This window comes from Arthrobacter sp. JDC6 (assembly GCF_056484025.1).
The window spans coordinates 1245264-2158722 of sequence record NZ_CM151278.1; the positions used below are offsets into that span (position 1 = coordinate 1245264).

At 65.9% G+C, this 913459-nt stretch carries 831 protein-coding genes, 16 tRNA genes, 2 other RNA genes, 4 pseudogenes and 5 riboswitches (1 of these 858 running past the window's edge); of the genes and pseudogenes, 534 read left to right on the forward strand and 319 right to left on the reverse strand.

What is annotated here, in order from left to right:
- From rpoB to ACV095_RS05860, 8 genes are all read left to right on the forward strand, one after another.
- Positions 1-556: the 3' end of a DNA-directed RNA polymerase subunit beta gene (rpoB, locus tag ACV095_RS05825; RefSeq protein WP_018769127.1), read on the forward strand. The gene continues 2954 nt to the left of window position 1, outside the view; the window shows 556 of its 3510 coding nt (coding positions 2955-3510); its start codon lies beyond the left edge, outside the window; its stop codon occupies positions 554-556.
- A 103-nt stretch (positions 557-659) separates the two neighbouring features.
- Entirely contained in the window at positions 660-4559 is a 3900-nt protein-coding gene (locus tag ACV095_RS05830; RefSeq protein ID WP_223992294.1) for a DNA-directed RNA polymerase subunit beta', read from the forward strand.
- A gap of 384 nt (positions 4560-4943) precedes the next feature.
- Positions 4944-5318 carry a 30S ribosomal protein S12 gene (gene rpsL, locus ACV095_RS05835; RefSeq protein WP_009358312.1) on the forward strand — a complete coding sequence of 125 codons (375 nt, stop codon included), beginning with the start codon at positions 4944-4946 and terminating at the stop codon, positions 5316-5318.
- 1 nt (position 5319) lies between these two features.
- The gene (gene rpsG / locus ACV095_RS05840; protein WP_003803829.1) at positions 5320-5790 is read left to right on the forward strand and encodes a 30S ribosomal protein S7; all 471 of its coding nucleotides are present in this window, start codon (positions 5320-5322) and stop codon (positions 5788-5790) included.
- Positions 5791-5859: 69 nt separating this feature from the next.
- Positions 5860-7974, forward strand: a complete 2115-nt coding sequence (fusA, locus tag ACV095_RS05845; RefSeq protein WP_018769129.1) for an elongation factor G — start codon at positions 5860-5862, stop codon at positions 7972-7974.
- Positions 7975-8231: 257 nt separating this feature from the next.
- Positions 8232-9422 (forward strand): elongation factor Tu, encoded by a 1191-nt coding sequence (tuf, locus tag ACV095_RS05850; RefSeq protein WP_013601835.1) that lies wholly within the window; start codon positions 8232-8234, stop codon positions 9420-9422.
- A gap of 101 nt (positions 9423-9523) precedes the next feature.
- Positions 9524-9649: a hypothetical protein gene (locus ACV095_RS05855; RefSeq protein ID WP_018769130.1), complete on the forward strand. Its 126-nt coding sequence runs from the start codon at positions 9524-9526 to the stop codon at positions 9647-9649.
- Between the two features lie 109 nt (positions 9650-9758).
- Positions 9759-11009 carry an Nramp family divalent metal transporter gene (locus tag ACV095_RS05860; protein ID WP_026265740.1) on the forward strand — a complete coding sequence of 417 codons (1251 nt, stop codon included), beginning with the start codon at positions 9759-9761 and terminating at the stop codon, positions 11007-11009.
- A gap of 36 nt (positions 11010-11045) precedes the next feature.
- Here ACV095_RS05860 and ACV095_RS05865 read toward each other — a convergent pair whose 3' ends face one another.
- Positions 11046-12482, reverse strand: a complete 1437-nt coding sequence (locus tag ACV095_RS05865; RefSeq protein WP_018769132.1) for a GH1 family beta-glucosidase — start codon at positions 12480-12482, stop codon at positions 11046-11048.
- 398 nt (positions 12483-12880) lie between these two features.
- On the opposite strand from ACV095_RS05865, the gene rpsJ reads away from it, so the two are divergent.
- From rpsJ to map, 23 genes are all read left to right on the forward strand, one after another.
- On the forward strand, positions 12881-13189 hold the full coding sequence (gene rpsJ, locus ACV095_RS05870; protein WP_003803825.1) for a 30S ribosomal protein S10: 309 nt from the start codon (positions 12881-12883) through the stop codon (positions 13187-13189).
- A gap of 17 nt (positions 13190-13206) precedes the next feature.
- Positions 13207-13857: a 50S ribosomal protein L3 gene (gene rplC / locus ACV095_RS05875; RefSeq protein WP_018769133.1), complete on the forward strand. Its 651-nt coding sequence runs from the start codon at positions 13207-13209 to the stop codon at positions 13855-13857.
- A 4-nt stretch (positions 13858-13861) separates the two neighbouring features.
- Complete coding sequence (gene rplD / locus ACV095_RS05880; protein ID WP_478223100.1) at positions 13862-14482, forward strand: 50S ribosomal protein L4; 621 nt, start codon at positions 13862-13864, stop codon at positions 14480-14482.
- A complete protein-coding gene (gene rplW, locus ACV095_RS05885; RefSeq protein WP_011692807.1) occupies positions 14479-14784 on the forward strand; it encodes a 50S ribosomal protein L23 in 306 nt (101 codons plus the stop codon). The genes rplD and rplW overlap by 4 nt, the downstream gene beginning before the upstream one ends.
- A gap of 29 nt (positions 14785-14813) precedes the next feature.
- Positions 14814-15653: a 50S ribosomal protein L2 gene (gene rplB / locus ACV095_RS05890; RefSeq protein ID WP_026264302.1), complete on the forward strand. Its 840-nt coding sequence runs from the start codon at positions 14814-14816 to the stop codon at positions 15651-15653.
- A gap of 12 nt (positions 15654-15665) precedes the next feature.
- Positions 15666-15947 (forward strand): 30S ribosomal protein S19, encoded by a 282-nt coding sequence (gene rpsS, locus ACV095_RS05895; RefSeq protein ID WP_003803803.1) that lies wholly within the window; start codon positions 15666-15668, stop codon positions 15945-15947.
- A gap of 38 nt (positions 15948-15985) precedes the next feature.
- Positions 15986-16351, forward strand: coding sequence for a 50S ribosomal protein L22 (gene rplV / locus ACV095_RS05900; protein WP_009358304.1), 366 nt, complete (start codon positions 15986-15988; stop codon positions 16349-16351).
- Entirely contained in the window at positions 16352-17182 is an 831-nt protein-coding gene (rpsC, locus tag ACV095_RS05905) for a 30S ribosomal protein S3 (RefSeq protein ID WP_018769135.1), read from the forward strand.
- Positions 17183-17599 carry a 50S ribosomal protein L16 gene (gene rplP, locus ACV095_RS05910; protein ID WP_015937848.1) on the forward strand — a complete coding sequence of 139 codons (417 nt, stop codon included), beginning with the start codon at positions 17183-17185 and terminating at the stop codon, positions 17597-17599.
- Between the two features lie 2 nt (positions 17600-17601).
- Complete coding sequence (gene rpmC / locus ACV095_RS05915; protein ID WP_018769136.1) at positions 17602-17931, forward strand: 50S ribosomal protein L29; 330 nt, start codon at positions 17602-17604, stop codon at positions 17929-17931.
- Complete coding sequence (rpsQ, locus tag ACV095_RS05920; RefSeq protein WP_018769137.1) at positions 17928-18233, forward strand: 30S ribosomal protein S17; 306 nt, start codon at positions 17928-17930, stop codon at positions 18231-18233. Before rpmC ends, rpsQ begins: the two co-directional genes overlap by 4 nt.
- 630 nt (positions 18234-18863) lie before the next feature.
- The gene (rplN, locus tag ACV095_RS05925; protein WP_003803789.1) at positions 18864-19232 is read left to right on the forward strand and encodes a 50S ribosomal protein L14; all 369 of its coding nucleotides are present in this window, start codon (positions 18864-18866) and stop codon (positions 19230-19232) included.
- A gap of 3 nt (positions 19233-19235) precedes the next feature.
- Positions 19236-19598, forward strand: coding sequence for a 50S ribosomal protein L24 (gene rplX, locus ACV095_RS05930; RefSeq protein WP_015937845.1), 363 nt, complete (start codon positions 19236-19238; stop codon positions 19596-19598).
- Positions 19598-20179: a 50S ribosomal protein L5 gene (gene rplE, locus ACV095_RS05935; protein ID WP_018769138.1), complete on the forward strand. Its 582-nt coding sequence runs from the start codon at positions 19598-19600 to the stop codon at positions 20177-20179. The genes rplX and rplE overlap by 1 nt, the downstream gene beginning before the upstream one ends.
- Positions 20180-20261: 82 nt before the next feature.
- Positions 20262-20660, forward strand: a complete 399-nt coding sequence (rpsH, locus tag ACV095_RS05940) for a 30S ribosomal protein S8 (RefSeq protein WP_018769139.1) — start codon at positions 20262-20264, stop codon at positions 20658-20660.
- A gap of 18 nt (positions 20661-20678) precedes the next feature.
- On the forward strand, positions 20679-21215 hold the full coding sequence (gene rplF, locus ACV095_RS05945; RefSeq protein ID WP_018769140.1) for a 50S ribosomal protein L6: 537 nt from the start codon (positions 20679-20681) through the stop codon (positions 21213-21215).
- A 2-nt stretch (positions 21216-21217) separates the two neighbouring features.
- On the forward strand, positions 21218-21601 hold the full coding sequence (rplR, locus tag ACV095_RS05950) for a 50S ribosomal protein L18 (RefSeq protein WP_018769141.1): 384 nt from the start codon (positions 21218-21220) through the stop codon (positions 21599-21601).
- Entirely contained in the window at positions 21598-22314 is a 717-nt protein-coding gene (gene rpsE / locus ACV095_RS05955; protein ID WP_018769142.1) for a 30S ribosomal protein S5, read from the forward strand. Before rplR ends, rpsE begins: the two co-directional genes overlap by 4 nt.
- A 2-nt stretch (positions 22315-22316) precedes the next feature.
- A complete protein-coding gene (gene rpmD, locus ACV095_RS05960) occupies positions 22317-22523 on the forward strand; it encodes a 50S ribosomal protein L30 (RefSeq protein WP_009358731.1) in 207 nt (68 codons plus the stop codon).
- Complete coding sequence (rplO, locus tag ACV095_RS05965) at positions 22524-23009, forward strand: 50S ribosomal protein L15 (RefSeq protein WP_013601817.1); 486 nt, start codon at positions 22524-22526, stop codon at positions 23007-23009.
- Positions 23010-23219: 210 nt separating this feature from the next.
- The gene (gene secY, locus ACV095_RS05970; RefSeq protein ID WP_026265742.1) at positions 23220-24530 is read left to right on the forward strand and encodes a preprotein translocase subunit SecY; all 1311 of its coding nucleotides are present in this window, start codon (positions 23220-23222) and stop codon (positions 24528-24530) included.
- 5 nt (positions 24531-24535) lie between these two features.
- On the forward strand, positions 24536-25105 hold the full coding sequence (locus tag ACV095_RS05975; protein WP_018760442.1) for an adenylate kinase: 570 nt from the start codon (positions 24536-24538) through the stop codon (positions 25103-25105).
- A 72-nt stretch (positions 25106-25177) separates the two neighbouring features.
- Complete coding sequence (gene map / locus ACV095_RS05980) at positions 25178-26005, forward strand: type I methionyl aminopeptidase (protein ID WP_144600745.1); 828 nt, start codon at positions 25178-25180, stop codon at positions 26003-26005.
- A gap of 108 nt (positions 26006-26113) precedes the next feature.
- Here the strand turns inward: map and ACV095_RS05985 are convergent, their stop codons facing one another.
- The 3 genes from ACV095_RS05985 to ACV095_RS05995 are packed head-to-tail and all read right to left on the reverse strand — an operon-like array spanning position 26114 to position 29400.
- Positions 26114-27463: an ABC transporter substrate-binding protein gene (locus ACV095_RS05985; RefSeq protein ID WP_018769145.1), complete on the reverse strand. Its 1350-nt coding sequence runs from the start codon at positions 27461-27463 to the stop codon at positions 26114-26116.
- A gap of 60 nt (positions 27464-27523) precedes the next feature.
- Complete coding sequence (locus ACV095_RS05990) at positions 27524-28444, reverse strand: carbohydrate ABC transporter permease (RefSeq protein WP_018769146.1); 921 nt, start codon at positions 28442-28444, stop codon at positions 27524-27526.
- Positions 28441-29400, reverse strand: a complete 960-nt coding sequence (locus ACV095_RS05995; RefSeq protein WP_026265743.1) for a carbohydrate ABC transporter permease — start codon at positions 29398-29400, stop codon at positions 28441-28443. The genes ACV095_RS05990 and ACV095_RS05995 overlap by 4 nt, the downstream gene beginning before the upstream one ends.
- A gap of 215 nt (positions 29401-29615) precedes the next feature.
- Between ACV095_RS05995 and ACV095_RS06000 the strand changes: the two genes are divergently transcribed.
- From ACV095_RS06000 to ACV095_RS06035, 8 genes are all read left to right on the forward strand, one after another.
- Positions 29616-30554, forward strand: coding sequence for a P1 family peptidase (locus ACV095_RS06000; RefSeq protein ID WP_478223101.1), 939 nt, complete (start codon positions 29616-29618; stop codon positions 30552-30554).
- 171 nt (positions 30555-30725) lie between these two features.
- Positions 30726-30947 carry a translation initiation factor IF-1 gene (infA, locus tag ACV095_RS06005; protein ID WP_009358723.1) on the forward strand — a complete coding sequence of 74 codons (222 nt, stop codon included), beginning with the start codon at positions 30726-30728 and terminating at the stop codon, positions 30945-30947.
- 71 nt (positions 30948-31018) lie between these two features.
- Entirely contained in the window at positions 31019-31132 is a 114-nt protein-coding gene (gene rpmJ / locus ACV095_RS06010; RefSeq protein ID WP_009358722.1) for a 50S ribosomal protein L36, read from the forward strand.
- Positions 31133-31316: 184 nt separating this feature from the next.
- On the forward strand, positions 31317-31691 hold the full coding sequence (gene rpsM, locus ACV095_RS06015; RefSeq protein ID WP_003803743.1) for a 30S ribosomal protein S13: 375 nt from the start codon (positions 31317-31319) through the stop codon (positions 31689-31691).
- Between the two features lie 54 nt (positions 31692-31745).
- On the forward strand, positions 31746-32147 hold the full coding sequence (rpsK, locus tag ACV095_RS06020) for a 30S ribosomal protein S11 (protein ID WP_018769149.1): 402 nt from the start codon (positions 31746-31748) through the stop codon (positions 32145-32147).
- Between the two features lie 130 nt (positions 32148-32277).
- Positions 32278-33288, forward strand: a complete 1011-nt coding sequence (locus ACV095_RS06025; RefSeq protein WP_013601812.1) for a DNA-directed RNA polymerase subunit alpha — start codon at positions 32278-32280, stop codon at positions 33286-33288.
- A gap of 68 nt (positions 33289-33356) precedes the next feature.
- A complete protein-coding gene (gene rplQ, locus ACV095_RS06030) occupies positions 33357-33938 on the forward strand; it encodes a 50S ribosomal protein L17 (protein WP_026265744.1) in 582 nt (193 codons plus the stop codon).
- A gap of 32 nt (positions 33939-33970) precedes the next feature.
- The gene (locus ACV095_RS06035) at positions 33971-34864 is read left to right on the forward strand and encodes a tRNA pseudouridine synthase A (RefSeq protein WP_026265745.1); all 894 of its coding nucleotides are present in this window, start codon (positions 33971-33973) and stop codon (positions 34862-34864) included.
- Here the strand turns inward: ACV095_RS06035 and ACV095_RS06040 are convergent, their stop codons facing one another.
- Positions 34865-36532 (reverse strand): sensor histidine kinase, encoded by a 1668-nt coding sequence (locus ACV095_RS06040; protein WP_478223102.1) that lies wholly within the window; start codon positions 36530-36532, stop codon positions 34865-34867.
- A gap of 253 nt (positions 36533-36785) precedes the next feature.
- On the opposite strand from ACV095_RS06040, the gene ACV095_RS06045 reads away from it, so the two are divergent.
- Positions 36786-37571 (forward strand): response regulator transcription factor, encoded by a 786-nt coding sequence (locus ACV095_RS06045; RefSeq protein WP_134163704.1) that lies wholly within the window; start codon positions 36786-36788, stop codon positions 37569-37571.
- A 3-nt stretch (positions 37572-37574) separates the two neighbouring features.
- Here the strand turns inward: ACV095_RS06045 and ACV095_RS06050 are convergent, their stop codons facing one another.
- The 18 genes from ACV095_RS06050 to ACV095_RS06135 form a co-directional block, all read right to left on the reverse strand.
- Positions 37575-38054 carry an Hpt domain-containing protein gene (locus ACV095_RS06050; protein ID WP_478223103.1) on the reverse strand — a complete coding sequence of 160 codons (480 nt, stop codon included), beginning with the start codon at positions 38052-38054 and terminating at the stop codon, positions 37575-37577.
- A 93-nt stretch (positions 38055-38147) separates the two neighbouring features.
- Entirely contained in the window at positions 38148-39032 is an 885-nt protein-coding gene (locus ACV095_RS06055) for a type II secretion system F family protein (RefSeq protein ID WP_134163706.1), read from the reverse strand.
- Between the two features lie 7 nt (positions 39033-39039).
- Positions 39040-39972: a type II secretion system F family protein gene (locus tag ACV095_RS06060; protein WP_134163707.1), complete on the reverse strand. Its 933-nt coding sequence runs from the start codon at positions 39970-39972 to the stop codon at positions 39040-39042.
- 10 nt (positions 39973-39982) lie between these two features.
- Positions 39983-41479 (reverse strand): CpaF family protein, encoded by a 1497-nt coding sequence (locus ACV095_RS06065; RefSeq protein ID WP_478223104.1) that lies wholly within the window; start codon positions 41477-41479, stop codon positions 39983-39985.
- Positions 41479-42672, reverse strand: coding sequence for a CpaE/TadZ family protein (locus ACV095_RS06070; protein ID WP_478223105.1), 1194 nt, complete (start codon positions 42670-42672; stop codon positions 41479-41481). The genes ACV095_RS06065 and ACV095_RS06070 overlap by 1 nt, the downstream gene beginning before the upstream one ends.
- Positions 42669-43418, reverse strand: a complete 750-nt coding sequence (gene cpaB, locus ACV095_RS06075; protein ID WP_478223106.1) for a Flp pilus assembly protein CpaB — start codon at positions 43416-43418, stop codon at positions 42669-42671. The genes ACV095_RS06070 and cpaB (ACV095_RS06075) overlap by 4 nt, the downstream gene beginning before the upstream one ends.
- A gap of 39 nt (positions 43419-43457) precedes the next feature.
- A complete protein-coding gene (locus ACV095_RS06080) occupies positions 43458-44489 on the reverse strand; it encodes a pilus assembly protein TadG-related protein (protein WP_478223107.1) in 1032 nt (343 codons plus the stop codon).
- Positions 44477-44866: a TadE/TadG family type IV pilus assembly protein gene (locus ACV095_RS06085; protein WP_478223108.1), complete on the reverse strand. Its 390-nt coding sequence runs from the start codon at positions 44864-44866 to the stop codon at positions 44477-44479. Before ACV095_RS06085 ends, ACV095_RS06080 begins: the two co-directional genes overlap by 13 nt.
- A gap of 98 nt (positions 44867-44964) precedes the next feature.
- Entirely contained in the window at positions 44965-45201 is a 237-nt protein-coding gene (locus tag ACV095_RS06090) for a Flp family type IVb pilin (RefSeq protein WP_478223109.1), read from the reverse strand.
- A 254-nt stretch (positions 45202-45455) separates the two neighbouring features.
- Entirely contained in the window at positions 45456-46343 is an 888-nt protein-coding gene (locus ACV095_RS06095; protein WP_478223110.1) for a type II secretion system F family protein, read from the reverse strand.
- A gap of 9 nt (positions 46344-46352) precedes the next feature.
- A complete protein-coding gene (locus ACV095_RS06100) occupies positions 46353-47294 on the reverse strand; it encodes a type II secretion system F family protein (RefSeq protein ID WP_478223111.1) in 942 nt (313 codons plus the stop codon).
- 4 nt (positions 47295-47298) lie between these two features.
- Positions 47299-48771, reverse strand: a complete 1473-nt coding sequence (locus ACV095_RS06105) for a CpaF family protein (RefSeq protein ID WP_478223112.1) — start codon at positions 48769-48771, stop codon at positions 47299-47301.
- Positions 48768-49967 carry a CpaE/TadZ family protein gene (locus tag ACV095_RS06110; RefSeq protein ID WP_478223113.1) on the reverse strand — a complete coding sequence of 400 codons (1200 nt, stop codon included), beginning with the start codon at positions 49965-49967 and terminating at the stop codon, positions 48768-48770. Before ACV095_RS06110 ends, ACV095_RS06105 begins: the two co-directional genes overlap by 4 nt.
- Positions 49964-50740, reverse strand: a complete 777-nt coding sequence (cpaB, locus tag ACV095_RS06115; RefSeq protein ID WP_478223114.1) for a Flp pilus assembly protein CpaB — start codon at positions 50738-50740, stop codon at positions 49964-49966. The genes ACV095_RS06110 and cpaB (ACV095_RS06115) overlap by 4 nt, the downstream gene beginning before the upstream one ends.
- Before the next feature lie 55 nt (positions 50741-50795).
- Positions 50796-51839, reverse strand: a complete 1044-nt coding sequence (locus ACV095_RS06120; RefSeq protein WP_478223115.1) for a pilus assembly protein TadG-related protein — start codon at positions 51837-51839, stop codon at positions 50796-50798.
- Positions 51827-52234 carry a TadE/TadG family type IV pilus assembly protein gene (locus tag ACV095_RS06125; RefSeq protein WP_478223116.1) on the reverse strand — a complete coding sequence of 136 codons (408 nt, stop codon included), beginning with the start codon at positions 52232-52234 and terminating at the stop codon, positions 51827-51829. Before ACV095_RS06125 ends, ACV095_RS06120 begins: the two co-directional genes overlap by 13 nt.
- A 115-nt stretch (positions 52235-52349) precedes the next feature.
- Positions 52350-52544, reverse strand: coding sequence for a Flp family type IVb pilin (locus ACV095_RS06130; protein ID WP_478223117.1), 195 nt, complete (start codon positions 52542-52544; stop codon positions 52350-52352).
- A gap of 277 nt (positions 52545-52821) precedes the next feature.
- Positions 52822-53487: a prepilin peptidase gene (locus tag ACV095_RS06135; protein ID WP_478223422.1), complete on the reverse strand. Its 666-nt coding sequence runs from the start codon at positions 53485-53487 to the stop codon at positions 52822-52824.
- 293 nt (positions 53488-53780) lie between these two features.
- Between ACV095_RS06135 and rplM the strand changes: the two genes are divergently transcribed.
- The 3 genes from rplM to glmM all read left to right on the forward strand — a co-directional run bounded on the left by rplM (position 53781) and on the right by glmM (position 56285).
- Entirely contained in the window at positions 53781-54224 is a 444-nt protein-coding gene (rplM, locus tag ACV095_RS06140; RefSeq protein ID WP_015937805.1) for a 50S ribosomal protein L13, read from the forward strand.
- Between the two features lie 38 nt (positions 54225-54262).
- Positions 54263-54766, forward strand: coding sequence for a 30S ribosomal protein S9 (rpsI, locus tag ACV095_RS06145; protein WP_018769171.1), 504 nt, complete (start codon positions 54263-54265; stop codon positions 54764-54766).
- A gap of 157 nt (positions 54767-54923) precedes the next feature.
- On the forward strand, positions 54924-56285 hold the full coding sequence (glmM, locus tag ACV095_RS06150; protein WP_026265751.1) for a phosphoglucosamine mutase: 1362 nt from the start codon (positions 54924-54926) through the stop codon (positions 56283-56285).
- Positions 56286-56380: 95 nt separating this feature from the next.
- Here glmM and ACV095_RS06155 read toward each other — a convergent pair whose 3' ends face one another.
- From ACV095_RS06155 to coaA, 6 genes are all read right to left on the reverse strand, one after another.
- Entirely contained in the window at positions 56381-57043 is a 663-nt protein-coding gene (locus ACV095_RS06155) for a methyltransferase family protein (RefSeq protein ID WP_478223118.1), read from the reverse strand.
- 330 nt (positions 57044-57373) lie between these two features.
- On the reverse strand, positions 57374-57775 hold the full coding sequence (mscL, locus tag ACV095_RS06160; RefSeq protein ID WP_018769177.1) for a large conductance mechanosensitive channel protein MscL: 402 nt from the start codon (positions 57773-57775) through the stop codon (positions 57374-57376).
- Positions 57776-57858: 83 nt separating this feature from the next.
- Positions 57859-59421, reverse strand: a complete 1563-nt coding sequence (locus tag ACV095_RS06165; RefSeq protein ID WP_478223423.1) for a phenylacetate--CoA ligase family protein — start codon at positions 59419-59421, stop codon at positions 57859-57861.
- 28 nt (positions 59422-59449) lie between these two features.
- Positions 59450-60529, reverse strand: a complete 1080-nt coding sequence (locus tag ACV095_RS06170; protein WP_478223119.1) for a hypothetical protein — start codon at positions 60527-60529, stop codon at positions 59450-59452.
- A gap of 173 nt (positions 60530-60702) precedes the next feature.
- Positions 60703-61566, reverse strand: coding sequence for a M15 family metallopeptidase (locus ACV095_RS06175; RefSeq protein WP_478223120.1), 864 nt, complete (start codon positions 61564-61566; stop codon positions 60703-60705).
- A gap of 5 nt (positions 61567-61571) precedes the next feature.
- On the reverse strand, positions 61572-62567 hold the full coding sequence (gene coaA / locus ACV095_RS06180; RefSeq protein ID WP_186447803.1) for a type I pantothenate kinase: 996 nt from the start codon (positions 62565-62567) through the stop codon (positions 61572-61574).
- A gap of 117 nt (positions 62568-62684) precedes the next feature.
- Here coaA and glmS point away from each other — a divergent pair, with 117 nt between their 5' ends.
- From glmS to ACV095_RS06220, 8 genes are all read left to right on the forward strand, one after another.
- Positions 62685-64577 (forward strand): glutamine--fructose-6-phosphate transaminase (isomerizing), encoded by a 1893-nt coding sequence (gene glmS, locus ACV095_RS06185; RefSeq protein ID WP_478223121.1) that lies wholly within the window; start codon positions 62685-62687, stop codon positions 64575-64577.
- 186 nt (positions 64578-64763) lie between these two features.
- Positions 64764-65111: a holo-ACP synthase gene (locus ACV095_RS06190; RefSeq protein WP_013601780.1), complete on the forward strand. Its 348-nt coding sequence runs from the start codon at positions 64764-64766 to the stop codon at positions 65109-65111.
- A 15-nt stretch (positions 65112-65126) separates the two neighbouring features.
- Positions 65127-66710: an NAD(P)H-hydrate epimerase gene (locus ACV095_RS06195; RefSeq protein ID WP_478223122.1), complete on the forward strand. Its 1584-nt coding sequence runs from the start codon at positions 65127-65129 to the stop codon at positions 66708-66710.
- Between the two features lie 68 nt (positions 66711-66778).
- Complete coding sequence (gene glgX / locus ACV095_RS06200) at positions 66779-69091, forward strand: glycogen debranching protein GlgX (RefSeq protein ID WP_018769184.1); 2313 nt, start codon at positions 66779-66781, stop codon at positions 69089-69091.
- Positions 69088-71415, forward strand: a complete 2328-nt coding sequence (treY, locus tag ACV095_RS06205) for a malto-oligosyltrehalose synthase (protein ID WP_478223123.1) — start codon at positions 69088-69090, stop codon at positions 71413-71415. Before glgX ends, treY begins: the two co-directional genes overlap by 4 nt.
- Positions 71412-73181: a malto-oligosyltrehalose trehalohydrolase gene (treZ, locus tag ACV095_RS06210; RefSeq protein ID WP_478223124.1), complete on the forward strand. Its 1770-nt coding sequence runs from the start codon at positions 71412-71414 to the stop codon at positions 73179-73181. The genes treY and treZ overlap by 4 nt, the downstream gene beginning before the upstream one ends.
- A 21-nt stretch (positions 73182-73202) precedes the next feature.
- A complete protein-coding gene (mgrA, locus tag ACV095_RS06215; RefSeq protein ID WP_223992231.1) occupies positions 73203-74243 on the forward strand; it encodes an L-glyceraldehyde 3-phosphate reductase in 1041 nt (346 codons plus the stop codon).
- Between the two features lie 159 nt (positions 74244-74402).
- Positions 74403-75488, forward strand: a complete 1086-nt coding sequence (locus ACV095_RS06220; RefSeq protein ID WP_018769188.1) for an inositol-3-phosphate synthase — start codon at positions 74403-74405, stop codon at positions 75486-75488.
- 222 nt (positions 75489-75710) lie between these two features.
- Here ACV095_RS06220 and ACV095_RS06225 read toward each other — a convergent pair whose 3' ends face one another.
- The 4 genes from ACV095_RS06225 to ACV095_RS06240 all read right to left on the reverse strand — a co-directional run bounded on the left by ACV095_RS06225 (position 75711) and on the right by ACV095_RS06240 (position 81507).
- On the reverse strand, positions 75711-76313 hold the full coding sequence (locus tag ACV095_RS06225; protein WP_478223125.1) for an endonuclease domain-containing protein: 603 nt from the start codon (positions 76311-76313) through the stop codon (positions 75711-75713).
- Between the two features lie 591 nt (positions 76314-76904).
- Complete coding sequence (locus tag ACV095_RS06230) at positions 76905-78581, reverse strand: formate--tetrahydrofolate ligase (protein WP_478223126.1); 1677 nt, start codon at positions 78579-78581, stop codon at positions 76905-76907.
- 156 nt (positions 78582-78737) lie between these two features.
- Complete coding sequence (gene mshA / locus ACV095_RS06235; protein ID WP_478223127.1) at positions 78738-80003, reverse strand: D-inositol-3-phosphate glycosyltransferase; 1266 nt, start codon at positions 80001-80003, stop codon at positions 78738-78740.
- 76 nt (positions 80004-80079) lie between these two features.
- Positions 80080-81507 (reverse strand): family 4 glycosyl hydrolase, encoded by a 1428-nt coding sequence (locus ACV095_RS06240; protein ID WP_478223128.1) that lies wholly within the window; start codon positions 81505-81507, stop codon positions 80080-80082.
- 91 nt (positions 81508-81598) lie between these two features.
- Here ACV095_RS06240 and ACV095_RS06245 point away from each other — a divergent pair, with 91 nt between their 5' ends.
- From ACV095_RS06245 to tsaD, 6 genes are read left to right on the forward strand one after another with little or no spacing between them, the layout of a single operon-like run.
- Positions 81599-82690 carry a PfkB family carbohydrate kinase gene (locus tag ACV095_RS06245; protein WP_026265754.1) on the forward strand — a complete coding sequence of 364 codons (1092 nt, stop codon included), beginning with the start codon at positions 81599-81601 and terminating at the stop codon, positions 82688-82690.
- Positions 82691-82746: 56 nt separating this feature from the next.
- Positions 82747-84000 (forward strand): alanine racemase, encoded by a 1254-nt coding sequence (gene alr, locus ACV095_RS06250; protein WP_478223129.1) that lies wholly within the window; start codon positions 82747-82749, stop codon positions 83998-84000.
- The gene (tsaE, locus tag ACV095_RS06255; protein ID WP_478223130.1) at positions 83997-84626 is read left to right on the forward strand and encodes a tRNA (adenosine(37)-N6)-threonylcarbamoyltransferase complex ATPase subunit type 1 TsaE; all 630 of its coding nucleotides are present in this window, start codon (positions 83997-83999) and stop codon (positions 84624-84626) included. Before alr ends, tsaE begins: the two co-directional genes overlap by 4 nt.
- Positions 84620-85291: a tRNA (adenosine(37)-N6)-threonylcarbamoyltransferase complex dimerization subunit type 1 TsaB gene (gene tsaB / locus ACV095_RS06260; protein WP_018769196.1), complete on the forward strand. Its 672-nt coding sequence runs from the start codon at positions 84620-84622 to the stop codon at positions 85289-85291. Before tsaE ends, tsaB begins: the two co-directional genes overlap by 7 nt.
- A gap of 20 nt (positions 85292-85311) precedes the next feature.
- Positions 85312-85806, forward strand: a complete 495-nt coding sequence (rimI, locus tag ACV095_RS06265; RefSeq protein WP_056394254.1) for a ribosomal protein S18-alanine N-acetyltransferase — start codon at positions 85312-85314, stop codon at positions 85804-85806.
- Complete coding sequence (gene tsaD, locus ACV095_RS06270; protein WP_223992212.1) at positions 85803-86894, forward strand: tRNA (adenosine(37)-N6)-threonylcarbamoyltransferase complex transferase subunit TsaD; 1092 nt, start codon at positions 85803-85805, stop codon at positions 86892-86894. Before rimI ends, tsaD begins: the two co-directional genes overlap by 4 nt.
- A gap of 119 nt (positions 86895-87013) precedes the next feature.
- Here tsaD and ACV095_RS06275 read toward each other — a convergent pair whose 3' ends face one another.
- Positions 87014-88165 (reverse strand): glutamate--cysteine ligase, encoded by a 1152-nt coding sequence (locus ACV095_RS06275; RefSeq protein ID WP_056394198.1) that lies wholly within the window; start codon positions 88163-88165, stop codon positions 87014-87016.
- 386 nt (positions 88166-88551) lie between these two features.
- Here ACV095_RS06275 and ACV095_RS06280 point away from each other — a divergent pair, with 386 nt between their 5' ends.
- Positions 88552-90000, forward strand: a complete 1449-nt coding sequence (locus ACV095_RS06280) for a glycoside hydrolase family 3 protein (protein WP_478223424.1) — start codon at positions 88552-88554, stop codon at positions 89998-90000.
- 83 nt (positions 90001-90083) lie between these two features.
- Positions 90084-90881: a shikimate 5-dehydrogenase gene (locus ACV095_RS06285; protein ID WP_134163895.1), complete on the forward strand. Its 798-nt coding sequence runs from the start codon at positions 90084-90086 to the stop codon at positions 90879-90881.
- A gap of 4 nt (positions 90882-90885) precedes the next feature.
- On the opposite strand, the gene ACV095_RS06290 is transcribed toward ACV095_RS06285, so the two are convergent.
- A complete protein-coding gene (locus ACV095_RS06290; RefSeq protein WP_478223131.1) occupies positions 90886-92115 on the reverse strand; it encodes a THUMP-like domain-containing protein in 1230 nt (409 codons plus the stop codon).
- Positions 92116-92167: 52 nt separating this feature from the next.
- Here ACV095_RS06290 and ACV095_RS06295 point away from each other — a divergent pair, with 52 nt between their 5' ends.
- The 3 genes from ACV095_RS06295 (at position 92168) to groL (ending at position 94785) form a co-directional block, all read left to right on the forward strand.
- Positions 92168-92548, forward strand: coding sequence for a DLW-39 family protein (locus ACV095_RS06295; protein WP_478223132.1), 381 nt, complete (start codon positions 92168-92170; stop codon positions 92546-92548).
- A 253-nt stretch (positions 92549-92801) separates the two neighbouring features.
- Positions 92802-93095 (forward strand): co-chaperone GroES, encoded by a 294-nt coding sequence (gene groES / locus ACV095_RS06300; RefSeq protein ID WP_018769205.1) that lies wholly within the window; start codon positions 92802-92804, stop codon positions 93093-93095.
- Positions 93096-93174: 79 nt separating this feature from the next.
- Positions 93175-94785: a chaperonin GroEL gene (gene groL, locus ACV095_RS06305; RefSeq protein WP_018769206.1), complete on the forward strand. Its 1611-nt coding sequence runs from the start codon at positions 93175-93177 to the stop codon at positions 94783-94785.
- 68 nt (positions 94786-94853) lie between these two features.
- Here groL and ACV095_RS06310 read toward each other — a convergent pair whose 3' ends face one another.
- Positions 94854-95456, reverse strand: coding sequence for a dihydrofolate reductase family protein (locus tag ACV095_RS06310; protein WP_018769207.1), 603 nt, complete (start codon positions 95454-95456; stop codon positions 94854-94856).
- A 56-nt stretch (positions 95457-95512) separates the two neighbouring features.
- Between ACV095_RS06310 and ACV095_RS06315 the strand changes: the two genes are divergently transcribed.
- A complete protein-coding gene (locus ACV095_RS06315; RefSeq protein WP_478223133.1) occupies positions 95513-97036 on the forward strand; it encodes an ATP-dependent DNA ligase in 1524 nt (507 codons plus the stop codon).
- Positions 97037-97059: 23 nt separating this feature from the next.
- Here the strand turns inward: ACV095_RS06315 and ACV095_RS06320 are convergent, their stop codons facing one another.
- Positions 97060-98028 (reverse strand): DUF389 domain-containing protein, encoded by a 969-nt coding sequence (locus ACV095_RS06320; RefSeq protein ID WP_478223134.1) that lies wholly within the window; start codon positions 98026-98028, stop codon positions 97060-97062.
- Between the two features lie 189 nt (positions 98029-98217).
- On the opposite strand from ACV095_RS06320, the gene ACV095_RS06325 reads away from it, so the two are divergent.
- Together ACV095_RS06325 and guaB are read left to right on the forward strand one after the other, a co-directional pair.
- A complete protein-coding gene (locus ACV095_RS06325; RefSeq protein ID WP_478223135.1) occupies positions 98218-100248 on the forward strand; it encodes an acyltransferase family protein in 2031 nt (676 codons plus the stop codon).
- Positions 100249-100475: 227 nt separating this feature from the next.
- Positions 100476-101987, forward strand: coding sequence for an IMP dehydrogenase (gene guaB / locus ACV095_RS06330; RefSeq protein ID WP_478223136.1), 1512 nt, complete (start codon positions 100476-100478; stop codon positions 101985-101987).
- Between the two features lie 64 nt (positions 101988-102051).
- On the opposite strand, the gene ACV095_RS06335 is transcribed toward guaB, so the two are convergent.
- The 4 genes from ACV095_RS06335 to ACV095_RS06350 all read right to left on the reverse strand — a co-directional run bounded on the left by ACV095_RS06335 (position 102052) and on the right by ACV095_RS06350 (position 106069).
- The gene (locus ACV095_RS06335) at positions 102052-102987 is read right to left on the reverse strand and encodes a carbohydrate kinase family protein (protein ID WP_478223137.1); all 936 of its coding nucleotides are present in this window, start codon (positions 102985-102987) and stop codon (positions 102052-102054) included.
- Between the two features lie 101 nt (positions 102988-103088).
- Positions 103089-103883, reverse strand: coding sequence for an ATP-binding cassette domain-containing protein (locus tag ACV095_RS06340; RefSeq protein ID WP_018769213.1), 795 nt, complete (start codon positions 103881-103883; stop codon positions 103089-103091).
- Positions 103880-104926, reverse strand: coding sequence for an ABC transporter permease (locus ACV095_RS06345; RefSeq protein WP_018769214.1), 1047 nt, complete (start codon positions 104924-104926; stop codon positions 103880-103882). The genes ACV095_RS06340 and ACV095_RS06345 overlap by 4 nt, the downstream gene beginning before the upstream one ends.
- A 24-nt stretch (positions 104927-104950) precedes the next feature.
- Complete coding sequence (locus ACV095_RS06350; RefSeq protein WP_018769215.1) at positions 104951-106069, reverse strand: substrate-binding domain-containing protein; 1119 nt, start codon at positions 106067-106069, stop codon at positions 104951-104953.
- 164 nt (positions 106070-106233) lie between these two features.
- Here ACV095_RS06350 and ACV095_RS06355 point away from each other — a divergent pair.
- Both ACV095_RS06355 and ACV095_RS06360 read left to right on the forward strand, forming a co-directional pair.
- Positions 106234-107233, forward strand: a pseudogene (locus ACV095_RS06355) (LacI family DNA-binding transcriptional regulator).
- A gap of 28 nt (positions 107234-107261) precedes the next feature.
- Positions 107262-107555, forward strand: a complete 294-nt coding sequence (locus ACV095_RS06360) for a putative quinol monooxygenase (protein ID WP_018769217.1) — start codon at positions 107262-107264, stop codon at positions 107553-107555.
- Positions 107556-107623: 68 nt separating this feature from the next.
- Here ACV095_RS06360 and ACV095_RS06365 read toward each other — a convergent pair whose 3' ends face one another.
- Positions 107624-110110, reverse strand: a complete 2487-nt coding sequence (locus tag ACV095_RS06365) for a GH32 C-terminal domain-containing protein (protein ID WP_478223138.1) — start codon at positions 110108-110110, stop codon at positions 107624-107626.
- A 502-nt stretch (positions 110111-110612) separates the two neighbouring features.
- On the opposite strand from ACV095_RS06365, the gene ACV095_RS06370 reads away from it, so the two are divergent.
- The gene (locus tag ACV095_RS06370; RefSeq protein WP_478223139.1) at positions 110613-112472 is read left to right on the forward strand and encodes an ABC transporter ATP-binding protein; all 1860 of its coding nucleotides are present in this window, start codon (positions 110613-110615) and stop codon (positions 112470-112472) included.
- Here the strand turns inward: ACV095_RS06370 and ACV095_RS06375 are convergent.
- Positions 112469-113074, reverse strand: coding sequence for a hypothetical protein (locus ACV095_RS06375; protein WP_478223425.1), 606 nt, complete (start codon positions 113072-113074; stop codon positions 112469-112471). The two genes, ACV095_RS06370 and ACV095_RS06375, sit on opposite strands and share 4 nt — an antisense overlap.
- A gap of 56 nt (positions 113075-113130) precedes the next feature.
- Here ACV095_RS06375 and ACV095_RS06380 point away from each other — a divergent pair, with 56 nt between their 5' ends.
- From ACV095_RS06380 to ACV095_RS06410, 7 genes are all read left to right on the forward strand, one after another.
- Positions 113131-114267 (forward strand): GuaB3 family IMP dehydrogenase-related protein, encoded by a 1137-nt coding sequence (locus ACV095_RS06380; protein ID WP_018769221.1) that lies wholly within the window; start codon positions 113131-113133, stop codon positions 114265-114267.
- Positions 114268-114370: 103 nt separating this feature from the next.
- Positions 114371-116110, forward strand: a complete 1740-nt coding sequence (locus ACV095_RS06385; protein WP_056394166.1) for a glycerol-3-phosphate dehydrogenase/oxidase — start codon at positions 114371-114373, stop codon at positions 116108-116110.
- A 40-nt stretch (positions 116111-116150) separates the two neighbouring features.
- Entirely contained in the window at positions 116151-116639 is a 489-nt protein-coding gene (locus ACV095_RS06390; RefSeq protein WP_056394163.1) for a PTS sugar transporter subunit IIA, read from the forward strand.
- A gap of 97 nt (positions 116640-116736) precedes the next feature.
- Entirely contained in the window at positions 116737-117627 is an 891-nt protein-coding gene (locus ACV095_RS06395; protein WP_056394160.1) for an SURF1 family protein, read from the forward strand.
- Positions 117624-118133 carry a DUF3817 domain-containing protein gene (locus tag ACV095_RS06400; RefSeq protein ID WP_056394158.1) on the forward strand — a complete coding sequence of 170 codons (510 nt, stop codon included), beginning with the start codon at positions 117624-117626 and terminating at the stop codon, positions 118131-118133. Before ACV095_RS06395 ends, ACV095_RS06400 begins: the two co-directional genes overlap by 4 nt.
- 127 nt (positions 118134-118260) lie before the next feature.
- Positions 118261-119850 (forward strand): glutamine-hydrolyzing GMP synthase, encoded by a 1590-nt coding sequence (gene guaA / locus ACV095_RS06405; protein ID WP_134163744.1) that lies wholly within the window; start codon positions 118261-118263, stop codon positions 119848-119850.
- Between the two features lie 128 nt (positions 119851-119978).
- A complete protein-coding gene (locus ACV095_RS06410) occupies positions 119979-124268 on the forward strand; it encodes an AAA family ATPase (protein ID WP_478223140.1) in 4290 nt (1429 codons plus the stop codon).
- Positions 124269-124295: 27 nt separating this feature from the next.
- On the opposite strand, the gene cpaB (ACV095_RS06415) is transcribed toward ACV095_RS06410, so the two are convergent.
- From cpaB (ACV095_RS06415) to ACV095_RS06425, 3 genes are all read right to left on the reverse strand, one after another.
- Positions 124296-125039, reverse strand: a complete 744-nt coding sequence (gene cpaB / locus ACV095_RS06415) for a Flp pilus assembly protein CpaB (protein ID WP_081620190.1) — start codon at positions 125037-125039, stop codon at positions 124296-124298.
- Between the two features lie 112 nt (positions 125040-125151).
- A complete protein-coding gene (locus ACV095_RS06420) occupies positions 125152-125418 on the reverse strand; it encodes an FmdB family zinc ribbon protein (RefSeq protein ID WP_018769229.1) in 267 nt (88 codons plus the stop codon).
- A gap of 110 nt (positions 125419-125528) precedes the next feature.
- Positions 125529-126149: a 5-formyltetrahydrofolate cyclo-ligase gene (locus ACV095_RS06425; RefSeq protein ID WP_478223141.1), complete on the reverse strand. Its 621-nt coding sequence runs from the start codon at positions 126147-126149 to the stop codon at positions 125529-125531.
- Positions 126150-126256: 107 nt separating this feature from the next.
- On the opposite strand from ACV095_RS06425, the gene galU reads away from it, so the two are divergent.
- From galU to ACV095_RS06460, 7 genes are all read left to right on the forward strand, one after another.
- Complete coding sequence (gene galU, locus ACV095_RS06430; RefSeq protein ID WP_018769231.1) at positions 126257-127162, forward strand: UTP--glucose-1-phosphate uridylyltransferase GalU; 906 nt, start codon at positions 126257-126259, stop codon at positions 127160-127162.
- Positions 127163-127166: 4 nt separating this feature from the next.
- Positions 127167-127787, forward strand: coding sequence for a GNAT family N-acetyltransferase (locus tag ACV095_RS06435; protein WP_018769232.1), 621 nt, complete (start codon positions 127167-127169; stop codon positions 127785-127787).
- 105 nt (positions 127788-127892) lie between these two features.
- The gene (locus ACV095_RS06440; protein ID WP_478223426.1) at positions 127893-128816 is read left to right on the forward strand and encodes a hypothetical protein; all 924 of its coding nucleotides are present in this window, start codon (positions 127893-127895) and stop codon (positions 128814-128816) included.
- Positions 128817-128947: 131 nt separating this feature from the next.
- Positions 128948-129023 (forward strand) — tRNA-Ala (locus tag ACV095_RS06445).
- A gap of 262 nt (positions 129024-129285) precedes the next feature.
- A complete protein-coding gene (locus tag ACV095_RS06450; RefSeq protein ID WP_478223142.1) occupies positions 129286-129654 on the forward strand; it encodes a hypothetical protein in 369 nt (122 codons plus the stop codon).
- Between the two features lie 10 nt (positions 129655-129664).
- Positions 129665-129817, forward strand: a complete 153-nt coding sequence (locus ACV095_RS06455; RefSeq protein WP_018769235.1) for a hypothetical protein — start codon at positions 129665-129667, stop codon at positions 129815-129817.
- A gap of 105 nt (positions 129818-129922) precedes the next feature.
- Entirely contained in the window at positions 129923-130666 is a 744-nt protein-coding gene (locus tag ACV095_RS06460; protein WP_478223143.1) for a Pr6Pr family membrane protein, read from the forward strand.
- Here the strand turns inward: ACV095_RS06460 and corA are convergent.
- Both corA and ACV095_RS06470 read right to left on the reverse strand, forming a co-directional pair.
- Positions 130663-131658, reverse strand: coding sequence for a magnesium/cobalt transporter CorA (gene corA, locus ACV095_RS06465; RefSeq protein WP_018769237.1), 996 nt, complete (start codon positions 131656-131658; stop codon positions 130663-130665). The two genes, ACV095_RS06460 and corA, sit on opposite strands and share 4 nt — an antisense overlap.
- Positions 131659-132153, reverse strand: a complete 495-nt coding sequence (locus ACV095_RS06470) for an Lrp/AsnC family transcriptional regulator (RefSeq protein ID WP_026265759.1) — start codon at positions 132151-132153, stop codon at positions 131659-131661.
- Positions 132154-132323: 170 nt separating this feature from the next.
- On the opposite strand from ACV095_RS06470, the gene ACV095_RS06475 reads away from it, so the two are divergent.
- Positions 132324-133676 (forward strand): MFS transporter, encoded by a 1353-nt coding sequence (locus ACV095_RS06475; protein WP_478223144.1) that lies wholly within the window; start codon positions 132324-132326, stop codon positions 133674-133676.
- Here ACV095_RS06475 and ACV095_RS06480 read toward each other — a convergent pair.
- Entirely contained in the window at positions 133594-134097 is a 504-nt protein-coding gene (locus ACV095_RS06480; RefSeq protein ID WP_026265760.1) for an Lrp/AsnC family transcriptional regulator, read from the reverse strand. The genes ACV095_RS06475 and ACV095_RS06480 overlap by 83 nt on opposite strands.
- Before the next feature lie 138 nt (positions 134098-134235).
- A complete protein-coding gene (locus tag ACV095_RS06485; protein WP_018769241.1) occupies positions 134236-135474 on the reverse strand; it encodes an MFS transporter in 1239 nt (412 codons plus the stop codon).
- 119 nt (positions 135475-135593) lie between these two features.
- Here ACV095_RS06485 and ACV095_RS06490 point away from each other — a divergent pair, with 119 nt between their 5' ends.
- The gene (locus tag ACV095_RS06490; RefSeq protein WP_018769242.1) at positions 135594-136568 is read left to right on the forward strand and encodes a LysR family transcriptional regulator; all 975 of its coding nucleotides are present in this window, start codon (positions 135594-135596) and stop codon (positions 136566-136568) included.
- Between the two features lie 96 nt (positions 136569-136664).
- Positions 136665-137615, forward strand: a complete 951-nt coding sequence (locus tag ACV095_RS06495) for an N-acetylglucosamine kinase (protein WP_478223145.1) — start codon at positions 136665-136667, stop codon at positions 137613-137615.
- Positions 137616-137667: 52 nt separating this feature from the next.
- On the opposite strand, the gene ACV095_RS06500 is transcribed toward ACV095_RS06495, so the two are convergent.
- Positions 137668-138684 (reverse strand): pirin family protein, encoded by a 1017-nt coding sequence (locus ACV095_RS06500; RefSeq protein WP_018769244.1) that lies wholly within the window; start codon positions 138682-138684, stop codon positions 137668-137670.
- A 205-nt stretch (positions 138685-138889) separates the two neighbouring features.
- Here ACV095_RS06500 and ACV095_RS06505 point away from each other — a divergent pair, with 205 nt between their 5' ends.
- The 6 genes from ACV095_RS06505 (at position 138890) to ACV095_RS06530 (ending at position 144674) form a co-directional block, all read left to right on the forward strand.
- Positions 138890-139990: an ABC transporter ATP-binding protein gene (locus ACV095_RS06505; protein ID WP_478223146.1), complete on the forward strand. Its 1101-nt coding sequence runs from the start codon at positions 138890-138892 to the stop codon at positions 139988-139990.
- On the forward strand, positions 139990-140703 hold the full coding sequence (locus tag ACV095_RS06510; protein WP_478223147.1) for an ABC transporter permease: 714 nt from the start codon (positions 139990-139992) through the stop codon (positions 140701-140703). Before ACV095_RS06505 ends, ACV095_RS06510 begins: the two co-directional genes overlap by 1 nt.
- The gene (locus ACV095_RS06515; RefSeq protein WP_056394126.1) at positions 140700-141446 is read left to right on the forward strand and encodes an ABC transporter permease; all 747 of its coding nucleotides are present in this window, start codon (positions 140700-140702) and stop codon (positions 141444-141446) included. Before ACV095_RS06510 ends, ACV095_RS06515 begins: the two co-directional genes overlap by 4 nt.
- Positions 141443-142405, forward strand: coding sequence for an ABC transporter substrate-binding protein (locus tag ACV095_RS06520; RefSeq protein WP_056394123.1), 963 nt, complete (start codon positions 141443-141445; stop codon positions 142403-142405). The genes ACV095_RS06515 and ACV095_RS06520 overlap by 4 nt, the downstream gene beginning before the upstream one ends.
- A 143-nt stretch (positions 142406-142548) precedes the next feature.
- Positions 142549-143769, forward strand: coding sequence for a pyridoxal phosphate-dependent aminotransferase (locus ACV095_RS06525; RefSeq protein WP_134163751.1), 1221 nt, complete (start codon positions 142549-142551; stop codon positions 143767-143769).
- A gap of 50 nt (positions 143770-143819) precedes the next feature.
- Positions 143820-144674: a polyphosphate kinase 2 family protein gene (locus tag ACV095_RS06530; protein ID WP_018769250.1), complete on the forward strand. Its 855-nt coding sequence runs from the start codon at positions 143820-143822 to the stop codon at positions 144672-144674.
- A gap of 65 nt (positions 144675-144739) precedes the next feature.
- On the opposite strand, the gene ACV095_RS06535 is transcribed toward ACV095_RS06530, so the two are convergent.
- A complete protein-coding gene (locus ACV095_RS06535) occupies positions 144740-144958 on the reverse strand; it encodes an exodeoxyribonuclease VII small subunit (RefSeq protein WP_018769251.1) in 219 nt (72 codons plus the stop codon).
- On the reverse strand, positions 144955-146325 hold the full coding sequence (gene xseA / locus ACV095_RS06540) for an exodeoxyribonuclease VII large subunit (protein WP_134163753.1): 1371 nt from the start codon (positions 146323-146325) through the stop codon (positions 144955-144957). The genes ACV095_RS06535 and xseA overlap by 4 nt, the downstream gene beginning before the upstream one ends.
- Before the next feature lie 164 nt (positions 146326-146489).
- Here xseA and ACV095_RS06545 point away from each other — a divergent pair, with 164 nt between their 5' ends.
- Entirely contained in the window at positions 146490-147341 is an 852-nt protein-coding gene (locus ACV095_RS06545) for a hypothetical protein (RefSeq protein ID WP_018769253.1), read from the forward strand.
- A gap of 9 nt (positions 147342-147350) precedes the next feature.
- Positions 147351-148430, forward strand: a complete 1080-nt coding sequence (locus ACV095_RS06550; protein WP_026265762.1) for a 4-hydroxy-3-methylbut-2-enyl diphosphate reductase — start codon at positions 147351-147353, stop codon at positions 148428-148430.
- Between the two features lie 98 nt (positions 148431-148528).
- On the opposite strand, the gene ACV095_RS06555 is transcribed toward ACV095_RS06550, so the two are convergent.
- Complete coding sequence (locus tag ACV095_RS06555; protein WP_018769255.1) at positions 148529-149758, reverse strand: DNA recombination protein RmuC; 1230 nt, start codon at positions 149756-149758, stop codon at positions 148529-148531.
- Between the two features lie 90 nt (positions 149759-149848).
- Between ACV095_RS06555 and ychF the strand changes: the two genes are divergently transcribed.
- From ychF to ACV095_RS06585, 6 genes are all read left to right on the forward strand, one after another.
- The gene (gene ychF, locus ACV095_RS06560; RefSeq protein ID WP_223992185.1) at positions 149849-150934 is read left to right on the forward strand and encodes a redox-regulated ATPase YchF; all 1086 of its coding nucleotides are present in this window, start codon (positions 149849-149851) and stop codon (positions 150932-150934) included.
- A gap of 85 nt (positions 150935-151019) precedes the next feature.
- Complete coding sequence (locus ACV095_RS06565; protein WP_478223148.1) at positions 151020-152774, forward strand: ABC transporter family substrate-binding protein; 1755 nt, start codon at positions 151020-151022, stop codon at positions 152772-152774.
- 285 nt (positions 152775-153059) lie between these two features.
- Positions 153060-154748, forward strand: coding sequence for a peptide ABC transporter substrate-binding protein (locus ACV095_RS06570; RefSeq protein WP_223992180.1), 1689 nt, complete (start codon positions 153060-153062; stop codon positions 154746-154748).
- 125 nt (positions 154749-154873) lie between these two features.
- Positions 154874-155803 carry an ABC transporter permease gene (locus tag ACV095_RS06575; protein WP_141181986.1) on the forward strand — a complete coding sequence of 310 codons (930 nt, stop codon included), beginning with the start codon at positions 154874-154876 and terminating at the stop codon, positions 155801-155803.
- Positions 155793-156737, forward strand: coding sequence for an ABC transporter permease (locus ACV095_RS06580; protein ID WP_478223149.1), 945 nt, complete (start codon positions 155793-155795; stop codon positions 156735-156737). The genes ACV095_RS06575 and ACV095_RS06580 overlap by 11 nt, the downstream gene beginning before the upstream one ends.
- 11 nt (positions 156738-156748) lie before the next feature.
- Positions 156749-158455, forward strand: a complete 1707-nt coding sequence (locus ACV095_RS06585) for a dipeptide ABC transporter ATP-binding protein (RefSeq protein ID WP_018768612.1) — start codon at positions 156749-156751, stop codon at positions 158453-158455.
- 58 nt (positions 158456-158513) lie between these two features.
- Here the strand turns inward: ACV095_RS06585 and ACV095_RS06590 are convergent, their stop codons facing one another.
- Entirely contained in the window at positions 158514-159377 is an 864-nt protein-coding gene (locus ACV095_RS06590) for an SGNH/GDSL hydrolase family protein (RefSeq protein ID WP_223992167.1), read from the reverse strand.
- A 268-nt stretch (positions 159378-159645) separates the two neighbouring features.
- Here ACV095_RS06590 and typA point away from each other — a divergent pair, with 268 nt between their 5' ends.
- Entirely contained in the window at positions 159646-161574 is a 1929-nt protein-coding gene (gene typA, locus ACV095_RS06595; protein ID WP_018768610.1) for a translational GTPase TypA, read from the forward strand.
- Positions 161575-162006: 432 nt separating this feature from the next.
- Complete coding sequence (locus ACV095_RS06600; RefSeq protein ID WP_134163756.1) at positions 162007-162582, forward strand: hypothetical protein; 576 nt, start codon at positions 162007-162009, stop codon at positions 162580-162582.
- A 49-nt stretch (positions 162583-162631) separates the two neighbouring features.
- On the opposite strand, the gene ACV095_RS06605 is transcribed toward ACV095_RS06600, so the two are convergent.
- The gene (locus ACV095_RS06605) at positions 162632-162871 is read right to left on the reverse strand and encodes a putative acetyltransferase (RefSeq protein ID WP_043424755.1); all 240 of its coding nucleotides are present in this window, start codon (positions 162869-162871) and stop codon (positions 162632-162634) included.
- Between the two features lie 137 nt (positions 162872-163008).
- Here ACV095_RS06605 and fdxA point away from each other — a divergent pair, with 137 nt between their 5' ends.
- The 3 genes from fdxA to ACV095_RS06620 all read left to right on the forward strand — a co-directional run bounded on the left by fdxA (position 163009) and on the right by ACV095_RS06620 (position 166025).
- Positions 163009-163335 (forward strand): ferredoxin, encoded by a 327-nt coding sequence (gene fdxA / locus ACV095_RS06610; protein ID WP_026265673.1) that lies wholly within the window; start codon positions 163009-163011, stop codon positions 163333-163335.
- A 14-nt stretch (positions 163336-163349) separates the two neighbouring features.
- Complete coding sequence (gene dapC, locus ACV095_RS06615; RefSeq protein WP_478223150.1) at positions 163350-164501, forward strand: succinyldiaminopimelate transaminase; 1152 nt, start codon at positions 163350-163352, stop codon at positions 164499-164501.
- 237 nt (positions 164502-164738) lie between these two features.
- Complete coding sequence (locus ACV095_RS06620) at positions 164739-166025, forward strand: citrate synthase (RefSeq protein WP_018768605.1); 1287 nt, start codon at positions 164739-164741, stop codon at positions 166023-166025.
- 76 nt (positions 166026-166101) lie between these two features.
- Here the strand turns inward: ACV095_RS06620 and galE are convergent, their stop codons facing one another.
- Complete coding sequence (gene galE / locus ACV095_RS06625) at positions 166102-167115, reverse strand: UDP-glucose 4-epimerase GalE (RefSeq protein WP_144599992.1); 1014 nt, start codon at positions 167113-167115, stop codon at positions 166102-166104.
- Between the two features lie 109 nt (positions 167116-167224).
- Between galE and ACV095_RS06630 the strand changes: the two genes are divergently transcribed.
- Together ACV095_RS06630 and ACV095_RS06635 are read left to right on the forward strand one after the other, a co-directional pair.
- Complete coding sequence (locus tag ACV095_RS06630; protein ID WP_134163900.1) at positions 167225-167833, forward strand: TetR/AcrR family transcriptional regulator; 609 nt, start codon at positions 167225-167227, stop codon at positions 167831-167833.
- A gap of 114 nt (positions 167834-167947) precedes the next feature.
- Positions 167948-168559 (forward strand): hypothetical protein, encoded by a 612-nt coding sequence (locus tag ACV095_RS06635; protein WP_018768602.1) that lies wholly within the window; start codon positions 167948-167950, stop codon positions 168557-168559.
- Between the two features lie 30 nt (positions 168560-168589).
- Here ACV095_RS06635 and ACV095_RS06640 read toward each other — a convergent pair whose 3' ends face one another.
- Both ACV095_RS06640 and dapD read right to left on the reverse strand, forming a co-directional pair.
- On the reverse strand, positions 168590-169447 hold the full coding sequence (locus ACV095_RS06640; RefSeq protein WP_018768601.1) for a hypothetical protein: 858 nt from the start codon (positions 169445-169447) through the stop codon (positions 168590-168592).
- 7 nt (positions 169448-169454) lie between these two features.
- The gene (gene dapD / locus ACV095_RS06645; protein WP_478223151.1) at positions 169455-170477 is read right to left on the reverse strand and encodes a 2,3,4,5-tetrahydropyridine-2,6-dicarboxylate N-succinyltransferase; all 1023 of its coding nucleotides are present in this window, start codon (positions 170475-170477) and stop codon (positions 169455-169457) included.
- Positions 170478-170528: 51 nt separating this feature from the next.
- Between dapD and dapE the strand changes: the two genes are divergently transcribed.
- On the forward strand, positions 170529-171665 hold the full coding sequence (gene dapE, locus ACV095_RS06650; protein WP_224084008.1) for a succinyl-diaminopimelate desuccinylase: 1137 nt from the start codon (positions 170529-170531) through the stop codon (positions 171663-171665).
- 73 nt (positions 171666-171738) lie between these two features.
- Here the strand turns inward: dapE and ACV095_RS06655 are convergent, their stop codons facing one another.
- The 4 genes from ACV095_RS06655 to ACV095_RS06670 form a co-directional block, all read right to left on the reverse strand.
- On the reverse strand, positions 171739-172578 hold the full coding sequence (locus ACV095_RS06655; RefSeq protein ID WP_018768598.1) for an amino acid ABC transporter permease: 840 nt from the start codon (positions 172576-172578) through the stop codon (positions 171739-171741).
- Positions 172575-173225 carry an amino acid ABC transporter permease gene (locus tag ACV095_RS06660; protein WP_018768597.1) on the reverse strand — a complete coding sequence of 217 codons (651 nt, stop codon included), beginning with the start codon at positions 173223-173225 and terminating at the stop codon, positions 172575-172577. Before ACV095_RS06660 ends, ACV095_RS06655 begins: the two co-directional genes overlap by 4 nt.
- Before the next feature lie 85 nt (positions 173226-173310).
- Positions 173311-174198: a glutamate ABC transporter substrate-binding protein gene (locus ACV095_RS06665; RefSeq protein WP_018768596.1), complete on the reverse strand. Its 888-nt coding sequence runs from the start codon at positions 174196-174198 to the stop codon at positions 173311-173313.
- Between the two features lie 70 nt (positions 174199-174268).
- Entirely contained in the window at positions 174269-175024 is a 756-nt protein-coding gene (locus tag ACV095_RS06670) for an amino acid ABC transporter ATP-binding protein (protein ID WP_026265670.1), read from the reverse strand.
- A gap of 104 nt (positions 175025-175128) precedes the next feature.
- On the opposite strand from ACV095_RS06670, the gene ACV095_RS06675 reads away from it, so the two are divergent.
- The 4 genes from ACV095_RS06675 (at position 175129) to ACV095_RS06690 (ending at position 178064) form a co-directional block, all read left to right on the forward strand.
- Positions 175129-175911, forward strand: coding sequence for an LOG family protein (locus tag ACV095_RS06675; RefSeq protein WP_018768594.1), 783 nt, complete (start codon positions 175129-175131; stop codon positions 175909-175911).
- Between the two features lie 43 nt (positions 175912-175954).
- Complete coding sequence (locus tag ACV095_RS06680) at positions 175955-176410, forward strand: DivIVA domain-containing protein (protein ID WP_056394094.1); 456 nt, start codon at positions 175955-175957, stop codon at positions 176408-176410.
- On the forward strand, positions 176407-177663 hold the full coding sequence (locus tag ACV095_RS06685) for a hypothetical protein (protein ID WP_018768592.1): 1257 nt from the start codon (positions 176407-176409) through the stop codon (positions 177661-177663). Before ACV095_RS06680 ends, ACV095_RS06685 begins: the two co-directional genes overlap by 4 nt.
- A 233-nt stretch (positions 177664-177896) precedes the next feature.
- Entirely contained in the window at positions 177897-178064 is a 168-nt protein-coding gene (locus tag ACV095_RS06690; protein ID WP_009357720.1) for a DUF3117 domain-containing protein, read from the forward strand.
- Between the two features lie 58 nt (positions 178065-178122).
- Here ACV095_RS06690 and ACV095_RS06695 read toward each other — a convergent pair whose 3' ends face one another.
- Positions 178123-178755 (reverse strand): O-methyltransferase, encoded by a 633-nt coding sequence (locus ACV095_RS06695; protein ID WP_018768591.1) that lies wholly within the window; start codon positions 178753-178755, stop codon positions 178123-178125.
- A gap of 229 nt (positions 178756-178984) precedes the next feature.
- Here ACV095_RS06695 and sigE point away from each other — a divergent pair, with 229 nt between their 5' ends.
- The 3 genes from sigE to ACV095_RS06710 all read left to right on the forward strand — a co-directional run bounded on the left by sigE (position 178985) and on the right by ACV095_RS06710 (position 180980).
- The gene (gene sigE / locus ACV095_RS06700) at positions 178985-179599 is read left to right on the forward strand and encodes an RNA polymerase sigma factor SigE (protein WP_026265669.1); all 615 of its coding nucleotides are present in this window, start codon (positions 178985-178987) and stop codon (positions 179597-179599) included.
- 7 nt (positions 179600-179606) lie between these two features.
- The gene (locus ACV095_RS06705; RefSeq protein WP_478223152.1) at positions 179607-180506 is read left to right on the forward strand and encodes an anti-sigma factor; all 900 of its coding nucleotides are present in this window, start codon (positions 179607-179609) and stop codon (positions 180504-180506) included.
- Between the two features lie 69 nt (positions 180507-180575).
- Complete coding sequence (locus tag ACV095_RS06710) at positions 180576-180980, forward strand: twin-arginine translocase TatA/TatE family subunit (protein ID WP_018768588.1); 405 nt, start codon at positions 180576-180578, stop codon at positions 180978-180980.
- Positions 180981-181010: 30 nt separating this feature from the next.
- Here ACV095_RS06710 and ACV095_RS06715 read toward each other — a convergent pair whose 3' ends face one another.
- From ACV095_RS06715 to ACV095_RS06725, 3 genes are all read right to left on the reverse strand, one after another.
- Positions 181011-182168, reverse strand: coding sequence for an Mrp/NBP35 family ATP-binding protein (locus tag ACV095_RS06715; protein ID WP_223992155.1), 1158 nt, complete (start codon positions 182166-182168; stop codon positions 181011-181013).
- Positions 182169-182229: 61 nt separating this feature from the next.
- Positions 182230-182922: a DUF1003 domain-containing protein gene (locus ACV095_RS06720; RefSeq protein WP_018768586.1), complete on the reverse strand. Its 693-nt coding sequence runs from the start codon at positions 182920-182922 to the stop codon at positions 182230-182232.
- Entirely contained in the window at positions 182906-184189 is a 1284-nt protein-coding gene (locus ACV095_RS06725) for a magnesium transporter MgtE N-terminal domain-containing protein (protein ID WP_026265667.1), read from the reverse strand. Before ACV095_RS06725 ends, ACV095_RS06720 begins: the two co-directional genes overlap by 17 nt.
- A 77-nt stretch (positions 184190-184266) precedes the next feature.
- On the opposite strand from ACV095_RS06725, the gene ACV095_RS06730 reads away from it, so the two are divergent.
- On the forward strand, positions 184267-185238 hold the full coding sequence (locus tag ACV095_RS06730; RefSeq protein ID WP_478223153.1) for a YflT domain-containing protein: 972 nt from the start codon (positions 184267-184269) through the stop codon (positions 185236-185238).
- Between the two features lie 123 nt (positions 185239-185361).
- Here ACV095_RS06730 and ACV095_RS06735 read toward each other — a convergent pair whose 3' ends face one another.
- Entirely contained in the window at positions 185362-186936 is a 1575-nt protein-coding gene (locus ACV095_RS06735; RefSeq protein WP_478223154.1) for an aminopeptidase P family protein, read from the reverse strand.
- Positions 186937-187016: 80 nt separating this feature from the next.
- On the opposite strand from ACV095_RS06735, the gene ACV095_RS06740 reads away from it, so the two are divergent.
- Positions 187017-187865, forward strand: a complete 849-nt coding sequence (locus ACV095_RS06740; protein WP_018768582.1) for a PHP domain-containing protein — start codon at positions 187017-187019, stop codon at positions 187863-187865.
- On the opposite strand, the gene ACV095_RS06745 is transcribed toward ACV095_RS06740, so the two are convergent.
- From ACV095_RS06745 to thiE, 4 genes are all read right to left on the reverse strand, one after another.
- Positions 187862-188734: a DNA-methyltransferase gene (locus tag ACV095_RS06745; protein ID WP_018768581.1), complete on the reverse strand. Its 873-nt coding sequence runs from the start codon at positions 188732-188734 to the stop codon at positions 187862-187864. The two genes, ACV095_RS06740 and ACV095_RS06745, sit on opposite strands and share 4 nt — an antisense overlap.
- An 8-nt stretch (positions 188735-188742) precedes the next feature.
- Entirely contained in the window at positions 188743-190443 is a 1701-nt protein-coding gene (locus ACV095_RS06750; RefSeq protein WP_478223155.1) for a DEAD/DEAH box helicase, read from the reverse strand.
- A gap of 289 nt (positions 190444-190732) precedes the next feature.
- The gene (locus tag ACV095_RS06755; protein WP_144599985.1) at positions 190733-192238 is read right to left on the reverse strand and encodes an RNB domain-containing ribonuclease; all 1506 of its coding nucleotides are present in this window, start codon (positions 192236-192238) and stop codon (positions 190733-190735) included.
- A 36-nt stretch (positions 192239-192274) separates the two neighbouring features.
- Positions 192275-193006, reverse strand: coding sequence for a thiamine phosphate synthase (gene thiE / locus ACV095_RS06760; RefSeq protein WP_478223156.1), 732 nt, complete (start codon positions 193004-193006; stop codon positions 192275-192277).
- A 27-nt stretch (positions 193007-193033) separates the two neighbouring features.
- Positions 193034-193152, forward strand: a riboswitch (TPP riboswitch).
- Here thiE and thiO point away from each other — a divergent pair.
- From thiO to ACV095_RS06775, 3 genes are all read left to right on the forward strand, one after another.
- Entirely contained in the window at positions 193146-194447 is a 1302-nt protein-coding gene (thiO, locus tag ACV095_RS06765; RefSeq protein WP_478223157.1) for a glycine oxidase ThiO, read from the forward strand. It overlaps the preceding riboswitch by 7 nt.
- Positions 194444-194680: a sulfur carrier protein ThiS gene (thiS, locus tag ACV095_RS06770; RefSeq protein ID WP_056394066.1), complete on the forward strand. Its 237-nt coding sequence runs from the start codon at positions 194444-194446 to the stop codon at positions 194678-194680. Before thiO ends, thiS begins: the two co-directional genes overlap by 4 nt.
- Positions 194681-194684: 4 nt before the next feature.
- Complete coding sequence (locus ACV095_RS06775) at positions 194685-195500, forward strand: thiazole synthase (protein WP_056394063.1); 816 nt, start codon at positions 194685-194687, stop codon at positions 195498-195500.
- A gap of 87 nt (positions 195501-195587) precedes the next feature.
- Here ACV095_RS06775 and ACV095_RS06780 read toward each other — a convergent pair whose 3' ends face one another.
- From ACV095_RS06780 to ACV095_RS06790, 3 genes are read right to left on the reverse strand one after another with little or no spacing between them, the layout of a single operon-like run.
- The gene (locus ACV095_RS06780; RefSeq protein WP_018768574.1) at positions 195588-195890 is read right to left on the reverse strand and encodes a hypothetical protein; all 303 of its coding nucleotides are present in this window, start codon (positions 195888-195890) and stop codon (positions 195588-195590) included.
- Between the two features lie 21 nt (positions 195891-195911).
- Positions 195912-196136 carry a DUF3107 domain-containing protein gene (locus ACV095_RS06785; protein WP_018768573.1) on the reverse strand — a complete coding sequence of 75 codons (225 nt, stop codon included), beginning with the start codon at positions 196134-196136 and terminating at the stop codon, positions 195912-195914.
- 48 nt (positions 196137-196184) lie between these two features.
- Positions 196185-196850 carry a TetR/AcrR family transcriptional regulator gene (locus ACV095_RS06790; protein ID WP_018768572.1) on the reverse strand — a complete coding sequence of 222 codons (666 nt, stop codon included), beginning with the start codon at positions 196848-196850 and terminating at the stop codon, positions 196185-196187.
- Positions 196851-196934: 84 nt separating this feature from the next.
- Between ACV095_RS06790 and moeB the strand changes: the two genes are divergently transcribed.
- Positions 196935-198134, forward strand: a complete 1200-nt coding sequence (gene moeB, locus ACV095_RS06795) for a molybdopterin-synthase adenylyltransferase MoeB (RefSeq protein WP_056394059.1) — start codon at positions 196935-196937, stop codon at positions 198132-198134.
- 107 nt (positions 198135-198241) lie between these two features.
- Here moeB and ACV095_RS06800 read toward each other — a convergent pair whose 3' ends face one another.
- The gene (locus ACV095_RS06800; RefSeq protein WP_478223158.1) at positions 198242-199567 is read right to left on the reverse strand and encodes a glutamyl-tRNA reductase; all 1326 of its coding nucleotides are present in this window, start codon (positions 199565-199567) and stop codon (positions 198242-198244) included.
- Positions 199568-199725: 158 nt separating this feature from the next.
- Between ACV095_RS06800 and hemE the strand changes: the two genes are divergently transcribed.
- The 10 genes and pseudogenes from hemE to hemL all read left to right on the forward strand — a co-directional run bounded on the left by hemE (position 199726) and on the right by hemL (position 210764).
- On the forward strand, positions 199726-200820 hold the full coding sequence (gene hemE, locus ACV095_RS06805) for a uroporphyrinogen decarboxylase (protein ID WP_043424792.1): 1095 nt from the start codon (positions 199726-199728) through the stop codon (positions 200818-200820).
- A gap of 4 nt (positions 200821-200824) precedes the next feature.
- Complete coding sequence (gene hemG / locus ACV095_RS06810; RefSeq protein WP_478223159.1) at positions 200825-202306, forward strand: protoporphyrinogen oxidase; 1482 nt, start codon at positions 200825-200827, stop codon at positions 202304-202306.
- 112 nt (positions 202307-202418) lie between these two features.
- Entirely contained in the window at positions 202419-203345 is a 927-nt protein-coding gene (locus tag ACV095_RS06815; RefSeq protein ID WP_478223160.1) for a hypothetical protein, read from the forward strand.
- 113 nt (positions 203346-203458) lie between these two features.
- Complete coding sequence (gene hemQ, locus ACV095_RS06820; protein ID WP_018768566.1) at positions 203459-204160, forward strand: hydrogen peroxide-dependent heme synthase; 702 nt, start codon at positions 203459-203461, stop codon at positions 204158-204160.
- Positions 204157-205404: a ferrochelatase gene (locus ACV095_RS06825; RefSeq protein WP_134163770.1), complete on the forward strand. Its 1248-nt coding sequence runs from the start codon at positions 204157-204159 to the stop codon at positions 205402-205404. Before hemQ ends, ACV095_RS06825 begins: the two co-directional genes overlap by 4 nt.
- Positions 205401-206399 (forward strand): hydroxymethylbilane synthase, encoded by a 999-nt coding sequence (hemC, locus tag ACV095_RS06830; RefSeq protein ID WP_018768564.1) that lies wholly within the window; start codon positions 205401-205403, stop codon positions 206397-206399. The genes ACV095_RS06825 and hemC overlap by 4 nt, the downstream gene beginning before the upstream one ends.
- A 7-nt stretch (positions 206400-206406) precedes the next feature.
- Entirely contained in the window at positions 206407-207288 is an 882-nt protein-coding gene (locus ACV095_RS06835) for a uroporphyrinogen-III synthase (protein WP_478223161.1), read from the forward strand.
- A gap of 57 nt (positions 207289-207345) precedes the next feature.
- Positions 207346-208329, forward strand: a complete 984-nt coding sequence (gene hemB, locus ACV095_RS06840) for a porphobilinogen synthase (protein ID WP_478223162.1) — start codon at positions 207346-207348, stop codon at positions 208327-208329.
- On the forward strand, positions 208326-209402 hold the full coding sequence (locus ACV095_RS06845) for an LLM class flavin-dependent oxidoreductase (RefSeq protein WP_018768561.1): 1077 nt from the start codon (positions 208326-208328) through the stop codon (positions 209400-209402). Before hemB ends, ACV095_RS06845 begins: the two co-directional genes overlap by 4 nt.
- Before the next feature lie 33 nt (positions 209403-209435).
- Positions 209436-210764, forward strand: a pseudogene (hemL, locus tag ACV095_RS06850) (glutamate-1-semialdehyde 2,1-aminomutase).
- A gap of 136 nt (positions 210765-210900) precedes the next feature.
- On the opposite strand, the gene ACV095_RS06855 reads toward hemL, so the two are convergent.
- From ACV095_RS06855 to ACV095_RS06870, 4 genes are all read right to left on the reverse strand, one after another.
- Entirely contained in the window at positions 210901-211638 is a 738-nt protein-coding gene (locus ACV095_RS06855) for an amino acid ABC transporter ATP-binding protein (protein WP_134163775.1), read from the reverse strand.
- Positions 211635-212399, reverse strand: a complete 765-nt coding sequence (locus tag ACV095_RS06860; RefSeq protein WP_018768558.1) for an amino acid ABC transporter permease — start codon at positions 212397-212399, stop codon at positions 211635-211637. The genes ACV095_RS06855 and ACV095_RS06860 overlap by 4 nt, the downstream gene beginning before the upstream one ends.
- 12 nt (positions 212400-212411) lie before the next feature.
- Positions 212412-213365 carry an ABC transporter substrate-binding protein gene (locus ACV095_RS06865; protein WP_018768557.1) on the reverse strand — a complete coding sequence of 318 codons (954 nt, stop codon included), beginning with the start codon at positions 213363-213365 and terminating at the stop codon, positions 212412-212414.
- Between the two features lie 329 nt (positions 213366-213694).
- On the reverse strand, positions 213695-214405 hold the full coding sequence (locus tag ACV095_RS06870; RefSeq protein ID WP_018768556.1) for a 3'-5' exonuclease: 711 nt from the start codon (positions 214403-214405) through the stop codon (positions 213695-213697).
- Between the two features lie 63 nt (positions 214406-214468).
- Here ACV095_RS06870 and ACV095_RS06875 point away from each other — a divergent pair, with 63 nt between their 5' ends.
- The 3 genes from ACV095_RS06875 (at position 214469) to ACV095_RS06885 (ending at position 221735) form a co-directional block, all read left to right on the forward strand.
- Positions 214469-214885, forward strand: coding sequence for an MGMT family protein (locus tag ACV095_RS06875; protein ID WP_018768555.1), 417 nt, complete (start codon positions 214469-214471; stop codon positions 214883-214885).
- Between the two features lie 122 nt (positions 214886-215007).
- On the forward strand, positions 215008-218259 hold the full coding sequence (locus ACV095_RS06880; protein WP_478223427.1) for an ATP-dependent helicase: 3252 nt from the start codon (positions 215008-215010) through the stop codon (positions 218257-218259).
- Positions 218256-221735: a UvrD-helicase domain-containing protein gene (locus ACV095_RS06885; RefSeq protein WP_478223163.1), complete on the forward strand. Its 3480-nt coding sequence runs from the start codon at positions 218256-218258 to the stop codon at positions 221733-221735. The genes ACV095_RS06880 and ACV095_RS06885 overlap by 4 nt, the downstream gene beginning before the upstream one ends.
- Before the next feature lie 33 nt (positions 221736-221768).
- On the opposite strand, the gene ACV095_RS06890 is transcribed toward ACV095_RS06885, so the two are convergent.
- Complete coding sequence (locus ACV095_RS06890; RefSeq protein ID WP_018768552.1) at positions 221769-223028, reverse strand: macrolide 2'-phosphotransferase; 1260 nt, start codon at positions 223026-223028, stop codon at positions 221769-221771.
- A gap of 143 nt (positions 223029-223171) precedes the next feature.
- On the opposite strand from ACV095_RS06890, the gene nudC reads away from it, so the two are divergent.
- The 3 genes from nudC to ACV095_RS06905 are packed head-to-tail and all read left to right on the forward strand — an operon-like array spanning position 223172 to position 227014.
- Complete coding sequence (gene nudC / locus ACV095_RS06895; RefSeq protein ID WP_018768551.1) at positions 223172-224194, forward strand: NAD(+) diphosphatase; 1023 nt, start codon at positions 223172-223174, stop codon at positions 224192-224194.
- Positions 224195-224249: 55 nt separating this feature from the next.
- The gene (locus tag ACV095_RS06900) at positions 224250-226385 is read left to right on the forward strand and encodes an ATP-dependent helicase (RefSeq protein ID WP_478223164.1); all 2136 of its coding nucleotides are present in this window, start codon (positions 224250-224252) and stop codon (positions 226383-226385) included.
- A complete protein-coding gene (locus ACV095_RS06905) occupies positions 226382-227014 on the forward strand; it encodes a M48 family metallopeptidase (protein WP_056394033.1) in 633 nt (210 codons plus the stop codon). Before ACV095_RS06900 ends, ACV095_RS06905 begins: the two co-directional genes overlap by 4 nt.
- Positions 227015-227075: 61 nt before the next feature.
- Here ACV095_RS06905 and ACV095_RS06910 read toward each other — a convergent pair whose 3' ends face one another.
- Positions 227076-228500 (reverse strand): zinc-dependent metalloprotease, encoded by a 1425-nt coding sequence (locus ACV095_RS06910; RefSeq protein ID WP_223992143.1) that lies wholly within the window; start codon positions 228498-228500, stop codon positions 227076-227078.
- A gap of 136 nt (positions 228501-228636) precedes the next feature.
- On the opposite strand from ACV095_RS06910, the gene ACV095_RS06915 reads away from it, so the two are divergent.
- From ACV095_RS06915 to ACV095_RS06935, 5 genes are all read left to right on the forward strand, one after another.
- Complete coding sequence (locus ACV095_RS06915; RefSeq protein ID WP_478223165.1) at positions 228637-229851, forward strand: YlbL family protein; 1215 nt, start codon at positions 228637-228639, stop codon at positions 229849-229851.
- A gap of 162 nt (positions 229852-230013) precedes the next feature.
- Positions 230014-232992, forward strand: a complete 2979-nt coding sequence (locus tag ACV095_RS06920) for a UPF0182 family membrane protein (RefSeq protein ID WP_186447752.1) — start codon at positions 230014-230016, stop codon at positions 232990-232992.
- A gap of 136 nt (positions 232993-233128) precedes the next feature.
- Positions 233129-233202, forward strand: a tRNA-Met gene (locus ACV095_RS06925).
- Positions 233203-233348: 146 nt separating this feature from the next.
- Positions 233349-233422, forward strand: a tRNA-Met gene (locus tag ACV095_RS06930).
- 138 nt (positions 233423-233560) lie between these two features.
- Entirely contained in the window at positions 233561-234493 is a 933-nt protein-coding gene (locus tag ACV095_RS06935) for a cytochrome b/b6 domain-containing protein (protein WP_056388136.1), read from the forward strand.
- Between the two features lie 29 nt (positions 234494-234522).
- Here ACV095_RS06935 and ACV095_RS06940 read toward each other — a convergent pair whose 3' ends face one another.
- From ACV095_RS06940 to ACV095_RS06950, 3 genes are all read right to left on the reverse strand, one after another.
- The gene (locus tag ACV095_RS06940) at positions 234523-235947 is read right to left on the reverse strand and encodes a cryptochrome/photolyase family protein (protein ID WP_134163783.1); all 1425 of its coding nucleotides are present in this window, start codon (positions 235945-235947) and stop codon (positions 234523-234525) included.
- Positions 235948-236038: 91 nt separating this feature from the next.
- On the reverse strand, positions 236039-236827 hold the full coding sequence (locus tag ACV095_RS06945) for a PspA/IM30 family protein (protein ID WP_018768543.1): 789 nt from the start codon (positions 236825-236827) through the stop codon (positions 236039-236041).
- A 107-nt stretch (positions 236828-236934) separates the two neighbouring features.
- The gene (locus ACV095_RS06950; protein WP_478223166.1) at positions 236935-238983 is read right to left on the reverse strand and encodes a TPM domain-containing protein; all 2049 of its coding nucleotides are present in this window, start codon (positions 238981-238983) and stop codon (positions 236935-236937) included.
- Positions 238984-239266: 283 nt separating this feature from the next.
- On the opposite strand from ACV095_RS06950, the gene ACV095_RS06955 reads away from it, so the two are divergent.
- From ACV095_RS06955 to ACV095_RS06970, 4 genes are all read left to right on the forward strand, one after another.
- Complete coding sequence (locus ACV095_RS06955; protein WP_056388129.1) at positions 239267-240838, forward strand: S1C family serine protease; 1572 nt, start codon at positions 239267-239269, stop codon at positions 240836-240838.
- A gap of 239 nt (positions 240839-241077) precedes the next feature.
- Positions 241078-241869 (forward strand): electron transfer flavoprotein subunit beta/FixA family protein, encoded by a 792-nt coding sequence (locus ACV095_RS06960; protein ID WP_018768539.1) that lies wholly within the window; start codon positions 241078-241080, stop codon positions 241867-241869.
- A 13-nt stretch (positions 241870-241882) separates the two neighbouring features.
- Positions 241883-242830 carry an electron transfer flavoprotein subunit alpha/FixB family protein gene (locus tag ACV095_RS06965; protein WP_018768538.1) on the forward strand — a complete coding sequence of 316 codons (948 nt, stop codon included), beginning with the start codon at positions 241883-241885 and terminating at the stop codon, positions 242828-242830.
- Positions 242831-242834: 4 nt separating this feature from the next.
- Positions 242835-243614: a PIG-L deacetylase family protein gene (locus tag ACV095_RS06970; RefSeq protein WP_478223167.1), complete on the forward strand. Its 780-nt coding sequence runs from the start codon at positions 242835-242837 to the stop codon at positions 243612-243614.
- A gap of 79 nt (positions 243615-243693) precedes the next feature.
- Here the strand turns inward: ACV095_RS06970 and ACV095_RS06975 are convergent, their stop codons facing one another.
- The 4 genes from ACV095_RS06975 to ACV095_RS06990 all read right to left on the reverse strand — a co-directional run bounded on the left by ACV095_RS06975 (position 243694) and on the right by ACV095_RS06990 (position 246836).
- Entirely contained in the window at positions 243694-244566 is an 873-nt protein-coding gene (locus ACV095_RS06975) for an anti-sigma factor (protein ID WP_478223428.1), read from the reverse strand.
- Between the two features lie 10 nt (positions 244567-244576).
- The gene (locus ACV095_RS06980) at positions 244577-245185 is read right to left on the reverse strand and encodes a sigma-70 family RNA polymerase sigma factor (RefSeq protein ID WP_018768535.1); all 609 of its coding nucleotides are present in this window, start codon (positions 245183-245185) and stop codon (positions 244577-244579) included.
- Positions 245186-245400: 215 nt separating this feature from the next.
- Entirely contained in the window at positions 245401-245868 is a 468-nt protein-coding gene (locus tag ACV095_RS06985; RefSeq protein WP_018768534.1) for a tRNA (cytidine(34)-2'-O)-methyltransferase, read from the reverse strand.
- Between the two features lie 23 nt (positions 245869-245891).
- On the reverse strand, positions 245892-246836 hold the full coding sequence (locus ACV095_RS06990) for a J domain-containing protein (RefSeq protein WP_478223168.1): 945 nt from the start codon (positions 246834-246836) through the stop codon (positions 245892-245894).
- Positions 246837-247035: 199 nt separating this feature from the next.
- On the opposite strand from ACV095_RS06990, the gene ACV095_RS06995 reads away from it, so the two are divergent.
- Positions 247036-247725, forward strand: coding sequence for a hypothetical protein (locus ACV095_RS06995; RefSeq protein ID WP_056388121.1), 690 nt, complete (start codon positions 247036-247038; stop codon positions 247723-247725).
- 179 nt (positions 247726-247904) lie between these two features.
- Here ACV095_RS06995 and ACV095_RS07000 read toward each other — a convergent pair whose 3' ends face one another.
- A complete protein-coding gene (locus ACV095_RS07000; protein WP_478223169.1) occupies positions 247905-248327 on the reverse strand; it encodes a hypothetical protein in 423 nt (140 codons plus the stop codon).
- 88 nt (positions 248328-248415) lie between these two features.
- Here ACV095_RS07000 and ACV095_RS07005 point away from each other — a divergent pair, with 88 nt between their 5' ends.
- The 9 genes from ACV095_RS07005 to ACV095_RS07045 all read left to right on the forward strand — a co-directional run bounded on the left by ACV095_RS07005 (position 248416) and on the right by ACV095_RS07045 (position 259019).
- Positions 248416-249081 carry a helix-turn-helix transcriptional regulator gene (locus tag ACV095_RS07005; RefSeq protein WP_056388119.1) on the forward strand — a complete coding sequence of 222 codons (666 nt, stop codon included), beginning with the start codon at positions 248416-248418 and terminating at the stop codon, positions 249079-249081.
- A gap of 45 nt (positions 249082-249126) precedes the next feature.
- Positions 249127-250356, forward strand: a complete 1230-nt coding sequence (locus ACV095_RS07010) for a cysteine desulfurase family protein (protein WP_478223170.1) — start codon at positions 249127-249129, stop codon at positions 250354-250356.
- A 169-nt stretch (positions 250357-250525) separates the two neighbouring features.
- Positions 250526-251638: a tRNA 2-thiouridine(34) synthase MnmA gene (gene mnmA, locus ACV095_RS07015; protein ID WP_478223429.1), complete on the forward strand. Its 1113-nt coding sequence runs from the start codon at positions 250526-250528 to the stop codon at positions 251636-251638.
- Between the two features lie 268 nt (positions 251639-251906).
- Positions 251907-253541, forward strand: coding sequence for an ABC transporter substrate-binding protein (locus ACV095_RS07020; protein WP_056388114.1), 1635 nt, complete (start codon positions 251907-251909; stop codon positions 253539-253541).
- A gap of 95 nt (positions 253542-253636) precedes the next feature.
- A complete protein-coding gene (locus tag ACV095_RS07025; protein ID WP_018768526.1) occupies positions 253637-254719 on the forward strand; it encodes an ABC transporter permease in 1083 nt (360 codons plus the stop codon).
- The gene (locus ACV095_RS07030) at positions 254719-255720 is read left to right on the forward strand and encodes an ABC transporter permease (protein WP_018768525.1); all 1002 of its coding nucleotides are present in this window, start codon (positions 254719-254721) and stop codon (positions 255718-255720) included. Before ACV095_RS07025 ends, ACV095_RS07030 begins: the two co-directional genes overlap by 1 nt.
- Complete coding sequence (locus ACV095_RS07035; protein ID WP_056388110.1) at positions 255717-257432, forward strand: ABC transporter ATP-binding protein; 1716 nt, start codon at positions 255717-255719, stop codon at positions 257430-257432. The genes ACV095_RS07030 and ACV095_RS07035 overlap by 4 nt, the downstream gene beginning before the upstream one ends.
- A gap of 97 nt (positions 257433-257529) precedes the next feature.
- Positions 257530-257937, forward strand: a complete 408-nt coding sequence (locus tag ACV095_RS07040; RefSeq protein WP_056388109.1) for a chorismate mutase — start codon at positions 257530-257532, stop codon at positions 257935-257937.
- Between the two features lie 74 nt (positions 257938-258011).
- Positions 258012-259019, forward strand: coding sequence for a uroporphyrinogen decarboxylase/cobalamine-independent methonine synthase family protein (locus ACV095_RS07045; protein ID WP_018768522.1), 1008 nt, complete (start codon positions 258012-258014; stop codon positions 259017-259019).
- Between the two features lie 2 nt (positions 259020-259021).
- On the opposite strand, the gene ACV095_RS07050 is transcribed toward ACV095_RS07045, so the two are convergent.
- From ACV095_RS07050 to ACV095_RS07075, 6 genes are read right to left on the reverse strand one after another with little or no spacing between them, the layout of a single operon-like run.
- A complete protein-coding gene (locus tag ACV095_RS07050; RefSeq protein ID WP_478223171.1) occupies positions 259022-259735 on the reverse strand; it encodes a DUF4166 domain-containing protein in 714 nt (237 codons plus the stop codon).
- 43 nt (positions 259736-259778) lie between these two features.
- Positions 259779-261071, reverse strand: a complete 1293-nt coding sequence (locus ACV095_RS07055) for a DUF58 domain-containing protein (protein WP_478223172.1) — start codon at positions 261069-261071, stop codon at positions 259779-259781.
- Complete coding sequence (locus ACV095_RS07060) at positions 261071-262066, reverse strand: AAA family ATPase (protein WP_478223173.1); 996 nt, start codon at positions 262064-262066, stop codon at positions 261071-261073. Before ACV095_RS07060 ends, ACV095_RS07055 begins: the two co-directional genes overlap by 1 nt.
- Positions 262063-263289: a DUF4350 domain-containing protein gene (locus tag ACV095_RS07065; RefSeq protein ID WP_478223174.1), complete on the reverse strand. Its 1227-nt coding sequence runs from the start codon at positions 263287-263289 to the stop codon at positions 262063-262065. The genes ACV095_RS07060 and ACV095_RS07065 overlap by 4 nt, the downstream gene beginning before the upstream one ends.
- A complete protein-coding gene (locus ACV095_RS07070; RefSeq protein WP_056388100.1) occupies positions 263286-263924 on the reverse strand; it encodes a DUF4129 domain-containing protein in 639 nt (212 codons plus the stop codon). The genes ACV095_RS07065 and ACV095_RS07070 overlap by 4 nt, the downstream gene beginning before the upstream one ends.
- Complete coding sequence (locus ACV095_RS07075) at positions 263914-264927, reverse strand: DUF7847 domain-containing protein (RefSeq protein WP_478223175.1); 1014 nt, start codon at positions 264925-264927, stop codon at positions 263914-263916. The genes ACV095_RS07070 and ACV095_RS07075 overlap by 11 nt, the downstream gene beginning before the upstream one ends.
- Positions 264928-265580: 653 nt before the next feature.
- Between ACV095_RS07075 and mtrA the strand changes: the two genes are divergently transcribed.
- The 7 genes from mtrA (at position 265581) to secA (ending at position 275908) form a co-directional block, all read left to right on the forward strand.
- Positions 265581-266255, forward strand: a complete 675-nt coding sequence (gene mtrA / locus ACV095_RS07080; protein ID WP_018768515.1) for an MtrAB system response regulator MtrA — start codon at positions 265581-265583, stop codon at positions 266253-266255.
- A 127-nt stretch (positions 266256-266382) separates the two neighbouring features.
- Positions 266383-268155 (forward strand): MtrAB system histidine kinase MtrB, encoded by a 1773-nt coding sequence (gene mtrB / locus ACV095_RS07085; protein WP_235509711.1) that lies wholly within the window; start codon positions 266383-266385, stop codon positions 268153-268155.
- Positions 268152-269867 carry an LpqB family beta-propeller domain-containing protein gene (locus ACV095_RS07090; RefSeq protein WP_056388097.1) on the forward strand — a complete coding sequence of 572 codons (1716 nt, stop codon included), beginning with the start codon at positions 268152-268154 and terminating at the stop codon, positions 269865-269867. The genes mtrB and ACV095_RS07090 overlap by 4 nt, the downstream gene beginning before the upstream one ends.
- Before the next feature lie 116 nt (positions 269868-269983).
- A complete protein-coding gene (locus ACV095_RS07095) occupies positions 269984-270952 on the forward strand; it encodes a ComF family protein (RefSeq protein ID WP_478223176.1) in 969 nt (322 codons plus the stop codon).
- A 144-nt stretch (positions 270953-271096) separates the two neighbouring features.
- Entirely contained in the window at positions 271097-271822 is a 726-nt protein-coding gene (gene hpf, locus ACV095_RS07100) for a ribosome hibernation-promoting factor, HPF/YfiA family (RefSeq protein ID WP_026265659.1), read from the forward strand.
- A gap of 32 nt (positions 271823-271854) precedes the next feature.
- Complete coding sequence (locus ACV095_RS07105; RefSeq protein ID WP_478223177.1) at positions 271855-273066, forward strand: winged helix-turn-helix domain-containing protein; 1212 nt, start codon at positions 271855-271857, stop codon at positions 273064-273066.
- Between the two features lie 100 nt (positions 273067-273166).
- On the forward strand, positions 273167-275908 hold the full coding sequence (gene secA / locus ACV095_RS07110) for a preprotein translocase subunit SecA (protein ID WP_478223178.1): 2742 nt from the start codon (positions 273167-273169) through the stop codon (positions 275906-275908).
- 116 nt (positions 275909-276024) lie between these two features.
- On the opposite strand, the gene ACV095_RS07115 is transcribed toward secA, so the two are convergent.
- Complete coding sequence (locus ACV095_RS07115; RefSeq protein ID WP_144599955.1) at positions 276025-276528, reverse strand: Rv3235 family protein; 504 nt, start codon at positions 276526-276528, stop codon at positions 276025-276027.
- 104 nt (positions 276529-276632) lie between these two features.
- Positions 276633-277535 (reverse strand): LysM peptidoglycan-binding domain-containing protein, encoded by a 903-nt coding sequence (locus ACV095_RS07120; protein WP_478223179.1) that lies wholly within the window; start codon positions 277533-277535, stop codon positions 276633-276635.
- 139 nt (positions 277536-277674) lie between these two features.
- On the opposite strand from ACV095_RS07120, the gene ACV095_RS07125 reads away from it, so the two are divergent.
- Entirely contained in the window at positions 277675-278244 is a 570-nt protein-coding gene (locus ACV095_RS07125) for a hypothetical protein (RefSeq protein WP_018768506.1), read from the forward strand.
- A 5-nt stretch (positions 278245-278249) separates the two neighbouring features.
- Here ACV095_RS07125 and ACV095_RS07130 read toward each other — a convergent pair.
- A pseudogene (locus tag ACV095_RS07130) lies at positions 278250-278354 on the reverse strand (helix-turn-helix domain-containing protein); the annotation flags it as partial.
- A gap of 912 nt (positions 278355-279266) precedes the next feature.
- On the opposite strand from ACV095_RS07130, the gene ACV095_RS07135 reads away from it, so the two are divergent.
- From ACV095_RS07135 to ACV095_RS07150, 4 genes are all read left to right on the forward strand, one after another.
- Positions 279267-279734: a hypothetical protein gene (locus ACV095_RS07135; RefSeq protein ID WP_478223180.1), complete on the forward strand. Its 468-nt coding sequence runs from the start codon at positions 279267-279269 to the stop codon at positions 279732-279734.
- A 268-nt stretch (positions 279735-280002) separates the two neighbouring features.
- Positions 280003-281106, forward strand: a complete 1104-nt coding sequence (locus ACV095_RS07140; RefSeq protein ID WP_478223181.1) for a tyrosine-type recombinase/integrase — start codon at positions 280003-280005, stop codon at positions 281104-281106.
- Positions 281103-283610 carry a hypothetical protein gene (locus ACV095_RS07145; RefSeq protein WP_478223182.1) on the forward strand — a complete coding sequence of 836 codons (2508 nt, stop codon included), beginning with the start codon at positions 281103-281105 and terminating at the stop codon, positions 283608-283610. The genes ACV095_RS07140 and ACV095_RS07145 overlap by 4 nt, the downstream gene beginning before the upstream one ends.
- Positions 283607-284218: a DUF6262 family protein gene (locus ACV095_RS07150; protein ID WP_478223183.1), complete on the forward strand. Its 612-nt coding sequence runs from the start codon at positions 283607-283609 to the stop codon at positions 284216-284218. The genes ACV095_RS07145 and ACV095_RS07150 overlap by 4 nt, the downstream gene beginning before the upstream one ends.
- Here ACV095_RS07150 and ACV095_RS07155 read toward each other — a convergent pair.
- Positions 284215-284454 (reverse strand): helix-turn-helix domain-containing protein, encoded by a 240-nt coding sequence (locus tag ACV095_RS07155; protein ID WP_109045392.1) that lies wholly within the window; start codon positions 284452-284454, stop codon positions 284215-284217. The genes ACV095_RS07150 and ACV095_RS07155 overlap by 4 nt on opposite strands.
- A 75-nt stretch (positions 284455-284529) precedes the next feature.
- A complete protein-coding gene (locus ACV095_RS07160; protein WP_478223184.1) occupies positions 284530-284709 on the reverse strand; it encodes a helix-turn-helix domain-containing protein in 180 nt (59 codons plus the stop codon).
- Between the two features lie 152 nt (positions 284710-284861).
- Here ACV095_RS07160 and ACV095_RS07165 point away from each other — a divergent pair, with 152 nt between their 5' ends.
- From ACV095_RS07165 to ACV095_RS07180, 4 genes are read left to right on the forward strand one after another with little or no spacing between them, the layout of a single operon-like run.
- Complete coding sequence (locus ACV095_RS07165) at positions 284862-285503, forward strand: hypothetical protein (RefSeq protein WP_018768504.1); 642 nt, start codon at positions 284862-284864, stop codon at positions 285501-285503.
- Positions 285500-286804, forward strand: coding sequence for a CpaE/TadZ family protein (locus tag ACV095_RS07170; protein ID WP_144599951.1), 1305 nt, complete (start codon positions 285500-285502; stop codon positions 286802-286804). The genes ACV095_RS07165 and ACV095_RS07170 overlap by 4 nt, the downstream gene beginning before the upstream one ends.
- A gap of 55 nt (positions 286805-286859) precedes the next feature.
- Positions 286860-291713 (forward strand): NAD-glutamate dehydrogenase, encoded by a 4854-nt coding sequence (locus tag ACV095_RS07175; RefSeq protein WP_478223185.1) that lies wholly within the window; start codon positions 286860-286862, stop codon positions 291711-291713.
- Between the two features lie 27 nt (positions 291714-291740).
- A complete protein-coding gene (locus ACV095_RS07180) occupies positions 291741-293207 on the forward strand; it encodes a sensor histidine kinase (RefSeq protein WP_018768501.1) in 1467 nt (488 codons plus the stop codon).
- A 156-nt stretch (positions 293208-293363) separates the two neighbouring features.
- Here ACV095_RS07180 and ACV095_RS07185 read toward each other — a convergent pair whose 3' ends face one another.
- A complete protein-coding gene (locus ACV095_RS07185; RefSeq protein ID WP_003804966.1) occupies positions 293364-293612 on the reverse strand; it encodes a WhiB family transcriptional regulator in 249 nt (82 codons plus the stop codon).
- A 325-nt stretch (positions 293613-293937) separates the two neighbouring features.
- Between ACV095_RS07185 and ACV095_RS07190 the strand changes: the two genes are divergently transcribed.
- Entirely contained in the window at positions 293938-294330 is a 393-nt protein-coding gene (locus ACV095_RS07190; RefSeq protein WP_478223430.1) for a hypothetical protein, read from the forward strand.
- A gap of 61 nt (positions 294331-294391) precedes the next feature.
- Here the strand turns inward: ACV095_RS07190 and ACV095_RS07195 are convergent, their stop codons facing one another.
- Positions 294392-298477, reverse strand: a complete 4086-nt coding sequence (locus tag ACV095_RS07195) for an FtsK/SpoIIIE domain-containing protein (protein WP_478223186.1) — start codon at positions 298475-298477, stop codon at positions 294392-294394.
- A gap of 242 nt (positions 298478-298719) precedes the next feature.
- Here ACV095_RS07195 and glf point away from each other — a divergent pair, with 242 nt between their 5' ends.
- The 5 genes from glf to ACV095_RS07220 all read left to right on the forward strand — a co-directional run bounded on the left by glf (position 298720) and on the right by ACV095_RS07220 (position 305664).
- Positions 298720-299907: a UDP-galactopyranose mutase gene (gene glf, locus ACV095_RS07200; protein WP_018768498.1), complete on the forward strand. Its 1188-nt coding sequence runs from the start codon at positions 298720-298722 to the stop codon at positions 299905-299907.
- Positions 299904-301928, forward strand: a complete 2025-nt coding sequence (locus tag ACV095_RS07205) for a glycosyltransferase (RefSeq protein WP_478223187.1) — start codon at positions 299904-299906, stop codon at positions 301926-301928. Before glf ends, ACV095_RS07205 begins: the two co-directional genes overlap by 4 nt.
- The gene (locus ACV095_RS07210) at positions 301925-302806 is read left to right on the forward strand and encodes an ABC transporter permease (RefSeq protein WP_026265651.1); all 882 of its coding nucleotides are present in this window, start codon (positions 301925-301927) and stop codon (positions 302804-302806) included. The genes ACV095_RS07205 and ACV095_RS07210 overlap by 4 nt, the downstream gene beginning before the upstream one ends.
- Positions 302807-303532 carry an ABC transporter ATP-binding protein gene (locus tag ACV095_RS07215; RefSeq protein WP_018768495.1) on the forward strand — a complete coding sequence of 242 codons (726 nt, stop codon included), beginning with the start codon at positions 302807-302809 and terminating at the stop codon, positions 303530-303532.
- Positions 303533-303642: 110 nt separating this feature from the next.
- Positions 303643-305664 carry a DUF6541 family protein gene (locus ACV095_RS07220; protein WP_478223188.1) on the forward strand — a complete coding sequence of 674 codons (2022 nt, stop codon included), beginning with the start codon at positions 303643-303645 and terminating at the stop codon, positions 305662-305664.
- Between the two features lie 71 nt (positions 305665-305735).
- Here the strand turns inward: ACV095_RS07220 and ACV095_RS07225 are convergent, their stop codons facing one another.
- Positions 305736-306953 (reverse strand): lipopolysaccharide biosynthesis protein, encoded by a 1218-nt coding sequence (locus ACV095_RS07225; protein ID WP_478223189.1) that lies wholly within the window; start codon positions 306951-306953, stop codon positions 305736-305738.
- Positions 306954-307102: 149 nt separating this feature from the next.
- Between ACV095_RS07225 and ACV095_RS07230 the strand changes: the two genes are divergently transcribed.
- Positions 307103-308017 (forward strand): glycosyltransferase family 2 protein, encoded by a 915-nt coding sequence (locus ACV095_RS07230; protein WP_478223190.1) that lies wholly within the window; start codon positions 307103-307105, stop codon positions 308015-308017.
- A gap of 89 nt (positions 308018-308106) precedes the next feature.
- Here the strand turns inward: ACV095_RS07230 and ACV095_RS07235 are convergent, their stop codons facing one another.
- The 4 genes from ACV095_RS07235 to ACV095_RS07250 form a co-directional block, all read right to left on the reverse strand.
- Positions 308107-309084: a glycosyltransferase gene (locus ACV095_RS07235; RefSeq protein WP_478223191.1), complete on the reverse strand. Its 978-nt coding sequence runs from the start codon at positions 309082-309084 to the stop codon at positions 308107-308109.
- A gap of 71 nt (positions 309085-309155) precedes the next feature.
- Positions 309156-309899: a glycosyltransferase gene (locus ACV095_RS07240; protein WP_026265649.1), complete on the reverse strand. Its 744-nt coding sequence runs from the start codon at positions 309897-309899 to the stop codon at positions 309156-309158.
- Positions 309896-310825 (reverse strand): glycosyltransferase, encoded by a 930-nt coding sequence (locus tag ACV095_RS07245; protein WP_478223192.1) that lies wholly within the window; start codon positions 310823-310825, stop codon positions 309896-309898. The genes ACV095_RS07240 and ACV095_RS07245 overlap by 4 nt, the downstream gene beginning before the upstream one ends.
- A gap of 105 nt (positions 310826-310930) precedes the next feature.
- Positions 310931-312802 (reverse strand): DUF7657 domain-containing protein, encoded by a 1872-nt coding sequence (locus tag ACV095_RS07250; protein ID WP_478223193.1) that lies wholly within the window; start codon positions 312800-312802, stop codon positions 310931-310933.
- A 516-nt stretch (positions 312803-313318) separates the two neighbouring features.
- Here ACV095_RS07250 and ACV095_RS07255 point away from each other — a divergent pair.
- Positions 313319-313789: a GtrA family protein gene (locus ACV095_RS07255; protein ID WP_223992078.1), complete on the forward strand. Its 471-nt coding sequence runs from the start codon at positions 313319-313321 to the stop codon at positions 313787-313789.
- 86 nt (positions 313790-313875) lie between these two features.
- On the forward strand, positions 313876-314757 hold the full coding sequence (locus ACV095_RS07260) for a glycosyltransferase family 2 protein (RefSeq protein WP_018768486.1): 882 nt from the start codon (positions 313876-313878) through the stop codon (positions 314755-314757).
- Between the two features lie 55 nt (positions 314758-314812).
- Here ACV095_RS07260 and ACV095_RS07265 read toward each other — a convergent pair whose 3' ends face one another.
- The 4 genes from ACV095_RS07265 to rfbB are packed head-to-tail and all read right to left on the reverse strand — an operon-like array spanning position 314813 to position 318386.
- Positions 314813-315223: a DUF2304 domain-containing protein gene (locus tag ACV095_RS07265; RefSeq protein WP_478223194.1), complete on the reverse strand. Its 411-nt coding sequence runs from the start codon at positions 315221-315223 to the stop codon at positions 314813-314815.
- A gap of 8 nt (positions 315224-315231) precedes the next feature.
- Positions 315232-315963 (reverse strand): glycosyltransferase family 2 protein, encoded by a 732-nt coding sequence (locus tag ACV095_RS07270; RefSeq protein WP_478223195.1) that lies wholly within the window; start codon positions 315961-315963, stop codon positions 315232-315234.
- A complete protein-coding gene (locus tag ACV095_RS07275) occupies positions 315960-317384 on the reverse strand; it encodes a sugar nucleotide-binding protein (protein WP_018768483.1) in 1425 nt (474 codons plus the stop codon). The genes ACV095_RS07270 and ACV095_RS07275 overlap by 4 nt, the downstream gene beginning before the upstream one ends.
- A gap of 3 nt (positions 317385-317387) precedes the next feature.
- On the reverse strand, positions 317388-318386 hold the full coding sequence (gene rfbB, locus ACV095_RS07280) for a dTDP-glucose 4,6-dehydratase (protein WP_478223196.1): 999 nt from the start codon (positions 318384-318386) through the stop codon (positions 317388-317390).
- Positions 318387-318441: 55 nt separating this feature from the next.
- Here rfbB and rfbA point away from each other — a divergent pair, with 55 nt between their 5' ends.
- On the forward strand, positions 318442-319308 hold the full coding sequence (rfbA, locus tag ACV095_RS07285; protein WP_018768481.1) for a glucose-1-phosphate thymidylyltransferase RfbA: 867 nt from the start codon (positions 318442-318444) through the stop codon (positions 319306-319308).
- 108 nt (positions 319309-319416) lie between these two features.
- Here rfbA and ACV095_RS07290 read toward each other — a convergent pair whose 3' ends face one another.
- A complete protein-coding gene (locus ACV095_RS07290) occupies positions 319417-321504 on the reverse strand; it encodes a GH25 family lysozyme (RefSeq protein ID WP_478223197.1) in 2088 nt (695 codons plus the stop codon).
- Between the two features lie 116 nt (positions 321505-321620).
- Between ACV095_RS07290 and istA the strand changes: the two genes are divergently transcribed.
- Both istA and istB read left to right on the forward strand, forming a co-directional pair.
- Positions 321621-323153 carry an IS21 family transposase gene (istA, locus tag ACV095_RS07295; protein WP_223993174.1) on the forward strand — a complete coding sequence of 511 codons (1533 nt, stop codon included), beginning with the start codon at positions 321621-321623 and terminating at the stop codon, positions 323151-323153.
- The gene (istB, locus tag ACV095_RS07300; RefSeq protein WP_223917527.1) at positions 323150-323938 is read left to right on the forward strand and encodes an IS21-like element helper ATPase IstB; all 789 of its coding nucleotides are present in this window, start codon (positions 323150-323152) and stop codon (positions 323936-323938) included. The genes istA and istB overlap by 4 nt, the downstream gene beginning before the upstream one ends.
- A gap of 94 nt (positions 323939-324032) precedes the next feature.
- Here istB and ACV095_RS07305 read toward each other — a convergent pair whose 3' ends face one another.
- Entirely contained in the window at positions 324033-324572 is a 540-nt protein-coding gene (locus ACV095_RS07305) for a GH25 family lysozyme (protein WP_478223198.1), read from the reverse strand.
- 4 nt (positions 324573-324576) lie between these two features.
- Between ACV095_RS07305 and ACV095_RS07310 the strand changes: the two genes are divergently transcribed.
- From ACV095_RS07310 to ACV095_RS07390, 17 genes are all read left to right on the forward strand, one after another.
- The gene (locus ACV095_RS07310; protein ID WP_018768479.1) at positions 324577-324933 is read left to right on the forward strand and encodes a hypothetical protein; all 357 of its coding nucleotides are present in this window, start codon (positions 324577-324579) and stop codon (positions 324931-324933) included.
- A 346-nt stretch (positions 324934-325279) separates the two neighbouring features.
- Positions 325280-326503 carry a TadA family conjugal transfer-associated ATPase gene (locus tag ACV095_RS07315; protein ID WP_018768478.1) on the forward strand — a complete coding sequence of 408 codons (1224 nt, stop codon included), beginning with the start codon at positions 325280-325282 and terminating at the stop codon, positions 326501-326503.
- Positions 326500-327357: a type II secretion system F family protein gene (locus ACV095_RS07320; protein WP_478223199.1), complete on the forward strand. Its 858-nt coding sequence runs from the start codon at positions 326500-326502 to the stop codon at positions 327355-327357. The genes ACV095_RS07315 and ACV095_RS07320 overlap by 4 nt, the downstream gene beginning before the upstream one ends.
- The gene (locus tag ACV095_RS07325) at positions 327354-328295 is read left to right on the forward strand and encodes a type II secretion system F family protein (protein ID WP_134163815.1); all 942 of its coding nucleotides are present in this window, start codon (positions 327354-327356) and stop codon (positions 328293-328295) included. The genes ACV095_RS07320 and ACV095_RS07325 overlap by 4 nt, the downstream gene beginning before the upstream one ends.
- A gap of 76 nt (positions 328296-328371) precedes the next feature.
- The gene (locus ACV095_RS07330) at positions 328372-328668 is read left to right on the forward strand and encodes a hypothetical protein (RefSeq protein WP_134163816.1); all 297 of its coding nucleotides are present in this window, start codon (positions 328372-328374) and stop codon (positions 328666-328668) included.
- Positions 328669-328671: 3 nt separating this feature from the next.
- Positions 328672-329085 (forward strand): TadE family protein, encoded by a 414-nt coding sequence (locus ACV095_RS07335; protein ID WP_018768474.1) that lies wholly within the window; start codon positions 328672-328674, stop codon positions 329083-329085.
- Positions 329066-329743 carry a hypothetical protein gene (locus tag ACV095_RS07340; protein WP_134163817.1) on the forward strand — a complete coding sequence of 226 codons (678 nt, stop codon included), beginning with the start codon at positions 329066-329068 and terminating at the stop codon, positions 329741-329743. Before ACV095_RS07335 ends, ACV095_RS07340 begins: the two co-directional genes overlap by 20 nt.
- Complete coding sequence (locus tag ACV095_RS07345) at positions 329740-330186, forward strand: pilus assembly protein TadG-related protein (RefSeq protein ID WP_018768472.1); 447 nt, start codon at positions 329740-329742, stop codon at positions 330184-330186. The genes ACV095_RS07340 and ACV095_RS07345 overlap by 4 nt, the downstream gene beginning before the upstream one ends.
- Before the next feature lie 73 nt (positions 330187-330259).
- Positions 330260-331375, forward strand: coding sequence for a peptide chain release factor 2 (prfB, locus tag ACV095_RS07350; RefSeq protein WP_018768471.1), 1116 nt, complete (start codon positions 330260-330262; stop codon positions 331373-331375).
- Positions 331376-331562: 187 nt separating this feature from the next.
- Positions 331563-332351, forward strand: a complete 789-nt coding sequence (gene ftsE, locus ACV095_RS07355) for a cell division ATP-binding protein FtsE (RefSeq protein WP_018768470.1) — start codon at positions 331563-331565, stop codon at positions 332349-332351.
- A complete protein-coding gene (gene ftsX / locus ACV095_RS07360; protein WP_018768469.1) occupies positions 332348-333262 on the forward strand; it encodes a permease-like cell division protein FtsX in 915 nt (304 codons plus the stop codon). The genes ftsE and ftsX overlap by 4 nt, the downstream gene beginning before the upstream one ends.
- Positions 333263-333291: 29 nt before the next feature.
- Complete coding sequence (locus tag ACV095_RS07365) at positions 333292-334722, forward strand: M23 family metallopeptidase (RefSeq protein WP_018768468.1); 1431 nt, start codon at positions 333292-333294, stop codon at positions 334720-334722.
- 83 nt (positions 334723-334805) lie between these two features.
- Complete coding sequence (gene smpB, locus ACV095_RS07370; RefSeq protein WP_009356865.1) at positions 334806-335279, forward strand: SsrA-binding protein SmpB; 474 nt, start codon at positions 334806-334808, stop codon at positions 335277-335279.
- 73 nt (positions 335280-335352) lie between these two features.
- Positions 335353-335721: a transfer-messenger RNA gene (ssrA, locus tag ACV095_RS07375) on the forward strand.
- Between the two features lie 116 nt (positions 335722-335837).
- The gene (locus tag ACV095_RS07380) at positions 335838-336299 is read left to right on the forward strand and encodes a pyridoxamine 5'-phosphate oxidase family protein (RefSeq protein WP_144599907.1); all 462 of its coding nucleotides are present in this window, start codon (positions 335838-335840) and stop codon (positions 336297-336299) included.
- Between the two features lie 87 nt (positions 336300-336386).
- Positions 336387-339572: an HAD-IA family hydrolase gene (locus tag ACV095_RS07385; protein WP_478223200.1), complete on the forward strand. Its 3186-nt coding sequence runs from the start codon at positions 336387-336389 to the stop codon at positions 339570-339572.
- On the forward strand, positions 339569-340594 hold the full coding sequence (locus ACV095_RS07390; protein WP_018768464.1) for an ATP-dependent 6-phosphofructokinase: 1026 nt from the start codon (positions 339569-339571) through the stop codon (positions 340592-340594). Before ACV095_RS07385 ends, ACV095_RS07390 begins: the two co-directional genes overlap by 4 nt.
- A gap of 4 nt (positions 340595-340598) precedes the next feature.
- Here the strand turns inward: ACV095_RS07390 and ACV095_RS07395 are convergent, their stop codons facing one another.
- Positions 340599-341609: a zinc-dependent alcohol dehydrogenase family protein gene (locus tag ACV095_RS07395; protein WP_478223201.1), complete on the reverse strand. Its 1011-nt coding sequence runs from the start codon at positions 341607-341609 to the stop codon at positions 340599-340601.
- Between the two features lie 21 nt (positions 341610-341630).
- The gene (locus ACV095_RS07400; protein WP_018768462.1) at positions 341631-342101 is read right to left on the reverse strand and encodes a pyridoxamine 5'-phosphate oxidase family protein; all 471 of its coding nucleotides are present in this window, start codon (positions 342099-342101) and stop codon (positions 341631-341633) included.
- A 168-nt stretch (positions 342102-342269) separates the two neighbouring features.
- Between ACV095_RS07400 and ACV095_RS07405 the strand changes: the two genes are divergently transcribed.
- Positions 342270-343148: a hypothetical protein gene (locus ACV095_RS07405; protein WP_478223202.1), complete on the forward strand. Its 879-nt coding sequence runs from the start codon at positions 342270-342272 to the stop codon at positions 343146-343148.
- A gap of 10 nt (positions 343149-343158) precedes the next feature.
- The gene (locus ACV095_RS07410; RefSeq protein ID WP_134163822.1) at positions 343159-344214 is read left to right on the forward strand and encodes a zinc-dependent alcohol dehydrogenase family protein; all 1056 of its coding nucleotides are present in this window, start codon (positions 343159-343161) and stop codon (positions 344212-344214) included.
- Between the two features lie 12 nt (positions 344215-344226).
- Here the strand turns inward: ACV095_RS07410 and ACV095_RS07415 are convergent, their stop codons facing one another.
- Entirely contained in the window at positions 344227-344691 is a 465-nt protein-coding gene (locus ACV095_RS07415; protein ID WP_018768459.1) for a pyridoxamine 5'-phosphate oxidase family protein, read from the reverse strand.
- 162 nt (positions 344692-344853) lie between these two features.
- Here ACV095_RS07415 and ACV095_RS07420 point away from each other — a divergent pair, with 162 nt between their 5' ends.
- A complete protein-coding gene (locus tag ACV095_RS07420) occupies positions 344854-345837 on the forward strand; it encodes a S1C family serine protease (protein WP_056388045.1) in 984 nt (327 codons plus the stop codon).
- A 48-nt stretch (positions 345838-345885) separates the two neighbouring features.
- Here ACV095_RS07420 and ACV095_RS07425 read toward each other — a convergent pair whose 3' ends face one another.
- The 10 genes from ACV095_RS07425 to ACV095_RS07470 all read right to left on the reverse strand — a co-directional run bounded on the left by ACV095_RS07425 (position 345886) and on the right by ACV095_RS07470 (position 354370).
- A complete protein-coding gene (locus ACV095_RS07425) occupies positions 345886-346263 on the reverse strand; it encodes a hypothetical protein (RefSeq protein WP_018768457.1) in 378 nt (125 codons plus the stop codon).
- 62 nt (positions 346264-346325) lie between these two features.
- Positions 346326-346724, reverse strand: a complete 399-nt coding sequence (locus tag ACV095_RS07430; RefSeq protein ID WP_478223203.1) for a fluoride efflux transporter FluC — start codon at positions 346722-346724, stop codon at positions 346326-346328.
- Positions 346721-347158 (reverse strand): fluoride efflux transporter FluC, encoded by a 438-nt coding sequence (locus tag ACV095_RS07435; protein ID WP_134163824.1) that lies wholly within the window; start codon positions 347156-347158, stop codon positions 346721-346723. Before ACV095_RS07435 ends, ACV095_RS07430 begins: the two co-directional genes overlap by 4 nt.
- Positions 347130-347843, reverse strand: a complete 714-nt coding sequence (locus tag ACV095_RS07440) for a metal-dependent transcriptional regulator (protein WP_478223204.1) — start codon at positions 347841-347843, stop codon at positions 347130-347132. Before ACV095_RS07440 ends, ACV095_RS07435 begins: the two co-directional genes overlap by 29 nt.
- A gap of 45 nt (positions 347844-347888) precedes the next feature.
- The gene (locus ACV095_RS07445) at positions 347889-348647 is read right to left on the reverse strand and encodes a class I SAM-dependent methyltransferase (RefSeq protein WP_018768453.1); all 759 of its coding nucleotides are present in this window, start codon (positions 348645-348647) and stop codon (positions 347889-347891) included.
- A 102-nt stretch (positions 348648-348749) separates the two neighbouring features.
- On the reverse strand, positions 348750-350168 hold the full coding sequence (locus ACV095_RS07450) for an aminotransferase class V-fold PLP-dependent enzyme (RefSeq protein WP_478223205.1): 1419 nt from the start codon (positions 350166-350168) through the stop codon (positions 348750-348752).
- 36 nt (positions 350169-350204) lie between these two features.
- A riboswitch (SAM riboswitch) is annotated at positions 350205-350318 on the reverse strand.
- 152 nt (positions 350319-350470) lie between these two features.
- Positions 350471-351283, reverse strand: coding sequence for a histidinol-phosphatase (hisN, locus tag ACV095_RS07455; RefSeq protein ID WP_018768451.1), 813 nt, complete (start codon positions 351281-351283; stop codon positions 350471-350473).
- Between the two features lie 44 nt (positions 351284-351327).
- A complete protein-coding gene (rsgA, locus tag ACV095_RS07460; RefSeq protein WP_478223206.1) occupies positions 351328-352443 on the reverse strand; it encodes a ribosome small subunit-dependent GTPase A in 1116 nt (371 codons plus the stop codon).
- Positions 352427-353815, reverse strand: a complete 1389-nt coding sequence (aroA, locus tag ACV095_RS07465) for a 3-phosphoshikimate 1-carboxyvinyltransferase (RefSeq protein ID WP_478223207.1) — start codon at positions 353813-353815, stop codon at positions 352427-352429. Before aroA ends, rsgA begins: the two co-directional genes overlap by 17 nt.
- A 6-nt stretch (positions 353816-353821) precedes the next feature.
- Entirely contained in the window at positions 353822-354370 is a 549-nt protein-coding gene (locus ACV095_RS07470; RefSeq protein WP_018768448.1) for a DoxX family protein, read from the reverse strand.
- 275 nt (positions 354371-354645) lie between these two features.
- Here ACV095_RS07470 and ACV095_RS07475 point away from each other — a divergent pair, with 275 nt between their 5' ends.
- Together ACV095_RS07475 and rsrA are read left to right on the forward strand one after the other, a co-directional pair.
- The gene (locus ACV095_RS07475) at positions 354646-355419 is read left to right on the forward strand and encodes a sigma-70 family RNA polymerase sigma factor (RefSeq protein ID WP_235509705.1); all 774 of its coding nucleotides are present in this window, start codon (positions 354646-354648) and stop codon (positions 355417-355419) included.
- Positions 355416-355676, forward strand: a complete 261-nt coding sequence (gene rsrA / locus ACV095_RS07480) for a mycothiol system anti-sigma-R factor (protein WP_018768446.1) — start codon at positions 355416-355418, stop codon at positions 355674-355676. The genes ACV095_RS07475 and rsrA overlap by 4 nt, the downstream gene beginning before the upstream one ends.
- 104 nt (positions 355677-355780) lie before the next feature.
- Here rsrA and ACV095_RS07485 read toward each other — a convergent pair whose 3' ends face one another.
- The 5 genes from ACV095_RS07485 to ACV095_RS07505 all read right to left on the reverse strand — a co-directional run bounded on the left by ACV095_RS07485 (position 355781) and on the right by ACV095_RS07505 (position 361929).
- The gene (locus ACV095_RS07485; RefSeq protein ID WP_369299106.1) at positions 355781-355855 is read right to left on the reverse strand and encodes a 50S ribosomal protein bL37; all 75 of its coding nucleotides are present in this window, start codon (positions 355853-355855) and stop codon (positions 355781-355783) included.
- Positions 355856-355974: 119 nt separating this feature from the next.
- Positions 355975-356436 (reverse strand): PadR family transcriptional regulator, encoded by a 462-nt coding sequence (locus tag ACV095_RS07490; protein WP_018768445.1) that lies wholly within the window; start codon positions 356434-356436, stop codon positions 355975-355977.
- Positions 356436-357269, reverse strand: coding sequence for a DUF4097 family beta strand repeat-containing protein (locus ACV095_RS07495; RefSeq protein ID WP_018768444.1), 834 nt, complete (start codon positions 357267-357269; stop codon positions 356436-356438). Before ACV095_RS07495 ends, ACV095_RS07490 begins: the two co-directional genes overlap by 1 nt.
- 87 nt (positions 357270-357356) lie before the next feature.
- A complete protein-coding gene (locus tag ACV095_RS07500) occupies positions 357357-357956 on the reverse strand; it encodes a GDSL-type esterase/lipase family protein (RefSeq protein ID WP_478223208.1) in 600 nt (199 codons plus the stop codon).
- A gap of 154 nt (positions 357957-358110) precedes the next feature.
- Positions 358111-361929 (reverse strand): multifunctional oxoglutarate decarboxylase/oxoglutarate dehydrogenase thiamine pyrophosphate-binding subunit/dihydrolipoyllysine-residue succinyltransferase subunit, encoded by a 3819-nt coding sequence (locus ACV095_RS07505; protein ID WP_478223209.1) that lies wholly within the window; start codon positions 361927-361929, stop codon positions 358111-358113.
- A gap of 593 nt (positions 361930-362522) precedes the next feature.
- On the opposite strand from ACV095_RS07505, the gene ACV095_RS07510 reads away from it, so the two are divergent.
- From ACV095_RS07510 to ACV095_RS07530, 5 genes are all read left to right on the forward strand, one after another.
- Complete coding sequence (locus tag ACV095_RS07510; RefSeq protein ID WP_056388032.1) at positions 362523-363857, forward strand: hemolysin family protein; 1335 nt, start codon at positions 362523-362525, stop codon at positions 363855-363857.
- Positions 363854-364924, forward strand: coding sequence for a hemolysin family protein (locus ACV095_RS07515; RefSeq protein WP_018768440.1), 1071 nt, complete (start codon positions 363854-363856; stop codon positions 364922-364924). The genes ACV095_RS07510 and ACV095_RS07515 overlap by 4 nt, the downstream gene beginning before the upstream one ends.
- A 76-nt stretch (positions 364925-365000) precedes the next feature.
- Complete coding sequence (locus ACV095_RS07520; protein ID WP_478223210.1) at positions 365001-365978, forward strand: metal ABC transporter solute-binding protein, Zn/Mn family; 978 nt, start codon at positions 365001-365003, stop codon at positions 365976-365978.
- Positions 365975-366790, forward strand: coding sequence for a metal ABC transporter ATP-binding protein (locus tag ACV095_RS07525; protein ID WP_056388027.1), 816 nt, complete (start codon positions 365975-365977; stop codon positions 366788-366790). Before ACV095_RS07520 ends, ACV095_RS07525 begins: the two co-directional genes overlap by 4 nt.
- Positions 366790-367674 (forward strand): metal ABC transporter permease, encoded by an 885-nt coding sequence (locus ACV095_RS07530; protein ID WP_478223211.1) that lies wholly within the window; start codon positions 366790-366792, stop codon positions 367672-367674. Before ACV095_RS07525 ends, ACV095_RS07530 begins: the two co-directional genes overlap by 1 nt.
- On the opposite strand, the gene ACV095_RS07535 is transcribed toward ACV095_RS07530, so the two are convergent.
- Positions 367652-368113: a Fur family transcriptional regulator gene (locus tag ACV095_RS07535; RefSeq protein ID WP_018768436.1), complete on the reverse strand. Its 462-nt coding sequence runs from the start codon at positions 368111-368113 to the stop codon at positions 367652-367654. The genes ACV095_RS07530 and ACV095_RS07535 overlap by 23 nt on opposite strands.
- Before the next feature lie 116 nt (positions 368114-368229).
- Here ACV095_RS07535 and ACV095_RS07540 point away from each other — a divergent pair, with 116 nt between their 5' ends.
- Positions 368230-368886 carry an MBL fold metallo-hydrolase gene (locus ACV095_RS07540; RefSeq protein WP_134163834.1) on the forward strand — a complete coding sequence of 219 codons (657 nt, stop codon included), beginning with the start codon at positions 368230-368232 and terminating at the stop codon, positions 368884-368886.
- Here ACV095_RS07540 and ACV095_RS07545 read toward each other — a convergent pair.
- On the reverse strand, positions 368883-369995 hold the full coding sequence (locus tag ACV095_RS07545; RefSeq protein WP_478223212.1) for a PLP-dependent cysteine synthase family protein: 1113 nt from the start codon (positions 369993-369995) through the stop codon (positions 368883-368885). The genes ACV095_RS07540 and ACV095_RS07545 overlap by 4 nt on opposite strands.
- A gap of 108 nt (positions 369996-370103) precedes the next feature.
- On the opposite strand from ACV095_RS07545, the gene ACV095_RS07550 reads away from it, so the two are divergent.
- Genes ACV095_RS07550 through ACV095_RS07560 form a run of 3 tightly spaced genes read left to right on the forward strand, consistent with a single transcriptional unit; the run spans position 370104 to position 372633 of the window.
- Positions 370104-371018: a sulfurtransferase gene (locus ACV095_RS07550; RefSeq protein WP_478223213.1), complete on the forward strand. Its 915-nt coding sequence runs from the start codon at positions 370104-370106 to the stop codon at positions 371016-371018.
- On the forward strand, positions 371015-372208 hold the full coding sequence (locus tag ACV095_RS07555) for an NAD(P)-dependent alcohol dehydrogenase (RefSeq protein WP_478223214.1): 1194 nt from the start codon (positions 371015-371017) through the stop codon (positions 372206-372208). Before ACV095_RS07550 ends, ACV095_RS07555 begins: the two co-directional genes overlap by 4 nt.
- Positions 372205-372633, forward strand: a complete 429-nt coding sequence (locus ACV095_RS07560; RefSeq protein ID WP_018768431.1) for an HIT family protein — start codon at positions 372205-372207, stop codon at positions 372631-372633. Before ACV095_RS07555 ends, ACV095_RS07560 begins: the two co-directional genes overlap by 4 nt.
- A gap of 26 nt (positions 372634-372659) precedes the next feature.
- On the opposite strand, the gene ACV095_RS07565 is transcribed toward ACV095_RS07560, so the two are convergent.
- The 3 genes from ACV095_RS07565 to ACV095_RS07575 all read right to left on the reverse strand — a co-directional run bounded on the left by ACV095_RS07565 (position 372660) and on the right by ACV095_RS07575 (position 377888).
- Positions 372660-373643, reverse strand: a complete 984-nt coding sequence (locus ACV095_RS07565; RefSeq protein WP_478223215.1) for a beta-ketoacyl-ACP synthase III — start codon at positions 373641-373643, stop codon at positions 372660-372662.
- 30 nt (positions 373644-373673) lie between these two features.
- Positions 373674-377642: an ATP-dependent RNA helicase HrpA gene (gene hrpA / locus ACV095_RS07570; protein WP_478223216.1), complete on the reverse strand. Its 3969-nt coding sequence runs from the start codon at positions 377640-377642 to the stop codon at positions 373674-373676.
- 78 nt (positions 377643-377720) lie between these two features.
- Positions 377721-377888, reverse strand: a complete 168-nt coding sequence (locus ACV095_RS07575; protein ID WP_478223217.1) for a hypothetical protein — start codon at positions 377886-377888, stop codon at positions 377721-377723.
- Positions 377889-377969: 81 nt separating this feature from the next.
- On the opposite strand from ACV095_RS07575, the gene ACV095_RS07580 reads away from it, so the two are divergent.
- On the forward strand, positions 377970-378938 hold the full coding sequence (locus ACV095_RS07580; RefSeq protein ID WP_018768427.1) for a GlxA family transcriptional regulator: 969 nt from the start codon (positions 377970-377972) through the stop codon (positions 378936-378938).
- 11 nt (positions 378939-378949) lie between these two features.
- On the opposite strand, the gene ACV095_RS07585 is transcribed toward ACV095_RS07580, so the two are convergent.
- On the reverse strand, positions 378950-379282 hold the full coding sequence (locus ACV095_RS07585) for a protealysin inhibitor emfourin (RefSeq protein ID WP_056388014.1): 333 nt from the start codon (positions 379280-379282) through the stop codon (positions 378950-378952).
- Between the two features lie 57 nt (positions 379283-379339).
- Positions 379340-380392 carry a M4 family metallopeptidase gene (locus ACV095_RS07590; protein WP_134163840.1) on the reverse strand — a complete coding sequence of 351 codons (1053 nt, stop codon included), beginning with the start codon at positions 380390-380392 and terminating at the stop codon, positions 379340-379342.
- A gap of 125 nt (positions 380393-380517) precedes the next feature.
- Here ACV095_RS07590 and ACV095_RS07595 point away from each other — a divergent pair, with 125 nt between their 5' ends.
- Positions 380518-381468 (forward strand): cation diffusion facilitator family transporter, encoded by a 951-nt coding sequence (locus tag ACV095_RS07595; protein ID WP_478223218.1) that lies wholly within the window; start codon positions 380518-380520, stop codon positions 381466-381468.
- An 83-nt stretch (positions 381469-381551) separates the two neighbouring features.
- On the opposite strand, the gene ACV095_RS07600 is transcribed toward ACV095_RS07595, so the two are convergent.
- From ACV095_RS07600 to ACV095_RS07615, 4 genes are all read right to left on the reverse strand, one after another.
- Positions 381552-381624: transfer RNA gene (locus ACV095_RS07600), tRNA-Arg, on the reverse strand.
- A 110-nt stretch (positions 381625-381734) separates the two neighbouring features.
- Positions 381735-383285, reverse strand: coding sequence for an FAD-dependent oxidoreductase (locus ACV095_RS07605; protein ID WP_134163841.1), 1551 nt, complete (start codon positions 383283-383285; stop codon positions 381735-381737).
- Positions 383282-384154 (reverse strand): FAD:protein FMN transferase, encoded by an 873-nt coding sequence (locus ACV095_RS07610; protein WP_478223219.1) that lies wholly within the window; start codon positions 384152-384154, stop codon positions 383282-383284. Before ACV095_RS07610 ends, ACV095_RS07605 begins: the two co-directional genes overlap by 4 nt.
- A 3-nt stretch (positions 384155-384157) precedes the next feature.
- A complete protein-coding gene (locus tag ACV095_RS07615) occupies positions 384158-384649 on the reverse strand; it encodes an FMN-binding protein (RefSeq protein WP_166673024.1) in 492 nt (163 codons plus the stop codon).
- Positions 384650-384859: 210 nt separating this feature from the next.
- Here ACV095_RS07615 and argS point away from each other — a divergent pair, with 210 nt between their 5' ends.
- The 10 genes from argS (at position 384860) to ACV095_RS07665 (ending at position 397554) form a co-directional block, all read left to right on the forward strand.
- Entirely contained in the window at positions 384860-386509 is a 1650-nt protein-coding gene (argS, locus tag ACV095_RS07620) for an arginine--tRNA ligase (protein WP_018768420.1), read from the forward strand.
- Positions 386510-386513: 4 nt separating this feature from the next.
- Positions 386514-387986 carry a diaminopimelate decarboxylase gene (gene lysA / locus ACV095_RS07625; protein WP_018768419.1) on the forward strand — a complete coding sequence of 491 codons (1473 nt, stop codon included), beginning with the start codon at positions 386514-386516 and terminating at the stop codon, positions 387984-387986.
- The gene (locus ACV095_RS07630) at positions 387987-389303 is read left to right on the forward strand and encodes a homoserine dehydrogenase (protein ID WP_018768418.1); all 1317 of its coding nucleotides are present in this window, start codon (positions 387987-387989) and stop codon (positions 389301-389303) included. It begins immediately after the preceding gene.
- Positions 389304-390410 carry a threonine synthase gene (gene thrC, locus ACV095_RS07635; RefSeq protein ID WP_018768417.1) on the forward strand — a complete coding sequence of 369 codons (1107 nt, stop codon included), beginning with the start codon at positions 389304-389306 and terminating at the stop codon, positions 390408-390410. It begins immediately after the preceding gene.
- Between the two features lie 2 nt (positions 390411-390412).
- A complete protein-coding gene (thrB, locus tag ACV095_RS07640) occupies positions 390413-391387 on the forward strand; it encodes a homoserine kinase (RefSeq protein WP_018768416.1) in 975 nt (324 codons plus the stop codon).
- Positions 391388-391680: 293 nt separating this feature from the next.
- Positions 391681-393882 (forward strand): transcription termination factor Rho, encoded by a 2202-nt coding sequence (rho, locus tag ACV095_RS07645; RefSeq protein WP_478223220.1) that lies wholly within the window; start codon positions 391681-391683, stop codon positions 393880-393882.
- Between the two features lie 106 nt (positions 393883-393988).
- Positions 393989-395062, forward strand: a complete 1074-nt coding sequence (prfA, locus tag ACV095_RS07650) for a peptide chain release factor 1 (RefSeq protein ID WP_018768414.1) — start codon at positions 393989-393991, stop codon at positions 395060-395062.
- A gap of 37 nt (positions 395063-395099) precedes the next feature.
- Entirely contained in the window at positions 395100-395987 is an 888-nt protein-coding gene (gene prmC, locus ACV095_RS07655) for a peptide chain release factor N(5)-glutamine methyltransferase (protein WP_223992008.1), read from the forward strand.
- Positions 395984-396796: an L-threonylcarbamoyladenylate synthase gene (locus ACV095_RS07660; protein ID WP_018768412.1), complete on the forward strand. Its 813-nt coding sequence runs from the start codon at positions 395984-395986 to the stop codon at positions 396794-396796. Before prmC ends, ACV095_RS07660 begins: the two co-directional genes overlap by 4 nt.
- Positions 396796-397554, forward strand: a complete 759-nt coding sequence (locus ACV095_RS07665; RefSeq protein WP_056387995.1) for a WecB/TagA/CpsF family glycosyltransferase — start codon at positions 396796-396798, stop codon at positions 397552-397554. Before ACV095_RS07660 ends, ACV095_RS07665 begins: the two co-directional genes overlap by 1 nt.
- A gap of 41 nt (positions 397555-397595) precedes the next feature.
- Here the strand turns inward: ACV095_RS07665 and ACV095_RS07670 are convergent, their stop codons facing one another.
- Complete coding sequence (locus ACV095_RS07670) at positions 397596-398492, reverse strand: glycosyltransferase (RefSeq protein ID WP_478223221.1); 897 nt, start codon at positions 398490-398492, stop codon at positions 397596-397598.
- 275 nt (positions 398493-398767) lie between these two features.
- On the opposite strand from ACV095_RS07670, the gene ACV095_RS07675 reads away from it, so the two are divergent.
- The 14 genes from ACV095_RS07675 (at position 398768) to ACV095_RS07740 (ending at position 412372) form a co-directional block, all read left to right on the forward strand.
- Positions 398768-399880 carry an MraY family glycosyltransferase gene (locus ACV095_RS07675; protein WP_018768409.1) on the forward strand — a complete coding sequence of 371 codons (1113 nt, stop codon included), beginning with the start codon at positions 398768-398770 and terminating at the stop codon, positions 399878-399880.
- A gap of 111 nt (positions 399881-399991) precedes the next feature.
- The gene (locus ACV095_RS07680; RefSeq protein WP_478223222.1) at positions 399992-400474 is read left to right on the forward strand and encodes a hypothetical protein; all 483 of its coding nucleotides are present in this window, start codon (positions 399992-399994) and stop codon (positions 400472-400474) included.
- Positions 400467-400805 carry an AtpZ/AtpI family protein gene (locus ACV095_RS07685; RefSeq protein WP_018768407.1) on the forward strand — a complete coding sequence of 113 codons (339 nt, stop codon included), beginning with the start codon at positions 400467-400469 and terminating at the stop codon, positions 400803-400805. Before ACV095_RS07680 ends, ACV095_RS07685 begins: the two co-directional genes overlap by 8 nt.
- Positions 400806-400886: 81 nt before the next feature.
- Positions 400887-401687: a F0F1 ATP synthase subunit A gene (gene atpB / locus ACV095_RS07690; RefSeq protein ID WP_026265641.1), complete on the forward strand. Its 801-nt coding sequence runs from the start codon at positions 400887-400889 to the stop codon at positions 401685-401687.
- 109 nt (positions 401688-401796) lie between these two features.
- Positions 401797-402015 (forward strand): ATP synthase F0 subunit C, encoded by a 219-nt coding sequence (atpE, locus tag ACV095_RS07695; protein WP_003804776.1) that lies wholly within the window; start codon positions 401797-401799, stop codon positions 402013-402015.
- A gap of 54 nt (positions 402016-402069) precedes the next feature.
- The gene (locus tag ACV095_RS07700; protein WP_018768405.1) at positions 402070-402621 is read left to right on the forward strand and encodes a F0F1 ATP synthase subunit B; all 552 of its coding nucleotides are present in this window, start codon (positions 402070-402072) and stop codon (positions 402619-402621) included.
- Positions 402621-403448: a F0F1 ATP synthase subunit delta gene (locus ACV095_RS07705; RefSeq protein WP_478223223.1), complete on the forward strand. Its 828-nt coding sequence runs from the start codon at positions 402621-402623 to the stop codon at positions 403446-403448. Before ACV095_RS07700 ends, ACV095_RS07705 begins: the two co-directional genes overlap by 1 nt.
- A gap of 78 nt (positions 403449-403526) precedes the next feature.
- Positions 403527-405164, forward strand: a complete 1638-nt coding sequence (gene atpA / locus ACV095_RS07710; protein WP_056387990.1) for a F0F1 ATP synthase subunit alpha — start codon at positions 403527-403529, stop codon at positions 405162-405164.
- Positions 405165-405236: 72 nt separating this feature from the next.
- Complete coding sequence (locus ACV095_RS07715; RefSeq protein WP_056387988.1) at positions 405237-406127, forward strand: F0F1 ATP synthase subunit gamma; 891 nt, start codon at positions 405237-405239, stop codon at positions 406125-406127.
- An 83-nt stretch (positions 406128-406210) separates the two neighbouring features.
- On the forward strand, positions 406211-407665 hold the full coding sequence (atpD, locus tag ACV095_RS07720) for a F0F1 ATP synthase subunit beta (RefSeq protein ID WP_056387986.1): 1455 nt from the start codon (positions 406211-406213) through the stop codon (positions 407663-407665).
- Position 407666: 1 nt separating this feature from the next.
- Complete coding sequence (locus ACV095_RS07725) at positions 407667-407951, forward strand: F0F1 ATP synthase subunit epsilon (protein ID WP_018760117.1); 285 nt, start codon at positions 407667-407669, stop codon at positions 407949-407951.
- A 10-nt stretch (positions 407952-407961) separates the two neighbouring features.
- Complete coding sequence (locus ACV095_RS07730) at positions 407962-408393, forward strand: DUF2550 domain-containing protein (RefSeq protein WP_018768399.1); 432 nt, start codon at positions 407962-407964, stop codon at positions 408391-408393.
- Positions 408394-408398: 5 nt separating this feature from the next.
- Positions 408399-409727 (forward strand): alpha/beta hydrolase, encoded by a 1329-nt coding sequence (locus ACV095_RS07735; RefSeq protein ID WP_478223224.1) that lies wholly within the window; start codon positions 408399-408401, stop codon positions 409725-409727.
- Between the two features lie 32 nt (positions 409728-409759).
- Complete coding sequence (locus tag ACV095_RS07740; protein ID WP_478223431.1) at positions 409760-412372, forward strand: phosphatidylglycerol lysyltransferase domain-containing protein; 2613 nt, start codon at positions 409760-409762, stop codon at positions 412370-412372.
- A 93-nt stretch (positions 412373-412465) separates the two neighbouring features.
- Here the strand turns inward: ACV095_RS07740 and ACV095_RS07745 are convergent, their stop codons facing one another.
- Complete coding sequence (locus tag ACV095_RS07745) at positions 412466-412669, reverse strand: cold-shock protein (RefSeq protein ID WP_011692441.1); 204 nt, start codon at positions 412667-412669, stop codon at positions 412466-412468.
- Between the two features lie 307 nt (positions 412670-412976).
- Positions 412977-413672, reverse strand: a complete 696-nt coding sequence (gene nucS / locus ACV095_RS07750) for an endonuclease NucS (RefSeq protein WP_018768396.1) — start codon at positions 413670-413672, stop codon at positions 412977-412979.
- 119 nt (positions 413673-413791) lie between these two features.
- On the opposite strand from nucS, the gene ACV095_RS07755 reads away from it, so the two are divergent.
- Together ACV095_RS07755 and ACV095_RS07760 are read left to right on the forward strand one after the other, a co-directional pair.
- Positions 413792-414145 (forward strand): hypothetical protein, encoded by a 354-nt coding sequence (locus ACV095_RS07755; RefSeq protein WP_026265638.1) that lies wholly within the window; start codon positions 413792-413794, stop codon positions 414143-414145.
- A 29-nt stretch (positions 414146-414174) separates the two neighbouring features.
- The gene (locus ACV095_RS07760; protein WP_478223225.1) at positions 414175-414972 is read left to right on the forward strand and encodes an alpha/beta hydrolase; all 798 of its coding nucleotides are present in this window, start codon (positions 414175-414177) and stop codon (positions 414970-414972) included.
- 37 nt (positions 414973-415009) lie between these two features.
- Here the strand turns inward: ACV095_RS07760 and ACV095_RS07765 are convergent, their stop codons facing one another.
- Positions 415010-416329, reverse strand: coding sequence for an AI-2E family transporter (locus ACV095_RS07765; protein ID WP_478223226.1), 1320 nt, complete (start codon positions 416327-416329; stop codon positions 415010-415012).
- A gap of 234 nt (positions 416330-416563) precedes the next feature.
- On the opposite strand from ACV095_RS07765, the gene ACV095_RS07770 reads away from it, so the two are divergent.
- The 4 genes from ACV095_RS07770 to ACV095_RS07785 are packed head-to-tail and all read left to right on the forward strand — an operon-like array spanning position 416564 to position 420695.
- Complete coding sequence (locus tag ACV095_RS07770) at positions 416564-418237, forward strand: DUF8094 domain-containing protein (RefSeq protein WP_478223432.1); 1674 nt, start codon at positions 416564-416566, stop codon at positions 418235-418237.
- 51 nt (positions 418238-418288) lie between these two features.
- Positions 418289-419299: a co-chaperone YbbN gene (locus tag ACV095_RS07775; RefSeq protein ID WP_478223227.1), complete on the forward strand. Its 1011-nt coding sequence runs from the start codon at positions 418289-418291 to the stop codon at positions 419297-419299.
- Positions 419299-420396: an NADH:flavin oxidoreductase/NADH oxidase gene (locus tag ACV095_RS07780; protein ID WP_478223228.1), complete on the forward strand. Its 1098-nt coding sequence runs from the start codon at positions 419299-419301 to the stop codon at positions 420394-420396. Before ACV095_RS07775 ends, ACV095_RS07780 begins: the two co-directional genes overlap by 1 nt.
- Positions 420397-420410: 14 nt before the next feature.
- Positions 420411-420695: a DUF3253 domain-containing protein gene (locus ACV095_RS07785; protein WP_018768389.1), complete on the forward strand. Its 285-nt coding sequence runs from the start codon at positions 420411-420413 to the stop codon at positions 420693-420695.
- Positions 420696-420709: 14 nt separating this feature from the next.
- On the opposite strand, the gene ACV095_RS07790 is transcribed toward ACV095_RS07785, so the two are convergent.
- Complete coding sequence (locus tag ACV095_RS07790) at positions 420710-422584, reverse strand: Na+/H+ antiporter (RefSeq protein ID WP_026265635.1); 1875 nt, start codon at positions 422582-422584, stop codon at positions 420710-420712.
- A gap of 51 nt (positions 422585-422635) precedes the next feature.
- On the opposite strand from ACV095_RS07790, the gene ACV095_RS07795 reads away from it, so the two are divergent.
- The 5 genes from ACV095_RS07795 (at position 422636) to ACV095_RS07815 (ending at position 428015) form a co-directional block, all read left to right on the forward strand.
- A complete protein-coding gene (locus ACV095_RS07795) occupies positions 422636-423430 on the forward strand; it encodes an ABC transporter ATP-binding protein (RefSeq protein WP_026265634.1) in 795 nt (264 codons plus the stop codon).
- Positions 423412-424983, forward strand: a complete 1572-nt coding sequence (locus ACV095_RS07800; protein ID WP_478223229.1) for a transporter — start codon at positions 423412-423414, stop codon at positions 424981-424983. Before ACV095_RS07795 ends, ACV095_RS07800 begins: the two co-directional genes overlap by 19 nt.
- A 21-nt stretch (positions 424984-425004) precedes the next feature.
- Entirely contained in the window at positions 425005-425784 is a 780-nt protein-coding gene (gene nagB / locus ACV095_RS07805) for a glucosamine-6-phosphate deaminase (protein WP_478223230.1), read from the forward strand.
- Between the two features lie 108 nt (positions 425785-425892).
- Entirely contained in the window at positions 425893-426234 is a 342-nt protein-coding gene (locus ACV095_RS07810) for a DUF3039 domain-containing protein (RefSeq protein ID WP_026265633.1), read from the forward strand.
- Positions 426234-428015, forward strand: a complete 1782-nt coding sequence (locus ACV095_RS07815) for a DEAD/DEAH box helicase (RefSeq protein ID WP_478223231.1) — start codon at positions 426234-426236, stop codon at positions 428013-428015. Before ACV095_RS07810 ends, ACV095_RS07815 begins: the two co-directional genes overlap by 1 nt.
- A 15-nt stretch (positions 428016-428030) precedes the next feature.
- Here ACV095_RS07815 and ACV095_RS07820 read toward each other — a convergent pair whose 3' ends face one another.
- Entirely contained in the window at positions 428031-428663 is a 633-nt protein-coding gene (locus ACV095_RS07820; RefSeq protein WP_018768382.1) for an isochorismatase family protein, read from the reverse strand.
- A gap of 9 nt (positions 428664-428672) precedes the next feature.
- On the reverse strand, positions 428673-430001 hold the full coding sequence (locus ACV095_RS07825) for a nicotinate phosphoribosyltransferase (RefSeq protein WP_018768381.1): 1329 nt from the start codon (positions 429999-430001) through the stop codon (positions 428673-428675).
- A 147-nt stretch (positions 430002-430148) separates the two neighbouring features.
- Between ACV095_RS07825 and clpS the strand changes: the two genes are divergently transcribed.
- The 6 genes from clpS to rdgB all read left to right on the forward strand — a co-directional run bounded on the left by clpS (position 430149) and on the right by rdgB (position 434476).
- Positions 430149-430532, forward strand: coding sequence for an ATP-dependent Clp protease adapter ClpS (gene clpS / locus ACV095_RS07830; protein WP_018768380.1), 384 nt, complete (start codon positions 430149-430151; stop codon positions 430530-430532).
- On the forward strand, positions 430525-431091 hold the full coding sequence (locus ACV095_RS07835; protein WP_056387968.1) for a DUF2017 domain-containing protein: 567 nt from the start codon (positions 430525-430527) through the stop codon (positions 431089-431091). The genes clpS and ACV095_RS07835 overlap by 8 nt, the downstream gene beginning before the upstream one ends.
- Before the next feature lie 105 nt (positions 431092-431196).
- A complete protein-coding gene (gene murI, locus ACV095_RS07840; RefSeq protein ID WP_478223232.1) occupies positions 431197-432228 on the forward strand; it encodes a glutamate racemase in 1032 nt (343 codons plus the stop codon).
- The gene (locus tag ACV095_RS07845) at positions 432225-433022 is read left to right on the forward strand and encodes an MBL fold metallo-hydrolase (protein WP_018768377.1); all 798 of its coding nucleotides are present in this window, start codon (positions 432225-432227) and stop codon (positions 433020-433022) included. The genes murI and ACV095_RS07845 overlap by 4 nt, the downstream gene beginning before the upstream one ends.
- Positions 433023-433073: 51 nt before the next feature.
- Positions 433074-433832 carry a ribonuclease PH gene (gene rph / locus ACV095_RS07850; RefSeq protein ID WP_026265632.1) on the forward strand — a complete coding sequence of 253 codons (759 nt, stop codon included), beginning with the start codon at positions 433074-433076 and terminating at the stop codon, positions 433830-433832.
- Positions 433829-434476 (forward strand): RdgB/HAM1 family non-canonical purine NTP pyrophosphatase, encoded by a 648-nt coding sequence (rdgB, locus tag ACV095_RS07855; protein ID WP_018768375.1) that lies wholly within the window; start codon positions 433829-433831, stop codon positions 434474-434476. Before rph ends, rdgB begins: the two co-directional genes overlap by 4 nt.
- 130 nt (positions 434477-434606) lie before the next feature.
- Here the strand turns inward: rdgB and ACV095_RS07860 are convergent, their stop codons facing one another.
- The gene (locus ACV095_RS07860) at positions 434607-435401 is read right to left on the reverse strand and encodes a DedA family protein (protein ID WP_478223233.1); all 795 of its coding nucleotides are present in this window, start codon (positions 435399-435401) and stop codon (positions 434607-434609) included.
- Positions 435402-435469: 68 nt separating this feature from the next.
- Here ACV095_RS07860 and ACV095_RS07865 point away from each other — a divergent pair, with 68 nt between their 5' ends.
- Together ACV095_RS07865 and ACV095_RS07870 are read left to right on the forward strand one after the other, a co-directional pair.
- Positions 435470-436525: a 3'-5' exonuclease gene (locus tag ACV095_RS07865; protein ID WP_478223234.1), complete on the forward strand. Its 1056-nt coding sequence runs from the start codon at positions 435470-435472 to the stop codon at positions 436523-436525.
- Between the two features lie 83 nt (positions 436526-436608).
- On the forward strand, positions 436609-437088 hold the full coding sequence (locus ACV095_RS07870) for a DUF4395 domain-containing protein (RefSeq protein ID WP_223991988.1): 480 nt from the start codon (positions 436609-436611) through the stop codon (positions 437086-437088).
- Here ACV095_RS07870 and ACV095_RS07875 read toward each other — a convergent pair.
- Positions 437069-438154, reverse strand: a complete 1086-nt coding sequence (locus ACV095_RS07875) for an ADP-ribosylglycohydrolase family protein (RefSeq protein WP_478223235.1) — start codon at positions 438152-438154, stop codon at positions 437069-437071. The genes ACV095_RS07870 and ACV095_RS07875 overlap by 20 nt on opposite strands.
- A 215-nt stretch (positions 438155-438369) precedes the next feature.
- Here ACV095_RS07875 and ACV095_RS07880 point away from each other — a divergent pair, with 215 nt between their 5' ends.
- From ACV095_RS07880 to ACV095_RS07895, 4 genes are all read left to right on the forward strand, one after another.
- Entirely contained in the window at positions 438370-439314 is a 945-nt protein-coding gene (locus ACV095_RS07880) for an aquaporin (protein ID WP_478223236.1), read from the forward strand.
- A 57-nt stretch (positions 439315-439371) separates the two neighbouring features.
- Entirely contained in the window at positions 439372-440550 is a 1179-nt protein-coding gene (locus ACV095_RS07885; RefSeq protein WP_056387959.1) for an exonuclease SbcCD subunit D, read from the forward strand.
- Positions 440547-443675: an AAA family ATPase gene (locus ACV095_RS07890; protein ID WP_478223237.1), complete on the forward strand. Its 3129-nt coding sequence runs from the start codon at positions 440547-440549 to the stop codon at positions 443673-443675. Before ACV095_RS07885 ends, ACV095_RS07890 begins: the two co-directional genes overlap by 4 nt.
- Positions 443676-443841: 166 nt before the next feature.
- Complete coding sequence (locus tag ACV095_RS07895) at positions 443842-445098, forward strand: MFS transporter (protein ID WP_478223433.1); 1257 nt, start codon at positions 443842-443844, stop codon at positions 445096-445098.
- Between the two features lie 35 nt (positions 445099-445133).
- Here the strand turns inward: ACV095_RS07895 and ACV095_RS07900 are convergent, their stop codons facing one another.
- Positions 445134-445865 (reverse strand): IclR family transcriptional regulator, encoded by a 732-nt coding sequence (locus ACV095_RS07900; protein WP_018768366.1) that lies wholly within the window; start codon positions 445863-445865, stop codon positions 445134-445136.
- 250 nt (positions 445866-446115) lie between these two features.
- Here ACV095_RS07900 and ACV095_RS07905 point away from each other — a divergent pair, with 250 nt between their 5' ends.
- Positions 446116-447450, forward strand: coding sequence for an MFS transporter (locus tag ACV095_RS07905; RefSeq protein WP_018768365.1), 1335 nt, complete (start codon positions 446116-446118; stop codon positions 447448-447450).
- Between the two features lie 78 nt (positions 447451-447528).
- Here the strand turns inward: ACV095_RS07905 and ACV095_RS07910 are convergent, their stop codons facing one another.
- The 3 genes from ACV095_RS07910 to ACV095_RS07920 form a co-directional block, all read right to left on the reverse strand.
- The gene (locus tag ACV095_RS07910; RefSeq protein ID WP_478223238.1) at positions 447529-448176 is read right to left on the reverse strand and encodes a phosphoribosyltransferase; all 648 of its coding nucleotides are present in this window, start codon (positions 448174-448176) and stop codon (positions 447529-447531) included.
- Positions 448177-448279: 103 nt separating this feature from the next.
- Positions 448280-449107, reverse strand: a complete 828-nt coding sequence (locus ACV095_RS07915) for an alpha/beta fold hydrolase (protein ID WP_478223239.1) — start codon at positions 449105-449107, stop codon at positions 448280-448282.
- 81 nt (positions 449108-449188) lie between these two features.
- Positions 449189-450580 (reverse strand): amino acid permease, encoded by a 1392-nt coding sequence (locus ACV095_RS07920; protein ID WP_478223434.1) that lies wholly within the window; start codon positions 450578-450580, stop codon positions 449189-449191.
- Positions 450581-450881: 301 nt separating this feature from the next.
- Here ACV095_RS07920 and ACV095_RS07925 point away from each other — a divergent pair, with 301 nt between their 5' ends.
- The 5 genes from ACV095_RS07925 to ACV095_RS07945 are packed head-to-tail and all read left to right on the forward strand — an operon-like array spanning position 450882 to position 456764.
- Entirely contained in the window at positions 450882-451592 is a 711-nt protein-coding gene (locus ACV095_RS07925) for an NUDIX hydrolase (protein ID WP_018768360.1), read from the forward strand.
- Positions 451589-452890 carry a quinolinate synthase NadA gene (nadA, locus tag ACV095_RS07930; protein ID WP_478223240.1) on the forward strand — a complete coding sequence of 434 codons (1302 nt, stop codon included), beginning with the start codon at positions 451589-451591 and terminating at the stop codon, positions 452888-452890. Before ACV095_RS07925 ends, nadA begins: the two co-directional genes overlap by 4 nt.
- Positions 452890-454680, forward strand: coding sequence for an L-aspartate oxidase (locus ACV095_RS07935; protein ID WP_478223241.1), 1791 nt, complete (start codon positions 452890-452892; stop codon positions 454678-454680). The genes nadA and ACV095_RS07935 overlap by 1 nt, the downstream gene beginning before the upstream one ends.
- Positions 454673-455590 carry a carboxylating nicotinate-nucleotide diphosphorylase gene (nadC, locus tag ACV095_RS07940; RefSeq protein ID WP_478223242.1) on the forward strand — a complete coding sequence of 306 codons (918 nt, stop codon included), beginning with the start codon at positions 454673-454675 and terminating at the stop codon, positions 455588-455590. Before ACV095_RS07935 ends, nadC begins: the two co-directional genes overlap by 8 nt.
- Positions 455591-455597: 7 nt before the next feature.
- Entirely contained in the window at positions 455598-456764 is a 1167-nt protein-coding gene (locus ACV095_RS07945; RefSeq protein WP_018768356.1) for a cysteine desulfurase family protein, read from the forward strand.
- 14 nt (positions 456765-456778) lie between these two features.
- Here the strand turns inward: ACV095_RS07945 and ACV095_RS07950 are convergent, their stop codons facing one another.
- Together ACV095_RS07950 and ACV095_RS07955 are read right to left on the reverse strand one after the other, a co-directional pair.
- Positions 456779-457267: a GtrA family protein gene (locus tag ACV095_RS07950; protein WP_478223243.1), complete on the reverse strand. Its 489-nt coding sequence runs from the start codon at positions 457265-457267 to the stop codon at positions 456779-456781.
- An 86-nt stretch (positions 457268-457353) separates the two neighbouring features.
- Complete coding sequence (locus ACV095_RS07955; protein WP_018768354.1) at positions 457354-458016, reverse strand: DUF1684 domain-containing protein; 663 nt, start codon at positions 458014-458016, stop codon at positions 457354-457356.
- A gap of 180 nt (positions 458017-458196) precedes the next feature.
- Between ACV095_RS07955 and ACV095_RS07960 the strand changes: the two genes are divergently transcribed.
- Together ACV095_RS07960 and ACV095_RS07965 are read left to right on the forward strand one after the other, a co-directional pair.
- Positions 458197-459060 (forward strand): hypothetical protein, encoded by an 864-nt coding sequence (locus tag ACV095_RS07960; protein WP_478223244.1) that lies wholly within the window; start codon positions 458197-458199, stop codon positions 459058-459060.
- Between the two features lie 67 nt (positions 459061-459127).
- On the forward strand, positions 459128-459934 hold the full coding sequence (locus tag ACV095_RS07965; RefSeq protein ID WP_134163864.1) for a transglutaminase-like domain-containing protein: 807 nt from the start codon (positions 459128-459130) through the stop codon (positions 459932-459934).
- A 75-nt stretch (positions 459935-460009) separates the two neighbouring features.
- Here ACV095_RS07965 and ACV095_RS07970 read toward each other — a convergent pair whose 3' ends face one another.
- The 8 genes from ACV095_RS07970 to bcp form a co-directional block, all read right to left on the reverse strand.
- Complete coding sequence (locus tag ACV095_RS07970) at positions 460010-460477, reverse strand: MarR family winged helix-turn-helix transcriptional regulator (protein WP_018768351.1); 468 nt, start codon at positions 460475-460477, stop codon at positions 460010-460012.
- On the reverse strand, positions 460477-461586 hold the full coding sequence (locus ACV095_RS07975; protein ID WP_018768350.1) for an LLM class flavin-dependent oxidoreductase: 1110 nt from the start codon (positions 461584-461586) through the stop codon (positions 460477-460479). Before ACV095_RS07975 ends, ACV095_RS07970 begins: the two co-directional genes overlap by 1 nt.
- Before the next feature lie 113 nt (positions 461587-461699).
- Complete coding sequence (locus ACV095_RS07980) at positions 461700-464930, reverse strand: efflux RND transporter permease subunit (RefSeq protein WP_134163865.1); 3231 nt, start codon at positions 464928-464930, stop codon at positions 461700-461702.
- A gap of 68 nt (positions 464931-464998) precedes the next feature.
- Positions 464999-466501 (reverse strand): malate:quinone oxidoreductase, encoded by a 1503-nt coding sequence (locus ACV095_RS07985; RefSeq protein ID WP_056387928.1) that lies wholly within the window; start codon positions 466499-466501, stop codon positions 464999-465001.
- A gap of 79 nt (positions 466502-466580) precedes the next feature.
- A complete protein-coding gene (locus tag ACV095_RS07990; protein ID WP_261377347.1) occupies positions 466581-468248 on the reverse strand; it encodes an ABC transporter substrate-binding protein in 1668 nt (555 codons plus the stop codon).
- Between the two features lie 160 nt (positions 468249-468408).
- Complete coding sequence (locus tag ACV095_RS07995; protein ID WP_056387927.1) at positions 468409-469101, reverse strand: fasciclin domain-containing protein; 693 nt, start codon at positions 469099-469101, stop codon at positions 468409-468411.
- 230 nt (positions 469102-469331) lie between these two features.
- Positions 469332-469413, reverse strand: a tRNA-Leu gene (locus ACV095_RS08000).
- Between the two features lie 120 nt (positions 469414-469533).
- Entirely contained in the window at positions 469534-470007 is a 474-nt protein-coding gene (gene bcp, locus ACV095_RS08005; RefSeq protein WP_056387926.1) for a thioredoxin-dependent thiol peroxidase, read from the reverse strand.
- 96 nt (positions 470008-470103) lie between these two features.
- Between bcp and ACV095_RS08010 the strand changes: the two genes are divergently transcribed.
- A complete protein-coding gene (locus ACV095_RS08010; protein WP_018768344.1) occupies positions 470104-470562 on the forward strand; it encodes a MarR family winged helix-turn-helix transcriptional regulator in 459 nt (152 codons plus the stop codon).
- A 168-nt stretch (positions 470563-470730) separates the two neighbouring features.
- On the opposite strand, the gene ACV095_RS08015 is transcribed toward ACV095_RS08010, so the two are convergent.
- The 3 genes from ACV095_RS08015 to ACV095_RS08025 form a co-directional block, all read right to left on the reverse strand.
- Positions 470731-470806: transfer RNA gene (locus ACV095_RS08015), tRNA-Lys, on the reverse strand.
- 114 nt (positions 470807-470920) lie between these two features.
- Complete coding sequence (locus tag ACV095_RS08020) at positions 470921-472051, reverse strand: PQQ-dependent sugar dehydrogenase (protein WP_478223245.1); 1131 nt, start codon at positions 472049-472051, stop codon at positions 470921-470923.
- 55 nt (positions 472052-472106) lie between these two features.
- Complete coding sequence (locus ACV095_RS08025) at positions 472107-473294, reverse strand: sunset domain-containing protein (protein WP_478223246.1); 1188 nt, start codon at positions 473292-473294, stop codon at positions 472107-472109.
- A 261-nt stretch (positions 473295-473555) separates the two neighbouring features.
- Between ACV095_RS08025 and ilvD the strand changes: the two genes are divergently transcribed.
- The 8 genes from ilvD to metG all read left to right on the forward strand — a co-directional run bounded on the left by ilvD (position 473556) and on the right by metG (position 486262).
- Entirely contained in the window at positions 473556-475274 is a 1719-nt protein-coding gene (gene ilvD, locus ACV095_RS08030; protein ID WP_056387922.1) for a dihydroxy-acid dehydratase, read from the forward strand.
- Positions 475275-475650: 376 nt separating this feature from the next.
- Complete coding sequence (locus ACV095_RS08035) at positions 475651-477558, forward strand: acetolactate synthase large subunit (RefSeq protein WP_018768341.1); 1908 nt, start codon at positions 475651-475653, stop codon at positions 477556-477558.
- A 2-nt stretch (positions 477559-477560) separates the two neighbouring features.
- The gene (ilvN, locus tag ACV095_RS08040; protein ID WP_018768340.1) at positions 477561-478073 is read left to right on the forward strand and encodes an acetolactate synthase small subunit; all 513 of its coding nucleotides are present in this window, start codon (positions 477561-477563) and stop codon (positions 478071-478073) included.
- Positions 478074-478156: 83 nt separating this feature from the next.
- Positions 478157-479182, forward strand: a complete 1026-nt coding sequence (gene ilvC, locus ACV095_RS08045; protein WP_026265624.1) for a ketol-acid reductoisomerase — start codon at positions 478157-478159, stop codon at positions 479180-479182.
- A gap of 125 nt (positions 479183-479307) precedes the next feature.
- On the forward strand, positions 479308-480897 hold the full coding sequence (gene serA, locus ACV095_RS08050; protein WP_018768338.1) for a phosphoglycerate dehydrogenase: 1590 nt from the start codon (positions 479308-479310) through the stop codon (positions 480895-480897).
- A 218-nt stretch (positions 480898-481115) separates the two neighbouring features.
- Positions 481116-483914, forward strand: a complete 2799-nt coding sequence (locus ACV095_RS08055; protein WP_018768337.1) for an ABC transporter permease — start codon at positions 481116-481118, stop codon at positions 483912-483914.
- The gene (locus tag ACV095_RS08060) at positions 483911-484666 is read left to right on the forward strand and encodes an ABC transporter ATP-binding protein (RefSeq protein WP_018768336.1); all 756 of its coding nucleotides are present in this window, start codon (positions 483911-483913) and stop codon (positions 484664-484666) included. The genes ACV095_RS08055 and ACV095_RS08060 overlap by 4 nt, the downstream gene beginning before the upstream one ends.
- 36 nt (positions 484667-484702) lie before the next feature.
- Positions 484703-486262, forward strand: coding sequence for a methionine--tRNA ligase (gene metG, locus ACV095_RS08065; protein WP_018768335.1), 1560 nt, complete (start codon positions 484703-484705; stop codon positions 486260-486262).
- Positions 486263-486350: 88 nt separating this feature from the next.
- Here the strand turns inward: metG and ACV095_RS08070 are convergent, their stop codons facing one another.
- From ACV095_RS08070 to ACV095_RS08085, 4 genes are all read right to left on the reverse strand, one after another.
- Positions 486351-488885, reverse strand: coding sequence for an FtsX-like permease family protein (locus ACV095_RS08070; protein ID WP_478223247.1), 2535 nt, complete (start codon positions 488883-488885; stop codon positions 486351-486353).
- Between the two features lie 2 nt (positions 488886-488887).
- Complete coding sequence (locus tag ACV095_RS08075; RefSeq protein ID WP_056387913.1) at positions 488888-489664, reverse strand: ABC transporter ATP-binding protein; 777 nt, start codon at positions 489662-489664, stop codon at positions 488888-488890.
- Positions 489665-489765: 101 nt separating this feature from the next.
- Positions 489766-490494 carry a response regulator gene (locus ACV095_RS08080; protein ID WP_186447731.1) on the reverse strand — a complete coding sequence of 243 codons (729 nt, stop codon included), beginning with the start codon at positions 490492-490494 and terminating at the stop codon, positions 489766-489768.
- Between the two features lie 2 nt (positions 490495-490496).
- Positions 490497-491690 (reverse strand): sensor histidine kinase, encoded by a 1194-nt coding sequence (locus ACV095_RS08085; RefSeq protein WP_478223248.1) that lies wholly within the window; start codon positions 491688-491690, stop codon positions 490497-490499.
- Positions 491691-491840: 150 nt separating this feature from the next.
- Here ACV095_RS08085 and ACV095_RS08090 point away from each other — a divergent pair, with 150 nt between their 5' ends.
- The 6 genes from ACV095_RS08090 (at position 491841) to ACV095_RS08115 (ending at position 498246) form a co-directional block, all read left to right on the forward strand.
- A complete protein-coding gene (locus ACV095_RS08090) occupies positions 491841-492893 on the forward strand; it encodes a 3-isopropylmalate dehydrogenase (protein ID WP_478223249.1) in 1053 nt (350 codons plus the stop codon).
- 104 nt (positions 492894-492997) lie between these two features.
- The gene (locus ACV095_RS08095; RefSeq protein WP_134163871.1) at positions 492998-494110 is read left to right on the forward strand and encodes a branched-chain amino acid aminotransferase; all 1113 of its coding nucleotides are present in this window, start codon (positions 492998-493000) and stop codon (positions 494108-494110) included.
- A gap of 216 nt (positions 494111-494326) precedes the next feature.
- On the forward strand, positions 494327-495148 hold the full coding sequence (locus ACV095_RS08100) for an MBL fold metallo-hydrolase (protein WP_478223250.1): 822 nt from the start codon (positions 494327-494329) through the stop codon (positions 495146-495148).
- 10 nt (positions 495149-495158) lie between these two features.
- Positions 495159-495935 (forward strand): fumarylacetoacetate hydrolase family protein, encoded by a 777-nt coding sequence (locus tag ACV095_RS08105; RefSeq protein WP_018768326.1) that lies wholly within the window; start codon positions 495159-495161, stop codon positions 495933-495935.
- 56 nt (positions 495936-495991) lie between these two features.
- Positions 495992-497506 carry a glutamate--tRNA ligase gene (gltX, locus tag ACV095_RS08110; RefSeq protein ID WP_018768325.1) on the forward strand — a complete coding sequence of 505 codons (1515 nt, stop codon included), beginning with the start codon at positions 495992-495994 and terminating at the stop codon, positions 497504-497506.
- Positions 497506-498246 carry an HAD family hydrolase gene (locus ACV095_RS08115; RefSeq protein WP_134163874.1) on the forward strand — a complete coding sequence of 247 codons (741 nt, stop codon included), beginning with the start codon at positions 497506-497508 and terminating at the stop codon, positions 498244-498246. The genes gltX and ACV095_RS08115 overlap by 1 nt, the downstream gene beginning before the upstream one ends.
- An 89-nt stretch (positions 498247-498335) precedes the next feature.
- On the opposite strand, the gene ACV095_RS08120 is transcribed toward ACV095_RS08115, so the two are convergent.
- The gene (locus tag ACV095_RS08120) at positions 498336-499931 is read right to left on the reverse strand and encodes a hypothetical protein (RefSeq protein WP_478223251.1); all 1596 of its coding nucleotides are present in this window, start codon (positions 499929-499931) and stop codon (positions 498336-498338) included.
- Positions 499932-500242: 311 nt separating this feature from the next.
- On the opposite strand from ACV095_RS08120, the gene ACV095_RS08125 reads away from it, so the two are divergent.
- From ACV095_RS08125 to ACV095_RS08145, 5 genes are all read left to right on the forward strand, one after another.
- A tRNA-Gln gene (locus ACV095_RS08125) sits at positions 500243-500314 on the forward strand.
- Positions 500315-500443: 129 nt separating this feature from the next.
- A tRNA-Glu gene (locus ACV095_RS08130) sits at positions 500444-500519 on the forward strand.
- 115 nt (positions 500520-500634) lie between these two features.
- Positions 500635-501687, forward strand: a complete 1053-nt coding sequence (locus ACV095_RS08135; protein WP_478223252.1) for an acyltransferase family protein — start codon at positions 500635-500637, stop codon at positions 501685-501687.
- Positions 501688-501694: 7 nt separating this feature from the next.
- Complete coding sequence (locus ACV095_RS08140; RefSeq protein ID WP_478223253.1) at positions 501695-503461, forward strand: dynamin family protein; 1767 nt, start codon at positions 501695-501697, stop codon at positions 503459-503461.
- Positions 503458-505074 (forward strand): GTPase, encoded by a 1617-nt coding sequence (locus ACV095_RS08145; RefSeq protein ID WP_478223254.1) that lies wholly within the window; start codon positions 503458-503460, stop codon positions 505072-505074. The genes ACV095_RS08140 and ACV095_RS08145 overlap by 4 nt, the downstream gene beginning before the upstream one ends.
- 23 nt (positions 505075-505097) lie before the next feature.
- Here ACV095_RS08145 and ACV095_RS08150 read toward each other — a convergent pair whose 3' ends face one another.
- A complete protein-coding gene (locus ACV095_RS08150) occupies positions 505098-505643 on the reverse strand; it encodes a DUF1697 domain-containing protein (protein WP_018768320.1) in 546 nt (181 codons plus the stop codon).
- A 44-nt stretch (positions 505644-505687) separates the two neighbouring features.
- Entirely contained in the window at positions 505688-506407 is a 720-nt protein-coding gene (locus tag ACV095_RS08155; protein ID WP_009356552.1) for an IclR family transcriptional regulator, read from the reverse strand.
- Between the two features lie 113 nt (positions 506408-506520).
- Here ACV095_RS08155 and leuC point away from each other — a divergent pair, with 113 nt between their 5' ends.
- The 6 genes from leuC (at position 506521) to ACV095_RS08185 (ending at position 513047) form a co-directional block, all read left to right on the forward strand.
- Complete coding sequence (gene leuC, locus ACV095_RS08160; RefSeq protein WP_026265621.1) at positions 506521-507975, forward strand: 3-isopropylmalate dehydratase large subunit; 1455 nt, start codon at positions 506521-506523, stop codon at positions 507973-507975.
- A 10-nt stretch (positions 507976-507985) separates the two neighbouring features.
- Positions 507986-508588 (forward strand): 3-isopropylmalate dehydratase small subunit, encoded by a 603-nt coding sequence (gene leuD, locus ACV095_RS08165; RefSeq protein WP_018768318.1) that lies wholly within the window; start codon positions 507986-507988, stop codon positions 508586-508588.
- Between the two features lie 159 nt (positions 508589-508747).
- The gene (gene murA, locus ACV095_RS08170; protein ID WP_026265620.1) at positions 508748-510073 is read left to right on the forward strand and encodes a UDP-N-acetylglucosamine 1-carboxyvinyltransferase; all 1326 of its coding nucleotides are present in this window, start codon (positions 508748-508750) and stop codon (positions 510071-510073) included.
- A gap of 9 nt (positions 510074-510082) precedes the next feature.
- Complete coding sequence (locus ACV095_RS08175; protein ID WP_224083994.1) at positions 510083-510850, forward strand: lysophospholipid acyltransferase family protein; 768 nt, start codon at positions 510083-510085, stop codon at positions 510848-510850.
- Positions 510847-511896 carry an NAD(P)H-dependent glycerol-3-phosphate dehydrogenase gene (locus tag ACV095_RS08180; protein ID WP_478223255.1) on the forward strand — a complete coding sequence of 350 codons (1050 nt, stop codon included), beginning with the start codon at positions 510847-510849 and terminating at the stop codon, positions 511894-511896. The genes ACV095_RS08175 and ACV095_RS08180 overlap by 4 nt, the downstream gene beginning before the upstream one ends.
- Positions 511897-511898: 2 nt before the next feature.
- Entirely contained in the window at positions 511899-513047 is a 1149-nt protein-coding gene (locus ACV095_RS08185) for a D-alanine--D-alanine ligase family protein (protein ID WP_018768314.1), read from the forward strand.
- Positions 513048-513089: 42 nt separating this feature from the next.
- Here ACV095_RS08185 and ACV095_RS08190 read toward each other — a convergent pair whose 3' ends face one another.
- A complete protein-coding gene (locus tag ACV095_RS08190) occupies positions 513090-513593 on the reverse strand; it encodes a DUF3515 domain-containing protein (protein WP_018768313.1) in 504 nt (167 codons plus the stop codon).
- 69 nt (positions 513594-513662) lie between these two features.
- Here ACV095_RS08190 and thiL point away from each other — a divergent pair, with 69 nt between their 5' ends.
- From thiL to rsmD, 4 genes are read left to right on the forward strand one after another with little or no spacing between them, the layout of a single operon-like run.
- Entirely contained in the window at positions 513663-514709 is a 1047-nt protein-coding gene (gene thiL, locus ACV095_RS08195) for a thiamine-phosphate kinase (protein WP_478223256.1), read from the forward strand.
- Positions 514710-514731: 22 nt separating this feature from the next.
- Positions 514732-515718 carry a DAK2 domain-containing protein gene (locus ACV095_RS08200; protein WP_134163917.1) on the forward strand — a complete coding sequence of 329 codons (987 nt, stop codon included), beginning with the start codon at positions 514732-514734 and terminating at the stop codon, positions 515716-515718.
- Positions 515708-517978, forward strand: a complete 2271-nt coding sequence (locus ACV095_RS08205; RefSeq protein WP_478223257.1) for an ATP-dependent DNA helicase RecG — start codon at positions 515708-515710, stop codon at positions 517976-517978. The genes ACV095_RS08200 and ACV095_RS08205 overlap by 11 nt, the downstream gene beginning before the upstream one ends.
- A gap of 42 nt (positions 517979-518020) precedes the next feature.
- Positions 518021-518650, forward strand: a complete 630-nt coding sequence (gene rsmD, locus ACV095_RS08210) for a 16S rRNA (guanine(966)-N(2))-methyltransferase RsmD (protein ID WP_056388174.1) — start codon at positions 518021-518023, stop codon at positions 518648-518650.
- A 13-nt stretch (positions 518651-518663) separates the two neighbouring features.
- Here the strand turns inward: rsmD and ACV095_RS08215 are convergent, their stop codons facing one another.
- Together ACV095_RS08215 and ACV095_RS08220 are read right to left on the reverse strand one after the other, a co-directional pair.
- Positions 518664-519452, reverse strand: a complete 789-nt coding sequence (locus tag ACV095_RS08215) for a spermidine synthase (protein ID WP_478223258.1) — start codon at positions 519450-519452, stop codon at positions 518664-518666.
- Positions 519452-520681, reverse strand: a complete 1230-nt coding sequence (locus ACV095_RS08220; RefSeq protein WP_478223259.1) for an aminotransferase class I/II-fold pyridoxal phosphate-dependent enzyme — start codon at positions 520679-520681, stop codon at positions 519452-519454. The genes ACV095_RS08215 and ACV095_RS08220 overlap by 1 nt, the downstream gene beginning before the upstream one ends.
- A gap of 43 nt (positions 520682-520724) precedes the next feature.
- On the opposite strand from ACV095_RS08220, the gene coaD reads away from it, so the two are divergent.
- From coaD to mutM, 5 genes are all read left to right on the forward strand, one after another.
- Positions 520725-521225, forward strand: coding sequence for a pantetheine-phosphate adenylyltransferase (gene coaD / locus ACV095_RS08225; protein ID WP_056387888.1), 501 nt, complete (start codon positions 520725-520727; stop codon positions 521223-521225).
- A 122-nt stretch (positions 521226-521347) separates the two neighbouring features.
- Positions 521348-521872 (forward strand): YceD family protein, encoded by a 525-nt coding sequence (locus ACV095_RS08230; RefSeq protein ID WP_082581631.1) that lies wholly within the window; start codon positions 521348-521350, stop codon positions 521870-521872.
- Positions 521873-521908: 36 nt separating this feature from the next.
- Entirely contained in the window at positions 521909-522112 is a 204-nt protein-coding gene (gene rpmF, locus ACV095_RS08235; RefSeq protein ID WP_009356569.1) for a 50S ribosomal protein L32, read from the forward strand.
- Positions 522113-522132: 20 nt separating this feature from the next.
- Entirely contained in the window at positions 522133-522861 is a 729-nt protein-coding gene (rnc, locus tag ACV095_RS08240) for a ribonuclease III (RefSeq protein ID WP_478223260.1), read from the forward strand.
- 6 nt (positions 522862-522867) lie between these two features.
- Complete coding sequence (gene mutM, locus ACV095_RS08245) at positions 522868-523836, forward strand: bifunctional DNA-formamidopyrimidine glycosylase/DNA-(apurinic or apyrimidinic site) lyase (protein WP_478223261.1); 969 nt, start codon at positions 522868-522870, stop codon at positions 523834-523836.
- Between the two features lie 24 nt (positions 523837-523860).
- Here mutM and ACV095_RS08250 read toward each other — a convergent pair whose 3' ends face one another.
- Genes ACV095_RS08250 through ACV095_RS08260 form a run of 3 tightly spaced genes read right to left on the reverse strand, consistent with a single transcriptional unit; the run spans position 523861 to position 528601 of the window.
- Entirely contained in the window at positions 523861-524832 is a 972-nt protein-coding gene (locus tag ACV095_RS08250; RefSeq protein WP_478223262.1) for an NAD-dependent epimerase/dehydratase family protein, read from the reverse strand.
- Complete coding sequence (locus ACV095_RS08255; protein WP_478223263.1) at positions 524829-527555, reverse strand: alpha/beta fold hydrolase; 2727 nt, start codon at positions 527553-527555, stop codon at positions 524829-524831. Before ACV095_RS08255 ends, ACV095_RS08250 begins: the two co-directional genes overlap by 4 nt.
- Positions 527549-528601, reverse strand: coding sequence for a 3-oxoacyl-ACP synthase III (locus ACV095_RS08260; RefSeq protein WP_478223264.1), 1053 nt, complete (start codon positions 528599-528601; stop codon positions 527549-527551). Before ACV095_RS08260 ends, ACV095_RS08255 begins: the two co-directional genes overlap by 7 nt.
- A 200-nt stretch (positions 528602-528801) precedes the next feature.
- On the opposite strand from ACV095_RS08260, the gene smc reads away from it, so the two are divergent.
- Positions 528802-532425, forward strand: a complete 3624-nt coding sequence (smc, locus tag ACV095_RS08265; RefSeq protein ID WP_478223265.1) for a chromosome segregation protein SMC — start codon at positions 528802-528804, stop codon at positions 532423-532425.
- Between the two features lie 103 nt (positions 532426-532528).
- Positions 532529-533734: a signal recognition particle-docking protein FtsY gene (gene ftsY / locus ACV095_RS08270; protein WP_018768297.1), complete on the forward strand. Its 1206-nt coding sequence runs from the start codon at positions 532529-532531 to the stop codon at positions 533732-533734.
- A 66-nt stretch (positions 533735-533800) separates the two neighbouring features.
- On the opposite strand, the gene ACV095_RS08275 is transcribed toward ftsY, so the two are convergent.
- Positions 533801-535042, reverse strand: coding sequence for an MFS transporter (locus ACV095_RS08275; RefSeq protein ID WP_478223266.1), 1242 nt, complete (start codon positions 535040-535042; stop codon positions 533801-533803).
- Positions 535043-535268: 226 nt separating this feature from the next.
- Here ACV095_RS08275 and ACV095_RS08280 point away from each other — a divergent pair, with 226 nt between their 5' ends.
- Positions 535269-536630 (forward strand): ammonium transporter, encoded by a 1362-nt coding sequence (locus ACV095_RS08280; RefSeq protein WP_018768295.1) that lies wholly within the window; start codon positions 535269-535271, stop codon positions 536628-536630.
- Complete coding sequence (locus ACV095_RS08285) at positions 536627-536965, forward strand: P-II family nitrogen regulator (protein ID WP_018768294.1); 339 nt, start codon at positions 536627-536629, stop codon at positions 536963-536965. Before ACV095_RS08280 ends, ACV095_RS08285 begins: the two co-directional genes overlap by 4 nt.
- A 93-nt stretch (positions 536966-537058) precedes the next feature.
- Here ACV095_RS08285 and ACV095_RS08290 read toward each other — a convergent pair whose 3' ends face one another.
- The gene (locus ACV095_RS08290; protein ID WP_026265613.1) at positions 537059-538462 is read right to left on the reverse strand and encodes a glucose-6-phosphate dehydrogenase; all 1404 of its coding nucleotides are present in this window, start codon (positions 538460-538462) and stop codon (positions 537059-537061) included.
- Between the two features lie 84 nt (positions 538463-538546).
- Here ACV095_RS08290 and ffh point away from each other — a divergent pair, with 84 nt between their 5' ends.
- Positions 538547-540130, forward strand: coding sequence for a signal recognition particle protein (gene ffh / locus ACV095_RS08295; protein WP_018768292.1), 1584 nt, complete (start codon positions 538547-538549; stop codon positions 540128-540130).
- 101 nt (positions 540131-540231) lie between these two features.
- Positions 540232-540966: an alpha/beta fold hydrolase gene (locus tag ACV095_RS08300; RefSeq protein WP_018768291.1), complete on the forward strand. Its 735-nt coding sequence runs from the start codon at positions 540232-540234 to the stop codon at positions 540964-540966.
- Here ACV095_RS08300 and thiC read toward each other — a convergent pair.
- A complete protein-coding gene (gene thiC / locus ACV095_RS08305; protein WP_478223267.1) occupies positions 540963-542804 on the reverse strand; it encodes a phosphomethylpyrimidine synthase ThiC in 1842 nt (613 codons plus the stop codon). The genes ACV095_RS08300 and thiC overlap by 4 nt on opposite strands.
- Positions 542800-542907, reverse strand: a riboswitch (TPP riboswitch). Its footprint overlaps the gene before it by 5 nt.
- 79 nt (positions 542908-542986) lie before the next feature.
- Here thiC and ACV095_RS08310 point away from each other — a divergent pair.
- From ACV095_RS08310 to ACV095_RS08390, 17 genes are all read left to right on the forward strand, one after another.
- A complete protein-coding gene (locus tag ACV095_RS08310) occupies positions 542987-544069 on the forward strand; it encodes an amidohydrolase family protein (protein WP_478223268.1) in 1083 nt (360 codons plus the stop codon).
- A 99-nt stretch (positions 544070-544168) separates the two neighbouring features.
- On the forward strand, positions 544169-545044 hold the full coding sequence (locus ACV095_RS08315; protein WP_018768288.1) for a VOC family protein: 876 nt from the start codon (positions 544169-544171) through the stop codon (positions 545042-545044).
- A 168-nt stretch (positions 545045-545212) separates the two neighbouring features.
- The gene (locus tag ACV095_RS08320) at positions 545213-545668 is read left to right on the forward strand and encodes a hypothetical protein (protein WP_018768287.1); all 456 of its coding nucleotides are present in this window, start codon (positions 545213-545215) and stop codon (positions 545666-545668) included.
- 233 nt (positions 545669-545901) lie between these two features.
- Entirely contained in the window at positions 545902-546324 is a 423-nt protein-coding gene (gene rpsP, locus ACV095_RS08325) for a 30S ribosomal protein S16 (RefSeq protein WP_018768286.1), read from the forward strand.
- 1 nt (position 546325) lies between these two features.
- Positions 546326-546568 (forward strand): RNA-binding protein, encoded by a 243-nt coding sequence (locus tag ACV095_RS08330; RefSeq protein ID WP_013601399.1) that lies wholly within the window; start codon positions 546326-546328, stop codon positions 546566-546568.
- Positions 546569-546686: 118 nt separating this feature from the next.
- A complete protein-coding gene (rimM, locus tag ACV095_RS08335; protein WP_186447728.1) occupies positions 546687-547232 on the forward strand; it encodes a ribosome maturation factor RimM in 546 nt (181 codons plus the stop codon).
- On the forward strand, positions 547233-548045 hold the full coding sequence (gene trmD, locus ACV095_RS08340; protein WP_478223269.1) for a tRNA (guanosine(37)-N1)-methyltransferase TrmD: 813 nt from the start codon (positions 547233-547235) through the stop codon (positions 548043-548045).
- A gap of 235 nt (positions 548046-548280) precedes the next feature.
- Positions 548281-548640: a 50S ribosomal protein L19 gene (gene rplS, locus ACV095_RS08345; protein WP_018768283.1), complete on the forward strand. Its 360-nt coding sequence runs from the start codon at positions 548281-548283 to the stop codon at positions 548638-548640.
- Between the two features lie 88 nt (positions 548641-548728).
- A complete protein-coding gene (gene lepB / locus ACV095_RS08350; RefSeq protein WP_478223270.1) occupies positions 548729-549406 on the forward strand; it encodes a signal peptidase I in 678 nt (225 codons plus the stop codon).
- A complete protein-coding gene (gene lepB / locus ACV095_RS08355; protein WP_056387858.1) occupies positions 549407-550237 on the forward strand; it encodes a signal peptidase I in 831 nt (276 codons plus the stop codon).
- Positions 550238-550287: 50 nt separating this feature from the next.
- Positions 550288-551043: a ribonuclease HII gene (locus tag ACV095_RS08360; protein ID WP_056388162.1), complete on the forward strand. Its 756-nt coding sequence runs from the start codon at positions 550288-550290 to the stop codon at positions 551041-551043.
- A 48-nt stretch (positions 551044-551091) separates the two neighbouring features.
- A complete protein-coding gene (locus ACV095_RS08365; protein WP_056335405.1) occupies positions 551092-551418 on the forward strand; it encodes a DUF2469 domain-containing protein in 327 nt (108 codons plus the stop codon).
- Between the two features lie 108 nt (positions 551419-551526).
- Positions 551527-551883, forward strand: coding sequence for a YraN family protein (locus ACV095_RS08370; protein WP_018768278.1), 357 nt, complete (start codon positions 551527-551529; stop codon positions 551881-551883).
- Positions 551883-553427 (forward strand): YifB family Mg chelatase-like AAA ATPase, encoded by a 1545-nt coding sequence (locus ACV095_RS08375; protein WP_478223271.1) that lies wholly within the window; start codon positions 551883-551885, stop codon positions 553425-553427. Before ACV095_RS08370 ends, ACV095_RS08375 begins: the two co-directional genes overlap by 1 nt.
- A complete protein-coding gene (dprA, locus tag ACV095_RS08380; RefSeq protein ID WP_478223272.1) occupies positions 553424-554611 on the forward strand; it encodes a DNA-processing protein DprA in 1188 nt (395 codons plus the stop codon). The genes ACV095_RS08375 and dprA overlap by 4 nt, the downstream gene beginning before the upstream one ends.
- A 46-nt stretch (positions 554612-554657) precedes the next feature.
- A complete protein-coding gene (locus ACV095_RS08385) occupies positions 554658-555584 on the forward strand; it encodes a tyrosine recombinase XerC (protein WP_223991928.1) in 927 nt (308 codons plus the stop codon).
- Between the two features lie 239 nt (positions 555585-555823).
- Positions 555824-556327 (forward strand): DUF3145 domain-containing protein, encoded by a 504-nt coding sequence (locus ACV095_RS08390; protein ID WP_026265612.1) that lies wholly within the window; start codon positions 555824-555826, stop codon positions 556325-556327.
- 114 nt (positions 556328-556441) lie between these two features.
- On the opposite strand, the gene ACV095_RS08395 is transcribed toward ACV095_RS08390, so the two are convergent.
- The 6 genes from ACV095_RS08395 to aceE form a co-directional block, all read right to left on the reverse strand.
- A complete protein-coding gene (locus tag ACV095_RS08395) occupies positions 556442-557677 on the reverse strand; it encodes a beta-ketoacyl-[acyl-carrier-protein] synthase family protein (protein ID WP_018768273.1) in 1236 nt (411 codons plus the stop codon).
- Between the two features lie 177 nt (positions 557678-557854).
- Positions 557855-558100, reverse strand: a complete 246-nt coding sequence (locus ACV095_RS08400) for an acyl carrier protein (protein ID WP_009359314.1) — start codon at positions 558098-558100, stop codon at positions 557855-557857.
- A 77-nt stretch (positions 558101-558177) separates the two neighbouring features.
- Entirely contained in the window at positions 558178-559239 is a 1062-nt protein-coding gene (locus tag ACV095_RS08405; RefSeq protein ID WP_056387340.1) for a beta-ketoacyl-ACP synthase III, read from the reverse strand.
- The gene (locus ACV095_RS08410) at positions 559236-560165 is read right to left on the reverse strand and encodes an ACP S-malonyltransferase (protein ID WP_478223273.1); all 930 of its coding nucleotides are present in this window, start codon (positions 560163-560165) and stop codon (positions 559236-559238) included. The genes ACV095_RS08405 and ACV095_RS08410 overlap by 4 nt, the downstream gene beginning before the upstream one ends.
- A gap of 88 nt (positions 560166-560253) precedes the next feature.
- A complete protein-coding gene (locus ACV095_RS08415) occupies positions 560254-561498 on the reverse strand; it encodes a PucR family transcriptional regulator (RefSeq protein WP_018768270.1) in 1245 nt (414 codons plus the stop codon).
- 191 nt (positions 561499-561689) lie between these two features.
- Positions 561690-564431, reverse strand: a complete 2742-nt coding sequence (gene aceE / locus ACV095_RS08420) for a pyruvate dehydrogenase (acetyl-transferring), homodimeric type (RefSeq protein ID WP_223991926.1) — start codon at positions 564429-564431, stop codon at positions 561690-561692.
- Positions 564432-564858: 427 nt separating this feature from the next.
- Here aceE and ACV095_RS08425 point away from each other — a divergent pair, with 427 nt between their 5' ends.
- The 8 genes from ACV095_RS08425 to ACV095_RS08460 all read left to right on the forward strand — a co-directional run bounded on the left by ACV095_RS08425 (position 564859) and on the right by ACV095_RS08460 (position 570497).
- Positions 564859-565278, forward strand: a complete 420-nt coding sequence (locus ACV095_RS08425; RefSeq protein ID WP_026265808.1) for a DUF3052 domain-containing protein — start codon at positions 564859-564861, stop codon at positions 565276-565278.
- Positions 565275-565769 (forward strand): peroxiredoxin, encoded by a 495-nt coding sequence (locus tag ACV095_RS08430; RefSeq protein WP_018769522.1) that lies wholly within the window; start codon positions 565275-565277, stop codon positions 565767-565769. The genes ACV095_RS08425 and ACV095_RS08430 overlap by 4 nt, the downstream gene beginning before the upstream one ends.
- A gap of 6 nt (positions 565770-565775) precedes the next feature.
- Positions 565776-566696 carry an NAD-dependent protein deacetylase gene (locus ACV095_RS08435; protein ID WP_134164633.1) on the forward strand — a complete coding sequence of 307 codons (921 nt, stop codon included), beginning with the start codon at positions 565776-565778 and terminating at the stop codon, positions 566694-566696.
- Positions 566697-566800: 104 nt separating this feature from the next.
- Positions 566801-566876 (forward strand) — tRNA-Val (locus ACV095_RS08440).
- A 111-nt stretch (positions 566877-566987) separates the two neighbouring features.
- Complete coding sequence (locus tag ACV095_RS08445) at positions 566988-567266, forward strand: hypothetical protein (protein ID WP_018769520.1); 279 nt, start codon at positions 566988-566990, stop codon at positions 567264-567266.
- Positions 567267-567718: 452 nt separating this feature from the next.
- Positions 567719-568648: an NAD(P)-dependent oxidoreductase gene (locus ACV095_RS08450; protein ID WP_043424978.1), complete on the forward strand. Its 930-nt coding sequence runs from the start codon at positions 567719-567721 to the stop codon at positions 568646-568648.
- Positions 568645-569415, forward strand: a complete 771-nt coding sequence (locus ACV095_RS08455) for an SDR family oxidoreductase (RefSeq protein WP_056390760.1) — start codon at positions 568645-568647, stop codon at positions 569413-569415. The genes ACV095_RS08450 and ACV095_RS08455 overlap by 4 nt, the downstream gene beginning before the upstream one ends.
- A complete protein-coding gene (locus tag ACV095_RS08460; protein WP_208324255.1) occupies positions 569415-570497 on the forward strand; it encodes an L-idonate 5-dehydrogenase in 1083 nt (360 codons plus the stop codon). Before ACV095_RS08455 ends, ACV095_RS08460 begins: the two co-directional genes overlap by 1 nt.
- On the opposite strand, the gene ACV095_RS08465 is transcribed toward ACV095_RS08460, so the two are convergent.
- A complete protein-coding gene (locus ACV095_RS08465; protein WP_018769516.1) occupies positions 570478-571203 on the reverse strand; it encodes a FadR/GntR family transcriptional regulator in 726 nt (241 codons plus the stop codon). The genes ACV095_RS08460 and ACV095_RS08465 overlap by 20 nt on opposite strands.
- Positions 571204-571434: 231 nt before the next feature.
- Here ACV095_RS08465 and gndA point away from each other — a divergent pair, with 231 nt between their 5' ends.
- Positions 571435-572874 (forward strand): NADP-dependent phosphogluconate dehydrogenase, encoded by a 1440-nt coding sequence (gndA, locus tag ACV095_RS08470; RefSeq protein WP_018769515.1) that lies wholly within the window; start codon positions 571435-571437, stop codon positions 572872-572874.
- 79 nt (positions 572875-572953) lie between these two features.
- Here gndA and epsC read toward each other — a convergent pair whose 3' ends face one another.
- The 3 genes from epsC to msrA all read right to left on the reverse strand — a co-directional run bounded on the left by epsC (position 572954) and on the right by msrA (position 575102).
- Entirely contained in the window at positions 572954-573538 is a 585-nt protein-coding gene (gene epsC / locus ACV095_RS08475) for a serine O-acetyltransferase EpsC (RefSeq protein WP_018769514.1), read from the reverse strand.
- 39 nt (positions 573539-573577) lie between these two features.
- Positions 573578-574513 carry a cysteine synthase A gene (gene cysK, locus ACV095_RS08480; protein WP_026265806.1) on the reverse strand — a complete coding sequence of 312 codons (936 nt, stop codon included), beginning with the start codon at positions 574511-574513 and terminating at the stop codon, positions 573578-573580.
- Positions 574514-574577: 64 nt separating this feature from the next.
- The gene (msrA, locus tag ACV095_RS08485) at positions 574578-575102 is read right to left on the reverse strand and encodes a peptide-methionine (S)-S-oxide reductase MsrA (RefSeq protein WP_018769512.1); all 525 of its coding nucleotides are present in this window, start codon (positions 575100-575102) and stop codon (positions 574578-574580) included.
- Between the two features lie 99 nt (positions 575103-575201).
- On the opposite strand from msrA, the gene ACV095_RS08490 reads away from it, so the two are divergent.
- On the forward strand, positions 575202-576125 hold the full coding sequence (locus ACV095_RS08490; RefSeq protein WP_200831090.1) for a Nif3-like dinuclear metal center hexameric protein: 924 nt from the start codon (positions 575202-575204) through the stop codon (positions 576123-576125).
- A gap of 109 nt (positions 576126-576234) precedes the next feature.
- Entirely contained in the window at positions 576235-576972 is a 738-nt protein-coding gene (locus tag ACV095_RS08495; protein ID WP_056390741.1) for a zinc ribbon domain-containing protein, read from the forward strand.
- 9 nt (positions 576973-576981) lie between these two features.
- Here the strand turns inward: ACV095_RS08495 and ACV095_RS08500 are convergent, their stop codons facing one another.
- Entirely contained in the window at positions 576982-577746 is a 765-nt protein-coding gene (locus ACV095_RS08500; RefSeq protein WP_478223274.1) for a YaaA family protein, read from the reverse strand.
- Positions 577747-577802: 56 nt separating this feature from the next.
- Here ACV095_RS08500 and rnpB point away from each other — a divergent pair.
- The 5 genes from rnpB to ACV095_RS08525 all read left to right on the forward strand — a co-directional run bounded on the left by rnpB (position 577803) and on the right by ACV095_RS08525 (position 581725).
- Positions 577803-578190: RNase P RNA component class A (gene rnpB, locus ACV095_RS08505), an RNA gene on the forward strand.
- Between the two features lie 44 nt (positions 578191-578234).
- Positions 578235-578768 (forward strand): TspO/MBR family protein, encoded by a 534-nt coding sequence (locus ACV095_RS08510; protein ID WP_018769508.1) that lies wholly within the window; start codon positions 578235-578237, stop codon positions 578766-578768.
- A gap of 305 nt (positions 578769-579073) precedes the next feature.
- Positions 579074-580516: a glyceraldehyde-3-phosphate dehydrogenase gene (locus ACV095_RS08515; RefSeq protein ID WP_018769507.1), complete on the forward strand. Its 1443-nt coding sequence runs from the start codon at positions 579074-579076 to the stop codon at positions 580514-580516.
- Between the two features lie 74 nt (positions 580517-580590).
- Positions 580591-580800, forward strand: a complete 210-nt coding sequence (locus ACV095_RS08520) for a hypothetical protein (RefSeq protein ID WP_478223275.1) — start codon at positions 580591-580593, stop codon at positions 580798-580800.
- A 127-nt stretch (positions 580801-580927) separates the two neighbouring features.
- Positions 580928-581725 (forward strand): HNH endonuclease family protein, encoded by a 798-nt coding sequence (locus tag ACV095_RS08525; protein ID WP_478223276.1) that lies wholly within the window; start codon positions 580928-580930, stop codon positions 581723-581725.
- A gap of 32 nt (positions 581726-581757) precedes the next feature.
- Here ACV095_RS08525 and def read toward each other — a convergent pair whose 3' ends face one another.
- The 3 genes from def to orn form a co-directional block, all read right to left on the reverse strand.
- On the reverse strand, positions 581758-582330 hold the full coding sequence (def, locus tag ACV095_RS08530; RefSeq protein ID WP_018769504.1) for a peptide deformylase: 573 nt from the start codon (positions 582328-582330) through the stop codon (positions 581758-581760).
- 133 nt (positions 582331-582463) lie between these two features.
- Positions 582464-582536 (reverse strand) — tRNA-His (locus ACV095_RS08535).
- A 129-nt stretch (positions 582537-582665) separates the two neighbouring features.
- On the reverse strand, positions 582666-583253 hold the full coding sequence (orn, locus tag ACV095_RS08540; protein ID WP_018769503.1) for an oligoribonuclease: 588 nt from the start codon (positions 583251-583253) through the stop codon (positions 582666-582668).
- A gap of 196 nt (positions 583254-583449) precedes the next feature.
- On the opposite strand from orn, the gene mptB reads away from it, so the two are divergent.
- A complete protein-coding gene (gene mptB, locus ACV095_RS08545; protein ID WP_018769502.1) occupies positions 583450-585006 on the forward strand; it encodes a polyprenol phosphomannose-dependent alpha 1,6 mannosyltransferase MptB in 1557 nt (518 codons plus the stop codon).
- 24 nt (positions 585007-585030) lie between these two features.
- Here the strand turns inward: mptB and ACV095_RS08550 are convergent, their stop codons facing one another.
- The gene (locus ACV095_RS08550) at positions 585031-585738 is read right to left on the reverse strand and encodes a DNA alkylation repair protein (protein ID WP_134164639.1); all 708 of its coding nucleotides are present in this window, start codon (positions 585736-585738) and stop codon (positions 585031-585033) included.
- Between the two features lie 81 nt (positions 585739-585819).
- Here ACV095_RS08550 and ACV095_RS08555 point away from each other — a divergent pair, with 81 nt between their 5' ends.
- Positions 585820-586722: an aldose 1-epimerase family protein gene (locus ACV095_RS08555; protein ID WP_478223277.1), complete on the forward strand. Its 903-nt coding sequence runs from the start codon at positions 585820-585822 to the stop codon at positions 586720-586722.
- Here ACV095_RS08555 and ACV095_RS08560 read toward each other — a convergent pair.
- A complete protein-coding gene (locus ACV095_RS08560) occupies positions 586684-587517 on the reverse strand; it encodes an alpha/beta hydrolase (RefSeq protein WP_018769499.1) in 834 nt (277 codons plus the stop codon). The two genes, ACV095_RS08555 and ACV095_RS08560, sit on opposite strands and share 39 nt — an antisense overlap.
- Positions 587517-588602: a LacI family DNA-binding transcriptional regulator gene (locus ACV095_RS08565; RefSeq protein ID WP_018769498.1), complete on the reverse strand. Its 1086-nt coding sequence runs from the start codon at positions 588600-588602 to the stop codon at positions 587517-587519. Before ACV095_RS08565 ends, ACV095_RS08560 begins: the two co-directional genes overlap by 1 nt.
- Before the next feature lie 168 nt (positions 588603-588770).
- On the opposite strand from ACV095_RS08565, the gene ACV095_RS08570 reads away from it, so the two are divergent.
- Genes ACV095_RS08570 through ACV095_RS08580 form a run of 3 tightly spaced genes read left to right on the forward strand, consistent with a single transcriptional unit; the run spans position 588771 to position 591990 of the window.
- Positions 588771-589940 carry a Gfo/Idh/MocA family protein gene (locus ACV095_RS08570; RefSeq protein ID WP_018769497.1) on the forward strand — a complete coding sequence of 390 codons (1170 nt, stop codon included), beginning with the start codon at positions 588771-588773 and terminating at the stop codon, positions 589938-589940.
- Positions 589940-591154: a dihydrodipicolinate synthase family protein gene (locus ACV095_RS08575; protein WP_056390726.1), complete on the forward strand. Its 1215-nt coding sequence runs from the start codon at positions 589940-589942 to the stop codon at positions 591152-591154. The genes ACV095_RS08570 and ACV095_RS08575 overlap by 1 nt, the downstream gene beginning before the upstream one ends.
- A complete protein-coding gene (locus ACV095_RS08580; RefSeq protein WP_056390723.1) occupies positions 591151-591990 on the forward strand; it encodes a sugar phosphate isomerase/epimerase family protein in 840 nt (279 codons plus the stop codon). Before ACV095_RS08575 ends, ACV095_RS08580 begins: the two co-directional genes overlap by 4 nt.
- Positions 591991-592116: 126 nt before the next feature.
- Here the strand turns inward: ACV095_RS08580 and xylB are convergent, their stop codons facing one another.
- Together xylB and xylA are read right to left on the reverse strand one after the other, a co-directional pair.
- The gene (xylB, locus tag ACV095_RS08585) at positions 592117-593550 is read right to left on the reverse strand and encodes a xylulokinase (RefSeq protein WP_478223278.1); all 1434 of its coding nucleotides are present in this window, start codon (positions 593548-593550) and stop codon (positions 592117-592119) included.
- Between the two features lie 3 nt (positions 593551-593553).
- The gene (gene xylA / locus ACV095_RS08590; RefSeq protein WP_478223279.1) at positions 593554-594741 is read right to left on the reverse strand and encodes a xylose isomerase; all 1188 of its coding nucleotides are present in this window, start codon (positions 594739-594741) and stop codon (positions 593554-593556) included.
- 144 nt (positions 594742-594885) lie between these two features.
- Here xylA and ACV095_RS08595 point away from each other — a divergent pair, with 144 nt between their 5' ends.
- Complete coding sequence (locus tag ACV095_RS08595; RefSeq protein ID WP_478223280.1) at positions 594886-596112, forward strand: ROK family protein; 1227 nt, start codon at positions 594886-594888, stop codon at positions 596110-596112.
- Positions 596113-596161: 49 nt separating this feature from the next.
- On the opposite strand, the gene ACV095_RS08600 is transcribed toward ACV095_RS08595, so the two are convergent.
- Positions 596162-596234 (reverse strand) — tRNA-Arg (locus tag ACV095_RS08600).
- 206 nt (positions 596235-596440) lie between these two features.
- On the opposite strand from ACV095_RS08600, the gene ACV095_RS08605 reads away from it, so the two are divergent.
- From ACV095_RS08605 to ettA, 3 genes are all read left to right on the forward strand, one after another.
- Positions 596441-596992 (forward strand): single-stranded DNA-binding protein, encoded by a 552-nt coding sequence (locus ACV095_RS08605; protein ID WP_056390711.1) that lies wholly within the window; start codon positions 596441-596443, stop codon positions 596990-596992.
- 213 nt (positions 596993-597205) lie between these two features.
- Entirely contained in the window at positions 597206-597775 is a 570-nt protein-coding gene (locus ACV095_RS08610) for a DUF6993 domain-containing protein (RefSeq protein WP_478223281.1), read from the forward strand.
- Positions 597776-597836: 61 nt separating this feature from the next.
- Positions 597837-599519: an energy-dependent translational throttle protein EttA gene (gene ettA / locus ACV095_RS08615; protein ID WP_018769489.1), complete on the forward strand. Its 1683-nt coding sequence runs from the start codon at positions 597837-597839 to the stop codon at positions 599517-599519.
- A gap of 148 nt (positions 599520-599667) precedes the next feature.
- Here ettA and ACV095_RS08620 read toward each other — a convergent pair whose 3' ends face one another.
- Complete coding sequence (locus ACV095_RS08620; protein WP_134164649.1) at positions 599668-600588, reverse strand: acyl-CoA thioesterase; 921 nt, start codon at positions 600586-600588, stop codon at positions 599668-599670.
- Between the two features lie 63 nt (positions 600589-600651).
- On the opposite strand from ACV095_RS08620, the gene ACV095_RS08625 reads away from it, so the two are divergent.
- Positions 600652-601311: a DUF8185 domain-containing protein gene (locus ACV095_RS08625; protein ID WP_478223282.1), complete on the forward strand. Its 660-nt coding sequence runs from the start codon at positions 600652-600654 to the stop codon at positions 601309-601311.
- Between the two features lie 43 nt (positions 601312-601354).
- On the opposite strand, the gene ACV095_RS08630 is transcribed toward ACV095_RS08625, so the two are convergent.
- Entirely contained in the window at positions 601355-601849 is a 495-nt protein-coding gene (locus tag ACV095_RS08630; RefSeq protein ID WP_056390703.1) for a globin, read from the reverse strand.
- Position 601850: 1 nt separating this feature from the next.
- Positions 601851-602534, reverse strand: a complete 684-nt coding sequence (locus ACV095_RS08635) for a mechanosensitive ion channel family protein (RefSeq protein WP_018769485.1) — start codon at positions 602532-602534, stop codon at positions 601851-601853.
- A gap of 67 nt (positions 602535-602601) precedes the next feature.
- Here ACV095_RS08635 and ACV095_RS08640 point away from each other — a divergent pair, with 67 nt between their 5' ends.
- A complete protein-coding gene (locus ACV095_RS08640) occupies positions 602602-603600 on the forward strand; it encodes an NAD-dependent epimerase/dehydratase family protein (RefSeq protein ID WP_478223283.1) in 999 nt (332 codons plus the stop codon).
- Positions 603601-603622: 22 nt separating this feature from the next.
- Here ACV095_RS08640 and ACV095_RS08645 read toward each other — a convergent pair whose 3' ends face one another.
- Together ACV095_RS08645 and pepN are read right to left on the reverse strand one after the other, a co-directional pair.
- Complete coding sequence (locus ACV095_RS08645) at positions 603623-604096, reverse strand: OsmC family protein (RefSeq protein ID WP_134164652.1); 474 nt, start codon at positions 604094-604096, stop codon at positions 603623-603625.
- Entirely contained in the window at positions 604093-606666 is a 2574-nt protein-coding gene (gene pepN / locus ACV095_RS08650; protein ID WP_478223284.1) for an aminopeptidase N, read from the reverse strand. Before pepN ends, ACV095_RS08645 begins: the two co-directional genes overlap by 4 nt.
- Positions 606667-606841: 175 nt before the next feature.
- Here pepN and ACV095_RS08655 point away from each other — a divergent pair, with 175 nt between their 5' ends.
- The 7 genes from ACV095_RS08655 (at position 606842) to ACV095_RS08685 (ending at position 612706) form a co-directional block, all read left to right on the forward strand.
- Positions 606842-607870, forward strand: coding sequence for a hypothetical protein (locus tag ACV095_RS08655; protein ID WP_478223285.1), 1029 nt, complete (start codon positions 606842-606844; stop codon positions 607868-607870).
- Positions 607871-607939: 69 nt separating this feature from the next.
- Positions 607940-608434, forward strand: coding sequence for a ribose-5-phosphate isomerase (locus ACV095_RS08660; protein WP_018769480.1), 495 nt, complete (start codon positions 607940-607942; stop codon positions 608432-608434).
- Positions 608434-609393 carry an Fpg/Nei family DNA glycosylase gene (locus ACV095_RS08665; protein ID WP_478223286.1) on the forward strand — a complete coding sequence of 320 codons (960 nt, stop codon included), beginning with the start codon at positions 608434-608436 and terminating at the stop codon, positions 609391-609393. The genes ACV095_RS08660 and ACV095_RS08665 overlap by 1 nt, the downstream gene beginning before the upstream one ends.
- Positions 609394-609501: 108 nt before the next feature.
- A complete protein-coding gene (locus tag ACV095_RS08670) occupies positions 609502-609972 on the forward strand; it encodes a helix-turn-helix domain-containing protein (protein WP_478222907.1) in 471 nt (156 codons plus the stop codon).
- Positions 609973-610022: 50 nt separating this feature from the next.
- Positions 610023-610823, forward strand: coding sequence for an IS3 family transposase (locus ACV095_RS08675; protein ID WP_263422050.1), 801 nt, complete (start codon positions 610023-610025; stop codon positions 610821-610823).
- 705 nt (positions 610824-611528) lie between these two features.
- Positions 611529-611855 (forward strand): helix-turn-helix domain-containing protein, encoded by a 327-nt coding sequence (locus ACV095_RS08680; protein WP_018772270.1) that lies wholly within the window; start codon positions 611529-611531, stop codon positions 611853-611855.
- Positions 611852-612706, forward strand: a complete 855-nt coding sequence (locus tag ACV095_RS08685) for an IS3 family transposase (protein ID WP_056388138.1) — start codon at positions 611852-611854, stop codon at positions 612704-612706. Before ACV095_RS08680 ends, ACV095_RS08685 begins: the two co-directional genes overlap by 4 nt.
- Positions 612707-612859: 153 nt before the next feature.
- Here ACV095_RS08685 and ACV095_RS08690 read toward each other — a convergent pair.
- A tRNA-Gly gene (locus ACV095_RS08690) sits at positions 612860-612933 on the reverse strand.
- Between the two features lie 131 nt (positions 612934-613064).
- Here ACV095_RS08690 and ACV095_RS08695 point away from each other — a divergent pair.
- From ACV095_RS08695 to ACV095_RS08720, 6 genes are all read left to right on the forward strand, one after another.
- Positions 613065-613139, forward strand: a tRNA-Pro gene (locus ACV095_RS08695).
- A gap of 79 nt (positions 613140-613218) precedes the next feature.
- Positions 613219-614613, forward strand: coding sequence for a trigger factor (gene tig, locus ACV095_RS08700; protein ID WP_134164653.1), 1395 nt, complete (start codon positions 613219-613221; stop codon positions 614611-614613).
- 233 nt (positions 614614-614846) lie between these two features.
- A complete protein-coding gene (locus ACV095_RS08705) occupies positions 614847-615470 on the forward strand; it encodes an ATP-dependent Clp protease proteolytic subunit (protein WP_018769477.1) in 624 nt (207 codons plus the stop codon).
- Between the two features lie 36 nt (positions 615471-615506).
- A complete protein-coding gene (locus ACV095_RS08710) occupies positions 615507-616166 on the forward strand; it encodes an ATP-dependent Clp protease proteolytic subunit (RefSeq protein WP_018769476.1) in 660 nt (219 codons plus the stop codon).
- Positions 616167-616343: 177 nt separating this feature from the next.
- Complete coding sequence (gene clpX / locus ACV095_RS08715) at positions 616344-617624, forward strand: ATP-dependent Clp protease ATP-binding subunit ClpX (RefSeq protein WP_018769475.1); 1281 nt, start codon at positions 616344-616346, stop codon at positions 617622-617624.
- 13 nt (positions 617625-617637) lie between these two features.
- The gene (locus ACV095_RS08720) at positions 617638-618252 is read left to right on the forward strand and encodes a mycothiol-dependent nitroreductase Rv2466c family protein (RefSeq protein ID WP_200953161.1); all 615 of its coding nucleotides are present in this window, start codon (positions 617638-617640) and stop codon (positions 618250-618252) included.
- A 360-nt stretch (positions 618253-618612) separates the two neighbouring features.
- Here ACV095_RS08720 and valS read toward each other — a convergent pair whose 3' ends face one another.
- Entirely contained in the window at positions 618613-621234 is a 2622-nt protein-coding gene (gene valS / locus ACV095_RS08725) for a valine--tRNA ligase (RefSeq protein ID WP_478223287.1), read from the reverse strand.
- A gap of 72 nt (positions 621235-621306) precedes the next feature.
- Here valS and ACV095_RS08730 point away from each other — a divergent pair, with 72 nt between their 5' ends.
- On the forward strand, positions 621307-621687 hold the full coding sequence (locus ACV095_RS08730; RefSeq protein WP_134164655.1) for a DUF488 domain-containing protein: 381 nt from the start codon (positions 621307-621309) through the stop codon (positions 621685-621687).
- Between the two features lie 18 nt (positions 621688-621705).
- Positions 621706-622464, forward strand: a complete 759-nt coding sequence (locus ACV095_RS08735; RefSeq protein ID WP_026265800.1) for an SDR family oxidoreductase — start codon at positions 621706-621708, stop codon at positions 622462-622464.
- A gap of 45 nt (positions 622465-622509) precedes the next feature.
- Here ACV095_RS08735 and ACV095_RS08740 read toward each other — a convergent pair whose 3' ends face one another.
- On the reverse strand, positions 622510-623535 hold the full coding sequence (locus ACV095_RS08740) for an endonuclease/exonuclease/phosphatase family protein (RefSeq protein WP_478223288.1): 1026 nt from the start codon (positions 623533-623535) through the stop codon (positions 622510-622512).
- Positions 623536-623989: 454 nt separating this feature from the next.
- Between ACV095_RS08740 and ileS the strand changes: the two genes are divergently transcribed.
- The 4 genes from ileS (at position 623990) to ndk (ending at position 629618) form a co-directional block, all read left to right on the forward strand.
- Positions 623990-627307 (forward strand): isoleucine--tRNA ligase, encoded by a 3318-nt coding sequence (gene ileS, locus ACV095_RS08745; RefSeq protein WP_134164657.1) that lies wholly within the window; start codon positions 623990-623992, stop codon positions 627305-627307.
- Between the two features lie 3 nt (positions 627308-627310).
- The gene (locus ACV095_RS08750) at positions 627311-628669 is read left to right on the forward strand and encodes a bifunctional folylpolyglutamate synthase/dihydrofolate synthase (protein WP_056390666.1); all 1359 of its coding nucleotides are present in this window, start codon (positions 627311-627313) and stop codon (positions 628667-628669) included.
- A 2-nt stretch (positions 628670-628671) separates the two neighbouring features.
- Positions 628672-629133, forward strand: coding sequence for a DUF4233 domain-containing protein (locus tag ACV095_RS08755; protein WP_026265799.1), 462 nt, complete (start codon positions 628672-628674; stop codon positions 629131-629133).
- A 65-nt stretch (positions 629134-629198) separates the two neighbouring features.
- Positions 629199-629618, forward strand: a complete 420-nt coding sequence (gene ndk, locus ACV095_RS08760) for a nucleoside-diphosphate kinase (RefSeq protein ID WP_018769466.1) — start codon at positions 629199-629201, stop codon at positions 629616-629618.
- Positions 629619-629681: 63 nt separating this feature from the next.
- Here ndk and ACV095_RS08765 read toward each other — a convergent pair whose 3' ends face one another.
- A complete protein-coding gene (locus ACV095_RS08765) occupies positions 629682-630350 on the reverse strand; it encodes a vitamin K epoxide reductase family protein (RefSeq protein WP_018769465.1) in 669 nt (222 codons plus the stop codon).
- A gap of 438 nt (positions 630351-630788) precedes the next feature.
- Between ACV095_RS08765 and ACV095_RS08770 the strand changes: the two genes are divergently transcribed.
- The 15 genes from ACV095_RS08770 to mctP all read left to right on the forward strand — a co-directional run bounded on the left by ACV095_RS08770 (position 630789) and on the right by mctP (position 646677).
- Positions 630789-634244, forward strand: coding sequence for an Rne/Rng family ribonuclease (locus ACV095_RS08770; RefSeq protein ID WP_478223289.1), 3456 nt, complete (start codon positions 630789-630791; stop codon positions 634242-634244).
- A 148-nt stretch (positions 634245-634392) separates the two neighbouring features.
- Positions 634393-634490: riboswitch (TPP riboswitch) on the forward strand.
- Positions 634491-634497: 7 nt separating this feature from the next.
- A complete protein-coding gene (thiD, locus tag ACV095_RS08775) occupies positions 634498-636018 on the forward strand; it encodes a bifunctional hydroxymethylpyrimidine kinase/phosphomethylpyrimidine kinase (RefSeq protein WP_478223435.1) in 1521 nt (506 codons plus the stop codon).
- A 262-nt stretch (positions 636019-636280) separates the two neighbouring features.
- Positions 636281-636589: a 50S ribosomal protein L21 gene (gene rplU / locus ACV095_RS08780; protein WP_003803420.1), complete on the forward strand. Its 309-nt coding sequence runs from the start codon at positions 636281-636283 to the stop codon at positions 636587-636589.
- A gap of 61 nt (positions 636590-636650) precedes the next feature.
- Positions 636651-636914 (forward strand): 50S ribosomal protein L27, encoded by a 264-nt coding sequence (gene rpmA / locus ACV095_RS08785; RefSeq protein WP_009372867.1) that lies wholly within the window; start codon positions 636651-636653, stop codon positions 636912-636914.
- Positions 636915-637033: 119 nt separating this feature from the next.
- Positions 637034-638623, forward strand: a complete 1590-nt coding sequence (gene obgE, locus ACV095_RS08790) for a GTPase ObgE (RefSeq protein ID WP_018769462.1) — start codon at positions 637034-637036, stop codon at positions 638621-638623.
- A 4-nt stretch (positions 638624-638627) separates the two neighbouring features.
- A complete protein-coding gene (gene proB, locus ACV095_RS08795) occupies positions 638628-639764 on the forward strand; it encodes a glutamate 5-kinase (RefSeq protein WP_478223290.1) in 1137 nt (378 codons plus the stop codon).
- Between the two features lie 26 nt (positions 639765-639790).
- A complete protein-coding gene (locus ACV095_RS08800) occupies positions 639791-641155 on the forward strand; it encodes a glutamate-5-semialdehyde dehydrogenase (protein WP_056390655.1) in 1365 nt (454 codons plus the stop codon).
- A 79-nt stretch (positions 641156-641234) separates the two neighbouring features.
- Entirely contained in the window at positions 641235-641474 is a 240-nt protein-coding gene (locus ACV095_RS08805; protein WP_018769459.1) for a hypothetical protein, read from the forward strand.
- 55 nt (positions 641475-641529) lie between these two features.
- The gene (gene nadD / locus ACV095_RS08810; RefSeq protein WP_142072569.1) at positions 641530-642147 is read left to right on the forward strand and encodes a nicotinate-nucleotide adenylyltransferase; all 618 of its coding nucleotides are present in this window, start codon (positions 641530-641532) and stop codon (positions 642145-642147) included.
- Between the two features lie 7 nt (positions 642148-642154).
- On the forward strand, positions 642155-643480 hold the full coding sequence (locus ACV095_RS08815; protein WP_478223291.1) for a hypothetical protein: 1326 nt from the start codon (positions 642155-642157) through the stop codon (positions 643478-643480).
- Positions 643481-643518: 38 nt separating this feature from the next.
- The gene (gene rsfS, locus ACV095_RS08820) at positions 643519-643920 is read left to right on the forward strand and encodes a ribosome silencing factor (protein ID WP_018769456.1); all 402 of its coding nucleotides are present in this window, start codon (positions 643519-643521) and stop codon (positions 643918-643920) included.
- A 132-nt stretch (positions 643921-644052) separates the two neighbouring features.
- A tRNA-Ala gene (locus ACV095_RS08825) sits at positions 644053-644125 on the forward strand.
- A gap of 209 nt (positions 644126-644334) precedes the next feature.
- A tRNA-Ala gene (locus tag ACV095_RS08830) sits at positions 644335-644407 on the forward strand.
- Between the two features lie 225 nt (positions 644408-644632).
- A complete protein-coding gene (locus ACV095_RS08835) occupies positions 644633-645004 on the forward strand; it encodes a DUF3311 domain-containing protein (RefSeq protein ID WP_018769455.1) in 372 nt (123 codons plus the stop codon).
- Positions 645001-646677, forward strand: coding sequence for a monocarboxylate uptake permease MctP (mctP, locus tag ACV095_RS08840; protein ID WP_018769454.1), 1677 nt, complete (start codon positions 645001-645003; stop codon positions 646675-646677). Before ACV095_RS08835 ends, mctP begins: the two co-directional genes overlap by 4 nt.
- 110 nt (positions 646678-646787) lie before the next feature.
- Here mctP and ACV095_RS08845 read toward each other — a convergent pair whose 3' ends face one another.
- On the reverse strand, positions 646788-648125 hold the full coding sequence (locus tag ACV095_RS08845) for a class I SAM-dependent methyltransferase (RefSeq protein WP_478223292.1): 1338 nt from the start codon (positions 648123-648125) through the stop codon (positions 646788-646790).
- Between the two features lie 46 nt (positions 648126-648171).
- On the opposite strand from ACV095_RS08845, the gene ACV095_RS08850 reads away from it, so the two are divergent.
- The 6 genes from ACV095_RS08850 to ACV095_RS08875 all read left to right on the forward strand — a co-directional run bounded on the left by ACV095_RS08850 (position 648172) and on the right by ACV095_RS08875 (position 655007).
- A complete protein-coding gene (locus tag ACV095_RS08850) occupies positions 648172-649254 on the forward strand; it encodes an FAD-dependent oxidoreductase (protein ID WP_478223293.1) in 1083 nt (360 codons plus the stop codon).
- A 50-nt stretch (positions 649255-649304) separates the two neighbouring features.
- Entirely contained in the window at positions 649305-650447 is a 1143-nt protein-coding gene (locus ACV095_RS08855; protein WP_478223294.1) for a class I SAM-dependent methyltransferase, read from the forward strand.
- 204 nt (positions 650448-650651) lie between these two features.
- The gene (locus tag ACV095_RS08860; RefSeq protein WP_018769450.1) at positions 650652-651854 is read left to right on the forward strand and encodes an ROK family transcriptional regulator; all 1203 of its coding nucleotides are present in this window, start codon (positions 650652-650654) and stop codon (positions 651852-651854) included.
- A gap of 8 nt (positions 651855-651862) precedes the next feature.
- Entirely contained in the window at positions 651863-653215 is a 1353-nt protein-coding gene (locus ACV095_RS08865) for an extracellular solute-binding protein (protein WP_018769449.1), read from the forward strand.
- Between the two features lie 2 nt (positions 653216-653217).
- Entirely contained in the window at positions 653218-654099 is an 882-nt protein-coding gene (locus tag ACV095_RS08870) for a carbohydrate ABC transporter permease (RefSeq protein ID WP_018769448.1), read from the forward strand.
- Between the two features lie 74 nt (positions 654100-654173).
- On the forward strand, positions 654174-655007 hold the full coding sequence (locus ACV095_RS08875) for a carbohydrate ABC transporter permease (RefSeq protein WP_478223436.1): 834 nt from the start codon (positions 654174-654176) through the stop codon (positions 655005-655007).
- On the opposite strand, the gene ACV095_RS08880 is transcribed toward ACV095_RS08875, so the two are convergent.
- A complete protein-coding gene (locus tag ACV095_RS08880) occupies positions 655004-655237 on the reverse strand; it encodes a hypothetical protein (RefSeq protein ID WP_018769446.1) in 234 nt (77 codons plus the stop codon). The genes ACV095_RS08875 and ACV095_RS08880 overlap by 4 nt on opposite strands.
- A gap of 109 nt (positions 655238-655346) precedes the next feature.
- On the opposite strand from ACV095_RS08880, the gene ACV095_RS08885 reads away from it, so the two are divergent.
- From ACV095_RS08885 to metE, 7 genes are all read left to right on the forward strand, one after another.
- Positions 655347-656354, forward strand: coding sequence for an AAA family ATPase (locus tag ACV095_RS08885; RefSeq protein WP_478223295.1), 1008 nt, complete (start codon positions 655347-655349; stop codon positions 656352-656354).
- Between the two features lie 6 nt (positions 656355-656360).
- Positions 656361-657263: a DUF58 domain-containing protein gene (locus ACV095_RS08890; protein ID WP_018769444.1), complete on the forward strand. Its 903-nt coding sequence runs from the start codon at positions 656361-656363 to the stop codon at positions 657261-657263.
- On the forward strand, positions 657253-657732 hold the full coding sequence (locus tag ACV095_RS08895; protein WP_134164663.1) for a hypothetical protein: 480 nt from the start codon (positions 657253-657255) through the stop codon (positions 657730-657732). The genes ACV095_RS08890 and ACV095_RS08895 overlap by 11 nt, the downstream gene beginning before the upstream one ends.
- Positions 657732-659702 carry a VWA domain-containing protein gene (locus tag ACV095_RS08900; protein WP_478223437.1) on the forward strand — a complete coding sequence of 657 codons (1971 nt, stop codon included), beginning with the start codon at positions 657732-657734 and terminating at the stop codon, positions 659700-659702. Before ACV095_RS08895 ends, ACV095_RS08900 begins: the two co-directional genes overlap by 1 nt.
- Positions 659699-660415, forward strand: coding sequence for a hypothetical protein (locus ACV095_RS08905; RefSeq protein ID WP_478223296.1), 717 nt, complete (start codon positions 659699-659701; stop codon positions 660413-660415). Before ACV095_RS08900 ends, ACV095_RS08905 begins: the two co-directional genes overlap by 4 nt.
- A 331-nt stretch (positions 660416-660746) precedes the next feature.
- A complete protein-coding gene (locus ACV095_RS08910; RefSeq protein ID WP_018769440.1) occupies positions 660747-661712 on the forward strand; it encodes a methylenetetrahydrofolate reductase in 966 nt (321 codons plus the stop codon).
- A 107-nt stretch (positions 661713-661819) separates the two neighbouring features.
- Complete coding sequence (gene metE, locus ACV095_RS08915) at positions 661820-664159, forward strand: 5-methyltetrahydropteroyltriglutamate--homocysteine S-methyltransferase (protein WP_056390631.1); 2340 nt, start codon at positions 661820-661822, stop codon at positions 664157-664159.
- Positions 664160-664186: 27 nt separating this feature from the next.
- On the opposite strand, the gene ACV095_RS08920 is transcribed toward metE, so the two are convergent.
- The 3 genes from ACV095_RS08920 to ACV095_RS08930 are packed head-to-tail and all read right to left on the reverse strand — an operon-like array spanning position 664187 to position 666421.
- Complete coding sequence (locus tag ACV095_RS08920) at positions 664187-664903, reverse strand: hypothetical protein (protein WP_224083991.1); 717 nt, start codon at positions 664901-664903, stop codon at positions 664187-664189.
- Positions 664904-664951: 48 nt separating this feature from the next.
- Positions 664952-665458, reverse strand: coding sequence for a DUF2004 domain-containing protein (locus ACV095_RS08925; RefSeq protein ID WP_018769437.1), 507 nt, complete (start codon positions 665456-665458; stop codon positions 664952-664954).
- Between the two features lie 45 nt (positions 665459-665503).
- Positions 665504-666421 (reverse strand): LysR family transcriptional regulator, encoded by a 918-nt coding sequence (locus ACV095_RS08930; RefSeq protein WP_026265795.1) that lies wholly within the window; start codon positions 666419-666421, stop codon positions 665504-665506.
- Positions 666422-666517: 96 nt separating this feature from the next.
- On the opposite strand from ACV095_RS08930, the gene ACV095_RS08935 reads away from it, so the two are divergent.
- The 8 genes from ACV095_RS08935 (at position 666518) to nrdF (ending at position 675031) form a co-directional block, all read left to right on the forward strand.
- Positions 666518-667915 (forward strand): NAD(P)/FAD-dependent oxidoreductase, encoded by a 1398-nt coding sequence (locus tag ACV095_RS08935; RefSeq protein ID WP_478223297.1) that lies wholly within the window; start codon positions 666518-666520, stop codon positions 667913-667915.
- Positions 667912-668643, forward strand: coding sequence for a DUF1365 domain-containing protein (locus ACV095_RS08940; protein ID WP_018769434.1), 732 nt, complete (start codon positions 667912-667914; stop codon positions 668641-668643). Before ACV095_RS08935 ends, ACV095_RS08940 begins: the two co-directional genes overlap by 4 nt.
- On the forward strand, positions 668640-670016 hold the full coding sequence (locus ACV095_RS08945; RefSeq protein ID WP_200953160.1) for a class I SAM-dependent methyltransferase: 1377 nt from the start codon (positions 668640-668642) through the stop codon (positions 670014-670016). Before ACV095_RS08940 ends, ACV095_RS08945 begins: the two co-directional genes overlap by 4 nt.
- Before the next feature lie 37 nt (positions 670017-670053).
- Positions 670054-670605, forward strand: a complete 552-nt coding sequence (locus tag ACV095_RS08950) for a TspO/MBR family protein (protein WP_478223298.1) — start codon at positions 670054-670056, stop codon at positions 670603-670605.
- Between the two features lie 366 nt (positions 670606-670971).
- The gene (gene nrdH, locus ACV095_RS08955) at positions 670972-671217 is read left to right on the forward strand and encodes a glutaredoxin-like protein NrdH (protein ID WP_013601222.1); all 246 of its coding nucleotides are present in this window, start codon (positions 670972-670974) and stop codon (positions 671215-671217) included.
- A 136-nt stretch (positions 671218-671353) separates the two neighbouring features.
- A complete protein-coding gene (gene nrdI / locus ACV095_RS08960; protein WP_018769431.1) occupies positions 671354-671824 on the forward strand; it encodes a class Ib ribonucleoside-diphosphate reductase assembly flavoprotein NrdI in 471 nt (156 codons plus the stop codon).
- Between the two features lie 20 nt (positions 671825-671844).
- Positions 671845-673965: a class 1b ribonucleoside-diphosphate reductase subunit alpha gene (gene nrdE, locus ACV095_RS08965; RefSeq protein WP_018769430.1), complete on the forward strand. Its 2121-nt coding sequence runs from the start codon at positions 671845-671847 to the stop codon at positions 673963-673965.
- Between the two features lie 91 nt (positions 673966-674056).
- On the forward strand, positions 674057-675031 hold the full coding sequence (nrdF, locus tag ACV095_RS08970) for a class 1b ribonucleoside-diphosphate reductase subunit beta (protein WP_018769429.1): 975 nt from the start codon (positions 674057-674059) through the stop codon (positions 675029-675031).
- 78 nt (positions 675032-675109) lie between these two features.
- Here the strand turns inward: nrdF and ACV095_RS08975 are convergent, their stop codons facing one another.
- A complete protein-coding gene (locus ACV095_RS08975; RefSeq protein WP_478223299.1) occupies positions 675110-676612 on the reverse strand; it encodes an HNH endonuclease signature motif containing protein in 1503 nt (500 codons plus the stop codon).
- A 172-nt stretch (positions 676613-676784) separates the two neighbouring features.
- On the opposite strand from ACV095_RS08975, the gene ACV095_RS08980 reads away from it, so the two are divergent.
- On the forward strand, positions 676785-677183 hold the full coding sequence (locus tag ACV095_RS08980) for a DUF4259 domain-containing protein (RefSeq protein ID WP_018769427.1): 399 nt from the start codon (positions 676785-676787) through the stop codon (positions 677181-677183).
- A 30-nt stretch (positions 677184-677213) separates the two neighbouring features.
- On the opposite strand, the gene ACV095_RS08985 is transcribed toward ACV095_RS08980, so the two are convergent.
- Positions 677214-677768 (reverse strand): DUF3090 domain-containing protein, encoded by a 555-nt coding sequence (locus ACV095_RS08985; RefSeq protein WP_056390609.1) that lies wholly within the window; start codon positions 677766-677768, stop codon positions 677214-677216.
- A 173-nt stretch (positions 677769-677941) separates the two neighbouring features.
- The gene (locus ACV095_RS08990; RefSeq protein WP_478223300.1) at positions 677942-678373 is read right to left on the reverse strand and encodes a UBP-type zinc finger domain-containing protein; all 432 of its coding nucleotides are present in this window, start codon (positions 678371-678373) and stop codon (positions 677942-677944) included.
- Positions 678374-678549: 176 nt separating this feature from the next.
- Here ACV095_RS08990 and ACV095_RS08995 point away from each other — a divergent pair, with 176 nt between their 5' ends.
- Positions 678550-680304 carry an NAD(P)/FAD-dependent oxidoreductase gene (locus ACV095_RS08995; protein ID WP_478223301.1) on the forward strand — a complete coding sequence of 585 codons (1755 nt, stop codon included), beginning with the start codon at positions 678550-678552 and terminating at the stop codon, positions 680302-680304.
- Positions 680288-681163 (forward strand): hypothetical protein, encoded by an 876-nt coding sequence (locus ACV095_RS09000; protein WP_134164673.1) that lies wholly within the window; start codon positions 680288-680290, stop codon positions 681161-681163. The genes ACV095_RS08995 and ACV095_RS09000 overlap by 17 nt, the downstream gene beginning before the upstream one ends.
- Positions 681164-681186: 23 nt before the next feature.
- Here the strand turns inward: ACV095_RS09000 and ACV095_RS09005 are convergent, their stop codons facing one another.
- Genes ACV095_RS09005 through ACV095_RS09025 form a run of 5 tightly spaced genes read right to left on the reverse strand, consistent with a single transcriptional unit; the run spans position 681187 to position 686881 of the window.
- Entirely contained in the window at positions 681187-682353 is a 1167-nt protein-coding gene (locus tag ACV095_RS09005) for a hypothetical protein (RefSeq protein WP_018769425.1), read from the reverse strand.
- Between the two features lie 11 nt (positions 682354-682364).
- Positions 682365-683654, reverse strand: coding sequence for a glucarate dehydratase family protein (locus ACV095_RS09010; RefSeq protein ID WP_478223302.1), 1290 nt, complete (start codon positions 683652-683654; stop codon positions 682365-682367).
- A 40-nt stretch (positions 683655-683694) separates the two neighbouring features.
- Entirely contained in the window at positions 683695-684606 is a 912-nt protein-coding gene (locus ACV095_RS09015; RefSeq protein ID WP_018769423.1) for a carbohydrate ABC transporter permease, read from the reverse strand.
- Positions 684603-685553, reverse strand: coding sequence for a carbohydrate ABC transporter permease (locus ACV095_RS09020; RefSeq protein ID WP_056390598.1), 951 nt, complete (start codon positions 685551-685553; stop codon positions 684603-684605). Before ACV095_RS09020 ends, ACV095_RS09015 begins: the two co-directional genes overlap by 4 nt.
- Positions 685550-686881 carry an ABC transporter substrate-binding protein gene (locus ACV095_RS09025; protein ID WP_478223303.1) on the reverse strand — a complete coding sequence of 444 codons (1332 nt, stop codon included), beginning with the start codon at positions 686879-686881 and terminating at the stop codon, positions 685550-685552. Before ACV095_RS09025 ends, ACV095_RS09020 begins: the two co-directional genes overlap by 4 nt.
- A gap of 99 nt (positions 686882-686980) precedes the next feature.
- On the opposite strand from ACV095_RS09025, the gene ACV095_RS09030 reads away from it, so the two are divergent.
- The 5 genes from ACV095_RS09030 (at position 686981) to ACV095_RS09050 (ending at position 691722) form a co-directional block, all read left to right on the forward strand.
- Entirely contained in the window at positions 686981-687814 is an 834-nt protein-coding gene (locus ACV095_RS09030; protein ID WP_082581728.1) for an NAD-dependent epimerase/dehydratase family protein, read from the forward strand.
- A gap of 37 nt (positions 687815-687851) precedes the next feature.
- Positions 687852-688661, forward strand: a complete 810-nt coding sequence (locus tag ACV095_RS09035; RefSeq protein ID WP_478223304.1) for an IclR family transcriptional regulator — start codon at positions 687852-687854, stop codon at positions 688659-688661.
- Between the two features lie 68 nt (positions 688662-688729).
- Positions 688730-689662 (forward strand): ABC transporter ATP-binding protein, encoded by a 933-nt coding sequence (locus ACV095_RS09040; protein ID WP_026265790.1) that lies wholly within the window; start codon positions 688730-688732, stop codon positions 689660-689662.
- A gap of 8 nt (positions 689663-689670) precedes the next feature.
- On the forward strand, positions 689671-690903 hold the full coding sequence (locus ACV095_RS09045) for an ABC transporter permease (RefSeq protein ID WP_478223438.1): 1233 nt from the start codon (positions 689671-689673) through the stop codon (positions 690901-690903).
- An 81-nt stretch (positions 690904-690984) separates the two neighbouring features.
- A complete protein-coding gene (locus ACV095_RS09050) occupies positions 690985-691722 on the forward strand; it encodes a PspA/IM30 family protein (RefSeq protein ID WP_478223305.1) in 738 nt (245 codons plus the stop codon).
- 126 nt (positions 691723-691848) lie between these two features.
- Here ACV095_RS09050 and ACV095_RS09055 read toward each other — a convergent pair whose 3' ends face one another.
- Positions 691849-692025 (reverse strand): hypothetical protein, encoded by a 177-nt coding sequence (locus ACV095_RS09055; RefSeq protein WP_018769415.1) that lies wholly within the window; start codon positions 692023-692025, stop codon positions 691849-691851.
- Between the two features lie 283 nt (positions 692026-692308).
- The gene (locus ACV095_RS09060; protein WP_018769414.1) at positions 692309-692482 is read right to left on the reverse strand and encodes a CsbD family protein; all 174 of its coding nucleotides are present in this window, start codon (positions 692480-692482) and stop codon (positions 692309-692311) included.
- A 262-nt stretch (positions 692483-692744) separates the two neighbouring features.
- Here ACV095_RS09060 and ACV095_RS09065 point away from each other — a divergent pair, with 262 nt between their 5' ends.
- Positions 692745-692960, forward strand: a complete 216-nt coding sequence (locus ACV095_RS09065) for a hypothetical protein (protein WP_018769413.1) — start codon at positions 692745-692747, stop codon at positions 692958-692960.
- Positions 692961-693054: 94 nt separating this feature from the next.
- On the opposite strand, the gene ACV095_RS09070 is transcribed toward ACV095_RS09065, so the two are convergent.
- From ACV095_RS09070 to ACV095_RS09115, 10 genes are all read right to left on the reverse strand, one after another.
- Complete coding sequence (locus tag ACV095_RS09070) at positions 693055-693618, reverse strand: hypothetical protein (protein WP_268003210.1); 564 nt, start codon at positions 693616-693618, stop codon at positions 693055-693057.
- A 158-nt stretch (positions 693619-693776) separates the two neighbouring features.
- Positions 693777-694376: a TMEM175 family protein gene (locus ACV095_RS09075; RefSeq protein ID WP_018769411.1), complete on the reverse strand. Its 600-nt coding sequence runs from the start codon at positions 694374-694376 to the stop codon at positions 693777-693779.
- Between the two features lie 69 nt (positions 694377-694445).
- Positions 694446-694724, reverse strand: a complete 279-nt coding sequence (locus tag ACV095_RS09080; RefSeq protein WP_268003209.1) for a YciI family protein — start codon at positions 694722-694724, stop codon at positions 694446-694448.
- A gap of 72 nt (positions 694725-694796) precedes the next feature.
- The gene (locus tag ACV095_RS09085; protein ID WP_268003208.1) at positions 694797-695273 is read right to left on the reverse strand and encodes a DUF2087 domain-containing protein; all 477 of its coding nucleotides are present in this window, start codon (positions 695271-695273) and stop codon (positions 694797-694799) included.
- A 442-nt stretch (positions 695274-695715) separates the two neighbouring features.
- On the reverse strand, positions 695716-696663 hold the full coding sequence (locus ACV095_RS09090; RefSeq protein ID WP_478223306.1) for an alpha/beta fold hydrolase: 948 nt from the start codon (positions 696661-696663) through the stop codon (positions 695716-695718).
- 28 nt (positions 696664-696691) lie between these two features.
- Positions 696692-697777, reverse strand: a complete 1086-nt coding sequence (locus ACV095_RS09095; RefSeq protein ID WP_223991736.1) for an alpha/beta hydrolase — start codon at positions 697775-697777, stop codon at positions 696692-696694.
- A gap of 31 nt (positions 697778-697808) precedes the next feature.
- Positions 697809-698678: an HNH endonuclease gene (locus ACV095_RS09100; protein ID WP_018769405.1), complete on the reverse strand. Its 870-nt coding sequence runs from the start codon at positions 698676-698678 to the stop codon at positions 697809-697811.
- A 53-nt stretch (positions 698679-698731) separates the two neighbouring features.
- Complete coding sequence (locus ACV095_RS09105; RefSeq protein WP_018769404.1) at positions 698732-698923, reverse strand: hypothetical protein; 192 nt, start codon at positions 698921-698923, stop codon at positions 698732-698734.
- Positions 698920-699444 carry a hypothetical protein gene (locus ACV095_RS09110; RefSeq protein ID WP_018769403.1) on the reverse strand — a complete coding sequence of 175 codons (525 nt, stop codon included), beginning with the start codon at positions 699442-699444 and terminating at the stop codon, positions 698920-698922. Before ACV095_RS09110 ends, ACV095_RS09105 begins: the two co-directional genes overlap by 4 nt.
- Positions 699445-699508: 64 nt before the next feature.
- On the reverse strand, positions 699509-700456 hold the full coding sequence (locus ACV095_RS09115) for a universal stress protein (RefSeq protein ID WP_223991733.1): 948 nt from the start codon (positions 700454-700456) through the stop codon (positions 699509-699511).
- 26 nt (positions 700457-700482) lie between these two features.
- On the opposite strand from ACV095_RS09115, the gene ACV095_RS09120 reads away from it, so the two are divergent.
- Complete coding sequence (locus tag ACV095_RS09120; RefSeq protein ID WP_478223307.1) at positions 700483-701940, forward strand: DUF5129 domain-containing protein; 1458 nt, start codon at positions 700483-700485, stop codon at positions 701938-701940.
- Positions 701941-701973: 33 nt separating this feature from the next.
- On the opposite strand, the gene ACV095_RS09125 is transcribed toward ACV095_RS09120, so the two are convergent.
- The gene (locus tag ACV095_RS09125; protein ID WP_056390572.1) at positions 701974-702246 is read right to left on the reverse strand and encodes a YegP family protein; all 273 of its coding nucleotides are present in this window, start codon (positions 702244-702246) and stop codon (positions 701974-701976) included.
- Positions 702247-702532: 286 nt separating this feature from the next.
- Here ACV095_RS09125 and ACV095_RS09130 point away from each other — a divergent pair, with 286 nt between their 5' ends.
- Complete coding sequence (locus tag ACV095_RS09130) at positions 702533-702919, forward strand: hypothetical protein (RefSeq protein WP_056390848.1); 387 nt, start codon at positions 702533-702535, stop codon at positions 702917-702919.
- 40 nt (positions 702920-702959) lie between these two features.
- On the opposite strand, the gene ACV095_RS09135 is transcribed toward ACV095_RS09130, so the two are convergent.
- The 3 genes from ACV095_RS09135 to ACV095_RS09145 all read right to left on the reverse strand — a co-directional run bounded on the left by ACV095_RS09135 (position 702960) and on the right by ACV095_RS09145 (position 704328).
- A complete protein-coding gene (locus tag ACV095_RS09135; RefSeq protein WP_056390568.1) occupies positions 702960-703430 on the reverse strand; it encodes a GyrI-like domain-containing protein in 471 nt (156 codons plus the stop codon).
- Positions 703431-703495: 65 nt separating this feature from the next.
- On the reverse strand, positions 703496-703858 hold the full coding sequence (locus ACV095_RS09140) for a DUF5655 domain-containing protein (protein WP_478223308.1): 363 nt from the start codon (positions 703856-703858) through the stop codon (positions 703496-703498).
- A 17-nt stretch (positions 703859-703875) separates the two neighbouring features.
- Complete coding sequence (locus ACV095_RS09145) at positions 703876-704328, reverse strand: flavodoxin family protein (protein ID WP_478223309.1); 453 nt, start codon at positions 704326-704328, stop codon at positions 703876-703878.
- 183 nt (positions 704329-704511) lie between these two features.
- Between ACV095_RS09145 and ACV095_RS09150 the strand changes: the two genes are divergently transcribed.
- From ACV095_RS09150 to ppsA, 4 genes are all read left to right on the forward strand, one after another.
- Positions 704512-706443 (forward strand): heavy metal translocating P-type ATPase, encoded by a 1932-nt coding sequence (locus tag ACV095_RS09150; protein WP_478223310.1) that lies wholly within the window; start codon positions 704512-704514, stop codon positions 706441-706443.
- Positions 706444-706549: 106 nt separating this feature from the next.
- A complete protein-coding gene (locus ACV095_RS09155; RefSeq protein ID WP_478223311.1) occupies positions 706550-707011 on the forward strand; it encodes a universal stress protein in 462 nt (153 codons plus the stop codon).
- A complete protein-coding gene (locus ACV095_RS09160) occupies positions 707008-709563 on the forward strand; it encodes a cation-translocating P-type ATPase (protein WP_478223312.1) in 2556 nt (851 codons plus the stop codon). The genes ACV095_RS09155 and ACV095_RS09160 overlap by 4 nt, the downstream gene beginning before the upstream one ends.
- 48 nt (positions 709564-709611) lie before the next feature.
- Complete coding sequence (gene ppsA, locus ACV095_RS09165; RefSeq protein ID WP_223991719.1) at positions 709612-712035, forward strand: phosphoenolpyruvate synthase; 2424 nt, start codon at positions 709612-709614, stop codon at positions 712033-712035.
- A gap of 122 nt (positions 712036-712157) precedes the next feature.
- On the opposite strand, the gene ACV095_RS09170 is transcribed toward ppsA, so the two are convergent.
- The 4 genes from ACV095_RS09170 to ACV095_RS09185 all read right to left on the reverse strand — a co-directional run bounded on the left by ACV095_RS09170 (position 712158) and on the right by ACV095_RS09185 (position 716607).
- Complete coding sequence (locus ACV095_RS09170) at positions 712158-712580, reverse strand: Hsp20/alpha crystallin family protein (protein WP_018769391.1); 423 nt, start codon at positions 712578-712580, stop codon at positions 712158-712160.
- Between the two features lie 13 nt (positions 712581-712593).
- Positions 712594-715113, reverse strand: coding sequence for a cation-translocating P-type ATPase (locus tag ACV095_RS09175; protein WP_478223313.1), 2520 nt, complete (start codon positions 715111-715113; stop codon positions 712594-712596).
- Positions 715114-715137: 24 nt separating this feature from the next.
- A complete protein-coding gene (locus tag ACV095_RS09180) occupies positions 715138-716004 on the reverse strand; it encodes a universal stress protein (protein ID WP_478223314.1) in 867 nt (288 codons plus the stop codon).
- A 144-nt stretch (positions 716005-716148) separates the two neighbouring features.
- Positions 716149-716607 carry a pyridoxamine 5'-phosphate oxidase family protein gene (locus ACV095_RS09185; RefSeq protein ID WP_018769388.1) on the reverse strand — a complete coding sequence of 153 codons (459 nt, stop codon included), beginning with the start codon at positions 716605-716607 and terminating at the stop codon, positions 716149-716151.
- A gap of 240 nt (positions 716608-716847) precedes the next feature.
- Here ACV095_RS09185 and ACV095_RS09190 point away from each other — a divergent pair, with 240 nt between their 5' ends.
- Complete coding sequence (locus tag ACV095_RS09190; RefSeq protein WP_478223315.1) at positions 716848-718530, forward strand: GAF domain-containing sensor histidine kinase; 1683 nt, start codon at positions 716848-716850, stop codon at positions 718528-718530.
- Positions 718531-718539: 9 nt separating this feature from the next.
- On the opposite strand, the gene ACV095_RS09195 is transcribed toward ACV095_RS09190, so the two are convergent.
- Positions 718540-719211 (reverse strand): response regulator, encoded by a 672-nt coding sequence (locus ACV095_RS09195; protein ID WP_051081367.1) that lies wholly within the window; start codon positions 719209-719211, stop codon positions 718540-718542.
- 274 nt (positions 719212-719485) lie between these two features.
- Between ACV095_RS09195 and ACV095_RS09200 the strand changes: the two genes are divergently transcribed.
- Entirely contained in the window at positions 719486-719974 is a 489-nt protein-coding gene (locus ACV095_RS09200) for a universal stress protein (protein WP_018769385.1), read from the forward strand.
- Between the two features lie 57 nt (positions 719975-720031).
- Here the strand turns inward: ACV095_RS09200 and ACV095_RS09205 are convergent, their stop codons facing one another.
- The 3 genes from ACV095_RS09205 to ACV095_RS09215 are packed head-to-tail and all read right to left on the reverse strand — an operon-like array spanning position 720032 to position 721172.
- Positions 720032-720562, reverse strand: coding sequence for a hemerythrin domain-containing protein (locus ACV095_RS09205; RefSeq protein WP_478223316.1), 531 nt, complete (start codon positions 720560-720562; stop codon positions 720032-720034).
- On the reverse strand, positions 720559-720876 hold the full coding sequence (locus tag ACV095_RS09210; protein ID WP_018769383.1) for a DUF3040 domain-containing protein: 318 nt from the start codon (positions 720874-720876) through the stop codon (positions 720559-720561). Before ACV095_RS09210 ends, ACV095_RS09205 begins: the two co-directional genes overlap by 4 nt.
- A 38-nt stretch (positions 720877-720914) precedes the next feature.
- Positions 720915-721172: an SHOCT domain-containing protein gene (locus ACV095_RS09215; RefSeq protein WP_082581719.1), complete on the reverse strand. Its 258-nt coding sequence runs from the start codon at positions 721170-721172 to the stop codon at positions 720915-720917.
- A gap of 343 nt (positions 721173-721515) precedes the next feature.
- On the opposite strand from ACV095_RS09215, the gene ACV095_RS09220 reads away from it, so the two are divergent.
- Positions 721516-722076: a hypothetical protein gene (locus ACV095_RS09220; protein WP_478223317.1), complete on the forward strand. Its 561-nt coding sequence runs from the start codon at positions 721516-721518 to the stop codon at positions 722074-722076.
- Here the strand turns inward: ACV095_RS09220 and ACV095_RS09225 are convergent.
- The 5 genes from ACV095_RS09225 to ACV095_RS09245 all read right to left on the reverse strand — a co-directional run bounded on the left by ACV095_RS09225 (position 722073) and on the right by ACV095_RS09245 (position 728999).
- Positions 722073-724889 (reverse strand): HAD-IC family P-type ATPase, encoded by a 2817-nt coding sequence (locus tag ACV095_RS09225; RefSeq protein WP_478223318.1) that lies wholly within the window; start codon positions 724887-724889, stop codon positions 722073-722075. The two genes, ACV095_RS09220 and ACV095_RS09225, sit on opposite strands and share 4 nt — an antisense overlap.
- 12 nt (positions 724890-724901) lie before the next feature.
- Entirely contained in the window at positions 724902-725900 is a 999-nt protein-coding gene (locus tag ACV095_RS09230) for a polysaccharide deacetylase family protein (protein ID WP_478223319.1), read from the reverse strand.
- Positions 725901-725944: 44 nt separating this feature from the next.
- On the reverse strand, positions 725945-726412 hold the full coding sequence (locus ACV095_RS09235; RefSeq protein ID WP_056390546.1) for a universal stress protein: 468 nt from the start codon (positions 726410-726412) through the stop codon (positions 725945-725947).
- Between the two features lie 74 nt (positions 726413-726486).
- Positions 726487-728067, reverse strand: a complete 1581-nt coding sequence (locus ACV095_RS09240) for a DUF4389 domain-containing protein (RefSeq protein ID WP_478223320.1) — start codon at positions 728065-728067, stop codon at positions 726487-726489.
- A gap of 65 nt (positions 728068-728132) precedes the next feature.
- Entirely contained in the window at positions 728133-728999 is an 867-nt protein-coding gene (locus ACV095_RS09245) for a universal stress protein (RefSeq protein ID WP_018769376.1), read from the reverse strand.
- Positions 729000-729239: 240 nt separating this feature from the next.
- Between ACV095_RS09245 and ACV095_RS09250 the strand changes: the two genes are divergently transcribed.
- The 4 genes and pseudogenes from ACV095_RS09250 (at position 729240) to ACV095_RS09265 (ending at position 732629) form a co-directional block, all read left to right on the forward strand.
- Positions 729240-729671 carry a hypothetical protein gene (locus ACV095_RS09250; protein WP_056390539.1) on the forward strand — a complete coding sequence of 144 codons (432 nt, stop codon included), beginning with the start codon at positions 729240-729242 and terminating at the stop codon, positions 729669-729671.
- Positions 729672-729721: 50 nt separating this feature from the next.
- On the forward strand, positions 729722-730243 hold the full coding sequence (locus ACV095_RS09255) for a mycothiol transferase (RefSeq protein WP_478223321.1): 522 nt from the start codon (positions 729722-729724) through the stop codon (positions 730241-730243).
- Positions 730236-731182 (forward strand): annotated as a pseudogene (locus ACV095_RS09260) (ribonuclease Z). Before ACV095_RS09255 ends, ACV095_RS09260 begins: the two are co-directional and overlap by 8 nt.
- Positions 731166-732629, forward strand: coding sequence for a protein adenylyltransferase SelO (locus ACV095_RS09265; protein WP_018769372.1), 1464 nt, complete (start codon positions 731166-731168; stop codon positions 732627-732629). Before ACV095_RS09260 ends, ACV095_RS09265 begins: the two are co-directional and overlap by 17 nt.
- Before the next feature lie 126 nt (positions 732630-732755).
- Here the strand turns inward: ACV095_RS09265 and ACV095_RS09270 are convergent, their stop codons facing one another.
- Positions 732756-733589 (reverse strand): C40 family peptidase, encoded by an 834-nt coding sequence (locus tag ACV095_RS09270; protein WP_478223322.1) that lies wholly within the window; start codon positions 733587-733589, stop codon positions 732756-732758.
- A gap of 3 nt (positions 733590-733592) precedes the next feature.
- Positions 733593-733763: riboswitch (cyclic di-AMP (ydaO/yuaA leader) on the reverse strand.
- A gap of 260 nt (positions 733764-734023) precedes the next feature.
- On the opposite strand from ACV095_RS09270, the gene ACV095_RS09275 reads away from it, so the two are divergent.
- Genes ACV095_RS09275 through ACV095_RS09290 form a run of 4 tightly spaced genes read left to right on the forward strand, consistent with a single transcriptional unit; the run spans position 734024 to position 736786 of the window.
- Positions 734024-735406 carry an aggregation-promoting factor C-terminal-like domain-containing protein gene (locus ACV095_RS09275; RefSeq protein WP_478223323.1) on the forward strand — a complete coding sequence of 461 codons (1383 nt, stop codon included), beginning with the start codon at positions 734024-734026 and terminating at the stop codon, positions 735404-735406.
- A gap of 21 nt (positions 735407-735427) precedes the next feature.
- Positions 735428-735787, forward strand: coding sequence for a TraR/DksA family transcriptional regulator (locus tag ACV095_RS09280; RefSeq protein WP_478223324.1), 360 nt, complete (start codon positions 735428-735430; stop codon positions 735785-735787).
- Positions 735784-736314 (forward strand): DNA alkylation repair protein, encoded by a 531-nt coding sequence (locus ACV095_RS09285; protein ID WP_478223325.1) that lies wholly within the window; start codon positions 735784-735786, stop codon positions 736312-736314. Before ACV095_RS09280 ends, ACV095_RS09285 begins: the two co-directional genes overlap by 4 nt.
- A gap of 25 nt (positions 736315-736339) precedes the next feature.
- Positions 736340-736786 carry a DUF1810 domain-containing protein gene (locus ACV095_RS09290; RefSeq protein WP_043424958.1) on the forward strand — a complete coding sequence of 149 codons (447 nt, stop codon included), beginning with the start codon at positions 736340-736342 and terminating at the stop codon, positions 736784-736786.
- Between the two features lie 36 nt (positions 736787-736822).
- On the opposite strand, the gene ACV095_RS09295 is transcribed toward ACV095_RS09290, so the two are convergent.
- Both ACV095_RS09295 and ACV095_RS09300 read right to left on the reverse strand, forming a co-directional pair.
- The gene (locus ACV095_RS09295; protein ID WP_056390519.1) at positions 736823-737716 is read right to left on the reverse strand and encodes a glucose 1-dehydrogenase; all 894 of its coding nucleotides are present in this window, start codon (positions 737714-737716) and stop codon (positions 736823-736825) included.
- 156 nt (positions 737717-737872) lie between these two features.
- Complete coding sequence (locus tag ACV095_RS09300; RefSeq protein ID WP_478223326.1) at positions 737873-738379, reverse strand: metallophosphoesterase family protein; 507 nt, start codon at positions 738377-738379, stop codon at positions 737873-737875.
- Between the two features lie 73 nt (positions 738380-738452).
- On the opposite strand from ACV095_RS09300, the gene ACV095_RS09305 reads away from it, so the two are divergent.
- The 3 genes from ACV095_RS09305 (at position 738453) to ACV095_RS09315 (ending at position 741594) form a co-directional block, all read left to right on the forward strand.
- Positions 738453-738644 carry a DUF1918 domain-containing protein gene (locus ACV095_RS09305; RefSeq protein ID WP_026265782.1) on the forward strand — a complete coding sequence of 64 codons (192 nt, stop codon included), beginning with the start codon at positions 738453-738455 and terminating at the stop codon, positions 738642-738644.
- 95 nt (positions 738645-738739) lie between these two features.
- Positions 738740-739255, forward strand: a complete 516-nt coding sequence (locus tag ACV095_RS09310) for an NUDIX domain-containing protein (RefSeq protein WP_144599780.1) — start codon at positions 738740-738742, stop codon at positions 739253-739255.
- A gap of 557 nt (positions 739256-739812) precedes the next feature.
- Positions 739813-741594 carry a glycosyltransferase gene (locus ACV095_RS09315; RefSeq protein ID WP_478223327.1) on the forward strand — a complete coding sequence of 594 codons (1782 nt, stop codon included), beginning with the start codon at positions 739813-739815 and terminating at the stop codon, positions 741592-741594.
- Between the two features lie 4 nt (positions 741595-741598).
- Here ACV095_RS09315 and ACV095_RS09320 read toward each other — a convergent pair whose 3' ends face one another.
- Positions 741599-742276 (reverse strand): endonuclease/exonuclease/phosphatase family protein, encoded by a 678-nt coding sequence (locus ACV095_RS09320; RefSeq protein ID WP_018769361.1) that lies wholly within the window; start codon positions 742274-742276, stop codon positions 741599-741601.
- Between the two features lie 155 nt (positions 742277-742431).
- Between ACV095_RS09320 and ACV095_RS09325 the strand changes: the two genes are divergently transcribed.
- The 4 genes from ACV095_RS09325 (at position 742432) to ACV095_RS09340 (ending at position 746453) form a co-directional block, all read left to right on the forward strand.
- Positions 742432-743235 carry a thioesterase family protein gene (locus tag ACV095_RS09325; RefSeq protein ID WP_018769360.1) on the forward strand — a complete coding sequence of 268 codons (804 nt, stop codon included), beginning with the start codon at positions 742432-742434 and terminating at the stop codon, positions 743233-743235.
- A 140-nt stretch (positions 743236-743375) separates the two neighbouring features.
- A complete protein-coding gene (locus ACV095_RS09330; protein WP_018769359.1) occupies positions 743376-743918 on the forward strand; it encodes a PadR family transcriptional regulator in 543 nt (180 codons plus the stop codon).
- A gap of 4 nt (positions 743919-743922) precedes the next feature.
- On the forward strand, positions 743923-745635 hold the full coding sequence (locus ACV095_RS09335) for an ABC1 kinase family protein (protein ID WP_377204791.1): 1713 nt from the start codon (positions 743923-743925) through the stop codon (positions 745633-745635).
- Between the two features lie 68 nt (positions 745636-745703).
- Positions 745704-746453, forward strand: coding sequence for a lipoate--protein ligase family protein (locus tag ACV095_RS09340; RefSeq protein ID WP_478223328.1), 750 nt, complete (start codon positions 745704-745706; stop codon positions 746451-746453).
- Between the two features lie 39 nt (positions 746454-746492).
- Here ACV095_RS09340 and ACV095_RS09345 read toward each other — a convergent pair whose 3' ends face one another.
- Positions 746493-746750: a mycoredoxin gene (locus ACV095_RS09345; protein ID WP_018769356.1), complete on the reverse strand. Its 258-nt coding sequence runs from the start codon at positions 746748-746750 to the stop codon at positions 746493-746495.
- Positions 746751-746900: 150 nt separating this feature from the next.
- On the opposite strand from ACV095_RS09345, the gene ACV095_RS09350 reads away from it, so the two are divergent.
- On the forward strand, positions 746901-747644 hold the full coding sequence (locus ACV095_RS09350) for an SOS response-associated peptidase (protein WP_018769355.1): 744 nt from the start codon (positions 746901-746903) through the stop codon (positions 747642-747644).
- Positions 747645-747739: 95 nt separating this feature from the next.
- Here ACV095_RS09350 and ACV095_RS09355 read toward each other — a convergent pair whose 3' ends face one another.
- Positions 747740-748162 carry a VOC family protein gene (locus tag ACV095_RS09355; protein WP_018769354.1) on the reverse strand — a complete coding sequence of 141 codons (423 nt, stop codon included), beginning with the start codon at positions 748160-748162 and terminating at the stop codon, positions 747740-747742.
- A gap of 16 nt (positions 748163-748178) precedes the next feature.
- On the opposite strand from ACV095_RS09355, the gene ACV095_RS09360 reads away from it, so the two are divergent.
- Positions 748179-748502, forward strand: a complete 324-nt coding sequence (locus tag ACV095_RS09360) for a chorismate mutase (RefSeq protein WP_043424939.1) — start codon at positions 748179-748181, stop codon at positions 748500-748502.
- Between the two features lie 27 nt (positions 748503-748529).
- On the opposite strand, the gene ACV095_RS09365 is transcribed toward ACV095_RS09360, so the two are convergent.
- On the reverse strand, positions 748530-748919 hold the full coding sequence (locus ACV095_RS09365) for a hypothetical protein (RefSeq protein WP_018769352.1): 390 nt from the start codon (positions 748917-748919) through the stop codon (positions 748530-748532).
- A gap of 132 nt (positions 748920-749051) precedes the next feature.
- Here ACV095_RS09365 and ACV095_RS09370 point away from each other — a divergent pair, with 132 nt between their 5' ends.
- The 6 genes from ACV095_RS09370 (at position 749052) to pdxS (ending at position 757320) form a co-directional block, all read left to right on the forward strand.
- Positions 749052-749402, forward strand: a complete 351-nt coding sequence (locus ACV095_RS09370) for a DUF6504 family protein (RefSeq protein WP_018769351.1) — start codon at positions 749052-749054, stop codon at positions 749400-749402.
- A 19-nt stretch (positions 749403-749421) separates the two neighbouring features.
- On the forward strand, positions 749422-752913 hold the full coding sequence (locus ACV095_RS09375) for a DNA polymerase III subunit alpha (RefSeq protein WP_144599777.1): 3492 nt from the start codon (positions 749422-749424) through the stop codon (positions 752911-752913).
- A 115-nt stretch (positions 752914-753028) separates the two neighbouring features.
- A complete protein-coding gene (thrS, locus tag ACV095_RS09380; protein WP_056390502.1) occupies positions 753029-755038 on the forward strand; it encodes a threonine--tRNA ligase in 2010 nt (669 codons plus the stop codon).
- Positions 755039-755055: 17 nt separating this feature from the next.
- Positions 755056-755643, forward strand: coding sequence for an HIT family protein (locus ACV095_RS09385; RefSeq protein ID WP_018769348.1), 588 nt, complete (start codon positions 755056-755058; stop codon positions 755641-755643).
- A complete protein-coding gene (gene pgsA, locus ACV095_RS09390) occupies positions 755633-756256 on the forward strand; it encodes a phosphatidylinositol phosphate synthase (protein WP_134164696.1) in 624 nt (207 codons plus the stop codon). Before ACV095_RS09385 ends, pgsA begins: the two co-directional genes overlap by 11 nt.
- Positions 756257-756393: 137 nt before the next feature.
- The gene (gene pdxS / locus ACV095_RS09395) at positions 756394-757320 is read left to right on the forward strand and encodes a pyridoxal 5'-phosphate synthase lyase subunit PdxS (protein ID WP_026265780.1); all 927 of its coding nucleotides are present in this window, start codon (positions 756394-756396) and stop codon (positions 757318-757320) included.
- Between the two features lie 234 nt (positions 757321-757554).
- Here the strand turns inward: pdxS and ACV095_RS09400 are convergent, their stop codons facing one another.
- Positions 757555-759564, reverse strand: coding sequence for a M3 family metallopeptidase (locus tag ACV095_RS09400; RefSeq protein WP_478223329.1), 2010 nt, complete (start codon positions 759562-759564; stop codon positions 757555-757557).
- Positions 759565-759710: 146 nt separating this feature from the next.
- On the opposite strand from ACV095_RS09400, the gene ACV095_RS09405 reads away from it, so the two are divergent.
- Entirely contained in the window at positions 759711-761093 is a 1383-nt protein-coding gene (locus tag ACV095_RS09405; RefSeq protein WP_478223330.1) for a ferredoxin reductase family protein, read from the forward strand.
- 48 nt (positions 761094-761141) lie between these two features.
- Here the strand turns inward: ACV095_RS09405 and ACV095_RS09410 are convergent, their stop codons facing one another.
- Together ACV095_RS09410 and ACV095_RS09415 are read right to left on the reverse strand one after the other, a co-directional pair.
- Positions 761142-761897 carry a type 1 glutamine amidotransferase gene (locus ACV095_RS09410; protein WP_056390493.1) on the reverse strand — a complete coding sequence of 252 codons (756 nt, stop codon included), beginning with the start codon at positions 761895-761897 and terminating at the stop codon, positions 761142-761144.
- Complete coding sequence (locus tag ACV095_RS09415) at positions 761894-763186, reverse strand: Mur ligase family protein (protein ID WP_200953159.1); 1293 nt, start codon at positions 763184-763186, stop codon at positions 761894-761896. The genes ACV095_RS09410 and ACV095_RS09415 overlap by 4 nt, the downstream gene beginning before the upstream one ends.
- A gap of 90 nt (positions 763187-763276) precedes the next feature.
- On the opposite strand from ACV095_RS09415, the gene pdxT reads away from it, so the two are divergent.
- From pdxT to ACV095_RS09460, 9 genes are all read left to right on the forward strand, one after another.
- The gene (pdxT, locus tag ACV095_RS09420) at positions 763277-763987 is read left to right on the forward strand and encodes a pyridoxal 5'-phosphate synthase glutaminase subunit PdxT (protein WP_478223331.1); all 711 of its coding nucleotides are present in this window, start codon (positions 763277-763279) and stop codon (positions 763985-763987) included.
- Between the two features lie 3 nt (positions 763988-763990).
- Positions 763991-764746 carry a YebC/PmpR family DNA-binding transcriptional regulator gene (locus tag ACV095_RS09425; protein ID WP_018769340.1) on the forward strand — a complete coding sequence of 252 codons (756 nt, stop codon included), beginning with the start codon at positions 763991-763993 and terminating at the stop codon, positions 764744-764746.
- A 62-nt stretch (positions 764747-764808) separates the two neighbouring features.
- The gene (gene ruvC, locus ACV095_RS09430) at positions 764809-765387 is read left to right on the forward strand and encodes a crossover junction endodeoxyribonuclease RuvC (RefSeq protein ID WP_478223332.1); all 579 of its coding nucleotides are present in this window, start codon (positions 764809-764811) and stop codon (positions 765385-765387) included.
- An 89-nt stretch (positions 765388-765476) separates the two neighbouring features.
- On the forward strand, positions 765477-766121 hold the full coding sequence (gene ruvA / locus ACV095_RS09435; protein WP_018769338.1) for a Holliday junction branch migration protein RuvA: 645 nt from the start codon (positions 765477-765479) through the stop codon (positions 766119-766121).
- On the forward strand, positions 766114-767199 hold the full coding sequence (ruvB, locus tag ACV095_RS09440) for a Holliday junction branch migration DNA helicase RuvB (RefSeq protein ID WP_478223333.1): 1086 nt from the start codon (positions 766114-766116) through the stop codon (positions 767197-767199). The genes ruvA and ruvB overlap by 8 nt, the downstream gene beginning before the upstream one ends.
- Before the next feature lie 212 nt (positions 767200-767411).
- The gene (gene yajC / locus ACV095_RS09445; protein ID WP_018769336.1) at positions 767412-767819 is read left to right on the forward strand and encodes a preprotein translocase subunit YajC; all 408 of its coding nucleotides are present in this window, start codon (positions 767412-767414) and stop codon (positions 767817-767819) included.
- A 99-nt stretch (positions 767820-767918) separates the two neighbouring features.
- On the forward strand, positions 767919-769676 hold the full coding sequence (secD, locus tag ACV095_RS09450; protein WP_478223334.1) for a protein translocase subunit SecD: 1758 nt from the start codon (positions 767919-767921) through the stop codon (positions 769674-769676).
- A complete protein-coding gene (gene secF / locus ACV095_RS09455; protein WP_056390484.1) occupies positions 769676-770692 on the forward strand; it encodes a protein translocase subunit SecF in 1017 nt (338 codons plus the stop codon). Before secD ends, secF begins: the two co-directional genes overlap by 1 nt.
- A gap of 149 nt (positions 770693-770841) precedes the next feature.
- Positions 770842-773232, forward strand: coding sequence for a RelA/SpoT family protein (locus tag ACV095_RS09460; protein ID WP_026265777.1), 2391 nt, complete (start codon positions 770842-770844; stop codon positions 773230-773232).
- Here ACV095_RS09460 and ACV095_RS09465 read toward each other — a convergent pair.
- The 3 genes from ACV095_RS09465 to ACV095_RS09475 all read right to left on the reverse strand — a co-directional run bounded on the left by ACV095_RS09465 (position 773113) and on the right by ACV095_RS09475 (position 776524).
- Positions 773113-773886: a hypothetical protein gene (locus ACV095_RS09465; protein WP_478223335.1), complete on the reverse strand. Its 774-nt coding sequence runs from the start codon at positions 773884-773886 to the stop codon at positions 773113-773115. The two genes, ACV095_RS09460 and ACV095_RS09465, sit on opposite strands and share 120 nt — an antisense overlap.
- Before the next feature lie 102 nt (positions 773887-773988).
- Entirely contained in the window at positions 773989-775599 is a 1611-nt protein-coding gene (locus ACV095_RS09470; protein WP_478223439.1) for a DUF349 domain-containing protein, read from the reverse strand.
- A 106-nt stretch (positions 775600-775705) separates the two neighbouring features.
- The gene (locus ACV095_RS09475) at positions 775706-776524 is read right to left on the reverse strand and encodes a peptidylprolyl isomerase (RefSeq protein WP_134164700.1); all 819 of its coding nucleotides are present in this window, start codon (positions 776522-776524) and stop codon (positions 775706-775708) included.
- Between the two features lie 229 nt (positions 776525-776753).
- Here ACV095_RS09475 and hisS point away from each other — a divergent pair, with 229 nt between their 5' ends.
- Positions 776754-778124, forward strand: a complete 1371-nt coding sequence (gene hisS / locus ACV095_RS09480; protein ID WP_478223336.1) for a histidine--tRNA ligase — start codon at positions 776754-776756, stop codon at positions 778122-778124.
- A gap of 8 nt (positions 778125-778132) precedes the next feature.
- Here the strand turns inward: hisS and ACV095_RS09485 are convergent, their stop codons facing one another.
- A complete protein-coding gene (locus tag ACV095_RS09485) occupies positions 778133-779386 on the reverse strand; it encodes an APC family permease (protein ID WP_056390475.1) in 1254 nt (417 codons plus the stop codon).
- A gap of 96 nt (positions 779387-779482) precedes the next feature.
- On the opposite strand from ACV095_RS09485, the gene aspS reads away from it, so the two are divergent.
- Together aspS and ACV095_RS09495 are read left to right on the forward strand one after the other, a co-directional pair.
- On the forward strand, positions 779483-781279 hold the full coding sequence (aspS, locus tag ACV095_RS09490) for an aspartate--tRNA ligase (RefSeq protein WP_018769327.1): 1797 nt from the start codon (positions 779483-779485) through the stop codon (positions 781277-781279).
- Positions 781280-781366: 87 nt separating this feature from the next.
- Positions 781367-782167 carry a GNAT family N-acetyltransferase gene (locus ACV095_RS09495; protein ID WP_478223337.1) on the forward strand — a complete coding sequence of 267 codons (801 nt, stop codon included), beginning with the start codon at positions 781367-781369 and terminating at the stop codon, positions 782165-782167.
- An 18-nt stretch (positions 782168-782185) separates the two neighbouring features.
- Here ACV095_RS09495 and ACV095_RS09500 read toward each other — a convergent pair whose 3' ends face one another.
- The gene (locus ACV095_RS09500; protein WP_056390471.1) at positions 782186-782854 is read right to left on the reverse strand and encodes an acVLRF1 family peptidyl-tRNA hydrolase; all 669 of its coding nucleotides are present in this window, start codon (positions 782852-782854) and stop codon (positions 782186-782188) included.
- 76 nt (positions 782855-782930) lie between these two features.
- Here ACV095_RS09500 and ACV095_RS09505 point away from each other — a divergent pair, with 76 nt between their 5' ends.
- The 14 genes from ACV095_RS09505 to nusB all read left to right on the forward strand — a co-directional run bounded on the left by ACV095_RS09505 (position 782931) and on the right by nusB (position 796521).
- Positions 782931-784415, forward strand: a complete 1485-nt coding sequence (locus ACV095_RS09505) for a replication-associated recombination protein A (RefSeq protein WP_223991633.1) — start codon at positions 782931-782933, stop codon at positions 784413-784415.
- A gap of 168 nt (positions 784416-784583) precedes the next feature.
- Complete coding sequence (gene rpsD, locus ACV095_RS09510; protein ID WP_009357431.1) at positions 784584-785210, forward strand: 30S ribosomal protein S4; 627 nt, start codon at positions 784584-784586, stop codon at positions 785208-785210.
- Between the two features lie 145 nt (positions 785211-785355).
- Positions 785356-785730, forward strand: coding sequence for a DUF948 domain-containing protein (locus tag ACV095_RS09515; protein ID WP_018769323.1), 375 nt, complete (start codon positions 785356-785358; stop codon positions 785728-785730).
- Positions 785731-785747: 17 nt separating this feature from the next.
- Positions 785748-785978 (forward strand): DUF6167 family protein, encoded by a 231-nt coding sequence (locus ACV095_RS09520; RefSeq protein WP_222430050.1) that lies wholly within the window; start codon positions 785748-785750, stop codon positions 785976-785978.
- Positions 785979-786101: 123 nt separating this feature from the next.
- Positions 786102-788780, forward strand: a complete 2679-nt coding sequence (gene alaS, locus ACV095_RS09525) for an alanine--tRNA ligase (RefSeq protein WP_056390465.1) — start codon at positions 786102-786104, stop codon at positions 788778-788780.
- 7 nt (positions 788781-788787) lie between these two features.
- Positions 788788-789387 (forward strand): Holliday junction resolvase RuvX, encoded by a 600-nt coding sequence (ruvX, locus tag ACV095_RS09530; protein ID WP_056390463.1) that lies wholly within the window; start codon positions 788788-788790, stop codon positions 789385-789387.
- Entirely contained in the window at positions 789384-791120 is a 1737-nt protein-coding gene (mltG, locus tag ACV095_RS09535; protein WP_478223338.1) for an endolytic transglycosylase MltG, read from the forward strand. Before ruvX ends, mltG begins: the two co-directional genes overlap by 4 nt.
- The gene (locus ACV095_RS09540) at positions 791117-791977 is read left to right on the forward strand and encodes a shikimate dehydrogenase (RefSeq protein ID WP_018769318.1); all 861 of its coding nucleotides are present in this window, start codon (positions 791117-791119) and stop codon (positions 791975-791977) included. The genes mltG and ACV095_RS09540 overlap by 4 nt, the downstream gene beginning before the upstream one ends.
- Positions 791978-792000: 23 nt before the next feature.
- Positions 792001-793200, forward strand: a complete 1200-nt coding sequence (gene aroC, locus ACV095_RS09545; RefSeq protein ID WP_026265774.1) for a chorismate synthase — start codon at positions 792001-792003, stop codon at positions 793198-793200.
- On the forward strand, positions 793200-793769 hold the full coding sequence (locus ACV095_RS09550; RefSeq protein ID WP_018769316.1) for a shikimate kinase: 570 nt from the start codon (positions 793200-793202) through the stop codon (positions 793767-793769). The genes aroC and ACV095_RS09550 overlap by 1 nt, the downstream gene beginning before the upstream one ends.
- Complete coding sequence (gene aroB / locus ACV095_RS09555) at positions 793766-794857, forward strand: 3-dehydroquinate synthase (RefSeq protein WP_056390453.1); 1092 nt, start codon at positions 793766-793768, stop codon at positions 794855-794857. The genes ACV095_RS09550 and aroB overlap by 4 nt, the downstream gene beginning before the upstream one ends.
- The gene (locus ACV095_RS09560) at positions 794857-795375 is read left to right on the forward strand and encodes a hypothetical protein (protein WP_018769314.1); all 519 of its coding nucleotides are present in this window, start codon (positions 794857-794859) and stop codon (positions 795373-795375) included. Before aroB ends, ACV095_RS09560 begins: the two co-directional genes overlap by 1 nt.
- 172 nt (positions 795376-795547) lie before the next feature.
- Positions 795548-796111, forward strand: a complete 564-nt coding sequence (gene efp, locus ACV095_RS09565) for an elongation factor P (protein WP_018769313.1) — start codon at positions 795548-795550, stop codon at positions 796109-796111.
- Positions 796111-796521 carry a transcription antitermination factor NusB gene (nusB, locus tag ACV095_RS09570; RefSeq protein WP_018769312.1) on the forward strand — a complete coding sequence of 137 codons (411 nt, stop codon included), beginning with the start codon at positions 796111-796113 and terminating at the stop codon, positions 796519-796521. The genes efp and nusB overlap by 1 nt, the downstream gene beginning before the upstream one ends.
- Before the next feature lie 64 nt (positions 796522-796585).
- Here the strand turns inward: nusB and ACV095_RS09575 are convergent, their stop codons facing one another.
- Positions 796586-797857 (reverse strand): PrsW family intramembrane metalloprotease, encoded by a 1272-nt coding sequence (locus ACV095_RS09575; protein ID WP_018769311.1) that lies wholly within the window; start codon positions 797855-797857, stop codon positions 796586-796588.
- Between the two features lie 185 nt (positions 797858-798042).
- Between ACV095_RS09575 and pyrR the strand changes: the two genes are divergently transcribed.
- The 13 genes from pyrR (at position 798043) to ACV095_RS09640 (ending at position 813115) form a co-directional block, all read left to right on the forward strand.
- Entirely contained in the window at positions 798043-798630 is a 588-nt protein-coding gene (gene pyrR, locus ACV095_RS09580; protein WP_018769310.1) for a bifunctional pyr operon transcriptional regulator/uracil phosphoribosyltransferase PyrR, read from the forward strand.
- A complete protein-coding gene (locus ACV095_RS09585) occupies positions 798627-799655 on the forward strand; it encodes an aspartate carbamoyltransferase catalytic subunit (RefSeq protein WP_018769309.1) in 1029 nt (342 codons plus the stop codon). Before pyrR ends, ACV095_RS09585 begins: the two co-directional genes overlap by 4 nt.
- Entirely contained in the window at positions 799655-800995 is a 1341-nt protein-coding gene (locus ACV095_RS09590; protein WP_018769308.1) for a dihydroorotase, read from the forward strand. The genes ACV095_RS09585 and ACV095_RS09590 overlap by 1 nt, the downstream gene beginning before the upstream one ends.
- Positions 800995-801513, forward strand: coding sequence for a PH-like domain-containing protein (locus ACV095_RS09595; protein WP_478223339.1), 519 nt, complete (start codon positions 800995-800997; stop codon positions 801511-801513). The genes ACV095_RS09590 and ACV095_RS09595 overlap by 1 nt, the downstream gene beginning before the upstream one ends.
- Positions 801494-802792: a glutamine-hydrolyzing carbamoyl-phosphate synthase small subunit gene (gene carA, locus ACV095_RS09600; protein ID WP_043424936.1), complete on the forward strand. Its 1299-nt coding sequence runs from the start codon at positions 801494-801496 to the stop codon at positions 802790-802792. The genes ACV095_RS09595 and carA overlap by 20 nt, the downstream gene beginning before the upstream one ends.
- Complete coding sequence (gene carB / locus ACV095_RS09605; protein ID WP_018769305.1) at positions 802792-806106, forward strand: carbamoyl-phosphate synthase large subunit; 3315 nt, start codon at positions 802792-802794, stop codon at positions 806104-806106. The genes carA and carB overlap by 1 nt, the downstream gene beginning before the upstream one ends.
- On the forward strand, positions 806099-806977 hold the full coding sequence (gene pyrF, locus ACV095_RS09610; RefSeq protein ID WP_478223340.1) for an orotidine-5'-phosphate decarboxylase: 879 nt from the start codon (positions 806099-806101) through the stop codon (positions 806975-806977). The genes carB and pyrF overlap by 8 nt, the downstream gene beginning before the upstream one ends.
- A 110-nt stretch (positions 806978-807087) precedes the next feature.
- A complete protein-coding gene (gene mihF / locus ACV095_RS09615; RefSeq protein ID WP_026265771.1) occupies positions 807088-807405 on the forward strand; it encodes an integration host factor, actinobacterial type in 318 nt (105 codons plus the stop codon).
- 45 nt (positions 807406-807450) lie between these two features.
- Complete coding sequence (gmk, locus tag ACV095_RS09620; protein WP_144599766.1) at positions 807451-808044, forward strand: guanylate kinase; 594 nt, start codon at positions 807451-807453, stop codon at positions 808042-808044.
- 15 nt (positions 808045-808059) lie between these two features.
- Complete coding sequence (gene rpoZ / locus ACV095_RS09625) at positions 808060-808320, forward strand: DNA-directed RNA polymerase subunit omega (RefSeq protein WP_003800778.1); 261 nt, start codon at positions 808060-808062, stop codon at positions 808318-808320.
- Between the two features lie 38 nt (positions 808321-808358).
- The gene (coaBC, locus tag ACV095_RS09630) at positions 808359-809594 is read left to right on the forward strand and encodes a bifunctional phosphopantothenoylcysteine decarboxylase/phosphopantothenate--cysteine ligase CoaBC (protein WP_134164712.1); all 1236 of its coding nucleotides are present in this window, start codon (positions 808359-808361) and stop codon (positions 809592-809594) included.
- Between the two features lie 110 nt (positions 809595-809704).
- On the forward strand, positions 809705-810940 hold the full coding sequence (gene metK / locus ACV095_RS09635) for a methionine adenosyltransferase (RefSeq protein WP_478223341.1): 1236 nt from the start codon (positions 809705-809707) through the stop codon (positions 810938-810940).
- Between the two features lie 90 nt (positions 810941-811030).
- The gene (locus ACV095_RS09640; RefSeq protein ID WP_478223342.1) at positions 811031-813115 is read left to right on the forward strand and encodes a primosomal protein N'; all 2085 of its coding nucleotides are present in this window, start codon (positions 811031-811033) and stop codon (positions 813113-813115) included.
- Between the two features lie 49 nt (positions 813116-813164).
- Here the strand turns inward: ACV095_RS09640 and ACV095_RS09645 are convergent, their stop codons facing one another.
- The 4 genes from ACV095_RS09645 to ACV095_RS09660 are packed head-to-tail and all read right to left on the reverse strand — an operon-like array spanning position 813165 to position 817030.
- Positions 813165-814241, reverse strand: a complete 1077-nt coding sequence (locus ACV095_RS09645) for a glycosyltransferase family 4 protein (protein WP_018769297.1) — start codon at positions 814239-814241, stop codon at positions 813165-813167.
- Positions 814238-815167 carry an alpha/beta fold hydrolase gene (locus ACV095_RS09650; RefSeq protein ID WP_018769296.1) on the reverse strand — a complete coding sequence of 310 codons (930 nt, stop codon included), beginning with the start codon at positions 815165-815167 and terminating at the stop codon, positions 814238-814240. Before ACV095_RS09650 ends, ACV095_RS09645 begins: the two co-directional genes overlap by 4 nt.
- Before the next feature lie 8 nt (positions 815168-815175).
- Positions 815176-816045 (reverse strand): aldo/keto reductase, encoded by an 870-nt coding sequence (locus ACV095_RS09655; protein WP_056390445.1) that lies wholly within the window; start codon positions 816043-816045, stop codon positions 815176-815178.
- Positions 816046-816064: 19 nt separating this feature from the next.
- Complete coding sequence (locus tag ACV095_RS09660) at positions 816065-817030, reverse strand: sugar-binding transcriptional regulator (RefSeq protein WP_018769294.1); 966 nt, start codon at positions 817028-817030, stop codon at positions 816065-816067.
- A gap of 166 nt (positions 817031-817196) precedes the next feature.
- Here ACV095_RS09660 and ACV095_RS09665 point away from each other — a divergent pair, with 166 nt between their 5' ends.
- The 3 genes from ACV095_RS09665 (at position 817197) to glpK (ending at position 821380) form a co-directional block, all read left to right on the forward strand.
- A complete protein-coding gene (locus tag ACV095_RS09665) occupies positions 817197-818981 on the forward strand; it encodes a glycerol-3-phosphate dehydrogenase/oxidase (protein ID WP_056390442.1) in 1785 nt (594 codons plus the stop codon).
- Between the two features lie 93 nt (positions 818982-819074).
- Positions 819075-819824, forward strand: a complete 750-nt coding sequence (locus tag ACV095_RS09670) for an MIP/aquaporin family protein (RefSeq protein WP_026265770.1) — start codon at positions 819075-819077, stop codon at positions 819822-819824.
- A 41-nt stretch (positions 819825-819865) separates the two neighbouring features.
- Complete coding sequence (gene glpK / locus ACV095_RS09675; protein ID WP_018769291.1) at positions 819866-821380, forward strand: glycerol kinase GlpK; 1515 nt, start codon at positions 819866-819868, stop codon at positions 821378-821380.
- A 159-nt stretch (positions 821381-821539) separates the two neighbouring features.
- Here the strand turns inward: glpK and ACV095_RS09680 are convergent, their stop codons facing one another.
- The 4 genes from ACV095_RS09680 to ACV095_RS09695 form a co-directional block, all read right to left on the reverse strand.
- A complete protein-coding gene (locus tag ACV095_RS09680; RefSeq protein ID WP_056390439.1) occupies positions 821540-822439 on the reverse strand; it encodes a hypothetical protein in 900 nt (299 codons plus the stop codon).
- Positions 822440-822480: 41 nt separating this feature from the next.
- Positions 822481-825558, reverse strand: coding sequence for an efflux RND transporter permease subunit (locus ACV095_RS09685; RefSeq protein ID WP_018769289.1), 3078 nt, complete (start codon positions 825556-825558; stop codon positions 822481-822483).
- A 67-nt stretch (positions 825559-825625) separates the two neighbouring features.
- The gene (locus ACV095_RS09690) at positions 825626-826078 is read right to left on the reverse strand and encodes a hypothetical protein (protein ID WP_478223343.1); all 453 of its coding nucleotides are present in this window, start codon (positions 826076-826078) and stop codon (positions 825626-825628) included.
- Positions 826078-829236, reverse strand: coding sequence for an efflux RND transporter permease subunit (locus ACV095_RS09695; RefSeq protein WP_478223344.1), 3159 nt, complete (start codon positions 829234-829236; stop codon positions 826078-826080). The genes ACV095_RS09690 and ACV095_RS09695 overlap by 1 nt, the downstream gene beginning before the upstream one ends.
- Positions 829237-829769: 533 nt before the next feature.
- Here ACV095_RS09695 and leuS point away from each other — a divergent pair.
- From leuS to holA, 5 genes are all read left to right on the forward strand, one after another.
- A complete protein-coding gene (gene leuS / locus ACV095_RS09700; protein WP_056390433.1) occupies positions 829770-832295 on the forward strand; it encodes a leucine--tRNA ligase in 2526 nt (841 codons plus the stop codon).
- 87 nt (positions 832296-832382) lie between these two features.
- A complete protein-coding gene (locus ACV095_RS09705; protein ID WP_478223345.1) occupies positions 832383-833402 on the forward strand; it encodes a DegV family protein in 1020 nt (339 codons plus the stop codon).
- Positions 833403-833450: 48 nt separating this feature from the next.
- Positions 833451-834362: a ComEA family DNA-binding protein gene (locus ACV095_RS09710; RefSeq protein WP_478223346.1), complete on the forward strand. Its 912-nt coding sequence runs from the start codon at positions 833451-833453 to the stop codon at positions 834360-834362.
- A gap of 230 nt (positions 834363-834592) precedes the next feature.
- Positions 834593-836476 carry a ComEC/Rec2 family competence protein gene (locus ACV095_RS09715; RefSeq protein ID WP_478223347.1) on the forward strand — a complete coding sequence of 628 codons (1884 nt, stop codon included), beginning with the start codon at positions 834593-834595 and terminating at the stop codon, positions 836474-836476.
- Positions 836410-837426, forward strand: a complete 1017-nt coding sequence (gene holA, locus ACV095_RS09720) for a DNA polymerase III subunit delta (RefSeq protein WP_478223348.1) — start codon at positions 836410-836412, stop codon at positions 837424-837426. The genes ACV095_RS09715 and holA overlap by 67 nt, the downstream gene beginning before the upstream one ends.
- A 75-nt stretch (positions 837427-837501) precedes the next feature.
- Here the strand turns inward: holA and rpsT are convergent, their stop codons facing one another.
- Positions 837502-837762, reverse strand: a complete 261-nt coding sequence (gene rpsT, locus ACV095_RS09725; RefSeq protein ID WP_018769282.1) for a 30S ribosomal protein S20 — start codon at positions 837760-837762, stop codon at positions 837502-837504.
- Positions 837763-837931: 169 nt separating this feature from the next.
- Positions 837932-838483, reverse strand: a complete 552-nt coding sequence (locus ACV095_RS09730) for a type II toxin-antitoxin system PemK/MazF family toxin (RefSeq protein ID WP_478223349.1) — start codon at positions 838481-838483, stop codon at positions 837932-837934.
- A 176-nt stretch (positions 838484-838659) separates the two neighbouring features.
- On the opposite strand from ACV095_RS09730, the gene lepA reads away from it, so the two are divergent.
- Both lepA and hemW read left to right on the forward strand, forming a co-directional pair.
- Complete coding sequence (lepA, locus tag ACV095_RS09735; RefSeq protein WP_026265766.1) at positions 838660-840516, forward strand: translation elongation factor 4; 1857 nt, start codon at positions 838660-838662, stop codon at positions 840514-840516.
- A 25-nt stretch (positions 840517-840541) separates the two neighbouring features.
- Positions 840542-841771 (forward strand): radical SAM family heme chaperone HemW, encoded by a 1230-nt coding sequence (gene hemW / locus ACV095_RS09740; protein ID WP_018769279.1) that lies wholly within the window; start codon positions 840542-840544, stop codon positions 841769-841771.
- Positions 841772-841794: 23 nt separating this feature from the next.
- Here the strand turns inward: hemW and ACV095_RS09745 are convergent, their stop codons facing one another.
- Both ACV095_RS09745 and ACV095_RS09750 read right to left on the reverse strand, forming a co-directional pair.
- On the reverse strand, positions 841795-842205 hold the full coding sequence (locus ACV095_RS09745; protein WP_018769278.1) for a DUF4870 domain-containing protein: 411 nt from the start codon (positions 842203-842205) through the stop codon (positions 841795-841797).
- A 119-nt stretch (positions 842206-842324) separates the two neighbouring features.
- Complete coding sequence (locus ACV095_RS09750; protein WP_056390420.1) at positions 842325-843176, reverse strand: DUF3097 domain-containing protein; 852 nt, start codon at positions 843174-843176, stop codon at positions 842325-842327.
- A gap of 171 nt (positions 843177-843347) precedes the next feature.
- Between ACV095_RS09750 and hrcA the strand changes: the two genes are divergently transcribed.
- The 3 genes from hrcA to ACV095_RS09765 all read left to right on the forward strand — a co-directional run bounded on the left by hrcA (position 843348) and on the right by ACV095_RS09765 (position 846358).
- Positions 843348-844361: a heat-inducible transcriptional repressor HrcA gene (hrcA, locus tag ACV095_RS09755; RefSeq protein ID WP_018769276.1), complete on the forward strand. Its 1014-nt coding sequence runs from the start codon at positions 843348-843350 to the stop codon at positions 844359-844361.
- Positions 844362-844448: 87 nt separating this feature from the next.
- Positions 844449-845576: a molecular chaperone DnaJ gene (gene dnaJ / locus ACV095_RS09760; RefSeq protein WP_018769275.1), complete on the forward strand. Its 1128-nt coding sequence runs from the start codon at positions 844449-844451 to the stop codon at positions 845574-845576.
- 2 nt (positions 845577-845578) lie between these two features.
- On the forward strand, positions 845579-846358 hold the full coding sequence (locus tag ACV095_RS09765) for a 16S rRNA (uracil(1498)-N(3))-methyltransferase (protein WP_144599756.1): 780 nt from the start codon (positions 845579-845581) through the stop codon (positions 846356-846358).
- Here the strand turns inward: ACV095_RS09765 and ACV095_RS09770 are convergent.
- The gene (locus tag ACV095_RS09770; RefSeq protein ID WP_018769273.1) at positions 846345-847262 is read right to left on the reverse strand and encodes a GerMN domain-containing protein; all 918 of its coding nucleotides are present in this window, start codon (positions 847260-847262) and stop codon (positions 846345-846347) included. The genes ACV095_RS09765 and ACV095_RS09770 overlap by 14 nt on opposite strands.
- A 405-nt stretch (positions 847263-847667) precedes the next feature.
- On the opposite strand from ACV095_RS09770, the gene ACV095_RS09775 reads away from it, so the two are divergent.
- From ACV095_RS09775 to ACV095_RS09795, 5 genes are all read left to right on the forward strand, one after another.
- On the forward strand, positions 847668-848756 hold the full coding sequence (locus ACV095_RS09775) for a PhoH family protein (protein ID WP_144599755.1): 1089 nt from the start codon (positions 847668-847670) through the stop codon (positions 848754-848756).
- Positions 848753-849226 (forward strand): rRNA maturation RNase YbeY, encoded by a 474-nt coding sequence (ybeY, locus tag ACV095_RS09780; protein WP_478223350.1) that lies wholly within the window; start codon positions 848753-848755, stop codon positions 849224-849226. The genes ACV095_RS09775 and ybeY overlap by 4 nt, the downstream gene beginning before the upstream one ends.
- On the forward strand, positions 849223-850554 hold the full coding sequence (locus ACV095_RS09785; protein ID WP_018769270.1) for a hemolysin family protein: 1332 nt from the start codon (positions 849223-849225) through the stop codon (positions 850552-850554). Before ybeY ends, ACV095_RS09785 begins: the two co-directional genes overlap by 4 nt.
- Positions 850538-851497 (forward strand): GTPase Era, encoded by a 960-nt coding sequence (era, locus tag ACV095_RS09790; RefSeq protein WP_018769269.1) that lies wholly within the window; start codon positions 850538-850540, stop codon positions 851495-851497. Before ACV095_RS09785 ends, era begins: the two co-directional genes overlap by 17 nt.
- 97 nt (positions 851498-851594) lie before the next feature.
- Positions 851595-853181: an LCP family protein gene (locus ACV095_RS09795; protein WP_018769268.1), complete on the forward strand. Its 1587-nt coding sequence runs from the start codon at positions 851595-851597 to the stop codon at positions 853179-853181.
- Positions 853182-853280: 99 nt separating this feature from the next.
- Here the strand turns inward: ACV095_RS09795 and ACV095_RS09800 are convergent, their stop codons facing one another.
- On the reverse strand, positions 853281-855233 hold the full coding sequence (locus ACV095_RS09800) for a M13 family metallopeptidase (RefSeq protein WP_478223351.1): 1953 nt from the start codon (positions 855231-855233) through the stop codon (positions 853281-853283).
- 252 nt (positions 855234-855485) lie between these two features.
- Here ACV095_RS09800 and leuA point away from each other — a divergent pair, with 252 nt between their 5' ends.
- From leuA to ACV095_RS09815, 3 genes are all read left to right on the forward strand, one after another.
- Positions 855486-857225, forward strand: coding sequence for a 2-isopropylmalate synthase (gene leuA / locus ACV095_RS09805; RefSeq protein ID WP_018769266.1), 1740 nt, complete (start codon positions 855486-855488; stop codon positions 857223-857225).
- An 85-nt stretch (positions 857226-857310) separates the two neighbouring features.
- Positions 857311-858063, forward strand: coding sequence for a DNA repair protein RecO (gene recO, locus ACV095_RS09810; RefSeq protein ID WP_018769265.1), 753 nt, complete (start codon positions 857311-857313; stop codon positions 858061-858063).
- Positions 858064-858065: 2 nt separating this feature from the next.
- The gene (locus tag ACV095_RS09815) at positions 858066-858911 is read left to right on the forward strand and encodes an isoprenyl transferase (RefSeq protein WP_478223352.1); all 846 of its coding nucleotides are present in this window, start codon (positions 858066-858068) and stop codon (positions 858909-858911) included.
- A 2-nt stretch (positions 858912-858913) separates the two neighbouring features.
- On the opposite strand, the gene ACV095_RS09820 is transcribed toward ACV095_RS09815, so the two are convergent.
- Entirely contained in the window at positions 858914-859873 is a 960-nt protein-coding gene (locus ACV095_RS09820; protein WP_018769263.1) for an alpha/beta hydrolase, read from the reverse strand.
- A 149-nt stretch (positions 859874-860022) separates the two neighbouring features.
- Between ACV095_RS09820 and ACV095_RS09825 the strand changes: the two genes are divergently transcribed.
- Positions 860023-861093 carry a quinone-dependent dihydroorotate dehydrogenase gene (locus ACV095_RS09825; RefSeq protein ID WP_478223353.1) on the forward strand — a complete coding sequence of 357 codons (1071 nt, stop codon included), beginning with the start codon at positions 860023-860025 and terminating at the stop codon, positions 861091-861093.
- A 97-nt stretch (positions 861094-861190) separates the two neighbouring features.
- On the opposite strand, the gene ACV095_RS09830 is transcribed toward ACV095_RS09825, so the two are convergent.
- Positions 861191-861793 (reverse strand): DUF3043 domain-containing protein, encoded by a 603-nt coding sequence (locus ACV095_RS09830; RefSeq protein ID WP_018771080.1) that lies wholly within the window; start codon positions 861791-861793, stop codon positions 861191-861193.
- Positions 861794-861885: 92 nt separating this feature from the next.
- On the opposite strand from ACV095_RS09830, the gene ACV095_RS09835 reads away from it, so the two are divergent.
- The 5 genes from ACV095_RS09835 (at position 861886) to ACV095_RS09855 (ending at position 867108) form a co-directional block, all read left to right on the forward strand.
- Entirely contained in the window at positions 861886-863340 is a 1455-nt protein-coding gene (locus tag ACV095_RS09835) for a dipeptidase (RefSeq protein ID WP_026266043.1), read from the forward strand.
- Between the two features lie 184 nt (positions 863341-863524).
- Positions 863525-863914 (forward strand): HesB/IscA family protein, encoded by a 390-nt coding sequence (locus ACV095_RS09840; RefSeq protein WP_018771082.1) that lies wholly within the window; start codon positions 863525-863527, stop codon positions 863912-863914.
- A 185-nt stretch (positions 863915-864099) separates the two neighbouring features.
- Entirely contained in the window at positions 864100-864972 is an 873-nt protein-coding gene (gene ctaC, locus ACV095_RS09845) for an aa3-type cytochrome oxidase subunit II (RefSeq protein ID WP_026266044.1), read from the forward strand.
- 10 nt (positions 864973-864982) lie between these two features.
- Positions 864983-866710 carry an aa3-type cytochrome oxidase subunit I gene (gene ctaD / locus ACV095_RS09850; protein WP_018771084.1) on the forward strand — a complete coding sequence of 576 codons (1728 nt, stop codon included), beginning with the start codon at positions 864983-864985 and terminating at the stop codon, positions 866708-866710.
- Complete coding sequence (locus ACV095_RS09855; RefSeq protein WP_018771085.1) at positions 866707-867108, forward strand: cytochrome c oxidase subunit 4; 402 nt, start codon at positions 866707-866709, stop codon at positions 867106-867108. Before ctaD ends, ACV095_RS09855 begins: the two co-directional genes overlap by 4 nt.
- A gap of 75 nt (positions 867109-867183) precedes the next feature.
- Here the strand turns inward: ACV095_RS09855 and ACV095_RS09860 are convergent, their stop codons facing one another.
- Positions 867184-867477 carry an HPr family phosphocarrier protein gene (locus ACV095_RS09860; RefSeq protein ID WP_082581715.1) on the reverse strand — a complete coding sequence of 98 codons (294 nt, stop codon included), beginning with the start codon at positions 867475-867477 and terminating at the stop codon, positions 867184-867186.
- Positions 867478-867637: 160 nt separating this feature from the next.
- Between ACV095_RS09860 and ACV095_RS09865 the strand changes: the two genes are divergently transcribed.
- Positions 867638-868408, forward strand: coding sequence for a GntR family transcriptional regulator (locus ACV095_RS09865; RefSeq protein ID WP_018771087.1), 771 nt, complete (start codon positions 867638-867640; stop codon positions 868406-868408).
- A 107-nt stretch (positions 868409-868515) separates the two neighbouring features.
- On the opposite strand, the gene qcrB is transcribed toward ACV095_RS09865, so the two are convergent.
- The 4 genes from qcrB to ctaE all read right to left on the reverse strand — a co-directional run bounded on the left by qcrB (position 868516) and on the right by ctaE (position 872885).
- The gene (qcrB, locus tag ACV095_RS09870; protein ID WP_018771091.1) at positions 868516-870186 is read right to left on the reverse strand and encodes a cytochrome bc1 complex cytochrome b subunit; all 1671 of its coding nucleotides are present in this window, start codon (positions 870184-870186) and stop codon (positions 868516-868518) included.
- Positions 870164-871234, reverse strand: coding sequence for a cytochrome bc1 complex Rieske iron-sulfur subunit (gene qcrA / locus ACV095_RS09875; RefSeq protein WP_026266047.1), 1071 nt, complete (start codon positions 871232-871234; stop codon positions 870164-870166). Before qcrA ends, qcrB begins: the two co-directional genes overlap by 23 nt.
- A 101-nt stretch (positions 871235-871335) precedes the next feature.
- A complete protein-coding gene (gene qcrC, locus ACV095_RS09880) occupies positions 871336-872124 on the reverse strand; it encodes a cytochrome bc1 complex diheme cytochrome c subunit (protein WP_056390383.1) in 789 nt (262 codons plus the stop codon).
- Positions 872125-872210: 86 nt separating this feature from the next.
- The gene (gene ctaE / locus ACV095_RS09885; RefSeq protein ID WP_223991571.1) at positions 872211-872885 is read right to left on the reverse strand and encodes an aa3-type cytochrome oxidase subunit III; all 675 of its coding nucleotides are present in this window, start codon (positions 872883-872885) and stop codon (positions 872211-872213) included.
- Positions 872886-872997: 112 nt separating this feature from the next.
- Here ctaE and trpD point away from each other — a divergent pair, with 112 nt between their 5' ends.
- Positions 872998-874053: an anthranilate phosphoribosyltransferase gene (gene trpD / locus ACV095_RS09890; protein ID WP_018771095.1), complete on the forward strand. Its 1056-nt coding sequence runs from the start codon at positions 872998-873000 to the stop codon at positions 874051-874053.
- Positions 874054-874068: 15 nt separating this feature from the next.
- Here trpD and ACV095_RS09895 read toward each other — a convergent pair whose 3' ends face one another.
- The gene (locus ACV095_RS09895; protein WP_043456257.1) at positions 874069-874350 is read right to left on the reverse strand and encodes an Lrp/AsnC family transcriptional regulator; all 282 of its coding nucleotides are present in this window, start codon (positions 874348-874350) and stop codon (positions 874069-874071) included.
- Between the two features lie 115 nt (positions 874351-874465).
- A complete protein-coding gene (locus tag ACV095_RS09900) occupies positions 874466-874867 on the reverse strand; it encodes a DUF3054 domain-containing protein (protein WP_043425344.1) in 402 nt (133 codons plus the stop codon).
- 517 nt (positions 874868-875384) lie between these two features.
- Here ACV095_RS09900 and ACV095_RS09905 point away from each other — a divergent pair.
- The 4 genes from ACV095_RS09905 to ACV095_RS09920 all read left to right on the forward strand — a co-directional run bounded on the left by ACV095_RS09905 (position 875385) and on the right by ACV095_RS09920 (position 880908).
- Positions 875385-877559, forward strand: coding sequence for a S8 family serine peptidase (locus tag ACV095_RS09905; RefSeq protein WP_478223354.1), 2175 nt, complete (start codon positions 875385-875387; stop codon positions 877557-877559).
- Between the two features lie 239 nt (positions 877560-877798).
- Complete coding sequence (locus tag ACV095_RS09910) at positions 877799-879031, forward strand: type III polyketide synthase (RefSeq protein ID WP_478223355.1); 1233 nt, start codon at positions 877799-877801, stop codon at positions 879029-879031.
- A 14-nt stretch (positions 879032-879045) separates the two neighbouring features.
- Positions 879046-879741, forward strand: a complete 696-nt coding sequence (locus ACV095_RS09915; protein WP_478223356.1) for a class I SAM-dependent methyltransferase — start codon at positions 879046-879048, stop codon at positions 879739-879741.
- A gap of 3 nt (positions 879742-879744) precedes the next feature.
- The gene (locus ACV095_RS09920) at positions 879745-880908 is read left to right on the forward strand and encodes an FAD-dependent oxidoreductase (RefSeq protein ID WP_056390373.1); all 1164 of its coding nucleotides are present in this window, start codon (positions 879745-879747) and stop codon (positions 880906-880908) included.
- A gap of 34 nt (positions 880909-880942) precedes the next feature.
- Here the strand turns inward: ACV095_RS09920 and ACV095_RS09925 are convergent, their stop codons facing one another.
- Positions 880943-881356, reverse strand: a complete 414-nt coding sequence (locus ACV095_RS09925) for a nuclear transport factor 2 family protein (RefSeq protein WP_018771102.1) — start codon at positions 881354-881356, stop codon at positions 880943-880945.
- A gap of 53 nt (positions 881357-881409) precedes the next feature.
- On the opposite strand from ACV095_RS09925, the gene ACV095_RS09930 reads away from it, so the two are divergent.
- The 5 genes from ACV095_RS09930 (at position 881410) to ACV095_RS09950 (ending at position 885198) form a co-directional block, all read left to right on the forward strand.
- The gene (locus ACV095_RS09930) at positions 881410-882090 is read left to right on the forward strand and encodes a peptide deformylase (protein WP_478223357.1); all 681 of its coding nucleotides are present in this window, start codon (positions 881410-881412) and stop codon (positions 882088-882090) included.
- A 68-nt stretch (positions 882091-882158) separates the two neighbouring features.
- Positions 882159-883040, forward strand: coding sequence for a putative RNA methyltransferase (locus tag ACV095_RS09935; protein WP_478223358.1), 882 nt, complete (start codon positions 882159-882161; stop codon positions 883038-883040).
- A gap of 129 nt (positions 883041-883169) precedes the next feature.
- Positions 883170-883643: an NfeD family protein gene (locus tag ACV095_RS09940; RefSeq protein WP_056390368.1), complete on the forward strand. Its 474-nt coding sequence runs from the start codon at positions 883170-883172 to the stop codon at positions 883641-883643.
- 22 nt (positions 883644-883665) lie between these two features.
- Positions 883666-884607: an SPFH domain-containing protein gene (locus tag ACV095_RS09945; protein WP_018771106.1), complete on the forward strand. Its 942-nt coding sequence runs from the start codon at positions 883666-883668 to the stop codon at positions 884605-884607.
- A 243-nt stretch (positions 884608-884850) separates the two neighbouring features.
- Entirely contained in the window at positions 884851-885198 is a 348-nt protein-coding gene (locus ACV095_RS09950; protein ID WP_026266052.1) for an RNA polymerase-binding protein RbpA, read from the forward strand.
- Positions 885199-885302: 104 nt separating this feature from the next.
- Here the strand turns inward: ACV095_RS09950 and ACV095_RS09955 are convergent, their stop codons facing one another.
- The 18 genes from ACV095_RS09955 to ACV095_RS10040 all read right to left on the reverse strand — a co-directional run bounded on the left by ACV095_RS09955 (position 885303) and on the right by ACV095_RS10040 (position 905820).
- A complete protein-coding gene (locus ACV095_RS09955) occupies positions 885303-886046 on the reverse strand; it encodes a polyprenol monophosphomannose synthase (protein WP_478223359.1) in 744 nt (247 codons plus the stop codon).
- 94 nt (positions 886047-886140) lie between these two features.
- Entirely contained in the window at positions 886141-887808 is a 1668-nt protein-coding gene (locus ACV095_RS09960) for an amidohydrolase (RefSeq protein ID WP_478223360.1), read from the reverse strand.
- Between the two features lie 57 nt (positions 887809-887865).
- Positions 887866-890790 (reverse strand): DEAD/DEAH box helicase, encoded by a 2925-nt coding sequence (locus tag ACV095_RS09965; RefSeq protein ID WP_478223361.1) that lies wholly within the window; start codon positions 890788-890790, stop codon positions 887866-887868.
- Positions 890791-890810: 20 nt separating this feature from the next.
- Positions 890811-891605 carry a twin-arginine translocase subunit TatC gene (gene tatC / locus ACV095_RS09970; RefSeq protein ID WP_478223362.1) on the reverse strand — a complete coding sequence of 265 codons (795 nt, stop codon included), beginning with the start codon at positions 891603-891605 and terminating at the stop codon, positions 890811-890813.
- A gap of 48 nt (positions 891606-891653) precedes the next feature.
- Positions 891654-891926, reverse strand: a complete 273-nt coding sequence (gene tatA, locus ACV095_RS09975) for a Sec-independent protein translocase subunit TatA (RefSeq protein WP_018771112.1) — start codon at positions 891924-891926, stop codon at positions 891654-891656.
- Positions 891927-891958: 32 nt separating this feature from the next.
- A complete protein-coding gene (locus ACV095_RS09980; protein WP_026266053.1) occupies positions 891959-892306 on the reverse strand; it encodes a hypothetical protein in 348 nt (115 codons plus the stop codon).
- A 10-nt stretch (positions 892307-892316) separates the two neighbouring features.
- Positions 892317-894302, reverse strand: a complete 1986-nt coding sequence (locus ACV095_RS09985; protein ID WP_478223363.1) for a helix-turn-helix transcriptional regulator — start codon at positions 894300-894302, stop codon at positions 892317-892319.
- A gap of 103 nt (positions 894303-894405) precedes the next feature.
- Positions 894406-894801 (reverse strand): FKBP-type peptidyl-prolyl cis-trans isomerase, encoded by a 396-nt coding sequence (locus ACV095_RS09990; RefSeq protein ID WP_478223364.1) that lies wholly within the window; start codon positions 894799-894801, stop codon positions 894406-894408.
- 64 nt (positions 894802-894865) lie between these two features.
- Entirely contained in the window at positions 894866-895834 is a 969-nt protein-coding gene (locus tag ACV095_RS09995) for an FKBP-type peptidyl-prolyl cis-trans isomerase (protein WP_018771116.1), read from the reverse strand.
- A gap of 115 nt (positions 895835-895949) precedes the next feature.
- The gene (gene pafA / locus ACV095_RS10000) at positions 895950-897314 is read right to left on the reverse strand and encodes a Pup--protein ligase (protein WP_056390354.1); all 1365 of its coding nucleotides are present in this window, start codon (positions 897312-897314) and stop codon (positions 895950-895952) included.
- Positions 897315-897323: 9 nt separating this feature from the next.
- Positions 897324-898034, reverse strand: a complete 711-nt coding sequence (gene prcA / locus ACV095_RS10005; protein ID WP_018771118.1) for a proteasome subunit alpha — start codon at positions 898032-898034, stop codon at positions 897324-897326.
- A 1-nt stretch (position 898035) separates the two neighbouring features.
- Positions 898036-898857 carry a proteasome subunit beta gene (gene prcB / locus ACV095_RS10010; RefSeq protein ID WP_018771119.1) on the reverse strand — a complete coding sequence of 274 codons (822 nt, stop codon included), beginning with the start codon at positions 898855-898857 and terminating at the stop codon, positions 898036-898038.
- Positions 898858-898937: 80 nt separating this feature from the next.
- Positions 898938-899141: a ubiquitin-like protein Pup gene (locus ACV095_RS10015; protein WP_018761343.1), complete on the reverse strand. Its 204-nt coding sequence runs from the start codon at positions 899139-899141 to the stop codon at positions 898938-898940.
- An 84-nt stretch (positions 899142-899225) separates the two neighbouring features.
- Complete coding sequence (gene dop / locus ACV095_RS10020) at positions 899226-900899, reverse strand: depupylase/deamidase Dop (RefSeq protein WP_018771120.1); 1674 nt, start codon at positions 900897-900899, stop codon at positions 899226-899228.
- Entirely contained in the window at positions 900896-902647 is a 1752-nt protein-coding gene (gene arc / locus ACV095_RS10025; protein ID WP_018771121.1) for a proteasome ATPase, read from the reverse strand. Before arc ends, dop begins: the two co-directional genes overlap by 4 nt.
- Before the next feature lie 82 nt (positions 902648-902729).
- Positions 902730-903794 (reverse strand): tRNA (adenine-N1)-methyltransferase, encoded by a 1065-nt coding sequence (locus ACV095_RS10030; protein WP_018771122.1) that lies wholly within the window; start codon positions 903792-903794, stop codon positions 902730-902732.
- A 96-nt stretch (positions 903795-903890) separates the two neighbouring features.
- The gene (locus tag ACV095_RS10035) at positions 903891-905096 is read right to left on the reverse strand and encodes a site-2 protease family protein (protein ID WP_478223365.1); all 1206 of its coding nucleotides are present in this window, start codon (positions 905094-905096) and stop codon (positions 903891-903893) included.
- The gene (locus ACV095_RS10040; RefSeq protein WP_478223366.1) at positions 905089-905820 is read right to left on the reverse strand and encodes an HAD family hydrolase; all 732 of its coding nucleotides are present in this window, start codon (positions 905818-905820) and stop codon (positions 905089-905091) included. The genes ACV095_RS10035 and ACV095_RS10040 overlap by 8 nt, the downstream gene beginning before the upstream one ends.
- 151 nt (positions 905821-905971) lie before the next feature.
- Here ACV095_RS10040 and ACV095_RS10045 point away from each other — a divergent pair, with 151 nt between their 5' ends.
- Positions 905972-906877 carry a PAC2 family protein gene (locus tag ACV095_RS10045; protein ID WP_018771125.1) on the forward strand — a complete coding sequence of 302 codons (906 nt, stop codon included), beginning with the start codon at positions 905972-905974 and terminating at the stop codon, positions 906875-906877.
- A gap of 76 nt (positions 906878-906953) precedes the next feature.
- Here ACV095_RS10045 and mshC read toward each other — a convergent pair whose 3' ends face one another.
- Both mshC and ACV095_RS10055 read right to left on the reverse strand, forming a co-directional pair.
- Positions 906954-908231, reverse strand: coding sequence for a cysteine--1-D-myo-inosityl 2-amino-2-deoxy-alpha-D-glucopyranoside ligase (mshC, locus tag ACV095_RS10050; RefSeq protein WP_478223367.1), 1278 nt, complete (start codon positions 908229-908231; stop codon positions 906954-906956).
- 15 nt (positions 908232-908246) lie between these two features.
- Positions 908247-909080, reverse strand: coding sequence for an undecaprenyl-diphosphate phosphatase (locus ACV095_RS10055; protein WP_018771127.1), 834 nt, complete (start codon positions 909078-909080; stop codon positions 908247-908249).
- A 51-nt stretch (positions 909081-909131) separates the two neighbouring features.
- On the opposite strand from ACV095_RS10055, the gene ACV095_RS10060 reads away from it, so the two are divergent.
- Positions 909132-910067, forward strand: coding sequence for an aldo/keto reductase (locus ACV095_RS10060; protein WP_478223368.1), 936 nt, complete (start codon positions 909132-909134; stop codon positions 910065-910067).
- Between the two features lie 18 nt (positions 910068-910085).
- Here ACV095_RS10060 and ACV095_RS10065 read toward each other — a convergent pair whose 3' ends face one another.
- Entirely contained in the window at positions 910086-910352 is a 267-nt protein-coding gene (locus tag ACV095_RS10065; protein ID WP_018771129.1) for a hypothetical protein, read from the reverse strand.
- A gap of 40 nt (positions 910353-910392) precedes the next feature.
- Here ACV095_RS10065 and ACV095_RS10070 point away from each other — a divergent pair, with 40 nt between their 5' ends.
- A complete protein-coding gene (locus ACV095_RS10070) occupies positions 910393-910626 on the forward strand; it encodes a DUF5703 family protein (RefSeq protein WP_018771130.1) in 234 nt (77 codons plus the stop codon).
- An 80-nt stretch (positions 910627-910706) separates the two neighbouring features.
- On the opposite strand, the gene ACV095_RS10075 is transcribed toward ACV095_RS10070, so the two are convergent.
- Together ACV095_RS10075 and ACV095_RS10080 are read right to left on the reverse strand one after the other, a co-directional pair.
- Positions 910707-911867 carry an acyl-CoA dehydrogenase family protein gene (locus ACV095_RS10075; RefSeq protein ID WP_478223369.1) on the reverse strand — a complete coding sequence of 387 codons (1161 nt, stop codon included), beginning with the start codon at positions 911865-911867 and terminating at the stop codon, positions 910707-910709.
- A gap of 11 nt (positions 911868-911878) precedes the next feature.
- Positions 911879-913183, reverse strand: coding sequence for a M20/M25/M40 family metallo-hydrolase (locus ACV095_RS10080; RefSeq protein ID WP_478223370.1), 1305 nt, complete (start codon positions 913181-913183; stop codon positions 911879-911881).
- 169 nt (positions 913184-913352) lie between these two features.
- Between ACV095_RS10080 and ACV095_RS10085 the strand changes: the two genes are divergently transcribed.
- Positions 913353-913435, forward strand: a tRNA-Leu gene (locus ACV095_RS10085).
- Positions 913436-913459: the final 24 nt, after the last annotated feature.

Sequence of the window (913459 nt, forward strand, 5' to 3'; positions counted from 1 at the left end):
CAACGTGACCCGCGATGGTGAGCGCCTGATCAACTCCTCCGGCAAGACCCGCCTGTTTGACGGCCGCTCCGGCGAGCCGTTCCCGGATCCGATCTCGGTCGGCTACATGTACATCCTGAAGCTCCACCACCTGGTGGACGACAAGATCCACGCACGCTCCACCGGCCCGTACTCCATGATCACGCAGCAGCCGCTGGGTGGTAAGGCACAGTTCGGTGGCCAGCGCTTCGGTGAAATGGAAGTGTGGGCGCTCGAAGCTTACGGCGCCGCCTACACGCTCCAGGAACTCCTCACGATCAAGTCGGATGACATCCACGGTCGTGTGAAGGTCTACGAAGCAATCGTCAAGGGCGAGAACATCCCCGAGCCGGGCGTTCCCGAATCCTTCAAGGTCTTGATCAAGGAAATGCAGTCGCTGTGCCTGAACGTGGAAGTCCTTTCCACGGACGGAACCACAATTGAAATGCGTGACTCTGATGACGCAGTCTTCACGGCTGCGGAGGAACTGGGCATCGATCTGTCTCGCGCAGAGCCCAGCTCCGTAGAAGAGGTCTAGCAGGAGGTTTGCGACGGCGGGTGACCACCCGCCGTCGTACGCCCCCTCCCTCATCCCGCACCAAGACTTCAGAATTTAGAGAACAAGAGAGAACAGGGACCATATGTCCAGCGAATCCTCCTTCGGCCTCATGCAGATCGGCCTCGCCACCGCGGAAGACATCCGCGGCTGGTCGTACGGCGAGGTTAAGAAGCCGGAAACCATCAACTACCGCACGCTCAAGCCCGAGAAGGACGGCCTCTTCTGCGAGAAGATCTTCGGCCCGTCCCGGGACTGGGAATGCTACTGCGGCAAGTACAAGCGTGTGCGCTTCAAGGGCATCATCTGTGAGCGCTGTGGCGTTGAAGTCACCCGCGCCAAGGTCCGCCGTGAGCGCATGGGCCACATCGAACTGGCCGCCCCCGTCACGCACATCTGGTACTTCAAGGGTGTTCCGTCCCGCCTGGGCTACCTCCTTGACCTGGCCCCGAAGGACCTCGAAAAGGTCATCTACTTCGCCGCCTACATGATCACCAGCGTCGACGAAGCTGCCCGCCACGAGGAACTGCCCAACCTGCAGGTTGAGCACGACATCGAGAAGAAGCAGCTGATCGACAACCGCGATGCCGACATCGCCGCGATCGCCCGCGACCTCGAAGGCGAAATCGCACGCCTCGAAGGCGAAGGCGCCAAGGCTGCCGACAAGAAGAAGGCCCGCGACTCCGCCGACCGCCAGATGGCCAACGTGCGCAAGCGTGCCGACGCCGACATCGAGCGCCTCGAGCAGGTCTGGGACCGCTTCAAGAACCTGAAGGTCGCCGACCTCGAAGGTGACGAAGGCCTGTACCGCGAACTGCGGGACCGCTACGGCATGTACTTCGAGGGCTCCATGGGTGCCGAAGCCATCAAGAAGCGCCTTGAGAACTTCGACATGCAGGCCGAGTCCGACCTGCTGCGCGACGTCATCGCCAACGGCAAGGGCCAGCGCAAGACCCGCGCCCTCAAGCGCCTGAAGGTGGTCAACGCGTTCCTGACCACCAACAACAGCCCGCTTGGCATGGTCCTCGACGCCGTCCCGGTGATCCCGCCGGAACTGCGCCCCATGGTCCAGCTGGACGGTGGCCGCTTCGCGACCTCCGACCTCAACGACCTCTACCGCCGCGTGATCAACCGCAACAACCGCCTCAAGCGCCTGCTTGACCTGGGTGCTCCGGAGATCATCGTCAACAACGAGAAGCGCATGCTTCAGGAAGCTGTTGACAGCCTCTTCGACAACGGCCGCCGCGGCCGTCCGGTCACCGGACCGGGCAACCGTCCGCTGAAGTCCCTGAGCGACATGCTCAAGGGCAAGCAGGGCCGTTTCCGCCAGAACCTCCTCGGCAAGCGCGTCGACTACTCCGGCCGTTCGGTCATCGTCGTCGGCCCGCAGCTGAAGCTGCACCAGTGCGGCCTGCCCAAGCAGATGGCCCTGGAGCTCTTCAAGCCGTTCGTGATGAAGCGCCTGGTTGACCTCAACCACGCCCAGAACATCAAGTCGGCCAAGCGGATGGTGGAGCGCTACCGCCCGCAGGTCTGGGACGTGCTCGAAGAGATCATCACCGAACACCCGGTGCTGCTCAACCGTGCACCTACCCTGCACCGCCTGGGCATCCAGGCGTTCGAGCCGCAGCTTGTCGAAGGCAAGGCAATCCAGCTTCACCCGCTGGTTTGTGGCGCGTTCAACGCCGACTTCGACGGCGACCAGATGGCAGTGCACCTGCCGCTGAGCCCCGAGGCGCAGGCTGAGGCCCGCATCCTGATGCTGTCCTCGAACAACATCCTGAAGCCCTCCGACGGACGCCCGGTCACCCTGCCTTCGCAGGATATGATCATCGGCCTTTACCACCTGACCACAAAGCGTGTCGGTTCAGCCGGCGAAGGCCGCATCTTCGGTTCGGTTTCGGAAGCCATCATGGCGTTCGATGCCCGCGAGCTGCACCTGAACTCGCAGGTCAAGATCCGCCTCGAAGGCTTCGTGCCCTACGCCGGCTGGGAAGCTCCGGAAGGCTGGGAGCCGGGTCAGCCCGCACTCGTCCAGACCTCCCTGGGCCAGGTCCTCTTCAACGAGACCCTGCCCGAGGACTACCCCTGGGTTGAGGCTGTTGCCGACAAGGGCGAACTGTCCCGCATCGTCAACGACCTTGCCGAGCGCTACCCGAAGGTCGTCACCGCAGCAACGCTGGACAACCTGAAGGATGCCGGTTTCTACTGGGCCACCCGTTCGGGCGTCACCGTCGCCATCTCCGACATCGAGGTCCCGGCCGCCAAGCCGGAAATCCTTGCCGGGTACGAAGAGCGGGCCGCCAAGATCCAGGGCCAGTACGACAAGGGCCTGATCGACGACGACGAGCGCCGCCAGGAACTGATCGAGATCTGGAACAAGGCCACCAACGACATCGCCTCGGTGATGCGCGAAAGCCTGTCCCCGATGAACACCATCAACCGCATGGTGTCCTCAGGTGCACGTGGTAACTGGATGCAGGTCCGCCAGATCGCGGGTATCCGTGGCCTGGTGGCCAACCCGAAGGGTGAGATCATCCCGCGCCCTATCAAGTCCTCCTACCGTGAGGGCCTGTCGGTGCTGGAATACTTCATCGCCACCCACGGCGCCCGTAAGGGCCTGGCCGATACCGCTCTGCGTACCGCCAACTCGGGTTACCTGACCCGTCGTCTGGTGGACGTCTCCCAGGACGTCATCGTCCGCGAAGAAGACTGCGGCACCGAGCGTGGCCTGGTCACGCCCATCGCCGTCGCCGACTCCAACGGTGAGCTCGTCCTGGACGAGAACGTCGAGAACAGCGCCTACGCACGTACGCTGGCCGTCGACGTCGTTGACTCCGAGGGCAACGTCCTCGCAGCCGCCGGCACCGACTGCGGCGACGTCGTCATCGCCGAGCTCTTCAAGGCAGGCATCACTGAGGTCAAGGTCCGTTCCGTGCTCACCTGTGAGTCCAGCGTGGGCACCTGCGCCCTGTGCTACGGCCGTTCGCTGGCCACCGGCAAGACCGTGGACATCGGCGAGGCCGTGGGCATCATCGCCGCACAGTCCATCGGTGAACCCGGTACCCAGCTGACCATGCGTACGTTCCACACCGGTGGTGCAGTTTCCGCCGGTGGTGGCGACGACATCACCCAGGGTCTGCCCCGTATCCAGGAGCTCTTCGAAGCCCGTACTCCGAAGGGTGTCGCCCCGATTGCTGAAGCAGCCGGCCGCATCACCATCGAAGAGTCCGAGCGCCAGATGCGCCTGGTCATCACCCCGGACGACGGAACGGAAGAGATCGCTTACCCGGTCCTGCGCCGTTCACGCCTGCTGATCGAAGACGGCGACCACGTCTCCGTCGGACAGAAGCTGATCAACGGCCCGGTGGACCCCAAGCAGGTCCTGCGCATCATGGGTCCGCGTGCGGCACAGAAGTTCCTGGTGGACGAGGTCCAGGGCGTGTACCGCAGCCAGGGCATCGGTATCCACGACAAGCACGTCGAGGTTATCGTCCGCCAGATGCTGCGCCGCGTCACGGTCATCGAGTCCGGCGAATCGGACCTGCTGCCCGGCGAGCTCGCCGAGCGCAGCCGGTTTGAGGAAGCGAACCGCCGCGTTGTGTCCGAGGGCAAGACTCCGGCTTCCGGACGTCCGGAGCTCATGGGCATCACCAAGGCGTCGCTGGCCACCGAGTCCTGGTTGTCCGCAGCTTCCTTCCAGGAGACCACCCGCGTCCTGACGCAGGCGGCCATGGAAGGCAAGAGCGATCCGCTGCTGGGCCTGAAGGAGAATGTCATCATCGGTAAGCTGATCCCGGCCGGCACGGGCCTCCCGCGCTACACCGAGGTCACCGTCGAGCCCACTGAGGAAGCAAAGGCCAACCTGTTCACCGGCCCCAGCGCATTCAGTGACTTCTCGTACGACACCCTGGGCGGTGACGGAGCTCCCGAGTTCCACGCCATCCCGCTGGATGACTACGACCTGGGCAACGACTTCCGGTAACCAACTCCGGTAGAGCCTTACGAGGGGATGGTCCCGCACCGAAAGGTGGGGGACCATCCGCTTTAACCCCCCGATTAAGGCATGGAGCCTGTCCGTGCTAGACTTGTTACCAATTGTTATTGTGGCAGTGGATGAGAGCGCCGGTATCAGCTGAAAAGCTGGACCAGAGCGACGTTTCCGGTTTGCAGGGTTCTTGTGCAACGTATGCCACATTTTTGCATGCCTAGGGACTTGTCCGACGCCAGTCGCCCCCGGGAATGCGATCCGACTATTAAGGCTTCGCCTTCGCCGCCCTGGAGATCTTCTTCAAGGCCCGGGCGGCGGGGCAACGCAACAGGAGAGTGGCCGGAAACAGCCACTCCGGATAAAACGGAGAACACGAGAGTGCCTACGATTAACCAGCTGGTCCGCAAGGGCCGCACGCCTAAGGTCTCAAAGACCAAGGCTCCCGCGCTTAAGGGCAGCCCCATGCGCCGCGGTGTCTGCACCCGCGTCTACACCACCACCCCGAAGAAGCCGAACTCGGCTCTGCGTAAGGTGGCACGTGTGCGCCTCAACGGCGGCGTGGAAGTTACCGCCTACATCCCCGGTGTTGGCCACAACCTGCAGGAGCACTCCATTGTGCTCGTTCGCGGTGGTCGTGTGAAGGACCTCCCGGGTGTCCGCTACAAGATCGTCCGTGGCGCCCTCGATACCCAGGGTGTGAAGAACCGTAAGCAGGCCCGCAGCCGCTACGGCGCAAAGATGGAGAAGAAGTAATATGCCTCGCAAGGGTCCGGCCCCCAAGCGGCCGCTCGTTTCGGATCCGGTATACGGTTCCCCGCTGGTAACCCAGCTCATCAACAAGGTGCTCGTTGACGGCAAGAAGTCCACGGCAGAGCGCATTGTCTACGGTGCACTCGAAGGCGCACGCGCCAAGTCCGGCGGCGACCCCGTAGCAGCACTCAAGAAGGCGATGGACAACGTCAAGCCTTCCCTCGAGGTCCGCTCCCGCCGTGTCGGTGGCGCCACCTACCAGGTTCCGGTTGAGGTCAAGCCCGGCCGCTCCACCGCACTCGCCCTGCGCTGGCTGGTTGGCTACTCCAAGGCCCGCCGCGAGAAGACGATGACCGAGCGTCTCCAGAACGAAATCCTGGATGCGTCCAACGGTCTCGGTGCCGCTGTGAAGCGTCGCGAAGACACCCACAAGATGGCCGAGTCCAACAAGGCCTTCGCACACTACCGCTGGTAATACTCCCCGGACGCCGCCGGCTCAACAGAGCCGGCGGCGAACGCGTAGTCCATCCCAAAAGGAGACCCCGTGGCACAGGACGTGCTTACCGACCTTAGTAAGGTCCGCAACATCGGCATCATGGCCCATATTGATGCCGGCAAGACCACCACCACCGAGCGCATCCTGTTCTACACGGGTGTGAACCACAAGATCGGCGAAACGCACGACGGCGCTTCGACCACCGACTGGATGGAACAGGAAAAGGAACGCGGCATCACCATCACGTCTGCCGCCGTGACCTGCTTCTGGGAAAACAACCAGATCAACATCATCGACACCCCCGGCCACGTTGACTTCACGGTTGAGGTTGAGCGCTCCCTGCGCGTCCTCGACGGTGCAGTCGCCGTCTTCGATGGCAAGGAAGGCGTTGAGCCGCAGTCCGAGACTGTTTGGCGCCAGGCTGACAAGTACAACGTTCCGCGTATCTGCTTCGTCAACAAGATGGACAAGCTCGGTGCTGACTTCTACTTCACCGTAGACACCATCATCAGCCGCCTCGGTGCCAAGCCGCTGGTCATGCAGCTGCCCATCGGTGCCGAGAACGACTTCATCGGCGTCGTTGACCTGCTCTACATGCGCGCCCTGGTGTGGCCCGGCGATGCCAAGGGTGACGTGACCATGGGTGCCAAGTACGAGATCCGCGAGATCCCGGCTGACCTCCAGGAAAAGGCTGAGGAATACCGCGCGACCCTCGTTGAGACTGTCGCTGAGTCCTCCGAGGAACTCATGGACAAGTACCTCGAGGGTGAAGAGATCTCGATCGACGAGCTCAAGGCCGGCATCCGCAAGATGACCATCAACTCCGAGCTGTACCCGATCTTCTGCGGTTCCGCCTTCAAGAACCGTGGCGTTCAGCCCATGCTCGACGCAGTTGTGGACTACCTGCCGAACCCGCTCGACGTCCCCCCGATGGTCGGCCACGATCCTCGCGACGAAGAGAAGGAACTGACCCGCAAGCCTTCATCGGAAGAGCCTTTCTCGGCTCTGGCGTTCAAGATTGCTGCGCACCCGTTCTTCGGCCAGCTCACCTTCATCCGCGTGTACTCCGGTCACGTGGAAGCAGGCGCCCAGGTGGTCAATTCCACCAAGGGCAAGAAGGAGCGCATCGGCAAGCTGTTCCAGATGCACGCCAACAAGGAAATGCCCGTTGAGGGCGCTACCGCAGGCCACATCTACGCAGCCATTGGCCTGAAGGACACCACCACGGGTGACACCCTGTGTGATGCCAACAACCAGATCGTGCTCGAGTCCATGAGCTTCCCGGAGCCCGTGATCTCGGTTGCCATCGAGCCGAACACCAAGGGTGACCAGGAGAAGCTCTCCACGGCCATCCAGAAGCTCTCCGCTGAGGACCCCACCTTCCAGGTGTCCCTCAACGAAGACACCGGCCAGACCATCATCGCCGGCATGGGCGAGCTCCACCTGGACATCCTGGTGGACCGCATGCGCCGCGAGTTCAAGGTCGAGGCAAACGTGGGCAAGCCCCAGGTTGCCTACCGCGAAACCATCAAGCGCGCCGTCGAACGCCACGACTACACGCACAAGAAGCAGACCGGTGGTTCGGGCCAGTTCGCAAAGATCCAGATTGCCATCGAGCCGCTGGACACCGCCGAAGGCGAGCTGTACGAGTTCGAGAACAAGGTCACCGGTGGCCGCGTTCCGCGCGAGTACATCCCGTCCGTTGACGCGGGCATCCAGGATGCGCTGAACGACGGCGTCCTGGCCGGCTACCCGGTTGTAGGCATCAAGGCCACGCTGATTGACGGCGCGTACCACGATGTTGACTCTTCGGAAATGGCGTTCAAGATCGCCGGCCGTATGGCTTTCAAGGAAGCTGCACGCAAGGCGAACCCGGTTCTGCTCGAACCACTGATGGATGTCGAGGTCCGCACCCCTGAGGAATACATGGGTGAAGTTATCGGTGACCTCAACTCCCGCCGTGGCCAGATGCAGTCCATGGAAGATGCACAGGGCGTCAAGGTCATCCGTGCGCACGTTCCGCTGTCCGGCATGTTCGGCTACATCGGTGACCTGCGCTCCAAGACCCAGGGCCGCGCTGTGTACTCCATGACGTTCAACAGCTACGCCGAGGTCCCGAAGGCAGTTGCCGACGAGATCATCCAGAAGTCCCGCGGCGAGTAGTCCTTCCGGACTTTCAAAGCGAACACCTCGGTTGGGCAGTCCGCCAGCGGACAGCGCAGCCGGTGCAGGTGGCCGGGCCGGCCGGATTTATCCGGCAAGCCGGTCCGGCCCCTGCACGAACAGGCTCAGGGGATTAGTATTAGTTCCTGAATCTGCAATTTCACCAATCCAAAGCCCCCCAAGTAGACTTGCCTGAGTTCTACCGCGATAAGCGCGGCTGGAGGGCAAGCTATTTGAAAACGTTCTAGGAGGAACCTGTGGCAAAGGCAAAGTTCGAGCGGACTAAGCCGCACGTCAACATCGGCACCATTGGTCACGTTGACCACGGTAAGACGACGCTGACGGCCGCCATTTCCAAGGTGCTGTACGACAAGTACCCGGATCTCAACGAGAAGCGTGACTTCGCGTCGATTGACTCTGCACCCGAAGAGCGTCAGCGCGGTATTACCATCAACATCTCCCACGTGGAGTACCAGACCGAGAAGCGTCACTACGCACACGTTGACGCCCCCGGCCACGCTGACTACATCAAGAACATGATCACCGGTGCTGCCCAGATGGACGGCGCAATCCTCGTGGTTGCCGCTACCGACGGCCCGATGGCTCAGACCCGCGAGCACGTTCTGCTCGCCCGCCAGGTTGGTGTTCCCTACCTGCTGGTCGCGCTGAACAAGGCTGACATGGTTGAGGACGAGGAACTCCTCGACCTCGTCGAAATGGAAGTTCGTGAGCTCCTGAGCTCGCAGGGCTTCGATGGCGACAACGCTCCGGTTGTCCGCGTTTCCGGCCTGAAGGCCCTGGAAGGCGACCCCGAGTGGGTCAAGTCCGTTGAGGACCTGATGGCTGCTGTGGACGAGTCCGTTCCGGACCCCGTACGTGACCGCGACAAGCCGTTCCTGATGCCGATCGAGGACGTCTTCACCATCACCGGTCGTGGCACCGTTGTTACGGGCCGCGCCGAGCGTGGAACCCTCGCCATCAACTCCGAGGTCGAGATCGTCGGCATCCGCCCGGTCCAGAAGACCACGGTTACCGGTATCGAGATGTTCCACAAGCAGCTCGACGAAGCATGGGCCGGCGAGAACTGTGGCCTCCTGCTCCGCGGTCTGAAGCGCGACGATGTCGAGCGTGGCCAGGTTGTCGTCAAGCCGGGTTCCATCACCCCGCACACCGACTTCGAGGCCAACGTCTACATCCTCTCCAAGGACGAAGGCGGACGTCACAACCCGTTCTACTCCAACTACCGCCCGCAGTTCTACTTCCGCACCACGGACGTAACCGGCGTTATCACCCTGCCCGAGGGCACGGAAATGGTTATGCCTGGCGACAACACTGAGATGACCGTTGCGCTCATCCAGCCGATCGCTATGGAAGAGGGCCTCGGCTTCGCAATTCGCGAAGGCGGCCGCACCGTTGGTTCGGGACGTGTTACCAAGATCATCAAGTAGTACTTGCTGACCTGAAGGACAGCCCCGCTGCAGTAGCAGCGGGGCTGTCCTTTTTCGTTAAGGGGCCACTGGTACTGTTGCACCACTGAAAGGAGTTCATCATGGGATGGCTTATTTTCCTGATCATCGCGGTTGCCGTTGTAGCCGGGGTGTTCTGGACCAGGAAGTACTTCCGGCGCGAGATTGACCGGGCCAAGCGGATCAACAGGGCAAACAAAAACCAGTAGCAACAGCGGCAGAACACCGATCTGCCGGTATTCCTTACTCCTACTTTTCGGTATACCTAAATTCGGGGTATCCTCGTCATATCGACGCCCGCAACGACGAGGACACGCAATGGCTGTTTCAACAATGACGGCGGAATCCGCCACCCCCAGGATCTGGTCCCGCCTGCTCCTGCTCGGGCCGGCATTCGTTGCTGCCATTGCCTACGTCGACCCGGGAAATGTCGCCGCCAACCTGACCGCCGGCGCCAGCTTCGGCTACCTCCTGGTCTGGGTCCTCGTTGCAGCCAATGGCATGGCCGTACTGATCCAGTACCAGTCAGCCAAGCTGGGGCTCGCCACCGGCATGAGCCTGCCCGAAATCCTTGGGAAGCGCCTGGGCACGCGGCGCCGCCGCGCCTATTGGGTGCAGGCCGAGATCGTTGCCGGGGCCACTGACATGGCCGAGGTTATCGGTGGGGCAGTGGCACTGAACCTGTTGTTCGGCCTGCCCCTGCTGACCGGCGGCGTCATTATCGGCCTGGCGTCGATGCTGCTGCTGGCGCTCCAGTCGCACCGCAGCCAGAAATCCTTCGAATTTGCCATTCTTACCCTGCTGGGCGTCATTGCTGTCGGGTTCGTTTCGGGCCTCTTCGTCGCACCGCCTGACGCCGGCGGCGCCCTGGCCGGACTGGTGCCCCGGTTCGAGGGAACCGACACCGTGCTGCTCGCGGCGAGCATGCTCGGGGCCACGGTTATGCCGCATGCCATCTACCTGCATTCCGCCCTTGCCCGCGACCGCCACGGATTCTCGGAAGATCCGGCGGTCAGGACCCGGCTGATCCGAACCACGCGCGTGGATGTCGCCGGCGCTCTGCTGCTCGCCGGCGTCGTCAACATTGCCATGCTGCTGCTGGCTGCCTCCAGCCTTCGCGGCGTGGAGGGTACTGACACCATAGCCGGCGCGCACGCTGCCGTGACGTCCGCACTGGGCCCTGTGATCGGCGTCGTTTTCGCTGTGGGCCTGCTGGCCTCCGGCCTGGCGTCCACCTCGGTGGGATGCTACGCCGGGGCCACCATCATGGGCGGCCTCCTCAAGGTGCGGATTCCCCTGCTGGTCCGGCGGACCGTCACCCTGATTCCCGCGCTGGCGGTCCTGGGCGCAGGGATTGAACCGACGCTGGCGTTGGTCCTGAGCCAAGTCCTCCTGAGTTTCGGCATCCCGTTCGCGCTGATCCCCCTGATCCGGCTCACCGGCAGCCGCAAGGTGATGGGCATCCATGCCGATTCAAAGCCGCTCAAGATCGCCGGGTGGACCAGCGCCACCCTGATCGTGGGCTTGAACTGCGTGCTGATCTTCCTCACGGTGTTGGGACACGGCTGAACCCGCGGCCGCCGCTACAGTGCCGGTGGCGCGCCACTAATGTGGCCGGTGGCGCCGTGCCCTGGACAACGCCTGGTACCAGTAGAAGGACCGCTTGGGCGTCCGCTCCAGTGTCTCGAAGTCCACGTGCACCAGCCCAAAACGCTGTGAGTAGCCGGCCGCCCACTCAAAGTTGTCCATCAGCGTCCAGACGTAGTAGCCCCGGAGATCCACGCCCTCGGCGTGGCCGCCGGGGGCGGTGGCGTCAAGCGCTGCCGTCAGATGTGCGGCAAGGTACTCCACGCGGTCGGTGTCTTCCAGTGTGCCGGCGATACGGTCGGGTTCGGGGAAGCTGGCACCGCCCTCGGTGATGTACACCGGGGGGAGGGCCGCTCCGTACCGGTCCCGCATTTCCCGCAGCAGGATTCCCAGATGGTCAGGTGCCACGGGCCAGCCGAATCCTGTGCTGTCGAACTCGGAGTAGCCAACCTCGTGGAAGGGCAGCTTGGCGAGTTGCTTGTGCATATCCGCAGGCAGGGGAGTGATGCCCGGCCCCAGGGCCACCTTGACGGGGAAGTAGTAGTTCAGTCCGTAGAAGTCCAGCGGCTGGTGGATGGTCCGGAGGTCCGCATCGGAAATCCTCCCGATTGATCGCAGCCAGGGCTTAGCGTACAGCGGCAGCGAGGGGTATTGGCCCAGCAGGACGGGGTCGGCATAGATCCTGTTCATGAGCAGGTCGTAGAGATGGGCCACCAGCCGGTCGCCAAGCTTCCTGGTGGCGGGCCTGACGGGGGAATGCAGGTTGGTCAGGCCGATGCCGCCCGCCACGCCGGCCGCCCGCAGTGCCTGCACGCCGAGCCCGTGCGCCAGGAGCTGGTGATGGATGGCGGGAAGGGCGTCAAACATCAACCGGCGCCCCGGTGCGTGCACTCCAAGGGCATAGCCGTTCAGGGTGACCGAGACCGGTTCGTTGAGGGTGACCCACTGCGCCACACGGTCGCCGAACCGCTCGCCGGCAGCCCTGGCATACTCGCCAAACCGCTCCGCGGTGTCACGGTTCAGCCAGCCGCCGCGGTGTTCCAGGGGCAACGGGGTGTCCCAGTGGTAGAGCGTTGCCATGGGGGAGATGCCGGCCTCAAGGAGTTGGTCGATCAGCCGGTCGTAAAAGTCCAGGCCCTCGGGATTGAAGCCGCCCTGGCCATCCGGCTGGATGCGTGGCCAGGACAGCGAGAACCGGTATGAGTCAACGCCCAGTTCCTTGAGCAGCGCCACATCCTCCGGCAACCTGTTGTAATGGTCGCAGGCCACGGCGGGGGAGTGTCCGTCCTGGATGGCGCCGGGCTTCTCCGCAAAGGCATCCCACCCCGATGGCCCACGGCCCCCGGCCTTAAGTGCGCCTTCAATTTGGAACGCCGCCGCCGCGACGCCAAGCGTGAACGACGGCGGAACGCGTCCGGCCAGTTCGGTCACCGATTCAGTGCCTTCCAGGGTCATGCTCCCTATCATCCAGCGCGTTCGGGTCCGCGGCAATGGCCGGTGACCAGCACGTACCCGGAGCCGATTCGCATCTGCCGCGGATTTCCGGCATACTAGATGAGTTGTTCAAGCGCTTCTTCGCGTCCCGATCCGGATAATGCCGGGTGCAGGGTCCAAGCTGAAGACCAAACATAACCCACCCCCATGGAACTGCGGATTTATATGTGCGCCCAGCGCGACACGCCCGACCGCGGGGGTCGGTTACGCCGGCAAGGTGAGGAACCCGGATTCATCCGGATTCAGTTTGTGCGGCGGATGGTGGTTACGACCTCAAATGCTTCGGCAGCCATACAACGAGTAAGTGAACAGGGCAGCCCTAAACCGGGGAAGCACAGACTGAAAGAGAGTCAGGCGACATGGCGGGACAAAAAATCCGCATCCGGCTGAAGTCATACGACCACGAGGTCATTGACGTTTCAGCACGGAAGATCGTTGAGACGGTCACGCGCGCAGGCGCAACGGTAGTCGGCCCCGTGCCGCTGCCGACGGAGAAGAACGTGTACTGCGTGATCCGCTCTCCGCACAAGTACAAGGACAGCCGCGAGCACTTTGAAATGCGCACGCACAAGCGTCTTATCGACATCATCGATCCCACGCCGAAGGCTGTTGACTCGCTCATGCGTCTCGACCTGCCGGCTGACGTGAACATCGAAATCAAGCTGTAGGGAGGTGCTGAGAAACTATGACCGCAACCCGTAACGTAAAGGGCCTGTTGGGCACGAAGCTCGGCATGACCCAGGTCTGGGACGAGAACAACAAGCTCATCCCCGTCACTGTGGTCCAGGCAGACTCGAACGTCATCACCCAGCTGCGCAACGCTGAGACCGATGGCTACGTCGCCGTTCAGATCGGCTACGGCCAGATCGATCCCCGCAAGGTCACCAAGCCGCTGGCTGGTCACTTTGAAAAGGCAGGCGTCACGCCTCGCCGCCACGTCGTCGAACTCCGTACCGCAGATGCTGCCGAGTACGAGCTGGGCCAGGAGCTCTCCGTAGAGGTCTTCGAAGCCGGCCAGAAGATCGACGTCATCGGCACCACCAAGGGTAAGGGCTTCGCCGGTGTTATGAAGCGTCACGGCTTCCACGGTGTTGGAGCTTCCCACGGTGCCCACAAGAACCACCGTAAGCCCGGTTCAATCGGTGGCGCATCCACCCCGAGCCGCGTCTTCAAGGGCATGAAAATGGCCGGCCGCATGGGCGCCGTTCGTCACACCACGCTGAACCTCACGGTCCACGCGGTTGACGTCGAGAAGTCGCTGCTCCTGATCAAGGGTGCCGTTCCCGGCGCCCGCGGCCAGGTCGTACTCGTACGCACCGCCGTGAAGGGAGCCTAGTTCAATGGCTAACACTGTCCAGGTTGACCTGCCTGCAGAGATCTTCGACGTTCAGACCAACGTGCCGCTGCTGCACCAGGTTGTCGTTGCCCAGCTCGCTGCTGCCCGCCAGGGAACCCACAAGACCAAGACCCGCGCTGAAGTTTCCGGTGCAGGACGCAAGCCGTTCAAGCAGAAGGGCACCGGCCGCGCCCGTCAGGGTTCCATCCGTGCTCCCCACATGACCGGCGGTGGCATCGTCCACGGTCCCACTCCGCGTGACTACAGCCAGCGCACCCCCAAGAAGATGATTGCGGCTGCACTGCGCGGCGCACTGTCTGACCGGGCACGCAACGGTCGCATCCACGTTGTCGCAGAACTGGTTGAAGGCACCAAGCCCTCCGCCAAGACCGCACTGGCAACGCTCCGCGATGTGTCCGACCGCAAGAACCTGCTGGTCGTCATCGAGCGCGATAACGATGTTGCCGCACTGTCCGTGCGCAACCTCGCCGGCGTTCACGTTCTGTACGTAGACCAGCTGAACACCTACGACGTTCTCGTCTCTGATGACGTTGTCTTCACCAAGGCTGCCTACGACGCATTCGTTGCCGCTAAGGCAGCTAAGAACGAGGAGGATGCCAAGTGAGTGCAGCCACCATCAAGGATCCCCGCGACGTCGTGCTTGCACCCGTCGTGTCGGAAAAGAGCTACGGCCTGATCGACGAGGGCAAGTACACCTTCCTGGTGGACCCCCGTTCGAACAAGACCGAGATCAAGCTGGCCGTGGAGAAGATCTTCTCCGTCAAGGTCGAATCGATCAACACCATCAACCGTGCCGGTAAGCGCAAGCGCACCAAATTCGGATGGGGTACCCGCAAGAACACCAAGCGTGCGATTGTCACCCTCAAAGAAGGCACCATCGACATCTTCGGCGGTCCGCTCGCGTAGCGGAGACCACTTTAACGAGGAAATAAATTATGGGAATCCGTAAGTACAAGCCGACTACCCCGGGCCGTCGTGGCTCGAGCGTAGCGGACTTCATCGAAATTACGCGGTCGACGCCGGAAAAGTCGTTGGTACGTCCGCTGCCCAAGAAGGGCGGCCGTAACAACACCGGTAAGATCACCACCCGTCATAAGGGTGGTGGGCACAAGCGCCAGTACCGTCTGATCGACTTCCGTCGCCACGACAAGGACGGCGTCAACGCCCGCGTTGCCGAAATCGAGTACGATCCGAACCGCACGGCTCGCATCGCCCTCCTGCACTACGTTGATGGCACCAAGCGTTACATCATCGCTCCCAACAAGCTCTCCCAGGGTGACGTTGTCGAGGCAGGTGCCGGTGCTGACATCAAGCCCGGTAACAACCTGCCCCTGCTCAACATCCCGGTGGGTACCGTTATCCACGCAGTGGAACTGCGTCCGGGTGGCGGCGCCAAGATGGGCCGCTCCGCCGGCGCATCCATCCAGCTTGTTGCCAAGGAAGGCCGCTTCGCCCAGCTGCGCCTGCCTTCCGGTGAAATCCGCAACGTTGACGTGCGCTGCCGCGCAACCGTCGGCGAGGTGGGCAACGCCGAGCAGTCGAACATCAACTGGGGCAAGGCCGGCCGTATGCGGTGGAAGGGCGTCCGCCCGACCGTCCGTGGTGTTGCCATGAACCCGGTTGACCACCCGCACGGTGGTGGCGAGGGTAAGACGTCCGGTGGACGTAACCCCGTCAACCCGAACGGTAAGCGTGAAGGCCGCACCCGCCGCCCCAACAAAGAGAGCGACAAGCTTATTGTGCGTCGCCGTCGTACTGGCAAGAACAAGCGATAGGAGCCTGGACACATGCCACGCAGCCTGAAAAAAGGTCCTTTCGTCGACCAGCACCTCTTTGTGAAGGTAGCCAGGGAAAACGAAAAGGGCACCAAGAACGTCATCAAGACCTGGTCCCGCCGTTCGATGATCATCCCCGACATGCTCGGACACACGATCGCCGTACACGACGGACGCAAGCACATCCCGGTGTTTGTCACTGAGTCGATGGTCGGGCACAAGCTCGGCGAATTCGCTCCCACGCGGACATTCCGCGGCCATGTCAAGGACGACCGTAAGGGCAAGCGCCGCTAGGCGCCTGCGTTTACGTCAAAGACGAGAGAAGGAAAGCAATGGAAGCCAAGGCAATTGCGCGCCACATCCGCGTAACGCCTATGAAGGCCCGGCGCGTCGTCAACCTTGTTCGTGGATTGCAAGCGAATGAGGCTCTGGCAATTCTGAAGTTTGCCCCCCAGGCAGCTTCGGAGCCGGTATTCAAGGTAGTTCAGTCGGCAATCTCCAACGCCCGGGTCCTCGCGGACCGCGACGGCGTGGCGTTTGACGAAGGCGACCTCATCATCAGCGAAGCGTTTGTTGATGAAGGCCCGACCATGAAGCGGTTCCAGCCGCGTGCCCAGGGTCGTGCATTTCAGATCAAGAAGCGCACCAGCCACATCACCGTGGTAGTCGCTACCCCGGAGAAAGAGGAGGCTCGCTAAGTGGGACAGAAAGTAAACCCGCACGGGTTCCGACTCGGCATCACCACCGATCACGTATCGCACTGGTTCGCTGACAGCACCAAGGCAGGCCAGCGGTACAAGGACTTCGTCCGCGAAGACATCCGCATCCGCCAGCTCATGTCCACGGGCATGGAGCGCGCCGGCATCGCCAAGGTCGAGATCGAGCGCACCCGTGACCGTGTCCGCGTGGACATCCACACGGCACGTCCCGGCATCGTCATCGGCCGCCGTGGAGCAGAAGCAGACCGCATCCGCGGCGAGCTCGAAAAGCTCACCGGCAAGCAGGTCCAGCTGAACATCCTCGAGGTCAAGAACCCCGAGATGGAAGCCCAGCTTGTTGCCCAGGGCGTTGCAGAGCAGCTGACTTCCCGCGTGGCATTCCGCCGTGCGATGAAGAAGGCCATGCAGTCTGCTCAGCGTGCAGGTGCCAAGGGCATCCGTATCGCCTGCTCGGGCCGCCTGGGTGGCGCTGAAATGTCCCGCTCGGAGTTCTACCGCGAAGGCCGTGTGCCCCTGCACACCCTCCGCGCGAACATCGACTACGGCTTCTACGAAGCCAAGACCACCTTCGGCCGTATCGGCGTGAAGGTCTGGATCTACAAGGGTGACGTCACCGCCAAGGAACTGGCAGCACAGGCTGCTGCAGCTCCGTCCCGCGGTAACCGTGGCGACCGTCCCGGCCGCCCGGGTGGCGCTGACCGTGGTGACCGCCGCCGTCGCACCGACCGCCCGGCCGCTGACGCAGCTCCTGCTGCCGAAGCACCGGCAGTTGAAGCAGCACCTGCTGCTGTAGAAGGAGGACAGGCTTAAATGCTTATCCCACGTCGAGTCAAGCACCGTAAGCAGCACCACCCGGGTCGTTCCGGCGCTGCCACGGGCGGCACCGAGGTCTCGTTCGGTGAGTGGGGTATCCAGGCCCTGAGCCCGGCATACGTCACCAACCGCCAGATCGAATCTGCCCGTATTGCGATGACCCGCCACATCAAGCGTGGCGGTAAGGTCTGGATCAACATCTACCCGGACCGTCCCCTGACCAAGAAGCCGGCCGAAACCCGCATGGGTTCCGGTAAGGGTTCACCGGAATGGTGGGTCGCCAACGTCAAGCCGGGCCGGGTTCTTTTCGAACTCTCCGGTGTCAATGAAGAGGTAGCTCGCGAGGCCCTGCGCCTGGCAATCCACAAGCTGCCGTTGAAGGCACGCATTGTGCGTCGCGAAGGTGGTGAGTAGAAATGGCAGTAGGATCCAAGGATCTGGCTCCCGCACAGCTGGACGGTTTCGACAACGAGCGTCTCGTTGAAGAACTCCGCAAGGCCAAGGAAGAGCTGTTCAACCTGCGTTTCCAGTCCGCCACCGGACAGCTGGAGAACCACGGTCGCCTGCGCGCGGTAAAGAAGGACATCGCCCGCATCTACACCGTTCTCCGCGAACGCGAGCTGGGCATTCGTGCCGAGGTTGCCGCACCGGTTGTGGAAGCCAAGGAAGAGAAGAAGTCCAAGAAGGCTTCAACCAAGAAGGCCGACAAGGCTGAAAAGGCTGAGACCGAGGAGGACGCCAAGTGAGTGAAAAGGACCAGAACGTGACCGAAACTGCTACCGCAGCCAAGGCTGGGCAGCGCGGTTACCGCAAGACCCGTCGCGGCTACGTGGTCTCTGACAAAATGGAAAAGACCATCGTCGTCGAGGTTGAAGACCGCGTGAAGCACGCACTGTACGGCAAGGTCATCCGCCGCACTTCCAAGGTCAAGGCACACGACGAAGAGAACACCGCCGGCATCGGCGACCTCGTAGTCATCGCCGAGACCCGTCCGCTGTCCGCCACCAAGAACTGGCGGCTCGTGGAAATCCTCGAGAAGGCCAAGTAGCACCTGCTGCTTAGCTGTTGCCCCTGCTCCCTCCCGGGAGCGGGGGCTTCCTCGTTTAACGGGCAGCGGGCGTGGCCGTCCGTGCCACACAGACGCCCGATCACTTCCTGCATCTTTTCCCGAAACGCCCCATCAGTTCCTGCACGCTTTTCGGAAACGCCACATCACTTGCCGAAACGTACCAGCGGGAGGTGATGGCGCGTTGGAGGATTTCCTGCAGGTAGTGATGGGGCGTAGTGGGCTGCCGGACGACGGCGGCGCCTGGACTGGCGGGGGAGTGGCACCTTTGGTGCGCCAAAAGGCTGCCGTGCGTGACGCCGTCGTCCGTCTTGCGGGGCGGTGGGCGGTGGTGATATGGGGACCGGCGGAAAACGTGCTAGGATATTGAGTTTGTATGGCGCCTTTCGCGCGCCGTCATCAACCTCGTAAACAAGCGTGCCACAGCATAGTGCCCCTGTGCGCCCGGGATCCGTCCCGGACCGGATGGGAGCAACTGCTTCTGGCACGGGCGTTTAGGCCTGGTCTGGCAAAATCCAGGCAGGTCAAGAGACACCCCGATCAACCGTTCCGCAAGGCTCATTCCGTAGCAAGATCACGGCCTGAGAACCGGCGCGACGCAAGGAGTAAATAGTGATTCAGCAGGAGTCGCGACTCAAGGTCGCCGACAACACGGGTGCTAAGGAAATCCTTACCATTCGCGTTCTCGGTGGATCCGGCCGTCGCTACGCAGGCATCGGTGACGTCATTGTCGCCACCGTCAAGGATGCAATCCCGGGCGGCAACGTAAAGAAGGGCGATGTGGTCAAGGCCGTCATCGTCCGTACCAAGAAGGAACGCCGCCGTGCGGATGGTTCCTACATCAAGTTTGACGAGAACGCAGCTGTGATCCTGAAGAACGACGGTGACCCCCGCGGTACCCGTATCTTCGGACCGGTTGGTCGTGAACTGCGTGACAAGAAGTTCATGAAGATCGTTTCTCTGGCTCCGGAGGTGCTCTAGTCCATGGCTGCAAAGATCAAGAAGGGTGACCTGGTTCAGGTCATCACTGGCGCCAAGGCTGAGCGCGGCGGCGACCGCGGCAAGCAGGGCAAGGTTCTGCGCGTATTCACCGACACCAACCGCGTGCTGGTTGAGGGTATCAACCGCGTCACCAAGCACACCCGGGTTGGACAGTCGCAGCGCGGCACCAAGACCGGTGGCATCGAGGTCGTAGAGGCCCCGATCCACATTTCCAACGTGGCCCTGGTTGACCCGTCGACCAAGAAGCCGACCCGCGTGGGCTTCCGCCTCGACACGGTGGAGAAGAACGGTGTCAAGAAGACCGTCCGCATCCGCGTGTCCAAGAGCTCCGGGAAGGACATCTAATGACTGAGACTCTCGAGACTCCGGCAACGAAGATCGTTCCTCGTCTGAAGACCAAGTACGCCGAATCCATCAAGGCAACGCTCCAGGATGAATTCAAGTACGAGAACGTGAACCAGGTACCCCGCCTGGTGAAGGTTGTTGTGAACATGGGTGTTGGAGATGCCGCCAAAGACTCCAAGCTGATCGACGGCGCTGTCCGCGACCTCACCCAGATCACCGGCCAGAAGCCGCAGGTTACCAAGGCCCGCAAGTCGATCGCACAGTTCAAGCTGCGCGAAGGCATGCCCATCGGTGCACACGCAACCCTGCGTGGCGACCGCATGTGGGAATTCGTGGACCGCCTGGTCACCCTGGCCCTGCCCCGTATCCGCGACTTCCGCGGCCTCAGCGGCAAGCAGTTCGATGGCAACGGCAACTACACCTTCGGTCTGACCGAGCAGGTTATGTTCCACGAAATCGACCAGGACAAGATCGACCGCGTCCGCGGTATGGACATCACGGTTGTGACCACCGCCAAGACCGATGACGAAGGCCGCGCGCTGCTCAAGGCGCTTGGTTTCCCGTTCAAAACCGAAGCTTAATTAACTACGTAAAAGGTCCGGCCGCTCCGCTCCATCAAGGAGGGAACGGCGGAAACCGTTACGAGGAAGGGCATGAGCCCACATGACAATGACAGATCCTGTCGCAGATATGCTTACGCGCCTGCGTAACGCAAACTCGGCATACCACGACTCCGTGTCTATGCCTTACAGCAAGCTCAAGGCACGCGTTGCCGACATCCTCAAGGCCGAAGGTTTCATCGCCGGCTGGAAGGAAGAGGACGCTGAGGTTGGCAAGAAGCTGACCCTCGAACTCAAGTTCGGTCCGAACCGCGAGCGTTCCATCGCCGGTGTACGCCGCATCTCCAAGCCGGGTCTCCGCGTTTACGCGAAGTCCACCAACCTGCCTCACGTGCTCGGTGGCCTGGGTATCGCAATCCTGTCCACCTCTTCCGGCCTCCTGACTGACAAGCAGGCCGGCAAGAAGGGCGTGGGCGGCGAAGTCCTCGCGTACGTCTGGTAACGGGAAAGGAAGAGAATAATGTCACGTATTGGACGTCTCCCCATCACCGTTCCTGCCGGCGTTGAGGTCAAGGTTGACGGCTCTGTCGTCAGCGTCAAGGGTTCCAAGGGGGAGCTGACCCACACTGTGGCCAGCCCCATCGAGGTTGCCCTGGACGAGAACACCCTGACCGTCAGCCGCCCGAACGACGAGCGCGCCTCCCGTTCGCTCCACGGCCTGACCCGCACCCTGATCGCCAACATGATCCAGGGCGTCACCGCAGGCTACGAGAAGAAGCTTGAAATCGTCGGTACCGGTTACCGCGTTCAGGCCAAGGGATCTGACCTTGAGTTCGCTCTCGGCTACAGCCACCCGGTCAGCGTTTCCGCTCCGGCCGGCATCACCTTTGCAGTAGAGGGACCGACCAAGCTCTCTGTCTCAGGTATCAATAAGCAGCAGGTCGGCGAAGTTGCTGCCAACATTCGTAAGCTGCGGAAGCCGGACCCCTACAAGGGCAAGGGCATCCGTTACGCCGGCGAAGTCATCCGCCGCAAGGTCGGAAAGGCTGGTAAGTAACCATGGCCATCTCCATTAACAAGAAGCGTACGAACAAGAGCAAGGCTGCTGCCCGCAGCCGCCGCCAGCTTCGTATCCGCAAGCGCATTGCCGGTACGGCTGCCCGCCCCCGCCTGGTGGTCAACCGCTCCGCACGCCACGTATTTGTCCAGGTTGTCGATGACAGCATTGGCCAGACCGTAGCAAGCGCGTCCACCCTGGAAGCTGACCTCCGTGCATTCGACGGTGACAAGACTGCCAAGGCCAAGCGCGTCGGCGAGCTCGTTGCCGAACGTGCCAAGGCTGCCGGCGTCGAGGCTGTCGTGTTCGACCGTGGTGGTAACAAGTACCACGGCCGCATTGCCGCCGTCGCTGACGGTGCTCGCGAAGGTGGGCTGTCACTGTGACCGAAGCAAACAAGGAAAAGGACACTGTGTCTGCAGATCAGAAGGCGCCCGAAGCCGCAGCTGCTGAGACCACTGCCCCCGCTGCCGAGGACCGCCGTGGTGGCGCCCGTCGCGGCGAGCGTGGCGACCGCGGCCAGGGCCGCGGCGACCGCGGTGGCCGTGGCGGCCGCGACGGTGGCCGTGAAGCCGAGAAGAACCAGTTCGTAGAGCGCGTTGTCACCATCAACCGCGTTTCCAAGGTCGTCAAGGGTGGTCGTCGCTTCAGCTTCACCGCACTCGTCGTCGTTGGTGACGGTAACGGCATGGTCGGCGTGGGCTACGGCAAGGCCAAGGAAGTTCCCGCTGCTATCGCCAAGGGCGTTGAAGAGGCCAAGAAGTCCTTCTTCCGCGTTCCCCGCGTTGGCAGCACCATCCCGCACCGCGTTCAGGGTGAAGCCGCTGCAGGCGTTGTAATGCTGCGTCCGGCCTCCGCCGGTACCGGTGTTATCGCCGGTGGCCCGGTCCGTGCAGTACTGGAGTGCGTGGGTATCCACGACATCCTCTCCAAGTCGCTCGGTTCCTCCAACGCCATCAACATCGTTCACGCGACTGTTGATGCCCTGAAGCGCCTCGAAGAGCCGGCAGCAGTGGCAGCACGCCGCGGCCTGCCCCTCGACGAGATCGCTCCGGCGGCACTGGTGAAGGCCCTCCTCGCCCCTAAGGCAGGTGTTTAGTCATGGCTAAGAACCTGGTCCCCTCCGACGCTCAGTTGGAGATCACTCAGATCAAGTCCGCCATTGGCGGCAAGCAGAACCAGCGCGACACCCTTCGGTCCCTCGGCCTGAAGCGGATCGGACACACCGTTGTCCGCACCGCCGATGCCGTGACCGTTGGAATGCTCAACACGGTTCCGCACCTGGTAAAGGTAGAGGAGGCGAAGTAAATGGCAGAGAACACTGCTGATAAGGCACAGGCTGCTGAGAAGCAGAACGCCCTGAAGGTTCACCACCTGCGTCCCGCGCCGGGTGCCAAGACCGCCAAGACCCGTGTTGGTCGTGGTGAGGCATCCAAGGGTAAGACTGCCGGCCGTGGTACCAAGGGTACGGCTGCCCGCTACCAGGTGAAGGCTGGCTTTGCCGGCGGCCAGTTGCCGCTGCACATGCGCCTGCCGAAGCTGCGTGGCTTCAAGAACCCGTTCCGGGTTGAGTTCCAGGTTGTAAACCTGGACAAGCTCAACGAGCTGTTCCCGGAAGGGGGCGCAGTCACCGTGGAGAACCTGGTCGAAAAGGGCGCAGTTCGCAAGAACCAGCCCGTCAAGGTGCTGGGCACCGGCGACATCACCGTCAAGGTTGACGTCACCGCCCACGCATTCTCGGCCAGTGCCGCTGAAAAGATTGCTGCAGCAGGCGGAAGCACCACCGCCCTCTAAGGGACGGCGCCAGCTGTTGAACTCCCGGTATCCGCGGGCTTCGGCCCCGGATACCGGGAGTTTTTCACATCCGCCGGGCGATATTTTCCTGCCATCCGGCGCATGCGCGCTGGCGCGGATTGTTCGCACGGCACATTCAACCGTTACACTCGGTTGTCGGGATTTATCAAGTTCCGCACCCCCACTCTTATTGACACCACAGGAGGACGCTTGCTTAGCGCATTTGGCCGGGCCTTTCGCACGCCTGATCTGCGACGCAAGTTGTTGTTCACGCTGGGAATCATCACCATATTCCGCTTGGGTGCTTTCATTCCCTCGCCAGGTGTGAACTACCAGAATGTCCAGCAATGCTTGCAGAACGGTCAGACCGCCGGCGGGCTGTACCAGCTCGTTAACCTCTTCAGCGGCGGTGCGCTGCTCCAGGTGTCCATCTTCGCCCTGGGCATCATGCCCTACATCACGGCCAGCATCATCGTCCAGCTGCTCCGGGTGGTCATTCCCCGGTTCCAGCAGCTTTACGACGAGGGCGCGTCGGGACAGTCCAAGCTGACCCAGTACACCCGCTACCTCACCATCGCGCTGGGCCTGCTCAACGCCACCACGCTGGTGTCCCTGGCCCGCTCCGGGCAGCTGCTTCCCGGCTGCCAGCTGCCGGTGATCCCGGACAACAGCATCATCACCACCATCCTGATCATCATCACACTGACGGCCGGCACCGGCCTGATCATGTGGATGGGTGAGCTCGTCACCGAGAAGGGCGTGGGCAACGGCATGTCGCTGCTCATCTTCACGTCCATCGCTGCGCAGTTCCCCACCTCGCTGGGTGCCATCTGGACCTCGCAGGGCCCCGGGACCTTCTTCATTGTCCTGGCCGTTGGCCTGCTCACCGTCGCGCTGGTGGTCTTCGTGGAACAGTCCCAGCGGCGCGTTCCGGTCCAGTACGCCAAACGTATGATCGGCCGGCGCACCGTGGGCGGCACCAGCACCTACATTCCCATCAAGGTGAACATGGCCGGTGTCATTCCGGTGATCTTCGCCTCCTCCATGCTCTACATTCCCGGGCTGATCGCACAGTTCAACCAGCCCCGGAACGGCGAGTCGATGCAACCGTGGGTTGAATGGATCAACAACAACCTCACCCGCGGTGACCACCCGATCTATATGGCGGTTTACTTCGTCCTGATCGTGTTCTTCACCTACTTCTACGTCGCGATTACCTTCAACCCTGAAGAAGTCTCAGACAACATGAAGAAGTACGGCGGCTTCATCCCAGGTATCCGCGCCGGCAGGCCGACCGCTGATTACCTGCAGTACGTGCTCTCTCGGATCACCCTGCCCGGCGCCCTCTACCTGGGCTTCGTGGCGCTGATCCCGTTGGTTGCACTGGTACTGATCAACGCAAACCAGAACTTCCCGTTCGGTGGCACCTCGATCCTGATCATGGTGGGCGTTGGGTTGGAGACCGTAAAGCAAATTGATGCGCAGCTACAACAACGTCACTACGAAGGGCTTTTGCGATGACGAGAATGCTGATTATTGGACCTCCCGGTTCCGGAAAAGGAACGCAGGCGGAGCGGATCTCAGAACGCCTCGGCGTTGTGGCCATCTCCACCGGTGACATCTTCCGGGCCAACGTGAAGGGTGAAACCCCTCTGGGCATCGAGGCCAAGAAGTACATGGACAACGGTGACTTTGTTCCGGACAGCGTGACCAACAAGATGGTCCGCGACCGCCTGGGCGAGTCCGACGTCGAGAACGGCTTCCTGCTTGACGGCTACCCGCGCACCACCGCGCAGGTGGACTACCTGGACGAGATCCTCGCCGACGGCGACGAGAAGCTCGACGTGGTCCTGCAGCTGACCGCCGATGACGAGGAACTGGTCCACCGCCTCCTGGGCCGGGCCAAGGAAACGGGCCGGAGCGACGACAACGAAGCCGTCATCCGCCACCGCCTTGACCTGTACCACGAGCAGACCGAAGCCGTGGTGGCAAAGTACGCCGAGCGCGGCATCCTCACCCAGGTTGACGGGATCGGTCCCATCGACGAAGTCACCAACCGCGTAATGCAGGCCATCAAGGCCGCACAGGCAGCCTGACCCCAGGCGCCCGGTTTATCGAGGCTCCTCCCGGCATCCGGGAGGAGCCTCAGCCATTTGAAAGGACACACCATGGCCTTCGGCCAGCCCCGCATCGAATTCAAGAACAACGCCCAGATGCGCACCATGCATGAGGCCGGCCTGGTCCTCAGCCGTGCACTGGATGCCGCCGTTGCCGCCGCGGTGCCGGGGGTCACCACCAAGCACCTGGATGACGTCTTTGCCGCAGTCCTCAACGAGGCAGGTGCCAAGTCCAACTTCCTGGGCTACCACGGCTTCCCCGCTACCATCTGCACGTCCGTCAATGAGGAAGTGGTGCACGGCATCCCCGGCAGCCGCGTCCTGCAGGACGGCGACATCATCTCCATCGACGGCGGCGCGATCGTCAACGGCTGGCATTCGGACTCCGCCCGCACGGTGATCGTGGGAAACGCGGACCCCGAGGACCAGCGGCTGTCCGACGTCACCCATGCAGCGATGTGGCGGGGGATCGCGGCACTGGCAACCGGCACGCATGTGGGGGACATCGGAGCCGCCATCGACGACTACGTTTCATCTGTGCCGGGCAAACCGCTTGGCATCCTGGAGGACTACGTGGGCCACGGCATCGGCTCCGAGATGCACATGGCACCGGACGTCCTGAACTACCGCACCAACCACCGCGGGCCCAAGATCAAACCGGGCCTGTGCCTGGCCATCGAGCCCATGCTGGTCCGCGGCAGCATTGACACGGCAGTCCTGGATGACGACTGGACGGTGGTCACCACCGACGCCAAGCGTTCCTGCCAGTGGGAGCACTCCGTGGCCGTGCACGAAAAAGGCATCTGGGTGCTTTCAGCTCCCGACGGCGGCGCGGAGCACCTGTTGCCCCTCGGCGTCACCCCCGTGCCGATCCCGTAGGCGACGCGCCGATTCCGTAAGCGACGCGCGCCTTCAGGCACGACACGCAAAAGCCCTGGCGACACCTGTAAATGGGTGTCGCCAGGGCTTTTGCGCGTCGGCCAGGTGCTAGGACTTCAGTTTCGGCTTCACGTCGCGGTCGTAGATGCTCTGCAGGGTGTTCTTGAGGTCCGTCATGGTGGACTTGACGTCGCCCTGCTGGGTGAGGATCTTGGCGGCGGCCTTGGCCATCTCCTGGTCGGCACCCGGCAGGAACACCCGGGCGTTGTCCTGGACTTTGGTTACCGCCAGCTGGTCCATGGCGGTCTTGATCTGTGGCGTCTTGGCCAGGACGGCCGCCATGTCCGCGGACTTGCGGGTGGGCATGTAGCCGGTGGCTGCCGAGAACTCCGCCGTGCTCTCCGGCTGGGTGACGAAGTCCAGGAACTTGCCGGCGGCCAGCTGTTCCTCCTTGGTGATCCCGCTGGGGATGCCCAGCCCGGCGCCGCCCGTGGGGCACACGTTCGACTGGGATTTGGGACCGCCCGGCAGGAAGCCAACACCAACGTTGAACTTGGCCGACTTCAGGATCCCCAGCAGCGAACCGGTGGACGAAATGGTGGTGGAGGTCAGCCCGGCCGAGAAGTCATCCGCCGCTTCCTTGGACGAAACACCGGCCCACTTGTCCTTGTAGATGGAGTCCTGCGCCCACTGCAGGGCCGCCACGGAATCGGTGGAGTCGCACGTGATGTTCCATTCCTTGGACCAGCCGCCGCCCCAGCCCCACAGCATGTTCTGCAGCGTCCAGCCCGCGTACCCGGCGAGTGCGGGGTAGATATAGGCGTACTGCGCGCCCGAGCTTGCCTTCAGCTTGGGTGCCCACTGACTGAACTCGTCCCAGGTCTTCGGGGCACGGTCGGGAATTCCAGCCGCCGCAAAGTGGTCCTTGTTGTAGTAGAACAGCGGCGTTGACCGGCCGTAGGGCAGTGCCCACTGCTTTCCGTCGTATTTGTAGTCATTGACCAGCGACTGCTGGAAGTCGTCCATCTTCATGTCCAGCTGCTTGATAAGGCCGTCAACCGGAATGATGCTGCCGTTGGTGTAGTAGCGGAACCACCAGACATCGGACAGGACCACCACGCCCGGCAGGCCCGACTTAGCGGCCTGGGCGGTCTGGAACTTCTGGGCAATTTCCTCGTAGTTGGCACCGGCGGTGACCAGGTTGACGGTGATGTCCGGGTTCTTGGCGTGGAATTTGTCGATCAGGCTCTTCTCCACCTCCTGGGACTGGCCAGGGTGGCTGGACCAGAAGTCGATCTTGGCGGCGGGCTTCACGCCGTTGAAGTCGATCTCGGCTGCCTGGGAGGTAGCCTGGCCGCCGCCGGTTGTTGATGGTCCGCCGCATGCGGCCAGGGCAGCTGCAGAGGCGGATACCCCTGCCAGGCCCAGGAAATGCCTCCGGTCCAGGTGCAGTGTCATGACGGTTCCTTTCGGTTGTTGCCTTGGTAAAGGTTGGAAAGTACGACGGCGGCCGGCAGCTTAGCCGGTTACGCTGCCCTGGGTGAGGCCCGCAACGATGTAGCGCTGGAGGGCCGCGAAGATGATCAGGATGGGAACGATGACCAGGACCGCCCCGGCCATGAGGACGCCCCAGCCGGCGGCGTTGCTTTCGTTGTTCTGCAGCAGGGTGAGACCCACGGGCAGGGTCATGGTTTCGGGGCGGTCCGTGATGATGAGGGGCCAGATGTAGTCATTCCATTCGGTCACGATCGTCACCAGTGCCACGGTGGCGATGGACGGGACCGAGACGGGAACCACGATCTGCCAGAGCCGGCGCCAGTGGCCGGCACCGTCCACCTCGGCCGATTCCAGGATGGAGGCGGGAAGCGTGCGGAAGTGCTGGCGGAGCAGGAACGTTCCGAACGCGGTGCCAAGGCCGGGGAGGATGATGCCCCACAGCGTGTTCTTCCCGCCGATGCCGGCGATCAGGATGAAGTTGGGCAGGATGGACACCTGCGGCGGCACCATGAGGGCCACCAGGATCAGCAGGAAGATGAAGTTCCGGAACGGGAAGCGGACAAACACCAGGGCATAGGCCGTCAGGATCGCCAGCAGCACCTTGATGGTGGCCCCGGCCAGGGTAACGATGGTGCTGTTCAGGAAGAACTGCCCAAACGGCACCGTGGTCATGGCGGTCCGGTAGTTCTGCAGGTCCAGGCTTTCAGGGAGGATCTTCAGGTCCGTGGTGACGATCTCGCCGGACGTCTTGAAGGAGCTCAGGACCATCCACAGGAGGGGCAGGAACACCACCAGGGTGGCCACGAGCAGCGGCAGGTAGCCGGCCACCACGGTCCGGATGAGGTTGCGGCGGGAGAACGGCCGGTCACGGTGGAGGCTTGGCTCCGGTCCGGCAATGGCGGGAGCTGCGGGGTCGGGGCTGACCGGGGAAAGGGAAGTCACGAGTAATGCACCTTTCGTTCCACGAACCGCAGCTGCAGCACGGTGATCACCAGGAGGATTGCGAACAGGACCACGGAAATGGCTGCCGAGTAGCCGGCCCTGTTGTACGCCCCGAAGGCCTGCAGGTAGGCCTCGTAGATCAGGGTGCTGGTGCCGGTGCCCAGCGGCGTCATGATCCGGATGAGGTCGAAGGCCTGCAGCGAGCTGAGCATGGTGGTGATCAGGAGGAAAAACGTGGTGGGGGACAGCAGCGGCAGCGAGATGCTGACAAAGCGGCGGAATCCGTTGGCGCCGTCCAGGGACGCGGCTTCCATGACATCCGCCGGGAGGGACTGGAGCCCCGCAAGGTACACCACGGCGCAGTAGCCCAGGTTTTTCCAGACGTAGACCAGGATCACCATGACCAGCGAGAGTTGGGGGTCGTTGATCCACTGCGGGCTCTGCTGCCCGATGCCGCGCAGCAGCCAGGCCAGGACGCCGTAGCCGGGGTCGAAGATGAACAGCCACACCAAGCCCACGCCGACGCCGGAGAGTACGTACGGGGCAAAGACGGCCGAACGGGCGAAGGTGGTGCCGCGGACCTTCGCGTTCAGTGCCAGCGCCACCAGCAGGCCCAGCACCATGGAGCCGCCCACCGTGACCACGGTGAACACAGCCGTGGTCCCCAGGACTTTCGGCGCATCATTGCTGGTGAAGAAGGTGACGTAGTTGCTGAGGCCAACCACGGTGGCCGTGGGGGAGCCAAGGGTCCAGTCGAGGGTGGAGTAATAGATATTGCTGAACAGCGGCCGGTAGGTGAAGACGGCGATCAGCACCAGGTTGGGCAGCGCCATGGCCAGGAAGACAAAGAAGTCCCTGCGGGTCCGTGCAGTCCACCGGCGCTTAGGGATTTTCGCGGACCGCCCCGGAGGCCTCTTGGGTTTGGCGGCGGGGTGGGGGGCGAGTTGACGGGTCATGCGTGTCTCTCCCGGGTTGGGAGCCTGCTCGTGGCCGGCCCTGGCTTGATCTAGGGACTACTACACCAGACCGTCAGGGGGCTGAAACCCGCATATGCCCTTGTCAGGGGACTGTTATCCAAGGCTTCGTCGCCCGTTAACGCTGTGTTGAATGCAGTCTCGCACAAAGTCCCGCGATGCGGCAGGGGCGCGCTCACAGAGGGGAGAATAGGGGAATGGGAACCATCACCGACGTGCCGGGCATCCGGGTAGGCCAGGTCCACAAGGACAGCGGGGGCTGGCTGACCGGCGTCACCGTGGTCCTGCCGCCGCCGGGCTGCGTGGGTTCGGTGGAGGTCCAGGGCGGCGGCCCTGCCACACATGAAACGGACGCCCTTGACCCCACCACCCTGGTCAGGTCGGTGGACGCCGTGGTGCTGACCGGCGGCAGCGCCTACGGGCTGGCGTCCGCGGCCGGTGCCCAGCGCTGGTGCGAGGAGAACGGGCGGGGGTTCGCCGTTCCCGGGGGCGTCGTGCCCATCGTCCCCGCTGCCGCGATCTTCGACCTTGGCAGGGGCGGCGACTTCAAGGCACGGCCGACGCCGGACATGGGCTACGCCGCAACGGCCGCCGCGGCAGCACAGAAGGAAGGGCACGACGTCGAACGCGGCAACGTGGGTGCCGGAACCGGGGCACTTATTGGCAGGGGGCAATACAAAGGGGGAGTTGGCACGGCGTCGGTCACGCTGGAGAACGGGGTAGTGGTCGGCGCGCTGGCCATAGTCAACGCACTCGGGCTCCCGTTCGACCAGACCAAACCTGGCTTTCCAGCGCCAATCAAAGCAGCGACCACGACGAACACCACCCTTGCCGTGGTGGCCACGAATGCCGTCCTTGATGCGGCCGAGTGCAAGCGCACGGCGGCTGCCTCGCACGCGGGGATTGCCCGTGCCTTGAATCCCAGCCACACCCTCGCCGACGGGGACACCGTTTTTTGCCTGGCGACCGGTGCCGTGGCACTGGACCGCTCGGACGAAGCTGCCCGGCAGGTCAGCCTTATTACGCTGCAGAGTGCGGCAGCCGACGTCGTCCGCCTGGCCATCCTGGACGGCGTGGCCAGCGCTGCAGGCGTCAGCACTCCAGCAGGCGAATATGGTGCGTACCGCCCGGCGTAGGCTACTATGGCCGATTTAACTTTTACCGGCCAACAGGGTAGTGTTGTTTGTTGGTTGTCTGGACTGCCACGCCCTTTTGGGCCTGGAGGCGGCAATCGATCCAACAAAAACGTTCGTGGTCATGCCCGGTGCATTCCGGCGGGACTGCGGCAACAACAGTTAGCGGAGGGTATGGCCAAGAAGGACGGGGTCATTGAGATCGAAGGCGTTGTGACCGAGGCGCTGCCTAACGCGATGTTTCGCGTTGAGCTCACCAACAAGCACATCGTTCTGGCACACATCTCTGGAAAGATGCGTCAGCACTACATCCGAATCCTCCCCGAGGACCGCGTAGTGGTGGAGCTGAGCCCGTACGACCTCACCCGTGGTCGTATCGTCTACCGCTACAAGTAAATTGCTGGGCGGCTTCAGCACAAGCTGACCGCTGCTCCAGTTGACCACACTGCTACACGCAAAGGAACGCCATGAAGGTCAAGCCGAGCGTCAAGCAGATCTGCGAAAAGTGCAAAGTGATCCGCCGTAATGGCCGGGTCATGGTGATCTGCGAGAACCCGCGCCACAAGCAGCGCCAGGGCTAATTTCCTTCCCTGAAGGAAATCCTGGGTTGCTAACCCACGCAAGTAAATAAAGGCAGCACAAGCTGATCTGGAACATTGAGCTCGAAAGAGTCCGGACAGCTAACCCCCGGTCGGAGGCTGGGGCCGCATGGAACATGCGGGTGTACTGCCTACGACCTCCGGTTTATCAAGGAGTACTGCCACTATGGCTCGTCTCGCTGGCGTAGACATTCCCCGCGAAAAGCGGCTGGAAATTGCGCTTACTTACATCTACGGCGTGGGCAAGACCCGTGCACACGAAACCCTGGCTGCCACGGGCATCAGCGCTGACGTTCGCGTCAAGGACCTGACTGACGCCCAGTTGGTTGAGCTGCGTGACTACATTGAAGGCAACTACAAGGTTGAGGGTGACCTTCGCCGCGAAGTAGCAGCAGATATCCGCCGCAAGGTTGAAATCGGCAGCTACGAAGGCCTGCGCCACCGCAAGGGCCTGCCCGTACGCGGTCAGCGTACGAAGACCAACGCACGTACCCGCAAGGGCCCGAAGCGTACCGTCGCCGGCAAGAAGAAGGCCCGTTAAAATCCCCGCTCGGGATTTACGGACTTTCCCCAATAACTTTCTGTAGGAGAAAAAATGCCCCCGAAGACTCGTGGCGCGGTTCGCAAGCCGCGTAAGAAGGACAAGAAGAATATCGCGCTTGGCCAGGCGCACATCAAGAGCACCTTTAACAACACCATCGTTTCCATCACGGATCCGAACGGCGCTGTTATTTCCTGGGCTTCCTCCGGTGAGGTTGGCTTCAAGGGCTCGCGCAAGTCCACCCCGTTCGCTGCACAGATGGCTGCCGAAGCCGCTGCCAAGCGTGCGCAGGAGCACGGCATGCGCAAGGTAGACGTTTTCGTCAAGGGACCGGGTTCCGGTCGCGAGACGGCAATCCGTTCGCTGCAGGCCGCAGGCCTCGAGGTTGGCTCCATCCAGGACGTCACCCCCGCAGCCCACAACGGCTGCCGCCCGCCGAAGCGCCGCCGCGTCTAATTCTTTTCCGCAGCAGGAGCTTGCCCGGACCAGCGATGGTCCGGGCAAGCCCAGCGCGTTAAGTCTTCAGACCGAATTTCCACCACCTGTGTTGCGTCATATAGCGGATGCTCGCCGAAAGGAAACCTAAGTGCTCATTGCACAGCGCCCCACCCTCTCCGAAGAGGTAGTCTCCGAAAACCGTTCGCGTTTCATCATCGAACCGCTGGAACCGGGCTTCGGCTACACCCTCGGAAACTCCCTCCGCCGTACCCTGCTCTCCTCCATCCCCGGTGCTGCCGTAACCAGCATCCGGATCGATGGTGTGCTGCACGAGTTCACCACGGTTCCGGGTGTCAAGGAAGATGTCACCGAGATCATCCTTAACATCAAGAGCCTGTCGGTTTCCTCCGAGCACGACGAGCCCGTCGTGGCTTACCTGCGCAAGCAGGGCCCCGGAGTCGTCACCGCCGCGGACATCGCTCCGCCGGCCGGCGTCGAATTCCACAACCCGGATCTGCACATCGCCACGCTGAACTCGAAGGGCAAGTTCGAACTCGAACTGACCATCGAGCGCGGCCGCGGCTACGTTTCGGCAGCTCAGAACAAGTCCGGCGATGCAGAGATCGGCCGTATCCCGGTCGACTCCATCTACTCGCCGGTGCTGAAGGTTACTTTCCGCGTGGAAGCAACCCGTGTTGAGCAGCGCACCGACTTCGACAAGCTGATTGTCGACGTCGAGACCAAGCAGGCCATCGCCCCGCGCGATGCCGTCGCTTCCGCAGGCACCACCCTGGTGGAACTGTTCGGTCTGGCCCGTGAGCTGAACACCGCAGCTGAAGGTATCGAGATCGGCCCGTCGCCCACCGACGCTGCCCTGGCAGCCGACATGGCACTGCCGATCGAGGATCTGGACCTCACCGTCCGTTCCTACAACTGCCTCAAGCGTGAGGGCATCCACACCGTGGGTGAACTCGTTGCCCGCTCCGAGGCTGACCTGATGGACATCCGCAACTTCGGTGCAAAGTCCATTGACGAGGTCAAGGCAAAGCTGGTTGAACTGGGCCTGTCCCTCAAGGACTCGCCTCCCGGTTTTGACCTCGCAGCACGCGCCGCAGCAATCGAAGAGGACGACGCCGCCTTCGGCGACGACGAACTCTAAACCAGACCTTGGCCGGAGGGCAGCACCACGGTGTGCCGCCCACGGCTTCCACATGAGGAGAAACAATTATGCCTACCCCCACTAAGGGTCCGCGCCTCGGAGGCGGCCCGGCTCACGAGCGCCTCATGCTCGCGAACCTGGCAGCATCCCTGTTCGAGCACAAGCGGATCACCACCACGGTGACCAAGGCCAAGCGCCTGAAGCCGTACGCAGAGCGCCTGGTGACCTTCGCCAAGCGTGGCGACCTCGCTTCCCGCCGCCGCGTTCTCGGCCTGATCAGCAACAAGGGCATCGTCCACGAGCTGTTCACCGACATCGCCCAGGCTGTGGAGAACCGCGATGGCGGCTACACCCGCATCACCAAGATCGGCAACCGTAAGGGCGACAACGCTCCCATGGCTGTCATCGAACTGGTCCTCGAGCCGGTCTCCGCCAAGCAGGCCGTCGTAGCCGAGGCTACCTCCGCTGCCAAGCGCGATGCCGACAAGAAGGAAGCTGCTGCTGCACCCGTTGCAGAAGAAGCTCCCGAGGCTGAGGCCGTGGAGACTGAAGCTGCTGAGGCTCCGGCTGAAGAGGCTGCAACCGAAGAGGCTCCCGCCGCTGAGGAAGCTCCCGAGGCTCCCGCCGCCGAAGAGAAGGACGCGAAGTAATTCGCTGATTCTCTTCGCATAGACTTAGGTCTGTGAACCACCAAAAACCCGCGGCCCCCGTTCCAGGGGGCGGCGGGTTTTTGCGTATCCGGCTTGACCTTTCGTACGACGGCGGCCCGTTCAGCGGGTGGGCACTGCAACCGGGACGGCGCACCATCCAGGGCGTCTTGGAAGAGGCGATCGCCCTGTTGGTACGCCGTCCGGTGCGTGTCACCGTGGCGGGACGGACCGACGCCGGCGTGCACGCCCGCGGCCAGGTGGTCCATCTGGACCTCACCGAAGACGAGTGGCAGAACCTGCCGCGCGGGCACGAACTGGATCCCGCCGTCGCCATGCTGCGCAGGCTCCGCGGGGCATTGAACCGGGCCCTGGGCGATCTTCACGGGGCCGTGGAAGTGCATGACATCTCGTTGGCACCTGTGGGCTTTGACGCCCGCTTCTCGGCTCTCTGGCGCCGCTACAGCTACCGGATCGCAGACGGGCCCGCCCTGTGGGATCCGTTGGAGCGGTATTTCACGTTGTGGCACAAGAATCCGCTGGACGTGGGACTGCTGAACGAGGGCGCCTCGCAGCTGCTGGGCCTGCAGAACTTCCTGTCTTTCTGCAAGCCGCGCGAAGGCGCCACCACCATCCGGGAACTCCAGCGGTTTGAGTTCAGGCGCGGCGAGGACGGCGTCATTGTGGCCACCGTCCAGGCTGATGCGTTCTGCCACAACATGGTGCGCGCCCTCATCGGCTCCGCGCTGTACGTGGGTGAAGGCGTTGTGGAGCCGGGCTGGCTGCACGAACGGCTGCTGCTGCAGAAGCGGGACGCCAAGTCGGTCCTGGCCGCCCCGCATCCGTTGGTGCTTGAGGAAGTGGCCTACCCCTCAGACAGCGAACTCCTGGCCCGCGCCGAACAGACCCGGGCGCTCCGCGAACCCTGACTAGAACGCCGGGGGTGGACCCTCGGCCGGCAGCGTCACCGTAAACGTGCTGCCCTGGCCCTCGCCGCTCTCGCAGTCGATCGTCCCGCCGTGCCGCTCCACAATCATTCGGGTGATTGACAGACCGAGACCTGCGCCCGGGATGGCGGCCTTCCGGGCGGTCTCGGCGCGGAAGAACCGGTTGAAAGCCCTCGCCGCGTCCTCGCTGGACATGCCCATCCCGGTGTCCGTGACGCTCAGCCGGACCCACTGCCGGTCCGCGTCCGCGCTGATGCTGACCTTGCCGCCGTCGGGCGAGTACTTGATGGCGTTGGACACGAGGTTGTCCAGCACCTGTCCGATCCTGAGCGGATCCGCGTAGGCCCACAGCGGCGAGGGGACGTCGGCGGCGATCTCCACGTGGGAGCGTTGTGCCAGGGCCTGGGCGGAGCCAAGGCTGGTCTCCACCAGGCTGGCCAGATCGGTCCGCTTGGGGTGGACGTTCAAGGTGGTGGAGGCGGAGGCCGTCAGGTCGGCCACCAGGTCCAGCAGCCGTTCCGCGTTGCGCTGCACCACGAGCAGGCGCTGGGCCACCTGCCGGGGCAGGCTGTCGGCGTCGTCCAGGACCAGGTCCAAGTTGCCCAGAATCGAGTTCAGTGGGTTCTTGAACTCGTGCGAGACGTTGGACACCAGCTCCTGGTTTGCGGCCAGGGACTCCACCCAGCCGGTGACGTCCGTGTAGACCACCACTGCCCCGGTCAGCCGGCCGTCCTCGCCGACCAGCGGGCGGGCGGCGGTGGATATGGCGCGCTGCTCCGGGCCTTCGCCGGCCCACACCAGGTAGTCGGCGAAGGACTCACCCGCCATGGCCCTGTTGATGGGCCGCCGGTCCCGGGGGAGCAGTGTGCGCCGGTCCTGTCCAAAGATGAGCTGGTGCCCCTGGCCGGGGAGGGCGTCGTCAGCGCCCGTGACACGGCGGAAGTTGCGCTGGCGGCTGTTGGACACCAGGAAGTGGCCGGAGCGGTCGACGGCGGCAATTCCGACGTCGGTGGCCTCCAATACAGTTTCGAGCAGCTTCTCCCGTTCCCGGCTTGCGGCCAGCAGTTCGCGGAGTTCACGGTCCTTGTCCGCCAGTTCACGCTGCTGCTGCCGGAGGCTTACGCTCGCGAAGCGGATGGCCAGGGATACAGCGAGCATCATCACGGGAAAGAGCAGGACGGTGGTGAGGTCCGAGGCCGTGACGGTGGGGAAATGGCCCACGGCAGATGGAACCATGATCAGGAAGGGCCCCGCAAAACTGAGCACCAGGCTGCTGCGCGCCAGCATGCCGGAGGCGGAAAGCCAGATGACCGGGAAGACCACCAGTACCGCGAGGCCCGGCAGGAGCGGAGCGGCGCCGTTGCGCAGGAACCCGATCAGCGCGAAGTCCAGCACGGGGATCAGCAGGTATGGGCGGTGCGCCAGGCGTTCCCAGGGAACCAGGAAGCAGCCCAGGAACAAAACCGCGTTCAGGGCAAGGCCGGCCACGTACAAGGGGGAGTGCATGAGCGAGGGCCAGGCGAAGGGGGTGGCCACGGCAATGACAAGCACAAGGAAGGTAAGGGGGAGCTGGCAGAGCGCCACTTGGGCGCGGGTTCCCAGCCGCCGGAAGATGCGTCCGGGTCCACGCTGGAACAACGGCTCGGCCATGTTTCTGACTCGTACCCCTTTAGGTCCGGAAAGCAGGCGCCGCCAAGATGTAGCAATTCCCCCCAGTTACCTTGGCCAGCACCCTTTCCCTTGGATAATGCACATGTCTTGTCATAGTAATTGACTTTTCAATTTTCAGTGTCGATTCGGATGTGCACAGCCGGGCTTACTAGTAGCGTATAAATTGTTGGAGCGGGAATGGCATTGGCGCTGGGCCAATGGGGGGCCATCTCCGCCTGGCGCAGGGGTATTAATGGACGATCTTGGTGTAGCGGTGGTTATCGAGGACGACGCCGACGTACGCAACCTCCTTGAAGGTGTCTTGACCCAGGCGGGCTTCGAAGTGCATACGGCCGTTGATGGGCGGGCCGGGGTTGAGGTGGTCCGCGCTAAGCAGGCCAATGTTGTGACGCTCGATATTGGCCTGCCGGATATCGACGGGTTCGAGGTTTTGCGGCGAATCCGGAATTTCAGCAATGCGTACGTGGTCATGCTGACTGGCCGGACCGACGAACCGGACCTGCTGTCAGCACTGAATGCGGGCGCGGATGACTATATCGCCAAGCCCTTCAGGCCCAGGGAACTCAGGGCCAGGGTGGCGGCCATGATGCGCAGGCCGCGCCACGAGGTGAACGAGCAGCATGAATCCGCGTCACACGGGGGCCAGGCACCGGTTCCTGCCGCCGCGCAGCCCGAGCCCGGCGTCCTGCGGCACAACGGACTCCTGTTGAACCACCGGACACGCACCGTGGAGGTCAAGGGCGAGCCGCTGGGCCTGACCCGCAGCGAGTTCGACCTGCTCCACGTGTTGCTGAAGGGCGGTGGTGCCGTGTGCACCAGGGCGGACCTGGTGCGGGCGGTGCGGGGCGATTTCTATGACCGGGACACCTACATCAGCGAGGCGGACGAGCGGGCGGTGGAGGTCCACGTGGGAAACCTGCGGCGCAAGCTCAAAGAGGACCAGTTGTCCCCGCGCTGGCTGCAGACAGTCCGTGGGGTGGGTTACCGGCTGGCGCCGAGGCGGCCGGACGATGCTTAACTGCTAGCCGTTCTCCATGATGTAGGTTGACTGCAGTTCGGACACGGTGCGTGCCCCGTCCTGGGCCACGCCTGCCATCATCGCCTGCCCCTGGACAAAGTCACCCCGCCGGATCAGGCCCTCCAGGAGTTCGGCGAGCTTTGCCAGCCGTACCCCGCCCACCATGGCGGAACTGATTTTGAGGCTGATGACCGCGTCCAGGGCAGAGTCCCCGTCCCTGCTCTGCACCGCTGTTCCCAGCCGGGCCAGCCGCACGTCCCACATGGCGGCGTAGTCCCTGGCGAAGCGCTGCGCCAGTCCGGACCCGGCCAGCTCATCTTCGAGTTCCGCCAGCACTGCGGCATCAACCAATGGCAAGAGAGCGGCCGCTTCCAGTGAGGGGTCCGCACCGGCGGGAGCGGGAGCGGGAGGAAAACCGACCCCGGACAGCGGGAAGTCCGCAGCGGGGCTCTTTCCGCTGGAACCGGGATCGGGACTGTTCATTGTTCAAGGCTACTTCCTGGAAATGCTTCGGGGTCCTGTTTTTCATCATTCTGTGTAAACCTTGAGACAACCTTGCCGCCGCGCTGAGCATCTTTACTGGCCGCTGAAGGTCACCACTGCATTGATCACGGCCGGCCCCAGAATGGCAATGAAAAGGACCGGGAAGATAAAGAACAACAGCGGGAAGAGGATCATGACGGGCAGCTTCATGGCCTTTTCCTCGGCCCGCTGGCGCCGTTTGACCCGCATGACCTTCGCTTGGACGCGCAGGACCCGGCTGATGGCGATTCCGTACGTGTCGGCCTGCACCACGGCCTGCACAAAGCTGCGCAGTTCCGGGATGTTGGTCCGTTCCGCCAGGGCGATGTAGGACTCACGGCGGCTGCGTCCCACCTGCATGTCCTGCAGGGTGCGGACAAGTTCTTCGGCAAGGGGGCCCTTGCCGTTCTCGCCTGCCCGGGCCATGGCGCCTTCGAAGCCCAGTCCGGCTTCCACTGAAATCAGCATTTGGTCCAGCGTGTTGGCCAGTTCCAGCTGCATCGCCTTCTGCCGCTCCAGGCCCTTGCTGTACAGGAGGAGATCCGGGATGAAGTAGCCCAGGAAGAGGACGAAGAGCCCGGCGAGCTTCATCAGCGGGCTGCTTCCCACGCCTGCCAGCCAGCCGCCCATTGCCACCCCGGCCAGGCCGATGGCGAGTTTGGATCCCAGCACTTTTCCCAGCGGCATGGAGGCGGGCCGGCCGGCGAGGGACAGGAGGCGGTCGAGGAATGCCACATAGGCCGGGGGAGTGAGGCGCCGGCCTATGGCCTCGAGCAGCCCCGGCGCTCCGGCGGCTGCAGCTGTAACAGGCGGGGCGCCGCGGGAGAGCAGGTCAGAGACGGCCAGGCGCCCCTGCTTGTCCACGGTCAGGACGGACCAGGCCAGGGCCGCCAGGGGGATGCAGACCAGGAGAACGGAGAGGAGGACGATCAGGTTCATGGGGTCCTCAGAACTTCAGGTCGATGATCTTGCGCATCCAGAGTGCGCCGATGGTCATGAGGACAAAGGAGGCGCCGATCATCACCCAGCCCAGGGGATGGGTGAACATCGAGTTCATGTAGCTTGGGCTTACGGCCAGCAGCATGGCCACGATGCCGAACGGCATGGCGATCAGGATGTACGCGGAAAACTTTCCCTCCGCGGCCAGTGCCTTGATGTGGCCCTTGATCTCGGCGCGCTCGCGAATGGTCTCGTTCACCTGGTCCAGCACCTCCGCCAGGTTGCCGCCCACTTCCCGGTTGATCTGGATGGCCTGCGAGATCCACACGAAGTCCTCGTTTTTCATCCTGTCCGCGGTGTCGTTCAGCGCGGCCAGCAGGTCCCTGCCCAGGCTGGTTTCGGTGATCACCCGCCGCATCTCCTCCGATGTCGGCTTTTGGGACTCCGTGGCGGCGGCGTCAATGGCGCGCAGGATGCTGTGGCCGGCCCGGAGGCCGCCGGAGAGCAGCTGCAGCGTGTCGCCCAGCTGGCTGTCGAACGCCCCGCGGCGCTTGCCGGCAAGGAATCCGAGGACGAGCTTGCCCGCGAAGGGTGCCAGCAGGGCCAGCAGCACCCCCACCAGGGGGCCCACCGTCACGGTGCCGACCAGCATCCCGACGCACGCTCCGATGCCCACCAGCAGGAAGAATTCGGCCTGGCTGAGGCGCAGGCCGGCGTTCTCCAGCTCCGCGCGGGAGAAGAGCTTGACGTTCCGGCCGGCGAGCAGCCGTTCAAAGGATCTGACCCCGGACAGGGCAAGGCGGGACAGCGAGGACGGCGGCTCCGGTTCAAACGGACGACGGCGGTCCAGCGGCACCGCCGGGGCGCTCGGCAGGAGCACGGCCACACCGAGCAGGCAGATGGCTGCCAGGAGGAGGACGCTTCCAATTGCGATGATCATGGCCGCGTCCCTACTTGGCGCCCGGTGACAGCGGCCCGGCGAATACTGCCGGGGACACGTGGATGCCCAGGTCCTCGAACCGGTCGATGAACCGCGGCCGGATGCCCGTGGCCACAGGCCTGCCCAGGAACCTGCCGTGCGCGTCGACGCCGGCGGAGTAGTCGAAGACGAAGGCATCCTGGAGCGTGACGATGTCGCCCTCCATGCCCTGCACCTCGGTGACGTGGGTGATCCGGCGGGAACCGTCGCGGAGCCTGGAAATCTGGACGATCAGGTTTACCGCGGAGGCGATCTGCTCACGGATGGCGCGCAGCGGAAGATCCATGCCGGCCATAAGCACCAGGGTCTCGAGACGCGCCACGGCGTCCCTGGGCGAGTTGGAGTGCACCGTGGACAGGGAGCCGTCGTGGCCGGTGTTCATGGCCTGCAGCATGTCCAGCGATTCGCCGCCACGGACCTCACCCACCACGATCCGGTCCGGGCGCATACGGAGGGAGTTGCGGAGCAGCTCGCGGATGGTGACTTCGCCCTTGCCTTCGGTGTTGGGCGGCCGGCTTTCCAGCCGGACCACGTGGTCCTGCTGGATCTGAAGTTCCACGGCGTCCTCGATGGTGACGATGCGTTCGTCGTGCGGAAGGAATGAGGACAGGACGTTGAGGAGCGTGGTCTTGCCCGTGCCCGTGCCGCCGGAGACGATGATGTTCAGTTTGGCCTTCACACAGGCGTTCAGCAGTTCGGCCATCTCCGGGGTCAGGGTCCCGAAGTCGATCAGGTTGCGGACCGTCAGCGGGGTCTTGCTGAATTTTCGGATGGTCAGGGAGGAGCCGCCCACGGCCAGCGGCGGGATGACCGCATTCACGCGGGAACCGTCTTCCAGTCGGGCGTCCACCAGGGGCGAGGATTCATCGATTCGGCGGCCAACCTTGGACACGATCCGTTCGATGACCTTGCGCAGGTGTTCCTCTGAGCTGAAGCGGGACTCGCTGAGGGTCAGCTTGCCCTTGCGTTCCACGTAGATCTGGTCCATGCGGTTGACCATGATTTCGGTGACGGCGGGGTCGTCCAGCAGGCGCTGGAGGGGGCCGTAGCCCAGCACATCGTCGGCAACGTCCTGGACCAGGCGGGTGCGCTCCTCCGGCGTCAGCGGCACCTGCTCGGCGTCGATGATGCGGGTGAGTTCCTTCTTGGCGGTGCTCCGAAGTTCCTGTTCGGTGACCGCGGCGTCGTTGAACCGTGTGCCCATGCGTTCGAAGAGGGCGGTGGCCGCCCTGTCCTTCATGGCTGCGAATACGTCCACCCGGGGTGCCGTGGGCACCTGCTGCGCGCCGTCGTCGTACGTTGGATGGACGACGGCGGCGTGCGCCGGAAGGTGCCGTTCCGCACCGTCTGCGGGGCTTGGGGAAGGCGCCGGCTGCGGGGGCTCAAGCAGGGCCGTGGCCGACCCCGGTCCCGCGGCAGATGCCTGGTTGCGGCCCTGGACCGCGTTGATGCGTTCGGAGAGTTTCATCAGATGACCACCCTTCGGTGAAGCTTCCTTTGGGTCTGCGTGCGCCAGGCCGGGTTGAAGCGCTCCACGAGCTGGCGGAGGCTTTTGACGGCGGGGTCCTTCTTTGATTCCTGGAGGACGGGGATGCCGCGGTTGGTGGACAGCGCCACGGCGCGGGACCGGGGGACGCTGACGTCCACGGGGGCGCCGATGGTGGATTCGACGTCCTGGACGTTCAGGCCGGCTTTAGCGTCGGCCATGTTCAGGACCACGTGGCGGGATTCGGGCATGATGTCCAGCTGGCGGAGGACTTCCAGTCCTGAGCGCAGGCCGCGGAGGCTGGGGATGTCCATGGCGCTGACCCAGACCACGTCGGTGCACTGCTCCATGGCGGCGAGGCCGATTTCCGGCATGCCGGGGGCGGTGTCGATGACCACGTACTGGAACTCCTGGGCCAGTTGCTCCAGCAGCCGGCTGACCTGGTCCGGGGTGATGTGGTCCGCGTCCACCGGGTTGGGCGGGGCGCACAGGGCGTAGATGCCGGCCGGATGCACGGTAAGGAAGGCCTTGAGGACCAGGGAGTCCTGGGCCGCGGCGGGGGTGACGGCGTCCGTGACCGTGTGTTCGGGGTTGAGGTAGAGGCCGGAGGCGACGTCCCCGAACTGGAGGTCCAGGTCCACGATGACCACGCTCATGGGCGCCACCTGGCCCAGGCCGATGGCGATATTGGTGGCCAGGGTGGTTTTGCCCACGCCGCCCTTCGGGGAAAAGACGCCGATGACCAGGCCCTTGCCGTTCTCTGATTGCTGCGGTTCCGCGCCGCGGTGCCTGGTGGCAAAGGACTGGCAGGCGCGTTCCAGCAGCACCCGTATTTCGGCTGCATCCGCCTGGGGGCTGAGGATGTCCCGGATGCCGGCGCGCATGGCGTGCAGCAGGAAGGACGGGTCCACGTCGCTGACCAGGACCAGGCTGAGGCCCGGAAACTGGACGTCGAAGACCTTGGCGAAACGCAACGCCTCTTCATAGGGAACGTCGGGGCCGATGATGAGGACCTCCGGCTGTTCCTGGTTGAGGAGGGCAAACAGTTCCGCCGGGCCGGCGGGGAGGATGTCGCTCGAGATTGTCTGCACACTGCCGCGCAGGCCGTGGGCGACGGCGTCGCGCAGCTTCTGGTCGAAGTCGCCGTTGGGGGAGAGGAGGACGAAGCGGCTCATCTGTACACGTTGTCCTTCCTGGCGATGAAGCCGCCGTTGTCCTGCGCGTCAAGGGGCTCCTTGGTGAGCCAGAGGTCACCGTTGTTCGAGGAGTAGATGATCTTGGTGGCGTCGATGTCATTCACGGCGACGGTGACCATGAACGATCCCTGCGGGAGCGTAGTGTCTTGGGGATTCGTGCCATCCGTGGGCTTGGCACTTGGTTGCGGGGCCCTCTGGACCGCTGTGACAAGAACCTTGCGGAGGGTGAGCTGGGTGGTTCCTTCGCCTGGTTTGGTCTTGTCAGCGCCCGCGCCAAAGCTGAAACCGATACCCACGTGGTCCCCGGCCTCGATGCGGCCGCCCACTACACGCTTGGCTTCGAGTTCGAAGGTGATTTCCTGCAACCCGGCCGGCACTTTTACTGCACCGCTGGACTTGACGTCTTTCGGATCAACCAGTCGTTCGGCCAGGAGTTGCTCGCCGGGGACCAGGTCCACGGCGGCGACTTTGCCGGCTGAATCGTCGAGGTTTTTCAGGGCGGTCTTCGAAACAGCAGTGGCGGGTACCTGTTGCAGGGTCACGGACGCTTTTACGGTGTCGAGGGAAGCGCCGGCCGGCACGGCCTTGGTCACAACCATCACCCCGGTGGGGTCCATGTCCTTCATGGCGCGCTGGTCGGCACCTTGGGCGTAGGTGACGATAAGAACCGCTCCGATGATGGCCAGCACCACTGCTGATACACCGGCCAACATACGTGACTTCACTGACTGCTCCTGTTGCTTTCACAGATAGGGTGTTGCGTTTTAGCTTGCTATTGCCACAATGGTGGCGCCGTCCGGGTTGACTGGGCCCAGCGTGTAGCCGTTGGCCAGGGAAACGTATTTGACGAAGGTGCCGATAATGCCGCGGCATGGTTCCCGGCACTGCACCGCGGCCGGTACGTCCGGCGTCCTGTTGCGGAACGTGTAGGGAAGGCCTGTGGGGCCGAATTTCCAACCGGATACCTTGAAAGCGGCAAAGGTGGTGAGCCCGAAGACGGCATTGTTTCCTGTCCCGGTGACGGCGTTGAAGACGGGAATCAGAACAATAACGTCTTTGCCGGCGGTCATATCGGCCGCCCATGAATTCAAGAGGGTGTCGCAGTAGGGCGGGGGGTTGTTTCCAGTGTCTCCGCCGGCGGTGCTCTTCGAGATGTCGATGGTGGCGCCGCATGCCGAAGGATCCTGTTTGAGACCCCCGAAGCCACCCTCCACCGCTGCGCCGGAGGGACCGTAATTGCAGCTTGGGTTGGCGCCGGTACCGTGCAACTGAAGCAGCTGCAGCACGCCAGTCTGTCCTCGCACCTGGCAGACGGAAACGGTGATGGGAAAAGCAGCCAAGCCCTTGGTGGGGCTGCCCCACTGCACGGATGCCGGCGCGTTGACCTCAGCCGTGTTGATCCCTAGGACGCGGGCGAAGAAGAGGGACACCTGATTGGGCGTGTGCCCTGCCTCCTGAGATGCAACTGAGACCGACACCTTGCGGTTTGTCTTGTCGAGCACCACGGACTTGAGGTTGCTGAGGCTGTCGTTTGCGTTCTTGTTTGCCAGGTTTGCAGCCAAAGTTGACGTATTGGAGCAGTCCGGATCGCTGAGATTCTTCGCGCACTTCTGTGCAATAGCCAGCGCGGCGGAGTCGGCTCCGTTGTGCAGCTGGGTTCGCTCGGAGTACATCATCGCTACGTCCACGGCCATGGCACCGAATCCGAGCAGGACCACCAGCATCAGCGCAACGATGACGCTCACGGCGCCGCGTTCGATGTCCTTGTTTTCAGGGGTTAGTTTCAGCCTCCGCACAGCATGGCCCCCTTGGCCGTCACAGTAAAAGGGCCGGCTATTCGTGTAAGCGTGGACAGACTGTAAGTGATGGTCACAGTCATCGTGTCACCCGACGAGCAGGCCGTGGTTCCGGTCCGCGAATTCTTGAAGACAATGTTGGAGTCCACCAGCCCCGGCTTCACTGACACTGCGGTGCTTTTGACGGCAGTTATGGCATCGGCCGAGCGACCAGAGATGGCCATCACCCGGACGCCTTCGCGGGCTGCCGCCGAGAGCGAAGCCTGGGCGTTGTAGACACGACTGAACTCCATGATGCCGAGAAGTAGCATGACCAGTACGGGAAGCAGGATCGCAAACTCCACTGCGACGGCTCCCGCCTCGGACTCCCTGGACATGACGCGCCTTTCGCTAACTTTCGTTGCTTTAAGAAGAGGAGTGACGGCGGCCTAGTGCCGCCGCCACTGTCACGCCCGCTTGGAGGGCTTGGCCTCTATCAGGGTGCGCAGGTGCCGCCAGCGGCCGTCGTAGCGGTCTGGGCGACGGTTGTGTAAGTGCCGCCCCCGACCTGGCACTTCACCTGATCGAACATGCTGCTTAGCGTTCCGCCCAGCATCGTCACTGCCGCGATGATGACAACAGCGATGAGGGCGACCATAATGCCGTATTCAACAGCGGTTGCGCCCTTTTCGCTGCGAAGGCGGATCGAGAGATTGGTGTAAAGAGAAAGCATTTTGACTCCTGAGCGAGACGGATGGCTGGCCCTGCACCAGCACTGAAACGAAGTTAGCAATGCTTGATATGACATTGATGGGATCTTGCAGCATCCTGCGCAAAGCCTTTGCTGTATGCACTTCCCCTGCGCATTCGCTGTGTTTGTACTGTGCTGAAGGTGGGCTACACATTCTGTGGACACCCAAAAGGACCCCCTCGGTTCTGGGTGCCGAGGGGGTCCGGTCTAATGGCGCCGATCGGCGCGTTTTGGTTCTACCGGGTGTGACTGAAGGCTTCGATGATGTTGATGGCTGCGGGGCCCAGCAGAACGATGAACAGCACTGGGAAGATGAAGAGGATAAGCGGAAACAAGACCTTTACCGGAAGCTTCATCGCTTTCTCTTCTGCGCGCTGCCGACGTTTTACGCGGGCATCTTTTGCCTGGGCACGAAGGACCTTGGCGATGCCGATGCCATACTTGTCTGCTTGCACGACAGCCCTTACAAAACCTTTTAGGTCCTGCACTGAAGACCTTGAAGCCATGGCCTCATAAGCTTCCTGCCGCGGCCTACCAACCTGAATATCCTGCAACGTACGAACCAGTTCCTGAGCCAGAGGTCCTCCGCCATAGGCGCCTGCCCGGGCCATTGCCGATTCGAATCCGAGTCCAGCTTCGACAGAGATCAGCATTTGGTCCAGAGTGTTGGGGAGTTCCAGCTCGATAGCTTCCTGCCGTTTGATCGCTTTGTTGTAGACCAGCAGATCCGGGACAAAATAAAGGAAGACGGTCGCGAAGATCGCCACGGCGATGTTCATTGAAGTGAAAGAATTGGAAAGCAGAAGGATTCCTGCAAGGGCCCCTGCAAGAGCCAACAAAGGTTTAGAAACGATCAACTTATCCAATGGCATGGCCGCGGGGCGTCCGGCCAACGAGAGCCAGTGGTCGAGTTTGGACTCGTAGCTGCCCGGCGTAAGGCGTTTTGATATTCCCAGGAGAATTGGAGCCTGCTGTCCGGGGTCTCGACCTCCAACGTTGAAGCCGCGAGCAAGGTTACCCCGGATGGCGAGGGCCCCTTTTCGGTCCAGCGTGGCCCACGACCACACGAAGTAAGTGAGAGGAAGGATAACCGAGGCGATTATCATCCAAGCGATTGGAGTCATGTTCGGTCCTTAGAACTTGATCTTAACAATGCGGCTCATCCAAACGCCGCCGATGATGAACATCAATGCGCTTGTACCCAGAAGGAACCAGCCGATCGGTTTCTGGACAAAGACGTCCAAGTAGCCCGGGTTGATCATTCCGATGAAGAACGCCACACCTACCGGCAATGCCATGAGGATGTATGCGGACATCGTTCCTTCTGCGCTTAGGGACCGTACGTGGCCCTTGATTTCGCTACGCTCACGTATCGTGCCGGCAACTTGCTCCAGGACTTCGGCAAGGTCTCCACCGACTTCCCGATTAATCTGGATAGCCTGCCCAATCCAGCGGAAGTCTTCGCTGTCCATCCGGGTGGCGGAATCGTCAATTGCTTCCCGAGCGTCTTTGCCAATTCGCGTTTCGTTGACGATCCTGTTCAGTTCTTCCGAGGTAGGCGCCTCGGACTCATTCGCCGCGGCCTCGATTGTCCGTATCACGCTGTGGCCCACACGTAGTCCGCCTATCAGCATTTGAATGGTGCCTATCAGCTGCGCATCGAATTTACTCCGGCGCTTGTCCCTTCGGACTGTGAGCACCAACCTGGCTGCGAACGGCGTCGCCACTGCCAGTAGGATTCCGAATCCGAGGTTAGTGGCGAGGCTGGACAGCAGGCCAACAGCTACGGTCACCGCCGCTATGAAGGCGCTGAATTCTGCAGGCGTCATTTTTACGCCAGCATTGTAGAGAAGGTCGCGGCTGTACGGGCCGCCAGATTTCCCGATCAGGCCACCCATCGCGTTGGCCGCTGATTCCGAGAATCTTGTCAGCGTGGACGGTTCCGGCTGACCGTCAGGCCTGCGGCGTTCGATGGGAATGGCGGCATACCGGGGCCTGAGGACAACTATCACCAGGACTAGCAAGGCGCCGAAGCACAGACTTATGGCACCGGCAAAAACCAAAGGCGAGTCCATCGACCTACCTCCTGCCGGCCGGAACTGCGGCCCCGAATACGGCTGGTGAGACACCAATGCCGAGCTCTGAGAACCGGTCAAGGAACCTGGGGCGAATGCCCGTGGGGATTGGTTTGCCGAGGAATCTCCCGTGCTGGTCAACACCGGCTGAATAGTCGAAGAGGAACGCGTCCTGGAGGGTGACAATGTCGCCCTCCATTCCTTGGACTTCCGTAACGTGCGTGACCCTGCGGCTGCCATCACGCAGGCGAGTGACCTGGATGATGAGGTCGACTGCCGATGAGACCTGTTCGCGGATAGCCCTCAGGGGCAGATCCATACCTGCCATGAGCACGAGAGTCTCTAAACGGGCGATGGCGTCCCGAGGTGAATTTGCGTGGACTGTGGACAGAGATCCGTCGTGGCCTGTGTTCATGGCCTGCAGCATGTCCAGCGACTCGCCGCCTCGGACCTCGCCTACGATGATGCGGTCGGGACGCATGCGAAGGGAGTTACGTACAAGTTCCCGGATTCCTACAGCACCTTTTCCTTCAATGTTCGGAGGGCGACTCTCCAGGCGGACAACGTGCTCCTGCTGCAACTGAAGTTCCACTGCATCCTCGATGGTGACTATGCGGTCGTCTTCGGGGATGAAGGATGACAGCACGTTGAGCAGGGTAGTTTTGCCCGTGCCCGTTCCACCGGAAACAATGATGTTCAACCTCGCCTGTACACACGCACTGAGCAATTCAGCCATCTCCGGGGTCAAGGAGCCCCAGTCGATGAGGTTCCGGACTGTGAGAGGTATGTGGCTGAACTTCCTGATGGTCAACGAAGGTCCGTTGACCGCCAGTGGAGGAATGATCGCGTTGACGCGCGAACCGTCCTCAAGCCGAGCGTCCACCAGCGGTGATGATTCATCGATGCGCCGGCCGACCCTGGAAACGATGCGGTCTATCACTTTTCGTAGGTGGTCGTCCGAGCTGAATTGTGATCCAGTCAGGCTCAAGTGGCCGCTTCGCTCAATGTAGATCTGGTCGTACTTGTTGACCATTATTTCGGTAACCGACGGATCCTCGAGCAGCTTCTGCAGGGGACCGTAACCCATCACTTCGTCTGCAATTTCGCGAATGAGCCTGCGGCGCTCTTCGGGCGAAAGTGGCACCTGTTCGTCGTCGATGACTGCCGAGAGTTCATCGACGGCTATGGTCCGCAATTCCTCGTCAGACGACGAGGTGTCACCGAAGCGCGTACCGAGACGATCAAACAGTGCCAGGGCAGCTCTTTGTTTGAGCCCGGCAAGCGCATCAATAGGCGGAGCCGCGAGATTGCCACCAACCGACGAACCTGGAACCGCGGCACCAACCGGGGGAAAGGATGTGCTCTCAGGTTGAGCGCCTGTCTTCGACATCTCAGACAGCGTACGGCCGTTGGGCGGTGTGGCGTTTGACCCTTCGGAATTGCCTTGAGAGCCAGCGAGCCTATCTGAGAGTTTCATGACACAACCACCCTTCGGTGCAGCTTGGTGCGTGGGGAAGATACCCACTCGGGATCAAACCGATCTACGAGCTTCTTCAACCCTTTGGCGGCGGCATCCCTAGTCGACGCTTGGAGGATCGGTATGCCGCGGTTTGTTGAAAACGGGAGCGTTCGGGAGCGCGGGATGACAGCGTCAACAGGGACGCCAACGGTGGCTTCTACATCTTGGACCGAGAGTCCGCTTTTGCGATCCGCAAAATTGAGGATGGTGTGCCGTCCTTGGGGCATGAGTTGCAGTTCTTTCAGTACTCCAAAGCACTTTCGCAATCCACGGACACTTGGAACGTCCATCCCGCAGACCCAAACCCCGTCGGTGGCCTGTTCCAACGTGGCGAGTACGTGCTCGCCCAGGCCCGGAGCGGTATCCACCACGACATATTTGAATTCATTGGCCAGCTGTTCGAGCAGCCGGCCCACGTGCTCGCCGGTGATGTAATCGGCTTCGGCCGGAGTCCGGGGAGCGCAAAGCGCGTAAATCCCTGCGGGGTGGACGGTTAGGAATGCCTTGAGAACCATGGAGTCCTGGGAGGCAATGCCATGAACGGCATCGGTGATTGAGTGCTCGGGCTCGAGCAACAAACCGGATGCGACATCTCCGAACTGGAGGTCCAGATCGACAAGGACGACGCTCATCGGCGCTACTTTGCCCAAGCCCACTGCGAGGTTGGTGGCGACTGTCGTCTTGCCAACTCCGCCCTTCGGCGACATGACGGCGATGACCCGGCCCCGTTCCTGCCCCGGGTCGGTGGGCAACGACATTCCCCGCCGCCGGCTGGCAGATGCGAGGCAGGCCCGTTCGAGCAGGACCCGTAGGTCGTTCACCTCGATATCTGGTTTCAATACGTCCCGGATACCTGAGTGCATGGCACGGAGCACCAACTCAGGGGAGGGCTCAGCAACCAGAAGCAGGCTGATCTCCGGATACTGGAGGTCAAAAACGGTCGCCAGTTTCAGCGCGTCTTCTTCGCTGACGCCCGGTCCCAGGATAAGGACTTCAGGTGGTGCCCCTGTCAGCTGCCGGAATACGTCCTCGGGTCCTCCCGACAGAATGGCCGGGCTGAGTGTTTCCAGATCCCCATGGAGGGCAGTTGACACCGCCTCCCGCACGCGGGACTCGAAGTCCCGCACCCCGGTTATGGCTACGAAGCGACTCACCGGTACAGCCCGCCAAAGGTCGTCACGGGAGGCTGAGTCTTGGTGCTCTTGTCGGTCTGTTTCGAGAGCCACAGTGTGCCGTATTCCGCCCCGAAGACCATCTTTGCGGCGTCGGCGTCGCTCCTGGCCACCGTTACGAAGGCAGAACCATTCGGCATGGCAACCGTTGAATCACCCGAGGAGTTGGACGAGTTCTTGCTGTCATCGGGTGCGGCCTTTTGGACGGCAGTGACGAGCACGTCGTGGAACAGCAGCCCGGTAGACTGCTTCCAGCCCTTTACTTCGGCCGGAACATTGGCGTCGGCTGGAATGTTGTCATCAGTTTTGAATGAGCTGTAAACCGTGACCACGTCTCCGGCTTCTAGACGGCCTCCGAGGATACGCTCTGGGGCCAAGAGGAATGTGACCTCCTGCATGCCATCCGGTACAGGAACGGTGCCAGGGACGAGTTCCTTCGGATCCACCAGCTTTGCCGCAAGCAATTGCTCGCCGGGTTGCAGAGCGGACGCGGTAACCCGTCCGGTCTGGCCATCCAGGCTTTCCAGAGCGGCCGCGGGCACGGCAGACTGCGGAAGCTCCTCTACCTTCACCTTGCCGGCCAAGTCTTCAACCTTGGTGCCGGCAGGTACGGCATCCTTGACGACGAGAACTTTCACGGGGTTGAGCCCCTGTGCAGCCCTAGCGTCGGCGCCTTGGACATAGACGACCAACAGGGCAGTTCCAATGATTGCCAGCACCAGTGCTGCAATGCCTCCCAGTAGGCGAGATTTCACTGTGGGTACTCCTTTGCAATGGGTTTGTGTCGACTAGCGGGGAAAGTCCCGCACGTTAGTTCTTGAGGTACACCTCTGAGCCGCCGTAATTGGGAATGTTGCTCGTAGACAACCCCTCGGCAAGGGACACAAAGCGCGTAAAGTACCCCTGGATTGCACGGCAGTTGCCACTGCAGGAAGGTGCGAGCGGATCGAGGTCCTGGACACTGCCGCTGAACTTGTAGCCCGTCACCTTGAAGGCTAGGAAGCCAACGATCGTGTACTTAGTGTTGTTGCCGTTGTTGAGCGAGACAGCCGATGAAAAGACTGGAATCAGGACAGTGGTGCCCTTAATGGTTGATGGCATAGTGGAACATACGTTCGGCAAGGCAATTCCAGGTTTGCTGCCTACGACGGCGGTGCCAGCATCAACCGTGGCGGAGCAGTCGCTGCCGGCGTCGAGCCAGCCGAAGCCGCCCGGAGCGTAGCCGTTTTGGGCTGCGCAGCCTGGGTACGGCGGTGTGTTCTCGTCGTAGCGAAGCGTGAGGTGGTTAGGGATGGGATCCCCGGTGAAGGTTCCGGTCGCATTGAACTCAGCCAACTGTGAGGCAGTGAGGTTCTTTTTGAAGACGCAATCGCTGATAGTCCAAGGAAAGCTGGTTGCACCGGATACGGCGCCCCAAGACGCTTCTGCGGTTGCGTGAATTTGGGTGCTATCAAAACCCATGACGCGGGCGAAAAAGAGACCGAAACCGTCAGTCGTTGAGCCTGCTGCACGAGCCCTGGTTTCTGCTCTAACGGTCGTTGAATCAGGAAATGTAACCGTCGCCCCGCTCGTACCGTCATTGGCATTGCTGTTGGCGAAGAGGTTTCCTGTTGCCGCAGAGTTACCACAGGACCCCTTGGCACATTGGTTGGCGACCGCCAGGGCTGCGGAGTCTGCCCCGTTCTGTAGCTGGGCTTTTTCCGCGTACATGGCGCCGACATCGACTGCCAAAGCCGCGCATGCGAGAAGGACAACCAAGAAGATGGCGACAATAACGCTTGCGGCGCCATGTTCGCGGTCTTCTGCTAGTGGATGATACCGGTTGGTTGCTTGACTGCTTTCTACCCGCCGCATCTCATAACTCCTACTCCTGTGAGGGTGATTGGAAAGAGGCCGGGGGCGCCAAAGAAGCCAGCATCCAGAAATCCGGAGAGCGATGGCAAGGTCACCGTTGTGGTCACGGTAACGTTGGAACCCGCAGTGCAGCTGCCGGCGTTATTTGTGACGCCAACAGGAAGCCCAGAGAGGGACGGCGCGGCCGCCAGGGTTGCTGCTGTTACGTTCAGCCCGGCCTCCTTATAGTGGATAGCCGCGTAGCGTGCGCCTTCTCGGGCTGCTTGGGTCATCGAAATTTGCACGTTGAGCACGCGGCCGAATTCGATTGTTCCGATCAGGATCAGAAGAAGCAGCGGCAGGAGCATCGCCATTTCGACAGCGACCGCGCCACGTTCTTTTCGTTTCGCTTTCAAAACCGTCTCCCCGGTTTGGTTTGGGTCAATATGAGTGTGAAGAACCGGTCCTTTAAGGAGGCAGGCCGGTTCCGGCCCCAGTTTCGGGTTCCGGAACCGGCCTGGGAGTCGATGACTAAAGCTGCGGCGTGATCCCGGCAAAGAGGCCCTGGATGGCGAGACCGAGCGGCCCGACGGCGATCATGACGATCACTGCGATGAGGGCGACCATGATGCCGTACTCCACCATCGTGGCGCCCTTTTCTTCGCGGGTGAAGCGATCTTTGACGCCGGCGATGAAAGCAGTCATTGAGACCATGAGAGAAGTCATTGTAATTTCCTTTAATTCGGTGAAATGGATTATTGAATTTCAACGAATTTCCAGCTGCCCCCGTAAACTCTTTAGCGGCTGGACTTCGCTAAGAAGAGATTGTCACTGAGGGGTATAGGGTAACAATGCGTAGCGGTACTCGACTTTTTCGGGGGACGCCAAAAGTACATACTCGAATACGCGGTTCGGTACTCAGTCAGTGTTTGCAGGTGTGCCGCAGACTACTCGGCGGCGTGAAGCCACGGCGCTGCCGAGGAACAGGGGTACGCCTGATTTGCTAAGCGAAAAAGAATGTGACGAGGGCAAGAGCGCCCAGCATGGAGGGCCCGTGGGGCACTTCGGTGGCTTTATTTCGGCCTTTCCTGCTCAGGACAATCACCGTGACGATGCCATTCAAGATGAACCCGACGAGCCCTCCGTAGAGGAGATGGCTCCAACCTAGGTACCCCAGGTAAAGGCCAACGGGGGCCGCGAGCTTCACGTCGCCCAAACCGATGCCGCCGGGAGAAATAAGTCCCAAAATAAGGTAGCTGGCAAACAAAGTGACAGCTCCCAGGACTGCCCGAAGCAGATCGTCCGATTGCTTAGCGAATATACCGGGCCATAGAAACAGCAGAATGCCGCCGGCGAGCAGTATGAGTACGAGCGGGTTTGGCAACAAATGGAGCGCCACGTCGATTCGTGCGAGCTGCGTGCCTAATAGGGCAAGGAAAAGGAACGCTGGAAGGCTTAAGGTGATTCCAAAATGCAAAGTGAAGGCGACGCACGCGAGGCCGGTGACTGCTGCCGCTGCAAGTCTTGTCCTCAGAGCGGGCGTTCCACCGAGCCTGGGAAGAAGCTTTGCTATCAGGATCTCGGCGATGGGGGAGAGTGCGCATCCCAGAAGTCCGACCCCTATGACAAGCAGCCAACTGTTGGAGGCCACATTCGCCACTGACAACACTGCATCCCCCATTTTGGTCGCGCCGGCATGGCCCCAGCGGCCGTCGGCTACCTCATTTTGACCCTGAAGCCCCTGACGCGCTAATCTTGGTAGTCGTTGTGCGTGTCCTATTCCGATGGTGCGTGCCCGCTTGAGAATCCGGTTGCAGGATAACTACTCAACGTGCACATTCGGAACTTCAGGATGACTGGTTACATGGAGCCCTCACCTCTGTTCCGGTAGCGCGCAGACAGTAGGTGCGCGAGCTAGCGACACCTAAACAAGAACGCCAGAACAAGAACGAGGCAAACACCGTGCGTACGTACACCCCGAAGCCCGGCGATATCAACCGCCAGTGGCACGTCATTGACGCCACCGACGTTGTCCTTGGTCGTCTTGCAAGCCAGACCGCAATCCTGCTGCGCGGCAAGCACAAGGCCACTTTCGCATCCCACATGGACATGGGCGACTTTGTCATCATCATCAACGCTGAGAAGGTAGCCCTGACCGGTGCCAAGCTGGAGCAGAAGCGCGCATACCGCCACTCCGGCTACCCGGGTGGCCTGACCTCCGTCAACTACGCGGAACTGCTGGAATCCAACCCGGTCCGCGCCGTTGAGAAGGCCATCAAGGGCATGCTCCCCAAGAACTCCCTGGCTGCCCAGCAGCTCGGCAAGCTGAAGGTGTACCGCGGTGCTGAGCACCCGCACGCCGCCCAGCAGCCTAAGACTTTCGAAATCACCCAGGTCGCCCAGTAGTCCTGGCCACCAAACAACTTATCTATACAAGGAGAATCGTGGCTCAGAACGAAGAGACCACCGAGGTCGTCGAGGCCGAGGAAAACCTGACCAGCTACACCTCTGAGAGCTCAGCTGCTGAAGCTGCTCCCAAGAAGGAGCGTCCGGCCCTGACCGTTGCCGGCGCAGCTGTTGGCCGCCGCAAGGAAGCCGTTGCACGCGTTCGCGTTGTGCCCGGCTCCGGCAAGTGGACCATCAATGGCCGCGAGCTGGCGAACTACTTCCCGAACAAGCTGCACCAGCAGGACGTCAACGAGCCCTTCAAGATCCTCGATCTCGAAGGTGCATACGATGTCATCGCCCGCATCCACGGCGGCGGCATCTCCGGCCAGGCAGGCGCCCTGCGTCTTGGCATCGCTCGTTCGCTGAACGAGATCGACGTCGAGAACAACCGCGCGACCCTGAAGAAGGCCGGTTATCTGTCCCGCGACGCCCGTGTCATCGAGCGTAAGAAGGCCGGTCTCAAGAAGGCCCGTAAGGCTCAGCAGTACTCCAAGCGCTAAATCCGCTTGCACAGGAGCCCGTCCCGCTATCCAGCGGGGCGGGCTTCTCCGTTTCTGATGGAGGCTGCCTAAGCGTGGGCTCGCCAACCATACGAACGAAACCAGCCTCTGGCCAGCCGTTTCAAGCCGCAGCACACCCATCCTCTACACTTGACCGGTGTCTAGATTATTTGGAACTGATGGTGTCCGGGGGCTGGCCAACGGCCTGCTGACAGCAGAACTGGCCCTGCAGCTGGCCCAGGCGGCCGCCGTCGTGCTCGGCCACGACCGCAACTCCAACGGCTCCCGGCCCCGCGCCGTGCTGGCCCGCGACCCGCGCGCCAGCGGAGAATTCATCGCCGCAGCCGTGGAAGCCGGGCTCTCCAGCTCAGGCATCGACGTCTATGACGCAGGGGTCCTGCCCACCCCCGCGGCCGCTTACCTGGTGGCGGACCTGGACGCGGATTTCGGCGTCATGATCTCCGCCTCCCACAACCCGGCACCGGATAACGGCATCAAGTTCTTCGCCCGCGGCGGCCAGAAGCTGCCCGACGAGGTGGAGGACGCCATCGAAGCCCAGATGGGCAAGGAAGCCGTCCGGCCCACCGGCGCCGACGTGGGCCGCATCCAGCGCTTCTCCGACGCAGAGGACCGCTACATCGTCCACCTGCTCCGCACCCTCCCGCACCGCCTGGATGGCCTCACCGTGGTGCTGGACTGCGCCAACGGTGCGGCCAGCGGCTGCTCACCCCAGCTCTTCAAGGATGCCGGGGCTGACGTGGTCGTCATCGGCGCCGATCCTGACGGCCTCAACATCAACGACGGCGTCGGCTCCACCCACCTCGGCCCGCTCAAGGAAGCCGTGATCAAGTACGGTGCCAACCTGGGTATAGCCCACGACGGCGATGCCGACCGCTGCCTGGCCGTGGACCACGAGGGCAACGAGGTTGACGGCGACCAGATCATGGCCATCCTCGCCGTGGCGCTCAAGAACTCCGGCAAGCTCAAGGATGACGTCCTGGTAGCCACCGTCATGAGCAACCTCGGCCTGAAGATCGCCCTCCGCGAAGCCGGCATCACCATCGTGGAAACCGCGGTGGGGGACCGCTACGTGCTGGAGGGCATGCGCGACGGCGGATACAACCTGGGCGGCGAACAGTCCGGCCACGTCATCTTTGCCGACCACGCCACCACCGGCGACGGCCTTCTCACCGGCCTGCAGCTCGCCGCGCAGGTGGCACTGACCGGGAAACCGCTCAAGGAACTCGCCACCGTGATGACCAAGCTCCCGCAGGTCCTCATCAACGTCAAGGGTGTGGACCGCACCCGTGTGGGCAGCAGCGACGTCCTGGCCCAGGCCGTGGCATCGGCGGAAGCCGCGCTGGGTGAAACCGGCCGCGTCCTGCTCCGCCCATCCGGCACCGAGCCCGTGGTCCGCGTCATGGTGGAGGCCGCCGACGAGGAGACGGCTCAGTCCATCGCCGAACATCTAGCCCAGGTCGTCCGCACCGAGCTCGCGTTGGAGCTCGCCTCAAACTAGAAGGTAAAGAAATGTGGCCCACCTCCTGATAGGGAGATGGGCCACCATCGGTTGGGGGGACTTACATGGCGCGGTTCCTAGGATCAGCCACAAGGTCAGAACAGGCCCGGCACGAACCGCGTTGTCCGCAGTTTGTATGCGGCGTATTCGGGCAAGTTATCCGCTAGTAGCTGCTCCTCCTGAATTGCCCGGTACGCCTGAACGGCTGCCAGTACCACAAGGATTGCTGTCTTCAACAACGTGGGACTGAAGCAAACTGCGCCGATCAGAGTCACCATCTCTCCGACATAAAGAGGGTTGCGGATCAGCCGATAGGGCCCGTCTTGCACCAGCGTTCTTACTTGGGGCTCTACCCCGAAGCTCTTGCCGAGCGTCATCAGGGACCAGACAGTAAAGACCATTCCCAAGGTCATGAGCCCCACCGCAAACAGAGCTAGACCCTCCGATACTTCCGACCCACCCGCAAACGCGAACAGGAAAGGCAGGAAGCTCCCGATGTATGCCGCGACTGTGGGAGCAATCCGTCCGCTCCGGGCACTTGCAGAATTCCTGGTTAGAAGGAAGAAAAGCACCATCAGATAAAAGACAGTCATGAGTACTTGGTAGGCGACGTGCAACGCGGTGACGAGGGCAGAAGTCGAAGCGACCTTCGAGCCCGAAAATAGTGCGGAGACTGCGCACAGCAACAACAGGGCCATGATCGGGACAAGAATTACCCGTTCAATATCAATTGACGTTGACTCCTCGCGAAGTTTCATCGATAAAGCCTTCCAGAGAGTTGCAGACCCAACATCTGCAGTCACAGTTCCGCGGTCTCCTCGTTGAGGTGGCGGTGCGATGAGCCTAATAGGACTCGGGGATTTAAGGGGGGTAATTTCCCATAAATTGACCCGATCCTGAGCAAACTCCGCGTGTAATGACATCACGGGCCTTGACCGGAGCAGAGCGGCGCGGCCCGACGCCATCGCCGAGCACCTGGCCCAGGTGGTCCGCACCGAGCTCGCGCTGGAACTCGCCTCCAACTAGACGCAGCAAAAAAGTGGCCCGCCTCCCAACAGGGAGACGGGCCACTTTGCGGTTAGAAAGGCTTAGACCCGGTCCTTCAATGCATCCCGGATCTCGGTCAGGAGCGCGACCTGCGGATCCTCTGCAGCGTCCTTCTTCACATCCTTGTTGATCCCAAGCCGGCGGTTGCGGCGCTCAATCATGATGTTCATCGGCATCACCACCACAAAATAGATGGCCGCCGCAATCAGCAGAAAGTTCACCACAGCGGTCAGCAGCACTCCGAACTCGATGGCGTTGCCGTTCAGCTCCACCCTTCCGAAGCTGTCGAAGTTGGGTGCACCCACTAGGCCTGAGACGAAGGGCATCAGCACTTTGTTGACCAGCGCCGTCACAACGGCGCCGAAAGCAGTACCCATGACGACGGCGACCGCAAGGTCAACCACGTTGCCCTTCATGATGAAGTTTTTGAATCCAGTCAGCATACGAACCAAACTAGCGCATGTCCCAGTCCCCGGACTTCCGGTTAAGGGGCGTCACACCGTTTGAGAAAACATCACGTCACGGATCAGATAGCGGCTGCTGGATTCTTCTGCGCCCGAAAGGTCAAGTCCAGGGTCCAGTCTTGGGGAGCTGAGGGACCGAGCTGCCAAACGTATTCGCTCTTGAGTTTCACGCCATCAGAAGTGAACGGGCCGGTGCGCCGTCCATAGAACGCAATGGTGGGCAGGCTCGATTCCGCCGATGTCAGGATTGCGTTGTTGAAATCGCCGTTCATTTTTCTCAGCTGCTCGAGGATGTAGTTCCTGTATGCAGCCTCGTCCAACGTGCGCTCGTGGGTGGCCTTTGCCGTCAGTTGCAGTGCAATGTGCAGCTGCCGGTTTCCCTGCTCATCTTCGAAACTGACGAGGCGGTGGTTTTCTACGGCTGCGAGAAGGGTTTGGTCGCTGCTGAGCACATCGCGCAGCGCATCCGGTGCCACAACCGCCCCGTTGAAGTCGACGGACAGGTCGCTCCTGCCGTAGTGGAAGAGCAGCGGCAGATCGAGGAACTGTTGACGAATAACGTCTTCGAGCCCGAATTCCTTCAGCACGGCATTGACTTCACGTACACGTAGCACGTGCCCTCGATCGTGGATGTTGTAACGGATCCTCGGGTTGACGTTCTCTTTCCGCACGATAGTGACGACGAGTTCCCCGTCCGCGTTCGTCTCCATCAGGTAGTCGTATGGGTTGAACTGGAAGATCATCGGTAGGACGCCGTACTCGTCCTGCCGCGTGAGCCGTGCTGACAGTTCAGCGTTGGCATCTAACGCCTTGCGAAGTTCCACTGTGTAATCGGTTTCGATGGCGATGTTTATTTCAAGGTCGGAGGCACCGTAGGACCCAAAGGCGCTGTGGGCGTACTTGGTGATGTGGGCCCGCATGTTCTCGCTGATACCCTCGCCGCCGAACGCGGCAACAATGTCGTAGTCTTCCCATTTGACCCGGTCGTCGTCGAACAAGGATTTCAAAAAGGGCGGGTAGCTGAGGATGATGTAGGTGTAGTCGGGCCCGAATTCGAGCATCGTGGCGATTGCTTTGTCACGGTCCGGGCCAATGGATTTGATCATCGTGACGTCCGTGAGCGAAGTCGTCACGTTCATCCCTGTGGCCCACGCTCCGAGCGAAAAGCAGTTGAGCACGAAGGGCTGCTTCTTGAGCGTTTCCGCAGTCCGGGAAAAGCCCACCTGGAGCAGCTGCCGTGTGGCGAGGCGCTCCTCAAGGCCCCGTACCCAGCTGGTGGGAACACCTGAGCTTCCAGAGGATTCGTCGACCACTACGCCGTGGCGGGGAAGCACCCCGTCGACGCTGCGGGCGGGAATGGTCCAACGTTTGATATAGCTGTCTTTGTCCATCTCCGGCAGCGCTGCGAAGGCCCGCGTCAGTGTTTTGCCTCCGAGTGAAAGCTTCCCAGGTACCCCGTTTTCGGCGAGAAACTCGCGATAGGCTGGTACGCGTTTGGCTGCCATCTCAAAGGTCCGCCATGCCCTCCAGCGGCCGGCCGTCCACCGGAAAGGCTCGATGCCCGGCATCAGCAGGATCCGGTGCGTGGAGATTCTCGGGGTGAACAGTCCAACAAACCTGTCCATGAGAAACACGAATACGAATATGAACCTTTTATTCACGGAGGGGCTCCTGTAGTGACATGTCTTCAGGCAATGGACTAAGCAGAGTCGAGGTGGCGGGGCGGCGGTGGGCGGCTGGAGGGGTGTCGCTATAGCCGAATCTGAAGAGCATCCAAGCCATTCTGTTCGCGGTTTCACGTATTCCCGCAGCCTGTACAAACTCGGCGTGAGAGGCCGGGTTGGTGATAACGGTGCCGAAGGGATGGAGGCAGACGCCTTTCTCCGTAAAGAAAATCCAGATCCGCATGAACGTCCGCCCGGCCTCCAAATAATCGGCGGGCTCGGCGAACCGCCCTTCCAGCCACCCGAGTTGCCGCACCCCATGCATTGTGCGCAAGTAGAGGCCCCTTATGAGACCGCCGATCAGAGGAAGGGACCACAAGCCGCGGTGACCCATCGCGAAGCGAAGGATCCGACCAGGCATCATCATCGTTTCCGCACTCAAGCCGTCGGCCTTTGCGGCCGCTTCTTCCTTAGAGAACCGCAACCAGTGCATAATCTCGGCGTAGACGGCATCATTTCGCAAATCCGAAAACAGAGTCTTTTGATTGATTTGCACGAGTAAAGAAACAAGGCCGGCATCAACCGTCGATCGGAATTCGAATCCTTGGGCGGCCGCGATTGCGGAAGCAGAGACCAGCAACTCATCGCCCACAATCCTGCTGTCATAGGGTCGGCGGGAGGTTCGTCTGGCGCGGAACGCGGCTAGCCGACGTAAAGACTCAGATTGCAGCGCGTCGTCACCGGCAGCAGGTTCCAATCGCACTGTGCCAATAACATGAAGCCGGTCTTCGGCGGCGAAATCCATTTCCGAGTGTTCAAGGAATTCCGTTGTCCGGTAGCCGCGGGCCGCAGCGACTACGGACAACGACTCCAAAAATACACCCGCACAGACATGGCCGAAGGGGATACCAAACGACTCGGCAGGCAATCCGAGGTCAAGGTCATAATAAATAACTGCCGCCGTCTCACTGATGGCTCTCAACTTAATCGGCTGGGAGTTATGAGGTGAGGGATACCAGCGAACGTCATTAACGAGATCGAGCCAAAGGGCTCCGGCATCCATAACCATGCCGTCAATCTATGAGACGCAGCTAGCAATGACTATCTTGGTGCTCAAATCCTGCGCAATACTTGAGGCACCGATGGCCTCTCGCCAGCCTGGACTTAGGGGTTGTCAGGAATGGCAGCCTGACTTGGCCCCTTTACACTCCGGCCCGCTCAGGTGAAGCGGTATCACCGGCATCACAGGTACGCCGGTGCCGCTTCCAGGCCGAAGTATTCCTCCAGCGTGCCGATGCCCCGGTTCAGCATGTCCGTGGCCGCCTCCACACCCACGTACCGCAGGTGCCACGGCTCGTAGTAGTACCCCGTGATGGGGTGCAGCATCCAGGGATACCGCACCACGAATCCGAAGCGGTGGCCGTTGGCTTTCGCCCAGGACGCCGCTGGCTGGTCGGCAAAGCACGGCTGGAAGCTGCAGGCGCCCCCGCCGTCCGCGATGTCGAACGCCCACCCCGTCTGGTGCTCCGAGTGGCCGGGCCGGGCACTGGCCGTGTCGGCATCGGCTTGCCCGCGCGCCGCGACGTACCCGTTGTAGGTGGTCACCTGCGTGCTGTACGAGCGGTAGCCGCTGGCCAGGACCAAAGCCACGCCATCCTGCGCGGCGGCCGCGAACATCGCTTCGGCCGCCGCAGCCGTCGTGCTGTTCAACAGCGCCGCCTCGCCCGCGGCGGAAATGGCGACGGCGGGACGCACCAGGTCAGCCGGCACAAAGTCCGCCGGCTTCAGGGGCCGGTGCTTGTTGACGATGACCCACTGGCTGGCCGGGTCATCAAGCGAAAACTGACGCGCCAGGGCCGCCGACGGCGACGGTGACGGTGCGGGGGACGGCACCTCCGGTGACTGGCCCACCGTGGCGGCTTCCGCCGTCGGGCCCGCTGAAGCGGTGACCGCAGCAGGGGAGGGGGCTGCGGAAGAAGCAGCGGACGACGCCGGCACGGCCTTGGGTGCCTCAGGCGTGCACGCTGCCAGGACAGTCAGCCCGGCCCCCGCTGCGAGGAACCGGGTGAAGCTGCGCCGGCTGGGGGACCCGCATTGGTAGCACACCTGTGCTACACCTTCCGGAGGAGCATGCGGCGAATGGAGTGGTCCGCTTCTTTGGTCAGCACCAGCTGCGCCCGCCCCCGCGTGGGAAGGACGTTCTCCTCCAGATTGGGCTCGTTGATCCGCTTCCAGATGTCGCGTGCCGTGGTTTCGGCTTCCTCGTCGGACAGCGTGGCGTAGCGGTGGAAGTAGGACTCCGGCTGTGCGAACGCGGTGCTGCGCAGCTTCCGGAACCGGTCCACGTACCACTCCTCGATGTAGGAGGTCTTGGCATCGACATAGATGGAGAAGTCAAAGAAGTCGCTCAGTGCCAGCCCCTGGCGGCCGTCATGCCGGGGCCGTGCCGGAGCCAGGACGTTCAGGCCCTCCACGATGAGCACGTCCGGGCGGCGGACCACCACTTCCTTGCCGGGCACGATGTCGTACGTGACGTGGGAGTACCAGGGCGCGCGCACTTCCTCGGCGCCGCCCTTGATCTCGCTCACGAAGCGCAGCAGCGCCCGCCGGTCGTAGGACTCCGGGAAGCCCTTCCGGTCCAGCAGTTGCCGGCGCTTGAGTTCGGCCAGGGGGTAGAGGAAGCCATCGGTGGTGATGAGTTCCACGTTGGGGGTGCCCGGCCAGCGGCGGAGCATCTCACGCAGCACGCGGGCGATGGTGGACTTGCCCACGGCAACCGAACCGGCCACGCCGATCACGAACGGGGTGCGCTGGGTCTGCTCGCCCAGGAACGTGGTAGTGGCCGCGTGCAGCTGCCCCGCCGCCTCAACGTACAGGTGCAGCAGCCGTGACAGCGGCAGGTAGACATCCCTGACTTCATTGATGTCCAGGGGGTCACCGAGCCCGCGAAGGCGCAGCACATCCTCTTCATTAAGGGGCTGTTCCATCTGGGCTGCGAGCCGGGACCAGGTTTGCCGGTCCAGCTCCACGAACGGCGAGGCACCCTCCCCGTTCGCTTCATTGCGTTGCGAAGTCACGCTAAAGATTCTGCCCCGCGCCCGGCCCATCACGAAATGAGCGCCCTGCTCAGCGCGGCGGAGCCCGTCACGCAGGCCCCCGCAAACGCCCCGCCGGGTGGGCCGCCGGTTTAGAGCAACAGGCACGCTGCCGATAGTCTTGTGCCTATGTGTGGAATCGTGGGATACGTAGGCCGTCCGGTTGACGGTGCAATTAACGGTCACAGTGCCCTGGATGTTGTCCTTGAAGGACTGCGCCGCCTGGAGTACCGCGGTTATGACTCTGCCGGCGTGGCAGTGGTGTCCAAGGGCGCCATTGAGTCGCGGAAGAAGTCCGGAAAGCTGAGCAACCTGATTGCCGAGCTGGAGGCCCGCCCGTTGCCTGAGACGGTGACCGGGATCGGACACACCCGCTGGGCCACGCACGGCGGCCCGACGGACCGCAACGCGCACCCGCACCTGGCTGACGGCGGCAAGCTGGCCGTGATCCACAACGGCATCATCGAAAACTTCGCCGAGCTCAAGGTCGAGCTGCTTGAAAAGGGCGTCACGTTCCTGTCCGAGACGGACACCGAGGTCGCTGCCGCGCTGCTGGCCGACATCCTCCGGAACAAGCTGGGCGGGGACACCGCGAACGGTGGCCTGACCCGCGCCATGGAGCTGGCCTGCCAGCGCCTGGAGGGCGCCTTCACCCTGCTGGCCGTGCACGCGGACCAGCCCGACGTCGTCGTGGCCGCCCGCCGCAACTCACCGCTGGTGGTGGGCCTGGGCGAGGGGGAGAACTTCCTGGGCTCGGACGTGTCCGGGTTCATCGACTACACCCGCCGCGCGGTGGAGCTGGGCCAGGACCAGATCGTGACCATCACCGCAGACACGGTGGAGATCACCGATTTCTACGGCAACCCGGCCCAGGGCAAGGAATACCACGTGGACTGGGACCCGGCCTCCGCGGAAAAGGGCGGCTTCTCCTCCTTCATGGAGAAGGAAATCCATGACCAGCCCGACGCCGTGGCGCAGACCCTGCTGGGACGTTCGGACATCAAGGGCAAGCTGACCCTGGACGAGCTGCGGATTGATCCGGAACTGCTGAAGCAGGTCAACAAGATCATCGTGCTGGCCTGCGGCACCGCCGCCTACGCGGGCATGGTGGCCAAATACGCCATCGAGAACTGGTGCCGGATCCCCACGGAAGTGGAGCTGGCACACGAGTTCCGCTACCGGGACCCGATCCTGGACCAGAACACCCTGGTGGTCTCCATCAGCCAGTCCGGCGAGACCATGGACACGCTGATGGCAGTCCGGTACGCCCGCGAACAGGGCGCCAAGACCATCTCCATCTGCAACACCAACGGCTCCACCATCCCGCGCGAATCCGACGCCGTGCTGTACACGCACGCCGGCCCGGAAATCGCGGTGGCGTCCACCAAGGCGTTCCTGGCGCAGATCACCGCCGCCTACCTGCTGGGCCTGTACCTCGCCCAGCTGCGCGGAAACATCTTCTCCGGCCAGATCAAGGACGTCCTCGCGGACCTGAACAAGATCCCCGCGAAGATCCAGACCATCCTGGACAACGCCGGGCCGCTGCGCGAACTGGCCCGCAGCATGGCGAACGAGAAGTCCGTGCTGTTCCTGGGCCGCCACGTGGGCTACCCGGTGGCCCTCGAGGGCGCGCTGAAGCTCAAGGAAATCGCGTACATCCACGCGGAGGGCTTCGCGGCCGGTGAGCTCAAGCACGGCCCCATCGCCCTGATCGATGAAGGCCAGCCGGTGTTCGTGGTGGTCCCGTCCCCGCGCGGCCGCGACTCGCTGCACGCCAAGGTGGTCTCCAACATCCAGGAAGTCCGCGCCCGCGGCGCCCGCACCTTGGTCATCGCCGAGGAAGGCGACGAAGCCGTCAAGGCCTACGCCGAGTACGTCTTCTACGTCCCCGAAACCCCCACCCTGCTCATGCCCCTGCTGACCACCGTCCCGCTGCAGATCTTCGCCGCGGAACTCGCGGCAGCCAAGGGCTACGACGTGGACCAGCCCCGCAACCTCGCCAAGAGCGTCACCGTCGAGTAACAGCCAGCCAATGAACAGCTGAAAGCCCCGGGCCCACTGAACCAGTCAGTGGGCCCGGGGCTTTCACCTTAACCCTGCCGTGCCAAAACCAGGTGTTTGCGCTGATGGCGGACAACCGCAATTTCCGGGGTCAAACCGCACCCTGCACCCGCTTCCGGCCAGGCGCGCCCCCGTAGAATGAAGCGCATGATCGTTGGCATCGGGGTAGACGTAGTAGACATCGAGCGGTTCGGCCGCCAGCTGGAACGGACGCCGGGCCTGAGGGACCGCCTGTTCGTGCCGGCGGAACGGGAACTGAACACCCGCTCCCTGGCAGCCAGGTTTGCCGCGAAGGAAGCCGTGGCCAAGGTCCTTGGTGCGCCCGCCGGCATGAACTGGCAGGACTGCTGGATCGGCCTCGACCATAACGGACCCACCGTCCAGGTCAAGGGGACCGTCCTTGCGGTTGCCGAGGCCAAAGGCGTCAAGCGCTGGCACCTGTCCATCAGCCACGACGGCGGCATCGCCACCGCCACGGTCCTGGCCGAAGGCTGACCAGGCAGCCGCCGCATGATCAACGCCTACACCGGAACGCAGGTCCGGGCCGCCGAGCAACCCCTCCTGGCCACCGGCCTGGGGGACGTGCTCATGCAGCGCGCCGCACACGGCCTGGCCGGCGCCGTCGTCCAGGAACTCAAGTCCCGGGGCCGCCGCCTGAGCGGTGCCCGCGTGGTGGTGCTGGTTGGCAAGGGCAACAACGGTGGCGATGGCCTGTTCGCAGCCGCCTTCCTTGCCGCCCGCGGCATGCGCACGACGGCGGTACTCACCGGCGATTCCGCCCATCCGGCTGGCCTTGCGGCATTCGAGCGCGCCGGCGGCCGGGTGCACCGGCTCACTGAATCTGCAATCCCGGGACTGGCGGCGGAAGCTGCCGCGGCCGACGTCGTCATTGACGCCGTGCTGGGGACCGGAGCGAAAGGCGGGCTGCGGGGCAGCGCTGCAGACCTGGTCCAGGCTGTCAGTGACGGCATCAGGAGCGGTTTGGTGGTGGCCTGCGACCTCCCGAGCGGCGTGGACGCCGATACCGGCGAGGCAGCCGGGCCGGTCCTTTCCGCTGACCTGACCGTAACGTTCGGGGGAGCGAAGGCCGGCCTGCTGGCGGACCCGGGCGCGGACCATGCTGGACGCGTCCTGGTGGTGCCGATCGGGATCGAGGAGCGCCTGTCGCAGCCGTCCCTTCGCCGGCTGGAGGATGCCGAACTGGCCCACCTCCTGCCCCGTCCTGCACGGCGGGCCCAAAAGTACTCCCGCGGAGTGCTGGGAGTGGTGGCCGGATCCGAAGACTATCCCGGCGCCGCAGTCCTGGCGTGCCGGGGCGCCCTGGCCGCAGGAGTCGGCATGGTGCGGTACCTCGGTCCGCCGGCCGTGGCCGACCTCGTCCGGCAGTCCTGCCCTGAGGTGGTGTGCAGCACCGGGAGCGTGGCCGACAACCGGGTGCAGGCATGGCTGGTGGGCTCGGGCATGGGTCCGCAGGACCATGACCAGTTGGCGCGTGCCCGCGATGCCATCGCGTCCGGACTTCCCGTCGTTGCCGACGCCGGCGCGCTGCCCGCGTTGCCGGCCATGCTCGCCCCGCACATGGTGCTGACCCCGCACGCCGGCGAGCTGGCGTCGCTGTTCCAGCGCCTGGGCGGTGGGGAGGACCGGGAAGCCGTGGAAGCCGGAACCCTCGCCGCCGTACGCCAGGCCGCCAACCGTACGGGAGCCACCGTCCTGCTCAAAGGCGCCACCACACTCGTGGCGGCACCCTGGGGAGAGACCTTCAGCCAGGCGGACGGCACGCCCTGGCTCGCCACTGCAGGCAGTGGGGACGTCCTGGCCGGGGTCATTGGTGCGCTGCTCGCCCAGGCGGGGGCCGACGTCGGCCGCTTCAGTGAGGTGGGCATAGCGGCGGAGGGGCGGTGGGCCGCCATTGCCGCACTGGGAGCCGCGCTGCACGGGCGGGCAGGGCTCGCGGCGTCGGAGGCGGTGACGGGCGGTCCGATCACGGCCGGCGGCGTCGCGAATGCCATACCCGAAATTTGGGGTAAAGTCAGCATGCTTAGTAAATATGGAGCCTGGAAACGTAATAGTCACAGCCAACCACTACGGTAGGCATTAGTTCGCACCAGCAGCGGGGCGTTCCGATGCCCTCTGCTGCTGACCACAAAATGAGGAGCACGATGGAAGTCTGGCCTGGAACTGCCTATCCGCTGGGAGCGACCTTTGATGGCACCGGCACCAATTTCGCCCTGTTCAGCGAACGGGCCGAGCGGGTCGAACTCTGCCTCCTGGCTGATGACCTGACCGAAACGCGCATCGAACTGACCGAGGTGGACGGCTACGTGTGGCACTGCTACCTGCCGCACATCCAGCCCGGCCAGAAGTACGGCTACCGCGTGCACGGTCCCTACGACCCCGCCAGCGGCAACCGCTTCAACCCGAACAAGCTGCTGATGGATCCCTACGCCAAGGCCATCCAGGGCCAGATCGACTGGGACCCGGCCCTCTTCTCCTACGAATTCGGCGACCCCGACTCCCGCAACGACGCCGATTCCGCCCCGCACACCATGCACGGCGTGGTCATCAACCCCTTCTTCGAATGGGACGGCGACCGCCAACTGCGGATCCCGTACCACGAGTCGGTGATCTACGAAGCCCACGTCAAGGGCCTCACCGAGCTCCACCCGGAAATCCCGGACGAACAGCGCGGCACCTACGCCGGTGTGGCCCACCCTGCGGTCATTGAGCACATGAAGAAGCTCGGGGTCACGGCCATCGAACTCATGCCCGTCCACCAGTTCGTCAACGACGGCACCCTGGTGGAAAAGGGGCTCAGCAACTACTGGGGCTACAACACCATCGGCTTCTTCGCCCCGCAGAACACCTACAGCGCCACCGGCGACGTGGGGCACCAGGTCCAGGAATTCAAGGCCATGGTCCGCGACCTGCACCGCGCCGGCATCGAAGTGATCCTCGACGTCGTTTACAACCACACTGCCGAAGGCAACCACCTGGGCCCCACGCTGTCCTTCAAGGGCATCGACAACCAGGCCTACTACCGCCTGGTGGACAACGACCTCAAGCACTACATGGACTACACCGGCACCGGCAACTCCCTGAACGTCCGCCACCCGCACTCGCTGCAGCTGCTCATGGATTCCCTGCGCTACTGGGTCACGGAGATGCACGTGGACGGCTTCCGCTTCGACCTTGCCTCCACCCTGGCCCGTGAGTTCTACGACGTGGACAAGCTCTCCACCTTCTTCGAACTCATCCAGCAGGACCCGGTAGTTTCCCAGGTGAAGCTGATCGCCGAGCCGTGGGACGTCGGCCCGGGCGGCTACCAGGTGGGCAACTTCCCGCCGCAGTGGACCGAATGGAACGGCAAGTACCGCGACACCGTCCGCGACTTTTGGCGCGGCGAGCCCTCCACGCTTGGCGAGTTCGCCTCCCGGCTAACCGGCTCCGCCGACCTCTACGAAAGCTCCGCCCGCCGTCCGGTGGCCTCAATCAACTTCGTCACCGCCCACGACGGTTTCACCATGCGGGACCTGGTCTCCTACAACGAGAAGCACAACGAGGCCAACGGCGAGGGCAACAACGACGGCGAATCGCACAACCGCTCCTGGAACTGCGGCGTTGAAGGCGACACCGATGACGACAAGGTCCTGACCCTGCGCGCCCGCCAGCAGCGGAACTTCATCGCCACGCTGCTGCTCTCCCAGGGCGTGCCCATGCTGCTGCACGGCGACGAGCTGGGCCGCACCCAGCAGGGCAACAACAACACCTACTGCCAGGACTCCGAGCTCAGCTGGATCCACTGGGAAGCCATGGACCAGCCGCTGGTGGAGTTCACCGCCTTCGTGAACAAGCTCCGCCACGACCACCCGACGTTCCGCCGCAGCCGCTTCTTCGACGGCCGGCCGGTGCGCCGCGGCGAAGGCGAAAAGCTGCCGGACATCGTCTGGCTCAAGACGGACGGCACCGAAATGCTGCCGGAGGACTGGGGGAGCGGCTTCGGCCGCACCATCGGCGTGTTCTACAACGGCGACGGCATCCAGGAACAGGATTCACGCGGTCGGCGCATCACGGACGACAGCTTCATCATGGCCTTCAACGCCCACGACGATGCCGTGGACTTCTGCCTTCCCAACGAGGAGTACTCACAGTACTGGGAGGTCCTGATTGACACCGCGGCCCAGGCTGACGCGTATGAACCGCTCAAGGCGAAGGCAACGCTGACCCTGGACGCGAAGTCCATGGTGGTGCTGCGCGCCTACTCCGGCCCGGAAGCTGAAGTGGACACGTCCGCTGCCGCTTCACTGGCGTCCAGGGTAGAGCACGAGGAAGCCCAGGAGGAGATGGTGGAGGCCCAGACCAAGGCCGCGGAAGCGAGCGAGGCAAAGGCCGAGGAAACCAAGGCAGCCAAAGCCGAGGACGCCAAGGCTGCGAAGGCGGAGGAGACCAAGGCTGCGAAGGCAACCGAGGCATGAGGACACCCGTCTCCACCTACCGTTTGCAGATCCGCAGCAGCTTCACCCTGTTCGACGCCGCCAACCAGGTCCCGTACCTGAAGGACCTCGGCGTGGACTGGGTGTACCTGTCGCCCATCCTCACTGCGGAAAAAGGTTCGGACCACGGCTATGACGTGACCGACCCCTCCGCCGTGGACCCGGACCGCGGCGGCCCTGAAGGGCTGCTGGCCCTGTCCAGGGCAGCGCGCGAGCACGGCATGGGCGTCCTGGTGGACATCGTGCCCAACCACGTGGGCGTGGCATCCCCTCCCCAGAACCCGTGGTGGTGGTCCCTGCTCAAGGAGGGCCGCGAATCACCCTACGCGGAAGCTTTCGACGTCGACTGGGACCTGGGCGGCGGAAAGGTCCGGCTCCCCATGCTGGGCTCCGACGCCGACCTGGACAAGCTGGAGGTCAAGGACGGCGAACTCCGCTACTACGATCACCGGTTCCCCCTGGCCGAGGGCACATACAGCGACGGTGATTCCCCGCAGGACGTTCACAGCCGCCAGCACTACCAGCTGATGGACTGGCGCCGCGCCGACGCCGAGCTGAACTACCGGCGCTTCTTCGCGGTCACCACGCTCGCCGGAATCCGCGTCGAAGAACCCTCGGTCTTCCAGGAAGCGCATGCCGAGGTGGGGCGCTGGTTCACCGAGGGCCTGGTGGACGGGCTCCGCGTGGACCACCCGGACGGCCTCGCCGATCCCACCGGCTATCTCCGCTGGCTGAAGGACCTCAGCGGCGGCGCCTACGTCCTGGTGGAGAAGATCCTGGAACCGGGCGAAGTGCTTCCGCAGGAGTTTGCGTGCGAAGGCACCACCGGATACGACGCGCTGGCGGACGTGGACCGGGTCTTTGTGGACCCCGCGGGGCAGCAGGCCCTGGACGCACTGGACGCCCGGCTGCGGGGCTCCTCAGAGCCCGCGGACTATGCCGCAATGATCCGCGGCACCAAGCGCATGATCGCCGACGGCATCCTGCGCTCGGAAGTGCTGCGGCTGGCCCGGCTGGTCCCGGAGTCCTACGGGCTCGCCCTGGACCAGGCAGCCGACGCCATCGCGGAGATTATCGCGTCCTTCCCGGTGTACCGTTCGTACCTGCCCGTGGGCGCCGATGTCCTCAAGGAAGCATGCGAGTCCGCGGCAGCCCACCGGCCGGACCTGGAAGTGGCGGTGGGAACCCTCCTTCCGCTGCTGCTGGATCCGGCCAACGCCATCGCCATCCGGTTCCAGCAGACCTCCGGCATGGTCATGGCCAAGGGCGTGGAGGATACGGCGTTCTACCGCTACACCCGCCTTGGAACCCTGACCGAGGTGGGCGCTGAACCCACCGAGTTCGCCGTGGACCCGGAGGAATTCCACCAGCGGATGCAGCGGCGCCAGCAGGACCTCCCGCTGTCCATGACCACCCTGTCCACCCACGACACCAAACGCAGCGAGGATGCCCGGGCACGGATCTCGGTCATCGCCGAGCTGCCGCAGGAGTGGGCGGAAACGCTGGAGAGCCTTCGCGGCCTGGCGCCCATCCCGGACGGCCCGTACGAAAACCTGCTGTGGCAGGCAATCATCGGTGCCTGGCCGGCAAGCCGGGAACGGCTTCAGGGATACGCCGAGAAGGCGGCCCGGGAAGCCGGGAACTCCACCACCTGGACCAATCCCAATGGGGACTTCGAGGCCGCGGTGAAGGCCGCCGTGGACGCAGTCTTCGACGACGCCAAGGTCGCCAACGTGGTGACGGACTTCGTGGCCCGCATCGACTCCTTCTCCGCCGCCAACTCGGTTTCCGCCAAGCTGGTCCAGCTGACCATGCCCGGCGTGCCGGACGTGTACCAGGGCAGCGAGTTCTGGGAACGTTCGTTGACGGACCCGGACAACCGCCGGCCGGTGGACTTTGGTGCCCGGCAGGCTGAGTTGGCAAAGCTCGACGCCGGCACCTTGCCGGACGAGGGCACAGAGGCCAGCAAGCTCCTGGTCACCTCACGGGCACTCCGCCTGCGCCGGGACCGGCCGGAGCTGTTCCAGGGCTACGCGCCAGTCCCAGCCACCGGCGCGGCTGCCGGGCACCTGCTCGCATTCACCCGCGGAACCGATGCCTCCTCCGGCGCCCTCACGCTTGCCACCCGGCTCCCCGCCGGACTGGAAGCCGGCGGCGGGTGGCGGGACACCGCCGTCGACCTTTCCACTGCCATGCGCGACGAACTTACGGGAGCCAGCTACGGGCCGGGCCCGGTTTCGGTGGCAGAAGTGCTGGGTACCTACCCGGTGGCCCTGCTGGTACCCGAAGATGGAGAGAAGGCATGACCCTGGTCAACGTTGGACCTGAGCGTTTCGATGTCTGGGCGCCGGACGTTTCATCGGTGGTTTTGCTGGCCGATGGCCGGCAATATCCCATGCAAAAGAAGGACACGGCGCCGGGATCGGAGGGGTGGTGGACGGCCCCCGACGCGCCCGCCGACGGCGACGTGGACTACGGCTACCTGCTGGACGGGGACACCACCCCCGTCCCGGATCCCAGGTCCCGCCGGCTTCCCGCCGGCGTGCACGACCAATCCCGGACCTACGATCCCGCAGCCTATGCATGGCAGGATTCCGGCTGGCGCGGCAAGGACCTGCAGGGTTCCGTCATCTACGAACTCCACGTGGGCACCTTCACCCCCGAAGGAACCCTGGACGCCGCCGCGGAGAAGCTGGGCTACCTGGTGGACCTGGGCATCGACTTCGTGGAGCTGCTGCCGGTCAACGGATTCAACGGCACGCATAACTGGGGCTACGACGGCGTCCAGTGGTACACCGTGCACGAAGGCTACGGCGGGCCGGCTGCGTACCAGCGATTCGTTGACGCCGCCCATGCCGCCGGACTGGGCGTCATCCAGGACGTGGTCTACAACCACCTTGGCCCCAGCGGAAACTATCTGCCCAGGTTTGGCCCCTATCTGAAGCAGGGGGACGCCAACACCTGGGGCGACTCGGTGAACCTGGACGGGCCCGGCTCGGACGTGGTCCGCGAATACATCCTGGACAACGCCGCTCTCTGGCTGCGCGACTACCACGTGGACGGGCTCCGCCTCGATGCCGTGCACGCGCTGCGGGACGAGCGCGCGGTGCACATCCTGGAGGACCTGGGGGCTTTGGGCGACGCGATTTCAGCCGGGACCGGGCTGCCCAAGACGCTCATCGCGGAATCGGACCTCAACAATCCGCGCCTGCTCTACCCCCGTGACGTCAACGGGTACGGACTGGCCGGGCAGTGGAGCGACGACTTCCACCATGCCGTGCATGTCAGCGTCAGCGGCGAGACCACCGGCTACTACTCCGACTTCAAATCCCTGGCCGTGCTGGCCAAGGTGCTGAAGGACGGGTTCCTGCACGACGGCAGCTACTCCAGCTTCCGCGGACGCCACCACGGCCGGCCCATCAACGCCGCCCTGGTGGACCCCGCGGCACTGGTGGTCTGCAACCAGAACCACGACCAGATCGGCAACCGGGCCACGGGGGACAGGCTCTCGCAGTCCCTGTCCTACGGGCAGCTCGCCGTGGCCGCGGTCCTCACGCTGACCTCCCCGTTCACCCCCATGCTGTTCATGGGCGAGGAATACGGCGCCACCACACCATGGCAGTTCTTCACCTCCCATCCCGAACCGGAGCTCGGGAAGGCCACCGCGGAAGGGCGCATCAAGGAATTCGAGCGCATGGGGTGGGATCCCGCCGTCGTGCCTGACCCGCAGGACCCGGAAACCTTCCGCCGGTCCAAGCTGGACTGGGCCGAGGCCACCTCTGGCGACCACGCGCGGCTCCTGGAGCTGTACCGGGCGCTGACGGCGCTGCGCCGCGGGCATCCGGAACTGGCGGGGCTTGGCTTCGGCGGGACGGAAGTTAAGTTCGACGACGACGCGGGCTGGCTGCGGTTCCGGCGCGGATCCGTCGAGGTCCTGGTGAACTTCGGGGACTCGAAGGTCCGGCTGGACGAGGCCGCCGGCAGCGTGCTGCTGGCCACGGACAACGGAACCACACTGGACGGCGGGTCCCTGGAACTGGCGCCCTGGAGCGCTGCGATCCTCAAAGCCTGAACCGACGGAAGAGAGAAACTGATGACGTACATTGCAGCAGGCGACCGCTACGAATCCATGCCCTACCGCCGGGTGGGCCGCAGCGGCCTGAAGCTCCCGGCCATCTCGCTGGGACTGTGGCACAACTTCGGCGACGACAAGCGCTTCGAGGAACAGCGGGACATCCTCCGCCGCGCCTTCGACCTGGGCGTCAACCACTTCGACCTCGCCAACAACTACGGGCCGCCGGACGGGTCCGCCGAGACCAACTTTGGCCGGCACCTGCGGGACGACTTCAAGCCCTACCGCGACGAACTGGTCATCTCCACCAAGGCCGGCTACTACATGTGGCCCGGTCCCTACGGCGAATGGGGCTCGCGCAAGTACCTGATCTCCAGCCTGGACCAGTCGCTGCAGCGCATGGGACTGGACTACGTGGACATCTTCTACAGCCACCGGCCCGACCCGGAAACACCGATGGAGGAGACCATGGGTGCCCTGGACTACGCCGTCCGTTCCGGCAAGGCACTGTACGCGGGCATTTCCTCCTATACGCCGGAGCAGACCCTCGAGGCCGCCCGTATCCTCAAGGAACTGGGCACGCCGCTGCTGATCCACCAGCCCAGCTACTCCATGCTGAACCGCTGGACCGAGGACGGTTCACCCAACCTGTACGAGGTCCTGGACCAGGTGGGCGCCGGATCCATCGCCTTCTCGCCGCTGGCGCAGGGCATGCTCACCGACCGATACCTCCACGGCATTCCTGACGACTCGCGGGCAGCCAAGGCGCGCTTCCTCTCGGAGGACTCCATCACCGAGGAAAAACTGGACCGGGTCCGCGGACTGCGGAAGATCGCCCAAGGCCGGGGGCAGACCCTGGCCCAGATGGCCATCGCCTGGATCCTGCGCGACCAGCCCAAGGGCTCGCCCGTCACCTCGGCACTGGTTGGCGCCTCCAGCGTCCAGCAGTTGGAGGACACATTGTCCTCCATCAACAACCTCAGCTTCTCGGATGAAGAGCTGACCGCGATTGACGAGTTTGCGGTTGAGTCGGACATCAACCTCTGGAAGCAAAACGCCTGACGGTGATTCTCTTTACGCAGCGGGACCGGGTGCACTGCGCCCGGTCCCGCTGCGTTGGGTAGTATGAAAAGGCGCCGCGCGGCGCCGAGCCAGCCGGCCGCCGTCGTACTGTCTGCGAGGCAAACCCGGCCGGCTGACGTTTGTCCCCAAAGGAGTTCTGTGTCTTCACATCCCATCCGTGTTGCAATCGTTGGCGTGGGCAACTGCGCCGCCTCGCTGGTGCAGGGCGTCCAGTACTACAAGGATGCCGATCCCGCAGAGACTGTTCCGGGCTTGATGCATGTTGAGTTCGGCCAGTACCACGTGGGTGACGTTCAGTTCGTCGCCGCGTTTGATGTTGACGGCAAGAAGGTCGGCGTTGACCTTGCCGACGCCATCACGGCCAGCGAAAACAACACCATCAAGATCGCCGACGTCCCGCCCACCGGTGTCACCGTCCAGCGCGGCCACACCCTGGACGGGCTGGGCAAGTACTACCTCGAGACCATCGAGGAATCCACTGAAGAGCCCGTGGACGTGGTCCAGGCCCTCAAGGACGCTGCCGTTGACGTTATGGTCTGCTACCTGCCCGTCGGCTCCCAGGAAGCGGCCGAGTTCTACGCGCAGGCCGCGATCGACGCCGGCGTGGCGTTCGTGAACGCGCTGCCGGTCTTCATTGCCGGAACCAAGGAGTGGGCGGACAAGTTCACTGCCGCGGGTGTTCCGATCGTGGGCGATGACATCAAGAGCCAGATCGGCGCCACCATCACCCACCGGGTCATGGCGAAGCTGTTCGAGGACCGGGGCGTGACCCTGGACCGGACGTACCAGCTGAACGTTGGCGGCAACATGGACTTCAAAAACATGCTGGAGCGTGACCGGCTGGAGTCCAAGAAGATCTCCAAGACCCAGGCCGTGACCTCCAACGTTGAGGCCGAGCTGGCTGCCAAGGACGTGCACATCGGTCCGTCCGACTACGTCCAGTGGCTCGATGACCGCAAGTGGGCGTTCGTCCGCCTGGAGGGCCGCAACTTTGGCGACGCCCCCGTGTCGCTGGAGTACAAGCTGGAGGTCTGGGATTCCCCGAACTCCGCAGGTGTGATCATCGACGCGATCCGCGCCGCGAAGATCGGCCTGGACCGTGGCATCGGCGGCCCGCTGCTGTCCGCGTCGAGCTACTTCATGAAGTCCCCGCCGGAGCAGTTCAACGACGACCTCGCCCGCGAAAAGGTGGAAGCCTTCATCCGCGGCGACGTGGAGCGCTAGAACTCCACACCTCGTTGCCGGCGCTCCCTCACCCTCCGGGGTGGGGGAGCGCCGCCATTTAAGACGCCCCATCACTTCCTGCTCTTTTCTGGCGACGCCCGCTCACTTTTGGCGGATTTTTCTACGACGCCCGCTCACTTTTGACGACTATTCCGGGGACGCCCGCTCGCATCTCACCGGCGAACGTTCAGTCGATCCCAGCTGAAAGTGAGCCCCGTTCAACTAGTCCCCGTTTGCGAACCCCGACGCCACCGTCGCATCCGCCACAGAGTTCTTCACGGCTCGCCTGATCTTTCTGATAGCGGCAGCGAAGCTGTCCTTCTGATCGGCCTTGTCGACGATGATGACAGTCCACCCGGCCGCTTCGAAGGCCTTGTCCCTGCGCCGATCGCTTAGTCGCTGGGCTTCCATAAGGTGATGGCCGCCGTCGTACTGGATAGCAATTCTTCGCTGCCGAAATCCGAGGTCGGCAGACGACGATCGAGGGTCTCCAGGATAAAGTGCCAGCTGCAGCTCTGGCTCCGGGAGACCAGCGTCAAACATGGCCAACCGGAGGAAGGTCTCGGGCGCGGAGTCCGATCCAACCCGCGCCAAGTCCAGTGCCTGCCGGGCACGCACAACCCCTTGAAGGTTTGGATGACGGGCAACCATGTCCCGTAGTTCCTCAATTGTTGAGTAGGCGCCCTCCCTGCCCTCCAGTTCAGGCCGGGGCAGCCGTACCAGTTGGTCCGCCATAGCCACCAAGTCTGCCAACGGCAGTAGCCGTGACATGTCCAGCCATGTCCGTGCCCGTGTGCTGATCCGTATCCCCTCGACGAACTCCACCTCGCCAGGCTTCACAATGAGCCGGTGGCCGTGAATTCCTTTCCTGCGGGCTCCCGGAAGCAGCGTGGGCTTGCTTAGGTGAAGTTCACTGGAGTCGGACAACCAAGCGGGCAGGAGCGAACTCTGGAGGCGCGCCGCTGTCACATGGGAAATCCATGCGCCGGGCGTCGCCTCCGACAATGCGCGGGCAGCATGCTCGAGGCAGAAGTCCCATGCAGCAGGGCGGTAGAGGCCCCGGCTGATGTGTTCGACGTCGTTGTGACGCAGGCGGTTGTGGTCCAGTCCGGCGCTTCTTGAGCTTTCAAGCGTGAAGGGTCTGCCAGCCAGATGCACAGGCAAGGGAAGGCGGGATCGCATACTGCATTGTCATGCATATGGCGGATACCCGTGTTGAGTTATCCACAGGCCGTGCCGGTTCGCCGTTTTGCCCGACGCTCGCCGCGGAAGGGGGTGAGCGGGGGTTTGGTGTTGTGCTGCCAAAGGTGAGCGGGGGTTTGGTGTTGTGCTGCCAAAGGTGAGCGGGGGTTTGGTGTTGTGCTGCCAAAGGTGAGCGGGGGTTTGGTGTTGTGCTGCCAAAGGTGAGCGGGCGTGTCAGGTGAGGCCTACCGGGTTGCCGTCCGCGTCCACGTCCATGCGCAGGGCTGCCGGGACGGCGGGGAGGCCGGGCATGGTCATCACCGCGCCGGTCAACGCCACGATGAAGCCCGCACCTGTCTTGGGCAGGAGGTCCCGGACATGGATGGTGAAGCCCTTCGGGGCACCGAGCCGGGAGGCATCGTCCGTGAACGAGTACTGTGTCTTGGCCATGCAGACCGGCAGCCCGCTCCAGCCGTTCCGCTCGATATCGGCCAGCCGCTTCAACGCCGGAACCGAGAAATCCACGCCGTCGGCGCCGTAGATCTCCTGGGCAATGGTCCGGATCTTGTCCTCCACCGGCAGCCCCAGGGCGTAGAGGTGCCGGAAGCTGTTGGGCCCCTCCGCAGCCTGGAGGACCAACGCTGCCAGTTCGTCGCCGCCGTCACCGCCGCCGCCGCGACCCCACACGTCCGCCACGGCCGCCGCCACGCCTTCGGCAGCACACCAGGCCAGCAGCCAGTCCAGCTCCTCCTGGGAATCGGAGGAGAACCTGTTGATCGCCACCACAGGGGTGACCCCGAACTTCTCCACGTTGCGCACGTGCCGGCGCAGGTTGGCCACCCCTGTTTCGAGGGCAGCCAGGTCCGGCTGGGCCAGCCGGTCCTTGGCCACCCCGCCCTGCATCTTCAGCGCCCGCACCGTGGCCACCACCACCACGGCCGACGGCGCCAGGCCCCCGTACCGGGCCTTGATGTCCATGAACTTCTCGGCCCCCAAATCCGCGCCGAAACCGGCCTCCGTGACCACGATGTCCGCCAGCCGCCGGGCGGTCTGGGTGGCAATCAACGAATTACAGCCGTGCGCGATGTTGGCGAACGGGCCGCCATGGACCAGGGCCGGGGTGCCGGCGATGGTCTGGACCAGGTTGGGTTTGACCGCCTCCTTCAGGAGCAGCGTCAAGGCGCCCTGCACCCCCAGGTCCGCCACCGTTACGGGTACCCGGTCGTAGGTGTAGCCGAAGGTGATCCGGCCCAGCCGGGAGCGCAGGTCCGCCAGATCCTTGGCCAGGCAGAAGACGGCCATGACCTCGGAGGCCACGGTGATGTCGAACCCGTCCTGCCGCGGCACCCCCTGGGTAGGCCCGCCCAGGCCAATGACCACTTCACGCAAAGCGCGCTCGTTCATGTCCATCACCCGCTTGAACGTCATGCGGCGGGGATCGATACTGAGCGCGTTGCCCTGGTAGATGTGGTTGTCCACCAGCGCCATCAGGGCGTTGTTGGCCGAGGTGATCGCATGGAAGTCGCCGGTGAAGTGCAGGTTGATCTCATCCATGGGCAGCACCTGCGAATAGCCGCCGCCGGTGGCGCCGCCCTTCATCCCCAGGACCGGACCCAGCGAGGGCTCCCGCAGCGCGATCATCACCTTCCGGCCGGCCCTGGCCAGGGAATCCGCCAATCCCACGGTGGTGGTGGATTTGCCCTCGCCGGCGGGCGTGGGGGACATGGCCGAGACCAGCACCACCTTGCCGTAGGGAGCCGGCGCATCGAGCTTGGCCGGATCGATCTTGGCCTTGAACCGCCCGTACTGTTCCAGGGCTTCCGGATTAACCCCCGCGGCAGCCGCGATGTCCGCAATGGGACGGATCCGGGCAGCCCGGGCTATCTCGAGATCAGAAGGGAGAGCAGACATCGTTGTCCTTTCCTGCGCAGCTTCATCCTGCCCAGTCCATTCCGGCGCCGGCAGGCGCCGGAGGCCTTCCCCTAAGCTAACAGCACCCGGGGCGCCCGCGAAGGAAAAGGAAAAGCCCATGACGGAAAAGCCGGGCAGGAAACCAGGACAGGAACGTCAGGAAGCGGGAACCACCGGGGCCAGGCGCCGGCCCACAAAATTCTCGACGGCGGCATGGTAGCTTTCCAGCGTGATGGCGGCTGTGCGCTGCCAGCCGGAGTTCTGGGCGCGGATGGCGGCGGCGCGGCCCAGGTCTTCGCGGGTGGCGGGGTCGTCGTACAGGGCTTCGAGGGCATCGGCCCAGTCGGCGGCGTGGTGGCCATCCACCAGGAGCCCCGTCCGGCCGTGGAAGATGGCGCGGGACAGCCCGCCGACGCGGGTGGCCACGACGGGCGTACCGCAGGCCTGGGCCTCGAGTGCCACCAGCCCGAAGGATTCGCTGAAGGAAGGCATCACCACCACGTCCGCCGCGCGGAACCAGGACGCCAGCTCAGGTGCCTCAACCGGCGGAAGCTGCGTGACGACGTCGTCCATTCCTGCCTCCGCAACCAGGCAGCGCAGGTTGAATTCCTTGTTGCCGCTCAGGGCGCCCAGGATGGTGACGCGCAGGTCGATGTCCGGCCGGCGTTTGCGCAGCAGCGCCGCCGCCTTGACCAGGACCTGCGGGCCCTTCAGCCGTTGGATGCGGCCGGCGAACACCAGATGGAAGGTGTCCGGGCTGATGCCGTGCCGGGCCCGGGACCGCGCCCGGAATGCCGGCGTGAAGGTGGCCAGGTCCACTCCGGGCGGGGCGATGTCGATGCGGTCGTAGGTGGCGCCGTAGTGGGAAACGAGCTCGGCTGCCTCGGAGCTGGTGTTGGCGATCAGCCGTGCCGCGCCGTCCACGATGCGGTGCTCGCCCACCTCGCGCCGGCGCGGCTCCGGCTGTTCGCCGGATTCAAGGAGCAGGTTCTTGACCTTGGCCATGGTGTGCATGGTGTGCACCAGCGGCACGCCCCACAGTTCGGACAGTTCCAGCCCGGCGATCCCGGACACCCAGTAATGCGAATGGATGACGTCATAGCGGCCGTGGGGCTGCCGGCGGCGGATCTGTTCGATCTCGGCCACCATGGCGTGCAGCAACCCCGGCAGCTCCTCTTTGGGGATCTTCTTGGGCGGCCCGGCCAGGACATTGTGCACGCAGACGCCGGGATCGGGATGTTCGACGGCGGGCTGGTCGGCTGAGGTGGCGCGTGTGAAGATCTCCACTTCCACGCCCGCCTCGGCCAGGGCGGAGGCCAGCTCGCGGATATAGACGTTCATTCCGCCGGCGTCACCGGAGCCCGGCTGTTCCATGGGGGAGGTGTGGAGGGAGAGCAGCGCGACCCTGCGGATCAGTGCCACGGGACCTCCTTCCGGCCGCCGGCGGGTATCAGGGGAGCCGGCTCAGTGCGCATTCGATAAAACATTACTCCTTCCCCTAACGCCCGCCGCCTTCCCAGATCTTCCCCAAAGCCGGGAAAGCCTGCTCATAACCAGCCAGAAGCTTCGCGGCGAGGTCCGGCGAATCCACGAGCGGGTGCCGGGCGAAAGCCTCAAGGGCTGCCTCGCGGGCTCCGGTGCCGGCGGCCCGGACCACGAGCCGTTCCACCTCTTTGACCCGCTGGAGCAGCCGCAGCTGCGGGCCGTCCGGCGCCTGCTGGGGCAGGGGCACGGCGCCCCTGGCCGTCACCATGCAGGGAACCTCGACGACGGCGTCGGCGGGAAGGCCTGGAATGGCAGGCTGGGGAGCGGGCGGGGCAGCCGTGGCGGAGGCGGGCGGGTGGCCTTCAGGTGTCCCGGCGGGTGCCGCCGTGTTCCGGGTGTTCAGGACCAGTTGGGTCTCCCCGCGGCCGGCCAGGGCCCGCATGGCCGCCAGCGCCACCCGCTCATAGCCGCCCCCGGCCAGGTCCTCCTCGGCGCGGCGCTCGCCATCGTGCCGGGCCTCGGCCAGGTAGCCCTCTTCGCGGGAGCGCCGCGCCTCCTCCCACAGCCGGTAGGCGTCCGGCCCAGCAGCAGCCAGCCGCGGGTAGAGCTCCCGCTGCTGGCTGTGGATGGTCTCGCCCCGGGTCTGCGCCATGGCCTGCATCGCCCGCCGGGCTGCGTCGCGCTGGTAGTAGTAATACAGGTACTCGTTGGGAAGCATGCCCAGTTGGGCCAGGAACGGCTGCGGGAAAAGGCGGCCTTCCTCGAACGACTGCAGTGCGCCGGCATCCGCCAAAAGGCCACGCAGCACGTCCCGGCCGCCGGACTCCAGGCGGTACAGCCAGCCCAGGTGGTTCAGCCCGTAGTAGCCCACGCCGTCGAGCCTTCCCTCCGGCAACTGCACCCCGGCAGCGGCCGCTGCCCGCTGCACCAGACCGCCGGCAGAGTCGCAGATCCCGATGACCCGGTGGCCCAGGACGGGAAGCAGCGCCTCGGTGACCATCCCGGCAGGGTTGGTGAAGTTGACCAGCCACGCGTCAGGGCAGTGCTCCCGCATCAGCCGGGCAAGGCCAAGCATCTGCGGAATGGTCCGCAAAGCATACGAAATTCCCCCGGCCCCCGTGGTCTCCTGGCCCAGCAGCCCTAGGTCCTGCGCCACCTTCTCGTCCGCAACGCGCCCCGCCGTACCGCCCGGCCGGATCGCGGCGAACACCACGGTGGTGCCGGGCAGTGCTTCGGCAGGATCGGTGGTGGCGTGGACCGGAAGACGGGCACCTTCACCCACCGGCATGCTCTCCAGCACGGCGGTGACGGCATCAAGGCGCGCGGGATCGACGTCGTACAGCACCAGCTCGGTGACCAGCCCGGCAAAGCGGCCGGACACCAGGGCCCGGTATATCAGCGGCACCCGGAAACCCCCGCCGCCGGCAATCAGAAGCCGCATACCATGCAGTGTAGGCGGGGTGTCCCGCGGCCTGTCCACGCCCGACCAAGGCCCCTACCGCAGCGGTGCGGCACGGCGTATCCTGCGCACTATGGACGCCATCCCAGCACGCCCCTACGACCCCCTGGCTGCCGTCCGTTCACCCGCCGAACCCGGATTCGACCTCTTGCTGGCCGGGACCGTGTTCCAGGACATCATCTTCACCGGCCTGCCCCACGGGCCCGAACCCGGCACGGAAATCTGGAGCGACGGCATGGGCAGCTGCCCCGGCGGCGTGGCCAACCAGGCCATTGCCGCTGCCAGGCTTGGGCTGCGCACCGGGCTGGCAGCTGCTTTCGGCGACGACGGGTACGGGGACTTCAACTGGAAGATCCTTTCCGGCCAGGAACACGTGGACCTCAGCCTTTCCCGACGCGTCCCGGGCTGGCACTCCCCGGTGACCGTGTCCCTCTGCGTGGACCAGGACCGCTCCCTGGTGACCCACGGGCACTCCGCACCGGTGACAAATTCCGAGCTGATCGGAGACCCGCCCAAGGCCCTCGCCGGAATCGCTGAGGTGGGCCTGGAAGTGGAGCCGTGGGCCCACGCAGCCCACGCCGCCGGGGTAAAGCTGTTCGGCGATGTTGGATGGGACCCCAGCGGGGAATGGGCGCCCGTCAGGCTCGACAACCTGCAGTACTTCTACGCCTTCCTGCCCAACCAGCGCGAGGCCATGGCGTTCACGGGCAAGGACAACCCGTGGAGCGCCCTGTACGCGCTGGCGGACCACGTTCCGGTGGCCGTCGTAACCCTGGGCCCCCAGGGCGCCATGGCCGTGGACTCGGAAACCGGCGAGGAAGAATGGGTCCCGTCGCTTCCGGTCAAGGCGCACGACCCCACCGGAGCCGGCGACTGCTTCGACGCAGCCTTCATCGTGGGCACCCTGGCCGGGTGGCCGCTGGGGGACCGGCTGCGCTTTGCCAACCTGTGCGCGTCCATGGCGGTGCAGGAGGTGGGCGGCTCGCTGGCGGCGCCGGGTTGGGGCGACATTGCCGACTGGTGGAGACGCGCCAACGCCCGCCCCGAACGGCAGACGAGCCAGTGGCTGCGGCGCTTCGGGTTCCTCGCGGACATCATCGACGACGTGCCGCTGTCAGCCCAGCGCAGGGCGGCCGCCACCATCGCGCACTTGTCGGATGCGTAGGCGGCGTTGGAGGCCCTGATTATTCGGCGCGAAGTGCCCGCACTAGAATCACTTAGGTGACCTACCCCGCAACAACCGGTGAATTCAGCGCTGCCTCCGGGCCGGACCCCCGCCACGAGCGGTCGGCCGTGATCGACCTGGACGCCATCCGGCACAACGTCCGCCGGCTTGCCGCCGCTGCCTCCCCCGCGAAAGTCATGGCCGTCGTCAAGGCGGATGCATACGGGCACGGCGCCGTCCCCGTGGCCCGCGCAGCCCTGCAGGCCGGCGCGGCCTGGCTCGGCGTGGCCCACATTTCCGAGGCCCTGGCGCTGCGCGCCGCCGGCATCGACGCGCCGCTTCTCGCCTGGCTGCACACCACGGACAGCAACTTCGGTGCCGCGGTGGCCGCCGGCGTCGATATTGGCTGCTCAGGGTGGGAGCTGGAACGCATCGTGGCCGCGGCCCGTGAGCAGGAGCGGCCGGCACGGGTGCATCTCAAGGTGGACACCGGGCTGGGACGGAACGGAGCCACCCCCGAGTCCTGGGACCGCCTGGTGGGGGAGGCCGTGGAATACCAGGACCAGGGCCTGCTGCGCGTAGTTGGCATCTTCTCCCACCTGGCCGTGGCCGACGAACCGGAGCGGCCCGAAACGGACCAGCAGGTGGCCGCGTTCCGGGAGGCGCTGGCCATTGCCGAGGACGCGGGCGTGGATCCCGAGGTCCGGCACCTTGCCAACACCCCCGCCACCCTGTCCCGCCCGGACACGCACTTCGACCTGGTCAGGGTTGGCCTGGGCATCTATGGGCTGTCGCCGTTTGACGGGCAGACTTCAGCAGAACTGGGACTCCGGCCCGCCATGACGCTGCGCACCCTCGTGTCGCAGTGCAAGGACGTGCCCGAGGGGCAGGGCGTCTCCTACGGGCTGCATTACCGCACCAGGACGGCGAGCACGCTGGCCCTGATTCCGGTGGGCTATGCCGACGGCGTCCCCCGGGTCGCCACCGGTGGACCCGTCCGCGTCGCAGGGAAGACCTATCTCGTGGTGGGCCGGATCGCGATGGACCAGATGGTGATCGACCTTGGGCCGGAGGCATCCGGAACTGACCTGCAGGGTGCGGAAGCGGAACTGTTCGGGGACGGCGCCGACGGCGGGCCCACCGCGGAGGACTGGGCACGCGCCGCGGGGACCATCAACTATGAAATCGTGACCCGCATCAGCCCCCGTGTTCCGCGCCGCTTCATCAACGAGGACGAGCCGGCGGGCACCGGGCACGCGGGCAACGGGCACGGCCTGGTGGGCGCGCCCGGCTCGGCGGGGGCCGCATGAGCGCGGCCGGACAGTTGGCTGCCAACTGGGAAAAGACGTTCACGGCGACGACGGCGGAACAGACGCACGCGTTCGGCGCACGTTTGGCGGAGGTGATGCGGGCCGGGGACCTGCTGGTGCTTTCCGGTGAGCTGGGTGCCGGGAAAACCACCTTCACCCAGGGACTGGGCGAGGGGCTGGGTGTCCGCGCAGGCATCATCTCACCCACCTTTGTGCTGGTCCGGATCCACCCGAACCTGCCGGATGGTCCGCGTCCCGGCGGCCCCGACCTTGTGCACGTGGACGCCTACCGGCTGGGTTCCGCAGCGGAGATCGACGACATCGACCTCGAAAACACCATGGACTCGTCCGTGACCGTGGTGGAGTGGGGACAGGACCGGGTGGAGCACCTCAGCGAGAGCCGGCTGGAGATCGACCTCCTCCGTGCCATCGGGCTGGATGCCGCCGGCAGTGGAGCTGGAAGCCTGGACTTCGACGGCGAAGACACCGACGAGCCCCGCACCATCGTGATGCGCGGCTACGGGCCGCGCTGGGCAACTGCCCCCGAACTGGGTGCCCCCGAACTGGGCGGGCCCGAGCTGGGTGGGCCGGAGCTGGGTGGGCCGGAAGGAAACGCCCCATGCTGATCCTCGCGATTGACACTTCCGCGGTGGCCAGCGCCGCGCTGGTGTCCGATGCAGCCCCCGAAGGCGTGGTGGCCAGCTTCTCCACGGAGGACACCCGCAGCCACGCTGAGGTGCTCGCTCCCGGCATCCACACCCTGCTGTCCGAAGCCGGCGTCACCGGGCAGGACATCGATGCGCTGGTGGTGGGCGTAGGCCCCGGCCCCTTCACCGGGCTGCGCTCGGGCATTGCCACCGCCCGGACGCTGGCGTTCGTCTGGGGCAAGCCGCTGCACGGCCTGATGAGCCTGGACGCGGTGGCCCTGGAGGTAGCCGAATCCACCGCCGCCGTCCCGGAGTTCCTGGTGGCCACCGACGCCCGCCGGAAAGAGGTCTACTGGGCGCGCTACAGCCTGGGTGACGGGCAGCTGCCGCTGCTGGAGGACGGCCCCCATGTTGGTTTCGCCGCCGACCTGCCGGACCTGCCCGCCTTCGGCGCGGGCGCAGGTCTCTACGCCGACGTCCTCCAAGCCGATCCCGAGTTCGCGGGGGAGCAACCCGACGCCCTGTATCTTGGCCAGTTTGCCCTGGCGCGGCTGGCTGCCGGGGAGGCCCTGCTGGACACCACACCCCTGTACCTGCGCGAATCAGATGCCCAGGTACCCGGACCACGGAAGCGTGCACTGTGAGTACCACCCCGGAACCCCACATGGCAGGCGTCACCGTCCGCGACATGACCCTGGGCGATGTACCCGCCGTCGGCGCCCTGGAACACAAGCTCTTCCCCATCGACGCCTGGCCCGTGCAGATGTTCCTGGATGAACTCTCCCAGCCGGAAACCCGCCGCTACCTTGTGGCGGAGACCACCGACGGCATCGTGGGCTACGCCGGGCTGATGTGCATCGAGCCCATCGCCGACATCCAGACCATCGCCGTCGTTCCTGATTACGAGGGGCGGGGAATCGGCAGCAGGCTGCTCACCCAACTCATCGCCGAGGCCAGGCACCGCGGTGCCGCCGATGTCCTGCTTGAGGTCCGCGCCGACAACCCGCGGGCGCAGCAGCTGTACGTGCGGTTCGGCTTCGAACAGATCCACATCCGCCCCCGCTACTACCGCGACGGCGTGGATGCGCTCATCATGCGGCTCCAGCTGGCCGCACCGGAAACTGATGGCCACCAAGCAACGGAAGCAGGCCGGCAATGAACCGCTCACAGCCCCTGGTGCTGGGGATCGAATCATCCTGCGACGAAACCGGCGTGGGCATCGTCCGCGGCACCACCCTCCTGACCAACACCGTCTCCTCCTCCATGGACGAGCACGTCCGCTTTGGCGGCGTCATCCCCGAGATCGCCTCGCGCGCCCACTTGGACGCGTTCGTCCCCACGCTCGATCAGGCGCTGGCAGACGCAGGCGTGAGCCTTGACGAGGTGGACGCCATCGCCGTCACATCCGGGCCCGGGCTGGCCGGCGCACTCATGGTGGGTGTCTGCGCTGCCAAGGCGCTGGCCGTCGCCACCGGGAAGCCGCTGTACGCGATCAACCACCTGGTGGCGCACGTGGGCGTGGGGCTGCTGGATGACCGCGCCAACGGCCGGAAGCAGGAGCTGCCGGAGAACCTGGGCGCCCTGCTGGTGTCCGGCGGCCACACCGAAATCCTGCGGATCAGGACCATCACCAGCGACGTGGAGCTCCTGGGCTCCACCATCGACGACGCCGCCGGCGAGGCCTACGACAAAGTGGCACGCATCCTGGGTCTTGGCTACCCGGGCGGCCCTGCGATCGACAAGGTGGCCCGCGGCGGCAATCCCAAGGCCATCCGCTTCCCCCGCGGCCTCACCCAGCCCAAGTACATGGGCACGGCGGATGAGCCGGGGCCGCACCGGTATGACTGGTCCTTCAGCGGCCTCAAGACGGCAGTGGCCCGGTGCGTGGAGCAGTTCGAGGCCCGCGGCGAAGAGATCCCCGTGGCTGACATCGCGGCCGCCTTCCAGGAAGCCGTGGTGGACGTGATTTCGTCCAAGGCGGTGCTGGCCTGCCGCGAGTACGGCATCAAGGATGTCCTGCTGGGTGGGGGAGTGGCGGCCAACTCGCGGCTGCGGGAACTGACCGGGCAGCGGTGCGCGTCCGCCGGCATCCGGCTGCACGTGCCGCCCCTGGACCTCTGCACTGACAACGGCGCCATGGTGGCCGCCCTCGGCGCACAGCTGGTGATGGCCGGCGTCGAACCCAGTGGAATCGCCTTCGCCCCGGACTCGTCAATGCCGGTTACATTGGTGTCGCTGCCGGCCTGACGGCAGAGCGCCGGGGGAAAGCGAACCGTCGCGGGGCACTTTGGCGGGCTCCGCCGTCGTACATCACGATGGCGGCCGGCGTGTCCGTGCCGAAGTGCCCCACTTCGGGCAGGAGCACGTTACGCGGTGGGGCCGTTCCGCATCTGCTTGACCAGGTCCAGCACCACGGCCTGGAGGTTCCCGCCATTTTCCGCGGCCACGCGGCGCTGGCGCTGGTACCCGGCGCCGCGGCGGATGATCTTCTCGACGTCGGCAAGCTCGTCGGCGCAGCGCAGCTTGGCCGCCACCGGCTCCAGCCGGTTCAGCGTCTCCAGCAGGTGCTCGGTGACCAGCTGTTCCCGCCCTGCGGCGTCCAGGATGATGATGGCGTCCATGCCGTAGCGGGCGGCGCGCCACTTGTTCTCCTGCACGTGCCAGGGCGGCATGGTGGGAATGGTGCCGCCGTTGTCCAGGGTGGTGGAGAACTCGTCCACCAGGCATTGGGTGAGGGCCGCAATGGCACCCACTTCCTCCAACGTGGCCAGGCCGTCGCAGATGCGCATCTCGATGGTGCCAAGCGCGGGCACCGGCCGGATGTCCCAGCGGATCTCAGAGATGGTGTCGATCACGCCGGTGGTGAACATGTCCTGCACATAGGACTCGTATTCCTCCCAGGATTTGAACTGGAAGGGCAGGCCGGCGGTGGGAAGCTGCTGGAACATCAGGGCCCGCTGGGAGGCGTAGCCGGTATCCTCGCCGCCCCAGAAGGGGCTGGATGCGGAGAGCGCCTGGAAGTGCGGGAAGTAGTTGACCAGGCCATCCAGGACGGGGAGTGCCTTGTCCCGGCGGTCCAGTCCTACGTGCACGTGAACGCCGTAAATGACCATCTGCCGGCCCCACCACTGGGTGCGGTCGATGAGTTTGGCGTAGCGGGCCTTGTCCGTCACGGGCTGCAGCTGCGGCGGGCTGAACGGGTGGCTGCCGGCGCAGAAGAGTTCCACGCCCATGGGATCGGTGATTTCGCGGACGGCGGCAACGGACCGGCTGAGGTCTTCCTTGGCCTCGGCAGCTGTTTCGCAGATGCCGGTGACCAGTTCCACGGTGTTCAGCAGCAGTTCCTGCTTGATGTGCGGATGTTCGTCGTCTTCGTTGAGTTCCGGGTGGCGGGAAGCAACTCCGCGGAGCACCTGGTTGGCCACGGATGCGAGCTCGCCCGTCTTTCCGTCCACCAGGGCAAGCTCCCACTCAACACCGAGGGTTGACTGCCTCGATGGGGCGAAGTCGATCTTCACACGTTTCCTCACTGTCCGGTTTGCCGCTGGCTGATGCCGCTCACAGGCTGATGCCGGCAGGCGAACGGGTGGTTCAAGTCTAGTGCAGGGGTAGCATCGTATTGATGGCCCCGTTCCCCACGCGTCACAGACCTGCCAAAACCACTCCCGCCAAATCCTTCCCGCTCCTCCTGGCCCTGTCGGCCCTGGCGCTGGCCTCCTGCACAGCCTCCCCAACCGCAGCCCCGCCGTCGTCGTCCTCCGGGCCCACCGGGGCCCCTTCGGCATCGGCAAGTACGACGACGGCGCCTCCCACCGCTTCTGCCTCACCTGACGCAGGCTCCCGCCCCCTGGGGTGGGGCCCGGAGCAGCGCGACCAGGACGCCGCCGTCGCGGCCGTGGCAGCCATGACTCCGGAGGAGAAGGCCGGGCAGGTTCTGCTCCCGTTCTTCAAGGGCAACCAGGTGGAGGCGCACGCCGCGCTCATCCAGCGGCTGCACCTGGCCGGATCCATCATCATGGGCGACAACGTGCCACGCGATCAGCAGGGGAACGTGGACGTTGCCGCCATGGGCGCGGTGAACCAGCGGCTGCAGCAGGCTGTCGCCGCCGGCGGCCGGCGGTGGCCCGGGATCATCGGCGTGGACCAGGAAGGGGGCGCCGTGGCACGCCTGGGGCAGCCCCTGACTGAATGGCCCACGCCCATGAGCTACGGAGCGGCCGGCAACCCGGCCCTGACCCGGGAAGCAGGAAAGGGCCTCGCCGGCGAGCTGGTGCCGCTGGGATTCGACCTCGACTTCGCGCCGGATACCGACGTGACCATCGGGCCCAGCGACCCCACCATCGGCGCGCGCTCCATGTCCGCGGATCCTGCCGCCGCCGCAGCCCACGGGGTCGCCTTCGCCCAGGGCATGCTGGACGCCGGCGTGCTTCCCACCGTCAAGCACTTTCCCGGCCACGGCTCGGTGACCGCGGACTCCCACCTCAGCCTCCCGGTCCAGCCGGCCGGCATCGACCAGCTCCGGGCCCGGGACTGGAAACCCTTCCAGGCGGCCGTGGCCGCGGGCCTGCCGGTCGTCATGACGGGCCACATCGCTGTGCCTGCGCTGGAGCCCGGTGTGCCGGCGTCGCTCTCCGCACCGAGCTACGCCGCGATGAGGGAGCTCGGATTCAAAGGTGTAGCCGTGACGGACGCCCTCAACATGGGAGCCGTGGACAAGCAGTACCCCGCCGGCGCAGCAGCCGTAAAAGCTTTGGGAGCCGGCGCCGACCTGTTGCTGATGCCCGCGGACGTGGAACAGGCGCACGCCGCCATCCTCCAGGCCCTGGCCGCCGGCACGCTTCCCATCTCCCGGCTGGATGAGGCCGCGCAGCGGGTGGCCACCATGATGATCTGGCATGCCCGGACTACGCCGCCTGCCGGAACAGCCGGCACAGGTGCCCCGGCCGGAAGCGGTGCGGCGTTGTCGGCGCGGGTCTCGGCGTCGGCCGTGACGGTTGTCTCCGGTCCCTGCAGCGGGCCCCTGGTGCCCGGTGCGGTGCGCGTTGCCGGCGGGGGACCGGGGGACCGGGAGCGCTTCGAAGCCGCCGCCGCACGTGCCGGCCTCGCAGTTGGATCAGGACCGCTGGTGAACCTCATCGGCTTCGGCGGGAATCCAGCGGCCGGGGACATTGCCGTGGCCCTGGATGCCCCCTGGCCGCTCCAAAACTCCACGGCTCCGGTGAAGCTGGCGCTGTACGGCCGCACCGACGCCGCCTTTGATGCGCTGGTGGCCGTGCTGGCAGGAAAGGCGCCTGCTCCCGGGAAGCTGCCCGCCGGCGTCGGGCCTTTCCCCGCGGGAACCGGCTGCCCCTGACCTCTGACTCCTGCCCCGGACCGGGGACCCCGCACGATGGCTGGAACGCGTTTAATGGTCTGGTGCCCATTCTGAATAAAGACATGACCCTCTGCATCTCGCTGTCGGCCCGCCCCAGCAACAACGGGACCCGCTTCCACAACCATCTGTACGGGCAGCTGGGCCTGAACTGGATCTACAAGGCGTTCGCGCCCACCAACCTGGAACAGGCCATCGCCGGAGTGCGGGGCCTGGGCATCCGCGGCTGTGCCATCTCCATGCCGTACAAGGAAGACGTCATCGCGCTGGTGGACGAGATGGACCCGTCCGCCAAGGCCATCGACTCCGTGAACACCATCGTGAACACCGACGGCCACCTCAAGGCGTACAACACCGACTACACGGCCATTGAGCAGCTGCTGGCATCCAACGGGGTCCCCACCGACTATTCCGTGCTGGTCCAGGGGGCGGGCGGGATGGCCAAAGCCACCGTCGCCGCGCTCCGGGACGCCGGTTTCAAGGACGTCACCGTCATCGCCCGGAACGAGGCCGCCGGCCGTGCGCTCGCAGGCCAGTACGGTTTCCAGTGGCGTGCAGCGCTCGACGGCGGGACGGCGGACATGATCATCAACGTCACCCCCATCGGCATGGCGGGCGGCGCCGAAGCGGACAGCCTGTCCTTCCCCGCGGAGGCCATCGAGGCCGCACGCGTGGTCTTCGACGTGGTGGCACTGCCCGCCGAGACGCCGCTGATCCGGGCCGCCCGCGCGGCAGGCAAGCACGTCATCACCGGTGCGGAGGTTGCCACCATCCAGGCCCTGGAACAGTTTGTGCTGTACACGGGAGTGCGCCCCACCGCGGAACAGGTCCGGGCAGCCGAGGAGTTCATGCGCGCCCAGTAGGCGTTTACACCGGTTCCACCACGATGGCCACGCGGTCCTCGCCGATGCGAGTCAGGACCAGCGTGGCCGTCCTGGCGGAACCCTTTTTGGCGGCGCCCTTGCCCTGCGGGAGGAGCTGCTTCCGCAGCTCTTCCGGGGTCACCGCTGTGCCGCGCTTCTTGATGTCCAGCACGGTGATCCCCTCCTCCTTCACCCAGGCCTTGAGTGCCTTGACGTTGTAGGGCATGACTTCCAGGACCCTGTAAGCCTTGGCGAACGGGATGTCCAGAAGTTCCGCGGCACAGATGTAGGCAATGTGTTCATCCACCAGGTGCCCGCCGAGCTGCAGCGCCACGTCGGCAACCAGCCCGGCACGGATCACGGCGCCGTCGGGTTCGTACAGGTAACCCTCCACGGGTCCCACCGGAGCGGCCGGGCCGGCGCCGAAGTCCTCTGCGCTGGTCAGCTCGGCGGGCCCCTGGGACCCCAGGACCAGGGCCGCCCGGCGGACCCCGGGCCTGCGCACGGCGTTGAACCAGAGGGTCACCTCGGTCACGTCCCCGGCCACCGACACCCACTGGGCTTCGCATCCCGTGGGCACGGACTCGTGGGGCATGCCCGGGCCCATCTTCACGCCCACCGCCTTCCCCCCGGCCGCCAGCGACTCCACGAAGGACAACGGCGGTGAGAACGCCTCCGGGTCCCAGATCCGCTTGGTCCCCGACGTGGAAGTGACGCGGCGTGCCGGATCCAGCCAGACGCCGTCGATCCCCTCCAGCGGGACCGATGCCGCGTCCGCGTGGACCACCGTGGCATTGGGGAAGGGGATGAGGTTCATGGTGGCGCAGGCGGCGGTGGTTTCATCCATCTCCACGGCGGTGACGGTGATGTCCAGGGAAGCCAGGGCCATGGCGTCGGCACCAAGACCGCAGCCCAGGTCCGCCACTTGCCGGATCCCGGCTGCGGCGAACCGCTGCGCGTGGTGTGCGGCGACGTTCAGCCGGGTGGCCTGCTCAAGGCCTGCCTGGGTGAAAAGCATCTGGCGGGCGAACTCACCAAACTTCGCCTCGGCCCTGGTCCGCAGCCTGGACTGCGTCAGGACGGCGGATACAAGTTCGCCCGGGTGGCCGGCTTTCCGGAGCGCCGAATTGAGCTCAAACGCGTCCTCTTCGCGGTAGGGGCCCAGCGATGCCAGCAACTCCCAGCCTTCGGGGGTCAACAGGGGTGCGATCTGGTCCTGGGGAGCGTGGGGCATGGTTTCCAGCCTAGTGGAGGACGGCTGCCGGGATGCGGATACTGTTGAAACCATGGATGACAGCGCAGCCCCAGGGGAGACCGGCGAACATCGACCCAGGGACCGCGGTGTGGCTAGGTTTGCCCGTCCAACCCTGATCGCCGCGGCCGTGGTGGCCGTGGTGTGCATCGCCCTGTTGGTGATCATTTTCCTGCTGGACACGTTCAACGCCACCGTTTATTCGGTGGGCGGCAACGACATCCACGACAACACGCAGGAGGCGCGGGACATCCGCGGGTTGTACGACGGCGCACGGGCCGGGAGCATTTTCTTCCTCGTTGTTGCCGTACTCACCGCAGCCGGGGCCGGTTGGGTGCTTTACCGGAAACGTCAGCAGGGAGGCGGCGAGGCCGACGGTGGCGAGGACGTGGACTTCGACGACCTGGGCCGTTAGGGAAGCATGTTTGCCGCCCTGGACCGCCGTCGGCCGGAGCCCGAAAAGCCTTACGCCGATGACGAAACGTTGGCACTCACCTTGACCGAGTGCTAACCCTTACATAGAGTCTTCATTAGCACTCTCCCTAGGAGGGTGCTAACACATGAAGAGCTGCCAGCCAGGCTGCTGCCGGCACCGCGACGACGGTTTGCCAGCCACGGCGGAAAGCTTTCCAGTCCACGAATTTTGCTGACGAAAAGGAGAGGTCCGAGTGTCGGTCTCTATTAAGCCTCTTGAGGATCGTATTGTTGTCCGCCCGCTCGAAGCCGAGCAGACCACGGCTTCAGGCCTGGTCATCCCGGACTCCGCCCAGGAGAAGCCGCAGGAAGGCGAAGTTGTTGCAGTAGGCCCCGGCCGCTTCGAAGACGGCCAGCGGGTTCCGGTTGACGTTGCCGTTGGCGACGTCGTCATCTACTCCAAGTACGGCGGAACCGAAGTCAAGACCGGCGGCACCGAGTACCTGGTGCTGTCCGCCCGCGACGTCCTGGCTGTCGTCGTCAAGTAACTCTTCCGGATCCCCGTGCCGCCGGCCATGCTCATGCTGGCCGGCAGTGCGGGGTTTCTGTCTTTGAAAGGACAAAACCATGGCAAAGCAGCTTGCGTTTAACGACGCTGCCCGCCGGTCCCTTGAGGCCGGCATCGATAAGCTCGCGAACACCGTCAAGGTGACGCTCGGCCCCCGCGGCCGCAACGTCGTCCTGGACAAGAAGTGGGGCGCCCCCACCATCACGAATGACGGCGTCACCATCGCCCGTGAAGTGGAACTTGACGATCCCTACGAGAACCTTGGCGCGCAGCTGGCCAAGGAAGTAGCCACCAAGACCAACGACGTTGCCGGCGACGGCACCACCACCGCCACGGTCCTGGCCCAGGCCCTGGTCAAGGAAGGCCTGCGCAACGTTGCTGCCGGCGCCGCTCCCGGCCAGATCAAGCGCGGCATCGAAGTTGCGGTTGAAGCCGTGGCTGCCCGCCTGCTCGAAAACGCCCGCCCGGTCGAAGGCACCCAGGTGGCTAACGTTGCCGCCATCTCGGCCCAGAGCGACGAAATCGGCGAACTGCTCGCCGAGGCCTTTGGGAAGGTGGGCAAGGATGGCGTCATCACCATCGAAGAGTCCTCCACCACCCAGACCGAACTGGTCCTCACCGAGGGCATGCAGTTCGACAAGGGCTACCTGTCCCCGTACTTCGTCACCGACGCGGAACGCCAGGAAGCAGTCCTCGAGGACGCCCTTATCCTGATCAACCAGGGCAAGATCTCCTCGATCCAGGAATTCCTGCCGCTGCTGGAAAAGGCACTGCAGGCTTCCAAGCCGCTGTTCATCATCGCCGAGGACGTCGAGGGCGAGGCCCTGTCCACGCTCATCGTCAACCGCATCCGCGGCACCCTGAACGTTGTTGCCGTCAAGGCTCCCGGCTTCGGCGACCGCCGCAAGGCCATGCTGCAGGACATCGCCACCCTCACCGGTGCGCAGGTTGTCTCCCCGGAACTGGGCCTGAGCCTGGACACCGTTGGCCTGGAGGTGCTGGGTACCGCCCGCCGCATCACCGTCACCAAGGACAACACCACCATCGTCGACGGCGCAGGCTCGGCCGAGGACGTGGCCGCACGCGTTGCCCAGCTGCGCGCCGAGGTTACCCGCACCGATTCCGACTGGGACCGCGAAAAGCTCCAGGAGCGGCTGGCCAAGCTGGCCGGCGGCATCGGCGTCATCAAGGTGGGTGCCGCAACCGAGGTTGAGCTGAAGGAAAAGAAGCACCGCATCGAGGACGCAGTGTCCTCCACCCGCGCTGCCCTCGAAGAAGGCATCGTGGCCGGCGGTGGCTCGGCCCTGATCCACGCCCTCAAGGCACTGGATGAGGACGCCGCCGTCAACGCCCTCGAAGGCGACGCTGCCGCGGCCGTCGGCATTGTCCGCCGCGCACTGGTCCAGCCCCTGCGCTGGATCGCCCAGAACGCCGGCTTCGACGGTTACGTGGTCACCTCCAAGGTTGCCGACCTGGAAATCAACAACGGGTTCAACGCCAAGTCCGGCGAGTACGAGGACCTGATCGCTGCGGGCGTCATCGACCCCGTCAAGGTCACCCGTGCAGCCCTCCGCAACGCGGCCTCCATCGCCGCGCTGGTTCTCACCACCGAGACCCTTGTCGTGGAGAAGCCGGCCGAAGAGGACGAGCACGCAGGCCACAGCCACTGATCCTGCCCGTCTTCACATACAGAAAACCGGTCCAGCACCAGCTGGGCCGGTTTTCTGTGTTCCGGGTGCTACGTAGCCGCCATCTCGGCGGTTTCGACTCCGCCCGCAGGCTCGTAGACCAACGACACGGCTCCCTTGGGGTAGCTGCGTACCGGCTCGGCGAGGCGGAATGTTGAGGGGACCGTCCCGGCGTCGAAGAGCCGCTTGCCCTGCCCCAGGGTGACCGGATACAGCCAGAGATGAAGGCGGTCCAGCACTTGCGCCTCCAGCAGGGACCGGATGAGGACGCCACTGCCGAACATGTGCACCTGCTGGTACTCGTCCCGGAGCCCGCCCGCCGCCGCGGCATCCGGCAGCACGGTGGTGCCGGCCCATGCCGGATCGGACAAGGAGCTGGACACCACAAACTTGGGTATCCGGTTGAGCGTGTCCGCGATGTCCCCGGACTGCTGGGGCCAGTAGGCGGCAAAGATGTCGTAGGTCTTCCTGCCAAGGAGCAGGGCATCCATCCGCGCTATTCCAGCCGCAATGGCGGCGCCGGATTCGTCGTCGGAGACCGGTGCCTGCCAGCCGCCAAGGTTGAACCCGCCCTCGCTGTCTTCCTCGCGGCCGCCGGGCGCCTGGTAGACGCCGTCCAGGGTGATGAACAGGTTCGCGACGATGTTGCCCATCCACCAAGTCTGGAACGGGGCTCCGGCCCTGTCCAGTGCCGTGGCAGGATGGTGCCATGCTGCTCCTTGAGCTCGTCAACACCGCGGAGGCCGTCACCTCCACCCGCTCCCGGCTGGCCAAGGTGGATGCGCTGGCCCAGCTGCTGGGCCGGCTTGAGCCGGCGGAAATCCCGACGGCGGTGGGCTGGCTGGTTGCCAAGCCCCGCCAGGGACGCGTGGGCGTCGGATGGAGTGCCGTGGCGGCGGCCAAGGAGGAACCCGCCGTCGAACCAACCCTCACCCTGGCCGACGTGGACGCTGCCCTGGACCGGCTGCTTGCCACGGCGGGTACCGGATCGGGCGCGGAGCGGGCGGCCACCCTCCGGACGCTGATGGCGGCAGCCACTGCTTCTGAGCAGGCATTCATTGCAGGTGTCCTGCTTGGCGAGCTGCGTATAGGAGCCCTGGAGGGAGTGCTGACGGATGCCGTTGCCCGCGCTGCCGGGAAGCCCGTTGCCGCCGTACGGCGCGCTGCGATGCTTTCGGGCGACCTGGGCGGAACAGCCCTGCTGGCCATCACGGGCACCGAAGCCGAGCTGGACGCCGTCGGCCTGGTGGTTGGCCGCCCCGTGCAGCCCATGCTGGCGGCCACCGCGGCCAGTCCCAGCGCAGCCCTGGAGGCGACCGGGGAGGCCTCGGTGGAATACAAGCTCGACGGCGCCCGCATCCAGGTGCACCGGTCCGGCGACGACGTCAGCATCTACACGCGCAACCTCGCCGACGTCACCCACCGGCTCCCCGAGGTGGTGGACCTGGTTCGCGGGCTGCCGCTGCGGGACGTGATCCTTGACGGCGAAACCCTGGCCCTGGACGAGGAAGGCGGCCCGCGGCCGTTCCAGGAAACCATGGCGCGCTTCGGTGCGGATGCCGCGCGTGAGACGGTGCTGCATCCCTGGTTCTTCGACGTGCTGCATATCGATGGGCGGGACCTGCTTGATGAGCCGCTGTCCGCCCGGATCAGTGAGCTCGAGCGGATCGCGCCGCAGCACCGGATACCGGGGGAGGTCACGGCCGATCCCGCCGTTGCGGAACGGGTATCGCAGGAGGCGCTTGCCGCAGGCCATGAAGGCGTTGTGGTGAAGGCCATCGGTTCCACCTACGCGGCCGGCCGGCGCGGAGCCAACTGGATGAAGGTCAAGCCGGTGCTGACGTACGACCTGGTGGTGCTCGCCTGCGAATGGGGGTCCGGGCGCCGCACCGGGATGCTGTCCAACCTGCACCTGGGCGCCCTTGACCCCGCTGGGGAGTTCGGAGAACCCGGCGGCTACGTCATGGTGGGCAAGACCTTCAAGGGCCTCACCGACGAACTGCTGCGATGGCAGACGGAGAGGTTCCAGGAGCTTGAGGTGCGGCGCACGGCCGGCACGGTGTGGGTTGAGCCGGTCACGGTGGTCGAAATCGCCATCGACGGCGTGCAGCAGTCACCGCGCTATCCCGGCGGCATCGCCCTGAGGTTTGCCCGGGTCAAGCGCTACCGGGACGATAAGGCTGCGGCCGAAGCAGACACGATCCAGACCCTGCGCGCCCTGCTGCGGCCGTAGCGCACCGCGAATGCGGAGGCTCCTTAGTTGCGGGCCCCGCTCCGCTGGCGCCTCAGGTTCCGTGCCACCCCGTGCGGCACGCGCCTCGAAATTATGCGGTAGAAAAGCAGTACCGCGAGGGCGGCCACCACGATGCCCACGAGGTTGAGCAGCAACTGGAGCGCCGAGCCCGCAGCCTTCTGGTATTCCCCCAGGACCAGGGCCACCGCAACGTACCCTGCCGCCGGAACGGTGGTCACCGAGATGAAGACCCCGATCAGGGCCGCGGAGCGCCGGCCGATGATGGAGAGCATTCCCGCGATGCCGGCCAGGACGGCAACAATCAGCGAATACGGACCCGGATGGTAGATGAATTCCACCGCGGAACCCTTGTCCAGGGCATCCCGCGGGAAGAGACCGAGGGGCACCGACAGCCACGCCGTCAGTGCCGCCAGCAGCATGGCCACGGGGAACCCGACACCCAGGGCAATGGCAGCACGGCGGCCAAGCTTCCACTGCCGGGTGGCAAGCGAGACGGCGAGGGCGGCCAGCGGTCCGAACTCGGGACCTACCGCCATGGCTCCCACAATCGCGATGGGGGAGTCCGTCACGATGCCGATCCCGGCAAGCTGGGTTGCGAGCACCAGGAAGGCGAGGAAGTTCCATGTCAGGCGGGAGTCCTCTCCGGTTTGCCGCGTCACGTCGTCCCAGATCACTGCGTCCGCACCGTCCCCGGGGGCGGCCCGCTCCGCCCGGTCGGCTTTCTTTGACAGGACTAATTCCGGTGTGGACATGGCAATGGATCCAACGTCCTGGACCTTCAGGATCTCCAGCTTCTCGAGGAGTTCCTCCACTGACTCCCGGGCGATCAGGACCTCGATAACGTCGCCTTCCGGGACCACCGACGCACCCGCAACCAGCGCAACCTCTGCCGCGCCCCGCTGGCCCCGGCAGGTCTTCAGCGTCACGGCGGACAGCTCGCCGGGCACGCAAATCCGCAGTTGGACAACCACGCCGTCTCCCTTCGATGATTGGGCCCAGCATAGTCCGAACAGGTGCGTTGATTGGCCGTTGCTGACCGGCTTGGCTAGGCTTGATGCTTTGGCTGGCGGGCGTCCTGAGAGGTTCTAGTGTCGATAACGGAAACGTCGAAGGCACCTGAACCCCCGTGCAGTGCCGCGAACAGGAAACAGTCCAGTTCCGTGAACAGGAAACGGAAGCCCACTTTCCGCCCCGAGGTCCAGGGGCTCCGGGCCCTGGCTGTCCTGATGGTGGTGGCGTACCACGTGTGGCTGGGCCGCGTGTCCGGCGGCGTGGACATCTTCCTGCTGATCTCGGCGTTCCTGCTCACGCTTTCCTTCGTCCGCAAAGCCGAATCCGGCCACCCTTTCAAGCTGATGGCGCACTGGCTGCACCTTTTCAAGCGACTGCTGCCGGCCGCCGTCGTGGTGATCCTTGGAGTGCTGGCAGGCACCTGGCTGATCCTGCCGCAGGGCCGCTGGCCACAGGTGCTGGACCAGGCCTGGGCGTCCCTCCTTTACCGGCAGAACTGGCTCCTGGCAGACAATGCAGTGGACTACTACGCGCAGGACCACGCCGGAGCCAGTCCGCTGCAGCACTTCTGGTCCCTGTCCATCCAGGGACAGGTCTTCATCCTGTGGCCACTGATCTTTGCCGCGACCGCTGCGTTGCTGAACCGGCTGCGCCGGGTTCCCCGCCTGCAGGGGCTGACCTACCGAGGGTTGCTCGGCGCAGTCTTTGGAACGGTTTTGGCGGTGTCGCTTGCCTACTCCATTGACCAGACCGCCGGCAACCAGGCCTACGCCTACTTCGATACGCGCGCCCGGCTTTGGGAGTTTGCGCTGGGATCGTTGCTGGCACTGGTGCTGCCCTACGTCAAGCCCGGCCGCGTGGTGCGGGTGGCCCTGGGCTGGGCCGGACTGGCAGCCATGGTGTCCTGCGGGCTGGTCCTGACCGTCGACCGGTCCTTTCCCGGGTACGTGGCGCTCTGGCCCACACTGGCCGCGGCGGCCATCATCATTGCAGGGCAAACCGGCAGCCGGTTCGGCGTGGACCGGCTCCTCAGCAGCCGCCCCGCCGTCGCCCTGGGTGACAACTCCTACGCCCTCTACCTCTGGCACTGGCCGGTCCTGGTGCTGGCGCTCGCGGCCACCGGCGTGGAGGCACCCAACCTCAAGCAGGGACTGGGCATCGTCGCTGCCTCCATCGTGCTCGCTGTCCTGACCACCCGCTTTGTTGAAAAGCCGCTGCGCGACTGGCATTGGCCCAAGCTTCGCGCCTGGCGGACCGCCGTCGTCATTGTTGCCTGCGGTGCCTTGCTGGCTGGTCCCGTGGCGGTTTGGCAGACATCGCTCACCGCAGAGGAAAGCGCGACGGCGGCACAGCCCCGTGAGCTGACGCCGGGGGCCTTGTCGCTCACGCCGGAGAACGAAAGCACGCCCGCGCCCAGGGCCAGGACCATCCCCGGGCCCACCGCCCTGGACAACGACTGGGCCGGGATCGACTCGCCCTGCACAGGTGCCAACGACACGGGCGATCCCATCTTGGAGGGGTGCCGGCAGGAGCTTCCGGAGGAACCGTCCACCCGGCGCATCGTGGTGCTGGGCGACTCCCATGCCCAGCAGTACCTGGCAGCGCTGGCTCCCGTGGCGGCCGCGCGTGGGTGGGAATTGGTCACCCTCCTGATGCCCGCATGCCGGTTCGGCGCCGAATCGGAGACCAGGAATGCCGAATGCAACGCCTACAACAAGGCCAGCTCCGCCTACGTCCTGGAACACCGCCCGGATGCGGTGTTCACCGTGGCAACGCTGACCCATGAGGATGCCCCGTTCGAAACGGAGGTGCCGGGGTACCTTGACGGCGTCAAGCCGTTCGCCGACGCGGGGATCGAGATCGTGGGAATCCGCGACAACCCGAGATTCACCTTCAACATGCCCCAGTGCGCCCAACGGAACGGCGCCGGCGCGGCTGCCTGCAATCCGTCGCTCGCCGAGTCCCTGGTGGAGCCATCGCCACTGGAGAACTACCGCGGCAAGCTGCCCGGGCTGCACCTGATGGACATGAGTGACTTCATCTGTGCCCGGGGCGTTTGCCCTGCGGTGGTGGGGAACGTGTACGTCTACAAGGACGACAACCACCTGACCAGAACCTATGTGGAGACCATGATCCCCATGTTCGAGCAGCGGCTGCTGGCTGCAACCGGCTGGAGCTGAGCCGGCCCTAAGGGTGGGTGGGGGCGTGCGGTTGCTCACATTACCGGCGTGGAATAGGGGGATCGGCGCCGAGGTTCTAATATTTACTCAACACTTTCTGCCCCCGGAACGCCGTCCTGCACGGTGGTCCCGCAGGATCGTCTGCACAGGCCAGTTCCGTAATAACGGGCTGGTCATCGGCTGCAACCCCTACCCGTGACCCAGCAACCAAGGTAAGAGGCGCACTCATGACCGAGCCCGAACACAACCCCTTTGGCTTCATCGGCCTGACCTACGATGACGTCCTGCTCCTGCCGGGCCACACCGACGTGATCCCGTCCGAAGCAGACACCTCCTCGCGGATCTCCAAGCGGATCACGGTGCAGACCCCGCTGCTTTCCGCCGCAATGGACACCGTGACGGAATCCCGCATGGCTATCGCGATGGCCCGCCAGGGTGGCCTGGGCGTGGTGCACCGCAACCTGTCCATCGCCGACCAGGCTGACCAGGTGGACCGGGTCAAGCGGAGCGAGTCAGGGATGATCACCAACCCGCTCACCATCCGTCCCGAGGCCACGCTGCGGGAACTTGATGACCTTTGCGCCCACTACCGCGTCTCCGGCCTGCCCGTGGTGGACGAGGACAACCGCCTGCTTGGCATCGTCACCAACCGCGACACCCGCTTTGTCCCCGAGGCCGATTTCCCGCTGCGGCTGGTCAGCGACGTCATGACCAAGATGCCCCTGGTCACCGGACACGTGGGAATCAGCCGCGAGGAAGCCTCGCACAAGCTCGCAACCAACAAAATCGAAAAGCTCCCGCTGGTGGACGAGCAGGGCCGGCTCAAGGGCCTCATCACCACCAAGGACTTCACCAAAGCCGAGCAGTACCCGCTGGCCACCAAGGACGACGAGGGCCGGCTCCGCGTGGGTGCTGCCATCGGCTTCTTCGGTGACGGCTGGGAGCGGGCCATGGCCCTGGTGGACGCCGGCGTCGATGCCCTGTTCGTGGACACCGCCAACGGCCACTCCCAGGGTGTGCTGGACATGATCCGCCGGCTCAAGTCCGACCCCGTGGCCGCCCACGTGGACATCATCGGCGGCCAGGCTGCCACCCGCGAAGGCGCCCAGGCACTGATCGACGCCGGCGCGGACGGCATCAAGGTGGGTGTTGGTCCGGGCTCCATCTGCACCACCCGCGTGGTGGCCGGCGTGGGCGTCCCGCAGATTACCGCCATCTACGAATCCGCCAAGGCTGCCATGCCGGCCGGCGTGCCGCTGATCGCCGACGGCGGCCTGCAGTACTCGGGCGATATCGGCAAGGCACTGGTGGCCGGAGCCGACACCGTCATGCTGGGATCGCTGCTGGCGGGCTGTGACGAGTCCCCGGGCGAGCTGATCTTCGTCAACGGCAAGCAGTTCAAGTCCTACCGCGGCATGGGCTCCCTGGGCGCCATGCAGTCCCGCGGCAAGAACACGTCCTACTCCAAGGACCGCTACTTCCAGGCGGACGTGTCCGGCGACGACAAGCTGATCCCCGAAGGCATCGAAGGCCGCGTTGCCTACCGCGGGCCGCTGTCCTCGGTGGCGTACCAGTTGGTGGGGGGCCTGCGTCAGACCATGTTCTACACCGGGGCACCGACCATCCCGGAGCTGAAGGCCCGCGGCAAGTTTGTTCGCATCACGTCTGCCGGACTCAAGGAATCGCACCCGCATGACATCCAGATGACCGTGGAGGCGCCGAACTACGGTTCGCGCTGATCCCGGTGGCTTAGTGCTGCGGAAGGAGGTGGGGAATTCCCCGCCTCCTTCCGCATTTGAGCCCCTATACCGCCGGCTGCAGTTCCGACGTCAGCTCCTCAAGGGTGGGCGGATTGGCGCCCGGGCGGCTGACCGTAATCGCGGCAGCCTTGGATGCCATCCTGCCCAGGGTTTCCAGGACGGACGGCGCCAAGCCATCGGTGCTCCGGCAGAGCAGGCCGTAGATCAGGGCCGCCATATAGGAATCACCGGCTCCGATGGTGTCTGCCACTACCGTTCGAACGGACGGAATCTGCACCCGTGTGGCGGGTGTTGCCAGCAGCGAGCCGGCTGAACCCATGGTGACCACAGCCATGCCCGCACCAAGTTCCAGGATCCGCGCCGCGGCGTCCTCGAACGTCACCCCCGGGTAGAGCCACCGGGCATCCTCGTCGCTAAGCTTCAGCACGTCCGCTAAGGGGGCCAGGTCTTCGAAAACAGCGAGGGCTTCCGCGTGGCTGCCCAAGAGTGCGGGGCGGATATTGGGATCGTAGGAAACCAGGCATTCACGGTGCGCCCGTTCCAGGAGGCTCTTGACGGTACCGGCTCCGGGCGCCAGGAAGCTGGCGATCGAGCCGGTGTGGAGCACCTTGGGAAAGGTGGCGGGGTGCACCGGCGGCAGCTCCCAGGAAACGTCGAATTCGTAGCTGGCGGACCCGTCAGCGCCCAGCGTGGCGGTGGCGGAAGCCGTGCGGCCCGGTGATTTCGACCCTGGCAGCAGCGCAACTCCGGCGCTGCCCAGGTGACGCTCGATCAGGGCGCCGCGTTCGTCGTCGCCTATTGAGGTCAGGAGGCTGGTTCGCACGCCCAACCGTGCCAGCCCGTAGGCGACGTTGGCCGGGGAACCGCCGGGGTGCTCCGCCGTGCCTTCGGAGGTGCGGACGACGTCGACGAGTGCTTCGCCAACCACGATGACATCGGGAGTGGAGGCGCTGGTGCCGGAGCCACTGGTGTAGGGCATGGGAGCAAACTTTCGTGAAGACGGGCGCGGACCTGCCGCCCGGGGCAGGCGAGCAGGTCCGAGAACAGGAAGGGGAGTGAAGGAAAGCGGTCGAACGCGGATCAGGCCGTGGCGGCGCCGGTCATGATGGCCACCGCGTCGGTCATGCTGTGCGACTTCGGGGTGATCGTGGCGGCGCATTTGCCGAGACGCTGGATGTGGATCCTGTCGGCAACGTCAAAAACGTGCGGCATGTTGTGGCTGATCAGGATGACTGGAAGGCCGCGGTCCCGCAGATCCCGGACCAGCTGGAGGACCTGGTTCGACTCCCGCACGCCCAGTGCCGCGGTGGGCTCGTCGAGCACCACCACCTTGGAACCGAACGCTGCTGCCCTTGCCACAGCCACGGCCTGGCGCTGTCCGCCGGAGAGGTTCTCCACTGGGACGGTGACATCCTGAAGGGTCGAAATTCCGAGACGGGTGAGCTCCTCCTTCGCCTTACGGCGCATCCCCTTGGTGTCCAGGACCCTGAAGATGGACCCGAGCGGTCCGGCCACCCGTTCCTCCCGGCCCAGGAACAGGTTCGACGCCACGTCCAGGGCCGGCGAGACCGCCAGGTTCTGGTAGACCGTTTCGATTCCATGCGCGCGGGCATCCTGCGGACGCTTGAAGTGCACCGGCTGGCCGGAAACCAGGAGCTCGCCCGAGTCCGGAACCTCGGCCCCGGTGAGGCACTTGATGAGGGTGGACTTGCCGGCGCCGTTGTCGCCGATGATGGCCAGCACCTCGCCCGGATACAGCTCAAGGCTGACACCGTCAAGGCCAACCACCTTGCCGAAGGTCTTGACGAGGTTCCGCGCCTGGAGGATCGGCTGCCGGGTTTCGGTCTTGGGGGATTCAATCCCGGTGGAGGTCATGACTTCACCTTTCGGATCCACTGGTCGATCGACACAGCGATGATGATGAGGACGCCGACGGCGAGGGTTTGGAACAGCACGTCCAGCCCGGCCAGGGAAAGCCCGTTGCGGAAAACGCCCACGATCAGCGCACCGAGGAGGGATCCCCAGACGGAGCCGCGGCCGCCGAAGAGGCTGGTCCCGCCAATCACGACGGCGGTAATGGAGTCCAGGTTCAGGTCCACCCCGGCGTTGGGGCTTGCTGCGTTGGTACGCCCGATCTGGATCCACGCTCCGATCGCCAGCACCGCGCCGGCCGCGAGGTAGACGCTCATCAGGACGCGGTTGACGGGGATACCGGCCAGGCGGGCGGCTTCCTTGTCATCGCCGACTGCGTACACGTGCCGCCCCCACGCCGTCTTGCCCAGGATGAAGGCGACCGCCACATAGAGCAGGAGCATCATGACCACGCCGGTGGAGATGCGAACGGGCCCAACGGGGAACGTGCTGCCCATCCAGGTCAGGAGCCCCGGCATGCTCGAGCCACGGACCGTGGAGCCGCCCGAGTAGAGCAGGGTCAGGGCGATGAAGATGTTCAGGGTTCCCAGCGTCACGATGAACGGAGGGAGCCGGAACCTGGTCACCAGGAAGCCGTTGACAGCCCCGGCGGCAAGTCCGACGACGAGCCCCGCCACCAGTGCGATGGGTCCCGGCATGCCGTTGTTCACAGCCAACTGCGCCACCACCATGGAGGCCAGGATCATCACGGCGCCCACGGAAAGGTCGATTCCGGCGGTGAGGATGATGAGGGTCTGGGCGATGGCCAGGGTTCCGACGACGGACACCTGCTGGGTGATCAGGGACAGGTTCTCGAACCGCAGGAAGCGGTCATTGAGCAGGCCGAACACCACCACCGCCACAATCAGGACGATGGCCGGGCTCAGTGCCGGGTAGCGGTGCAGCACATTGCGGATGCGGCTAAGGGGAGTTTGGCGGTCGAGGAATTCCTCGGCCAGGTCGGTGGGCCCGGTAACCGGCGGGCCTGCGGTTTGTTGCTGGGTCATCGTTGCTCCTGTCACAGTTCCGGCTTACTTGCCCCAGCAGATCTGGGTGGCGTCCGTGGTCGTGATGCTCTTGACGCCGTCAGCCGCCTTGTCGGTGACCAGTTCGACGCCGGTGTTGAAGAAGTCCAGGCCGGCAGAGTTTTCGGGCTTCTTGCCGGTCTTGGCGAGGTCGACGATTGCCTTGACGCCCAGTTCGGCCATCTTGACCGGGTACTGCTGCGCGGTGGCACCGATGATGCCGGACTTGACGTTGTTCACGCCCGCGCAACCGCCATCAACGGAGACCACCAGCACGTCCTTTTCCTTACCTGCAGACTTCAGGGCTTCAAAGGCGCCCGCTGCGGCCGGTTCGTTGATGGTGTAGACGACGTTGATGTTCGGATTCTTGGAGAGCAGCGTTTCCATGGCGGTTCGGCCACCGTCCTCGGCGCCCTGCGAAGCCTGGTTGCCCACGATCTCGTACTCGCCGCCCTTGCCGCCGGTGTACTTTCCGGTCTTGGCTTCGTCGCCGTTCTTCTTCTTGTCGGCGGTGTCAACGCCCAGGCCGGTCAGGAAGCCCTGGTCGCGGTTGTAGTCAACCGAGACAACCTTGTCGTCGAAGAGGTCGATCAGCGCGATGGTGGCCTTCTTGCCGCCCAGCTGCGCCGCGGTCCACTTGCCGATCAGCTCGCCGGCGGCGAAGTTGTCGGTTGCGAAGGTGATGTCGGCGGCATCGGCCGGGTCCGGTGGGGTGTCCAGTGCGATGACGAACAGCCCGGCGTCCTTCGCCTTCTTCAGGGCGTCGACGACGGACGGGCCGTTGGGCGTGATGAGGATGCCTTTGTCGCCCTTGGAGATGGCGTTTTCGATTGCCTGGATCTGGGTGTCTTCGTCGCCGTCGGCCTTTCCTGCCGCGAGCTTGAGGTCGACGCCGTCCGTAGCAGCCGCCTTCTTCGCACCCTCCTGCATGGAGACGAAGAACGGGTTCGACGTGGTCTTCACGATCAGTGAGACACCGATTTTCTCCGAGGAAGTACCGTCGGTGGAGCCTGTTGCGGAAGAGTTGCCCCCGCAGGCCGAGAGGCTGAGGGCGCCCAGGGTCAGGACTGCGCCGATGGCGAGGGAACGAGTAACAGTGTGCCGCGGGGTTTTGGAACTCAACATTGAATCTCCTGGTCTCAGGGCACTTAGCGTGCCTGACAACGATGTCATCGCTCATGTAATCAATGTCACAGGGTAGAGTCAAGTGTGAATCAATGATGAAGAGCGAGGTATTGACAACGATGTCTAATCGTTACCAGTCCGAGGTCAGCACGAACCGACCCACCATGCGCCATGTGGCCGCCTTGGCTGGCGTTGGGATCAAGACTGTTTCCCGGGTGATGAATGACGAGCCCGGCGTTTCGGAGGCCACGCGCCAGCGTGTCCTGGGAGCTTCCCAGCAGTTGCACTACCAATTGGACATGGCGGCGGGGAGCCTGCGTCGCGCCGGCCGAAAGACCTTGTCCATCGGGTTGCTGCTGCCCAGCGTTGCCAACCCTTTCAGCAGCGAAATCCACCGCGCACTGGAAGACGCCCTCACCGAGCGCGGAATCGCCGTGTTCGCTGCAAGCCTCGACGACGACCCCGAGCGGGAGAAGGCCCTGGTGGGAGCGTTCCTCGGGCGCAGGGTGGATGGCCTGGCTCCTGACACCCATTGCCAGGAGCCAGGCCTACGTGATCCCCGAGCACTCCCGGGACCTGCCCCTCGTCTTCATCGACCGCGAGCCGGTGGGGATCGAGGCCGACGCTGTGGTAACCGACAACGCTGCCGGCTCTGCGCGGGCTGCAGCCCATCTCCTCAAGCACGGCCATACCAAACTTGCCTACCTGGGTGACCGCCCTGATATCCAGACTGCCCGCGATCGCCGCAGGGGCTTCATGGAGGAACTCGGCCGGGCGGGCGTTGCCACCGGTTCTGTTCCGGTTCGCGATGGCCTGCACGACGAAGAATCAGCGCGGCTCGCTGCCCACGAACTCCTTGCGTCCGACAACCCGCCTACTGCCATCTTCTCCAGCCAGAACCTCGTGACGTTCGGCGTCATGAGGGCACTGCGTGAACGGGGAGCCAGCCACCGGGTGGCGTTGGTGGGCTTCGACGACTTCACACTCGCCGACATGATGGACCCGGGCATCACCGTCATCGCACAGCATCCTGACCGGATCGGGAAGCTCGCCGCTGAGCGGTTGCTCGCCCGCATGGACGGCGACGACAGCGCTCCCCAGACTTATGTTGTCCCCTCGGAACTGATCGTGCGCGGCTCGGGCGAGCTGCCGCCGTCGAACTGACCCACCCACAACAGAAAGAAGCAAGCCCATGACCAAAACACTGTATGCAGAATTCACCGTCAAGCCCGGAAGCGAAGGACGCGTCGCGGAGATGATGCGGGAACTGACGGAGCGCGTGCGCCGCGAGCCGGGCAACGAACATTTCCTTCCGTATACCCGGGAGTCCAACCCGCGTGAGTACTTCGTATTCGAGGTGTACCGGGACGACGACGCTTTCCAGGAGCACATCACCGCCGAATACGGAGCCACATTCAATGCCGAGCTGGCGCGGCACATCGAAGAGGACGGGTCGGTCCTGACCTGGCTGCAGCCGGTGGAATAGTTTCGCCGGGGGCTTCAGCATGCCCGGCCACCGGATGCCGCCGGCTGGGCATGCTGAAGCCTGCTTTCTCAGCCCCGGGCCTTCCCTCCGGCGTTGACCGCCTTGAGGGACGCCAGGAACATGGCCTGTTTCATCGGTGTGACGGTGAGCGACTTCAACTGCGCAACGCCGCCCTCGGCGAACAGCGCTACCTCCTTGGCTCCGTCCGCAGGGAAGACCTGATCGGTGATTGTCCGCAGTCCGCCTTGGGCGAAGACTTCCACCGAGGACCTGTCCACGTAGATCCGGAGGGTCACATTTCCCTGGGCATCCACGCTGACCGGTGCCGAATCGACCGAGGCAAACAGCGGATGGAAGCCGACATTGCCCGAATTCGCGCGATCGACATAGACCTCTTTTGTGGCGGCGTCGTAACCGACGGCTGTGGACGATGATCCGTTTCCGAATAGGGTGATCCCGGACTTGACCGCAGTGCCGGGAGCGAAGGTCACATCGATCCGCTGCACATCCCCCGACGCCGCGGAAGGCAGGGCATGCGTTCCGGGAGTGATGGTCCCGCCTGCGGTATTCCGGTAACTGGGCGCAGAGGCCAGCCCGTCCACCTGCTTCACTGCCTGCTGCGTCAGCCGCGGGCCGTCCGGCGTTTGCGTCAGGCCGATCTCGCGGGGCAGCGACATCGCGCTGCGCCATGGGAAAGTGGGAATGCTGTTGGCGTAGTCCCAGTTGTTCATCCAGCCGAGCATGACCCGCTTATCTTCGGGCATGTTGCCGAAGGAAACCGAGGCATAGTAGTCGCGGCCATAGTCCAGCCAGTCATAACTGTTGAGGCGCGGCCGGGCCGGCTGCGGGGAAGCGGTGAACTCGTCGGCCAGGATGTGTCCCCAGCCGAACCGGTTGTTGTCCACGACCCTGATCTGCGCTTGGCGGCCGCGGAATTCCGCCACGTTCCACGACGCCCAGTCCAGCACCTCACTGTTCGCACCGGTAGCTGTGCGCACCACTTTGCCATCCACCACCAGGTTCACGGTGGTTTCGTCCGAGCGCGGCACCGCAGCCTGGTCGGTCAGCATGACATGGTCAGCGGTGAGGTGCCCCCAGCCGCCGGTCGCCTGGTCAACGATTCGAAGCCGGGCCTGCTTGCCCGCGAATTCGGAGACATCCCAGCCCTTCCAGTTGAGCGCGCCGGCGTCGTCCCCGGCCAGGGTGCGCACCACGTTCCCGTCCACCAGCAACTGGGCCTCCAGTACTTGCCCGGAGTCCGGGGAACGGTGCCCGCCGCCTACCAGCATGCTCACAAAGTTCCGGGAGAGCGTGAACTCGGGGGAGGTCAGGCTGCCTTGCCGGTCGTCACCCGGGGCCGCGCCTGTTTCGAAGGTGTTGATGCGTTTAGCGCCGATGTAGTAGTCGCCTCCCGCCGTGGCGGGCTGATACGACGGCGCGAGGTCGCCCGTGCCGGTCCAGCCGGCGTCGGCGAGGGTAGTGCCGTCCGGGACCTCGAAGCCATTGAACAGCAGGTCTCCCGGCGGCGGCGTATTGTCCAGCTTGTCGGAGACCCGCGGATGCTGGCCTCCACCCACCAGGAAGTTGATGTAGTCGCTGTCTACGGTAAAGCCAGGCGAGGACATGGACCCCAGGGGCCAGTCGCCGTCGTTGAAGGAATTTATCAAGCCCGCGCCTACGAACCCGCCAACGAGGTTTTGGCCCGGCAGGGTTCCGGCTGCCGGAGCGTCAGTGAAGGGTCCGTTCTTCCAGTTGCCGGGTTCATTGCTCACGGCCCACCCGTTGTATGTGCCGTCGTTGAATCCCGCCACGGGGGTTCCGGAGGGTAGCGCATCGCTGGGTTTCGTGGTCTCCGAGGTAAACGTGACGCCATCGAAGCTGCCCACGAAGTACTGACCCGCCGAGCCGCCAGCCACCCCGCCGGGATTGATATTGATCACCATGACCCATTTGACGTTGTTCGGGTCTCCGTCAACGGCCAGCGGGAAGAGGTCGGGGCATTCCCACAGTCCGCCCGTGGCATTGGCGGGCCCGAATTCGCTCAGGGCCGTCCAGTCCTTGAGGTTGGTTGACTTGTAAAGCAGTACTTTGTGGTCCAGGGCCTCAACGGCCGCCATCACCCAGTAGCCGCCTTCGGCAGTGCTGTACCAAAACACCTTTGGGTCCCGGAAGTTGGCGGAGTTCCGGTTCAGGACCGGGTCCGCACTGTATTTGGTCCAGGTTTGTCCGTCATCAAGGCTGTAGGCCAGCGACTGGGCCTGGAGCCCGCGGTGCGGCGAGGCGTCTTTGTAGGCACTGGTGTAAATCGCAATCAGCGGCGGGTTCTCCGTAGTCCCCAGACCGGATGTATTGTTCTTGTCCACCACAACGCTGCCCGAGAACACGTCCTCCTGGGTATCCGTGGAAATGGCGAGCGGCTGCTCCTGCCAATGAACGAGGTCAGTGGAGGTGGCATGTCCCCAGGACATGTTGCCCCAGGTGTTTCCGGACGGGTTGTGCTGGAAGAAAAGATGGTAGATCCCCTTGTGGTAGACCATTCCGTTGGGATCGTTCATCCAGTTCTTGGCCGGCGAGAAATGGTACGCCGGCCTGTAGGTTTCCTGGCCCAAAGTGCTGCCCGTGGTGGGCCCGGGGGGAGGATTCCCGTCCGACTTCCCTGCAATCGCAGGTCCAGCGCCGGCCAACGCTCCGGTCAATATCAAACCCGTCAGCGTCAGGGCCGAAAGGAGCCGCGTGCTTCCCTTTTGTTTTCTGTGCATTTTGAGGTCGCCCTTCATCGCGCGTTCAGTTAGACAACGATGTCAATACGTGACGGAGCGTAGGTTAAGTCCACGAGACAAGTCAACGAACTCCGGCGGCCGGGCATCGGCAAGGACCTGGCTGCTTTCGAGCCCGTCTGACCGGCACGGCGCTAGACACCGTTGTCATGACAGCGGGCAAGAGGTGGGAACGGACCTGCAGAACCAGCCCCAGCCGGCCTGCGGCAACGGTTGTTGGCTGCGCCGAACGCCCTTCCGGGCTACCGCAAACTTTCGGTGCGCGCCCTAGGCTTGAGGTATGCCCCCATCACGCCATCCGGCGGAACTGAGCCCGAAGAGCGAACCCCACCGGCGGCTTGCCATACGGCCTTACGCCCGCGCCGTGGCCCAGGTCTTGCGGGTCAGTTTCCGTGCATCCCCGGGCGCGGTGATCATGAAGGTGCTCGGCTCGCTGATCTCGGCCGTTCTTCCCCTGGTCACCACCTACTTTGCGTCCCTCACCACCACCGCGCTGGCCGCAGCCTACGCGGGCGACGCCGGAGCCGGACGCGTTGCGATCGTCTACGTCATTGTCACCGCGGCGCTGGGACTCTTCTGGGGCGCCTTCAACAGCGTTGACCGGTACATCCAGCAGTTGATGAGCTTCAAGGTGGGCGCCATTGTGGGCGACCAGATGTATCAGCGTTTCCTCGCCCTCGAATTCTGGCGCTATGACGACAAAGAAACCGTGGACCTCTACGACCGCGCCAAACGGTTCTCCGACTCCTATGCAAGGGTCCTGGACCGCATTGCCGCTATCTTTACGCAGCTCATCTCGGTCATCCTGGCCATCGGCGCCCTGCTGTTGGTCAGCTGGTGGATCGCCGTGATCGTCCTGGTGGCGATCGTGCCCAGCGTGTACCTGCAGTTCAAGCTGTCCAGGGAACAGATTGCGCACTGGAACACGCAGGTGGACTCACGCCGCCAACGCCGGATGATTGAAACCAACCTCCTCCGGCCGCAGCACATTGCCGAGATGCGGCTGTATGGCATTGTCGGTTTCCTCATGGACCTACGCTCCCGGCTCCGGGACGCAGACGAGCGGCGGCGCCTTGACTACCAGCGGCGCTACATCCCCAAGCAGCTGGCCGCCGATGCACTCCAGTACGGTGCGGAGGTGGTGTCGCTGATCTGGGTGGTGGGTCAGATCATTGCCCGTGCCCAGCCCGTGGGCCAGTTCCTCTATGTGCAGCAGATCGTCAGCCGCGCCCTGTCCACCGCGAACAACCTGGTGTCCTCCTTGAGCTCCATTGATGAAGACCTCGCCAACCTGAAGGACTACGAGTTGTTCATGGCAATGCCGGTTCACTCGGAGCACGCGCCGCCGTTGCTGGCAGCGCCGAAGGAAGTCGAGCTGAAGGACATCCGCTTCACGTACACCGGCAGTGACATCGAAGTGATCAGGGGCATCAGCCTGACCATCCGCCAAGGCCAGCACATTGCCATCGTGGGGGAGAACGGTGCCGGCAAGTCCACGCTGATCCGCATCCTGGCCGGCCTTTACCGTCCGGACTCCGGCCAGGTGCTGCTCGACGGCGTGGACCTCGCCGCCGTCGACGTCACCTCCTGGCACCGCCACCTGGCGGTGCTGAGCCAGGAGTTCCTGAAATACGAGTTTGCCACCGCGGCGGAGAACATCTACTTCGGCGACGTTGACTCGCCGCGGGACGATGACCGCATCCGCAAGGCGGCCGCGGATGCCGAGGCGCTCGACTTCATCAATAAGCTGCCCAACGGCCTGGACAACCACGTCAGCAACTGGATGGAGGACCCGCGCGGCCGGAAGGGCAGCGGCCTTTCCGGCGGCCAGTGGCAGCGCCTTGCCATGGCCAGGAACTTCTACCGGGACGCGTCCTTCATGGTGATGGACGAGCCCACCTCCGCCATTGATGCCCTGGCCGAACACCGCATCTTCACCCGGCTCTTCGCGGACCGCAGCAGCACCATCATCGCCATCAGCCACCGGCTTGCCACCATCGAGAAAGCCGACATCGTGTACATGCTGGAGGACGGCGAAATCGTGGAGCAGGGCACGCACAAGGAACTGGTGGCCCTGCACGGCAGGTACTTCAGGATGTTCGAATCCCAGCTGACGGTAGAGGAACCTACAGCAAACTAAGCCTCCACTATGGTGGTGCGCACCCTCGCGACACTGGGCCTGGGCGGGACGCTGCTGAAACCGAAGGTCACGGCGGGCCGGATGGGGGCCAGCGCTCCGGCGTCGGCGCCTTCCCATGAAACGACGGCGGAGGTCACGTGGTGCAAGTCCGTCACCCCGTAAAACTCTGCCCTGCCGCTGCCCGCCGTGCCGTAGGTGCGGGCACCGCGGGCTGCCAGGGCGGCCAGCGGACTGACTGCGGAGAGCCAGCGTGGATGGACTGCAAGTCGCCTGGGAACTGCCTTCAGCGCGGAACCGAGGTAGGTCCTCGCCCCGGTGACTGCCTGGATTGCCAGCGGCCCGGCGTCGACCGCCAACGCGCCGCCGGACAGTCCGGCAGCAACGTCCACCATGCGCACCTCATCAAAGCTGTAGGTCGACGCTATGAAGCCGGCAACGTCGGCGGACGGCGCAAGCAGCAGGCGGTGACCTGAGGGTTCCTGCACCATGACGTCCGAGAAGGTCCCGAAAGGGGACTCCTGCCACATGCCAACCACCGCGCGCAGTCCGGATGTGGTGCCAATGCCGGCGATGTGCCCGTCGAAGATCCAGCGTCTGCCCATCATGCCACTGTAGCCACCGGCCGGGACCAACGGGGCTGCTGGGATAACCTAGAGCAGTGACTTATGAGATCGAGATCGGCCGTGGCAAGCGTGGGCGTCGTGCCTACTCCCTGGATGACATTGCAATCGTCCCCAACCGTCGCACCCGCGACCCCAAGGACGTTTCCGTCTCCTGGCAGATCGACGCCTACCAGTTCGACATGCCGGTGATCGCGGCCCCGATGGACTCCGCCATGTCACCGGCAACGGCCATCGCACTGGGCAAGCTGGGCGGACTGGGCGTCCTTGACCTCGAGGGACTCTGGACCCGGTACGAGGATCCGCAGTCTGTTCTGGATGAAATCGCTGCGCTCCAGGACGAAACCAACAGCCCAGCCGTCACTGGCAGGATGCAGGAGCTGTACCGGGCGCCCATCCAGCCGGAACTCATCACGTCCCGCCTGGCCGAGATCCGCGAGGCCGGCGTCACCGTGGCCGGATCGCTCACCCCGCAGCGCACCCAGGAGCACTACAAGACGGTCGTGGCCGCTGGCGTCGACATCTTCGTCATCCGGGGCACTACCGTCTCCGCCGAGCATGTCTCCAAGAACCACGAACCGCTGAACCTGAAGCAGTTCATCTACGAACTCGACGTCCCCGTCATCGTGGGCGGGGCGGCCGGCTACACCCCGGCGCTGCACCTCATGCGGACCGGCGCGGCTGGTGTGCTGGTGGGCTTCGGGGGCGGCGCAACCACCACCACGCGGCGCGCCCTGGGCATCCACTCGCCCATGGCGTCAGCCATTTCCGACGTCGCGGCCGCCCGCCGGGACTACATGGACGAGTCCGGCGGCCGCTACGTGCACGTCATTGCCGACGGCGGCATGGGCACCTCGGGTGACATCGTCAAGGCCATCGCCATGGGCGCCGACGCCGTCATGCTGGGCAGCGCGCTGGCGCGCGCCGAAGAGGCACCCGGCAAGGGCTGGCACTGGGGCCAGGAGGCGCACCACCTGGAACTGCCGCGCGGTGACCGCGCCAACGTCGGCACCGTGGGTCCGCTGGAGGAAGTCCTCTTCGGGCCCGGCCACCACACCAACGGCACGTCCAACCTCATTGGTGCGCTGCGCCGCTCCATGGCGACCACCGGTTATTCGGACCTCAAAGAATTCCAGCGGGTCGACGTCGTCGTATCGCCCTACGCAGGGAACTGACGCGTTGGACGGGGCAGGGTGGGCGCCGCCCACCCTGCCCAAAGCACGCCGCCAGCAAGTAGTGTGGGTTTACAACCGGCACTAGAGGCACTGGAGGCGTTCAATGAAGAGTGTTCCTGCAAACGGCGGAGCCCTTGGCCCCGAAGCCAGGGAAGCATCCATCCAGCGGTTGCGCGCCACGTCCGAACCCGGCCGGGAACTGGACATCCTGATCGTCGGTGGCGGCATTGTCGGAGCGGGAGCCGCTTTGGACGCCGTGACCCGGGGGCTGAGCGTTGGCATCGTCGAGGCAAGCGACTGGGCTGCCGGCACGTCGTCACGGTCTTCGAAACTCATCCACGGCGGCCTGCGGTACCTGGAGATGCTCGACTTCGCCCTGGTCAAGGAGGCCCTGCAGGAACGCGGGCTGCTGCTCTCCGAAATCGCCCCGCACCTTGCCCGCCCGGTGCCCTTCCTGTATCCGCTCACCAAACCGTTTGTCGAGCGGCCTTACGTGGGCGCCGGCATCGCGCTCTATGACCTCATGTCCATCTCCAGCGGACACAGCCGCGGCGTGCCGTTCCACAAGCACCTGAGCAAGCGCGGCACCCTGCGCGCCGCCCCCAGCCTGAAGAATGATGCCTTCGTGGGATCCATCCGGTACTACGACGGACAGGTGGACGACGCCAAATACGTGGCAAACCTGGTGCGTACCGCTGCGTACTACGGCGCCCACGCCGTGAACCAGATGGCGGTGGTGGACTTCCTGCGCGAGGGCGAGCGGGTGGTCGGAGCCAAGGTGGAGAACCATGAGGACGGGACGCAATTCAGCATCCGGGCCAAGCAGGTCATCAACGCCACCGGAGTCTGGACGGACGAAACCCAGGCCATGGTGACCGACCGGGGCCAGTTGAAGGTCCGTGCCTCCAAGGGCATCCACCTGGTGGTTCCCCGCGACCGCTTCCAATCCACCGTGGGCCTGATCCTGCGCACGGAAAAGTCGGTGCTCTTTGTCATCCCGTGGGGACGGCACTGGATCATCGGCACCACGGACACCGACTGGCACCTGGACAAGGCCCACCCCGCGGCCTCAAGCAAGGACATCGACTACGTCCTGGAGCACGTCAACCAGGTGCTCAAGCGCCCGCTGACCAGGGAGGACGTTGAAGGGGTCTATGCCGGACTCCGGCCGCTGCTTGCCGGTGAAAACGATTCAACCGCCAAGCTGTCCCGCGAGCACGTTGTGGCACACCCTGTCCCCGGCCTGGTGGTGGTGGCCGGCGGCAAGTGGACCACCTACCGGGTCATGGCCAAGGATGCGGTGGACGAGGCCACCCGCACCATGGACGAACGGGTCCCGCCGAGCTGCACGGAAACCATCCCGCTGCTGGGCGCCAGCGGCTTCCGTGCGGCCTGGAACCGCCGGAACCGCACCGCGGAGGAATCCGGGGTCCATGTGGCACGGATCGAGCACCTGCTCAACCGGTACGGCTCCATGACGCCCGAGGTGCTGGCCATCATCGAGCAGAACAAGGAACTTGCCGAGCCCATCCCGGGAGCGGATGACTACCTGCAGGCGGAGGCCGTCTATGCCGCAACCCATGAAGGGGCCCGCCACGTGCAGGACGTCCTGACCCGGCGGACGCGCATTTCCATCGAGGCCTGGGACCGCGGCGTGTCCGCTGCCCCTGTTGTCGCTAAACTGATGGGTGACGTCCTTGGCTGGAGTGACGCGCAGCGTGAAAACGAGGTCCGCCACTACATTGCCCGCGTGGAAGCCGAACGCCTCAGCCAGCAACAGCCGGACGACGAATCCGCAGACGCCGCCCGCCTGGGCGCGGAAAACATCGTGCCCTTGCGCTGAGGGGCCGTTCGCCCTGCACTGCTGACAGAAGGGATACGCCTTGGCGGAACCACTGGACCCGTATGACGCCCACCTCACCACTGCCGACATGGTGATCCTGGAAATGGAAGCGAAGGACAAGACCGACGCCACCACCCAGTTGGCGGAACGGCTGCACGCAGCCGGGCGGATCTCGGATCTTGACGGGTTCCTGAAGAACGTCAATGCCCGCGAGCACCAGCTCGCCACGGGGCTCCCGGGCGGCATCGGGCTGCCGCATGCGCGCAGCGAGTTCGTCTCCCAGACCTCGATCGCGGTGGGGATCGCCAAGTACGGCCATGCCCTGGACTTCGGCGCCGCCGACGGTCCGGCCACGGTGATCCTGCTGATAGCCACCCCCGCCAGTTCCTTTTCGGACCACCTGGAAGTGCTGGCCACCCTGGCACGGTCGCTTTCCAAGGAATCCTTCCGCGAATCGCTGCGGCGCGCCTACGACGCCGAAGTGATCGCCGAACTCATCAACTCCAGCCTGGTGTTCTTCGACCACTAGGTCCGCCCGGACCACCAGGCCCGCGTGTCCGCCCTTTCCAGGTCCGGGCGTCCCCGGCGTTTAGTTGTTCTACAAGAGTACGAAGTACGGTTAAGACGTGTGGAAAACAGCCCTCAAGCCCCGATGGATCGCAGGCTTTGTCTTCGCGATCGCGCTCTCCGGGGTCTTCGTGCTGTTGAGCCAATGGCAGTTCGGCCGCTCCACCCAACCCGAAGTGCCCGTTAATCCGGCCACCGAACAGGTCCAGCCGCTGACAAGCACGCTCCAGCCTGGCGAGTTCTTCCACGGCAGCGTCGCGGACCAGATGGTCACTGCGCAGGGAACGTACAGTGCGGACAAACAGGTCCTGGTTCCCGGCCGGCTCCATGACGGAAAGAGCGGCTACTGGGTGGTCTCGGCCTTCGCCGTGAACGGCGCCCCCACCCTGACCGGAGCCGCCGCAACACCGCAGACCTGGATCCCCGTGGCACGCGGGTGGGTGGCGGAACCGCAGGACGCGGCAGCACCGCCGTCGGGCCTTGTTGAACTGACCGGACGCCTGCTGCCGTCCGAGGCGCCGGTGGCCGGGAAAGCGCCGAAGCCGGGGGAGGCCTCGGCTGTGTCCGTGGCGGAGCTCATCAACTACTGGGACGTGAGCAGCTACCCGGGCTTCGTGTCGGCCACCGCAGAGGTGGTGGGCGGCCAGGACGTGAGTGCCGCGGCCGTACCCGGCAACCTCTTGCCGCTGGACATCGGCCCCCAGCCGCCGGCACAGCACATCAACTGGCTCAACCTCTTCTACTCCATCGAGTGGGTCGTCTTCGCCGGCTTTGCCCTCTTCATCTGGTGGCGGCTGGTCAAGGACGACTACCACCGGGACCTCGAGGAGGCCCTCGATGACGCCGAAGGTTCCGAGCAGGACGAACCGCACGAACCGCACCAGCTTCCCCCGCACCAGCCTGACCAGCACCAGCAGCCTGACCAGTCCCAGCAGAAGGTACAGCCATGATTGATCCGAAACCGGCCACCCCGTCCCCGCAGGCTCCCGGCGGCAAGACGTCCGGCAGGAAGCGCCGCTTCGGCGGCACCGAGGCCCAGATCCGGTCGGCCCTGAAGTTCTATAGGGTCATGGCCTACCTCACCGGCACCATGCTGCTCCTGCTGTGCGCTGAACTCGTGGCCCGGTACGGCTTCGGGCAGTACCTGTTCGCCGGCGGCACCAACGCCGTGACCGGCCAGCCGTTCGGTTTCGGGTTCGCGGACGCCGAGCCGCCGGGAGTACTGAACGGCGTGAACGTCTCTGTTACGGTCCTGATCGTGCACGGCTGGATGTACGTCGTCTACCTGATCTCCAACTTCCGCTTGTGGTCCCTGATGCGCTGGCCCTTCCTGAAGCTGGTCCTGCTGGCCCTTGGCGGCGTGGTGCCGTTCCTGTCCTTCATCGTCGAGAAGAAGTTCCACGCCGAGGCGGAGGCCGAACTCGCTGCCAACCCGCAGGCTCCGCAGCGGTACTAGCCCTCCGGGCTGCCGGCCGCTGAGGTGCCTGGCCCCTCGCGGCGGCCGCCCGCCGTCGTACGTCTGCTCCGTCACAGCACGGCGTCTCAAGGTGCGCCGGTGCAACGGCGCCAAGTAGGCTATTACGGTGACTACTCCCACTGCATCCCAAACTTCCCAGAAGCCGGTGCTGGTTGTTGATTACGGTGCCCAGTACGCGCAGCTGATTGCCCGCCGCGTCCGGGAAGCGAATGTGTATTCGGAAGTGGTTCCGCATACCTACACCACCGAGCAGCTCCTGGCCAAGAATCCCGCCGCCATCATCCTGTCCGGCGGACCTTCCAGCGTCTATGCCGACGGCGCCCCGAGCGTGGGTGCCGACCTCTTCGAAGCCGGCGTCCCCGTCTTTGGCATCTGCTACGGCTTCCAGGCCATGGCCAACGCCCTGGGCGGCAAGGTGGACAAGACCGGCCTGCGGGAGTACGGATCCACCGAAACCACCATCCTCGGTGACAGCCGCTCGGTGCTTGAGGGCATGCCCCAGCACCAGAAGACCTGGATGAGCCACGGCGACTCCGTCCACCAGGCGCCGGAAGGCTTCGAAGTCCTGGCGACGACGGCGGGCGCGGAGGTAGCTGCCTTCGCCAACGAGGAAAAGGGTCTCTTCGGCGTGCAGTGGCACCCGGAGGTCAAGCACTCCGCCTACGGCCAGCAGGTGCTGGAGAACTTCCTGTTCAACTGCGCCAAGCTCGAGCCCAACTGGACCACCGGCAACATCCTGGAAGAGCAGGTGGAACGCATCCGCCAGCAGGTGGGGGATGCACGGGTCATCTGCGGCCTCTCCGGCGGCGTGGACTCCGCAGTGGCGGCAGCCCTGGTCCAGCGTGCCGTAGGCGACCAGCTCACCTGCGTGTTCGTGGACCACGGACTCCTGCGTGAAGGCGAAGCGGAGCAGGTGGAGCGCGACTTCGTGGCCGCCACCGGCGTGAAGCTGTACGTCGCCAACGAACAGGAACGCTTCCTCTCGGCCCTGGCAGGCGTCAGCGATCCGGAAACCAAGCGCAAGATCATCGGCCGCGAGTTCATCCGCGCCTTTGAGGAAGCCGAACTGGCCATCATCGCCGAGGCCGCTGCCCACGGCGAGAAGATCAAGTTCCTGGTCCAGGGCACCCTGTACCCGGACGTCGTCGAATCCGGCGGCGGCGAAGGTGCCGCGAACATCAAGAGCCACCACAACGTGGGCGGCCTCCCCGAGGACCTGCAGTTCGAGCTCGTTGAGCCGCTGCGCGCCCTGTTCAAGGACGAGGTCCGCGCAGTGGGTGCCCAGCTGGGGCTGCCGCAGGAAATCGTTGGCCGCCAACCGTTCCCCGGCCCCGGCCTGGGCATCCGGATTGTCGGCGAAGTGACGAAGGAGCGGCTGGACCTGCTGCGCAGGGCAGACGCCATTGCACGCGCCGAACTCACGGCAGCCGGCCTGGACAACGAGGTCTGGCAGATGCCCGTCGTCCTGCTGGCGGACGTCCGCAGCGTGGGCGTCATGGGCGACGGCCGTACCTACGGCCACCCCATCGTGCTTCGCCCCGTCTCCTCCGAGGACGCCATGACAGCCGACTGGTCGCGGCTGCCCTACGATCTCCTGGCCCGGATCTCCGGCCGGATCACCAACGAGGTGGACGGCGTCAACCGGGTGGTCCTGGACGTCACCAGCAAGCCGCCGGGAACCATCGAATGGGAATAGCATCCTAAGTGGCCGGCCTCCGCCAGCGGGGGCCGGCCGCTGCTTTTCCCGGATGAATCCCGGCAATTTCCCGTGCTCCAGTGTTGCGGTCGCTCAAGTCCGGCGCCGAAGCGGCTACTCTCGAATCTATGCCGGTATGGTCCAGGACGTCACGTGCAAGCGCAGAAAAGAAGGCAGAAGTGTCAGTTGGTCAAGGCCACCCGGAAGGCTCGGAAGAGCTTCGCAAATGGCTGTCCGGGCTTAAACCCGTTACCGGCGCGGACACGATGCTGCGCTTCACCAAGACACCCGAAGGCTCCATCGACCTTACGTCGGCACACCCCTCCGGGCTCGCCCAGCTCATGGCCGGGCGCCGCACACGCCTGTCCACCCTGATCCGTGACCGGCAGCAGTATGTGGTGGCGGCCCGCGCTTCGCGCAACATCCGGTCCAAGATCTTCGAGCTCGCCAACGACCGCGGCATCGATGCCGGCTACCTGTCCGCCGGCACTGTGGTGTGGACGTCAGCCGTCGGCGGCAAACCCCAGCGGGTGTCCGCTCCGGTCATGCTGACCGCCATCTCCCTCACGGTACGGCCGGGGGAGGACGACTTCGAACTGCAGCTCACCGAGCAGGCGCACATCAACCCGGCCCTGGTGCGGCACCTGAAGAACATCCACGGGATCGTCTTTGACGTCAACGCCGTGACCCGCCTCGCCTACAGCACCGCCCGGTTCGACCCCCAGCCTGTCCTGGACCGGCTGGCCACCCTGATCCGGCCCATCCACGGCGCGGAAACCCAGCACAACCTGCTCGTTTCCACGTTCGCCGACCTCTCCGGCAACCTCGACGATCCCTGGATCAACGACTCCCATCCCCTTGTGTCCGCGCTGGCAACTGCTGCCGGCGGCGAAGTGGTGGACGTGGAGGAACCCGACCCCTCCCGCTTCCCCCACCTGGACAACAGGCACCCCAAGGACGAGCTGCTGCTGCTGGATGCGGACACTGACCAGCAGTACGTCGTGGACGCGGCCCGCGCCGGAGACTCCCTGGTGGTCAGCAGTCCGCCCGGCACCGGGCAGACCCAGACGGCCATCAACACCATCGGTGCCCTGGTGGACGCCGGCAAGACTGTCCTGGTGGTGGGCGACCGCCGCGCCAGCCTCAACGAGGTCTCCGGGCATCTGGAGTCGCTGGGGCTGGAGTCCATCCTGTTCCAGCTCTCCGGAAACGTCACGGCGCAGCAGCTGAAGGGCCAGCTGCTCCGGGCGATCGTGCGCAACGAAAAATCACTGGAACCCCAGCTCGGGAACCTCCACAACACCCTGGTGGAACACCGGCACGCCCTCATGGACCACGTGGCGTCGCTCCACAACGTTCGCGAGCGTTGGGGCTGCTCGCCCTACCAGGCCATGCAGTCACTCGCGGAGCTCACCTCCATCCACCCCGCGCCCGCCACCACCGTCCGGCTCAAGCGCAGCGTCCTGGACAGTATCCGGGACCGTGAGGAGCTGGCCGGCAGGCTCAGGCGCGCCGCGGAACTGGGCAGCTTCAGTAAGGCGGCCACCACCAGCCCCTGGCACGGGGCCCGGCTGCTGACCCGCAAGGAGACGGAGGAAGCCCAGGACCTGGTCCGCTCCGTCGCCAAGAGCCTTCCCCTCCTCCGCGACCGCATGGACGCCGTTGCGGAGCACGCCGAAATCCGCCTGGGCGAATCATTCGCCGAGTGGGGCGAGCAGCTGGAACTGCTGGTCGCCGTCCGCGGAAGCCTGGACAAGTTCACCCCGGACATCTTTGACCGGCCCGTGACGGACCTAATTTCCGCCACCGCGCCGTCCGCCTGGCGGCGTGAGCGCGGCATCGAGCTGACTGCCATGCAGCGCTCAAGGCTGCGCCGGGTCGCCAAGGAATACGTGCGCCCGGGCGTCCACATCGCAGACCTGCACTCATCCCTGGTGCTGGTGCAGGAGCAGCGCGCCCTGTGGGCGGGCTACGCCACCACGCAGCGGCACCCCGCCGTACCTTCCGGCCTGGCCGAAATGATTGCCATGTACCGGTCCCTGGACGGCGAACTGGCACAGCTGGGTGAGGCGCTGCGGCACACGGAAGGCGGCGGCTCGCTGTCCACCGTTCCCTACGCGCGGCTGATGGAACGCCTGGAGCGCCTGGTGGCGGACACCGACACGCTTAAGACCCTGCCCGAGCGCACCCTCCTGGTCGAGAACATGCGCGAACACGGCCTGGGCGAGCTCCTGGCCGACCTCGCCGAGCGGGAAGTCCCGGAGGGATCCGTTGCCGCCGAGCTGGAGCTGGCCTGGTGGCAGTCCGCGCTTGAGGCAATGATCAGCGGTGACGACTACCTGGCCATGTCCGACGGCGACGCGCTGCGCCAGCTTGAGGCAGAGTACCGGCTGGCGGACAACGCCCACGTTGCCAGCGGCGCCGCCCGCCTGCGGTGGGACCTGGCGGAACGGTGGCGCACAGCCATCGCTGCCCAGCCCCGCCAGGCCGACCTGCTGCGGAGCCTGCTCAAGGACGGCCGGGTCTCCCTGCCGGCCCTTACCGCACAGGCTCCGGACCTGATCGGCACCCTGGTTCCCGTCTGGTCTGTCAGCCCGTACCTGATGACGGGCCTGCTTCCGGCGGAACAGCACTTCGACGCCGTCGTAATCCTCGATGCGGAAGCCACCTCGCTTCAGGCTGTCCTGCCGGCAATCGCCCGTGCACGGCAGGTGATTGCCTTTGGCGACTCGCGCATTGCCACGCCGCGGACCTTCACCGTCGGGGTGGAACGGCTGGCGCCCGGCGAGTCGGCCCACCACCGGGTGGAAAGTGCCTTCACGGCATTGTCTGCCGTGCTTCCGGTGTGGCGGCTCAACGTGGTGTACCGGGCGGTGGACGAGGACCTGGTCCTTCAGCTGAGCAAGAACTTTTACGACGGCGGCCTGCGCCGGCTGCCGGAAGGCCAGTCGGCCACGGGGCTGGACCGGTCGCTGCTGGTGGAATACCTGCCGGACGGCACGGGCCTGCCCAGTGCCGGCGACGAAGGCGTGGAGTCCGTGGTGGCCGAGGTCAACCGCGTGGTGGAGCTCGTCTTCGAACACGCCCGCCTGCGCCCGCGAACGTCGCTGGCAGTGGTTACCGCAAGCCTGCGGCACGCCGCCAGGATTGGTGAATCCATCAGGCTCCAGCTGTCCAACCAGCCGGGCCTGGCCGGCTTCTTCGGCGCCGGGCCGGAATCTTTCCGGGTAGTTGACCTTGAACGCGCCCAAGGCCTGGTCCGCGACCACGTCATTTTCTCGCCCGGATTTGGGCGGACCCCGCACGGCCGCGCCCTGCACAACTTCGGGCCGCTCTCCGCGGAGGGCGGCCGGGAGAAGTTTGCCCTGGCCATGACCCGGGCGCGCCGTTCCATGCACGTGCTCACCTGCTTCCGGCCGGAGGACCTGGACCACACCAGGCTCACCCACGGGGCGGTGGATCTTTATACTCTGCTGGACCGGGAAATTTCCGGCAACACCGATCTCGGGACTCCCGCGTCCCGTGCCGCGGCCAGCGAGCAGGCGCTGGGAGCGGACCCGCTGGTAGCGGACCTGGGGGACCGGTTGCGGGCCCGTGGCGCCAGGGTCTGGCACCAGTACGACGGCGCCATCGACGTGGTTGCCGCGGCGGATCCCCTGAACACCATGGGCCAGGACGACCCCGACCTCCCGCGGCCCGTGGCCATCGAATCCGACGGCACGGCCCAGTACCGCACCATGAGCGTGCGTGAGCGCAGCAGGCTGCGGCCGCAACTGCTGGAACGCCTGGGATGGCGGTACATGCCCCTGTGGACCATCGAGGTCTTCACGGACCCCTCGTCCTGCGCGGACCGCATCGCCGGTTACCTGGGACTTGAGAAGATGGTGCTTCCGGGCCGGACCACGTCCAGCACAGGATTCCTGGACGATGACTTCAACCACGCACTTCACGGAATTGATGGGGCGCCTGCTGTCGGTGTTTCCTACCTGCCTTCCGAGGCTGTCAGCCAAGGCCGGCGCGCCCAGGTGACAAGGGAAGCGGGTGCCACGACGAGAGAAGACCGGCCTGGGAAAGACAGGCCCGAGGAAGACATGCGCCAGAACGAGAACAACACCCGGAACACGAACGACCTGAACAGGAACGACGACCTGGATAAGAACGGCGGCTCGAACAGGAACGACGACCTGGATAAGAACGGCGGCTCGAACAGGAGCGGGGCCGCAGCCGGAACTGACCGCGGTGCCGCTCCCGCGGATTCCGCAGCGCCGGTGCCTTCTCCGGGGGCGCGGCCGGCAGCGGGGGGCACCGACGAGATCCTCCCGAGCAAGGCGGCGGAAGACGACGCCCGCAGCTGGGGTGACCGGGAGGACGATCACGATACCTGGTTGAAGGAACAGAAACCGCCGCACTGGGGCTGACCCACATCATCCGGGCCACGCTTGAGGTCAGGGCGGCCCGACCAGGACGAAGAACAGCCTGCCCTGGGTGGAGGCGCCGGCCAGGCGCAGTGATTGTTCGGCGGTGGCTGCCACCACGATCAGTCCATCGGTCTCGGTGGTGCCGAGCCATTGACCCCCTTGGCCGCCGTTGTTCGAGGTCCACAGCACCGGGACGGCAGACGCCAGGACCTCAGAGGGACCCTTCTGGTCGAACCCGTTGGCTGATGTCAGCACAATGTTGACCAGCTGGCCGGGGGAGACCAGCTGGATGGATGAGGCATCCGCCATCCGCAGGGGAACCGCGGCCGAACCGGGGGGCGTCCCTGCCAGGAGCCCGGGGCCCAGCAGCTGGGCGTCGGTGAGGAGCTGGCCCTTCCGCAGCGGCGCTGCGAGCTGCTTGCCTGCGGTTGCGGATCCATCCCGGAGGAAGCCGTCGGTCACCATCCCGGGCGGCACCTGGACCTGGGCCAGGTCTGCTGCCGTTACCGTTGTTCCCGCGGGCAGGTCCCGGGCAGCGGACAGCGCCGTGACGGTGGTGAGCGGGGCGGGAGTGAGTTGCTGGACAGCGATTGCTGCAGCTGCGCACAAGAGCAGGGCCGCTACGAGGCGTCGGTTGCGGCTGAGCCAGCCGGCAAACCGCGAGTGCAGGGGACGCCGTCCGGGGCGGCGGGGGATGTTACGGGCACCTGCAGCATGGACATGGCCGGGGAACCGGAGACCGTCGCGGCGACGTCGGAAGAGTACTGGCATGCGCCCACGCTAGGTGACGCCAAAGCGGCACGGGAGCCCGGACGGCGGCTATGTGGACAAAGGCGGCCGGACGCAGGAAGCGTCCGGCCGCCGTCGTAAAGTCCTGGGCTGCTTAGCTGGCGGCAGCTGCTGCCGGCGCCGACGCGGCGGGGGTGGCAGCGGGCGTCGCTGCGGGTGCGGGGGAGACGGAGCTGCCCTTGGAATCGCGGGAATCCGTGCGGTAGAAACCCGAGCCCTTGAAGACGACACCGACGCTGTTGAACTTCTTGCGCAACGTGCCCTCGCATTCCGGGCAGGACGTCAGGCTGCTGTCCGAGAACGACTGGACAATGTCGAAGGCGTGGCCGCAATCCTTGCAGGCGTAAGCATATGTTGGCACTGGTGCTCCTCCTCTTGGGCAAACGAGAGGTCCCGTGCTGCCACCGGGTAAACCGTTAGCAGTCGCAGGGCCTGAGTGCTAATTCTATCACTGTGCCCGAATGGACGGGCTCAGGCGTTGCCCGCCAATGGCCGGTATCCGGACGGGGCCAGGACGGCCGGGACCGGTCGGTCGAACTTCTCGGCCGGTATCCGGCCGGCGGGCAGCAATTCGTCATCGTAGATAACAGCGGCCAGGGGAATTTCCTTCCCTGCCGTAGCCAGGTGCCCCAGGAATTTGTCGTAGTAGCCTCCGCCCTGCCCGATCCTGTTGCCGGCGAGGTCCACTGCGGTGGCCGGAATAAAGAGCACCGCTGCGGCACCGGCCGTTTCCGGCCCGTGACGGTGCCCCGTGGGCTCCAGGATTGGTGCATATTTGCTGCGCTCGAAGCTGGTCTCCGGCGTCCAGAACACCCAGCTCAATTCGCGGCCTTCCTCGCACACCGGAAGCAGTACCTGATAGCCGCTGCGATGCAGGGCGTTGATCAGGGGCAGGGTGGGCGGTTCGTGTCCCACGCCAAGGTACACGCAGGCTATCGAGGCCTGCTTCCCTGTGACCGTCCCCGCCCATGCTTCCCCATGGACGGCCAGGGCCGCGCCGGCAGCTTCGAGCTGCGCCGGCGTCAGCGCTGCCCGCCGCCGGCGGTGGGCGGCCCTGATGCCGTCCTTGACTGCGTTGGTCTCCTGCAGCATGGTGTCCTTCCTGCAATGCCCCGTATTGGGAGGTTCTTCCCGCACCGGCACGGGCTTGCCGCTCCGGTGGTTACTGAAATGCTTGACGCTGACGTTAGATTAGACCGGTGAACACCAGTAACCCCAGAGTCCGCAAAGCCGTCATTCCCGCCGCGGGCCTGGGCACCAGGTTCCTGCCAGCCACCAAGGCGATGCCCAAGGAAATGCTCCCCGTCGTGGACAAGCCTGCCATCCAGTATGTGGTGGAGGAAGCCGTCCACGTGGGCCTCCACGACATCCTGATGATTACGGGCCGCAACAAGCGGGCCCTGGAAGACCACTTCGACCGCGTGCCGTCCCTTGAGTCAACGCTCGAGGACAAAGGGGACACGGAGAAGCTGGCGTCCATCCAGGCGGCCAGCCAGTTGGGTGACATCCACTACGTCCGGCAGGGCGACCCCCACGGCCTGGGCCATGCGGTGCTCCGCGCAAAACAGCACGTGGGTGACGAAGCCTTCGCTGTCCTGCTGGGAGATGACCTGATTGACGCCCGCGACGAACTGCTCAGCACGATGATTGACGTCCAGGCCAAAACCGGTGGGTCCGTCGTCGCCCTGATTGAAGTGGAGCCGTCGGAGATCAGCGCCTACGGCTGTGCGGACATCCAGGACATCGACGGCGAAGACTACGTCCGCGTCAACCGGCTGGTGGAAAAGCCGTCACCCGAGGAAGCGCCCTCCAACCTGGCCCTGATCGGGCGTTATGTCCTGCACCCCGCCGTGTTCGGCGTCCTTGAACACACCGAACCGGGCCGGGGCGGGGAAATCCAGTTGACGGATGCCCTCCAGGAACTTGCCTCCGGTGATGGTGAAGGGCACGGGGTGTACGGGGTCGTGTTCCGGGGCCGGCGCTACGACACCGGCGACAAACTCAGCTACCTCAAGGCCTGCATCCAGCTCGCCATCGACAGCGACGACCTGGGCCCGGGCCTGCGGGAATGGCTGCCAGGTTTCACCTCGGACCTTTCCCGCTAGCGCCATGCGCAGTGGTCCCATCTGGCCGGTCACCCTGGAGTGCGGCGACTTGGTCCTGCGGCCCATCCGGTACCGCGACAAGAATGAATGGATGGAGGTGCGCTCGCGCAACAGTGAGTGGCTGCAGCCGTGGGAGGCCTCCAATCCGGATCCGGGCGGTGGGCTGCCCGATTACCGGCACATGGTCCGGTCGCTCAAAGTGCAGGCCGCGCAGGCCACAGCTTTGCCCTTCCTTATTACCGAGTGGAGGCCGGGCCTCAGCAGCCCCGCCATCGTGGGCCAGTTGACCGTGTCGTCAATCGTGTGGGGTTCGGCCATGATGGCAACCCTTGGCTACTGGGTTGACCAGGCACGGGCTGGACGGGGGATCGCCCCCACCTCCGTGGCGTTGGTGACGGACCACTGCTTCAGGACCCTCGGCCTGCACCGGATGGAAATCAATATCCGGCCCGAGAACGGACCCAGCCTGCGGGTGGTGGAAAAGCTGGGATTCCGGGACGAGGGGTACCGGCCCCGTTTCCTGCACATCAACGGCAAATGGGCCGACCACCGTTCCTTCGCCCTCACCGCGGAAGAAGTCCCGGAGGGCCTGCTGGGCCCCTGGCTGGCCTCGCGCCGGTCATAAATCCAACGGTTTGCCAGAGGGGGCACGACACACCGGGGCTAATGCGGCCTGAGCAGGCATGATGCTCATACGGTTTTGAGTGTGGACTTCCCCCTTAGCAGCTCAGTGATCCTCGTGGTTGCCGTCGCGCTCTGGATTGTATGGGTTGCCCCTTACGTCCTCCGGAACCGCCGGCACCAGTTCCAGCCTGCCGTCGACTTCCTGGCAGACGCCCCCGCCGATGAGGGGCCGGATCCGCACGCCGGCCTGGTCTTGAACGTCGCCGCCCAGCAGGAGAAAGCCATGGAACCCAGGAAGAGTCCGTCACCCGGTGCCGGCGCTGCCAGCACCCCCCCTCCGGCCCGGCTCCGCATCCGCTACGGCCGGACCGCGCTGGCCCTGGTGGGGCTGCTCTCCCTTGTCACTGCATTCATTTCCGGGATCCTGGCTGCCTTTGGCATCGGTTCGCCTGCCCTTCCGATCCTGTGCACGGTGCTGACTCTCGGGTCGGTGGCGCTGCTGCGTATGCTCGCCGTCCGCGACCGCAAGGCAAAGGTCAATGCTGCGTTCCGCTCGGCCATGAGTGCGCCTGCACGCCGCCCGGAGACGGCCGACGCGATTCCCCCAAAACCTGAGGCCGTCCCCGCGCGGCCGGACAGCCCGCTTTTCGATGCCGAGGCAGGCCAGGCCGGGATCAAGCGGCTCACGGCAGTTGAGCTTCGTGAAGCAGCCCTCGCCGTCGCGGTGGCTGCCGGCGATACCAGTGCTGCAGAGGCGGCCCCGGCCACTCCGGCGGGAACCCCTTGGGAGCCGGTGGAAGTCCCCAAGCCCGTTTACGTGGACGCAGCCAAGGCAAAGCGCCCGGAGCCGCAGCCTCTTGAACTTCCTGAGGCGCCCAAGGCAGTTGGCAAGCCGTCCCTGAAGCAGGGCGCTGCCGGGGTGCAGGCAGCGGAGTCCGCGGAAGCACAGCAGGTGGCCGATCAGCAGTTGACCAAGGCGCAGAGCGCGCTGAGCAACCTCGACGACGTTCTTCAGCGCCGGCGCGCGTAAAGTTTGGGCGGGGCGCCTTGGGGTCCCGCGGCCGGCCGGAGCGTCAATTGGCGTTGGGCCGGGAAAATTTGTAGCCTAGGGACACCGGTTCCGCACCATCCTGGAACGCCTTGCAGGTTGCGGCCCATTCCGGGGCTATAGCTCAGTTGGTAGAGCGCTTCGTTCGCATCGAAGAGGTCAGGAGTTCGAATCTCCTTAGCTCCACCATTTGCAGGCGTGTTGCCAGAGCCAGAACACCTGGTTTGCCTTCCTTTTCAAACGCAGGTGCCCACCGCCGGGCGATTCCTGTCCGCGGGCGGACTCCGCGGATCCTTCCCTCGCTCGTCCCTTCCCGTGGCCCTGATGCAACGAGCCGCTTCCGCAGACCGGGCAAAGGGCGCCTGGGGCCCCTGGTTGTGCACCACGGTTCCTGGGCCTGGCTTGTAGGGAGCAGAGGGCGGGACATCGTCAGGGGGCCCTGGATGTGGCCTTGGCTGGCGGCAAGGGCGCCAACCTGGGCGAACTGTTGCGCGGAGGCTTTCCGGTGCCGCCGCATACGCTGGGAGGGCGCCTCACGGAAGCCGGTGTCCTGGCCGGGCCCACGGATGTCACTCACCTGCGCTTCGAGGAACTTGCGGCAATGCCCGACGGCGGGGCGTTGCCGCCGGCGGAGAAGGAGCGGCACCGCCGGCGTGTGCTGGCCCGCGCCGCCAAACGCAGTGAGCTGGAAGGTAGGTCCGCAACCCGCACCCTCGTGAACGGGCAAACAGCGGTGGTGGACGGAACCGCGGGACGCGTTACCGTTCCCATAGGCAAAACGCCCCCGGATGCAGGCCCGATCGGATGGGTGGGGGCCTAGAGTGGGCCTCATGGGAATCATCATCGGACTTCTTGTCCTCTGGCTCATCCTGTCCATCGTCGGCTTCGTCGTGAAGGGCCTTCTCTGGCTCGCCATCATCGGCCTGGTCCTCTTCGTCGCCACCGGCGTCTGGGGCTGGCTGAAGCGCAGAACCAACGCCTGACCGTCACCGCCTGCCCGGACCGGCTGTCACCGGCCCGGGTGGGCGGTGGGCGTTAGCGGTCGAAGGACCCTGTCTTTTTCCTCCTGCCGGCGTGATCCTTGCTCCATGAGCCTCACGAAGAAGGAAGGGCACCCCCCACAGCTGGCTCCGCCGGTCGTGCGCAACTTTGCCATCAACCGTGCCCTGCACCCCGACCGCCCATGGATCCGGGCCACCCGGATCAGCGTCGGTCTTGTCGTGCTGGCCGCAATCGTGCAAAAGACCTTCGACGCCACCCTCCCCGGCAACGACGTGGATGTCCCGCAGCTGTATTCGGAATTCACTGTGCAGGGAAATCTTGTCTTCGGGCTTGTCCTGATCATTTCAGGGGTGCTGCGGCGACGCCGGCCGCCGCTGTGGTGGGACCAGATGTTCGGCGCGCTGGTCCTGTACATGGTCATGACGGGCATCATCTACATCGTGCTCGTGGCTCCGCCGGAAGAGCCGTGGTGGACATGGGATTTGTATTGGCCGCAGGTTGCCCACCACCGCCTGGCCCCGCTGGTGGCGGCGCTTGACTGGATTCTCGTCACCCGGACGGTCCGAGGTCCCTGGTGGCGGCCCCTTGCCTGGCTGGGCTACCCGGTGGCCTTCCTTGCGTTTTCGTGGATCCGGGGCGGCCTTGACGGATGGTACGTGTACGACTTCCTTGACCCAACCCTCGATGGCGGATGGGTGAGGGTGCTGGGTTCCACCGGCCAGGTTCTGGTGGCATTCCTTATTGTTTCCCTCATGGTGCACGCGGTGGGCAATATGCGGGTGGCGCTGGCCACCGGACGGCTGCCGGCGACGGTGATCCCGCCCCGCTAGATCCAGCCCTTCCTCTTGAAGATGCCGTACATGAGGCCGCCGGCAGCCACCATGAGGAGCAGCGCCAGGGGGTAGCCGAAGGACCAATGGAGTTCGGGCATGTTGTCAAAGTTCATGCCGTAGATCCCGGCCACGAATGAGGGCGCAAACAGGATGGCCGCCCAGGACGAGATTTTCTTGACCTGTTCGTTCTGCTCGGCGCTGGCCTCGTTCTGCCGGTTGGCTGTCAGCGTCCCGTCCAGGGTCAGGGCGTTCTGCAGCAAGTCCCGGAAGGAGTCCGCCCGGGAAATCACCCGCTCAACGTGGTCTTCCACGTCACGCAGGTTATGCCGCAGCTCGCTTTCCACTTCGTACTTCTCGAAGCCGCGCTTCAACTGGTCCAACATCTCGGGCAGGGGGTGGATGGCGCGCTGGAACTGGATGACCTCCCGGGCCAGTTCGTAAATGCGGCGGGACACGGAGGAATCGCCGCTGAACAGCTGGTCCTCGATCTCGTCAATGTCGTTTTCCAGCCCCGCCACCACCGGGGCGTAGTCATCCACCACCCGGTCCAGCAGGGCATACAGCACCGCTTCGGGACCGTGCCGCAGGAGATCAGGCCGCCCCTCCAGCCGCTGCCGCACCCTGGCAACGCCGGCCGTTTCCGCATGCCGCACCGTCACCACAAAGTTCTTGCCGGTGAACACGTGGAGTTCGCCGAATTCCACGGTTTCGTCCTCGTCCACGTACCGGGCGGGCCGCAGGACGGTGAAAAGGTTGTCGTCGTAACGCTCCAGCTTGGGCCGCTGGTGGGCCGAAACGGCATCCTCCACTGCGAGGGCATGGAGTCCGAACTCGCTGGCCACGGCCGCCATTTCCTCCGCCGTGGGCCGGTAGAGGCCGATCCATGCCATGCCGCCATGCAGGGACAGGGTCTCAAAGGTCTGCTCAAGACTGTCGGGCTCTGCATGGCGGACGCCGTTGACGTAGACGGCGTTATCGATGATGGTCATTCAGGAAATCCTAGCCGCCGGAGCTGCGGCACTGCTCAGGCCGCTGATGAGGGGCTCGGTCCGGTAGGGGATATGGGTGTGCAGGGCCAGCACGGTCTCTGTCCGGATGACACCCTTGATCCGCAGGACCTGCCGCAGGGACGACTGGAGGTTGTGGGTGTCCGTGGCCACCACCCGGCACCAGACATCGCCGCGGCCGGAGATCTCGTGGACTTCCAGGACCTGCGGGATGAGCCGCAGTGCTGCCACGACGCCGTCCAGCTCCCGGTGGGAGACCTCAATGGTCACAAAGGCCACCACGTCATAGCCCACCGCCTCCAGGTCAACCTCGCGCCCGCCCGGGCGCAGCACCCCGCTGCGCAGCAGGCGGCGAACCCGTGACTGGGCCGTGTTGCGGGCGATGCCCAGGGACTCGCCCAGCTCACCGATCTGGATGCGGGGATCCCGGATGAGGGCCAGCAGGATCTTCAGGTCCGTGGGGTCCAGTTTGTTCAAGATCGTCACTCTCCATCATTCGTGGATCCATAAGTTGATGATTTTGCTCAATTATCCCTGCAAGGTCGAAAGATATGGCGCAGCGGTACCGCATTCTTGAACCATCACAGTTGTATCCGCGCCGGGCTCCCACAAGGACCACCCGCCGCGGCGACCCCTAAGGCGGCACAATGACGGTCTTCAGCGAACTGCGCATGCGCCCGGCCACGGCCAGCGGATGGAATGCCACCACTACGGCGCGGCTGGTGATTTCCGGCGCGGTCATCTTCATGCTCCTGGTGGGCGCCAACCTTGCCACCCCGCTGTACCCCCTGCTGCAGGCCAACCTCGGGCTGTCCAGCCTCGACGTAACGGCGGCTTTCGCCAGCTACGTCCTGGCCCTGGTGGGGACGCTGCTGCTCGCCGGGCACTGGTCGGACCATATCGGCCGCCGGGCCGCCCTCCTGGTCGCTGTCCTGACCGGACTGGCGGGCGGCTGGATCTTCGCCGAAGCGGGCACGCTGGCTGCCCTGTGCGCCGGACGGGCGCTGCAGGGAATGGCGGTTGCGCTCGCCACGGGGGCCAGCGCGGCAGCCCTTCGCGAGCTGCTCCCGTCCCGGCCGGAGTGGGCATCGCGCTTTACGCTGCTGGCCTCCTCGGGGGGCGTAGCGGCGGGTCCCGTCATCGGCGGACTGCTGTCGCTGCTTCCCGGTGCCACCACGGCTCCGTACGTCGTCCATTCGCTGTTGCTGGCCGCGCTCCTTGTCCCGCTGTACCTGATCCGCGCACGCCCGGCCATCATGGTGCCGGCAGTGTCCCGCCCGCTGCACGTCCTTGCCCCGCGCCGTCCCTCCGTTTCACGGCAGGCGAGGGGCGCTTTCTGGCTGGCGTCCGGCGTCGGCTTCCTGAGCTTTGCCGTGTTTGGCTTCTCCCTGTCACTGGCCCCGGGCTACTTCGCGCAGGTCCTGGGCACGGACTCCCGGCCACTGATCGGCGTGCTGGCCGGCCTGCCGCTGGGGGCGTCAGCCCTGAGCCAGCTGGTGACCCTGCGCGGGCGCCTGGCCGTGCCTGCGGGGCTGGCCGTCCTGGGCGTCTCCGTCATCCTGCTGGGAGCCGCCGGCGCATGGCACAGCCCACTGCTGCTCGTTGGGGCTGCCGTTACCGCCGGCCTGGGGCAGGGCATGGCCTTCCGGATGGTTTTCAACGAGGTGGCGGGCAAGGTGGAGCCGGCACGCCACGCGCAGATCATCAGCACCGTGTACGTCATCACCTACCTGGGCAGCGCCGTGCCGGTCCTCGGCCTGGGCTGGGCCAGCGCCGTGTTCGGAATGGCGGCAGCGGTGCAGGGATTCGTCCTGCTGTGCGGCTCGGCGGCACTCGCCCTGTCAGCCGTCACCCTCACCGCTTCCATCAAAGCAACGAAACAGGGGTCCGTCAGAGCCGGGTGGATCTACAGCGGCGCTAGTCCGGAAGCGGGCCGTGGTTGCCTTGGATGTGTTCAAAGACCAGCGTGGTTTCGGTGTGGCCCACCACGGGATCGGTAGCCAAATTGTCCAGGACCCAGTCCCGCAGGTCTTCGGTGCTTCCGACGGCGATGTGCAGCAGGTAGTCCACCGAACCTGAGGTGTGGAAGGTCGACAGCACGGCGGGCAGGTGCGGCACGCGCGCAGTGAAACGGTCGATCTGGTCCCGGTCGTGGGCGCGGAGCCGTACGGCCACCAGGGCCTGCACCGACCGGCCGATGGCCGACAGGCTCAGCTTCGCCTCGTAGCCCTGCACAATCCCGCGCTCCGAGAGGGCGCGGGTGCGCATCAAGGCGGTCGACGGCGCAATACCCACCATTTCGGCGAGCTGCTTGTTGGAAATCCTGGCGTCTGCCACGAGGGCCGCAAGGAGGCGCTCGTCAATGGCATCCAGCGGCTCCAGGTGCGCCCCAGGCCTGGTGTTCCTGGCATTCGTACTCACGGCGGTTCCTTCCACACGGTCCTTAGTTCATCCTAGACCGCAGAATCTCCGCCATCGGCTCCACAGGCACGCGTCCTGCCGAACATCCGCTCTATCCTCGAAGCTGCTGGAGCGTGTTAATTCGAGTGCGGCGCCGAGTCAGGCAGCGGCCGTTTCCGCGCGGGAATGGACGACGGCGACAGTTGCGGCAGTGAGGCACGCCAGGGCGATCACGGCTCCAGCCAGTGCGTTCCAGCCCCAGGCCTGGAAGACCAGGCCACCTGCCCAGCCCAGGAGGCTGGAGCCCAGGTAGTAGGCCAGGTTGTAAAGGGACGCTGCCTGCGCGCGGCCGGTGCTGGCGATGGCGCCCGTCCAGCCGGAGCCGATGCTGTGGGCTGCGAAGAAGCCGCCCGTGAACACCACCAGCCCGCACAGGATCAGCACCAGGGACGGGGTGAGGGTCAGGGCAAGGCCGCCAACAGCCAGGCCAAGTCCGCCCAGCAGCACGTTCCGGCGCCCGTATTTCGAGGTCATCCCCGCTGCCCAGCGGGAGGAGAAGGTGCCGGACAGATAGGCCAGGAAGATCAGGCTGATCACGGTGGCCGGCAGCCCGAACGGGGCGCCCGACAACCGGAACCCCAGATAGTTGTAGACGGCCACGAACCCGCCCATCATCAGGAAGGCCTGGGCATACAGGGCCAGCAGCCGGATGTTCCTAAGGTGGCCCCCGAGCGTCCGGACGGCGCTCCGGAGTCCGGCGGCCCGGGCAGGAACAAAACCCCTGGCCCGGGGCACCAGGACAAGGAAGGCGACGGCGGCAATCGTCGCCAGCACGGAAACTGCCAGGGCTGCCGACCGCCACCCCCAGAGTTCGCCGACAGGGCCGGCCACGAGCCGCCCTGAAAGTCCCCCCAGGGTGGTCCCGGCAACATAGCTTCCGGCGGCAAGCGCGGCGTGCGCTTTGCTGACCTCCTCGTTGAGGTAGGCAATGGCGATGGCGGGGATTCCGCCCAGCGCCATCCCCTCCAACAGCCGGAGGACCAGCAGCATGCCGAAGCTGGCGGACAGGGGCACCAGCAGTCCCAGCACCGTGGCCGCCGTGATGCCCCACATCATCGCCTTCACCCGGCCGATCCGGTCCGCCAGGAAGGACCAGGGGATCACGGTTGCGGCCAAACCCACGGTGGCCAGGGAAATGGTGAGGGCAGCCTCGGCGGCAGTGACGCGCAGATCGGCCGCCAGGAGGGGCAGGACCGCCTGGGTGGAGTAAAGCTGCGCGAACGTTGCAACCCCTGCGCATGACAGACCGGCCAGGATCCGCCCGTAGGCCCTGGACCCTTTGGGATGGCCGTTCCACGGAGGGGAAGCCGCCGTGCCGGAGCTCGCTTTCTGTGGCATCAAGCAAGCGTAGTCCCCGGCCAATGAATGCTTCCAATGCATATTTCATGCCAAACTGATAGCAATATCGGATTGCTTCCCGGTTCCGGGAAAGCTCGGGAACCGGCAAGGGAGCAGCCATGGAACCGGACCGGAAACAGTTGGCCCAACTGCTGCCCCTCATGCCGGTACTCGCCGAGCTGGGACGGACCGAACACGTCACGGAGACGGCCGAACTCCTCGGATTACCCCAATCGACGGTGAGCAGGGCAGTGGCAAGGGCCAGCGCCGCCGTCGGCACCGAACTCCTGGTCCGGGACGGCCGCGGTGTCCGCCTGACGCCCGCAGCCCGCACCCTGCTGCCCTACATCGAGCAGGCGCTCGCGGAGTTCCAGGCCGGCCTGGACCTGGTCCGGAACGAGTCCGAACTGGTCAGGGGCACCGTGTCCCTGTCTTTCCAGCACACCTTCGGCGAGGCCACCCTGCCCCTGCTGATCAGCGCCTTCCGTGCCCGGCATCCCGGGACCGGGTTCCGGCTCAGCCAGGGCGCCCGGAGCGCATGCCTTGAAGAGCTGTCATCCGGGGAAGCGGACCTGGCCCTCACCGCTCCCGTGGCGCCGGCGGGCAAAACCCTCGATTCGGCCCCGCTGTACCGGGAACCGCTCCGGCTGGTGGTGCATCACGCCCATCCCCTGGCCAGGCAGCGGATGGCCCGGCTGGCCGATATCCGGACGGAACCGTTCGTGGCGCTGGGAACCGGATACGGGCTGCGTTCGCTGACGGACGCCCTGTTCCGCGAGGCGGGATACCGGCCGCGGATCGCCTTCGAGAGCCAGGATTCACACACGGTCCGCGGACTGGTCTCGGCAGGCCTGGGCGTCAGCATCCTGCCGCCCGGCGGCGACGCCCCCGGCAGGACGCTGCGCCCGGAAACCGGAGACCTCGGCTGGGTGGAGGTGCCGCTGGACTCGGAGCTGGCCTTCCGGGAAGTCGGAGTGAGCTGGCGGCGCCGGAAACCCGAAACCGAACCCGTTCCCGCCAGGCTCTTCCGCGAGCTGGTGGTGGCCCAGGGGCCACGCTTGTTGGCCGGGCTGGTCACCAGGGCGGGCCGCTGACCCGGGGAACCGGATGACGACGGCGGGTGGCGGCAGCGCCTCCGCGGAAGGCAGGCGCGGCGCCCCAAAGCCAGGCCACGCAAGTACCCTTGTGACGTGACGAACACCCAGAACCCCTCCACCAGTCCCGACCAGCACGCCACGGACTCGCCAGGCAACCCACTGCACGGCGTCACGATCGGCCTGGACATCGGCGGCACCAAGACACACGGCATCCGCTTTGAAGACGGAGTGCCCGTCGCGGACGATGCGGCGGGGAGCTCCAACGTCCAGAACGTCAGCCGCGACCAGGCAGCACGGAACCTGGCGGAGCTTTTCGCCAGGATCGGTGGCGGCCGCGTGGACCGGGTGTACGCAGGGTCCGGCGGAATCGATACCGACGAGGACGCCGCCGCCCTGGCGGCCCTGATCCAGCCACTCGTCCCGGAGGCCCGCATCACCGTTGTCCACGACTCCCGCCTGCTGCTGGCCGCGGGCCGTGCCAGTACGGGAGTTGCGGTCATTGCAGGTACCGGCTCGGCTGCCTGGGGACGCAACGCCGACGGCGGCGAGGCCCGGGCGGGCGGATGGGGCTACCTGCTGGGGGATGAGGGCAGCGGTTACTGGCTGGGCAGGGAAGCGGTCCGGCACAGCCTGCGCAGGATGAACCAGGGCCTGCCGATTGACCAGCTCACGGAATCCCTCCTGGCATCCTGCGGCCTGGACCACCCCAACAAGCTGATTGCGCTGTTCCATTCCCCGGACACGGGACGGCGCTTTTGGGCCCAGCAGGCCAGGCATGTCGTGGAAGCGGCCGCTGCCGGGCACCAGGACAGTGCAGCCCTGCTGGAGCAGGCCGGCCGCGACCTTGCCGCCTTGGCCGGGCAGGTGCTGGGCCAGCTGAAAATTGAAGGTCCGGTGATCCTGGGCGGCGGCCTGGGCATGAACGTGGCACCGCTGCAGGAGTCATTCCGCCGGAACCTCGAAGCAGGCGGCATCACTGACGTGAGGGTCCTGGACCAGGAACCGGTGTTCGGCGTCCTGCAACTCCTGGCCGAACCGGCCTGACGGCCGACAGGAACCAAACCGCGCTTGCCCGTCAGCGGGCCAGGCGGCGCGCTTAGTCGACGGCGCGCTTACGGGGCGTCAACCGCACGCCGGGCAGCGGGGGAGCGGGAATGCGGCCGGCCTCCGCCCCGGCCTCCGGACCGTGGCCTGGCACCAGTCCATACCTGGCCGCAGCCGTTTCGGCATCCGGCAGCCCGGCCTGCGCTTCCCAGTCCTCCCGGGCCTGCTCCACTTCGTCGTGGGTGCGGCCCACAAAGTTCCACCACATCAGCAGTTCTTCACCGAACGGCTCACCGCCAATCAGCAGGAACCGCGTGCCGGGGCGGGCCTCCATCCGGAGTTCGCTGCGGCCGGTGCCCAAGTAGCCCAGCGGCCCCGCCGGCAGGTCCTGCCCGTCCACCGCCAGGCCGCCGTCGAGCACCAGGATGCCGTGCTCAAAGGCGGGGTCCAGTGGCAGTACCGCGTCCCCTTCGCAGGAAACGTCCGCGCCAACGATCGGCGAAAACATCGTCGCGGGGGACACGACGCCCGCAAACCCACCCACCATGACGGTGGCGGTGAAGCCGTGGCCGGCGACGCGCGGCAGTTCCCGGTGCTGTTCGAACGCCGGCTCCCGGTTTCTCTCCCCGTCGGGAAGGGCCACCCAGAGCTGCAGGCCCCGCTGCAGCGGCAACTCCCCGCCGTCGGGAAGCACGGCGAATTCAGAGTGCGAGACCCCGTGCCCCGCCGTCATGATATTCAGCTCCCCGGGGCGCACCACCACGTCGCTGCCAACGCTGTCCCGGTGTCGGATGTGCCCAGCCAGCGGCCACGTCACCGTCTGCAGCCCGATATGGGGATGGGGGAGGACAGACATGGCGGTACGGTCCGGCCCGAAGCTGTCCAGGAAGCACCACGCGCCGATGGTGGGCAGTCCGCGCTGGGGCAGGGTGCGCTTGACGTTCATGGCGCGCACCCCGCCCAGGGGCACCTCACGTTCGGGCCACAGCTGCAGGCACGGGCCCGACGTGCCTCCGGCAGGTGCGGGCGGACAAACTTCCTGCTGGGGTGAAACTTCCAAGTTGGTCACGCCTCCACTTTAGGCCTGCCCGGCTTCGGCTACCCATCCACGCCAAGCGGGGTACCGAATGATTACAGTAGGGATTCCTTTGCGGGGATTAGGGCCTCATCTGCTGAAGCCGGCCCCCGTTTGGGTTACCGTAACTATCAGCGTGCTGATGGCAATGTCGCGGTGCTGACAACAGCCCGTCCAAGAGAACAGGTAAGTCCGCACCATGGACCAGGCGATGATCGAGTTCCAGAGCGTTACCAAGCAGTACCCGGGCGGCCAGCCGGCGGTGGACGGGCTGTCCATGTCCATTGCCAAAGGCGCTGTGACGGTCTTCGTGGGTCCTTCCGGCTGCGGTAAAACAACATCGCTCAGGATGATCAACCGCATGGTGGAACCCACGTCAGGGACCATCACCGTGGACGGCCGGGATGTCACCACGGTGCCGGCGGCCGAACTGCGCCGCTCCATGGGCTACGTCATGCAGTCGGCAGGTCTGCTGCCGCACCGCTCGGTCCTCGACAACATCGCCACCGTTCCACGGCTGAACGGCGTCTCCAAAGCTGACGCCCGGAAGCGCGCAGAGGAGCTCCTGGACGTGGTGGGCCTGGCGCACTCCCTGGGCAAGCGGTACCCGTCCCAGCTGTCCGGCGGCCAGCAGCAGCGCGTTGGCGTTGCACGCGCGCTCGCCGCAGATCCGCCTGTTCTCCTCATGGATGAGCCGTTCAGCGCCGTGGACCCCGTTGTCCGGGACGAACTCCAGCAGGAACTGCTGCGCCTCCAGAAGGACCTGGCCAAGACCATCGTGTTCGTAACCCACGACATCGACGAGGCCACCATCCTGGGCGACAAGGTCGCCGTCTTTGCCACCGGCGGCAAGCTGGCCCAGTACGCCACCCCGGAGGAAATCCTGCGGGCGCCGGCCAACAACTTCGTCGCATCCTTCGTGGGGCGGGACCGCGGCTTCCGCCACCTGGGCTTCACGCCGTCCGACGGCGTGGCCATCCATCCCGTGCCCACGATCGTCCGCTCTCCGGACGGATATGAGTCTGATGCCAGTGCTGCCGGTGGCTGGCAGTTGGTGGTGGATGCAGACAAACATCCCCTGGGATGGTCGGCACCAGGGACCGAGACCGAGCTCGTTCCGGGTGGGTCGCTGTTCCGTCCGGGAGAGAGCCTGCGGCGGGCCCTTGACGCGGCCCTGTCGTCCCCGTCGGGCCTCGGTGTCGCCGTTGATACCGATGGCACGGTATTGGGCGTGGTCCGCGGCGGTGAGGTCCTGGCGCTGATCGAAGAGGCGCGCCAGTTGCGGCAGGCTGCCCTCTGATGGAATGGTTCCTGGCCAACACCGGCATGATCCTGGAACGCGGCGGCCAGCACCTGGTGCTGGCACTCGTTCCCATGGCCCTGGGCCTGCTGATTTCCATTCCGCTGGCGCAGTTGGCACGGCAGAACAATGCACTCCGCTCCGTGGTCCTGACGGCTTCCTCCCTCCTCTACACCATCCCCTCGCTGGCGCTGTTCATCATCCTGCCCACCATCCTGGGCACCCGGATCCTGGATCCCCTCAACGTGGTGGTGGCCCTGAGCATCTATGCCGTGGCACTGCTGGTGCGCGCCGCCCTGGATGCCTTCGATTCCGTGGACGCAGACGTCAGCCAGGCCGCGCAGGCCATGGGCTTCAAGCCGCTGGCCCGGTTCCTGCAGGTGGACCTGCCGCTCTCCCTGCCGGTCCTGTTCGCCGGGCTGCGGGTGGTGTCCGTCAGCAACATCTCGCTGGTCAGCGTCGCCGCCCTGCTGGGTGTCGGCAACCTGGGCATGCTCTTCACCGATGGCCTCCAGCGCGACTTCGTCACCGAGGTGGTGGTGGGGATCGTCGCCATCCTGATCCTCGCGCTGCTGATGGATGCCGTCCTCGTCCTGCTGGAACGCATCCTCACTCCGTGGGAACGGGCAGGAACGCGGCGGGGCCGCGGGGATGAAGGCGGCACTGCGCCCGCCGCTGCGGAGCGCGCCACCCTGGCGGGAGAAGCAGCGTGAGCAACGTCTTTTCAGATACCTTCGCCTGGCTTTCCGACCCCCTGCACTGGTCCGGAAGCATGGGCATCCCCGCCCGGCTGTTGGAGCATCTGCAGTACACCGGACTCGTCATGCTGATCGCGACTGCCATCGCCGTTCCCGTCGGGCTGTTTGTCGGCCACACGGGAAGGGGACGGGTGGCAGTCGTCGCCCTGGCCGGAGCCCTGCGCGCGCTGCCCACCCTGGGCCTGCTCATCCTGTTCGTTCTGCTGGCCGGCATCGGGCTGATGCCTCCCATCTGGGCGCTGGTGATCCTCACCGTGCCCCCGCTGCTGGCCGGGACGTATGCCGGCATCTCCAGCGTGGACCGGAATGTGGTGGACGCGGCCCGGGCCATGGGAATGACTGAACTGCAGGTCCTGTTCCGGGCCGAGCTGCCCAACGCACTCACCGTCATGTTCGGCGGTTTCCGGACCGGCGTGCTGCAGGTGATCGCCACCGTCTCCGTCGTTGCCTACATCAACCTAGGTGGCCTGGGCCGCTATCTCTTCGACGGCCTTGTCCTTAGCGACTTCCCCCAGATGCTGGGAGGTTCCCTCCTCATCGCGGCGCTGGCGATCGCCGTCGACCTTGTCCTGTCCCTGTTCCAGAGGCTGTTCCTGACCCAAGGGGCCTCGAAGCTGTCCTACCGCAGCCATGAGGCTGCGGTTGATCTCACAGACCCCGTTGTTGCGGAGACTGTTGTTCAAGGAGGTAAGTCATGAAAGATAGCCGTCCCCAGCGCCTCGGAAGGCGGGCGTTCAGCGGTTTGGCCGCCGGGCTTGGCCTGGCAGTGGCATTGTCCGCCTGCGGGGGGTCGTCTGATCCGCTGAAGAACCCGCCGGCCACCAGCGGCAGTGCATCGGGTGGGGCGACCTCCCTCGTGGTGGGTTCAGCGGACTTCCCGGAGAGCCAGATCATCGCCGAGCTGTATGCCGGTGCATTGAACGCCAACGGCATCACCGCCACCACGAAGCCGAACATCGGCTCCCGCGAGGTCTACTTCAAGGCCGTCCAGGACGGCTCGGTGGACGTGGTGCCGGACTACAGCGGCAACCTGCTGCTGTACGTGGACAAGGAAGCCAAGGAGGTCTCCGCCGGTGACATCGCCAAGGCACTGCCCGGCAAGCTGCCGGACGGACTCGGCGTGCTGGACGTGTCCAAGGCCGAGGACAAGGACGCCATGGTGGTCACCAAGGCAACGGCGGAGAAGTACCAGTTGAAGTCCATCGAGGACCTGGCCAAGGTCTGCAGCGAGATCGTAGTGGGGGCTCCGGCCACGTTCGCCGAGCGCGCGTACGGCCTGCCCGGACTGAAGAAGAACTACAACTGCGTCCCCAAGAAGCTGGAGCCCTTCAGCGACGGCGGCGGCCCGGTGACGCTCAAGGCGCTGCTGGAGAACCAGGTGCAGGTGGCCGACATCTACACCACCACGCCGTCCATCGCGGACAACGACCTGGTGGTGCTGGAGGACCCGAAGAACAACTTCATCGCCCAGCAGGTCCTGCCGCTGTACAACAAGGCCAAGATGACAGACAAGGCCAAGCAGGCGCTCAACTCCGTGTCCAGCACGCTCACGACGGATGACCTGATCAACCTCAACCGGGCAGTCAGCGGCAGCCAGAAGCAGGACGCCAAGGCGGCAGCAACCGCCTGGCTGAAGGACAAGGGCATCGTCAAGTAAATCGGTTCCCTGTCCGCACGGGCAGGGTATGGACTGGTGATTAACGACGGCGGCTGCCGGACCTGCGGGGGTCCGGCAGCCGCCGTCGGCCGTGTGGTGGACGTCTCAACGGGGATGCATCCTTCCTGTGGCATATTTGAGGGATGGCAGAATTCAGGCAGTCCACGAAGCTCAACAACGTCCTCTATGACATCCGTGGACCGATCCTGCAGGCCGCCCAGCAGATGGAGGCGGAGGGCCATCGAATCCTCAAACTGAACATCGGCAACCCGGCGCCGTTTGGCTTCGAGGCGCCGGACGCCATCCTGGTGGACATGATCCGCCACCTGCCCCATGCCCAGGGCTACAGCGACTCCCGCGGCATCTTTTCGGCACGCACCGCCGTCTCGCAGTACTACCAGACCCGCGGGATCCAGAATATCCACGTGGATGACATCTACCTGGGCAACGGTGTCAGCGAGCTCATCACCATGTCCCTCATGGCCCTTCTTGACGACGGCGATGAAGTGCTCATCCCCACGCCGGACTACCCGTTGTGGACCGCGTCCGTGGCGCTGGCCAGCGGCAGGCCGGTGCATTACCTCTGCGACGAGGAATCCGGCTGGCAGCCCGACCTTGACGACCTGGAAGCGAAGATCACGCCGCGCACCAAGGGCATCGTGGTCATCAACCCGAACAACCCCACCGGCGCCGTCTACCCGGAAGAGACGCTGAAGAAAATCGTCGCCCTCGCCGAGAAGCACGGCCTGGTGATTTTTGCCGACGAGATCTACGAAAAGATCCTGTACGAGGACGCCGTCCATGTGAACCTCGCCAAACTGACCGGTGACGACGTCCTGTGCCTGACGTTCAGCGGGTTGTCCAAGGCGTACCGCGTCTGCGGCTACCGGGCCGGCTGGATGGCCATCTCCGGGCCCAAGAAGGATGCCGCCGACTACCTCGAAGGCATCAACCTCCTGGCCAATATGCGCCTGTGCGCCAACGTCCCGGCCCAGCACGCCATCCAGACGGCGCTGGGCGGCTACCAGAGCATCAACGACCTGATCCTCCCCGGTGGCCGCCTGCTGGAGCAGCGCAACAAGGCATACGACATGCTGAACGCCATCCCGGGCGTCAGCACGCAGCAGGCCCGGGGTGCCCTTTACCTCTTTCCCCGGCTCGACCCGGAGGTCTACCACATCCGGGACGACGAAAAGTTTGTCCTTGACCTCCTGAAGGAACAGAAGATCCTGGTGTCCCACGGCCGTGCCTTCAACTGGGTGCGCCCCGACCATTTCCGGATGGTGACGCTGCCCAACGTCAAGGACATTGAAGAGGCCATCGGCCGGATGGGGGACTTCCTAACCAGGTACCAGGGGAACTAGCCTGTGCTCACGGGCCCCCCGGTCCGTGCAACCTTGCGGAAAGGACTCCCATGGCCCGCGTCGTCGGCTTCGACCAGCATCCTGCTGAAACCCTTCGGGCCGGGGAGGGGTTCTCCCTTGCCGCAGTAGACCCGGACTCGACCCCCGGGTACAGCGGCAACAAGGCTGACGGCCGGCTGCTGCTGGCGGAGATGGACGACGAACTTTCCGGGTTGCAGGAAAAGCTCTTTGCCGAATCCCGGTTCGGGGGGACCAAACGGATCCTGTTGATCCTGCAGGCCATGGACACCGCCGGCAAGGGCGGAATCGTCAGCCATGTCATGGCGGCGATGAACCCGCAGGGCGTCCAGTTCAAGGCATTCAAGGCGCCCACCGACGAGGAGAAGTCCTACGACTTCCTGTGGCGGATCGAAAAGGAAGTTCCGGCCGCCGGAATGGTGGGTGTGTTCGACCGCTCCCACTACGAGGACGTTCTCATCCATCGCGTCCACGGATGGGCCACCCCGGACGAGATCAAGCGGCGCTACGTGGCCATTAATGAGTTTGAAACACGGCTGGCCGACTCGGGGACGAAGATCATCAAGGTGATGCTCCACATCAGCAGTGCGGAGCAAAAGGAGAGGCTGCTGGCCCGGCTGGATGATCCTTCCAAGCACTGGAAGTACAGCAGGGGAGACCTGGACGAGCGGGCCCACTGGGAGGACTACATGGCCGCATACCAGGCGGCCATCGACGAAACGAGTACGCCCAACGCGCCATGGCATGTTGTTCCGGCCAACAAGAAGTGGTTCGCCCGGATCGCGGTCCAGCAGCTGCTGCTCGGCGCCTTGTCCGGCCTGAAGCTGGAGTGGCCCAAGGCCGAGTTCGACGTAGCTGCCGAGCGGGAGCTGGTGGCCCGTTCCTGAGGGCCGGCCCTGGCCGTGGTCCTGCTTCAGCTTCCCTGTTTGGTTTTCCCCGCTTCCGGGTTTGCCTAAAGCGGCTGGTCCCGGGCTGCAGCCAGCCGCTTCCGGGCGCCCTCCAGCCACTCCTCGCAGCGTACCGCCAGCGCCTCACCTCGTTCCCACAGGGCCAGGGACTCCTCCAGGCTTGCCCCTCCTGCCTCCAGCCTGCCCACCACTGCTATGAGCTGCTCCCGCGCTTCCTCGTAGCTCAGGGCTGCGACGTCGGACTCAGGTTTCTGTTCGGTCATGACTTCTCTTCCAATTCCTGGTGGTGGTCGGGGTTTCCTGATTGTGACCCGCCGGCCCCGGTGGACATGGCCCCGGTGGACATGGTGCCGGTAGACGTGGCTCCGAAGCGCCCCTCTGCCACGCGGATGGACAGGGCGGCCCCCGCCGGTGCTTCGGCAGGACGGCGGACAACGGCGTGGCCGGCCTGGGCGATCCGGGCGGCCTGGTCTCCTGCCAGTTCGACGACGGCGTACCCCCGGTCAAGCGTCTTTTGGGGCGAGAGGGCCCGGACCTGGGCTTTCAGGTGTTCAAGCTGGTCCGCTGCCCGCACCACGGTGGAGCTCACGGCCGCAGAGGACCGCCGCAGCAGCCGCTCGATTTCCTCGGCCCGGACGGAGACCATTCCTTCGGGTGCCGCCATGACGGGCCGGGAATGCAGGGCCGCCAGCCGGTCCGACTCCCGGTCCACCAGCCGGTCCATGCACCGCCGCAGTTGTTCCCGCGCCTGGCGCACGCCGGCGAGTTCTTCCGAGACTTCGGGAACGATCCGCTTGGCGGCGTCGGTGGGGGTGGAAGCCCGGAGGTCTGCAACATCATCCAGCAGCGGCCGGTCGGCCTCATGCCCGATGGCACTCACCACGGGCGTGGCGGCGGCAGCCACTGCCCGGACCAGTTCCTCGCTGTTGAACGGCAAGAGGTCTTCCAGCGCCCCGCCGCCCCGGGCGATGACAATGACGTCCACCTCAGGCCGGGCGTCCAGTTCCCGCAGGGCGCGGACCACCTGGGCCACGGCGGTATTCCCCTGGACAGCAACCTCGCGGATCTCAAACTCCACCGCCGGCCACCGCAGGGCTGCGTTGCGCAGGATGTCCTTCTTGGCGTCCGAATCCCGCCCGGTGATCAGGCCGATGCGGTGAGGCAGCAGGGGCAGCGGTTTCTTCCGTGAGTCGGCAAACAAGCCCTCAGCCGCCAACGCCTGGCGCAGCCGCTCGATCCTGGCCAGCAAGTCGCCCAATCCCACGGGCCGAATGTCCCGCACCAGCATGTTGAGCCTGCCCGTCTTCAACCAGAACTCCGGTTTCAGCAGGGCCACCACCCGTGAACCGCGCTCCAGCGGCAGATTCTGCCGTTCCAGCACCTTGGTCCACACCGACGCGGGAAGGGACACCTCTGCGTCCACGTCGCGAAGCGTGAGGTAGGCGTTGGTGCCGCGGCGGTTCAGCTCGATGACCTGGCCTTCCACCCATGCCGACGGGGTGCGGTCGATATGCGCCTTAAGCTTCTGCGACAACAGCTGCAGCGGCCAGGGGTTGTCCGGGCTGGTTTCCGCCGCTGTGGCCGGCAGGGTAGTGGGCGCCGCACCCGGAAGGGAGGCCTGGTCAGACATGCGGACGCCGTTGGGAGGCTGCTGGTGCTGCGGGCATGCGGTCCTTCATCTGTTGTGGGCGGTCAATCAACCTTATCCATAAGGTGTAGCACCGGGCACTGACAGGGACGGCCCTTCCACCCTGCCTAGGATGGGGTAAGGCCCCCAACCCCGAAGGACCTGTTGTGCGCACTTTTGTCTCTGCCATCGCCACCGTGCTGGGCATCCTCCTGGCCGCCGTTGCGGTTCCCGCCATGTGGGTGGACCGGAACATTGTCCAGGAAGACGGGTTTGTCCGCCTTGCAGCTCCACTCGGCAAGGACTCAGACTTCCAAAGGAAACTCGCTGCGGCGGCGGTGGGAACGATCGATACCGGATCTGTCCCCGGTTTCCTGTCCGGGCTGGTCCAGCCGATGCTCGAGAAGGCGGCGGAGTCCCTGACCGGGCTTCCCGGCTATCCGGCGGCGTGGGAGGAGACGCTCCGCCGGAGCCACCGCCTAAGTTTCGCCGACCCGGCGGCCAGTCCGCAGGGCGGTGCCTCGGCATCCTCGTTAACCCTCGACGTCGCCCCGTTGGTTGCCCTCGGCTCGGAGGAGATCTCCCGCACCACCCGGCTTCCCCTCGACCCTCCGGAGCAAACGCTGATCAATGTCGGCCAGCCCGTTCAGCGGCAATGGACCGAGCGGCTGGCCACGTACGCACCCATGGGCTACATCCTGGCCATCGGTTCAGCCATAGCGTTCCTGCTGGCTCTCGTCGCGGCACGGCGCCGCTGGACAGTGCTGCTGGCAGCCGGACTCGGCGGACTGGCCCTTGCAGGGGCGTGGGGCTTGGCCTTACAGCTGGGTTCGGCCCGTGCCCAGGCCACGGACACCGGCAATGCGGTGGCCAACATGTTCCGTGACGAGTTCCTGGCCGCCGCAGGCACCGATTTCCAGACGTGGATCGCAGCGGCCACGGTGACAGGTGGCGTTCTTATGGCAGCAGGCGTTGTGACGTTGTTCGCATCCCGGAAACGGGCGCGGGCCAGCCGGTAGCATGGAGGGATGACCACCTCGGCTGTACCCCTCTCGATGCCAACCATTCCACGCAGGCGCCGCTCGCCTGAGGACGTAGCAGCGGCAGCCCCCGTGAACGGCACCAAGAAGGTGCTGTTGGCTGCCCCCCGTGGCTACTGTGCAGGCGTTGACCGGGCCGTGATCGCCGTCGAAAAGGCACTGGAACACTACGGGCCGCCCGTGTATGTCCGCAAGCAGATCGTCCACAACGTCCACGTGGTCAGCTCCCTGGAGGAAAAGGGCGCCATCTTCGTGGAGGAGACGGACGAAGTGCCCGAAGGCGCGCTGGTGATTTTCTCCGCCCACGGCGTTTCCCCCGCAGTGGTCGAATCCGCCGAAGAGCGCGGCCTGCGCACCATTGATGCCACGTGTCCGCTGGTTACCAAAGTGCACAAGGAAGCCGTCCGCTTCGCCAAGGACGATTTCGACATCCTCCTGATCGGCCACGACGGGCATGAGGAAGTGGAAGGCACCTCCGGTGAAGCGCCGGAACACATCCAGATCATCAACGGTCCCCATGAAGTGGACAAGGTAACTGTCCGTGACCCCGAGAAGGTCATCTGGCTCTCGCAGACCACGCTGAGCGTCGACGAGACCATGGAGACCGTCCGGCTGCTCAAGGAGCGGTTCCCCACCCTGCAGGACCCGCCCAGCGATGACATTTGCTACGCCACCACCAACCGCCAGGTCGCCATCAAGAAGATCGCACCCAAGGCGGACCTGGTGATCGTGGTGGGCTCGGCCAACTCGTCGAACTCCGTCCGCCTGGTGGAGGTGGCACTTGAGTACGGCGCCAAAGCCTCCTACCGGGTGGACTTCGCCAACGAGGTTGACGAAGCCTGGTTCGAGGGCGTCGCTACCGTGGGCGTCACATCCGGGGCTTCGGTTCCGGAAGTCCTGGTCCAGGACGTCCTCAGGCTCCTGGCAGACTATGGCTACGGCGCGGTGGAGGAAGTGGTCACGGCAGAGGAAGACCTCCTGTTCTCGCTGCCCAAGGAACTCCGCGCAACCCTGAAGCAGGCCGGCGACGTCAGCCGCGCCCTTGGCGGACGCCGGCCCCGCAGCTGAGTCCCCTGCATTATCAGCAGCCGGACGCCAACCAGACGTAAAAGACGGGCCGGGCAGTCACACGACTGCCCGGCCCGTCCTGCATCCGCGGCCCGTTGTCAGGCGGCTTCGCCGTCGCCCTGGAGTTCGGGTGCCACCAGCGAGCGCGGCGTCACCTCCACAACAGGAGGTGTCACCAGGCCGGACTCCTCGAGCGTGTTGAGCTTCCGGGCAGTGGGCAGCACCCTGGCTTCCAGGGTGCCCACCATGGCGTTGTAACGGTCCACCGAAGACTTGAGGGAAGAGCCCAGTTTGGTGACGTTTTCACCCAGGGTGCCCATCCGGTCGTACAGCTGCCGCGCGAGCTCGAACAACTCACGTGCACTGTCCGTCAGGACGTCCTGGCGCCACGTGAATGCCACCGACTTCAGCACGGCCAGCAGGGTGCTCGGCGACGCAAGGACCACGTTGCGGGACAACGCGTAATCCAGGAGCCCGGCGTCGGCAGTCAGAGCCGCCGCCAGGATGGATTCGGCCGGAATGAAACAGACCACCAGTTCCGGAGAGTTTCCCGGGATGTCCCAGTATTTCTTGGTGCCCAATGCGTCAACGTGCGCCCTCAGGGCCTTGGCATGCGCCGCCAGCAGCGCCTGCCGGTTCCGCCCATCACTTACCGACTGGAGTCCGGAGGGCTGGCCGGCGCGCGGATCCACCGCACCCAGTTCCTGTGCCTCAAGGTAGGACGACAACGGGACTTTGGCATCCACCACCAGCTGCTTGTCGCCCGGCAACTGCACCACCAGGTCCGGGCGGACAGCCGAGTCCTGGCCGGCGCTGTGCACCTGTTCCACAAAGTCCACGTGGCGCAGCATCCCCGCGGCCTCCACTACACGCCGCAGCTGCACCTCGCCCCACTGGCCCCTGGCGCTGTTGGAACGCAGGGCCGATTCCAGGGCATGCGTGGACCGGATGAGCTGTTCATCGGAAAGCCTTGCCTCCTGCAGCTGCTGCGCCAGTTGGCCGTACTGTTCCACCCGGTCCCGCTCCAGCAGCGCCACCTGCTGCTGGACAGCGGACAGCTTCTCCGCCACCGGGGCCAGGGCGCGCAGGACACTGCCGTCCTGCGTCCTGGCCTCGCCCAGCTCACGGTTCTGCACCGCCAAAAGCCGCCGCTCGGCGTCGGCCGCTGCCAGCTGCGCCGTGACCTCCGAAAGGCGGGACGACACCTGGTCAAAGTCCGCCTCCAAGGCATGCGAGTTCCTGCGCAGGGAGAAATAAGTGGCCGCGGCGCCGGCAAGCGCACCAAGCAGCAGCATGAGAAGGGCCAGAATCAAGGCAAAAGCATCCATGGCTTCACTGTTGCACGGGCCTCTGACAATCAAAGGCAATGACATTCCCCGGTAGGGGCTGCCGGGGCCGGACGGGTAGAATCAATGCTCGTGGCTCTAACTATTGGCATCGTCGGACTGCCCAACGTCGGCAAATCAACCCTCTTCAACGCGCTCACCCGCAACCAGGTCCTGGCCGCGAACTACCCGTTCGCCACCATTGAACCGAACGTCGGTGTAGTGAACCTCCCGGACCCCAGGCTCCAGAAGCTCGCCGGGATCTTCGGCTCGCAGCGTGTCCTGCCTGCCGCCGTGTCCTTCGTCGACATCGCAGGCATCGTCAAGGGTGCGTCGGAGGGGGAGGGGCTGGGCAACCAGTTCCTGGCCAACATCCGCGAGGCTGAAGCCATCGCCGAGGTTGTCCGGGTCTTCGATGACCCCGACGTGGTGCACGTCGACGGCAAGGTGGATCCCCGCTCGGACATGGAAACCATCAACACCGAGCTGATCCTCGCCGACCTGCAGACCATCGAAAAGGCCATCCCGCGGATCGAAAAGGAAGTCAAGATCAAGAAGCGGGAGGCCGCCGAGCTTGCGGCCATCAAGGCCGCGCAAGCGGTCCTGGAACGGGGTGACACCATCTACTCCTCCATCAAGAGCGACAAGCTGGAGATGGAGCACCTCAAGGAGCTGGGGCTGCTGACGGCCAAACCCTTCATCTACGTTTTCAATGCGGATGAAGCCATCCTGGGCAGCCCGGAAAAGCAGGAGGAGCTGCGCGCCATGGTGGCCCCCGCGGACTGCATCTTCCTTGACGCAAAGCTCGAAGCAGACCTCGTGGAACTCGACGAGGAAGAGGCCCGCGAGATGCTCGAGATGAACGGCCAGGACGAATCCGGCCTGGACCAGCTGGCGCGCGTCGGCTTCCACACCCTGGGGCTGCAAACGTACCTCACTGCCGGGCCCAAGGAAGCGCGGGCCTGGACCATCCGGCAGGGGGACACGGCACCGCAGGCCGCCGGCGTCATCCACTCCGACTTCCAGCGCGGATTCATCAAAGCCGAGGTGGTCTCCTTCAGCGACCTCGTGGAGGCCGGCTCCATGGCTGAAGCAAAGTCCCGCGGGAAGGTCCGCATCGAAGGCAAGGAATACGTCATGGCCGACGGCGACGTGGTGGAGTTCCGCTTCAACGTCTGACCGGCCGGACGGCTTATCCTGAGTCTGTAGGGCGTGATCGTGGCGACCCCGTCCCCTCCGGAGAGGGAAAACACAAGGAGGCGGCATGCCGGTCCGGCGTCTGATGCAGTTGCTCATCGCCGTATTGGCGGCTGCCCTGGTTCTTTCAGGCTGCTCAGGCACCAGTGCCCCCTCGGTGGTGGTGGGGGAGGCGAAGCGCGGCGGCAGCGTCACCGTGGCAGAAGTCAATGCGTTCTCCTCGTTCAACCCCTACAGCGCCGGCGGCAATACCGACATCAACTCCAAGATCGGTGCCATTACGCACTCCGGCTTCTACTACCTGGACGACAGCTCCAAAGTGGTCCGCAATGACAAGTTCGGGCACTTCGAGAAGGTCTCGGACCAGCCGCTCAAGGTGAAGTACACGGTCAACGAGGGCGTGAAGTGGTCAGACGGGGCCCCGATCGGCGCGGCAGACCTCCTGCTGGCCTGGGCTGCAGGATCGGGGTATTTCGACGACGTCGATCCAGCGGCCGGGAAGGGAACCAAATACTTTTCCGTCGCCTCGGACACCACCGGGCTGGCAGGCACCCTGTTCCCCGACATCGGTTCGGACGGCCGGTCCATCACCATCGAGTACGCCGCGCCCTACGCTGACTGGGAAGTGGCGTTCGACGTCGGACTCCCAGCCCACGTCGTTGCTGCAAAAAGTGGACTCAACGACGAAAAAGACCTGGTCAATCTCCTCAAGGACACGCCGCGGGGCAACCCGGAAAAGCCGGCCTCCAACCCGGCCCTCAAGAAGGTCAGTGACTTCTGGAACACCGGGTTCGACGCGAAATCCATTCCCGATGACCCCGCGCTGTACCTCTCCAGCGGCCCCTACATTGTCCGCGACATCGTGCCGGGTGTCTCCATGAAACTGGTCCGGAACCGGGACTACGTGTGGGGCGCCGAACCCTGGCTCGATGAAATCAACGTCAGGTTCACAGGGGCCGTGCCGGCAGCAGTCGACGCCCTGCGCAGCGGCCAGGCAGACATCATCTCGCCCCAGCCTTCGGCCTCAACGGACAGCCTCCTCAGCGGACTCTCCAGCCAGGGCATCACCGTTCAACGCTACAAGCAGTCCGGCTATGACCACCTTGATTTGAACTTCACCGGGACGTTCTCCGACAAGGATGTCAGGGAGGCCTTCCTGAAGACTGTGCCGCGGCAGGCGATCGTGGATGCGGTGGTGGGAACCCAGGACACCAAGCCGCTGGATTCGCAGGTGTTCCTCCCCGGCCAGCCGAAGTACGACGACACCGTGAAGAACAACGGGTCCGCCGACTACGCCAAGGTGGACATCGATGGTGCAAAGAAGCTCCTGAAGGGCGCCTCTCCCAGCATCCGCATCCTCTACAACCGCGACAACCCGAACCGGGCCAGGGCATTCGGCTTGATCCGCGATTCAGCCGCGCTGGCGGGATTCAAGGTGGTCGACGGCGGACTGGCAAGCGCCGACTGGCCCGCGGCGTTGAGCCGGGGCGGCTTTGAGGCCGCCCTCTCAGGGTGGATCGGGACCGAGGGAGGCGTCAGCAGGGTGCCACAGATTTTCCGCACCGGGGCAGGCAGCAACTTCACGGGATATTCCGACGGCGACGCGGACAAGATCATGGAACAACTCGCCGCCACGACGGATCTCGGCAAACAGGACGAGCTCCTGGCCGAGATCGACAAGCACGTCTGGGAGGACGCCTACGGGCTGCCCCTCTACCAAACCCTCGGCACAACTGCCTTCAACTCCAGGGTGGCCGGCGTGAAGACCAGTCCCGGCCCCCTCGGTGTGTGGTGGAACGTATGGGACTGGCGTCTGTCCTGACGCAGCCGCGTTTCCTTTAGGTCTTCCGGCCCTTGCGGGGAGCCGCGCCAGCCGATTCGCCGTCTGGCTTACTGGCGAGTAGCATGTGACGTGCCTAACTATCCACTGTGGCCTGGGGCATTTGACTGCGCCGGTCACGGTTTGGCAACGGAGTACCAGTATCTGGACTTTGTGCGGTTAGGCTAACCCGTATATGTAGGTTTCGTCACAGCGGTGAGCTGCTTCGGCCTGCGGGGAAGCACAAGATTCCCCTATACATCTCTCCCACAACTCATAGGAGGCGGAATGCGTTTTACGCGCACTTCCAAAGCACTGGGCATCGTGGCAATCGCCGCGCTTGCCCTGACCGGATGCGGCACCGGCGGCGGCGGCAGCAATGAGGGTGCCAGCAATGCTGCCGGCGATCCGAACAAGGTCATCACCGCCTACAGCAACGAGCCACAAAACCCGTTGCTGCCGGCAAACACCGGAGAGGTTTATGGCGGCCGCGTCGTCAACCTGCTCTTCGAAGGTCTCCGCAGCTACGACGCGAACGGCAAGGCAGTCAATGCGCTGGCCGAATCCATCGAGTCTCCCGACGCGCAGAACTGGACCATCAAGGTCAAGCAGGGCCAGAAGTTCACCAACGGTGAGGCCATCACGGCCAAGACCTTCGTCGACTCCTGGAACTTCGCCGCCAACTCGAAGAACCTGCAGCAGAACGGCTTCTTCTTTGAGTCAATCGAGGGCTACCCGGAAGTATCTGCGGTAACGTCCTCGACAGGTGCGGACGGCAAGAAGACCACCACTCCCGCGCCGACCGCCGACACGATGTCGGGCCTGAAGGCGACGGATGACTCGACCATCACGGTCAAGCTCGCCCAGCCTGAGGCCGACTGGTCCCTGCGCCTCGGTTACTCCGCCTTCTACCCCATGCCCTCCGCAGCACTGAAGGACCCCAAGTCCTACGGTGAGAACCCCGTGGGCAACGGTCCCTACAAGTTCGAGAAGCAGGGCTCCTGGGTCCACGACCAGTCCATCTCCCTGGTCAAGAACGCCGACTACAACGGCACCCGCCCCGCCAAGAACGGTGGCGTGACGTTCAAGTTCTACACCGATCCGGGCCCCGCTTACACGGACCTGCAGTCGGACAACCTGGACATCACCGACGTCCTGCCGTCCAACGCCCTGAAGACCTACGTCAACGATTTCCCGGACCGCAATGCCACCAAGGCTGTTGCCACCGACTCCACGCTGAACATCCCCGGTTACAACCCGAACTTCCAGGGTGAAGCCGGCAAGCTGCGCCGCCAGGCACTGTCCTACGCCATCAACCGCGAGGAAATCGCCAAGGTGGTCTTCAACGGCACCCGTACCCCGGCCAAGGCGTTCGCGCCGCCGGTCATCGACGGTTTCAAGGAAGGCCTCAAGGGCAGCGAAGTCCTGAAGTTCGACGCCGCCAAGGCAAAGGACCTGTGGGACCAGGCCAACAAGATCAAGCCGTACGACGACTCCAAGCCGCTCCAGATTGCCTCCAACACCGACGGCGGCAACAAGGAATGGATCGACGCCGTAACCAACGGCTTCAAGAACAACCTCGGCATCCAGGCTGAAATCCAGCCCTTCGCCAAGTTCGCCGAAGTCCTGAACCTGCGCAAGTCCCAGCAGCTTCCGGGCCTGACCCGCTCCGGTTGGCAGGGTGACTACCCGTCGCTCTACAACTTCCTGGGTCCGGTTTGGGCCACTGACGCTCCGTCGAACTACGAGAAGTACTCGAACCCCGAGTTCGACAAGCTCCTCAAGGAAGGCCTTGCCAGCAAGACCACCGACGAGGCAAACGCCAAGTTCAACCAGGCGCAGGAGATCCTGTTCCAGGACCTGCCCGGCCTGCCGCTGTGGGACCAGGCACGTCCGATCGTGTGGAGCAACAACATCACGAAGGCCGAAACCGGCTGGAACGGTGAAATTCTCTACTACGGCATCACCGCCAAGTAGTCCCAGATCTAACTTGCCGTAAGGCTGATGGGGGTTCCGGTCACGTCCGGGCCCCCATTGGCTTGCAAGCGGCAGGAAGGCATTCATGAACGCGTTTTCCCCTTTACCGGAAGGCAGGTGATCCTGTGATCCGGTTCATCCTGCGCCGACTCCTCCAGGTGATCCCTGTTTTCCTCGGCACTACCCTCTTGGTGTACTACATGGTGTTCGCCCTGCCGGGCGATCCCATCGCGGCCCTGTTCGGCGACCGCCAGCCCCCGCAGTCAGTCATCGACACCCTGCGCACCCAGTACAACCTGGACCAACCTTTCTGGGTCCAGTACGGACTGTTCCTCAAGAACCTCTTCACGTTTAACCTGGGCAATGACTTCACGGGGCAGCCGATTGCAGCCAGCCTCGCCCGCGTCTTCCCGGTGACGGCGATGCTCGCCATTGAGGCACTGGCCATCCAGGCCATCTTCGGCGTTGCCTTCGGCGTCTTCGCCGGCCTGCGCCGTGGTGGCTGGTTCGACTCCACTGTCCTGGTCGCCTCGCTGGTGGTCATCGCAGTCCCCACCTTCGTCCTGGGCTTCGTCTTCCAGCTCGTGTTCGGCGTGCAGCTTGGCTGGGCAAAACCCACCGTGGGCGCCAACGCCAACTGGGTCACCCTGCTGTTGCCGGCGGTGGTCCTTGGACTCGTGTCCTTCGCCTATGTCCTTCGCCTGACCCGTGCATCGGTCAGCGAGAACATGAACGCCGACTACGTGCGGACAGCCACCGCCAAGGGCCTTTCCCGGCCGCGGGTAGTGGTGGCGCACATCCTGCGCAACTCACTGATCCCGGTAGTGACCTACCTGGGCGCCAACCTTGGCGGCCTCATGGGCGGTGCCATTGTTACTGAAGGCATCTTCAACGTTCCCGGAGTCGGCAACAAGCTCTACCAGGCTGTCCTCCGCAGTGAAGGCCCCACCATCGTCTCCATCGTCAGCGTGCTGGTGCTGGTGTTCGTGGTGGCCAACCTGCTTGTCGATCTTTTGTACGCCTGGCTTGACCCGAGGATCCGCTATGACCAGTAATAACAGCCACTTCGTGGCCCCCATTGATGAGACCCCGCTGCAGGCCACTGACGCCGTGAAGGCGGACCAAGCCCCGCTCAGCCTGTGGGCCGATGCCTGGCGCAAGCTCCGGCGTCGTCCGCTGTTCATCATCTCGGCACTGCTCATCCTTGCCCTGATTGTGGTTGCGCTGTTCCCGGGCCTCTTCACGTCAACCCCGCCCAACGAGGGCTGTGAGCTTGCCAACTCCGAGGCAGGCCCCACCGCCGGGCACCCGTTCGGCTTCACCTTCCAGGGCTGCGACGTCTATTCCAGGGTCATCCACGGCACGCAGGCCTCACTTTCCGTGGGCCTGCTCTCGGTACTCTGCGTCCTGGTCATCGGTGTGACCCTCGGCGCCCTCGCCGGATACTACGGCGGCTGGATCGATGCCGTGCTGGCCCGCCTGGGCGACATCTTCTTCGCACTGCCGCTGGTGCTGGGCGCACTGGTGATCACGCAGCTCCCGCTGTTCCGCGAGAACAAGAGCGTATGGACCGTGGTATTCGTTATCTCGCTCCTGGCGTGGCCGCAAATGGCCCGCATCACCCGGGGCGCTGTCATCGAGGTGCGCAATGCGGACTTCGTCACCGCTGCACGGGCGCTGGGTGTCTCCAAGTTCGGCGCACTGATCCGCCACGTCCTGCCGAACGCCCTGGCCCCGATCATTGTCCTGGCAACGCTGGAACTTGGCGTGTTCATCGTTGCGGAAGCCACCCTGTCCTTCCTGGGCATCGGCCTCCCGCAAAGCATCATGTCCTGGGGCAATGACATTGCAGGTGCCCAGGCATCAATCAGGACCCGGCCGGAAATCATGCTCTACCCGGCCGCCGCGCTCTCCCTTACGGTGTTGAGCTTCATCATGCTGGGCGACGCCGTGCGTGACGCCCTTGACCCGAAGAGCCGTCAGCGATGAGAGATAAAGAGATGACAACTCCAGACGTCCGCATTGATGAGGCCGGCACCACCGGCGTCAGGCCGCTGCTCGAAATCCGTGACCTGGCCATCACCTTCAAGACCGGCGGCGGTGAAGTCCAGGCTGTCCGGGACGCCCACCTGACCATCATGCCGGGCGAAACCGTGGCAATCGTGGGGGAATCCGGCTCCGGTAAGTCCACCACTGCCTTGGCGGCCATCGGGCTCCTGCCCAACAACGGCAGGGTCTCCGGCGGCCAGATCCTGCTCGACGGCGAGGACATTGCCCACGCCAGCGAGCAGCGCATGATCGAACTGCGCGGCAACACCATCGGCATGGTCCCGCAGGACCCCATGTCCAACCTGAACCCCGTGTGGAAGATCGGTTACCAGGTGAGGGAAACTCTGAAGGCGAACGGCCGTCCCAGCGGGCCGGACGACATCGCCAAGGTGCTCTCCCAGGCAGGCCTGCCGGATGCCAAGCGGCGGGCCAACCAGTACCCGCACGAGTTCTCGGGCGGCATGCGCCAGCGCGCGCTGATCGCGATTGGCCTGTCCTGCCAGCCGCGCCTGCTGATCGCGGACGAACCGACGTCGGCCCTCGACGTCACCGTCCAGCGGCAGATCCTGGACCACCTGGAAACCATGACCAACGAGCTGGGCACCTCGGTCCTGCTGATCACCCACGACCTGGGCCTGGCAGCCGAGCGCGCGGACAAGGTCGTGGTCATGTACCAGGGCCGCGTCGTTGAAGCGGGACCGTCGCTGGAACTTCTCCGCAACCCGCAGCACCCCTACACCAAGCGGCTCGTGGAGTCCGCTCCGTCGCTTGCCAGCCGCCGTATCCAGGTGGCCAAGGAGCAGGGCGTGGAGACGGCGGACCTCCTTGCGCCCGCCGCTGAAACGGTGAAGTCCGATACCTTCCTGCAGATCCAGGACCTGCGGAAGGTGTACAAGCTCCGCCAGGGGCTGGGCAAGACCACGGACTTCGCCGCCGTCGACGGCGTGAGCTTCGACGTCCGGCGTGGCACCACGACGGCGATCGTGGGGGAGTCGGGTTCCGGCAAGTCCACAGTGGCCAAGATGGTGCTCCAGCTTGAGAAGCCGACGGACGGCAGGATCCTGTTCGACGGCGTCGACACCTCCGCCCTGAAGCCTGCCGAACTGTTCAAGTTCCGCAGGCGGGTGCAGCCGATCTTCCAGGACCCGTACGGTTCGCTCGATCCGATGTACAACATCTACCGCACCATCGAGGAACCGCTGCGGGTCCACAAGATCGGCGACCAGGCCAGCCGGGAAAAGAAAGTCCGGACGCTGCTGGACCAGGTGGCGCTGCCCCAGTCCGCCATGCAGCGGTATCCGAACGAGCTGTCAGGCGGGCAGCGGCAACGCGTTGCCATTGCCAGGGCGCTGGCGCTGGACCCCGAAGTCATCATCTGTGACGAGGCTGTCTCTGCGCTGGACGTGCTGGTGCAGGCCCAGGTGCTCAACCTGCTTGCCGACCTGCAGGCCAACCTTGGACTGACCTACCTGTTCATCACGCATGACCTTGCCGTCGTCCGGCAGATCGCAGACCACGTGTGCGTGATGGAGAAGGGCCGCCTGGTGGAAACCGGGTCCACGGACGACGTCTTCGAAGCGCCTAAGCAGGACTACACCAAAGCGCTGCTGAACGCCATCCCCGGTGCGAAGCTGATGCTTCCTCCTGAGGTGGCGTAGCGGAACGTTTTCGCTGAACGGCTTGAGCCGGGATCTTCGGGTCCCGGCTCAAGCTGTTTCACTGCTCCACTGCCGGTTTCCGGTCCAGTCCCAGTTCGCGCAGCCTGTGCTCAAGAATCCCACCGAGCGCCACACGGCCTTCGGCGTTCATGTGGACGGCATCCGCCAGGTCTTTCGCCAGTCCGTACCGGGTGAGCCAGTCGCCCACGGAAACAAAGGGAAGTCCGTTGGCTGCTGCCACGGCACCCAGCAGAGCGTCCACCTCGCTGCGGCGCCCACCGCCGTCGTTTGCTCCCCGCGCCAGGGTGCCTATCATGGCAATCCTCGTGCCGGGATAGCGGGTCCGCAGTTCGGCAAGCAACCGCTGGGCGTTTCCTGCGATCTGCGCGTCGCCGGCGCCCCCGGCGGCGTCGTTCCCGCCACCCTCAATCACGATCAGTGCCGGCGTTCCGGCGGGAAGCAGCCAGTCCCCGCGCTGCAGGGCATCGATGTAATTGCCCGTGGAGCCGTTCGCCGCCACGAAGCCTGTGCCGCCGCGGCCGCAGAAGTAGACGTTGTAGCCGGCAGCGGCGAGGCCCAGGCGCGGCCAGCCATCCGCGGGTTCCGACTGTGAATCGCCAATCAGCAGCACGGTCCTGCTGATGTCCGGAACCACCGCCTCGAGCCGTCCGTTTCCGGGATTGCGGATCCGGGACGTGGCCACCACGGCCGGTTTCGCTCCTGCGCCGCCGGCTTGCCCCGCGGCCGCCTGTCCGTCCGCCGGTTGGCCGGCTGCCGCCCGTGCCAGGCCGCCCTGGGGAGAGTCACCGGACAGCGCACAGCCGGCGAGTCCGAGCACTGCCGATACTGCGACCAGGCCGGACACAGCGGCGGCGGCAGCCCGGGCGGCACCCCGCGGTGTGCTGGCCTTGGCTGGGGGCATCGTTGTCTCCGGCGGTCTCGGAAGTGGGCTGTGTCACAGTCATCATGCCACGTACGCGGAAGTGGGAGTGAACTTAGTCACATGCCGGATCGGTTGGGCCTGATCGCGGCATTCCCGGCGCCGGCAAACCTGCCGGAATTTAGGCCAACAAATGGCTGGGCGGCTAGAATAGAGGAAGGCGCCCTGTGCCAAGGGCCTTGTCCGTCGTGCGTTCCAGTTGGAAATGTCGCGATACAACAGCTGACTCCACTGAATCGAGCCATTACGCATGTCTGAAACCACCACCAACACCGCGGTAGCCACTGCATCGCGCAGTGACCTGCGCAACGTCGCGATTGTGGCCCACGTTGACCACGGCAAGACCACCCTGGTCGACGCCATGCTCAAGCAGACCAACTCCTTTGCCGAGCACAACCACCTCGAGGACCGGGTGATGGACTCCGGTGACCTGGAGCGCGAAAAGGGCATCACCATCCTGGCCAAGAACACTACGGTGGCCTACAACGGTCCGTCTTCCAACGGCGAGACCATCACCATCAACGTCATCGACACCCCCGGCCACGCCGACTTCGGCGGCGAGGTGGAGCGCGGCCTGTCCATGGTGGACGGCGTCGTCCTCCTCGTTGACGCTTCTGAGGGCCCGCTGCCCCAGACCCGCTTCGTGCTGCGCAAGGCCCTTGCCGCGCACCTTCCCGTGATCCTGCTGGTCAACAAGACCGACCGCCCCGATGCCCGCATCGACGAAGTGGTCCACGAGTCCATGGACCTGCTCCTGGGCCTGGCCTCCGACCTTGCCGACGAGGTGCCGGACCTGGACCTGGACAAGGTCCTGGAAGTTCCCGTTGTCTACGCCGCCGCCAAGGTTGGCCGCGCATCGCTGGAGCAGCCCGCCAACGGTGCCGCCCCGGACAACGAGGACCTTGAGCCGCTGTTCAAGACCATCATCGAACACATCCCGGCTCCCACCTACAACCCCGAAGGTGTCCTGCAGGCGCACGTCACCAACCTGGACGCTTCCCCGTTCCTGGGCCGCCTGGCGCTGCTGCGCATCTACAACGGCACCCTGCGCAAGGGCCAGACAGTTGCCTGGGCCCGCGCCAACGGTGAACTCAAGAACGTCAAGATCACCGAACTCCTGGCCACCAAGGCGCTGGACCGCGTTCCGGCGGAATCCGCCGGACCGGGCGAAATCGTCGCCGTCGCCGGCATCGAGGAAATCACCATCGGTGAGACCCTGACCGACGCCGAGAACCCGCAGCCGCTGCCGCTGATCACCGTGGACGATCCCGCGATCTCCATGACAATCGGTATCAACACCTCGCCGCTGGCCGGCAAGGTCAAGGGCGCCAAGGTCACCGCCCGCCAGGTCAAGGACCGCCTGGACAAGGAACTGATCGGTAACGTCTCCATCAAGGTGCTCCCCACCGAGCGTCCGGATGCCTGGGAAGTCCAGGGCCGTGGCGAGCTGGCGCTGGCCATCCTGGTTGAGCAGATGCGCCGTGAAGGCTTCGAACTGACCGTTGGCAAGCCGCAGGTTGTCACCAAGACCGTTGACGGCAAGATCCACGAGCCGATGGAGCACATGACCATCGACGTGCCCGAGGAATACCTGGGCGCCGTCACGCAGCTGATGGCTGCCCGCAAGGGCCGGATGACCAACATGGCCAACCACGGCACCGGCTGGTGCCGCATGGAGTTCATCGTTCCCGCCCGCGGCCTGATCGGCTTCCGCACCCGGTTCCTCACCGACACCCGCGGCGCCGGCATCGCAGCGTCCATCTCCGAAGGCTACGAGCCCTGGGCCGGCCCCATCGAGTACCGCACCAACGGCTCCATGGTTGCTGACCGTGCCGGTGTTGTGACCCCGTTCGCCATGATCAACCTGCAGGAACGCGGCTCCTTCTTCGTGAAGCCCACCTCCGAGGTGTACGAGGGCATGATCGTGGGCGAGAACTCCCGCGCCGACGACATGGACGTCAACATCACCAAGGAAAAGAAGCTCACCAACATGCGTGCCGCTTCCTCCGACACCTTCGAGAACCTGACCCCGCCGCGCGAGCTCACCCTCGAGGAATCGCTGGAATTCGCCCGCGAGGACGAGTGCGTCGAGGTGACCCCGGAAGCCATCCGCATCCGCAAGGTCATCCTGGACACCAACGAGCGCGCCAAGGCCAACCGCGCCCGCGCCAAGGCATAGCAACGCCTGAACGCCAAGAATGCCACCGGTACTGCACCGGTGGCATTCTGCGTTAAGCCAGGCGGCGCTGCCAACCCCGGCCTCGATGCGCAGGGACGGCGTGGGCGCACTGGGCGCCTACTTCGGCGCCAGGGTCCGTTCTCCACATAGCCGTTTCCACCACCTGCGGACGCTCGCCGCGAGGCGCAGGCTTCATCCATGCGAACTATTTCTGAAGCGCTGGCTGCCTTGGGCGGCGTTGCGGGCACCCGAACACTGTTACTGGCCGGCGTCTCCCGCCGATGCCTGGAAGCCGGACTATCAGACGGCTGCGTCCAAAGGATCGCCCGCGGCGTATTCGCCCTTCCGGATGCTGACCCCGTGCTTGTCCATGCGGCGCGCCATCACGCCGCACCTGGTTGCGTCACGGCCGCAGTGGCTTCCGGGTTATGGGTGATCAAGGTTCCGGATAGGCCGCATCTTGCCGCTCGCCATGGCAGGCCAATAGCCGGCTGTGTGGTGCACCGCAGCGACCTTCCGTTGACTCCTCTGGACGTCGTCTGCCAGTCTCTCCGCTGTCTGCCCCCTCTTGAGGGACTGACTATCGCGGAGTCCGCCGTCAAGAAGGGCCAAATCCAACTCGCGGAGCTGCGGGCGCGGTTTCCGGCCGCCCGTGAAAAGGCCCTGCTGAACCTGGTTGGCAGAATCCGACCCCAGTCCGGCTCCATCATCGAAACCATCGCCCGGTATCTGCTTGAAGAAGCGGGGCTTACAGTCGAGTTGCAGGTGCACATTCCTGGCATGGGCCACCTGGATCTCCTTGTTGATGGGCTGCTGGGCATTGAGGCGGACGGCTATGCCCATCACAGCAGCCGGGAGGCCTATCGGGAAGACAGGCGGCGTTGGAATGTCACCGTCATCAGGGGTGTCCCAACTCTCCGGGTGACGTTCGAGATGCTGGTCCGCGACCCCGCGGAGTTCGTTGGAATCGTCCGTAAGGCACTTGCCATGTACGGGACGGCGCGATGAAGCCCGGGATCAGCGCGCAGGAGCAGTCCGGGCGCACCGGGAGCGGCAGTCAGCGCACGGCCGGGCGGCGCGGGGGAGCAGGCGGGACCTCCTTGGCGGCCACCACCTGCCCAAGGGGAATAACGACGTCGGCCTGCCGGGTGCGGACTGTACAGGAACCGGCGTCGCAGGCCAGCAGGTGACCCAGGGCGTCCGTGAGGCCTCCTTCGATCCGGTAGCGCACCACCACGCGGATGCCGGGCGCAGCCGAGGCAAGGAAGCGGGCGGGTGCGGGTAGTGGCTGACTCACCAGTTCATACTAGGTGCGCCGGCTAGGTTCGCGGGAACGGGCTGGGGGATAATAGGCTCAGATGTCAACAGTCCGGCCGTGCTGCCGGATGCAAGAGCCGGCGGGAAGCCGGAACCCAACGTGGAGAGGCCAGGGACGTGACGTACGTAATCGCGCAGCCGTGTGTGGATGTTAAGGACAAGGCATGTATTGAGGAGTGCCCGGTCGACTGCATCTATGAGGGCGAGCGTTCGCTGTACATCCATCCGGACGAATGCGTTGACTGCGGCGCCTGTGAACCGGTGTGCCCGGTGGAGGCCATCTACTACGAGGATGACACCCCCGAGGAATGGGCCGACTACTACAAGGCCAATGTTGAGTTCTTCGATGACCTCGGGTCCCCGGGTGGCGCGGCCAAGGTCGGCAACACGGGCAAGGACCACCCCATGATCGCCGCCCTGCCGCCGCAGAACCAAGACCACTGACGCGGACGCAAGCCGTGACCGCAGCAACGAATTCGTTTGGCCTGGACCTGCCCGACTACCCGTGGGAGGCCATGGCGCCGTACCTGGCGAAGGCTTCGGAGCATCCCGGCGGAGCCGTGAACCTGTCGATCGGGACACCCGTCGATCCCACGCCGCAGCTGATACAGGATGCACTGAAGGCGGCCGCGAATGCCCCGGGATATCCCACGGTGCACGGCACCCCGGCGCTCCGGGAAGCCATTGCGGGCTGGTTCGAGCGCCGGCGCGGCGTGTCCGGCCTTGATCCCCGGAACATCATGCCCACGGTGGGGTCCAAGGAACTCGTTGCGTGGCTTCCGCTGCTGCTGGGCCTCAAGCCGGGGGACGTCGTCGTACGCCCCAAGGTGGCCTACCCGACGTACGATATCGGCGCCACCCTCGCAGGCGTCACCTCCGTGGCAACGGACAACCTGGACGAACTCGATGACGCCACCCGCTCGCGCGTCCGCCTCATCTGGGTCAATTCCCCCGGGAACCCCACGGGAAGCGTCCGGGGCATCGAATCCCTCAAGGCGCTTGTGGAACAGGCGCGTGAGCTGGGTGCCGTGGTGGCCTCGGACGAATGCTATGCCGAACTCGGATGGGGGAACTGGGACGTCCAGCGCGGCGGCCGGCGCGTTCCCAGCATCCTGGACCCGCAGGTGGCGGGCGGCTCCCACCAGGGCCTGCTTGCCGTGTACTCGCTGAGCAAGCAGTCCAACCTCGCCGGCTACCGCGCGGCATTCGTGGCCGGTGATCCGGACCTGATGCCCAACCTGGTCAACAGCCGCAAGCACGCGGGCATGATTGTCCCTTACCCGGTCCAGGAGGCCATGCGCGTGGCCCTGGGGGACGACTCCCACGTCGAGGCCCAAAAGGACCTGTATAGGGGCCGGCGGGAGCGGCTGGTGCCCGCCCTGCTGGACTTCGGCCTGGAGATCAAGGATTCCGACGCCGGCCTGTACCTTTGGTCGACGGCGGGGGAGGACACGTGGGACACGGTGGCCCGCCTGGCTGACCGCGGCATTGTGGTGGGACCCGGCGTCTTCTACGGGGACGCCGGCAACGGCTATGTCCGCGTTGCCCTCACCGGATCCGACGAGCGGATCGATGCGGCCGTGGCACGCCTGGCCGGATCAGGCTCCTAAGGGTACGTAATAATCGTGTGACTCGCCCCACATCAGGCGCGTTTTAGGGTGCATTTGACGGCTGCGGATTAGTGACACCCGCCAAGGGGCGGTACTTTTTAAGTGACTATCAATGGTGGCTTTCTACAAGAAGGCAGCCCGGGTGTTGGAACCTGTCTCCTCAGGCTTCGTGCGCGGCTCACCTGATGTTGGATCAAGCTTTCGACAGAGGCCCAGAAGCCTCATGAAGGGGACTCCATGACTGAGACCAACAATGCTGCGACCCTGCTCCACGCAGGTGGCGAGCTGAAGCTCCCGCGCATCCAGGTTGTTGAAGGGAACGAGGGTTACGACGTCTCCAAGCTGCTGAAGCAGACCGGTGCCGTAACCTTCGACCCCGGCTTCATGAACACCGCAGCAACCACCTCGGCAATCACCTACATCGATGGCGATGCGGGCATCCTGCGCTACCGCGGATACCCCATCGAGCAGCTGGCGCAGCACTCCAGCTTCCTTGAGGTGTCCTACCTGCTGATCTACGGCAACCTGCCCACGCCCACCGAGCTGGACGAGTTCGACCAGAAGATCCGCCGCCACACCCTGCTGCACGAGGAGCTCAAGGGCTTCTTCGGCGGCTTCCCCCGCGACGCGCACCCCATGCCGGTGCTGTCCTCGGCCGTGTCCGCGCTGTCCACGTTCTACCAGGACTCGCTGGACCCGTTCAACGCCGAACAGGTGGAGGTCTCCACCATCCGGCTCATGGCCAAGCTGCCGGTCATCGCCGCCTACGCCCACAAGAAGTCCATCGGCCAGCCCATGCTGTACCCGGACAACTCGATGAACCTGGTGGAGAACTTCCTGCGCCTCAGCTTCGGCCTGCCCGCCGAGCAGTATGAGCTGGACCCGGTCATCGTCAAGGCCCTGGACCTGCTCCTCATCCTCCACGCTGACCACGAGCAGAACTGTTCCACTTCCACCGTGCGCCTGGTGGGCTCCTCCAACGCCAACCTCTTCGCGTCCGTTTCCGCGGGTATCAACGCCCTCTTCGGCCCGGCCCACGGCGGTGCCAACGAGGCCGTGCTCAAGATGCTCCGCCAGATCCAGGCCGAGGGCCTCAAGCCCGAGGACTACATGGAGAAGGTCAAGAACAAGGAAGACGGCGTCCGCCTCATGGGCTTCGGGCACCGCGTGTACAAGAACTACGATCCGCGCGCCAAGATCGTCAAGGCCACGGCGCACGAGATCCTCAGCAAGCTCGGCGGCAACGACGAACTGCTGGACATCGCCATGCGGCTGGAAGAGAAGGCGCTTAGCGACGACTACTTCATCCAGCGCAAGCTCTACCCGAACGTGGACTTCTACACCGGCCTGATCTACAAGGCCATGGGCTTCCCCGAGAAAATGTTCACCGTCCTGTTCGCCATCGGCCGCCTGCCCGGCTGGATTGCCCAGTGGCGTGAAATGATCAGCGATCCCAACACCAAGATCGGCCGTCCGCGCCAGCTGTACATCGGCGAGCCGGAGCGGGACTACCCGGTCCGCTGAAACCGGCCATAACGACGGCGGCCGCCCACCTTTCCAAGGTGGGCGGCCGCTTCGCGTTGTGCCACATTCAAGGGGACTACGAGGCGTAGCCTTGGGGGTTGTTTTTCTGCCAGCGCCAGTGGTCCTCGCACATCTGGTCCACCGTCTTGGTGGTGGACCAGCTCAGGTCCGCCAGGGCGGACGTGGCGTCGGCCCAGAAGGCGGGCAGGTCCCCTGCCCGGCGGCTGGTGATTTCGTAGGGGATGGGCTTGCCCACAGCCTTCTCGAAGGAGCGCAGGACCTCCAGAACGGAGGAGCCCTTGCCGGAGCCGAGGTTCCAGCGGAAGACGCCCGTCCGGCCGGCAATGTGGTCCAGTGCCGCGACGTGCCCTGCCGCCAGGTCCACCACATGGATGTAGTCGCGCAGGCAGGTGCCGTCCGGGGTGTCGTAGTCGCCGCCGAAGACCATGAGCTTCTCGCGGCGGCCCACCGCCACCTGGGCGATGAAGGGAACCAGGTTGTTGGGGATGCCCTGGGGATCTTCGCCGATGCGTCCTGAGGGGTGCGCGCCCACCGGGTTGAAGTAGCGCAGCAGTGCTATGTGCCAGCGGGAGTCGGCTGCGCCAAGATCGGAGAGGATGTCCTCGATCTGTTCCTTGGTGCGCCCGTAGGGGTTGTTGGCGCCGATTTCCATCTTTTCCACATAGGGGATGGGGTTGTGTTCGCCGTAGACGGTGGCGGACGAGCTAAAGACAATGGAGCGGACGTCGTGCCGGTCCATGACGCGGATGAGGTTGAGCGTGCCCACCAGGTTGTTGTAGTAGTACTTGAGCGGCTGCTGCACCGATTCGCCCACGGCCTTGAGCCCGGCGAAGTGGATGACGGCGTCAATGCCGGCGCCGGCGAAGACCTTGTCGACGGCGGCCTCGTCCACCAGGTCGACGTTGTGGAACTCCGCGGTCTTGCCGCTGAGCTCAGCCACGCGGCGCAGTGACTCCTCGCTGGAGTTGACCAGGTTGTCGATGACGGCCACGTCGTGGCCGGCTTCCTGCAGGGAAAGAACAGTGTGGGAACCGATGTAGCCGGTACCCCCTGTGACCAAGATTTTCATGCCTCAACGCTATCCCACGGGAAGCGGTCCCCGCCCCTGCGTCCCGGATGGCGGGCGTCGACCTGACGGTGGAGGCGGCAGTGGAAGCACAAGTGTGCTAATAAGAATGGTGCCCAAAATAGTAGACGCGGATGCCCGGCGTCAGGATGTTGTCCAAGCGGTTCTGCGCATCATCGCCGTCGATGGGCTGGAACGTGCCTCGCTGCGCGAAGTGGCGGACGAGGCCGGCCTGGCAGTCGGTTCCGTCCGGCACTACTTCGCTGGCAGTGATGAACTGCTGGCCTTCTCGTTCGGCACCGTGGTGGACCGGGTGGTCGGCAGGCTGGAGGCACTGCTGCCGGGCGTGCAGGAGGCTGCCCAGGCCAGCCCTGAACAGCGGCAGGCGGTTCTGACCCTCCTGGGCGGCATGCTTCCGCTGGATGAGGAATCAGCTGTGGAGGCCTGCGCCTGGCTTGCCTTCAAGAACGCGGCGCGGATCAGGCCGTTCCTTGCCGCCGAGGCCGACCGCAGCCACCGCGAGGTGGCCGCCATCGTGGGCGTAGTGGTTGCATCCCTGCTCCCCGAAGATGAACCGCAGGAGAACCTGGTGGTGGAGGCGGAACGCCTTCTGGCCACCCTGGACGGCCTGTGCATGCATGCCCTGCTGCAACCGGGCTGGATGACAGCGCAGATGTGCCGCGACGTGCTTGAGCGGCACCTGGACGGACTGGCACGGTAGGCGCCCGGGTCCAATCCTGCACTACCGGGAACTGGCTGCGGGAATAGACTGATAGCCGGGTACTGCAGAGCGGGTCATGCCGCCCGGCATGGGAAGGCCAGGGAAGGACTTTGGATGCATCACGCAAGCGGTTCAGGGTGGCAGATCACCACCGACACGTCCGGGCCAATGATGATCGCACTGTACGTCCGGGATGCGGCCGGCTTGAACGGAGTGGGACAACCGATGCTGTCCCATGCGTCGCCGAAGGTCCGTTCGGCTGACCACTCCCACCTGACGGCCGACGTTGGTGGCATCAGCGCGCTGAAGACCGAGTGGGAGGCCTGGTGGGAGCAGCTGCTGAAGGCCCATCCGCACACATCGCCGGAACTCTCCCCGCCCAGTTTTGACGCGTTCGGCAACTCTCCGGCCCTGCAGCGGGTCCTGCAGGCCCATTTCGGCTCCGCCCTCACTTGGGCCAGGGAGCGCAGGAGCGAATACGCCGAGCTCGAGGCCGAACGGGTGGCCTCCGGAACGGACCAGCTGCTTGAGGACATGGTGGACGACAGGCTGATGGAAGTGGGGCGGGACTCGCGGGACTTCAAGCTGACCATCATCGAGCTGCCGCTGGACGAGCAGCGGGCCTGGTACCTGGAGCCCGACAAGATCATCATGAGCCAGGATTTGATGGGGCAGCCGGACCTCCTCCGCAGCTACGTACAGCCGGTGCTGGAAATCCTGGTCTAGCCGCCCTTAAGGCAGGACGACGGCGGCCCTTCAGCTGCCGCCGTCGTCCTGCCGTACGGTGATGCGCACCTGTCCCTCCGGGGCCCCTGAAGCCTGCCATCCGTCCCCATCGGGACGGTGCCAGGTCCGGCCTGCCACCTCCACCTGGGTGACGGCCAGGTCCTTGGCGTTGGCAACCGCCCACTGGGCAACCGACCATGCCAGCGCGCCGTCGGCGTCCACCACCAGGGTGGCGCCGTCAACCTGTGAGTCCACGCCGCCGTAGGCCTGGTCCAGGTCGGTGGCCACCGATGCTGTTGTCCCGCCGGCCGCCGGGGAGCGGAGCGTGCACTGCACTCCGGCCGGCGTCTGTCCGGTGAGTCCGGAGGCAAAGGCCCGGCCCATGTCCTCGTGCTGGGCATATGCCTTGGGGTAGGCCGACTTCTGGACCCGCTGAGCTGCATCGGTGATGTCGAGCGCCTCGTAGCCCGGAATTTTCACCAGCGCGTCATAGAAGGCATTAACGGCATAGTAGGGGTCCATGATCTCGGCCTCCGTGCCCCAACCCTGGGACGGACGCTGCTGGAAAAGCCCCCGCGAGTCCGGACCGGCCTGGTCGCCGTGCCCGATGTTGCGCAGCTTCGACTCCTGCATGGCAGTGGCGATGGCAATGGTGGCGGCGCGCGCCGGCAGTCCCCGCCTGACGGCCGCCGCCGTAATCAGCGCGGCGTTGGCCGCCTGGTCCGGCGCAAGTTCACCGGTCCGGTTGCCGGCCGCAGCGGTGCAGCGCTCCGAAACGAGGGTTTCGGAACGCTGCACGAAGAACACTGCTGTGTAAATTCCGCCCGCTGCCAGTGCGAGGGTGAGCAGCAGCACCGCCAGGCGGCGCAGGCCGCGTCTGCGTGCCACGAAGGGATCAGTTGGCGTGCAGGGCGTCGTTCAGTTCAACGGTCTGGCCCTTGCGGGGCAGGGCCTCCACCGCCCCCGTGGTGGAGTTGCGGCGGAACAGCAGGTTGGGCACGCCGGAGAGTTCGGCGGCCTTGACGATCTTGGTGGTGTCATCGCCCACCTCGTCCTTGGGGCCCGGAACGCGGACCCGGGTGCCTGCCGTGACGTAAAGCCCGGCTTCCACCACGGAATCATCCCCGATGCTGATGCCCACGCCGGAGTTCGCACCGAGCAGGACGCGCTCACCGATGGTGATCTTTTCCTTGCCGCCGCCGGACAGGGTGCCCATGATGGAGGCGCCGCCGCCAACATCGCTGCCGTCGCCGGCCACGACACCTGCGGAGATACGGCCTTCCACCATGGAGGTGCCCAGGGTGCCGGCGTTGAAGTTGACGAAGCCCTCGTGCATGACTGTGGTGCCGGCGGCGAGGTGCGCGCCCAGGCGGACCCGGTCGGCGTCGGCAATCCTGACGCCGGAGGGGACCACGTAGTCCACCATGCGCGGGAACTTGTCCACGCCGTAGACGGTGACGGCGCCCCGGCGGCGAAGCCTTGCGCGTGTCAGTTCGAAGCCCTCGACGGCGGCCGGGCCGAAGTTGGTCCACACCACGTTGGGAAGCTTGCCGAAGATGCCGTCCAGGTTGATGGTGTTGGGCTGGACCAGGCGGTGCGAGAGGAGGTGGAGGCGGAGGTAGGCGTCCGCGGTGTCCGCCGGGGCTTCATCGAGGTTGATCTGGACAAAGACCACCTTCTGCTCGGTGCCGCGGTCCTCGTCAGTGCCGTTCTCGGCGATCTGCACCAGGATTTCATCCGCGTTGTCCACCGTGCGGAGGTTCTCCGCCGCAACTCCCAGTGCCGGCGCGGGGAACCAGACGTCCAGGACGGTGGCGTCGCCGGTGGCAATGGTGGCTACGCCAAAACCGTAGGCGGAACGGTCATCAGCGTTGGAGGTCAGGGTTTCGGGCACGGCAGAGGAAGCGGTCTCAGTCATGTGCTCCAGTCTATCGAGGGCGGGGCATGGGGTTCGAACTAGACTGGCTTCGTGACTGCTGAAACCGCCCCAGACTCTTCCGTGTCCACCCTTGACCTCCGCCAGGACGTGGCGCTGCTGACCGCAGCGCTCATGGACATCAACAGCGTGTCCGGCAATGAAAAGCAGCTCGCGGACGCCGTCGAGTCCGCCTTGCTCGGGATTCCCCAGCTGGCCGTGGTGCGCGACGGCGACGCCATCATCGCCCGGACCGAACTTGGACTCGCTGAGCGTGTGATCCTTGCCGGCCACCTGGACACAGTGCCGCTTCCGCTCACCGAAGGATCCCGGGGCACCGTTCCCTCCAGCTGGGAATCGGGTGTTCCGGGCGAGGGCGTCCTGTATGGCCGCGGGGCCACGGACATGAAGGGCGGGGTGGCGGTCCAGCTCGCACTGGCGGCAGGATTGTTCGACGGCGGCGCGCAGCCCAAGCGGGACGTCACCTTCGTCTTCTATGACCACGAGGAAGTGGAGGCCGTGAAGAGCGGACTGGGACGCCTGGTCCGCAACCACGGCGACCTGCTGAAGGGGGACTTCGCCATCCTGCTGGAACCGACGGACGGCACGGTGGAGGGCGGCTGCAACGGCACCAGCCGATTCGAGGCAAGCACGGTGGGGGAGGCCGCCCACTCGGCCCGCGCCTGGATGGGCAGCAACGCCATCCACGCCGCGGCACCGATCCTTGCCCGCCTGGCTGCCTACGAACCCCGGACCATCAATGTCGACGGGCTCGATTACCGGGAAAGCCTCAACGCGGTGAAGATCAACGGCGGCACGGCCGGGAACGTCATCCCGGACCGCTGCGTCGTCGAGATCAATTACCGGTTCGCCCCGGACAAGACGCCGGACCAGGCCGAAGCCCACGTCCGGGAGCTGCTGGCGGGCTTCGACGTGGTCCGCACCGATGCCGCCGCCGGCGCGCGGCCCGGACTGCAGCACCCGGCTGCCGCCTCGTTCGTGGCCGCCGTGGGAGCCGAGCCCAAGCCCAAATACGGCTGGACCGACGTCGCCCGCTTCAGTGAGCTGGGCATCCCGGCGGTGAACTTCGGCCCGGGGGACGCGCTGCTGGCGCACAAGGACGACGAGCACGTCCACGCCGACGCCATCCGCAAGTGCCTGGCCGCCCTGCAGAGCTGGCTCGCTGCCTGACGGTCCACGAACAGGAAAGGTCCGGAACTCCCCACGGGAGCTCCGGACCTTTCCTGTTGTGGGCTCTTGGAAGCTACGGAGCCGCAGCTTCCAAAACATCGGGTTCGGCCTTCGCCATGCCCCCGGCTGCCTTCTTGGAGCCGCGGCGCTCGATCCACACGGCAAGCCGCGAGACCGAGATGTTGATGGCGATGTAAATGGCCGCCGCCACGAAGAAGATGGGGAACAGGTACTGCGTGCCAAGGAAGTCCGCCATGACCTGCACCGCGCGCAGCAGCTCGCCGTACGCCACAATGTAGCCCAGCGAGGTGTCCTTCAGCAGCACCACCATCTGCGCCACGAGGGACGGCATCATGCGGCGGATCGCCTGCGGCAGCTCGATCAGCATGCGGGACTTGTAGCTGGTGAGGCCGATGGCCAGGCCGGCTTCCCGTTGTCCCTTGGGCAGGGACTGGATGCCGGCGCGGATGATCTCGGCAAAGACCGCAGCGTTGTACAGCACCAGGCCGGCCACGACGGCAATGAACGCCGAGGTGCCGAACCCGAGCAGGATGAAGAGCATCATGAGGACCACGGGCATGCCGCGGAGGAATTCCAGGATGATCCTCATGGGAATCCGGATGAATGCGGCATCCGAAATGCGGAGCAGGCACAGCAGCAGGCCCAGCGGGAACGCGATGACTGCCGCCAGTGCGGCTGCGGAGAGCGTGGACCCCAGCCCTTTACCGAGCAGCTGCCACACGTCGCCGCGGGTGAAGATTTGCCAGCGGCGCGCCTCGAAGATGCCCTGCTGGGCGAGGATCGTGACCACCCAGGCCAGCAGGCCGAGAATCAGCAGGCCGCCGATGATGGAGGCAATGAGGGAGACCCGGCGCGCTTTGGGGCCGGGGACGTCGTAGAGAACCGAGCTCATCGGGCAATCGCCACCTTTCGTTCCACCGTGTTGGCGAGGATTCCCAGCGGAACGGTGAGGAGCAGATAGAAGAACGCAGTGCCCAGCAGGACGGTGATGACGGCGTCGCCGTTGGCGTTGGCCAGCTGGCGGCCGTAGCCGAACAGCTCCAGGACGAAGAAGGCGCCGGCCACCGAAGAGTTCTTGACGAGCGCGATCAGGATGTTGATCAGCGGCGGGATCACCGTCCGCAGGGCCTGGGGGAGGATGATGAGCGAGAGCACCTGGCCGAACTTCATGCCGATGCTGCGCGCTGCCTCGGCCTGGCCGACAGGCACGCTGTTGACACCTGAGCGGACAGCTTCGGCGATGAACGCGGCGGTGTAGGTGCTGAGGGCGATGATCGCGGCGATCTCGAACTGTTCGAACTTGACTCCGATACGGGGGAGCACGACTGCTGCAAAGAAGAACGCGATGGTCAGCGGGGTGTTGCGGAGGACTTCCACGTAGACGGTGCTGAAACCGCGGAGTGCCGCAACCGGGGAGACGCGTGCCGCGGCCAGCAAAGTGCCAAGGATCAACGCGAAGATACCGGAGACGACGGAAAGGAAAAGAGTGCGGAGAAAACCCTCCCAGTACAGGGGCAGGTTTTCAAAGATGACGTCCATAAGATCCTTCGGCTGTAAGCGTGGACGGATTGAAGGCTGTGCTGCCGGGGCCGTTGAGGGGCCCCGGCAGCATGGCGGACGCTACTTAGTAACGGTTGATGGCCGGGAGGCTGGGCGCGGTCTTGATGACCGAACCTGCGGTGGCTTCCCACGCCTTCTTGTACGAGCCGTCCTTCCCGAAGGATTCCAGCTGGTCGTTGATCCAGTTGCGGAACTCGGTATCACCCTTCTTCAGGCCGATGCCGTAAGGCTCCTTGGTGAAGGTTTCCTCTGAGGCGAGCTTGAAGGCATCCGGCTCCTTGTCAACGAAACCGGCGAGGATCACGTTGTCCGTGGTGACGGCTTCAACCTGCTTGTTGCGAAGCGGCTCCAGGCAGGCGGAGTAGGTGGCGGCCGGAACCAGTTCCGCGCCGTACTTGTCCACGATGGTGGCGGCCGGGGTGGAGCCCGTCACGGAGCAGACCTTCTTGCCCTTGACGTCCTCGGGCTTCTTGATGGAGTCGTTGTCCTTGTTCACCATGAGGGCCTGGCCGGCTTCGTAGTACGGGCCGGCGAAGTCGACAACCTGCTTGCGCTTGTCGCTGATGGTGTAGGTGGCAATGACCAGATCCACCTTGCCCTGCTCAATGAAGGGCTCGCGGTTGGCCGAAACGGTCTCGGACCATTCGATCTTGTCCGCGGCGATGCCCAGCTTGGCGGCGATCAGCTTGCCGATTTCAACGTCGAAACCGACGGGCTTGCCGTCCAGGCCAACCTGGCCGAACAGTGGCTGGTCGAACTTGGTGCCGATCTTGATGGTGCCGGCGGAGGACAGCTTTGCCATGGTGGTTCCGGCAGCGAACGACGGCTTCTCAACGGGGCTGGGGTTGCTGGAGCCACCCGAGTCTCCGCCGCCACAGGCGCTGAGGGACAGGGCGAGGGCAGCGGTGGCCGCCACGACGAAGGATTTCCGCCTGGACATAAATGCCTTCATGACATTCCTTTCATTGGTGGCCGTGGGTTTCCGGCCTGGATGCGAACTGACGTGTGATGGTTCGAATAAATCAGTGGGTGAGGAGCTTGGACAGGAAGTCCTTGGCGCGGTCGCTCTTCGGGTTGGTGAAGAATTCCTCCGGGGTGGCGTCCTCGACGATCTGGCCGTCCGCCATGAACACCACGCGGTCGGCGGCCTTGCGGGCGAAGCCCATCTCGTGCGTGACCACAATCATGGTCATGCCTTCCTTGGCCAACTGGACCATGACGTCCAGGACCTCGTTGATCATTTCGGGGTCCAGTGCGGATGTGGGCTCATCGAACAGCATGACCTTCGGCTTCATTGCCAGGGCGCGGGCAATCGCCACACGCTGCTGCTGGCCGCCGGAGAGCTGGGCCGGCAGCTTGGGCGCCTGGTGGCCCACGCCCACCCGTTCGAGCAGGGCCATGGCGTCCTTTTCCGCGGCCGCCTTGGACACCCCCTTGACCTTGATGGGCCCCAGGGTCACGTTCTCGAGGATCGTCTTGTGGGCGAAGAGGTTGAAGGACTGGAAAACCATTCCGACGTCGGCACGGAGCTGCGCGAGCTCCTTGCCTTCCTCGGGGAGGACTTTCCCGTCGATGCTGATGGTTCCGCCCTCAATGGTTTCCAGGCGGTTGATGGCCCGGCAGAGGGTGGACTTACCGGATCCCGAGGGTCCGATGACCACAACAACCTCGCCCTTGCGGACCTGCAGGTTGATGTCCTTCAAAACGTGCAGCTGGCCGTAATGCTTGTTTACGGCGTTCAGGGAGACGAGGGCATCGCCGGGCACATGAGTAGTCATAGGAACGAATCTAGCGAAGAACCGTGCGTTATGACGCCAATCACCCCAAGTTCCTGCTGATCGTGATTCAAGAGATACCTGGAGTGGGAGGTTAGCCTAGGGGAATGAGTATCAACGCAGATCCGGCCAAGAATTCCCAGCCCCGCCGTAAGGGGCCCCTTGAGCTGCGGCGCAAGCAGGCGGCCGTGGAGATGTCGGACCAGCACCTGCTTGATACCAAGGGTCCGGGCCAGTTTGTCCACACCGATCCGTGGCGGGTCCTGCGGATCCAAAGTGAATTCGTCGAAGGTTTCGGTGCCCTGGCGGACATTGGAAAAGCGGTCAGCGTTTTCGGCTCGGCGCGGACCAAACCGGGCAGCCAGTACTACGAGATGGGTGTGGAGGTGGGCCGCAAGCTCGCCGAAGCCGGAGTCGCGGTAATTACCGGTGGCGGGCCGGGCTCCATGGAGGCGGCCAACCGGGGGACGGTGGAGGGCAACGGCGTATCGGTTGGCCTTGGCATCGAGTTGCCGTTCGAGCAGGGCCTGAACCAGTGGGTGGACCTGGGCATCAACTTCCGGTACTTCTTTGCCCGCAAGACGATGTTCGTCAAATACGCGCAGGGCTTCATTGTGCTCCCCGGCGGGCTGGGCACCCTGGATGAGCTGTTCGAGGCCATGGTCCTGGTCCAGACGCGCAAGGTGACCTCGTTTCCCATCGTGCTCCTCGGCGTCGAATTCTGGGGACCGATGATCGACTGGATCAGGGGCACCCTGGTGGCCGAAGGCATGGTCTCGGAAAAGGACCTGGACCTGATCCAGCTCGTGGACGATCCCGCGGAGGCGGTGGACCGGGTCCTGCATGCAGGCGTGACACCGTCCCTGAACGGGGAACAGCGGCCGGAGTAGCTGCAGGCCAAAGTCCGGGCCGCCGGTCTGGCACGATGGAACCGTGAGCTTCTTCCTCGTTTTCCTGGCCGTCGTGCTGGTGGCGGCCGTCCTTTGGGCCGGCCTGGGCCGGCGCGCCCGCAAGACCGGCGGGGCTGCGCTGCCCGCCCTTTTGGACGGGGGATTCGACGAGCCGCCCGCCAACCTGCCGCCCGTGCTGCTTCCGGAGCGTGCCGCTCCGGAAGACGTTGAGCAGATCCGCTTTTCGCTTGGCCTGCGCGGCTACCGGATGGACCAGGTGGACCAGGTCCTGGACGAGCTGCGGGACCAGTTGACCGCAAGGGACACCGAGCTGGCGGAGCTGCGTATCCGGCTGGCTGCCATGGAGCAGGCGGGGGAGCAGGCTTCCGACGGCGGACCCGCGGCACCCGGCGGGAGGGCACCTGAAGTGCCAGGCAGCGGGAACGCCGGGAGTGGGGAGGCCGACGAGGTTGCCGTGCCAGGACAGGGCGGCCTGTGAGCACGGTGGCCCCCCGCAACGCTCCGCCCTCTGCCGGCACCCTGGCCCGACGCCTGGCCTCAGCCGTCCGCAACTGGCCGTGGTGGCTCCAGGTCACCGGCCTGTATGCCGCCGCACGCCTCGTTTCGGCCTGCATCTTCATGGCCGCGGCGCTCCACCAGGGCGTCAACCCCTGGTTCCCGCCCAAGCCGGATTACTGGAACTTCATCAACATCTGGGACGCCCGCTGGTACGCCCAGGTCATCGCCAACGGCTACCCGTCAATCCTTCCCACGGATGCCGCCGGCAATGTGCAGGAAAATACGTGGGCTTTCTACCCGCTCTATCCTGCACTGGCCGGTGGACTTAGCCGCCTCACCGGCTTGAACCCTGCCGCCTCGCTGACCCTCATCGCCATGCTGGCCGGCTGGGCGGCCGCCCTGGTGGTCTACACGCTCTTCCGGCAGAAGGCCGCACACGTGCCGGCCATGTGGGGGGTAGCGTTCTTTTCGACTTTTCCCGTCTCCGCCGTGCTGCAGGTCCCGTATGCCGAGCCGCTGTCACTCCTGCTGCTGGCCGCGGCCCTGCTGCTGGTAGTACGCCGGCAGTACCTCTGGGCCATCCCCGTGGTGTTCCTGCTGTGCCTGTCCCGGCCGGTGGGCGTCCCCTTCGCCGCCATGGCGGGGCTGCTGCTGGTCTTCCGCGCCGCCGCGCACATCCGGAAGGGGCGGCAGCGCGGCGCGGATGAAGCAGCCCATTCCCTCCGGGACCTGGCGGCACTGACAGGGCTCACCGCCGTCGCAGGCGTTTCCGCGCTGGCCTGGCCCGCTGCCGCCTGGGCAGCGACGGGCGACCCGCAGGCCTATACCAAAACCGAGACGGTGTGGCGGGGCCAGGACCTGGTCCCCTTCCAGCCGTGGTTCGACACCGGCGTCGAACTCTTCGGCCCCGTGCTGGGCCTTCTGGCCCCCGTGGTTTTCGTGGCACTGTTCATTGCCATGCTGTTCCTTCCCCCGGTGGTGCGGCTCGGCGTCGAACTGCGGCTCTGGTGCGCCTGCTACATGGGTTACCTGCTGATGTTCCTCCATCCGCAAACCAGCACCTTCAGGATGCTGCTGCCGCTGTTTCCACTGGCCCTGGGGGCGGCGTTCCTGTCCCGTTCCAGGGCTTACCGGGGCACGGTGGTGGTGATGTTCCTGCTGCTTCAGATGGTCTGGATCGTCTGGCTCTGGGCCTGGGCGCAGCTTCCCGGCGGAGGGGATTATCCGCCCTGACAAATCAGGCTTCCGCGCAGGTCAGCCGGGAAATAACAGTTGCCGGAAAATGTCCATCGATTAGCTACGTACGGGTAATTCCGCGATAATGATAGGTAAGCAAGGACAAAAGCATTCAGAAAACGCGCAGCCTTGGCGGTGGCACCACCACCCCGCCATAGCGGCCTGATCGACATGCGGACACAGCCCGCCCGGGCTGATCAGTCCTGGGACAAAATGGAGGGGAATTCCTCATGGCGGCTATGAAACCACGCACCGGCGACGGCCCAATGGAAGTCACCAAGGAGGGCCGCAGCCTGATCATGCGCGTCCCGCTCGAAGGCGGCGGACGCCTGGTGGTCGAACTGAACGCTGCCGAGGCAGCCAACCTCAAGGAATGCCTGGTAGGCGTTACCGAATAGTCGTACCGGACAGGGTGCGCGGCCCGCGGGCTGCGCACCCTGTCCTTTTTTGGGAGGCTTACTTCTTGACTGCCACCAGCAGGCCATCGCCGGTGGGGAGCATTGCCGACGCCAGCCTGTCGTCGTCGCGGATTGCCCTGCCCACCTGCCGCAGGACCACCGTGGTGGCCTCCCGGCCCGCCGGGTTGGCAACCTTGTCCTTGTCCAGCGCGTCATTGATGACCAGCAGCCCCGCGGGCTTCAGCAGCCGGATGGCCTGCTCCACATAGCCCGGAAGGCCCGGCTTGTCCGCGTCGATGAAGACGAGGTCGTAGGCGCCATCGGTCAGCCGTGGCAGGACGTCGCCCGCACGGCCGGAAATGGTGCGGGTGCGGTTGGCGGGACTGCCGGCCTCCGCAAACGCTTCGCGGGCGGCCCTCAGGTGCTCCACATCCACGTCGATGGTGGTCAGGACTGCGTGCGGTCCCAGGCCCCGCAGCAGGCAGACGCCGGAGACGCCGGCGCCGGTGCCGATCTCGACGGCGGTCTGGGCTTTGGAGGCGGCGGCCAGAACCGTCAGGACGGCCCCCACGCCGGGGCTGATGGCGCTTACTCCCAATTCAAATGAACGTTCCCGGGCCCGAAGCATAACCTCATCCTCAGCGGGCAGATCTTCTGCATAGGACCAGCTGCTGGATTTGTCGGCGCTCATGAATTATCGCTTTCTGGGCGTAAGGGGGGAATGTCTCCTCAAGCCTACTGTGTTCGGGCCGGCCGGCCGGGAAAGCGGCCGTTGCGCCGAAGGCTGAAGTTTGCCAATGGTCAGGAAATTCCCAGCCAAGTTTGACATGATTGATATCCGCTCATCCAAAAGGTGACCGGCGCCGAATCAGAGATGTCAACAGTATCCGGGCGTTAGCATTCCACGAGGGGAGTGGACGATGTCATCTTCAGTTGTGGCACCTGTCCCTGCAGTAAACAATCCCGATGATGAGTGGGTCCGTCCCACCTGGGAAGAAGTGGTCACCAACCATTCCGCAAAGGTGTACCGGCTGGCGTACCGCCTGACCGGAAACAAGTACGACGCCGAGGACCTCACCCAGGAGGTGTTCGTCCGCGTATTCCGGTCGCTGGAGAACTTCAAGCCAGGAACACTCGACGGCTGGCTGCACCGCATCACCACCAACCTGTTCCTTGACCAGGCCCGGCGCAGGACCCGCATCCGTTTCGACGCCCTCGCGGAGGACGCCGAGTCCCGGCTGCCCGGCCGTGAGCCGGGGCCGGAGCAGAGCTTCGAGCTGAACAACCTGGACCTGGACGTACAGGCGGCGCTGGAGGAACTGCCGCCGGACTTCCGTGCCGCCGTGGTCCTGTGCGACCTCGAGGGGCTGTCCTACGACGAAGTCGCCGAGGCCCTGGGCGTGAAGCTGGGCACCGTCCGCTCACGCATCCACCGCGGCAGGACCATGCTCCGTGAAAAGCTGGCCCACCGCGACCCCCGCCCGCAGCAGTCCCGCCGCAAGCTTGCGATGCCACGCATCGCCGGCATCCTCTGAACGGCACATGAAGTCCCAGTTTCCTTTCGGCGGCAGGCATCAGCGCAGCGGCAGCCACCTTGAGGCCTGCCAGGAGTGTGCTGCGGCCGTGCGCCGGGAACGGCAGTACCTTGAGCGTCTGCGCGATGCTCCCATTCCGCCCGCCAGCCAGGACCTGACGGCGCGGCTGCTGACCCGCACCCACGAATTGGCAGCCCAGCCGCCCGCCCCTGCCCATCAGGGCGGGACCTCCCGTGTGGCCGCCCGGGCACTTGCATTCACCGCGGGCGGAACCATGGCAGCGGCCGGAGTGCTGGCCGTAGGGGCCTTCACGGCAGCGGGAGACCCTGCGGCCGGGGAACGGGCGGGGACCGAAGCAGCCTTTTCGCACGTCTCGTCCCAGACCCCTGCGGACGGCCGGACCTTGACCGCCGCGCAGCTGGCCACGTTGCGCTCCGAGGGGTGGGCCTGCCCCGAACTGCAGGCCATGGGATTCCATGTGGAAGCGGCCAGGGCGCTGGTGGTTGACGGGCAACCTGCAGTGGAGCTGCGGCTCACCGACGGTACCCATCACGCCACCGTCACGGAACAGCACCCGGTTGATCATCAACCGGCCGGCAACGCCACACCGGCTCCGGGCGGCCCGGCGGGGGAGGGCTCCGCCGGCCAAGGTGGTCCAATGCAGGTTTCGAGCACCTCTCCCTGGTCCGCCACCTACCGGGCAGCCGGCCTCACCATCACTTACCGCTCCGATCTGCCCCCCGAGCAGGCAGATGATGCCCTGCCCATGCTCAAGCATTACGCCGATACCGCGGCGGAAGGGGTTGCCGCCGCCGTGCCCGACACCACCGTGACGCCGGCACCGGAGCCCCTGGAGTCGCGGCTGGAGCGCGGGATCAACAAGATAGCTGCCCTGTTCACCCAGTAATGCAGACTGTTTTCCCGTCCGCCGGACGGGAATCGTCACTCGCAGCCCGGAGAGGGTAATCTTCCTAAAGTGTTTGGAATCAACGGCCCGGAGTTCATCCTTCTGCTGATCATCGGCGTGCTGGTGATCGGCCCCCAGCGGCTGCCGGAATATACCCAGAAGCTGGCAAACCTGGTCAAGGAACTCCGCCGCATGGCTTCCGGGGCGCGTGAACAAATCAAGGAAGAAGTGGGCATCGACATTGACGATGTCGACTGGAAGAAGTACGACCCCCGCCAGTACGACCCCCGCCGCATCATCAAGGAAGCACTGCTCGACGACGACACCAAGCCCGTCAGCGCAAATGCTCCGGCCGCCGTGGCAGCAGTTTCCGGCGCCGCGGCCGTGGCGGATGCAGCCCCGCAGCGGCCTGAAAGAGTCGTGCAGAGGCTGGCCCCTGGCGATGCAGCCCCTTTCGACACCGAAGCCACCTAGGGTTTTCGCGCCCCGCCAGTTCCGGCCCGGTCAGCGCGGCTGCAGTCCCAGCTTCATCCCTGCAAGGCCACGGGGTTTTGCGGCCAACTGCCCTGCGATGCCGGCCAGCGCCACAGCGCCCGCCGAAGCAGGTTGGCCCAGCACAATCGGAACCCCCGAGTCCCCGCCTTCGCGCAGCTGGATGTCCAGGGGAATCTGGCCCAGCAACGGTACCTCCGCCCCGACCGTGGCGCTGAGGCGTTCGGTGAGGACCGCCCCGCCGCCGCTTCCAAACAGTTCCATCCGGCCGCCGTCGGGCATCTCCAGGTAGGACATGTTCTCGATGACGCCCGCGATCTTCTGACCCGTCTGGGTGGCGATGGCGCCAGCGCGTTCGGCAACGTCCGCCGCCGCCGCCTGGGGCGTGGTGACCACCAGGATTTCGGCCTTGGGCAGGAGTTGGGCCACGGAAATGGCGATGTCACCCGTACCCGGCGGGAGATCCAGGAACAGGGCGTCCAGGTCGCCGAAGTAGACGTCGGTGAGGAACTGTTCCAGGGCCCGGTGCAGCATGGGTCCCCGCCAGGCAACCGGCTGGTTGCCGGTGACGAACATGCCAATGGAGATCACCTTCACGCCGTACGCAACCGGGGGCAGGATCATGTCGTCCACCTGGGTGGGTTTCTGGGTGATGCCCATCAGCGCAGGGACGGAGAAGCCGTAGACGTCTGCATCCACGATGCCCACACGCAGGCCTTGGGCAGCCAGGGCCGTGGCCAGGTTGACGGTGACCGAGGACTTGCCCACTCCGCCCTTGCCGCTGGCCACGGCGTAGACCCTGGTAAGGGAATCGGGCTCATTGAAGGGGATTTTGCGCTGGCCGCCGGCGCCGCGCAGCTTCTCCTTGAGGGCATCGCGCTGGGCCTGGTCCATCACCTTGAGCTCGACGTCGACGGCGGTGACGCCGGGGACTGCGAAAAGGGCCTTTTGCGCATCGGCGGTGATCGTGTCCCGCAGCGGGCAGCCGGCAATGGTGAGCAGGACCGCCACGCTCACCTTGCCGTCGTCGGAAACCTGGACGGAGTCCACCATGCCCAGTTCGGTGATGGGGCGCCGGAGTTCGGGATCGATCACGGTGGCGAGGGCGCTGTTGACGGCCTGTGCCAGTGCCGGTTGGGTGGAGTCAGCGGGATCGATGGGGGCGCTCATGGGAGGAGCCTCGGCTTTCGTACGGATGCGGCGGCGGGCCTGCCGGAGGGCGGCCTGGCGGTCATTGGGCAGAGTGGCCCGGTTTCACCCGGGGGATCTGCTGGGTGCGCGGGCTGCGTTGCCGGTCCCGCTGTTCGCGCAGCTTGTCCTTGACCTTGTCCCGTGGGGATTCGTGCGAACCGGGGCCCGTGTCATCGTGGGTCCGGAGTTCCTCCTGGGCTTCCAGCAGGTCTTCAAGGAGTGAGCGCAGCTCGGCGCGGACGTAGTCGCGGGTGGCTACCTCGCGCAGGGCGATCCGCAGGGAGGCCAGTTCCCGGGTCAGGTACTCGGTGTCGGACAGGTTGCGTTCGGCGCGCTGGCGGTCCTGCTGCACCGAGACGCGGTCGCGGTCATCCTGCCGGTTCTGCGCCAGCAGCAGCAGGGGCGCGGCGTAGGAAGCCTGCAGCGACAGCATCAGGGTCAGCAGGGTGAAGCCAAGGTCCCTTGAATCGAACTGCCACTCGACGGGCGCCCACGTGTTCCAGCCCAGCCAGAAAATACAGAACACCGTCATGTAGACCAGGAACTGCGGGGTGCCCATGAACCGGGCAAAGCCCTCGGTGGCGTGGCCGAATGCGTCCGGATCCGGGGAGAACTTGGGCAGGATCCGCTGCCGCGCGCTCAAGGGAGTATCGAGACTGCCTTTTGATTCCGCGTTGGCCAGGTTCCGCTGGCTGGGGTTCTTCGGGGCGCTGTTATCAGCCAATGCGGCCACCGAGCTTTCTTATCGGGGCTTCGCCATCATGGGCGCGCCAGTCGTCCGGCAACAAGTGATCCAATACGTCATCAACAGTCACCGCCCCCACAAGCCGGCCGGCGTCGTTGACCACCGGGAGGGAGTTGAGGTTGTAGGTGGCCAGGGTCCGTGCCACTTCGCTGATGTGGGCCTGGTCGGACAACGGCTCGAGGTTCTTGTCCACCAGGTTTCCCAGAGCCTCGAACGGCGGGAAGCGCAGCAGCTGCTGGATGTGCACCACACCCAGGAAGCGGCCGGTGGGGGTTTCCAGCGGCGGCCGGGCAATAAAGATCGACGACGCCAGCGCAGGGGAGAGCTCCTCCCGCCGGACGTGGGCCAGGGCTTCGGCAACCGTGGCTTCCGGCGGCAGGATGACCGGTACCGGAGTCATCAGGCCGCCGGCGGTGTCCTCGTCGTATTCAAGCAGGCGGCGGACGTCCTCCGCGCCTTCGGGTTCCATCAGCTGGAGGAGTTCCTCTGCCTGGGCGGAGGGGAGTTCGCCGAGGAGGTCGGCGGCGTCGTCGGGGTCCATCTCCTCGAGGACGTCGGCGGCGCGCTGGACATCCAGCGCGGAGAGGATTTCCACCTGGTCGTCCTCGGGAAGCTCCTGGAGGACGTCGGCCAGCCGCTCGTCCTGCAGTTCGCTGGCCACTTCGAACCGGCGCTTGTCGCTCATCTCCTGCAGTGCCTCGGCGAAGTCAGCGGGCTTGAGGTCCTCGTGGTTGGCCACGAACTGTGTGGCTGCCTGCGGCTCGGTGCGTGGCCCCTGCTGGGCGTCCGCCCAGTCAATGATCAGTGTTTCGTTGCGGCGCAGCCGGCTCAAAGGGGACAGTGAGTGGCCGCGCCGGACAAAGAGCTTGCTGACGAACCAGTCGCGGGACCGGTGCTGGTCGATGGCGATGTCCTCGATGGTGGCGTCCCCGCTGCCGTCACGGAGGGTGACCCTGCGGTCGAACATCTCCGCCACCACCAGCGTTTCGGCTCCGCGCTGTTCAAACCGGCGCAGGTTGACCAGGCCCGTGCAGATGATCTGGGTCTGGTCGATCGAGGTAATGCGCGTCATGGGCACGAAGACGCGCTTCTTTCCCGGTACTTCCACCACGATGCCCACCACGTGGGGGGCTCCCTGGGTTCCGCGGGACAGCACAACAACATCGCGCAGCCGGCCCAGCCGGTCGCCCAGCGGGTCGAAGACATCGAGGCCCAGGAGGCGCGCCACGAAGACGCGAGTAGGTGTTGTGCTCACCACTACAGGCTACCGAGTCTGCTCTCTTTTAGCTGAATTTACAGGCAGCACCCACCTTGATGGGCAAGAATGGGGTTATGTCGAACATTTTTGGTCCTCCCAGGGCCGGCGCCGCGAACGGACCGGACGATGCCCGGGCTGTTCCCACCGGCGACACCGTTGGCTCCTACACTTCCTACCTCGACGCCCAAAAAGCGGTTGACTACCTGGCGGACCAGCAGTTCCCGGTCCAGATGGTCTCCATCGTGGGCAATGAACTGAAGATGGTGGAGCGGGTCACCGGGCGTCTCAGCTACCCCCGGGTGGCGCTGTCGGGGGCGTTGAGCGGCATGTGGTTCGGCCTGTTCGTCGGCGTCATGCTGTCCTTCTTCGCACCCTCGCCCGGCTACTTCTCGATCATGACGTCGGTGCTGATGGGTGCGGCGTTCTTCATGCTCTTCGGCATCGTCACGTACGCCATGCAGCGCGGCAAGCGGGACTTCACGTCCACCAGCCAGGTGGTGGCAACGAGCTATGACGTGATCGTTGCGCCGGAGGCCGCCCACGAGGCGCGTCGCCTGCTGCAGCAGCTGCCCATGACGCGTTCGGACGCGGCAGCGGGCCAGCGGCCGTACACACAGCACGACTACTACAACCAGCCGTACCAGCACCAGCAGCAGCCGGGGCAGCAGCAGGGCCCTGCCCGTCCCGCCGGATGGAACGATCCCTACGGCCAGCGGTCCGCCGGCACAGCCGCGGAGGATGGATCAGCCCAGGACGGAAGTGGCTACGCAGGCGACGCCGGCCAGCAGCACGGTGGCTACGCAGGCGACGCCGGCCAGCACCAGCCGGCGCAGCCGGCAAGCCCGGTCCGGGCCGTCCGCTACCCGGACCTGCCGGATGGCCGCCCGCAGTACGGCGTGCGCCTGCCGCAGGGTCCCGGCGCCGGACAGCCAGGGCCAGGACAGCCAGATCCCCGACAGCCTGCGCCAGGACAGAACGCGGAACACCAACCTGACGCCCGGCATGGCCAGGACGGGGACCAGCACCACGGCGACCACCGGGAGTAGGACGGCCGGAGCAGCCAAGGTCCAGGAAACCTGAAAGCCAAGGAAACCTGGGAGCGCCAACGCAAAGAGCGGGGCCGCCGGAACGAATCCGGCGGCCCCGCTCTTTGCTGTTTCCGGCCGGGGTCAGGCTTCTTCGGTTCGGTAGATGCCGGCCATCCAGTCCTCCACGTCTTCCGGTTTCCGCGGCAGGGCGGCACTGAGGTTCACGGGGCCGTCAGCGGTCATGAGGATGTCGTCCTCGATCCTGATGCCGATGCCGCGGTATTCCTCGGGAATCGCCAGGTCTTCCTTCTTGAAGTACAGGCCCGGTTCGATGGTGAAGACCATGCCTTCGGTGAGGATGCCGTCCAGGTAGAGTTCGCGTTTGGCCTGCGCGCAGTCGTGCACGTCCAGTCCCAGGTGGTGGCTGGTGCCGTGCGGCATCCACCGGCGGTGCTGCTGCCCCTCGGGGCTGATGGCCTCCTCCACGCTGACCGGCAGGATGTCCCATTCGGCCAGGCGTTCTGCCAGCACGGTGGTGGCGGCGGTGTGGATGTCACGGAACTTGGTTCCCGGCCGGGCAGCGGCGAACCCGGCGTCGGCAGCATCGAGGACTGCCTGGTAGACCTTGCGCTGAATGTCGCTGAAGGAGCCGCTGGCCGGAAGCGTCCGGGTGATGTCTGCAGTGTAGAGCGAGTCGGCCTCGACACCGGCGTCCAGGAGCAGGAGCTCGCCGGCGTGGATGCGTCCGATGTTGCGGGTCCAGTGCAGCACGGTGGCGTTGTTGCCGGATGCTGCGATGGTGTCGTAACCCAGTTCGTTGCCCACTTCGCGGGCGCGGGCGAAGAAGGCTCCCTCCACCACCCGCTCGCCGCGGGCATGCGTCAGTGCCCGCGGAAGTGCCTTGACCACTTCTTCGAAGCCTTCGACGGTGGCCGCCACCGCGATCTTCATTTCCTCGATTTCCCACTCATCCTTGAGCAGGCGCAGTTCGGAAAGGGCCTCACTGAGCTTTTCGTCCAGGGCATCAAGGACGCCAAGGTCCAGGTTCTCAGGGTCCCTGGCCGTGTTGTACCGGGCCGTGTCCACCAGTGCGTCAATGTTCTCGTCCACTTTGCGGACCAGGCGGATGGAGATTCCGCCGATCTCCGGGGCGCCCACATCCTTGGTGATGGCCGTTTCCAGTTGGTCGATGTGCGCGGTGGCCAGTCCCAGGCGGGCCTCGAATTCCTCCAGGGTGGGGCGGGCCCCAATCCAGAACTCGCCGGAGCGGGAATCGGCGTAGAACTGTTCGGTGTCCCTGCCGGCCAGCGGCCGGAAGTACAGCGTCGCGCGGTGGTTCCCGCCGTCGTCGCCCGTTCCTTCTGCCACGGGTTCCAGGATCAGGACGGCATCCGGTTCGTGGTCCAGGCCCAGCCCGGTCAGGTGGGCGAAGCCGGAGTGCGGGCGGAAGCGGTAGTCGCAGTCGTTGGAACGGACTTTCAGGGGCCCCGCGGGGATGATCAGGCGTTCGCTGTTGAACAGGGCGGAGATCGCCTTGCGCCGGGCAGCGGCGTATCCGGCGACGGCGTCCCGCTGCGGAAGCTCCTGGCTGGACGGCGCCCAGTTGCTGGCCATGAAGGCCTTGAAAGCGTTGGAACTGGGCCGCTGCGAGCGGTTGTTGACGCGCTCCTCCAACGGCTGGGAAGCAGAGTTTTGGGTGTTTTCGGCATCGTTCACGGCACCATCGTCTCACCAGCATCCCGGCTAAGCGAACAGGACAGCCGGGTCCCGGGGCCGTGGTCCACTACGCTGGACCAGTGAGGATTGACCTGCATGCCCACTCCAATGTTTCCGACGGTACCGAAACGCCCGCCGATGTCATGGCGTCCGCCGCGCGTGCCGGCCTTGATGTGGTGGCCCTGACCGACCACGACTCCACGGCAGGCTGGGCGGAGGCGGCAGCGGCCGCAGCAACCTGCGGGGTGGCACTGGTACCGGGCATGGAGGTTTCATGCCGGACGGAGGAGGGCATCAGCGTCCACCTGCTGAGCTATCTCCATGATCCCACCCATCCCGGCCTCCTGGAGGAAATCACCAAGGCCAAGGATTCCCGCCTCACCAGGGCCGAACGGATGGTCACCATCCTGGCGGAGGACTACCCGCTGACGTGGGATGACGTGATCCACCACGTGGCACCCGGCGCCACCCTCGGACGGCCGCACATCGCAGACGCCCTCGTCGCGGCGGGCGTGGTGGAGGACCGTTCGGAAGCCTTCGCCTCCATCCTCACCTCCCGGTCCCGGTACTTCATCCCGCACTATGCTCCGGACCCGGCCACCGCCGTCGAACTTGTCCGTGCCGCCGGCGGCGTGCCCGTGTTCGCCCACCCTGTGGCGTCCGCACGGGGACGGATCGTGGGGGAGCGGACCTACCGCGACATGATCGACGCCGGGCTGGCCGGCCTGGAGATCGACCACCGGGACAACCCGGAAGAGGGCCGGGACTTCCTGCGCAGGCTCGCGGCCAAACACGGCCTGCTGATTACCGGTTCCTCCGACTACCACGGCACCGGCAAGCCCAACCTGCTCGGCGAAAACCTCACGGCACCCGACATGCTCGCGCGGATCGAGGCACTCGGCACGGGAGCCGCCGTCGTCCGGCCCTAGCTGGGCTGGAACGAGGCAAGGGTGGCGTGCGCGCCCAGCCGCTTGGCCATGATGTCAATGGCGGGCTGATTCTGGTCCACGCACACGAACTTCCGGCCAAGCTTGGCGGCAACGGCCCCCAGCGTTCCGGAGCCGGCGAAGAAGTCCAGGCACCAGTCACCGGGCCGGCTCGAGGCGGCCACCACCCGCCTGACCAGGCCCTCCGGCTTCTGCGTGGGGTAACCGGTCTTCTCCTTGCCGGTGGGTGAGACGATGGTGTGCCACCAGACGTCGGTGGGCAGCTTTCCCAGCTCGCGCTTGGCAGGCGTTACCAATCCAGGCGCCATGTACGGCTCGCGGTCCACCTCGGCGCTGTCGAAGTGGTACTTCGCCGGGTTCTTGACGTACACCAGGATGTTGTCGTGCTTGGTGGGCCACCGGTTTTTGGCCCGCGCGCCGTAGTCGTAGGCCCAGATGATCTCGTTCAGGAAGCATTCGCGGCCAAAGATCGCATCAAGCATCACTTTGGCGTAGTGCACCTCGCGGTAGTCCAGGTGCAGGTAGAGGGTTCCGTCGTCGGCCAGCAGGCGCCATGCCTCCACCAGCCGGGGTTCCAGGAAGGACCAGTAGTCGCTGAACGCGTCATCGTAGCGGTGCAGGGCGCCCTTGATGGTGTCGTAGGAGCGGCCCTTGAAGCCCACGCGGTCCCCGCTGCCGCCGGCGTTAACCACCATCCTGGTTTCCTGGCGCAGCTGCGGCCTGCCCGTGTTGAAGGGCGGGTCCACGTAAATCAGTGTGAAGGCGCCGTCCGGCAGCGTGGGGAGGTACTCCGCGTTGTCAGCGTGTACCACCAGGCTGCCGCCGTCCGGCGCCCAAACAGTGTCAGTCATCGGGGCAGTTAGCCCTCTGACGTGCCAGGCTGCGTGCCCGTGTCGGCGCCTGCCACCACTTCGCCGTTGCGGCGGCGGGTGCGGGTCCGGGGCCTGCGGGTGCGTGAAGGCTGTTCGCCGCCCGTTGCGGGTGCGGCAGCCTCGGCCGCGGGAGCGGCGGCGGAGTCCGGCGTCCGACGGCGGCGCTCGCCGCTGCGCGCGGTGTCGCCGCCGCTGCGGCTTCCTTCGCTGCGGGAACCTTCGCGGCTGCCAGTGCGGCTTTCCCGCCCACGGCCGTCCCGTTCCCGGGACCGGCCGCCGTCGCGGCTGCCGCTGCGGCTGTTCTTCTTGCCGGTTTCGCCCAGGTCCTCAAGCACCTCGGCGTCGACGCCAGCCAGGGTCCGCTTGTCACGCGGCAGCCGGCCCTTGGTCCCCACGGGGATGTCGAGGTCCGCGAAGAGGTGCGGCGAGGAGGAGTAGGTTTCGACAGGTTCGGGCACGTTGAGGCCCAGCGCCTTGTTGATCAGCACCCAGCGGGGAACATCGTCCCAGTCCACGAACGTGACAGCGGTGCCCTTGTTGCCCGCGCGGCCGGTGCGGCCCACCCGGTGCAGGTAGATCTTTTCGTCTTCCACGCACTGGTAGTTGATCACGTGGGTGACGTCCTCGACGTCGATGCCGCGCGCCGCGACATCGGTGGCCACCAGGACGTCCACCTTGTTGTTGCGGAATGCCCGCAGTGCCTGTTCACGGGCGCCCTGCCCCAGGTCACCGTGGATGGCAGCGGCAGCGAAGCCGCGGTCCACCAGTTCCTCGGCCACCTTTGCGGCGGTGCGCTTGGTCTTGGTGAAGATGATGGTCCGTCCGCGGCCGCGGGCCTGCAGGATGCGTGCCACCACTTCGATCTTGTCCATGCTGTGCGCACGGTAGATCAGCTGGCGGATATCGCGCTTGGTAAGGCCCTCGTCCTCAGGGTCCGCGGCGCGGATGTGCGTGGGCTGGGTCATGTAGCGGCGGGCCATGGCGATGACCGGACCGGGCATGGTGGCGGAGAACAAGAGCGTCTGGCGAATTGCGGGAGTTGCCGCGATGAGGGTCTCGACATCCGGCAGGAAGCCAAGGTCCAGCATCTCGTCAGCTTCGTCCAGCACCACGATCTTGACGTTCTTCAGGCTCAGGTGCTTTTGCTTGAAAAGGTCGATCAGCCGGCCGGGGGTACCCACCACAACCTCGACGCCCTGCTTGAGGGCCTCCACCTGGGGCTCGTAGGCGCGGCCGCCGTAAATGGTGGCGATCCTCGCGTTGCGCTTCCGGGAAGCGGTCACCAGGTCACCGGCCACCTGCACCGCCAGTTCGCGGGTGGGGACGATGACCAGGGCCTGCGGGGCTCCCGGGACGGCCAGCTTGGCGTAGCCGGGGTCGTCCTGCCCGATGACCCGCTGCAGTGCGGGGATGCCGAAGCCCAGGGTCTTGCCGGTGCCCGTCTTGGCCTGGCCGATGATGTCGTGGCCGCCCAGCGCCACCGGAAGGGTCATGGCCTGGATGGGGAACGGGTGGGTGATTCCGGCGTCAGCCAGGGATTCCACGATGTCCTCGCGGACGTTGTAGTCGGCAAAGGACTTCTCCGCGATCTCGTGCGGGGTCTCGTCGGAGATGATGGTTTCTTCCGGCTCGATGGTTTCCGTGCCGGTCTCATCGCTCAGGAGCTGGTGGGTATGCAATTCACTCACGGGGGAGTTTCCTTATTCATTTGGGCAATGGCGCTGCCTGCTCAACGGGCCGGCCAGGACTGGCCGTTCCGGAGCACGCTCAGGCGCGCAAGCGATTCCAGTGGAAGCCGATCGCGGGCTATCTAATGCTGGCACTGGTGACCAACGGGCAAATCTCAAGATCGCGTAGGGGCGGGCTTGTTGGTTTCAAATCAAGGAAATCAACGACCGGGCATCCATTTCTACCCTCTCAGTCTAGCTGCAAGGTCGCAGAAACACGTTTCGGCCCGCCTGCCGCGGCCGCCGCCGCTTACGGGATGAGCTCGAAATGGATCTCGCGGGTGGTGATGTCCGAGGAAACCAGCCGGACCCGGACCTTGGTACCCGACTCCAGCTCGCCGGCACACCGGGCAGTGACCGCGGGCTCGGCAATCTGGATAATGCCCGAACTTCCGCTGCCGTTTCCGTTCTTCCCGTTGCCGTTTTTCACCGTCCCGGTCCCGTTTCCATTCCCGTTTCCGTTTTGCGGCCGGGAGCCGGAAATCACGATCGCATCGAACTCCTGCCCGATGTGGTTCAGCAGCAGCGCGGCCTCAACGGTGTCCAGGGCCAGTCGTTCCATCCTGGACGCGAGCTGGTCCGATCCGGCCATGATGCCCGGCAGGAGCGGCAGGGCTTCCCGCGCCCAGTCCGGAACATCCCCGCCATTGCTGAGGGCCTCGCAGATCACCAGCACAAAGCGGTCCACCAGGCGGCGGAGCGGCGCGGTGGTGTGGGCATAGGCCGCGCCGATGGCAGACTGCACGCCGTCCTCGGGGACCGTTCCGTCAAAGGCGGTATAGGAGGCGCCCCGGAACAGCATGCCGGCGGAATGCATGATGGCCAGCTGGCGGGGATCGGTGGGATCCAGGGAACGCAGGTATTCGCCGTAGCTGACTTCACCGTCCCAGGGCCTGCCCAGCACCTCGGTCTGCAGCCGGAAATGCTTCAGCGACCGTTCGTCCGGGGCGGGCATGGTGCGCAGGATTCCCACCTTGCCCTCCAGCATGAGCTGCGCGGCGGCCATCCCGGTCATCAGGGAAATCTGCGCGTTCCAGTCCTCCACGGGAAGCTGCGGTACGGCAGCAATGCGGTAGCCGCCGTCGGGCAGCTGGACAATTTCCTGCTCGGGCATGTTGAGGCTGGCCCCGCCGCGTTCCCGCTCCAGGGCCACCCGCTTCAGGCCCACCTCGCGGAGGAGCCGCAGCACCGGCGAGGCCGTCCCGGCGTCGAGGTCTTCCTGCGCACCCTTGTAGCTGAGCTTGTCGCGGCTGCGGACCCGCGCCCGCCTGACGCCCACCGACACAACCGTTGCGTCGCCGTCGAGCGTGAAGTCCCATACGAAAGCCGAACAATCCTGGCCCGGCAGCAGGCTTCCTGCCCCCTCGCTGATCACTTCCGGGTGCAGCGGAATCCGGCCGTCCGGAGCGTAGAACGTCTGGCCGCGGCGCCGGGTCTCGGCGTCCAGGGGACCTCCCGGCGCAACAAACGCCGGCACATCGGCGATCGCGTACATTACCCGGTAGCCGTTCCCGTCCGGTTCGATGAACACCGCCTGGTCCAGGTCCGTGGAGGAGGCCGGATCGATGGTCACGAACTGGACGGCGGTCAGGTCGTAGGACGGAAGCTTCAGCGCTGCCACAGCGGCCCGGGCATCCGCCACTGCCTCAGCCGGGTACGGTCCCGGCAGTTCAAGTTCGGTGCGCAGCAGGCCCAACGCCTCTTCCAGGGCGTTCCTGTGGTCATGGACGTTTGGAGCCAGCCGATGATGTGACACAAAAGTCAGCGTAGCTCCAAGTCCGCCGATATGGCATCAGGCGGCGGCGTCCAATGCGTCGAGGAGGGAGGCGGCAGCGGCGGCGGGATCGGAGGCCTCGGTGATGGCGCGCACCACCACGATCCTGCGCGCACCGGCTTCCGCCACCTGGTGGACGTTTCCGTGGTCAATGCCGCCAATGGCGAACCAGGGCACGGGGTCCGCCGCCTGCCGTGAGGCCTCGGCGGCATACTTCACCAGGTCAGTGCCCACGGCGGACCTGCCGGGTTTGGTGGGGGTTGCCCAGACCGGACCCACGCAGAAGTAGTCCAGCCCGGCTGGTCCGGCAGTTGCTGCCAGGGCGGCGTCCACCTGCCCGGTGGTGTGGCTGGAGAGCCCGATGGCGGCGTTGCCGTTGACCAGCGTGCGCGCCGCCGCCAGCGGCAGGTCCTTCTGGCCGATGTGGAACACCGGTGCCCCGGAGAGGACGGCGATGTCCGCACGGTCATTGACCGCCCACAGCTTTCCGTGCCGTACCGCGGATTCCTTCAGCACCGCCAGGAGGTCCAGTTCCTCGGCCGCCTCGATGGTCTTGTCGCGCAGCTGGATGATGTCCACGCCACCGGCGAACGCGGCGTCAACGAACTCCGCGAAGTCGCCGCGGTCCCGGCGCGCATCGGTGCAGAGGTACAGGCGGGCTGCCTTCAGGGCGTCGTTGTCCCGTGAATTGACGACTTCGGTGGCTGGAGTGTGGTGGCCGGCGGGAAAGGATGGGGTGGACACATTCATGCGTGCAAGCCTAGTTCCTCTAAACTGGGCTGGTACTGCGGGAGCCCGCGGCGGCTGTCACAAAGCGCCGGGCTGAGAGGGCGTCAGAGCCGACCGCTTGACCTGATCCGGTTAATGCCGGCGTAGGGAAGGAACCCACATGCGTACCCCCTTCACCCATCACCCCGGGTCCGCCCGCAGAACCATTCCCTCCACCCTCCGGGCCGACGTTGCCGTCATCGGCGGGGGAGTGGTGGGGCACGGCATTGCCTGGGAGGCGCAGCGTTCCGGGCGCTCGGTGGTCCTCATTGATGACGCGCCCGGTACCGGCGCCAGCTGGGCGGCGGCCGGCATGCTGGCTCCCGTCAGCGAACTGCATTACCAGGAGGAAGAGCTCCTGGAACTGATGCTTGACGCATCATCGCGCTGGCCCGGGTTCGCCGCCGGGCTGGGCAGGGCAACGGGCGCGGATTCCGGATACCTGACGACGCCGACCCTCGCCGTGGGTGCCGACGCGGCCGACCGCCGGGCGCTGATGGACCTGCGCACAGTCCAGCAGGCCAACGGGCTGGCGGTGGAACCCCTGACCGTGCGGGAGGCCCGGAAGCGTGAGCCGCTGCTCAGCCCGGCCATTGCGTGCGCACTTGATACCCCGGCGGACCACCAGGTGGATCCCCGGCGCCTGGTGGCCGCCTTGCGGCTGGCCCTGGCCGGCGCGGCGCAGGAGCAGCCCCAGCTGGCGGTTGCCGGGGCAGTGGAAGGTTTTGGCGTGCCGGAGCGGGCAGCCGGGCTGCTGTGGGAGGGCGGAACGGTTTCCGGGGTCCGCCTGGCCGGCGGCGGCACGGTGCTGGCAACGGAGACCGTGGTGGCCAATGGCCTGCAGGCGGGGGCGCTTGACGGCCTGCCGGACGGCCTTGAGCTGCCGCTGCGGCCCGTGCACGGGGATATCCTGCGCCTTGCCGTTCCCCGCCACCTTCAGCCCTTGGTGACGTCAACGGTGCGCGGCCTGGTCCACGGCATCCCCGTATACATCGTTCCCAGGCAGGACGGGACCGTGGTGATCGGAGCCACGCAGCGGGAGGATGCCCGCTCCGATGCCGTGAGTGCCGGCGGCGTCTACCAGCTGCTGCGGGACGCGCAGGCTCTGGTGCCCGCCGTCGCTGAACTCGAACTCCTGGAATGCACCGCCCGCGCCCGCCCCGGTACCCCTGACAACGCGCCGCTCCTGGGCCGGGTGCCGGCCGCTCCGGGCGCCGGGGGAGGACAGGCCGGGCACGTCCCCGGACTCATCATCGCCACCGGGTTCTTCCGGCACGGAGTCCTGCTCACTCCCGCCGCGGCGGCCATCTGCAGGGAACTGCTGGACGGCAGGGCCGATCCCCGCTGGGGTCCCTTCAGCCCGGACCGGTTTTCCAGGCCGGCAACGGCAGCAACAAGCCCCCACATCAAGGAGACTGCGTGAACATCACCCTTAACGGAAACCCGCACACGGTGGCCGACGGAGCTTCGATCACCACGCTGGTCAGCGAGGTCACCGGACGCCCGCTGGCGGACAACGGACAGGCGACCGACGGCGGGAAACTCGGCGTCGCCGTCGCGCACAATGCCCAGGTGGTGCCGCGCAGCCAATGGTTCGCCACCGCGCTCGCCGACGGCGACGACATCGAACTTGTTACAGCAGTACAGGGAGGCTGACGCCATGACCGAAACCAGCACCATCAACCCTGCAGGAAACGCCGGTGCCGGCGACGCCCTGGTGATCGACGGCGTCGCGCTGGGTTCCAGGCTCATCATGGGCACCGGGGGAGCGCCCAGCCTCGATGGCCTGGGCGCGGCGCTCCTTGCCTCCGGCACCGCACTGACCACCGTGGCCATGCGGCGCTACTCCACGGCTGAAACCGGCTCGCTGTTCCAGCTGCTGGTGGATCATGGAATCCGGGTCCTGCCCAATACGGCCGGCTGCTTCACGGCCAGGGACGCGGTCCTTACCGCGGAACTGGCCCGGGAGGCCCTGGAAACAGACTGGGTGAAACTGGAGGTCATCGCCGATGAACAAACCCTCCTGCCGGACGCCGTGGAACTGGTCGAGGCCACCGAGCAGCTGGTCAACCGCGGCTTCAAGGTCTTCGCCTACACCAACGACGATCCTGTGCTGGCCCTGCGGCTGGAGAACCTTGGAGCCACCGCCGTCATGCCGCTGGGTGCCCCGATCGGCACCGGCCTGGGGATCCTGAACCCGCACAACATTGAGCTCATCGTTTCCCGGGCCTCCGTGCCCGTGGTCCTGGATGCCGGCATCGGCACGGCATCCGACGCCTCCCTTGCCATGGAGCTGGGCTGCGACGCCGTGCTGCTGGCCACGGCCGTGACCCGCGCCCAGAACCCCACGCTCATGGGAGAAGCCTTCAAGCACGCGGTGATCGCGGGCAGGATGGCCCGGGCGGCCGGGCGCATCCCGCGCCGGGAGCATGCCCTCGCCTCATCCGCCATGGAAGGCCGGGCCGAGTTCCTCTAGGCATCGGCCATTCACTTAAAGGGCTGTGGCCACCACCCGCCTGGGTGGTGGCCACAGCCATATGCCTGGGAGCCTGCCAGCGACGGCTCAGCGCCGCAGGATCGCAGTGAGCCGTTCCGCATCATGGCGCGCCCGCGTACGGCCAAAATAGGCGACGGCGGCGATGGCGGCAGCAATGCCCAGAACGATGGGCAGGACCCAGGGAAGCCAGGTCAGCCCGGGCAGGTAGCCGAAACCGGCCGCCATCAGAATGATCCACACCAGCGCCGCAGCACCCGCGGCGACGCCGGCCGGAAGCGCCGCACCGTACTTGGCGTGCCGCTTGTCATTGGCCCAGACGACGAAGCCGCCGGCGACAGTGGCCAGCACCACGATGGACAGCGAAAGCATGGATCTCCTTGGAACCGGGGACTAGAACTGGCCGAAACCTACGCGCCGAACCTCTTCGGCACCGATTTCCACATAGGCCAGAGCGTTGCCCGGAACAATGATCAGGCGTCCTTTTTCATCCTTCAGGCGAAGTTCGTTGCCTCCGGTGATGGCTTCGCCAACAACCTTGGCCACAGTCTCCGCGTCCTGGTCCGATTCCAGCACGATCTCGCGGCCAACGTTTTGAACGCCGATCTTAATTTCCAAGGGGGCCTCCCAGCCTGTGAAGTTCGTCGATGATGTCTTATTTGTAGTCTAGGACTCTTTGGGGAAGCGAGAGATTCCGCGCCAAGCTAAACGGTAGATGAGGTCACTGGCCACGTTGAGGTCCAGGTTACCGTCCGTTTCCAGCCAGTACCGCGCGCTGACCTGCGCCATTCCGGCCAGTCCGCGGCCAAGGAGTTCGGCCTCGAGGTGGGGGAGCTTGGTGTCCTCGGCAATGACCCTGGCGATGGCGTCGGCGAAGGTCCGGTTGAAGGTTTCCAGCCTGGAGCTGACGTCGGGGTCGTTGATCAGGTCGGACTCGAACACCAGGCGGTGGGCCTGGTCGTCGCTGGCGATGAAATGGAAGTAGGCGCGCATGACGGCCTGGACCCGTTCATCGTTGTCCGTGGTGGAATTCAGGGCACCCAGCATCAACTCGGTCAGGGACGCAAGGTGGCTCTCGAGCAGTGCGAGGTAGAGTTCCCGCTTTGACGGAAAGTGCTGGTACAGCACCGGTTTGCTGACATGGGCGGTCTCTGCAATTTCATCCATGGCCGCGCCGTGGTAGCCGTTGGCCACGAACACCTCCTGGGCGGCGGCAAGCAGCTGTGCGCGGCGCTCATCCCGGGGCAGCCGGGCGGACCGATGGCCTGCGGGGCGGGAGGGAGTTTGCGGTTCGGCGGCGGGCGGGCGGTCAGCCCGTGCTTCAGGGACCACAGTTGTCCTTCTTTCCATTGCAGTTACCTTCACTTTACTGCGGGGTAATATGACCCGGCGGTATCCCGGGGCATACATTGAAGTATGGCTTCGTCTTTCACCGCAAATGTTTCAACCCATTCCCTGGATCCGCTGGTGGAACCGGCCGCCGGCCTCACCCCTGCCGAGGTTGAACGGTACTCCCGGCACCTGATCATTCCCGAGATCGGTGCCCTGGGCCAGCGGCGGCTCAAGAACGCCAAGGTGCTGGTGATCGGTGCCGGCGGCCTGGGCGCCCCGGCCCTGCTGTACCTGGCCGCGGCAGGCGTTGGAACCATTGGAATCGTCGACGACGACGTGGTGGACCTGAGCAACCTGCAGCGGCAGGTGATCCACGGCGTCAGCGACGTGGGCCGGCCCAAGATCGAGTCGGCACGCGATGCCATCGCGGAGCTGAATCCGCTGGTGGATGTCCGGCTGCACAACCTGCGCCTTGACGCGTCCAACGCCCTGGAGTTGTTCCGGGGGTACGACCTCATCCTTGACGGGGCCGACAACTTCGCCACCAGGTACCTGGTGAACGACGCCGCGGCCATCCTGGGCAAGCCCTACGTGTGGGGTTCCATCTTCCGGTTCGACGGCCAGGTCAGCGTGTTCTGGGAGAAGCACGGGCCCACCTACCGCGACCTGTATCCGGAGGCTCCCCCCGCGGGGTCCGTGCCGTCCTGCGGCGAGGGCGGTGTGTTCGGCATGCTCTGCGCTGCCGTGGGATCGCTCATGGTGACCGAGGCAGTGAAGCTGATCACCGGCGTCGGGCGTTCCCTGCTGGGCCGCGTGGCCCTCTTTGACGCCTTGGGCGGCAGCTGGCGGGAGATCCGGGTGTCGAAGGACCCCGCGGCGGAACCCATCACCGAACTCACTGACTACGAGGCTTTCTGCGGCATCGCTCCCGCCTCGCAGGCGGACACGGAACATACAGTCACCGCTACCCAGCTGGCCACCATGCTGGCGTCGCGGAAAGCCGGGCTCAAGGATTTCGAGCTGGTAGATGTCCGCGAAGCCGGGGAATACGACATCGTCCGGATCGACGGGGCCAAACTGATCCCGCAGGGACGGATCCTTGCCGGGGAGGCGTGGGACGAACTTCCGCAGGACCGGGACATCGTGTTCCACTGCAAGGCCGGCACCCGGTCCGCGAACGTGCTGGCAGCGGCACGGCAGGCCGGCTACCAGCGGGTCAGCCACCTTGACGGCGGGATCCTGGCCTGGGTGCGTGAGGTGGAACCCCAGAAGCCCGTCTACTGACGGGACGCTCCATCACTTCCCGCGCCCTTTTGGAGTACGCCCCATCACTTTCCAGAAGAAAGTGATGGGGCGTTGCCGTAAATAGTGCAGGTAGTGATGGGGCGTGGTCAGGCGGTTTCGCGGCCCTGGTGGTCCACCGGGCATTCGGCCTCGACGGCGGCAGGGGAGGCGGTGGCGGGCTGTTCGACAGTGATGCCGTACAGGGCCTCCAGCGCAGCAACGTAGTCGTCCTGCTGGCCGTTCGCAGCGAGTTCGCGGGCGCGGACCGTGGGTACGTGCAGCAGCTGCTTGACCATGCGGCGGAGGGCGAACTCGACTTCCTCGGCGGCGGCGGTGCAGCCGTGGCGGGCACGGACCTTTTCCATCTCCGCGTCCAGGACGTTCATGGTGTGGCGCCGCAGGGCAACAATGGCTGAATCGACGGAGCGGGCTTCACGCTCCTGCTCGAAGGCCTTGGCGGCACCCTTCACGATTCCGCTGGCCTGGGCCAGCGATTCCGCCTGTTCCTGCGGCGCGGCCAGGCGGACTGATTCCAGGGTGAGCAGCTCCACGCCGTCCAGCTCGCCGACGGCGGGGTCGAAGTCGTGGGTGAGGGCAAGGTCGATGGCGATCAGGGGCTGCGGCGAATCGGCGCGCACCTGGGCGAGCTCGTCGGCTTCGACCCGGGTGTCCGACCCACTGCACCCGATCATCACGTCCGCAGCCGCCACTGTGGACCGCAGCGAGTCCACGTCCAGGGCGGTGCCGCCGCGCGAGGCGACAAATCCTTCGGCCCGGCCGGACGAGGAGTAAACGGAGATGTCCGTGCAGCCGCGTTCACGCAGCAGTGCCATGGTGGCCCCGGCGTAGGCGCCGGTCCCGAACAGCACAACCTTCTTGGTTGTCCAGTCCGGGTTTTCGGAAAGATCGGTGGCAAGGTCCAGTGCCACCGAGACAATGGACAGGCCGCGGGAACCGAGCGCCGTCTGCGCGCCAACATCCTTGGCTGTCTTGGAGGCGGCCTGGAAAAGCCGGATGAGGCCGGCGCTGGCAGTGCCGTCGTGCTGGGCGGTAATCAGTGCCCGCCGCACCTGGCCGGCGATTTCGCGTTCACCCACGACGGCGGAGTCCAGTCCCGCGCTGACGGCGAACAGGTGCTGGGTCACCTCGGGTCCGGTGCGTGTGCTGAAGGAACGTGAGACGAGGGGTTCGGCCAGTCCGCTGGCCTCGCTGATCCGGGCCACGAGTGCCGCCCGGGCTGCTTCGACGTCGTTGGGGTTGGCAGCTTCGCCGTAGATTTCGTAGCGGTTGCAGGTGGCCAGCACCACTGCCCCTGCCACGGCGGGGGATTCGGTGAGCGCGGATGCGGCAATCCCGGAGGAACCGTTGCTCAACTGAGCAACGGTTTCAAGGTCGATGTCGGCGTGTGTAGCCACCAATGAGAAAAGAACCACAGCAGACCAATCATAGCTTTTTCGTTGCCTGGTAGAACAACCACCGGAAAGGATAACCGCCACATTCCACCGTGATCCGCGCCACCTCCCCCTGGCCCGCGTTGCCAGCGACAGGTTGTCGTTATCTTTTGCAGCTCTTTTTCGGCACAATCAAAAGCATGACTCCTAGCCCTGCCGTCTCCGCTGCCGGCGCCCTTGCCGCAGACCATCCACTGATGGACGGCCGCACAGCGGATTCACCGCTGATCACGGCCTACCGCGGAGGCAAGCCGTCCCGCCGTCCCGTCTGGTTCATGCGGCAGGCGGGCCGGTCCCTGCCGGAATACCTCAAGGTGCGCGAGGGCATCGCCATGCTGGACTCCTGCCTCCGGCCCGAGCTGGCCTCCGAAATCACGCTGCAGCCCGTACGCCGCCACGATGTGGACGCGGGCATCTTCTTCTCGGACATCGTCATCCCGCTGAAGCTCGCCGGCGTGGGCGTGGACATCGTGCCCGGGGTGGGCCCGGTCCTTGACATGCCGGTGCGTACGGCGGCCGACGTTGCCGCCCTGCCCCAGCTCACCTGGGAAGCCCTGGAACCCATCCGCGAAGCCGTCCGCCTGACCGTGGCCGAACTGGGCAAGACGCCGCTGATCGGGTTTGCCGGCGCACCGTTCACCCTGGCCGCCTACATGGTGGAAGGAAAACCCAGCCGTGACCACCTCGGCCCGCGGACCATGATGCATGCGGATCCGGAGACGTGGACCGCCCTGGCCAACTGGGCTGCCGATGCCTCGGGCATGTTCCTCCAGGCCCAGCTGGAGGCAGGCGCATCCGCCGCCCAGCTCTTTGACTCCTGGGCGGGTTCGCTGGGACTGGCCGATTACACCAAGTACGTTGCACCGGCGTCGGCCCGCGCCCTGGACCATGTCCGCCACCTCGGGGCTCCGCTCATCCACTTCGGCACCGGCACCTCCGAACTTCTCGTTGCCATGCGCGACGTGGGTGTGGATGTGGTGGGCGTCGACTACCGGCTGCCGCTCGATGAGGCCAACCGCCGGCTGGGCGGAACCGTCCCGCTGCAGGGAAACATCGACCCCGCACTGCTGGCGGCTCCTTGGGACATCCTCGAGGCCCATGTCCGCGAGGTCATCGCCGCCGGTTCCGCCGCCCCCGGCCACGTCCTGAACCTGGGACATGGAGTGCCGCCCGAAACCGATCCGGACGTCCTGACCCGGGTGGTGGAGCTCATCCACTCCATCTCGCCGGAGTAGCCACATGGGCAGTTCTGCGGCGAGGCCCGGCACGGCACTGGTGGTGGGCGGCGGAATCTCCGGGCTGCTGTCCGCCCGGGAACTCGCCGCGGCCGGCCACGAGGTGACGGTCCTGGAGGCGGGCCCGGCGTGGGGCGGCTGCGTGGGCAGCCACACGGTAGCGGGCCTCACGCTGGACAGTGGCGCCGAGTCGTTCGCCACGCGGTCCGACGCCGTCGCGCGGCTGTGCGCAGAACTTGGCCTGGGCGCAAGGATCGTTCCGCCCCGCCCCGGAGGTGCGTGGGTGCAGCTTCCGGATGGTGCCCGCGAACTTCCCAGGACCGGCGTCCTGGGCATCCCCGCCAACCCCTGGGATCCTGAAGTCCGGCGCACCCTGGGTACCCTGGGCTCGCTGCGGGCCTCCCTGGACAAGCTGCTGCCCGCTTCCGTGGGCGCCGGTGCGGGAGTCACCAGCGTCTCCGCGCTGGTCAGGGCCAGGATGGGTTCGCGGGTGCTGGAGCGCCTGGTCTCGCCGGTGGTGGGCGGCGTCCACTCCGCAGATCCCGGGCTGCTCGACGTCGACATGGTGGCTCCAGGGCTGCGGGCAGGGTTGCGCCGGCACGGTTCCCTCGCTGCCGCGGTTTCGGCCCAGCGGCGCGGGGCCGGTGAGAATTCCGGGGCAGCCGGCGCCGGCACCCCACTCCAGCCCGGCCAAGCAGGAAAACCTGCCAAGGCCGGTTCCGCCGTCGCGGGCCTCGAAGGCGGCATGCACACCCTGGTGGATGCACTGGTGGAAGATCTCAGGCGACGGGGCGTCGCCCTGCTGGCGAACACCGCTGCCACCTCTGTATCCCGCACCCCTGAAGGCTGGCTGGTGGAGGCCGGCGGTGCAGCCTTCCGCACCGCCCTGCTGGTGGTGGCCGTGGATGGCCCGGCCGCCGTCGGACTGCTGGAACATGCCGTCCCGCTGATCGCAGGGAAGAAGCCTGCGTCCGGACCTGACGTCAAGCTGGTCACCGTGGTCCTGGACAAACCGGACCTTGACCGGCGGCCCCGGGGGACAGGAATCCTGGTGGCCCCGCAAACGCCGGGCATCGAGGCAAAGGCGCTGACGCATGCAACGGGAAAATGGGACTGGCTGGCGGCTGCTGCCGGCCAGGGACGCCACGTGGTGCGCCTTTCCTACGGCCGGGTGGACGGCGCTTCGGTGCACCAGCCTGCCGGACCGGATACCGATGACGAGCTCTTCGCAGCCGCCCTGCGGGACGCTTCCGCTCTCCTGGGCGTCCAGATCGCCGGCGGGGACGTGCGCGGATGGGACGTTGTCCGATGGCGCGGCTCGCTGCCGTTCGCAGCCGTGGGGCACCGCGCCCGGGCAGCAGAGATCCGCCAGGCCTGCACCGCCGCCGGTGGCCTGGCAATCGTGGGTGGCTGGGTGGCCGGAAACGGCCTCGCCGCCGTCGTTGCCGACACACGTGAGCAAATCGGCCAATTAACCGCCGCCTAGGCATCGGTGCTGGTCAGCCCGGCGCGTCGGGTTCTTGGCAGTATCCACCCGCACGCCCCGCGGCCCTTCCCGGTTTTCAATCGGCCATCCGTTCTGGTTAGGGTCGATGACTATGGTTCAACACAGGTCCGAGCTTTCCATGTCCCGGACCGGTATCCATGGGGGACTCCGACGCGGTACTGCAGCCGCTGCGTTCGGAGCGGTACTGGTTCTTTCCACCGGCGTGCAGGCGTCCTTGGCTGACGACGCGGTTCCCCCTCCCCAAGACTCCCCAGCGCAGGCGTCCCCGGCCGGAACGGCCGCGGACGGTGCAACTGCCACCCCTCGTGGCAAGGTTCCGGCCATCCCTGCCGTGCCGGGAGCATTGCTGCCGGCCGTGAAGGCTTCGCTCGCACCCGGTTCGACGACGGCGACGGCACAGCCCACAGCGCAGGCTTCGATGACGGGACTGCCGCTTCCGGACGTCCCGCTGCCCGCAGTCTCCGGAACGCCTTTGGTGACCGGCGGCCCGACCACCTCGACTGCGGCGCCGGCCGGCGGAGCATCCTCCACGGCAACCCGACCAGGATCCGGCACCCAGCCGGGGCCCACCTCAGCCACCGCGCCAGGGGTTGCCCCCGCGGCCGGTACCTCCCCGGCGGGGGGCGCCCCGGCCCCGACGCCTCCCTCGCCTGGAACAGACGCGGCAGGCCAGGCGTCCGGTTCACAGGATGCCGCAGCAGCCCCCGGCGGGGCGGCAGGTACCGCCACCGGTGGAGAGGCCGGTGGAGAAGCGGCCGGCCCGGCCGCGAGTGGGGGAGCGGTTGCGCCTTCTCCCACCCTGCCCACGTCGCTGCCCACCGCGCTGTCCATCAATGCACGCCAGTCCCAGCCCACCCGGGTGCCGCAGGCTGCCGCTGCACCCGCGGGCCCGGGCCGCGCCGTTTCCTCCACCGGCCCCCTGCCGGACATGCCGGATGCCATGGTGTGGCTGGGCGCCGGACTGGTTGGTGTGGGTGCCGCCGCCGGGTTGGTCTTCCTGCGCATGCGCCGCCCCTGAGGATGCGGCGCCGGAAGCCCTCCACGACAGGCAAACGTGACTTTGCTCACTTCTACGAGTTGTAGAACTCTTCGGTTTCGCCTTGGGGGCAGCGAAGGGGCAAACTTGTAACCATGAGCCACACTTCTGCCGAATCTGTCACTAAAACCGAAGAATCAGCCGAGCAGTTCTTTACCCTCTGGACGGTATTCAAGCGGTCGGAGTCAGTGGTCCGCAGCGCCGATGCCGCCGCCGACTTCGAAGCGCTGCTGGAGCGGCTCGCCGCGGCCGGCGTCACGCACCGGGGCAGCTACGACGTCTCGGCCATGCGCGCCGACGCCGACGTCATGGTGTGGCTCCACGGCCCCAAGCCCGAGGCGCTGCAGCAGGCCATCCGCGACATCCGCCGCAGCCCCCTCTTCGCGGGCACGGAGATCGTGTGGTCCGCCATGGGCGTCCACCGCGAGGCGGAGTTCGCCAAGAACCACACGCCCGCCTACTCGCGGGGCGTCGCTCCGGCCGAGTGGCTGTGCGTCTACCCGTTCGTGCGCTCCTACGAGTGGTACATCCTGCCGGAGGCCGAGCGCGGCAAGATGCTCCGCGACCACGGCCTGCTGGGCAGGGACTTCCCCCAGGTCATCTCCAACACCGTCTCCTCCTTCGCCCTGGGGGACTGGGAATGGATCCTCGGCCTGGAAGCACCCGAACTGGTGGACCTCGTGGACCTGATGCGCCACCTGCGCGCCACGGAGGCCCGCAACCATGTCCGCGAGGAAGTTCCGTTCTACACCGGACGCCGGATCACCGCCGAAGAAGTAGCAGAGGTGCTCGCATGAACCCGCTCGACCCCACACTTGCCACCGCCGTGAACCCCGTCACCGAGGCCGGGCGCATGGCCCCCAAGAATTACGACGCCGTCCTGCTCGCCTCCTTCGGCGGTCCGGAAGGCCAGGAGGACGTCATCCCGTTCCTCCGCAACGTCACGCGCGGCCGGGGGATCCCGGACGAGCGGCTCGAGGAAGTCTCGCACCATTACCGCGCCAACGGCGGCGTGAGCCCCATCAACCAGCAGAACCGGGAACTCAAGGCAGCGCTGGAAGCCGAACTGGCTGCCCGCGGCATCGACCTGCCCGTGCTGTGGGGCAACCGGAACTGGGCGCCGTACATCCCCCAGACCCTGCAGGAAGCGTACGACGCCGGCCACCGCCGGGTGCTGATGCTCACCACGAGTGCCTACTCCTGCTACTCCAGCTGCCGCCAGTACCGCGAGGACATCGGCATGGCCCTGACGGAGACCGGCCTGGACGGCCGGCTGGAAGTGGACAAGGTCCGCCAGTACTTCGACCACCCCGGTTTCGTGGAGCCGTTCGTCGAGGGAACTGCCGCAGGACTGGCCGATGTCCGCGCCAAGCTTGCCGACGCCGGAAGCCCCGACGCGCCCGTCCACATCCTGTTTGCCACCCACTCCATCCCTACCCGGGATGCTGAGGCCGCGGGGCGGTCCGAGGGTGAGCCGCGTGAGTTCGAGGAAGGGTCCGCCTACGTGGCGCAGCACCTGGCCAACGCCGCGGCCGTCATCGGGCGGGTCCAGGATGAAACCGGCCTGACCGCACCGTGGTCCCTGGTGTACCAGTCCCGTTCGGGCGCCCCGCACGTGCCGTGGCTGGAACCGGACATCAATGACGCCATCGAGGAACTCGCCGGGCAGGGCGTCAAGGGCATCGTCATCGTCCCCCTGGGCTTTGTCAGCGACCACATGGAAGTTGTCTGGGACCTGGACACCGAGGCCATGGAAACGTGCGCAAACCTCGGCCTTGCGGCCACCCGCGTCCCCACCCCCGGTACCCACCGCACGTTCGTTAATGGACTTGTGGACCTCATCTGCGAGCGGACGGTGGCCAACAACATCAGCGACCGTCCCGCCCTGACGGATCTTGGCCCCTGGTACGACGTCTGCCGCCCGGGCTGCTGCGCCAACTTCCGCGGCGAAAAACCCACGATTGCAGGAGCCGACACCACCGTGGGCACGGGGCATGACCCTTATCCCTCGGGGGATGCCGGCGAGACGGCGCAGCCGTGACGGTCCGGATTGGAACCCGCGCCAGCAAACTGGCGCTCACCCAGACCCAGCAGACCGCGGACCAGCTCGCCGCCGTCGGGGGTTTCCCGGTGGAACTGGTGCACATCCGCACTGACGGTGACGTCCTCACCGGGTCGCTGTCCCAGATGGGCGGCACGGGCGTCTTTGTTGCGGCCCTGCGCGACGCGCTGCTGCGCAGTGAGTGCGACGTCGCCGTCCATTCGCTCAAGGACCTGCCCACCGGTGCGGCCGTAGGACTCAGCCTTGCCGCCACGCCGCGCCGGGTGGACGTCCGCGACGTCCTGTGCGCCCGCGATGGGTTCAAGCTGGCCGACCTGCCTGCCGGAGCCCGGGTCGGCACCGGGTCGCCCCGCCGCGCTGCACAGCTGCGGGCGGCCCGCGCCGACCTGGACATTGTCGACATCCGCGGCAACGTGGACACCCGCCTGGGCCGTGTTCCCGGCCTGCCAGGCAACTCCACTGACCAAGTGGTCCCCGGGAAATCCTGCGACCTGGACGCCGTGGTTCTTGCTGCCGCCGGCCTTGAGCGCATTGGCCGGCTGGACGCCGTCACCGAGTACCTCGAAACGGACGTGATGCTGCCCGCGGCCGGACAGGGATCACTGGCCATCGAGTGCCGTACTGCCGACGCGCCGCCCAAACCGGGATCGGATGAAGGATCCCGTGAGGTCCTGGCCCAAGCCCTCGCTGCCCTGGACGACCCCGACACCCGCCTTGCCGTGACGGCAGAGCGCGCCCTGCTGGCCCGGCTCGAAGCAGGCTGTGCAGCCCCGGTAGGCGCCTATGCCTACCGGAAGGGCAGCATGCTGCACCTGGAAGCCGTGGTGTGCGCCGTCGATGGCACCGCAACGGTCCGGGACAAGCGCGCCACGGACGGACTCACGGAAGTCGGGGCCACCCTGCTGGGCATCGAGCTGGCCGAAGCGCTGCTTGCCGCCGGAGCCGCCGACATCGCAGACCTGCAGGCGTCCTGACCCGGCGATGACGCAGCCTTCCCGCAGGTCCGGACCGCAGATTCCACCCAGCCAATCCCTGCTGGGCGGAGCCCGCGTCCTCGTCACGCGCAGCCCGGAGCGGTCCGGTGCCCTGGTGGAGGCCCTGGCCGGAGCCGGCGCAATGCCGGTGCTGCTGCCGCTCATCGACTTCGAACGGGCCCCGGACCAGCACGCGCTCGACGTCGCCTGCGACGCCCTGGCGGCAGGGGCCTTCGACTGGCTGGTGGTCAGCAGTGCCACTACCGTGCATGTCCTGATGGAAAAGGCCGCCGAGCGTGGCCTTGGCCTGGGCCAGTTGGTCCCCTCCGGTACCCGGATCGCCGCGATCGGCCCCGCCACGCGGAGGCTGCTGTCGGCGGGCGGGCTGGAACCCGCCCTCACCCCCGCCGGCGAACAGTCGGCCGCCGGCCTCCTCGCGGTATGGCCCGGCGGCGGCAGGATCCTGCTGCCGCAGGCGGACATCGCAGCCGGCACACTGGCAGAGGGCCTCGCTGCCGCAGGCAGCGCCGTCACCGCCGTAACGGCCTACCGCACCGTCGACTATCCGGCGGCAGCCGACCGCAGGCTCGCCGTGCAGCCGGAAGACGGCGACGCCGGCCAGCACCCGCCGTCGTACTCCCTCCTGACGCCCGAAACGGCCGCCGCGGACATCGCCGAAGGGCGCATAGCGGCCGTGATCGCCGCCTCGCCGAGCGCCGTACGCCGTATTTCCGCCCTTGGTCCTCTGGGCGGCTGCCGGCTGGTGGTGATCGGCCGTTCGACGGCGGACCAGGCTGCTGCCCTGGGCCTGGACGTGGCTGCGGTGGCGGCTGAGCCCACACCGGACGGGCTGGTGGCGGCCGTCGCGAAGGCCCTCAACCCGCCCTGACCGCCCCGCCCCGGTATGCCCCCTCAAGCTTCAAGAACAACGCGAAGGACAGGACCCATGACTTTCCCCAACCAACGCCCCCGCCGCCTGCGCACCACCCCCGCCATGCGCCGGCTGACCGCCGAAACCCGCCTCTCGCCGGCGGAACTCATCCTTCCGGCCTTCATCCGCGAGGGACTGACGGAACCCAACCCCATCACTTCCATGCCGGGGGTGGTCCAGCACACCACCGACACGCTCAAGCGGGCCGCGGCGGAGGCCGTTGAGCTCGGCCTGGGCGGCATCATGCTCTTCGGCATCCCGGAAACCCGTGACGCCGAAGGCTCGGCATCACTCGACCCGGAGGGAGTGCTGAACAAGGCCATCCGGGACGTCCGCGCCGAAGTGGGCGATGACCTGGTGGTCATGAGCGATGTGTGCCTGGACGAATTCACCGACCACGGCCACTGCGGAGTCCTCGACGCCGACGGGTACGTGGACAACGACCGCACCGTGGAGATCTACGCCAGGATGGCCGTTGCACAGGCGGAGGCCGGCGCGCACATGCTGGGCCCCTCCGGCATGATGGACGGCCAGATCGCCGCCATCCGGTCGGCCCTGGATCAAGCCGGATATGCCAACACCTCCGTCATCGCCTACGCCGCCAAGTACGCCTCGGCGTTCTACGGGCCGTTCCGCGAAGCGGTGGACTCACAGCTCAAGGGCGACCGGCGGACCTACCAAATGGATGCCGGCAACCGCACCGAAGCCCTCCGCGAGGTTGAACTGGACCTCGCCGAGGGCGCGGACATCATCATGGTCAAACCGGCCATGAGCTACCTGGACATCGTGGCCGACGTTGCCGCGATGAGTCCCGTCCCGGTGTCCGCCTACCAGATTTCCGGTGAATACGCCATGATCGAGGCCGCCGCCGCCAACGGCTGGATCGACCGCCGCGCAGCCATCACCGAGTCCGTCCTGGGCATCCGGCGGGCCGGGGCCCACATGGTCCTCACGTACTGGGCCGCCGAACTGGCCGGCTGGCTGAAGGACGCCCGGTGACAGCCGGGCAGGCCGCGGAACCCACCGCGCCGGTGGGGGAGGACCGCATCCTCCTCGGCCTGAACACCTTCGGTGACGTTGGCGAGGCTCCGGACGGCAGCCAGCAGCCGCACGCCCAGGTCCTGCGCCAACTGCTGGAACAGGCGGAACTTGCCGACGCCGTCGGGCTCCATGCCTTTGGCGTGGGTGAGCACCACCGCAAGGACTACGCGGTGTCAGCGCCGGAAGTCTTCCTGGCCGCCGCTGCCGCCCGCACCACCCGCATCCGGCTGGGCTCCGCCGTAACGGTCCTGAGCTCGGATGACCCCATCCGTGTCTTCCAGCGCTTTTCCACTGTGGACGCCATTTCGAACGGCCGCGCCGAAGTGATGCTGGGGCGCGGATCCTTCATCGAATCCTTCCCCCTGTTCGGCCTGGACCTGGCCGACTATGAGGTCCTGTTCGAAGAGAAACTCGAGTTGTTCGACAAGGTCCGCGCGCAAAAGCCCGTGCACTGGGAAGGCCGCACCCGGCCCGCGCTGCACGGCCTGAGCGTCTATCCGCCCCTGGAGCACCACCTGCTGCCCACGTGGATCGGGGTGGGCGGAACACCAGAATCGGTGCTGCGCTGCGCCCAGTACGGCTATCCCATCATCTTTGCCATCATCGGCGGCCAGCCGCGCGGCTTCCGGCCGCTTGCCGACCTCTACCGGGAGGCGATGGCCAAGTACGGGCACCCCATGCAGCAGATGGCCACGCACTCGCCCGGGCACGTGGCCGACACCGATGAGCAGGCCCGGGAAGAACTGTTCCCGCACTGGCTGAAGCTGCGCAACAAGCTCGGCGCCGAACGCGGATGGGGACCGGCCGGCCGGGGAGAGTTCGACGCCCTGTGCTCCGCGGAAGGCGCCCTCTACGTCGGATCGCCGGAAACGGTGGCCCAAAAAATCGTCCGGCTGAAGCGGAACCTGGGTGTGGACCGCTTCGACTTGAAATACAGCAACGGACCGCTGCCGCACGCGGCCATGATGCGTTCAATCGAACTGATGGGCACCGCGGTGGCGCCCCGGGTGGCAGAGCTGCTCGCCGGCTGACTGCGCTTCCGGCTAACTGAGAGAATAGAAACCATGACTTCCAGCAATCCTCGCAACGAGGCACTCTTCGACCGCGCCCGCCAGCTGATGCCGGGCGGAGTCAATTCGCCGGTCCGGGCCTTCGGCTCCGTCGGCGGGACGCCGCGCTTCATGGTCTCCGCCAAGGGGCCCTACCTGACGACGCCGACGGCAAGGAATACGTGGACCTGGTCTGCTCCTGGGGCCCGGCGCTGCTGGGGCACGCCCACCCGGCCGTGCTGGATGCCGTCCACGCCGCCGTCGACCGCGGCCTCTCCTTCGGCGCTTCCACCCCGGACGAAGCGAACCTGGCCGAAATCGTGAAGGAGCGGGTCCCCGCCGTCGAGCGCCTCCGCATGGTCTCCCCGGCACCGAAGCCACCATGACGGCGGTCCGGCTGGCCCGCGGGTTCACCGGCCGCAACCTCATCATCAAGTTCGCCGGCTGCTACCACGGCCACCTCGATGGACTCCTGGCCGCTGCAGGCTCCGGCGTGGCAACCCTCGCCCTGCCCGGTTCCGCCGGCGTCACGGAAGCCACCGCCGCCGAAACCCTGGTGCTGCCCTACAACGACCTCCAGGCCGTCAAGGAAGCCTTCGCCACGCACGGATCCAATATCGCGGCCGTCATCACCGAAGCGGCGCCCGCCAACATGGGTGTGGTCACCCCCGCCGAAGGGTTCAATGCAGGGCTTTCCCGGATCACCCGCGAGCATGGCGCGCTGCTCATCGTCGACGAGGTCCTGACCGGTTCCGCACCGGCTACTCCGGCTACTGGGGCCTCACCGGAGGCGCGCCGGATGCCGAGGACCCCTGGACTCCGGACCTGCTCACCTTCGGCAAGGTCATCGGCGGCGGCATGCCGACGGCGGCACTGGGCGGACGTGCCGACGTCATGGACTACCTGGCCCCCACCGGCCCGGTCTACCAGGCCGGAACGCTTTCCGGGAACCCGGTGGCCATGGCGGCAGGTGTGGCAACCCTGACGCACGCCACGCGGGACGTTTATTCCTTCATCGACGTCCGGTCCCTCGAACTGTCCTCCGCGCTGTCCAACGCCCTGGATGCCGCGGGGGTGGACCACTCCATCCAGTTCGCCGGCAACCTGTTCTCGGTGGCCTTCGGAACCTCGGCCCACGGCGTCCACAACTACGCCGACGCCCAGGCCCAGGAGGCGTTCCGCTACGCGCCGTTCTTCCACTCCATGCTGGAGTCCGGCGTGTACCTGCCGCCGTCGGTCTTCGAGGCCTGGTTCCTCTCCGCCGCGCACGACGATGATGCCATGAACCGGATCTACGACGCCCTTCCCGCGGCAGCCAGGGCCGCAGCCGCCGCCCAGGGGTAGGAACAGCGAAAAGGCGCGTCCCGGCGTCGTGAACCTGCCGCCGGGACGAAAAATCCCCGCCTTCCGGACAAATCCCACTGCATGCGAGGGGAAAGTCCGGGAAGCGGGGATTTTCTGTCTGTGCGTGCCTTCGGCCCTAGAGGACGTCCGAGAGGAAGCCCTTGAGCCGGTCCGTCTTCGGGTCGGTGAAGAGCTGCTCCGGCGGACCGGACTCCACCACAACACCGGCGTCCATGAACGTCACGGCGTCGGACACGTTGCGGGAGAAGCCCATTTCGTGGGTTACCACCACCATGGTCATGCCGCCCTTGGCGAGGTCCGCCATCAGCGACAGCACGCCCTTGACCAGCTCCGGGTCCAGGGCGGAGGTTGCCTCGTCGAAGAACATGACCTCCGGCTTCATGGCCAGCGCACGGGCGATGGCCACGCGCTGCTGCTGGCCGCCGGAGAGGTTGGCCGGGCGGGATTCGGCCTTATGCCTCAGGCCCACCAGGTCCAGCTGCTCCAGTGCCTCACTGCGCGCCTCCTCCTTGGAGAGCTTGCGCAGCTTCCGCAGGGCCAGTGAAACGTTTTCCTCCACCGTCTTGTGCGGGAACAGGTTGAACTGTTGGAACACCATGCCGATCCGGCGGCGCAGCTCGTCCGGGTTGTCCTTCAGGACTGACCGCCCGTCCAGCAGGATGTCCCCCTGGTCCGGTTCGATCAGGCGGTTCATGACGCGCAACAGCGTGGACTTGCCCGAACCCGACGGTCCAATGACGGACGCCGTGGTGCCCTGGGGAACGTGCAGGTCGATGCCCCGCAGGACGTGGTTGCTGCCGAAGGAAAGGTGGATGTTCTTGGCGCTCAGTGTTCCCGACGCAAATTCGCTCATGCCTGGGCTCCCTTTCCAACGACCGCTGCGGCCTCGTCCGGTTCTTTCTTTTCGGGCCTGCCGGTGCGCAGCCGGGCATCGATCCAGTTCACGAAGTGGGTCAGCGGGATGGTCAGCGCCAGGTAGAAGACGGCTGCCGCCACGTAGGGCGACAGGTTGCCGGTGGTGGCCGCCGCATCCTTGCCGATCTGGAAGATCTCGCGCTCACTTGCCAGCAGTCCCAGGAGGAAGACAAGGGATGATTCCTTGATCAGCGCAATGAACTGGTTGACCAGGGCCGGAAGCACCCGCCGGATGCCCTGGGGCACCACTACAAGGCGCATGGACGCACCGTAGCCGAACCCCAGGGCGCGGGAAGCCTCGAGTTGTCCCTTGTCGACGCTCTGGATGCCGGAGCGGAAGATCTCGCCGATGTAGGCGCCGGACATCAGCGAAAGCGCCGCGACAGCCATCGGGTAGGGGCTCGTGGAACCCGTGAATTCGCGGACGATCGGCCCGAACCCGAAGCCGATGACCAGGATGGTCAGGACCGGCGGGAGGCCGCGCAGGATGTCCGTGTAGATCCGCGCGACCCAGCGCGCTGCTGCGTTCCGGGAGATCCCCATCAGGGCGAGCAGCATCCCCAGGGCTGTCCCGATGATGCCCGAGATGATGGCCAGCACGAGGGTATTCGGCAGGCCGACGGCGAACATCTTGGGGATGACTTCGCCCATCGCCTTCCAGTCAAGGAAGGTGTCAGCGAGTTGCTTGAGGATATCCATGGAACGCCCTGGTTACTTGGCGGCCGGGATCTGGACGGCCTTGCTGCCCGGCTTCCAGCCCTGCGGGGTCTGTTCAGCGGCGGTGGGGCGGTCCTTGTACCACTCGGACGTCAGCTTGGCCCAGGTACCGTCCGCGATGACCGCGTCCAGGCCGGAGTTCAGGGCGTCGATCAGGGGCTGGTTGTCCTTGTTGACGGCGTAGGCGGTGAAGTTCTGGGTGTTCACAACCTTCTCGGCGATCTTGGTGTTGTCGCCTTCCTTGACCTGGCCGGTTGCCTGCTGGGAGGGTGCCACCCAGGCGTCGATCTGGCCGTTCTTCACGTTGCCGTACACGGTGTTGTAGTCCGGGAAACGGACCGGCTCCAGCTTGAGGGTGTTGGTGACGTAGTCGTCCTGGACGGTGCCCTGGACGACGCCGATCCGGACGCCTTCCTTGAGGTCGGCGAAGCCGTTGACTTTGGAGCCGTTCTTGGTCACCACAGCCATGTAGCCGAAGTCGTAGCCGTTGGTGAAGCCAACGGTCTTGCGGCGGGCGTCGGTGGTGGAGATCGAGGAGGATCCGACGTCGAACTGCTTGTTGGCCACCTGGGACAGCAGGGCCGAGAAGTCGGTGGAGGCGAACTCAACCTTGAGGCCCAGCTTGTCGGCAATGGCGCGCAGCAGCTCGTTGTCGTAGCCGGTGAACTTGCCCGAAGGGTCGATGAAGATGTTGGGCGGGGCGTCCGAGAGGGTTCCCACGCGCAGGGTGCCCTCGGTGATGAGGCCCAGCTTGGTCTTGTCGATCTTGTCCACCGGGGTGACGTTGGCGGTGGTGTACTTGTCCAGCGTCTGCTGGTCGCTGCCGGCGAGGGCATCGGTGGGGGTGCCGCTGGGCTGGGAAGACCCGCCGCCGCAGGCTGCGAGGGAAACCGCGAGGGCAAGTGCAACGGGAGCGGTAGTGAGCCACTTCATCGCTTTGATTTTCATCAGGTTGTCACTTTCATATGAGTCATAAGTCGACCGGGCCGCAAGGCAGCGCTGTGGCGCCTGGCACCTGCCCGGTGCTGGTCGAGCCGTCCGGGGCAGGGGTGACCGCAAAACTTTATTGTCTCACTAGCGTGAAGTGAGGGTCCTTGCCGAAGAAGCGCGAGCCCAATCTCGGTTCTGCCAAATGAAATTCCGCCCTTTATGAGGAAGTTGGAGCAGCTTGCGCGCGGTTACCCTCTTCCGGTGAAGGATGCAGGTGCAGGGACTCCGCGGTTTGTGAAGCAGCATGACTGTGACATGCCTCCCAGTTTGGAGTGGCGCGGCTGCGCCTAGAAGCCACCTGCCGTTGCATCCTGCGGCGGCAGCACCGGCCAGTCACCCTCGATCACGGCGGCCGGCTTTGTCTTTCGGAGGTACCCCTGGAAGTCCGCCGCCTGGCTGACCGCCCAGTCCACCTGCAGTTGGTGCAGCTGGCTTGCCGGCATCACCAGCTTGGGGAACTTGCCCGCCATCGCATCGAGGACCCGCAGGGTGGCAAGCGCATCCGCGGCCGAAGTGTGGGCATTGTCCAGGACCACGCCGTACTCCTCGCACAATGCGGTGAGCGTGCGCTTGCCCTTGCGGAACCGGTCAACCTGCTTGTTCATGATGTAGGGGTCAAGGACCGGGAAGCGGCTGAGCTGGGGAATCCCATAGCGGGCGGATTCAGCGGCAAGGACCGTGAAATCGTAGCTCGCGTTGAACGCGATCACCGGGATGGCGGAATCGAAGAGCTCCTGGAGCACCGCGGCGACTTCACGGGTGACCTCGTGCGCCGGGCGGCCGTCCCGCCTGGCCTGTTCGGTGGTGATGCCGTGGACGTCACTTGCCTCGGTGGGGATTTCCACGCCGGGATCAGCCAGCCACTCGTGTTCCTTGATGACCTGGCCTTGGTGGTCCACCACGGTGATTGATGCGGTGACGATTCTTGCCGCCCGCGAATTGCGGCCGGTGGTTTCCAGGTCGAAGGCTGCGCGGGGAAGGGTGTTCCAGGAACTCATGCTTCAACGCTAAAGGGACCCACTGACAAATCCGTGGAACGCCACTGCGGCTAGATTGGATCAATGCGGAATGAGTACGTCCAAGCGGTCCTTGCCGTCGTAAGGCTGGTACCGCCAGGGTCCGCAGTGTCGTACGGGGATGTGGCCGAGCTCCTGGGTTCGGGCGGACCGCGCCAGATCGGTTCCGTCATGAGCCACCATGGCGGCGGCGTTCCCTGGTGGCGCGTCCTGAAGGCCAGCGGCCACGCGCCCGAGGGGCATGAGGCCGAGGCCCTCCTCCTTTACCTTGAAGAGGGCACCGCGCTCCTTGGCGACTTCAGTTCGTACCTCCGGACCGGGGAGGGCCGGTGGCGGGTTGACCTGGCGGCCGCCCGCTGGGCACCCACGGAGAGTGATTTTGACAGTATCGACGCAATTGCCGGGCAGCTTGAGCGCAGCCTCCACAGATTGTCGGTGGCTGATGATGGAATGATTTTGTGACCGTAACAATTCCTTTGACCGGCCCCTGGGACCCGCACCGGCAGGCGCCGGGGACAGGCCAGCCCCACACGGGGCAAGAGCAGGCTTTTCCCGACGCAGGGACCCCGGACAGCGGCAGTGGCCTGCCTGCTGTCCCTGCCCTCCGGTTGCTGCCCCCGCGACGGGTGCACGTGGAAGCCCTCCGGCTCACGCCGGACCAGCAGGCCGCAGTTGACGTGGCACAGGGTTCCGGGCCCGTCCTGGTCCCGGGCGCACCGGGCACGGGAAAAACCACCGTCCTGGTCGAGGCCGCCGTCCAGCGGGTCTTCCGTGACGGCGTCGACCCCGAGCGCATGCTGATTCTCGCGCCCACCCGCCTCGCTGCCGATTTCCTGCGCGACCGTTTTACCGCCCGGCTGGACAGGAGCCTCAGCACCACCCCCGCCAGGACGTGGGCCTCCTACGCCTTCGACCTGATCCGCCGTGCCAAGGCCGAGGGCGTTATCCCGCTTTCCAGGCCGCCACGGCTGCTGTCCGGCCCGGAACAGGACCTCATCATCAGGGAACTCCTCGAAGGCCACAGGTTTCCCGGCCTTGAACTGCCCTGGCCCGCCGATCTTGAGGGGGCACTGGAAACCCGCGGCTTCCGCCAGGAAGTGCGGCAGCTCTTTGACCGCATCATCGAATCCGGCCGCACGGCCGGGGACCTTGTCCGGTTGGCGGATGAATGCAACCGGCCCGATTGGAAAGCCGCAGCTGCGCTGTATGCCGAGTACCGCGACGTCCTTGACCTGCGGATGCCCGAGGCCTTCGATCCCGCCGGGATCATCACGGCCGCCCGGCAGATCTTCCAGGACGCCCCGGATTTCCTCGCCGCGGAACGTGCCCGGCTGCAGGTTGTCCTGGTGGACGATATCCAGGAAGCAAACCCCGCTATCTTTGAGCTGCTGGCAGATATCGCCGCCGGCAAGGACTGCTACGTGACATCGTCCCCGGACACGGTGGTCCAGGGTTTCCGGGGAGCCCGTCCCGACCTGGTGGCGGAGCTGCCCCGGCTGCTGTCAACCCGGACGCCTGTCCTGGAGCGCCCGCTGTGGCACGCCCACGGCCTGGCGCCCAGCCTGGCCGAGGCGTGGCAAAACGTCGCGGGCCGCATTTCGCAGCGCGCAGGCGGCCAGCTGGCACGGCGCCTTGAACCGCCGGTGTGGCCTGGACAGGCCGAAGGCCCCGCGCGCCCCGGACCTGCCGTTCCCGGGAACGTCGAGGCCCATCTGGTCCCCACTCCGGTGCATGAGCTCCGGTATGTTGCACAGCGGATCCTGGACCAGCACATCAACCACAACCGCGGTCTCGCGGATATTGCAGTCATCGTCCGCAACGGCGGCCAGGTCAGCGAGCTGCAGCGTTATCTCTCCGGGCAGGGCATTCCGGTGCGGGTGCCTGTGGCCGAATCGGCGGTCCGGGACGAGGTGGCTGTCCGGCCCCTGCTGGATTCTTTCGCCATTGCGTTGGATCCCAAGCTGCTGACACCCGAGGCCGCAGTGTCACTTCTCACCTCCCGCATCGGTGGTGCCACCTCCATCGAACTGCGCAGGCTCCGGCAATCGCTGCGGCGCGAGGAACTCCTGGGCGGCGGGGGCCGCGCCAGCGATGTGCTGCTGGTCGAGGCACTGCTTGAGCCCGGCGCGCTGGGTGCACTGGGTATCGAGGGCCGCGCCGCCCGCCGGACTGCCCGGATGATCCAGGCCGGGCGGGAAGCCGCCCACCTGCCCGGTGCCAACGCCGAGTCGGTGCTGTGGGCGCTCTGGAACTCCACGGGGCTCTCATCGGTGTGGACGGCCACCGCTTTGTCGGGCGGCCCGCACGGGGCCCGGGCTGACCGCGACCTGGACGCCATGATGGCGCTGTTCCACACAGCGGAGCGCTACGTGGACCAGATGCCCGGCGCGGGCCCCGAACAGTTCCTGGAGTACCTCCTGAACCAGGAGCTTCCCATGGACACCCTCGCCGCCCGCGCCCAGGTGGATGATGCCGTGGAGTTGATGACCCCCGCCAGTGCCGCCGGGCGGGAATGGCCCGTCGTGATAGTTGCGGGGCTGCAGGAGGGGGTGTGGCCCAACACAAGGCTCCGCGGTGAACTGCTCGGCAGCACGCTGTATGCGGATGCCGTGGAACATGGTCCGGAGTATGCCCTCCAGCGGGACCCCTTGAGCCGCCTCCGGGACATCCGCTACGACGAACTCCGGAGTTTCTCCACGGCGGTGTCCAGGGCACGGGAGCTGCTGGTTTGTACCGCAGTCTCGTCGGAGGACTGCCAGCCGTCATCCTTCCTGGACTTCGTTGCGCCCCTGGACCCGGGGGAGGAGGGGCGGGCGTTCACCCAGGTGGAACGGCCCATGACGCTGCGCGCCCTGGTCGCCGAGCTCCGGCAACATGTCCAGCTGGAGGGGACAGCCCAGGCAGCGGAAGCCGCGAGGGTTCTGGCGCATCTCGCTGCGCAGGACCCTGCCGTGGCCGGAGCGCACCCGGACAGCTGGTGGGGACTTGCCCCTTTGACCTCCTCGGAGGCGGTGGTCCCGCCCGGCGGGACGGTGTCCGTTTCCCCCTCAAAAGTGGAGACCGTCCAAAAGTCGCCGTTGGACTGGTTCGTCCAGGCAGCCGGCGGGGAAGCAGCAACGGACTTCGCCCGGAGCCTGGGCACCCTGGTGCACGCGATCGCGCAGGACATGCCGGACGCGTCCGGATCAGAGTACGTTGCTGAACTCGTGCGGCGCTGGCCTGCGCTGGGCATGAAGGACAACTGGGAGGGAAAGCTGGACTTCCAGCGTGCTGAAGCCATGGTGCGCAAGCTTGCGCAGTACGTGCTTTCGATGAGGAGCGGAAACCGCAGCCTGCTGGGCGTGGAAAAGGACTTTGAAGTGGCCCTTGGCCAGGTGGCAGTGGACGATGCTCCGCCGCGTGAAGCGGTGCTCCGCGGCCAGGTGGACCGTTTGGAGATCGACGCCGAAGGGCGGCTGGTGGTGGTGGACCTCAAGACCGGGAAGCGGCAGCCAGGCAAGGACGATCTGTCCCGCCACCCACAGCTCGGCGCATACCAGGCGGCGGTACTGGCGGGCGGTTTCGATGCCGGCGCTGACGGGGACCGCCCCAGGTCCGGCGGGGCCGTGCTGGCACAGCTGGGGACTGGAGCCATCAATCCAGCCATCCAGCAGCAGGAACCACTCGACCCGCAGGAGAACTGGGCATTGGACATGGTGAAGGAGGCGGCCGCCGTGATGGCCGGCAAGGAGTTCGTTGCACGGCATGACCCTGCCAAGGGCAGCCATGGCGGCCATGGCTGCCGGCTCCCTGAGGTGTGCCCCCTGTGCGCGCGCGGAAGGCAGGTGACCGAATGAGCAGGGTGCCGGCAGCCGCGGAAGCCGCTCCGGCGGTGCGCTTCAGCCCCGAAGAACTGTCTGCGCTGCTCGGAGAAAGAAATACCCCAACGCCTGAGCAATCAGCGATCATCTCCTCGCCGCTTGCTCCGCGGCTGGTCATCGCGGGAGCCGGATCGGGAAAAACCGCCACCATGGCGGACCGGGTGGTCTGGCTCGTGGCCAACGGGTGGGTCACCCCTGAGGAGGTCCTGGGCGTGACCTTCACCCGGAAGGCGGCCGGCGAACTTGCCAGCCGGATCCGGTCAAAGCTCCTGGCCCTGCAGCGTCTTGCGGCGAAGGAGGCCGGGAAAGGCGTCTTTCCGGAGGCCCTGGGCAGCAGTGACGCCCTTGAGCCCAAAGTGTCCACCTACCATTCGTTCGCCAGCGGCATCGTCTCCGACTACGGGCTGCGGCTCGGGGTGGAGCGGGACGTGGTTCTGCTGGGCGGCGCGCAGGCCTGGCAGCTGGCCAGTGAGGTGGTTGAGGCCTACGACGGCGAATACGCCCACTTCCGGGCCGCCAAGTCCACATTGGTGAAGGCCGTCATTCAGCTGGCGGGGGAATGCGCGGAACACCTTCAGGAGCCTGAGGACGTCGAAGCGTGGCTCATGGCCCGCCTTTCGGAGTTTGATTCACTGCCCTACGTGGCCGGAAAGAAAAGGAACCCGCCCAAGGCGGCACTGGACCTGGGTGGAATGCTGCGGACCAGGGCAAGCGTCGCTGACATGGTGGGCCGCTACGCCGCAGCCAAACGGGCCCGCGGCGCACTCGATTTCGGCGACCTGGTGGCCCTCGCCGCCAAGGTGGCGCAGGAGGTCCCGCTGGCTGCCCAGATGGAGCGCCAGCGGTACAAAGTGGTCCTGCTCGACGAGTTCCAGGACACCTCATACGCGCAGTTGGTGCTGTTTTCCCGTCTGTTCGGCGGCGGCCACGCCGTGACAGCGGTCGGGGACCCCAACCAGTCAATCTATGGTTTCCGTGGCGCTTCCGCGGGCCAGTTGTTCCACTTCGTCCGCGAATTTCCCGTCCGGACCAGCGCACCGGACGAGGCACCGGGCTGGGCGCCTGCCCCCACCTCATACCTCACAACGGCCTGGCGGAACGGCCGGTCGATCCTGGCCGCAGCAAACGTCATGTCGCAATCCCTCGGCCGGTCAGCGGCCCACAAGGGACCTGCCGGGGACAGGGCAGCAGCTGCGGACGTGCCCCCGCTGCAGCCGAGCCCCCATGCCGTGGACGGAACGGTGGTGCTGGGCCGTTTCGCCAGCGACGTGGAGGAAGCTGCAGCCCTGGCTGACGATGTCCTGAAATACCGGGTGACAGACTTCGAACTGAAACCTGACGGTGTGCCCGAGCCGCCGGCCCTCGCCGTGCTGTGCCGCAGGCGCGCCCAGATGGAAACCGTCCGGCGGCAGTTCGAGGCCCGGGGGATCCCTTACGAAATCGTCGGTCTTGGCGGACTCCTGGACACCCCGGAGATTGTTGACCTGGTGGCCACCCTCCGCGTGCTTGCCGATCCGGGGCGGTCTGATGCCCTGATGCGGCTGCTCGCGGGTGCCCGATGGCGGATAGGTCCTGCCGACCTCATGGCCCTGCGCGATTGGTCGAGCCAGCTGGCAAGGAGGCGGGGGCGGGCTGCGCAGGAGTTCGACGCCGACACCCGGGACGGTGACAGCGATGAAGCAGGCGTCCCCGTCCTCGAGGGTGACCTTACCGACGGCGCCAGCCTGGTGGAGGCCCTGGACTTCCTGCCGCGTGACGGGTGGACGTCGCAGAATGGCCGCATCCTCAGCGCTGCGGCCCGCAGCAGGCTGGCCCGGCTGTCTGCCGAGTTGCGGCAACTGCGCGGATACCTCGGCGATGACCTCACCACGCTCCTGGGCGAGGTGGAGAGGGCCATGCTGCTGGACATCGAAGTGGCAGCGCGCCCGGGGATCAGCATCCACCAGGCCCGCCGCAACCTCGATGCGTTCCAGGATGCCGCCGCCGGGTTCCTGCGCACCTCCCAGAGAGTGGATATCCTCGCTTTCCTGTCCTGGCTGGAGGCTGCTTCAGCGGAAGAAAACGGGTTGGAAGCGCCTGCCAGTGACGTGAACCGGGAGGCCGTGCAGCTGTTGACGGTCCACGCTTCCAAGGGCCTGGAATGGGATGTTGTGTTTGTCCCCGGGATGAATGCCGGCGCCTTCCCCAGCGACAGGGACTCCCGCTGGAGCAGCGGTTCCGCCGCGCTGCCCTGGCCGCTGCGCGGGGACCGGGCCGACCTTCCGCAGTGGGACCTCGACCAACCGGACCAGAAAGGCTGGCTGGACGCGGAGAAGGACTACAAGGCCGGGGTGCAGGCCCACGGCGAATCGGAGGAACGGCGGCTGGCGTACGTCGCCTACACCAGGGCCAAGCATGTCCTGTGGGTGTCCAGTGCCGCCTGGGTGGGCTCACGGGCGGGGCGGGCGGAGATGTCTCCATTCCTTGCGGAGCTGGAAGTCCTGGCGCAACCGGCTGACGGCGCGGGAAGTCGGGAGGCTGTGGTCCACCCGCTGTCGCTGGAGGAGGCAGCGCTGCCCCTGCAGAGTCCGTTGACACTGGAAACAGAAGAAGCAACCTGGCCGTACGACCCCCTTGAAGGGCCCGTGGACCCACGCAGCGGTGAGCGCCTTCGGTTGGCCCGCGGGCGAAGGACGGCCATGGAGTCGGCGGCCCAACGGGTGCTCGGGATCCTGTCCACCGGCGGGGGAGCGCTGGTGCCCGCGGAGCGGTCCGGGCCGCAGCCCGGCCTGACGGGAGCAGCGGCCGGCTGGGCACGCGAAGCCGCGTTGCTGCTGGAGCGCAGGGCCAGAAGATCCAGTGGGCAGGATGTGCACCTGCCTACCCACATCTCTGCTTCCACCCTGGTTGACCTCGGGGATGACCCTGAGGCGGTGCTGGGGCGCCTGCGCCGGCCGGTGCCCCGGGAACCGGGCATGTCGGCCCGGAAGGGCACCGCTTTCCATGCTTGGGTGGAGGAATATTTTGGCAGGGCCGGAATGCTGGACCTCGGCGAAGCGCCCGGTTCGGACGACCATATCGATGCTGCCTACGATTTGGATGAGATGGTGGCTACGTTCAAGGCTTCCCCTTGGGCTGAGCGGAACCCGGCCTTCGTCGAGGTCCCGGTGGAAACCAGGGTTGGGGAGGTTGTGGTGCGGGGCCGGGTGGACGCCGTATTCCGTGACGCCGATGGCCGCTGGGACCTGGTGGACTGGAAAACCGGCCGCCGGCCGTCCGCGGAGCAGCTGAAGACCCGTTCGATCCAGTTGGCGGTGTACCGGCTGGCGTGGGCACGCCTGAAGGATGTTCCCCTGGAGGACGTGCGGGCTGCATTCTTCTACGTGGCTGACAACGCTGTGGTGCGGCCGCACGATTTGGGATCGGCCGACGAGCTGGAAGGAATCGTTGCCGCTGCGCTTAGCCGGCCTTGAGTGGGACTGCCACGTGGCCAGGCCTGGCCAGGCTCAGCCCTGTTTGACGTTAATGACCGAGATGGCGGCGGTGGATGTATCGTCCGGACCCTTGGTTCCGGGGGTTTCGGCGCCCGTGGCCTCCGCGGAACCGGCTGCAGTGGGCTGCTCCGCCGGGATGGGGGCAACGTGCACTGCAGGTTGGATGGAGACTGCCGGCTCCGCTGGCGTAGTGGACCCGGCGGGGACCGGAACCACCGTAACGGCGGGAGTGACGGCGGAACTGCCGCTCCCGGAAGCCGCGCCTGTTCCGGATCCGGTGGCGGCTGCGGGAACGGATGCGCCTGCAGCGTCCGGGCTGTCCTTGACCGGAAGCGGCTCCACGCTGATCGGCTGGCCGCCGTACTCGGCGATGTCGCTGGCCAGGCTCTCCAGCATGTCTTCCGCCTCGGTGACCATGTCCTGGTCACCGGTGGCGAGGCCCTTGACCAGGTACTGAGCCAGGGCGAATTCGGCGGACAGGGCGGCCCGGCGCAGGAGGTGCTGGTCCGGCACGTCGCGTCGGCTGGATGTGTACGCCTTCAGCACGGCGTCAATGAAGTCCTGTTCATTGGAAGCCACCAGCCAGGCGAAGTCATCGGCCGGGTCCCCGATGCGCAGGTCGGTCCAACCTGTTACTGCGGTCACCCTGCCCGCCTCCACCAGCAGGTTGTCCTCATGCAGGTCGCCGTGGACCACGCAGGGGTTGAACCGCCACAGGGACACATCCTCCATGGCGTGTTCCCAGCGGCGCAGCAGTGCGGCCGGGATCTTGCCGGTGGTGGCTGCCTGGTCCAGTTCGTTCAGCCGCCGCTGGCGGAACTCGTTGGGGGTGTAGCTGGGCAGGTCGGCGTTGCTGACCAGTGAGCGGGGCAGGTCGTGGACCGCGGCCAAGGCGGAGCCGATCTCCCGGGCCAGGCCGGCAGGCCCCGACGTCAGCTCCTCGACGCTGCGTGTGGTGCCGGACAGGTGCGAGTATACGAAGGTGGTCAGCGTTCCCAGCCGGACGCTGCCGGCCACCGTCGGCATCAGGAACGGCAGTTCGGCGCGCACGGCGGGAGCAAAAGCCCGGAGTACCAGGAATTCCGTTTCCAGCCGCGCGCTGGCTTCCGCGTGGCGCGGCGACCGGACCCGCCAGCGCTTTCCTTCGGAATCGAGGAGCAGGGCCGAATCGAAGTCCGCGGGGTCATCCGGCGCGGAGCTAACGGCCGTCGGGGTCAGTCCGGGGACTGCCGCGGTTGCTATTGCCGCCAGTTCAATCGGTTTTCTTCTCACCGTTCCACGGTAGATTGCCCGCCCTCCCAGACAGCGGTCCGGCCGCGGCGAGTCTTGAGATAGCTGCAAATAGGGGGCTTCCCTGCGGCGGGGCGGTACCTCCCGAAATGTGAAATGTCGGAAGCAGTCAGTACGGTGGAACCATGAGCCATGCGGAGTCTGTCATACCCGTCCACCAGGCGGCGCCGGAACGGCTGCCGGCGAACCATCTGGTGGATACCCTGCTCCCCGTAAGGCCGGCCTTGGTGGACCGCGGATCGGCCGCGCGCGCCAGGCCCGGCATGATCGATGATCTTCTGTCCGGCCCGGATGCGCTGGCTGCGGTCCTGTCGAGGCGCCAGGGGCTGGTGCAGGGCGGCGACATGATGCTGACCGGGGCCAGGGAACTCCTGGCACAGCTGAAAGCAGCAGGAGCCGCGCCGGAACTCGTGGTGTACCTGGGCTCGGCGCTGCCTGCCTCACACCTTCCGGCCGGGACCGAGCTGCTGCTGTTCGTCCTTCCTGAGCCCCCGGAACCCGGGACCGCCGGTATCCCCGCGGATGCTGAGTGGGCTGGATTCCGCGACGTCGCCGCAGGCTTGACGGCCACCTCCACAGCCTTGTTCGTGGAAGCCAGCGCCATCGCAAACTGGCACGCTGCCCACACGCATTGCCCACGCTGCGGCACCCCCACGGAAGTGGTGGCCGGCGGCTGGGTGCGCCGGTGCCCGGCGGACAGTTCCGAACACTTCCCCCGCACGGACCCCGCCATCATCGTCACTGTCGTCGGCCCGGACGGCCGGCTGCTCCTGGGCGGCGGCGGCCCCGTGGACGCCCGGAACTACTCCACCCTCGCCGGGTTCGTTGAGCCTGGCGAATCCCTTGAAGAGGCCGTGGTGCGCGAGATCCAGGAGGAGGTGGGCGTGCGGGTCACCGCCTGCCAGTACCTCGGCTCCCAGTCGTGGCCGTTCCCCGCCTCCCTTATGCTTGGATTCACCGCCGTCACCGAGGACGCCCAGGCAACGCCCGACGGCGTGGAGGTCACCAGGGCCCGCTGGTTCAGCCGGGAGGAACTCCAGGAAGCGGTGCTCAGCGGGGAGATCACCATCTCCACCAGGCTCTCCATTGCCCGCTCGCTTATTGAGCACTGGTACGGCGGCCGGATCCAGGACCTCACTGGCGCCTAAGTTATTCCATCCACCAGACTCCAGCACGCGGTAGTCGAGAAACAAAGCAGCAGAAGTGACTACAGAGAATTTTGAGGGAGCAGCCTCGCTGGAGGACCGGATCCTTGGCGGACTGGACGCCGAACAGCGTGAGGTGGCCAGCACCTTGAATGGCCCGTTGTGCGTCCTGGCCGGCGCGGGCACCGGAAAGACCCGTGCCATCACCCACCGCATCGCCTACGGCGTGCACTCGGGGGTTTACACTCCGCAGCGCCTGCTCGCCGTAACGTTCACGGCCCGGGCTGCGGCAGAGATGCGCAGCCGCCTGCGGGACCTTGGCGCCGGCAACGTGCAGGCCCGTACCTTCCACGCCGCTGCCCTGCGCCAGCTGCAGTTCTTCTGGCCCCAGGCGGTGGGTGGAACACTGCCCAACCTGCTGGACCACAAGGCCCAGATGCTGGCAGAGGCCGCCCGGCGGCTCAGGCTCAGCACGGACCGGGCCTCCATCCGCGACCTTGCCTCGGAAATCGAATGGGCCAAAGTGTCCATGCTGACACCGGCCAATTACCTGGAGAACGCCCAGGGGAGGGGCGCGCCCGGCGGGTTTGACCTCACCACGGTCGCCCGGGTCTTCCAGTCCTACGAGGACGTCAAGACGGACCGCAACGTGATCGACTTTGAGGACGTCCTGCTGATCACGGTGGGCATCCTGCAGGAGGACGAGAAGGTGGCCGCCACGGTCCGGGAACAGTACCGGCACTTTGTGGTGGACGAATATCAGGACGTCTCCCCGCTGCAGCAGCGGCTCCTGGACCTGTGGCTCGGCGGCCGTGACGAACTCTGCGTGGTGGGTGACGCAAGCCAGACCATCTATTCCTTTACCGGCGCATCGCCCCGGCACCTCCTGGACTTCAAGACCCGATACCCCCAGGCCAACGTGGTCAAGCTCATCAGGGACTACCGCTCCACCCCGCAGGTGGTGAAACTGGCCAATGACCTGCTGGCCGCCCGCCGCAGCGGCGGGCCCACCGCCGACGCCGCGTGGGCATCGCCCCTCCAGCTCGTGGCGCAGCGCCCCGCCGGGCCCGCGCCCCAGTTCACCGAGTGCACGGACGACGAAGCTGAAGCCGCCACGGTGGCGCAGAAGATCAAGGCACTGCTCGACGCCGGCACTCCAGCCAGCGAAGTGGCCATCCTTTTCCGTACCAACGGCCAGTCCGAGGCTTACGAGCAGGCGCTGGCCGCGGCAGGCATCGGCTACCAGCTGCGTGGCGGCGAGCGCTTCTTCGCCCGCAAGGAGGTAAGGGACGCGATCCTCCAGCTGCGTGCCGCCACCCGGGCGGTTTCCGAATCGGACACACCGGAACCCCTGGGTCAACTGGTCCGGGACATCGTCTCCTCCCTCGGCTACACCGACTCGGCACCGCACAGCGGGGGTGCCCTGCGCGAACGCTGGGAGTCCCTCGCGGCACTGGTGGCGCTCGCCGACGAACTGGTGCAGTCCCGCGGCCCCCAGTTTGGCCTGGCTGATTTCGTCAACGAACTCCAGGAGCGTTCCCTCGCCCAGCACGCGCCCACCGTGCAGGGCGTTACGCTCGCCTCGCTCCACGCGGCCAAGGGCCTGGAATGGGATGCCGTCTTCCTGGTGGGGCTCAGCGAAGGCCTGATGCCCATTTCCTTCGCCGATTCACCGGAATCGGTGGATGAGGAGCGCCGCCTCCTCTATGTCGGCATCACCCGCGCCCGTGAACACCTTTCCCTCTCGTGGAGCACCGCGAGGACCCCCGGGGGCCGCGCCAACCGGAAGCCGTCCCGGTTCCTCGACGGCCTGCGGCCGGACTCGGTGGCAAGCTCAAGCACCCGGGGGAAGGGCGCGCTTCCGCGCCGCAAGGCTGCCGCCCCCGCCGTGTGCCGGGTCTGCGGGAGCATGCTTGCTACCGGGGCGGAACGCAAGGTTGGCCGCTGCAACGCGTGTCCCCCCAGCTACGAGGAGCAGACCTTTGATGCGCTCCGCAACTGGCGCCGCGAGGTGGCCCAATCCGCGGACGTCCCGGCCTTCGTCGTCTTTACCGACGCCACCCTCACTGCCATCGCGGAGGCGAGGCCGGCGTCGCTGGAGGAACTTGCCGGCCTGGCCGGCGTTGGCCCATCCAAGCTGGAAAAGTACGGGGAGGACGTCCTCCGGGTCCTCGTCGAAAGCTCGGTCCTGTGAAACGCGGAGCCAGCGGCGGTGCCCGGCAGGCGTCAGTGCTGACCACCTCGAACGGTTCTCCGGTGGAGGTGCGGCGCTCTGCCCGGCGCACCCGCACGGTGGCGGCGTTCTGGGAAGACGGGACGGCGGTGGTTGCCATTCCGGCCCGCTTCACTGCGGCGCAGGAGCGCGAGTGGGTCCACAAAATGCTGGCCAAACTGCACAAGCAGGGGCAGCGGCAGGCGGCAGCCGGGCGGCGGCGTCCTGCCACAGATGAGGCCCTCGCAGCCCATGCGGCCACACTGTCCACGCAATACCTCGGTGGCCGGTCAGTGCCCACATCCGTCCGTTGGGTCAGCAACCAGAATTCCCGGTGGGGTTCGGCCACGCCGGCCGAGGGGACCATCCGCCTGTCTGACAAGCTGCGGCCCATGCCCCAGTGGGTCATCGACTACGTGCTGCTCCACGAGCTGGCCCACCTTCTGGTGGCCTCACACAACGCTGCCTTCTGGCAGCTGCTGGAGGCCTACCCCGAAACCCAGCGGGCCAAGGCCTTCCTCGAGGGTGTTTCCTTCGCCACGTCGCGGGGAATGGACAAAGATGCCGACCAGCCTGACGTCGGCCCGCTTGACGCTGACGTAGTCCAATAGCGGGCAAATCCGGCGAAAAGAAGTCTGGCGGGCCAGGAGGCCCTGGCCCGCCAGCAATGTCTCAGCCCTTGGGCTGGTCCGTTCCGCCGTCGTCGTCCTTGCTGCCGGTGTCCCCGGCGCCGCCCTGATCACCGGAGGTGTCGTCGAAACCGCCGTCCAGCAGTTTCTGCAGCGCGTCATCCACCTCGCTGTCGCTTGCCTCGGCAAGCTTGCGGCGGGAGCTGAAACCCTTCGGATCATCCAGGTCCTCGGCCGTGGGCAGCAGGTCGGGGTGGTGCCAGATGGCGTCACGGCCCTCGATCCCGCGTTCCTCCTTCAACGTGGCCCACAGGGTGGCCGCGTCCCGCAGCCTGCGCGGACGCAGCTCGAGTCCCACCAGTGAAGCGAAGGCGTGTTCGGCGGGACCGCCCGTTGCCCGCCGGCGCCGCACTGTTTCGCGCAGTGCCCCGGCGGACGGCAGGACCTTCTCCGTGGCGGCCGCGGTCAGTTCATCCACCCAGCCCTCCACAAGGGCCAGCGCGGTCTCGAGCTTTTCCAGTGCCTGTTCCTGGGCGGGAGTCCGCTGTGGCATGAACACGCCCTGCGACAGGGCCTCCTGGATGCCTTCCGGGTTGCTGGGGTCAAGGTCGCGGGCGAGTTCCTCGATGCGTGAGGTGTCGATATGGATGCCGCGGGCGTATGCCTCGATGGCGCCCAGCAGGTGTCCGCGCAGCCAGGGAACCTGTACGAACAGCCGGGCGTGCGCGGCTTCCCGCACGGCCAGGAACAGCCGGATGTCGTTCTCGGGCAGGGACAGGCCCTCGCCAAACGCGGCGACATTGGCCGGCAGGAGTGCCATCTCAAGGTCGGCCAGCGGGACGCCGATGTCGGTGGAGCTCACCACGTCCTTGGACAGGGCGCCGATTGCCTGCCCCAGCTGCATACCGAAGATGGCGCCGCCCATGTTCTGCAGCATCGAGGAGGCGCCGCCCATCATGGACTTCATTTCCTCGGGCATCTGCTCCGTCATGGCGGAGGAGAGCGCATTGGCGATGCTGTTGGCCACGGGTTCTGTCAGCCGCTTCCAGGTGCCCAGGGTGGCCTCCACCCATTCCGCGCGGGACCATGCCTTGCCGATCAGACCGGTGGCGGGCAGGTCGGTGACGGGGTCCAGCCACATCTCGGCGAGGCGGAGGGCTTCATCCACCTCCCGGGACTGCTGGGCTGTGACGGACGGGTCCGCGCTGCCGGCCGCAACCCGCCGGGCATTGTCGTGGGCCAGTGTCCAGTTGACGGGCCCTTCGGACGGTGCGCTCATCATCGCCTGAACCTGGGAGAACATCTGGGCCAGCAGGTTGGGGTCGTCCGGCAGGCCGGCCGCCTTGGCCAGCTCGGCGGGATCGAAGTTTTCCATCCCCTTGCCGCCCATTAGGTTCTGCAGCATTTCGGTCAACGGATCCTTGGGGGTGTCGTCGCCGTTGGACGGATTGAGTGGGTTGGAGGTCATGGTCCCGCCGATCGATGGTGTGACTGTTGATCAACCTTCACGGTACCCCGGTGGGGGTCGGCTGTCTGCCGCCCGCCGCCGTCGTTCGCTCTAGGCAAAGCGCCCCGTCGCACCACCACCGCGTACTGTTGGTGGGGTGACTACAACCCGTGGCGGCCACCCTTCAGAGGACCACGTTCCCGATCTTCCCCCTTTCTCCAATCCCGGTCCGTTTGGTGCCGGCAGCCCGCCCGAAGGCTCCGGGGCCGGTGGCGGCCAGGCAGTTGAAGGCAGCGGCCCCGGCGCGTCCGACGGCGGCGGCACGGGCAGGCGGCTTTCCACCATGATGGTTGCCGGGCTGGCGGCGTTGGGGCTGGGAATTGCCGTGGGGACGCTTCCGGTGCCGTATGTCATTGAATCGCCCGGGCCCACCTACAACACGCTGGGGGAGAGCCAGGGACATCCGGTCATCAACGTCAGCGGCCGCGAAACGTATCCGGCTGCCGGGAGCCTCGACCTGACCACCGTGTACGTTGACGGTGGCCCCAATGGCCCGGTCAGCATCCTCAACGCATTCTCGGCATGGCTGGACAACTCCAAAGCCGTGTACCCGGTGGAGCTGATCTATCCCACGGGCACAACGAAGGAAGAGGCCCAGGAACAGAGTGCGGTGGCCATGGCCACGTCCCAGGAGAACGCGGTGGCCTCCGCCCTGAATGAACTCGGGATTCCCTTCAGCCAACAGCTCCAGGCCGCGGACCTGTCCAAGGATTCCGCGTCCGCCGGCAGGATCCAGCAAGGGGACATCCTCAAATCCATTAACGGCAGGGACATCACCGCCCTCAGTGTGATCCAGGATGAGCTGGCCTCGGGCAAGGGTGCCCCGGTATCGGTAACGGTGGAACGCGCCGGCCAGCCCGTCACCGTCCAGGTCACGCCCAAGGACAACGGCCAGGGCCGTTTCATCCTCGGTGTCATGTTGAAGTACCTCTTCAGCTTCCCCTTCCAGGTCCAGATCTCCCTGGACAAGGTGGGCGGGCCCAGTGCCGGGCTCATGTTCTCGCTGGGCATCATCGATACGGTTACGCCGGGGGACCTCACCGGCGGAAAACATATCGCGGGTACCGGCACCATCTCGCCTGACGGCAAGGTGGGACCCATCGGCGGCATCGGGCAAAAGATGCGGGGTGCGCGTTCGTCCGGTGCCACCCTTTTCCTGGCGCCCGCCGGCAACTGCAACGAAGTGGCCGGCCACGTTCCCGACGGCCTCCAGGTGGTCCGCGTGGAAAACCTCTCGGAAGCCCGGCATGCCGTGGAACTGGCCGGAAGCGGCCAGGACACATCCGCGCTCCCGGCCTGCGCCAGCAAATAGACTGGGCGCAACTAGACTCACAGGAACTAAGCTTTACCGCCACTCGTGGCACAGTTGACGGACGAAACCAGCCGTTTGACCGGTACCGTACGTCGCTCGCACGCTTCGAATATTTCGACGACCAGCTATGAGGTACCCAGTTTGTCCCGTCCCGCCAGCACCATGTCCACCGGCAGGCCCCCTTCACGACGCGGCGTGCTGACGCCCACCCTGATTATTGTCGCCCTGGTGGTAGTGGGCTTCATTTTCTTCGCCAACGTCTGGACCGACGTCCTCTGGTACCGGCAACTGGGCTTCATCGAAGTCTTCGTCACCGAGAACCTGGCCAAGATCGCCACCTTCGTGGCCGGCTTCGCCATCATGTTCGCGGCTGTCTTCTTTTCGATCCGCATTGCCTACAACGCCCGGCCGGTCTACGCGCCGGACTCCGAAATCAGGGACAACCTCAACCGGTACCAGGCGCAGCTGGAGCCGGTCCGGCGCATCGTCATGGTGGGCCTGCCGGTCCTCTTCGGCCTGTTTGCGGGCAGCGCTGCGGCGAGCCAGTGGCAGAAGGTCCTGCTGTTCTTCAACCAGGTTGGCTTCGGCGAGGCCGATCCGCAGTTCAACATGGACATCAGCTTCTACCTGATGACCCTGCCGTTCCTCGGTTTTGTGACCGGGTTCCTGATCAGCGTGGTGGTGATTGCGGGCATCGCCGGCATCCTCACGCACTACCTGTACGGCAGCATCCGGCTGATGGAGCGCGGCGTGTTCACCAGCCGCGCGGCACAGATCCACATCGCCGTGACCGGCGCCGCCTTCCTGGTGCTCCTCGGCGTCAACTTCTGGCTCGACCGCTACTCTTCCGTCCAGAGCAACGGCGGCCGCTGGGCCGGCGCCCTCTACACGGATGTCAACGCCGTCATCCCCACCAAGGCCATCCTCGCCGTGGCTGCCGTGCTGGTGGCCATCCTGTTCATCGTGGCCGCCGTGATTGGCCGCTGGCGCCTTCCGGTGATCGGTACCGCCATGCTGATCATCACCTCCATCCTGGCCGGGGGCGTCTATCCCTGGGTGATCCAGCAGTTCCAGGTCCGCCCGTCCGAGCAGACGCTGGAAAGCAAGTACATCCAGCGCAACATCGAGAACACGCGCAAGGCCTACGGCCTGGACGGCATCCAGGAAACCCGGTACGACGCCACCAACACGGCCAGTACCGGCGCGTTGGCGCCGGACGCCCAGACCACTGCCAACATCCGCCTCCTGGACCCGAACCTGATTTCGGACGCGTTTGCTCAGCTGGAGCAGTACCGCCCGTACTACCAGTTCCCCAAGGCCCTCAATGTGGACCGCTACGAGGTGGACGGCAAGATCCAGGACACCGTGATCGCCGTGCGGGAACTGAATCCCACGAACGTGGCAACCAACCAGCAGGGCTGGCTGAACCAGCATGTGGTGTACACCCACGGCTATGGGGTTGTGGCGGCCAAGGGCAACAAGTTCACGGTTGACGGCAAGCCTGAATTCCTCCAGTCCGGCATTCCGTCCACCGGCGTGTTGGGCAACGATACAACCTACGAGCCGCGGATCTACTTCGGCGAGTCCTCGCCCGAATACTCGATCGTCGGCGCACCCGACGGCGCCACCCCGCGCGAGCAGGACCGCCCTTCCGGCAAGGAAGGGGAGGGCGAAACCCAGTACACGTTCAAGGGGAACGGCGGGCCCAATGTTGGATCCTTCTTCAACAAGATCCTTTACGCCATCAAGTTCCAGTCCTCGGACCTGCTGCTTTCGGACGGCGTGAACCCGGCGTCGCAGATCCTGTATGACCGCAGCCCCCGCGAGCGTGTCCAGAAGGTTGCACCCTACCTGACCGTTGACGGCGGCGCTTACCCGGCCGTGGTGGACGGCCGGGTCAAATGGATCGTGGACGGCTACACCACCAGCCAGTACTACCCGTACTCGCAGCAGAAGCAGCTCTCGGATGCCACCACTGATTCGCAGACCAGCTCCGGCCGCGCCGTGGCCCTGCCCAACAGCACGGTGAACTACATCCGCAACTCGGTCAAGGCCACTGTGGATGCCTACGACGGCTCGGTCACCCTCTATGCCTGGGATGACACGGACCCGGTCCTCAAGGCCTGGCAGAAGGTCTTCCCCTCATCCCTGAAGCCGTACTCGGAGATGTCCGGCGCGGTGATGAGCCACGTCCGCTACCCGGAGGACCTCTTCAAGGTCCAGCGTGAGCTGCTGGGGCAGTACCACGTGACGGATCCCACCAGCTTCTACAAGAACAACGACGCATGGAGCGTACCTGCCGATCCCACGGTGGATACGGACGTGAAGCAGCCGCCGTTCTACATGTCGCTGCAGATGCCGGACCAGCAGAAGCCTGCGTTCCAGCTGACGTCCTCGTTCATCCCGCAGATCGTCAACGGCAATGCCCGCAACGTCCTGTACGGGTTCCTCGCCGCTGACTCGGATGCCGGGAACCAGGCCGGTGTGAAGGCCGACGGCTACGGCAAGCTCCGGCTGCTGCAGATCCCGCCGGAAACGCAGGTGCCCGGTCCGGGCCAGGCGCAGAACAAGTTCAACTCCGATCCCACTGTTTCGCAGGCACTGAACCTGCTGCGGCAGGGTGCGTCGGACGTGCTGAACGGCAACCTGCTCACCCTGCCCGTCGGCGGCGGCATCCTTTACGTCCAGCCTGTCTACCTCAAGTCCACCGGTGAGACGTCCTATCCCACCCTGCAACGCGTGCTGGTGGCCTTCGGGGACAAGGTGGGCTTCGCGCCAACGCTTGACGCGGCCCTCAAGCAGCTCTTCGGTGGTGACTCCGGTGCAGCAGCGGGTGACTCCGCCAACAACGGCCAGGTGCCGGCCGGCCCGGCAGCGCCTGCGACACCGGCCGCTGCGGACGCGAAGGCCCAGCTGAAGGCGGCCCTGGACGAGGCGAATGCGGCCATCCAGTCCGGCCAGTCGGCACTGGCGGCAGGCGACTTCGCTGCCTATGGCGAGGCGCAGAAGAAGGTGGCGGCCGCGCTGAAGAAGGCGATGGACGCCGAGGCCAAGATCCCGGTCACCGCTCCGGAGGCAAGCCCGGCCCCCGCTGCTTCCAGCTCACCCTCGGCAACGCCGTCCCCGTCAGCGGGCCGGTAGCAGGACGGGCACGGCAGCACGACGGCGGCGGCCCGGCATCCGAGCCCCATGGGGGCAGGTGCCGGGCCGGCGTAACGGACGTCACGCCGCTTCGATTTGGCCTGCGGTTCATCTCCCGGTAAAGTAGTTCTTGCGACGCGGGGTGGAGCAGTTCGGTAGCTCGCTGGGCTCATAACCCAGAGGTCACAGGTTCAAATCCTGTCCCCGCAACTGAGGAAAGGCCCGGACATTGGAAACAATGTCCGGGTCTTTTGCTTTCTCCGCTGGGGCCGCCGGGACCGTCGTCGAACCCCAAGGGGGCCTGGTGGATGTGTGGTCAGGCCGGCCGTGAAAGTAGGGTAGTGTTGATCAAGCGACGCGGGGTGGAGCAGTTCGGTAGCTCGCTGGGCTCATAACCCAGAGGTCACAGGTTCAAATCCTGTCCCCGCAACTTATGAAGGCCCCGACCGGCAGTTACGCCGGCCGGGGTCTTTCTTTTCCTTGGATGCGCACAGTTCCTAGTATTCTCTTTCGAAGGGTCCCGCGATCTGCGGGCTGCCCCAGTCATTCTTGAGAGGTATGTTGTTCGATGGCCACACCCACGAAGAAACCCGGCGCCGCGACGGGTAAGCGGTCCCGGCTCTACTGGGCGGTTCCTGCTGTCCTCGTGGCGCTGGTCCTGGTGGTTCTGGCGGCCAGGCTGGTCGTGGGACTGCCCGCCGTCGCGTCCTTTGTCACCGACTACCCGGGCCAGTCGGCACTGCCGGCCGGCGCCCCGGTGGGATTCCCCGCGTGGCTCGCCTGGCAGCACTTCCTCAACGCCTTCTTCCTGCTCCTGATCATCCGCACCGGATGGCAGGTGCGGACCACCACACGGCCCAGCGGGCACTGGACCCGGAACAACAAGGGCCTGATCCGCACCAGGAACGCGCCCACCAAGATCAGCCTTGAACTGTGGTTCCACCTGACGCTGGACGCCCTGTGGATCCTGAACGGGCTCGTCTTTGCCGTGCTGCTGTTCGCCACCGGGCAATGGATGCGCATCGTCCCCACCAGCTGGGATGTCTTCCCCAACGCCCTGTCGGCCGCGCTGCAATACGCCTCGCTGGACTGGCCCACGGAAGACGGCTGGATCAACTACAACGCGCTGCAGCTCCTGGCTTACTTCGTGACGGTCTTCCTCGCCGCTCCGCTGGCGTTCATCACGGGCCTGCGGATGTCCTCCGCCTGGCCAAAGAAGGCTGCCGGCCTGAACAAGGCCTACCCGATCGAATGGGCCCGCGCCGTCCACTTCCCGGTGATGATCTACTTCGTGGCCTTCATCGTGGTCCACGTCTTCCTGGTGCTCACCACGGGTGCTCTGCGGAACCTGAACCACATGTACGGGGTCCGGGACGACGACGGCTGGTTCGGCTTCTGGGTGTTCCTGGCCTCCGTGGCCGTCATGGCGGCCGCGTGGTTCCTGGCCCGCCCGGTCTTCCTGCGGCCCATCGCCTCCCTCATGGGCAAGGTCAGCCGCTAAGCCACCCGGCACCCCACAGCCGGGGCGGCTCAGCCGTCCTTGAGCTGCTGGTAGGCAGCCAGCGCCCGTTCCCGGGACTGAGGAAGCTCCACAAGGGGTTCCGGGTAGTCCGGGACCCCGGTCTTCCAGGGCTCGTGGATGGACTTGTTGTCCAGGTCCGCGAGCTCGGGAACGAACTCGCGCAGGTACCGGCCGCCGGCGTCGAATTTCCTGCTTTGGGTGACGGGATTGAAGATCCGGTAGTACGGCGACGCGTCCGCGCCGGAACCGGCCACCCACTGCCAGTTGGCCGGATTGCTGGCGGCGTCGGCGTCCACCAGCGTGTCCCAGAACCATTGCTCTCCAATCCGCCAGTCGGCCAGCAGATTCTTCACCAGGAACGAGGCCGCGGCCATCCGCACCCGGTTGTGCATCCAGCCGGTCTGCCAGAGCTGCCGCATCCCGGCGTCCACCAGGGGGTAACCCGTGCGTCCCTGCTGCCAGGCCGCGAGTTCACTCCTGCCCGGCTGCTGCCAGGCGAACCGGTCGAATTCGGGCCGGTAGTTGCGGGTGGCCAGGTCCGGGTTGTTGTACAGCAGCTGCCAGCAGAATTCCCGCCAGCCAAGCTCCGAGCGGAAAATTCCGACGTCGGCCGGCACCTTATGCGGGAAACGTTGGCGGATCTCACGCCACACCCGGAACGGGCTGACTTCGCCGAAACGCAGGTGGGGTGACAGACGGCTGGTTCCCTCGATGCCGGGCAGGTTCCGTCCGGTTCCATATTCCTCGGCAGGGCCGTCCAGGAAGTCCGCCAGCCGGTGGCGCGCGCCTTCCTCGCCGGGAATCCAGGTGGCGGAGAGGCCGCCGCTCCAGTCGGGGGAGGAGGGGAGCAGCCGCCAGCTGTCGAGGTCGTCGCCGGCCTGGAGACGGCCGCCCTGCGGGGGTCCCGGGATCCGGGCCGGAGGCTCCTGGGGGTCCCGGACCTCCTGGCCGGCAAGGCATGCCCGCCAGAAAGGAGTGAACACCTTGTAGGGGCCGCCGGAGCCGGTCTTGACCGTCCAGGGCTCGAACAGGAGGTTTGCCTGGAAGCTTGACGCCTCCAGGCCGTTCTCCCCGGCCCACTCCTTGACCGCGGCGTCGATGCTGCGCTCGGGTTGACCGTACCGCCGGTTCCAGAACAAGTGCGTTGCTCCGGCGTGCACAGCCACTTCCTTAATCACCCGCCCGGCCGGCCCCCGGCGAAGGAGCAGCCGCGAGCCGCGGGCCTCGAGGGAGGAAGCCAATCGTGCCAGTGAGTGGTGCAGCCACCACCGGGTTGCACCGCCCAGCGGCCGGATGCCCGCAGATTCTTCATCCAGGACGTACACCACTGTCACCGGCAGGCCCAGCGCGGCGGCGGAGTTGAGGGCGGGGTTGTCATCCAGGCGAAGGTCATCGCGCAGCCAGACCAGGGCGGTCTCTTCAGAGGAGGTCATGGCTCCACGCTACACACTGCGGACATGCCGGTGGCCGGGACCACGGGGTCCCGGCCACCGCCTGGTTTCGACTGTGTGGTGCTGGCTGGCCTTAGAGCTTGTCGAAGTCCGCTTCCTCCACGGTTGCCTCGGACTCCGCGGCGTTGGCGGCGCCGAGGGCAGGTTTGGCGCCGCCGGCCTTCAAAGCGGCCAGCCGGGCCTCGATCTCCGTCTGCTCGCCAAGGTCCTCCAGCTGGTTGAACTGGGCATCCAGGCTGGACGCTGCCAGTTCCTCCTGGCCGCGGACCCTGGCCTCTTCGCGGCGGATCTTTTCTTCGAAGCGTCCCACTTCGCTGGTGGGGTCCATGATGTCGATGCTCTTGATGGCGTCGTGCACCTGGGACTGCGCCTCTGCCGTCTTGGACCTGGCCACCAGTTCGTTGCGCTTGCTGGTCAGCTGGTTGAGCTTGTTCTTCATCTGGTCCAGGCCGGTCTTCAGCTTGTCCACCACCTCGCGCTGGGAGGCGATGCTCGGCTCTGCGCCCTTGGCTTCGTTCTCGGCCGCCATCTGCCGCTGCAGGGCGACCTTTGCCAGGTTGTCGAACTTCTCGGCGTCGGCGACGTCGCCGGCGGCGCGGAACTCGTCAGCCTTGCGGGAGGCGGCCAGTGCCTTGTTCCCCCAGTCGCGGGCGTTCTTGACGTCTTCGTTGTAGTCGTCTTCCAGCATGCGGAGGTTGCCGATGGTTTGCGCCACGGCGGACTCGGCTTCGGCGATGTTGTTGGTGTAGTCGCGGACCATCTGGTCCAGCATCCGCTGCGGATCCTCGGCGTTGTCCAGCAAGGAGTTGATATTGGCCTTTGCCAGCTGCGCGATCCGGCCGAAAATGGACTGCTTAACCATGGTGTTTGCCTTTCGTCCTGCTCTGTGTTGACCACTGACGTCCGTGAACAGTGGTGTCGTGCTTCTGTCCGCCCGCCGGGTTCTCCAGCGTGTTCCGACGGAAGTGTTTAGAAACTGCCGGAGTCTCCGCCGCCGAAATCACCGCCGCCAAAGCCGCCGTCCCCGCCGAAGCCGCCGCCTCCACCGCCATCACCCCAGCCGCCGCCGCCGCCCCAGCCGCCGTGGCCACCGTTGAGGATTGAGTTGATCAGGATGCCGCCCAGGATGGCGCCGCCCAGTCCGCCGCCGCCTCCGCCGCCGAACATGCCGCCACGGCCGAAGCCCTGGTTGGCATAGCCGTCAAAATGCTCGACGTCGGCCTGGGCCAGCTGTGCGGCCTGTGCTGCCAGGGCGTGGGCCTGCTGCGCGTAGGTAAGCGCGGTGACGGGGTCGGTGCGGGCAATGGAGAGTGCGTAGTCGAGGTTCCGCTGCGACTCCGCAAGCCTGGTGCGTGCCTCGGTGCCCACCCCGCCGCGGCGCGCGGTGATGTAATCGGAGGTGGCACTGATCTGGGCCTGGGCGGACATGATGGTCTGCTGCAGCGACGCCTGTGCGCGGCGGGCCTGCTCCTGCTGGTCCCGGATCCCGGTCAGGGCCTGGTCCAGGGACTGGTGCGCGGTTTCCACCCTCTGCAGGGTGGCGATGGGGTCAATCTTTCCACCCTGGATTTCGGTCTTCACCTGGGCAAGGGCGGCCTCCACCGCTGCCACTGGACCGGCCAGTTCGGCGTGGGTGCCGGACTGGATCATGGCCTTTGCCTGGGCCAGGTCCTGGGACGTATCCACCACCGCCGCTTCGAGGCCGTTGCGGGCCTGGTCGAGATTGGCGGCGACCTTGGCGATGGCATCCAGCAGGACGTTGGTCTGGTGCAGGCTTTCTTCGGCTGCGCGAACGGCCACTGCCGCCAGGCTGCTCTCGCCCTCGCCGAGCTTCTCCTGCGCGGTTTCGGAGGCGTTCTGGACGAACGCCAGCCGTTCCTTGGCCTGCACGATGTTGTCCGAGACCTGGGTCAGCGCACTGTCGGCGTACTTTGACCGCATGGCGGCAAGGGACTGCTCCGCGCTGGCGATCTTGGCGTCCGCTTCGCGGGCTCCGGTGTTGACCGCCGCAAGGGCCTGCGGTGCGTTCTTCTCCAGCTCACGCAGGGAGTCAAAGTCCGCCTTCTGCTCCTGCAGGGAGGCCAGGGCGGCTTCCGAGCGCCGGATGATCTCGCCCAGCCAGGTCCGCTGCTGCTCCTCGGTGTCCGGAATGTGGTCGTCCAGCTGCTGCTGAAGCTTGAAGGACTCCGTCATGTGGCCCTTCGCTTCCGCCAAAGCTTTGGTGAAGTTTCCGACGGCGGCATCACCGTACTGTGCCTGGGCAAAGCCGAGTTCCTGCTCGCTGGACTTGATGGCGTCATCCGCTTCGAGGAGCAGGGATCCGCTCTTCCGGCGGAGTTCCTCCACGCTCAGTGACGCCAGCGGGTCCAGTTCTGCGCCCTGGGGGCCGTAGCTTCCACTGGACGCGTCCTTGCCGGCGGCCTTCTTTCGCCGGTTCCGGTAATACAGGTACGCGCCGCCGCCGGCCACCACCACGCCGGCACCCACCAGGATGCCCGCGCCGGCCCCGTCACCGGATGACACATTGCCGCTGCCGCCGCCGGCGGCATCGCCGATGGCTGAGGCGGTATCGATGGCAGCCTGGGCGAAGTCGCGCTTGCCCGCCCCGAGGTTGGCGGCGACAGCGTTCTGGGTGATGTTGCTGCGCTTGGAGTAAATGGAACTGGCGGAATTGGGCGAGAAGTAGTACTTGCCCTGCTCGGTGGCGATGGCAAGAATGGCGTCTGCTTTGCCCATTCCCTTGGCCTGCGCCACCGCATTGCTCCAGGCTGCGGGATCAGTGGGGTTCTCGAAAGACTTAACCGTGACCACGTACAGGTTGTACTTGTGGTCCTTCAGCAGCTTCTGGATGGCGTCCTGGACCTCGCCCTTCCGGCTGCCCAGGACGTTCGCGTCATCAACAATGTTGGTGCCGGAGGGGATGGTGACCGGGTTTTCGGCCCAGGCGGCGCCGGCGGGTACCGCCAGCAGCCCGGCAAGGCCGATCACGGCGAGGAAACGTTTGAACTTTGACCGCATGTGCAACCCTTCAGCACGCCTGACACCGATTCGGGACGAATCAGTCGTCGAATCCAACAGCGCCCCCACGCTTGGTGTGAAGCCGCAGGTCGCTGTGGCAATTCATCTTTGATTCTATGGTGCACCCCACAGCCAGTCCATGACGGCGAATATGCCCCCAGCGAAACGCCCCGCCCTCCAGAAGGACATGACCGGAACGTTCAGGAAGCTCTCAGCAAACATCCGAGCTTGTTCCAGCGGGACGGTCCATAGTTAATGGCAGACGAGGATGAAAGGAAGTCCCATGACTGAGAATCAAACCCCAGGACCGGTCCCGGAGGACAGCCACGCGGGCAACCGGAACCCGTGGCAGCGGCAGGGCCAGCAGCAGGACGCGCAGCAGCCCGGTGACCGGCAGGTGGCCACTCAGTATGGGAACGGGACCGCGGACCAGGAGCCCGGCGGCTACAGCGGTGCGGAGCAGCGCGACCACACCCAGGAGTTGCCCGGAGCTCCACGTCCGGTGTATCCGCAGCGCCAGCCGTTTTACGGCCAGTCCGGATACTATGGCCAGCAGCAGCACCACGAAGGCCAGCCCGTTCACGGCGGGGGACCCGGCACGCCGAACGGCAACGCCGGCTACACCCCCAATCCCAAGGACGCGCCGCGCCGGAAGGCAACCTTTGGCGTCGGTACCCTCGTGGCCAGCATCCTCGCAGCAGGCCTTGTGGGAGGCGGCGTGGCTACGGTGGGTGCCGGCGAACTGTTTGGGAACACCGGGTCCAGCACTTCAACCGTCGGCAGCAACAGCCAGCCCGGCACGGTCATCGTCAACAACAAGGACGACGTCAACGCCATTACCGCGGCTGCCGTGAAGGCCTCGCCCAGCGTCGTCACCATCAGTGCCACCAGCGGCAGCTCAGGGGGCACGGGTTCGGGCATCGTCCTTGACGACCAAGGCCACATCCTGACCAACACCCACGTGGTGACCCTCGATGGCCAGACCGCCAATGCCACCCTCGAAATCCGGACCAGTGACGGAAAGGTCCTGCCGGCAAAGCTGGTGGGCACCGACCCCCTGTCCGACCTCGCCGTCATCAAGGTGGACGACACGTCAAGCCTGACCCCTGCCACCCTCGGTGATTCCTCCAAGCTGAACGTGGGTGATACGGCCATCGCCATCGGTTCCCCGCTGGGGCTGACCGGAACGGTCACGGACGGCATCGTGTCCACGCTCAACCGGACCATCAGCGTTGCATCGTCCGCAGCCCCGAAGGGCGGCGACAACAGCCAGGGCGGCGACCAGGGCTTCCAGTTCGCCCCTCCGGGCGGCGGCCAGAGCCAGCAAAGCGCGGGCGAGGGATCCATCGCCATCAACGTCATCCAGACTGATGCTGCCATCAACCCTGGCAACTCCGGCGGCGCCCTGGTGAACAGCAAGGGCGAGATCATCGGCGTCAACGTCGCCATTGCTTCCGCGGGCTCCGGGACGTCCACTTCCCAGAGCGGCAACATCGGCGTGGGGTTCAGCATCCCGATCAACAACGCCAAGCGCGTCGCCCAGGAAATCATCGACACCGGCAAGGCCTCGCACGGCCAGCTGGGTGTCAGCGTCAAGGCCAAGACGTCGGGTGCCTCCTCCGAATTCTCGGTGGGGGCCGACGTGGCAACCGTTGACCCCAACTCTGCCGCAGGAAAAGCCGGTATCAAGGTCGGTGACGTCATCACCAAGTTCAACGACCTCACCATCGGCGAACCGAACCAGCTGACCGCGGCCGTCCGCGAACAGCCGGCGGGCTCCACCGTGAAGATCACGGTCCAGCGCAGCGGCAAGGAACAGACATTCGACGTCACGCTGGGTGCCGCAGCCAGCTGAGGCCAGGCAGCAACATCGTGCAGCAATGACGACGGCGGCGTTCCCACCCAAGGGGGCGCCGCCGTCGTCATGCTGAGCCACGGTGAGGGCCTGACACAGGCGTTAACGGAAGAGGGCGCAGGGGCGCGCCGATATGGTTAGCTAGGAGCTACCCGCCTGCCGGGCATTCCGCGGCCATGACCCACCCGGCTGGCTGTCCACAAGCATGGAAGGCTGCTGTAAACACAGTGGAAGAGACATTGAAGATCGTAGTCCTGGTCAAACATGTACCGGACGCCCAGTTCGACCGTCATCTCAACGGTGAGGGCAACACGGTGGACCGCGACGAAAGCATTCTGTCCGAGCTTGACGAGTACGCCCTCGAGGCAGCGCTGCAGCTGGCCGAGGCGAGGGGCGGGAGCAAAGCGGGCAACCAGGTCATCGCCCTGAGCATGGGCCCCTCCGGAGCCGTCAACGCCGTCAAGAAGTCGCTGCAGATGGGCGCCACTGAGGGCGTTCACCTGACGGACGACGCCCTGGCCGGCTCGGACGCCGCGGCCACGTCGCTTGCGCTCGCAGCGGCCGTCCGCCACCTGGGCGACGTGGACCTGGTGATCACCGGCATGGCCTCCACCGACGGTGAAACCTCGCTTGTCCCGGCGCAGCTGGCGGAGCGGCTCGGGCTGCCCCAGGTGACCTTTGCCTCCACGCTGGAGGTCGACGGCGGCCGGCTGACGGCCCGCCGCGACGCCGACACCTCCTCGGAGACCGTAGAGGCGCCGCTGCCCGCCGTCGTATCCGTGACGGACCAGATCAACGAGCCCCGGTACCCCAACTTCAAGGGAATCATCGCAGCCAAGCGCAAGAGCATCACCACACTGTCCCTGGCCGACATCGGTGTGGACCCCGCCCAGGTCGGCTTCGCCGGTTCCTGGACCAGCGTGGCCAGCGCGGAACAGCGGCCGCCCCGGACTGCAGGGACCATCATTACCGACGAGGGCGACGCCGGCATCAAGCTGGTTGACTTCCTGGCCGCCCAGAAGCTGCTCTAAGAGGGACATCGACATGGCAAAAGTACTCGTATTCATCGACAACCCCGGCGAATCGCTCAAGAAGAGCAGCCTTGAGCTGCTGACCCTGGCCCGTTCCCTGGGCGGGGGCGCCGTGGCGCTCAACGGAGACCTTTCCGACGGCGCCGCAGCCACCTTCGCCGAATACGGCGTGGAAAGCATCCTGCGCCCGTCTGCCCAGGACCTGGATGACTTCCTGGTGGCACCCAAGGCCGCCTACGTGGCCGCCGCGGCTGAAGCCAGCGGCGCCGGCATCGTGCTGCTGGACAACTCGCCCGAAGGCAAGGAGATCGCGGCGCGGGCGGCTATCCGGTTGAACGCCGGGGTCATTACTGACGTGGTGGCCGTGGACCCGGACGGCACTGCCCACAAGTCCGTCCTGGCCGGCTCGTACAACACGGACTGCAAAGCCACCACCCCGGTTTCCGTGCTGACCCTGAAGGCCAACAACGTCACCCCGGAACCTGCCCCTGCACCCACAACGCCCGAAACAGCGACGGTTGAGGTCCCCGCGGTGGCTGCAGCCGCCCGGATCACGGCCCGTGAGCAGAAGGTGGCCAGCGGCCGGCCCGACCTCACGGACGCACGGATCGTGGTTGCCGGCGGACGCGGCATGGACGGCGACTTCGGCCCGGTGGAAGAGCTGGCCGATGCCCTCGGTGCCGCCGTGGGCGCCTCCCGTGCCGCCACGGACGCGGGCTGGATCAGCCACGATGCCCAGGTGGGGCAGACCGGCAAGACAGTTTCCCCGCAGCTGTACATCTCCGCAGGCATCTCCGGCGCCATCCAGCAAAAAGCCGGAATGCAGACGTCCAAGGTCATCGTTGCCGTGAACAAGGATGCCGAGTCCCCGGTCTTCGAGATTGCGGATTTCGGCATCATCGGCGATGTGTTCGAAGTCCTCCCGCAGGCCACCGCCGAGATCAAGAAGCGAAAAGGCTGAATCGTTGACTGCCTCCCACGGGCAGGCAGGGAGCCCGTTCAACCCGGACATACACCAGGTTGGGCGGGTGCTCTGTTTTGCGGCCCACCCTGACGACATCGATTTTGGCGCAGCCGGCACCGTTGCCGCCTGGACGGCGGCCGGCGTGGAGGTCAGCTACTGCATCATGACCGACGGCGACGCCGGCGGCTTCGACCCGGCGCACCGCGCGGACATCATCGCCATGCGCGACGCCGAGCAGCGCCGTGCCGCGGAACTGGTGGGCGTCACCGACATCCACTACCTTCACCAGCGGGACGGGTACCTTGAGCCGTCGCACGAGGTGATGAAAGGGGTGGTGCGGCTGATCCGGGAACTCCGTCCCGACGTCGTCCTCGCCATGCATCCGGAACGGAACTGGCAGCGGATCCAAAAGAGCCATCCCGACCACCTGGCGGTGGGGGAAGCGGTAACACGTGCCGTGTATCCCGCGCTCGAGAACCCGTTCGCCTACCCGGAACTGGCCGAAGCCGGCCTGGCAGCCTACAAGCTGCCGTGGCTGTGGCTTTACGCCGGACCCGAGGAACGGGAGAACCACTTCGTGGACGTCACCGCCCAGGTGGACGCCAAGCTGGCCGCCATCCATGTCCACGTCAGCCAGCATCCTGACGTGGCTGCCATGGAAGCCGCCGTCCGGCAGGGTATGCGGATCAATGCCGCACGGGCCGGGCTGCCGGAGGGGCACAGCGCGGAAGCCTTCCACGTGGTGGCAATCAACGGGCCCGTGACCATCGCAGGCTTTTGAGTTGGAAAGCGCCCCCGGTTCCTTCCTCAGGAAGGAACCGGGGGCGCTTTACTGTTTGACGGCTGGTGCCGGGGCCGGGTTAGGCTCCCAGCGGGGCTGCCGCCACCGTGGGCAGGGTGGGGGCCTTGGACCCGCCCGCCGGCTCAACAGTGATTCCCAGTGAAGCGGCCGAGTGGATGCCCTGGACCACCGCAGGCTTGGACAGGGCCTGTTCGTCCATGAGGCCCTGCGACACCGGTGCGGAGCCGTCCTTGGGGATCAGCCACATCTGGTAGACCTTGCCCGCCGGGGGAGCGGGCACGCCGCTCATCTTCACTACGGCCGCGTCCTCCGACGCTGAAATCAGGAGGGTGGCCTTGCCGCCGCCCACCACGTTCACGGAAGCTTCGCGCAGGTCCCCGGCCCTGGCCACCTGGTTGACCGGATCGTTTTGGTCGGCAATGTAGGCGCCAACGCCCACGCCGCCCAGGGCAATGGCTGCTGCAGCTGCCACGCCGACCAGCCAGCGCCGGGCGCCGGAAGCGCCGCGCCGGTCCTCCCGGCGCTTGCGGGCCTGCGCCAGCTCATCGCGTGCGTCCGGCCCTGCAGGCTTGCCTTCAAATGGGGTGGGCGGGGTGCCTGCGGCCGGTACGGCTCCACCGGGCAGCCCCTCCTGCCCGGGGAATTGGGCAGGAAGCTGCGCAATGATCCGCTCGAAGAGGTCCGACGGGGGTTCTTCCTCCACCCGGAAAGTGCGCGCCAGCGCCTCGCGGGACTGCCGGACGCGGTCCAGGAATGCCAGGCGCTCCGCTGCCGGGGCCGTGGAGATGTACTGGTCAATGGCGTCGCGTTCCTGCTCCGTGAGCGCATCCAGGGCGTAGAGCTCGGCCAGGTCAACGGCGCGGCCTGACGCAAGGTCCATGGCGACAGTGTCGCCGAAGGAACCCGAACGTCCACTGCGCCCTTCGTCCATACCGCTCATCTCAACTCACCCCCAAACAGGTCTTCAATCGGATCAGTCCATCGCGGATGCGGGACTTGATGGTGGGCACGGCTGCGTTCAGCCGTTCGGCGACCTCCCGGTAGGTGAGGCCGCCGTAGTAGGCAAGGCGCACGGATTCCTGCTGTGTTTCGGTCAGCGTCCCCAGGCAGCGGACCACCGCCTCAGCCTCAAGCCGGCTGCCCACTTCGTCGGAAACACTGTCGTGGTCGATGTCCTGCGTGCTGGCCCCGTACCTGGCTTCCCTGTCGGTGGAAGACTGCGACGAGCGCACCTTGTCCACGGCCCGCCGGTGCGAGATGGTCATCAGCCAGGAAAGCGGGCTCCCTGCCTGCGGATCGAACTTCGCCGCGTTCTGCCAGACCTGCAGGAAGACTTCCTGGGTGGTGTCCTCGCTGAGTTCGGGATCGATCAGGACGCGCCGTGCCATGCCGAAGACCCTGCGGGACGTCAACTGGTAGAACTCGGCGAACGCCGCCTGGTCTCCGCGGGCGATGCCCGCGAGCAGGATTGACAGGCGTTGACTGAGGTCTGCCGGCGGGTCAGTCACCGCGGCGGAGCCCTCGGAATTTGGCGCGTTGGGAGTTTCCATTAAGTCCAAGCATAAGTCTCCGGGCGGCGAATCCTGAGCACTGCCGTGCCGGTTGCGGCTTGCCTGCCTGGATCCTGACTCCAGTAGTGTCACCTGCCGCTCCTTGCTCCGCTCGAATGTCGTCAAGAGTCATTCGAGGCCGGAGGCGGGGCGGATGGGACGGCGGCTGAAGAATTTGCATGGCTCCTGGGAGGGGGCGCCGGTCCGGACGACTGCTACAGCCTGGCCCCCGGAAAACCTTGCTGGCGCCAGGCCTCATACACGGCAATCGAGGCGGCGTTTGCGAGGTTCAGGGAACGCAGGGCCGGCAGCATGGGCAGGCGCACGGTGGCCGTTACATGGGGATCGGTCTTCAGTTCCGCCGGCAGTCCCACGGATTCACGGCCGAACATCAGTACATCACCGGGACGGTAGGTGATGTCCGTGTAGCTGGTGGTGCCGTCAGAGGTGAAGGCGTAAACGTTCCCGGGCTGAAGGTGCTCCCAGGCGGCTTCGATCGACTTGTGCACAGTGACGACGGCGAGGTCGTGGTAGTCGAGGCCCGCCCGGCGGAGTTTTGCGTCAGAGAAGTCGAACCCCAGGGGTTCCACAAGGTGCAGCTCTGCGCCGGTGATTGCGGCAAGGCGGATGGCGTTGCCGGTATTGCCGGGGATTTCTGGGGCATGGAAAAGGATGCGGAACACCTCCCCATCCTAGCGATCCGTTCTTAGTGCATCCCCCGCAGCAGCCTTGCGAGGACCGGAACGTTGACGGTGTTCGGGGCAGGGCCCGATGCCAGGAACTCCTTCAGGCCGCGCACCATGCCGGCGGCATTGACGATCTGGACGGTCTCCAGGGCGCCCGCGGGGCGCCGGTGGTGGTCGATCACGGGTTCGTGGAGGTTGCCGTCCGGGCTGTGCACCACGGTCCATCCGGTGACGTTCAGCTCGGGAAAGATGTCCTGCATGGCCCACACCACGCGGGCGAGCTGCGGTGGTGCCACCGCGCGTCCGCCGTGGTTGAGGGTCCGGCCGTCCCATGCATAGGCGCCCTTGGGCAGCAGCATGGAGTTGACCAGGGCCAGCCGGTAGCCGGACAGGACCGCGTGGTCGATGTGGCTGTTGTCCGCGGGCGACTGCAGGCCGTTGATGAGCCGCGCGGCCGGGATGGCCGGAAGCACCTGCCGGGTCAGCAGCTGAACGGTGCGCATCTCGCGCTGGATGCGGGCCTCGGCACCGAAGATACCCCGTTTCCGCGGCATCCCGTGTACCTGTTGGCGGGCCTGGGCAAGGGGAATGAGCGGGACCGCGGAGCCGGCTGCCTCGTACGGCGGAACGTAGACCGGCGGGTCGCCTGCGGTGTTCCTGCCGTTGTCCGGCCTGCGGACGGTGGCAGAGGCCCGGCTTCCGGCGGCGGGCGCATCAAAGTGGGCGCCGATGTCGGACGTGTCACGGACCGCACCCGCGCCATAGGTGCGGTCGTAGGCTTTCCGGCGCTGCGGATCGATGAGGGTCTCGTACGCGGCGGTCACCCGGCGGAAGGTTGCGGCGTCACCCCCGTGGTCCGGGTGTGCCGCCCTGGCAGCGCGCCGGTACGCCACCTTGATTTCCTTTTCGGTGGCGGTGACGGCCACGCGAAGGACCTGGTAGTGGGAGCTGCTGCTCTCGGTCAAGATCTTCCTTTTCTTGATGCGCGGCGTCTTAATTCTCCGCAGGGAAAGCAAAGTGCCCGCCCAGTCTAGCCAGCACGGTTGATGGGCCTGCCGTAACAACGAATGTCCGGGGCTTCCAGGTTCCCGGCGGACGGCGTCTAGACTCTTGCCTGCGCGGCCGGACACCGGCCGAAGGGGATGCGACGGACTGGAGACGGATATGCCGACGACGGCGGGACGGGCCGGCAGGGCATGGAACCGGGGAGTGCAGCCCGCCATTGCAGGCCTGGTTGCGGTGCTTCTTGGCGGCTGCAGCGTGGACGTCCGGGATCCTTCCGTGCCTGCTGCCCCTGCCAGCACGCCCGTTCTGTCCACGCCAACCATCACCCCGGGCCACGACGCCGCTGCAGTGGCGGGACGGGACCTGCCCTTTGCCGCCGGTGGCACCTTGGCGCCCGGGGTGCCGGTGGGAATTTCTGACGGGCTGAAGGACGTGCCCGGCTGGAAGGTCACCAAGGACAACGTGTCGGGCGCCAGCGAATACGTCAAGGCGGATGGGTGCGTTGTCGCCGCACGGGTCAGTACGGGCCAGGGGCCGCTGGTCCGCGGCGATGACCGTGAATCGTCTGTCGCCCTTTTCCAGTACCTGGACGCCACCATCCAGCCCTCGTACCTGAAGACCGGGACTTTGCGGTGGGGTGGTACCCCCGAGGCTCCCGGCAAGAATGTGGACGTGCTGGCGCTGGAGCAGACGGCTCCCGGCGGAAGGTCCACCGCCGTGCTGGCGAGGGTCTTCGGCACCGCAGGCTCCTCGGCCTATATATCCGTGTCCTGCCCGGATCCGGCCACCTTGGCCACGGCGCGCGACGAGGTGGTCCGCTACCTGCCGTTGCTGCCTCCGTCTGCTTGAGCCCGGACAGCGTGCATGCATGGGCCCTGTTGCAAGGCTGGGGCGCGGGGTCCGGCTCGTAAAACCGCCGGCGGCTGGAGGGCTCAGCTGCCGGCGGCTTTGGATGTGCACAACGCTCCGCGCCGTGAGTAATGCTGTGCGCTGTCTGTAGTGCTTGCGCCTGGCCGGCGCCAGCGGCGTCAGGCAGCAGTTCGGCTGGTCCCCATCGACAGCCGGTTAAGGGCCAGCGCGCCGACCAGCAGCCCGAAGTCCCGGAGGGCCACGTCGTAGAAACTTCCCAGCAGGAGCAGGTCGACGATGATCCCTGCCAGCCACGCCGCCACGAGCAGCGAACCATACTTCGGCCGGACAGCCACGACGATGCCCGCGATGATCTCCACTGCGCCGACGATGTACATGAAGGTCTGGGGCGGCAGCGGCACCACCGCTGTTGCCTGGGGCGCCAGGTAGATGCTCCAGTCAGTCAGGATGTTCGTGAACTTGTCCAGGCCGAAAAGGACCGGAGCAACGGTGAAGACGGTACGCAGCAGCACGAACGCCTGCCGGGCCGCCGGCATGGTGGTTGATGCGTGCTGGGCCCGCACTGCCGATGCTGATTTCATGGTGTTCTCCTTCTAAAAGTAGGTATGCCCATTTTAGAAAGCGCACGTTCTATAATCAATAGATCTTGACTTTGGATTGGTGGGCATTATGTACCGACTTCCCTGGGCTGACAGGATTGCTGCCGTTGCCTCGCTGACGGACGCCAAGAGGCTGCATCTTTTCGAGCTCGTGGCATCATCACCACGGCCGCTGGGGCGCGACGATGTTGCCGAGGCCGCAGGCATGGCCCGCAGCACAGTGTCATTCCACCTGGACAGGCTGGTCCAGGACGGTTTGCTGGCCGTGGAGTTCCACAAGCCCGCAGGAAGGACGGGGCCGGGCTCCGGCCGCCCCGCCAAGATGTACCGGACAGTGGGGAGTGAAATCGGCGCGTCGGTGCCGGACCGGAACTATGACCTCGCCGGGGAACTCATGGCGGCCGCCATCGAAGCCTCCCAGGCCGACGGCGCGCCTGTGGCTGAGTCGCTCCGCGCGGCCGCCTTCCTGAAGGGCCGGGAACTGGCGGAAGCGGCGGGGGACCTGGAAGAGTTCCTGACCGAATCGGGCTACCAGCCAGAGCACGACGGCGAGGGCGGTTACCTGCTTCCCAACTGCCCGTTCCACCGCCTGTCGCGGGCACATGCGGCAGTGGTGTGCGATATGAACGGCGCCTTCCTGCGCGGGGCCGCGGTGGGGTGTGGCAGTCCGGAGGAGCGCGTTGCCCCGGCTGCCGGCGCCGGCCATTGCTGCGCGAGGATTACCGGCGGGGACTGACCGGCTCCCCGGGGATGCGGCGGCAGGCCACGATAGAATTGGGGGATGCCCGCCTATCTCGACCATGCCGCCACCACTCCGCTGTCCGCAGCGGCGCTCGCCGCCCTGACGCGTGAACTGGCCCGGACCGGGAACCCGTCGTCGCTTCATGGATCGGGACGCCGGGCGCGCCGTGCCGTTGAGGATGCGCGCGAGGTGATCGCAGCGGCCGCGGGAGCCCACCCCTCCGAGGTAATTTTCACCTCCGGAGGCACCGAATCGGACAACCTCGCAGTGAAGGGCATGTACTGGTCCCGCGTGGCAGAGGACCCACACCGGCGCCGCATCCTTTGCTCCGCAGTCGAACATCATGCGGTGCTGGACACCGTCGAATGGCTCGAACGCCACGAGGGTGCCGACGTGACCTGGCTGCCGGTGGACGGCAAGGGTGTCCTGGACCTCGACGTCCTCGAAGCCGAGCTCGCGCGCGACCCCGCCGCCGTGGCCCTGGTGACCGTGATGTGGGCGAACAACGAGGTGGGCACCATCCAGCCCATCCACCGGGTGGTTGAGCTGGCCCATGCCGCCGGCGTCCCCGTGCACTCGGACGCCGTCCAGGCATTCGGCTCCGTCCCGGTGCACTTCAAGGAATCGGGCCTGGACGCGATGTCCATCTCCGGACACAAGATCGGCGGCCCGGTGGGCGTGGGCGCACTCCTGCTGGGCCGCGCTGTCAAACTGACGCCGGTACAGCACGGCGGCGGCCAGGAACGTGACGTCCGCTCCGGCACGCTGGACACCGCCTCCATCGCTGCCTTCGCTGCCGCCGCGGAGGCCGTCACCGCCGGGCTGCCGGCGGAAGCGGCGCGGATTGCCGCACTGCGTGACCGCCTGATCGAGGGCGTCCGGGAAAGCGTTCCGGCGGCCGTCCTCCGCGGGGCACCCCACGGCGGCCGGCTGCCAGGCAATGCCCATTTCACGTTCCCCGGCTGCGAAGGTGACTCGCTGCTGTTCCTTCTTGACCTGGCCGGCGTCGAATCATCCACCGGCTCGGCGTGCACCGCCGGCGTGCCGCGGCCATCCCACGTGCTGCTCGCCATGGGCCTGGACGAGGAAACGGCACGCGGAGCCCAGCGTTTCAGCCTGGGGCACGCGTCCACCGAGGCCGACGTTGATGCTTTGCTGAGGGCGCTTCCGGAGGCTTATGCGCGGGCCCGCCAGGCCGGCATGGCCGGGCACGAGTCCTCCATTCAGACGGCAGGAACCGTGGCGCGGCAGGCGCTGCGCGGCGTGTGAACGCGCCACCCGACGTTCTTCGTGCCCTTACCGGCCTGGATCGTGCCGGCCAATTTGCCTGCCACCGTAGAATAGATAGGCGAAGATCGTTTCCGCTGCCGGTGGGTCCCCGCCCGGCCCGGAAAAACATATCCCCCAACAGAAGGCCAGCATGCGAGTACTAGCAGCCATGAGCGGCGGAGTGGACTCCGCTGTTGCCGCCGCCCGCGCGGTGGAGGCCGGGCACGACGTCGTCGGCGTCCACCTGGCCCTCTCGCGCATGCCCGGCACCCTGCGCACGGGCAGCCGCGGCTGCTGCACCATTGAGGACTCCCGGGATGCCTGGCGCGCCTGCGACGTTTTGGGCATTCCCTATTACGTGTGGGATTTCTCGGAGCGCTTCAAGGAAGACGTCGTCCAGGACTTCATCGATGAATACGCGGCCGGCAGGACGCCCAACCCCTGCATGCGCTGCAACGAACGCATCAAGTTCGCGGCCCTGCTGGAAAAGGCCATCGCCCTGGGCTTTGATGCCGTGTGCACCGGCCACTACGCCAAGGTGATCGAAGACGCCCACGGTAACCGGGAACTGCACCGCGCCGCGGACTGGGCCAAGGACCAGAGCTACGTCCTTGGCGTCCTCACCCACGAACAGCTCAAGCACTCCATGTTCCCGCTGGCCGACACCCCGTCCAAGGCCGAGGTGCGTGCCGAAGCGGAGCGGCGGGGCCTGTCTGTCGCCAACAAGCCGGACAGCCATGACATTTGCTTCATTCCCGACGGCGACACGGCGGGTTGGCTAGCGGAAAAAATCGACATGACCCCCGGCGACATTGTCGACGAGACCGGCGCGAAGGTGGGGGAGCACCCGGGAGCCAACGCGTTCACGGTCGGCCAGCGGCGCGGACTAAAACTCGGAACTCCCGCTGCCGACGGCAAGCCCCGCTTCGTCCTGGAAATCCGGCCCAAGGAAAACAAGGTGGTGGTGGGTCCCGAGGCGCTGCTGGCGATCGACGAGATCCGCGGCATCAAGGTGTCCTGGGCGGGACTTCCGATCGCCGAGGTGGAAACGGGAGCTGAGTTCGACTGCTACGCCCAGGTCCGGGCGCACGGGGACCCGGTGCCGGCCACTGCCAGGATGGAGCCTGCCACGGACGGAGCCGGAGGCCAGCTGGTGGTCCGGCTGGTGACGCCCCTGAGGGGGGTGGCCCCCGGCCAGACAGTGGTGCTCTACCAGGGCAGCCGGGTACTGGGCCAGGCCACCATCGACACCGCCCGGTCGCTGCAGCGCGCCGCGCTCTAGCCACACCATCCCAAAGCACCGTCCCGGTTGTCGCCGGGGCGGTGCTTTGGCGTTTCCGGCCGATTCCTGTCCCTCAGGCGCCTGCATCCACCGTCCGACCAGTGGGCAGGGGTACCAATGAGATAAATTTTGTGTTTCAACTCACAAATTGGCCGTCCCGAGGGCTGACTCTCTGATTGAATCTAGGGATCAGCACTGCGCTCCGGGGCAGGGGCACACACGCCCATGTGCCCGGAGCGCACGTTCTCATCGGACAGAAAGCTCACAGATGACGAAGAGCAACAAAGCCCTGCATGGCGCGATCGCGCTGGCAGGCATTTCCGCGCTGGCAATGACGGCCTGCACAGGCCCGTCCGGAGGCGGAAGCAGCACAGCATCGGGAAGTGCGGGCAGCATCATTGCTTACGGCACCACCGATAAAGTCACTGCCCTGGACCCGGCGGGGTCGTACGACAACGGTTCGTTCATGGTGATGAACCAGATCTACTCCTTCCTGATGAACTCCAAGCCCGGCGGCGCCGAACCTGCACCGGACCTGGCCGAATCGGGTTCCTTTACTAAACCCACGGAATTCACGGTCAAGATGAAGAGCGGCCTTAAATGGGCCAATGGGCACGTACTGGACTCCAAAGACGTGAAGTTTTCGTTCGACCGCCAGGTCAAGATCGCTGATCCCAACGGGCCTGCATCCCTGCTGACCAACATCCAGTCCATTGCCACCCCGGATGCCACCACAGTGGTGTTCACCCTCAAGCAGGCCAACGATCAGACCTTCACCCAGATCCTGCAAAGTCCCGCGGCCCCCATCGTCGACGATGAAGTCTTCCCGGCGGACAAACTCCTCAGTGACGAGGAGATCGTCAAGGCCAAGGCCTTCCACGGCCAATACGTTATCGACTCCTACAACAAGAACACGCTGGTGAGCCTCACGGCTTGGCCCGATTACAACGGTGTCCTCGGCAAACCGGCCAATTCCGGCGCCACCATTAAGTACTACACCGACCAGACCAACATGAAGCTGGAAGTCAAGGGTGGGCAGATCGACGTTGCCAACCGCAGCCTCAGCGCCACGGACATTGACGACCTCAAAAAGGACTCCAACGTCAAGGTCAACGTCGGCCCCGGCGGCGAGATGCGGTACATCGTCTTCAACTTCGACACCATGCCCTTCGGCGCCAAGACTCCCGAAGCAGATCCTAAAAAGGCGCTGGCCGTGCGGCAGGCCATGGCCAACCTCGTTGACCGCCAGGCCATTTCCGACCAGGTCTACAAGGGCACCTATCTGCCCATGTGGTCCAATGTTCCGTCCGGTTTCCTCGGCGCCAACGAATCCTTCAAGCAGGCGTACGGCGACGGAAGCGGCAAGCCGAGCCTGGACAAGGCGAAGAAGGTCCTCAGCGACGCCGGCATCAGCGGTCCGGTCAATCTCAAACTGCAGTACAACCCGGACCACTATGGCAAGTCCTCGGGTGACGAATATGCCATGGTCAAGGACCAATTGGAGAAGAGCGGCCTCTTTACCGTAGATCTGCAGTCCACCGAGTGGGTCACCTACAACTCGGCATCGAAGAAGGACAGCTACCCCGTCTTCCAGCTTGGCTGGTTCCCGGACTTCAGTGATGCGGACAACTACCTGACCCCCTTCTTCCCTAAGGGCGGCTTCTTCAACAACCACTACTCCAACACCGACGTCGAAGCGCTGATTGCCAAGCAGTTGGTCACTGCCGACAAATCGGAGCGTGTTAAGACTATCCAGGACATTCAAAACCAACTGGCCAAGGACATTTCCACCCTGCCGCTGCTGCAGGGAGCCCAGGTGGCCGTTTCAGGGAAAAACGTGAAGGGCGTGGATTCCACATTGGACGCATCCTTCAAGTTCAGGCTCGGGACCGTTTCCAAGTAATCACCAATCCGCCAGCTTAGGAGGTGGGGCCTGCGCGGCTCCGCCTCCTAACTGTTGGCCCCACATCTTTCGTTTTCTTACCAAGCAGGGACAGCATGGCCACAATGATCGATGCGCCGCCGCCAACGGTAGCGCCGCCCAAATCCAAATCCGCGGGAGGTGGCCTCGGGAGATACATCCTGATCCGCTTCCTGCTTATCTTTCCGACGATCTTCATCCTCGTCACCCTGGTCTTCTTCCTGATGCGGATCACTGGCGATCCCATCACCGCATCCCAAGGCGGACGCCTGCCGCAGGAGCAGATTGATGCGTTGATCCACCAGGCTGGTTATGACCGGAGCCTGTTCATTCAGTACGTCGAGTACCTTGGCAACATCGCCACAGGCAACTTCGGAAGGACCATCTCAGACGGGCGGCCCGTCATCGAGATGCTTACCACTTTCGGGGCCGCCACGCTGGAACTGAGCATCAATGCCTTGATCGTGGCGCTGCTGGTGGGGATTCCGCTGGGGATGTTTGCCGCCCACAAACGCGATAAGGTTCCGGACGCCCTCCTGCGGTTGTTTGCCATTCTTTGCTACGCCACTCCTGTCTTCTTCGCAGGTCTGCTGCTGAAGCTGGTCTTTTCCGTAGGCTTGGGCTGGTTCCCCGTCGCGGGCCGTGCATCCACCACAACGGAACTGGCGATGGGCAGGCTGGCAGCGCCCAGCCGGATCTACTGGCTGGACGCCCTGCGCAGCGGTGACCTGGCAGCTTTTGGCGACATCGTCCACCACGCGGTTCTGCCTGCCGTCGCCCTCGGCCTGCTTACAGCCGGTGTTTTCCTGCGCCTGGTCCGCACCAACGTCATTGGCACCCTGGGCAAGGATTATGTTGAGGCCGGCCGCTCCCGTGGAGTCAGCGAATTCCGGCTTGTGACAAAGCATGCCTACAAGCCGGCCCTGATCCCCATCATCACCGTTATGGGCCTGCAGATCGCCTTGATGCTCGGCGGCGCAGTGCTGACGGAAACCACTTTTGAGTGGAAGGGCCTTGGGTATCAGCTGGCGCAGTACCTGACGGCGCGTGACTTTGTTGCGGTCCAGGGGATAGTCATGCTTCTGGCCGTCATCGTTGCGGTCACCAATTTCGTGGTGGACATTGCTGCCGCCCTGATTGATCCGCGGGTGAGGTACTGATGAATAACGAAGCCCTGCCCCATCCCAAAAAGCCGCTGCTCGACCGCCTGCCGGTGGCGTCCCACATCCGCCAAAGCGTTGGCCTGCAGCGCACGATGCTGCTGATCGGCGTCGTGCTTTGTGTTGTTTTTGTGGTGGCTGCTGTTTTCGCGCCGCTGCTGGCGCCCTATGGTTTCTCCCAGATTTCCGATGAAGCAGGCTCGTTTCCGGCCCAGGCGGAACCCGGTGGCAAGCACCCATGGGGGACGACTGTTGGAGGCTACGACGTCCTGTCACGCGTGATCTGGGGATCACAGACAGCCGCAGCGGTGCTTGTGGCCGCTGTCGTGATGTCAATCTTCCTCGGGGTATTTCTGGGGCTCGTCAGTGGCTACATTGGTGGCTGGCTGGACCGGGTTCTTGTGGTGGTTGCTGATGCCATCTATGCCTTTCCGACCCTCCTCGTAGCGATCGTTATGTCCATCGCGATCAATAAGGGGCAGTCCGGATTCTGGGGTGGAATCCTCGCCTGCGGGCTGGCAATCACCGCAGTGTTTGTCCCGCAGTACTTCCGGGTGATACGTGCCGAAACCATACGGCTGAAAGCCGAACCGTTCGTGGAATCCGCCCAGGTGGTAGGCGCCTCCAGCGCCAGGATCATCGGCCGGCACATTTTCGCCAACGCCACCAGGACCCTGCCGTTGATCTTCACCCTCAACGCATCGGAAGCCATCCTGACTTTGGCAGGGCTGGGCTTCCTGGGCTTTGGCATTGAGCCGAGCTCCGCTGCGGAATGGGGATTTGACCTGAACAAGGCACTTTCCGATGCCTCCTCGGGCATCTGGTGGACCGGTGTGTTCCCTGGCTTGGCCATAGTCCTGACGGTCGTCGGACTCACCTTGGTCGGGGAGAGCATTAATGACCTGAACGACCCGCGCCTGCGCGGACGCAAGCGTGCCGGCGGCACGGCGCCGGCCCCGGTGGCCAATGAGGCCATCGCTGCAGAAGTGAGGAATTCATGACAGGCAACATCGACCCGTCGCCGGTACACCAGCCCGACGCCGGCCAGCACGTGCTCGACATTGACCACCTGCAGGTCACGTTCGCCACGGACGCAGGTGACGTCCACGCTGTCAAGGACGTGAGCCTCAACGTCAGGAAGGGTGAGGTCCTTGCCATCGTGGGGGAGTCCGGCTCCGGCAAGACCGTCACGGCCAAAACCATCCTGGGCCTGCTCCCGGAAACCGCCACGAGTTCCGGCGCGGTCCTGATCAACGGCACCAACATCATCAGCCTCAGTCCGCACCGGCTGCGGCAGATCCGCGGCCGGGATGTGGCCATGGTGTTCCAGGAGCCGTCCACGGCCCTGAACCCCGTATTCACAGTGGGCTGGCAGATCGCCGAGGGGATTCGCGCCCACGCCGCCGTGGATGGCGGAGGCCGCGTCTCGGCAAAGGAGGCCAAAGCACGGGCAATCGAGGCGCTCCGCAAGGTGGGCATCCCTGACCCGGAACACCGCGTCAACTATTACCCGCACCAGTTCTCCGGAGGACAGAAGCAGCGTGTGGTGATCGCCGCCGCGCTGGCGCTGAACCCCGGACTGATTGTCGCCGACGAGCCCACCACCGCCCTCGACGTCACCGTCCAGGCCGAGATCCTGGAGCTGCTGCGAGACCTTCGCGACAAGTACGGCACGTCCATAGTGCTGATCACGCACAACATGGGCGTGGTGGCTGACCTGGCGGACCGCGTGGTGGTGATGTACCAGGGCGACGTTGTGGAGGAAGCCCCGGCGAAGACGTTGTTCGCTGAACCCCGCCAGGACTACACCCGCAAGCTCCTGGCTGCAGTCCCGCACCTGGGCCGGAATTCCGCGTCCGCAGGCCTTACCGAACGGCGCCACCAGGATGAGGAAGTCCTTGTGGCTGCTGACAACCTGGTCATCGAGTATCCAGGCCGGCTCGGCACCCCCGCTTTCAAGGCCGTGGACGGCGTCAGCTTCACCCTGTCCAGGGGTGAGGTTTTCGGCCTGGTGGGCGAATCGGGGTCCGGCAAGACCACCATCGGGCGGGCCATCGCCGGGCTCAACCGGACCACCGGCGGCAGCCTGAAGGTGCTGGGCTATGAGATGCTCAACCTTCGCGAACGCACTTTCAAGCCGCTCCGCAAGGACATCGGCTTCGTGTTCCAGGACCCCGCCGCCTCCTTTAACCCGCAGCTGACCATCGGGGAATGCATCGCCGAACCTATGGTCATCCACACAAATCCAAGCCCGGCCCAGGCGCGGAAACGCGTCGGTGAGCTGCTCGAATCAGTCCAGCTGCCGGCGTCGTACGCGGCCCGTTACCCGCACGAACTGTCCGGCGGCCAGCGGCAGCGGGCATCACTGGCGCGGGCGCTGAGCCTGAACCCGCGGCTGCTGATAGCGGATGAGCCGACGTCGGCCCTGGACGTTTCGGTGCAGGCAAAGGTCCTGGAGCTGTTCAGGGACATCCAGGAGGAGTTCGGCTTCGGCTGCCTGTTCATCAGCCATGACCTGGCTGTAGTGGACATCCTGTCCTCGTGGGTGGGCGTGCTGTACAAGGGCAAGCTGGTGGAGCAGGGGATCGGAAGCCAGGTCATGGGGAACCCCCAGCATGACTACACGCGCCGGCTGATCGCCTCCCTGCCCGTGCCGGACCCGGCCGAACAGGCCAAACGCCGGGAGGAGCACCGGGCACTCCTGGGCATCTGACCCTCCAGGCCCGCAGTGTGGGGCGCCGGTGCCGGCGGACGGCCGCACCGGCGCTTCACACCCGCGTCGATTCCGTCGGCTCCCATAGACTGGAGCCATGACGCAGCACAACCCCAGCACTCCTGGCTCCGACGATTTTGATCCCTCCGCCAGCTCACTGGCTGGCCACGTGGACGATTCGGTGATGGCTGAACTGCTGTCCATCCGCTCCAGCATCGACAACATTGATGCCACCCTGGTGTACCTCCTGGCCGAGCGATTCAAGGCCACACAAAAAGTGGGCTTCCTGAAGGCAACACACCGCCTTCCGGCCGGCGACCCAGGACGTGAAGCAGCCCAGATCGCGAGGCTGCGACGCCTCGCCGAGGACGCCCACCTTGACCCGGCATTCGCCGAGAAGTTCCTCAACTTCATCATCGGCGAGGTGATCCGCCATCACGAGGCCATCGCCGAGGACCACCAGGCCTCGTCGGGCCAGCAGCCGCAGACTTCCGCACTGGCGTGAGCCGGGAACAGCACCAAAGGGGCCCAGCCCCGCGTCCGGCCGCGGCTCCCTTCCAGGAGGTCACAGCCAGGGAAGTGACGGCCACCGGACTGGGACCGTGGCCGGGCGAGGACCCGCTGGAAGCCGCCCGGATCATCCGCGGCGAGCTCGGCAGCCCGCACCTGCCATTCCTCGCCGAACTGCCCGACCGCGGTGTCGGCTCAGACGCCCTGGGCCGTACGGCCTCGTTCCTGGAAGAGCTGGCGGTGGACGTCCAGCCCTACGGATGGCGGCTTGTTGACCGCCCCGGCAAGGACATGCAGCGTGCCGTGTCGGCGCTGTCCACCGACCTGAATGTCCTCGCCGACGTGGCCGGGGGCGAGGACGTGTCGGCGGGTGAACTCAAGGTGCAGCTGGTGGGGCCGCTCAGCCTTGCCGCCGGCCTGCACTTGCATAACGGGGAGCGCGCCCTCCTGGACTACGGAGCCCGCCGGGACGTGGCCGCGTCCCTTGCCGCGGGCGTCGGCGGTTACCTTCGCCGGGTTGCTGCGGCCGTACCGGGTGCACGCCTGGTGGTGCAGGTGGACGAGCCCGCCATCGCCGCCGTGCTGGCCGGAACCATACCCACGGCCAGCGGTTACCGCACCCTCCGCGCAGTGCCGGCATCGGAAGCGCGCGAATCCTGGCGCCTGGTCCTGGACGCCCTCCGCTCGGCCGGTGCCGCTGAGGTTGTTGTCTCATGTCCTGAAATCGAAGCGCCGATCGAGCTGGTCCTGGCGGCCGGTGCGGACGGCGTCGCCCTGCCGCTCAAGGCACTGACCAACCGCCAGTGGGAACAGCTTGCCGCAGCACTGGAGTCAGGGAAACAGTTCTGGGCCGGTGCGCTGGACGTCCCCGCCGGCGCCCCGCTGCCCAGGGTCGCCGACTGCGTGGAGTCAGTATGGCGTCCGTGGCGCCAGCTGGGTCTTCCGCCGTCGCTGCTTGGCGCCATCCGGGTGACGCCTTCAGCAGGACTGGCAGGCCACACACCTGCGCAGGCCACCGCCGTCCTGGGCCGGCTGATCCAGGTGGCCGACGGCCTGAACCAGCAGGCGCTGGGATAGGGCTACACCCTGTTCTCCCAGCGGTCCGGCTGGGCGTAGCGGGGCAGGAAGCTTTGGGCGGAACTGCCGCCAGTGTAGGGCCGCAGCCGGTAATCGAAGGCGCCCGCGTACACCAGCACCAGGCCGATCTGCGGCTGGATGACCTTCACCTGGATGCGGTGCCGCCCGTTGCTTCCTTCCGCGGGATCCCACCACTGTTCGGCGTACGCCTTGGCGTCCAGGCCTGCCGGAAGCGGGACCCGGAGCGGGCCCAGGAAGAGCCGCGACGCCTCTGAGACACCGCGCAGCCTTCCGGCAGCGGTGACGCTCAGGTTCAGGTCGGTCACCAGGCGCCGGTATCTGCCCACGTAGTCCACCAGCTGGGTGGTGCCACCCCGGTTGGTGACGCTGGTGGTGTCCTGGAAAAGCCGGGTGCGCGCCGGGAACCGGATCTCGCGCCGGGCGGTAAGGCTGGAACGGCCGAACGGATCCTGGTGGGCGTGGTTCTCGATCCGGAACGGAACGTTCTCCCCGTACTCGGGGAAGAAGGCCTCTTCGCCCCCGGTGACCCGCAGCAAAGGGCGCAGCCACCGCTGGCGGCACCCCACGACGTCGAACGTTCCTTCCCCTACGCCGTACTGGCCGGATCCCGGGACCAGCGAGAAGTACTCCTGGAGCTCGGGCTGCAGCCGGGAGAATCCCCGGCCCAGGGCCTGCTGGTAGATCGGGACGTTCATGAAGTGGACCTCCTGTTGCCGGGGGAGACGATAGCCTCCGGATTCACAATCTACCGGCAGCCTTGAGCCGGATGTACATGTCCGCCAGCCGGGGTGGCAACTCGTGGGGCTCGGCGTCCACCACTTCCACCCCGTAGCGGCGCAGCTCGGCTGAGACCGCCGCCCGCTGCAGGAGGGCGCGCTCGGCCGCGGCCGCGCGGAACACCGCCGTGGCATCGTTCCGTTCCCGGAGCATAGCGCCCAGCTGCGGGTCGCGGACAGCCGCCACCACCACGACATGCTGGCTCGCCAGCCGCTCCGCCACGGGAAGCAGGCCCTCCTCCGGCGCCCCGCTGTCCAGCGACGTCAACAGCACCACCAGCGACCGGTGCGCCGAAACAGCACGGACCTGGGCCGGGACCGCAGGCCAATCCATCTCAATCAGCTCGGCCTCAAGCGGAGCCATGGCCTGGACCAGCCGGCCCAGGATATTGCCCTGCCCGGCAGAGCCCGCCCGCGCCCGGACCCTGCGGTCGAAGGCTACCAAGTCCACCCGGTCGCCACCCCGTTCGGCCAGGACACTCAGAAGGAGCGCAGCCTCTATCCCGGTGTCCAGGCGCGATTCGTCCACGATCCTTGCTGCGGCGGTACGGGACGTATCCAGGACCATCACCACGCGCCGGTCCCGTTCCGGGCGCCAGGTCCGGACCACCACGGAGGAGCGCCGGGCAGTGGCGCGCCAGTCGATGGAGCGTACGTCGTCACCGCGGACATAGTCCCGCAGGGAATCGAACTCGGTGCCCGCGCCCCGGACCTGGACTGCCGCCTTCCCATCAAGTTCACGCAGCTTCCGCAGCTTTGACGGCAGGTGGCGTCGGGAATGGAAGGGCGGCAGCACCCGCACCGAGCCCGGACAGTCAATGGTCCGCTGGCGGGCTGCCAGGTGCAGCGGACCAAAGGACCGAAGCGTTACGTGCGGCGCTGAGAGGTCACCCCGCCGGACCGGCCGGAGCCGAACCGCGAACCGCCTGCCTTCCCCGGCCGGGACATCAATGTCCTGGACGGGGTTCCGGGCACCGGCGGAAGGTTGCCACCCGTCCCGGAACGATCCCCGAAGCCGCCTGCTGCCGCCGTTACGGATGGTGAGCGCCGCCTCCACCACATTGTTCAGGGTTACGTTCTCCGGTTCGGCACGCACCAGATTGACCTGCCGGAGTGGCGCCGCCACCAGCAGGTCGGCCCCCAGCAGTCCCACAAGCACCGCGATCGTGGCCAGGACCGTCAGCCATTCCGGGAACAGCAGTACCGGTACAAGTCCCAGCAGCGCCACTGCCACGAAGCGCCCGGAGATGGCCATCAGCGCGGAACGGGGACGGCGGCCAGGATGCTGCCCAGGACGTCGTCCACCCGGACCCCGTCCATCTGCGCTTCGGGCTGCAGCGCCACCCGGTGCCGCAAGCAGGGCAAAGCCAGCGCCTTGACGTCGTCCGGGGTCACGAAAGAGCGGCCGGAGAGCCACGCCCACGACCTTGACGTGTTCAGCAGGGCGGTGGCGCCACGCGGTGAGACGCCAAGCTGGAATGAAGGCGCTGACCGGGTGGCGCGCACCAGGTCAACGATGTAGCCGATAATTTCCGGTTCCACCGCCACCCGGCCCACTGCCTCCCGCGCCCGTTCCAGGTCCTCCGCGCCGGCCACGGCCCGGACGCCGGCGGCAGCCAGGTCCCGCGGATCGAACCCGGCGGCGTGGCGGCGGATGACTTCAATCTCATCCCTGCGTTCAGGCAGCGGCATGGTGAGCTTCAGCAGGAACCGGTCCAGCTGTGCCTCAGGCAGGGAATAGGTCCCCTCGTACTCCACGGGGTTCTGGGTGGCCGCCACCAGGAATAGCGAGGGCAGCCGCCGGGAGACGCCGTCCACAGACACCTGCCGCTCTTCCATGGCTTCGAGGAGTGAAGCCTGGGTCTTTGGAGGAGTCCGGTTGATCTCGTCCGCCAGCAGGAGGTTGGTGAAGACCGGTCCTTCCCGGAAGCTGAACTCGGAAGTGTGCGAGTCGTAGACCAGGGAACCGGTGACGTCACCCGGCATGAGGTCGGGGGTGAACTGCACCCGCTTGGTGTCCAGGCTCAGCGCGGAGGACAACGCCCGGACCAGCAGGGTCTTTGCAACTCCGGGGACGCCCTCCAGCAGCACATGCCCCTGGGAAAGCAGTGCAATCAGGAGGCCGGTGACGGTGGCATCCTGCCCCACCACCGCCTTGGCCACCTCCCGGCGGACCGCAAGCAGCGCCTGCCGAGCGCCGTCGTCGTCAACCGTATTAAGGACCCGCTGGCCACTGCTCTGTTCGCTCATCGGATCTTGACCTCTTTCTCGAGTTTGTCCAAGGCCTGCGACCAGGCAATCAGCCGGGCCTCGGTTGCGGGGCGTTCGTTGATCAGCGCGCGGACTTCAGTGGCGTCCCGGTTCAGGATCCGGGCTGCTGCCGAAATCGTGTCCTCGGCGGTGGCGCCTGGTCCCATCCGCAGCTTCCCGGACAACCGGACCAGCAGGCCGGCCCGGAGGTTGTCCCGTGCCTGGTCGATGGCGCGCGCGTCCTGGTAGAGCCGGGCACGTCCCTCGGCCGTCTCAACAGCCTTGACCACCACCGGCAACGGCTCGAATACGAGCGGCCCGTGCCGCCGGCCCCGCCACACGACGGCCGTCACCGCCACCAGGAGCAGCCAGGGGCCCAGGAAGCGGGCCCAGGCCGGAGCAATGTCATCGAGGGTTTTCCCGGATCCGTTGGATGCTGCGTCCTCAATCGAGGGCAAGTACCAGACCAGGTCAGGCGACGCGCCGAGCAACCTGGTGGCAAGCGCGGCGTTTCCCAGTTCGTCCAGCCTCCCGTTGCCCAGGACGGCCGTGCTGCCCAGCACGGCCAGGCGGCCATCGCCGCTGATGGCAAGCATTCCGGCGGTTCCTGCTGTCCGGAAACAGGACGTGCCGCCGTCGTACACAAATCCTCCCTGTCCCGTGATCTGTCCCGCAGCTTCCGCGTCAGGGTGGGAACACCCGGCATCAAGGATCGGGAAGGCATCGGGAACAACGCCGGCCTGGTGGATGCCGCTGTCAAGGGCGGTGAGCGTCTCCAGCCGTGGGGAGAGCACCACCACCCGGTCTGCCTCCGCTCTCAGGTCGGCCAGCTGCTGCGCACCCAGGATGCCGTTCCTGTCGTAGAGCAGGAGGGTGGGGGAGGAGCCGGAGCGCAGGTCCGCCAGCGCTGCATCGAACCGGCCGGGTGTGTGAACGGAAACCCCGTGCCGGCCCAGGATCTGCGCCAGCGCCCTGGCCCCTTCCGGCGCGGCATTGTGGACCGAGAGGGGAACGGCGTCACCCTTCGGAGCGAGTTGCGTGCCCACGACAAGTGCCAGCCCCGCAGCCACCACCATTGCCGCCGCGGTCCGGCCGCGGTGCCGCCGCAGCCAACCCCGAATCCTCCGGTTGTCAGCCACGGATCCGGTGGCCGGTTGCTTGCCACCGTCCGGTTCCCTGCCCGCGTCCCGGGGTTTCTCGCCGATGGCGGGAAGGCCGGTCACGGCGTCACCGCCGCAGTGCCGGCGGTGGCGGGCTTCATGGCGTCCAAGGCGGTATCAAGCTCCACCATCTGCCGGTAGTCCCCGCTGTCGGCCGCCCTGTTTCCGTAGCGGACCCCGTCGAAAGTGGCCGCTGCCCGGGCAAGGCGCCCGGACTGGCTGTTGAACGGAACGGACAAGGCCCGGGCCGCTTCGTCGGCAGTGCGGCCGGGCTGCGGGTCCAGGATGGCCCGGTCCTCCGCACTCCGGACCACCGCGCGGAAGCGGTCGACGACGGCGTCCCCCCACTTTCCGGCGGCGGCCGCCGCTTCCGCACGGGCCCGGTAGTCGGTGGCACCAAGGGTGGGTTCCCGTTCGAAGACGTCCCTGGCCTGCCGGGACCGGGCGTGCAGGCGGGGGCGGGCCAGGATGATGGCAGCCGCGATGATGGCGGCAATAACGAGGGCGATGACGGGGCTTGGCACCGGGGCAGCGTCTCCCTGGGAGCCATCCAGGGACTGCAGCCAGTCCAGGAAGTTCCGCCACAGGGTGCCGAGCCATGAGGGGGCGGCATCACGGTACTCCCGTTTGGCCAATTCCTCCTCCGCCCAGCGCCGTGCCTCCCCGGCACCCGGACGCACGGGTGGCTCAGCTGCCATAAGGCCAGGCTCCAGGCGAGGCTCCATATCCGGGATACGGGCGGTGGTTGCCGGGGTGCGCGCCCCGGCCCGGGATGCCGTCAGGATCAGCGCCGTTCTCCAATTGGTGCAGCAGCGCAATGTCCAGGCCGTCCCGGCGCATCCGCAGGTCCATGTAGAGCAACGCCATGACTGACGTCTGGAAGGCGTAACCGACCGCGCCCACCAGGGCACCGACCACCGCGGTGAAGATGCCGACGGCCACGGCGAGCGTTGCTTCCTGCCCGCTGCCGCCGTGCGGCGAGACCACCCCGGAGAGGACCGTTGGCAGGATGCTGGCCGGGATCAGGACCACCTGGGTGATGACGGCCACCAGGATCCCCACCACCAGGGTGATGCCAAAGATCCGCCACCAGTTGCCCCTGGTCAGTTTCCAGGACCGGCGAAGGCCGGCAAACGCCCCGAGTTCTTCGATAACGACGGCGGCGGGCGCCACCATGAGCTTGACCGCCACCCAGAGGAACCCGGCGCCGAAGGCCAGCATCAGGGGGATGACCAGCAGGGCTCCCGCGCCACGCACGTTGGAGAACAGGAGCACGACGACGGCGACGAAAACGATCGCCGTGGCCAGCACGGCTGCAACCAGCAGCGCCGCCAACCTGATCAGTGACCCAAACCTTGGACGCGCCAACGACAGCATGAGCCGGAAGCCGGTGGGCTGGTTAAGGACGGACCGGGCCACCGGGACCACCATGGCACCTTGGAGGACAACGGTGATGAAGACGGACAGGATGGACAGCAGGACGAAGGTGGCCATCAGCCCGAATCCCAGGGAAGCGATATCGGTGTTGCTCGCCGTCCGGGCCCAGGCTTCGATGGACCCTGACGACGTCGCGAGGACTCCCGTTAGCACCGCCGCGAGGATGGCTGACAGGGACTGCGCCAGGAGGCCGGCGCCGAGCATCGCCTTGGCGTTGCGCCTGATGGCCTGGAAGGAACCGTCCAGGACCTCCCCGAACAACAACGGCCGCAACGGAATGATACCGGGTTTGGGCGGGGCTGCATACCTGGGCTGCGCTGAGTGCCAGGCGCCGTAGGAACCGCCGGAATACGGTGACCGGTTATCTGGGGGTCCGCCGTAAGGCTGGCCGCTGTATCCCGGGGTCCCGTAGGACTGGCCGCCGGATGGGAAGGCTCCGGGGGCCGGGGCGCCAGGGTAGGGGGCATCAGGGTACGGGGCATTTCGGGGCGGGTGCTGTCCGGGCTGCTGTTGCCACTGCGGTTGCTGCCATAGGGGAGATTGCTGCCGCGGCTCGGTTCCCGGCCAGGGGCCTGCTTGCTGGCCCTCGGGCGGCGTCCAGGGCTGGTCCCACTGCTGTTCCCGGGCGGGCGGCACCGGCCCGGGCCCGCCTGCGGAAGCCGGCCCGACGTCGTCGTGTCCAACGCCTGGCTGCTCCTGCGCCGGCTCCCCGGGCCCCGACTCCTGTGGTGACACTGATTCCTCCCCCAATACCAGTCCGCCTGCTCCTGCGCCGGAAATGCACCCGGCAAAAGGGCGCACCGGCCACGCGGGGCATGACCCCAAGACTATAGTTCCGGCGCCGGACGGCCTAGTGCCCCGCCATGCCGGAAGCCGCTCAACAGGACAAACCCATCCCGATAAGGGAATATATAGCTATGAAGGCACGCATTCTGGTGGTAGATGATGACGAAGCGCTGGCCGAGATGATTGGAATTGTCCTCCGTAATGACGGCTTCGAGCCGGTCTTTTGCGCCGACGGCGCCCAGGCCCTGGACGTATTCCGGTCATCGCGGCCGGACCTGGTCCTGCTCGATCTCATGCTTCCCGGTATGGATGGCATCGAGGTCTGTCGCCAGATCCGCGGCGAGTCGGACGTCCCCATCGTCATGCTGACCGCCAAGTCCGATACCTCAGACGTCGTCCGCGGGCTGGAATCCGGGGCTGACGACTACGTGCCTAAGCCGTTCAAGCCTGCCGAGCTGGTGGCACGCGTGCGTGCCCGCCTTCGCCCGGGGGACCAGAAAGCGCCCGAAACGTTGCGCATCGCGGACATCACCATCGACGTCGCCGGGCACACGGTCAGCCGGGGCAATGAGCGGATCTCCCTGACGCCGCTGGAGTTCGACCTCCTGGTGGCGCTGGCCCGCAAGCCTTGGCAGGTCTTTACCCGGGAACTGCTGCTGGAGCAGGTCTGGGGCTACCGCCACGCCGCTGACACCCGGCTTGTCAACGTCCATGTCCAGCGCCTGCGGTCCAAGATCGAGCAGGACCCGGAAGCTCCGGAAGTCGTATTGACGGTGCGTGGTGTCGGCTATAAAGCAGGGGTCTGACCCCGCCGCGCAGGACGGGGAACCGGATCAGCGCCCAACCCCGGACTCCGCGGATGCCGTAAAACAGGACGGCGCCGTCCAGGACGCGCCGGAAGCCGGCGACGCCGCCACTCCCGGGCTGCGGCACATGGCGTTCCGGGCAAGGATCTGGCAGCGGCGTGCCCTGATTGTGGCGCTCCGCGTCGCCCGGCTCGTCCGGACGGGAGTCCGGCGCTTCCTTCCCGGTCTGCGGTACCTTGGGCGGGCCTTGCAGCGGCGCTGGCGCCGGTCCATTCAATTCCGCACCGTTCTCACCACCCTGATGCTCGCCGTGACCTCGTTCGCCGTGGTCGGTGCCTATCTGTCCAACCAGATTGCCAACAACCTGTTCCAGGAGCGGTTGACGCAGGCGGAGTCCGAGACCCGCTACAACGTCAAGCAGGTCCAGGAAACGTTCGACGGCGCCCAGGTCACCGACCAGTCCAGCGTCATCACCCTGGTCTACGACACCCTGAACGCGGTGGAGGGCCGGGGTTCAGTGATCCAGCGCCGGTACGTCTTCGAGGCGATGCCGGAGCAGACCAAGCCCCGCAACCGGTGGGTTGAGTCGCGGGCATCCGACCAACTGACGGTCAGCGTCATTCCCCCTGAGCTGCGCAAGGCCGTCCAGCAGTCGGGGAAGGACCAGTACTGGGCTTCCACCGTCATCCCCGTGGGCACCGAGGACCGGCCGGGGATCGCGGTCGGCAACAAGGTGACCTTCAACGGCACTGTCTACGAGCTTTACCTGATCTACGACCTGAACACAGCGCAGCAGACGCTTAACGAGATCCAAAGCGTCCTGTGGGCCGGCGGTGCGGTGCTGGTCCTCCTGATTGGCGCTGTCGCCTGGTACGTCACCCGCAACGTGGTGAGCCCGGTCAGCCATGCCGCGATGGTCTCGGAGAAGCTCGCCGCCGGGCAGCTGCAGGAGCGCATGGTGGTCAAGGGGGAGGACGAGGTGGCCCGCCTTGGCGCTTCCTTTAACCACATGGCCGCCAGCCTGCAGGAGCAGATCACCCAGCTGGCGACGCTCTCCCAGATGCAGCAGCGCTTCGTGTCCGATGTGTCGCACGAGCTCCGGACGCCGCTCACAACCGTGCGCATGGCGGCAGAGGTCCTGTACGACGCCCGCGATGACTTCGACCCCATCAACAAGCGGTCCGCAGAGCTCCTGTACAACCAGGTGGAGCGGTTCCAGTCCCTCCTCTCCGACCTCCTCGAAATCAGCCGCTTCGACGCCGGCGTGGCCGTGCTGGATGCTGAACCCGAGGACCTTCTCCAAGTGATCTCCCACGTCATTGAAGGCGCCGCGCCGGTGGCGGCTGAATACGGTTCGGAGATTGTCCTGACCGCTCCCGAGGGCGCCGTGGTGGTGGAGATGGACGCCCGGCGCATCGACAGGATCCTGCGGAACCTGATCCTGAACGCGGTGGAGCACGGTGAGGGCAAGCCGGTGGCCGTCACGGTCGCGGTCAATGAAACTGCCGTGGGCGTTGCTGTCCGCGACCACGGGATCGGGATGGACCAGGCACAGGCCGCCAGGGTTTTCGACAGGTTCTGGCGAGCCGACCCTGCCCGCGCACGCACCACGGGCGGCAGCGGGCTGGGATTGTCCATCGCCATGGAGGATACGAAGCTGCACCACGGCTGGCTCCAGGCCTGGGGCAGGAAAGGCGACGGCGCCAACTTCCGTTTGACCCTTCCCTTGCGCCAGGACGGTGGCATCAGCGAGTCGCCCGTCCAGCTGGAGCCAAAGGACGTCACCAATCCCGGAGCGCCGGGGAGCGTTCCCGCGGAACAGGACTACAAAAACATGCTGGTGCTGCAGGCGGGAGCGGCCCGGCCTGCTCCGGTGCGCGCGCCCGAGGAGACACCATGAGGGCCACCGTGCGCCTGGCGAAGTACCCGGCGGCACTGCTTGCCCTGCTGATCGTCCTCTTGTCCGGCTGCGCACGGATCCCCACGTCCGGTCCGGTGGGAAAAAGCAGCGAAAGCAGCGCCGGCAACGTCAGCGCTCCCGTGTTCCTCCCGGCAGCGCCGCAGCCCGGCGCATCACCCGAGACCATCATCGACTACTTCTACCGGGCAGGCAGTGGCTACGAGGACGACTATGCGGTGGCCCGCCAGTACCTGACGCAGGCCTCGGCTGTGTCCTGGAAACCGGACAAACGCGCGCTGGTATACCGGGAGGCGCGCGTTGTGCCCACGGGCACGGAAAACGTCTTCAACTACGAGCTCGATGTGTCCTACACGGTGGACGCCGACGGCATAGCCACCCAGTCGCCGCCGGGAACCGTGGAGCGCATCCCGGTGACGGTGACCCAGGTGGATGGAGAGTGGCGGATTTCGGCGATTCCCGACGGGACCGCCATTGCCGAGGAAACGTTCAAGGTGATCTACGGTGCCTACCCCATCTACTTTTACGACCCCACCTTCACCTATGCCATCCCGGACGTCCGCTGGTTCCTGAAGAACAAGACGGTCAAAGCAATGACCAGTGCCCTGCTGGCCGGGCCCGCCCCGTACCTGCGCGGCGCCGTCGCCAGTGCCTTCCCTTCCGGGATCAAGCTCGCCCGGGAATCCGTGCCGGTGGTGTCCGGGGCCGCACAGGTGGACCTGACAGCCAAAGAGCTGACGGAAACATCGGCGGAGGACCGGCTCCGCATGCAGATGCAGCTGACCCTGACGTTCCGCAGCCAGCCTGACGTGGTCAATGTTGAACTCCGTGCCAACCAGGACCTGGTCCGGGTGGAGGACAACGGGTCCGTTCTTCCTCCGGTGCTGGACAGGACCGTGCCCTCACGCCAGATCGCCATCAGCGGCAACGAACTGGTGCGATATGAAAACAACCGCGTCTCGCCGTTGCCTGACATGCAGCCGGTGTCTGCGCTCAACCCCCGCTATCCGGCGGAATCCCCGGTGTCACAGACGGCTGCCTTCCTCAATGAAGGCCGCACCACGCTGTACAGCATCAATCCCGGCCAGCCTGCGCGCGCCTTGACTACCCGGAGCACCCTCACCCGCCCGTCCTTCAGTGTCTCCGACTGGGTATGGACGGCCGGACCCGGTGCCACCGGAGCCACGGAAGTAGTGGCTTTCCATCCCACCGGAGTGGCAGAGGGCGCCGCCGTTCCGTCCGTGACGCTGGCACCCTCCTGGCTTGCCGGCCGCACGGTCAAGGAATTCCGCGTCTCACGCGACGGTGTGCGCGCCCTGGTCATATCCGAACAGAACGGGAAGTCCAAGGTGCAGGTGACAGGCATGATCCGCGCCGCCGACGGCACGCCGCGCGAACTGACCGCGCCCGTCACCCTGGTATCCGGCACCGACCCTGATCAAGGGGTGTGGGTGAATGGCATTACCGTTGCCGTGATGAAGGGGGCTTCGGGTTCCAACGTCACACCGGAGCTGCTGTCCCTCACCTCCGGCCAGCCGCAGCAGCTTGCCCCGTGGCCGGGCCTGGTAGCCATCAGTGCCGGGAACGGCGCCGACGACATTTATGTCCAGTCCGGGGAAGGGATCTTCCAGCGCCTCGGCAATGGCTGGTCCCCGCAGATCAAGGGCCCTATCGACCCCGCGTTTCCCGGCTGACACCCTGTTGGCGGCATCGCCAGGCTCTGTCTCCGCCGGCCCGATGGGGCTTGCCTTATGCACATAGCCCGGGCTGGCCCTCCAACTGTGACTGGGCTTCGGGCGACAGTGGAACCATGAAACGGCTCATCCGCAGGAACGGCGCGGCCGGTTCCGGCCAACGGGGGACCCGGAGGGTGGATCCGGACCTTCAACCGCCCCCGCCCTGGGCGGCGCTGCACCGGGGTGAACACGCGGCCGCCCTGCTTCGCCTTGCCGACTGGCTGGCCGGCGCCGTGGCGGATCTGCTCGCCCTGGCCATCCCTGTGGACTGTGTCTGCTGCGGGGCCGAAGACAGCACCCTGTGCCCATCCTGTGCCAGCCGCATCCGCCAGCTGACCAGGCAGCCATTCCGGGCCGAAAGCGGAGCTCCGGCCCTCATGGATGTCGCCGGCTCCGTCGTGCTTCCCGTCGTGGCAGCGGGGGTGTACCGGGACGAGCTGGCGCAGGGACTGCTGTCCTTCAAACGGCACGGCCAGCCTCAGCTTGGCAGAAGCCTTGGCCGGGCGCTCGCATGTGCAGTCAGGGCCGCCGTCCCTGGCCCCGGCCGATGCCTCCTGGTCCCCGTGCCCACCAGCACGCCGGCCTACGTCAGCCGGGGCTTCAGCCCGGTCCACCTGCTCCTGAAGTCAGCGGCACGGCAGCATCCAGGGCTCGACGTCGCGGATGTGCTGGGCAAGACTCCAAGGCCTGGCCCCGTCCTCCCCGGCACCCGCGGATCCGGCAGCGGAAGAGGCGTGGCCGGCCAAAAAGGCCTGGGGAGGGGAGCCCGTTCCCAGCGCGTCCGGGGGTCCATGCGGGTCAAGCCCGGGGCCCGGGCAAAGGTGGCAGGGCGCCCCTGCATCATCGTTGATGACGTCCTCACAACCGGTGCCACGGTGGGCGAAGCAGCCCGCGCACTGCACCTGGCCGGCGCTGTGGTGAGGGGCGCCGTCGTGCTTGCCGCGACACGCCCGCCTGATACCCAGCAGCCGGGCTGCCGGGCCGCCGCGCCGCGTGAAAGCCCGCATGACTTAGAAAAAAATAAACCGGGAAAGGATGAATAACGGGTGGCTATGAACTAACGTCTGAGGTGGGTACCAAGAACAGAATGTACCTTTCGATGGCGGCTCGGAGAGGGGCTCGACTGTCACACAGCCCGGCCCAGGGAAGCGCCGCCGTCGTGTCACCGAAGTCATTTGGAGGGCACCATGGAGTTTATGATCAGCGGACGAAATCTGACAGTTTCAGACCGGTTCCGCGAGTATGCCGGGGAAAAGATCGCGAAAATTGAATCGCTGGGCGACAAAGTCCAGCGGGTCGACGCGAAAGTCTCCAAGGAGACCAATGCCCGGCAGACCGGCGACCAGCTGACCGTCGAGGTGACAGTCCTGGGCCGCGGACCCGTAATCCGTGCCGAAGCAAGCGCCGCAGACAAGTTTGCCGCCTTTGACCTCGCCTACAACAAACTGCTTGAGCGGCTCCGGCGGGCCAAGGACCGCAAGAAGGTCCACCACGGCCGCCACACTCCCAAGGCTGTCCGTGAGGCCACCGCCTCACTCGAGCCCGCCAGTGCCCATGAACCGCTGTATCTTGAGGCCAACCACCGGAATGAAGCGGTGGCAGCCCCCGAAGACAAATCGCCGTACGATGTTGACAACGACATCCCGGCCGGAAACTCACCGGTGCTGATCCGGCGCAAGGTCTTTCCCGCCGCATCACTCTCCCTCGACGACGCCGTAGACAATATGGAGCTTGTGGGCCACGACTTCTATCTCTTCGTGGACAAAGCGACCAACACGCCCTCCGTCGTGTACCGCCGCCGTGGCTGGACCTATGGCGTCATTACGCTGGACCATGAATGCGAGCCGGGAGACACCGTGGTGGAGGAAAAGATTCTTGCCTACCGCTCCGACGACGCCGCCGCCAACGCTTAGGGTGGACCAAACCACCAGCAGAGAGGACTGAATTGTCAGCAACGCTGAGCCTTCACCAGGCACGGCGGATCGCATTGGCAGCGCAGGGACTCCATAAAGTACGGCCCACCGGCCCCGTGACAGCACGGGCGGTGGGCCGTACTTTTGCCCGCCTCCAGCTCGTCCAGATCGACTCCGTGAACGTCCTGGTCCGCAGCCATTTCCTGCCCTTCTATTCCCGCCTTGGCAACTATGACCGGGACATGCTGCAGCGCATGTCTGCCAGCCACCCCCGCCGGATGCTGGAGTACTGGGCACACGAAGCGAGCTACATCCGGCCGGAGCATTACCAGGATCTGCTGCTGTGGCAAAAGCGCTCCTGGGTGGGCGCCGCCCGGCTGGATCCCGGGCTCCGCAACGACGTCGCAGACCGGATCCTGGCGGTCCTGGCCAGGTCCCGGCCCATGACGGCCTCCGAACTGACCGCCCGGATTGGCCACGTTGAGGAAAAACAGACAGTCGACTGGGGGTGGAACTGGAACGCGGTGAAACGGGTCCTTGAACACCTCTTCGAAGAAGGGCTGGTATCGGCAGCCTCGAGGACCGGGCAATTCGAGCGCAGATACACGCTGACAGCCAAAGTCCTCCCACGCCCTGCCGAAGCAGAAGGGGAAGTCGACCCAACAGCTGCGCTCCGCCGGCTGACCGAAGCGGCGGCCCGGGCGCATGGGATCGGAAGCATCCGCTGCTTCGCCGACTACTTCCGGACGCCCGTCAAGGCAACGGCGCTCGCCGTTGCGCACTTGGTGGAGCAGGGCAGGCTGGAACCGGTCAACGTGCCGGGGTGGGGGAGGGACGTGTTCCGGCATGTCGAGGCTGTACTGCCGCGGCGTGCCACCGGCCGGGCCCTGTTGAGCCCGTTTGATTCCATGGTCTTTGAACGCCGGCGCCTGCTGGAACTGTTCGGCTTCCATTACCGGATCGAGATCTACACCCCGGAGCCCAAACGGCGCTACGGCTATTACGTCCTGCCGTTCCTGCTGCGCGACAGGATGGTGGCCAGGGTTGACTTGAAGGCGGACCGGACGGGTGGCCGTCTGCTGGTGAGAGCCGCGTTTGCCGAGCCGGACGCACCCGCGGACACCGCCGTCGAACTCGCTGCCGAGCTGAGGCTGATGAGCCAGTGGCTTGGCCTGCCGGATGTGGAAGTGGGGCCGGCAGGAGACCTCGCTGCAAGGCTTGCCCATGAGCTGGCACGGCTGTAAGGAGTATCCGCTCTCAGGGAAAAGGGGGCACCGGCCGCGTGTCTCTCCCGTAGACTGAACACGCCAGAATTCGGCGGCATCAGACTGGGAGCATCTTCACGTGGCATCACTTATCGAAAAAATTCTCCGCACGGGTGACAAGAAAACACTCCGGCAGCTGCGGAACTATGCCGATTCCATCAACGCCCTCGAAGACTCATTCAAGACCTTTACCGACGCAGAGTTGCGTGAGGAGACTGACCGTCTCCGCGAACGCCACCAGGACGGTGAAAAGCTCGAAGACCTGCTTCCGGAGGCTTTTGCCGCCGTGCGCGAAGCGTCCTCGCGGACCCTGGGGATGCGCCACTTCGATGTCCAGCTGATGGGCGGCGCTGCCCTGCATTTGGGGAACATCGCTGAAATGAAAACCGGTGAAGGCAAGACCCTTGTGGCGACCGCTCCCGCCTACCTGAACGCCCTCACCGGCAAGGGTGTCCACGTGGTCACCGTCAACGATTACCTGGCCGAATACCAGTCCGAACTCATGGGCCGTGTCTACCGCTTCCTCGGCCTGACCAGCGGCGTCATCCTCGCCAACCAGGATCCTGCCGTGCGCCGCCAGCAGTACGCCGCGGACATCACCTATGGAACCAACAACGAGTTCGGGTTCGACTACCTGCGCGACAACATGGCCTGGGACCGGAACGAATTGGTCCAGCGCGGCCACAACTTCGCCATCGTCGACGAAGTCGACTCCATCCTTATCGATGAAGCGCGTACGCCGCTCATCATCTCCGGCCCTGCCCAGGGGGACACCAACCGCTGGTACAGCGAGTTCGCCAAAGTGGTGCTCCGGCTGCAGCCGGAGAAAGACTACGAAGTCGATGAAAAGAAGCGCACCGTCGGCGTCCTGGAGAGCGGAATCGAAAAGGTCGAGGACTACCTTGGCATCTCCAACCTGTACGAATCCGCGAACACGCCGCTGATCGGGTTCCTGAATAACGCCATCAAGGCCAAGGAACTGTTCAAGCGGGACAAGGACTACGTCATCCTGGACGGCGAAGTCCTGATCGTTGACGAGCACACCGGCCGCATCCTGGCCGGGCGACGCTACAACGAAGGCATGCACCAGGCGATCGAGGCCAAGGAAGGCGTCGAGATCAAAGCGGAAAACCAGACCCTGGCCACAGTCACCCTGCAGAACTACTTCCGCATGTATGACAAGCTTTCCGGCATGACCGGCACCGCCGAGACTGAGGCGGCCGAGTTCATGAGCACGTACAAGCTCGGCGTGGTGGCCATCCCCACCAACCGGGACATGCAGCGGATAGACCAGCCGGACCTCGTGTTCAAGAATGAGGTTGTCAAGTTCGACGCCGTGGTGCGGGACATCGCCGAACGCCACGAAAAAGGCCAGCCTGTCCTCGTGGGCACCACCAGCGTGGAGAAGAGCGAGTACCTGTCCAAGCTGCTCGCCAAGGAAGGCATCCGGCACGAAGTCCTGAACGCCAAGAACCACGCCCGCGAAGCCGCCATTGTCGCCCAGGCGGGCCGGAAGGGCGCGGTCACCGTGGCCACCAACATGGCCGGCCGCGGCACCGACATCATGCTCGGCGGCAACGCGGAGTTCACCGCCGTGGCCGAGCTTGCCAAGCGCGGGCTGGACCCGGAGGAGAACTCGGAAGAATACGAGGCAGCCTGGCCTGCGGCACTTGAAGCTGCCAAGCAGTCCGTGAAGGACGAACACGAGGAAGTCCTGGACCTCGGCGGTCTCTATGTCCTGGGCACCGAGCGCCATGAGTCACGCCGCATCGACAACCAGCTCCGCGGCCGTTCCGGCCGCCAGGGCGATCCCGGGGAATCCCGGTTCTACCTCTCGCTGACAGACGACCTTATGCGGCTCTTCAACTCGGGAGCCGCGGAACGGCTGATGAACAGCTCGGTCCCGGACGACGTCGCGCTCGAATCCAAGCTTGTCTCGCGTGCCATCGCGTCCGCGCAGGGCCAGGTGGAAGGCCGGAACGCCGAGCAGCGCAAGAACGTGCTGAAGTACGACGACGTCCTGAACCGTCAGCGCGAAGCGATTTACAGCGACCGCCGGCGCATCCTTGAGGGCGATGACCTGCACGAGAAGGTGCAGTTCTTCATCGAAGACACCATTACGGCGCTGATCGACGCCGCAACGGCGGAGGGGAACGGTGACGACTGGGACTTCCACCAGCTGTGGACCAACCTCAAGACGCTCTACCCGGTCAGCGTTTCGGCGGAAGACATCATCGAGGAAGCCGGGGGCAAGTCCAGGGTCACCGTGGAGCTGCTGAAGGAGGAAATCCTCTCTGACGCCCGCCTGGTGTACCAGGCCCGCGAGGAGGTCATCGGCTCCGAAAGCATGCGCGAGCTCGAGCGCAGGGTGGTCCTGTCCGTCATCGGACGCAAATGGCAGGAACACCTCTACGAGATGGACTACCTGAAGGAAGGGATTGGCCTGCGCGCCATGGCACAGCGCGATCCGCTGGTGGAGTACCAGCGCGAGGGCTTCGCCATGTTCCAAAGCATGATGGAAGCCATCCGCGAGGAAAGCGTTGGATTCCTCTACAACCTTGAGGTGGAAGTAACCCCCGCCCAGGATGTAGTAGTACAGGATGCCGCCGGCGGGCATACCGAGCACGTTGACCCCCAGGTTCACGCCGCCGGCCTCGAAGCCCCCGAGAAGCCTGCAGAGCTGCAGTACACGGCTCCCTCGGAAAGTGGAGGAACCCAGACACGCGTGGAAACGCGCGCCGGAAGCGGTCGCTCCGGCAATCCTGCCAAGGCAGCTGCCCAGGATGCAGCCAAACGCCCCGCGAAAAAGAAGAAGCGCTAGCAGGACAGCTGCAGGTACCCGCCGGCGGCGGCAAACAGGGCAGGGACGGACGCGTCCCTGCCCTGTTTGCGCGTCGCCTGTTCCGTACCACCGCACGCCCCAGGTATTTCGACGGGTCAGCCGATGACAAGTTCAACAACCCGCCACACCTGCTTGCTGCGCTCAAGCCGGACAGCTACGGCACGGGCCCGCACATCATCCACCACTACAGCACTGGCCTCGTAGATTCCGTCGGCCACTTCACAGACCCGCACGGAGCGGACTGTTGAATTCCGGTGGAGCCGGGCCAATGCAGGATTGCCGGTCCTGGTGAGCTCGCGCCTGATCAGCGCTGCCCGATGCTGCAGCGATGCCAGGCAGCGCGGGTCCAGGCGCCGCGCCAACTGCTGGATGGGGCGGATGCCGGCGAGGACCTCCATGGAAGCCTGAACTGTCCCGCGGGTAATGGCCCTGACCTCCGCAGCCTCGCTAACTGGCCGCAGCGATGGAGGGGTTGCCCCGGTGGATTGGCCGGAGCGGGTTGGCGTCGACACAGGCAGCGGCTTTGCGGGACCGGCCCCTCCCTGCCTGGACTCGGTGGCCGGACCTTCAACGGCCCGGATAGGTGTCACTGCGGTCATGGCGTTCCCCTTGGTTGGTGTGACTGGTGATTAGGCTTGCTTCTGGTTCGACGTGATGTTGGTACTTTGACCGGTTATTGGTGCGAGTGGGTCACTTACAGCGGCTACGACGCTGCCGGCGCCTGGAGTATCTGGCCTGGAAGCAGGACATCCGGGCTTCCACCGATCAGTGCACGGTTCGCGGCATACCAGCTCGGCCATTCAAGAGCGATGTCCACATCCGATGCCTCCGGGCCCAAATGGGTGGCTACGATGTCCCACAGCGTGTCGCCCGCGAGGACCGTCACTGCCTTTGCCGGGCCACCCCTGCCATTGGCACCAGGGCCACTGCCGCCCCACTCCGGCGCGGTCCTGGTTTCCGGTCCGGCCAGGAGGCCGGGCTCCACCACAGGGGGAGCGGGCTGCCAACCGGGGTCGATCGGAGTGACGGTGGGCGGTGTCGTGGAATTCCATGCCGGCGACGGCCCTTCCCGGCCGGTTGGCGCTGCTGCAACCGGGAGAGGCGGGTTTTTAACGCGCACACCGCCCGGGCTGTCGCTGACCGTGGGCAGCGGACCATCTTGGGGAGCCGCCGGGTCTGACGGAGCCGATGACGCCACGTGTGCCTGTGTAGGCGTCCACTCGGGCCCGGGAGCGCTTAGGACCGCCGCATGTGCGGCGACACCTGACGCAAGTTGTATTGAGAGTGCCGCGACAACTGCCCTCCGCATGAAAGCGGGCGAGAGCCTCCGCGCGGCCGCTGCGGCCCGCCGTCGTCCCAGGCGTTCCAGCAGAACGGATGCCCCGGCGGTCAGGATCGAGACACCCCACCAGAGGAGAAGGCCAATGCCGGTGGCCGCTGTGGTCCCACCCAGGAGGAGGTCCACGGATTCGCCCTGGTGCCGGGCCATGGATTCCTGCCACTGGGACAACAGGCCCGTTCCGAGGAAGCAGAGCAGAATGCCGAGTACTAACAGGGCCAGGACCATGCAGGCATCCGACCATTGGATTCTGTCTCCCCGGCCCATTAGTACTCCTTTGATAGGGGTTGATGCTGTTTATTGATGTTTGAATCAGTTTGGACCGCGATCAAAGTATTTGTCCATACGTTGGAATGAAAAAGACGGCGCATTGACGGGCCGGACAGGGGGACCCTACGCTGGCGGAATGCGCTGGGATGCACTCTTCAATGACATGGAAAGCCAGCTTGCGGAGGCTGAGCGGCTGGCGCTGGACAGTGAGGTCAACGAGCGCGCGCGGGCAGAAATGGTGAGCCTGCCCCTTGAAGGCAGGTTGCGCGCCGCTGTTGGGTACCGGATCGGTGTTCAGCTCATTTGCGGCGAAACGGTGCACGGGGAACTGACGCATGCTGGAGCGGATGCACTGGTCCTGGATGAAGGCCAGCACCAGGTGCTCATCCCCTATGCGGCGGCGGCACGCTACGTTGGCCTGGGCAGGCACGCATTGGCGGAGACTTCACCGGTCCGCCGGTCGATCGGATTGGCGCATGCCCTGCGTGGCCTGGCGCGCGACCGGGCGGAGCTCTCGGTAACGATTGGTGGTGGAGCCGGGACCAGCAGGCTGGCAGGCGTGATCGACCGTGTTGGCAGGGACTACATCGACCTGGCCATGGTCAATACCGGGGAGCCCCGGAGGGGTCACAGTGTAGGCCAGGTTTCAGCAATACCTTTCACGGCCCTGGCCATGATCAGGTCATACAAACCCGGGGGGAGCTAGCGGCGTCAGACGGACTTCGAGCGCGATTCCTGGATCATGCGGCTGGCCTCGGCGTAGCGTTCCTCGATGTACTGCTCCAGCATCTTCTCTTCGACCCGCCATTGCCCGCGGTTATCTTGCCTGGAATGAGCTGTGGGGATTGTTCGTTGTGTCATTCAACTCGCCGCTCCTTACACTTTTTGCGGACGGCGTGAGGATGTAGCCTGACGACCTGGAGTCATTGGGGTAAGTGGGTCAGAACTACGGTTACGATGGCTACTCCCAGTACGACGAATCCCGCTCCAGCGATTCTGTAAATGCCAGCGTCCGGAGCCGAACCGTTGAAGAACACTGAAGCGTTGTTCTTTGCGAATTGGCCAAGCCAACGGGCGGATCCACGGAAGTCCGCAACTACCGAGAGGCCAAGCAACACGGCCACTGAAGCCGCACCTATGGCCGCTGCCCCGAGGAGCGTCCTGTTCGTTTGACCGAGCAAGGTCAAAGCGATGACCGCGACAAAGAATAGAATGCCCAGGACTTTCAGCGGCCACGGCACTGGTGCATTCGACTTCACAGGCTCCCCCTGGTTTGGACGGACGATCCCGAGGCTCTGGGAGCACGGCGGGCATGGCTGAACTGAATCACTGACAATGTCATGGGGCAAGACGCTGGCGCAGATCTTGTGGCCGGCGTGCTTGCGGTCCTGGCGTGTTGCGACGGCGGAGCAGCAACCCGGTGCTCCGGAGCGCCGTGAGGGCCTGGCTGCGCCGGCCGAAGTTTTGATCAAGATCGTTGTTTCCCTTCCTCCCAGGGGTTAGCCTCTGGCTGTATTGGGTGGGGTCGCGACCAACGGTTCGAAGAGCCGGGACATTCTTGTCACGCACAGCCATGCAAATTTGAGGACGAGAGTCGAGCCACTCGCGCTGCATCAAGAGGAGGGAATTACGATCGGACCACCAAGGCCGGAACCAAGCCTGGAGCCCACGCCCCGGCGTTGGCTTGAGAAATTCTATGACTCGGGTATCGCTAACATCGTGCCGCCATTGCTGATGTTTTTGGTGGCGTTCGATCCGCTTCGTCAAGCTCTTGGGTGGTTGCCGGCCTTTGTCATCACTGTGGTGGCCGGTGTTGCTTTAGGGTTTGTCATTTCCTTGCCGGTCGTTCCTTTGAAAAAACAACGCGCCAAGCAAGACGCGGAACGAGGGATCGTCGAATGCGTCCACCGGGAAAAGGGATCAACCCTCCGGGGACGATGGGCCACTGGGTATGCCAAGGCAGAGCCAGGCAGGCTCCTGTTTCAAGCCAAGACTGGTCAAACTGGCCCGCTATACGGAAGCGTCGAGATATACATAGCTCCCCGCCCGCTCGGCAAGCCCGTAAAAGCCCCGTTTTCTGTATTTCCACGAGGAGAAATCATGGCCTTTGCTACCGACAAAGGGGAGGTGGAGTTGGCTGCTGCGCCTTCAAGCTTGAAGCTACTGAGTGAACTAACCGCGCAGGACGGCCACTGAAACCGGCTTCAAACCAACCTCTCGCCGCCCGGGAAACGCATCCATCCAAGGCTCCTTGCTCAACCCGTCGCTGTCGCCGTTCGGCGTGAGGATCGGAGCCTCTCCATCAGGCCAGCACCCGAAGTCTTAGGGCAGTCCTCTGTTGAGCAGGGTGCGGCTGGTCTTTTTCGGTCTCCTCGTCTTCCATCCGAATAGTTTGGCGACAATTAATCCTCCAGTTGCATCCTGGCTGTTGTTTGCCCCGATTCGTCCTCGATAGCTTCCGTTTATGCAGATTTTCCAAGCGGTGGAAGTGACGGTCGAGAAGGACCAGATCGTTTGGGCTGTGGTGGATGACCGGTTCGTCCTGAGCGAGGAATGCCGTAGTTACGCGCTGTGGTTGGCGCATTCGGGCCGTGCCATCAATACCCAAAAGGCGTATCAGCTGAGGCTGGCTAGGTTTCTATCTTGGTGCGCTGAAACCGGGACCCCGTGGGAAGGGCTTCGCTTCCACCAGCTCGCCGCATACAAGGCCAGGCTTGAAGGGTTGCGTGATAAGAGTGGGGACGGGTTGTCGGGGAAAACGGTCAACGCCCATTTGACGGCAGTGATCGTGTTCCTGCGTTATGCCTTGGCACACGGTTTTGGCACTTACCAGCTACGGGCCACGGTCGAGGGCGGCCGCCACGCCGTGGCTTCCCTTGGTCCTGAGGGCCAATGGAAGACGGCGTCGCCGAGGCTGGTGAAGGCCCGGGAGATCAAACGGCGACCGGTGGTGCTGACCTCGTCACAGGTCAGCCGGGTCCTGGACGCGGTCGAGAGGCCGCGGGACAGGCTCCTGGTATTGCTGATGCTGCGTTGCGGCCTTCGGGCCGGCGAGGTGCTCGGCCTGAGGCTGGAGGACATGCACATGCTGCCCGATTCCGGCCACTTGGGCTGCACGATTCCCGGACCCCACGTCCATGTCGAAAGGCGCAGCAACCCGAACGGGGCCTGGGCCAAGTCACCGTATGAGCGGAACGTCCCCGTGCCTGCCGATGTTTGCGAGGTGCACGCCGCCTATATGGCTCAAAGATACGCATTGTTGGGCGGGAGTCAGCCGGACGCGTTGTTCCTGTCTATGGACGCCAAGAAGCCGCAGGTGCTGGGATACCCGGGGCTGCACCGCATGCTCGCGACCGTTGGGAAGAGCACGGGATTCCCGCTCAGAGCTCATCAATTCCGGCATACCGCAGCCACGGGCTGGGCACGGGCCAAAGTCGACCCGGATGTCATCATGGCGTTGCTGGGTCACAGGTCGCTGGCATCCACGTCCATCTACCTGCACCCCGCACAGGAAGAGCTTCGCAGCGCGATTGAAGAGGCCCTGCTCGGCAAGGAGAATCGACCGTGACAGCCTCCGCGGAGTTCCTACGCCGGGAATCGCCGGTCCCTGAGGCTGAGTCCTATCTGGGCTTTCTGGAGACCATGCTCGAACCCCGGTGGCGGCCCGGCGAATGGGACGCCAGGCTGTGGCTGTTCGCTGCAGACCCGGAGAATCCTTTGACGGGGGTCTACCCCTGCCCGACACCCGGTTGCCCCCGCGTCGCGGCCATCACTGGGCGTCTCTGTCGTTCCTGCATCATCGGAGAACCTGGCGACGAGCCGGCCCCGGTCCGGCGCCGGGCTCCGGAGTCGGACGCTCCGCGCTGCATCGTCGGCTCGGCCGGGCGGAGCTGCCAGGCCATGGGCATGGTCAGGGGACTCTGCAACCTCCATTACTCGCGCTGGCACCACAGCTCCGACAACGGACAGCCCCGGCTGAGCATTGAGGACTTCGCCGCTGCCGACACCATCATGTATCGGCGCGGCAAGCCCTGCGCAGCCATGTGCTGCAGGGAAGAATCCAACCAGCGCGCGACCGGCCTCTGTCTCTGGCACCACGCCATGTTCCGCAAACTCACCAAGCTCGGAGTCGACCTCGACGCCTTCACCGTTGTCGAACGCCCCCTCAATTTTCGCTCCCGCCATGAGTTCTCCTTCATTGATCTGCCACCGATCCTTCGGACCGAACTGCTGCTCGTCCTGCAGGAACGGGACCGCAACGCGTTCCGGATTCTGCCGGAGACAATGCGCCGGATCATCCGCACTGCCATGGAAACCCGTGCCCGTTCAATCCACCGGCTGCTGGACACCGAACAGGGCAGGACACGGCCCGACAAGAGCGTCATCGGTTTCCTCCGGCACGCAGGCCTGCTCACCGCCCGGTGGAGATACCGCCATTCCGGCCGTGACATGCGCTCCGAAGACGTCTGGGACGCCGCCGTCATTGGCCTGCGCAAGGACCGGACAACGCGCACGCTCTGCTCCAAGGGCACCCTCGATTTCCGCCCCATCAGCGTCGACTGGTTACGCGAGGCCGCCAAAGACTACGCACGGCACTTCGACCTCGCCGCCGACCAGATCCGCGACGTCATACGCACCATCCAGGTCGTCTCGGACGCCCTGGCACGCCGCCCCCACGGAACCCGGCCCGAGCTCCTAACCCGAACAGACGCGAACGCAGTCGTGGACGCCTACCGCCACCTCACCGACGCTGAAGGCGAACCCCGCACGGATTCCGTGAAATACGACTACTTCAAGCTCTTCCAACGGATCCTCCGCGATGGCGGGGACCTCGAAACCCTGGCCCGGGTCAGCGCCAAGTTCATGTTCATCACCGCGGAGTCCCTCCCCACCGCGGCGCGCGCCAGGAACCCCGGGAAGGCAATCCCGGAACACATCATCAGGATTCTCGATACGAACCTGGAACTGCTCGCCGTCGACGAGGCCTATGCCATCCCGGTCGGTCGGTCCCGGGCCCTCCACAACCTGATGCTGCAGACCATCTACCAGCTGCTGCGAGACCTCGGCCGGCGGCCCACGGAAATCTATTCCCTGCCCCGCGACACCCTCCGGGAAACCGACGACGGCCAGCCCTACATCATTTACAACAGCCACAAAACAAACGAGTACGGGCTGGAACTTCCCATCCACCGCTCCACCGCCCGCGTCATCCAGACCTGGCAGAACGCGCTTCAAAGCATCGAGGACATCCACCCCGACGCCGCCGGCTACCTGTTTCCCTCGCCACGGCGCTATGGCCCCCAGTCACGGACCCACATCACACCCACCGGCTTTCACACCAACTACTGGCGCTGGATCGACCGGATCCGGAACCTGCCGGACGTCCGCGACGACGCCGCGAAACCAGCCGACTTCCTCACCAGGTCCCGGATGGGCCTCTATAACTGGCGCCACAGCTATGCCCAACGGCTCAGCGACAACAGCACCCCGCCTGACGTCATTCAGGAACTGATGAACCACAAGAGCTTCACGACCTCCACCGGATACATCAAAATCACCAGGGAACGACAGCGTCAGGCCATCGAGATCGTCAACAGCACCACGATCGACAGCCGGGCGCTGCTCCACGGACCCAAAGACTACGCAGCCTATGTCCGAGAATCCGTGGCGACGCCGCTGGGCCTCTGCACCGAGCCCAGTAACGTCAAAGCAGCAGGACAATCCTGCCCCGTCCGCAACAAATGCGGAGGATGCCAGTACTACCGGGCCAACCTCTCCCACCTGCCCCAGATCGACGCCCACATCGTCGCCCTCAGCGCAGACCTCGCCGCAGCCGGCGACATTGCCGAACCCTGGATCCACCGATCACTCAAAGCAGAGATCAGCTCCTACAAACGAATGCGCACCGCGCTGCTGAAGGAAAAATCCAAGCTCACCCCCGAGGACAAAGCCGCCATCGATGACGCGGTCACGCTCCTGCAGCAAATCCCTTCCGCAGCGCCTCACCTTGAATCCGCCGGAGAGCGCCGGATGCTGCCGCTGACCCCCGTCCGAGCCACCAACCGCACGTGAGCGAAAAACGGCAGGCAGCCATCGCCGGGCTCATCGCGGCCAAGAAAAAGGAAAGCAAAAACAAACAAGCCCGTGTCCGGAATGCAGCGACCAAGCTCATCAACGGTTCGGAGCTGCTCACCGTTTCCTCAGTCGCAAGGGCAGCCCGGGTCAGCCGCTGGCTGATCTACAACACCCCGGAACTCAAGACCGCGGTCGCCAGAGCTGCCGCCCAACAGCGGGCACTTTGGGCCCAAGGCCATGAACAGGCAGGGATGACACCCAAAGGCGCCGTGACCGAACTCCTGCGGCTCCAGGAACGACTCGCCACCGTCACCCGGCAACGCGATCACTACAAACGCGCAGTGAACACCAACCTCGCCGAAGCGCTGGCAGGGAGAACCCCGGAACAGATGGCCAGCTACATCAGCGAACTGGAAAGCCAACTCAGCACAGAACGCAAGAGCGCTGAACAGGCACGCAGCGCCATCTCACTACTCGAAGCCCAGGTCGAAGATCTGAACGACCAGCTGCGCGCCGCGCAGTCCATCAACAGGACCATGATGAAACAACGTAACGAGGCAGTGCCCATCACGAAGCTTGAGGCCCGAATACCTGAAAAGGGCTAGACACCGTCCGGCACGGGCCGGCCCTCAGCAGACTGCGCACGGACATACTCGGCGGTCTTCTCATAACCCCGGGAAATGTATTCCTCTAAAAGGCGCGACTCAACCCGCCACTGCCCCCGGCCCCCAACCTGAATCGCAGGCAATTCGCCTGACCGGACCAGGGCATACGCCTGGGCTGAGGAGATATTCAGAATCTCCGAAACATCAGCCAACGCCAGAAACCGCTTCTCAGCCACAGCACATCACGCCCCAAAGACTACCCAACCGGGCCCTACGATCCTGACGAACCGCACAGAAATCAATCACCGGAATCAGGCTCCTTGGCCATGGGTTCCGTGCAGAAATCGCATCGATCCCAATGACTCAGCAAGATAACCGCGTCCACCCACCTGGATAGCCTTCAGCTCACCGCTGCGGACCAGGGCGTAGGCGGCAGGGGAATTGATCTGGAGCTGCTCCGCGACGTCGGCGAGTGTGAGGAACCTGGGCATGTATCCATTTTGCCATCAAGTGGCTCATTTTGTGGCTGTTATCCACAGATTGGCGCCATTTAGACAAATGACTTTTGTTCACCGGGCCATGCGGTAACAATGAGGAGTCCGGCCAGAGCGGACAGGTTCGGTATACCTGGGGGGAGAACGGTATGGTTCCTGATTCAAGTGCAACTGCAGCGCGGCTTAAGCGTCCATCGTGGAAGGACCCCCGGCTGCTGGTTGGCGTTCTCCTGGTCCTGGTGTCCGTCGCCGGAGTCGTCTTCCTTGTCGGAAGTGCAGACCGCACCACCGAGGTCTACGCCGCACGGGACGGCATAGCCGTTGGTGAGCGCCTGACGCCCGACAATGTAGTCCGCGCCAAGGTCCGGCTGGGCGATGCCGAACAGCACTACATCACTGTCGAGGCCGGCCTGCCCCAGGACGTGGTCGCGTTGCAAAGAATCGCAAAAGACCAACTGGTTCCCAGGGCAAGCCTCGGCACGGTGGATCGGCTGGACCGGAAGCCCGTCGCCCTCAGCGTTGAGCAGACCTTGCCGTCACAGGCAGTTGCCGGTGCCCGCGTGGACGTCTGGGTGGCACAGCCGGATGCGAAGAATGGATTCAGCGAGCCCAGGCTGATCCTTCCCGGAGCGGAAATTGCAGAGGTCTCCACGGGATCCACCGCTCTTGGATCGTCAAAGACCACTGTGCTGATGGTCCTGGTGGAGGACAAGCAGATGCCTGCGTTGCTGGGGGCCCAGGCAAACGAGGCCAAGATCTCCGTGGTGTGGAATCCGGGCGGCGCCCGATGAACATTCCCGTTGTCACCGTCGGCCAGAGCCGCGAGGACCTGGTGGGCGGGCTCGAAAGACTCCACGGCCCGGTCACGGTGGTTCGCAGGTGCGCTGAACTTCCCGAACTGCTTGCTGCCTGCCAGAGCGGGCTGGCGAGGGCGGCAGTCGTGGCAGAGGGTTCAGAGGGGCTGACCGCGTCCCTGGTTGACCGTCTTGGAGCTGTTGGCGTGGCGATCGTCGCGCTGACCGATAACGCGGAGGAGGCAGCCAGACTCCGCACGATAGGTGTCGCTTCGGCGCTGTCGGGCGTTGAGTCCGCGGAGCTTTCGGAAAGGATCGCGGACGCCGTCGCCCAGCTGACCGGCGCGCTTCGTCCGGCGAACCTCAGCGCGCCCGCCGATACCGCTGCTGCACTGGCAACGGATCCCGTTGTGCCGGCGGTGGACGAGGAGGGGCGCGGGGCCGGGCAGCTGATCGTTGTTTGGGGTCCCGCCGGATCTCCGGGACGTACAACGGTTGCTGTGAACATCGCCGGTGAGATGGCCGCCGACGGCCGGTCAGTCCTGCTGGTCGACGCCGACACGTACGGCGCCAGCGTGGCGGCAGTGCTGGGACTCCTGGATGAGTCAGCCGGGCTTGCCCAGGCGTGCAGGCTTGCAGACCAGGGCCTGCTGGACGCCGAGGCACTGCGGAAGGTGGCCGCCACGGTCGCCACCACGGCCGGGACGTTCCGGGTGCTGACCGGCATAACCCGGGCCGATCGGTGGACGGAACTCCGCGCCCCTGCCCTGGGACTGGTCCTTGAGCGGGCCCGGCAGATTGCCGATGTTGTGGTGGTGGACACCGGGTTTTGCCTTGAGGCGGATGAGGAACTGAGCTTTGACACCACGGCGCCTCGACGGAACGCGGCGACACTGCGTCCGCTGGAACTGGCGGACACTGTGTATGCCGTCGGCGCTGCTGATCCCGTGGGTGTTCCACGGCTGGTCCGTGCACTTGCCGAGCTGGAGGGCGCAGTCCCGCAGGCATCGCCCACGGTCGTAATGAACAAGGTGCGTTCGTCGTCCGTGGGAAGGGCCCCCGAGCGCCAACTGCGGGATGCGTGGGAACGGTACGGCCCCGCGTCCAGCCTCAAGGCATTCCTGCCTTACGACCCTGTCGCCGCCGACGCCGCACTCCTGGCGGGATCACTGCTGATCGAAGCGTCGCCCGAATCGACCCTCCGGCGCGCTATCCGGGAACTGGTTTGTGCACCCGACCAGCGAAAGTCCAAATCATCTGTATTTTCTTCCACACCGCGGCGAAGGGCAAAGGACTAGGCTCGCCATAAGAGCTGCAAAGGTGCGGCGAGAATCTCTGATGGAGGCGTTGTCGATGTCGTCTGGATCCAGTGTGGAGGACCAGCCCCTCTCCATTGAAAGCCTTGAAGGCTTCATGGGGGACTACTACCAGCACCTGGCTGAGGAGGATGCCCGAAGCTACCCCCGCGACGTACTGGAGTCCCGGGCCGAGGAACACCGCCGGACAGCATCAGGACGGCAGCCCGGGCAGGCGAAGATCTCGATCATCGACGAAGAGGACAGCAGCGTCATCTTTGTCGTCACCGACGACATGCCGTTTCTTGTCGACTCCGTGAACTCAGAACTGGTCAGGCAGCACGCCGCCATCAAGCTTGTGGTCCACCCGCTTTTCGTGGCCACCAGGAACCGGGAAACGGGCGAACTGGTCAAGGTCAACAGGGTCCCCGCGCACTTGGGCATATCAAGTGGGGATACCGCGGCAATGCCAAACCTCTCCCACCTCATCGCGCAGGGTGAGAACGCGTCGCACATGGAGTCGTGGATCGCCGTCGAAATCCAACGCGTCTCCGACGACGTGAAGGCGTCCCTGCTCGCCGGCCTGACCCGCGTGCTGAAAGACGTGCGCGCCGCCGTCGAAGACTGGCCCAAAATGCGCCAAAAGGCCCTGGAAATCGCCGAAAGCCTGGACCGGGTAGCCAATCCCGCCCAGATTGCCGAACTGCGGCAGGCCAAGGACCTGCTGCGGTGGCTTGACGAAGGGAACTTCACGTTCCTCGGCTACCGTGAGTACGACCTTCTCAACGTGGACGGCGAAGACGTCCTCGAACTGCGCGAGGACAGCGGCCTCGGGCTGCTGCGCGCGGCCGCCGACTCCCCGCACATCCAGCACCTCACTGATACCGGCCGTAAGAAGGCCCGCGAAAAGCGTGCACTGGTCATCACGAAGGCCAATTCACGGTCCACCGTCCACCGCTCGGCCTACTTGGACTACATAGGCATCAAAAGCTTCGACGCCGCGGGCAACGTCAACGGGGAGCGCCGTTTCATCGGTCTTTTCGCCACCAGCGCCTACGCCGGCTCCGTCCGCGATATTCCCATTGTCCGGGAGAAAGTGGATGCCGTGCTGCAGAGCGCGGGTTTCCCGCCGGACTCGCACTCGGGCAAGGACCTCCTGGGAATCCTCGAAACCTACCCCCGGGATGAACTTTTCCAGATCGAAATTCCCGACCTTGCCGCCACCGCGCTGGGAATCCAGAAGCTGCAGGAACGGCGGCGTACCCGCCTGTTCCTGAGGCCGGACATCTACGGCCGGTTCATGTCCGCCGTCGTTTACCTGCCGCGCGACCGTTACACCACCAACGTCCGGCTTCGCATAGAACAGGAACTGCGGGAAACGTTCCAGGCGGTCTCGATTGATTACGAAGCCCGTATGACGGAGTCCGCCCTCGCCAGGCTGTTCTTCCGTATTCGGCTGCCCAAGGATGCCGACGTCAGCCACGTCAACAGCGATGAGCTGGAAAAGCGGCTGGTCCGGGCCGCAAGGTCATGGAGTGAAGGCATCGCGGAAGTCCTGCGTGAAGGGCGGGATGCGACCGAAGCCAAGGAACTCGCCGCTGTCTGGGCCGAAGCGTTCCCGGCCAGCTACCGCGTGGACTACGAAGTAGAGGACGCGCTTGAGGACATTGCGCGTTTCGAAAAGTACGGGGCCGCCGCGGAGCGGAGCACCGGCGCGCGGCAGGAACGGCCGGGCGTCCACGTGTACCTTCCAGAAGGGGCCGGCGCCACCCTGGAAGAGGATGCAAGGGTCAAGCTCTACATGCTGGAGCCCAAGAGCCTGAGCCAGATTTTGCCGTACTTCCATAATCTCGGACTCGAGGTCCTGGATGAACGGCCGTTTGAAATCGAAACAGCAGACCACCGCGACTTCTTTCTGTACGACCTGGGTTTGAAATACCCGGCCGGCGTGGACCCGATGTCAACCGGAGAGCTTCTCGCGGAATCCTTCGGGGCGGCTGTCACCGGCGCTGCGGAATCGGACAGCTTTGACCGGCTGGTACTGAGGGAGGGCCTGCACTGGCGGCAGATCACCGTACTGCGCGCCTATGCCCGTTACATGCGCCAGCTGGGCAACAGCAGCTCCTTCGGCTTCATGGCGGACACGCTCCTCGCGAACCCCAACGTGACAAGGGGCCTCACGGCGCTCTTCGCCGCCCGCTTTGACCCGGCCTTGACTGACGGAGACCGGTCCGAGGCACAGGCCTCCGTGGGACGGGACCTGGCAGCATCCATCGAAAAGGTGGCAACGCTGGACGCCGACCGCGTGCTGCGCACCTTCGTCAACCTCATTGAGGCCACGCTTCGCACCAACTTCTACCAGGACAAGCCGCACCTGAGCTTCAAGCTGGATCCCGCGCGGATCGAAGGACTGCCCTTCCCGCGGCCCATGTTTGAAATCTGGGTTTACTCCCCACGAGTTGAGGGTGTGCACCTTCGGTTCGGCAAGGTGGCGCGTGGCGGACTGCGCTGGTCTGACCGGCGGGAGGATTTCCGGACGGAGGTCCTGGGCCTGGTGAAGGCGCAGACGGTCAAGAACGCCGTCATCGTGCCAACCGGTGCCAAGGGCGGCTTCTTCGCCAAGCAGCTTCCCGATCCCGCCACGGACCGCGCCGCCTGGATGGCCGAGGGCGTCGAAAGCTACAAGACGTTCATCCGTGGGCTGCTGGATCTAACTGACAACCTTCTCACGGAGGGCGGCGGCGAACGGCTCGTGCCGCCGTCGAACGTGGTCAGGCATGACGACGACGACTCCTACCTGGTGGTCGCGGCGGACAAGGGAACGGCTACTTTCTCAGACATTGCCAACAGCCTTTCCGCGGAGTACGGCTTCTGGCTTGGCGACGCCTTCGCCTCCGGCGGCTCCGTGGGGTACGACCACAAGGCCATGGGCATCACGGCCCGCGGCGCCTGGGAATCGGTCAAGCGGCACTTCAGCGAGCTGGACCTGGATACCCAGACCGAGCCGTTCACGGTGGTGGGTGTGGGGGACATGTCCGGTGACGTGTTTGGCAATGGGATGCTCCTGTCCCGGCACATCCGCCTGCTGGCTGCCTTCGACCACCGGCACATCTTCCTGGACCCGGAGCCGGACGAGGAGTCCTCGTTTGCGGAGCGGCAGAGACTTTTCGAGCTGCCCCGGTCCTCGTGGGACGACTACGACAAGTCGCTGATCAGTGAAGGCGGCGGGGTCTTCGCCCGGCAGGCCAAGTCCATTCCCGTGTCCACGCAGGTTCGGACCGCGCTGGGGCTCCCGGCGGACACCACTGAACTCAGCCCTCCCGAGCTGCTGCGTGCCATCCTGCTGGCGCCTGCCGACCTTCTCTACAACGGCGGTATCGGTACCTACGTCAAGGCGAGTTCCGAATCCAACGCATCCGTGGGGGACAAAGCCAACGATGCCATCCGCGTCAACGGCCGGGACCTGCGCGTCAAGGTGGTGGGTGAAGGCGGAAACCTGGGCATGACCCAGCGCGGACGTATCGAGGCAGCGTTGCAGGGCGTCATTCTCAACACGGACGCGATCGACAACTCCGCCGGCGTGGACTGCTCGGACCACGAAGTGAACATCAAGATCTTCGTTGACCGGATGGTTGCGGCTGGCAAACTGCCGGCCGGTGAGCGGGCCGACTTCCTCGCTTCCATGACCGATGAGGTGGGCCGGCTGGTCCTCGAAGACAACATCGACCAGAACATCCTGCTGCTGAACGACAGGACCCGCGTCGCGGAGTGGAGCCCGAGCTACGAGCGGCTCATGGACTGGCTGGAGAAGAGCGCCGACTTGAATCGCGACCTGGAAGCGCTGCCCAGCACGGCAATGCTCCGGGACCGGCTGCAGCAAGGCCAGGGCCTGACCTCTCCCGAGCTTTCGGTGCTGGCCGCCTACGCCAAGATCGAGCTTGCATCGGCGCTGCGGGACAGCGACCTTGCCGATGACCCGTGGTTCCGGCAGACGCTGCGTTCCTACTTCCCGCACCAGGTGCGGGAACGCTTCGATGCGGAACTGGACACCCACCCCCTGCGCCGCGAGATTATCGCCACCGTGGTGGCGAACGACATGATCAACCTGGGCGGCATCACCTTCGCCTTCCGCGTCATGGAGGAAACCTCGGCCAGTGAAGTGGCCGTGGCCAAGGCATTCGTGGCGCTGCGCGAGGTGTACGAACTGGATGCGATGGTGGGCGAGCTGAACAGCCTGCCTGCCTCGTTCCCCACGGAGCACTGGAGCACCGTCCACCTGGACATCCGCCGGCTTCTGGACCGTGCGGTCCGGTGGCTGCTGAGCCAGGAGAGCGTTTCACGCCCCATCGCCGACGTGGTGGCCGAGTTCAAGCCGCTCATGGATCCCATGCGGGCACGGCTGCTGGACTACCTGCGCGGCGACGACCGCGAGCGGGTGGCGGAATGGCTGGCGAAGGGCCGCGAGTGGCAACTGCCCGAAGGCCTTGCCCTGCGCTGGGCAGAACTGTTCGAGAGCTTCGTGCTGCTGGACATCGCAAAGATCGCCCGGACCCGGAAAGACCCGGTGGAGCAGATCGCCGCCGTCTACTACACGGTGTTCAACCGGTTCCATGCCGACTCGCTGCTGGAGCGGATCAGCAGCCTGCCCCGACAGGACCGGTGGCAGGCGCTGGCAAGGGCTGCCCTGCGCGACGATCTGTACTCAACGGTGTCGGACATGACGACGGCGGTGCTGGACGCTACGTCTGCCGCCGACGCCCCCGATGCACGGCTCAAGGACTGGGAGGCACAAAATGCCGAGCAGCTGGGCAGGGCAAAGAGCATGTTCGACGAGGTGAATGCACTCGAGGCCGACGACATGGCCTCGCTGTCGGTAGCATTGAGGCTCTTGAGGTCAATCGTCCGACGCTAGCAATCCGGCGTCGCAAATGGAGGTGCAGTGGCAATCTTTACGGACCCTATCAGGGAACATGCTGATTTCGGGCCGGGCGATGCCGAATGGCTGCACCTCCTGGTGGGGGACTGGCAGATGGTCGCGGACTTGGCGTTCGCCGACCTGGCGCTCTGGTTCCCCCACCCGGAGCTTGGCTACATCGCTTTGGCGCACGTACGCCCGTCCACCACGCACACGGCGTTCCACAGCGACTTCGTCGGCGAGGGAATCCGGTCAGACCTGCAACCGCTCGTGGACAAAGCCTGGAACTCCCGGTCCATTGAGCGCTCCAGCGAGACGAACTGGAACAGCGAGATGGCGCTGCGGGTGGAGGCCGTCCCCATGGTCCGCAACGGCCGGACCCTTGCGGTAGTCACCACCCATATGGACCTCTCCAGTTCACGCATGCCGTCACGGCTGGAGTTGACCTACCGCCAGTGCGCCTACGACCTCCTGCGGATGGGCACGCTTGGGTTGTGGCCCGACTTCGCCTCACCTACCGGCTCCCGCCGGGGCGCGCCCCGCGTAGGGGACGGCCTCATCCGGCTGGATGCCGATGGCGTGGTCCAGTACGCCAGTCCCAACGGAGTGTCGGCCTTCCGGCGCCTGGGTGACGGCGAATCCCTGGAAGGGCGCTCGCTCGCCGAAGTCACCGCCGGCCTGCTCAAGGACCGGCGCATGGTCGATGAGACCCTGCCGCTGGTTGTCACCGGACGCATGCCATGGCGCAGCGAGATCGAGTCCCGCGGGGTCAGCCTGTCCCTGCGGGCCATTCCGCTCCGGGACGAACAGCAGCGGTTCGGCGCCCTGGTTCTCTGCCGTGACGTCTCCGAGTTGCGCCGACGCGAAATGGAGCTGGTGACCAAGGACGCCACCATCCGGGAGATCCACCACCGGGTCAAGAACAATCTCCAGACCGTGGCTGCGCTCTTGCGGATGCAGTCCAGGCGCATGGTCAGCGATGAGGCGAAGCAGGGCCTGGAGCAGGCGATGCGGCGCGTTGCCACGATCGCGCTGGTCCACGAGACATTGTCGCAGGGCCTGACGCAAAGTGTTGATTTCGACGAACTGATCGGGCGCCAGTTCCGGCTGTCTGCTGAGGTGGCCTCCCCGTCGCAGCAGGTCCGGACCGAACGGTCAGGGACCTTCGGTGAACTTCCCAGCGATCTTGCCACCCCGCTGGCCCTCGTCATCAACGAACTGGTGACCAACGCTGTGGAGCATGGCCTTGAAGGAAGGGCAGGAACAGTCTGGCTTGTTGCCGACCGGTCCGAAGGGGACGACGGCGAAGAACTGACAGTGACCATCGCCGATGACGGGGTGGGGCTTCCGCAGACTCCGCACGTTGAGGGGCTCGGGCTTCAGATCGTGCGCACGCTTGTCACCAGCGAGTTGGGCGGGACCATCACGTGGGAGCGCCGCGAGGGCGGCGGGACCGAGGTCAAGATCCGGCTCAGCCTGGCCGGGAAGTAGGGGTACCGGTCCGGCCACATCCAAGGGCCGGACGGTGAGTAATACAGACACCGTAGAACAGACAGAGGCCCCTGGACGATCCATGTGGATTGTCCAGGGGCCTCTGTTCTGCGGTTGCTGGGCCCGATGCTGACCGGCCTGCGGTGCCGTGCCTTCCTAGGAGGCGCGACGTGCGCGGGCGGCGCGCCGTTTAAGCGCGCGGCGCTCGTCTTCGCTCATGCCGCCCCATACGCCGGCGTCCTGGCCGGACTCGAGGGCCCACTGCAGGCAGGTGTCTACGACAGGGCACCGGCGGCAGACGCTCTTGGCTTCCTCGATCTGCAGGAGGGCAGGTCCTGTGTTCCCAACGGGGAAGAACAGTTCCGGGTCCTTGTCAAGGCACGCTGCGCGGTTACGCCAATCCATGCTGATCAGTTGCTCCATTTCCGGGAAATGCCTTTGTGAAATTATTCACTAGTGGCTACAAAGGAAAGGGGCCCTCAGGGCCCCCTTGGTCATCTGCATCAAGCCTGTCATGTTAACGCTGTGTAAACAAGGGGTAATAACGCTTGATATCCGCTGAAACCTGAGCGATGCATCACAGTGTCGGCTCCCGCCCTCACCAGTGTCCGACTATGTCCGGTAGGGTGCCAGTGTGTCAAGACCCCCGGTAAACCCAGCAGGCGCCCCCTCTTCTCCTGATGAGCCCCGTGACGGTGCTGACCCCTCGGCCGGCGATCGTCCGGCAACCGTGCCGGCCGCGGCCAAGGTGGTGGCCATTGTGACTGCTGCAGAGGCGACGGCTTTGCTGGCAGCCGCCTGGTGGTACGCCTACGAGCTGCTCAGCGGGAGCCCCGTGCTGTCCTTCTGGGGTGCCGTCTTCACCTTGGGGCTCCTGCTTGCTTTCTCCGCGTGGCTGTTTGCGGTGTCCGTCTTTTTGTACAGGGGCTACCGCTGGACCCGGGCGGCCGCATTGGTGGCCCAACTGTTCGTCCTGACCATAGGCGTACCTGCCATAACCAGCGGCCTGGTCCTTGCCGGGTTGGCGATGCTGGTACCCGCTGTTGTCGCCATCGTCCTCCTGTTCTCCAACAACGTGATCAACCATGCCTCCCGAACCGGAAGTGCTCCGCCCGCACTTTGACCTGCAGCGCGGGGCCTGGCCGCCTCTCCGCGGGACGGCGTTCGACGGGCAACCGGCATGCTCAGCCTGTCGCGCCCGCCCAGGCCACCTGAACGGGGCAGGACCGCCCGCCGGAGATGAGGACGCCACGCCCCGGCGGAGCGTTGGACTCAACTTCGAACCTGATCCCAAACAAGTCGCCATCCGCCAGGGAACGTGGCCCCAGCAGAAGTCCGGCGCCGGCGCCCCTTGCGTTCATGACCAGCGGAACGCGTTGGAAAAGCATTGGGCTGAAGGCAGCAGTGACCATCAGGGAGTGGCCCAAAGCGGCCAGCTGCTCCAAAGCCCTCAACGCCGGAAGGGCCAGCAGATCAACGTCGTCAACCAGCAGTACGGTCTCCCGCGAAAGCCCCCCGCTCTCCGCCTGCATAAGCACGTCCCGCCAAAAATCTTCTGCGCCTTCTGCCGGTACCGGACACGTGCACCACTGCTGTCCCGGGTTGAGTGCTGCCAGCGCGAGCAGGGTATTGCTTTTGCCGCTTCCCGGGTTGCCAAGAATGGCGGTGACTCCGCTGCCAGGCATCCGCAAGGACGCTGGAGCGGGTTCGTCTCCGGCTACGCCCAGGATGACGTTGCGTGGCCGGCGGGGCGGTTCCGATAGTTCGTAGCAGTGCGTACCGCCAGGCGGGTCCTGGTCTGGGGACCGCAGGGCTCGGTGGGGTGTCCCCACCGCCGACATGACCGCTGCGATCTGCCGGACCGTGATTTTCGCCGGGAGGGGTTCAATGCGGAATGGAGTCGATGCGGCTGGCGGATATCCGGCGCCTCTCCGGCCTGTGCCAGCCTGCAGATCGGGGGTGCGGTAGAACTGGCAGGCAACGGGGTTGCCGCCCGAGACAGGGCCGAAGGCTACAGCCCTGCCCTTGACGGCCGGAACGGCAGGCATCCGCGGCCACAGGGCGCGGTTCTCCTCGGTGGAGCAGGCTGGAAAAAAGAAACGATTGGGAAGCGCACCAAAGAACCTGGCGGTGACAAGCTCCCGCTCCCCATGGACCAGGAGCGTTATCCCTGCCCTGGCGCCGTCGCGCACGAGGTCCAGAACCAGATCTTCCGCCCAGGCCAGCGGTCCGGACCGGAATGCCGAAACCCAGGATCCCCAGCCGATGATGACGAGGACGAGAGGTACCGGATTGGAGGCGGGTTGACTCAACCGCTGCCCCAGTTCACGGACGAGCCGCTCCAGGATGCGCACTCCACGCCGCAGATCGTGCAAGGCGGCGTGGGCGCCCACCCGTGCTTCACCTGCCAGCGGGCAAAGACTCCCGTCCGCGTCCAGGACATAGAAATGGGCTCCATCAGGACTGGCCATTAGTTCATGGACAGTCAATTCCAGTGCCGATCCGGCCCCGGAAGTTGGACTGCCAATGAAGGCTGCGTGACCGTGCTTGGCATGGCTCCACAGAAGGGGCTGAAGTTCTTGTTGCTCGGGAACATCCATTAGGCCGAGGCAGATCTGGCCCGCCACAGCCACGGGTTCCAGGGCCAGTGAGTCAGCGGTTCCCGAATCCGAGGATGGCGCGTTCGGGTCGGGCTTTTCCAGTTCAGTCGGCAGTGGAGGTGCGACAGGCCTTCTCGGTGCTGGTTTCTGCTGGGCAGCGCACAGACTCCTCACCAAGGCTGCCAGCGGTTCCACTGCCTGTGCGGGGGTGGGTGCAGGGGCTCGTCTGTCGCCTGGTTCGGCTGCCTGGCAGGCGAGATAGTCCATTGTCCGCTGGACAGAAACGGCACTTGGCTGTTTGCGATCGGAGACTGACGACAGGGACGCGGCCTGGAACTCCTCGGCCGGCTCCGTTCCGCGCGCCAGGAAGGCGCGGCCGGGGGTATTAACACTGATGGCCGAAGCGTCCCTGGAAGTGACGATGTCGACAGATTCCATGTCGGACTGCACGCGAAGTGCAATGCTCGAGGTGACGTTTGCACGGATGTCAGCTGTCAACGCTCCCTGCGGCCTCTGAGTGGCCATGATCAAGTGGATGCCCAGTGACCGTCCGATCGATGCTATCCGCAGCAGCTCACGAAGCACTTCCGGCGCGTCGTCAACCAGCATCCTGAACTCATCGATGACGATGACGAGGTGGGGGAGCACAAAATCCTTGGCCGCCGGTGCGGAGCGGTACGTGGAGACGTCAGGGACGCGGGCCGCGGCGAGGCAGCTCTCCCGCAGCCTCACTTCGGCGCGAAGCGATGTCAGTGTCCGCTCCATCTCGGAATCGGAAAGATCCGTCTGCAGTCCCACGCAATGGAAGAGCCCGCTGAGCGGACCAAGACCTGAACCGCCCTTGAAATCGATGAAGAAGAAGTTGACCCGGTCCGGCGGATAGGACAAGGCCAGCGCCAGGGCCATGCTCCGGAGCAGTTCCGACTTCCCTGAGCCTGTGGTGCCTGCCACCACGAGGTGCGGACCGTCGGCCAGGAGGTCGAAGGTCTTCGTTCCCGACCTGCAAACGCCCAAGGGTACGGGCAACCCGATGTTTCGGGCGCTGCAGTCCCATCTGCTTGCGGTAGCCGCGAGCGTCAGTGGCAGGACTTCGTCAAGGCTGCAGGAAGCGGGAACGGTCCTGGCCTGTTCCTTGTCACGAATCAGGGCACCGGCGAGGTGCCGGCAGAAAGCGGTAAAGACTTCGTCCGGGACCAGGTCAGGGACAAACACAGTACCGCGGTGGTTCTGCACCACGGTTGATGCGCGCTCGGACAGGAGGACGTCAGGTGCAGGCCAATCGCCGTCTTCAGGCAGGAAGTGAAGAACCTGCCACCCCCGCTGGAGCGCTGCTTCCCGGAGCGACTTTTCCACCACCGCTCCGGAGTTATCCCCCCGGATCAAAAGGACTCCCCGCCCGCAGCCCTGTTGCTCGCTGCCGTCCACTGCATTAAGGGCGGCGGACAGTGTTGCAGTGAGCGTCACTCTGCTGAGATACCGGGCTGCGAGGGGTAGGGCTTCCGGCAGCCCGTGGACGACGACATTCATCGTGCCCGTGCGCGGGTATGCCGCAAGTTGCATGAGAAGGGAGCGGAGGGTGCCATCGGTGGCAAAGCGCGGGCCGCCCAGGGTGGTGAGCGGGACGTCCGGGTCCAGAACGACGGGGACGATTCCTGCCCGTGGGATGGTCTCGGCAGCACCGGGCGGTTCGATCCTGACATTGGCCGGCTGTTCTGCCTGTCCCAGCCGCAGCCACACCCCGTCGCCGGGGGAATCCGGGCAGGACGTCCCTTCAGTCCGCCGGGCCGCAAGAGCAACGATGGACAGGGAAGGGGCGCACCGTCGTCGGCGTTCCCTGTCATCTTCAACAGCCGACTTCAGGGCCGCGGACAGGTCCCGCCTGTGCCGCCGTCCGCTGACCGCGGGCACCAGGACCGAAAACACCGAAACCGCGGAAAAGGCCAGAAACATCCACATGCCGGTGAGAAAGGCCAGCAGTACCCCAAGTGCCAGTGGGAGAATCGCGGTCAGAAGGAGTGCCGCGCGGTTTCCTGGATCAGGGCGGCCGGACACCACGATAGGTTCCGCCACCGACTTTCCTGCTTCCGAGAGGACTCTATGGGGCACATCTGCAAACACCAGCGATAGGTTCGATTGACCGCACCTGATGGTTGAGTCCGTTGAGATAACCGTGTTCCGTATCCTTTGGCCGTCGACATACGTCCCGTTGGCGCTGTCCAGGTCAACCACTATGATCTCCGTGTCAGTGACCACCACACTGGCATGTTCACGGGACAACTCCGGGTCCGGGATGACAATCCGTGTGCCGCTTCGACCGATGGTGTAGGTGCCACGCCGTAATGGCACTACGGTTCCCGCTGCTGCTCCGCTGTCGATGGCGAGGACCAGGGGAGGGACGGCATCGGCAATTGGCGGGCGCCGTGGCCGCCTGCTCGAAGGTGGGGTGCCGCCGTCGACAAGGATTGCCGCCTCTACGAGCGGCGGCACGCCGAGGACCAGGGAACGCAGATCCTGCCCGTCCACGCTGACCGAGCCCGCACCGTACTTCCGGACCAACTGTTCGTGAATGACGTACCCTGCCGTGCCGGCCGGTGCATCAATGGACAGTTCCACGGGTGGCTGGGGACGCGGTGATCCCGGTCCGCCCACCAGAGTGCAATTAAGCGTCATGGGTAGTTGGTCCCTCGTGCATGCACCCACGCTAGCCACCGGGCTCAGTGCGGGGCATTGGCTTCTGCGCCTATGTGGATAAACCGCACTGGGATAACGGGGTCCTTCGCCTGCCCACCGGGACTCCGTGTGCCGGGTCACAGCGGGAATGCTGATTCGACGGGCCCTGCAGTCACTCGGGTAGGCTAGAGCAGCAGACACTGCGCACCATTGCGCTGCCCGCATTCGAACCAGGAGATTTTGTGACCGCTGACCTCGTCATCGTAGGGTCCGGCTTTTTTGGCCTGACAATCGCAGAACAGGCCGCCACTGAGCTCGGCCTGAAGGTCGTTGTCATCGACCGCCGCCACCACATCGGCGGAAACGCGTACAGCGAAAAGGAAGAGCAGACCGGGATCGAGATCCACCGGTACGGCGCCCACCTCTTCCATACCTCGAACGAGCGGGTGTGGGAGTACGTCAACCGGTTCACCACCTTCACTGACTATGTGCACAAGGTCTATGGCGTCCACAAGGGCGAGGTCTATTCGCTTCCCATCAACCTGGCCACCATCAACCAGTTCTTCCGGGCCAATCTCACCCCCGGCCAGGCCCGCGACCTCATCCAGGAACAGGCAGGGGAACTGGCGGGAACTGACCCCCAGAACCTGAACGACAAGGGCATCCAGCTGATCGGCCGCCCCTTGTACGAGGCCTTCATCAAGCACTACACCGGCAAGCAGTGGCAGACAGATCCCAAGGACCTGCCGGCCGGTATCATTTCCCGGCTGCCTGTGCGCTACAACTATGACAACCGGTACTTCAATGACAAGTACGAGGGCCTGCCGACCAACGGCTACACCGCCTGGATCGAAAAGATGGCAGAGCACCCCAACATCGAGGTGCGGCTCAATACCGACTTCTTCGACGAGTCCCACGAGTACAGCAAAAACAAGGTCGTGGGCAACATTCCTGTCGTCTACACCGGCCCGGTGGATCGGTACTTCGACTATGCCGAGGGCGACCTGTCCTGGCGCACCATCGACTTCGAGGAAGAAGTCCTTGAGATGGGCGACTTCCAGGGCACGTCGGTTGTGAACTACAACGACGCAGACGTCCCCTACACCCGCATCATCGAACCGCGCCACTTCCACCCGGAGCGCGACTACCAGACCGAAAAGACGGTCATCATGCGCGAATTCTCGCGCTTTGCCGAAAAGGGCGATGAGCCTTACTACCCGGTCAACACCTCCGCGGACAGGGAACGCCTCCTGAAGTACCGAGACCTCGCTGCGGCCGAAAAGGACGTATTGTTCGGCGGCAGGCTGGGCACCTACAAGTACCTCGACATGCACATGGCCATCGGCGCCGCTCTCAGCATGTTTGACAACAAGATCCGGCCGCACTTCGAAAGCGGCGTACAGCTTGAAAGCGGGGGAGTCGACGCATGAGCGTCCCTACCGACAACAAGACGAAGAACACCGTGAGGGCTGACGCTGTTATGGACCGGGGAGCGTGGCAGACGCTTCAGCGTGTGATCCTGCCCAGTGCCAGCCAGATGGACACGGTGCCCCTCTATATGGACATGGGCACCGCGACGGGCATTCAGTTGCCCACCGCCGGCGACCGCGACGGTAAGACCGCGAAGCCCCGGACCATCAGCAGCCCCACCAAAGAAGCGCACGTTGAAGACTTCCTTTCGCGGCACTCAACGTCTGTCCGTTCCGGCGAACGGGTGTCTTTCGGCACCTACTTCAACGCTTTCCCCGCCAGCTACTGGCGTCGGTGGACGACAGTAGACAAGATCCGGCTCCAGGTCCGGACCCAGGGCGCCGGCTCGGTTATCGTCTACAAGTCGAACGCCCGCGGTTCCCTGCAGCGGGTGGACACCCGCCGGGTTGAAGGCAACGCGGAGAGCACGTTTGAACTTTCACTGGCGCCCTTCGGCGACGGCGGGTGGTACTGGTTCGACCTGCTGGCCGGAACCGAGCCCTTGATCATGCTCGACGCGGAATGGCAGGGTCCGGCGGTCGAAACAACGCCGGGGTCCGTCACGCTCCAGATCACCACCCTGAACAAAACGGATTTCTGCCTCAACAACCTGCGGCTCCTTGCCGACAGCGAAGAAGCGCTGGCCCACGTGCAGGAAATCCTGATTGTTGACCAGGGCACACAGAAACTTTCCGACGCTGAGGGGTTCGACGACGTCAAGCGTTCCCTCAGGGGCAAGCTCCGCATCATCAACCAGTCCAACCTGGGCGGTTCGGGCGGGTTTGCGCGGGGCATGTTCGAGGCTGTCGAGAACGGCAGCGACTACGCCCTGTTGATGGACGATGACGTTGTTGTTGAGCCTGAGAGCATCATTCGCCTTCTGACGTTCGCGGACCGGTGCAAGACTCCGACCCTCGTCGGAGGGCACATGTTCGACCTCTACAACCGGACGGTCCTGCACACCTTCGGCGAAGTGGTAAACCCTTACCGGTTCCAGCCTTCGCTACCCAGCGAGGACATGATCCTGGGCCACGACTTCCTGTCGTCCAACCTTCGCCAAACCCCGTGGCTGCATCGGCGTTGCGACGTCGATTACAACGGCTGGTGGATGTGCCTGATCCCCACCCAGGTAATCCGGGAGATCGGACTCTCACTCCCGCTGTTCATCAAGTGGGACGATTCCGAATATGGGCTGCGGGCCAAGGCGGCCGGATACCCCACGGTGTCGTTACCGGGCTCAGCTGTTTGGCACGTGTCCTGGATTGACAAGGACGACCTCGTTGGCTGGCAGGCCTACTTCCACGCCCGCAACAGGGTGGTGGCCGCCCTCCTTCACAGTCCCTACGAGTTCGGCGGCAGGGTCATCAAGGAGTCGCAATACGCTGACGTCAAGCATCTGGTGTCCATGCAGTACGCCACGGCCCAGGGCCGGCAATGGGCCCTGGAGGATGTGTTGAAGGGGCCGGAATCACTGCCCGGGCTGCTGCCAGCCAAGCTGCCACAGATCCGCGAGATGATGGCCGCACATTCGGATGCAGTCTTCCGTCCTGATCCGGAAGACTTTCCGGCGCCAAAGATGGACAAACCGCCGCGGCGGGGCCACGGCCCGTCGCAGCCTGGCAAGCTGACCCTTCTTCCATGGGCGGCCAAGACTGTCGTTCGGCAGTTGGCAAGCCCGGTCAAGGGCACCAGTGCAGAGCGTCCTCAGACAACGATTGCGCACCAGGACAACCGGTGGTGGCGCATGGCCCAGTACGACAGCGCTGTGGTGTCCAACGCTGAAGGCACCGGAGCCTCCTGGTACCGCCGGGATCCCAAGCAGTTGCGGAAGATGCTGGCAGAGAGCGCGCGGCTTCACTCTGCCCTGCTCAAGGAGTGGCCCGCGCTCAGCAGGAAATACAAAGCTGCCGTGTCGGACCTCACTTCTATGGAGTCCTGGAGGAAGACGTTCGAGCAGCATACCCAGAACGAGATCAAGTGAGTGAAGTCGCATCCGGGGAGTTGACCACGCCCGGACTGGGTGGTGGCCTCCGGGATATAAGGCAGTCAGGCTTCCTTCTTAAGCTGCTGGTACGGAAAGAGCTCAAGGTACGCTACCGAGGGTCTGTCCTGGGCCTGCTCTGGTCGTATGTGAAGCCTGGAGTGCAGTTCATCGTCTTCTACGTGGCTCTCGGGGTTTTTCTGGGCCTGGAACGAAGCGCACGGAACCCCGAAGGGTTGGCCAACTACGCCGTCTACCTGTTTTCGGGCATTGTGCTAATCAACTTCTTTTCCGAAGCACTGGGAAATGCAGCCAGGTCCATCGTCAACAACGGAAACCTCATCAAGAAGATCTATCTTCCGCGCGAACTCTTTCCTGTGGCGTCCGTTTGGGTTTCGGCTGTGCACTTCTTCCCGCAGCTGGTGGTGCTCGTCGTCGGGTGTCTCTTCGCCGGATGGCATCCCAACGTTTTTCAGCTGCTCGCGGCGGTGGCCGGCTTTGCAATCGTTGCCCTCCTTGCCACGGGCCTGGGTCTTCTGTTCGGCGCCGCCAACGTCTACTTCCGTGACTCCGAGAACCTGGTGGACATGCTCCTGATGGTCGCCACCTGGGCTTCCCCCGTGATGTATGCCTGGTCCATGGTTCAGGAGAAGCTGGGGTCGGGATGGTTTGCCGTCTACCAGGCGAATCCGATCACGATCGGCGTGGAGCTCTTTCATTACGCGTTCTGGTTCCCGACGACTGACGGTTCCGTCGCCATGCCCCCCAATCTTTTTAGTCTTTGGCTGGTGGTTGGGATCGGCGTTGCCTTGGCGATCCTCGTCCTGGGCCAATTCACTTTCCGGCGCCTTGAGGGCCGTTTCGCGCAGGAGCTCTAAGTGGTCAACGCAATTGAAGTCTCTGACATCAGCAAGCAATTCGTCCTCCGCCATACGCGATCCATCAAGGAAGCCGTCGTTTGGCTCGTCAAGGGGCGCAAAGGGGATCTTTCGGAGAAGTTCCACGCGCTAAAGAACGTTTCTCTCAACGTCGAGGCGGGGGAAACAGTGGCGCTGCTGGGCCTGAACGGTTCCGGCAAGTCCACTCTGCTCAAGCATATTTCGGGGGTCATGCTTCCTGATTCAGGAACAGTAAAAACAAGGGGCAGGGTGGCGGGACTGATCGAAGTCGGCGCGGGCTTCCACCCGGACCTCTCCGGACGCGACAACGTGTTCCTTAACGGCGCCATCCTGGGAATGACCGAGCAGCAGATCAAGGACCGGTTCGACGACATTGTCGAGTTTTCCGAGATTGGCCAGTTCATAGATACCGAGGTCAAGTTCTACTCGTCCGGAATGTACCTGCGGCTCGCCTTTTCCGTTGCTGTGCACACAGACCCTGAGGTTTTCCTGATCGATGAGATCCTCGCAGTAGGAGATGAGCCTTTCCAACGGAAGTGCATCGACAAAATCCAGGAATTGGCGCAGGACGGCAAGACCTTGGTCGTGGTGAGCCATGACTTGGATCTTGTGTCGAGGATCTGCAAACGGGGTGTTCTCCTCAAACACGGAGAAATGATTTACGACGGGCCGATACATGAGGCTGTCGGCCTGTTGCGCAATTGACCTAATTTAACCCTTCGTCGCGGGCCTTACCAGGCCGTCCGTGACGTTTTCAAGCAGGCAGCCGCGGCAGGCAGAACATACCCGCGCTCCAGTAGCCGTACGGAGGACTTTTGTCTTGGTTTGACGCAGTACCACAGTTTGTCCTCGCGGTGGCCCTGCTGATGATTCCCGGATTCACCGTCGGCATGGCCGCGCGACTGGGTGCCACCCGGGCCGCCGCCGCTGCTCCCTCTGTGAGCGTCTCAATAATTGCTGTGGCTGCAATCCTGGCACCCTTCGCTGGAATTGCCTGGTCGCTCCTGCCGGTGGTCGCCGTAACCATTGGGGTGGCCGCCGTAGCTCTTGCGGTGTCCCTCCTGCTCAGGAAGCGGGCCGGTGCGGTTGATGCGGGGTTGAAGGACAATCCGGGCCACTGGATCCTTGCCTCTTTGGCGGCATCGGCCATCGCAGCCGTCCTGATTGGTCGTCGGCTGTTGAACGCCGCCGGTTCCCCGGAGTCGTTTTCCCAAACCTTCGACAATGTGTTCCACCTGAACGCTGTGCGGTACATTCTCGACACCGGCTCCGGCTCGTCCCTCACGCTTAATGCGATGACGGGGGCCGGTTCCTATCCCGCCGCCTGGCACGACCTGGTCTCCCTGCTCGTCGGCATTGGGGGAGGGGACATCACGGCATCCGTAAACGTCATGAATATTGTCGTGGCCTCCTTCGTCTGGCCGCTTGGGTGCATTTATCTCGCACAGGCCATTTGGGGGCGCCGTCCGGCCGTCAGCATCACTGCAGGCATTGCATCTGCTGCATTCGGCGCTTTTCCAATTTCCCTCTTGGACTTCGGTGTCCTGTACCCGAATTTTCTTGCGCTTGCCCTCCTGCCTATGGTGATTGCCTTGGGACTGGACGCACTTGGCCTGTCTGCCGTATCCAGCCGATCCAGGCTCCTGAGCCTGTTCCTGCTGCTTGCGGCTCTTCCGGGTATGGCACTTGCCCACCCAAGCGCCGCCATGGCGTGGCTGGCACTGATGTTGCCCCCGTCCCTCTACGTGTACACCCGCATTTTCATGACTACGGTTGCAACCCGGCGGGGCAAGGAACGAATCATCGTTTCAACGGCCCTGGCACTCGGCTTCGTTGTCGCCGTCGTACTGCTCCGAGTCTTGTGGGACGCGGTGCGTCCTCCAGCCGAGGCTGCCTTCTGGCCGCCGGTAGAGTCGACGGGGCAGGCAATTGGAGAGGTGATCTCCAGCTCAGCAATTGGCCGTCCAGTTGCGTGGGGCATCATGCTCCTGACGCTGATCGGCATTTACTTGACTTTCCGGTCCGGGCGGCAGCTGTGGCTGCTGGGAACCTATGCGGTGGCTGCTTTTCTCTTCGTTGTGGTCAGCTCCTTTCCGGCTGACGACTTCCGGCTTTTCCTCACTGGCATCTGGTACAACGACCCTCCCCGGCTGGCGGCTCTCCTGCCCGTGGTGACGATTCCGCTTGCGTGCAGGGGTGCCGTCGCGGTGTGGAATCAGCTGTCCATCCTCGTGGCAAAGGGCGCCGGCCTGATAAGGGGCCGTTCTGTCCGGCCCACCGCGCCTGTGACGGGCGGGAAGACTTTGCGGCCGGAGATGTTGGGCGCCGTGGCGGCTACCGTCATGGTTTTGGCTTTGATTGTGGCGACTCAACGCGGCAATGTCAGCCAAGCCGAAGCGTCAATGGCAGGGTCTTACCGGTTGTCCGAGAACTCACCGCTGATCTCCAGCGACGAGATGGCGCTCATCAAGCGCTTGCCAGGCGAAGTGCCCCAGGACGCCCTTATGGTGGGCAATCCATGGAACGGAAGTTCCCTCGCGTACGCCTTTGCCGACCGGAAGCTCGTCCAACTCCACATCCTCAGCGCCGTTCCCCAAGGTGCAACTCCTTTGCTTAACGGTCCTGCTCCGGCCAAGGACGATCCCGCCGTATGCCCGACAGTTGAAAGCCTGAAGATCGAATACATCCTCGACTTCGGGCACCGGGAAGTCCATGGAAGGGACAGTGGCTATAAAGGACTGGACGCCCTCATAGCTGCAGGCATGGCCACACTCGAAGACTCCCAGGGTGAGGCGAAGCTCTACAAACTCGACCTGTGCCCTTCCCCTCCTGCGTAGAGGCTAAACCCGGCCTCATAATTCAGCCCCGGAACGGTTGGTATCCGCTTTGCGGGAACTATGACCCCTGCTTAGCCCCGCATGTGTCGACGGAGTACCACAAGCTGGTAAGCCGCAACAAGGGCTTCGGATATGGCGACGGCCCAGGCCACCCCCACCACACCAAGGCTGATTGCTCCCGCTACGATCATCGGGGCACCTGCCAGGGCGCCGATGAGTGTCGATCTCGCTAGGTCCCGTGCCCGTCCAACTGCTACAAGGCAAGCCAGTCCCAGCACCTGTGATAGCGCCACCGCTGCAAAAGCCACTCCGATCGGTACGCTGAGGCTTGTGCCGAATGGGATGGGATCTTTGACAAGAACTTGAGCCGCAAACGGGCCAAGGATCGCCAGGGCCAGACCGCCTGCCACCCCAATCAAGGGCGCGGCCTGGGCTGCACGCCGGATTCTATGCTTCTGGTCCCGTACGCCACCTTCCGGTATCCAACCCTGAATAAATTGGAGAACGGGCGAGAAAGCTACGGCGCCGTATCGGAACAGCCGGTCCGCGAAGGCGTACACGTCCAAATGGGACGGAATCAGGATTGTGACGGCAAGAATCGGCAAATTCACGTAGAGGCTCCCAGTCGCCGCAGTGATGACTCCGTGCCGTTGCAACTGCATGCGCGACCAGGACCCACGGATGGAGAAGTCGAAGCTCAGGGTCGACTTAGCCGAGCCCAGCACCACGACTGCGCTGATCGCTACGGCAAACAGGCTGAACAGCAGTTGCGTCAGCACCATGAGAGTCAAATCTCTCGTGTTCGTAAGAACGAAAAGTCCAGCAACCGTACCGGCCAACTGCGGCAGCGCGTCAGCCAGAAAGAGGCGTGTTGGCTTTGCCTCGCCGATAAAGTACCAAGAGGCCCCAAGGAAGGGGAGAAGATACGTCAGGGAGGCCAGGAAGACAAAGGCGGCATGGGCCGGCTGCAAAGCAATCATGACACAGCCCATGATTGGTGCCGTCAACAAGTAGAGATAGGAGCGCGTTACGAGTGAGTCCGCGAAAAGTTGCGGACGTTCGGCCGCTGGCAGCGACGCGACCATCGACGGTCCGACGGTTCCCCATCCAAAGGCGACCAGTACACCGAACAGGGTGGCCAGCGATTGCACCAGCGCAAGGATGGCCCACAGCCCGGACCCGACAACGTCGGTGATGACAGGAATAGCTATTAGTCCGACGACGGTGCCGAGGCCAACGGTCAGGGCAAACTTCGCCAACCTGGCCAGCGCTGCGGCAATTGCTTTCATGCGGTTCTGTTCCTTCGACGTGCCTTTGTAAGCGTTGAGCGCCAAAGTATCCAGCTTAGAGTAGCCGGCGCCCCTCGCCGGACAAGGGGATTGTGCCCCAGGTCGACTACGATGTACCGGGAAGTTGATCTAAAAAGTCAGGAAATTTCATGTCCGTAGCTGCTGTCGTCGTCTCTTACAACCGTCTTGACTACCTGAAGAAGTGCCTGGCGGCTCTGGAACAGCAGACGAGGCCGCTCGATGAAATCATCGTCATTGAGAACGGATCCACCGACGGAAGCGCAGAGTACATACGCGACTCACACCCGACTGTCACGATGTTTGAGACAGGTGCCAATCTCGGTGGAGCCGGGGGCTTCGCCTGGGGAGTGGAGATTGCTCTTGCCCACGGCCATGATGCAGCGTGGCTCATGGACGACGACGCTGAACCCGAATTGGACGCACTGGCGCCGTTGATGGAAAAGTTCGAGTCCATGGCGCCCCGTCCCGCGTTCCTTGCGTCACTCGTGACGGCGGGCCGGGGGGAGTTCAATCCCAGGAATCCCCCCGTAGTGAGCCGGGACGCTCATAAGCAGGTACGGGCCAGCGAACTGGGCGGTATCGCCATTGATGCCGCGACCTTCGTGGGCGTGCTGATCAACCTTCAGGTTGCCGCCGCCACGCATCTGCCGTTCAAGGACTTCTTTATCTGGATTGATGACTCCGAATACACCCATCGACTGTCCAAGATGGGCTTCGCGATGACCGTCAAGGAGAGCCAAGTCAACCACCCGGTTGCCAAGGGCATTGGAGAGGACATGGGATCACGGCTGTTCTTCCATGTCAGAAACAGCCTTTGGTACATCCGGGAACGGGAATTCCCGCTGGGTACCAATGTGTTCGATGTTCTGTTGTTGATCCAGCATTCTCTGCACCAGGGACTGGCCGCCCGGAGTAAGAAGGACTGGTTTGTGGCGGTTGCCAAGGGTTATGGGCAGGGTTTCTTCACCAAACCCACCCGTCAGATGCCCGGTGAACTGCTGGCCACCCTTTCCACCGAGGCCCGGGAACGCATCAACTGCTGACGGTCCCGGTCCCGGTCACGTGCTGCGGCAGCACCGGACGCTCAAGGGGGCCTTGGAACCGAAGCACCGCGAGGGCGCCGGCGAACAGGTCAGTTGATTATGTTCCGGCTGCTGATGGGTTTCACGAAGACCCCCAGCAAGATTTCCAGCACCCGCATCAAGGGCACATTTTTGCGTCGCCAACCCAATGCCAAAAGCTGGATCAGGCGTAGTGCCTTGGGCGCGGCATAAATTTCCAATGCACCCCGAAGGTCCGCAGGGATTGAACGTCCGTCGCTCTGAAGCCGCTGCAGGAGCGTCCGTGCCATCAGCGTCCGCCAGCCCAGCCCTGTCTTATAGATGAGTCGGCAGATACTTATAGGCGACGCGTTGCCTTCGTAGCGGCGCACGAACCGGAACGTGTTACGTATTGAGCCCGTAAGACTCTGCCGGGATTCTCCTACAACGTTGCCGCCGTGCTGGATGTAGTCCTGGAGGACCAGGTCCTTCACGCGTGCGCCGTCTCCGGCCATAGCGCAGAGAGCGATCCAATGGTCGTGATACTGGGAAGGGGCGGCCAGCGACGGGAAGGGCAAAGCCAACTCAAGGAGTTCACGACGAAACACACAGAGTGCGCCTGTAACCTGGTTGTTGGCGACAAGATCAGCCGGCCCTACATTCTTCCGATCGGTCTGCGTACCCTTGGCTGGGTCCAGGTCTGTTGTTGACATCTCTGGTGATACGACGCGGGCTTGACACGTCACAAGCGCTGACTCCTCGAGGTAGGGGAGCAGCGTGGTGAGCTTTTCCGGATACCAGTAGTCATCCTGGTCGCTGAGGGCTACCCAGCGTGCCTCCGCAGGAACTGCATTGAGCGCACGCTCAAAATTGTGATGGAACCCAAGCCTGTCGTCGTATCCAAGCACCTTGAAACGCCTGTCGCCTCCGCAGGTCCGGCTGACAATGTCCTGGACGCGCTCAAAATTGCCATCAGCCGATATGAGGCATACAAAGGCGGTGTGAGTCTGGGCTTGAATGGACAAGAGCTGCCGAGCGAACATGGTTTCGTCGGGCTCGTAGGCGGCCATAGCTACAGCGCCAAATGCTTCAGAATAGTTACCCGCCTGAGCCGGCGAAGTTGGAGGCGAAGGAGCGGGGCTCATGTTGTCTGGGACTTCCGACGAAGGGCAACGAGGAACGCCCGGAGCAACATAATCCTGGCTCGGACGATTTTGGAGATGGGACGTCGCGATTTGGGTGTCGTGTTTTGTTCATGCAGGCGGCGTGCAACAGTGGCCGATTCCACATGTTCCATTTCACGATTAATGTTCGCCACGATCGCTATCCACTGGTCGTGGGTTTCCGTAAGAAACGTTGGAAAGGGAAGAATCAGACGCTTGGCATCTGCGCGGAAGGCCATGGTACAGCCATAGTAGGGTCGGATGCCGATCCACGTGGTAACCAGGTTCGATAGCCAACGCCCACTGTCGGCCTTCTTCAACTGCACTTTCTGCAGCTTGTTGGCGGGGCCGCCAAACACCGTGAAGTTGCTTGCCGCAAAGGCCTTGGTGTGCAGTGAATCCACCAGCTTTTCCACGCGCCCCGGCAACCAGATGTCGTCCTGGTCCGAGAGCATGATGTAGGCACCTTTGCTCGCGGCGATTGCCTTCTCGAAGCTGGAAACATACCCCATGTTTTCCTGGTTGGGAAGGAGGATGATACGGGAGTCATTGATGCTGCGGACGACGTCGATAGTCCCATCTTTGGAGGCATCGTCCACGACGATGAGTTCGTCCTCGGGCGACAGTTGGTCGAGAATGGACGATATCTGCTCCGCCAGGTAATCCTGTCCGTTATATGTTGCCATGCAGACAGATACCCTTTTTACCGCTTTCGCATTCATGAGCTGATCCGTTGCTGAAATGAGGGGTCAATCTTTCCGAGCCGTCCAAGCCAGCCGTCGAGGCAGCCGCGGGCCAAAGCACGGAGTTGCCCCTTGCGGTTTGCCCCATACAGCAGTCGAAAGATGTCGCTTTCCAATTGGAATCTGAGCCGTCGCAGGAGCCAGCCTGGGAATCGCGCACCGTATTGGCGCCAAAGGTAAATGCTGTTTCTGGTTATGTAGTACACCCGGAACGGCGCGTGCGAGTGGACGTGCCGTTTGGTGCCCAGAACGGACACATGCCATCCGAAAAGCATCATCGGCTGTGCATGCCCCAGGGCATGGGTCATATTGCAGCCCTTTCCTATCAGGGTGGCGAGGCCATGGGACCGGACGCGCAGATTGAATTCAGAGTCCACGCAATCGATGAAGAGTCTTTCATCCATCATTCCCACGGCTTTGAGGGTTGAGACAGGTATCAGAGCTCCAGATTGGAGGGGATCGAATGCTTCAGGAAAGTGAGCTTTTTTGGTGAGAAGGGGAACGTTTAGGCCATTGTGCGACTGGGCGCTGATAAGCCCGGGATCTATTCCCTCGGCCTTCGCCGCCGTGAAGGTGTTGAGCGCAGCTTCAATGTAGCCGGGATCAAGCGCGGAGTCCTGGTCCAGGGTCAACACGAAGTCGGGGGACCACTTTTGAAGCGCCAGATCGATGCCGGTGTTCAGGGCGGCAGCAATTCCTGAATTTTCCGGCATCCGGAGCACAGTGCAGCCGATCTCTTCAAGCTCCTGCAGGACGGTGCTGGAATGGCTGATATCCGAGCCATCATCGACAACCACGGTGTGTGCCACCTGCTTGTTGAGTTCCAGGACTCTCTCGGACAGGTCCTCCGGCGGGTGGAATGCGGAAATAATGGCCACCACTCTGGCGTCACTCTGGCGCGTCACGTCTCACTGTTCCTTTTCGCTTATCCGAATTGACCGGCCCCAACTGAGGGAGCCGTCAGGCAGCAGGATCCAGTGTATCGTCGCCCGGAGGGAACAAGGCGTCAGTCATGAGACGCGGTAGACTAGCGTCTTTTGTCCAGACCAGGTCAGTTCTTTCTCCAGGGTCAAGCAAGAAGCGGAAAGTTCTCCGGATGCCGTGATGTGGGTAAGGCTTGGAAACGCCCCTTTCAGATCACAGGGGTCAATGTGGAGGATTGTCCTGTCTCCACCGTTGTTTGAGAAGGTCTTTGGCAGCCCAGGTGTCCAGGCGAATTGAATGAAGCCGCCGCCCCTGTTCCAGTCGTTGGCATATCGATGTTCGGGATCAAGAATGCTCCACTTACTTTGGTCGGGGCCGGAGCGCTGAACTCCCGTGAGTGAGGGCACGCCATTAGCAAGCAAGAGGGTGTCAACAGCCGACCTGTCGGTGGCCCAGAGAGTTCCTGCTTCGCGGCTTTCGCTCCCCTCGGAATATAAGTAGGTCGCTGCTGGTGACGCTCTGAGGTCGCCCAAGCCGAAAAGTAGAGGATTAGCGCCATAAACTGGAATCGCGGCAACGACAGCAGCAAGTCCGACGGGATAAATGGACTTGGGAAAGCGTGTGACAAAGAAGACGACTGCTGCAACGCCGGCAGCCGCGAGAAGCGCCTCCTTCCTTGACATGCCCGGCAGATAAGTGAGCTGAAGCTGGGAACCCGCATAGGCGGTTACCAGTCCTGTTGTGAGCCCTGCAGCAATGGGCAAGCGCCACCGGGGGCTGTCCTTGAGACGGGACAACAGCACGGCAACCAACAATGTGCCGATAATTCCGCAGACTTGGGCCGCCCTGGCAGGCTGGACATAGTTGAGTAGAGGGATTTGAGCCCCCACAGGGCCAAAATTAATGGTGCACCACAGAAGCCACACAGCACCAAAGAAGGAAAGTATCAGGGGTACGACATTATCCCTCCATCTGCCGATTCCAGAGACGCCCAGCCATACCAGCACAGCCCAAAGGAAGGTTATGGTAAACGCGGTAGACATCTCGCTCTGGTTGCTGCCGACAGGGATTGCATCTTTGAGCTCCCCCAGGGATGGTGCACCAAAAAGGAACCCAAATGGCTGAGCTTCGCCAGTTGACCGTCGCGAACCTGGATATACCGTGTTCAGCAGGGCATTGATGCCCTCCCTGTTTTCCAGCAGCGTGCCTATCCCGAATATCAACGCTACGCCGGCTGTGAAGCCGAGGGCCTTGATCTTCGGCACCCAACTCTCCTTCCGGGAAAGGATCCAAAGGGACGTTGCAGCCACCACGGGAAGACCCAGAACCAAAGACCACGGAATGTAGAAGCTGGGGATGCCGGCAAGGAGAATTCCACCAGCAACGGACTGAGCGAGCGGGATGGGCAGGCGCCGCGATTTGAAGCCGCCATATGCGGAGAGCAGGAGACTCGACCCCGCGATCGTGTACGCGATTAGCTGGATCGGCATCATCGTCCACCAGGATGCGGCGGGGGAGAGCGCTATAAGGAAAGCAGCCAGCCATCCCATGTGCCGGGATGCCCCAATCTGCTGAAACCATTTGGGAAGGAAAAGGAAGAGCAGGAAGGCCGGGAGCCACCAGTGGGCTGCGAAAACCATCTCGTCGGGCAGAACCGCCGCGGACCGGAGCATGGTGGAATCAAAGTAGACGAACGTTTCGAAGAACCCGCCGGAAGGATACCTGTGAACGACATCAGCCGGCGCGGCAAGATAGCTGGTAGTCGGGGCTGCCCCCGTCGCCATGATGGAGATCGCAATCGGGGAGAATGCGTTGTACTCGTCAGAGCGAATAGCGGAGCTCGACCCCAGTTGGTTTCCTTCCGGGTGGGAAGGATCTTGTCGGAGTTCTGCCACTCCAATTGAAGAGGTCGTGGCTCCAGTGATCACCAGGAACGCATACACAGCGATGACGGCCATTCGCGCCATTCGGTCGGAAGCTGACACCCAACGCCAGGCATGCAAGCTGATGCTTTGAAGTCTGGACGACATCTGGGGTGACATTCTGCTCTTCCTTCTTGCCTAACGACTGCTGTTACCTTTGCCATAACCCGGGCACGACGCTGCACAGACAATTTCGACCGACTTGCATGGGATCCCTGCCGCCCATAGATCGCGGCTGGCGCCCAGACCAAGGGGACCAAAGGTGAAATCACCGGCTATGGCTCGATGCCGCAGAATGATGTGTTGTTGCTCCCCAAATTTCTGAAGCGCCGAATTAACCACCGCGCCCCCGGCGAGGCGCCACGTATGCAACGGCAACGCAAGTATAACGTCATGAAACCGGTCGAAGCCGTCGGCGCGAATGCCGCCTCGACCTCTTTGCCGGTAGCACCCCATGGACAGCCACCCGGTATGATGGCTTGAGCCCGACTGCAACCTGCGGGGGTATACGGAACTGGGAGTGGCTTGCAGACAACAGACAGTGCGCGATCAGTGAAGCATCGAGCACAGAAACTCGCTTCCCGGATCTCAGGGATCGTTGAGCGCAGTCACCTGATCAAGTTCCTGCTCGTTGGAGGCGCTTCCTTCGCAGTAGATCTTGCTCTACTGGCCCTCATGCATGAAGTCTTCGGAGTGGACCTCTGGATTGCCACGCCCATCGCTTTTGTCGCCAGCTTGGTGTTCAACTTCGCCCTCCAGCGCTCCTTTACGTTCCGTGCCAGAAACCGGAGCCATGTGAGCCTGCTTAAGTATCTGGCCCTGGTGGTTTTCAACATCGTGGCAATAGATGTCATCGTGAACGGCTTCGACGCCTGGGGAATTTCCTACGGAATAGGCAAAGCGTTCGCGACTGTACTGACCACATCTTGGAACTTTTGGCTCTATAAGGTATGGATTTTCAGGCATGAGCCCGGAAAAGTTCCTGCTCGTGCAGGAACTGTGACCGCTGAAGGCACGGACTAGCACTCCTCAAACGACCATCTGGCTCACGTTCGGACTAACCGCTGGCGGGCATCCGCTGGAAGACAAGAAAAGGATCTACCTGGCACATGGCCATTGATGTATTGCTTCCCTACTATGGGGACGTCGACCTGATGAAACTCGCTGCCCAGAGCGTCATGAGCCAGCAGTTCGAAGACTGGCGGCTCATCGTGGTGGATGATGGGTTTCCTAGCCCCGAACCTCAGCGCTGGTTCGAATCCATCTCCGACCCTCGGGTGAGCTACCAAAAGAACGAAAAGAACCTGGGTGCCAACGGAAACTACCGCAAGGCCCTGGACCTGGCTGAAGCCCCCATCGTCGTCGTCATGGGCGCTGATGACATCATGCTGCCGAACTATCTGGCAGTAGTATCAAAGGCTTTCGAAGCCTACCCACAAGCCAGCGTGGTGCAGCCAGGGGTCCAGGTGATCGATGAGAAGGGCCGAGTCGCGTCGCCTCTGGTCGACATCGTCAAGAAGGTCTATGCCCCGAGCGTCAAGGAACCGGTCCTCCTGCAGGGCGAAAGAATGGCAACCAGCCTTATGCGGGCAGACTGGGCTTACTTCCCGTCCCTTGCTTGGCGCACGGACGTGATTCGCCGCATCGGTTTCACCGAGGGGCTGCACGTCGTCCAGGACCTCGCACTATTGCTGGATATTGCTGCTGAAAACGGATCTATGGTGGTTGATCCAACCTTGGCATTCCTTTACCGCCGTCATTCAGCCTCAGACTCATCAGTTAAGGCTCTGGATGGGAGGCGCTTCGATGAGGAGCGGGCCTTCTTCGAGGGCCAGGCGCGCCGATTCCGCGAACTCGGCTGGCAGAGGACAGCTCGCGCGGCTGCTTTCCATACGACGTCGCGTCTGAACGCCGCTACCCTGGTCGCGCGTTCCCTGGCGATTGGAAAGACCGATTCCCTGCCCCGGCTGTTGAAACACGTTATCTCATAGGAGACTTAAATAATTCAGGTGGCTGCAGGCATTGACCGGCAGCCACCTGAATAGTTTAAGCAGTGGTTTCGGGTGGCCTTCCCGCGCTTGGCACCCCGTTGTCCGGTACAGATTGATCGCGTGTTTGGCCTTTTTCCAGTTCCTGTACTTTGAGCCGCAGAATTCCTACTTCTTCGGCCAGGACACGGATTTCGTCCTCAGCCTGGGACTGCTCGAAAGACAGATGAAGGCAGACCAGGACGAGCAAAAGCAATGCCATCGCGAAAAGAAGGTTTGAAGGCACTTGAACGCCGAGCACGCCGCTGGCCCAGAAAAGCAGCTGTGGGAACGCAACAAGGACCAGCATTCCAACACCGATGATGATCCAGAGGACTGCGTACTTTTCCCTCAAATGACGCCGGCGGAGCATCTCGAAGATAATGAGCAGAATGACCAGCACAAAGATGAAGCCAACAAGCGTGGCCATGTGAACTCCTAGTTGGATGACGGTTCGTTCTTCTTGCGCGTCAAAGCGAAGAGGAGGGCAAAAGCTGACCGGCCGAGGTAGATGGCTGCCTTCAATGGGTCGTGGCTCGGCGTCCCGCCCTGCCGCTCCCGCATTGACACTCCAACCTGGCGCACGGTGCACCCAGACCGGATCGCAACAACCAGGGAATCAATGGTGTCCCCGAGGTACTCCGCAGGGTAGTGGTCTACGTATTGTCGGATGGCCTTCGTGTTCGCAGCGCGGAAGCCTGACGTGACATCCGTGAGCCGGGTTCCTGCGACCCTCGATATCGTCCACGCCAGGACGTTCATGGCCCACTTACGGGGCCCGCGGACTGTGTAATTGCCCTTATCGGCGAAGCGGGCACCGATGACGATGTCTGCTTCCTGGAGCCCATCGAGGACGGCTTTTATATCCCGGGGATCGTGCTGGCCATCCGAATCCACTTGGATGACCTGGGTGTAGCCCTGCATCTTTGCGAATTTGAACCCGGTTCTCATGGCACCGCCAACGCCCATGTTGAACGGTAGCTGCACAACCAGCGCGCCTGCATCACGGGCTACCTGTGCCGTGTCGTCCCGTGAACCGTCGTCAACTACCAGGACATCGCAATCCGGGCCAAACTCGAAGACCTCACGAATCGTGTTGCCGATGGCCTCCGATTCGTTCCAGGCCGGCATGATCACAAGGGTGTGCTGCGTCTGATCTACAGGTCTCATGCCTTATCGTTTTCCAACTTCAGATAGGCTGCCAGCCGCTCGTCGGCATCAGGTATGTCGAAACCCGTAGAGCGCGTCTTTGCCAAGTCGAGCGTGCTGGAAAGTGGCCGCGGGGCCGCTGCCTTGTCCTTGAAATATTCGGCAGTGGTGATGCCAGTGACGTCACTGCCGGATGCCCCGCACTGCTCGAACACATCCCGCGCAATATCCGCCCAGCTCCTGACGGGCCCGTCATTGCTGAAGTTATACAAACCATAGGTTGCATCCGACTCCAGCAAATGTCGAATGAAAGCCGCAATGTCCTGGGTGAAGCTCAGGCGGCCTGTCTGGTCATTCACGACGGAAGGCTTGACCCCTTTTCGCGCCAGGCTGGCCATGGTGCGGACGAAGTTATTTCCTTCTCCAATAACCCAACTGGTCCGCACAATGTAGTGGCGGGGAACCACGCTGACTACCGCGTCTCCGGCGGCCTTGGTCTGCCCATAAACGCCCAAGGGAGAGCAGAGCTCGTCCTCGTCGTGGATATCGCGGCTACCGTCAAAGACATAGTCCGAGGAAATATGGACCAAAGTGAGATCATTCTCGACGGCGGTGCGCGCCAGTTGCGCTACGGCCGCGACGTTGATGGACCAGGCGGAGGCCCGCCCATCTGCGCTTTCCGCTGCGTCGACAGCAGTGTAGGCGGCGGCGTTGATAATCGTCGAGTAGTTCTTCCAGTTCCTGCTTTTGAAACTGTTCGCGTTGGTGAGATCGAACTCAGCGCGGCCTGCAAACTCAACCGAGGTATCGCCGTCGTACTGGGCACGAAGTGCCTTGCCCAGCTGCCCCCCGGCACCTACCACAAGGATCTTCTTGGCTGCCATCGGGACCACGTCGGCCATCCGCGGGTGCGCTTTGTCCTTGTCAGAGAGTTCCGCCTGGGTGAGCGGAATCGGCCACTGGATCGCAGCCGTCTCATCGGCGAGGTTAAGGAAGGTGTATTGACCTTGAGCGTCCGCGGACCAGTGGTCGTTCACCAAGTACGTGTAGGCGGTATTGTCCTCCAGCGTCTGGAACGCATTGCCGACTCCGCGGGGGATGAAGATTGCCTGGCTCGGGTCGAGTTCAGCCGTGAAGACCGCACCGAACGAGGGGCCCTCCCGAAGATCAACCCACGCCCCGAAGATGCGGCCGGTGGCCACCGAAATGAATTTGTCCCACGGCTCGGCATGGATCCCACGGGTGGTTCCGGCCTTTTCGTTGTAGGAGATGTTGTTCTGCACGGGCCGGAAGTCAGGCAACCCGAGAGCAAGCATCTTTTCCCGCTGCCAGTTCTCCTTGAACCATCCCCGGTTGTCGCCGTGGACCGGGAGGTCGTAGAGAACGACGCCGGGAATGGGGGTTTGGTGGGCAGCAAGCTTCTTCGAGAACTCCAGCGACATGGATTACTGGCCCTGTTCCTTGTATTTTGCTTCGGTGGCAGCCTTCTGCGGGCGCCACCAGTCTTCGTTATCCCGGTACCAGGCGATTGTGTCTTCGATGCCCTCGTCGAAGTTGGAGAACTGAGGTTTCCACCCGAGTTCGTCGCGCAACTTGGTGGAATCGATGGCGTAGCGGAGGTCGTGACCTGGCCGGTCGACCACATGGTCGTAGGCATCCGGGGCCTGTCCCATGTGCTTGAGGATCAGCTCTACGACGTCTTTGTTGTTCTTCTCGCCGTCCGCGCCGATCAGATAGGTCTCGCCAATCTTTCCCCCGGCGATGATTGCAAGCACAGCGGAGGAATGGTCGTTGGCGTGGATCCAGTCCCTGACGTTCTCGCCCTTACCGTAGAGCTTGGGGCGAATGCCGTCGATGACATTGGTGATCTGCCGGGGGATGAACTTCTCCACGTGCTGGTACGGACCATAGTTATTGGAACAGTTGCTGATGGTGGCCTGCAGGCCGAAGGAGCGTACCCATGCCCGTACCAGCAGATCGGAACCGGCCTTGGTTGACGAGTACGGGCTTGAGGGGTTGTAAGGCGTTTGTTCGGTGAAACGCTCCGGGTCATCCAGCTCCAGGTCTCCGTAAACTTCGTCCGTGGAGATGTGGTGGAAGCGTTTGTTGTGCTTGCGCGCTGCCTCAATGAGCGTATAGGTGCCGATGATGTTGGTGTCCAGGAAAGGGCGTGGGTCGTGCAACGAGTTGTCGTTGTGCGACTCGGCAGCGTAGTGAACAACGACGTCGGAATCGGCAACAAGACCATCTACAAGGGCTGCGTCCGCGATATCGCCCCGGACGAAGGTGAAACGTTCCTCCGGAAGGCCCTTCAACGACTCGAGGTTACCTGCGTAGGTCAGCTTGTCCAGAACCGTTACGCGGTCGTCGGTGTTTTCCAAAACGTAGTGGACAAAGTTCGAGCCAATAAAGCCGGCTCCGCCGGTTACGAGAAGTCGCTGCATAATTCCCTAGACTACCGGATTTGCTGCTGCTCCTAGCGAAGGGAAAGATGGGGACATGCGCGGAATAATACTGGCCGGCGGAACCGGCTCCAGGCTTCATCCCATCACGCTGGGTGTCAGCAAGCAATTGGTACCGGTCTACGACAAGCCGATGATCTACTACCCGCTGTCCACGCTGATCCTGGCTGGGATCCGGGACATCCTCATCATTACCACTCCCCACGACGCGGAGCAGTTTGAACGCTTATTGGGGGATGGGTCCCGGTTCGGCGTCTCCATCACCTACAAGCAGCAGCCTTCTCCTGACGGACTGGCCCAGGCATTTGTGCTCGGTGCGGACCATATCGGTGATGACAGCGTTGCTCTGGTCTTGGGTGACAACATCTTCTATGGCCAGGGCATGGGCACTCAGCTGCGCAGGTTCAAGACCATCGACGGGGGAGCAGTCTTCGGATACTGGGTCAAGGATCCGTCTGCTTACGGGGTGGTGGAATTCGATGACGATGGCAAGGCTTTGTCCCTGGAAGAGAAGCCCGCGGCACCCAAGAGCCACTACGCAGTTCCAGGGCTCTATTTCTATGACAACGATGTTGTTGACATCGCCAAGAACCTCAAGCCGTCCGCCCGCGGTGAACTCGAGATCACCGACGTGAACCGCGTCTATCTGGACGCCGGTAAGCTGCAGGTCGAGATCCTGCCCCGGGGAACTGCTTGGCTCGACACCGGGACCTTCAACGACCTAAACGATGCCTCCAATTTCATTCGGACGGTGGAGAACCGGCAAGGCTTGAAGATTGGAGCGCCCGAAGAGATCTCGTGGCGGCTGGGGTTCCTGACCGACGATGAACTCCGCGAAAGGGCCGAACCCCTCGTCAAGAGCGGTTACGGCTCATACCTGCTCGAGCTCCTCGCCGAAAAGTAGATTTCTACAAACAGAAAAGGGTTGAAGCGGCTGCTTCAACCCTTTTCTGTTCTGAATCCAATAGCTTCTGACCGTGGCTCCTGCCTCTCGCAGCAGGAGCCACACCGGTTACCGGCGCACTGTGCTTGCGCTTGCCCCAGTTGTGGGGCTCCAGGTGATGGACCCGCCCTGGTAGTTCTGGAAGCAGCCTCCGTTGGCCAAGGTGCAGGAAGTCGCCGCGATGGGATAGCCGAGGAAGCTGTTCTCGTAGCCAAGGCTGGCGTACTTCGTGCGGATTGGTCCAGTGCTGGGCTGAGCCCCCGTTGCCTGCGACCACAGCATCGCTCCGCCTTGGAAATTCTGGTAGCAGCCCCCGTCCCTGATGCCGCAGACCACACCGCCCGTAGGGTATCCCAACTCGCTGAGCTCGTAGCCCATGGAGCCCCACTTGGATCTGATGGGTCCGTTGGGGCTTATCTGCGCGCCCGTGGTGGGAGACCAGAGAATAGCCCCGTTTTGGTAGTTCTGGTAGCAACCACCGTCTTTCAAACCGCAGACCTGGCTACTGGTGGGGTATCCGAGAGAACCGTTTTCGTATCCTGTCGCAGCCCAGAGTGTGCGGATGGGCCCTGCAGGGCTCGGCTGGGCGCCCGTGGCCGCCGACCAGAGAACGGCGCCATTCTGGAAGTTCTGGTAGCAGCCTCCTCCGACAAGTCCGCAGACTTGGGTTGCGCTGGGGTAGCCAAGTACTCCGGACTCGCGCCCCTGAGCTTTCCACGAGGCAAAAATTGGGGACATGACCCGCAAAACGCCTCTGCCGGAAGTCCACGTAAGTGAGCCGTTCTGGAAATCCTGCGAGCAGCCCCCGTCGGGTAGCCCGCAAACTTCATTTGCGGTGGGGTAGCCCATGGCACCGTTCTCAAAGCCAGTTCGAGCCCATTCATTTCTGATGGGACCAGCCTTGCTCAGCTGCGCACCGGACGTCGCAGACCAAATAATGGCCCCGCCTTCGAACTCCTGGAAGCAGCCGCCGTTGACGAGCCCGCATGTTTGAGGCCCGGTGGGATATCCCATCAGACCGCTCTCACCCCCTTGCTGAAGCCACAACGTGCGGATAGGTCCGGCGGGGCTCAATTGGGCTCCAGTGGAGGGTGACCAGACGGTGGCACCCTTTTCGAACAGTTGCCGGCACCCCCCGTTCTTGAGGCCGCAGACTTCATCTGCAGCGGGGTAGCCCAGGGGTCCTGCTTCCCGGCCACCTGCCCTCCAGGCCGACTCCATCTGGCCCCAAACGATGTGTGCTCCATTGGTGATTGAGGACGCGATGCTGCCTGTTTGGAAACTTTGGAAGCAGCCGCCGTCCCGAAGACCGCAAAGCGTGTCGCTGGTCGGGTAGCCAAGTGGCCCTGACTCGAAGCCTGTCTTTTGCCAAGCCGCCCTAATGGGTCCGTTGAGGCTGCGCTTGGCCCCGGTAGCAGGAGACCACAAGACCGCGCCCGACTGGAAGTTTTGGTAACAACCCTGTGCGGCGAGGCCGCATGTTTGACCTCCGGTGGGATATCCCATAACGCCGTTTTCAAAGCCTGTTGCTGCCCAGGCAGTTCGAATTGGTCCGCTCACGCTGATTTGCGCGCCAGAGCCAGAACTCCACAGGATGGCACCGTTCTGGAAGTTTTGATAGCAGCCGCCGTCCTTCAGGCCGCAGATTACGGCAGAGGTCGGGTAGCCCATGGTTCCATTTTCGAAGCCGTCGGCTTGCCAGAGCGTCCTGATCGGACCTGCCAGGCTGGGATGGGCTCCGTTGGCCGGGGACCATATGACTGCACCGTTCTGGAAGTTCTGGTAGCAGCCTCCCTCGCGCAGGCCGCAAACTATGTTGGACGTCTGGGCTCCCAGTTCTGGCGTACGGGATCGGACGTCGCCTATGGCCTGGCTCGCCGCCAATGGAACGGCTACGGAAGCGAATGCCTTGAGTCCCGCATAGTCCCCGTTCCAAACGTTGGAGTCCCCAGCAAACGGCCCGGTGCTGCTGTACTGCCAGATGCTGTAGGTGTCCCAACTCCCTGTCGGAATGGCGCCCGCATCGTTGGTTGCCGAGTACGGGTAGGCCGCAACCCACAAGGGATAGTCCCCAATGTAAGCGGCCATGAAAAACTGCCCATAGGCGGCCACGAAATTGCCCACTGACGGCCAGTAGAACTGCCCACTGGTGGCCATGAGATCTGCCCACTTCCTCAACTGTTCCTGCCGCGTCTTCAGCGGCGGGGGCCTCTCCCCGGGATTTGATGACGGTGTCTAGTCGCACCAAATGTCGTCCCAGGAAGAGGCCCTGTATGAAGCATGACGGAGAAATCATGGAAATTCTTGCTGCCTATGATCTGACCGGATCGTTGCGCGCCACCGCGGAGCTCACGGGCTGCTCGCACCACACTGTAGCCAGGCACGTCGCCGCGCGGGACGCCGGCCGGCCAATTGCAGAACCGGCGCCCCGGCCCAGGGTCACGGACGCTTACCTGCCTAAGATCGAGGAATGGGTAGAGGCGTCCAAGGGCCGGATCCGCGCCGACAAGGCCCACGAAAAGCTGCTCGCCCTAGGCTATGAGGGGTCCGAGCGGTCTACGCGCCGGGCGATCGCGCAGGTCAAGGCCGCGTGGCGGCTCGGACACACCCGTGTGCACCGGCCGTGGATCACCGAGCCTGGGATGTGGCTGCAGTACGACTTCGGCGACGGGCCACGGATCGGCGGCGTAAAAACCATTCTGTTCGTTGCCTGGCTGGCGTTCTCAAGGTTCCGGATCGTGATCCCGTTGCGGGACCGGACCGCGCCGAGCGTGTTCGCAGCCCTCGACCGGTGCTTCCGGATCCTGGGCGGGGCACCAACGTATGTCCTGACCGATAACGAGAAAACCGTGACAACGGCCCATGTCGCAGGGGTTCCGGTGCGGAACCAGCAGACCCTGGACTTCGCCCGGCACTACGGGGTCACCGTGCTGACCTGCCAGCCCGCGGACCCTGCAACGAAAGGCGGAGTCGAAGCGTCGGTGAAACTGGCCAAAGCCGACCTCGTGCCCACCGACACGAACCTGAGGCCCGGTTACGCTTCCTTTGCCGAGCTGGAGGCCGCCTGCGAGGCGTTCATGGACGAGGTCAACAACCGCGAACACCGGGCCACCCGACGTAAACCCGCAATGGTTTTGGCGGAGGAAGCGGCCCGGCTGCACCGGATCCCGGAGACCGCGCACACGGTCGCGTTCGGGCTGGCCCGTATAGTCCCGGAGAACACCCCGATGGTCTCCTTCGAGAACGCCCAGTACTCGGTGCCGTCGCATTTGCTCGGCGCGAAGGTGTTCGTCCGCTCCCACGGCACCGGCCCTGACGAACAGGTCATCATCGTCCACCACGGCCCGACCGGCCCGGTCGAAGTCGCCCGCCACGGCCGGGCAAGGCCCGGCAGTCCCGCGGTCATCGAGGAGCACTTCCCAGGGACCAGTACCAGAACCCCGGGCGACTACGCCGTGAAGGCACGCACCGCCGGTGAAGCCGAGTTCCTGGCCATCGGCGCCGGCGCCAAGACCTGGCTCGTGGAAGCCGCGGCTGCAGGAACAGGCCGGATGAACATGAAAATGGCCGAGGCCGTGACCCTGGCCAAGATCGCCGGGACCGAGTCCGTGGACCGTGCCCTGGGAGACGCCGCGCTGCACGGCCGGTTCGCCCACGGCGACCTGCCCTCCATCCTGAACGCGAACATCCGCCGCACCACCACCCACGCCGCTAACGAAACCAGGTCCCTCACCCAAGGCACCAGCGCCTGGGCAGGCCTCGGCGCCGAGCCGTCCAGCGCCCCCGCAAAGGAGCAGAGCCGATGAGCCCGGTCACCACCACGAACACCACCGCCCCGGCCCTGCCGGCCGAACTGGAAGCGCTGATGCGGCAACTGAAGATGCCCCACGCCCGGGCACTGGCACCGGAGCTGATCGCGACCGCCCGCGCCCAGCGCTGGGAACCAACCGAGATCATCAAGGCACTGTTCACCGAAGAAGCCGCAGGCCGGGCCCGGTCCATGCTCGCCACCCGGCGCAAAGCAGCAGGCTTCCCGACCGGGAAGACCTTCGACGTCTGGGACCCCGCCGTCTCCTCCATCCCGGCGCCCACCCAGCAAGCCCTGCGCACCCTGGAATGGATCACCCGACGCGAGAACCTGGTCGTCTGCGGGCCCTCCGGCACCGGGAAAACGTTCTTCCTCGAAGCCCTCGGCCAGCAAGCCGTCGAAGCCGGGATGCGCGTTGCCTGGTTCAGACTCGAAGACCTCGGCGCCCTCATCCGCGCACACCGCACCGACGACAGCGTCACCAGGGCCGTGGCTAGAATCCTCCGCGCGGAACTCGTCGTGATCGATGACATCGGCCTTCTCCCGGTGGCCACCGACGCCGCCGAAGGACTCTACCGGGTCGTGGACGCCGCCTACGAGAAACGCTCCGTCGCGATCAGCTCGAACCTGCACCCCGCCGGCTTCGATGAACTGATGCCCAAAACCCTCGCCACGGCAACCGTGGACCGGCTCCTGCACCACGCCCACGTCTGCCAAACCAGCGGCGACTCCATCCGACTCACTCAAGCCCTCGCCGGGAAAGGAGTCACCGAACTGAACTAACAAACCCTCGACGATGGCCAATCCCACCGAAAACCCTCAGTGGGCAGATCTGTTGGCCATCACCGGGCAGATTTACTGGCCACCAGCGGGCCGATTAACTGGCCGCCCGTGGGCAGAAACCAAAGGCCATTGACACCCCAAAACCGGTGGGATTGCCCAGGCACTGGTTCCACCAATTTGTATTCGTATAGATCATCGGCAGTCTGCCGGTGAGGGACCTCATCGTGTTTCCGAAGTCCTGGACCCAGGATGTCAGTTGCGCCTGGGACATGCCATAGCAGGTGTTGCCAAAGTAGAAGCCGTTGATCGTCCGACCCTCGTAGGGGTTGAACTCGAAGTCGAGAACCGGCGGCATCGTATAGCCGTCGCCGGACCATCCGCCACCGTTGTTCACGAAATAGCGCGCCTGATCGGCGCCGGAAGACCAGTTGGGGATCGCGAAGTGGTATGCACCCCGGAGCATCCCCACGCTTCGTGCGCCTTGGTACTGCGAGCCAAACAGATCATTCGTGAAGTAATTGCCTTCAGAGGCTTTCACATACGCGAACCTGGCACCCATGTTCCACTGCTGCTGCCAGTCGACGCTGGTTTGGTGTCCACTGACGTCAAGCCCCTGTATCCCAAAGGAGGGCATCCATGTGCCCTCTGTTGCGAGCGATTCGGCGCTGAGCTTCTGGGCGGTGGGCGACGGGGAAGCAGAGGTCACTCTCTTGGACCTCTGCCCCATTTCCGCCCCGCCGGGGCCGATGGCCTGGGCCATTGACTGGGGAGTAGCCGACGTCGGCGAACTGGCTGCGATGGAAGGCTGCGGCGACGCTGTGGTTGTTGGTGCCGGCGTCGCCTGTGGCAGCGTAGTGGCAGTTTGGGACGGGGCAGGCGTTGGTGTGGGACTGGGCTCCAAAGCGGAAGCTGCTCCGATCAGGCCAGGGCCGGTCAGCAAGGAGGCAGCTAATAAGCCGGCCCCAAGGGACATCATGATTGGGCGACGGGACTGAGACAGGTTCCGCTTCATATGTGCTCCGGAGACAATGCGGCGCTCCCCCAAGCGCCTCTTTGGATACTGCTCAGGTGATTTCCCCCAGGAAGGCACCTGATAGTGCTATTTCGATAAATAACGCGCTCACCATAGCACCAGTGTTACTGGCGCAACCAGTGATTCTGGTGTTACTTATGTGAATCCTGTGGTCTTCGAAGCGAAATCTTGAGCCCTACTAAGGGGAATCTTGAGGGTCGTCAGTTATCCACAGGAGTGCTGCATGACTTGTTGCGGCAGGACCCTCTACTTAAGCTGTACCCAGTCGAACTGCCTCCGCTGGGGGCGGCAGTTGTATGGGGGAACATATGGACGCGCTGGGAATTGTCGAGGACGAAGTCCGCGAGCTCATCCGCCGTCGTGGGCTGGACCCACTGAGGCAGGCAGGAGAGGTCCGTAGGCTGGTGGAAGCAGCCGTCACTGACTATGACGAGCGCGCGCTTATGGGGCCTCTTCCACCCCTTGGCCCGTTGGATGCTGCCCGTAGGTTCCTGTTCGATGCCGTAGCCGGCTTTGGAGTGCTCCAGCCACTCCTCGACGATCCTTCAATAGAAGAGATCTGGCTCAACGCGCCAAACGAAATATATGTGGCACGCAACGGGGAGTCAGAGCTGACCTCGCTGAGCCTCTCCGAGCAACACGTGCGTGACCTCGTAGAACGCATGCTCAAAAGCTCCGGCAGGAGGCTGGACATGTCGTCCCCTTTTGTGGACGCGGCACTGCCGGACGGATCCAGGCTCCACGTAGTCATTCCGGATGTAACCCGCCGGCACTGGGCCGTGAACATCCGCAAATTCGTCGTGAAGGCCAGCCGACTGGAACACCTGGTCGAGTTGGGAACGCTGACACCGCAGTCGGCACGATTTCTCGGCGCAGCGGTGTCCAGTGGCCTCAACATCCTTGTGTCGGGGGCCACCCAGGCAGGCAAGACAACCATGCTGAACTGTCTGGCGGCGAGCATAGGTAGCCGGGAGCGTGTCATCACGGTCGAGGAGATCTTTGAACTTCAGTTTCCGCTCCGGGACGTGGTGGGTCTGCAGTGCCGGCAGCCGAACCTCGAAGGTGAGGGCGAAATTCCACTCCGTCGCCTGGTCAAGGAAGCGTTGCGGATGCGTCCGGACCGGCTGGTGGTAGGGGAGGTGCGGGAAGCCGAGAGCCTGGACATGCTGATTGCCCTTAACAGTGGCCTGCCCGGAATGTGCACCGTCCATGCGAACTCGGCGCACGATGCTGTGACCAAGATCTGCACGTTGCCGCTGCTGGCGGGGGACAACATCTCCAGTGCGTTCGTGGTCCCCACCGTTGCATCCTGCATCGACCTTGTAGTGCACTGCAGCAGGCATCCCGATGGGCGTCGGCAAGTGACCCAAATCCTATCGTTGGGGCGCCGCGTGGAAAACGGCATCATCGAGTCGTCACTGGTTTTCGCCCTGGAGAATGGAATCCTGCAACCACGGGCCAACGCCATGCCGGCAGCTGAGAAGTTTTCGCGGGCAGGATACGACCTCGCCACGCTGCTGGATCCGCGATGATCCCGGCGCTGATGGGGGCGGCGCTAGGGATGGGCCTCTTCCTCATTTGGTGGTCCTGTTGGGAAACGCCGGACCCCGGGAACCGCGTGCGAAAGCCCGGCCACCTGGCTGACCTGCTCGCGGTTGCCGGGGTCGACAGGGTCTCAGCCCGCGGTTTGGCCGGTACTTGCTTGGGCCTCGGGGTTTTTGTAGCACTGGTGTTCTACGGGCTTAGCCATTCGTGGCCCATTGCCGGCTGCTTCGGACTTTTCGGCACATGGCTTCCCATCACCATCCTCAGGTGGCGGGCCAAAAAGAGGACGGCCCTGCTGCGCCAACTCTGGCCTGACGTCGTGGATCATCTGCGCTCTGCGATCCGTGCGGGCCTGCCCCTGCCCGAGGCCCTCATTCAGCTTGGAGAAAAGGGACCTGAGGAATTGCGGCCCATTTTTCGTGAGTTCGGCGCTGACTATCGCGCCGGAGGCCAGTTTGATGGGTCTCTAAACAAGTTGAAGCAGCGATTGGCTGACCCGGTGGCCGACCGCATCGTCGAAGCGCTCCGGCTGACCCGGGAGGTAGGCGGTTCGGACCTGGGGAAGCTCATGGGCACCTTGGCGGAATTCCTGCGGGAGAATGCCCGGACCCGCAGCGAGCTCGAGGCGCGGCAGTCGTGGACCATCAATGCCGCCCGGCTTGCCGTCGCGGCACCCTGGATCGTGATGATCCTGCTTGCCAGCAGGCCGGAGGCGATCCAGGCCTACAACACGCCTATGGGCGCCGCAGTCCTGCTCGGCGGCTTGGTGGTCTCGCTTGTTTGCTACACGGTGATGTTGAAGATCGGGGCCCTGCCACAGGACGAAAGGGTGCTCCGATGATCGTCATCCCGCCTGCAGCAGTAATCTGCGGTATCGGCCTTGGCCTTGGTTTGTGGCTCGTGATCTTCCGGTCACCTCCCATGCGCGCCCTGACGCTTTCCCAACGCATAGAGCCCCAACTTAAGTCGCAAAACCTGGAGTCGAGGCTCCTGCACGCCGGCGAGCAGAACCTGACACCTTTCGGCCCCCTCGAACGAATTTTCCGTCCCGTCTTCCGGGACTGGCTGTCCGCGTTGGGAAGACTGAACCCCACGCCTGGTGCCACGGGCCGGCGGCTGGCCCAGGCAGGAATCAACAAGTCTGCCATCGACTTCCGCGCTGAACAGTTGCTGTGGGCTGCTGCGGGTTTTGTCCTCTCAGCGACTTTCATGCTCATTGGAGCCGCAGCGGGCAGGTTCAGCCCGCTCTTGGCAGCGGCGGTAATTATCGGCAGTACTGCAGCGGGTTTTGTGTTGCGGGACTACTGGCTTGGCGCCCAGGTCCGCCGGCGGGAAGCGCGGATGATGGCCGAGTTTCCCAGCCTTGCCGAACTGATGGCCCTGGCCGTCGGCGCAGGGGAGAGCGCAACAGGCGCATTGGATCGCGTCTGCAGGAGTGCCAACGGTGAGCTGTCCAAGGAATTTTCGAAGATCCTCGCGGAGACCAGGGCCGGCAAGCCGCTGATTCTGGCAATGCAGGAGTTCTCTGCGCGCACCGACCTTGCGCCGCTGGTCAGGTTTGTTGACGGCATCATCGTTGCGGTGGAAAGAGGAACACCCCTTGCGGACGTGCTTCGCGCGCAGGCGCAGGACGTCCGCGATTCGGCCAAGCGGGACCTGATGGAAGCTGCCGGGAAAAAGGAAATCGCAATGATGGTGCCACTGGTTTTCGGGGTGCTTCCCCTGACCGTGGTGTTTGCTGTCTTCCCCGGCCTGGCCGCCATCAACCTGGGCTTCTGATGGGGAGAAAGACCCGAAGCCCGGACCCGCTGCCATTAGTTAAAGCCCACCTTAGGAACCAGGAATAGGACTCAAGATGAAAACCATGGGAACCCGCTGTGCACTGCTGCTTCTTGGCCTTGCCGCTTTACTGCAGCTCAAGGTGCCCGCGACAGCCGGGAGGGGGCGCCCTATCGGTGCACAGTCCACCGAAGGCAGGGAAGACCTTCAGGTGCCTCCGACCATCGGTAACGATAACCCTGAACGAGGTGACGTTCCGGGATGGGTGATGATAACCCTGATGTCCGCGGTCCTGGTTGCAGCCCTGCTGGCGCTCGCGGGCCCCGCCTTGGAGGCCATGTTCAACCAGGCAATGGACAAGGTGGGGAACTGAACCATGCTGCCGTCCGCTCACGGACCCGTGCAGCCAGTGCTGCCCAGGCCGGGCGAGCGGGGTTCAGCCGTGGTGGACTTCGTCCTGGTTGGCGGGTTGCTGACGATGTTCTTCCTTGCGATTATTCAGCTGACCCTGGTTCTGCATGTCCGGAACACACTTATTGATGCTGCTGCCTCTGGTGCCCGGTACGGCACACTCGCTGACCGCAATGCCGCCGACGCGCAAGAGCGGACCCGCAGCCTCATCAGCATGGCCCTGAACGAAGGCTTTGCTGACCAGGTCAGTACGCAGGAAGTAACTGTCCAGGGGATGCGCACCCTGGAAGTGACTGTCCGGTCCCCAATGCCGGTCATCGGCCTGATTGGGCCCCGGGACCTGCTGGAGGTGAAAGGGCATGCGGCTGTCCAGCCTTGATCCGTTCAGCGCCAGCCCGTTGCCCCACCCCGACGGACCACCCCGCGCCAGTGCGCAGTCCTGTTCCAGTGCCCAGTCCCGCCCCAGCGCACAGGCCGGTTCCAGTCTGTTCCTGGTCACGGCCCGCGTGGCAGAAGTGCTCTGCAGGGAGCGTGCCGGGGGCACGCACGTGGGCGACCCATCCCACTGCCCCAGGCCTGCTCGCGGGGAGCACCAGCAGCAGGGCTTTGTGCATGAGAAGCAGGGGAGCGGACACGAGCAAGGAAGTGCGGTAGTCGAGTTCACGTTCCTTGCACTTCTGCTGATGGTCCCGCTGGTGTACTTCGTGATCACCGTCGGGCAAATCCAGGGCGGTTCCTTCGCCGTGGTGGGTGCCGCGGACCAGGCGGCCAAGGTTTATGTGGCACAGCCGGATTCCTCCACAGCCCAGGCAGCTGCGGAGCAGGCCGTGGCCCTCGCCCTTTCCGACTTCGGGCACCAGGCAGACAGGGCCCGCATGGCCACGACCTGCAACCCTGCTGACTGCCAGGCCGCCGGAACCACGGTGACTGTCACCGTAAGCCTGAGCGTACCGCTGCCGTTCATTCCGTTCGCCGACGGATTATCAGCCACGGAGGTTGAGGCGTCTTCCACCCAATTGGTAGGCCGGTACCGGTGAAACGCCGGGAATCGGACCAGAGCGGCCAGGTCATGGTGATGATTCTCGGCTACATCACCCTGGCACTTCTGGTGGCGACGGTCGTCGTCGGCATATCTGCCGTCTATCTGGAGCACAAGCGCCTGCTGTCCCTGGCAGACGGGGCATCGCTTGCGGCGGCCGACAGCTACACCCTGGGAGAAGTCACATCCCAGGGTGGAAGCCCCTCGGCTGTCCTTAATCCCGCGCGCGTCCGCAATGTAGCTGCCGACTTCGTCTCGAGGAGCCCAGCCTCGCAGCGTTTCTCAGGCCTCGCCGTCGCCGCTACAACGGGTACACCTGACGGTTCCACCGCCGTCGTGGTCCTCACGGCAGACGTGCACCCACCTGTGGTGAACTTCCTTGTCCCTGATGGCATCCGAATCGAAGCGACGTCCACCGCCCGCTCACGCCTGACCCGCTGAGTCATGCACCCGCTGAGCCAATGATCCTGGCAGCGCCGGGCCGTACCGCTCCATAGCGTAGGCTTAAACAACCATGGCCAATATTGATTTTTCCGCTGAAATCCGGGCGCTGCGCGCCACCTACGAGTCCATTGAACGCGTCAGCGACGTGGAGACACTCAAGGAGGACATCGCCGAACTCAGCGAGCGGGCAGGGGAGCCGGACCTTTGGGACGACCCCGCGGCCGCGCAGAAAATCACCTCCCGGCTTTCCCACCGCCAGTCCGAACTGGAGCGACTCACCAGCCTGGCATCCCGGATCGACGACCTTGAAGTCCTCGTTGAGCTTGGGCAGGACGAGGACGACGCGGACTCGATGGGGGAGGCCGCGACAGAACTTGAGTCCATTAGGAAAGCCCTCAAGGACCTGGAAGTGGTCACCCTGCTGTCCGGCGAGTACGACGAACGCGAAGCCGTGGTCTCCATCCGCGCCGGCGCGGGAGGTGTGGACGCCGCAGACTTCGCCGAGATGCTGATGCGCATGTACCTCCGGTGGGCCGAGCGGCACGGCTACCCCACCACCGTCATGGACACGTCCTACGCGGAGGAGGCCGGGCTCAAGTCGGCCACCTTCGAGGTGAAGGCTCCCTACGCGTACGGCACGCTCAGCGTGGAAGCCGGAACCCACCGTCTCGTCAGGATCAGCCCGTTCGACAACCAGGGCCGCCGCCAGACGTCCTTTGCCGCCGTGGAAGTCATTCCGCTGATCGAGCAGACGGACTCCATCGACATCCCGGACAACGAAATCAGGGTGGACGTGTTCCGTTCGTCGGGCCCAGGCGGCCAGTCGGTCAACACCACGGACTCCGCCGTCCGCCTCACCCACATCCCGACCGGCACGGTGGTTTCCATGCAAAACGAGAAATCGCAGCTGCAGAACCGCGCCGCCGCCATGCGCGTGCTGCAGTCCCGGCTCCTGCTGCTGAAGAAGGAGCAGGAGGATGCGGAGAAGAAGGCGCTGGCCGGCGATGTTAAAGCTTCGTGGGGTGACCAGATGCGCTCCTACGTTCTGAACCCGTATCAAATGGTGAAGGACCTGCGCACCGAGCACGAAGTGGGCAACACGTCCGCAGTGTTCGACGGCGAGATTGACGACTTCATCGATGCGGGCATCCGCTGGCGTACTGACAACCGCAACGCCGAAAAGTAGGCCTGCCGGCCCCGCCGTCCTGCAGCTGATCCAGCGACACGCCCCCGAAAGCAGGTCGAAGCACGGGGGACCCTGCGTATAGTCGAGGGGCCGGGGCCCTACTTTCCCCAAACGAAAACCCGTGCACCGGCTGCAGAACTGGGCTGCATCACAAGAATCAGCCATGCCCTGCAGGGTACTTAGGGCCATGATCCGATTCGAAAATGTCACCAAGGTTTACGACCAGAAAGCCCGTCCGGCGCTGGACTCTGTCACCCTTGAGATTGACCGCGGCGAATTCGCCTTCCTTGTCGGTGCGTCCGGCTCCGGAAAATCCACCTTCCTCCGCCTGGTGCTGAAGGAAGACCGCGCCACCTCCGGCGCTGTTTACGTGGCGGGCCAAAACGTCGCGAAGATTTCCAGTTGGCGTGTTCCGCGCCTCCGCCGGGGCATCGGCGTCGTGTTCCAGGACTTCCGCCTCCTGCCCCAAAAGAATGTCTTCGCCAACGTGGCGTTCGCCATGCAGGTCATCGGCAAGAGCCGCAGCGTCATCCGCGACACCGTCCCGGAGGTCCTGAAGACCGTCGGCCTCGAAGGCAAGGAACACCGCATGCCGCACGAGCTGTCCGGCGGCGAGCAGCAGCGCGTGGCCATCGCGCGTGCCGTGGTCAACCGGCCCGGGATCCTCCTCGCGGACGAACCCACCGGAAACCTGGACCCCACCACGTCCATGGGAATCATGGGCGTCCTGGACAAGATCAACCAGAACGGAACCACCGTGGTGATGGCCACCCACGATGACGACATCGTCAACGAAATGCGCAAACGGGTGGTCGAACTCAGGAACGGCGTGGTGATCCGCGACGAAGCCAAGGCCCTGTACACCTCGATGATTCCCGTCGTCGGCCAGTCCAGGCGCCTTAAGGACGCCAGTGGCAGGGAAACGCCCGACGGCGGCCTGCCGGGCAATGGCGCTGAAGGCGAGGCCCAGCGGTGAGGCTCGCATTCATCCTTTCGGAAATCGGCAGCGGGCTGCGCCGCAACCTTTCCATGGTGGTCTCGGTCATCCTGGTGACGTTCGTGTCCCTCACCTTCGTGGGTGCGGCCGGAATGCTGCAAATGCAGATCAACCAGATGAAGGGCTACTGGTACGACAAGGTCCAGGTGGCGATCTTCCTTTGCAGTGAAGGTTCGACGGCGCCGGGTTGCGCTTCCGGGCCAGTCACCCCTGAGCAGCAACAGGGCTTGAACGCGCTCCTTGAGTCCCCGGCCGTGGCGCAGTACATCAACGACTTTCAGTTCGAGTCCAAGGATGAGGCCTACAAGCACTTCAAGGACCAGTTTTCGAACTCTCCGATCGTCGATTCCGTGACGCCGGACCAGCTGCCCGCATCGTTCCGGATCAACATGAAGGACCCGGAAAAGTACCAGATCATCAGCGAGACGTTTTCCTCCCAGCCAGGCGTGGAAACGGTGATCGACCAGCGCCAGCTCCTCGAACGCCTCTTCTCGGTGATGAACGGTGCGTCCCTTGTGGCGGTCGGCATCGCAGGGGTCATGATCGTCTGCGCCATCCTGCTGATCGCCACCACCATCAGGCTCTCCGCGTTCAGCCGGCGCCGCGAAACCGGAATCATGCGCCTGGTCGGTGCCTCAAAAACCGTGATCCAGCTGCCGTTCATCCTGGAAGGCGTCATAGCAGCCGTCATCGGCGCTGCCCTGGCCTCGGGCACCCTGTGGGCCGTAGCGCAATACTTCCTGGGCGACTATATGTCGCGGCAATACCCGGATACGGCCTTTATCTCATCCGGGCAGACCCTGATCATCGCCCCGGCGCTGATAATCCTTGGCGGATCCTTGGCAGGAATTTCGTCTCTCTTGACCTTACGTAGATATTTGCGCGTTTAGGCTGTGCACACCGCGACCTAGGAATGCCCATGAACCTCATTCACCAAACCTTGCCCCGCCCCCGGCACAGCCGAGGGCGGGCCGCTGCGCGCCGTTTGGGGATCGTCAGCGGCGTGCTCACCGTCATCCTTTCGGCCGGGATGGCCCTTGCCACACCCGTCGCTTTCGCCGACGACCTCGAAGACCGCCAAGCCGCGCTCGAGGCCGAAGCCGCACGCGTCCAGGCATCCCTCGAATTCGTCGATTCCCGGATCGCCAAGGCCGCCAGCGACCTGGTGATCTACCAGGGACAGTTGCCCGGTGCCCAGCAGGCACTCCTTGAGGCACAGGGGCGGGTAGCCGGGGCTGTCAAGGAGGTAGAGGCGCTGTCGGCCCGCGTGGACATGGCCCAGCAGAACAAGGCCAAGATCACCCAGCAGCTGGAGACGGACAAGCAAAAGATCGCGGACACCAAGAAACTGATTGGGCAGATCGCCACCCAGGCCTACAAATCCGGCGGCGTTCCTTCGAACCTGTCGCTCTTCTTCGGCTCCAACAGCGGCAGCAGCCTGACCGAAACCATGGACCTTGCGGACCAGGCCATGCGCAGCCAGAACGCAGCCATGGACAAGCTCAGCCAGCAGAACGCCACCAACGTCAACTCCGAAGCGCGCCTGCAAGCTGTCGAAGCTGAGATCAAGGACCTCAAGGCCAAGGCCGACGCCGCCCTGGAGCGGGAGAAGGCCGCCCGAGACGAGGCTGCGGCCAAGAAGGCCCAAGTCGACCAGCTCATTGCGGACACCACCCGCCTCGATGCCGAACTCCAGGCGGCAAAGCCCGGCATCCAGGCCCAGTTGGCCGGCGTCCAGGCCAACCAGAACCAGGTGGCCAACGAGATCGCCGAACGCGACCGCAGGGCCCGTGAAGCTTGGGAAGCCGAGCAGCGCAGGCAGGCGGCTGCTGCTGCCGCTGCGGCGGCCGCGGCCGCGGCCGCCGCAAACCGCCCGGCCCCGCCCGCGCAGCCGTACGTCCCGCCCGCCGCGGGATCGCCGTCGGCGTTTGGCCTCCGCCACCCCTTCGACGGCAGCATCCCCATCACCTCCGGTTTTGGCTACCGCACCACCCCGCCGGGAACCATCGACTTCTATGGCACCGGTGGATACATGCACACCGGAATCGACTTTGGCGCAGCCTGCGGCACGCCCGTGTATGCGGCAGCTGCCGGTGAGGTCTTCAGCTCAGGCTGGAATTCCGCCGATGGTGGCGGTTGGCGCGTCAAGATCGATCACGGCGTGGTGCAGGGCAATACTCTCACCACCATCTACTACCACAACTCCAGCATCGTGGTTTCGAATGGGCAGAGGGTCTCCCAGGGCCAGCTCATTGCCTACTCCGGCAGCACCGGCAACTCCACGGGTTGCCACGCCCACTTCGAAACCTGGCTCAATGGTGCCGCCGTCGACCCCATGGGATTGCTGTAGGGGCGAAGCGCTGCTGCCGTAGACTGGTATAGCTCCGCGCCGCAGGCCCGGAGGCACCCGACCTGAACCCGAGGAGTTTCCCCGTGCCTAAAGAAAGTGGCCGTAAGGTAGTGGCCACCAACCGCAAGGCCCGGCACGATTACCACGTGCTGGACACTTACGAGGCCGGCATCGCGCTGATGGGCACCGAAGTGAAGTCCCTGCGTGAGGGCCACGCCTCCATGGTGGACGGATTTTGCACGTTCTATAACGACGAACTGTGGATGGAAGCCATCCACATTCCCGAATACAACCAAGGCAGTTGGACCAACCACGCGGCACGCCGGCGCCGCAAGCTGCTGCTGCACCGGGAAGAACTCATCAAGATCTCCCACAAGGTCCGGGAGTCCGGCTACACCATTGTTCCCCTCCAGCTGTACTTCGTGGACGGCAAGGCCAAGGTGGAAATCGGTGTTGCCCGCGGCAAGCGCGAATACGACAAGCGGCAGACGCTGCGGGAACAGCAGGACAACCGTGAAGCCCAGCGTGAGATGCGCGAGCGCAACCGGCGCCGGTAGGAATTATTTCCACGGGTCATGCGTTAGTATGGATAGTCCGGCAGGCTTCCCAGCCGGTTTGGTAACAAAATACGGGGATGATCGGTTTCGACGGTGTTAGTCGCGACAGGTGAAGCGGGCCGAGGATGCAGAATTATCTCGTAAACGCTTTCTGCAAACCAATAAGTGCCGAATCTAAGCGCACTGACTTCGCTCTTGCTGCCTAAGCAGTAAGACAGTCCGTCAGCCCGGGGTTGCTATCGCCCCGGATCCTGGCGTCATTTAGATAGCCACTGCTGTTTGCTCCCGTCATCGGAGTAAACGGGACTTTTAGATGACTGGGCCCGGATCAGCCAGCTGTTTGCAGCATGGCTGGGGCCGAGAAAATCCGACGCAAACTGCGCCCGGAGAAGCCCTGACAACACGACATCGGACGGGGGTTCAATTCCCCCCATCTCCACCCACGGGTAAAACACCCCGGTCTTCGGACCGGGGTGTTTTTCTTTGCCTGTCAAGGCAAGGGGACCCGGGCCTAAATGCTCTACCGGGCTGGCCCCGCAAGCCGTTACCTTCGACTGCATGCACAACGATCCACCGCAAACGCCTACCGAAGTCCTGGACGCCGGAACGTGCTGGGACCTCCTGCGTGGAGTATCCGTCGGCCATTTGGCAGTGCTGGTGAACGGATACCCGGAGGTGTTCCCGGTCAACTACAAAGTGGACCACGAATCGCTGGTCTTCCGCACGGGGGAGGGAACGAAACTGCGCGCAGCAGGCGGGCCGCTCGCCGTCGCCCTGGAAGCCGACGGCCATGATGCCGCCAAAGCATGGAGCGTCCTGGTCAAAGGCAAGGCCGTCATCCTCGAGCCATCGGAGGAACTGATGAAGGGAGCAGGCCTTACCCTGTTTCCCTGGCAGGCCGGTGAAAAGGAGCACTTTGTCCGGATCGTTCCCAACTCCGTAACGGGCAGGCGTTTTTCCATCACGTCCCCGTTGACCTGGTGGAGCCACGTGGGGCACACAGCCGGCGCAAAGACATAGGGTTCCAGTGGCCGCGTCGTGACCCGGCGGCCGCGCCGGGCCCTAGGGCCCTGTCCGGAATGACCGCTTTGCTGGTACCACTGACCTATGATCGGGTCGCCCACCGCCGCTGCTGCCAAGCCACCGTTTGACGCCGTCATCTTCGACCTGGACGGGGTGGTCACCAATACAGCGCTGGTCCACCAGGCTGCCTGGAAAGATGCGTTCGACCGGATCCTGCGTGACCCAAGAGTCCCTGCCGGCGCCAACCGTGCCCCGCTCAGCAGGAATGACTACCTCACCTTCATCGACGGGATGCCGCGGGAGGAGGGGGTGGTACGGTTCCTGGCTGCCAGGGGAGTGCAGGTTGAGAAGGGAAACGAGACGGACGAAGCCGGCGCATGGACCGGGTTCGGCCTGGGTGCCTGGAAGAACGAACTGTTCCTGAGACACCTCCGGACCGACGGCGTCCAGAGTTACCCAGGCACCCTGGATTTGCTGCAGAGGCTAGCGGGCGCGGCAGTGCCCACTGCTGTGGTCACCTCAAGCCGGAACGCCGGGTTGGTCCTGGAAGCGGCGGGTATCCAGGATCTCTTCAAGGTGGTGCTGGACGGAACGACGGCGGCCCGGCTCGGCCTGCGCGGAAAACCGGCGCCGGACGTCTTTCTTGCGGCCGCATCGCGGCTTGGGGTCTCCCCGCCACATGCGGTGGTGATCGAGGACTCCGCGGCGGGGGTTGAGGCCGGCCGCCGGGGTGACTTCGGCCTCGTTGTCGGAATCGACCGGACCGGCAACCGCCGGCAGCTTGAGGCAGCCGGCGCCCATACCGTCCTCAACGACGTGGGGGAGCTGGATCTGGGCCAGGTCATCGGCAACGCCTGGCACCTCGTCTATGAAGGTTTCGACGCCGCACACGAGGGACACCGGGAAGCCCTGACCACTCTCGGCAATGGTTACATGGGCGTCCGCGGGGCGGCGCCCGAAGGCGGCAGCTTCAGCTACGCGGGCATGTACCTCGCCGGCGTCTACAACCGTGTCCGCGCGGAAGCCGGGGGCGAAACGCTGCTGGAAGAACACATGGTCAACGCCCCCAACTGCCTGCCGCTCGACCTGCGCCTGCCGGGCCAGCAGTGGTGGTCGGAGGGCGGAATGACCTCGGTCCGCGAGCACAGGGTCCTGGACCTCAGACGGGCGGTACTGGAGCGGCGGCTGCTGCTGGAGACAGCGGACCACCGCAGGCTGGAAGTAGTGCAAACCCGTTTCGCGTCCATGGCCGAGCCCCATCTGCTGGTCCTTGAGACGGTTATCACCGCGCTGGGCTGGAGCGGTCAGGTGGAGGTCCGCAGCGGTGTCAACGCCGGGGTCCGCAACGCCAACCTCCCCGAACACGCCGAGGGTTCGGACGTCCACATTGCTGACAGGACAGCCTCCCACCGCTCCATCCCTGAGCCGTCCGCGCTTGCTGCCTCCGTCGTCGAAGTGGAAACTACCCAGAGCCTCATCCGCATCGCCGCGGCCTATCGGACACAGGTATTCCCGGAAGCGGAGGGAGTTGAGGAGGGCAGGAAAGGGGCCTTCCATTTCCAGACTCTTCTGCTGTCCCTCAGTGCCGGCGCCGCGGTGCGGATCACCAAGACGGTGGCAGTGGTGACGTCCCGTGACCGTGCCATATCCTCTCCGGAAGCCGGTGCCCGTGCGGTCCTGGCGCGTATCCCCGGGGACTTCGATTCGCTGCTGACGGCGCACGAGGAAGCGTGGCGGCGCGAGCTGCGGCCGTTCATGGTGGAGATCGATGCCCCGGTCCAGGTGCGCCTTGTCCTGAACCTGCACATATTCCATCTGCTGCAGACACTGACACACCATACGACCGAACTGGATGCCGGTGTGACGGCGCGTGGACTCCACGGCGAGGGCTACCGGGGCCACGTCTTTTGGGATGAGCTGTTCGTCCTGCCGGTACTCGCCTCGAGGACGCCTGAGGTTGCGCGTGCCGTCATCGATTACAGGTGGCGGCGGCTTCCCGCCGCCCGGCATGCCGCGGCCCTGGAAGGTCTGGCAGGGGCGAAATTTCCGTGGCAAAGCGCCAGCGCCGGAACCGAGGAAACGCCCAAATGGTTGTACAACGACAGGTCCGGCAGGTGGGTCAAGGACCACTCGCACCTGCAGGTGCACTCCGGACTTGCTGTCGCGTTCAATGCCTGGCAGTACTTCCAAACCACTGGTAACAAGATCTGGCTCCTGCAAAAGGGGGCGGAACTGGTGATCGAGGTTGCCCGTTTCTTCCGCTCACTGGCGGACTACGACCAGCAGGAGGACCGGTACCACCTGCGCGGCGTCGTGGGACCGGACGAATACCACACCGGCTATCCCGGCAGCGACGGACCCGGCCTGGACGACAATGCCTACACCAATGTCATGGCGGCATGGGCCTGCTCCACGGCAAGGGGAATCATGGCCTTCCTGCACGGCAGCGAACGTGCCGTACTCATGGAACGCCTGGGTGTCACAGAGGAGGAAACCGCCGGGTGGGCGCACGTGGGATCGGCGATGTACGTCCCCTTTCACGAGGACGGCGTCATTAGCCAGTTCGAGGGCTACGGGTCGTTGAAGGAACTCGACTGGGACCACTACCGGGACAGGTACGGCGACATTGAGCGGCTGGACCTCATCCTCGAGGCCGAAGATGACAGTACCAACTGCTACAAACTGGCAAAGCAGGCCGACGTCCTGATGCTCCCGTACCTGTTGGGACACGACGGACTGGTCAGCATTCTTCGGCGGCTTCAGTATGCATTCACGGCGGAACACCTCAACAAGACGATCGAGTATTACCTGGCCAGGACGGCGCACGGCTCCACCCTGAGCAGGGTTGCCCACGCGTCCGTCCTTGCGGGCCTGGACGCGGACCGGGCGTGGGACAGTTTCCGGGAAGCGCTCGACGCCGATCTTGACGATACCCAGCACGGCACCACGCGCGCGGGCATCCATTTGGGCGCGATGGCCGGAACCATCGACGTGGTCCAGCGCAGCTTTGCGGGGCTCCGGTTCAGCGGTGACACGATCCTGTTTGCACCCAACCTCCCCACCGGGCTGCGCGCCGTTGCCTTTGAGGTCCTCTACCGGGGACACCGCCTCCGCATACATCTCAAGGACGGGGACATGAGCATCGCCTCTGCTCCCGGTGACGCCGGCCCCATCAAGGTGCAGGTGCATGGCAATGACGAGGTCCTTCCTCCCGGGCAAACCCTCCATTTTCCGTTGCCTGTCCGGGCTTCGGGGGTGGTGGTCCGGTGAAGCGGCTGGGGATCCTCACCAGTGGCGGTGACTGCCCGGGCGTGAACGCGGTCATCCGGGGAGCCGTGCTGGGCGGACACGTTTCGCATGGCTATGGATTCATCGGGTTCCGGGACGGTTGGCGGGGTGTGTTGGAGCAGGACATTTACCCTTTGCCCCGTACGAGTGTCCGTGGGATCGCCCGCCTGGGTGGAACCATCCTGGGCACGTCCCGGACCAACCCGCTGGTGGGCAATGGAATCGAGGGTGTCCGTGCCTGCGTCCGGCACAACGAACTGGACGGCCTGATTGCCATTGGGGGAGAGGGAACACTGGCAGCCGCCCGGGAACTCTGCTCCCAGGGCATCAACGTGGTGGGAGTGCCCAAGACCATCGACAATGACCTCGGCGCCACCGACTACACCTTCGGCTTTGATTCTGCGGTGCAGACCGCCACCGAAGCCATCGACCGGCTCCGGACCACCGGCGAGTCGCACCACCGGTGCATGGTGGCCGAGGTCATGGGCCGCAGTGCGGGCTGGATAGCACTGCATTCCGGGATGGCATCGGGCGCGCACGCCATCCTGATACCTGAACATCCGGTGTCCCTGGACCAAATTTGCTCGTGGGTGCTGTCAGCCCGTGACCGGGGCAGGGCTCCGCTCGTGGTGGTGGCCGAGGCCTTCGCCCCTGAAGGCCACGAAGCACCGTACGCGCCCCGTGGCCTGGATACTTTCGGACGCCCGCGGCTGGGAGGCATCGGACTGCTGCTTGAAGGAGAACTGCAGCTGCGGACCGGCATCGAAACGCGCGCCACCGTCCTGGGCCACATCCAGCGTGGCGGCGAACCCACGGCCTTCGACCGTGTCCTTGCCACCAGGCTGGGCCTGGCCGCCGTCGAATCGGCAGCCGCCGGCAGGTGGGGCACCATGGTTTCGCTGCGCGGCACGGACATTGTCAACGTCGACCTTGAAGAAGCGCTGGGGGAACTGAAGGTGGTCCCTGAAGCGCGGTACCAGGAGGCCGCCGTCCTGTTTGGATGAGAGGCTACTGTTCCGGCCGGACCCGCAGGACTGCCGAACCGGTAATCCTGTCGGCAGCCAGGTCCTCAAGTGCCTTGGCCGCAGCCTGGAACGGGTAGGCCGTGGTGGTGAGGGTAAGCGAAAGCCTGGCTGCGAGAGCCAGGAACTCACGCCCGTCAGCCCGGGTATTGGCTGTCACGCTCCGCACCTGCCGTTCAAAAAAGAGCTCCCTGGTGTAATTGAGGGCCGGGATGTCGCTTAGGTGGATTCCGGCGATGGCAAGCGTTCCGCCCCGGTCCAGGGCGCGCAGCGCAGCCGGGACAAGGTCTCCAACCGGTGCGAAAAGAATGGCGGAATCGAGCGGTACCGGCGGCTGGTCATAAGCGTCCCCCGCATAATCAGCTCCCAACTCCAGGGCGAGCGACCGCGCGCCGTCAGACCGGGTCATGACATACACGGAGGCGCCCTGTTTAAGCGCCAACTGGGCGGTGATGTGGGCAGAGCTGCCAAAGCCGTAAATGCCAAGGCGGCCACCCACGGGAAGGGCGGCGCGCTTCAGCGCGCGGTACCCGATGATGCCCGAACACAGCAGTGGTGCCGCCTGCTCATCCGGGAAGGCAGGAGGTACCGGGTAGGCAAAGTCCTCCGCAACCGTCAAGTACTCGGCATAGCCGCCATCCCTGTCCCAGCCGGTGAAGACGGGCGACTGGCACAGATTTTCATCACCCCGGCGGCAGTAGTCGCACCTGCCGCAAACCCCGCCAAGCCACGCCACACCCACCCTGTCGCCAGTCCTGAACCGGGAGCAGGCAACTCCTGCCTCAACAACCACGCCGATTGCTTCATGCCCGGGCACAGTCTGCGCACGGTGCGGTGCCAGGTCTCCTTCAGCGAGGTGGAGGTCGGTGCGGCAAACACCGCAGACAGTCACTTCCACCAGGAGTTCGTTGGCCGCAGGCGTGGGAGTGGCACGGAGTCCCTGAACCAGCGGGTGGGTGGATATGGGGCCCGGCCCGTTCACCCACCATGCGCGCACGGTGTCTCCTGCCCGTAATTCCTACTCGAAACCGGCGCGGGTTGCGTCGTCCAGCGAGGTTTGCCACAGCAGTGGTGCGTCCACCGTGAAGCGCCTCCCCGTTATTGACTCCGGCGTGATGCGGATGAAGTGCTCCTGCCCCACGCCCTGCCATGGAAACAGCGCCCGCTTGACGTCATCCAGGTCAGGGCCCGTGGGCGTCGCTTCAACAGCCGTGCCTTTGACCACGACGCTCCATGCGAGCCCGAATTGGGAGCTGACCGCATCTGCTTCGAGGGCCACGGTGGCTTCCGACTGGAGGGCCTGGTGCTTGGTACCGCCGCCGGTGCGGAAAACCAGCGTCCTGCCGTCCACCTTGTAATTGACGGGAAAGACATCCGGATGGCCATCGGCGATGACGGCCAGGCGCCCCACCCCGGTCTGGGCGAGGAGCGTCCAGCACTCGTCCGCGTCAAGGATTTCCGGCACAGGCACGTTCGTTTTCTCAGTCATAGGCCACAGCGTAGGCAACTCTCCCGCCTCCCGTAAGGGCATAAAGGCCCGGCCTCCAAGGAAGGACCAATGCCCAAGGAAGGACCAATGGCACTTGGGGTCCGGCCGGCCCAATGGGACGCTGTGGGGACGCCCGGGAAACGCTCATCTTCCGGTGAAAGGTGGCCCATGCTGACCCATCTGTTCCTCAACCGCCTGCTGTGGGCTGTTGCCGGACTGCTGGCGCTCGCCGCTGCGGCAACGGGGCTTTGGCGGCCCGGAATCTACAACAGGGTGGTTGCCGCTGACCTGATCCCCGGCGCCTACTCCCAGGACCTGCTCTCCGTCGCGGCCGGGCTCGCGTTGCTGTACCTGGCCTACGCGGTTGGCCCGCACAGGGCCAAATACCAGATCGTGGCACTGGGGCTCCTTGGCTACCTCTTCTACGCATACGGGATCTACGTCATTGAGCGGACGTACAACGGCCTGTACCTGCTCTACATGGCAGTCTTCGCAGTGTCATTCTGGGCCATGGTCACCGCCGGGGCCACCATGGACCGCGACGCGCCATCCGCCTCCCTTCCCCGTGCACTGAGGCTGGTGTCAGCGGCCGGTGCCATCCTTCAGCCGCTGATCTTCTACCCTCTGTGGATCGGGATGCTCCTGCCCCTGATGCGGAGCGGCGAGCAGATTGACTCCCTCTACTCGATCTTCATCCTGGACCTTTGCTTCATCATGCCCGGGTTCCTGATCCTGTCCTTCCTCACGTACCGGGGCCACCGTACGGGACTGCTGCTTCTCCCGGCCCTGTATGTCCTGGGTTTCACCCTCATTTTCTCCCTGGCGGTGGGTGAACTGGTTAAACCCCTGTTCGGTGCAGAACCAAGCCCGGCCGCCTTGCTGCCCGCCCTTGGGCTCTCGGGGCTTTTCCTGGTGCTCGGAAGCCTGCACATAGCCAAACTCCAGGCACTGGATCCGCCGGCAGCCAGTCCCGCCGGCCCGCAGCCCAACCATCAGCTGTCCGCGCAAGCCGGCGGCGAACGTCGGAGAATCCGTCCCACACAGTAAGGAGAGACACATGAAAGCCCTCGTCTACGGCGGACCGGGTGACAAGTCATGGACTGATGTCCCCGACCCCCGGATCCAGCAACCCGGCGACGTCATCGTCAAGGTCGATACCACCACGATCTGCGGCACCGACCTGCATATCCTCAAAGGTGACGTACCCGCCGTCGAAAAGGGCCGGATCCTGGGACATGAGGCGGTGGGAACCATCGTGGAAACCGGGCCTTCCGTGACCGGCCTGAAGGTGAATGACCGTGTCATCATCTCGTGCATCAAATCCTGCGGCCACTGTGCCAACTGCAAGACCGGACTCTATTCGCACTGCCTGGGAGGCGAAGGCCAGGAAGGCACCGGGTGGATCTTCGGACACCTGATCGACGGGACCCAGGCGGAGTATGTCCGCGTGCCGTACGCCGAAAACTCGCTGCACCTGCTGCCCTCGGGCGTCAGCGACGAACAGGCCGTCATGCTCTCCGATATCCTCCCCACCGGATTCGAAATAGGTGTCCAGTACGGCCGGGTGAAGCCCGGCGACACCGTGGCCGTTGTTGGTGCCGGGCCGGTGGGCCTGGCGGCGATCACCACGGCAGGACTGTACGGCGCAGCGACTGTGGTGGCCATCGACCTGGACGCCAACCGCCTGGCGAAGGCAAGGGAGTTCGGCGCCACGGACACTGTCCTTTCCGGCAGCAGTGACTGGAAGGAACAGGTCCTGGCCCTGACCGGCGGACAGGGCGTCGATGTGGCCATCGAAGCTGTTGGCGTGCCGGCAACATTTGGCATGTGCACCGACATAGTGCGGCCGGGTGGATCGGTGGCGAACGTTGGGGTGCACGGAAAACCGGTGGAGCTGCACCTGGAAAACCTGTGGATCCAAAACATCAACATCAGCATGGGGCTGGTGAATACCAACACGACGCCCATGCTGCTCAAGCTTGTGGCCCAGGGAAAGATCAGGGCGGAGAAGTTCGCCACGCACCATTTCAGTTTCGACCAGTTCCTTGACGCCTACGACACGTTTTCCCGGGCAGCCGAAACCAAGGCCCTCAAAGTGATCATCACGGCGTGAGACCGGAGGCCGCTACAGCCAGTCGGCGGAAAAATCGACCGGCGGCCACCAGCGGGTCCGCGGCGTGACAGCGAAACGGCGGCCGGTGATATCGGTGGGGGTAATGGCCACCAAGTGGTCCTTGATCCCCGGTTCCCAAGGTTCCCGGTCGGCGTCTTCCTCCGGAAGCTTCATGCTGGCTTCATCGAATGGCTGCGGCCTGCCCTTGGCGACAACGCTCCAGACCTGAGTGGCGTATGGGTTGAGGCCGTCCACCTCCAAGGCGGCAACCGAGCCGCTGAGCAGGGCACGGAGCTTGGTCCCCGGCGCCGTGCGGAACAGCAGGGTGTCACCGGCGACCGAAAAATTCACGGGAAAAATCTCGGGAACGTCACCGTTGATGACCGCCAGCCGCCCGATATAGGAGGACCGAAGGTACCGCCAGCACTCCTCAGCGTTCAGTATTTCCGTTTGAGACCCTGCAGGGGAGTCAGTCATGCTCCGATCCTAAAGCCTTGACAGCCGCACCGCACCGCAATGCCGGCGTTCACCCACGGCGTAGCTCCACCGGGAGTGGACCGTGCCCGGCCATTGTTGTCTCCCGTAAGGACCCGTAAAGGGCATGGATTGCCGGAAGCGGCACCAGACCGGAGGTGCGTCATGGAACAGGCGCGGGAACCCATATCCACCGGAGACGAGGACGTCCTGGACTCGTACTCGCAAACGGTCATGCGTGTCGCGGCAGCGGTTACGCCCCACGTGGCAGCCATCGAGATGACCGCGAATAGGGGCAACGGCAGGGTGAGGGTGGGCGCCGGCTCGGCCGTTCTCTTCACGGAGGACGGATACCTGCTCACCAACTCACACGTCGTGGCAGGCACCCGGCACGGTTTTGCGGTGTTTGGAGACGGGAGCCGGATGGAACTGGAACTGGTGGGAGCCGACCCCCTGTCCGATCTAGCAGTGGTTCACGGTTCGCGGCCCAAGGTGCCACCTGCTCAGTTCGGCGCGGCCGAGACCCTGCGCGTGGGCCAGCTTGTGATTGCCGTCGGAAACCCACTGGGCCTGGCGGGGTCAGTCACCGCGGGCGTGGTCAGCGGTTTGGGCCGGGCCATTCCAGTCTGGGCGGGCGGCAACAGGAGAGTGATCGAGGACGTTATCCAGACGGACGCAGCGCTGAACCCAGGCAACTCCGGTGGAGCGCTGGCGGACACGCACTCCAGGATCGTCGGCATCAACACCGCAGTGGCGGGCGCCGGGCTGGGGCTCGCCATACCAATCAATGCCACCACCCGCAGGATCATCTCCGCGCTCCTGTCAGACGGGAGGGTACGCCGTGCCTACCTGGGCCTTGTCAGCACGCCCATCCAGCTCAACCCCAGCGCTGTGATCCGCAGCGGGCTGCGCGAAGGGCTCCGCGTCGTGGAGGTCCTGCCCGGCTCGCCGGCGGACAAAGCGGGCCTTGCCGCGGGTGACATTATCGTCACCGCCGGAGGACGTCCCGTCAGCAACGCCGAAAGCCTGCAGCGGCTCCTGTTTTCCGATGCCATCGGCGAGCCGCTGGACGTGAAGGTACTCCGCGACGGCACCGAGTTGCACCTCACCGCCGTCCCGGAAGAAATGACAGGCAACGGCGCAGGATAATGCCCGACGCCGGACCGAAGGTCCCCGGGGCACGTCACCTGGGCGGGCCTAGGGACGGACCGGAGGCGCTTCCACGTCCGCGATGCCCACGAAACGGGTCCCCACGCCGTCGTACTCGCTGCGGACGCACCCGGGGCGGACGGCGGGAACATCGGAAGGCGCATGATGGCTGCATACCACGTAGGTGAAGTCCGGCCACCACTTCTTGGGCCGGGCCGCCTCCTCATAGCCACAGACGGCGCATTCCAGGTGCACCCACACCGGCCGCTTGCCCGTGCGGTTGGCGCGTGACTGCACCAGCCATGGCGGAGGATTGTCGAGGATGGCGCGGAGTTCGGCCTCCGTCATCCACTTCGGCAGGCCGTGGCGCTGCGCCATCTCAAGGGGAACATCAAGGGTTATTGCGGCGTCGCGTCTGCTGATCATCACCTTCCACCATACGGGAGGCCGCCAAATCGCCGGCCGGGCCCCCAACGGGAACAGCGTCGCTAGGAAGCCAGTGCACTGCCAGCGGCCGCGGCAGCAAAGCCAAGGCCCAGGTTGACCGCCAAGTTCAGGGCCGCGGCGCCGAACCGTGCTTCGCTGAGCAGGCGGATGGTGGCGGTGGTCCACGAACTGAAGGTGGTAAGTCCGCCGGCCAGTCCGGTGGCCAAACCCACCTGCCATTCCGCGCCCAGTCCCAGCCCGGCGGTCAGGCCGTGTGCCAGACCGATGATGAAGCAGCCGACGACGTTGACCAGCAGGGTGGCCCAGGGCCAGTGCAACGCCGCACGGCCATCGGTGCGGACGCTGCGGATGCTGCTGTGGTGTGCGAACCAGCTGTCGATCCCGAACCGCAGCAGCGCCCCGGCCACGCCAAACACTCCCACCAGGGCTGCCGTGATCATGCCGGGCCCCGGTTCCGGGCGATGAGCCTTCCGGTGCGCCAGCCCAGGCCGGCCGCCGAAAGACCGAGCAACAGCGACAAGCCCAGGTAAAGGAGCCATACGGGGTGCTCACCCGCGCGTGCCAACTGGTCGGAGGCGAAAATGACCGCGGAAAAGGTGGTGAAGGAACCCAGCAGGCCCGGCCCGATGCCGGCGCGCAGCCAGAAGGCCGTGTGCGGGCGTGCCATCCAGACGGTGGTCAAAGCCGCGAGGACGAAACTGCCGCTGATGTTGATGCCCAGCGTGGCCCACGGGACCGAACCGGGCGCGTCCGGAAACGCCAGGCCCAGCCCGTAGCGCAGCTCACTGCCGATCAGTCCGCCGGCGGCGACAGCCAGCCAGGCACGGGCGGTGGGCAACGCCACGTCAGAGCCCGTCCAGGGCGCAGCCGGCATGCGGCGCGTCGCTGGAGACCCAGAGCGCCGAGGCGATTTCCTCAGCGAAATCGTACTCACGGGCGCCGCCGGGACCACCGATCCGCACCACCAGGGCTCCGCCGAAAGGCCGCCGTCCCACCACCTCGACGTCCGCATCAAGGTCGATGGCCTGGGCCGCCAGGTAGCGCAGCAGTTCCGGGTTGTCGTCGCTGATCCGGGTGATCCTGCCGGTATGTCCCTGGTCCAGCTCGGCGAGGAGGCGCGCGCGCGGCATCAGCACCTGCCCGTCCGCCGTGGGGATTGGATCGCCGTGCGGGTCACGCTTCGGGTCCCCGAGCTTGGCGGCGACCCGTTCGATGAACGTGTCCGACACGGCGTGTTCGAGTTGTTCAGCCTCATCGTGGACTTCGTCCCAGCTGTATCCGAGCCGCTGGACAAGGTATGTCTCGATCAGCCGGTGGCGCCGGACCATGGACAGCGCCAGCCGCAGGCCGGCCTCGGTCAGCGTGACGGCGCTGTAGGGCTTGTGGTCCACCAGGCCCTGGTCCTTGAGTTTGCGGACCATTTCCGAAACCGAGGAATTTGCCACCCCCAGCCGCTGTGCGAGCTGGGAGGACGTGATGGGCTTGTCCTGCCATTCGGTAAAGGAATAAATGACCTTGACGTAATCCTCGATCGAGGAGGAGGGCGCGCTGGTCTTCACGAATCCAAGCCTACCGGCTCTGCAGGCGCCATACGGGATGCGCCGTCATGCCTTGACGGCCCGCCAAGCCAGGGTGAGGTAGGGAAGGTCGATTTCCTGGTCAGGGGTGTAGGCAAGGTGTTCGTGCAGGTACCAGTCCAGGTTGGCCAGGACCTTGGCCCGCGTTGACTCGCCGGCCCGGAGGTAGTAGCTGCGGGATTTAGTGAGTTCCATCAGGTCCGTGGTGTCCACTGTGTCCTGCCAGTGGGTGACATGCCCTTCGAGCCCCTGGAACTCCGGGCCGATGACGGGCTTGTGCCCCGGCCGGTAGACGTCGCCTGCGTGCATGATCCGGGAGAGCCGGTGCACCCAGGGTACTGAGGTGTCCAGCTGGTTCCACACCAGGCCGAGGGTTCCGTGCGGGCGCAGCACGCGGGCCAGTTCGGTGCTTGCCGCCAGGGCGTCGCACCAGTGCCACGCCTGGGCTACGGTGACGACGTCGAAGCTGGCGTCGGGCAGGCCTGTCGCCTCGGCAGTCCCCGGCATCGCCGTGGCAGCCGGGTAGTGTTCCGTGAGCTGGGCGAGCATGTCCGCCGAGGGGTCCACGGCCGTGACGTCCAGCCCCATGTCCAGCAGCAGCGCGGTGAACTTTCCGGTACCGGCACCCACGTCGAGGGCTTCATGGGCGTCGGCGGGCACCAGCCACCGGGCTGACTCCTCAGGGTAGCCGGGCCGGACGCGCTGGTAGTGCCTGCCGCCGTCCTGGAAGCTCCGGCCCAGTTCCCTGCGCCGCCCGTGATCAAGCTTGGGGCCACCCCGAACCACGCGTGGCCTCCTTCAGCTGACGTCCTGCGGTACCTTTCGAATTTACCGCATTCCCCTGACGCGCGGTCAGCCGGCTGAAACAGGAATGGCCTGTCTCCGGCGTCAGTCGTCGATGCAGGGCGCTGCGCCGGCTGTTCCAGGGGTGTTGGGCGCCCAGTGCGGGTAGGTGCGGGTGTCGTTGGCAGGGACCCAGCGGCCTGCGTCCACCACGTAGTCCCAGCCCAGCCCGTTGCTCCGGAGCGCCTGGATGCCGGCCAGCAGGCGCTCGGCATCTTCCAGGCGCGAACCGACGCCGAAGCTGGCGCGGAGGGAACCGGACGGCAGGCCCAGGCGCTTCAGCAGGGGATGGGCGCAGAAGCGCCCGTCACGCAGGCCCACGCCATGCTCTGCCGAAAGGTACGCCGCCACCAGTCCTGCGTCGTAACCCTCGACGGAGAAGTTGACCACCCCGATGGTGTCCGTTTCGGGGTTGGTGTCCTTGAAGATCTGGTGAACCGTGACGCCGTCGATCCGCTGGAGTCCCTCCACCAAAAAGGAGCGGATGGCGGACTCGTGGGCGTGCCAGCGTTCCTGGTCCAGGCCGGCAATGACCTGGGTGGCGCGGGCCAGCGTGGCGGCCCCCAGGACGTTCGGCGAGCCCCCCTCATGGCGGGCCGGGCCGGTGGCCCAGCTGACGCCGTCGAGCCTGGCTTCCTTGACGGCGCCGCCGCCGGCGAGGTGCGGGACGCCGGCGTCCAGCCAGTCCGGGCGCCCCACCAGGACGCCGGCGCCGAAGGGCGCATACAGCTTGTGGCCTGAGAAGGCGAGGTAGTCGACGTCATCCGCGCTGATGTCTATGCGGCGGTGCGGCGCGAGCTGGGCCGCATCCACCACGATCCGTGCGCCATGTTCGTGGGCCAGCGCGGCCAGCGCCCGGATGGGGAGGATTTCGCCGGTCACGTTGGAGGCCCCGGTGACCGCGACCAGGCTGACACCGCCCTGTCCAAGCTCGGCACGTACGGCCTCAAGGGTGCCGGTGATGGTGTCGGCGGCGACGATGCTGCGGTGCGGGACGCCCTGCCACGGCAGGAGATTGGCGTGGTGTTCGATGTCCAGGTACAGCACTTCGCCGTCGTGGCGGCCATCGGTCACGGGAAGGCAGCCGGCCAGCAGATTCAGCGAATCCGTCGTGTTGCGGGTGAAGATGACCGAATCATCCGGGCGGCCGCCCACGAAATCCCTGACGATGCTGCGCGCGTTCTCGTACACGGAGGTGCTGATCTGGGATGCGTACCCTGCCCCGCGGTGGACGCTGGCGTAGTAGGGGAGGATCTCATTCAGGTAAGCGGACACTACGGACAGTGCCGGGGCGGAGGCGCCGTAATCGAGGTTGGCGTACCGCACGTGGCCGCCCGAAATCAGGGGCGCCTGGATTTCGGCGCCGGTGACGGCAGCGAGCGGCCGGCCGGCTGCGGCGTGGCGTGCATGGGGGACGGCAGCTTCGGCAATGACGGGCTGGGGGGAGACGGTGGCAGTTGTCACAGAGACCTCACTTGGTACAGGACTCCGGCATAGTGGAATCCGCGCTTGCCGGATCCGCTCCGGACCGGCCTGGTCGTCACCCGGGGCACCCCACCGCGAATGGAGGGTTGCCGGCCAGCAAACCGGGGTTTTGCGCTGGCACTCGTGACCTGCATAAAAGCGTAGGACATGGGGCGGCCAGGACTGAAGCCGCGGCAATTGTTAAGGGCTTTGTTACGCGCCGCCGAATAAACGACGCCGGGCACCTGCCTTGGGAGGTGTCCGGCGTCGCATTATTCGTTCAAACGTGGAAAGCGCGTGAGTTACAGCAGATCGTCCAGGTACGGGTTCAATCGGTGCAGGACCTCCGAGTGCAGGATTGAGTTTGTGGCCAGGGCGTTCCCGCCGAACGGGCCGTCCTCGCCTTCCAGGGATGTGAACCGGCCGCCGGCCTCCACCACGATCGGCACCAGGGCAGCCATGTCATAGAGGTTCAGCTCGGGTTCGCAGGCGATGTCCACAGAGCCCTCGGCCACCATGCAATACGACCAGAAATCCCCGTAGGCCCGGGTCCGCCAAACGTCCTCGGTAAGGCCGAGGAACTCGTCAAGGTTTCCGCGTTCCTTCCACCCGCCCAGGCTGGAGTAGGAGAGGGAGGCGTCGGAAAGCTTCGACACGTTGGACACGCGAAGGCGGGTGGCGGCGGCAAGGGACCTGCCCATGTACGCGCCCATGCCTTTCGCCGCCCACCAGCGCTTGCCCAGGGCCGGGGCGCTGACGACGCCTACCACCGGTTCGCCCTCATCCACGAGGGCGATCAGCGTGGCCCATACGGGAACGCCGCGGACAAAGTTCTTGGTTCCGTCAATGGGGTCGATGATCCAGCGCCGGGAACCGTGGCCGGTGCTGCCGAATTCCTCGCCCAGGACGGCGTCGCGGGGGCGTGAACGGGAGAGCTGGCCCCGGATGGCTTCCTCGGCGGCCTTGTCCGCGTCGGTGACCGGCGTCAGGTCCGGCTTGGTCTCAACGTGGAGGTCCAGGGCCTTGAAGCGGCTCATGGTCTGGTCATCCACGGAGTCGGCCAGGACATGGGCCAGGCGCAGGTCATCGTTGTAGCTCGAAGCGGGTTGGATCATGGTTCCAAACTACCGTCTGTGGACGGTTCTGCCGGGAGAACGCGTCAGTTGACGCTGCCGAGCTCCTTGGTTTCCTGTGCTTCCATCCGCGGGTCCGTACCAAGCAGGCGCCGCAGCGAGGCCAGCCGGGCCGCGCCGGTGGGACCTGCGTGTCCGCCTGCCACCCAGTCGTCGAGGCCGCAGTTCACTGCGGTTGCGGTGTGCTTGCAGCCCCGTTCGCAGTTCTCGATGCCGGGGGAGAGGTCCGGGAAGGAGCGCAGGATGCGGTCAGGGTCCACGTGCGCCAGGCCAAAGGAACGGATGCCGGGGGTATCGATGATCCAGCTGCCGGGAGGCGCGTCCGCCAACCGCAAGGCAAGGGCCGACGATGACGTGTGGCGGCCGCGCCCGGTCACGGCATTCACGCCGCCGGTGGCCCGCTCGGCGCCGGTCAGGGCGTTCACCATGGTGGACTTGCCGACGCCGGAGTGCCCCAGCATAACGGTGACCTTGCCATCGAGATGGTCCCGCAGCGCCGCCACTGCGGCGCTGTCCAGCCGCGCCGAGAGCCCGTCATCGGACCGGGCATCGATTCCCGACGCCTGCGCATCCGCCGTCTTGCTGATGATCACCGGGAAGTCCAGGTGCGTGTAGTTGGAAAGCAGGTCCGCGGGGTCTTTGACGTCGGCCTTGGTGACCAGCAGGATGGGTTCGATTCCGGCGTCGTATGCGGCCACGAGCGCGCGGTCGATGAACCCCGTGCGGGGTTCCGGGTTGGCGGCAGCCACCACGATCACCAGTTGGTCGGCGTTGGCCACCACCGCGCGCTCAACGGGGTCGGTGTCGTCGGCGCTGCGGCGCAGGAGGGTGTGGCGGTCCTGGATCTTCACCAGCCGGGCCAGCGTGTCCGGCGCGCCGGAGACGTCCCCCACGAGCGAGACGAAGTCGCCTGCCACAACGGGCGAGCGCCGAAGTTCCCGGGCGCGCGCGGCAATGATGACGCGCTCATTCTCCGAGTCCTCGTCCACTACCGCTGTGTACCGCCCGCGGTCCACCGTGATGATCCGTCCGGTCACGGCGTCGTCGTGGCTGGGGCGGTCTTTGGTGCGCGGCCGGGAGCCCTTCTTGCTGGGACGGATCCGAACGTCCGATTCGTCCCAGGAATCAGTGCTCCGCGCCACTGCCGCGCCCTTCCGGTCCGGCGGCGGACCCTTCTCCCTGGGCCAGCATGCCGGCCCACAGCTGCGGGAAATCCGGCATGGTCTTGGCCGTGGTGCCGATGTCCTCCACCTGGACGCCTTCGACGGCGAGTCCCAGAATTGCGCCGGCCGTGGCCATGCGGTGGTCGGCGTAGCTGTGGACGACGCCGGCGTGCAGCCGGGCGGGCCGGATCACCAGGCCGTCGCTGGTTTCCTCGGCGTCGCCGCCCAGCCGGTTGATCTCCGATACCAGGGCCGCGAGCCTGTCCGTCTCGTGTCCCCTCAGGTGGGCGATGCCGCTGAGGCGGGAAGGCCCGGTGGCAAGGGCACACAGGGCCGCGACCGTGGGAGCCAGTTCACTGGTGTCCGCGAAGTTGCCGCCCTTGATCTCCGGGCCGCCGGTGACGGTCAGGACACCGTCAGCCAGGGTGACCGAGGCGCCCATGCTGGCCAGGATTCCGCGCCACAGGTCCCCCACCTGCTGCGTTTCATCAGGCCAGTTGGGAATCCGTACGGTGCCCCGCGTGGCCAGGGCCGCAGCCAGGAAGGGCCCGGCGTTGGAAAGGTCCTGTTCAATCCGCTGGTCGAAGGCGCGGATGGGTCCCGGCGCCACCACCCAGTGGTTGGGGACGGAGTCGTCCACTGAAACGCCGGCACCGCGCAGGACGGCCACTGTCATGTTGATGTGGTCCAGGCTGGGTACCGGCTTGCCCACATGTTCCAGGTGCAGGCCGTCGTCGAACCTTGCGCCCACCAGGAGGAGGGCGGAGACGAACTGCGAGGAGGCGCTGGCATCGATCACCAGATGGCCGCCGCGGACTGCGCCGTTGCCTTCCACCACAAAAGGGAGCGACGACGGCGCGCTGCCGTCTTCGGCGGAAACGGCCACGCCCAGGGCCTTGAGGGCTTCGATGATGGTTCCCATGGGGCGCTTGCGGGCGTGGGGATCGCCGTCGAACACGCTGGCTCCGTTGCGGAGCGCCGCCAGCGGCGGAACGAACCGCATGACGGTGCCGGCAAGTCCGCAGTCGATCCTGGTGTGGGACGCAGCCGCTGCCGCCGGCAGCGGAACCACCTCCAGGTCGGGCCCAAAGGCGCCGTCCCCGGGCACTTCGGTGATGACGGCACCGAGCTGCCGCAGTGCGTCGACCATGAGTGCGGAGTCCCTGGAATGCAGGGGGGCCCGCAGCCGGGAGGGGCCGTCCGCGAGGGCTGCCAGGACCAGGTACCTGTTTGTCAGGGACTTCGATCCGGGCACCGTCACGGTGGCGTTAACGGGCCGGGACGCAAAGGGTGCGGCCCAGTGCTGGACAGGCGTTCCGGACCCGTCCCGGGTGGCAACTGCTGCGGTCATTCGTGTTTATGCTCCCGTGGCGTGTTCGACGGCGCGGCGCACGGCCTTGTCCGCCTTGTTCAGCTTCTTGGTGGTGGTCCTGCGCGCGTCGGCGGCCAGGTGCGAGGCGTTCCGACGGGCATCGGCCGCCAGGTGCTCGGCGCGCCAGGCCAGGCCGGGCTTGCCGGCGGTGTCCACGGAAGCGAGCAGGGCGCCGCCGCTCAGCGAGAGGTTCTTGAGCAGCTGGTTCCGGCGGCTTTCGCGGCCTTCCTTGCTGCTGATATCCGCGCTGCGCCATTCAACGAAGGTGTTCAGGAGCGAAATCACCGTCAACAGGCCCGCGGAGAGCCGGGAAAACTTGCCAAGGCCGAACAGGACGCCGGCCCCTACCTGGGTTCCGCCAATCACACGTGCGAGGGTGGTTTCGTTCGCCTGGAAGGGAAGCGAGGCTGCAGCCTTGCGCAGCAGCGGTGAGAGCTGCTGTGCGGTGTCGTCTGCGTTCCTGAGCTTATCCAGTCCGGCGAGAACGAAACTGGAGGCGAGCATGGGCCGTGCGAGCGTGCGGACAAAGGACATGGATTTCCTCCTGGATGGACGAGCCGCGCCGAGCGGCGGAGTCGGTCCTAGTCTTGCACTTTTGGGGAATATTTGCCCGTGGGAGGCGGTTATGGCAAACAGGTCCGCAACAGGGGCCTGACAATCATTCACCCGAAACAGAGCGGAGTTGGCCCTTGGGGAAGGTGTTGGACGGAACCAGGCAGGCGGGCCCGGTGGCAGTGGACAGGCTGGCCTCGGAACCGCCGGAATACGGCACGCCCCGGGCAGGGAGCCTGACAGTAGACTTGAAGGCAATGAACACCCTGGATCCGGCCGTTGCGGCCATGTATGAGGCTACCCCCGGCGAAGCAAACGGCAGGGCCGGCACCGCGCCTGTGCCTGCCGGACAGGCAGGCCCTGAATCATTGGCCGCGGAAGCGGATGCCGAGGATGCCACGCTGGACGTCGCCACGGAGAGCGTGGAGGAGCGCCGCCTTCGCTTTGAGCGGGATGCCATGCAGTACGTCGACCAGCTGTATTCCGCTGCCATGCGCATGGCCCGGAACCCGTCCGACGCGGAGGATCTGGTCCAGGAGGCCTACACCAAGGCTTTTTCGGCCTTCCACCAGTACAAGCCGGGAACAAACCTGAAAGCCTGGTTGTACCGGATCCTGACCAACACGTACATCAACCTCTACCGCAAGAGGCAGCGTGAGCCCCTGCAGTCCAACTCGGACAGCATTGAGGACTGGCAGCTGGCACGGGCGGAGTCGCACACCTCGAGCGGACTGCGCTCAGCCGAGGCTGAAGCCCTGGATCATCTTCCGGATTCGGACGTGAAGCGGGCGCTGCAGGACATCCCCGAAGAATTCCGGCTGGCGGTCTACTTCGCCGACGTTGAGGGCTTTGCCTACAAGGAAATCTCGGACATCATGAACACGCCCATCGGCACTGTGATGTCCCGGCTCCACCGCGGCCGGCGAATGTTGCGGGACATGCTCGCGGAATACGCCGCCGAGCGGGGATTTAAAACGGCCGCAGATGCCTCGGATGCGGCAGGAAGCAAAGCACAGGAGAACAGGAAATGAGCGACTGCCAGGGATTGGGCGATTGCGACGACACCAGGATGCAACGCATCTACGAATACCTTGACGGGGCGCTGACCCGCGAGGATCTCACGGAAATCAAGAACCACCTTGATGACTGCCCTGAGTGCACGGAACAGTATGACCTGGAGTGCGTCATCCGCAATATGGTCAAGCGCTCCTGCACGGAGTCCGCGCCGGACAACCTGAAGAACGCCATCCTGGACAGGATCCACACCATCCGTCCCGTGGAGGCCTAGGAACAGGCACGCGTTGCGCCGGTCAGGGCCGCAGACAGCAAAGGACCCCGGAAGCCGTTTGGCTTGCGGGGTCCTTCGCTTGAACCGTAGTTCCTGGCATTTGCCTAGGTGTTGGGGCGCTTCCCGTGGTTCGCGCCGCCACGCTTACGGTCACGACGCTTGCGTGCACGCTTGCTCATAGCTGGCCTCCTTACTGTTGGTACTCAAAAGAGCTGCCCTCAAGTCTCCCACATGATGTGGCGGCCCGCGAACCGGGAAGGGGCGGATGACCTGCGGAAGTGCGGCAGCAGGCGCCGCCTTAGGACTGCAGGGTGCTGCGGATGGCCGCGCGGGCGTCGTCGAGGGCTGTCCTGACGGTTTCCAGCGTCACAGGGCTGATGGGGCGGCGCATGGCCTGCCGCCGCAGGTCCGCGCAGAGCTCATCATGGAACTTCTGCACCATCAGTTCCACGTCAAGCCGTTGGACGGAGACGGCGATGTCATTCTCGACCCCCGCCAGATCGTCGCGGCGCCGGTTCAGTTCGGCAAGGCCGGCGGCTGTAATGCGGTAGTTGGTGCGCCGCCCGGCCGGCTCGGTGGCCACCAGGCCATCCTCCTCGAGCTTGCCCAGCCGGGGGTAGATGGTTCCGGCGCTGGGCGAATAAGTCCCCGCGAACCTTTCCTTGAGCGCCTTGATGAGCTCGTACCCGTGCTTGGGCCCGCTTTCCAGCAGCGCCAGCAGGTAGAGGCGCAACGCACCGTGTGCGAAGACGGGCGGCATCAGCCTTGCGCTTCCCCGTCGCCGTCAAGTGGTGCAGGAGCGTGGGATATGGACGTCTTGCCGGATACCGAATTGGTCCGGACGAGCATCAGCTGCCCGTCGGGCCCGGCAATGGTCTCCACTTTGCCGTTGGCCAGGAGGCACTGCCGGCCGTCAAGGATCACCGCTCCGCCGGCAGACTTGGCCACGATGTCGACGCCGACGTCGTGCGGCAGCCTGATAGCCAGATCCCCGGACACCGAGTTGGAGCCGAAGTCCCGGGTGAAATCGAGCAGTTCAACGTCGAGGTGCCCGCTGACGGTGTTGGTGCGCACGTTGGTGAAGTATCCGGAGGCGGTAACCCTGCCTGAGACGCTCTTGGCCATGAGTACCCCGCGGTGGTTCCTGACCTCCACGCTGCCGCTGATGGTATTGACCTGCAGCTCGCCGGAGGTACTGTCCGCCACCACGGAACCTGACACGGTGTTCAGCCGGACACGGGCAGAGACGCCCGAAACCAGCCCGTCCCCGCTGACGGTCCCGGCCTCCACCTCCACACCCTGGGGAACAGCGATGGTGATGAGCGCGGAGTTGTCGCTGCTGTGGTTGACCGTCTCCATGAGGTTCTTGAACCAGCCCTGGGCTCCGTGCAGCTGGTGCCGCACTTCGAGCCTGCCGCTGTTCAGTGACACGGCTACCGGATCGCCGTGCACGTCGGCGAACTCCAGCCGCACCTGGGACCCCGCGTGCGCCGTGATCCTGAACCTGCCACGGACCATGCCCAGCTTCAGTGCCGTCACGCCGTCGACGTCCATGGTTTGCGGGTCTGTCACACTCCAGTTTTGCTCGGCCATGGTCCCCTCCAAAAGACGATATATCGCGTAGCCCCTACAACGTATCGCCGCAGGCGGGCAGGGTCAAGATATATCTCGAACGGGCTACTACTGGGGGGCTTCCAGTCCCAGCCACTGGAACCAGCCGCGGTGCAGCACCAGCCATGCCATGAGGCCATAGCCTGCCTGGCCGGGCGTTCCACCGTTTGCGGCAAGGTCCTGGCGCCACTGTTCGTGGTTCAGCAGGGGCGAGAACGTGTCGACGTAGAGGTGCTTGCGGCGGGTGGTGACATCGGCGAAGGCGGTGTTCAGTTCGTCAAGCCGCCGGTTCTGGGCCGGGTCCAGCGTGGGAGGCGGCCCCACGACGAATACCTCGATCCGGTTCAGTGACGCGGAGTCCAGGATATTGGCCAGGTTCAGCCTGCTCCGTGCGGTGGAAAGACCGAATTCAATGTCCCGCCCGGACAGGCCGATGACCAGCCGGTTCTCCGCCTGGGGGCTGAAACGGCGGCCGGCTTCCTCCAGCCAACGTGCCGCAAGCCCCTCGGTGCCTTCCTGCGGACAGGGGAGGGCGTAGCTTTCCAGGAGCATTCCGTCCTGGGGAGTGCGGGCCAGGACGCGGCCCAGCCAGCCAAGTGCCCGGGGATCCCCCAGTCCGGCCAGCAGTTCGTCTCCTACAGCTGCGATCCGCAGCTTCCTGTCTTCCACGCGTTCCTCTTTACTTCGGTACGGGTTTACTTCGGTACGGCCGCTGCATCGTCGCCGCCGCGGCTGCGGGGTACGGGGCGGCGCTGTCCATCCATTAAACAGAACTGCCCGGCCGGAGTCTGGTATTTCGACTCCGGCCGGGCAGCCTTACTGCTTACTTCCGTGCAAATGCCTGCTTCAGGAGGACATCCTGTTCCGCAGCGTGCCGCTTCATGGAGCCGGCTGCCGTGGAGGCGGATGCCGGCCGGGACACAAGGCGGACCCGCCGGTCAAGGGCCTGGGGCAGGTGCAGGCCGATGAATGGCCAGGGGCCCTGGTTGGCGGGCTCATCCTGTGCCCAGACCACTTCGGCGTTGGGGTACTTGGCGAGCTCCGCCGCGATCTCCTGGTGCGGCAGCGGGTAGAGCTGCTCCACGCGGATGATGGCGGTGGTCTTGTCGCCGGTCTTCTGCCGGGTGGACAGGAGATCGTAGTACAGGCGGCCGGAGACCAAAAGCACGCGTTCGGCGGCGGTGGCCGGCAGCTGCTCATGCTCACCAATGACAGGACGGAAGGTGCCGCTGGTGAAGTCCTCCACGGACGAGGCGGCAGCCTTCAGGCGCAGCAGCTGTTTGGGCGTGAAGATGATCAACGGCTTGCGCGGCCGGTTGTACGCCTGGCGCCGCAGCAGGTGGAAGTGCGAGGCCGCCGTGGTGGGGTTGGCCACGATCATGTTGTCTTCCGCGCAGAGCTGCAGGAAGCGCTCGATCCTCGCCGAGGAGTGGTCCGGGCCCTGGCCTTCGTAGCCGTGCGGGAGCATCAGGACCAGCGAGGACCGCTGGCCCCACTTCTGCTCTGCGGAGGAGATGAATTCGTCGATGATGGTCTGCGCACCGTTGACGAAGTCGCCGAACTGGGCCTCCCAGAGGACCAGGGCGTCCGGGCGTTCCACGGAGTAGCCGTACTCGAAGCCCATGGCCGCGTATTCGGACAGCAGTGAATCGTAGATCCACAGCTTGGCCTGGTCGTCGGAAAGGTTGCCCAGCGGCAGCCATTCCTTGCCGTTGGCACGGTCGTGGAAGACGGCGTGGCGCTGTACGAAGGTGCCGCGGCGGGAGTCCTGGCCGGCAAGGCGTACGGGGACGCCCTCCATGATCAGGGAGCCGAAGGCTGCGATCTCGCCGAAGCCCCAGTCGATGCCGCCTTCGCGGGACATCTGCTCGCGCTTTTCCAGCAGCTGCTTCAACTTGGGGTGGACCGTAAAGCCATCGGGGATCTCGACGTGTGCCTTGCCGATCCGGGCCAGGGTGTCGGCACTGATGGCCGTGGAGGCCGGTGCGCTGACGCTGGAATCGGACTGCTGGGCCATGGGCCGCTCGATATCGGACACGGCAGCGGAATCCGCGGTCACGATCGGGATGGGGGAGGTCTGGGCGGCGTGGGTCTCGGCGAAGACCCGCTCCAGCCGTTCCTGGTAGTCGCGGAGCAGCTGCTCGGCTTCTTCCTCGGTAATGTCACCGCGGCCGATGAGCGACTCCGTGTACAGCTTGCGGACGGAGCGCTTGGCCTCGATCAGGTTGTACATCAGCGGCTGGGTCATCGAGGGGTCGTCACCCTCGTTGTGGCCCCGGCGGCGGTAGCACACCATGTCGATGACGACGTCCTTGTGGAAGCGCTGGCGGAATTCGTAGGCGAGCTGGCCGATGCGGACCACAGCCTCGGGGTCGTCGCCGTTCACGTGGAAGACCGGTGCCTGGATCATCTTGGCAACGTCCGTGGAGTACGTGGATGAGCGCGACGACGACGGGGCGGTGGTGAAGCCGACCTGGTTGTTGACCACGATGTGGATGGTTCCACCGGTGCGGTAACCACGCAGCTGGGACAGGTTGAGCGTTTCCGCAACCACGCCCTGGCCGGCGAAGGCAGCGTCTCCGTGGACCATGATGGGCAGGACGGGGAACGACTCGCCCTGGTCAAGGCGGTCCTGCTTGGCCCTGACAATGCCCTCGAGGACGGAGTCCACGGCTTCCAGGTGGGACGGGTTGGCGGCGAGGTAGACCTTGGTCTCCTTGCCGGTGTCCGAGGTGAAGGTACCTTCGGTGCCCAGGTGGTACTTGACGTCGCCGGAGCCCTGGACGGAGCGCGGATCCTGCGTGCCTTCGAATTCGCGGAACACCTGTGCGTAGGTCTTGCCGGCGATGTTCGTCAGGACGTTGAGGCGGCCGCGGTGGGCCATGCCGATGGCAACCTCGTCCAGGCCGTCATCGGCTGCATCGGACATAATTGCGTCCAGCAACGGAATCAGGGACTCGCCGCCTTCCAGCGAGAAGCGCTTCTGCCCCACGAACTTGGTCTGCAGGAAGGTTTCGAAGGCCTCGGCCGCGTTCAGCTTGGAGACGATCCGCAGCTGCTCTTCCCGGCTGGGCTTGGAGTAGGGGTGTTCCAGCTGGTCCTGGAACCACTTGCGCTCGGCAGGCTCCTGGATGTGCATGTATTCGATGCCGGTGGTGCGGCAGTAGGCATCCCGCAGGACTCCGAGGATGTCGCGGAACTTCAGCATCGGCTTGCCGCCGAAGCCGCCCGTGGGCCATTCGCGGTCCAGGTCCCAGAGGGTCAGGCCGTAGGTGAGGACGTCGAGGTCCGGGTGCTTGCGCTGCACGTACTCCAGCGGATCGGTATCCGCCATGAGGTGGCCGCGTACGCGGAAGGAGTGGATCAGCTGCTGGATCCGGGCAACCTTGTTGATCTCGTCAGCCGGATCCACCTGCAGGTCCGCACTCCAGCGGACAGGCTCGTAGGGGATGCGGAGGGCTTCGAAGATCTCGTCGTAGAAGTTCTGTGCGCCCAGCAGCAGCTGGTGCACCAGCTTGAGGAACTCGCCGCTGCCGGCGCCCTGGATGACGCGGTGGTCATACGTCGAGGTCAGGGTGAGGACCTTGCTGATGGCGTTGTGGGCGATGATCTTTTCGCTGGCACCCTGGAATTCGGCCGGGTAGTCAAGGGCGCCGACGCCGATGATGGCCGCCTGGCCCTTGGAAAGGCGCGGCACTGAGTGCACGGTGCCGATGCCGCCGGGGTTGGTCAGGGAGACAGTGGTGCCCTGGTGGTCCTCGGCGGTGAGCTTGCCGTTGCGGGCGCGCTTGATGAGGTCCTCGTACGTGTGCCAGAACTCGGCGAAGTTGAGGGTCTCGGCCTTCTTGATGTTCGGGACCATGAGCAGGCGGGTGCCGTCGGGCTTGGGCATGTCGATGGCGATGCCGAAGTTGACGTGGGCCGGCTGGACCGCAACGGGCTTGCCGTCCACCTCGTCGTAGTACACGTTCATCGACGGGAACTGGGAAAGGGCCCGGATGACTGCGTAGCCAATGAGGTGCGTGAAGGAGACCTTGCCGCCGCGGGCGCGGGCCAGATTCGAGTTGATGACCACGCGGTTGTCGATGAGCAGCTTGGCCGGAATCGCCCGGACGCTGGTGGCCGTGGGCACCTCAAGGCTGGTGACCATGTTGGTGGCGATGGCCTTGGCAGGTCCGCGGAGGACGGAGACGACGTCCTCCTCCGGCGCGGTGGGGGCCTTGACGTTCTTGGGCAGCTGCGCCGGAATGGGCTGCGAGCCGGTGCCTGCTTCGGTCTTCTTGCCGCCGTCGCGTGCCTCCGTGGCGGGGGCCTTTTTGACCGGCGCAGGGGCTGGCGCAGGAGCGGCGGCCGGGGCGGCGGCGGGTGCCGCCGGGGGAGTGGCAGGGGCTGCGGCCGGCGACGGTGCCGAAGCAGCGGGTGCCGTCTTCACCACGGGCAGCTCGCGCGTAGGAGGATTGGCAGCGTGCGCGGAATTTCCATTGTTGGAAGAACCGTTACCCGAGTCGAAAGATTCAAACAGCGGCCACCACTTGGCGTCCACGGCGTTCTTGTCCTGTTGGTACTGCTCGTACAGTTCGTCAACGAGCCACTCGTTCCCGCCAAATTCCTCTGGTAGACGGTGGCTTGGCTGCTCTGGCACTTGAAATACGCCTCTTCCATGAGTTTGATTTCTCTTTGGCCCCCCGGTGCTTCAGCACTGCGATCGAACCAGTCTCTGCGTCCTCTGAACCCAGACCCTTAGCAAGTCTAGTGAGCATCTTGTGTTAACTGCCAATAAGGGTGACCCAAATCATGAAGTGACGAACATGGGGCTGAATGTGAGCCCAAAATTGCATCTGAATTGCCATCTGATACGCCCGGCTCCTGGAGCGCCAAGGGTCGCCGGGAAGCCCCGCAAAGTGCTGGGGCGGCCGGAGGCCGGGCCGCCCCGGCGGCGGACTGCCGCGCATCCGGCCGGGGCCGCTCCTGTAGACTGAAATTCTTATGGACAGTAAATCTAGGTGCCGGCCTGGGCACTGTCAGCGGAGCTCCACGAGGAGCGCCGCACAGTCCGCCCCCAGAGCCGGCAAACCCCGACAACGCGCCCATCACCAGCCAGCGGCCCAGCTTGCCGCATCCCGTGCGGACCAGTCCTCGGGATCCGCCGACCATCCTCCGCCGGGCCGAAGCAGCTCCTCCCTTTTCCGGTCGGCTGCGCTCCCGGCGGTCCTGCCGCTCCAGGCGGGATGCTGAATGGAGTGGCTCCTCCTGGCAGCGGGCCTGCTGCTGATCGCCGGCACCGGATTCTTTGTGGCCGTCGAGTTTTCCCTCATCGCTTTGGACCAATCCACCGTCCAGCGCGCCATTGACGACGGGGACAGCGGCGCCGTGCCGTTGCTCACCTGCCTCAAATCGCTGTCAACCCAGCTGTCCAGCTGCCAACTCGGCATCACCCTGACCACGCTGCTCACCGGCTACGTCATGGAACCCTCGGTTGGCCACCTCCTCGAGGCGCCGCTGGCCGCCGTCGGACTTCCCGCCGTGGCCGTGCAGTCCATCTCCCTCATCCTCGCCATGGTGCTGGCTACGCTGCTGTCCATGCTCCTGGGTGAGCTGGTGCCCAAGAACATGGCGATCGCGCTGTCGTTTCCCGTGGGCCGGGCGCTGGCCCGGCCGCAGCTGATCTTCACGGCGATCTTCAAACCGGCCATCCTTGTCCTGAACGGCTTTTCCAACAAGGTCCTGAACGTTTTCGGGCTGGAAGCCAAGGAAGAAATTTCCGGCGCGCGGACTCCGGCGGAGCTTGCCTCGCTGGTCCGCAGGTCGGCTGCGATGGGAACGCTCGACGCCGGGACTGCCAACTTCATCGCCCGCACCCTGAATTTCTCAACGCGGACGGCCGCGGACGTCATGACGCCGCGCATCCGGCTCGAGACAATCGACGCCGACCAGCCGGTTTCCGACGTGGTGGACGCGGCACGCAGGACCGGGTACTCCCGGTTCCCTGTTATTGGTGAGTCCGCCGACGACATCCGCGGACTGGTGCACGTCAAGAAGGCCGTCGCCGTTCCGTGGGACCGGCGCCGCAACCTTGAAGCGGGCGCCATCATGACCGAGGTACTGCGGGTGCCCGAGACCATCCACCTTGATGCACTCCTGGCCGAGCTCCGCGAGGGAAACCTCCAGCTGGCCGTCGTGCTTGATGAATACGGGGGTACGGCAGGCATCGCCACCCTTGAGGACCTGGTGGAGGAAATCGTGGGCGAGGTGGCGGACGAGCACGACAAGGTCCGTCCGGGGCTACTGCAAAGCGCCTCCGGCGACTGGTACTTTCCCGGGCTCCTCCGTCCGGACGAGTTGTCCGAACAGATCCCGGGGCTGAGTGTTCCGGACGAAGCGGCCTACGAGACCGTGGGCGGCTACGTCATGAGCAAACTCGGCCGGATCGCCGTGGTGGGGGACGCCGTCCCGGTGGGCGGCGGAACGCTCAGCGTTACCAGGATGGACGGCCGGAGAATCGACCGCATCTGCTTCCACCCGGCGGATCAACCGGCTGCACAGGACGCCAATGACAGGAGCAAGCCATGAGTGACTGGGCGGGCATCCTCTGGCTGGGCTTGCTCCTGCTGGGCAATGCCTTTTTCGTGGCGGCTGAGTTCGCCATCATGTCCGCGCGCCGCAGCCAGATTGAGCCTTTGGCCGACACCGGATCCAAGCGCGCCCAGACAACCCTGCGCGCCATGGAGAACGTGTCCTTGATGCTGGCCTGCGCGCAGCTTGGCATCACCGTCTGCTCCCTGCTGATCCTGCTGGTGGCCGAGCCGGCAATCCACCACCTGCTTGCCGTCCCCATCGAGACGGTGGGCCTGCCGGCGGAAGCTGCGGACGTTGCGGCCTTCGCCGTGGCCCTGATGCTGGTGACCTTCCTCCACGTCACATTCGGCGAGATGGTGCCCAAGAACATCTCGGTGTCCGTGGCGGACAAGGCCGCGCTGCTCCTGGCCCCGCCGCTGCTGTTCATCTCGCGGCTGGTCCATCCGGTGATTTCAGTCCTCAACTGGTCCGCCAACTACATCCTTAAGCTGATGCGGATCGAGCCCAAGGATGAGGTGACGTCCTCCTTCACGCTGGAGGAGGTGCAGTCGATCGTCCAGGAGTCCACCCGCCACGGCCTGGTGGACGACGACGCCGGGCTCATTACCGGTGCCCTGGAGTTCTCGGAGCACACGGCGGAGGACATCATGGTGCCGCTCGGGAAGCTGGTCATGCTGGGGGCTTCCACCACTCCGGTGGAATTTGAAAAGGCCGTCAGCCGTACGGGATTCTCCCGGTTTCCCATGCTTGATGACGACGACATGCTCTACGGCTACCTCCACGTGAAGGATGTGCTGTCCATTCCGGAGTCCGCCTACGAACTGCCGATTGCCGAGAGCCGCATCCGCTCGCTGGCCAACCTGGCGCTGGGGGACGAGATCGAAAAAGCCATGTCCGTCATGCAGCGCACGGGATCCCACCTTGCACGCGTGATCGGCCCGGACGGCAAGACGCGGGGTGTGCTCTTCCTTGAGGACGTCATCGAACAGCTCGTCGGTGAAATCCGGGACGCGACGCAGGCCACCGGAATCCGCCGGTTGGGCCAGCCGAACGGAAATTGACCTAAATAGGAATCATTCGCATTTAGGTATAGGCTTGCACTGTCGTCCTCCCCATCTGCGTGAACTGAGGTTTCCCGTGCGCCGTACCGCCGCTGCCAGCTCTTTCCTTGCCGCCCTGACGGGCCTTGGCCTTCTGCTCAGTGCGTGCAGCCCGCAGCAGTCCGGGACGCCCGCTTCCACGCAGGGGATCAACGTCGTGGCCTCGACGAATGTGTACGGCGACATTGCCAGGAGCATCGGTGGGGATAAGGTCAGCGTGACCGCGATCATCAACAACGCCGGCCAGGATCCGCATTCCTATCAGGCAACCGCCCAGGACCGCCTCACTGTTTCGAAGGCGCAGCTGGTCATCGAAAACGGCGGCGGCTACGACGACTTCCTTCATACCCTGGTGGAGAGCAGCAAGCTCGACGGCGGTTCGGTGCTGACCGCCGTCGAAGTCTCCGGCCTTGCCCACCCGGAGGAGGAGGCTTCCGCCTCGACCGGGCCGGCCGCCGAAGGCCCTGGCGGGCACGATCACGGCAACTTCAACGAACACGTCTGGTACAGCCTGCCGGCCATGGAGCGGATGGCCGACAGTGTTGCGGCGAAGCTCGGCACGCTGGATCCCGGTTCTGCCGCCACGTTCACAGCCAACGCCGGCGCCTTCAAGGCCTCCCTCTCAGACCTGCACGGCAAGCTGGAGGCCCGGAAAGGCGCGGCGGCCGGAGGACAGGTTGCGGTCACCGAACCCGTTCCCCTCTACCTGCTCGAAGATGCGGGCCTGAAGAACGCCACACCTGAGGCCTACACTGCCGCGATCGAGGAGGGCACTGACGTCCCGCCCGCCGCCATGAAGGAGGCCACAGACCTGGTGGCTTCCGGGACAGTGCGGCTGCTGGCCTACAACGCGCAGACCGAGGGCCCGCAGACGGAAGCACTGAAGAAGGCTGCTGAAGCCGCAGGGGTTCCGGTGGTGGACTTCACCGAAACCCTGCCTGAGGGAAAGACCTACGTGCAGTGGATGACGGACAATGTGAACAACGTCAGCAAAATTCTGGAGTCAAACAGGTGAAATCCGTCGTCAGCCTCAGCGGGGCCTGCCTCAGGTTCGGTCAGCGCACGCTTTGGGAGGATCTGGACCTGGACATCAGGCCCGGTGAGTTCTTCGCCGTGCTGGGTCCCAACGGCAGCGGCAAAACCAGTTTCCTGAAGGTCCTCCTGGGCCTGCAGAAGCTGCACTCCGGACAAGCGTTCCTGGGCGGCCGGCCCGTGGAACGCGGCAGCAACCTGATCGGCTACATTCCACAACAGAAGTCGTTTCCGCAGGACACGCCCCTGCGTGCCCGCGACCTGGTGGCCCTGGGAGTCGACGGGCACCGGTGGGGCATCCGCTTGTCGGCCGGCAAGACAAACCGCAGGGTGGACCAGCTCCTGGAACTGGTGGGCGCCTCCGACTACGCCAAGGTCCCCGTTGGCCAGCTCTCCGGCGGGGAGCAACAGCGGCTCCGCGTGGCGCAGGCACTGGCAACTGATCCGCAGGTCCTGCTCTGCGATGAGCCGCTGTTGTCCCTTGACCTGCACCACCAGCAGGCAGTCAGCGCCCTGATCAACAAACAAAGCCGCGAACACAACAGCGCCGTTGTCTTCGTTACCCACGAAATCAACCCCATCATCGACTACGTGGACCGGGTCCTGTATCTGGCAGGGGGACGGTTCCGGGTGGGGACGCCGGAAGAGGTCATGACCACGGAAGTGCTCTCCGACCTCTACGGCACCCAGGTGGAGGTGATCCACGCCAACGGCCGGATCGTCGTCGTTGGCCTGCCCGATGCCACCACCCACCACCACGCCGAGGCTGACGCCCTGGCAGGGGAGGCAGCGTAATGGACGCCGACAGCATCCTCGGTGCCATCTTCAACTTCGACAACTACGGCGAACTGCTGGTCCTGGTCCAGAACTCAATCTGGGCGGGCGCCATCCTGGGGCTCCTTGGCGGCCTCGTGGGCACGTTCGTCATGAAGCGGGACCTCGCTTTCGCGGTCCACGGCATCTCCGAACTTTCCTTCGCCGGCGCCGCCTTCGCCCTGCTGGTCGGTGCGGACGTGGTTTTTGGCTCGCTCATAGGATCGGTGGCGGCAGCGCTGCTGCTGGGCCTGATGGGTGTCCGGGCCAGGGACAAGAACTCAACCATCGGCGTGATCATGCCGTTCGGCCTGGGACTCGGAATCCTGTTCCTGTCCCTGTACCAGGGCCGGGCCGCAAACAAGTTCGGGCTCCTCACCGGGCAAATCGTTTCCGTGGACACCGTCCAGCTCCAGGCCCTCGCCGGGACCGCTGTCGTGGTGATGCTGGTGCTGGTGGCCATCTGGCGGCCGCTCACCTTCGCCAGCGTGGATCCCGAACTCGCCGAGGCGCGGGGAGTCCCGGTCCGCACGCTGGCCCTCGTCTTCATGGTCCTCCTGGGCATCAGTGTGGCCTTGTCCATCCAGGTGGTCGGCGCCCTGCTGGTGCTTGCGCTGCTGATTACGCCGGCGGCCGCGGCCCTGCGGGTCACGTCGTCGCCGGTTGCGGCGGTGGTCCTGAGCGTCGTTTTTGCTGTCACCGCAACGGTGGGCGGAATCCTGCTGGCACTGGGCGGACGGATCCCCATCAGCCCCTACGTCACCACGTTGTCGTTCCTGATCTACGTGGCCTGCCGCGCCATCAGCTCCGGGCGCGCCGCGCGCGGCATCAACGGGCGGGTCCTTACAGCTTCCCGGCAGCCTTAAGGGCGGTGCAGTCAGGGCACAGGCCGAAAATCTCCACGGTATGGTCCACCTCGGTAAACCCATGCTCGGCGGCCGTGCGCACCGCCCACGTTTCGACGGCGGGTGCCTCCACCTCCACCGCCTTTCCGCAGTTCCTGCACAGCAGGTGGTGGTGATGCGCGGTCACCGCACAGCGCCGGTACACGGCCTCGCCGTCGCCATTGCGCAGCACATCCACCAGTCCCTCATCGGCGAGTGACTGCAGGATCCGGTAGGCAGTGGCCAATGACACGGACACGCCCTGGTTCTGCAGGATGCGGTACAGCTCCTGCGTGCTGACGAAGTCGTCCAGGTGGTCCAGGGCCGCACTGACGGCCTTGCGCTGCTTGGTAACGCGCTGTTCCCTGCCGCCTCCTGCCGGGGATGGGGCGGCGGAATCAGCCTTGACGCCGATCGGCATGGACGAACTCGCTTCCGTGGGGGGCAAACACCAAGATTACCAGCCGGAGCTTCATGGGCCGGAGTGCAGGACAGGGTCCGTGGACAGGCTTCCGGGGCGGACCCTAGGCTGGCGCTATGAAGCTGACCAAGTACACCCACGCCTGTATCCGGCTCGAGAAGGAAGGCCGCATCCTGGTCCTGGACCCCGGCACCTTCTCCGAATCAGCCGAGGCGCTGTCAGGGGCCCAGGCAGTCCTGGTGACCCACGAACACGCAGACCATCTTGACACCAAGGCCGTGGTCGCCGCCCTCGAAGGAGACCCGGGCCTGGCGCTGTATGCCCCCGGGGGCGTGGCCGGGCAACTGCGCCGGGAAGCCGCCGCCGCGGCAGACCGCATCCATACGGTGGAACCCGGCCAATCCTTCCAGGCCGCCGGCTTCGACATCCGCAGCTTCGGCGGCCAGCACGCCCTGATACACCCGCAGATCCCGGTGGTTGCCAACATCGGTTTCCTGGTGGACGGAAACGTGTACCACCCGGGGGACTCGTTCATCATCCCGGACGGAATCCAGGTCCAGACGCTCCTGGTCCCGCTGCACGCGCCGTGGAGCAAGTCCGCCGAGGTTGTTGACTTCGTCATCGGTGTGCGGGCGCCGCGCGCCTTCCAGATCCATGACGGCCTGCTCAACGACAACGGCCTGGGCATCGTTGAAGGCCATGTCAAGCGGATCGGCGCCAAGTACGGCACCGAATACAGGCACCTGGCCGCCCGCGAGTCCGTGGAGGTTTAGGCCGGCGCGCCGGTCCACTCCCCGGTGTCCAGGAAGCGCGAAATCACGGCCTCGTGGGGCGCCGGATCCAGCCCCTGGGAAGCCAGCCAGTCCTGGTTCCAGTAGTTGCCCGCATACCGTTCGCCGCCGTCGCACATCAACGACACGATGCTGCCCTTGCGGCCTTCGGACAGCATCTCGGCCACCGTCTGCCAGACTCCCCACAGGTTGGTTCCGGTGGAGGGACCTGCATGCAGGCCGGCGAATGAGTTCAGGTGCCGCATTGCTGCCACCGAGGCGGCATCCGGCACCTGGACCATCCGGTCGATCACCGTAGGGATGAAGCTCGGCTCCATCCGGGCCCGGCCAATGCCTTCGATGCGCGAGGGCAGGCCGGTGGGCCGTCCGGCTGCTTCCCCCAGCCAGCCTGGATAGAAGGCCGAGTTCTCCGGGTCCACCACCAGCAACCGTGTGGGATGGCTGTGGTAGCGCAGGTACCGGCCGATCGTGGCGCTGGTTCCGCCCGTACCGGCGCCAACCACGATCCACTCCGGCACCGGATGTGGCTCCAGGCTGAGCTGTCCGAAGATCGATTCGGCGATGTTGTTGTTCCCGCGCCAGTCGGTGGCCCGCTCCGCGAACGTGAACTGGTCCATGTAATGCCCGTTGCAGGTGGCGGCTACTTCTTCGGCTGTCGAATACACATCCGTGGCGTTCTCCACCAGCAGGCAGGAGCCGCCGAACTTTTCGATCAGCGCGATCTTTTCCGGGCTGGTGGTGCGGGCCATCACGGCGACAAAGGGCAAACCCAGCAACTGGGCGAAGTAGGCCTCCGAGACCGCGGTGCTGCCGCTTGAGGCCTCCACGATGGTGGTGTCCGCCCGGATCCAGCCGTTGACCAGCCCGAAAAGGAACAGGGACCTGGCCAGCCGGTGCTTCAGGCTGCCGGAGCGGTGCGTGGACTCGTCCTTGAGGTACAGCCGGATGCCCCACTGTTCCGGCAGCGGCACTGAGTACAGGTGCGTGTCCGCGGAACGGTTGTTTTCGGCGGTGATGGTGCGGATGGCCTGGTCGGCCCAGTCCCGGTCCGTTCCGCCATCGTTCCTGCCGGTGCTGCCCTCGATCGTCACCAGTCCAGCCTACCCGCGGGCCGGGAACTCCCCGTCTAGAGTGGGACCGGCGGCCGTCCAGGCAGGATGTCCCGCGTCCGCCGTCAGCACGCTGCAGAAGGAGCACCGATGAAACCGTTGTTGGACGTTGCCGCCCTCCAGGCCAGGCTCGGCGCCGGGCGCCGGACGGTGCTGCTGGACGTGCGCTGGGTCCTGGGCGATCCGCACGGCCACGAACACTATCTCGCAGGGCACCTGCCGGGTGCCGTCTTCGTGGACCTGGCCTCCGAGCTGTCCGACCCGGCGGTTCCGGACCGGGGACGGCACCCCCTGCCCTCCGCCGGACAGTTCCAGGAGTCGGCCCGGCGCTGGGGCATCAGGAAGGGCGACGTCGTGGTCGCCTACGATGACAGCGCGAACATGGCGGCCGCAAGGGTGTGGTGGATGCTCCGCGATGCCGGCCTCAATGAGGTGTACCTGCTCGACGGCGGCCTGGCCGCCTGGCGTGCCGCCGGCCTGCCCCTCGAACCGGGCCCGGTCCATCCCGCGCGCGGCGACGTGGAGCTGGGCAGCGGGCAGATGCCAGTGGTCGACGCCGGTGCTGCCGCAGCCTGGCCGAGGGATGGGCTGCTGTTCGATGCCAGGGCAGGGGAGAGGTACCGGGGCGAGGTCGAACCGGTTGATCCCCGTGCCGGACACATTCCGGGAGCGGTGAGCGCCCCCACCACCGGGAACGTGGACGACGCCGGGCGGTTCCTGCCGCGGGAAGAGCTGCGGCGGAGGTTTGAATCCCTTGGCGTGGTGGCAGGCCTCCCGGTGGCCGTCTATTGCGGGTCCGGCGTCACGGCCGCCCACGAGGTGGCTGCACTGGAACTCGCCGGGTTTCCGGCAGCCCTGTACCCAGGCTCCTTTTCGGAGTGGTCCAACCGGCCCGGGCTGCCGGTGGCCGTGGGTCCGGAACCCGGGGGCGGCGGAACGGAGGCCCGGGAGGGCGGAAGGCCGGCTGGAAACTCCGCAGGCGGCGGGGGTAGCGTCGCACTATGACACCAGGACGCCCGGTACCACCGCCCCTAGCAAAACCCATAGATCCAGCCCAACCCAACGACCCCTCCAACCCTCTGGATCCCGCATCTGATGCTGCCCCCGCCGCTGAAGCCGGATCGCTTGCCGGCGCCTGGGGTGCGGTCTCCCGGGAGAGCGGACTGGTGCCGCTGACCGTGGCCCGGCGCGCGCCCAAGCCGGACGACGTGGAGATCGCCATCGAGTTCTGCGGGCTCTGCCACTCCGACGTGCACGCAACCCGCGGAGAATGGGGCGGCCAGGCGTACCCCCTGGTTCCCGGCCACGAAATCGTGGGAACCGTCAGCAGGATCGGCGCGGACGTTACCGACTTCGCCATAGGCGACCGGGTGGGCGTGGGCTGCATGGTGGACTCCTGCCGCGAGTGCGACAGTTGCCTTGACGGTCTTGAGCAGTACTGCGAAAACGGGATGACCGGCACTTACGGTGCCAAGGACCGGCGGAACGGTGACGCAATCACCCAGGGCGGGTATTCCTCGTCCATCGTGGTGGACCGCCGGTACGTCCTGCGTGTCCCGGCGTCGCTGGACCCGGCCGCCGTCGCGCCCCTGCTGTGCGCCGGCGTCACCACGTTCTCCCCGTTGCGGCACTTCGACGCCGGGGAAGGGGACGTGGTGGGCGTCGTCGGGCTGGGCGGGCTCGGCCACATGGCCGTCAAGCTTGCAAAGGCGATGGGGGCGAAGGTGGTGGTATTCACCACGTCAGAGTCCAAGGTGGCGGCCGCGCTGGAGCTTGGCGCGGACGAGGTTGTCCTGTCCCGGGACGGGGAGGCGATGGCGGCCGCGGACCGCACGGTGGACCTCATCATCGATACCGTTGCCGCCCCGCACGACCTGAACCCCTTCTTCCGCACCCTGCGCGTGGACGGGGCATTGTTCCAGCTGGGACTGCCCTCCGAGGCGATGCCGCCGGTCAACCCGGGTGCTCTGATCCGGCGCCGGATCGCCTATGCAGGGTCCTTGATCGGCGGGATTGCCGAGACCCAGGAGATGCTGGATTTCTGCGCTGAACACGGCGTGGTGGCCGACATTGAGATGGTGACCGCCGCCCAGCTGAATGAAGCTTACGACCGGATGGTCGCAGGAGACGTTAAGTACCGGTTCGTGCTGGATACCGGCACGCTGCAGGCAGCCGCTGAGGAGGCAGACGCATGAGCACACTGTTCACGAAGATCATCAAGGGTGAGATCCCCGGCCGGTTTGTGTGGCGGGAGGACGACGTTTCGGCGTTCCTGACCACCGGCCCGCTCGCGGACGGCCACACGCTGGTGGTTCCCACCGAAGAAGTGGACCGCTGGACGGACGCGTCGCCGGAAACACTGGCCAAGGTCATGGAAGTGGCACGGCGCATCGGTGCCGTCCAGGTGGACATTTTCGGGGCACGCCGGGCGGGCCTTATCGTGGCGGGCTACGAAATCAACCACCTGCACGTCCACGTGTGGCCATCGCAAAGCATGGCCGACTTCGACTTCGGATCGGCGGACCAGAACCCGGACCCCGCAGTCCTCGACGCCAACGCGGAGAAACTGCGCGACGGCCTCCGGGCCGCCGGGTACGGGGAGTTCGTGCCCGGCAGGTAGGACGCGGGGAAGGGCTGGCAGGGAGATCAGTCCCGGCGCGGCGTCATCGCCACCATGCCCGCATAGGTGAAGCCGCCGCCGAAGCCGAAAAGCAGTGCGGGGACGTCCGCCGGGATCCTTCCGGAGTGCCACCACTTGCTCAGCCCCAGCGGCACGCTGGCAGCGGACGTGTTCCCGGACTCGGTGACGTCGGTGATGACAATCCGGTCCGACAGCCCCAGGGCCTCGGCCAGCGGTTCGATGATGCGGAGGTTGGCCTGGTGCGCGGCCAGGACTTGGATGTCGTCCAGCGCCAGCCCCGCCCTGGCCACCGTCTCGCGGGCACGCTCCGGCGCTTTGGTCAGGGCCCACCGCAGCACCTCGCGGCCGTTCTGCGAAAACCTGCCCGACGGCGGGGAGATCCGGACAGCATCGGCCATGCCGCCCTCGGACCCCCACACCACCGGGCCAATGCGGGGCGTCTCCGACGGACGCACGACGGCGGCGCCGGCGCCGTCCGCGGTGAGCACCGCCGTCGCGCGGTCCGTCCAGTCGGTCACGGCTGAGAGGGTTTCCGCGCCAACGACGATCGCGTGGGAGGCGCTGCCGCTGCGGATGGCCTGGTCGGCCACGCCGAGGGCGTACTCAAAGCCCGAACAGGCCGTATTGACGTCCATGATGGCCGGTCCCCGGCCGTCCCGTCCCAGGCCCAGCGCCTCGGCCACCCGGCCCGCGGTGTTGGGGGAACGTTCGGCGGCCGTGGTGGTGGCCACCACCACGAGGTCGATGTCCGCGGCCGCGACGCCCGAATCGGCCAGGGCCATCCGTGCCGCCGGAACCGCGAGGTCCACCACTGTCTCGCCCTCGCCGGCGATGTGCCTTGTGACGATGCCGGTGCGCTGGCGGATCCACTCGTCGTTGGTGTCCATCATGCCCTCGAGCTCATGGTTTTCCATGATGCGCGCGGGCTGGGCGTGGCCGAGCCCTGCAATCTCTGTCCCTGCCGGGCCCTGGGCAAGCGTGAGCTTCATTGGATTCCTCTCCTTGGTGGCTGGCCGCCGCTAGGCGGGGGCCAGTGCTTTGTTGAGCACGGCGCGGATCCGCTTCTCAGACACTGAATACGCGGTGCCGAGCTCGACTGCGAACAGGCTTACCCGAAGTTCCTCGATCATCCAGCGCACTTGGGTTAACTCGCGTCCTGCCCGCCGTCCCGGCAGCAGCGCCGAGACGGCATCGTCGTAGTCGTCCTCAAGCCGCTGGACGACAGCCATGTTAAGGGCGTCGCGCTGGACGTTGCCGGGCAGCCGCTCCAGCCGCTTCTCGATGGCCGCCAGGTACCGGGGCAGCTGGCTGAGCTGTGCGTAGCCCGTGCGTGCCACAAAACCGGGATACACCAGTTGTTCCAGTTGGCTCTTGACGTCGTTGAGCGCGCTGATCAGGGCCAGGCTGGTGGTGCCCTTGAGCTGCTTCTCGATCCGGCGGGTGCTGGCCAGGATGCGCTCCACCACGGCGGTGACCGTGAAGACGGTGTCGATCAGTTCGGCACGCACCAGCTCATACAGCTGGTCAAAGGCCTTCCGGTCCCAGGGAAGGTCCGCGGGGGTGAGCTTGTCGATGGCCGCCAGCGCGCAGTCCGCGATGAGGGCGGATACCGAGCCGTGCGGGTTCTGGCTGAAGGTCAGCTTTTCCGTGTTGCTCAGGTGCTCCAGGACGTAGCGGTCCGGCGCCGGAACCCGCAGGGCAAGCAGGCGGATCACGCCGCCGCGCATCGCGTCGAGCTGTTCCTCCTGTGTCTGGAAGACCCGCAGCGACACTGAGGTTCCCTGGTCCACCAGGGCCGGGTACCCGGTGACGGTGTGGCCTTTGACCATGCTGCTCACCTGGCGTTCGATGGTGCCGAAACTCCATTCCGTCAGGCCTTCCTGCTCCACGAACCCGGCCGCGGCGGAGGTTCCCGCCACCCCGGCAGCCTGCGGGCGTGTGGCTGCTCCGGCGTCGGACGCCTTGCCGTTCCTGCGCTGCTGGGCCTTGCCGCCGGCGCCGGGCGCAGTGGAGGCCGGCGTGGCGCCGAGCGAGTCTGCAATCGCACGCCGGGTGGCAGGAGCCAGCCTCTCCTGCAGTTCGGCCAGGTCCTTTCCTTCGCCCAGCACCTTGCCGCCGCTGTCCACCACCTTGAAACTCACGCGCAGGTGCGCAGGCACGGCGTCCCAGTTCCAGGAACCGGGCGGGATGATGGCGCCGCGGATCCGCCGCAGCGCGAGTTCCAGCGACGGCTCCAGCTCATCCCGGGCAGGATCGAAGTCCGCTTCGAGGACCGCCACCGCCTGCCGGGCAACATCGGGAGCAGGAACGAAGTTCTTGCGGACCTGCTTGGGCAGCGACTTGATCAACGCGGTCACCAGCTCCACGCGCTGGCCGGGGATCAGCCAGCGGAACGGGGCATCGTCCAGCTGGTTGAGGAACAGGACGGGAACTTCGGCCGTGACGCCGTCGGACGGGTTGGGCGGTGAACCAGGAGCCACGGGGTGGAACTCGTACGTCAGCGGAAGCTCGAAGCCCTTGTGCAACCAGGTCTTGGGGTAGGCCGATTCATCCAGGTCATCGGCGTCGTCACTGAGGAGCAGCGATTTGTCGTAGTCCAGGAGGTCCGGATTCTCCCGGCGGGCATCCTTCCACCATTTATCGAAGTGCCGTTCGGAAACCACGTCGGGGCCGATCCTGGCGTCATAGAACTCGAACAGCGTCTCGTCATCCACCAACAGGTCGCGGCGGCGCATGCGTGCCTCGAGTTCCTCCACCTCATGCAGGAGCGCCCGGTTGCGGTGGAAGAACTTGTGGTGGGTCTTCCAGTCACCCTCCACCAGGGCATGCCGGATGAACAGCTCCCGGGCCACGACCGGATCCACCCTGCCGTAGTTAATCCGCCGCTGGGCAATGATGGGAACGCCATAAAGGGTGACCTTTTCGTAGGCCATGACCGCGCCCTGCCGCGTGGACCAGTGCGGTTCACTGTAGGTGCGCTTCACCAGGTCCGGTGCCACCTGCTCGGCCCACAGGGGATCGAATTTGGCCGCCACCCTGGCCCACAGGCGGCTGGTTTCCACCAGCTCCGCTGCCATGACGAACGTGGGGGACTTCTTGAACAGCGCGGAACCGGGGAAGATCGCGAACCGGCTGCCGCGGGCACCTGCATACTCGCGCTTGCGCTCATCCAGGATTCCGATGTGGCTCAGGAGCCCGGACAGCAGGCTGATGTGGATCCCGTCATGGTTGCCCACGGGATCGGCCAGGCGCTTGTTGTCCAGGGCGATCCCCAGCGGCCGCGCAAGCTGGCGCAACTGCGCGAAGAGGTCCTGCCACTCGCGAACCCGCAGGTAGTTGATGAATTCGGCCCGGCACAACCGACGGAAGGCCGACGAGGACAGTTCCTGCTGTTTCTCCTGCAGGTAGTTCCAGAGGTTGAGGTAGCCGGTGAAGTCCGAGTTTTCGTCCCGGAAGCGGTTGTGCTTTTCCGCGGCCAGCTGCTGCTTGTCTGTGGGCCGTTCGCGGGGGTCCTGAATGGTCAGCGCGGCCGCCAGGACCATGACTTCGCGGACGCAGCCGCGTTTTCCGGCCTCCACGATCATTCGGCCCAGGCGGGGATCGACGGGCAGCTGGGCGAGTTTCTGTCCGACGGCGGTGAGGCCGCCGCCTGCCCCGGGCTTACCGCCGTTGTCTTGCGGGCGTGGGGGAGCCAGGGCGCCGAGCTCGCGAAGGAGGGTAACGCCGTCGTTGATGGCCCGCGTTTCCGGCGGCTCGACGAAGGGGAACTCCTCAACGTCCTTGGGGCCCTTTGCCACGCCCATGGCGGTCATCTGGAGGATGACGGCGGCGAGGTTGGTGCGCAGGATCTCCGGATCCGTGAACCGGGGCCGGGACTCGTAGTCCTCCTCCGAGTAGAGCCGGATGGCGATGCCGTCAGACACCCGGCCGCAGCGGCCGGAGCGCTGGTTGGCCGATGCCTGCGAGACGCGTTCGATGGGCAGGCGCTGGACCTTGGTGCGGTGCGAATACCGGGAGATGCGGGCCGTGCCCGTGTCGATGACGTACTTGATGCCCGGCACCGTGAGTGACGTTTCCGCCACGTTGGTGGCAAGCACGATCCGGCGCTTGCTGCCGGGGTGGAACACCTTGTGCTGCTCCTGCAGGCTCAGGCGCGCGAACAGGGGAAGGATCTCGGTGTTGGACAGCCTTCGGTTGGACTGGATCCGGGCCTGGAGTGCGTCCGCGGCGTCGCGGATCTCCCGCTCGCCGGAGAAGAAGACCAGGATGTCACCGGGCGCCTCCGCCGCGAGCTCGTCCACCGCATCGCAGACGGCATCCAGGGGATCGCGGTCCTCCTCGAGTTCATCGTCCGAGGGGTCGTCGTCGTCGGCCTTGGGCTGGGACAGCGGCCGGTAGCGGATTTCCACCGGATAGGTCCGGCCGGAGACTTCGACGATGGGAGCGGGTTGTTCCGGGGTCCCGAAGTGGTGGGCGAACCGTTCCGGGTCGATGGTGGCCGAGGTGATGATCACCTTCAGGTCCGGCCGCTGCGGCAGGATCCGCTTGAGGTAGCCCAGGATGAAGTCGATGTTGAGGCTTCGTTCGTGTGCCTCGTCAATGATGATGGTGCTGTATCTGCGCAGCAGTTTGTCCCGCTGGATCTCGGCAAGCAGGATGCCGTCGGTCATCAGCTTGACCTTGGTTGCCTTGCTTACCTCACCGGTGAAACGGACCTGGAAGCCCACCTCCTGGCCGATGTCCACGCCAAGCTCTTCCGCAATGCGCTCGGCCACGGTCCGGGCTGCCAGCCGCCGGGGCTGCGTGTGGCCGATCAGTCCCTTCTCGCCCAGGCCAAGTTCCAGGCACATCTTGGGGATCTGGGTGGTCTTTCCGGAGCCGGTCTCGCCGGCGATGATGGTCACCTGGTTGGCCGCGATCGCGGCCATCAAGTCCTCGCGGCGCTCGGAAACCGGCAGCTCGGCGGGATAGGAGATATGAAAAGTCATGGCTGCAGACAGTCTACTGCGGGAGCCCCGGCTTCCCGTTTGTACTGCCGGCAGGTGTCCGGCGCCTTTGGTTCTGCCCTAGAAAACGCGGAGCGTGTAGTTGATGCTTGGGAGGTCCAGGGCGGACCAGGCTTCGTGGGATTCGGCAGGAGGCGTGTGCCCCCGGCCATCACGCAAAAGCGCTGAAATGGTTGCTGTGGCCACGAGGAGGATCAGGAGGATGAGGAGGCTTATGAGGATTTCCATGCCTCCATGCTTCTCCATCCTGCAACAGGGAAAAAGTGGCAGAAATGCCCAAAAAGACATAATTCCTGCCACAATGGAAGCATGCTCAAATCAGTGGCCGTCATCGTGGTTCCCAACTTCTCGATGTTCGAGTTCGGCACTGCCTGCGAGGTATTCGGCATCGACAGATCCGGCCGGGGGAGCGGCGTCCCGGCCTTCGACTTCCGCGTCTGCACGCCGGAGCCTGGCGACGTCCGGTTGAAGTCAGGCCTGACCCTCAACGTGGGCCTGGGACTTGAAGCCACCGAAGATGCGGACCTGGTCATCATGGCCCCCTACGGGAGGGGCGACGAGTTGCATGAATCCGTAGTCGAGGCGCTGAGGGCTGCTGATGCAAGGGGGGCATGGGTGATGTCCATCTGCTCGGGCGCTTTTGCCTTGGCCCGCGCCGGATTGCTGGATGGGCGCCGCTGCACCACGCACTGGCACTACTCCGGCCAACTGGCTGCCGAAAATCCCGGCGTGCAGGTGGACGAAAACGTACTCTACGTGCAGGACGGCAACATCATTACGTCCGCAGGGACCGCCGCCGGGATCGATGCCTGCCTCCACCTTGTGCGGGTCGAACTCGGGGCCAAGGTGGCTGCCGCGATCGCCAGGGACATGGTGGTTCCTCCGCACCGCGACGGCGGCCAGGCGCAGTTCATTGACCGGCCAATGCCGGCCTGCGGCTCAGCTCCCATGGAGGAGCTGCTGCGCTGGATGGTGGAGAACCTGGACCGCGAGCACACGGTAAGCGAACTGGCGGCACGCGTGCACCTGTCGGCCAGGACGTTCGCCCGGCGCTTCCGGTCCGAGACCGGAGCGACGCCTGCCGCCTGGCTCAATTCACAGCGGGTGCTCCGGGCCCAGGAACTCCTTGAGTCCACGGACCTGAACATCGAAGAAATCGCCAGGGAGTCCGGCTTCGGGCACCCTGTCCTGCTGCGGCACCACTTCGCCAAGGTCCTGGACACCAGCCCGCAGTCATACCGCCGCGCTTTCCGCGGCCAACTGGCTGTGGCGGGGTAGCACCCTTTGCACTAGCCCGGGGCGGGCTCGTCGCGGCGTTCCTGGGCGCGGAGTTCCTCGGCCGCTTCCCGTGCGCTGTCCACAAGAATCCGCCAGGGTCCGGTGACGGCCTGCTCGGGAAGTGCTGCCCTGCGTTGCCCTGCCCGGATCGAGTAGATGAACCTGTCCGGTTGGGCTTCCGCAAATTGCTCGGCAGCTGCCCTTGGCGTCTTGGGTACCGAATCCCACGGGCAGGCCTCGACCAGGGGCTGCCATTGGCTGAGGTCGCTGTCCGATTGCGCATCGACCGTCCACACCCGCGTAACCGCAGCTATCCCGCCGCTCCGTTCCACCTTGATCTTCATGGCCTGGCCCCTGGGCTTCCCTGTGGCCCGGCGGCCAGTGACGGTCAGCCGGGGTGGTTAAACCTTGACCTTCACAGTTTCCCACGCCCCCGTTACGGCGTCATGCTCTTTGGACCCCGAACCGAACAGGTCCGCGGCGGCCCGTGCCGTGGCGCGGGCAAAGACGGTGAAGGTTGCGGCCGGCGGCATCGAACCGCTGGTAAGGGTCTCGTACCAGATGCGGCCGGGCGCCTCCCAGGCATTGCCGCCGAGGGCGTTCGCCACCAGGTAGAACGCGCGGTTGGGGATGCCGGAGTTGATGTGGACACCGCCGTTGTCTGCGCTGGTCCGGACATACGAGTCCATGGAGTCGGGTTGCGGGTCCTTGCCCAGCACGTCGTCGTCGTACGCCGTTCCGGGCGCCTTCATGGACCGAAGGGCCTGCCCCTGGACCTTGGATGTAAAGAGGCCTTCACCGATCAGCCAGCTGGCCTGGGCGGCGGACTGGTTCTTGACGTACTGCTCAACGAGGGCGCCGAAGACATCTGACATCGACTCATTAAGGGCGCCCGCCTGGTTCCGGTACGCAAGCCCGGCCGAGTACTGGGTGACCCCGTGCGCCAGTTCGTGTCCAATAACGCTGAGGGACTTGGTGAACCGGTCAAAGACGTCGCCGTCGCCGTCACCGAACACCATCTGGGTGCCGTTCCAGAAAGCGTTGTCGTACAGGTTGCCGAAGTGCACCGTGGCATCGAGCTTCATGCCGCGTCCGTCAACCGAATCCCGGCCGAAGGCGTCGGCATACAGCCGGTGCGTGTGACCCAGGCCGTCGTAGGCTTCATCGGTGGCGGCGTCGCCGGTGGCGCGCCCGCCTTCTTCCCGGACCAGCCTGCCCGGGAGCGTTTCTTCGCCGCCGGCATCGTAGATGGTGCGGTCCACCGGGCCCGGCTTGACCTGGCGCAGCCCGGGCGGGAGGACCGGGACGGCCTGTGCACGTGCTGCCTGGAATGATTCGATGTGGCCAAGGGCCTTCCGGGCCGCGCTTGCCGCCGAAGAGAATCCCGGTGCGTCCTGTTGGGCCAGCCGGCGCAACAGGTAGGGCGGAACGATGGAACAGAACTGAACTTGCATGGCGTACTCCCTCAGCTAGGTGGTTTCAGCCTAAGAGGAGCCTCCGACAATTGACTGCAGGCGGCCGCCGCGAATTCGGTTGGCTTCCGGGTGCTGCAGCAGGCCCAGATGGGTACGGTAGGCGCATGGCTGACACCGAAAAGCACAACAAGCCCGGCTCCACCCTCCTCACGGTCATCATCGCCTTCGTAGCCAATACGCTCGTGGCGGTGGCGAAGTCGGTGGCCGCAGTCCTTTCGGGCTCGGCCTCCATGGCAGCGGAGGCAGCCCACTCCTGGGCGGACACAGGAAACCAGGTGTTCCTGTTCTTCGCCGAGCGCCGTTCAGGCAGGCCCAGGGACAAGAGCCATCCCATGGGCTACGGCCGTGAAGCCTACGTGTGGTCCATGTTCGCCGCGTTCGGACTCTTTACCGCCGGCGCGGTGGTGTCCATCATGCATGGCATCCAGGAGATCATCGAGCCGGAGCCGGCCGCAGATTTCATGGTGGCCTATGTGGTCCTGGCGGTGTCTTTCGTCTTCGAAGGCATCTCCTTTGTCCAGGCTTTCCGGCAGACCAGGAAGGCGGCCCAAGAGCTGGACCGGCACACGCTGGAGCAGGTGCTCATCAGCTCCGATCCCACCCTGCGCGCCGTCTTCGCCGAGGACGCTGCCGCGCTGATCGGCCTTGTCATAGCCTTCGTGGGCGTGTTCCTGCACCAGGTCACCGGATCGCCGTTGCCCGATGCAATCGGTTCGATCGCGGTCGGCGTGCTGCTGGCCGTCGTCGCCGTCGTCCTGATCGACCGCAACAGGCGCTTCCTGGTGGGCCAGGGCGTCACCCCCGACATTGAACGGTCCATGGCGCAACGGGTGCTGGCGCACCCCGAGATCGCGCGGCTCACGTACCTGCACCTGGAATTCGTCGGTCCCCGCAAGCTGTACCTGGTTGCGGCCGTGGACCTGCAGGGGGACCACCCCGAACATGAGGTGGCGGTGGTCCTGCGCCGGATCGAGCGTGAGCTGGAAGACCATGAAACTGTCGAGGAAGCCGTGCTGACCCTGGCCACGCTTGACGAGGTTGCCCTGCATTTCTGATCCTGCGGCTTCCGCAGCGCAGCAGGAAAGGCCGGAAAACGAAAGAACCCCCGCCGCTTCAGTGAAGCGGCGGGGGTTTTCTGTGCCCTCGATAGGATTCGAACCTACGACCTTCTGCTCCGGAGGCAGACGCTCTATCCCCTGAGCTACGAGGGCAATCCGTATTCCCTGCCGTTCCCGGCGGGACGTCCTAGAGCTTAGCAGGAAGGTGGCCCGCAAGGGAAAACCGACACCACGGCCAGGAAAGGACAGGCAAAGAAGCGGTTTCAATAGCCGGCGAAGGAGTCCGTCCGGACCCGGCGGGCACCGGCGCTCTTCGCCGCCCGGCGGAGCGATGCAACGCTTGCCGGGGACCCCGAAACATAGACGTCACGGGCGGCGATGTCCGGCACGAGCGCCGCAAGGGCCCCTCCGTCCAGCCGGGCTCCCGGGCCGGTGTTTGCGGCAGCGGAGGCCAGGCCGGAGGGCGGCCGGGAACCGTCCGCCAACCGCACCAGCACCCGGATGCCGGCGTCCCGGAGTTCCTCCGCGTAGGCGACTTCCCCTGCGCTATGGGCCAGGAGCAGGAGCACGGCGTCCCGCTCCCGCAGCCCCCCGGAGGACAGGTATGAAACGAAGGGCGTGATGCCGATTCCCGCCGCGATGAGCAACACCGGCCGGTGCGGATCGCGCGGCAGGACAAAGTCGCCGCCCACCGCCGTGGCTGCCACTTCGTCGCCCGGCCGCAGGGCCAGCAGCGCCTCCTTTGCCGCAGACAAGGGACCGGCCGTCCGCACGGCGAACTTCACCAGCCGCTCCCGCGGTGGGCTTGTCAGGCTGAACACCCGGCGTCGGCCCTTGCCGTCCGGCCTGGCGTGCGGCAGGTCCAGTTCCATGTACTGGCCCGGAAGGAAGCGCACCGGCCGGGCCGGGTTGAACGTGAACTCGGTGGTGGCGGGCGTCAGCTGCCGGGTGCCGGTGAACCGGAGCTTCACGGCCCCGCGCTGGCCTGCCAGGAAGGCCAGCAGGTTGCCTGCCAGCAGGGCTGCCTCGGGCGAGTTGGCGAACAGGCCCAGGTTCCAGGGGACGGCGAAGAGCACTCCCACCACGGCGGCCAGCGCCAGCTGGTGCCTGCGGCGGGGCGGCAGGGTCAGGGGCTCGGTCAGCATGAATCCCACGAAGAACAGGACCGGCCGCTGCGCCAGGGCCTGGTAGATGCCCATGCCCGCCGTCATGCCCGATCGAAGCAGTTCAAGGGTGATGATGGCGGTGGCCACCAGCGTGAACATGGATGCCATCAGCACTTTGCGGGTCCGGTACAGGACCAGCAGCACGCCCGGCACCAGCAGCCACAGCATGGCAGGAGTTGCCGCCCACCACGTAGCGATATTCAGCCCGGTGAGGCCCGTGGCGAAGGCGCCGGCGGCGGCAGGATTGAAGATGTGCCGGCCGCGCCACGCCAAGGCATATTTGGAGGCGGAGGCCAGGACGCATGCCAGTGCCACCCCGGCCAGGTCCAGCGGCTGCAGGGACGGCCAGAACAGGAAATACAGCAGCAGCCCCGTGATGAGGGAGGACTCCGTGTGGGGGTTGACCCGGAAAAGCGCCGCCAGCGCCCGGTTGGAGGCGTAGGTCAAGCCCAGGCACAGCGCCAGGTGCGCGAGCATTTCCGGGATACCGAACGTCAGCCAGCCCAGGATGTTGAGCAGGATGCTGTAGGCGGCCAGGACCGCCAGGACTGTTAGGACAACCCGGTACATGGTGAACCTGCCCACGGCGGTCCCCATCCGGCCGGCCAGGGACGGCGCCGGGGGGTGCGGTGTTTCCACGGGGCTCATGGGAACAGCATCCCTTCGAATTCGGCGGAGTAGGCGGCGCTGCCGTCGGAAAAGACGGTCAGCCACGAAAAATCAACGCTTTCCTGAAGCGTGGCGCCGGGAACAAAGAACAGGGCCGTGGCGAGTGCGTCGGCCACCATGGCAGTCCCCGCCAAGGCCCAGGTGGCGACGGCGGTCCGCACCGGCTGCCCGGTGGTCCCGTCCAGGACGTGGTGGAGTCCGTCCCCCCAGGCGCGGCGGTTGGCAGCCGACGCACACAGGGCGCGACCGTCCAGGTAGATCGTCCCAATCGCCTGCGCAGGGTTGTAGGGGTGTTCAAGCGCCACGCTGACGGGTCCTGCCCCGCGGGCCAGCAGGTCGCCACTGGCGTCGATGACGAAGGCGCCGATGCCGGCGGCCGCCAGGTCCGCGGCCAGGAGGTCCACCAGCAGGCCCTTGCCTGCGGCGCCGATGTCCAGCAGCACGGGGGCGCTGGCCGTCAGGACGGTTCCGGACCACGTGAGCACCGATTCCCAGGCCGGCGCAGGCAGCGGCGGACCGGCCGGCCGGAGCGAATACGCTGCGTCATACCCCAGGCGCTCCAGGCTGCCGCCAATCAGCGGCGTCATGGCGCCGCCGGTCACCCGGTAGAGCAGGCTGTAAAGCTCGCCCAGCGGAGCAGCCTCGTCCGGAAACTGATAACGCCCCGGCTCCCGTGCCAGGTCCGACACCAGCGAGTCGGCCCGGAAACGGGACCAGTCGGCGTCGAACTTCTCAACCGTGTTAAGCACGCGTGCGCGCAGGGACGCGGGTAACGGCAGGGGAGTGGTGATGTCCCAGCCGGTTCCGATCCCCTGGAACAGGAAGTCATCCCAGTCCGTGACGGACACCGCCTACTGCGCCTCCGCCTTGATCTTGTCCACGGCCTGGTTGAAGCCTCCGCTGGTCAGGGAGGAGCCTGCAACCTTGGAAACGTTCAGTTCATCGATGTTCCTGCCCACCACCTGGGCAGCGATGCCACCGGCGAACTGGCCCTGGAACTTGCGGGTGTTCGGATTGGACGGGTGCTGGGTGATCTGCACGTCCGTGACCTTTCCCGCCGCCAGCGTCAGCTGAACGCCCACCGTTTCCGTGCCGTTGGGTGACACGTAGTTCCCGTCCGCGCTGTAGGTGCCGTCTCTGTAATTGCCGCCGCTGCCGGCCAGGGCGGAAGAACCCGCAGAAGGAGTGGACGGGCTTCCCGCAGCGCCCGGGGTGCTGTCCGCCGTGGATGGTGCACAGCCGGCCACGGTTCCTGCGAGGGACAGGCCTGCAAGGCTGGCGAAGATACCCTTGCGGAGCGCGGCGCTGGATATGGCGGGGCTTTGAGGGGTGGAGGGTCTCATGAAGGCTCTCGTTTCACTGTTGGGGCTGTACCGGTCTCTTTGCGCAATGCCGTCTTTGCGCAATCCCGTGCGGCAGTGGTTACGGTCTAGTCAACGCCGGATGGGCCGGAATGGTTCACCGCGGAGCCGGGCCCACCCGTCCATGGAGCCGGAAGGGCGGCCCAGGCCGCCAAATTCTTTGCTGTCACTGGCCCCCGGTAGTCTAGAGGGGTGACTCCCGAAGAACTTTCCCTCGCCATATCCGCCTGCCTCAAAGACGCCGTCGCCGCCGGTGATATTGACCTTGCGGCGTCAGCCATTCCGGCTGAGGTGCGCGTGGAGCGGCCCAAGAACCGGGACCACGGCGACTGGGCCACCAACATTGCCCTCCAACTCGCCAAGCAGGCGGGTACCAACCCGCGCGAATTCGCCACCCTCCTCAGCAGCCGGTTGAAGACCATCGACGGCGTCTCCGCCGTCGACATCGCCGGCCCTGGCTTCCTGAACATCACGGTGGACGCCGCGGCCGCCGGCGCCCTGGCAAAGGTCATTGTCGAGGCCGGCGGGGACTACGGCACCAACACGGCGCTCGCCGGGCACACCGTCAACATGGAGTTCGTGTCCGCAAACCCCACCGGGCCGCTGCACATCGGGCACACCCGCTGGGCCGCTCTGGGCGATTCCATCGCCCGCGTGCTGCGGGCGTCCGGGGCCGACGTCACGGCCGAGTACTACATCAATGACGCCGGCTCGCAGATGAACACCTTCGCCACCTCCGTCTACAACCGGCTGCACGGCCTTCCCGTGCCGGACGGCGGCTACCCGGGACAGTACATCGCGGACCTGGGCCACGAAGTGCTCACTGCCCACCCGGACATCCGCGAGCTCACTGAAGTGGCGGCCCTGCCGGTCATCCGCGCCGCCGCCTATGAAGCGCAGATGAAGGACATCAAGGCCACCCTGGCGGACTTCGGCGTCGAGTTCGACGTCTTCTTCTCCGAACAGGAACTGCACGACGCCGGCGCCATTGAAAGTGCCGTGGCCCGTCTTCGCGAACAGGGCCACGTGTTCGACGACGGCGGGGCGGTCTGGCTGCGGACCACGGACTTTGGCGACGACAAGGACCGCGTGATGGTCCGGGCGAACGGCGAGCCCACCTACTTTGCCGCTGACGCCGCCTACTACCTGTCCAAAAAGGACCGCGGCTTCACCGAGAAGATCTACCTCCTGGGCGCCGACCACCACGGCTATATCAACCGGCTCAAGGCCATTGCCGCCGCTGCCGGTGACGACCCCGAGGTCAACATCGAGGTCCTGATCGGCCAGCTGGTGTCCGTCAACGGTGCCAAGCTGTCCAAGCGCGCCGGCAACATCATCGAACTCAAGGACCTGATCGAGTGGCTGGGCAAGGACGCCGTCCGCTACTCGCTGGCCCGGTTCCCCGCCGATTCACCGCTGACCCTTGACCCGGACCTGTTGAAGAAGCACAGCAACGAGAACCCGGTGTTCTACGTGCAGTACGCCCATGCCCGCTCGCGCGGCGCCGCACGCAATGCCGTGGCTGCGGGCGTGGACCGTTCCGCGTTCGACGCCTCGCTGCTGGACCACGCCACGGAAAACGAGCTGCTGTCCTACCTGGGCAGCTACCCGTCCATCGTGGCCAAGGCAGCAGAGCTGCGCGAACCGCACCGCGTGGCACGGCACCTTGAGGCCATCGCCGGGGCCTACCACCGCTGGTACGACGCCTGCCGCATTGCCCCCATGGGCGACGAACCCGTGACCGACCTCAACCGCACCCGTCTGTGGCTCAACGACGCCACCAGCCAGGTGCTGGCGAACGGACTCGACCTGCTGGGCGTTTCGGCGCCGGAACGGATGTGACCCGGTGACGCACACAGCAGCCCAGGCTTCTCCGCTTGCCCCGGAGTGGCTCACGGTTCCGGACGACCTCAATGCCCTCCACGAACCGATGTGGGCCCGCGACGTGGCACGCAACGGGGACGGCGAACTCAGCATTGACGGCATCCCCGTCAGCGAGCTTCAGCGGCAGTACGGCACCCCGCTTTTCGTGATGAGCGAGAACGACTTCCGTGCCCGGGCCAGGGCATTCAGCGACGCCTTTAACGATGCCTTTGCCGATATTTGCGGGGGAGTGGACGTCTACTACGCCGGAAAGTCGTTCCTCTGCACCGCGGTGGTCCGCTGGGTGGAAGAGGAAGGGCTGCGCCTGGACACCGCCTCGGGCGGCGAACTCGCCGTGGCCCACCGGGCCGGAATTCCCGGCGCGGACGTCGCGCTGCACGGCAACAACAAGTCCGACGGCGAAATCCACCGGGCCCTGGACATGGGACTGGGCCGGATCGTGGTGGACAGCCTGGCCGAACTCCACAGGGTGGGCACCATCGCCGAGGCCCGCGGTGAACAGGCCAAGGTCATGCTTCGGCTGACTCCCGGCGTGCACGCCCACACCCACGAGTTCATCGCCACTGCCCACGAGGACCAGAAGTTCGGCCTCTCCATGGCAGCCGACACCACTGACGAGGCCGGGATCTCGGCCGCCGAGGAAGCAGTGGCGGCGGCCACAGCCCATCCCGGCATCGAACTGCTGGGCCTGCACTGCCACATTGGGTCGCAGATCTTCGAACCGGACGGTTTCGCGCTGGCCGCCGAGAAGCTCCTTCGCTTCCTGGCCGCCATGCAGGAAAAATACTCCATCACCCTGCCGGAACTGGACCTCGGGGGCGGATACGGGATTGCCTACACCCCGGTGGACACCCCGCGCCCCGCCGCTGAAATCGCCACGGCGATGGCCGCCGTCGTGCGTTCCACCTGCGCCGAGCTGGGCATTGACGCGCCCCGCATCTCCATCGAGCCCGGGCGCGCCATCGTGGGCAGCACCACGTTCACCCTTTACGAGGTGGGCACCGTGAAGACGGTCCGCGTGGATGCCCCTGCGGCTTCCGCGGACGGTGACGCGGGCAACAACGTTACGTATCCCCGCCGGTATGTTTCGGTTGACGGTGGCATGAGCGATAACGCCCGGCCAGTGCTGTACGACGCGGATTATTCGGCCGTTCTGGCCTCGCGGACGTCCGGCGCGGCGCCGCAGCTGTCCCGCGTGGTGGGCAAACATTGCGAGAGCGGCGACATAGTTGTTAGAGATGTATATCTGCCCGAGGACGTGGCAGCCGGTGATCTGCTTGCTGTACCGGGAACCGGCGCCTACTGCTGGGCCCTCTCGAGCAACTACAACTATCTGGCCCGGCCGGGCGTTGTCGCGGTGCGCGACGGATCTTCCCGGCTGATTGTCCGCGGGGAAACCGAAGAAGACCTGCTGAACCGCGACATGGGAGCCTGAATGACGGAAATGCGAACGCTGAAAGTAGCCCTGCTGGGCTGTGGCAACGTTGGGGCCCAGGTTGCGCGGATCCTCCTTGAGGACGCCGATGCCCTTGCCGCCCGGACAGGTGCCCGCCTGCAGCTCAGCGGCATCGCCGTGCGCAACGTCAACGCCCCGCGCGACGTTGACCTGCCGCAGGAGCTCTTCACCACCGACGCCGACACCCTGGTCAAGGACGCCGACCTGGTCATCGAACTGATGGGCGGCATCGAACCGGCCCGCACCCTGATCCTCTCCGCCCTGCGCAACGGCGCGTGCGTCGTGACGGGCAACAAGGCGCTCCTGGCCCAGGACGGCCCCACCCTCTACGAAGAGGCTGACAAGGCCCACGTCCAGCTCTCCTACGAAGCTGCCGTGGCCGGTGCCATTCCCATCCTCCGCCCCATCCGCGACAGCCTCTCGGGCGACCGGATCACCCGGGTGCTGGGCATCGTCAACGGCACCACCAACTTCATCCTTGACCAGATGGATTCCACCGGTGCCCAGTTCGCGGACGCCCTCGCCGAGGCCCAGCGCCTTGGCTACGCGGAAGCCGACCCCACGGCCGACGTCGAAGGCCACGACGCCGCCGCCAAGGCCGCCATCCTGGCCTCGCTCTCCTTCCACACCCGCTTCGCCCTGGAGAACGTCCACTGCGAGGGAATCACCAACGTCAGCGCTGCCGACATCGCCGCGGCGAAGGACGCCGGCTTCGTGATCAAGCTGCTGGCCATCGCGGAGAAGCTGACCGACGCCAATGGTGAGGAAGGCGTGTCCGTCCGTGTCCACCCCACCCTCCTGCCGCGCGAACATCCGCTGGCCGCGGTCCGCGGTGCCTTCAACGCCGTGTTCATCGAAGCGGAAAACGCCGGCGAGCTGATGTTCTACGGCCAGGGCGCCGGGGGAACCCCCACGGCGTCTGCCGTTATGGGCGATCTCGTGTCGGCCGCCCGCCGGCTGGTCCTGGGCGGACCCCAGCGCACGGAAACCACCACCGGCCACGTCCCGGCGCTGCCCATCGAAGCGGCCACCACCAGCTACTACATCGGCCTGGATGTTGCAGACCAGCCCGGTGTGCTTGCCCGGATCGCCCAGCTGTTCGCCGAGCACGGCGTCTCCATCGAAATCATGCGGCAGACCATCCACCGGGATGCGGAATCCAACGTGGAGTCGGCCGAACTGCGGATTGTCACCCACCGCGCATCAGAGGCTGCCCTTGCAGCCACCGTCCAGGCCGTAAAGGGCCTGGACGTCATCAATTCAGTTACATCCGTTCTGCGGGTAGAAGGAGTCTAAGTGGCTCACCAATGGCGCGGCGTCATCCGCGAATACGCTGACCGTCTGCCCGTGACGGAGTCCACCCGGGTGATCACCCTGGGGGAGGGCGGCACCCCGCTGGTCCACGCGCAGAAGCTCTCAGAACTCACCGGTTCCGAGGTCTACCTGAAAGTGGAGGGGATGAACCCCACCGGGTCCTTCAAGGACCGGGGCATGACCATGGCCATGACCGCGGCGGTAGCCTCCGGTGCGAAGGCCGTTGTGTGTGCGTCCACCGGCAACACGTCCGCTTCAGCCGCTGCCTACGCAACCGCCGCCGGCCTGAAGTGCGCCGTCCTGGTGCCCGAGGGCAAGATCTCCATGGGCAAGCTGAGCCAGGCGATCGCCCATGGCGCCACCCTCCTGCAGGTGGATGGCAACTTCGACAACTGCCTGGACATCGCCCGCAAGCTGGGGGAGTCGTACCCCGTCTTCCTGGTCAACTCCGTCAACCCTGCCCGCATCCAGGGCCAGAAGACCGGCGCCTTCGAAGTGGTCGATGCCCTGGGCGACGCACCGGACATCCACGTCCTGCCCGTGGGCAATGCCGGCAACATCACGGCATACTGGAAGGGCTACAAGGAGTATTCAGCCCCCTTCGAATCCGACACGGCCGGCACCCTGCCCGCCGTCGCCACCAGGACGCCCGCCATGTGGGGCTTCCAGGCAGCCGGGGCAGCACCGTTCGTGGCGGGCCACCCGATCACCGAGCCGGACACCATCGCCACGGCCATCCGCATCGGAAACCCCGCTTCCTGGGACGGGGCCGTAGGGGCACGTGACGAATCCGGTGGACTCATCGATGCCGTCACCGACGAGGAAATCCTGAACGCCCACCGCTGGCTGTCGGCCAGGGAAGGCGTGTTCGTGGAGCCCGGCTCCGCTGCCGGCGTGGCGGGCCTGCTCAAGAAGCACGCCGCCGGCGAGGTTCCCAGCGGCAAGACCATCGTCATCACCGTCACCGGGCACGGCCTGAAGGACCCCCAGTGGGCCCTGCGCACGGAAGACGGCAGCGAAGTCCAGCCCGTCAAGGTACCGAATGACGTGGTTACTGTCGCCGCTGAGCTGGGACTGGAAGAAAAATAGCCTTGGACACCACCTCGCAGGCCACTGTCGGACTGCACCTGATCGAGCCCGGGCAGCGCGTCAGCGTCCGGGTGCCCGCCACCAGCGCCAACCTCGGTCCGGGCTACGACAGCCTGGGGCTCGCTCTGGCCCTGCATGACACCCTCACCGTGGAAAGCCTCGACACGGATGAACTCGTGTTTGAGCTCCGCGGCGAGGGCGCGGACACTTTGCCGCGGGATGCCAGCCACCTGGTGGTCCGCGCCATGGACGCGGCCTTCGAGCGGCTGGGCTACCGGCACGGCGGACTGCGGGTGGTTGCGGACAACGTCAACCCGCACGGCCGGGGGCTGGGCTCATCCGCGTCAGCAGTGGTGGCCGCAGTCTCGGCTGCAAATGCCATGGTGCCGGCCGGGGACCAGCGCGGAAAGGATTGGATCCTCCAGCTCACCAGTGAACTGGAGGGCCATCCGGACAACGTGGCACCCGCCATCTTCGGCGGCCTGGCGCTGTCATGGCAGGACAGTGAGCAGTACAGCAGCACCAGTGCCACGGTGGCCACATCCGTCATCCCCATCGTGGCGGTACCTGACTACGAACTCTCCACCGAGGCAGCCCGCGCCCTGTTGCCGGCATCTGTGGGACACCACGCTGCCGCCATGAACTCCGGCCGGGCGGCGCTGCTGATCCACGCGCTGACGCAGAACCCCGAATTCCTGCTGCCGGGCACCGAGGACTACCTGCACCAGAGCTACCGCGCGGACGCCATGCGGCCCAGTGCCGCGTTGATCGGCGCACTCCGCAAAGCGGGCTACGCGGCCGTGGTTTCCGGTGCCGGGCCCACCGTCCTGGTGCTGGCAAACGGTGAAGACCAGGCAGGCAAGGCCCTCGCCTTCATCAAGGCCTACACGGCGGAGAACACGCCGGACATCGGCTGGCGCGTCCTGAAGCTCGCAGTGGACGTTGAAGGTGCTAAGGTTGAACTGCACCGGCGGTAATTCCGCCTATCTGATCTGCTCCTGCATTCAGTTGCTATTTGATCTACGACTGTGAATGTATTCCGGTGCCGCCTGCTTGGTCTGTCGCAGGAATCTGCAGCATTCAACTGCCCCTGAACCGTCAGTCCGGCGTTGCGCCATGGGCGCAGTGCAAGGTGAATCAGTATCCGGCCCTGCTGGCCGAAATCCAACCGGCAAGGCCGAAATCCCGGCTGCAGATCTGAACTGCAGCCCAGATCAAATCATCGCGCCCAGCTCCCAGTCTGGACGCCGTCGAGGGGGAAGGATCCTTCGTGACCGAAACCACTGAGCTGTCGCCAGCTGTGGAACACTCAACTTCTGCTGCCGAATCACCGGCCGCAACCGCCAAGAGCAGCGGCCTTGCCGGCCTGAAGCTCGCCCAGCTGCAGGCTCTCGCCAGCCAGCTCGGTATCTCGGGTGGATCCCGCATGCGCAAGGGGGACCTGGTCTCGGCCATTTCCGCCCACCGTGCCGGAACACTCACTGCCAAGGCCCCCGCAAAGGCTGCGGCAAAGGCTACGGAATCCGCCGTGGCCCCGGCCGCAGCTGCACCGGCTTCCGCTCCGGAGGCCCCGGCCGCCGAAGCTCCCGCCGCGGAAGGCACCCGTGCCCGTGGACGCGGCCGCAGCCGCCGCGCCGTCAGTGACGGCGTGGTTTCCCCGGCAACCGAAGTTCCCCTTGTGGAAACCCCCGCCGCACCTGCCGGTGCCACCGTCGAGGCGCCGTCGGCCGCCCCTGCCGAAACTGCGGAGGCCACTGAAGGCGCCCCTGAGCGCCGCCAGCCGCGCACCCGCAACCGCCGCCGCAGCGAAGCCGCTGCCGCCGTCCAGGAAGCCCCGGCCGAAACCCCGGCAGAACAGCCCGCCACGGAACAGCGTTCAACCACGGAACAGCGTTCAACCGAGCAGCGTTCAACGGAGCAGCGTTCAACCGAGCAGCGCACCGAAGCCCCCGCAACCGAAGCAGGCGACGCCGGCCAGCGCACCGAACGCCGTGAAGGCGGCCGCACCCGCGGCCGCGACAACACCTCCCGCGACTCGGACGGCGGCCGTGACAACAGCGGCAGCCGCGACGCCGGCCAGCGTGAAGGTGCCCAGCGTGAAGGTGCCCGGGACAACCGCGACAACGATGACAGCGACGGCGGAAGCCGCCGCAACCGCCGTAACCGCCGCGACCGGAACGACCGCAACGACCGCTCCGGTGGCCAGGACCGGGACAACTCCCGCAACGACCGCTTCCGCGACCGCAACGACCGCCGCCGTGGCCGCAACCAGGGCCCGGACGTGGACGACGTCGAAATCACCGAAGACGACGTGCTGCTGCCCGTCGCCGGCATCCTGGACGTCCTGGAGAACTACGCGTTCATCCGCACCTCCGGCTACCTGCCGGGCCCGAACGACGTCTACGTCTCCCTCGCCCAGGTCAAGAAGTACAACCTGCGCAAGGGCGACGCCGTGGTCGGCGCCATCCGTGCACCGCGTGACGGCGAGGACCGCAGCCAGCAGTCCGCCCGCCAGAAGTTCAACGCCCTTGTCCGCGTCACTTCCGTCAATGGCAAGACGCCTGAGGAACTCAAGGACCGCGTCGAATTCGCCAAGCTCGTCCCGCTGTACCCCTCCGAGCGCCTGCGCCTCGAGACGGACCCCAAGAAGATCGGCCCCCGCGTCATTGACCTGGTGGCCCCGATCGGCAAGGGCCAGCGCGGCCTGATTGTTTCGCCGCCCAAGGCCGGCAAGACGCTCATCCTGCAGTCCATCGCCAACGCCATCACCACCAACAACCCTGAGGTCCACCTCATGATGGTGCTGGTGGACGAACGTCCCGAAGAAGTCACGGACATGCAGCGCACCGTCAAGGGTGAGGTCATCGCCTCCACCTTCGACCGTCCCGCCGACGACCACACCACCGTGGCCGAACTCTCCATCGAACGCGCCAAGCGCCTCGTGGAGATGGGCATGGACGTGGTGGTCCTCCTGGACTCCATGACCCGCCTGGGCCGCGCCTACAACCTGGCAGCACCGGCCTCCGGCCGCATCCTGTCCGGTGGTGTGGACTCCGCAGCCCTCTACCCGCCCAAGCGCTTCTTCGGTGCCGCCCGCAACATCGAAAACGGCGGCTCGCTGACCATCCTGGCCACCGCCCTCGTGGAGACCGGATCCAAGATGGACGAGGTCATCTTCGAAGAGTTCAAGGGCACCGGCAACATGGAGCTCCGCCTGTCCCGCCAGCTGGCCGACAAGCGCATCTTCCCCGCCGTGGACGTCAACGCGTCCGGCACCCGCCGCGAGGAAAACCTGCTTTCCCCCGAGGAAGTCAAGATCATGTGGAAGCTGCGCCGCGTCCTCTCCGGACTCGAGACCCAGCAGAGCCTTGAACTGCTCACCAACAAGATCCGGGAAACCCAGAGCAACGTCGAGTTCCTCATGCAGGTCCAGAAGACGACGCTTGGTGCGAAGTCGGATAACGACAAGTAGCTGAGTCAGGGGCGGGGCCGTCGCATAATCTGCGGGCCCCGCCCTTTGGCGTGTCCTACCAGCCACCCGGCGAAACTAGACTTGTACAAGTCGAAAGAGGTTTTAAATGTTTGAGTCCGTACAGGGCCTGCTTGATGAGCATGATGCCATCCAGGCGCAGCTGGGGGATCCTGCTGTCTATGCTGACCAGCGGCTTGCCCGGAAACTGGGGCGGCGGTCGGCTCAGCTCAATGGCATTGTCGAGGCCTACCACAAGTGGGAAGGCATCCGTGATGACCTTGCCGCCGCCAAGGAGATGGCGTCCGAGGACCCCGAGTTCGCCGCCGAGGTGCCTGAACTCGAAGCCGCGATGGAGACTGCCGCGGCCAAGCTGCGCCGCCTGCTGATTCCCCGGGATCCTGACGATGCCCGCAACGTGATCCTTGAGGTCAAGGGCGGTGAAGGCGGCGACGAGGCCGCGCTGTTCGCCGGCGACCTGCTGCGCATGTACACCCGGTACGCCGAGTCGCGCGGCTGGAAGACCGAAATCATCTCCGCCACCGAATCGGACCTCGGCGGGTACAAGGATGTCCAGGTGGCGGTCAAGGGCAACTCCAACGACCCCGCCGAGGGCGTGTACGCACGGCTGAAGTTCGAAGGTGGCGTGCACCGCGTCCAGCGCGTGCCCGTCACCGAATCCCAGGGCCGCATCCACACCTCCGCTGCCGGCGTGCTGGTCCTGCCCGAGGTTGACGAGCCCGAAGAACTCGAGATCAGCCCCAACGACCTCAAGATCGACGTCTACCGTTCCTCGGGCCCCGGCGGGCAGTCCGTCAACACCACCGACTCCGCCGTCCGCATCACGCACCTTCCCACCGGCATTGTGGTGGCCATGCAGAACGAGAAATCACAACTGCAGAACCGCGAGGCCGGCATGCGCGTCCTGCGGGCACGCATCCTGGCGCACCAGCAGGAGCAGATCGACGCCGAGAACTCGGCCCAGCGGAAGTCGCAGATCCGCACCATGGACCGTTCGGAGCGCATCCGCACCTACAACTACCCGGAAAACCGGATCGCGGACCACCGCACCGGCTATAAGGCCTACAACCTTGACCAGGTCATGAACGGGGACCTGGAGCCGGTCATCCAGTCCGCCATCGAGATGGACGAGCAGGCGCGGCTGGACGCCATCGGCGACTAGTCCGCCCGGCGCACCATCAGGACACGAAATACAGGACATGACATTCGGGCCAGGCCAGTCGCTCGCTGATGCCGTCAGCGAGGCCACCGCCATCCTGCGGGACGCCGGCGTTCCCAGTCCGCGCGTGGACGCGGAGCTGCTTGCGGACCACCTGCTGAACGTAGGGCTCGGCCGGCTTCGCGCCATGATGCTCGGCGATGCGCCGGCACCGGAAGGCTACGAAGCCCTCGTGGCCGAACGCGCCGGCAGGACTCCGCTGCAGCACATCACCGGCGTCGCCCACTTCCGCTACCTTGAACTGGCCGTGGGGCCCGGGGTGTTCATCCCGAGGCCGGAGACCGAATCCGTGGTCCAGCTGGCCATCGACCACGTCAAGGACATGCAACGGCCCCGGATCGTGGACCTGGGGACCGGTTCCGGCGCCATTGCCGGATCCATTGCGCACGAGGTACCGGGCGCCGAGGTCCACGCCGTCGAATTCAGCCCGTTTGCGCACGCCTGGGCGGCCAAGAACCTGGCACCGTTGGGCGTCAACCTGGTCCTGGGGGACCTGCGCGACGCCTTTCCGGAACTCAACGGGACAGTCGACGTCGTGGTTTCCAACCCGCCCTACATCCCCGCCGAGGCCATCCCCAACGAACCGGAAGTGGCCCTGCACGACCCGCCCGAGGCGTTGTACGGCGGGGGAGCCGACGGCATGGAACTTCCGACGGCGGCGGCCGCCTCCGCTGCCCGGCTGCTGCGTCCCGGCGGCTACTTCGTCATGGAACACGCGGAAGTCCAGTCCGGCTGGATAGCCGCCATGCTTGCCAGGACCGGATCCTGGACAGCCATCACGACGCACCTGGACCTCAACGGCAAGGAGCGCGCCACAAGTGCCGTGCTCGCGGACCAGGCCATACGGAATGAAAGAATGGGCCAGTGACCACTACTTATGACTGCACCATTGACGACGAACGGGCACGCGGCCTGGAACATGCCCAGCGTGCCATCAGCGAAAAGAAGTGCGTCGTGCTGCCCACGGACACCGTCTACGGCATCGGCGCAGACGCGTTCTCGCCGCAGGCCGTCACCATGCTGCTGGTGTCCAAGGGGCGCAGCCGCACCATGCCCCCGCCTGTCCTGATTCCCCGCATCAACGCCCTGGACGGCCTGGCCACCGAGGTTTCGGCCGAAGCCCGCAAGCTGGCAGAAGCCTTCTGGCCCGGCGGCCTGACCCTGATCCTGCACGCCCAGCCGTCCCTTGACTGGGACCTGGGCGAAACCAAGGGAACGGTGGCGCTCCGGATGCCCGCCGACGAGGTCGCCCTGGAACTGCTGACCCTGACGGGCCCGCTGGCCGTTTCCTCTGCCAACCGCACCGGCCAGGCCCCTGCGCAGACTGCCGCAGCGGCGCGGGAACAGCTGGCGGACTCGGTGGAGGTTTACCTGGAGGGCGGCCCGCGCCCACTGGAAGGCGAAGCCGGCGTGCCGTCAACCATCGTGGATGCCACCGGCCCCATCCTGCGCGTGGTGCGCAACGGGGCAGTGAGCCTGGACCGGTTGCGCGAGCACGTCCCGGGCGTCCTGGGCCTGGGTGAAATCCCCATGGCGGAGAAGGAAGCGGCACCGGCGCAGCCTGCGGCAGGGGAGGACGGGAACGACGCCGGGTCCGCGCCTGCTGCGTCCGGCTCCTCCGCGGTCACGGGTACGGCAGCGGAACCCGCCACGCCGGCCGGAGACCCGCAGCCTTGATGACGCTGGAGCGCCAACGCATTCCCGTCCTGGACGTCCATGCCACTCCGCTGCGGGTGCCTGAGCTCGTTGCGGAACTGAGCAGCTACGTAGCGGAAGGTTCCACGCGCACCGTCCTGGGCCACAACCTGCACAGCGTCACGCTGGCCTTGTCCGACGCCGGGTTCCGCCGCCTCTACGAGGAAAGCGATGTGGTGCTCCTGGACGGGGCGCCGGTGCTGTGGCTCTGGGGGAGGACCGGCAACGCCGACGGCCCGGTCATGGACTACCGGCTGGGCTCCACCGACTGGCTGCCGGCCCTGGACCAGGTCCGGGGGCTGGAACGGATCGCCGTGATCGGCGCCGGTCCGGACGCGAACGCCGGAGCTGTCAGCCGGCTGAAGGCGATCGTTCCGGGCGCCCGCGTGTCCGGCCTGCCCGGCGAAGGCTGGGGTCCTGCCCTGGAGGAAGCCGCCGTCGCATGGCTGCACCGTGAACAGCCCCAGATGGTCCTGCTTGGCCTGGGAATGCCGCTGCAGGAGGACGTGCTGCAGCGGCGGCTGCGCGACATGCCCCCGGCCGTCTACTGTGCCGTGGGCGGCGCCATCGAGCAGTTGGCCGGGGTCCAGAAGCTGGCGCCGCGGTGGCTTGGCAGGATGGGGCTGGAGTGGGCCTGGCGCCTGCTCCTGCATCCCCGCCGCGTGGCGTACCGGGTCCTGGGCGAGCCGTGGGTGCTGCTGTGGCTCCTGGCCGCGCGCCGGCTGCGGACCAGGGCCTGAACCGGCCGCGGCTGGTCTGAAACCGGGAACGGGGGCGCTGGCTAGAACTTCTGGTCTTCCAGGGGCGCAAAGCCCTTGCCCCGCAGACCCGTGCCAAAGGCGCGCGCCCAGGCCACAAAGCCCGGCAGGTCGCGGCGCTGCAGGAAGTAGCCCAGGTACCCGCCGGCGTCGGCCACAAAAGAGCGCACCCGGAAGTACCGGCGGATGAGGTAACCGCGGTTCCGGTAGTAGTAATAGCGCTTGAAGGCGGAGTCGGGGACGATGACATGCCAGCGGGCGCCGTAGACATGCTGCGTTTCCGTGAAGGCGTGCGGATGCGTGATGGCCGTGGTGGTGACCGTCCCAAAACGTATGCCGGCCTTGCGGAGCCGGATGGTGAAATCGACCTCGTCGCCGCGGATGAACAGCCGCATATCCGGCAAGCCCACTTTGAAGAACACGTCCGAGCGGATCAGCGCGCCGTTGAAGAAGTGGCCGTCGTCCGGAAGGAAACCGAGCTTCTCCACCTCTGCCCGGTCGTGCGTCACCTTGCCGTCCAGGCGGAAGAAAAAGGACAGCCGGTCGGGATGGCCCGGCGCCGTGACAAGGGGAACCACAGCCTCCAGGTCGCGCGCCTCGGCCTCGCGCAGCAGCGTGGCGAGGCATTCGGGATCAGCCGGCTCGGCGTCGTCGTCCATCATCCAAATCCAGCGGGCACCGCTGGCGACTGCCTTGAGTGCGGCCAGCGCAAACCCGCCCGCGCCCCCGAGGTTGGCTTCGGACCGGACGTAGTCCACATTGCGGTGCTTTTCGGCCACCTCCCGTGCAGGCGTGGTGCCACTGTCCACCAGGCAAATGGTGTCCACGCGCAGGCTCTGCGCGTTGATCGAATCCAGCAGCACAGACAGTTCCTTGGGCCGGTCGAACGTCACGGCGGCAACCGCAATGCGGGGGGTCATGGAGGTCCTTTCAGCATGGCCGCCAGGGAGTTCCCCGCCTGATATGCGCCCGTGTGGCGCGGAGCCATGGTGCCGGTGGCACTAGTATCTTTGACTAGAGTCCACTGTAATACAGCCCTGTACGGCACCGAACACTGCCTGCTGCGCGCTCGGCGACGGAGAAGTTTCATTTATCGAAGAACAGATTCCCGGCCAGTGAGCCCACCGACCACGGACCGGCTGCCAGGGCAGCCGAGCGGCTTCGACACCACCAATCCTGAAACGGCTCCAGTCCCATGATCATGTACATGCTCATGGGGCTGGTGGCTGCCATTGTGTCCTACGCTGCCACGTGGGGCGCCCGCATCGTGGGGCACCGGCTTGAACTGCACCTGCCCATCCGCAGCCGTGACATGCATTCCACCCCCGTTTCCAGGCTTGGCGGCGTGGCGATCTTCCTCGGTGTCATGGTGGCACTGGTCCTCGCCAGCCAGTCCTTTTTCGTCAAGGACATCTACCGGAACAATTTCTCCCCCTGGGGGGTCCTCGCCGGTGCAGCGGTGATCGTCCTGGTGGGCGTGGCGGACGACCTGCTGGACATCCGCTGGTGGGTGAAGCTGATCGGTCAAAGCGCCGCCGGACTCACCGTGGCCATCTGGGGTGTCCAAATGACCATCGTCCCGTGGGTGCCCGACCCCATCTACCTCCAGGACGGGACACTCCGCGTGGTGCTGACGGCGGGACTCATCGTCACCACCATGAATGCCTTCAACTTCATTGACGGACTGGACGGCCTTGCTGCAGGCGTGGCCATCATCGGCGGAACGGCGTTCTTCTTCACCGCCTACTGGGTGCACCGGAACGCTGTGCTGCTGGACTACTCGGACCTGGCAACCCTCATTACGGCCGTCCTGGTGGGCGGGTGCCTGGGGTTCCTGCCACACAATTTCTTTCCGTCGAAGATCTTCATGGGCGATTCCGGCGCCATGCTGATCGGGCTGCTCATGGCCTCGGCCGGCGTCGTGTCCACAGGACAGATCTCCTCAGGCCTGTATGACCGTGCCAACGGTATTTCCACCGTGATTCCCATCCTGCTTCCCTTCGCCGTGCTCTTCCTTCCGCTGCTGGACCTGGGCCTCGCAGTGGTCCGCCGCACGGCCCGCGGGCGTTCGCCCTGGTCCGCCGACCGCGGGCATCTGCACCACAAACTGCTGGACATCGGCTACTCCCACCGCACCGCCGTGATCCTGATGTATCTCTGGACCGCCGTGCTGTCCTTCGGCGGCCTGGCCTTTGCCGTCTTCCCCTGGCAGGTCGTTCTCGCCGTCGACATCTTCGCCACCCTGGTGATGGGACTGGTGACCGCATGGCCATACCTTTCCCGCGGCAACGGGGAAACTGCGGCGTAACGCCGGTTCTGAATTATTTCTATCTCATGTAGAATTTAGGGGCAGCCCAAGCTGCCACTCCACCCCCTGCCTCCTGGCCATTTGCCATGTGGTGCCGACGATTGGGATCGAATGACCTCCAACGCCGAGTCCGGACCTGCCTCCGGCAACGGACACGTTGGTGCCTCCGGTCCCACCCGCTCGCTGTGGCTGAACCTGCTTAAGCGCAGCTCGATCGCCGCCGGTGCAGGGCTCGCCCTGTGTGCCATTCCCGCCGGACTCCTCAACGGAGGAAGCGGCGCGGTCTCCAGCGTGCTCGGTGGCCTGCTGGTCATGCTGTTCTTCGGCATCAGCCTGCTGATCGGCCACTTGGTGGGACGCGGGAACCCGTCCGGCGCGATAGGGATGTTCGTAGCCACCTATTTCATCAAGGTAGTTGGATTCGCGGTCGTCCTGTTCGTCATCGGCGCCCCTGAATGGCTCCACGGCCGCTGGTTCATCATCGGCGCCGTGGTGGCGGTCGTCCTGTGGCAGGCCGCTGAGATCCACGGATTCAGCAGGGCCCGCCTCCAGATCTACAACGATCCAGATGACAAGGGAGCAACCCATGCGTGACCAGAAGAAGCCCGCGGCTGCCGCACATGGCAAACGCGGATCGAACGGCTCCGCAGCAACCGATTCCGACGCCTCCACCGATGGCGGCTACAACGCTGGAATGGCTGTATTCAGCTACATCATTGGCGGAATCATCGTCTGGAGTTTGATAGGGTGGGGACTGGATTATCTGTGGGGAACGCGCTGGATTGTGCTCGCAGGCGCTCTGCTCGGAGCCGTCGGAGGTTTCTACCTTTCCCACATGCACGGCCTCACCAGTTCCCGAAAAATTGCTGATGAGCGCCATGCTCCCAGCGCACCGTCCCAGGACGGAAAAGATAGTGCCAAATAATTTCACAGGGGGAACAGCAGGCTGTCAGGCTGCCGGACCCCGCCCAACGCCCAATGATGGACACTGCAGAGAGGAAACGCGTTGATCGCGCTTGCGCTCCCGGCCCAAGATTCAGGAGAGTTCACTCCTCCTGGTATTAACGAAATGCATTTGCCGGCAATCCTGCCGTGGGGTGCCGCAGAAGGATTCTCCAAGCAGATGCTGCTGGTCCTCCTCTCTGTCGTCTTTATCGCAGTCTTCTTCGTGCTCGCCGCACGCAAGCAGCAGCTGGTACCCGGCAAGCTCCAGTTCGCCGGAGAGGCCGCCTACGGCTTTGTCCGCAACGGCATTGCCAAGGACATCATCGGCGGCAGGGACTTCATGAAGTACGTCCCCCTGCTGTTCAGCCTGTTCTTCTTCATCCTGGTCAACAACATCTACGGCGCCATCCCGGTGTTCCAGCTCCCCACGTTCTCGCACGTGGGTGGAGCGTACGTGCTGGCTGGCCTGGTCTATGTCACCTGGATCGCCATCGGCGTGAAGAAGAACGGCCTGCGCTACTTCAAGCTGGCCACCGTCCCCTCGGGCGTGCCGTGGTACATCCTGCCGATCGTCATCCCGATCGAAATCATCTCCAACTTCGTTGTCCGGCCCGTCACGCACAGCCTCCGTCTGTTCGCGACAATGCTGGCCGGCCACCTGATCGTGATGATCGCCGGTTCCGGCATCGAATACCTCATCATGCAGGAGAACGTGCTGCTGAAGGGAACGTCCGTCCTGGTGCTGGCAGGTGCCATCGCCATGTACATGCTCGAAGCCCTGATCATGGTCCTGCAGGCCTACGTCTTCACGCTGCTGACCGCGATCTACATCGAAGGCGCCCTTCACGCCGACAGCCACTAGGCACCCTGCCGGGAGCGACGCTCCGCCGGCCCACCACAGTCTTCCCCTCGCGGGGATGAAGCAACCCAAACAACCTGCCACACAAAGTGGCATCTTGAAAGGAAAAAAAATGGAAGGCTCCATCAACGGCTCCCTCAACCTCATCGGCTATGGCCTCTCGGCTATCGGCGGTGGTATCGGTGTGGGTCTCGTGTTCGCTGCCTACATCAACGGCGTTGCACGTCAGCCGGAAGCCCAGCGCGTCCTGCAGCCGATCGCATTCCTTGGCCTGGCGCTGACCGAAGCACTCGCCATCCTGGGCCTGGTCTTCGCTTTCGTTCTCAAGTAAACCTTCAGAACTTCAGCGAACATTCAGAACCGAGTAGATAAGGACGGGTGAAATATGCATCAGCTGATCATCTCAGCCGCCGCTGAAGGCGACGTCAACCCACTTATTCCCAATGCCTGGGAAATGCTGGTTGTCTTCGTGGGCTTTGCCATCCTCTTCTTCATCGTGGTCAAGTTTGTTGTCCCGATGTTCGAGAAGACCTTCGCAGAGCGTGCCGAGGCCATCGAAGGCGGTATCGCCAAGGCTGAAAAGGCCCAGGCTGAGGCGTCTGCTGCACTCGAAGAGTACAAGCAGCAGCTGACCGACGCCCGCACCGAAGCCAACCGCATCCGTGAGGAAGCCCGCGCCGAAGGTGCCCAGATCCTCGCGGATCTCAAGGAGAAGGCGGCAGCAGAGTCTGCCCGCATCACCGCGCAGGCCCACGCACAGATCGAATCCGAGCGCCAGGCGGCCGTTGTGTCCCTGCGCTCTGAGGTAGGCACCCTGGCCACCACCCTGGCAGGCCGCATCGTGGGCGAATCGCTCAACGATGATGAGCGTGCAGCGCGGGTTGTGGACCGCTTCCTGGCAGATCTGGAGTCCCAGAACGCAGGTGCAGCTAAGTAATGGCAGGCGTATCGAGCGAATCGCTGGCAACAGCGCTGGCAGAGTTGGAAGCAAAGCTTCCCACCGCGTCGCTGCAGCTGGCAAAGGAACTCTTCGGAATTCTGGGAATGGTGGACAGCTCGGCTGGCTTGCGCCGCGCCCTGACTGACCCGTCCCGCAACGGTGACGAAAAGTCGGCGCTGGTCAAGCAGCTGGTTGGCGGGAAAGTCTCCGCTGATGCTGCAGACATTGCAGGCGGACTGGCCAGCTCACGCTGGGCAAACGCCCGTGATATCGGCGATGCACTCGAGACTCTTGCCGCAACGGTGGTCATTTCCGTTGCTGAAAACAAGTCGGCCGTTTCTGCCTCCGGAATCACTGGCCTGGAAGAGCTGGAGAACGACCTGTTCTCCTTCAACCAGGCTGTTGCCTCCAGCCATGAGGTACAACGTGCTCTGTCCGAACCACAGGCCAGCGGTGCAGCCAAGGTTGTACTTGCGGAGAAGCTTGTGCCCGGCGCCAGTGAGGAAGCGAAAGTCCTCATTGTCCAGGCTGTAACCCAGCCCCGCGGCATCAAGCCCACCCGGCTGGTGCAGCGGTTCGCCGAGCTTGCGGCCAAGCGGCAGCAGCGCTGGATTGCAACGGTCAGCGTGACCCGTTCTTTGACGCAGACGCAGTTTGCCCGCCTGCAGGCTGGCCTGAATGCCATGTACGGGCGGGAACTGAAGGTCAACCTCAATGTTGACCCGGCACTCATTGGCGGCATCCGCGTCCAGGTTGGTGACGAAGTGCTTGACGCTTCGGTCCTCACCAAGCTGGGCGAGCTGCAGCGCCAGCTGGCCGGCTAGCCGGACAAGCACAACCTAACTGATAGAAACCCCGGTCACCGCTTGCGGTGATCACAAACAGGAGAGCAGGGACTGCAGATGGCCGAATTGACCATCAACGCCGACGACGTCCGTAATGCGCTGAACGAGTTCGCGGCGTCCTACGAACCCGGAAACGCAGAGCGCGTAGAGGTCGGCCGCGTAACCACCGCTGGTGACGGCATCGCCCGTGTTGAGGGCCTTCCCTCGGTCATGGCGAACGAGCTGCTGCGCTTTGAGGACGGCACCCTGGGCCTTGCCCAGAACCTCGACGTCCGCGAAATCGGCGTCATCATCCTCGGTGACTTCACCGGCATCGAAGAAGGCCAGGAAGTACACCGCACCGGACAGGTTCTGTCCGTTCCCGTGGGCGACGCCTTCCTGGGCCGCGTTGTCGACCCGCTGGGCATGCCCATCGACGACCTCGGCGAGATCAAGGCCGAGACCACCCGCGCCCTGGAGCTCCAGGCTCCCGGCGTGACCCAGCGCAAGTCGGTGCACGAGCCGATGCAGACCGGCCTCAAGGCGATCGACGCCATGATCCCGATCGGCCGCGGCCAGCGCCAGCTCATCATTGGTGACCGCCAGACCGGCAAGTCTGCCATTGCCATCGACACGATCATCAACCAGAAGGCCAACTGGGCTTCCGGCGATGTGACCAAGCAGGTCCGCTGCATCTACGTGGCGATCGGGCAGAAGGCGTCCACCATCGCCGCCATCCGCCAGACGCTCGAGGACAACGGTGCGCTGGAATACACCACCATTGTGGCTTCTCCCGCTTCGGACCCCGCAGGCTTCAAGTACCTGGCACCGTATGCAGGCTCGGCCATTGGCCAGCACTGGATGTACGGTGGCAAGCACGTCCTCATCGTGTTCGATGACCTGTCCAAGCAGGCCGAAGCCTACCGCGCCGTGTCGCTGCTGCTCCGCCGTCCGCCGGGACGCGAAGCCTACCCGGGCGACGTCTTCTACCTGCACTCCCGCCTGCTGGAGCGTTGTGCGAAGCTTTCCGACGAGCTCGGTGCCGGTTCCATGACGGGCCTGCCGCTGATCGAGACGAAGGCGAACGACGTGTCCGCCTACATCCCGACCAACGTCATCTCCATCACCGACGGCCAGATCTTCCTGCAGTCGGACCTCTTCAACGCCAACCAGCGTCCCGCTGTTGACGTGGGTGTCTCGGTGTCCCGCGTTGGCGGTGCCGCCCAGGTGAAATCCATGAAGAAGGTATCCGGCACCTTGAAGCTGGACCTGGCCCAGTACCGCGATATGCAGGCCTTCGCGATGTTCGCATCCGACCTGGACGCAGCATCCCGCCAGCAGTTGACCCGTGGTGCACGCCTGATGGAACTGCTGAAGCAGGGCCAGTACTCACCGTTCCCGGTCGAGGACCAGGTTGTGTCCATCTGGGCCGGCACCAACGGCTACCTGGACGACGTTCCGGTTGAAGACATCAGCCGCTTTGAGTCGGAGTTCCTGGAGCACCTGCGCCACAAGTCCTCGATCCTGACCACGCTGGCCCAGACCAACGTGCTGGACGACGACACCGTTGCGGCCCTGAAGTCCTCGATTGTCGACTTCAAGAAGGGGTTCTTCGGCGAGGGCGACAACCTGCTGGTTGGTGCCGGGCATGAAGAGCACGCCCCCATCGACGAGGCCCAGGTTGACCAGGAAAAAATCGTCAGGCAGAAGCGCTAGTTCCACTGACCGGGTGTGCCGGGCCCACGGGTCCGGCGCACCCGCTGCAGGGAACGCTAGGAAAGGATAAGTATGGGAGCCCAGATCCGGGTCTACCGCCAGAAGATCAGCTCGACCACGTCGATGCGCAAGATCTTCAAGGCGATGGAACTGATCGCTACCTCGCGCATCGGCAAGGCCCGTGCGCGCGTAGCAGCTTCACTGCCTTACGCGAACGCGATTACGCGCGCCGTTTCTGCTGTCGCCAGCCAGAGCGAGATCGACCACCCGCTGACCACCGAGCCGGAGCAGATCCGCCGTGCCGCCGTCCTGGTAATCACCTCGGACCGCGGCCTGGCCGGTTCTTACTCCGCCAGCGTGCTGAAGCAGGCGGAAGGCCTCGTCGAGCTTCTTCACGAAGAAGGCAAGGAAGTCAAGACCTACGTCGTCGGACGCAAGGCCCAGGCCTACTTCGATTTCCGGAACCGCGAGTATGCGCGGGTCTGGACCGGGGGGACCGACGCGCCCGAGTTCGCGACCGCACGTGAGATCGGCGAAGCTCTGCTGTCGGAATTCGCAACGGAGTTCGAAGAGGGCGGCGTAGAGGAAATCCACGTCGTCTACACCCGCTTCAAGTCCATGGTCACCCAGGAGCCGACGGTCATCCGGCTGCTCCCGCTTGAAGTTGTGGAAGAACAGGCTGCATCTGAATCGGACCTCTTGCCGCTGTACGAGTTTGAGCCGGAAGCCGAGCGGGTTCTTGACGCCCTGCTGCCGCGCTACATCGAATCCCGTATCTTCGCAGCCATGCTGCAGGCAGCAGCTTCCGAGCTCGCCGCCCGCCAGCGGGCGATGAAGTCCGCAGGCGACAACGCGACAGACCTGATCAAGAAGTACACGCGTCTGCGCAACACGGCCCGCCAGGCCGAGATCACGCAGGAACTCTCCGAGATTGTTGCCGGTGCCGACGCTCTTGCGTCCTAGCCTCCACCACCTCGGTTCCCGCGTAACCAGCACCACCACAGATAGACTTAACCCCACGCCATCTACTGAATGAAGTGAGAGAGATGACTGCCACTGCTACCGAACACGTAGCCGCAACGTCCGGTGCAACCGGCCGTATTGCGCGCGTAATCGGCCCGGTTGTCGACGTCGAATTCCCGGCTGACGCAATCCCGTCGATTTACAACGCCCTCACCACCGAGATCACTCTCAACGGTGAAACCAAGACCATCACCTTCGAAGTTGCGCTGCACCTGGGTGACAACCTCGTCCGCGCCATCTCCCTCCAGGCCACCGATGGACTCGTCCGCGGCACGTCCGTGGTGGACACCGGCGCCCCGATCTCCGTTCCCGTCGGTGACGGCGTCAAGGGACACATCTTCAACGTGCTGGGCCAGCCCCTGGACGTTGCCGAGTCGGAACTGGAGATCACCGAGCGCTGGCCAATCCACCGCAAGGCCCCCAGCTTCGCCTCCCTCGAAGGTTCCACCGAGATGCTGGAAACCGGCATCAAGGTCATCGACCTCCTCACCCCGTACATCAAGGGTGGAAAGATCGGCCTCTTCGGCGGCGCCGGCGTGGGCAAGACCGTGCTGATCCAGGAAATGATCACCCGTGTTGCCCGCAACTTCGGTGGTACCTCGGTCTTCGCCGGTGTTGGCGAGCGTACCCGTGAGGGCAACGACCTCTGGGTTGAAATGGAAGAGGCAGGGGTCCTCAAGGACACTGCCCTTGTATTCGGCCAGATGGACGAGCCGCCGGGAACGCGTCTGCGTGTGGCCCTGTCCGCGCTGACCATGGCGGAGTACTTCCGCGATGTGCAGAACCAGGACGTGCTGCTCTTCATCGACAACATCTTCCGCTTCACCCAGGCCGGCTCCGAGGTATCGACCCTGCTGGGCCGCATGCCTTCCGCCGTGGGCTACCAGCCCAACCTGGCGGATGAGATGGGCCTCCTTCAGGAGCGCATCACCTCCACGAAGGGCCACTCCATCACCTCGATGCAGGCCATCTACGTCCCCGCAGATGACTACACCGACCCGGCTCCGGCCACGACCTTCGCACACCTCGACGCGACCACGGAACTTTCCCGTGAAATCGCCTCCCGTGGTCTGTACCCGGCCGTTGACCCGCTGACGTCCACGTCCCGCATCCTGGATCCCCAGTACATCGGCAAGGACCACTACAACACGGCAGTCCGCGTGAAGCAGATCCTGCAGAAGAACAAGGAACTCCAGGACATCATCGCCATCCTCGGTGTCGATGAACTCTCCGAAGAGGACAAGATCGTCGTGTCCCGTGCACGCCGCATCCAGCAGTTCCTCTCGCAGAACACCTACACCGCCAAGCAGTTCACCGGCGTTGAGGGCTCCACGGTTTCCATCAAGGACACCGTTGAAGGCTTCTCGGCCATCTGCGACGGCGAGCTGGACCACGTCGCGGAGCAGGCGTTCTTCAACGTCGGCGGCCTCGACGACGTCGAGCGCCAGTGGGCCAAGATCCAGGAACAGACCAAGTAATATGGCTGAGCTTGAGGTTGAGATTGTCGCAGCGGACCACTTCGTGTGGTCCGGAGCGGCCAAGATGGTCAAGGCCCGCACCAGTGATGGTGAAATCGGAATCCTGCCCGGCCACTCGCCCCTGCTGGCGATCCTGGCCGAGGGTGAACTGGCCATCCAGCCGGTGTCCGGGGACCGTATTGCGGTAGACGTCGACGGCGGGTTCTTCTCGGTCGACAACAACCGCGTGGTTATCGTTGCTGACAACGCCCAGCTGGGCGGCTCGGCTACCGCTGGGATCCGCTAGCACGACCTTGATGGACGCACCGGGTATTCCGTTCATCGCACTGGCAATCGCCTTCGGATTGCTGATCATTGCACTGTGCCTTTCGGGGGTGCGCCGCTTCAACCTGCGGCGTGCCCTCGGCACGGTGGACGCCTCCATTTGCGTTGCTGGAAACAGCTGGCAAATGGGGGTTTGTCGTTATCAGGACAACGACCTTGAATGGTTCAGGCTCATCTCCTTGAGCGTGCGTCCCAAATACACGTTCAAGCGCAGTTCGCTGGAGCTGCTGGGCCGCCGGAAACCCACGGAGGCGGAAGCCGTCAAGGTCCAACCGGACGTGGTGATCGTTGAGCTCCGTTATGAGGGGCAGGACCTGCACCTTGCCATGAAGTTCGACGCATATACGGGTCTTTCATCCTGGCTTGAGGCAGGTCCGGTGATAGGCGTGGGGACCTGGCGCTAGCCGACGTGGATTGGCTTTCAGACATCCGGCTCACGGACGGTCCACTGTATGGGACCGTCCTGGTATTGGGAATGGGCGGCGCCGCCTATCTCCTGGTGCCACCCTGGCGCGCCTCCATGACGCCGGGGCACCGCGCCCGGGCGTGGGCGGTCCGCATCCTCACCGCCGCGGCAGCCGCCTTTGCGCTGGTGGGTACGGTGCACTGGGCGCTCATCAACATCTTCTCCACCTTCCCCGAGGACCTGCCGGACCCCGTCCTGCTGTGGATTGTGCCCGGTGTTGCGGCTCTTCTCCTGGGCCTGCTCCGGCTGCCCCGGAGCAGCTGGGGCGGACGCGGGGGAGGGATCCTCGCCGCACTGCTGGTGGTGCTGCTCTCGGCGATCCAAGTCAACGCGTACTTTGGCCTCAACAGGACCGTGAGCGATCTGCTGGGTACGGCCCTGGCCCGGATACCGGCCCTTGAACAGGACCTTATGCGCCGTCCGGGCGCGTCCGACGGCGTACCCCTCCAGGGGTGGAAGCCGGAAGGGGAGCTGCCGGACGGGGGCGTCCTGCGGAAGTCCGCGATCCCTGGAGCGCAGTCCGGGATGAACACGCGTGAGGCCTACATCTACCTTCCGCCGGCCTACTTTGCGGCGAACCGGCCCGCATTGCCGGTACTGGTTCTGGTGGCCGGACAGCCGGGCGGGCCGGCGGACTGGCTCACCGGCGGCGCAATCCGCGGTCACATGGATTCCTTTGCCGCGGCACACGGCGGAGTGTCCCCGGTGGTGGTCATTCCGGATCCCAACGGGTCGCAGTCCGCCAACACCATGTGCATGGACAGCCGCATTGCCAACGCGGACACCTATCTCTCACAGGATGTACCTCAGTGGATCAGTTCCACCCTGGCGGTGGATACCAACCACAGCCACTGGGCTGTGGGTGGCTTCTCCTTCGGCGGCACGTGTGCCGTGCAGATGGGAACCCGGCATCCCGACGTCTACGCCGACGTGCTCGCCTTCTCCAGCGAGGCCGAACCTGCCATTGCCAAGGAGCGGCAGAAGACCATAGACGCAGCATTTCCCGGAAACCCAGATGAATTCACCAAGCAGACTCCACTGGAGATCATGAAACACCAACGGTTTGAGTCCAGCGGCATGTACCTTACTGCAGGCCAGAACGATCCCGAGTTCGTGGGGAACCTCCACACGCTGGCGGCTGCGGCAGAGGCCGCCGGCTTCACCGTGCAGGCACACGAGGTGGAGCACACGGGCCACTCCTGGGATACGTCCTCCAAGCGGTTCGCGGATGCGCTGCAGTTCCTTGGCAGCCAGTGGGGGCTGCAGTGGTGAGCACCAGGAAACCGGAACGCACGGCCGCCCTGATGTGGGCCGCCGTCGGACGTCCGGCAGTCCAGCAGGCGCTGCTCACGCTGAAATCCATGCCCTTCACCCTGGGCGTGCTGGTTGCCTTCCTTGCGGCCGCTGCCCTGACCGGAAGCTTCCTTGACGGGCCGCCTGAGCAGCTCCTGGGCCTGGCCTCGGTCAGCGGCCCCGGCCTGCGCAGCGGGCAGTGGTGGACGCTGTTCACCAGCGCCTTCTTCGCCACCAACCCGCTCGCCTACCTCGCCGCGTCGCTGATGATCGTGCTGCTGCTGGGCCTGGCGGAGCGCAAGCTTGGCCGGCGGGCCGCCGTCGGACTGTTCTTTGGCGGGCAATTCGCGGCCGTCACGGTGTTCCTCCTGGTAACCCAGCTGGCCGTGTATGTGGGCGACGGCTGGCTGGACCGGATGGTGGATGACAGGCTCATCGGTCCGTATGCCCCGGTGCTTATTGCCGGGCTTGCGGCCAGTGCCCGGATCACGCTGCTGTGGCAGCGCCGGCTCCGCACCGTGGTGCTGTCCATTTCCCTGCTGCTGGTCCTGTACGTGGGGCACGCCGAAACCGTCATTGGCCTCATCGGCGCCCTCCTTGGCCTCCTTGCAGGCTGGTGGATCCAGGGGGACCAGGGGCGGCTTCACCGTCACCGGTCAACGGGCCGGGAAACCAGGAACCTCCTGGCCCTGACCGTTGCCGTGTTCGCGGTGGGTCCCATCCTGACCGGAATCACGCGTGCGCCAACCGGCCCGCTGGCTTTGCTCCGGGACGTCGTCCTGAGCCCGATGCCCACGCTGAACCAACTGATCTTCAACTGCGGCGCCACCGTTGACGCCACTTGCCTGGAAACGGGCAGGGCAGGGTTTGCCGGCCCGTTCGGCCTGGCGCTGGCCGTGGTGCCGGTCCTCCTGCTGCTGATCTGCGCGGACGGCATGCGCCGGGGCCGCCGGCTGGCCCTGAACATCGCGCTGGCCATCCAGTTGGCTGTCACCGCCCTCGCCGCGGTCTACCTGGCACTGTTCGCCCTTGTTCCCTCACGCCTGCAGGGCACGCATGCAACGCCGCTGTCCTCGGCCTTCGCACATGTGCTGCCGCTCGTGGTGGTTCCGCTGCTGCTGGCAGTGGTCCTGTGGCTGAACCGGCGGCAGTTCCGCGTGCAGACGCGTCCGGGCGCCCGGCGGACGCTCGCTGCGGTGGTCTGCGGAACCTGGCTGGTGCTGGCCAGCTCATATACCGTGGCCTGGTTCTGGTCCGGCGGACTGTCCCGTGACGGCGGCTTGCTGGGCCTTTTCGCCGAGTTGGCCCGGCAGTACGTCCCGGTGCCCATTCCGCAGAATTTCCGCCGGGTCTTCCCGGAACGCGACAGTGCCGAAGCACTGCTGTTCGCCTACTCGGGACCGGTGTTCTGGCTCGTGGCCCTGGCGGCGGTGTTGTGGGTGCTGGTGGGCCGGCACCACGGCCTCCACTTCGGACGGCAGGACCGCAGCCGCGCCCGGGAACTGCTCCACAAGGGCGGCGGACCCTTGTCCTGGATGGCACTGTGGGAGCCCAACACGTACTGGTTCAGCCCGGACGGCGCAGGCGGCATGGCCTTCCAGCAGCATGGGACCGTGGCCCTGACCCTGGGCGGTGCATTCGGTGACCGCAAGGCCGAGCAGCGGGTCACCGAAGGCTTCCTGGACTACTGCCGCAGCCAGGCCCTGATACCGGCGCTGTATTCCTGCGACGACACCATGTGGCCGGTACTGAGGGAACGCGGCTTCTCCCGCGTGGCCGTGGCCCAGGAGACCCGGCTGGCGCTGAACGAGCTTGAGTTCAAAGGCAAGGAATGGCAGAACGTCAGGACCGCCCTGAACCGCGCCGCGAAGCTGGGCGTCCATGCCGTCTGGGGCTCCTACCATTCGCTGCCCGCAACGCTCCGGCTAAGGCTGAACGAAGTGTCCGAGGAATGGGCGGCCGGCAAGTCCGTTCCGGAAATGGGCTTCACGCTGGGGGGAGTGGACGAGCTCGACGACGAGGAGGTCCTGTGCTGCCTGGCCGTGGACGGCCACGGCGTGGTCCACGGCGTGACCAGCTGGTTGCCCGTGTACGACGGCGGGCGGCTGGTAAGCAGGACCCTGGATGTCATGCGCCGCGGCAGTGAAGGATTTCCGGGGGTGATGGAATTCCTGATTGCCTCCGCCGTACTGGAGTTGCGGGATTCCGTGGACGTGATCTCCCTGTCGGGTTCGCCGCTGGCCAGCCGTCCCGATGCCCAGCCGGAGCGGGGAACAGGAACAGGCGCGGAGGGAACAGGCGCCGGGGGAACGGGCGCTGAGGGAACAGGCGCCGGGGGCCCCGGCGGGGGCGAGGACGCAGGGCAACAGGAGGGCGCCCCCGATGAGGGCGCGCAGAACCTGGTCAGGATCCTGGACCTGGTGGGCCACGCGCTTGAGCCGGTCTACGGCTTCCGCTCCCTGGCGGCCTTCAAGTCCCGGTTCAAGCCGGAGTACCGGGCGCTTTACCTGTACTACCAGGATCCGTTGCACCTGCCCGCCATCGGCAGGGCCCTGACCCGCGCCTACCTCCCCGGTCTTTCCCTGGCGCAGGGCGCCCGGCTGGTGCGCAAACTGGTGACCTGAGGCGGCAGCAACGCCGGCATAAAAAATGGTCCCCGGCAATCCTGCCGGGGACCATTTGATTCGCTGACAGCCGCGGGAAGCGGCCGGGCGGTACTAGACCAGCGTTACGCCGGTAGCCTGGGGACCCTTGGCGCCCTGGCCGATTTCGAACTGAACGCGCTGGTTCTCGTCGAGGGTCTTGAAGCCGCCGGTCTGGATTTCGGAGTAGTGAACGAAGACATCGCCATCGGAGTCATCCGGGGTGATGAAGCCGAAGCCCTTTTCAGCGTTGAACCACTTGACGGTTCCCTGTGCCATTTATTTCTCCTCATTGTGGAACTTTTTAAGACCGGCACACCTCGTGCCGACCTTGGTCACTCCGCGAGAAGAATCCTGATTGCCTTTCCCCGATGGGAGATCCGGCGCTGCAGGAGCTTCGCGCTCGCAACATGTCTTGCGAGCATGAAAAACACCTACACAAAGACTGAGATAAGAATTTCATGCCCGTTCCCGCAGGTCAACGGGCCGGAGGACAAAAAGGACAAAATTTAGGTAAAAAACAGATGTCGCTGAAGCCTGCACCGAATGCCGGGCAATTAAGTGCCTAAAGCAACAAAGGCAAAAACTAGAAGAGGCGGGATTCGCTGTCGTCCACTCCGCGCATGGCGTCGTAGTCCAGCGTTATGCAGTCGATCCCGCGGTCGTTTGCCAGCACCTTGGCCTGCGGCTTGATCTGCTGGGCAGCAAAGATTCCCCGGACCGGTGCCAGCAAAGGGTCGCGGTTGAGCAGCTCCAGGTACCGGGTCAGTTGCTCCACGCCGTCAATGTCGCCCCGGCGCTTGAGCTCAATGGCCACGGTGGCGCCGTCCGCGTCGCGCGCCAGGATGTCCACGGGCCCAATGGCGGTGAAGTACTCGCGCCTGATGAGGGAGTAGCCCTGTCCAAGCGTCTCGATCTGCTCGGCGAGCAGCCGCTGCAGGTCCGCCTCCACCCCGTCCTTGATCAGTCCGGGATCCACGCCCAGGTCGTGGGAGGACTCGCTGATCTTTTCGTGGATATTGATGATGAGCCGGTCATCGGTCTTGGCCGACTGCACCGTCCACTGCTCCACCACGCCAAGTTCGAGGTCCACTTCGTCGGGGGAAGAAACCCGCAGCGTGGCAGGCGGGCTCATCCAGTTCAGCGGCTTGTAGGAACCGCCGTCGGAATGGACCAGCACGGAGCCGTCCGCCTTGACCAGCAGGAGCCGGGTGGCGAGGGGGAGATGGGCTTTGAGCCGGCCAACGTAATCAACGGAGCAATGGGCTATGACAAGTCGCACGCCGTACAGACTATCGCGTGGGCTCCGCAGGCCATGTCCGACGGCGGGGCGCCGGGTGCATCGGAAGCGGCGGCAAGGAGCGGGACAGGGGAGTGGGCGGCCTGGGGCAGAATGGATACATGCCGCGTTCCAACCGTCCCCGCCGTCCTGTTTCCGGCAAGGGTTCCGCTTCCGGCAGGGGCGCAGGAGGAAAGAGGAGCGGGGACATTCCCGAACTGGACCTGGAACGGGCACGGGCCGGTATCGCCCGCCGCGAGAGCGCCCCGGACGGCGAGTGGATGGTACGGACCATGACCGCCAGGAATGCTGAGAAGACCTACATCTGCCCGGAATGCTCCACCGCCGTGCTGCCCGGCGTCGCACACCTGGTGGTCTGGAAGGACGACCACCTCTTTGGTGCCGCCGCCGGGCTGGCCGAGCGGCGGCACTGGCACACCAACTGCTGGATGACGCGCAGCTACCGGTACCGCTGACGCCGCCCGCTGTCGCTAAGCTGGCAGTCATGACTTTTGATCCGGCGTCGTACCACTTCACCCAGGCCGGGGGCCCTGTCCCCATCCGTGCCTCCACCGTCCTGCCCGCCCGTCGAGAGAACATCGAGCTGCAGACGGAGGACGGCCACACGCTGGTGGGCGAGCTGGCACTGCCGGAATCCGGCCCCGTCAAGGCAACGCTGATTACGCTCCACCCGCTGCCGACGCACGGTGGCTTCATGGATTCCCATGTGTACCGCAAGGCCTCCTACCGGCTGCCGGCGCTGGCGGGCATCGCGGTGCTGCGCTTCAATACCCGGGGTACGGCCTCCCCCCGGGGTGCCAGCAGCGGCGCGTTCGAGGAAGGGATAGGGGAGCGGCACGACGTCGAGGCAGCCGTGCGCTTCGCCGTTGAGCGGGGCCTGCCCAACCGCTGGCTGGTGGGCTGGTCGTTCGGGACCGAACTGGCGCTGATGTACGGCGCCGTGGAGCCGGTGGCCCCACAGATCGAGGGGGCGGTGCTGCTGTCGCCTCCGCTGCACCGCGCCACGGACAAGCACCTGCAGTTGTGGGCCGAATCCGGCAAGCCCCTCACCGTCCTGGTGCCGGAGCACGACGACTTCCTCCAGCCTGCCGAGGCAACCGTAAGGTTCAGCCTGGTGCCGCAGGCCCGCGTAGTGGGCGTGGCCGGGGCCAAGCATCTGTGGGTGGGGGAGAAGTACGCCGCACGGGTCCTGAACGACATCGTGGCGCTTGTCAGTCCAGATGCCGCCGCAGCACCGCTGCCGCTGGAATGGGAAGGGCCGGCGGCGACGGCCGGCGCCTAAGCGGCCCCGCAGGGAACGACGTGCGGGGGACAGCGGGTCAGTGCTGGTCCTGCCGGACGATATAGATTTCCCGGAGCAGCAGCAGGACCGCTGCGGCAGTGGGGATGGCGATCAGCGCACCGAGCACGCCCAGCAGGCTTCCGCCGGCAATCACGGAGATCACCGCCACGGCACCGGGCACGGCAACTGCCTTCTGCATGATGCGCGGCGAGATGAAGTAGGCCTCGAACTGCAGGTACGCGAAATAGCAGATGGCGTAGATGGCGGCCGCCTGCCAGCCCTGGGTGAGGGATACAAGGATCACCACAATGCCTGCGATCATGCCGCCCACCAGCGGGATGAAAGCGAGCAGGACCACCACGAACGCCAGCAGCAGGGCAAAGGGGATGCCCACGATGGACATCACCACGAAGGCGAACGTGGCGTTGAGGAGGGCCACGCATGCCTGGCCGATGACGTAGTTTCCCACTGACCGGGTGATCTCCTCGGAGAGGGCGGCCACCCGTTTGCGGCGGGAGCGGGGGGCCAGCCTGTAGCCCCACTTCTTCATCGCCGGCAGCGCTGCCAGGAAGTACAGGCTCAGCACCAGGACAATGAGGGTGCCGAAGAGCCCGTTGGCCACGGTGGATCCGAATCCCACCACGCCGCCGAAAATGCCGCCCATGGCCGCCGGGTCATTGACGAACTTGTCCAGTTCCTCGGTGATGCGGTCCCGCACGCCGAACTGGTCATCGAGGCTGCGGAAGAAGTCCGAGTCCATGAAGTTGCGCACCCAGTCCGGCGCCTGCCGCACGATCTCCGACACCTGTTCAACAATGGTGGGGATAAGAGTGGCGAAAAAGCCGACGACGGCGCCCATGAGGACAGCCACGGAGACAAGGATGCCGGCGGGCCGGGGGATCTTCCTGTTTTCGAGCCAGCCCACCACGGGTTCAAGTCCCAGGGCGATGAACAGCGCCGCCACGATCCACAGCAGCAGCTGCGTGGTGTGGGAACCGATCCAGTAGACCAGCAGCGCCAGTCCCACGCCCACTGTCCCCATGAAGCCCATGTACAGGGGATGCTGGGGGGACATGCGCGGCCCGGGGTGGCCGAACTGGGGTTCCTCGTCACCGCCGTGGTCCGTCTGGGGAACCTGCCCGGTGTATTCCGGGGGCATTTCGAACCGAAGCCTGGGCTGTGCTCCGGGCAAGGGCTGGCGGAGCCTGCGGACCACCTGGCCGAGTGCAGCCGCGGCCGTGCCCCTGCGGTGGGCTGCCGCTGCCATTCCCAGGGGAGGCACCGTCGCAGGGACAGGGCCCCTGGAATCCCCGGGATTTCCGGTTGCCGCCGAGGATGGGTCCGTCTTGTCAGTCACTGGTTTTGGGGGCCTGTTCCGTGCGTGGCTCCGCGTGCGCGGGCCAATGTGATGATCATCGCAAACACTATCAGCAGGCTTGTCACCGGGAGCCGAAGCCACCGCCCGGAGGTCTTCGGAAGAGGGGCCGGAACGGGCAAAAAGGGGCTCCTGGTAACAAAAAGGTTACTATTGAAGGCAAACCCCCGCTGATGATAGGTGTTTCCCTTGCGTTTAAAGACTGCAGCCGCACTTGTGCTGCTCGGCCTCCTGACACTTTTGGCCGGCATCGGCCAGAGAACCATCTGGGCTCCATCCGAGACGTTCACAGCGTCCGTGCCGGCGGATGCCGCCGCCGCGCCGTTGACGGTCATCGACCAGAAGCTGCGCACCCTTCATGACGGAACCGTCAAGATCACCGTCCAGGGCGACGGCAACTTCATGCTGGCCACGGGACGGCCCGATGACGTGAGCGCCTGGGTGGGCCAGACGGCCCACAACACCATCACCGGCGTCACCGAAGACGAAAAGTCACTCGTGGTTGAGCACGCCGACGGCGAAGGGACCGCCCCCAACCCGGCCGGTTCCGACCTCTGGGTTTCCAATGAGAATGCCAGCGGCGAGCTTGAATACACCTGGACCCCGCCCGCCGACGGTGACTGGAGCCTGCTCCTCGCTTCCGACGGCACCAAGGCCGCCCCGGCTTCTGTCTCCATGACCTTCCCCAACGACACGTCCACCCCCTGGGCGGTCCCGCTGATGGTCCTGGGCAGCCTGCTGATCGTGGGCGGAATTGTCCTGGGACTGCTTTCAGCCCGCCGGAAGGACGGCGAGGGCGGTGACAGCGGCTACGCCCGCCGCGCCCGTGCACGGAACGCCGAAACGCAGGGCCAGGCCCCGTCGTCGTCCTCCTCTTCCAAGGCCACCATGGTGGCGGCCGGCGTGGTTGCCGCCCTGCTGGCCGGATCCGCCACTGCCGCCCAGGCCGCCAGTCCAAGCCCGCTGCCTTCCGGCAGCGCCTCATCCCCGGCGAAGGAAGCCGCGGGATCGCCGGTCCTGCTGGACGCCCAGTTCCGCCGGATCCTGGAGCAGGTCTCCAGCGCCACCGACGCCGGCGACGCCGCCAAGGATGCGGCCAAGCTGGCGGACCGCGTGGGTGGACCGGAACTGGAAGTCCGTACCCAGAACTACAAGATCCGCTCCCAGGTGGGCACTTACGAGCCGCGCATGCCCGTACGTTCCACCAAGCTGCTGACCACCGTCGTCACCAGCGATCGTGACTGGCCCCGCTCGGTGCTGGCCGTGACCCAGGGCGAAGGCAATGTCGTTCCGCAGATCCTGACCCTGGTCCAGCAGTCGCCGCGCGAGAACTACAAGCTCATGGAAACCACGCCGCTGCAGCCGGGCACCACCTTCCCGAACATCAGCCGCGGCGGTACCGAGACGCTTTCCGCAGCGGACAAGACCGGGCTGCTCTACAGCGGCGAGGAAGCAATGTCCGGCCTGGCCGACAGGCTCACATCGGCGGACTCCCCGTTCAAGGACAAGCTGGTCGAGGGCCAGTCCTCGCCGTATATCGCCGACACCCTGTCCTACCAGGCTGAGGTGGCGAAGGCAGGCGAAAACGGCAACTTCTCCTTCACGCACAAGGTGGTCCCCGAAAGCACCGTGGTGTTCCGCACCTCGGACGGCGGGGCCCTGGTCCTGGGCCGGATCAACTTTGGCTTCGAGGGCACCCCCAAGGCGGCCGGTGACAAGCTGAGCATCGGCGACGATGCGGCAGCCCTGGCCGGCGGCAAGGAAACCACCACCGGCATGGTGCTGAGCTTCGCGGAATCCATGGCGGTCTATGTGCCGCCGGCAGGATCCACGGACCCGATGAAGCTCGTCGCCGCAACCCGCGGCCTGGTCGGAGCCACCTTCAAGTAGGGCCTGGCTGTATTACCACCGGCAGCGGCCGGAGTGGCTAGAGTGGGAAACATGAGTTCGCCAGCTTCCCGCCCAGTCCCTCCTGCCGCTGCCAACCCGGTTAACCTGCGCGGCGCCGTCGACCTTTCCTCGCTGAAGCGCCCCGCCGCCCCGTCCGGGCCCGCCGCCCCGTCCGGGCCTGCCGCCCCGTCCGGCCCTGCAACAGCGCCCCGGGGCGCCCAGCCGGAGGCACCCGCCGGCGGCCCCGAACTCAAGGTCAACGTCACCGAGGCAAACTTCCAGCAGCTGGTGGAACTGTCCGCCCAGGTCCCCGTGGTGTTCGCCCTGTGGGCCCCGTACTCGCCCGAATCCGGCAGGATGCTCGAGACCCTTGAGCGCGTGGTTGCCTCGTACGGTGGACGCCTGGTCCTTGGCGCAGCAGATATCGAGGCCTTCCCGCAGCTGGCCCAGGCCTTCCAGGTGCAGGCCGTTCCCACCGCCGTCGCCGTCTTGAAGGGGCAGCCGGTGCCGCTCTTCCAGGGCAGCGCGGAAGAAGAGCAGGTGCGCAGCCTCTTCGACGAACTCCTCAAGGTGGCTGCAGCGAACGGGGTCACCGGAAGCCTTGGCGGGGAAGCGGGCGGGGAACAGGAGCCCGCGCCGCTGCCGCCGCTGCACCAGGCCGCCTTTGACGCCATTGAGGCCGGCGACTACGCCGCCGCAGCTGCGGCCTACCGCCAGGCGCTCAAGGAGATGCCGGCCGACCATGAGGCCAAGGCCGGCCTGGCGCAGGTGGAACTGATGGACCGGCTGCAGTCGTTGTCGGCCCAGGACAGCGAGGCGCTGCGTGCGCAGGCCGCGGATGAGCCGGACAACCTGGCGGCACAGCTCGGCGTGGCGGACCTCGACGTGGCCGGCGGCCACGTCGAGGATGCACTGAACCGGCTGGTGGCGTTCATCGGCAGGAACTTCGGCCCGGAGCGGGAGACCGCACGGGTACGGCTGCTGGAGCTGTTCGACATCGTGGGCGCAGGTGATGAGCGGGTAGCAAAGTCGCGGCAGGCGCTTGCCCGGGTGCTGTTCTAGTGCCGGCCCTGTTCCAGCCGCTTACGCTGCGGTCCATGGAGCTGCAGCACCGTGGCTGGGTATCGCCCATGTGCCAGTACAGCTGCGATCCCGACGACGCCCCGGGCGTTCCGAACGACTGGCACCTGGTGCACCTTGGCGGGTTTGCCACGGGCGGCGCCGCGATGATCCTCACGGAGGCCGCGGCAGTAAACGCCGCCGGCCGGATCAGTCCCCGCGACGCAGGCCTCTACAACGACGACCAGGCGGCGGCCTGGCAGCGGATTATCTCCTTTGTCCACCGGCACGGTACCGCCGGCACCAGGATCGGCGTGCAGCTGGCCCACGCCGGCCGCAAGGCGTCAACGTACTGGCCGTTTTCGGGCAAGCACGGGAGCGTTCCGGCGTCCGACGGCGGCTGGGACACCGTGGGCCCGTCCACCACCGCTTTCGAGGGCTATGCGGCGCCTGCCGCCATGACCGTGGAACAGATCCACGGCGTCATTGCCGATTTTGCCGCTGCCGCCGTGCGTGCGGTGGACGCCGGCTTTGACACGATGGAGATCCACGGGGCGCACGGCTACCTCCTGCACCAGTTCCAGAGCCCGCTGATCAACCAGCGTGACGACGACTGGGGCGGGGACGAAGCAGGACGGAACCGGCTCATGCTGGCCGTGGTGGACGCCGTCCGCGCTGTCATTCCCGATTCCATGCCCCTGCTGCTCCGGATCTCTGCCACAGACTGGGCGCCGGGCGGCGTGGACCAGGCGGCGTCGGTGCGGCTGGCCCGCGAGGCGGCCGCCCGCGGCGTGGACCTGGTGGATGTCTCCAGCGGCGGGGCCGTGGCGCACCAGCAGATCAAGCCGGGCCTGGGCTATCAAACCGGATTCTCCGCAGCCATCCGCGAGGAGGCAGGAGTCGCCACCGGCACGGTGGGGCTGGTGACCACGCCCGGGCAGGCGGAGCACGCCGTGGCCACCAGCCAGGCCGACGGCGTCTTCATTGCGCGCGCGGCGCTGCGCGACCCCCACTGGTGGCTGCGGGCCGCCTTCGAACTGGGTTACGACATTGCCTGGCCGCCCCAGTACGAGCGGGCCATCCCGCGGCGTGCCTTCTGACCGTGGCGTCCGGCATGGCGCATCCTGGCGGAACGGGGCCGCAAACCAAGGTTGACCGGCAGCTGGAAGCGAAGATCCTGGAACTGTTGGCATCCCGTGCGGACACGGCCACCATCTGCCCCTCTGATGCTGCCAGGGCCGTGGGCGGAGATGACTGGCGCCGGCTCATGGAACCCGCCCGGGCCGCCGCACGCCGCCTGGTGGACGCAGGGCAGGTCCACATCACCCAAGGCGGTTCCGTCGTTGATCCGGGTACGGCCAGGGGTCCGATCAGGATCCGGAAAGTGCCCCCGAACTAAGTACCCGGCCTGCTTCAGCCGAGCAGGTCATCCACGTAGCACCAGCGCCAGTCCTCACCGGGTTCAATGCTGCGCATGACCGGGTGGCCGGCTTCCTTGAAATGGCGGCTGGCGTGCCGTCCCGCCGAGGAATCGCAGCAGCCAATGTTTCCGCAGGCCAGGCACATTCGCAGGTGTACCGGTGTGGTCCCTTCCCGTTCGCACCCGGCACAGGTGGGGTTCGCCGGAACCGGCGACGGCATGGCGGCGGTCAGGTGGTCGCACACGCCGCCCGGCTGGGCAAGTCCTTCGCCGCCGCCCTCTGTGGCGGCGTCGGGTTCGTTGAGGGAGGCATCAAGCATGGACTCCTCCACATCCAGCCGTTCCAGGACCTCACTGAGGACTTCATGCGCGAAGTCCCCGCCACGCCGAAGCTCCAGCACCTTGTCCCGCTCAGCCTCCAGCATGGCCATCCGCAATTGGGCGTAACGCTGGCTGGGGGTGGCCGACTCCGCGGCCGGCCTGCCCAGGCGCTCCCAGGCCGCGAGTCCCCGCTCCTGGGTCCGGCGCCGGAGCATATCCATGACCTCGGGCGGGTCGTTCTCGCGCCGCAGCTGCTCCAGCCGCTCCATTCCCGCCGCGGTGGCCAGCTGCATCAGCGCGGCCTGGTTCAGCGCGTCCTCGCGCCTGTCCGGTCCCGGCAGCCCCAGGACCCGGACCAGGGCCGGCAGCGTGAATCCCTGCAGCACCAGGGTGCCTGCCACCACCACCATGGCCGCCAGGACCAGTACGTTGCGGTGCTCCAGGTCGTCCGGCAGCGTCAGGACGGCGGCAAGGGTAACCACGCCGCGCATGCCTGCCCAGGACACAATGGCCGGGAACTGCCAGGGCGGCGCGGGGTCTTTCCGCTGCACGGAAGGGATCAGCCGGGGCAGGTACGTGGCCGGAAAAACCCAGACGGGCCGCAGCACCAGCACCGCCAGCAGGATCACGGCACAGCCAAGCCACACCCGGCCGGCACCCAGCGAATCGTCCTGGACGCTGTCGATGATGCTCCGCACCTGCAGGCCGATCAGGAGGAACACGGCGTTCTCCAGCAGGAACTGGACGGTGTCCCAGTTGCTCCGGGCGCTTTGCCGCGCGGCGCCGTTGGGCATGGACGGCGCCTTGGTGCCCATCACCAGGCCGGTTACGACGACGGCGAGCACCCCGGACGCGTGGATCGCCTCGGCGGGGAGGAACGCAACGAAGGGTGCCATCAGAGATGTTGAGGTGTTGATGGCAACGTTGCTGATCCGCTTCCTGACTTCGGTGAGGAGGTACGCTGCGGCCAGTCCCACCGCCAGGCCGCCGCCGGCCGCCACCACAAATCCACCCGCCACATCCAGGGCGGAGACGGAGCCCGCGATGGCCGCCACCGCAGCACGCAGGCACACCAGTGCCGTGGCGTCGTTGACCAGTGACTCGCCTTCCAGGATGTTCACGATCCGGCGGGGCATCCCCACCTTCCGTGCAATGGCCGTAGCCGCCACCGCGTCAGGCGGCGCCACCACCGCGCCAAGCGCAATGGCTGCGGCCAGCGGGATTTCCGGGAACAGCCACCACACCACCAACCCGACTCCCACGGTGCCGAAGATGACGTAGCCAACGGACAGCAATCCGATGGAGCGGCGGTTGCTCTTGAAGTCGAACAGCGACGTGCGGAACGCGGCCGCGTACAGCAGCGGCGGCAGCAGGCCGACCAGCACCAGTTCGGGGTTCAGCTCGACGGGCGGAATGAATGGCAGGAACGATCCCGCCACCCCGGCCAGGACCAGCAGCAGCGGAACCGGGATATTGAACCTGCGGCCCACGGCGCTGCCGGCGCACACCACAGCAACGATCACCAGCAGGCCCAACGCAATACCCATGGGGCTAGTTTCGCACCCCCGAAGCCCCGGTCCGCGGACTAGGCTGGCAGCATGACTGCTCCGATACCGTCCCCGGCGCCGAATACGGGGCCCGTGGCGGCCCTGTCCATCCGCGGGCTGGCCAAAAGGTTCGGCGGGAAGATCGCGGTGGACGGCATCAGCCTGGAGGTCCCGGCGGGTTCGTTTTTCGGGATCGTGGGGCCCAACGGTGCGGGCAAGACCACCACGCTGTCCATGGCCACCGGCCTCCTGCGTCCCGATTTCGGCACGGCGGTGGTGCACGGGGTGGATGTGTGGCGGCACCCGCTGGAAGCCAAGCGGCTGATGGGGATCCTGCCCGACGGCGTCCGGCTCTTCGACCGGCTCACCGGGGAGCAGCTGATCACGTACGCCGGGCTGCTGCGCGGCATGGACAAAGCCGTGGTGGCCGCCCGGGTAGGGGAGCTGCTGGCGGCAATGGACCTGGCCCAGGACGCCGGGACGCTGGTGGTGGACTATTCCGCCGGCATGACAAAGAAGATCGCCCTGGCCTCGGCCTTGATCCACGCCCCGAGGCTGCTGGTCCTGGACGAGCCCTTCGAAGCCGTTGACCCGGTGTCGGCGGCGAACATCCGGTCCATCCTGGACCGGTACGTCGCCTCCGGTGGAACGGTCATCGTCTCCAGCCATGTGATGGACCTGGTCCAGCGCATGTGCGACCACGTCGCCGTGGTGGCCCGGGGCAGGCTGCTGGCCGCAGGAACCGTGGACGAGGTGCGGGCCGGCGCCTCGCTGGAGGACCGTTTCGTGCAGTTGGTCGGAGGCCACAGCCACACGGAAGGGCTGGAATGGTTGCGCACCTTCTGAGGCTCAAGCTCACGCTGCTGCGCAACGGACTGCGCCGCAGCCCCTGGCAGCTGGTGGGCATGGCCATTGCGGGGCTCTACGCGCTGGGGGTCGTGGCAACACTGATCATCGCCCTTGTCCTCCTGCGCAACGCCGGCCCCGCCGCCGCGCACACCACAATCGTCCTTGGCGGCTCCGCCGCCGTGCTTGGCTGGGGCATCATTCCGGTGGTGGCATCCGCCACGGACATGACGCTCGATCCGGCGCGCTTCACCACCTTTGCCATTCCCATGAAGCAGATGCTCACCGGCCTCGCCCTTGGCGGACTGATCGGCATCCCGGGGTTGGCCACCACTCTCGTGGCCCTGTCCACGGTGGTGACCTGGTCCCGCAGCGTGCTCCCCGCGCTCGCCGCCCTCCTTGGCGCATGCCTGGGTGTCATGACCTGCGTGGTGCTGGCCAAGGTGGTCACCACCGCCACGGCAAGCCTGGCTGCCTCGCGGCGCTTCAAGGACATCAGCGCCATCGCCTTCATGGTGCCCCTGGTCCTGCTGGGCCCCATCGTGGCAGGGGTTGGCCGTGGCATCTCCGCTTCCACCGGATTCCTGCCCGGGTTCGCCGGGACGTTGTCCTGGACGCCGCTCGGGGCACCCTGGGCGCTCGGGGGAGACATCGCATCAGGCCGGCCCGGGCAGGCGGCGGTGAAACTGCTGGTTTCGGTGGCGGTCCTCGGCGCCCTGGCCTGGTGCTGGAAGCTGCTGCTCGAGCGGGCGCTGGTCACCCCGCCGTACGCCGGTGCCGGGAAGCGCAAGGGCGGCCGGCTGGGCCTGTTCGGCGTGCTGCCGGCCACCCCGGCGGGCGCGGTGATGGCCAGGTCGCTCACTTACTGGATCCGGGACCCGCGGTATTCGGGATCGTTGGTGGTGATCCCGCTGCTTCCGGTGGTGCTGGGTGTCCAGGGGGCCCAGACCGGCAGCTATGGCAGCCTTGCCTTCCTTGCCCCGGTGTCGGCCTTCATCCTGGCCTGGTCCATCTCCGCGGACGTCTCGTACGACAACACGGCGTTTGCGCTGCACCTGGCCACCGGGGTCCGCGGGGTGGCTGACCGGCTGGGCCGGGCCCTGGCCTGCATGACCTTCGCCCTGCCCGTGGTGCTGGTGTTCTCGGTGGGCTACGCGGCATTCAGCCGCAACTGGGCCGCGCTGCCCGGCCAGCTGGGGTTCAGCCTGGGGATCCTCTTCACCGGCCTGGGGCTGTCCTCGGTGGTGTCGGCCCGCTACACGGTGACCGTGCCGCTTCCGGGCGACAGTCCGTTCAAGAAGCCACCGGGCAACGTGGGCCAAACCCTTGCCGTTCAGTTCGTTGGGATGCTGGTCCTGATGGTCCTGGTCCTGCCCGAGGCAGCGCTGCTGGTGGCACAGGCTGTCACCGGCAACGTCCTGTTCGGTTGGCTCACCCTCGCCGTGGGGACCGTTTTGGGCATGGTTTTTTTCCTGGCCGGTATGCGGCTGGGCGGCAAGTGGCTCGAGGCGCGGGGGCCGGAGCTCCTGGCGCAGGTTACCGTCAACCGCTGACAGTTCCCGGAAAGGAACAACATGGAAATCGTGATCCTTGGCGGCAGCCGGCAGATCGCCAAACTCGCGGCGGACGCCATAGAGAAACTGATCAGGCGCAAGCCCGGCGCAGTCCTTGGCCTGGCCACGGGGTCCTCTCCCTTGCCTGTCTATGACGAACTGGCGGCCCGGCATGGACAGGGCCTGGACTTCAGCCGCGCCTCCGGCTTTGCCCTGGATGAATACGTGGGCCTGCCCGCCGGCCACCCCGAGTCCTACCGCGAGGTGGTCCGGCGGGAATTCACCAGCCGCGTGAACATTGCGCCCGGGAACGTCCACGGCCCCGATGGAACTCCATCCGACATCCCCGCCGCCTGCGACGCTTACGAGCAAGCCATCACCGCGGCGGGCGGCGTGGACCTGCAGCTGCTGGGCGTGGGCACCGAAGGACATATCGGTTTTAACGAACCGGGCTCCTCCTTTGCCTCCCGGACCAGGATCAAGAGCCTGATCGAACAGACCCGCCGCGACAACGCCAGGTTCTTCAACAACCTTGCGGAGGTACCGCACCATGTCATCACCCAGGGACTGGGCACCATCATGGAGGCCAAACATGTGATCCTGGTGGCCACGGGGGCGCAAAAGGCCCGGGCCGTCCGCGACTTCGTGGAGGGACCTGTGGCTGCCATTTGCCCCGCATCCGTCCTGCAGTTCCATCCACACGCCACCGTCCTGCTGGACGAGGCCGCCGCTTCCGGCCTCAAACTGGCAGATTTCTACCGCCACACCTATGAAAACAAGCCTTCGTGGCAGGGACTCTAGCCGCCTTACGCGCGCTGCCGCCGGCGATGAAAAAGTACGACGGCGGCCGGTGCGGGGCCCCAGCGCGGGCGTGCCGCCGTCGAACGCCGGGCCGGGGGAGCGGCTAAGATGGATGCCATGACTAGCATGACGGACCCTCTCGACAACGACCCGATGCGCGAGCTTTCCGGGGCTGGATCGTCCACGGCCACCATTGAGCGCGAGGAACTGCGCCAGGAAGTGGAACCCGGGGACCGGGAGCGCTTTTCGCACTATGTGCGGAAGGAAAAGATCATGGAGTCCGCGCTGACCGGGGAGCCCGTCATCGCCCTGTGCGGCAAGGTCTGGACGCCGGGACGGGACCCGCAGAAGTTCCCGGTCTGCCCCATGTGCAAGGAGGTCTACGAGGGCCTCCGGCCGGGCAATGACGGCGGCAAGGGTCCCGGAGGGGACTCGGGCAGCAACAAGTAGTGACGGAGACGCTCTTTGGCGGTCCCACCCTGCCTCCGGCGTATCCGGAACGCGCAGCCTGGGGAACCGCCCCGAAACTCCGTGCCTGGCAGCAGGAAGCCCTTGACCTTTACCTGAAGAACAGTCCCCGCGACTTCCTTGCGGTGGCAACCCCGGGCGCCGGTAAAACCACCTTCGCGCTGCGCATCGCCTCCACGCTCATCGATTCCGGCGCCGTTAACCGGGTGACCATCGTTGCGCCCACGGACCACCTGAAGCGCCAGTGGGCGGATGCTGCCGCCAAGGTGGGGATCGCCATCGACCCCAACTTCAAGAACTCCGACGGCCAGCACGGCCGCGGCTTCATCGGCGTCGCCGTCACCTATGCCCAGGTGGCCAGCAAACCGCTGCTGCACCGGGCCAAGACTGAAGCGGCCCGGACCCTGGTGATCCTGGACGAGATCCACCACGGCGGCGAAGCCCTGTCCTGGGGCGACGGCCTGCGCGAGGCATTCGATCCCGCCGTGCGCCGCCTGTCGCTGACCGGTACGCCGTTCCGCTCCGACACCTCGCCCATCCCGTTCGTGGAGTACGCCGAGGACCGGGACGGGATCCGGCGCTCCAAGGCCGACTACACCTACGGCTACGGCAACGCGCTCCGGGACCACGTGGTCCGGCCCGTGATGTTCATGGCCTACTCCGGCCAGATGCGCTGGCGCACCAGCGCGGGCGAGGAAATGGCGGCGTCCCTCGGCGAGGCAGCGGTGACCAAGGACATCACCAGCCACGCCTGGCGGACCGCGCTCAATCCCGCGGGGGAGTGGATCCCAGCGGTCCTGGCCGGCGCGGACAAAAGGCTCAGCGAAGTCCGGCGCACCGTCCCGGACGCCGGCGGCCTGGTCATCGCCACCGACCACGAGGACGCCCGGGCCTACGCCGGCCAGCTGAAGAAGATCACCGGCGAGTCGCCCACCGTCATCCTGTCCGACGACGCCAAGGCCTCCAGCAAGATCGAGGAATTCTCCGCCGGCGAAAAGCGCTGGATGGTGGCCGTGCGCATGGTCTCCGAAGGCGTTGACGTGCCCCGGCTGTCGGTCGGCGTATACGCCACCTCGACGTCCACGCCGCTGTTCTTCGCCCAGGCCGTGGGGCGCTTCGTGCGTGCCCGCAAGAGGGGCGAAACGGCGTCGGTCTTCCTGCCGTCCGTTCCCCAGCTGATGGCACTGGCCAACTCCATGGAGATGGAGCGCGACCACGCCCTGGACCGCCCCGAAAAAGTGGACGGCGACGGGCTTTTCAACCCCGAAGACTCACTGATGGAGGAGGCCAACCGGGAAGAAAAGGCCTCCGACAGCCTCACCAAGGGCAAGTTCGAGGCACTGGACTCCCAGGCCTCCTTTGACCGGGTCCTGTTCGACGGCGGCGAGTTCGGCACCGGCGGCGAAGTGGGGTCCGACGACGAACTGGACTTCCTGGGGATCCCCGGCCTGCTGGACGCCGAGCAGGTGGGAACGCTGCTGCGCCAGCGCCAGCACGAGCAGCTGAACCGGAAGAACCGGAAGGCACCGGCCGCCGCCGAAAGCCAGGCCCCGGCCGTTCCCGACCACCGGATGCTGATGGACCTGCGCAACGAACTGGCCAAGAACGTGGCCGCCTGGGCTGCCCGGACCGGGACGCCCCACGGCGTGGTGCACACTAAACTCCGCACGGTTTGCGGCGGCCCTCCCGTGGCGCAGGCCAACGAGGAGCAGCTGAAGTCGCGGCTGAGCAAGCTCCAGGACTGGTTCGTGGGCCGCAAGTAGCGGCACTCCCAGGAATCAGGCGATGTCCGCCCCGCCGAGTTCCATTTCCGCAACGGCGTCTTCCAGGTCCTCGGCGATGCCGGCGGTCAGCGACCGCAGCACCGTGACACCGTAGCCGGCCTGGACGGCGTCAAGCGCGGTGGCCTTCACGCAGTAGTCGGTGGCAATGCCAACCACCACCACGTCCTCCACGTCATGGCTCTGCAGCCAGTCATCGAGGCCGATGGCGTCCTCATCGGGCTCCAGGGCCTCCCTGGCGGCGGGCAGGCCGCCGGCGTTCCGTTCCCCGGTGGGAACGGCATCCTCCGGGGCCAGCAGTCCCTCGAAACCTGAGTAGGCGGCGGCGAACTGCCCCTTCCGGAAGTAGGCATCGATGTACTCGGTGTCCAGGTCCGGATGAAGGTCCGCTCCGCGGGTGCCCGCCACGCAGTGCGGCGGCCAGCTCTCCTTGAAGTCGGGTGTGTCCGAGAAGTGGCTGCCGGGGTCCACGTGCCAGTCCTGGGTGGCAACCACATAGTCGTATTCGCTGTTGTGGGCGTCCAGGTACTCGCTGATGGCGCCTGCCACGGCCGCGCCGCCGGGAACGGGGAGCGATCCGCCCTCGCAGAAATCGTTCTGCACGTCCACGATGATCAAAGCGCGGGACATTGGTGCTCCTTAGTTTTCCTCGTAGAGAGTGGGGATGGCGGCCTCGCCGCGCTGCAGGCGGTTGACCACGGACGGCAGCTCGGCCATGGAGTCGGCGTGGCGCTGCCGGGCCCGCAGCACGCCCTCGTGTCCGGTCCAGCCCGGGATTACCTCGCCGTTCTTCATGAACTGCTGCAGCAGCGGACGGTCGTTGCCGTCGTCCTCTGGCCGGTGGCCCACGCCCACCACCTCTGCGGTGGCGGTGCCACGTTCGTCCAGCTTGCGAAGCGCGTACTTGCGCCCGCCCACGCTTGCCTTGTTCTTGGCCGCCTTGGCCACGGACACGAAGTTGCCGTCGTCGTCGGTGCGGCTGACCAGTTTGTAGACCATGCTGGCGGTGGGCGCGCCGGAGCCGGTCACCAGCGACGTTCCCACGCCGTAGGAGTCCACGGGCGCCGACTGCAGGGCAGCGATGGCGTACTCGTCCAGGTCGGACGTCACCACGATCTTGGTGTGGTCGTTGCCGAGGTCGTCCAGCAGCCGCCGGACCCACTGCGCCTGGGCCACCAGGTCGCCGGAGTCCAGGCGGACGGCGCCCAGGCGGGGCCCTGCCAGGTCAACGGCCGTGCGGACGGCCTTTTCGACGTCGTACGTATCCACCAGCAGGGACGTCCCCTCGCCCAGCGAGGCAATCTGGGCCTCGAAGGCCTCCCGTTCGGTGTCGTGCAGCAGCGTGAACGAGTGCGCGGCGGTGCCCACGGTCTTCACGCCGTAGCGGATGCCGGCCTCAAGGTTGGAGGTACTGTCAAAGCCGGCAATGATGGCCGCCCGGGCTGACGCCGTGGCTGCCTCCTCATGGGTGCGCCGCGAACCCATCTCGATGCAGGGCCTGCCACCGGCGGCGCTGACCATCCGGGAAGCCGCTGAAGCGATGGCGGTGTCGTGGTTCAGGACGGACAGCAGGTAGGTCTCCAGCATGCAGGCTTCGGCGAAGGAGGCCTCGACGATCAGGATGGGGGAGTTGGGGAAGTACGCGTCGCCCTCGGCGTAGCCCCAGATGTCGCCCGAAAATTTATAGTTGGCCAGGTACTCCAGCGTCTCCCGGTTCACCACGCGGGTACGCTCCAGGAACTCCAGTTCAGCGTCGCCGAAACGGAACTGCGCAATGCCCTCCAGCAGGCGTCCGGTCCCGGCGACAATGCCGTAGCGCCGGCCGTCGGGCAGCCGCCGCGCGAACGCCTCGAACACCGACCTGCGGTGCGCAGCCCCTGAATGCAGCGACGCCTGCAGCATGGTCAGCTCATAATGGTCGGTGTAAAAGGACGTGCGGGGATGGTCCCAGCCGGCTGAGGTGCTCACGAAAGTCACTCTAGTCCCCACCGGCTCCCGCGTCTCGCTTCGCTTCGCCGCGGGGCCCTCGCCGGCGTGGGCCCACCCACCGGCTCCCGCGTCTCGCTTCGCTTCGCCGCGGGGCCCTCGCCGGCGTGGGCCCCATAGAATGGACAGATGACCATAAGCGTTGCGCCCGGCCCTGATACACAGGAGGGCATCCGGACCGGCACAGCAGAGTCCACCGACTCCCTGACCGCGCCGGACATTCCCTGGAACCTGGTGATCTGGAACGATCCCGTCAATCTCATGAGCTACGTCAGCTACGTGTTCCAAAGCTACTTTGGCTACTCGGAAACCAAAGCCAACAAGCTCATGATGGAAGTCCACCGGAAGGGCCGGTCCATCGTCGCCTCAGGCAGCAAGGAACAGGTGGAGCGCCACGCCGTGGCCATGCACGGCTTCGGGCTCTGGGCCACGGTGGAAAAGGCCAGCGGCGGCCCGGGCGGCAAATCAGGCAAGTCCGGCGGTCCGGGCCAGGGTAAGGGAAAACGTGGCTAAGGCATTCAAATACGGGCTCAAGGGCATCACCGGCTACCTGGAACCGGCTGAACGGGACCTGCTGCGCAGCCTGATCGACGACGTCATTTCCATGCTCCAGCCTGAGGACCGCACCGGGCAGGACCCGCTGGCAGCACTGATCGGCCTGGACATGGAGGTTGCAGAACCCACGGACCGGGCCGTCAAGCGGCTGTTGCCCAACGTTGTCAAGGACGACGGCGACGCGTCCCTTGAGTTCCGCCAGCTCACCGAGCGTTCACTGCGGGAGACAAAGATCGGGGCCCTGCGCGCCGCGGCTTTGGACCTGGACAAGGACGAGATCGTGCTGACCCCCGAGGGGGCGCAGCACTGGTCCATGGCGCTGAACGATGTGCGCCTGGTCCTGGCCGAACGGCTGGACATCCGGGACGAGGCCGACGCCGAGCATGTGCACCGCATGCAGGACTGGTCCCAGGCCGAGGACGTGGAAAGCTACCTGGCCCTGGTCTACAACTTCACCACCTGGCTCCAGGAGTCCCTGGTCCAGGCCCTGCTGCAGTCCATGGAATCCCGCCGGTGAGCCACGGCGGCCAGGGGGAGGCCGTCCGCTGTGACGCAGCAGACATGAGTCGCGGGACACAAGATGATGGCTGACGCTTCCGGGAACACCTATCCTCGAATAATCATGACTACAGCCCCGAGCACGGAACCACCGGCGGAAACACAGCCCACGGACGCCGACAGCGGGTTCCCCGCCGTCGCCCCGGAAACCCGTCCCATCGGCGTCTTCGATTCCGGCGTCGGCGGCCTCACCGTGGCCCGCTCCATCATTGACCAGCTTCCCAACGAGTCGATCCTCTACGTGGGGGACACCGCGCACGGGCCGTACGGGCCGCTCCCCATCGCGGAGGTGCGGGCCAACGCCCTGGGCGTGATGGACGAACTCGTGGACTCCGGCGTCAAGCTGCTCACCATCGCCTGCAACTCGGCGTCGGCCGCTGTCCTCCGGGACGCCCGGGAGCGGTACACCGCCAAGTACGGCATCCCGGTCATCGAAGTCATCCAGCCCGCGGTGCGGCGCGCCGTTGCCGCCACCCGCAGCGGAAGGGTGGGCGTGATCGGCACGTCGGCCACCGTGGGCTCGCGCGCGTATGAGGACACCTTCGCCGCGGCGCCCGACCTGGACATCACCTCTGTCGCCTGCCCGGAGTTCGTCAGCTACGTGGAGGCCGGGATAACCACCGGCCCGGCCCTGCTCGCCGTCGCGGAAGAGTACCTTGCCCCGTTGAAGGCGGCCGGGGTGGACACCGTGGTCCTGGGCTGCACCCACTACCCGCTGCTGACGGGCGTGATTTCCTACGTCATGGGCGCGGATGTCACCCTGGTCTCCAGCGCCGAGGAAACGGCCAAGGACGTGTACCGCGCCCTTGCCACGCACAACCTGCAGCGCACGTCCCCCACCCCGCCCGAGCACCACTTCGTGGCCACCGGCGACGCCGGGCAGTTCGAGGCGCTGGCCCGGCGGTTCCTGGGCCCCGAGGTGCTGTCCGTCCGCCACGTGGACCATGTGGCCGCCCAGTACCCTACGGGCAGCCTGGCGCGGATCACCCCTGAGATGATCGCCGCCGCGCAGGGCGCGCGCGAACGCCCCAGGATCTCCAACTTCGTGGGCGGCGGACTGGCCGACGCACGCCGCTCCGGAGGACCCGCCCTGTGAAGCTGACCATCGTGGGATGCACGGGCTCGTTCCCCGGGCCCGGCTCGCCGGCGTCGTGCTACCTCCTGACCGCCACCGACGGTGAGCGGTCGTGGAAGGTGGTGATGGACCTTGGCAGCGGCGCGTTGGGGGCCATCCAGCGCTACACGGACCTGGAGGACATCGACGCGATCTTCCTCACCCACCTGCACCCGGACCACTGCATGGACCTGTGCGGGCTGCACGTTGCCATCCGCTGGAAGCCCGGCGGGTGGGGGCGCGGCCGCATTCCCGTGTGGGGCCCCGCCGCCACGGCGGACAGGATGGCCACGGCCTATGGGCTTGACCTGGACCCCGGCATGCATGAGGAGTTCGACTTCACCAACTGGACCGAACGCGAATCCGTGACCGTGGGCCCCTTCACCGTCACGCCCTTCGCGGTCAACCACCCCATTGAGGAGGCCTACGCCCTCCGGGTGGAGGTGGTGGAGCCCGGCAAGGACGGCACGTCGGTGTCCCGGGTCCTGACCTATTCCGGCGACACGGATTCCTGCGCGGGGCTTGAGGAAGCCGCCAAGGACGCGGACCTGTTCCTGTGCGAGGCAGCCTTCGAAGAGGGCCGTGACGCCGGCATCAAGGATGTCCACTTGACCGGCAAACGGGCGGGGGAGGCTGCAGCGGCGGCGGGCGCCCGGCGGCTCCTGCTGACCCACATCCCGGTATGGACGTCCCAGACCACGGTCATGGCCGAAGCGCGCCCGGTGTTCCCCGGGGACGTGGCCGTTGCCGTAGCGGGCGTGCACTACACCATCTAGCCGCGCCGGCACCCCGACAAGCCATGCACCGGCACTCGATAAGCTAGGGGCATGACATCTGAAGCAACTGCAGTGCCCATTGTGCGCGCCGACGGCCGTGCCCCGGACCAGCTCCGGCCCATCAGCATCACCCGCGGATGGTCCAACCAGGCTGAGGGATCGGCGCTGATCGAGTTCGGCAACACCAGGGTCCTGTGCACGGCGTCGCTGACCCCAGGCGTCCCGCGCTGGCTTAAGGGCGAGGGCCGCGGCTGGGTCACGGCGGAATACGCCATGCTCCCGCGCGCCACCAACACCAGGTCCGACCGCGAATCCGTCAAGGGAAAGATCGGCGGCCGCACCCACGAGATCTCGCGCCTGATCGGGCGCTCGCTGCGCTCAATCATCGACACCAAGGCCCTGGGCGAGAACACTATCGTGCTGGACTGCGACGTTCTGCAGGCCGACGGCGGCACCCGCACGGCGGCCATCACCGGTGCCTACGTGGCACTGGCGGACTCCATCCGGTTCGCCCGCGACAATCAGCTCATCGGCAGGAACGCCCAGCCCATCATCGACACCATCGCGGCGGTGTCCGTGGGCATCATCGACGGGGTTCCCATGCTGGACCTGCCCTATGTCGAGGATGTCCGCGCTGAAACCGACATGAACGTGGTGGTGACCGGCTCCGGCAAGTTCGTGGAGGTGCAGGGCACGGCCGAGGGCGCTCCCTTCGACCGGGCGGAACTGGACCAGCTCCTTGACCTGGCCCTGCTGGGAACCGCCCAACTCGCTGCCATCCAGCGCGAGACCCTGGCGGAATCCCTGTGAGCAGCCCGGCTCCCCGGCTGGTGCTCGCCACGCACAACAAGGGCAAGCTCCGCGAACTCCGTGAGCTGCTGCGCGGGCAGGTGCCAGGGCTCGACGTCGACACCCAGGTGGTGGACGCGGCGGCGGCGGGTGCGCCGGACGTTGCCGAAACCGGCGTGACGTTCGCCGAAAACTCGCTGCTGAAGGCCCGCGCCGTCGCCGGCGCCACCGGCCTGGTGGCCATCGCCGACGACTCCGGGCTGGCCGTGGACGTCATGGGCGGGGCTCCGGGCATCTTCTCCGCCCGCTGGGCAGGACGCCACGGCGACGACGCCGCCAACCTGGAACTGCTGCTGAACCAGCTCTCCGACGTCCCGGACGAACACCGTGGCGCCGCATTCGTGTGCGCCGCCGCGCTGGCCGTGCCCGCTGACGGAGGCGGACCCGGGCGCGAAGTGGTGGAGTACGGGCAGCTTGAGGGGATCCTGCTGCGCGAACCCCGGGGTAGCGGCGGGTTCGGCTACGACCCCGTCCTGCAGCCGGCGGGCGAGGACCGCAGCTGTGCCGAACTGTCCGCGGAGGAAAAGAACGCCATCAGCCACCGCGGCAAGGCCTTCCGGGCCCTCCTGCCGTCCATTGTGGCGGCCCTGGAGGCGGCCCGCTAGGGAACCTTCCTGCCCACAGGCCAGCCAACTTCAAAACGGCCAGCCAACAAAAGAAGGTGCGCATCCCGGCGGGATGCGCACCTTCTTTTGCAGCCTGGCCGGCATTTACAGCCTGGCCGGGGGAAGGCTGCTACTCCGGCCGGCCGCGGTGGCTGTTGCGGGGAGTCTTCCGCTCCTCGTCCGGTTCGTGTTCCTCGATGAACTCGTCCACCGCGTCCGTGCCGTAGGCCTGTGCCTGGCGCTTGGCGGACAGGCCGCGCAGGACCTCGATGCCGATGGGAATCACCGAGACCAGCACAATGGCGATGAAGATGATGTCCAGGTTGTCCCGGACCCACGGAACTTTGTCGCCCAGCAGGTAACCGAGCAGCGTCACACCGCCGCCCCACAGTGCCGCTCCGATGACGTTGTAGAGGAAGAATTTCCTCCTGCTCATTTGCGCCACGCCGACGATCACAGGAACAAAGGTCCGGATGATGGGGACGAAGCGGGCCAGGATCAGTGCTTTGCCGCCGTGCTTTTCAAAGAAGGCGTGCGCATTTTCGATATTCTCGCGCTTGAAGAGCTTGGAGTTTGGCTTGTTGAAGATGGCGGGACCGGCCTTTGAACCGATGAGGTAGCCGGTCTGGTTGCCGATGATGGCCGAGACCACGATCAGGAGGGCCAAAAGCCAGATGTTGAACTTGATGGTGTCCGTGGCCACCAGCAGGCCGGCGGTGAACAGCATGGAGTCTCCGGGGAGGAAGAACCCCACCAGCAGCCCGGTTTCGGCGAAGACGATGCCGCACACCAGCAGGACCACCCAGGGGGCGAGCGCGGGATCGGCCAGGAAGACCTGGGGGTTCAGCCAATCGGGCAGGAAGGAAGCCATTCTTGGCTGGACCGGTCCCGCACCCACCAGCATGGACACAGCGAGGTCATTCATCACAGGAAAGTTCACCTCTCAAGGGTACTTGACCGGTCTGGGAGGCCTGCGGCGGTAAGGTAGGGGCCGTGGGTTTGGACTTTACGGCGATCGACTTCGAAACGGCCAACGGCTTCCGCGGCTCCCCGTGCTCTGTGGGACTGACGAAGGTAAGGGGCGGGGAAATCGTCGCAGAGGCCTCCTGGCTGATGCGCCCCCCGGCCGGTTATGACCACTTTGACCATCACAACGTCCGGATCCACGGCATCACGGCTGCGGATGTTGCCGGAAGGCCCCGTTTTGGGGAGTTGTTCCCGGAGATTGGCGCGTTCATCGGCGACGACGTGCTTGCAGCCCACAATGCCGCCTTTGACCTGGGCGTGATCCGCTCGGCGCTGGAGGTATCGGGCCTGCCCGGTCCCGCCTACGACTACGTCTGCACCGTCATGCTGTCCCGGCGCTGCTACTCGCTCGTCTCCAACTCGCTTCCCTTCGCCGCCGAGGAAGCGGGCGTACCGCTGGTCAACCACCACGACGCCGCCGAGGACGCCCGCGCCTGTGCCGGGATCCTCGTCGACATCGCCGCGCGCAACGGTGCCAACAGCATCGCCGAACTCTTCCTCTCCCTGGGGCTGGCCATGCCGCACCAGCAGGCCTTCGATCCCGCCTCGGGCGACCTGTCGAAGCCAAGCGTGGCGGCCATGGCTGCTGCGTCCGGCAACGGTGCCGCACTGGTGCGCCGGTTCCAGTCCGGCTGGCCCGAGGAAGGGCTGAACCCGGAACCCAACCTGGACGCCGAGCAAGGCCATCCGTTGTACGCGCAGACGGTGGTATTCACCGGGCAGCTCTCCATTGCCCGTCCGGAAGCGAAGCTGCGCTCGGCCAGGTGCGGTGCCCGGACGGAAAGCCGGGTCACCGGCCGTACCACCGTGCTGGTGGTGGGGGATGGCTTCGTTGCCTCAGACCTGCGCTCCGGCAGGCTCACCGGCAAGGCGCGCCGCGTCCTGGAGCTCCATGAGCGGGGACAAGCCATCGAAGTGCTGTCCGAGGGTGAGTTCCTCCAGATGGTGGGCAACGGGGACGCCCTGCACGCCGACCCCGGGGAAACCTGGGACGGCGCCCGCGCGACTGCCGTCAGCGCCTGACGCGGCCGGCACTCAAAGTCGCGCCCGCTTCATGCGGCGCAACACATCTTGGCAGCCCTGCCACAGGCTCCTAGCCTTGCCATATGGCGTCCCTGTTCGCTTTTCCCAATCCCGTCAACGAGTACGCCGCCCGTGTCACGGCAGCGCTCGTGGTGCTGCTCGCCGTCGTCACCGCCTTGGCGGGCTCCGGGTGGGGGCTGCTGGCCATCTCCATCGGGTTCTGGCTGCGTCTGCTCTTCGGCCCGCGGATTTCACCCCTGGCGCTGCTCTCAGTCAAGGTCATCACTCCGCGGCTGGGAAAGGTAAGACTTGTGCCGGGGCCGCCCAAGCGCTTTGCCCAGGGGATAGGTGCTGCCGTATCCACCTCGGCGCTGCTCCTGTTCGCCGCAGGTGCAGCAGCCGCAGCCTGGACCCTCCTGGGGATCCTGGTGGTGGCAGCCTCCCTGGAGGCCTTCGCCGGGTTCTGCCTGGGGTGCGCCATCTTCGGGTTCCTGCAGCGCCGCGGGCTGGTCCCCGAAGACGTCTGCGAGGCCTGCAACAACATCAGCCTTCGCCGGTTGTGACCTTCACCAACTGATTGGCCATGCCGCGGACCACCCCGGGCGCTTCCAGGGCCCCGAGCCACTGCGCCGGCAGGCAGTCTTCCCCATAGAAGGCGCCCAGGATGTTCCCTGCCAGCGAGCCCGTGGTACTGCTGGGGCCGTCATGGTTCACGGCCAGAACAACAGCGTCCCGGAAATGCCGGCCGGGCCCGGCGTCCGCGTCGTCAGCGGGCAACGTGGCCAGGACTGCATACAGTGCGACGGCGAGTGCCTCCTCCGCCATCCGGCCCCCGCCAAGCACGTGGACCAGTTCCTCCGGGGCAACGATTGCCTTGTCGGCGAGACGAAGGGCGGCCTCAAGCCTCTCCGGGAGCTCCGGCGCCACGTCCGGGAGGGTGGCCGCGTGCGCGGCCACCGCGGCAGCGGCGTCCCGCAGCGCCTCGCCGGACACGAGCTTATGGATCAGGAGACTGAAGATTCCGGCGCTCTGGCGGGCGGAAGGGTGCCCGTGCGTGAGGGAGGCGGCGTCGGAACTGAGCTTGTAGACGGCGTCGGGCGCAATATGTGGAATCAGCCCGAACGGCGCCGAACGCATCACCGTGCCGGCGCCTTTGGCCTCGGGGTTGACGGGGCGGACCGACGTGCCCATCTCGCCGGAGGCCAGCCCGGTGATGCAGTCCTGCTCCGGATGCCGGCGCTGCCGCAGCACCTCGTTGCCGTCGATCCAGCGGGGCTGGGGTGCGGGCGCTGAAGCCCCGGCGTCTTCGCCCTGGTTGGCCAGCCAGCGCAGGTACGCCAGCCAGAGGCAGGCGTTCACATCCGCACCCACCCCGTCGTTGGCCCACTCCAACGCCTCCACCAGCCCGTCCACGGTATACAGGGTCAGCTGCGTGTCGTCGGAAAAAGGCCAGGAACCGGACAGAGCGTCAAACCCGGTCAGGCCCCGGGCTCCGAAGCGCCGGCGGATGGCGCCGATGGAATCAGCCTCCACCGCATAGCCCAGTGCATCCCCCAGCGCCCCGCCCAGCAGCGCACCATGGATCCGGGACTTGAGGGTGGGCGCGGGAATGACGGGGTCGATGCTCATGGAGTAAATTTACCGTCCAAAAACCGGTCCCGCCGCCTGGTCCGATCCGTCCCGCCGGCCATTGCGCACGGCTGGTGTCCAGCCAACGCCCAGCCTGGGCTGGAATACTGCACGGGTTGCCCGGCGCCGCCCTGCAAGCTGGTGGAAGCCCCGGAACCGGCAGCAGCTGCCGCTTGCAACGCAAAGCCCAGGCCCCAAGAAGCGAAGGTCCCATCATGAGCACCCCTGTCCCCGCCCGCGACGCACTGCAGCCCGGCCCGGCCACCGCGCCCAGCGCTCTGATGCCCCGCCTGGTGGCCGAGGCCTTCGGCAGCCTCTTCCTGGCCGTGGCCGGGCTGGGCGTGCCGCTGTTCAGCATTCCGCAGTCCAGCCCGGTGCCGGCGGCCCTTGCCGCCGGCCTGGCCATCACGGCGGCAATGCTCGCCTTCGGACACATCTCCGGCGGCCATTTCAATCCCGCCGTTACCCTGGGTCACCTCCTGGCGGGACGGATCCGTGCCGGCGCCGCCGCCGCATACGCCGCCGCCCAGGTGGTGGGAGCCCTGGTGGGCGCCCTTGCCCTGTTCGGCATCCTCCGCACCCTTCCCAGCATCCCTGACTGCCGTACTGCCTTCGACACCGTGACCGCAGGCTTCGGCGAGCATTCCATCATTCAGGCCCCGCTCGCCGCCGTCGTGCTCCTGGAACTGCTGGGGGCCGCGATCATCGTGGCTGTCTTCCTTGCCGCCGGCCGCTCCGGCGGCAGCCGCAGCGCGGCGCCGGTTGCCGTCGGCCTGTCCTTTGCGGCCCTGCTGCAGGTGGGCCAGTCGGTGGGGAACCTGCCGTACAACCCCGCCCGCGCCGTCGCCTCCGCCGTCTTCAGTTCCGGCTGGGCCGTGGAGCAGCTGTGGGTCTTCCTGGTCGCGCCGCTGGCCGGCGCTGCCATCGCGGGGCTTGCGTTCCGCATTACCGGAGTGGCTGAGTCCGCTGCATCCGTTGAGGACGGCGCGGACCTCCATGACGACGAGGGCGCCGCCGAGGCCGACGACGACGCCGGGGAGGCCGACGACGACGCCATGGAAAGTGCCGGCACGGACAGGGCTGTGCCCGCAGCGGCCGCCCGGCAGGACGCAGGCGGCGTCAACGAGGCGCAGGAGTTTTTCGAAGGAAAACGGTCCTGACCGCCGCTGGCCGCGGCGTTTTCCTTGAGTGTCAGTGGTTGCCGATAGCTTAGGGATATGCGGTTACTTCACACCTCGGACTGGCATCTGGGCCGTTCCTTCCACGGCGTCGGCATGCTGGACGCCCAGCGCGCCTTCGTTGACCAGCTGGTGGCAGCGGTCCAGCGGGACAGCGTGGACGTTGTCCTGATCGCCGGCGACGTCTATGACCGGGCGCTGCCGGGCGTGGACGTGGTCCACCTGCTTGATGACGCATTGGTCCGCCTGACTGCCACGGGTGCAAAAGTGGTGCTTACCAGCGGGAACCACGACTCCGCCATCCGCCTGGGTTTTGCCTCCCGCCTGCTGGAACGCGGGGGAGTGCACCTGCGCACCAGGGTGGAGGACCTCGCCCACCCGCTCCTGCTGCCGCTGGGCGCGGATGCTGCCGGAAAGGACGCCGTCCTCGCGCTGTACGGCATCCCATGGCTTGAGCCCAGGCTTGTCGCCGAACAGCTGGGGGCTGAAACGCCAAGCCATTTCGAGGTAACCCGGGCGGCCACCGGCCTGATCCGGGAGGACATCGCCCGGCGTGCGGCTACCGCCACCGTCCACTCCGTAATCCTGGCCCACACATTCGCCAGCGGCGGCATCAGTTCGGACAGCGAACGGGACCTCAGCATCGGCGGAGTGGGCGCGGTGCCGCTGGACCTCTTCGACGGCTTTAGCTACACCGCCCTGGGCCACCTGCACGGGCGTCAACAGCTGTCCGGCTCCGTCAGGTATTCCGGGTCGCCGCTGGCCTATTCCTTCTCCGAGGCCGCCCACCGGAAGGGTGCCTGGCTGGTGGACATCGGTCCGGCGGGAGTCACATCCGTGGCGGAGGTCCTGTGGGAGGCCCCGCGGTCCCTCGCCGTACTGCGCGGAACCCTGGAAGATCTCCTGGCGGACCCCGGCCACGCCTGGGCTGAGACCGCCTACTGCCAGATCACCCTGACGGATGCCCAGCGTCCCGCCCGTGCCATGGAACGGCTCCGCGCCAGGTTCCCGGACACCCTGGTCCTGTCCTTCGATCCGCAGGGCGGGGCTGCCGCCCCCCAGGCCAGCTACAGCAGCAGGCTCGCGGGCGCACCGGATGACCTCGCCCTGTGCTGCGGTTTCCTGGAGCATGTGCGGGGACGGGCTGCAGACCCGGCGGAGAAGAACGCGCTCGCCGCCGCGCTGGAAAACGTCAGGCTGCTGGAGGCGTCACGGTGAGGATCCACCATCTGCGCATCTCCGGGTTCGGCCCTTTCGCCGGAACCGAGGACATCGACTTTGACCGCCTCAGCGCCCATGGCCTGTTCCTGCTGAACGGGCCCACCGGTGCCGGCAAGACCAGCGTGCTGGATGCCATCTGCTTTGCCCTGTACGGATCTGTCCCCGGTGCCCGGCAGGACGGCAAGCGGCTGCGCAGCGACCACGCGGAACCCGGTCAGGAACCTTCCGTGACCTGCGAGTTCTCCTCGCAGGGCCGCCGCTTCGAAGTGACCCGCTCGCCGGCGTGGGACAAGCCCAGCGCGCGGGGCAAGAATGGCTTCACGGTCCAGCAGGCAAAGACGCTGCTCCGCGAACGGATCGACGGTGCATGGGTGGAAAAGTCCGCGCGCAACGACGAAGCAGGCGCGGAGATCATGGCGCTGCTGGGCATGGACCGTGAGCAGTTCACCCGGGTGGTCATGCTGCCGCAGGGTGATTTCGCTGCCTTCCTCCGCTCCAAGGCCGCCGACCGCCTGGACCTGCTGCAAAAGCTCTTCGGCACCCAGCGCTTCGAGGCCCTGGAACAGGAACTCTCGCGTCAGGCTGCCGCCGCCCGGGAGGACGTCGCCGCCCTGTCCGGCCAACTCGGCCTCCTTGCCTCGCGGGCCGAAACCGAGGCCGCTCCGCTCCAGCTTCCTGATGCCGGAGCTCCGCCGGCGGACGACGTCCCCGGCCGCCTTGACTGGCTGCAGGCTTCCGTTGCCAGCCGGCTGGCGGAACTCACGGAGCACGCCGCAGCCGCGGCGGCGCTCAGCCAGGACCGCCGAAGTGAGGTGGACAGCGAAGCCGCGCGGCATGAGCGGCACCGGAAACTCCAGGCGGCCACCGCCCGGCGGAAGTCCGTGGAGGACGGGGCTGCGCATCGCGATGAGCTCTCCTCCCGTCTGGCCCGGCACCGCCAGGCCGAGGTCCTCCAGGGGCAGCTGCAGGCCGTGGACGCTGCGGCAGCCAAGGTCCACAACGCGGAAGCCGCTGCAGAATCTGCACTGACGTTGCTGCGGATGGCTGCCACGGACGACGGCGAACTGGCCCGGCTGGGCCTGGAAACCCTGGGCTCCAAAACACTGGGCTCCAAACCACTGGGCTCCAAATCACCGGGCTCCGAAACACAGGGTTTGGAACCATTCGCCGCCGGAGGCAGCGTCCCCGGGGCAGCGGACGAACTGGGCCGGCTGCGTTCGCTGCTGGCCGTCGTCGAGGCCCGGCTGCCGGACGAGGACAGGCTCCAGGACCTGCGGAAGCGGCACCGGAGCCTGGCCGGCCGGCAGGAAGAGCTCCGGCTCACCGTGGAGACGCTGGGGAATCGCGCAGCCCATTTGCAGGACGATCGGGCGGTACTGGCCGACGGTATGGACCAGCTGGAAGCGCGCTCCATCGAGGCGGCACTCCGCCGCAAGGAAGCCGCTGCGGCCGCGGAACTGCTGGACATCGTCCGGCGGCACGGGCGGGCTGCCCAGCGGAGGGACCTGGCCAGGATCCGCCATGACGATTCGCGGGAGGACCTCCTGGAGGCAAAACGCCATTGGCTGGACCTGCGGGAGGTCAGGCTCGCCAACGCCGCATGCGAGCTGGCAGCCAAGCTGGTTGCCGGCGAGCCCTGTCCCGTCTGCGGAAGCGGGCAGCATCCCCGCCCCGCGGATGGCGGCACTACCGGCCCGGGCCTGGCCCAGGATGAAGAGGAAGCCCACCGCTTATACGAGGCCGCAGAGGCAGCCCATGCCCTGGTTGCCGCTGACCTTGCAGAAGCGGAGCAGGCCGTGGCAGTCCTCGCCGGCCAGGGCGGGACCACCCCTGTTGAAGAGGCACGCGCCGGTGCCGAGGCCGCCCTCGCTGCCGCCGCGGACGCAGAGAAGGCCGCAGAGGAGCTGCAGGACAGGCGGCAACGGCTGGAAGCGCTGGATGCCGGCCTGGGGCAGGCGCGTGCCGCGCTGTCCGAAACAGAGGCAGAGCTGTCCCGGACTGCCGTGTCCCTTGCCGAGGCGGCCGAACAGGCTGCAGCACTGGACAAGGCGCTCGCCGCCCTGCGCGGCCCCCACCCCAGCCTGACCCGCCGGCTGCGGGCACTCGAGGACGCCGCAGCAGTCCTGGACAAGGCCGTCGAGGCGCAGACGCGGCTGGACGCGGCGCGGCTGCAGTCCGCCGAAGCGCAGGAGCAGTTGGAACTGGCCCTGCCGGGTGCGGGTTTCGCCACGGCAGACGACGTCCGCAGCCAGCTCCTTGGCGCCGCCGAAGCGGCAGCCCTGGAAGCCGCCGGCCGTGCAGCCCGGGACGAAGCCGCGCGCGTTGCCGGGTTGTTCGAATCCGAGGACATTGTGCTGGCCCTGGCAGAAGCCGCGGACGGCTTCCGGGCAGACGAGGAGCGGCTGGCAGCGCTTCGCCTGGAGGCGGCCACTGCCCAGAATGACGCGCGGGAAGCCGATCTTGCCGCCGGTCTCGCCTCGCGTTGCCTGGAATCCCTGAAAACGATCGCCGCCGACTACCAGGAGCTGGTCCGCGCATCCCGGGAACCGGCGGAGCGGGCACAGATGCTTGCCGGGCTGGCTGACGCCGCAGCCGGCCGGGGTGAGAACACGTACCGGATGAGCCTGAACAGCTACGTCCTGGCGGCGCGGCTGGAGCAGGTGGCCCTCGCCGCGTCCGAACGCCTGGTGGCCATGAGTGATGGCCGCTACCTGCTCCAGCACACCGACGCCAAGGCAGCGCGTGGCGCAAAATCAGGGCTGGGACTTGAAGTGGTGGACCAGTGGACGGGCTTCCGGCGGGACACCTCCACCCTGTCCGGGGGCGAGTCCTTCATGGCGTCGCTCTCGCTGGCACTCGGGCTGGCGGACGTCGTCCAGCAGGAGGCCGGAGGGGTGGAAATCGAGACCCTGTTCGTGGATGAGGGCTTCGGAAGCCTGGACGAACAGTCCTTGGAACAGGTCATGGATGCCATTGAGGGGCTCCGCGACGGCGGCAGGGTGGTGGGACTGGTCAGCCATGTTGCCGAGATGAAACAGCGCATCGGGACCCAGCTGCAAGTGATCAAGAGCCGGAACGGCTCCACGCTGCGGATCTCCGAGACTGTGGACGCCCTCGCCTGACCCGGCCGATATACTGGAGCGCGTTACCGGGTTGCGCGCATCGGGAGGAGGGACGATGCGCACCTATTGAACGAGCCCGGAATTGACACCACAAACTACTCCTTCAACCACCCCCGACACTCCTGCCCGCACCGCCGCAGAGCAGGAAACCTCCAGCCCGGACTCCATGGAACGGGCAGCGAGGGGGCGTTTTTCCCGGCTGCCGCAGCTCGCCGGCAGAAGCTTCATTCCCTTGGGACTTTTTGCGCGGCTTCCCCTTGCCATGCTGGCCATGGGCACGCTGACCCTGGTCACCTCGGTCACGGGTTCCTTCGCCGCCGGCGGGGCCGCTGCCGGCGCGGTGGGCATCGGCTCCGCGCTCGGAGCTCCGGTGCTTGGAGCCCTGGCGGACAGGCGGGGACAACGGCCCGTCCTGCTCCTGTCCGCTCTGCTCAACACCGTGGCGGTGCTGGCCCTGGTCTTCATCGCCAACACCACATCCGAGGCGGGGGATTTCCCGCCCGCCGTCCTGGTGGCCGCCTTCGCCGCCGGCGCCAGCTGCCCCCAGGTGGGACCCCTGGCCCGGGTCAGGTGGATGGCGCTGACAACCAATGCCGCAGGTCCGTCGGCGCCGTCCGGTGGCGCTGCCCGTGAGCTGGACACCGCGCTCTCCTACGAGAGCACGGCCGATGAACTGACGTTTGTCCTGGGGCCGGCCCTGGTGGGAATCCTGGCCAGCCTCGTGGCGCCCTGGCTTCCCCTGGCGCTGGCAGCGGCCATGACCATCACCCTTGTCCCTGCCTTCGCGGTGCACCCTACCCATGGCGCCGTACCTGCCACCGGTCGTCCCGTCCGCAGGAAGGGCACGGGCAGGGCACAACCCGTGAAGCTGCCATGGGTCGTTGCCTTGCCGGTTCTGGCCATGGTCTGCATGGGGACCTTTTTCGGTTCCACCCAGGCCGCCCTCAGCGCCTTCTCTGCGGGGCTCGCAGGCACGGAAATTGCGGGCCTGCTGTACGCCGTGATGGGCCTAAGCTCTGCAGTGGCGGCATTCTCGGTTGCCAACTGGCCGCGGCGCGCCGGCCTGGCACTGCGCTGGGTGCTGTGCGCAGCCCTGATGGCGGGGCTGGCGGTCCTGCTGCTGGTGCCGGCATCGCTGCCCATGATGGCGGCGGTCCTGCTGGTCCTTGGACTCCCGGTGGGTCCGGTCATGGTCACGGTCTTCGCCGTGGGCGGACAGGTGGCTCCCGCCGGCCGGCTTGGCACGGTCATGACCGCGCTGGCCAGCGGTATTGTCGCCGGAACGGCCATCGGGTCCTCGATTGGGGGACAGCTGGCGCAACTCCACGGCCCGGCGGCGGCGTTCCTTGTCCCGGTCTGCGCGGCGGCAGCGCTGGCGCTGCTTGGGGCCGGGGCCGCCGTCGTGCTCCGCCGGAGGACCTGACAGGGCCTCGATGCCAGCCTGCCGCCCTCCCGCCGCTACGCCAGTTGGCCCTCGATCCTGGCGGCGCTTGCGGCGATGGCCGCCCCCACCGTTTCCGGATCATGGGCGGAACGGATGTAGACGACGGCGAGGGCGGCCGGGCGCCCGCCGGGCACCCGGACAGGGGCTGCCAGCGAGGAAACCCCGGCAATGACCTCGTCATGGCTGGCTGAGTAACCCCTCCTCCGCGCTTCCGACGCCTCCGGACGGTAGGGGATACCCGTATCCAAGCGGTCCCACTCGGCTTCGGACAGGGCCGACTGGATGGCGATACCCGGCGCGCCTGCGTTGATGGGGTGGCGCGTACCAGGGTGCTGGGCCACGGTGGCGCCCGAATGCCGCGGCTCAACCGTGACGAGCGTGATGCAGTCATGGTGATCCCACACCGCCACGAACGCCGTCATATCCAGCGAGTTCGCCAACTGGGTGAGCTCGGGAAGGGCGGCGCTCTGCAGGTTGCGCGATACTCCCCGGGCCAGGACTGCCAGGCCGGGGCCGGGCTGGACCCGTCCGGCATCGTCACGCACCAGGAGGGAATGGTCTTCCAAGGTACGCAGGATCCGGTAGGCCACCGAACGGTGGACACCCATGGCGTCGGCCAGTTCGGCGATGGTCAGCGGGCCCGGGGCAGCTGCCAGGATCTCAAGGGCGCGGATGCCGCGCGAAAGGGTCTGGGACGGCGAAGCCTGCGGCTCCGCCGTCCGGGCTGCGGCTGCTGGAGGTGTCATGAAATCCATCCTAGGGGCGAACGCGCGGCCTGCCGTGACTCTTGTCTCATCCGGGCGCACCGGGTATTGTCCTCTATACGAACTTGTAGTTCGAATATAGAACTCAATGTCGGGCATATCCCCTTGAAAAAATCCGCACACCGTGTTCCGCATCACAATTCCGTAGTACCCTACTAACTAACTGACCGTTCTGTCGGTAATTCTGAAGGCGTCCGGGTGGCACCGCTGCCCAATAAACAATGGAGTTTCAATGACCACACCTTCCAAGGTGGATACCCCCGCCGGTCCCAGCAGCCGGCGGGAGGAACGCAAGGTCCTCGCCGGCACCCTCGTCGGCACCACCATCGAGTGGTACGACTTCTTCATCTTTGCCCAGCTGACCGCAACGCTGCTGTCGCCGCTGTTCCTGGCACCGCTGAACGAGTCCAACCCGGGACTGGCGCAGATCCTCTCGTTTGCCCTCATCGGCATCAGCTTCCTGTTCCGCCCGCTCGGCGCTGTTGTCGCCGGACACCTGGGCGACCGCCTGGGGCGTAAGGCGATGCTGGTCTTCACCCTGGTCATGATGGGCGCCGCGACGGCCCTGATCGGCATGCTCCCCACGTATGCGCAGATCGGCGCCTGGGCTCCCATCCTGCTGATCCTGCTGCGCGTCATCCAGGGCTTCTCGGCCGGCGGGGAATGGGGCGGCGCCGCCCTGATGGCTGTTGAGCATGCACCCATCAGCCGCCGCGGCCTGTTCGGAGCCTACCCGCAGATCGGCGTACCCGTAGGCATGATCCTGGCCACCGGCCTGCTCTACTTCCTCAACACCGGCATGTCCAAGGAAGACTTCGCGGCATGGGGCTGGCGCGTGCCGTTCCTGCTCTCCATCGTCCTGATCGTGGTGGGCTACCTGATCCGCCGCGCAGTCGCCGAGAGCCCCGTCTTCCAGGAGATGGCCCTGCGGAAGAAGGAAAGCAAAGCGCCGCTGGGCGAGCTGATCCGGAACCACAAACTGCCCGTCCTGTACTCCACCCTGATCTTCATCGGCAACAACGCCGCCGGGTACCTGCTGATCGCGTTCTTCATCTCCTACGCGACCAAGACCCTGAAGATGCCCACCCCGCAGATCCTCCTGGCCACCACCCTGGCGTCCTTTGGCTGGCTGATCTTCACCCTGGTGGGCGGCTGGCTGTCGGACCGGATCGGCCGGGTGAAGACCTTCCTCACCGGCTACGCCATCGTCTTTGCCTGGATGATCCCCATGTTCGCCCTCATCGACACCAAGAACATCCTGCTCTACGGCGTCGCCCTGTTCGTCCTGACCATCGGCCTGGGCCTGTCCTACGGTCCCATGTCGGCCATGTATGCAGAGATGTTCCCCGCCAACGTCAGGTACTCCGGCATCTCCATCGGCTACGCCTTCGGCGCCATCCTGGGCGGCGCCTTCGCGGCCACCATTGCCGAGTCACTGCTGCAGGCCACCAAGTGGACCGGTTCGATCGGCATCTACATCATGGTCCTCTGCGTCATTTCGGCCGTCGGCGTGGTGCTGGCCAAGGAAACCAAGGGCCGCCCGCTGGGCGTCAGCAACCACCACTGACCCCCATCGCCCCCGGACGACGTGGGCAGGACAGCAGGCCCGGACCGCAAGGTCCGGGCCTCTGTGCTTCCGGGCGGCCTAGTGCGCCAGCAGCCTGACCGCGTCGTCGTCGCTCAACTGCCCAAAGTGCCGGTAATAGCTTCCAACAGCCCGGAATCTTCCCGGCAGGTGCAGGCACACCACGGCTTCGCACACCCGCTCAAGCGAGGCTTCGGCGTCGATCGATCCCACGGGAGCTGCCGCCACCACGGCAGCCGCGCCGCCCTCCCGCATGGCTTCGACGGCGGCACGCATCGTGGCGCCCGTGGCCAGGCCGTCATCCACCAGGAGGACGGTCCTGTCCGCCACGTCGATGCCGGTTCCCGGATACAGCTCCACCCGACGGAGCAGTTCGTCCCGTTCGCGCCTCTCAACGTCATCCAGCCATTCCTGCTGCACGCCGTGGTCAAGGACGCGTTCCAGCAACAGCTTGTTGATCAACCGGACCGTGCGCCCTTGCGCCCAGGCCAGCGCCCCAAAGGCGGTTTCCTCCTGACCCGGAATGCCCAGCTTCCGCACCAGGACGGTGCCCAGGGGCAGGCCGAGGGCAGCCGCTGCAGCCGCGGCGACAGGAATACCGCCGCGCGCCAGGCCCAGGACCACGGTGTCCGGCTGTTCCCGGAACTGTCCAAGCGCAGCGGCCAGGCGGTGGCCGGCGTCAGTGCGGTCTTCGAAACGCGTACCCATCTGTCCCTCCCGGCAACTGCGGCCTGCCTGCCCCCAGCGTACTGCTGGATGCCCTGGCGTTTTCAGCCCGGGGCCAGGCTTTCCAGCAAGACCCGGGCCCTGCCTAGACGGACAGGAACGAGATCGCGGCCTGCTTGAAGGCCCTGCTGGTGATGGCGTTGGTGTGGTTCCGGCCCGGGAGGACCAGCTGTTCGACCATGGAACCGGCGCCGCGGGCCAGCTCGGCGAGCCTGGGCAGGATCGCAGCGCGTTCGTCCTTGTCGCCCGCCACCAGCAGCATGGGAACATGGGGGACTGCCTCGGCGGGGTCGTAGGGCTCGGCCTTGATGGCCTCCACCAGGGACAGCAGCGCGAAGATGTTGTTGTTCGGCAGCAGCAATGCCATCTTCAGGAGCTGGGCGGTCGATTCGTCCTGGATCGGTGTCCCGTCCGCAAGGTAGTCCTGGGCGGCGATGAGGTCGAATGCAGCAAGGGGGTCGGAGTCGTTGGGGCCGCCGAGCACCAGCCGGTGCACCAGCTCGGGCTGGGTTGCGGCGAACTCCCAGGCGAGCCTGGATCCCAGGGAGTAGCCTACGACGTCCAGCCCGCTGGAAGGGTCGCCGTCCTGCAGGGGGTGGACGCCGGCGTCGAACGCCGCCTGGAGCAGGTCCGCCCTGATCCTGCTGGGGGAGTAGGAGTCACGGTCCTCCGGCGCGCCGCTGCGGCCGTGGCCGGGAAGGTCCACGGTGATGACCCGGCGGCCGGCCTCGAGCAGCGCCGACAGCCAGCCGGTGTCCTCCCAATTGAGCTTGGAGGAGGAGGAGAAGCCGTGCAGCAGCAGGACCGGCCGCAGGCCGGCATCGTTTGCGGGCTCATGGACCGCCACATACAGCTGGGGGTCGGTGCCTTCAACGGTGTGCGCGTGCTGCTGTCCGGTGTGCCTGCCGCTCATGGTGTCAGTTCCCCAATCAGGTACGGCGCCTGGGCGGGCCCGGCGCGTCGGTGCGTCTTCCTTGGAAAGGTACGCACCACTCTACCTGTTGGCAGGCTGGTCCCTGCCGGTGAGGCGGGCCCCGGCAGCACACGCCAGCGCGATGCCGGCAACCAGGGCGAATGTGCTGAAAAGCTGCACCCGGCTGCTCTCCGCGCTGAGGCCGACGGCGAAAATCACCCCAAGGAGGACCAGGCCCAGGATGGTCAGGCCGGGAAAGCCCTTCATCCGCAGCGGAAGCGGGATTCCGTCCCGGTCTGCCCGGCGGCGCAGGATCAACTGGGAGACCAGGGCGCTGCCCCAGACCACCAGGCATGTCGATCCCACCAGCTGGAACAGGGCGGGCAGGATCCGGTCCGGGAACAACAGCTCCAGGACGGTGGCGATGAAGCCGAAGGCCACCGACACCGCCACTGCGGCCAGGGGCACGGCGGCGCCGTTGAGGCGGGTCAGGACGCGCGGCGCTTCACCGCGCTGCGCCAGGGAGTACACCATGCGGGACGCGCCATAGAGGTTGGCGTTCAGTGCCGAGAGAAGTGCGACGACGGCCACCAGGGTGATTGCGGTGGACGCACCGGGGATCCGGGCCGCATCCAGCACCCCGGCGAAGGGCGAGGCCAGGCTGCTGGACGTGGCGGGGAGGACGGCGGCGATGACGAAGACGGAGCCGATGTAGAACACCAGGATGCGCCACACCACGGTCCGGATGGCCTTGCCCACGCTGCGTTCCGGGTCCTCGGTTTCGGCCGCGGCCACCGAGACGATTTCCGTCCCGCCGAATGCGAAGATCACCACGAACAGGGCCGCCGCAACGCCGCCCAGACCCTGGGGAGCAAAGTTGCCGGTAAGGTTTCCGGCTCCCGGGGAGTCGACGCCGGGCAGCAGCCCCAGGAGCAAAGCGGCCCCCACTGCAAGGAACAGCACGATGACGGCCACCTTGAGGATGGCGAACCAGAACTCGAACTCACCGAAGTTCCGGACACCGGCCAGGTTGATGCCGGTAAACACCACCATGAACAGCAGCGCCAGCGCCCAGACCGGGATCATGGGCCAGACGGAGAACAGCAGCCCGGCGGCGCCCAGTGCCTCGGCCGCGATCACCACCACCAGCTGCAGCCACCACAGCCATCCGATGGTGGCCCCGGCCGTACGCCCCATGGCCCGCCCGGCGTAAACGGAAAAGGCGCCGCTGTTCGGGTTGGCGGCCGCCATTTCGCCCAAGGCCCACATCACCAGGATGATCAGCGTGCCGGCCACCAGGTAGGAGATGAGGACTGCCGGTCCGGCGGCCTGGACCCCGGCACCCGATCCCAGGAACAAGCCTGCGCCGATGGCACTGCCCAGCCCCATCATGGTGAGCTGGCGCGGCTTCATGCTGTGGCTTGCCGGCGTCTTGGGCGGGGCTGCGGCGGACATGGTCCGGCCAGACTTCATCGTCATTGGGATGGTGCACCTTCTGGGGCTGGTTCGACAGTCCGGTCCGGATGGTCCGGGGGTCCTTGTGGGACCTTTTGAATTTACCGGCTTCGAGGAGCCGCCCAAAAACGGCAGGAAGAACCGCCAGGGGAGAAGGGCGGGCGCGCCCTGGACCCTGGACCGTTCCGGCATCCCCAGGCGGCAGCAGAAACATTTCCCTTTCCTGCGCTGCTGGTCGTAGAATTAGTTTTGGTCAAGTTGACCATAACTCTGAAGAACCGCCGCATCCGGCGATGGGCACGACGAGAGGCGGTGGAACGTGTACTACAGCTCGGCAAACGTGTCTGAGCGGCAGGCCGCGCCGCCGTCGCTGGCCATTTCCACGGTGATCTTCGCCCTGCGGCCCAGTGAAACGTCGGGCCGTCCCACGCTGTGGCTGCCCCTGGTGCGGCGCATCCGTGAGCCCTTCAAGGGGCTGTGGGCACTGCCGGGCGGCCCCCTCAGCCATGAGGAGTCGCTCCAGGACGCCGCGGCCAGGAACCTGCGGGAAACCACAGGCCTGGCGCCCCGCTACCTTGAGCAGCTGTACGCCTTCGGCGGCCTGCACCGCTCACCCACGCAGCGCGTGGTCTCCATCGTGTACTGGGCCCTGGTCCAGCCCACGGAGGCTGCGCTCGCCGACGAATCCGAGAACGTGCGGTGGTTCCGCGCGGACCGCCTGGGCGGGCTGGCCTTCGACCACAACGCGATCGTTGACTACGCCCTCGGGCGACTGCGCAACAAGCTGGCCTACGGCTCAGTGGCGTACCACCTGCTGGGCGAGTACTTCACCCTGGCCCAGGTCCGCGAAGTCTACGAAGCTGTCCTGGACCGCGAACTGGATCCCGCCAACTTCCGCCGGCAACTCAAATCCACCCCGGAAATCGAAGAAACCGGGGAATACCTCCAAGGCGGGAAACACCGTCCGCCACGCCTCTACCGCTACACCGGCCGGCCAGGCCTTGACCCAGACAACAGGAGCACACCATGAGCAGCGTCAACACGGCAATCCAGCTGATCACGCGCGAACAGGCCGAAAAAGGCGCAGCCGAACGCAGCACCTGCAGCCCGGCACTGGCGAGCGGACCCTGGGACTACGACCTGGCCGAGGCGCTGGCGGGTGTCCCCGCCTACGGCCCGGGTGCATCCAGCGCCGACCCCGCCCCCGCCACCACCCCGCGCCAGGGCCAGCTCCCCGAGGAATACAAGCGGGCCAGCGACGCCGAACTCGGCGAACGGATCAAAGCCGCCAAAGCCGAACTGGGCGAACGCGCCGTCATCCTGGGCCACTTCTACCAGCGCGACGAGGTGATCCAGTACGCCGACTTCGTGGGTGACTCCTTCCAGCTCGCCAACGCGGCACTCACCAGGCCGGAGGCCGAGGCGATCGTCTTCTGCGGGGTCCACTTCATGGCCGAAACCGCGGACATTCTCTCCACCCCGGAGCAGGCGGTCATCCTGCCCAACCTCGCCGCCGGCTGCTCCATGGCCGACATGGCGGACGCGGACTCCGTGGAGGAATGCTGGGAGCAGCTGGCGGAGATCTTCGGCACCGAGCCCGACGCCGACGGCCGGGTTCCGGTCATCCCCGTCACCTACATGAATTCCTCCGCAGCCCTGAAGGCTTTCTGCGGCGAGCACGGCGGCATCGTCTGCACCTCCTCCAACGCCAGGACCGTCCTGGAGTGGGCGTTCCAGCGCGGCCAGCGGGTGCTGTTCTTCCCGGACCAGCACCTCGGCCGCAACACCGCCAAGGCCCTGGGCATACCGCTTGGGCAGATGCCCATGTGGAACCCGCGCAAGGACCTCGGCGGCAACGACGAACAGGCACTGCTCGACTCCCGGGTGATCCTCTGGCACGGGTTCTGCTCCGTGCACAAGCGCTTCACCGTGGCCCAGATCGAGAAGGCCCGCGCCGATTTCCCCGGCGTGCAGGTGATCGTGCACCCCGAATGCCCCATGGAAGTGGTGGACGCCGCCGATTCCGCCGGCTCCACCGACTTCATCAAGAAAGCCATCGCCGCAGCCGCCGAGCCCACCACGTTCGCCATCGGCACCGAAATCAACATGGTGAACCGGCTCGCCGCCGAATACCCGCAGCACACCATCTTCTGCCTGGACCCGGTGATCTGCCCCTGCTCCACGATGTACCGCATCCACCCCGGTTACCTTGCCTGGGTGCTGGAGGAACTGGTGGCCGGCCGCATCGTCAACCGCATCACGGTGGCTGACGATGTACAGGCCAACGCCAGGACGGCGCTCGAGCGCATGCTCGCTGCGAGGCCCTGATGCGCCGCGGGCCCGACGCACCCGCCCGCCGGCTCGCCGTCGTCGGAAGCGGCATCGCGGGACTTTACGCCGCCCTGCTTGCCGCAGATGCCGGCGCCGACGTGGTGCTGGTGACCAAAGGCGCACTGGAGCACAGCAACACCTGGTACGCGCAGGGCGGCATCTCCGCCGTGCTCGCCGAACCTGCGCCGGGGGACACCGTTGCCGCGCACATCGCGGACACGTTCCGGGCAGGGGCGGGGCACTGCAACGAGGACGCCGTCCGGCTGATGTGCACGCAGGCACGGCAGGACATCGCCGGCCTCCAGCGCTACGGGGTGGCGTTTGACGCGGGGCCAGCTGAAGCGGGCCACGGTGACGCAAGGCACGACGGCGGCCCGGCCCTTGGGCTCGAGGCAGCACACAGTGCCCCGCGCATCCTGCACGCAGGAGGGGACGCCACGGGCGCGCGCGTCGCCGGTGCACTGATCCAGGCGGTCCTGTCCCTGCGGGACGCGGGTAAACTGACGCTCCTCACGGAAGCCCACGTCACAGCCCTCACCACCCGCGACGGGAATGTGAGCGGGGTCGAATACCACCAGGGCGGCCGCAACCTCAGCCTGGACGCGGACGCCGTCCTGCTCGCCACCGGGGGAGCCGGCCAGTTGTTCGCCCAAACCACCAACCCCGCCGTGGCCACCGCCGACGGCCTGGCGCTCGCCGTCCGCGCCGGCGCAGCCACGGCAGACCTCGAATTCTTCCAGTTCCACCCCACCTGCCTGGTCAGCTCCGCCACCGCCCACCCCGGACGCCTGGACGGACCCCTGCTGATCTCCGAAGCCGTCCGCGGCGAAGGCGCCGTCCTGCTCGACTCCAACGGCCGGCGCTTCATGAAGGCCTACCACCCGGACGCCGAACTGGCACCCCGCGATGTCGTCTCACGCAGCATCGCCCTCCACCTCGCCAAACTCGGTGACCCCAACGGCCACGTCTACCTCGACGCCCGCGCCATCGAACAGGCCAGGGGCAACGGGTTCCTCCAACAGCGGTTCCCCACCCTCACCCGCAAGACCCTGGACGCCGGTATCGACTGGACCCGCGAACTGGTCCCCGTCGCACCCGCCGCCCACTACTGGATGGGCGGCGTAACCACCGACCTCCACGCCCGCACCACCGTCCCCGGGCTCTACGCAGCCGGTGAAGTTGCGTGCACCGGCGTCCAAGGGGCAAACCGGCTGGCCAGCAACTCCCTCCTCGAGGGACTCGTCTTCGGCCGCCGCGCTGTTGAATGTTTCCTGGGGGGCAGCTCCGCAAGTCCCTCGGCGCCTGCACTCGCGCCTCGCACCGGCGGTCGCCTCGCAAGCTCGGCGGCCAGTGCGGACGCTCACGCAACAACGGCGCTTTCGGGACCTCCGAAGCTGCCCCACCCATCCACCGCCACGCCGCCGAACCCCAGCGTGTGGAGAACGCACCGGAGTCCTGAACCCTTTGATACACCTGAGCACTTCTCCCGGGACGCTCTTCGTCGACTGATGACTGCCAATGCCGGGGTGCTGCGGTCCGGGGAATTGTTGGCTGAGGCTGCTTCCACTCTTGACCGGTGGGCCGCCGTCGTCCGTCCCCATGCTGACTCGCCCTCTGCCGGCCCTGCCGTGCTTGAGGACCGGAACCTGCTGCTGGCCGCCCAGCTGCTCGTCGACGGCGCCCTCGGCCGCCGCGAATCCCTCGGGGCGCACTACCGCAGTGATGATCCCGCAGACCCTGAAACCACTTACCCTCCGCGCCCGAAAGCGAGCCTGCTCCATGACTGAACCCGCCGTGATCGACCAGGCAGCCACCCTGCGCCCCGCACTGGACCTCACCCTTCCCGCGGCACCGGTCAGGGAGATCCTGGAACGGGCCTTCGCCGAGGATGCACCCTCCGGCGACATCACCTCGCAACTGCTCATTCCCGCTTCGGCCCGCGCCACGGCCGTCCTCAATGCCCGGGTGGCCGGGGTCCTCAGCGGCGCAACAGTGTTCCGCGACGCGATGCAGCTGGTGGATCCCGCCACCCAGGTGGAGCTGCTCGTGGCGGACGGGGAAGCGTTCGACGCCGGCACGCACCTTGCGAGGGTCACCGGCAGCGCCCGTTCGGTGCTGATGGCAGAACGCGTGGCGCTCAACCTGGTCCAGCGGATGTCCGCCATCGCCACCAAGACCGCCGCGTTCGTCCGGCTCGCCGAGGGGACCCGGGCGCGCATCACCGACACGCGCAAGACCACACCGGGCCTGCGCGTCCTGGAACGGTTCGCCGTACGGTGCGGCGGCGGCGCAAACCACCGGTACAGCCTGTCCGACGCGGTGCTGGCCAAGGACAACCACCTGGCCGTGATGACCGGGGGGGACCCGGCAAAGCTCACCGGGCTCCTGCTGGCCGCCAAGGCCCAGCTGGGGCACACCACCCACTTTGAAGTGGAAGTGGACAGCATGGAGCAGATCGGGCCCGTGCTGGCCGCCGGCGTGGACACCATCATGCTGGACAACTTCACGGTTGAGGAGCTGAAGGCCGGCGTGGCCCTCGTGGCCGGTCGCGCCCGCGTGGAAGCAAGCGGCAACGTCAACCCCGGCACCGTCGCGGCGATTGCCGCCACAGGGGTGGACGTCATCTCCGTGGGGGCACTGACGCACACCGTGGCCGCACTGGACCTGGGCCTCGACGTCGAACTGACCGCCTGGTGAGCACGCCATGATCTTCCTCGACGCCGCCGCCACCACCCCCGTCCGCCGCGAAGTACTGGACGCCATGTGGCCTTACCTCACCGGCTCCTTCGGGAACCCCTCCAGCCACCACACCCTTGGTGAGGCGGCAGCTGCGGCGCTCGCGGGGGCGCGGGCAGCGGTGGCCGGCGTCCTTGGCTGCCGGCAGGGCGAGGTCGTGTTCACTTCCGGGGGAACGGAAGCGGACAACCTGGCCGTCAAGGGCATTGCCCTGGCCCGGCAGGCGGCAAACCCGCATTGGAACCGGGTGGTGATCAGCGCCGTCGAACATCCGGCCGTGGAGGAATCCGCGCGCTACCTGGAGCGTTTCCACGGCTTCGTGGTGGACGTGGTGCCGGTCGACGCAACCGGCCAGGTCACCCCTGATGCGCTGGCCGGGGTGCTGTGCCCGGAGACCGCGCTGGTCAGCATCATGTACGCCAACAATGAGGTGGGCACCGTCCAGCCCATCGCCGCGCTCGCAGAACTCGCCCACCACCACGGAATCCCCTTCCATACGGATGCCGTCCAGGCCGCCGGATGGCTGCCGCTGGACACCAAGGCCCTGGGCGTGGACGCCATGAGCATCTCCGGGCACAAGCTGGGGGCGCCCAAAGGCTGCGGCCTGCTCTTCGTCCGGAGCCGTACGCGGCTGGAACCGGTCATTCACGGCGGCGGCCAGGAAAGGGGCCGCCGCTCGGGGACGGAAAACGTGGCCGGGGCGGTGGGGCTGGCCACGGCCCTCACGCTGGCCCACGGCCGGCAGGCCGGCCAGCAGCCAAGGGTGGCCGCCTTGCGGGACCGTTTCATCGCCGCCGTGCTGGCCGCGGTGCCGGACGCTGTCCTGACCGGCCACCCCTCCGAACGGCTGCCCTCCGTAGCATCATTCTGCTTCCCCGGAACCAGCGGCGAGTCTGTGCTGCTGGAGCTGGAACGGAGCGGCGTGGTCTGCTCCAGCGGTTCAGCCTGCGCTGCCGGCTCGGATGCGCCGTCGCCCGTGCTTACCGCGCTGGGAATTTCCGCCGAAGTGGCGCAGACAGCGGTCCGGTTCAGTTTCGACGCATCGGTAACCCGGGAGGAACTGGACGTGGCTGCGGACGCGGTGCGGGCCGCCGTCGCCAGTGTCAAGAACCTGGGCGCGGGCAAAGGCCGCTGACCGTCGCTGCCTGGTCAGCGGTGCCGCGCGCGGCGGAAAATCCAGTGCCGCAGCATGCTGAAGCGCACCGCCGTGGCCAGGAAGCCGGACAACGTGGTGGCCAGCAGTTCGTCCGCCACGGTGGCGTCCGGATTGAACCAGTGCAGCACACCCAGGCTGCTGCCGGTGATCACCAGGGCCACGGCGATCACCACCAGGCCGTTGAGGTGGTCACGGGTGCGGCGCTGCTGGCCTGCGATCTTGAACGTCAGCCGGCGGTTCAAGGCAGTGTTCAAGAGCGACGTGAGGACCAGCGCCACCGCGTTGGCCAGCTGGGCGCCAAGCCATGGCCGCAGCAGCGCGTAGAGGCACAGTGATGCAGCGGTGCAGATGACGCCGACACCGGAGAAGCGGAGCAACTGCCGGATGACCGGATAGCGCAGGACTCCCCGGTAATGCCTGGTGGCAGGCAGGCGCCGGGTGCTGGTCTCCGGTACTGCTGGTGCGGACAGTCCCTCCCTCATCCGGCGGCACCGGCAGGACGGTCAGCGCCGCGGGCAGGGGGCAAGCAGGAGATGCGCACAGGGCGCCCAGGACGAACCGCCATCCGTCAGTACAGCTCGCCCACGGGAATTTCCACTGCCAGCCGATTGGAGGGCCCGGGCAGCGGGCAGGCCCAGGCCTCGTTGTAGGCGCAGGAGGGGTTGTAGGCGAAATTGAAATCCAGGACGAACATGGCGCCCGGGCCGGTGCCGGCTACGCCGTGGAAGGCGCCCTTGATGGTGTCGATCAGGTAGCGACCCGCCCCGTAGGTGCCGCCGGGCTGGCCTGCCGTGGCATCGCGGAATGGAACGAAGATCCCGCCGCCGTACCCGTGGAGCTTCCACACCGCGAGCTGGCCCATTTCGGGCAAATCGAAGGTGCCCAGCCGGACAAAGTGCACCACGCCGTCGGTCCCGGTGTCCACGCTCATCTCGCGGCCGGCACCCTCTTTGGTCAAGGGCACGTGGAACCGGTAGATGGGATCGTAGTCGGCGGTCTTCAGCCCGGAGAAGCGCGCCTTGCCCGCGGCGGTCAGCGCAGAAGCCGGGTGGGTGGCGAACATCATGTCACGCTGGTGGCGCCAGTACGAGTGTGCCTCGGACGGGCTTTCAACCGAGAGCCGGCGGACGGTGTCGTAGAGCGCAAAGGTCCTCAGCCGCCAGTCGGCGATATCCAGGGCGGAGATGTCCGCCGGGTTGTCTTCGGCTGCGCCGTGCTGCTCTTCCGCCATAACCCCCAGCCTAGTCCCCGGGCAGCGTGGCAGCCGTCCGACGGCGACACGCCGGGTATGTGCCCGGGGGAACGGATGGCCGGCGCCCGGCAGAGGGGGCCACGGAACACCGTTCGCAAGCGCAGGAAACACCGCCGTGCCGGCCCGGAGAGGAGCCGTGCCGCCATTAGGCTGGCTTCCATGACAGGCAAGGAAGTATTGAGCGCTCTTCCCCGGATGTCACTGGTGGCCGCCGTGGTCCTGCTGACGGGTTGCTCCGGATCACCGGCCGGCCCGGGATGGACGGCACAGCCGGCAACCTCCGGGGCCGCAATCTCCGGATCTGCAGCGCCCGGGCCAACATCCGGAACGGCGTCGGCGTCACCGGACGCCGGCGGCACCGTCCCGGCCCCTGCCTCCGCAACTGCCGGCGGCACCGTCCCGGCCCCTGCCTCCGCAACTGCCGGCGAGCCGCAGGGGGCGGCCACCGCCGCTTCCTGGAAGACATACTCGGATCCTGCCAGGACGGTGAGCTTCGACCTGCCGGCGGACTGGATCGCGCAGTCGGTGGCGCCCGAGGAAGGCGTGCTTCCCGGTGGGCTGAAGATTGAGGTGAAAAAGCCCGACGGAACCTTCGTCGCCGCGCTCCGGACCGGACTGCCGCCGTCGAACGTTGACTGTCCCGACAACGCACGGCACCCGTACACCGTGATCAGCAGCGTGCCTTTTGAGCTCTCCGTCCCGGGCGGGGAGGGAACCATCCCGCCGCGGATGGTCTACCGGGTGATCCAGGGGTACCGCTACTTCGGTTCCTACGGCATCACCAACCTGGTGGGCGGAACAGACGGGCAGGCGTGCGGGCTGCGCAACGTGGTTCGTGGTCCGGCCGGCAAGGGGGACTACTCGTTCGGCGACCTGGTGACCCTCAAAGCCTTTGCGCCGGATGAGAAAGTGGCACCGGCGAAGGCCTTCGACACCCTTGGCCAGGCCGCCCAGTACGTCAACGAAAGCGCTGACTTCGCCAACGTGCAGCGGATGCTAATGTCGCTGAAGGTCAAAAACTAGTCCCGCTGCCGGCACTCACAAGTGCGGGGTGTGCGACTTACCTTCCCCCCAACACCCCCGGAGAGACATGGAACGCTCTGTTTCCGCACGCCTGGCCTTCAGGACCATCGCCAACACCAAGGTGGCCATGGCCATCGCCGTAGCACGGAACAGCGGCTACTCATCCTTCACGGAGTCCCTCTCCGTCACTGCCGGCGGGGCCGAGGTTCCTCTCACGGAAGTTTCCGACCACCACGGCGGCCGGTTCCACTACATGGAGTTTGCCCAACCCACCGACGTCAGCGTGGACTATTCCGCCACGGTGACGGGCCGCGCCGTTCCGGAAGACGCCACCCTGGCCGAGCGGATCCGCTACGTCCGCCCCAGCCGGTATGCCGAGTCGGACCGGCTGCTGCCCACGGCCTATGCCGAGTTCGAAGGGGTCCAGGGAGCGGACCTGGTGCGCGCCGTCCGCGACTGGGTCAACGGTGAACTGCGGTACATCAGCGGCTCCTCCCGCGGCACGGACGGTGCCGTGGAGACCCTCCTCAGCAGGCGCGGCGTGTGCCGGGACTTTGCGCACCTGGCCATCGCGCTGCTCCGCTCCAAGGACATCCCGGCCCGGCTGGCGGCCGTCTACGCACCGGGCCTGAGCCCGATGGATTTCCACGCCGTGGCGGAAGCCTACGTGGAGGGGGCCTGGCACGTCATCGACCCCACGGGGCTCGCGCCGCGGGAGTCGATGCTGCGCATTACCGCCGGCCGCGACTCATCAGACACGGCGTTCCTTTCCACGGTGGGTGGAAGCCTGGTGTTGAACCAGCTGCGCGTCACGGCCGTGGTTGACGGGGACCTGCCCGGCGAGGATCCCTCCCGGCTGGTGGCGCTCGGCTGACTGTCCACCCTGGCTGTCCACCCGGCACGGGCCGTCCTGTTCGGCCGGCCCGTGCGGCCGCCGGGAAGCCGCCTGCTACCGCGGAAGGGGACCCAGCGAACTTCGCAGCTTGTCCGTGAGCCGCTTCAGTTCCTTCTGCTCCGCGGCCGTCAGGGCGGGACCCACCAGCGCGGAAATGTCCCGGACGTGCTCGCGGCCGATTTCCTTCTGCAGCTCCCGCCCCTCGTCGGTCAGCTTCAGCAGGATGCCGCGGCCGTCCTCGGGGGCCGGCATTCTGGCCACAAGCCCCCGCTTTTCGAGCCGCTCCACCAGCCTGCTCAGGCTGGACTGGCTCAACAGCACGTTGTCGTTGAGCTCGTTGAGCCGCAGCCAGCCGGACGGGCACCGGGAGAGCGTGAACAGGACGTCGTATTCGTTGACCGCCAGCTTCCGGAAAGCCCGCCCGGACTGCAGCTTGCGCATCACCGCTACCTGGGCGCGGAACAGGGACTCCCAGGTTTCGGCTGCCAGCCGCACCGGCGATTCCGTTCCTCCCGCAGCCATCACGCCTCCGCGGTGGCTTTGTCGGCGTCCTGCGATGCCAGCAGGGCGGCGACACGGCCGGCGTGGGTGGGAGGCTCGGGAACGTGCGCTGGCTTGAGGGCCGCGTACTCCTTGCGGAGCACGGGCAGGACTTCCTCGCCGAACAGGTCCAGCTGCTCCAGGACGGTCTTCAGCGGCAGGCCGGCATGGTCGATCAGGAACAGCTGGCGCTGGTAGTCGCCGAAGTGCTCGCGGAAGGTCAGGGTCTTCTCGATGACTTCCTGCGGGCTGCCCACGGTCAGCGGGGTCTGGGAGGTGAAGTCCTCCAGGGACGGTCCGTGGCCGTACACGGGGGCGTTGTCGAAGTATGGGCGGAATTCGTTTACCGCCTCCTGGGAGTTCTTCCGCATGAAGAACTGGCCGCCGAGCCCGACGATCGCCTGGTCCGCCTTGCCGTGTCCGTAGTGCTCGTACCGCTCGCGGTAGAGGCCGATCAGCTGCTGGTAGTGCTCCTTGGGCCAGAAGATGTTGTTGGCGAAGAAGCCGTCGCCGAAGTACGCGGCCACCTCCGCGATCTGCGGGGTACGGATGGAGCCGTGCCACACGAAGGGGGCCACGCCGTCGAGCGGCCGGGGCGTGGAGGTGAAGTTCTGCAGCGGGGTGCGGAACTTGCCGGACCAGTTGACGGTGTCCTCGTCCCACAGCTTGCGCAGGAGGCTGTAGTTCTCAATGGCCAGCTCCACGCCGTCCTGGATGTTCTTGCCGAACCACGGGTACACCGGGGCGGTGTTGCCGCGGCCCAGGACCAGGTCCACGCGCCCGTCGGACAGGTGCTGGAGCATGGCGAAGTCCTCGGCGATCTTCACCGGGTCATTGGTGGTGATCAGCGTGGTGGCCGTGGAGAGGATGATCCGTTCGGTCTGGGCTGCAATGTACGCGAGGGTGGTGGTGGGTGAGGAGGAGAAGAAGGGCCGGTTGTGGTGCTCGCCCAGGGCGTAGACATCCATGCCGATTTCCTCGACCTTTTTGGCGATGGCCACCGAGGCCTTGATGCGTTCGTGCTCGGTGGGGGTGCGGCCCGTGGTGGGGTCCGTGGTGATGTCGCTGACGCTGAAAACACCGATCTGCATGGCGTGCCTTTCCGTTCCTGGACTTGCTGGGCTTGGCTCCAGTGTAAACCAATTTAGATGCATTTGCATCTATCGCCGGATACAACGCAGCCACGCCGGAAATATTCCGCCGTTTAGTCTGCGCCGGGAGCGGCGCGCCGGCCGCTGACCTTGGGGACCTGGCCGGTGGTCCAGTCCATGAATTCGGCGTCGAGGTCGGCACCCGGTCCCATTTCGGGGCGGGCCTGCAGGTCGCGCAGGAGTGCCTTTTTCTCGCGCCGTCCCTCCACCAGCCGGTACAGCACCGGGACCAGGATCAGGGTCAGTGCGGTGGAGGACACCAGCCCGCCGATCACCACCACGGCCAGCGGCTGCGAGATGAACCCGCCGCCGCCCGTGATGCCCAGGGCCATCGGCGTCAGGGCGAAGACCGTGGCAAGGGCCGTCATCAGGATGGGGCGGAGGCGCTGGCGTGCGCCGTTGGTGATGGCGTCCGCCACGTTCATGCCGGACCTGCCGTCGCGCGGCTGCCGGTACTGGTTGATCAGGTCGATCAGCACGATGGCGTTGGTAACCACGATGCCCACCAGCATCAGCATGCCGATGAGCGACGGCAGGCCCAGGGGCACTCCGGTGAGCAGCAGCAGGGCCACCGCGCCGGTCGCAGCGAACGGAACCGAGACCAGCAGGATCAGCGGCTGGACGAGCGACTTGAAGGTGGCCACCATGATCACGTAGACAATGGCGATGGCTGCCAGCAGGGCCAGGCCCAGCTGCCGGAACGATTCTGCCTGCTGGGTGGTGGCGCCGCCGATCGCCGCGGTGACGCCGGCGGGCAGCTGGACGTCCGCCAGGCGCTTCTGGACTTCCGTGTTCACCGCGCCCAGGTTGGAGCCCGACGGCGTGATGGACACCTTGGCGGTCCGCTCGCCATTGCTGGCGGTGATGGAGACGGGGACGTCCACCTGCTCCACGGACGCGATGCTTCCCAGCGTTACAGGCCGGCCGCCTGCGGGCAGCGGGATGTTCCGGACGGCGTCGATGCTGGTGAACTTGGTGCCCTGGCCTATGCGGACGGGAAAATCGTTGGTATCGATCCGGACCGTGCCCGCAGGGATGGGGCTGATGGTCGATGCCAGGACCCCGGCCACCTGTTGCTCGTTCAGGCCGGCGGCGACGGCTTTGGCCCTGTCCACCTTGACCTGCACCACAGGGTTGCTGGCGGCCAGGTTGCTGGCAACTTCGCTGGTGCCGGGCACGCCCGTCATGGCCGCGACCATGGTGTCGCTGGCGGCCTGCAGGTCGGCGCTGCTGGCAGCCTTCAGCGTGATGTCCACGGTGGATGACGTGCCGAAGCCGCCCTGCTGGGTGCCCACCGATACCTTGCCCGAGTCGGGCACCTTCGCAAGCTCTGAGCGAACTGTCTCCTGGAGGCGCTCCTGGTTGGCCTTTTCGTCTGTCACCACTGTGAAGGTGGAGTTGGAGGATCCGGTGGAGGTGAGCGCGGCGAAGCCGGCCTGGGCGTTGCCGGAGGTCACCTGGACGTCCTTGATGCCGTCAATGCCCCGCAGCACCTCTTCGAGGCGGATGGCGGCGGCGCTGGTGTCGGCCAGGCTGGTCCCGGCCGGCAGCACCTGCCGTACGGTCAGGCTGTTCTGTCCCGAGTTTCCCAGGAGGTTCGTGGCAAGCAGTGGTGTCATGGCACCGGTGGCACCGAGCACCAGGACCGCGGCAACCAGGGTGATGACGGGGTGCTTCTGCGTGGACCGGAGGATGGGCAGGTAGCCGCGTTGCAGGCGGCTTCGCTGTTCGGCTTCGTGGGCCTTCGCTTTCGCCTCCTCGGCGATCCGCCGGGCCTCGGGGGAGCCGGCGGGCGCCCTGCCCGCCGCGCCCTTGGGGTTTTTTAGGAACCAGTAGGCGAGCACGGGGACGATGGTCAGCGACACCAGCAGCGACGCCAGCAGTGCCATGGTCACGGTCAAAGCGAATGGCCGGAAGAGTTCGCCGGCCAGTTCGCCGACGAAGGCGATGGGCAGGAACACCGCCACCGTGGTCAGGGTGGAGGCGGTGATGGCGCCGGCCACCTCCCTGATGGCGGTGAGGATCGCCGTCGACTTTTCCTCACCGTAGCTGAGGTGCCGCTTGATGTTTTCGATGACAACGATGGAGTCGTCCACCACGCGCCCGATCGCGATGGTGAGCGCGCCGAGCGTCAGGATGTTCAGCGAGTAGCCGGTGGCCGACAGGCCGATGAACGTGATCAGCAGGGACAGCGGAATGGACACCGCTGTGACCAGCGTGGAGCGGGCGGACATCAGGAAGAGCAGGATGATGGCGACGGCGAAGCCCAGTCCCAGCAGGCCTTCCGTGGTGAGGTCCTTGATGGACTTTTCGATGAAGGGTGCCTGGTCGAAGACCGGCGTGAACCTGGCGTTGGAGCCCAGTTCCGCCTCCAGGCCCTTCAGCGAGTCCCGCACCGCATGGGAGATGCCCACCGTGTCGCCCTCGGGTTTCTTGGTCACGGAGATGGCAAGGGTTTCGGCGCCGTTGGTGCGGGTGATGGAGGTGCGTTCGTCATCCTTGAGGGAAACATCGGCAACGGAGCCGATTGTTGCCCCATTCCTGGCACCTGCCAGCGGGAGTGCCTTGATGGCGTCCAGGGAGTCCACCGGGCTGCCAATCTGAAGCGACAGCGTCTTGCCCTGCTCCTGGAGCGTCCCGGCGGGGACCAGCGCGCCGTTATTGGACAGCGCGTCCCGGATGGAGGTGACACCTGTACCCGCCGCTGCCATGGCGTCGGCCCTGGGAAGGATCTCGATGTGCTGGGATGCGCCGCCGGTGACATCGGCGCTGCGGACGCCGTCGATCTTCTGCAGCCGGGGAACGCTCAGGCGCTGCAGGTCGGCATTCAGCTCGCTGAGCGTCTTGTCCGAGGAGACGGCGAGGAAGACGATGGGGAAGTCGCTGATGCTTCCGGCAATGGCCTGCGGCTGGACATCGCTGGGCAGGGACCGCTTGGCATTGGAGATGGCCCGGTCGATCTGGTTCCTGGCCCGGTCCAGGTTCGACCCGTACGTGAACACCATGGTGATCTGGGAGACGCCGGTGCGTGACGTGGAGGAGGTGGATTCCAGCCCCTCCACGCCGTTCAGCGCCTTCTCAAGCGGGCCGCTGACCTGCTTGTCCACCACTTCCGGCGACGCGCCCGGCATGGAGCTGAGCACCGTGATCTGCGGGAACTCAATGGAAGGGATGAGTTCCTGCTTCAGCGATGACATGGTGATCACGCCGAAGACCGAGGCGAACACGGTGATCAGTGCGATCAGGGCCCGGTTTGCCAGGGAAAGGTGCGCCAGCCGGAACATGGGTGGTCTCCTGGGGGTCTAAGTGACTGGTACATGCCCTGGGGGTGCCAGCCGCTGGCCCCGCAGGGTCAGTGGCTGGCGGAAACGCTCTCCAGCTGGAGGGACGCGGCCGTTGCCCGTTCCAGCTCCGCGGCAAGGTTCGGATTCTCATCCAGCTTCACCCCGTAGCCGGGCATCATGTCCTTGAGCTTGCCCTGCCAGCCCTTGAAGTTCTTGGGGAACGTCTTCTGCAGCAGTTCGATCATGATGGGGACAGCGGTTGAGGCTCCGGGCGACGCGCCCAGGAGCGCACCGATGGAGCCGTCGCGGCCGGCAATCACCTCGGTACCGAACTGAAGGATGCCGCCCTTTTGCGGGTCTTTCTTGATGATCTGTACACGCTGGCCGGCGGTGATGAGTTCCCAGTCCCCGCCCTTTGCCTCGGGGTAGTACTCGCGCAGTGCCTCAACCTTCTGGTCGTGCCGCTTGACCACTTCCTTGACGAGGTACGCGGTGAGGTCCATGTTGTCCTTGGCCACGGCCAGCATCGGGATGATGTTCCCGGGCCGGATGGACAGCGGCAGGTCCAGGTAGGAGCCGTTCTTCAGGAAGTTGGTGGAGAAGCCGGCGTACGGACCGAACAGGAGCGAACGCTTCCCGTTGACGTAGCGGGTGTCCAGGTGCGGAACAGACATGGGGGGAGCGCCCACGGAGGCCTGGCCGTAGACCTTGGCACTGTGCTGGGCCGCGATGGCCTCGTCCGTGCAGCGGAAGAACTGGCCGGAGACGGGGAAGCCGCCATAGCCCTTGCTTTCGGGGATGCCGGAGGCCTGCAGCAGGTGCAGGGCCCCGCCGCCGGCTCCGACGAAGACGAACTTGGCGTGGATCTTGCCGTGTTCCCCGGACTTGGGGTACTTCAGCGTCAGGTCCCAGCCGCCGTCGGAGGCGCGGGAGATCCCGGTGACGTCGTGGTTGTAGTTGATTTCGACGCCGTTGTGCCCAAGGTAGGTCACCAGCTCGCGCGTGAGTGCCCCGAAGTCGACGTCGGTGCCCTCGGCCGCGCGGGTGGCGGCGATGCGCTGCTGGGGGTCGCGTCCCTTGACGATCAGTGGCGCCCACTTGGCGATCTGCGCGTGGTCCTCGGAGTACTCCATGCTGCGGAACAGGGGGTGCGGCTTCAGCGCCTCGTAGCGGGTCTTCAGGAACCGGGTGTGGTCCTCGCCGATCACGAAGCTCATGTGCGGGACAGTGTTGATGAAGCCCTTGGGCGAACCGATCAGGTTGTTGTCCACCAAGTGGGACCAGAACTGGCGGGAGAGCTGGAACTGTTCGTTGATGAGCAGTGCCTTGCCGGGGTTGACCGAGCCGTCTTTGGCTGCGGGGGAGTAGTTGAGTTCGCAGAGGGCGGCGTGGCCCGTGCCCGCGTTGTTCCAGGGGTCCGAGCTTTCGAGGCCCGGCTGGTCCAGCCGTTCGAACAGGGAGATGGTCCAGTCCGGCTCCAGCTGCTTGAGGAATGCCCCCAGGGTGGCGCTCATGATGCCGCCGCCTATCAGGACAACGTCGGCGTGTGGGGTCTTGGAAATGAAGGTCACGATCAGTCTCCGATTGCAGCGGCTCTGGCTGTCACAGAATATCCCCGCGCGGCCCGCATACTGAAATTGGCCGGGCCCGTCAAGGCTTTAGCTGGACCTTCGTGAAAACTTCGTTTAAGACCGGCGATGCAGGGTAGCTCAGCACCCGGTCTGACAGGGCAAGCGCGGAGATGGGGAAGGCGATGGGGACTGCCGGCACGGTCGCGGCGATCTGGGCATTGATGGTGTGATAAAGCTCATCCCGTTCCTTGCCGTCAGGCAGTCCCCGTGCCCGGTTGATCTTCGAGAACACCTGGGGATCCTGGTAGCCGAACTCGCCGTTCTTCTCTCCGAAGAGAGGGCCGACGAAGTTGTCCGCGTCCGAGTACGAGCCGTTCCAGCCGAGGATGTGCAGCGCGTGGTCGCCGGCGGACTGGACCTTCTGGAGGTAGCCGTCCGACCAGTCCACGGGGACAGGACGGATATTGAAGCCGACGGCGGTGAGCTGGCGGCTGAGCTCGGCGTAAACCTTTTCCGGCGTGGGCAGGTAGGGCCGGGTGACGTTCATGGGGTAGTAGAACTTCAGTTCCTCGCCCGCGTAGCCGCCCTCCTTGAGGTAATCCTTGGCCTTCAACGGATCGTGCCCGAGTGCCGGGGCGTCATTGTTGAAGCCGCTGATCTTGGGCGGGACAAACTGCGTGGCTTTGGCCGTGTTGTCGATAAAGAACTTCCGGATCAGGGTTTCCTTGTCGATCGCAAGCTCCACCGCCTGCCGGATCTTCTGGTTCTGCAGTACCGGGATGTCCTGGTTCATGCCGACGTACATCACCGAGAACGGGTCGCGCTGCACAATCTGTTTGCCGCGCTTGACCAGTTGGTCGAAATTCCCCACGGTCACGGCGTCATAGCCGTCGATCTTTCCGTCCAGCAGGGCCTGGAGGCGGATCTGGGGATGGTTGTAGGCCTGGAAATTGATGGTGGCGATCTGGCCGCGGTCACCCCAGTAGGTCTTGTTGCTGGAGAGGGTGACACTGTCGCTGCCCCACGCCGCCAGGGTGAAGGGCCCGGTGCCGACGGGGTTCGTGGCGAACCTGGACATGGCCTGGCCGCCCCGGTTCTGGTCCAGGACGTCTGCCGTGCCGGCGGCAAGGGCCCCAGGGGACGCAATGGCGAAAGCCGGCAGGGTCAGGGCCTGGAGGAACGCCGTGAAGCGCTGCGTCAGGTCGATCTGGACGGTGTCGGCCGAGACCGCCGTGCAGCTCTTGAAGATGGACAATCCGGGCTCGTCCGAGTGCGCCTTGAACACGCTCTTGAACGAGCTGCCTGGCGCCTGCCTCCGCAACTCGGCGGGAAACGCGAACCAGCGGTTGAAGTTGGCGCAGACGGCATCGGCGTTGAATGGCGTGCCGTCCTGGAACGTAACCCCGGAGCGGAGCTTGAAGGTGTAGGTCCGGCCCTCGTTGGACTCGTTCCATTCCGTGGCCAGCAGCGGGGTCGGCTTGCCGGTGGTCTGGTCCACGCCCACAAGGCCTTCAAGGATCTGGCGGGTGATGCGCTGCGACTCCACGTCGCTGGACAGGGCGGGATCCAGTCCCAGGGGCTGGGCGGCCGTGCCGAAACTGAAGGTGGCATCAGGCTCCGCCCGCGCGGAACTGGGCGTTCCGGATGTGGGGGAAGGGGACGGCGTCCCGGTGCATGACGTCATGCCCAGCGCCATGAGGACGGCGCCGGCCTTGATGACCGTTCGCCGCGATGTACTGCTGGGCACTCGTTTATCACCTCTGGATGCTGCCGGCTCCGCCCCTTGCGGGCCGGGACCAGTCTAGAGGACAAGGCATGGGGCCAATCCCAGGCACGTCCGGGACGCGCCAGGGCCGGGCCCGCTCGTTGCAGCGGACCCGGCCTTGGTCATGTGGGGAAGAGAGGGCTTACTTGGGCATGAGGACGGAGTCGACCAGGTAGACCGTCGCATTCTTGGTCTTGACGCCGCCGCAGACCACGTTGGCGTTGTCCACCTTGAGGTTGTCGCCGCTGCCGGTGACGGTGACGGAGCCGCCCTGGACCGTGGCGTGCGTGCCGGCAATCTTGTCCGGGGTGATCTGGCCGGGAACCACGTGGTAGGTCAGGATCTTGCTGAGCAGCGCATCGTCCGTCTTCAGGGTCTCGATCGTGGCGGCGTCGATCTTCTTGAAGGCGTCGTCCACCGGCGCGAAGACGGTGAATTCGCCGCCGTTGAGCGTGTCAACCAGGTCCACCTTGGGGTTCAGCTTGCCGGAGACTGCAGCGGTGAGCGTGGTCAGGATCGGGTTGTTGGAGGCGGCGACGGCCACCGGGTCCAGGGCCATGCCCTCCACCGAGCCCGCACCGGTGGGAACCTGCTTGGCGTAGGCGGCGCAGCCTGGGCCAACCAGGTTTGCGGCCGGGTCCATCATGCCGGCCGAGGAGCTGGCCGACGCACTGGCGGACGGGGACGCCATGCTGGAGCTGGGGGAGGATGACATCGGCGCCGACGACGCCGACGAACCGGAGGTGCTGCCGGAACCGCCACATGCGGTGAGGCTGAGCAGAGCGGCCGCTGCAACGCCTGCGACGGTGAAAGTTGTGCGCTTGAAGGTCTGCATTTCAGTTCTCCTTGGATCGTTTTGCCTGCCGCCCCGGATGGGATGTCCGCGGCCTGCAGTCTGCCTTGGGGTAAGCACCTGCCCTTGGCTGGTGTCTCAATGGCTATTCGGCCGTTGGGCAGTGGTGGATGGGTGATCTTTGGAGTTTTTCGATTTGAGGCACTAATCCGGCCCAAGCACCGTCATGCCTTTAACGCAAAATCCCCCGGCCGAAGCCGGGGGATCCCAGGTGCGCAAGGGGGGACTTGAACCCCCACGCCCGAAGGCACAGGAACCTAAATCCTGCGTGTCTGCCAATTTCACCACTCGCGCGCGGTTTCCTGCCGGGAACCCTGAAGGTTCGACGGCGGATGCCAGTGTCCATTGTAGCGTTGCCCGGGTACGTGGCTGGGAGGGTGCATGGACAACTGACAGGGGCGGTTGCCTGCGGGGTCAGTTGTCCAGATTGAGGTCCCGCCGCAGTTTGGCGACGTGTCCCGTGGCGCGGACGTTGTATTGGGCAAGGGAAACGTTGCCAGAGGGGTCCACGACGATTGTGGAGCGGATAAGGCCCTGGTACGTCTTGCCGTAGTTCTTCTTTTCGCCCCAGGCGCCGTAAGCCTCGGCCACCGCGTGGTCCGCGTCGGAGAGCAGGGGGAACGTCAGCGACTCGTTGGCAGCGAACTTGGCCAGTTTTTCAACCGGGTCGGGGGAGATGCCAAGGACGTCGTAGCCGGAGGCCTGCAGCGACGCAAGGCTGTCCCGGAAGTCGCAGGCTTCCTTGGTACAGCCGGGCGTGGAGGCGGCCGGGTAGAAATACACAATGGTGGAGCGGCCGGGCCGGGGAGCCAGGCTGACGTCCTTGCCGGTCGAATCCTGGAGGGTGAAAGCGGGTGCTTTGTCGCCGGTAACGAGTCTTTCAGCCATTGTTTTTCTCCTTGTTGCGGGCGGGACACAACAGCCTAGTAAGCACGTGGGGCGAGTGCTAATCGGCATTTGGCTATACTTGCTGCTATGCCTGATATGGATCACTGGCCCACAGGGCGCCTCCTGTCCACTGCTGCGCGCCTCGTTGAACACTCCTGGAACGAAAAACTTGGCGCCATCGGACTCACCCACGCCGGTGTTATCGCCATCGAGGTCCTTGCCGCGCAAGGACCCATGACCCAGGCGCAGCTTGCCCAGTATGTCCGTGTCCAGGCCCAGACCATGGGCAAGACACTCAGCCGGCTTGAGTCCCACGGCCACATCGTTCGGGTCCGCAGCACCTCGGACCGCAGGAGCCACGTCGTGTCGCTCACCGAGCAGGGCAAGGAAGCCGTTGCCCAGGCGGTGGAGATGGAGCGCTCCGTGCTGGCATCGGCGTCGATCGACCCCGAACTGCTGCGCCAGGAACTCAAGGCCGTAGTGCGCGAACTGGCCAGCCAGTTCTCCACCACGCCCAGCAACGCGGGCGACCTGGTGGACAACGCCGCCAAGTAGCAGTTGGCCCCGCAGGCCGTTTAAGGAAAAGCGCGGTCCCGGCATGGAAAAGCCGGGACCGCGCTTTTTTGGTGCCCGACTGCAGGGTGCCCGTTCCGGACGCCGTGAAGCCCTAAAACAAAACAGCCTCCGGTTTGTGTTTCCACAAACCGGAGGCTGTTTTCCCAGTGGTGCACCCCCCGGGACTTGAACCCGGAACCCATTGATTAAGAGTCAATTGCTCTGCCAATTGAGCTAGAGGTGCATCTTTTTTGCTTCCATCCCCGGGCTTTTTCTTTCCCGTTGATCTCCGCAACGACATGAAACTCTACACGAACTTTTGGTGCAAGTGAAATCGGCCCGGGTGGCGGTGCGTGAATCACTGGAATGGGCGCAAAACCAGCACGAAATCAGGGTTTTCGTTGTTCGTCAGCAGCCACAAACCTCCCTGCGGGGTCCGAATCACGTCGCGGATCCGGCCGTATCCGCCTGTGAAATAGGCCACAGGGGTGCCCGCCTCTGTCCCGTTGAGCGGCACCGTCCACAGGCGCTGCCCCCGGAGGGCACCCAGATAGGCAACGCCCCCGGCTATCTCCAGTCCGCTGGGTGAAGAATCGCTCGTCGACGGCCACACCACTTTTGCATCCTGGAACTCCGCCCGGTGCGGTGCGCCGGTGACCAGCGGCCAGCCGTAGTTGGCGCCCGGCACAATCAGGTTCAGTTCGTCGTCCACGTCGGGTCCAAACTCGCTGGCCCACAGCCTGCCGGCGTCATCCCAGGCCAGGCCCTGGACGTTCCGGTGGCCCAGGCTGTAGGTGGCGTTGCCGAAGGGGTTGCCCGGGGCGGGGCTGCCGTCGGGCGTAAGCCGAAGTATTTTTCCGCCCAGGGCGTTGGGGTCCTGCGGCTGCCCGCGGCGCTGGGCGTCGCCGGTGCCCACGTACAGGAGGCCGTCCGGGCCAAAGCGGATCCTGCCGCCGTTGTGGGTGGTGGCTTTTGGGATTCCTGAAAACACAACCTGGGGCTGGCCGAGCGCCAGGGAACCATCGCCATTGGCCTTGACGGTAAGCCGGATGATGCGGTTGTCCTCCTGTGCGGTCAGGTAGGTGTACAGCAGGTGGTCCGTGGCGAAGTGCGGGGACAGTGCCAGGCCAAGCAGGCCCCCTTCCCCGGCGGGGACCACGCCCGGGATTTTGCCAAGCGTTGTGGCTTTTCCTTCCCGGACGGCCTTCAGGAGCGCTGTGTCCCGCTCGGAGATGATGGCGGTGCCGTCCGGAAGGAAGACCGCCGCCCAAGGGATGCTCAGCTGCAGGTCCAGCCGTTCCTGCACCGCCGGTACGGGGGCAGAAGAAGCGGAAGGGGCAGGGGCGGTAGAGTGTGGGGGAACAACGACGGCGGTTTCCGGCGGGGTGCCGCGGCTTGCCGTGCCTGTGGCCGGTGCAGGCGGCCCGGGGGTCCCCGTGCAGGCGGCAAGCGCCAGGGACAGGGCCAGCGCCAGGCACGATGCCAGCACCCTGGATGAGTCCAGGCAAGGAAGGCCCGCCGCAACGCGGCGGGCCTTCCTCCTCTTAGAGCCGTTTGCGCCGGGGCGCGCGGAAGCCGGCGGCCTCCGCGTGTGCGGCAGATTCAAACCAGACTTCCGCCCGGATCTGCTCATAGTCGGGATGTCCTTCTTCGTAGTAGACCATCGCGGCGGCATCGCCCTTCACGGTGTAGTCCGCCGGTCCGCTCCCATCGGGGCCCGGCGCGGCCGAACCTGCGCCATAGGGCTCATCTGCTGCGAGGTGTCCGGCCGGCTCGACGGCAGCCATACTCTGTGCCTGAGCGCCCTGGGCGTGACCGCCTTGTGGCGGCGCGCCCTGCCCGGCCGCTGCCACGCCCTGCCCGGCCGCGGGCACGTCCTGCCCGGCCGCGGGCACACCCTGGTCCTGGCCGGAGGGCTGGTGGTGATCCGCCCCGTTCTCCACCAGGGCGGAGGACTGGGTGCGGTCCAGTGTTTCGGCCGCTGCGGCCTGTCCCCCGGTGCCATCGGCGGCTGGCGGCACGGCCGGCTCCTGGTGGGCCGGTGATGCGGACGTGTCGGCGTGGTGCCGTGGCGCGTGCCCGCCGGCCGGCTGCGCTGGCGCCGCGCCGCCGTCGTCCGTGCCTTCCAGTGCAGCCGTTTCAGCGCCGGGAAGCGTGGGGGCGTGCGGTGCCGTGTACTCGTCATGGTGGACCGGGCGGGTCGCCGGGGGTGAAGCCTGCCCGGACGGCGCCCCGGCGGGAGCTCCGGCCTGTGCCGGCTGTTCCGCGGGAGTTCCGGCTGCACCTGCGGCGGAGGAGCCTGACCCGGAGCCGGCCTCGGACCACTGGGTTTCCCACTCGGCCTGGTCTGCCGCCTGGTTCTGTGCCTGGTCCTGGCTGCGACCGTCCCCGTCCTCTGTGCTGCCGGGTGATGTGCTGCGGGGCGACGTGCCGCCTGCCAGAGTGCCGGCGCTGGATGCAGCGGCGGAATCAGCCGGTTCCTCAGCGGTGGGAAGGACGGCCGGTTCGGCGGGCTTTCCGAACCCCGCCGCCGTGGGGATGCCGGTGGTGCCCGCAGCCTGGGCGGAGGCCGCGGCACTGCCGCCTTCGAGCGCTCCATCGGTCCGGACCCTGTCCGTCCCTGCCCCCGCCGATGATCCGCCGCGCTGATTGGCGGACCTGCTGCGGTTCACCAGCCAGCCGATGATGATGATGACGATAACGACGAGAATGATCCAGAAAACAATGTCCATGGCAGGCCTTTCGGTCCAAGTGGCTCGGTGTCCTGTCCCCGACGCTACGTCGGGTCACCACTGCTGTCCAGAGATCCCGCGCCACGCCGGGGGAGTCATGGCCGTGAAGCTCCTGCGGCCGGCCGGGACCCGGCATGCGCTGCGGCGAGTCTCGAAATATGAGACGAATGTCCACTATTTGACAACCATTTCCGTGCCTTTTAGCCCAACCTCTGCGCAGACTGTCGTTTCCGCGACGGTCCGAGCCCTAGACTTTCCCCTATGAGTGACGCCCAGACCGCCTCCGAGACCACGCCTGACATCAAACCCCGCAGCCGCGTCGTGACCGACGGGATCCATGCGGCCCCCGCGCGCGGCATGTTCCGGGCGGTCGGGATGGGCGATGACGACTTCGCCAAGCCGCAGGTGGGCGTGGCGAGTTCATGGAATGAGATCACCCCCTGCAACCTCTCACTGAACCGGCTTGCGCAGGGCGCCAAGGAAGGCGTCCACGCAGGTGGCGGGTTCCCCATGCAGTTCGGCACCATCTCCGTCTCCGACGGCATCTCGATGGGCCACGAGGGCATGCACTTCTCCCTGGTTTCCCGCGAGGTCATCGCCGACTCCGTTGAGACCGTCATGCAGGCGGAACGGATCGACGGTTCGGTCCTCCTGGCCGGCTGCGACAAGTCCCTGCCCGGCATGCTGATGGCGGCGGCCCGACTGGACCTTGCCAGCGTGTTCCTCTACGCCGGCTCCATCATGCCCGGCTGGGTCAAGCTCGAGGACGGCTCCGAGAAGGAAGTCACCCTCATTGACGCCTTCGAAGCCGTCGGCGCATGCGCGGCCGGCAAGATGAGCATGGAGGACCTCACCCGCATCGAAAAGGCCATCTGCCCCGGCGAAGGCGCCTGCGGCGGGATGTACACGGCCAACACCATGGCCTGCATCGGCGAGGCCCTGGGCATGTCCCTGCCCGGCTCGGCCGCACCGCCCTCGGCAGACCGCCGTCGTGATGAGTTCGCCCGCAAGTCCGGCGAAGCCGTGGTCAACCTCCTGCGCAAGGGCATCACGGCCCGCGACATCATGACCAGGGAGGCCTTCGAGAACGCCATTGCCGTCACCATGGCCTTCGGCGGCTCCACCAACGCCGTCCTGCACCTGCTGGCCATTGCCCGCGAAGCCGAGGTTGAGCTCACCCTTGACGACTTCAACCGCATTGGCGATAGGATCCCGCACCTGGGCGACCTGAAGCCTTTCGGCCGCTACGTGATGACCGACGTCGACAGGATCGGCGGCGTGCCGGTGATCATGAAAGCCCTGCTCGACGCCGGCCTGCTCCACGGCGACTGCCTCACCGTCACGGGCAAGACCGTTGCGGAAAACCTGGAAGCGATCAACCCGCCGGACGTGGACGGAAAGATCCTCCGCGCTTTGGACAATCCCATCCACAAGACCGGCGGCATCACCATCCTTCACGGCTCCATGGCGCCCGAAGGCGCCGTCGTCAAGAGTGCCGGATTCGACGCCGATGTCTTCGAGGGAACCGCCCGCGTGTTCGAGCGCGAACAGGGCGCCCTGGACGCGCTGGACAACGGCAAGATCCAGGCGGGCGACGTCGTCGTGATCCGCTACGAAGGACCCAAGGGCGGCCCCGGCATGCGCGAAATGCTCGCAATTACCGGCGCCATCAAGGGGGCAGGCCTGGGCAAGGACGTCCTGCTGCTCACCGACGGCCGGTTCTCCGGCGGCACCACCGGCCTGTGCATCGGCCACGTTGCCCCGGAAGCGGTCGACGGCGGCCCCATCGCCTTCGTGAAGGACGGTGACAGGATCCGGGTGGACATCGCCGCCCGCAGCTTCGACCTGCTGGTGGACGACGCAGAACTGGAAGCCCGGAAGGTGGGCTGGGAGCCGCTCCCTGCCCGCTACACCAAGGGCGTGCTCGCCAAGTACGCCAAGCTGGTGCACAGCGCCAGCCAGGGCGCCTACACCGGCTGACGGGTGATCCCTTCCCAAGTGATGCGGCGCGGCCGCCGCATCACTTGGGGCCCTCGGGATCCCCCTTATTAAGCCCTGCCGCCTGTGCGGTTGGGTTTCGGTCGGTCCTTCCGAGATAGGATCAAAGAGTGGACAATGGGGTCCACATGGTGAGATAGGGTTGTCGCTCGTTGACACCTGTCTCACCGAGAGGGAAGACTGAACGCATGACTTTCGTTACCGCCGGCACCGTCGTCGTCCTTACCAAGCGCGTGGCACATTAGCCTCCACTGGTAACGAACCGTCACGCGCGAAACCCCTCACAGAGCCACCCGGCTGAGGGGTTTTTTTATTTCCCTCAGCCAGAAACCACAGAAGATCCACAAGGAAGAGTCCGATGAGCAAAGGATCGCCCATCAGCCCCTCGCTGATGGCCACCAAGTCCGCTGGAGCCGCCAAGGCTCCGGAACGCGCCGACCGGACGGCTGACCACGCCGCCGTCGTCGCCGACCTTGCTGCCGTCTCTCCTGTCCTTGGGCCGAACAACGTCGTACCCCCGACGGTGATGACCGGCTCGCAAGCAATCGTCCGCTCGCTCGAAGAACTCGGCGTCGACGACATTTTCGGTTTGCCGGGTGGCGCGATCCTGCCCACCTACGACCCCTTGATGGCCTCCACCATGAACCACGTGCTGGTCCGTCACGAACAGGGAGCCGGCCACGCCGCGCAAGGCTACGCCATGGTCACCGGGCGGGTTGGCGTCTGCATCGCCACCTCGGGCCCCGGGGCCACCAACCTCGTTACCGCCATCATGGATGCCCACATGGACTCCGTGCCGCTGGTGGCCATCACCGGCCAGGTGTCCAGCGGCGTCATCGGCACCGACGCCTTCCAGGAAGCCGACATCGTGGGCATCACCATGCCCATCACCAAGCACTCCTTCCTGGTGACCGACCCCAACGACATCCCGCACGTCATGGCCGAAGCCTTCCACCTGGCTTCCACCGGCCGTCCGGGCCCCGTGCTTGTCGACGTCGCCAAGGACGCCCAGGTGGGCCAGATGACGTTCTCCTGGCCGCCGAAGATCGACCTGCCCGGCTACCGGCCGGTCACCCGCGGCCACAACAAGCAGGTCCGCGAGGCGGCCAAGCTCATTGCGGCGTCCACCAAGCCGGTACTGTACGTGGGCGGCGGCGTGGTCAAGGCACACGCGTCAGCTGAACTGCTTGCACTCGCCGAAGCAACCGGGGCACCTGTCGTCACCACCCTGATGGCCAAGGGCGCATTCCCGGATTCGCACCCGCAGCACGTGGGCATGCCCGGCATGCACGGCACCGTTTCCGCCGTCACGGCCCTGCAGCAGTCCGACCTGCTGATCACCCTCGGAGCCCGCTTCGATGACCGCGTGACCGGCGTGCTGAAGACCTTCGCGCCCAACGCCAAAGTCATCCATGCGGACATCGACCCGGCCGAGATCTCCAAGAACCGCACCGCCGATGTGCCCATTGTGGGGTCCGTCAAGGAGATCATCCCGGAACTGACCGAGGCCGTACGCAGCCAGTTCGAGGCCTCCGGCGCCCCTGACCTGACCACCTGGTGGGCCTTCCTTAACAACCTCAAGGAAACCTATCCGCTGGGCTGGACGGAGCCTGACGACGGCCTCATCGCACCGCAGAAGGTCATCCAGCGGATCGGCGCCCTGACCGGGCCTGAAGGCGTTTACGTGGCCGGCGTGGGCCAGCACCAGATGTGGGCTGCCCAGTTCATCAAGTACGAGCGCCCCCACGCATGGCTGAACTCCGGCGGCGCGGGAACCATGGGCTACGCCGTGCCGGCGGCCATGGGCGCCAAGGTGGGCGAGCCGGACCGGGTGGTCTGGGCCATCGACGGCGACGGCTGCTTCCAGATGACCAACCAGGAACTGGCCACCTGCGCCATCAACAAGATCCCCATCAAGGTTGCTGTCATCAACAACTCCTCGCTGGGCATGGTGCGCCAGTGGCAGACCCTCTTCTACGAGGGCCGCTACTCCAACACCGACCTCAACACCGGCCACGACACCGTCCGCATCCCGGACTTCGTCAAGCTGGGGGAGGCCTACGGCTGTGCCTCGTTCCGCTGCGAACGCGACGAGGACATTGACGCCACCATCCAAAAAGCCCTCGAAATCAACGACCGCCCCGTGGTTATCGACTTCGTGGTGAGCCCCAACTCCATGGTGTGGCCGATGGTGCCCGCCGGCGTGAGCAACGACCAGATCCAGGTTGCCCGCAACATGACCCCGGAATGGGAAGAGGAAGACTGAGCATGAGCCGCCACACACTCTCCGTCCTGGTTGAGGACAAGCCCGGCGTCCTGACCCGCGTGGCCAGCCTGTTCGCCCGCCGCGCCTTCAACATCAACTCCCTGGCCGTTGGCCCCACCGAAGTGCCGGGCGTATCCCGCATGACGGTGGTGGTCGACGCCGACGGCGACCTCATCGAGCAGGTCACCAAGCAGCTCAACAAACTGATCAACGTCATCAAGATCGTTGAGCTGACCCCAGAATCTTCCGTACAGCGCGACCACATCCTGGTCAAAGTACGTGCGGATGCCGCAACACGTCTGCAGGTAACCCAGGCCGCAGACCTGTTCCGTGCCTCAGTGGTCGACGTCTCCACCGACTCCGTCGTCATTGAGGCCACCGGCCACCCCGAAAAGCTCACGGCACTGCTTTCAGTGCTGGAGCCCTTCGGCATCCGCGAAATTGTGCAGTCCGGCACCCTGGCCGTTGGACGGGGATCCCGCTCCATGAGTGACCGGGCGCTCCGCTCCGCCTAGGCACCTGCCCAAGGCGGGCCCCGCGCCCGTAACCGCAGCACCGCAAGACCACTATCTACAACCACTCAAGAGGAGTTACGCAAGTGACTGAAATGTTCTACGACGACGACGCCGATCTGTCGATCATCCAGGGCCGCAAGGTTGCCATCGTTGGCTACGGTTCCCAGGGCCACGCCCACGCGCTCAACCTGCGCGATTCCGGCGTCGAGGTCGTCATCGCCCTGAAGGACGGCTCCAAGTCGACCGCCAAGGCGCAGGATGCAGGCTTCACGGTCAAGAACGTTGCCGACGCCGCCGAATGGGCTGACGTCATCATGATCCTGGCGCCGGACCAGCACCAGCGCGCGATCTACAACGACTCCATCAAGGACAAGCTGACCCCCGGCAAGGCACTGGCCTTCGCCCACGGCTTCAACATCCGCTTCGGCTACATCCAGGCACCGGAAGGCGTTGACGTCATCCTGGTGGCCCCGAAGGCTCCGGGCCACACCGTGCGCCGCGAGTTCGAGGCCGGCCGCGGCATCCCGGACATCATCGCCGTCGAGCAGGACGCGTCCGGCAACGCCTGGGAGCTGGCCAAGTCCTACGCCAAGGCCATCGGCGGCACCCGCGCGGGCGTCATCAAGACCACCTTCACCGAAGAGACCGAAACGGACCTCTTCGGCGAGCAGGCTGTCCTCTGCGGCGGCGTTTCCCAGCTGATCCAGTACGGCTTCGAGACCCTCACCGAGGCCGGCTACCAGCCGCAGATCGCCTACTTCGAGGTGCTGCACGAGCTCAAGCTCATCGTCGACCTCATGTGGGAGGGCGGCATCGCCAAGCAGCGCTGGAGCGTCTCGGACACCGCAGAATACGGCGACTACGTCTCCGGCCCGCGCGTCATCACCCCCCAGGTGAAGGAAAACATGAAGGCCGTCCTGGCCGACATCCAGTCCGGTGCCTTCGCCAAGCGCTTCATCGAGGACCAGGACAACGGCGGCGTGGAGTTCAAGGAACTGCGTGCCAAGGCCGAGCAGCACCCCATCGAGGCTGTCGGCCGCGAACTGCGCTCCCTGTTCTCCTGGCAGCAGCAGGACGTCGACTACGTGGAAGGCTCCGCAGCCCGCTAAGGCTGCCAGCCCAACCACATAGACCGCAACGGTGAGGCCGGGTTCACACTTAACAATGTGAGCCCGGCCTTTCCGTCGGCCTAGACTTGTTTCCATCCCCAGGACTGCAACGCAGAGGATCAGCCGTGTCAAAACCCGTAGTACTGCTCGCCGAAGAACTTTCCCCCGCCACCGTCGAGGCCCTTGGCCCGGACTTTGAAATCCGCCAGACCGACGGTGCCGACCGTTCCCAGCTGCTTTCTGCGATCAGTGACGTAGACGCCATCCTGGTCCGCTCCGCCACCCAGGTTGACGCCGAAGCCATCGCTGCGGCCAAGAACCTGAAGGTCATTGCCCGTGCCGGCGTGGGGCTGGACAACGTGGACATCAAGGCCGCCACCCAGGCCGGCGTCATGGTGGTCAACGCGCCCACGTCCAACATCGTGTCCGCCGCTGAACTCACCGTGGGCCACATCCTGAGCCTGGCCCGCCACATCCCGCAGGCCAGCGCCGCCCTCAAGGACGGCGAATGGAAGCGCTCCAAGTACACCGGCATCGAGCTGTTCGAAAAGAAGATCGGCATCATCGGCCTGGGCCGGATCGGTGCCCTGGTGGCAGCCCGCCTGAAGGGCTTCGACACCAAGATCCTTGCCTACGACCCCTACATCACCTCCGCCCGCGCCGCGCAGCTGGGCGTGCAGCTGGTGACCCTGGACGAACTCCTGGCCCAGTCGGACTTCATCACCATCCACATGCCCAAGACGCCCGAGACGGTGGGCATGCTGGGCGCTGACGCGTTCAAGAAGATGAAGAGCACCGCCTACGTGGTCAACGTGGCCCGCGGTGGCCTGGTGGACGAGGAAGCCCTCTTCACCGCCCTCCAGGACGGCGAGATCGCCGGCGCCGGCGTGGACGTCTTCGCCAAGGAGCCCAGCACCGACCTGCCGTTCTTCAAGCTCGACAACGTGGTGGTGACCCCGCACCTGGGCGCCTCCACCGACGAAGCCCAGGAGAAGGCCGGCGTCTCCGTGGCCAAGTCCGTCCGCCTCGCCCTCGCCGGCGAGCTGGTGCCGGATGCCGTCAACGTTGCCGGCGGCGTCATTGCCCCCGACGTCCGCCCCGGCATCCCGCTGATCGAGAAGCTGGGCCGCATCTTCACCGCGCTGACCCACGCCTCCCTGACCCAGTTCGACGTCGAGGTGGCCGGCGAAATCTCCTCACTCGACGTCAAGGTCCTGGAACTGGCCGCGCTGAAGGGTATCTTCGCCGACGTCGTGACCGAACAGGTGTCCTATGTCAACGCCCCGGTGATCGCCGAGCAGCGCGGCATCAACGTCCGCCTGATCACCACGCCGGAGACCGAGTCCTACCGCAACGTCCTGACCCTGCGCGGCGCCCTCAGCGACGGCAGCCAGATCTCCGTGGCCGGCACCCTGACCGGTCCCAAGCAGATCGAGAAGCTGGTGGGCATCAACGGCTTCGAGGTTGAGATCCCCATCAGCGAGCACCTCGTGGTGGTTGCCTACACCGACCGCCCCGGCGTGATCGGAACCATCGGCCACATCCTGGGCATGAACAACATCAACATCGCCGGCATGCAGGTGGCGCGTTCCAACGAGGGCGGCCAGGTCCTTGCCCTGCTGACCATCGACAGCTCTGTGCCGCAGCAGGTGCTGGACGCCATCAAGGCAGGCATCGGCGCTGAGATGGTCCGGGAAGTGGACCTGGAAGACTAACGCGACACACCGGCCGAAACGCCGCTGCCGCCCCTCCGCAAGGCCTCGTCCACTGCGGAGCCACGTATGATTGGCCGGTCTGCTTACAATGGCTTGGTCCTGATTCAGGACCGTAGCCGGCAGACCGGCCAATACCTTTTGCACATCCGTCCGTCATTGTCCACGTCTGCCCGGGCGGATGGAAGTGTGCGCACGCAATCCAGGTTTCAGGGAGTTCCATGAACGCCGTCCAGAGGTTCATCAGAAGCAGGGTGCTGCTGTTGACCGCGGCCATCTTGATCGCAGCCATGTGCTTGTCGGTCCTCGTTCAAAGCCAGTCACAGGCTGCGCTCAACCGCACGGTTGATGAAAACTCGAGGGGGCTCTACGACATCCTGGTCCAGGCCAAGGCACCCTCCGGGGCCCTCCTGCAGCCCGAGATCGCCAACGGCGCCGGCGGCATCGGCTTCGACCAGCTGGACTCCATCCGGAAGCTGTCCGGCACGTCCGTGGCGGCCCCCATCAGCCTGGTCTCGCGGGTCACCCAGAACCTTGAGACGCCCCGGCTCGACGCCATGGACTACCTCGGCTACAACGCCGGGCTGGCCGGCACCGCCACCGCGGACCAGGCGGCGGGTGCCACCTCACCGGACAAGTGGCCGGCCGCTGAATCGGTCCTGACCGATGCCGCCAAGAAGTACCGGCTGACCGCCAGCGCAGTGAGCTCTGACGGCAACTCGGAGCAGACCCTCTTCAAGACCACCGCCGAGGGCACGCTGGGCAAGGCCCGGCTCGTGGAGGAAAAGGCCCAGGGCGGCAGCAGCATCCGCATCGCCCCGGCGGCGGGGGAGACCGGCATCAAATTCCCCGCCCCCGCCGGCGGCTCCGAGCACAATCTCTTCAACCTTTCCGTCGCCCTCCCGCTGGCTCCCGAGGTCACCGAATCCGTGGTGGCAGTGGACCCGGCCGCTGAACGGGCCCTGCTGGGCTCCGCGGGCGACTTCCTGGCCCCGTTGGAGAAGGCCCCGCCCGCCGACGCACGCGACGCGGGCGCCGTGGGCCGCTACCTGGAAGGCCTCTTCACCAACGGCATCAGCATGGACCAACTCAAGGAAGGTCCGGACTTCCTGGGCGTCAAGCTCAAGTACTGGGCTCCGCTGATGACCCAGTACCAGCAGGCCAAGCGCACCGGCCAGCTGACCAGCGGCTCGCAGGCCGTCCCGCTGATCGTGCGTTCCGGAACATCCCTGGACCTGAAGTACAACGTCAAGATCGAGGAGATTGACGACGCCGGCAAGGTAGTCAAGGACGTCGGCACCGTGTCGAAGTCCCTGGGCAAGGATTACCTGCCGTTCGTCTCGAAGGACCCGTTCGTTTTGTCATGGCCGGGCTCCACGGACCACTCGTCGCTGCTGGGCAACAACGGCAACTTCAACGCGGGCCTGTACACCCCGGCAAAGTGGAGCACCAACTTCGCCGGCGCCCCCAAATACAACGACAGTGACACAGCGGCCAACGGTGCCGTGGACAAGACCGCTGTTCCCGGCGAATGGGTCACCGTCAACCGCCTTCCTGACAAGGCCGCCAACGGCGCGCCCGTTGACCAGACCCAGCGGAACCCGGTGGACGAGCGGTCCTACCGGGACAACCTGTCCACCGGCCAGCAGCAGGCGGCAACGCCGTTGCCCATGGTGTACGGCACGTTCGACCCCGCCGCTGTCGAGGCGGCCTCCGGGGACGTCAACAAGCTCCCGCTGGGCGGCTACGACCCCACGCCGTTCACGCTGGTCAAGGATGCTGCCGGCAAGGATGTTCCCGCAGCAGACCTGAAGCCCTCGTTGAGCGCCACCGGGCTGGCCAGCCAGTCCGCCGGTGCCATCACCGACTACTACGGACTCGCAGCAGCGCGCGGCTACAAGCAGAACGCCGCCGTCATCGACGCCGTGCGCGTCCGCGCCAAGGCGCCGGGCAGCTGGAAGGACGCCCAGCCCGAGGTGGAGAAGCTCGCCGCCGAGATCAGGGACATGGGCCTGGACGCCACCGTGGTGGCCGGTTCGGCGCGTGAGGACACCAGCATCTTCGTTCCCGGCTACTCCAAGGACGGAGCCGGCAAGGAGTCCGCCCTGGGCACCGTCCAGCAGTCCTGGGTCCGGCAGAACGCTGCCGAAGCCGTGGCCGGAGCACTGTCCGGAACGAACATCACGCTGCTGTTCCTCACCCTGTGCGGCGCCGCCCTGCTGACGGGGGCCTCCACCGTGAGCTACATCCGGAAACGGCGCAGCGAGGCAGGAACCCTGCGGGCCATGGGCTGGACCCAGCGGCGGATCCGCAGCTGGGTACTTGAGGAATTCGGCGTCGGGGCCGTACTGCTCGCCGCCGCCGGCATCGTGCTGAGCCTGGTGAGCTGGAGCCTTGCCACCGCACTGGTGTGCGCCGCCGTCCTGGTCCTGTACTGCGGCGCGGCCCTCTTCGCCGCGCAGCAGCTCCGCCACCGCGACGTGATCGACCAGGAGCCGCAGCACGACGAACGGCTCATCCCGGTGGATTCGCCGCTGACCTTCGCCAACCGGCAGCTGAGCACCAACAAGTTCAACACGTTGTCCCTGGCGGTTGCGGTCGGCGTCTTCGGTGCCGCCGTCGGCGGGCTGATCGCCCTGCTGATCGACATCCCGCGGGCAGCGGGTGCAAGCGCGCTGAGCGGCCTGGCGGCGGCCAGCGTCACCCTGCCGAGCATCCTGCTGGCGCTTGCGGGGGTGGCCGTGGGACTGGTGCTCACCCTGGTGACAGGCCGCTTCGAGCTCAACGCCAAGCGGCAATACCTTGGCATCCTCCAGGCGATGGGCTGGAACCCTGACATGCTCCGCCAGGTCCGTTTGTTCGAGAACGCACTGGTGGGAACCGTGGCCCTGCCGCTGGGCGTGCTGGGCGCCCTGGGCATCGGCCTGCTGCTGGCACCCTACGCGGCCATCTGGGCCGCCGTAGCCGGCCTGGTGGCTGTAATTTGCTGGATACCTATTGCAACGAAAGTGGTCCAATGACAAACCCGACGAACCTCCAGCGCAGCCGCAGGAGCGGCTCCAACGAGGTCCCCCTGCAGACCCGGGCCAACACCATCGTCAAGTCGGCCGACCACGCCACCCCGCTGGAGATGCGCGACATCACCATCCGCTATGGCGGTGGAAAGGGCGGCGCCGAGGCCGTGAGCGTGGTGGAAGGCTTCGACCTGACCCTGCACGCCGGCGAAATGCACTGTGTGGCCGGCCGAAGCGGCTCCGGCAAGACCAGCATCCTGACCGTCGGCGCGGGACTCACCCTGCCGACGTCGGGCCGCGTTTTCTGGGAAGGCGATTCGCTCGAAAGCATGGGCGACGACGAAATCGCCGACCGCCGTCGTGCACTGATCGGTTATGTGGACCAGGGCGGTGCCCTGATCGACGGCATGAGCGCACTGGAGAACGTGCTCCTGCCTGCCGTTCCGGACGGCGAAGTGGACCAGCGGCGCGACATGGCCAAGGACCTCCTGGACCTGGTGGGCCTTGGCCGGCGGATGCGGCACCGTCCCGCCCAGCTGTCCGGCGGTGAACGGCAGCGCGTGGCGATCGCCCGCGCCCTGATCCTGGGCACCAGGGTCCTGGTGGTGGACGAGCCCACCGCCAGCCTGGACCGTGCCTCTGCCAACCGCATTATCAGTATCCTGAAGGACACCACCTCTGACGGGATCGCCGTCCTGGTGGCCTCCCACGACCACGAACTGGTCCGGCTGAGCGATACCCTGACAGAACTGATCTAGCCCCGCCCACTCCGCACTGAAGGTAACCGTCCGAACGTGACTGCTCCAGAAAAAACGCCGTTCTACATCACCACGGCCATCACCTACCCCAACGGTGTGCCGCACATCGGCCATGCCTACGAGTACATAGCCACCGACGCCATGGCGCGCTTCAAGCGGCTGGACGGTTATGACGTGATGTTCCTGACCGGCACGGACGAGCACGGCATGAAGATTGCCCAGACCGCGGAGAAGGAGGGCGTCACGCCCAAGGAGCTGGTGGACCGGAACGCGGAGGTCTACATGGCCGCGCACGCCGCGCTGGGCATCAGCTACGACCGCTTCATCCGCACCACGGACGAGGACCACTACGCTGCCTCGCAGGCCATCTGGAAGAAGATGGAAGCGAACGGGGACATCTACCTCTCCAAGTACGAGGGCTGGTACTCCGTCCGGGACGAAGCCTTCTATGGCGAGGATGACACCGTGGTCAAGGACGACGGCGTGCGCTACTCGAAAGAGACGGACACTGAGGTGACGTGGACGGCGGAGGAGAGCTACTTCTTCCGGCTGTCCGCCTACCAGGACAAACTGCTGGCACTGTATGAATCCCACCCGGAATTCGGCGCGCCGCAGTACCGGTTCAACGAGGTCATCAGCTTCGTCAAGCGCGGGCTGGAGGATCTGTCCATCAGCCGGACCACGTTCGACTGGGGCGTTCCCGTGCCCGGCAACGACAAGCACGTCATGTATGTCTGGGTGGACGCGCTGACCAACTACCTCACGGGCGTCGGTTACCCGGATGTGGACTCGGACAAGTTCCGGAAGTACTGGCCCGCCGACGTCCACATCATCGGCAAGGACATCTCCCGGTTCCACGCCATCTACTGGCCCGCCTTCCTGATGAGCGCAGGGCTGGATCTGCCCAAGCGGGTCATGATCCACGGGTTCCTGCACAACAACGGGGTCAAGATGTCCAAGTCCCTGGGCAACGTGGTGGCTCCTGCCGATTTCGTTGCCCGCTATGGGCTGGACCAGGTGCGGTTCTTCTTCCTCCGCGAAGTCCCGTTCGGGGCCGATGGCAGCTACAACCACGAGGCCATCGTGGGGCGCATGAACGCGGACCTGGCGAACAACTTCGGCAACCTCGCACAGCGGTCGCTGTCCATGGTGGCGAAGAACTGCGGCGCCTCGGTTCCCACCCCCGGAGAGTTCACGGCTGCGGACCAGGCCATCCTTGACCAGGCCAACGGCCTGCTGGACGCCGCCCGCGCCGCCTTCGACAAGCAGGAATTCAGCCGCGCCCTGGAAGCTGTCTGGGGCGTGCTGCACCACACCAACGCCTACTTCGCCGATCAGGCGCCCTGGGTCCTGCGGAAGACCGACGTCGAACGCATGAACACCGTCCTGTACGTGACCCTGGAGGTCCTGCGGATCGTGGCCATCCTGGCCCAGCCGGTCATGCCCAACGCCACGGCCAAGCTCCTGGACGCCCTGGGCCAGGCAGAAGGTGAAGCCCGCCAGTTCGCCGCCATCGCCAGCCCGATCGTCCCGGGAACGGCACTGCCGGCTCCCACTCCTGTGTTCCCCAAGTTCGAGGAACCGGCCGAAGCCTGAGGTTCCGGCGCACGAAAGGGCAGGTGAGGCGGACTTCCGCGCCACCTGCCCTTTCCCGTTCCGGCGCCCTGGCCCGGCCGTCGGCGGGCTATGCGGCGGCAAGCCCCTGGACAGGCGACAGCCGTGCCGCACGCCGGGCAGGAATGACCGACGCCAGCAGGCCGGCGACCACGGCCACGGCCAGTACCCCCAACAACTGCAGCCAAGGGACGGAGGGTGTGACCTCGGCCAGGCTGCCGAGGGCGGACCGCGCCCCCAGCCAGCCATAGACGCTGCCCAGGACAGCACCAATCACTGCGGCGACGCCGGCCACCAGGGCTGCCTCAAGGGCCAGCATGCCCCGCAGCTGGCCTTTGGTAAGGCCCAGCGCCCGGAGCAGGGAGTTCTCCCTGGTCCGTTCGAGCACGGACAGCGACAGTGTATTGGCCACGCCGATCAGCGCGATCAGCACCGCCACCCCCAATAGGCCCGTGACCACTAGGAGCAGTACGTCGATGACCTCATTGAAGGTGACCCGCTCTATGGCGGCGCCGCTGACCGCACCCGCGGACACGCCTGCTGCCTGGGCAACAGCGGACTGGATGTCCTTGATCCGGTCTGCGGACAGCGGTGCGCCGCCGGGAGCGTCCGCCAGGCGCAGCCAGACGGCACTGGCCGCGGGGCCGGTGCCATCGGTCCGCGCACTGTCTGTTGGGGCAACGCCACTGCCCGTCAGGCCCGACTGGCGGGCGGTGTCGGTGGACACCAGGGCCGGGATGTTGCGGGTCCGCAGCACCACGGCTTCCAAGGTGGCCCGTCCGGCGGCGCCGTTGACCTCAACGGATCCGGCCGGGGAGCCTTCGGGCAGGTAGATCCTGCCCGGTTCAAGGGTAATAGTGGTGTCGCGGAGCAGCCGGCCGGCCTCCGCCGCGTCGAGGGCATAGACGGGGCTGTCCATGCCTTCGCCGGCCATGGTGCCTGCTACCGGCAGCAAGGCCGCAGTAGCGACGCCGTCGATCCGTGCTACTGCGTCACGCTCGAGGGCTGTCAGTGCACCCCCGGTGATGGCCATATCCACGGGGTAGGTACCGGCGAGGGCGTCATCAAACGCCTGGCGGGCAGTGGCAGCCCCGGTCATCATGAGGGACACCAGCGTGACGCCGATCAGGAGGGCGGCAGCGGTGACGGAAGTCCGGGCCGGGTTGCGGACGGCATTGAGTGCGGCCAGCTTCCCGGGGACGCCGGCAGGGGAGGCCAACCGTCCCGCCAGGCCCACCAGCTGCGGGACGAACAGGGTGGCGCAGAGCAGGACTCCGACGAAGGAGAGCACGCCGCCGGCGAAGGCCACCACCAGCATCACGCCCGCGGCGCCGAGGGCCAGCAACGGAATACCAAGGGCAAGGGCGGCAAGGCCCAGCACCAGTCGCACTCGGCCGCGCCGGTTCCCGATTCCGGCATCGTCAGCCGGCCGCAGGGCAGCAAGCGGAGCCACGGCCGTGGCAGCTTTCGCGGGAACCAGGGCGGCGCCCAGGGTCAGGAATGTGCCTACTGCCAGCCCCGCAATGACGGACGACGACGGGACGGCCATGGTGGCAAACGCCATGTCCGGCTGCGTCCCGGCCCAGCCGATCAGGGCAGCCATCAGGGCGACGGCGGCGAGCACACCAGCCGCAGAGGACACCAGGCCCACCACCAGGGCTTCGGCCAGGACCGAGTTGCGTACCTGGCTCCGGCACGCCCCCAGGCACCTGAGCAGCGCCAGTTCCCTGGTGCGTTGGGCCACCAGCACCGCGAAGGTGTTGGTCACCACCAGGCCGGAGACAATCAGGGCGACCCCGGCGAACGCCAGCAGGATGATTGTCAGTTCATCCTGGCCTCCGGTCATCATCGCCACCTGGGCGGTGACCTGTTCGTCTGCTGTTTTGACCTGCGCGCCTGCGCCGACGCCGGTGAGCGCCGCCAGCACGTTCTTGCTGGTTGTGGCGGCGTCGGTGCCTGAAGCCAGGGCCAACTGGATGGTCCCGTAGCCGGCGCCGGCGTCGGTACCACCTTGCGGGTCCCGGGCACCGGCTGCCAGGGCACTGACGGCCGGTGTCCCGGCGACGATCTGCGGGAGGGCAGAGGTGAAGGGGTCGTTGCTGCCGCGAAGGATCCCGGTGACGGTCATGGCCACGGTTGTGGCGCCGTCGGGGGCCCTGAGGGTCAGGGAGTCGCCGACGCGCAGCCCATAGCGGGCGGCGGCAGCCCTGTCCACCGCAACGCCGTCAGCACTCTCCGGGAGGGCGCCGTCGGTCACGGCCGCGGTTTCCAAGGCCATCGGCGCCAGGTTCCGGGCCTGCGCAAACACCTCCTGGCCGCCGGCGGTGAACTCGGCGTACGCCTCCATCCGGCCATAGGCCTCGGTCACGCCAGGTACCGCACGGACTGCTGCCAGGGCGGCATCATTGAAGGTTCCCGTGTCCGGGGTGGCGATGAGGCCGGCCTTGCTGTAAGCCTCTCCGAGGCTGGCACCCAGCGAAGCACGGGTACTCGCCCCCATCATCAGGGTGGTGGACAGGAACGCCACTGACAGCATCACCGCCAGGCCGACGGCAATGAACCGGCGGCTGTGGGACTGGAATTGCGAGAAGGCAACGCGCAGCACGATCAGCCTCCCAGCTTGCCGAGGGCAGCGAGGACGGACCCGGCGGTGGGCTCGGCGATCTCGCCCACCAGACCGCCGTCACTCATCAGGACCACGCGGTCGGCGTAGCTGGCCGCCACCGGATCGTGGGTGACCATGATGATCGTCTGGCCCATTTCCCGGCTGCTGCGGCGCAGCAGTGCCAGGACCTCGCCGCCGGCGGTCGAATCAAGGTTGCCGGTAGGTTCGTCCCCGAACACCACGTCGGGCCGGGTCAGCAGGGCCCGGGCCACGGCCACCCGCTGCTGTTGACCGCCGGAGAGCTCGTGCGGCCGGTGCCGGAGCCTGTCCTTAAGGCCAAGCGTGGCCACCACTGTGTCGAACCAGGCGGTGTCGGTGGCCTTGTTTGCCAATGCCAGCGGCAGCGTGATGTTCTGTTCGGCTGTCAGCGTCGGCACGAGGTTAAAGGCCTGGAAGACAAATCCGATCCTGTCGCGGCGAAGAGTGGTGAGCTGCTTGTCGTTCAGGGCCGTGATGTCCGTCCCGCCCACCAGGATCCGTCCGGAGTCCGCGGTGTCCAGGCCGGCGAGGCAGTGCATCAGGGTGGACTTTCCGGAGCCGGAAGGGCCCATTATTGCGGTGAAGCGGCCAGCATCGAATGTGACGCTGACCTCACGCAGGGCGCTGACGCGGGTGGCGCCGCGGCCGTACGTCTTGGCCAGGGAGAGGGCCTGCACGGCGGGAGCGGAGGTGATGTTTTGCCTGTTAAAAGCAGTATGGGCATGCGCGGAAGTTGTCATGTTTCCACGCTATGGCCGCACCCGGCGCCCGGGGATCGGCCGGTGGTCTGGTCCTGCCGGGGCCGGCCTCATACCCAGGTCTGAGACCACCGCGCCAGGCGTCAGCCCCCGGGAGTGACAACCCCGGTCTCGTAGGCGAGCACGACTGCCTGGACCCGGTCCCGTGCCCCAAGCTTGGCCAGGATGTGCCCTACATGCGTTTTGACGGTTGCTTCGGAGACAAACAGGTCTGCCGCGATCTCAGGGTTGGATCGCCCTTGTGCCATGAGGGTGAACACTTCGCGCTCGCGGGCTGTGAGCCGTTCGACGGCCTCGTGGTCCTCGGGCCGTTCGTTGCCGTGCGCGCGCAGCAGCGGAGCTACGTGGTCCAGGAGCCGGCGGGTGGTGGAGGGGGCGATGACGGCGTCCCCGCGGTGGACCGTGCGGATGGCTTCCAGCAGTTCCTCCGGCGGGGCGTCCTTCAGGAGGAAACCGCTGGCGCCGGCTTGGATGGCCGCCAGTGCGTACTCGTCCAGATCGAAGGTCGTGAGCACCACGACGCGAAGTTCAGCCCTGGCTGACCCGGCGGGGGCGGAAGCGGCGCGTTCGATAAGCCTGCGGGTGGCCTCGATGCCGTCCATTCCCGGCATGCGCACGTCCATCAGGACGACGTCGGCGGCTGCTGCTCCGAGGGCCTGGAGTGCCTCGAACCCGTTTCCGGCCTCGACCACGACGTCAAGGTCCGGCTGGGAGTTGATCAGCATGCTGAATCCCGAGCGCACCAGTTGCTGGTCATCGACCAGCGCCACTCGGATCGGAGCGGTTGTGTCGCGGTCTAGTGGCAATGTCATGCTCAAGCCTCGGTGTAGGGAAGGAAGGCCGAAACCTGGAAGCCCCCGCCCGCGGCCGGGCGGGCCGCCAACGAACCATCGTAAAGGCTGATCCGTTCCCGCATGCCCCGCAGCCCGTTACCGCCGTCTTCCCCGCCACCCACCGCCGGATGGGCAGCAGCGCCCCGGCCGTCGTCGTGCACTTCGAGCTGCAGCCCGCGTGGCTGCCACCGCACCAAAACCCGGGCCCGGGCCCGCGGACCTGCATGCTTGAGGACGTTCGTCAGGGATTCCTGGAGGACCCGGTATGCCGTGAGTTCGGCGCCCGGAGGCAGGGTGCGCCGCGGCGATCCCAGCTGTTCGACGTCCAGCGGCAGGCCGGCCGCACGGAACCCCAGGAACAGCTCATCGAGGTCCACAAGTCCGGGCAACGGGCGGGTGGTGGACTCATCGCCGTGCCGCAGCACACCCAGCAGTCGGCGCATTTCCGCCAACGATTCCCGTGCCGTGGCGGCGACGGTGGCCAGCGTTTCCGTGGCCACGGCAGGGTTGGCTGCCGCGGCGTATCGTGCACCGTCGGACTGGGTGATGATCACGGACAGGGAATGCGCCACGATGTCGTGCATCTCACGGGCAATGTGGGCGCGTTCATCGGCGGCGGCCAGGGAGCGTTCCTGCTGTTGTTCGGTTTCGAGCCGACGGGCACGGTCCGCGAGGGTCTGCAGCTGCTGACGGCGGACGCGTGTCAAGTCCCCGAGGGTCCAACTGAACAACACCAGCATCCAGATCAGTACGGTGTACACGGCACTGATGGTGAGGCCCAGCACGCCCGTTTGGGCCGTGCTGCTGAGGTTTCGGGTGGTCAGCAGCACGCCGCCCAGCAGGCCCAGGCCAAGGACCGACCGGCTGGCCCAGGCAGGACCGTAGGCGGCAACGGCATAGATGATCAGCGGAACAGCCATCAATCCCGCCAGGGGCTCCAGCCCGGACGCCCACAACGCCAGGGATGCCAGCACAATGGCGCCCGCCGCGGGCACCGGCCGGGTGCGTCGCCATGCCAGCGGCACCACCAGTGCGCTCGACAGCACGAAGTGCCAGGGTCGGTCCGCGATGAGGTACACCGGGCCGCAGAAAAGCAGGAGCGCCAGCATGAGGACCAGGTCCACCCGGAAGGTGTTGACCCGGAGCCAGTGATAAGCCTTGTGCCGTAATTCCACCCCGAAACTCTATGCTGATGCGGTGGCGGGTGCCTCATGCCTGGGGCTGATCGCTGTACACGTCCGGGACTCCAACGCCGCCGACGGACCCGGTGTCCGGAATATGGGACGGCTTGACCAGCATATGGATGGTCTGGCTACCCTGAAGACATGAGCGCATCCTCCATCGATCTTGCAGTTATTCCCGGCGACGGCATCGGCCCCGAGGTCATTGCCGAGGCCCTTAAAGTCCTGGAAAAGGCTGTTGCGGCGGAGGGCGTGGAGCTCAAGCCCACGCATTACGAACTCGGCGCCGAGCACTGGCTTCGCACCGGCGAGACCCTGCCGGACGCCGTCCTGGCCGACCTGAAGACCCGCGACGCCATCCTCTTCGGCGCGGTGGGCGCCGCCCCCGGCGACACCCGGATCCCGTCCGGCATCATCGAGCGTGAGCTGCTCCTCAAGCTCCGGTTCAGCCTGGACCACTACGTCAACCTGCGGCCTTCCCGGCTTTACGGCACGGTCGGCAGCCCCCTGGCCAACCCCGGCACCATCGACTTCATCGTGGTCCGCGAAGGCACCGAAGGGCCCTACGTCGGGAACGGCGGCACCCTGCGTGCGGGCACCCCGCACGAGGTAGCCACCGAAGTTTCCCTGAACACCGCCCACGGCGTGGAGCGCGTGGTCCGTGACGCCTTCCGACGCGCCAGCGCACGGGAACGCAAGCACGTCACCCTGGTGCACAAGCACAACGTCCTGGTCTTCGCCGGCCACCTCTGGAAGCGCACCGTCGAAGCCGTCGCCCAGGAATTCCCGGACGTCACGCACGACTACCTGCACGTGGACGCCGCCACGATCTTCATGGTCACGGACCCGTCCCGCTTCGATGTCATCGTCACGGACAATCTGTTCGGCGACATCATCACCGACCTCGCCGCTGCCATCACCGGCGGCATCGGCCTGGCCGCCTCCGGCAACATCAACATGGACCGCACGGCGCCGTCCATGTTCGAACCGGTCCACGGTTCCGCGCCGGACATCGCCGGCCAGGGCAAGGCAGATCCCACCGCGGCGATCCTCTCCGCGGCCCTCCTGCTGGACCACCTGGGCTACACGGACGCCGCCCGCAGGATTGAAGCTGCCGTGGTTGCCGACGTCGAAAAGCGTGACGGCACCGCACGCAGCACCACGGCCGTGGGCGACGCCATCACCGCCGGCCTTTAGCCCGCGCCGGGTCATCCGGCATCGGGCGTAAGCTTGTCTCGAATCACCAAATGCCGCCCCGCCGTTCAGCGCTGAACGAGGTGGCGGCCGATCGTGGAGGAACCATGACCCAGACCGCCCATGGCGTCGAATTCACCCGGCAGCCTTCGGCCAACCCGAAGTCCGCCGAAGAGCGTGCAGCCATCCTGGCAAACCCGGGATTCGGCAACTACTTCACCGACCACACCGCAATCGTGGACTACAGCGTGGACGCGGACGGCAACGGCGGCTGGCACGATGCCCGGATCGAACCCTACGGTCCGATCGTCCTGGATCCTTCCGCCGCCGTCTTCCACTACGGCCAGGAGATCTTCGAAGGGTTGAAGGCCTACCGCCACGCGGACGGGTCCATCTGGACCTTCCGCCCGGAGGCGAACGCGGCGCGGCTGAACAAATCCGCCCGCCGGCTGGCCCTTCCGGAACTGCCGGCCGAGTATTTCCTCGGCGCCATCCGCGAACTGGTGGCAGTGGACAAGGAGTGGGTCCCCTCCGGCGACGGCGAGGCCCTGTACCTGCGGCCGTTCATGATCGCCACCGAGGCCTTCCTGGGCGTCCGCGCCGCCCGCGAGGTGTCCTTCCGGGTGATCGCCTCGCCTGCCGGCAACTACTTCGGCGGCGAGCTCAAGCCCGTATCCATCTGGATCTCCCGGCAGTATGCCCGCGCCGGCCGTGGCGGCACCGGCGACGCCAAGTGCGGCGGCAACTACGCGGCTTCGCTGATCGCGCAGCAGGAGGCCGAGGCCAACGGGTGCAAGCAGGTCCTGTTCCTTGACCAGGCCAACGACAACGCCGTGGAAGAACTGGGCGGCATGAACGTGTTCTTCGTCATGAAGGACGGCTCGCTGGTAACGCCCGCGCTCACCGGGACCATCCTGGAAGGCGTCACCCGGATGTCCGTCATCCAGGTGGCCAAGGACATGGGCCGCGAGGTTTCCGAGCGGAAGATCACCCTTGACGAGTGGCGTGACGGCGTGGCCTCCGGTGACATCACCGAAGTGTTCGCCTGCGGCACGGCAGCCGTCATCACTCCCATCGGAGTCCTCAAGGACGCCACCGAGTTCATCGGTTCCGAGGACGCCAAGGCGGGGGAGGCCACCATGGCCATCCGCGAAAAGCTCTTGGGCATCCAGACCGGCACGGAGCCGGACACCCACGGCTGGCTGACCCGCCTGGCATAGCCCGGCAGTTTTCAATGTACGACGGCGCCTGCCGGACTTGGGTCCGGCAGGCGCCGTTCTGCGTTCCGGCCAACAGGCATTCCTGGGCTGGTTCGCAGATCCTGACCTTGAAGGCGTGGTTGTGCGAACAAGCTGCTGACTGTTGCGGGGTGGATGCCGGCACACCGACGCGCTGCGGGGCTGGGGTGGGGCAGCGCCGGATGCAAGGATGGACCGGTGACCTCAGTTTCCGGCCCCCGGCTGCAGCGCGGCTCCGGGCTCACACAGTTCATCCTGGCACCCAACCCCGGCCCCATGAGCCTGGACGGCACCAACTCCTACCTCCTGCGTGCCCCTGGCCATTCCTCCGTGGTGGTCGTGGATCCCGGTCCCCGGGACGAAACGCACCTGAACGCACTGGCCGGGACCGCCGCCGTCGAACTGATTTTGGTGACCCACCGGCACGCGGACCATACGGCGGGTTCCGCCCGCCTGCATGAATTGACGGGCGCGCCGGTCCGGGCGGCGGAGCCCGGCCACTGCCACGGCGGCGGAGTGCCGCTGGTCCATGGAGAGGTGATCCAGGCCGCAGGGCTGGAGATCGTCGTCCTGGCCACGCCCGGCCACACCTCAGACTCCGTCTGTTTCCACCTGCCTGCGGACGGGGACCATGGATCGGTGCTGACGGGCGACACCGTCCTTGGCCGCGGCACCACCGTCCTGGATTATCCGGACGGCACGCTGGGCGACTACCTGGCATCCCTGGACCGGCTCGAAGCGCTGGGGCCCGCAACCGTCCTCCCGGCCCACGGCCCGGTGCTGCCCTCCCTTGAAGCCATCGCCCGGGACTACCGGACACACCGGGAAGAACGGCTGGCGCAGATCCGCGCCGCGCTGGACCGGCTGGGCCAGGATGCAGCCGCGGGGGAGGTGGCCGACGCCGTCTATTCCGACGTCGAGCCTTCCGTCCGGCGTGCCGCCGAGCTGTCCGTGGCCGCGCAGCTGTCCTACCTGCGTGGCGGCGGCAGCGCGGGCCAGGCGGCACCGGCGGGACGGTAGGGTAGGAGCCATGCGTATTGCCAGGTTTGTAGTCGATTCCGATCCCCTGTACGGCGTTGTGGAAGGTGAACCGGGCAGTGAGGAAATCACTGTCATCCACGGCGACCCCTTCTTCCATGGCGTGGAGCGCACATCCGTGCGCCACAAGCTGGAGGACGTCCGGCTGCTGGCGCCGATCATCCCGCGGAGCAAGGTGATCGGCGTTGGCCGGAACTTCGTGGATCACGCCCATGAACTCGGCAACGAGGTCCCCGCCCAGCCGCTGCTCTTCCTGAAGCCCAACACCGCAGTCGTGGGCCCCAACGACCCCGTAGTGCTGCCGGAGTTCTCCGAAGAGGTCTCCTTCGAAGCTGAACTCTGCGTGGTGATCGGCCGGATCTGCAAGGACGTGCCGGAAGACCGCGTGGACGATGTCATCTTCGGCTACACGTGCGGCAACGACCTCACGGCCCGCGACGTCCAGAAAACGGACCTGCAGTGGACCCGCGCCAAGGGCTTCGACACCTCCGCGCCGCTGGGGCCCTGGATCGAGACCGACCTGGACACGGAGGACCTGCGGATCCAGGGCAGGCTCAACGGTGAAGTGCGCCAGGACGGCAGCACCAGCCAGATGATCCGCGGCGTGCGCGAACTGGTGTCGGTGGTATCGCAGGCGTTTACCCTGCTGCCGGGCGACGTGATCATGACCGGCACGCCCGCCGGCGTGGGCCTGGTCAAGGAGGGCGACCGCTTCGAGGTGGAAATCGAGGGCATCGGACGGCTTTCCAACCCCATCGTCCGCCGCTAGGCCTGTCCGGCCGGCGGAAGGCCGGACCCGGCCAGGCGGGTAAAGTTGAAGCCACTATGACTATCGCTTCTTCGTCACCCGCCGCAGCCATTCCGCCCGTTACCGCCGAGACGCCCGTCCGGGTCCGTTTCTGCCCGTCGCCCACGGGTACCCCGCACGTTGGACTGATCCGGACGGCCCTGTTCAACTGGGCCTACGCGCGCCACACCAAGGGCACGCTGGTTTTCCGCATCGAGGACACGGACGCGGCGCGGGACAGCGAGGAAAGCTACCACCAGCTGCTCGACGCATTGAAGTGGCTGGGCATCGACTGGGACGAGGGCGTTGAGGTCGGCGGCCCGCACGAGCCGTACCGGCAGTCCCAGCGCGGCGACATCTACCAGGACGTCATCAAGCGGCTGCATGACGGCGGGTTCATCTACGAGTCCTTCTCCACCCCGGAGGAGATCGAGGCGCGCCACCGCGCGGCCGGACGGGACCCGAAGCTTGGCTACGACGGCTTTGACCGGCACCTGACGGAGGAGCAGCTGGCGCAGTACCGGGCGGAGGGCCGGCAGGCTGTCCTCCGCCTGCGCATGCCGGACGAGGACATCACGTTCACCGACCTGGTCCGCGGCGACATCACGTTCAAGGCCGGTTCCGTCCCTGACTTCGCCGTGGTGCGGGCCAACGGTGCGCCGCTCTACACGCTGGTAAACCCGGTGGACGACGCGCTGATGGGCATCACCCATGTGCTGCGCGGCGAGGACCTGCTCAGCTCCACGCCCCGCCAGATCGCCCTGTACCGGGCGCTGTACGCCATCGGCGTCGCCGAGTACATGCCGGAGTTCGGCCACCTGCCCTACGTCATGGGCCAGGGCAACAAGAAGCTGTCCAAGCGCGACCCCGAGTCCAGCCTGTTCCTGCACCGGGAGCGGGGCTTCATCCCGGAAGGGCTGCTGAACTACCTGTCCCTGCTGGGCTGGTCCCTCAGCGCGGACGAGGACATCTTTACGGTGGAGCAGCTTGTGGAGCACTTTGACGTCCACGACGTCCTGGCCAACCCGGCCCGCTTCGACCTGAAGAAGGCCGAGGCCATCAACGGCACCCACGTCCGGATGCTCGAGCCCAAGGTGTTCCGTGACCGCGTTGCGCACTACCTGCGCGAGGCAGGCCTGGTGGGGGAGATCCTGACAGACCGCGAAGAGGAAATCGTCACCGAGGCGGCGCCGCTGATCCAGGAACGCATCACGCTCCTGGGCGAAGCCCCGGACATGCTGGCGTTCCTGTTCAAGGCCGATGACGCCATCGACATCGCCGACGACGCACGCAAAGGCCTTCCCGCCAACCTTCCCGAGGTCCTTGATGCCGCCATCGCCGCGCTGGAACCGGTGGCGGAATGGACGCCGGACAACATCCAGGCCGCACTCAAGCAGGCCCTGGTGGAGGACATGGGCATCAAGCCGAGGCTTGCCTTCGGCCCGGTGCGCACGGCCGTTTCCGGCCGCCGCGTGTCGCCGCCGCTGTTTGAGTCCATGGTGATCCTGGGCAAGGAGTCCTCCCTGCGCCGGCTCCGCGCCTTCCGCGGCTGATGACCGCTCCCAGCCAAGCGGCCCGAGCCGGCATACTGGAGACACCTTTCGGTAGTGTCCGGGGCGTCCTGTTCGACATTGACGACACCCTGGTGGACCTCGAGTATTCGATGACCACCGCGCTGCGCGAGGTCAGCGAACACCTCCTGCCCGGACTTGACCAGGCCGGGTGGGAGCGGTTCGGCCGCATCTTCACCCACGAGACCACCCACTTCTACGACCGCTACCTGGCCGGCGAGCTGACGTTCAACGAACAACGCCTGCTCCGCGGGCGTGCGGCACTGGGACACTTCGGCGTTGACCTGGGCGAGGGCGAGGAGTCGCACCGGTGGCTGGCGGCCTACATGGAGAAGCAGCCCGCGTACGTGAAGCCGTTCCCCGATGTGCTGCCCCTCCTGGACGTCCTGGACAATGCGGGAGTGCCCTACGGCGCCGTGAGCAACAACGTCCATGACTACCAGCGCGCCAAGCTGGACGGGGCCGGGCTGGAGCGGATCACGCACCTGGTGGGCACGGACACGCTTGGCGTGGCCAAGCCCGATCCGGCCATGTACCTTGAGGGCGTCCGGCTGCTGGGCACTGCCCCGGGCGAAACGCTGTACGTGGGCGATAACCGGCTGCTGGATGCGGAGGGTTCGACGGCGGCAGGGCTGCTGGGCGTCTGGCTGAACCGCATGGGTGAGGTTGTGGAGGGCTTCGAGGGCAGCATGGTTGCTTCCCTGGAGGAACTGCTGGCCTAACCGGACCAGCCGGCCACATAGGCGTTGCAGGCCGGGACCGCGGCCCCCTTTTTTGCAGGGCCGCGGTCCCGGCCTGTCTGCGTCAGCTGTCAGGGGGCCCGCAGGCCCGCGGCACGGCGGCGCAGGAGCAGGTAGGCCGCGACGGCGGCGGCCACGAGCAGCGCGATCAGCAGCAGGGCGATGCCCGGGTTGTCCAGCCAGGACGACGGCGACACTGCCGCCACTTTCGTGTGCAGCTCCTGCGTGCCGGCAGCGATTTTCGCGTTGCCGTCCGCCAGCTTGCCGGCGCCTTCCGCCAGTTTGCCGGAACCGTCGTCCAGCCGGCCGTTGCCATCGGCCAGCTGACCTGATCCTTCGGCGAGCCGTGCGGACCCCGATTCCAGTTGGCCCGTCCCACTGCTGAGCTTGACGGTTCCGTCGGAGAGGGCTTCCGTTCCCGCCAGCAGGCCCGGGTTCGCCGGGTCGCCGCCGCCGTTGATGCCCGCGCTGAGCCGGGTGGTGCCGTCCTGGAGGTTGTTGGTGGCGTAGATCAGGCCGGGACGGTCGGGGTCGCCCGGCACACCGTCCATCCCCACCCGGATCTTCGCCGTCCCCTCGGCCAGCATCGACGTGCCCAGCACCACGCCCGGGTTCTGCGGATCCGTCGCATTGAGCTTTTCCGCCAGGGTGGCAAAGCCCGCCTTCAACCGTCCGGCGCCGTCGTTCAACTCGCCGGCTCCCGTGGCCAGCCTGCCCGTTCCGGTCTTCAGCTGCCCGGCGCCGTCGTCCAGGGCCCCGGCCCCGCCGTTGACCTTTGCTGCACCGGCGTCAAGCTGTACCGCCCCGGCATAGGCCCTCCGGCCGCCGTCGGCCAGCTTGGCTATCTGGTCCTTGATCACTGCAAGGGGTACCAGGCCCTGCGGTCCGTTCGCTGCCGCTTCGAGCTGGTCCAGTCCCTGGCTGAGTGCGGCGAGCCCGTCGCCTAGTGCGGGGTCGTTGCCGGCACCCGGGTAACCCTTGAGCCGGTTTGCTCCGGCTGCCAGCTGGCCGGTGCCGTCCTTCAGCGCTGCAGTCCCGCTGCGCAGCTTGGTGGCGCCGGCATCAAGATCGCCGGCACCTGCGGCGAGCTGGCCCGTGCCTGCAGCGATCCGGCCCGCGCCGTCAGCAAGGTTGTTGGGTGCATTTCCGGATGCGGTTGGGGTCAGCGCAGCGGAAAGAGCGACGGCGCCGGACTGAAGCTTCCGTGCGCCGTCGTCCACCTGGTAGACACCCGGAACCAGCTTGTTCAGCACGTCATTCTGCAGCTTGGCGGTACCGGCGTGCAGCTTGTCCACCCCTGGTGCCAGCTGGTCGCGGACTCCGGAGAAGATCCGGCCGGCCCCCGACTGCAGGGCCGCGGCGCCGGCATTCAATTCGCTGCTGCCGTCCCTGACCTTGTTCGAGCCGTCCTTGACCTGCGCCGCGCCTTTGTTCGCGGCCCCTGCTCCTGCTGCCAGCTGGCCCGAACCGTCTTTGAGCTGGTTGGCCCCCGCGGCAGCCTGCTCTGCTCCGTCCATCAGCTGCGCGGCACCGTTGGCGATCTGGCCCGTGAGGAAGGTATAAAACGCAAGGAAAAGAGCCAGCAGCAGGGACAGTGCGGTGATGGCGATGGATTGGGACCGGGTTTTGGGCTTGGCTGTTGCGATGGATTCTGTGCGGGTTGTCAACGCTGACACTTCCTAACTGGGCCACCGGGCGACGCTGCCCGGTGGTCGAAACCGTTGGTGGGAGGGCGATCCTGTTTCCTCGTGGGGGTGCCCGGATAGCGGGACGGGAAGTTGTTACTGATGGGTAACTTACTCGAGGGTAACCATACGGCGGGAGCGTGGGCAAGGGCCCGCATGGAGAAGTCCATGCGGCTGCCGGCGACTTCGTCGATCCCGATTTGTGCGAGCCGAAAGTCTCGGGTAAAGTAATTTCTCGTGCTGAGGCGCACGGAGCAGGGAAAAAGCCCTGAAAACCGGCCCCAAAGTGCCATTGGGATATGGTGTAATTGGCAACACTACGGTTTCTGGTACCGTCATTCTAGGTTCGAGTCCTGGTATCCCAGCTCTGATTTGAAAGCTGGCTTCAGCTGGAATTCAGTAGGTTTCCACTCGGTTCGCCGATTTGAAACCACGGCAAAGTGTGTGAAATACTCACTGAGCTTGAGCGGCGGAAACGCTGCCGGAAGTACTTTGGCCCCATCGTATAGCGGCCTAGTACGCCGCCCTCTCACGGCGGTAACGCGGGTTCGAATCCCGCTGGGGTCACCATCGAAATGGTCCCGGGCATTAGCCCGGGGCCATCTTTCGTTAAAGCTGCGCTGATGTCGCGGATACTTTGCAGGTGCCCACCTAGCCTCATATCAACGGCTGGCTAGGGGGGACGATGCTTGGGAAGAGTTTTGCGGAGGGCAGTAACTCGTTGAACGCATTACGCCTACTCCTCGCAGCTCTAGTGATTGTGTCGCATTCATGGTGGCTTGGCGCGTACGGACCAGAACCCACGTTCGGGGGAATCAAGCTGGGGAGTTGGTCCGTTCTTGGCTTCTTCGGTATCTCCGGATACCTCATCACCCAGAGCAGGATGCGGGTAAGTGCTCGGGACTACTGGCGGGCACGCTTTCTCAGGATCTTTCCCGGCCTTGTCGCCTGCGTCGGCACTGTTGCGTTTGTCATTGCCCCACTCACGGCCTTGCTGACAGGGCGACAATATCGATTCCCAGCCGCACTCCGCTACTTTGCCAGCAACTTGACGGCGGGCTTCCCCGGGGTGGCCATAGGGGGCATACCTGGATCATTGGATGGATTGCCCGATCCACGCTTATGGAACGGTCCCCTTTGGACTTTGTTCTGGGAAATCGTTTGCTATGTATTGATCGGAGTCTTGTTTCTCGTCTTCAGGGTGTCGTTAGTGCGGGCGGCGGTACTTTGTCTCTTCCTTGCCGGAACCGTCGCGGTGTTCGCTGTCGATGCTGGTTGGACCGAGCCCCCCACTCCTTACGACTGGCCGCTTGTTCCGGTGATGACGTTTCTCTCGGGCTCGCTGGTTTGTATGTTTCAGGACCGAATCCCAGCGGGGCGCATAGCCGCAATGTTGGTCGCTGCTCTCGTCGTGTTGGTCTCATGGCTGGATTTCGCGCAGTCGCTTGTCCACATTCCCCTGACGGTTTTCCTGATAGTCGCCTCGCTGCATTTGCCCCTCGCACCTATCGATGCGCGGTTTGACATCTCCTATGGCGTGTACATCTACGGCTGGCCTGTCCAGCAGGTCCTGGCGTCCATGGGGCTACATACTGCCGTCCCACCGCTACTTTTTGCCGCAGCATCACTGCTGGTCGTTGCGCCGGCGGCTTGGCTCTCCTGCCGCTACGTGGAGAGGCCCGCACGGCAGTTTCTCCGTGGCAGGCAAGATCGGAAGACAGCTACTCAACTGGCATGATGTAGCTGTGACCTCCCATGACGAGCACGGCCGCCCCATCCCGCCGGTGCCGCACGCCATGGCGGCAGTGACCCTGCTGGAGGAGATCCGCAGCGGCCTGGACGATGTGCTGCTGCCGCTCGCGCTGCCGGGCGCGGACCAGGCACGGCGCGAAACGTCGGCCGCAAGGGCGCAGCTGGACGACTACATCCTTCCGCGGTACCGGAGCCTGGACGCCCCCTTGCTTGCCGTCGTCGGCGGTTCCACCGGTGCCGGCAAATCCACCCTGGTGAACGGGCTCGTGGGGCATCCCGTCACGCGGGCCGGGGCCATCCGCCCCACTACCCGCCAGCCCATCCTGCTGCACAACCCCGCGGAGGGAACATGGTTTGAAGGGCAGCGGGTCCTGCCCGGGCTAAGCCGGATCCGCGGTACCCTCGCCGGCAGTCCGGCCGCCGCGGGCGCCATGCCGGAGCCGCGCGACGCCGCTTCGCTGGTGCTGCTGGCCGATCCGGCGGTTCCGGCCGGCATCGCACTCCTTGACGCCCCGGACGTTGACTCCATTTCCGACCAAAACCGCCTGCTGGCCGGGCAACTGCTGGCCGCCGCGGACTTGTGGGTGTTTGTCACCACAGCCAACCGGTACGCGGACGCCGTTCCCTGGAAGCTCCTCCTGGACGCGGCGGCGCGGGACATTACTGTGGCAGTGGTGCTGGACCGGGTGCCGCCGGGCGCGCAGGCGGAGGTAAGCGAGGACCTCCGCGGCCTGCTCGACCGGGAGGGGCTCGGTGGGAGCCGGCTGTTCATCATCGCCGAGACGGTCCTTGATCCGCACGGCATGCTGCCTCCCGGCGCTGTCAATGAGCTGCGGGACTGGCTTGGTGCCCTGGCCGCCGATGCTGCCGGCCGGGCCGCCGTCGCACGGCGGACCCTGAATGGAACCGTCCGCGCCCTGGCCCATCGGATTCCGGATATCGCCGGCGCCGTCCGTGAGCAGGAGCTGGCCGCCTCGCGACTTGAGGCCGACGCCGTGGCGGCTTACGCGGATGCCGCCAAGCGGATCCTTGATGCCACCCGCGACGGTGCACTCCTCCGGGGCGAAGTGCTGGCCCGGTGGCAGGATTTTGTGGGCACCGGTGAATTCTTCCGCGCCCTTGAGCAGAATGTGGGGCGGTTCCGGGACAGGCTGGGGGCCTTCTTCCGCGGTGAACCGGCACCGGCCGTCGGGGTTGAGGCGGCCATCGAAACCGGGCTTCAGGCCGTCATTGTGGACGAGGCAGCCAACGCAGCGGAGGACACCGACCAGCGGTGGCGCTCAGACCCCGCGGGGCGGCAGCTGCTGGGTCCGGACGACCTGTCGGGGACGGCGCCCGGGTTCGCCGAACGGGCAGCAGCGGAAATCCGGGCGTGGCAGGAAGCCCTGATGGAGCTGATCCGGACGGAAGGCCAGGGACGGCGGACGCAGGCCCGGTGGCTGTCCTTTGGCATCAACGGCCTCGGCGCCGCGCTGATGATCGTGGTGTTTTCGATGACTGCGGGCCTGACCGGACTGGAGATCGGCGTGGCGGGCGGAACCGCCGTCGTGGGCCAGCGCCTGCTGGAAGCGGTGTTCGGCGAGGACGCCGTGCGCCGCATGGCTGATAAAGCCCGTGAAGATCTGGCCACGCGGTGCCGGCGCCTGCTGGCAGACGAGCAGGAGAAGTTCCTGCGGCGGCTGCCGGAAGGCAATCCCGCCCTCGCACAACGCCTTGCTGCGCAGGCCGGGGAACTGGCCCGGCTGGCGGAGAGCGCGTGAGCCGCCACAGCGGGGCACACGCGTCCTCCAAACTGGACGCCCGGCTCCAGGCGCTCCAGGACGCCCGGGAGCTGGGGGAGGGGGTCCTGCCGGACCAGGCGCTGCAGGACGTGTTCGACGTCCTGGAGCGCGCAAGTTCCCGCCGTTCCTTGTCCGGCGACCACACCGTGGTGGGATTTTTCGGGGCCACCGGAAGCGGCAAGTCCTCCCTCTTCAACGCGGTCAGCGGCGCGGAGATCGCGACGGCGGCGGCCCGCCGTCCGACGACATCGGAACCACTGGCAGGTGTTTGGGGAGCGGCAGGCAGCGAAGCCCTCCTCGACTGGCTGGAAGTGGGAAACCGGCATCACGCCGCGCCGGTGGACGGCTTCGCCGACGAACAGACGGGGCTGATCCTGCTCGATCTGCCTGACTTCGACTCCACCCATGCAGCCAACCGCGAGATCGTGCAGCGGATGGTGGGGATGGTGGACGTCCTGGTGTGGGTGCTGGACCCGCAGAAGTATGCCGACGCTGCCGTCCACCATGGGTTCCTGGCGCCGCACGCTTCGCACGGGGCCGTCACGCTTGTGGTCCTGAACCAGGTGGACCGGCTCCCGGAACACGATGTGCAGCCCGTGCTCGACTCGCTGCACGCAATCCTTGCAGGTGAAGGGCTGGGACAGGTGCGGGTCCTCCCTTCATCGGCGGTGACGGGGGCGGGGATCGGGGAAGTGCGGGCGGCGATCCGGAAGGTGGCCGTCCAGCGCCAGGCCCAGTCCCGGCGGCTGGAGGCGGATATCACCAAGGCCGGGCAGGACCTGCGGCAGGCTTCCGGGGACGGCGACGCCGCAGGGGTCCGGCCGGCCGCCAGGTCCCGGCTCGCGGACGAACTGGCTGTGGCAGCGAACGTGCCTGCCGTGGTGCGGGCCGTCGGCCAGTCCTACCGGCTGGAGTCCGTCCGGCGCACCGGCTGGCCCGTCACCCGCTGGCTCTCCAGGTTCCGCCCGGACCCGCTGCGCCGCCTCAATCTCCGCAGGGATTCACCTGCCGGGCTGAACCGGACCTCCCTGCTGCCCGCCGGCGCGCCGGAGCGGGCCCGGACGGACGCTGCCGTCAGGGAATTTGCGGACGCGGCCAGCGAGGGGGCTCCGGGACCCTGGCGGGCAGCAATTAGGGGGAGGGCCAGGGCCGGCCGGGACCGGCTGCCCGACGCCCTGGACCAGGCCATCGCCGGGACCGACATCGGGGCCAACCGCAAGGCGTGGTGGTGGGGTGCCTTCAACGTGGTTCAGTGGCTGGCGCTGCTGACGGTGCTGGGCGGCCTGGGCTGGCTTGGCGTCCTGGCCGGACTGGCCTACCTGCAGCTGCCGGTGCCCGAAGTTCCACGCGCGGAAGGCTGGCCGGTACCCACCTTGATGATCGCCTTCGGCCTGGTGCTGGGGATATTTTTGGCGGTCACCGGCCGTTTCATTGCGTCCGGTGCTGCCCGGGTGCGCGCTGCAAGGGCACGACGGCGGCTGAACAGCGCCGTGGCAGCGGCGGCGCAGGAGCTGGTGGTGGCGCCCGTGGAGGAGGAGATTGCCAGGCTGGCAGCCTTCAACAAGGCGCTGAAGAAGGCCATGGGGCCGTAGGGCTGCTACCGGCCCATAATGACCTAGCCGCCCGCCAGGGCGACAGCGGCGTCCCGGACCTTGATGAGGGTGCGCAGGTTGCGGGTGGTGGTTGCGGCCTTGAACTTCGTTTTCGCGCTGATCTTGCTGAAGGGGCTGTCCAGTGTCCCTCCCGCCGGGGCCAGCCAGGCAAGCGCTTCGGGCCCCAGCCGCTGCTGGTCCTGGCTTTCAAGGGCTGACCCGGCCGCCTCCAGTTCGTCAAGGACGGCGGTGTCCGAGGACAGGGTGATGTAGGTGTGGGTGGACCTGTCGTCGTCCGGGTAGGGGCAGCCATCCACCAGTTGGGCCACCCGCCCGGCGTCCAGGACCACAACCCACGCTTCATAGCCAAAGGCGGCCCGGAGGCACTTTTCGCATTCCTGTTTGACCAATGCTGCGTCCAGGGTGCTGCTGAGCACCACGTTTCCGCTGGCCAGCAGGGTCTTTGCGTCCGTGAAGCCGCAGGATTTCAGCGCGTCCCGCAGGTCCGCCATCTTGATATTGATCCCGCCCACGTTGATGCCGCGGAGGAACACCGCATAGCTGCCCATGGGCACAGCCTAGCGGCCGGAGCCCCGGTGGGGCCGGCAGGAGCCTAGTCGTTGTTCTTGCGGAGGGCCTCGGTGAGGATGCGCCCGGCATTGCAGACAACTTCGGCGTGCAGGCGACCGGGCTGGCGGGTCAGCCGCTCAATGGGACCGGAAATGGAGACGGCGGCAATCACCCTGCCGGACGGACCCCGCACCGGTGCCGAAACGGAGGCGACCCCCGGCTCACGCTCGCCAAGGCTCTGTCCCCAGCCCCGGCGTCGTACTCCTGCCAGGACGGTCGGCGTGAAACGGGCCGACTGCAGGCCCTCGAGGAGCCTGTCGTGATCCTCCCAGGCGAGCAGGACCTGCGCGGCAGAGCCGGCCTTCATGGACAACTGCGTGCCCACGGGAATGGTGTCGCGCAGGCCGATGGGGCGCTCCGCGGAGGCGACGCATACGCGCCAGTCACCCTGCCTGCGGAAGATCTGGGCGCTTTCGCCGGTGGCATCGCGCAGTTGCATGAGTACGGGCCCGGCCGAGGCGATCAGGCGGTCTTCCCCGGCGGCGGAGGCAAGCTCCACAAGCCTGCTGCCGAGCACGAACCGGCCCTGGATGTCTCGGCTGACCAGCCGGTGGTGCACCAGCGCCAAAGCGAGGCGGTGGACAGTGGGCCGGGCCAGGCCGGTGGCGGCTACCAGCTGCGCCAGCGTGGTGGGGCCGGCCTCAAGGGCATCGAGCACCTGGGCCGCTTTATCAATGACACCGACTCCACTAGAATTGTCCATGTAATGATATTGCCGTCTCAATATCTGAGATGCAAATCTTTCGGCTGGCGCAGCGCGGAGCCGTCCTGATTCAGTTGGATCAATCAGCCAAACAGCAGTGAAGGGAGATGGCCATGGCAAAGACATTGGCCGAGAAAGTCTGGGACGCACATGTGGTGCGCAAAGGTGACGGCGATGGTGCCAACGCCCAGCCGGACCTTCTGTACATCGACCTTCACCTGGTCCACGAAGTCACGTCCCCGCAGGCGTTCGAAGGCCTGCGGCTGGCCGGCCGCAAGCTGCGCCGGCCGGACCTGACCATTGCCACCGAGGACCACAACACCCCCACGCTGGACATCGACAAACCGATTGCCGACCTGACCAGCCGCACCCAGATCCAGACCCTGCGCAACAACTGCGCGGAGTTCGGCGTCCGGCTGCACAGCCTGGGCGATGCCGAGCAGGGCATCGTGCACGTGGTGGGCCCGCAGCTGGGCCTCACCCAGCCCGGCATGACGGTGGTCTGCGGCGACTCGCATACATCCACCCACGGCGCTTTCGGTGCGCTGGCCATGGGCATCGGCACCTCCGAGGTGGAGCACGTCATGGCCACCCAGACCCTGTCCCTGAAGCCGTTCAAGACCATGGCCATCAACGTCGAGGGCACACTGCGTCCCGGCGTCACCGCCAAGGACATCATCCTCGCCGTGATCGCCAAGATCGGCACCGGCGGCGGCCAGGGCTACGTCCTGGAATACCGCGGGTCGGCGATCCGCGCCCTGTCCATGGAAGCGCGCATGACCATCTGCAACATGTCCATCGAAGCCGGCGCCCGCGCCGGCATGGTGGCCCCGGACGAAACCACCTACGAGTACATGAAGGGCCGCCCCCACGCGCCGGAAGGCGAGGACTGGGACGCCGCCGTGGAGTACTGGAATACGCTGCGTACCGACGACGACGCCACCTTCGACGTGCAGGTTGACCTGGACGCCAACACCCTGGAGCCGTTCGTCACCTGGGGCACCAACCCCGGCCAGGGCGTGTCCCTGTCCGAGTCCGTTCCGTCACCCGGGGACTTCGGTGACGAAAACGCCAAGGCCGCTGCCGAGCGCGCCCTGCAGTACATGGGACTCGAAGCCGGCACGCCCATGAAGGACATCCGCGTGGACACCGTCTTCCTGGGCTCCTGCACCAACTCCCGGATGGAGGACCTGCGTGCCGCTGCCGACATCATCCGCGGCCGGCAAAAGGATCCGAACATCCGGATGCTGGTGGTCCCCGGCTCTGCCCGCGTTCGGCTGGAAGCCGAGGCCGAGGGCCTGGACAAGGTCTTCAAGGACTTCGGTGCCGAGTGGCGCTTTGCCGGCTGCTCCATGTGCCTGGGCATGAACCCGGACCAGCTGGAGGTGGGGGAGCGTTGCGCCTCAACCTCCAACCGAAACTTCGAAGGCCGGCAGGGCAAGGGTGGCCGCACCCACCTGGTCTCCCCGGTGGTGGCCGCAGCCACGGCAGTACGGGGCACGCTCAGCTCTCCATCGGACCTTGACCCGGCTCCCGAACCCGCCGCCATCCGCATCGACGCAGCCTAGGACAGCACAAATGGAAAAGTTCACCAAGCACACCGGTATCGGCGTCCCGCTGCGCCAGAGCAACGTCGACACCGACCAGATCATCCCCGCGGTCTACCTCAAGCGGATCACCCGGACCGGCTTCGAGGACGCGCTCTTCTCCGCCTGGCGCAAGGACCCCTCCTTCATCCTGAACCAGGAGCCCTACAACGCGGGATCGGTCCTGGTGGCAGGCCCCGATTTCGGCACCGGTTCCTCCCGTGAACACGCGGTCTGGGCGCTGAAGGACTACGGTTTCAAAGCCGTCCTGTCCTCCCGGTTCGCCGACATCTTCCGCGGCAACTCGGGCAAGCAGGGACTTCTGGCCGCGCAGGTTGCGCAGGACGACATCGAGCTCATCTGGAAGGAACTCGAAAACGCCCCGGGAACCCAGGTCACGGTGGACCTCGAGTCCAAGACCGTCGTCTGCGGCAACATCGTGGCGCCGTTCGACATCGACGACTACACCCGCTGGCGGCTCCTGGAAGGCCTCGACGACATCGGGCTGACCCTCCAGCACGAAGCCGACATCACCGCCTACGAGGCGACCCGCCAGGCGTTCAAGCCCAAGACCCTGCCGGCGAAGCTTTCCTAGCCCCTGGGCCACCATCCCGGCGGCGTGGCGCAGCGGGCGAAGGCCGCGCCACGCCCCGCCGCCGGTACCCCCTTATTTCGGTTCGGTAACGCGACCTCCTATGCTTGGTTGGAGCCTTTGCAAGGTTTTGGGGGCTAGTGATCGTGAGGAAACCGGTATATGAGTAGTGTTCTGACAATCCGCGGCGGTGTCCCGCTTACAGGCCGCGTCAGCGTCCGTGGGGCAAAGAATCTTGTCCCCAAGGCAATGGTGGCGGCGTTGCTGGGCAACGAACCCTCGGTGTTGCGGAACGTGCCGGAGATCAAGGACGTGGAGGTGGTCACCTCCCTGCTGCAGCTGCATGGGGTGACCGTGGAGAAGGACCCGGTCAACGGTGACCTCACCCTCGATCCCAAGGCCGCAAAGACGGCGCCGAGCACCGCGATCGATGCCCATGCCGGTGACTCCCGCATCCCCATCCTGCTGTGCGGACCGCTGATCCATGCCATTGGCGAAGCCTTCATTCCCGACCTGGGCGGCTGCAAGATCGGCGACCGTCCCATCGACTACCACCTGGATGTCCTGCGACAGTTCGGCGCCGTCGTGGAAAAGCGCCCCGGTGGCATCCACATCTCTGCACCCAAGGGCCTGCACGGCGCCAAGATCTCGCTGCCGTACCCGTCCGTGGGCGCCACCGAGCAGGTCCTGCTGAGCGCCACCCGCGCGGAAGGCATCACGGAGCTGTCCGGCGCCGCCACCGAGCCGGAAATCATCGACCTTATCGCCGTGCTGCAGAAAATGGGCGCCATCATCAGCGTGCAGACGGACCGGACCATCCGCATCGAGGGTGTCCGTGACCTCGGCGGCTACAACCACCGTGCCCTCTCGGACCGCAACGAATCGGCGTCCTGGGCTTCGGCCGCACTGGTGACCCGCGGCGACATCTTCGTTGAAGGCGCCTCCCAGCGCGACATGATGACGTTCCTGAACACCTACCGCAAGGTGGGCGGCGGAATGGACATCGGCGAGGACGGCATCCGGTTCTACCACAAGGGCGGAAAGCTGAACCCGCTGGTCCTTGAAACGGATGTCCACCCCGGCTTCATGACGGACTGGCAGCAGCCCCTGGTGGTTGCGCTGACCCAGGCCGAGGGCGTATCGATCGTGCACGAGACGGTGTATGAGAACCGTTTTGGCTTCACCGACGCCCTGATCCGCATGGGCGCCAGCATCCAGGTGCACCGGGAATGCCTGGGCAGCGTCCCGTGCCGGTTCGGCCAGCGCAACTTCCTGCACTCCGCGGTGATTTCCGGACCCACCCAGCTCAAGGGAACCGACATTGATGTCCCCGACCTGCGCGGCGGGTTCAGCCACCTGATTGCCGCCCTGGCCGCCACCGGAACGTCCCGGGTCACCGGCATCGACATCATCAACCGGGGCTACGAGCGGTTCACGGAAAAGCTCGCCGGCCTTGGGGCCGACTTCGACATCACCACCACGAAGTAGCGCGGCACCGTGAAGGAATCGGCCAAAAGCAAGGCCACATTTGTTTTCATTGCCAGCATCGCCCGGCCGCTGCTGAACCTGATGATGTCCAAGACGTGGGAAGGCACCGAAAAGCTTCCCGCCGGCGGCTTCATCGCAGCCCCCAACCACTGCACGGAGATCGACCCCCTTGTTGTGGGGCACATGCTCTACAACCAGAAGCGTGCCCCGCACTTCCTGGCCAAGGCCGCGCTGTTCAAGGTTCCCGGCCTGGGTGCGCTCCTGCGCGCCACCAAGCAGGTGCCGGTGGAGCGCTCGACGGCGGGAGCGAACCGATCGCTGCAAGTGGCCCAGGAGATTGTGGCTGAGGGCGGGGCGATCATCATTTACCCGGAGGGAACGCTGACACGCGATCCCGGGCTTTGGCCGATGAAGGGGCATACCGGCGCGGCAAGGCTGGCCCTCGAAGGCGATATTCCGGTGGTGCCCATTGCCCACTGGGGCGCGCACGAGGTGTTCCCCAGGTACGGCAAGCGGTTCCACGTGTTCCCCCGGAAGCACTCACGCGTCGTCGTGGGCGAACCGGTGGACCTGAGTGCGTTCCGCGGCCGCCCGCTGGACAAGGCCACCCTGACGGAGGCGACGGAAGTGATCATGGACGCGATCACGACTTTGCTGGCAGGCCTGCGCGGCGAGCAGCCTCCCGCCGAACGCTGGGACCCGGCCAAGCGGCCGCAGGCCAAGCACGGACGGTTCGTTGACCGCGGCGAGCCCGAATCAGGAACGGAAGCTCCGTGACCGCTGACGGGAAGCCGGGGGCGGCGGGCACGGTAGCCGTCCTGGGTGCGGGATCGTGGGGGACAACCTTCGCGAAGATCCTCGCGGACGCTGCGATTGCCGCCGGAACGCCGCGCGTCATCAGGCTTTGGGGCAGGCGCGCCGGGGTGGTCGAAGAGATCAACAACTGCCACCGCAACAGTGAGTACCTCAAGGACATCGTCCTGCCGGAGAGCATCACGGCGTCCACAGACGTCCGCGGAGTCCTGGCGGGAGCCGACCTGGTGGTGCTGGCGGTTCCGGCCCAGTCGCTGCGCCCGCAGCTGCGCGAATGGAAGGACATGATCGCTCCCGGAGCTGTTGTGGTGTCCCTGATGAAGGGGCTGGAGCTGGGCACGGATGCGCGGATGAGCGAGGTCATCGCACAGGAACTGGACCTGCCGCTGGAACGCATCGCAGTTGTCTCGGGACCCAACCTCGCCATGGAAATTGCGCGGGAAGAGCCTACGGCATCAGTCGTGGCATGCGCTGACTCCGCCACTGCAGGCTGGCTCGCCCGGACCTGCACCGCCCCCTACTTCCGGCCCTACACCACGGCCGATGTGGTCGGCGTCGAAATCGGCGGCATCGTCAAGAACGTGATTGCGCTGGCAGTAGGCATCTGTGAGGGCAAGCAGATGGGGGACAACACCAAGGCCTCGGTGATTACCCGGGGACTCGCGGAAACGTCCCGCCTCGCCTTGGCGCTGGGCGGCGAGGCCAAGACCATGGCCGGGCTCGCCGGGCTGGGCGACCTTGTGGCAACCTGTTCGTCCGCGCTGTCCCGGAACCACACGGCCGGGAGGCTGCTGGGCCAGGGCCTGACCCTGGAGGAGGTGGGCCGAAAGATGACCCAGACCGCCGAAGGCATCAAATCCGGCCAGGCCGTCCATGAACTCGCCGGCAAGCTCGGCGTCGACATGCCCATCACTGCCGCCGTCGTCGCGGTGCTGGCGGGCAAGCTGTCCGTTGACCAACTGGGGCCGGTTCTGCTGTCCCGGGAATTGAAACCTGAAGGCGATTACTGACCATGTCCCAAGACACACCCAACACAGGGGAAACTGCCACCACCCGGAAGCCGCGGGTCGCCGTGCTTTTCGGCGGCCGCTCCAGCGAGCACGCCGTGAGCTGCGTCACCGCAGCAGGCGTGCTGGGCGCGATCAACAAGGACAAGTACGACGTCATCCCCATCGGGATTGCCAAAACCGGCCAGTGGGTTCTTGCCCCGGCCGAAACCACCCAGTGGTCGCTTGCCGCATCATCACTCCCCGAGGTAGTACCTTCCCCGCAGACCGTCACGCTTGCTGAGATCGGCGGGGAACACCAGCTGATCGTGGCGTCCCCCAACGAGGTTCCGCAGGAACTGGGCGCCGTCGACGTGGTCTTTCCGCTGTTGCACGGCCCCTTCGGCGAGGACGGGACCATCCAGGGGCTCCTTGAACTTTCCGACACCCGCTACGTCGGCGCCGGAGTCCTGGCATCGGCCGTCGGCATGGACAAGCACTACATGAAGGTGGTCTTCGAGGCCGCCGGACTCCGCGTGGGACCCTACGTGGCTGTGACCGACCGGCAGTGGCAGCGGGATCCCGAATCCGTCAGGAAGCAGGTGGACCGCCTCGGTTTCCCCGTCTTCGTCAAGCCGGCCCGTGCCGGCTCGTCGATGGGCATCTCCAAGGTTGATTCCCTTGAGGACCTGGACGCCGCGATCGAAGAGGCCCGCCGCCACGACCTCAAGCTGGTCATTGAAGCCGGAATTGTCGGCCGCGAAATCGAATGCGCTGTCCTGGAAGGCAGGGGCACCGATGCGCCCCGGACCTCCATGCCGGGCGAAATCTCGGTGTCCGGGGGGACGCACGAGTTCTACGACTTCAACGCCAAGTATGTGGAGGATGATGCCGCAGCCCTGAGCTGTCCCGCAGACATCCCCGCGGAAGCGATCTCCCGGGTCCGGGAGCTGGCGGCCGCCGCATTCGACGCCGTCGGCGCCGAGGGCCTGAGCCGCGTGGATTTCTTCTACACCCCCGAGGGCGAACTGATCATCAACGAGATCAACACCATGCCCGGCTTCACGCCCAAAAGCATGTACCCGCAGATGTGGGCAGCGTCCGGACTGGGCTACGCGGACCTGATCGACGAACTCATCCACCTGGCCCTGAACCGCAAAACCGGCCTTCGCTGATCCACGCCGGAACCCTCCCGGCGTGGGCCCACCCGCCTGGACCTACCGGCTCTTCGGCAGGTTCTGCAGGTCTTCCTGGCCCACGCAGTTTCGTGCTGACGGCACCTTTTCGGCAGCTGCTGCCAGGTCCGCGAGTACGGTTGCGGAACTGATTTTGTCCGGGTCCATCAGGATTTCCGTGGCCGGTTCCCGCCCGTAGGTGGTCAGCGTCCACACGGGGTCGCCCTCCTTGATGACCCAGTCGACGCCGTTGACGGTCACGCAGCGGTCCGTCGTAGGGCCCGGCACATTGACGCCGCAGCGGAGGATGACAAGCGACGGGTCGCCCCAGGCTGCGGTGGCCTGGCTGTTGGTCTTCCGCAGCTTTGAATCGCCGATGGCGTCCGGCAGGGCCACCATCATCGGTGCGCACAGCGGATTGGCGGCGTCCCTGGCGGGCGTGACGTCCACCGCGGGGGAGCAGGCGGTCAAGGAAAGGGCGGCAATTCCCCCAACCATCGCCATCCTGGCGGCACGGGCGGACAGGGGCAGCTGGGGATGGTGCATGATCCCAGCCTATCGCCGCCGTCGTCCCCGCCCGGACACGATGTCGGCCGGGCGCGGTAGCGTAGTGGCGTGCCTGAAGACCTCCGTAACCGCGTCGCCTGCCAGCCCACCGTCGCCGGCCTTTCCGAAGCCGAGCTGCTGGACCGGATTTTTCCGCGCCTCCGGATGGCCGGGGGCCACACCGCCAGCACGTTGCTGGGTCCCGGCGATGACGCCGCCGTCGTCGCAGCCCCGGACGGCAGAACCGTCATCAGCATCGACACCCAGGTCCAGGACCAGGACTTCCGCCTCCTGTGGCCCAACGGCTACCGCACCACCGGGTTCGACGTCGGATGGAAGGCTGCGGCACAAAACCTCAGCGACATCAACGCCATGGGCGCCCAGGCAATATCCATGGTGGTCAGCCTCACCCTCCCCGTGGACACACCCGTGAGGTGGGTGGAGGACCTGGCGGACGGGTTGACAGCCGGAATCCGTGAACTTGGCGCCGCGCGTTGCTCCGTGGCCGGCGGGGACCTGGGCCGGGGCCGCGAAATCTCGGTAACCGTGGCGGTGCTGGGGACGCTCGACGGCGGACAGCCAGTCCTGCGGTCCGGCGCCCGGGCGGGGGACATCCTGGCGCTGGCAGGAACAGCAGGCCATGCCGCCGCAGGCCTGGCGCTGCTTGAATCGGACATCGCCGTGGACACCCTCACCCCGGCCGAGCGCGCCTTCGTGGACCTGCAGTGCCGGCCGCGTCCGCCGCTGCATGCCGGGCCTGCAGCCGGGGCGGCGGGTGCCACGGCAATGCTGGACATCTCGGACGGACTCCTGCGGGACGGCAAGCGGCTGGCCGCCGCCAGCAACGTCGCCGTCGCGCTCGATCCGGCCGGCCTGGCGCAACTGGCGGACCTCCTGGCCCCCGCCTCCGCCCGCCTGGGCGTGGACGGCACGGCATGGGTGCTCGGCGGCGGAGAGGACCACGGGCTCCTGGCCACATTCCCGGCGGGCGTTCAGCTGCCACCCGGATTCACTGCGATAGGCTCGATACATGCACTCGGTACCGACGAAGGCCCGGGCGTCCTGATTGCGGGCCGGGCCGCGGACACCGGGGGATGGGATCACTTTGCACACTAAGGTTGCCGCCAACGCGCTGGCGATGAAGAGGTGGCTGGGCAAGGCTGAAACTGCCCTGGGAAACCACAGCGACCGGCTCAACGCCATCAACATCTTCCCGGTGGCCGACGGCGACACGGGCACCAACCTCTATCTCACCGTGCGCGCTGCCGCCCGCTCCCTGGTGCTCGCCGAGGATCAGCCGGCCCCGGTCGACGTCGGGGAAGTCCTTGCCACGGCCGGGCAGGCCGCCATGGAGGAAGCCAGGGGAAACTCGGGAACTCTTTTTTCCGTGTTTCTTTGCGCCGCCGCGGAACCCCTTGCCGGCCATACCCGGTTGACCTCCACGCTCCTGTCGGCAGCGCTGAACCGTGCCCAGATCCGCGCATGGTCCGCACTGAGTGATCCAGTTCCGGGAACCATGTTGTCGGTCATGGAAGCGGCAGCCCGTGCGGCAGCCGCCGTCGACGCCGCCCAGGACGGCGATGACAGCAACCATGCGCTGGGCCTGGCCCTGGACGCGGCGGTGGAGGGTGCGCTGGCCGCCGTGATCCACACCGAGGAGCAGCTCGATGCCCTGCAGTCCGCCCATGTGGTGGACGCGGGCGGCGTGGGCATGCTGCTGATCCTCGACTGCCTCCGCTCCGCCGTCCTGGGCGAGGAACTGCAGAGCGAACTCCTCGATGGCCTGCACGGCTACGACGTCTCCGATCCCCACATCCACACTTCCATGCCGGACGACGACGGCGTGGAAGTCATGTGCACCATCAACCTTTCGCCCCTGAATGCCGCCACCCTCCGGCAGCGGCTGGACGAGATCGGCGAGTCCGTCATCATGAGCCAGGTGGGCAACGGCTCGGATCCCGAGGGCAACTACCGGTGGCGGGTCCACGTCCACGTTCCGGAACCTGACGCGGCCGTGGACATCATCAGGTCGCTGGGGGAGCCGTCCCAGATCAGCATCAGCGAGTTGGCGCTTCCCCGGGACCCGGATGCGGAAAAGGTGAACACCGGCGGGCATGAACGCTGAGCTGGACCTCGCCCTGGAACGCCGGATCGGAAAGCGCTCCGCGGCCGTCATTGAAAAACACCTTGGCATCACCACTGTCGAAGGCCTCCTCAATTACTTTCCCCGCCGCTACCTCATGCGCGGTGAGCTGACTCCCATCAGCGAGCTCCCGCTCAATGAGGACGTCACCCTCATCGCCCGGGTGCTGTCCAGCAGCACGCGGGCAATGCAGGCACGGCGGGGGACCATCACGGACGTCATCGTTTCCGACGACGACGGGCAGCAGGGCCTCCGGCTGGTGGGCGGCAGGGACTACCACGGCAAAGTGCCCGGGACCCTCAAGATCAGCTTCTTCAACGGCTACAAGGCAAAAGCCGAGCTCCTGCAGGGACGGCAGGCGCTGTTCTCGGGAAAAGTCACCAGCTTCAAAGGCCAGCTGGGCCTCACCAACCCGGACTTCCAGCTCCTGGACGATGACCCCTTCGTGCAGGGCACCGGTGACCCCGCGAAACTCGCCGCGATGCCCATCCCCGTGTATCCCGCCACAGCCAAGCTTCCCAGCTGGAGGATCCAGAAGGTGATCGGCACCCTGCTCGAAACCGTGGACCTGGGTGCGCTGCCGGATCCGCTTCCACCCACGGTCGCCGCGAGGGAAGGCTTCCTGCCCGTGGCAGAGGCGTACCGGCTCATCCACGCGCCGGAAATCGCCGCCGACTGGAAACGCGCCCGGGACCGGTTCCGGTACCAGGAAGCCCTGGTGCTGCAATCAGCGCTTGCCAGGCGCCGGGCCCAGCTCGCCGCCGAGGAAGCCACCGCACGGCGCCCTGTCACAGACGGTCTCCTGGCTGCCTTCGACCAGGACCTGCCCTTCACGCTCACAGCCGGCCAGGCCGCCGTCGGCAAGACCCTCGCCGCGGAACTGGCGCAGGCAGCCCCCATGAACCGGCTGCTGCAGGGTGAAGTGGGCTCAGGGAAAACCGTGGTGGCGCTGCGGGCCATGTTGCAGGTGATCGACGCCGGCGGCCAGGCCGCACTCCTGGCGCCCACCGAAGTGCTCGCCGCCCAGCATTACGACTCCATCCGCCGGACCCTGGGCGTGCTCTCCAGCGACGGACTCCTCGGCGGGCCGTCCGGGGGCAACGGGCCGTCCGTTCAGGTCACGCTGCTGACCGGGTCCATGCCCACTGCGGCACGGAAACAAGCCATGCTGGACGCCGCCTCGGGGACCGCAGGAATCATCATCGGCACCCACGCCCTCCTCAGTGACAACGTGTCCTTCTACGACCTCGGCCTGATCGTGGTGGACGAGCAGCACCGCTTCGGTGTGGAACAGCGCGATGCCCTGCGGTCGAAGGCCCGGAAACCACCGCACCTGCTCGTCATGACCGCCACGCCCATTCCCCGCACCGTAGCGATGACCGTGTTTGGCGACCTTGAGACCTCCACCCTCGACGAACTGCCAAAGGGCCGGGCCCCGATCACCACCCACCTCGTGGGCCTTGCGGAAAATCCCGGCTGGGTGGCACGGATCTGGGCACGTGCCCGGGAAGAGATCGACGCCGGCCACCAGGTGTACGTGGTCTGTCCCAAGATCGGAACAGACGACGACGGCGACTTCAGCCCGGGGGAGGCGGCACCTCCCGGCTTGGACACAGAGGAGACGCGGGAGCTCGCGTCGGTCACCGCCGTCGTGGACCATCTTCAGGGCGAGCCCTCGCTGGCAGGGGTGCCGCTGGCTCCCCTGCACGGACGCCAGGACCCCGACCTGAAGACCGAGACCATGGCCGGGTTTACCGCCAACCGCATCAAGCTGCTCGTCTCCACCACCGTGATCGAAGTGGGGGTGGACGTCCACAACGCCACGCTGATGGTCATCCTGGACGCCGACAGGTTCGGCATCTCCCAGTTGCACCAGCTTCGCGGCCGTGTGGGCCGCGGCGGACTGCCGGGAACCTGCCTGCTGGTCACCGCCCTGGAACCGGGCCACCCAAGCCGGCGGCGGCTGGATGCCGTGGCGGCCACCACCGACGGTTTTGTGCTCTCCCAGGAAGACCTCAAACTGCGGCGCGAGGGCGACATCCTGGGCGCTTCCCAGTCCGGCGGACGGTCCACATTGAAACTGCTGCGGGTGCTCGAACACGAAGACGTCATCGCCCGGGCCAGGGAGGACGCCCAGGCGATCGTAGGCGGCGACCCGTTGCTGTCCGGCTACCCGGAACTCGCGGACGCCATCGAGAAATACCTCAACCCTGAGAAGGAGGCGTTCCTTGAACGCGGTTAGCAAAGAAAGCGGAGCGGGCGCCGGCGGATCGCGGTGGGCACGGTGACCAGGATTATCTCCGGCGTTGGTGGCGGAACGCCGTTGGCGGCGGTTCCCGGGTCCTTGACCAGGCCTACGACAGACCGGGTGAAGGAAGCTCTGTTCTCCCGCCTGGACGCCTTCGAGGTGATTTCCGGGGCGCGGGTGCTTGATCTATACGCGGGTTCGGGTTCCCTGGGGGTGGAAAGCGCCAGCAGGGGAGCCGCGACAGTGGACCTGGTGGAATCCGACGCCAAGGCCAGCGGTGTGTGCCAGCGCAACGCGGACCTCATTAACGGAGTCCTGGGCCGAAAGGCCGTCACGGTGCACCGCTCCAGGGTGGAACCTTTCCTGGACCGGGCCGCGGAATCCGCGGCCTGGGACCTGGTGTTCCTGGATCCGCCGTATCCGTTGGAGGAAGCCGCACTGTCGGCGGTGCTGCAGAAGCTCGCCGCGCACCTGGTCCCGGGTGCCGTTGTAGTGGTGGAACGCTCGTCCCGCTCCCCGGAACCGCAGTGGCCGGACGGGATGACGAGGTTCGCCGAAAAGAAGTACGGGGAAACCCGGCTGTGGTTCGCCGAGCCGTTCGTGCCCGACGCCATCGCTCCGGATGACCTGGCCGATGTTGCCGGACCTGACACCCAGGGCACCTAGCCCGCCAAGGCGCTCAGCCCGAGAAGGGGTCCAGATCCACTCCCGCCAGGACACGGGCAGGGTGGGGGCCCCGGGCGGTCAGCTCAGCTGTCCACGATTCCGGCCAGGGGCCCTGTGTGCCTGCCAGGATGATGTTGCCCGGATACCTGCCCTCGAACATGCCCGCTTCCGCAAACGCACCCACATCCGCCATTGCCGCGCGCATCGCCGCCACCTGGCTCCGGACCAGTGTGAGGGCCGCCTCGTCGCCCACGTTGACGATCAGCAGGCCGTCCGGGCGCAGACGCTCCCTGGCTTCGCGGTAGAAACGGCTGGTGGCGATGTGGGCCGGCGCTTCCGGGCCGGAAAAGATGTCCAGGATTACGACGTCGAACGTGAGTCCCGGATCGAGGGCACCGAGCGCCTCGCGGGCGTCGCCGATGACGGTGGTCAGGTCTGTCCCGTCGGGCATGGGAAGGTGCCGAAGGACAAAGTCGAGCAGCTCACGTTCCAGCTCGACCGCGTACTGGAGCGAACCGGCGCGGGTGGCCTGGATGTAGCGCGCAAGCGTCAGCGCCCCTGCCCCCAGGTGGAGGGCGCTGATCGGCTCGCCGGGAGGGGCGGCCAGATCCACCAGGTGCCCGATCCTGCGGAGGTATTCGTAGAAGATGTCCTCCGGCCGGTCGAGGTTGACGTGGGATTGTTCGGAGCCGCCGATGCTCAGTACATAGCCCCCGTCAGTGAAGGCATCGGGTTCGATGGTGGCATGCCGGCCGGTGGTCCGCAGGAAGCGGCTGGCGTGCACGCCGCTGCCGCCGGACATCAGAGCCTTCCGCGCAGGGTGGACAGCCGCGCCGCAGCCTCCTCCAGGACTTCTGTCTTTTTGCAGAACGCGAACCGGAGCAGGCTTCGCATCCGCTTCGCGCCTTCCGCATGGCAGAAGACCGGAACGGGAATGGCTGCGACGCCCACCAGTGCCGGCAGGCGGCGGGCGAGGTCCAGGGCATCGGTGATGCCCAGCGGAGCCGTATCCACATTGACGAAGTAGGTTCCCTGTGGTGTGAAAACGTCAAAGCCCGCCGCCCGAAGTCCGGCGCTGAGGATGTCACGTTTCGTCTCAAGGGCGGCGGCGATGCCCGTGTAGAAACTGTCCGGCAGGGCCAGCCCCTTGGCGATCGCGGCCTGGAAGGGAGTGCCTGAGCTGTAGGTAAGGAATTGCTTGACCGTGCGGACGGCGGAGACCAACTCTTCGGGCCCGCTCAGCCAGCCGATCTTCCAGCCGGTCAGGGAAAAGGTCTTTCCGGCAGAGGAAATGGTGATGGTGCGGGCGGCGGCCCCTGGAAGGGTGGCAACGGGGGTATGGGCCACGCCGAAGGTGAGGTGCTCATACACCTCATCCGTGATGACAATGCTGCCGTGCTTCTCCGCGAGCTCCACCACGCGCTGCAGGACGGCCGGCGGAAAAACGGCGCCGGTGGGATTGTGCGGGTTGTTCAGCAGTACCACGCGGGTCCGCCCGTTGAACGCTGCCTCCAGGGCCGCCATGTCCGGCATGAAGTCCGGGGCAGCGAGCGGCACCGTGACGTGGGAGGCGCCGGAAAGCCCAATGACCGCGCCGTAGGAGTCATAGAAAGGCTCGAACGTCAGGACCTCGTCGCCGGGTCCGGCAAAGGCCAGGAGGGCCGCGGCGATGCCTTCGGTGGCTCCGGTGGTGATGATGACTTCGGTTGCCGGGTCCGGCGCAAGCCCGTAGAACCGTTCCTGGTGTGCGGCCACCGCCTGGCGGAGTTCGGGCAGGCCCTTGCCGGGCGCGTACTGGTTGGCCCCCGCTGCGATGGCTGCCCGGGCTGCCTCCCGGATTTTGGCAGGCCCGTCCTCATCGGGGAAGCCCTGGCCCAGGTTGATGGCCCCGGTCTGGACGGCCAGGGTGGTCATCTCTTCAAAGATGGTGACACCCAGCCCGCCGTCGGGCGCCAGGAGGTTGGCACCGAGCGCCGTACGCTGCCAGGGCGCAGGTGCCAAGGGGGTGGAAAGTTCCCGTGGTGGATGCATCCAGTCATGGTATCCCGGCCTTTCCATGGGGTAGGTTCGGAGCATGAGACGCGCTGTGTGCCCCGGATCCTTCGACCCCATCCACAACGGCCATCTCGAAGTCATCGCACGGGCTGCCGGTCTTTTCGACGAGGTCATCGTGGCCATTTCCACCAACTACGCCAAGAAGTACATGTTCAGCCTGGAAGAGCGGCTGGAAATGGCGCGCGAAACGCTGGCACTGCTCAGGGGCATCGTGGTGGAACCGGTGGGCGAGGGGCTCCTGGCGGAGTACTGCCGCCAGCGGGGCGTGTCGGCCATCGTCAAGGGGCTCCGGTCCTCGTCGGACTTTGACTACGAGCTGCCCATGGCCACCATGAACCGGCAGCTGAGCGGGGTGGAGACAGTGTTCCTCCCGGCAGAGGCAAGCTACGTCCATTTGTCCTCCACCCTGATCAAAGAGGTGTCGTCCCTGGGCGGCAGCGTGTCCGACTACGTGCCCCGCTCGGTGCACCGCCGCATGGTTTCCGGCGAGCCTTCGGCGGATCAGCAGCCAAAGCGGTAGGCTGGATCGGTACTTCGGCGCTTCCTCGTGCCGGTTTGAGTCGCTGCGGCTCTTCAGGCTAAGATGGTACGTCGGTCATATGTTCAACAGGAGTTCTCATTAACAGAGATGCTGGTTCGCCCTTGGCGTTCGACGTCAAGGACCTCGGGCGCAGCCCGGGAAGCATGCGGACACTGAAGGAACATGTACCCGCACCGGGTGATCTTGGTGTGGCGCTCATTGGTGTTCAGGAAGGCTCGGATGTCGAGCTGGATCTGAGGCTGGAGGCCGTACACGAAGGAATTCTGGTATCAGGAACCGTGGTTGCCGAAGTTACTGGCGAGTGCGGCCGATGCCTGGATCCCCTTGCGTATGACCTTGAGGTCAATGTGCAAGAACTTTTCTTCTACGAGGGCATTCAGCTTTCGGATGGAGAAGATGATGAAGAGCAACGTCGAGTCGAGCACGATGTAATCGATCTTGAACCGGTGTTGCGGGACGCGGTTGTCACCAATCTGCCGTTCCAGCCGGTGTGCCGGGAAGACTGCCAGGGCCTTTGCTCCGAATGCGGAGCTCGCCTGGAAGACGAGCCGGGGCACCACCACGAGGTCCTGGATCCTCGCTGGGCTGCCCTAGCTGATATGGCTAAGCCTGACCGGCAAAATTGATTTGTACGTGTTTGTCTAGAGAGAAATGAGTTAGCCGTGGCTGTTCCCAAGCGGAAAATGTCTCGCTCGAATACCCGCGCCCGCCGCTCGCAGTGGAAGGCGACCGCCCCCCACCTGGTGAAGACCGTTGAGAACGGCCAGGTCACCTACAGCCTGCCGCACCAGGCAAAGGTCGTTACCGACTCTGCCGGCACCGCGCTGTTCCTTGAGTACAAGGGCCGCAAGGTCGCTGACGTCTAATCGGCCCAACAGGCTGACTGATGTCTTCAACTGAAGAGCTTCTGAAGCGTCTCGGTGTCACTATTGACGCCGGGACGCTTCGTCTTGCGCTTACCCACCGTTCGTACGCATACGAGAACGGCGGCATACCCACCAACGAGCGGCTCGAGTTCCTGGGCGACTCCATTTTGGGATTCTCCGTCACCGATGCCCTCTACCGGGACAACCCGGACCTGCCCGAAGGCGAACTCGCCAAGCGCCGGTCCGCCGTCGTCAGTACCCGGGCCCTCGCCGGGATCGGCCGCAGCCTCGGCATCGGTGAGTACATCTACCTGGGGCAGGGCGAAAAGCTCACCCACGGCAAGAACAAGGCCTCCATCCTCGCGGACACCATGGAGGCCCTGATCGGGGCAACGTACGTTTCCAACGACATCGAGACCGCGCGCCAGCTGGTCATGCGGCTGGTCGGTCCGCTGCTGAAGGACGCCGCAGTCCTGGGCGCCGGCACCGACTGGAAGACCAGCATCCAGGAACTCGCCGCCAGCCGGCAGCTGGGCAGCATCCACTATGCAGTGGACGGCTCCGGCCCGGACCACGCCCGCACCTTCACGGCGGTGCTGAACATTGGCGGCAAGGCCTACGGCAAGGGCTCCGGCCATTCCAAGAAGGAAGCCGAACAGGAGGCAGCGGAAGACGCCTGGCGGGTGCTCTCCGGAGCCGGGGCCCAGGCTGACCCCAGCACCTCCGCAGGCTCCGTAGCTGCCAAGTAGCGCTCCGTGCCTGAATTGCCAGAGGTCGAAGTGGTGCGCCGCGGCCTGGTGAACTGGGTCCGCGGCAGGACCATCCGCGCCGTGGACGTCATCGATCCCCGCTCCATCCGGCGCCACGCCCTCGGGGCAGGGGACTTCATCGGCAACCTCGAAGGCGCCACGGTGGCCGACGTCGTGCGGCGCGGCAAGTTCCTCTGGATGCCGCTGCTGGACGGCACCGCTGCGCTGCCGAACGCCGGGGAGGACACCCGCGTTCCCGCGGTGGCACTCATGGCGCATCTGGGCATGAGCGGGCAGCTGCTGATGCAGGGCCCCGGCGTTCCCGATGAAAGGCACCTCAAGGTCCGTTTCCGGCTCAGTCCCCGGGACGGCATGCCGGACCAGCTGCGCTTCGTGGACCAGCGGATCTTCGGAGGCCTTTTTGTCACCGCACTGGTACCCACGGACGACGGCGCCCCGGGCGGCCTCGCGGAATCGCCCCTTCCCCTGATCGCCGCCGAAGCCGCGCACATTGCGCGCGATCCACTGGACCCTTCGTTCTCCTTCGACCTCTTCTACCAGCGGCTTCGGAAGCGCCGGACCGGCCTGAAGCGGGCACTGCTGGACCAGGGCCTGGTCTCCGGTATCGGGAACATCTATGCCGACGAAGCGTTGTGGCGGGCCCGGCTGCATTACGCCCGGCCCACCGATACCCTGCGCCGGGGGGACGCCCGGCGTGTCCTCGACAGCGCCCGCGAGGTCATGCTCGATGCCCTGGCCGCAGGAGGAACCAGCTTCGATTCCCTGTACGTCAACGTCAACGGCGCCTCAGGCTACTTCGACCGGTCCCTCAACGCGTACGGCCGCCAGGGTGAGCCGTGCAAAAGGTGCGCGGCCGCAGGAATCCAGGCGGTCATCCGCCGCGAGCAGTTCATGAACCGTTCGTCCCACACCTGCCCCGTGTGCCAGCCGCGGCCACGCAACGGCCGCTGGTAGCACCGGGCCGCCCAGGCGATGGGCTCAGCGGGTGCCATAGTGTGCTGCCAGCCGCGCCAGGCCTTCGTCGATCGGGACGGCCGGAGTCCAGTCGAGGAGTTCCCGGGTTTCGCGTTGGTCGAACCAGTGGGCGGTGGACAGCTGCTCAGCGAGGAATTTCGTCATGGGCGGTTCGTCCTGCATTCCAAGCCTCAGCCACAGTTTTTCCACTACGGACCCCGCCGCCCTGGCAAACCGCCCCGGGACGGACCACGACGGGGCAGGCACGCCACCGGCGGCGCAGATGCCGGCAATCAGTTCGCCCACCGGCCGTGGCTCCCCGTTGCTGACAACCAGCGCCCTGCCATGGATGTGGCTGATGCGCTCCAGCGCGGCAACAATCGCCGACGCGGCGTTGTCCACGTACGTGGTATCGATCAGGGCGGCGCCCGCATCCAGCAGCGGCAGCCGGTGCCGGGCAGCCCGCGCCAGCACCCGTTCCACCAGCTGCGTGTCCCCGGGTCCCCAGACCACGTGCGGCCGAACGGCAGCAACGCGGAAGTCCGGGGCGTCAGCGGCAAGGGCCAGCAGTTCCGCCTGGGCCTTGGTGCGGGAGTAGTCCCCGTGGGCATGCTCCGGGTCCGCAGGCTCTGCGCCCAGGCCCGCAATGGCGGCGCCGGAATTGGCCACTGACGGCGAGGACACGAAGATTAGGTTCCGCACGCCGGCCGCGCGGGCGGCGAGGAGCAGCCGCCGGGTGCCGTGGACGTTTACTTCGTCGAACTCTGCGGCACGGCCGGTGAAGGAGACCTTGGCCGCCAGGTGGATGACTGCCTCGGCACCCCGGACGGCATCGCTGACCGCGGCGTCATCGGTGAGGGATCCGCGGTGGTCCGTGGCGCCGTCGACCCCTGAGGGACGCCGCTGGAAGGTGGTGACGTCATGGCCCCGGTGCACCAGTTGTCCGGCGACTCCGCGGCCCAGGAGTCCGCTTGCACCGGTAACGAGGACTTTCATGGCGTCCCCGCGCGTCCGCCGGCCAGGACGGAGGCAGCCCACCGGGACAGGCGCGTCCGGTCGATCTTTGCGTTGTGGCGGATATCTGTAGGCTGCGCGGGGACCACCAACACGGCGGCCACGGAAATGCCCGCCGTGCGCGCGGCTTCCCGGACCTTTCCAGCCAGTTCCGGACCGGCAGGGCCGGCTTTCCGGACGGGCGGGACCGTCTCGACCACGGCGGTGACGGCCTGCGTCCCCGCCGGCCCCACGCCAACAATCGCGGCCATCCGGATGCCGGCCACGCGTTCGATGGCCTGTTCGGCGCCGACCGGTGTCACCACCGAACCGGGCGCGGTGACGACGTGCGCAAGCCGGCCTTCCACCCACAACCGGCCATCGGAGTCGAAGTGGCCGACGTCGCCGGTGCGGTGCCATCCGGCCACGCCGGTGCTGGCTTCCTGGGTCAGCCAGAGCCGGTCGTACATATCCTTGACGTGCGGAGCACTGACCAGGATTTCTCCTGTGATTCCCGCGTCCGTGACAGGAGTTGAACCGGGGGCTGTGCCGTCTGCCGCCAGGGGGATGACGGCCACCCGGGCGCCGTGGACGGGCCGGCCCACGCAGACACCGTTGCCGGCCCCGGGCTTTGTTCCGGATCCGGCGTCGAAAGCCGCGGCCCTGATTTGTTCGAGGCTGATGTCGGTGACGGGGAGCGCTTCCGTCATTCCGTAGGGCGTGTGCAGGGAGGCACCCGGCAGGAGCCGCTGCATCTCCGCAAGGAGCGGTTCGGGAACGGGGGCGCCTGCGGAGAGCAGCAGTTCAACCCGTTTCAGCGCTGCGGTGCCCTCCGCACTGAGTCCGCCGCTGGTGGCGACGACGTTGCGCAGGGCAGCCGGCGAGGCGAAGACCACGGTGGCGTCGATGGCCGCTGCGGCGTCCGCGAGGGCCCGCGCGGTCAGGGTTCGTGGCGCGGTGACATCCATCGCCGGCGTCACGGACACGGTTCCCAGTGCCGGTCCGAGCAGGGCGAAGGGCGCGAAACCCGCCACCAGCCGCTGGCCCGGATGGATCCCGAAGGTTTCGGCCACGGTGTCCCGCATCGCGGCGAGTTGCCGGTGCGTGTACAGCACGCCCTTGGCCGGACCGGTGGAGCCGGAGGTGAAGAGCACGGCGGCGGGGGAGTCCGGGTCCGGCCAGTATGTGCCGTTACCGTTGCCGTTGCCGTTGCCGTTGCCGTTGCCGTTGCCGTTGCCGTCGCCAGGCCCGGCGGAGCGCACCCTACCCGCCGTTGTTAGTGCGGCCAGGGAGGTTTCCACCCCGAGAATCCGGCGGCGGGCGGCCGGGAGGTCGCGTACGCTGATGCGCCTGGCCGCCCATCCCAGGACGCGGGCAGCTGCCAGCGCCCTGTCGATGCCGATCAGAAAGTCGGGAGTAGCCCCCTTGACCGCCCGGCTCAGTCCCTTCGTCCCGAGTCCGGCATCGGCCACCACCACTACGGCTCCCAGCCGCAGGCAGGCATACAGGGCCACGGTCAGGTCCACCCCGGGCGGGACCATGAGGCTCACCCGGCTGCCCGGCCTTACGCCTGCCAGGTGCAGGCCGGTGGCCAGGCGGTGGACGTCAGAGTCCAGCTGCTGCCACGTGAGGGAACGGGCCACGGTGCCGTCCGCAGCCATTTCGACGACGGCCGGCTTACCTCCGGCGGGTCCTGCCGCCTGTTCGGCGAGGAGCGTCCACAGTGGCTGGAAACCTGCGCGGGCCGGCGGCTGGGAAGCGGCGTTCCCCACCGCGGGCGAACCGTTGCCGCCGCCGCTGACGCGCCCGGCCAGCCAATCGAAAACCGCCGGGGCGATGTCCCGGTCCTCCACGAGCAGGTGTCCTGCGCCCTCGTAGCGGTGCACGTCAGCATGCGGGAGGCGGGCGATGAGGTCCTTGAGGTAGCGGTCGGAAAAGATCGGGTCGCGCGGACCCCACAGCATCAGGGCAGGGACCTCCAGGTTCCGGAGGCCTTCCGCCACGCCGCTGAGCGCAGAAAAGCTGGGATGCCAGGCGTCCACGGGAATGTCGGCAACAAAGTTTCCCACCCCGGCCCGCCGTGCGGCTCCGCGGTAGGGGGCCATATACGCCTTCCGGACATCCGCGGGCAGCGGCGGGTGCGCCAGCGAATGCGTCACCCGCAGGAAGGAGTCGGATGTGGTGGTTCCCCATGTGTGCACGGCAGGGTGCAGGGCAAGGCGCAAGGCCGGGGGAATGGACGAGCCTGCAGGCTGGTGAACGGCCGTGTTGGTCAGTACCACGCCGGCCAACTGGTGCTGGTGGGCCAGCGCCCAGCCCAGGCTGACCACTCCGCCCCAGTCATGCCCCACCGAGACGACCGGTCCCTCCAAGGCCAGCGCGTCCGTCAGGTCGCCCAGGTCCTGGACCCTGTCAGCCAGCCGGCGGAAGGTGCCCGTGCGTTCGGAGAAGCCCATGTCCAGCTGGTCAACCGCCACCACCCGCCACGGATGCGCGGGGTCGCATCCGGCGGCCAGCAGGCTCCGCCACAGGTAGGACCAGGTGGGGTTGCCGTGCACGCACAGCAGGGTCCCGGCGGGAACCAGGCCACGGCCGGCGAGTTCTGCGCCGTTGTCCAGCAGGTGCCAGCGGCGCACCGTGCCCGGCGCGTCGACGCCGGCTGTGGAAGGGACATCAATCTGGCGCGACCACCCGGCGGCCACGCCCGGCCAGTCCGCGATCACCAAACGATTTCCAGCATTGCGGTGTTCAGGCCGGAACCCACGCCCATGCACAGAACGCGGTCCCCGGTATCCAGGGACTGCGACTCGGCCGCAAGCGTCATGGGCAGCGAGGCGGGCCCAACATTGCCCCAGTGCGGGAACGTGATGGGCACCTTGTCGGGGTCGAGGTCAATGGCGTCAATAATGGCCTGTGTATAGGCGTTGCTGACCTGGTGCGTGACGTAGCGGTCCATGGCCGCCCAGTCCCACTCGGGCTGCGCTTCATGCCACGCGTCCACGACCAGCTGGAGGCCGCCGTCGAGCAGTCCTTTCGTGTCCGTGTTCATGCCGTCGATGCCGCCCACGCACAATTCATGGTGCTCGGTGCCGGCACGCATCACGCCGCCCACCACGCGGTGGGCCCCGGGGTGCTCATCGGCCGGTCCCAGGACGGCCGCTGCGGCCCCGGATCCCAACGTCAGCGTGGCGAACTCGCGGTTGAAGTCGTCGCGGGTGGTTTCCGGCCGCTGGAGCCGGGCGAGGGTGGCCTCCTGCGTCAGCTGGGCGTCCTCGCCATTGACGATGACGGCGTACCTGATCTGCCCCGAATCGATCATGTTCGCTGCCAGGGTCAGGGCGTTCACGAACCCGAGGCATGCGTTGGCGAGGTCGAAGTTCATGGCCGACGACGGCAGGCTCAGGCCGTGGTGGATCTTCACCGCCACGGACGGTTCGAGGTTGCGGCGCGTGACCGAGGTGTTGATCAGCAGTCCGACGTCGGAGGCTTCGATGCCTGCCTCGGCCAGGGCCTTGGCTCCGGCTTCCACCGCGGCGTCGTCGAACGATGTTCCGGGGGCCCACCAGCGGCGGTGCGTAATGCCCGCAACGCGCTCAAGCAGCCGGGGTGGAAACTTCAGCCGCTTCAGGGTGTGCGCCAGGTGGCGGTCGAAGTCCGTGGAGCTTACGATCCTTGGAGCCTCGACGCTGCTCACCGAGAGCAGCGCGGTGTTGCTGTGGCGGAAGGTTGCATTACCTGCCAATTCAAGCCCCTCTTCGTTTCCGTCGCGCATTCATGCGGTGACTGTACCCACATAAACGCAGGCTCAAGAGCTTAACTATGCCTTTGCCGGGCCGGAACCGGCATATCCGGCCGTGGCCCCGGCCCCGGCTTCCGGGTGCTGCTGCCGGGAAATGTCGGTCCTGCGCAGTAGATTGTAGTGAGCCGGTTCCAGCAAAACTGTCCTATCCGCTCCAGGAGACCTGAAAAGCCTTGCACCTCAAAAGCCTCACCGTCCGGGGGTTCAAGTCCTTTGCCTCTGCCACCACCTTCGACTTCGAACCCGGCGTCACCGCCGTCGTGGGTCCCAACGGATCCGGCAAGTCCAATGTGGTGGACGCCCTGGCCTGGGTCATGGGGGAGCAGGGGGCCAAGACTCTCCGCGGCGGCAAGATGGAGGATGTCATTTTTGCCGGGACGTCCGGGCGGCCGCCCCTGGGACGCGCCCACGTTTCGCTGACCATCGACAACGCCGACGGCGCGCTCCCCATCGAATACAGCGAAGTCACCATCTCACGGACGCTTTTCCGGACAGGCGGCTCCGAATACGCCATTAACGGTGCCGCCTGCCGTTTGCTGGATATCCAGGAGCTGCTCTCCGACTCCGGGCTGGGCCGGGAGATGCACGTCATCGTGGGCCAGGGGCAGCTGGACCGCGTCCTGCACGCCACCCCCGAGGACCGCCGCGGCTTCATCGAGGAGGCGGCGGGGATCCTCAAACACCGCCGGCGCAAGGAACGGACCGTCCGGAAGCTGGAGGCCATGCAGGCCAACCTGCAGCGCCTCACAGACCTCACCGGGGAGATCCGCCGCCAGCTGACGCCCCTTGGCAAACAGGCCGAAGTGGCCCGCCGCGCCCAGCGCGTCCAGTTCGACGTCCGGGACGCCCGTGCCCGGCTGCTCGCCGATGACCTCGTCCAGCTGCAGCAGGCCCTGCAGCAGGACGTGGCGGACGAGGCAGCGCTCAAAGCCCGCCGGACCGCCGTCGAACAGGAACTCGAAGCCGGGCGCCGGCAGCAGGCGGCGCTGGAGCAGCTGGCGGCCGAAGCCACACCCCGGCTCAACGCAGCGCAGGACACCTGGTACCAGCTGTCCACTGCACGGGAGCGCCTCCGGTCGCTCGGTTCGCTGGCCACCGAGCGCAGCCGCCTGCTCGGCTCCGACGATGCCGCACCGGCATCCGCGCGGGACCCCGAACAGCTCGAACGCCAAGCCGCCAGGGTGCGGCAGGAGCTGGCCGAGCTCGAACGGGACATCCACGCCAGGCGCACCACCCTGGACACGGCCAGCGCCGCGAAGGCCGAGGCAGAGCAGGCAGCCGTGGCCGAGGACCGGCGGCTCACGGCCCAGCTCCGGGCCGCGGCGGACCGGCGGGAAGGTCTGGCCCGCCTGGCCGGACAAGTGGCGGCGGCCCGGTCCCGGGTGGAATCCGCGCAGGCAGAACTGGGCCGGCTGCGGGAGTCCCTTGCCGCCGGCACGGAACGGCGGGCGCGCGCCCAGGCCGAGTTCACGGCCTTGGAAAACCAGGTGGCCGGCGTGGAGGAAGGGGAGGAATCCCTCGACGCCGATTACGAGGCCGCCAGTAAAGCACTTGATGCGGTCCTTCAGGAGATTGCCCGGCTCAAGGCCGCCGTCAACGAAGGCGTCCGCAAGCGGGACGCCCTTGCCGCCCGGCTCGACGCTCTTAAGCTCGGCCTGGACCGCAAGGACGGTGCCAGGCACGTACTGGAGTCAGGGCTGTCCGGGGTGCTGGGCAGCCTGGCGGCCGGGATCAGCGTGCAGGGTGGTTACGAGGCGGCGATCGCTGCCGCGCTGGGAGAGGCCTCCGAGGCAGTCCTCGTCCAGGATCAGGACACGGCGGCCGCCGTCCTGAAGGTGCTCAAGGACGACGACGCCGGGCGGGCGTCGCTGCTCCTCGCATCAGCGGTGGCAGGCCACCTGGGTAACCCCGCCACGGAGTCCACGCCGGGAGGAGCGGCCGCCCCGAAAGCAGTGCCGCTGCCCGATGGTGCGCAATGGGCCGCCGACCTGGTGGACGGACCTGCGGAGCACATCCCGCTGGTCCGGCACCTGCTGTGCGGAACCGCCGTCGTCACAGGCATCGACGCCGCGGCTGCGCTGGTGGCCGGGCTGCCCGGACTCACGGCGGTCACCCGCGAGGGGGACGTGTTCACCGCCGTATCCGTTGCCGGCGGTTCTGCCAAGGCGCCCTCCCTCCTTGAGGTGCAGGCGGCGGTGGACGACGCCGACCGTGGCCTTTCGGCGGTCACGGCAGACCTGGAGCGGAACAGGTTCGCCCTGGCCGCCGCCGAGGCGCGCCGCGCCGGAGTGCAGGAGGAGGCGGACGCTGCCCTGGACAAACTGCACGAATCCGATGCCCGCCTGGCCGCCGTGGCCGAACGCCTGGGCCACCTGAATTCAGTCCTGCGCAGCGCCGTCGGTGAGAGCGACCGCCTGGCTGCCTCCCTGGCACGCGCTGCGGAGAACGTTGCCGCGGAGGAGGAGGCGCTCGCTGCCATCACGGCCCGGCTGGCCGCCGCCCAGGAGGCTCCGATTGAAGAGGAGCCCTCCACCGAACAGCGGGACGCGTTGGCCCGTGCCGCATCCGCCGCCCGTGCAGCGGAAGTGGAGGCGCGGTTATCCCTGCGCAGCGCCGAAGAGCAGCTGGCGGCAACCCGCAACAGGGTGGCGTCCCTGGAGCGCGCCGCCGCCACCGAACGCCGTGCCCGGGAGGAAGCAGCCCAGCGTGCCCGGCGCCGCCGCATCCAGGCCAGGCGTGCGGCCGCCGTTTCCGCCGCGGCGGAACTGGCACTGCGTTACGTGGACGTATCGGTGGACCTCGCCCGGCACGAACGGGACCTGGCCGAGGAAAACCGCGAACAGCGTGACCGTGGGCTGCGGGACATCCGGGAAGCCAACGACGCCCTGGCCCGCGAACTGGCCGACCTCACCGACAACGTGCACCGGGACGAGCTGGCCCGTGCGCAGCAGCGGGCCAGGATCGAGGCAGTGGAATCCCGGTCCGTGGACGAGTTGGGCATCACCCCCGAAGCGCTGGTGGCAGAGTTCGGGCCGCACGTCCCGGTTCCCGTGCCTGCGGAGGAGACCGGCGACAAGTGGGCCGCGCTGCGGGCTCCCGTTGACGCCGGCGGGGAAGAAATCCGGGAAGGGAAGCCCTACGTCCGGCAGGAGCAGGAGAAACGGCTGCGCAAAGCTGAACGCGACCTCGCCAGCCTGGGCAAGGTCAACCCCCTGGCCCTGGAGGAATTCGCGGCACTGGAGGAGCGGCACCAGTTCCTCAGCACCCAGCTTGAGGACCTTAAGGCCAGCCGCCGGGACCTGCTGGACATCATCAAGGAAGTGGACGACCGGGTCCAGCGCGTCTTCGCCGAGGCGTTCGAGGACACCCAGGTCCAGTTTGTCCGGGTTTTTGAGCGGCTCTTTCCCGGCGGCGAGGGCCGCCTGGTCCTCACGGACCCGGGGGACATGCTCACCACAGGCATCGAAGTGGAGGCCCGTCCCGCGGGCAAGAAAATAAAACGGCTGTCCCTGCTCTCCGGAGGCGAGCGGTCCCTTACCGCGGTGGCGCTGCTGGTGGCCATCTTCAAGGCGCGGCCCTCGCCGTTCTACGTCATGGACGAGGTGGAGGCGGCGCTGGACGACACCAACCTCGGCCGGTTGATCACCATCTTCGAGGAACTGCGGGAGTCCAGCCAGCTCATCGTCATCACCCACCAGAAGCGGACCATGGAGGTGGCGGACGCACTGTACGGCGTCACCATGAGGGGCGACGGCGTTTCCACGGTGATCAGCCAGCGGCTCGTTTCCAAGGTGTAGCAGCACCGCCGGCGTCCGGCGGCCGCGGGGGCACCGCATTGGGGCAGGTCAGGGGCGGGCCGGGCGCCCGAACCGGGCAGGCCGTTTGTGAGAAGCTAGGGGAGTGAATGACATCCTTCCCATTGTCCTGTCCATTCTTGTTGCGCTGGTGGTCATCGGCGGCCTGATTCCGGTCCTGCTCAAGACGCGGAGGAACATCACCCGGTACCCCGGCACGCGGGATGCCAACGATCCTGAGGTCCGCTCCGGCGGCAGCACCGCCGTAGCGGACAGCGCCGGACCAATCGAACGCACGGCGCCCGCGGGCGTGGACCTCGAAGGGCTTGACACCACTACGGTTCCGGACGACGCTGCCGGGCTGGAAACCATTCCCGTCGAAACCCCGCTGCCTGTCGCGGGCCGCCTCACCCGCCTCCGTGAGCGGCTGGTCCGCTCCAACAACATCATGGGCAAGGGCCTGCTGGCGCTGCTGTCCAGCGACCGGATCGACGAGAGCGTCTGGGACGAGGTGGAGGAGACACTCCTCCTCGCGGACCTGGGAACCGAACCCACCATGCAGCTGGTGGATGCCCTGCGCGAACGGGTCAAGGTGCTGGGCACCCGGACCCCCGAACACGTCAAGGCCATGCTCCGCGAAGAGCTCATCAAGCTTGTCGACCCCTCCATGGACCGCAGCCTGAACGTCCAGCGCCATGCGGACAGGCCTGCCGTGATGATGGTGGTGGGCGTGAACGGCGTCGGCAAGACCACCACCGTCGGCAAGCTGGCGCGCGTGCTGGTGGCAGAGGACAAGGACGTCCTGCTGGGTGCCGCGGACACGTTCCGCGCCGCCGCGGCGGAACAGCTGGCCACGTGGGGGCAGCGCGTCGGCGTCCCCACCGTGAAGTCGGACATCGACGGCGCCGATCCCGCCTCCGTTGCCTACGAGGCCGTGAAGGCAGGCATTGAGCAGGAAGTGGACGTTGTCATGATCGACACCGCCGGCCGCCTCCAGAACAAGGTGGGCCTGATGGACGAACTGGGCAAGGTCAAGCGCGTGGTGGAGAAGCTGGCCGAGGTGGACGAGGTCCTGCTGGTTCTGGATGCCACCACCGGCCAGAACGGCCTGAACCAGGCGCGGGTCTTTTCGGAGGTTGTCAACATCACGGGCATCGTCCTGACCAAACTGGACGGAACCGCGAAGGGCGGCATCGTCGTCGCCATCCAGAAGACGCTCGGCGTGCCCGTCAAACTCATCGGACTCGGCGAAGGCGCCGACGACCTGGCCCCGTTCGACACCGAAGGCTTTGTCGACGCCCTGCTGAACTAGCTAAGCCAGCCCAACCAGCTCGCATTAGTTGTCGTTTTGAGCCCTCAAAACGACAACAACTGCGGGCTAGTTGGGTTTAACCCGGAGTGTTTCGCGGGTGGGCAGCCAACCGACGGCGGCCAGGAGCATGACGCCGCCGGTCACGCCGAAAGCCCAGCCGAAACCCAGCCGGTCCGCGAGCAGCCCGGCCGCCACCGGTCCGACGATCGCTCCGACGTCGGACGTCATTTGGTAGACGGCCAGGACCTTGCCGCCGGAGCGTGCGTTCCCAATGACATCGGCGACGGCGGCCTGCTGCGCCGGGCCGAAAAGGCCGGACCCGACGCCGGCAAGCGTCGATGCGGCAAGGAACCAGGGCAGGTCGGAGGTCAAGCCGATCGCCGCAGTCGCGAAGGCTGCCACCAGCAGGCCGGAGATCATCATCGGCTTGCGCCCCAGGGAGTCCGCCAGCCGCCCCGAGAAGGTCAGCGCGGCGGCGTTCCCGGCAGCGAAGACTGCCAGCGCCAGTCCGGCCGCCTGCGGTCCTGCCCCGAAGGCTGCCGCGGCGAACAGCGGCACCGTTGCCATGCGGACGCCAAACGTGGCCCACCCGTTGGCAAAGCTGGACAGCAGGGCCGACCGGTAGGTTCCGGCAGCCACGGCTTCGCCAAAGCGCATGTCCGGCGGACGGTGCTGGGTTTCACCCCCGCCCCGGCGCTGGTGGCTGAGCTGGGTCTGCACCACAAACGCGGCAACGAGCAGGGCCCCGGCGTAGGCAAGGAACGGGACCCGCAGGCCCAGCCCCGCCAGCAGACCGCCCACAATCGGCCCGCACACATTCCCGATCAGGAAAGCGGACGCATAGGCACCTGAGACCCTGCCCCTGCTCTGGGGTGGGGCCAGGCGGACCACCAGGGCCATCGATGCCACCGTGAACATCACGGACCCGGCTCCGCCAAGGCCGCGGAACAGCAGCAACTGCCAATAGTCCTGCGCAAAGGCGCAGGCCGCCGTGGACAAAGCCACGATCAACAGCCCAGCGACATAGACGGGCCGTTCACCGCGCTTGCCGATCAGTGCTCCGCCGGCGGGTGCAAAGGCAAGGCGCATGAAGGCAAAGATCGCCACGATGACGGCTGCCGCGGTGTTCCCTACGCCGAAGGTTGTTGCGAACTGCGGCAATACAGGCGCAACGAGCCCGAATCCAAGCGCAATCAGGAACGCCGCGGCCAGCATCACCTTAATGTCGCGGGGAAGTTTCTCCCGCCGAGGCCTTAGCCGGGCCAAAAACCTCGAAGTGGCGCCGCTTTCGCGGGGTGTTGCCGTCATTGTGAAGGAGTCCTTGCAGGAAAGGGAGCCGGGTGGCTGCGCGGGTGCGGAAACATAACCGTAACAAGGCGGATATGCACCATTTACTTCCTAGAGGTTGTTGTAACAGGCCCGCAATCTAAATCCTCCGCGGGCGAAACACGCCGCCCACAAACTCATTACAGGACGCAAAAAGGCGTTGGCAGGCGGAGTACTCCGCAAGATTCGATGAGAGAGGACGTGCACCATGGAACTTACCGCAGGTCACGTTTGGGTCATGGTGGCGGCAGCCCTTGTGCTGTTCATGACACCCGGTCTGGCATTTTTCTACGGCGGCATGACCCGCGCCAAGGCAGCACTGAACATGATGATGATGAGCTTCATCTCCATCGGCATGGTGGGTGTTGTCTGGGTGCTGTGGGGCGCGTCCATGAGCTCCGGTGAAGGCTTCCTGGAGATCGTGGGCAACCCGTTCGCCACATTCGGCCTTGAGGGCATCACCACCCCTGACGGTCTGATCAAGGTTGGCTACGCCGCCACCTTCGCCATCATCACCGTGGCATTGATCAGCGGCGCCATCGCCGACCGCGCCAAGTTCGGCGCCTGGTCCGTCTTCGTTCCCGTGTGGGTCACGCTCGTCTACTGCCCGCTGGCGTACATGGTGTGGGGCGGCGGACTCTTCGGCCCCGAAGGCGCCATCGGCAAGGCCCTCGGCCCCGCCATCGACTTCGCTGGCGGCACCGTGGTCCACATCAACGCAGGTGTGGCGGCGCTCATCCTCGTCCTCATCATCGGCAACCGCAAGGGCTTCGGCAAGGACCCCAACCACCGCCCGCACAACATCCCGTTCGTCATGCTCGGCGCAGCCATCCTGTGGTTCGGCTGGTTCGGTTTCAACGGCGGTGCAGCCACCACTGCCGAACAGGGGGGTCTGATCTGGATCAACACCCTCGCAGCCCCGGCAGCAGCCATGCTCGGCTGGCTGGTCACCGAACGGATCCGCGACGGACACCCCACTTCCCTCGGCGCCGCATCCGGCGTGGTGGCCGGCCTCGTCGCCATCACCCCGGCCTGCGCCAACGTCAGCCCCGTCGGTGCACTCGGCCTGGGCGTCGTGGCCGGCGTAGCCTCCGCCCTGGCAGTCGGCCTGAAGTTCCGCTGGGGCTTCGATGACTCGCTGGACGTCGTCGGCGTGCACCTGGTGTCCGGCATCATCGGCACCGTGGCGCTCGGCTTCATCGCACTGCCCACCGACGGTGTTGGCGGCGGCCTCTTCTACGGCGGCGGACTGACCCAGCTCTGGGCGCAGCTCGCGGCAGCCGGCGTCGCCATCGCCTACTCCGCAGTCCTGACGGCCATCATTGCGCTGGCCATCCACAAGACCATGGGCTTCCGGGTCTCGCAGGAACAGGAAACGGTGGGTGTGGACCTCAGCCTGCACGCCGAGACTGCCTACGAGTTCGGACTGAGCGGACACGGCGGAAGCTTCCAGCCGCTGCACGACATGATCACCGGCAAGGGCCAGGGCGAGTCCCACGCGCCAGTCCAGGGGACGCCGGGCACGCAGAAGTCACAGTCAGCAACAGGTAAGGAAAGCGTGGGGGCATGAAACTGATTACTGCAATCGTCCGGCCGGAAAAGCTCGAAGCCATCAGGGAGGGACTGGAATCCTATGGTGTTCAGGGCCTGACCGTCAGCGCAGCCAGCGGATACGGCCGGCAGCGCGGCTACACCGAGGTCTACCGCGGAGCCGAATACAACGTGGACCTCCTGCCCAAGATCCGGGTGGAAGTCCTGGCCACGGACGAGCAGGCAGACGACATCCTGGATGTGATCATTGCCAGTTCCAATACCGGCAGGGCCGGGGACGGCAAGGTCTGGACCATCGATGTCCATGAAGCAGTTAGGGTCCGGACCGGGGAACGCGGAGTGGCCGCCATCTAGGCACCGGCACGGAACCATAAAGACAGGCAGGGCGGGAACCGAAAGGTTCCCGCCCTGCCTCTTGTTCACGCTGCCGGTGCTGCCGCGGACTGCTCAGTCCTTTGAGCGGTTGGTGGGCCAGGATGCCGGGCCGGCCGAACCGGCGTCGTACTCTTCAAGCGGGACGTCCCCGCGCTCCCACGCCTTGAGGACCGGCTCAACAATCCGCCAGCAGTCCTCTGCAGTGTCTCCCCGGACGGACAGCAACGGATCGCCGGTCAGCACGCCTTCCAGCACTTCGCCGTAGGGCAGGAGATCGGAGGCGCTCAGTTCGGCTTCCAGGGTGACCCGGCCCAGGCTGAAGATGTTTCCCGGACCGTTGACGTCGACGTCGAACTCCAGTGTGTCCGGGCCGAAACCGATCCGGAGCTGGTTGGGGGAGTCCACCCCGGTAAAGCCCTGGGGCAGGTGGGGCACCGGAAGGAAGGTGACCACCGCTTCCTTGCGCTTGTCGCCCAGGGCCTTGCCGGAACGCAGGATGAAGGGAACCCCCCGCCAGCGCCAGTTGTCGATGCCCACCTGGATTTCGGCAAGGGTTTCGGTTCCCTTTCCGGGATCCACGCCTTCCTCCTTGGCGTAGTCCGGGACGTCCTTGCCTGCCACGGAACCGGCGGTGTAGCGGGCCCTGCGCGTTGAGCCAGTGAAGGGGGCACTGACGCTGCTGGCCCGCAGGACGGTGGAGACGGCGTCGCGGAGGTCGCGCTCGCCGATGGTGGCCGGAGGTTCGATGGCCATGATCGCCATGACCTGCAGGAGGTGGCTCTGGATCATATCCCGGAGGGCGCCGGCGCCGTCGTAGTAGCGCGCTCGGCCTTCCAGGGCCAGGTCCTCATCGAAAAAGATCTCCACCTTTTCCACGTGCTGCCTGTTCCATACCGGCTCAAGGAAGTTGTTGGCGAACCGAAGGCCCAGGATGTTCAGGACGGTGGCCTTGCCCAGGAAATGGTCAACCCGGTGGATATGGTCTTCGGGGACCAGCCGTGCCAGGGTCCGGTTCAGCGACCGGGCCGATTCCTCGCTGAAGCCGAAGGGCTTCTCCATTACCAGGCGGGTGCCTTCCGGAACCTCTTCCGGCTGGAGCGTCTCGCATGCCTGCTGGCTGATCCGGGGCGGCAACGCAAAGTAAACGGCCACCGGGCCTTCCAGCCCCGCGAGCAGGGCGGCCAGGGCACCCTTGGCCGTGACGTCCACCTGGTGGTACGCCGTCTCCTTCTGCAGCAGCTCGAGGGCGTCCTTTCCGGAACTGTCTGCCGCGCCGGCTGCAGCAGCGAACGATGCCTGGACCCGCTCCCGCCATTGTTCCGGCGTCCACGGATCCGAGCCTGCCCCCACCAGGGTGAGGCCCTCCGCGCGGCCTGCGGCAACGAGCCGCGCCAGGCCGGGCAGGAGGAGCCGGCCGGTGAGGTCGCCCGAGGCGCCGAGGATGAGCAGGGTCTTCACAGTCGTTTGGCTCGTCATTTTGCCAGCATGCCACCTACCGGGCCTGACTTGATACCCTAGATAGTCGAGTCCCGATCATCCACTGAAAGAAGTGCACGTCGCGTGTTCAATTCACTCTCTGACCGGTTGACAGCAACCTTCAAGAATCTCCGCGGTAAAGGCAGGCTCACCGAGGCCGACGTCGATGCCACCGTCCGGGAGATCCGCCGCGCGCTTCTGGACGCCGATGTTGCCGTTCCCGTTGTGCGTGAGTTCACTGGCCGGGTCCGTGAACGCGCCCTGGGTGCCGAGGTCTCTGCGGCACTGAACCCCGGCCAGCAGATCGTCAAGATCGTCAATGAGGAACTCGTCGAGATCCTGGGCGGCGAAACCCGGCGGATCCGGCTGGCCAAGAACGGCCCCACCGTCATCATGCTCGCCGGCCTCCAGGGTGCCGGCAAGACCACCCTTGCGGGCAAGCTGTCCAAGTGGCTGAAGGCCCAGGGGCACAGCCCCATGCTGGTGGCCTGCGACCTGCAGCGCCCTAACGCCGTCACCCAGCTCCAGGTGGTGGGCCAGCGGGCAAAGGTCCCCGTCTTCGCCCCGCACCCGGGTGCCACCTCCACCGAGCTGGACCAGCCCGCCGGCGACCCCGTCGCCGTCGCCCGCGCCGGCGTCGAGGAAGCACGCCAGAAGCTGCACGACGTCGTCATCGTTGACACGGCCGGCCGCTTGGGCGTGGACGCCGACATGATGGAACAGGCGCGCCAGATCCGCCGTGCCATCGTGCCCAACGAAGTCCTGTTCGTGATCGACTCCATGATCGGCCAGGACGCCGTGAACACGGCCCTCGCCTTCGACGAAGGCGTGAACTTCACGGGCATCGTGCTGTCCAAGCTCGACGGCGACGCCCGAGGCGGTGCCGCTCTTTCAGTCGCGTCGGTCACCGGCAAGCCGGTCATGTTCGCCTCCACCGGCGAAGGCCTGGACGATTTCGAACTCTTCCACCCGGACCGGATGGCCTCGCGCATCCTGGATATGGGCGACATCCTCACCCTCATCGAACAGGCCGAAAAGGCCTGGGACAAGGATGAGGCCGCCCGGATGGCGAAGAAGTTCGCCGACCAGGAAGACTTCACCCTCGAGGACTTCCTGGCCCAGATGCAGCAGATCCGCAACATGGGCTCCATGAAGAAGATGCTCATGATGATGCCGGGTGCACAGAACATCCGGCAGCAGCTGGAACAGTTCGACGAACGCGAGATCGACCGCGTCGAGGCAATCGTCCGCTCCATGACACCGCACGAGCGGCTGGCGCCGAAGATCATCAACGGTTCACGGCGGGCACGCATCGCCCGTGGTTCCGGCGTCCACGTCTCCGAGGTCAACGGCCTGCTGGAGCGCTTCGCCCAGGCCCAGAAGATGATGAAGAAGATGGCCCAGGGCGGCATGCCGGGAATGCCGGGGATGCCTGGCCTGCCCGGCGCCGGCGGCGGTGCCCGGAAGAACGCCAAGAACGCGCCCAAGAAGAAGGCAAAGTCCGGCAACCCGGCCAAGGCTGCCCAGGAGCGCAAAGAAGCGGAAGCCCGCCGTGCCAACGCCGCCAAGGCGCTGCCTACGGGCGCCGCCTTCGGCCAGCAGGGCGGGGACTTCGACCCGTCCCAGCTGAACCTCCCCAAGGGCTTCGACAAGTTCCTGGGCAAGTAGCAGTTCCCCGGCAACGCAGCGCCAGGTGTTGTTTTGACCTCTCAGAACGACACCTGGCGCTGCTTGCTTGGGATGTCAGTGCCGTGGAATAGGGTTGGGACATGTTCAAGCAGAGGGTAGTGTTCGTGCACGGCGCCGGAACCTTCGGTGCCGCCGCGTGGCCGCGCCAGCACGGCATGGCACTGTCCTATGACGCCCTGTTCCTCCGCCGCCATGGCTTTGACGTCCTCGCGGAGCCACTGGAGTCGTCCTTCGCGGAGGACACCGCCATCATCCTGCGCTCCCTTGCCGATGACGGCCGCGGCGCCGCCGGCGGGCATGTGGTGGCGCACTCCCAGGGGGCGATCGCGGCCATGATGGCCGCCGTCGAACGTCCGGACCTGGTCTTCTCATTGACGCTGGTGGAACCGGCCTGCCTCTCCCTGACAGCGGAACTCCCGGCCACTGCCGCCCACATCAGCCTCATGCAGCCCCTCTTCGACGTGCGCCACCAGCTCAGCGACGAAGACTTCCAGCGCGAATTCGTCCGGCGGGTCTTCGCCACCGACCTCCAGCAGCCCGCCACCACGGAAGAAAAAAGGTCCGCCCGCAGGCTGCGGCTCCAGGCCCCGTCATGGGAGGCGCCGCTGCACATTGTTCCCGGGGTGCCCACGCTGGTGCTGACCGGTGGGTGGGAACCGCTCTACGAGGAAATCGCCGGGTACCTCCGGGAGACCGGTGCCCTGCACCGCGTTGCCGCGGGAGGACACCGGCCCCATGACTCCCCGGACGGGGACCGGGCCATCCGGCAGTTCATCAGCCAGGTCAGCCGGAGCCAGCCGGCCCGCGCGTCCTAGCTGTCAGCAGGCACCCGCAGTTCCGGCAGGTAGACCTTGCCGCCGGCCGCCAGGAATTCCTCGCTCTTCCCGCGCATCCCGGCCGCAGCATCGGCCAGTGCCGCCTGCGCCTCCGCGGAACCAAATTCGTCGCGGATGTCCTGGCTGATCCGCATGGAGCAAAACTTGGGCCCGCACATCGAACAGAAGTGCGCCGTCTTGGCAGGCTCAGCCGGCAGCGTCTCGTCGTGGAACGCCTCAGCCGTCACCGGGTCCAGGGACAGTGCGAACTGGTCCCGCCAGCGGAATTCGAACCGCGCCTTGGACAAGGCGTCGTCCCGCTCATGCGCCCCCGGGTGCCCCTTGGCCAGGTCCGCCGCGTGCGCGGCGATCTTGTAGGTGATCACGCCGGTCTTCACGTCGTCCTTGTTGGGCAGGCCCAGGTGTTCCTTCGGGGTGACGTAGCACAGCATCGCGGTGCCGTAACGGGCAATCTCGGTGGCACCAATCGCTGAGGTGATGTGGTCATAGCCCGGAGCAACATCTGTCACCAGCGGGCCCAGGGTGTAAAACGGGGCCCCCTTGCAGAGTTCCTGCTGCCGCTCGACGTTTTCCCGGACCAGGTGGAAGGGAACGTGGCCGGGCCCCTCCACCATGACCTGCACGTCGTACTCCCACGCGCGCTGGGTGAGCTCGGCGAGCGTGTCCAGTTCCGCGAACTGGGCGGCGTCGTTGGCGTCCGCCGTCGAACCGGGGCGCAAACCGTCGCCCAGGGAGAAGGCAACGTCGTACTTCGCGAAGATCCCGCACAGCTCATCGAAGTGCGTGTAGAGGAAGTTCTCCTGGTGGTGGGCCAGGCACCAGCCGGCCATGATGGAGCCGCCGCGGGACACAATGCCCGTCACCCGGTTGGCGGTCAGCGGGACATAGCGAAGCAGCACGCCGGCGTGGATGGTCATGTAGTCCACGCCCTGCTCGCATTGTTCAATGACGGTGTCCCGGAAGATTTCCCAGGTCAGCGCGTTGGCCTCGCCGTTGACTTTCTCCAGGGCCTGGTAGATCGGCACGGTGCCGATCGGGACGGGGGAGTTGCGGATGATCCATTCCCGCGTGGTGTGGATGTCGTCGCCGGTGGACAGGTCCATAACGGTGTCGGCACCCCATTGCGTGGCCCACTGGAGCTTGTCCACCTCCTCCGCGATGGAACTCGTCACGGCCGAGTTTCCGATGTTGGCGTTGATCTTCACCAGGAAGGCCTTGCCGATGATCATCGGTTCGGACTCCGGATGGTTGATGTTGTTCGGAATGATGGCGCGGCCGGCGGCCAGTTCGCTCCGGACCAGTTCCACATCGCAGTTCTCGCGCAGCGCCACGAAGCGCATCTCCTGCGTGATGACGCCCTGCCGGGCATAGTGCATCTGGGTCACCGTCCGGCCGTCGACGGCGCGGCGGGGCACCGGCTGCGCGCCCTTCCACTCCGCGGAGGCGGCGCCGCGGCGGACGGCCGAGCGGCCGTCGTCGAGCAGGTTGCGTTCCCTGCCGCTGTAGGCCTCGGTGTCTCCGCGCGCCACGATCCACTCCGCGCGGAAGGGCTCCAGGCCGCGGACGGGGTCGCTTCCCGGCCCCGCCGTCCGGTAGGTCCGGAACGGTGCGTTCGGCTGGCCGTTGGGCGATGGCTCCAGGGCAATTTCCGTGACGGGTACCCGGATGCCGGACCCGGCGTCGTCGATATAGGCCAGCGAATGCGACGCCAGGGACCGTGTCACTTCGGACTGGTTCACCTGGGGCGTGGAGCCGGCTCCGGAACCCCCGGTGGACGGCATGTGGGCAGGGTTCAACTGGGTGTTTTGCGTACTCATGGGAATACTCACTTCCTTCGCCGGCATTACCCGGACAGGTTCAACGGTCGCAGGCTGCGTCAGCCCGATCTCAGCCCCTGCAAGGGCTCCCGTGTGGTCAGAGAAGAAGCTACCACAGGCCCCCGGAAGGGCGGTGTCACATTCGCGGGTGCTAGCCTGACCGGGCATCGAAAGGAAGCCCGATGGCAGACATCATCTACTTTCGCGGACCCGTCCTGGCCGCACCGGACCGGGTACGCCATGGACTCTGGTCGGTGGACGGCAAGCTCACGTTCAGCCGGCCCGCTGCCGCTCCGGCGCGGGAACTCGACGGCTGGGTGCTGCCGGGGTTCGTCGACGCCCACTGCCACATCGGCCTGGGTCCCAACGGCCCGGTGGAACCCGCCATTGCCCGGGAGCAGGCGCTGGCTGACCTCAACGCCGGAACCCTGCTGGTCCGCGACGCCGGCTCACCTGCCGATACCCGCTGGATGCAGGGCGGCCGGGACTTCCCGGTACTGATCCGTGCAGGACGGCATGTGGCCCGCACACGCCGCTACCTGCGCGGCTTCGCGGCGGAGGTCGAACCCGACGGGCTCGTGGAGGCCGTGCGGAAGCAAGCGCGCGACGGCGACGGCTGGGTCAAACTGGTGGGCGACTGGATCGACCGGAGCGCCGGCGACCTTGCGCCCTCCTTTCCTGCCGCCGTCGTGCGTGACGCTGTGCAGGCTGCCCATGATGAAGGTGCCCGGGTCACGGCACATTGCTTCGCCGAAGACACCCTGGACCAAATGCTGGACGCCGGCATTGACTGCATTGAGCACGCCACGGGGCTGCTGCCGCGCCACCTGCCCCGGTTCGTGGAGCAGGGCGTACCGATCGTGCCCACCCTCATCAACATCGCCACCTTTCCTGATATCGCGGAGCAGGCGGACGCAAAGTTTCCGCGCTACGCCGCCCACATGCGTGCCCTGTGGGAACGCAGGCTGGAACGGGTGGCGGAGGCCCATGCCGCCGGCGTCCGGATCTTTGCCGGCACGGACGCAGGCAGCGTGATCCGGCACGGCAGGATCGCAGATGAGATCCTCGCCCTGCACGGGGCCGGCCTGCCCATGCATGCGGCCCTGGATGCCGCCTGCTGGGCAGCGCGTGCGTGGCTGGGCGCTGACAACCTGGAGGAAGGCGCGCGGGCCGACGTCGTGGTGTGCCGGGACGACCCCCGGACCACCCCGGACACGATCACGGCGCTGGAGCACGTGGTGCTGGGCGGCCGCATCATCCGTTGAGTTATTTGGTTCCGCTACTTGGAATAAATTGAAGCTTCAAGTAATTTTAATATGTGACAGGCCGCCGAAGTGACGGCCTCCAACGCAAGGAGCCTTCAAATGACCGACGCAGCCAGCAGCCAGGATCTTCTTCCTGCCGACCTCGCCATGGGCACGGTAATGCTCAAGGTGGGCGACATGAAGGTCATGACCGACTACTACCAGCGCGCACTGGGCCTGGAGGCGGTGGCGGAGCAGGACGGCGGGCTCTACCTGGGCAGGCTCGGCAGGCCGCTGGTCCACCTGGCGCCGGCCCCCGGGCTGCACCTTCCCGGCAGGGGAGAGGCCGGCCTGTTCCACACCGCCCTATTGTTCGAGGACCAGGCTTCCCTGGCTGCCACCATCGCCACGGCAGCCCAGTACGAACCCCGGTCCTTCACCGGCAGCGCCGACCACCTGGTGAGTGAGGCCTTCTACTTCACCGACCCCGAGGGCAACGGCATCGAGCTGTACTGGGACCGGCCGCGCAGCAACTGGTCCTGGAACGGGACGGACGTGGTGATGGACAGCCTGGCGCTTCCGCCGCAGCGCTACCTGGAGCAGCACCTCACTGAGGAATCCCTCGAAGGCCAGCGGCGGACGTCCGCAGGCGTGGGGCACGTCCACCTCCAGGTTGGCGACGTCCAGACCGCCAGGGACTTCTACGTGGGTACCCTGGGCTTCGAGAAGACGGCGGGCTGGCATGGGCAGGCCCTGTTCGTTTCCGCGGGCCGCTACCACCACCACATGGCCATGAACGTCTGGAACAGTCGCGGCGCCGGCCCCCGCAAGGACACCCTTGGGTTGGGCGAGGTGCTCATCGAGGTTCCCTCGGGTGACGACGTCGGGGCGCTGGCTGACCGCCTGAGGGTCGCCGGGGTGCCCGCCCACCACACCGGCGCGGAGCTCCGGTTCGAGGACCCGTGGCGCAACCGGCTCCGGGTGGCAGTCCGCTGACCGGTGCTCCTGCACGGGCCGTGCGCCAGTGCTGACGGGCCAGTGTTGGGGCTCGCGGGCTCCGGCCCGGCGCGTTTGCCGGCGGGCGCGCAGCAACTAGGCTGATTCCGTACGGCCGGGCTGCAACTCCCGGCACGCAGCTCCGCCAACGGAAGAAGGGCACCCGCCATGGGCTTCACCGAGATCTTCGTCGCCACCCATGACGCCGCGCTGAAACGCGCCGGCATCCTTGACCAGGGAAGCGGCTCCGCGGCGGACAGCGGGCCCGGGGGCCAGGCGGTGCGGATCCAGGGCATCAGCGACTTCGAAGTCGAACAGCTGGGCGATCTTGCCGGGACTGCCGTGCACGCCGGCGGGGCCGACTATGAGCTGACCATGGTGGACGTCGCCAGCGATTCGCTCCTTGCCGTGCCGCCGGCCATGGTCCGTGCGCTGGCCGACCTGCTCTCCTATGAAACCGAAGGCGAAGGCAATGTCCTTGACGACGTCGCCGAACAGTGGGCCGGCCAGGAGGATATGCCGTTCGACGCCGGCCAGGCCCGGAGCTACCTTCAGCAGGTGGCGGAGTTGGCCGCCTCGATCGACGATTCCGAGCGGACGGGACTGTACGTCTGGTCGGCCTGACCCCGTGATGCCGGTTTCGGCCGTCCTCCGCCTCCACAAGGGCCGGCCGCGGCGCCGGCGCGGTGGCTCAAGTCGAAATAACGCCGTTCATCTGGCACAATAAACAGGTACTCGATCTGCGTGGCCCCTCTCTCCGCGTCCGGATCCTGTCCTTCGAACCCGCAAGTACGGCCCGCCCCACGGGTGCAGAAAGCCGGGTTCACCCCTTTTCTGAAACAGGAGTGACCACAAAAGTGGCCGTAAAGATTCGCCTTAAGCGCTTCGGCAAGATGCGCGCCCCGTACTACCGCATCGTCGTTGCGGACTCACGCACCAAGCGTGACGGCCGCGCCATCGAGGAGATCGGCAAGTACCACCCCACCGAAGAGCCCTCGTTCATCGAGGTCAACTCCGAGCGTGCGCAGTACTGGCTCTCCGTCGGCGCCCAGCCGTCCGAGCAGGTCGCCGCGATCCTGAAGATCACCGGTGACTGGCAGAAGTTCAAGGGCCTGCCGGGCCAGGAAGGCACCCTCAAGACCAAGGTCGCGAAGGAAGCCTTTGTTGCCCCGGAGAAGGGCTCGGTCATCATCCCGGAAGCCATCACCAAGAAGGCATCCAAGTCTGACGCTGCCGAGGCCCCGGCCGACGCCGAAGCTGAGACCACCGAGGCTGAGTAGATTGCTGGCAGAAGCGCTGGAACACCTGGTCCGCGGAATCGTCGATTCCCCGGATGACGTCAAGGTCAGTTCGAAGAGCAACCGCCGCGGGGACACCCTCGAGGTGCGCGTTCACCAGGACGACCTTGGACGGGTGATTGGCCGCCAGGGCCGCACCGCCCGCGCATTGCGCACCGTGGTGGCAGCACTGGCCGGTGGCGAACCGGTGAGGGTCGACGTCGTCGATACCGACCGCCGCCGCTGAGCGCTCGGCAACATTCAGTTTTTGCTCCGGCCCCTTCACCGCCAGGTGGAGGGGCCGGAGTGCTTTGACCAACATGGTGCTTCCACCGGAACCACCACAACCCGGAACAGAGGAACAGATGCAGCTTCAGGTGGCACGGATCGGCAAGCCGCACGGCATTCGCGGGGAAGTCACCGTCCAGGTGCTGACGGACGCTCCGGAGGACCGCTTTGTCCCGGGAACGGAATTCGTCGTTGAGGACGCCGTGGCAGGACGGCTGACCGTGCGGAGTGCGCGCTGGAACAAGGACATCCTGCTGCTCGGTTTTGAGGAGGTGGCGGACCGCAACCAGGCTGAAACCCTCCGCGGCGCCAAGCTGTTCATCGAAACCGAAGAACTGGACGGGGATGATGACGAGGGCTGGTACGAGCACGAGCTTGTCGGCCTGGAGGCCCGGGTAGGGGCGCAGGTTGTGGGCAAGGTGACCGCGCTGAACACCATGCCCGTGCAGGACCTTCTCATGGTCACCACCCCGGACGGCAAGGAAATCCTCATCCCGTTCGTGGAACAGATCGTGCCTGAGGTGAATATCGAGGAAGGCTTCATCCTCCTCACCCCGCCGGACGGACTCTTCGAACTCAACACCGACGAAGCCGCTGCCCCGGAACCGGAAAGCAGGGACTAGATGCGCATCGACGTCGTCAGCATCTTCCCTGAATACCTCGCCCCGCTTGAACTCTCGCTGATTGGCAAGGCCCGCCACGACGGCATCCTGGACCTGCACGTCCATGACCTGCGCAGCTTCACCACGGACAAGCACCGCACTGTCGACGACACCCCGTACGGCGGCGGCGCCGGAATGGTCATGAAGCCCGAACCCTGGGCCCAGGCACTCGCCGCCGTGGCGGAGGAGCGGCCGGATCCGCAGCGCAAGCCGGTCCTCATCGTCCCATCCCCGGCCGGCGAGCGGTTCACCCAGGCCCTCGCCTATGAACTGGCCGAGGAACAGCACCTGGCGTTTGCGTGCGGGCGGTATGAAGGCATCGATGAACGGGTCATCGAATGGGCGCAGGAACACTTCACGGTCCGGCCTGTCAGCCTGGGCGACTATGTGCTGAACGGCGGGGAAGTGGCCGTCCTGGCCATGGTGGAAGCCATTGGCCGCCTGCTGCCCGGTGTAGTGGGCAATCCCGAATCCCTGGTGGAGGAATCCCACTCCGACGGACTCCTGGAATATCCGGTCTACACCAAGCCTTCCATGTGGCGTGACCGCGAGGTGCCGCCGGTGCTCCTGAGCGGCAACCACGGCAGGATCGCCCAATGGCGGCGCCACGAGCAGTACCGCCGCACAGCGGCGCGGCGTCCGGACCTCCTGGACGGGTTCGACGCCGGCAGCCTCCCGCTTGCCGACCGCACCGAATTGCACAACCTGGGGTATGACATCGTGGATGGCAGGCTGGTCCGCCGGCCGGAAGCGGCAGCCGCGCCGCAGGATTAGTGCCGGGCGAATTGGCGTAACCCTGCCGCTGTGGCAAAATTAACCCTTGTGTCTGCTGGGTCCGCACCTGCCACAGGGGGTAGCGCGGCCAACAGCCGGACAACCGGCCCCATCAACCCTTGAAGCGGCCGGACTATTTTACTTCGGCGGTGAGACCCGGCCTGCCTTCCGGCAGCCGGACTTGCCCGCCGTGACCCAAAGTGAATGACCTGTGGCGTTCACCAGGAGTGCAATCATGCATATTCTCGATTCCGTCGATGCAGCCTCGCTGCGCAACGATGTTCCCGAGTTCCGCGCCGGCGACACGCTCAAGGTGCACGTGAACATCATCGAAGGCAAGAACACCCGTGTCCAGGTCTTCCAGGGCTTCGTCCTGGGCCGCCAGGGCGACGGCGTGCGCGAAACCTTCACCGTTCGCAAGGTCTCCTTCGGTGTCGGCGTGGAGCGTACCTTCCCGGTGCACTCCCCGATCATCGAAAAGATCGAGGTTGTCACCAAGGGTGACGTCCGCCGCGCCAAGCTGTACTACATGCGTGCACTGCGTGGCAAGGCCGCGAAGATCAAGGAAAAGCGCGACTTCAGCTCCGCCAAGTAAGTAAGTTCTGCCCGGACTTACGGCCAGGCTGGAGCGCGGCCGTACCCGGCATGCGCCGGAGCAATGCACCAGCGCCAGGATACGGACCATGCACCAGACAAAACGCCAGCCCCGCAAAATGGGCTGGCGTTTTGTTTTACTGGCCCTGCTCCTCGCCGTGGCAATCAGCGGAGTGGTCCGGTCCCTGTGGCTTGACGTCTACTTCATCCCCTCGGATTCCATGGAGCCGCTCCTGCAGGGCGGGGACCGGATCCTGGTGTCACGCACGGACTTCCAGTCCGAACCCATCCGGCACGGGGACGTCGTTGTCTTCGATGGCCGTGGCAGCTTTGCACCGTTGAACAGCGGCAAGGGTCCGCTGCCGGACGCAGCCGCTGCCGCCATGCGGTGGCTCGGCCTGACCGGCAGCGACACAACCTACGTCAAACGGGTCATCGGCCTTCCCGGCGACACGGTGGCCTGCTGTGACGCCGGCGGCAAGGTCACCGTCAACGGCACACCCATGGATGAGCCCTACATTTTTTCCGGCGACGCGCCGAGCACGCAGAAGTTCAGCACCGCGGTTCCGGAGGGCAGGCTTTGGCTGATGGGGGACCACCGCTCGGTGTCCGCTGACTCCCGCAGCCTGCTCGGTGCTCCCGGCGGCGGACTGGTTCCGCTGGACAGGGTGATTGGCCGGCCGGTCCAGATCCTTTGGCCGCTTGATAGATTTGCTCCAGTAGCACGGCCGCCCGCAGCGGGGCCGACAACACAGAACGGACGGTAAATGCCCGAGAATCACGCGCGGAAACCTGAACCGCGCCATGACGGCGCATCAGAAACGCCCACCGTTCCAGTTCCCTCCGTACCCGGCGACACCCCGGAAACCGCCGCCCCCGTCCATCGGCGGCACAGGACGGCGTCGAAGGCAGCGGCCGCCAAGTCCGGCGGCAATCCCGTGCTCGGCTGGCTCAGGGAAATCGCCACGGTGGTGGTCATCGCCGTGGTGCTGTCCTTCCTTATCAAGACCTTCCTGTTCCGGGCATTCTTCATTCCCTCGGAATCCATGGTGAACACCCTCGACGTGGATGACCGGATCTTCGTGAACCTCCTGGTGCCGGAGCCCTTCGCGCTCAGCCGCGGCGACGTGGTGGTATTCCGTGACACCAAGGGCTGGCTGCCGCCGGCCCCGGCCAAGGCACAGGGACCGTTCACCTGGGTCCAGGACGGCCTGACGTTCGTAGGCCTCCTGCCCGACAACTCCGAACAGCACCTGGTCAAGCGTGTCATCGGGCTCCCGGGCGACCACGTTGTCTGCTGTGACGCCGGCGGTAAACTGACCATTAACGGGACCGCGATTGACGAGACCTACATCAATCCCGCGGAAGTCCCGCAGATCCGCAACTTTGACGTCACCGTACCGGAAGGCAAGGTGTGGGTGATGGGTGACAACCGGAACCACTCTGCCGATTCCCGTGCGCACATGGAGACTGACGGCGGATTCATCAATCTCAAGGACCTCGAAGGCAAGGCCGCGGTCATCGCCTGGCCGCTGAACAGGATCAAGACCCTGGACAACTACCCGGACGTGTTCCGCAGCGTCCCGGCGGCCCACTGACCGTGCCTTCAGCAGTGCAGGCGTCCCCAGCAGTGCAGACTACCCCGGCAGTGAAGGCGCGCTCCGGCTCAAAACCGGCAGCACGCGGAGCCAAGGCGCCCACGCTGCGGCACGAGCGTACCTTCAAGGCCCAGGGGGTGCGCCTGCTTGCCGGGGTGGATGAGGTTGGCCGGGGTGCCCTCGCCGGTCCTGTCAGCGTGGGAATCGCCGTCGTTGACCTGGAACGCCAGAAGCCGCTTGCAGGCGTGCGGGACAGCAAACTCCTGAGCCCTGCGGAACGGGAACGGCTGGATCCCCTGGTGCGCCGGTGGAGCATCGCATCGGCGGTGGGACACGCTTCCGCCGGCGAGATAGATTCACTCGGCATCATCGCTGCCCTTCGGCTGGCGGGAACCCGCGCGTGGAACAGCATCATCAGCGCCGGCATCATCCCGGAGGCTGTGCTGCTTGATGGAAGCCACAACTGGCTTTCCCCGGCAGGCCAGCTGTCCCTGTTCGACCAGCCCGTGCTGGAGGCCGCGTGTGAAGCCCCGGTCCATACCAAGGTCAAGGCGGACATGCAGTGCCTCAGCGTCGCGGCCGCAAGTGTTATTGCCAAGGTGGAACGGGACCGGATGATGCGGGAACTGCACACCGAATATCCCGATTACGGCTGGGACATCAACAAGGGATATGCCACGGCAGCCCATCGGAACGTCCTACGCGCCGCCGGGCCCACACCGTACCACAGGGTAAGCTGGCGGCTGCTTGGCGGGGAACTGCAGGACGCCGAGGTGCCCGACGGGGACGAGCCGTACGAAGACTGACCCCCGCCACCCGCGGCACCCGTGCCGGACATGGTGCAAGATGGAAGCATGAGTGCTGAGGATCTTGAGAACTATGAAACCGACATGGAGCTTCAGCTCTATCGTGAATACCGCGACGTGGTCGGCCTCTTCAGCTACGTTGTCGAGACCGAACGGCGCTTTTACCTGGCCAATCATGTGGACCTCCAGGCCCGCAGCGCCGATGGTGAGGTCTATTTCGACCTGACCCTCCAGGACGCCTGGGTATGGGATGTCTACCGCTCGGCACGGTTCGTCAAAAGCGTCAGGGTCCTGACCTTCAAGGACGTGAACGTGGAGGAACTGCCCCGCAACGAGGAACTGGCCCTGCCCAAGGATGTAGACCTGGGCAACTAGGGTCCCGCGGTACCCTGACTTCCCCTCCACACCGGCCCCTGTCCACATACGGCAGGGGCCTTCTGTCTTCCGCGGCCCTTCGCCTCCAGGCTGGTTGCGGAGGTACACATGAAATCCAAAGACCTGTTGGGCCGGCGGGGCGAAGACCTTGCCGTGGGCTATCTTGAAGCGCTGGGCATGCTGGTGGTGGAGCGCAACTGGCGGTGCGCCGGGGGCGAGATTGATATCGTCGCCCTCGACGGCGATGCGCTGGTGATCGCCGAAGTCAAAACCCGCCGTTCGCTCGACTACGGCCATCCGTTTGAAGCCGTCGGTCCGGAAAAGCTGGCCCGGCTGCACCGCCTCGCTGCTGCCTGGTGCCGTGACCGCGAACTGCGGATGCCGCTGCGCCGCGTGGACGTCATAGCCGTCGTGGACGACGGCGGCGGGGAACCCGTGGTCGAACACCTCAAGGGGGTGGGGTAATGTCCCTCGGGCGCACCTACTCCATCGCCCTCGTCGGGCTCAACGGCTACATGGTGGAAGTCGAGGCTGACATCGGCCAGACGCTCCCGGCCTTCGTCATTCTTGGGCTGCCGGACGCTTCCCTCAACGAAGCCAAGGAGCGCATCCGCTCAGCCGCGAAGAACTCCGGGATCCCGCTCAGCCGAAGGAAGATCACCGCAAACCTCATTCCTGCCTCACTGCCGAAACGAGGCTCCGGCTTCGATCTCGCCGTCACCATGGCCGTCCTCCGGGCAGCGAACGACATCAAGCCCACGGGGCGCACAGTCTTTATCGCCGAGCTGGGGCTCGACGGGAGGCTGCGGCCGGTGCGGGGAATCCTGCCGGCGGTCATGGCGTCGGTGCAGGCCGGGTATCCGGAGATCGTGGTGGCCCAGGCCAACCTCGCCGAGGCCTCCCTGGTCCCCGGCGCCAAGGTGCGCGGGTACCGCACGCTTGCCCGGCTTGCCCTCGACTTTGGGGCGGACCCCCAGGAACTTGCCCTGGACTTCGAACCGGACGAGGCCGATGACGCCGGTGACGGCCAGGCGCTTCCCGGCCCGTGTCCCGACATGGCAGACGTCTCCGGGCAGGGCGAAGCCCGCAGGGCTCTGGAAGTGGCGGCGGCGGGCGCCCATCATCTGCTCCTCACCGGGCCGCCAGGAGCCGGCAAGACCATGCTGGCGGAGCGGCTGCCGGGCCTCCTGCCGGACCTTGGCGACCACGAGTCCATGGAAGTCACGGCCATCCACTCGCTGTGCGGCCTGCCCGCATCCTCGGTACAGCTCCTGCGCCGGCCGCCGTTCGAGAACCCGCACCACTCAGCCACCGCTGCCGCCATCATCGGCGGCGGGACCGGCCTGCCCCGGCCGGGGGCAGCATCACGTGCCCACCGGGGCGTGCTTTTCCTGGATGAGGCACCGGAGTACGAGCGGCGTGTCCTGGACGCGCTGCGGCAGCCGCTGGAGAGCGGGGAGCTGGTTATCCACCGATCAGCCGGAACAGCCGCCTATCCGGCCCGTTTCCAGCTGGTGCTCGCCGCCAACCCCTGCCCCTGCGGCAAGGCATCGGGCAAGGGGCTGGACTGCACCTGCACACCCGTGATGCGCCGCCGCTACCTGGCCAGGATGTCCGGGCCCCTGCTGGACCGGGTGGACATCCAACTGCAGGTGGAGCGCGTATCCCTGGCCGAGTTTGGCCAAGCGGGCGCGGAAGAGGGCACTACATCAGTGGCAGGCCGGGTCCTGGACGCGCGTGCCCGGCAGGCGGAACGGTTACGGTGCTTCGGCCTGGAGACCAATTCCCAGGTGCCGGGGCGCATCCTCCGCGGTGAACTGCGTCTCCCCGCGGCCGCGACCCGGATCCTTGACCAGTCCCTGGAGCGGGGGGTACTTACCGCCCGCGGGTATGACCGTGTCCTTCGGCTCGCTTGGACGCTGGCGGACCTGGGGCACCGCGATACGCCGGACCCGAACGACATCGGACAGGCCCTGGGCCTGCGGCAGGCTTCGGCGGCCGCGGCATGACACCCAGGGATGCCGAACGGCTGGCCCGGGCCGCCCTGTCACGGCTCATGGAGCCCCAGGACACCGCGGGCCTGGCCCTTGTCCAGATGGCAGGGGCAACGGACGCGCTGCGCATCGCTGCCGGTGAGGTGGCACCCGGGCCCGACCTGGAGCGCGGGATGACATCGCTGCTGGCTGACAGCGGGGCTGCCGGCAGTTGGGCCGGACTGGCAGCCGCGTTGAAGCGTTGGCGGCCACGGCTGCCCGACCTTGCGCCCGAACGCGACCTGGCCACCATGGCCCGGCTCGGCGGACGCCTCATCATTCCCGGTGATGAGCTGTGGCCGGCCCAACTTGCCGACTTGGGAATCCAGGAGCCCATCTGCCTTTGGTGGCGCGGGCAGGAACAACCGCTGCCGGGTGCGGACAAATCCATCGCCCTCGTGGGATCGCGGGACAGCACCAGCTATGGTGCGTCCGTGACGGGGGACATCGCTTACTCGCTGGCGCAGCGGGGTTTCACGGTAGTCTCCGGCGGAGCTTACGGTATCGACGCTCATGCCCACAGAGCCGCCCTCGCCGGCAGTTCCTCCGCCGTCCCCACCATCGCCGTCATGGCCGGGGGAGTGGACCGCTTCTATCCATCCGGTAATGACGACCTGCTGCGGGCCGTGGCAAACCAGGGTGCGGTGCTGGCCGAGGTACCACCGGGGTCGGCCCCTACCCGCTACCGCTTCCTCCAGAGGAACCGCCTCATTGCTGCCCTCTCCGCGGTGACAGTGGTGGTGGAGGCGCGCTGGCGGTCTGGGGCGCTTAATACCGCCCATCACGCAGAGACCCTGGGCCGAGCCGTCGGGGCCGTACCCGGATCCGTCCACAGTGCCAACTCCGCCGGTTGCCACCGACTCCTCCGGGACGGGGGAGCCGTCTGCGTCACCGACGCGGCTGAAGTGGCCGAACTCGCCTCGCCGAGTGGATCTGCCCTTCCCGATCAGCCCACCGCAGACGCTGCAGTGCAGGACGGGCTGACACTGGAGGACCTGATCCTGCTGGACGCGCTTCCGCTTCGCTCCACTGCGTCCGTGGAAAAGCTCTCAGCCGTGGCCGGGCTTGGCCAGGACTCCGTCAGGGCAGGACTTGGGAGGCTGGGGCTGCTGGGACTCGCCGTATCGGAGCGGGGCGGCTGGAAACGCGGCAAGGCATGACCGTGTCCACTGGCGGTACCGGCCGGGCAACTGGGAAAGTAGAGGAGTGGACAATGAAGAACTGCCCGGGGAACTGGCCAAGGCACTGGACGCGTTCGCCGGGTACCTGTCAGGGGAGCGCGGGATGTCCGCCCATACCATGCGTGCGTACCTGGGCGACCTGCGCAGCCTCCTGGCCCATGCTGCATCGGAAGGCGTGGCAGGGCTGAAGGAGCTTGAACTGGGGACGTTCCGCCGCTGGCTTGGCAGCCAAAGTTCGGCGGGCGCCTCGCGGGCGACGCTGGCACGCCGGTCTGCCACGGCACGGGCCTTCACCGCCTGGGCCGTACGGGAGGAACTCATCACCGCAGACCCGGCCCTGCGGCTGAAGGCACCCAAACGCGAGGGGTCCCTGCCGGGGGTCCTGCAGGCCTCCCAGCTCGCGCGCATACTGGATGGCCTGGAAAGGGCGGCCGCGGAGGGCGAACCGCTGGCTGTACGCAACCGCGCCATCGTGGAACTCCTTTACGCCACAGGTATCCGGGTAGGCGAACTCGCCGGACTGGACGTCGACGACCTTGACCCGGACCGCCGGACGCTGCGGGTCATCGGCAAGGGCAACAAGGAACGCACGGTTCCGTTTGGAGTCCCGGCCGCGGTGGCCGTGGACGACTGGCTCCGGCGCGGGCGCCCGGGACTGGTGAAGGACACCAGCGGGCCCGCCCTCTTCCTCGGTGCCCGCGGTGGACGGGTCGACCAGCGGCAGGTGCGCGCCCTGGTCAACGCCCTGTTTGAGGCGCTCGGTGATACCTCCGCGTCCGGGCCCCACGCCCTGCGCCACTCGGCGGCCACTCATCTGCTCGACGGCGGCGCGGACCTCCGGGCAGTGCAGGAGATTCTTGGCCACAGCAGCCTGGCCACCACCCAGATCTACACACACGTTTCGGTTGACCGGCTCCGGAAGAGTTACCAGCAGGCGCATCCCAGGGCCTGATCGCCGAGGTAATCGCACTGGCGTAATTCAATGGCGTACGGCACAATAAGAGTCACGTCCGGCAACTTTCAAGTGCGGCTTGAAGCTCTCACGGCTTCGGACCGCGCGGCAAGCCCGGACACAGCTTAATCTGATACATCTGAATACAGGCAGGGAACCATCGCCGCAGTGCAGGGCGCAGCAGTTCCATCCAGGCCGAGGTCGTTGGGGAAGACGTACCTAGAGCTATGGAGGATGGAATGTCTGTTGCAATGACCCGCGGTGTGCTGTTCGTTCACTCGGCCCCTACGGCGCTGTGCCCCCACGTTGAGTGGGCAGTCGGCGCCGTGGTGGACAAGCGGACGGACCTTGAGTGGACCCCGCAGCCTGCTGCGCCCGGAATGTTCCGGGCCGAACTGTCCTGGACCGGAACCCCCGGAACGGGATCGAAACTGGCGTCCTGCCTGCGCGGTTGGGCGCATCTCCGCTATGAGGTGACGGAGGAGCCCAGCCAGGGCGTGGATGGTGGCCGGTGGTCGCACACCCCCGAACTGGGGATCTTTCATGCCGTCACAGACGTCCACGGCAACATCATGGTGTCCGAGGACCGCATCCGGTACGCCTACGAGTCCGGAGCCGGCGACCCCGCCGCCGTCTACCACGAGCTGTCCCTCGCCCTCGGCGAGGCGTGGGACGAAGAACTTGAACCGTTCCGCCACGCTGCCGAAGGCGCTCCCGTCCGCTGGCTGCACCAGGTGGGCTGACCGCCGTCGTCCACTTTTACCTCGACGACACCACAACACCTCCATAGCGCAAAGGAGGCCCCGCCAAGCGGCGGGGCCTCCTTTGCCGTCCGGGGCGACTTCCCCGGGCAGCGCCTAGATGCTGCGGATAGCCACGACGGCGTTGTGGCCGCCGAAGCCAAAGGAGTTGCTCAGTGCCACGATGTTCCCTGCAGGGAGGTCGCGGGCGGAGGTGACCACGTCGAGCGGGATCTCCGGATCCTGGTTTTCCAGGTTGATGGTCACCGGCGCCTTGCGGTCATGGACGGCCAGTACGGTGAGGACAGCCTCAACCGCCCCCGAAGCGCCCAGGAGGTGGCCCATCTGCGACTTGGTGGCAGAGACCGCCACGTCGTCCACGTGGCTGCCCAGGGCAGCACGCAGGGCCGTGTACTCGGGCTTGTCGCCGACAGGGGTGGAGGTGGCGTGGGCGTTGACGTGAACCACGTCCTCAGCCTGGATCCGGCCGTCGAACATGGCCGCCTTCAGAGCGCGGGTGGCACCAAGCCCCTGGGGATCCGGGGCAGTGATGTGGTAGGCGTCAGCGGTGACGGACGTACCGGCGAGCTCGGCATAGATGCGGGCTCCGCGGGCCAGGGCGTGTTCCTCGGCCTCGAGGACCAGGGCGCCGGCACCTTCGCCCATGACGAAGCCGTCACGGCCGGTGTCGTACGGGCGTGAGGCGCCCTGGGGATCATCGTTCCGGCGGGACAGCGCCTGCATTGAGGCAAATGCTGCCAGCGGCATGGGGTGGATGGCTGCCTCGGCGCCGCCGCACATGACGACGTCGGCCTTGCCCGAGCGGATGAGCTCCAGGCCAAGGTGCATGGCCTCCGTGCCGGAGGCGCAGGCGGAGACGGGGGTGTGGGCGCCGGCGCGGGCACCAAGGTCCAGGCTCACGGCCGCGGCAACACCATTGGGCATGAGCATGGGCACCGTCATGGGCAGGACGCGGCGCGGGCCCTTTTCCTTCAGGGTGTCCCAGGCGTCCAGCAGCGTCCAGACGCCACCGATGCCGGTGGCAAAGGCAACAGCCAGCCGGTCCTGGTCGAATTCCGTGATGCCCGAATCGGCCCAGGCTTCCCGTGCAGCGATGACGCCGAACTGGGTGGACGGGTCCATCCGCTTGGCCTCGACGCGGCTGAGGACATCAAGGGCCGGCGTGCTGCACCGTGCGGCGAAGTGGACAGGGAGTTCGTACTTGGCTACCCAGTCGTCCTCCAGGGTGCGGGCACCGGAGACCCCCTTGAGGGCGTTGCTCCACATTGTGGGCACATCGCCGCCGATGGGCGTAGTGGCGCCCAGACCGGTAATGACTACTTTGCGTGTCATGGGATCACTCTTTCGTCGGTGGGGGTATCCGCCTGCGGCTGCCGCAGGGTCCCGCACAGTTTGATGATCGGCCAGTCCCGGTCGGGGGGTACTGTGCCGGATAAATGCGGCGGGCTGCCGGTCCGGTCAGTCCGGACCGGCAGCCCCGCCAAGCCGTAGGACGGCGAAAGCCCTTGGCTAGGCCTGTGCTCCGGCGATGAAGCTGACGGCGTCGCCAACAGTCTTGAGGTTCTTGACCTCTTCGTCCGGGATGCGGACGCCGAACTTTTCCTCGGCGTTGACCACGATGGTCATCATGGAGATGGAGTCGATGTCCAGGTCCTCGGTGAAGGACTTGTCCAACTCGACGGCCTCCGGGGCCAGGCCGGTTTCCTCGTTGACGATTTCAGCCAAGCCGGCCAGGATCTCTTCGTTGCTAGCCATTGGTGGCTCCTTTTCTTGTATTGCCGGCAGGGACTGCCGGAAACGGTCCGGGCCGCGGTTGCGACCCTTGGGCGTATCTAGGGAAGGACAACTACCTGTGCGCCGAAGACCAGCCCGGCACCGAAACCGATCTGCAGGGCCAGCCCGCCGCTCAGTCCGGGGTTCTCCTGCAGGAGCCGGTGCGTTGCCAGCGGGATCGAGGCAGCGGACGTGTTGCCGGCCTCGGCAATGTCCCGTGCCACTGTAACCGTCTCGGGCAGCTTCAGCTTCTTCACCATCTCGTCGATGATGCGCATGTTGGCCTGGTGGGGGATGAAGGCAACCAGGTCTTCAGCCTGGATGCCGGCAGCATCGAGTGCCTGCTGGGCCACCTTGGCCATTTCCCACACCGCCCAGCGGAACACCGTCTGGCCGTCCTGGCGGAGGGTGGGATAGAGCTCCTGGGCTTCCTCCAGGAGGGCGAGGTCGCCCGTGGAGTCGGACTGCCGGGCGGCGAGGCCGAGGTCGCGGACGTCAAGCAGGGAGCGGGTCATGCCAATGGCGTCCCACTTGCTGCCGTCTGAGCCCCATACCGAGGGGGCGATGCCCGGGGTGTCGGAGGGGCCGATCACGACGGCGCCGGCACCATCACCGAGCAGGAAGGAGATGGTGCGTTCCCGGTTGTCGATGACGTCGGAAAGCTTTTCGGCCCCCACCACCAGGACATACTTTGCGGTACCGGAGCGGACCAGGGCGTCGGCCTGGGCAATCCCGTAGCAGTAGCCGGCGCAAGCGGCGGAAATATCAAAGGCAGGTGCGGGCGTGGCGCCGATCCTGTCGGCCAGGCTGGCTGCGGCGGAAGGCGTCGCGTAGGGGTGTGTCACGGTGGAAACAATGACGGCCCCGAGCTCCGAGGCGTCAATACCGGCCTTCTCCATGGCTTCGCGGGCAGCGCCCTCTGCCATGTCGATCACGCTGACGTCGGCAGCCGCGCGGTGGCGGGTGACGATGCCGGTGCGCTGGCGGATCCACTCGTCCGAGGAATCAATCCACTGGCACACGTCCTCGTTGGTGACGATGACGTCCGGCCGGTAGGCCCCCAGGCCAAGGATGCGGCTGTGCTCGTGGATGGGAACCTGTTTCAGTGTGGGAACGCTCATGCGTTGCCCTCCAGTTCTGCAAAGAGCGCCAGGGCCGCGGAGAGGTCATCAGGAGTCTTCACCGCAACGGTCTTGACGCCGGGCATGCCGCGCTTGGCCAGTCCGGCCAGCGTGCCGGCAGGGGCGAGTTCGATCACGCCGGTCACACCGCGCTTGACCATGCTCTCCATGCAGAGGTCCCACCGGACCGGGCGGGACACCTGGGCAATCAGGCTTTCGACGGCGGCATCACCGTCCGTGACTTCACCGCCGTCGAAATTCGACAGCAGCGGCACCTTGGGCGCCACCGGGTTCAGCTGCGGCTTCAGTTTCTCAAGCGCGCTGACAGCGGGCGACATATGGCTGGTGTGGAAGGCGCCGGCCACCTTGAGCGGGATGACGCGGGCCTTGGCGGGCGGGTTCTCGGCCAGGGCCTTCAGCTGTTCAAAGGTTCCGGCCGCCACTGTCTGGCCTGCCCCGTTGACGTTGGCGGGGGCGGCGCCGGCCGCCTCGATGGCTGCCAGCACCTCGGCCGGGTCACCGCCTACGACGGCGCTCATGCCTGTGGGGGTGACGGCTGCCGCGGCGGCCATGCTGTTGGCGCGTTCGCGGACGAAGGTCATGGCTTCCTGCTCCGTCAGCACTCCAGCCAGGGCGGAGGCGGTGATTTCACCCACGGAGTGGCCCGCGAGGATCACCGGAAGGGAGTTGAGTTCGACATCGAAGAGGGAGGCGGCGGTGACCAGCCCCGCGGCAACGATCAGGGGCTGCGCAACCGCAGTGTCCTTGATGGTTTCCTCGTCGGAGGTGGTCCCGTGGGCTATCAGGTCAATGCCTGCGATGTCACTCAGGGAGGCCAGCCGGCCTGCCACCGAGGGAAGTTCCAGCCAGGGGGCCAGAAAACCCGGGGTCTGTGAGCCCTGTCCAGGGCAGACTATTGCAAGCACGTAACCAGCTTTCCAAATTACTGTGTGATCCAGCGGTGTTTCACCGCACCAAGCTCACGGGGTCAGGTTGTAGGAAGTCTACAATGCCTCACGACTGGTTACGGGACGGTTGCCGCTCCGTGGCGGCCTTGGGCGGGGCCGACAGCCGGCCCACCACCAGCGCGGCCTGCAGGACGAACGCCTCCCGCGGCAGCAACGGATCCCAGCCTGTGACGTCGCAGACGCGCTTCAGCCGGTACCGAACAGTATTGGCGTGGACGAAGAGTTCCCGGGCTGTCGCCTCCAGCGAGTGGCCCAGTTCCAGGTACGTTCCCAGCGTTTCCACCAGGCCGTTGGACGCCGCCAGGAGGGGCCGGTAAATGTTCTTCACCAGCGAGCGGCGCGCCGCATCATCGCCGGAAATAACGCGTTCGGGCAGAAGGTCGTCCGCGGCTACCGGCCGCGGAGCGGAGGGCCAGGCGCGCGCGGCGGTCAGCCCCGCAAAGGCCGACTGCGCGGAACCGCTGGCTTCCAGCAGCGAGCTGGCCTCGGGCCCGTAAACCACGGGTCCGGGGGCGAACATGTCGCTGAGCTTCACATAGGCTGTTTCGCGGTCCTGCACGCCGCCGAGGATGAGGATCAGCCGGTCGCCCTGGATGCCCACCAGCGCGTCCTCGGCATAGCGCCCGGCCATCCGCCGCAATTCGCTGACGTAGCTGGCGCTGGGTTCGGAGGGCGAATTGCCCACCATCACGGTGAACCTCTCCTGCGCCTTCCAGCCAAGCGCTGCGATGCGTGAGCGCAGGGCGTCCGTGTTTTCGCCGCGGAGGATCGCATCCACGATCAGGGCTTCCAACCGGGTGTCCCAGGAGCCGCGGGATTCGGCAGCGCGGGCGTACACGTCGGCGGCGGCGAAGGCCACCTCCCGCGAATAGCGCAGGACTGCTTCGCGCAGGGACGGCTGGTCGGCTTCCGGCGCGATGACCGGAACCTGGTCCTCCACCACCTCCACCACGATCCTGATCAGCTGCAACGCCTTCTGCAGGCTGATCGACCGAGTGAGTTCCGTGGGGGCTGTCCCAAAGACATCCGTGAGGATCCACGACGGCGAGCTCGGCCGTTCGTACCAGGTCACGAAAGCGGCGATGCCGTTCTGTGCCACCATTCCCAGTGCCGACCGCTCATCCGCACTGAGCCGGCTGTACCAGGGGAGCGACTGCTCCAGCTTGCGCATGGTGCTGGTGGAGAGCTGGCCGACGTTGGCGCGGAGCTGCTTGAGGGTTTCGGACTTCTCCGGCGTGACCTTCGGCGGGGTCGGTTTCCGCTTGGAGGACGGGCTGGCTGGTGCTGGCATTCTTTGAGCATACGGCCACCGTCGCGCAAGCTCCATTTGTGCGAAGGCTACAATCCGCCTTGTCACGGATCACAAGACGTCCGGCCCCGTCCGGTGCCGCACACTACAGACACGACGACGGCGGCCCCCACCTTGGTAGGTGGGGGCCGCCGTCGTCGTGATGCTGCTTGATACGCTGTCCAGCCGGAAGGCTAGGCTTCGCCCCCGGCATTGCCGGTGGTGCCGGCATTGACGTTGAGCAGCTTGTACTTCTCGATGGCCTTGACCGGGGCGTCAACATCCACCTCGCCACGGCGCGCCAGCATTTCAAGGGCACGCACCACGATGGAGTGGGTGTCGTTCTTGAAGTAGCGGCGGGCTGCTGCGCGGGTGTCGGAGAAGCCGAAGCCGTCGGCGCCGAGGGTGGCGAATTCGTTGGGGACGAACTGCCGGATCTGGTCGGGGACGGCTTTCATGTAGTCGGAGACGGCGACGATGGGGCCGGTGGCGCCTTCGAGTTGCTGGGTGACGAACGGGGTGCGGGCGGGTTGGCCGGGGTTGAGGAAGGCTTCTTCTTCGGCGGCGAGGCCGTCGCGGCGCAGTTCGTTCCAGGAGGTGACGGACCAGACGTCGGCGGAGACGTTCCAGTCGTCGGCCAGGACGCGCTGGGCTTCGATGGCCCAGGGCACGGAGACGCCGGAGGCGAGGATCTGGGTGCGGGGACCGTCGATCTTTGCCGGTGCGAGCAGGTAGATGCCCTTGATGACGCCTTCGATGTCGAGGTTTTCCGGTTCGGCGGGCTGGACGATGGGTTCGTTGTACACGGTGAGGTAGTACATGACGTTCTTGTCCGTTGAGTCCGGCCCGTACATGCGTTCGAGGCCGGAGCGGATGATGTGGCCGATTTCGTAGCCGTAGGCGGGGTCGTAGGTGAGCACGGCGGGGTTGGTGGAGGCCAGCAGGGGGGAGTGGCCGTCGGCGTGCTGGAGGCCTTCGCCGGTGAGGGTGGTCCGGCCTGCGGTGGCGCCGATGATGAAGCCGCGGGTCATTTGGTCTGCTGCGGCCCAGAAGGCGTCGCCGGTGCGCTGGAAGCCGAACATGGAGTAGAACACGTAGACCGGGACCAGGGGCACGCCGTGGGTGGCGTAGGAGGTCCCGGCGGCGGTGAAGGCTGCCACGGCGCCGGCTTCGTTGATGCCGGGGTGGATCAGTTGCCCGGCGGGGGATTCCTTGTAGGCCAGGACCAGGTCGCGGTCCACGGAGAGGTAGTTCTGGCCCTTGGGGTTGTAGATCTTCGCGGTGGGGAAGAACGCATCCATGCCGAACGTGCGTGCTTCGTCGGGGATGATCGGGGCGATGTGCTTGCCGAAGTTCTTATCCCGCATCAGGTCCTTGAGGAGCCGGACGAAGGCCATGGTGGTGGCGGCCTGCTGCTTGCCAGAACCGCGCTTTGCCACCTCGTAGGACTTCGCGTCGGGCAGCACAATCTCGGCGTGGGTATTCCGGCGTTCCGGGACGGCTCCGCCCAGGGCAGCGCGGCGCTCCATCATGTACTTGATTTCCGGGGCGTCGTTACCGGGGTGGTAGTACGGCGGCCGGTACGAGTCCTTCTCGAGCTGTTCGTCACTGACGGGGATCCGCAGGTGGTCGCGGAACTTCTTCAGGTCATCCAGGGTCAGCTTCTTCATCTGGTGGGTCGCGTTGCGGCCCTCGAAGTGCGGTCCCAGGCCGTAGCCCTTGACGGTGTGGGCGAGGATGACGGTGGGTTTGCCCTTGAATTCGGTGGCGGCTTTGTAGGCTGCGTAGACCTTGCGGTAGTCGTGGCCGCCGCGTTTGAGGTTCCAGATCTGGTCGTCGGTGAGGTCCGCGACGAGGTCTTTGGTCTGCGGGGTTTTGCCGAAGAAGTGTTCGCGGACGAACCCGCCGGATTCGGCTTTGTAGGTCTGGTAGTCCCCGTCGACGGTTTCGTTCATGATTTTCACGAGCGAGCCGTCGGTGTCGCGGGTGAGCAGGTCATCCCATTCCCGGCCCCAGACGACCTTGATCACGTTCCAGCCTGCGCCGCGGAAGAACGCTTCGAGTTCCTGCATGATCTTGCCGTTGCCGCGCACCGGCCCGTCCAGGCGCTGGAGGTTGCAGTTGATCACGAAGTTCAGGTTGTCCAGGTTTTCGTTCGCCGCCAGCTGCAGCAGGCCGCGGGATTCGGGTTCGTCCATTTCGCCGTCGCCCAGGAACGCCCAGACCTGCTGGTCGGAGGTGTCTTTCAGGCCCCGGTTGTGCAGGTACCGGTTGTTCTGGGCCTGGTAGATCGCGTTCATCGGGCCGATGCCCATGGACACGGTAGGGAATTCCCAGAAGTGCGGCATCAGGCGCGGGTGCGGGTAGGAGGACAGGGCATGGCCCTCGCGGGACTTTTCCTGCCGGAACCCGTCCAGGTCCTCCTCGGAGAGGCGTCCTTCCATGAACGCCCGAGCGTACATCCCGGGGGAGGCATGGCCCTGGAAGAAGACCTGGTCCCCGCCGCCGGGGTGGTCCTTGCCGCGGAAGAAGTGGTTGAACCCGACCTCGTACAGGGTCGCGGCACCGGCGTAGGTGGAGATGTGCCCGCCGACGCCGATATCGGGCCGCTGCGCCCGGTGGACCATGACCGCGGCGTTCCACCGCATGTAGGCCCGGTACCGGCGCTCGTACTCCTCGTTGCCCGGGAACTGGGCTTCCTGGTCCACCGGGATCGTGTTCACGTAATCGGTGGTGGTCACCATCGGCACCCCGACACTCTGCGCGCCGGCGCGCTGCAGCAGGCTCCGCATGATGTATTGGGCACGCTCGGTGCCCTGTTCCCTGATCAACGCATCCAGGGACTCAACCCACTCGGCAGTCTCTTCCGGATCACGATCAGGCAGCTGGTTAGTCAACCCGCTGAGGATATGGGAGGTATCTTCTCCTGCAGCCACGTCCAACCTCTCTTTGCGCGCATGAATCGGCGCACTCAGGCCAGGCAGGGTGACTGCCCGGCGTACATACGCCGTGTGCGACGTATCGGTTACAACAGCCCGGGCATGTGTGCCGGGCAGCTTCCTAGCGCTCCTATGTCTGCACGGAGTCACAAGGTTGTCGTCCCGCAGCCATAGTTGTCATCAGCCACTCTAGCCCTGACCGCAACGCGATGCGTAGCCGCGGGTCAGGTGCTGCGGTTGTATTTCGTTCGTCATACTGGTTGTGTGACAAAAAGCCCTTGTGACGGGGATGCTGCAGCCGGATGTGACGCAGAATATGCGCAGTCCCGGGGGCGGCAGCTTGAAGCGCAGGCGCAAAGGGTGTTGGCTTGGGAGTAATGGAAATCACTATGCACACTGCATATATGAGGTATTGGAGGAACACGTGAGCGAGGCCGACGCCGCCACTTCGGTAAATGTGGCGGAAAAATTGGGTTTCAAGAACGGGGATCTGATTCAGGAGTTCGGTTACGACGACGATGTCGATTTCGACTTGCGTGACGATATTGAGGACCTCACCGGTTCCGAGTTGCTGGACGAGGACGATCACGAGGTGGCGGACGCCGTCATCCTGTGGTGGCGCGACGGCGACGGGGACCTGGTGGACAGCCTGATGGATTCCCTCACTACCCTGAGCGAAAACGGTGTTGTCTGGGTCCTCACCCCCAAGTCAGGCAGGGACGGCTACGTCTCGCCAGCAGACATCCAGGAAGCCGCACCCACCGCCGGCCTGCACGTCACCACCTCAGCGGGAGTCTCGAAGGACTGGAGTGCAACCCGCCTTGTCAGCAGGAAGAACAAATGACGGCAGCGGTTGAGGCCGCTTCCGCAGCTGTTCCTGCACTGGGCGCGGAAGCGCCCGACTTCGAGCTTGCCAACCAGTACGGCGAGCCCGTGACGCTGTCATCCTTCCGGGGGCAGAACGTGGCCCTGGTCTTTTACCCGTTTGCATTCTCGGGGATCTGCACGGGTGAACTGTGCGAGATACGGGACAACCTGGCCACATTCGAGGATTCGAACGCGGTGGTCCTTGCAGTGTCCGTGGACAGCAAGTTCAGCCTCCGGGCCTATGCGGCGCAGGAAGGCTACAGCTTCGACCTCCTTGCCGACTTCTGGCCGCATGGGGCCGTGGCCAGTGCTTACGGTGTGTTCGACGACGTCAGTGGCATGGCCAAACGCGCCACCTTCATCATCGACGCTGACGGCAGAATCCGTTACAGCGTTGTGAATCCCCGCGGACAGGCCCGGGACTTCGCCGAATACCGCGCGGCCCTGGCGGATCTGAAACAGGCCTGATCGACCATGGCGGAACATCGGCGGGGGACGGGCCTTACCGGCTTTGCCAGCATGCCGCCGGTAGCCCCTGCTCCGCTGTCAGCCGATGACCTTGAGGTGCTGGCCAGGATCCGCGACCTGCTTGCCGGTGCCCCGTTCGCCCTGCTGACGGGCGCGGGCCTGAGCACCGACTCCGGCATTCCGGACTACCGTGGCCCGGACTCGCCGCCGCGGCAGCCCATGACCTACCAGGAGTTTGTCCGGGACGCGGCCAACCGGCGCCGCTACTGGGCCCGGAACCACATCGGGTGGTCCCACATGCGGCACGCGGACCCGAACGTGGGCCACTATTCAGCAGCGGAGCTGGAACGCCGCGGTTACCTCACGGGCCTCATTACCCAGAACGTTGACCGCCTGCACCAGGACGCCGGCAGCTCCAACGTCGTCGATTTGCACGGCCGGTATGACCAGGTGATATGCCTCGACTGCGGGCGGACCTACACCCGGCGCCTCCTGGCCGGTGTTTTCGAGGAACTCAACCCCGGATTCCTGGAACGGGCAGCGGCGTCCGGGTTGGTGGAGATGGCGCCGGATGCTGACGCCACCGTGGAGGACCAGGTCCTCATCAGCAGCTTCGTGGTGCCGGTCTGTCCTGCCTGCGGCGGTACCCTGAAGCCGGACTTCGTCTACTTTGGGGAAAATGTGCCCAAGGACCGGGTGGAACGTTCGTACGCCATGGTGGACGGGGCAGCCGCGCTGGTGGTTGCCGGTTCATCCCTGACGGTCATGAGCGGTCTTCGGTTTGTGCGGCATGCCGCCAAGGAATCCAAGCCGGTGGTAATCATCAACAGGGGCGCCACCCGGGGTGATGACAAGGCGACCGTCAAGCTTGAAGCCGGCGTCAGCCAGGCGCTGGGCTACCTCGCGGCCGAACTCCCCGCCCTGTAGGGACACCTCAGGCGGTTCGGTGCTGGGATTCGCGTTTCCGGCCCCCTGTCGGGTAGAGTTTATGTTCGTTGGTTGCGGCAGTCCGGCCGGAAACCGCCTGATTTGGGTCTTTAGCTCAGCTGGTAGAGCGCCACGTTTACACCGTGGATGTCATCGGTTCGATCCCGGTAGGACCCACCAAACTACAAACCCGCTGTCCCCGCCTTACCGGCGGGCGGCGGGTTTTTTGCTGCCTGCCCTCCTGCCGTCATTGTCGGACCCTTGCCATACGTTGCAGGAATGGAACATGTCATGGTGCACACAGACAGCAACGGAATACCGACGACGGTGCTGAGCCGGGGCAGGGAATGGGCGGTTGGTGCCGAACCGGTCAGGTGGTTCGAGCGCATCAACTGGTGGGAAACCAGCCGGCGGATGCCGAAGGGCAACAGTGGTGTGGACGTCGAAGTCCTGCAGCTGCAGGTGCGGCTGGGCAACAACAGCAAGTCAGCGCTGACCACCGTGTACCTCCAGCGCGACGGGACCGGCGGAGGCTGGAGGCTACGGGAAACGGCAGCGGACGCAGCTTGACGTATCAATGCCCGGATACGAAGGCATCACGCCGGCGTTGACTTTCCGGCATTGGAAAACCCTCCACCGCGGCTATTGGGGGATGCCGCGGTGGAGGGCTTGGGATGAATATACCGTGAACTGCTGGAAACAAAAAGTCATGCGCCGTTCGGCTGCTTCACGTTGGATCAGGGCCACGAAAACCGCCGTTCACAGGCCGTCATGGTGGTTGTTGTTCACATGAATGGACACTATGGCAGCGCCGGGCAGCGGGTTGGGACGTGGAGGATTTGGGGATCCCAAGGTTCACGGGAAGGTCCTCAAGGATCGGTCCCCCACCAGTGAGGTCCATAAAACCTGCCTCAACCCGGACAGCAGCGGAAACGTAATTCCAAGCACTATGGAGTTCATTATGCTGAATTGTGACTAGGATATTGAACGACTCATTCCAGTGCGACGATGTGAGGCAGATCATGGAGGACAAGCGGGCAGGCTTCGTGGGCCTGGGGCATATGGGTAATTTGATGGCTTCCAATGCCATCGCAGGGGGCTGGCAGGTCAGCGGCTGGAACCGGTCGCCTGAAGCGCTCACCCGGCTGCAGGACCTCGGCGGGTGTGCCGTTGAGCGGGTCGTGGAGATGCGGAACCTCCCCGCCATCGTGTTCATGCTGCCTGACCTGCCACACATAGAGGAAACAGCACATGACCTGCTGGAGAGCTGGAAGCAGAACCCGCCGGCACCGAATACCGTCCTGCTGGTCATGAGCAGCGTTTCGCCCACCGGCGTACAGGAATTCGGGCGGCGCGTCCGGGAGTTCAGTTCCGGCAACGCACGGGTCGTGGATGCACCCGTGAGCGGAGGCACCAAGGGTGCGGCGGACGGCACCCTCGCCATCATGGCAGGCGCGGACGACGAACAGTCCTTCCGCCGCGTTGAGCCCCTGCTGCGGACCATGGGTACCACAGTGCGCCACCTTGGCCCACTGGGCGCGGGCTCACTTGCCAAGGCCTGCAACCAGTTGGTGGTGGGGACCACGACGGCGGCGCTTGCCGAGGCTGCCGAACTTGCCGAACGCTCCGGGCTGGATCCGGCGGCACTGTTCGAGGTCCTGTCCGGCGGCTTGGCCGCGAGCAGGGTCCTGGAGATCGTGGGCCCGCGCCTGGTCAGCAAGGATTACACCCCCACCGGCCCGGCCAAATTCATGCACAAGGACCTTGGGTTTGTGCTGGATGCCGCCGAGGCGGCGGGCGTGGCAACCCCAATGGCAGCGGCCGGCATCGAGCTCTACGCGGAGCTAAGGCGCCAGGGCCACGGCGACCAGGACCTTGCCGTCGTGCGGCAGGTGGTCTCCAACCTCAGTCAAGGAGCCGCGGGAGCGGCGGAAGGAACAGTTGCACCATGAGTTCTTTGTTTGATTTGACCGGCCGGGTTGCCTTGGTGACGGGGTCCAGCCGGGGGATTGGCAACGCGTTGGCGCGGGCACTGGCCGACGCCGGGGCAACGGTGGTGTTGAACGGTATCAACGGGGAGCGGCTCAAGGATGCCGCGGCGGCGATGGCCGCCGACTACGCTCCGGGCCGGGTTCACAGTGTCGCTTTTGACGTGACGAGCGACGCCGGGGCGGCGCGCGGGGTGGCATGGGTGGAGGAGCATGTGGGGCCGTTGGAGATCCTGGTGAACAATGCAGGGATCCAGCACCGGGTGCCGATGCTGGATTTGGACGTGAAGGATTGGGAACGGGTGATTTCCACGGACCTGACCAGCGCGTTCCTGGTGGGCCGGGAAGCAGCGCGGTACATGATCCCGCGGGGGCGGGGGAAGATCGTCAACATCTGCTCGGTGCAGACGGACCTGGCCCGCCCCACGATCGCGCCGTACATTGCGGCGAAGGGCGGGCTGCGGAACCTGACCCGGGCGATGACGGCGGAGTGGGCCGGGTCCGGGTTGCAGATCAACGGGATCGCGCCGGGCTATATCCATACGGAGATGACGCAGAACCTGGTGGATGATGAGCAGTTCAACTCCTGGATCCTGGGCCGGACCCCGGCCAACCGGTGGGGGACCGTGCAGGACCTGGCCGGGCCGGCCGTGTGGCTGGCCTCGGACGGGTCTGATTTCGTGAACGGGCAGACTATTTTTATCGATGGCGGAATGACGGTGGTGGTCTGATGGCACTGGATACAGCACTCCCCGTGTCCGGCCCGGCCGTGGTGGCGCACGCCGCCAACGATCTGCGGATCGACGAGCTGGCCCTTACCGCTCCGGCCGCGGATGAGGCGGTGGTCGAGGTGGCGTTCGGCGGGATTTGCGGGTCGGACCTGCACTACTGGCTGCACGGCGCGGCCGGGGAGTCGATCCTGAGGGCGCCGCTGGTGCTGGGCCATGAGATTTCCGGGACGGTGGTCCGGGCCGCGGCTGACGGGACCGGCCCGGCCGCGGGCACTGCGGTGGCGGTCCATCCGGCCACCCCGGGCCCGGGTGCCGCACGTTACCCGGCGGACCGGCCCAACCTGTCCCCGGGCTGCACCTACCTGGGCAGTGCCGCGCGGTTCCCGCACACGGACGGGGCGTTCAGCCGGTACGTGAACCTCCCCACCCGGATGCTCCGGCCCCTGCCCAACGGTGTTGGCCTGCGGACCGCCGCGTTGATCGAGCCGGCCGCCGTGGCCTGGCACGCCGTCTCCCGGGCCGGGGACGTGGCCGGCAAATCGGCGCTCGTGATCGGGTCCGGGCCCATCGGGGCCCTCGCCGTCGCCGTCCTGAAACGCGCCGGTGCGGCCCGGATCACCGCCGTCGACGTGCACCCCACACCACTGGAAATCGCCCAAGCCGTGGGAGCGGACCAGGTGATCACCGCCGGCGATGCGGAGGCGATCGCCGCCGTGGAGGCCGACGTCGTGATTGAATCCTCCGGCAACCACCACGGCCTGGCCTCCGCCATCCAGGGCGCGGCCCGCGGCGGCACCGTGGTGATGGTGGGCCTGCTGCCCACCGGGCCGCAGCCGGTACTGATCTCCCTGGCCATCACCCGCGAACTCGACCTCAAAGGCTCCTTCCGGTTCAACGACGAGATCGATAACGTCATCGCCGCCCTCACCGACAGGACCCTGCACATCGAGCCCGTCATCACCCACGAATACCCCGTGGACAACGCACTGGAAGCCTTCACCATGGCCCGCAACTCCGCCGAATCCGGAAAAGTCCTCCTCAGCTTCGGCCCCCGGAGCGAAGCTACTGTCGAACGGGGATAAACACCCGTGGCTGTTCCGTCCAGGTGTCGGCCATCTGGGACATGGTGCGCCGCATGATCCGGTCAGAGGCTTCGCGCGCGGACGCGGCATCGCCCCTGGCAATCGCTTGCGCCACATCCTCGTGCCACTGGAGGGCGGCCTGGTGCGGGTGGTCGGGCATCAGGCCATGAACGGTGCGGCCTGTCAGGGTCTCGGCCACCTGGCCCATGAGGTTGGCGAACATCTCGTTGCCCGAGCCGGAGAGCAGCAGGGAGTGGAACCGGATGTCCAGTTCCAGGAAGCGTGCAACTTCGCCGTTGTTGCCGGCCTCCCGCATTGCACGGGCAACGTCCACGAGCTCCATCCGCAGCGGTGCAGGGGCATTCTGTGCCGCCAGTTCGGCGGCCGCGGGTTCCACCGCGGCGCGCAGTTCGGCGAGGGAGCGGAGCTGCGCGCCGCGTGCGTCGCTTGCCAGCCGCCACCGGATCACCTGGGGATCGAAAGGATTCCAACGGCTTGCCGGCAGCACACGGATGCCCACCCGCTTGGTGGTTTCCACCAGCCCCAGCGACTGCAGGACCCGCACCGCTTCCCGGATCACCGAGCGGGACACTTTCAGTTCATCCTCCAACTGCTCCGCCAGCATGACGTGGCCCGCCGGGAGATCCCCCGAGATAATCCGGGTGCCCAGGTTGTCGATGGCACGGTGGTGGAGGCTGCTGGTCATGCTGCTAAGCCTAGTTGCTGGCCGACGCCCGGTTGTGCGTGCGCCCGCTGCCGCGGTGGTTCGCAGGGTGGCCAACCTGAACCGGCACCGAAACAATGGTTCCATTACGCAGCTGTTACTTTCGCGTCACAGCGAGAATATATATGCTTTATTCCGACCCCCTGATCTGCCCCGGTGTCTTCCCGCCTGCGGAAGCCGGCAACCGGGGCAAACAATGAATTGGAGTTATTGATGTCTGCAGCACACATCGGTGTCACCGGCCTCGCCGTCATGGGCGCCAACCTGGCCCGCAACCTGGCCCGCAACGGGTTCACGGTTGCCCTGCACAACAGGTCGGTGGAGAAGACCGACGCGCTGCTGGAGAAGCACGGCTCCGAAGGCGACTTCGTCCGGACCGAGACCCTCCAGGAACTTGTTGATTCCCTGGAAAAGCCCCGCCGGGTGCTCATCATGGTCAAGGCCGGCAAGCCGGTCGATTCCGTCATTGAGCAGCTGGAGCCGCTCCTGGAGCCGGGCGACATCATCATCGACGCCGGCAACTCCCACTACGAGGACACCCGCCGCCGGGAAGCCGCACTGGCCAAGAAGGACCTGCACTTCGTGGGCGTCGGTGTGTCCGGCGGCGAAGAGGGTGCACTGAACGGCCCGTCCATCATGCCCGGCGGTTCCAAGGAGTCCTACAAGGCCCTCGGCCCGCTGCTGGAGAAGATTTCCGCGAAGGTCGACGGCGAGCCCTGCTGCGCCTGGATCGGCACCGACGGCGCCGGCCACTTCGTCAAGATGGTCCACAACGGCATCGAATACGCCGACATGCAGGTTATCGGCGAGGCCTTCGACCTGCTCCGCTCCGGTGCCGGCATCGAGCCCGCCGAACAGGCCAAGATCTTCACCGAATGGAACAAGGGGGAGCTTTCATCCTTCCTGATCGAGATTTCCGCCGAGGTCCTGGGCCACGTGGACGCCAAGACCGGCAAGCCGTTCGTTGACGTCGTCGTCGACGCCGCCGGCCAGAAGGGTACGGGCCGCTGGACCGTCATTTCCGCCCTGGAACTCGGCTCGCCGGTGTCCGGCATCGCCGAATCCGTCTTCGCCCGCGCCCTCTCCTCCCAGGCCGGGCAGCGCAGGCTGGGCCAGGAACTGCTGGCAGGCAACGAGGCCGACGTCGAGATCCCGGAAAGCTTCGTTGAGGACGTCCGCCAGGCGCTCTACGCCTCCAAGCTGGTCTCCTACGCCCAGGGCCTGGACATGCTGACCTCGGCCGCCAAGGAATACGGCTGGGAACTGAAGCTGGACGAGATCGCCTCCCTGTGGCGCGCCGGCTGCATCATCCGCGCCGAGCTCCTCAAGGACATCACCAAGGCCTACGCCGCGGACCAGAAGCCGGCCAACCTGCTGTTCGCCCCGGCATTCACCAAGGCCATTGCAGACGCCCTGCCGGCGTGGCGCCGCGTTGTTGCCACCGCCGTCCAGCTCGGCATCCCGGTGCCGGTGTTCTCCTCATCGCTGGCGTACTACGACGGCCTGCGCCGCAAGCGCGTGGCCGCCGCCCTGATCCAGGGCCAGCGCGACCTCTTCGGTGCACACACCTACGGCCGCATCGACACCGAGGGAACCTTCCACACCCTCTGGGGCGAGGACAAGTCCGAAGTTGAAGCGGTGGACACCCACTAGCAGCTGCCGCCGCATGACAAAGGCGGGCAGTTTCCCGGTTCTCCGGGAAACTGCCCGCCTTTTGCTGTGCCTGGTACTTCTAGATCCGGTACTCGATGTCGTATTCGGCCGGATCGACGGCGGGCTTGGTTTCCCGCTGCGCGTCCCGGTGCCTCCATTTGGCCGGAACACCGGTAACGATCGATTCCGGCGGCGCATCCTTCACCACCACGGCGTTGGCGCCGACGGCACTGTCCCGGCCGATGGTGATGGGCCCCAGGATTTTGGCTCCGGCACCGATGGTGACCCGGTCACCGATGGTGGGGTGGCGTTTGATCCGGGCAAGTGAGCGCCCACCGAGCGTGACGCCGTGATAGATCATCACGTCCTCGCCGATCTCGGCTGTCTCGCCAATGACCACACCCATGCCATGGTCAATGAAGAAACGACGTCCGATCGTGGCACCCGGATGGATCTCAATACCGGTCCAGGACCGGCCCAGCTGGGACAGCAGGCGCGCCGGGAAGCGAAGCGACGGGTTCTGCCACATGCGGTGCGTCAGCCGGTGGATCCAGATGGCGTGCAGGCCGGAATAGGCGAAAAAGTTCTCAAAAGAACCTCGAGCCGCCGGGTCGTGGGACCGGGCGGCGTCGAGGTCTTCCTTCAGTCTTGCGAAAAAGCCCACAAAGTTCTTTCTACAGGAAACGGGCGGACGGCGGGCTGATCAGCCGCGGATGTCGTCATAGAGCACGGTGGAGATGTAACGCTCACCGAAGTCGCAAACGACCGCCACGATCAGCTTGCCGGCATTTTCCGGACGCTTGGCCAGTTCCAGCGCGGCCCAGACGATGGCGCCGGAGGAGATGCCGCCCAGGATGCCTTCCTTGATGCCCAGTTCGCGCGCAACGCGGACCGAGTCCTCCAGGTTCGCGTCAATAACCTCGTCGTAGACGTTGGTGTCCAGCAGCTCCGGGATGAAGTTGGCGCCCAGTCCCTGGATCTTGTGCGGGCCGGGGGCGCCGCCGTTCAGGATGGGGGAGTCCTTGGGTTCCACCGCCACGATCTGTACGCCGGGTTTGCGTTCCTTCAGGACCTGCCCGACGCCGGTGATGGTTCCACCGGTGCCAACGCCGGCCACGAAGATGTCCACGCCTCCGTCGGTGTCTTCCCATACTTCCTCGGCGGTGGTCCTGCGGTGGATCTCCGGGTTGGCTTCGTTGGCGAACTGCTGGGCCCAAATGGAGTTCTCGGTGTTGGCCACGATTTCCTGGGCCTTTTCCACGGCTCCGCGCATGCCCTCGGATCCAGGGGTCAGGACGATCTCGGCACCGAAGGCGCGCAGCATGACCCGGCGCTCGGTGGACATGGTCTCAGGCATGGTGAGGATGACCTTGTACCCACGGGCGGCACCCACCATGGCGAGGGCGATGCCCGTGTTGCCGGAGGTGCCTTCGACGATGGTGCCGCCGGGCTTGAGGGCGCCCGATTTTTCCGCGGCGTCGATGATGGCAACGCCGATGCGGTCCTTGACGCTGTTGGCCGGGTTGTAGAACTCCAGCTTCACGGCAACGGTGGCGTCCAGCCCCTCGCTGAGCCGGTTCAGCCGGACCAGTGGGGTCCCGCCCACCAGTTGCGTCACATCGTCATAGATCCGTGCCATGTACATACGCCTATCTCTAAGGGGTGAATACTGAGGTCAGCCTAACGAGGCCGCGTAACGGAGGCTAAGCGTTAAGCCATGCAGAGTAATATTTGCGGGCCTTGGCAAGCTTGGGGTTGATGATCACCTGGCAATACCCCTGCTCCGGGTGTTTGGCGTAGTAATCCTGATGGAATTCCTCCGCCACGTGGAACCGCGGCAGGCGGCTGACCTCGGTGACAATGGGATGCGGCCACAGCGCCTGGTTGCGTTCGATGGCTTCCTCGAACAGGATCTTCTCCTCCGTGGTCTCGTAGAACATCGAGGACCGGTACTGGGTGCCCACGTCGTATCCCTGCCGGTTCAGCGTGGTGGGGTCATGAAGGGCGAAGAACATGTCAAGGACAACTTCCGCGGGGATAACCTCCTCGTCGAAGGTCACCGCCACCACCTCCGCGTGGCCAGTGGTTCCACTGCAGACCGAGTAGTAGTCCGGATGGGGATCGTGGCCGCCGGTGTAGCCGGACACCACCGAGGTGACACCCCGTGTCTTCTGGTAGACGGCGTCAAGGCACCAGAAGCAACCTCCGCCAAGAACAAAAGTTTTCATGACCTCTTCAATGGTTGACGGCCCGGGATCATTCCCTGCCGGCCCCGCGCCATGCCGCAAACTGCGGCGGCCGCAAGCCGATGGGGTAAAACTAAGACTATGGAACCTGTGGACACCGACGTTACCGGCCAGGCAGATCACGACGGCGAAGCCTCCTCCGACACGCCGGCTCCGGCCGGTTCCGCGGACGCTCCCACTTTGGCCGAACTGCTCCTGGCAGTTGAGGAACTGTGGCCGGAGTCCCTGGCGGAAAACTGGGACGAGGTAGGGCTCGTGGCAGGCCACCCGTCCGCCGCCGTCACCAAGGTGATGTTTGCGGTTGATCCCACGCTGGAGGTCATCGAGGAAGCCGTTGAGTGGGGAGCCGAACTGCTCATCACCCACCACCCCCTCCTGCTGAAGGGCGTCACGTCGGTCGCCGCCACGTCGGCGAAGGGCCGGGCAGTCCACCGGCTCATCGAGTCGGGAACGGCACTGCTGACCGTGCACACCAATGGCGACTCCGCCGTCGGAGGCGTTTCCGATGTCCTGGCCGACGCCCTGGGGCTCCAGGACGTCGCCCCGCTCACGGTGGCAGCCAACGGGCTCCCGGAGGAAGGCATTGGCCGCGTGGGCGACCTGGCGGATGCCATGAGCCTGGGCGACTTCGCGGCCCGGGTGTTTGGAATTCTTCCGTCAGTGGCCGGGGGAGTGCGGGTCTCCGGCGACAAGGACGGACTGGTGCGGCGCATCGCGGTGTGCGGCGGTGCCGGCGATTCGCTGTTCAATGAGGTGCGCGCCAGCAACGCCGACGTCTACGTCACCGCGGACCTTCGCCACCACCCGGCATCCGAGGCACGCGAAGCCGCCCTCAACGGACGGCCGTACCTGGTGGACGTGTCGCACTTCGCCAGTGAATGGCTTTGGCTGCCTGCGGCCGCGGCCGCCCTGGGCAACGTCCTGGCTGACCAGGGACATGAGGTGGAGATCCAGGTCAGCACCACCAACAGCGACCCCTGGGACTTCATCCTCACGCCGGGCTAGGCAGCAGCCCGGGATAGCGCGAGGCAGGGAAGCGGGGCCACGCGCTAGAGTCTAGGAAGCGCCGGTTCGGTGCCCGGCTACGGCCGGAAAGGATTTATCGGAGGTAACAGTGGCCAAGGCAGCACCGGCGGAACAGTTGAAGTTGCTTGAACTGCAGGGGCTGGACGCCCGGCTGAAGGGCCTCACCAACCGCCGCCGCACGCTGGAAAACGATCCCCGCATCAAGGACCTCGAAGCCGCGCTCTCTGTCGCCAACGGTGAACTGGGAGCAGCCAAGGTGGCCGTGCACGATGCCGAGGCCGCGCTTAAGCGGGCGGAAGCCGACGTCGAACAGGTTGCTTCACGGATCGAACGCGACGAGGCCAGGCTCAACAGCGGCACCGGCCTTTCCAAGGACCTGGTTGCACTGCAAAAAGACATCGCCTCGCTCAACAAGCGGCGCTCCGACCTTGAGGACGTGGAGCTGGAGGTCATGGAGCGGCTGGACAGCCTGCGGGAACGGCAGGCGGCGCAGCAGCAGATTGTCGACGACATCCAGGGCTCCTTTGCCACCATCCGGGCCGAACTTGACGCGGCCCTCGCGGAGGTGGAAACGGAAGCGGCAGGGCTTCGCGCGCAGCGCGCCGCATTCGCTGCAGGCCTGGAGGCGGGCATGCTGGCGGTTTATGAAAAGACGCTTGCCAAGCGCGGAGTGGGCGCGGCCCGGCTGTTCCACGGCACCTCCGAAGCCTCCGGCATGAAGCTCAGCCCCGGCGACCTCGCGGAGATCAAGGCTTCGGCCGCGGACGACATCGTGTTCTGCCCGGACTCCGGCGCCATCCTGGTCCGCTCGGACGAGTGGTCCTGACCGGGCGGATCAGCCCGGCAGGATGATGTTCAGGGCGTGCGGCCTGCGGGCCGTGCCCGGCACCAGTTCTGCGTCCCACTTCTCGCGGGCAGCCTTCAAAAGGTCCGACGGCGCCGCCGGGGCTTTACCGCGCCGTACCAGCAGGTGCCGCGCCAGTTCCCCCCGGGTGTGCTTGGCGAAGTGGCTCACCACTTTGCGGACCCCACCTGTTTCGGTGAAGACGTTGACCGCCACGGTCTGTTCCGGCGGCGGTGCCCAGGCGGCTGCATAGGTGCTGGACCGGCAGTCCACCACCAGGTGCCCCCGGGCGGCGCTGCCCAGGGTTTCGCCAAGCTGCGTCTTCCAGAACGGGGCCAGCCTGCCGACGTCGGGCAGTGCCGTGCCCATGGAGAGCCGGTAGGCGGGGACGCTGTCGCCGAAGCGAAGGGCACCCCACAGGGCCGAGATCACCAGGACGGACGCGTCCGCCTTGCGCCGCTGGGCCGGTGTCAGGCTCCGATAGCCAAGGGCGTCGTACAGGACGCCGGAATAGATGCTGTGTGCGGGCGCTGCCGGCTCGGCGCCCAGGCGCGTATTGCGTTCCACGTCCTCACGCAGTGATGCGCCCACGCCCAGCAGGGCGAGGGCGTCCTGGTGGGCACTGACGGTTCCCAGCGCTTCGAGGACCTTGGCGCGGTAGGGGTTCAATTCCGGAAAGCCGAGCGAGGACCAGTCGACGGCGGGTCCCCGGAGCGCGGGTGTCTTGCCTTCGGAAGGGGGAAGCAGAATCAGCACCGTCCGATCCTACCGGCGCAAAAGCGGGTGGCGGCGCCGGTAGACTGGACGGCGGATGGGACAGCCAGGCGGCCGCGCGTCACGCAAGTGGCTCGAGGAACGTCCGGGCTCCGCAGGGCAGGGTGGTGGGTAACGCCCACTCGGGGTAACCCGCAGGCCAGTGCCACAGAAAACAGACCGCCTCCATTGCCGGCTTTGGCCGGGAAGGGCAGGTAAGGGTGAAACGGTGGTGTAAGAGACCACCAGCTTCCCGGGTGACCGGGAAGGCTAGGTAAACCCCACCCGGAGCAAGGCCAGACAGGACACGTTCGAGGGCTGCCCGCCCGAGTGTCCGGGTAGGCCGCTGGAGGGTGCCGGCAACGGTACTCGTAGATGGATGGCCGTCGCTCCCTTTCCGGTAACGGCAGGGGAGAACAGAACCCGGCGTACCGGCTGTCCCATCCACATTCCGCGTTTGACCTAGGGCGATGCGTTGGGGATGCTGGACCGTGCCCGTTATTCCTGATCCCCGTCCCGCCGCCCGGGCCGGCGTCCCCGGCATCCGTTCCCAGGTCATTGCGCTTGGCGGGTTCCTGGCGCTGTCCGCCGCGGCGTGGGTCATCGCTTCGGTTCCCATCATCCTGAATTCCAACGGGTGGTACGCCGGTTCGGTGAAGGCGCCGTGGATGCCGCCGCCGTGGATGTTCCGGAGCACCTGGATGGCGCTGTACACCGGCGTGGCGGCAGCCGCGTGGCTGGTCTGGCGCAAGGGCGGCCTGACCGGGAGCACCCGTGCAGGCTACATTGTCCAGCTGCTGCTCAACGCAGCGTGGCCGGCGGCCTTTTTCGCCCTGTACCCAATGCTCGGAGCTGCCGCCCTCTGGGCTGCGTTCGGGGTTATCTGCGCACTCGCCGGAACCTTGGTATTCCTGATCCTGCGCTTCGGGCCGGTGGACGCCGCCGCCGGCCTCCTGGTGCTGCCGTACTTTTCCTGGCTTGTCTTTTCCGCCAGCCTGAACCTCTACTCAGCCGTCCACAACTGAGTCCGGCAACACCACGGCCGCGGGGCATCCCGGCCATGTGAGTGATTTCACGCAGCGCAAGCGTGTTCCCGGCGGCGGGCCAAATTAGAATGGATCCCGGACGCAGGAGTTCTACCGCCGAAAGTTGCGTTCGCAACCGGCGGTTTTTCTTTGCACGCGATCCAGGCGCCTGGGGGCCATCCCTGCAGGCGCGGGTGCCCCTGGACATCATCAGGTGGCCTACATCTGTGTACGAGGACGTACACGGCTGAACCGAGGAAGGTATTTCTGTGAGCCAGACGTCTGATTCTTGTCTTGATACGTGGATGGGCCGGGAGGCCCTCGCCGAGGCCATGATCCCGGTGATCGGCAGGCTGTACCGCGAAAACAACGTGGTCACCAGCATCCACGGCCGGAGCCTGATCAACAAGTCCACCATGAACATCCTCAAGGCGCACCGCTTTGCACGCCGGATGAGCAAGGACGAACTGCTCCTCGAGGACACCGCGCCCCTGCTGAACACGCTGGCCGGACTGGAGCTGGGCGCTGCCGCGATCGACATCGCCCGCCTGAACCAGAAGTTCAAGGAAGAAGGCAACGGCGCCACCCTGGAGGAGTTCCTCCGCGCTGAGCTCGCCGAAATCGTTGGCAAGCGGGGCGGCGATGACCGCACCAGCACCGACGTCGTGCTCTACGGCTTTGGCCGCATCGGCCGGCTCCTGGCCCGCCTCCTCATCGAAAAGGCCGGTGGCGGCCACGGACTGCGCCTGCGCGCCATCGTGGTGCGCCGCGGCTCCGACAACGACCTCTCCAAGCGCGCCAGCCTGCTGCGCCGCGACTCCGTCCACGGGTCCTTCGAGGGCACCATCCGGATCGACGAGGACGCCAACACCATCACCGCCAACGGCGTGCAGATCCAGGTCATCTACTCCAACGACCCCGCCACCATCGATTACACCGCCTACGGCATCAAGGATGCCCTGGTGGTGGACAACACCGGCCGCTGGCGCGACGCCGAGGGACTTTCCCAGCACCTGCAGAGCAAGGGCGTGGCGCGGGTCCTCCTGACCGCACCGGGCAAGGGAGAGCTGAAGAACATCGTCCACGGCATCAACCACCGGGACATCACAGACTCGGACCGGATCGTCTCCGCGGCGTCCTGCACCACCAACGCCATCACCCCCGTGCTGAAGGCCATCAACGACAAGTTCGGCGTGGTGCACGGGCACGTGGAAACCGTCCACTCCTTCACCAACGACCAGAACCTGATCGACAACTTCCACAAGGGCGACCGCCGCGGCCGCTCTGCAGCCCTGAACATGGTCATCACCGAAACCGGCGCCGCCAAGGCAGTGGCCAAAGCCCTGCCCGAACTGCTCGGAAAGCTGACCGGCAGCTCCATCCGCGTCCCCACCCCGGACGTATCGCTGGCCATCCTGAACCTCAGCCTGGAAAACGGCACCACCAAGGACGAGGTCAACAACTACCTCCGTGAAATGTCGCTGCACTCGGACCTCCGCAAGCAGATCGACTACATCGACTCACCCGAGGTTGTCTCCACCGACTTTGTCGGCTCCCGCCGCGCCGGCATTGTTGATGGACTCGCTACGGTCTCCACGGACAAGAACCTGGTCCTCTACGTCTGGTACGACAACGAATTTGGCTACAGCTGCCAGGTGGTGCGCGTTATGGAGGAAATGGCCGGCGTGAACCCGCCGTCGTTCCCCGCCAAGGAAAGCGCCGCCGCCCTGGCCGCCATCGCGGTCTGACCCTGTCCGCCACGTCCAGCGAATTCCCGGCTGGTTCTCTGGAATCAGCCGGGAAAGGGGACCACACTGGTGGCATGGACAACGAATCGACTCTTCAGCACGACACCACCCTCGAACACGCCCTGGACGTGGCCAAGTCGAACCACAAGGAAGCAGTGCGGCTGCTTGAACGCGCCCGCGCCGCACACGCGGCCGGGGATGTCAGCCAGGACCGCGTGGGCCAGCTCGAGGGACTGCTGGCCATTGCCGAGGAAGACCTTCGAAGGGTCACCAGGGAGCAGTAGCCCAGAGGCGGCCGCGCCGGCCGTGTGAGCCATCACTCGTCCTCAACAGTGTGGATATCACCGGCTTGGGGTGCCCTTTGTCCTAGGCTCTTGGGGTGCCTGACTTTCCCCTTCCGGCGTCGACGCCTTGACCGTCCACTGGGCTGCCTACCGCCGCGCACGCCGCCGTTCCCGGCAGGCCTGGGCGCTGCTGGCAACGGCCGCAGTATGCATCGTCGCTGCCCTGTCGTGGTTCTTCACCGCAGGACAGTTTGCAGCCGCAGGGCCGGCGCCGGAGGGCCCGACCGAGGCGCCGGTCTTCGATGCCCAGTGGATGAAACCGGTGCAGGAACCAAACCCCGTACCGGCGGGCAGTGCCCTCTCTGCACTCGACGGCCTCGCCGTGAAGGGCCGGGCACCGAACACCGGCTACAGCCGCGAGGCCTTCGGCCCGGCGTGGCTGGATGTCGACAGGAACGGCTGCGATACCCGCAATGACATCCTGCGACGGGACCTTGCCGGCGTGGTGTTCGCCGAAGGCTCCACCTGCAAGGTAACGGCCGGTCACTTCCGGGAACCCTATACAGGCCAGGACGTGGACTTCCAGCGCGGTTCAGACAGCAGCCGGGCTGTCCAGATCGACCATGTGGTGGCGCTCGGGGATGCCTGGCAGAAGGGGGCCCAGGGCCTGGCGCCCAAGGAACGCCAGAGCCTGGCAAACGACCCCCTGAACCTGATTGCCGCGGACGGCGCTGCCAACCAGCAGAAGAGCGCAGCGGACGCCGCCACGTGGCTGCCGAAGAACACCGCACTGCGCTGCCATTACGTGGCCCGCCAGATCTCTGTGAAGGCCGCCTACGGCCTGTGGGTGACGGCTGCCGAGAAGGACGCCATGAAGCGTGTCCTCGGCTCCTGCCCCCGGCAGGAAACCATCACTGCCCGCTGACGGGGACCGGAAGGGATGAGTGGCCGAACTTGTCAGTGGCCGAACGGATCCGGGTCCACGCCGGGCATCCACGTCAACCCCGGCACGCCCCACCCGTTTTTCTTCGCCTGCTTCCTGGCTTTGCGGGAATAGCGGTCAATCAGCCGGTTGACATACAGCTTTCCGTCCAGGTGGTCGTATTCGTGCTGGATTACCCGGGCGAACCAGCCCGTTGCCTCAAACTTCACCGGGTTTCCAAAGCCGTCGAACCCCTCCACCCGGGCCCATTCGGCCCGCTTGAGCGGATACTGCTCACCGGGGAAGGAAAGGCAGCCCTCCTCCTCCTCGTCGGGGTCGGGCGCCGCGCCGGAGACCTTGGACAGTGTCAGCACGGGATTCACCAGTACACCGCTTGGGGGAGCGCCATCGTCGTTGGCGTACTTGTAAACGAAGATTCTCTTGCCCACGCCGATCTGCGGGGCGGCGAGGCCCACGCCATGCGCGGCTTCGTTGGTTTCGAACATGTCGGCAATGAGGGTGCGCAGTTCGTCGTCGAAAACCTCCACCTCGGCCGCGCGCCGGTGCAGGACAGGCTCGCCCCAGATGGTGATTGGCAGAACGGTCATATCAGTTGTCCCTCGGCTTTCGCGGTGTCCCCGGTTTTCCTGCGCGTACCCCCGGTGGGGCACAACAAAGGAGGCCGCACCGGATATCCGGTGCGGCCTCCCATGTTGACGGCTGCATGTGCCGCCCCGTGAGGGTGAGCGACGGGGGTTGAACCCGCGACCTCCTGGACCACAACCAGGCGCTCTGCCAACTGAGCTACGCCCACCATGTGCTTCAAGTGAAATCCGCCTTAGCGGCTCCCTGGAAACGCAACTCAAATAGCTTACCTGTTCGGAAGGGGTGCTTTGTCCACTTTTAGCGATTTTCGCCAAATTTCACCGAAACGTGGCGCAGATTACTCCCCGGACTGCCCGGCGGACCCGCCGGTGGTGATCCCCTGGGCGATCTTCTGGGCGGTGGCGCTGTCAGGTCCGGGCGCGGGGACGAAGACGGCTTCGCGGTAGTACCGCAGTTCATCGATCGAATCCTTGATGTCCCCGAGTGCGCGGTGTCCACCCTTTTTGGCCGGTGACTGGAAGTAGGCACGCGCGTACCAGCGGCGCGACAACTCCTTGATGGTGCTGACGTCGATGACCCGGTAGTGGAGATGTTCCACCACGGCGGGCATGTCCCGCGACAGGAACACGCGGTCCGTGCCCACCGAGTTGCCGCCCAGCGGCGCCTTGCGTGGATCCGGAACCCAGGCGGAGATGTACTCCATTACCGCGGCCTCGGCTTCTGCCATCGTCTTGCCGTGCGGAAGTTCCGCCAGCAGCCCCGACTTGGTGTGCATGTCCCGGACGAAGTCGGACATCTGTGCAACCGCGGCGTCGTCGGGTTTGATGACCACGTCAACGCCGTCACCCAGGATGTTCAGTTCCGAATCGGTGACCAGGGCTGCCACCTCGATGAGGGCGTCGTTCTTGATGTCCAGACCGGTCATTTCGCAGTCGATCCAGACGATTCGTTCGTTAGATATAGGCACCGGACCAGCCTACCGTTACACTCCCGGACCCCCTGCCGATGCTAGGATTTCGGGTACGCGGCGGGTCGCCCTTCCGCCCTGAACCATGTCCTGGCCGGCCCGTGCGGCGCGCCGGGCAAACCGCGGAAACGCAAGAAGATTGGACAATCCTGAGATGACGGCGCCTGTGCCCGCAACGGGGGAGATGGCGGCGGCCGGCAGTGCTGGAACGGGCAGTGCCGAGGTGGACAATCCGCGCTCGCCACTGCTTGTCGGTTTCCTGGGGTCCGTGTTCATGCTGTTCGGATCCTTCGGCGTGGGCTGGCTGGCCCCGGTATCGGAACTGCGCCGCATGCCCCTGTTTATCTGGATGCGCACTGAAGCCCCCGGCGTGGCCCTGTCCATCGTCCTGGTGGCGGTGGGGGGCATGCTGCTGGTGCGCGCCTGGCTGCGCCTTGGCCAGAAGGTCCGGGTGTGGGGACCGCAGGCGCGGCGGGCCACCCTGGCCGCGCTTGCGGCGTGGGGGCTTCCCATGATGTTCAGCGTGCCGCTCTTCAGCCGTGACGTCTACGCCTATATCGGGCAGGGGCGGCTGATGGTGGAGGGCTTCAACCCCTACGAAAACGGCATCTCCGCCCTGTCCAACTACTTCCAGCTCGGCGCGGACAAGATGTGGACCGAAGCCCCGGTTCCCTACGGCCAGCTGTTCCTGTGGATTGAACAATTCGTCGTCTGGGCCACCAACGTCCAGCCGGAGGCCTGCGTCATGCTGTTCCGGCTGGTGGCGGTGGCCGGCGTGGTCCTGTGCGTCATCTACGTGCCCCGGCTCGCGGAACTTCACGGCGTCAACCCGCACCGTGCCCTCTGGCTGACCGTGGCGAACCCGCTTTTCCTGACCAACTTCATCGCCAGCGTGCACAACGACTCCCTGATGATCGGGCTGGCCCTGGCGGGGCTGTACTACTCCGCCACCCGCCGGGAAATCCTCGGCATTGTGATCGTGACCCTGTCCATCGCCGTCAAGCCCATCACCATCGTCTTCCTGCCGTTCATCGGCCTCCTCTGGGCAGGGAAGAATGCTGGCTGGCTGCGGAAGGCTGCCTTCTGGGCGTTGACGGCCGGCATCAGCCTCGCGCTCCTGGCCGCGATGAGCCTGGTCAACGGATTCGGCTTCGGCTGGATCAACGGGCTGTCCGCTCCCGGCAGCATCTCCATCTGGTATGCCCCGGTGGGGCTGATCGGCATGGTGGTGGGATCGCTGGCCAACGCGTTCGGCCTGGACGGGTCGGTGCCGGCGGGCTGGGTGTTCGACGCCGGGAAGCTGCTTGCCGTGGGCATCGTCGCCTGGCAGATCCTCAAGGGGGACTACGACCGGCTGATGCGCCGGCTGGCCCTCGGTTTCGCCGCCGTGGTGCTGCTGGCCCCCATCATCCAGTCCTGGTATGTCGTCTGGCTGATCCCGCTCTTCGCCGTGACCGGGATCCGCAATGACTGGCAGGTCAAGGCCCTGTACTTCGTGGTGTCGTTCTTCATGATCTACGCCATTTCGGACCAGCTGGACGTCTTCCCCTACCTGCAGACCCAGGATCTGGGCTTCGCCCTTGCCCTGGCACGGATCGCCGCGGCGCTGACGGCTCTCCTGTTCGCCCTGTACCTGATCTTCTGGGACCCCGGCACCCGCAGGCTGTTCCGCAAAACGCACGAGCCCGTCGTCGAACGTCCCGTGATCTAGCCGTACGCCCATCTGCCAGGCGCACTACTGCGGCGCCGGTACGGCGGCGATCCCGCGCAGGGCCTCCCTGCGTGACAACGCGCTCATGGCGGGTCCCTGCCGGGCGACGAAGGCTTCCACCCACTTTGGCGCCGTCTTGCCATATTCGCGCAGGGCCCAGCCGATCGCCTTCCGGATGAAGAACTCCCGGTCCGCCAGGTTCGGCTCAATGACGGCCGCCAGCAACGCGGTGTCAGTGTCCTTCTTCGCACGCAGTTGCGACGTGATGGAGGCCCTGCGGATCCAACGGTCGGGGTCGTGGCTCCACAGCCTCAGGGTTGCCGACACCGGGGCCCGGTGCGCCTGCAGCAGCCCGCAGATCCGGCCGGACACGCCATCCGCGAAATCCCACCAGGCGCCGGTGCGGATGATCTCCTCGTAGACGGGCAGCATGTCCAGGTCCCGGGCCACCAGCCGGTGCCCGGTCAGGTCTATGGCCGCATACCGTTCCTCCCGGAAGGTGGAGGTGCGCCAGAGCTCCAGTACGGTGGCGCGCAGTTGCCCGGCAGAGGCGGGCGGAAAGTCAGCCGCAGCCCGGGCCGCGATCCGCCGCACGTCCGGAACCCGGACGCCCAGCGAGGGAATCGCTGACCTCATGTAGGCCTGGGCGCCGGTGGCACGCTCCGGGTTGGCGAGTTCCCGGAGCGCGCCTTTGACGGCGGCGATGAGCTCCTGGTCGGCGGCGGTGTCCATGGGGCCAACTTTAGCCACCGGCCAAGGGCCGGGGTGGGGTACGCTGGTGAGCGCTAACACAATCAGAACCTGGGGGAATCCATGCCCGGCACCGAGATCCACCTCGCCCACGGACCCTACTCCGCCGTCGTCACCCGGCGCGGCGGGGCGCTCCGCGAACTGCGCCACGGGAACCGGGACCTGGTGGTGGGCTTCGGGCCCGAAGGCCCCGTGCCTGATTACCGCGGCGTCATCTGCGCGCCCTGGCCCAACCGGCTGGCCGACGGCACCTACACCTATGCCGGGAAACCGTACACGGCCGCCGTCAACGAACCCGAACGCGGCGCCGCGCTGCACGGCCTGGCCATCCATCAGGCGTGGAAGGTGCTGGAGGCGGCCGCGGACCGGGCGGTCCTGGGCTGCCGCATCCCGTCAGGCCCGGAGTACCCGGCCGACCTGGACCTCAGCGTCACCTACTCGCTTTCCGCTGACGGGCTCCACAGCACCGTCCTGGCCGTCAATGCCGGCCCCGTTGCCGCGCCCTACGGGGTGTGCCCGCATCCCTACCTGGTGGCCGGGCCCTCCCCGCTGGGTGACTGGTCGCTGGAACTTCCGGCCGCTGCCTACCTGGAGGTCACGCCGGACCGGCTGCTTCCCGTGGGGATGCGGGAGGTGGGCGCAGGTGCCTTTGACTTCCGCTCGCCCCGCCGGCTGGGAGAGGTGAAGATCGACCACGCCTTCACGGACATCTCCCGGGACGCCGCCGGCCTGGCACGCGTCCGGGTGCTGGATCCGTCGGGGACCGGCGTGGAACTGGAATGGGGGGCGGAGTGGCCCTGGGTCCAGGTGCATACGGGGGACAAGCCTGCCGGCCCGGACCGGCTCGGCCTGGCCGTTGAGCCCATGACGTGCCCTCCGGATGCACTGCATTCCGGCACGGACCTGGTGCACCTGCAGCCCGGCGCATCACATTCCGCGGACTGGACCATCCGGGCGCTGCCCTAGCAGGCCGCCCTTCCGGCCACCGGCAGGGCCGGTCTCAGTTTCCTGCTGCCGTGCCGGCCGGGAGCCGGCCCATCCGGCGCGCTGCAGCCACGCCGCGCACAGGGACGTCCATTGCCCGGGCCCTGGTTCGCCGGCCGCGAGTCCCAGCCCGTGCCGTCCTTCCGGGAAAACATGCAGTTCCGCCGGAACGCCGGCAGCAATCAGTGCCCTGGCATAGTTCAGGCTGTTGCTGACCGGGACGGCCTCGTCGTCGGCGGTGTGCCAAATGAATGCCGGCGGTGTGCGGGGCGTGACGTTCAGCTCCGCCGAGAGTGCCGTGAGGAGGGCCGACGGCGGTGCGTCGCCAAGGAGGTTGGCCACCGAGCCCTGGTGGGCTTCGTGGGTCAGGGACGCCACGGGGTAGCACAGCACCGAAAGATCCGGCACCGCCGCGGGATTGTCGAGCTCCGGCTTCCCCGTGGCAGCCGCCGTGCACAAGGTGGCGGCCAGGTGCCCGCCCGCGGAGAATCCCAGGACGCCGACGCGCTCCGCGTCCACGGGGAGCCCGTGCTCCCCGTTCCGGATGTGGAGCATGGCTTCCTTGGCGTCTTCCAGCGGGGCCGGGTGCCGGTCCGGGGCCACCCGGTAGCGGAGGACGAAGGCGTGGATCCCCAGTGCGGCAAGCCATTCTGCCACCGGCTCGGCTTCGTGGTCTGCCTGGCGGGCATAGCCCCCGCCCGGCAGGACCAGGATGGCAGGACGCGGGCCCGCGGCGCCGGAACGGGCGGCCACCGCGGTAAGTCCCCGCGGTGCCATCAGGCTGCCGCTTCCGTGCTGCGCCGCAGGGTTACCTCTCCGGTGATGCCGCCGGGAGCGGCCTCCACCTCGCCGCCGTCGCCGTCGGCCGGATTCCGGCCAGTGGCCCTGGTGGCAAGGCGCCCGATGTCTTCCAGGGGCAGCCGGACAGTGGACAGGGCGGGGCGGAAGTCGCGGAGGGTTTCAATGTCGTCAAAGCCGGCGATGGCTGCGTCGCGGGGGATCCGCAGCCCCTCGGACCGCAGGGCTGCTGCGGCGCCGATGGCCATGACGTCATTGACCGCAAAAATACACAGCCTGGGTGCGGCCCCGTCCCCGGACTGGGCTGCTTTGATCCTGGCGGCCAGTTGAAGTCCTGCCTCATATCCACCGGACCGGTTGAAGGCCGTGCGGAGCACCTCTGCCGGCCGCCGCCCGGCGCGCTCCAACCCTTCCTGGAAGCCGCGGACACGGTCGTCGGACGTCAGGAGGCCCTCAGGGCCGCCGATGATCACGAAGTCGCCGTCCCAGCCTTCCGCAAGCCCGGCGGCGAGCTGCCCGGCCAGCTCCTGGTTGGGGACTTTCACCACGTGGTACCCCTCCGGAGCGGTTGCACCCACGACGGGATGTCCCACCACGGCAACCCGGCCGCCGTTGCGGCAGTAGCGGTCAAGTTCGGCAGCCAGTTCGGCGTTGCCCTCCCGGTCCTCTTCCCGGCAGGAACGGGAACCGGCGATCACAATGGAGTCCGCGCGCCGCGCCGCGAAGGCGGCCACTGCTTCCTTCTCTTCGGCCGGGCCGCCTCCGGTGGTGGCGAGCAGCACCATTTTGCGTTGTTCCCGGGCGGCTTCCTGCACGCCCCTGGCGATGGCCGCGAAATAGGGGTCGGCAATGTCATGCACAATCAGGCCGATCAGGCCGGAGCTGGATTTCGCCAGGCCCTGCGCCTGGGCGTTGGGGATATAGCCCAGCGATTCAGCTGCCTGCCGGACGCGGTCGGCAATGTCCTTGCCCGGTTTACGGGCCGAGCCATTCAGCACGCGGGAAGCGGTGGCGGGCGAGACGCCGGCCAGGCGGGCCACCTCGGTAAGGGTACTTGCAGCCACTGCATCTCCTGGTGGTCGGTACGGGCTCAAAGGCTAAGCACATTATGACAGTTCAAACTACTTCCGGAAAGCGCTTGCCAACGGAAAGCGCGCCGTGCATTATTGAAGCAGCGGGAACGCGCTTTCCCAGACACCTTCAGTACATTGCTCACTCACCGTGGAGGACACATGGGCTACGAAACCAAAACGATCCGCATCGCCATGAACGGCATTACCGGCCGGATGGGCTACCGCCAGCACCTGCTGCGCTCCATCCTGCCCATCCGCGATGCCGGCGGCTTCACCCTCGAGGACGGAACCAGGGTCCAGGTTGAACCCATCCTGGTGGGCCGCAACGAGGCCAAGATCCGCGAGCTGGCGGAAAAGCACAAGGTCTCCGAATGGTCCACCGACCTGGACGCCGTGATCAGCGACCCCACTGTCGACGTCGTGTTCGACGCCTCGATGACCAGCCTCCGCGCCGCCACCCTGAAGAAGGCCATGCTGGCCGGCAAGCACATCTTCACGGAGAAGCCCACGGCGGAAACGCTGGAGGAGGCCATTGAACTGGCGCGCGTCGGCAAGGAAGCCGGCGTCACTGCCGGTGTTGTCCACGACAAGCTGTACCTGCCCGGCCTGGTCAAGCTCCGCCGCCTGGTGGATGAAGGCTTCTTCGGCCGCATCCTTTCCATCCGCGGCGAATTCGGTTACTGGGTCTTCGAAGGCGACATCCAGTCAGCCCAGCGTCCGTCCTGGAACTACCGCAAGGAGGACGGCGGTGGCATGACCACGGACATGTTCTGCCACTGGAACTACGTCCTCGAGGGCATCATCGGCAAGGTCAAGAGCGTCAACGCCAAGACGGCCACCCACATCCCCACCCGCTGGGACGAGGCCGGCAAGGAATACAAGGCCACCGCCGACGACGCCTCCTACGGCATCTTCGAACTCGAGACTCCGGCCGGAGACGAAGTCATCGGCCAGATCAACTCCTCCTGGGCAGTGCGCGTGTACCGCGACGAACTGGTGGAATTCCAGGTGGACGGCACGCACGGTTCCGCCGTCGCCGGCCTGAATAAGTGTGTCGCCCAGCAGCGCGCACACACCCCCAAGCCCGTATGGAACCCGGACCTGCCCGTCACCGAATCCTTCCGGGACCAGTGGCAGGAAGTTCCCGCCAACGCCGACCTGGACAACGGCTTCAAACTGCAGTGGGAAGAGTTCCTCCGCGACGTCGTGGCCGGCCGCGAGCACCGCTTCGGCCTGCTGTCCGCCGCCCGCGGCGTCCAGCTCGCCGAACTTGGCCTGCAGTCCAGCGGCGAACGCCGCACCATCGATATCCCGGAGATCACCCTCTAATGACGTCCCTCATCCTTCCCTCCGAAGACGGCGGAACCAGGGAGTACCGCCTTCAGGGCGGCACCGCCTGGGCCCGGCCCACTGCGCCCCTGACTGCACGGCGCGCCTATGCGGCCGCCCATGTCATCCCCGAGGTGCTGGCGGACAATACGCCCGGTGCCCCGGCCCGCCTGGACTGGGACGCCACCATGGCGTACCGCCACGAACTGTGGTCCTACGGGCTGGGCGTCGCCGATGCCATGGACACAGCCCAGCGCGGCATGGGCCTGGACTGGGCAGCGACGCAGCAGCTCATCAAGCGCACGGGAGTGGAAGCCGCATCCGTGGTTTCCGCCAACAACCCGGCCACCGCCGGCAAGTCCGTCCGTGACCTCGTCTCCTGCGGCGCCGGAACCGACCAGCTGGACACCGCTGCACTGCCCACCGGCGAAGCAGGCATCCAGGCGGTACTCGAGGCCTACCGCGAGCAGATTGCCGTGGTTGCCGAGGCCGGACCCAAGGTCATCCTGATGGCCTCCCGGGCCCTGGCCAGGGTCGCCGGCGGCCCGGAGGACTACCTGCGGGTGTACTCCACCCTGCTGCAGGAAGTGGACCAGCCGGTCATCCTGCACTGGCTGGGCACCATGTTCGATCCCGCGCTCGCCGGCTACTGGGGCTCGGACGACGTCGCAACCGCCACCGAAACCTTCCTGGGCCTCATCAGGGACCACGCGGACAAGGTGGACGGCGTCAAGGTCTCGCTGCTGGATGCCGGCCACGAAGTTGCCCTGCGGGCGGCACTGCCCGAGGGCGTCCGCCTCTACACCGGGGACGACTTCAACTACCCCGAACTGATCGACGGCGACGGCAGCCACCACTCGGACGCCCTGCTGGGCATCTTCGCGGCGATCTATCCCGCCGCCTCGGTGGCCCTGCAGAACTATGACGCCGGCAACCCGGCGAAGGCGCGGGAGATCCTGGACTCCACCCGCGAACTGGGCAAGCACATCTTCAGCGCCCCCACGTTCTACTACAAGACCGGCATCGCGTTCATGTCCTGGCTCAACGGCAAGCAGCCCGGCTTCCAGATGGTGGGCGGCCTGCACTCCGGCCGCTCGGTATGCCACCTGGCCAGGACCTTCGAACTCGCCGACCAGGCCGGCCTGCTCAGGGACCCGGCGCTGGCAGCCTTCCGGATGTCGGACTACCTCCGGATCAACGGGGTGGGAGTATGAGCGACCTCTCCCGCCTCTCCATCAACAGTGCCACCACCAAGAAGTGGACGCTCGCCCAGGTCGTCGAGGGCTGCGTCAACGCCGGGATCCCCGCCATCGGACCGTGGCGGGACCGGGTGGAGGAGGCCGGCCTGGACAAGGCCGCCCGACTGATCAAGGACGCCGGGCTGCGTGTCTCCTCGCTGTGCCGCGGCGGATTCCTCACCGCCCCCGATCCAGAGGGCCAGGCGGCCGCGCTCGCGGACAACAAGGCAGCCATCCTGGAAGCCGTGGCACTGGACACCAGGGAGCTCTTCCTGGTGGTCGGCGGCCTGGCCCCGGGGGAGAAGGACGTGGTGGCAGCCCGCCAGCGCGTCGCCGACCGGCTCGCCGACCTGGTTCCGTTTGCGCAGGAAAACGGCGTACGCCTGGTCCTGGAACCGCTGCACCCGATGTATGCGGCTGACCGCGCGCTCATCTCCACCCTGGGCCAGGCGCTGGACCTCGCAGCGCCCTTCGACGCCTCAACGGTGGGGGTCGCCGTCGATACCTTCCACGTCTGGTGGGACCCGGAACTGAAGGCGCAGATCGAGCGGGCCGGCCGGGAGGGCCGCATCGCCTCCTACCAGGTGTGCGACTTCAACATGCCCATCGCGGCCGATCCGCTGCTGTCCCGAGGCTACATGGGCGACGGCGTGGTGGACTTTGCCACCATCGGCACCTGGGTGCGGGATGCCGGGTACACCGGCGACATCGAAGTGGAAATCTTCAATCAGGAGATCTGGGACACGGACGGCAATACCGTCCTGGCCACGGTAAAGGAGCGCTACGCGGAGCTCGTCCTCCCGTACGCCTGACCTGACCCAAGACCGCGGGCTCCTGCCACGTTCCCAACATGACTGGCAGGAGCCTGCGCCCCACATGGAAAGGACCCGGACCGGCGGTGGATGCCCACCGCGGGTCCGGGTCCCTTTGTTTCTTTGTTACCTGTTGCTGCCCTGGGTATACAGCGAGGCGAACCGCCGGTACCGGGCCAGCACGCCGCCGTCGTCCTTCCCCAGTGGAAGGTTGACGGCGCCAGCAGCCCATGCAGGGAAACGTCCGGTGAGGGCCGCCGCTGCCTGGCGTGCCGCGCCGTCGGCAACATACTCACCCGGCTCCGGCACTGTGACGGGTGTTCCCAGCAGGGCCGCTGCGACTTCCTGCACGGCGGTGGATTGGGCGCCCCCGCCCACTAGGAGGATCCGGCGGGCAGACACGCCCTGGGCGTGCAGCGCCGCCAGGCCGTCGGCCAGGGAGCAGACCACGCCTTCGACGGCGGCGCGCGCCAGGTTGGCCGGGGTGTAGTTGGCACGGGTGATGCCGTGCAGGGTACCCGTGGCGTCCGGCAGGTTGGGTGTCCGTTCCCCGTCAAGGTAGGGCACCAGCGTGAGCCCTCCGGCGCCGGAACCGGCAGACAGGGCCAGCCGGTTGAACTCCGGCAGGTCCACGCCCAGCAGCGCCGCCGTGGCATCAAAGACCCGGGTGGCGTTCAAGGTGCAGACCAGCGGCAGGTAGTGCCCGGCAGCGTCGGCAAACCCCGCCACCAGTCCGGACGGATCTGCCGCCGGTGTTTCCGAGACGGCGAAAACGGTGCCGGATGTGCCCAGGGACATCACGACGTCGCCCAACCCCGCCCCTGCGCCAAGCGCGGCGGCCGCGTTGTCCCCGGCACCCGCTGCCAGGACGCTTCCTGCGGGAGTCCGCCCGGCCGCCTCCAACGGGCCAAGAACCCTGGGGACGGCAGGAACGTGGCCGAGCGCCGCGGACAGGACGTCCGGAAGGTAGTTGTCCTCCGCCGTCGAGTAGTACCCCGTGCCTGATGCGTCGGAGCGGTCTGTGGCCAAGGCGGCAAGCCCTTCGGCGCCGCTGCCCGGGCCGAAGCCGGCGAGCCGCCACGTCAGCCAGTCGTGCGGAAGGCAGACAGCGGCCACCTTTGCCGCATTCTCCGGTTCGTTTTCCGCCAGCCAGTGCAGCTTGGTCACCGTGAGGGAAGCAACGGGGACAGTTCCGGTGGTGCGGGCCCAATACTCGGCGCCGGCGGCGGGATCGCCGCCGCCGGCATCCTTGATGAGCTCCACGGCCGCGCCGGCGCTGCGGGTGTCGTTCCACAGCAGCGCCGGGCGGATGACGGCACCGTCGCTGTCCAGGCAGACCATGCCGTGCTGCTGCCCGCCCACCGAGACGGCGCTGACGTCATCCAGCCCGCCGGCGTCGGCCGCCGCCTTTTGAAGGGCAGTCCACCAATGGTCCGGATGAACCTCGCTGCCGGCAGGGTGCGTGGCCCGGCCCTGGCGGACGAGTGCTCCGGAATCCGCGTCGCGGATCACCACCTTGCAGGACTGGGTGGAGCTGTCGATGCCTGCGACGAGCACCATGGCCTAGTGGGCGCCGAGGAGGTGTTCGATGGCGAGCTGGTTGAGGCGGACGAAGGCAAAGGAGCGTTCGGCTGCCTTGTCGGCGTCGAAGTCCTGGAATGCTGCGGCGTCGGCCAGCAGGTCGGCGGTGGTTTCGCCGGCGTTGAGGGTGGGTTCGCCGAGTTCGAAGACGCCGGAGGTCTTGAGGGCTTCCTGTACCTGCGGGTCGGCGCGGAAGGCCAGGGCGCGTTCCTTCAGCAGCAGGTACATGGACATGTTGGCCTTGGCCGACTCCCACACGCCGTCGTAGCCATCGGTGCGGGAGGGCTTGTAGTCGAAGTGCCGGGGGCCGTCATAGGTAGGGCCGCCGCCGGGGAAGCCGTTCTCGAGCAGGTCCACGGTGAAGAAGGCGCTGGTCAGGTCCCCGTGTCCGAAGACGAGGTCCTGGTCGTACTTGATGCCGCGCTGGCCGTTGAGGTCGATGTGGAAGAGCTTGCCGGCCCACAGGGCCTGGGCGATGCCGTGGGTGAAGTTCAGCCCGGCCATTTGCTCGTGGCCGGTTTCGGGGTTCAAGCCCACGATGTCGCCGTGCTCGAGCTGGGCGATGAAGGCCAGGCCGTGGCCCACGGTGGGCAAGAAGATGTCGCCGCGGGGTTCGTTGGGCTTGGGCTCAAGCGCGATCCGCAGGTTGTAGCCCTTGTCCTTGATGTAGCCGGCGGCGGTGTCCACGCCTTCCTTCATCCGGTCCAGGGCGGCGGCCAGGTCCTTGGAGCCGTCGTATTCGCTGCCTTCCCGGCCGCCCCACATGACAAAGGTTTCGGCGCCGAGTTCGGCGGCGAGGTCGATGTTGCGCAGGACCTTGGAGAGGGCGAAGCGGCGGATCGAGCGGTCATTCGAGGTGAGGCCGCCGTCCTTGAAGACCGGGTGGCTGAACAGGTTGGTGGTCACCATGGGAACTTTCAGCCCGGTCTCGGACAGGGCCGCGCGGAAGTTCTTCAGGATCAGGTCCCGCTCCGAGGCGGAGGCATCAAACGGGACAAGGTCGTTGTCGTGGAACGTGATGCCGTACGCGCCCAGTTCTGCCAGGCGGTGCACGGCCTCCACCGGGTCCAGCGCGGCACGGGTGGCGACGCCGAACGGATCGGCGCCGGTCCAGCCGACGGTCCAGAGACCAAAAGTGAATTTGTCGGCGGGGGTGGGCGTAAGAGTCATGATGCGTCCTTGCGATCGGGCTCCGCGGAGGTGCGAAGCTTTAGTTTATTGCCTGAACTATATGAGCCGTCGTAGGGTTGGGTCAAGAGTCCCGGCTGGAAAACAGCCGGAAAATCTGTCGGAACTTGGACGGGGAGGTTTGTGATGGTGATGCCGGCGCCTGCAGTGGCGGGACCCGGAGGCGCAGCCCCCGGAAGCGTGGCGGATGTCCGGCGCAGCAACCTGGCACTGGTCCTTGGCGCAATCGCCGAGTTTCCGCCAGGCGTCCATCCCAGCCGCGCCCAGCTGGCCGGAGCCACCGGACTGACCAAGGCATCAGTGTCCAGCCTGGTGCTGGACCTCCTTGACGCAGGGATCGTCCGCGAAATCGGCCTCAACCCGCAGGGGCGGGGCCGTCCCGGCGTGGGTCTGGAACTCAGCCCCAGCCGGGCGGTCATGGGGATGGAAATCAACGTCGACTACATCTCCGCGGCAGTGGTGGACCTCGCCGGAACCGTCCTCGTCCGGGAGGAAGAGGAACGCGACAACCGCAACAGCCCGGACGGGCCGGTGCTGTCCGCGCTCGCAGCCCTGGCCGCCCGGGTCAGGAGCACGGCGGGGGAGCACGGCGTCGAGGTCCTGGGTGGCGGACTTGCCGTGCCCGGGCTCGTTGACCCGGCCCTGGCGCGGGTGCTCACCGCTCCGAACCTGGGCTGGGTCAATACGGACCTGGACCTGGAGGCGCTGCTGCCCGAAGCTCCCCTTGGAGTGGCGCTGTTCAATGAAGCCAACGCCGCAGCCCTCGCCGAACTGCGGCACCGGCCGGACGGGGCGTCGGACTTCCTCTTCGTCTCCGGCGAGGTGGGCGTCGGTGGCGGGATAGTCATCGGATCAGAGCTATTCACCGGTCCGCACGGCCACGCGGGCGAGGTGGGGCACATTGTGGTTGACCCCGACGGCGGGCATTGTTCATGCGGCGGGACCGGCTGCCTGGAGACCGTTGCCGGCCAGGACGCCATTTTCGCCGCGGCCGGCCTGGCCCTGGATCGGGGTTCCCGCTCCGCGGACATGTCCGCCCTGCTGCAGTCGCTGCGGGCCGGGGAGCCCCGGGCTGTTTCCGCCGTCGAACGTGCGGGACGCTGCCTGGGGATAGCACTCGCCTCGACGGCGCGGGTGGTCAACATCGAATCCGTGGTCCTTGGGGGCCACTTCGCGGTCCTCGAACCATGGCTGCGTGCCCCGTTGCTGGCGAGCCTGGACAAATATGCGCCAGGGAAATATGCATCCAGCCAGGTGACGATGTCCGCCGTTGGCGAGTCGGGCGCCCTTTTGGGGGCAGCCGGAAGCGTGATCCGCTCCCTGATGGAAGCGCCGCACCGGCTGCACGCGTAGCGCCACGCACAACGCCCCGGTCCGAAGACCGGGGCGCCATCCACTGCGGTGCCCCAGGAGGGAATCGAACCCCCGACCGGCGGATTAGAAGGCCGCTGCTCTATCCCCTGAGCTACTGAGGCGTTGGCTTCCGGCCTGCAGGCCGGCGCCTCAAAAAGTTTACATTGCCCGGCTGCCGGCGGTGTCATCCAGCCGCCACTCATCCTCCACACCGGCTTTTCCCCCGGACGTTGTCCACATAGGCAAACCCGTCCCTCCTGCCCGACGTGGTCCGGCGCGATGCTGGTCATGCCTGCTAAAGGCGCCACCATCCAGACAGGACGTAGACATGAGCGAAACCATCACCATCCGGGGCTTCGTGGCCACCGAGATAACCAGTTCCACCACGCCAGGGGGAGTGGCAACAGCTTCCTTCCGCATCGGTTCCACCACCCGCCGCTTCGACCGCGAATCCAGGACCTGGGGCGACGGGCACACCAACTGGTTCACCGTGCAGGGCTACCGCCAGCTGGCGGGAACCCTGGGGTGCAGCATCAGGAAGGGCCAGCCGGTCATCGTGGTGGGCAAACTGAAGATCCGCACGTGGGAAAAGGACGGGCGGGTGTACCACTCCGCCATCATTGACGCCGATGCCGTGGGGCACGACCTCTCCTTTGGGTCGGCAAACTTTATCCGCACCGCTTCCAGGCCGGCGCTCTCCCTCGTGGAGCAGCCGCCGGCCCCCGATGACGTCCCCGGGCTGGACCAGGACCCGGACGAGCCGGAGGACCGCGAAGATGAACACCCCGGGGATCCCGGCCACCCCGCCGTCGTCATTGAGGACAGCGACGGCGGTCTCGCCTCCCTTGACCTGGAAACGGGGGAACTCGCCGAAGTCTAGGAACCACGTATCAGGTATCAGCGTTGCCCATCCAGTCCCGGGCGGACGGAATGGCGGCACCCCCGGCCGCCCTCCGTCCGCCCGCCAACACCCGTCCGCCCGCCAACACCCCACATCCGCAGGCCCTTGACGGACACTGCGTCCCCGGCGAGCTCTGGTGCACTGCCCGTTTTCCGGGCCGGGCCGTCCCATCACCCATGGCAGAATGACACCATGCGTCCCACCCCCCGTAAACGGCAGAACAACCGCGCCGGCGCAGCCCTGGCATGTGCAGTGCTGGCCTGCCTCCTGTCCGGGTGCACCGCTGCTCCGTCCGGAACCGGACCTGCAGCCGGTGGCAGCGGCAACCAGCCCTCACCGGCGGCCCCGGCTGCCGGTCCCGGTGCGGACGGACAACCGGTCCAGGCCACGGACTCCGCGACGCCGGGCAGTAATGCCGGCGGGGAACCGCTGGCCAACACGTCCGGCGGCGCGGTTTCGGCCGCAGCTGCCGCCGCCACCGAAACGGTGAAACGGACGGTTACGGATACCCTGACCAAACTGGCCACGGGAACGCCGAAACCTGCCACTGCCCAGGTCAGCGACGCCCTGACCGGGGCCGGCATCGCGCCGGCCGCCCTCCAGGTCTCGCAAAGCCGCACACCCACCGGGCTGGAGGCGGACGCCATCGAAGCCGCCGTGCTGCAGGGCAAGGACTGCGTCATCGGGCAGGTTCGCGAAGGTGCGGTGACCGTCACAGTCCTTCCGGTACTTGCCAGCGGCAAATGCTTCGTGGGCTCCTGATCCGGCTGAGCTGTCCGCCGCAAATGTGAGATCTGCCCGCCAACCCACTAGATTTGAGACCATGGCGGAATTTATCTACACAATGACCAAGGCCCGCAAGGCCGTTGGCGAAAAACTCATTCTTGATGACGTAAGCATGTCCTTCTTCCCGGGCGCCAAGATTGGTGTTGTGGGCCCAAACGGTGCCGGTAAGTCCACCATCCTCAAAATCATGGCCGGGCTGGACACGCCCTCCAACGGCGAGGCCAGGCTCAGTCCCGGCTACAGCGTGGGCATCCTGCTCCAGGAACCGCCGCTTAACGAAGAAAAGACTGTCCTGGGCAACGTCCAGGAAGGCGTTGGCGAGATCTACGGCAAGATCCAGCGCTTCAACGAAATCTCCGAGGAAATGGCCAGCCCCGATGCTGACTATGACACCCTCCTCGAAGAGATGGGCAAGCTGCAGGAGGCCATCGACGCCGCCGACGCCTGGGACCTCGATTCCCAGCTGGAACAGGCCATGGACGCCCTCCGGTGCCCGCCGGCCGATGCCGATGTCACCAACCTTTCCGGCGGTGAGCGGCGCCGTGTGGCACTGTGCAAGCTCCTCCTGCAGAAGCCCGACCTGCTGCTCCTCGACGAACCCACCAACCACCTGGACGCCGAAAGCGTGCTTTGGCTCGAGCAGCACCTCTCCAGCTACCCCGGCGCCGTCCTCGCCGTCACCCACGACCGGTACTTCCTGGACCACGTGGCGGAATGGATCGCGGAAGTGGACCGCGGCCACCTCTACCCGTACGAAGGCAACTACTCCACCTACCTGGAGAAGAAGCGCGCCCGCCTCGAGATCCAGGGCAAGAAGGACGCCAAGCAGGCCAAGCGCCTCTCCGAGGAACTCGAGTGGGTCCGGTCCAACGCCAAGGGCCGCCAGACCAAGTCCAAAGCCCGCCTGGCCCGTTACGAGGAAATGGCCGCCGAGGCCGACCGCACCCGCAAGCTTGACTTCGAGGAAATCCAGATCCCGCCGGGACCCCGCCTGGGTGGCCTGGTCCTGGAGGCCAGGAACCTCCAGAAGGGCTTCGATGAGCGTGTCCTGATCGATGGGCTGTCCTTCACCCTGCCCCGCAACGGCATCGTGGGGGTCATTGGCCCCAACGGTGTGGGCAAGTCCACCCTCTTCAAGACCATTGTCGGCCTGGAACCGCTGGACGGCGGCGAGCTCAAGATCGGTGACTCGGTCAAGATTTCCTACGCTGACCAGAGCCGCGGCGGCATCGACCCCAACAAGACCCTGTGGGAGGTTGTCTCCGACGGACTCGACTTCATCCAGGTGGGCAATGTTGAGATGCCGTCCCGTGCCTATGTGGCCGCTTTCGGTTTCAAGGGCCCGGACCAGCAGAAGAAGGCAGGTGTCCTGTCAGGTGGTGAGCGGAACCGCCTGAACCTGGCACTGACCCTGAAGCAGGGCGGAAACCTGCTGCTCCTCGACGAGCCCACCAACGACCTCGATGTCGAAACCCTCAGCAGCCTGGAAAACGCGTTGCTCGAGTTCCCCGGCTGCGCCGTGGTGGTCTCGCACGACCGCTGGTTCCTGGACCGCGTGGCCACGCACATCCTTGCCTACGAAGGTGACGACGAGAACCCCTCCAAGTGGTACTGGTTTGAGGGCAACTTCGAATCCTACGAGGAGAACAAGGTCCAGCGGCTGGGCCCCGACGCGGCCAAGCCGCACCGCGTCACCCACCGGCGCCTGACCCGCGACTGACCTGCCGGGCCCAAGGGCTCGTCAACAGGACGCCTGCGGGCCCGTTTGCAGGAAAACGGAAGGCCGGCACCCGGGCTGAATTGCTCCCCGGATGCCGGCCTTTCCCATGCCCGGCGCACCAGCGCCGGATCGCAGACGTGTGCGGATCCTACGTGTGCGCCGCCTCGGCGGGAACGCGCACCATGCCCTCCTGCGCCACGGAGGCCACGTGCTGGCCGTCCCGGTTGAAGATTTTGCCGGTGGCCAGGCCGCGTGCGCCCTGCGCGCTGGGGGACTCCTGGACGTAGAGCAGCCATTCATCCACGCGCGCCGGGCGGTGCCACCACATCGCGTGGTCAAGGCTGGCAACATTCATGCCCGGGGTGATCCAGCTGAGGCCGTGCCGCCGAAGGATGGATTCGAGCAGGGTGTAGTCGCTGGCGTAGGCCAGGGCGGCGCGGTGCAGGTTAGAGTTGTCCGGCATCGGCCCGAACGTCTTCATCCAGACCGCGTTGCGGGCCTCCCGCGGGCCGGTCGCGGTAACGTACAGCGGCGGATCGACGTGCCGGATGTCGAAAGGCCGCTCATACGCCCAGTGCCGGGCCACAGGATGGTCGAACTTGCCCAGCAGGTCCGCCGTGCTGGGCAGCGATTCGGGGTCCGGGATGCCCGCCGGCATCGCCGACGCGTGCTCGATCCCTTCGTCCTCACCCTGGAAAGAGGCAATCATGGACAGGATGGGAACGCCGTCCTGGTAGGCGTGGACGCGCCGGGCGGAAAACGACCGGCCGTCACGCAGCCGCTGCACACCGAAAGTAATGGGCTTGTTGGCGTCACCGGGCCGCAGGAAGTAGCCGTGCATGGAATGCACAAACCGTTCAGGATCCACCGTTCGAATGGACGCCACGAGTGACTGCGCCAGCACCTGTCCGCCGAACACCCTGTGGTGTGGCTGCCGCTGTGAGGGCCCCAGGAAGATGTCCTCGTCCGTCCGGGCGCCCTCAAGTTCACCGAGGTCCAGCAGTTCGATCAGTGATGAGGTGGGGTCTCCGCTTGGCGGGGCCAGGAGTCCGGCTTCGGCTTCAGTCATGGTCCGACTCTAGACGGCGCCCGGGGAGCCACTCAACCGGAGCGCAGCCGGTAGTGTTTAGGTGTGTCTGAACTTCTCACCTCGTCCTTCCGTTTCGCCGATCCCCGGGATCTCGCCGACCTGAAGACGTTTGCCATCAGGGCCAAAGCCATCGATGACGGCGCCATCCGGCTGCAGGCAGCCGGTTCCGTCCTGGCCGCGTACGTGTGCGTCCTGCGGCCCAGGCTCCTGGGCGAAGCGACCCCCACCATCCTGGGCCTGCGGACCATGGCACTCGCCGAACCGTCCGGAACAGATGTCACTGTTGCCCTGTCCGCCGTCCTGGACCGGCTGGCACGCGCAGGGGAGGACGACGTCGAATTGCCGGTTCCGCCCAGCACCGTCACCGAATCCTGGACAGGAGTGGGCGCCCCAAGGGGCGGATGGGAGCTGGTGGGCGCTGTCAGCGACGCCGGCCTGAAGGCGGCGGCCGAAGCAGGCATGGCGGAGGTGGCGGGCATCGTTCCGGACAAACCGGGCGCCCTGATTGTCAACAACGCCCGGGCGGCTGTCTGGGGACGGGAACTGGACGCGTCAGGCCTGCCCGCCGGAGCGGCCTTCGCAGCGTTCGCCCTGGGCTTCCTGGCCGACGGCGACCAGAAGCTCTACCGCGCCGGCCGCTGGTTCCGGCTGACCGGTCCGCGCGGCCATGTGCTGGCGCGGACCGGCAGCGGCCTGCTGTAGCTGAAGGCGGCGCGGGCCCCTTCCAGGTTCCGGTCGGGAGGCGTCAGGCCTCGGAAGCGCTGTTCACCATGGACAGCGCCGCCCGCTCCATGTACTCCCACAGCGTGCCTTCGTAGAGCGGCGGCAGTTCCAGGGCGTCTACGGCGGTGCGCATGTGGAACAACCACCGGTCCTTCGCCTCGTGGGTCACCTTGAACGGCATGTGCCGCATGCGCAGGCGCGGGTGGCCGCGCTCCTCGCCATACGTTGTGGGCCCGCCCCAGTACTGCTCAAGGAACATCAGGAACCGGCGTTTTGCCGGGGCAAGGTCCTCCTCGGGGTACATGGGCCGCAGCAGCGGATCGGTGGCAACGCCGTCGTAAAAGACATCGATGAGCTTAACGAAGGTCTCGTGGCCGCCCACCGCATCGTAAAAGCTGTCTGTGTAGGCCGGCTTGCTGAAGGGATCGTTCTGCATCAACTGGGGCCGCTGCTGCCGGTCGGGTCCTGCTTTGGCAGGTTGGGGCTCAACAGGGCGCGGTTCGATCGGAAGCGACATGCTATTCCCCGGCTTTCTGGTCAGTCTTCTTCGTCTCAACATGGGCCGACCCCTGGTCGGTGGTCCCGTCGTCGGACTCGTGCAGCGGAACGTACCGTCCCTGCGAGCGGTTGCCCACGCGGAGGATCTCACCGTTGCGCAGGTACCAAATGGCGCCGTCGTCGGAGCGGACGCGGGTGATCCGCAGACCCATGGACTCCACTACGCCCACCACTTCGCTGGTTTCGATGACGTCACCGATTCCGTACTGGTCTTCAATGGTAATGAAAATCCCGGCCAGGAAGTCGCGGATCAGCTGCTGGGCGCCGAAGCCGATGGCCACACCCAGGATACCCACGCTGGTGAGCAGCGGGGCGATGTTGATGTCCAGGTTCTGCAGGACGTACATGCCGGTGATGACCACCACCAGCACGCCCACAATGCTGTTCAGCAGCGAGCCGATGGTTTCCGCGCGCTGCACGCGCCGTTCGTGGTCCAGGGCCCGGAAGGCCGGGGCCGCCCACCTAAACGTGGGCTTCTTGAAAAAGTTGCTTCCCGCCGCCACCCGTTTGGTGATGCGCGAAATGACGAACGTGGCCACGAGCCAGACGGCGACGCCGATGCCCAGGCTGATGACGATGCCCGGGACGCTCACGCCATCGGGCTGTGTTGTGGCGTTGGGAAGGATGGACAACATGCTGACCATGGGTGGAAGTAGCTCCTTGGGATATTGCTTGGTTCTCTTTCAACACTAGCCCCCGTAGCGTGGGGCCATGCGCATTCTCATCCTCGGCGGAACCGCCTTCCTCTCCAGGGAAATCGCCGGGCAGGCGGTTGCCGCGGGGCATGACGTGACGTGCCTGGCGCGGGGAATATCGGGTGAGCCGCCGCCGGGCGCCCACTGGGTCAGGGCGGACCGCGCGACGGGACCGGCTGCATATTCGGGCCTGATGGGCGACTGGGATGCCGTGATCGAGGTGGCCCGGGACCCCGGGCCCGCCCGGCAGGCTCTCGCCGGCCTCGCCGGCAGGGCCGGGCACTGGACCTTTGTTTCCAGCTGCTCGGCTTACGCCGGCCATTCCGTCCCGGGAGCGGCGGAAGACGCGGCGCTGCTGCCGGCGCTGCCGCCGGGGGTGCAGTCCACGCCGGAAACCTACGGCGAGTCAAAGGTGGCCATCGAAGAAGCGACCCTGGAGGCCGCTGCCGGCAAGGCCCACCTGTGCCGGGCAGGCCTGCTCAGCGGCCCCGGCGACCCCACCGACCGCTACGGCTATTGGCCCGCCCGCATTGCCAGGAACTCCGGACCTGTGCTGGTCCCGGACATCGGGGAGAACCCCACGCAGGTCATCGACGTCCGGGACCTTGCGGCCTGGATCCTGCTCGCCGCGGGGAAGGGGATCAGCGGAACCTTGAACGCCCTTGGTGACCAGGTGCCGTTTGCGGAACTCATCAGCGCCTGCCACGAAGCGTCCGCCTCCAGCAGCACCACGATTACCGCCGGCGGGGAGTGGCTGGTGGACCAGGGCGTGAACTACTGGTCCGGGCCGGACTCACTTCCGCTCTGGCTTCCGCCCGGCCACGACGGCTTCATGGCCCGCAGCAACCAGGCTGCCAGGGCCGCGGGAATGGTCCTGCGGCCCTGGCAGGAAACGCTGGCCGCCACGTTGGCCGATGAACGCCTCCGCGGACTGGACCGGGAGCGGAAAGCAGGCCTCTCACCGGCAACGGAACAGCGCCTGGTGGCGATGCTCCAGGGCGAAAGCCGGGCCTGACGGGGAACCCCGGCGGCAGGGCCTAACCCGCCACCGTCACCGGCTGGTGCTCCACCGGAAAATTCACGCTGCGGGCAATGAAGCAGAGCCGGTTCGCCTCGTGGTGGAGGCCGGCCGCCAGTTCGGCCTGTCCGGCGTCGGCCACCGTCACGCGCGGATGCAGGACCACCCGCTCGAACTGCCCGCTGCCGTCCCTGTTGAGCCGCATCAGCCCGGTGGCCTCGTCCCGGTAGTCCGTGACCACCACCCCGTTCTTCACCGCCACGTGCAGGTAGGACAGCATGTGGCATTGCGCCAGCGCGGCCAGCAGGAGCTGCTCGGGGTTGTAGCGCCCGCGGTCCCCATGGAACGTCGGATCCGCCGAGCCTTTGAGGACCGGCAGGCCGGGGATGAGCACGTCGTGGTCCCGTGAGTAGCCCCGGTAGGACGAGGTGCCGTCCCCCCGGTTGCCGGTCCACTGGACTGCCAGTGAATACCGGTGTTCATCAAGACTCACTGGGGACTGCCGTCCGGAAGCACGTCGGCGGCGCGGGCACGCAGGGCGCGGGCAACGCCGTCGCGGTTCTCCAGCATCATCCGCCGCAGCGCGGCGCTTTCCGCCGGCAGCGACGCCAGGAATGCGTCCGTCCGGTCAATGGTGGCCTGCGTGGTCAGCAGCGCCGGGTAGAGGCCGACGACGATCTGCTGGGCGAGGGCGTGGGTCCGGGTGGCCACGATGCCCGGCACAGCCGCGAAGTACTTTTCGGCGTACGGTTCCAGCAGCGAACGGTCCAGCACGCGCATGAAGCCCGTTACGGCCGATCCCTGCAGCGCATTGGACAGCTCCCCCTTGACCACGATCGATTCCCAGGCCGCGGCCTTCGCCTCCGGGGTGGGGATGGCGGCCTTGGCCAGGGCCGCAGCATTCTGTCCGCTGGAGGTGTTGTCCCGCTCCAGCTCGGCGTCGATGCCTTCCTGTCCCATCCGGCCTCCGGCCACCAGGGACTCCACGAGCTCCCAGCGCAGGTCCTGGTCCACCGCCAGCCCGTCCAGGACAACCGACCCGTCCAGGAGGCCGGCCACCCGGTCCAGCTGGGACGCACTGCGGGCCAGGAGGGCAAAGGACTTGATGAACTGCAGCTGCGCATCGGAGCCGCCCGGGACGTCCGAGGCCAGGTCCCACAGCCGGTCCACCGCCGCAACCGCTGTGGCTTCGCGGTGTTCCTCGGCCACATAGAAATTGAGGGTGGTGGCCAGCTGGCGGAGCTGGACCAGGATCACGGAGGAGTCCGTTTCCGCCGCGACGTTGGACAGGATCAGCTCCACGTACTTCCGGGCCGGCGTTTCGCCGTCACGGGCAGCGTCCCATGCGGAATTCCAGACCAGGGTCCGGGGCAGGCTGCCGCCAAAATCCTTGAGGTGGGCGGTGGCGGTGGCCAGCGACTTGGGATCCAGCCGTACCTTGGCATACGCCAGGTCGTCGTCATTGATAAGGATCAGGTCCGGCTGGTCCATGCCGGCCACTCCCGGCACCTCTGTGCGGTCACCGTCCACATCCAGCTCTTCGCGGTGCACCCGCTCGAGCTTTCCGGCGCTGTCCAGGTTGTAGAAGCCCACGGCCAGGCGGTGCGGGCGGATAGTGGGCCATTCCGGGACCGCGGACTGCAGGATGGCGAAGGAACGCAGCTTCCCGTCGGCATCCACGTCCAGCTCTGGGCTCAGTGTGTTGACGCCTGCGGTCTCCAGCCACTGCCGGCCCCAGTCATCCAGGTCGCGGCCGCTGGCCTTTTCGAGCTCCACCAGCAGGTCGCGGAGTTCAGTGTTCTGCCAGGAGTGCTTGGCGAAATACTCCCGGACACCGGCCATGAACTGGTCGGGGCCAACCCAGGCCACCAGCTGCCGCAGCACCGAGGCGCCCTTGGCATAGGTGATGCCGTCGAAGTTGACCTCCACGTCCTGGAGGTCGTTGATCTCGGCGAAGATCGGGTGCGTGGTGGGCAGCTGGTCCTGCCGGTACGCCCACGATTTCTCCACGGACGCGAACGTGGTCCAGGCGCTGGTGAAGGACGTGGCCTCCACCGCCGCCAGGTGCGACATGTACTCCGCGAAGGACTCGTTGAGCCACAGGTCGTTCCACCAGCGCATGGTCACCAGGTCACCGAACCACATGTGGGCGAGTTCATGGAGGACCGTGATGGCGCGCCGCTCGATCTGGGCCCCGGTGACCTTGCTGCGGAAGACGTAGCCTTCCAGGATGGTCACGGCACCGGCATTCTCCATGGCACCGGCGTTGAACTCCGGAACGAACAGCTGGTCGTATTTCTCGAACGGGTACGGGCAGCCGAACTGCGCCTCAAAGAACCCGAAGCCCTGCCGCGTCAGTTCGAAGATGTTGTCCGCATCCAGGTACTGCATCAGCGACTTCCGGGCGAAGACACCAAGGGGGATGATGCGGCCGTCCGAGCTGGTGACCTCGCTGCGGACGGACTGGTAAGGGCCCGCGATCAGGGCCGTGACGTAGGAGGACAGGCGCGGCGTGGGCGCGAACGCCCATACGGACCTGGCCGTGCCGTCTTCCGCGGGAGGCGCCTCCACGGGGTGGGGGGTGGGGGAGTTGGAGACAACGTCCCAGTGGGACGGCGCCGTGACGGTGAAGGCGAAGGTTGCCTTCAGGTCCGGCTGTTCGAAGACGGCGAACATCCTGCGCGAGTCCGGAACCTCGAACTGCGTGTACAGGTAGACCTCGCTGTCCACCGGGTCCACGAACCGGTGCAGGCCCTCACCCGTGTTCATGTACGGCAGGTCGGCCACGACGGTCAGTTCGTTGTGCTCCTGCAGGTCCGGCAGCTGGATCCGGACGCCGTCGGACACGGTGGCGGGGTCAAGGCTGCGGCCGTTCAGGGTCACGCTGTGCACGGTGCGGGTGACCGCATCAATGAAGCTGGACGATCCCGGCGACGCCGTGAACTTCACGGTGGTGGTGCTGCAAAAGACCTCTCCGCCGCGCGTCAGGTCCAGGCTGACATCGTAGGACTCGACGGTGATCAGTTCGGCGCGCTCACGGGCTTCGGCGCGCGTCAGGTTCATGCCTGGCAAAGGAGGTCCTCCAGAGAAGTTTTCGGCTGCCGGCCGGTGGTCCCGGGTCCGGCACTGTGTTGCATTCTTCCATCCTTGGGATCCTTGGCAAGTTGCGCAGCTCACAGCGGCCGGCCGTTGCCGCCTGGGCGGTTGGCCGGGCGGCCGCAGGGGTAGCGTTAATTGCATGGGAAAGCTGCTGGATTCGGTGGATACCAAGGCACTCAGGTTCGCCGTGGGGTTCCCGGTCGTCCTGGCCGCTGCCTTCGCCTACTGCGCGTCGCTGCTGCGCCCGGACCTTCCGGAGCCGGTCGCCGTCCGGTGGACGGACGACGGCGGTGCCGCCTTTGCGCCTTTCGCCGCCTACGTGGGCGTGGGCGCGGCGATCATCGTCATCGCCGGATGGCTGGTCCTGCTGCAGGCGGTGCCCCTCAGCAGGCCGGTGATGATGCGCAGGATCATGATGGGGGCCGGGCTGTTCCTCAGCCTCTTCATCACCTCCGCCCTGGCCGCGGGGCTCATCGGCCAAACCGGGCTGGCCGACGCCCGGCAGTCGCGGGTGGACATGACCGTCCTTGCCCTCGGCAGCGGTGCGGCAGTGTCGCTCGGCGTCGCCATGGCCATGGTGTACAAAGCCGACCGGCAATGGTCGCCCGATGACGACCGTGCGCTGCAGGCCGCCATCACCAGGGAACTGGACCCCGACCTTGCCCTGGACACCGTCCGGCTATGGGTCCACGCCAGGAGTTCGGTCTTTGTCATGATCGCCATCGCCTCCCTGTTCCCGGCAGCCCTTATCGCCGTGGTGGTGCCGTGGCTGGGCATCCTGCTCGTTGTCCTGGCCCTCGTGGGCACCGCGTTCCTCTTTGCCCGCATCCGGGCGGACCGGCGCGGGCTGAAGGTCCTGCTGGCCGGGGTGGTGCCGGTCATGAATGTGCCGGCCGGCGCCATCTCCGATGCCAGCGCCGAGGACGTCAAAGCCGCCGACTATGGCGGGTGGGGCTACCGGCACCACGGCGGAACCGCAGCCATGCTGGTCAGCAGCGGGCCCGCCGTCGTCGTGAGCAAGACTGACGGCCAGCGCCTGGCCGTCAGCGGCGGAAGCCAGGCCTCCGCGGCGCGGCTGGCCGAAGTCCTTACGCGCGTGGCCGCGAGGGCCCGGCGCGGCGGAGGGCCGCCGGCCGGGGGCCAGCACCCGGAGGGCGGGCAGTCCTAGTATCCTTATCGGTGTCATTCCGGCCTCCACCGGCGACCCGCCAGCCCCACAACCGAACGGACTTTGCACGTGACCACTTCCCCTGCCTACCCGCGGGTCCACATCGCCACCGACCACGCAGGCATGGAGCTCAGCGCCCACCTGGTGTCCCACCTGACCGGCAAGGGATACGAGGTGGTGGACCACGGGCCCCAGGTCTACGACGCCCAGGACGACTACCCGTCCTTCTGCATCAACGCTGCCCTTGCCGTCGTTGCCGACCAGCAGGCAGGCGTCCACGCCCTTGGCATCGTGCTGGGCGGCTCCGGCAACGGCGAGCAGATCGCCGCCAACAAGGTCAAGGGCATCCGCGCGGCCCTCGCATGGAACCTTTCCACCGCCACCCTGGCCCGCGAGCACAACAACGCCAACGTGGTTGCCCTGGGCGGGCGGCAGCATACGTTCGAAGAAGCCACCGCGCTGGTCGAGGCGTTCCTGTCCGAGCCGTTCAGCAATGATGAGCGCCACGTCCGCAGGATCGAAAAGATCGCGGTCTACGAGGCAACAGGCGAGGTCATCGAGTAGTGCCCGAGGGCCATTCCGTCCGCAGGCTCGCCCGGCAGTTCGGCGATGTCTTCGCCGGTGAGGCACTGGCTGTTTCCAGTCCCCAGGGCAGGTTCAGCGGGGGTGCGGCGCTGCTGGACGGGCATACCCTGCTTGCCGCCGAGGCGCACGGCAAACACCTGTTCCTGCACTTCGACAACGCCCTGGTCCTGCACGTCCACCTTGGACTGTACGGGGCCTGGAGCTTCGGCGGGGACCGCACCTTCGCCGGCGCCTCCAGCATTGGTGCCCCCCGGCGCGTCGGGGAGCGGGAGGCCTTCGGTGACGGGGACGACGACGGCGGCGCGCCTTACGCCGGTCCGCCGGCGCCCGTCGGGGCCGTGCGGGTGCGGCTCGCCGGGAGCCATGGCTGGGCGGACCTTCGGGGTGCCACCACCTGCGAAACCATCACCGGGGCGGAAGTCCGCGCCGTGCTGGCACGGCTGGGACCTGACCCACTGCGGAACTTCCGCGGCGATGCCGGGCGCTTTGCTGCCAACGTCCAGGCGCGGAAGACGCCCCTGGCTGCCCTGCTCATGGACCAGAAGGTGATTGCCGGCGTCGGGAACGTCTACCGGGCGGAAGTCCTGTTCCGCCGCCGCCTGGACCCCTGGCTGCCCGGCACTGCCCTGCCGGACAACGATGCCCGCAAGCTGTGGCGCGACATCGTGGCCGTCATGGGCGACGGCGTGACGGACGGGCGGATCATCACCACGCCGCCGAAGTACTGGGCGCTTGACGGCACCACCGCCGCCAAAGCCGCCGCGGCCGGCGCGCCGGTGCCACCCAGGAGCGCCCACTTTCCCGGCCGCGACGATGCCCACTTCGTCTACAAGCGGCACGGCCTGCCCTGCCGCGTCTGCCGCACCATCGTGCTCATCGCCGACCTGGCCGGGCGGAACCTCTACTGGTGCCCTTACTGCCAGCAACCGGGGGAGTAGGAAGGCGAAACACGAAGAAGGCCCCTCCGGATGAACTGCTCCCCGAAAGTTGGACTGAGAAATCAGTTCTGACTTTCGGGGAGCAGTTTTATGCATGGAAGAAGTTCGTTGTCCGAGGAACAGCGCGAGGCCGCGGTGGCGCTGTTTGAGATCGGGTGGGGCTCCAGAGCTGTAGCAACCAGGCTCGGGGTGGGTCGGAAGCCGATCCTCCGGTTGCACGACAGATGGCGCGTTCGTGGAGATACTGCTCTTGTGACCAAACCAGGCAACCGCGTGTATTCATTCGAGCTCAAGCTCAACGCCGTGCAGCGATATATCTCCGGCGAGACCAGGGTCGCACTGGCCAAAGAGCTCGAACTATCCTCGCCACACCTGATAGCCGTGTGGGCGATGCGGTACCGGGCTCAGGGCGAGGAAGGCCTCCGTCCGAAACCTAAAGGCCGCCCAAGGAAGAACCCAGATACCCCGCCGCAGCAGGAACCGGAGCTGCAGCGGCTGCGACGTGAGAACGAACGCCTTCGTGCAGAGGTTGCTTTCCTGGGAAAAGTAAACGCCTTGAGGGACAGGGAACAGCGCTAAAGGTTCGCGCTGTCATCGCTCTCAAGGCTGAGCACCGATTAGAGGTTCTGCTGGACGTGGCCGGGTTAGCCCGGTCCACGTTCTTCTACCACCAAGCCAAACTCAATGGCCCCGATCCACGGGCGTCCCTGAAGGCCGCTGTCACTGACATTTTTACGAAGAACCACGGCCGGTACGGGCATCGCCGGATCCATATTGAACTGTTGAAGCAAGGATGGACGGTCGCCAAGAAGACGGTTCTGAAGCTGATGCGTTCCCTCCGGCTGGTCTGCAAGGTCCGAAGCAGGAAGCGGTACAACTCCTACCAGGGCGAGCATGGCATCGTGGCCCCGAACCTGCTGAAACGCCAGTTCGACGCGGACGCCCCAGACCAGAAGTGGGTTACCGATGTGACCGAGTTCAGCGTCGGCGACAGGAAACTCTACCTCTCACCGATCATGGACCTGTTCGACCGGCAGATCATCTCCTACGCCATTGGGACCTCGCCCAACCTGGAACTGACCAACTCCTCATTGCGCGGCGCCTTGGCCACGCTGGAGAACGGGGAGAAACCCTTCGTCCACTCAGACCAAGGGTTCCAGTATCAGCACAACTCCTGGCGCACACTCCTGGAGAACGCCGGCGCCGTCCAATCAATGTCACGCAAAGCCAACTGCTACGACAACGCCGTCATGGAGAACTTCTTCGGACACCTGAAGGAAGAGCTCTTCCACCGCGTCCGGTTCCTCAACACCGACGCACTCGCATCAGCGCTGCACGCATACATCAGCTGGTACAACACCGAAAGAATTTCCACCAAGCTCAAGGGCTTGAGCCCGGCACAGTACCGTGCTCAGATGCTTGCGGCTTAGGTCCCAATTAGAAGCACAGCTGGACTAGGGTCCCCCCATTAGACCGCAGCCGAACGCGCCCTTGCCTGTCTGCACGACGATAAACACTCTGGCTTCGGCAGAAGGCTCCTGAGCAAATATCTCGCCCCCTCCGGCTGTCCTGCCTTGAGAGGTTAGGGCGGATACATCGTGTTCGGCGGGCTGTGGGTTGGGACCACAGTTATATTCGCGGTCGGCAAAGTGCACTTTGGACGGAACTTCCTTGGGCGACAGGACCCAGTCCGATGTCTGTTGATGGACGTTCCATAGCCGGACGCCGGCAAAAATGCCCGCCAGCACCAACACGGAAACCATCAAAGACAAAGCGATTCGCGTCCCCCGGCTCATGGACCAAACGATCCACGAATACGGCATGAAGGTCAATGAACGGGCTAAACCCAGGTGCAGCTCTCGTACCCCTTCGCTTGGCAGGTAGTACAAACACGCAGAAGTCCCCGCCCCAAATGAACTGCTCCCCGGAAGTTGGACTGAGAAATTCAGTTCCGACTTCCGGGGAGCAGTTTTATGCATGCACGTAGTTCGTTGTCTGAGGTTCAGCGTGAGGCCGCTGTAGCGTGGTTTGAGAAGGGCATCGCGGATAGTGCGGCGGCGACGTTGCTAGGGGTGTCCCGCCCGCCGATAAGGGTTCTCTATCGGCGGTGGAAGATCCATGGTCGAGGAGCGCTGGTGGCCAAGCCGACGAAACAGGTGTACTCGTTCGAATTCAAGCTCGCGCTGGTTGAACGGTTTATCGCCGGTGAGACTGCCCCGGATCTCGCGGCGGAGGTGGGTTTGTCCTCGCCCACGCTACTGAAGACGTGGGCCCGGGCGTATCGCCGCGAGGGCCCGGACGCATTACGTCCCAAGTCCAAGGGCAGGCCTAAGGCACCTGATGCCCCGCAGCCGGCCGAGGTATCGGAACTGGAGCGGTTACGGCGGGAGAACGAACGGTTGCGGGCGGAAGTGGCTTACCTGGGAAAATTGCGGGCCTTGAGGGCGCAGGAACGACGGTGAAGGTCCAAGCCCTCATCGCTCTCAAGGCTGACTTCCCGCTTCCGGTCCTGCTGCAGGCAGCATCTCTTGCCAGATCGACGTTCTTCTATCATCAGGCACGCATCCAAGGCCCTGATCCGCAGGAGTCCATCAAGGCCGCTGTCAGGGAAATTTTCGAGAAGAACCATGGCCGGTACGGGCACCGGCGGGTCCACACCGAGATGGTCAAGCAAGGGTGGACGGTCGCGAAAAAGACCGTTCTGAAGCTCATGCGGTCCCTGAATCTGGTGTGCAAGGTCCGGCGGAAGAAGCGTTATAACTCCTACCAGGGCGGGCAGGGCCGGGTTGCTCCGAACGTGTTGAACCGGGAGTTCGAGGCTGATGCCCCGAACCGGAAGTGGGTAACGGATGTGACGGAGTTCAGCGTCGGCGACCGTAAGCTCTACCTTTCGCCGGTTATGGATCTTTTCGACCGGCAGATCATCTCCTACTCGATCAGCCCGTCTCCGAATCTGGAGCTCACCAATAATTCGCTGCGCCAGGCCCTTGCCTGCCTTGAGGATAACCAGCAGCCACTCGTGCATTCGGACCAGGGCTTCCAGTACCAGCACGTCTCGTGGCGAAAACTCTTACAGGAAGCCGGCGCGAGCCAGTCGATGTCACGCAAGGGCAACTGCTACGACAACGCCGTGATGGAAAACTTCTTCGGCCACCTTAAGGAAGAGCTCTTTCACCACGTGCGATACCTCAGCACCGACGCCTTGGCAGGGGCACTGCACGAATACATCCGCTGGTACAACACCGAAAGAATCTCGACAAAGCTCAAGGGCCTGAGCCCGGTGCAATACCGGACCCAGACCCTCGCGGCTTAGGCTCTTATTTAGTCAGTCCAACTTCCGGGGAGCAGTTCAAAATGGGACGGGGACTTCTGCGAAGAGCCGATCGCTGGCCGCTAAGGTGGATACATCGCATTTGCGAGTCCAACTTTCGGGGACCAGTTCAGGAGAGGGGCCTTCTTCGTGTTGTGGAGGGGACGACGGGAATCGAACCCGCGTAATCAGTTTGGAAGACTGAGGCTTTACCATTAAGCTACGTCCCCGAAGGAAGATCCGTTTTTCGCGGAAACTCCGGGCTGGCTGTTCAAGCCGGATACAACTAAACCTAATCCATGGCCTACGTGTCAAATGTGCAATCGCGACGCGTATCACCGTAGACTTGCCTGTGCACTTACGGGGTGTAGCTCAGCTTGGCTAGAGCGCCTGCTTTGGGAGCAGGAAGTCGCAGGTTCAAATCCTGTCACCCCGACTCTGCGGCCAGGACCGTCAGGCCTGGACATCCATTGCGTTTGCAGAAACCCATCCCACAACCCAGGAGTACTTAGACCGTGAAGAGCGCTGTCGAGAACCTCACCCCCACGCGGGTCAAGCTCAATGTTGAGGTCCCCTTTGAGGAACTGAAGCCCAGCATCGACTCGGCCTACAAGACCGTTGCGTCCCAGATCCAGGTTCCTGGGTTCCGCAAGGGCAAGGTTCCTGCCAAGCTCATCGACCAGCGCGTCGGCCGCGGCTACGTCCTGGAGACGGCCATCAACGACGGCCTCAACGGCTGGTACCAGGCTGCCGTGCAGGAGTCCGGCATCCGCCCCCTGAGCCGTCCCGAGGTGGAAATCACCGAGGTGCCCGATCCCTCCGCGACCGACGGCGGCCTGAAGTTCGCCGCTGAGGTTGACGTCCGCCCCGAGATCGAACTCCCGGACTACTCCGGCATCGAGGTCCAGGTTGCGGCTGCGGAATCCTCCGAAGCTGATGTGGACAAGGCGCTGGACGAACTGCGCGGCCGCTTCGGCACCCTGAAGTCCGTGGACCGCCCGGCTGCCGACGGTGACTTCCTCACCATCGACATCACCGCCACGATCGACGGCGAGGAAGTCGACTCCGCCGCCGGCCTGTCCTACCAGGTGGGCGCCGGCACCATGCTTGAGGGCATGGACGAGGCCGTGACCGGCCTCAGCGCTGACGAGGACGCCATCTTCGACACCACCCTGGTGGGCGGCGACCACGCCGGCGAAGCCGCCCAGGTCAAGGTTGTGGTGAAGGCCGTCAAGGAACGCGAACTGCCGGAAGCGAACGACGACTTCGCCCAGCTCGCCTCCGAATTCGACACCCTTGCCGAACTCCGCGAAGACCTGGCCAAGCAGGCTGCCGACTCCAAGATCGTTGAGCAGGGCGTCGAAGCCCGCGACAAGGTCCTGGACAAGCTCGTCGAAATGGTCGAGGTTCCTGTTCCTGACTCGGTGGTCGAGGAGCAGCTCGAAGCCCACTTCCAGGAGGGCAACGGCCACGGCGAAGGCGAGCACGACACCGAGGAGCACCGCGAAGAGGTCCGCGCCAACACGGCCCGCGCCTTCCAGAACGAGATCATCCTTGACGCCATCGCGGAAAAGGAAGAAGTCAACGTCAGCCAGAACGAGCTGATCGACTACATCGTCACCACCGCCAGCCAGTACGGCATGGATCCCAACCAGTTCGCCCAGATCATCGACCAGAGCGGCCAGGTCCCCATGATGGTCTCCGAGGTCCGCCGCCGCAAAGCACTGGCTGTCGTCCTTGGCCAGGCCACCGTGACCGACACCGAGGGCAACACCGTTGACCTCAGCGACTTCGTCCGCCCCGGCGGCGAGGAAGCCCCCGCTGCAGAGGCAGCCGGCGCTGACGCAACCGAAGCCGCCGAGGCGGAGGTTGTCGACGCCGAGGACGCCACGGCAGACGCCAAGGCCTAGTCCTTAACAACCTGCAGCAACGGCCCCTGGATCCTTCCGATCCGGGGGCCGTTCGCGTTGGACCCGAAACCCCGCAGCGCCGGTTCGGCGATCGTGCGCCGTCAGCGAACAGCCGTCAGTGCGCGAACAAAACGCCGGGGAAACCGGTTAGTGTCCAAGTAGTGATTTTCAGTGATGTCACCGTCACCAGTGAGAGGTAAGTAAACATGTCACAGCACTCAGAGGCCCCCCGGATGGCGACCGTCGATCCTGCAGCCCAGGACAACTACATTTACAACCGCCTTCTCAAGGAGCGGATCATCTGGCTGGGCTCGGAGGTGCGTGATGACAACGCCAACGCGATCTGCTCGCAGCTGCTCCTGCTCTCGGCCGAGAACCCGGAAAAGGACATCTACCTCTACATCAACTCGCCCGGCGGCTCCGTCACCGCAGGCATGGCCATCTACGACACCATGCAGTTCATCCCCAATGACGTCGTGACCGTCGCCACCGGCCTGGCCGCGTCCATGGGACAGTTCCTGCTCTCCTCGGGCACCAAGGGCAAGCGGTACGCCACGCCCAACGCCCGCGTCCTGATGCACCAGCCCTCCGGCGGCATCGGCGGCACGGCCTCGGACATCAAGATCCAGGCCGAGCTCATCCTGCACATGAAGAAGGTCATGGCGGAACTGACGGCCGAGCAGACCGGCCAGACCGTTGAGACCATCCTCAAGGACAACGACCGTGACAAGTGGTTCACGGCTAAAGAGGCCCTCGAGTACGGTTTCTTCGACAAGATCGCCGCGCACGCCGGTTCGGTATCCGGCGGCGGCGGAACGTCCAACGGGGCCTCCGGCGAATCAGCCTCCCAGAACTAACCGGCAACCAGAACACTTCGATCAGGAGCAAAAACAATGAACTACAACTTCGGGTGGTCCGCCGGCAATCTTCCGTCCAGCCGCTACGTCCTGCCGCAGTTCGAGGAGCGCACGCCCTACGGCTTCAAGCGCCAGGACCCCTACACCAAGCTGTTCGAGGACCGCATCATCTTCCTCGGCGTGCAGGTTGACGACGCCTCCGCCGACGACATCATGGCCCAGCTGCTGGTCCTTGAGTCCACCGACCCGGACCGCGACATCACCCTCTACATCAACTCCCCGGGCGGCTCGTTCACGGCCATGACGGCCATCTACGACACCATGCAGTACATCCGTCCCGAGATCCAGACGGTCTGCCTGGGCCAGGCCGCCAGCGCGGCTGCTGTCCTGTTGGCTGCCGGTACCCCCGGCAAGCGGCTGGCACTGCCCAACGCCCGCGTCCTGATCCACCAGCCGGCCCTGTCCGGCGGCCAGGGCGGCCAGGCTTCCGACCTGGAGATCCAGGCGGCCGAGGTCATGCGCATGCGCTCCTGGCTCGAAGACACGCTGGCCCACCACTCCGGCCGCACGTCGGAGCAGGTCAACAACGACATCGAGCGCGACAAGATCCTCACCGCCGAAGAGGCGCAGGCATACGGCCTGATCGACCAGGTGCTTGACTCACGCAAGATCAAGCCCCAGGCAATCACGAGGTAGCAGTACGGAAAGCCGGTGCGGCCCAGCTTCATTTGGCCGCACCGGCCTTTTCTTTCCACCCTTGGGGGCGAATGTGACCTAGAGTGGATGTTGTCACAAACCGGCCCCCGCGGGCCGGCCGAAGATTTCAGCAACGGTGCAGGGCTGCCTGGCAGCAGGATACTAAGGGGTTCACATATGGCTCGGATTGGCGAGAGCACGGATCTGCTGAAGTGCTCTTTCTGCGGAAAGAGCCAGAAGCAGGTGCGCAAGCTCATTGCCGGGCCCGGTGTCTACATCTGTGATGAGTGCATCGAGTTGTGCAACGAAATCATCGAAGAGGAGCTCGCGGAGGTGGCAGACCTCGGCAGCTTTGAACTGCCCAAGCCGCGCGAAATCTTCGACTTCCTGCAGGAATACGTCATCGGCCAGGAGCCCGCAAAGCGTTCCCTCGCCGTCGCGGTCTACAACCACTACAAACGCATCCAGGCGGGCCACGCGCCCAAGTCCGGAAGCCTGGGGGACGGCGGGCATCACGACGACGTCGAAATCGCCAAGTCGAACATCCTCCTCATCGGCCCCACCGGCTGCGGCAAGACCTACCTGGCCCAGACCCTCGCCCGGCGCCTGAACGTCCCGTTCGCCGTCGCGGACGCCACCGCCCTGACCGAGGCCGGCTATGTGGGTGAAGACGTGGAGAACATCCTCCTCAAACTCATCCAGGCCGCAGACTATGACGTCAAGAAGGCCGAACAGGGCATCATCTACATCGACGAGATCGACAAAATCTCCCGCAAGAGCGAAAACCCCTCCATCACCCGTGACGTATCCGGTGAGGGCGTGCAGCAGGCCCTGCTGAAGATCCTGGAAGGCACCGTTGCCTCTGTCCCGCCCCAGGGCGGACGGAAGCACCCGCACCAGGAGTTCATCCAGATCGACACCACCAATGTCCTGTTCATCGTGGCCGGCGCCTTCGCCGGCCTGGAGGAGATTATCGGTTCCCGCTCCGGCCGCAAGGGCATCGGCTTCGGCGCCCCACTGAACGACGCCAGCAAGAAGGTGGACTCCTACGGCGAAGTCATGCCGGAGGACCTGCTGAAGTTCGGCCTGATCCCGGAGTTCATTGGCCGCCTTCCGGTGATCACCACGGTGTCCAACCTTGACCGTGACGCCCTGATCCAGATCCTGTCCACCCCCAAGAACGCCCTGGTGAAGCAGTACCAGAAGATGTTCCAGATCGACGGCGTGGAGCTGGTGTTTGACGAGCCCGCCCTGGAAGCCATCGCCGACCAGGCACTGGAGCGTGGCACCGGTGCACGCGGTCTTCGCGCCATCCTGGAGGAAGTCCTGCTTCCCGTGATGTTCGATCTCCCGAGCCGCGAGGACGTCGCCAGCGTGGTGATCACCGAGGACGTGGTCCTGCGCGGGGCCGAACCCACCATGATTCCGCACGTGGCCAAGCGCCGTAAGTCTGCCTGACCGAGAGGACCCTGTGACTGTACCTGCCAAGAACAAAGCCGACTTCTGGTTCGACCCCCTCTGCCCGTTCGCATGGGTCACCAGCCGCTGGCTCGGCGAGGTGGAGGCCGTCCGGGACATCGAGACCGAATGGCACGTCATGAGCCTCGCCGTCCTGAATGAGGGACGCGACCTGGAGCCCGCTTACCGGGAGTCCATGGACAACGCCTGGGGCATGGTGCGCGTGATCATTGCGGCCCGCGAAGGGCACGGCCCGCAGGTCATCAAGCCGCTTTACGACGCCATGGGCACGCTGATCCACAACCAGGGGGAAAAGGACCGCGCACAGGTCATCACCAAAGCCCTCGCCGAGTGTGGCCTGCCCGCCTCCCTGGCCGATGCCGCCACCACCGACGCCTATGACCGGCAGCTCCGGGCCAGCCACGAAGAAGGCATCTCACTCGTGGGCCAGGACGTGGGAACGCCCGTGGTCGCTTTCAACGGAACGGCGTTCTTCGGACCGGTCCTGACCCGCATCCCCCGCGGCGAAGAAGCCGGCAGGATCTGGGACGCCACCACCACCATCGCCGCCTATCCGCATTTCTTCGAGCTCAAGCGCAGCCGCACGGAGAGCCCGGAATTCAACTAAGCGCCGGGCCGCCTGCCATTGGCTGGCCGCGCCAAGGGCCCCGCAGAAACTACCAGCGTGTAGTTCCTGCGGGGCCCTTGTGCATGCCTTGGGGCAGGAGAACAATGGTTCTTACCCACTTCGAAAGAGGCGGGACGCAGGAACCAAAGATCCAGTGATATGTAATTTGACGCAGCCATCGGCAAAGTTGAGTGCAAGCTACCAGTGACGGTGTAGTAAGACCTGGAGTTTCGGAGGATCCTGCCAGACCATCGAAATAACGTCACAAGATGGCCGAAAAGTCGAAGCCCCACCAACGGCAAAACGCTGATGGGGCTTCCCCTTTGCCCGGAAACGGGCCCGTTCGGATGAGACCGGCTGTCAGGCCTTGGCGGGTTCGTCGCTGGCGGCGAGGGCAACGTCCGTGACGGCAAGGTCTCCGTCGCCCGCCACCAACGTGATCTGCCGGGCGTTGGACGCCGCCTTCAGGTCGGCCAGGCCAGCCTGCAGTTGCGCCGTCAGTGCCTCCGGAGCGGTGATCGTCGCGGAGAGGACCTCGGTGCGCTGCTTGACCTTTGCCTCGGACTTGGCCTTGCGGACACCGCTGAGGGCCACGCCCACGGTTGCCAGCATGGTGGTGTCTCCGCCGGGGATCTCCAGCGCGGCCGGCCACGCCGCCCGGTGCACCGATCCGTTGCGCCACCAGCTCCAGACTTCCTCGGTGGCGAAGGGCAGGAACGGGGCGAAGAGGCGCAGCAGGGTGTCCAGGGTGGTGGCCAGGGCTGCCAGCACTGATGCCTGCTCGGCTTCGCCTGCCGCTCCATAGGCGCGGTCCTTGATCAGCTCCACGTAGTCATCCGTGAACTGCCAGAAGAATGTCTCCGTGAGCTGCAGGGCGCGGGCGTAGTCGTAGTTGTCGAACGCCTTGGTGGACTGGGTGACGACGTCGGCCAGTTGGGCCAGCAGGGCACGGTCCAGGGGGTTCGAAAGGACGGAGAGATCGCCGGCCAGCACCGAGTTCTCGGTGGCACCGAGGTTCAGCACGAACTTGGAGGCATTGAGGAGCTTGATGGCCAGGCGGCGGCCGATCTTCATCTGGGCAATCTCATAGGCGGTGTCGGCGCCAAGGCGTGCGGAGGCAGCCCAGTAGCGGACCGCGTCCGAGCCGTACTCGTTCAGCACGTCGGTGGGGACCACCACGTTGCCTTTGGACTTGGACATCTTCTTGCGGTCCGGGTCCAGGATCCAGCCGGAGATGGCAGCGTGCTTCCACGGCGCGCAGTTCTGGAGGGCATCGGCGCGGACCACCGACGAGAAGAGCCAGGTCCGGATGATGTCGTGCCCCTGGGGGCGGAGGTCGAACGGGTAGACCTTGGCAAACAGGGCCTCGTCGCGGCTCCAGCCGCCAACGATCTGCGGGGTCAGCGAGGAGGTGGCCCACGTGTCCAGGACGTCGGCATCGCCCGTGAAGCCGTTGGGCTGGTCGCGCTGCGCCTCGTCGAAGCCGGGGGCGGCGTCAGCCGCGGGGTCAACGGGCAGCAGTTCGTCGGAGGGCAGGATGGGGTTGTCGTACTCCGGGTTGCCCTGGGCGTCGAGCGGGTACCAGACGGGGATGGGCACGCCGAAGAACCGCTGGCGGGAGACCAGCCAGTCACCGTTCAGGCCGGCGATCCAGTTCTCGTAGCGGGAGCGCATGAAGGACGGGTGGAAGTCGATCTCCTTGCCGCGGCCGATCAGGCGTTCGCGGCGGTCCTCGTCGCGGCCGCCATTGCGGATGTACCACTGGCGGGACGTGACCACTTCCAGGGGTTTGTCGCCCTTCTCGAAGAAGTTGACCGGGTGGGTGATCTTCTTGGGCTCACCGTCCAGCAGGTCCGCTTCCTTGAGCAGTTCCACCACGGCTTCCTTGGCGGAGAAGGCCGTCTTGCCGGCGATCGCGGCGTACGCTTCCCTGCCGGCCTCACTGGTGATCCAGTCGGGGGTCTCGGCAATGATGCGGCCGTCTCGGCCCATGATGGCGCGAGTGGGCAGCTGCAGTTCCCGCCACCAGGTGACGTCGGTCAGGTCACCGAAGGTGCAGACCATGGCGATGCCGGAGCCCTTGTCCGCTTTGGCCAGCGGGTGGGCCTTGACCTCGAGTTCAACGTCGAACAGCGGGGACTTCACGGTCTTGCCGAACAGCGGCTGGTACCGCTCGTCGTCGGGGTTTGCCACCAGCGCGGCACAGGCAGCCAGCAGTTCCGGACGCGTGGTCTCGATGAAGACCTTGTCGCCGTCTTCGGTGAAGAAGGGGTACCGGTAGTAGGCGCCCGGAACCTCACGGTCCTCCAGTTCGGCCTGCGCAACCGCCGTGCGGAAGGTGACGTCCCACAGTGTGGGTGCTTCGGCCATGTACGCGTCGCCGGCGGCCAGGTTGGCAAGGAAGGCGCGCTGGGACACGGCGCGGGAGGTGTCGTCGATGGTGCGGTACGTCAGGTCCCAGTCGACGGACAGGCCCAGGGTCTGGAACAGGTTTTCGAAGACCTTCTCGTCCTCGACAGCCAGTTCCTCGCACAGTTCGATGAAGTTCTGCCGGGAGACGACGTCGAAATCGCGCTGGTTCTTGGCAGGCTGGACGGGCGGCCGATAGTCGGCGTTGTAGGGGATGGCGGGATCGCAGCGGACACCGTAGTAGTTCTGGACACGGCGCTCCGTGGGGAGGCCGTTGTCATCCCAGCCCATGGGGTAGAAGACGTTCCTGCCGGTCATGCGCATGTAGCGCGCCTGCACGTCGGTCTGGGTGAAGGAGAACATGTGGCCCACATGCAGGGATCCCGACGCCGTGGGCGGGGGAGTGTCGATCGAGTAGACCTGCTCCCGGGTGGTGTCGCGGTTGAACTTGTAGGTTCCCTCGGCCAGCCAGCGCTGGGTGAGCGCTGCTTCGAGGCCTTCGAGGGCCGGCTTGTCCGGAACGTTGATGGGGGCGGTGGTGGGCGTGTCTGTACCCTGCGTGTCTTCAGCCATTGGGCAATTCTTTCATGCCCGCTTCCATCCCACCCAACCGGTCCCGCCCGGCCGCATGCGAAGGCGGGTAGCATGCGGCGTATGGTCCAACAGCGGGGCACCTTTGGCATCAAGCGCATCTACGATCCACCGGCGGACGACGACGGCTGCCGGGTGCTGGTGGACCGTCTCTGGCCGCGCGGGATGTCAAGGGACAACGCGGCCATCGATGTGTGGCTCAAGGACGTGGCCCCGTCCACCGGGCTGCGCAAGGACTTCAACCACCGCCCCGGACGGTTCGCGGAGTTCAGCGAACGCTACCGGGTGGAACTGGATTCCAATCCGGCGGTGGAGACGCTGCTGGAACTGGCCGCCGGCCACCCAAGGATCACCCTGCTCTACGCTGCCCGCAACACGGAGGCAAACCACGCCCTTGTCCTGCTTGATTACCTCCGGGGACGTCCTGCCGGCTGATCCCGTTAGGGTGGTGCCATGACGAAGGACATGCAGAAAAAAGCGGCACTGGTGACCGGAGCAAGCAGCGGAATCGGGGAGGCCACTGTGCGCGCGCTGCGCGCCGACGGGTGGACGGTCTTCGCCGTGGCACGCCGCGCCGAACGCCTGGCCGCCCTGGAAAGCGGGACAGGCGCCGTGGCGATTCCTGCTGACATTGCAGAGGACGACGACGTGTCCCGGCTCCTCGCGCAGGTCACCGACTCGGGCGGCATCGATACGCTCATCAACATTGCCGGCGGCGCCCGCGGCGCCGACAGGGTAGGAGATGCCAGCACGGAGGACTGGGAGTGGATGTACCGGGTCAACGTCCTGGGCACCATGAAGCTCACCCGCGCCTTCCTGCCCATGCTGCGCGCCAACGGCGAAGGTACCGTGCTGAACCTCACCTCCACTGCGGGACTGGACGCGTACGAGGGCGGCGGCGGCTATAACGCCGCGAAGTTCGCCCAGCACGCCATGACCAACGCGCTCCGGCTTGAAGAGGTGGAGAACAACGTCCGCGTCATCGAGGTGGCGCCGGGCCTGGTGCAGACCGAGGAATTCGCGCTCAACCGCCTGGGGGACGCGCAGGCGGCGGACAAGGTCTACCGGGGGGTTGAGAAGCCGCTGACCGCAGAGGACGTGGCCGACGTGGTCCGCTATGCCGTCACGGTTCCGCACCACGTCAACCTGGACCAGATCGTCATCCGGCCGGTGGCGCAGGCAGCCACCCACAAGCTGGTCAGGAAGGGCTGAGCCGGGCGGGGTCTGCCCATCCCGTGGCTGGACCGGTCAGGAACACTAGGAGACCCCGGCGGTCAGGGTGGCTGCCACGGCGGCATGGTCCGTCCCGCCAACCCGGTGGACCGAGTAATCCGATGCTCTGATGTCCGGGCTGGTCACCAGATGGTCCAGGGCAATCCCCGGCAGCCGGAAGCCGCGCATGGGCCACGTGGGCACCAGCCTGCTGCCCACGGCGGCAGCCACGTCCACCAGGGGCAGGTTGCCGCCCGTTCCGGCCAACAGGTCCCGGAATTCCCGGTGGTCGTAGGTCGCGTTGAAGTCTCCCGCCAGCAGCAGGGGACCGGATCCGTCGGCAGCCCTGGCCACGGCAGCCAGGTCGCTGCGCCATTGACTGAGGCCTTTTCCCACTGGCGCCAGGGCGTGGACTGCCACCACACGCAGGCCGGCACCGCTGCCGAGGTCAAGGCGTGCCACGGGCATGGCGAACCGCGTGTCCGGGAGGACGCCGGTGGCTGTCAGGTTGTAGGAGGAGTAGATGGCGGAGCCTGCGGCGCGGTCACGGGCCTGGGCAACCCGGTGGGGGAGCAGGTCGTCGAGTCCGGCCGCCATCAGCTTTCGCGCCATTTCGGGTGTGTACTCCTCAACCGCCAACAGGTCTACATGCAAATCACGGACCAGGGCCACGATGCTGCCGGCATCAGCCCCGCCCAGTTCCGTGTTGATGCTCATGGCAACCAGGGAGACCGACGTGCCGGAAGCCCCGGCCGCTGCCCCGGCGGTTGCCCCGGCGGCCGGTGCGCGGATATCGAGCGGGAAAAGCCAGAACACCTGGCAGGCCGCCAGTGCCGTGGCCAGGACCTGCTGCCACCGGCTCCGTCCAGCGAAGGCCATGAGCAGCGCTGCGGCGGCGGGAACGGCGAGCCAGGGCGTGAATGCCACCAGCTGGACACCGAGTACCGGCCAGTCGGCAGGCACCGCGCGGACGGCGGAGACCGCCGCCACCGGCAGGGCAGCAGGGATGAACAGCCACCTGCACGCCGTGGCCGTACGCCTCCATCCCGCGGGGCGCCCGGAAGCCGTCATGACGCGAGTCTAGGCAATGCACGGTGACGGCGGCAGCCCCCGGACGGAGAAGACCGCCCGGAAATGGCCCGGCCCGCCCCGAACGGCACACCCCGGCGGAACGGCACTGCCCGCCGGAACCGCGTTGCGCCCGGAATGGCACTGGATGCCGCGGCGATAGTAGACTCTGCAGTGGCTATGACCCGGCAATCACCGGTGAGCTTCCGGAAGAACACGCAGGCCGCGCCCCGCAAGGCGGGCCCGCGTCAGTAGAACCGGACGGGTAAGCCCGTCACAGCAGTAATGAAGCGGCCGGGGCGGCGGGTGTTCCTTTGGGAACCACGCGGCGCCGGTAAGTGAGGTGGTACCGCGGTGGGCGTGCAGTCTTCGGGACGGCACGGCAGCCGTCCTCGCATCCTGAACGGAACCTCCGGCCGTGCCGGGGGCTCACCACGCTCAACCCAGGATGTCGAACATGACGTTTTACCCCAAGGCCTCAGCCTCCAGCACCTCCTCCAAAGGCAGCGCCGGCGTTTCCGCCTCCGTGAAGTTCCCGGAGATCGAAGAGCGCATCCTGAAGTACTGGGACCAGGACGGCACCTTCCAGGCCAGCATTGACCAGCGCAGCGCCGACGTCCCCGGCGGGGAGCCGGGCAGCAACGAATTCGTGTTCTACGACGGCCCGCCGTTCGCCAACGGCCTGCCCCACTACGGCCACCTCCTCACCGGCTACGCCAAGGACCTGGTTGGCCGCTACCAGACCCAGCGCGGCAAGCGCGTGGAACGCCGTTTCGGTTGGGACACCCACGGCCTGCCCGCCGAGCTGGAGGCCATGAAACAGCTGGGGATGACGGACAAGACCCAGATCGAGGCCATGGGCATCGACAAGTTCAACGACGCCTGCCGCGCGTCCGTCATGAAGTACGCCGATGAGTGGCGCAGCTACGTCACCCGGCAGGCCCGGTGGGTGGACTTCGACAACGACTATAAGACACTCAATGTCGAGTACATGGAGTCGGTCCTCTGGGCGTTCAAGCAGCTGCATGACAAGGGCCTGACGTACAACGGCTACCGGGTGCTGCCGTACTGTTGGAAAGACGAAACCCCGCTGTCCAACCATGAGCTGCGCATGGACGACGACGTCTACAAGAACCGCCAGGACCAGACCGTCACCGTCACCTTCCCCATCCTTGCGGGGAATTCGGAACTGTCCAAGGAACTTGCCGGCGTGCAGGCGCTCGCCTGGACCACCACCCCCTGGACGCTGCCCACCAACGCCGCGCTCGCCGTCGGGCCTTCCATCACGTACGCCGTGCTGCCCGCCGGTCCCAACGGCATCAAGGCCGCCTCGGCCGACGCCCCGGTCACGGGCAGCTTCCTGCTCGCGGCGGACCTCCTGGGCGCCTACGCCAAGGACCTCGGCTACGACAGCTTCGAGGACGCGGAAGCCGCCGTGGTGTCCACCCACTCCGGCGCCGAACTGGAAGGCCTGGCATACCAGCGGCTCTGGGACGACTTTGCCGACAACGAAAAGTACGGCATGGAGAACGCCTGGCGGTTCGTAGTGGCTGACTACGTCACCACCACCGACGGAACCGGCGTGGTGCACCAGGCGCCCGCCTACGGTGAAGACGACCAGAAAGTCTGCGAGGAGGCTGGCATTCCCGTGGTGCTCTCCGTGGACGAGGGTGCCAAATTCCTGCCGTTGTTCAAGCACGGCGACCTCCACGACATCGCGGGCCTGCAGGTCTTCGAGGCCAACAAGCCCATCACCCAAGTGCTCCGCGCCCAGGGCAGGCTGGTCCGGCAGGCCAGCTACGAGCACAGCTACCCGCACTGCTGGCGCTGCCGCAACCCGCTGATCTACCGTGCGGTGTCCTCCTGGTACGTGGAGGTCACCAAGTTCAAGGACCGGATGTCCGAACTGAACCAGGAGATCAACTGGATCCCGGGGAACGTCAAGGATGGCCAGTTCGGCAAATGGTTGGAGAACGCCCGCGACTGGTCCATCAGCCGGAACCGCTTCTGGGGCAGCCCCATCCCCGTGTGGCAGTCAACGGATCCCGAATACCCGCGCACCGACGTCTACGGTTCCCTGGCCGAGATCGAGGCGGACTTCGGCCGGCTGCCCCTGAACAAGGACGGCGAGGTGGACCTCCACCGGCCGTTCATCGACGAGCTCACCAGGCCCAACCCGGACGATCCCCGCACCCCCGAAGAGGGCCAGTCCGTGATGCGCCGCGTCGAGGACGTCCTGGACGTCTGGTTCGACTCCGGCTCCATGCCCTACGGACAGGTGCACTACCCGTTCGAAAACGAAGCCTGGTTCAACACGCACAACCCCGCGGATTTCATCGTGGAGTACATCGGCCAGACCCGCGGCTGGTTCTATATGCTGCACATCCTGTCCACCGCACTGTTTGACCGGCCGGCGTTCCGCAACGTCATCAGCCATGGCATTGTGCTTGGATCCGACGGCCAGAAAATGTCCAAGAGCCTGCGCAACTACCCGGACGTCTCCGAGGTCCTGGACCGCGACGGGTCCGACGCCATGCGCTGGTTCCTCATGTCCAGCCCCATCCTCCGGGGCGGCAACCTGATCGTCACCGAGCAGGGCATCCGGGACGGCGTCCGCCAGGTGATCCTGCCGCTCTGGAACGTGTACAGCTTCTTCACCCTGTACACGAACGCCGCGAACGGTGGCGCCGGTTACGATGCCAAACTGCGCTACGAGGGCTACCGGGACACCCTGGACCAGTACCTGCTGGCCAACACGGGCGACCTCGTCCGCAGCATGACGGCACAGCTGGACACCTACGACATCTCCGGCGCCTGCGACTCGCTGCGCAGCTACCTGGACATGCTCACCAACTGGTACGTCCGCCGCAGCCGCCAGCGGTTCTTCGACGAGGACCAGGACGCCTTCGATGCGCTGTTCACTGCCCTGGAGACCGTCACCCGTGCCGCCGCGTCGCTGCTGCCGCTGGTTTCCGAGGAAATCTGGCGCGGCCTGACCGGCGGCCGGTCCGTGCACCTGGCCGACTGGCCGGACGCGGACCTCTTCCCCGCCAATCCCTCCCTGGTGGAAACCATGGACCGGATCCAGCAGATCTGCTCCACCGGTTCCTCGCTCCGCAAGGCAGCCAACCTGCGTGTCCGCCTGCCGCTGCAGGAGCTGACGGTTGTGGCACCCGGAGCGGACGCCCTGCAGGGTTTCGCCGCCGTCGTCGCCGATGAACTGAACCTCCGTTCCGTTCGCCTGCTGGACGCCGCCACCGCCTCCCCGGAGGAGTTCGGGATCCAGCAGAAGCTGGTGGTCAACGCCCGCGCTGCCGGGCCGCGCCTGGGCAAGAACGTCCAGGTTGCCATCAAGGGGTCCAAGTCAGGGGACTGGTCGGTGGACGACGCCGGTGTGGTCACCGCCGGCGGGCTGCAGCTGGAACCCCAGGAGTACACGCTTGAGACAGTGGTTGCCGGGTCCGGCGGTGCTGCCGCGGCTGTGGCCGTGCTGCCCGGCGGCGGCTTCGTCGTGCTGAACACGGAAGTCACGCCGGAGCTTGAAGCCGAAGGGCTGGCACGCGACATGGTGCGGGCAATCCAGCAGGCCCGCAAGGACGCCGGGCTCAACGTGAGCGACCGCATCCGTACCACCGTCACCGCTCCCGGGAACGTCGTTGATGCCCTGCTGGCCAACGCCGAACTGGTCAAGGGCGAGACACTGACGGTGGACCTGGTGGCAGAGCCGGGCACCGTGTCCGAACCCGCCGTTGCGGTTGAAAAAGTGGAGGCCTAGGACATGAGCGACGAATTTTCCGTGGAAAGCGTGTACGCCGAACTGCTGGGACGGGCGCCGGAAAACAAGATGGAGCCGCGGCTGGCTCCGCTGTTCCGTGCGATGGACGTGCTGGGCGAGCCCAACAAGGCGTTCCCGATCATCCATGTGACCGGAACCAACGGCAAGACGTCCACATCCAGGATGATCGAGTCCGTGCTCCGCGCCCACGGCCTGAGCACCGGACGCTACACCAGCCCGCACCTGTCCAAGGTCACCGAGCGGATCAGCATCGACGGCCATCCGGTATCCGACGAGACGTTTGTCAGGATCTGGGACGAAATCAGGCCCTACCTGCAGATTGTGGACTCGGAACTCGAAGCCGAGGGGGAGCCGAGACTGACGTACTTCGAGTGCCTCACCATCCTGGGCTTCGCCATCTTCGCTGACCAGCCGGTCAACGTGGCCATCATCGAGGTGGGTTTGGGCGGCATTACCGATGCCACCAACGTCGGCGACGGCCAGGTCTCGGTGGTGACGCCGATTTCGCTGGACCATACCGACCTCCTGGGCGACACCACGGAGGACATCGCCCGCGAAAAGGCCGGCATCATCAAGCCCGGCGGCTACCTCATCAGCGCGGCCCAGCCCCTCGATGCGGCCCAGGTGCTGCTGGAGAAGGCCAAGGCGGTGGGCGTACCGTTCCGCTTCGAGGGCGTTGAGTTCGGTGTCGAGTCACGGACGGTGGCTGTTGGCGGGCAGGTGTTGACTATCCAGGGCATCGCCGGCCGCTACCCGGACCTCATGCTGCCACTGCACGGCGCCCACCAAGCACAGAACGCTGCCGTCGCGGTGGCCGCCTTGGAGGCGTTCTTCGGCGGTGAAAAGGAACTCGACCTCGACGTGCTGCAGGAAGGCTTCGCGGCCGTCACGTCCCCCGGCCGCCTTGAGGTGGTGCGGACCGCACCCACCATCATCGTGGACGCCGCCCACAACCCCGACGGCATCAAGGCCTCCGCCGCCGCCCTGCGGGAAGCATTCACCTTCACCAGGCTGGTTCCGGTGGTGGGCGTGCTCAAGGAGAAGGACGCGGAGGAGATCCTGCGCGAAATCAGGGAGTCGCTGGGCGACATGGCAGTGGAGTACTGCTTCACCCAGTCCAACTCTCCCCGGGCGGTTCCGGCCGCCGAGCTGGCGGAGCTGGCGATCGACCTGGGATTTGGCGAGGACAACGTCCACATCGCCGAAAAGCTGGACGACGCACTCGAATGGGCCGTGGAACGGGCCGAAGCCAATGACGACCTTTCCGGCGGCGTGCTGGTCACCGGCTCCATCACCCTGGTGGCAGAGGCGCGGATCCTGCTCGGAAAAACGGAGGCGTAAGCGTGGCCAGATTGACCAAGGCCCAGCGCGAGTGGCGTCCCGGCATGCCCAAGAAGCGCCGCTCCACCAAGGTGATGTTCGCTTCCACGGTGCTGCTCCTGGAAGCGTTCGTCATGTTCTTCGCCACCCTGGTGGTGTTTGGCCTGCGCCGCGGGGAGTTTCCGCCGGCACTGATCCTCGGCGTGGGGATCGCACTCAGCGTGGTCATGATCTTCGCCTGCGCGGTCCTCAACAGGCCCTGGGGCATCGGCCTGGGCTGGATCCTGCAGCTGGTCCTGATCCTCACAGGCATCTTCGAGCCGGCCATGTTCCTGGTGGGTGGGCTTTTCGCCGCGGCCTGGTGGTACGGAATCCGCACCGGCATCCGGCTGGACCGCGAGGCTGCGCAGCGGGCACGCGAACAGGCCGAATGGGAAGCCGCCCACCCGGACGGGGCCGGTCCCGCCCAGCCCCAGTCCCCGTAAACCAGTCCCCGTAAGCCAGTCCCCGTAGACTTATCCCGAAACCCCACGAACGCATTGGAGCAGTTGTGACTACAGAGCGCACCCTCGTCCTGATCAAGCCCGACGGCGTCGCCCGTAACCTGACCGGCGCCATCCTGGCCCGCATTGAAGCCAAGGGCTACAGCCTTGTTGAGCTGAAAAAGGTCGACGCCACCCGTGAGCTGCTGGAGCAGCATTACGAGGAGCACGTAGGCAAGCCGTTCTACGAGCCGCTGGTGGAGTTCATGCTCAGCGGACCCGTGGTGGCGGCCATCTTCGAAGGCCACCGCGTCATTGAAGGGTTCCGGTCACTGGCCGGCACCACGGACCCCACGACCGCGGCCCCGGGCACCATTCGCGGCGACTTCGGCCGGGACTGGGGCCTGAAGGTCCAGCAGAACCTGGTGCACGGCTCCGACTCAACCGACTCCGCCGAGCGCGAGATCAAGATCTGGTTCCAGGGCTGACAGTCCAAGGACAGCAAAAGGCCCCTGGTTCTTCGGAACCAGGGGCCTTTTGCCGTCCGCAGCTCAGAAGCCTGACGTGCCCGCAAAGACCTGGATGAACGCGAAGAAGATGGTGGCGACGACGGCCACGTACAGCAGTGCCGTGATGATCCAGCCGGAATCACCCAGCACGCGGGCCGCCCCCGCGGGCATTGGGATCACTCCGGCCGTGATGTTCCTGATGGTGGTCCACACAAAGAGCGGAATCATGGCCGCCCAGACGATCATACAGAACGGGCACAGGATGTGGATCGAATACAGGGCCTGGGACCACAGCCACACCACGAAGGCGAAGCCGAGCGTGACGCCCACCTGAAGCCCCATCCAGTACCACCGCGCGAACGTGGCACCGGACAGCAACGCCATGCCCACGGTTATGGTGATGGCGAACGCGACGATACCGATGAACATGTTGGGGAAACCGAACAGCGAACTCTGCCACGTCTGCATGACCTGGCCGCAGGAGATCCAGGGGTTCACGTCGCAGACGGTGGTGTGGTTGGGGTCCTTGAGGACTTCGAGCTTTTCCAGGACCAGGGTTCCGGAGGCAAGCCAGCCCACGATTCCGGTGATGACCAGCAGCCAGCCGAAGGGCCGGTTCCGGGCCATCCGCGGAACGCCTGCGGCCGCAGTGGCCTGCGGATCCGTGGCCCTTTCCGTTTCATGGGCGCTGACGGGGGAGATGCTGGGCATGGGTGTGGCGTCCTTTTCGTCCGGTGCTCCTGAGCCTGATTGTAACGCCGGCGGCTGGTGCCGCCACACAGGAATGGGAACGGAAGTGCCTGCCTCCGCGGCGATCCGGCGCGGGTATGAGAGAATGAACGTGGCTGGAAGCCGATCCACATTCGGACTCCGGTCCGGTGGTATGTTCCCAAGACCGCCAATGATGGGCAGGGCAGGCTTCGGATTCTTCCGGCACTCCCGCCACTCCATTGGGCGGCACCTGGTTGTGGCACGCAGAACAACGGGTTTTCAGAACATCCACCGGCTCCCACGGGCTGCCGCACCCCAATGACGGTGCGAACCTGGGAGTATCCACGTGACTTCTGTCAACGCCTGCGGGTTTTGACAATATGTGCCCCAATGGGTGCCGGATGTGGCGGTACGTCAGGGGCAGGAGTGTTGCCACATATGGACAATGATCAGGAACTGGCCGTTAACGATGATGCACCGGCTGCCGAGGCTGCTGCTGCACCCAAGAGGGCTGTACGTACCCGCCGGAAAACGGCTCCCAAGACCGAAGAAGCCGTGACGGATGCAGCGGCCACGGCGCCGGAGGCAGCCGCCCCTGAAGTAAGCGGCGACTCGCCGTCGGCGGAAGCCGCCGCGGCGACCAAGGCCCCGGCCCGCCGCACCCGCGCCCGCAGGAAAGCGGACGCCCCCGAACCCCTGCCCGCCTTCGCTGATGACGCAGAGGCAACCGCTGCCGCCGGCACTGCGCCTGTTGATGCTGTGTCCGTCGATGCTGCGTCCGTTGATGCCCCGGCACCGGCCGTGGCCGGTGAAGACGCTGCCGCAGCACCTGCTGCCACGGCGGACGCCGAAACCAAACCTGTTCGCCGCCGTCGGGTAGCCACCCGCAAGGCCGCGTCCCCGGCTGCCCCGCCCGCGGCGGAAGCCGCGGCAGCGGACGCCGTCGCTGCAGAACCAGCAATCCCGGAAGCCCCGGCACAGGAACCGGCCCGGGAGGAAGCTGCCGCCCAGGAAGCAGCTCCTGCGCAGGAGCAGCCCCAGGAACCCGTCGCGGCCGCCGAGGCTGCCGGAACCCCCGGGCCTGCCCGGGAAACCCCCGCTGTGGCCAAGGAAGAGCACGCTGCGGTCAAGGAACAGACCGCCCCCGCCGCGGCCGCCAGCCCCTTTGGTTCCCTCTTCCTGGAGCCTGCATCGCCCACATCCGTGCTCTTCCAGGCCCCGGACCTCAGCACCGTGGTCCGTCCCGCAGCACCCGCCGTCGAGGAACCTGAAGAGGAAGAAACCGACGACGGCGACGATTCCTCCAGCCGCCGCCGGCGCCGCAGCCGCGGCCGCAGGGGCCGCAGCCGCGTCGGCGACAAGGCGGACGAGGACATCGAGGGTGGCAGCGCCGAGGCTGACGCCGAGGACGAGGCCGAGGAGGACAGCGCCACACAAGCCGAGGACGGCGTGACGTCCCGCCGCCGCCGTCGCCGCCGCCGCGGTGACCAGGACCTGGAGCTGACCGGCGGGGAAGGCGACGACCCGCCCAACACGGTGACGAGGGTCCGTGCCCCGCGCGCGGTCAGTGAAGCGCCGGTCAACAACCGGGTCACCAGCGTCAAGGGCTCCACCCGCCTTGAGGCCAAGAAGCAGCGCCGCCGCGAATCCCGCGACACCGGCCGCCGCCGCACCGTCATCACCGAGGCCGAGTTCCTGGCCCGCCGCGAATCCGTGGACCGGCAGATGATCGTCCGCCAGCGCGACGACAGAATCCAGATCGCCGTCCTTGAAGACGGTGTCCTGGCCGAGCATTTCGTGTCCAAGACCCAGCAGGACTCGCTCATCGGCAACGTCTACCTGGGCAAGGTCCAGAACGTGCTGCCGTCAATGGAAGCTGCGTTCGTGGACATCGGGCGTGGCCGCAACGCCGTGCTGTACGCCGGTGAGGTCAACTGGGAAGCCGTCAACCTCGAAGGCAAGCAGCGCCGCATCGAGAACGCGCTCAAATCCGGCGACACCGTCCTGGTCCAGGTGACCAAGGATCCCGTCGGCCACAAGGGCGCCCGGCTGACCAGCCAGATCTCCCTTCCCGGCCGCTACCTGGTCTACGTGCCCGGCGGCTCCATGACCGGCATCTCCCGCAAGCTGCCCGACGTCGAACGCAACCGCCTCAAGCGCATCCTCAAGGACCGCCTGCCCGAGCACGCCGGCGTCATCGTCCGGACCGCCGCGGAAGGTGCCTCGGAAGAGGAACTGACGCACGACATCAACCGCCTGCGCGCCCAGTGGGAAGGCATCGAAAGCCAGTCCCAGTCCACCAAGATCCTGGCCCCGGAGCTGCTGTACGGTGAACCGGACCTGACCATCAAGGTGGTCCGGGACGTCTTCAACGAGGACTTCTCCAAACTGATCGTCTCCGGTGAGGAGGCCTGGGACACCATCGAGGCCTACGTCACGTACGTGGCGCCGGACCTGGTGGGCCGCCTCGAGAAGTGGACCAAGGACCAGGACATCTTCTCCGCCTGGCGCATCGACGAGCAGATCCACAAGGCCCTTGAGCGGAAGGTCTTCCTGCCCTCCGGCGGCTCCCTGGTCATCGACCGCACCGAGGCCATGACCGTGGTGGACGTCAACACCGGCAAGTTCACCGGCAGCGGCGGCAACCTCGAGGAAACCGTCACAAAGAACAACCTGGAAGCCGCCGAGGAAGTGGTGCGCCAGCTGCGGCTGCGCGACATCGGCGGCATCATCGTGATCGACTTCATCGACATGGTGCTCGAATCCAACCGCGACCTGGTCCTGCGCCGCCTGGTGGAATGCCTGGGCCGCGACCGGACCAAGCACCAGGTTGCCGAGGTCACGTCGCTGGGCCTGGTCCAGATGACCCGCAAGCGCATGGGGACGGGCCTGCTGGAAGTCTTCGGCGAGCAGTGTGAGGCCTGCGCCGGCCGGGGCGTAGTGACGCACGACGATCCCGTGGAGCACCGCCGCGCCAACATTGTGGCGGCCGAGCACCACGTCCAGCGCGCCGACAGCCGCCCCGAAGCCCGCGGGGAAGCCCACCGCCCCGAAGGGCAGCGGGCCGATGGCGGCCAGCCCGGAGTCCGTCCCGAGCGCAAACGGCGGCGGGGACGCGGCGGCCAGCAGCCCGAGGCTGCCCCGGCGCCTGCTGTCCACGTCCACACCGTCCTTCCGGACCCCACAGACGCAGAGCGGCACGCCAAGGCAGAGGCCACCCGGCTTGCCCTGGCGAACATCGCGGCTGCCGCCCATGCGGCCCACCTGCATGACGATGAGGTGGCAGCCACCCGGCAGGCACCGTCCGCCGAGCCGGCGCAGGCCCCTGTTGAAGAGAAGCACGACGCCGATGGCCCGGCACGCCCCGCAGCTGTCCTGACCTTCGGCGGCGAGGAAGTCCCGCTTCCCTTCGTGGAGCACGCTGAGGACCAGCATCCCAGGCCCGCCCTCACGCTGGACCGGCTCGCGGAAGCCTTCGCCCACCTCGGCCAGCCGGCTTCCCCCGTGGAGAACGCGCCCGCCAAGGCCGCAGACACGGTGAAGCCGGCCGAACAGTCAGCGCCCGAACAGTCGGTGCCCGAACAGCAGCCCGGCGGGGGAGCGGAGGCGCGTGCCGCCGTGGAAGCTCCGGCGGAAAAGGACTACTCCGACCACACGCTGGAGCAGTCCCGGCAACGCAGGCCGCGGCGCCACCGCGCTGCCAGCCGGGCCCAAGGTGCCGCAAATGAAACCGCTGTCCAGCACCACGAGAACGTCCAGGCGACAGGCGCGGGGCACTCGCACGCAGCCAAGGTTCCGGATACCGCCAACGCACAGCCCGCTGCGGCGGAGCCCGGCAAGCCGGCAGGGGAACCGATCATCCTCGGCGTCGGCGTCCCCGCCTCGGAGCTCTAAGCCAAGGCGCAGTTAACGCGCCACCCAGGAAGTCCCCGTCGTGCGGACTGTCCCCCATGAATCCAGGGGGAACAGTCCACGGGCGGGGACTTCCTGCTTGCGCGGGTGCTGTCACCTTTCCGCCGGGTACGCCCCAGCGGCTACTCTGGAACCCGACACGGGGTGCCGCGCAGAAGGCCGGCTGAGATCCACACCCGTTGAACCTGTCCGGCTAGTACCGGCGAAGGGATGTCTGTTGTCTTCGACCCTCTCCATTGCCCTGCCCACAGCGTCCGGCGTGGCCCCCGCGCTGCCTGGGGGCCGCGATGTCCCGCGCGTCCTCTCCATTGCAGGCTCCGACCCGTCCGGCGGGGCCGGGATCCAGGCGGACCTCAAAAGCATTGCCGCCCATGGCGGATACGGCATGGCCGCGATCACGGCACTCACGGCGCAAAACACCCGGGGCGTGCAGTCCGTCCACGTCCCGCCGGCCGGCGTCCTGGCCCAGCAGCTGGACGCGGTCAGTGACGACATCAGCATCGACGCCGTCAAGATCGGCATGCTGGGCGACGAGTCGGTGATCCGCACTGTCCGCCAGTGGCTCGAAAAGGCCCGTCCCGCCGTCGTGGTCCTGGACCCCGTCATGGTGGCCACCAGCGGCGACCGGCTGCTGAAGGAATCCGCCGAAGCCGCGCTCCGGGAACTGCTGCCCCTTGCCCACCTCATCACCCCCAACCTTCCCGAGCTCGCGCTGCTGCTGGGCACGGAGCCGGCGAAAGACTGGGACACCGCGCTGGACCAGGGCAGGCGCCTGGCGGAAGCCACCGGAGCCACCGTGCTGGTCAAGGGTGGCCACCTTTCAGGCCTCGACTGCCCGGATGCTCTGGTCAACGCTTCGGGCCTCCTGGGGCCGGACGTGGTGGAAGTGCAGGGGAAGCGGGTTTCCACGCGGAACAGCCACGGGACGGGCTGTTCCCTGTCCTCTGCCATGGCAACAGTCCAGGCCCGTTTGGGCAATTGGGAGGCATCACTGCGAACGGTCAAGCCCTGGCTGGCCGGCGCACTTGAGAACTCCGGCCAATTGGAGGTGGGCCAGGGGAACGGCCCCGTACACCACTTCCACCACGTGCGGCCGGTCCTGGAGGAGGGCGGCTTCGCGGCCCGGTTGTGGTCGGAAGCCCAACAGGACCTGGCGGACATCTACGCACTGGACTTCATCCACGGCCTGGCGTCAGGAGACCTTCCGGAGAAGGACTTTGCCTACTACCTGGCGCAGGATGCCCTCTACCTGAACGGCTACTCCAGGGTGCTGGCACGGGCCAGCGCGCTGGCCCCCTCGGAGGCCGAGCAGCTTTTCTGGGCCGGATCCGCGCAGCAGTGCCTTGAGGTGGAATCGGAACTCCACCGCTCGTGGCTCAGCACCCGCCCGGCCCCGAAGGGCCTGGGCCCCGTCACCAAGTCATACGTGGACCACCTCACGGCAGCGTCGGCGTCGGGCAGCTATGCCGTCCTCGCCGCCGCCGTGCTTCCCTGCTTCTGGCTCTACGCCGAAGTCGGCGGGAAGCTCCACGCCCGGTTCCTGGCCTCGGGCGAACCGGACGGCCATGCCTACGCGGCCTGGCTCCGGACGTACGCCGACGAGGGCTTCGCCGAAGCCACCCGCAAAGCCATCGCCATCGTGGATGCAGCCGGACGGACCGCGCCGGACCATGAGAGGGCGGCGATGGTGACGGCGTTCAAGCAGTCCTGCCGCCTGGAAGTGGAGTTCTTCGACGCGCCGAGGCTGCATTCGTGACCCCCGCGGGCCGGGCCCGGCTATGATGGTGGAGCACGGTTGCGGCGGTTCCTGCCGGGCTGTGGTTACTACCACAGCCGGCCCGCCTGAACCAGCCTCATTTGCGGCCGAAGATGGATTTAGCGTATTCTTGATCTTCGGTGCTTACGCCAACACTTGGGTTACGACCCCACGGCGTTGAGGCACAGCGAGAAACCAAGCTTTTAGCAAGTCGGTTCCGCACGCAAATTTTGTATAAACGTCGAGAGAAGTGAGTTCCCAAGTGGTGTACGCGATTGTCCGCGCAGGCGGCCGCCAAGAGAAGGTTTCCGTTGGAGACTTCGTTACCCTGAACCGCGTCGCCGGTGGAGCCGGCAGCACCATTGAGCTGCCCGCACTGCTCCTGGTTGATGGTGACAAGGTCACCTCCGCCGCCGCTGACCTGGCCAAGGTAACTGTTACGGCTGAAATCCTCCAGGACCTGCGTGGTCCTAAGATTGTCATCCAGAAGTTCAAGAACAAGACCGGCTACAAGAAGCGCCAGGGTCACCGCCAGGAACTGACCAAGGTCAAGATCACCGGCATCAAGTAACCACCGGTTACTGTTCAGGCATTTCAACAGATTCCCCAGAATTTAGAGGCAGGCATTTCAGATGGCACATAAAAAGGGCGCGAGCTCCACTCGCAACGGTCGCGATTCCAACGCTCAGTACCTCGGCGTCAAGCGCTTCGGCGGCCAGGTTGTTTCGGCCGGCGAGATCATCGTCCGCCAGCGTGGCACCCACTTCCACCCGGGCGCCGGCGTTGGCCGTGGCGGCGACGACACCCTGTTCGCCCTGACCCCGGGCGCCGTTGAATTCGGCACCCGCCGCGGTCGTCGCGTAGTCAACATCGTTGCTGCTGCAGCTGCAGAGTAACAACAAGTTCTGAAACGGTGGAGCGGGCCTGAGGGTCCGCTCCACTGTTCTTTTAACCGCATTACAATCGATGTGGCGTCCCCTGGGCCGCCAGGTAAACAGTTTCTGAGGAGATCCACGTGGCCAGCTTTGTAGACCGGGTAGTACTGCACGTATCCGGCGGTACCGGCGGCCATGGGTGCGTCTCCGTCCACCGCGAGAAGTTCAAGCCGCTGGGCGGACCCGACGGCGGCAACGGGGGCAACGGCGGCGACGTGATCCTCCGCGTCGACCACCAGACCACCACGCTTCTTGACTACCACCACGCACCGCACCGGCACGCCAGCAACGGCGGCCCCGGCATGGGTGACTGGCGCGGCGGCAAAAACGGTGAAACCCTCATCCTGCCTGTCCCGGACGGCACCGTGGTGAAGTCCAAGGACGGCACCGTCCTGGCTGACCTCGTCGGCGAGGGCACCGAATACGTGGCCGCCGCAGGCGGCATTGGCGGACTCGGCAACGCCGCCCTGTCCTCGCAAAAGCGCCGCGCCCCCGGCTTTGCGCTGCTGGGCATCGAAGGCGAGTCCCGCGACATCGTCCTGGAACTGAAGTCCATCGCCGACATCGCGCTGGTGGGCTTCCCGTCGGCCGGCAAGTCCAGCCTCATCGCGGCGATGTCCGCGGCCCGGCCCAAGATCGCTGACTACCCGTTCACCACGCTGGTTCCCAACCTCGGCGTCGTGCAGGCCGGAGACGTGCGGTTCACCATCGCCGACGTACCCGGGCTCATCGAAGGTGCCAGCGAGGGACGCGGCCTGGGCCACCACTTCCTGCGGCACGTGGAGCGCTGCGCAGCCCTGGTGCACGTGCTGGACTGCGGCACGCTGGAATCGGAGCGCGACCCGTTGTCGGACCTCGCCATCATCGAGGGCGAGCTGGAGAAGTACGCCGTCGACATGAGCTACGCAGGCCAGGACGGCGAAGTGGTACCCCTGAACCACCGCCCCCGGCTGGTGGCCCTGAACAAGGTGGACCTGCCCGACGGCAAGGACATGGCCGAATTCGTGCGTCCGGAACTCGAATCCCGCGGCTACCGCGTGTTCGAGGTGTCCGCCACCAGCCATGAGGGCCTGCGCCAGCTGGGCTTCGCCATGGCGGAGATCGTCAAGGCGGCCCGCGACGCCGTCGCTGCCGCACCGCCCAAGGTCCAGCCCGCCGTACTGCGTCCCCGCGCCGTCAACGAGGCCGGCTTCAAGATCCGGCGCGAGGAAAAGAACCTGGAGCCGCTGTTCCGCGTCCTCGGCGAAAAGCCCGAACGCTGGGTCAAGCAGACCGACTTCACCAACGAGGAAGCCATCGGCTACCTTGCGGACCGGCTCGCCAAGCTCGGCGTGGAGACTGAACTGTTCAAGCAGGGCGCCAAGCCGGGCGACACCGTGGTCATCGGCGGGGACGACGGTGTCGTCTTCGACTGGGAGCCCACCATGATGGCAGGGGCCGAGCTCCTGGCGTCGCCGCGCGGCACCGATGTGCGGTTCGCAGACATTGGGGATCGGCCCACCCGCAGCCAGAAGCGCGACGAGCAGCAGGAGCGCCGTGACGCCAAGGCCGCCGCCCGGGCCGAGCTCGAGGCGGAACGGAAAGCCGGTATCTGGACCGAATCCGTCAGTGGCCGCCGCGCTGCCCACCCTGTGAAGGAGAGCGGACTGGAAGCGGACGATGACCTCTAGGGGCATGACCGCGGAACCCGCCGGGCGGACGGTGGACAGGAGCGCACTGGCAGGCGCCCGCCGGATCGTCGTGAAGGTGGGCTCCTCGTCTCTGACCAGCATCAAGGGCGGCATCTCGGAGGAATCCCTGACCGCCCTGGCGGACGCACTCGCGGCCAAGCGCAACGCGGGCGCCGAGATCATCCTGGTCTCCTCCGGCGCCATCGCGGCCGGACTGGCCCCGCTGGGACTGGCCAAGCGCCCCCGCGACCTCGCCACCCAGCAGGCCGCCGCCAGCGTGGGCCAGGGGCTGCTGATGGCCCGGTACACCCAGGCCTTCGGCGCGCACGGCGTCACCGTCAGCCAGGTCCTGCTCACGGCCGAGGACCTGATGCGCCGCAGCCAGCACACCAACGCCCTCCGCGCCATGGACCGGCTGCTGAACCTCGGTGTGGTCCCCGTCGTCAACGAGAACGACACCGTGGCCACCCACGAAATCCGCTTCGGCGACAACGACCGGCTCGCCGCCCTGGTGGCGCACCTGGTGCGCGCCGACGCACTGGTGCTGCTGTCCGACGTCGACTCCCTCTATGACGGGCCGCCCGCCCAGGGTGCCAAGCGCATCCCCCTGGTCACCGGCGCGCACGACCTCGAGGGCGTTTCCATCGGCAAAGCGGGCAAGGCCGGTGTGGGAACCGGCGGGATGATGACAAAGGTGGAAGCTGCCAGCATGGCAGCGGGTTCGGGCATTCACGCCCTGGTGACCTCCACGTCCAACGCCGCCGCAGCCCTGAATGGCGAGGACGTGGGCACGTGGTTTTCCGTCAACGGTTCCCGCAAGCCCGTCCGGCTCCTGTGGCTGGCGCACGTTGCCTCGGTGCAGGGCCGCCTGGTCCTGGACGAGGGGGCGGTGCGTGCCGTGCGGCACCACCGCACCTCCCTGCTGCCGGCGGGGATTTCCGCGGTGCAGGGCGACTTTGAAGCGGGCGACGCCGTGGAACTGGCAGGAACCGACGGCATCGTTGTGGCCCGCGGCCTGGTGAACTACTCGTCGGAGGAGCTGCCCCGCATGCTGGGGCGTTCCACCCGGGAGCTGGGCGAGGCACTGGGCAGCGGCTATGACCGCGAAGTTGTTCATGTTGATGACCTGGTGCTGGTCTGAGCCCAGGGCTCGCCTAAACTTGGAGCATGACTGAAGCCCTGATCCACACTGCTGAAAATTCCGGAACCACTGCTGCGCAGGCGCAGCCGGGTGCCGTGGCAGAACAGGGATCAGCTGCTGCGCCTCTTTCCGCTGCGGAGGTTGAAGCGGCTGTCCACGCCCTCGCGGACCGGTCCCGCCACGCTGCCCGCCGGATGGCCACCGCCAACCGTGCCTGGAAGGACCGCGCCCTCCGGGCTGTCGGCGCCGCCCTGCAGGAGAACGTGCCGGCCATCCTCACCGCCAACGCCATGGATGTGGAAAAAGGCAAGGCCAACGGCACCTCCGCCGCGCTCCTGGACCGGCTCACCCTCACCGAGGCCCGCGTGGCAGGGCTGGTGGCCGCCCTCGAGAACCTGGCCAACCTCCCGGATCCCGTGGGCAATGTGGTGCGCGGCCAGACCCTTCCCAACGGGCTCCGCCTCCGCCAGGTCAACGTGCCCATGGGCGTCGTGGCGGCCATCTACGAGGCACGGCCCAACGTCACCGTGGACATCGCGGGGCTGGCCCTCAAGAGCGGCAACGCCGTCATCCTGCGCGGCGGCAGCGCTGCCGAGGCCACCAACCAGGTCCTGGTCCGGGTGCTGCGCGAAGCCCTCGAATCTGTGGGCCTTCCGGCCGACGCCGTGCAGACCGTGGACCAGTACGGCCGCGCCGGTGCCAACGTCCTGATGAAGGCCCGCGGCCGGGTGGACGTGCTGATTCCCCGCGGCGGCCGCGACCTGATCCAGACCGTGGTGACCAACTCCGCCGTGCCCGTCATCGAAACGGGGGAGGGGAACGTCCACATCTTCCTCGACGAGTCCGCCGACGAAAACATGGCCGTGGAGATCCTGCTCAACGCCAAGACCCAGCGGCCCAGTGTCTGCAATACGGTCGAGACCCTGCTGGTCCATTCGCGCTCAACCGTCCTGCCCGCCGTGGCCGCCGCCCTGCGTGGCGCCGGTGTCCGCCTGCACGTCGACGGGCGCATCAGCGCCGCGCTGCCCGGGATCGAGACCCAACCGGCCACGGATGTGGACTGGGGAACCGAGTACATGGACCTTGACCTGGCCGTGGCCATGGTGGACAGCCTCGATGAGGCCGTGCAACATATCCGCACCTGGTCCACCGGGCACACCGAAGCGATCCTCACCAACAGCCTTGCCAACGCCGAACGGTTCATCGCCGAGGTGGATTCGGCGGCGGTGATCGTGAACGCTTCCACGCGGTTTACCGACGGCGGGGAACTTGGCCTCGGTGCCGAGGTGGGCATTTCCACCCAGAAGCTGCACGCCCGCGGGCCCATGGGCCTGACCGAGCTCACCACCACTAAGTGGATCGTCCAGGGCGAAGGCCAGGTCCGCGCATAGCAACGCGGTAACATAGACCAGAACCCGGAAAGCAGCGGAAGGTTCCGCTGCCCGTAAATCCTTGAACATAGGGGAGAAAATGCTGCTCCAGCAGATTGCCACGTCCGTCGCCGCCGCAGGTGAATCAGGCCATGAGGAGCTTGCGCCGCTGTGGGCCGAACCGTGGGTCTTTGGCGTTTCCATGTTCGGCATCCTGGTGGTCCTGATGTTCATTGCCTGGTCCTACACCAACCTGGGCAACCGCCACGCCGCCACGGACGAGCACGCCGATCCGCACCGCCAGCACCCCAATAAGCACGATCGCGGGCAGGGTCACTAAGATTTCCCACAACCTGCACCGCAATGGTGCCCGGGGGCGGCTGCGGCTTGGCGTGATGGGCGGGACATTCGATCCCATCCACCACGGCCACCTTGTCGCGGCCAGCGAAGTCGCGGCGGAGTTCGACCTCGACGAGGTGGTCTTCGTCCCCACCGGGCAGCCATGGCAAAAGTCCCATAAACAGGTCAGCGAGCCCGAACACCGCTACCTGATGACCGTCATCGCCACGGCATCCAATCCGCGCTTCACCGTCAGCCGTGTCGACGTTGACCGTCCGGGTCCCACCTACACCATCGACACCCTCCGCGACCTCCGGGCCCAGCGCCCCGATGCCGACCTTTTCTTCATCACCGGCGCGGACGCCCTGGCGCAGATTTTGTCCTGGAAGGACATTGACGAGCTGTGGTCGCTGGCCCACTTCGTGGGCGTGACACGTCCCGGGCACGTCCTGGACGGGATGGGCCGCGACGACGTCAGCCTCCTGGAAGTTCCGGCCATGGCCATTTCGTCAACGGACTGCCGGGCCCGTGTGGCAGCGAACAACCCGGTCTGGTACCTGGTCCCCGACGGGGTGGTCCAATACATCGCCAAGTACGGCCTGTATTCGGACCCGCCGCCTGCAAGCGCGGATGAAGCAACTTCCGAAGCACGCGAACCAGCCAGTACTGAATGAGTTCTCAATGAGTCAGGAACAGCCCCCAATCCGCAGCCGCCGGGAACTCCGGAAGGCCAGGGACGCCCAACAGGCCACCCCGCCCGCCACCGGGCAGCGCCCGCCTGCCGCGAACCGGCCGGCCGACGGCGCACCCGCACCGGCGGGACAGGATGCGACGGCCCGCTCCCGCTCCGCAGTAACAACTCCGCCGGCCCCCGCCGACACGCCTGCCGACCGGACGCCTGAAGACCAGACGCCCACCCAGCGTTCGTCCCAGATCCGCGCCCGCGACCGGGCCGCGCTTCGCACCATCAAGGAACTTGAGGAAAAGGAAGGCCAGCTTGCTGCCGGGGGACCGCCCACCCGGCGCCAGCTGCGGTTGCAGCAACTCAAAGAGCAGACGCTGACAGCCGCCAACCCGGTGGTGCCGCCGGCCGCTTCCCCGGACCCAACGGCGTCGTCAGGAGCGAATGCGGTCGCACCGGCAAAGACTGGTGCCCCCGGAAAAGCTGACGGCCCCACAAAGGCCGATATCCCCGCGAAAGCTGGAGGCCCAGCGAAACCAGGGCCCGCAGCCGCCGCTGAACGTCCTGCACCGGCTCCAGGAGGCGCCCCGGAGGGGATGACGGTGGAACAGGCACTGGAAGCGCGGGCGCTGATCGCCGCGCAGGCCAGGAACCAGATCGCCAAAATGGAGCACATCGCGTCTGTGGATCCGGAGGCCGTCGATCCTGAGATCCTGGCCGAACAGATCGCCCTGGCGGAGCGGGCCGCGGTCCTGAACCGCAGGGCAATGGCCCGGCAGAAGCTCGCCGAACAGGCGGGGAATCCTCCCGCCCCGGCCAGGGAAGCCGCCGCCAAAGACAAGCCCGGCCCGTCCACCGCCAACAACCTGGCGATGGTGACGCCGCTCGAGTTCGTCCAGGTGCCCGGCGTCGAACGTCCGGTGATGAAGCCGCCGGCAACCTCGCATGTCCCGGTCACCACCAGGCCCGGCACCAAAGTTCCGGGAAAACGCAAACCTACCAACCGCCCCAAGGCGCCAGCGCCCGAATCCGCCACCGGCCGGTCCCAGGTCATAGCCCGTGCCGAGGCAGCGGCCAAAGCCGCCAGCCGTCCCAAACGGGTATCGCTCCCGGACAACCAGACGGAGAACCCCTCAGAGGATCTCTTCGAGGATCTTCCCCGCGTCCCTGCCCGCGCCGCCCATGGCCTTGACCCCCTGGACGCCGCAACGGCCGGTCTGACAAGGGCGCGGCGGAACCGCATCCTTCAGTTCTGCATCCTCGCGTTCGGGATCCTGGCCCTCATTGCCGGCATCATCCTGATCGTCAGCGGCATGTCCCGCTGACCGCACCGGCATCAACTTTTCACCAAACAAGGAGTCCCGTGACTGCAACAGAATCGTCCATTGCAATAGCCCGTACGGCCGCCAAGGCCGCCGCCGACAAGATTGCGCAGGACATCGTCGCCATGGACGTGAGTGAACGCCTGGCCCTGGCCGACGTCTTCCTCATCGCCTCGGCACCCAGCGAACGCCAGGTCAACGCCATCGTTGACGGCATCGAGGAAGAACTTGCCAAACAGGACCTGCGGCCGGTGCGCCGCGAGGGCCGTTCCGGCGGCCGGTGGGTCCTGCTGGACTACGCCGACGTCGTCATCCACGTCCAGCATGAGGAGGACCGGGTGTTCTATGCACTGGAGCGGCTCTGGAAGGATTGCCCCGTGGTGGACCTGCAGCTCGGGGACGACGCATCCGCCAAAGCCGGCGCAATAGCCGACAGCGAGTAGGCCGCGCCCGCGCCGTGAACGGGTGCGGAGAGTGAATATTCCCGATTTGGAATTTTCGGAATTGCTGTTCTAAGATATTTGAGTTCCTTCGGGGGAGACCCCGGAGAGAGCTCCTTGGAGCAGCAACAATCCGGGGCTGTGGCGCAGCTGGTAGCGCACCTGCATGGCATGCAGGGGGTCAGGGGTTCGAGTCCCCTCAGCTCCACCGGCGGGTCCGCCGGAACCATCCTGGTTCCGGCGGACTTTTTCGTTTCCAGCCGTTCCCGCGCAGCTTACGAGGGCTGAATGCCTGGGGGACTGCGCGGCGGAGGAGCGCGGTTCCGGGGCCGTTGACCGCCGATTGGCGTCCAGCGGAAAAGTGCATTACTCTGGTCAGGTTGCTCCGGCGAATTCGACCGGAAGGAACAAGAGTACGGGGCTGTGGCGCAGCTGGTAGCGCACCTGCATGGCATGCAGGGGGTCAGGGGTTCGAGTCCCCTCAGCTCCACCGATACACGGAAAAGGGAACCATCACATTTGTGCTGGTTCCCTTTTTCGTCGTTGTTGGGGGCCTGGTCCTTTTCTCTCCGGATGGGGACCTGCAGCCGGTGGAAAAACCCTTCCCGCGCAGGTCAAAGCGGGGTACAACTGAGGTTGAGGGCACATCGTCCCGCCGCCCGGCCGCTTTCACCCAAGAGCGGGGACGCGGGACAGGCTGACGAGGAGGTCACAGATGTCCCACGCAGATGGTTCCGGCTACAACGGCGATGCTGTTCCAGAGGAATCGCGCCTGACACGCGATACCGCGATCCGGGGGCCTGCGAGGCCCGCTCCCTACATCGGCGCCGGCATCATCCTGGCCGCCGCCATCCTCTTCCCCCTCATGCCGCAGCTCTACTCCTTCGATGCGCCCAGGCTGGCCGGGCTGCCGTTCTTTTACTGGTACCAGCTGCTCTGGGTGCCCATTTCGGCCATCCTGACCGGCACGGCCTATTGGCTGGTAACCAAGGAAGACCGACGACGGCGGGCTGAGGCACGTCCAGGCGGCCCCCCACGGGCAGGCACAGCCTCCGCCGATGCCGGGTTGGGAGGGGACCGGCCATGAACGGGCGCGAGATCAACTGGATTGCCTTGATCATTGTTGTGCTGCTGTTCGTCGTTGTTGCCGTCATGGGCTTCCTGGCCGCCAAATGGCGCCGCAGCGGTGAGGTGGAAGGACTGCACAGCCTGGACGAGTGGGGCCTGGGCGGCCGCGGATTCGGCACCTGGATCACTTGGTTCCTGCTGGGCGGGGACCTCTACACCGCCTACACCTTCGTGGCGGTGCCCGCAGCGATGTGGGCCACGGGCGCCGTCAGCGGCTTCTTTGCCGTGCCCTACACCATCGTCCTCTATCCGATCATCTTCATCATCATGAGCCGTTTGTGGTCGGTGTCCCACCGACATGGCTACGTCACCTCAGCGGACTTCGTGGGCGGGCGCTACGGCAGCCGCTGGCTTTCTCTGGCCGTCGCCGTCACGGGCATCGTGGCCACCATGCCCTACATCGCGCTGCAGCTGGTAGGCATCAAGGCCGTCCTCACGGTCCTTGGCCTGGGCAGCTCAGGCAATGTGCTCCTGACCGACCTGCCGCTGATCCTGGCCTTCGTGGTCCTGGCCGCGTACACCTACACATCGGGACTCCGCGCGCCGGCGATGATTGCCGTCGTCAAGGACCTCCTGATCTACCTTGCGGTGATCGTGGCCGTCATCTACCTGCCCATCAAGTTCGGCGGCTGGGACACCATCTTCAGTTCAGCACAGGCCAAACTGGGCACGGTGAACCAGGCCACCGGAAAGCCCGCAGGGGTCTTCATTCCGGGTGCTGCCAACTACTCCGCCTACTGGTCACTGGCACTGGGTTCGGCCATGGCGCTCTTCATGTATCCCCACTCCGTGACGGCGGTGCTGGCATCCAAGGCCCGCAATACCATCCGCCGCAACGCCGCCATCCTGCCCCTGTACTCGCTGATGCTTGGTTTCCTGGCCCTGCTGGGTTTCGTGGCCATCAAGGCGGGCACCAAGCCCATCGACCTGGACGGATCGGTCAATCCGCAGTTGGTGGTACCGCAGCTGTTCCTTGACCATTTCCCGGCCTGGTTTGCGGGGGTGGCCCTGGCTGCCATCGCCATCGGGGCGCTTGTCCCCGCGGCGATCATGTCCATTGCGGCGGCCAACATGTTCACCCGAAACATCTACCGCGACTTCATCCGGCCTGACGTCGATGCCAGGACAGAGGCGAAGGTTTCCAAGATCGTCTCGCTGGTGGTGAAGGTGGGCGCACTGGTCTTCGTGATCGCCATGGACCAGTCCGCGGCCATCAACATGCAGCTGCTGGGCGGCATTTGGATCCTGCAGACCTTCCCGGCCGTGGTGGCCGGCCTGTACACCCGGTGGTTCGACCGCTGGGCGCTGCTTGTCGGCTGGGCGGTGGGCATCATCTTCGGAACAATCTCCGCATACAACGTGGTCAATCCGGCGACCAAGGCCCATTTTGGCGGCTCTTTGGCCCCCATCCCCGGGACGGATTTCACCGTTTACATCGCGGTGTCCGCGTTCGCGCTGAACCTGATTGTCGCCGCCGTCCTGACCCTGGTGCTGCGGGCCCTGAAGGTCCGCACGGGGGAGGACCTCACCCGGCCCACGGATTACGCCGCCGACGAGACAGACCCGAAGGTGGTCCAGATCGAGAAAATCCAGCCTTTCACCCGTCCAGGCGGACCTCCGCCGGTGGCCTGAAGGAAGCCCGGGTCCTCCCCGGGATTAGGCCGCCCTCCTGCCGGGTTACGTCCCGGCAGGAGGGCGCTGTACGTGGAGTGTTGGCGGGAGTAAAACGGGGTCCGCCAGCCTCACATCCAGGCGGTGCGCCGCAGCGGCGGTTCCTCTCCACCCGGGCGGCGCACCAGCACCTGGTTGACACCGGTCAGCCCGGTTTCGAAGCCAATGGCGCTGCTGGCCATGTAGAGCCGCCACACCCGGGCGCGTCCCGCACCGGCCAGCTTCACCGCCTCGTCCCAGTTTTCCTCAAGCCGGCTTACCCATGCCCGGAGCGTGAGCGCGTAATGCCGGCGGAGGGCCTCCACGTCGAGGACTTCGAACCGCGCCGTTTCCAGGGCGGCCACCATTTCGCCGAGGCTGATCATCTCCCCGTCGGGGAACACGTACCGGGGAATGAATGAGTCCGGGTCCGGGCTGGTGGGGCCGGCGTTCCAGGAGATGGCGTGGTTCAGCAGCCGCCCGCCGGGCCGGAGCAACCCGTAGAGGGCCGAGGCGTAGGCGGGGGTCTGGGCGCGCCCGACGTGTTCGGACATGCCGATGGAACTGATGGCGTCGAATGGCCCGTCGCTGACATCCCGGTAATCCTGGACCCGGATGTCCACTTCGTCCGTCAGGCCGGCGTCCGCTGCACGCTTGCGGGCCAGGGCGGCCTGTTCCCTGGAGAGCGTCACGCCCACTACGCTGACGCCGTACCTGGACGCAGCGTGGAGGGCGAAGCTGCCCCAGCCGCAGCCCACATCCAGCACCCTCATCCCCGGTTGAAGACCCAGCTTGCGGCAGACCAGGTCCAGCTTGGCCTCCTGAGCGGCGTCCAGCCCCGCGTCAGGGCCACCCCCGGGGGCTTCGGCGCCGCCGGCGGCCCATACCGCGCAGGAATAGACCAGCGACGGTCCCAGCACCAGGGCGTAGAAGTCGTTGCCGACGTCGTAATGATGCGAGATGGCGGCCGAATCCCGGCGGCGGGAATGCATCCTGCCCTTTTTGGCAATGCGCGCCTCCTCCGGTGGCGGGGCAGGGTTGGGCCCGATGGCGCCGAGCCGGACCGCGGTGCGCAACAGCAGCCAGAGCTCGCCTGCGGTCAGCGGGCGGAACGGCCCGGGCTCGGCGAACTTGCCGGCCGAGCTCAATGCCGTGAACGCCGCGAAGATGTCCCCCGGGGTGTCGATTTCACCTGCCACGTAGGCGCGGCTCAGCCCCAGCTGTCCCGGCGACCACAGAATGCGGCGCAGGGCCTTTCGGGACCTGAACTCCAGGACGGGTGCGTCCACGGGTCCCGCTTCCGAGCCGTCCCACGCGCGCAGGCGCAACGGGATCTGCCCGGTCCCCAGCACCACCCCCAGGGCCTTTTCCAGCCGGGCAGCGTGCCCGGTGCTTCCGTTTCCTGTCCGTTCGGCTGCTCCAGTTTCCATGCGCCTACCCTAAGGCCGCGTTGGCTTCCGCGACTATCATGGGCAGGTGAGTCCTGACCCAACCGACGTGGTGGTCATCGGGGCGGGCCAAGCCGGCCTCTCGGCTGCCTACCACCTGCAGCGCCGGGGAATTGACTATGCCGTGCTGGACGCCGAGGAAGGGCCGGGCGGTGCATGGCGGCACCGCTGGCGGAGCCTCCGCATGGCCACGGTCAACGGAATCAGCGATCTGCCGGGCATCGCCAAACCGGAGGTGGATCCGGCGGAACCGAGCTCGGAATTCCTGACCCGGTACTTCGGAAGCTACGAGGCTGAGCTGGGTCTGTCCGTTCTCCGGCCCGTCAAGGTCCGGGCCGTCAGGCGCGAAGATGATGACCCGGCCGGGCACTTGCGGGTCGAAACCACACGCGGGGACTGGACGGCCAGGGCCATCATCAACGCCACCGGTACGTGGACCCGCCCGTTCTGGCCCATTTACCCGGGCCAGTCCTCGTTCCGCGGCAGGCAACTGCACGTCGCCGACTACGTCTCTGCGGAGGAGTTCCGCGGCAAACATGTGGTGGTGGTGGGTGGCGGCATTTCCGCCGTCGGGCTGCTGGAAGAAATTTCCCGCGTCACCACCACCAGCTGGTTCACCCGAAGGGAACCGGTGTGGCGCGACGCGCCGTTCGATGCCACAGCGGGCCACGAGGCCGTGGCGCTCGTGGAGGACCGTGTCCGGCAGGGACTTCCGCCGCAAAGCGTCGTGTCCGTGACGGGCCTCATCTGGACACCAGCCCTCCGCGCGGCCAGGGGAAGGGGCGCCCTCGACCGGGAGCCGATGTTCACGTCCATCGAACCGGACGGCGTCCGCCGCGCCGACGGAAGCCTCCGCAAGGCCGACGTTATCCTGTGGGCCACCGGCTTCAGGGCGGAACTGGAACACCTCGCCCCGCTTCACCTGCGCGGGCCCGGCGGCGGAATCGCCATGGACGGAACCCGGGTGGCGGCCGAGCCGCGCGTCCACCTGGTAGGTTACGGGCCGTCGTCGTCCACCATTGGCGCCAACCGTGCGGGCCGCGCGGCAGTGACCGGGATCCTGAAGCTGCCTGGAATGGCGACGGCGGCGAAAACGGTAACGTGGGGGTGATGCCCCGGGACGCGGGGCGAACGAAGGCAACAGAAGGCGGCAGGACACCGGTGGCAGCAAACACCCTGGCGGACATTTTCAACGTCCTGCGCCGGCGGCCCGATGTCGAAGCCCCCAACCTGCAGGCCTGGGATGCCACGGACCGGCTGCTGCTGGAGACCGCAGTGCAGCTGGGGCGGGCCGGCGGTACCGTGGCGGTGATCAATGACCGCTACGGGGCCCTGACGCTCGGCGCCTCGGCAGTGCTTGCCCCGGCGTCGCTGCGCGTGCACCAGGACCTGATCACAGGGGAAAGGGCACTGCGGCTCAACGCGGCCGAACTGGGGGACGGGCCCGGGGCGGAGTTTGTCCAGCTGCCCCTGGGGCACCAGCTGCTGGCGGGAGCAGACACCATCCTGCTGCAGCTCCCCAAAAACCTCGCGGAACTGGAAGAAATCGCTGCCGCCGTGGCCCTGCATGCCGCACCGGACGTCCGGCTGCTGGCAGGAGGCCGGGTGAAGCACATGTCGCTGGGCATGAACGCCGTCCTTGAACGGTACTTCGTTTCGGTGCAGCCGCAGCTCGCACGGCAAAAGTCCCGGGTCCTCCTTGCCGCGGGCCCCAAACCCTCCACCGCGGCGCCCCGCTTCCCGGTGGTGGAGCACCTTGCCGGCCTGGACCTGGACGTGGCAGCCCACGGCGCAGTCTTTGCCGGCCCCAGGCTGGACATCGGCACGCGTTTCCTCCTGGCGTTCCTGCCCCGGATGAAACCGGCACGGCACGCTGTCGACCTCGGCTGCGGCACCGGAATCCTTGCCGCGATGTACGCGCGGCAGTTCCCGGCAGCCGCCGTGACAGCCACCGACCAGTCCGCGGCCGCAGTGCAGTCCGCCCTTGCCACCGCCCGCGCAAACGGCATGGCAGACCGCATCAGCGTTCTGCAGGACGATGCGCTGAGCACCTTCCCGGACGCCGCCGTGGACACCGTGCTGCTCAACCCGCCCTTCCACGTTGGTGCGGGCGTCCACGCCGGTGCCGGCCTCAAGATGATCCAGGCAGCCGGGCGGGTGCTGGCTCCCGGCGGCGAGCTGTGGACGGTCTTCAACCGGCACCTCGCCTACCTGCCGGCGTTGGAACGGTACGTGGGGCCCACCGTGGTGGAGGGGCGGAACCCCAAGTTCACCGTCACCCGAAGCACCCGCCGCCCCCTCTGACTGGAACGCGCCCGGCCACCGGGAGTCCACCGCCGGGAACCGCGGATCCTGCCGCGCCGCGCCGCCGCCCGCGCATATGGGCGGGGGACCACCCTTAACGTACGATTCAAAGCATCACCATCACGAGGTAGCCGAAGACGTTTAGGGGACACAGTGTCTGAGATCCGCCAATCCTCTCCGAGACGCGGAACCAACTTGCCCAGGATGGGGGATTTCAACCTCACCGTCATCCTTGACGCAATCCGCAGGACGTCCGGTGGCCTGAGCCGCGTTGAACTGGCCCAGATCGTGGGCCTGTCCCCGCAGACCATTTCGAACATCTCGCGCCGCCTGCTGGACCAGAACCTGATTGTCGAGGCCGGCAAGGAGGGTACCGGCCCGGGCAAGCCGCGCACCATCCTCCGCCTCAATCCCGGCGGCATGTACGCCCTTGGTGTCCACCTGGACCCCGCAGTCACCACGTTCGTGGTGCTGGACCTCGTGGGAGCTGTTGTCCGGCACTCGCGGATCAAAACCCCCGGCGGAAACGATCCCTCCGCCGTGATCAGCACCATCGCTGCGGAAATCGACCAGCTTGTCGCCGATTCCGGCGTAGACCGCAGCCGCATCGCCGGCCTGGGCGTGGCTGCGCCCGGCCCCATCGACCTGGACAACGGCACGGTCGTGGATCCACCACTGCTGCCCGGCTGGGACAGGGTGGAGCTGCGCGAAGCGCTGGCCGGGGCCACCGGTTACTCGGTACTCGTTGACAAGGACGTCACCAGCGCCGCCGTGGCGGAGACATGGGCAGGCGGGCCCAGCGGCGCCGGCAGCTTCGTCTTCATGTATATGGGCACAGGCATCGGCTGCGGCATCGTCCTGAACGACGAAGTGGTCCGCGGCACGTCCGGCAACGCCGGGGAGATAGGACACATCATCGTCGATCCCGACGGCCCACCCTGCGACTGCGGCCTGCGCGGCTGCGTGAAATCCTCCTGCATCCCGCAGGTCCTGGTGGCGGAGGCGGAAGCAGCGGGCATCCTGGACGGATCCCGCGCGGGTAACAGCGGCGCCGAAGTCCAGCAAAGCTTCGCCCGGCTGTGCGCACTCGCCGACGGCGGGGACGAACGCGCCGCTGCCATCCTGGACAAATCCGCCGTCCTGGTGGCCCGGGCGGTCTCCGTTGTCACCAACACCCTCGACGTGGAACGCGTCGTTTTCGGCGGCCCCTTCTGGAGCGGACTGGCGGAGCGCTACCTGGAGCTGATTCCGCCACTCCTGGATGCCAACAGCGACGTCAGGCTGATCCACCCCATCGAGGTTGTTGGCACGGGCGTCGGGGAGGACGTGGGAGCCATCGGCGCCGCCTCGCTGGTCCTGGAACATACCCTCGCGCCCCGGGCCCAACGGCTCCTGCTGGAAAGCTGAGGAACAGCATGCTTCGCCGGACATCGAAAACCGTCTCCCTGCTGGCCGCCGTGGTCCTTGCCCTTGCGGCCTGCACTCCCGGAAACCCAGCCGAGGGAAACAAGACCATCAAGGTGGCCTACCAGAAAACGGATTCGTTCAAGACCCTGGACACCATGTTCCAGGATGCGAAAAAAGAGTTCGAAGCCGCACACCAGGGCGTCACCATCGAACTGCAGCCCATCCAGGCGAACGACGACGACTACGGCACAAAGCTGGCCCTGGCCCTTCGCTCGCCTGCCACTGCTCCGGACGTCTTCTACGAAGACACCTTCAAGGTCCGCTCCGACGTGGACGCCGGGTACCTCCTGAAGCTGGACAGCCGGCTGGCCGGATGGGGTGACTGGGACAAGTTCAGCGACGGCGCCAAGGAGGCCGGGAAAGCGGACGACGGCGGCACGTACGCGGTGCCGCTGGGCACCGACACCAGGGCCATCTGGTACAACAAAAAGGTCTTTGCGGCCGCCGGCATTGGGTTGCCGTGGCGCCCGTCCAGCTGGCAGGACATCCTGGACACCGCAAGGAAGATCAAGGCATCCAACCCGGACGTCATCCCCTTCAACATGTATGCCGGCAAGGGCACAGGTGAAGGGACCGTGATGCAGGGCTTCTATGAGCTCCTCTATGGAACCGGGGCAAGCCTCTATGACACGGATTCGAAAAAGTGGGTCGTTGGGTCTGCCGGCTTCAAGGACTCGCTGACCTTCCTCAAGACCCTTTACGGCGAGAACCTCGCAGTGGCCCCGGCCGAGGCGCTGGACCCGAACATCTGGAAGAAGGTGTTCGGTGAATGGTTCCCGAAAGCAAAGCTCGGGGCAACCGTGGAAGGCTCCTACGCGCCGTCGTTCTGGCAGGCCGGCGGAAGCTACGCGTGGCCGGGCTACGAACAGGACATGGGCGTGGCCCCGTTCCCGACGCAGAACGGCGGCGCCCCCGGCGCGGTCAGCATGTCCGGCGGGTGGACTCTTGCCGTCGGGGCGGAAACCAAGCAGCCCGACCTTGCCTTCAACTTCCTCACCACGGCACTCAATGCCAAGAACTCGCTGGCCTTCACGGTGGCCAGCTCACAGATCGCCGTCCGGACCGACGTGGCCGCCGACCCCGCCTACCAGTCCGCCAACCCGTTCGTGAAGGACGTGTCCGGCCTGGTGGCCGTCACCAAATTCCGGCCTGCCACCTCCGACTATCCGCGGATTTCCGCTGCCGTCCAGGAAGCCACCGAGGCCGTGATCACCGGCAGCAGGAGCCCTGAACAGGCAGCGGCCGACTATGACACAGCCGTGGCCGGCATCGTGGGCGGCGACAAGACCGTCCGGAAGTAGCGTTGGCGGCCCACCACCGGACACGGCAGCTGCTCCGCTACCTGCCCGTCCTGCCTGCCGTCCTGCTGCTGCTCGTCTTCCTGGCCGGCCCGGTACTGTGGGCCTTCCACGCCTCGCTCACCAACGCCGGACTGACCGGCCGCAACGCAAGGAACCCCCAATGGGTGGGGCTGGAGAACTACCAGCGGCTGCTGGAGGACCCCGTCTTCCCGCTCTCGCTGGCGCTGACGGTCCTGTTTGTCGCAGGCTCGGCAGTCCTGGGCCAGAATGTGCTGGGACTGGCCCTCGCCGTCCTCATGCGCCGCGCACGTCCGATCGTCTCGGCAACTGTTGGCACCGCCGTCGTTGCCGCCTGGGTCCTGCCGGAAATCGTGGCCGCGTTCGCCGCCTATGCCTTCTTCAGCCGCGACGGCACGCTTAACCAATTGCTGGGCCGCTTCGGTGCGGGGGAAACCGACTGGCTCTACACCGTGCCCATGGCCGCCGTGATCCTGGCAAACGTGTGGCGCGGGACCGCCTTTTCCATGCTGGTGTACCGGGCAGCGCTCAACGGCGTCCCGGCAGAGCTGACCGAGGCCGCGCACATGGACGGGGCCGGTGCCTGGCAGCGGCTGGCGTTCATCACGCTGCCGGTGATCCGCGGCAGCATCGCCACCAACCTGATGCTGGTTACCCTGCAGACCCTGGCTGTCTTCACCCTGATTTGGGTCATGACTGCGGGCGGACCGGCCAACGGCAGCACCACGCTGCCTGTCCTGGCCTACCAGGAAGCCTTCAAATTCGGTGACATCGGCTACGGCACCGCCGTAGCGTCCGTCCTCATCCTGATCGGCGCCGTGTTTGGCGCAGCCTATCTCCGCCTCCTCAGTGAGCAGAAGCCGTGACTGCACCGAAATGGGCGGGACGGCGGCTCCCGCAGCAACAGCCCGGCCAGCCCAGCCCCAGCCGTCCACGCCGAGTGCAGCCCAGGCGCGGCCGTACCCGGGGCAACGCGTGGGCGGACGCGGTCCTGGTGCTGATTGGCGCCTGCTTCCTGCTGCCGTTGTTGTGGCTGGTGTTCGGTTCCGTGGATCCGGCCGCCGGACACGGCACCAGGGTTCCGCAGCAGCCCGGCCTGGACAATTTTGCTGCCGTCCTGACCCCCGAACTGCTGTTTCGTCCGCTGTGGAACAGCCTGCTGCTGTCCGCGGGGACCGGAACGGTTACCCTGGCGGCGGCCGTGCTTGCGGCGTACCCGCTCTCCCGCTACCAGTCCAGGTTCAACAAGCCGTTCCTGTACGGCATCCTGTTTGGCACCTGCCTTCCCGTTACCGCCATCATGGTGCCGGTCTACGGACTGTTCGTGCAGCTGCACCTGCTGGATTCCCTGCCCGCCACGGTGCTTTTCCTGACCGCCACCAGCCTGCCGATGGCGATCTGGATGACCAGGAACTTCATGGACGCCGTGCCTCTGGCCCTGGAGGAGGCGGCCTGGGTGGACGGCGCCTCCAGGCTGGCCGCCCTGCGATCGATCGTGCTTCCGCTCATGCGCCCGGGCCTGGGTGTGGTGTTCATCTTTGTGTTCATCCAGGCCTGGGGGAACTTCTTCGTTCCGTTCGTACTCCTGCTGTCCGAGGGCCGGCAGCCGGCGGCAGTGTCGATCTTCAGCTTCTTCGGCCAGCACGGGGCAGTGGCCTACGGCCAGCTGGCCGCATTCTCGATCCTCTATTCGGTCCCGGTCCTGGCCCTCTACGTCTTCGTGGCACGCGGCTCCGGCAACTCGCTGGCCCTTGCGGGCGCAGTCAGGGGTTAGTCGATGTCCTCAAAGACCACGCCGAACGGCAGGGTGTCGTCGAGGTGGGCCTGGTGCCCGGTGGAGCCCGGGTTGTACACCACCCGGACACCGTGCAGCTTTTCCGCCGCAGACTGCATCAGGACAGGCCGGACCGTATCGATGAACATCTGGCTCTTGTCGGCGAGGTATTCCTTGTAGGTGGCTGGAAGCTCGATCATGGCAAAAGGATAGACCTGCAAACCCCGCATGGGGAGGGGTGCCCATTGCCGGGTTCCGGGCGCCGGGCTTGGATAGGATGGCGGGCGGGACACGGCCTTCCGGACCGCGCGCCCATCACCGTCTTCAGGGGGAGATCCAGTGCTTTCGACCAGCGTGCCCGCAAGAATCCAGCCTGCGGAGCTGGCCAGGGCGCAGCAGGTGGCCGCCGGCGTCGCACGCAGTTTCGATGCCAAGGTGGTGGGCCAGTCCCGGCTGCGGGAATCGCTGCTGGTGGGCCTGCTGACCGGCGGCCACATCCTGCTTGAGAGCGTACCGGGACTGGCCAAAACCACTGCGGCCCAAACGCTGGCCGAAGCCGTCAGCGCCGAATTCCGCCGGATCCAGTGCACCCCCGACCTGCTGCCCAGCGACATTGTGGGAACCCAGATCTACGACGCCGCCAAGGGAACGTTCCGCACCCAGCTGGGGCCGGTCCACGCCAACATCGTCCTGCTCGATGAAATCAACCGGTCCAGCGCCAAAACCCAAAGCGCCATGCTGGAGGCGATGCAGGAACGCCAGACGTCCATCGGCGGCCAGGACTACCGCCTCCCGTCGCCGTTCCTGGTCCTGGCAACGCAGAACCCCATCGAGCACGAGGGTACATACCAGCTGCCCGAGGCCCAGATGGACCGCTTCATGCTCAAGGACGTCCTGGACTACCCCAGTCCTGCGGAAGAGGCGCAGATCATCGCCCGGATCGACGCCGGCGTCTTCACGCCGGAACAGAAACCGGCGGCGGCCGCTTCCCTTGATGCCATCCTGGAGATCCAGGAACTGACCAGGCGCATCTACATTGACCCGGCGGTGATCAACTACATTGTGGGCCTGGTGTACGTGACACGGAACGCGGCCCAGTACATTGACGCCCGGCTCGCCGGGTTCATCGAGTTCGGCGCCAGCCCCCGTGCGAGCATCGCCTTCAGCCAGGCCGCCCGCGCCGTGGCACTGCTGAACGGCCGCGACCACGTCATTCCCGAGGACGTCAAGGCGCTGGCCCATCGGGTGCTGCGGCACCGCCTGATCCTGAACTTTGACGCGGTGGCCCAACAGGTTCCGGTGGAATCGGTAATCGATGCGGTCGTCGCCGCTGTCCAGACTCCCTGAACCCCTATGGCCGGCCTCCTCCAGCGGGTGAAATCGAAGATGGCCATCTTCGCCCACCGCAAAGCCCGCGGCATGCTCGACGGCGAATACGGTTCGGTGTTCAAGGGCCGCAGCCTGGACTTCGATGACCTGCGCGGCTATGTGCCCGGGGACGAAGTGCGCGACATTGACTGGAAGGCCACCGCGCGCCACGGCTCACCCCTGATCAGGCGCTACGCCGCCGTCCGCCGGCAGACTGTCCTCCTGGTCACCGATACCGGGCGCAACATGGCGGCGGAGGCCCGGTCAGGGGAGGCGAAGAAGGACATTGCCGTGCTCGCCCTGGGGGTCCTTGGCTACCTGGCCCACCGGCACGGGGACCTGGTGGGGCTCGTCTGCGGTGATTCAACGGCCACGCGTTCCCTGCCCGCAAAGGGCGGCGAGGCCCACCTGGAGCGGCTGCTGGGGCACGTGGACTCCCACACGAGCCTCGACGCGGCGCCCAGCCGGATCCAGGAACAGCTCGAGTACACGGCGCGCACCATCAAGGGACGCCACCTGCTGTTCGTCGTCGCGGACGAGATTGCCGCAGACGATGCCATGGCCCAACTCCTCCGCAGGCTGCGCGCCCAGCACGAGATCCTCTGGCTGACCGTCAGGGACGCAGACCTGGCACCATATCCCCTGACCGGTCAGGTTCCAAGCGCGGAGGTGGACTACTGCAGCGTGGCCGATTCCGCCCTGCTGCCATGGCAGCCTGCTGCGTCCGCCGCGGTGAAGGCCGCTTACACCAGGGCCACCGCAGAGCGCGACGCGGCGCGCAGGGCCATGCTCCGGGCCGCGGGGATTACTGAGGGGGAGGTGGCAGGCAGCGGAGACGTCATCACGGGTCTCTTCGCCCTGCTGGAGAGGCACCGGCGTGCAGGCTGATCCCGGATTCTATGGCCCGCTGCAGTACAGCCCCGCCTGGCTGTGGTGCGGCGCAGCACTGCTGGCACTGGTGGCCGGGTGGTACGCCTACGTGTTTGCCTCCACCCGCAAGGCGGAACGCTCAGCGCAGCGCAGCTCCAAGCCCGGCAGGTCCGCCCTGACCGACCTGCCGGCCCTCAAAGCCGCGTACCTTCAGCGCATCAACGAGGTGGAGGAGGCAGCGGCGGCCGGGCATCTCGAGGCACGCGGAGCGCACCAGCAGCTCAGCCTGCTGCTGCGCGGGTTCGTCCGCGATGCAACCGGAGTGGACGCCACCAGGATGACGCACCACGATTTGGCGCGCCACCCGCTCCCGGCGGCGGCCGACGTCGTCCAAGCTCTGTACCCCGCTGAATTCGGCCCCGGTCCGCTGCCGTCCGTGAGCGTGTCGGCAGCAAAAGCTTCGGCGGCGGTGCGCTCGTGGAGCTGATGTTCTGGTGGCTGCTGCCGGTTGCGGCCGCTGCCGCAGGAGCGGCGGTATGGGCTGCCTTGCGCAGCAACCGGTTGTCCAACGGACGACGGCGGCCGGTTGCCCACGCCGACAGGCTGACCGCGCTGCCCGAATACCAGGCAGCCCTTCGCCGGCACCGGCGGTGGCTGGTCCTGGCCGGTGCCGCCTGCGGCGTGCTGCTGGTTTCCACTGCGGTTGCGGCGGCCCGCCCCCTTGACGTGTCCACCCTCCGTCCGGAGCAGCACAACCGCGACATCATGCTCTGCCTGGACACCTCCGGATCGATGAGCAGTGCCGACGCGGCAGTGGCGGACGTCTTTGCCGGCCTGGCACGGGAGTTCGACGGTGAACGGATCGGCCTGACCATCTTTGACAGCACCGCCATCCAGGTCTTTCCACTGACCGACGACTACCACTACGCCCAGGAGCAGCTCCACCTCGCGAGGGACGCGTTCGACGGCAAGCAGGGCAGCTCCGGATTCTTCGACGGCACATGGAGCGGCAGGGGTTCGTCACTGATAGGCGACGGCCTGGCATCGTGCATCAACAGCTTTCCCGGCTCCGACGCTGCGGGAAGCAACGCTCCCCGGCGCTCGCGGTCGGTGGTGCTGGCCACGGACAACTTGCTCTCCGGTGAACCGATCATGACCCTGGAGCAGGCGGCGCGGCTGGCCAAGGACCGATCGGTGCACGTCCACGCGCTGAACCCGGGGGACCTGGACTATGGCAGCGGGACCGGCCAGCCCGGTGCCCAGCTCCGGGCGGCAGTGGAGTCCACGGGCGGCTCGTATTACGCCCTGGACAGCCCTGCTGCCGTGGCCGGAATAGTCACCGCCGTGGAGAGAACTGAAACGGCGGCCATCCAGGGCGCGCCGCGTGCTGTGTTCTCGGAGGTACCTGGCCTGCCGCTGGCTGCTGGGCTGTTGTCCGCCCTGGCCCTGTGCGCAGTCCTGTGGCGGCTGCAGCCGGGCCGCCGCGGCAGCAGGGGGTGGCTGCGGCGGGGCGCCGTGGTGTTGATGATCATGGCGGCCGCCCTGCGGCCCGGCCTGCCCGGCGGATCGGTCCAGGCTGCCGCCGCCGACCTCAACGTGTTCTTGGTGGTGGACACCACCACCAGCATGGTGGCCGAGGACTACGGCAACGGCAGCCCGCGGCTGGAAGGCGTCCGGAAGGACATCATGGCCATCGCCGGGCAGTTGCCCGGCGCCCGCTTTTCAGTCATCACGTTCGACACCACCGCCCACGTCCGCATGCCCCTCAGCACGGATACGCTGGCACTCGAGACCATCACGGATGTCCTGGAACCCCAGGTGACTGCGTACGCCAAAGGCAGCAGCATCACCGCGGCGAGGCAGGTGCTCGCAGAGCAATTGGCCGCCGCCAGGGACGGCCATCCGGACCGGCCCCGGCTGGTGTATTACCTGGGCGACGGCGAACAGACCAGCGGCAGGGAACCCGGGGCAATGACATTCGACGGCGGCCTGGTGGCCGGGGGAGCGGTGCTGGGCTACGGGACGGCGGCGGGCGGCCGGATGAAGGAGAACAGCGGACAGGAGATCACCGGACAGGAGAACAAAGGCCAGGAGAACAAAGGACAGGACAACTCAGGGCAGGAGGACGACGGCGGCACGTATGTCCAGGACAACCGCGCCGGCACCAGCGGAGACGCACTGTCGGTCATCGACGAGGGGAGGCTGCGGACCATCGCCGGCCAGCTCGGCGTGCCCTACGTCCACCGCGCCGCCGGCGATCCCGTGGGGGACATGATGCAGCAGGCACGCCCCGGCAGGGTGGAACGTGCGGATGGAGACGGCCCGACGGCGGCCGCAGCCGAGCTGTACTGGATCTTCGCCGCCGGCGCCTTCCTGCTGGCCCTGCCGGAGGCGGTGGGCATCGTCCGGCAGCTGTGCGGGTTGCCCCGCATGCGCCGCAGCGGAGGGGACCGGTGACTGCCAGGGCCGGCAGGAAACGCCTGCTCCTCTGGTCGGCGGTGCCCGTAATGCTGCTGCTGTGCGTCGCCGCCAAACTCCTGAGCCTCAATGTTCTTGCGGACCGTGCCGCGACCGGTTTTGCGGCAGGGAATGCGCCCGCCGTGGATTCCGCAGCAGAGGGCCTTGGCCTGGCCAACCTGGTGGAACCGCACAAGGCGCCGTTCGCTGCCGGTGACGCCGCGGTGCTGGCAGGAGACTATGGGGAGGCGAAGGCCCTGTTCGAACAGGCGCTGGGACTGGTCCCGGACGGAGCCGGCGATGAATGCCTGGTCCTGGTGAACCTTGTCCTGGTGACCGAACGCCTGGGCGACCAGCGGCTCCAGGCCGGGGACCCGTCGTCGGCCGTTCCGCTTTTCAACGAAGCACTGGCAACCGCCGGGCAGGCACCGGAAGGCTGCCTGTCCCCGGACGCGGCAGCAGGAGCGGACGGGCGGTTGGCCGAAGCGCGGGAACGGCTGGAAGGAAAGCTTGGCGCCGCCGGACGGCCGGAGGACCCGGAGGATGCGCCGGGGAAGGAATCCCCGCAGGACGGGTCAGCGGCTGCACAGCAAAGCCAGCTGGACCGGCTCCAGGAGAATTCACGGCAGGCCCAGCGGGAGCGGAACAGCGGGCGCGAACGGGAAGAATACCTGGACAACGGCACTGGCACGGCGCCGGACCGCCCTTGGTAGGAACCCCGCCAGGCGAAGAAAATTCTGCCGCTGCAGGAAACACCCCGTAAAAGTGCGTCTTAATTCGGCCCCGACTTGTCCCGGCCCCGCCCGGCCCCATAGAGTCATAGACAAGTTACCGCGGTAACGTGTCAGCGATCCTCCGTTCCGGAGGGTGTGGGTGCCCCCATGTGGGCCTGACATTTGCTCACGGACTACTTCATTCAAGGCGTAACAGTCGCGGCTGCGTCCTCGTGGAGTCCCTCCGTGTTCCCCAAACTCAAATTCATTGCCGGTTTCCTGTCCTGTTTCGTGGCAGGGAACCCCCAATGGCCCAAAGCCAAGGACGCAAATGTCACCACCAAGCCTGATTGACGCACATCCCAACCTCTCCGACACCGCTCCGGTGGCGCTTTCCTATGAGCTGTTCCCGCCGCGCTCTCCCGCGGCAGCGGAGACGCTCTGGACCACCATCCGCGAGTTGGAAGCCACTGAACCGGACTACGTGTCCGTCACCTACGGCGCCAGCGGATCCAACCGGGACACCGCCGTCGAACTCATCAACCGGCTCCTGCTGGAAACCACGCTGCGGCCGCTGGCCCACCTCACCTGCGTGGGCAACACGCCGCAGGAACTCGCCGCGATCGTCGGCGAACTGCTGGACACCGGGGTTCGGGGCATCCTCGCCCTCCGCGGAGACCTTCCCAAGGACGCCAGCGCCCCGGCCACGGGTTCGCTCCGGTACGCCCAGGACCTGATCGAACTCATCCGCCGCGTGGAGCAGCGCCGGTCGGCCCTGCTGTGCGCAGGAAAGATCGCAGTGGGCGTGGCGGCATACCCAACCCGGCATCCGGAGTCGCCCAGCGAGGAGCACGACGTCGAGGTGCTGCTTGCCAAGCAGCGGTCCGGCGCGGATTTCGCCATCACCCAGGTGTTCTTCGAGACCAGGCAGTACGCCGACCTCCTCACCCGGGCCCGCCGTGCCGGGGTGACCATCCCGATCATCCCGGGCGTCATGCCGCTGACCAGCCTCCGCCGGTTGAACCGGCTGGGCCAGCTGACGGGCGTGGAACCCGCCCCGGAACTGATGGCCCGCCTCGCCGCAGCGGACTCCGACCTCGAACGCCTCCACATTGGTGTCGACGCCACCGTTGACCTGGCCAACGCCGCCCTTGATGCGGGTGCACCCGGCATCCACATCTACACCTTCAACGAGCACCAGAGTGCCTTGGAAGTGCTGGACAAGCTGGCCCTGCCGCGGCGCAGCCGTCCCGGCACCCGCCGCGAATCGATCGCCCGCAGCCAGCTCGCCAGCTGACCGGCGCCCACCTCACCAGCTTTCCTTCACCCACGCAGCGTTCGTACACGCCGCGTTCATCCGTGCTGCGTTCATCCGCGCACGCCCTCGACATCAGGAGTAACCCCATGACTGAACAGAACACCGCCCGCACGCCGTTTCCGGCAGCTTCACTCCTCGGCTACCCGCGGATCGGCCGCCGCCGCGAACTGAAGAAGGCCGTTGAGGCCTACTGGGCCGGCAGGATCGACGCCGGCGCCCTGGACGCCGCCGCCAAGGACATCCAGCTCAGCATCGCCAAACGCCTGCAGGAACTGGGCCTCACCGAAGCCGCCGCGGTCCCGGGCACGTTCTCCTACTACGACCAGGTCCTGGACACCACCGCGCACCTTGGCGCGGTACCGGCCCGCTTCGGCAAGCTCCTCAACGCCGGGGGCCAGCTGGACATCGACGGCTACTTCACGCTGGCCCGCGGCAACAAGGAACAGCAGCCGCTGGAGATGACCAAGTGGTTCGACACCAACTACCACTACCTGGTTCCGGAGATCGGCCCGGAGACCAAGTTCACCCTTGCGTCCACCGCCAAGGTTGACGAGTTCGCCTTCGCGCTGGCCAACGGCATCGAGACCCGCCCCTACATCGTGGGCCCGGTCACCTACCTGCTGCTGTCCAAAGCTTCCGACGACGCCCCCGCCGGCTTCGCGCCGCTGTCCCGCCTCGAAGACATCCTGCCCGTCTACGTGCAGCTGCTCGAAAAGCTCGCCGAAGCAGGCGCCGGCTGGATCCAGCTCGACGAGCCCGCACTCGTGGTTGACCAGGACACCCCGGCCGTCGAAATCGAAGCAGCCGTGGCCCGCGCCTACGAGGTCCTCACCGCTGCGGCCAACCGCCCGCAGATCCTCGTCTCCACCCCATACGGTTCCCTCGACGGACAGCTTGGGACCCTCGCCGCCACCAACATCGACGCCCTGCATATCGATGTCTTCAAGGGCGCCGTCCCCTCCGCAGCGGCACTCGCCGCGCTGGGCAACAAAACCCTGGTTGCCGGCGTCGTGGACGGCCACAACATCTGGCGCAACGACCTCGCCGCTTCGGCTGCCAAGCTGGATGAACTGACGGCAGCTGCCGGCAGGGTCACCGTTTCCACGTCCACCTCCACCCAGCACGTTCCCCATGACGTCGAGGAGGAGACACAGCTCTCCCAGCAGCTCCGCAGCTGGCTGGCGTTCTCGGACCAGAAGGCCGTGGAGGTCAAAACCCTCGCGTCCTACCTGGCCGACCCCGCTTCCGCCAAGGCCGCCATTGACCAGGCAACCGCCGTGATCGCTTCCCGCGCTTCCGCAGAGGGCGTCCACCGCGCTGACGTCCGGGCCCGCACCGAGGCACTGACCGCAGCCGACTTCACCCGCTCCGACTATGCGGTCCGTGAAGCGGCGCAGGAGGAAGCACTGCACCTGCCGCCCCTGCCCACCACCACCATCGGCTCCTTCCCCCAGACCTCGGACATCAGGTCGGCGCGCGCCCGGAACAACAAGGGTGAGCTCACCGACGACCAGTACGCGCAGCTGATGAAGGACGAAATCAAGCGTGTGGTGGAGCTGCAGGAAGAGCTCGGCTACGACGTCCTGGTGCACGGCGAACCGGAGCGCAACGACATGGTCCAGTACTTCGCCGAGAACCTCGAGGGCTTCGACGTCACCGTCCACGGCTGGGTGCAGTCCTACGGTTCACGCTGCACGCGTCCGTCCATCCTCTGGGGCGACGTCACCCGCAGCGCCCCCATCACCGTTGAGTGGGCCAAGTACGCCCAGTCCCTGACCAGCAAGCCGATGAAGGGCATGCTCACCGGCCCCGTCACCATCCTGGCCTGGTCCTTCGTCCGCGACGACCAGCCCCTCGGCGAGACCGCCAACCAGGTTGGCCTGGCCCTGCGCGACGAAATCGCCGACCTGGAAGCTGCCGGCATCAAGGTCATCCAGGTGGACGAGCCCGCCCTGCGCGAACTGCTCCCGCTGCGCAGGGCGGACCAGGCGGATTACTTGAAGTGGTCTGTTGACTCCTTCCGCCTGGCCACCGCCGGCGCCGCCGACTCCACGCAGATCCACACCCATCTCTGCTACTCCGAGTTCGGCGTGATCATCGACGCGATCGACGGGCTGGACGCGGACGTCACCTCCATCGAGGCTGCGCGCTCCAGGATGGAGGTTGTCCACGACCTCGAGTCGCACGGCTTCGGCCGCGGTGTGGGCCCGGGCGTCTACGACATCCACTCGCCGCGTGTTCCCGGCGAGCAGGAAGTCACCGAGCTGCTGGCCACCGCCGTCAAGCACGTTCCGTCCCGCCAGCTCTGGGTCAACCCGGACTGCGGCCTGAAGACCCGCGGCTACGCCGAAACCGAAGAGTCGCTGCGCAACCTGGTCAAGGCCACGCAGACGGTCCGGGCCGGCCTGCTGGAGGCGGCCAAGTAAGACGGGAAACGACGCAACCGCGGCCGGTCACCCCAGGTGGCCGGCCGCCGTCGTCTGCGTCATCCGCCACCCGCTGACGGCCAGCCACACGGCCGCCACAACAATGGCCACAATGCCCACCAGCGTGGGCAACGAATTGGCTGCCGAAAATCCGGATTCCCCGATGATCCACCCCTGCGCCACATACGCCAGCCCGGACAGCGCCATGAGGTAGCCAACAATCCGGGAAGCGTGGCGGGCTGCGGCCACAGCAACACCAACCAGTACCAAGGCGGCACCCAGCAGGATGCTCTGGTAGCTGCGCATTCCCCATTCCAGCCAGCGGATGCCTTCAGCTGTGGCAAAACGGGGCGCCTTTTCCGGGTCCGGGGCAGCAGCCCACGCGTCCACCGCCTGTTTCAGGGCCACCCCGTCAACTGCCTGCAGGGCGGCGTAGAGCACAACTGCAGCAGCGGCGGACAGAGCACCAAACCGTGCGGCCCAGGCCAACGGGCGGCGCTGGACGCCGAGCGCGGTGCCCAACGTAACAAGTCCGGCCCCCACCAGCGCCATTCCCACGAACTGGCCCAGGTGCACGGCGGTCCAGATTCCGCTGTTCGCATAGGCGGTGAAGGACGCCACATGGTCGTTGGCGTCGTGGGACTCAGCATGCAGGATGCCGGCGAGAATCGAAACAAGCACGCCGGCGAGGAGCAGCGACGAAGCCAGCCGCCAGATGCCACGCCTGTCATCAACCACATCCATGGCCGCCCACCCTCCTTGGTGCCCGGGCGCTGTCGACCGGTCGACGGCCTAGGACTCCCAGACGATCTCGTCGTCCACCACGCCGTCCTGGTCGGCGGACGCCACCAGGACCTCGTCCGTGAAGTGCTCGCCCAGGGTGAAATCCAGGACAAAGTAGCGCTCGGGCTGGCCGGGGTAAATGCCCACATGGCCAAGTTTGAGGGCCTTGAGGAAGACCTCGTTGGTGAGCTGGCTGCGGTCCTGGACACCGAAAACCTTGTGCAGGTGCTCGTCCTTGAGGGCGTTGCAGTGGAAGTGCAGATACTCCTGCGGACTGGTGCCCTCCTGCTCAAGTTCCTCAGCGATCATCTCGCGGACCTCGTCCACCAGTTCCGGCAGGAAGCGCAGCCGGTACTCGACCTTGCGGAGCGCGGCTTCATCGAAGTTGTCGTGGGCGTTGATGTTCAGGTCGAGTTCCAGCGGGTGGCCACGCAGCTCATGTTTGGCGGCAAAGAGATGATCCATGCCGTGGTTGAGCTCGATCTCCCCAAAGTGCTGGCTCGCTACCTTGTTCATATTCTCAACATAGACCCGAAGGGCAGACCATTCCAGCGTTCTGCCCTAATTCACTGCCGTGCGCATCCCGGCAAGGGTTTCGGCCAGGAGGTCAACGAAAAGCTGCACCCGTGCCGTCTTCCGGTCATTGATCAGCAGCGCAAACACGTTCCGGGCCAGCCGGATCTCCGGGACGTCCAGCACCACAACGCCTGCCGGCTTGTTCCGGAGCGCGAGTTCCGGAACCAAAGCGGCTCCCAGCCCTGCGGCGGCCATCTCCAGGCTGGCATGGAAATCGTCGCTGTGCGCCACCACCCTGGGGTGCAGGTTGCAGCCGGCAAACAGACGCTCGATCACCATGGCGTCACTGGTGCCGGGATGGTGCATGATCCACGGCATCTCCGAGAGGTGGTCGGCCGCGACCTTCGCGTCGGCCCGGAAACCCCAGCCGGCAGGCAGCACCACCCGGAAATCGTCGTCGCCAATCCATTGCCTGTTGATGGTGTTGGGCCAGGCGAAGCCGGTCTGGCCCACCTGGAACACCACGGCCAGGTCCAGGTCGCCGCCGGTACGCAGCCCCTGGATGGTTTGGCCGGGTTCAGCCACGGACACCCGCAGGTCGATCCCAAGTTTCTTCCACGCCGGGTTCTTCAGGATCCGCGGCAGGACATACGTGGCCAGGCTGGGGAAGATCCCCAGCCGCAGTTCCTGGCTTTCCGTGGCCTGGGTCCTGGAGGCGGCGGCCATCAGTGCCTCGATATCCGTGAGCACCTTTGCGGCGTGCCGCGTCATGACGACGGCGGCTTCCGTAGGAATCACGGCGCGCGCCGAACGCTGGAACAGGATGGTGCCCGTTTCCCGCTCCAAAGCCGACATCTGCTGGGACACAGCGGAGGCCGTGTAGCCGAGCGTTGCCGCTGCGGCAGCAAACGATCCCAGCCGCGTGACTTCAAGGAGGGTCTTCAGGTGCACCGGGTTTAACACCAGCCCACAGTACTTCACCCATCCACAGCCGGCACGGCACCGAATAGCCAGTTGTATACGCAGCCCAGCGGCAAATGTTCAGCAGAGGAGCATGAATTGTCACCTAACCCAGCAGGAAGTCCAGGCGGGCGGCGGCGCGTCGCCGTGATCGGCAGCGGCGTGGCCGGATTGACGGCCGCCTACGTGCTGAACAGGCAGGACGACGTCACCCTGTTCGAGGCGGACTCACGGCTGGGAGGCCATGCCCACACCCACGACATGCCGCAGCCCGACGGCAGCGTCATCGGGGTGGACACCGGGTTCATCGTGCACAACGAACGGACCTATCCCACACTGCTGCGGTTGTTCGCCGAACTCGGCGTCGAGACCCAGGACTCCGAGATGAGCATGTCGATCCGCTGCGACGGCTGCGGGCTGGAATACGCGGGGGCACGGGACGGCGCCCGCGGCATCATCGCCAAACCCTCCAGCCTGCTCCGCGGCCGCTACCTGCTGATGCTGCTGGAGGTGACCCGTTTCTACCGGAAGGCGAGGGAGTTGCTCAGGACCGCGCCGCCGTCGGCCGTCAGCGGCGAGGTGCCGGTGCCGGAACTGACACTTGGCGCGTTCCTGGAACGGGAGAAGTTCAGCCCTTACTTCATCTCCCACTTCATGACCCCCGTGGTCAGTGCAGTCTGGTCCTGCGACCCCACCACCGCCCTGGCCTACCCCGCGCGGTACCTCTTCACGTTCCTGGGCCACCACGGCATGCTGGGGATCAAGGGTTCGCCGCAGTGGCGTACCGTCACCGGCGGCTCTGCCCGGTACGTGGAAAAGCTCGCCGCCACGCTTGCCGACGTCCGGCTCAACACGCCCGTCACTGCCATCCGGCGCCTGCCCGACGGCGTGGAGCTCGTAACGGCCAGCGGGCCGGAAGAGTTTGACGCCGTCGTGGTCGCTACCCATCCCGCGCAGGCTCTCCGGTTCCTGTCCGACGCCACACCGGAAGAGAAGGAAGCGCTGGGCGGGATGCCGTATTCGGTGAACCACACCGTGTTCCACCGGGACCCGGCAGTCCTGCCTGCCGCGGACAACGCCAGGGCGTCGTGGAACTACCGGCTCCCGGCGTGCGACGCGCGACCCGACAAGGTTCTGGTGAGCTACGACCTGACCCGGCTGCAGCGGCTGCATCCCGTGGACGGAAAGCCGTACCTGGTGAGCCTGGGGGAGTCGGAACTGATTGCCGGCACCGCCGTGCTGGAGCGCATGGTGTACGAACATCCGCAATACACGCCGGAATCCCTCCAGGCCCAGCAGGCCATCGCCGCGCTGAGCAACAACCGGATCGCCTACGCCGGGGCCTACCTTGGCTGGGGCTTCCATGAGGACGGTGCCCTCTCCGGGGTGCGGGCGGCCGAGAAACTGGGCCGCACCTGGCCGGAGGCCCGCGCGGATGAACCGGGCAACTCCTCCGGCGAGGGGGAGCGGGAACTGCTGTCCACGGAACGGGCATGACCATGGACGCCTCGATTTTCCGCACGTCCATCTCCCATGTCCGGCGCAGCCCCTTGAAGAATGCGTTCACCTACCGCAGCTACAGCTGGTTCGTGGACCTGGACCACATGCCGCGCCTGCCGTTCCTGCTCCGGCCGCTGGCAGTGTTCCGCGCCGGAGACCACCTGGGCGATCCCGGCGCAAGCATTCGGGCCAACGTGGAGCGCTACCTGCGCACCCAGGGGGTGGAGCCCGACGGCGGACCCATCCACATGCTCACCAGTGCCAGGGTTTTTGGCTACGTCTTCAACCCGCTCACCCTGTTCTGGTGCTACCGCTCCACCGGGGAACTGCAGTGCGTGGTGGCCGAAGTCCACAACACCTACGGGGAGCGGCACTGCTACCTGCTGCGAACCGATCCCTCCGGGCGGGCCTCGGTGCCGAAGGCGTTCTACGTGTCACCCTTCAACGACGTCGACGGCGAGTACCGGATGAAGCTCCCGGCCCCGGGGGACAGGCTTGCCGTATCAATCATCCTGGAGCGGGAGGGGCACCGGCCCTTCGTGGCCACCATGGACGGACGGCGCCGCCCCGCCACCGTTTCGAACATCCTGGCGGCGGCTTTCGCGGTGCCTGCCGCGCCGCTGCTGGTATCCGCCCTGATCCGGATACAGGGCATTAAACTCTGGGCAAGACACCTGCCCGTCGTTGCCAGACCACCCCACACTTCACAGGAGGCAGTTCAATGACCATGACGGACGATAACGGCACCACCGCAGGCCGTGTCGAAGGCAAGGCCGGCGGACCATCCGCCGGACACGTGCCCGCAGCCTGGGGCGCAACCGGGGTGCCGGCGTCGCCCGCCATCATCAATCCCGACCTGTGGCCAGGTGTTGCCCAACCGCCGTCGGGCATGAAAGCCGGACTGGCCGGCAGGACAGCCGGCCTGCTGTTCAGGGGTGCAGTCAAGCGGCTGCCGCTCCGCGTCGAATATCCGGACGGGTCCGTGCTCGGAACCGGCGGGCCGGAGGCCCCCGTGATGACCATGCTGCGGCCCGACGCGTTCGAGGCACGGATCGGAGACAACGGCCTGATCGGTCTGGGCGAATCCTTCATGGCCGGCGACTGGGAAGCCTCGGACCTCGCCGCGCTGCTCGAAGTCTTCGCGGCCTCCGTGGACACGCTGATCCCCATGCCGCTGCAGAAGCTGCGCTCGCTGTACCTGCCCCGGACACCCCGCCAGGAACGCAACGCCGAACAAAACACCCGCAGCAACATCTCCCGGCACTACGACCTGTCCAACGACCTGTTCTTCAACTTTCTGGATTCCACCATGAGCTACTCCTCGGCATTGTTCCCGGAGAAGGCGGGTCCGCTGTCCACCGTTGCATGGGAGTTCCTGGCCGAGGCCCAGCGGGCCAAGATCGACCGGCTGCTGGACAAGGCCGGCGTGGGCGAGGGGACGCGGCTGCTGGAAATCGGCACCGGCTGGGGCGAGCTTGCCCTGCGTGCCGCCGCCCGCGGCGCCACGGTCTACAGCGTCACGCTGTCCAGCGAGCAGCAGGCGCTGGCGCAGGAACGCATTGAGGATGCCGGATTCGCGGACCGCGTGACCGTTGCCCTGCAGGACTACCGGGCGGTGGAAGGCGAGTACGACGCCGTGGTCTCGGTGGAAATGATCGAGGCCGTGGGGTACGAGTACTGGCCCATTTATTTCCAGACCATCGACCGCGTCCTGGCACCCGGCGGAAAGGTGGCCATCCAGGCCATCACCATGCCGCACGGCCGCATGCTGGCCACCCGCAACGCCTACACCTGGGTGCACAAGTACATCTTCCCCGGCGGGTTCCTGCCGTCCGTCCGTGCCATCGAGAGCGTGACCCAGCAGCACACCACCCTTCGGGTAAGGGAGCGCATGGGGATGGGTGACCACTATGCCGCCACCTTGCGGCTGTGGGAGGAACGGTTCCTTTCCCGGTCCCGGGAAGTGGGGGAGCTCGGCTTCGATGCAGTGTTCCAGCGGATGTGGCTGTTCTACCTCTGCTACTCGCGCGCCGGCTTCCAGTCCGGTTACCTGGATGTCCAGCAGATCGTGCTGGACCGCCGGGAGGCGCAGCTATAGCATTCGGCAGAAGCCAGGGGAATCGGAGGTTCCGGCCATGAGACTGAAAACACTTGCATGGACGACGGCGGCGACGGCCGCCACAGCCGCCGCGGGCGGAGTGGCCACGGATCCGCAGGGCAGCTGGTACCTGCGGCTGCGCAAGCCGGACTGGCAGCCGCCGGCCATCGCCTTCCCGCTGGTGTGGACGGCCCTGTATGCAGACCTCGCGGTGACGTCCGCCGTCGCACTGGACCGGGCTGCTGAAATGGACCGGGCTGCTGAACTGGACCGGGCTGCTGCCACCCCGGCCGGCACATCCGACCCGGGTGGCAAGGGCTCCCGCCGGGAGCTCCGCGCCTACCGGGGTGCATTGGCTGCCAACCTGGTCCTCAATGCATCGTGGAGCTGGTTCTTCTGGCGCTCACGCAGGCCCTGGCTTGCGGCGGCCGAGGCCGCCCTGCTCGCCGCCAGCAGCGCCGATCTGGTGCGCCGCACCTATCGGCTGAACCGTGCGGCCGGGGTATCGCTGGCTCCCTACGCGGCGTGGTGCGGCTTCGCCACGGCGTTGTCCACCGCCATCGCCAACCTCAACTCCGCCAAGCGGTAGGAAACCCCGGGCAAGCTGGACACACCTTCGCCGCAGGGAGCGGAACCCGGGTCCGTGACCACTACATGTAGTGGTCACGGACCCTTTTCATGCGGAAGGAAACAGGGCGCGACACGCCGCAGCCGTGCGACACGCGGTCCTTTAAATGTGGCTAAGTACTCCACAGGGTGTGGACCCAGCCCGCAAAAAACCCGCGATTCCGGGCATTTTTCCCGCCCCTGCCTGTGGATTAACGGTGCATTAAATGACATACTTGTAATACATCATCTTGGGGTTCCAAAGAGGCGTCTGCACTACATGTAGTATCTACATACAGCTGGACGGGGACACCGGGCCAGCAAGATTTCAACTAAGGGGACAGGGACAATGACCGTAACGGTTTACACGAAGCCTGCTTGTGTTCAGTGCAACGCCACCTACCGCGCGCTCGACAAGAAGGGCATCACCTACCAGAGCGTTGACATCTCCCAGGACGCCGAGGCACTCGAGCGACTGAAGGCACTTGGCTACATGCAGGCTCCCGTTGTGGTCACCGACCAGGACCACTGGTCCGGCTTCCGCCCCGACAAGATCGAGGAACTGGCACTTTCCGCCGTTTCCTCCGTGGCTTAGGAGTTCCGCTTCTCCTGCCGGCAACCAGCAACCAGCTGAGGTGACTCACGTGGCAGCACCAGCAGCACCAGCAGCACAGCATGACCGCGAGGCCTTACCAATTCACCAGGTTGTTCCCATCCACGCGGCTCAGCGCGTGGAGGTGTCCCCGCCGGCCGGGTCGCAGGACCAGGCTGAACCGGTCCGCACCGGCAGCCAGCTCATCTACTTTTCATCAGCATCCGAGAACACCAGCCGCTTCGTCGCGAAGCTAGGCCGTGAGGTTGCCCGGATCCCGCTCTATCCAAAGGACGCACCCCTCCTCGCTACCCGGCCATTCGTGCTGGTGGTGCCCACCTACGGTGGCACCGGGGGAGAGGGGTCCGTTCCCAAACAGGTCATCCGGTTCCTCAACAACCCGCAGAACAGGAAACTGCTCCGCGGCGTGATTGGCGCCGGAAACACAAACTTCGGGGACAACTACTGCATGGCCGGGGACATCATCGCCGCCAAATGCCACGTACCCCACCTCTATCGATTCGAACTTATGGGAACGCCGGAAGACGTTACCCGGGTCAACCAAGGATTGGACACGTTTTGGACACGACTGTCGCAGACACAGAAGTAACCAGGTCCCAGAAGCCTGAGATGCCCGCCGCGTACAAGGGGTTGGGCTATCACGAGCTGAACGCCATGTTGAACCTCTATGGTCCCAACGGCGAAATCCAGTTCGGCGCCGACCGCGAGGCCGCGCACCAGTACTTCCTGCAGCACGTGAACAACAACACGGTGTTCTTCCATGACCTGGAGGAGAAGCTCGACTACCTGGTGAAGAACCAGTACTACGAGCGCGAGACGCTGGACCAGTACACGATGAACTTCATCCGTGAGCTGTTCAACCGCGCCTACAAGAAGAAGTTCCGCTTCGAGACCTTCCTGGGTGCCTTCAAGTTCTACACCTCCTACACGCTGAAGACGTTCGACGGCAAGCGCTTCCTGGAGCGCTACGAGGACCGCGTCTGCATGGTGGCACTGCACCTGGCGCGCGGCAACGAGCAGCTGGCCCTGCAGATGGTGGATGAAATCATCGAAGGCCGTTTCCAGCCGGCCACCCCCACGTTCCTGAACGCGGGCAAGAAGCAGCGCGGCGAGCTGGTCTCCTGCTTCCTTCTCCGCATCGAAGACAACATGGAGTCGATCGGACGCTCCATCAACTCCGCCCTGCAGCTGTCCAAGCGCGGCGGCGGAGTGGCCTTCGCGCTGACCAACATCCGCGAGGTGGGCGCGCCCATCAAGCAGATCGAGAACCAGTCCTCCGGCGTCATTCCCGTGATGAAGCTCCTCGAAGACAGCTTCTCCTACGCCAACCAGCTCGGTGCCCGACAGGGTGCCGGCGCCGTGTACCTGCACGCGCACCACCCGGACATCTACCGGTTCCTGGACACCAAGCGCGAGAACGCGGACGAGAAAATCCGCATCAAGACCCTCTCCCTGGGCGTCGTCATTCCGGACATTACGTTCGAACTGGCCAAGAAGGACGAGGACATGTACCTGTTCTCGCCCTATGACGTCGAACGCGTCTATGGCATGCCGTTCTCGGACGTCTCGGTCACCGAGAAGTACTACGAGATGGTTGACGATTCCCGGATCAAGAAGACCAAGATCAAGGCACGCGAGTTCTTCCAGACCCTCGCCGAGATCCAGTTCGAATCCGGCTACCCGTACATCATGTTCGAGGACACCGTGAACCGGGCCAACCCGATCGACGGCAAGATCATCATGTCCAACCTGTGCTCGGAGATCCTCCAGGTTTCCCAGCCCACCACGTACAACGATGACCTGTCCTACGCCGACACCGGCAAGGACATCTCCTGCAACCTTGGTTCACTGAACATCGCCAAGACCATGGACTCGCCGGACTTCGGCCTGACCATCGAGACGGCCATCCGTTCCCTCTCGGCTGTCTCGGACATGTCCAACATCACCTCGGTGCCGTCCATCGCCAAGGGCAACGACCAGAGCCACGCGATTGGCCTGGGCCAAATGAACCTGCACGGCTACCTGGCGCGGGAGCGGGTCCACTACGGCTCTGAAGAGGGCCTGGACTTCACCAACATCTACTTCTACTCGGTGGTGTACCACGCCGTCCGCGCCTCCAACCTGCTGGCCATCGAAACCGGCCAGACGTTTGGCGGCTTCGAGAAGTCCAAGTACGCGTCGGGGGAGTTCTTCGACAAGTACACGGAGCAGGAGTGGGTTCCGCAGACCGAGAAGGTCCGCGAGCTCTTCAAGAACGTGCACATCCCCACGCAGGAAGACTGGCGCGCGCTGAAGGCTTCGGTCATGGAGCACGGCATCTACAACCAGAACCTGCAGGCCGTGCCGCCGACGGGCTCGATCTCCTACATCAACAACTCCACCTCCTCGATCCACCCGGTGGCGTCCAAGATTGAGATCCGCAAGGAAGGCAAGCTGGGCCGCGTGTACTACCCGGCGCCGTACCTCACCAACGACAACCTGGAGTACTACCAGGATGCGTACGAGATCGGCTACGAGAAGGTCATCGACACCTACGCCGCCGCCACCCAGCACGTGGACCAGGGCCTGTCCCTGACGCTGTTCTTCAAGGACACCGCCACCACGCGCGACATCAACAAGGCCCAGATCTACGCCTGGAAGAAGGGCATCAAGACCATCTACTACATCCGTCTCCGCCAGCTCGCGCTGGAAGGGACCGAAGTTGAGGGCTGCGTCAGCTGCATGCTGTAGCTTCAACCAACGCGACAGTACGACGGCGGGCGCCCGCCCGCCGTCGTACGCTTTAACTTAGAGAAAACCCACCCAACGCATAGGGGATGACATGACCGAGAAGGTCAAGCTGCTCAGCCACGTCGAGGCCATCAACTGGAACCGCATCCAGGACGACAAGGACGTCGACGTCTGGAACCGCCTGGTCAACAACTTCTGGCTGCCGGAAAAGGTGCCGCTGTCCAACGACGTCCAGTCCTGGAACACGCTGACGCCGGCCGAGCAGCAGCTCACCATGCGCGTATTTACCGGCTTGACCCTGCTGGACACCATCCAGGGCACGGTCGGTGCGGTGTCCCTGATTCCGGATGCCCTCACTCCGCACGAGGAGGCTGTGTACACGAACATCGCCTTCATGGAGTCAGTGCACGCCAAGAGCTACTCCTCCATCTTCTCCACCCTGGCTTCCACCAAGGAGATCGACGAGGCATTCCGCTGGTCCACCGAGAACGAGAACCTTCAGAAGAAGGCGCAGATCGTCATGGACTACTACCAGGGTGACGATCCGCTGAAGCGGAAGGTGGCCTCCACGCTGCTGGAAAGCTTCCTGTTCTACTCGGGCTTCTACCTGCCCATGTACTGGTCCTCCCGCGCCAAGCTGACGAACACCGCCGACCTGATCCGCCTGATCATCCGTGACGAAGCTGTTCACGGTTACTACATCGGCTACAAGTTCCAGAAGGGCCTGGAAAAGGTCTCCGAGGAACGCCGCCAGGAGATCAAGGACTACACGTTCGAACTGCTGTTCGAGCTGTACGAAAACGAGGTCCAGTACACCCACGACCTTTACGACGGCGTGGGCCTGGCCGAGGACGTCAAGAAGTTCCTGCACTACAACGCCAACAAGGCCCTCATGAACCTGGGCTACGAGGCGATGTTCCCGGCGTCCGTCACCGACGTGAACCCGGCCATCCTGTCGGCCCTGTCCCCGAACGCTGACGAGAACCATGACTTCTTCTCGGGCTCGGGTTCGTCCTATGTCATCGGCAAGGCCGTCAACACGGAAGACGAGGACTGGGACTTCTAGACTTTCTTCTTTTCAGGATCCGACAGCAAGGGACTCCGCACGTTTTGTGCGGGGTCCCTTGCTGCCATATCCGGCAGTTCATTTGGCATCGAGGTAGGTACGAAGGAATGCTTCTCCCGCAGATGGCGGTTCCCGAAAATAGTCCACGGTCCCCCTCACCGCGGTGGGCATAGGAGGATATGGATGTTGCCGTTCTGTGGCTTGCTGCCCCAACGAACACGGCCAGTGAGGTGCTTCCCAGTCCTGATGTTCGCTTTTGTATCTCCGCCCTGATGGTGAAATCCAGCCGGGCGGCTCGTTCTGTGATGCGGGGGTCGGTGTCCAGCCGCTGGCGTGTTTGAGTCTGTGGTGCCGGGGACAAGGCTGTCCCAGGTTGCTGATCCCGGTGGTTCCGCCGTGATGCCAGGCCAGGAGGTGGTCTGCTTCGTTGTCCAGGGACTGGTTGCTGCACCCGGGGAACGGGCATCTGCCGTCGCGCATTCGTAGCCAGTTCCGCATGGCCTTCGTCAGCCGGTAGCTTGTGCGGCCGATTTCCAACGGGGCCCCGTCCCGTGGATCTATGAGCACCCGATGGAACGAATCCGCTCCATTGGTTAGGAGATTCCGGGCCATGGAGGCAGGGATGGGTCCGAACCCGTCCAGCGTGGCCGGTTCCTCTGTCAGCCCCAGCAGTGAGAAGACGGGAACGGTGATCAGGACCTCGGCCCGGGGCGTAGGGACATCGGCCATGCCGGGTCCTCCGGCCTCAGCCCCGCCGCCGCTGATGCCGTTGTCGCTTCGCAGGACTGCCGCAGCAAATACGTCTGCCCGTAACTGGGTGAGCGTCCGGTTCTCGTGGGGCCCTTGCAGGCCCCGGGCGATGGCGGTAATGCGGTTCCAGATCGCAGCCGCCTGGTCCGCGGGCAGGTAGGCAGACACCCGCGCCATGCCGTCCTGCTCCGGGGTATATTCCAGGCACCTGTCCCGCGCTCCCTTAGCATGGCGTTTTTCGATGCTGTCCGGGTGGTGCCGTTCGCGCCAGGTCCTGGCCTTCCGCCGGAACCTGAAGGCGGGCATCTCGCCGGCCGGGCAGCCGCGGGCAGGATTGGCCGCGTCAGCGCCGAGGAAGTGTGCCTCGAGTACCCGCGCTGCGTCACAGTCAAGGGTGGCGGTCTCGTCCACCATCACCCTGGCGTGTTGCCACGAGACAGTTCCCGCCTGCAATGCTGCCAGGGTGAGTGGCAAGAACGTAGCCAAAGCATGGGATTGCTCCAACAGCATGCCTGCAGCCCGATCGCCGATGGCCAGTACACAGCCCACCTCGGCCGCTATTGCCATTTCCTGCGCCTGGACGGGCATGTCAGGAGGCGCGGCAGATCGCGCGGAATCCGCATATCTGGCCGTTGCCTCCGCCTTCAACGCAGCGACCCGGGCCTCGGTTCGTGAAATTCCGGCAAGGATGTCCAGGCACCCGTCAGCGACGGCGGCCAAGGGGTCGGCGTGCTGGGGGAACCCGTTACGGGACTCAGCCACCTCGGCGCGGAGCAGGGCAATCGAGGAGTCGATCGCTTCAAAAGCCGTTGTCACCGCTTCGCTTCCCATGTACTCATCATCCAAGGGGGGTGTGACATTTTGCGGGCCACCACTCCGCGCCAACAACCGCACTTTCAGCACGCACTCGAAAAGCTTTGCAGGCATCCACCGCGTGTATGACCTGCAACGGCGCGGTCTGGCATATTTGGAGCCACTAGCCGTTAACCGGAAGGGGAACCACGTGGGTGCATGGGGCTACCTGCCGTTTGAGAACGACGACGCGCTGGACTGGCTGGACGAGCTGGAGACCGGAGGGGTCGACGTCGTGCGCCAGGCGTTGGCGAAGGCAGGTCACAGGTATGTCGAGGCACCCGAAGGGGCTGTCGCTATCGCCGCCGCCGAAGTGACCTCCGCCAGCCAAGGCAACCCGCTGGGCGATCTCCCGGAGACCGTGGCGACCTGGGTGGCTGCCCGCGGGGCAGAGGTCACCGCCGAAGACGTGGAGATGGCACTGGAAGCAGTTGAACGGGTTGCCGGGGAGAAGTCCGAGCTTGCTGAACTGTGGGACAACGCTGACGAACCGGAATGGCGTGAATCACTTGAAGACCTCAAGGAACGGCTGCGGACAGCTTTGCGGTAGACCCGCCACTACCGTCCGGGCTCCCTGGCATCAGACTTCAGGAAGAGTGCAGGTATGCCCGTCGGCGTCCATGGGATAACCGCAGAGCGGGCATGCCGGACGCCCGGCACCCACTACCTCCCGGGTCCGTTTGGCGAATGCGCGGGCGGTGCCCACCGGCATCCGCACCAGCAACATTTCGGCCACGTCAGCGGCGTTCCCAGCAAGCAATTCGACGTCTTCATCAGCACCGACTTCAATGATCGGGTAGGCCTCTATCACAACCTGCGCCGTTGTCGGGTCCCAGCCCAAACTCATGGCGCCGGCCCTGAACTGCTCCTGGACTGCCTCGAGCTGGTCATTGTCGACGAGCTCGATGGGAGTACCCGTGGGAACACTGAAGGGATTGCCGTCAAGGGCGATGAGCTCGTCGAGGATTTCGTCAATCTTTTCGGCGAGCTGGGCAGACTGCTGTTTCTCCAGTGCGATGCTCACAATTTGCCTACCTGCACGTACCTGCAGGTAGAACGTTCGCGCCCCTGGAACACCGATGGTGCCGATGACGACCCGGTCAGGCCAGGCAAACTCATGAACACGTGTGGGCATGTCAGTAGTTTAGGCACATCAGGCTTCGTGCGCCGTTTGCCCGGCGGCGCCGCCGACCCGCGCATCGCCGATGTTGGTGCCTTTCGAGGGCCACAAAAGAGGTTGCCATCCACCCAGCCTCAACGGAATTCTCGCCGGCCCCGGTGACAGCAGGGGTGATACCCGGTCCGTGGTTACCGGTGCAGGCGCTCACGCCAGTCTGCGGGTACCTTGTCTGGCGGTGCAGGTGCTGGCTGCTCAGGTGGCCTGGACTGGGGATCCGGAAGCCTTGGACCACGGAAGAACTTCTTCGTGGTGTGATCGTAGAACCATTCCTCCCCGGGTTCGAAAGACCGTACGACAGTGTGGCCGGTGGCGCGCGCGTGGGCACTGGCATGCTGCGAGGGAGATGAATCGCAGCATCCAATGTGGCCGCACTGGGCGCAGCGGCGAAGATGCAGCCACCAGCCTTGGCCGTCACCGTTGAGGCAGTCCAGGCACCCTGATCCGCTGGGCTTGGCGGCGAGGCTGATTCCAGGAGGAGGGCGGTTTTCCTCGGGGTCTTCCATTTCATCCCTCCGGTCCTGCTCAAGTTCGGGTCCCTGCTTGCCTGCCGTCGGAGCCATTCTGGCAGAATTCGGGCGCCCCCGGAATGACAGAATCGAGGTAGAACGGGGTCCCAGACAACTCCGTCCCCGGTGGCGAAGGAACGTCCGGGAGGCAAGGGAGAACCCTTGTCCCCAATGTCCTTGCGCGAGTATCGTGAGCGCCACCGAACCATAGAACCGGAAAGACGGCGGCCATGGATGACCCGGTTCCGATCATGCTGATTGCCACCACCGACGCGACCTCCCGGCGCATGCTCGGAGATGAGTTGCGCCGACGGTACGGTGCCGATTACGAGGTGGTGGCCTGCGACGGCCACGCCCACGGACGGGCGGTGCTGGAGGGGCTCCGTCGCTGGAACCGCCAGGTCGCCCTCATTCTCGGGTGCTACGGTCCGGCTGACCGCGGGGGACTTGATTTCTTGCGGCGTGCCTACGGCTTCCACCCGGCCGCCAAACGCGGTGTTGTGGTGACATGGGGTGACTTCGAAAGCGCCCCGACTGTGTTCCGGGCGGTAGGGCAGGGGTACGCCGAGCTGGTGATCATACGTCCGGAACGTTCACGCGACGAAGAATTCCATGGGGCGATAACCGACGCCCTTGATGACTGGCAGTTGGCCCAAGGGGTGGGGTTTGAGGCGGTCCGGCTGATCGGGGACATAGGCGACGAAAGGACGCATACGCTGCGCGACTCCCTGAGCCGGAACCACATCCCGGTGGGCTTCCACCCAGTTGGGTCCGAGACGGCGGAACGGACGCTGAAGAGCCTGGGCCTGCGCCATCCCGCGTTGCCGGTCCTGGTGCTGGAGTTCACTGCTTCACCAGTTGTCCTTGAGAACCCCAGTGACCTGGAGATCGCCGAAGCGATGGGGGTGACGCGGCCTCCTCCGGCGGACAAGATCTTCGATGTGGTGGTTGTGGGAGCAGGCCCCTCCGGTCTCGCGGCCGCCGTGTATGCCTCCTCCGAGGGCCTTTCGACCATGGTGGTGGAGGGGGAGGCTGTGGGAGGCCAGGCCGGCACCAGCTCGTTGATCCGCAACTACCCTGGCTTTTCACGCGGTGTGAGCGGCGCCCACCTGGCCTACCGTTCATTTCACCAGGCCTGGACTTTGGGCGCTGACTTCCTGTTCCTGCGGAAGGTGGCGGGGCTCAGCGCGGACGGCCCGCTGTACACTGTGTCGATTTCCGATGGGAGTGCGGTGCGGTGCCGCGCAGTAGTGGTGGCCACCGGTGTGGACTACCGCCGCCTCGGCATACCCCAACTGGAGGATCTGGTGGGCAGAGGCGTCTTCTACGGGGCTACAGTCTCCGAAGCGCCGTCGATGGCCGGAAAGCATGTCTGTGTCGTGGGGGGCGGCAACTCGGCCGGACAGGCGGTTCTGCACCTTGCGAGGTATGCGAAAAAGGTGACGCTGCTGGTGCGTGCACCCACCCTGTCCGCCAGCATGTCGGAATACCTCATTTCCCAACTTGAAGCCACCCGGAACGTCGCGATCCGCTTTGGCACCGCAATCGTGGGGGCCCGGGACCAGGACGGATTCCTTGCCGCCGTCAGGGTCGCCGCATCCGGAGCAGCCGAAGCAATCGCGGGCGAGGAGATCGAAGCGGGCGGCTTGTTCGTGCTGATCGGTTCAGTGCCGCGGACCTCCTGGCTGCCCGACACCGTAGAGCGTGATCCGGCCGGTTTTCTCCTTACAGGTGCCAGGGATGTCAGTGACGCCGGGATGGACAGGGCTCCGCTGGCGCTGGAAACCAGCATGCCCGGCATCTTCGCGATCGGTGACGTGCGGGCCGGTTCCATCAAAAGAGTGGCCACCGCAGTCGGGGACGGTGCCACCGTGGTCTCAATGCTTCACGCCTACCTGGCCGAAAACCCCCTCCCGGCCTCGCCCCCTGCCCCTGGCGGGCCAGCCGCACCCGAGGAGCAGCCCGGTGATGTCCGCTTCAACTGAGGCCATTCCACTGATTGCACCGATGCGGTGGCTGCTCTACGTCGCTGCATTCCTGGTGTTTCTTGCCGGGCTCGTGCTGTTCGTGTTTCCGCTCCGGACCGATGAATTCTTTGCATGGACGGTCAACCCGCCCATGACGGCGGTCTTCCTCGGGGCGGCATACTGGTCGAGCGCCGGCTTGGAGGTGGCGGGCGCCCGTTCGGCAGGTTGGGAGTCGGCGAGGCTGGCAGTATGGCCCGTGTTCGTCTTCACGACACTGACCTTGGGAGTCACCCTGCTGCATCTCAACCGCTTCCACCTGTCACCGGACACGGCCCCCACCGCCCAAATAGCCACCTGGGCGTGGCTGGCAATCTACGCCATCGTGCCCGTGGCAATGGCCGTCACCAGCTGGATACAGATCCGGTCCCGGCGTCCTGCCCCCAAATCCGTAACGGCGGGACTGCCAGTACTGCCGCCTGCGCTCCGAATGCTCATGGTGGGTATTGCCGGGGTGCTGCTCATTTACGGCCTGGCACTCCTGGCGGCACCCATTCCTGCCGCGAAGTGGTGGCCGTGGCCACTGTCCGAACTCACTGCGAGGGCGATCGGGGCGTGGCTGATCGGTCTTGGGTGGTCTGCCGCGCAGGGCCAGTCGAGCCGCTACCTCCATACCGTCCGGCCCGTGGCCCTGACCTCCGTTGTCTTCGTCATTCTGCAGGCGCTTGCCTTGCTGCGGTACGGCGGTGCCCTGGCATGGCAGAGCGCCCCCGCAATCGGCTTCGTCACCATGCTTCTTGCCATTGGAGTTGCCGGCGGATGGGCACTCGGACTTTCCCGTTCGGCGACTTCTTCCCGGGGTCCCGTTCCATCGGCGTGAGCCTGATCGGCAGCGCTGAAACCTCAGCGCAGACTCATCAGTCCTCCCGCAACAGCGGAGAGGCGCCGGGAGGAGGCAAGCCCGAGGTGATACACGTGCAGTTCCCTGGCTCCCGCCGCACAAAGCACCTGCCACTCGCTTGCCAGCCTGCCGCCGTCGGCCGTCTTCGGCGGCAGCGCCAGGACATACGCACCCACCCGCAAACCGGCGGCCAACATGGCTTCGACCGTCACGGCGCCTTCGCTGGGCTCGCCCCAGCAAGGTACGACGGCGGTGAGGTCACCCCGGTGCCCCCAGAGCCTGCTCCTGCGGAGCGCCTCCACCGGAACGAAGGGCCCCGTGGCCCAGGGGTCCGGCGTGGCGTGCAGCGACAGCCGGGGGCGGGAGCCGGTGGCTTCGATCGCTGCCAAGCACTCATCCAGCAGCATCGCCGTGGCATCCCACCGGACCTCCAGGAGGGGAAGGAACGCCGCTGCCCCGGACGCAAATGCAGCTGTCATTCGGGCATCATCGGCCTGCGCGACGGCAGAGCGGACCCGGCTTTGATACCCGGCGGCAGGCAACCCGCGGGCCTCGTACCCGGTGGCGCATGCATCGCAGAAGCACAGCGACAACAGCGCCTGCACCCAGGTTGAGTACTCGGCTCCCTCGGTCTTCTCATGCCGGTTCTGGTGGCTGAAACCCAGCGGACCCGCCGCTTCGAGGATTAACCCATCCGGCTGTCCCATCTCCAGGACTTGGCGCACCAGGGACGCAGCGTAGGAGCGGACCTGAGGCTGCGACGGGCACAGCGCGTACCTGTAGACCTCGTCGAAGGCATTTTGTACGCAGAGGCCGGGGCTGTTTCCGCCCACTGCGCTGGAGTGGGTCAGCACCGTCCACGCGTCCACGGGAAGGCCCTCCGCCTGAAATGCCGCTGCGGCCTCGCCGAATCCGTTCTCCGTCCCGGTCCATTCCCTCGCGTTGCCGGGTATCAGCTGCCGGCCTGCGAAAGCACCGCCTTCCGGAACGTAGAGGGCTGCGGACCGGGCGTCCACGACGCGCCGGGTGGGATGCCGTGGGGTGCCGGCCCGCACCGAGTGGTATGCGGCCGCAAGCGCCACGCGGTCAACGCCGGTGTCCCTGACCCATGACACCGCCTTCGGGTCGCCCAGTACATCCCACGGATAGAGATAGCCGGTAACCTGCATCACCTGCGGACCTACCACCGGGGGAGGGCAGCCGTGAAGTCGGGGACAAAACGCTGCATGTAGCCCGTGTCATCCCGCGCCGTCATGCGGGCGTCCAGGTACTGCTGGTGGAGTTCAGCCAGTTTCTCCCGGTTCAGCTCCACGCCAAGGCCGGTGCCGGTGGGAACCGGCACGCTGCCGTCCACAAACTTCAGGGCTCCGGGCTTGACCACGTCGTTGTGCCCGTTCCAGGGATAGTGGGTATCACAGGCGTACGTCAGGGCAGGCGTCGCGGCGGCGACGTGGACCATGGCAGCAAGGCTGATGCCAAGGTGGGAATTGGAATGCATGGACAATCCTATTCCGAAGGTTTCGCAGATGGTGCCCAGTTCCCGGGTGTGGCGGAGGCCGCCCCAGTAGTGATGGTCACCGAGGATTACCTGGACGGAATCGAGTTCCACACTCCTTTTGATGTGGTCGAAGGCCACGACGCACATATTGGTGGCAAGCGGCATGGGGGCAGCAGCCGCGACCTGGCCCATTCCCTCCAGGCCCGGCGTCGGATCTTCCAGGTACTCAAGCAGCCCGCTCGTTTCGGCCGCCACCCATTTCGAGGTCTCCACCGTCCAGGCAGTGTTGGGGTCCAGCCGGAGCGGAAGGTCCGGGAACGCTTCACGCAAAGCCCGGATAGCTTCAATTTCACGGGCGGGTGGAAAGACGCCGCCCTTGAGTTTGATGGATTTGAATCCGTACTCGGTGATCATCCGGCGAGCCTGCCGGACGATGCCCTCCGGATCCAGCGCCTCGCCCCAGCCGTCGGAAATGGCCGGGCGTCCATCGTGAGCAGGGTGTTCAGCCCACTTGTAGAAGAGGTAGGCGCTGAAGGGGACCTCGTCCCGCACAGTGCCGCCGAGCAGTTCGCTCACGGTCCTGCCCGTTGCATGCCCCTGGATATCCAGGGCAGCGACTTCGAAGGCGGAGAAGACGGCAGCCCGTTCAAAGGCAGAGAGATTTGGGTCCAGCGCCTGGTTGATGAGCCGCTCCATTGTGGAGGTTTCAAAGATACTGACGCCCTTGATGGCATTGGCGCCGGCGGCGAGGTTGTCCAGGCGGCTCTGGCCGCCGGCACATTCGCCCAGGCCCAGGAGCCCGTTGGCGGTGCGGACTTCAATGACCACCCTATGGACCAGGGGCTCGTGGACGCCGATGGCGTTCAGGAGCGGCGGATCGGAAAAGGCGATCGGTGTGATGGTGATGTCGGTGATCGTCAGGTCTGCCGCGGTGGGTGCCGCGGTGGCAGGAACAATTGAGCTGATATTCATGGAAATTCTTTCGTGGAGGGTTGGGGAGGCCGGGCCTTCCCTAGCCCTTGGTTGCGCCCGAGGTGATGCCGCGGATCATGGAGCTTTGCAGGAAGAGGTACACCAGGAGGCTGGGAATCATGGCCATCAGGGCACCCGCCAGCAGCACGCCGGGTCCGACTGTGGTGTCGTTGCGAAGTACCGCCAGTGCCACGGTCAGGGTGTAGTCTCCGGGGTCATTGGCCGCGATGAGGGGGAGGAGGTACTGGTCCCAGACCATCATGAAGCCGAAAATCCCGATGACGCCCAGCGCCGGCTTGCACAGAGGCAGGATGATGGTGAAGAGCATGCGGAACTCACCCACCCCGTCAAGCCGGGCAGCCTCCTCGATTTCCGCGGGAATCTCCTTCATGAATTCGCTCATGATGAAGATGGAGAAGCCCCAGATGCCCACCGGCAGGATGACGGCAAGGACGGTTCCCCGCAAACTGATGCCCAGCAGCGGGAGGTCACCCAACACCAGGGACAGGGGGATGCCGATGATCTCCTCGGGGAGCATCATGGTCATCAGGACCAGCAGGAGGACCAGGGCCTGTCCCCGGAATTTCCTGCGGCTGAGGCTGTAGGCGGCGAACACGGAAACGGTCATTTGGAGCAGGAGCCCTCCGCCGGCCACCACCAGGGAGTTCAGCAGGTAACCCCACAGACCCTGCTGCTGTGCTGCCTGGAAGTTCTGGAGCGTGAATGTCTTGGGCAGCAGCGAAATCTCGGTCGGGCTGGAGTTCCGGTCAAAAGCGCCGGAGATGATGGCCAGGAACGGCAGGGCGAAAATGCAGAACACCAGTGCGCAGAGCAGCATCCGCAGGACCATGTTGGGTCCAAAACGGGGCGACCATCCCAGGGCCGTGTCGAACCTGGCGGAGGACGACGGCCTGGCCGTGCGGGAGTTCTTTCGGGTCAGTGTCTGGCTCATCGTGCTGCCTTCCTTTTGGCCAGGAGCTGGGTTCCAACGGTCAGGAGCAGGGTGGCCACCAGGAGCAGGACTGCCGCGGCAGAGGCCACGCCAATATCGTTCCGCTGGAATCCCAGGGAATACATGCGGGTCATCCACACCTCTGTTGAGCCGGCCGGGCCGCCTCCGGTAAGTACGTACACTTCCGTGAAGCTGCGCAGGCTGCGGATGGCTGCCAACGTCAGGACGATCACCAGTGAAGGACGAAGGGCCGGCAGCGTGATGTACCGCAGTCGCTGCCAGACCGTGGCTCCGTCCACGCCCGCAGACTCATATAGGGAGCGGTCCACCCCGGTGAGCCCGGCGAGGATGATCACCATGTTGTAGGGCGCGCCGCTCCAGATGCCGACGACGGCGATGGACCACAGTGCCGTGTCCGTACCGTTGAGGAACTGCAGCGGGCCGAGTCCTAGCCAGCCCAGGATGCTGTTGAGGGGTCCGTCCGGTGTGGGGAAGTACAACAGGCGCCAGATTTCGCCCACCACAGCCAGCGCCGTGACGACAGGGAGGAAAATGGTGGTGCGGAGGATCCACAGTGACCGTGCCTGCCCTTCCAGGAGCAGGGCCAGAAGAAAGCCCACCACCAGTGCGCCGAGGGTCTGGGTGACGCCCAGGACCACAGTGTGTCCGAGGGCCTCCAAGAAGCGTGCATCCGTCAGCACGCCAACATAGTTGTCGAAGCCGACGAAAACGTCACCCAGGAACGGCTGCACTTTGAAAAAGCTCAGCCGAATGCCTTCGGCCATGGGGATGAATTTGAAGTAGAGGCCCAGGACGGCGGCCGGCACCAGGAACAACCAGATGGCCATGGTCTGTCTGCCGTTGCGGCGTTTGCTGCGGGGGGCCGGTGGCGCTGACTCCGGCTCCGCCGTCAAGGCACCTGCCGGTTTCGTTGGTGTTGCGGTCATGACTTGGCGTTCTGGCTTGTCAGTTCGTTGGTGATGGCCGAGTCGAGATCCTTAAGGCCGGACGCCACGTTATCCGCCGCGCAGTCCGAGAAGATCTTGTTCAGGGATTCGGCGGCTGCCTGCTTGATCGGCACGAAGTTGATGGCCGAGGGGAAGGACTTTGACGAGTTCTTCAGCGCGTCCTGGACGACGGTCCACCGGGGATCGTTGTAGACGGCGGCAGCATCGACGTCGGAATTGACGGGTACGCGGACAATCGGCTGCTTGCCGGCGGTCATGCCCGCCTTTTGCCCGTCGGCGGACACGAGGTAGTCGATAACCTGCTTTGTCTGGTCCTTTTTGCCGTTGGTGGCAGTGACATAGATGTTCTCGCCTTCGGCCAGGACTGTGTTGTCCACCGAACCCTTGGGAGTTTCGATGACTTCGTACCGGTCCTTGCCCAGCGCCGTATCAAACGAGGAGAAGTTGTAGGGGCCGGTGAGAATGATCCCGGTCTTTCCGGTCTGGAAAAAGGGTGACGCAGCGCTGGTGGCCGCCGTCAGTGCGCCCGGCTGCGTGTTGCCGGGCGTGCAGAACTGTTGCTTGATCCAGGTGACGCCTTTCTGGCTTTCACTGCTTGCGGCGGAAGCGGTGTACTTTCCGTTGCCGTTGTCCTTCAGGTAGGCGCCGCCGTCCTGCCAAAGGTACGATGAGGCCCACCAACCCAGGTATCCACGTTCGGTGGATCCCGGAACGGTCATCCCGAAAGTGTCTGCCTGGCCATTTCCGTCCGGGTCCTGTGTAGCGAATGCGGTGGCCAGCGCCGCGAGGTCTTCCTGCGTCTTGGGAACGGGGAGACCCAGCTTCTCGCGCCAGTCCTTCCTGATCATGGTCACCATCGTCTGGCGAGAGAACGGGACCCCGTAAGTAGCCCCGTCCTGGCCCACTGCCTCATTCCACAGGGAGTCGGAGATCTTGTCGCCTCCGTCCACCGCTGACTTGTCCAGTTTCTGCAGGTAGCCCTGGGAAGTGTAGTTGCCAAGAGCCGCGGAGTCGTTGATGACGATATCCGGAAGCTTCTTGGAGGCCGCCCTGGTCTGTAGTTGCTGGTCCAGGTCCGGCACCCCCTGGAAGTTGACCGGGATACCGGTCTTTGCCGTGAATCCCTTGAACAGCGCCGCGTAGGTCGTGGAGGCGTCGGTGCCGGCGCGCGCCCAGACCTCGATGGGCTGGCCGTCATCCTTGGCCGCAGGGGCGGACGACCCGCTGCCACAGCCCGTTAGCAGGGTGGCTGAGGTCACCGCCAATGCCAGAGCCGCACGGGAGCGTGCCTTGAGCTTCGAATCCACTCTGATTCTCCTTTTACATATATAAACATCTGCTATCATCTGAAACATACTTCATGAGAGTATGATTAGCATCACAGGCTGTCAACCATTGGAGGAAACTTGCCGGCAGCACAGAAAGCACAGGCGATCGCCATGACGGGTGGTGCCGGCATGATGGCCACGTTGCTGCGTCCCTACCTTGCTGATGCCGGATATGAAGTCCGGCTGCTGGACCTGGTGGAAGCCCGGAATTTGCGTCCCAACGAGGTTGCCCTGGTGGGATCCGTAACTGATCCAGATTTCATGAACACGTCCCTCAGGGCCACATCCGGGGTTGTCCACCTGGGCGGACTCCACCGGGAAATGACCTGGCAGGAAATCGTTGCCACCAACATCACCGGCACCCAGGTGACGCTGGAAGCAGCCCGCCGCAACGGCGTCGAACGCGTATTGCTGGCCAGTTCCACGCACGCCGTGGGCTTCCACGACCTTGCTGATGCCGCGGCGGATGCTGTACTTCCGCCGCGGCCCGATACGTACTACGGGGTCAGCAAAGTGGCCGCGGAAGCGCTCGGCAGCCTGTATGCGGACAAGTACGGAATGAAAGTGGTCAGTGCCCGGATAGGTACCGGCGGCCAGCGCCCGGGCAACGCCAGGACCCTTGGTTCGTGGCTTTCCCCGGCGGATTCGTTCAGGCTCGTGGAGGCGGCGCTGAACGACCTCGGTGCCCCGGGCCATCACGTGGTGTGGGCTGTCTCGGCCAACACCCGCGGCTGGGCGAACCTCCAGGCAGGACGGCGCATCGGCTACGACCCGCAGGACGACGCGGAGCTCTATGCCAATGAGGTCGATACTTCCGGGGGGAACGCTGAAACGGGACTCCTTGGCGGGTTTTGGGCCAGCGATGGTCATAGGGTAGGTATGGACAACTACCCGCACCTGGCCGCGAAATGAGCTGCCGCAGTCCGGTGCGGCGAAAGGGGGAGCGGTAATGGCACCGCTGGATGTACAGGCCGGCACGCGGGGGGACGCGCCCGGCGACGTCAAACTGGTCAAGTCCGCAGAGCGGACCATCGCCATCCTTGAGCTCCTGGCGTCCGCTCCGCAGCCGCTCACCACCGCCGAGATCTTCAAGCAGACCGGGTATCCCCGTTCCAGCCTGCACTGGCTGCTGTTGACGCTCCTGGAGCTCAACTGGATCGAGCAAACACCGGAGGGCGCCTATAGGATCGGCACGCATGCCCTGCTGTGCGGTACGGCGTACCTGGACAGGGATCCGGTGATGGAACACGTTTCGGCCATTCTGGAAAAGGTCCGCAATGCCACGACCTTCACTACCCACTACGCCCGCATCGACCGGTCCGACGTCATCTATCTTGCAACCCGGCAGGCTGTAGACCGGCGCCGGCTGTCCTCAAGGGTAGGGCGCAAGCTTCCGGCCCAAGTGACGGCCCTGGGCAAAGCCATCCTCTCCGAGTACACGGATACGGAGGTCCGGCAGCGGCTTGGCGGCGGGCCCTATCCCCAGCTGACCCCGAACAGCGTCCCTGATTTCGAGGCGCTTCAGGCCGAGCTGACTGAGTTCCGGAAGACGGGCCATGCCATTGAGTGGGAGCAAAACACGGTGGGGCTTTGCTGCGTTAGCGTGGTGGTTCCGTACCGCATCCCCGGGACGGACGCCATGAGCTGCTCCATGCCGGTGGAACTTGCCACAGACGACGTCATCTCGAAAACCGTGGAGACGCTCGACTCAGCCGCAGGTGAACTGGCCCGGACCCTTCGTGCCGCGGGGATCCGGTAGGTCCGGAGTCTGAGCCCAACCGGGCACTTGCGCGACACGAGCAGATCGGTAACCGCTAGTCTGAAACCATGACGATGGGGGACACGGCGCAGGAGCCGCTGGTGCACATTCAGGACTTCCGGATGGACTTCGGGGACACCACGGTCATCCGGGATCTGTCCTTCGACGTGCACGCGGGGGAGACGTTCGGTTTCCTGGGGTCCAATGGATCCGGGAAGACCACCACTTTGCGGGCGCTGCTGGGCATCTACCAGCCCACCGCGGGGATCCTGCACATAGGGGGCAAAGCCTTTGAGCCCCGCGACGGGGCCCGTCTCGGATACCTGCCGGAAGAGCGCGGCCTGTACAAAAAGGAACACGTCCTGGATGTCATGGTCTACTTCGGCCGGCTCAAGGGCCTGTCCAAGGCCGCGGCCCGGTCCTGGTCCGGACACTATTTGGAGCGGGTGGGTCTGGCCGACAAGGCAAAGTCCCGGTTGGACAAGCTCTCCAGCGGCCAACAGCAAAAGGTCCAGTTGGGCGTGACGATCATGAACGATCCCGAACTGCTTATTTTGGACGAGCCGACCAAGGGCTTTGACCCCGTGAACCGGCGGCTGCTGATGGACATTATCGAAGAGCACAAGCGGGCCGGCGCCACCGTCATCATGGTCACCCACCAGATGGAAGAAGTCGAGCGGCTGTGTGACCGGGTAATCCTGCTTAAGGACGGAGTCTCCCACGCCTACGGGACGGTGGAAGAGGTCCAGGAAGAGTTCGGCGGCACCGTCTACCGGGTCACCCACGACGGACCGTTGCCCGCATCGGCACTGTTCGACGTCGTCGACGACGTGGACGGGGTCGCCGAACTGGCGCCGCGCCCCGGGTCCAGTGAGGCCGCGGTGCTGCGCGAGCTGGTCGAAGCCGGGGCCGTGGTCCGGTCATTCACGCCGGCCCGGATCTCCCTGGATGAGATCTTCATCAAGGTGTACGGCGAACAGCACGAACTGGCGGAAGGCTGAACATGGCACTGGGACAGCACAACCTTGGGACCGTGATCGCGTTCGAGTTCTTCCGGACCATCAAGAAACGGGGCTTCGTCATCGCAACCCTGGCGCTGCCGGTCATTCTCATCATTATCTTCGCCCTTGTGTACGCGTCCAACGCCAGCACAAAGGACAGCGCCGCCGCCCAGAAGAGTGCGACGTTCGCTTTCACGTACACGGACGCCTCCGGAATCATCATGGCGTCTGCCGCCAAGTTGGCCGGCGGAACAACTGCCAGCGACCCCGAAGCCGCGATCGCTGCCGTGAAGGACGGCGCCTCGGAGGCATACTTCGCCTACCCTGCCGATCCGGCCAAAGAGCCGGTGAAGGTGTACGGTGCGGACAAAGGCACGTTTGAGAACGACAAGTACGAGGCCGTGGCCAAGCAGCTGCTCGCGGTCTCGGCCCAGCACCAAGTCGGCTCACCGCAGCTGACGGCGGCCCTGACCGGGACGGTAAGATTTGACTCCGAAATATTCAAGGACGGCAAGGCCGCCGCGGGCGTCGGCGGGATCATTCCACCACTGCTGTTCCTGGTCATCTTCTATTTTTCGATGATCCTTCTTTCGAACCAGATGCTGAATTCCACCTTGGAGGAGAAGGAAAACCGGGTCACTGAAATGATCCTGACCACCCTGAATCCAACCACCCTGATCACCGGCAAGATCATCTCGCTGTTCGCCGTCGGCCTGGTCCAGATCCTGGTGTTCCTGGCCCCGGTCGGATTGGCCTACCTGTTTTTCCGGAACCGCCTGGCCCTGCCCGAGGTGGACCTGTCATCCCTGGTCTTCGAACCCGGCCCCATGATCACAGGGGCCCTTCTCACGCTGGGTGGATTCGCCGTCTTTACCGGGGTCCTGGTGGCCATAGGGGCGATCATGCCGACCGCCAAGGAAGCCGGGACCGTCTTCGGCCCGCTTGTGGCCATGATGTTTATCCCCTTCTACACATTCAGCCTGATCATCTCCAACCCGGGCGCGCTGATCGTGCAGATCTTCACCTACTTCCCGCTGACCGCTCCGGTGACCGCCCTGCTCCGCAACGGGTTCGGCACCCTGAACCCAGTTGAATCCGCCATCGTCATCGTCGAACTCTTCGTCGTCGGCCTTATTATCCTGCGGTTGGCTGTCCACCTGTTCCGGTACGGGTCCATCGAATACGGCCGGAAACTCTCCATCGCCGGAACCTTCCGCCGCCACGACCTGGCCACCAAATAGGCGGTCATAGCCTAGGGAATCTGGTCCCCTGCGGTGCCGAACACATAGGATGCGAATTCCACTACTGATAGAAAGAATCCCGTGAAGCAGAGTATTTTCGCCCGCGTGGCCCAGTTGGCCAAGGCAAACCTCAATGCCCTCCTGGACTCCGCGGAGGATCCGCAGAAAATGCTGGACCAGATGGTCCGGGATTACTCGGAGAATATCCGCGAAGCCGAGGCCGCGATCGCCCAGACCATAGGCAACCTCCGGATGCTGGAGGAGGACCACAAACGTAACGTCGCCGACGCCAACGAATGGGGCCGCAAGGCTCTGGCCGCGTCCAGGAAGGGCGACGAGTTCCGGTCCGCCGGCAACCTCGCCGATGCGCAGAAGTTCGACAACCTCGCCAAGGTTGCCCTGCAGCGGCAGATGGCCGCCGAGAAGCTCGTGAAAGACGCCGTACCCGGGCTTGCGGCCCAGAACGAAGTGGTCGACAAGCTCAAGGGCGGGCTCGACCAGATGAAGGGCAAGCTGCACGAGCTGACGGCCAGGCGCAACGACGTGGTAGCCAGATCCCGGACGGCGGCCGCGCAGTCCCAGGTCCACGATGCCCTCAAATCCCTGGACGCCGGTGATCCGACGTCGGCCATCGGGCGGTATGAGGAGCGGATCCGACGCCAAGAGGCCACCGTTCGCGGCCAGCAGGAACTCGCAGCCTCATCCCTCGATGCCCAGTTCGCCTCCCTGGAAGACCTCGGAGAGCAGACCGAAGTGGAAGCACGTCTGGCCGCCCTCAAGTCCATCGACCGGAAGGCCATTGACTCCCAGGCTCCTTGAAGCCCCGGGATCCCGCCGGTCCACCGTCGGGGCATGGCTGACTGCTGGGCCGCGGCCGCCAGGTGATACCGGGCGGTCGCGTCAGGCCGGCGACAGGTCGCCGTCGGCAGCAATGTGCCATGCCGATTACGTTATGGCCCCACTGCCAGCGGAGCCTTGCGTCTCCACGCTCTGGGCTGCCTGCCCGACGTCAGCCGGCAGCCGGCGTCGGGCTTTGGCCAAGGCAACGAGCAGGGTCAGGACGGTGCCCAACCAGGCAAGCCCGGCGAGAAAAACCAGCCCTATTGCCGCTAAGGGGTGCATGGCCAAAGTTTAGGACGGCGCAACTGGGAGTTGCGGAAGCAACTCCGCACCGAAGAGCCGAAAGATTGTACAAGCCACCCATGGGTCGGGGCTGGGGCGGCCTGGTTTGGGGCGGTGCGCGGCTGGCCAAGTGGAGCCGGCGGGCCTTGATAAACAGGGCAAGCCAGGCGGCACCAAACACGTAGGGGGCGAGCACGCAGGTCAATCAGGGGTGGCTGGAGTGCACCCCGACACGACGAAGGGCGCGCCCCGTTCGCTGAGCGCGCCCTTCCCGTAAACGGTGTCAGTGCTTGAATGCGTCCTTGACCTTTTCGCCGGCCTGCTTCACATCGCCCTTGGCCTGGTCCGCCTGGCCTTCCGCCTTCAGGCTGTCATCGCCCGTGGCGTTACCGGCAGCTTCCTTGCCTTTTCCGCCCGCTTTCTCGGCAGCGTTTTCAATCTTGTCGCCTAGTCCCATGGTGTCTCCTCCTCTGGTTGGCAGCCGTTCGCATTCGGCTTCGCTCATAATAAGCATGCTTACCAATGGGTTGGCAAGTGATGAGTATCCACAGCAGCACCGGCCGGGCAACAAGGAGGCGTTCCGGAAGCCCCGCCTGAGGTGGGGACTTTGGTCCCTGTGTTCCCGGTGAAGGGCGGGGTTTACTGGTGCGTTGGGACAGGCGAAGCCTGTCTGCAGAGCGTTGTGGCTCTGCAGGACCGAGCACGGAGATGCCCCGCTAATGAACCTCAAAGACCGTTGGGACCGCCTTGACCCTGCCACGCAGAAGTGGCTGATCGACAACCCGGGGTGCCAGATGCTGCCCAGGACCATCACGGCGGTGATCTCGAAGGAAACCGGGGAGGACCTGGCCACAGGGCAGCACGGGCAGGCGCTCGTCTCCGGTGAGGATCACGACTTCATCCGCTCGAAGATAAAAGGCGCCTCCATGGCCTGACAAGGCTCTTAGCTCTCACTGGGCAGCGCTCCAGCCGAACGGATCGTCGCCCGGGGGAGGCCGGGGATGCTGACGGCGGGAAGGGGTGACAGCCTCAGCGGGTCACCCGTACTCCGGCAACAGCTCCCGTCCAGGGTGCGTCTCCCGCCGCGGGCAGGGACAGGTGTGCGGAAACGTAGCCCTGTTGAAGCGTGATGACTTGGGACGTGGACCCTGGGCAATCCACTGTGAGCTCGACGGGCCAGAGTATGACCTTGGGATTCTCCTGCCGGATGAAGACTTTGGCGTTGGCAGCACCGACGCACGCAGCAGTGACCGTGTACGTGCCCGCCGCGGGGACTTCTTCCGTCGTGCCAAAGCCCCTGCCGGGGCCGTCCAGCGGACCCTTTTGAAAAAGGAGAACCGGGCCCTGCACGGCCAGGAGAAAGCTGTCCAGGTCCTGGTAGTTTCTGGCCTCCCGCTCAAGGATCAGGGGGTCAGTGGGGCGGGTAGCGGATGCCGTCATCCGGGAGGGTTCAGGTGCGGCCGTGCGGTCAGCTTCGGCTGCCGGGGCGTGTGCCGGATCGGGGAAGTCATAGGAGCACCCTGCCGTGCCGGCTGCCGTTACCAGCAGGCACAGGGGAAAGGCGAGCCGGCGCCGGAGGCCTTTCGTTTCCACGGTTCCATGGTGGCCACGCCCGCGGTTCAAATCAACCACGACCCTGCGGAATTCGCCTACCCGGCCCGGCCGTCTTCTCGGCGGCAAGGCGCACCACGGAGGTATGACGGCTCCAATGGTGGAGGCGGCCATCGAATCTGGCGCCAATCTCCATCGGGCTAATCGTGGGCCCCATTCTGATGTGACCGGGTTACAAAGTGTTCGACCCTGCGGTCCGGGACCAGCCAGATAAGGGCCACGATGGTGTAAACGGCGAGCCCGAGCAGGGGCTGGACAGGGGTTAGCGCAATGCCAAGGAGATAGATCAGCGGCGACGCTTTGCCCTTCCAGTCCCGGCCGACAGCACTGGCGAGGGCCCCGTCCTTGCCCTGAGCAGCAATCAGGCGGCGCTCCAGGATGAAGTATGCGATTGCTGCGCACAGCAGGTTGATCCCGTACAGCAGCACAGGGACCTGCGCGAAGCCGGACTCATCCATCCATCGGGTTGTAAAAGGAAACAGCGACAGCCAGAACAACAGATGGAGGTTCGCCCACAGGATGGCCCCATTAACGCGGCTCGCCAAATGGATCATGTGGTGGTGGTTGTTCCAGTAGATTCCGACATACACGAAGCTCAACAGGTAGCTGAAGAGGGTGGGCAGGACGCTGGCCACACCTTCCCACGTTGGTTCCTCCGGGGTATGGAGTTCCAGCACCATGATGGTGATGATGATCGCCAGGACACCGTCGCTGAACGCTTCCAGCCGGTTCTTGTTCATTGGGCATGCTTCCTTCGGGTGACTCTGCGACTTCTTATGTGGCTGCGTGCGACACGCCATGGAGCGCCACTACCCGAGGTGTACAGCGTTCCACTCCAAGAGCCGCCATTCGGCCAGTCCCTCGGTAATAAAGGGGTCTGCAGCGACGAAACGCTCGGCCTCCTGTCGGGAAGTGAAAATGCCCATGGAACTAAGCTCCGGGTCAGCCGTTTGGAATGGACCCAGGGCCACGAGCCCCCCGCCTTCCGCGTGGAACGCCTCGTAGTAGGCCTTGTGGCGCGGGTACGTCTCCATGACACGCGAGCGGTCGATGCCTTCACGGACGGTGTAGATGACGACGCATTCCATGCGGCCGAACTTACCACCTCCTGCACCTGCGGCATGGCAGGAATCCGGTGAGGAGCACCACACTAGGCGGAACTAGACGTGGCGGGTGTAGGAGGAGCCCGAGGGGGTTCGCTGCAGCAGTCCGAAGTCAACCATGTACCTTCGCAGCAGCACCACGTCGTCCGTGTAACTGAGAAGCCGTTCGTTGACCTGCCTCTCAGAGAGTTGTTCTCCGGGCGCCATGACCTCGTCCGCGATCCGGGCAAGGAGTTCCCGCCGTTGCGCCAAGTTTGACGGGTACCTTTCGATGCGTCCAAGCCGCATGAACCGATCTGTCCCGATTTGTGGTTGACGCTTGGGCTGTTGGGCGAGAAGGTCGCGAAAAATCGTCTGGGCCGCCACCAGCCGCCCGGGCGCGTGCTGTTCCACGAGTCCGGACTCAAGCAGACTATCGATGGCCCGGTTTCGCCGCTGTTCCTTCACGTTGGGCAGTACGTCTGGCGCCGCAGCTCCAAGCACGATTTGGGCGTACGCGGTCCTGGCATCGTTGTTGCCAAGCGTCGCCAGCACACGCCGCCAGTGCGGGCCGCTAGTTCCCCTGCCTCCGCCCACGTCCACGCTCCCCTCAACCGCTGGCCCACGCCGCTGCGTCGCGGCGTGCTGGGAGATAGTAGCGCCGATGCCCTGGTTTCAGGAAGCACAGGCGCCGGGGACATGCAGCTGGGGCGCAACGCCCGACGAGGTCTCCCGTCCCATGCCCGGCGATAACCTCGTGCCGAAACCAGCCTTCAACGCCACTAGGGAATCTCACACCGACTCCGGCCGGACATGGACGTCATTTACGATCCCACGCTCTAAGTGGGCGTATCCGCGCACCCCTTCGCCAGCTGGTCCGCGTTCCGACGCCGGCTCGAGATGTCCCTTGTCACGTTCCGCGTCGAGTTCAAGGACCAGCCTTCGTTGCGCCACCGGCGGGAATGAGCCCAGTGGCGGCGCAAGCACGGGCCGTCGGTTACCGCTTCCCGGCCTTGGCATAAAGAGCCAGGAGGTCGCGGCTGAATTCGTGGGGCGACGTTTCGCTAGGGCTGTGGCCACCCCTGTAGACGCCGATCCGGGCCCGGATTGACTGGGCGAAGAGGCGGTGAAGCTGGAGCGGCCACAGGTCGTGTTCGCCCACGGCCACAAACTTGGGAAGGGGCGCCTCCGCCAGTTTTTGCCGAAGATCCGGAACGTTCTGCATGAGCGTATAGATGTCCCGGACCGAGGCGCGGCGGGTGAAGCGGAACCGGTAGTTGACGAACCGCCGCCTGCCCTCCGGTACGTGCACCACCTTGCCGCTCCGGATGCCCCAGATCAGCAAGGCAGCACCCACCCGGCCGTTCACCCACGTGCTGAACCGGCCGATGCGGCCCACCCCCCTGAAACTCTGGCCTGGCTCCGGCGGACAGCTAAGCAACGTGAGGGACCTGAAGAGCTCCGGCCGCTCCCCAAAGGCGAGTTGGGCAATGATTCCCGCGAAGGAATAACCCACAACATGGACTGGGGTGGCAGTGGTCTCCAGAACTGCAAGGAAGTCGTCCACGAAAAGCCGGTAGTCATAATGCTTGCGTGGCGGCACCAGGTTCCCGGGGCCCGCTGCCGCTGACTGGTACTGTCCCGCCAGATCGTAGCTCAGTGCGAAGTAACCGGCATTGGCCAGGTCGGGCATCATGAGGGAGAAGTCCTCTTTGGAACCGGTTGCTCCGGGCACCAGCACAACGCTGGGATTGCCAGGATTGCCCAGCGTCATGGCGGCGAGCCTGCCACTGGGGACATCAATGGATCGGTGGACAGCGCCCGGCGGTGGAGTGAACCAGTCAACGTCCCCCAGCTCCGCATCGAGCAAGGCGGCCGCGTCCACCAGGGCGGAGCCAAACTCCTCGGGGTCGATCCCGTACCCGTTCCGGTCCAGCTCTGCCATGGTCCCAACATAGTCCAGTGCCTTGAATTTATTCAGGGGCAGGACCGGTGGACCGTTCAGCCACACCGCGGACGAACGCGTGAAGGCGCCGGTAGACTTCCTGGGATTCGGGGTAGCGGTAATCCTGTTGCCAGGTGTGTTCGGTGTTGAGGCTGTCCCAAGGGTAGATCAGGGCATCCACTGGAACGTCGTGTTGTTGCAGGCGCTCGATGAAATTCAGGTTTGCCCGGTAGAAGTAGTCACGCTCGGACGTGGTGAGGAACACGGGCGGATGGGTCCCGTCCAGCCACTCGATCGGGGACAGGAAACCCGCGGCGCTCCTCAGCCGCGCCACGGTCCGTGGTGGAGAGGGCCGCTTACGGCCATTGCGTGCTCCCGGACCTGCCGTTGCCCGGGATGCAGGCGGCAACAGCATACGGACGAAGTTCAGGCTGAGGACAAATCCGCTGTTAAAGAAGACCGAGAAATCCACTGCGCTGCAGTGTTGGACGAGCCCTTTCAGGTGTCCCGCGGGAACTGCGGGCCGCAGGGCATAATGCGCCGCCAGTTCGGAACGCAGGCTGGCTGCGGTCAGCAGGGCAGCGATCTGTCCGCCGGCCGAGTCCCCGCCCAGGATCAGCCTCTTGGGATTCCCGCCGTACCCCTCGATGTTGGCGGCAACCCACGCCAGGGCGGCATTGGCATCCTCGAGCACATGCCCCATGGCGAACCGGGGCGCGTGCCGGTAGTTGACGTTGACCACCACCATCCCGCCCACTGCCTGGTTGGCGCAGTACTTGGTCAGGGCTGCCTTGTCACCGGATGTCCACCCGCCACCATGGAAGTAAACGTAGACGGGAAGCAGCTCCGCCGCCACAGCCTCTGTACCAGGAGAGTCAGCTGCCGGCTGCAGCGGTGTCAAAACGTCGAGGCGGTGGGCGCGGAGGGCATCACCCACGTAGTCAATGTCGTGCACATATGCCACAGCCGTGATTGGGTCGGTGTTGAACCGCGCCTGCTCCCGGGCACTCACGGCGCGCATCAGGACGCGCCATGTCCATACGGGTACGCGGCGCAACAGGGGCCGGGCGCTCCTGACCGACTGAAACACCCCGGAACGTGCAGCCAATGTCATCCCTGCAATTTTATCCCCGAATGCTGGCCCCTTACGTCTTGCCGCCCCCGAGGATCCGCCGTGCGTCCTCCTGGGCCTGAAGGGCCAGGTCAGTGACCACTTCACCCCGCACATGCCCGGCGGCCGACATGATGCTCCGGAGTTCGGAAACCGTCCGCGCCGGGTTTGCCCCGTGCGCCACGGCGTGGCAGTTATGGCAAAGCGGAATGAGGTCGGCGATGGGGTCAAGCTGGTATCCGCTGCCAATCATGGCCGGCGGCACCACGTGGTGCACGGCTGTCGCTCCGGTACCGGCCTCACCGTAAGCGGACTCAAAGGAGAAGCCGCAGGCGGCGCACGACGTGCCGTGGAAGGCCAGGCAGGCCCGGCGGGCGTCGGGGTCCCGCTCAAAGCGGTTCACCTGGATATGGCTGACGCCGCCCGGCGGAAAGGTTCCGGCAACCACCTCGGTGGGATCCGGCGTCGTGGGCCCGTATTCCCTCCACAAGCGTTGCAGAACAGGCCAGGACGACGGCGGCAAGGTCACCAGGGAGGGGCCGTTCGCCTTGGCCCAGAGGTCACCGGGAAAGGCCTCCCGCAGGGTCCCGGGGCGTATTTGCTCGCCCAGCGGGAGCAGTGCGTCGAAAGCGACTGCGATGAACCAGTCGTTGGCATCGGAATCATCGCCTGCGGCGGCCTGGTAGGGCTCCGATGCCACCGACCCGTGACCGATGAGGCCGCTGCCTGCATCATTGCCGCCTTGCACCAGGAGCCACGCTTCGGTCCCCGGGAGGATGTCAGGGCAAAAGCCGACGCGCCAGCGGTCCAGGAACCTGCCGGACTGCGCCACCTGCGCGACGACGGCTCCGTAGTCCCAGCGGTGCAGCCCGTTCGTGTCGCAGCCAAGAATTACTGCCGCCACTGCCCACCAAACCCAGCCATTCGCCGTCGATCCCCAAGCCCCTGCAGCGGGATTTAGATCGGTTCCTTGGCCAGCGCCTTGGTCTTGGCGGGCGTTTCCCGCCCCAGCCGTTCATCAAGCGTGACGCGCAGCCTGGCCGCGGCAACCTGGACCCGGTGCTCGGCAGGCGTGGGTTTTTTGCCCGCGGGCTTGGTACCGGTTCGGGGAGTGTGGACAAGGCGGTGTTCAGGCGATGCTGCGCTCATGGTCCAGCCTCCTTGGCACTGTCTTCATCCGTCATTCCATTCTCGCCTAAGTTGTCCGGGCCGTCCACGACGGCACTCTCCTGCCCTGGGCCGGCGTCGGCATCGTCCCCGTTCTCGTCCCCGGACACACTCTTCCAGGCGATGTCGAACAACTCGAGTTCCTCGGTGCGGGCCAGTTCGCTCCTGGCAAGGACTTCCAGCGTCGCCAGGCCCAGCGCCTTTGTCCCTGCATCCGGGTCCAACGCCCGGTCGAGCGCCCACTGGGTGCGGCGCCACCATTCCGCCCGGCTGTCCGCTTCGGTCTTTTGCCGCAGGGCGTCGGCGTCCGCTTCGCGCTTTTGGTCCAGCGCGGTCTTGTCCGCGGCAGTGCGTTGCTTGAGCGTGCGCCAGTTGATGTAGAAGGCCAGCAGGGCTGCGATAAGAACGGCCAGGGGTCCAAGCCCGGCAAGGATGACCCACCAGTCCGCCGGGCCCGAATGGACGACGACGTCCAGCGGGCCGGGGGAGGGAACAGGGGTCACCGAACCAGCTTAGGAGGAGGTACGGCCTGTGGCCCGGCCGACACTCCTGCCGCGGCCTTCTCCATCATGCGCCGCGCCGGGAAATGAGGACCGGCCCGTGCGCGTGGTGCAGTACTGCGTGGGCGGTTGATCCGATGGTCTCCCGGAGGATGCCGCGGCCCTGGGAACCCAGCACCACTATCCGGGCTTCCGAGGCGGCTTGCAGGATGGCGTTCGGGACCGAACTGTCCGTGAGTATCCTGCCGTCAACGGAGATATTGGGCGCCAGGGTTCGTGCACGGTCCACAACGGATTCGAGAACTTCCCGGGCGCCAGCCGCTGCTTCCTTCCCGTCCAGCCGCGTGTAGCCGGCGGGCTCGTGATGGACGTGGACCACCGTAAGGCGTGCGTGCCACTCGGAAGCAACGGCGCACGCGTCTTCCAGTGCCGAGGGGGAACCTGATGCATCGACGGCGGCGACGACGGGTCCGCCAGGATGGGTGTCCTCCCGGATCACGGCCACCGGGCAGGTGGCGGTGGCCGCCAGTTCCAGGCTAACGGATCCCACCAGGAGGCCAAGGAAGCCGCCCAGGCCACGGCTGCCGACTACGAGCATCCTCTTGCCGCCGGAAATTTCGGCCAAGAGCTGTGCGGGTAGTCCGTGGAGCAGGGTGCCGCGGATCTGAAGCCCTGGAACTTCCGCTGCAGCATGCGAGACCCCTTCTTCCAGGACGGCCTGGGCGGACTGCTCAAGGCCGCTGCCTGACACACCTGGAACCGGACCGAGGTGCCTGGTCAGCAGCTGCCACAGGGAACAATGCACCACATGAAGCGCGCAGTTGGTGGCACGGGCGTGGCGCGCCGCCCACCGGACGGCTGCCGCGGCTCCATCCGAACCGTCATAGCCGGCCACAATCGAACCCGCATCCTGCATCACCTGGCTGCGCTCCTCATCAGACCGATCCTCGCCGGCGGGACCTTCGGCCCTTTGGCGGCCCTGCCCCTTGGTTTCATCCTGATTCCAGGAATCCATCCTGATTCTAGGAAGCGGGGAGGCATATGGGCACCCTGGTGCGCCGTATTGAGGTGATCATGCTTGTCCTGGCCGCCTCCCTGCTGGGGGTTGCGGCCCCAAGTGATGCCGTGTCCCCGTCAGCCGTCATCGTGGAGGACACAGCGGGGGTGCTTGACCGGAATACGCTGGTCCCCGCCGTCGAACGGATCCAGTTTTACGAGCCCACCCGTGTTGCTGTCTTTACCTACAACGGAAAGGCTGAGGACAACCTCAATGAAGAGGTCCTGAGGTTCGCACGCTCCAGGCACCCTGAGTGGATCAGCGCCGACGGACAGAAGTGGGCCGATGGGCTGTTCATTTTCGCGCTTGACCCGGTGGGCCGCCACGTGGGCACCTATATGGGGGAGGACCGGAAAGTGTCGCTCGAGCAGCGCAGCGATATCCAGGAGGCCTCAAAGGAACTGTTCCGGGACGCGCAGTGGACCGACGGTACTGTGGCCGGCATTCGCCGTGCCGCCGAACTCATCAACCAGCCCTGGTACCGGTCCGCCGCATTCCTGATCACCGCCTGGGTCACCGGGGGACTTGCGGCCCTTGGGGCAGCGGCGTGGTTGATTGTGCGGGCGGTGACCAGGGCTGCCTGCCGCAAACAAATCGAACGGGGGGACCGGAGCTACTCCAACGTCAGCATGGACCTGGACGTCACGGAACTGAACGCCGGGACCATCCCCGAATCATCCCGCTACGGCAGCAGGGTCCTGGAGAAACACCGCACCTTCCTGACCCGCTATGCCGCCGCCACGGAACTCTCCAACCAGGTGCACGCCCTGGCCAAACGGTCCCTCAGCAGGCGGAAAAACCTCAAGCTTGCCCGCCAGTTCGCGGACAGCGCCGCCGAGCTGGATGCCCTGGATGATGTCATCGCCGACAGCAACGCCCTGTTGAACCGTGCCGACACATGGCCTACCGCCTGGGACCGGCAGCTTGCCCCGCTCCGCAAGGACCTGGCCGGCCTTGAGCAACTCCTGGCCAAGCGCCACGGGCAGGGGGACTCGGCCACCGCCTCGGCGCTTCGTTCCTTCCGCGACGAAAGCCTGCGGAACATTGAACGCTGGACCTCGGAACTGGCAGATGGACGGATCACGCCGGAAGAGGCGCTGGACCGGCTCTACGAGGCGCGGTCGCGGCTCTCGGAACTGCTGGAGAACCATGCGGAAACAGTCATTCAGGGATTCGCCAGGAATGAGCGCGAGGCACGGCTGATGCGCGAGCAGATGCAGACGGCCCACGAGGGCCTGGACCACCGCAGGCAGCGGAGCTATGAGCCGAGCATCCTGGGCACGGTGTACCCGTCGTACCAGTTTTTCTCCGTGGCTACCTTCAACTCCGGCTTCAATACGGGCGTCAGCAGCGTCAATTCCGCCAGGGGCGGCGGCAGCACCACAGGGTACGGCAGCAGCGGCGGAAGCTTCTCCGGTTCGGGCAGTTCCTCGAGCTTCTGATGACCGGGGCTTTGGCCGCGACCGTCCTCCACCCTAGGCGGCGCCCAGGGAGCCAAGCCTGTGCGGCCCGCGCCGGACCGCGTGCCGCGCGTGCGGGATGGTGCTGCAGGCAACGTTCGGCGGCGGTGAAGGTATGTCCCGGATCAGGCCGGTTCCCGCACATTCCCGTACCTCTTCGATGGCCGCGGCCGCCGCCCGTTTGTCCGCGAATTGTCCGGATACCGCCAGTACGTGTCCATCAGGCATCACAAGCCGGAACCGGATCTGTGAATCTTCATCGACAAACAGTTCGAACGTACCTGCCATAAGCCTTGCTCTCCTCTAGCGTCCCGCCTCCGTTGATGAGGCTGCATGCCGGCCGACACCGGGCGCGGCAAACCCGGATGCACAACCCCAGCGTGGTGCTTCCGGCCCAGACCACCATCTCAGAGGACCGCGGCGTGCTATTAGGGACCAAAGACCCTGATCGCCGGCTCCGGGGATGCTAGCGATGGCAGCATGCCCCGAAGTTCAGTGCCGAAGGGCCCTGTCCCATTAAGCCGGGCCGCGGAAGACTGGGGAGTTCACGATGTTGCGGTTCCCGGAGGACGACATGACGACAGATGCACCTCGACCTGGCCGCCCAGGCAAACCAGCTCCCGGATACGCAGGTCCCGGTCCCGAGGAGCGGCTCCGGATAGAGCTGGAGGACGCCGCATCGCGCAAGTGGTGGGCGCGGATCCTGTACACGCTGGGCTCACAGTACGGGCGGACGCAACTGCAGTTTGTGGCCAGGACCGGGGACGGACGCCGGCTCTATGCCAGCGATACGTTTCCCGGTCCGCCGCTGAACCCGACACCTCCCGAAGAGGCGTGGGCTCCCGGCATGCAGGCCAGCCTCAGCCAGCTCCGCCGGGAGCTGGCCCGCGACGGGTGGTCCGAAACCAGCCACGGCGTGCAGCCCTGGGACCTCACCTTCAGTCGCGGCCCCGGAAGATAATGCAGGACCAGGCCCCGGGGCGGCCGAAACCCTGGCCGACTCAGTCCACCGGCCAGATGACCCTGGTCTGCCACGTGGCCGGATCCGGCTGCTGCTCCGGATCGGTCAGGTAGTACTCCCACATGGTGTCGGCAGGGGCAGCGCCCTCGGCTTCCATCCGTTCGCGGATGGCATCGTACGTGCTGCCGAGGGTGTCGTAAGGGCCCGTGTGGATGGCCTCGAACGCGTCAGTATCGGGAAGCGCGCCGCGGGCCACCTCGCCTGTTCCCTGGAAGTTCCCGGCGACGGGGAACCCGGCTTCGACGTCCACCGTGGCGCCGGGAATGCCGTGGTAAAGCGCGAACGGCGGTCCTGCCGGGCTGACGCCCTGCGTTTGCACCGCGGCCATCACCTCACCGAAGGCCCGGCTGAAGAAGCTCGTCAGAGCGTCCATGGGAACCCGTTCACGGACCACGGCGACGGGTTGTTCGGTGACATGGATCTTTCGCGGCTGCTGGCCATTTTCAGTCATGCCCCCAGCCTTGCCATCCCGCGGCCAACGTGACAGGGCCATAGGACTCTAAAGGGCATGCCAGGTCAGGCCGCAGCCTCATACGCTTCGAGCAGCCAACCGCGGACCTCGGCATCGAGTTGGGAACTGTCCGTGAGCTCCAGATGGTGCATCCAGGTTCCTTTCGCCGGGTGGACGACCTGCTTGAAGCGCGGCGAGCCCAGGTTCCGCGGCAGCGCGAGGGACAGGACCAGCGGAACCGGGGAATTCACGTAGGCCCCGGGCCGCCACAGGTAGGCGTAGCCCCGGCGCCGGCGGAACGAGATTTGGCTCTTTCCGACCCGGACCTCATGGGGGCCCAGCTCCGCCGCCATCCGCTCCGCTGCCTGGTAGAGCCCAAGGGCGTCCGGAGCGCCGGCGAAGAACCGCTCTACCGTCCACGGCTGCAAAGTAACAGCGTCCCCGCCTATGCAGTACCGTTGGCCGCCCCGGCCGCAAGTCCGGCGGCCCAAGCTGCCGCCCGCTCGGCCTCACCGTCGACCAGCGGGCCCTCGCTGCCTTTGACGTAGAAAGCCATGGGTCCGCCAACGATGCTGGCACCTGCCTCCGTCAGTGCCTTCGTCATCTTCCTGGCAGCGTCGCCGTGGATGAACAGCTTCACCCTCGTATCGAAGGCTGCTGCCTTCACCCCGGCCAGTCCCCGGCGCCCGAGGTCTGCCAGCGTTTCGGTGATCCGGGCAGTCGGCTTCCAGCCGTTGATGGGGCTGCCGACGACGAGCAGGTCACCCGGGTGCAGGGCGTCGGCATCAAAACCGTCAACGTGAACAGCGGCCGCGTCCCGCCCCAGGCGCGATGCCATCGCCTCGGCGATGGTCCTGGTGTTTCCATACGCGGAGTCATAGAGGACGACGGCTTTCATGGAGGCTCCCGGTCCGGATAGGCGGCATGTTGCCCCTCAACCATGCTCCCGGGGCCGCCGGCGGGGCAGGGCCAAAGGTCATGCCGCCGGCCGGGGCCTAATGCCCTAGCCGTACTGCCGGCATCAGGATAGTTTCAGTCTTATGTGTGAGGACCGCTACCGCCCATGTTGAAAGTGTCCTGAATGAGAAAGCAGGCCGTCCCGCCTGCGGCAACCGCCGGCAGCGTTGAGGTCGAGGAACGCGTCGGCTCGCCCGTGCAGAAGGTGTGGGGCTTCCTCCGGCGGTATCCCGTCGTCGCGCTGACCTGCCTGGTACTCCTTGCCGCCCTGGTGCTGCTGCAGTTTGGGCTGGAACTGCAGGTCCGCGTGCTCGCCTCGGCCTACGCTGCCATCATCGTGGTGGCGCGGGCGGCCGGCATGGTCCGGTCGTTGCGGGAGGGACGCTGGGGCATCGACCTGCTGGCCCTGATGGCGGTTGCAAGCACGGTGGCCGTGGGTGAGTACCTCGCGGCCCTGGTGGTGATCCTGATGCTCACCGGCGGGGAGGCACTGGAAAACTTTGCCCAGGGACGCGCCGCGCGTGAATTGCGGTCCCTGCTGGACCGGGCTCCCCGCTTTGCCCACAGGGAAAGTGCCGACACAGTCCTGGAGGACACCCCGATAGGCGAGGTGGTGCCCGGGGACGTGCTGGTGGTCCGCCCCTCCGAGCTGGTACCTGTTGACGGCGAACTCCTGTCCGATTCAGCAAGCATGGACGAATCATCGCTGACGGGGGAGAGCCTGCCGGTGGAGCGTAGCAAGGGGGAACTGCTGCTGAGTGGTTCGGTGAACGGCGTGGCCGCCATCCGCATGCGGGCGGCGGCCAGCGCGGCTGACTCCCAGTACAGCCGGATCATTGCCCTGGTGGAGGAAGCGTCCAACAGCCGTGCGCCGGTAGTCCGGCTCGCTGACCGCTACGCGGTGCCCTTTACCCTCCTCGCCCTGGCCATGGCCGGGGCCGGCTGGTTCCTGTCAGGTGAGCCGCTCCGCTTTGCCCAGGTGCTGGTGGTGGCCACCCCGTGCCCGCTCCTGATCGCAGCGCCGGTGGCATTCCTGGCTGGAACCAGCCAGGCCGCCCACAAGGGCATCATCATCAAGAACACCAGAAGCCTGGAGCAGCTTGCCAAGGCGCAGACAGCTGTGTTCGACAAGACTGGAACACTCACCTCCGGCCGCCCGGTCCTGGACGGGATCCAGGTGGCGCCGGGCCCGGGGGAAGCCCTTGGCAGCCGGAAGATCCTGCAGCTGGCGGCCTCCGCCGAGCAGTATTCCTCCCACGTGCTGGCAGCATCCGTGATCGAAGCCGCCAAGGCAGCGAACATTGAACTGCTGCAGGTGCAGCAGGCGACCGAAAACGCCACGCACGGGGTTGAAGCTGTCTGCGACGGCCAGCAGGTGGTGGTGGGAAAAGCCGCCCTGATCCGCAGTTCGGCCAGCGGATACCGGGAAGCAGCAGTCCAGAGTGGCCAGTTGGCAGTCCACGTGGCGGTCAACGGCGAGTACGCGGGTGCACTGATCATGAAGGACCCGTTGCGCCGCAACGCCGTGGACACCCTGGCGCGCCTGCACAGGCTGGGCGTGCGGAACACCATGCTGCTGACCGGTGATGCCCACGCGACGGCTGCCCACATCGCCGAGGAAGCGGGAATGGGCCACGTCCAGGCCGAATGCCTTCCTGAGGACAAGGTCAACACGGTTGCGGCCATCCTGGAACGACCCGTCCTGATGGTGGGTGACGGCGTCAACGATGCCCCGGTCCTTGCCGCCGCCGACGTTGGGATCGCCATGGGTGCCAAGGGGGCCACCGCGGCCAGCGAGTCCGCGGACGTGGTGATCATGCTCGATGACCTGTCCAAGGTGGCCCTGGCCGTGGCCATTGGAAAGCGGACCGTGGCTGTGGCCCTGGTAAGTATCTGGACTGGGATCGGGCTCAGCCTCATCCTGATGGCCATCGCCATGACGGGTTTCATTCCCGCTGTTGCCGGTGCCCTCCTGCAGGAGGTGGTTGACCTGGCCACCATCCTGAACGGACTCAGGGCATTGCGCGGAGCGGACGAGGCACGGCAACGCGGTTGATGCCGGCTTCCTTCCGCCAGGCCTGCCCGGAGCGGGAGGTGGTGTGGCCGCCGGGCATGACTTTTGGCCCTTCCCAGCGCCGCCCGCAGCCGGGATTGTGGTGTCCATGAACGCAGAAACAGGGGCCAACCCCGTCATTGTAGGTGTGGACGGATCCGAATACTCCTCCGCAGCCCTGCGCTATGCGGGCACGCTGGCAGCCCGCCTGGGCACGCGGCTGGAAGTCATTTCATGCGTCGGAATGCCGGACTACCTGGTGATGTCCCGCCTGGAAGGGGCGGACCGGCAGTTCACCGCCAGGCTTGAGGACGCCGCCGGCCGCCTGGTCGAAGATGCCCTGGGCCGGGCCTTCTCCGGGGAACGGCCCGAAAACATCGACGTGACCATCAAGTTCGGCCCTCCGGCGAAAGTGCTGGTGGAGGAGAGCCGCCGCGCGCAGATGCTGGTTGTTGGAAGGCATGGCGAAGGCGGCCTGCTTAAGTCGTCCATGGGATCGGTGAGCAAGGCATGCGCGGCCCACTCAACCTGCCCGGTGCTCCTGGTGGGCCAGGAGGCGGACGCTGTGTGAGGACTGCGGAGGGCCTGAGCTCCGAACGGGCAGCGCAACTCCTGAAGCAGGCGGGCCCCAACCAGCTCCCGGCGGAGAAACCCGTCCCGCAATGGCGAAAGCTGTGGGGGGAGATGACGCACTTCTTCGCCCTCATGCTGTGGTGCGCCGCCGCGCTGGCATTCGTTGCGGACATGCCGCAGCTGGCCGTGGCGATCATCGTCGTCGTCATTGTCAACGGGGTGTTCGCCCACATCCAGCAGGAACGCGCCCAGCATGCCGCCGCCAGGCTGCGCGGCCTGCTGCCCGCCGACGTGGTGGTGCGGCGGGACGGGACGGTGCGCAAGGTCCACGCCAGCGAGCTGGTGGTTGACGACGTGGTGCTGCTCAGTGCCGGTGACCGTGTGCCTGCAGACATGGTCCTGCTGTCAGCATCGGCCTGCGAAATGGATGAATCCATGTTGACGGGCGAAAGCGAGCCAGTGCCGAAAGCCGCAGGTGACGCGGCGTGGGGCGGTACCTTCCTGGTCAACGGCTACGGAGAGGCCGCCGTGTCCGCCACGGGAGCCAGGACCAGGCTGGCCGGAATTGCCGCCCTCACCAGCGGAGCGGTTCCTCCCCCTACGCCGCTGTCCCTGGAACTGCGGCGGATTGTCCGCGTTACTGCGGGCATGGCGCTGGGTATCGCAGCGGTCTTCTTCCTGGCGTCGCTGCTGGTGGGCTTTCAGTGGCGGGATTCCTTCCTGTTCTCGATCGGCGTGGCCGTGGCCCTGGTCCCGGAAGGGCTCCTGCCCACTGTCACGCTGTCCCTGGCCATGGGTGCCCAGCGCATGGCGTCCCGCAACGGCCTGGTCCGCAACCTTGAAGCCGTGGAAACCCTGGGGTCAACCACCTTCATCTGCACCGACAAAACCGGGACCCTGACGCAGAACCGAATGAACGCCGTCGAGGTCTTCACCCTGGAAGGGGCCGTCCATGTGACGGGCCAGGGGTATGACCCGGACGCGCACATCGAGGGCCGGGGAACGGCCAGGGCGGCCCAGGCGGCGCTCGCTGCGCGCACCGCTTCACAGGGCAGGGCCGAGCTGCACGATGGACAGTGGCGTGCACAGGGTGACCCGATGGAAGCTGCCGTGGACGTGCTGGCCCGCCGGCTGACAGGCACCGGGTCCGGGCCCGCGGCATCGCGCCGGCTGCCGTTCGATCCGGTGCGGCGCAGGGAGTCTGCCCTTGTGGGGCCCGAGCTGTTCTGCAAGGGTGCCCCCGAAACCGTGCTCCCACTGTGTGAATCCGTGCCGGGTCAGGTCAAGGAACAGGTAGAGGTGATGGCAACGCGTGGCCTGCGCGTCATTGCGGTGGCACGGCGGCGTCTCGCGGGAGCACCCGAAACATGGCAGACCAGCCCTGCCGCAGAACTTGAAACGGACATGGAACTCCTGGGCCTGATCGGACTGCAGGATCCGCCCCGGCCGGATGTGGGCAACGTCATCCGAACGGCGCGGCAGGCGGGCCTGAAGGTCGCCATGATCACCGGCGACCACCCTGCCACGGCGGCAGCGATCGCCCGGCAGATCGGCCTTGCCGGAACGCCTGAATACGTGTTGGAAGGCGCAGACCTTCCGGAGGACGAGCAAATACTCGGCGCACTCCTGGACCGTGACGGAGTGGTGGTCAGTAGGGTCTCGCCCGAACAGAAGCTCCGCGTGGCCAAGGCGCTGCAGGCCCGTGGGCATGTGGTGGCCATGACCGGCGACGGCGTCAACGATGGCCCGGCCCTTCGCGAAGCCGACATCGGCGTGGCCATGGGGCGGAGCGGAACTGACGTGGCGCGGGAGGCCGCGGATTTGGTCCTCCTGGACGACCATTTCGCCACCATCGTGGCAGCCATCGAACAAGGAAGGGCAACCTACGCCAACATCCACCGGTTCCTCACCTACCATCTCACCGACAACGTGGCGGAGCTGACTCCCTTTGTCATCTGGGCGCTCTCCGGCGGCCACTTCCCGCTTGCCCTCGGTGTCCTTCAAATCCTTGCCCTGGACATTGGCACCGACCTGCTGCCCGCGCTGGCCCTTGGCGCCGAACCGCCCGGCCGGCGTGTTTTGGCGCGTCCGCCCGAACGCCGGCACCTGATGGACCGGCAACTGATCATCCGTGTCTTCTGCATCCTGGGTCCCACGGAGGCCGCCATGGAAATGGCCGTCTTCTCCGTTGTCCTCGCTGCCGGCGGGTGGATCCGGGGGCAGGTTCCCCAGCCCGGGCTCCTCATGGCTGCCTCCGGCGCCGCCTTTACCGCCGTGGTCCTGGGACAGCTGGCCAACGCCTTTGCCTGCCGGAGCGCCACCGTGCCGCCCTGGAAGCTGGGATGGGGTACCAACCGGCTTCTGGTATGGGCAGTTCTTGCGGAACTGGCCATCCTTGCGGTGTGCCTGTTCCTGCCCTACCTTGCCACGCTGTTGGGCCAGGCCCCGCCGCCTCCCCTGGGCTTCCTCCTGGCACTTCTCGCGGCCCCCGCTGTCCTTCTTGCAGACTGGATCCACAAAGCGGCCCGGGCGCGCCTGCGGCGGAGCTAGGACCAAAGACTCTGCCTGCCCCGGCGCCACCAAGGCCAGAATCGAGCCATGACCGCCGCTGCAGAAACGTCCCTGGCCGATGTCAGCGTCAAATGGCTTGAAGAAACCGGGATCGCGGACATCCCTTCCGTAGGGGGAAAGAACGCCTCCTTGGGGGAGTTGAGCCGTGCGCTGCAGCCGGCAGGAGTCCGGGTTCCGGAAGGGTTCGCCACCACGGCCACCGCCTACCGCGCTTTCCTTGCTGCCAACAGCCTGGAGCCCCGGATCAGGAAGCACATGGAGGACCACCGCGCCGGGGCAGCAACACTTCGGCAGGCCGGGGCGGCGATCCGCGAACTGTTCCTGCAGGCCACCTTCCCGGCGGACATTACTGCCGACATCCAGGAGCACTACCGGGCCCTCTGCCAGCGCACCGGGCAAGACCAAGTGGCCGTTGCGGTCCGCAGCAGTGCCACGGCCGAGGACCTCCCGGACGCCAGTTTCGCCGGCCAGCAGGAAACCTTCCTGAACGTGGCCGGGGAGCGCGCGGTCCTGGAGGCGTGCCGGCGCTGCTACGCCTCCCTGTTCACGGACCGTGCCATCAGCTACCGCGAAATGAAGGGTTACGACCACCTCGACGTTGCCCTGTCCGTTGGAGTGCAGCGGATGGTCCGCTCGGACCTTGGCGCATCAGGGGTGATGTTTTCGATCGACACGGAGTCCGGCTTTCCCGGCGTGGTGGTCATCAGCGCCGCCTGGGGGCTGGGGGAGACGGTGGTCCAGGGCACCATCAACCCGGACAAGTACCAGGTGTTCAAGCCGCTCCTTGCAGACCGGCGCTTCAGCCCCGTGATCGAGCGGCAAGTCGGTGCCAAGGAACGCAAAATGGTGTACAGCCGCGGTGGCGATGCCAGGACCATGATGGTGGAGACGACCGGGCGGGAGCAGAGCTCACGGGTACTGGATGACCGCGAGATTGTCCTGTTGGCCCGCTGGGCCGTCGCGGTGGAGGAACATTACGGCCGGCCCATGGATATGGAGTGGGCCAAGGACGGGGTCACCGGCGAACTCTTCATGGTGCAGGCACGGCCGGAGACCGTCCAGGCCCGCCGGAGCACATCAACTTTCCGGACCTACCACCTTGCAGGGCCCGGGAAGGTCCTGGTCACCGGCGCCGCCATCGGAGATTCGATCGCGCGCGGCCAGGCGTGCGTGGTGCGGGATGCCAAGGACATCGAATCATTCGTGGACGGCTCCGTGCTGGTCACCCGGATGACGGACCCGGACTGGGTTCCCGTCATGAAGCGGGCCGCGGGCATCATCACGGACCACGGCGGCACAACCAGCCACGCCGCCATTGTCAGCCGCGAACTGGGCGTGCCCGCAGTGGTGGGAACGCGCAACGCCACAGAGGTCCTTCCCGACGGCGGCCAGGTCACCCTGTCCTGCGCGGAAGGCGAAGAGGGCCGCGTCTACGAAGGGCTGTTGGAGTTCTCCGTGGAGGACGTGGACATGCACGCCCTCCCGGCCACCCGCACGGACGTGATGATCAACATCGCCAGCCCGGCCGCCGCGTTCAAGTGGTGGCGGCTGCCTGCGGACGGCGTAGGCCTGGCCCGGATGGAGTTCATCATCAACAACCTGATCCGCATCCACCCCATGGCCCTGGTCCATCCGGAACGGGTGTCAGACCCCCAGGAGGCCGCGCTCATCCGGCAGCTCACCAGCGGCTACCAGGACCCGCAGGAGTACTTCATCGACGTGCTGGCCACGGGGATCGCCAAGATCGCCGCCCCCTTCCATCCCAAACCGGTGATCGTCCGGTTGAGCGACTTCAAGAGCAACGAGTACAGCCACCTGATCGGCGGCAGCGCTTTCGAACGTCCCGAGGAAAACCCCATGCTGGGGTTCCGCGGCGCCTCCCGCTACTACAGCAACGCCTACAGGGAAGGATTCGCGCTGGAGTGCAAGGCCCTCAAACGCGTCCGCGAGCAGGCCGGGTTCGGCAACGTGATTGTCATGGTCCCCTTCTGCCGCACCGTGCGGGAAGCGGACCAGGTCATCCAGGCCATGGAAGAGCACGGGCTGGTCCGCGGCGCCGAAGGGCTCCAGCTCTACATGATGTGTGAGATCCCATCCAACGTGGTACTGGCAGAGGAATTCGCCAAGCGTTTTGACGGTTTTTCCATCGGGTCCAACGACCTCACCCAGCTGGTCCTGGGGGTGGACCGCGATTCGGAGGAACTAGCCGGGTTGTTCGATGAGCGGGACCCGGCAGTAATGTCCATGATTGCCCAGGCGATCAGCAAGGCCCATGCCGCCGGCATCAAGATCGGCATCTGTGGACAAGGGCCCAGCAACCATCCGGACCTTGCGGAGTTCCTGGTCAGCCAGGGGATCGATTCGGTGTCCCTGAACCCGGACACGTACGTGCGGACGCTTCCGGTTATTGCGGCAGCAGAGGCGCGGGCTGCCAACGAACAAGCCGTCTGACCCGCTGCCCAAGGCATACTGCGTGTCCCCGCGTACTGCCTTGGCGGCCACAGGAAAGTGCCTGGCACCCCAGGGGACAGTCTCCCCGGAAGCCAGGCACCGTCGTCGTACCGTGACTCTGCTCAGCCCCTGGTAATGGGGATCTTGGACGCCCCGGTTGCCTGCACCTGCTCCGGCATGGGAGCCCGCACTTCAAGGACCCCGTCCTTGTATGCAGCCGTTACGTCGTCTTGTTTCACCCCGGTGGGGAGGGGGATCCGCCGGACGAAGGAACCGTAGCGGAACTCGGACCGGTAGCTGTCCTTCTCCTTGTGTTCCTTCTTTTCCTGCCGTTCTCCCTTGATGGTCAGGACACCGTCCGTAACCGTCACGTCCACGTCCTTCTCCGGATCGATGCCGGGCAGCTCTGCCCGCACCACCAGCGTGTTGCCGTCCACCATCTCTTCGACCCTGATGGCGGAGGACCCCAGGTCACCCTCGAAAAGCCGTTCGATGACATCGATGGGGGAGCGGCGGTTATCAAACCATTTCATCAGGTCAGTCATTCTTGCCTCCTGCTCATGTGGAAGCCGGACCATCGCGTTGCCCGGCACTTCCACCATCCCCTTTCGATGAATCCGGTTCCAGAGGCAAAGGTCCCAGCCCCGTTCGGCCGTGACCCGCCGGTGGCCGGCGGGTCAGGCGGCCAACCAGTTCGATGGCCAGGCACCCTGCCAGGGCAACTGCAACCGAGACGGCCAGCAGTCCGGCGGGCGGCCACTCAACCCGGAAGAAGTCCTGCGTTAAGGGAACGCTGAACAACAGGACCAGCCCCGCGTACATCCCGGCAAGGATCAACACCTTGATCCGGTTGAGGGGGCGTGATGCCATCATCAGGATCCACGCGGCCACCAGGCCGAGTGTCACCGTTGCCGCGGACTGGGCGGACTCAAGGCTGTGGCCGCCCCACAACTGCCCGTACGCGCTGACCGCCAGGACACACAGGGCCGTGCAGATGCCTGCCGGGACCGCGAAGGCCAGGGCACGCCTCAGGAACCCGGGGGCATAACGCTGGCCGCCGGGCTGCAGGGCAAGGAAGAACGCCGGCAGGCCGATGGTCAGTCCGTCCAGTGCGGACAGTTGCCGGGGCAGGAACGGGAAGGCCAGCAACAGGACGCCGGTCACCACGGAGATGACCGTGGCGTAGACAGTCTTGCTCAGGAAGACCAGGGAGACGCGCTCAATGTTGCTGATGGCCCGGCGCCCCTCGTCCACCACCGCCGGCAGCCGTTCAAAGCGCCCGTCCAGGAGGACCATGCGGGCCACGGCCTTGGTCGCGGGGGAGGCCGAGTCCATGGCGATCCCCAGATCCGCATCCTTAAGTGCCAGGACGTCGTTCACCCCGTCCCCGGTCATTGCCACCGTGTGCCCCCGCCGCTTCAGGGCCTGGATCAGGTCCCGTTTCTGGGATGGGGTCACACTTCCAAAGAGGCTTTGCGACTCCACCGTTTCCTCCAGCAGCAGCGGATCCCGGGGAAGCGTGCGTGCGTCATAGGCAACCCCGGTTCCAAAACCCACCCCGCGCGCAAGCGCTGCCACGGTCCGGGGATCGTCACCGGAAATGATCTTGACGGTCACCCCCTGCCGGCGGAAGTAGTCGAGGGTGGAGGCGGCGTCCCGGCGGATGCTCTCCCGGAAGGTCAGCAGCATGACCGGCACCAGCCCGGTCGGCAGGCCTGCCTCTGCGGGGCCCGGCGGCAGCGGCGCCGGGAGGTGCGCCAGCACCAGGGTCCGCAGGCCGGTGGAAGCGAGGGCCGCCGCCCTGGCGTGCGCATCAGCAGAGTCAGCGGACCCGAGGACCGTATCCGGCGCTCCCAGGATCCACGTCCCGGAGGCGGCGGAGCCCGGTGCGAACGTCACCGAACTCCACTTCCGGGCGGAGGAGAACGGGACGGAATCCTGCTCCTGCAGCGGAACCCGCACGGGAAAGGCCGCGCCGATGGCTGCAGCGGTGCTGCTGGCCTCAGCATTGGCACCAAACCATTCCACCGCCGGCCGCCACCCGGACGCAGGAACCGTTCCGGCCTCATGGACGGCGTCAAACACCACGGAGCCGGAGGACAGGGTGCCGGTTTTATCCAGGCAGAGGACATCCACCCGTGCCAATACCTCCACGGCGGCGAGTTCCTGGACCAGGACCTTCTGGCGGGCGAGCCGGAGGCCGCCCACGGCAAAGGCCACGCTTGTCATCAGGAGCAGGCCCAAGGGGATCATGGCCATGATCCCGGCAACAGCTCCTACAACGGCCGGTATCCACCGCCCCGATCCCATGGCTCCAGCCCATCCGCCCTGGTCCTGCATTTGCGCATTCGTGAGCAGCAGTGCGGTGGGCAGCAACAGCCAGGTGATGACGGTAAAGACTTTCTCCAGGCCCCTGCGGATCTCTGACCTGACAAGGGAGAACCGCCGTGCCTCGGCTGCCAGCCGGTAAGCGAAGGTGTCGGGTCCCACGCGGAGCACTCTGGCCCGGCCGCTGCCGGTGAGGATCAGCGAGCCGGACAGCAGCACGGCACCGCCGGCTTTGGGAACGGGTTCCGACTCGCCCGTCAGCAGGGATTCGTCCACCTCAAGCGGTGCCCCGCCAAGAAGCTCCAGGTCTGCCGTTACCTGGTCCCCGGCATTGAGCACCACCAGGTCGTCAGGGACCAGTTCGTCCGAGGAGACGACTTCCCTGGCCCCGTTCCTGACCACCGTGTTCCGGGCGGCCTGCAGAATGGCAAGCTGGTCAAGGGAACGCTTTGCCCGGTACTCCTGGATGATCCCGATCAGCGAATTGCTGATGGCGGACAAGCCGAACAGCGCATCACGCCACTGGCCAAGGACCAGCAGGAGGATGAAGCAGCCTCCCACCACGCCGTTGAACAGGGTGAACACGTTCGCCTGGACAATCTCCCAGGCGCTCCTGCTGGTTGCCGTTGGCACGCTGTTGACACGGCCGGCGGCAGTGCGCTCCCGCACTTCTGCGGTGGAGAGTCCGTCCCGGGGATGGCTCACGTCCAGTCCCGGGACCGGTCTCCCGTTGTCCCCGGCGATTGTCATGATGTGGCCAGGCAGCTGACCCGGTCAGTCGGCGTGCTGCTGCTTGTGCACCCGGGTGATCACGGTGGGGCACGGCGGCTGCGACAGCACTGCGTGTGCCGTGGATCCCAGGACGAACCTTTCGAAGCCACCCTTTCCGCGGCTGCCCAGGACCAGCAGCCGGGCGCCGGATGCAGCACGGATCAGGGCGTCCGCCGGCTCAAGAACGGTCTCCATCCTGGTGTTGACCACGAGGTCCGGATAGTCCTGCCGGAGGCCCGCCTCAGTTTCGGCGAGCACGATCTGTTCCTCCTCGACGACGTGGGTGGCGAAACTGCTCTGCGGCAGCCCTGCCGCAATCCAGCGGTTGGGGCCGGTGAAGGCATATAGGACGGTCAGCTCCTCGCCCAGTGCGTCAGCCTCCGCGGCCGCAAAAGCCACTGCCTGTGTTGCTTCACGCGAGCCATCCACGCCCACCACGATGCCGCGGCCTGCCTCCTGGGCATCACCGATGACGGCCACCGGGCACTCCGCGGTGGCGGTGGCCTGGAGGGCCCGGTCCGTCAGGGCGCCGCGCGTGTGGCCGCTGGTGCCCAGGACGAGCATGGAGACATTCCTGGAATAGTCGCCCAGGGCTGCCCCGATGCCTCCTTCGAGCAGTTGGAGGGTTACCTGCAGTCCGGGTTCGGCTGCGGTGGCTTTTTCACCGGCCTCCTTCAACAGCGCCAGCCCCGATTCACGCAGGACTTCAAGGTAGGGAAGCACTTCGGCGGCCATCCAGCGGTCGTCCACCACATTTACGACGGCGAGGGGGCACTTTAGCCTGTTGGCCCGGGCAGCTGCCCACAACAGGGCGGCGTTGGAGGCCGAAGTATTAGTGATGCCGACGGCGATTGGCTTGGCAGTTGCCATGGGGGACCATCCTTAGGGGGTGCTGGAGAAGGGGTGTGGTGCGGGCGTGGAGCGGAGCCGGATGACGTTGCCCTGACCGGCGTGCCTGATCCGCGTTGGCCTGATCAGCGTTGGCCAGTCGGCGCTGGGCTAGTGGGCGCTGGGTCAGTCGGCGCTGGGCTCCCGGGCCGGCCACCAATGGGTCGGCGCCGCGATGACGAACCTCCGGCCGCTGATATCCTGCGGCGTGATCCGGATCAGGACATTTTTTTGGCCGGGTTGCCAGGGGGACAAGCCCGCCTCCATGGCGTCCTGGACTTCCTCCGCATCGGTTACAACTTTGGCGTGCCCCTTGATGATGACGCTCCAGGCGATGGTGCCGTACTGGTTCATTCCGTCCGCCTCGACGGCTACCACTTTCCGGTCGGCAAGGGAGGCGAGCTTTGTTCCCTGGCCGGTACGAATGAGCAGTGTGCCGTTGGTGGGGACAAAATTCACCGGATAGTTTTCCACTGCGTCCCCCTCGGAGAAGGCGATCCTGCAGAGGGAAGTTGAACGAAGGTATCGCCAGCAATCGTGGACGCCGAGTTCCTTGATGTCAGGTTCTGTGGCTGCGGTATTCATGGCCGTAGCCTAGGACCGGCAAACCTCCCGGGGATAGGGAAGAAGGTCCCGCGCCAGCAAAGGCACCCATCCGGGACGGTCGGAGGTAATTTTCGCCTGGGCCTCCTAGAATTGTGCCGGTAGCGTCTTCATGCCCAAGTGAAGGCGGACTTGCGGCCCGGGGCAGGCATTTCCGTTCCGGACCCCCGGACCGCGCCAAGGACCCGCAGCGTGGCAGGTTCTTGCCGCAGGAGGTGGAACGTGAGCACTGAGAAGCCCTGGCGTCCGCCGACTAGGGGCACCGTTGAAGACCTGCTGCGGGACTTTTCCGCCCGGGGCGACGAACAGCTGGATACCCAGGAACGCATCAACGCCCTGCTGGCGGCGGTGGTGGCCCTCGCCGAGGATCTGAGCCTTGAGGCCGTGCTTGACCGCCTGGTCCGTTCGGCCTGCGCCCTGGTCGGCGCACGGTACGGCGCTATGGGCGTCATTGGCGAAGACCGCACCCTGAGCCACTTCATCACGGTGGGTATTGATGAAGACGGAATCCGCTCCATTGGCGACCTGCCGACGGGGCACGGCGTACTTGGCCTGCTCATCCGCGAACCAAAGCCCTTGCGGCTCCATGACCTTGGCCGGCATCCCATTGCGTCCGGCTTCCCGCCGAACCACCCGCCCATGAAGACATTCCTTGGCGTGCCCGTCCGCGTCCGTGACGAGGTGTTCGGCAACCTCTACCTGACGGAAAAGCAAGGTGGCGAGGATTTCACCTCCGACGATGAGGACCTTGCCGTTGCCCTGGCGGCGGCGGCCGGCGTCGCGATCCAGAACGCGCGCCTCTTTGAAGACAGCGGGCGCCGGCAGAAGTGGCTGGAAGCAGGCATGGAGCTCAGCAGCAGATTGATCATGGCGTCCAGCCCCGGGGACGCGGATAACCTGGACGTCGTTGCCGACGCCGCTTTAAAGGTATCGGATGCGGCACTTGCAGTGGTGGCCGTGCCGGCGGGTGGAGGCGTGCTTCGATGCCGGTCCTGCCTTGGTGTGCAGGGTCTCCAGGCAGGCCAGGAATGGAGGGTCTCCCACTCCGTGTGGGACGTGATCGAGGGCGGCGGCTCCTTTGTGGCCAAGGACCCGCGGCAGGTCTTTGAGGCCGGAATGGCCGGGAAACTCGGATCCGTACTCGTGTGTTCCCTGGGGCATGGCAGCAGCGACAACGGCGTTCTCCTGCTGGCCCGCGCACACGCAACTGCCGCCTTCAACCAGGCGGACGCAGAGTCGGGTGCCATTTTCGGGAGCCGGATCGGGCTGGCGCTCGACCTGGCGCGCGTGAACGCACTGCGCGAACAAAACCTGCTGTTCACTGACCGGGAACGGATCGCGCGGGACCTGCACGACCTCGTCATCCAGCGCCTGTTTGCCGCAGGCCTGAGCATCCAAAGCCTGCGCCGCTACACCGTGGACCCGGTGGCGCACGAGCGCATCGCCGCCGTCACCACGGAACTCGATGAAACAATCCGCAAGCTGCGGGACACCATCTACTCGCTCCGGACGGCGGATGAGGAACGCGAACCGCTGACGGGCCGGATCCTGCGGGTGGTCCGGGAAAACTCGCGCAGCTACGCCCTGACCCCCAAGGTGGCCCTGGACGGCCCCGTGGACTCGATCCGGGAGGATGTGGCCGTCCATCTGCTGTCCGTGCTGTCGGAAGGACTCAGTAACGCGCTGCGGCATTCCGGCGCGGACGACGTGGAGGTCACGGTTGCGGTGGGCAAGGACCAGGTCCAGCTTCTCATCCGCGACAATGGCCGGGGCTTCGCCGACCCTGCCCGGGTGAGCGGCCTGGCGAACATGCGCCACCGGGCTGAGTTGTTGCAGGGCAGTTGCATCATTGAGAGCGGGCCAGGCAAGGGCACATCCGTGACATGGACCGCCCGGCTCACCTGACCTGCCGGCTCAGGCAGTGTCCGTGGAGCTCTTGGTGACGTAGACAGCGGCCTGCGTCCGGCGCTCGAAGCCCAGTTTTGCCAGGATCGATGAAACATAGTTCTTGACGGTTTTCTCGGCCAGGAACAGTTCGTCGCCGATTTGCCTGTTGGTCAGGCCCTGCCCGATCAGGGCCAGGACCTTCTTCTCCTGTGCGCTGAGGCCCTCCAGGCGGGGATCGGTGTGTGCAGTGGACAGTCCGGTAATGATCTGCTGCTCAACTCCCGGATCGAAGAGGGACTCGCCCGCAGCCGCCTTCCGGATTCCGGCCAGGAGGTCATCGCTCCTGATCTGTTTCAGGATGTATCCGGAGGCACCGGCCAGGACAGCGCCTCGAAGGGCCTGCTCGTCGTCGTAGCTGGTGAGTATCAGGCAGCGCAGGCGGGGGTCCAGGGAACGCACGTCCCGGCAGACCTCGATTCCCGTGCCGTCGGGAAGCCTTCCGTCGAGGATGGCGATGTCGGGGTGCAGTGCGGGTATGCGGCGCGTGGCCTCGGCAGCCGAGCCGCTTTCGCCCACCACAAGGAACCCTTCGCCCTCCAACAGGTCCTTCAACCCCTGCCGGACAAGTTCGTGGTCATCAAGGATGAACACCCGGACCTGCCCGGGAGATCCTGCCGCCTCAGACCCAGCTTCATGCATCTGCACTGATCGCTCCCAAATCTCCAGGACCAAATCCCGCATTCGTGCGGGGGCGGCCCCCGGGGAGGGCCTGAGCCCATTGTTCCCCAGGAGGCGTCCTGCCGGAAGGGACCTAAGTCCGCCGGCGATCCGCAGGGCGGCACCCGAAGTCTGGGCCCTGTTCCTGTCATGACCTTCGGCCCTACCCCTGAAAGCGCACTTGTTCCATTCTGGGGACGACGCTTGCAGGATGCCCGCAGGAGGGAATGCGGCAACAACAGTGAATGGAGCCGGCATGACTGCCCCTGAAACGCACCCCAGGATCATCGTTGGGGTGGATGGATCAGACGCCTCCATCGCCGCGCTCCGGGTGGCCCGGGCCATGGCGGAGCCCCTGTCAGCGACGGTTGAGGCCTGGGCCTGCTGGGACGTCCCGGCCGGCTACGGGGTTTACCTCGCCGTAGGGATCGAAGGGTTCAAGTACGCGGCCCACCAGGTCCTCCAGCAGGCACTGGAAGAAGCTTTCGGGGAGCTGCCGGCCTTCGTGCATGCCCGCCTGGTACGGGGTAAGCCAGGGCCGGTACTCATCGACGCGAGCCGCAACGCCTCCTTGCTGATCGTGGGCAGGCGGGGACATGGGAGCTTTGTCCTTGGCTCCGTCAGTTCGACGTGCGTGAGCCATGCCCACTGTCCCGTGCTGGTGGTGCACGCCCCGGAGGCGGACGGCGCGGGGGACACCGGCCAGGCAAGCGCCCTGACGGGGAGCCCTGACCCGGCGGCCTGATTGCAGGCGCCCTGACTGACCGACCCGGCATCCCGCCGTCGTACGTGTCATCCCGCCCTAGTGGCTGTGCTGGCCATCCCCATGATGGTGTGCCGCGCCTTCCCCCACCAGTTCGTGAAGCCCTTCGACTGCCTGTGCGAGTGACAGGCCGGGGGATTGGATGATGAAGGGCATCAGGAGGCGGTTCTCCTTGTCCAGGTGCAGGGCGAAAATCCGTTGGATGGCCCCGGCGGCCACGGCGGCAGCAACGCCTTCGGCGGTCCTGAGCTCTTCAACCAGGCCCACGATGACCTGATGCTCGGCCAGCATGCCGTCCACCAGCAGCTTCGCTTCCGGCAGGCCGTGGGGCCCGCTGTACAGCGGCCCTTCTTCTGCCAGGGCGTGCGGCACCAGCACCGTGTCGCACCAGTCCAGCAACGCAGCCTGCGTTTCCTGTCCGGCGGCAGGGTCCCGTGCCTCCACGGCCTCCGTCAGCAGTCCCACCAGCGCGTTCAGTTGCCGCAGCATGTCGGCATGGTGGGCTTCCACCGCCTGCAGCGCACGCGCCTCGGAGCCGGCTCCCGTGCCGTTACCGCTGTTGGTGTTCATTCGTTGTTGCCTTCCAGTTGGGCGACGTGCCGGTGGTTGGCCCGCAAGGACCAGCGGAGGTCTTTGATGGCCCAGTACGCTCCGCCGTTCATGACGGCGAAGCCTGCGATGCCCAGGTAGGGCGCCCGGACCACCAGGCCAAGGAGCAGGACGCCCACGCCCGCCGCGAAAAGCAGGAGTCCGCGCCTGACGCGGGTGCGAAGCGACAGTACGAAGGCATCCCTTCCGAGCAGGGCCGCGAATCCGGGGTCTTCCTCCTCCAGGCCATGGCCGATCAGTTCGAGTTCGCGTTTTTCAAATTCAGAGAGCGGCACAGCTGCACCCACTATCCATTGCCTGCGGGAACCGGAACTCAGGTACCCGGCTGGCCGCGCAGGACGGCCAGCCTGTTCCGGTATTCCGCGACGTCGATCTCGCCGCGCGCGAAACGCTCGGCCAGTACGTCTTCTGCCGTTAGTGGCGACGGGGGCCGGGGTGCACCCGGGGAGGGAGCCCGCAGGGAACGGGCCAGCAGGACAATGCCGGTGATGATTGCTCCCCAGACCACCACCATGCTGATGCTCATCAGGACATAGCCCCACAGGCCCATGCCGTCGTTCCAGCCGTACACGTCACGACCTCCGCTGAAGTGGAGGCGGACGCCAGCCGTCCGCCTTCCCTTCCAGTATTGGTCTCTGCCGGTGTCCGGGGCAGAGCCATTAGTCCTGTTCCGGGGCCGGGTACCAGGCTCCGGTCCTCGGCCCCCGGTGCGGAACTTCCGCACCGGGGGCTTATGGCACTGGCGGTGGCGGCGCGGGCATGGTGAATCTGGATGAGCATCCGGTTCCGTTGCAGGAGAGTAAAGCGGAAAGGGAGGATGGCACCGTGGCCGTTGCGGACAGCACGTACGACGGCGGGACAGCCCGCCGTGCGTTCCTCACCCGTTGGGTGGGCTGGGCGACCCTGGGCGGAGCTTGGGCTTCCTCGCCCCGGTCCTTGCGTGGTTTCTTGCGGCCACTGCCTGGCCGCGTGCGGAATTTGCACTCCTGGTACTGGCCGGCCTCGCCGAAGGAGCTGTCCTGGGATGGTTCCAGGTCCGCGTCCTGCGGAACCGGTTGCCGGGGATCTCCGCGGCCCGCTGGGTCCTGCTGACCGCGGTGGCCGCGGCATTCGCCTGGTCCGTGGGCATGCTGCCGTCCACCTTCGGGGAATGGCAGGACTGGCCGCTTCCGCTCCGGCTGACTGCGGGTGGCGCGGCGGCAATCCTGCTGCTCGGATCCATTGGCACTGCCCAGTGGTTTGAGCTGCGGCACCATGTCCGGCGGGCGTGGCCGTGGATCGCCGGCAACGCCGCGGCCTGGGCGGCGGGTCTTGCAGCGTTCATGCTGGTTGCCCCGCCTTTGTGGCAGCCGGACCAGCCTGCCTGGCTGATCGCGGTGATTGGCGTGGGGGCGGCGGTCCTCATGGCCGTGGTCACAGGCCTGGTGTTGCTGCGCCTTATGCCGGATGCTGCAGCCGCGGGGGATGCGCACTAGAAGCCGCGGCGCCGCAAACGCTTGTCCACGGCGACTGCCACGGATGCGAGCAGGGCCAGGCCAAGGATCCGCAGCCACGCTTCGCCGCTGATGGGGGCGGTGTGGAAGAGCCCGTTCATCAGCGGCGCATACGTGAGTGCCAGTTGGCCGGCCGCCTGCACCGCGACGCCGACCAGGAGCCAGCGGTTGCTGAACGGGCTTATCCGCCACGCCGGCCGGGTCAGCGACCGGCAGCTGAAGAGGTAGGACACCTCCACGCCCACGAAAAGGTTCACGGCGGACGTCCGGGCCTGTGCAAGAGAGGCACCATCGGCCAATTCATGTTCGAAGAGCCACCATGCCCCGGCGACGAGGAGGGCCGAAACGAGCAGGATCCGCACGGTGAGCGCCCACGTCAGGAGGGGGCGGTCCGGCGGCCGTGGCGGCCTGGACATCAGTCCTGGTTCCTTTGGCTCAAAGGCAAGCATGAGTCCAAGGGCAACAGCGGTGGTCATATTGATCCAGAGGATCTGGGTGGGCAGGATGGGCAGCGTTGCGCCCAGCAGGATGGCCACGAGGATCACCAGCCCCTCGGCCATGTTGGTGGGCAGGGTCCAGACGATGAATTTGGTCAGGTTGTCGAAGACATTCCGGCCTTCTTCAACGGCGGCCTCAATGGTGGCAAAGTCGTCATCGGTGAGGACGATGTCCGATGCCTCCTTGGCCACCTCCGTTCCGGTGCGTCCCATCGAAATCCCGACATTCGCCTGCCGGAGGGCCGGTGCGTCGTTGACGCCATCCCCGGTCATGGCGGCCACGTGTCCGCGGGACTGCAGGGCCCCGATCAGGCGGAGTTTCTGTTCCGGCGAGACCCGGGCGAAAACCGTGGCCCGTTCCACGGCATCGGCGAACTGGTCAGGTGCAATGACGTCCAGCTCCGCGCCTGTCAGGGCTGTTCCGCTGTCATGGTCGGCGGCCAGGCCCACCGCCGCGGCAACGGTCACTGCAGTCCGCACGTGGTCTCCGGTGATCATCTTGACCGCCACGCCGGCACGCCGGCAGGCCGCCACTGCCGCCGCGGCCGCTTCCCGGGGAGGGTCGTGCATGGCCTGGAGCCCGGTCAGGGTCATCCGGCCCCGCAATTGGATGGCGGAGAGAGGCCGGCTGTCCGGGGGAAGGCGCATCATGACCGTGGCCAGCACGCGGAGCCCGCTGTCCGCGAGCGCATGTGCGGCATTGAGCGCGGCCTGCCTGTGGAGGGGCCTGTTGGCACCGTACCTGTCCATTTCCGTGCCGCAGAGGTCAAGGACCCGTTCGGCGGCCCCTTTGACGAACACCACGCCGGCTCCGTGCGGAAGCGTGGAAAGGTGCAGGGTGGCCATGAACTGCCGCTCCGACGTGAACGGCAGTTCCTGCTTCCGCGGGTTGGCCGCCAGGAAGCCGGATACGTCCATCCCGCCCTTCCCTGCTGCCACCAGCATTGCGGCCTCCGTAGGGTCCCCCCGTACGTGCCACCCCTGCCCCTCCCTGCGGACGGTGGCGTCGTTGCAGGCTGCACCGCCCAGGAGGGACCACTGCAGCGCAGCGTCCCCGTCCGCCGGGTGCTCCGCTGAATCCGCCACGTGCTGCCGGCCGCCGGTGTGCTGTGCTGCCGACGGGGCGATGCGTCCCTCCGGTCCGTAGCCGGAACCCGTAACGTCATACGTCCCGGAAGGGGTCCAGAGTGCCCGGACTGTCATCTGGTTCTCGGTGAAGGTGCCCGTCTTGTCCGAGCAGATCACCGTGGTGCTGCCCAGCGTTTCCACCACCGGCAGCCGGCGGACCACGGCCCGGCGGCGCGCCATGCGGCGGACGCCAATGGCAAGCGTCACGGTGACGGCGGCAGGAAGGCCTTCGGGGATGGCTCCCACGGCCAGGGCGACGGCGGCAGTAAACATTTGCCCCGGCTGCTCGCCATGTGCCAGCCCGGCAAGGAAGGCCACGGCGGCGAGGGCCAGGATGGCTATGGTGAGCGTCGAGCTGAAGCGTGCCAGTTTGACCGTCAACGGCGTGGCCACCGGCCGGACCGTCCCCATGAGGCGGTGGATCTCGCCAAGTTCGGTTTCGCCGCCGATGGCGACGACGACCCCCGCACCCGTGCCGGCGGTCACCAGGGTGCCGCTGTACAGCATGTTCCTCCGGTCTGCCACCGGCGTGACCGGGGGCAGGACCACCTCGTCCTTGGGCACGGGGTCGGATTCTCCCGTCAGCGCGGATTCGTCCGCCCGTAAGGCGGACAGGCGCACCAGGCGGAGGTCAGCCGGTACCTTGTCGCCGGCCTCCAGCAGCACAAGGTCGCCGGGGACCAGGTCCTCGGATGGAACCTGCCTCCGTTCGCCGCCGCGCATGACGGTGGCGTGGGTGCGGACAAGCGAGTGAAGGGCGTCCAGGGCCGCTTCTGCCCGGACTTCCTGGACGAATCCGATCAGCGTGTTGACCAGCACTACGGCGAGGATGACGCCGGCGTCCAGGAACGCGCCAAGGACCACGGTGACGGCGGCGGCGGCCAACAGGACGTAGACCAGCGGGTTGTTGAACTGGCGCCCCAGCTTGCGGGCGATTCCCCCGCCCCTGGACCGGGGAAGCTCGTTCGCGCCAAACTGGGCGCGCCGGCGCGCTACCTCCGCCTGGCCAAGGCCCCTGGCCGCATCCGTTTCCAGCAGCAGGACGACCTCGTGGACCGGCAGCCCGTGGTGTGCCGGATCAGGGACAGCGTCCGGTTGGCGGCCGGTGGAGGATGGTTCCGGCCGCGGGGGCTGCACGTGCCCGCGTCGGGAGGGCCGGGTCTTCGCCATGGTGCCGCGGCCTCACTGCCCCGGCAGGGCATCGAGCGTGGTGAAGCCGTATCCTGCGGCAGCGGTGCGGTCAATGATCCGGGGGAGGGCGTCGGCGTCGAGGGTGGTGCCGTCGTCGGGATTGGACTCGATGTGCATGAGGACGATTTCACCGGGCTGCAGGCCGGCCTGGACGCGGTCGGCCACCGACTGCACGCTGGAACCTCCACTGGCGCCTTTCCAGCCCAGGGTGTCCACGGTCCACCTGACGGCCACGTAGCCCAGGGAGTTGACTGCAGCGATGGTGCGTGCGTCCCGCTCGCCGTAGGGGAAGCGGAACAGCGGCCTTGGATCGGCGCCGGCTGCCAGGATGGCCTGCTCGGCACCACGCACCTGTTGGAAGATCTGGTCGTTGCCCAGTCCGGTGAAGCCCGGGTGGGTCATGGAGTGGTTGGCCACCCGGTGCCCGGCGGCCACGATCTGCGCTACGGCCTGCGGGTTGTTCGCCGCCCAGTTGCCGGTCAGGAAAAACGTCCCGGCGACCCCCTTGGCGGCGAGGGTGGGCAGGATTTTGGGCAGTCCTGCCGCGTTGGCTCCGGCATCGAAGGTGAGGGCAACCACCCGGCCTGCCCCCGGGATGACGGTCAGGTCCTGGCCGCGGAGGGATTCCGGGAACGGCGCCGGTTGCGGGGGAGTACCCGGCTCCCGGGGTGGCGTCGGGCCGGCCGGTGGCTCCGTGGGCTGCGGTTCGGGAACCGGCGGCACGACGACCGGGGGCTCGACGGGAGCCTGGCCCGCTTCGGGTGTCTCCGTCTCCTGCGGCCCCGGCGCGGGGGTGGAGACGGTTGGGCTGGCTGTGCCGGGCTGGCTGGAGCCGCTGGGCAGCGGGGAGGGAGCCGTCGGTGATGCCGACGGCGGACCGGCCGAGGGCACCGGGAGCAACAGGGCCAGTGAAATGGCGAGGACCACCAAGGCGGCGGCGAGCGCTATGGCGGGTGTCCGCCGTCGTGCCTCACTGAGCGGCAATGCCATCACCCGTCCCGGAGGTCAGTACCTTTCCCGCCCGGACGTACCGTTCAGGACTCCTTGGAGCTGTGGGCTCCGCTCTCGGGCGTGTGGACCACCAGTACCGGGCAGTGGGCATGGGCCACGATGGCGGAGCTGACGGAGCCCAGGAGCAGGCCGCCGAACCCGCCGTGCCCGCGGCGCCCCACCACGATCATGTCGGCGTCCCGGCTGGCGTCGATCAGCGCCTCACGCGGATGGCCGCGGACAAGGGTCGAGGTGACGTTGGCCGGCATCTCGGCGCCGAAAGCCTGCACCATCGCGTCGTCCAGGACCTTCTTGGCGCCTTCCTCGAAGCCCTCAATGCCCATCATGACGTAGCCCGAGTACACCTGCGGGTACTCCCAGCAGGCGATCGCCTGGACCTTGGCGCCGAGGGGAGTGGCGAGCCGTTGGGCCTGGCGAAGTGCCTCCAGGGACGGTTCCGATCCGTCGACGCCCACCACGATCCTGGCAATTGGTGCCCCGGCTATGCTCATGTCTGCTCCCTCGTCGGACCCTCGCTGTCAGGCCCATCATGCCCGGATGCCTGCTGCGGGGCTAGGGCCGAAGGTCACGGCGCCGCGGGGGCTCCCGCCGGTGGTGCCCCGGCCGGCGGAATCACCGGTCCGGGCCATTCAGGTTCGGTGGCTCCCTGGTCCAGCCGGAATGGTGGATATTCGTCCCGCATCAGCGCTGTGTAGGCAAGGACCCGGTAGATCCAGCGGTCGATGCCGAGGATGAAGTCAAACAGCGGGCGCTGGTAGCGGCCGGTGAACAGCAGGATCACTGCCGCGACCAGAACCAGCAGTCCCAGCAGGGACGGTCCCGCACTTTGCTCATAGGTGGCGCCAACGAAGGTGTTGTCCGCCCGCCACCGCCACGTTGTATTGGTAAACGCGGCCACCAGGAGCAGGTGCGGGATCGAGAGGAGCCACCATTTCACCAGCACCAGCCCGCGGGACAGCCGTTCCGGGTAGTCAACGTCAAAGTCCGCAGGATAATTGGTGCGCTTGAGCGTAAACGGCGGGTAGAGGTCGGTGCCTACGGCGGCGTAGGCGTAGAAGGCCACCCGCCAGTTCCAGCGCATGACACCCACATTGAAGTCGAACAGTGCCCTGGGGTACCGGCCGGTGAACAGGATGGCGAAGCCCGCCACGATGGTGGTGATGACGAACGCAAACCAGAGGAAGAAGAGAAGGATGAAATGCGGTATGGCCAGGAACCACTTGACCAGCCACATCCATCGTGACAGTCCCGGATCGATGTCACCGAAAAGCCTTGCGGGGTAGGCGCGGCGGTCTTCGGCTGCCACGGTGAACGGCTGCGGCGGGGGTGCCACTCCGGGTGCGGCCGGCACTGCCTGCATCCCCGGTCCGGCCATCCCAGGCGCCTGCATCCCCGGTTCCGCCATCCCCGGTCCCGCCATCCCCGGTCCTGCCACCGCCGGGCCGCCCGGTGATGGTCCAACAGGTGGCCGCCCGGCATGCCGGCCCAGTCCCATGGCGCCGAAGACGATGAGGGGAATACCGATCACGAGGGCGATGAGGCCGCCCACCAGCAGGCCTGTGGCTGCCGGCCTGATGAGGTCTGAGCGGAAGCCGGCCTGTGCCTGGACATCAACACCGGAGGAGGCATCGGCATTCATCACCACCACTTCCCAGGTGCCCGGGGTGATGTTCCACGTCAGCTCCTGCTCGCCGGAGCCTGAAACGGAGGCCGTCCAAAAGCGCTGGCCGGCCGGCGGCGATGCGGGGTTGCCGCCCGGAACGTCACGGTATTCGGCGCGGAAAGGCCGCTGCCGGATGTTCAGCAGCTCCGAGTGGTGCACACCTGACAGGTACTGTTCGACGTCGGCCTGCGGGCCGATGCCAATGAACACCGCTTTGTCGGGGATCATTGATGCAATCCGCAGCCGCAGGGTACCGATGTCGAAAGGAAGCCTGCCCGGCACATCCTCGCCGATGGCCTCGGCCCGCGGAGAGGTGAGGGCAAAGGAACTGACGGAAAAACGGGATGTGCCGGAGGTCAGGTATCCGTCCCCCTGGATCGATCCCACCGCCGATGCCACGGCTCCTCCCGCCAGCGCGGCCAGTCCCGGAAGAGAGATCAGGATGCCGAGGACCAGCATGATGCTGGCGGCGGGTTTTTTCATGGCGTGGAACCTTCCGCTGTAGGGGAGGATGTGGAGCGGGAAGAAGGACCAGCAGGCGCTGCGGCCTAAAGGGGGCTGTGAACGGTGTCAGTACGGGTAATGATCGTGGGGCACGGGAGGTGCCTGAGCACGCCGTGTGCGGTCGAACCGAGCAAAAGGCGCTTGAAGGCGCCCCGGCCGCGGCTGCCCACCACAAGCAGCCGTGCCCCGGCGGCGGCCTCGACAAGGGCGTCCACCGCGTTTTTTTCCCTGTCGAGCCGCTGGTGCACGGTCAGGTCCGGGTAGTCTTCCTTGAGCCCGGCCACGGTTTCGGAGAGCACGACGCGTTCTTCGTCCACGATGAGGTCCGCGAGCGCCCCCGGCGTCAGGCCGGCGTCGATGATGGGGTCGGGCGCATTGACGGCATAAACGACGGTGAGTTCGTCTCCCTCGCGGTCGGCCTCGGCCGCGGCGAAGGCGACGGCCCGCGTTGCCTCGGCAGACCCGTCAACGCCGACCACCACACCGGACCTGCCTTCGAGGTCCTGGGTCCCGACGACGGCGACAGGGACTTTGGCGGCGGTCGCCACCTGGAGTGCGCGGTCGGCGAGGGCCCCGCCAAGGTGCCCGCTGCCGGAGCCGATGACCATCATCGAGGTCTTCTTCGAATACTTGGCCAGCTGGCCGCCCACGCTTCCGGTGAGCAGTTCCGTAGTCGGCGTGACCGTCACGGTTCCTTCGAGCCTGCCGGCGGCGGTCTTGAGCAGTTCCTCGCCGGCCTGCTGGAGGGTTCCAAACCAGGGGTAGGGTTCAGCTACCCACCGGTCGTCGACGACGTGGAGGATCACCAGCGGCAGGTGCGTCCGGTGGGCGCGGCGGGCCGCCCACAGGACCGCGGCCTGGCTTTGCGCTGAGTCGTTGGTGCCCACAGCGATGGGTTTCTGGGATGTCATGGCCGCACTTCCTGGTCGTCTTGAACTGGTCTTCCTGCCTTTCAAGACTGGCCCCGCCGCCACCGGCACTCTAGGGCCAAAAGTCACGGAAGCGCTGTTCAGGCCGCCCTGCGGCCTTGGCGCGCGGCCGGGAACCGCCGTTTGTCCGCTTGGGACGGAAATGCGGTGGCTGTTCACAGGCATACCGTTCCTCAGTATGCTTACTATTATCCGCCCGGAGCCCATGAGAAAGGCATCATCATGACTGAACAGAACGTCCCCGACGATGAGTTGGAAGTTGTGCAGGAAGACGACGTTCTTCTCGACGAGACTCCCGGCGCGGCATCGTCACTGGAGCTCGATCCCGTCAACGGGGAACCTGACAGCTACCCCGGGGCTGCAGAGAACAATCCGGACCGCTGGCAAGAGGACCCGCTGCTGCAGGACGAAGCAGTCTCGGGGGAGGAGCAGGACTTCCTGAGTGACCAGACGCTGCGGGACGAAAGCGCGCAGGCCCGGTACCGCTCCGGCGATGAGCAGGTTCCGCCGGACACACCCACGCTGGGTGAAGCAGCAGCCGACGTCGATTTCGGCGGGAATCCCACCGGCCTGGAAGCAGACGCAAGCGACGACGAGGAAAACTTTGGCGGCTCGCCCCTTAGTGAGTTTGAGCCGGACGACCTGGAACGCTAGCAATCCCGGGGCCGGGTGCGCCCGGGCCCGGTCCGCAGGGAAGGAGACCCATGCACTCCAAGGAGTTGTTGCTCGAGGCGTTTGACCGCCTCCCCGGCCTGGTGGGGCAGGTACTGGACGGGCTGGATGAGGAGCAGCTGCAGCTGCGTCCTGCAGGCCAAGGCAATTCCATCGCCTGGCTGGTCTGGCACATGGGACGGGTGAAAGATGCGCAGGTTGCGTCCGCCTCGGGATTGGAGCAGGTCTGGAAGGCCGAAGGATTCGTAACCCGCTTCGGGCTCCCGCTGGCGGACAGTGATACGGGCTACGGCCACTCAAGCCAGCAGGTGGACGCAGTCCGCGCGCCCCGGGAACTCCTGCGGGAGTATTACCTGGCCGTTCACCGGCAGACTGCCAGGGTCCTGGAAGGTATCGGGGATTCCGACCTGGACCGTGTGGTCGACAGGCGCTGGGATCCGCCCGTCACCCTGGGCGTGCGGCTGGTCAGCATCCTGGGGGACTGCCTTCAGCACGGCGGCCAGGCCGCCTACGCCAAAGGGTTGCTTGCAGCGTCAGATTCCAACGGTGCGTGAACTCGTAGTGCTGGGCACTGCGTCCCAGGTTCCCACGCGGACCCGCAACCACAACGGCTACTTCCTGCGCTGGGACGGCGAAGGGCTGCTTTTCGATCCCGGCGAGGGTACCCAGCGCCAGATGATCCATGCGGGAGTGGCGGCGGGCGCCATCACCAGGATCTGCCTTACGCACGTGCACGGGGACCATTGCTTCGGCCTTCCCGGGGTGCTCTCCCGGATGGTTTTGGACGGCGTGGCGCACCCGGTCCACCTGCATTATCCGGCGTCCGGTGACCAGGTGGTCAGGGCCCTGGTGGGTCTCAGCCCGCCCGGGCTTGACGTGAGGCTCCATCCACATGGCGGCGCCGGTGCCGTGGCGGACAGGCTTGAGGTCCGGCCCCTCAATCACCGCATCGAGACATACGGCTACCTGCTCACCGAGCCAGATGGCCGCACGTTCCTGCCGGAGAGGCTGCGGGCGGCGGGCATCGAAGGGCCCGACGTGGGCCTGCTGCAGCGCGAAGGGGTCCTCGGAGCGGCCAGGCTGGAAGAGGTCAGTATTCCCAGGCCGGGCCAGCGCTTCGCTTTCATCATGGATACCGCACCGTGCCACGGTGCCGAAGAACTGGCAGCAGGCACGGACCTGCTGGTGGCCGAGTCCACGTTCAGTGACGACGACGCGGCCTGGCCCGGCAATACCTGCACCTGACCGCCGGGCAGGCAGGGGAACTTGCGGCGTCCGGGAAGTCCCGGATGCTGGTGCTCACCCACTTCTCCGCACGCTATGGCGACGGCGTCCCGCACCTCGCGGAGCAGGCACGGGCGCAGGCTCCGGGAACCACGGTCATTGCCGCTGAGGACCTGCAGCACATTGCCGTTCCCCGCCGCCGGCAACCGGCACGGGAAGCAGCGGGCGGAACTACGGCGATAGGGTTAAGCCATGACGGCAGCAGCTGAATCCACGGTCACTTTTGACGGCCGTTTCGCCCGGGAACTGTCGGAACTCGCCGTTCCCTGGCAGGCCGAGGAAGCCCCCAGCCCCGAGCTCCTGGTCCTGAACGACAGGCTCGCACGCGACCTGGGCCTGGACCCAGGGTACCTTCGCAGTCCCGAAGGGGTGCGGCTCCTGGTGGGCAACCACGTTCCGGCGGGCGCCACCCCGGTGGCGCAGGCCTACGCGGGCCACCAGTTCGGCGGCTACTCTCCGCTGCTTGGCGACGGACGCGCCCTGCTGCTTGGTGAGGTCACGGACAAAGGCGGCCGCCTCCTGGACCTCCATCTCAAAGGCTCGGGGCGCACGCCGTTTGCCCGCGCCGGGGACGGACGTGCCGTCGTCGGGCCCATGCTCCGTGAGTACGTGGTAAGTGAAGCCATGCATGCCCTGCACATTCCCACCACCCGCTCGCTCGCCGTCGTGGCAACTGGCCGGCAGGTCAGGCGTGACGGCATGCTGCCCGGTGCGGTCCTGGCGCGGGTTGCCGGCAGCCACCTGCGCGTCGGCAGCTTCCAGTACGCGCGGGCCACGGAAAACTTCGAGCTGCTGAAGCGGCTGGCGGATTTCGCCATCGGCAGGCACTACCCGCACGCTGCCGGCGCCCCAAACCCCTACCTGGAGTTGTTCGCCTCGGTGGTCTCCGCCCAGGCGGACCTGGTGGCCCGGTGGATGCTGGTGGGGTTCGTGCACGGGGTCATGAATACGGACAATATGACCATCTCAGGGGAAACCATCGACTACGGCCCGTGCGCGTTCATGGATGTGTTCAATCCCGCCGCTGTCTACAGTTCCATCGACGTCAGCGGACGCTACGCCTACGCCAACCAGCCGGTGCTGGCCGAATGGAACCTTGCACGGCTGGCGGAGGCAATGCTGCCGCTGATCGACGGGGACCAGGAAAAGGCGGTTGCCCCCGCGGTGGAGGTACTTGGCGGATTCCGCGGACAGTACAGCCAGGCGTGGTCCGGCGGCATGAAGGCCAAGCTGGGCCTGTCGGGGGATGCGGACAGCGACGCCGCCTCCGCCCTGGTGGACGGTGCCATTGCCATCCTGAAGGACGGGCCGGTGGACTACACCTTGTTCTTCCGGAACCTGGGCAAGGCCGCGCGGGGGGACCTCCGTCCCGTGCGCGGCATGGTCCTGGACCTTGAAGCGTTCGACGCCTGGGCGGAGCGGTGGCAGGCCCTGGGGCCCGACGCGGAACTGATGGACAGCGTGAACCCTGCCTATATTCCGCGGAACCACCTCGTGGAAGAGGCGCTGTCCGCCGCCACTGACGGAAACCTGGCTCCCCTGCAGCAGTTGCTCGAGGCCGTCGGCAGCCCCTTCGCCGAGCGGCCGGGCCTGGAACGCTACGCCGAAGGTGCCCCTGAGGATTTCGGCACCTACATGACCTTCTGCGGGACGTGACTGTTCAGCGGTACGGTGCGGAAATGACAGGAGGGCGGCAGCCGGGAATACCCGGCTGCCGCCCTCCTGTCTAAGAACAGCTTTGCTGTTTAGTACCAGCCTGCTGCTGCCAAAGCGTTGCGAAGGCTAGGCTACGCGGACTGCGGAGTAGCCGCCGAGCCAGCTGATGGAGTGGACCTCGGTGCTGTAGCCGTTGACGCCGCCGCTCACAACCTGGCCGTTGCCGGCGTACACGCCCACGTGGCCGGAGGTGATGATCAGGTCGCCGGGGGCGGGAGCGCCGACAACGGTTCCGTACTGGAAGAACTGCGTGGGGGCCAGGTCGCCGACGGACTTGCCGACGGAGCGCAGGGCCTTCTCAACCATTGCGGTGCAGTCCTGGTTCACGCCGACCTGGCTGTAAGCGGATGCCAGGATGGCAGCGCCGGTCCCGGTGCCGGTGGACGCCGCCGGGGCGGCTGAGGCGTAGGACATGTTCATGCCGGTGTTTGCCGGTGCGGTTGTGGCTGCCGTCTGGACGGGAGCTGCTGCCGGCGCCGGGGCTGCGGTGTGGCCAGCGCCGGGGATCTGGATCTGGTCACCGGGGTAGATGATGGAGGACAGTCCCAGTCCGTTGGCGGCCAGGACGTCGTTGAGGCTGACGCCATGGGCGGCCGCGATGGCCCCGATGGTGTCGCCGGACACCACCGTGTGGACGGTTCCTGCTGCTGCGACGGGTGCTGCTGCCGGGGCAGGTGCGGAGTATGCCTGGACGCTGGTGTTCTCAGTGGTGTCCGGGCCGGTGACACCTGCATGGGCCGGGGCTCCGACGCCAAAGGCAATACCGGACGCTGCAGCAACGGCAAGCGCCGGACGGCCCAGCGAACGGGCCTGGGACTTGGCGGTTACGGCGAGGCCCTCGAGCGCAATGGAGCGGGCCGGAGTCGCGCGGTGACGGGCAGTGGTGGAAATTTTTGACACAGTTGATCGCCTCTCCCATGCCTGCGGGGTGAGCTGTCGGGTTCGGGCTGGAGATACCCGGCCGGTAGCTGGCTCCGCGGGCGGAGGCGCTAACGACTTAACCCCAAGGCCACATGTGGCCGTAGAAACTTGGTTCCCCCGTCCCTGCCAAACGGAAAGCGGTTGAATCCCATGATCAGCGGCAGGGCTCGGCATGCTGACGGGAATGTCCCGTCTGAGAGGGACACCAAACGACCATAACCCGCGCTGCCCCCGATTGTCACATTTGGATAACATACGAGGCTCCCCTCTCAATTGCGCAAACGTCTTGATGTACTTCGCATTTCGGGCGGTGACCTCGACCGATGCAGGCAGGGTCTTTATCGCTGCAAACGGTAACAATGTGGCCACGGACGCGCCCTCGGGGGCCGCGCCGGACGGTAAGCTTCGGGACTATGCCCCTGTTCGTGACCAGCCGAGGGATCCCGCTCCTCGGTGGCGTGCTGGCCATCGCCCTGGCCGCCGCCACCGTGCTGCCGGCCGCAGCGGAGGAGCCGCCGCCCGGCGGATATCCCTCCTGGTCGGATGTGCAGCAGGCGCAGTCGTCCGAAGCGGCAAAAGCTGCAGAAATTGCCACCATCGACGGGCTCTTGACCGGCCTGCAGGCGCAGTCGGAGGCAGCCGGGGACGCAGCCGTACGGTCGGCCGCCGAATACGCTGCCGCGGATGCAGAGCTCCAGTCAGCCACATCACGCCTGGAAACCCTGTCCGCACGGGCCGCCCGCGCAAACGACGAAGTGGCCCGGTACCGGAAGGACCTCGGCGCCCTGGCCGTGCAGTCGTACAAGACAGGCGGGACCAACGCCGGGTTCTTCGTGGCGCTGGACGCCCTGGGGACCAACAGCGTCCAGGGCCTCAACCTCGTCAAGCTCGTGGGGGACAAGACGGCCGCGTTGGTGGTCAAGGCGGCGGCGGCCGGAAAGGTATCCGCTGCCCTGGTGGAGCAGGAAAAGGTTGCCAGGAGCGAACGGGAGCGCCTGTCCGGGGAGGCAAAGGCAAAAGCCGGGGCAGCCAGTTCCGCCAGGGACGCACTGGCACGGCAGGTGGCCGAGGAGCAGCGGCACGGCGGCGAGCTAACGGCCCAGCTTGCCGCCCTGAAAGGGACGACGGCGGCGCTTGAGGGGGAGTACCGCCAAGGCCAGGCTGCGCTGGCTGCCTACGAGGCGGCCCAGGCGGCCAAGCGCGCCGCAGCGGAGGAGCAGGCCCGCCGCCAGGCCGAAGCGGCCGCCAGGGCCGCCGCGGCGGCCGCCCAGCAGCCCAGGCCGCCCGCACCAGCCGCCCCAGCCGCCGTGGGCGGCAATCCTGTCCCGGTGAATCCAGCCCCTGCCAATCCTGTCCCGGCCAACCCTCCGCCGGCCAACCCTCCGCCGGCCAACCCTGTCCCTTCCGTTCCGGAGGCGCCGCCAGCCGAGCCGGCCCTTCCCAGCCCGCCCGCCGTCGTCGTGCCTTCCATTCCCGGTGGAGCGGTCAACGATCCGGCAGGGGCGAAAAGCTACGCGTCCGGACGCCTTGCCGCTTTCGGCTGGGGCCAGGACCAGTTCCTGTGCCTGGCCCAGTTGTGGACCAAGGAATCCAACTGGCTGACCACCGCCACCAACGCGTGGTCCGGGGCCTACGGAATTGCCCAGGCACTGCCGCCCGGCAAGTATGCCAGCGCCGGGAGCGACTGGCTGACCAGCTACCGGACGCAGATCGAATGGGGCCTGGGCTACATCCGTGACCGCTACGGGTCGCCCTGCGGGGCATGGAACCATTCCGTATCCCTGAACTGGTACTGACTGACGCGCTAGGCTTTCCCCATGCCAGATTTCGAACGGTTCCGTGCACTGCTCGAAGATGAGCGGACGCGGCGGATGGCGCTGCTGCCGGCGCTGCGGGCGGACATCGACGCTGCGAATTCGGCCCGCCAGGACTCCAACGTCGACGACGAACACGATCCGGAGGGCGCCACGATCGCCTTCGAGCTGTCACAGGCATCGGCGCTGCTGAAACAAAGCTCGGCGGGGCTGGACCAGATTGAAGCTGCCCTGGCCCGGCTGGCCGCGGGGACCTATGGCATCTGTGCGGTGTGCGGGGAACCCATCGCCGAGGGCAGGCTGGAAGCCCGGCCCTGGACCCCGTTCTGCATCCACCACGCCTCCGCGGGGCGCGCGCGGTGACCGGCACGGCGGACGTGGTGTCCGCTGCGGCGGAATTTGTTGACCGTACCCTCCAGAATGAGGGCGCCTGGTACCGCGCGGACGACGTCGCACACCGCCTGGGCGGTGTGCTGGCCTCGTATGGTTCCTCCGTGGGCGCCGTCCGTGGAACTGTGCGCGACGCCCTGCGCAAATTCAAGGACCTGGACCACGACGCAAGCGTGATGCTGGCCTCTGCCCTCTGGGGACAGCCGGGGCCCGGCTCCCGCCCGGTTTTCGAGCGCCGCCTTGCCGCCGTGGTGCTGCTGCAGTCACGGGTGCGGCTCCTGCAGCATTCGGACCTGACCCGGCTGGAAGGCTTCCTCCGCTCCGCCCACACAGCGGATCTGACCGCGCCCCTGCTCTCCGATGTCCTGATGCCGCTGCTGGCAGGGCTGGGGGAGCGTGAACGGCAGCGGGCCCGCGGTGTGGTGGAACGGTGGAGCGGGGACCCGGACGCCCATCTTCAGGCGGCGGCCGCTGCCCTCATGAAGGAACTGACTTTCTAAAAGCGGACGAATGAAGGAGATCCACATGAATGAGCCGTTTGATCTTGGGCGATTTGTTGCCGCCCAAAACACCGGCGGAACCTATGACCAGGCGTTGGGGGAGCTGCAGGTCGGCCGGAAGTCCGGGCACTGGATGTGGTTCATCTTCCCGCAGATTGCCGGGCTGGGGCAGAGCGCCATGTCACGTAAATACGCCATCTCTTCACTGGCTGAAGCCCGGGCCTACCTGGACCACGAAGTCCTGGGCCCGCGGCTTCTCGAGTGTGCCACGGTCCTGGCCAACCATGCCGACCAGCCGGCCGAGGACATCTTCGGTGGCATCGACGCCAGGAAACTCCGCTCCTCCATGACACTGTTCCTCCGGGCAGCACCCGGAGAAACAGTGTTCAAGACTGTCCTGGCCCAGTTCTTCAACGGCGAGCCGGACCCTGCCACCGACGAGCTCCTGGCGGCGCAGGACGCAGCCGGCTGACCACACGGACCGGGGCAGCCGGAGCGCGGCTGGCTGTTAGGGCGTGGGGCTGCCGCCGTTGACGTTCAGCGTTTCGCCCACGACGTAGCTGGACTCCGGCGACGCCAGGAAGACGTAGGCGGGGGCCAGTTCGGCGGGCTGGCCGGCACGGCCCAGGGGCGTGGACTGGCCGAACTCCGGCAGCTGCTCCTTGGGCTGGCCGCTGCTGACCTGCAGGGGCGTCCAGATGGGGCCGGGGGCCACAGCGTTCACCCGGATGCCCTTGGGCGCAAGCTGCTGGGCCAGGCCCTTGGTGAAGTTGTTGATGCCCGCCTTGGTGGTGGCATAGTCCACCAGGGTGGGGGACGGGTTGTAGGCCTGGATGGACGTGGTGTTGATGATGGTCGAACCCGCAGGCATATGCGGCACGGCGGCCTTGGTCACCCAGAACATCGCGTAGACATTGGTCTTCAGGGTGTGGTCGAACTGCTCGTCGGAAATGTCCTGCAGGTCCTCTTGGGCCACCTGTTTCCCGGCATTGTTGACCAGGATATCCACCCCGCCCAGGACCGCCACCGCCGTTTCCACCAGGTCGCGGCATGCCGCCGAATCCTTGAGGTCAGCGGGCACCTTGACGGCCTTGCGGCCGGCCGCTTCAATGATTCCGGCGATGCGCGAGGCGTCCGCTTCTTCCTGCGGCAGGTAGGACAGCACGACGTCGGCGCCTTCCCTTGCAAAGGCGATCGCCGTCGCGGCCCCGATGCCGGAGTCCGCGCCGGTGACGATGGCCCGGCGGCCTTCCAGCCGGCCGGTGCCGCGGTAGGTCTCCTCGCCCAGGTCGGCCTTGGGTTCGAGTTCTGCATCCAGCCCCGGCTCGGGCTGGTGCTGCCTGGGCGGGGAGATTTTTTCGTAGGCCGTCACGGGATTGCGGAAGGTGTACTGGTCAGTCATGGTGGTCCTCCTGGTCGTGCGGACACGGGCTGGTTCGTCGCCCCGGGTACTGAAGCAGCCCGCGATTTGCGCCGTTACAGGAAGGCAAAAAGCTAAGCATGCTTACGGTTCCTAGCCTAGGCAGAGAGGCCGCCTCATGCCAAGCGGCGCGGCGGGTCAGTCACGCTGGACCGTGACCAGCCGGACCTCGGCCAACTGACCGCCGTCGACCGTGGCCTCCATGAACGTGCACGCCGGCTGGCGGCGGCGGTCCGTGGGCGACCCGGGGTTCAGCAGCCGCAGGCCGTTCGGCGACACCGTGTCCCACGGGATGTGGCTGTGGCCGAACACCAGGACATCGGCGTCGGGAAAGAGCGCATCGCACCGCACTTCGCGGCCCTTGGCCGGCCCCGTCTCATGGACCACCGCAAAGCGGACTCCGTCCAGGTTGGCAGTTGCCGTTTCGGGCAGGCGCCGGCGCAATTCGGGCCCATCGTTATTGCCAAAAACACCCAGCAGCCGGTTGCTCCGGCGTTCGAATTCGTCCAGCAGGGCTGCCTCCACCCAGTCGCCCGCGTGGAATACGACATCGGCATTTTCGACGGCGGACCACACCTGTTCCGGCAGGTCCCTGGCGCGTTTGGGTATATGGGTATCGGCGAGCAGGATGAGGTTCAACGGCATACCGGAATCCTGCCATGGTGCCCTGTTCCCACGCGGCCACGAGTCGTAATCTGGGGGCTGGGAGGTGATTGCCATGGAGGCAGCCCAAGGCGACCGTATTGTCGTGCACGGCAGGACCGTGGGGTCCTCGGACCGGCATGGGGTGATTCTTGAAGTCCGTGGCGAGGGCGGCAGCCCACCATATGTGGTCCGCTTTGACGACGGGCATGAAACCGTCATGTATCCCGGCGGTGATTTCGCCGTCGACCACGGAAACAAGACCTGACGGGGCCGGCGGGATTCCGCCCGCCCCCTGACCCGCCCCACCGCCTGGCCCGCCGGTGCTTCACCTGCGGGTGCTTCACCTGTCAGACTGGAGCGATGGATCTCTTTCCGTCCGCCAGCACGTCCTCCACTCCGCCGCCGCGCACCGGCCCGCGCGACCCGGGCGACGCATGGGTGGAGGGGGAACGCGGCCGGTACTGGGGCAGGTTCGGCGCGGCCGGCGTCCTGGCCTACGACCCCGGCAAAGGTGTGCTGCTGCAGCACCGCGCCGTCTGGAGCCACAACGGTGGAACTTGGGGCCTGCCCGGCGGGGCACTGCACCAGGGCGAGGAACCGGTCGACGGTGCCCTCCGCGAAGCCTACGAGGAAGCTGCCGTCCCGCCGGAGAGCGTGGAAGTGCTGTTCACCTCCGTGCTGGACCACGGCTACTGGTCCTACACCACCGTGGTGGTGCTGGTGCGGGAATCCTTCGAGCCCGTCATCAGCGATCCCGAAAGCATCGCACTGCTCTGGATTCCCACAGCCGAGGTGGACGCACTGGAGCTGCACCCCGGATTCGCGGCGTCGTGGCCGGACCTGCTGGCGCGGCTGGACACCCAGGATCCCTGCTAAGCCTTTCCTGGACTGCCCACCCTGGAAGTTGGACTGACGGACCGGGCTGCCCTGCGGGCGTGTGTAGGTATCCCTGGCGCGAAATTAGGTACCCGGTACTGGTGCTGCCCGCATGTGCAGGCCGTTATGCTCCAAGCTACGGCGAAGTCGGGGCTGCTTGATCTCTGGGCAGGTAAACCGGACAACCACCGTATTAGCCCTGACGTGTCCCATTTTTGGGGCCATCTCCGGTTGGCTGAATCTACATCCCAGCCACGAAGCAAGGTTGGTGAGCCAGTTGTCCATTCCTCTCCTGTCACCGGGTGCCACGTCACAGCCAGGCTTACTGCCGGGCCGGACTCCTGCGGGGGTCCAGATCCCTGCCACTACACAGCGACATCAATATCCTGCATTCTTCGGCATGGTGGCGCATGCGGCGCGGGAGCGCGTTCTCCCGGTACCCGGGCAGCGTGAGGACCAAGATGCCGCGCTCCGCCGCCGGTAGTGCCTTCGCCCGGCTTCGGGGCAGCCGGCCCCAGGATCCCCGTCATGCCCTGGCGCCCCAGGCAGGAGACACCATGACCGCCGTGCTCGATGCCCCCGGACGCAACGGTGGGCGCCTGCGGCCCCGCGATGTGGTCTTCGCACTGGCAGGTGCCGTATCGCTGGTGCTCGCCGCAGGGGCGGCCTCCACCGTGGACCTGCCCGTCAACAGCGACCTCGGGCTCGTTGCCGTCCTGCCCTATCCGTACTGGATAGGGCTCGTGCTGATCAATCTCACCTTCATCGCGGCGCTGCGGGGGGACGCCCGGGGCCCGGCGGGCCGCGCAGTGATGGTGTGGCTCCTCGCAGTGCTGGTTGTGGAGCTGTTTGGGACCGCAGCGTTTGTGACCGACATACCGCGGGGCGAAGTAGCGTTCAGGCATTTGGGCATTGCCGACGCACTATCAAGCACGCAGGTCATAGATCCTGACATTGACGCGTACTTCAACTGGCCGGGTTTCTTTGCCCTCCTGGCCACGGTCATCAAGGCATCCGGCCTCCAACCGGTGAGCATAGCCCTGTGGGCTCCTGTGTTCGACGTTGGGCTGTGGCTCATGGCCCTGGCAGTGCTTGCCCGGACCTTGACCGCTGATCCGCGACGGCGTTGGCTGGTGCTCTGGCTTTTTTGCCTGGGAAACTGGCAGGATCAGGACTATCTGTCCCCGCAGGCCTTCGCTTTCTTCCTGTACCTCATCCTGATCGCCCTGCTCGTCGGACCATTGGCCGCGAACCCCGGCACTTTCCGTGGCTTCCGGCCCGCCGACCTGGCGGTTTGGTGGCGGGGCCGGTCCCCCTGGGAGCAAAGGCCGCAGCACCGGGTGAGCGCTTTCGTGGTGGCCCTCCTGCTTGTCGCTGTGATCTGTGCAAGCCATCAGCTGACGCCCTTCATGATGCTCATTGCCATGACCGCCCTCAGCCTCAGTGGGCGTCTCTGGTCCAGCCGGCTGCCGCTGATCACTGCTGTGGTGCTTGTACTCTGGCTGGTTTACCCGGCAAGTGCCTATCTCATTGGACACCCGCCCCTTGAGGACGCAGGATTCCAGGGTGCGGTTGCGGCTAATGTCGTTGACCGCGTCACCGGGACCCCGGGCCATTCCCTCGTCGTGAAAGTCCGAATGGTCCTGACCCTCGTGCTGTGGGTCCTCGCGGCGGCAGGGGCGGTACGGGACTGGCGTAGGAAGCGGCTTGACATCCGGGTGGTCCTGCTTGCAGTCACCCCGCTCCTGCTGTTCCCGATGCAGTCATACGGCGGGGAAATGCTCATCCGCGTCTCCCTGTTCGCGCTGCCCTTCGTCGCCCTGCAGGCGTCCTCGGCCCTGCTGCCAAGGGAGGGCGGCACGCGCCTTCCTTTCCTGGCCGTGTTGGCCCTCGTGCCCACCTTCCTGCTGCTGACCTTGTTGATCGAGACCAGCAGGTTCGGGAATACGAAGTTCGACATCTTCACCGACAGTGAGATGGCCGCCGTGGCCGAAGTGGAGAGGATCGCGCCTCACGGAGCGGCCATTATTTCCGCTGCCCACCCCACACCATGGCGCAGCGATGCCTACCTGGAACACCGGTACCGGACCATGGACGAGTTGTGCCGGCGGGACTTGTCAGCAGCGAGCTGCGGCCCAATCTTCTATAACTACGGCCGGCACAACCCTGCCGGCGCCTTCGTGCTGCTCATGCGGTCAACAGAGGCAAGCCTCGAGCTCCAGGGCCAGAGCACCGAACGCAACTCCAAGGAATTGGAAGACTGGCTAAAGGCCCAAGGAGGCGTGGAGCTCATATTCAGTAACGCCGACGCCCGAATCTACCGGTTGCCGTCGCCCTGATCCTTTAGTAGCCCTCGCCGTACTCGGCGGTCACCAGGATGGGCAGGTGATCGGAGTTTCCGCGCGGCAGGGTTTCCACGCTGGTGATGTCCAGGCCCAGGGACGTGGCAAAGTCGAAATGACCCTTGAACACCTTGTACCTGGTGTAGGTCCGCCTGTTGCTCAGCGAGAGGGCGTACCCCGAGTTCTTCATATGCATGTCCAGGTTCTTGGTGAAGAACGGATAGTTGAAGTCGCCCACCATCAGGGTCATCAACCCCTTGCCCATGCTCAGCAGTTCGGCGTGGGCTGCGTGGATCTGCTTCCTGCGCAGCGAGTTCGATGCGGTCAGCGGGGCTGCGTGGAACGAGCCGATCACCAGTTCATGCTGGGTTTCGTTGTCCATCACCCGTGTTCCGATGAGCCGCTCATGGGCCGGGGCCAGCACCCGGTCATGCATGGATTTCTTTAAGGCGAAGGATTGCGTGTCCAAAGCCGTGAACCGGGTGGTGCGGTAATAGATGGCCAGCCCCAGCCGGTTGCCCTTGGTGACGTCGGCCAGGTGCAGGGGACCAAGGGTCTCCGGAAGATCGCTGGAATCCACTTCCTGGAGGCACAGCGCATCGATGTCATGGTTCCGTGCCAGGGCAAGAAGCTCGCCGCTGGCCTTGTGCTTGCGGAGGTTATAGCTGATGACGCGCATGGAACCTCTTTTGGGTTGCTGACAGGACCAGTTCCTGAGTCTAGTCCGATTGGCACCCGCACCCTCCAACATTTCGTGGCCTTGCCGCAGCGTGCCTTCCACGGCAGGAGGATAGAGTTAGTGCCAATTCACTGAAATTCCGTAAGGGGCCAGCCTTGACTGCAGACCTGTCCGAACTCGCCGGGGGCAACTTCTACTACCAGGACCTTGGCGGCGGCCTGTTCCGGTCCACCATCCACGCCCAGGGCGCCTGGAACGCCCACGAACAGCACATGGCTCCCGCTTCCGGGTTGATGGCAGATGTCCTGGAACGGCATCAGCCGCGCGGGGACATGCGGATGGCCCGGATCAGCTACGAAATCCTTGGGCTGATTCCCGGCGGCGAGTTCCGCATTGACACCACCACCCTGCGGCCCGGCAGGACCATCGAACTTGTCCAGGCCGAGCTGGTGGCCGGGGGCCGGACCGCGATCCGTGCCACCGGCTGGCGCCTGCAGACCAGTGACACCGCAGGGGTGGCCGCCGTCGAGGACGCGGCGATACCGGGGCCCGATGAATGCAAACCCTATGACGGCTCCGCCGTGTGGCCCGGAGGCTACATCCGGTCCCTCGAAATGCGGGTGGCCGAAGGGCACCGGCCGGGCGCCGGGAAAGTATGGCTCCGCACCGACCATCCGCTGACCGACCGGGCGGACAGCGGTGACTTCCCGCGGCTCATGGGTCTGGTGGATACCGCTAACGGCATTGCCGCCCGGGTACCTCCGGGCAAGGACAGCTATGCGTTCCCCAACCTGGACCTGCAGATCCACATGTACCGCAGGCCCGAGGGGGAGTGGCTGGGGCTGGACAACGCGGTGTCGTTCGGCCGCGACGGGATCGGGCTGACCTCCACCGTGCTGCACGACCGGCAGGGCCCGTTCGGCCGCGCTGAACAAATCCTGACCCTGCGCAAATCCTGACCCTGCGCACGTCCTGACAGTACGCGGGCGGTGGCCGGCTGCTGGGTGTCCGCGGGCAGCATCCTTGCTCCTGGTATGGTGCGCGGCGTATATCGCTGAGTATCGTTGTATATCGTTCGCGATCGGCAAAGGAGTTCATCATGCGTGCTTCACACCCCACAGGGGGATTCGGCGGAAACAATCTGGACGGCATGTGGCAGGCCGTGGAGGAATTGCGCGCCCGTTTCGACAAACGGGTGGGAACCCGCGCCGGGAAGGGAGAGGTGCGGGCAGCGGTGCTGGCACTGCTCGCGGAACGGCCCATGCATGGGTACCAGATCATCCGGGAGATCGAGGAGCGCAGCGGCGGCAGCTGGAAACCGAGCGCGGGTTCTGTCTACCCCACGCTGCAGCTGCTGGCCGATGAAGGGTCCATCAGCGCCGAGGAATCCAACGGGCGGAAGATCTACTCGCTGACCGAAGCCGGCCGTGAGGAGGTGGCGGCCCAGCGGGGATCTGCGCCATGGGATCCGGCGGCCTCCATGGGCGGAGGCGGCATCGCTTCCCTTCCCAAGGCCGGGATTGAACTGGCCCAGGCTGCGGCGCAGGTAGGCCGAACCGGTTCAGCGGAACAGGTGCAGCAGGCAGTGGCGGTGCTGGACGAGGCCCGCCGCCGGCTCTACGCCATCCTCGCCCGGGACTGATCGGGTGTCGTCGATCCTCCATGCCAGGGACGACCCGCAGCGCCCGTTGAGGCAGCACCGCGGGCGCTACCGGCGGATCCTGCGCTTCGCCGCCTGGAACCTTGCAACCACGTGGTGGTTTGAGCTGTTCCTGCCGCGGATAGGGCTTGGTGGCGTCGCCGCCCGGACGCGCTCCCGGAGGATGCGGCAGTTTGCCCGGCGGTTCCATGATCTGGCCGTGGAACTCGGGGGCCTGATGATCAAGGTGGGCCAGTTCCTGTCCTCCCGGCTCGACGTCCTACCTCCGGAGATCACCAAAGAGCTCGAAGGGCTGCAGGACGAGGTGCCGCCGGTGGCCTTCCCGGGAATCGCCGCCCTGGCGGGACATGAACTGGGTGCACCGCCGGACCAGGTTTTCGCCTCCGTGGACGAGTCTCCGATTGCAGCCGCCTCGCTGGGACAGGCCCACCGGGCCCGCCTGAACCCGATGGATGCCGGGGACACTGGACTGGATGCCGTGGTCTTGAAAGTTCAGCGTCCGGGCATCGGCGCCATCGTCGACGTCGACCTTGCCGCGCTGCGGAAAGTGGCCGGCTGGCTCAGCCACGTCCGGCTCGTCTCCCGCCGCGCCGACATGCGGGCCCTGGTAGAGGAATTCGCCATGATCAGCCTGCAGGAGATTGATTACCTGCAGGAGGCAGTCAACGCCGAGCGCTTTGCGGCTGACTTTGCCGGTGATGACCGGGTGGCGGTACCGGAAGTTGTCTGGGAACGGACAACCCGCCGTGTACTCACCCTTGAGGATGTCACGGCCATCAAGATCACCGATGCCCGTGCGCTCCGTGCCGCGGGCATCGATCCCGCCACGGTGGCCCCGGTGTTTGCCGCCATCATGTTCGACCAGCTGTTCACCAACGGCTTCTTCCATGCGGACCCGCACCCTGGGAACATTTTCGTCACTCCCGTCCGTGCAGGCGCAGGCGAACGCCCCTGGAAACTGACGTTCATTGACTTCGGCATGATGGGCGAGGTTACCCCCTCCACGCGCAGCGGCCTGCGGAAGCTCCTGATCGCAGCAGCCGCCCGCGACGGCAAGGGACTCGTGGCGGCGATCAACGACGTCGGCGTCCTGATGCCGTCGGCGGACAGCGTGGGCCTGGAACGCGCCATGACCCAACTCTTTGCCCGCTTCGGCGGCATGGGCTTTGCCGAGCTCCGCGAAGTCGACCCCCGGGAGTTCCGGGATTTCGCGGTGGAGTTCGGCGACGTGGTCCGCTCGCTGCCGTTCCAGCTGCCGGAGAATTTCCTGCTGATCATTCGAGCCATGTCCCTGACCTCCGGTGTGTGCAGCGCGCTGGATGAACGTTTCAACCTCTGGGACTCGGTGGAACCCTACGCGGCGCAGCTGCTGCGCGACGAGCGCGGCAACGTGGTGCAGGACGTGGCCCGGCAGGCGCTCGATGCCGCCGGTATTGCCTTGCGCCTGCCCGGCAGGCTGGACGCGCTGGCCGGCCGGCTTGAGGAGGGGTCGCTGGAGGTGGCTGTTCCGCGGCTGGAGCGGCAGGCGGCGCGGCTGGAACGGGCGGGACGGCGCGCGGCCTCCGCCGTGGTTTTCGGTGCCCTGCTGGTGGCCGGCGCCATCGTCCGCGCCGACGACCTGGCGGCCGGGAACGCGCTGATGGCTGCGTCGTCCCTTCCGCTGCTGCACGCACTGTGGGCCGGGCGCCGGGTTCGTTAAGGCGGTTGCCGCCGTCGGGCGTAACCTAGGGATGGCCTGCCCGCACCCGACCCAGGAGTTTCGCAACAATGCACCACACCGGTACTGGACTCCGCACGCTTACCGTGGTGCGGCAGGACGTGTCCCTCGGCGCGGGCCGTGACCTTGAATTCGGCCTGGAGCTGCTGGCCAGGGCAAGGAGCGGCGGCATCGGCCCCACCCTGCGGCTGTACCGGCCGGCTCCCACTGTGGCGTTCGGGCAGCGGGACACCCGCCTGCCCGGCTTTGACGCCGCCGCCCGTGCCTGCCGGGACAACGGCTTCGAACCCCTGGTCCGGCGGGCGGGGGGACGCGCGGCCGCCTACCACCGTGGCACCCTTGTGGTGGACCATATCGAACCGGACGCGGACGCCGTCGCCGGTTCCAAAACCAGGTTCGGTTACTTCGGTGAGCTCTTTGCGCAGGCGCTGCGGGGCGTTGGGGTGCAGGCGGCGGTGGGGGAAATCCCAGGCGAGTACTGTCCCGGTGAATTCAGCGTGCATGGAACGGATCCAGCGGACAACTCCCGGCGGGTGAAACTGGTGGGTACCGCGCAGCGTGTGGTCTCGGGTGGCTGGCTCTTCAGCTCCGTCATCGTGGTGGAGGATTCCGCCCCGATCCGCAAGGTCCTCACCGACAGCTATGCCGCGCTCGGCCTGAACTGGGACCCGGCAACCGCCGGTGCCGCCAACGACCTGGTGCCCGGCCTTGACGTGGCAGCCGTTGAGCGGTCCCTGCTGGAAACATATGCGGGCCATGCCACCCTGGAAACTGCTTCCTTCAGCAGCCTGGGGGCATGACCCGCACTAAAGTTGCGGCGATGCCGCGTCTTGGGCCGGTCAGGCAGCCAGCCGGCTCTTGACCTCGGCAGCAGACGGGTTGGTGGCTGCGGAGCCGTCCGGGAAAAGCACTGTGGGAACCGTACGGTTGCCCCCGTTCAGCTGCTCCACGAGTTCGGCAGTGCCGTCCACCTCTTCGATGTTGACTTCCGTGTAGCCGATGCCCTGCGCGTCCAGCTGCTTCTTGAGCCGGTTGCAGTAGCCGCACCAGGTGGTGGAGAACATGGTGATGGTGCCGGATTCGGGAGTGAAGTCCACAGGGATCTCCTATACGTCGCTTGAAAGGTTTCCTTACCGTCAACCGTAGCGTGGCTGCCGGTATTCCCCGGTGCCTGACGCCTGGAACGGCGCCGGATGACAGTTTGTGGCAGCCGGTGGCAAGCTGGTGCCATGTGTGGACGCTACGTAATGGCACGCGCCGTGGGGGACCTGCTGGCTGAGTTCGATGCCGAGCTGGAGAGCGAGGTGAGCATCCCGCCGTCGTGGAACGTGGCACCCACCGATGCCGTCCCCATCGTGCTGGAGCGCCTGGTGGATGACAGTGCCGCGCCCCGGCAGGTGCGCCAGCTGCACGTGGCACGCTGGGGCCTGGTCCCGTCCTGGGCCAAGGACCCCGGAATCGGTTCCCGCATGATCAACGCCCGGAGCGAATCGGTGCTGGAGAAGCCGGCGTTCCGGAAGGCAGTCCAGTCCCGCCGCTGCGCGGTCCCGGCCGATGGCTACTACGAATGGAAGCAGGGACCTGGGAAGTCGAAGCAGCCCTACTACGTGCACCCGGGCACGGACCACGGGCTGGTCTTCGCCGGCCTCTACGAGTGGTGGAAGGACCCCTCCGTTCCCGAAGGGGATCCGGGCCGCTGGCTGCTCTCAACGTCCATCCTCACGGCAGACACGCCTCCGCCGGGGTCTGAATCCACCATCTTCGGGAAGCTGACGGAGCTGCACGACCGCGTCCCCCTGCCCATGGACAGGGACACCATGGAGGCATGGCTGGATCCGCAGGCGGATGACGCCGCCGGACTCGTGGACCTGGTGCGGTCCGGCGTCAAGAATGCCGCGGCCGACTGGCGGGTGGAGTCGGTGGGCAAGGAAGTGGGCAATGTCCGCAACAACGGCCCCGAACTGATCCGCCCGGTCGAAGCCCTGTTCTAGCTGCCCTGTTCCAGCGCCCTGTTCTAGCGGCCTGTTTTCCCAGCCCTGTTTTTCAGCCCAGCTCCAGCAGCCGCACCCCATGGTGAGGCCGGGGATCAGACGGTGACCCTGCCGGCGTCGTCCACTGCCCAGGTGGGGTTGTACGCCACTTCCCAGCGGAACCCGTCGGGGTCGGCAAAATAGCCCGTGTAGCCGCCCCACGGCTGGGTGACCGGCTCGGCAATGATGTCAGCGCCGGCCTCCGCGGCCTCTTCCATGACCCTGTCCACGTCCCCGGGACCGGCGACGTTGTGGCTGAGGGTGATGCAGGGGATGCCGGCGGGAGGGCTGGTGCCCGCTTCGGCCTGCATTTGGCGGACGTCCCACAGGGACAGCACCAGGCCGTGGTTCACCTGGATGAACAGCACTTCCCCGGCAACCTCACGGTGGACCGGCCAGCCAAGGCCATCAACGTAGAAGTCGCGGGATGCCTGAACATTGCGGACTCCGAGGGAGATAAAGTCGACTCTTGGCTCCATGCTTCGATACTGTCAGATGATGGCGACAATTCAAGGAAACGATAGGGATGCCCGGGCCGACAAGGAACAGCTCGCTGCCGTTCGGGTTGCCGTTGATGAGGTGGATGAACAGATTGTCACCCTCATTGCCCGCCGCGAACGGCTGATCAGGATCGCCGGGACCCTCAAGGGTGATGACGCAGAGGTGCGTGCCCCGGGCCGGGTGGAGCGGATCATCGAGCACGTCCGGTCCGCCGCAGAGAAAAAGGACATCGATCCGGACATCGTCGAAGCAACCTACCGGGCGATGATCTCCGCGTTTATTGAACTTGAACTGCGGATCCACAAAGAAAACAGCTGACCTGTTCCGGGGGCTGGCGGAGGAGCCCTAAAGGGCTTCCTCCACCGGCACCCCGTGCTGGAACTCCCGGCCGTCCGCCTCACTGAAGGCTGACAGGACATGGCCCTGCCCCAGCCCGGTCAAGGCCGTCGCGGGAAAGCTCCCGGTAATGCTGTTGTCCGAGTGGGACACTCCCGACAGGTCGTAGTCTTCCTCGATTCCCTGGTCCCGGTTGAACGAGTAGCAGGCGATTGCCTCCCCGTTCATGAACTCAATGCACAGCCGTCGTTGCATGGAATAATCCGGCGAGGCTCCCATCAGGCCCACCACATAGGCCCCGGAGTCCGGAATGGTGCCGTCGATGTCGAACCGTGCAACCAGGGTGGAGTCCTGGGTCTTGATGCTTGCCTGCTTCAGGAGTGCGTCATCGGTACTCATGCCATCATCCTGCTCCCTGCCGCACGCTCCGTCCACCCCCGCCTATGTTTTGCTGCCTCCCCGGCGTAGACTGGATTCGTTCGAATACATATTCGAATAAGGGTCAAAATCTGCAGCTGCAGGGAGGCGCACGTGGGCATGTTCAGCGAGTCCGTTGACGTGGTGTGCTCCGCTTCCGGGCAGCCGGAATCCCTGACGTGGGCAGGAACGTCATACATCGTCTGTGCCGAACCTGTCCGCTGGTATGAACGCCGGCAATGGTGGGCAGAGGATACCCGGGCTCCGCTGGGAAGCGGACCGGGCGTGGTGGACCACGAAATCTGGCGGGTCCAGGTACTGCCTGCCAAAGTGGCGTCCCGCCCGATGGGGCCAGGAGAACCTGCCGTTGCCGAACCCCTCACCCTTGACCTGACCCGCCATATCCGCAGTGGCCGTTGGCGGCTGCTGCGGATCCATGACGGCCTTCGCCCCAAAACCGCATGAATCCCCACCTCCCATCACCATGAGCTTTACCCACCTCCACGTTTCCACGGCATTTAGTGCCCACTACGGTGTCTCCTGGCCTGAAGAGCTGGCAATGGCGGCCGCAGCCGACGGCGCAACGGCCCTTGCCTGCACCGACCGGGACGGGCTGTACGGCACCATCAAGCACCTCAAGGCCTGCATGGCGGCGGGCATCGACCCCATAGTGGGGGTGGACCTTGCAGTATTTGACGACGACGGCGATCACCGCACACAGGTATCCGGCAGGGTGGTGGTGCTGGCCCGCGGCCACAACAACGGTGCCGGGTACCGTGCGCTGTGCCGGCTGGTTTCCGATGCCCACGCCAGGACCTCGGGGAAAGCCGGGGGAGCGGTGCCCGCCGCGGTCACCCGTGCCGAACTCGCCTCCCGCACCCTTGACCCCCAGACCCTCAAGCCGGTGCTGACCGTCCTGATTGGACCGGATTCCGACGTCGGACGGGCCATGGGTGGCCGGCGCTACCTGCGTCCACGGACCCTGTTCAAGCAATGGCTGGATGCCATGCCCGCTGGAACGGTCGTGGCGGAAATTGTCTCCCAGCTCAGCGCTCCGGGGACTCCCTTCAGCACCGCACATGCAGTCCGCATGCTCAGGCTCGCAGAGGAACACCACGTACCCGCCATCCTCACCAACGCCGTCAGGTACTGTGCCGCAGACGGCGCACCAACCGCCGACGTCCTGGATTCTGCCCGGACCCTGAAGTCCCTTCCGGAACTTGCAGGTGAACCGCTCCTGCAGCCCACCGGGCAGGGCTGGCTGAAAACCTCCGAACAAATGCTGGGACTGGGAAAGGAAATCATTTCCGCTGCCGGTTACGGTGCAGCAGACCTCAAACAGCTGATGGCGCAAACAGAGGCGCTCGCCGACCTCTGCCGGATCGACCCCAGCACCGATATGGGGTGGAAGCAGCCAGTGGTTCCGGAAGCATCGGTTATTGGGATCAGCCAGGATCCGCACGCCGAACTGATCCAGCGCTGCCATGCGGGAATCGGCAGGCGTTTCCCGGGGATCTCAGGAAAACCCGAACAGGAGATGCTGTCCCGGCTGGAGCATGAGCTTGGCATCATCCGGAACCTGGGTTTCTCCGCCTATTTCCTGACGGTGGCGGAGGTATCCCGCATGATCCAGGACATGGGGGTCCGGGCGGCCGCCAGGGGCTCAGGAGCCTCAAGCCTGGTCAACTACCTGATCGAGGTCAGCCATGTGAATCCCCTCCAGCATGACCTGATCTTTGAACGTTTCCTTTCCAACGACCGGGCCACCCTCCCTGACATTGACATCGATGTGGAAAGCGCGGAACGCCACAACGTGTACCACAGGATTTTTGACCGGTTCGGCCCGGAGCGCGTCACCCTGATGAGCATGCAGAACGGGTACCGGGCCCGGGGGGCGGTTCGCGACGCCGGGCTGGCGCTGGGCATGGACGACGGCGAGGTGGGGGAGATCGCCAAGCAGTTGTGGCGCTTCTCCGCCCGGAAGTTCCGTGAAGCACTGCAGGAAAAGCCCGAACTCCGGGAGTTCGCTGGCCGGGTGGAGCAGCGCGACACGGACGGGAACCAGCAGCTTGACCTCCTGGTGGACCTGACCGAACGCCTGGACCGGCTGCCCCGCCACATCTCCATGCACCCGTGCGGAGTGATCCTGGGCGATGCCACACTCCTGGACCGCACCCCGGTCCAGCCAAGCGGCCTGGGGCTGCCCATGAGCCAGTTCGACAAGCACGACATGGACCCCATGGGCATGCTCAAACTCGATGTCCTGGGGGTGCGCATGCAAAGCGCCATGGCCTTCGCAGTCCGGGAGATCATCCGCATCCACCCCAGCAAGAAGGACGTGGTGGAGGCAGGAAGGCACCCGGCAGGACCTGACGGAACAGGCCCTGACTACATCGCCGGGGACGGCCGGATCGACCTCAACGCCGTTCCCCTCGACGACGAACCGACATACCAGCTGATCAGGAGCACGCACACCCTTGGCTGCTTCCAGATTGAATCCCCGGGGCAGCGGGAGCTGATTGGAAAGATGGCACCCCGGGAGTTCAACGACCTCATCATCGATATTTCACTGTTCCGTCCCGGCCCCATGAAATCCGACATGGTGCGGCCCTTCCTGGAACACCGGCACGGGTTCGCCCCTGAGGTCTACCCCCACCCGGACCTTAAACCGGTGCTGCAGGAAACCCATGGGGTCACGGTGTTCCACGAACAGATCCTGAAAACCCTCGACATCATGACCGGCTGCGGGCTTGCCAAAGCCGACGAGTTCCGCAGGGCGCTGAGCAGCGACGACGGTGAAGCCAGGGTGGAGGAATACTTCCGGCGCAATGCAAAAACCAGGGGATACACCCCCGAAGTAGTGGACAAGGTATGGGGGACATTGAAGTCGTTCGCCAGTTTCGGCTTCTGCAAAGCCCACGGTGCTGCCTTCGCCGTCCCCACCTACCAGTCCGCCTGGCTTAAGACACACCACCCGGAAGCCTTCCTTGCCGGCTTATGGGAGCACGACCCCGGGATGTATCCCAAACGGCTGCTGGTGGCCGAAGCCCGCAGGCTCGGGATACCCATCCTTCCGCTGGACATCAACCGGAGCAAAGCTGAATACCGGGTGGAGCGGATCGAGTCCGGCCAGGACGCCGGCAGGCTGGGGATCCGGCTCAGCCTGAACGGGATCTACGGGCTGTCCGCAGCCGAATTGAAGCGGATAGTGGCAGGCCAGCCATATGACTCACTGGCAGACCTCCGCGCGCGCTCGCGGCTCAGCAAGCCAAGCATCAGGCGGCTCGCCCAGCTGGGAGCCTTTGATGCCCTGCACCGGGAAGCCGGGGGAACAGCCAACCGGGCCGACCTGGTGCAGCACCTGCAGCAGCTCCAGTCGGCCACTGGCGCGCGCAAAGGCGCCGACATCCTGGAGGGACAGCTGTCCCTACCCTTGGGCGATATTGAACTGCGCAACATCAAGCCCGGGCTTCCAGCCCCCACGCTGGTGGAAAACGTCCGGGCGGAACTGGACCTCATGGCCGTCGATGTCAGCACCCATCTGATGGAAAGCCACCGTCCCCTGCTGGAAAAGCTGGGTGTCACCACAGCCGATAAACTCCTCAGCCTGCGCAACGGGACCGAAGTGCTGGTGGCCGGGGTGCGGGTGGCAACCCAGACCCCTCCCATGCGCGGCGGACGAAGGGTGGTGTTCATCAGCATCGACGACGGCACCGGCTGCGTTGATTCGGTCTTCTTCCACGAAGCCCAGGAAAGTGCAGGGCCACTCCTGTTCGGCACCCGCCTGCTGCTGATCCGCGGCACCACCCGAAGGACCGGCCCCCGGGGGATCAGCCTGAGCGCAAGCATGGCCTGGGACCTCAGCCGCACCGAGACGCTGCCCTTCCCGGAGTCCTCGCCTGCGGCTGCCCAGGACGGCCCGCATCCCCTGGACGGCATCAGCAGGACGCTGGCGATTACCGGCTTTAACGGGTGAGCGTGCTGTGCGCCGCGTTGGTGGGCTCAACCGGAACCGATAGCATTGACGGTGGCTGGCTGTGGTCCCCGTATGCCACAAGCTATGAAGCCTCAACTTTGAATAGGAGACACCCGTGTCAGATGCCCAGCAGATCACCCTTCTCGTCGATGGCGAAGAGACCAAGGTGACTACCGGGACAACCGGTGCGGAACTCTTCTTTGAGCGCCGTGATGTTGTTGTGGCCCGCGTCAACGGCGAGCTGAAGGACCTGGACCAGGAACTGCCCGAAGGCGCCGAGGTGGAAGGCGTAACCATTGATTCGCCCGACGGCCTGAACGTCCTGCGCCACTCCACCGCCCACGTGATGGCACAGGCAGTGCAGCAGCTGCGCCCCGACGCCAAACTCGGCATTGGCCCCTACATCACCGACGGTTTCTACTTCGATTTCGACGTCGCCGAGCCTTTCACCCCCGAGGATCTCAAGACCCTCGAAAAGATGATGCTCAAGATCGTCAACCAGAACCAGAAATTCGTCCGCCGCGTGGTCAGCGAGGACGAGGCCCGCGAAGCCATGAAGAACGAGCCCTACAAGATCGAACTGCTCGGCAAGAAGAACGACGCTGCCGAGGCAGGCGAGGGCGTGAACGTCGAGGTCGGCGCCGGTGACATCACCATCTACGACAACGTGGAGCGCAAGGAAGGCACCACCGTCTGGTGTGACCTCTGCCGCGGCCCGCACCTGCCCAACACCAAGATGATCTCCAACGCCTTCGCGCTGACCCGTTCGTCGTCGGCGTACTGGCTGGGCAACCAGAAAAACCAGCAGCTGCAGCGCATCTACGGAACCGCGTGGCCCACCAAGGAAGCGCTGAAGGCATACCAGGAGCGCATTGCCGAGGCCGAACGCCGCGACCACCGCAAGCTCGGCTCGGAACTCGACCTCTTCTCCTTCCCGGACGAACTGGGCTCCGGGCTGCCCGTCTTCCACCCCAAGGGCGGCATCATCCGCAAGGAGATGGAGGACTACTCCCGCCAGCGCCACGTCGAGGCCGGCTACGAGTTCGTCTACACCCCCCACATCACCAAGGGCCACCTCTACGAGGTCTCCGGCCACCTGGACTGGTACAAGGACGGCATGTTCCCCGCCATGCACGTGGACGCCGAACTCAACGAGGACGGCACCGTGCGCAAGCCCGGCCAGGACTACTACCTGAAGCCGATGAACTGCCCCATGCACAACCTCATCTTCCGCTCCCGCGGCCGGTCCTACCGTGAACTGCCCCTCCGGCTGTTTGAATTCGGATCGGTCTACCGCTACGAGAAATCCGGCGTGGTCCACGGCCTCACCCGCGTCCGTGGAATGACACAGGACGACGCCCACATCTACTGCACCCGCGAGCAGATGAAGGACGAACTCACCAAGACCCTGACCTTTGTCCTGGACCTGCTCAAGGACTACGGCCTGAACGACTTCTACCTGGAGCTGTCCACCAAGGACCCGGAAAAGTACGTGGGCGACGACGCCACCTGGGAGGAAGCCACCAGAACCCTTGCCGAGGTGGCCCAGGAGTCCGGGCTGGAGCTGGTGCCCGATCCGGGCGGAGCGGCGTTCTACGGCCCCAAGATTTCCGTGCAGGCCAAGGATGCACTGGGCCGCACCTGGCAGATGTCCACCATCCAGCTGGACTTCAACCTGCCCGAACGCTTCGAACTGGAATTCCAGGCCGCCGATGGCAGCCGGCAGCGGCCGGTGATGATCCACCGTGCGCTCTTCGGCTCGGTGGAGCGGTTCATGGGCGTCCTCACCGAGCACTACGCCGGCGCGTTCCCCGCCTGGCTGGCTCCGGTCCAGGTGGTGGGCATCCCCGTGGCGGAGGCGTTCAACGAGTACATGTTCGACGTCGTCGACCAGCTTAAGGCCGAGGGCATCCGCGCCGAGGTGGATACGTCCTCGGACCGGTTCCCCAAGAAGATCCGCACCGCCAGCAAGGACAAGATCCCGTTCGTGCTGATCGCCGGCGGCGACGACGCGGAGGCCGGCGCCGTTTCCTTCCGTTTCCGCGACGGCAGCCAGGACAACGGCGTGCCCGTGTCGGAAGCGGTCAAGCGGATCACCGACGCCGTCCGCAACCGGACCAGCTAGCGAACGGAAGCAGCACAGTGCAGGAGAACACAGGCGCAGGATATCCAGGCGATGCCGGCGTTACCGACGACTTCGCCCTCGCCGGTGTCCCCGACGCCTTCCAGCGCCTGTGGACTCCGCACCGGATGGCCTACATCAAGGGCGGGCAGCACCAGTTCAAGAATGAGAACGACTGCCCGTTCTGCGTGGGCCCCGCCCGCACCGACGAAGAGGCGCTCATCGTCTACCGCGGCCGGACCTGCTACGTGGTGCTGAACCTGTTCCCCTACAATCCCGGGCACCTTCTGGTGTGTCCGTACCGGCATATTCCGGACTACACGGACCTCACGGTCGAAGAAACCGCCGAATTTGCCGACCTAACCCAGACGGCAATGCGGGTCCTGCGCAAGGTGTCCAATCCCGGCGGCTTCAACCTGGGCATGAACCAAGGGGTTGTGGGCGGAGCCGGCATCTCGGCGCACCTGCACCAGCACATCGTTCCGCGGTGGGGCGGGGACGGCAATTTCTTCCCCATCATCGCCCAAACCAAGGCCATCACCCAGACCCTTGACGAGGTCCGGAGACAAGTGGCCGAAGCCTGGCCCGGGGAGTCGGATGCTGAATAGGCATGCCCGCGGTTTTTTCACCGCACTGTTCACCCCGCTGGCCCGCTGGCTCCTGAAGATCGGTGTCTCCCCGGATGCGGTAACCATCCTCGGAACTGCAGGTGTTGCGGCCGGAAGCCTGGGCTTCTACCCGCTGGGGCAGCTCTTCTGGGGCACGCTCTTCATCACTGCTTTCATCTTCTCGGACGTCCTGGACGGCATCATGGCCCGGATGCAGGGTGTGAAGAGCCGCTGGGGGAACTTCCTCGACTCCACCCTGGACCGGGTTGCCGACGGTGCCCTCTTCGCCGGGGTGTCCGTCTGGTTCTTCACCGGCGGCAACAACATGGCCATCGCCGTGGCCGCCCTGCTCTGCCTTGTCCTGGGCATGGTTGTCTCCTACGCCCGGGCGAAGGCGGAGTCGCTGGGCTTCACGGCCAACGTGGGGATCGCCGAGCGGGCGGAACGCCTGGTATCCATCCTGGTGGTGACCGGCCTGACCGGCCTGGGCCTCCCGCCGGTGGTGCTCCTGGTCACACTGGTCCTCCTGGCGGCGGCCAGCCTCATCACCGTCGTTCAGCGCGTTGTCTCGGTACGCCGGCAGGCATTGGCAGAGCCCACGCCCGCAGATTAGACATGATTAAGCCTGCCGTGCGGCGGGGGACTAGTATATAAGTGCCCGGTCAAGCGACCCGGCAATCCGTGCGTGCACCTCCGGCAGCTGCCGCCGCATGCCCGGCGAAGATCATCTGTCTACCCATAGGGGTTTTTGTGTCTACACCTGATGTAAGCAACGAGGCCGGTTCGTCCGCGAACAGCGTCACGGGCAGCAGCCGCGTGAAGCGTGGCATGGCCGAGATGCTCAAGGGCGGCGTCATCATGGACGTCGTCAACGTCGAGCAGGCCCGCATCGCCGAAGACGCCGGTGCCGTGGCAGTCATGGCGCTGGAGCGTGTTCCGGCCGATATCCGTGCCCAGGGCGGCGTGTCCCGCATGTCCGATCCCGACATGATCGACCAGATCATTGATGCCGTGTCCATCCCGGTCATGGCCAAGGCCCGCATCGGCCACTTTGTCGAGGCCCAGGTCCTGCAGTCCCTTGGTGTCGACTACATCGACGAGTCCGAGGTCCTGACCCCCGCCGACTACATCAACCACATCGACAAGTGGAACTTCAAGGTTCCCTTCGTCTGTGGCGCCACCAACCTCGGTGAGGCCCTGCGCCGCATCAACGAGGGCGCGGCCATGATCCGCTCTAAGGGCGAAGCCGGCACCGGCGACGTCTCCAACGCCACCGGACACATGCGCAAGATCCGCTCCGAGATCGCCCGGCTGTCCTCCCTGCCCGAGGACGAGCTCTACGTCGCGGCCAAGGAACTGCAGGCCCCGTATGAACTGGTCAAGGAAGTTGCCGCCGCCGGCAAGCTGCCCGTCGTCCTGTTCACCGCCGGCGGCATCGCCACCCCCGCTGACGCCGCCATGATGATGCAGCTCGGTGCCGACGGCGTCTTCGTCGGCTCCGGCATCTTCAAGTCCGGCAACCCCGCCCAGCGCGCGGCCGCCGTCGTCAAGGCCACCACCTTCTTCGACGACCCCGACGTCATCGCCAAGGCCTCCCGCGGCCTCGGCGAAGCCATGGTGGGCATCAACGTCGACGAGATCCCCCAGCCGCACCGCCTCGCCGAACGCGGCTGGTAACTCCCTCCTCGCGTCCTCTTTGGGCGCCTGGCGGCGCTGATCCTCTGCGGGCTATTCCCCGCCTCCCGCTGCCGCCATGTCGGCGGTGGCTGGGGGCGGGGCCCCTTTTACGCACGCTGCCGGACCAGCACCGCCTGTCGCTGGTGGTCGCCTCACCTAAGTAATGACGACGCCGGTTCCTCACCTACTTTCGGTGGGGGACCGGCGTCGTACTTCTTTAAGGTCAGGGGGTTACTACAGGCCGCGGCGCCTTAGCAGGGGGTCCAGCTGTGCGTCGCGGCCCCTCACGATGCGGAACGATTCCAGCGGGTCGCGGCTGTTGCCCCGGGAGAGCAACTCCTGCCGGAAGCGTTCGCCGTTCGCCCTGGTTAGGCCGCCGTTCTCCTTGAACCAGTCAACGGTCTCTGCGTCCAATACTTCGCTCCAGATATAGGAGTAGTAGCCCGCCGCGTATCCGTCCCCGGCGAAGATGTGCTGGAAGTACCCGGTGCGGTACCGGGGCGGAATCAGGCGATGGGCGATCCCGGCGGAAACCAGGGCCTTGGCCTCAAACTCCAGCACATCGTCAGGGGCACCGCCCGGTTCCAGCACATGCCACGCCAGGTCAAGAAGGGCAGCTCCCAGGTATTCGGTGGTGGCGAATCCCTCGCCCCAGAGCCGGGATTCCTCCAGCCGGTCCACGATGTCCTGCGGCAGCGGCTCGCCGGTGATGTGGTGGCGTGCGTAGTTGGACAGTACATCCGGCCACATGATCCACATTTCATTCACCTGCGACGGGTACTCCACGAAATCCCGCGGCACCGCGGTGCCTGAAAAGCGCGGATAGGTAACGCTCGACAACAGGCCGTGCAGCGCGTGGCCGAACTCGTGGAAAAGGGTCCGCAGTTCGTCCAGGGTGAGAAGCGTCGGTTCGCCCAAGGGCGGCTTGGAAATATTCAGGGTATTGATCACCACGGGCCGGGTGCCCAGCAGCGCCGATTGGTCCACGAGCGAGTTCATCCAGGCGCCGCCGCGCTTCGATTCGCGCGCGTAATAGTCGCCCAGGAACAGCCCCAGGGCGGAACCGTCCTCGTTGCGGACCTCCCAGATACGCACGTCAGGGTGGTAGCCGTGGAGGTCGGTCCGCTCGTGGAAGGTGATGCCGTACAGGGATGTGGCCGCAAAAAACACGCCGTCGTTAATGGTGCGGTTGAGTTCAAAGTACGGCCGGAGCGCCTGTTCGTCGACGTCGTACTTTTCCCGCCGCACCTTGGCCGAGTAGTAGGCCCAGTCCCACGCTTCCAGCGGGTGGGCGGCAACCCCGGCCAGCGCCGCCGCCTCGGCGTCGGCATTGCGGATGGCGGCCGGCGCCATCCGGCCCAGCATGGTCCGGACCGCTTCGAAGTCCGGCGCCGTCTGCCGGTCAACCACAAGTTCGGCATAGTTGGCGAACCCCAGCAGCCGTGCCTTCTCAGCCCTCAGCCCGGCCATGTCCCGGGCCAGGTCCAGGACATCCAGGCTGCCGCCGTCACTGCCCCTCGCCACGGAGGCTTCGAACAGGCGACGGCGGACGTCACGGTTCTCGAGTGCGGCGAGGGCAGGCTGGTTGCCGGGCTGGATCAGGGTGAGCAGGTATTTGCCGTCGTGTCCGGCGGCGCGGGCTGCAACCGCTGCGCTGGCGACGTCGTCGGCCGGCAGCCCCGCCAGGTCGCCCGCGTCATCCAGCAGCAGTGCGGCGGACTTCATTCCTTCCTTGACCCGCTGGCCGAACTCGGTACCCAGGCGCGCCAGTTCGGCGTTGATGGCGCGCAGCCGCTCCTGGCCCGGCGCATCCAGCTGGATGCCTGACTGGCGGAACTCTTTGAGGTATTCCTCCACCAGGCGGGCCGACTCGGGATCGCAAGTGTCCGTATCGATGGCGGCGAAGCGTTCGAACAAGGCCCTGTTGAGGTACACCTCGTCCTGGTGGGCCTGGAAGCGCGGGGACAGTTCTGTCTCCAGCTCCCGGATTTCCTGCGACGCATCTGCCGACACCAGGGTGAAGAACGCCGCGGCTGACCGGTTCAGCAACTGCCCGGAACGTTCCATGGCCAGGGCCGTGTTCTCGAATGTCGCGGGCTGGGCGTTGCCGGCGATGGCCCCGATCTCGTCCAGGTGCGCGGACAACCCTGCGTTGATGGCTTCACGGTACTGCTCCACGGCGATGGTTTGGAACGGTGGAAGGCCGTAGGGCAGGGGACTGGCGGAAAGGAGCGGGTTCGTCATGGGGTAAACCTTTCACAGCGGGGCACGCTTCTCAATCGGGGGGATGGAGGATGCGCTCCCAGCCTGTGTCCCTACAATTGCCGCTATGGGGCCCGGCGCGGGCCGCATTCGACGCGACCTGCATGGCACGCGCAAAAGGCATGGCAATGACGAAGGGACCGTGGCCCATGACCAAGGTTGGCAGCAGGCCCGGGACCGCCTTCCTGGGCATACCGTTCCGATGGCTGGGGCCCGGCGCCATCATGGTGCTGGTGGCGGTGTACGGCGTCTTCTGGTTACTGGCACGCCCTGCCGGCGAACCTGTCCTGGGGCACGTTGGGCAGCTCTTCGGTGGCGAGTCCGTCTTGTTGTATTCGATCGCGCTGGTCCTGGTCAGCACCCTCCCTCACGTCGAGCCGATTTTTGGTGGCATTGACCACGCCGCCATTTGGCACCGCAGGGCGGCGATTACGGCAACCATCCTGTTGCTGCCCCATATTGAACTTGCCGCCAATCCGGAAGCAACCAGCCTGGGCAAGACGTTGGCAGTGGTCGCCATCAGCGGCCTGGCCGCGTTGGTGGTGTGGGCAGTCCTGCCGCGCTGGCGGACGATGCTTCCCGCACCTCTCCGCCGCCTGGTCCTGGCATCTCTTGGAACCCGGCCGGTCCAAATGGCGGCCCGCGTGCTGGGTGGCTACGAGCGGTGGCGGGGCTTCCACCGGCTGACCGGCTTGTTCCTGGCCGCCGGCTTCCTGCACGGCCTGCTCGACGCCAGCGCGTTTGAGGCCGTGCCCGCGCTCCGGTGGAGTTACGTGGTTATCGGCGGGACGGGACTGGGGTTCTACGCCTACCGCGAGCTGCTGTCGCGGCATTTCCTGCCGCACCACGACTACCAGGTTGCGTCCGTCCGGCCCGTTGCGCCGGACCTGGTGGAAGTGGCGCTCCGTCCCCTGGGCCGGCCGCTGGATTTCAGGCCGGGCCAGTTCGCCATGGTCTACCTGGAAACAGCAGCGGGCTGGCAGCGGCACCCATTCTCCATCTCGGGACCGGCAGAGGAAGGTGGAATCAGCATCACGGTCAAGGCGCTGGGCGACCATACAGCCAGGCTTCCGGACGTGGTCCAGCCGGGGATGCCGGCCGTGGTCGGTGGGCCCTACGGACGCTTTGACCGGCACCGCGGCACGTCCCATCAGGCCTGGATCGCCGGCGGTGTGGGAATCACGCCCTTCCTCAGCTGGCTGCGGTCACTGGACGGGGAGCTCCACGAAGACGTCCACTTCTTCGTGACCTCGGCAGGTCCGTCGCCCTTTGCCGACGAGATCACTGCCGCCGCCTGGAATCAGCCACGGCTCACGGTCCATCTGGTGGACACCGAGGCGGATGGCCGGCTCACCCCGGAGGCAGTCCTGGCCGCAGTGGGAACCGAACCACGCCAGCTGTCGGTTTTCATGGGCGGACCGGATCCCATGCTGCGGCAGTTCCGCAAAGCCTTCCGGGCCGCCGGAGTCCGCCGGGCCAACATCCACCGGGAGTACTTCCAGTGGCGTTGACCGGGATGCCGCACCTCTGCCGGTAACCCGGGTCAGTAGTCTTTTTGGTCAGCGCGGCCGGCGGGCAGCGTGCTCCCGGGCCAGGACGGCATAGGTGTCGTCCGGGTTGCCGGGGGAGAAGCTGCCGAACTTGCGCTCCGCTGCGGTGCGGATGAGGAAGTCGGCGATGGCGGGGTTCTTCGGCAGCAGCGAGCCGTGCAGGTAGCTGGCCACGATGTTGCGGTAGCGGGCCCCTTCATGGCCGTCGTTGCTGTTGTTGCCCGTTCCCTTGGCCACGGTACCGAGTGGCCGCACACCGCTGCCCAGCGTGGTTTGGCCGCTGTGGTTTTCGTAGCCGAGGACGTCGCCGAACTCATTGGTTGAGACTTTGACGTTGCCGATCAGGCGCTCATCGGTGCCGTGGGTTTCCACGTCCAGGATGCCGATGCCCGGGATGACAGCGCCGGTGCGGGTTTTGAAGAACCGGCCAAAAAGCTGGTACAGGCCGCAAATGACCAGCATCGGCGCACCATCCTCGGCCAGCTCCTTGAGCTGGCCGGCCCGGGCCTGCAGGTCGTCCTGGATCACCAGTTGCCCGCTGTCCTGCCCGCCGCCGCCGACAATGATGTCCACGCCCTCGGGAAAAGGATCGCCCACATTGTATTCGAGCAGTTCAGGGGTGTACCCGTGCCAGGAAATGCGGCGCTGCAGGACCAGGGCATTGCCCCAGTCGCCGTAGATGTTCATGTCGCGCGGGTACAGCTGCACCACCCGGAGGGTGCCCTTGGACTGGCCGCCGGCCGTCGCTGCTTCTGCAGGATTCACGAGACAACCTCCACGGTGGTGATTTTGGACAGCTCGCGGCGGATGGCCAGCATAGCGGTGTAGGTGCAGAAAATCCGTTTGGGCTTGCCCTGGCCCTCCCGGATAAAGGCTGCCAGGGCGGCCGGGATGTCGGTCTGCACCGCTCCGACCTGGACGTCGTCGTACTGGAGCCGCAGCGCCATGTCGTAGGCGCGCGACCCGCTTATCATTTCCACCCCCGCCCCGCGCAGGGAATCAAATTCCACGTCCCACAGCCAGGACATGTCCCGCCCGTCCGCGTAGTTGTCGTTGATGGCGATCATGGTGGCGTACCCGGCGGCGGGGAAGGATTTCAGTCCCAGCCGGAAACCGCTGGGGTTCTTCACCAGCACCAGGTCCAGCGGCTGGCCGTCCACGGTGAGGCTTTCGCCGCGGCCGAAGGCCGGCGCCACCCGGGACAGCGCGTCCAGCAAAGTGGCGTGGTCGGCGGTGGCGGCGCCACCGCCGCAGATGCTGCGGGCCAGCGTCAGCGCAGCAGCCGCGTTAAAGATGTTGTAGACGCCGCGCAGCTTCATCGCCGTGGTGACTGTCCCGCCGTCGTACTCAAACTCGGCGCTGTCCGCGCCCACTTTGCGGAGCACGACGTCGGCTGCCGGCTTTTCCGGCAGGCCCGCCGGCGCTGGGCTCCCCGGAGCGGCACGCATGTCGTCGTCATTGGGAAAGGTGCCCAGCAGGGAGTCGTCAAGGCCGAAGTACTTGACCTCCTGGCCAGTCAGTGTTTCAGCGATCCTGGCAACGCGGGGGTCCTCGCGGTTCAGGACCACGGTTCCTGTGGTCTTGGAAGCGATGTGCTGCAGGAGCTGTGCCGTTTTGTCGATCTCGCCGAAACGGTCCAGTTGGTCACGCAGAACGTTCAGCAAGAGGCAGTAGCGGGGCGGGACGCTGTTCACGAAATGGACCGCATGGGCTTCGTCGAGTTCCAGCACCGCGACGTCCGCATCCAGCCTGCCGCGCCAGTCCACCTCGCCGAGGAGGGCCGCCGCCACGCCCCGGGTGAAGTTGCTGCCGGTCCGGTTCGTGAAGACCTTCAGGCCCTGGCTCTCCAGCAGTTCGACCACCATCTTGGTGGTGGTCGTCTTGCCGTTGGTACCGCTGACCACCGCCACACCATGGGGCAGCGTGGTGAGCGTCCGCCGCATGAAGCCGGGATCGATTTTCTCGACCACCAGTCCTGGAAGTGCGGACCCGCCGCCCCGCAGCCGGGACACCCTGCGGACCAGCTTGCCGAGCGGAACACTGAAGAAGACCATGTTTTGAATATATCCCAGCAGCGGCATGCAACCTTTGCCGGGGCCTCCGAGTGGCAGCAGCCATGGAGGGAGGGCCCGTATGCTGGAGGGATGACGAATCCCCCCTCTGCTGCTCCTGCGCGCGTGGGCTCAGGCCTGCGGATCGGCGTCCTGGCCCTCCAGGGAGACTTCCGCGAACACCTCCGCGCCGCCGAAGCCACCGGCGCGCAGGGCGTGGCTGTCCGCCGCCCGGAGGAGCTGGACGGCCTGGACGGCCTTATCATTCCCGGTGGCGAATCCACCACCATCGACAAGCTGGCGAGGGCCTTCGACCTTGCAGACCCGCTCCGGAAGTACATCGCCGAGGGACTGCCGGTCTATGGCTCCTGCGCAGGGATGATCCTGCTTGCCTCGGACATCGCCGATCCTGCCACCGATCTTTCGGGCGCCCCCCAGCAGACGTTCGGCGGCCTGGACATCACCGTCCGCCGCAACGCCTTTGGCCGGCAGCGCGAGTCCTTCGAAACCGATCTGGAGTTCAAGGGCCTGGAATTCAGCGCCACGGAATCAGGCGTGGCACCCGTGCACGCTGTCTTCATCCGCGGTCCGTGGGTGGAGCGGATCGGTGCGGACGTGGAGGTCCTGGCGCAGGTGGAACCGGCGGACCCCGGCCAGGCGTCCCACGCCGCAGCGCTGCCCGGGACGGCTAGAATTGTCGCAGTGCGTTCCGGCCAGCTGCTGGCCACCTCCTTCCACCCGGAAGTGACCGGCGAGAAACGCGTACACGAACTTTTTATCCGCATGATCAGAGGAGAAGCGTAAAGCATGTCAGGCCACTCCAAATGGGCAACGACCAAGCACAAAAAGGCGATCATTGACAGCCGCCGCGCAAAGTCGTTTGCCAAACTGATCAAGAACATCGAAGTTGCCGCCCGGATGGGTGGACCGGACCTCGCCGGCAACCCCGGCCTGGAACTGGCCGTTACCAAGGCCAAGAAAACGTCCGTCCCCAACGACAACATTGACCGCGCCATCAAGCGCGGCGCCGGGCTCACCGGTGAAGTGGTGGACTACACCGAAATCATGTACGAGGCCCGCGGGCCCCAGGGCTCAGCCCTGCTGATCGAGTGCCTTACCGACAACAAGAACCGGGCGGCTTCCGAAGTAAGGCTGGCCATCTCCCGCAACGGCGGCACCATCGCGGACCCGGGCTCCGTCAGCTACCTCTTCACCCGCAAGGGTGTTGTGAACCTGCCCAAGAACGGCCTGAGCGAGGACGACGTCCTGATGGCCGTCCTCGACGCAGGCGCGGAGGAAGTCAAGGACAACGGCGAGACCTTCGAGATCCATTCGGAGCCGGGAGATCTTCCCGCCATCCGCGAAGCACTCAAGGAAGCCGGCATCGAGTACGACACCGACGAAGTTGAGTTCGTGCCCTCAATGCAGGTTGAGCTGGATGTGGACGGCGCCCGCAAGTTCCTGAAGCTTGCCGACGCCCTGGAGGACCTCGACGACGTCCAGAACGTGTACAGCAACGCCGACCTCAGCGACGAAGTCCAGGCCGCCCTGGAATCCGAGTGACGTCCCGCCTTGCCGGCTAGTGCGTCCCCGGAGGCTGTGCCGGGCACTTCGATGGGGGCCGGGTGACACTCCGCGTCCTCGGCGTTGATCCCGGCCTCACCCGGTGCGGCATTGGCGTGGTGGATGTTGAGCGGAACCGGCGGGCCAGCATGGTGGCCGTCGGCGTGGTAGGCACGTCCCCTGAGGAGACGCTGGACCAGCGCCTGCTGGTGATCGCCACGGCAATTGACGAATGGCTTGACCGCTACGAGCCGGACGTCCTCGCCGTCGAACGCGTCTTTTCCCAGCTCAACGTCAGCACGGTGATGGGCGTAGCCCAGGCTTCCGGCGTGGTCATCGCTGCGGCGGCCCGCCGGGGAATTCCGGTGGCGCTGCACACGCCATCAGAGGTCAAGGCCGCCGTGACCGGGAGCGGGTCCTCCAACAAGGACGCCGTGACAAAGCTGGTCACCAAGATCCTCCGCCTTGACGCGCCGCCGCGTCCGGCCGACGCCGCCGACGCGCTGGCGCTGGCCATCACGCACGCGTGGCGGGCCGGAAGCGGCGCGGCCGTGGCCACCACGGGTCCCGGCAGTTCATCCCTGACGCCCGCGCAGCGGGCATGGGCCGAGGCGGAGGCGAAGGCGCGCCGTGCACGCTGATTGTCCCTGCTGCTTGCTAGGGTATTCGTAAATATGTTCGGATAGCCGGGCCCTCACTGTGAGGCCGGCGGTACAACGGGAGCCCGGCCTTGATCAGTTTCCTCCGCGGAACCGTAGCGCATGTTGGCCTGTCCACGGCCGTGATAGACCTCAACGGTGCCGGGATGAGCGTCAACGCCACGCCCCAGACGCTCAGCAGGCTGCACGTGGGTGAACAAGGCCAGCTGTTCACCTCCCTGATCGTGCGGGAAGACTCGCTGACGCTCTTTGGCTTCGCCTCCGACGACGAACGCGAGGTCTTCGACATCCTGCTGAGTGTCAGCGGCGTCGGTCCCCGGCTTGCGCTTGCAGTCCTGGCCGTCCACGATCCCGAAGCAATCAGGGTTGCCGCGCACACAGGGGACAGCAAGACCTTCACGAAGGTCCCCGGAATCGGCCCCAAGGTGGCCGGCAGGATAGTGCTGGAGCTGGCTGGAAAGCTCGTCCCGCACGGAACCGCCGCGGCCCCCGGTGCCGCCACGCCCGCAGAAGCTGCCTGGAAGCCCCAGGTGGTGGCCGCCATGACCAGCCTGGGCTGGTCCGAAAAGGACGCCTCCACCAGCATCGACAAAGCCCTTGCGGAGGACCCGGAAGTGTCCTTCCGCGGCAACGTGCCCGAAATCCTGCGCACCACCCTCCGCTGGCTGGGCCAGGACGGCGCCCGGGCAGGCAACCGCGTAGGCACCCGTGGCTGAACCGTCCCTGGTCGCAGCGGGGGAGGAGCCGGAGGAGCGTGCCATTGAGGCGGCGCTCAGGCCCAAGAACCTTGACGACTTCGTTGGCCAGCACCGGGTGCGCAAGCAGCTGTCGCTGGTGCTCCAGGCGTCCCGGATGCGCGGACGGACTGCCGACCACGTGCTGTTCTCCGGGCCGCCCGGCCTGGGCAAGACCACCCTGGCGATGATCGTTGCCGCCGAGATGAACGCGCCGCTGCGCCTCAGCAGCGGACCTGCCATCCAGCACGCCGGCGACCTCGCAGCAATCCTGTCCTCGCTCTCTGAGGGCGAGGTCCTGTTCCTGGACGAGATCCACCGCATGTCCCGGCCTGCAGAGGAAATGCTCTACATGGCAATGGAGGACTTCCGCGTTGACATCGTGGTGGGCAAAGGGGCCGGTGCCACCGCCATCCCGCTCGAGCTGCCGCCGTTCACCCTGGTGGGCGCCACCACCCGCGCGGGACTGCTGCCGGGACCGCTGCGCGACCGGTTCGGCTTCACCGGCCACCTCGAGTTCTACTCGGTTCCGGAGCTGGAACTGGTGCTGCGGCGTTCTGCCGGACTGCTGGACCTGAAGGTCAACTCGGCCGGCTTCGCCGAAATCGCCGGCCGTTCCCGCGGCACTCCCCGTATTGCCAACCGGCTGTTGCGGCGCGTCCGGGACTGGGCGCTGGTGCACGCCGTCGAACAAATCGACGCCAGGACCGCGTCCGCTGCCCTGGACATGTATGAGGTGGACAAAAAGGGACTGGACCGGCTGGACCGGGCCGTCCTCGACGCACTCATCACCAAGTTCGGCGGCGGTCCGGTCGGACTGTCCACCCTCGCCATCGCCGTCGGTGAAGAAACCGAAACCGTTGAGACAGTCGCCGAACCGTTCCTGGTCCGGGAGGGCCTGCTGGGCCGTACGCCCCGCGGCAGGATTGCCATGGCACCGGCATGGACGCACCTGGGCTATGCCATCCCGTCCGGCGTCTTCGCGCAGGAGCAACTGGACCTTTTCGAGCCCGCCGGGGGCGATGCCGCGGCGGGGGACTGGGCCCCGGAGAGCCAATAGCAGGCTCCCTTCAGCTTTTCCCTTTAGACTGGTATGACGCCCGGCACGTTCGGGTCTTTGTTTCGCGGGTGGCCCTGACGCCCCCGTCGCTTGGGGAAGGAACATGTCAGGCGTTCTGCCTGCACCGCAAACCCGCCCCGGCCGAAGCGAAGCCAACGTCGCCGGAAAACCCAGCTACACCACGCTAAAGAACGGAATTCCCCTTGGATCCAATGTCAATTCTCCTGTTCGTCATGCTCGGCGTATTCATCTTCATGATGTTCCGCCGCAACAAGAAGACGCAGCAGCAGCAGGCAGAGCTCCAGTCGAAGTTTGCCCCGGGCGTGGAGGTCATGACCAGCTTTGGCCTTTTCGGCCGGATCGTGGACATCGACGAGGCCGAGAACAAGGTCACCCTTGAACTTTCCCCCGGCAACCTGGCCACTGTGCACCGCCAGGCCGTCACCAAGGTCGTTGAGCCGGTGGCAGAACCCGCCGCCCAGCCGGCCGACGCCTCCCCGGTGGTTCCGGATGATGCGTCCTCCCTCACCACCCCGGAGTCCGGAAGCACCGCAACAGGTGCCGAGACTCCCGAGGAAACCCTGAAGCGCCTCAACGACGAGGGGAAAAAGGACAGCTAGGCCCGCTGGCCCCTTCCTCCCTCTACCGCTGCGGACCACCGCCGGCGCAGGCAGCAGCCCGCTCCGGCGGTTTCTCCGCGAACAAGAGAAAGATCGACAATGGCACGAACTGGCCGCAAGAAACCAGGGCTCCGCGTCCTGGTCTGGCTTGGTGTAATCCTGGCAGCGCTGACCGCCGTCCTGGCCGGCGGCACCATTGCCGGACAGGCCGGCTGGGCACCCAAGCTGGCGCTGGACCTCGAGGGCGGCACCCAGATGATCCTGGCCCCGAAGGTGGAGGGCGGTTCGGACATCAACGAACAGCAGCTCAACCAGGCGGTGGCGATCATCCGCCAGCGCGTTGACGGTTCCGGCGTCTCCGAGGCGGAAATCAGCACCCAGTCAGGGCGCAACGTGGTGGTCAGCCTTCCCGGCACACCCTCTGCCGAGACGCGCAACCTGATCCAGGCCTCGGCGGACATGAACTTCCGCCCTGTCCTCCTCAATGGCGACGGCGCAGCAGTTCCTGCCGAGTCGCAGACGCCGGAGGACCAGCTGCCCAAGCCGACCGCCGAGCCTGCCAACAGCAGTGACACCAACTGGATCACGCCCGAGATCTACAAGCAGTTCGAGGCGCTCGACTGCAACAGTGCCGCTGCGGAGAAAGCCCAGCGGTCGGATCCCACCAAGCCGCTGGTGACCTGCGAGCCGGCCACGGACAAGTCGCCGGCCATCAAGTACATCCTGGGTCCCGTGGAGGTGAAGGGCAGCAACATCGTCACCTCGTCCTTCCAGCTGCAGCAGGGCGCACAGGGGGCTGTCACCAATGAATGGGCCGTCAACATCCAGTTCGACGCCGAGGGTACAGCCAAGTTCAAAGAGGTCACCGAACGGCTCAACCAGTTCTACGTGGCAGCCGGCGGCCAGTCGGGCACCGACCCCAAGTCCCAGTTCGCCATTGTGCTGGATGACCAGGTCATCTCCGCCCCGCGTTCCCTGGCTGTCATCACTGACGGCCGTCCGCAGATTACCGGTGGCTTCAATGAGAAGACGGCCAAGGCACTCTCCGACCAGTTGAAGTTCGGCGCCCTTCCCATCAGCTTCGACATCCAGAGCGAGCAGCAGATTTCCGCCACGCTTGGTGGCGAACAGCTGCGCATGGGCCTGCTGGCCGGCCTGATCGGGCTCCTGCTGGTGGTGGTCTACTCGCTGTTCCAGTACCGTGCCCTGGGCTTCGTCACCATCGCATCGCTGGTGGTGGCCGGTGCCCTGACGTACCTGGCCATCGCGATCCTGGGCTGGACGGAGAACTACCGGCTGTCACTGGCCGGCGTGGCCGGCATCATCGTGGCCATCGGCCAGACGGCAGACTCCTTCATCGTCTACTTCGAACGCATCAGGGATGAACTGCGTGAAGGGCGCGGCCTGGTATCCGCCGTCGAAAACGGCTGGAAGCGCGCCAAGCGCACCGTCCTCGCCTCCAAGGCCGTTAACCTCCTGGCCGCACTGGTCCTGTACTTCGTGGCAGTGGGCAACGTCCGCGGCTTCGCCTTCACCCTGGGCCTGACCGCCATCGCCGACCTCATCGTGGTGTTCATGTTCACCCACCCCACGCTGCAGCTCCTGGCCCGTACCCGGTTCTTCGGTGAAGGCCACAAGTTCTCCGGCCTCGACCCCGAACGGCTGGGTGCCGTCCCGCTGTACCGCGGCGCCGGACGCGTCCGCACCCCGGAGGACAAGCCCGTGGTGGTCCGCACCAAGAACACAGGGGCGGCTGCCGAGGCCGAGCGCCGCATGACCATCGCCGAGCGGCGCCTGGCAGAGAAGCAGGAACAGTTGGCTGGTTCGTCCAAGACCTCCGCGAAGGAGAACAAGTAATGTCAGGCTTCGCTACTTTCGGCAACGAGCTCTACACCGGGAAGCGCTCCTACGACTTCGTCGGCGCCAAGAAGATCTGGTTCATCATCGCCGCGGTGGGCGTGGCCCTGTCCATCCTTATCCCGGTGGCCAAGGGCGGCTTCAACCTCGGCATCGAATTCCGCGGTGGTTCCGAATTCACCGTGTCCAACGTCAAGACCACCGATGCCTCCATCGGTGAGAAGGCCGTGACTGATGTGGTGTCGGGCAGTGTTCCGCGGGTAGCCAACGTGGCAGGCAACACCATGCGCATCCAGACCGACAAACTGACGGATGACGAGACCCTCCGGATCAAGGAGGGCCTCACCACCGCCTACGGCGTTACCGACAACGAGGTGACCTCCACGTTCGTCGGGCCCACCTGGGGTGCAGACGTGACCAAGCAGGCACTGATCGGCCTGGGAGTATTCGTGCTGCTCGCGGCCCTGCTGATGGCCCTGTACTTCCGTACCTGGAAGATGTCCCTCTCGGCGCTTGCCGGCATGGCCGTCACCATGTTCATCACGGCCGGGGTCTATGCCCTCAGCGATTTCGAGGTCACCCCCTCGGCCATCATCGGGTTCCTCACCGTCCTCAGCTACTCGCTGTATGACACCGTGGTGGTTTTCGACAAGATCCGCGAAAACACGGCCGGGATCGACGCGTCCACGCGTCGGACCTTCGGCGAGGAAGTCAACCTTGCCGTCAACCAGACGCTGGTGCGCTCCATCAACACCATGATGGTGGCCATCCTTCCCGTGGGCGCCATCCTGTTCATTGGTGCCGGCCTCCTGGGCGCAGGAACCCTGCGTGACCTGTCCCTGGCACTGTTCGTCGGAATCCTCATCGGTACAGCGGCAACCATCTTCGTGGCGGCGCCGATGTACGCCTGGCTCCGCCAGGGCGAACCGGAGCTGGTGAAGCAGGCAAGGCGTGTTGAGCAGCGCCGCGCAGGTGCAGCTGAACGGGCAGTTCCGGCATCGCCGGCCAAGGCCTGATCAGCAACCACCGGCAGCTTTAAACCCCCCAAAGGCCGGGCGGCGCGTACTTTGCGCCGCCCGGCCTTTGCCTGTGCAGGCCCGGTTATAAAAGTCGCTGCCCGGAGGAATAGACTGGGGTAATTAAGACGGTGGTGAGGGGTACTTCATTGGAAGAACGTTCGGCGTCAGCGCCAACGGCACAGGAGGAAAAAAATCCTGCCGGCATGCAAGCCGGTGCGGCACCTTCTGCGCGCCCGGGCTCATTGGTACCTGTCGATAACTCAGGATCCCGCCCCACGTTTCCCGGCCGCAGGGAGCGCACACGCTCCCGGCTTGCCCGCCTGACCGGACGGGGAACCGCCACATACTCACCCATCCTCGAGCCGCTGCTGCGGACCGTACGCGCCAACAACCCCAAAGAGGACTTCGACCTCATCCAGCGTGCGTTCGACGTCGCCGAGCGCAGCCACCGCGGGCAAAAGCGCAAGAGCGGGGATCCGTATATCACCCACCCGGTGGCTGTGGCCACCATCCTTGCGGAACTGGGCCTCAGCGGCACCACACTGGCAGCCGCCCTGCTCCACGACACGGTCGAGGACACTCCCTACACCCTGGCGGACCTGAAACGGGACTTCGGGCCGGAAGTGGCCATGCTGGTGGACGGCGTCACCAAGCTCGACAAGGTCAGCTTTGGCGAGGCCGCACAGTCCGAGACGGTCCGCAAAATGGTCGTGGCCATGGCCAAGGACATCCGGGTCCTGATGATCAAGCTGGCGGACCGGCTGCACAACGCCCGCACCTGGCGCTTCGTGTCGGCTGAATCGTCCGCCCGCAAGGCCCGCGAAACCCTGGAGATCTTCGCGCCGCTGGCGCACCGGCTGGGCATGAACACCATCAAGTGGGAACTTGAGGACCTGTCCTTCGCTGCGCTCTACCCCAAGGTGTACGAAGAGATCGTGCGGATGGTGGGGGACAGGACGCCGGAGCGGGAGAAGAGCCTGGGTGTCATCCGTGACCAGATCACTGAGGACCTGCGCGCTGCCCGGATTAAAGCCACCATCACCGGCAGGCCCAAGCACTACTACTCCATCTACCAAAAGATGATTGTCCGCGACAAGGACTTCGACGACATCAACGACCTCATGGGCGTCCGCGTCCTGGTGGACTCGGTCCGGGACTGCTACGCCGCCCTGGGCACCCTGCACTCGCGCTGGAACCCCCTGCCCGGCAGGTTCAAGGACTACATCGCGATGCCCAAGTACAACATGTACCAATCCCTGCACACCACGGTGATTGGCCCCGGCGGCAAGCCGGTGGAAATCCAGATCCGCACGCACGAAATGCACCGCCGGGCGGAGTACGGTGTTGCGGCGCACTGGAAATACAAGGACCAGCCCAACCGCACCGCCGTCGGTCCCGGAAGCCCGCGCGACGGAGACATGGGGTGGCTGCGCTCACTGGTGGACTGGCAGCAGGAAACGTCCGATCCCGGCGAGTTCCTGGACTCACTGCGTTTCGAAATCAATGCGCGCGAAGTGTTCGTGTTTACGCCCAAGGGCGAAGTCATGGCGCTCCCGGCAGGATCGACTCCCGTGGACTTCGCCTATGCCGTGCACACCGAGGTGGGCCACCGCACCATCGGCGCCAGGGTCAATGGAAAGCTGGTTCCGCTCAACAGCGAGCTGAACCACGGCGACTGGGTGGAGATTTTCACCTCCAAGGCCGAGGGGGCAGGTCCCAGCCAGGACTGGCAGCATTTCGTCAAGAGCGCCAGGGCGCGCAACAAGATCCGCCAATGGTTCAGCAAGGAACGCCGCGAAGAGGCAATTGACCGCGGCAAGGAACTGCTGACCCGTGCCATGCGGAAACAGAACCTTCCGCTGCAGCGGCTGATGACGCACGAGGCCCTGGCCGCCGTGGCCGAGGAATTCAAGTACGCGGACATCTCCGGCCTGTACGCCGGTGTGGGCGACGGGCATACCTCCGCCCAGTCGGTCATGGAGAAACTCATTGAAAGCCTGGGCGGCAACGAGAGTGCCGATGATGACGTCGAAGAGGTCAGCATCCCCACCCAGGTCAGCAAGGCCCGCTTCTCCGACTCCGGCGTCGTGGTCCGTGGAGTAGGCGATGTATGGGTGAAGCTGGCGCGCTGCTGCACGCCCGTTCCGCCGGACCCGATCCTTGGCTTCGTGACCCGGGGATCCGGCGTGTCCGTGCACCGCACCGACTGCACCAACATCTCCGACCTGAAGGACCAGCCGGACCGGATCGTGGACGTGGACTGGGCACCCACCCAGTCGAGCGTCTTCCTGGTGGAAATCCAGGTTGAGGCCCTGGACCGGAAATCCCTGCTCTCGGACGTGACGCGGGTCCTGTCCGACAACCATGTCAACATCCTTGCTGCCAGCGTCCACACGTCCACCGACCGGGTGGCCATTTCAAGATTCGCTTTCGAGATGGGCGACCCCAAATACCTCAGCCACGTCCTGAGCGCCGTCCGCAGGATCGACGGGGTTTTCGACGTCTACCGCACCACCGGGAACAAGCGCCGGAGCTAGCAGGGCAAGCTTTTCCAAAGCAGCCCGCTTGTGCGGGACCCTTGGGGTGGCCTCAATGGCGCGCACCAGCAGGCGCAGCCTGACATCCTGCTGCGGCCGGGCCAGCAATCCCGCCAGGGCGGGGACGGCCCGTTCGGCATCCACATGCAGGGCGATATCGAGTGCGGTCCGCAGCGGGCTGGAGACCATCAGTCCGCCGAGGCTGATCACATCGAAGGGCCCGAGCTTCACTTCGTGCAGCGTGCAGCCCCGGGTGTTCCGGAGACTGGACACCCTTCGCTTGGTGTCCACCAGCAGCGCCAGCCTCTCCGGTTCCGCTGCGCAGCCGTAGATCCAGGCCGCCGTCATGCGCCCGGCGACAACACGTTGCCGTATGGTCGCCGGGACGATTCCGGCTGCTGCCCTGGCCCGGAGCTGCGGCGATGCCGGTATTCCGGGGAGGGTGTAGCCATGCTGGTGGAAGCGGGCCAACAGCCCGTCGGCCGCCAGGGACTGCAACTCGGGAGCGGCGAAGGGCACGCCGGGTGCGTACAGGTCGGGAAAACGCGGCGGCGCGGCCGCCTCCCCAACGTTTGCCTGGCAGCCCGGCCGTACGCCGGCAGCGGTGGCTTCCCTGCCGGGACCGGCGGCGGAGGGGATTGGAGATGAGGCCATGCCTTCATCCTGCCCCGACGCCGTTAACAGGCACAGGCCCGGCCCGGAGTATGTGGATAACACCCGGACCGGGCCTGTGCCCGTCAGTTCACGACAGAAAAATCAGGCAAGCTCGCTGGCGGAACGCTGGATCTGGTCGAGCCATGCCTGGCGTGCCTCGAGTGCTTCCTGGGCGGCCTTGATCTTGCGCTGGTCGCCGCTCTTCTCAGCCTTGGCAAGGTCTTCCTGGAGCCCGGCAATTGCGGATTCCAGCTGCGAGAGCGCGCTGTTGGTGCGTGCCTTGCGCTCGGGGTTGGACCGCTGCCACTGCTCTTCCTCAGCGTGCCGCACGGCATCTTCAACCTTCCGCAGCCCGGCCTCGACCCGGCCCATGTCCGCGCGGGGAACCTTGCCGGCTTCCTCCCAGCGGTCACGAACGGACTGAAGGGCTTTCTTGGCCGCTGCCAGGTCCTTCACCGGCAGGATGGCGTTGGCCTCGGCCAGCAGCGCCTCCTTTACCGTGAGGTTTGCTGCGTACTCCTGGTCGATCTCCTCGTTGGCAGCCTGGCGGGACGTGAAGAAGACGTCCTGGGCGGCGCGGAACCTTGCCCAGAGCGCGTCGTCGTCCTTGCGGCTTGCCCGCGGTGAGGCCTTCCACTGATCCATCAGCCGGCGGTACTCACCGGCAGCGAAGCCCCAGTCGGTTGATGTGGAGAGCGCCTCAGCCTCGGCAATCAACTTCTCCTTGGCGGCCTTCGCGGCAGAGTTGTTGCTGTCCAGCTGGGAGAAATAGGCACGGCGGTGCCGGTCGAAAACGGTGCGGGCGGCACGGAACCGCTTCCACAGGGCATCTTCGTTGCTGCGGCCCAGGCGGACGCCGCTCTTCTGGGCCGTCTTCCAGTTCTCGAAGAGCTCGTTCATCCGGGCGCTGGAGGTCTTCCACTGCGTCTGCGCCGGATCCTGGCCGGAGATTTCCTCTGCTTCAGCGACGATGGCTTCACGTGCTGCCAGCTCGGCGGCACGCACGGCGTCGTGCTCCGCCTTTTCGGCCTTTTCCAGCTCGGTGATCTGGCCTGCCAGCGCGTCCAGGCGCGCCTCCGCTGCACGGAGGTCGCCCACCATGTTGCGCTCGGCGAGCTGTTCCCGCAGGTGCGTCACGGTCTTCTGCATGTCGGTGCTGGGTGCCTTGGAGCTGACCCGCTGCTCCAGCAGGACGATCTGGGCCACGACGTCGTCGTACTTTCGCGCGAAGTAGAGCAGCGCTTCGTCGTCGCTGACACCCGGGTACTGGCCCACGGGGTGTTCGCCACCGTCGATGCTCAGGTAGACGTGTCCGTCCCCCTCCACCCGGCCCCATTTGGAGGCTTCGGCAACGGACGTACCAGGTGCAGCCGGAGCCGTAACCGCGGCCGGAGCGGCAGCGGCAGGCTTGGGACGCGACGCGAACGCTGCCGGTGACGGTGCAGACGGCCGCGGAGCGGGGGCAGGAGCCGGTGCCGCGGCAGGTGCGGAGGTCTCCGCTGCGGCGGTCCCTCCAGCCTGGTCTTCAGCGCCGTGGTCCTCGGTGGCCAGGGCCCCGCTGGCCGGGTCCCCGATGGCCTGGCTTTCGGCGGCCTGGGCTTCGTCAGCCTGCCCCTTGCCCTCATCGGAAGCGGCGGCTTCAGGGGTCACGGGGGACTGCCCGGCATTGGCATCAGTACCGCCAACCTCGGCCGGAGCCGCTGCTTCGGTCATGTCTGTTGCTGTTTCGTCGGATTTCTGACTGTCTGTCACCGCTAAAAGTCTTTCGCTTGGAGGGAAATACTCACGTACTGCACCGCGGCCTGGCCGGCCCGGCTTCCTACTTCAGAGAGAACGAGTCTATCGTGACTGGTTGTTTTGGCGCGCCGTCCGTGTCGCCGGCTCCCGGGGTGATGCCTGCGGCAGCGATGTTGGATACAACATCAAGCCCGGATGTCACCTTCCCCACCACGGTATAGCCGCCGGCAGCATCGGCCGGAATGACCGTGTCCTTGTAGACAATAAAGAACTGTGTCCCGTTGCCGTACGCGTTGTTCCCCGTGCGGGCCACGGCGATGGTGCCGGCAGGGTAGGTGTTGTCTGCGGGCGTGTTTTCCAGCGGACCCCACGTGTAATTAGGGTCGCCCTGTCCGTCCCCGTTGGGGGAGCCGCACTGCAGCACGCCGAACTGGTCCGCAGTGGTGAGCCGGTGGCATGACTTGCCGTTGAAATAGCCTTCGTCGCTGAGGGACTTGAAAACGGCTGCTGCCTGCGGAGCCTTGGTCCCGTCCACTTCCACGCCGAGCGCGCTGCCGTTCAGCAGCAGTTCGCCGGTGAACGTCTTGCCCGCCGCCGTGTCCGCGGACGGGATGTTGGGCCCGTTGGTGGCCGGCGCCGAGGGTGTCGCGGAGGCGCTTGCAGAGGTGGATGGTTCCGTCAGTCCCGCCTGCGCGGCGGCATATTCGTCCTCAGTGGGGTTTCCGGCGAAGGCGGTGAGCTGGAGGACGACGGCGAGCAGCACGGCGGCGGTTCCGGCGCCGGCGGCCACGAGGTTGTCGCGTTTCCGCCGCTTCTCCTGGTCGCGCCGGAGCTCACGCTTGGCTTCCATCTGCTGGATGCGCCGTTTTGCTTCGCGTGCACTGCGTGAACTGGCCGCCAAGGGTCCTCCTCGTCGTCGGGCTGCTGGTGCCCGGCGGTTGGCCGCGGGGCGCAGGTGTTAAGGGCCAGGCCGTGCGGGTCCGCCGCATTAGAGATGCACACGGATGACGCATAAACTGGCTGCCGCACATAGTTTATGCATGGCTGGCTGTGCTGCCGCCGAACGACCGCCGTTGCGGGCGCGGCCGGCAGCTCCGGCGCACCTTCCATTCCTAAGGAGAACCTTCCCCATGGCACGCACCGCCTCCCTGTCCGGATTCCCCGAGTGGCTTCCCGAGGAGCGGCTGGTGGAGCTGCATGTGCTCGATACCCTGCGCCGGGTTTTTGAACTGCATGGTTTCACCTCGATCGAAACCCGCGCCGTGGAGACAGTGGGCCAGCTGCTGCGCAAGGGCGAGATCGACAAGGAAGTGTACGGGCTCAGCCGGCTCCAGGAGGACGAGAGCGAGAACCCCGTTAAAGCCGGCAAGGCCGATCCCCACGCGCTTGCCCTGCATTTCGACCTGACCGTTCCCTTCGCCCGGTACGTGGTGGAAAACGCCGGCTACCTGGCCTTCCCCTTCCGCCGCTACCAGATCCAGAAAGTGTGGCGCGGCGAGCGGCCCCAGGAAGGCCGGGCCCGCGAGTTCACCCAGGCGGACATCGACGTGGTCGGCGACGGCGAGCTTCCGTTCCGCTACGACGTCGAGATCGCCTTGGTCATCGCCGAAGCACTCAGTGCGCTGCCCATCCCCGATTTCCGTCTCCGGATCAACAACCGCAAACTGGCGGAAGGCTTCTACCGGGGCATCGGACTCGATGACACCGCAGGCGTGCTGCGCAGTATCGACAAACTCGAAAAGATCGGTCCGGCAAAGGTGGCCGAACTGCTCAAGACCGAGCTCGGCGCAACCGACGAGCAGGCTGCCAAGGCGCTTCAACTGGCTGCCATCCGAACGGAAGATACGTCCTTTGTGGACCAGGTCCGTGCCCTGGGTGTCAGCAGCGAACTCCTGGACGAGGGCCTGGACGAACTGGAGCAGGTCATCGATGCCGCCGTGCAGCGGGCGCCCGGCAAGGTACTGGCGGACCTCAGCATCGCCCGTGGCCTGGACTACTACACCGGCACGGTGGTGGAAACCGTCCTGGTGGGCCACGAACAGTTGGGGTCCATCTGCTCCGGCGGCCGGTACGACGCCCTGGCGTCGAAGGGCAACCGCAAGTTCCCGGGCGTTGGCCTCTCCATCGGCGTCACCCGCCTGGTGTCCCGGATCCTGAGCCAGGACCTGGCCAAAGCCTCCCGCTCTGTTCCCACTGCAGTGCTGGTGGCCCTGAACCATGACGACAGCTGGGGCACTGCCCAGGATGTCGCCGCCCTGCTGCGCAGCCGGGGAATCCCCACCGAAGTGGCTGCCAAGGCCGAGAAGTTCGGCAAGCAGATCAAGTTCGCGGACCGCCGGGGAATCCCGTTCGTCTGGTTCACGGACGAGGACGGCGCCCACCAGGTCAAGGACATCCGCACCGGCGAGCAGGTGCTGGCCGCCCCTGAAACCTGGATGCCGCCGCTGGAGGACCTGGCAGTGCAGGTTGAGACAACCGCGGCCGCCGCGGCGTCGGTCTAGCCGGGCGCTTATGTCCGGTGCCGGTGCTGCCGGAACCGCAGCACCAGCCAGCGCCCCACCACGCCGGCGGCAAGGACTGCGGCCATGGTCAGCACCGACGCAGCCGGCAAAGTGAAGGCCAGTACCACGCAGCCCACGAAACCCAGCGCGTTAAGCCACCGGGGAGCGTAGCCGGGATGGGCGGAAAGGGTGAATGCTGACGCGTTGGCTACCGCGTAGTAGACCAGCACGCCGAAGCTTGAGAAGCCCACGACGGTCATCACGTTGGTGGTCAGGAGCAGCAGGATCACGACGGCGGCCACGGCCAGTTCGGCGACGAACGGAACGGTGTGGGGACCGCCCACCCTGGCCAGAGGCCCCGGAAGATCGCGCTCCCTGGCCATGGCCAACGTTGTCCTTCCCACGCCCGTGATCAGCGCGAGGAGTGCGCCCAGGCACGCGGCCGCTGCTCCTGCCTGCACCAGCGGTGCACCCGCTGCCAGCCGGCTGTCCAGCACTGCGTCCAGCAGGGGAGTGCCCGTGGACCCCAACCGCTCTCCGAGGTGGGCCTGCAGGAGCAGGGCCAGCAGCAGGTAAATGGCGAATGCGCCCGCCAGGGCCGCCAGGATGGCGCGGGGGATGGCACGCGCCGGATTCCTGACCTCCTCGCCCAGCGTGGCGATCCGGGCATAACCGGCAAACGCGAAGAACATCAGCCCGGCGGCAGGCAGGACGCCCTCCACCCCGCCGGAATGCGCGCCTCCCGGCAGTGGCGCGGGGTGCGGACCCAGCACGGCGGCGGTGCCAACGAACACCAGTGTTGCCAGGACCAGGCACAGCAGGATCCTCGTCAGCAGGGCTGTCCTGGTGATGCCCAGCAGGTTGACGGCGGTAAGGGCCACGACGGCGGCCACGGCAACCGGGACGGCGTAGTCCCGCGCCACATAGCTGCCGAACGTCAACGCCATGGCCGCGCAGGAGGCCGTCTTGCCCGTGACGAAACCCCAGCCGGCCAGGAAGCCCGGCCATTCGCCCAGCTGTTTCCGGCCATAGACGTAGGTCCCGCCGCTGGTGGGGTACTTGGCGGCGAGGGCTGCCGATGCCACGGCGTTGCAGTACGCCACCAGCCCGGCAACAGCCACGGACAGGACCAGCAGATTCCCTGCCAGTGCCGCGGCCGGGGAGAACACCACGAACACTCCGGCACCCAGCATGGAGCCCAGTCCGATGGCGGTGGCATCAAAGGTTCCCAGCCTGCGTTGCAGCTGCTGCGGTTCGCTCATGCGGCGGCAGTCCCTTTCCAGCGGGTAAACTCGGACGGGATCGTTCCCGCAACGATCATATTGACTTCCCACTGTTTTCCCGCAGAAAGGCGTGCTGTGCTGCGCACACATGACCTCGGATCCCTTCGCTCCGAGCACATTGGACAAACCGTAACCCTGGCCGGCTGGGTGGGCCGCCGCCGTGATCACGGTGGTGTGGCATTCGTGGATTTGCGCGACGCTTCGGGCGTGGCCCAGGTGGTGGTCCGCGAGGAGGAAGTGTTCCACGGACTGCGCAATGAATACGTCCTGCAGATCAAGGGCACCGTTTCCAGGCGTCCTGAAGGCAACGAGAACCCGGCGCTGGCCACGGGCGAAATCGAGGTCATCGCCGAGGACGTCACCGTCCTCAACACCTCCGACCCGCTGCCGTTCCAGATCGACGAGCACGTGGAAGTCGGCGAGGAAGCGCGCCTCAAGCACCGCTACCTGGACCTGCGCCGTCCCGGCCCCAGCCGCAACCTGCGCCTCCGCTCCGAGGCAAACCGGGTGGCGCGCGAACTGCTCCACCATGAGGGCTTCGTGGAGATCGAGACGCCCACGCTGACACGTTCGACGCCGGAAGGCGCCCGTGACTTCCTGGTTCCGGCACGCCTGGCTCCGGGGTCCTGGTACGCGCTGCCGCAGTCCCCGCAGCTGTTCAAGCAGCTGCTGCAGGTGGGCGGCTTCGAAAAGTACTACCAGATTGCCCGCTGCTACCGGGACGAGGACTTCCGCGCGGACCGCCAGCCGGAATTCACCCAGCTGGACATTGAGGCCAGCTTCGTGGACCAGGACGACGTGATCCGGCTGGGCGAAAACATCGTCAAGGCGGTGTGGCAGCTCATCGGCGTCGACATCCCCACGCCCATCCAGCGGATCACGTACGCCGACGCGATGGCGCGCTACGGCTCGGACAAGCCGGACCTGCGCTTTGGCCAGGAACTGACCGAGCTCACGGATTTCTTCAAGGACACCAACTTCGGCGTCTTCAAGGCACCCTACGTTGGGGCCGTCGTCATGCCCGGCGGCGCGTCGCAGGCACGCCGTGCCCTTGATGCCTGGCAGGAGTGGGCCAAGCAGCGCGGCGCCAAGGGCCTGGCGTATGTCCTCTACAAGGAGGACGGCGAGCTCGCCGGACCGGTCGCCAAGAACCTCACCGAGTTCGAGCGCGCCGGCCTGGCTGACGCCGTGGGCGCCAAGCCCGGGGACTGCATCTTCTTCGCCGCGGGTGAGAAGACGCCGTCGCGGGCCCTGCTGGGTGCTGCACGCGTGGAGATCGGCCACCGCACCGGCCTGATCGATCCCAACGCCTGGGCTTTCTGCTGGGTGGTGGACGCGCCGATGTTCGAGCCCGCAGCAGCCGCTGTTGCCTCCGGTGACGTCGCCGTCGGCGGAGGGCAGTGGACCGCCGTCCACCACGCATTCACCTCGCCCAAGCCCGAGTTCCTTGACACCTTCGACAAGGATCCGGAATCGGCGCTCTCCTACGCCTACGACATCGTGTGCAACGGCAACGAAATCGGCGGCGGCTCCATCCGTATCCACCAGCGGGACGTGCAGGAGCGCGTCTTCGAGCTGATGGGCCTGGACAAGGAGGACGCCCAGACCAAGTTCGGCTTCCTGCTGGAGGGCTTCAAGTACGGCGCCCCGCCGCACGGCGGAATCGCCTTCGGCTGGGACCGCGTGGTCTCGCTGCTGGCGGGCGTCGAGTCCATCCGCGACGTCATCGCCTTCCCGAAGTCCGGCGGCGGCCACGACCCCCTCACCGATGCCCCGGCCCCCATCACGCCGCAGCAGCGCAAGGAGGCAGGCGTGGACTTCAAGCCGGAGGCCAAAAAGCCGGAAGTGAAGAAGCCCGAAGAGAAGCAGTAGCATCACGCACGCTGCCGCAAGGCAGCGGCCAAGGGAGGTTCCCCGGATCACCGGGGAACCTCCCGCCTTTAACGAAGGAGCTGTCAGTTGTCCGCCCAGGGCAAAAGTGAACCCGCACCACTGGACCTCGAAGCCGCCATGGATGCCGCCTGGCCGGCCCTGGAACGGTACGACGCCGGGGGCTGGGTCCTGCGCGCAGCAGGCGGAGTGACCCAGCGCGCCAACTCCATCTGGCCGCGTGCCGTCACCGCGGATTTGCAAGGTGACAGCCTCCCGGGCCTGCTCGCCGACGCCAGGTCCTGGTACCGCAGCCGCCGGCTGCCGGTCATCTTCCAGCTGTTCGACACCCCCGCAACAGCCGCGCTGCACGACCTGCTCGACGCTGAAGGCTTCACCCGGCAATCCGGGACCGTGGTCATGACCCGCGGCCCGATGACTGGAGGAACCGCGGACGCTGCCATTGAAGTTTCCCGGGAACCCTCCGCGGACTGGCTGCGCGTCTGGTGGGAGGTGGACGGGCGCGGCGGGGAGGACGCCCTCGCCATCGCCCGGGAAATCCTGCTGGGCTGTCCTTCGATTTACGCGCTTGTCCGTGACGGAGCCTGGCTGCCCGCCGCCGTCGGGCGCCTCGCCCTTCCCGCCGGAAGCGCCCAGGGCGGGCTGTACTGCATGGCCACCCGGGCTGAAGCGCGCCGCCGCGGCTACGGAACTGCTGTCCTCCAGTCCTTGCTGCAGGCCGGCGCGGAGCAGGGGGCGGGGAAGTACTGGCTCCTTGTCACCGCCGCCAACCATGGGGCGCAGGCGATGTATGCCAACGCCGGGTTCACGGAAGCCGGGCGTTACCTGTACCGGCAGGAACGCCCCCGCCGCGCCCTGACAGGCTGCTGACCAGGCAGCAGCCGTGCGCTATCCGGACGCGTCGGTCACCGTGATCCGGACCGAGCAGGCGTCCACCGCGGCCTTCTTCAACACGGCGGCCCGGGGCTCGGCGACGTCGAGCCACGCGAGGCGTGGCAGGCGAGCGTAGTCACGCAGGGCCGGTTCCTGGAGGACAAGGTCGGCCAGGGGCCGGTCGCCGCCGGGCACCAGGTACTCGAAGGCCGCACTACGGAACACGTCCGCCGCCTGGCCGGCCACGGCCGCAACCAAAGCGTCCGCCTGGTTGGAACGGCGGCGGGCAAACCGCTGCTGGGACTGTCCGCCCGCAGCCGTACGGGACTGGACGTACCTGGTGCCTGCCTTGGATGCCAGCAGGATGCCTTCGCTTGCCACCCCTATGCCGTAACCGCCGCGCCGCACCAGCAGCAGGCCCAGCCGTCGCGGTTGGGCCGCAAGGGCGGCCAGCCGCTCCAGCGCTCCGCTGCCGCGTCCCGGGCGTCCGTCGGCCGGCCACGGCGCCTGCAGGAGCGCTTCGGTGCCGTCGGCCGCCACCAGGCGGAGGCCGTCGTCGTCATCCTGCAGCCGGTAACCGCCATGCGAGGCGCCGAACCGGTCGGCCCAGCCCGGCAGCCGGCTGCCGGGCACGAACGCGGTGCGGACGGACGGCGGCCCGCCGTGGGCAACGGTGGCAGGCATGGGAGTTCCTTTGGTGTCAGGGCCGGGCGGAAGACGGAGGTGAAAAGCAGCGGTGGACTGGAAGTAGCCTATCTATGTGGATGATCTCTTCGGGCACGGACCAGAAAACGACGACGACGACGGTCCCGTCTCCGGGGCAAGCACCGGTTCCGGGGGCCAGGGTTCCAGGGGGCAGGGTTCCCGTAGCCAAGGTTCGCCGCGCAGTCCGCTGGCCGTCCGGATGCGGCCCCGCACCCTGGACGAAGTGGTGGGCCAGCAGCACCTGCTCGGCCAGGGTTCGCCGCTGCGGCAGCTGGCCGCAGGCGCCGGGGCGGACAGTACGGGCCCGGCCGGTCCCACCTCCCTCATCCTCTGGGGGCCGCCCGGTACGGGAAAGACCACGCTGGCGCACGTCATCGCGCGCGGACCGGGACGGAAATTCGTGGAACTGTCCGCCATCACCGCCGGCGTCAAGGACGTCCGCCGCGTCATGGACGACGCCCTGACGGCCAGGGACCTGTACAAGACCACCACGGTGCTGTTCCTTGACGAGATCCACCGCTTCAACAAGGCCCAGCAGGACGCGCTGCTTCCCGGCGTCGAAAACCGTTGGGTGGTCCTGGTGGCTGCCACCACGGAGAATCCTTCCTTTTCGGTGGTCTCACCCCTGCTGTCCCGCTCCCTGCTCCTCACGCTCAGGCCGCTGACGGATGCCGACATCGAGGGCCTCCTGGTGCGGGCCGTCGAGGACCCGCGCGGGCTGGGCGGGAAGGTCCGGCTCAGCGACGAAGCGCTGGAACACCTGGTCCGGCTGTCCGGCGGGGACGCGCGAAGGGCGCTCACTGCATTGGAGGCTGCGGCCGGCGTCGCCTTCGGTGACGCGGACGACGTCGAACGTTCCGTGGGGGAGGAGGGTGCAGCTGCTGAGCCGGTCACCGCTGAGCCGGTCACCGTGGAGTTGCGCCACACCGAGCGTGCGCTGGATGCGGCCGCCGTCCGCTATGACCGTGCCGGTGACCAGCACTACGACGTGGCCAGCGCATTCATCAAGTCCATCAGGGGCTCGGACGTGGATGCTGCCCTGCATTACCTTGCCCGGATGCTTGAAGCCGGGGAGGACCCGCGGTTCGTGGCGCGGCGGATCGTCATCTCGGCGGCAGAGGATGTGGGCATGGCCGACCCCACGGCGCTGCAGACCGCCGTGGCCGCGGCGCAGGCGGTGCAGCTGATCGGGATGCCGGAGGGACGGATCATCCTGGCTGAGGCCGTGGTCCACCTCGCCACCGCGCCAAAATCGAATGCCGCCTACATGGGCATCAACAAAGCCATCGCGGACGTGCGCGCGGGACTCGGCGTCGGCATTCCCGCACATCTGCGGGATGCGCACTACCCGGGCTCCAAGCAGCTGGGACACGGCGTGGGGTACAAGTACGCCCACGACGCCCCGCACGCGGTGGCAACGCAGCAGTACCCGCCGGACGACCTGGTGGGCCGCGACTACTACCAGCCCACCGGCAACGGAGCGGAACGGGACATCGCCCAGCGGCTGGAGCGGTTGCGGAAGATTGTGCGGGGCAAGTAGCCGCCATGGTAGGCTGGATGTTCGTCTGGCAAGGCACGGACGCACAATCTCCCCAATTCGTTGAGAAGGTTATGCCCTGCGCCCAGTAGCAAAAGGCAGCGGTTGGCCGATGCTCTCCATCGTGGAGGCCAGTAACACTGACACACCGCAGATATTGGAAGGACACTAGTGGCTAACAACACTCGTGCTCGCCGTCAGGCCCGCCTCTCGCGGTCCCTCGGCATCGCTCTGACCCCCAAGGCCGCCAAGTACATGGAGCGCCGCCCGTACGGCCCCGGTGAGCATGGCCGTGCCCGCAAGAAGCAGGACTCCGACTACGCCGTACGTCTGCGCGAAAAGCAGCGCCTGCGCGCCCAGTACGGCATCCGCGAAGCACAGATGACCCGTGCCTTCGAAGAAGCCCGCCGCACCAAGGGCCTGACCGGTGAAAACCTCATCGAGCTGCTCGAAATGCGTCTCGACGCCCTGGTCCTGCGTGCCGGCTTCGCCCGCACCATCGCCCAGGCCCGCCAGCTGGTTGTGCACCGCCACATCATGGTTGACGGCGTCCGCGTTGACCGCCCGTCGTTCCGCGTCGGCGAGGGCCAGCTGGTCCACGTCCACAGCCGCAGCGAGACCATGGTTCCGCTCCAGGTTGCCGCAGCCGGCGCACACCGCGACGTCCTGCCTGCCGTTCCGGCCTACCTGGACGTCAAGCTGGAAGCCCTGCAGGCACGCCTGGTCCGCCGCCCCAAGCGTTCGGAAATCCCGGTGACCTGCGAAGAGCAGCTCGTCGTCGAATTCTACGCACGCTAAATCCCAGCAGCGTATCCAAAGAAGCCCGTGGCACGCGCCGCGGGCTTCTTTGTATGTAAGGTACTTGGGGGAACATCTGCGCAACGGGCATTCCGTCACGCCGCGGATGGGGCTCAATCACAGAATTTCGAGGAGATGAACGTCTATGACTGGTGGCGATATTGCCGGCCTGATCGCTGCCGGGGTGTTCGCGCTCCTGGTGCTGCTGCTCGCGGTCCCCATCCTGAAGCTGGGGAAAGTCTTCGACGAAGTGCGGACTGCCATCAGGTCCATCAGCGACGGCGCCACGCCCCTGATGGATGAGGTAACGGCCACCGTTTCCACCACCAACCAGCAGTTGAAGAAGGTGGACGGTATCGCGTCCAACGTCTCCGACGCATCCGCCAACATTTCCGCCCTGTCCTCGCTGGTGGCCGCCACGGTGGGCTCGCCGCTGATCAAGGTTGCGGCGTTCAGCTACGGCGTGCGCAGCGCCGTCGCCAACCGCCGGAAGCCCGCTGCTGGCCGCCGCAGCCGCTAGATTCGAAGAGAACGAATATGAAAAGAATTGTCTGGATGGGAATCGGCGTGGCCATTGGGGTCATTGCCTTCCGCAAAGTGAGCCAGGCCCAGTCCACTCTTGGACCTGAGGGCCTCAACCGTGCGGTAGGGCGTCTTGCCGACGGGGTGTACGACTTCGCGGATGCCGTCCGCGCAGGGATGCGCGAACGGGAAACCGACCTGCGGACCGCCCTTGGCGTCGAGTCCGCGGAACTGGTCCGCCGCTGAGCCCGCGGGGCACAACCGGCACCAGCCAACAACCGGCAGGAACCCGATCCGGGAACCTTGCCACCTGAACGAAATTTCCGTGCCGCCCGGCGGGACGGACCAAGAAGGGTAAGAAAACAGCTCATGAAGTCGCAGGAGATCACAAAGCGCTGGGTGGACTTTTTTGTCAGCAAGGGCCACACGGCGGTTCCCTCCGCATCGCTGGTCTCCAGCGACCCCTCCCTGCTGTTCACGGTGGCCGGCATGGTCCCGTTCATTCCGTACCTCACTGCCCGCGAAGAAGCGCCCTACTCCCGCGCCACCAGCGTGCAGAAGTGCATCCGCACCGGCGACATCGAGGAAGTGGGCAAGACTGCCCGCCACGGCACCTTCTTCCAGATGTGCGGCAACTTCTCGTTCGGCGACTACTTCAAGGAAGACGCCATCAAGTTCGCCTGGGAGCTCCTCACCAAGAGCGTTGACGACGGCGGCTACGGCCTTGCGCCCGAACGTCTGTGGGTGACGGTCTACGAAGAGGACGACGAAGCCGAGGAACTGTGGCTGAAGAACACCGGCGTCCCGGCTGAACGCATCCAGCGGATGGGCAAGTCGGACAACTACTGGCACACCGGCCAGCCCGGACCCGCCGGCCCCTGCTCCGAGATCTACTACGACCGCGGTCCCGCCTACGGCGTTGACGGCGGCCCCATCGCCGACGAGAACCGCTACGTCGAGATCTGGAACCTGGTGTTCATGCAGTACCAGATCGAAAACGTCCGCTCCAAGGTGGACTTCGACGTCGTCGGCGAGCTGCCCAAGAAGAACATCGACACGGGCCTGGGCATGGAACGCCTTGCCATGATCCTGCAGGGCGTCGAGAACATGTACGAGACCGACCAGGTGCGGCCGGTCATCGACAAGGCCGCCGAACTGTCCGGCAGGGAATACACCTCCGCCGAAACCCCGGACGATCCCCACCACACCGACGACGTGCGCATGCGCGTGGTGGCCGACCACATCCGGTCGGCACTGATGCTGATCTCCGACGGCGTGACCCCCTCCAACGAGGGCCGCGGATACGTCCTGCGCCGCCTCATCCGGCGTGCCGTCCGTTCCATGCGCCTCCTGGGTGTGGAACAGGCCTGCCTGCCTGATCTGCTGCCCGTATCGCGCGACGCCATGAAGGGCGTCTACCCGGTGGTGGCGACCGATTTCGACCGGATCAGCCGCATTGCCTACGCCGAAGAGAAGGCGTTCCTGCGCACCATCGCGTCCGGCACCGCCCGGTTGGAAGAGGCCGTGAAGGAATCCAAGGCCGCCAATAAGCCGCTGTCCGGTGCGGACGCCTTCACGCTGCACGACACTTACGGCTTCCCCATCGACCTCACGCTGGAGATGGCGGAGGAAGCGGGACTCAAAGTGGATGAGGCGGCCTTCCGCGGCCTCATGCAGGAACAGCGCCAGCGCGCCCAGGCCGATGCCAAGGGCAAGAAGGGCGGCCACGCCGACCTCACCGTCTTCCAGGACATCCTGGCCCAGGGCGAGACGGTCTTCACCGGGTACACCGAGCTTGAGGGCGAGTCGCGCGTTCGCGGCCTGCTCAGCGCCGGCCGCCAGGTGCAGCAGGCCGCCACCGGCGACGAGATCGAACTCGTCCTGGCCGAAACCCCCTTCTACGCCGAAGCCGGCGGCCAGGCCGCCGACACCGGCCTGATCACCGGTGACGGATTCGTCGTCGAGGTCCTGGACGTCCAGCGGCCCGTGAAGGGTCTGAGTGTCCACAAGGCGATTGTCCGCGAAGGCGAAATCGGCGCTGACTCGCTGGTGCGCGCCGCCGTCGACCGTGAACGCCGCCATGCCGCTGAGCAGGCCCACACGGGCACGCACATCGTGCATGCCGCGCTGCACCAGATCCTTGGTCCGGAGGCCACCCAGCGTGGATCCTTCAACAAGGCGGGGTACCTGCGCTTCGACTTCGCCTGGGGCGAAGGCCTGAGCACCGCCACGCGGTCCGAAATCGAGGAAGTCTCCAACCTGGCCATCCGTAACAACTACGCGGTGGAAACGAAGATCATGGGGCTGGCCGAAGCGAAAGCCATGGGCGCCATGGCCCTTTTCGGGGAGAACTACGGCAGCGAGGTGCGCGTGGTGGAGATCGACGGCGCGTGGTCACGCGAGCTGTGCGGCGGCACCCACGTTGCCAACACCTCGCTGATCGGCAGCCTGTCGCTCCTGGGCGAACAGTCCGTCGGCTCGGGCAACCGCCGCGTGGAGGCCTTCGTTGGCATGGAGGCCTTCCGCCACCTTGCGGCTGAGCGTGCCCTGGTGACCGAACTGACGGACCTGTTGAAGGTCCCGTCCGGCCAGCTCGCCGACAGGATTTCCGCCACCCTGGCCAAGTTGAAGGCCACCGAGAAGGAACTGGACCGGCTCCGCAAGGAACAGCTGGCCGCTTCCGCTGCGCAGCTGGTCAACACCGCCCAGGACGCCGCAGGCGTCAAGGTGCTGGCCCACGACGCCGGCACCGTCAGCGGAGCCGATGACCTTCGCGGCCTGGCCCTTGACCTGCGCAACCGGCTCGGTTCGGCAGCTGCCGCCGTGGCTGTGGCCGGCGTCGCCAACGACCGTCCACTGATCCTGGTAGCCACCAATGAGGCAGCCAGGGAGGCCGGCGTCAAGGCCGGTGCCCTGGTCCGGGTGGCTGCCGGTGTCCTCGGTGGTGGTGGCGGCGGCAAAGACGACGTCGCCCAAGGCGGCGGAACCGACGCCGGAAAGGTCGGCGCTGCCCTGGCAGCCGTCGTCGACGCCATTTCAAGGCGCTAACCACGTTATGACCGATCCTGTTGCTGCCGGCGGCTACCCCCAGGGCGTCAAACTGGGGGTGGACGTCGGCACCGTCCGGGTGGGCGTGGCCGTCTGCGACCGCGACTCCATCCTTGCCACGCCGTACAAGACCCTCGACCGGAATGCCAGGAAAAACTCGGACGTGCGCGTCATCGCCAAACTGGCGGAGGAACTCGGCGCGGTGCAGGTTATCGTCGGGCTGCCCAGGACGATGAAGGGCGAAGAACATGCCTCGGCCAGGATGGCCACGGACTATGCCCTCCTCCTCGCCGCGGAGTTTTCACGGCGCGGTCTTGCCGTTCCGGTGAACCTCGTGGATGAGCGCCTCAGCAGTGTCACGGCCCACCGGAACCTGCACGAAGCTGGCATGAGCAGCAGGGACCACCGTAAAGTAGTGGATCAGGTCGCGGCGGCGGGTATTCTTCAGCACGCCATCGACATGCAGAAAGCCAGGGGAGCGGATGTCGGCTCACGCGTGACAGCGCCACCCCCGTCCGTGGACCTGGGGGCCGGTGGGACGGACGAAACCGTCCGCGCCATCCCCGCAGACACGGCCCAATCTTCAGATAATGGAAGGCAACAGTGAGCCCTGCCAACATTGACGACACCTTCGGCCGGCTGGATACCGGGGCTGGGAGGCCGTTGACCCGCAAGGAACTGCGGGCACGGGAGAAGAGCCTCAATACCGGTGGCCAGGACGCCGTGCCCGAGCAGGCCTATGAAACCGGCGACGTCCCGCCGCCCCCGGCCGCACCGCCTGCGGCGCCGTCGCCAGCAGCGGCGCCCACGTTTGCTCCGCTGCCCGGCGCAGGTGATGTTCCTGCGGCACCGGAGGCACCCCCGTCCATCCAGGACGAAGAGCCCGCAGGTCCTTCCCACGCGGACCCTTTCGACGGCGACGCTGCCGCCCCGGACGCCCCTGCGCCCCTTGGACATCACGACGACGTCCCGCACCATGGCAACGTCGGCGGCCATGACGCCGTCGGACACCAGGACGCTGTCACGCTTCATGACGATGTGCACCATGAAGTCGCCCTGCACCACGACGCCGCCGGGCACCAAGACCACGTGCACCACGCAGCGGACCTGCACCACCCGGACCTGCACAACTACCAGGAAGTGCACGGCGACCATGTCCACCACGCCGCCGGATACCACGACGATGCCCACGTGGACGCACCGCACCACGATGTCCACCACCACGACGCGGACCATGGATTGCTGCCCGGCTCATCGGCAGCCCAGGTAGTGCCGCGCCCCTCGAAGAAGGTCCGGCGCCGGCGCAGGCTGCTCGCCCTGTTCCTGACCCTTGCCGTTTTTGTGGCGGCTGTGGCCGTGGGAGCCCAGTTCCTCAAGCCACTCCTTGGCAACGGCAAGCCTTCGGACTTCCCGGGTCCCGGATCGGGTGAGGTCCGGATCACGGTGGCAAGCGGCGAGGGAACCCGATCGGTCGCCACGGAACTGGAGAACCAGCGCGTCGTGGCCAACGCCGACACGTTCATGCAGGCGTTCCATGCCTCCGGCGGCACATTGTCGCCGGGCGACTACACCTTCAAAACCGAGATGAAGAACGCGGACGCGGTCAACATCCTGGCGGGCAAGGACAAGACGAAGGTCATTTACTTCGCCCTTAGCGCGGGCCTCAGGATTGGCGAATCGCTGCAGGCGATCTCGGAGGGCTCGGGGATTTCCGTGCAGCAGCTGCAGGCCCTCAGCAACCAGCCCGCACAGTTTGGCCTGCCCGCCAACGCCAAGAACCTCGAAGGCTACCTGGCACCGGGTGAGTACCGTTTCCCGCTGGGAACCCCGGCCAAGGACATCCTGCAGGCGCTGGTGAAGTCCACCACCGATGAACTCGTGTCGCAGGGCATCACGGACCCCGCCAAGCAGTACCAGGCCGTTATCGTGGCCAGCATTGTCCAGGCCGAGGGCGGACAGGCAGACTACGGTGACGTGGCGGGCGCCATTTACAACCGGCTCAAGCCCAATGACCAGACCGGTGGCTTCCTGCAGGTTGACTCCGCCGTCACGTACGGCCTTGGCACCCGGAGCTTCAACTTCACGGACGAGCAGCGCCAGGACAAATCCAACCCCTACAACACCTACGCCAATCCGGGGCTGCCGCCGGGACCCATCGGTTCTCCCGGCAAGACCGCCATCGATGCGGCCGCCCGGCCCAAGGCCAATGACTACCTGTACTGGGTGACCATCAATTTGGACACCAAGGAAACCAAGTTCGCCAAGACACTGGCTGAACACAACGCGTACGTCGAGCAGTACAACGCGTGGTGCCAGGCCAACGCGGGCCGCTGCACATGACTCTGCGGGCTGCCGTGCTGGGCCACCCGATCAGCCACTCGAAATCCCCAGCGCTGCATCTCTCGGCATACGGGCAACTGGGTGCGGGCATCAGCTACACGGCCATCGACGTCACAGAGGAGTTGCTGCCGTCCTTCATGCGCCAGATCCGGCACCAGCCGGGCTGGCGCGGGCTCTCCGTCACGATGCCGTTGAAGACGGCGATGCTCCAGGAAGTGGACGAGGTACGGGGAGTCGCGCAGACCCTGGGCGTGGTGAACACCGTTACCTTCGAGGACTCAGCCGGCGGCATCAGGACGGTGGGCTCCAACACGGACGTTGCCGGGATCGTCAACGCCCTGTGCCATGCGGGCACCCCCGCAGCACCAACGGCTGTCATCCTTGGTGGCGGCGGGACCGCTGCATCGGCCATCGCTGCCCTGAAGGAACTGGGCACCGGAACGGTGCAGGTCTTCGTCCGCGATGCCTCACGCACAGCAGATGTCCGTGCAGCCGCGGACAGCCTGGGAGTTGCCCTGGAGGTCCGCCCCCTGACTGGAGCCGCGCGCCCCACGTCGGAAGCCGACGTCGTGATTTCCACCCTGCCGCCCCGTGCGGCAGACGGACTCGCAGCCGAAGTGGCCGCCTTGAAAGCTCCGACGCCCGGCGTGCTGCTGGATGTTGCCTACGATCCGTGGCCCAGCCTGGTTGCCTCGGTATGGCAGGCCGGCGGTGGCCGCGTGGTGCCGGGGCTGGAGATGTTGCTTTACCAGGCAGTGGAGCAGGTGCGGCTCTTCACCCGTCGCGGGGAAGACGTTAATGCAGCTGTCATAGATGTGATGTGTGACGCAGTCGGCCTTGCCCGGCGGGCGTTCTGACCGCCCTACGTGGCAGGATGGAAATTATGCGTTGGTTGACTGCCGGTGAATCCCATGGTCCGGCTCTGATGGGAATTATTGAGGGCGTCCCCGCCGGTGTGGAAATCACCAGCGGGCACATCGCAGACTCCCTGGCCCGCCGCCGCCTTGGCTACGGCCGCGGTGCGCGGATGAAGTTCGAGCAGGACGTGGTCACCATCCTCGGCGGTGTCCGGCACGGCATCACCCAGGGCGGCCCCGTTGCCATCCAGGTGGGAAACACCGAATGGCCCAAATGGGAGCAGATCATGTCCGCCGACCCGGTGGCCCCCGAACTCCTCGCCGACCAGGCGCGCAACGCGCCCCTGACGCGTCCCCGTCCGGGGCACGCGGACTTCACCGGCATGCAGAAGTACGGCTTCGACGAAGCGCGTCCGGTGCTGGAACGCGCCAGCGCGCGGGAGACCGCCACCCGGGTGGCGCTGGGCACCGTAGCGGCGCAGTTCCTCAAGCACCTCGGCATTGAGCTCGTCAGCCACACCGTGTCCATTGCCAGCGTGACGGTGCCCGAAGGCCGTCCGTTGCCCGTGCCGGGCGATGTCATTGCCCTGGATACCGACCCCCTGCGCTGCTTCGACCGTGACACGTCGAACGCCATGGTGGCCGAGGTGGACGCCGCGCACAAGGAAGGCGAAACACTGGGCGGCGTGGTGGAGGTCCTTGCCTACGGCCTCCCGCCGGGACTTGGCAGCTACGTGCACTGGGACCGCCGACTGGACGCCAGGCTTGCTGCGGCCCTCATGGGGATCCAGGCCATCAAAGGCGTGGAGGTGGGCGACGGCTTCCTCACCGCAGCCCGCCGCGGTTCTGCCGCCCATGACGAGATCGTCCGCGACGGCGGCGGCCGGATTGTGCGCGCCAGCAACCGTGCCGGCGGCATCGAAGGCGGCATGAGCATCGGGGATGTCCTCCGCGTCCGTGCAGCCATGAAGCCCATCGCCACCGTGCCGCGTGCCCTGCGGACCATCGACGTCAGCACCGGTGAACCGGCCAAGGCCCACCACCAGCGCTCGGACGTTTGTGCAGTCCCGGCCGCCGGCGTGGTGGCCGAGGCCATGGTGGCCCTGGTCCTCGCCGAGGCTGTCATCGAAAAGTTCGGCGGTGACTCCGTGGCGGAAACCGCACGCAACATCAAGGGTTACCTGGACAACATCCCGGCATCCCTGGACTCGATCGGCCAGTAGTGCTCCACCGCAGCAGTACCGGATCTGTCGGCGACCGGCCGATTGTGCTCATCGGCCCCATGGCCGTGGGCAAATCGGCCATCGGCCAGCAGCTGGCGCAGCAGTTGGGCGTCCGGTTTGTCGACACGGACGCCGTGATCGTTGCCGGGCACGGATCCATCGCCGAGATCTTCGCGGGCCGCGGTGAACACGCCTTCCGGGAAATTGAGGCGCGGACCGTCGCCCGCGCCGTTGAGGAAGCCGAAGGGACAACCACTGTTATTTCGCTCGGCGGGGGAGCGGTGCTCGACTCGGGGACGCAGCAGCTGATCAGCCACTGCACCGTCGTGTACCTGGAGTGCGACGCCGACACCGTCGCCGACCGGATTGCCCGGAACTCCGGCCGGCCGCTCCTTGCCGGCGACGCCATGGGCCGCTGGACAGCAATGTTCGCCACCCGCAGGCCGGTCTACGAGAAGCTGGCCGACATCACACTGGACGTCCGCCACGGCTCGATACCCGAGCTCGGCGGCCGGCTGGAAGCAGCACTGCGGAACCACGCAGCTGCCAAACAGGAAGTTGAAAAGTGAACACCCAATCAACAGTCATCAACGTCACCGGCGAGGGTGCCGGCAACAACTACGGCGTCGTCGTCGGGCGCGGCCTGCTTGGTGACCTTCCCGCGCTGCTCGGGGAGCGCGTCCGCCGGGTCCTGGTGATCCACCCCCGCGCCCTGCGCCTCACCGGCGACACCGTCCGCGATGAACTCGCAGCCGCCGGTTTCACCTCCCTCACCGCCGAAATCCCGGACGCCGAAGAAGGCAAGCACATCCAGGTGGCAGCTTTCTGCTGGCAGGTCCTGGGCCAAAACGACTTCACCCGCTCGGACGCCATCGTCGCCGTCGGCGGCGGGGCAGTGACCGACCTGGCAGGCTTCGTCGCCGCCACCTGGCTGCGGGGGGTCAAAGTCATCCACATGCCCACCAGCCTGTTGGGCATGGTGGACGCGTCCGTGGGCGGCAAGACCGGCATCAATACCGCGGAGGGGAAGAACCTCGTCGGCGCCTTCCACCCGCCCGCCGCCGTCCTGGCGGACCTGGACACCCTGGACACGCTGCCGAAGAACGAGATCATTTCCGGACTGGCCGAGGTGATCAAGTGCGGCTTTATTGCCGATCCCGCCATTCTTGACCTGGTGGAAAAGGACCCGGCCACCGTGGTTGACCCGCGCTCCGACGTGCTCCGGGAACTCATCGAGCGGGCTATCGCCGTCAAGGCGAAAGTTGTTTCCGAGGACCTCAAAGAGTCCGGGCTGCGGGAAATCCTGAACTACGGACACACCCTGGGACACGCCATCGAACTGGTGGAACGGTATTCCTGGCGGCACGGCGCCGCCGTGTCCGTGGGCATGATGTTCGCAGCGGAACTTGCCCGCAGCGTGGGCCGGCTCAGCGATACCGACGCCGACCGGCACCGGAGCATCCTGGAAGGCCTTGGGCTCCCGGTCACCTACCGGCGGGACCGTTGGCAGGGCCTGCTGGACGGGATGCGGCGCGATAAGAAATCCCGCGGCGACCTGCTGCGCTTCGTGGTGCTTGACGGCATCGCCAAACCGGGGATCCTCGACGTCCCGGACACCTCGCTGCTGTTTGCGGCCTACCAGGAAATTGCCTCCTGATGCAGGGCAACATGAGCGGAACCTCCGACTGGCCCGAGGCCGGCTTCCCGGGTATCCGGATCAATCCGGACACGCTGCTGCCCCAGGTCGTCAACGAGGACGCGGTGCGGGAGGCGTTGGCCGCCTCCACCGACCCCGCTGACCACATCTTCGTGCTGCTGGTTGAGGGCCACGCGTCCGAAGCTGCCGAACTGCTGGCCGAGGCACGCTTCAAGGACCCGGAATCATTCCTGCTCCGTGTGTTCGAAGCCGAGGTGCTCAGCGTCAGCCACCGCATGGACCGTGCCATTGGGTTGTTCCGGCAGCTCCTGGCTGAGGCGCACGGCACGCCGCGGGAGGCCCTGGCCCTGCTGTACCTGGGCCGCACGCAGTACGCAGCCGGCCAAACCTCCGCGGCGGTGGAGTCCTTCTCCAGGGCGCTTGACCTGGGGGTGGCGCAATCGGCGGATGCCGCCCAGATCTATTCCTCCACGGTGGCCCTCCAGCGTGCCAGGGACGTCCTGGACCTGGCCTGCTGAGCCGGCCGGCAGCGCCGGCGGAAAGGCCCGCTCCGATTTACCGGTAGAATGGTTGTGGAATTTTTGCATCCACGCGATTTTTGACAAACACGTGCAGGCGGGCCGTTGTGGCGTGCCCGCCCGGCATACAGCATCTGACCACGCGGCCAGACAAAGAAACCAGAGGAAACCAGTGGCAACCACTAACGACATTAAGAACGGAACGGTCCTGAAGCTTGAGGGCCAGCTCTGGAACGTCATCGAATTCCAGCACGTCAAGCCCGGCAAGGGCGGCGCCTTTGTGCGGACCAAGATGCGCAACGTGATGTCCGGCAAGGTTGTTGACAAGACCTTCAACGCCGGGCTCAAGATCGAGACGGCCACCGTGGACCGCCGCGACTACCAGTACCTGTACCAGGACGGTGCGGACTTCGTCTTCATGGACACCTCCGACTACGACCAGATCACCGTCTCCGGTGCCACGGTGGGCGACGCCACCAACTTCATGCTCGAGAACCAGATGGTCAACATTGCCATCCACGACGGCAACCCCCTCTACATTGAACTGCCGCCGAGCGTCGTCCTCGAAATCACCTACACCGAGCCGGGCCTGCAGGGTGACCGCTCTTCCGCGGGTACCAAGCCCGCCACGCTGGAGACCGGCTACGAGATCCAGGTTCCGCTGTTCATCGAGAACAACACCAAGGTCAAGGTGGACACCCGCGACGGCAGCTACCTGGGCCGGGTCACTGAGTAGTGAGCGCCCGCGGTAAAGCCCGCAACAGGGCACTGGATGTTCTTTTCGAGGCGGAGCAGCGCTCCGTTTCGGCGTTCGACGTGCTTCGTGCGCGCCGGGAAAAGACCGACCAGGTGGTCAACCCCTACACCCTGGAAATCGTCGAAGGCGTGCTTTCCCAGCAGGCAGCCATTGACGAGTTCCTGGAGACGTACTCGCAGGGCTGGAGCCTGGAGCGGATGCCGTCCGTAGACCGCATCATCCTGCGCATCGGCACCTGGGAGCTGCTCTACAACGACGACGTCCCCGACGGCGTGGCGGTCAGTGAGGCCGTCGCGCTGGCCAAGACGTTGTCCACGGACGAGTCGCCGCAGTTCATCAACGGCCTGCTGGGCCGGCTGCAGCAGCTGAAGCCTTCGCTGCTCGCGTAGCCTTTCCACCACGCAACAGGGCCCCGCCATCCGGCGGGGCCCTGTTGCGTGCAAGCGGTTCACATCATCCGGCCACTGCCGCCCTCAGGGACACGATCCGCTGGAGCTGCTGCCTTTCCTCGGCCTGGTGCAGCGGAACATCGCGTCCGCTCAGGATCCGCTGGCGGGTGTTGGCAAGCTGGGTGGCCGCCTTCACGAACTGCTTCATCTGCCGCTTCCTGCCCGAACCCGCAGCCCATGCCAGGACCATGCGCCTGCCGCCGCGGGTGGCCAGCAGTTGGACTTCCGCGGGCGTGAACCATCCCGCAGCGGAATACTCCATCAGCCGCTGCCGGGTGAGGCGGTTTTCGGCCACCCGCAGGAAGATGATGCCGCCCACTGCCAGCACGAAGATCGGTACCTGGACCATGATGTAGTCCAGCAGGAAGCCGCCGCCCATGCTGTTCCACCTGTTGTGCAGGAACATGGCCGGCAGCAGTCCCACGAAGAAGGCGCCGATCGAGGCGCCCGTGTGCCAGCGCCTGGCAGCGAAGCCCATGACCAGGCCTGTGGTGCCGGTGAAAATCGCATGGGCGAAGGGGGACATGACACCGCGGAGGAAGAACACCTGGGCGAAGTCGCTGGCCGGGGATGCCGATTCCGCGATGGCCCTGCCGAAGTAGAGGATGTTTTCGGTGAAGGCGAAGCCGCCGGCGATGGTGAAGGCAAACACCACCCCGTCCACGGGACCGTCGAATTGCCGGCGCGCCGCGAGGAGGAGGATGAGCAGGCCAAGGGACTTGGCGAACTCCTCGACGATGGGGGCCTGGACGGTGGCCATGTAGGTCTGCAGGTCTGGTTCGTCGGTGAACTGGAAGGCGATCACGAAGAACGGCTGGATGAGCAGGGTCACGGCAACGGACACCGCCGCACCCCACGTGAAGGCAAAGAACAACAGCCGCTTGGGTTCCGGTTCCCACCTGTCGATGATGTGGACCGCAGCCAGGACCACCGACAGCGGGACCAGCGATGCCAGGAAACCAATCAGGAAACCGGCGGCGCCGGTGTTGGACAGCAGGAACGGCACCACCAGGAAAAGGCTCAGGAAAGCAAGCACGCCGCCCGCAACCGTCAGGCCCGCCAGCCCGCTGCGGGTCCGCGATGCCCGCAGCGCGGCTTCCTGCGCCTGCGGCGGCACCACTGCAGCCAGCGGGTGGCCCTGGTGTCCGGGGGCGGCGCGGTAGTATTCGGGCTGCACCTGTCCCATCCAGCTGGGATTGGCCTGCCGGGGCAGGGGGCCGGTGGGCCTGCGGTAGGGGTCGTCGGGGAGGCCGGAGGAAGGCTGCTGCGGATACATCGGCATATCCGAAAGCCTAAGCGGGGGCCACCACACCACAAAGGACCGGGCCTCCCGCGCCGTTCGGGTGTGACCAGTACCGCGTCACCCGGGGACCGGCCGGGCAGGGACCGTGTGGTAATTTTGAACAGCAAACATTCCTTTTTTAATTCCGTCCTGTGAGGCGGGGAAAGGGGAGACGAGCGTTGACTTCCGTCACCAGCGCACCGGTTCCAGCCAGGGTTGTCCTCAGCCAGGCGGACATTGACCGGGCACTTACTCGTATCGCCCATGAGATCCTCGAAGCCAACAAGGGATCCCAGGACCTGGTCCTGTTGGGCATTCCCCGCCGCGGCTACCCACTGGCTGTCCGGCTGGCGGAAAAAATCGCCGCCGCGGACGCCACCGTTGACGCCGCCGCCATTGTGGGCCAGCTCGACGTCACCATGTTCCGCGACGACCTCTCCCACCAGGGGACACGGCCGCCGTACCCCACCAGGCTGCCCCGGACAGGCATCGACAACAAAGTAGTGGTGCTCATCGACGATGTCCTGTACTCCGGCCGGACCATCCGCGCCGCCCTGGATGCGCTGGTAGATCTCGGCCGCCCCCGCATCGTCCGGCTTGCGGTCCTGATCGACAGGGGCCACCGCGAACTTCCCATCCGGGCTGACCACGTTGGCAAGAACCTGCCCACGTCCTCCGCCGAGAAGGTCCGGGTCCGGCTCGAAGAAACAGACACGTCCGACGCCGGAACCCCGGTCAACGAAGTCGTGATCGAAGGCGGCGCATGAAACACCTCCTGTCCACCGAGGACCTCAGCCTTTCGAACGCCATCCGCATCCTTGACACCGCGGAGGAAATGTCTGCCGTGGGGGAGCGGGAAGTCAAGAAGCTTCCCGCGCTGCGCGGACGCACCGTGGTCAACCTCTTCTTCGAGGACTCCACGCGGACCCGCATCTCCTTCGAAGCCGCTGCCAAGCGGTTGTCCGCTGACGTCATCAACTTTGCCGCCAAGGGATCATCGGTGTCCAAGGGCGAATCCCTCAAGGACACCGCCCAGACCCTGTCCGCCATGGGCGCCGACGCCGTCGTCATCCGGCACTGGGCCTCCGGCGCGCCGCACCGGCTGGCCGCCACCGACTGGATCGACGCCGCAGTCATCAACGCCGGCGACGGCACCCACGAACACCCCACCCAGGCCCTGCTTGACGCCTTCACCATGCGCCGGCACTGGGCCCGCCTGGCCGGCACGCGTTCCGATGGGACTGACCTGAAGGGCATGCGGGTCGCCATCGCCGGCGACGTCCTGCATTCCCGTGTGGCCCGGTCCAACGTCTGGCTGCTCCGGACACTCGGGGCCGAAGTCACGCTGGTGGCGCCGCCCACCCTCCTGCCGGTCGGCGTCGACAAATGGCCCTGCAGCGTCAGCTACGATCTGGACCAGACCCTGGCCAACGGTGTCGACGCCATGATGATGCTCCGCGTCCAGGGCGAACGCATGAACGCCTCGTTCTTCCCCAGCACCCGCGAATACTCGCGCCGGTGGGGTTTCGACGACAACCGCCTCCGCGCCCTTGACGACCTGGGCATGACGGACACCATCATCATGCACCCGGGGCCAATGAACAGGGGCCTGGAAATCAGCGCCGCCGCAGCGGACTCACCCCGTTCCACCGTCCTGGCTCAGGTCCGCAACGGCGTGTCCGTGCGGATGGCCGCACTGTACCTGCTGCTCTCCGGGGATACCCGGGAACCAGCCGCCCACCGGGCACCGGCCTATGCCGCCGCGGCCCCGTCCCCCAAGGAGAGCAACTGATGGCAGGCAACACCGGAACCTACCTCATCCAAGGCGCCGCCATCCTGGGCGGCGACCCCGCGGACCTGCTGGTCCGTGACGGCATCATCGCCGAGATTGGCACCGGCCTTGACGCTGATGGGGCCACTGTCATCGACGCTGCAGGCCTGGTGGCCCTGCCGGGCATGGTCGATGTGCACACGCACCTCCGCGAACCCGGCCGCGAGGACGCCGAGACCGTGGAGACGGGAACACGGGCTGCGGCCCTGGGCGGCTACACAGCTGTGCACGCCATGGCCAACAGCACCCCCGTCGCGGACACCGCAGGCGTGGTGGAGCAGGTCTACACTCTGGGCCGCGCGGCCGGCTGGGTGGACGTGCGCCCCGTTGGTGCCGTCACCGTTGGACTGGCAGGGGAGCAACTGGCCGAGCTGGGCGCCATGGCCGATTCCCGCGCCCGGGTGCGGATGTTCTCCGATGACGGCATCTGCGTCCACGACCCCGTGCTGATGCGCCGCGCCCTGGAATACGTCAAGGCGTTCGACGGCGTCGTGGCCCAGCACGCACAGGAACCCCGACTTACAGCCGGGGCACAGATGAACGAGGGCGACGTCTCCGCGGTCCTCGGCCTGACCGGTTGGCCCGCGGTCGCCGAGGAAAGCATCATCGCCCGCGACGTCCTGCTGGCCCAGCACGTCGGCTCGCGGCTGCATGTCTGCCACGTATCCACGGCAGGCTCGGTGGAAATCATCCGCTGGGCCAAGGAACGCGGCATCGACGTCACGGCCGAGGTCACCCCGCACCACCTGCTGCTGACCGATGACCTGGTGCGCAGCTACGACCCCGTGTTCAAGGTCAACCCGCCGCTGCGCACCGACGCCGACGTCCAGGCATTGCGCGCCGGGCTGGCAGACGGGACGATCGACGTTGTGGGTACCGACCACGCGCCGCACCCCAGTGAGCACAAGGAATGCGAATGGGCGCAGGCAGCCATGGGCATGACCGGGCTGGAAACCGCCCTGTCCGTGGTCCAGCACGCCATGATTGAAACCGGCCTGATGACCTGGGCGGACTTCGCCCGGGTCACGTCCACGGCGGCCGCGACGATTGGCCGGCTGAGCGACCAGGGCCGGCCCATCGAAGCCGGGGAACCCGCCAACCTCATCCTGGTGGATCCGGCGGCGCGCTGGACGGTGGACCCCTTCCAGATGGCCACCATGGGCCGCAACTCGCCGTTCAAGGGCAGGGAACTCCCCGGCAAGGTGGTGGCCACCTTCTTCAGGGGGCACCCCACCGTCCTTGACGGCAAACTCAACACCCCGCACCCGGACTCCGCCGCAACCCCGGCAGGCGCTGCCTGATGGACAAAATCCTTCCCGGACTTGCCATGCTGGCGGTGGTCGCCGTCGTGTTCGTCCTCCTCGCCGTCGGCTGGCGCAACCGCCTCAAGCGCCAGTCCGACGTCGAACAACTGCCCCAGGTGCCCGCCGTGCCCGGTGAGCCCACCGCAACTGCCGAAGGGCAGTACGTGGCCACCACCACGGCCGGCGACTGGCTGGACCGCATTGCCGTGCATGGGCTGGGGATCCGCACCAATGCCACCCTCGCGGTGTACCCGCACGGCGTGCTCTATGAGCGGTCGGGTGCGCCTGCGCTGTACATCCCCGCAGCCTCCCTCTCCGATGTCCGGCAGGACAGCGGCATGGCGGGGAAGTTCGTGGAGAAGGACGGCCTGCTGGTGCTGGCATGGACGCAGGGTGCCCACCAGCTGGACACCGGCTTCCGGACCCGCCGCGCCGCGGACAAGGACGTGCTCTACCAGGCCCTGCAGGATTTGATTTCGTCAGCCCCAGCGGCTGGTGCCACCAGTGGAAAGTAAGACAGTGAAAGCGAATACATTGACAGCAACCACCTCCGCTCCGGCAGCGCCAGCTGCGCTGGTACTCGAAGACGGGCGCATCTTCCGCGGCACCAGCTACGGCGCCACCGGCACCGCCCTGGGCGAAGCCGTCTTCGCCACCGGGATGACCGGATACCAGGAAACCATCACCGATCCCTCCTACGCCCGCCAGCTGGTGGTCCAGACGGCCCCGCACATCGGCAACACCGGCGTGAATGACGACGACGCCGAGTCCCGGCGCATCTGGGTGGCCGGCTACATTGTGCGCGACGCCGCGCGCCGGCCCTCCAACTGGCGCTCCGAACGGTCGCTGGACGAAGAGCTGGTGTCCCAGGGCATCGTGGGCATCCAGGGCGTGGACACCCGCGCCATCACCCGGCACCTGCGTGAGCACAAGACCATGCGCGCCGGCATCTTCTCCGGCGAGGCAGCCCAGGCCACGGACAAGGAACTGCTCGACGCCGTCCTGGCCAGCGCCCCCATGGAGGGCTCGCGCCTGGCCGAGGAAGTCAGCGTGGACGAAGCCTACGTCGTGGAGCCAAAGGACCACGGCTGGGACGGCGAACCCCGCCTCACCATCGCTGCAATCGACCTGGGCATCAAGGCCATGACCCCGGTCCGGTTCGCCGAGCGCGGCGTCCGAGTCCACGTGCTTCCCGCCACCGCCACCCTTGAGGACGTCAAGGCCGTCAACCCGGACGGCTTCTTCATGTCCAACGGCCCCGGCGACCCCGCCACCGCCGACGCCCAGGTCAAGCTGCTCCGCTCGGTCCTGGACGAAAAGCTGCCCTACTTCGGCATCTGCTTCGGCAACCAGATCCTGGGCCGCGCCCTGGGCTTTGGCACCTATAAGCTCCGCTACGGCCACCGCGGCATCAACCAGCCCGTGATGGACCGGCGCACCGGCAAGGTGGAGATCACCTCCCAGAACCACGGCTTTGCCGTGGACGCCCCCCTCGACGGCGCCACGCAGGCCCCGGAGGCACGCTACGGGCGGGTGGAAGTGAGCCACATCAGCCTGAACGACGACGTCGTGGAAGGCCTCGCCTGCCTGGACATCCCGGCGTTCTCCGTGCAGTACCACCCGGAAGCCGCGGCAGGACCGCACGATGCCGCCTACCTGTTCGACCGCTTCATCGAGCTCATGGAAGGCACACGGGACGGCCGGAACGCCAACGCGTCCAAGGACCCCGTGGACGCGGCCCACCCCGCAGGCGCTGACCACAAAAACGACAACAAGACTGAGGACAAGAAGTAATGCCGAAACGTACAGATCTCAAGAGCGTCCTCGTCATTGGTTCCGGCCCGATCGTCATCGGCCAGGCCGCCGAATTCGACTACTCCGGCACGCAGGCACTGCGTGTCCTCAAGGAGGAAGGCCTGCGCGTCATCCTCGTGAACTCCAACCCGGCCACCATCATGACCGACCCCGAGTTCGCCGACGCCACCTACGTTGAGCCCATCACCCCCGAGGTGGTGGAGAAGATCATCGCCAAGGAACGTCCGGACGCCGTCCTGCCCACCCTGGGCGGGCAGACCGCGCTGAACACCGCCATCGCCCTGGACAAGAACGGCGTACTGGAGAAGTACAACGTCGAGCTGATCGGCGCCAACATCGCCGCGATCGAGCTGGGCGAGGACCGTGAAAAGTTCAAGGGCGTGGTGGAGCGCTGTGGCGCGGAATCCGCCCGCAGCCACATCATCCACAGCATGAATGAGGCCCTCACGGCGGCCGAAGATTTGGGCTACCCCATGGTGGTGCGCCCGTCCTTCACCATGGGCGGTCTGGGTTCCGGCCTGGCCTACAACGAACAGGACCTGCGCCGCATCGTCGGACAGGGCCTGCAGTACAGCCCCACCAGCGAGGTGCTGCTCGAAGAGAGCATCCTGGGCTGGAAGGAATACGAGCTCGAAATGATGCGGGACAAGAACGACAACGTGGTTGTCGTCTGCTCCATCGAGAACTTCGACCCCGTAGGCGTGCACACCGGCGACTCCATCACCGTGGCACCGGCGCTGACCCTCACCGACCGCGAATACCAGAAGCTGCGCGACGTCGCCATCGCCGTCATCCGCGAGGTGGGCGTGGACACCGGCGGCTGCAACATCCAGTTCGCCATCGATCCCAAGACCGGCCGCGTGGTGGTCATCGAGATGAACCCCCGCGTTTCCCGCTCCTCGGCACTGGCATCCAAGGCCACCGGCTTCGCCATTGCCAAGATCGCCACCAAGCTCTCGCTCGGCTACACCCTGGACGAGATCCCCAACGACATCACGCAGAAGACCCCCGCGTCCTTCGAACCCACCCTGGACTACGTGGTGGTCAAGGTCCCGCGGTTCGCCTTCGAAAAGTTCCCGGCAGCGGACAACACCCTCACTACCACCATGAAGTCGGTGGGCGAGGCCATGGCCATGGGCCGGAACTTCACCGAAGCCCTGCAGAAGGCCCTGCGCTCCCTGGAACAGAAGGGCTCGCAGCTGGACTTCAGCTCCGTCCCGGAATGGGAAGTGCCGGAGCTCATCGAGAAGGCCAAGCGCCCCACCACCGAGCGCCTGCACCAGGTCCAGCGCGCCCTCCTGGGCGGCGCCACCGTGGAACAGCTCTTCGAAGCCACCAAGATCGACCCGTGGTTCCTTGACCAGCTGGAGCTGCTCAACGAAATCTCCCGCGAAATCCGCCAGGCCGGCGCCCTGACCGCCGACATGCTCAAGCGCGCCAAGCGCCACGGTTTCTCCGACGAACAGATCGGCGCCCTGACGCACAACCCCGAGGCCGTGGTCCGCGGCGTACGCCAGGCGCTGGGCATCCGTCCCGTCTACAAGACCGTGGACACCTGCGCCGCAGAATTCGCCGCCTACACGCCGTACCACTACTCGGCATATGACGAGGAGGACGAGGTTGCGCTGCACTCCAAGCCGTCCATCCTGATCCTCGGCTCAGGGCCCAACCGCATCGGCCAGGGCATCGAGTTCGACTACTCCTGCGTCCACGCCTCCATGGCGCTGCGCAAGGCCGGCTACGAGACCGTCATGGTCAACTGCAACCCGGAAACCGTCTCCACCGACTACGACGTCTCCACCCGCCTGTACTTCGAGCCGCTGACGCTCGAGGACGTGCTGGAGGTCATCGCGGCCGAGGAACGCACCGGCGGCGTCATGGGCGTGTTCGTCCAGCTCGGGGGCCAGACCCCGCTGAAGCTGGCCCAGCAGCTGGCCGACGCCGGCGTCCCCATCCTGGGAACGTCCCCGGAGGCCATCGACCTCGCCGAGCACCGCGGCGCCTTCTCCCGGGTGCTGGACAAGGCCGGCCTGGTATCGCCCAAGAACGGCACCGCCGTCTCCTTCGAGGACGCCAAGAAGATCGCAGACGAGATCGGCTACCCCGTCCTGGTCCGTCCGTCCTACGTGCTGGGCGGCCGCGGCATGGAAATCGTCTATGACGAGCCCAACCTCTCCCGCTACATCGCCAACGCCACCGAAATCACCCCGGACCACCCCGTGCTGATTGACCGGTTCCTTGAGGACGCCGTCGAAATCGACGTCGACGCCCTCTACGACGGCACCGACATGTACCTGGGCGGCATCATGGAACACATCGAGGAAGCCGGCATCCACTCCGGCGACTCCGCCTGCGTCCTGCCGCCGATCACCCTGGGGAGCAACGTCGTCGAACGCGTCCGCACCGCCACCCGCGCCATCGCTGAAGGCGTGGGCGTCCGCGGCCTGATCAACATCCAGTTCGCGCTGGCCTCGGACGTCCTGTACGTCCTGGAAGCCAACCCCCGCGCGTCCCGGACCGTGCCGTTCGTGTCCAAGGCCACCGGCGTCCAGATGGCCAAGGCCGCTGCCCTCATCGGCACCGGCGTGACCATCAACCAGCTCCGCAGCGCCTACAAGATGCTGCCCGAAACCGGTGACGGCTCCACCCTGCCACTGGACGCCCCCGTCGCCGTCAAGGAAGCCGTCCTGCCGTTCAGCCGGTTCCGGACCCTTGAAGGCAAGGTGGTGGACTCCCTGCTCGGTCCCGAGATGCGTTCCACCGGCGAGGTCATGGGAATCGACAAGCACTTCGACACCGCCTTCGCCAAGAGCCAGGCGGCCGCCAACAACGCGCTGCCCACCGAGGGCAAGGTGTTTGTCTCCGTAGCCAACCGGGACAAGCGCTCGGTGATCATGGGCGTCAAGCGGCTCTCGGACCTCGGCTTCGAGATCGTCTCCACCGGCGGCACCGCCGACGTGCTGCGCCGCAACGGCATCCAGGCCACCCCGGTCCGCAAGGTCGCCGAGGGCAGCAGCGCCGAGGGTGAAGGCACCATCGCGGACCTCATTGTGGCCGGCGAGATCGACATGGTCTTCAACACCCCCTCCGGCGGCGAAGCCCGCAGCGACGGCTACGAACTGCGCGCAGCGGCGACGTCCATCGGCATTCCGTGCATCACCACGGTGGCCGAGTTCAACGCCGCGGTCCAGGCCATCGAAGCCCTGCGCACCTACGAGTGGTCCGTCACCAGCCTGCAGGAGCACGCCGCCGCGCTTGCGGAATCACAGAAGGCTGCGCTGCAGCATGCCTGAGCAGGTACCAGGCAGCAGGCCGGTATCCGCCGCCGGCCGGGAGTCCTTCGGCTCCCGGCTCGGCGCGGCCATGGCCGCCCGCGGCCCGCTCTGCGTGGGCATCGACCCGCATCCGGCACTGCTGAAGAGCTGGGAACTGGACGACGACGCCGCCGGGCTGAGGCGTTTTTCCCTCACCGTCCTGGAGGCGGTGGCTTCGCTCGCTGCCGCGGTAAAGCCCCAGGTGGCGCTCTACGAACGGCACGGATCGGCCGGTATGGCGGTCCTGGAGGAAGTCCTGGCCACCGCCCGGGACGAGTCCGTCCTGAGCATCGCCGACGCCAAGCGCGGCGACATCGGGTCCACCATGGCCGCCTATGCCGACGCCTGGCTCCGGGACGGGTCCCCGCTGGCGGCGGACTCCGTCACGCTGAGCCCCTACCTCGGCTTCGAGTCGCTGCGCCCCGCGCTGGACCTCGCGGCCGAAACCGGGCGCGGTGTCTTCGTGCTGGCGCTGACGTCCAACCCTGAAGGCGCTTCCGTCCAGCATGTTGGCGGTAAGGACTCGGTGGCCCGCAGGATCACGGCCGCCGCAGCGGCCGAAAATGCCCGGTACGGGGGCAGCCTGGGTTCCGTGGGCCTGGTGGTTGGCGCCACCGTTGGCAGTGCCCTGAAAGACCTTGAACTCGACCTCGCTGCCGTCCGCGGGCCCATCCTCGCCCCCGGCCTGGGGGCGCAGGGGGCAACGCCGGCCGACCTCCGCTCCACCTTCGGCGACGCCTACCCGCTGGTCCTGGGAACCTCCAGCCGCGACATCCTTTCGGCAGGCCCGCACCTGGGTGGCCTGCGGGAGGCGGCCCTGCGGACGCTGGACGGGCTGCGGGGACAATAGGCTGCAATTGCCCGGATGCATTGATTCGGGCTGCACCAAAGGGTAGTTTCAGGACAGGTCCAAGGGCGGCCGCCCTTGGATGAAATCCGCCGAATCCGGGGGTGTCCGTGATGGTCCTGCGACCTTTATCCGCATCTGAACGGGCCGACGCCCTGGGCAAGGCAGCGGCAGCCAGGGCCACCCGTGCGGCCGCCAAGGAAAGCCTTCGGAACGGCGACAGGTCCGCGGCGGACATTATCAGCTCCGCCTTGGAAGACGACGCACTGGCCAGGATGAAGGTCTCGGAACTGCTTGAGGCCCTTCCCGGCATCGGGAAGGTGCGGGCCGCCGCCATCATGCAGCAGCTGGGCATCGCAGCGTCCCGCAGGGTCCGGGGCCTGGGCGTCCACCAGCGCCGGGCGCTGGTAGATTTTATTGACGAGCATTGAGGCAGGCGGCGCCTGTCTTTCCCCCAACTGCGGCAAAAGGAATACGTGAGCAAGAAACCTGGACTGACAGTCCTCGCAGGTCCGACGGCTGTTGGCAAAGGCACCGTGTCCACCTACATCCGTGACAACTACCCCGAAGTATGGCTTTCCGTTTCAGCCACCACCCGGGCGCCCCGGCCCGGGGAAGTTGACGGCGTCCACTACTTCTTCAAGACCAAGGATGAGTTCGAGCGGCTCATCGCCGATGGTGAACTCCTGGAATGGGCCGTCGTCCATGGACAAAACACCTACGGCACCCTGAAGAGCACCGTGAACCAGGCCATCGCGGAGGGCCGCTCCGTGCTGCTGGAGATCGACCTGCAGGGTGCGCGCCAGGTCAAGGCAGCCGTCCCGGACGCCCAGTTCGTCTTCCTGGCCCCGCCCACCTGGGACGAGATGGTCCGCCGGCTGGTGGGCCGGGGCACCGAAACACCGGAAGAACAGCAGCGACGCCTGGAAACCGCTAAACTGGAACTTGCTGCTGAACCGGAGTTCGACCACACCGTCATCAACGACGACGTCCGCCGGGCAGCGGACGAGCTAGTTTCACTCATGGGGCTGACACCGCATCCACACCTGCCGGAACCGTCAGCCCGCTAGGAATTTGGAGAATTCGTGTCCACGAACCTTGAAGGCATCATCAACCCGCCGATCGACTCGCTGCTTGAGGCAGCCGACTCCAAGTACGGCCTGGTGATCTTCGGTGCCAAGCGTGCTCGTCAGATCAACGCCTACTACGCCCAGCTGCACGAGGGCCTCTTCGAGTATGTCGGACCCCTGGTCGACACCAAGCTGAACGAAAAGTCGCTGTCGATCGCACTGCGCGAAATCAACGAAGGCAAGCTGGTTTCCACGCCGATCGAAGCCGCAGAGTAATCCTGCCGCTGAACTGACTTGCTGTTGACGGAGGTCACGTGCGCATAGTCCTCGGAGTCGGGGGAGGGATCGCCGCCTACAAGGTGGCATCGCTCCTCCGGCTTTTTACTGAAGCCGGCCATGACGTCACGGTGATTCCCACGGAGGCGTCCACCCGCTTCATCGGTACCGCCACCTGGGAGGCGCTGTCCGGAAACCCGGTCAGCAACAGTGTCTTTGATGACGTGCACCTGGTGAACCACGTCCGCCTTGGCCATGAGGCGGACCTCGTGGTGGTGGCACCTGCGACAGCGGACCTCCTGGCGAAGGCTGCCACCGGCCAGGCCGGGGACCTGCTCACCAACACCCTGCTGATGGCCCACGGCCCGGTGCTGTTCGCCCCCGCGATGCACACGGAAATGTGGCAGCATCCCGCCACCCGGGCCAACGTTGAGACGCTCCGCAGCCGGGGCGCAGCCGTCCTGGAACCCGCCTCCGGCAGGTTGACCGGGGCAGACTCAGGTCCCGGCAGGCTTCCGGAACCCCAGGTGATCTTCGACGCAGCCATGGCCCTGGTCCAGGGACGCAGTGATTACCAGTTGCCCCTTGCCGGCCGCACCGTCACCATCAGCGCCGGCGGCACCCGCGAACCGCTGGACCCCGTTCGTTTCCTTGGCAACCGGTCATCCGGCAAGCAGGGAGTGGCCCTTGCGGTCGCAGCGCGGAACGCCGGGGCTACCGTGCGCCTGCTGGCAGCCCACATGGACGTTCCGCCGCCCGCCGGCGTGGAGGTGGTCCGCGTGGAGACCGCCCTGCAACTTCGGGAAGCCGCACTGGAAGCCGCCGCCGTGTCCGACGTCGTCATCATGTCCGCGGCCGTGGCCGATTTCCGCCCGGCGGAAGTCTCGGACACCAAGATCAAGAAACGGGACGACACCGCCGATCCCGTCATCACCCTGGTCCGCAACCCGGACATCCTGCAGGAGCTCGTGGAGCAGCGCAACGCGGGTGCCGGCGAGGCCGGGCAGCTCATCGTCGGATTCGCCGCCGAAACCGGGGACAGCCAGGGCGACGTCCTGGCATATGCGGAAGCAAAGCTCCAGCGGAAAGGCTGCGACCTGCTGGTGGTGAACCACGTAGGAGCGGACAAGGTCTTTGGCCACGACTCCAACTCGGTGGTCATCCTGTCGCGCTCCGGCTCCGAACCACAGGAAGCTTCGGGAACCAAGACAGAGGTTTCGGAAGCCATCGTCCGCCGCATCAGCTTTGAACTGAACCGTGTTTCGTCCACTTGAACCTGTTTCGCCCCTCGCCTGAAGTGTTTCCGGCCACCTTTGCTTAGCACGGGGACATCTACCGACTTCTCCCTGACGGGAGTGCCACCACCAACCAGTAAGGTAGTTGAGTGACTTTACCGCTGCACCTTCCCCACACCCATGGGGCCACGCCCTCCGCGCTCCGGCTTTTCACGTCCGAATCGGTCACCGAAGGCCATCCGGACAAGATCTGCGACCAGATCAGTGACGCCATCCTGGACGCGCTGCTGGCCGCGGACCCCGAATCCCGCGTGGCTGTGGAAACGATGGCCACCACGGGCCTGGTGCACGTGGCAGGCGAAGTCACCACCGACGCGTACGTCGAAATCCCGCAGATCGTCCGGGAGACCATCCTGGGCATCGGCTACGACTCCTCAGCCAACGGCTTCGACGGCGCCCGCTGCGGCGTGTCCGTCTCCATCGGCCAGCAGTCCAACGACATCGCCGGCGGCGTGTTCAACTCCCTTGAGGCACGCGAAGGCCGCCAGGAGGACGACTATGACCTCCAGGGTGCCGGCGACCAGGGCCTGATGTTCGGCTACGCCAGCGATGAAACCCCTTCCTACATGCCCACGCCCATCTGGCTGGCCCACCGGCTGTCCGAGCGGCTCACCGAAGTCCGCAAGACCGGCCAGCTGCCGTATCTTCGCCCCGACGGCAAGACCCAGGTGACGGTCGGCTACGACAAAGACGTGCCCGTTTCCGTGGAAACCGTGGTGATTTCGAGCCAGCACGCGGAGGGGGCAAGCCTGGAGCAGTTGCGCGCCGACCTTGCCGCCGTCGTCATTGAACCCGTCCTCGCGGGCGCCAACCTGGACATCTCACGGACGGAAAATATCCTCAATCCTGCCGGCGAGTTCGTCATCGGCGGCCCGGTGGGCGACGCCGGCCTCACCGGCCGCAAGATCATTGTGGACACCTACGGCGGTATGGCCCGCCACGGCGGCGGCGCCTTCTCGGGGAAGGACCCGTCCAAGGTGGACCGCTCCGCCGCGTACGCCATGCGCTGGGTTGCCAAGAACGTGGTGGCCGCTGGACTGGCCAAGCGCGCGGAGATCCAGATCGCGTACGCCATCGGCCAGGCCCGGCCGGTGGGAACCTACGTGGAGACGTTCGGCACCGAGACGGTGGATCCGGCCCGGATCAGCGCAGCAATCGCGGAAATCTTCGACCTACGTCCGCGCGCCATCATCGATGCCCTGGATCTGAAGCGCCCCATCTACGCCAAGACCGCCGCCCACGGGCACTTCGGCCGGGATGAGCCCGACTTCACCTGGGAGCGCCTGGACCGGGTGGACGACCTGAAGGCATTCTTCAACGCCTAGCCGGCTTCGGCCGGCTGCCGGACGTCCAATGTCAGTGCCCGGTGCTTGGCTGATCCTGTCCAACCCGTCAGCTGAACGGAGGTGACCGCCATGGTTGCTGGCAGTTCCGTCCAGCCGTCCCTGCTCCAGGGCTTCCCTGCACGTCCCGTGCAAGGCGGCGTCACCGTGGCGGAGCAGCTTCCGGTGGCGCGGGTGCTCATTGAGTCCTCGCTGCCTCACCTGGACCGCCCATTCGACTATGCCGTCCCGGCCGCGCTTGACCAGGCAGCCCAGCCTGGGGTCCGGGTCAAGGTCAAGTTCAACGGCCAGGACCTCAGTGGATTCGTCCTGGAACGCGTGGCACAGTCCGACGCCGGACACACCCTTGTACCCCTGGCAAAAGTTGTGTCCCCGGTCCAGGTCCTTACGCCGGCCGTCCGGGACCTCGCCACGGCGGTCGCTGCACGGTATGCGGGGACGGTCAGCGATGTCCTGCGCCTAGCCGTTCCACCCCGGGTTGCCAGGCTGGAAAAGGACTTTCCGGACTCGTTGGACATCCCCGACGCCGAAGCCGTGCAGGACGTCCAGGGCAGCCCCGGATCTTCAGCCTGGGGCACACTCCGCACAGGTGCCGCTTTCCTGCGGCACCTGGCCGCCGGTGGATCTCCGCGGGCCGCCGTCAATCCGCTGCAGGGCTACGGGACTGCCGGCTGGCCGGCCATGCTTGCCCAGGCCGCCGCTGCAGCGCATTCCTCCGGAAGGGGCGCCCTGCTGGTGGTGCCTGACTACCGGGACCTGGACCGCCTGGAGCAGGCACTCAAGGACCTGGTGCCGGACGCTGCCGTAGCCAGGCTGACCGCCGACGACGGGCCCACGCCCCGGTACCGGAACTTCCTGCGCCTGCTCGCGGGCAAGGCCACCATCGCCATCGGGACACGCTCGGCCGCCTTCGCCCCGGTGCAGGACCTGGGGCTCGTGGCGTGCTGGGACGACGGCGACGACCTCCATATCGAGCAGCGCGCACCGTACGCCCACGCACGGGAGGTCATGCTCCTTCGCGCCGAGCAGGAGGGCACGGCCTGCCTCCTTGCCGGGCACGCGCGCAGCACCGAGGTCCAGCGTCTGGTGGAAGCCGGCTGGGCCGTCCCGGTTGACACTGAGCGTGCCACCGTCCGCAGGACGGTTCCCCGCGTGGTCAGCACGGCAGACAGCTTCGAGCAGGGGCGGGACCCACTGGCCACCATCGCGCGCCTGCCGCACGCTGCCTGGCAGGCCGCCAAGGAAGGTCTTGAGCGTGGCCCTGTCCTGGTCCAGGTTGCCAGGGCAGGGTACGCGCCGTCACTGGTGTGTGAAACCTGCCGGGAGCCGGCCCGCTGCGGGAACTGCCAGGGGCCCCTTGCGCTGGCCGGCACCTCCGCGCTTCCCCAATGCCGCTGGTGTTCCACGCCGGCGCCGGACTGGAAGTGCTCTCACTGCGGCGCCCGGCGGCTGCGGAAAGGTTCCACTGGAGTCCTCCGTACAGCCGAGGAGCTTGGCCGGGCCTTTCCCGGCACAACGGTCATCACATCGTCCGGCGACCAAGTGAAAGCCACGGTGGGGGCGGGAAAGTCGCTGGTGGTGGCGACCGTGGGGGCCGAACCGGTGGCGGAGGCCGGGTATGCTGCCGCCCTGCTGCTGGACGGCGATTCCCTGCTGCGCCGGGAGACTCTCCGGGCGGGCGAAGACACGGTACGCCGCTGGTTCAACGCCGCTGCCCTCGTCCGTCCCGCCCCGGACGGCGGGCTGGTGGTGGTCACCGCCACGGACACAGCAGCCACCGGCGCGCTGCTGCGCTGGGACCCGGCCGGCTATGCCCAGCGGGAACTGTCCCTGCGCGTGGAACTGCAGCTTCCCCCAGCGGTGCGCATCGCCTCGGTCACCGGGCCGCGCGCCGCCGTCGAACACTACACAGGTGCCGTGGCAGCGGACCTCGCCGGCGCGGGGATAACTATCCGCACCGCCGGTCCGGCGCCGCTGGTGCTCACCGCACCGCCTTCCGGCCGGCGCTCGGCCGAGGACGTCCGGACCCTGCTGTTCTTCCCCTATGGCCAGGCCGCCGCCGTCGTCCGTGTCCTGCGGGTGACCCGCGCAGCCGTGGCCGCCAAACGGGCCACGGACCCTGTGCAGCTGCGCCTGGACGGTGTTGACGTCCTCTAGGCTGGGGACGTTCTGTGACGGCCAGGGCAATGGTGCCTTGGGGACGTCCTCAGCGGCGCCTTTTCGCCACGACCTCGTGTGCCGCTTCCACCAGTTGGCGGGCCGATTCATCCCAGCTGAACTCCCGCGCCCGGGCCAGGGAGCGGCGCGACATGTCCTGCCAGTGCGCGTCGTCCTGCAGCTGCGCAACCGCGTCCGCGAACTGCCCGGGTGACTCCGGGTCCACGTAGGTGGCGGCGTCCGCGCCGACTTCCCGGAAGATGGGAATGTCGCTGGCGATCACCGGGGTACCCACGGCCATGGCCTCGACCAGGGGAAGGCCGTATCCCTCGGCCCGGGACAGGCTCACCAGCGCCGTCGCCCGGCGCAGCAGGCCGTCATACTCTGCGTCCGTCACGCCGTTGTGGAACACCACGGAGGCGCCCGGCGGGATGAGGCTTTCCAGCTCCGCCCGCCGCTCCGGCGTGATCCGGCTCAGCAGGTGCAGCGTGTATTTGGGCAGTCCGGCCATGCCGGCCACCATGGTTTCCACGTTCTTGTAGGGCATGAACGAACCCATGTAAATGATGGTCTTGTCCGCGCCGTCGCCAGGCTGGCGGGGTTCCTGCGCCGGTTGGGGAGCGTTGGCGATGATGCGGACGGGCCGGCGCGTCAGCCGGTACTTGGCCATCAGCGCCTCCGTGGTCCTGCTGATGGTGGCCACGGTGTCGGCCCGGTTGAGGAGCAGCCGCTGCGGCCAGAACGCTTTGTGGTAGAGGCGCCAGAGCAGCCGGACGGGGGCCGGCAGGAAGCCCGGGGGAGCGGGGTGCTCATAGTAGATGAGGTCGTGCAGCGTGAGGATCAGCCCGTACTTCCGGCCCCAGGTACCCATGGTCTGCATGGGGCACACCACCACGTCAGCCCCGGTGGCATTGACCTTCCGGGCAACGAACAGCTCCAGCGGCGACAGCGGACTGCTGATGAGCGTGTACGGCACGTCCGGCAGGAGGGCCAGCTGCCGGACGTCGGAAACCAGCATGGAGACATCCGCGATTTTTGCCGTGGCAGCGATCAGGCTGGCTCCGTAGCGGCTGATGCCGTCGTGATGGTCGGTACGGGTGAAACGTGCATCAATGACGATCTTCACGCGGGGTGGTCCTTCAGGAAGCTGCGGATGTGTCGGGCGGCCGGCTCCGGCGTTTCGTAGTGGATCAGGTGTCCGACGCCGGGAATCACCTTCAGTTCCCCGTCCGGAAGCAGTGACAGGAGGCGGTGCTGGCTGGGAAGGGTGGCGATTTCATCCTTTTCGCCCGCGATGAGCAGCACGGGAAGTTCCAGTTGTCCGGCCACCTCCGCCACGTGGTTGCTGACGGAGGCCGTGAACGACTCCAGCAGGCTGTCCCGGTCCGCGAAGGAACTGAAGTAGGCGTGGTGCTGGCCGTGGATGAAAGCCCTCAGCTCCCGGTCGCGGGTCTTGGCCATGGCCTCGCTCATGACCCGCACAATCAGCCGGTTGCGCAGCAGGGCCAGGCCCGGCCCGCGGGGGAGCCGTGCCGCCAGCCGGTAATACAGGACTGCCAGCCGCGTCATCACGCCCTTGGGTCCTTCCAGCGCCGGAGCAGCGATGGGGTTGATGAGGATCAGGGGACGCACGGCCTCCGGGTTGTTGGCCACGAAGTACGCAGCAAGGATGGAGCCGAATGAATGTCCCAGCAGCACGGTTTCCGGCCCCAGTCCCTGGGACGCCATGAAGTCACTGATGAACTGCCCGTAGCGCTCCACCGAGTGCGGGTCCCGGGCAAAGGCATCGGAGCTGCCGAAGCCGGGCAGGTCCGGCATGATGATGCGCATCTCCGGCAGTTTGTCCGCGACGCGCAGGAGCCCGTGGTGGTCGCCGCGGAACCCATGGACCACCAGGATGGTGCGGGTCTCCGGCGTTTCCTGCAGGGGCGCATAGGTCCAGAAGGCCACCGTGCCGCCGTCGATGGTCACGGTGGAGGCTGAGGTGCGGGCGGAAAGCCCCGCGCTCAGGTACGCAGGCGCAGGGGAGGTCCCCGGATTTACGGTGTCCATGCGCGGGCCTAGTTGACGTTGTCCGGGTGCGAGCCCGTCCGATGCCCGCGGTCCAGCGCGTTGATGGCCGCCAGGTCGCGTTCGGAGAGTTCGAAATTGAAGACGTTAAGGTTCTCCCGGATCCGCGCTTCGGAACTGGCCTTGGGAATGGCGATGTTCCCCAGCTGCATGTGCCAGCGAAGGATCACCTGCGCAGGCGTCCGGCCGTGCTCGGCGGCGCAGGCCTGGATCACCGGATCGGCCAGGACCTGGCCGCGGCCCAGCGGGCTCCACGCTTCTGTCCGGATGCCCAGGCCGGCGTGCTTGCTGCGCAGTTCCTCCTGCTGCAGCCACGGGTGCAGTTCGATCTGGTTGACGGCGGGAACCACCTCGGCACTTTGGAGCAGGCGGTCAAGGTGTGCCGGCTGGAAGTTGCTGACGCCAATGGCACGGACCCTGCCTTCGCGGTACAGCGTTTCCAGGGCCCGGTAGGTTTCCGGGAACAAGCCACGGCGTGGGCAGGGCCAATGGATGAGGTACATGTCCACGTAGTCCAGTCCCAGGTTGACCATGGAGTCGTCGAAAGCCCGCAGCGTGGCGTCGTAGCCGTGGTGGTCGTTCCACACTTTCGTGGTGATGAAGACGTCCTCCCGGCTCAGGGACGGCGACAGTTCCCCGGAGCCGCCGCTGCCTGTCCCGTCGCCCAACTGGGAACTGATGCCGCGGGCCACGCCGGTTTCGTTCCCGTACATGGCGGCGGTATCGAAGTGGCGGTAGCCGGCGGCGAGCGCGGTGGCCACGAGCCCTTCCGCCTCTGCTGGCGGCACCTTGTACAGCCCAAAGCCGAGCTGGTCTATCAGCACGCCGTTGTTCAGGCTGAGCCGGGGTGAGGTTCTCATGGCAACGACTCTACCCACTTCAGCTGGTCAGTCCCTCGTAATCGACTAGGCGGCGTGCGGTGGCTTCGTCCAGGATCAGGTCGGTGGCCAGCCTCGCTGCCAGGGCGCCGCGCAGGCCGTTGATCTTGGAAACCCCCGACACCACGCAGATCCTGCGGCGCACCTGCCGCAGCTGGGCAAGCGCCGGACCGGTGGACCTTTCGTTCAGGACGATCCCGTCGGAGGACCCGTCGGCGCGGAAGAAGACCGTGGCGACGTCACCCACCACGTCCGAGTTGGCAAGGGCGTTCAGGTCGTCCTCATCGAGGTACCCGCCCGCGTAGACGTGGCTGGGATAGTCGGCGTGCACGGAACCCACACCGAAGATGGCGATGCTCATCTTTGCCTGCAGCTCCAGCACGCGCTGCACGCTGCGTTCATTCCACATTGCCGTCTTGGTGGCGGCGTGGTCGAAGAAGGCCGGAACCGGGAACTGCTCCACCCGGGCTCCGTACGCGCTGCCGAACCTGCGCATGATGTCGCTGGCATAGGTAATGCCCGTGGTGTGCATGTTTCCGGCGCCGTTGAGCTGGACTATCACGCTGTCATGCGTGATTTTCCTGGTGAGGTGCCGGCTGACTGCACTGAGCGTTGATCCCCAGGCCACGCCGATAATGGCGTTGGAATCCACCAGGGGCCCGATGGTGCGCGCCGCCTGCATGGCCACGCGGTCGAGGGTTTCGGCTTCGTTGAGCGTGCCAAGGATGGGAACCACGTGGACATCAAGGTTGTACCGGCGGCGGATGATCCCTTCCAGTTCGGGTCCGGTGTCCAAAGGGTTGCGGATTTGGATCTGCACCAGGCCCGAATCCCGTGCGGACGACAAAAGGCGGGAAACCGTGGACCGTGACGTGCGCAGTTCACGCGCAATCGCGTCCATGGTGAGGTCCTGCAAGTAGTACATTTGTGCAGCTCGGAGGGCATCTGCGTCCCGTGAAAGTGCCATCTCACTTCCATTCTGCACGTTCGTGCATAGTCCTTGACTCCATTTTCCATTTCTCCGAACAATAGAGCAGAACGGCGGCGCTATCCAGTGCGTCCGCATCACACAAAGCCCCAAGGGAGACGTTTTGGGACCCAAGGATTCAACTGTTCAACCCTCCTCTGTTTCAGTGCCCCGGCCGGGGGCCGGGCGCGCGTCCGTCCACAGCCTGCGGCAACGTCCGCACGCGAAGGTGCTGGTTGTTGGCGGTGGCATCAACGGAGTGGGCACCTTCCGTGATCTGGCACTCCAGGGCGTCGATGTCGCGCTCGTGGAACGCGGAGATTACTGCCAGGGCGCCAGCGGTGCGTCCTCGCACATGATCCATGGCGGAATCCGCTACCTCGAGAACGGCGAGTTCCGCCTGGTCCGGGAGTCCGTGGTGGAACGCAACCGCCTGCTCAGGATTGCGCCGCACTATGTCAAGCCGCTGCAGACAACCATCCCCATCTTCAGCACCTTCTCCGGCATCCTCTCGGCACCGCTGCGCTTCCTGACCCACAAGCAGCAGGGAAAGCCCAAGGAGCGTGGAGCGTTCCTCATCAAGGTGGGGCTTAGTCTCTACGATTCGTTCTCCAGGAACGGCGGGACGGTACCGCGGCACCAGTTCAGGACCCACAAGGCAGCCCTCGGGGAACTGCCCGCCCTGCGGCCCGACGTCAAATACACGGCCACCTACTTCGACGCGTCCGTCCACAACCCGGAGCGGCTGACCCTGGACGTCCTGCAGGACGGCGAAAAGGCCGGACGCGCCGGTAACGCGAGGGGCACCAGCGCACAGAGTGATACGGCCCGCGCCAGCAATTACCTGTCACTCCAATCCATGTCTGCAACCCCCAATCCGGGAACCGGCAGGGGAAGCACTGTCCGCCTTCGCGACGAACTGACCGGTGAGGAATTCGACTTCACGGCGGACATCATCGTCAACACCACCGGGGCCTGGGTGGACCACACCAACCAGGCAATGGGTGCGGCATCCTCGTTCATGGGAGGCACCAAGGGGTCCCACATCGTGCTGGACCACCCGGGCCTCCTCGCCGCCTGCCGCGGCCGGGAAATCTTCTTCGAGCACACCGACGGCCGGATCGTCCTCATCTACCCCATGGGCGACCGGGTTCTCGTGGGCACCACGGACGTTGACGCGGACATGTCGGAGGACGCCGTCTGCACCGACGAGGAGATCCAGTACTTCTTTGAACTGATCAACCACGTCTTCCCCTCGGTCGACGTCACACCAGAGGACATCGTGTACACGTTCTCGGGTGTCCGCCCCCTGCCCAGCCATGACGCCACCCAGCCCGGCTTCGTCTCACGTGATTACCGCATCGAACGCCGCGCGTCCGCACCTGAGGGGAGCGGCGCCGTCGTGCTGAGCCTGGTGGGCGGCAAATGGACCACCTTCCGTGCCCTTGCCGAGCACCTGACCAACGAGGTCCTCAGTGAACTCGGCGTGCAGCGCAAGGTGTCCACGGCGCAGCTCCCCATCGGCGGCGGCGCCGGTTTCCCTGCCGACGAAGCTGGCGTGCAGAAATGGATCAAGGCCCACATGGCCGGCGGCCGGGATGCAGACCGCACGGCCGGACTGCTGACCCGCTACGGGACCCGGGCCGAAGAGGTCATCGCCTACCTCGATGCCGAGCCCGACCACGCGCTGCGGTCCACCCGTGAACTGAGCGTCCGTGAACTGGAATTCATGGCGGCCAATGAGCAGGTGGGGCACCTGGTGGACGTCCTCATCCGGCGTACCTCCCTGGCCTTCCGCGGACTGGTTACCGGTGAACTCCTCAACGAAGTGGCGGAAGTCCTGTCCGTCCCGCTCCAGTGGGACGCGGCGGCGCGCGCCGCCGAGATCAAGCACGCACAGGACGTGCTGCAGCGTTTCCACCGCGTGGAAACGCACAGCCTGGTCGCCTAAGGCCAGGTTTCCGGCCGGGGCGCTACAGCGTCCCGGCCACACGGTCCTTCACCAGCGGAGGACCGACAACTAAACAAAGAAATGGAGTCAAAGATGTCTCTAGGAATAGTCTTCCTCTCCGAAGTCTTTGGCACGGGCATGCTGACCCTGTTGGGTTGCGGCGTCGTTGCCAACGTGGCTTTGCGGGGGACAAAAGGCAACAGTGGCGGCTTCCTGATGGTCACTTGGGGATGGGGCATTGCCGTCTTCTGTGGTGTCTTCGTCGCCGCCAAGTCGGGCGCGCACCTGAACCCTGCCGTCACGCTCGGCCTGCTGCTCAATGGCAAGGCTGAATATGCGCCGGGAGTCACCGTAGACTTCGCTTCCACCCTCACCTACTTCGGTGGCGAGATGGTGGGTGCATTCCTTGGTGCCGTGGTCTGCTGGCTGGCCTACAAGCAGCACTTCGACGACGAACCCGAGCCTGCCAGCAAGCTTGGGACCTTTTCCACCGGCCCTGCCATCCGGTCCACCCCATGGAACCTGATCACCGAAATCATCGGCACTTTTGTGCTGGTCTTCGTCATCCTCACCCTCGGCGGTACCCCCTCAGGGCTCGGCCCGCTGGCAGTAGCGCTGCTCGTGGTCGGTATCGGTGTTTCCCTCGGCGGCCCCACCGGCTACGCCATCAACCCTGCCCGTGACCTGGGACCGCGCATCGCCCACGCTGTGCTTCCCATCAAGGGCAAGGGCTCCAGCGACTGGAGCTATTCGTGGATTCCTGTGGTCGGCCCGCTTGTGGGCGGCGCCCTGGGTGGACTCGTCGCCCGGATTGTCCCGATCATCATCACGGCCGCTTCCTGACCCGTACTCATCACAGCCATAAACAAGACAAGGACGTCATCATGAACCAGTACGTAATCGCCATTGACCAGGGCACCACCAGCACCCGCGCCATCATCTTCGACCACAGCGGCGCCATAGTCTCCTCCGGCCAGATGGAACATGAGCAGATCTTCCCGCAGGCAGGATGGGTGGAACACGACGCCGCGGAAATCTGGAACAACACCCGTGAGGTCATCGGCTCGGCCCTCTCCAAGGCGAACCTGACGCGGCACGACATTGCCGCCGTCGGCATCACCAACCAGCGTGAAACAGCCGTCGTGTGGGACAAGACCACAGGCAAGCCGGTGTACAACGCCATCGTGTGGCAGGACACCCGCACCCAGGACATCGTCGACGAACTGGGCAGGGACGGCGGCGCGGACCGTTTCAAACAAAAGGTGGGCCTGCCGCTGGCCACCTACTTCTCCGGCACCAAGATCAAATGGATCCTGGACAACGTTGACGGCGCCCGTGAAAAGGCAGAGGCCGGGGACCTGGTGTTCGGCAACACCGACGCCTGGGTCCTCTGGAACCTCACGGGCGGCGTGGACGGCGGTGTCCACGTCACCGATGTCACCAACGCCTCCCGGACCCTGTTCATGGACCTCGAAACCCTGCAGTGGGACGACGAAATCCTCGGGATCTTTGGCGTGCCGCGAAGCATGATGCCGGAGATCAAGTCCTCCTCAGAGGTTTACGGCACCGTCCACAGCTCGCAGCTGCTGCGGGAAACGCCGGTGGCGGGCATCCTGGGCGACCAGCAGGCCGCCACATTCGGCCAGGCCGCCTTTGAAGCAGGAGAAGCCAAGAACACCTACGGCACCGGCTGCTTCCTGATCTTCAACACGGGCGAGGAAATTGTCCACTCGAAGAACGGGCTGCTGACCACCGTGGGCTACAAGCTGGGCGATGCCAAGCCGCACTACGCCCTGGAAGGTTCAATCGCCGTGACCGGCTCGCTGATCCAGTGGCTGCGCGACAACCTGGGCATGATCAGCAGCGCCCCCGAGGTGGAAACCCTGGCCGCATCCGTCAAGGACAACGGCGGCGTCTACATCGTCCCCGCGTTCTCCGGCCTCTTCGCCCCGTACTGGCGCTCCGACGCGCGGGGGGCCATCGTGGGCCTGACCCGGTTCGTTAACAAGAACCATATCGCCCGGGCAGCCCTGGAGGCCACGGCATTCCAGACCCGCGAGGTGCTTGACGCCGTCAACGCGGACTCCGGCGTTCCGCTGACCGAACTGAAGGTCGATGGCGGCATGGTCGCCAACGACGCATTGATGCAGTTCCAGGCGGACATCCTCGGCGTCCCGGTGATCAGGCCCAAGGTCATCGAGACCACGGCGCTGGGGGCAGCCTACGCGGCTGGCCTGGCTGTTGGCTTCTGGAAGGACCTGGGCGAGTGCTCGGCCAACTGGTCCGAGGACAAGCGCTGGGAACCGCAGATGGACAAGGCCGAACAGGACCGCCAGATGCGGCTCTGGAAGAAGGCTGTCACCAAGTCCATGGACTGGGTCGACGAGGACGTGCGCTAGGCAGCACTCTCTGCGGCCCGGACAGCAGTGGACAATCCGGGCAGCAGTGAACAGTCCGGGCAGCAGTGTACAATCCGGACAGCAGTGAAAAGGGAGGGCGGCATTGGTGCCGCCCTCCCTGTTCACGGGCTCCGGTCAGGAGATGTCCGGTTCCGAGGCTCAATCGCAGAGTTGGGCCCGCGGTGTCTTCGCGTAAACGCTCCTGCTGACCTCGTAGCCCCTCGCGTCCTGCTCCAGGGCCTCCTCATTGACACGGGCGAAGTGCCGGGCATCCAGCTGCCGCACTTTCACCAGATCCATGAATTCCTGGTCGGAACCGCCCACTGCAGTGACCTTCACCAGCCCGGTTCCGGCTGAATAGAACTTTCGCTGATGCCCGGCGTCAGGTGGTTCCAGAGGGTTGAATTCATCGATCACCAGCACGTCGTTGTAGCAGCCCGTAGGAACACAAACGTGCTGGTCCTGCTTGAAGACTTGCCCGCAGTCAAGGAAATCCACCTTCGGTGCGTACGCCTGCACATACGGAGGAGTATCTGTCCGGGGCGTGGCCTTCATTGCGATACCGGCCTGCGCCTTCGCGATGCCGCTGATGAAGGTGCTTGGTGCGCCGGCCAACTTGCCGTTTTCGTATTCCTCGGGGTATTCGCCGAACAGCCAGACGGCGCCGCTGGTGCTCTGCGCGAAGAACGCCAGCTCGGATTCGACCAGTTCGCCGTTGTCATAATCGCGGTCCCACACCACCTGCGTGGTGATGCCGTCAATCACTTTCGTCAGCCCTGTCACGGTGCTGACCACGCTGTGCGCGTGGACGCCGTCCGAAGAGGACACCTCCCCAGTGGTTGTGAATTGCATGCCCGGCTTGAGCGGGAACCATTTGTTGTCGATATGCGGTTTTGTCTGGAAATCAGAAGGGTCGAAGTTGATCGCAGAGCCGGGACCGCAGAGCTCCGGTGGTTGTTGTGCCGCGGCCGCGGTGGCGGCGGACGTCACGGTGAGCGTCGCCAGGACAAGCATGAGCGTGGAACCGTATGCGGTGAATCGCTTTTGTCGATGGAACATGGCCGGCCTTTCGTTGTGAGTGGGTTTTGTGCACCCTGCCGCTATCCAGCGGGGGCTGGTTCCGGGTTGGGGCGGCGAGTGCCGCGGGCCGGGCGCCGCTTGGCGAAGCGGAGGTACAGCGACGGCACAATGAAGAGGTTCAGCAGGGTGGACGTGACGAGGCCGCCCAGGATGACCACTGCCATGGGGTGTTCGATTTCGTGGCCCGGGACATTCCCCATGACCACCAGGGGCACCAGGGCCAATCCGGTTGCCAGGGTGGTCATGAGGATCGGGGACAGCCGCTCGGCTGCCCCGCGCAGCACCAGGTCACGGCCAAAGGTCTCACCCTCGTCCCTTTCCAGATGCTGGCAGTGGCTGATGAGCAAAATGCCGTTGCGCGCAGCGATACCCATCACCGTCAGGAAGCCCACAACCGAGCCCAGGGAAAGGATCCCGCCGGACATGAAAGCGGCGAAAACCCCGCCCACCAAGGCGATCGGCAGGGTCAGAAGGGACAGTACGGCGAGCCGCCAGCTCCGGAATGATGTTTGGAGGAGCAGGAGGATCAGGACGAGGGCAGCGGCGGCGAAAATCATCAGGCGGTTCGTGGCCGCCTCACGTTCGGTGTATTCGCCTAGCAGCTGCACGCTGTAACCGGCCGGCAGGTCCAGGGTGTCAAGGCGTTGCTGCAGCTCGCGGGCGACGTTGCCGAGGTCTGCGCCCGATGCCAGGAACGATCCAACTTCAACGCGGCGCGATCCGTTGGTACGGTCAATCTGGTTCGGCACCGGCTGAAGGGCCACGGTGGCCAGATCAGCGAGGCGGACCCGCTGGCCGGTGGGCGTGTCGATCGGCAGGTCTTCGATGCTGGTAACGCTGGACCGGGTGGCGGGAGTGCTCCAGACGTGGACGTCGTAGGCACGTCCGTCGCGGAAGACGTCGCCTACCTCCTCGCCAGCCACGAGCGTGGCTGCCGCACGTCTCACATCGCCAGGTTTCAGTCCGTATTTCTGTGCCTGGGCCAGGTTGACCGTGACAGAGATCTGCGGAACCTCAACCTCAAGGGAGACATGGGCGTCCTGGGTGCCGTGGATGCCGTCCAGGATGTCTTTGACCCGTTGGGCCTGTTCACGCAGCACGTTGAGGTCATCCCCGTAAACGCGGACGAGGATCGGCTCACTGGCTCCCGTGAGGACCTCTTCGATCCGTTCCTTCAGGTAGGTCTGGACGTCCCGGTGCAGGCCGGGATACCCGTTGACAACGTCCTGCACGGCGGCGAGCGTCTCGTCGTAGTTGGCGTGACGGTCAATGCTGATCCAGTGCTCGCCCGCGTTGACGCCAACAATCTCGTCGGCGGTGAAGGCCTGACCAATGTGTGTACCGCAATTCAGGACGCCGGGCACTTTGAGGAACTCCTCGCAGCCGCGCTGGGAGATCCGATATTCCTCCGCGGCTGACGTTCCCGGCTGTGAGACCCAGTGCATCAGGAAGTCCCGTTCCTTGAAAGTGGGGAACAGGGATGAGCCCAGGAGGGGTGCTATCGCCAAACCTGCCAGGGCGACGACTCCAAATCCCGCGTAGCCGTAGCGGGGCCGCTTCATCATGCCTGAAAGGACCGCGTGGTAGCCGCGCTTGAGCACGCGGACGAGGGGAGCGTCACGCTCCTCCAGTTTGGCGTTACCGAGGAGGATCAGTGCCAGGGCCGGAGTGACCGTCAGCGCCACCAGCATTGAGGCGAGTACTGCCAGCGTGTAGGTGATTGCCAGCGGCCGGAAGAAGACGCCCGTCAGTCCATCCAGGAAGAAGATGGGTACTGCCGCCACCACAATGATCAGGGTGGCATAGACGATGGGGCTCCGCATTTCGAGCGAGGCTTTCAACACCACCGAGGACGTGGATTCGCCGCTGCCCCGGGCGCGGTGCTGCCGCAGCCGCCGCATGATGTTTTCGACGTCGATGATGGCGTCATCGACCACGACACCGACCGCAATGACCAGCCCCGCAAGGACCATCGTGTTGATCGAACTGGCGGTGAAATACAGGACCAGGGCAGCTGTGAGCAAGGACAGCGGAATCGCGATGAGGCTGATGAGGGCTGTCCGCCATTGGAAGAGGAAAGCGCCCAGGATCAGGACGACGAGCAGGCAGCCGAGCAGCAGGGCCAGGCTGAGGTTGGAGATGGATTCCTCCACAAAGCTTGCCGGGCGGAAGATGGTGGTGTCGAAGCTGATTCCACTCAAGCCGGGCTGCAACTCATGCAGGGCCTCCTCAACGCCCTTGGTCACGTCCAGGGTGTTGCCCCAGGGCAGTTTCTCGACAATGAGCATGAGCCCATGGCCGCTATTGATGACGGCGTCACCGATGAGTGGCTGGTGGTCTTCCACTACTTGGGCTACGTCGCCAAGGTGGAGGGGCACGCCGTCCTTTTCACGGATCGTCACCTGGGCCAGGTCGGCGGGAGTCTTTATCGGCTGGACGTGCCGAACCCCCATTCTCTGGTTGGGGCTGTCAATAAAGCCCCCGGTGCCGATGAACCTTCCGGGCGAGTACCTAAGCAGGCCTGCGTCGAGGGCGCCGGCGGTAACTTCCATGACCTGGTTGAGGGAAACGTCCTGGGCTTTGAGCTTGTCGGGTTCCACCTGCACCTGCAGCATCTGGAGCCGTTCCCCCCAAATTGCCACGTTGGCCACACCGGGAACCCGCAGGAGGCGGGCCCGGATGGTCCAGTAGGACAGCATGGACATCTCAATGAGCGAGTGCTCAGATGACGTCATTCCTATCTTCATCACGCGGCTCGTGGCGGACAGCGGCTGCAGCATGACCGGCGGGGCCGCCCAGGTCGGCAGCGCCGCCGTCACGGACGCCATGCGTTCCGAGACCTGCTGGCGGGCGTTGAGCAGGTCGGTGCCCGGATGGAAGAGCAACACGATCGAAGACAGCTGCGCAACGGATTTGGACCGCAGCTCGTCCAGTCCCGGCATGCCGCCTACCGCTGCCTCGATGGGAACGCTGACCAGCTCTTCGACTTCCTGGGCAGTCAGGCCAAGGCACGCGGTCTGGATTTCGACCCGGGGTGGGGCGAATTCGGGAAAGACGTCCACGGACGCGGCACCCAGCTGCAGGGATCCGAGCAGCATGACCGCACACGCGATGGCGACGACGATCGTCCTAAACCTGAGGCTGACCCCGATTATCCAGCGCATGTCACTGGGCCGTGTCGAATTCCGCGCCAAAAAGCTCCTCAGCGCCCGTGGTCACCACCGTTGTGCCGGGAGGCGGCCCGTCGCCCAACTGCGCAACATCGGCGTTGATGCGTTCGACGGTGATTGGCGCGCGGACGTAAACCAGGGGCTCGGGGTTGGTGTACACCCAGGTCTTGCCGGTGCTGTCATACAGAATGGCCGCATAGGAGACGGTGAGCTTCCCGGTCTGGGGGTCCGTCGCCACCTGGACGGTGGTAAGCCCGAGGCGTTGGACAGCGTGATCGGTGAGCGTGATGCGGTGAAGGTCCGTTCCCGGCACCGTGGCAATAGCCGCCGGGTCGTTGGCTGACGCCGCTTCGGACACTTGTGCGCACCCTGCAACCAGGAGTGACAGGAACGCCGCGATAACGAGGGCTGCGTGCTTCCTGGCAGGCCCTGCTGGAATTGATTTCATCACACAACCTGGTTTTCAGTAGGTTCATAGATGGCGTGGCCGGCGCTGTGCGCTGGTGCCTTCGGCGCGAAGGCGAGCAGTACGGCGGGTACCACAAACAGGGTGGACAGGGTGGAGGTCAGCAGGCCGCCCCAGATGATCACGGCAAGCGGTTGAATGATTTCCGTTCCTGCCACACCGCCGAACAGGACGAGGGGCACAAGTGCAAGTGCCGTCATCCCGGCCGACATCAACGTCGGACCCAGCCTGTCCCTCGCCGCATGGACCACCAGGCCAGGCATCGGCATTTCACCGCCCCGGGCCTGTAGTGTCCGGACGCGTTCCGCCATCAGCAGGGTGCCCCGGGCCGCGATCCCCAGCACGACGGCGAACGCCACCAGTGCGACCAGGGAATTTACCGCCCCGGTAACCAGGGCGGCAAGCACGCCTCCGGAGAGCGAAAGGACCAGGCACAGGGCGAGCGGGACGGCGAGCCGCCAGCTTCCGGCAGCAGTCTGCAGAAGAACCAGGATGCCCGCCGCGGCAATCGCTGCGAGCAACCAGAGCCACTGGATGTTGCTTTGCTGCTGGGCATACTGCGTGAGGATTTCGGCGTGGTACGACATCGGGAACTGCATCTTTTGGAGGCCCGCATTAATGTCGTTTTGGATGTCGCTCAGGGGCCGGCCCTGGATGTCGGCTTTCACGTCAAGGCGGCGATAGGTGTCATCGTGAAGTATGACGGACTCGTTTCCGACCATATTGACCTGGGCGACGTCGCCCAGGCGGGCATGCCCGCCGCTGGGGGTGTCGATGATCAGGTCACGAACGCTGTCCAGGCTGTTCCGCGTGGACGGGACCCCCTTGACGATGACCGAGAAGACCTTCTGCTGTTCGTAGAGGTTGCCCACTTCGATACCTTGCACCAAGGCGGCCGCAGCGCGTCGAACATCCCCGGGGGCGACGCCGGCCTTCTGCGCCTTGGCAAGGTCAACCGTGACCTCGGCAATGGGCTGCTCGGGGGGAACGTCAACATGGGCGTTCGCAATGCCGGCGGTGTGTTCCAGAATCTGCTGCACCTCCGACGCCTTCTGCCGCAGGATCGCGGGGTCCAGGCCGTAGACCCGGACGGCGAATCCGCTGTCCGCAGCGTCCCGGATCGCGTCGAGGCGCTCCTGGGGATAGGTCGATATCTTGCTGGTCAGCCCGGGGTAGCCGGCAATGACCTGCTTGACGGCGGCAGCAGTATCCCTGAAGGACGCATCGTGTGCCACGCTGACCCAAAGTTCACCCGAACTTACGTCACCGACCTGGTCGGAGGTGATGGCCCGGCCAACGTGGCCTCCCACATTGGCCACGCCGGGCACGCCGCGCAGCTCGCCCGCCGCCGCCTCCGTGATCCGGCTCATTTCCTGGTCCGAGGTACCAGCGATCGCGCTCCAGTGCACCACCAGGGTCTTGTCCGCCATTACCGGCACCACGGGGTGGCCGGCTGCCAGCTGGGGCATCAAGGCCAGCCCCGCCAGCGCCACAACGGCGGAAGCAGCGAACATCCATTTAGCCCCTCCCCTCAGGCGGACCAGGAGCCGGCCGTAGCCCACCTCGAGCCGCTTCAGCGACCGGCGTTCCCGCGGCGCGTTCAACGCTCCGGGGAGGACGAACACCAGCGCGGCTGTGACGGCCAGCGCCACGATCATCGAGACTGCCAGGGCAAGCAGGTAGGCCAGGACAAGTGGACCGAAAAGGGCTCCATTCTCACCTGTGAAGAAGAATGCCGGCATCGTGGCCAGCGCCATGATCAACAGCGAGTAGAGAATCGGAGTACGAACCGAGCGAAGGGCCTCCGGAATCAGGCCCGAGCCCCGCTGGGTATCGTGCAGCGCGTCCCCGCGTTTCCTGGCGGAAAGGTTCGCCGCCACCACCCCACTGAGGTCCTCGGCGACGTCGCCCACGATAACCGCGAGGGCGAGCACCATGCCCGCGAACACCATGGAGTTCATCCCGACCCCGCGCCAGTACAGGACAAGGGCCGCCGCGGTGAGTGCCACCGGGATGGTGACCAGGCTGATGACAGCGGCACGCCATGACCGGAAGAACGCCCAGAACATCGCGACGATGACCAGCAATGTGATGAGCAGGCCGACGCCGATTACGCCGACTTCCTCCTCGATGAAGGACGCCTGCCGGTAAACGGTGGTGTCCACCTGTACCCCGGGCAGGCCCGGCTGGAGTGCGCGCAGTGCCTCGTCCACGCCCCGCGTCACGTCCATGGTGTTGGTCTCGGGGAATTTCTCGATCACCAGGAGGAGCTCGGTTTCCTTGCTCAGGAGGGCATCGCCGATCAGTGGCTGGTGGTCCGTTTGAACCGTGGCGACGTCCTTCAGGAGGAGGTTCCCCGCCGGACTGTCCAATGGAACCTGACCCAGGTCCTGGGGAGTGGTGATTGGCAGGACGTGCTGGACGCCGATCCGCTGGTGTCCGGTCTCGAAGAAGCCGCCCGTTCCCGGGGTGGAGGCCTCCAGGTAGCTCAGCGGTGATACCCATACTGAGTTGCCGGTGGTCTTGATGACATCGTCCAGCGTGACGCCTTTGGCTGCAAGCTGACCCGGATCCACCAGGACCTGCAGTTGCTGATCCCGTTGGCCCCAGATGGCCACGTTGGCGACACCAGGCACCGCCAGGAGGCCTGGCTTCATCGTCCAGCGGGCCAGGACAGACATGTCGATGGCCGACATGTCCTTTGACGTGAGCTTGATCATCATCACCCGGCTGGTGGATGAGAGCGGCTGCATGAGGACCGGCGCTGCTGACACGTTCGGCAGTGCGCGGGCCTGGGTAAGGCGCTCAGAGACCAGCTGGCGTGCCCGGAAAAGGTCAGTCCCCGGCTTGAAGACCATCTGGATCGAGGACAGCCCGGGGAGGGACTTGGATCGGATCGCCTCCACCCAGGCAACGCCGTTCAGCAGGTCGGCCTCCATCGGGGAGGTGACGAGCTGTTCCACCTCGGCGGCCGAGAGCCCCAGGGCCTCCGTCTGGATCTCCACCTGCGGCGGGGCGAATTCCGGATAGGCATCAACGGACATGCCCGGCAAACTTGATAACCCAAAAGCGAGAATTCCCGCAGCCAATGCCAGGACCAACAACCGGAACTGGACAGCCCAGCGAATTATGGCGGTCATGACCAGTACCACGGTGATTGCCTGGCCCACAACCCGGGAGCTTCGGTGCGGACCTTTACTTTTGCGGGGGCGAAGCTGCTGTCCGCCAGTTGTCGTGCGGGAAATCTACGCCAAGAACACATTTCGGGCTCCTCGACCTGAGACCGTTCAGTACCCCGCAGACTTGCCATCACTGTGGACCGCAGAGCATAACTTGGCAAGAGTACTTAGCCCCTCAACTTTGCGGCTCCGGCAGTAGGGGGAGCACCCAATTCGGGGGGTGGTGGCTTTAGGGGGATGCGGGCTCCGGCGCGTGCCCTCATCGGCTGGGCGGTAATCCGGCACTTGTTTACACTGGGGGTGCGCTAAAGTAGAGCCATGCGTGCGATCCTTCTGCTTAGTTAGCCGCCGGCTCCGGATATCGGATAGCTGAGCGGCAGCCCCTCCCTTGGCGAGGGGCTTTTGTGTGTCCGGGGCATGGCGCCGGGCCGGCAGCAGGAGGATCAGGCCGTTATGGCAGCACCGATGCCGTAACAGAACAGAAGAGGGCAGCAGTGGGCGTTCAGCCGGAGACAGAGACCGGAACAGCAACAACAGTATCGGCGGAGCCTGAGGAGGGCACCTACAGTTTCACCGCCATGGAGGCCAAATGGCCCCAGGTGTGGGAGGACCTCAAGGTCTTCACCCCGGTGGATGACGGGTCCCGGGAGCGCCGCTACGTGCTTGACATGTTCCCGTACCCGTCCGGTGACCTGCACATGGGCCACGCCGAAGCGTTCGCCATGGGTGACGTCGTGGCCCGCTACCTGCGCCAGAAGGGGTACGACGTCCTGCACCCCATCGGCTGGGACTCCTTCGGCCTGCCCGCGGAGAACGCTGCCATCAAGCGCAACGCCCACCCCAGCGAGTGGACCTACGCCAACATCGACACCCAGGCAGCGTCCTTCAAGCGGTACGCCATCTCCGCCGACTGGTCGCGCCGCCTCCACACCTCCGACCCCGAGTACTACCGCTGGACCCAGTGGCTGTTCAAGCGCTTCTACGAGCGCGGGCTGGCCTACCGGAAGAACTCCCCGGTCAACTGGTGCCCCAAGGACCAGACCGTCCTGGCCAACGAGCAGGTGGTCAACGGCGCCTGCGAGCGCTGCGGCACCACCGTGACCAAGAAGTCGCTCAACCAGTGGTACTTCAAGATCACCGACTACGCGGACCGCCTGCTGGATGACATGGACGAGCTGCGCGGCCACTGGCCCGAGCGCGTCCTGGCCATGCAGAAGAACTGGATCGGCCGGTCCGAGGGTGCCCACGTCAACTTCGTGATCGAGGCCGACGGCGGCAAGCCCGCCAAGGAGGTCACGGTCTTCACCACCCGCCCGGACACCCTGTACGGGGCAACCTTCTTCGTGGTGGCTGCCGACGCGCCGCTCGCCGTCGAACTTGTCACGGACGACCACGCAGCTGCCCTGGACGAATACCGTGAACGGGTCAAGGCGCTCTCCGAGATCGAACGCCAGTCCACCGAGCGCGAAAAGACCGGTGTCTTCACCGGCCGCTACGCCATCAACCCGCTGAACGGCGAAAAACTGCCGGTCTGGGCTGCCGACTACGTCCTGGCCGACTACGGCACGGGCGCCATCATGGCCGTGCCCGCGCATGACCAGCGGGACCTCGACTTCGCCCGCGCGTTCAACCTGCCGGTCCGCGCCGTCCTGGACACCGGCGAAGAGGATCCCGCCGTCTCGGGCACCGCCACCTCGGGGGAGGGCACCCTGATCAACTCCGGCGAGCTCGACGGACTGCCCAAGGCCGAGGCCATCCCGGCGGCCATCACCATCCTGGAGCGGCAGGGCACCGGCGAGAAGTTCGTGAACTTCCGGCTCCGCGACTGGCTCCTGAGCCGGCAGCGGTTCTGGGGCACCCCCATCCCCATCATCCACTGCCCGTCCTGCGGCGAAGTCCCCGTTCCCGATGAGCAGCTGCCCGTGACCCTTCCCTCGGACCTCCGCGGCGAGGACCTGGCCCCGAAGGGCACCTCGCCGCTGGCCGCGGCCGAGTCCTGGGTCAACGTCGAATGCCCCACCTGCCACGGCCCTGCCAAGCGGGACACCGACACCATGGACACGTTCGTCGACTCCTCCTGGTACTTCCTGCGCTTCGTCTCCCCGCACTACACCGGGGGCCCCTTCGATCCGGAGAAGATCAACGACTGGATGCCCGTGGGCCAGTACGTCGGCGGTGTGGAGCACGCCATCCTCCACCTGCTGTACGCCCGCTTCTTCACCAAGGTCATCCACGACCTGGGCATGATCGACGCCGACGAACCCTTCAGCGCCCTGCTGAACCAGGGCCAGGTACTCAACGGCGGCAAAGCCATGAGCAAGTCGCTGGGCAACGGCGTGGACCTCGGCGAGCAGCTCGACAAGTACGGCGTGGACGCGGTCCGGCTGACCATGATCTTCGCCTCCCCGCCGGAGGACGACGTCGACTGGGCCGATGTTTCGCCGTCGGGCTCGGCGAAATTCCTGGCCCGCGCCTGGCGCCTGGCGCAGGACGTGGCCAGCGGGCCCGGCGTGGACGCCACCACCGGCGACCGCGCGCTGCGGTCGGTAACGCACCGCACCATCGCGGACGCCGCTGAACTGCTGGACGCCAACAAGTTCAACGTGGTGGTGGCCAAGCTGATGGAGCTGGTCAACGCCACCCGCAAGGCCATTGACTCCGGCGCAGGGGCGGCGGATCCGGCGGTCCGCGAAGCCGCTGAAGCCGTCGCCGTGATCCTCAGCCTCTTCGCGCCATACACCGCCGAGGACATGTGGAACCTGCTGGGCCACCCGGCGTCGGTCGCCAACGCAGGCTGGCCCGCCCACGATCCCGCGCTCCTGGTCCAGGACACGGTCACCGCCGTTGTCCAGGTGCAGGGCAAGGTCCGTGACCGGCTTGAGGTGTCCCCGGACGTCTCCGAGGATCAGCTCCGCGAGCTGGCCCTGGCGTCCGACAACGTCCAGCGCGCCCTTGACGGCCGCGGCATCAGGACAGTCATCGTCCGTGCCCCTAAGCTGGTCAACATCGTCCCGGCATAAGCGCTGCACCCCGCAGCACGCACCGGCCGCCGGAAGTTTTCCGGCGGCCGGTGCTGATTGATCCGGACACCGTCTCCAGGAGGCCCCTTGCCCGACAGTAATGCCGCCGCCTGGCCATGGGTCCGTGCACGGCTGTCAGGCCTCCGTCCCGGGGCGCGGCCGGGGACGCGGCGGGCGGCCGGGAGCGCTGAGGTGCGCACCGCCGTCGTCACTGATTCCGCTGCCGCCCTGCCTGCGGACTATGCAGGCAGGCTGCCGCGGGACGGCATCCTGACCGTGACACCCATGCCCGTCATGGTGGGCCGGGAAATCTACGGCGAGGGTGAAGACGACATCCTCGAGACCATCGCCGTGGCGCTGGCCTCCGGAACGCAGGTCAAAACATCCAGGCCGTCACCGGGCCAATTTGAGCAGGCGTACCGCGCGGCCGAACTCCGGGGATTCCAGGCGGTCGTTTCCGTCCATATCTCCGGGGAACTTTCCGGCACTGCCGACGCGGCCCGGCTTGCTGCGGCAAAGGTGGGGATCCCCGTGGAGGTGGTGGATACCCGAACCGTGGGCATGGCACAGGGGATGGCCGTGCAGGCTGCCGTGGAGGCAGCCGCCGCCGGCGCCGACCATGCCGGGGTTGCTGCCGCGGCAGCGGCCCAGGCAGCCCGCACCAAGGTCTTCTTCTACGTCCCCAGCCTGGAACAGCTGCGGCGGGGCGGACGGATCGGCGCCGCGGCCTCGCTGCTGGGCACCATGTTTGCCATCAAACCTATCCTTGCGGTCGACGGCGGCAGGATCGTCCCGCTGGAGAAGGTGCGGTCAGGTGCCAGGGCCGTGGCGCGCCTTGAGGAAATCGTGGTGGCCGAAGCGGCGGCGCGTCCGGGAGAGGCCGTGCGCCTGGCCGTCCATCACTTCGGGAACCCCGAAGAGGCGGAGAGCCTGGCCGCGCGGCTGGAAGCGGCACTTCCCGAATGCCCGCCCGCCCAGATCAGTTCCCTCCCGGCGGTCCTCGCTGCCCATGCGGGCCTCGGCGTCCTTGCGGTCATCGTGGGCAGGACGGCCGCCGATGGCGGGACGGACGGCGGACCGGGCGCTGAAGCGCACCTTTCCACATAGCCTCTTTGCCGGCTGCCGGGCGGCGGACCGTGTTCCTAGGGTGGAGCTATGTCACGCCGGGATGCTGGAGCAGCAGGTCAGCAGGCGCGCCATGTGAGGGCGAGGCTCCATGCCACCCTGGGGGAGGGACCTTCCGGGCTCCTGCAGGACGGGGCCGGCCCCGACGGTTTTGAGTACCGGGGTTCAGGTGACGCGGGCGGAGACAAACCCGGCAGTGGCTCCGGAGCTGGTTCCGGTGTGGCGCCTTCGCTCCGGTGGCGGGTGGGGCTGCGCGTCGCCGTGCTGCTGGCTGTTCTGGCCGTGGCCGCGGGAGCCTGGTCTTGGTGGCAGGCCGGGGCGGCCGCGCCCCAGGTCCTGCCGTTGGGCGGCACCGGTTCCGGCGGCGCATCAGCAGCGGCCGGTGACCGTGGTTCCGTCCAGGGCGGGACCCCAGCCCCACCGGATTCCGGCAGCGGGCAGGGCGGCCCCGCGTCAGCGGGGACGGTGGTGGTGCACGTTGTTGGCGCCGTGGCCAGACCTGGTGTTATCCGGCTGCCGCACGGCAGCCGCGTTGACGACGCCATCGCTGCGGTGGGCGGTGCGACTCCGGACGCCGACGTCAACCGGCTCAACCTTGCCCTCGTGGTGGAGGACGGCCAGAAAATCCACGTTCCGCGGCAAGGGGAACCCCAGGCCTCCGCGGCCGGTGCCGCAGGTCCGGACGGCACTGGGTCAATGGGTGCTGGTTCAGGCACTGCGCAGCAGGGGACGGTACCCGGCCAGACCGGCGGAAAGGTCAACCTCAACACCGCGGACGCTGCCACGCTGGACACGCTGCCAAAAGTCGGGCCGGTCCTGGCCCAGCGGATCGTGGACTGGCGGAAGGAACACGGCCCCTTCAAGAGCGCGGAAGAACTGGACGCCGTCGACGGCGTGGGACCAAAAATGCTTGAGGCCTTGCTCCCGCTGGTGACGGTCTAGGGACGGCCGTGGGAGCGAATTCAGGAAGGGGAGGCCGGGACAAGGGTCAGGGAAGGAATGCGCCCGATCCCGGCGGCGGAAAGCAACGGCGCAGTCCCTGGCACCGCTTCATCGAATCCGCGGTGAATGGCCCCGGCCTGGAACCACAGGTTCCGACGCCTCCAGGCGCAACGGAAGCCTCCGGGACCACTTCTCCGCCATCGACACCGGCCCACCCACGGACCCCCTGCTTGCCGGCCACCGGGCACCGGCCGCTGCAGGGGCACTGGACGCGCGCCGTGCACCACGTGCGCCAGCGGGTGGCCGATGGCGGCAAGGCCCAGGAAAACGCTGATACCAGTCCCGCGGAACCACGACGCCGCACGGACCTCCGCCTTGCCCTTCCGGCATTGTTGGTATGGACCGCCTCAGTGGCCGGGCTCTGGCTGCCGCCTGCGGAGCTTGCAGCACTGTGCTCCGCACTGGCGGCACTTGGCGGCCTCCTCCTGGCCCGCGCGGCCAGGCATCGCACGGCACGAACTGCGCGTCCCGCCGTCGGCCACCAGGAACGGGCCGGGCCGCCCCGCGCCACCGGACGCAGCTTTCCCGCCGCCCTGGGCGTCTCCCTGATGCTGGCCGCTGCCGCCGCAGCCCACGCTGCAACGTCGTCAAGCCAACGGTTCGAGGGTCCCCTCGCCGACGCGGTCACTGCCGGCAAGTCCGTCGTCGCCATTGTGGAGGTGGCCGGAAACCCAAGTGCCATGGCAGGACCGGGCGGGTCGGCGGGACGCTGGGCAGTTCCGGTGTGGACGCAGGAAGTGACCACCGGCGGCATGCTGGTGCGGACACGGGCGCGGCTCACCATCATGGGCGGGCAAGGCTGGGGCGGGGTGGTGCCGGGGCAGACCCTGCGCGCAGCAGGAAAGCTGCGGCCGGCGGAGCCGGGGGACCAGGACGCGGGAACCCTGGCCGCCTCCACCGCCCCCGGCAAGGCCATGGGAGGCTCGCTGCTGGAGGGGGCAGCGAAGGAGCTTCGGACGCGCTTCGTTTCCGCCGCGGTTTTCCTGTCACCCGATGCCCGCGGACTCCTTCCGGGAATGGTCACCGGAGACACCAGCGCACTGGACGAGGGACTGGACAACGCCATGAAGGCTGTGGGCATGACCCACCTATCGGCGGTCAGCGGGGCAAACTGCAGCCTGGTGCTGGGGGCCTTGCTGCTCCTGTGCCGCCGGTGCCGGCTGCCGCGTGCTCCCGCTGCGGCTGGAGCACTTTGCGGCCTGGCCCTCTTCATAGTCCTGGTGGGACCGGACGCCAGCGTCCTGCGGGCCGCTCTCATGGGTGCCATCGGGGTGGCCGCCCTCGCGGGCGGACGCCCAGGGCGCGGACTGAGCTTCCTGTGCCTCGCCGTCATCGGCCTTCTACTGGCCGAGCCTGCCCTTGGCACCAGTTTCGGATTCCTGCTGTCCGTCCTTGCCACGCTGGGGATCATTCTCCTGGGGCGGCGGATCGTCGCCTGGATTCCCGCAGCGGTGCCCCGGTGGATCGCCGCCGCCGTTGCGGTTCCGCTGTCCGCACAGCTGTTGTGCGGGCCCGTCATCGTCCTCCTGCAGCCCCGGTTCGCCACCTATTCGCTGCTGGCCAATGTCGTGGTGTCACCCCTGGTGGCGCCGGTGACCCTGCTGGGAACGGCAGCGGTGCCGCTGGTGGTCCTGCTTCCGTGGGCCGCCACGTTTCTGATCGCTGTGGCTGGAACGTTCAGCGCCGGGGTCGCCGCCACCGCCAGGTTCACGGCGCAGCTGCCCGGCTCCGCCCTGCCCTGGCCTGAGGGAGTGCCCGGGCTGCTGTCGATGGTGCTGTTGTCCACCGTTACCCTGGCGGCCGTGTGGGCAGTGGTCCGGCCCCTGCGGTTCGCCTGCCAGGTCCGGAAAGCGCACGCCGTCACGGTGGCACTGATCGGGCTGATGGAGCTGCGGCTGCAGCACATCCGCCGCAAGGGCAGCTTGGACCGCGGGCGCAGACGTGGCAGGCTGGGATACTGCAATAAAACCTCCGGAAGGGACCTTGGATGGCCGTCGCGCAAAAGCGGGCAACACGCTCCCCGGCGTCGAACACAGCCTCCTGGCGGGACGTAGCCCCGGCCTCGATCGTGCTGATAAGCGGCCCGGAAGAGTACCTGGGCATCAGGGCCATGGACAGGATCCGCTCACAGGTCAGGGCGGCCGCGCCGGACGTCGAATTGAGCCGCATCAACGCCGCCGGCTATGACGCCGGCACCCTGACCATGCAGGTGAGCCCTTCACTGTTCGGTGAGAGCAAGCTCATTGAAGTGGAGGCCGTGGAAGGGATGAACGACGCCTTCCTGGCGGATGCCCTTGCCTACCTGCAGCACCCGGAACAGGACGCCGTCGTCGTGCTCCGGCACGCCGGCGGAGCACGCGGCAAAAAGCTCCTCGACGCCGTTAAGAAGGGTGGCTGGCCGGTCGTCGACTGCCAGCCACTGAAGAAGGATGCGGACAAGGTCTCGTTCGTCATGGCGGAGTTCAAGGCGGCCGGGCGTCGGATCAACCAGGACGCCGTCCAGGCGCTGGTGAATGCCGTGGGGGCCGACCTTTCGGAACTCGCCGCGGCGTGCTCGCAACTGATTGCCGACGCAGGGAGCACCGTCACTACTGAGACCGTGGACAAGTACTACGGCGGACGGATCGAGGCCACCGCGTTCAAGGTTGCCGACGCCGCAATGGCAGGAAACGCCCCCGTGGCGCTGTCGACGCTGCGCCACGCCCTTGCCACCGGTGCTGACCCGGTTCCGCTGGTGGCAGCCCTCGCCTCGAAGCTGAGGACTGTCGCACGGGTGGCCGGCGCCTCCGGATCGCCCGCGCAGATCGCGGCGGAACTCGGGATGCAGCCCTGGCTCGTGGAGCAGGCACAGCGGGACGTCCGACGCTGGACCCCGGAAGGCCTGGTCCGGTCCATCCAGGCCACGGCGGAGGCTGATGCGCAGGTCAAGGGCTTGTCCCGGGACCCCGTCTACGCCGTCGAACACGCCGTGACGGTGATTGCCATGTCCGTCCAGGGCAGGTAGGCCGCAACGCTTAAAAGCGTGTGGCCGGTACCTTGCGGTACCGGCCACACCATCAGTTCGTGGGAACTGGAAACCTTAGAGTGCGTTGACCTTCTTGGAGATCGCCGACTTGCGGTTCGCTGCGTTGTTCTTGTGCAGAACACCCTTGCTGACAGCCTTGTCCAGCTTACGGCTGGCAGTAACGAGCGCAGTAGTAGCAGCTTCCTTATCAGAGGACTCAACGGCGGTGTTGACGGCGCGGATGGCCGTCTTCAGCTCAGACTTGACTGCGTTGTTGCGCAGGCGTGCCTTCTCGTTGGTCAGGATGCGCTTCTTCTGGGACTTGATATTCGCCACGTGTGAACTCTCTTTGTAATGCGGAAATGGTCTAGAGGGCTTTCAGGCTGGCCTTGACTGAGCGGCGTGGGGATACCTATGGCGGCCAGCCATCAGTGACCGTCGACCTGCACGGACACACAGCAATAAAGAATAGCAGGTCAGCGGCGGCACTGGCCATTTGGGTTGGTCAGGTCCAGCCGTGTCGCCGGCGCAGCCCGGCCGCAACTTTCTCAAACCGCGCCGCGTCCAGCACGGCGCCCTCCCGCCGGATGCTGTCAGGGCGGATCTGCAGGATACGGTCCAGGCGCACTTCACTGGGCCTGCCCTGCTTGTCCCAGTCCCCGGAACCGAGGTCCACGTAGTCGCCGTACGTTGAACCGGCAGGCACCCTGTCCCTGCTGGTCAGCATCAGTCCCAGGAGGAACGGGCCGTTATGCCCCACCAGCAGCACCGGCCGGTCCTTCCCCTTGCCGTGGTCCTCCTCGTAAGGGACCCAGGCCCACACCACCTCGCCCGGATCCGGGTCGCCGTCCGGCTGCGGTGCATACCGGACGGCGGAACGCCCGCTGTAATCACCGGGATACCCGGACCCGGCAGGACCTCCGCCGGGAGCCTGAGGCATGGCCCCCGCCCGGCGGTCCCGGTCGGGGCCCGGGGCCGGCGGGGCGGGCCGCCGTTTCTGCAGCATGCGCAGGCCGCGGCGGACGGCGTTTCCCAGGGAGCGGAGATCAATGACCATGCGAAAAGCCTATCGGCGGTGGTTCGGCATGGAACTGCCGGGCGGCGCCCTGCCCGGATGCGGTCCGTGCGTCCCGGACGTGGGACACTGGATGTTCAAGACGTGCAGCTGTTCCGCAGGCGCCTATGGCGTTGCCCGGCGGGTGGCTGCTGAAAAGCCAACAGTAAGGACCCTGCGTGTCTCCCATGGCCCGCACCGCACCGGTGCCCGCCGCGACAGATCCGGCAATCATTCGGAACTTTTGCATCATCGCGCATATCGACCACGGCAAGTCCACGCTGGCTGACCGCATGCTGCAGTCCACCGGTGTGGTCCAGGCGCGTGACATGAAGGCCCAGTACCTGGACCGGATGGACATCGAGCGGGAACGTGGCATCACCATCAAGTCCCAGGCCGTCCGCATGCCCTGGGAGGTGGACGGCGTCAGCTACGCGCTGAACATGATCGACACGCCCGGCCACGTGGACTTCACCTACGAGGTATCCCGGTCACTCGCGGCCTGCGAAGGCGCCATCCTGCTGGTGGACGCGGCGCAGGGCATTGAGGCCCAGACGCTGGCCAACCTGTACCTGGCCATGGAGAACAACCTCACCATCATCCCGGTGCTGAACAAGATCGACCTTCCGGCGGCGCAGCCTGAAAAGTACGCCGCCGAGCTGGCCAGCCTCATCGGCGGCGATCCCGAGGACGTCCTGCGCGTATCCGGCAAGACCGGCGTCGGCGTCGAGGCCCTCCTGGACAAGATCGTCCGCGACCTGCCGGCGCCGAAGGGCAACCCCGATGCCCCGGCCCGTGCCATGATCTTCGACTCGGTCTACGACACCTACCGCGGCGTGGTCACCTACGTGCGTGTGATGGATGGCATGCTCCATCCGCGTGAGCGCATCCAGATGATGTCCACCAGGGCCTCGCACGAGCTTCTGGAAATCGGTGTCAGCTCCCCGGAACCCACACCGTCCAAGGGGCTCGGCGTCGGTGAAGTGGGCTACCTGATCACCGGCGTGAAGGACGTCCGGCAGTCGAAGGTGGGCGATACCGTCACCAACCTGGCCAAGCCGGCGGCGGAGTCCCTCCCCGGCTACGCCGATGCCAAGCCCATGGTGTTCTCCGGCCTGTATCCGCTGGACGGCGCCGACTATCCGGTACTCCGCGACGCCCTCGAAAAGCTCATGCTCAACGACGCCGCGCTGGTTTACGAACCGGAAACCTCGGCTGCCCTCGGCTTCGGGTTCCGCGTGGGCTTCCTGGGTCTCCTGCACCTCGAGATCACCCGCGAACGCCTGGAGCGCGAATACAACCTCGACCTCATCTCCACCGCACCGAACGTGGAATACGAGGTGACCCTGGAGGACAAGAAGGTGGTCCGGGTGACCAACCCCAGCGAGTACCCCACCGGGAAGATCGCCGAGGTACGCGAGCCCATGGTCTCCGCCACCATCCTGGCCCCCAACGAATTTGTCGGCGCCATCATGGAACTGTGCCAGTCCCGCCGCGGCGTCATGGGCGGCATGGACTACCTTTCCGAGGACCGGGTGGAAATCCGCTACCGCCTGCCGTTGGCGGAAATCGTCTTCGACTTCTTCGACATCCTGAAATCCAAGACCCGGGGCTACGGCTCGCTGGACTGGAAGGCCGACGGCGAGCAGGCCGCCGACCTGGTGAAGGTGGACATCATGCTCCAGGGCGAACAGGTGGACGCGTTCAGCGCCATCACGCACCGGGACAAGGCGTACGCCTACGGCGTGATGATGACCGGCAAGCTGCGCGAACTGATTCCCCGCCAGCAGTTCGAAGTGCCCATCCAGGCCGCGATCGGTTCCAGGATCATCGCCCGCGAAAGCATCCGCGCCATCCGCAAGGACGTGCTGGCCAAGTGCTACGGCGGTGACATCTCGCGGAAGCGCAAGCTGCTGGAGAAGCAAAAAGAAGGCAAGAAGCGCATGAAGATGGTGGGCACAGTGGAGGTGCCGCAGGAAGCGTTCATCGCCGCCCTGACCACCGACGAATCGAAGGACAAGGCCAAGAAGAAGTGACCACCGCACAGCGGGGGACCCGCTGATGCCCAGCGTTCTTCCCCTCGGCGACCCGGCGCCGTCGGACGGTCTGCTGCCTGCCCAGGCAGCGGACGGTGCGGCGGCCCGGGCTTTCGGGTTGTACGTCCACATCCCGTTCTGCGCTGTGCGCTGCGGCTACTGCGACTTCAACACCTACACCGCCACGGAACTTGGCGGCGGAGCGTCCCAGGACGCATACGCCCAGACCGCCGTGTCCGAGGTGTCGCTGGCGGCTGCTGTGCTGTCACGTTCAGGGCTGCCGGACCGGAAGCTCAGCACCGTCTTCTTTGGCGGCGGCACGCCCACGCTGCTGCCGGCCGATGACCTCGCCCTGATCCTCCGGGCCGCCATCGACCAATGGGGCATTGACGACGGCGCCGAGGTCACCACCGAAGCCAACCCCGATTCCGTCACGCCGGAGTCCCTTGCCGTCCTCAAGGACGCCGGGTTCACCAGGGTGTCCTTTGGGATGCAGTCCGCGGTTCCGCACGTGCTCAAGGTGCTGGACCGGACCCATACGCCCAGCCGGGTGCCGCAGGTGGTGCAGTGGGCGCGCGAGGCAGGACTGGCTGTCAGCCTGGACCTGATTTACGGGACGCCGGGGGAGTCGCTGGCCGACTGGCGGCACTCCCTCGAAACGGCGCTTTCCTACGGGCCGGACCACATCAGCGCCTACGCGCTGATCGTTGAGGAGGGCACCAAGCTGGCCGCGCAGATGCGCCGCGGCGAAGTCCCGGGAATCGACGACGACGACCACGCCGACAAGTACGAGCTCGCCGACCAGCTGATCACCGAAGCCGGACTTGGCTGGTACGAGGTCAGCAACTGGGCGCGGACTCCGGAGCAGGCCTGCCGCCACAACCTCGCATACTGGCGGGGTGACGACTGGTGGGGCATCGGCCCGGGCGCGCACTCACACATGGGCGGGGTCCGCTGGTGGAACGTCAAGCACCCGTCCGCTTACGCGAACCGGCTGTCGCAGGGGCTTTCGCCCGCCGCCGGCAGGGAAACCCTGGACGCGGAAACAAGGAACCTGGAGCGGGTCATGCTGGAGGCCCGCCTCCAGTCGGGACTGGATGTCTCAACGCTGAGTGCCGGGGGACGCCACGAGGTGGCCGGACTGATCGCAGCCGGCCTGGTTGATCCTGCTGCCGCATTCCGCGGACGCCTGGTCCTGACCCTCAAGGGCAGGCTCTTGGCAGACGCAGTAGTCCGCCGCATCCTGCCGGACTAGAGCCGGCCCGCGGGCAGTTGCCCTTACTTGATCCAGCGCAGGTTGTACTGGTAGCGGTGCGGCTGGCCCCGGTTGACGTGGATCCCTGCCGCGACGGAGAAGCACGTGAGCGCCACCCAGATCAGCGTGGCAATGACCGCGAAGATGTTCCCGACGTAGGGGACGAACACCAGGATGTTGGCCAGCACCGCGGCGATGGTGGGCGGCAGGCTGAAGTTCAGCGCTTCCTTGGATTCCTGGGCGGTAAATGGCCCGCGGTCACGGAAGATCAAGTAGATCAGCAGCGAGGGGACGCACCCCAGGATCCCGCCGAAGTGCGCCAGCGTCGCCCACTGGCGGTCTTCGCTGGCCGTAAGCGGCAGGGCGTTGGCGGGGACGCCATGGTACTCGGAACGGCCCTGGCCGTCCCTGTGATCACGTGCGTTTTCTGCCACAGTCTGTTCCTTCGAAGGTGCAAGTGGTGCTGACTACAATTCCGGCGCGGTGCGCAGTGCCTCAGGAAACAAGGAACCGCACTACCAAGAATACTGGTTCCCGGGACGCCGTCCGCCCTTCACGGCACGGTCAGGAAATCGATGACTTCCTCGACCCTGCCCAGCAGCGACGCTTCGAGGTCCGCGTACGTGCGCACGGCGCCCAGCAGCTTCTGCCATCCCAGGCCGACATCTTCCTTGGTGGCGTGGGGCCAGCCGAAGGCTTTCAGGATCCCCGTCTTCCAGTCCTGCCCGCGGGGCACGGCCGGCCATTTGTCGATGCCAAGGACAGCGGGCCGGATCGCCTGCCAGACGTCCACGTAGGGGTGACCGACGATCAGGACGTTGCCGGCGGCGCCCGGGGAGGCCATGACGGCATCCGCGATGCGGGACTCCTTGGAGTCAGGAACCAGGTGGTCCACCAGGACGCCGAGACGGCGGCCGGGCCCCGGCCTGAAGTCCGCGACGGCTGCGGCAAGGTCGTCAATGCCGTGCAGGGGCTCGACGACGATGCCCTCCACCCGGAGGTCGTCTCCCCAGACCTTTTCCACCAGTTCGGCGTCGTGCTTGCCTTCCACCCAGATCCGGCTGGCCTTGGCCACCTGGGCGCGTTGGCCGGCGACCCGAACGGACCCCGAGGCCGTCCTGCCCGCCGCGGGACCGGCAGCGGCCGGCCGGGGGGCGGGTGGCATCAGCCGGATCGGCCGGCCCTCCAGGAGGAAGCCGAACCCAAGGCGGAAGGAACGCGATTTTCCCCGGCGGTCCTCCAGCGCCACCACATGCATGCCGCCGGATTTCTCCACCCGGGTCACGGCACCCACCCAGCCTGACTGCACTTCCTCGAGCACCATGCCGCGCTCCACGGGGACCTCCGGCAGTTCCGTCCGTGCGGGAGCGGATATGCCGCGTGGGCCCCAGTTCCGGTAATCCATGGATTTGATCCGCCTAGCGCTAGTGTTCAACTCCGCAATTTCGCCCGGAGCGGTACCAATGCTAACAACGGGCCGAGGCATAATAGACTGTTAGCACTTAGGCATGTCGAGTGCTAACCCTGGGTTGCATCGGGAGGGGCATGCGCCCCGAACCATGGATGGAGGTGGAGAGTGAGCGAGCCACGCAAGCTGGAAGTACTGCGGGCCATCGTGGAGGACTACGTCCACTCCCGCGAGCCGGTTGGGTCCAAGGCCCTGGTGGAGCGGCATCATCTTGGTGTTTCCAGCGCCACCATCCGCAATGACATGGCCGCACTGGAGGACGAGGGGCTGATCACCGCCCCGCACACCAGTGCCGGCCGGATTCCCACGGACAAGGGCTACCGGCTCTTTGTGGACCAAATCTCGGCTGTCAAGCCGCTCTCGGCCGCCGAACGCCGCGCCATCCAGTCCCTGCTCGAAGGCGCGGACGACCTCGACGACGTGCTGGAGAGGACCGTCCGGCTGCTGTCGCAGCTGACCAACCAGGTTGCCGTGGTGCAGTATCCGCACCTGAGCAGGGCACTGGTCCGGCACATCGAATTCGTCCTGCTCGCCCCGCGCAAGGTCCTCGTCGTCCTGATCGCCAACAGCGGCAAGGTGGAGCAGCGGGTGATCGACGTCGGGCAGGACCTTGGCGACGACGCACTGGCTGAACTGCGCACCCGGTTCCTCGGTGCACTGGGCGGAACACCGCTGCGCCAACTGGCCCAGGCGCTGCCCGCCGTCGTCGCCGCCACCCCGCACCCGCAGCGGCAGGCGGCACACGCATTGGCGCTCGGGCTGGAGGGCCTGGCGCAAAACAGCCGGGAGGACCGGATGGTCATGGCCGGCACCGCCAACCTGGCCAGGTCCAACGTCGACTTCCCCCTCAGCATCGGCCCGGTGCTCGAGGCGCTGGAGGAACAGGTGGTGATGCTGCGGCTGTTGAGCGAAATGGCCCAGGACCACCGCGGCGTCGCTGTCAGCATCGGACGGGAGAACCCGTACGACGGCCTTGCCGAGGCCTCCGTGGTGGCCACTGCCTACGGTCCGGACAGCTCGGCGAAAGTAGGCATCCTCGGGCCCACCCGGATGGATTACCCCACCACCATGGCCGCCGTCAGGGCAGTGGCGCGCTACCTTTCCAGGATTTTGGGGCCCTGACTCTTGGCCGCCGGAGCGCGCTTCGGCCGGAAAGCAAGAGCTGGGCCGCCCAACTGAACGCAGTACAACAAGGAAGAGATACGAACTTTGAGCAGCCACTATGACGTCCTTGGAGTCTCACCCGAAGCGACGGGTGAAGAAATCAAAAAGGCCTACCGCAAGCTGGCCCGCACCCTACACCCGGACGTAAACCCCGGTGCGGACGCATCGGAACGGTTCAAGGCAGTAACTCACGCCTACGAGGTGCTTTCGGACCCCCAGAAGCGCCGGATCTACGACACCACCGGCAATGAGAACGGCACCGACAACGGTTTCGGCGGCGCAGGCTACGCGGGCCAGGGCTTCGCGTTCCAGGACATTTTCGACACCTTCTTCGGCGCCGGCGGCACGTCCGGTCCCGCTTCCCGTATCCGCCGCGGCCAGGATGCCCTGATCAGCGTACGGATCGACCTCCGCGACGCCGTATTCGGCGTGAACAAGAAACTCGAAGTGGACACCGCCGTGGTCTGCCCCACCTGTGACGGATCCTGTTGCCGCCCCGGCACCCATCCGGAACGCTGCGACATCTGCGGCGGCAGCGGACAGGTCCAGCGGGCCGTCCGCTCCATCCTCGGCCAGGTCATGACGGCCGCCCCCTGCGGCACCTGCGAAGGTTTCGGCACCGTCATCAAGGATCCCTGCAACGAGTGCAGCGGCCAGGGCCGTATCCGCAGCCGCCGGTCGCTGACCATCAAGGTCCCTGCCGGTGTGGCCACCGGAACCCGGATCCAGCTCTCCGGCCAGGGCGAGGCCGGCCCCGCGGGCGGTCCGGCCGGCGACCTGTACGTGGAGATCCGCGTCAACAATGACGCCACCTACGTGCGGGAGGGCGACGACCTGCACGCCACCCTGCACATCCCCATGACGGCAGCCGCCCTGGGCACGGATGTCAGCCTGGAAACCTTCGACGGCACGCAGGAGATCGACGTCAAGCCCGGTACCCAGTCGGGGGAGATCATCACCCTGCGCGGCCTCGGCGTCACCCACCTGAGGGGCTACGGCCGCGGCGACCTGAAGGTCCACCTCCAGGTGGACACCCCGGCCAAGCTCGACCCCGCGCAGGAGGACCTCCTGCGCCAACTGGCCAAGCTCCGTGGTGAACAGATCACCGAGGGCAAGCTCGCTGCCAGCGGCGGCATGTTCGCCAAGCTCCGGGACCGGCTCGGTAACCTGTAGCGGTGAGCAACCCCGTCTTCTTCACGCCCCCCGGTTCGCTGGCCGGGATGGCGGCCGGCCAACTCTTTGTCCTCGACGGGGCGGAGGCGCGGCATGCCGTCACCGTCAAACGGCTGTCTCCCGGCGAAGCGGTGGACATCGTCGACGGCGCCGGCACCCGGATGACCGGGAAGGTGGTGTCCGCCGCTCCCTCCGCACTCGAAGTGGAATGCGGGACGCTGACCGTTGAAGACAGGCCGGACGTCCGGCTGGTGCTGGTACAGGCCCTCGCCAAGGGGGACCGCGATGAGCTGGCCATCGAGACGGCCACGGAACTGGGCATCGACGCCGTCATACCCTGGCAGTCCGAACGGTCAATCGTCCGCTGGAAGGGCGACCGCGCAGCCCGGGCCCATGCCAAATGGGAATCCTCAGTGGCCGCGGCCGCCAAGCAGGCACGGCGCGCCTGGATCCCCGAAGTGCGGTCCGCCGTCGACACTGCCGGGCTTTCCGCTGCCGTGGAAGCTGCCGACCTCGCTGTCATCCTGCATGAGGACGCCGTTCGGCCGCTGCGCACCGTCCTTGAAGCATGGCAAGGGAAAGCAGGCTCCGGACCCCGGGAAATCCTGCTCATCGTCGGTCCGGAGGGCGGCATCAGCCAGCGGGAGGTAACGAAACTCTGCGATAAGGGCGCCGTGACCGCCCTCCTGGGGCACCATGTCCTGCGGTCCTCCACGGCCGGCCCGGCCGCCGTCGTGCTTGCCAGCGACGTCCTTGGCCGGTGGACGGCTACCGGACCTTAAAGGACCTCGTGTCCTCGTTCCGGTCCGGTTCCCCGCCGGAGCCGGCCTGGGCCACCCGCAGCATGTAATCGCCCGGCGGAAGATTCAGGGCCAGGGTGAAGACGCCGGCCTGCCCCTGTTCGGACGCAGCCGTGGTTTCACCCGCCAGGAACGGTGCTTTGCTGCCGCCGTCCGTAGACTGCAGGATCTGCCAGCGGAGCTTCGCCCCGGGCGATGTGCTGCGGCCGGTAATCTTCACGCTCCCGCCGGGCACTTCGGCGTTCTCCTGGGGATCAATGATCCAGACGGGCGCCACCAGGCCCGCGGCGCGGGTCATCAGGGCCCCGAGCTGCACTTTGCCGAAGGCCACGTAGTCCGTGTGGCCGTCCACGAGGATCCGGACCCGGATCTGCTGGCCGGTGTCGATCAGGCCCGAACTGGCGGCGGCAGCGGTTGCCGTGTAGATCAGCTGCTGGATGGCCCGGGCAGCCATGTCGGCATCGAGGTTGCTGTTGAAAGCGTCCGAGGAGACGTCGACGGTGATGACGTCCTTGCCGGAGATTGAGGTGGCAAGTTTGTCCGGGTTCTGCCAGGGCGTGAAGAAGTCAGGGTCCAGCGGCTTCTCGGACATCATGGCCCGCAGGGCGCGGGTGACCGGGTTCTCCTGTTCAGGGACGTCGCGGAATTCCCGGTAAAGAAAGATGTTCCCGCCGCTGCGGCCGATCCAGTAGACCGGCGCCTTGTTGGAGGACTGTGCGGTTTCCAGCGGGGCGCTGGTGGACAGCGTGTCCGGCATGGTGCCGCCCGTTGCCGGCACCGAGGCGATGGTGCCGGTGGGTGAGGGGCCGCCCTCGGCCGTGCAGCCCGCAAGGACCGGAACCAGGACCAGGATTCCTGCAAGGACGGCGGGGCGCAGACGGCCCATCGGTCGTCCTGCCCTTTCGGGCGCAGAGGTTTCCGGCACTGTCCTGCCCTTGTCCTTTCCTGGCGTGGCGGGCCGATCCCCCTGGCGGCCTGGTGTTCCAGCAGATGCTGGATTTCCAGCATTGCACAGCGGCGCGGCCGCCCAGCCGCTCTTTGCCTCCGCGGGCACAACTGCAACGGGAACGATATGAGGCCGATATGAAGTTGATACCTAAGGACGTCCCGTCACCCTCCGGACGGGTTGCAGCCGCTGCTCCATGGCGGCCTGGTATCCGGCCCGGCCCCGCGCTGGCGTAAGATAAAGGGATCGCTGGGGCCAGGAGCACCGTCCAACGGGCGCCGGCATCAGCGAACGCAAACATTGATGTCGATCTTCGAGGGGACCACGGGCCTGCGGGCCAGCACCATGACTGAATCAGCAAATGGTAAGCGCCGGCTCAATACGGGCGAAGGCAGTCCGGGTGAATTCCCGCACTCCCTGCCCGGCACCCGGACTGAAGTAGTCCTCTTTGAGAACTCCGACCAGATGGTTCAATCACTCGGCAGCCATGACGAGGCGTTGCGGTTCATCGAAGAGCAGTTCCCCGCCGTCAACTTCCATGCCCGGGGTAATGAACTGTCCATCAACGGACCCGCCGGTGATGTTCCCCGGATCATGCGGCTCCTGCAGGAAGTCCGTGGCCTGGTGGCCCGCGGCACGGTCATCACTCCTGCTGTGCTGCAGCAACTGGTGTCCCTCCTGCGCACGCAGTCACTGCAGAATCCCGTGGATGTGCTCACCCACGACATCCTCTCCAGCCGCGGCAGGACCATCCGGCCCAAGACGCTGAACCAGAAGAACTATGTTGACGCCATCGACGCCAACACCGTGATCTTCGGCATTGGTCCGGCCGGCACCGGCAAGACGTACCTGGCCATGGCAAAAGCCGTCCAGGCGCTGCAGCAAAAAGAGGTCAGCCGGATCATCCTGACCCGCCCCGCGGTGGAAGCGGGGGAGCGGCTTGGTTTCCTCCCCGGCACGCTCAGCGACAAGATCGACCCCTACCTCCGGCCGCTCTACGACGCCCTGCACGACATGATGGACCCCGAATCCATTCCGCGCCTGATGGCGGCCGGCACCATTGAAGTGGCACCCCTGGCCTACATGCGCGGCCGGACGCTTAACGACGCCTTCATCATCCTTGACGAGGCGCAGAACACCACGCCGGAACAGATGAAGATGTTCCTCACCCGGCTCGGTTTCGGATCCAAGATGGTGGTCACCGGAGACGTCACCCAGGTGGACCTGCCGTTTGGGACGCGTTCCGGGCTGCGGATCGTTGAGGAAATCCTGCAGGGAATCGACGGCGTGAGCTTCTCGGTCCTGGATGCCGCCGACGTGGTGCGGCACCGGCTGGTCGGGGACATCGTCAACGCGTACAGCATCTGGGATGAAGCCCAGCGGAGCCGGCTCAAGCATTCAGCCGGCCGGGAAAAACGGGGGGAACACGCGTGAGCATCGAGGTGAACAACGAGTCCGGCGTCCAGGTGGATGAGTCGGAGCTCGTGGCACTGTCGCGGTACATTTTTGAGCAGCTCTACATTCATCCGCAGGCCGAACTGTCCATCCTCCTCGTGGATGAGACGGCCATGGAGAAGCTGCACATTGAACTGATGGACGAACCGGGTGCCACCGACGTGCTCTCGGTTCCCATGGACGAATTGACCCCGGGAACGCCCGACCGGCCCACCCCGCAGGGCATGCTGGGTGACATTGCCATCTGCCCGCAGGTTGCAAAGGTTCAGGCCCGGAACGCCGGCCACTCGCTGCAGGACGAGATGCTGCTGCTGGCCACACACGGCATCCTTCACCTGCTGGGCTATGACCATGCCGAACCGGAGGAGAAGGCAGAGATGTTCGGGCTCCAGCGGGAACTCCTGTCCGGCTTCACGGGCAAAGAAGCACCTGCAGAGACGACCCAGTGACGCAACTGCTCCTGGTCGCGGTGGCATTGGTTTTCCTTGCCGTCGCGGCCCTGTTGACAGCGGCCGAGGCCGCCTTCAGTTTCCTTCCCCGGCACGACGCCGAAGATGCTCTGCACAGGAGCCGCGGCACCGCCATGCGGCGCATCCTTGCCGAGCCCGTGGCCCACACCCGGGCGCTGCGCTTCTGGCGGGTGTGGTTCGAGATGGCCTCCGCGGTGGCCGTCGCGGTCCTGATCTCCAGCCTGCTGGACAACGTGTGGCTTGCCGGCCTGGTGGCCACCGGCATCATGGCCCTTCTTGGGTTCGTGATCGTGGGCGTTTCGCCCCGCCAGCTGGGCAGGCTGCACTCCACTGCCGTTGTCCGCTTCACTGCCCCGATGGTCCGGTTCCTCACCAGCGTGCTGGGACCGATTCCCGGCTGGCTGGTGGCGTTGGGAAGTTCGGCGGCCCCCGGGGCGCCGGGCGGCGACGATGCGTTCTTCAGCGAACAGGAGTTCCGGGAACTGGTGGACCGTGCCAGCGAGTCCGACATGATCGAGGACACCGAAGCGGAGATGATCCAGTCGGTCTTCGACTTCGGCGACACCCTGGTGCGCGCCGTCATGGTTCCCAGGACGGACATCGTCAGCATTGACGCCGGGTCCAGCCTGCACCAGGCGATGTCCCTGTTCCTGCGGTCCGGATACTCGCGGATCCCGGTCATCAACGAGAACACTGACCACATCCTTGGCATCGTGTACCTCAAGGACGTTGCTGCAGTGATCCACCAGCTCCGCGCGGACCAGGAGCCGCCGCTGGTCGAGTCGCTGGCCCGCGAGGTGCGCTACGTGCCGGAGTCCAAGCCTGTGAGCGACCTCCTGCGTGAACTGCAGAAGGAGTCCACGCACGTTGCGATCGTGATCGACGAATACGGCGGCACCGCCGGACTGGTAACCCTCGAGGACCTGATCGAGGAGATCGTCGGCGAGATCGTCGACGAATATGACACCGAGAGCGCGGAAGCCGTCGCGCTGGGGGACGGTTCCTACCGGGTCAGTGCCCGGATGGGCATCGACGATCTCGGCGAGCTCTTCGACCTGGAAATCGACGACGACGAGGTGGACACCGTGGGCGGCCTCCTCGCCAAGGCACTTGGCCGCGTCCCGATCGTGGGCAGCAGCGTGGAAGTGCAGGGCGTATCGCTGCGTGCGGACCGGCTTGAAGGCCGGCGGAACCGGGTCAGCCACATCATTGCGGCGCCGGTACCAAGAGTAGAGACTGACCTTGAAGGCCTCCTGGAAGAGGCCGAAGCAACCCAGCAGGGAGTTCCACGTGAGCAAGAAAAATAAGGCTGCGGCCACGGACGACTTCGGCGGATTCCGCGCCGGATTTTCGGTGCTCGTCGGCAGGCCCAATGCGGGCAAGTCCACCCTGACCAACGCGCTGGTGGGCAAGAAGGTGGCCATCACGTCCGCCAAACCGCAGACCACGCGGCACACCATCCGGGGCATCGTGCACCGCGAGGACGCCCAGCTGATCCTGGTGGATACTCCGGGCCTGCACCGTCCCCGCACCCTGCTCGGCAAGCGCCTGAACGACCTCGTCGCGGATACCCTCGCCGAGGTGGACGCCATCGGATTCTGCCTGCCGGCCAACGAGAAAATCGGCCCCGGCGACAGGTTCATCGCCGCCCAGCTTGCCGCCGTCGGCCGCAAACCGGTGATCGCCATCGTCACCAAAACTGACCTCGTGGACAAGCAGGCGCTCACCGAACAGCTCCTTGCGGTGGCGGCCCTGGGCCGCGAAGTAATGGGGGAGGACGGCTGGAAGGACATCGTTCCGGTATCCGCCACTGACGGCTTCCAGGTGGAAACAGTCGCCGACGTGCTGATCAGCCACATGCCGCCGTCGCCCCCGTTGTACCCGGACGGCGAACTGACGGATGAGCCCGAGGCAGTCATGGTGGCGGAACTGATCCGCGAAGCTGCCCTTGAGGGTGTCCGGGACGAGCTTCCCCATTCCCTGGCCGTGGTGGTGGAGGAAATCGTTCCCCGGGAGGACCGGCCTGACGACAGCCCCCTGCTTGATGTGCGCGTCAACCTCTATGTCGAGCGGCCGTCCCAGAAGGCCATCATCATCGGCAAGGGCGGCAGCCGGTTGCGTGAAGTCGGGACCAACGCCCGCAAAGGCATCGAAGCCCTCCTGGGCACGCGCATCTACCTGGACCTCCACGTCAAGGTGGCCAAGGACTGGCAGCGCGACCCGAAACAGCTGGTCAAGCTGGGTTTCTGATCCACGAAAAGAACGTTCGCAGGAGTGCGGCAGGCAAGTTTTCCAGGCTGGACCACTAAAATGGACCGGATTCTGTATTTAGAGGAAGGTTCACGACGTGGGTCGAGGCCGCGACAAACGCGACAACGGGGCTGACCTGTCAGCCGGACCGGGACCGGTATCCCGCCACGCGAACGGCGGCGCCGTAGGTGCCGCCCGGCACCTCGGTACGCTGCGCGGGATGCCCATCTGGCTCAAAGCCGTCACGGGTGTCATGGCGCTGGTCCTCGTGGCCGGGATCGCCTTTGCCGGTTTTTGGTTCCTCCGGCTGCAGAACAACATCTCCAAGGCGCCGCTGAATGCCGGCGGTGAAAGCACCGAATCCCCCGGGAACGATGCCACGGGCCGGCTGCAGATCCTGATCCTCGGCTCGGACACCCGCGACGGAAAAAACTCGCAATACGGCACAGCCGACGATTCCACGGGCTATGGCAAGTCGGACGTGATGATGCTGATGGACATCTCCGAGGACAACAAGCGCGTCAACGTCATCAGCTTTCCGCGCGACCTGCTGGTGGACATTCCTGACTGCAAGGACAAGAAGACCGGCAAGGACTATCCTGCCCGCACCGGCGTCATGATCAATGAGGCCATGAGCGAGGCCGGCATCGGCTGCGCCGTGGATACCGTCAACAAGCTCACCGGCATGCAGGTGGACCACTTCATGATGGCCGACTTCAACGCCGTGAAGGAACTTTCCAACGCCGTGGGTGGTGTGGAAGTCTGCATCAGCGACGCCGTCTACGATCCTGATTCCCGGCTGCGGCTGCCGGCCGGAACCTCGACCGTGCAGGGCGAGATGGCGCTTGCCTTCCTCCGCACCCGCCACGCCTTTGCCGACGGCGGCGACCTTGGCCGCATCAAGGCGCAACAGGGCTTCCTCTCGGCGCTGACCCGCAAGATCAAGGACGATGGAACCCTGTCCGATCCCGCGAAGATGCTGAAGATCGCGGACGTCGTAACCCAGAACCTGACAGTGGATGACGGCCTTGCCTCTGTCCCCACCCTGCTGACGATCGGCAACCGGCTCAAGAACATCGACATCGGCAAGGTCGCGTTTGTCGCGGTGCCCACCACGCCGGCACCCATCGATCCCAACCGGCTGGTCATCGCCGAACCAGCGGGCGCACAGCTCTTCTCGGCAATGCGGAAGAACGTGGACCTCACCGACCCCACCGCGCCTACCACGCCGTCACCCACTGAATCGGCAACCCCGTCCGCGGCCCCTACTGAGACAGCCCCGCCGGTGCCGCCCTACAACAAGGCCATCCAGCCCGTAACCGTCGCCAACGGAAGCGGCGTCGCAGGCCGCGCCCAGGAAATCGTCCAGGCATTGGTGTCGGGCGGCTTCGCCCAGACGGGCCAGTTCCTGGCCCAGCCCGTGGCCAAGACGGCAGTGTATTACGGCAACGGCTTCGATGACGTGGCAGCAGATGTCGCTGCCATGCTGGGGATTCCTGCCACCCTGATGATTCCGGCTCCCGGCGTGACCGGCGTACAGGTTTACCTCGGCAGCGACTTCACCACCGGCACCGCCTATGAGGCCGGCAGTCCTGCCGCAGCACTGCCCCAGGACATCGTCAACCAGACCGCCGGGGACAAGGTCTGCCAGCAGGCGAATCCCGAACTGATCGTGCGCCGGTAGCGACGTTCCATGCCTTGGTACAGCTGCAGGCAGCAGTACCTCCGGCAGGCAACAAAATGGGCCCCGCCGGCAACGGCGGGGCCCATTTCTGTTATGCGGCTACCAGATGCTGACCCGCTCGGCGGGCGGCATCCACATGCCGTCCTCCTCGGTGACGTCGAACGCTTCGTGGAACGGGTCCAGGTTCCTGGCGATCGCGTTGGTCCGGAACTCGTTGGGGGAGTGGGGATCGGTGGCAAGGCGCCGGATGGCCTCCTCCTGCCGGATGACCTGGCGCCAGCCTGCTGCCCAGGAAGCGAAGAAGCGCTGTTCACCGGTCAGCCCGTCCAGGACCTCCGGTTCCTTCCCGTCCAGACTGATCTGGTAGGCCTTGTAGGCGATGGTCAGGCCTGCCAGGTCACCAATATTTTCGCCCAATGTCAGGCGTCCGTTGACGTGGTGTCCGGGCGCTGCAGCGGGGGAGAGCGCATCGAACTGGGCCACAAGCCGCGCCGTCAGCGCCTCGAAAGCCTGGCGGTCCTGGTCCGTCCACCAGTTGCGGAGCGCTCCGCCGCCGTCGAACTGTGAGCCCTGGTCATCAAAGCCATGCCCGATCTCGTGGCCGATGACGGCGCCAATGCCGCCGTAGTTCACGGCGTCGTCCGCGTCGGCGGTGAAGAAGGGCGGCTGCAGGATCGCTGCCGGGAACACGATTTCGTTCATCATCGGGTGGTAGTAGGCGTTAACCGTCTGCGGCGTCATCAGCCACTTGTTCCGGTCCACCGGCTTGCCCACCTCATCCAGGTGCCTGTCGACGTCGGCATTGTGGGCGCGTTCGACGTTCCCCAGGAGGTCCTCGGGGTCGATCTCCACGGCTGAGTAGTCAATCCACTCGTCCGGGTAGCCGATCTTGGCCCGGAAGGCCTCCAGCTTCCGGAGGGCCTCGGCCTTGGTGTCCCCGCCCATCCATGCAACGTCATTAATGCTGCGGCGGTAGGCCTCGATAAGGTTGGCCACCAGGGTCTGCATCCGTGCCTTGTGCGATTCGGGGAAATGGCGGGCCACGTAGATCTGGCCCACAGCTTCACCAAGGGCGGCTTCGACGACGCCAACGCCGCGCTTCCACCGGTCCTTGTTGCGGGGCGTGCCGCTGATCGTGGTGCCGTAAAACGCGAAACTGGCGTCCACAAAGGCTGCCGACAGATAAGGTGCAGCGGCGCTGATGACGCGCATGGCCAGCCACTCCTGCCACGTTGCCACCGGAACTTCGTCCAGGAGGCCGGCGGCACCGGTGAAGAAGTCAGGGGTGCTCACCACGATTTCCGTACGCTTGTCTGCGTCGATTCCCGCGGCGTCGAACCACGTGGCCAGGAGGGGGAACAGCGCATTGGCTTCCTCCGCCGTCTTCAGGTTGTAGGTCTTTTGCGGATCCCGGAGGGTGACATTGTCCCAGTGGTGGGACGCGAGCTTCGTCTCCAGTTCGACAACCCGCCCGGCCGCACCATGGGGATCGGCCACCCCGGCCAGTTCAAACATTTTCTGCACGTGCGCGGTGTAGGCCGCCACGATGGGTGCGAACTTCTCTTCCCGGTAGTACGACTCGTCGGGAAGGCCCAGGCCACCCTGCCCGGTGTACAACAGGACCCGGTCAGGGTTCCCCGCATCGGGGGCCGGGTAGATGTAGAAAAGCCCGCCCACGTCCGCACGGAACAACCGGCCCGCCAGTGCGATGAGGTCAGCTACCGAGCCCGTGGCGAACACGTCGCCGAGCCGCCCGCGGATCGGCTCCATGCCCTTGCCTTCCACCGTCGCTTCGTCCATGAAGCTGTTGTAGAGGCCGCCGATCTTCCGTTCGATCCCGCTGGCGTCCGCGCCCTTGGCCGCCGCCTCCTCGATGATGTCCCGGACAGCGATTTCGGACCCGTCGCGAAGAGCGGTGAAGGTTCCCTCCAGTGGCCGGTCGTCCGGAATTTCGGTGGCTTTCAACCAGGCGCCGTTGACATGTTGGTAAAGGTCGTCCTGAGGCCGGACTGTGTGATCAATGGTGGACAGATCGATCCCCGAAATGGGCACTGCAACTCCTTTGCTGGAACGCCTGCGTCCGGCTGACCACCGGAGGCGTCTGCATGCTGGACTTTACGGACGGTAGTGCCCTTTCATCTTACGCACCCGTGTTAGGCTCAAAGAGTGCGTGCAGAGCTCCTTCTCCTTAGCTGCCGCGGCGAGGCCACAGACGCTATCTAGCGCACGGCCCACCCTCGCTGCGGAGTTTGTGTTGCCCGGCCACCCTTTCACTGAAGATCGATAGAAAAGGCCACGAACATCATGCGTAACGCACAAAAGCCCTCCGGAATGCCCGCCCACCGGTACACGCCCTTCCAGGACCTGATCAAGGTTGAACTGCCGGACCGCACCTGGCCGGACAAGATCATCACCAAGGCCCCGCGGTGGTGCGCGGTGGACCTGCGCGACGGAAACCAGGCCCTGATCGATCCCATGAGCCCGGCGCGCAAGATGAAGATGTTCGACCTGCTGGTCCGCATGGGCTACAAGGAAATCGAGGTCGGTTTCCCGTCCGCTTCCCAGACGGACTTCGACTTTGTCCGCCAGCTCATCGAGGGCAACCACATCCCGGACGACGTCACCATCCAGGTCCTGACGCAGGCGCGGGAACACCTCATCGAACGGACCTACGAGTCCCTGGTGGGTGCCAAGCAGGCCATCGTCCACCTCTACAACTCCACGTCCGTGCTGCAGCGGCGCGTGGTCTTCAACCAGGACGAGGACGGCATCCTGGACATCGCACTGCAGGGTGCCCGCCTGTGCAAGAAGTACGAGGAAACACTCGTGGACACGCACGTGACCTACGAGTACTCCCCGGAGTCCTTCACGGGTACGGAGCTCGAGTACGCCGTCCGGGTGTGCAACGCCGTCGCGGATGTCTTTGAAGCGTCCGCCGACCGGCAGGTGATCATCAACCTGCCCGCCACGGTGGAAATGGCCACGCCCAACGTCTACGCCGATTCCATCGAGTGGATGAGCCGGCACCTGCACCCTCGGGACGGCATCATCCTGTCCCTGCACCCGCACAACGACCGCGGAACCGGCGTCGCCGCCGCCGAGCTGGGCTACATGGCAGGCGCCGACCGCATCGAGGGCTGCCTCTTCGGGAACGGCGAACGCACAGGAAACGTGGACCTGGTGACGCTGGGCCTGAACCTGTTCGTCCAGGGCATCGACCCCATGATCGACTTCTCCAACATCGACGACGTCCGGCGCACCGTGGAGTACTGCAACCAGCTGCCCGTCCCGGAACGTTCGCCGTACGGCGGCGACCTGGTGTTCACCGCCTTCTCCGGCTCCCACCAGGACGCCATCAAGAAGGGCTTCGAAGCGCTGGAGCGCGATGCTGCAGCAGCCGGCAAGCCCGTGGACGACTTCACCTGGCAGGTTCCGTACCTCCCCGTGGATCCCAAGGACCTGGGCCGCAGCTACGAGGCCGTCATCCGGGTGAACTCCCAGTCCGGCAAGGGCGGCGTGGCCTACCTGCTGAAGAACGAGCACAGCCTGGACCTGCCGCGCCGCGCGCAGATCGAATTTTCCGGCGTAATCCAGCGCCGCACCGACACCGTGGGCGGGGAAGTCAGCGGCGCGCAGCTGTGGCAGATCTTCCAGGACGAATACCTGCCGTCCGGCCGGGCCGACGGGCAGTGGGGCCGCTACTCGCTGGGGGCCGTCAAGACGGAGACAGACGCCGACGGCGGCATGACGCTGCACGCGTCGCTCACCATCGATGGTGCCCAGGTCAGCCGCACCGGCACCGGCAACGGCCCCATTGCGGCCCTGCTGAACATCCTGCATGAGGACGGCGTGGATGTCCGCGTGCTGGACTACAGCGAGCACGCGTTGTCCGAAGGCGGCAACGCCATGGCCGCGGCCTACGTCGAATGCGCGGTGGGGGAGCGGGTGCTGTGGGGTGTAGGCATCGATGCCAACACCAGCATGTCGTCCCTCAAGGCCGTGATTTCCGCGGTCAACCGCGCCATCCGGGACGCCCAGGCCTGATACCTGCCGGTGGTGCCGCCGGTTTCCACTGGAGGCACCACCGTGGCCTTGCAGCGAGCTGCCGGGCAGGATGGGAAGATAGAGCGTGGTCCAACACTCTTTTGCCTCCCGGGCGTACCGGGACGACGCCGTGGTGCTCCGTACCCACAAGCTGGGCGAGGCGGACCGGATCATCACGCTCCTGACGAAGCACCACGGGCAGGTCCGTGCCGTCGCCAAGGGAGTGCGCCGCACCAGCAGCCGTTTCGGTGCCCGGCTTGAGCCCTTCATGGTTGCCGATCTCCAGTTGGTGTCAGGGCGGACGCTGGACATCGTCACGCAGGCCGTGGCAAAGGGTGCATACGGCGGAAGCATCGCCGCGGACTACGGCAGGTATACGGTGGCCGCCGCCATGACGGAGACGGCTGAGAAACTGACGGACGTCGACGGCGAGGCCGGTACCGCACAATACAACCTGCTGGTGGGCGCCCTCGCTGCGCTGAGCCGCAACGAACATGCGGCTGGCCTCATCCTGGACTCCTACCTTCTGCGCGCCCTTGCCACCGGCGGGTGGGCGCCCAGTTTCACGGACTGCTCCCGCTGCGGCATGCCGGGCCCGCACACGGCCTTCTCCGCGCCCCTTGGCGGCATGGTTTGTGCACAGTGCCGGCCGCCCGGTTCCCCCGCACCCGCTGCAGAGACCGTGACGCTGCTGGCAGCGCTGCTGACCGGGGACTGGACGACGGCGGATGCTTCCCTGCCGCAGCATCGCAAGGAAGCAGCGGGCCTGGTGGCCGCGTACCTGCAGTGGCATCTGGAACGAGTACTGAAATCCCTCAAACATGTGGAGCGTAGCTGACAGTGGCCCTGGGAAAAAGGAACAACGCACCGCGCCGGCGCACGCATCCCGTGGTGGCGCCGTACCCGCACCCGTCCGGCGCGGTGGCACCCACTATTCCGGCTGAATTCATTCCCCGGCACGTGGCCATCGTCATGGACGGCAACGGCCGCTGGGCCAACCAGCGGGGATTGCCGCGGATCGAGGGGCACAAGGCAGGGGAGCCGGCGCTGCTCGATGTCATGGCAGGGGCCATCGAACTGGGCATCGAGTACGTCAGCGTGTACGCGTTCTCCACGGAAAACTGGCGCAGGTCGCCTGAGGAAGTCCGCTTCCTGATGGGATTTAACAAGGATGTGCTGCGAAGGCAGCGGAACCAGCTGGACGACTGGGGCGTGCGGGTCCGCTGGGCGGGGCGCCGGCCGCGGCTGTGGGGTTCGGTCATCCGTGAGCTGGAGGAAGCCGAAGAGTTCACGGTGGCCAACACCACCTGTAACTTGACCATGTGTGTTAATTACGGCGGCAGGGCAGAGATCACTGACGCGGTCTCAGCGATTGCCGCCGATGTGGCGGCAGGCAAGTTGAAGCCTGGCGCCATTACCGAGCGGACCATCCAGAAGTACCTGGACGAGCCCGACCTGCCTGACGTGGACCTGTTCCTGCGCAGCTCGGGGGAGCAGCGGCTGTCCAACTTCATGCTCTGGCAGTCGGCCTACGCGGAGTTCGTGTTCATGGACACGCTGTGGCCGGATGTGGACAGGCGCACGCTCTGGGCCGCCGTCGAGGAGTATGCCAGGCGGGACCGCCGGTATGGTGGCGCCGTGGACGCCGCCGCTGCTCCCTCGGCGCCCGCTGCCCCGGCGGAATAGCTTCATCCATACGCCCGCAACCAGCGGGCCAGCCGCCTGTAGGCATCGGCCCGGACCGGTTCGGGTGACAGGAAGACGTCGTGCAGCGCGCCGTCGATCCGCTCCACGGTTACGGTGCGGCCCAGGGTGAGGGCCCTGGCGCTGATGGTGTTGACGTCCAGGACCGCGTCGGTCCGGCGCATTTCCTCGGACCAGAGGAGCCCGTTCGCGCTGCCCTTGGAAAGCAGTACCAGGATCGGCGCCTGGATCCCCAGGCCGCGGGCCACCTTCGCCTGCCCGGCGAGCACCGCCCTAAGCCAGCCGGCGCGCACCGGAAAGGCCATGCGGGGGCGGTACCGCTCGTCAAGCGGCCACTCGCCGTCGGCAGAGCTGCTGATGGTCCGCCAGTAGTGGCCGCGTTCCGGCAGCCGGAGGACCATCTCAGGGCGGAAGCGGGCCAAGGGGCGCACCATGCTGGATGCAGCGCGCCGCACCAGCGGACTGCCGTGCATTTCCAGCCATGGACTGTTGAGGATCAGCAACGAAACAGCTTCCGGATGGCGGGTGGTCCACAGGGCTGCCACCAGGCCGCCCGTGGAGTGGCCCATCAGGGCCAGGGGACCCGGTGCGCCTGCATCCCGGATGATGCGGATTGCCTCTTCGATTTCAGCGTCGTAGGCGGCGAGGTCGGCCACGTACCCGCCCGGTGCTTCCGGACGAAGGCTTCGTCCGTGGTTGTGCATGTCCAGGGCATAGAAGTCGTAGCCGGCCGCAGCCCAGAACCGTGCCAGGTCCACGTTGAAGAAATAATCGCTCCAACCGTGCAGGAAGAGCACGGCCCGGCGGCTGCCGCCGGCAGGGTCCCTGTCGGGAGATGGCCGGACGCGCACCAGCGTTGCCCTCCGTTCAACCCCGTCACGTCCGGTGGCCGCGAAGGAGTGTGACTCGAAGTCACCGCCCAGGATGTCCTGCTGCCACTGCATGCCCTCATGCTAAACCGGCACACCGGACCGCGCTGTCCGAACTGCGGCGCCCGAACTGCGCTTTCCGAACTGTGCTGTCCGAACTGTGCTGTCCGAACTTCGGCGTCTCCGTTTTGGTGCGGCGCCCCCGGAGACGGGAAACTGGAGGCATGAGCGTTTATCCCACTTTCTTCAGGCTGGCCTTTTCATGGATGGACGCCGAGCGCGCCCACAAGATCGGATTCAAGGGGATACGGCTCGCACATTCTTCCGGTGCGGGGAGAGTCCTGCGGAAACTGACTGCTCCGGCGCCGTCGCTCCAGACCACAGCCTTTGGCGTCACCTTTCCGTCACCGTTCGGGCTCGCTGCCGGCTTCGACAAGGAAGGGCACGGCATCGAGGCCCTCACGGAGCTTGGATTCGGACACATTGAAGTGGGCACCATCACCGGCCAGGCCCAGCCCGGCAACGAAAAGCCGCGCTTGTTCCGCCTTGTCCAGGACCGGGCCGTCATCAACCGGATGGGATTCAACAACGACGGCGCCTCCGCCGTTGCACCCCGGCTCAAGGCAGCACGCGCCGCGCTCCAGTGGCGGTACCCGGAGGTTCGTCCGGTCATCGGCGTCAATATCGGCAAAACCAAGGTGGTGGAACTGGCCGATGCCGTGGACGACTACCTGGTGAGCGCCCGCAGCCTGGCGCCTGCCGCCGACTATTTGGTGGTAAACGTCAGTTCCCCCAACACCCCGGGCCTGCGGTTGCTCCAGGACGTGGAGACGCTCCGGCCGCTCCTGACAGCCGTTGGGCAGGAAGCGGACCGGGCCGCGGGCCGGCATGTGCCCCTGCTGGTCAAGATTGCCCCGGACCTCAGCGATGAGGACATCGACGACGTCGCGCGCCTTGCCCTCGACCTGAAGCTGGACGGCATCATCGCCACCAACACCACCATTGGCCGTTCAGGACTGTCCTCGCCGGCAGAAGAGGTGGCGAAGTGCGGAGCCGGCGGCCTCTCCGGTGCACCATTGAAGCAGCGATCGCTGGAGGTGCTGAAGCGGCTCAGGAACGCTACGGGCGACGCCCTGACCTTGGTGTCCGTTGGCGGCGTGGAGTCGGCCCGGGACGTCCAGGAAAGGCTGGACGCCGGTGCAACCCTGGTGCAGGGCTACACCGCGTTCCTTTACGAAGGACCGTTCTGGGCGGCACGGATCAACAAGCAGTTGGCAAAGAACCGCCGCTCCTAGGCGCTGCAGGCAGGTTGCTGCGGGAAAGCGGATCCCGATAAGAACGAAAAGCCCGGCGGAACACCGCCGGGCTTTTCGTTCTTAAGTGGATGCAGGGTCAGGCAGGGTACTGTCCGCGCTGGACCTGGGGCTTGGGCAGCCGCAGTTTCCGGAACTGCAGGGACCGCATGGAGCCGTACCAGACAGTACCGCGCTCCACCTCGCCGAACTTTTCCGCCAGCCGCTTGCGGAGCTTGCGCGACAGAATGAAGACGTCCACGAAGACTGCCAGGAACATGACCCAGAAAGCGCCCAGGACGTAAATCATCATGTCGCTGGAGGCCGGGACCACCAGGGAAACCAGCACAAAGACCAGGGCGCCGAACATCAGGTATTCGCCAAGGTTGAACCGCGCATCCACAAAGTCGCGGGCAAACCGTTTCTGCGGACCCTTGTCGCGCAGCGGCAGGAACTTCTCGTCGCCGGTGTCCATGGCCCGCCGCATCTTGAGGCGCTGGTCCTGGATGGCCTGGCGTTCGGCAGCCTTGGACGCCTTGCGGTCCTCAGGCACGAGCGGGCGCTTGCGGGCAGCTTCCTGGGCCTTCCGGGTGGGGGTAGGGGCACCCTTGCCCGCGGCACTGTTCTGCCGCGCCGCCGTCTCCGCTGCCTGCTGGTCTATGGTTTCCTGCGCCGAGGGCGCTTCTTTTCTACGTCCGAACACCAGAACAGAATACCTTGCAGCAGCCCGCCCGCTGCCTGCCCCCGCGTCTGCGGCGGCAGGCCGCGGAATGTGACGGGGGTAATGTTTTGGCCATGACTTCATCACCCGCGGCCACCCCGCACAGCACCACCGGAACATCAGGACCAGGCCCTGAGGCCATCGGCAGGACGGAAGATCTCCGTGCTGCGGTGGACCGTTCCTTCGATCAAACTTTGGCACGTCTCAAGGACCTCGTGGCCATCCCGGGCATCGCCTGGCCAAGCTTCGACCGCATGCCACTGGAGCGCAGCGCGGAGGCCGTCGCCGAACTCCTCCGGGGTGTGGGGATCGGCGGGGTCCAGGTCCTGTCCGTCAACAAGGCCGACGGCACGCCAGGCGGGCCGGCCGTCGTCGCCCGCCGGCCTGCCGCAAAAGGAAACCCGACCATCCTGCTTTACGCCCACCATGACGTCCAGCCGGTGGGGGACGAGTCCCTGTGGGAAACAACGCCGTTTACCGCCGTCGAGAAGGACGGCCGCCTCTACGGCCGCGGCGCCGCTGACGACAAAGCCGGCATCATGGCACACATTGCTGCTTACGCAGCCGTTTCGGAAGTCCTCGCCGATTCCCTGGGGCTGGGCGTCACCTTCTTCATCGAGGGGGAGGAGGAAGCAGGATCGCCCACGTTCCGGACATTCCTGGAGGCGAACCGCGAGCTGCTCCGCGCAGACGTCATTGTGGTGGCCGACTCCAGCAACTGGAAGGTCGGCGTACCTGCCCTGACCACCAGCCTGCGTGGGCTCGTGGATGGCACGATTGAGGTGCAGGTCCTTGACCATGCGGTGCATTCCGGCATGTACGGCGGCCCGGTGCTGGATGCCCCCACCCTGCTGTCCCGCCTGATCGCCACCCTTCACGACACGGATGGGAACGTGGCCATTGAGGGCCTGGTGTCCAGCGACACGGCCGGGGTCGACATGCCGGAGGCGGATTACCGCGCCGATGCCTCCGTGCTCGACGGCGTCCGGCTGGCTGGAACGGGAAGCATCGCCTCGCGGCTGTGGTCCAAGCCGGCATTGTCAATCATCGGCTTCGACGCACCCGCCGTGGACGTTGCCTCCAACACCCTCCTTCCGCGCGCACGGGCAAAGTTCAGCCTGCGGCTGGCGCCGGGCCAGGTTCCCGCGGAGGCCATGGAGGCGGTCCGCCGCCACGTGGAGGCCAACGCCCCATTTGGTGCGAGGGTCGTCTTCACTCCGGGGGAGGCAGGCAATCCGTTTCGGACGGACACTTCCTCTGCTGCGGCAACGGTTGCCATGTGGGCCCTGGGCGAGGCCTGGGGAGTTCCCGCCGTCGAAACCGGAATCGGCGGTTCCATCCCGTTCATTGCCGACCTGACGGACCTGTACCCCGAAGCGCAAATCCTGGTGACGGGCGTGGAGGACCCGGATTCACGGGCACACAGTGCCAACGAGTCCCTGCACATCGGTGACTTCCGCAACGCCATCCTGGCCGAGGCCCTCATGCTCGCGCGGCTGAACAGTGAAGGCCTTTCAACCGGCAAGTGATGGGCCTTCCGTCGTGAACGCGGGCAGGCGGCTGTCAGGGAACAACCGGCGTGCTTTGACGGTTACGCCAGGAGTTAGAGCTACAGGACTGCCGCGCGTAGCATGTAGCTATAGCCCATACCGTATTTGTAGGGGCAGGCGCCGTTACGGCGACGCCGCCAGACCGTCCTAAGAAGGTAGGCCAATGAGCACCGCAACCAACGAAAACAGCACCGCCGCCACAAGCGTGGCCAGCGACGAACTGCCCGTTCACGAGGTCAACCTGACCGATGTCGCTGCAGGCAAGGTCCGCAGCCTCCTGGAACAGGAAGGCCGCACCGACCTGCGCCTGCGCGTGGCCGTGCAGCCTGGCGGATGCTCGGGGCTGATCTACCAGCTCTACTTCGACGAACGGCTCCTTGATGGTGATGCCGTGCGCGACTTCGACGGCGTCGAAGTTGTCGTGGACAAGATGAGCGTGCCGTACCTGAGCGGCGCCAGCATCGACTTCGAAGACACCATCTCCAAGCAGGGCTTCACCATCGACAATCCGAACGCCGGCGGCTCCTGCGCCTGCGGCGATTCATTCCACTAAGCCGGTTATTTCGCCTGATGTCCGCGCCGGGTTTCCTGCCGTCCAAAACGGCATGGGGGCTCGGCGCCGACATGTGGGCGAAACGCCCGGCGGAGCGGTAAGCTCTACACCGAGTAGTAAAACTTTTTTGTGCCCGGAGCGCCGATGGCTGCCCGGACAACAGCAACAAGTAGGAAGGGCCGTCTGTGAGTTCGCAGAACCGAACCGGCAGCCGACGCAAAACGATCACCACGATCTCAAGCTTGGCAATTGCCGGCGCGTTGGTTTTGACCGGATGTTCGCCAGAGGTAGAGAAAGGGTGGATGCCCACTGAACGTGGCACCACCAGCAACACCGACCGCATCATGGACCTCTGGGTCAACTCATGGATTGCTGCGCTCGTGGTGGGCACCATTACGTGGGGCCTGATCATCTGGTGCCTGGTCGCTTACCGCCGCCGCAAGGGAACCGTTGGCTTCCCGCGGCAGACCAGCTTCAACCTTCCGCTGGAAGTTTTCTACCTGACCATCCCCATCTTCATGGTCCTGGTGTTCTTCTACTTCACGGACCGCGACCAGCAGGCGATCGATGACCGTTCACAGCCGGCCGACGTCGTAGTGGACGTCCGCGGCAAGCAGTGGGCCTGGGACTTCAACTACAAGTCCGGCGACGTCATCCAGGAAGACCTGCACGAAGCCGGTGTCCAGGCCCACCTCACCGGCAACACCATCGACAAGGAACAGCTCCCCACCCTGTACCTGCCGGTGAACAAGTCTGTTGACCTCGAACTCAACGCCCGCGATGTCATCCACTCCTTCTGGGTACCCGCCTTCCTGCAGAAGCGCGACATGATCCCCGGCAAGACCAACTACATCCGGTTCACCCCCACTAAAGAGGGCACTTACGACGGCAAATGTGCCGAACTCTGCGGCGAGTACCACTCCGAAATGCTGTTCCGCGTCAAGGTGGTGTCGGAATCCGAATTCCAGGCCCACATGGACCAGCTCAAGGCCGAAGGCAACACCGGCCTGCTCGGTGCCGAGTACGACCGCAACCCGAACCTGAACGAAACCAAGTAAGGGGAGCGACGTGGCTACGTACACCCAATCCGCACCTGCGGGAGTCCTGTCGGCTCCCGTGGTACCTAAATCCAAGGGGCGCATCGTCGTCAACTGGATCACCTCCACCGACCACAAGACCATCGGGTACATGTACCTGATTGCGTCCTTCGTGTTCTTCTGCCTGGGCGGTGTCATGGCGCTGCTCATCCGCGCCGAGCTGTTCGAGCCCGGCATGCAGATCCTGCAAACCAAGGAGCAGTACAACCAGCTGTTCACCATGCACGGCACGGTGATGCTGCTGATGTTCGCCACCCCGCTGTTTGCCGGGTTCGCCAACGTGATCATGCCGCTGCAGATCGGCGCTCCTGACGTGGCGTTCCCGCGCCTGAATGCGTTGGCCTTCTGGTTCTTCCTGTTCGGTTCCACCATCGCGGTGTCCGGCTTCATCACCCCGCAGGGCGCAGCGTCCTTTGGCTGGTTCGCCTATGCGCCGCTGTCGAACACGACGTTCACCCCGGGCATCGGCGGTGACCTGTGGGTCTTCGGCCTGGCGCTGTCCGGCTTCGGCACCATCCTTGGTGCGGTCAACTTCATCACCACCATCATCTGCATGCGCGCCCCGGGCATGACCATGTGGCGGATGCCCATCTTCACCTGGAACACCCTGATCACCGCCATCCTGGTGCTCATGGCATTCCCGCCGCTGGCCGCCGCCCTGTTCGCGCTCGGCGCGGACCGCAAGTTCGGCGCCCACATTTTCGACCCCGAGAACGGCGGCGCTGTTCTTTGGCAGCACCTGTTCTGGTTCTTCGGCCACCCGGAGGTGTACATCATTGCGCTGCCGTTCTTCGGCATCGTGTCGGAGATCTTCCCGGTCTTCAGCCGCAAGCCGATCTTTGGCTACAAGGGCCTGGTCTACGCCACTATCGCCATTGCAGCCCTGTCCGTGACGGTGTGGGCCCACCACATGTACGTCACCGGCGCCGTCCTGCTGCCGTTCTTCTCCTTCATGACCATGCTCATCGCGGTGCCCACCGGCGTAAAGTTCTTCAACTGGATCGGCACCATGTGGCGCGGCTCGTTGACCTTCGAAACGCCGATGCTCTGGAGCATCGGCTTCATGATCACCTTCCTCTTCGGCGGCCTCACCGGCATCATCCTGGCCTCCCCGCCGCTGGACTTCCACGTTTCGGACTCCTACTTCGTGGTGGCGCACTTCCACTACGTGGTGTTCGGCACCGTGGTGTTCGCCATGTTCGCCGGGTTCTATTTCTGGTGGCCCAAGTGGACCGGCAAGATGCTCAACGAGCGCCTGGGCAAGATCCACTTCTGGCTGCTGTTCCTGGGCTTCCACGGCACCTTCCTGATCCAGCACTGGCTCGGCGTCGAGGGCATGCCCCGCCGCTACGCCGACTACCTCGTGGAGGACAACTTCACCTGGATGAACCAGTTCTCCACCGTGGCATCGTTCGTGCTGGGTGCGTCACTGATCCCGTTCTTCTGGAACGTCTACATCACCTGGCGCAGCGCCGAAAAGGTCCAGGTTGATGATCCGTGGGGCTTCGGTGCTTCGCTGGAGTGGGCCACGTCCTGCCCGCCGCCGCGCCACAACTTCACGTCCCTGCCCCGGATCCGTTCGGAGCGTCCCGCCCTGGACCTGCACCACCCGGAACTTCGTCAGGTCCACACCGTTGAGTCGCCGGCACCCGCAGCAGCGGTCCTCGGCAACGCCGACCAGAAGGACACCGCACAGTGAAAATCGAATCCTGGATCTTTGGTTCTGGAGTCTTCTTCTTCGTTCCCGTCGCTCTGGTCTACGGATTCCTGACCAACTGGGGTGAGTGGGTCGGCATCCTGGGCATCCTGCTTGTGGGTGGCCTCGCCGGCATGATCGGGGCCTACCTCGGCTTCACCGGAAGGCGCGTCGGTCTTCGTCCCGAGGACCGCAGCGACGCTGAAATCCACGAAGGCGCCGGCGAGCAGGGGCACTTCAGCCCCTGGAGCTGGTGGCCTCTGGTCCTGGGCATCGCCTGCGCCACCGGCTTCCTGGGCCTGGCCGTAGGCGCCTGGGTCATCTTCATCGCAGGTGGCCTCGCCATCGTGGCCCTCGTGGGCTGGGTGTACGAGTACAGCCGCGGTGACCACGCGCACTAAGCAAGCAAACGAATAACGACGTCGGGCCCCACCTTCCGGTGGGGCCCGACGTCGTTATTGCGCTTTTGGAAGCCCCTAGATGGCTCCCTGCGACTCTAAAAGTCCTCGAAGCTCCCGCAGCGCGTTCTCGGCCTGCTCGCGCCCCAGGCCGCCTTCCAGCGCACTGTCGCTAATGGACAGCTCCACCTCACAGCCTTGTGGGAAGTCAGCCGTCATCACCTGAAGCAGGGAACGGGCATCGGCCTTGTCTGCGCCTGCCTTGCTGATGGTCACCGGCAGGCCCGTGTCGGTGACGGCTCGGACAAACACCGCGGCGGAACGTGCATGCAGGCCCGCGGGCGCTGCCACCACGGCCTTTTCTGTTGGCAAAGGGACTCCTTCTGTGAAAGACGGCCCCCTCCGTCTCGTGGCAAAATTTCCAGACCAAATATAGCTGCCTGCACGGATGCGGCGCGAAAGATTGCCGCGGTCCGTGGCTGGTCTAGACCGTTCTAAAATTGAGGGGACACCCAACGGCAGGAGAACGATCATGGCAGCTGGCGCCGCCGCAATCACGGGGGAAATAGACCGCAGCAGCGGAACGGCCATCTACGTCCAACTCCGGGAAATCCTTCGCGCGTACATCGCGGAGTCATGCCCGCCGGGTTCAGCCCTGCCCTCGGAACGGGACCTCGCCGAACGGTTTGGGCTTGCAAGGATGACGGTGCGGCAGGCCATCGATGCACTGGTGGGGGAGGAGGTCATCGAGCGGGTGGTGGGCCTGGGAACCTTCGTCCGGCGGCCGAAAGTCGACCTGCAGGTGAAGCTCACGTCCTACAGCGAAGAAATGCAGCGGCGCGGCATGGTGCCTGCCGCCAAAGTGCTCAGCTTCGAACAGATCGGTGCCAGTGCGTTCCTGGCCCGTGAATTGCAGCTGGACGAGGGCACCCCGCTGGTCCGCTTCCGCCGGCTGCTTCTTGCGGATGGGGAGCCCATGAGCGTGGACGAAAACTTCATACCGGCTCATCGGGTCCCGGGACTGCTGGACGGCGAGCCGCCCACGTCGCTCTACAACGTCCTCAGCGAGCAGTACGGGCTTGTTATGGAATGGGGGGAGGACATGATCGAGGCGACGGCGGCGTCTCCGTCCACGGCGCGCCTCCTCAACGTCGAGGTGGGGGCACCATTGCTGAAGATCCAGCGGCATGCCTTTGTGGCCCGGGCAATGGTTGACTACTCGGTCTCCTACTACCGTGCGGACCGGTACAAGCTGTGGGTGCCCCTGCAGCGGCCCGGAGCCAGGAGGGCCCGCAACCACTAGCCGCCCCAACCATCCGTTCCCCTGCGGGGGGGCGTGGGCAGCACACCCCAGGAAAACAGGAAAGGCCCGATCCGGATGGATCGGGCCTTTCCTGTTGGAACAGAAGCCTAGTGGGTCAGGCTCTTGCTTCCTTCTGCCGCCTCAACAGCCTCGTGTCCGTGGCCGTGTGCGGCCTCCAGCTCAGCGGGCGTGGCCGGGGCTACGCGGTCCTCGAAGAACCAGCGGGAGAGGAATGCGCGGCGCTTTTCCTTGCGGGTGACCACGCCGTGCTCGTTGGGGACCGCAGGAAGGACCTGAGGTGACTCAAAGCCCACCAGCTTGTACCGCTTGTACTCATCCAGGGGCGCGTGCACCTCGATGAACTCACCGTGGGGAAGACGGACGATGCGTCCGGTTTCACGGCCGTGGAGGGCGATCTCCCGGTCCTTGCGCTGAAGCGCCAGGGCAACGCGCTTGGTAACCACGAATGCGATCACCGGACCGATGAAGAACAGGGCCCGCAGCCAGTACGTGACGTCGTTCAGGGAAACGTGGAAGTGCGTGGCGATGAGGTCCGAACCAGCAGCGGCCCACATGACGCAGTACCAGACGAAACCTGCCATGCCGATGGCGGTACGGGTGGGCGCGTTCCTGGGGCGGTCCAGGACGTGGTGTTCACGGTCGTCCTTGGTCACCCAGCGCTCGATCCACGGGTACGTGAACATCACGGTGAACAGGATGCCGGCCGGCACGAGGGCCGGCAGCAGGACGTTGAATGTGAAGACGTGTCCGAAGAAGATTTGCTCCACGTGCCAGTTGCCGAAGGTGCCCGGCATCAACCGGAGTGCGCCGTCGACGAAACCGATGTACCAGTCAGGCTGCGTACCGGCCGACACAGGGGAGGGGTCGTACGGGCCGTAGTTCCAGATCGGGTTGATGGTGAAGAACGCGGCCATCAGGGCAATGACGCCGAAGACGATGAAGAAGAATCCACCGGCCTTCGCTGCGTACACCGGACCGAGGGGGTAGCCGACGACGTTGTTGTCGTTGCGTCCCGGACCCGGGTACTGCGTGTGCTTGTGCACCACCACCATGAACAGGTGGGCCACGATCATCAGCAGGATCAAGGCCGGTACCAGCAGGATGTGCAGCATGTACAGGCGGCTGATGATGGCCGTTCCCGGGAATTCCCCGCCAAACAGGAAGAACGAGATGTACGTTCCGATGACCGGAATGGACTTGATGACACCGTCGATGATGCGCAGGCCGTTGCCGGACAGCAGGTCATCGGGGAGCGAGTAGCCGGTAAAGCCTGCAGCCATCGCCAGGATGAGCAGGACACAGCCCACAACCCAGTTCATTTCACGCGGCCGGCGGAACGCACCGGTGAAGAAGACCCTCAGCATGTGTACTGCCACCGACGCAACGAACAGCAGTGCTGCCCAGTGGTGCACCTGGCGCATGAACAGGCCGCCACGGACATCGAAGGAGATGTTCAGCGATGAGCTGTATGCCACCGACATCTCCACGCCCTTCAGCGGAACGTAGCCGCCGTCGTAGTGCGTCTCCGCCATTGACGGGTCGAAGAAGAACGTCAGGAAGGTACCCGACAGCAGCAGGATGACGAATGAGTACAGCGCCACTTCACCAAACATGAACGACCAGTGGTCCGGGAAGACTTTGCGGCCGAACTCGCGGAGGATCCCCGAACCGCCGACTCGTGAGTCGACGAAGTCGGTGATCCGACCTGTCTTGGTTTTGGCGACGAAAGCCGGCTCAGCTGTTGATGCTGCGCTCATGCGAATCACGCTCCCAGTAACTTGGTCCTACGGGTTCATGGAAGTCGCTGGTAGCGACCAGGTAGCCCTCGTCATCAACTGCGATGGGCAGCTGGGGGAGAGGACGGCTGGCGGGGCCGAAGATCACCTTGCACTCCTGCGTGAGGTCAAAGGTGGACTGGTGGCACGGGCACAGCAGGTGGTGCGTCTGCTGCTCGTACAGAGCAACGGGGCAGCCAACGTGGGTGCAGATCTTCGAGTAGGCAACGATGCCGTTGTAGCCCCACTCTTCGCGGCCCTTGGACGGGTTGAGCGATGCGGGATCAAGGCGCATGAGCAGCACAACGGACTTTGCCTTCTCGTTGAGCTTGCCTTCCTCGAGTTCGTTCAGGCCTTCCGGGATGACGTGGAAGGCCGAGCCGATGGTGACATCCGAAGCCTTGATGGGAGTTCCGTCAGGGTCACGGGTCAGGCGCTTGCGCTTTCCGTCCTGGGGGGCCCACATGGTGTGTGCGAGCTTGTCGTCCGGACGGGGTCCGAGGTCACCGAAGATGGCGACGGCGGGAAGCGGGGCGAGCGCCACAGCACCGAGCAGGGTGTTGCGGATCAGCGGACGGCGCTTGATGCCGGTCTCTTCCACGATGTCGTCGACGATGCGGACAGCCGCCTGGCGGTCCTCCTCGTAGCGGATGGCGTGGCGTTCTTCGGAGACTTCGTGGTCGGGCATCAGGGCCTTGGCCCAGTGCACGATGCCGGTACCGATACCCAGCATGGCGAAGGCAGTACCTACACCGAGCAGGGCGTTCTGGAGCCGGATGGTGGCGATGCTGGAGTCATCACCCAAATCAATGGCGAAGTACGCCACCAGGAAGATCAGGGTTCCAACAACAGAGATGCCAAATAGTAAGGCGACCTGCCGTTCTGCCCGCTTTGCGGCCTTCGGGTCCGTGTCAGCCAGGCGCAAACGATGCGGGGGAATTCCAGGATCCTGGAACTTCTCCACCTCATTCTGACCAGCCGTAGCTACGGTGCCCGAGTGGTTCGGACTGCCGTCACTATGGTTGCCCATAATTCGCCTCATCCTTCTCTCGTCCCGGCGGTTGTGCCGGGTTAGTTTCTAATTTCAAGCTGCTGACTGGGCAGCAGAAGTTGTGTGCTTCCCGCGGAAAGTCAGGACGTCCTGGAAGTCAGCCAGATGGTGAAGGCGATAATGACGCCCAAGCCGGCAACCCATACGAACAGGCCTTCAGCGACGGGGCCAAGCGAACCCAGGTCGGCACCGCCCGGCGAACCGGTGGTCTCGATCTGCTTCAGGAAGGTGATGATGTCCTTCTTGCCTTCGGGGGTGATGTTGGCATCGTTGAAGACGGGCATGTTCTGCGGGCCCGTGGCCATGGCCTCGTAGATGTGCTTGCCGCTGACGTCGGCCAGGGCGGGCGCGAACTTGCCCTGGGTCAGCGCGCCGCCGGCTGCGGCGGCGTTGTGGCACATGGCGCAGTTGGTGCGGAAGAGCTCCCCGCCGGCTGCGGCGTCGCCGCCGCCGTTTGTCAGGTCTTCTGCAGGAATTGCCGGGCCGGCTCCCAGCGAAGCGACGTACGCTGCAAGCTGTGAGGTCTGCTGTTCGTTGAACTGGACCGGCTTTTTCATTGCCTGGGGACCGTTCATCTGCATCGGCATGCGCCCGGTGCCCACCTGGAAGTCAACAGCGGCAGCGCCGACGCCAACCAGGGAGGGGCCATCCTTGGAACCACTGGCGCCCATGCCGTGGCAGGTGGCGCAGTTGGCGGCAAACAGCTTGCCGCCCTCTTCGACGTCGCTTGCGCTTGCGGTGGTGGTGCTCGCCTTGGCCTCATTCATGGAGGTTGCCACGGCGTACAGCCCACCCGTGATGAGGAGCCCCATCAGAAGCAGCGCTATTGCTGCCAGTGGGTGACGCCGCTTTTGTGAGAGTGCCTTCACGTGGTGGTTCCTTTATTCGATCCTGCGCCGGCTCCGGGAGCCGCTACCTGAAATTCTGCCTCTTGTAGAAAAAGAATCAAAGCTGGCTACTTGAGTACGTAGATGACCAGGAAGAGGCCGATCCACACGACGTCAACGAAGTGCCAGTAGTACGAGGTGACGATCGCGGACGTAGCTTCAAAGTGTCCGAACTTCTTCGCGGCAAAGGACCGGCCCATGATGAGCAGGAAGGCGATAAGCCCGCCGATGACGTGCAGGCCGTGGAAGCCGGTGGTCATGTAGAAGGCAGAGCCGTAGGCGTTGGAGGAAAGCGAGACGTGCTCGGAAACCAGCATCGCGTATTCGGTGGTCTGGCCGGCAACGAAGAACGCACCCATGAGGAACGTCAGGGTGAACCATTCGTTCATTCCCCAACGGGCGAACTGAAGGGCACCTCCGGTACGCCGGGGCTGCAGCCGCTCTGCGGCGAAGACGCCCATCTGGCAAGTAAAGGAACTGGCCACAAGGACAATCGTGTTGACGAGCGCAAAGGGGAAGTTGAGCTTGGCTGTCTCTTCAGCCCACATTTCACCGCTCGTGGAGCGGAGCGTGAAGTACATGGCGAAAAGACCGGCGAAGAACATCAACTCGCTGGACAGCCACACAACGGTTCCGACAGAAACCATGTTGGGGCGGTTCAGCGTTGGGTGCGCCGGGGTACTGGGGGCATGGGTCGCAGATGTCACATAGACATTATGTCTGTAAAAGTCCGTGCTGCCCAACGCAAACCGCCTTTTGGGAGGACTTTTTCTACAAAGACGCGAAATTGCCCGGAAAAGTTCCCGGCACCGTTCACATTGGTCAGTGCCTGCCATCGCTCGATAGCATCAGCAGGTGACTTCACAGGCATCTGCAGCGTCCGGCAACACCTGGCCCCGGCTGATCTCGGCACTGATCAAGGGCAATGACCTTACGGCGGAGAACACGTCCTGGGCCATGGACACCATCATGTCCGGCGAAGCCACGCCGGCCCAGATCGCCGGATTCCTGGTGGCCCTCAGCGCCAAGGGCGAAACCGTGGATGAGCTTTCCGGCCTGGTTGAGGCGATGCTGGCGCATGCCAACCCGGTGGAAATTTCCGGCGAGAAGCTGGATATCGTCGGCACCGGTGGTGACCAACTTAACACCGTCAACATCTCCACCATGGCCGCGCTTGTGGCCGCCGGGGCCGGCGCAAAGGTGGTGAAGCACGGCAACCGGGCCGCGTCGTCGTCGTCGGGATCCGCTGACGTGCTCGAAGCGCTCGGCGTCCGGCTCGACCTGTCCATTGCGCAGGTGGCCCGGAACGCCGAAGAGGCGGGTATCACATTCTGTTTCGCGCAGGTGTTCCACCCGTCATTCCGCCATACCGCGGTACCCCGGCGCGAATTGGCAATACCTACCGCATTCAACTTCCTGGGACCGCTGACCAACCCTGCCAAGGTGCAGGCGTCGGCCGTCGGCGTGGCCAATGCGCGGATGGCGCCGCTCGTTGCAGGCGTCCTGGCCCGGCGGGGGAGCAGGGGGCTGGTGTTCCGGGGCAACGACGGCCTGGACGAACTCACCACCACCGGCCCGTCCACCGTGTGGGAGATCCGCGGCGGGGGCGTCACTGAACTGTTCTTCTCCCCGGAGGACCTTGGCATCAGCCTGGCCACCGTTGAGCAGCTTCGCGGCGGTGATGCAGTGGCAAACGCAGGAGTTGTCCGTGACGTGCTTGCCGGCAAGGAGGGTCCTGCCCGGGACGCGGTCCTGGTGAATGCGGCGGCAGGCCTGGTTGCCTTCGACCGTGAAGCGGAAGGCCCGTTCCTGGCGAGGATGCAGAAGGCCTACGCGCGGGCTGCGCAATCGATAGATTCCGGCGCCGCTGCAGCCGTCCTGGACCGTTGGGTGTCCCTGTCCCGCGCCTGAGGACGGCTTGGCGGGTTACTGCTCGAAGCCCAGGGAAAAGGCAGCGTCGAGATCGTGCTGTGAGTACGCCCGGAATGCGATGTGCGTGGTGGTGTGGACCACTGCAGGAACCTTGGAGAGCCGGTCGGCGATAACATCAGCCAGGTCCTCGTGCCGGTGGACGCGCGCCACCGCAATCAGATCCCATTCTCCAGTGACGGAGTACACCTCACTGATGCCTTCGATGGCTGAGATTTCCTCCGCAGTCTCGGGAATGCGGGCGGCGTCAGTCTTGATCAGAACAAATGCGGTGACCACGTTTGTACCCCTTCGATCAGTTCCGCCGCAGCAAGTCACGGCAGGTTTCTCTCTACTGCCAGCCTATTACACGGGCGTCCTTTTCCCGGCAGCCCGCCCTTCGGGCGGAGAGCCCCTATCGGCGGCGGAGACGCGCGGCACCGGCAGCCAGGAGCCGGTAGCCCACGAGGAACGTTGCGAGGGCCAGTGTGGCAACGATGACGAAAGGGAGGACAACCGTCTGTGCGGTCAGCGCGCGCAAAAGCATGCCGCCGATGAGGCTGCCGAGCCAGACCGGAACACCCGCCCGGAGGGCAGACAAAGGGCTGCGCCAGGCGCGGGAAACGACCCATCCCGCTGCCGCGCCGGCAAGGAAGGGCCATGCAGTCAGCAGCACACCCAGGATGGGCTCCTCGCGGTGGTGCGCGTCGCGGCCGATGGCGGCGAACGCAAGGATCAGCACGACATCGGCAGCCGCCGCTGCCAGCACCGTTTTTCCGGACGTTGTAGCTGCCGCCTTCGTTTTCAAGGAACTCATGGTTTCGAGCTTAGCCGTCACGCCTCCTCGAGCTTGACCCAGGACCTCACATGGAGCGGGGGAGCGGAGGCGGAATCGGCATGCAGTATGGTCTCAGCAGGAGCAGAGGTCAGTCCCGCTGTACTGGAGACATGTGTGAATAAAGCTTTGTGGATTTGCAGCCTGGTTGGTGCCGCCGTCGGGATCAGTGTGGGTTTGGCGGTGTTCCATACTCCTTTTTGGGGCTGTGCGCTTGGGTTGGGAATCGGCGCGGTCGTTGGGGCCTCAATGCAGCGCCGCCGTTAGCATGCCGGCAAGGCAGGACCTTGCGGTTGCCTTGACCCCGTCCGGATCACCGGCAGCTGTCCCGGCGTCAGCAGCCCACCGGTCAGCCTCCCCTGGGGCTGGATGATGGTGGGGTCCCTGAGTTCACCAAGCCTTAGTAAGCTCACCGTGGAACCGTAGGCCAAGGGGAGTGAATCTGAGCATGAAGACTGGTGTGACGAAGGGATACACGTACTTACGGACTATGGGGGTGGTGTTGGTAGCCACGATCGCCGGCGTAGCCACCGCACCAGCCGCAAACGCCGCAGACAAACCCGTCTTGCCCGGGCCTTCAGCCGCAGAGAAATTGCCGGATGCCCCAGCTCCCACCGACCAGTTCATCGTAAAGTTCAAACCCTCAGTGGCCGGCAGCGCCGCGGAGCGGGACGAGACCTATTCCAGGGCTGCCGGGCATGCCTCCATCGGCGTGCGGGAGATCAAGACCACGGCCAGCGACGCCAAGGTGGTCAAGACAAGCCACAGGCTCAATGCCGGGGAGTCCAGGCGCGTGCTGGAGAGCATCGCTGCGGACGACAAAGTCGAATCCGTGGAGCCTGACATTCTCATGCATCCGTCGTACACCCCCAACGACACTTACTACTCCTTGCAGTGGGCTCTGTCTGACCCTGGCGTCGGCATCAGGGTTCCGTCTGTCTGGGACAAAACCACGGGTACGGGCCAGATCGTCGCGGTGATCGACACCGGCATAACCGCCCACAGCGATCTCAACGCGAACGTCATGGCAGGCTACGACATGATCGCCGACCCAACCGTTTCAAGTGACGGCGACGGCAGGGATCCGGACGCCTCCGACCCGGGGGACTACCGGACCTCCGGAACTTGCGGTTCCACCTCATCCGCCCATTCTTCCTGGCACGGAACCCATGTCGCCGGGATTATCGCCGCTGTCGCCAATAACAGTGAAGGAGTCAGCGGCGCCGCTCCGGGCGTGAAGATCGAGCCGGTCCGCGCGCTTGGTGACTGCGGCAGCGGCTACCTCTCGGACGTGTCGGACAGCATTACGTGGGCTTCCGGAGGAGCAGTCTCCGGCGTGCCCGCCAATGCTAACCCGGCGAAAACCATCAATCTGAGCGTCGGGGGAGCGGCTGCCTGCCCTTCCACCCTGCAGGCCGCCATTGACGGGGCGGTCAGCCGCGGCTCATCCGTATTCGTGGCTGCCGGCAACGAAAGCCAGCTCGCCGAAAACAATGCGCCGGCAAACTGCAGCAACGTCATTACGGTCGGTGCCACCAACCAGTCCGGATCCAAAGCCTCGTACTCGAACTTCGGTGCCGCCGTCGACGTCATGGCCCCGGGAGGCGACACAGGTGCCGGCATCCTGTCCACCTACAACGCCGGAACAACCACTCCAGGCGCAGAAGCGTACGGCTACCTGATGGGAACGTCGATGGCGACGCCGATGGCGGCCTCCGTCGGCGCACTGATGAAAGCCGCTGATCCCTCCCTGACGCCAGCCCGGATCGAGGCGAAGCTGAAGGCAACGGCCAGGCCCCTTCCGGGAACCTGCCCAGGAGGCTGCGGCGCCGGCTTGATTGATGCCTTGGCGGCCGTCGCGTTTCCGGCCCCGCAGACTCCGATTGCCGTAAAGGCAGCGTCCCTGAACGGGGCCTTAGGAGCTGCCACTACGGGAGAGATCTATGGGCTCAGAGATAACGGCGGGTACCAGTGTTTCGAGCACGGTTGCATCCTTTATTCGCCGGCGTCCGGGGCTCACGTCTCCACCGGCGCGATTCGAGGCCTGTGGGCGGAGACAGGATTTGAGGCTGGTGGCCTCGGCTACCCGGTGACCGATGAAGTTGGCGGGCTCCGGGATGGAGGTGCCTACCAGAACTACCAGGGCGGCGCCATCGTCTGGTCACCGGCGACGGGGGCCCACATTTCCGTGGGGGCGATCCGCGGCCTGTGGGCGGAGACAGGATTTGAGAATGGTGGCCTCGGCTACCCGGTGACCGATGAAGTTGGCGGGCTCCGGGACGGAGGTGCCTACCAGAACTACCAGGGCGGCGCCATCGTCTGGTCCCCAGCCACCGGAGCGCATATCTCTGTTGGCGCCATCCGTCGCGAATGGGCGGTGTCGGGATTTGAGGGCGGCAAGCTCGGCTACCCGGTATCAAACGAAGTGGGCGGGCTGCGCGACGGGGGTGTCTACCAGAACTACCAGGGCGGTGCCATCGTCTGGTCCCCAGCCACCGGAGCGCATATGTCCGTAGGCGGCATTCGCTCCATCTGGGCCTCAACAGGGTACGAATCAGGGCGCCTCGGCTACCCGACAAGTGACGAGTACTCCACGGGCAACGACGGTGGCGTCGCGCAAAACTACCAGGGCGGCGTCATCCATTGGAGCCCAGGCGGTTCCTACATCTCCTGACCCAGCCGGCCGCATGCTGTACTGTCCCGGCGAATGCGGCCTGGTCCGTTGCGAAGGCATCGGCGAGCAGGGCAGCGCTCCCAAAGAGCTAGGTGACATAATGTAGATTATCGGCGCTTTGGGACTGCTCCGGAGCGGGGCGCACCAAGCCAGCCAGCCAGCACGAACACCTGCGTAAAAGCGCTGGTCAAACCGGCGGTCCCATTGTCTTTATTCCGGCGCCCGTCAAGAATGAACCAATGACGGTCTACGTACGTTCACTTGAAACTGCAGTTCCGGAGACGAAGCTCATCCAGTCCGAGGCCCGTGACGTATTTGCCGCGCAGCCTGGCCTGTCGCGCTTAGGCTCGCGACTGGTGAACACCTGTTTTGACGGTGCTGCCATCGAGACAAGGTTTACCGCCGTCCAGGAACTCACCAACACGTCCCGCGCCGAAGAACCGCAGTTCTACGACCAAGAAACCGGGCTCCTGCTGAACCCCAGCACCAAAGTCCGCAACGATATCTTCGCCCGCGAGGCCACCAAGCTGTTTGTGGCGGCCTCGCGCGCTGCCCTGCAGGCCGCCCCGGAAGTCGATTTACTTGACATAACTCATCTCGTGACGGTCTCCTGCACCGGCTTCTTCAATCCGGGCCCCGACTACAAGGTGGTTCGTGAACTCGGCCTTAATCCCGCAGTCCAGCGTTACCACCTCGGCTTCATGGGCTGCTACGCCGCCTTTCCTGCCCTGCGTGCCGCGAAACTGTTTTGCGAGGCGGACCCGAATGCGGTGGTCCTGGTTGTCTGCGCCGAACTGTGCTCGCTCCACGTACGCACCTCCAACGACCCGGACACCATCATGGGCTCGGCCCTGTTCGCCGATGGTGCCGCCGCCGCCGTCGTGACCGCGCGCCCAGGCATGGCGGACACCGCACTGATGAAGCTGGACCACTTCGAGACGGTCCTGACACCGGTGGGTGAGGATTCCATGGCCTGGAACATCGGTGACAACGGTTTTGAAATGGTCCTGGGCAATTACGTGCCCCACATCATCGATGACCACATAGTGGGCGCGCTGCAGCCCCTTCTGGCCAGGGAGCCGGAACTGGTGCCACTCCCCTACACGGCAATCCCCCACTGGGCCATCCACCCCGGCGGCCGGAGCATCCTGGACAAGGTGCAGTCCAGGCTCGGCCTCAGCGACACCCAGCTGATCCCCGCACGGGAAACCTTGCGCAACTACGGCAACATGAGCAGCGCCACGGTGCTCTTCGTCCTCAAGCACATCCTTGAACAACCACTCCGGGAAGGGCCCGCCGCGGAAGAGCGGATCTGTTCCATGGCGTTTGGCCCGGGTCTGACCGTGGAAACCGGCCTGTTCACCAAGATTCGGCAGGCAACAGGCGGCGCTCCGGGGTGGGAGGGCAGCGCGGCAGAGGATGCCTTGGGCCAGCTCCAAAGCCGGACGCCGGCCGAAGCGCCCGTGGCCTGAGAGCGGTCCGCGGAATGGGGATCCTCCTGCGCCGACGAGCCACCACGGACGTGGAGCAGATGGACAGGCCGGACTGCGATGCCCGTCTCCTGGACAACACGTACCGGCAGTTCGCCGTCATCAACCGGGTGCTGTCCGGCTGGCGGAAACTGTATGCCAGGGAACTCAGGATCATGGCCCCTCCCGACCAGCGCCCGCTGACGGTGCTGGACATCGGCTCCGGCGGCGGCGACCTGGCCGTGATGCTGGCCCGCTGGGCGGCCAAAGACGGCAAAGCGGTGCATATCACGGGCATCGATCCTGATCCCCGTGCGGCCCGGTTCGCCCAGCAACGCCCGTCCATGGCCGGCGTGGAATTCCGCAAGGCGCACAGCGGCGAGCTGGTCCGCGAGGGTGCCCGGTTCGACGTCGTCATCTCCAACCACGTCCTGCACCATCTTGGCCCGGAGGAACTCCGGCAACTGCTGGCGGATTCGGAGATCCTGACCGCGGGAAAGGCGTTGCACAACGACCTGATCCGCAGTCCTGCCGCCTTTGCCCTTTTCAGTGTGGCCGCCCTGCCGTTCCGGCAGTCCTTCATCCGGGAAGACGGCCTCACCTCCATCCGCCGGAGCTACAGGCCGGTCGAGTTGGCGGCCTCCGCTCCCCCGGGCTGGTCCGTGGAGCGCTCATCAGCCTTCCACCAGCTCCTCGCCTACCGGCGGGGCTGACAATTGGACGCCGATGTCCTGATCGCCGGCGGCGGTCCTGTTGGCCTGTACCTGGCTGCCGCGTTGCTGCAGGAAGGCGTATCGGTAAGGGTTTTTGAGCAGCGGCAGTCACGCAACCGGCATACCCGCGCCATCGGCATCCACCCTCCGGCCCTGGAGGCACTCGCCGGGATCCACGTTGCGTCCAGCATGGTCCAGGACGGCATCCGGATCAGGGCCGGCATGGCGGTCAGCGGCGGGAAGACAGTGGGAACCATGGCGTTCGGCGCCGTCTCGGAAAACTACCCCTTCGTTCTGGCACTGCCACAGTTCAGGACAGAGGAACTCCTGGAGGACCGCGTACGCACCCTGGACCCCGCGGCGCTGGTCCGGGGTGCCAACGTCACCGAAGCCAGGAACGACGGCGGCAAGGTCACCATCGCGGTCCAGTCCAGCCCGGATGCCGCGAACCGGCGCGGCAACCACAACGGCAGCGCCACCGCCGCCTTGCTGGTCGCGGCAGACGGGGCCCGGTCCCGGATCAGGGGCGCGCTGGGCGTCCCTGTGGACCGGAAGTCCTATCCCGACCACTACCTCATGGGGGATTTCGACGACGGCAGCAGGTACGGGGAGAAAGCCGTCCTGTTCCTCGAGCCGGAAGGAATCGTCGAGTCCTTTCCGCTGCCCGGCCGGGTGCGCCGCTGGGTGGTGCGGCTTGGACGACCCGCCGAACCGGGCACGGGACCGGATGAGCTGGCGGAACTTGTGCAACGCCGGACCGGGTTCCGTCCTGAGCCGGATACCAACTCCATGCTGAGCGCGTTCAGCGTCCAATCCACGATTGCCCGGCGCATGGTGGCCGGCCGCTCCGTCCTGGTGGGGGATGCCGCCCACCAGATCAGCCCCATCGGCGGGCAGGGCATGAACCTGGGCTGGCTGGATGCCAGGGCGCTGGTGCCCGTGATCTGCGCCGCACTGGGTGGCGAACCAACGGGAAGGCGGCTTCGCGAATTTGAGGCAAGCCGGCGCCGGGCTGCGGCCGTGGCCCGGCGGCAAGCCGAAATCAACATGATGCTTGGAAGGCCGCTGCCCGGGCCGCTCCTTCGTGTCCGCACTGCCGCCATTGGCGCGGCCGCCGCCGTGCCTGCCGTGAACCAGTGGGCCGCCCGGCGCTTCACCATGCAGTAACCAGGTGAACCGGCAGGAACCAGCGGCTGCAGGGCTACCGGAAATAGCAGTCGTAACTGTCCTGGCTGACGATGACGCCGTTGCGCACCTCAAACACCGACGATGTCCTGGCCCGGATCGTCTCGCCACGGTCCCAGTAGGGCAAATCCATCAGCACGGTGGCCGACCAGTCGGCTTCCACCACCACCCGGCTTCCCTCACAGGTGGTCCGCCGGACCGTAAACTGCTGGTCCTTCACCACATCGCGGCTTTGGTCCGCACCGGCAAGCACTCCCGCCAGCGGGCGGGTGGACCCTTCCGGGGCCAAAAGGTGCGGAGCCTCCGTCAACAGGAATGATTCCGACAGGAACGGCCGGATGTCCTCCGCACCGCCGCCGGCTTCAAGGACCCGGATGAATTCCAGGACGTGCTCCAGCGGGGATGCCTGCGGGAAAGAATCATCAGCCATGCAGTAGACCCTAGTCCAAGGGTCCTGCGCCGCTCCGCCAGTAGGCTGTCCCCATGACCCAGACTGTTCCCCCAACAACCGCCGGCGCCGACGACATCCGTGAGATTGTTGAGCGGATCCTGTCCGCCGGGTCCCTCCCGCTCATCGTCCAGGCCGGCCACCCCGCCCTGCGCCAGCGTGCCGCCGCCTTCGACGGTCAGCTGTCCGCCGGCCAGTTGGCCCGCCTTATCGGGGTCATGCGCGAGGTCATGCACGAGGCCCCGGGGGTGGGCCTCGCTGCCCCTCAGCTGGGCATCCCCCTGCAGCTCGCCGTCCTGGAGGACCAGTTCGACGTCGATCCCGACGCCGCGGCACTGCGGAACCGGAGCCCGCTGGAGTTCCTGGCCATTCTCAACCCCCGGTACACGGCGGCGGGGACGGGACTGGCGTCGTTCTATGAGGGGTGCCTTTCCCTCAACGGGCTCCAGGCGGTGGTGGCGCGGCCCGACACCGTGGTCCTGGAGTACCAGACGCCCGACGGCGCGGCGGAGCGGCGGACATTTTCCGGGTGGCAGGCGCGCATCGTCCAGCATGAGACGGACCACCTCAACGGCATCCTGTACATAGACCGTGCCCAACTCCGGTCCCTGAGCAGCAACGCCGAGTATGCGGCGCACTGGGCTGAACCCGGCATCAGCAAGGCGCGGGAAGGGCTGGGTTTCGACGACGGGCCGGCAGGCATATCGCTCGGCTGACCTTCGCCGTCACCCGGGGCAGTGACGAACGGCAGGGGCGCAGGGCGGCCCGTCCTAAGATGGTTCCCATGCCTGCCGCGGATCTCCACCTCCTGTGCCCCGTCTGCTCACATCCGCTGGAACACCTGGAGGCAACGGCCGCGCGCCAGCCCCGCCTGGTGTGCCCGAACGGCCACAGCTTCGATGCCGCCCGGCAGGGCTACTTCAACCTCCTGGTGGGCAAGGGCACGCCCTTCGAACCGGACAGTGCCCCCATGGTGGCGTCGCGCTTCAACTTCCTGGGGAACGGCCACTACCTGCCGCTGGCTCGGGCGGTGGCCTCCGCCGTCGTGCCCAACCTGCCGCAGGAAGGTGCCGTGGTTCTGGACTCGGGGACAGGGACCGGGCACTATCTGCGGGAGATCCTCGACACGGCGGCGGCCGGCGGGCGGCACGCGTCCGCCGTCGGCCTGGACATTTCCAAATTTGCCCTTCGCCGCGCTGCCCGGCTCAATCCCGAGGCCGTGAACCTGGTCTGGGACATCTGGCAGCCGCTGCCGGTAGCAGCAAACTCGGTGGATGCGGTCACCGTGGTCTTCGCTCCGCGGAACCCGGCTGAGTTTGCCCGGGTCCTTCGACCCACCGGCGTGCTGGTGGTGGTGACGCCACGGAGCGGGCACCTTGGGGACATCGCCGCCCTCACCGGGATGCTTGGCATTGAGGAGGGCAAGGATGAGCGCCTGGCCGGGGCGATGGCGGGGCATTTCGAGCCGGCCAGCAGCGTCGACGTCGACATCCCGCTGGCGCTGGGCCGGGCCGCCGCCGCGGACCTGGCGTTCATGGGCCCGGCCGGCCACCACCTGGACCTGGGGCAGATCGCTGCGCGGCTGGAACACTCCCCGGAGCCGGTGACAGCCGACGCAAAGTTCAGGCTCCTGGTGTTCAGGCCCAGGACCCACGGCGCCCCGTAACGACTTGGCCACTATCCACCTGCGGCCGGTATGAACCGGCCCACACGGTAAGTCCGCGGACTACGATGAAAAGACAGTTACTGGCGGGTCCGCGCGTGCGGCTCCCCCGTGGCGAAGGGGGAAACAGGGATGTTCGAGTGGCTTGGCGAAAACTGGTGGGCATTGTGGCTCACGGCTTTCCTGGCGTTTGCGGTGATCGAGATGATCACCCTTGACCTGTTTTTCATCATGCTCGGCGGCGGATCCCTTGCCGCACTGGTTGCCGATTTCGCCGGTGCAGAGCCCTGGCTCCAGGTGGTGGTCTTCTGCGTGGTGTCCCTGCTCATGGTCGCCTTCGTCCGGCCGGTAGCCCTTTCGCATCTCAAGAAGGGGCCGGCCGAACAGCGGACCAACGTGGACCGGCTGATCGGTGAACCGGCCGTCGTGATGGAGGCCGTGACCGCCGACGGCGGACTGGTGAAAATCGGCGGCGATATTTGGAGTGCGCGCTCCGCGGCGGGAATCCTTCCCGCTGGCCAGAAAGTGGTGGTGGCGGCCATCGACGGCGCCACAGCAGTAGTTTCGGTACCGCCGCCGGCGGCTGCCGGTCCGGATACAGCCTGACAATTGGGGAACAAGGAGTTGTATGGAAAACGCAGGCGGAACCGCACTGGCCATTGTGCTGGTCGTTCTGATCGTCTTTGTCATCATAGTTTTGGTCCGGTCCGTCCGGATTATTCCGCAGGCCCGTGCCGGCGTCGTGGAACGGCTCGGGAAGTACCAGCGCACGCTTAACCCCGGGCTGACGATCCTCATCCCGTTCGTGGACCGGCTGCTGCCGCTGCTGGACCTGCGGGAACAGGTGGTGTCCTTTCCGCCGCAGCCGGTCATCACCGAAGACAACCTGGTGGTCTCCATCGATACGGTGGTCTACTTCCAGGTCACCGATCCCCGCGCAGCCACGTATGAAATCGCCAACTACATCCAGGCCGTGGAGCAGCTCACCACCACCACCCTCCGCAATGTGGTGGGTGGACTGAACCTGGAGGAGGCCCTGACCTCCCGCGACCAGATCAACGGACAGCTTCGGGGAGTCCTCGATGAGGCCACGGGCCGCTGGGGAATCCGCGTCTCGCGGGTGGAACTGAAGGCCATCGATCCGCCCCACTCCATCCAGGACTCCATGGAGAAGCAGATGCGGGCCGAACGCGACCGGCGCGCTGCCATCCTCACCGCGGAGGGGACCAAGCAGTCAGCCATCCTCACCGCGGAGGGCCAGCGGCAGGCGTCCATCCTCGCCGCGGAAGGCGAAGCCAAGGCCGCCATCCTCCGTGCGGACGGGGAGGCGCAGGCCATCCAGAAGGTCTTCGACGCCATCCACAAGGGAAACCCGGACCAGAAACTGCTGGCCTACCAGTACCTCCAGACGCTGCCCAAGTTGGCTGAGGGCTCGGCCAACAAGCTCTGGATCATCCCGAGTGAAGTTGGGGAAGCCCTGAAGGGAATCGGCAACGCCCTTGGCGGCACCAGCGCGGAGCCTGCCGGCGGACTTTTCGACGAGGCGCCCATCGAGCGCACGCAGCCCTAGGCTCTTGACCAAGACAGGGAGGGTTCGGTGGCTAGCCGCCGAACCCTCCCTGTTTTGGTGCAGACGTGTTAAAGCCCGTATAATTGGGTATTTGTCCGGCAGGAGAAGACCAGCTGGAACAACCAAGCTTCGCAATGCGTTGAATCTTATGATGCAGCACAGTGCACACACTAGTCCGGCGGCGCAACGTCGCCACCGGCTAACGCGGAGATTTCATCCGCGAACCGACCAGAGGGAGAAATCATGAGCGATCGCAGCCTGCGGGGCATGCGCCTTGGTGCGCAGAGCATGGAGACCGAGTCCGGAGTTGAGCCGGCTCCGCGCCAGCGGGTCGAATACCGTTGCGCAGATGGCGAGCAGGTTTTCGTCACGTTCTCCTCCGAGGCGGAAATTCCTCCGGTGTGGGTCTCCAAGACCGGCAAGGAAGCGCTCCTGGTTGACGGCGAAAAGCCGGACACCAGCAATGACAAGGCAGTCCGCACGCACTGGGACATGCTGCTGGAACGCCGCTCGCTTCCTGAACTTGAACAGATCCTCGAGGACCGCCTGACCATCCTGCGGGAGCGCCGCGGAGAGCGCCGCTCGGCATAAGGCCAGCCTCAAAAAAGGGGGGCGGCTCCGCACTTTGGTGCGGGGCCGCCCCCCCCTTTTTCCTGTGTCCGCAGAAGGCCGCGGAGGGGCGGCCCAGGGAAAAACTACGGCTGCTTGTTCTTCAGCCTGCCGGTCAAGGTGTTCCAGCGGGCGGCCAGTCCCCACCGGGTGACGTTGACCATCGCTTCGACGACGATGTTGCCGCTCATCTTGGAGGCGCCCAGTTCGCGCTCAACGAAGGTGATGGGGCGCTCCTCGATGCGCAGGCCCAGTTTGGCCACGCGCCACGCCAGGTCCACCTGGAAGCCGTAGCCCACGGAATCCACCTGGTCCAGGTTGAGCTTTTCCAGGGTGGTCCTGCGGAAGGCGCGGTAGCCGCCGGTGACGTCCTTGATCCGCAGGCCCAGCATCAGCCGGGCGTAGGTGCTGCCCACCCGGGAGATCGCCTGGCGGTACAGCGGCCAGTTGACCACGCTGCCGCCGGGAACCCAGCGCGAGCCCATGGCCAGGTCCGCGCCCTGGTCCACGGCTTCCAACAGCTGGGGAAGCTGTTCGGGCTGATGTGAGCCGTCGGCGTCCATTTCCACCAGGACGTCGTATCCGGCGTCCAGGCCCCACCGAAAACCGGCGATGTAGGCGGCGCCCAGGCCTTCCTTGCCCTTGCGGTGCAGGACGTGGACCTGGGAGTCCTCGGCGGCGAAGCCGTCGGCAAGCTGGCCGGTGCCGTCAGGGCTGTTGTCATCAACCACCAGCACGTCCGACGCCGGAACGACCTTCCGAAGGCGCTGGAGCGTCTTGGGCAGCGATTCCAGTTCGTTGTAGGTGGGAATGATCGTAAGGACGCGCACGAAGGGCCTTTCCTGGTGGAAGTGGTCGGAGCACCTGATGCCGGGCTGGCCGGCGGCGGGCGCAACTCCCCATTATAGGGCGGAGGATTATGGGTCAGGAACGCAGGGCCGGGCTGGCGTAGAGTTCGGCACCGTCTTTCACGGTCTGCAGGCATACCGGGTCGGAGCCTGTGTCCAGTGCGGGCAGCAGTGGGGTCCTGGCCCGCGGATCGGTGCTCCATGACTGCACCCTGCCGTCAGCCACCTGGACCATCAGCTCCTCCACCTCCCAGACGGCGAAACTGGCCGGTGCGCCGGGAACCAGTTGCCCGGCCATGGGGTTGGCGTGCCGTGCGGCCCTCCAGCCCGCACGGGTGTGCCCCAGGAACGCTGCGCGCGCGGAAATGCGCTGGTCCACGTTGTGGTGTTCCACACAGGCACGCACGCTGGACCAGGGCCGGAGGGGCGTGACCGGGCTGTCGCTGCCGAAACAGACAGGAACCCCGGCTGAATAGAAGGCAGCGAAAGGGTTCATCGACCGGCTCCGCTCCCCCAGCCTCTGCTCATAGAGGCCCCCCGCTCCGCCCCACGCTGCGTCGAAGGACGGTTGGGCGCTGACGGTCACCGAGTAGTGCGCCAGCCTTGCCACGGCCGCGGCATCAGCCATCTCCACGTGCTCGAAGCGGTGGCCCGCCGCCCGCACCCGCTGCTCCCCGACTTCCTTGGCCGCCACGTCCAGCGCCTCCAGCGCGGCGTCCAGCCCGGCGTCGCCAATCACATGGAAACCGCCCTGGATCCCGGCAAGGGAGCAGGCGGCAAGGTGGGCAGCCGCCTGCTCGACGCTGAGGTACAGGCTGCCGCGTTCCTGCCCGGCATCGCTGTAGCCGGCGCGCAGGGCGGCGGTCCTGGAACCCAGCGACCCGTCGATGTTCAAATCCCCCGCCAGTCCGCGGACGCCGCAACCAAGCTGCTCCACAAGGGTCCGGGCCTGCGCCTCGGACGAAACCAGCTCCCCCCAGTACGGCAGCACCTCAGGAAAGCGCGCCGCGTCCTTGTCGGCGTCGTTCCATCCTGCGGCCAGCCTCAGGTCCTCAGGCCCGCCGATGTGCGGTGCGCCCATTTCGGCCAGCGCAACGTACCCGTTCGCCGCAGCCTCCGCCAGGGCACGGGCCTGGTGCCGCTTCAGCACGTCCTGGGGCAGCTGCCGGGTTGCCAGCCGCGCTGCGTCGTGGGCTGCCCGCGTGACCCGGGCGCCGCCGTCGTACCCGTCCTTGCCGCGAAGGTCCGCGGACTGTACAAGGGACGTCGAAACCAGGGCCGAGTGCACATCAACCCGGGAAAGGTAGACCGGGCGGCCCCCTGACGCCCGCTCCAGTTCCTCGGCACTGGGCAGGGCGGAGTCCGCCCACCTGGTTTCGTCCCAGCCGTGGCCGAGCACCGGCCCTTCCCCTCCAGCCGCGGCGACGGCGTCCAGCAGCGCGCGTGCCGACGTGGCCGTGCCCAGTTGCAGCGATTCCAGGGCGATCCCGGTTTCCGTCAGGTGGATGTGCGAATCGACGAAGCCGGGTGCAACCAGGGCGCCACGGAGGTCGATGATCTCCATGGAACTGTCTGCGATGGAGGATGCGGCCTGCTCAGATCCAACCCAGGCAACGGTGCCGCCGTCCACCAGCATGGCCGTTGCGAATGGATCCGCCGCGGTGTAAACGGACCCATTGCGGTACAGGACCGGGGCGGGCCGGGAGGCGGCATCAGGCTGGGAAGTGGCATCGGGGCGCGGCATGGGGCAGACTCCTGGGGTGTGGGGGTGCCGGCGTGGGCCGGCGGGGTGTCATCGGGGCTAAAGGACGGAAGAATATGCCACGACGCCGCGGCGGATGAGGTTGATCGCTTCGGCGCAGAGCCGTGCCAGCCGCGGGTCCAGTCCGGGGATCTTGGCAAGCTGGTCCAGAAGGTCCACCACCTGCTTCACCCAGCGGACAAAGTCGCCCGCGGCGAGATCGGTGCCGCTGAGGACATCCTGCAGATGGCGGCCACGGGCCCATTTATACAGCGGCCAGACAAGTCCCAGTTCAGGCTCACCGGTCAGGGGGAGCTTGTGTTCCTCTTCCACATCCTCAAGGACGGACCATTCCTTCACCACTGTGTCGACGGCGGTCTCCAGGGAGACGCTGGGCATGCGCGGCCTCAGGCCCCGGTCCTCGCGTTTGGCCTGGTAGACCAGTACGCTGGCCAGCGCGGCAACTTCGGCGGCGTCGAGGTCATTGAATGCGCCCAGCCGCAGGGACTGCGAGATCAACAGGTCCTTCTCGCCGTAGATCCTGCGCAGCCGCTGGCCGTCCGCGCTGATATTCAGCCGGCCGTCTCCCGCGTCTTCCAGGTAACCGTAGACGGACAGGACGTCGCAGACCCGGTCGAAGGTTTTGGCAATGGTGTTGGTGCGGCCCTGGATCTGGCGGACCAGGCCGTCCGTTTCGCGCCTTAGCTTCCACCAGCGCTCCGACCACCGGGCATGGTCTTCGCGTTCGCTGCACCCATGGCACGGGTGTGCCTTCAGGGCCCGGCGAAGATCCGCAATGCGCCTTTCCTGGTTGGGCAAGGCAGCGGCCCGGCCGAAGTCATGGTTGCGGTTCTGGCCCGGGGCGGGCGGACGGTTCTCTCGAAGCGCGTTCCGGACAGAGGACGCCAGGTCCCTGCGGGACTTGGGCACCTTCGCGTTGAAGGACTTGGGGATGCGGACCCGGGTAACCGGCGCGATGGGACCCTCGAGGTCGTCAGCGCCGATCCTGCGCAGTTGGTTGTCCAGCGTCAGCACGGCCGGCCGCGGCTCGCGGCTGGCGTGGTCCGAACTAAGGACGACGGCGGGCCCGGGGGCACGGCCACCGGGAACGTTTACCACGTCCCCAGGCAGGAGCCGCGCCAGTGAATCGTCGCAAAGGGACTTCCGGACGCGTGACTTGGTCCGGGACGTGGCGTTCTCGGCGTCGGAAAGTTCCCTGCGCAGCCGCGCATACTCGGTGAAGTCACCCAGGTGGCAGGTCATGGATTTTGCGTAGCCGGCCAGGGATTCCTCGCGGCTGCGCACCTGGCGGGCCAGGCCCACCACGGAGCGGTCCGCCTGGAACTGGGCGAAGGAGGACTCGAGGATCTCGCGGGCCCTGGCCCGGCCAAACTGCGCCAGCAGGTTGATGCTCATGTTGTAGGTGGGCCGGAAACTGGAATTCAGCGGGTAGGTGCGCCGCGATGCCAGTCCCGCGACCGCCGTCGGGTCTGTACCGGGCTGCCACAGCACCACGGCGTGGCCCTCAACATCGATGCCTCGCCGGCCCGCACGGCCGGTGAGCTGGGTGTACTCCCCTGCGGTGATGTCCACATGCGCTTCGCCGTTGAACTTGTCCAGCTTTTCCAGCACCACGGACCGGGCAGGCATGTTGACGCCCAGCGCAAGGGTTTCCGTGGCGAAGACAGCTTTGACCAGGCCATCGGCAAAGAGTTTCTCGACCACCTCCTTGAAGGTCGGCAGCATTCCGGCATGGTGGGCCGCGAACCCCCGGAGCAATCCGTCGCGCCAGGTCCAAAAGCCCAGGACGTCAAGGTCGTCGGCCGGGATGTCCTGCCCCGCCTCGTCAACACGCTGGGCGATGATCCGCTGCTCTGTTTCGGTGGTGAGCCAGAGGCCGGACGAGACACACTGGGCCACGGCAGCCTCACAGCCTGCGCGGGAAAAGATGAAGGTGATGGCAGGCAGCAGGTCCATCCGGTCCAGGCTGGCGATGACCTGGGGGCGGCTGGCGGGGCGCACTCCCGTGTTCTCGCCGCCACGGGCGGGGCGGTCGTTTCCGCGCCGGCCGCGCTGGCCCCTTCCGCCGGGGCCGGGCCTGCTGCGGAAGCTCTGCCGCATCTCGCTCTGGGCCACTGCCAGCAGGTCCGGGTTGACGTCGAAACCACGTCCCTTGCCGGCATCGTGGGACGTGCCGGACAAGGCCGGCCGCAGGTCGTCTTCCTCCACGGGCGGAGCGATCTCGTCGAAGGTGGTTTCTCCGGCAAACAGGTCCATGATCCGGCGGCCCACCATGACGTGCTGCCACAGCGGCACCGGGCGGTGCTCGGAGACGATGATGTCTGTGTCGCCGCGGACGGTGTCCAGCCAGGCCCCGAATTCCTCGGCATTTGAAACCGTTGCACTCAGTGAGGCGACCTGGACCTCGCTGGGCAGGTGGATGATGACTTCCTCCCAGACAGCCCCGCGGAACCGGTCGGCGAGGTAGTGCACCTCATCCATGACCACGTAGCCGAGGTCGCCCAGAGTGGCCGAATCAGCGTAGAGCATGTTCCGCAGGACTTCGGTGGTCATGACCACCACCTGGGCATCCCCGTTGATGCTGGTGTCGCCGGTCAGGAGGCCCACATTGTCCGCACCATATTTAGCGGTGAGTTCACTGAACTTCTGGTTGCTGAGCGCCTTGATGGGTGTGGTGTAGAAGGCTTTCAGTCCCCGCTGCAGCGCGAGGTAGATGGCGAACTCCCCCACGATGGTCTTCCCGGCACCGGTAGGGGCAGCCACCAGGACTCCCTTGCCTTGCTGCAGGGAAAGACAGGCCTGCCGTTGAAAGTCGTCAAGCTCGAAGTCCAGGGTCCGGATAAACGCCCCGAGGTAGGTGGCGGCCTCGGCCCGGCGTTCGGCGCTGGCACGGTACCTCTCGGCCGGCGACATTTCTTCAGGATCGATGGGCCCGGCGGAGAAGGGTCCGGTGGTGGAGGACATACCCCAAGCCTAACGGCAGGCTAGAGCTTCTTCAGTTCACTGCTGGGGGTTGCGACGTCCGCTGTGGCCTCGGTTTCCTCGACCTGCCGGGCCTGGCGGCGGTCGCGGCGCTTGTCGTTCATGATGCAGATGCCGATTGCCGCGAAGAACAGCGCCAGCAGCGGTCCGGCAAGCATGAACATCGAAATCGCATCCGCGCCCGGCGCGGCAATGGCGGCCAGGACGAAGACCAGGAAGACTGTAATGCGCCAGGCCTTGAGGATGGTGTGGCCGGATACGAGCCCGGCCATGTTGACGCCCACCAGCACTACGGGCACCAGGAAGGCCAGGCCCAGCATGAGCACCATCCGGGTGACGAACTCGATGTAGGTCCGCGCATCGATGACGCTGGAGGAGCCTGCCGGGGTGAACTGGGTCAGCGCGTGGACCACCTGCGGCACCACGAGCCACCCCACCCAGATTCCGGCCAGGAAGAGCGGGATGGCAGCAGCCATGTAGCCCAGCGTGTAGCGCCGTTCCTTCGACGTCAGCCCGGGCGTGATGAAGGCCCAGAGCTGGTAGATCCAGATGGGGCTGGAGATGACGGCGCCAATGAGGAGCGACATCTGGAGCTTGAAGTCGAACGGTGATGCGATGGTCCCGAAGTTGATGGCGGCAAGGCCGCCGGTCTCATCGGAAATGCGGTTAACCGGTTCGGCCAAGGCCTTCAGCAGCGGATCGTAAAGTATCCAGCCCCCAATGCCGCCAATGACGACGCCGATGGCCGACTCGATCAGCCGGTTCTTCAGCTCCTTGAGGTGCTCCCAAAGTGACATCCGCCCCTCGGGATTGGCTTTACGGGCCCGCGACAGTGCCACGGGAGGTCAGGCGCGGGTCGACGGCGGAACGTCAGTGCCGTCTGTCGGCTCACCGGGCTTCGCCTTGGGGTGGTTCACGATGGTGCCTTCCACCGGACCGTTTGCGTCGGTGGTGTCGGCCTTGCCGTCGTTCTTCATTTCCTTCACCTCGGACTTGATGATCCGCATGGACTGTCCCAGGCTGCGGGCCATGGCCGGAAGCTTGGGTGCGGCGAAGAGAAGCAAAGCTACAACGATAATGATTACGATCGGCCAGGGGCCGTCAAAGAGTCTTCCCACGGGAAATCCTTTCCTCTAAGTACATCCTACTTCTATGTGAAGTCGAGATCTCCGAGCGCCTGCGGCTGGCCCCGGTCCTTTTTACGCTGCACTCGCCGACGGCGGCGTTCCTCGCGCCGGGCCCATTTGGATGCCTCGTAATCATGTCGCATGACGGCGGGCGAGGCAAAAACGGCAGAACCCGGCAGGGGCCCGGACGGATCCGCGGGTTCACCCGCTACCTCGACCGGGCTCAGGTGTCCCAGCTTTTCGCCCGCTGCAGCGAGGTCCTTCACCGTGGCCATGAACTGTCGGAAGAGACGGATGCCCAGCAGGACATAGAACAGCAGGGCAACGGCGACAAGCGCCACCCATATGAGAATCCAGGACCACCAAGGCATGGTGAGAAGTCTATCGGTCGTAGCTGGCCAGCGAGGCCGCAAGCCAGTCCCGCGCGGCGGAAGCCAGCTCCGCAGGGGCCAGAATCCGGGCTGAACCGCCATGCTGGGCCACGAACATCGGCAGCCACGCCGTGTTGCCGAACCGGATCTCTGCCACCAGGCCGCCGTCGGGCAACTCCGCGGTACGCTCCGCGTAGTAGTCCTCCGCCAGCCCCCTCCCCTGCCGGGTGAGCTGGACGGTGACGGTGGTGTCGTCGTCGTTCGCGGTGAAAAGCTTGGCCGGGACCCCGCCCTCCGGTATCCCGTGCGGGGCGGCGGGTGCTCCGTTGGGGTGAACGTCCTGTACCCGGTCCAGGCGGAAGTTCCGCAGCCCGTCCACCAGGTGGCACCAGGCTTCGAAGTACCAGGTGTTGTCCAGGGAATACAGCCGCAGCGGGTCAACGTCGCGCTCGGTGACGGCGTCACGCTGGGGTGAAAGGTAGGTCAGGTGGAGCTGGGAGCGGGTCTCGATGGCCTGGCGGACCGTGGCATGGGTTGCGGCGTCGGCAGGTGCAACCTCCGGCCCGGCAATGGAGGCAGCTTGCAGCCCTTCCTCGCCTGCGGCCGCCAGGAGCTTCAAGGTAACCGACTCCAGCGCGCCGCCGCCGGGAAGGTCCGGCAGGCCGTTGAGCGTTTCAAGACCTGTCAGCAAAGCGCATGCCTCCGCCACGGTAAACCGGACAGGTTTCTTCAGGTCAAGGTCCTGGGTAATGAAGACGTGGTCGTCTTCCCATTGGATATCGAGCAGGTCGTCCGGATAACCCTCCGGCAGCCCGGAGCAGATGAGGATCCGGAGGTCTGCCTCGAGCTCTTCACGGGTGACGCCGAAGTGCTTTGCGACGTCCTGGATGTGCAGCCCCTGGTTGTGGACCAGGAAGGGGACCAACTGCAGCATGCGCTTGAGCTGGTCCTCAGACGTTCCCTTCCGGGCGGTCCGGGCACGGGCATCGGCGAACGTGAAGTCGGGGACAGGTGCGTCGCTGAACGCGGCGGCCGCCTGGAGCCTGCGCCTCACGGCGGCAGCAAGTTCAGCCGGTTCCACTGCCAGGGCATCGGGTCCGTAGGAGGCCAGCTCTTCGGCAAGCACCTCCGGGTCCCGGTACTCGATGAAGAGCCTGTCGCAGCCCGCACCTGGCCGGCCTGTGGCCTGGTCCTGGGTGGCTTGAACAGCACGACGGCGGAGGGCCAGCAGGTGCCCCTCCTTGACGTCCACGACGGCGGTGCGCAGCGGCAGTTCCGGCAACAGGTCCAGCTCTGCGCGGATACTGAAGTCCACCGGCGGCGTGTACTGCTCCTTCGCCAATGTGGTCACGGCACTGGTGAAGCGCGACAGGCGGAAATGCCGGGGCGCCTCGCGTGTCCGGTCGTAGCCCATGAGGTACCACTGGCCGAAGCGGCTGCCCAGGCCCCAGGGCTCGACGGTGCGTTCCTCCTCTTTGCCGGTGGTGCCGGCGAGATACGTGAAAGTGACCGGATGCCGGGCGTGCATGGCGGCCACGATGTCATCAAAGGCCTGGCCGGCGGGTTTGATCCGGGGCTGGACCCCGGCCGGCAGTTCCACGTCCGCCATCCTGCCGGCGGCCTGGAGTTTGCGGAGCGCGCTTTGGGCGGCGGTGCCCAGTGCCGCGCGCTCCCATAATTGGGAGGCCAGCAGCAGGACGGTCCACTCGTCGGGCCCCAGCTGGACGTCCGGGAGCCGGTTGGACTCCTTGCCGATCCGGTACCTGGTGGTGGCGGGGTCGTCCTCGCTCCAGCCCATGTCCGTCAGTGTCTCCACGTCGAAGCCCATTGCCCGCAGGTCATTCTTGTCCCGCTCGAACATCCGTCCGAACGCAACGTCATTGCCGGAGGTGTCGTGGTAGACCTTTTCGCGCAGTTCGCTGCGGTGCAGCCCGTAGCGGGTGTTGAGCAGCGCAATCAGCAGGTTGAGGAGTCGTTCGGTGCGGGATAGGGACACGCTCGTTACGTTACTAAACTCCCCCGATGAAAGCAGAAAGCGCGGCAGTACCGGAGGAACTTCCTCCAGTACTGGCGCGCTCCCGGCTGTGTTGGCGCCTGGGTCAGCGCACGGCCACGAGGTCCACGACGAAGATCAGTGCCTCGTTGGGAGCAATCGCGCCACCGGCACCGCGCGAGCCATAGGCCAGCTCGGAGGGGATCTCCAGGCGGCGGCGGCCACCGACCTTCATGCCCAGCAGGCCCTGGTCCCAGCCCTGGATGACCTGGCCGACGCCGACGCGGAAGTCCAGGGGTGCACCGCGGCCCCAGGAGGCGTCGAATTCCTCGCCTGTGGACCAGGCAACGCCGACGTAGTGGGTGGAGACGGTGTCCCCTGCCTTGGCTTCCCGGCCGTCACCCTCGATCAGGTCTGTGATGACGAGTTCCGTGGGGACGTCGCCCTTCGGAAAATCGATTTCGGGCTTCTGGCGGTCAAATTCCCGCTGTCCAAAAGACATGCTTGCTCCTATGCGTAAATGCTGATGGGGTGCCGCGAGGGACGCGGCGTCCATGTAAGTCTTGCTACTTGACCCCGAGGATGTCCACTACGAAGACCAGGTCGCCCTTTGCCTGCCCCTGGCCGGCGTCGCCGTAGGCCAGGTCCTTGGGGATGACCAGCAGGACGCGGGACCCAACGGTCTTGCCGGCGAGGCCCTGGGTCCAGCCCTTGATGACCCCGGTCAGCGGGAAGGTGGCCGGCTGGCCGCGGTCGAAGCTGGAATCGAACTTGGTGCCGTCTGCCAGGTTGACGCCGACGTAATTCACGGTCAGCGTGTCGGACTCCTTGACGGTGGCGCCGGAGCCCTTGATCAGGTCCTGGGACACGAGGGATGTGGGGGCAGCCGCACCGGCAACGTTGATTTCGGGGACGCCGTCTTTTTCAGTAACGGTAGGCAGCCCGGCCGGCGGCGTCACGGTTTCGCCCTGGGGCTTGTCCAGGACCGGGGTGGGATCGGATGCGGAGAGCACCTTGATGATCAGCAGCTGGGTGGGCCCGGCTTCCGGACTCGGGCTGGGGCTGGCGCCGTCGGAAGGGCTGGGGCTGGCCGATGCCGCGCTCTGCTGGCCGGGAACGGCCAGTGCAAGGCTGGATCCAACCTTGGCGCCCACGAAAGCGTTGTAGATGACTGCGCTGCTGGTCTTGAGCTCGTCATTCAGCTCCAGGCTTTCCGGCTCGTTGGGGAACGTATCCTCGAGCTGGGAGCCGTCCGTGCCGTTCAGGGCGAGGATGGAAATCTTGGCAACCTGGTTGGCCTTTACGGCGTCGCCCTTGCCCTCGGAAACCACTTTGATGGTTGGCTGGGTCACGGCCAGTGGCTTGTCAAAGTCCACGCCAGGGGCCTTCTTGTCCCCGTTGTCGGTCAGCTTGAGGGAGTCGAACTTTGCAGTCTCCCCGGCGGACTGGCTGCTGGGCTCTGGCTGGGAGGCGGTGCCTCCGCAGGCGGTCAGGAGCAGCAGGCCGGGAAGGAGGATTGCTAGTAGTCGGCGCACGTAGGAAAACTTTCGTCGGGGCAGGGTGGATACGACACTCCGCATGGCGGCGGAGCATGCCGTGAAGAGGTCCCGTTAAAAGGACCTTATCCAGAATAGACCCTGAAGCTGGACGTCAGCCCATAGAGTCCAGAAGCGCATCGACGCGCTCATCGACGCTGCGGAACGGATCCTTGCACAAGATCGTCTGGTGGGCGCGGTCGTTCAGTTTCAGGTGCACCCAGTCCACCGTGTAGTCGCGTCCCAACTCCTGCGCGCGGCGGACAAAGTCGCCGCGCAGCTTGGCCCTGGTGGTTTGCGGCGGCGCGTCCACCGCCCCCTTGATGACAGTGTCGTCCACGATGCGGCGGACCGCTCCACGGGATTGCAGCAGGTAGTAAAGTCCCCGGCTGCGGGAAATGTCGTGGTACGTCAGATCAAGCTGGGCAATGCGGGGCGCGTCCAGGCCAAGGCCGTGGCGTTCGCGGTAGTTATCCATCAGCTTCTTCTTGATGGCCCAGTCGATTTCGGTGTCAATGCCCTTGGTGTCACCGGATTCAATGGCATGCAGCGTCCGCTCCCACAGATCCAGGATCAGCGGTACATGCGGGTTGTGGGCGCCGTGTTCATTGACGAAGGCCGTCACCTTGGTGAGGTATTCCTGCTGGATTTCAAGGGCGGTGAGCTGGCGTCCATTGGCCAGGCGGACCAATGCCCGGCCACTGAGGTCGTGGGAGATCTCGCGGATGCTGCGGATGGGGTTTTCCATCCGCATGTCGCGCATGATCACGCCCGCTTCGATCATCCGAAGGACCAGGTCAACGGTTCCGACTTTCATCAGGGCGGTCGCCTCTGACATGTTCGAGTCGCCCACAATGACGTGCAGCCGCCGATAAAACTCCGCGTCCGCGTGCGGCTCGTCACGGGTGTTGATGATGGGCCGCGACCGTGTGGTGGCTGAGGACACTCCCTCCCAGATGTGGTCGGCCCGCTGGGAGAACGCATAGGTGGCGCCATGCGGCGTCTTCAGGATCTTTCCGGCGCCGGCGATGAGCTGGCGGGTGACCAGGAACGGGATCAGGATTTCGGCCAGGCGGGAGAATTCCCCACGGCGGGGAATGAGGTAGTTCTCGTGGCTGCCGTACGAGTTGCCCGCGGAGTCGGTGTTGTTCTTGAAAAGGTATACGGTGCCGTTGAAGCCCTCGGCCGCCAGCCGGGCCTGGGCCTCATCAACCAGGTCATCCAGGATGAGCTCACCCGCACGGTCATGGGCGATCAGCTGGGCGAGGTCGTCGCATTCGGCGGTGGCGTATTCCGGGTGGGATCCTACGTCGAGGTACAGCCGCGAACCGTTGGTGAGGAACACGTTGGACGAGCGCCCCCAGCTGACCACCTTTCGGAAGAGGTACCGGGCCACCTCTTCCGGGGCCAGCGGCCTCGAGTCGGGGCTCGAGTAAGAGATCCCGAACTCGGTTTCGATGCCGAAGATTCTCTTGTCCATGTCGTCCTCCTAGGCCAGCAGTGCTGTGATGTCCGCGTCGTTCAGCCTGCGGAAAGCACGCCGGGAGCCGCGGGAGCTTTCGGAAAGCCTGTCCAGAACTGCCACCTCGAGGGCGCCGGGCGGCAGAGGTGCTGCCGGCTGGTCACCCTCCTGGGCAGGCGTGAGACCCTTCAAAGCCAGCCGGACAGCGTCGGCGAAGCCCAGGGACGCCTGCCATCCTGCCTCGATGGTTGACGACACCTTGTCTGCCTGGCCGCCCATGACCACAAAGCTGTGCTCATCGGCGATGGAACCGTCGAAGGTCAGCCGGTACAGGTGGTCTTCGGCCTGCGTGGAGCCCACTTCGGCTACTGCCAGTTCCACTTCAAACGGCTTTTGCTCTGCGGTGAAGACGGCACCCAGGCTTTGGGCGTATACGCTCGCCAGGCCGCGGGCGGTGACGTCCTCGCGGTCATACGAGTACCCGCGGACGTCGGCATAGCGGACGCCGGCCTGGCGCAGGCTTTCGAATTCGTTGTACTTGCCCACGGCGGCGAACGCGATCTTGTCGTAGATTTCGCCGATCTTGTGCAGGGACGGCGATGGGTTCTCGGCGACGAGTGCGATGCCGTCGGCGCAGCTGATGACAACCACCGACCGGCCGCGGGCGATGCCCTTCCGCGCGAAATCCGCGCGGTCCTTCATCAGCTGTTCGGGCGAGACATAAAACTGCTGGGTCATCTCAGGCCTCCCGTCCGGCGATGGTGCGCGCTTCGATCACGCTGCGCGAAGCAGCCGCGAGTTCGGCCTCGGGCACCCGGCGGGCTCCCGTCCTGTCCACTGTATAAACCACGGGCCACAACTGCCGGACGGTATCCGGGCCGCCCGTGGCGGAATCGTCGTCGGCGGCGTCGTACAGGGACTCCACGGCGACGGACAGCGCCTCAGCCGGGGTGAGGTTGGGCCGCCAGAGTTTCTTCAGGGCTCCGCGGGCGAAGACGGAACCGGAACCCACGGTATGGTGTTCGTGTTCCTCGTACCTGCCCCCGGTGACGTCATAGGAAAACAGCCGTCCGACACCGGCGCTGGTGTCGAACCCTGCAAACAGGGGCACCACGGCAAGGCCCTGCAGGGCCATGGGAAGGTTGCCCCGGATCATGGCCCCCAACCGGTTCGCCTTGCCTTCGAGGCTGAGCTGGGTTCCTTCAATCTTTTCGTAGTGCTCAAGTTCAACCTGGAAGAGCCGCGTCAGGTCAATCGCTATTCCGGCTGTGCCGGCTATGCCAAGGACAGAGAAGTGGTCTGCCGGGAAGACCTTCTCGATGTGCCTGCTGGCAATGATGTTTCCCATGGTGGCGCGCCGGTCGCCCGCCATCAGGACACCGCCGCCGTAACTCATGGCCACGATCGTGGTGGCGTGCGGAACCTGCAACGGCGCAGCCCCGGACACGCCGCCCTGGAGGGACCGGCTAAAGGGCAGTAGCTCGGGCCGGTCCCGTTGCAGGTGCTCCGTAAAGGACGAGGTGGCGTTGGCGGCTACCTGGTTGGCGGTTGATTCCTGCACTCATCACTCCTTGAACGTGGTACTTCAACGTCGGTACAGATTCCGGCCGTCCGCGGCTTCCGCCACCTTCCGGGTCCGGGTTACTGGCCGCCCTTTTGCACGAATGCCCGGACGAACTCTTCGGCGTTGGATTCCAGGACGCCGTCGATTTCGTCGAGCAGGTCGTCCACGCCTTCGGTCGACGCCGAAGCCTGCGCCTCGGGCGGTGCCGGGGGTGCCTCGGGGATGTCGTCTTCGACCTGGCTGTCGCGTGACTGCGGCTGCTGCTGCTCCTGGCCTGCCATTGGATTCCCTCCTTTTTCCTCCGGTGGATCCGGCGGATCCTCCGATATGCCCATCCTGCCACGGGACGGGCGTTCCGGCGCGGTTTACGCCGCAGGCGGAGTACTGTTGTGTCCCAGCAGTTCGCCGAGGAACGGTCCCGCTTCCCGGTAGCGCTCAAACAACGCTCCGGTCAGGGCTTTGGTTCCCCTCAGTGGTTCCCTGGTAGGCACCCGCTGAAGCCGTCCGTAACCGGGCACGTCGAAGATGACCGAGTCCCAGCTTGCCCCCACCACATCCTTGCCGAAGCTGCTGATGCACTTTCCGCGGAAGAAGGCCCGGGTGTCGGCGGGGGGCTCGGCCACGGCGGCGGAGATGGCAGCATCGTCCACCACGCGCTGCATCCGGTTCCTGGACAACAGGCGGTAGTAGAGGCCTTTCTCCGGCCTGATATCGGACCACTGGAGATCCACCAGGCCAAGCCGGGCATCGCTCCACTCCAGTCCATCACGCTGGCGGTACCCATCAAGCAGGGTAAGTTTCGCCAGCCACTCCACGGAACTGGCAGCCGCGGCCCTGTCACTGTCCAGTTGGGTGAGAACGGCAGCCCACCGTTCCAGGACCTCGTGTGTGTGCCCGTCACCGTCCACGGCGTCACCGACGCCGGTGTCCTGGGCGAGTTTGGCTGCGGCTTCGTGGTACATCCACTGAAGGTCCAGCGCCGTGACCCGCCGTCCGTCCAACAGGCGCAGCTTTGCTGTCAGCGAGGTATCGTGACTCACCGTTTTGAGCGCTGCCACCGGCTCGTAGACTTCGATTTTGGGGGCGAGCCCTGCCTCAATGAGGCTCAGGACCATGGCCGTGGTGCCGAACTTCAGGTAGTTGGACACCTGGCTGAGATTGGCGTCACCGATGATGACGTGCAGGCGCCGGTACTTGTCGGCGGTGGAATGGGGCTCGTCGCGGGTGTTGATGATGGGCCGGCGGATGGTGGTTTCCAGGCCGACCTCGGCTTCGAAGAAGTCGGCCCGCTGGCTGACCTGGAAGCCCGGGGTTGAACTGTCCTGTCCTATCCCGAGCCGCCCGGCCCCGCAGACCACCTGCCGGCTGATGAAGAATGGCGTGAGCCCGCGGACAATGTCGCCAAAAGGGACGGAACGGGGCATGAGGTAGTTCTCGTGCGAACCGTAGGACACGGACTTGTTGTCCGTGTTGTTCTTGTAAAGGTTGACCGGCGGGAGCGCCGGGTCCGCCGCCAGCCGGCGCACGGCCGCCAGCCCCACAAGGTCGCCGGCAGCGTCCCAGGCCACAGCGTCCCGTGGGTTGGTGACCTCGGGGCTTGAATACTCCGGATGGGCGTGGTCAACGTACAGCCGGGCGCCATTGCCCAGGACCATGTTCATGAGCAGCGTCCCCGACTCGTCCTGGCCGTCCAGTTCGAGTTCCTCGCGCCCGTAGGCCAGGGCCACCGCCTCCGCGTCAAGCACCGGTGGCTGGTCGGTCAGCTGGGTGGGGTGTGCAGCTCCCCGGTCCACGGTCCAACCCCGGGCATCGTGCAGCGGCTCTTCGTCGGTATAGTCCCAGCGGGTCTCGGCCCCGCCGGCCGCCCGCTGCCTGGTGACCTGGGCATAGGCCTGCACCACCCGCGCGCTCATCATGGTGGCGTTGGCCGAGGGTGCGGAGGGGGCGTGGATGCCGTATTCGGTTTCCGCCCCCATGACCCGCATGGCCCCGCCGACGGGGAGCGCTTCCCCGGCAGCGGGTCCCTTTGCACCCGTCATAGATACTGTCCCGTGGTCGGCATCGTCTCGATGGACTTGCCCGGCTCCTGGCCGGCCTTGCCCTGGACGATGGTGCGGATGTAGGTGATCCGTTCGCCCTTCTTGCCGGAGATGCGTGCCCAGTCGTCGGGGTTGGTGGTGTTGGGCATGTCCTCGTGTTCGCGGAACTCGTCCACCACAGCGCGCAGCAGGTGCTCGATCCGGAGGCCCTTCTGGTGCGTGGTCAGCAGGTCCTTGATGGCGTACTTCTTGGCCCGGTCCACCACGTTCTGCACCACGGCGCCCGAGTTGAAATCCTTGAAGTAGAGCATCTCGGTGTCACCGTTGGCATAGGTGACCTCCAGGAACTCGTTGGACTTGTCAGTGGAGTACATGGCTTCGACCGTGCGCTGGACCATGGCGTCAACCGTGGCCTGGACGTCGCCGTTGTGCTCTGCGAGGTCCGATTCGTGGAACGGCAGGTCCGGCGTGATGTATTTGTTGAAGATGTCCGCGGCGGCTTCGGCATCGGGACGCTGGATCTTGACTTTGACGTCCAGCCGGCCGGGCCGGAGGATGGCGGGGTCGATCATGTCCTCACGGTTGGATGCGCCGATGACGATGACGTTGTCGAGGCGTTCCACGCCGTCGATCTCGCTGAGGAGCTGGGGCACGATGGTGGTTTCGACGTCGGACGAGATTCCGGTGCCACGGGTGCGGAACAAGGAATCCATTTCGTCGAAGAAGACCACTACGGGGCTGCCGTCCGATGCCTTTTCCCGGGCGCGGGAGAAGATCAGCCGGATGTGCCGCTCCGTTTCGCCCACGTACTTGTCGAGGAGTTCAGGGCCCTTGATGTTCAGGAAGTAGCTCTTCAGGTCCACGTTCCCGGACCGCTCGGCGGCGCGGGCAGCGAGGGAGTTGGCGACAGCCTTGGCGATGAGGGTCTTGCCGCAGCCCGGAGGCCCGTACAGCAGGATGCCCTTGGGCGCCTTCAGGCCGTGCTCCCGGTAGAGGTCGGGGTGCAGGAATGGCAGTTCCACCGCGTCCCTGATCTGCTCGATCTGGGGGCCAAGGCCGCCGATGTCCTCGTAGGTGATGTCCGGAACTTCTTCCAGGACCAGGTTCTCCACCTCGGAGCGCGGCACCTTCTCGAGTGCGTAGCCGGTCCGCGAATCCACGGAGAGGGCGTCGCCCACCCTGAGCTTCTCGGCCTGCAGCGCGCCGGAGAGCCGGACCACGCGTTCTTCATCGGCCCGGCCCACCACCAGGGCCCGGTCCCGTCCCAGCATCTCCTTCAGGGTGGCCAGCTCGCCGGCGCGCTCATAGCCGAGCCCTGCAACGATCAGGAGGGCTTCGTTGAGCAGCACCTCCTGGCCTACCGCCAGCTGGTTGATGTTTACCAGGGGGCTGATGCCCACCCGCATCTTCCGGCCGGCGTTGAAGATGTCCACCGATTCCTCCGTGGCGGCCTGTCCGCTGTTGCCGGGGGAAGGCTGCCGCTTTGGGTTGATCTGGAGGATGGTGCCGAAGCTGTACGGCGGCTGTCCTTCCTGGTCAAGGGCGTTTTTCAGCCGGAGGATCTCCGCCTTGGCCGTCTCAAGCATGCTGACCAGCTTGGTGTTGTTCTGCGTTGCCGCTGCCAACTGGCGGTCGATGTGCCTGAGCTTGTCCCGAAGTATGTTGACCTGGCGGTCAGCAACCGAGAGGTCGTTGGCGGCAGACTGCTCTGCCGGTGTACGTCCGGAGTCCTGGTTTGGTGTCTCCATGATGTATCAGCCCCTTCCTGCGCTTCTCTTAAGACATTAGTCCCAAGATGCCGGGTAGGGATGGAGACTCCCGAAATGTGGACTAGTTCGTAACCTCGGGCGTGTCCACCACATTCGTTCCGGCGATGGCGTCCCGGGCTGCCCGCCGCAGCTTCTTGTCTGACACCGCCCGCTCCCCAACAGCACCGGGAGTCCAGGCATTGACATCCTCTTCGTTGAATTCGGTCTTGGACGGCCGCCGCTTGACCGAGATGCCCGTCACACCGTCGGCGAGCCGGCGGGTGACCAGCAGGAACCCGGTGTGGGCCACCATCCGGTGGTCCGGCCGGACCGCGAGACCCTCAAGGTGCCAGCCGCGGACCAGCGATTCCCAGGCGTCAGGTTCAGTGAAGCGGCCGTCGGCGCGGATCGCCTCGGCCGTACGGGAGAGCTGGGTGACCGTGGCTACGTAGTTGATCCAGACGCCGCCGGGCGCAAGCACGGTGGCGACGGCGTCGAGGCATTCCCAGGGCGCCAGCATGTCCAGGACCACGCGGTCCACGGAGCCGGGCTCTTCAGCCTTGACCACTTCCTCCTGGAAGTCGCCGAGCGAGATCTGCCATGCAGGATGCGGGCCGCCGAAGATGGTCTCCACGTTTCCCCGGGCGATGTCCGCAAACTCTTCACGCCGCTCGAAGGAGTGCAGGTAGCCGTTGTCCCCCACGGCGCGGAGCAGGGAGATGGACAAGGCACCGGAGCCGACGCCGGCCTCCACCACGCGGGCCCCGGGGAAGATATCCGCCATGGTCACGATCTGGCCGGCGTCCTTGGGATAGACCACGGCGGCGCCGCGCGGCATGGACAGCACGAAGTCGGACAGCAGCGGGCGCAGGGTCTGGTACTGCTGGCCGACGTTGTTCACCACAACGGAGCCGTCCACCTTGCCGATGATCTCATCGTGGTTCAGGAAGCCCCGGTGCGTATGGAAGGCGCCACCGCGTTCAAGCGTGATGGTATTCATGCGGCCACGTTCGTCGGTGAGCTGGACACGCTCGCCTTCCCTGAAGGGGCCGCGGCGACGGGCGGCTCCCACCGGCTGCGAGCCGCTGGCGGCAGCACCGGCTTGCGCTGCTCCGGTGGCGTCGTTGACGGCAGTTTCGCTGCTCATGATGTTCCTCGCTCCTGTAAACCTTTTGTGCCGCGGCCAAAGTGCCCACGGATATTGTGGCCCCTGGCGGCGGCAATGCACGACCGGCAGGTAACTCTACCGGTTCTGGCCCTGCGGGTGCCTATCGGTGCGCTGGCGCCTCCCTGTGATGGCCGCGAGGACAACGTCCTGGGTGAGCAGCCCGGTGACTTTGCCATTGTGGTCCACCACTGCGTAGTGCCGTCCCTCAACCTGCGAAAGAAACTGGATCAGCTCCTGCCCCTTGGACCACTCGGGAACATAGGCTCCCGCAGCCAAGGGAAACGAAATGGCGGTGACTGGCGTCGAATCGGCTGCGGCGTCGGGCACCGAGGCCAATGCGCCGGGGTCCACCACACCCTGCGGCCGGCCGTCCGGTCCGCACACCACCACGGACTTCGTTCCTTCTGCCGCCAGGCGGAGGGCGTCACGGACAGTGCCCGAGGCAGGCACCCCAACGGCCGGCGTCGACAATCCCGCTGCGCTGACCAGCGGCAGCCGTGCCCGCAGCGTGCCCTGCTGGATGGAAGCCGAGGCACCCATCCACAGGAAGCCGCCCACCAGGATGGTGATCATCAGGAGGCTGAAGTCCGGCTGGTCGCCGGCGAGGTAGGGGCGAAGGAGGAACCAGTAAGCGATCGCCAGGACGATGATGCGCCCACCCCAGCCGGCTGCCACGGTTCCTTTCGCCTGGCTCCCGGTGGCCTTCCACACGATGGATTCGACAATGCGCCCACCGTCCAGCGGCAAGCCCGGCAGGACATTGAAGACGGCGATGAGGAAGTTGGCCCACATGAAGATGTTCGTCAGGATCTCGGCGACACTTCCCAGGCTGTTGGTGCCCAGGACCAGCCAGGCTCCGCCGGCGAGGACAAAATTGGCCGCCGGTCCGGCCAACGCCACCAGGACGGACCGGCCGGGGGAAGACGTGAAGCTCTCGAACTGGGTGTGCCCGCCCCAGAGGTTGAGGACGATCTTCTGGGTGGGCCATCCGTAGATTTTCGCCGTGAGGGCGTGCGCGAGTTCATGGACCAGCACCGAGAGCAGGAGCAGGACGGCGTAGGCGAAGGCCACAAGATAGGCGCTCATGCCCAGCATGGGGTTGTTCCGCGCCAACACGGGCCCGTACGCGATGACGGTGAAGGCCGCGATCACAAACCAGGAGTAAGCAAGCACGACAGGAACGCCGGCAATGCGTCCCAGCGGGATGCCGTCACGGCGTCGTCCCGTGGTGCCCGGCGGGATGCCCGGTTCGGTGTCCCGCTGAGTGCCTGGATCAGCCACGGGAGTCACCAGCGGCGGTGGCGGCCGGCACCGTTGCCTGCGCCCCGGGGAGCAGGGCTTCAAGCTCCACCAGGCCGCGGCCGGCCAGGGAGTCCCAGACTGCGTAGCTGCCGTCGTCGGGCAGTGGAACGATGTGCGGGACAGCCACCGTGGCGACGCCGGAGGCTACGGCCGCGGCCACGCCCGGTACGGAATCCTCGAGGGCAACGCAGTGGTGGATTCCGAGATCAGGATCGCTTTCCTGGAGCAGTTCGACGGCGGTCAGGTAGGCCTCGGGGTGCGGTTTGCCCTGGGTCACGGTGTCACCCGTGACCAGGACTTCAAAGTAGGGGCGGGGAAGGCTGGCCACCACTTGGCGGGCCAGCGGCCCCTCGGACATGGTGACCAGGGCGCAGCGCACGCCTGCCAGGTGCAGTTCTTCGAGGAGTTCCCGGGCGCCTGGGCGCCATGGCACCTGCTGCTGGACGCTGCTGATGACCTGGGCGGTCAGGGCGTCGATGATCTCGCGGATTTCCAGCTCGACGCCTGCCTGCTGGAGCAGGCCGGCGGAGAACGTCAGTGACTGGCCCACCAGTTGCATGGCCTGATCGTGGCTCCAGGTGCCGCCATGGGCCTCCACCAGGGCACGCTCCGCGGCAATCCAGTATGGCTCGGTGTCCACGATGGTTCCGTCCATGTCCCATAGGACAGCTTTGAGCGGGGAACCGGTGGCAGGAAATCGCATGACGCCAGTCTACGGGGCGTGGCTGGGCGGCGGCTGTGGGCTACGCCCTTGGCGAATATGACGCAGGCGGGGTGCCCTTTGCGCCGGTTATCGGCGATTTGCGGCGCTTCATTCCATGCACGAGTGCGCACCTTGGACGTAGGGTGAAGAAATGAATAGCTTCGAGGGAGACACCGCCGAACAAGGTGCCGGACCCGAGCGGGAACGGTTCCTGCAGCCGGTGGCTGACGGACAGCGCGTAACCGTAATGCTTGCCGCCTTTGAAGGGTGGAACGACGCCGGAGAAGCGGCCAGCGATTCGCTGCGGTACCTGAACAAGTTGTGGGGTGGCAAGAAAGTCGCATCCATTGATGCGGACGAGTACTACGACTTCCAGTTCACGCGCCCCACGGTCCGCAGGAACTCTGCCGGTGAACGCAAGATCAAATGGCCTTCCACCAGGATCTACAAAGCCTCGGCGCCCAACTCCAACGTGGACGTCATCTTTGTGCAGGGAACCGAGCCGTCCTATAAATGGCGCGCTTACACCGCGGAGTTGCTGGTCCATGCAGAGGCTTTGAAAGTGGACTACGTGGTGCTGGTGGGTGCACTGCTGGCGGATGTTCCGCACAGCCGCCCGATTCCGGTCAGCACGTCGTCCGATGACGCCCAGCTGCGGGAACGCATGAACCTGGAAGCCTCGCAGTACGAAGGCCCGGTGGGGATCGTGGGGGTCCTGTCCGAGGTGGCACTGCTGGCCGGGCTCCCCACCGTATCGTTGTGGGCCGCGGTGCCGCACTACGTGGCACAGGCCCCCTCCCCCAAAGCCCAGCTTGCCCTGCTGCACCGCATCGAGGAACTGCTGCAGGTGCCGCTGGACACCCACGAGCTGGCGGAGGAGGCGGACGCCTGGGAGCGCGGCGTCGACGAGCTGGCCACCGAGGACCCGGAAATTGCTGCCTACGTCCGGCAGCTGGAGGAAGCCAAGGACACCGCCGACCTTCCTGAGGCCAGCGGCGAGTCCATTGCCCGCGAATTTGAGCGGTACCTGAAGCGGCGGGGCCAGGACCGGCCCTGACATTAAAAGGGACAGGGCCGGGCCGGGAGGAATCCCGTGCCCGGCCCCTGTCTGTTTGCTGACGTGGAGCCGAAGCCTAGAGCCGGATGCCAAGAAGGGCGTCCACCGCGTCCCTGACCAGGCTGCTGTCGGCGGGGCTGGCGGCAGCACCGCCGTCGTTCGCTGAACGTGCCCAGCGCGAGACTGCGGCGACTGCGGCGGGCGCGTTGAGGTCCGCTGCCAGCGCCGCCCGCATGTCGGCCAGCAGTTCGCGGCCCGAACCTTCCGGGGCGTGGTCGAGGGCCTTCCGCCACGCTGCAAGGTCTGCCTTGGCAGCGGTGAAGCCTTCACCCGTCCAGGACCAGTCGGAACGGTAGTGGTGGGCCAGGATGGCAAGGCGGATTGCTGCCGGGTCTTCACCGGCGGCGCGAAGCCTGGAGACCAGCACCAGGTTGCCCTTGGACTTGCTCATCTTCTCCCCGTCGAGCCCCACCATGCCGGCGTGTGCGTAGTGCCGGGCAAGCGGTACCCCGGCCAACGAGTATGCATGGCCGGCACCCATCTCATGGTGCGGGAAGATGAGGTCCGAACCGCCTCCCTGCACCGTGAAGGGCGAGGGCAGGTATTTTTGGGCGATCACTGTACATTCGATGTGCCAGCCGGGCCTGCCCGCGCCCAGGCTTCCACCGGGCCAGCTTGGCTCGCCGGGCCGTTCCACCCGCCACAGCAGCGGATCAAGGGCCTGCCGCTTCCCGGCGCGGCCCGGGTCTCCGCCGCGTTCGGCAAAAAGCTCCAGCATGGTGCTTTCGCCGAGGTGGGAGATGCATCCCAGGGACCAGGCATCAGGTGCCGTTGACTGCTTGCCGGCCGCTTCGACGTCGTAATAGACATCCCCGTCGGGTTCCCCGTTGCTGCCGGGAACCTGGTAGGCCAGTCCCAGGCTGACCAGCCGCTCCACCTCGGGGACGATGAGGCCAATCGACTCCACGGCGCCAACGTAATGGTCCGGCGCCAGGACATTCAGCGCCTCCATGTCCGTCTGGAAAAGTTCAACCTGCTCCGCCGCGAGGTCCTGCCAGTCGACTCCGGTGGCAGTGGCGCGTTCCAGCAGGGGATCATCCACGTCCGTGACGTTCTGCACGTAGGAGACCTCGCTGCCGGCGTCCCGCCACGCGCGGTTCAGCAGGTCAAAGGCCACATAACTGGCGGCGTGGCCCATGTGGGTTGCGTCGTAGGGAGTGATGCCGCAGACGTACATGGACGGCCGTGCTTCCGGTTCCAGCGCCACTTCGCGGCCTGCCGCGGTATCGAACAGCCGGATGGCGGGCATGTTTCCGGGCAGGGCAGGAACGGGGCGGGAAGTCCAGGATTTCACAAGCCAAGCCTAGTCCTAGGCGCTGATGACGCCGAAACCGAGCAGGAGGTACAGGGCCAGTCCCAGGAAGATCCGGTACCAGACAAAGAGCCGGTAGCTGCGCGTGGATACGAACTTCAGGAACCAGCCGATGATGACATAGCCCACCACCAGGGCGATCACGGTGGCAAGGGCAGTTTCCGGCAGGCCGAACGGGCCGGAGATGCCTTCCTTGGTCACCACCTTGTAGAGCTGGTACAACCCGCTGCCGAAGACCGCGGGGATGGCGAGCAGGAAGGAGTACCGTGCGGCGGCTTCGCGCGTGTAGCCCATCAGCAGGCCCGCGGTAATGGTGCCTCCGGAGCGGGAGACGCCGGGAATCAGTGCCAGGGCCTGGGCCAGCCCATAGAGGATGCCGTGCTTGTAGGTCAGGTGCGCCAGGTCTCGTTTCTGGGCCCCCACGGCGTCGGCCACGGCGAGGAAGAGCCCGAAGACGATCAGCATGGTGGCCACGATCCACATGCTGCGCAGTACCGATTCGATCTGGTCCTGGAAGAGCAGGCCCAGCACGATGATGGGCAGGCTGCCCAGGATCACCAGCCAGCCCATGCGGACGTCGGGATCCTGCCGCGGCACCTTGCCGGTGAGGGACCCGGCCCAGGCTTTGACGATCCGGACGATGTCGCGCCAGAAGAAGATCAGCACGGCGGTCTCCGTGCCGAGCTGGGTGATGGCCGTAAAGGCCGCCCCCGGGTCCTCCGCGTTGGGAAGGAACTCCCCCACGATCCGCAGGTGTGCGCTCGATGAAATAGGTAGAAATTCGGTCAGTCCCTGCACAAGGCCCAGCAGGGCCGCTTCAAACCAGTTCACGCTAAGACCCTACGGCATGGCGGTGGTGCATCTGCCCGTAAGCTTGCTGCTATGCAGCAGCGTTACGTCGGCAACAGTGGATTGCGAGTTTCCGCCCTCTCCCTGGGCACCCGGTCCTGGGGTGGGGAAACTGACGAACAGGACGCGTCCGAGTTGCTGCGTACCTTCCTTGATGCGGGCGGGCGGCACGTGGACACATCGGCGTCGTATGCGGGCGGGGGCTCGGAGGCCATCCTTGGCTCACTCCTGGGTGATGTGGTGTCCCGCACCGAAATTTCCATCTCCACCAAGGCAGGGATGACGACGCCGGACGGGCGCCGCGCGGTGGACACGTCACGCAATGCGATGCTCACCGGACTTGATGCGAGCCTGGCCAGGTTGGGCACGGAATATGTGGACCTCTGGTTTGCTGAGGCCTGGGACGGCAACGTTCCCCTCGATGAAACGCTGGCTGCGCTGGAATTTGCGGTACGCACCGGCCGGGCGCGGTACGCCGGAATTTCGAACTTCAGGGGCTGGCAGGCTGCGAAGGCCGCAGCCACCAGCAGTGTGCCCCTGGTTGCCGTCCAGGCGGAATATTCATTCCTTCAGCGGACGGCGGAGGCGGAACTGATCCCCGCCGCCGAGGATGCCGGGCTTGGGCTGATGGCGTGGGCTCCGCTGGGCCGCGGCGTCCTCACCGGGAAGTATCGCGGCGGCATCCCCGCCGGGTCACGCGGGGCGTCGGCCAGCGAATCGGCCTACGTGGAGCCTTACCTGGAGGAGAAGCCGTCGCGCATCGTGGATGCGGTATGCATGGCGGCCAACGGCCTGGGCCGGACTCCCCAGGACGTCTCACTGTCATGGCTGCTGTCACAGCAGGGAGTTGCCACCGCCATTGTCGGCGCCCGCACGCCGGTGCAGTTGAAGGAACTCCTGGCCGTCCAGCCCGCACCGCTGCCACCGCAGATTGCGCGGGCTTTGGAGGATGTCTCCGCCGCTTTCTGATGTCCTGCCCCGGCGCGGCTATTCCTCGACGATTTCCAGGTCCTCGTCCTCGTCCACGTCGGCTTCCTCGTCCTCTTCATCCTCGTCGTCAAAGACCTGCAACGGGGTGACCTCGTTGTAGGCCTCGTACAGCGCGTCCTCGTAAACTTCGAAGGCATCGGCCACTGCGAAAAAAGCTGCCTCAACGGAGGGGTCACCGTCCCCGCGGCGGTTCGATGCTGCTATAAGGTGTTCTTCCAAAGCGGTGGTCAGGGACGAAAGCGCGACACGCGGATCGATGCTCATGACTTCACGTTAGCCGGAAAAGGACGAAAATGGAGAGCAAATGAAGGAACAATTTCTCACCAGCTCGGTCCAGCGGGAACGGGATTATTTGCGGCAGTACGAGTACCTCGTGCTGACCGTCAGCCCTGATGATTCCCTGCCGGAGGCACGCCGCCGCCTGGTGGAACACTCCGAATACGGCAAGTGGGAACTGGAACGCAGCAAGCTGTACGTGGGCGGCGGCAGGCGCTTTTGGCTGCGGCGCCGGGTGATGCAGGTCCAGCGGACCGTTTAGGAGTCGTGTGGTCCAGCGGACCGTTTAGGAGTCGTGTGGTCCAGCGGACCGTTTAGGAGTCGTGTGGTCCAGCGGACCGTTTAGTCCTCAAGCGGGCCCAGCCAGGCGTTGGCCACCGTGTTGTGGGCAGACTCGTCGTCGGAGGGGTGGAACATGCCGGCAAGCACGTCGCGGTAGAGCCGTTCCAGTTCCGAACCCCTTAAGTAGCTCGATCCCCCGCTGACGCGGATGGCCAGGTCCACAACGCGCCGCGCCGTTTCGGTGGCATTCACTTTCAGACCCACCAGTTTGGGGAACCACTGGTTCCCGTGGTCGGCCAGGGCATCGACGTCGGCGGTGACAGCCCTGAGCTGTGGGTAGAGGTTGTCCATGGCCATGGCTGCCTCAGCAACTTTCCAGCGGATGTCAGGGTCCTGCACGTAGCTGCGTCCGCCGTTCTTGAAAGACGTGCGGCGCTTTACAGTTTCTACACCCACGTGCAGCGCCCGTTCGCCCAATCCGGTGTAGACGGCGGCCAGGAGGCTTTCGAAGCACGCGAAAATCGCGAATACCAGCGGGTCGGCGTTGGGACCCACGGGCAGCTTGCGGAAGATCCGGTCCGGCGGAACGGTCGCACCATCAAGGACAGTGGTGGCGGACTGGCTTGCGCGCATGCCCAGGGTGTCCCAGTCGTCCAGGATCCGGTAGCCGGCCGTTTCACGGTTGATGAACCCGTGGACGAGTTCCCCGGCACCGTCCCGGGCTGCGGCGTCCTTTCCGAAAATCCCCAGCCGGGTCCACGCCGGCGAGAGGCTGGTGAAGATCTTGGTCCCGGTGAACGAGTAGCTTCCGTCCGGATAAGGTGTGGCCGCGGTCCTTGAGTCGAAGAGGACTGAGTCGTTGCCGGCCTCCGAGTTGCCGAACGCGAAGACCTCGCCCTGCGCCGCTTCCTTGAGCACGAAGGCCAGGGAGTGGTCGCCGCGGGCTGCGAGGACGTGCGCGACGCCGGTCCACACCAGGTGCATATTGACGGCAAGCGCGGTGGCAGGGGCCGCCGTTGCCAGCCTGCGCTGGCACTGCGCTGCCGCCTCGAGCCCAAGCCCCGCGCCGCCGTCGGGTACTGGAACGAAAAGCTTCAGGTACCCTGCAGCCGCAAGCTCCTGCAGGTCCTCGTGGAAGAAGGCGTTGTCCCGGTCGTATCCTGCGGCGCGGCCGCGGATGCGTTCCAGGAGCCCGTCCGGCAGCAGGTCCTCTGGAGTCACGGCAGGTCCCCTCAGTAGTTGGTGAGCAGGGTGTTCAGCACCCGGGCACCGAACTTGAGGGAGTCCGCCGGCACACGTTCGTCCACGCCATGGAACATGCCGGTGAAGTCCAGGTCCTCGGGGAGCATCAGGGGCGCGAAGCCGTAGCCGGTAATGCCCAGCCGGCTGAGCGACTTGTTGTCCGTGCCGCCGGACAGTGTGTAGGGCAGCACTTTTGCACCGGGGTCCTCCTTGTGGAGGGCATCAATCATCGAGTCCACCAGGTTGCCGGCGAACGGGACCTCCAGCGAGACGTCGTTGTGGACGTAGCTGACGTCCACTCCACTGCCGGCGAGTTCGCGCACGATTTCGAGGACCTGCTGCTCCTGGCCCGGCAGCGTACGGCAGTCAACCAGGGCCTCGGCAGACTCGGGGATGACGTTGTGCTTGTAACCACCCTTGAGGAGCGTGGGGTTGGTGGTGTTCTGCAAGGTGGCGCCGACGAACCGGGCCACGGTGCCAAGCTGGTTGAGCAAAAGCTCCGGGTTGTCGGCGTCGAACTCCACGCCGGTGAGTTCGGTCACTCCATCAAGGAACTGGCGGGTGGTGGGCGTGAGTTCAATGGGCCACTTGTATTCGCCGATGCGGGTTACGGCGGCGGCGAGGCGCGTGACAGCGTTGTCCGTGTTGATCTGCGAGCCGTGGCCGGCCCGGCCGTGGGCCACCAGCCGCAGCCACGAGATGCCCTTCTCCGCCGTCTGCAGCAAGTAGGTCCGCTGGCCGCCGATTGTTGCCGAGAAGCCACCCACCTCCGAAATGGCCTCCGTGGCGCCCTCGAAAAGTTCCGGGCGGTTGTCCACGGCATAACGTGCGCCGTAGACGCCGCCGGCTTCCTCGTCAGCGAAGAACGCGAAGATGATGTCCCGTTTGGGTTTCCTGCCCTCCCGGGCGAAACCCCGCAGCACAGAAAGAATCATGGCGTCCATGTCCTTCATGTCGACGGCGCCGCGGCCCCAGATCAGGCCATCCTTCAGTTCCGCGCCGAAGGGGTCCACAGACCACTGGTCACGCAGGGCGGGGACCACGTCCAGGTGGCCGTGGACCACCAGGGCGCTGGCGGAAGGGTCCTCCCCTGCCATCCTGGTCACGACGTTGGCGCGGCCAGGGGCGGATTCGAAGATCTCCGCCTCCAGGCCCACTTCCTCGATAAGGCCTGCCGCATACTCTGCTGCCGCCCGCTCCCCAGGTCCTGACCCGTCGCCGTAGTTGGAGGTGTCGATCCGGATGAGTTCCTGGCAGATCCGGACAACTTCATCCTCGGGCAGGACGTCAGGCATTGGTGGCTCCTTGGTAGGGAATGACTGGTTGGCACGAGCTGAATCGCTGTCCTCAGCCTACCTACTTGGCTCGATTCGTTGTTCCCGGAAAGTCATGTTAGAGTTTTTCTCGCTGCTTCGGAGAGGCGCGAAACGCTGAAAAGCGCACACGCTTCCCGGAATACCACCTGCGCGGGTGGCGGAATGGCAGACGCGCTAGCTTGAGGTGCTAGTCCTCGAAAGGGGGTGGGGGTTCAAGTCCCCCTCCGCGCACAAGAGTGGTGAGTAGAGTCACCA

Excerpts from the sequence above, each read along its gene's own strand:
- ACV095_RS06095 (WP_478223110.1), bottom strand. The coding sequence starts at position 46,343 with ATGACTCCAATCGCTTGGATGATAATCGCCTCGGTTATCCTTCCTCTC.
- ACV095_RS09560 (WP_018769314.1), top strand. The coding sequence starts at position 794,857 with ATGCAGGGCAACATGAGCGGAACCTCCGACTGGCCCGAGGCCGGCTTC.
- mihF (WP_026265771.1), top strand. The coding sequence starts at position 807,088 with ATGGTCCTGCGACCTTTATCCGCATCTGAACGGGCCGACGCCCTGGGC.
- ACV095_RS09350 (WP_018769355.1), top strand. The coding sequence starts at position 746,901 with ATGGCACGCGCCGTGGGGGACCTGCTGGCTGAGTTCGATGCCGAGCTG.
- ACV095_RS07090 (WP_056388097.1), top strand. The coding sequence starts at position 268,152 with ATGAGGGCCACCGTGCGCCTGGCGAAGTACCCGGCGGCACTGCTTGCC.
- ACV095_RS07005 (WP_056388119.1), top strand. The coding sequence starts at position 248,416 with ATGTACCGACTTCCCTGGGCTGACAGGATTGCTGCCGTTGCCTCGCTG.
- trmD (WP_478223269.1), top strand. The coding sequence starts at position 547,233 with ATGCGCATCGACGTCGTCAGCATCTTCCCTGAATACCTCGCCCCGCTT.
- ACV095_RS07290 (WP_478223197.1), bottom strand. The coding sequence starts at position 321,504 with ATGGCCACCAGTGGGCAGTTCTACTGGCCGTCAGTGGGCAATTTCGTG.
- ACV095_RS08985 (WP_056390609.1), bottom strand. The coding sequence starts at position 677,768 with ATGCCCACACGTGTTCATGAGTTTGCCTGGCCTGACCGGGTCGTCATC.
- ACV095_RS06955 (WP_056388129.1), top strand. The coding sequence starts at position 239,267 with ATGACTGAGAATCAAACCCCAGGACCGGTCCCGGAGGACAGCCACGCG.
- ACV095_RS08940 (WP_018769434.1), top strand. The coding sequence starts at position 667,912 with ATGACCATGGACGCCTCGATTTTCCGCACGTCCATCTCCCATGTCCGG.
- ACV095_RS09205 (WP_478223316.1), bottom strand. The coding sequence starts at position 720,562 with ATGAACACCAACAGCGGTAACGGCACGGGAGCCGGCTCCGAGGCGCGT.
- ACV095_RS06535 (WP_018769251.1), bottom strand. The coding sequence starts at position 144,958 with ATGACCGAACAGAAACCTGAGTCCGACGTCGCAGCCCTGAGCTACGAG.
- ACV095_RS09280 (WP_478223324.1), top strand. The coding sequence starts at position 735,428 with ATGCCAGATTTCGAACGGTTCCGTGCACTGCTCGAAGATGAGCGGACG.
- ACV095_RS06885 (WP_478223163.1), top strand. The coding sequence starts at position 218,256 with ATGAGCAGGGTGCCGGCAGCCGCGGAAGCCGCTCCGGCGGTGCGCTTC.
- ACV095_RS08370 (WP_018768278.1), top strand. The coding sequence starts at position 551,527 with ATGAAATCCAAAGACCTGTTGGGCCGGCGGGGCGAAGACCTTGCCGTG.
- treZ (WP_478223124.1), top strand. The coding sequence starts at position 71,412 with ATGACCCTGGTCAACGTTGGACCTGAGCGTTTCGATGTCTGGGCGCCG.
- corA (WP_018769237.1), bottom strand. The coding sequence starts at position 131,658 with ATGACCATCATCGATAACGCCGTCTACGTCAACGGCGTCCGCCATGCA.
- ACV095_RS08610 (WP_478223281.1), top strand. The coding sequence starts at position 597,206 with ATGCGTCCCACCCCCCGTAAACGGCAGAACAACCGCGCCGGCGCAGCC.
- ACV095_RS07205 (WP_478223187.1), top strand. The coding sequence starts at position 299,904 with ATGAGCGTCCCTACCGACAACAAGACGAAGAACACCGTGAGGGCTGAC.
- ACV095_RS09365 (WP_018769352.1), bottom strand. The coding sequence starts at position 748,919 with ATGAGTACCGATGACGCACTCCTGAAGCAGGCAAGCATCAAGACCCAG.
- ACV095_RS08300 (WP_018768291.1), top strand. The coding sequence starts at position 540,232 with ATGTTCAAGCAGAGGGTAGTGTTCGTGCACGGCGCCGGAACCTTCGGT.
- ACV095_RS07055 (WP_478223172.1), bottom strand. The coding sequence starts at position 261,071 with ATGGCCATCTCCGGGCGCTTCGTGGCAGTGGCGCTGCTGGGACTTGTA.
- ACV095_RS09425 (WP_018769340.1), top strand. The coding sequence starts at position 763,991 with ATGTCAGGCCACTCCAAATGGGCAACGACCAAGCACAAAAAGGCGATC.
- ACV095_RS08555 (WP_478223277.1), top strand. The coding sequence starts at position 585,820 with ATGCCCGGCACCGAGATCCACCTCGCCCACGGACCCTACTCCGCCGTC.
- ACV095_RS09290 (WP_043424958.1), top strand. The coding sequence starts at position 736,340 with ATGAATGAGCCGTTTGATCTTGGGCGATTTGTTGCCGCCCAAAACACC.
- rplX (WP_015937845.1), top strand. The coding sequence starts at position 19,236 with ATGGCTGCAAAGATCAAGAAGGGTGACCTGGTTCAGGTCATCACTGGC.
- ACV095_RS10030 (WP_018771122.1), bottom strand. The coding sequence starts at position 903,794 with ATGAGCAGCGAAACTGCCGTCAACGACGCCACCGGAGCAGCGCAAGCC.
- nadD (WP_142072569.1), top strand. The coding sequence starts at position 641,530 with ATGGGCGGGACATTCGATCCCATCCACCACGGCCACCTTGTCGCGGCC.
- ACV095_RS07240 (WP_026265649.1), bottom strand. The coding sequence starts at position 309,899 with ATGAATGCGAAAGCGGTAAAAAGGGTATCTGTCTGCATGGCAACATAT.
- ACV095_RS09135 (WP_056390568.1), bottom strand. The coding sequence starts at position 703,430 with ATGACTGAAAATGGCCAGCAGCCGCGAAAGATCCATGTCACCGAACAA.
- ACV095_RS06425 (WP_478223141.1), bottom strand. The coding sequence starts at position 126,149 with ATGCTGCAGGAGACCAACGCAGTCAAGGACGGCATCAGGGCCGCCCAC.
- ACV095_RS07515 (WP_018768440.1), top strand. The coding sequence starts at position 363,854 with ATGAGTGACTGGGCGGGCATCCTCTGGCTGGGCTTGCTCCTGCTGGGC.
- ACV095_RS07715 (WP_056387988.1), top strand. The coding sequence starts at position 405,237 with ATGGGAGCCCAGATCCGGGTCTACCGCCAGAAGATCAGCTCGACCACG.
- ACV095_RS06040 (WP_478223102.1), bottom strand. The coding sequence starts at position 36,532 with ATGGCCGAGCCGTTGTTCCAGCGTGGACCCGGACGCATCTTCCGGCGG.
- nudC (WP_018768551.1), top strand. The coding sequence starts at position 223,172 with ATGAGCCATGCGGAGTCTGTCATACCCGTCCACCAGGCGGCGCCGGAA.
- rpsG (WP_003803829.1), top strand. The coding sequence starts at position 5,320 with ATGCCTCGCAAGGGTCCGGCCCCCAAGCGGCCGCTCGTTTCGGATCCG.
- ACV095_RS05855 (WP_018769130.1), top strand. The coding sequence starts at position 9,524 with ATGGGATGGCTTATTTTCCTGATCATCGCGGTTGCCGTTGTAGCCGGG.
- glgX (WP_018769184.1), top strand. The coding sequence starts at position 66,779 with ATGGAAGTCTGGCCTGGAACTGCCTATCCGCTGGGAGCGACCTTTGAT.
- ACV095_RS07905 (WP_018768365.1), top strand. The coding sequence starts at position 446,116 with ATGACCACACCTTCCAAGGTGGATACCCCCGCCGGTCCCAGCAGCCGG.
- ACV095_RS09225 (WP_478223318.1), bottom strand. The coding sequence starts at position 724,889 with ATGGCGAAGACCCGGCCCTCCCGACGCGGGCACGTGCAGCCCCCGCGG.
- hisS (WP_478223336.1), top strand. The coding sequence starts at position 776,754 with ATGGCACGCACCGCCTCCCTGTCCGGATTCCCCGAGTGGCTTCCCGAG.
- ACV095_RS07895 (WP_478223433.1), top strand. The coding sequence starts at position 443,842 with ATGGAACGGGCAGCGAGGGGGCGTTTTTCCCGGCTGCCGCAGCTCGCC.
- tsaD (WP_223992212.1), top strand. The coding sequence starts at position 85,803 with ATGAACCGCTCACAGCCCCTGGTGCTGGGGATCGAATCATCCTGCGAC.
- ACV095_RS08395 (WP_018768273.1), bottom strand. The coding sequence starts at position 557,677 with ATGACACGCAAAGTAGTCATTACCGGTCTGGGCGCCACTACGCCCATC.
- ACV095_RS09155 (WP_478223311.1), top strand. The coding sequence starts at position 706,550 with ATGAACGCAGAAACAGGGGCCAACCCCGTCATTGTAGGTGTGGACGGA.
- ACV095_RS10065 (WP_018771129.1), bottom strand. The coding sequence starts at position 910,352 with ATGAGCATCGATCCGCGTGTCGCGCTTTCGTCCCTGACCACCGCTTTG.
- ACV095_RS06555 (WP_018769255.1), bottom strand. The coding sequence starts at position 149,758 with ATGGATGCTTTTGCCTTGATTCTGGCCCTTCTCATGCTGCTGCTTGGT.
- ACV095_RS09835 (WP_026266043.1), top strand. The coding sequence starts at position 861,886 with ATGACTTCATCACCCGCGGCCACCCCGCACAGCACCACCGGAACATCA.
- glmS (WP_478223121.1), top strand. The coding sequence starts at position 62,685 with ATGTGTGGAATCGTGGGATACGTAGGCCGTCCGGTTGACGGTGCAATT.
- ACV095_RS09640 (WP_478223342.1), top strand. The coding sequence starts at position 811,031 with ATGGTTGCTGGCAGTTCCGTCCAGCCGTCCCTGCTCCAGGGCTTCCCT.
- ACV095_RS09485 (WP_056390475.1), bottom strand. The coding sequence starts at position 779,386 with ATGAGCGAACCGCAGCAGCTGCAACGCAGGCTGGGAACCTTTGATGCC.
- xseA (WP_134163753.1), bottom strand. The coding sequence starts at position 146,325 with ATGTCTGACCAGGCCTCCCTTCCGGGTGCGGCGCCCACTACCCTGCCG.
- ACV095_RS09185 (WP_018769388.1), bottom strand. The coding sequence starts at position 716,607 with ATGAATACCGCAGCCACAGAACCTGACATCAAGGAACTCGGCGTCCAC.
- ACV095_RS08655 (WP_478223285.1), top strand. The coding sequence starts at position 606,842 with ATGGGAAAGCTGCTGGATTCGGTGGATACCAAGGCACTCAGGTTCGCC.
- ACV095_RS06315 (WP_478223133.1), top strand. The coding sequence starts at position 95,513 with ATGCTGCTCCTTGAGCTCGTCAACACCGCGGAGGCCGTCACCTCCACC.
- mptB (WP_018769502.1), top strand. The coding sequence starts at position 583,450 with ATGACGGCGCCTGTGCCCGCAACGGGGGAGATGGCGGCGGCCGGCAGT.
- coaA (WP_186447803.1), bottom strand. The coding sequence starts at position 62,567 with ATGGGCCGGGCGCGGGGCAGAATCTTTAGCGTGACTTCGCAACGCAAT.
- ACV095_RS09965 (WP_478223361.1), bottom strand. The coding sequence starts at position 890,790 with ATGTCCTCCACCACCGGACCCTTCTCCGCCGGGCCCATCGATCCTGAA.
- ACV095_RS09305 (WP_026265782.1), top strand. The coding sequence starts at position 738,453 with ATGGAGGCAGCCCAAGGCGACCGTATTGTCGTGCACGGCAGGACCGTG.
- ACV095_RS07755 (WP_026265638.1), top strand. The coding sequence starts at position 413,792 with ATGCCGCGTTCCAACCGTCCCCGCCGTCCTGTTTCCGGCAAGGGTTCC.
- ACV095_RS09770 (WP_018769273.1), bottom strand. The coding sequence starts at position 847,262 with ATGGGCCGTCTGCGCCCCGCCGTCCTTGCAGGAATCCTGGTCCTGGTT.
- ACV095_RS09655 (WP_056390445.1), bottom strand. The coding sequence starts at position 816,045 with ATGAGAACCTCACCCCGGCTCAGCCTGAACAACGGCGTGCTGATAGAC.
- mtrB (WP_235509711.1), top strand. The coding sequence starts at position 266,383 with ATGGCGTTCCGGGCAAGGATCTGGCAGCGGCGTGCCCTGATTGTGGCG.
- ACV095_RS06000 (WP_478223101.1), top strand. The coding sequence starts at position 29,616 with ATGGGAACCATCACCGACGTGCCGGGCATCCGGGTAGGCCAGGTCCAC.
- ACV095_RS07400 (WP_018768462.1), bottom strand. The coding sequence starts at position 342,101 with ATGACTGAGAAAACGAACGTGCCTGTGCCGGAAATCCTTGACGCGGAC.
- ACV095_RS09230 (WP_478223319.1), bottom strand. The coding sequence starts at position 725,900 with ATGGCATTGCCGCTCAGTGAGGCACGACGGCGGACACCCGCCATAGCG.
- ACV095_RS09595 (WP_478223339.1), top strand. The coding sequence starts at position 800,995 with ATGGACAAAATCCTTCCCGGACTTGCCATGCTGGCGGTGGTCGCCGTC.
- ACV095_RS07935 (WP_478223241.1), top strand. The coding sequence starts at position 452,890 with ATGCGCCGCGGGCCCGACGCACCCGCCCGCCGGCTCGCCGTCGTCGGA.
- ACV095_RS07035 (WP_056388110.1), top strand. The coding sequence starts at position 255,717 with ATGACAGGCAACATCGACCCGTCGCCGGTACACCAGCCCGACGCCGGC.
- ACV095_RS08860 (WP_018769450.1), top strand. The coding sequence starts at position 650,652 with ATGGGGGATTTCAACCTCACCGTCATCCTTGACGCAATCCGCAGGACG.
- hisN (WP_018768451.1), bottom strand. The coding sequence starts at position 351,283 with ATGATCCAACCCGCTTCGAGCTACAACGATGACCTGCGCCTGGCCCAT.
- ACV095_RS08925 (WP_018769437.1), bottom strand. The coding sequence starts at position 665,458 with ATGAACAAGGTAGCGAGCCAGCACTTTGGGGAGATCGAGCTCAACCAC.
- ACV095_RS06995 (WP_056388121.1), top strand. The coding sequence starts at position 247,036 with ATGCCGACGACGGCGGGACGGGCCGGCAGGGCATGGAACCGGGGAGTG.
- ACV095_RS08705 (WP_018769477.1), top strand. The coding sequence starts at position 614,847 with ATGGCGACCGTCGATCCTGCAGCCCAGGACAACTACATTTACAACCGC.
- ACV095_RS09105 (WP_018769404.1), bottom strand. The coding sequence starts at position 698,923 with ATGAGCGCAGCATCGCCTGAACACCGCCTTGTCCACACTCCCCGAACC.
- rplS (WP_018768283.1), top strand. The coding sequence starts at position 548,281 with ATGCATATTCTCGATTCCGTCGATGCAGCCTCGCTGCGCAACGATGTT.
- ACV095_RS06435 (WP_018769232.1), top strand. The coding sequence starts at position 127,167 with ATGCGCAGTGGTCCCATCTGGCCGGTCACCCTGGAGTGCGGCGACTTG.
- ACV095_RS07475 (WP_235509705.1), top strand. The coding sequence starts at position 354,646 with ATGAACACCCTGGATCCGGCCGTTGCGGCCATGTATGAGGCTACCCCC.
- ACV095_RS07380 (WP_144599907.1), top strand. The coding sequence starts at position 335,838 with ATGCACAACGATCCACCGCAAACGCCTACCGAAGTCCTGGACGCCGGA.
- ACV095_RS07970 (WP_018768351.1), bottom strand. The coding sequence starts at position 460,477 with ATGGCTGCGGGAGGAACGGAATCGCCGGTGCGGCTGGCAGCCGAAACC.
- ACV095_RS06280 (WP_478223424.1), top strand. The coding sequence starts at position 88,552 with ATGACTCCGGAGGAGAAGGCCGGGCAGGTTCTGCTCCCGTTCTTCAAG.
- ACV095_RS08310 (WP_478223268.1), top strand. The coding sequence starts at position 542,987 with ATGGCAGACATCATCTACTTTCGCGGACCCGTCCTGGCCGCACCGGAC.
- ACV095_RS06635 (WP_018768602.1), top strand. The coding sequence starts at position 167,948 with ATGCATCACGCAAGCGGTTCAGGGTGGCAGATCACCACCGACACGTCC.
- nadC (WP_478223242.1), top strand. The coding sequence starts at position 454,673 with ATGACTGAACCCGCCGTGATCGACCAGGCAGCCACCCTGCGCCCCGCA.
- ACV095_RS09540 (WP_018769318.1), top strand. The coding sequence starts at position 791,117 with ATGACTCTGCGGGCTGCCGTGCTGGGCCACCCGATCAGCCACTCGAAA.
- ACV095_RS09500 (WP_056390471.1), bottom strand. The coding sequence starts at position 782,854 with ATGCCTGCCACCGTTGCCCACGGCGGGCCGCCGTCCGTCCGCACCGCG.
- ACV095_RS09115 (WP_223991733.1), bottom strand. The coding sequence starts at position 700,456 with ATGGATTCCTGGAATCAGGATGAAACCAAGGGGCAGGGCCGCCAAAGG.
- ACV095_RS10045 (WP_018771125.1), top strand. The coding sequence starts at position 905,972 with ATGAATAGCTTCGAGGGAGACACCGCCGAACAAGGTGCCGGACCCGAG.
- hrpA (WP_478223216.1), bottom strand. The coding sequence starts at position 377,642 with ATGACTTTTCATATCTCCTATCCCGCCGAGCTGCCGGTTTCCGAGCGC.
- ACV095_RS06485 (WP_018769241.1), bottom strand. The coding sequence starts at position 135,474 with ATGCCACAGAAAGCGAGCTCCGGCACGGCGGCTTCCCCTCCGTGGAAC.
- ettA (WP_018769489.1), top strand. The coding sequence starts at position 597,837 with ATGGCGGAATTTATCTACACAATGACCAAGGCCCGCAAGGCCGTTGGC.
- ACV095_RS08630 (WP_056390703.1), bottom strand. The coding sequence starts at position 601,849 with ATGTCGCTTCCGATCGAACCGCGCCCTGTTGAGCCCCAACCTGCCAAA.
- mgrA (WP_223992231.1), top strand. The coding sequence starts at position 73,203 with ATGACGTACATTGCAGCAGGCGACCGCTACGAATCCATGCCCTACCGC.
- ACV095_RS09035 (WP_478223304.1), top strand. The coding sequence starts at position 687,852 with ATGGCACCGCTGGATGTACAGGCCGGCACGCGGGGGGACGCGCCCGGC.
- ACV095_RS06815 (WP_478223160.1), top strand. The coding sequence starts at position 202,419 with ATGGTTCAACACAGGTCCGAGCTTTCCATGTCCCGGACCGGTATCCAT.
- ACV095_RS05985 (WP_018769145.1), bottom strand. The coding sequence starts at position 27,463 with ATGACACTGCACCTGGACCGGAGGCATTTCCTGGGCCTGGCAGGGGTA.
- ACV095_RS09945 (WP_018771106.1), top strand. The coding sequence starts at position 883,666 with ATGGAAAACGCAGGCGGAACCGCACTGGCCATTGTGCTGGTCGTTCTG.
- ACV095_RS06065 (WP_478223104.1), bottom strand. The coding sequence starts at position 41,479 with ATGAAACTCTCCGAACGCATCAACGCGGTCCAGGGCCGCAACCAGGCA.
- ACV095_RS06865 (WP_018768557.1), bottom strand. The coding sequence starts at position 213,365 with ATGAAAATCAAAGCGATGAAGTGGCTCACTACCGCTCCCGTTGCACTT.
- ftsE (WP_018768470.1), top strand. The coding sequence starts at position 331,563 with ATGATCCGATTCGAAAATGTCACCAAGGTTTACGACCAGAAAGCCCGT.
- nrdE (WP_018769430.1), top strand. The coding sequence starts at position 671,845 with ATGCCCGCCGCGTACAAGGGGTTGGGCTATCACGAGCTGAACGCCATG.
- orn (WP_018769503.1), bottom strand. The coding sequence starts at position 583,253 with ATGACCGGTCTGGACATCAAGAACGACGCCCTCATCGAGGTGGCAGCC.
- ACV095_RS09250 (WP_056390539.1), top strand. The coding sequence starts at position 729,240 with ATGACTGAACAGAACGTCCCCGACGATGAGTTGGAAGTTGTGCAGGAA.
- lepB (WP_056387858.1), top strand. The coding sequence starts at position 549,407 with ATGCCCGAGAATCACGCGCGGAAACCTGAACCGCGCCATGACGGCGCA.
- ACV095_RS05860 (WP_026265740.1), top strand. The coding sequence starts at position 9,759 with ATGGCTGTTTCAACAATGACGGCGGAATCCGCCACCCCCAGGATCTGG.
- ACV095_RS07540 (WP_134163834.1), top strand. The coding sequence starts at position 368,230 with ATGAAGCTGACCAAGTACACCCACGCCTGTATCCGGCTCGAGAAGGAA.
- ACV095_RS06565 (WP_478223148.1), top strand. The coding sequence starts at position 151,020 with ATGCCGGTCCGGCGTCTGATGCAGTTGCTCATCGCCGTATTGGCGGCT.
- ACV095_RS08815 (WP_478223291.1), top strand. The coding sequence starts at position 642,155 with ATGAGTCAGGAACAGCCCCCAATCCGCAGCCGCCGGGAACTCCGGAAG.
- holA (WP_478223348.1), top strand. The coding sequence starts at position 836,410 with ATGGCCGTCGCGCAAAAGCGGGCAACACGCTCCCCGGCGTCGAACACA.
- ACV095_RS09175 (WP_478223313.1), bottom strand. The coding sequence starts at position 715,113 with ATGACAATCGCCGGGGACAACGGGAGACCGGTCCCGGGACTGGACGTG.
- ACV095_RS08975 (WP_478223299.1), bottom strand. The coding sequence starts at position 676,612 with ATGGGAAGCGAAGCGGTGACAACGGCTTTTGAAGCGATCGACTCCTCG.
- pafA (WP_056390354.1), bottom strand. The coding sequence starts at position 897,314 with ATGGACAAGAGAATCTTCGGCATCGAAACCGAGTTCGGGATCTCTTAC.
- murI (WP_478223232.1), top strand. The coding sequence starts at position 431,197 with ATGACTACAGCCCCGAGCACGGAACCACCGGCGGAAACACAGCCCACG.
- mctP (WP_018769454.1), top strand. The coding sequence starts at position 645,001 with ATGAACGGGCGCGAGATCAACTGGATTGCCTTGATCATTGTTGTGCTG.
- ACV095_RS06670 (WP_026265670.1), bottom strand. The coding sequence starts at position 175,024 with ATGACTACTCATGTGCCCGGCGATGCCCTCGTCTCCCTGAACGCCGTA.
- ACV095_RS06585 (WP_018768612.1), top strand. The coding sequence starts at position 156,749 with ATGACAACTCCAGACGTCCGCATTGATGAGGCCGGCACCACCGGCGTC.
- ACV095_RS09355 (WP_018769354.1), bottom strand. The coding sequence starts at position 748,162 with ATGGAGCCAAGAGTCGACTTTATCTCCCTCGGAGTCCGCAATGTTCAG.
- ACV095_RS07275 (WP_018768483.1), bottom strand. The coding sequence starts at position 317,384 with ATGTCGCTGGAGTTCTCGAAGAAGCTTGCTGCCCACCAAACCCCCATT.
- ACV095_RS09020 (WP_056390598.1), bottom strand. The coding sequence starts at position 685,553 with ATGACCGCAACACCAACGAAACCGGCAGGTGCCTTGACGGCGGAGCCG.
- dop (WP_018771120.1), bottom strand. The coding sequence starts at position 900,899 with ATGACGGGTGCAAAGGGACCCGCTGCCGGGGAAGCGCTCCCCGTCGGC.
- leuD (WP_018768318.1), top strand. The coding sequence starts at position 507,986 with ATGGAAAAGTTCACCAAGCACACCGGTATCGGCGTCCCGCTGCGCCAG.
- thiO (WP_478223157.1), top strand. The coding sequence starts at position 193,146 with ATGCGTACCCCCTTCACCCATCACCCCGGGTCCGCCCGCAGAACCATT.
- rpsS (WP_003803803.1), top strand. The coding sequence starts at position 15,666 with ATGCCACGCAGCCTGAAAAAAGGTCCTTTCGTCGACCAGCACCTCTTT.
- ACV095_RS07495 (WP_018768444.1), bottom strand. The coding sequence starts at position 357,269 with ATGGCCGAGCAAAACTGGAGTGTGACAGACCCGCAAACCATGGACGTC.
- galE (WP_144599992.1), bottom strand. The coding sequence starts at position 167,115 with ATGAAAATCTTGGTCACAGGGGGTACCGGCTACATCGGTTCCCACACT.
- ACV095_RS08995 (WP_478223301.1), top strand. The coding sequence starts at position 678,550 with ATGGATGACCCGGTTCCGATCATGCTGATTGCCACCACCGACGCGACC.
- valS (WP_478223287.1), bottom strand. The coding sequence starts at position 621,234 with ATGGCTGAAGACACGCAGGGTACAGACACGCCCACCACCGCCCCCATC.
- ACV095_RS06295 (WP_478223132.1), top strand. The coding sequence starts at position 92,168 with ATGGATGACAGCGCAGCCCCAGGGGAGACCGGCGAACATCGACCCAGG.
- ACV095_RS09075 (WP_018769411.1), bottom strand. The coding sequence starts at position 694,376 with ATGAACAAGAACCGGCTGGAAGCGTTCAGCGACGGTGTCCTGGCGATC.
- ilvN (WP_018768340.1), top strand. The coding sequence starts at position 477,561 with ATGAGCCGCCACACACTCTCCGTCCTGGTTGAGGACAAGCCCGGCGTC.
- ACV095_RS09125 (WP_056390572.1), bottom strand. The coding sequence starts at position 702,246 with ATGGCAGGTACGTTCGAACTGTTTGTCGATGAAGATTCACAGATCCGG.
- ACV095_RS08990 (WP_478223300.1), bottom strand. The coding sequence starts at position 678,373 with ATGGCTCCGACGGCAGGCAAGCAGGGACCCGAACTTGAGCAGGACCGG.
- msrA (WP_018769512.1), bottom strand. The coding sequence starts at position 575,102 with ATGAAAACTTTTGTTCTTGGCGGAGGTTGCTTCTGGTGCCTTGACGCC.
- ACV095_RS07740 (WP_478223431.1), top strand. The coding sequence starts at position 409,760 with ATGTGGGCCGCCGTCGGACGTCCGGCAGTCCAGCAGGCGCTGCTCACG.
- rplP (WP_015937848.1), top strand. The coding sequence starts at position 17,183 with ATGCTTATCCCACGTCGAGTCAAGCACCGTAAGCAGCACCACCCGGGT.
- ACV095_RS07535 (WP_018768436.1), bottom strand. The coding sequence starts at position 368,113 with ATGCCGATCGGCGTCAAGGCTGATTCCGCCGCCCCATCCCCGGCAGGA.
- ACV095_RS09080 (WP_268003209.1), bottom strand. The coding sequence starts at position 694,724 with ATGGAATGCGTCGTCATCTACACCGTCCGTGAAGGCATCGACCGCTCG.
- treY (WP_478223123.1), top strand. The coding sequence starts at position 69,088 with ATGAGGACACCCGTCTCCACCTACCGTTTGCAGATCCGCAGCAGCTTC.
- ACV095_RS08910 (WP_018769440.1), top strand. The coding sequence starts at position 660,747 with ATGTCACCACCAAGCCTGATTGACGCACATCCCAACCTCTCCGACACC.
- ACV095_RS07120 (WP_478223179.1), bottom strand. The coding sequence starts at position 277,535 with ATGGGCCGGGGAGACAGAATCCAATGGTCGGATGCCTGCATGGTCCTG.
- dapD (WP_478223151.1), bottom strand. The coding sequence starts at position 170,477 with ATGACTGAGACCGCTTCCTCTGCCGTGCCCGAAACCCTGACCTCCAAC.
- ACV095_RS06980 (WP_018768535.1), bottom strand. The coding sequence starts at position 245,185 with ATGGAAACTCCCAACGCGCCAAATTCCGAGGGCTCCGCCGCGGTGACT.
- mscL (WP_018769177.1), bottom strand. The coding sequence starts at position 57,775 with ATGCTGACTGGATTCAAAAACTTCATCATGAAGGGCAACGTGGTTGAC.
- rplO (WP_013601817.1), top strand. The coding sequence starts at position 22,524 with ATGGCAGAGAACACTGCTGATAAGGCACAGGCTGCTGAGAAGCAGAAC.
- rpsJ (WP_003803825.1), top strand. The coding sequence starts at position 12,881 with ATGGCGGGACAAAAAATCCGCATCCGGCTGAAGTCATACGACCACGAG.
- clpX (WP_018769475.1), top strand. The coding sequence starts at position 616,344 with ATGGCTCGGATTGGCGAGAGCACGGATCTGCTGAAGTGCTCTTTCTGC.
- ACV095_RS07335 (WP_018768474.1), top strand. The coding sequence starts at position 328,672 with ATGCTGCCGTCCGCTCACGGACCCGTGCAGCCAGTGCTGCCCAGGCCG.
- prcA (WP_018771118.1), bottom strand. The coding sequence starts at position 898,034 with ATGACCCAGCAGTTTTATGTCTCGCCCGAACAGCTGATGAAGGACCGC.
- atpD (WP_056387986.1), top strand. The coding sequence starts at position 406,211 with ATGACTGCCACTGCTACCGAACACGTAGCCGCAACGTCCGGTGCAACC.
- ACV095_RS07235 (WP_478223191.1), bottom strand. The coding sequence starts at position 309,084 with ATGGCCGCCTACGAGCCCGACGAAACCATGTTCGCTCGGCAGCTCTTG.
- hemW (WP_018769279.1), top strand. The coding sequence starts at position 840,542 with ATGCCCAGCGTTCTTCCCCTCGGCGACCCGGCGCCGTCGGACGGTCTG.
- groL (WP_018769206.1), top strand. The coding sequence starts at position 93,175 with ATGGCAAAGCAGCTTGCGTTTAACGACGCTGCCCGCCGGTCCCTTGAG.
- ACV095_RS09130 (WP_056390848.1), top strand. The coding sequence starts at position 702,533 with ATGACGACAGATGCACCTCGACCTGGCCGCCCAGGCAAACCAGCTCCC.
- ACV095_RS06120 (WP_478223115.1), bottom strand. The coding sequence starts at position 51,839 with ATGCGGCGGGTAGAAAGCAGTCAAGCAACCAACCGGTATCATCCACTA.
- ACV095_RS07880 (WP_478223236.1), top strand. The coding sequence starts at position 438,370 with ATGAGCACCCCTGTCCCCGCCCGCGACGCACTGCAGCCCGGCCCGGCC.
- ACV095_RS07820 (WP_018768382.1), bottom strand. The coding sequence starts at position 428,663 with ATGTCCCGCGCTTTGATCATCGTGGACGTGCAGAACGATTTCTGCGAG.
- tatC (WP_478223362.1), bottom strand. The coding sequence starts at position 891,605 with ATGTCACTTTGGGAGCACCTCAAGGAGCTGAAGAACCGGCTGATCGAG.
- ACV095_RS06070 (WP_478223105.1), bottom strand. The coding sequence starts at position 42,672 with ATGAGCCGCTTCGTCCTCCTCTCCCCCAACGGCGACTTCGACCAGAAG.
- ACV095_RS07965 (WP_134163864.1), top strand. The coding sequence starts at position 459,128 with ATGGAACGCTCTGTTTCCGCACGCCTGGCCTTCAGGACCATCGCCAAC.
- ACV095_RS09685 (WP_018769289.1), bottom strand. The coding sequence starts at position 825,558 with ATGCTGCTCGGATCCCTGCAGCTGGGTGCCGCGTCCGTGGACGTCTTT.
- ACV095_RS07730 (WP_018768399.1), top strand. The coding sequence starts at position 407,962 with ATGGACGCACCGGGTATTCCGTTCATCGCACTGGCAATCGCCTTCGGA.
- ACV095_RS07160 (WP_478223184.1), bottom strand. The coding sequence starts at position 284,709 with ATGCCCAGGTTCCTCACACTCGCCGACGTCGCGGAGCAGCTCCAGATC.
- pdxT (WP_478223331.1), top strand. The coding sequence starts at position 763,277 with ATGACGAATCCCCCCTCTGCTGCTCCTGCGCGCGTGGGCTCAGGCCTG.
- prfA (WP_018768414.1), top strand. The coding sequence starts at position 393,989 with ATGTTTGAGTCCGTACAGGGCCTGCTTGATGAGCATGATGCCATCCAG.
- ACV095_RS07140 (WP_478223181.1), top strand. The coding sequence starts at position 280,003 with ATGCAGATTTTCCAAGCGGTGGAAGTGACGGTCGAGAAGGACCAGATC.
- ACV095_RS07680 (WP_478223222.1), top strand. The coding sequence starts at position 399,992 with ATGACCTCCAACGCCGAGTCCGGACCTGCCTCCGGCAACGGACACGTT.
- ACV095_RS08750 (WP_056390666.1), top strand. The coding sequence starts at position 627,311 with ATGAGCGACGAATTTTCCGTGGAAAGCGTGTACGCCGAACTGCTGGGA.
- ACV095_RS09200 (WP_018769385.1), top strand. The coding sequence starts at position 719,486 with ATGACTGCCCCTGAAACGCACCCCAGGATCATCGTTGGGGTGGATGGA.
- ACV095_RS08570 (WP_018769497.1), top strand. The coding sequence starts at position 588,771 with ATGGGCTACGAAACCAAAACGATCCGCATCGCCATGAACGGCATTACC.
- ACV095_RS08620 (WP_134164649.1), bottom strand. The coding sequence starts at position 600,588 with ATGACTGAAGCCGAAGCCGGACTCCTGGCCCCGCCAAGCGGAGACCCC.
- ACV095_RS08095 (WP_134163871.1), top strand. The coding sequence starts at position 492,998 with ATGACCCAGACCGCCCATGGCGTCGAATTCACCCGGCAGCCTTCGGCC.
- ACV095_RS06695 (WP_018768591.1), bottom strand. The coding sequence starts at position 178,755 with ATGAGCGCCGACAAATCCAGCAGCTGGTCCTATGCAGAAGATCTGCCC.
- ACV095_RS07185 (WP_003804966.1), bottom strand. The coding sequence starts at position 293,612 with ATGGATTGGCGTAACCGCGCAGCGTGCCTTGACAAGGACCCGGAACTG.
- ACV095_RS06705 (WP_478223152.1), top strand. The coding sequence starts at position 179,607 with ATGAAGTCCCAGTTTCCTTTCGGCGGCAGGCATCAGCGCAGCGGCAGC.
- ACV095_RS06525 (WP_134163751.1), top strand. The coding sequence starts at position 142,549 with ATGGCAGAATTCAGGCAGTCCACGAAGCTCAACAACGTCCTCTATGAC.
- ACV095_RS08250 (WP_478223262.1), bottom strand. The coding sequence starts at position 524,832 with ATGAAAGTCCTCGTTACCGGTGCAAGCGGACTCCTGGGCCGCGGAGTC.
- ACV095_RS08150 (WP_018768320.1), bottom strand. The coding sequence starts at position 505,643 with ATGGGCAGCTATGCGGTGTTCCTCCGCGGCATCAACGTGGGCGGGATC.
- ACV095_RS09010 (WP_478223302.1), bottom strand. The coding sequence starts at position 683,654 with ATGAATATCAGCTCAATTGTTCCTGCCACCGCGGCACCCACCGCGGCA.
- ACV095_RS08735 (WP_026265800.1), top strand. The coding sequence starts at position 621,706 with ATGACGAAGGACATGCAGAAAAAAGCGGCACTGGTGACCGGAGCAAGC.
- ACV095_RS09950 (WP_026266052.1), top strand. The coding sequence starts at position 884,851 with ATGAGCGATCGCAGCCTGCGGGGCATGCGCCTTGGTGCGCAGAGCATG.
- ACV095_RS07900 (WP_018768366.1), bottom strand. The coding sequence starts at position 445,865 with ATGACACCTCCAGCAGCCGCAGCCCGGACGGCGGAGCCGCAGGCTTCG.
- ACV095_RS07420 (WP_056388045.1), top strand. The coding sequence starts at position 344,854 with ATGGAACAGGCGCGGGAACCCATATCCACCGGAGACGAGGACGTCCTG.
- ACV095_RS07595 (WP_478223218.1), top strand. The coding sequence starts at position 380,518 with ATGGCTGACACCGAAAAGCACAACAAGCCCGGCTCCACCCTCCTCACG.
- ACV095_RS08800 (WP_056390655.1), top strand. The coding sequence starts at position 639,791 with ATGACTGAAGCCCTGATCCACACTGCTGAAAATTCCGGAACCACTGCT.
- rplQ (WP_026265744.1), top strand. The coding sequence starts at position 33,357 with ATGCCTACCCCCACTAAGGGTCCGCGCCTCGGAGGCGGCCCGGCTCAC.
- ACV095_RS10070 (WP_018771130.1), top strand. The coding sequence starts at position 910,393 with ATGAAGGAACAATTTCTCACCAGCTCGGTCCAGCGGGAACGGGATTAT.
- ACV095_RS07560 (WP_018768431.1), top strand. The coding sequence starts at position 372,205 with ATGAGCACACTGTTCACGAAGATCATCAAGGGTGAGATCCCCGGCCGG.
- ACV095_RS09095 (WP_223991736.1), bottom strand. The coding sequence starts at position 697,777 with ATGACATTGGCTGCACGTTCCGGGGTGTTTCAGTCGGTCAGGAGCGCC.
- ACV095_RS09825 (WP_478223353.1), top strand. The coding sequence starts at position 860,023 with ATGAGCGTTTATCCCACTTTCTTCAGGCTGGCCTTTTCATGGATGGAC.
- ACV095_RS06920 (WP_186447752.1), top strand. The coding sequence starts at position 230,014 with ATGTCCACCGGCAGGCCCCCTTCACGACGCGGCGTGCTGACGCCCACC.
- ACV095_RS07685 (WP_018768407.1), top strand. The coding sequence starts at position 400,467 with ATGCGTGACCAGAAGAAGCCCGCGGCTGCCGCACATGGCAAACGCGGA.
- ACV095_RS07025 (WP_018768526.1), top strand. The coding sequence starts at position 253,637 with ATGGCCACAATGATCGATGCGCCGCCGCCAACGGTAGCGCCGCCCAAA.
- mnmA (WP_478223429.1), top strand. The coding sequence starts at position 250,526 with ATGAGCGGCGGAGTGGACTCCGCTGTTGCCGCCGCCCGCGCGGTGGAG.
- ACV095_RS07810 (WP_026265633.1), top strand. The coding sequence starts at position 425,893 with ATGGATGCCATGACTAGCATGACGGACCCTCTCGACAACGACCCGATG.
- ACV095_RS06100 (WP_478223111.1), bottom strand. The coding sequence starts at position 47,294 with ATGGACTCGCCTTTGGTTTTTGCCGGTGCCATAAGTCTGTGCTTCGGC.
- ACV095_RS07705 (WP_478223223.1), top strand. The coding sequence starts at position 402,621 with ATGGCAGGCGTATCGAGCGAATCGCTGGCAACAGCGCTGGCAGAGTTG.
- ACV095_RS08205 (WP_478223257.1), top strand. The coding sequence starts at position 515,708 with ATGAACGCTGAGCTGGACCTCGCCCTGGAACGCCGGATCGGAAAGCGC.
- rfbA (WP_018768481.1), top strand. The coding sequence starts at position 318,442 with ATGCGCGGAATAATACTGGCCGGCGGAACCGGCTCCAGGCTTCATCCC.
- ACV095_RS08465 (WP_018769516.1), bottom strand. The coding sequence starts at position 571,203 with ATGACCAGCAGCCTCCACCACCGTGCCATCGACAACCTGGGCACCCGG.
- ACV095_RS07630 (WP_018768418.1), top strand. The coding sequence starts at position 387,987 with ATGACGGAAATGCGAACGCTGAAAGTAGCCCTGCTGGGCTGTGGCAAC.
- ACV095_RS09930 (WP_478223357.1), top strand. The coding sequence starts at position 881,410 with ATGACCCAGACTGTTCCCCCAACAACCGCCGGCGCCGACGACATCCGT.
- ACV095_RS07115 (WP_144599955.1), bottom strand. The coding sequence starts at position 276,528 with ATGACCGCAGTGACACCTATCCGGGCCGTTGAAGGTCCGGCCACCGAG.
- ACV095_RS08060 (WP_018768336.1), top strand. The coding sequence starts at position 483,911 with ATGACAAACCCGACGAACCTCCAGCGCAGCCGCAGGAGCGGCTCCAAC.
- ACV095_RS08770 (WP_478223289.1), top strand. The coding sequence starts at position 630,789 with ATGGACAATGATCAGGAACTGGCCGTTAACGATGATGCACCGGCTGCC.
- ACV095_RS07000 (WP_478223169.1), bottom strand. The coding sequence starts at position 248,327 with ATGAAATCAGCATCGGCAGTGCGGGCCCAGCACGCATCAACCACCATG.
- ACV095_RS08320 (WP_018768287.1), top strand. The coding sequence starts at position 545,213 with ATGGGCTTCACCGAGATCTTCGTCGCCACCCATGACGCCGCGCTGAAA.
- ACV095_RS07330 (WP_134163816.1), top strand. The coding sequence starts at position 328,372 with ATGAAAACCATGGGAACCCGCTGTGCACTGCTGCTTCTTGGCCTTGCC.
- ACV095_RS07875 (WP_478223235.1), bottom strand. The coding sequence starts at position 438,154 with ATGAGCATCGACCCCGTCATTCCCGCGCCCACCCTCAAGTCCCGGATC.
- ACV095_RS06550 (WP_026265762.1), top strand. The coding sequence starts at position 147,351 with ATGACCACCTCGGCTGTACCCCTCTCGATGCCAACCATTCCACGCAGG.
- ACV095_RS06475 (WP_478223144.1), top strand. The coding sequence starts at position 132,324 with ATGACGGTCTTCAGCGAACTGCGCATGCGCCCGGCCACGGCCAGCGGA.
- ACV095_RS08835 (WP_018769455.1), top strand. The coding sequence starts at position 644,633 with ATGTCCCACGCAGATGGTTCCGGCTACAACGGCGATGCTGTTCCAGAG.
- hemB (WP_478223162.1), top strand. The coding sequence starts at position 207,346 with ATGACTTTCCCCAACCAACGCCCCCGCCGCCTGCGCACCACCCCCGCC.
- ACV095_RS06505 (WP_478223146.1), top strand. The coding sequence starts at position 138,890 with ATGGACCAGGCGATGATCGAGTTCCAGAGCGTTACCAAGCAGTACCCG.
- ACV095_RS06350 (WP_018769215.1), bottom strand. The coding sequence starts at position 106,069 with ATGTTGAGTTCCAAAACCCCGCGGCACACTGTTACTCGTTCCCTCGCC.
- gltX (WP_018768325.1), top strand. The coding sequence starts at position 495,992 with ATGACTATCGCTTCTTCGTCACCCGCCGCAGCCATTCCGCCCGTTACC.
- ACV095_RS09575 (WP_018769311.1), bottom strand. The coding sequence starts at position 797,857 with ATGTATCCGCAGCAGCCTTCCTCCGGCCTCCCCGACGACCCCTACCGC.
- ACV095_RS07975 (WP_018768350.1), bottom strand. The coding sequence starts at position 461,586 with ATGCAGATCGGTGTTTTCAGCGTCAGCGACATCACCACGGACCCCACC.
- ACV095_RS09695 (WP_478223344.1), bottom strand. The coding sequence starts at position 829,236 with ATGACCGCCATAATTCGCTGGGCTGTCCAGTTCCGGTTGTTGGTCCTG.
- ACV095_RS06520 (WP_056394123.1), top strand. The coding sequence starts at position 141,443 with ATGAAAGATAGCCGTCCCCAGCGCCTCGGAAGGCGGGCGTTCAGCGGT.
- ilvD (WP_056387922.1), top strand. The coding sequence starts at position 473,556 with ATGAGTGACGCCCAGACCGCCTCCGAGACCACGCCTGACATCAAACCC.
- atpE (WP_003804776.1), top strand. The coding sequence starts at position 401,797 with ATGGAAGGCTCCATCAACGGCTCCCTCAACCTCATCGGCTATGGCCTC.
- ACV095_RS06240 (WP_478223128.1), bottom strand. The coding sequence starts at position 81,507 with ATGCGGCTTCTGATTGCCGGCGGCGGGGGTTTCCGGGTGCCGCTGATA.
- ACV095_RS09690 (WP_478223343.1), bottom strand. The coding sequence starts at position 826,078 with ATGAAATCAATTCCAGCAGGGCCTGCCAGGAAGCACGCAGCCCTCGTT.
- pepN (WP_478223284.1), bottom strand. The coding sequence starts at position 606,666 with ATGAACCTGACGCGCGCCGAAGCCCGTGAGCGCGCCGAACTGATCACC.
- ACV095_RS08025 (WP_478223246.1), bottom strand. The coding sequence starts at position 473,294 with ATGGACATTGTTTTCTGGATCATTCTCGTCGTTATCGTCATCATCATC.
- hemE (WP_043424792.1), top strand. The coding sequence starts at position 199,726 with ATGACTCCTAGCCCTGCCGTCTCCGCTGCCGGCGCCCTTGCCGCAGAC.
- ACV095_RS09275 (WP_478223323.1), top strand. The coding sequence starts at position 734,024 with ATGCCCCTGTTCGTGACCAGCCGAGGGATCCCGCTCCTCGGTGGCGTG.
- ACV095_RS06530 (WP_018769250.1), top strand. The coding sequence starts at position 143,820 with ATGGCCCGCGTCGTCGGCTTCGACCAGCATCCTGCTGAAACCCTTCGG.
- def (WP_018769504.1), bottom strand. The coding sequence starts at position 582,330 with ATGACCGTTCTGCCAATCACCATCTGGGGCGAGCCTGTCCTGCACCGG.
- ACV095_RS08560 (WP_018769499.1), bottom strand. The coding sequence starts at position 587,517 with ATGGCACCGCGGGGACTTACCGCGGTGGCCGCCCGTTCCGGCGCCGCG.
- ACV095_RS07095 (WP_478223176.1), top strand. The coding sequence starts at position 269,984 with ATGAAACGGCTCATCCGCAGGAACGGCGCGGCCGGTTCCGGCCAACGG.
- ACV095_RS07945 (WP_018768356.1), top strand. The coding sequence starts at position 455,598 with ATGATCTTCCTCGACGCCGCCGCCACCACCCCCGTCCGCCGCGAAGTA.
- ACV095_RS06290 (WP_478223131.1), bottom strand. The coding sequence starts at position 92,115 with ATGCCCCACGCTCCCCAGGACCAGATCGCACCCCTGTTGACCCCCGAA.
- map (WP_144600745.1), top strand. The coding sequence starts at position 25,178 with ATGGCCTTCGGCCAGCCCCGCATCGAATTCAAGAACAACGCCCAGATG.
- rpmJ (WP_009358722.1), top strand. The coding sequence starts at position 31,019 with ATGAAGGTCAAGCCGAGCGTCAAGCAGATCTGCGAAAAGTGCAAAGTG.
- ACV095_RS07385 (WP_478223200.1), top strand. The coding sequence starts at position 336,387 with ATGATCGGGTCGCCCACCGCCGCTGCTGCCAAGCCACCGTTTGACGCC.
- ACV095_RS07960 (WP_478223244.1), top strand. The coding sequence starts at position 458,197 with ATGACAGGCAAGGAAGTATTGAGCGCTCTTCCCCGGATGTCACTGGTG.
- ACV095_RS06620 (WP_018768605.1), top strand. The coding sequence starts at position 164,739 with ATGACTGAGACCAACAATGCTGCGACCCTGCTCCACGCAGGTGGCGAG.
- ACV095_RS06340 (WP_018769213.1), bottom strand. The coding sequence starts at position 103,883 with ATGACCTCCACCGGGATTGAATCCCCCAAGACCGAAACCCGGCAGCCG.
- ACV095_RS08035 (WP_018768341.1), top strand. The coding sequence starts at position 475,651 with ATGAGCAAAGGATCGCCCATCAGCCCCTCGCTGATGGCCACCAAGTCC.
- ACV095_RS08890 (WP_018769444.1), top strand. The coding sequence starts at position 656,361 with ATGGCCGGCCTCCTCCAGCGGGTGAAATCGAAGATGGCCATCTTCGCC.
- ACV095_RS08080 (WP_186447731.1), bottom strand. The coding sequence starts at position 490,494 with ATGACATTGCCACTAGACCGCGACACAACCGCTCCGATCCGAGTGGCG.
- metE (WP_056390631.1), top strand. The coding sequence starts at position 661,820 with ATGACTGAACAGAACACCGCCCGCACGCCGTTTCCGGCAGCTTCACTC.
- ACV095_RS09990 (WP_478223364.1), bottom strand. The coding sequence starts at position 894,801 with ATGTCTTTTGGACAGCGGGAATTTGACCGCCAGAAGCCCGAAATCGAT.
- ACV095_RS05995 (WP_026265743.1), bottom strand. The coding sequence starts at position 29,400 with ATGACCCGTCAACTCGCCCCCCACCCCGCCGCCAAACCCAAGAGGCCT.
- ACV095_RS09360 (WP_043424939.1), top strand. The coding sequence starts at position 748,179 with ATGATGGCGACAATTCAAGGAAACGATAGGGATGCCCGGGCCGACAAG.
- ACV095_RS06375 (WP_478223425.1), bottom strand. The coding sequence starts at position 113,074 with ATGGGCAGACGCTGGATCTTCGACGGGCACATCGCCGGCATTGGCACC.
- ACV095_RS09775 (WP_144599755.1), top strand. The coding sequence starts at position 847,668 with ATGACTGAATCAGCAAATGGTAAGCGCCGGCTCAATACGGGCGAAGGC.
- ACV095_RS09910 (WP_478223355.1), top strand. The coding sequence starts at position 877,799 with ATGACGGTCTACGTACGTTCACTTGAAACTGCAGTTCCGGAGACGAAG.
- ACV095_RS09820 (WP_018769263.1), bottom strand. The coding sequence starts at position 859,873 with ATGCAGTGGCAGCAGGACATCCTGGGCGGTGACTTCGAGTCACACTCC.
- ACV095_RS06780 (WP_018768574.1), bottom strand. The coding sequence starts at position 195,890 with ATGCTTTCGCTGTCCATCGTGGTGCTGGCCACTGTCGCCGGCGGCTTC.
- ACV095_RS08115 (WP_134163874.1), top strand. The coding sequence starts at position 497,506 with ATGACCGCTCCCAGCCAAGCGGCCCGAGCCGGCATACTGGAGACACCT.
- ACV095_RS09240 (WP_478223320.1), bottom strand. The coding sequence starts at position 728,067 with ATGAAAAAACCCGCCGCCAGCATCATGCTGGTCCTCGGCATCCTGATC.
- ACV095_RS07995 (WP_056387927.1), bottom strand. The coding sequence starts at position 469,101 with ATGCAGACCTTCAAGCGCACAACTTTCACCGTCGCAGGCGTTGCAGCG.
- ACV095_RS07665 (WP_056387995.1), top strand. The coding sequence starts at position 396,796 with ATGACGCTGGAGCGCCAACGCATTCCCGTCCTGGACGTCCATGCCACT.
- ACV095_RS09465 (WP_478223335.1), bottom strand. The coding sequence starts at position 773,886 with ATGGCCTCATCTCCAATCCCCTCCGCCGCCGGTCCCGGCAGGGAAGCC.
- ACV095_RS09300 (WP_478223326.1), bottom strand. The coding sequence starts at position 738,379 with ATGCCGTTGAACCTCATCCTGCTCGCCGATACCCATATACCCAAACGC.
- ACV095_RS08550 (WP_134164639.1), bottom strand. The coding sequence starts at position 585,738 with ATGGACACCGCCGCCGACCAGGAGCTCATCGCCGCCGTCAAAGGCGCG.
- ACV095_RS10040 (WP_478223366.1), bottom strand. The coding sequence starts at position 905,820 with ATGCGATTTCCTGCCACCGGTTCCCCGCTCAAAGCTGTCCTATGGGAC.
- ACV095_RS09330 (WP_018769359.1), top strand. The coding sequence starts at position 743,376 with ATGCGTGCTTCACACCCCACAGGGGGATTCGGCGGAAACAATCTGGAC.
- ACV095_RS10080 (WP_478223370.1), bottom strand. The coding sequence starts at position 913,183 with ATGCCTGACGTCCTGCCCGAGGATGAAGTTGTCCGGATCTGCCAGGAA.
- ACV095_RS09670 (WP_026265770.1), top strand. The coding sequence starts at position 819,075 with ATGTCTCTAGGAATAGTCTTCCTCTCCGAAGTCTTTGGCACGGGCATG.
- ACV095_RS09015 (WP_018769423.1), bottom strand. The coding sequence starts at position 684,606 with ATGAGCCAGACACTGACCCGAAAGAACTCCCGCACGGCCAGGCCGTCG.
- ACV095_RS09900 (WP_043425344.1), bottom strand. The coding sequence starts at position 874,867 with ATGAGTTCCTTGAAAACGAAGGCGGCAGCTACAACGTCCGGAAAAACG.
- ACV095_RS09960 (WP_478223360.1), bottom strand. The coding sequence starts at position 887,808 with ATGCCGCGCCCCGATGCCACTTCCCAGCCTGATGCCGCCTCCCGGCCC.
- thiE (WP_478223156.1), bottom strand. The coding sequence starts at position 193,006 with ATGAATGTGTCCACCCCATCCTTTCCCGCCGGCCACCACACTCCAGCC.
- alaS (WP_056390465.1), top strand. The coding sequence starts at position 786,102 with ATGAAGTCGCAGGAGATCACAAAGCGCTGGGTGGACTTTTTTGTCAGC.
- cpaB (WP_081620190.1), bottom strand. The coding sequence starts at position 125,039 with ATGCCAGTACTCTTCCGACGTCGCCGCGACGGTCTCCGGTTCCCCGGC.
- ACV095_RS08365 (WP_056335405.1), top strand. The coding sequence starts at position 551,092 with ATGAGTGCTGAGGATCTTGAGAACTATGAAACCGACATGGAGCTTCAG.
- ACV095_RS07175 (WP_478223185.1), top strand. The coding sequence starts at position 286,860 with ATGTCGTCTGGATCCAGTGTGGAGGACCAGCCCCTCTCCATTGAAAGC.
- ACV095_RS08190 (WP_018768313.1), bottom strand. The coding sequence starts at position 513,593 with ATGCACCATCCCCAGCTGCCCCTGTCCGCCCGTGCCGCCAGGATGGCG.
- xylB (WP_478223278.1), bottom strand. The coding sequence starts at position 593,550 with ATGGTGCTCGTCGCAGGCATCGACAGCTCCACCCAGTCCTGCAAGGTG.
- ACV095_RS07010 (WP_478223170.1), top strand. The coding sequence starts at position 249,127 with ATGCCCGCCTATCTCGACCATGCCGCCACCACTCCGCTGTCCGCAGCG.
- ACV095_RS09515 (WP_018769323.1), top strand. The coding sequence starts at position 785,356 with ATGACTGGTGGCGATATTGCCGGCCTGATCGCTGCCGGGGTGTTCGCG.
- ACV095_RS08805 (WP_018769459.1), top strand. The coding sequence starts at position 641,235 with ATGCTGCTCCAGCAGATTGCCACGTCCGTCGCCGCCGCAGGTGAATCA.
- ACV095_RS08635 (WP_018769485.1), bottom strand. The coding sequence starts at position 602,534 with ATGGTCAGCATGTTGTCCATCCTTCCCAACGCCACAACACAGCCCGAT.
- ACV095_RS07470 (WP_018768448.1), bottom strand. The coding sequence starts at position 354,370 with ATGTCCTTTGTCCGCACGCTCGCACGGCCCATGCTCGCCTCCAGTTTC.
- ACV095_RS09750 (WP_056390420.1), bottom strand. The coding sequence starts at position 843,176 with ATGGATTACCGGAACTGGGGCCCACGCGGCATATCCGCTCCCGCACGG.
- ACV095_RS09710 (WP_478223346.1), top strand. The coding sequence starts at position 833,451 with ATGTCACGCCGGGATGCTGGAGCAGCAGGTCAGCAGGCGCGCCATGTG.
- ACV095_RS06130 (WP_478223117.1), bottom strand. The coding sequence starts at position 52,544 with ATGACTTCTCTCATGGTCTCAATGACTGCTTTCATCGCCGGCGTCAAA.
- ACV095_RS08390 (WP_026265612.1), top strand. The coding sequence starts at position 555,824 with ATGTCTGTTGCAATGACCCGCGGTGTGCTGTTCGTTCACTCGGCCCCT.
- infA (WP_009358723.1), top strand. The coding sequence starts at position 30,726 with ATGGCCAAGAAGGACGGGGTCATTGAGATCGAAGGCGTTGTGACCGAG.
- ACV095_RS06345 (WP_018769214.1), bottom strand. The coding sequence starts at position 104,926 with ATGACCCAGCAACAAACCGCAGGCCCGCCGGTTACCGGGCCCACCGAC.
- ACV095_RS07950 (WP_478223243.1), bottom strand. The coding sequence starts at position 457,267 with ATGAGGGAGGGACTGTCCGCACCAGCAGTACCGGAGACCAGCACCCGG.
- ACV095_RS08280 (WP_018768295.1), top strand. The coding sequence starts at position 535,269 with ATGGAACTTACCGCAGGTCACGTTTGGGTCATGGTGGCGGCAGCCCTT.
- ACV095_RS06580 (WP_478223149.1), top strand. The coding sequence starts at position 155,793 with ATGACCAGTAATAACAGCCACTTCGTGGCCCCCATTGATGAGACCCCG.
- ACV095_RS09730 (WP_478223349.1), bottom strand. The coding sequence starts at position 838,483 with ATGGTCATTGATCTCCGCTCCCTGGGAAACGCCGTCCGCCGCGGCCTG.
- ACV095_RS08135 (WP_478223252.1), top strand. The coding sequence starts at position 500,635 with ATGCTTGGGAAGAGTTTTGCGGAGGGCAGTAACTCGTTGAACGCATTA.
- ACV095_RS08400 (WP_009359314.1), bottom strand. The coding sequence starts at position 558,100 with ATGGCTAGCAACGAAGAGATCCTGGCCGGCTTGGCTGAAATCGTCAAC.
- ACV095_RS06940 (WP_134163783.1), bottom strand. The coding sequence starts at position 235,947 with ATGACCTCCTCTGAAGAGACCGCCCTGGTCTGGCTGCGCGATGACCTT.
- thiC (WP_478223267.1), bottom strand. The coding sequence starts at position 542,804 with ATGAGTACGCAAAACACCCAGTTGAACCCTGCCCACATGCCGTCCACC.
- cysK (WP_026265806.1), bottom strand. The coding sequence starts at position 574,513 with ATGGCACGGATCTATGACGATGTGACGCAACTGGTGGGCGGGACCCCA.
- prmC (WP_223992008.1), top strand. The coding sequence starts at position 395,100 with ATGACATTCGGGCCAGGCCAGTCGCTCGCTGATGCCGTCAGCGAGGCC.
- ACV095_RS07490 (WP_018768445.1), bottom strand. The coding sequence starts at position 356,436 with ATGCCGCCCGTCTTCGCACACGGTGCGTTGCGCCTCTACCTGCTGGCG.
- ACV095_RS06910 (WP_223992143.1), bottom strand. The coding sequence starts at position 228,500 with ATGACCTCCAACCCACTCAATCCGTCCAACGGCGACGACACCCCCAAG.
- ACV095_RS09005 (WP_018769425.1), bottom strand. The coding sequence starts at position 682,353 with ATGCAGGTTACCGGCTATCTCTATCCGTGGGATGTACTGGGCGACCCG.
- ACV095_RS07575 (WP_478223217.1), bottom strand. The coding sequence starts at position 377,888 with ATGGAAATCCTCATAAGCCTCCTCATCCTCCTGATCCTCCTCGTGGCC.
- rsrA (WP_018768446.1), top strand. The coding sequence starts at position 355,416 with ATGAGCGACTGCCAGGGATTGGGCGATTGCGACGACACCAGGATGCAA.
- ACV095_RS06975 (WP_478223428.1), bottom strand. The coding sequence starts at position 244,566 with ATGGACGAAGGGCGCAGTGGACGTTCGGGTTCCTTCGGCGACACTGTC.
- secD (WP_478223334.1), top strand. The coding sequence starts at position 767,919 with ATGGCACGAACTGGCCGCAAGAAACCAGGGCTCCGCGTCCTGGTCTGG.
- ACV095_RS08730 (WP_134164655.1), top strand. The coding sequence starts at position 621,307 with ATGCGGCGTATGGTCCAACAGCGGGGCACCTTTGGCATCAAGCGCATC.
- ACV095_RS09310 (WP_144599780.1), top strand. The coding sequence starts at position 738,740 with ATGGATCTCTTTCCGTCCGCCAGCACGTCCTCCACTCCGCCGCCGCGC.
- ACV095_RS09295 (WP_056390519.1), bottom strand. The coding sequence starts at position 737,716 with ATGACTGACCAGTACACCTTCCGCAATCCCGTGACGGCCTACGAAAAA.
- ACV095_RS06665 (WP_018768596.1), bottom strand. The coding sequence starts at position 174,198 with ATGAAGGCATTTATGTCCAGGCGGAAATCCTTCGTCGTGGCGGCCACC.
- ACV095_RS08415 (WP_018768270.1), bottom strand. The coding sequence starts at position 561,498 with ATGCCAGCACCAGCCAGCCCGTCCTCCAAGCGGAAACCGACCCCGCCG.
- ACV095_RS08405 (WP_056387340.1), bottom strand. The coding sequence starts at position 559,239 with ATGAGCGTTCCCACACTGAAACAGGTTCCCATCCACGAGCACAGCCGC.
- hemG (WP_478223159.1), top strand. The coding sequence starts at position 200,825 with ATGGGCAGTTCTGCGGCGAGGCCCGGCACGGCACTGGTGGTGGGCGGC.
- ACV095_RS07340 (WP_134163817.1), top strand. The coding sequence starts at position 329,066 with ATGCGGCTGTCCAGCCTTGATCCGTTCAGCGCCAGCCCGTTGCCCCAC.
- ACV095_RS09940 (WP_056390368.1), top strand. The coding sequence starts at position 883,170 with ATGTTCGAGTGGCTTGGCGAAAACTGGTGGGCATTGTGGCTCACGGCT.
- rpmA (WP_009372867.1), top strand. The coding sequence starts at position 636,651 with ATGGCACATAAAAAGGGCGCGAGCTCCACTCGCAACGGTCGCGATTCC.
- ACV095_RS09195 (WP_051081367.1), bottom strand. The coding sequence starts at position 719,211 with ATGCATGAAGCTGGGTCTGAGGCGGCAGGATCTCCCGGGCAGGTCCGG.
- ACV095_RS08945 (WP_200953160.1), top strand. The coding sequence starts at position 668,640 with ATGACCATGACGGACGATAACGGCACCACCGCAGGCCGTGTCGAAGGC.
- ACV095_RS08740 (WP_478223288.1), bottom strand. The coding sequence starts at position 623,535 with ATGACGGCTTCCGGGCGCCCCGCGGGATGGAGGCGTACGGCCACGGCG.
- ACV095_RS07565 (WP_478223215.1), bottom strand. The coding sequence starts at position 373,643 with ATGAAGCTCACGCTTGCCCAGGGCCCGGCAGGGACAGAGATTGCAGGG.
- rph (WP_026265632.1), top strand. The coding sequence starts at position 433,074 with ATGACATCTGAAGCAACTGCAGTGCCCATTGTGCGCGCCGACGGCCGT.
- ACV095_RS07405 (WP_478223202.1), top strand. The coding sequence starts at position 342,270 with ATGCTGACCCATCTGTTCCTCAACCGCCTGCTGTGGGCTGTTGCCGGA.
- ACV095_RS08260 (WP_478223264.1), bottom strand. The coding sequence starts at position 528,601 with ATGCGCGACGGAAACGAAGAGGGGCTTGAATTGGCAGGTAATGCAACC.
- proB (WP_478223290.1), top strand. The coding sequence starts at position 638,628 with ATGACCGCGGAACCCGCCGGGCGGACGGTGGACAGGAGCGCACTGGCA.
- ACV095_RS07170 (WP_144599951.1), top strand. The coding sequence starts at position 285,500 with ATGAACATTCCCGTTGTCACCGTCGGCCAGAGCCGCGAGGACCTGGTG.
- ACV095_RS07605 (WP_134163841.1), bottom strand. The coding sequence starts at position 383,285 with ATGAGCCCCGTGGAAACACCGCACCCCCCGGCGCCGTCCCTGGCCGGC.
- ACV095_RS08460 (WP_208324255.1), top strand. The coding sequence starts at position 569,415 with ATGGCACTGGATACAGCACTCCCCGTGTCCGGCCCGGCCGTGGTGGCG.
- ACV095_RS07910 (WP_478223238.1), bottom strand. The coding sequence starts at position 448,176 with ATGGGTACGCGTTTCGAAGACCGCACTGACGCCGGCCACCGCCTGGCC.
- ACV095_RS08290 (WP_026265613.1), bottom strand. The coding sequence starts at position 538,462 with ATGACGAGCCAAACGACTGTGAAGACCCTGCTCATCCTCGGCGCCTCG.
- ACV095_RS09320 (WP_018769361.1), bottom strand. The coding sequence starts at position 742,276 with ATGCGCGTCATCAGCTATAACCTCCGCAAGCACAAGGCCAGCGGCGAG.
- ACV095_RS06085 (WP_478223108.1), bottom strand. The coding sequence starts at position 44,866 with ATGTCCAGGGAGTCCGAGGCGGGAGCCGTCGCAGTGGAGTTTGCGATC.
- ACV095_RS07915 (WP_478223239.1), bottom strand. The coding sequence starts at position 449,107 with ATGAGCGGCAGGCACACCGGACAGCAGCACGCGCACACCGTTGAAGGC.
- dprA (WP_478223272.1), top strand. The coding sequence starts at position 553,424 with ATGACACCCAGGGATGCCGAACGGCTGGCCCGGGCCGCCCTGTCACGG.
- ACV095_RS06835 (WP_478223161.1), top strand. The coding sequence starts at position 206,407 with ATGACGCAGCCTTCCCGCAGGTCCGGACCGCAGATTCCACCCAGCCAA.
- ACV095_RS06655 (WP_018768598.1), bottom strand. The coding sequence starts at position 172,578 with ATGAGCTCGGTTCTCTACGACGTCCCCGGCCCCAAAGCGCGCCGGGTC.
- ACV095_RS06715 (WP_223992155.1), bottom strand. The coding sequence starts at position 182,168 with ATGAGCGCCCCCATCGATCCCGCTGACTCCACCCAACCGGCACTGGCA.
- ACV095_RS08455 (WP_056390760.1), top strand. The coding sequence starts at position 568,645 with ATGAGTTCTTTGTTTGATTTGACCGGCCGGGTTGCCTTGGTGACGGGG.
- ACV095_RS09650 (WP_018769296.1), bottom strand. The coding sequence starts at position 815,167 with ATGGACACCGTAAATCCGGGGACCTCCCCTGCGCCTGCGTACCTGAGC.
- ACV095_RS09590 (WP_018769308.1), top strand. The coding sequence starts at position 799,655 with ATGGCAGGCAACACCGGAACCTACCTCATCCAAGGCGCCGCCATCCTG.
- ACV095_RS08845 (WP_478223292.1), bottom strand. The coding sequence starts at position 648,125 with ATGGAAACTGGAGCAGCCGAACGGACAGGAAACGGAAGCACCGGGCAC.
- ACV095_RS06335 (WP_478223137.1), bottom strand. The coding sequence starts at position 102,987 with ATGCCCTACACCAGTGGCTCCGGCACCAGCGCCTCCACTCCCGATGTC.
- rpsH (WP_018769139.1), top strand. The coding sequence starts at position 20,262 with ATGACAATGACAGATCCTGTCGCAGATATGCTTACGCGCCTGCGTAAC.
- ACV095_RS06490 (WP_018769242.1), top strand. The coding sequence starts at position 135,594 with ATGGAACCGGACCGGAAACAGTTGGCCCAACTGCTGCCCCTCATGCCG.
- ACV095_RS08200 (WP_134163917.1), top strand. The coding sequence starts at position 514,732 with ATGAAGAGGTGGCTGGGCAAGGCTGAAACTGCCCTGGGAAACCACAGC.
- ACV095_RS09400 (WP_478223329.1), bottom strand. The coding sequence starts at position 759,564 with ATGACGAACCCGCTCCTTTCCGCCAGTCCCCTGCCCTACGGCCTTCCA.
- ACV095_RS05830 (WP_223992294.1), top strand. The coding sequence starts at position 660 with ATGTCCAGCGAATCCTCCTTCGGCCTCATGCAGATCGGCCTCGCCACC.
- ACV095_RS08595 (WP_478223280.1), top strand. The coding sequence starts at position 594,886 with ATGGTGATGCCGGCGCCTGCAGTGGCGGGACCCGGAGGCGCAGCCCCC.
- sigE (WP_026265669.1), top strand. The coding sequence starts at position 178,985 with ATGTCATCTTCAGTTGTGGCACCTGTCCCTGCAGTAAACAATCCCGAT.
- ACV095_RS07920 (WP_478223434.1), bottom strand. The coding sequence starts at position 450,580 with ATGAAGTCTGGCCGGACCATGTCCGCCGCAGCCCCGCCCAAGACGCCG.
- ACV095_RS07785 (WP_018768389.1), top strand. The coding sequence starts at position 420,411 with ATGGCGCATCCTGGCGGAACGGGGCCGCAAACCAAGGTTGACCGGCAG.
- ACV095_RS07550 (WP_478223213.1), top strand. The coding sequence starts at position 370,104 with ATGAAACCGTTGTTGGACGTTGCCGCCCTCCAGGCCAGGCTCGGCGCC.
- ACV095_RS08075 (WP_056387913.1), bottom strand. The coding sequence starts at position 489,664 with ATGACAACTTCCGCGCATGCCCATACTGCTTTTAACAGGCAAAACATC.
- ACV095_RS07260 (WP_018768486.1), top strand. The coding sequence starts at position 313,876 with ATGGCCATTGATGTATTGCTTCCCTACTATGGGGACGTCGACCTGATG.
- ACV095_RS09145 (WP_478223309.1), bottom strand. The coding sequence starts at position 704,328 with ATGAAAGCCGTCGTCCTCTATGACTCCGCGTATGGAAACACCAGGACC.
- ACV095_RS08765 (WP_018769465.1), bottom strand. The coding sequence starts at position 630,350 with ATGCCCAGCATCTCCCCCGTCAGCGCCCATGAAACGGAAAGGGCCACG.
- murA (WP_026265620.1), top strand. The coding sequence starts at position 508,748 with ATGAGTAGTGTTCTGACAATCCGCGGCGGTGTCCCGCTTACAGGCCGC.
- clpS (WP_018768380.1), top strand. The coding sequence starts at position 430,149 with ATGACCATAAGCGTTGCGCCCGGCCCTGATACACAGGAGGGCATCCGG.
- ACV095_RS07530 (WP_478223211.1), top strand. The coding sequence starts at position 366,790 with ATGGACGCCGACAGCATCCTCGGTGCCATCTTCAACTTCGACAACTAC.
- ACV095_RS08450 (WP_043424978.1), top strand. The coding sequence starts at position 567,719 with ATGGAGGACAAGCGGGCAGGCTTCGTGGGCCTGGGGCATATGGGTAAT.
- ACV095_RS06965 (WP_018768538.1), top strand. The coding sequence starts at position 241,883 with ATGGCAAAAGTACTCGTATTCATCGACAACCCCGGCGAATCGCTCAAG.
- ACV095_RS08900 (WP_478223437.1), top strand. The coding sequence starts at position 657,732 with ATGTTCTGGTGGCTGCTGCCGGTTGCGGCCGCTGCCGCAGGAGCGGCG.
- glpK (WP_018769291.1), top strand. The coding sequence starts at position 819,866 with ATGAACCAGTACGTAATCGCCATTGACCAGGGCACCACCAGCACCCGC.
- rplC (WP_018769133.1), top strand. The coding sequence starts at position 13,207 with ATGACCGCAACCCGTAACGTAAAGGGCCTGTTGGGCACGAAGCTCGGC.
- rplB (WP_026264302.1), top strand. The coding sequence starts at position 14,814 with ATGGGAATCCGTAAGTACAAGCCGACTACCCCGGGCCGTCGTGGCTCG.
- ACV095_RS06660 (WP_018768597.1), bottom strand. The coding sequence starts at position 173,225 with ATGGACGTCATCTTTGAAAACCTGCCCCTGTACTGGGAGGGTTTTCTC.
- ACV095_RS07165 (WP_018768504.1), top strand. The coding sequence starts at position 284,862 with ATGGTTCCTGATTCAAGTGCAACTGCAGCGCGGCTTAAGCGTCCATCG.
- ACV095_RS09915 (WP_478223356.1), top strand. The coding sequence starts at position 879,046 with ATGGGGATCCTCCTGCGCCGACGAGCCACCACGGACGTGGAGCAGATG.
- coaD (WP_056387888.1), top strand. The coding sequence starts at position 520,725 with ATGAGACGCGCTGTGTGCCCCGGATCCTTCGACCCCATCCACAACGGC.
- ACV095_RS09405 (WP_478223330.1), top strand. The coding sequence starts at position 759,711 with ATGACGAAGGGACCGTGGCCCATGACCAAGGTTGGCAGCAGGCCCGGG.
- ACV095_RS06510 (WP_478223147.1), top strand. The coding sequence starts at position 139,990 with ATGGAATGGTTCCTGGCCAACACCGGCATGATCCTGGAACGCGGCGGC.
- atpA (WP_056387990.1), top strand. The coding sequence starts at position 403,527 with ATGGCCGAATTGACCATCAACGCCGACGACGTCCGTAATGCGCTGAAC.
- ACV095_RS07320 (WP_478223199.1), top strand. The coding sequence starts at position 326,500 with ATGATCCCGGCGCTGATGGGGGCGGCGCTAGGGATGGGCCTCTTCCTC.
- ACV095_RS07430 (WP_478223203.1), bottom strand. The coding sequence starts at position 346,724 with ATGATCACGGCAGCCCTGGTGGGAGTGTTTGGCGTGGCCGGGGCGCTG.
- ACV095_RS08275 (WP_478223266.1), bottom strand. The coding sequence starts at position 535,042 with ATGACGGCAACACCCCGCGAAAGCGGCGCCACTTCGAGGTTTTTGGCC.
- ACV095_RS07435 (WP_134163824.1), bottom strand. The coding sequence starts at position 347,158 with ATGCCGGCTGCGCCCTGGACGGGCTCTGACGTGGCGTTGCCCACCGCC.
- ACV095_RS06860 (WP_018768558.1), bottom strand. The coding sequence starts at position 212,399 with ATGGATATCCTCAAGCAACTCGCTGACACCTTCCTTGACTGGAAGGCG.
- ACV095_RS08920 (WP_224083991.1), bottom strand. The coding sequence starts at position 664,903 with ATGGATGTGGTTGATGACAGGCGTGGCATCTGGCGGCTGGCTTCGTCG.
- ACV095_RS08865 (WP_018769449.1), top strand. The coding sequence starts at position 651,863 with ATGCTTCGCCGGACATCGAAAACCGTCTCCCTGCTGGCCGCCGTGGTC.
- ACV095_RS09925 (WP_018771102.1), bottom strand. The coding sequence starts at position 881,356 with ATGGCTGATGATTCTTTCCCGCAGGCATCCCCGCTGGAGCACGTCCTG.
- ACV095_RS07670 (WP_478223221.1), bottom strand. The coding sequence starts at position 398,492 with ATGACCCCCCGCATTGCGGTTGCCGCCGTGACGTTCGACCGGCCCAAG.
- nagB (WP_478223230.1), top strand. The coding sequence starts at position 425,005 with ATGGAAATCGTGATCCTTGGCGGCAGCCGGCAGATCGCCAAACTCGCG.
- ACV095_RS09840 (WP_018771082.1), top strand. The coding sequence starts at position 863,525 with ATGAGCACCGCAACCAACGAAAACAGCACCGCCGCCACAAGCGTGGCC.
- ACV095_RS07980 (WP_134163865.1), bottom strand. The coding sequence starts at position 464,930 with ATGTTCCGGCTGGCGCACCTTTCCCTGGCAAACCGGGCCCTGATCGCA.
- ACV095_RS07250 (WP_478223193.1), bottom strand. The coding sequence starts at position 312,802 with ATGGCCGTCATCGCTGTGTATGCGTTCCTGGTGATCACTGGAGCCACG.
- ACV095_RS09040 (WP_026265790.1), top strand. The coding sequence starts at position 688,730 with ATGACGATGGGGGACACGGCGCAGGAGCCGCTGGTGCACATTCAGGAC.
- ACV095_RS06460 (WP_478223143.1), top strand. The coding sequence starts at position 129,923 with ATGAGCCTCACGAAGAAGGAAGGGCACCCCCCACAGCTGGCTCCGCCG.
- ACV095_RS07195 (WP_478223186.1), bottom strand. The coding sequence starts at position 298,477 with ATGACGCTTAATTGCACTCTGGTGGGCGGACCGGGATCACCGCGTCCC.
- ACV095_RS09235 (WP_056390546.1), bottom strand. The coding sequence starts at position 726,412 with ATGAGCATAGCCGGGGCACCAATTGCCAGGATCGTGGTGGGCGTCGAC.
- hemQ (WP_018768566.1), top strand. The coding sequence starts at position 203,459 with ATGAGCCACACTTCTGCCGAATCTGTCACTAAAACCGAAGAATCAGCC.
- ACV095_RS07590 (WP_134163840.1), bottom strand. The coding sequence starts at position 380,392 with ATGCAAGTTCAGTTCTGTTCCATCGTTCCGCCCTACCTGTTGCGCCGG.
- rfbB (WP_478223196.1), bottom strand. The coding sequence starts at position 318,386 with ATGCAGCGACTTCTCGTAACCGGCGGAGCCGGCTTTATTGGCTCGAAC.
- ACV095_RS09470 (WP_478223439.1), bottom strand. The coding sequence starts at position 775,599 with ATGACCGAAGCAGCGGCTCCGGCCGAGGTTGGCGGTACTGATGCCAAT.
- nrdH (WP_013601222.1), top strand. The coding sequence starts at position 670,972 with ATGACCGTAACGGTTTACACGAAGCCTGCTTGTGTTCAGTGCAACGCC.
- ACV095_RS06060 (WP_134163707.1), bottom strand. The coding sequence starts at position 39,972 with ATGATCATCGCAATTGGAAGCGTCCTCCTCCTGGCAGCCATCTGCCTG.
- ACV095_RS06745 (WP_018768581.1), bottom strand. The coding sequence starts at position 188,734 with ATGACTGACACTGTTTGGGCGCCGGACGGCGGCAGCCTGGTGGTACAC.
- ACV095_RS06090 (WP_478223109.1), bottom strand. The coding sequence starts at position 45,201 with ATGCTTTCTCTTTACACCAATCTCTCGATCCGCCTTCGCAGCGAAAAG.
- ACV095_RS06935 (WP_056388136.1), top strand. The coding sequence starts at position 233,561 with ATGGCCACACCCACGAAGAAACCCGGCGCCGCGACGGGTAAGCGGTCC.
- hpf (WP_026265659.1), top strand. The coding sequence starts at position 271,097 with ATGGAGTTTATGATCAGCGGACGAAATCTGACAGTTTCAGACCGGTTC.
- ACV095_RS09660 (WP_018769294.1), bottom strand. The coding sequence starts at position 817,030 with ATGGCACTTTCACGGGACGCAGATGCCCTCCGAGCTGCACAAATGTAC.
- tsaB (WP_018769196.1), top strand. The coding sequence starts at position 84,620 with ATGCTGATCCTCGCGATTGACACTTCCGCGGTGGCCAGCGCCGCGCTG.
- ACV095_RS07795 (WP_026265634.1), top strand. The coding sequence starts at position 422,636 with ATGACTGCTCCGATACCGTCCCCGGCGCCGAATACGGGGCCCGTGGCG.
- ACV095_RS07415 (WP_018768459.1), bottom strand. The coding sequence starts at position 344,691 with ATGACTGACTCCCCTGCAGGGTCTCAAACGGAAATACTGAACGCTGAG.
- ruvX (WP_056390463.1), top strand. The coding sequence starts at position 788,788 with ATGACCGATCCTGTTGCTGCCGGCGGCTACCCCCAGGGCGTCAAACTG.
- ACV095_RS08490 (WP_200831090.1), top strand. The coding sequence starts at position 575,202 with ATGGAACCTGTGGACACCGACGTTACCGGCCAGGCAGATCACGACGGC.
- ACV095_RS08605 (WP_056390711.1), top strand. The coding sequence starts at position 596,441 with ATGAGCGAAACCATCACCATCCGGGGCTTCGTGGCCACCGAGATAACC.
- guaB (WP_478223136.1), top strand. The coding sequence starts at position 100,476 with ATGACCGAGCCCGAACACAACCCCTTTGGCTTCATCGGCCTGACCTAC.
- ACV095_RS09340 (WP_478223328.1), top strand. The coding sequence starts at position 745,704 with ATGCACCACACCGGTACTGGACTCCGCACGCTTACCGTGGTGCGGCAG.
- ACV095_RS06875 (WP_018768555.1), top strand. The coding sequence starts at position 214,469 with ATGCGGAATGAGTACGTCCAAGCGGTCCTTGCCGTCGTAAGGCTGGTA.
- ACV095_RS09255 (WP_478223321.1), top strand. The coding sequence starts at position 729,722 with ATGCACTCCAAGGAGTTGTTGCTCGAGGCGTTTGACCGCCTCCCCGGC.
- ACV095_RS09585 (WP_018769309.1), top strand. The coding sequence starts at position 798,627 with ATGAAACACCTCCTGTCCACCGAGGACCTCAGCCTTTCGAACGCCATC.
- ACV095_RS09090 (WP_478223306.1), bottom strand. The coding sequence starts at position 696,663 with ATGGCAGAGCTGGACCGGAACGGGTACGGGATCGACCCCGAGGAGTTT.
- ACV095_RS07885 (WP_056387959.1), top strand. The coding sequence starts at position 439,372 with ATGCGGTTACTTCACACCTCGGACTGGCATCTGGGCCGTTCCTTCCAC.
- ACV095_RS08010 (WP_018768344.1), top strand. The coding sequence starts at position 470,104 with ATGGATCACTGGCCCACAGGGCGCCTCCTGTCCACTGCTGCGCGCCTC.
- secF (WP_056390484.1), top strand. The coding sequence starts at position 769,676 with ATGTCAGGCTTCGCTACTTTCGGCAACGAGCTCTACACCGGGAAGCGC.
- aroA (WP_478223207.1), bottom strand. The coding sequence starts at position 353,815 with ATGACCGCAGCAGTTGCCACCCGGGACGGGTCCGGAACGCCTGTCCAG.
- ACV095_RS09265 (WP_018769372.1), top strand. The coding sequence starts at position 731,166 with ATGACGGCAGCAGCTGAATCCACGGTCACTTTTGACGGCCGTTTCGCC.
- ACV095_RS07270 (WP_478223195.1), bottom strand. The coding sequence starts at position 315,963 with ATGAGACCTGTAGATCAGACGCAGCACACCCTTGTGATCATGCCGGCC.
- ACV095_RS09170 (WP_018769391.1), bottom strand. The coding sequence starts at position 712,580 with ATGACTGACCTGATGAAATGGTTTGATAACCGCCGCTCCCCCATCGAT.
- ACV095_RS07725 (WP_018760117.1), top strand. The coding sequence starts at position 407,667 with ATGGCTGAGCTTGAGGTTGAGATTGTCGCAGCGGACCACTTCGTGTGG.
- ACV095_RS07265 (WP_478223194.1), bottom strand. The coding sequence starts at position 315,223 with ATGGCCACGCTTGTTGGCTTCATCTTTGTGCTGGTCATTCTGCTCATT.
- ACV095_RS09520 (WP_222430050.1), top strand. The coding sequence starts at position 785,748 with ATGAAAAGAATTGTCTGGATGGGAATCGGCGTGGCCATTGGGGTCATT.
- ACV095_RS07060 (WP_478223173.1), bottom strand. The coding sequence starts at position 262,066 with ATGAGCGAACAGAGCAGTGGCCAGCGGGTCCTTAATACGGTTGACGAC.
- ACV095_RS06730 (WP_478223153.1), top strand. The coding sequence starts at position 184,267 with ATGTCGAACATTTTTGGTCCTCCCAGGGCCGGCGCCGCGAACGGACCG.
- ACV095_RS06690 (WP_009357720.1), top strand. The coding sequence starts at position 177,897 with ATGGCGGCTATGAAACCACGCACCGGCGACGGCCCAATGGAAGTCACC.
- ACV095_RS07225 (WP_478223189.1), bottom strand. The coding sequence starts at position 306,953 with ATGAAAGCAATTGCCGCAGCGCTGGCCAGGTTGGCGAAGTTTGCCCTG.
- yajC (WP_018769336.1), top strand. The coding sequence starts at position 767,412 with ATGTCAATTCTCCTGTTCGTCATGCTCGGCGTATTCATCTTCATGATG.
- ACV095_RS09180 (WP_478223314.1), bottom strand. The coding sequence starts at position 716,004 with ATGGCAACTGCCAAGCCAATCGCCGTCGGCATCACTAATACTTCGGCC.
- ACV095_RS06945 (WP_018768543.1), bottom strand. The coding sequence starts at position 236,827 with ATGGTTAAGCAGTCCATTTTCGGCCGGATCGCGCAGCTGGCAAAGGCC.
- istA (WP_223993174.1), top strand. The coding sequence starts at position 321,621 with ATGAAGCATGACGGAGAAATCATGGAAATTCTTGCTGCCTATGATCTG.
- ACV095_RS06105 (WP_478223112.1), bottom strand. The coding sequence starts at position 48,771 with ATGAAACTCTCAGATAGGCTCGCTGGCTCTCAAGGCAATTCCGAAGGG.
- ppsA (WP_223991719.1), top strand. The coding sequence starts at position 709,612 with ATGACCGCCGCTGCAGAAACGTCCCTGGCCGATGTCAGCGTCAAATGG.
- rpmC (WP_018769136.1), top strand. The coding sequence starts at position 17,602 with ATGGCAGTAGGATCCAAGGATCTGGCTCCCGCACAGCTGGACGGTTTC.
- ACV095_RS08640 (WP_478223283.1), top strand. The coding sequence starts at position 602,602 with ATGCGCATTCTCATCCTCGGCGGAACCGCCTTCCTCTCCAGGGAAATC.
- leuC (WP_026265621.1), top strand. The coding sequence starts at position 506,521 with ATGGCAAAGACATTGGCCGAGAAAGTCTGGGACGCACATGTGGTGCGC.
- ACV095_RS07305 (WP_478223198.1), bottom strand. The coding sequence starts at position 324,572 with ATGCCCTCCTTTGGGATACAGGGGCTTGACGTCAGTGGACACCAAACC.
- ACV095_RS08430 (WP_018769522.1), top strand. The coding sequence starts at position 565,275 with ATGACGGCAGCGGTTGAGGCCGCTTCCGCAGCTGTTCCTGCACTGGGC.
- pgsA (WP_134164696.1), top strand. The coding sequence starts at position 755,633 with ATGCTGAATAGGCATGCCCGCGGTTTTTTCACCGCACTGTTCACCCCG.
- bcp (WP_056387926.1), bottom strand. The coding sequence starts at position 470,007 with ATGGCTGAAAGACTCGTTACCGGCGACAAAGCACCCGCTTTCACCCTC.
- rplD (WP_478223100.1), top strand. The coding sequence starts at position 13,862 with ATGGCTAACACTGTCCAGGTTGACCTGCCTGCAGAGATCTTCGACGTT.
- ACV095_RS07040 (WP_056388109.1), top strand. The coding sequence starts at position 257,530 with ATGACGCAGCACAACCCCAGCACTCCTGGCTCCGACGATTTTGATCCC.
- ACV095_RS07870 (WP_223991988.1), top strand. The coding sequence starts at position 436,609 with ATGGCGTCCCTGTTCGCTTTTCCCAATCCCGTCAACGAGTACGCCGCC.
- ACV095_RS08105 (WP_018768326.1), top strand. The coding sequence starts at position 495,159 with ATGCGTATTGCCAGGTTTGTAGTCGATTCCGATCCCCTGTACGGCGTT.
- ACV095_RS05865 (WP_018769132.1), bottom strand. The coding sequence starts at position 12,482 with ATGACCCTGGAAGGCACTGAATCGGTGACCGAACTGGCCGGACGCGTT.
- lepB (WP_478223270.1), top strand. The coding sequence starts at position 548,729 with ATGCACCAGACAAAACGCCAGCCCCGCAAAATGGGCTGGCGTTTTGTT.
- ACV095_RS08710 (WP_018769476.1), top strand. The coding sequence starts at position 615,507 with ATGAACTACAACTTCGGGTGGTCCGCCGGCAATCTTCCGTCCAGCCGC.
- ACV095_RS07760 (WP_478223225.1), top strand. The coding sequence starts at position 414,175 with ATGACTTTTGATCCGGCGTCGTACCACTTCACCCAGGCCGGGGGCCCT.
- rplF (WP_018769140.1), top strand. The coding sequence starts at position 20,679 with ATGTCACGTATTGGACGTCTCCCCATCACCGTTCCTGCCGGCGTTGAG.
- ACV095_RS06170 (WP_478223119.1), bottom strand. The coding sequence starts at position 60,529 with ATGGTTATGGATGCCGGAGCCCTTTGGCTCGATCTCGTTAATGACGTT.
- ACV095_RS07745 (WP_011692441.1), bottom strand. The coding sequence starts at position 412,669 with ATGGCACAGGGAACCGTCAAGTGGTTCAACGCTGAAAAGGGCTTCGGC.
- rplR (WP_018769141.1), top strand. The coding sequence starts at position 21,218 with ATGGCCATCTCCATTAACAAGAAGCGTACGAACAAGAGCAAGGCTGCT.
- ACV095_RS07675 (WP_018768409.1), top strand. The coding sequence starts at position 398,768 with ATGATCATGTACATGCTCATGGGGCTGGTGGCTGCCATTGTGTCCTAC.
- leuA (WP_018769266.1), top strand. The coding sequence starts at position 855,486 with ATGCGTAACGCACAAAAGCCCTCCGGAATGCCCGCCCACCGGTACACG.
- ACV095_RS09680 (WP_056390439.1), bottom strand. The coding sequence starts at position 822,439 with ATGTTCCATCGACAAAAGCGATTCACCGCATACGGTTCCACGCTCATG.
- ACV095_RS07585 (WP_056388014.1), bottom strand. The coding sequence starts at position 379,282 with ATGAAGATCAAGGTGGAACGGAGCGGCGGGATAGCTGCGGTTACGCGG.
- ACV095_RS07365 (WP_018768468.1), top strand. The coding sequence starts at position 333,292 with ATGAACCTCATTCACCAAACCTTGCCCCGCCCCCGGCACAGCCGAGGG.
- rimM (WP_186447728.1), top strand. The coding sequence starts at position 546,687 with ATGCAGCTTCAGGTGGCACGGATCGGCAAGCCGCACGGCATTCGCGGG.
- rnc (WP_478223260.1), top strand. The coding sequence starts at position 522,133 with ATGTCTTCAACTGAAGAGCTTCTGAAGCGTCTCGGTGTCACTATTGAC.
- ACV095_RS06190 (WP_013601780.1), top strand. The coding sequence starts at position 64,764 with ATGATCGTTGGCATCGGGGTAGACGTAGTAGACATCGAGCGGTTCGGC.
- ACV095_RS07070 (WP_056388100.1), bottom strand. The coding sequence starts at position 263,924 with ATGGCAGCTGAGCCACCCGTGCGTCCGGGTGCCGGGGAGGCACGGCGC.
- ACV095_RS07790 (WP_026265635.1), bottom strand. The coding sequence starts at position 422,584 with ATGGGTATTGCGTTGGGCCTGCTGGTGATCGTTGCTGTGGTGTGCGCC.
- ACV095_RS06050 (WP_478223103.1), bottom strand. The coding sequence starts at position 38,054 with ATGAACAGTCCCGATCCCGGTTCCAGCGGAAAGAGCCCCGCTGCGGAC.
- ACV095_RS07775 (WP_478223227.1), top strand. The coding sequence starts at position 418,289 with ATGAGTTCGCCAGCTTCCCGCCCAGTCCCTCCTGCCGCTGCCAACCCG.
- ACV095_RS06410 (WP_478223140.1), top strand. The coding sequence starts at position 119,979 with ATGCCGGTATGGTCCAGGACGTCACGTGCAAGCGCAGAAAAGAAGGCA.
- istB (WP_223917527.1), top strand. The coding sequence starts at position 323,150 with ATGAGCCCGGTCACCACCACGAACACCACCGCCCCGGCCCTGCCGGCC.
- ACV095_RS06285 (WP_134163895.1), top strand. The coding sequence starts at position 90,084 with ATGACCCTCTGCATCTCGCTGTCGGCCCGCCCCAGCAACAACGGGACC.
- ACV095_RS07955 (WP_018768354.1), bottom strand. The coding sequence starts at position 458,016 with ATGGCGGAAGAGCAGCACGGCGCAGCCGAAGACAACCCGGCGGACATC.
- carB (WP_018769305.1), top strand. The coding sequence starts at position 802,792 with ATGCCGAAACGTACAGATCTCAAGAGCGTCCTCGTCATTGGTTCCGGC.
- ACV095_RS06245 (WP_026265754.1), top strand. The coding sequence starts at position 81,599 with ATGGACGCCATCCCAGCACGCCCCTACGACCCCCTGGCTGCCGTCCGT.
- ACV095_RS09245 (WP_018769376.1), bottom strand. The coding sequence starts at position 728,999 with ATGACATCCCAGAAACCCATCGCTGTGGGCACCAACGACTCAGCGCAA.
- nrdF (WP_018769429.1), top strand. The coding sequence starts at position 674,057 with ATGACCGAGAAGGTCAAGCTGCTCAGCCACGTCGAGGCCATCAACTGG.
- ACV095_RS06455 (WP_018769235.1), top strand. The coding sequence starts at position 129,665 with ATGGGAATCATCATCGGACTTCTTGTCCTCTGGCTCATCCTGTCCATC.
- pyrF (WP_478223340.1), top strand. The coding sequence starts at position 806,099 with ATGCCTGAGCAGGTACCAGGCAGCAGGCCGGTATCCGCCGCCGGCCGG.
- ACV095_RS07425 (WP_018768457.1), bottom strand. The coding sequence starts at position 346,263 with ATGATCAGCAGACGCGACGCCGCAATAACCCTTGATGTTCCCCTTGAG.
- ACV095_RS09865 (WP_018771087.1), top strand. The coding sequence starts at position 867,638 with ATGGCAGCTGGCGCCGCCGCAATCACGGGGGAAATAGACCGCAGCAGC.
- ACV095_RS06045 (WP_134163704.1), top strand. The coding sequence starts at position 36,786 with ATGGACGATCTTGGTGTAGCGGTGGTTATCGAGGACGACGCCGACGTA.
- ACV095_RS08215 (WP_478223258.1), bottom strand. The coding sequence starts at position 519,452 with ATGTCCGGCGGCAGCGGCGTGCACGCCAGCCGCTTCCTGCGGACCACC.
- ACV095_RS08950 (WP_478223298.1), top strand. The coding sequence starts at position 670,054 with ATGAGACTGAAAACACTTGCATGGACGACGGCGGCGACGGCCGCCACA.
- gndA (WP_018769515.1), top strand. The coding sequence starts at position 571,435 with ATGTCTGCAGCACACATCGGTGTCACCGGCCTCGCCGTCATGGGCGCC.
- ACV095_RS08090 (WP_478223249.1), top strand. The coding sequence starts at position 491,841 with ATGAGCGCATCCTCCATCGATCTTGCAGTTATTCCCGGCGACGGCATC.
- ACV095_RS09065 (WP_018769413.1), top strand. The coding sequence starts at position 692,745 with ATGAACCTCAAAGACCGTTGGGACCGCCTTGACCCTGCCACGCAGAAG.
- ACV095_RS09000 (WP_134164673.1), top strand. The coding sequence starts at position 680,288 with ATGTCCGCTTCAACTGAGGCCATTCCACTGATTGCACCGATGCGGTGG.
- ACV095_RS06675 (WP_018768594.1), top strand. The coding sequence starts at position 175,129 with ATGAGTATCAACGCAGATCCGGCCAAGAATTCCCAGCCCCGCCGTAAG.
- rimI (WP_056394254.1), top strand. The coding sequence starts at position 85,312 with ATGGCAGGCGTCACCGTCCGCGACATGACCCTGGGCGATGTACCCGCC.
- ACV095_RS08055 (WP_018768337.1), top strand. The coding sequence starts at position 481,116 with ATGAACGCCGTCCAGAGGTTCATCAGAAGCAGGGTGCTGCTGTTGACC.
- ACV095_RS07030 (WP_018768525.1), top strand. The coding sequence starts at position 254,719 with ATGAATAACGAAGCCCTGCCCCATCCCAAAAAGCCGCTGCTCGACCGC.
- ACV095_RS08580 (WP_056390723.1), top strand. The coding sequence starts at position 591,151 with ATGAGCGACCTCTCCCGCCTCTCCATCAACAGTGCCACCACCAAGAAG.
- ACV095_RS09120 (WP_478223307.1), top strand. The coding sequence starts at position 700,483 with ATGGGCACCCTGGTGCGCCGTATTGAGGTGATCATGCTTGTCCTGGCC.
- ACV095_RS06855 (WP_134163775.1), bottom strand. The coding sequence starts at position 211,638 with ATGAGCGAATTTGCGTCGGGAACACTGAGCGCCAAGAACATCCACCTT.
- ACV095_RS08520 (WP_478223275.1), top strand. The coding sequence starts at position 580,591 with ATGGACAACGAATCGACTCTTCAGCACGACACCACCCTCGAACACGCC.
- ACV095_RS08435 (WP_134164633.1), top strand. The coding sequence starts at position 565,776 with ATGGCGGAACATCGGCGGGGGACGGGCCTTACCGGCTTTGCCAGCATG.
- ACV095_RS06870 (WP_018768556.1), bottom strand. The coding sequence starts at position 214,405 with ATGAGTTCCTGGAACACCCTTCCCCGCGCAGCCTTCGACCTGGAAACC.
- rpsK (WP_018769149.1), top strand. The coding sequence starts at position 31,746 with ATGCCCCCGAAGACTCGTGGCGCGGTTCGCAAGCCGCGTAAGAAGGAC.
- ACV095_RS09055 (WP_018769415.1), bottom strand. The coding sequence starts at position 692,025 with ATGCACCCCTTAGCGGCAATAGGGCTGGTTTTTCTCGCCGGGCTTGCC.
- ACV095_RS07555 (WP_478223214.1), top strand. The coding sequence starts at position 371,015 with ATGACACCAGGACGCCCGGTACCACCGCCCCTAGCAAAACCCATAGAT.
- ACV095_RS07050 (WP_478223171.1), bottom strand. The coding sequence starts at position 259,735 with ATGAACGTCCCGATCTACCAGCAGGCCCTGGGCCGGGGATTCTCCCGG.
- ACV095_RS06365 (WP_478223138.1), bottom strand. The coding sequence starts at position 110,110 with ATGAACGATCCCAACGGAATGGTCTACCACAAGGGGATCTACCATCTT.
- rpmD (WP_009358731.1), top strand. The coding sequence starts at position 22,317 with ATGGCTAAGAACCTGGTCCCCTCCGACGCTCAGTTGGAGATCACTCAG.
- ACV095_RS07700 (WP_018768405.1), top strand. The coding sequence starts at position 402,070 with ATGCATCAGCTGATCATCTCAGCCGCCGCTGAAGGCGACGTCAACCCA.
- rplE (WP_018769138.1), top strand. The coding sequence starts at position 19,598 with ATGACTGAGACTCTCGAGACTCCGGCAACGAAGATCGTTCCTCGTCTG.
- ACV095_RS07325 (WP_134163815.1), top strand. The coding sequence starts at position 327,354 with ATGATCGTCATCCCGCCTGCAGCAGTAATCTGCGGTATCGGCCTTGGC.
- moeB (WP_056394059.1), top strand. The coding sequence starts at position 196,935 with ATGGCTTCGTCTTTCACCGCAAATGTTTCAACCCATTCCCTGGATCCG.
- ACV095_RS08155 (WP_009356552.1), bottom strand. The coding sequence starts at position 506,407 with ATGGACAATTCTAGTGGAGTCGGTGTCATTGATAAAGCGGCCCAGGTG.
- ACV095_RS10060 (WP_478223368.1), top strand. The coding sequence starts at position 909,132 with ATGCAGCAGCGTTACGTCGGCAACAGTGGATTGCGAGTTTCCGCCCTC.
- ACV095_RS07410 (WP_134163822.1), top strand. The coding sequence starts at position 343,159 with ATGAAAGCCCTCGTCTACGGCGGACCGGGTGACAAGTCATGGACTGAT.
- ACV095_RS07125 (WP_018768506.1), top strand. The coding sequence starts at position 277,675 with ATGCGCTGGGATGCACTCTTCAATGACATGGAAAGCCAGCTTGCGGAG.
- ACV095_RS09060 (WP_018769414.1), bottom strand. The coding sequence starts at position 692,482 with ATGGGACTAGGCGACAAGATTGAAAACGCTGCCGAGAAAGCGGGCGGA.
- ACV095_RS06590 (WP_223992167.1), bottom strand. The coding sequence starts at position 159,377 with ATGCCCCCAGCCAAGGCCAGCACACCGCGGGGTGCCGCCCGGGCTGCC.
- ACV095_RS07510 (WP_056388032.1), top strand. The coding sequence starts at position 362,523 with ATGGAGTGGCTCCTCCTGGCAGCGGGCCTGCTGCTGATCGCCGGCACC.
- ACV095_RS09415 (WP_200953159.1), bottom strand. The coding sequence starts at position 763,186 with ATGGTCTTCTTCAGTGTTCCGCTCGGCAAGCTGGTCCGCAGGGTGTCC.
- ACV095_RS06825 (WP_134163770.1), top strand. The coding sequence starts at position 204,157 with ATGAACCCGCTCGACCCCACACTTGCCACCGCCGTGAACCCCGTCACC.
- ACV095_RS06360 (WP_018769217.1), top strand. The coding sequence starts at position 107,262 with ATGACCAAAACACTGTATGCAGAATTCACCGTCAAGCCCGGAAGCGAA.
- ACV095_RS06775 (WP_056394063.1), top strand. The coding sequence starts at position 194,685 with ATGACCGAAACCAGCACCATCAACCCTGCAGGAAACGCCGGTGCCGGC.
- ACV095_RS08445 (WP_018769520.1), top strand. The coding sequence starts at position 566,988 with ATGGTGCACACAGACAGCAACGGAATACCGACGACGGTGCTGAGCCGG.
- ACV095_RS07020 (WP_056388114.1), top strand. The coding sequence starts at position 251,907 with ATGACGAAGAGCAACAAAGCCCTGCATGGCGCGATCGCGCTGGCAGGC.
- ACV095_RS07860 (WP_478223233.1), bottom strand. The coding sequence starts at position 435,401 with ATGAATGACCTCGCTGTGTCCATGCTGGTGGGTGCGGGACCGGTCCAG.
- ACV095_RS07615 (WP_166673024.1), bottom strand. The coding sequence starts at position 384,649 with ATGAGACCCTCCACCCCTCAAAGCCCCGCCATATCCAGCGCCGCGCTC.
- ACV095_RS08375 (WP_478223271.1), top strand. The coding sequence starts at position 551,883 with ATGTCCCTCGGGCGCACCTACTCCATCGCCCTCGTCGGGCTCAACGGC.
- ACV095_RS08315 (WP_018768288.1), top strand. The coding sequence starts at position 544,169 with ATGACCGACGCAGCCAGCAGCCAGGATCTTCTTCCTGCCGACCTCGCC.
- qcrA (WP_026266047.1), bottom strand. The coding sequence starts at position 871,234 with ATGGGCAACCATAGTGACGGCAGTCCGAACCACTCGGGCACCGTAGCT.
- ileS (WP_134164657.1), top strand. The coding sequence starts at position 623,990 with ATGACGTTTTACCCCAAGGCCTCAGCCTCCAGCACCTCCTCCAAAGGC.
- ACV095_RS06385 (WP_056394166.1), top strand. The coding sequence starts at position 114,371 with ATGAAGAGTGTTCCTGCAAACGGCGGAGCCCTTGGCCCCGAAGCCAGG.
- ACV095_RS08220 (WP_478223259.1), bottom strand. The coding sequence starts at position 520,681 with ATGCATCCACCACGGGAACTTTCCACCCCCTTGGCACCTGCGCCCTGG.
- ACV095_RS06570 (WP_223992180.1), top strand. The coding sequence starts at position 153,060 with ATGCGTTTTACGCGCACTTCCAAAGCACTGGGCATCGTGGCAATCGCC.
- xylA (WP_478223279.1), bottom strand. The coding sequence starts at position 594,741 with ATGACTCTTACGCCCACCCCCGCCGACAAATTCACTTTTGGTCTCTGG.
- typA (WP_018768610.1), top strand. The coding sequence starts at position 159,646 with ATGTCTGAAACCACCACCAACACCGCGGTAGCCACTGCATCGCGCAGT.
- nadA (WP_478223240.1), top strand. The coding sequence starts at position 451,589 with ATGAGCAGCGTCAACACGGCAATCCAGCTGATCACGCGCGAACAGGCC.
- ACV095_RS06230 (WP_478223126.1), bottom strand. The coding sequence starts at position 78,581 with ATGTCTGCTCTCCCTTCTGATCTCGAGATAGCCCGGGCTGCCCGGATC.
- ACV095_RS10015 (WP_018761343.1), bottom strand. The coding sequence starts at position 899,141 with ATGGCAGGCCAGGAGCAGCAGCAGCCGCAGTCACGCGACAGCCAGGTC.
- ACV095_RS09150 (WP_478223310.1), top strand. The coding sequence starts at position 704,512 with ATGAGAAAGCAGGCCGTCCCGCCTGCGGCAACCGCCGGCAGCGTTGAG.
- ACV095_RS06055 (WP_134163706.1), bottom strand. The coding sequence starts at position 39,032 with ATGAACCTGATCGTCCTCCTCTCCGTTCTCCTGGTCTGCATCCCCCTG.
- ACV095_RS06400 (WP_056394158.1), top strand. The coding sequence starts at position 117,624 with ATGATTGATCCGAAACCGGCCACCCCGTCCCCGCAGGCTCCCGGCGGC.
- tsaE (WP_478223130.1), top strand. The coding sequence starts at position 83,997 with ATGAGCGCGGCCGGACAGTTGGCTGCCAACTGGGAAAAGACGTTCACG.
- ACV095_RS08880 (WP_018769446.1), bottom strand. The coding sequence starts at position 655,237 with ATGCGGGGTTTGCAGGTCTATCCTTTTGCCATGATCGAGCTTCCAGCC.
- rpsM (WP_003803743.1), top strand. The coding sequence starts at position 31,317 with ATGGCTCGTCTCGCTGGCGTAGACATTCCCCGCGAAAAGCGGCTGGAA.
- ACV095_RS06195 (WP_478223122.1), top strand. The coding sequence starts at position 65,127 with ATGATCAACGCCTACACCGGAACGCAGGTCCGGGCCGCCGAGCAACCC.
- ACV095_RS07800 (WP_478223229.1), top strand. The coding sequence starts at position 423,412 with ATGGTTGCGCACCTTCTGAGGCTCAAGCTCACGCTGCTGCGCAACGGA.
- ACV095_RS09935 (WP_478223358.1), top strand. The coding sequence starts at position 882,159 with ATGCCTGCCGCGGATCTCCACCTCCTGTGCCCCGTCTGCTCACATCCG.
- mtrA (WP_018768515.1), top strand. The coding sequence starts at position 265,581 with ATGAAGGCACGCATTCTGGTGGTAGATGATGACGAAGCGCTGGCCGAG.
- arc (WP_018771121.1), bottom strand. The coding sequence starts at position 902,647 with ATGGAGACACCAAACCAGGACTCCGGACGTACACCGGCAGAGCAGTCT.
- ACV095_RS08185 (WP_018768314.1), top strand. The coding sequence starts at position 511,899 with ATGTCCCAAGACACACCCAACACAGGGGAAACTGCCACCACCCGGAAG.
- ACV095_RS07315 (WP_018768478.1), top strand. The coding sequence starts at position 325,280 with ATGGACGCGCTGGGAATTGTCGAGGACGAAGTCCGCGAGCTCATCCGC.
- ACV095_RS07580 (WP_018768427.1), top strand. The coding sequence starts at position 377,970 with ATGCTCAAATCAGTGGCCGTCATCGTGGTTCCCAACTTCTCGATGTTC.
- ACV095_RS08575 (WP_056390726.1), top strand. The coding sequence starts at position 589,940 with ATGACGTCCCTCATCCTTCCCTCCGAAGACGGCGGAACCAGGGAGTAC.
- ACV095_RS06370 (WP_478223139.1), top strand. The coding sequence starts at position 110,613 with ATGCCCCCATCACGCCATCCGGCGGAACTGAGCCCGAAGAGCGAACCC.
- rplV (WP_009358304.1), top strand. The coding sequence starts at position 15,986 with ATGGAAGCCAAGGCAATTGCGCGCCACATCCGCGTAACGCCTATGAAG.
- ACV095_RS09315 (WP_478223327.1), top strand. The coding sequence starts at position 739,813 with ATGACCGCCGTGCTCGATGCCCCCGGACGCAACGGTGGGCGCCTGCGG.
- ACV095_RS09980 (WP_026266053.1), bottom strand. The coding sequence starts at position 892,306 with ATGCCTTGGTGGTCCTGGATTCTCATATGGGTGGCGCTTGTCGCCGTT.
- qcrB (WP_018771091.1), bottom strand. The coding sequence starts at position 870,186 with ATGAGCGCAGCATCAACAGCTGAGCCGGCTTTCGTCGCCAAAACCAAG.
- ACV095_RS06155 (WP_478223118.1), bottom strand. The coding sequence starts at position 57,043 with ATGAAACTTCGCGAGGAGTCAACGTCAATTGATATTGAACGGGTAATT.
- ACV095_RS07230 (WP_478223190.1), top strand. The coding sequence starts at position 307,103 with ATGTCCGTAGCTGCTGTCGTCGTCTCTTACAACCGTCTTGACTACCTG.
- ACV095_RS08285 (WP_018768294.1), top strand. The coding sequence starts at position 536,627 with ATGAAACTGATTACTGCAATCGTCCGGCCGGAAAAGCTCGAAGCCATC.
- ACV095_RS09375 (WP_144599777.1), top strand. The coding sequence starts at position 749,422 with ATGAGCTTTACCCACCTCCACGTTTCCACGGCATTTAGTGCCCACTAC.
- ACV095_RS06165 (WP_478223423.1), bottom strand. The coding sequence starts at position 59,421 with ATGGACAGGTTTGTTGGACTGTTCACCCCGAGAATCTCCACGCACCGG.
- ACV095_RS06950 (WP_478223166.1), bottom strand. The coding sequence starts at position 238,983 with ATGCGGTCAAAGTTCAAACGTTTCCTCGCCGTGATCGGCCTTGCCGGG.
- prfB (WP_018768471.1), top strand. The coding sequence starts at position 330,260 with ATGGCCAATATTGATTTTTCCGCTGAAATCCGGGCGCTGCGCGCCACC.
- ACV095_RS05975 (WP_018760442.1), top strand. The coding sequence starts at position 24,536 with ATGCTGATTATTGGACCTCCCGGTTCCGGAAAAGGAACGCAGGCGGAG.
- ACV095_RS06310 (WP_018769207.1), bottom strand. The coding sequence starts at position 95,456 with ATGGGCAACATCGTCGCGAACCTGTTCATCACCCTGGACGGCGTCTAC.
- ACV095_RS08515 (WP_018769507.1), top strand. The coding sequence starts at position 579,074 with ATGGGCCGGGAGGCCCTCGCCGAGGCCATGATCCCGGTGATCGGCAGG.